We start from the raw sequence: 922,746 nt of genomic DNA, 5'->3' as shown, positions 1-922,746 counted from the left end.
TTCAGATTAAAATTTTTATAAAAATGATCGGCAACTTTAATGATCTGCAGGTCGTTTTCATTGGTTGCCCCCACGATCATCTGTGTAGATTGCCCTGCGGGAGCAAATTTGGGAACTTTCTTTAAAACTTTTTTTTCATCCTGATACTGAACAATTCCTTTCTGAATATAGCGCATCGGGCTGATCATATCTTGCCTGTTCTTTTCAGGGGCCAGCAGTTTTAATCCGCTTTCCGTAGGAATTTCAATGTTTACGGATAAACGGTCTGCATACAAAGCGGCTTCCTGCATCAGATCATCACTCGCTCCAGGAATAGATTTCAGATGAATATATCCATTAAAGTTTTCTTCCAGCCGAAGTTTTTTGGCAACTCTTACAAGCCGTTCCATCGTTGTATCAGCATTTTTGAATATTCCTGAGCTCAGAAACAAACCTTCAATATAGTTCCTGCGATAAAAACTGATGGTAAGGTCCACTACTTCTTCCACTGTAAAGGCTGCTCTTTTAATATCATTTGAACTTCTGGAAACACAATAAGCACAATCATAAATACAGTGATTGGTCAGCAAAATTTTAAGCAGAGAAACACATCTCCCGTCTTCGGTATAAGTATGACAAATACCACTTGCGGAACTGTCTCCTAAAGCTCCTTTTTTATTTTTTCTCGTGCCTCCGCTCGATGAACAGGAAACATCATATTTCGCTGCATCAGCAAGGATTTCGAGCTTTTCTTTAAGGCGTTCAAAATTCATATTTTTGAATGATTGATATGTTTTGTATCTGAATGGTATTTAAATTTTGTTCAAATTTAGTTCCAAAATTGATAAAAGTCAATCTTTTTTCATAGAAGTTATCAACAAAAAAGAGTCTCAAAATCATTATATTTACGGCTCATTAAAGTTTATATCATGAATCATAAACCAATCGAAGGTTTTTCAAAGCTTCCAAAGCAGGGAAAAATCGAATGGCTCGTAAACGAATACCTTGAAGGAAACCAGGAATATCAAAATATATTAAAACAATACTGGAATGATGATGCAGACCTTCAGAAGCTTCACGAAGAATTTTCTGAAAACACCATCTCCAATTTTTATATGCCTTACGGAATTGCTCCGAACTTTTTGATCGACGGAAAACTGCTGGCACTTCCAATGGCTGTTGAAGAAAGTTCAGTAGTTGCAGCCGCTTCCAAAGCTGCGAAATTCTGGATCGATATTTGAATGATTGATATGTTTTGTATCTGAATGGTATTTAAATTTTGTTCAAATTTAGTTCCAAAATTGATAAAAGTCAATCTTTTTTCATAGAAGTTATCAACAAAAAAGAGTCTCAAAATCATTATATTTACGGCTCATTAAAGTTTATATCATGAATCATAAACCAATCGAAGGTTTTTCAAAGCTTCCAAAGCAGGGAAAAATCGAATGGCTCGTAAACGAATACCTTGAAGGAAACCAGGAATATCAAAATATATTAAAACAATACTGGAATGATGATGCAGACCTTCAGAAGCTTCACGAAGAATTTTCTGAAAACACCATCTCCAATTTTTATATGCCTTACGGAATTGCTCCGAACTTTTTGATCGACGGAAAACTGCTGGCACTTCCAATGGCTGTTGAAGAAAGTTCAGTAGTTGCAGCCGCTTCCAAAGCTGCGAAATTCTGGATCGATAAAGGAGGTTTTAAAACAACGATCATCAACACTGAAAAACTGGGGCACACCCATTTTATTTTTAATGTTGAACCTCACAAATTATTGCATTTCTTTAATTTCAGTTTAAAGAAAAAATTATTTGAAGCCACAGAAGATATTACATCCAACATGAGAAAACGTGGTGGAGGTATTTTAAATATCAATCTGATTGATAAGACCGCAGAAATGCCCAATTATTACCAGCTGAAAGCAAGTTTTGATACGGTAGATTCTATGGGGGCCAACTTTATCAACTCATGCCTTGAGCAGTTCGGAAAAACCTTGAGACAGGAAGTGGCTACCAGCGAAGATTTTACTCAGGAAGAAAAGAATTCTTTGCAGATTGTAATGAATATCCTTTCCAATTTTACCCCTGACTGTATTGTAAGAGCTGAGGTTTCCTGTAAAATGGAAGATTTAAAAGATGACAGTGGAATTTCCCCTGAAGAATTCGCCTATAAATTCAAACAGGCAGTTACCATTGCTGAAATTGAACCTTACCGCGCAACCACTCATAATAAGGGAGTGATGAACGGAGTAGATGCCGTAGTGATTGCTACCGGGAATGACTTCAGAGCAACAGAAGCCTGTGCGCATGCTTATGCAGCAAAAGACGGGCAATACAGATCTTTAACGCATTGTACAACTGATAATGGTGTGTTCAGATTCTGGATTGATCTTCCAATTTCTGTAGGAGTTGTAGGAGGTCTTACAAACCTTCACCCGTTGGTAAAATTCTCGTTAGCACTTCTTGGAAAACCTTCGGCACAGGAACTGATGAGTATTCTGGCGGTTTCGGGTCTTGCACAGAACTTTGGTGCATTGCGTTCTCTGGTAACTACAGGAATTCAGAAAGGTCATATGAAAATGCATCTATTGAATATTCTGAACCAGCTGGGAGCTACCGAAGAAGAAAAACAGCATTTTGTGACGTATTTCAAAGATAAAACGGTGAGCCACCATGAGGTGATCAATGAATTTAACAGATTGAGAGAAAACTAATGTTACAGATCATTCTGCCCATTGTATTCCTTCTTTTTGGATTCTTTTTAAAGAAAACAAATCATGAAGGTTTCAGAAGCTCTAAGAGATTTGCCAATATGTTTATCATACTGGGAATTTCTACTTTGGTTGCCAAGTTCATTTTAATGTACTTAAAATCAAAATAGTGAAAAAAAGTATTGTATTTTTCTTACTGATTTCCGGTTTAAGCTTTTCACAACAGCCAAAAGTGAAAATAAGCAATCTGCAGCCAAAGACTGAGGATACCGTTTTTCCGGTTGTTTCTTATCCTGAAAATCCGCGGGTAGAAAATAAAATCAATACATTTCTGCAGGTAGATCAGTTGGAATATGTTCCCGGATCTGGCGGAAACCCTTTTAAACGGGCTTCTACAGCAACAAATTCTTATTCAAACTATCTTAATTTTTATAGTTGGGAAAAGATTGAAACGCCTAAGAATATTCTGAGTATTGCAATAGATGGTGAAGCTTCAGGAGCGTATCCGGAAGAGTTTGCAGACTGGAAAAATTTTGATCTGAGAACCGGAAACTATATCAACCCTGAAGATTTATTTCAAGCGGAGAGCTTTAAAACCATCAATGGTTTAATTCAAAAGAGAATTCAAAAAAGAGTTGGTGATTTTTTAAACCAACTGAAATCCGAAAAAAATATTTCGGAAGGAACTCAGGATCAGATTGCTCTGTATGAAGATTGTTTCATGGAGTATACTTTGAACGGCATCAAATATTTTTTCGGTAAGGATAAACTTACTTTTGTAGCAGGTAGATGTTCTAATCATGCGATGAGGGCATTGGATGATCTGGGAAGCCACGAAATAGCATTTACTTATAAAGAGCTTGACAAATATTGGAGTTCTTATGCGAAAAACTTGATTTCCGGTTCTGAAAAACTTAACAAAACAAGTCCAGGCAATAAATTGTTTAAAGGAAAAATTGATGGTAAATATCCCATTACAGTTCTGATTAACGGAATCAATGAAGATGATTCGTTTTCAGCAATGTACTGGTATGATAAGAATAAAAAACCTATCAATTGGAGAGGCGAATTTATCCATGATCATTTTTCCATTACAGAAGATGATTATCATAGCGAGGAACTGAAGGAATGGATTCCAAGAGCTTTGATAGAAGCCGACTTGAAAGGAAATAAAATCATAGGAACCTGGCAAGATTATAAAACAAAGAAATATTTAACCCTAGAATTAGAAGAGTTATAAAATGAAAACAATTACTTTAGTTTTTGGAGCAGTTTACGGAATGGTGTCTGTAATCCTGGGCGCATTCGGAGCGCACGCTTTAAAGAAAATATTAGCTGTGGAAAGACTGGAAAGTTTTGAAACAGGCGTAAGATATCAGATGTATGCAGCATTTTTCCTGCTGATCATCGGATACATCTTAAAATTTGAAACGTCTGCTGAAAAATGGACTTCCATTTTAATGATTGCAGGAACACTTTTGTTCTCTGTAAGCATCTATTTCCTGAGCATGCAGGATTATCTGGGAATGAATCTTAAATTCTTAGGCCCAATCACTCCGCTTGGAGGTCTGATGATGATTTTAAGTTGGGGAATGCTGATCTTTTATTTTGCTAAAAACAGAATATAAGAATGAAAATTAACAGAAGAAGACGGTTAATACGAACATTCAATCTCTTAGATCAGCCTATCAGATTCAATCCGTTTGTGTTCAGCCGCACTTTTTTTATGTGGGCTGTTACAGGTCTTGTAGGCGGTATTATTGCCGGAGGATACTGGATCGTATTGGAACATTTTACTGAATTCCTGGCCGAATTTCAAGGCTGGCAGGTGATTCCTACGATGGCAATCTGCGGATTGCTGGCTGGGTTAGTGATTCATTTTATTGGTGATCCGGGAGAAATACATTTGATCGTTAATAACATCAGATTCAATAAAGGAAAACTGGAACCGAAGAATAATCCTTCTATGATTCTTTCTTCTCTGTTTTGTGTAGCTTCAGGAGGAAGTTTGGGACCGGAGGCTCCATTGGTACAGGTCACCGGTTCTACGGGAACCTGGCTGGGGAAAATTTTCAGATTAAAAGGTGAGGAACTGCGTTCTTTGAGTATTGCCGGTATGGCCTCTGGTTTCACCGCATTATTTGGAGCACCGCTGGGAGGAAGTCTCTTTTCCCTGGAGATCCTTCATCATAAGCATGCCGTAGAATATTATAAAGCCATTATTCCTGCGTTGGTAGCAAGCTGTTTCAGCTATCTGATGTTTGCTTTGATTATCCATTTGGGAATCGGGGCAACCTGGGATTTAAAAGCGTATCATTATACAGGAGTATATGATTTTCTATATGCTACGCTGTTCGGAATTGTAGGAACATTTTTTGGATGGATCTTCATTTTTGTAGTCAAATTTTTCAAAAAGATTTTTGAGTACAGACAATTTCCGATTTACATTAAAACATTCGTAGGTGGAATTATTTTAGGAATTATCGCTTATAATTTTCCCATTACAAGATACTTCGGACATAACGAGATCAATCAGCTGATCGGCGGCAATTTCGGACTGAATTTTTTAATCCTGATTCTGGTTTTTAAAATACTGGCTATTGCGATTACGGTAACTTCAGGATGGAGAGGAGGATTTATCATTCCGCTGTTCTTTGTAGGAACAACATTGGGACTCATTATCCATAATTTATTCCCAGGTGTAGATACCACCTTAGCGATTGTAAGCTGTATGGCCGCTATCAATGCGTGTGTTACAAGAACGCCGATGAGTACTACCATTATCTTAGGAACACTTACTGGGTTTACCTATTTTGTGCCAATATTATTCGCGAGTCTCACAGGTTATTTTCTGGCTCCAAGAATTCCGTTCATCGGATCACAATCTGAAAAATTAGTGGAAGAATAAAGGAAATTTGAATGATATGTTAAAAATCAAGTCAATCAGACTTTAATTTTTGAGTCAATAAACTTGAACTTCCATGTCTTTTTAGTAAATTTGTCAACCTTTAAATAGTAAAATAAAATAATAAAAATAATATGAATCTTCACGAGTATCAATCAAAAGAGATTTTATCAAAGTATGGAGTAGCTATCCAACGTGGTTTCGTTGCAAACAACGTAGAAGAAGCTGTAGCAGCTGCTGAAAAATTGACTGCTGAAACCGGAGCACAGGCTTGGGTTGTAAAAGCGCAGATTCACGCAGGTGGTCGTGGTAAAGGTGGGGGTGTTAAGTTTTCTCCAAACATGGATAAGCTTAAAGAAAACGCTCAGAATATCATCGGAATGCAGTTGGTAACTCCTCAAACTTCTGCTGAAGGTAAAAAAGTACACTCTGTTTTGGTTGCAGAAGATGTTTATTATCCGGGAGAATCTGAAACTAAAGAATTTTATGTTTCTATTCTTTTAGATAGAGCTGAAGGAAAAAATACAATCGTATATTCTACTGAAGGAGGTATGGATATTGAGCACGTTGCAGAAGTAACTCCTCATTTGATCCACAACGAACTTATTGACCCTGCTATCGGTCTTCAAGGGTTCCAGGCTAGAAAAATTGCTTTCAACCTAGGTCTTGAAGGAAATGCATTCAAAGAATTTGTGAAATTTATTTCATCTCTTTACAATGCGTATACAGGAATTGATGCTTCTCTTTTCGAAATCAACCCGGTATTAAAAACTTCTGATAACAAGATTATCGCTGTAGATGCTAAAGTAACTTTAGATGACAACTCATTGTTCCGTCACAAAGACTTAGCTGAACTTAGAGATACAAGAGAAGAAGAACCAATGGATGTAGAAGCTGGTGAAGCTGGTCTTAACTTCGTAAAACTGGATGGTAACGTTGCTTGTATGGTAAACGGAGCTGGTCTTGCAATGGCAACTATGGATATCATCAAATTATCAGGGGGTAACCCTGCTAACTTCCTTGACGTAGGAGGTACTGCTGATGCTCAGAGAGTACAGACTGCTTTTGGAATCATCTTAAGAGATCCGAACGTAAAAGCTATTTTGATCAACATCTTCGGAGGTATCGTAAGATGTGACAGAGTTGCTCAGGGAGTTGTAGATGCTTACAAAGCAATGGGTAGCCTTCCGGTTCCATTGATCGTAAGATTACAGGGAACTAACGCTGTAGAAGCTAAAAAACTAATTGACGAGTCTGGTCTTCCGGTACACTCTGCAATTACTTTAGAAGAAGCTGCAAATAAAGTAAAAGAAGTTTTAGCTTAATCCGAAACTTTCAAATAAATAGAAAACCGTTCCATTTTTGGAGCGGTTTTTTTGTTATTATTCTAAATGCTGATCATTGAAATAATATGATTTTATTTATTGATTTCCTCCAGATGGTAAAGATCCAGAACATTGGGTGCAATTTTTAAATCCGGTCTGAAAATCAATATTCCCTTTACAAAATTTTTGAGTAACAGATTACCATTTGTAATCACTGTGTCAATATTTAAATTGACAGTTTTCCGGGTGGCTTTCTTTAATTCAGGATCAAAGAAATAGATACATAAACTAGGAGCAGACTCATCAAATTCAGTCAGGAACACATCATATTTGCCCAATTCCGGGTTGGGGTGAAGTTCAGCATAGGTTAAGGAAGATAAAATGTTCTGGTTGCAATAATGGTGAAGTCCTTTTTCATCAACAATAATATGAGTGGTCATACTTTTTTTGTTTTTCTGAAAGAGCATCCAGACACAAAAACACAGGATTGCAATAAAAAGGGCAATTAAAACACTCTTTATTTCTATAGAGATTTCTTTTACATTACATACGAATATAGCCATTACTATAATGGATAAAGGGGTAATAATTAAAAATGATATGCCAATCAACTTTATCAATAAAGTAAGCCCTTTTGATTTTTTTGATTCAATGGGGAAAAATAAACTGGATTGTGATGACATCATTTTGTTGATTAAGATCTTTCCATAAAAGTATGAAATTATGTAATAACAATTTGAATCTAAAAAGGATAGAATACATGCCTAATTCAACCAGTGAATCAATACAAAAATATTTATCCTTGTTTTCAGTAGAAAGGGATGCTTCATTGGTTATTGATACTTTTATATTTCCAAACCTTATAGATTTCTGAAACATGTAAAGTATTCAATTTTATCGCAGATAAAATCCTGGCGCCTTACAACACAAAGAAAAAATATTTTGCGTCTTTGCGATTTCCAACCTCTTATAAAGCATCATTAAAAAAGACTACTTCATTTTTTGAAGCAGTCTTTTTAAGCTTATCGGTTTTCAAAAACTATAAGGTTTCAAATTTTATAAAGAATTAAAAGGAATAACATCATTATATTATAGTTATCCTTATTTATCTTGATTTTCATGCAAATTATTCTCCCCGTTGGTAATACTGATACTCGTAGGCGTTACCAGCTGAACTTTATCCACATCAAAACGCTCTTTAATCCCTAAATAAGCCTTACTTCTTACCTGGGCCAGGTTAGCACCCACTTTTATCCAGAACTTCACCTGAAGATTAAATGCACCTTGTTTCAGATCAGTAAAGATGACCTCAATGGTGTCTAATTTATCCACATTGTCAAGGTTTTTAATCACATCCAGAATTCCTTTCTGTGCTATACTGATATCTTCATCAGCTGGAATTTCAAAATTTAAAATAATCCTGCGCTGTGGGGAAGCAGTAATATTATAAAACGGCGCATTGAAAACAACCTGATTGGGAATATAAGCCTTCTTTCCATCATCAGTAAGAATTTTGGTCGTTAAAAACCCGATTTCCTGTACCGTTCCTGAATGTGCTCCAATGGTAATGTAATCGCCTACTTTATAAGCTTTGTCAATTCCAATCAGCATTCCGGAGAAAATACTCGAAACAAGATCTTTCAGGGCAACCCCGGCAATAACCCCTGCAACTCCCAGACTTCCGATAAACTTCCAGAGAAAGCCACTAAAGCCCATGATCTCAAGGGCAATAAAGGTACCCATCAGCATGATCAGGAATCTGAAAATACTGATTAAAGTAACCAATGAACTCTCTTTTTTGCTCTTCGGAAAAAATTTGTGGAACAGTTTTACGGCTATCTGGCTTAAATATTTACTGGTAATCAGGAAAAATGTAAAGACTAAAATTCCGACAATAAGTTTGGGGGTGAGCTCGGCAAATGTCACATACCAGTTTTCCAATACTTTATAAACAAGATCTACATACCTGAGTCCGGTCTTCTCCATGAAAAAAAAATTTGATTAAAGATATAAATTTTCATCAAAAAATTTGCCAGTTCCAAAAAGTCTACTAAATTTGTAGACTATAAAAGTAGCACATTATGTCAATTAAACTAGGAGATACAGCACCCAACTTTCAGGCAGAATCATCTTTAGGAGATATCAATTTTTATAATTATCTGGGAGATTCCTGGGGGATTCTGTTTTCGCATCCTGCAGATTATACCCCGGTATGCACTACAGAGTTGGGATACACCGCAAAACTGCAGTCTGAATTTGAAGCCAGAGGAACGAAAGTGATTGCGTTAAGTGTAGATGGAGTAGAGGATCATCAAAACTGGGTGAAAGATATTAATGAAACTCAGAACACCAATGTCCGTTTTCCAATTATTGCTGATAAAGACAGAAAAGTCTCGGAGCTGTATGATTTTATTCATCCTAATGCTGCGGTGACGGCTACTGTACGTTCTTTGTTGATTATTGATCCTTCAAAAAAAGTAAGACTGGTTATTACCTATCCGGCCTCTACAGGAAGGAATTTTAACGAAATCCTTAGAGTGCTGGATTCTTTACAGTTGGTAGATAACTATCGTGTGGCTACTCCGGTTAATTGGGAAAATGGAGAAGATGTCATTGTTCCGCCAACAATTTCTACAGAAGAAGCACGGAAAATATTCCCAAAAGGAGTGACGGAAATAAAACCCTATTTACGTTACACGCCACAACCCAATACATGATTTATTTGATTTTTTATAGTTTAGTTTTAATTTGTACGAAAAGCGCCCCGGAATAAAATTCCGGGGCGCTTTCATTTTTTTATAAGTATTTCAGTGATTACTTAACGTCGTTGATAATTTGTTTTGCTTTCGATGTCGGAAGATAAATCTGGAATCCTAAACCAAAAGTAATTTTGTTAGTATATCCACCGCTTCCGAATCCTGCATTTGCATCATATTTCACTAAACCTTCCAATCCGATGTTTGGAGTGATGAAGTAAGAATAACCAGGTCCGAATCCGAAGTTAAGACCGTTAGAAGAAGAACCTCCTTTAGAGATTGACATCCCTCCAACACCTACGTTACCCTCGAAGAACCATCTTCCGTGGTGAAGCAGGTTGTTTACTCCCTGTTCTCCCGGGTTAAGGTAATAACGCCCTAATGCTCCTACATTGTATGTAAAAGTAGTGGGTGCATCTTTAGCTCCTTTGAAGCCTAAATCCACATATCCCCCAACTGCAATATTATCTTCAATGAAATATGCTCCTTTTGGCTGAATGGCAAAATCGTATCCTGCTCCTTCATTTAAACCAAAATTTGCCCCTGCAAGGTTACCCCCTACCATCCAATTACCTTTTTGAATCTGAGCGTTTGCGGTTGCTGTTAAACCTGCTACGGCTAATATCCCTGTTAAAATAAGTTTTTTCATAATTTATTATTTTAATAATTAAATGTTTATTATTCACGAGTTATAGAAAAAACAATAAATGTGCCATTCTCTTAATTTTAGGTAATTTTTCTAAATAAACGTTAACATTGTCAGGAATATATAATTTAGTTTTTTAACATATTCGCTGAGAATTTGATAATGATAAATAAAATAAAAGGTCGGTTTTAAAAAGGAAATGATAAAAAAGGATAATAACTTCAAGTGCTTTTTTCTTTTATTCAGCTCGCTGATTATTAAACAAATAAAAGAATTACAGATATAATCAGTCCTGCAATAGTAAATTTGATTCCGCGTTTGAATGCCTTTGTTTTAGGATTAAACATCCAGAAACTTGAAATCACAAAAAAGAAAAGAGAAACTCCAAAAAACACACTCAGAGGCGATATGGCATCCTTAGACTGCGACTTGTGAAGAGAAACCATTTTATCTAATACAAAAGGTAATTCTTTCTTAGTGTACTTCGCTTTTCCGGTTGCGCTATCATAAGTTCCCTGTTTAAAATAAAGAATACCTCCTTCTGTTTTTTCCACTTCAAGACCTTTCATCTTCAGCTCTTTTTTCAGTTCTTTCTCTGAAAGATTGGCTGCAATGTTCTTTTCATATTTCTTTTCATTTTTCAGGAAATCGGTGTCTCTGTACACAAGAAGGATTCCACTTAACGAATATACAGCCATAATTCCGGCAAGGAAATATCCCAGATAACGGTGTGTAATTCTCATGAAACTTCTTGTGTCTTTAATCTTATCCATATCTTATTGTTTTGTTTTTGTTTTAAAATTTCAAAAGTGGAAACTGCAAAAATGCAATTTCCACTTTTAATGAAAGAATTATTATAAAAAGAATTCTAGAGTCTGTATGTCAGCGTGAAATAGTAGTTTCTCGGGGTGATAGGATTCACTGAGTAATTTTCGTGAACATTGTAGTTTACGACATCAAACAGGTTGCCCACTTTCCCTTGGATAGAGAATTTATTCCATTCATAGCCTACAGATAGAGAAACAGTTGTGTAGTCTTTTAAATCAAACATTCTGCTCACATTGTTTCTGCTTTCATTTGTAGATTTTGAATCATTCCATCCGGCGATTCTGTCTCCGATGTAATAAATTCCGGCTCCGATTTTTAAGCCTTTTACATAGTCTGTAAATTTATAGAAAACGGAAGCATTCGCAGTTGTAGCAGGAGTTCTTACCAGTCTTTGGTTTTCAACATATCCTTTTTCAGGAGTGTCAATGTAAACGGAATTGTTATAAGAGAAACCTCCGATTATAGATAAGTTTTCCGTAGGATTTCCTGTAATATCTAATTCTACACCACGGCTTCTCATATTTCCTGCAAATTCTTTAAGATTGGTATCTGTTGAATTTACCGGTGCTCCGTTTGAATTAGAAGCGAACCAATAAGTTTGATAATAATTGTTATACATAATCTGGTAAGCCGTTAAGTTAACAGCCAAAGCATTGTTCCAGAAATTCTTTTTAATACCAATTTCGTATTGATCAACTGTTGAAGGTTTTATGCTTTGTCTTGATAAAGTCGTCAACTGATTCTGAACATCTGTAACAGGCTGATTGGTATTTACTGTACCAAATTGGTCTGAAGTATATCCTGCATTTGAAGCAAACGAATTCGTATAAGTTGCAAACACCGAAAGGTTTTCATTCGGGGCATAAACCAAACCTACTTTTGGAGAAAATGCATTGTCAGACGTTGAAGAATTGGCTACCTCAATTTTATCATTTAATGTAAAACGAGTTGTCAATGTAGGCATATTTTCTATATAAGACCATCTTAGCCCGGCAATTACTTTTAGTTGCTTTGTTAAGCTGATAAAATCTTGAGCATAGATTCCGATTCTTCTTGTATTGATTCTGTTTCTTGTACTAAGAGTAGAATTGGGCATATCAATACTTCCCCATGTTGAAGGATCATCTAAATAGAGAAGATTTTTGGGAGCTGTAATATTATAGGCATAAGCATCTGCCTGGCTATAATCAGCATCTGAACCAATTAAAACTTTATGGTTGATTCTTCCTGTATTGAATTCTCCATTGATGTTTACTTGTGCGGAAGTGTAATTTTGTTCATTGTAAGTTCTACCGAAAGGTCTTTTCCAGGATAATCTATTAGGATCTACAGTTGCATCTTTAGTATCATATATCCACTGTACTCTTTCAGAAGAAAAATAATCTTTAGTATAGTTTTGGTAAGAAGCAGTAGCGTTCAAAGACCATCTTTCGTTAAACTGATGATTAAAGGTTACATTCGTAGAAGCTTGCTGTACATTTTGATATTGCCAGTCGGTTCCAAAGAAAGTGTTTCTGGAAACTGCATCATTCAATCTGTAGCTTTGGTCTTTTTCAGTAATAGATCCAATCCCGAAATCCGGAGTGAAATTATTTTTAAGATAGTCTGCCTCAACAATTAATTGAGATTTATCACTTAAATTAAATAGAAATGAAGGATTGAAGTAATATTTCTCTGATTCTACAACATCTCTGAAACTTTCAGCATGCTCATAGGCTCCATTGATTCTGAATGCAACATTTTTGGATAAAGGTCCGTAAATATCAACTGTTGGTTTATAAGAATTCCAGCTTCCACCGTTTAGCCCTACGCTTCCACCAAAATTGAATTTAGGTTTTTTTGTAATCATATTGATAACACCACCCGCAGCTGTATTACCAAAAAGCATAGCATTAGCTCCCTTTAAAACTTCTACCCTTTCCAGACCACTTACTTCGGGGAAAACACCGCTGTTTATTCTTGAACCATTCTTAAAAATGTTATCATTTCCTAAAATGAAACCACGTCCACCAAAGCTGTCCTGAGAATTTCCTCTGGATGAAGTGATATATAGTCCGTTTACATTCTGAAGAACATCACTAAGCTGTTTTGCCTGCTGCTGCTCAATGATTTCATGAGTAACAATAGCAATAGGCTGTGGATTTTCCATTACCGTCAGGTTTGATTTTGTCGATAATGGCCTTGCCTGGTTAGGATTTCCTGTTTTATGAAGATTAATATCCTCAATGGTCTGAGTTCTGATGGTATCTGCTTCCGCATTTTTCATCTGTGAACTCGCTGAAACAGCGATCAATAGAAGACCTAAAGAAAGTAGTTGTCTTTTCATTTTATTTTTATGTAGAACAGTTTTAAATAAGGCGCAAATGTAAGTATTTGTTTAGAATAGATAAAAATAAATTTATGATTTAAATCATACTCTTGTAGCTGATGAGATGGATTATTTCTATACTTCCTTTAGATCAGGGTATGGAGTATTTTTTATGAATATATTTGTTGAAAATTTTAATATGCAATTGGTAAAAGCAGGGCTTTGTGCCTTTGGAATGAGCGGAAAAGTATTCCATGCCCCCTTTTTAAAGGAACATCCGGGATTTTTTATATCTGCTGTAGTGGAAAGAAGCAAGGAAGAATCTAAAGAGAAATATCCTGAAGCAGCCATTTATCGTTCTGTAGAGGAAATGCTTCAGCATGCAGATTTAGAACTGGTCATCATCAATACTCCTGTCCAGACTCATTATGAATATGCAAAAAAGGCTTTAGAAGCCGGAAAAAATATTATTGTAGAAAAACCCTTTTCTGTAAATGTTTCTGAAGCGGAAGAGCTGGTACAGTTGGCGGAAGAAAAAGGATTGTTTTTAAGTGTGTATCAAAACAGAAGATTCGACCGTGACTTTTTACAGGTTCAAAAGATTTTACATGATAAAAAAATAGGGAATATTAAAGAAGCTGAAATCCGTTTTGACAGATTCCGTACTACTCCTAGCGGAAAACAGCATAAAGAAAGTCCGGATCAGCTAGGTTCAGGGTCACTTCATGATCTGGGAGCGCATCTTGTGGATCAGGCTGTACAGTATTTTGGATATCCTGAAAAGCTTTTTGCAGATGTATTTTCTATGAAGGGAAAAGAATTTGCGAATGACTATTTCGAGATTCTGTTATTCTATAAAAATGATCTGAGAGTAAGACTAAAAACATCGGTTTTCAGTAAAGAAGGCCACTACGCCTATACTATTCACGGTGACAGAGGATCCTTTTTACAGGAAAGAACAGATAATCAGGAAAATGAATTGGTAGCAGGTGCAATTCCTGTATATGGCAAAGAATGGACTCAGCCATTGAAAGAACCGGATGGAATTTTAAATCTTCTGAATGATCAGTCAGAAACTGAAAGAAGTCTTACGTCCAGTGAAGCAGGAAATTATATGAATTATTACCAGCAGATCTATGAGCATATTGTGTTTGGATATGCTTTACCGTCCCCGGGAAGAGAAGTTATTCAGAATATGAAAATTATTGATGCCTCCCTGGAAAGTGCAAAAGAAGAAAGAGTTATTAAATTGTAAATTATAAATGAATTATGAATGAGTAAGAGCGTTTGAGAGTTTTAGGGTTTGAGCGTAAATGGGTTGGAAATTTCTAATCACGACTGCTATCAACCTTGAACTTTAAACTTTGAACCTTACATTCATTCATAATTCATAACTATTAAAGGATTTCCTGAAGCTCCAGCCATCTCATTTCATGGTTCTCCAGTTTTTCTGAAACCGTTTCCAGTTCGGAAGAGAGTTTGGCGATCTTTTCGTAATCCGCTTCATTGTTGAGCTGATCCAGGATTTTGGAACGCTGGTCTTCCAGTTCTGGCATTTCCTTTTCAATGGTTTCCAGCTCTTTTTGTTCCTTAAAGGTCAATTTTCTTTTTTTAGAAGCAGCAGCTGGAGTGGTTTCTGTTACAGCAGCCACTTCTTTAGCAGGCTCAGGTTTTACAGAACTGTTTTTTTCTAATGCTTCCTCACGGCTTCTCGCCTCTCTGTATTCTGAGAAATTTCCTACAAAGTTTCTGATTTTTCCGTCTCCCTCAAAAGCCAGAACATGATCTACGATTCTGTCCATGAAATATCTGTCGTGGGAAACAATAATCAAAGATCCCTGAAATTGCTGAAGAAAGTTTTCAAGAACTGTCAGGGTAGGAAGATCCAGGTCATTCGTAGGCTCATCAAAAATCAGGAAATTAGGATTCTGATACAAAATATACATCAGGTGAAGTCTTCTCTTTTCTCCACCCGAAAGTTTGGAAATAGGAGAGTACTGGGTCTGATCGTCAAATAGAAATAATCTTAAGAACTGTGATGCAGATAAACTTCTGCCGTTGGCCAAAGGATAGAACTCTGCAATTTCCTTAATGAAATCAATCACACGCTCATCCTCTTTATAGGTAAGCCCTTTTTGAGCAAAATAACCGAAAGATATCGTTTCTCCGGTTTCAATTTCACCCTTATCAGCTTTTTCCAAACCTTGGATAATATTCAGCAGGGTAGATTTTCCAGCACCGTTTTTTCCAATGATTCCTACCTTTTCACCACGTTGAAACTGGTAGCTGAAATCTTTCAGAAGAACTTTTGCTCCAAAACTTTTATCAATATGTTTAAGTTCAAGAATTTTATTTCCCAGACGTTTCATTTCAAAATCCAGTTCCAGCCCGTCTTTTCGGGTGTCGGTTTTGGCAACCTTCTCCGTTTCGTAGAAAGCATCAATTCTGCTTTTTGATTTTGTGGTTCTGGCTTTCGGCTGTCTGCGCATCCATTCCAGTTCTTTTCTGTAAAGGTTATTGGCTTTATCAATAGTAGCATTTAGATTCTCCTCACGAATCATTTTGTTCTCAAGATAAGTAGCATATGAACCATTATGAACGTAAAGGTTTCTATCTTCCATTTCCCAGATAATGTCACAAACACTGTCAAGGAAATATCTGTCGTGGGTGACAAGCAATAAGGTGATTTTTGCCTTATTCAGATAATTTTCAAGCCACTCTACCATATCCACATCCAGGTGGTTGGTAGGTTCATCCATGATAAGAAGTGTATGTCTGTGTTCGGCTCTTGTTTCCGTTAAAAGTTTAGCCAGCGCTACACGCTTGATCTGCCCTCCGGAAAGTGTTCCCATCTTGGCATCCAGATCAGTGATCTTAAGCTGGGAAAGAATCTGTTTCATTTCATTTTCAAGATCCCATGCCTTATGAGCTTCCATATCAGCCAATGCTTTCTCAATAAAATCATTATCCGTAGAATGAAGTGATTTGTGATAATTCTTAAGAGCAAGTATAGGTTTTGAATCCAGCGCCATCATAAATTCCTCAATGCTGAGCTTAGGATCATAATCAATTTCCTGGTCAAATAATACCACCTGAATATCTTTGTTGATGATCGCAGTACCGCTGTCTGCAATTTCTTTACCCATTAATATTTTCAGAAGGGTAGATTTTCCACTTCCGTTTTTGGCAACAATAGCAATTTTATCCCCTTCGTTGATGTGAAAAGTAATGTTTTCAAATAAAACTTTGATGCCGTAAGATTTGGTAAGATTTTCTGCAGAAACGTAATTCATTGGAAATTAATGGTTTGATTTTAATTTTGAATTGAACCGCAAAAATACGAAAATGTAACTTAAAATTTTCCGGAACCTCTTTTATAAAAATGAATATTTATAATTTTTTAATAGAGTTTACAGGCGGGCTGAAAAAACTATTCAGTAAATTTGATAAACACAATGCATACATTTTTAAAGAATAATAAATAATACAAAATCTGATTGAAGTAATGAAAAAAGTAATTGTCGACATGGACGGGGTAATGGCAGATGTATATCATCAGCTGGTACAATTTGAAAAAAGAGATACAGGAAGAGAAGTAGAGATCAGTGATTGTGTTGGAAGAGCCGAAATAGAAGCCTTTCCCAATGGAAAAAAACACGTTAATGAAATTGGATTTTTCAGAACACTGCCTGTAATGAAAGGAAGCCGTGAAGCAATAGAATATCTGAATAATAAATATGATCTCTATATTGTATCTGCAGGGATGGAATTTCCCAACAGCTTAAGAGAAAAATATGATTGGCTGGCAGAACATTTTCCATTCATAACCTGGGAGCAGATTGTTCTTTGCGGAAGCAAAAAAGTAGTTTCCGGAGATGTAATGATTGATGATTATCCAAAAAATTTAGATCACTTTTCCGGACAAAGATTGATATTTACTCAGCCTCATAATGAACTGATAGAAAATGATACTTACGAAAGAGTCCATTCATGGGAAGAAATTATGAATATCCTTTAAAGGCCGGGAATTTAAATGTTTTTTAGAATTCTTTTAAAAATTTCATTATTTTTAGAAGAACTTTAACTCCAGGAAGGATAAATTTAATAAAGAATTATGACTGCAGACTGTTTAAAATAAATAAGTTTGCGTCAAACTTTTAACATGAAAATACATCATACATTATTCTTCCTTTTGGCAGCTTCAGCCTTCCATGCTCAGATAATTTCAGGAACTGTTATTTCTAAAAATGAGAATCAGCCGATTCCTTATGTGAAAATCGGAATCGAGAAAAAATCAACCGGGACAATCTCTGATGAAAAAGGAAAATTTTCAATTGATCTTTCCAATGCTGAGCCACAGCAAAAAATAAAAATAGAAGTACCAGGATATGATTCTTATCAGGAAACAATACAGAACTTTAAGAAACATGATCAACAAAAAATATTTTTAACAGAGAAAACTAAAAATATTCAGGAGATAACTATTAAACCTAAAAAACTTGTTGATAAAAACTGGGGAGTAAATACAAAAACAAAAAGCGTTACGTATTCTGTTAATCCGGAATTTGACAAAAAAAGTTTTTTGGGAGAAACAGCTTTAGAATTCAATGCTAAGAAAAGGTCCAAGCTAAAAAATATCAATCTGAATATAGCCAGTTATGTTTCTGCCCAGCCAGTTTTAATGAGATACAGTGTTTACAGTGAAAAAGATGGTTTTCCGGATAAAAATATTCTTGAAGAAGAAATTACTGTAGAACTTACTGAAAATATGATTAAAGATGGAACCTATACGCTGGATGTCAACGATCGTAATATCTGGGTTCAGGGGAAATTTTTTATCGGAATACAGTTTTTAAAAGATTTTGAGGGTAAAATTAAAATAAGTGCCGCTTTATTCAGAACTGGATTTATAAGAGAATTTTATGGAGACTGGCAGAAAATGACTATTGCTGCACCGGCTATTAATATTGATGTAAAAATGGATAAAAACGGAGACAATAATCCCGAAAACGAAGGCGGGTTTGCAGATGACAGCGCTGAAGCACTGATGCCTGATGTATCAAAATATGTTCAGGAGTCTGAGCAGACCGTATATGGGCAGAATGCAGATGCAGGGAAATATCTCAAACTTCAGGATACAGACCTTTATTATGAGATCTATGGTGAAGGAGAACCATTGATTCTGCTTCATGGAAATTCCGGGAGTATAAAAGATTTCTATCAGCAGATTCCTGTTTTGTCAAAGCAGTACAAAGTAATTGCGATAGATACCAGAGGACAGGGAAAAAGTATTGATTCTTCAAAAAAGGATTTTACCTATAAAATGTTTGCTGATGATGTAAAAGCACTTACTGATCAATTAAAGTTGAATAAAGTAAGCATTGCAGGCTGGAGCGACGGCGGAAATACAGGTCTGGAATTTGCCCTTAAATATCCTGAAAGACTTAATAAATTGATAACCATTGGAGCAAATGCTTTTCCTGATGGAGTAGACGACAGACTTACTGATCATTTTGAAAATAAAATGCTGGTAATGAAAGAACTGAAGGATCCTAAAAAGTTTAATGAACAAAGACTTCTGAAAATCATGCTGACACAGCCTCGTATTGCCAGAAAAGATTTAAATAAAATTGGAAGCAGGGTATTGGTGATTGCAGGTGATAGAGATGTTATTAAACCAGAACATACCGAGCTCATTGCCAAAGAAATTCCCAATGCAGAACTCAGAATTTATAGCAATGCAACCCATATGATTCCTTTTGAAAATGCAGATCAACTTACTACAGATATTCTGAATTTTTTAGGAAAAAGTAATTAATTTAAAAGCCGGAAGCCGGAAGATGGAGGCTGGAAGTTATATCAGTCGGAATATACACTTGCATCTTCCTGCTTCTATCTTCCATTTTTATTCTAATCCAGAGTCAGTCTTTTTAACGACCAGGAATTACCGTTGTAAATGTCGAGATCCACTTTGGTGTTGATGCCATGAACAATCCCGTTTTCTGTGAACTGCCAGAAATCCCACTGATCATCGGGAGAAGGAGAAGGTACATCATTGTAATTGGCCAGCCATAAAGGATAACCTTCAAATTCCCCCTTCAGAAAGTCTTTATGATAATGATAATAAGTATAAATGATAGGTTTTTCGCCATAAGCTTCCTCTACAATTTTGCACCAGACTTTCAGATCTTCAATCAGTTTTTTATTCGTTTTACGCTTTGGAATTTTTTCAATATCCAGGATTGGAGGAAGATCTCCACTTTCAAGTTTTACATTGGCCAAAAAATTATTAGCCTGAATAACTGGGTCTTCATCAGCTCTGTAAAAATGATAAGCGCCACGAATAAGATTGTGTTTTTTAGCCATTTCCCAGAACTCATCAAAATGTTTATCGGCACTTCGGTTCCCCATCGTAGCACGCATAACGACGAACTCCAGCGGAATGGTTTTATTGCCAATGCTGAGACTGTCCCATTTGATATCTTCCCTGTTCTGATAATGGGAAACATCAAAACCATAGGTCTTATCAAGGTTGCTTGTTAAAATTCTCTGAATTCTTGCGGCTTCCCTTTCACTGTTATGGAGTTTTTTGTGAGTGAATTTGTTAAAGTACAGCGCATAATAATAGCTGATGGATTGCTTTAAATAAAAACCGGTTCCGATAAGAGCTACAATTAAAATAGCCAATATTACCTTTCTGCGGAAAAAATAGTTCTTCCGTCTTGTTTTATGGAGCTGTTTGGCAGTTTTTTTGGTGTACTTTTTTGGTGTCATAAAGTTTTGCAAAACTAACTTTTTTCACTGCTAAATGCTAAAATAAAATCAGTAAATTTGTGTATTATGGAAACACGCGAAAAAATCATCATTATAGGAGGAGGATTTGCGGGGCTGCAGCTTGCAAAAACATTGAATAACAAAAACAAAAAAGTAATCGTTCTGGATAAAATGAACCATCATATGTTCCAGCCGCTTTTTTATCAGGTAGCCTCAGGAAGGATAGAGCCTTCCAATATTTCTTTCCCTTTCAGAAAGATTTTTCAGCAGTCCAGAAACACACAGTTCCGTATGACAGAGGTGAAAGAAATAGACCCTGCCGGAAATAAAGTAATTACCGATGAGGCAGAATTTACCTATGATAAACTCATCATTGCAACGGGCTGTAAAACTAATTTTTTCGGGAACAAAGATTTAGAAGGAAAAGCTTTCGGAATGAAAAATACCCAGGAAGCCATCAGCATAAGAAACCATGTGTTGATGACCTTTGAAAAACTGATTATTGAAAAAAGCCGAAGCGATGACGGAAACTGGAATATCGTTATTGTAGGAAGCGGACCTACCGGAGTAGAACTGGCAGGAGCTTTTGCCGAAATGAAAAAAGATATCCTTCCAAGAGACTATCCTTACATGAATTTTGACCATCTGAAGATTATTCTGGTAAGTTCCACAGAAAAACCGCTTGCAGTAATGAGCAGCGAGGCTCAGGAGAAATCTGAAAAATACCTCAAAGATCTTGGAGTGACTTTTATGAGCGGAGAAGTGGTGACAGATTATGATGGAGATAAAGTACACCTTAAAAGCGGAAAAGAAATACCTTCCAATAATGTAATCTGGGCAGCCGGAGTTACCGGAAATGTGGTAGGAGGGTTTCCTGAAGAAAAATTAGTAAGAAACAGATATATTGTAGATCGATATAATAAAATAAAAGGATACGATAATATTTATGCTATCGGGGATATTGCCTATATGGAAACTCCAAAATATGCACAGGGACACCCGCAGGTAGCTAACGTAGCCATTAATCAGGCAAAAAATTTAGGTAAAAATTTATTAAAGAAAAGTCAGAACCAGTGGGTAGAATATGAATATGATGATAAAGGTTCATTGGCGACTATAGGAAAGCACAGAGCCGTTGTTGATCTGCCATTTATAAAATTCCAGGGATTTTTGGCGTGGTATTTCTGGATGTTTCTCCATTTAATGCTAATTTTGAGCGTTCGAAATAAGCTGGCCATATTCTTCAACTGGATGTGGAGCTATATCAACAAAGATTCTTCTTTAAGATTAATTATTATACCTACTAAGAAAAACGGAACATTACAATGAGAATTGACATAATAAGCGTACTTCCGGAATTGATGGAAAGTCCGTTCAAAACTTCTATTTTGAAAAGAGCAGTGGATAAAGGGCTGGTAGAAGTGCATTTTCATCAGCTGAGAGACTGGGCGATCAATAAGCACAGACAGATTGATGATGAACCTTACGGAGGCGGAGCAGGAATGGTTATGATGATTGAGCCGCTGGATAAGTGTATCTCAGAGCTTAAGTCACAGAGAAATTATGATGAGGTAATCTACCTGACGCCGGATGGAGCTACTTTAAATCAGAAAATCGCCAATTCACTTTCCATAAAAGAAAATCTGATCTTTCTTTGCGGCCACTACAAAGGAATAGACCAAAGAGTAAGGGATCTTCATATCACAAAAGAAATTTCAATAGGAGATTATGTTCTTACTGGAGGAGAGCTGGCAGCCTGCGTTCTTGCAGACTCTGTTATAAGATTGCTTCCCGGAGTTTTAAATGATGAGCAGAGTGCCTTAACGGATAGTTTTCAGGATGATCTTCTTTCACCGCCAATTTATACCAGACCTGAAAGTTATAAAGGATTGGATGTACCTAAAATTTTACTGAGCGGAAATTCCGGAAAAATTGAAGAATGGCGCCATGATGAAGCAGTAAGAATCACCAGGGAAAAACGTCCCGATTTATTATAGTCAAATATTGTTGAAACGTATCTAATTTTTATCTACTTTAAATTCCATTTGTTATGAAGATAAATGGAATAATATTTGTTGTGAATTTAATAAGTGCGAAAAATATTAATATTTCTAATTTTAAATTAAAAATTTATTTCTATTATTTTGATTTTTGCGTATTGTGTCTATTTTGATTAATGTGTTAAAACTCCCCGATAATTGAAAAATTAATTTATTATAGCTGATTTCATTGATATTTTTTATTATATTTGAATCGTTTTTTATTGGAAATTGATTCGCTTTTCTTAAGTTGAATCAAGGGAATTTGAAAAATAATAATAAATTTAAATCTTAAGGAAAAAGAACATAATAAATTAAAGTATAGAAATTAGTGTAGATGGAACTGTTCTCTTTTTACAATGTTGAAAATTTATTTTTACCCGATCCGAAACCTGTCCACAAATTAGATCCTACCCGGTCAGGATTAAGGAATTGGGATGAAAAAAGATATAATAATAAACTTTTCAAAATCTCCCATGTATTTCAGTTGATGAAGGAGGATAATGGTGTGATGCCATTTGTAATAGGATTGTCTGAAGTTTCCGGAAGGAAAGTATTGGAAGATCTTGTGGAGATGGAGCCTTTTCATTCGCAGTATGGAATTGTACATTACAATTCTATGGACGAAAGAAAAGTGGATGTAGCCATGTTGTATGACAAAAGTAAAGTAGAGGTAATAGATTCTGAAACCATTACTTTCTTTTTTGAAATAGAAAATAAAAACACAGGAAATTACGACACAACCAGAGACGTACTTTTTTCAAAAATTAAATATAAAGGGGAAATTATTAATGTCTTTATCGCCCATCTTCCCTCTAAGCGAGAAAAAGATATTAATAAACCTAAAAGAGCCTTTATATTGAATGAAGTCCGGCAACGGATCATGGAAATCGTAGATGCTGATAAAGAGCATGTCATATTGTGTGGTGATTTTAACGAAAACCCGGATGATGAAAATTTAGTACAGATTCTCTATAACAATGACCATGAAAAGGTTTTAATGAACCCTTTTCAGCAATTGTTTTCTACAAGAAATTATTCTACTTTTCATTATAAATCTGGATTGCTGTATGATCAGATCATTATGTCAAGATCTTTGCTTGATAATAAGACGCTGACTTTTCAGGATGCCCATATATTCAATTCTGAAAAAATCCGCAGCAGAACCAGAAATTTTGAAGGACGGCCTTTCCGAACTTATGCAGGTACAAGGTATTTGGGAGGATATAGTGATCACTTTCCGGTTTTTGTAAAATTTAAAAGTTTACAGTAAAAAACATAAATAATAAAAAAGTAGAAAATGAAAAATTCGAGCAACACAAGCTATCATTTAGATTCTATTGACAAGGAAATTATCTACATGTTGATGGATAATGCTAAAACTTCTTTAGCCCACATTTCAAAAAATGTCGGAATTTCCACAACTGCGGTGCATCAAAGAATCAAAAAACTCGAACATGCAGGAGTTATTGAAAATTCAATATCATTTCTTAATCCTAAAAAAATAGGATATAAAGTGATTTCCTACATTGGTGTATTTCTGGATCAGCCAAGCCATTATCCGGAAGTGGTAAAATCTTTGCATGATATTAACGAAGTAGTGGAAGCCCATTACACAACAGGAAATTATACCATATTCCTGAAAGTTCTTTGTAAAGATAATGATCACTTAATGCAGATCCTTAACAAGCTTCAGAAGCTGAAAGGAGTAACAAGAACAGAGACTTTTATATCTTTGGAACAAGGTATTTACAGACAATTGAAAGTATAACGATATGAACATAGCCCAATATTTGGATTCAACTTACCTGAAAACACCGGAACAATCAGGTATTTCCCATGAAGAAACACTTCAAAAAGATAAAGAACTTGCACAGGAAGCTATTGAGAATGGCATTTTTGCTGTAATGATTCGCCCGGATTATGTAGCTGAGATCAGGAGATATATTCAGGAAAGAAATTCAAATGTTGCAGTAGGAACTGTAATAGGTTTTCACGAAGGCACCTATTCTGTCGATGAAAAGCTTGCTGAAGCTTCAAAAGCAATAGAAGATGGTGCTGATGAACTGGATTTCGTTATTAATTATACAGCCTATCTACAAGGAAATATAGAACTGGTAAAAGACGAATTTGTACAATGTACAAGATTATCTCTTGAACATCATAAAATAGCAAAATGGATTATTGAAATTGCTGCTTTGACGGATGATCAAATTGCAGATCTTACCAAAAATATTTCTACCTGGGCAGAAGAGAACTTCTCTGAAAACGATTGGTCAAAAATCTTTGTTAAATCTTCAACAGGATTCTACAAAACTCCTGAAGGAAAACCTAACGGGGCAACCTTTGAAGGAATAACAATTATGCTCAACAACGCAGGAAAACTTCCTGTAAAAGCAGCAGGTGGTGTAAGAACCCCTGAAGATGCTGAGAAAATGATCAATATGGGAGTGAAAAGAATAGGAACGTCTTCAGCGTTAGCACTGATTAAAAACGAATCTTCATCAGAAGGATATTAATCTAAGGTTCAAATAATAAAAAACCATCAGTTTTGCTGATGGTTTTTTATTTATATCTGTGTCTGATATTCTTCGTAGAACTGTTGGGTTTCTTTGATCAGACTGTTCATTTCTTCCAATGTGAAAACTTCAAGGAATTTTTTTCTAAAGTCCTTGAAGTGAGGTATTCCTCTGAAATAATTACTGTAATGCTGTCTCATTTCCACCAAACCTAATCTTTCTCCTTTCCATTCAACACTCCATTCCGCATGCTGACGAACTGCCAATAACCGGTCTGATATTGTAGGGGCAGGTAAATGCTCTCCTGTTTTAAAGAAATGTTTGATTTCATTAAATATCCATGGATAGCCAATAGCAGCACGTCCGATCATAATACCGTCACATGCATACTTTTGTTTATATGCTAATGCTTTTTCAGCAGAATCAATATCTCCGTTTCCAAAGATGGGAATCTCAATATTAGGATTTTGTTTGATTCTGGAAATATGTTCCCAGTCTGCTTCCCCTTTGTACATTTGAGCACGGGTTCTGGCATGTATTGTAAGAGCTTTAATTCCTGTTTCCTGCAGACGTTCTGCTACTTCATCAATATTGATGGTATGGCTGTCCCATCCTAAACGGGTTTTTACAGTTACGGGCAGATGAGTGGAACTTACAACAGCCTTTGTAAGGCGAACCATCAGGTCAATGTCTTTTAAAACACCTGCTCCCGCCCCCTTGCAGACAACTTTTTTTACAGGACATCCAAAATTAATATCTACCAGGTCCGGATTTACTGTTTCAACAATTCTTGCGGACATGGCCATAGCTTCTTCATCTCCACCAAAGATCTGTATCCCCACTGGCCTTTCATAATCGAAGATATCAAGCTTTTTACGGCTTTTGATAGCGTCACGAATCAACCCTTCAGAAGAAATAAATTCTGAATACATTAAGTCTGCACCATGCATTTTACACAAACGTCTGAACGGAGGATCACTTACGTCTTCCATCGGAGCCAGCAAAAGTGGAAATTCCGGCAGTTCTATGTTGCCTATTTTTATCATGGTGCAAATTTACGAAATTCTGAAAAAACAATATTTTACTATTTGTAATACATTTGGTGTTTTACATATTGTTGTTTATTTAAGGGATTTTATGATGTTTTGTTTAATTTTTATCGTGTTTATATGTTTGATTTTCAATGTTTTTGATGTTGTATTGAAAAATATTCTTTATATTTAATACTAATAAAAATTAATAATATGAGAAAAATTCTATTTTGCTTGATAGCAGGCTTTGCTGCATCAAATTTTTATTCACAAGTGAATGTGTCTGCTACGGCAGGTACAGCTACAGGAACCTATACTACGTTAAAGGGAGCATTTGACGCTATTAATGCGGGAACACATCAGGGAGCTATTGCAATCAGTATCACAGCTAATACAACCGAAACGGCAACTGCCAGTCTGAATGCCAGTGGTGGTACTACGAGCTACACTTCTGTTGCGATTAAACCGGCAGTAGGAGTTACGGCTGCCATTTCAGGGGATGTGGCCAGTGCACCTTTAGTGAGAATACAGGGCAGTAATATTACTTTTGATGGAAGTAATGCTGCTTCAGGAACTACAAGAGACCTTACCCTTACCAATACTTCTGTGACAGCACCACAGGTACTTACCTTTATTGCGGCTTCTGCAGCAGCAGCGAATACTAATATTATGGTTAAAAATCTTAATATTATCAACGGGATGAATAATTCTTCAGCTCTGGTTATGTATGACGGAGCAACTACACCTACAGGAGGTTTCTTTAATAATGTAACGATTCAAAATAATTCTGTAAAGAAGGCATACATGGGAATTTATTTATTTGCAGCTACTGCAGCCGGTAATGGAAATAATACATTGGTTACGGGTAATGATATAAGTGCTTCAGGAGCAGATGCTAACCGTTTGGGGGGGATTTATGTTCAGGGTGCAGATGGAGTGACGGTAAGTAATAATACCCTTGGAAATTTTGAAACTACCAATGCAGAAATAAAAAGAGGAATCTGGTTTGCAACAGCGACGGTTAATTCTTCAATTATTTCAAATACCATTACCAATCTTGGCTATACAGGAACCGGTGCCGGAGGAGTTTCCGGAATTACTGTTACTTCCGGTAACACAGGTGCCTCTGCAGCAGCTAATATTATTATTAGAGGAAATACCATTTCCAATTTTACGTCCAGCGGAACGGGGTCTCTGTTTGCGGGAATTTATGCAGGAGGTACATTGACAAATGGAATGACTATCACTAATAATAAAATATCCGGGATCAAAAATACCAATACATTCGGATATGGAGCGCAGGGAATATATCTTGCTACAACAAGCCTTACCTCCAATACCTTAGTAGCCAATAATATTGTAAGCGGTGTAGCCGGCTATGGATATGCAACAACCGGAGGCGTAAATGATAACGGAAACGGAGTTGTCATTACTGCAGGAGGAGGTTATAAGCTTTATTATAATACAGTTGTGATGGATGTAAGCCAGACTGTTGCAGGGAGACCATCTGCTTTAAACATTACAAGCGGAGTAACCGGTGCAGGAGGTATTGATGTGAGAAATAACCTTTTTGTAAATACCCAGACCCAGGCAGGAGAAAAATATGCTATTTATGCCGGAGCAGCCAGCAGTGTTTTCTCTACCATTAACTACAATAATTTTTATTCTTCCGGAACTAATCTTGGGTATATCGGAGGAGCTGCAAAAGCTACCCTTGCTGATATCCAGTCAGGATTTGGAGGTAACGTAAATTCTTTAAGTGTTCTGCCGGTATTTGTATCTGCAACAGACTTCCATGTATCTGGTACCGGAAACGCAGCTCTCGATAATAAAGGAACTCCGGTTGTTGAAGTAACATTGGATGCTGATGGCAATACCAGAAACGCTGTAACGCCGGATCTCGGAAGTTTTGAATTTACAGCAACAGTATTGGCTGTAAATGAAGCAGCGAAAAAGAATACAGTCAATTTCTATCCGAATCCTGTTGTTGATTACCTTTACATCAATAATGACAGCAGAATCAAAGATGTTGAAGTATATAATGCTTCAGGGCAAAAAGTTCTTAGTGAAACAATCAACGCAGAAAAAGGCTCTGTAGATATGAGACGTGCTCCTGCAGGAATTTATATCTTAAAAGTGAATACCGAAAAAGGTTCACAGTCACTTAAAATTATTAAAAAATAAAAAGAATTTATAACCAATATAAATCCCCAATATCACTATTGGGGATTTTTTTATGGTAAAAAAGAACCTGTTAAACTTAGAAACTTGCCTTTACCTGCATACTTCCGATATGAATGGTTCTGTCACCGGAGTTTCTTCCTTCATAATTAAGATTCAGCTGGATAAACGAATTGATCGCCTGCTGAATAAATACACTCCATACCTGGTTTTTTCCTGGCTTCAGACCATCAAGCATCTGGTTTCCTACAATACTGAAATTGTTTCCGGTAAAATTATTGCTGATGAATGAGAAGTTTCCGCGGATGGATGTTTTTCTTCGCTCCCATTGGATAGTTCCCGTAACATCAAAAGCTTTAAGAAGTTCTTCACCATCCAGCCTTTGTTTTTGACGGAAAGCAGAGGACAGCTCAGCCTGTATAGCATCTGTGAACTTATAAGTGGCCTTAGGCTTTGTCTCAAAATTATTAAGACGGTAATCCCTTGTTGCGAACAATTGTGAGGAGTTCTGGATGTCATGAACAGAGTTTTCCCAATCGATTCTGAATTCTTTATTGAACCAGTATCCGATATTCAGGAAATGAGAGGTTTGCTCACGCTCTTCATTGCTAAAATTGGCATTAATAAGATTATCATTTGTGATGAATCTGTAGTTACCGTTCCAGCCGGATTTGTCAGTCGGGTTGAATTGTACTGAAGCAAGTATATTTTGATTTTTAAGGATCTGATCGCTGTTTTTTTCAAAAGGATTCAGGACCAGAACTTTATCCTTTTTATAGAATGAGTTTTGGGAATTCAATGAAATATTGAAATTCCAACGCTTTAAAAATCCGTTTTCTGAATTGAAAACGATTGCCGGATTAACAAATAATGCCAACTGTAGTTTATTTTTATTGGAAGGAATATACCTTACGGAATTGGTATACACACGAATATATTGGGCAAGATCGGAATACTCGGCAATTTCAAATTCATCAAGCTGCTGTATGCCGTCTCCATTATAATCTGTCCATTTATATACACCTTGTCCATCCGTTACTTTAATGTACTGGAATTCTCTCTGTGCTTCCTGCCCGTTTCCAAGTTCGTAGAAAGCCTGAAGGCGCATTCCGTTTCTGAAAAGCTGTTGATTGTACAGAATATTCCCAACTACAAAATCATTATTTCGGGTAACATCACCTTCTGCACCAGAGTAGAAAAATTTTCTGTAGTGGATTAGAGCATTTAGTGTAGTTTTTTCCGTTTTGATAATCTGACTTTCGGCCATGAACCCCAAAATATTATTCATATTCTGAAGTCTGTTGTCACGTACAGAGTCATTATCTCTCATATATACTTTTGCCAATAGCTTGGTTCTCGTACTGTCACCGATCTTCTTTTGCAAAAAGATTTCTTTCCAGCTGAAACTCGTGACATCCATAAGCTGAGTGTCATTGTACTTTTTCTCATTGTGTTCCATGCTTCCACCGATGGCCCAGCTTCCTTTTTTACCGGTAAATTCAGTTGAAATTCCTCCACGGATAAATTTAGTATCCTGAAGGGTGGCATTGGTACTCAAATAAGATAAATTTCCTTTGGTAAAGAGTTTCCCTGTGATCCATCCGAAATCCAGATCATTTTTAAGACCTTTGTAAGAGTCCTGTTCATTCAAATAATTGACGCGGTAGTTTAAGGTAGACTTATTATTCCATTTGTTCAGAAAGCTGAAAATAAACCTGTTTTGAGTCTTCTGGTTAAATTCCTGTGTAAGGTTGAAATCTCTGGAGAATTCCACATCATTGATACGGTCAAGAATATGAAACTGTCTGTCTATATACTGATACTCAAAACTTGGAGTTCCCTTCCATGTGTTCTTCGTAAAGCTTTTATTTCCGAAAATACGCCACGCATAGCCCATATTCTGATTAGAATCTTTTGATGAAAACAAATTGACATCATAATTACTCAGGGAAATATCAGCGCCTATTTTTCCTTCATTCAATAAATACTCAGAATTCAGGGAATATACCTGTGATTTCTGAGGAGAAGGAAGTTTTCTTACTGCTCTGTAATCTCCGGCGTTAGGCCCTACATATTCAAAAACACGTCCGTTATTGGTAGTCTGTGCTATTTTATAATCTCCCAGATTAACTCCGAAATAAGTAAAAGAAACCTGATAAAGTGTTAAGCTGGGATCCGTAGAAAACTCGTAGAAATTCCCGGCAGCGTTTAATTTGTATAAAATTTTATTCACATCATATTCGGTAACAACTCCTGACGGTGCATACATCAGGTTGGGGTCATTACCTGCTTCAGCAAGGATCTGTTCATCTTCTTTGGAAAGATTTAAAGAGAGAGGTGCGTTTTTGTTGTCATTTTCCATGAACCAGTTTAGGCCCACTTTGAATTTTTCTCTCTGATGTTCAAGTTTTCCGGTAAATAAATATCTTGAATAATTTCTATTGGCGTAGTTATAAGAAATCGTAATGAAATTCTGCTGGAAAATAGGACGGAAACTGGTAAAAGTAACCTCACCTGTATTGTAATTAATGATATAATCCTGGTTTTCTCCTCGTTTCATTAAGATACCGTCAATGAAAACCTGCTCAGAACCTGAGATCAGAGTGATAAACTGCTCACCGTTTTTACCAGTCAGACGGTAAGGTCCCTGGTTCCCTTCAACCCCTTGAAAACGAATTCTATGGAATTCACTTCGTGCAACACCGGCAGAGATATCTATCAATGTTTTGTTTTCCTTTCCGAATTCCGTCTGGAACTGAAGTCCCATACTTCTTCTCTGGTATTTCGCAAAATAATTTTTAGCCTCTACAAGATCAAGGTGTCCGGCTCTGAGAATAGACTTTTCCTTAATGTTAAGCTGCATATAAATTTTATCAAACTCCTCTAAAGTCTGAGTATATCCATCAGCCTGAATAGGTAGATTGTGATCAGAAATACTGGCTAAAATTGTCACATCTTTTGACAACCGCCCTGATATCTGAAGATCCATAGAACTTTGTACAGATTGTCCCTGGTTGTTACCAAAAGTAATTCCACGGATAATAGAACCCTTTGAATTAAGCTCTCCTAAGAATCTTTTTTTATCATTTTTTGCCAGTACAGCCTCATCAATAATGATCTTATTGTGTGTTCTTATGAAATCCAGAGTGTCTTTTGCAAAGATATCCTGCTCCAGCCGTGCAGCCAGAATACTATCCCTTTTAATGCTGTCTTCAGGAACGTTGGGATTTTTCCATGAAAATACCTGAGCATTTCCTGAAAATATGCCTAAGAAGAACAAAACGAATAGAATGATGAAATTCCGCAACTTTTAAAAATAATTCGTAAAAATAATTAAAAAATGTTAACATTAAGGGGTCAACTATAATTAACAAAAACTTAACCTCTTTATTGTCTCAGAAAAAAAATTAGAATGTAGTTTTGTTATGGAAAGAAATTATTAATAACGAAAAAATTTAAATCATGAAAAAAATTTATTCTCTTTTTGCAACAGTAATAATGAGTGCAGTTGCTTTTGCACAAACAACTTATCTTTGGGACGGGAGTTCTGTAAATCCCATTTCTGGTACAAATGCTAACATTTCAAGTGTAGCATTTGATGCAACTCAGGGAAATAATAACGGTACTACTACTTTAATTACCACTTCATCTGTATCTTCTGGTTATACAGGAGCAAGCGGATCCAGTAATTTTGGTGCTGCTGCTTTTAAAGCGGCTCTTTCAACTGCTGCAAGTACTTATTTTAGTGTAACTGTTACTCCTGTTGCTGGTAATAAGGTAACTTTAAATTCTTTAAATTTAGGATCAAGAGGAACTTCTACAGGACCTGGAAAGATTACAGTATATTCCAGCATTGATAACTATACAACGGCGATAGGTACAGTAAATGTTAACAACAACAGCACATGGACATTGAATAATATCACTTTTTCAGGTACTAATCTGGTAGGGGCAGAATCAGCTCCGGTTACCTTGAGAATCTATGGAAGTGACAGTCCTGGGACAGGAACTCCATCTCTTGGTACTGCCAACTGGAGAATAGATGATATTTCTTTAATTGTTACTTCATCTACAGCTTCTCTAGCTGTTATTGATACTAAAAATGTAAAATCAAGGAATTTTGTAAAGAATTCTTTTGTTAAAAATAATGAGATTGTTTTCGGATCTGATGTAAAAGATGTAAAAGTTTTCAACATGTTCGGACAGCTTGTAAAAGAAAGTTCTGTAAAACAAAACGAAACAGTCAATATTGCTGAACTGGCAAAAGGTAACTATATCGTAACAGGTACAGTAAATAACCAACCTGTTTCTCAAAAAGTTCTTAAAGACTAATCTCTTGAGATAAAAAATACAAACAGCCGCTTCATTGAAGCGGCTGTTTTTTTATACGATTATTTACTGTTTTTTAGATCTTTGTATGGTGTTTATTTCTTAATTTGGTGGTATTGTTTTTGATATTTTTATTACAAATCCATTTCTAAAAATTATTACGATGAAAAAAATCTTTACTCTTGTCGGGCTTGTATCATTAGCTGCCTTTTCAAATGCTCAGATTGTCATTAATGAGATTTATGGCGGAAATGCAAATTCAGGTGCCGTATTGAAGAATAATTATATTGTGCTCAAAAATATCGGAACGAATTTGGTTTCTTTGACTGGAGCAAGTATACAATACGCTCCGGCAATAGGAGCTTTTACTGAATATCATACACTTCCGGATTTTACGCTGGGCCCTGAAGAAACCTATTTGATTCAGGAATCAGCCATTGATGGAGGTGTTGAAAATTTACCCACACCGGATTTTATTGCAACTGCTATTACCAATTTTGATGGAACACCCAACAAATCTTCCGGATTAAGAATTTCCAGTGTCTCCGGAAAAATTGCTTTAGCAGGAAATATCGTACAGGTGACAGGACCTGCTGCATCCAATGTGCTGGACTTTGTAGGGTACGGATCAAATGCAGATCAGTTTAAAGGAGATGGGCCTGCTCCTTCTCCAACCACAACCACAGCTATAAAAAGAACATTAGTAGGCAGCAATGATAATGGCGCTGACTTTTCCCTGGAAGGCAGTGTGAAATCCGGTTTTGTACAGAATCCTTTTATAAAGGACAGTAAAATTGTTTTCGGGACTGAAGTGAAAGATGTAAAAGTCTATGATACATTCAGGCAGATTGTGAAGAAATCACCTACGAAATTGGCCTTAACTCTTGACATTGCTGAGCTTCCCAAAGGAACTTATATTGTTACCGGAACCATTAATAATATTCCGATTTCACAGAAAATTATAAAAGATTAGTTTAATAAAAAAGAACAGCCTATTTATACAAGCTGTTCTTTTATTTTAACATAAGAAATATCATTCATTGAAATGTAGTTCACAAAGATATCCACAATAGTTTTTTTACTTTAATAAACTTAATACCAGCCTCTTCTTGCGGCATTGATAATGGAACCAAGATTAAGAATCAATGTATATCGGATGCGCTTTCCATAATCTTTAAAGGAAGGTTCAAATCCTAAAGAAGACTGTATCGGGAAATAAACTTCCAGGAAATCCGGGATGATTCTTACTTTAACTCCGGTATCCCATATGAATTTGGCAGGAAGATCTTTGTTTTTATAAACTCCTGCATCAGCATACACGTGGAAAATTTTCCATACACTTGAATCTACATTGGCAGAAGTGATCCATTGGTTTGCCGTTCCCGGCAGGAACGATTTAAAGCCACCATCAGCTAATATAAACTGTTGTGAAAGGAGACCGCTGCTGGCACTTTCTCCCAGAAGATTATAAGAGAAAGAGTAGTTAGAAACCCTTGAAATTCCATAGTCGAAAAGGTTGTTTCGGGTATTGTTTCTTAAGAAATATCCGGCAAATAAACGTAAACTTAGCTTCTGTTTAGGAGCGAATTCCCATCTGTAAAAACCTTCAGCTGTTATTTTATTAAAATCCTCCATTCCCTGGGTGCTCAGACTAAAGCTTTTTTCATGGATCATCTGGCTGTCACTATAGCCGTATCCAACACTCCAGACGTTGTATTTACTGTAGTCATTATTGGCAATCATTTTAGGGCTCAGATCTCTTTCAAAATAATTGTAGGAAACTCCGATGCTCCTGCTTACCGTACTTCTGGGGTTTTTTCTGAAATTGATAGAGGAAGCTATTGAACTCTTTCTGTAGGCTAATCCATAATCATAATGGAAATAAGAACCGGAAACACCAAAAGTTAAGCTTCGGATAATACTTTCGGCAGGCAGAATAGAGTAGGAAACAGCACCCGAGCCTGTCAGTTTTCCTGTTCCGGTACTGTAGGTCGGCGTAACTGAATACAGGAATTTCTGATCAAATAAAGATTGGTTTTTTAAGTTAACTCCCAAAAGGAATTTATCATACGTATTGTTGAAACGCACTCTTGGAGTTATATAAATTTCGTTATATTCCGGATTCGGAATGTCTTTTATCAATTTAAGCTTGATCTTTTTTGCATTAGAAAAGATTCCTTTTGCATACAGAAAATTATCCCTGTAATTAGATTCAGGGAAAATGTAGCCACTGTTTAATGTAACTTTATAGATATTATCCGAAGCAGGAAGTGACAGATTGGTAATACGTTCATTTTCTTCAGTATCTATCCAATACGTCTTTTTTTCTCCTTCTCTGGTCTCGGTTTCCAGCTTTACAGGAATGGAAATATCTGTATTTTTTGTAATCTTTATCTCCAGGGAATCGTTGGTTTTTTTAATGTTTTTTAACTTAAAATCAACTCTGTTTTTCTGTTTCAAAAAGTTTGAAAGATAGGCTGATGATTTATTTTTCTCAGAAAGAGAAGTCAGGAAATTTTCAGGATTAATTTTTTTTCCGGTATTCTGAGAAATATAATCTTTTACAATATCATTAAAGTTGTCATATCCCATTTTATCCGCTGAATAATTAAAAAGACTTCCGGTTTCAAAACTGCTGACAGCCATGTCGTTGAAGTTGCTTAAAACAGGAAAATGCTCATCAATCTTCTGATCAAGATTTTGCAGCATGATGTACTGATAAGAAAGTCCGTAACGATCCAGAAGTTTTACTTTGGATGCATGGAAAAATTTTAAAGGTTTAAGTCCAAATATTCTGGTTTCAGGAAGTGTCCCTAAAAGTTTTGTATCAGCATAGAATTTTTTCAGATACTGAATTTCCAGGTAGGATTTTAAACCGTTTTTGAACCAATGGTCTTTTTCTTTATCGGCAATAACGTTTTCATCAAGAACTTTCTTGGCAATGATTCCAAAATAATCCATATCGGTCTTTTCAGCATTGGTAAATAACTGAAATCTGAATTTCCAGAAAGCAATATCATTATTTCCGAAAAAGTCTTCCTTAGCTCTGAATTTATCAGAAATAAAAATACTTTTCGGAAGAATGCCGATTCTTTCTTTCAGGAACTTTAATTGTAGGGGAAGGTAAAATTCAAGATTTTGTTTTTCTTCCGGATTAAGGTTATAACCGAATTTAATTTCGGTTTCCACGCCATCTACATTGGTTTTTATTGAAGGATAACCGGTCGGAGAAATCAGGAACTCAGGATCCGAATCCAGATATCCCTTGAATGAGTTCATCTGAACCTGTGGAAGATTACCTTCCACGAAATTATTTACAGGAATATCAAAGTTGACGGTCCAGAAAGTATTGAAACTTACCGGTTCTTCAATGTCGTGGTAGTTTCTTTTGGAAATATTGTCCGGATCAAAATGATCCGGAACAATAAAGAAATATTTTAATACAGTATTCTGAGCGGATGTTCCGTATCCCGTAAAGGTTTTATCGGGAAGCTGCATCCGATATTGCAACTGTAAAGTGACGCTTTCGCCAGGTTTTAATACATTTTTCAGAGGAATAAAAAGATTTTCATCTGAGAGTGTATTGACAGGAATAACTTCATTTTCAGAATTTTTAATATTCAGTTCAAGAAGTTTTCCTAATTGCTCGCTTTTTGCAAAATGCAAATCAGTATTTCTGTCTTCCAGTTTTCTGTAGACTAAAGAAGTTCCGCGTCTGTTGTAGGCGGAAACCCAATTCAGGAGTTTTATGGTCTGCAGGTCTTTTTCAGAATGATTGTAATAAACAATTTCCTGACTGATCTCAAGGTTCTTTTTGTCAGGAGACAGTTTAGCATCAATATAGATACTGTCTTTCTGTGCAGAAACCTGTGCGACTCCCCAGAACAAAATAAGGCAAATGCTGATCTTTTTCAAATATTCGTGATAAAGCCCAAATATAACTTATTTTGTATATACTTTATAGGATTTTAACCCTGAATTGCTTTTTTTTCCAAAGAATTAATATACGCATTCCAACCCTCTGTCTTATAAGTAATCGCAGATGCTTCAGGATTATCAGATTTGTAGATTCCTCTTCCTACAATGATAAAATCTGTATGCAGCGTTTTGAAAACATGTTCCGGGGTATTGTACTGCTGGCCTTTACCATCTCCTGAATCTGCAAGATTAACTCCCGGAGTGAATAATAAAAGGTCCTCAGGTATTTTGTTCTGAGATACTCCACCAATGACATTAGGGTGAGACAAAGCTACTTTTAAAGCTTCTTCACGATAGCTCGCAGTAGTCAGAGCTCCTTTAGAAGACATTCCTACAATAGCTACTACTCCTACATTGTGGAAGCAGTCTAAAGATTCAAAACCTCCGATAACCTGAGATGTTACGAAATCTGCCCAATCTGTAATTTTGAAAACACCGCTTGTGAACTGAAGTTCCTGTGTATTGCCGATATCAGCAAATTTTCTGTCCTCCATCAGTAAGAACTGGTGTTTTGCAGCGATAGCTTTTAAAGGTGTGATTGTTTTTTCGTAATCAAAATCAGAAATAATATCTATATGTGTTTTTAAAGCAATAATATGTGGACCTACTTTTTCAGCAAGCTCCAATAACTCCTGAGTGGTAGTAACATCTGCGGAAGCAATAAGGTTTGATTTTTTTGCTAAAGCTGTTTCCAGTAATTTTTTTGAAACAGAATGTTGTGTAGTCTGAAGTTTCTGCTCGTAAGAAGATCTTGTTTCTTCCTCAAACTGAATATGGTTCCCCTGAAGGAAATCCTGGATTCTTTTTACCTCTTCATCGGACAATTCACCGGTTTCCTGAAGAATATCACATACTTCCGAAATGTTGAAAAGCGTGTGTACTCTGTATCCTTTGCTTTCCAATAATTGTTTTCCTCCCTGCTCTCTGTCCAATACTACTACAATATCAGAAACTTTAAGGTCTTCCTGTTCTATTTCAGGAATGGTTTCCAGCAAAGATTTTCCTGATGTGATCACATCTTCTACCAAAAGACAGTTTTGTCCTTTCTGATAAATTCCTTCAATCAGTTTTTTTGTACCGTAGCTTTTAGCTTCTTTTCTTTTAATAATTAATGGAATGTAGCTTTCCAGTGACATTGCCGTCGCCATAGGAAGAGCAGCATAAGGAACTCCACAGATTAAATCAAAATTATCCAATGGAAGCATTTCCAATAAATAATTAGCAAGATTTTTTAAAATTTTAGGATCTGAAGCCAAAGGTCTTAAGTCTACATAAAAAGGACTTTCAATACCACTTTTTAGGGTAAACCTACCAAATTTGATGATGCCTAGTTTGTAGCACTCTAAGAAGAATTCTTTTTTACTTTCCATTATTTTTTATTAGATATTGCAAATTTAAGGAATTGAAATAAGGCTTAAAAATTTATCGTTCATTTGTCAATAAAAAACCACCCCGGATTGACCAGGATGGTGTGAAAAATATAATAAACTATTATTTTACGATTTCAGCATCAATAATTTGAGCGCCTCTGTATTTTTGTTCGGCTTCCCATAATAAAAACTTGTCAACCTCTTTGATGAGCTTAGGAATGGTGAGTGACAATACTGCCAAATCATCCATAACTCCAAGTACCGGTATCACAAATTCAGGAAGCAGGTCAATAGGAGAGAGTACATATAAAATTCCCAGTAAAGGAAGAATAATGTCTATGGATTTCATTGGATAAGCTCCTTTTCTCCACATTTTGACCATTCTGAAAATATCAGGGATCTTTTTTATAAAGCCCTTATGATTGATGGCTTCTTTTGCAAGATTTAATTTTGAATATTTCATTTTGTGTTTGGATTTAATAAATTTTTCAATGCTATAAATTTCACAAATCCTGTACCAATAAATTATAAAATTTAGTTAAAATATTATTTGATAATATTGTCAATGAACTGATGCACAGTTTCTGTGTTCCAGTCTTTTGTAGCATCTTCTTTAATGAGAATTCTTCCGTGCTTATCCAGTAGGAAAGTGGTAGGGAATACTTTGGGAAGAATTTTCTCAGAAATTGGGCTTTGCGCAATATATACAGGAACGGTATAGTTATTTTCTTTCAAAAACTTCCTTACATCCTCTTCCTTATCATTCATGGCGATCAAAACAAAATCTACATGGTCTTTTCTGGTATCATACAGTTTCTGAATAGAAGGCCATTCTTTTCTGCACGGCGGACACCAGGTTCCCCAGAAATTCAGGAAAATCCCTTTATCCTTAAAGTTTTTAAGATTCGTACTGGGTGCATTGATTCCTTTAAGTTCTATATCATAATCTTCTTCACTGATATGTACGGCATTTTCAATGGTTGCCACAGGGAAAAATGTATCCTTTAGAAAATTTCTTATTCCCGGAACAAATGCAACAATACCAATGATCGCTATTATTACAATATAAATAATACTCTTTTTCATTTCTCTTTTTTATAGAAGATCTAAAATTTCCTGAACAGCATCTTTTCCTCTGTTCTTAGCATAATATATCTGCAGATCATTGTAGAACATATCTTTCGGGTACGCTTCAGGATCAGCCTTATATTTCATCAACAGCTCATAGCCATATTTCGGACGAGGACCCCATGAATTTTTTACATTCAGGTCTTTATCAAGAATAAGCACCTTAGGAATAGATTCTGTGCCATTGGTCAGAAACTGATTAATTAAGCTCTTATCACTGTCTCTCAGAAATACTTTTACTTCATTATGTCCTTCAAAAAATCTGAAGACAGCAGGAACTGTTGCACTTGCATCTCCACACCAGGCCTCAGAAATAATCAAAATCTTTCCGTCAAAATTTTTGGCAGCAAGTTCTTTCAGCTGCTCTTCATCCGGAATGTATTTTTTTACCGTTCGGTCCATTCTCTGAAGACCCAGCTCATAATATTGTTTATAGTCAGCTTCCTGTTGGTTGGCAGGATTCTCTAATCTTTCTTTTGCAATCTGAAGATACTCCTCAAAAGAAATTCCTTTATCCCAGTAATTTTTCATTACCAAAAATATTTATGTTAAAAATTATTGATATTTCTTGTTTTGTTGATCAGAAACAGATCTGCCAATACAAATGCCGCAAGGCTTTCCACTACCGGAACCGCTCTTGGAACCACACAAGGATCATGACGTCCTTTTCCTTCTACGATTACAGGATTTCCGTCTTTATCAATGCTGTCCTGAGGTCTTAGAATAGTGGCCACAGGTTTGAAGGCTACACGGAAATAAATATCCATTCCGTTGGAAATTCCACCCTGGATACCTCCGGAAAGATTCGATTTTGTAGTGAAATCTGTATTGAAAGCATCATTGTGCTCTTTTCCGGTCATTTTAGCACCGCAAAAACCGCTTCCATATTCAAAGCCTTTGCAGGCATTGATATTCAGCATTGCTTTTGCAAGTTCAGCCTGTAGTTTTGAAAATATAGGTTCACCAATTCCCACAGGAACATTTTTAATTACACAAGTGATTGTCCCTCCAATAGTGTTACCTTCTTTTTTGATTTCTTTGATTCTTGAAATCATCTTTTCAGCTGTTTCAGCATCAGGACAACGAACATCATTGCTTTCCGTTTGGGAAAAATCTAAAGCCTGATAAGGTTTTTCACAGAAAATATCACCAACGGAAGAAACGTAAGCATTGATCTCAATGTTTGGTAAAAGCTGCTTGGCAAGTGCTCCGGCAACCACCCAGTTCATGGTTTCTCTGGCAGAAGATTTTCCACCACCACGATGGTCTCTGAAACCAAATTTCTGGTCATAAGTGAAATCTGCATGGCTTGGGCGATATGCCCCTGCGATATGATCATAATCTTTTGATTTCTGATTTTCGTTTTCAATGACAAAACCAATTGGGGTACCTGTTGTTTTTCCATCAAAGATTCCTGAAAGAAACTTTACTGTGTCACTTTCTTTTCTTTGAGTAACAATTGCTGACTGGCCAGGTTTTCTCCGGTTCAATTCGTATTGAACTTTATCGAGATCTACCGTTAAACCTGCCGGAAAATTAGTGATGATACCGCCATAAGCCACTCCGTGACTTTCTCCAAATGTTGTAAGACTAAGAAGATTACCTAATGTGTTGAACATAGTACAAAATTACCTTTTTTTCTTCAGATAATAAAGTTTCTGGATTTGTTCTATTTATCACTGTTTTTGATATTATTGATAACCTTTTGGGCCTCTTTTTTTTCTTCTGGAGTCATTTTTTTCCAGATAAATCCTTTTTTGAGATCATTTCCTTCCAAAAGCTGGGGAAAAATTCCTGCTTTTACATCATCAAAAATATAGAACGGGGTAACTGCAGGAAGAGGAGTATCAAAACTGTAAGGGTAATTGTGAGACACGTTAAATTTAAAATTCCCGACTTTAAATGTATTAAACTGATGATATTCGTAAGTTGAGGGCTTGTAGAGCTGTTCTTTTTCAAATCCTGTCATAAAGCTTCCCACTCTGAAACTCGGAATATATTTTTGTATCAATGCAGGAAAGGATAACATTGAAATGAAAAATAAGCTTAAAACTGAAAAAATAATAATGGATTTCTTCTTATTAAAATATTCATTAAACATAACAAAGACTACCACGAAGAAAACATCTATAAAAAATCTGTATTGAGCGGAAAACGCAAGGATCAATATACTTTTTATCAATAATGAAATACAGATCATCGTGATGAGTTTTCTTTTTTTGATCCAGGCAAATACAGAAAAAACAACTAAGCTTAAAACAAAAAGAATATTAATCTTTGATTTGATTCCTTCCAGAGAAAACCAGTTTTTAATATAATCTGCTGTTGAAAATTTTTGAATTTCTTCATACGTATACTGCATATCATAGGTTTTCATGATGGCAAACTGTGACGAAATTTTTAAAACCTCCGGATTCGGTTTCCAGGATACACCCAAATCGCCCATTGCTACAGGAAAAACAGGAAAACCAAATGTCCATATATTTTTAATAAAGAATAGCAAAAGAATCAGAATTCCTAAAAGTAATGGTCTGAAATTGTTTTTGAAAATAAAAACGGAGCTCAAGAATACTAATAGGGGCAGCCATATCATGGTAGGTTTTATAGCAAAAACAAAAACTGAAAAAGCAAAAAGAAGCGTAGTATTTCTGTTTCCGGCTATGAGTTCAGTTAAGATAATCAGTGAAAAAATAATGACAGGAAGGTCCGGGCTTGGAGATTGTGAAAACAATAATAAAACCGGTAGGAAACAAAGGTGTATCCAGTTTTTTCTTTCGATGATATAAATGGTGTAAACAATAAGTAATACAGCATTGATTCTTAAAAAAGGGTCAGAAAAATTGGAAAATCCAGCCTGAAAAATATGCCAGACAGACATTTGTCCCAGCGTGAGATCTACATTTGAAATTCCTTTTACCAGTCCATATTCTGTAAGCCATTGGATGGTGGGGATGTAATACCCAAAATGATCTAATATATAAGGATAATAAGAACCCGAGAGTATGATAATAAGAGTTGCGGCACTGAAGAGTGTGAAATCTTTCTTTGAAAACTGGTAGAACTCCTGGTAGAGTTTGTTTTTAGAAAAAAAGAATAATCCCAAAAGTATCGAGACTGTTTCTACATAGATATTTAAAGGATAAAAAAAAGAAATAAGTGTCCATATCAGACTTGTTCCCAGAATTCCGGATAGGATTTTTCCTGAGATTCCCTCAAATAAAATCCCTGATATATTTTCCATGATTTTCCCCCAACCCATTAAGACAGGAATGATGAGAATTGAAGAAAACAGAATCAATAGCATAAAAAAAGATTGCTTAAAAATAAGCAATCTTTATATTTATTGTGAAAATATTTATTAACGGGGTTGTACCCTTCCGTCTTTTCTATCTTGTGATCTACCAATAGTATATCCTGTTGCACCTCCTACAACACCACCAATTACAGCTCCAAGTCCTCTGTTTTTCTTAGCGATAAGGGCTCCGGCAGCAGCCCCACCTACAGTACCAATGACGGTTCCCTTAGCAGCTTTGCTCCACCCTTTTTTCTGAGTAGTTCCCTGTGAGGTTCCACTTCCGTTATTAGCATAACTTCCGTTGCTGCTTCCTGATGAACCGGAATTTGAGTTTCGGTCTCTATATACTGTTCTTGTTTCTCTGATCACTTGTGGTCTTGAATTATTTTCAGCAGCAGCTCTTGCCTTTTTGGTTTCAGATATGCTGTCTGCTTTTTTCTGAGCTTCATAGACCATCTTTTCTTTTTCAATAGCCAGTTTTTGTTTTTCTATTTCAAGTTGTCTGGCCTGAAATTCAAGTTTCTGTACTTCCAGTGACTTCTCTGCAGTTCTGTCATCTTTCTTGCAGGCCGTCATCAAAAGAACGGATAAAAAACCTGCTAATACTATCTTTCTCATAATTCAAATTTTAATAAGATAAAGCCAAACGACTTTGATTTAATTGTATTTTCAATTATGAAGCCAAAATTTAGTTAATGAGTGTTAAAATTGATCAGAGAAAAGTGAATTAATTTTAAATACTGTTCACTTTTCTATTATTGATGGGGATTTTATGCGTTTGGTATTGAAATTTGATTTTATGTTAAAAAAATCTTCAGAAAAGAAAAATTACTACTTAAGTAAATGTATCATTCTATTTTAGACCGTTCCGGAATCTGGATTTGTAAATTTTAGTTCATTGATAGTTTTTACTCAATTCATATAAGTTAACTATTTTTGAGTACCAAATTACTTTTTAATATGAAAAAATCAATTTTTACAGTATCAGCATGTATCGGATTGCTAGCTGTTGTAACATCATTTTCCTCCACGGAAATAGTAGAGAATAGTAAAAACTGTTCGGAGATAGCCGATACTGCACCAAAGGCTCAGACTTATAAGATTCGTTATGGTCTTCTTTCAAAAAGCGGGACGAAAATTCTTTCCGGAAATTATGATGTAGGAAGTTTTCTTGCTGAAAACATGGTTACCGGAGAGGTGTATGATACCTATTACAGTGGTGGATTTCAGTCGGTGCCACAATATTATGAAGGTCTTCCTGCGGGAACTTATACCTTTTCTGCTATGCAGGGACAAGGGGGCTGGGTAGGGTATGGAACTGTAATGGCTACGGTTTCGGACGCACAGGTAGATTCTGATGGATATATTACAGTGTATATTCCGATCATTTGGGAGGAATAGGTCTTGTGAGCGAAAAAATATTTAACTAAATTTACCCTTTCCGAAAATGAGTATTTTTTTAATTATTAAATGATTATTTGCAATTTTTATTTTGTTTTTAAAGATTTTATATTGAATAAAATTTAAATAATTGCTATAATCATATAAATTATTATTAATTCAGCCTTCGGGATGCCGTTTGATTCTTAATAAGTATTCATTCTCTGTTTCTCTATTGTATTATATTCTGAAAAAATGTAATAATTATAGTTGTATTGAATGATTCTACGATATTCTGTTTGGATTTTTCTAAATAGATTTTTTTCATCATTTGTGTTTTTTAGGCCTCCTAATGGAGGCCGTTTGTGTTCATTAAGTTTTATGATTCTGCTCATATAATAATTGGTAGAGAGATGGTAACTTTGAGTATAAGAACATTTTCATTCCATATTTTATCAAAAAGACTCTTCGTTTCGAAGAGTCTTTTGTTTTTATATATTATCTAATTTGACTTTTATTTTACTGATTAACCGGTGCATTTTTTTAGTCTGATACCTGATAAGGCTGTAGATTTCCTGTGAACTGGTGAAAACCTCAGGAACAGTCTGGTTATTGATGGTTTTTATTCCCCGTCTTTTCATTGTATCATGTATTACTCTGGCAAACGATTCTTTTGCGCTTTGTTTTGCATTATCCTGGGATATTCCATCAGAATGCAGCCTGTACAAGTATAGAGGTTCTTTGATGAATTTAGCTTCTCCCTGTTCAAGTATTTTTAAATAGAGATCCTGATCTACCGCATTTTTCAGATTAGGATTAATTCCAGTTGTTCTTAAGTAAGTCTCTTTTTTAAATGCAAAGAAATGAGCAAACTGAATGGGGCAGTTGAAAAAATGGCGGTTATTGTAAATCTGCTTGGTACCGGCATACACTCTTTCAGGGGTGAGGTTTTCATCACATAGCATCATTTGGGAATAAACGGCTGTAAGATCATCTCTGTCAACAAATTCTTGAGCTGTTTTTTCCAATGCTTCCGGATAAAGTGCATCATCAGGGTCCAGGTAGGCACACAAATCTCCCTGGGCATATTTCATACAGGCAGCTTTTGTAAAGCCACAACCTTTATTCGTTGCATTATGATAGAGTCTGAAGCGGGAATCATCCTTGATAAGAGATTGTATAATTTCTACGGAATCATCTGTAGAGGCATCATCAACAATAATCACCTCCCAGTTTCCATGGGTTTGACTGATTAATGAATCATAGCATTCCTTGAAATACTTTCCATTATTATAGTTGGCTATAAGTACAGAAAAAATTATCACGTTGTTTTGAATTAATGCTGCGAAATTATAAAATAAGATATGTGGAAAATATTACTATGATCATAGGATATCTGATATTTTTTATTATATTTTGAAATCTATGAGTGTGAATTATACCTTATAATACTGTTTTTCAGGGAATCAGTTTGGGGATATTTGAGAAGAGCCGAAGAATAGGAATTAAAACGGCATTGTTTATTGTCTTTTTTTGAGAAATATTGTCTGCTGGCGGGATAGCTTACTATTTAAAAGTAATAAAAATTTTATGACTGTACTCATAAAATAAAAAAAAAGAGTGGTATATCTTTGGTTAAGAATTAATAGATAAAATAATTTTTATCTCTGATATAAAATTTTTTTTCATCATTTGTGTTTTTTGAGGCCTCCATTTTTTTGGGGGCTTTTTCATATAAATAATGTCAAAATGTTTTAAAGATCAAAGAGTATTCTGCCATCAAAAGGGGTATCCCAAATGATGAATACTTTATTATTTGATCTTCGCAGGGGAGCCTGAATGACCTCATAGTCTCCTTTTTCGGTTAATCTTTCTACAATAAGATCAGAGCCTTTACCTATTTCATTTACGGTATACTCCAACTGATATTCTTTTTCATTGCTTTTCGTAAAATCTTCTTTACTAAAAATTATTTGTGCCATGATGATTTAAATTTATTGGATTGATTTATATGAAGAATAAATTATGCCAATTTGGTATTGATTTCTTTTTCACTGACTAAATATTTGAAAATTTTTATTTTCTGAATATGACTGGTATATTATCAAATTGTAAATTATTTTATTTTTAATATTTTTACCGGCATGTTGGATTTTTTTTAATTAATTATAATTAATTATGAAGTGCTTTTTAAAGCATCAATAAAATCGGTTTAAAATGCTGAAATTGTAAAATGGAAACCATCAGAGTAAAATTCTTTTTTTTCTCAGAATTGGCATTCTTGGCACGATTTTTCAATATAGAAATGTAACTCATGTTTAATTTGAGTTTTCATGGTTATTAGTTTTTATCCTCGGAATTTCCGAGGATTTTTGTTTTACTATGACGCTGCTTATAAAAGTAAATTGATCAACCCTTTATTTTTGAGTAAGATAATTTTCTATCCATATTTTTTTGCATTTACTATCAAGCTCTTCTCTGATCTGGAAGTGCTTGTTTTGTATTATTAAAAAAGGAAAATTCACATTATAAATAAAAAGCCATAAAGATTGAATAACGCGTGGAAGAGTACTGTTAAGATAAAACTGTAGGTATGGACGTATTTGTTGTAGTATATATAAAGGTTATTTAAAATAATACCTCCAAAAAATGTCATAACAATATATAGCCAATTATAATAATGCATTGACGCGAAAATGATACTCATAATGATTATGCAAAATGCTTTATTGTTGAGCTTTATCCATTTACTTAAGATCAAGTAGGGGAGATACTGAAATAGAAAAGTCTCCAGAAAGGGGGCAATGAATATGGCAATGAAATTTAATTCATCTTTTGAAATATTAGTATGTTTATTCTGATTTACGTCGAAATGAAAATAGACATCATTAATGTAATTAAAAAAATATCCATTCAAAAGGGCAAGGGCAAATGAAATGATGAAGAAGATTACTGTTTTTTTCATAAGTAATTTTGATGATAAAAAAAGAATGGAATATTTGAAAAAATTAAAGATATGAAAACAAAAAAACCTCTAAGTTATTTAGAGGTTTTTTCTGAGGTACCTAGCGGATTCGAACCGCTGTAGATGGTGTTGCAGACCACTGCCTAGCCGCTCGGCCAAAGTACCATTTTTACCATTTTTGAGGTGTGCAAATATAGTAAAATTTCTTTATGAACAAAAGTTTTTAAGCAATTTCTTTCTTTCCAAGAGCCTCGATTTCGCTTTTTGCTTGAATTTCAGCCTGATAATTTTTGATGTTAATTACTCTTGTATAGCTCCAGCTATCGTGCCATCCGTTTACTCCAAGGAATGATAGTCCGTCAAAAGGAACAATTCTGGAAAGGCTTCTGAGAATAATTTGTCGGGTAGTTGGTTTTGTACCATCTGTACTGATAACTTTGGTTCCTGTAATATACTTTGCAACGGTTCTCCCATCTAAATAGTTTTCCATTAAAAAGTAATAAAGACAATAATTGAAATTTCCAATAAAGAATTGCCATAATATATTTCCATTACTATACAGGTAGAAAAACTCAATTGAAGTTACTTCATAAAGAAAATTAGAAATAATAGAGAGGATATAATTAATAACATATAGTATTATAAAATCCAGGAAATTATTGGCAAGCCTCATCCATGATGAGGCCTTATTATATTCAACAATATTTAGAATTCTTTTCATGGTTGATTATTAGTTTTTTTAATGGTTAGTTTTATTTAATGTGTTTAAAATCCGTTGACCAGTAATTTTAATGAGGCATTTGTGTCAATAACGGCTGTAATTCCGGTATTGCTGAGTAGAATTTTACTAGGTTTCAGGTTGAATACTTTCCCGTTCATCTTTAACCCTTTATAGTATTCTTTATTAAAAGCTTCTTCAATACTTTTTCTTGATGTTTCTTCCAGTTCCTGAGTTGGAATACCATATTCCTCTTCAATCATTTTTACAATTTTCCCTTGAAACAGGAGAGAAGCTGTTTTTTGAAGAAAGTTATTCGTTTTCAGTTTAAATTTGGTCTCTGATAAAACAATTTTTCTTTTTGCATCATCATACACCGGAATTCCGGAAATAATGGCTGTACCTTTTATATAACCGTCGGTCTGAGCTTCAATAACCACTCTGTTATCAACGCCATATACTCTTATGTCAGTTACTTTCACTTTAGAGTCACGAATATCAAACTCCTTATTCAGGAAAGTTTTTCTTGCCATATTGCTTGCCTCTGTAAAAGGGATATTGGCCGTAGTTTGTAAAATAAACTTATCTGCAACAGTAGGAGTGGAGTTGAAATTAGCAACACTGGTTACCGGTGAAGAAGCTGCTGGTTTATTTCCTGTAAAGGTTTCGGAATAAATATCAACACCAAGCGTAGCATTGATCTGGTTTCCATAAAATTTCAAAGGAGTAATGTTGACTCCCACGGGGCTTACCTTCAGCCATGTATTATACTCTTCAGAGATATTGAAAGGCTGCAAAAATGTATTCCAGGCCATTAAGGCATATTGCTGGAAATTCAGCTGTGTAGCCATTTGTTGATCTATTGTCTTACAGAATTTTTCCTGCTGTTCTTTTAAGCTTTTTTCAACAATAGAGGTAATGGGAATCTGTATTCTTCCGTAATCAAGAACGGGTTTTGTTACCCACCTGAAGCCATTGGGCTGTGTATTGGTAGTAATGGTCCAGTTATTTTTAAAAGTAACGGTTGTATTGAATGACATTACAGTTTCAAAGGTAGTATTCTGATAAGTATATACTCCCAGAGTTCCGATTCCTTTTTCTGCCCATATTTTTAACGGAACTTCAATCAACAGATTCTGACTGGTTCCGCCTACAAGACGAATAGGCCTGGTTTTCCATACTTTTACTTTAAACTGATCATTATTATTGTCTGTATAGGAGTCATCCTGGTAAACAAGTTCTTTCACAGAAGCATTAATCATATTGCTCAGTTCCGAAAGAGGAATGGTCACAGGCATCGTAATACTGGACTTTATCTTTGGAAAGTTATAAGCTGCCAGCTGATTATCAACGTTGGTCTGGCCAAAAACGCTGATACCTGCTACTAAAAATAATATTTTAACGAATTTCAATTTGTATGTTTTTTAATAAACGAAAATAAGAATTTTAATTTTCCGGTTTAAAGCTCTTTTCCAGCTCAATACTGGCACCTGTCATTTCTCCCTGCATAGGTGGGGCTGTTTTGGTAATTTTTAATTTAATATAATCAATCTGTGGAAAGCTGTTGTGGATTGTTGAGATTATTCTTCCTGCTACATGTTCCAGTAATTTGGATTTTATTTTCATTTCCTTGTGAAGAATATCGTTGATATCTGCATAGCTTATGGTATCATGCAAATCATCGGATGCTGCAGCTTTCCACAGATCAGTATGAAGTTCTACATTCAGAATATAATACGTCCCGATAATGTTTTCTTCAGGAAGTACGCCATGGTACGCATATATTCGTACATCTTCAAGATATATTTTGCTCATTGCCTCATATTTTATGAAGCAAAAATCGTCTTAATTCTTCAAAATCTGAATTTATTTCTACAGTTTTTTTCTCCTTTTTCATAAGCTCATTCAATGAATCCGGAATTTCAATCTGAGTATGGATTGCTTTTTCCACAGCATCGGCGAATTTTACAGGGTGCGCAGTTCCGAGGATAAATCCTTTTTGTCCTGGATTTTTCTGCAGATATTGTTCCATTGCAGCAAATGCGACAGCACTGTGAGGTTCCAGAATATATCCGTATTTCTCATAGACTTCCGAGATGGTGCTCATTGTTTCGTCATCATCAATGGAATATGCAGATATTTTATTTTTTAAAGCATCAAACTCATGTCCGAAAAGTTCCAGGATTCTCACAAAATTGCTCGGATTTCCTACATCCATAGCATTGGATAAAGTAGCAACGGCTTTTTGAGGCTGATAATTCTGAGTTTTAAAATAATCAGGAATTACATGATTGGCATTACAGGCCGCAATAAAATGACTGGCAGGCAGCCCTCTGAAATGAGCCAGCAGCCCGGCACAAATATTTCCGAAATTTCCGCTTGGTACACAGATTACTGGATGTTCCTTATGGTTTTGGATCCATTGCTTTAATGCGATTAAATAATAAATCTGCTGGGGAAGCCATCTTGCAACGTTGATAGAATTAGCAGACGTCAAAAATAACTGGCTGTTGATTTCTTCATCCGAAAAAGCCTGCTTGACAAGATTCTGACAATCATCGAAACTGCCATTGATTTCCAATGCTGAAATATTTTCGCCCAATGTAGTCAACTGTTTCTCCTGAACCGGGCTTACTCTGTTTTTAGGATACAGAATAACCACATTAATTTGTGGGATTTTATAAAACCCATGGGCAACAGCGCCTCCGGTATCTCCGGAAGTTGCCACAAGAACAGTAACTTTTTTTTGTTGATCTTTCAGAAAATAAGACAGACAGCGGCTCATGAATCTCGCACCGATATCTTTAAAAGCCAGAGTAGGACCATGGAACAGCTCGAGTATAGAGATCTGTTCATTGATTTTGATCAGGGGAATTTCAAAACTGACAGTTTCAGCAACAATTTCTTTTAGAATTTCCAAGGGAATTTCATCTCCGACAAAGTCTTTCATACATTGATAAGCAATCTCTTCATTAGAATACTGATGAAGATTTTGAACAAATTCTTTGTCAAGCTGTGGAATGTTTTCAGGGAAAAACAATCCTTTTTCTTTTCCCTGACCTTTTATTGTCGCTTCTCTGAAGTCAATTTTTTCCAGAGAATCTTTTAAGTTATAATATTTCATTTCTGTTTTTTATGTTAAGCTTCTTCAACAAGTTGAATGCCTTTTGGGTTTATTTTTGAAACGTACACAAGACTTTCTATTTCAATCTCATCATAGACTGATTTCATCATCTGAGCCATTTTTTCTGCTGTTTCCTTTTGTTCAGACAGCATAAAAATAGAAGGCCCTGATCCTGATATTCCTCCTCCCAAAGCACCTAATTGTAAACTTTTCTCTTTTATTTTATCAAATTTTGGAATCAGAATACTGCGGATAGGTTCTATAATAACATCGGTAAGACTTCTGCCAATCAACGGTAAATCATTTTTCTGAATTCCTGCTACAAGGCCTGCTATATTTCCCCATTGTTCTACTGCACTTTTTAAAGTGATATTTTTCTTTAATATCTGCCTTGCATCTGAAGTCTTGACTTCTACCTGCGGATGTACTGCTGTAACAAATAAATCAGGACTGTTCAGCGGAATGATATCAATTGGATTGGTGGATTTTACCAGGGTAATCCCGCCATAGATACATGGAGCAATATTATCTGCATGTCGTACGCCCGAAGCCAGTTCTTCTCCGAACATGGCAAAATGAACCATTTCTTCTTTTGATAACTTGTTTCCTAATAATATATTGGCTCCAAAGGCGGCTCCGGCGGCACTTGCCGCACTGGAGCCGAGCCCGCTTCCGGGCTTTATATGTTTACGGATAATCACTTCAAAACCATTCTTCAGATTAAAATATTCCTGAATTTTTAAAAGAACAATACCTGCAACATTACCGGTGGGTTCTTCAGGAAGTCCGAAGGAATCGGTATGTTTTATAATGATTTCGGGAGTTTCCAATAATCTGAATTCCATCTCATCATAGGGATCATGGACAGCCATTCCCAGAATATCAAATCCGCAGACCAGATTGGCAACAGTAGCCGGGACTTTTAATTTTACTTTTTTCATAGTTGTATTTTAAATAGAACGTATAATATCTGCAAAAACTCCGCTTGCCGTTACATCAGCTCCGGCCCCGGCTCCTTTTACGACCAAAGGCTGCTCGGAATATCTTAGGGTTTTAAAAATGACAATATTGTCTTTGCCATAAAGATGAAACAGATCACTATCGGGAGCAATATGCTGTAAACCTACTTTTGCTTTTCCATCTTCAAATTCTGCTACATATTTTAAAATTTTGCCCTCATTTTCAGCATCATTCAATAAGTTTTTAAAATAGTCTTCATTGGCTGTAAGTTTTTCATAAAAATCACCAACGCTTCCGTGCATGCATTCTCCAGGAAGAAAACCTCTGTTTTCAATTTCTTCAAACTGAAGAGGATATCCGGATTCTCTTGCCAGTATCAAAATTTTTCTTGCGACATCTGTTCCCGACAAATCAAGTCTTGGATCCGGTTCTGTATAACCTTCCTGCTGGGCCTGGGCTACGACTTCAGAAAAAGTTCTGCTTCCGTCATAATGATTAAAGACAAAATTTAATGTTCCGCTCAATACTGCCTGAATAGACTGAATTTGGTCACCACTATTGATTAAGTCGTTGATGGTTCCTATCACCGGAAGCCCCGCTCCTACATTCGTTTCAAAATAAAAATTGCAGTTGTGGTTTCTTGCTGTATTTTTTAAAGTTTTATATTTTTTAAAATCTGAAGAGGCTGCAATTTTATTACAGGCCACGATATTCACGCTTCTTTTTAATAAACTTTCATAAATTTCAGGTACATCAGAACTTGCAGTTACGTCTACAAAAACAGAGTTTCTCAAGTTTCGGTGGATAATCTCTTCAGCAAACCCCAGAGCGGAAGCTTTTTCGCCTTGCTCATCCCAGATAAGGTAATCTTCCTGTGATATTCCTTTATCTGAAAATATCATATGACGGCTATTGGAAATTCCTGCAATTCTAAGATTGACTAAAAAGTTTTCTCTTAGATATGCATTCTGGTCATAGATCTGGTGGATCAGTTTTGACCCTACATTTCCTGTTCCGCAGATGTAAAGATGAACCTGTTTTATTTCAGACTCAAAAAATTCTTCATGAAGTACATTCACAGCTTTTTTACTGTCCTTTTCTGAAATAACAATACTGATATTTCTTTCTGAAGATCCCTGAGCAATGGCTCTTACATTAATCCCGTTATTTCCAAGACATCCGAACATTTTCGCATTCACATCACTTCTGCTTTTCATGTTTTCTCCAACCAAGGCCACAATGGAAAGTTCTGTTTCAATTTTTACCGGGTATACTCTTTTCAGATTGATATCATCCGCAAAAGAAGAATTGATTGCATATTCAGCACGTAAAGCTTCTTTTTCTTCAATTGCAATTGTTATAGAATGTTCGGAAGATCCTTGTGTGATCAGGATTATGTTGATTTTTTCCTGACTTAAGCACTGGAATAATTTTGCTGAAATACCAGGAATTCCTATCATACCGCTTCCTTCCAGTGTGAGTAACGCAATACTGTTCATATTTGAAATTCCTACCGCAATCTGCTTTTCATTTCCTGAAGATTTCAGTTGATGAGAAATTAAAGTTCCCTGTGCTTCAGGATCAAAAGTATTCTTGATCATCAGGTCTATATTTTTTACCATAACAGGCTGAATGGAAGGTGGATAAAGCACTTTTGCTCCGAAATGGGATAATTCCATTGCTTCATGATAAGAAATTTCTGAAATAGGTTTCGCATTGGAAGCCAAACGTGGATCAGCTGTCATCATGCCGCTTACATCGGTCCAGATCTGAAGTTCTTCTGCATTAATAGAGGCGGCTATAATGGAAGCTGTGTAATCAGAGCCGCCTCTTCCTAATGTTGTTGCATTATTTTTTTCGTCACGGGCTACAAAACCCGGAGCTACAATAATACGGTTCTTATTTTCATTCAGAAAATTGATAATATTGCTTTCTGTGCATTGAAAATCTACTTTTGCATTGGTGAAATTACTGTCTGTTCTGATGAGGTCTGCTGAATTCATCCATATACAGTCTAGCCCTTCATGCCGGAGTCTTGCCGCTATAATTTTTGAAGAGAGAAACTCTCCATAAGAAGCTATTCTGTCTTTTATTCTGTAGGTCAGTTCACCAAGAACAGCAATTCCGTTGCAAAGATCTTCAATATCATTGAAATGCTTTTTTACAAAACTTAGCAAAGAACTTTGCTCTGTGATGGGAACAAGATCTTTGATCAGACTGATATGTTTTTCTTCAAGATTCTGAATCATCTGAATATAGTTTTCATCTTTTACAGAAGCATATTCTGCTGCTCTGATCAGTTGGTCGGTAACACCATGAAGTGCTGATACAATAACAACTATTCTGCTTTTTAAAGATTCATCTTTTATGATTTTTTCCACCAGGAGGATATTCTGAGAATGAGCGACTGATGTTCCGCCGAATTTTAAAACTTTCATCATTTATTTTTTGAAGTTGGATATAACGAAGTGACTACTCTTTAGAAAAAGAGTACGGGTACCGGAAATAATATGTGAAAATTTACCCCGTTATGGGGTAGTTGTTGTAGTTGTGAATACAGAAACAGAAGACATGCCTGAAATAGGTGATTTCAGGGCAGAAATATCAGATATGTTTCTTAATAGATTCATTGTAACAGAACAAATGTACAACTTATTTTGAAACAGCCAAGTTTTTTAACATAATAAAATATATTTCCTTTTTTAGAGATATATTTGTTGTAATTGATTAAAAATGTTACATTTATAACATTAACTAATAACGAAATAATCATGAAAAATCTAAAGAAATTGAACCGCCAAAACCTAAAATCAATCGGTGGAGGAAATGTAAACAATTGTTTTGAGAACTGTCCTGCCGGACCATACGGGCCGGGTGAACCAAGATCATGTGCTGATTATCATGCCTTACCAGAATGTTGTAAAGGAAGAGTACTGGTAAGTATTGAATGCTTTGATCGTCCTTGATTTCAAATAACGTAAAGACAAAGAATATTCTTTATTTCTAATATTAAAATTAAGCGCTATGAAAACCATTAAGAAATTATCACGTGAAGAGAAGAAAAGTATCACTGGAGGATTTACCGATATTCAGATTGAAGCCTGTGGTGGTGAACAATTTGTATGTTTCCGTGGAGGGGGAAAATGGGGATGCTGGCTGAAACCGGGAGGAACCTGTTATGCACCAATGCTGTAAGTATTGTTGATTAAATGAAAAAAATCAAAAATTTAATTTAAAAATTAAAACTACATGAATAACTCTAAAAAATTAAACAGAGAAAATTTAAGATCTATTATTGGTGGTGTAGGAGACAGCTGTGCTGTTGATCTTGATTGCGGACCAAAAGGTTGTGCAGTATGTACAGATTTGAAAGGGCGTAAGGTCTGTCTTTATTTTTTTCCTTATGATCCGTCTATTCCTGGAAGCTGCATGGTTCTGGAAGGTTAGAAAATATCGTATTTAAAAAACATCAATTTATTGTAAAATATACAATCAAAATTTAATTTAAAACTACTATGAAAAATTTAAAAAAATTAAACAGAAAAGAGCTTGAACAATTAAATGGTGCAGCAGGTCCTTCAAGATGTGCAGGATGCCCGCAACATGCTACATTTGGAGATGGTCCGGAATATCAGTATCCATGTTCTGCTTATCAGGGACTTCCTGACTACTGCAAGATGTGCGTATTAGTAAGTATGGAATGTGTGGATGGGGGAGTTTCTTAAAAGATAATCAGACTTTTATGAAAAATTTAAAGAAACTGCACAGAAGTGATTTGAAACAGATGAAGGGAGCTGGTGTATCAAGATGTGAAGGTTGCCCTACCCATCTGGTGTTTGGACCAGGCTCTTCAAACGACCCATCATGTGAGGCATACTGGACATTGTCCGAGACTTGCAGGATGTGCGTTGTTGTAAGTGCAGATTGTTTTGTCACAATCACTGCAGACTAACAATAAAAAGGGCTGTCTCAAAAGTAAATTCTTTCAGAGACAGCCTCTTTATTTATTTTATGCTTTTTGAAAGATCAAGCATCGCCTCAATAGGTTTTAATGCTTTTAATCTTAATTCTTCATCGATAAGAATTTCCGGAAGTTCATACTTCATACATAAGTATAATTTTTCCATTGTATTGCGTTTCATATAGAAACATTCTGAGCAGTTACAGCTTTCGTCAAAAACCAATGCAGGAATCAGTTCCTTGTGAGGAGCACGTTTTCTCATTTCGTGAAGAATACCTTCTTCTGTTGCAATGATGAATTTCTGACAGTCGTCTTTTTCTACATAATTCAATAGCGCAGAAGTAGAGCCGATAAAGTGAGCCAGTTTCAAAACGGCTTCTTCACTTTCAGGATGTGCAATCAGTTTGGCATCCGGATTGTCAGCAAGCTGCTGGGCAATTCTTTCCATTGAAAATGCTTCGTGTACTATACAGCTTCCATCCCAAAGGATCATGTCACGGCCTGTCTTCTTAGATAAATATCTTCCCAGGTTTTTGTCTGGTGCGAAAATGATTGGTCTGTCTTTCGGAAGTGCTTCTATTACGGTTTCAGCATTTGAACTGGTTACGATGATATCACTTTCTGCTTTAGTTTCAGCATTACAGTTAATGTAAGTTGCAATTAAAGCATTCGGGTGTTGTTCACGCATTTTTCTTAACCCCTCTCCGGAACAACCGTCTGCCAGAGAGCATCCGGCCATGGTATCAGGAAGAACTACTTTTTTAGTTGGGTTCAGAATTTTAGCCGCTTCCGCCATGAAATGAACGCCGCAGAATACAATCATGTCAGCATTCGTATCTTTTGCCTGTCTTGCCAGCTGTAAGGAATCTCCCAGGAAATCTGCGATATCCTGAATCTCTCCCGGCTGGTAGTAATGGGCAAGAATAACAGCATTTTTCTCCTCTTTAAGTTTAAGAATGGCTTTTACCAGTTCTTCTCCCTGAGGAATAGCTATATCTTTTATATCCAGAAATCCTCTGACAGGAATTGCAGATTTAGCTTTTTCTAATGTTTCGGTACTCATATCAACCTCAATTTTTTATTATCAGAAGTTGGAGGTTAGAAATTAGAAGTTAGATTTTGAGAGTATTTGATTACTTCCATCTTCGGGCTTCCATCTTCCAGCCATTAATTACTGATAAAACTTTTTATTAAACTTTCTATTTCTTTTTTAGCTACATCAAGATCGGTATTAATCACGATCTTATCAAACTCGCTGGCGTAGGACATTTCTTCTTCTGCCTTTGCTACACGGGTTTTTATGGTTTCTGCATCATCTGTATTTCTGAAGATCAATCTTCGTTCCAATTCTTCAATGGAAGGCGGTTCTATAAAAATAGACAGGGCTTTTTCACCGAAATATTTTTTTAACGAAATACCTCCTTTTACATCTACATCAAAAATAACAACTTTTCCCTGATTCCAGATTTTTTCTACTTCAGATTTTAAAGTACCGTAATATTTGTCAGTATACACTTCTTCATATTCTACAAAGGCACCTTCGGAAATTTTCTGTCTGAATTCATCAGGTGTCAGAAAATGATAATCTACTGCGTGAACTTCACTTCCTCTCGGCTGTCTCGTGGTACATGAGATTGAAAAATTCAGTTCAGGAAATGTTTCCAGTGAATGTTTTACCAATGTAGTTTTTCCGCTCCCTGATGGTGCTGAAAATATAATTACTTTATCCATTTTTTACAATTTCAGTTACGGGTTTCGAATTACGGAGTCCATTGTTAGGAATTACAACCACGCATCTCGTAACTCGTACCTATCATTACAATACATTTAACGTTTGTTCTTTAATTTTTTCCAGGTCATCCTTCATCATCACTACCAGTTTCTGGATTTCTGCATGATTGGCTTTAGAACCTAATGTATTGATCTCTCTTCCGATTTCCTGAGAAATAAAGCCCAGTTTTTTCCCGTTGAAAGATTCATTATCCATTACTTCTTTGTAATATTTCAAGTGCTGGGTAAGTCTTACCTTTTCTTCAGAGATGTCAAGCTTTTCAGTGAAATAGGCCATTTCCTGGTAAAAACGCGTTTCATCTACATTTTCAAATTCTTTCAAAGATTTCTGATAACGTTCTTTCACGCTGACAATTCTTTCTTCCTCAAAAGGAATCACTTCTCCAAGATATTTGTCAATATTCTGAATATTCCTGTTTAATTCTTCATGCAGAATGCTGCCTTCAGTTCTTCTGAATTCTTCAAATCTGTCTACGGCATTATTAACAATTTTTGCCAATGCTTCCCATTCTCCTTCTGTAAGTTCATCAGGTCTTGAGGAGATGGCATCAGGAAGTCTTACCGCCATTTTAAGGTATTCGAAATCGGGACCGTCAGAAGCTATGGTTTTAAGCTCTTTGATATATGAGTCAATTAAATTCTTATTGATTTTTACATCATTAGACTCTTCAAGGTTCTCAATATTAACATAGCAGTCTACTTTTCCACGGATAATTCTATCATTAAGAATTTTTCTGATTTCAAATTCTTTTTCTTTATAACGTAAAGGAATTTTGATATTCAAATCAAAGCTCTTGCTGTTCAGTGATTTAATATCTATTGTAATTTTTTTTCCTTCAAAAACATCTTCGGCTCTACCGAATCCGGTCATTGATAAAATCATAGTTTTTTATTGTTCTACAAAGATAAACATTTAAGTCTATAGTTTGGCTAATGTTGAATGGCTGGAAGATGGAGCAGGAGGTGGGGAAGATTGTTTTAATATAGATTATATATAATTTTAACTTCCAGCCTCAGGCTTCCATCTTCTGGCAAATTAAATAAACTCATTTTCGTAAATTAGCGCTGTGAAAAAGAAAAACTTGATTTCTGTAGTAGGACCCACCGGAATTGGTAAAACGAGATTGGCAATTGATCTGGCTCAATATTTCAATACAGAGATTATTTCCTGTGATTCCCGTCAGTTTTTTAAAGAAATGAAAATAGGAACCGCTGCACCATCTGAAGAAGAACTGGCTGCCGCACCTCATCATTTTATTGGAAATCTTTCAGTTGAAGACTATTATTCTATCGGTCAGTACGAAGAAGATGCGCTTCAAAAACTCAATGAACTTTTTACTACGCATGACACCGTAATTCTTGTTGGTGGCAGCATGATGTATGAAAAAGCTGTAATAGAAGGTCTGCATGATCTGCCTGAAGCCAATACTGAAAACCAGGAAAAACTTCATACCATCATGGAGCAAGGGGGAATAGAAAAACTTCAGGAAATTTTACAGGAACTCGATCCCGAATACTTCAGTGTGGTGGATATTCATAATCATCGCAGGCTTTTGCGTGCCATAGATGTGATCTGGCAAACGGATACAAAATATTCCGAATTGATTGCCGTATCTCAGGATTCAAGAGATTTTAATGTCATCAGAATCGGAATAGAAGCTCCAAGAGAAGAATTATATGAAAGAATCAATCACAGAGTGGATATTATGATGGAGAATGGTTTGCTGGATGAGGTGAAAGGTCTTGAACCATTCAAAGATCTGACTGCTTTAAATACGGTAGGCTATGCAGAATTATTCAAATATTTTGATGGGGAATGGGATCTTGATTTTGCGGTTTCAGAAATTAAAAAGAATAGCCGTAGGTATGCCAAACGTCAACTGACATGGTACAGAAAGGCTGATGATATTCATTATTTGCAGTTGGGATATTCTCAAAATGATTTTGATGATTTGCTGAAATGGATTGCGGAGGAGTTTGAAAAGTAAATACTTTTACATTATTAAACGACTTTAGAAGCTTTGAAAATATAGATTCCTACGGAATGACATAGTGTATGGATAAGCTAAGCGTACAGTTTGTCATTCTGAAGAGGAAGAATCTCATCAATTATTTTTAAAGATTCTTCATTCCACTGTGTTCCTTTCAGAATGACAGTACAGTCTTATAGAACAAAAAATGCGGTCCAAAAAGAACCGCATCTTAAAACAAATATAATTTAATTTACTACTTCCAACCGCCGCCTAAAGCTCTGTATAAATCTACAATGCTGCTTAATCTCTGTCTTTTAATGGAAGCCAGATTCAACTCTGCCTGTAGGGAGTTTCCCTGTGCTGTAATCACTTCCAGGTAATTGGCTGAACCTCCTTTGTAAAGAAGTTGTGCACTTTTAATTCCGTCCTTCAAAGTGGTTGCCTGTTCGGCAGCTTTTTGTTCCTGAGCTTTTAAGTTTTCATTGGATACCAAAGCATCTGAAACCTCACCTACAGCATTTAATACTGACTGACGGAATGCCAGAACATTTTTCTCTCTTTGAATTTTTGCTACTTCCAGATCTGTTTTCAGCTGTCTTTTCTGGAAAATAGGCTGGGTAAGTCCTCCTAAAACAGATCCGAATAACGAAGCCGGAATCTGAAACCAGTTATCAAATTTGAATGAATTCACGCCTCCGTTGGCTGTAATCTTCAATGCAGGATACATATTGGCCTGAGCAATTCCTACACTAGCATTCGATTCCAGTAAAACAAGCTCCTGCTGACGAACGTCCGGCCTTCTGCTTACCATAGCTGCAGGAAGTCCTGCGGAGATATTCTGAGGTAAGGAAGTATCAGACATTTCAATAGTTCTGTTTACTTTATTAGGCAGTTCTCCCACCAGAATACTCAATGCATTTTCCTGAATAGCAATATTCTGCTCCAGCTGAGTAATCAAAAGCTCTGTTGCCTGTTTCTGTGCTGCGGCCTGCTGTACTCCTAAAGAGGTATTGTCACCGCTTTCCCACATTTTTTGTGTGATCATTAGGGTATTGCTGCTTAGCTCCAGATTCGATTTTGCAATAGCTAATTGTCTGTCAAGCATCAAGAGGTTATAATATCCCTGTGCAATAGCTGCTACTACCTGAGTCTGAACTGCTTTTGAGCCTTCATAAGTCTGAAGATACTGCATTCTTGAAACTTCCTGCTGGTTTTTAATTTTTCCCCAGATGTCCGCTTCCCATGAAAGGTTGAAGGCTGCATTGTAATCTTCAACATGGTTTTGTCCTAAAAATGAATTTAAGCTTTTTCCATTCATACTGTTTTCCGAAGGTTTTGAAATTTGTGCAGAAACAGCGAAACCTACATCCGGATATTGCATATATTTTGCCTGTTTCAGTTTTTCCTGTGAAGCGGCAACCTGCTTTAATGCAATCTGCAGGTCATAATTATTTTTAATTCCTTTTTCAATTAATCCCTGTAAAATAGGATCGCTGAAGAACTGTTTCCACTCCAGATTGGCTATGCTGGCCGTATCTGCAGTTGCGGTGTACTGGAATTTTTCCGGAAGAGGAAGCTCTGGCTCCGTATATGCCAGTTTTGACACACACGAAACAGAGCCTATGGCCACCGCAAATGTTAGAATAATATTTTTTACTCTTTTCATAGTTTTTTAACTTTTAATTGAATACAAAACTTAGAGAGGTTTCGTTTATGCAAAAATTGTCTTTAGTAGGAGAAAATAGTTAGCTTTTTAAACCATTAAGAACATATAGGAGAATAGTTAACCCTTTGTGATCTTAAAATTTCTCTAAGTTTTTGTAATTCATTTTTTATTAGTGACTAGCAGCTAAAAGTTCTTCTTCCATTTGTTTTTTCAGAAGTCTTTTCTGTTTTCTGCTTGGCATTTTTTCATGCAGGTACTGGAAGATCACATACATCACCGGAATAATAAAAATCCCGAATATTACTCCTGTAAGCATTCCTCCTACGGTACTGTATCCGATAGAGTGATTTCCTTTTGAAGAGGCACCTTGTGTCCATACCAGCGGAAGCATCCCTACGATGAAGGCAAAAGAGGTCATTAAGATTGGTCTTAAACGCAGTCTTGATGCCTGAAGTGCAGATTCAATCAAAGTTTTTCCTGCTTTTCTTCTTTGTACGGCAAATTCTACAATCAGGATGGCATTCTTAGCCAATAGCCCGACAAGCATGATCAATCCTACCTGAACGTAGATATTGTTATCAATTCCTGCCAGTCCTGTGAAGGCAAATACTCCAAAAATCCCTGTTGGAATCGTAAGAATAATGGCAAAAGGAAGGATATAACTTTCATACTGAGCCGCGAGCAAGAAGTATACAAACAGAATACTTAAGAAGAAAATAAATGCAGTCTGTCCGCTTGTTTTGATTTCTTCACGGGTAATCCCTGTCCATTCATATCCATATCCTCTTGGAAGGGATTGCTGAGCAACTTCTTCTACCGCTTTGATGGCATCTCCGGTACTGTATCCAGGTTTTGGAGTTCCGTTAATGGTTACTGCATTGAAAAGGTTATTTCTTGTTACCGTTTCAGGTCCGAAAGATCTTTTTAAGGTAACCAGTGTTTTCGCTGGAACCATTTCTCCTGATTTATTTTTTACATAAATTCCTTCCAGAGAGTTGATGTCGGTACGGTAAGGAATATCTGCCTGTGCCATTACTCTGTAATACTTCCCGAATCTGTTGAAATCTGATACAAAGCTACTTCCGAAATAAATCTGCATGGTCTGCATCAGTTCTGTTACAGAAACTCCCAGCTGATTGGCTTTATCAGTATCCACATCAATGGTGTACTGAGGGTTTCCAGCAGCATAAGTCGTAAAGGCAAATGCAATTTCAGGTCTTTTCATCAGCTCTCCAATGAATTGTTGGGTAGTTGTTCCCAATTGTTCAAAAGAACCATTTGTTTTATCCTGAAGCATGAATTCAAATCCGGAAACGTTACCGAAACCTTGTACAGTTGGGAAGTTGAAGAAAAATGCATTGGCATCTTTCACCTGGCTTACCTTTCCTGTTAAAGTTCCTGCAATCTGATCAGGATCCTTCATTTCACCGCGTTTGTCATAATCTTTAAGCTTAATGAAACCTGCAGAATATGGAGACGCATTGGCATTACTGATAAAGTTCATACCATCTGCTACCCAAAGGTGATTAGTGGCTTTTTCACTGTTGATAATTTTATCAATTTGTGCTGTTGCTCTGTGCGTTCTTTCCAGTGAACTTCCCGGAGGAGTATTTACTGCATACAATACGAATCCCTGGTCTTCCGTAGGGATAAATCCTGACGGTGCTTTTTTGATCAGGAAGACACTTGCTGCTGTAATGACTACAAGTCCTCCTACTGCAACCCATTTATTTTTAATTAAAAACTTAAGGCTGTAGATATATTTTCTGGTCATGCTGTTGAAGCTGGCATTAAATGCATTAAAGAATCTTGCTCCAAAACCTTTTTTATGACCGTGCTCACCATGTTCTCCCTGAGGATCATTTAAGAACATTGCACATAACGCCGGACTTAACGTCAATGCGTTTACTGCTGAAATTAAAATTGCAATTGCTAAGGTAAATGCGAACTGTCTGTAGAAGACCCCAGCAGGTCCCTGCATGAATCCAACCGGAATAAATACGGCACACATTACCAAAGTAATGGAAATAATAGCTCCTGAGATTTCACTCATTGAGTTCATTGTAGCATGTTCTACAGGCATTCCTGTCTGTTCCATTTTAGAATGGACAGCTTCTACCACCACAATGGCATCATCCACTACAATACCAATGGCCAGAACCAATGCAAACAGCGTAAGCATGTTGATACTGAAACCAAAGAGCTGAAGGAAGAAGAATGTTCCGATGATCGCCACCGGCACTGCAATAGCTGGAATTAATGTAGATCTGAAATCCTGAAGGAAAATATATACTACAATAAATACCAGAATGAAGGCAATGACTAACGTTTCCACAACCTGATGGATAGATGCATCCAGGAAGTCTTTGGAGTTATACATGATAATGGGTTTTACACCTTTTGGAAGGGTAGTTTCCATTACTTTCACCTGACTTTCAATTTCGGTAAGGATTTCATTCGCATTGGAACCTGCGGTCTGTAAAATGGCAAATCCGGCAACCGGTTTCCCATCTACTCGGTTTGTTGCAGTATAAGTATAAGAACCGAATTCTACTCTCGCTACATCTTTTAATCTTAAGAAAGAACCATCACTGTTTGCTTTGATAGCGATGTTTTCATAGTCTTCATTCTTATTCAGTTTTCCTTTGTATTTAAGGATATACTCGTAAGTTTCCTTACTTCCCTGTCCCAGACGACCAGGGGCTGCTTCAAGGTTATGGTCTTTAATGGCTCCAAGCACTTCCTGAGGAGAAAGGTTGTTGGCGGCCAGGCGATCCGGTTTCAGCCAGATTCTCATAGAGTAATCCCTTGTACCAAATACCTGAGCCTGTGCAACTCCCGGGATACGCTGTATCTGTGGAATAACATTAATTTTCAGGTAGTTTTGAAGGAATAATTCGTCATATTGTTTTTCATTTTCACTGGTCAGACCCATGAACATGATCATACTGTTCTGTACTTTCTGTGTTGAAATCCCGGCCTGTACAACCTCTTGAGGTAATTGGCTCATTGCTTTCGATACACGGTTTTGTACGTTTACAGCTGCATTATCAGCGTCAGCGCCCTGTTTGAAGAAGACACTCAGTGTCATTGTACCGTCATTACTGGAATTTGAGGTCATATACGTCATATTCTCAACTCCGTTCACGGCTTCCTCAATCGGGGTGGCAACCGAACGTGCTACAACCTCCGCGTTGGCTCCCGGATAGAATGCTGTTACCTGTACACTCGGTGGGGCGATGTCCGGAAAGAGGGCAATCGGTAAATTAAAGAGAGACAGGGCTCCCAATAATAAGAGTATTATGGAGATGACCGTTGAAAGGACCGGTCTTTCTATAAATTGTTTTAACATAAGAAGTTTATTTTTTTAAGTCTTCTGTATTCGGAATGGATTATAATGGTTTTGCTTTTAGTAAGCTGTCAGAAGAAATATTTTTCGGTCTGATAGATGCCCCGTCTTTCAAGCTTCCAATTCCTGTGAATACAATTTTTTCTCCAGGTGCAAGCCCTTCAGAAATAAAATAATAGCTATCTGTTTTTCCAGATATTTTGATAGGTCTTCCGGTTACCTTCTGGTCTTTGCCCATTACATATACGTAAGTTTTATCCTGAATTTCGAAGGTAGATTCCTGCGGAATTACTACGGCATTCGAGATCAGCTGCGGCATACGTACTCTTCCTGTGTTTCCGGTTCTTAAAGTTCCGTTGGCATTAGGGAAAACGGCACGTACACTGATGGCTCCGGTAGTTTTATCAAACTGTCCGTCTACAATACTTAATCTCCCTTTTTCAGGATAAGTACTGTTGTCGGCGATCACCAATTCTACCATTGGCATATTTTTCAGTTTTTCTTCGAGAGTAGCGCCAGGGTATTTATTCTGAAAAGCGATAAAGTCCAGTTCACTCAAAGAGAAATAGGCATAAATTTCACTGATATCAGATAATAATGTCAATGGATTTACATCTGTTCTGGAGATCAGACTTCCTTTTTTGAAAGGGATTCTTCCGATATAACCGCTTACAGGAGCTGTAATGGTTGTAAATCCTACATTGATTCTTGCGCTTCCTACGGAAGCTTTTGCTTGTGAGGCAGCAGCTACAGCGGCTTCATAGTTGGCTTTTGCTGTTTTTAGCTGTACATCAGAAACTACTTTTGCAGCAACCAATGGCTGAAGCCTGTCTACTTCTACTCTTGCCTTCTGTATATTGGCATTCGCAGCCTGTAGATTAGCTTGTGCCATATTCATCTGCTCACCATAGCTTCTGGAGTCTATTTTAAATAATGGCTGTCCGGCTCTTACGTAAGCACCTTCCTCTACATAGATTCTATCGAGATAGCCATCTACCTGAGATCTTATTTCAACATTATTTTTCCCTTCTAAGGCAGTAGGGAATTCCTGATATGTAGTAGCGGGTGATGTGAGAACGGTATAAACCGGAAGTTCTGGAGCTGGCGGCGCGGCATTGGATCCTTCTGCAGCCTTGGTACAGCTCTGTAAAAGAATTATACTTGCAATAAGTACAATAAACCTTGTTTTCCCAGGTATTTTCATTGTGGTTTAATTTTTTTAATGAAGTGTTAGATTTAAGTAAAGTTCTTTTTAATAAATGCTGTTTTTTTTCCTAACAGTGTTAATGATTAGTTCAAAAAAAATTACAGAATTTTTAATGTCCGATGAAGTCGATTGTTTCCATAATTGAAAATTGTTTTTAATGTATTTAAGTGTATAATGATGGTGTAAGGTGTGTTAATTTTACTAACAGTGTTAATTTGTAAGCAAAAAAATGATTACTTTTAACAGCTGAATACTATGAATTGCTTCATAAATGGTTTTCATTTTTAATCAGGAATCACGGAATCATCTATTAATTCGGTGTTAAGTTTCCTAACGGTGTTAATTTTAAATTCAAAAAAAATTTACAAAGACTTAATAAAAGCCGAAACAGTTTCGTCCAGTGTTGTCTTGTTCATTGTAGAAGGGATATCAGCAGTACGCATCATCATAATAGAGATCATTCCGTGAACGGCAGAAAACAGAGCATGAGACATATGGCAGGCATTGTCAGGATTGGATCCGTTTTTCTTGATAATCTCATAGGTACATTCATAGATCAGTTCCTGGAATGATGAGAATTCTTTTTTCATCTGCCCTTTTCCACAGCATTGCATTCCAAGACCAAACATAAGCTGGTAATATTCCTTGTTTTTAAAAGCAAAGTTCCAGTATGCATCCACAATCGCAACCATTTGCTCTTCCGGAGTGTCATGCTTCTGCTGAGCTTTTAATAATTCTATGTGTAACTTATGAAAGCCATCTAAAGAAATTTCAAATAGAATAGCTTCTTTATTTTCAAAATAATCATATACTACAGGTGCACTATACTCAATAGCATCGGCTATCTTACGCATAGACAGTGAACCCCAGCCTTCAGTTTTAGCCAAAGTAAAAGCAGCCTGCAAAATATTTGCGCGGATGGATTCTTTTTCTCGTTGACGGCGTTCATGTAGACCCATGATATTTATTTACTAACAGCGTTAGCAAAACTACAAACTTTTTAATATAACTTCCAAAGGATATTATGTGTTTTATAGATTTGCCAACTATTTATAGAAAATTAATCAATAGCTGGAAGCTGGAAGAATGAGGGCTGGAAGTTGATTTGCGATAAAAAAAAATATTAATAGAATTTGACTATAACTATTTTTGAGACCTTAATATCTTCCCGCTTCCTTACTTTATAAAAAATGGAAATGTCTTCTTCATAATTAATAAAAGAAATATCTATCTTTGCCGGTAAAGAAAAAAGGATATGAATACACCATCAAATATGCTGGCATTAGGAACAAAGGCTCCGTTTTTTGAACTTCCTAACCCGTCAAAAACGAATGAACTTCAGTCTTTGGAAGAACTGAAAGGAGAAAATGGTACTTTGGTGATCTTTATGTGCAACCACTGTCCGTTTGTTCTTCATGTGATTGATAAAATCAACGAGTTATATGAAGACTATAACGAACGAGGAATAGAATTCATCGCTATCAATGCTAATGATATTGAAAAATATCCGGCAGATTCTCCTGAGAAAATGATTGAATTTCAGATTGAAAGAAATTTTGATTTTCCTTATTTATTTGATGAAAGCCAGGCAGTAGCGAAAGCTTATGATGCGGCTTGTACTCCGGATTTTTATTTCTTTGATGGTAAGCTTGATCTTGTGTACAGAGGTCAGATGGATGATTCAAGACCGGGAAATAATAAAGATGTTACAGGTGAGGATCTGATTATTGCTTTTGAAAATCTTTTGGCTGGAGAAGCGCAGGAAGAAATTCAAAGACCAAGTATGGGATGCAATATTAAATGGAAATAAGTAATGATTAGTTGCTGGTTATTCAGTTACTGGTTCTTATTCATACTAATATAAAGCTGCTCTTTTTGAGTGGCTTTTTTTGTTTCTTGTTTATTTATAGATCTGGTCTTTCCTTCGTGGATTTGGCAGATGTTTAATTCATAGCATATTTCTTCATCCACTTTGTACTCCGTAGGAGTCTCAGCATAGCTTTTTTATTGTAAACCTCAAAAAGTTTTTATAACTAAGAAATCTAGATTCCTACGGAATGATAAATACGAAAAATGGTCTATTTATACACTTTATCACTCCTTAGAAGTCTCAGAAAAGTTTATTGACAGAGGAATTTCAACATGTCATTATTAAAAACTTACCTTAGCTTTAGTCTCTTTTTCAACTTTCAAATCTACATTGATGTTGTTGTGAGAATAATTCTTAATGAATTCTGAAGGCGTTTTCCCGGTATATTTTTTAAACATCCTGTTGAAATAGGTCACATTATTAAAACCACATTGATAGCTGCATTCTGAAATGGACTTATCCTGTGCCATCAGCAGGCATGCTTTATTGATTCTGTATCTATTGACAAATTCTGTAAAAGTGATCTGGGTTGCTTTTTTAAAGAAATTACAGAAAGCCGGCAATGTCAGGTTAGCCAGTCTGGCGACTTCTTCAATTTCAATTTCTTTGTCATAATGATGTTCTACATACGTGAAGATATTTTCAAGACGGGTTTTATTTTTGGAAATAATGGTGTAGGGCATGATTTCTTTGTTTAGAAGATCATAATCTTCACATTTTGAAAGCTCAAAAAGAATCTCAAGCAATAGCAAATACCTTTTGTAACCTTCCGATTCCAGCATAAGCTTCAGTTTGGGCAGCATTATTTTTTTTACTTTATGATGAAAATGAATCCCGTATTTTGAAAGTTCCAACAGATTTTTGATCGATCTGGCTTCTACTTCCTGCTGCGGAAACTGCAGGATTTCTTCCTTGAACTGAAGTACAATTTCTTCGTGCGGATCAATAGAATTCAGCCCAAATCCGGAATGGGGAATATTGGAACCGATTAATACCAGATCTCCATGGGTGTAATTACTTTTATGGTAGCCTACATGGCGGGTTCCGTTTCCGGAAATAACACATACCAGCTCAATTTCGGGATGATAATGATATTCCCATTTGAATTCTGAAATAGGAGAGTTATTATGAATCGTCCGGAATGAACTCTTTTCATTAGGGATTACCCTTTCAAAAGTAACTTTCATTTAATTAATCATATTTATTTACTAAAAATAGTAATTATATTAATATAGTTCAAATATTGATTTACTGTGTTAAATTATCGTTAACACAAATGCTTCTATCTTAGCCGACAAGAAATAACCTGAATGAAAAATATTAACATCAAGGCCGTTTTATTTTTAAATTATTTTGTCTTTGCCATTCTTCTGAATTCTGTAGGAACAGTCATTCTACAAGTACAGCAGAATTTTGGGATTTCAAAATCTTCGGCCAGTGTTTTGGAAGGTTTCAAAGATCTTCCGATTGCCATTTGTTCATTCATTCTGGCTTCATTTCTTCCCAAAATAGGAATCAAAAAATCCATGTTGATTGCTTTATTGCTGGTAAGCTGTATGTGTTTTGTAATGCCGTTTACCAATACCTTTTGGGTTTTCAAATTATTATTTGCAACCGTAGGAGTTTCCTTTGCTTTAATTAAAATTTCGGTTTTTACTTCTATTGGATTGGTAACGGAAACAGATAAAGAACATTCCAGCTTTATGGGATTTCTGGAAGGGTTTTTCATGATTGGAGTTCTGGCAGGAAATGTATTATTCAGTCTATATATTGATGATCATAATCCGGAATCTACAAGATGGCTGGATGTATATTGGGTCCTGGGCGGGCTTTCCTCTTTATCTTTTTTATTCCTGTTCTTTTCAAAACTGAATGAGCAGGAAGCCAAAAGTGAGAAAACAGATTTATTGGGAGATCTAAGAAATAGTGCCAGCTTATTCAGCTATAAAAAAGTATTGTTCTTTTTATTATGTGCTTTCCTTTTTGTATTGGTAGAACAGAGCTTTCAAACATGGACGCCTACTTTTTATAAAGAAATTTTAAAAGTACCTACATCAATGAGTATTCAGGCGGGAGCCGTTTTGGCGGGAGCTTTTGCGTTGGGCAGATTTTTGTCGGGATTCTTTTCTAAGAAGTTCAACTGGATCTATGTAGTTTCTTTTTGTGTGATAGGCTTTGCTATCAGTTTATTGTTGGTTTTACCACTTACCCACAATATTCATATAGACACGAATACCAGTTGGATGAATGCTCCTTTGGTTGTCTATTTATTTCCCTTAATGGGAGGTTTGCTGGCACCGATTTATCCAAGTATTAATTCTGTGATTCTGGCATCAATCCCGAAATATTTGCATAGTGCCATGTCAGGACTTATTGTTGTTTTCTCAGCAATCGGAGGAACAATAGGTTCTATTATTACCGGTTTTGTATTTCAGGAATTCAGCGGTCAACAGGCATTTTATCTTTCCCTGATTCCGCTTTCATTACTGATCATTTCGGCAGTTTTCATGAATAAATTAAAAATTAATCCTAAAAAATAAAAATGAGTAACCAGCTTTACATAAACGAAATTCAAAGTCTGTTTGATGATGTGCAGAGATCTGAAATTTTTGAAGATCAGAAGATGATGACGGATGCGGTTCCATTATTTCCTATTGCAAAAATTAATGAGGAGTATGAAAAAGCAAAAGACATTCTCGGTTTTGATCTTAAAGATTTTGTGACAACCCATTTTGATTTTTTAGGGGCCAGAGTTTCTGTTCAGAGGGAAGATCATCTTCCTATCAAAGAGCATATTGAAAAATTATGGGATGAATTGACCCGTACAGCCGATGAGGAAAAAGGGACCCTTTTAAAATTACCGAAACCTTATATTGTTCCGGGAGGTCGTTTTAATGAGTTTTTCTATTGGGACAGCTATTTTATTATGTTGGGATTAAAAGCTTCCGGCAGAATAGAAATGATGGAAAACATTATTGAAAACTGTTCTTACCTGATTCAAAATGTAGGATTTGTTCCGAATGCCAGCAGAACTCATTTCCTGAGCAGATCGCAGCCCCCTTATTTTTCATTAATGCTGGACCTGCTTTTTGAAACGACGAATGACGAAAGAATTTATACACAATATCACGACACTCTGGAAAAAGAATATGCTTTCTGGATGAATGGCGAAGAATGGCTGGAAAATAATTCCAGTGTAAAAAGAGTGGTTAAAACAAAAGACGGAGATATTCTGAACCGTTACTACGATGCAGAAAATGCACCCCGTCCCGAAAGTTATCTGATCGACATTGAAGATCATGAGAAAACTTCAGGAGATGAATTTTACAGAAATATAAGAAGTGCCTGTGAATCAGGCTGGGATTTTTCCAGCAGATGGTTCGCAGACGGAGAAAATATACAGACGATAGAAACGCTGAATCTTGCGCAAGTAGACCTGAACTGCCTTTTGTGGCATCTGGAAATGACTTTGGCAAAATCTTCAGCACTTCAGAATCTGAGTGAAAAAGAAAATTATTTTTCAGAAAGAGCAGCAAGCCGAAGACAGATGATCAATATATATTTCTGGGATAGAAATACTAACAATTATAAAGATTATCACACTAAAAAAAACACAAAAACACCGTCTGAACATATTGCTGCTCTTTATCCTTTATTTCTTGGAATTGCAGATCAGGAACAAGCGGAAGCTGTTGCTAAGGTTATAGCTGAAAAATTTCTTTATAAGGGCGGGTTGGTTACCACAACTAAAAACTCAGGCCAGCAGTGGGATCTTCCCAATGCATGGGCACCTTATCAGTGGCTGGGCTTTAAAGCAATGAAAAATTATGGCTTTGATGAACTGGCTGAGAAGATAAAAAACAATTGGTGTTCCAATGTAGAAAGAGTCTACAAGAATACCGGAAAACTAATGGAAAAATACAATGCATTAGACACAGAAACAATAGCGGGCGGTGGGGAATACCCAAATCAGGATGGATTCGGTTGGACCAATGGAGTGTATTTACAATTACAACAAAACTGAAACTAACAATAAAAATAAGGCTATGAAAAAAAAATCAATCTTTTTAATCGCCGCAACAGCTACGTTATATTTTAATAATGCTTATGCCCAGGAAACCCCGCAGGATTCTGCAAAAATTTCCTCTATCGATCAGATTGTCATCACAGGAAATTCAAATCCAAAGAAAAAAATAGAATCCAGTACTGCGATTTCCACATTCAGTTCCAAAGAAATTCAGAAGCAAAACCCCATTAGTGCAGCTGCTTTATTACAAAGAGTTCCCGGATTTGCGGTGGAAACTTCAGGAGGTGAAGTAGGAAACAACCTTTTTGCAAGAGGTATTCCTTCTGCAGGTGCTTATGAATTTGTACAGGTACAGGAAGACGGTCTTCCGGTTTTTGAAGACGGTGCTCTTCAGTTTGCCAATGCGGATAATTTTTTTCGTGTAGATAATACCGTAAACCGTATGGAAGCTTTGAGAGGAGGTTCCGGATCTATTTTTGCAACCAACTCTCCCGGTGGTTTAATCAACTTTATTACCAGAGAAGGAACCAATGACTTCAGAGGTACAGCAAAGCTGGAAACAAGTACCTATGGATTGATGCGTACCGATGTAAATGTAGGTGGAGCTTTGGTTCAGGATAAACTGTTTTTTAATGTAGGAGGTTTCTACAGAACAGATGACGGAATCAGAAAAACAGGTTTCAAAGCTAATAATGGAGGACAAATCAGAATGAACCTGAAATATGTCTTTGATAAAGGTTACGTAAAAGTATATTACAAAAAACTGGACGACAGAAATACTTTCTTCCTTCCTGTTCCTTTGGTACAAAACGGCAATAAGCTGAAAGGATTTCAGAATTTTGATCCTAATTACGGAACATATAGCTACAGAGCCATCAGCCAGCTGAATATTCCACAGGCAGGAGGTGGATTTTTCAACAGAAATCTTGAAGACGGAATTCATCCGAAAGTAGATGCGCTGGGAGCAGAGTTTAAATATGATCTTGGGAATAATTTCAGTGTTTTAAATAAGACCAGATACACCAATATCAATATGAATTATACAGGGATTTTCCCTGCAGGAGGTCCACAGACGATGGCAGAATTTGCAAAAAGTAACGGAATTGCCGGTAACAATTATCAATATTCACTGGTGAGCAACGGAGCTGTGGTTAATCCTGAATATGTACAGAAACTAGGGTTCTGGGCCATTGACAAACAGATGAATAACTTCGTGAATGATCTGCAGTTCAATTATAAGTTTGATCAGGGAAATGTTACCGCAGGTTTTTATAAATCCAACTGGAAATCCCATCAATACTGGAACTGGAGTAATATCCTGACTACGGCTACAGACAGACCACATCTATTGAATCTGGTAGATACTTCTCTTAGTCCATCAGATACCGGATATTCCAAAACCTATAATGGAGTAACCGATATGACGTTTTTACAGAGAGATACTCAGACTCAGGGAAGCTTGAATGATCTTTATGTAAACCTTGATTATAATATTACGGATGCTTTAAGTGTGAATGGAGGTCTTCGTTACAGCCATGATTATTATAAAGGGAATTTTGCCAATACAACCTCTTCCAATTTAAATAATTCAGGGTTAACAACAGATGGAACTCACGGTTTCAACACGACTACGGCAGATGATAATATGAGTGTGTTGGGAAATAAATATACTTACTGGAATTATAATGTAGATAAAGTATCTTTTACATTAGCTGCCAACTATAAGATCAATAGAGAAAATGCGGTATATGCCCGTTTTTCCAATGGTTTCAGATCACCAAATGAAGAAGCATATTATAATTATTTCTCCAATCCGAACCCTGATAAACCTTTAAAATCAGTAACAACCAATCAGCTGGAAGTAGGATATAAATATTACTCGCGCACTTTTGACATAGCCGTAATTCCGTTCTATTCTACCTTGAAGAACCTTTCATTTACAGATGTTTTCTCTGATGGTACATCCGAAAATACCTTCGCCAATACACAAAACTATGGAGTGGAATTAGAAGGTTTCGCACGTTTATTCAATAATATTTTAGAAGTAACATTTAACGGAACAATTCAGAGCCCTAAATATAAAAATCTTGAGGCAGGAAGTGTGCTTGAAGGAAATGTGGTCAGAAGAATGCCTAAGTTTTTCTTCAATATTTCTCCGGCAGTTAACATTACAAAAGCATGGAGAACCTATGTAAGCATGAATTATTATGGAAAACGTTTCCAGGATGAGAAGAATGTACAGACTTTACCTTCTTTCACAGAATTTGGAGCAGGAATGTCTTACCAATTAGGAAGAATACGTTTTGCTGTGGATGGAACGAATATCTTTAATACAATCGGTATCACAGAAGGTGATCCAAGAGCGGGTTCTCCAAACGGAGACGGAATCATTATGGCCAGACCTATCATGGGAGCTGCTGCCAGAGCTTCAATTACTTTGGATTTCTAAACTCTATTTCTTTATAACAACAAAACCGTCGAACATACTGACGGTTTTGTTTTTTTTATTTTTATGTTCTCCCGTAGATTAAGCAGATTTCACCAATTGAATGCGAAATGTAAATCTCTGTTTAATCTGCGGGAGTTTTATTGTTACCTATTTCAGGAACGGATTATACTGCTTCTCAAAACCAATTGAGGTAGGATTTCCATGTCCTGAGAAAACCTGAGTATCATGATCTAAAATAAAAAGTTTAGATTTAATACCATCAATCAGCTGTTCATAATTACCTTTATATAAATCTGTTCTTCCGATACTGCCTTCAAAAAGAACATCACCTGAAATCATGAATTTCTGATTTTCATGATGATAAACTACACTTCCCGGAGAGTGTCCCGGAACATGGTAAATTTTAAATTTTTCACCATCCAGATCCAGTTCATCCCCTTCTTTTATATATTCCACATCTGCTTTTACAGGATCTACCTGCATCCCGAATCTCATTCCGCTAGCCTGAAGCATATCCAGAACTTCCTGATCCTCCTTATGCATCGTTACAGGTACTTTGAATGTATCAAAAGCCCATTGAAGCCCGAATACATGATCAATATGGGCGTGGGTAAGAAGAATCTTCTGAATTTTCAGTCCGTTTTCTGAAATAAAACTGTCAATAGCCTGAGTTTCCTGCCCTTTCATATTTCCCGGATCAATTAACCAAGCATTTTTATTCTCGTTATAAATGATGTAAGTATTTTCGCTCGCAAAGTTGAATACGAAACCTTGAATCTGAAGCATATCTGAATATTTTTTATTCAAAAATACGATATTATTAAGAAAATGGCTATTTTTCGTTATCTTCGTCATAATGAAAACTTTGCGAATACTCTTACTTACTTTGAGCGGACTGGTCTTTGGACAAAATATCCAAAGTGTTCAGCTGTTCAATCCTCAGACCAATGATGAAACCCCGGTAATCAAAATTGGTGAACAGTTGGTTCTGGGATTTGATGATCTTACCAACGGCAGTCAGATCTATAGATATACATTCAAACATTACGACAGAAACTGGAACGATGATAATCTGTTTTTTACAGAATTTGCTTCAGGAAGTATGAATGCACTTCTGGATCAGTTTCAGTATTCTTTCAATACCTTACAGGCTTATACTCACTATAAACTTGTTTTTCCGAATGATAAAATCCAGCTGAAGATTTCAGGGAATTATGAGCTTATTGTTTACAAAGATTCCGCAGATCAGCCTTTATTCAAAAAAAGGTTTTACCTGGTAGAAGATGCAACATCTGTGGGGTTAAATATTTCAAGATTTGCAGATGCAAAAAATCCAAACCTTAATCAGAGGGTAGAAGTGAATGTTTCTCCGAAAGGAGGAGATATTTCTTCCAATGTCAATTCAATCACTATGAATGTGATGCAGAATAACAACCCGAATATGGTGATTTCTAATCTGAAACCAAGCAGTGTTTTAGGAAATCAGGTGCTTTTTCAGCAGATGAATCTTACGTTTCCGGGAGATAATGAGTTTTATTATTTCGATAATAAAAATATGAATATGGCGGCGGATATGGTGCGTACAACCGAAATAAAAGAAGATGTCAACCAGACCTATCTCCATCCGGTATGGGCATTTCCTTTAAATTATCAATATCAACCGGATGTCAACGGAGCGTGGTATTACAGAAGAAATGATTTAGGCAGAGAAAGAGATGCAGAAAGAGAAGCTGACTATTCATGGGTACATTTCTATCTGGAGTCGGATCCGGTAGATAAAGAGATTTATGTTTTGGGTGGATTTAATAATTTTAAGCCTGGCAAAGAAAATCAGATGCAGTATGATGCCGCGACTAAGCAGTATGTGGCTAAAATATTCCTGAAGCAGGGTTTTTATAATTACATTTTAGTGACCAAAGAAGGAAATGGAGCATTGAATTTCGGTGAGGTAAACGGTAATTTCTGGCAGACGGAAAATCTTTATCAGGCATTTCTATATTATGCACCATTCGGAAGAAATTATGACGGGCTGATGGGCTATGGTGAATTCAGAACCCCAATCGCTAGCAAACGTTGATTAATATGATTTGATATCAATATTATTAAAAAATAGATTTATAAAACAGGGCTGCCTCTTGAGGTAGCCCTGTTTTTTTTCAATATTAAAGGGATTAGCTAACCAGGCTTTAAGAGTTGACTAATTTTTTAAATATAATGCATAGCATAGTGAAAAAAAATAATTCACAAAAATTTGATTTTTGTTAAATATATTAATGTAAAATCTTCATTGCAGTAAAATTATCTTTAAATAATTTTCTTTGTTTTAAAATCATTATTGTGTTTTATTTATTGATCTATAAAATCTATTGAACTTTTGATGCTTTAAGTGTTGTTTTATTGCGAAAAATTTATAAATTCGTTTTCACAATCAACCAAATATTATTATGAACACGAAATTTATCTTAGTAGCAAGTGTTGCTGCATGCTCTTTTGTTTTTGGACAAAACACGCCATCAAAATTAAATCCGGGTAAAAGTGGACTACATGCAGATTTTATGAGATTTGATAAAAATGCACCTGCTTTTCAGGGAAGTCCTGTTTTATTTGACGAAGCTACAGAAAGACTTTCTCAGGGGCAAGGGCTCAAACTGGGGCTGGAAAGAGATGCTTTAGGTTTTGAAACTCAAAGATTTCAACAAACTGTAAATGGAATTCCGGTAGAATACGGAATGATGGCTGTACAGACAAAAGGAGGAAAAATTGTAGGACAGTCAGGAAAATGGGTTCTTACTATTCCAAAAGGAGCCGAAAAGAAAGCCAATATTTCTGAAAGTATCGCTCTGCAGAGTGCTTTATCATTCGTAGGGGCAGAGTCCTATAAATGGCAGAGTAAAGAAGAGGAAGATTTTATCAAAAGAGACTCTAATGATGCCAATGCAAGCTTCGCTCCTAAAGGCGAGTTGGTATATTATTCAGATCCTACAGATGAAAAAATGAATGATCTGACACTCGCTTATAAATTCGATATTTATGCAGAAAAACCATTAAGCAGACAATATGTTTTTGTAGATGCTAAAAATGGGAAAGTATTAGGGGTAGATGCAATTATTCATGAAGTAAATACGCCGGGAACGGCTACAACCGTTTACAGTGGAAGTCAAAATATTGTGACTGATTCTTATAACGGAAGTTACAGGCTGAGAGAAACAGGAAGAAATACAGGAACCTCTGTAGAAACCTATAATGCTAAGAAATCAACCAATTTAGCATCTGCTGTTGATTTTACAGATGCAGATAATGCATGGAATAACGTAAATACCAATAAAGATCAATATGCTACAGATGCTCACTGGGGTGCTGAAAAAACTTTAGATTATTACTATACAAAATACGGAAGAAAAAGTATTGACAATAATAATTTTGCCATCAAATCATATGTTCATTATGGAAATAATATTTTCAATGCCTATTGGGATGGCTCGAGAATGCTTTATGGCGATGGAAGCTCTACAACAAACGGTGGTAAACCTTTAACAGCCATAGATGTCTGCGGGCACGAAATTACCCATGGGCTTACTTCCAAAACAGCTAACCTTGTGTATCAGAGAGAACCGGGAGCATTGAACGAAGGATTTTCTGATATTTTCGGAAATTCAATAGAACGTTGGGCAAGACCTACAAAAGCAAGCTGGACATTGGGAGAAGATTTCAATTATGTCATCAGAGATATGGCAAACCCTAATGCCTATAACCAGCCGGATACTTATAAGGGTACATACTGGAAAGACGCAAGCAATTCATGTACTCCTCAGGGAAATCCTAATCTACCTGGATATAACGATTATTGTGGAGTTCATACCAATTCGGGAGTCCTTAATTTCTGGTACTATTTATTGGTAACAGGAGGTTCAGGTACAAATGATAACGGTTTTGCTTATAATGTTTCCGGAATCGGACTGGACAAGGCAGGTGCTATTGCTTACAGAACATTAACTACCTACCTGACTTCATCATCCAACTATGCCAATACAAGAACCTATTCTCTTCAGGCAGCAGCAGACCTATACGGAGCTGGCAGCAATGAAGTGACACAGGTTACCAATGCATGGAACGCAGTAGGTGTAGGTGGGGGAACTTCTTCTGCAGGACTTGTTGCGGCAGCTTCAAATGTTTCAGCTTATACAATCAGCCCGAATCCTGCCACTGACAGGTTCACTGTAAACTTTGAAGGGAAAGCCGGAAAAGGAATTGTAGAAGTGGTAAATCTTACAGGGAAGAAAGAAATCTCTGAAAAAGTTGAAATTGCAGAAGGTGCAAATAAACTGAACATTCAGCTTCCTTCCAATATGCTTCCTGGAGTATATGTTGTAACGGTAAACGGACAGAAAGCAGGAAACCTTATTAAAAAGTAGACCAAAATCAAATTTTAATATATTCAACAAAAAGGCTGCAAGTTAATTCTTGCAGCCTTTTTTATATTTTGAGTAAAGGGATTATATCAGATAGAAATCATTCAGCTTTTCTTCACAAAGCGTTTTTACAACATCAATCCATCGGTCCTCATCATTCAGGCAGGGAATATAATGGAAATTCTCTCCACCTCCGTGCATAAACTGTTCTTTGCCTTCTACAGAAATTTCTTCCAGAGTTTCAAGACAGTCAGAGACAAATGCCGGACAGACTATGGCCAGATTTTTTATCCCCTTTTTACCAATTGTTTCCAGCGTTTCGTCGGTATAAGGTTCAATCCATTTATCTTTTCCTAATCTTGACTGGAAAGAAACGATTGTTTTTTCTTTAGGTAAATTCAGTTTTTCAATAACACGCTGTGTTGTGTTATAGCATTGGTGACGATAACAGAACTGATGACTTGGATTATCTTCCCTGGAACAGCAATCATTAAGATTACAGGTCTTGGTAGGATCTGTTTTATAAATATGTCTTTCCGGAACTCCATGATAAGAAAACTGAAGAGCATCAAAATTCTCAGGAAGTTTTTCCTTAATACTTTCTGCAAGACAGTTGATATAAATTTCTCGGTTGTAAAAAGGTTGAATATAATTGATCTTTACTGATGGAAATTTCTTTTTTCTTACCTCTTCTGCCTTTTCAATTACCGTCTCCGTAGTACTCATAGCATATTGAGGATATAAAGGAAAAAGAACAATTTCTGTGATTCCCTGATCTACCAGTTTCTGAATACCGGTCTCAATACTGGGTTCCGCATATCTCATTCCAATTTCCACAGGAACATCTACCAGTTTCTGAAGTTTTTTCTGAATTTTTTCAGTGATGACAATCAACGGAGAACCTTCATCTGTCCAAACTGTTTTATAAGCTTCGGCAGATTTGGCAGGTCTTGTTTTCAGGATGATTCCCTGTACAAGAAGGGCACGAAAGATCCAACGGTAATCAATCACTCTTTCATCCATCAAAAATTCATCAAGATATTCCTTTACATCGTTTACGGAGGTTGATCTCGGTGATCCGAGGTTGACCAGTAAAATTCCTTTATTATTCAATATTCTAATTTTTAATTATGAAACAGACGTTGTAAAATCTGCTACTAATTTTGATACTTTAGCAAAGGTATTACTTTCCAGTAAGCCATTGCTGTCAAATTTGCCTTTTATCCCTTTTATTAATGCCTGATGTTTATCATCTGTTACCGCTCCAAGAGTCTTTAAAATCATTAATAACTCTTCGTGGCCTTTTTCTCCACTGGCTGATGCGGTAATCACTGCCACCGGCTTTTCAGAAAAGACTGTTGTAGAGACACACCATTCCAGCAGATTTTTTAATCTGCCGGGAATACTGAAAATATATTCCGGAGTGGAAAATATAACACCTGCTGAGTTTTTAATATCTTCTCTGATCTTCAGAACTTCATCAGGAATATTCTCGTCCGTGATCGCAGTATCAAAATGGGGAAGAAAAGAAAGATTATTATACATCTGAAAATCTGTACTTTCCCTCTTTTTCAGAATCTGTTCCATTAGTTTCTGATTGCTGGAATTCTCCGAAGCACTTCCAATAATAACTACAATTTTCTTTTGGGAAGGCATTTTCAAACTGAATTATCCGTTTACAGCTTCTACTTTTTCTACCAGATCTGGAACGAATTGTTTTAAAATATTTTCAATTCCATTCTTCAGAGTAGCCGTAGAACTTGGGCAGCCTGAACAAGCTCCCTGTAAAAGCATTTTTGCAGTTTTGCTCTCCTGGTCATATTCCATCAATGAAATTTTTCCACCATCATTTTCTACTGCAGGAGCTACGTATTCATTTAAAATATCAGAAATTTTCTGCTCATCTTCAGTATAATCTCTGTTGATGATCTTTTCAACAGGATTTTCGTGTTTCTGAGGTTCTATTTTAGAAATCTCACCTCCGTTTTGAAGATATTCGGCAATAAGTGCACGAACAGTCATCATCACCTGGTGCCATTCTACAGAATTGTCTCTGGTAACAGCTACAAAATTATCAGAAATGAAAACTTCTTTTGTAAATTCAAATTCTTTAAAGATAGCCTGTGCCAAAGGAACTTCTTCAGCAGCCTCCATCGATTTTACTTCCACAAAACCATCCATCAGTAATTTGTTTGAAACAAATTTCATTACATTAGGATTCGGAGTCATTTCAGCATAGATCTGATACATTTCTTTTTTCTTCTGAAGATAAATTCTTGGGTTGGCCAATAATTCGTCCTCAATCACATTTTTCAGACTTTCAGCTACATGTTCCCATTCTATGGTATCTTGTTTAGCTACAGCTACAAAATTAGCCGTTATGAAAATTCTTTCCACAAACGGATAATTAAAGAGCTCCTGTGCCAAAGGAATTTCTGAAATATCTGAAGTTCTGTCCAACTCTAAAGACCCTGGAATGAGATTGTAATCTGCAACAAATTTCATTACTTTCGGGTTTTCGGTAGGTTCTATAAGTACGGTACGCATTTTTTCGTTAAATTTGAGATACAAAAATACGCATTAGAAGTTAGAAGCTGAGAATTGAGAGTTAGATTTTTGCTATCGCTGTAATTTAGAAGTTAGATACCAGAGATTATAAGGCAGAAGATCATCATTTTCAATTGGGCATATTTTCAAATTTTCAAATTAATATTATGGCACTTATAAAAGAACTTTTAGGAAAAGCACCACAGATCGGGGAGAATACTTTTTTAGCAGAAACCGCCACTATTATTGGTGATGTTACGATGGGAAGAGACTGCAGCGTTTGGTATAATGCTGTGATCAGAGGCGATGTTCATTATATCAAAATGGGTGACAAGGTAAATGTTCAGGATAATGCAATGCTGCATTGTACCTATAAGAAACATCCGCTGAATATCGGAAATAATGTTTCTATCGGACATAATGCCATTGTTCACGGGTGTACCATTAAAGATAATGTCCTGATCGGGATGGGAGCAATTGTAATGGATGACTGTTTGGTGGAAGAAAATTCTATTGTAGGAGCAGGTTCTGTAGTAACCCAGGGTACTCATATCAAATCAGGAGAGGTCTGGGGTGGAGTTCCTGCGAAAAAGATCAAAGATATCAATGCTCAGCTGTTAGAAGGAGAAGTTAACAGAATTGCTGATAACTATGTAAAATATTCATCGTGGTATAAAGAAAACGTGAAAGATCATCAATTCTAACTGTTAAGTGAATAGTGAATAGTCAATTCGCTACGCTTGTCAATTTTGAAAGCTCACATTTCACTTGCGAAGCAACACTCACAATTGACCTATAAATACAAAAGCTCCGTCCTGAGACAGAGCTTTTTTCGATTTGATATAGAACCTTTGTTTTATTGTTAGTTATTGTCTGGTGTAATCAGTCTGATCTTTCCATGAATGCATTTCAAAGATGTAGGAGGGGAGATCATTACACAATCAGACATGATATTATATTTTTCATTAAAAGTTTTTACTTTATCTGTGTAATCATTTACCCTCTGTAAGAAAGCAGTTTCTATCTTCTTTGGATAAGCAATATATTGCTGAGGTCCGCCGCATGATTTTGCTCCCATAGGCGCGAATGCCCATTCACTGGCATCTGTACATTTTTCTCCGGAAACTTCAGACTCAATAGAGGCTTTTAATTTGTCGAGCTGTGCCTGCTCATATTTCTGACTGTCTTCATCAGCAGGTCTGTCTGCGATATCAACAGGAAGATTGGTATTGGCATTTTTTGATGTATTACAGGAAACCAGAGTTAATGCAGTACATAATACTATCATTGGAAAATGAAAGAATAATTTTTTCACAATAAACTTTTTTCTTTTTAAGAATTTTCAAAACTTATGCCAAGGTAAGAAATTCAAATTCATTTCCGTATTTTTGACAACGATGAACAATCATTTTTTTGACTTAATAGAATATACGAACAGAAGTGTTTTTCTGACCGGGAAAGCCGGAACAGGTAAAACGACGTTTCTCAATGATTTTGTAAGACGTACCAAGAAAAAACATATTGTAATAGCCCCCACGGGAATTGCTGCAATCAATGCGGGAGGCGTTACAATTCACTCCATGTTTGGACTGCCGTTGAGAACTTTTCTTCCTACGACAGAAAGAATAGATACCAGTTTGGCTAATAATATTGCCGATCTGATGCCCCATTTCAAATACCGTAAAGATAAACTTAAACTTCTGAGAGAAGTTGAGATCATTATCATCGATGAGGTTTCCATGTTGAGAGCTGATGTTCTGGATATGATGGATTTTTCTTTAAGATTTATCAGAAGGAATAATCAAAGGTTCGGTGGTGTGCAGATGCTGTTCATCGGAGATTTGTTTCAGCTTCCGCCTGTGGTGAGGGACGAGCATATTCTGAAAATGTATTACAATTCACCTTTCTTTTTTGACAGCCATGCCATTAAGGAAATTCCGATTGTTACGATTGAACTGACAAAAGTTTACAGACAGTCTGACCAGGAATTTCTGGCGATTCTGAATGCTATCCGAGACGGTGATGTGGACAATATAGATTTTAACCACCTCAATGAAAGATACGATCCCGATTTTGATATGGGGAAAGAATCTTACGTCTACCTGTGTTCCCACAATAAAATGGCTGATGAAATCAATCTGGAAAAGCTGGCGGAGATCAAGGTAGATCCTCAAACTTATGAAGCTAAACTTGTAGGTGATTTTAAGGAAAATCAATTTCCAAACGAACAGTTTTTAGAATTGAAAATCGGAGCGCAGATCATGTTTATCCGAAATGATATTTCCGGAGAAAAGAAATATTTCAACGGAAAATTAGGAGAGATCATTGGATTGGATGAAAATGAAATTCGTGTTGTTCTGGATGAAAGCGAAAATGAAATTGTAGTTAAAAGAGAAACCTGGGAACAGAAAAAATATTTCCTTGATACTGATAAAAATATTCAGGAAGAAGTATTAGGAAGTTTTGAACAATTTCCGATAAAACTGGCATGGGCTGTAACGATCCACAAAAGTCAGGGACTGACGTTTGATAAAGTGATTATTGATGCCGGGAAAAGTTTCACGGCCGGTCAGGTATATGTTGCTCTATCCCGTTGCAGAACGTTGGAAGGAATTGTTTTAAAATCAAAAATTACCCCTGAAGTTATTTTCAAGGATAACAGGATTTTGAGTTTCCATACCAATACTATTGCCAACGACAATGTGGAAGCTATTCTGAATCAGGAGAAATATGACTACAGCATCAGAAAAGTACTTCGTACCCTTGATTGTACATGGTTTTTAAAAGAAGTTGAAGAATGGAATAATCTGTCCATTGTGACCAAGAATATAGATCATGCCAAGACTAAACAGCTTTATCTTCAGTTGAAACATGAAGCGGTAAATCTTGGGAAAATCTTTGAAAAACTGGAACGTATCATTTTTCAGAAAGTCAATAATTTTATTGAACAAAAGGAAGACTGGTCCGAGATCGAAAGTAAATCAAAAGGAGCCGTTAATTTTTTCTTTACAGAAACCAGAAATAAAATTTTTGATCCTTTGAAAGAATTTTATGCTGAAATAAAAGGAGCGAAAGGCTTAAAACAATATAACGAAGAATTCAAGAGCTGGCTGGAAGATATTGAAGAATATCTGAATAATTTAAGAGAGATTTATCTTCTGGAAACGAAACTTTTAGATGAAAAGAATGATAAAGAAATCAATCTGAAAATTGCTAAAGTTCCGTCGCAGGTTTTAACCTTTCAGTTATTTGAACAAGGAAAAACTATTGGAGAAATTGCTTTGGAAAGAGGTTTGGTAAAAGAAACGGTTATTGGCCATCTTGCTAAATTTGCAGAACAGGGTTTACTGGATATCTCCAGAGTAATCACCTCAGATAAAATCAAGGCTTTTGAAGACGAATTCTATAAAAATCCACACGAAACATTGACTGAGTGGAAGAATGCATTGCCAAGCCACTTTGAATTTAATGAAATCAGGATTTTGATTAATCATTATAATTATAAAAAAGGGAAGAATTCATAAGAATTCTTCCCTTTTTTGATGGTCACAAAAGTTCTTTAAAATTAAGGGTACATTGCATTAATAGTATTGATATCCCCGGTTGTAAAGCCTGTTCTGTTATAGGTAAAACTTGAATTATCTGCTCTTGTAATAGTCGGTAGTCCGTTTTTAGAATAAGAAGTCGGCCAGTACATCATCACAGAATTGATATTGAATGGTCCTATGTCTGTTCCGGAATTATAGATATTGAAATTATAAGACTGCCCACTTTGGATATTATTCCAAAGGATTTTTACATATTGATCTCTGTCTTTGCGGGTGTGTTCATGATAAAGTCCTACTGTATGGCCCATCTCATGAATTACCGATCCTACAGAAATATATTGATCCAAAGAAACAGTCTGTTTTCCCCCTTGATATCCAATATGAGCCCAGCCGTCTGATCCTGAAGAACTTCCAAAAATAAATTCTACATAATTGGTTTGGTTGGTACGTAGGATCCATTGAGTATTTGTTTTGGTATTGTACTCATTCACGGCAGTAGTAATTTTATTAGCATTGATAGATCCCATATTACTGGCAACAGTATAATAAATTTTACCGCTTGGCCACCTTGAATAACTTGCACCGCCTTTATTGAGTTCACTTCCTTCTGCCAGTTGTTTGTCGGAGAGAACAATGTCTCCCTGGAAAAAATTCATTCCGTTTTTTCTTTCATAAGTAATATCCTGGCCTCCCAATTGTCCTTTTTTAACGTTTTCAACATTGAAGGCATTGGTTTGAGCTTCTGAGGTAATTTCTTCATTATTTTTACTGCAAGATATTAATACTGCACTAATAGCAATGCTCATAAAGATAGTTCTTCCTGTCAGAATCTGCCGATACAACGGACTGTTTGGTTTTTTGTTCATATTAAAGTTTTTTAAGATTTGGTATACGAATATAATAAAATATTTCTCTTTAATTTGAATTATTTTTGTTAAAATATATTTTTTAGAATTGTTATTTGTATTTTGAAAACGACATAAGCAAAATCGAATAAGGAAGAATTAATTTCCAATAGTTTTTCCCTGAACTACTCAATTGTTTTTATTAATTACAAAAAGTAACTAATGCAGTTTTTATGTTTTAAATTTGTATGGTTTTTTTCGAGACCAAAGAAAAATTAACATCTCAATATGAAAAATTTTGAAATTTCTGTTTTAGATCTTGCCCCTGTAAAGCAAGGTAAAAGCATCCACGATACTTTTCAGGACAGCTTATCATTAGCCAATCACGCTGAAAATTTAGACTATAAAAGATTCTGGCTTGCAGAACATCACAATATGGAAAGTATTGCCAGTTCGGCAACTTCTGTTTTAATTGGGTTTATTGCCAATGGAACAAAAAAAATCAGAGTAGGCTCAGGGGGAATTATGCTTCCCAACCACAGTTCTTTGATTATTGCAGAACAGTTTGGTACTTTGGAGTCTCTTTTTCCCGGAAGAATAGATCTTGGGGTTGGGAGAGCACCTGGAACGGACGGATTGACGGCTCAGGCTTTAGGAAGAAATCCTGCTATTATTAATGAACAGTTTCCAAGACAAATACTCGAGCTTCAAAGATATTTCTCAAAAGAAAATTCAGATGCTATGGTTCGTGCTATTCCCGGAGAAGGGCTGGAGATTCCGATTTATATCCTGGGATCCAGTACAGACAGTGCATGGCTGGCTGCGGAACTTGGTTTACCGTATGCATTTGCAGGACATTTTGCTCCGGAGCAGATGGAAATGGCTTTTAAAATATACAGAGAACATTTTGAACCTTCAAAATATCTTGATAAACCTTATATCATTGCGTGTGTAAATGGTGTAGCTGCGGAAACAACAGAAGAAGCTCATAAAATTTCTACGACTTTATTCCAGGCCTTCATTAATATTGTAAGAAATGATAGAAAACCTTTTGCCCCACCTGTTGATGATATGGACGAAATCTGGTCGCCAATGGAAAAATCTATGGTACTACAGAAACTGAGATATACTTTTATTGGAGATCAGGCGGAGGTTCAGGAAAAACTTAAAAATTTCCAGGAAAAATTCCAGGTTGATGAAATGATAATCAACTCTCATATCTACGACCATCAGAAAAGATTGAGATCTTATGAGATTTTCAGAGAGGCAGCGAACTCTATCCAAAGCGTAACAAACCATTCATAATTAGTTGGCAGATGCTTATTTTTATGAGTATCTTTGCAAAAATAAAAAGTAAAAATGTCCGATATTAAATTAAATACTATTCCAGAGGCTATTGAAGACCTTAAAAATGGTAAAATAATCATAGTAGTAGATGACGAAGACAGAGAAAATGAAGGAGATTTTCTTTGTGCAGCAGAGCTGACAACTCCGGAAATTATCAATTTTATGGCGCTTCACGGAAGAGGGCTTATCTGTATGCCGCTTCCTGAAAAAAGATGTGATGAGCTTGGACTTGAAGTGATGGTAAGCAGAAGCAGCGATCCTAAAGAAACAGCTTTCACCGTATCCGTTGACCTTTTAGGAAACGGAACATCTACCGGAATTTCTGCAGGAGACAGAGCCAAAACAATTTTAGCACTGATGGATGAAAAATCCAAACCTACAGACTTTATGAGACCTGGCCACATTTTCCCGCTTCGTGCAAGAAAAGGTGGAGTATTGAAAAGAGCCGGACATACTGAAGCTGCCATTGATCTTACTAACTTATCAGGTTTGAAAGAAGGCGGAGTGATCTGTGAGATCATGAACGAAGATGGTACAATGTCCCGTCTGCCTGAACTTCATGCATTCGCTCAGAAACATGATATGAAAATCGTTTCTATTGAAGACCTGATCCATTACCAACTTAAAAAAGGAAACCTGGTTGAAAGACTTGAAGAGAAAAAAGTAAAAACGCACTATGGTGAGTTTGATTTTTATGCCTTCAGAGAAACGTCAAATGATCAGATCCACTTTGCATTGACAAAAGGAGCATGGACAGTAGATGAACCGGTTTTGGTGAGAGTACAGTCTTCAGATTCTTATTTCGATGTATTGACAAGACTGAACAACGGTGAAAAACCATTATTGGAAAAAGTAACCGGTATGGTAAATGAAGCAGGAAAAGGAGCCATTATTTTCATCAATAATGTTTCTAACTCTGAAAATACATTGAGAAAACTTCAGCAGTTCCTGAACTATCAGGACGGGCAGGAGCAGCATCCTACTTTAGCGTACAATTACAGAGATTATGGAATTGGAACGCAGATCTTAAAGAATTTAGGAATCAACAAGTTCAAAGTAATCACTCAAAATCCTAATATCAAACCTCAGGTTGGAGGATATGATGTAGAGGTTACTGAGATGGTGCAACTATAATAAATGAATAGCCAACAATAGCTGTTGGTTGTTTTACAATATAAAAAAAGGTTTAGGAGATTTCCTAAACCTTTTTTATGGCTTTTTATAGTAAGATAATGATTTGAATGTAATTCTTAGTTTAATGTGATTCCATCAAAATTTCTGAAACCATTTAAGAAATCTTTCATACTCATTCTTTTTTTACCTTCCAACTGAAGTTCCAAAGGATAATAAATTCCGTCCTGGGTATAGATTCTAAATTCATTTTTGGAAATATCTAAAGTTCCTGCCGGTTTTCCATGGTCAGAAAGTTCAAATTTACCATTGAATATTTTTAATCCTTTTTCTTCGTTTTCAATATTTAAAGTAGTGAAAGCTGCGGGATAAGGCGACATTCCCAAAATAAACTGATGAACAGTTTTTGAAGATTGATCCCACTTGATTCTTGTATCTTCCTTGAAAATTTTATAAGCATTTTTGGGATGTTCTACCTGTGGCTGAGGTTTTTCTTCAATAGCATTTTCAGCCAGACCATCTAATGTTTTAACCACGAGTCCGGAACCCATTTCCATAAGCCTGTCGTGAAGGCTTCCTGCATTTTCGTCAGGTAAAATTTCTATTTCCTGCTGAAGAAGAATATTCCCTTCATCAATTTTTTCATTAATAAAGAAAGTCGTTGCTCCTGATTTTTCTTCACCATTGATTACTGCATAATTAATGGGAGCTGCTCCTCTGTAATCCGGCAGTAAAGATGCATGTAGATTGAAGGTGCCCATTTTAGGCATTTCAAAAAGAACTTTAGGCATCATTCTGAAAGCTACTACCACAAAAACATCAGCATCCAGTTTTCTAAGTTCTTCCAAAAACTCAGGATTTCTTAACTTTTCGGGCTGAAAAACAGGAATATTGTTTTCCTCCGCATAGACTTTTACAGGAGATTGATGTATTTTCTGCCCACGTCCACTTGCCTTATCAGCTACAGTTACAACACCTACCACCTGATGGTGAGATTGATGGATTGCCTCCAAAGAAGTTTTTGCAAACTCTGGGGTGCCTAAAAAAACGACTTTCAATGATTTCATAGTGCAAAGATAAGTTTTTGATCTGAGAGTCGGAAGGTATTGGAGGTTGAGAGTAGGAGCTCTTTAGAGATAGGATTAGTGTATTTAGTTGTTAATCTAAAAGCCTATTCTTGCCAGACTATGCTTATTATTACTCATTATTAATGATTCAGTTCATAGGTTCTGAAGTTCTGCATTCTTACTTTTCCGGAATCTAAAAGGAAAATAAGGTTTTCTAAGATATTCTCTTTAGAATGATAACTGAGCTGTATAGAAAGCTCCTCAATTGTTGCCGGTTTTTTAGCTAATAAGTTGATGATCTGCTGAGAAATATTCTTCCCAAACATTGACTGTTTATTTTTTTCACAGACAGAACACTGGCCACAGTTTTTTGAATTTTTTTCACCAAAATAGGCTAGAATGAGTTTCATTTTACAGTATTCATTATTTTCTGCGTAAAACTTCATCTCTTCCCATTTCTGGATTTTGTTTCTCTGAATATGTTCAAATACCTTCCAATAAGCACTATTTACCACTCTTTCATCACGGGGTTTCAGGAATTTAATACTGGACAGTGCACCGTCGATATATTCAAGATAATTCTTTTGCTGCAGTTCCTTAAGACGTTCTTTGATTAAAGGAACACTGACATTAATTTTATTACTTACCTGCTGTTCACTGAACATTACTTTGTGAGTAGTAATTCCAGATACAGTACGGAAAAGAAGCTCTATGAAATGAGCATCTTTTTGTGGCAATTGATCTATCTCATCAGCTTTAATAAACAGCTCAAGCGAAGACAGACTTTTGTTTTCATTGTAGTAAATAATTTCCTGATTATGCAGAAAATTGAGAATGTTATTGATTTTAGCTTTCGAAAGTTTGGTGAAATTCTGTATACCCAGAGTATTCAGCTGAAATGTTTTTTCAGGAAGTTCAAATTCTGCTACCTGAAAAATAGAGTACAGGTAGCTGATGATCTTTAAAAATTCTGCTTTGTTGGGCGTTTGATTTTTTAAGATCTGATCAAAATTCAGAAGTTCCTGTTTGTTCCAAAGCATAAATGCGAAACTGTCTTTTCCATCCCTTCCGGCCCTTCCGATTTCCTGATAATAGTTTTCCAGGGAGGCGGCAGGAGAGTAGTGGATTACAAATCGTACATTGTCTTTGTCAATACCCATTCCAAAGGCATTGGTAGAAATAAGAACATGATTGTCACTGTTGTTCCAAAGATTCTGTCTGGTATTTTTTTCTTTAGTTGTTAAACCTGCATGAAAGTAATCTACATTTTTCAGTTGATTTTTCTTCAGAAATTCTGCCAGCAATTCAGCTTCTTTTCTGGTTCTTACATATACAATTCCGGAGTCGTTGCTGTATTTTAAAATATCAAAAACACGTTGGAACTTGTCAGATACTTCATCTGTAAATATTTTAATATTCTCTCTTTTGAAACTTTTCTGGAAAACAAAGGGTTTCTTTAGTTCCAGTTTATTTTTGATTTCTTCCAAAACTTTTGGCGTCGCAGTCGCAGTCAGGGCAAGACAGGGGATCTCAGGATTATTACTTCTGAATCCTTTAATATTCTGATAGCTTGGTCTAAAATCCTGACCCCATTCTGAAATACAGTGCGCTTCATCAACCGCAATAAAGGATAGCTGGATTTCCTGCATATTCTGAATAAACTGAGTATTGGTAAGTCTTTCAGGAGAAACATAGAGTAATTTTGTAAGGCCTTCCTTACAGCGGCTGTAAATTGTTTCAGCATCATATTCATCCAGTTCGGAAGAAAGATATTCCGCTTCTATACCACGGGATTTAAGCTGATTTACCTGGTCTTTCATCAATGCAAGTAGCGGAGAAACTACCAGACAGGTTCCTTCTTTGAGTAAAGCAGGCAATTGGTAGCATAAAGATTTTCCTGCTCCTGTGGGTAACAGAACCAGAGTGTCTTTTTCATTAATGACAGCATTAATAATTTCTTCCTGAGCATCTCTGAAATCGGTATAACCCCAGAAATACTTAAGAGTATCATATTTGAGCTTTTGAAAATCCTGCGGCGAAATCATGTTGTAAAAATAAGGAAAGTATTAGGACAAAAAAAGTCACGCCAGGCGTGACTTTCATATAATATAAATAAGTTTATTATTTAGCTTCGAAGTATACTCTTCTGTTGGCTCTGTTTTTCCATTCAGGGCACTTTGTTGCTGGTTCGCACTCAGGGTATTTAAGGTCTTTTTCACCTTTTCCTATTGCCTGTAGTTTACCTGTTTGAACACCGTTTTTGATCAGATAGTTCTTAACATTGTTTGCTCTTCTTTCAGATAGTTTTTGGTTGTAAGCGTCAGTACCTCTTGTATCAGTAGCTCCGATTACACTATATGAACCATTTGAAGAATTAATATAGTTTACCGCATTATTTAAGATTGGAGTGTTTGAAGGTAAAATTCTGTCAGAATTTAAATCAAATTCAATTCCTTCCAATTTCGTTTCTGTTTCTACTACAGGTCCTGTTGTTGCTACAGGACATCCGTTGTTTTCAACAGGTCCAGGAACCGTTACACACTTGTCGTAAAGATCGATTACACCATCCAGGTCAGTATCAAGCGCAACTCCGGCACCGTCCACTCTTGCACCTGCAGGAGTATCAAGCTGTCTGTCCCAATCGTCACATACTCCGTCGTTATCAGCATCTCCTTTTTTACATACTTCGATATCCTGGTTTTTATTAGCCAGTACATCCAGTTTGTAATAGATTTCCTGAAGCGGGTCATGCCACATTACGTGAGATTCATGTTTTCCTAATTTTAGAGAAATACCTAAAGTCGCATTGAAGAAGTTGTCAGAAACCTGCTCAGAACGCTTGTTGATAGCGCTGTAAGCATCACCGCCACCATCAAATTCGTCATCACCGGTTACCACATACATTAATCTACCTTCAATATCGATTCTTCTGTTCACTTTGAATTTCAGACCTGTACCAGCCTGCATGAACATAGATCCTAATTGGAAAGGTTTTACTTCTGTCATCAAGGCCTGTTTTCCATTACCTGCTTTCTGATATGCTCTGTACGCAATTGTACCGATACCTGCATATCCATGAAGCGCCCATCTGTAAGGGGAGTGGTTATCAACTCTTCTTAATAAATTGGAAAAGTTAATGTCTCCTAAGATTGAGATCGCATCATACTGAGTTCTTGCTCCTACTGCTGTTGCATCAGGTGCTGAATCTTTAGTATTGAACCATCCCTGTCTGGTTTCACCTTTGTCATACTGTAAATTGATTCCGAAAGCATGTGTAATTGCTTTATCAATACTTAGATAGGCTGAATATCCAAAAAGGTTCTTACCGTTACCATTTTTGATTGAAGTCAAATCTCCTGACTGAATAAGTGGAACACCCACCCCTGCAGAAATTGACCAATCGTTAAATCTTTTAGATTGGCTGGTGAAAGGGGAAACATTAGCAGATCCCGAAGAAAATGTATTAGGATATTCTCCTTTTGAAACTGCCGTTGAGTCTTGTGCATATGTGGCAGAAGGAATTGCCAAAGCAAATGCTACAATTGCTAAACTTAATTTCATAGTGTTATTTTTTTAAGTTAAGTTATTTTAAATGATTTTTTTCGTTAAAAAACGGTTTTATGTTATTTTTTTTCAAATCAAACTAGTTGATTTCTAATGTGTTTCATACCGTTGTCCTGAAAATAATGATAAAGGTATGTAAAATAATTCGTAGTAGAAAAAAAATAAACCGAAAAGAGTAATTCTTTTCGGTTTTGGTGTATTATAAAATTATTTTTTCTTTTTCTTAGCAGGTACTTTTTTTACAGCTTTTTTTACAGGCGCATCTTCATAGTCTTTCTTTTTGATAGAATCCCATTCTGACGTTTCTACAAATCTTACCGTAACTTTTCTGTCTGCCATTCTTTCAGCATCTGAAGCAGATGCAGGGATAGTAGCTTCTGCAGAACCTACACCTCTTGATTTCAGTACATTTTCATTGATACCTCTGGTTTCCAAAGCTCCTACAACAGCAGCAGCTCTTTCTTTAGACAGTCTTAAGTTGTAAGCTGCATTTCCTTTGATATCGGTATGTCCTGTTAGCAAGTAATTACCTCCGTTTTCTTTAATAATTGAAGCAGCTAGATCTAATTTTTCGTTAGATTCAGGTCTGATAGTCGCTTTATTAAAATTGAAGTAAATATCTTTAAGGGTTTTTTCTACTTCTACAGCAGTTTCCTTATTGTCTTTTTTAACGATAGGACATCCATTGTTTTCAACAGGTCCAGGAACCGTTACACACTTGTCGTAAAGATCGATTACACCATCCAGGTCAACATCAAGCGCAACTCCCGCACCATCCACTCTTGCACCTGCAGGAGTATCAAGCTGTCTGTCCCAATCGTCACATACTCCGTCGTTATCAGCATCTCCTTTTTTACATACTTCGATATCCTGGTTTTTATTAGCCAGTACATCCAGTTTGTAATAGATTTCCTGAAGCGGGTCATGCCACATTACGTGAGACTCATGTTTTCCTAATTTGAATGAAAGACCTAAAGTCGCGTTGAAGAAATTATCAGAAACCTGCTCAGAACGTTTGTTGATAGCACTGTAAGCATCGCCACCACCATCAAATTCGTCATCACCGGTTACCACATACATTAATCTACCCTCAATATCGATTCTTCTGTTCACTTTGAACTTCAGACCTGTACCAGCCTGAAAGAACATAGAACCTAATTGGAAAGGTTTAATTTCAGTCATCAATGTCTGTCTGTTACTCCCGTCTTTTTGGTATGCTCTGTATGCAATAGTACCAATACCTGCATATCCATGAAGCGCCCATCTGTAAGGGGAGTGGTTATCAACTCTTCTTAATAAATTGGAAAAGTTAATATCTCCTAAGATTGAGATCGCATCATACTGAGTTCTTGCTCCTACTGCTGTTGCATCTGGTGCTGCATTTTTAGTATTGAACCATCCTTGTCTGGTTTCACCTTTGTCGTATTGTAGATTGATTCCGAAAGCATGTGTAATTGCTTTGTCAATACTTACATAAGCTGAATATCCAAAAAGGTTTTTACCGTTACCATTTTTGATTGAAGTCAAATCTCCTGACTGAATAAGTGGAACACCAGCTCCTACTGAAACAGACCAATCGTTAAATCTCTTAGATTGGTTGGTAAATGGAGAAACATTCGCAGATCCTGAAGAAAATGTATTAGGATATTTTCCACCGGAATCAGCAGTTGAGTCTTGTGCATAAATGGCAGAAGGAATTGCCAAAGCAAATGCAACAATTGCTAAACTTAATTTCATCGTGTATTATTATTTGATTTCTTTTGAAAAAGAATTTTTAAATTTTTTAATTATTTGTTTGGACATCCGTTGTTTTCAACAGGTCCTGGTACAGTTACACACTTATCGTAAAGGTCAATAACTCCGTCAAGATCCATATCTAAAGCAACTCCCGCACCATCCACTCTTGCACCTGCAGGAGTGTCAAGCTGTCTGTCCCAATCGTCACATACTCCGTCGTTATCAGCATCTCCTTTTTCGCAAACAACAAGATCTGTTGATGCATTCTCAAGAACACTGGTTCTGTAGTAAGCTTCCTGAAGTGGGTCATGCCATGCAAGGTGAGATAACTGCTTTCCTAATTTGAAAGATACTCCTAAACTTACTGTCCAGGCATTATCTGATCTTCTAGGATTTAGCATGTTATATTTTGAACCTGGTGTGGAAGGATCATAGTCATTAGGATCAGACCATCCGCCACCATCAAATTCATCATCACCACTGATGATATACATGGTTCTTGCTTCAACGTCAATAAGTTTTGAAACATTATATTTTATCCCTACACCTCCCTGATAGAAGATAGAGTTGATATCAATATCTTGTTTAATGAATAAAGGGGCTCTTCTTGGAGTAGTGCTCCATCTGAATTCATCATTATCATGTAATGACGTTCTGAATCCCTGAACTCCAATTCCCATATATCCATGGAATGCCCATCTGTATGGGGAGTGATTGTCTACTCTTCTGAATAAGTTTGAGAAATTAATATCCCCTAATAAAGAGATGTTATCAAACTGTGTTGTTGCAGTAGCTATTCCTGATTTTACACCTGCAGCACCGGGAAGCTGTGCAGTCTGTTTCGTTTCTCCTCTCATATACATCACGCTTAAAGCGAATGCATGTGTGATTTGCTTGTCTACGCTTACATAGGCATTGTACCCCCAATTGGTCTTATCCTTACGGATAGATTTTAAATCGGAGTGAACCATAAATGCAGGACCTCCTCCGACAGAAATAGACCAGTCTCTAAAGCGTCTGGCTTTATTGTCGAAAGTTTGTACATTAGCGGAGCCTGAGGAGAATGTATTAGGATACTCTGTGGAAGAGTTTACTGTAGTGCTGCTGTTCTGCGCGAAAGCTGCAATTGGCAATGTAGTAGCCAATAATAATAAACCTAATTTCATACAATATGTTTTATGTTTTAAATAAAATCTTTTAATAATACTCTGGAAAAATCCCTTTCAAAAAGATGTTTTTTATGAGGGATTTCTAATCTTTCTGATTGAAAATTTAATTCATTATACTTAATGATATCAATGTCTATTACCCTGTCAGTATAGCCTCCGGATACTTTTGAATCATTAATTCTTCCCATCTCAACTTCTATATTCTTAATACAATCAAGCAGTTGAATTGGAGAAAGAGGTGTGAATATTATTGCTGCAATATTACAAAAAATATTGGAACTGACAAATTCTACAGGTTCAGACATTAAATATTCGCTGGTTTGTGATATGTGATTTCCAGCATCTTTTAGCTTCTTTAATGCAAGCTCTATATTTTTTTTTTGCTCTCCTAAGTTACTTCCTAGTAACAAAACGACCTTATGCTGCGACATATTAGAAAATTGATTGTTTATGAGAAGTTTCTTTAAAAATGTTTTGGCAAATATAGTAGCAATTGTCATACTTTGCGCTTTATTTTTCATCTTTTTCATTATGATGCTTGTGTTCAGTTCTATGGGAAATGATAAGTCGGTAGCGGTGAAAAAGAACTCGGTTCTTACGATTAATTTAAAGACAAATATAATTGATAGTCCTACTGAAGAGGAGATGGGATTGTTTGGTATAGGTACCCAAAATAAAAGTGTCCTTTTATATGATGCATTGGAAGCTATTAATAAAGCTAAGACCGATGATAATATTAAAGGGATCAGTATTGAGGCAGATTATCTGAATGCAGGGCTGACTCAGATTGATGATCTTAGAAATGCTATTGAAGATTTTAAGAAAAGCGGAAAATTTGTGTATGCTTATGGAAACGGAGTATCACAATCGGCTTATTATCTGGGATCGGTGGCAGATAAATATTATCTTCATCCGGCAGGAGGTATTGAATTGAAAGGGCTTTCTACTGAAGTTACTTTCTTTAAAGACTTTGCGGATAAATACGGTATTGGAATTGAAGTGATTCGTCACGGTAAATTCAAATCTGCAGTAGAACCTTTTTTAAGAAATGATATTTCTCCGGAAAATAAAGAGCAGCTAAGTACTCTTTTGAATGACCTTTGGAGAAACACCTCCAATAAAATGGCTGCTTCAAGAAAAATTGATACAGCTCAGTTCAGAACAATTACAGACAGCTTATACGGAATGATTCCTGAACAGGGATTAAAATACAGACTTGCGGATAAACTTATTCAGAAATCGGAATATGAAGATCTTCTTAAGGCAAAACTGAATGTAAAAGAAAAAGAAAAACTGAATAAGATTTCTTTAACAAGCTATATCAGTTCTTATGCTGACGAAGATAAATCAGGTGAAAAGATAGCAGTACTTTATGCTTCAGGATCTATCAATAATGGAGATGAATATAATGACATTCATTCTGAAAAATATGTGAAGTATATTAAAAAACTTCAGGAAGATGATAAAGTGAAGGCCGTTGTTTTCAGAATCAACTCTCCTGGGGGAAGTGCCAATGCTTCAGATGAAATTTTATTTGAATTGCAGCAGCTGAAAAAGAAAAAGCCATTGGTGGTTTCTTTTGGAGACTATGCGGCTTCAGGAGGATATTATGTTGCCATGGCAGCTGATAAAATTTATTCAGAGCCTAACACGCTTACCGGTTCTATCGGGGTATTTGGGGTAATGCCTTATTATAAAGATATTGCGAACAAAAACGGAATTCGTGCGGATATCGTTTCTACGAATGCCAACTCTATGTATTATTCAGGATTGAACGGAGTAACTCCTTATGGGGTAAATATGATGACGAGAAGTGTGGAAGGTACTTATAAAAGATTTGTATATTTTGTAACTCAGAACAGAAAGAAAACTTTTGAGCAGATTGATAATGTAGGTGGAGGTAGAGTATGGAGTGGAGTTCGTGCCAAGGAGATTGGCTTAGTAGACGAGCTGGGTACTTTAAATGATGCAGTGAAGTTTGCCGCTCAGAAAGCAGGATTGAAGTCTTACCAGGTAGATGCTTTTCCTAAGAGAATGTCACCATTTGAACAAATCTTCAAGGATCTGAATGAAGAAGACGTTTCTGCCAGAATTATTAAAAACAAGATTGGTAAATCCAACTATGAGATTCTACAGCAGATTACAGATAAAAAACTGCAGTCTGAGGTGAAAATGGAAATGCCTTATCAGATTAGAATCAACAACTAAACTAAATTTTATATTGTATACAAAAATCCCGGATCTGAAATTTCAGATCCGGGATTTTATTTTTTTTATAAGCACTTATCAGCTCTTCTTGGTAGCCATTCCATAAATCCAGAGGATGATTAAAGCTCCTCCTATTGAGAGAATCCAGCTTCTCGGATTCCAGAATGAGGTAACATCTCCCCAGTGTAGAATGTAAACTCCTATAGCCCCTCCTATAAATGCTCCCAGAATTCCCAGGATAATAGTGATTAGCCATCCTCCTCCCTGAGCTCCAGGCATGATCATTTTTGCGATTGCACCAGCAATAAGACCGAATAAAATCCATGTTAGTATTCCCATAGTTGCAAATTTTTTTAATTGTTAATATTTAAAATTGATCTGTTGCTAATATAAGGGAAAACATGATATAAATCATCTTTTCTTGAAGAATGAGTCTACAAATTCCGTACCATTAAAAAGCTGTAAATCCTGCATTTTTTCACCTACACCAATATATTTAACCGGAATCTGGAACTGGTCGGAGATACCAATTACAACACCTCCTTTTGCTGTTCCGTCTAGTTTTGTAACCGCTAATGCATTTACTTCCGTTGCTGCAGTAAACTGTTTGGCCTGTTCAAAGGCATTCTGTCCGGTAGAACCATCCAGAACCAGCAGGATCTCATGAGGAGCATCAGGAATTACTTTCTGCATTACTCTTTTGATCTTGGAAAGCTCGTTCATCAGGTTGATCTTGTTGTGAAGCCTTCCTGCCGTATCAATGATTACCACGTCTGCATTTTGGGCTACAGCGCTTTGCACCGTGTCAAATGCTACGGAAGCGGGGTCAGATCCCATTTCCTGTTTTACGATAGGAACGCCCACTCTTTCGCTCCAGATCACCAATTGGTCTACTGCAGCGGCTCTGAAGGTATCAGCAGCTCCGAGAACTACTTTTTTACCCTCTGATTTGAACTGGTGGGCCAGTTTTCCTATTGTTGTTGTTTTTCCCACTCCATTTACTCCTACCACCATAATGACATAAGGTTTTTTAGAAGTGTCAATATTTCCTGTACCGGCGTGAGGGTTTTCAAGCAGAAGTCCTGAAATCTCATCGCGAAGAATTTTATCAAGCTCGTTTACACTTACATATTTGTCTCTCGCAACACGTTCTTCAATTCTTCCTATGATTTTGATGGTGGTAGAGGCGCCTACATCGGATGCAATCAGTACTTCTTCCAGATCATCAAGAACTTCATCATCTACTTTGCTTTTACCGACTACGGCTTTTGTCATTTTTTCAAAGAATCCCTGGCTGGATTTTTCCAATCCTTTATCTAAGGTTTCTTTTTCTTCTTTTTTGAAAATATTTTTAAACCAACTCATAGTTTTAGGTTATTCTTATTTATTTTTAATCACTGCTGTAGCTTCTACTTCTATAAGCACATCATCTCTGAAAAGCCTGCTCACTTCCACAAGGCTGCTTACAGGAGGGTTCTGAAGGTTGACATACAAGTCCCTGATTTTTCTGAAATCAGGTGTTTTTTTGATATCTGTGGTAAAGATTCCCAGTTTAACGATGTCTTTCCCTGTTCCCCCATATTCTTTCAGGATATTTTCGATATTTTTGAAAACCTGCTGAGTCTGCTCCTCTAGAGTATTTCCTACAAGGTTACCTTCCGGATCCAGAGGAACCTGTCCAGATAATAAAATCATTTTGGAACTCCCGCAGTCAATACTTACTGATTGGGATAATCCTTTTATATTGAAAACTTTTGGCGAACTTTTATATTCTACAGGGCTCATTGTTTTCTGACTGAATGAAAATAGAAAGGTGGCTGTGCTGGCCAGAACAAGTATCTTTTTCATACTTTACTGATTAATAATCTGGTGCACAAAGATAACAAAAAAACTACCCAAAATATGAGTAGTTTTTTATATTGTAAACAAAGTACTGATTATTTTTTCAAATAACCGTCTACTTCGTCAGCATTCATTACTTTTTCTTCGAAAACGTAAGCTCCTGATTTAGAAGACTTAACCATTTTCACCACTTTCGTCATTTTCTTAGACTGACCGCTTTGTAGGGTTGCTACTACTTTCTTTGCCATGGTAAGTTATTATTTATAAATTACTTAATTTCTTTGTGAAGGGTAGATCTCTTAAGAACAGGATTGTATTTTTTCAATTCCAATCTCTCTGTAGTGTTCTTTTTATTTTTTGTAGAAATGTATCTAGACATTCCTGGCATACCGCTTTCTTTGTGCTCTGTACATTCAAGGATTACTTGAACTCTATTTCCTTTTTTTGCCATGATTTATTAATTCTTTTTAATCAATCCGTTTCTAGTAGCTCTTTCAATAGCTTCCTCGATTCCAATCTTGTTAATCACTCTCAATCCATGAGCTGATACTTTCAGTGTTACGTGCTTATCTTGCTCTGGAAGGTAAAACTTCTTCTCTAATAAGTTAATTTCAAAACGACGCTTCGTTTTGTTATTAGCGTGAGAAACGTTGTTACCAACCATTGCACGCTTTCCTGTTATTTGGCAAATTCTTGACATATCTCGATGTTCTTATTTGTATAATATTTGAGAGTGCAAAATAACGAAGAATTTTTTAGATAGACAAATCTTTTAGAAAATATTTACAAATAAGTGACTGATTAATAATCATGAATTTTTAAAATAGCAGAATCCTTGGGATACAGCAGATAATGGGTGCTGATATATTTCATACAGGCTTTTTTTAAAGCAAATAATTTAATATTCTATCTTTGTTTTTAATTAATCTAAATAAAAACAACTATGAAGAGGATTTATATTTTATGGTCTATGTTGCCTGTCAGTCTGATGGCTCAGAATTTTACTGAGGTACAGACCAGCATGAATAATTTTTATTATTCTGCGGCAGATATTGCTGATATAGACAATAATGGTACAATGGATATCGTACTCAATGGAGCAATAGATTCTGATGGTGATGGAAATGTAGACAGTACTTATAATGAAGTATATCAGAACAATGGAACGACATTATTGCCTTATGCGGGTTTCGGAGCTGATGTGACCCATCTGGGAGATATCAGATTTATTGATTATAATAATGACGGTTTGATGGATATTGTTTCTACAGGGCTTAGCTATATGGATGTTGTGAATTATAAACAATACCGATTCAAAAATACAGGAACAGGGTTTGTAAAAGACGCTGAACTTCCCGGAAAAATTTATGGATCTGTAGAAGTTTTTGATTTTAATCACGACGGAAAATCGGATTATGCCATCAACGGGACTCAGTATGCTCATGGAGGAGGTTTTGGAAACAGTTTAGATTATTATAAAAATACAGGTAATGGTTTTGATATGACAGGGAACTGGGTTGACGGAACTCAAAACGGAAGCTTTAAAGTAGTAGATCTTAATAATGACAAGCTTCTGGATCTTGTCATTATCGGATCAGATATCAATGGGGATCCTGTATCTAAAGTATATATGAACCAGGCGGGAGTTCTTACTCCTACGCAGGATCTTGCTCCTGTAGCAGTAGGAAAAATAGATTTTGCAGACTTTAATGCAGATGGCTTCCAGGATGTTGTAGTGATTGGAAGGGATGGGAATGATGATGCATATTTTGCTGTTCTGATGAATGACGGTACGGGGGTGTTGACGCCTCAGGTAATGCCTGTAAGTGATATTTCTGATGTCTCATTAAGTGTTGGTGACCTTAATAATGATGGGTATTACGACTTTATCATTTCAGGGAATGAAAACTACAATGCTGTTGTGAAAACCTATATCTATGATGTTTCCAATAATAAGTTTAATGCAGGAGCTTTAACGGGTATCACTGCGCTGGGAGGTCCGGGACTGGTACATCTGTTTGATTTTAATAATGATCATCATCTGGATATCTTACTGGGAGGATTTGACTGGGCAGCTTCTGATCTGCCTTCACTGACTAAAGTATTTAAAAATAATTCTGCAGCAGCCAATGCGAAACCTGCAGCGCCCACTCAATTGAATCTGACTAAAAACGGAAACCGGTTTAATTTTTCATGGAGCGGTGCTTCGGATGACAAAACTCCGGTGAATGCATTGCGCTATGAAATTATGGTAGGGTCTACACAGGGGGCTCATGATATTGCAAAATATGTAGTAACGACAGCATCATGGTTCCTGGATCTTGATCCGGCCATTCAGAATGTATACTGGAGTGTGAAATCTATTGATGCTTCAAAAGTATATTCCGATGCTTCTGTACAAAGTGTATTGGGAACGACGGAAATTAAATCTGCTAAACAGCTTGTCATCTATCCGAATCCCGTATCAGATAAAGTCTATATCAAAGGAGAAAAGATTTCAGAAGCTGAAATGTATTCAATGGATGGAAAAAAACTGAATATCAGTGTGAATGGAGATCAGTCTATTGATGTTTCCCATTTACCTAAAGGAGTGTATCTATTAAAACTGAAGATAAAAAACGAAATAACCACAAGGAAGCTTACGATTAAATAATTGAATCAATTCTATCTTCTATCAATGAGAAAAGCCAGACGTCCAGCTGGCTTTTCTCTTTTTTATAGAATAACAATCTGCGTGATCTGCAAAATCAGCGAGAAGACAAAATGCTCGCAAAGTCTGTCGGTCACGCAGATTGTTTTATTAGGGTGAAGATTTGTGTAGTGTGTGTTTAAAAACTACGCTTTCTTTGTTTTCTTTTTGAACCATTCAATCAGGTAGTAAAATAATAAAAATCCTAGCGCAAATATGGAAAATCTTGAAAGGATATCTCCTGCTCTGGTATAGAAAGTTTTGGTGTCATATAGGTTTACTTTCGCAAATAAAGCTGTTTTATCTCCATAGAAAGTATCAGCAGTTATCTCGCCTTTAGCATTGATGTGAGCGGAAATTCCGCTGTTTGCAGCACGGGCAATTTCTCTTCTGGTTTCAATAGCTCTTAATTTTGCATAAGATAAAAGCTGTTTATGTCCTTCTGTAACACCCCACCAGGAATCATTGGTCATAATGGCTAAGAAGTTGGCTCCTTTTTTCACATAGTCTGTTACAAACTCGCCGTAAATACTTTCATAGCAGATAATAGGTGCTAATTTCCCTTTGTTGTAAGGGTTTGAAAAAGCAACTCTTTCTTTGTCTGTTCCTAAAGAGGCTACAGTTCCTCCCAGGTTCAGCATGGCATCTCCTAAAAGTGGTTTTAAAACATTCATATAAGGGAATATTTCAACACCCGGCACCAGCTTTCCTTTGTGGTAGGCCTGTACTTTCTGATTCGGTACCAATTGAATCGCTGTATTATAACTGCTCACCCAAACGCCACTATTGATCTGATAGGCTTCTTTAGGTAAATCGGCAGGGTTATAAAAAAATCGGTGTGAAGAAATTCCGGTTGCAAAAACAGATCCCGGATGATTGGTTAGAAATCCTTTGATATTATTTAAAAGTAAACTTTTTTCAAAAGCTGTTTCAGAAATAGAACCTCTGCCGGGAAGTGCGGTTTCCGGAGCAATATAATAATCAATTTTACCTGTTGAATTTTTTTCAGCAAGTGCTAGTAAATCCTGCTCAATGGTCAGGCTGTCTTTTGAATATTTTTCGGCATAAGGGTCAAGATCCGGCTGGAGCATCAGGATACTCACCTGTCCGGTTGGTTTTTCCTCAAAATTATTGTATTTGATCACTGAAATAATCATCGGAACAACGATCAGAGCTCCAACGATTGCCGAATTTTTAATCAGATCTTTTCTCTTTCTTCCGGCTTCCCAGGTTCTTACTGTGTAAAAAACCAGAACATTGATCAGAAGAATCCAGAAACTTCCTCCTGTAGCTCCTAAAGTGTCATACCATTGGATTAGTTTTGGATAGTCGGCGAATACATTCCCAAGGTTCAGCCACGGCCACGTCAATTCCCATCCCAAGTGAAATTTTTCAAAACTCATCCAGATTGCGATCAGGAATCCCAATCCCCAATACGTTCCCTGAGCATTTTTGTACCAGTGATAGCATTGAAATACCAAAGAATATAAAAGAGAATTGACTAATACCGGAAATACCACAGCCATCAAGGAATGGCTTCCGTCAGGATTCTTTGAACCGTACAGCCACCCTGTAGTGACTACGTTCCAGATCACAAAACACAGATAAGATAATCCGAAAACAACCCAGCTTTTCCTTTTATAATCTGAAAATTTTGAAACTCCATGTTCCATCATCATAAGAGGAACAAGAGCAAAAAATATAAAAAACGGAACTCCATAAGTTGGCCATGAAACCGACAGCAGCATTGCTGAAATAAGTGTAAGTAGAACGTATTTCATTAAATTATTTTAATACACAAATTTAATGTTTTTGAAATGAATATATTAGCAGTTCAATGTTAAAGAAAATATATAAAATTGTTATTGTTCCGTATACACTGTTTCTGCTTTACCTGATGTTTTTGGGAATGGGCAGATTTCAGTATGAAGAAAATCTCCTTACTTTAGAACCTGTTTTTTCTACCATAAAATTTATCCAGGGCCCCAATAAGATGAAGGATATTGTGATGATTGTTTTAGGAAATATTATCATGTTTATCCCCTTTGGATTTTTAGGCTGGATTTTTCCTGACCTGAAAAAACTAAAACCATTGATCTTTAGCTTTATCTCATGTATCGTCATTGTTGAAGCACTGCAGTACTTTACGAGAATGGGAATATTTGAGGTAGACGATATCATCCTGAATACATTTGGCGTGTATCTGGGATGGGAATTTTGCAGGATTATTGAAAAAAGATTTAATTATTGAGTTCCTTGGCGCGTTTTTCGGCATTCAGAATTCCCTGTTTCAGAATTTCTTTGAAACTGCTGTCTTCAAATGTTTTTAAAGCGGCTTCTGTAGTTCCGCCTTTAGAGGCTACATCTTTAATCAGCTCCTCAAGATTTTTTTCTGAGTTATTGATCAGGTGATAGGCCCCCAGCATCGTCTGTTTTACAAAGAGCTTAGAAAGATTTTCTTCAATTCCCATTTCAATGCCGGCCTTAATCATGGCATCAATGATATAATAGAAATAAGCGGGACCACTTCCTGAAAGCGCCGTAACACCGTCCAGAAGTTCTTCTTCTTCCAGATAAACCGATCTTCCGGTGCTGTTCAGTAATCTTTCTATACTGATTAATTGACTGAAAGAAATTCCTTCTGCGGCTGTATATCCCGTAATTCCCATTCCCAAAAGGGTAGGAGAGTTCGGCATTGCTCTTACAACAAGCGGATGATTCAGTAATTTTTGAATTTTTTCAATATTAATTCCTGCCATGATAGAGAGTACCATCTGGTTTTCTTTTAAAGTAAATTGAATATTTTGGGCCACCGATTGAAAATCCTGAGGTTTTACAGCGATGATAATCAAATCAGAATCAATTTCCTTTACTTCTTCAAAGGTGGAAATTTTAGATTTGGGAAATTCTTCAGCTATTTTGGAGATTTTAGATTCATTTCTGATAATCAGATGCAGATGCTCAGGTTTGATCAGTTCGTATTTCAAAAATGATTTTGAAAAAGAAAGTCCCATATTTCCGGCTCCAAGAATAGCTATTTTCATCACGAATTGTAATTTTTAAGCTAAAATAATGATTTTCCGGAGACTGGATATGAATTGATTCTGAATTAATTTTTGTTGGAAAACGCAAAGGCGCAAAGATTTTGAAAAGCAGGCTATTTTTAAGACGCAAGAAAATCGAAGATTTTCAGCAAGCATGTAAATATTATAAAATCCTGTAGCAAAAAGATTATACGGTATTCAATTTTATCGCAGATAAAATCTTTGCGTCTTAAAGTATAATGTACGTTAAAAAAATTGCGACTTTGCGTTTCCTAACTACACATTCACGCCATACTCCATGGAAATCAGTAATAAAAAGGGCTGATTCCAATCGAATCAGCCTTTATATTTTTTAGCTTAAATAATATTCACTTCCCGTTCAAGCTCTATCCCGAATTTTTCTTTCACAGAATTGATAATTTCAGTAGAAAAATCAAAAATTTCTTTTCCGGTAGCATTTCCTGTAGCATTGATGATGACCAGAGATTGTAATTTGTGTGAAGCGACATTTCCAATCTGCTTTCCTTTCCATCCGCATTGTTCAATCAGCCATCCGGCAGGAACTTTTACCCTATCACCATTTGGATAGCCCTGAATATTTTCAAATTGCTGCTTTAAATCTTCAAACTGAGCTAAAGGAATGGTTGGATTTTTGAAAAAGCTTCCGGCATTTCCGATTTCTTTAGGATCTGGCAGCTTGCTCTGTCTGATATTAATAACCGCTTTGGAAATATCCTGAATGGTTGGATTTTCAATGCTGAGATTTTCCAGTTCAGATTTTATCGCACCATATTCTGTTTTGATAGAATGATCTTTTCGGGTAAGTGTAAAAGTGACTTCCAGAATAACATATCTGCCTTTTCCTTCCTGCTTGAAGATAGAATCCCTGTATCCGAATCTGCACTGCTCAAGATTGAATGTTGTAACTTCAAGATTTTCCAAATCCAATACCTTGCAGCTGGCAAAGACGTCTTTGATTTCTGTCCCATAAGCCCCGATGTTCTGCATTGGAGAAGTTCCTACATTTCCGGGAATTAAAGAAAGGTTTTCTAATCCGCCAAAATTCTTTTGCAGGCAGTACATCACAAATTCATGCCAGTTTTCACCTGCTTTTGCAGTTACCAATACCTGATTTTCATTGATATTCTCTTCGGTAATTCCTTTTAAATTAATTCTGATAGCCAGACCGTCAAAATCTTTGGTAAGCAGAATATTGCTTCCTCCTCCCAAAAACAGAAGCTGAAGAGATTGTGTTTTCGAGAAAATAAGAGCCTCCTTTAATTCATCAATTGTACTGACTTCAGTAAAATAGCGGGCTTTGGCTTCAACACCGAATGTGTTATAAGGTTGTAATGAAAAATTTTCCTGCATGTTTTATTTGTATTCTTTGGGGAGAATTTTGTCTAGTTGTTCTTTAAGTTGTTGTAACTGCTTGTAATGTAAAGTGTCTACATAGGCATTCACATAGATGTGTGATTTTTTCGGAGTCCGGATCTGGAAAGTTTCATCCGTTCCGTCTGTCGATTGCCGGCTGGGAGAACTTTTTATATGGTCAAGATCTACAATCCTTATTGATGAGACAAGCTGTTTCCATGTGTTGGAACTGATGGCAGAGCCCCATTTTTTATGGGTTTGATTGGCCGTCATTCCTTTTTCTGCAAAAACGGAATCTTTTGTGACTTTAATAATTCTGTAATTTCCAAGATGTCCTCCGATTTCGGATACACTGATGAAAGTAATCTCGTGCGGATTTTTGTGAGAAACAGTCTGTTCAGTTTTTTTGGAATCACAGGAAAAAAATGCCGACAGCAAAAGAATCGAAAACAGTATTTTCAGATAGAGTTTTTTTGTTGTCGGCATAGAATATATTTTACAGGCTGAATTCTTCTCTGTACTTCTTTAAAGCTTCTTTAAGAATTTCAGCACTTCTTTTTAAATCTTCTTCTTTCAGAACGTAGGCAATTCTTACCTGCTTCTTTCCTAATTCCGGATCACTGTAGAATCCTCCTGCAGGAGCTACCATGATGGTTTCATTATTAAGAGAATATTTTTCAAGCAGCCACTGTGCAAATTTCTCAGTATCATCCACCGGAAGCTCGGCAACACAGTAGAATGCACCTCTTGGTTTAGGGCAGATCACACCTGGGATAGCATTTAAAAGATCTACCAGTACGTTTCTTCTGTGAGTGTATTCTTCTCTTACTGCTCTGATATAAGGACCATCATTTTGGTGTGCAGCGGTTGCCGCAATCTGGCCTAAAAGAACCGGACTCAATCTTGCCTGCGCAAAAAGCATGGCCGCATTACGGATTTTGCTGGAACGGGTAACCATACATCCGATTCTTACTCCACACATAGAATAACGCTTGGATTCTGAATCTATGATGATGCAGTTTTCAGCTAATTCTGGGAAATCAAGCATTGAGATCTGCTGCTTTCCATCGTATACATACTCTCTGTATACTTCATCAGAGATAATTACGATATCATATTTCAAAGCAATGTCTGCAAGTTTCTGAAGTTCCTCACGGGTATACAGATATCCGGTAGGGTTTCCAGGGTTACAGATGACGATTGCTCTTGTTTTTTCTGTAATTTTTTTCTCAAATTCTTCAATAGGAGGCAAAGCAAAACCCGTATCAATAGTAGAAGATACCGCTACTACATTCACATCAAATGTGCTGGTGAATCCATTGTAGTTGGCATAGTAAGGCTCAGGAATAATCACTTCGTCACCTTCATCACATAAAGTAGAAATGGCAAAGTTCAGGGCTTCAGAACCTCCATTGGTAACAATGAAATTATCAGGGGTAAGATCTGAAAAACCTAATGAATGATAATATTCTGTAAGGGCTTTTCTGTATTCTATATTTCCTTCAGAAAGTGCATATTCCAATACTTTTAAATCGATGTTTTTTAAAGCATTTAAAGCTGTTTCCGGAGTTTCAATATCAGGCTGTCCGATATTAAGGTGGTATACTTTTATTCCTTTCTGTTTTGCTTGTAATGCAAAGGGAACCAGTTTTCTTACCGGCGATGGCGGCATATGCAGCGCTCTGTTTGAAATATTCGGCATTGTTCAAAAAATTTGTATGACAAAAATAGGATTTAATTTCTCAATAATAAAATTAAGAATCAATAAGAAGGTGTTTCATCAAGTTTTACGTTGTCATTAAAATAAATAAGTTTCAATGATGTTTAATATTAATTTTTCACGCATTTTGAATAAAGTTTAAGGTTTTGTTAAAAATAATATTTTCGTATTATTATTTTTACTAAATTTCGCCTCAAATGTGATCAAAATGGCAATAAATTTATTTTCTAGAGTGGTACCTGCTATCGCTCTCTTCTCAGCCAGTGTACTAATGGCTCAAAATTATCAAACCATGCCGATTGCTTCAGGCTTAACAGCTGATGTAATTGCAAACGGTATAGGTTCCTCAACAACTACTACAAATAATGACGTAGACGGAGTTTCTTACGCTTTTGTAGCTAAAGATTTTCAGCTGACATCCACAAGTGCTGCTATTACGTATGGTATTCCTGTTGACGGAACCATTAATTCTGTAGTGGCGGCAACTCCCGGATTGAAGTTTCAGTTAGCAGATTTGAATGTCAACAATTCTTTGAGATTGGCTGCTGTAAATGATAACGGGACTTTGGCATTTGTAACCCCCAAACCTGTTACCAAACTGTATATGCTTGCTGTAAGCGGAAGTGGTACTTCTACAGTAAGTGCAGTAGTAAATTTTACAGATGGCAGTTCGCAGACATTTTCAAGTATCAGTCTCGCCGACTGGTATGGCGGATCTAACTTTGCGATCCAGGGGATAGGAAGGGTTAAAAAGCCGGGAGCTACTCCTGGTGCTGGTGATGATGTTCCTTCTCCCGAGGGCGGAACGAACCCAAGATTATATCAGATTGAACTGGCAATAGATGCCGCGAACCAGGCAAAATTAATACAAAGTGTAACGGTTACCAAAGTCAGTGGGTCAGGTTTACCGAATATCTTTGCTTTTTCAGCAGATGTCTATTCAGACTGTGCTCCTCCCGTATTACAGGCGGTTTCCGGAATAACAGCTAATTCTGCTTTAGTTTCATGGACGGGCAATGCTGCCAGTTATGATGTATACCACAGTACTTCAAGCACAACACCTGCGGGTTCAGTAACGCCTACTTATCCGGGGGTAACAGGTACAAGTACAACTATTGGGGGGCTTAATTCAAATACAACGTATTATTATTGGGTAAGATCCAACTGTAACACTGCAACAAGCCAGAGTGTATGGTCTTTTGCAGGAACATTTAAAACAGCCTGTTCTACTTTTACAGTTCCCTATACAGAAAACTTTGATAGTACAGGCACAGGTTCCAGTAGTAATAATAATGCCCCAAGCTGTTGGGCATATCTGGAAAGTGCATCATTTTCAGGATATGGATATGTAACTACAACGAATAATTATTCAGCACCTAATGCTTATTATTTATATAACTCAACTGCTACTACAGGCAGCCAAATGTTAGTTTCGCCTCCAACTATAAACCTTTCAGATGGGACTAAACGAGTGAGATTCTATGCAAGATCTGGATCAAATGGTTATACATTATTAGTAGGTACTTTATCAAACCCTGCAGATCCTGCTTCTTTCACACAAATTGGTTCTCCTATTGCTTTGACGACTACCCATACGCAATATACTGTTAATATTCCAGTGGGTTCTGATTTACAATTAGCATTTAAACATGGTTTAGGAGGTTCAGGTCGTGCTCTTTATATTGATAATATTACTGTTCAGGATATTCCTTCTTGTTTGGAGCCTACTGCAGTTACAACATCTACTGTAACATCGGGCTCTGCAACAGTCACTTGGACAGCTCCTGCTTCAGTTCCTGCAAATGGATACGAAGTGTATTACAGTATTACGAATACTGCACCTGATGCTACTACCGTTTTAAACGCTTCAAACTCTGTAACTTCTACTACAACTTCTGCACAGTTGAATTCGCTGTCTGCTGATACGAATTATTATGCATGGGTAAGATCTGTATGTAGTGCTTCCGATAAGAGTATCTGGAGCGATGTTACTGCATTTAGAACAGGATATTGTCTGCCATCATCTACTACCCAGAATTCATGGCTATCTGACTTCAGTTCTACCGGAGGATTAGTAAATATGGCTTATTCATCAGGTTCAAGTATTGCAGGTGGATATCAAAACTTAATAACAAGCAACAACAAGATAATAAATGCTCCGGGATCGGACACTTCTGTGTCTTTCACGGCAGGAGGTCCTACATGTGGAATTGCAGTTTGGGTAGACTGGAATAATAATTTAACTTTTGAAGCTTCAGAAAGAATGTTTGTTACTTCCACTTATATAACAAATGCTTCCGGAACTATTACTGTACCTGCGGGAACACCTCTGGGTAATTATAGAATGAGAGTAGTAACTGATTATAACAGTACAGCACCTTCAAATCCTTGTGGAGCTATTTCAAGAGGAGAGTTTATTGATTTTACCTTTGAAGTGGCAACATCTTTATCAACTTCAGAAACCAATCTGAAGAAAAAAGAAGTGAATGTATATCCTAATCCTTTCAAAGATGTTCTGCATGTTGCTGATATCAAAAATGTTAAATCTGTAACAGTTACAGATGTAGCGGGAAGAGTAGTGAAAACTATTGACAATCCAACTACAGAACTTCAGTTAGGTGAGTTGAATGCCGGTCTGTACTTAGTGACAATGAACTTTAAAGATGGTTCAAAATCAACAGTAAAGGCCATTAAAAAATAAAATTTTTTGAGTTAATAATTTCTGTAGGCAGTTGCATTCGTGTGGCTGCCTTTTTTATGATTTGTTTAAATAATAATCTGAAATATCACAAAATAAATCCCCATTTGGATCATTTTATAAAATAATCGTATTTTAGAAAAAATTATAACATGCAGATTCAGTCAGTTTCCCTAGAAGATTATATTTCAAAGATTCCTGAAGAAAGACAGGAGGCCTTTAAAAAACTTTTTGATACGGTGAATGATAACCTTCCGAAAGGGTTTGAAGAAGCTACGAATTATGGGATGATAGGTTGGGTAGTTCCTTTGGCAACTTTTCCTGCCGGATATCACTGTGCACCAGGAACACCACTGCCGTTCATCAATCTGGCTTCTCAGAAGAATTTTATAGCGCTGTACCACATGGGGCTGTATTCCACACCGGAACTTCTGGATTGGTTTGTTGCAGAATATCCTAAACACTCGAAAAAAAAGCTGGATATGGGTAAATCCTGTGTCCGTTTCAAAAAAGTAGAAGATATTCCTTTTGAACTGATTGCCGAGCTGAGTCAGAAAATGACTCCCGATGACTGGATCAAAATTTATGAATCACAGTATAAGAAATAAAAAAAGGCTCTGAAATCTATCTGATTTCAGAGCCTTTTTTTATGCTGAAAGAATTGAAGCTGGAAGTACTATTTGTGTTTTTAGAATGACTGATCGTAAATGCTGGAAGCTAGAAGTTATATTTGTGTTTTAAAACGGCTAATTGTCATCTCTTGATGAGCATTTAAAGATTAATGAAATGGTGCGAATTTACTCATCGACTTGCGGAAACTTCCATCCTCCAGCTTCCCTCTTCCAGCTAAAAATGAATATCCCAGATCCCAGCTTTTCTTTCAAGCTCAATTAAAGCTGCTGCATTATCCGCAAGAGCCTGATAGTAATCTTTTCGTACATTATTATAAGTTCTCTGGGCATTCAGAACTTCCAGAATAGAGCTTTCACCTCTTTTATAGCTGTAGGTAATTCCTTCCAGAATACTTTGAGCTTCAGAAAGCATTCCGTTATGGAATTGTCTGAGCTGTTTCTGGGTCGCTGCATATTGTTGATAAGCCTGCATTACTTCGGCCTTTATGCCTTGTTCTATTTGTTTGTATTCAATCTCTGCTTGGGAGTTCGTCATTTCTGCTATTTTCAATCCTGCATTTCTTCTGTTGGAAAACTTTAAGGGAATACTAATTCCCATTTTTACAGCATTTACGGTGGGAGAAGGAGCAATTTCATTGGTCGCTTCAGTGTGACGTTCTGCTCCGGCACTGATGCCTAAATCTATAACACGATTGGCTTTTTCCAGATTGATCTGACTTTTGGCAACTTCTGTATTTTTTTTGGCTGCCAGTAAATCTGCTCTTTCATTCAATGCATGAAAAATCAGATCATCAATACTAAAATCCCTGTCAAAGGCATTAAAATCTCCGGCAACATCTCTGCCTGTAATTTTGCTGTCCCCGAGAAATACCGATAAACTGGTGAGAGCTTGTTGCTCCGCACTTTCTGCCTGATATACTTCATTAAGCAAAGAAGCCGCCTCTAACTTACTTTGTTTGGAAGTGACTAATGATATAGTCCCCAATTGGTAACGGATACTGTCGGATTTTGCCAGCTGTTGCATATTTTTATAAGAATCCTGCTGTATTTTAAGCAAAGCTTTGGATTTTAGAGCATCAATATATCCTAAACTGGCATCAGCACGGAGATTCCTGAAGAAATCCTGCAATTGTATTTTGCTCAGCTCAGATTGGTTTCTGGCCAGATTCACCCGGGCTTTTCTTTTGCCGCCAAGCTCAAGCGTCCAGCCAAGTGAGGTTCCATAAACATATCCCATATCTTTACGCACTCCGTTATTGGTAGTTTCCATTTCCAGTTGAGGATCAGGAAACATATTGGCGGTCTGGATAGCCGCCTCAGCTATACTTACATTGTATTTCTGAGAGGCATATCCAAGATTTTTATTTCCTACAAGACTCAGGTAGTCTTCAAACTGTAAAAGCTCTTTTTCCTGTGCCTTCATACCTGTTATATTTAACAATACTGCAGATAATATGATAACATGAACTTTAATTTTCATCTGATTCTAAATTTTGTTTTTCGTTGCGGCGCTCAGCCATAAAATAAATAGCCGGCAGCACGAATAGTGTTAAAATAGTAGAGAACATCAACCCATAGACAATTACCGTTGCCAGTGGACGCTGTACATCGGAACCGATGCCTGTAGCCAATGAAGCAGGGAATAATCCGATTACTGCAACTGTTGCCGTCATCAATACAGGTCTGAAACGGTCTTTTGCACCTTTGATGGCAGCCTGTTTCAGCTCATATCCTTTTTTACGCAGATCGTTGATATGAGAAATCATAATAACGCCGTTCTGAATGGCAACCCCAAACAATGCAATAAAACCTACTGCGGAGGATACATTCAAGGACATTCCCCGTATGTTGAGTGCCAGCATTCCGCCAAACAGTGCTAACGGAACAATCGACATCAGAACCAAAGCCTGTCTGAAATCCCCAAATGCACCATACAGCAACAAAAACATAATCGCTAATGCTAATGGAACAATAAATGCCAATCTGGAATAAGCCCTGTTTTGATTTTCAAACTGTCCACCCCATCTGATCTGATATTTTTCATGGTCATATTTGATATCTTTTTCAATTTTATCCTGTGCTTTTTTCAGGAAAGAAGAAAGATCTGTACCTCTTAAATTCAGTTTTACGGTAAGGTGGCGTTTGTTCATTTCTCTGGTGATGGTACTTTCACCGGTACTTAGTTTTACTTCTGCTACCTGAGATAAAGGAATTTTTGCTCCGGAAGCAGAGGTCAGCATCAGGTTTCCTATTTTGTCCGGAGTGTCACGGCTGTCTTCGGTATAACGGCAGGAAATATCATATACTTTATTACCGATAAAGATCTGGGAAATTGCTTTTCCTCCCAATGCCACTTCAATAAGGTCGGCAACATCTGCTACATTCAGTCCATACTGAGCGATCTTATCTCTGTCTGCAATAATCTGCAGTTGGGGTAATAGAGGTTCCTGATCAATGGCAAGGTCTGCCGAACCTGGAATTTGGTTTAAAGTAGACAACACGTTTTCGGCAATTCGTCTGGTTTCTTTAAAATCTTCTCCATATACCTTTACTACCAGTTCACTGTGAGCTCCTGAAATTTTGTCCATCACCCCATCAATCATCGGCTGTGAAAAACCTACGGTATATCCCGGCATATTTTTATAATCTGCGGCCAGTTCTTTGATGAGGTCTGCTTTTGTTTTTCCTGCAGGCCATTCGCTGTAGGGTTTTATTCCGATAGATACTTCAAAGTGTGAAGCAGTCCATGGATCTGTACCGTCATCATTACGGCCTGCCTGAATCATCATATAAGTAATTTCGGGATGTTTCAAAGTACGGGCACGCAAAGTATCACTCATTTCTTTTGATTGGGCTAAAGAAATTCCGGGAGGTAACTGTACCTGAAGCCATATAGAGCCTTCATCCAGTTCGGGAAGAAAGTCTTTTCCTACATGATAGGAGAGAATTCCGGCAGAAACTAAGACAATCATAATAGGGATGATAACTCTTTTAGGGGTTTGCATTATTTTTTCAATGCTCTTTCCATAGGCCGTGTTTACTTTCTCCAGCCATTTATTGTGATAAATTTTCTGTGGTTTACGATAGATCACATAAGCCAATCCAGGGATCAAAAGCAATGCTACAGCAAGTGCTCCCAATAGGGCATATCCAACAGTAAAGGCCATGGGGGTAAATAATTTTTTTTCTACTCTTTCAAAAGCGAATAACGGAAGATAGGCGGTAATGATAATAATGGTTGAAAAGAAAATGGGTTTTGCAATCTCAACCACTCTTTGGATCATCGTTTTTTCTTCCAGTGTTTCTTCCGGGTTTTCTTCCCTTTTCTTCAGAACGGTTTCCAGCATAACGATCGCTCCATCTACAATGATTCCGAAATCAATGGCTCCTAATGAAAGAAGATTGGCCGGAATGTCAGTAAAATGCATTAATATAAAAGCAAATAACAGAGAAAGAGGAATGGTAATGGCTACCAATAATGCTCCCCGCCAGCTTCCAAGGAATACAATCAGTACGATGATAACCAATACAATTCCTTCAGTAAGGGTGTTAGAAACTGTAGTGAGTGTTGTCTTTACAAGGTCTGTTCTGTCCAGAAAAGGATGAATCTTTACACCGGGAGGCAGCGTTTCATTATTCAGTTCTTCGACCGCTTCATGCACTCCTTCCAGGACCTGTGAAGGATTTTGTCCTCTTAATAAAAGTACAATTCCTTCTACGCTTTCAGAATAATTACGTTTTCGGTCTGTGTAGCTCAGAATTCCTTTTCTTTCCAGGTTTCCGTATTTTAATATTCCTATATCATTCAAAAAAACTGGAACACCGTTTTGTGTTTTTACCACAATTTTTCCGAGGTCATTTAAATCTTTTACCAATCCTATTCCGCGGATGACATATGCTAAATTTCCACGGGGAAGCATACTTCCTCCGGCACTTACATTGTTTTTGGAAATGGTTTCCGTCACTTCTGACAGGGAAAGTCCATATTGTTCAAGCTTATGTGGATCCAGTTCGATCTGGAACTGAGTGGTAATTCCACCGAAGTTCGTTACATCAGCGATACCTGATACCTGTTTGATACGAGGAATGATGACAAATTTTTGCAAATCCGTCAGTTCCCGGAGGCTGTGGTTGTTACTTTCGATAATATAACGATATACTTCGCCGATAGGAGAGGTGAGGGGATCCAGCCCTGGCTGTGCATTATAAGGAAGATCCACATCCGTCAGTCTTTCCTGAATTCGCTGTCTTGCCCAGTAATCATCTATACCATCATCGAAAACCATTGTAATAATGGAAAGTCCGAAGGTACTTTTGCTTCGCATCACATGCATTCCCGGAAGCCCGTTCAGAGATCTTTCTAAGGGAATGGTAATCTGCTGTTCTACTTCTTCAGCGGCCAGTCCCGGAACCTGTGTTACTACCTGTGAGGTTACATCAGCAATGTCAGGATAGGCTTCTATGGATAGTCTGGTCCAGGAATAATATCCGAAAAACCCCAGTAAAAGGAAGAGGGCAAGCATGAGCCATCTCTTCTGTATAGAGATTGTAAGTAATTTTTTCATAGTTCTTGATTTCGCATCATTTTACATTATTTCGCATCCAGCATATAAATTCCTCCTTCAGTCATAATGGTTTCTCCGGGTTTTAAGCCTGATATGATTCTTACTGTTTTCTGATCGGTTTTTCCTGTTGTTACTGAACGTTTTATATATTGACTTTTGCCTGTTTTTACCCATACATATTGGGTGTTGTCCTGCTGCATCAAAGCGGTTACAGGAATCATCACCGTTTTTTCTGGAGTAGTGGAGAAGTTCACCGTAGCATACATGCCCGGTTTCAATTGTCTGTCCGGATTGTTGCATTCAATAAGGACTTTTATACTTCGGGTATCTTCGTCTACAATTTCATTGATGTGATATACTTTTCCGGTAATACTCTTGTCAGGATAGGCACTTACTTTTACAGAAACCTGATCTCCGGGATGAATAAAACGAATGTCTTTTTCCTTTACATCACCGGAAATCCAGACTTTTGATAATTCTGCGATAATCATTACCGGGTCGGCATCTCCTTTCAGATACTGGCCGTTTACAATTTTGTTGAAAATGATCTCTCCGTTGATGGGGGCTCTTATAATAAGAGGACTTCCTATACCTCCACCTTTGCTGTTGTAGACCTTTAAGGCAGAAGAGGCATTGGAAAGGGATGTTTTTTTATTTTTAAAATCAGTTTCCGCTTCATCCAGCTCCTTCTGAATACCTACTCCATGTTTTACGAGATCCTGCTGGCGTCTGTAATTTTTTTCAGCAAGCTGTACATCATTTAAGGCATCCGTATAATCTTTTTGAACCGAAAAATAATCGGAGGAAAGAATTTCAAAGAGAGGGCTTCCGGCAGAAATATTTTGCCCAAGCTGAATAAACGATTTTGTAATTCTTCCGGAAAAGGGGCTGGCAATTTCCGCATAATGATTCGGAATGGCCTGTATTGTTCCAGCTGAAACTACACCATCACTGTGTTCCTGTTCGGTAACGACCTGTGTTTTAATTTTTTTGAAAACGGGATTGTTTTCCGGGACGGTGACCAGGTCGCCTTTTATTACTATTTCCGGTTCTTTGTTTTGCTGAGGTGTATTGTCTTTACAGGAGACTACAAAGAGACTGATAAGAAATAAGATTACTTTTTTCATGATCTTAATAAAATTGAGTGCTATTGCTGATTGTTGATTTTGTTTCGTTGTTTTTCTTAGTATTGACCAGTTTTTTGCTCCGGGCTTCCTTTTGTGAGGATAAAGAGGGTCTCAGAAATATATTTGTGGAGACAATGAAGATTACGGTGATAAGTGCTTCTATAGGATATCCGAGAGCACATAATGCACCTATGGCTGCTGAGCACCATAATGTGGCGGCAGTATTTAGTCCTCTCACAGTGAGGCCGTCTTTCATGATAACGCCGCCGCCAAGGAAACCAATTCCGCTGACAATGTAAGAGGTGATTCTTCCGGCTGCATCACCACCAATTCTGATGGCAATCAATACGAATGCTGCTGAGCCGATGCAAACCAGAGTGTTGGTCCGGAGACCTGCATTTTTTTTGCGCCACTGTCTTTCAAAACCTATACCGGCTCCAAAACAGAATGCCGTCAGTAAACGAAGTGTAAATTCAAATGTATTCATAACTTTTCCTGTTTTTATTAAGCTTTCAGCTGTACGGGAAAAGTGAGTACAACTAAAGCTTTAAGGTTGATAATTACTGTAAGGATCTGCGTCCATATGCTTTATTTTTTACTGTGCAAAAGTAAAGAGAACTGCATTTTTTTATCGTTAGAAAAGCTTTAGAATGTTATTAGAAAATCATTAGAGAATCTGTTTTCCTGTTTTTTAAATGATAAGATAAGAGCTAATTATTTTTTAGGCCCTATTAATAAGCGTAAACTGTACCCATTGTAAAAGATAAAATTTCAATACATTTGAGGCAGGCAGTTTCAGATGATGAATTTCACGATTTATCATGTAAATAAAAGTTTGTTTAATCCCGGAAACTTCTTTCCAAAATCTTTAGAACTGTATATTATAGAAATGAAAAAATCAAACATAGCGATCCCCGCTACATTGTTAGCGATCATATGTGTACAGGGAGGAGCTTCCATTGCCAAGCAGCTTTTTCCTGCAATCGGAGCAATAGGTACGGTTACTTTAAGAATTGTACTTTCGGCTGTATTGCTTACGTTGATTAACCGTCCGAAATTTTTACAGTTTGACAGACAAAAATGGAAGTACTGTGCGATATACGGAATAGGATTGGCAGCAATGAACCTTATTTTTTATATGGCGATTCAAAGAATTCCGTTGGGACTGGCGGTTACTGTGGAATTTGCAGGTCCATTATTTCTTGCATTGGCTTTATCACGCAAACTACTGGATGTTGTGTGGGCATTATTGGCCTGTGTCGGAATTCTACTGATCGTTCCATGGCAAAATGATCATGTTGATTTGGTAGGACTTGGACTTGCCTTTCTTGCTGGGATGTTCTGGGCTGTTTACATTGTCATGGGTGGTAAGGTTTCCAAAATAATGGATGGAAAAGATGCCGTAACTACAGGGATGATATTTGCCAGTCTTGTGATCATTCCCTTTACAATATGGGATGGTGCGGTTTTTAATCTTACACCCTCTATTTTTGTAAAAGGGCTTGGTGTAGCTATTCTTTCGAGTGCTTTGCCTTTTTCGTTGGAAATCACGGCCCTGAAAAGACTTCCTGCAAAAACTTTCAGTATTCTGATGAGTCTGGAACCTGCATTTGCTGCACTTTCAGGATTGGTTTTTCTGGCTGAAGAATTATCTTTTTTACAGTGGATCTCTATTGGCTGTGTAATTGCGGCCAGTATAGGGACAACCGTTTTCAATAAGAAATCTCTTTCTCACGAGTAGAGGGATGACTTTTTTAAACCATTAAGCTAATTAAGATTTTAAGGGAAGTTAATATTCAAATAAATTTGAAAGAAGTTTTAGATTTATTAACTGATCATAAACTCCACTGTAAAAATAGTTTCATTATGATCTGAAAGTACCTTAATGTTTGCATGGTGAAGGAGAATAATTTTCTCAGTGAGGAAAAGCCCTATTCCGTGTCCTTTCTCCTGTCTGGGTGTTTCGCTTCTGTAAAAAGGTTTGAAAATATGTTCTAAATCTTCTTTATGAATCATGCTTCCCTTATTGGCAAAACTAATTATAAGAATTTTGGAACTGCTTTTGACATCTATCGAACACATGTGTTCCGGCGAATATTTACAGGCGTTGTCAATAAGATTGTTAAAGGCGACCTGCAGGAGATATTCATTTCCTTGGATGATAAGCTGATACTCTTCTACGGTATCAGCTATGTTTAATGAAACTTTATATGCTGAATTTTCTTTTATGATTTTGGTGTAAGATTCCAGAAGAACCTCATCAAGACGAACTTCGGAAAAACTGATTTCATTGGGGTCATAGCTCGCTTTGGCAAGGTCCATTAAACTATTTGAAAGTTTTACCATATTTCGGGCATCTTCCAGTGCATATTGAATGGTTTCCTGATATTCTGCTTGGGTTTTATCCTTTTCAGAAGCCAGTTCCAGTTCGGTAATAATAGCAGCTAAAGGCGTTCTCAGTTCGTGTGAAATATTGGATACAAAATGTTTTTGTGAGTCAAAGGAATTTTCAAGTCTTTCCAGCATTCCGTTGAAGTTTTGGGCAAGCTCATTGAGTTCATCCTTCTCTTTTGTCGTTTTCAGGCGCAGCTGTAATTTTCCTGCTGTAATTTTTTTAATCTGCTTGACCATTTCACTGAGTGGGCTCAATGCTTTTTTGGAAAGAAATATTCCTGCCAGGTAAATTAATATTAAAATACTGAAGAAGGAGATAATACTGATGGTAAGAAGGTGAGTAAGATATTCATATCCATATTGATCATAGGCTGCTGCGGTTACTGCGTAAGTTTTTCCTTCGTAATGATATACCATTCCGATCACCTGTAAATCGTTTAGAAAGAAATTGATTCTCTTTTTCCGGAATATCTCTGAAAGCATTTCCGGGGTTTCCTTTACATAATCTACTTTGGCATCGTCATGATAGACAAGCTGCTTATTAACATCATAAATTGCTACCTGAACTTCATTAAGCGTTCTGGTATTGTTTTTATAAAGTTTGTGCATTTCCTGCTCCGGCAGTGAGCTTCGGAAAAACAGATCTGCTTTGGCAATCGCTTCATTTTGAAGCTCACTGTAAAAAGATTTTTCTCTGGCTTCTTTGGATGAATAATAAATCGAAAAGCTGTATACCCCTAAAAGCATTGCAGTGATTAAGGTAAAAAGCAGCGTAAGTCGGGTTCTTATTTTCATCCTGATATTTTTAATTCATCTTAATGATTATTGTACAGTGCCTGATTCATAGTCTTTTTTCAAAATAAATCCCATGCCGGCTTTGGTGTGGATGAGCTTGACTTCAAAATCTTTATCAATTTTTTTTCGGAGATAATTAATATATACATCAATAAAATTGGTTCCGGTATCAAAGTGAGTTTCCCACACTTTTTCCGCAATTTCACTTCTGGAAAGAACCCTTTCCGAATTTTCCAGCATGAATTTTAAAAGGTTGAACTCTTTTGGAGTCAGTTTTATCGGAGTATGATCTCTGCGAACTGTTTTCTGTTCCAGATTCATTTCAATTCCTTCATAGGTAAGAACGGAAACTTTTTGCTGTCTCTGTTGTGAAAAACGTTTGAGAAGCACCTTGATTCTTGCTACCAGCTCGCGCATTTCAAAAGGCTTAGTCAGATAATCATCTGCTCCGGCATCAAATCCTTCCAGTTTGTCATCGGTGGTTCCCAGTGCAGTCAGCATAATTACTGGAAGATTTGGTTGTAATGCTTTAATTTCATTACAAAATTCAAGACCATTTTTTTTGGGTAATACAATATCGGTCACTACCAGATCAAAATTGTTTTGCAAAGCTAGTTTTAAACCTGTGATTCCGTCATACGCTGCGGTTACTTCAAATTCAGCCTCCTGAAATCCTTTTGCAATCAGTTTTGAAAGCCTGTCATCGTCTTCAACTAATAAAATATGTGGCATAAGAATCTGGAAAATGTTTGGGTTGGTGTGAAGAATAGATCAATGTTCTTACAAATGTAATGATTTCTATTTTGTAATTTTGGTGCCGAAAGTATAGTAAAATGCCGGAATTTAAAATGTTTTTTAGCAAAAAAAATAAAGAATTTATTACTGCAGGGCTTTTGTCCTGTCTCATGATATTGTTGGTACAGTGTAGAAATACTTCTACCGGTAATGTGCAGCTCAGAAATGGAGACCTGCTTTTTGTAACGGCTAAAGAATCGGGGCTTTCCGGCGCAATCAATAATGTTACTCAAAAACAAAAAACAGCTTCATTTGATCACATAGGAATTCTTGAAAAAGATGGTAACCATATGTTTGTTCTGCATGCTGCTCCCAAAGGGGGGGCTCAGAAACAGGATCTGGAAAACTTTATCAAAGATCAGAAAGAAGAAGGACAGGAAGTCATCGTTTATCGTTTGAAGCCGGAATACCGGGAAATAATTCCTGAAGCCATTAAAAAAGCGAATTCCATGCTTGGAAAACCTTACAACTTCAATTATGTTCTGGATGATAATTCGTATTACTGTTCAGATTTTGTGGAAAGGGCTTTTCGGGAAGAACATATTTTTAAACTGGAGCCCATGACATTTATTGACCCCAAAACAGGAAAAACGAATGCATTCTGGGAAGAGTTTTATACTAAAAAAAACATGAAAGTCCCTGAAGGTGAGCCAGGTTGTAATCCTAACGGGCTTGCGGGTTCTGATAAACTGGAAAGAATAGGAAATTATTAAAATATTGAGAGAAGCTGTACAGGCTTCTTTTTTTTATGTTAAATTTTTAAAAATATTAGTCTACTAATTTGGTGGACTAATATTTTTTTATATTTTTGTCACAGATTTAAATGCATAGAGCAATATGATCTTAGAAGTTTAACCAAAAAATGTTTAGCGATGATTACACCTAATCCGGGCCTGCAGGTTTTACAAAATAAAATTAACCTGCCTAAAAAAGAGTTGTTATTGGAAATAGAGTTGAATGGGAAAATGAAATTTGAACATTTAATGAATACCATCTACAATCAATTGGGCATCTGTCATAGAGTGTTATCTGCTAATGTGGAGTATGTGAACGGATATAGTTTTGGTTCAGTACAGTTATATATTAATGTCAGTTCAGAAGATTTTCAGCAGCTTGAGATCTATCTGAATAAAAATAAACTTATGAATACAACGGTGGAGTATATCTGCAGAAAGTATTTTTAAGTGAGATTCATATAGTTTTAATTACTCAAAGTGTCCGGTTCTTTTACCGGACACTTTTTATTTTAGTCTCAGGTTGATTGAAAACCATTTAGTTGAATGATAGTTATTATTCAATGGATGACCATTTCCATCCTTTGGAGGAGGGCAAAAATTCAAAGAATTTTTTACAGGTGGTAAAAAAAGCGCTCAGATTACTCTGAACGCTTCCGTATTAAATAAAATAATTTTAAATTCTTTCGATGTCTGCACCAATAGCTCTTAGCCTTCCATCGATATTTTCGTATCCTCTGTCGATTTGCTCGATATTGTGGATAATAGATTTTCCTTCTGCTGAAAGTGCTGCAATAAGAAGAGCATTTCCGGCTCTGATATCCGGGGAAACCATAGTTGTTCCTCTCAATGGTGCTTCCTGATTCAATCCGATTACCGTCGCTCTGTGCGGGTCACATAAAATAATCTGAGCTCCCATGTCAATTAATTTATCAACAAAGAATAATCTGGATTCAAACATTTTCTGATGAACCAGAATACTTCCTTTTGCCTGAGTAGCTACCACTAAAATAATAGATAATAAATCCGGCGTAAATCCAGGCCAAGGTGCATCCGAAATCGTAAGGATAGACCCGTCAATAAATTTTTGAATTTTATAATGTTCCTGGGCAGGAATATAGATATCATCACCACTTTGCTCAAGCTCGATTCCTAATTTTCTGAATGTATTCGGGATGACACCAAGTTGGTTCCAGTTTACATTTTTAATAGTAATTTCAGATTTTGTCATTGCCGCAAGACCAATCCAAGACCCGATTTCTACCATATCCGGAAGCATTGTGTGCTCCGTTCCTCTAAGATATTCAACCCCTTCAATCGTAAGAAGGTTTGAACCGATTCCTGAGATATTGGCTCCCATTCTGTTCAGCATTTTGCATAATTGCTGAAGATAAGGTTCACAAGCTGCGTTGTAGATTCTTGTTTTTCCTTTTGCCAAAGCTGCTGCCATTACAATATTAGCAGTTCCGGTAACAGAAGCTTCTTCCAAAAGAATGAATTTTCCTCTTAATTCTTTAGCTTTTAAAGAATAGAAATATTCTTCTTCATCATAATTGAATTCAGCACCCAGTTCAACAAGCCCCTGGAAGTGGGTATCCAATCTTCTTCTTCCGATTTTGTCACCTCCCGGAGTTGGCATATAAGCTTCTCCATAACGGGCAAGCATCGGACCCATCAGCATAATCGATCCACGTAATTTTGCGCCGTCTTTTTTGAACTCGTTAGATTTTATATAATCAAAATTTACCTGATCAGCCTTGAAAGTATAATCTCCCTGTCCGTTTTTTGTAATTTTTACCCCAAAATCTCCAAGAATTTCAATCAGTCTGTTGACATCATGAATATCCGGGATATTTTTGATTCTTACCTCTTCGTCTGTAAGGAGAACTGCACATAAAATTTGTAGAGCCTCATTTTTGGCCCCTTGTGGAGTTATTTCACCATGCAATCTTTTCCCTCCTCTTATTTGAAATGTTCCACTCATTACTTTCTGTTTTTATGATTGTTATTATGCCTTCTCTTGTTAGGCTGGTTATTGTTGTTTTTATTATTACTGTTGTTGCTGTTCCTGTTGTTGTTATTGTTATTATTTCGGTTGTTGTTATTGCTGGTGTAATAGATTTTACTTTTTTCAAGAGAATCTATTCCCGTAAGATCCAACCTGTTTTCAGACAGTTCTTTCAGATGGCGGAAAATAACATCGTCCGTCACATGTTCTTTATTATAGACATTATAAGACTTCTTCATATTGTTGGCAATCACTTCAATAAGGGCTTCTTTTTCATCACCCGTTTCCAGTTCGATTGCTTTTTCTATCAATTGAAGAATACTTTTTCCGTAAAACTTAAAGTCACCCTGAAGTTTTGGATATTCCATTCTTTTAGGTTTTTCTGCCAATTGTTCCGGGGTAGGGAACGGATATGGAGAATCTACGTCCAGATCATGATTAGCAAGAATAAAAAGATGGTCCCAAAGTTTATGTTTATAATTTTCCTCGTCGCGAAGTTGTGGGTTTCTCTGACCCATAAAATCGATGATTGCCATAGCCATTTCATTCCTTTCCTCTTTGGTAGGAAGTTCTTTGCAGCGCTCAACCAACTGTTGTATAATTCTGCCGTATTCCGGCATATGAAGCTGAGTTTTTTGGGTATTGTATTCCATAGTATGCAAATATATGGATTAAAAGAAAAATTGTTTCGAGAATCTGAAAAAATTATGATTTTTTAATGAAAATTTCAAATGACTTTCTTCTTGATTTATTATTGAAAATTAAAATATTCTCCATTGATTTGAAATTGTTTTTAATAAAATTGTATCTTGTTTGTTATATTGACAATTAATTATTACGATGAAAAAAACATGTTTTTTCCTTTCCCTATTGGCTTTAGCATTAGTTAGCTCTTGTCAGAACAGAGATGAATTGATTACGGAGACTTCCAAGCAGGAAGAAGTTCATAACAAAACGGTAAATGTCACTCATCATGACGGCAGACCATTCAGTACCGGAAATGATTCTGGATCTATGCAGGGTAAATTTATAGCAGGCGCCGGTGGTGGAGTTCTGATGCAGGGCTTTTATTGGGATGTTCCTGAAGGAGGTAACTGGTGGAATACCGTTAAAGATAAGTTAACAGCATGGTCCGATGCAGGAATTGGTGCTGTATGGCTGCCCCCAGCTTCAAAAGCTCAAAACGGAGCTTATTCTATGGGGTATGATCCTACGGATTATTATGATTTTGGAAATTTTAATCAGAATGGAAGTACAGAAACCCGTTTCGGATCAAGAACCGAACTAGAAGCATTGATTACAAAAGCGCACGCTGAAAGTATGCAGGTGTACGCAGATATTGTAATCAATCATAATAGTGGCGGACAATCCGAAGCCAATCCTTTTACCGGAACGAATACCTGGACTGACTTTTCAGGGGTTGCTTCCGGAAAATTTCAGAGAAACTACAATGATTTTTATAAAAATGCCTACGGGAACAATGACGAAGGAGCTTTTGGTGGATTTCCCGATCTGTCTCATGCCAACCCTCATGTTCAGGACTGGCTTTGGGGAAGAGATGATTCTGTGGCAAAATATTATAAGAACGTGATGAAATTTGATGGCTGGAGGTTCGATTATGTTAAAGGTTTCGGTCCCTGGGTTGTCAATACCTGGAATTCTAAAGTAGGTGGATTTTCTGTTGGTGAACTATGGGATTCTAATGTGAATACACTGGAATGGTGGGCTAATAATGCGAACAGTTCCGTATTTGATTTTGCTGCTTATTATAAAATGGACGAGGCTTTTGACAACGGAAACCTAAACGTTTTGAATGATGATATGATGTGGAAAAGAAATCCATATAAAGCAGTCACTTTTGTAGCCAATCACGATACAGATATCATTTACAATAAAATGCCGGCCTATGCCTATATCTTAACTCATGAAGGATATCCTACCATTTTTTACAGAGATTATGAAGAATGGCTGAACAAAGAAAGACTGAATAACCTGATCTGGATTCATAACAATAAAGCAACAGGTACAACCTCTATTCTGTATACCGATAACGATGAATATATCGCAAGACGGAACGGATATAATGGAAATCCCGGGCTGGTTGTCTATATCAATACATCATCAAGCTGGCAGGAAAGATGGGTAGAAACCAATTGGAGCAGCCAGCAGATCAAAGATTTCACTGGAAACTCAACATGGTATCCGACAACACAAGGGGATAAGTGGGTGAAAATCCAGTGTCCGCCAAATTCTTATTCTGTATGGTCGCTTAATTTATAAATAATGAATAATAAGTAATGAATAATGAAGGTGGTGGAAATTAGTTTTTATTACTAATCTAAGCTTGTTATTATCCATTAAGCTTGTCATTCCGTAGGAATCTATACAATCCATCATTTAATGTTGTGTTGTAAGAAAATCTTACGGAATGATATTTTATAATAATTGGAAAGAAAATTTTCTCTAAGCTTACATTACACCTGAATAAATTTTTTCTTCTGATGCTGATCCGGTAAATAACACTTCTGATTGGCCAGTTTCATCCTGTTTCTGGAAATGGTATCATATACTTTGTCGCTTAAAAAAGCAGGTATAATTTTTCCAATAAAAGAAAGTTTATAAACACCCCCCAATAAGTTGGCAATTTCCAGTACTGCCCTTGATTTGATCTGATAATATCGTCCCGGTTTCCACAGGTACATCGTATTGAAGATATTGGTTTCCAGACCTCTTTCGGATAAAAACTGTTGCCCGAAATCAGATTGAAGAGAAGCAAACATAAACTGGTCTTTCTTGTCTCTCTCCAAAATCCACTGCACCCAGAAATTACAGACTCCGCAATCTCCGTCAAAAAACACAATATGTTTATTTTCCCAGTTTTCCACGACTTTATTTATTAAACATGATTCTTCTTTCGGTATCTTCTTTTACTTTTTTGAAGTATTGGATAAGTTCTGTACGCTGTTCATCCGATAGTTTGGCATTCTGATGTCCCAAATAATAAGATTCCAGCGGCATTTCTTTTTTCTCAACCATTTCTATACATTCCTCCAGTTTATGAAGCTGTCTTTTAGGTTCATATACTGCAAAGGTAGAAAAATTAAGGTGTTTCCTGCCTTCATTAATATGATTTTTTACCCACCATGAAGCCGGGGAAATATTGGTATACCATGGGTATGCTGTTTCATTGGAATGACAGTCGTAACAAGAAGTTCTGATGGTACGTGCAATCTTTTCAGGAGTATTTTTAATCTTCAGAAAATCCATGCCGGGTGTAGGAGGCGGATTTGTTTTGTCGATAGGAAAAAACTGAATGATGACAAAAGCAACAAGAATGACAACAATTATTTTTTTCATAGCAGATGTTTTCATGTAATCATAAAGGTAGTTAATTTATTTTTAGTGAGATAAAGTTGGAAGCTGGGAGAGGGAAGCGGGGGGGATTTTTAGTAGTTTTTGTGAATAGTGCATCTTTTCATACTTTTTTAGGAATTATTAATTTATTTTTTATGATGCTATTCCACTTCCTTCTCTCAGCTTCTTTCTTCCCTTCTTTATAAATTCTTACGTTGAGTAATTCTAAATTAAGTGCTATGCTGCTGTTTTTATTTAAGTTAATCTGGAAAATGATTAACTTAATACCACAATTTTGTCTTAATTCTGATGCAGCTGGAAACATATGTTTATAGTTTTTAACTATCGTTGAAATAAAAATTAATAGATTGTATTTATTACCTAAACGTTGTAGGTTTGTCTTATTCTTACAACATAGAATTTAAACTGTATTAATCAATATAAAATAAACGACAATGGAAAAAGATTTGAATGACATCAGCAAATGCCCGTTTCATAATGGAACAATGAAGAAGAGTGTAGCAGGTGGCGGAACCCAGAATTCTGATTGGTGGCCGGATCAGCTTAGAGTAGATTTACTTCGCCAGCATTCTTCCCTTTCTGATCCTATGGATAAGGATTTTGACTATGCTAAAGCATTTGAAAGCCTGGATCTCGAAGCCGTTAAAAGAGATCTTCATGCATTAATGACGGATTCCCAGGATTGGTGGCCGGCAGACTTTGGTCATTATGGTCCACTGTTTATCCGTATGGCCTGGCACAGTGCTGGAACCTATAGAGTAGGAGATGGCAGAGGCGGAGCAGGAGCAGGACAACAGCGTTTTGCACCGTTAAACAGCTGGCCGGATAATGTAAGCCTTGATAAAGCAAGAAGATTATTATGGCCGATCAAACAAAAATATGGCAGAAATATCTCTTGGGCAGACCTTTTAATTCTTACAGGAAATATTGCTCTTGAATCCATGGGCTTCAAAACATTTGGATTTGCCGGAGGGCGTGCAGATGTTTGGGAACCAGATTCCGATGTCTATTGGGGATCAGAAAAAACATGGCTGGGAGGTGACTTACGTTATGCTCACGGTTCAGAAGGAGTTGTAGAAGGACAGTCAGCGGTTCTTCCTACCGATGATAATGCAGACGGAGATATTCATTCAAGAAATCTTGAAAATCCACTGGCAGCTGTACAGATGGGACTTATTTATGTAAACCCTGAAGGTCCGGACGGAAATCCAGATCCTATTGCTGCCGCTAAAGATATACGTGATACTTTCGGCCGTATGGCAATGAACGATGAAGAAACGGTTGCTCTGATTGCCGGAGGACATACTTTCGGTAAAACCCACGGAGCAGGTCCGGCAGATCATGTAGGCAAAGAACCTGAAGGGGCAGGAATTGAACAGCAGGGACTTGGATGGGCAAGTACTTATAAATCAGGAAGTGGTAGAGACGCCATTTCGAGTGGTCTGGAAGTAACCTGGACAGAAACTCCGACTCAGTGGAGTAATTATTTCTTTAAAAACCTTTTTGAAAATGAATGGGAATTGACAAAAAGCCCTGCCGGAGCTCACCAATGGGTAGCAAAGGATGGAGCAGATATTATTCCTGATGCATTTGATGCTGGCAAAAAGCATAAACCGACAATGCTTACAACAGACCTTTCATTGAGACTGGATCCTGTTTACGCAAAAATTTCAAGACATTTTTACGAAAATCCTGATGCCTTTGCCGATGCCTTTGCAAGAGCATGGTTTAAATTGACACACAGAGATATGGGACCGCGTGCCCGTTATTTAGGGCCAGATGTTCCACAGGAAGAATTAATTTGGCAGGATCCTATTCCTCAAGTGAATCATGAGCTGGTTGACGGAAATGATGTGGAAGCATTAAAATCAAAAGTTTTAAATTCAGGATTAAGTAATTCTGAGCTTATTTCTACAGCCTGGGCATCTGCTTCTACTTTCAGAGGAAGTGATAAGCGTGGTGGTGCCAATGGAGCCAGAATAAGATTAGAGCCTCAGAGAAACTGGGAAGTGAACAATCCTTCACAAGTGAATAAAGTATTAGGAGTATTGGAAGGAATCCAGAAAGAATTCAACGATTCTCAAAACGGAGGTAAAAAAATATCATTAGCCGATCTGATTGTTTTGGCAGGTAATGCAGCGGTAGAAGTTGCTGCAAGAAATGCCGGACAGGATGTGAAAGTTCCTTTTGCTCCGGGAAGAATGGATGCTTCTCAGGAACAAACCGATGTAGAATCTATGGGATATCTTGAACCTGTTGCCGATGGATTCCGTAATTACCTGAAAAGAAGATTTACAGTGTCTACAGAATCTTTATTAATAGATAAAGCCCAACTGTTGAGTCTTACAGCTCCTGAATTAACAGTATTGGTAGGAGGTATGCGTGCTTTGGATACGAACTTTGACGGTTCAAAACATGGGGTATTTACCAGCCGTCCGGGAGTTCTTACCAATGATTTCTTCGTGAATCTTTTAGATATGGGAACTCAGTGGAAAGCCATGTCAGACGATAAGCAGCTTTATATGGGAAGTGACCGGTCAACCGGCCAGCCAAAATGGACGGCAACCAGAGCTGATCTTGTGTTCGGTTCCAATTCCGAATTGAGAGCAATAGCTGAGGTGTACGGAAGTTCCGATGCACAAGGGAAATTTGTAAAAGACTTTGTGGCAGCATGGACGAAAGTTATGAATCTGGACAGGTTTGATCTGGTTTAATAAATAAAAATGAAAAAAGAAAAAGACAGCAGAAATGCTGTCTTTTTTTGTATGTTAAGAGGTTGTAAATTTGATCTTCATTAAAAAAGGCTAAAAAAACAGATGAAAACAAAAGAACTCATCAATAAAATTGTTTCAGTTACCTTAAAGAATAAAAAAGAATTTGAAGGTTTATTAATTGATATCTCGGAGGATTGGTGTTATCTGAAATATATTCCTGTTGATTATGTAGTGGATGGCTTTATGCTGATCAATCGGAGATATATTAAAAATATTGAGGGATTAGATGATCACAATTTTAAAGAAAATATACTGAGATTAAAAGGCGTGATCGCTGAAAAAAATATTGAGCTAAATATTGATGATAATGTAAAATTATTATCAGACATGCAATCTAAAGTTGAGCTTATTCAAATTGAGCTGAAAGATCCTGATAAATGTTATATTGGTAAAATTGATCTTGTTAAAGAACATTCATTCAAAGCAAGACTGTTGAGCCCCAGAGCCAAATGGTTGTTAATAGAATCTTTTCTGTATAAAGAAATACGAGCTATTTATTTTGATAATGATTATGTTAATTCTTTACAACTGGTATCATCTCCTATTTCAGATCTGGATTAAAGCAATTGAATTTATATAAAGATATAAAAAACAAAAACCACCCTTAAAAAGGATGGTTTGTAGACCCACAGGGATTCGAACCCCGACTGACGGTACCAAAAACCGGAGTGCTACCGTTACACTATAGGTCTGTTTCTATGTTGCGAAATTATAGAATTTATTTTAAATATGAAAATCAAAATTAAAGATTAATTAACATAATAGAAGCTTAAATAGCATTACTTATTGATATCCAAATAATTATTTTTTGATAAAAACTTTCAAAAAAATATGCTTTAGCGTGAAATAGGAGAATTACAAATGTTCTCAGTTCAATTTTAATCTTGACGATCATGATGTTTATCCGGTGAATAGCAGCTTCCAGCCTCCCCCTTCCAGCTCCTACCTTCAGAAGCCTCGTTAAATAATAAAATCTTATCTTTGCAAAAAATTGGGCTCCAAAAGTTGGAGTAACCCATTAATAACATATCCTGAGCATAAGCAGAAGGATTATTAAACATTTTTTATGTCAAATATTGTCGCAATCGTTGGACGTCCCAACGTAGGAAAATCCACGCTTTTTAATCGTTTATTAGAAAGAAGAGAAGCTATTGTAGATTCTACAGCCGGTGTTACCAGAGACCGTCACTACGGAAAATCTGACTGGAACGGAGTAGATTTTACTGTAATTGATACCGGAGGTTATGATGTAGGTACGGATGATATCTTTGAAGAAGAAATCCGTAAGCAGGTACAATTGGCCGTGGAAGAAGCTACTTCTATTATCTTTATGATGAATGTGGAAGAAGGCCTTACTGATACAGACTATGAAATTTACAGTTTATTAAGAAGATCCAATAAACCTATTTATATTGTTATCAATAAAGTAGATTCTGCCAAAGAAGAACTTCCGGCAACAGAATTCTACCAGTTAGGAATTGATAAATATTATACTCTTTCTTCTGCTACCGGTTCAGGAACAGGAGAAATCTTAGATGATATCGTTAGAGATTTCCCAACAACAGAATATAAAGATCCATTTGAAGGATTACCTAAAATTACTATTGCAGGCCGTCCAAACGTAGGAAAATCTACAATGACAAACGCTTTATTGGATGTTGAAAGAAATATCGTAACGGATATTGCAGGAACTACAAGAGACAGTATCCAGACTTTATATAACAAATTCGGACATGAGTTTGTATTGGTAGATACTGCAGGAATGAGAAGAAAATCTAAGGTAAACGAAGATCTTGAATTCTATTCTGTAATGAGATCTATCCGTTCTATCGAGTATTCTGACGTAGTAATCATTATGGTGGATGCTACACAAGGATGGGAATCTCAGGATATGAACATCTTCGGACTGGCTCAGAAAAACAGAAAAGGAATTGTAATCCTTGTTAATAAATGGGATTTGATCGAAGACAAGCAGACCAACACAATGCGTGATTTCGAAAAATCAATCAAAGACAAAATCGGTCAGTTCCAGGATATTCCAATCCTATTTGTTTCAGCGTTAACGAAGCAGAGAATCTTAAAAGCTGTAGAAGTGGCAATGCAGGTTTATGAAGACCGCAAGAAAAAGATCAAAACTTCAAAACTGAATGAAGTAATGCTTCCGATCTTTGAAAATACACCACCACCAGCATTGAAAGGAAAATATATCAAAATTAAATACTGTGTGCAGCTTCCTACGCCGTCGCCGCAGTTTGTATTCTTCTGTAACCTTCCGCAGTATGTGAAGGAGCCTTATAAAAGATTTACTGAAAATCAGCTGAGAAAAGAATTCGGGTTTACTGGAGTTCCGATTGAAGTATATTTCAGACAAAAATAATAAGAACATGTGTTCATTGGAAACTCCGGCAAGCGAAGCTTGCCGGAGTTTTTTATAAAATCAGATCAGAATTTCTCATTTAGCTCAATCTTTCAATTCGTTTTTTAGTTGTAATTTTGCAGGAATTAATATCAATTAACTGAAATTAAAATAAAATTTTCATGCTTACTATTTTATCGCAAAACTTTTCTCTTGTCAATGAATGGATTAACGAACTTAGAAACGTTAATATCCAGCATGACCGAATGAGATTCAGAAGAAATATGGAAAGAATCGGGGAGATTGCCGCTTTTGAAATCAGTAAAGGTCTGGAGTACAGAGAAGTTGAAATTCAAACTCCTTTGGATACAATTAAAAGCAGGGAAATTTCTGTACAGCCGGTTATTACCACTATTTTAAGAGCCGGAGTTCCATTGTTTGAAGGAATTCTGAACTATCTCGACAGAGCCGACTGTGGTTTTGTAGCTGCCTACAGAAAACATGATGCCAACGATTATTTCTCAATCAAACAGGACTATCTGACCTGCCCAAGCATCGAAGGCAGACCTTTGATTGTAGCAGACCCAATGCTGGCAACAGGAGCTTCTTTAATTGAAGCGATCAAAGACTTATTAACCAACGGAAATCCGACCCAGCTTCATATTGTTGCATCAATTGCATCAAAACAAGGGGTAGAGACCATTCAGAATGCATATCCTGAAGCGCACATCTGGGTAGGAGCCATTGATGAAGAGCTTACCTCAAAAGGCTATATTACTCCAGGTTTAGGAGATGCCGGAGACCTTAGCTACGGAGAAAAACTTCAAAGATAACTTAAGAAAGATTCCAGAAATCTTTTATTAAGTTCAACAATAAACTTGGTCGTACTTTATCCAGTGGATGTTTTGTGCCTGGAAGTACGGCCAATTTTGCATTCGGAAGACTTCTGTAAACCCTTGAGCTTTCTTCGAGAGTTACCATATTATCTTTATCTCCTACCATGATTTGAATGGGAATATTAATCGTCGCAAGATTATTTTCCAACGGAGGATTTTTACCTAAATCAATCATCAGATCAGCAATAGCAGGAAGAAGCTGCTTCCATTTTGATCCGTGCTGTGATTCTAAAAGCTGAGCATACTGTGGGATTTTTTCAAGAATAACATCAGGATTAAGCATTTTACTTTCTTTTAAAGCCTGCTCCTCAGTCCAGTCAAACTTTGTTCCCAGCGTGATAATAGAATTTACATTTTCAGGATTCTTCATTGCGTAACATAGCGCAGTATAACCTCCCATACTGTGCCCGAAAATAGATACATCTGTCAATTTATTTACTTCACAATATTCTGATAACTCCTGAGTATACTTTTCAATACTAATGCCCTCAGCCGGAAGTTCCAGATTTCCATGTCCTGAAAACAAAGGAGTGTGGATGGTAAAATACTGAGATAACGTGTTCAGATAAGGTATGAAAATGTCGCTGTGACTTAAAGCTCCGTGTAATAAAAGCAGATTTGGCATAGTGGTTTAGTTTCCGGAAAATTAGGAAAAAGATTTGGATAGTGAAAATGGATTAACCAAGAAATGTTGAGTGTTTGAGAGTGTTTTGAGAGCAGCCTCAAATCATGCACTTCGCATCCCGAACCTCGTAACCCGAATCTCCTTTCAAACATCCATTGCCATTACCAATACACTTACTTTATTATTTCCGGCATTTAAAATCTCCCATGCAACTGATGAAACGGTATTTCCTGTGGTAAAAACATCATCAATCAGAAGAATATGCTTTCCTGAAATCGGTTGGGTGGCAGAGAATGTATTGGCAGCTTCCAATCGGTGCTTTTTATCTTTTAAAGCCTGTGCCTTTGAATAGTGATTTCTTTTGATTAATTGATGATCAAAAGGAACGTCATAAAATGCTGCTAAAGTTTCTGTGAATAAATGCAGCTGATTATACCCCCGTTCCTTGAGTTTCTTTGGGTGAAGCGGTACACTTACCAAAAGATCAGGTTTTTCGTTTTTGAAGTCCAGGCGTTCTGTTGTCCAGTCTGCAATGATTTTTCCCGCTTTTTCCCGTCCCTTGTATTTCAGTTCATGAATGATCTGCCGGCTTAAGCTTTCCTTTTCAAACTGCAGTAAAGCAAAGGTATTTTCAACAGGAAAAAACAAACTGCATTTCTCTTTAATCGGATTATTTTCAAAATAGGAATAGTGGGTAAAATAAATCTGGCTAAAACAAAGATCACATACCAAAAGCTCAGAATCAATGATTCTGTTGCAATGGATGCAGCGGTTGGGAAACAATAAATCTAATATCATGACTGTGTTTCGTACTAAGATAGTAAATAAAAGTCAATTAAGTCAAGGGTGAATTTTACTTCGTAAGTGAATTGCAGAGAGAGAAAAAATTCATAGACGAATAATTCATAACAGTATTAAAAATTCACAAGCGAATGTGTTGATGATTCACCATTCATCCTTTAATTCTCAAATCTCTTCCTTATCTTCTCCACAGAACTTTTCATACTCAGGTTAAAATGTTCCTTTTCCAGTCTTACCGGAGGAGCCTGTCTTACTTCACAATCTGCAATACTGCACGATTCACAGGTCACTCCAACATTGATTGTTTTTAAAGAAGGAGATTTTATAAAGCTTATTTTTTTGATCGTTTGAGAATTCAATAAAATACCCAGGCAATAACTTCTGTTGCTTCCGTCTGAAAAAGGGTTTTTTTGCGAAGTGGAAATGACAAGATAACTTATTCCCTGATCTTTATAATGGGAGATCTGAGCATCGGTCAGAGTTTCATTTTCTTTTAAATGATCAAGGTTTTTCACGGCAATCCATCTTCTGCAGTAATGTTCATTGGTTGCATTGGCGTGAGGAGCCTGCTGATGGTTCAGGTGAAGTTCTTTTAAAATCTGGATCTTATCCGAATTTTTCTTTTTTACCAGACACAGATAAAATAAGTCTTTAATTCCCATTTCTGCCGAAAGAATATTCGTCAGTCGATAGTAGAATGTTTCGGGAGAACGGGTAAAACTGTTGATGAGATTTTCAAAATTTTTAGACTCCCATGTATTGTACTGGAAAAATTCTGATGTCTTCTCAATGACAGGTTCTTTTGAAATTAATAAAGCTCCTGCAAAATAAGAAGCGTAAAAGTTATTAAGAATTTCCTCAAAACTTCCGAAGTCAAGCCATGAATACGTATTCGGACGTATTTTTAATTCCAGAACATTGAATCCGATTTCTTTAGCGAGAATAAATGTTTTCTGATCCTTTTCCAGCTTTTGGTTCAGCAGTAATAGTTTTTTCTCCGGAATGAAAAGCGAACGAAGGTTGTCTAAAGTTCCATATTTTTCAAAATCTTCAGATCGAATTGTATAGCTGAACTTTTCCGCAAGAATTTTTTCCAGAATTTCAGACTTTAAATTTTTGCCAGGTTTTACATTATTTTCCTGAGTAAACAAGCTTACTTTTTCTTCAATTTCCGGAAAATAATTGTCATACAATTCCTGGAATGATCTCAATACGGCAAAATAAAACCTTTCCTTACCAAGATTATAATTCTGAGAAATTTCAATCAGTGCATTGATGAAGGCCGTTACCTTTTTGGGAGCATCACTGATGATGCTGATAAGATTGTTTTTATTAATCCCAAACAGCTCCAGCGGAACTTCTTTAAAAAAATCAGATTGTAAAATTTCGTTGAAAGGCGCTAAGCTTTTATCTAGTTTGGTGGAAACGAGATCATCAAAAGTACAGCTCAGTGCTTCAGAAAGCTGGATGATCTTATCATGTTTTGGATATTTTTTTCCGTTTTCAATTTCGTTAAGGTAAGATTTTGATAAACCAGTCTTTACAGCAAGATCCTGCAGAGACCAGTTTTTCTTTTGCCTCTGCTGTTTCAGTTTTAACCCGAAAACCGTTTTGATAAAGTCACTTTCTGAATTCATTACTCAAATATAAATAATTAGATGCGATTATTCGCATAATAATTTTTAAATAAATTTAGCGAACGTTCGCTGTTTGTGAAAATTTTTATTTATGTTTGTAATATCAAATCACAAAATCAATATGTTATGGAAACCAGGACTCAATTACAAATAAAAGCTCATAAGCAGTTTGAAACAGTTTTTACTCCCGATTTGATGGATTTTCTGATTGCGCTTCATCAGAACTTCAATCATACAAGACTGGAACTTTTAAAAGAAAGAAAAAATACACAGCAGAATTTTGATCAGGGAAAACTTCCTGAATTTTTAAAAGAAACAGAAGACATCCGAAATGGAAATTGGGTGTGTGCCTCACTGCCGGAAGATCTGTCAGACAGAAGAGTAGAGATTACAGGACCTGTAGACCGCAAGATGATTATCAATGCTTTGAATTCCGGAGCTTCTACATTTATGGCAGATCTTGAAGACAGCAGTTCGCCGGTTTGGGGAAACTGTATTCAGGGACAGATCAATCTTTCTGATGCTATTAATCGTACTATTGATTTTGTCAACGAAAAAGGAAAAGCCTATACGTTGAATGAAAAAACTGCTGTTTTACAGGTTCGTCCGCGTGGGCTTCATCTTCCGGAAAAACATATTGAAATCAATGGTGAAAAAACTTCCGGCTCGCTGATTGACTTTGGAATGTATTTTTTCAGAAATGCAAAGTCGCTTTTAGAAAAGGGAAGCGGTCCTTACTTCTACCTTCCGAAACTGGAACATTATAAAGAAGCCCGTTGGTGGAATGAGGTTTTTGTCTTTGCTCAAAACTATCTGGGAATTCAGCAGGGAACCATTAAAGCTACCGTTTTGATAGAAACTATTACGGCTTCATTTCAGATTGATGAAATTTTATTTGAATTAAAAGAACATAGCGCAGGACTAAACTGTGGAAGATGGGATTATATTTTTTCCTATATCAAAAAATTCAGAAACCTTCCGGAGTTTATTGTACCGGACAGAGATCAGGTGACCATGACTTCTCCTTTTATGAGTGCCTATTCAAAAAGAGTTATCAAAATATGTCATAAAAGAAATGTACATGCTATTGGAGGAATGGCCGCCCAAATTCCTGTAAAGGACAATGATGAAGCCAATAATATGGCTTTTGAAAAAGTGAGAAATGATAAAGAAAGGGAAGTGAAAAACGGTCACGATGGTACCTGGGTAGCACATCCTGCATTGGTTTCAGTGGCAAAAGAAATTTTTGACAAGTATATGCCTTCCAAAAATCAGATTGATAAAAAATTTGAATATCATATCAAAGAAAGTGACTTGCTGGAAATTCCAAAAGGTGATATTACGGAAAAAGGAGTCAGAAAAAATATCAACGTAGGAATTCTTTACCTCGAAAGCTGGCTGATGGGAACTGGTGCTGCTGCTATTTATAATCTGATGGAAGATGCAGCTACTGCAGAGATTTCAAGAACACAAATCTGGCAATGGCTGAAAAATGAAGCGGTATTAAGTGATGACAGAACGCTGACCCGGAATATGATTTTGAAGTGGGAAAGCGAAGAAATGGACAATATTGAAAAGTATGTAGGCGAAACCCGCTTCAAAAACGGAAAATTCAACCTTGCTAAAGAACTTTTCAATGAACTGATCTTCTCTGAGAATTTTGAAGAATTTCTGACCCTTAAAGCTTATCCTTTTATTTAGTGAAAATATTGGTTGATGGTTTAATAGCTGCTGGCTGAAAACCAGATCATCAATTAACAATTAACAATAGAACCAGCAACTAGCAACAAAACAACTCTCATACCCTAATCAAACAAAATCCAAATATTATGAAAACAAGACAAGAACAAATCCAGGCTATAGAACAAGACTGGCTGACAAATCCACGCTGGAACGGTATAAAAAGGCCCTATACAGCAGCAGAAGTTTTGAAACTTCGTGGTTCTTATACGATAGAATATACCATTGCTACAGAAATGTCTAAAAAATTCTGGAATAAATTAAATAACCAGGATTATGTGGCAGGACTTGGGGCTCTTACAGGTAACCAGGCGGTGCAGGAAGTAGATGCCGGGCTGGAAGCTATTTATCTTTCAGGGTGGCAAGTGGCTGCAGATGCCAATTTATCGGGAGAAATGTATCCGGATCAATCACTGTATCCCGCCAATTCAGTGCCTTCTGTGGTAAAGAAAATTAATAATGCGTTGCTGAGGGCAGATCAGGTACAATCTGTAAGCGGAGCCGGAGATAAAGAATATCTGGTGCCCATCATTGCAGATGCAGAAGCAGGTTTTGGAGGTAATCTGAATGCTTTTGAACTGATGAAGCAGATGATAGAAGCGGGAGCTGCTGCCGTACACTTTGAAGATCAGCTTTCTTCTGCAAAAAAATGCGGACATCTGGGCGGAAAAGTACTGGTGCCAACACAGGAAGCAGTTAATAAGCTGATTGCTGCACGTCTGGCAGCCGATGTACTGGGAGTTCCGAGTCTTATTATTGCAAGAACAGATGCAGATGCTGCAGATTTACTGACTTCTGATATTGATGACAGAGATAAGAAATTCGTAACAGGAGAAAGAACTGCTGAAGGATTTTATGTTGTAAGAAACGGAGTAGAGCAGGGAATTGACAGAGGTTTGTCCTATGCTCCATACGCAGACCTGATATGGATGGAAACCTCAAATCCGGATCTGGAGCAGGCAAGAAGATTTGCAGAAGGAATTCATTCGAAATTCCCCGGGAAAATGCTCGCTTATAACTGTTCCCCTTCATTCAACTGGGCTGCAAGGCTGAGTGTGGAAGAAATGTCTACTTTCCGTGAAGAGCTGGCAAAAATGGGCTATAAGTTCCAGTTTATTACATTGGCAGGATTCCATGCTTTGAATACGGCAATGTTTGAATTAGCTTTAGCTTATAAAGAAAGAGGAATGGCAGGATACTCAGAACTGCAGGAGCGTGAGTTTGCTTTACAGCAGAAAGGATTCAGAGCGGTGAAGCATCAGTCTTTTGTAGGGACGGGGTATTTTGATGAAATACAGAATGTTGTTACAAACGGTTCTTCAGCTACCGTAGCAATGAAAGATTCTACGGAAACCGCACAGTTCCATTAGTCATTTTTTCCATATTTTTTTGATGTTAAACCTTCCTTATTGGGGAGGTTTTTCTTTGTTTGCCTGCTTTTAATTCATTCAGATTTTCAGGAATAAATGTTATAGGATAAGTAATTAAAATTTGAATTATATTTGGGGACGAAAAAATATTATTAAAACAATGAATTTAATTAAAGTACTTTTTATTACATTAGGATTAACGCTTACTGCAAATGCTGTAAATGCTCAACAGAAAATTGGAAGTGTAAACACAGAAGAAATTTTTGCAAGTTTATCTGAAGTAAAAACTATAGGAACTACGATTGATAATCTGACTAAAACAAAACAGACTGAAATTGAAAAACTGATCACCGAGTATCAGACTAAGCTGAAAGCAGGACAGGATAAAGAGAAAACTCTTACTGAAGCTAACAAAGAAGCTGTTACCAAAGAACTGATTGCTGTACAAACTGAGCTGCAGAGCCTTGGTAAAAAAATTGAAGAAGCAAGAGCGCAGGCGGCTAAAGATATTTCTGCCAAGCAAAATGAAATGCTTACTCCACTGCAAAAGAAAGTAAGAGAAGCTATTTTTGCTGTAGCTAAAGAAAAAAATCTGAGCTATGTATTTGATACAGCAGCACAGGAATCTAATAACCTGCTTTATACTGACGGAAGTGAGGATATTACTGCTACTGTTAAAACCAAATTAGGTGCTACGGCAACTGCTGCTAAGCCTGCCGGAAAATCTAAATAATAATAATTTCAAATATATTGAATATTGAACGGAATCAGAGAATATCTGATTCCTTTTTTTTTATCTGGGAAATAGGAATTTTGTTTCCATAGAACTAAGAAAGTTCTGTTTTAAAATGATAAATTTGAGTAAACTTTTCATGAGCATGAATTTAATGTACGAAAAACAGATAAAGGTAAGGGAAGAGCATATTGATCAGAACAACCATGTAAATAATGTACAATATGTGCATTGGGTGGAAGAAGTAGCCGCAGAACACTGGGATCTCCTAAAACATCAAACCGAATATGTAAACGATGCCTGGATGCTTCTGGATCACCATATACAATATAAAAAACAGGTCTATCTGAATGATATTATCACAGTAAGAACCTATCCCATAACTCCTGAAGGAGCCAAACAGCCAAGAAAAGTGGAATTTTACTGCAATAATGAGCTTGTAGTAAATTCAAGTACACTTTGGATTCTCTTCGATCCGGAAACCAAGAAGATCAAACGCCTGGAAAGTGACTGGCTCGAGAAGTTTTTCTAGATGGAAAAATGATTAAAATGAGAGTAGGAAATAGAATTTTTATTTTTAACCTACAACATTCAATAAAAAAACTAAATAACATGAAATTCTTTTGTTCACTGGCTTTACTATTGTTGAGCATAGCAGCTCATAGCCAGGAAAATCCTTACCTCTTTTCCGATGATATTAAAAAGAAAATAGAGGATCCTGCCCAAAGTCAATCCTGGAGAAGTCAGATGGGAGCAACATATTACTCCATAAGCGGACAGTATAAACCGGCACTGGAAAGCTGGGACCAGACTTTTGGAAGAGTGAAAAAGCTGAATACTGCTGATAGTCTGAAATTCACAAAATTAATTCCGGTCAATGCAAAAGAGTATATTCTGAAAAAAGCGGTCAATGAGAAAATCATTATCATCAATGAAGCCCATCACAACGCCAGTCACAGAGCTTTTGCCTCTTCTTTACTTCAGGGCTTATATGACAGAGGGTACAGATACTTAGGAATCGAAACATTGGAAGGAGACTCATTAAATACTGTGAAATTTGCTACCCTCACCAGCGGATATTATTCCAAGGAACCGGAATTCGGAAACTTTATTTATAATGCTCTGAAAATTGGATTCAGGCTTTTTCCTTACGAAGCTGAAGGTAATAATAAGGAAAGAGAAATTGGAGAAGCAAAAAATATTTTCGATTTTATGCAGCAAAATAAAGAGGGAAAATATCTGATTTATTGCGGGTATCAGCATGCTTATGAAGGTATTCATAAATCCTGGGAAAAGACAATGGCTGGACGGCTTTCAGATATGACAGGGATCAATCCGTTGACCATAGACCAGACTCAGTTTTCAGAAAAAAGCTTATTGAAGTATAATGAACCGCTCCTGAGATTGGTAAACAATACCATTCCAGTTGTTTTGAAAGATGAAAACCAAATAATCTATAATGGTGAGGACAAAGAATTGTACACAGATATTAAAATCATTCATCCCGTTACGAAATATATCAAAGGAAGGCCAGGCTGGATGCTGAAGGAAAACAGAAGATTTTATAAAATTCCGGCTGCTCAACTTTCAACATATCCGGTTATGGTTTTTGCGTATCGAAAAGGTGAATCTGAACAAAAAGGAATTCCTGCAGATATCATTGAACTCAATACTTCTAAAGACAGCCGTTTTTTAATCCTTGATAAAGGAAACTATGATATTGTCATTAAAGATAAAGAGTACAAAATCATTAATAGATTTGAAAAAAGAATGAAATAAGGCTCATCTTTCTTCCTCTATGTAATAGAATAAGAGGAATAATTGTTTTCAATAGAGAAATAAGAAACAAACATTACCATGAAACCATCTATTTTAACGATACTCTTTTTAAGCTTTTTCTTTACAGGTTATAGCCAGACCGTAGACCAGTCAAAAGAAATTGACAGCTATATAAAAAAAGTTATTCAAATCAATGAGATACCTGGGATGGCCGTAGGAATCGTTACGAATAATAAAGTAACTTTTCAGAAATACTATGGAACGGAAACTTTAGAGACCAATAAAAAAGTAGATGCCAATTCCATGTTCAGGATATATTCTACTACAAAACTGATGTCAAATGTTGGGATCTTTCAGCTCATAGAGCAAGGGAAAGTATCTTTGGAAGATAAAATCTCAAAATATATAGACCATGTGCCCACAGAATGGCAAAATGTTCAGGTGAAAAATCTTTTATCACATTCTTCAGGATTACCGGACTGGATTAATTTCAGTGATATTCCCGTGGATGCTTCTAATGCAGAAGTAATTGACAGGTTATCAAAAGAAAAATTGGAATTTGAAACAGGAACAGATTACAGATATAACCAGACCAATTATATGCTGATATCTATGATCATTGAAAAAGTAACCGAAGAAAAATTTGAAGAGTATATCCTGAAGCATCAGTTTTCGGACGCTAAAAATCAGGTGGTATTTTCATCCAATTCTATTGAAAAAATTCCTAACAGAATTGTGAAATATATCTACAATAAGGATAAACATCAATATGACAAATCTACATTTGTAGAAGGGAGAAGAGCTCATCCCGCGAATGGTTTGGCCATTACATTACCTGCTTTTTTGCAATGGAGTATTCATTTGGGCAAGAATGATTTTCTAAAACCCGCCACACAACAATTGATGTGGAAACCGTTTGAATATAAAAATAAGGATATCACTTTCACTCATGGCTGGGATATGGGAACTTTTAATAATATAAAGTCCTATCATTTTTCTGGTGGAAACGTAAGTGCATACAGAATTTTCCCGGACAAAAATATGGCTGTTGTGTTGATGTACAACGGATATAAAGAATTTGCAGTAATGTATCAGGTGATCAACCAGATTGCTGGTATTATGGATAAACATTTGCTGAATCCTTACACGTTGGCAGAAGAATATACAAAGTCTGAACCTCTTATTCATCCCAATCTTAAAAAAGAAATCTATGGGTATCGCACAGAAAAGGATAATGTTATTTTTTCCTACCAATTTCCTGAAAAGCAAAGCATAGAATTTATCAGGAATATTTCGGTTACCGGCTCGTTTAATGATTGGAATCCGGATGATAAGACTTACTATATGAATCTGAAAAAGAACAATACTTTTGAGCTGATCTTGCCAAAGTCTCAGTTTGAAAAAGGAAAAACCTATCAGTTTAAATTTGTAATGAATAAAAACGGCTGGCTTTCTGTACCTTACAATACAATCAATATAGATGGAACTCAGGATAATAATTTAACCTTAAAAATAGATTAAAAGAGGGAAGATATTGAACCTGGAAACATAGAAATAAAAGGTTTCAGGAGAGCAGCTAAAATAGGTTGTTATCATAATAAAGAGAGTGTGAGTTAATGAAGAGTTAATGTAATATTCCGAAGAGAAATTTGTTGTGATTTATTTTAAATTTACCGTAACAAATAAGGCTTTTTGCTGTCTTTAGGTAAGAGCAAGCCACTGAAAATTATATAATGCTAAAGAAATATTTTTTACTCAATCTCATATTAATTTCCTCCATAGGATTTTCACAGAATACAAAAGGAGAAGTACAATTTCAAACTCCCTTTACAGACCACGCAAACAATACTAAGGCAATAAAAAAAATTAGTGATCATTTACAAGATTATGTAATCATTGGACTGGGAGAAGGCACACATGGAACCAAAGAGTTTAATGAGATAAGAAGTGAAATCTCAAAACAGCTGATTAACAAAAATAATTTTAGAATTGTAGCCTTTGAAAGTTCTTATGGTGATGCCGCATTCCTTAATGAAGCAGTGAACTCTGATGTTGATTTAAAAGCAGCATTGAAAAAATATATGACTTCTATCTGGCAAACAAAAGAAATTCATACGTTTTTAGAGTGGATCAGAGGCTATAATAAGAATCATAAAGACAAAGTAATCATTTCCGGATTCGATACTGATGCTCTCATGAGGAGTGCTGAAATTTTGAAAAAAACCGATAATTTTGGAAAGGACTATTCTGAAATGACAGCAGAAATTCAAAAAAAAGCTGTCTTACAGGATGAAATGTGGGAAAAACAAAATGACCAATCTTTCAGATTGGATATGAAGGCCGTAATAAAAAATGGAACAGAAGGATATTTACTGACTAAAAAGGCAGATAGCTTATATGGTAAGAAAATGGACTTGAATTCAAAACTGGCATTACAGCATCTCGAACTTGGATTTAAAATACCTTATGAAGCGAGCAAAAAAAATTATGATGTTTCCAGAGATTTTATCATGGCCGAGATGATTAAAAACATTCAGTCCGGGTATAATAAAAAAATGATCCTTTTTGCACATGACGGGCATGTTGCATTGAAACCTATACTGGTAGATGGTATGGGCGGGTATTTAAAAGAAAAATACGGAAACCAATATTACGCACTGGCAACATCTACTGTTTCAGGAACCTATAGTGCTACTGCAGATCCCCGGGCAGTAAAGAATAACAAATACAGCTCTTATCCACTGCCAGAACAATTAAAGAATAGCTGGGAAGAAAAACTGGGGAGCAAAAAAAGTGAAAACTATTTTGTAGACTTCCGCAGCAGCAATGAAGAAATATATGGAAAGGCTTTTAAAATGAGACTTCTGGGATATAACCCTGTAACACCAGCAACAGAAAAATTTACCATCACAGAACCTCTTAAGTTGAACGAATGTTTTGACGGAATAATTTTTATAAAACATACGAATGCCGCTGAGCACTTATCTACAGATTAAATCCTGGAGAATTTCAATAGATTTTGTGAATCAATTTATAGACGGTCTGGCTTTTCAAGTTAGACCGTTTTATTATATCTTTGCAGTATGATACGTATTACAAAAATTTTTACATTTGAAACAGCTCACGTGCTTTACAACTACGATGGGAAGTGTAAAAATATGCATGGACATTCCTATAAGCTGTTTGTAACAGTGAAAGGAAAACCGATCAATGATATTGAAAATCCTAAAAATGGAATGGTGGTAGATTTCGGAGATATCAAAAGTATCGTAAATTCCGAAATTGTAGATGTATGGGACCATGCGGTTCTTGTAAATGCTCTGTCTCCACACAAAGAATTGGGGGATGATCTGGAACAGAAAGGGCACAAAGTAATCTATTGCAGCTTCCAGCCAACCTGTGAAAACATGTTATATGCTATTGCTGCCAAAGTAAAATCAAAACTTCCTGATGGAATTTCTTTAGCTTATCTAAAACTTCATGAGACAGAAAACTCTTATGGAGAATGGTTTGCAGAAGATAATCAATAATTTACCCCAAAACTCAGAAGGTGTTAAAAACAACAATTAATTTAGAACCTGGAAAAAAAGTATATTTCGCTTCGGATCAGCATTTTGGAGCTCCTACTCCAAAGGAGAGCAAAGTGCGTGAAGAAAAATTTATACGCTGGATGAATGAGATCAAAGAAGATGCTCAGGTTTTGTTTTTAATGGGTGATCTCTTTGACTTCTGGCATGAATGGAAACATGTAGTTCCCAAAGGATATATCCGGGTACTCGGAAAAATTGCAGAACTTAAAGACAGAGGAATTCATATCTATTTCTTTGTCGGTAACCATGATCTGTGGATGAAAGATTATCTGGAAGAGGAGATTGGCTGTACTGTTTTTTATCAGAAACAATATTTTGAAATGGGAGGAAAGCAGTTTTTGCTGGCCCACGGAGACGGGTTGGGACCTGGTGACAAAGGATATAAAAGAATGAAAAAATTATTCACCAATCCGGTGGCACAATGGTTCTTCAAATGGCTGCACCCCGATATTGCGATGAAAGTTGCACTGTACCTTTCCCAAAAAAATAAAATGATCTCCGGAGAAGAAGACAAAGCATTTCTGGGAGAAGATAAAGAATTTCTGATCATTTATTCCAAAGAAAAACTGAAGTCAGAGAAGATAGACTATTTCATCTATGGACACAGACACCTGCCAATGGTGCTTGATCTGGAGCAGAATTCAAAATATATTAACCTCGGAGACTGGATTTCCTATTTTACCTACGGGGTTTTTGAAAAGGATTTTGAACTGAAGACTTTTGAAAAATAAAGCAAAAAAAATTACCCCTAAAAGAGGTAACTTTCGAACGGGCCGAAACCCACTCTTGTTTTTAATCCATATTCCGTTTTGATATGTGCAAGAAGCTTACCAAAATATGAATTGTAGATTAAAAAATTATTAAATATCAATATTTTATCTTTATAATTGCTTTATACTGAGGTGATAAGGTGCTTAAAAAGTTATGGAATTAAAAAATATATTCAATATACAGACTGAACAGGATTTCCTGAATGCATCATTGAAAACATTTCGTTATCAATATGAAAATGTTGAAATCTACAGAAAATTCATCGATTTTCTGAATGTTAATCCTGATGAGGTGGACAGCCTGGTGAAGATTCCGTTCTTGCCTATTGAAATGTTCAAGAACCATCAGATTCTGGATAAAAACGTAACAACCGGTCTTTTTTTTCAGAGTTCAGGAACAACGCAGATGAATCTGTCAAAACATTTCATCGCAGATCCGGAACTTTATGAAGAAAGTATTTATAAGAGTTTTGAACAGTTTATTGGTAAGCCGGAAGATTTTATCTTTCTGGGCCTGCTTCCGAGTTATCTGGAAAAGCAGCATTCATCACTGATCTATATGGTAGATTATCTGATGAAAAAATCCTCCAAACCGGAAAACGGATATTTCCTTTATAACCATTCTGATCTTTTTGAGTTATTGAATACACTTCAGGATAAAAAAGTCATTCTTTTCGGAGTTTCATTTGCCCTTCTTGACTTCCTTGACTACTGTCATTCTGAAAGGAATGAAGAATCCCTAAATTTTCTTGAAAATTTAATAGTGATTGAAACCGGAGGAATGAAAGGCCGAAAAGAAGAAATGACGAAAGATGAATTGTTGAAAATCTTAAAGGACGGTCTTAAAACAGATAAAATTTACTCAGAATATTCCATGACGGAGCTGCTTTCTCAAGCGTATTCCCTTGGAAATAATGAATATGAATGTCCGAGCTGGATGAGAATCATGGTTCGGAATGCAGAAGATCCTCTGGCCTATGAAAAAGAAGGAAGAACCGGAGCTATTAATATCATTGATCTTGCCAATACCCATTCCTGTTCTTTTATTGCGACACAGGATTTAGGTAAAATTGTAGGGAATAAATTTCAGGTATTGGGAAGAATAGATCATTCTGATATCAGAGGATGCAGTCTGCTGGTTAGCTAATGCTTTGAATATAACAAGACAATTGTGAATAGTCAATTCGCTTTGCTTGTCAATTTTGTATTCCGGAACTATCATAAATACATTATACATTTTTACATTGTACAATTATATTCATGCTCAAAATAGAAGAACTCATACACGCCTATATTCATTCCCATTGCGATTTTGAAAAAGAAATTGTACTCACCAATTATTTTCAGGCCGATTGGGAAGCCGATATTCTGGTCATAGATTCAGAAGGAGGAAGCCATGAAATTGAGATTAAGTTTTCCAAAAGTGACTTTAAAAATGATTTCAAAAAATCATATCTCAATAAAGATACCGGAGAAAAGTTTCTGAAACACGATAAAATTTCCTGTGGCGATTATATGTGTAATTCTTTTAGCTTTTTACTCCCGATGGGAATGGTAGATGCTGCTCTCATCCCTGAACACTGCGGAATCATTGAATTTTACCATAACGCAGATACCTGGGAAACCGAATTTTACCTGATCCGCCCACCCAAAAGACTTCATGAAGATTCTTACTGGAAGCTGAATGATAAAGATCTTTTTATCAGAAAAATGGCGCTCAATCTTCTTCAGCGTAAAATGGAGATCAAAGGAAAACATGAAGAACTGATCTTCAAAAACCCTTTTGATATCAAAAAATCAAAATAAAACCAGAGGGTTTCTGATTTTAACGCAAAGATTAATTTTCTATATTTAAATTTTAAGGAAGCAAAGAAGGAATCAATTTCATTGATTCTGACTAAGCTGAGGCTGTAATATCGCTCCATCAACGAGACAGTCGTTATCGCTTTGCTTACTTTAAAGAAGAAATTGCTCTCATAAAACTTTGCGCTTTAAAAATTTAAAATAATGTATTTGTGATCAGGAAAATAAAAAAATCCTGCCGCCTGACAGGATTTTATCATTGAATATTATTTAAAAAATTAATCTGCAATTTCTGCGGTGTCTCTCTGAAGCAAGAACTTGTAGATCAATCCTCCTACAACTCCTCCTAAAATAGGAGCTACCCAGAACAGCCAAAGCTGTGACATGGCAATTCCTCCCATGAAGACAGCCTGTGAAAGTGATCTTGCAGGGTTTACTGAAGTATTTGTAATAGGAATAGAAATCAGGTGAATCAAAGTAAGAGCAAGACCAATAGCAAGACCGGCAAATTTACCGTTGGCCCACTTATCTGTGGCTCCCATGATCACAATAAGGAAAAAGGCAGTTAATAAAAACTCAGCCAGGAATGCAGCTCCCATGCTGAAAGCTTTTCCGTTATAAACGGCCTCTCCGTAAAAGTTCGTGGCAAAATCTCCGGGTTTTGAAAATTCTACCGCTCCTGCACCGTTTAGGATTGTATACAGACATCCTGCTGCTACAATAGCTCCCAGACACTGCGCTACGATGTAAGGAATAAGGTCTTTGGCAGGAAATCTTCCCCCGGCTAAAAGTCCGAAAGAAACTGCCGGATTAAAGTGTCCTCCTGAGATATGGCCTACCGCGTAAGCCATTGTAAGAACAGTGAGACCGAAGGCTAAAGCAACTCCTAGAAGTCCGATGCCAATGTCTGGAACACCAGCTGCGAAAACAGCGCTTCCACACCCTCCGAAAACAAGCCAAAATGTGCCGAAAAATTCAGCGAAAAGTTTTTTTATCATGTTGTTTATTATTTATGTATCTCAAATGTAAAATTTAAATCTTAAAATAAAAAGTTAAAACTGAAAAAAAAACTCAAAAAAGAGTGAACAAAAATTGTAAAATCGATAATTTGGTGTAAAGTTTGTTTGGAATTTATTTATACAGTATTATAGTCGGTTTTGAAAGATATAACATAAATGTTTTATCTTTCATTTGTAATTTTAAAGGATGGTGAATGAGAAAGTTTCTTTGTGTGGTCTTTGTACCCTTTATTTATAGTTTACATTATTCGCAGGCAGCAAAAAAGGCTTTTCCCTGCTATGATCTTACTACTGTATTGAAGGTTGAGCCTACTCCGCTTTACAAACCCCATCTTGATGCCTCAAAGAGTTTTGGGATACAGCTGCTGAAAGACTCCAAAACAGTACAAAAATATGTCAGCAAGGGTAAATTTCATAAAATAAAGAAATCCGGTAAAGGATATCAGGTTCAGAGACTTGATTACAGCAGGGCTTATATGGTATCCAAGGCCAAAACTACCCTGGAAAAAATAGGCTCCAAATTCAGCAAAGACACAAAGGGTGGTACATTTACTGTTTCCTCCATTACCAGAACTCTTGAAGACCAGTGCAGGCTGAGAAGAGTGAATTCTAATGCCTCACTAGGGATTAGTTCTCACAATTATGGAAACTCTTTTGACATTTCTTATGTGAGATTCAACAATGTTCTGAAGTACAATCCGAAAATGGAAATAGCTCTGGAGAAAGTTTTAAAGTATTATCAGAATATCGGTAGAATATATTACATTAAAGAAAGACAACAGAGCTGTTATCATATTACAGTGAAAAATTATTAATTAAAATCTTATTTGCATAGCATGTTTAGTTTATATATTTTTATAGAACTAAAAACTATGCTTATGTCAACATTAAACATTGTAGACTATATGCTGCCTGTAGAAGAATGTAGAGCAGCATCAAACGATTGGAAAGCGTATTTCTCTGACTTTTCCAAAATTCAAAAGCTGATTCCTACCAACTATGTTTTTAATATTTCCAATGAACACCTTCAGTGGATGAAGGGATTCAAGGACTATAAAGACTTTTGTGCAGCAGTAGGAGTGTATAGAGATCGTCTGATTCTTATTTTTTATCCTATGAATAATGAAGGGGTAAAAATAGATGTCAAAGAATACCCATACAGTTTCCTTACCGAACTTGACAGAGACCTGAGACTACAGGAAGTTCAGGAATACACTGTTGTTAGAAACGCTGTTCTTTCTAAAAATCTTGAGAGCACAGAGAAGAATGCTAATATGGGATTCCCGGTTTCCAATGCACCGATTCTTGAGCAGGATATAGCGGTATCAGCTATTGAGCGTTGGAGAAATGAAGGCATGGAGTGGTTTTATAAAGAATGCAGAGAAAACGAAGGCATTGGGATTTTCAGAAAATTCTATGTTCCTACCGCAGACCTTTGCCTTGATGATGATGGTTTGGCAGGTATTACTTGTTCTTTTGGGCTTAGATACAATGATATTTATGGAAAAATGCTGGTAACACTTATTTTTATCTCTTTCCGTGAAAATCTTAAGAATGTAGAGCAGGGAGCAAATACCATTTCCAATACCTATGACTGGGCAAAACCATGTCCTCCTATCTGCCGTATTCCGGATGTAGATGTCGGAAGTGGATTTTAAAAACGATAAACTGAGGAATGGCTGGACTTTATAAGGCAATTTTATTCCTGAACTATGCACTGCTTCTATCTGTAATACTGTTGGGAGCAGCAAAATACCGCATATTAAACCAAAAAGAAAAGCAGTATTTTCATTGTATTGCTTTTCTTTTTTTTATTGAACTGCTGAATCTGGCGCTGCCTTATATCTTCAGACTCAATGATACATCATTTCTTTATCCCTTTTATATCGCAGGAGAATTTTTTTTGCTGACAGGTTTATTTATCAGAAAACTGGATGGGCCAAAATATGCTCTGGGACTTACAGGCTTGCTGGCGGGAGGTTTTATGATTTCGAAATATGGGTTTGACTATCCTTCCAATGCAGATATTGCAAAAGTAGTTTCCAATATTGTTATCATCTGCCTTTCCGGGTTTACCCTGATCCGTGAGATTAAAAACACCCCTGCACAGAATCGTTTTATTCTGGTAGATGCCAGTATTTTTTTCTACTATTCCGTTTCGGTATTTATTTTTATCATCCAGCACCAGATTGCAGAACTGTCGGAAAACGATTATTATATTATTCTCAGTGCCAATAATATTCTTTCGAGTATTTTGTACTGTTCATTTTTATATACTTTTATCAGATTAAAGAAGTAACTTTAAATATCAATCTGCTGATCCTTATAATTGTTACCATAACAGTTATAGTATCGTTTATTCTCCTTGCCTACAGAGCTTTTATAACCAGAATTATTAAAGAGAAAAACGTGCAGCATGAGGCTGAAGTTCTTCATCAGAAAAAATTAGTACTGGAAAACATCAAAGCCCAGGAAGAAGAAAGGAAGAGAATTGCAGTAATGATTCATGATGATATCGGAAACCGCCTTAATATTCTTTCTTTATGGTTGAATAATCTTGATACTCAGGGTGATGAGCTGATAAAAAAAAATATTTACGGCCAGATGTCTTCCCTGATTGATGCGGCCAGAAGTATTTCCCATTCATTGTACCCCGTAAATCTGGAGTCGGTGGGATTGGTTTTATACGTTGAAGAATTAATAGCCAACCTTTCCCATAAAATTAATATTTCCCTGCAGGTGATGCCGGGATATGAAAAGAAAGATCTTTTCGCAGAAGTTCAGCTGTACCGGATTATTCAGGAATTTACAACCAATGTAATTAAGCATTCAGAGGCAACAGATCTCTGGATTTATATTAAAGATGATCCTGAAAATACGGCTGTCATTATTTCTGATAACGGCCAGGGCTTTAAATATGAAGAAGTGAAAAAAGGAATGGGAATCAAAAATATAGAATCCCGTATCAAATCAATGAACGCAACACACAAATGGAAAAAAACTATTTCAAACAAAGGAAGTCGTTTAATTATAAAAATTCCAAAATATCATGAGTTCCCAAATCAAACTAGCACTGATTGATGATGAACAGCTGATCCTCGAAGGGGTAAAAATGTTGCTGTCCAATGAAAAAAATATATCGGTATGCCTTACCGCAGATAACGGCCCCGATTTTATAGATGACCTCGGAAAACTTTCAAAAGATGAATTTCCTGATATGGCCCTTGTAGATGTTCAGATGAAACCTATGAACGGGTTTGAACTGGTAGAAATCCTGAAGGAGAAATATCCCGATCTCAAAATCATTATCCTTTCATCCCATTATAAAACCTCTATCTTAGGATACATGGTTAAGCTGGGAGTATCAGCATTTCTGCCCAAAAATTCAAATAAGAAAACATTTATTGATGCCATCACGATGGTTGATAAAAACGGAGTTTTCTTTACTGCAGAAGATCATCAGATGCTGTTTACTTATATGAACGGTTCTGCCAAGAAAAATTCTCTTTTTGAAACGGAAGATGAGCTGTCTGAAAGAGAAAAAGACGTGGTAAAACTGATCTGCCAGGAATTTACCAACAACGAAATTGGAGAAAAGCTCTTTATCAGTCCCAGAACCGTAGAAAGCCACAGGCAGCGTATTTTGGAGAAGATAGGAGCCAAAAATACTGTAGGAATAGTAATTTATGCTATTATTAATAATATTTACTCTCTTGAAAAAATGTAATCTGATTCCGTAGAAATACGGAATTTTTTATTTGGTACTTTTCACTCTACCTGACCTTATTTTTCTTCTGTTATTTTGGAATGTCTCTTTTAGGGATTTTATTCGAAAAAAACACAAACAAGATCTGTAATAAAAAAATTAAAGTAAAACATGAATGACAGTAGAGTGATTTCCGTCGGGATTTTCTTTGACGGTACAGGAAATAATGGGGTCAATATTCTTTCACCGGATAAACCGCTGAACAACAATGAAAGTTATTATGGTACCTTCACCAATATTTATAAATTATACAGCTTATTTATTGGAGATGAGAAAATATACATCGAAGGAATTGGAACGGTAACGGGAAGTGAAGATAATAATTTTGCTATGGCAACATGTGCAAATCCGCCTTATGGCAACGGATATTCTTCTGATGATAAGCTTCAGAAAGCCGAGGATTTTGTACAGCAGATGATCCATGATCAGACAAAAGAATACCATTTTTATATCTATGGATTTGGGAGAGGTGGAATGCTCGCAAGAACTTTTTGCAATCAGCTTTTAACGTATTATTCATTGGGAAATTGCAGAATAAAATTTTTGGGAGTTTTTGATACGGTAGAATCCAAACCTTTTAATACTTATAATCTGAATATCCCTGCTCAGGTAGAGAATGCGTTACATGTCTGTGCAGTCAATGAGAGCCGGTTTTTCTTTCCGCTTACAGGCTTTTTTGAGAATTCAAAAATAATGGAAGATCAGAAATCGGAAAATACGTCTTCCGTTTGGAAAGAAATCTTTGTGCCGGGTGATCATGCTGATATCGGAGGAGGATATCTTGAAGGGCCGCAGTCTGTTTATATTTCTACAGACTTTATTAATGTTGATGATCTCCATCATTATGTTTCGGATATCAGGAATGAAAAAACCAATGCTGAAGGCAATAAAATCTGGAATGCCCTGCTTTCCGGATATGAGGTTGAAACTGCCAATGGTCTTTCGCAGGCATATGTGTGCCGGGATAAGGTATACAATGACCTTTCAAAAGTATACGGGAAGCTGATGCTGGAAGAAACCAATGCTAAAATATCCATTTTTAGTACAGAAAACGATGCGTATTTTGGAACAGATTATAATAAGCATCCTTTTCTCAGCCGTTTTTATATCAAAATAAAAGAATATATAAAAGATCTTTCTGCGGGTAAAAAGCCAATCTACGATTTCGGAAAATTTGCAGATTACACTCATATTTCAGCAAATTTCGGGTTATACATGAACAGCTTTCTGAAAAGATCCCAACGGGAAATTGCTATTGAACTGATTAATAACGGATTAAATGTTTCAAGCAGTACATCCGTTGACCAAACAACTGGGACACGGCTTTCTGCTGAGCTTCATCTGCCGGAAGATAGTTTTGTTGCAGATTTTCTGTACGGAACCAGTGTTCCCAATAATGATGTCTGGGATCGTTCCATTTTAAAAACGCCGGCAGCCATTACATTAAATGAAATTAAGAATTAGTGCCAACGCTTCTCAGTTTTAAATTTAGGTTAGGGGGACATCATATCAGATGTTCCCTTTTTTTATAAGTGAATGATTATCAATGAGTACAATTACTGAATTTTAAATTTGGTATTTTATACTGTACTTTCTGGATTTTAAATCTCGTTACTTTGAATTGTTCATTTCGCGAAGCTTCAAAAATAGAATATGAACAAAGGCGTATTCTGAAAAGCCTACTATCAAAAGAGTAAGAACACCAAAGATTAAAACAATGGAAAAGTCACTCATACAAAGACCAGGTACTAGAATATTCTCAATCAGTTTTGATTTTACATCAGGGGAACAATACAAAATTTTACAATATCTGCAGGCCAATGCTTATAGTCTAATGGGATTCAAAGGGGCAACAGGTCCCAACCAGATTGTTTCAGGAGTACCGGCTTGGTTTGCTGTTGATTACGGCAATGTGTTTGGACTGATGGATATTGATTATGAACCTGAATATAAAGTATATGTGTTCAACAAATCAGTTATTGCTGCCAATACAACAATCCAGATGCAGGTATTATCACAGGAAATTTCCTTAGGTACAGCTGTAAGTTTTCATCCGGGTGGCTCATTTTCTATTAGAGGTACAGCCCCCGAAGGAATAATTACGGTAAGAAATGAAAGCCCCTTAGGTACACCAGATCTTACAATAGGACTTGCAGCCAGAGTGGATGGACAGTTTTTACCTTTCTGTGCATTTACTTCTATTGCCCAGGGACAGGTGAGTATGGAGCCTAATGAAAATATAGTTTTATTTGCTGCTCAAACCCATATGAGAGCAGGTACTGTTATAGGAAATACAATAGCCTCAGGATGTAAATTCATGTTCAGTGATAAAAACACTGATTATGATTTACAGATGATCAGGGGAACCTATGGCATTACAAATGCACCAGGAGGTACTTTAGTGGACATGATACCTTCGGGACAATTATTGACACAGCTTCTCAATAAATAAATTTTACATTACACACCAAAAACAAGATAATTATGAAAGTTTCAGAATGGCTTAAAAAAGCAAACAAATTGTTAGACACTTGTGAATACCAAATCAGTATTAAAAATGGAAGTAAACCCATTACAATGTCTGAAGCTAAGACTTTGAATGAATTACAAGTTGCAATAGGTTCCAACCATGGGATCAGACAGGTGAAATATAAAGAAGCTGAAGCAACCCTTGTAGAAATGATTGCTATGGTAGAAGCAGGGCAGAAAACCCCGCCGCTTACTCCGGGATAAGACCTTATAGAATCAATTCATATCCAAAAGAAAGTTGTCCGTTTTGGACAGCTTTTTTTATTTCTGGGCTATTCAGTTCTTTTTCCGTATTTTTGCACCCGAAAATTTATTATTCATTACTAATTATTAACTACAATGCTTTCGGTTCAAAGTTTAGGATTACATCATTCAGGAAATTATTTATTTCAAAATGTCAATTTTACCATCAAAAAAGATGATAAAGTTGGTCTCGTAGGAAAGAATGGAGCAGGGAAATCCACTTTATTGAAAATGCTGTCCGGAGAAATTAACTTCTACGAAGGAGAGGTTGTGATGGAAGGAAGCGTTACCATTGGTTTCCTGAAGCAGGATCTTGATTTTGTAAAAGGAAGAACGGTCTGGAACGAAACAATGCAGGCTTTCGAGCAGATTAATGCCTGGAAAAATGAGCTTGAAGAAGTGAATCACCAAATGGCTGTAAGAACAGATTACGAAAGTGATTCCTATACGGATTTGATTAATAAAATGACCGAGCTGAATGACCTTTTAATGAACCACGATGCCTACAATCTTGAAGGCGACATGGAAAAAGTGTTGTTTGGTTTAGGATTTAAAGCAGACGACTTCCAAAAGGTTACTGATGAATTTTCAGGAGGGTGGAGAATGAGAATCGAATTGGCAAAATTACTTCTTCAGAAGAATGATATTATGCTTCTCGATGAGCCTACCAATCACCTGGATATGGAATCTATCATCTGGCTTGAAAACTTCCTGAGAGATTATCCGGGAGCTATTGTCCTTGTAAGTCACGATAAGCAGTTTATGACGGCTGTTTGTAACCGTACTTTTGATATTAATAACAGAAAGGTTGACGACTATAAAGCCAACTATACCAAATATCTTGTCATGAGAGAAGATCGCCGTGAAAAGCTGATTCAGGCTAAAAAGAATCAGGATGCGGAGATCAAGCAGATGGAAGATAATATTAATAAGTTCCGTGCAAGTGCTACAAAAGCATCTTTTGCGCAGTCACTTATTAAGAAATTAGATAAAATAGAACGTATCGAAGTTGATAATGAAGACGTTTCAAAATTCAATATCCGTTTCGTACAGTCTATGGTTCCTGGGAAAGTGATTTTTGAAGCGATAAACCTTGGAAAAGCTTACGGACAGAAACAAATCTTTGATGATGTAGATTTCATCGTTCAGAGAGGAGACAGAATTGCTTTGCTGGGACAAAACGGACAGGGAAAAACAACCTTGGCTAAAATTTTAGCAGGAGATATCAAAGATTATTCAGGAGCCTGGAATCTTGGACATAACGTTAATATCGGATACTTCGCACAGAATCAGGAGGAGGTTTTAACTCCTAATAAAACGGTTCTTGAAGAAGCGGAAGATGCCGCAACAGAAGAAACAAGACCTAGAGTAAGAGATTTATTAGGATCTTTCCTTTTCCAGGGAGATGCTGTTTCCAAAAAAACAAAGGTACTTTCCGGAGGAGAGAGAAACCGTCTGGCACTTTGTAAACTGTTACTTCGTCCTTTCAACACGTTGATCATGGATGAGCCTACCAACCACCTTGATATTCAGTCTAAGGAAATTATTAAGCTTGCATTGCAGAATTTTGAAGGTACTTTAATTGTCATCTCGCACGACAGGGAATTCCTTCAGGGACTTTGTGATAAGATCTATGAATTCCGTGACGGGAAAATGAAAGAATTCCTTGGAGACATCAATGAATATCTTGAGTACAGACAAAAAGAAACGATCAGAGAGATTTCGGCAGAAAAAGCCAAACTTCATCAGGAAGTAAAGGTAGAACCTAAGAAAGTAGAAGAAAAACCGGCTGTTAGCACCCAATCTTCAAATATCGTTAGCAAAGAGCAGAAAAATATTCAGAATAAAATCAAGAAAGTAGAAGAAAGAATTTCTGAGCTTGAAATAAAAATAGAGGAAATGGAAGCTTCTTTTGCCAAAGAAAATCCTTCAGATGAAACCTTAGAAAAATATAATAAAACTAAGGAAGAGCTGGATACAGCTCTGCAGGAGTGGGAATATCTTGGTACCCAGCTTGATTAAATAAAATAGAAATGCTTCATCAATTAAAAATTATGAAGCATTTTTTTTGTAACAATATCCTGTTCATTTGTACTTATTATCTATAGTTACAAGTAATTTAATAAAAGTTTAAGGAAACAATTAAATTATTTTCATAATTTTGAACCATGATTTTTAAAGAAAGCAGAAACCTAAAGAGTTTTATCTCCAAGCTATTGTTTGGAGTATATTTCCTCGCGCTGCTTTCTCAGAGCTTTCACCATCACGATGCTGTAGATTATTTTAAGGCTTTCAATCTTAAAAAAACAGAGAACACGGTGACGAAAGCAGTTACTAAAGAGAAAGCTGGCGACTGTCTGGCCTGCCACTTTTTGGTTACCGGACATACATTAGCTCCTGAAGAATTCAGTTTTACTTTTGAGCATTACAGCCATGAGGTAAAACAAATCATCGCCATCCAGGAGAAAATCTGGTCTCAGACCAAATTCACTTTTCAGCTTCGGGGGCCTCCCGCAATTTCATAATTCACAGATTCTATAGGGTTTTAAAGTTTGATGCTTTAAAGTTCAATGTTTAATGCTTAAAATTTAAAGTTTTAGGTTTAAAGTTCAAAGTTGTTGGAACACAACGGATAGTTTGTAATTAATATTTTAAATAATGTTCAATTACTGACCTCTAACTTCTCATCATTAATACATTTTACTTTGCACAACATACGTTTTACCCTTTTCCATAAATTTTAACGAAAAATGTACCCTGTTGAAAAGGGTGCGTAATCAATCTATTTACAATGAAATTGATATATTGCCTGCTGCTGATCTTTTGTGGATCAGTATTTATAAGTGCACAAAAAAACTATACTGTAGAAGGAACCGTTCATGATTTTCATGATAAAACACTGCTGGAAAATGCGGTCATTAAAATCGGGAACTTTACAACTAAAACCAACAAGAAAGGTAAATTTTCTTTTGATAAGATTCCTGCAGGGAAGTATACACTCATTGCACAGCATCCTGATTGTGATGATTATACTGAAAATATAGGAGTTGATCAGGATATTCAGCTGGTAATTACGCTTGAACACCACATCAAGGATATTGAAACCGTTACCATTCATGGAAGCCATAAGAACAACGGAAGTATGGTTGTGAAAACCATTGATAAATCAATGATTTCAAGAAATATTACCGAAAACCTTGGGAATCTGCTCACTAATATTTCCGGTGTTAACGTTCTTAAGACGGGAAATAATATTGCAAAACCTATTATCCATGGGCTTTATGGAAGTAGGGTTTCTATTCTGAATGATGGAGTGAAATTAGCTGAACAGGAATGGGGAGTGGAGCATGCGCCCAATGTAGATGTTAATAATTTTGAACATATTGATGTAATAAAAGGAGCGTCTGCTTTGAAATATGGAGGAGGAGCTGTAGGCGGAGTTGTTGTTTTACAGCCTCAGGTCTTGCCTAAAAAAGATACTATTATGGGAACTGTTTCTCTTTCAGGGATTTCTAACGGAAGAGGAGCTGACCTTAATGTAAAACTTGCAAAAACCTGGGAAAACGGCTGGGCCATAAAAACCAATGGAAGCTATAAAAAACTGGGCGATCTTGAAGCTCCGGATTATGGTTTGATGAATACAGGGCTTGAAAGTTCCGGATTTAATTTTGGTGTACAGAAAATGACATTTGAAAAAGGGTTTTCTTTTGATTATTATCTGACAAAGAGTACAGTGGGAATCCTTAGAAGCTCTCATGTGGGAAATTCAGAAGATCTGCGTAATGCTCTTACTTCATCAGAACCAATCTACCAAAGAGATTTTAGTTATGATATTGATAATCCTAAACAGGAAATTGAGCATCATATTGCTAAAGTTTCAGCTTACAAAAGATTTGAAAATTTCGGAAAAATAACGGCTACTTACAGCTTTCAGTACAATCATAGAAAAGAATATGATATCAGACGTACGGAAGAGCTTAGTAAAAAACCTGCATTGGATCTTGAACTGATCACCAATGATCTGAACGTGAATCATCTGATAGAAAGAGGAAATTGGAATCTTGAAACAGGAATTAATGCAGGGTATCAAAATAACTATTCCAATACTCAGACGGAGGCAAGACGCCTTGTTCCGAATTATGACCGATATTATGCAGGAATTTATTCTGTATTAAAATATAAAATTGCACCTCAATTGGATATTGAATTGGGAGGAAGATACGACTATGATCATTATGATGTAACGAAATGGTATGATCTGAGCGACTGGAATAAGCAGTATGCCGCAGATTATTCGGACTTTGTAGTAAGAATAAACCAAAACAGAATTCTTACAAAACCCTCTTTAAGTTATAATAATATTTCAGTAAACGGAGGTATTGTTTATCATCCATCTGAATATTTTGACCTGAAATTCAATTACGCCAGAGTTTCAAGATCTCCGAATGTTGCAGAACTTTTTGCAGACGGACTTCACCATTCTGCAGCCATTATTGAAAGGGGAGATATGAGAATGAAGAATGAAACGGGAAACCAGTTTAATTTAGTTGCAGATGTAAAAGCAAATGTCTTAAAAGGATTAAACATTTCAGTGAACCCTTACTTCTTTTATACTCAGAATTTCATCAATCAGATTCCTACAGGATATCAGAATACACAGTGGGGTGGAGCTTTTGTAGTATATAACTATCAGCAGATCAATGCTAAAATGTATGGATTAGATATTGATGCCCAGCTTAAAATTACAGATAATCTGACCTACAAAGGAAGCGGATCCTATGTTTATGGCCAGGATACAACTCACGATGTACCACTTATTCTTATGATGCCTCCGAATTTTAATAATTCATTGGAATTCAATAAAAAAGAATGGAAAGGCTTTTATTTTACAGTAAGTAATAATACTTATTTAAAACAAACAAGATTTCCGACTTATAACGTTCCTATCAGATTATTTGATTCAGACGGAAATGCTTACAATGAAGAAGTAGATATTTCTACACCACCAAGCGGATATTCCCTTTGGAACCTTCAGACAGGGGTAAATCTGTCTAAAAATTTCGGAATTGATTTTTCAGTTCGAAATGTATTCGATAAGTCTTACAGAGATTATCTGAACAGGCTTCGTTTCTTTTCCAACGAGATGGGAAGAAACTTTATTTTAACTCTTAAATATCAATTTTAATTACTTAAAATCAAAAACATGAAAAATATTTTTAAAAATACAAAACTTATCTTAGGACTTTTATTCTTAGCTGTTTCTTTAAGCTTAACTTCATGTAACAGAAGCGATGATGAAGCAGATGATCTTCCTCAGGAAGAACTTTCAGATGTTCTCTTAAGAGTAACAGATGCTGCCGGTGGAGCTCCTGTTGTATATGACTACCAAGTGAATAGTACAACCAATCCTAATGTTAAATTAATCAATGGGCATACCTATAATGTAGAAGTTATCTTCAAAAATGGTGACGAAGATGCTACCCAGGAAATTATAGATGCAAAAGATGCGCATTTTCTGGTATACAACTTTCCCAACTCCGATATTACTTTGACGCGTACAGATGATTTCACAAGAGGAGACGGAAACCGTGTTGGGTTGAAAACAAAATGGGTAGTCAATACCGCTGTAAAAAATGCTTCTGCATCTAGTCAGCTGGTTCTTACATTATTCCATGAACCGGTAACTGTTTCTGAAGCTTCTGCTGTAAGCGGAAACGGAGTGATTTATGGAACTCATACAGGAGGTGAAACTGATGCACAGGCCAACTATAATATTATTAATTAATATACCTTTAATCTTGTTTGAACCACCGGAATTCTCCGGTGGTTTTTTATTTAACAATATTTGGCGTTATAAGTTGATTTTAAATGGGTGATTTTCATAAAAAATTCATATTTTTGCAACCTAAAATTTTAATCAATAATGAAGGTTACCGCACAAAACCATGATGACGTAAGTGCATTGCTTACAGTAACATTGGAAAAATCTGACTACAAAGAAAAAGTAGAGAAGCAGTTGATTAATTATGCTAAAAATGCGCAAGTTCCTGGATTCAGAAAAGGGAAAGTGCCTTTGAGTATGGTTAAAAAACAATATGAAGCAGGTATTGCATTTGAAGAAATCAACAGACAAGTTTCTGATGCTTTAAACAACTATGTTAATGAAAACAAATTAAGATTAGTTGGTCAGCCTGTTCCTCAGCCAGTAAACGAATTAGATTACAATGCTGATCAATTAGAAGTTGCTTTCGAAGTTGGATATGAGCCTGAATTCAGTATAGATTTAGCTAAATATGAAGCGCCTCACTACAAAGTAGAAGCTTCTGATAAAGAAATCAGCAAGAGCATTGAAAACATGCAGAAGCGTTTCGCTGAGCAGGTTCCTCAAGATAAAATCACTAAAGATTCTTACATCGCTTTAGAAGTTTCTCAGGTTGTGGAAGAAGATGCTGAAGGAGAGCATCACCACCACCCAAAAAACCTTACCATTACAGCTGAAAACAAAGAAGCTTTCAAATTGGTAAAAGGTTTGAAAATGGAAGGATCTGTAAAAGTAACAAAAGAAACTCTTGCAGGGGACGAAGAATTAGCTAAAGAATTAGGATTCAGCAAAGAAGAAGTAGAGCACCTACACCACAATGAATTAGAAGTAAAAGTAAAAGACTTCTATTCATTAAACTTAGCTGAGCTAAACCAGGACTTATTCGACAAAGTATACGGAGAAGGAAATATCAAGACTGAAGAAGAGCTTAAAGATAAAGTGAAAACTGAATTAGATGAGTACTTCCAGCAAAATGCTGATGTTCACTTTGTGAATAAAGTATTAGAGCAGGTAACAGATAAAGAAGAAGTGAAACTTCCTGAAACGTTCCTTGTGAAGTGGTTATTATTCTCTAACCAGAACATTCAGTCTGAAGCACAAGCTCAGGAAATTCTTGAAGCTGAGAAAAACCAGCTGAAATACCAGATCATCGAAGGTAAATTGATGACTGAAAACGAAATCAACCTTGACTATGCTGATGTATTGGCTCAGGCTGAGCAGTTAGTGAAGAATCAATTGGCAATCTACGGAATCCACCATCTAGGTGATGAAGAAATCCAGAAATATGCTGTTGAAATGTTGAAAGACCAGGAGCAGGTAAGACAAATTTCTTCTGAAGTAGCTATGGCTAAATTGAAAGATGTAATTCTTGAAAAAGCAAGCAAAAAAGAAACTAAAATTTCTCACGACGAATTTTTAGAAGAACTTAAGAAATAATTATACTCAGATATAAATATTTGAAAACCGTCAATTTTTTGGCGGTTTTTTTGTATCCATACATAAAGCTTAACCAATCATTATATTTACCATTCATCATCGATCATCTATCAATTGTTACTCATTACTAACTGCTCATTGCTCATTATTTATCCGTATGTCCGTCAATATTCCTATATTTACCCTTTAAACTTTATTATAAATATGAAAAAGATCATCATACCGTTTTTCTGTGCTGTACTTTTCTCAGTACCGGCAGCCGCTCAGAAAAAAGCAGCCGTAGTAACTAAAACAGAAGCTGTAAAATCTAAACTGACCCCTAAAGAAGTTGTTGATAATTATTTCAAAGCATTAGGAGGAAAAGATAAATTGGAAGCTGTAAAATCCACCATTACTGATAACACAGTTTCTGTGCAGGGAATGGAAATTCAAATGACTACTAAAAAATTAGGAAATAAATTCAAGTCTGTACAATCGCTGATGGGAAAAGAGATGATTCAGCTTTTTGACGGTGAGAAAGGATACTTTGATCAGATGGGAAATAAAACAGATATTCCTGCTGATAAGATTGCTGAGCTGAAAAAAGGAAAGCCAATTGATGCTTTAGCTTTTGATGCTTCTAATTTTCCAAATGTATCCACAGAAAAATTAGACGGAAAAGACTATAATGTATTGTCTTCAGATAAAGGAAAATTTTATTTCGATGCAGGAACAGGACTTTTGTATAAAACCAATGCAGGAGAAGGAAATGCTACCATCAAAAGCTATATGACCGTAGATGGAATACAGTTCCCTGCCGAAGTAGATGCTGAAGGTGGAGGTCAGAAAATGACAATTAAAACGACCAAAATTGTGATCAACTCCGGAGTTACGGATGCTGATTTTAAATAGAAAATTGCTTTTTAAGATATTAAAACCGGGTATTGCCCGGTTTTTTTAGTATATCAATAACTTTAACTCAAATTTAACTATAAAACGGATTTTGTAATTTCTTCACATTGTGAATAAATGGTAGTTTTAAGCTGTAAATAAAAATCAAATACCATGAAAAAAGTCTTATCTTCATTTGCGGCCATCTTTTTGATGTCAGCAAATGCTTTCGGACAGAATATCCCAGTGGATCCTTCTGTACGAATTGGTACCCTTTCCAACGGAATGAAGTACTACATCAAAAAAAACACATTACCTGAGAAAAAAGTAGATTTCCGTCTGGCAATCAATGCCGGATCTATTCTTGAAGATGAAAATCAAAGAGGATTGGCTCACTTTATGGAGCACATGAACTTCAACGGAACCAAAAATTTTCCAGATAATAAATTAGTAGACTTTTTACAGTCTATCGGAGTAAAATTCGGACAACACCTTAACGCTTACACCGGCTTTGACGAGACGGTTTACATGCTTCCTGTTCCATTGGATAAACCAGGCAATCTGGATTCCGGGCTGAAAGTAATGGAAGACTGGGCCTTTAATGCAACCCTTTCTGATGAACAGATCAATAAAGAAAGAGGTGTTGTATTGGAAGAGCTGAGATTAGGTCTTGGAGCTGATAAAAGGATGATGGATAAATACCTTCCGAAATTTTTATACAAATCTCAATACGCAGAAAGACTTCCAATCGGTAAAAAAGAAGTATTGGAAAATTTCAAACCGGATGTTATCCGAAAATTCCATCAGGACTGGTACAGACCGGATCTGATGGCCATCATCGTGGTAGGAGATATCAACGTGGATGAAATTGAGAAAAAGATTAAGGATAACTTCAGTAAATATAAAAACCCTTCAAAACCAAGAGAAAGAAAATCTTTTGATCTTCCGAATCATAAAGAGACGCTGGTAGCGATTGAAACAGATCCTGATGCTACCAATTCTATGGTACAGTTTATCATGAAAGATGCTGATGCCTACAAGCCGGATGTAACAGTAGAACAGTACAACCAGAGTCTTATAGAAAATCTTTCAACAACGATGCTGAACAACAGGCTGAGAGAACTGATCAACTCTACCAATCCACCTTTTACTTTCGGATCAGTATACCACGGAGGAACCTATGCAAGAAGGAAGGAAGCTTTCCAGGGATTTGCCATGGTGAAAGAAGGAAACCAGCTGAATGCATTGAAAGTTTTATTGGAAGAGGTTGAAAGAGCAAAAAGATTCGGATTTACACAGTCTGAACTTGACAGAGCAAAATCTCAGGTGCTTTCCAATCTTGAAAGATCTTATAATAACAAAGATAAAACAGAAAGTGACATGCTTGTAGATGAGTATGTAAGAAACTTCCTGGAGCAGGAACCAATGCCTGGAATTGCATGGGAATATGAAGATACCAAGTCTTTCCTGCCATCTGTTACCCTTGCCCAGACCAACGAAATCATCAAGAAAATGGTGAAAGATGACAGCAGGGTCATTGTAATCACGGGACCTAAGAAAGATAATGTAGCTATGCCTACAGAAGCCATGGTTATGAATACATTTGAAGCTGTAAAAATGGCTGATCTGAAACCTTATGAAGAAAAGGCTACGATCAAAAACTTAGTAAAACCTTTCAAATCTGAAGGAAAAATTGCTAAAACAGAAACTGATGCCAAACTGGGAACAACAACCTGGACATTAAGCAACGGTGCTAAAGTGACTTTCAAGAAAACTGACTTCAAAGACGATGAAATTGTATTTACTGCAAGAAGCTTAGGAGGAAGTTCTCTTATTCCGGATGTTGATTATAATAAGACACAGTTTGCATTCTCTGCATTAGCAGAAGCCGGAGTGGGGGGATTCTCTAAAGCAGATCTTACTAACTATCTTGCAGGTAAACAGGTGAGTGTAAATCCAATGGTAACCTCTCTTTTTGAAGGTGTTTCCGGAAGAACCACACAAAAAGATTTAGGAACAGCCATGGAGCTTATGTATGCTTATTTTACAAACTTAAATTATAATCCCGCTTCCTTCAATGCATATAAAGAAAAACAGTCTGCAATGCTGAATAACCTGTTGTCTAATCCTCAGGCTTATTTCTCTAATGAGCATGCAAAATTCATGAACCAGAAGAATCCTAGATTTATTGGGGTGTTCCCAATGGAAAAAGACTGGGCGAATACAGACTATAAAAAAGCATACGATATCTATAAGGAAAAATTTGCCAATGCCGGAAACTTTCAGTTCTATTTTGTAGGAAATATTGACGAAGCGAAGTTTAAAAATGAAGTCCTTCAGTATATTGCAAGCTTACCATCATCCGGAAAAGCTACCATTTTTAAAGATACCGGATACAGAACAATGACCGGAGATTATACAAAAGTGTATAAAAAAGGAAAAGATCCTAAAAGTATGGTATCTATCTCATATAGTGGAGAAGCTCCTTACAACGAAAAAGACGCTTTGGCATTATCGGCTCTTGGAGAAGTAGCTACCATCAAGGTCATCGAGAAATTGAGAGAAGACGAAAGCGGTATCTACGGCGGAGGGGCAAGAGGAGGAATGAACAAAGTTCCTTACGGTACTTACAGCTTTGGAATTAACTTTCCTTGTGGCCCGGAAAATGCAGATAAACTGACAAAAAGTGCTATTACCGAGCTTCAGAAGCTGATTGATAACGGTCCTGAGCAGAAAGATCTGGATAAATACAAAGAAGGAGAATATAATGACAATAAAACAGAACTTAAAGATAATATGTTCTGGATGAATGCTATCGCTAAAAACCAGTTAGACGGAAGTGATAAATATGACATCCTGAATTACCAGGAAAAAGTAAAAGCACTTACTGTAAAGGATCTTCAGGACGTTGCTAAAAAATACCTTACAAAAGGTAGAATTGTAGCCACTTTGATGCCGGAAGACGGTTGGGAAAATGCTAAAAAGGATGAACCTAAGAAAGCAGAGGTAACTGCTGTAAAAGTAGGAACAGCCAACTAGTCATACTTTTTTACTTACAATAAGAAAACCGCAGATTTATCTGCGGTTTTTGTTATTTCATTCAAATCCTGATCGGTTAAGAACCATATTCCTTTTTCCATTCGTCAGCAGCCCCACTCAGAACATTGTAGAATTCTTCACCATATTTTCTGATTAATGGAGTCTTTAAAAACTTATAGACAGGAACCTGAAGTTCTTTTCCAAGTGTACATGCATCGCTGCATACATTCCATTCATGATAATTCAAAGCAGTGAATGCAGAATATTCTGTAACACGAATAGGGTACAGGTGGCAGGAAATTGGTTTCTGCCAGTCTACAGCACCATCTTCATAGGCTTTTTCAATACCACATTTGGTAATCCCTTTTTCGTCAAACGTTACATAAGCACATTCGCGGTTCTCCACCATAGGAGTAACATACATTCCGTCGTGCGGATCAGTAGTCCATGTTCCCTGTTCTTCAAGGGCTTTGATGCCTTCCTGAGTAAGGTAAGGTTTTATTTTATCAAAAATACTGTCCAATATCTCAAGCTCGTTTTTATCCAACGGAGCTCCTACATCTCCTTCCACACAACATGCACCTTTACATTTCGTAAGGTTGCAAACAAATTCTTCGGAAAAAATTTCCTCTGAAATCAATTTATCGTCTATCTGAATCATAATTTTTTAAAATAAATCAAAAACTGTACCTGCTTTAAAGGTCAGTAAGCTAATAATAATAAGCCATACACTGGCTTCACGCATCCAGTATTTAGGTAAAAATCTCATCATTCTGCTCAGAATAATACTTGAAGGAAATGCCAGAAGCAGCAGATATTCATAGCTCTTATTCATATACAGGATGATGGAAACAAGCTGTGCCATCGAAAAAACCAGCAGGAAAGTATATTTATACCTGCTTATCGGGCTTTTCTTATTATAGTTTTTAAAATGGTCATATACCGCATAAATAAGCATCAAAACCACAGGAATCAGTGGCAGAAGCTCCGTATAATCCGTTACAGGTTTCATCTTTCCAAACGGGAAATAATCTATATTCCAGGAAGTGAACTGAACAAAATACATCACAGAGAAATAACTGAAGGTAATCAGAACAATCCCCAGCAGGAATCTGAATAGGTTCAACGTGATTTTGGCAGAGGTAGCAATCACGTGAATGATCACAAAAACAGCCATCGGCCAGGTGGTAGGAAGGAAAATAAAGTTCAATGCCACAATAGCTCCTACCAATACATACGACTTCTTTCTGATATCTTCATCCGCACTTGTCAGGAGAAGGATAAGAAAAGAGTTCGTAAGCAGCGAAACAGCAATCCCTATATCCAGATTTCCGGGATACAGCCCGAAAATGAAAAAAGTATATAGAAATAATGGAAGATGAGTCTGATAATTAAGGGCAATACTGTGAAAACAAAAATATCCCAAAGCAATTCCCAGAAAAGTTATCCCGGCAACAATGGCTTCATATGTGTTGAAATTCAGTATGTTAAATATTACGACTACTAAAAGAAGAAAACCAATATAAACAGGAATTGAAAAAATATTGCTTTCTTTTGAAAGTAATTTAAACATTTTTTATAAATTTGTACAAAGTTAATTTAAAAAAGGAAAATAATGACGTCTTTCTTTCTATTCTTAAGTAAAGTTTTCAAATGGACTTTCGGTTTCTTTGATACTTTTGGTAATGTTTTAAACTGGATTTTATTTGCAGTTTGCTGTGTATTATTTACTTATTGGTGCTATGTACTTGTAGTAACATTAGGTGGAGACAAAGACAAAGACTATTATTCTCCAACGGAAGGTAAGAATCCTTACTACGATCCGAATATCTACAAAAAAGAAGGTTAATTAATTGGTTATATAGTAAAAAACCGATCAGACAATATGCTCTGATCGGTTTTTTTATTACTAACGATTAAAATTTCTTTTTCTTAGTCGTGAATTGGAAGTACCAGTACAGGAATACTTGAACTTTTCGTGATTCCTTTGGTTAAACTTCCCACGAATACATCATAAATTCCGCTTCTGCCGTGTGATCCCATCACAATATAATCTGCATTTTTTTCCTTTGCATGTTCCAGGATAATATCTTTGGCAAGTCCTTGTTTTAAAAGGTGCTCACAATCAATATCATGAGCGATGATTCTCTGCTCAATTTTATTAAGCTGCACCAGCTCTTCTCTGATTTCATTGGCTTCCACTTCCGGAAAATATTGAAATCCCATATCACCAATGGCAAAGCCGATATCTGATGGCGCTACATGGATAAGGTAAATTCTGCCGTTAAGCTGTTTTGCAAATTTTATGGCACCGTCTACCAATTGGTCTGTCTTGTCCCCAAAATCTACGGGTAATACAATATTTATCATAACCTCTAATTTTGTTACCTAAAGATAGGAAAAATTTACCAAACTTTGATGTTAAATACTTATAATATTCGGATATCAAGGATTTTTTCCTCTTCGAGATAGGCTTCCAGAATGTCATTTTCTTCTACTTTTCCAACTCCTTTTGGAGTTCCTGTGAAGATAAGGTCACCTACTCTTAATGTAAAATACTGAGAGGCGAAGGCAATAATATCATCAAAATTGAACATCATATCTTTTGTATTGCCATCCTGTACCTTTTCTTTGTTTTGTAATAATGAAAACTGAAGATGATCAAGAGTAAAGCTGTCTTTTTTAAAGAAACTGCTTACCACAGCAGAACCATCAAAACCTTTGGCAAGCTCCCAAGGAAGTCCTTTTGATTTTAGCTCACTCTGAAGGTCTCTGGCTGTGAAATCTATTCCCAGACCTATTTCTTCATAATGTTTGTTCGCTGTTTCTTTCTGAATATATTTTCCCCCTTTTGAAATTTTTAATACGACTTCAAGCTCGTAGTGAATATCATTTGAAAACTCAGGGATATAAAAATCGTTTCCTTTCAGAACTGCTGTATCCGGTTTCATAAAAATAACAGGATTCTCAGGAATTTCATTTCCTAATTCTTTTGCGTGTTCACTATAGTTTCTTCCTATGCAGATTATTTTCATAACATTATTGATTGATTAATTTACTATACCTTTAAAATATCCTTTTCCTTCTATTATATATTTTTCAGGGCCGTATCCTTCTTGAATTTTAAGTTCGGTATATCCGAAGATACTGTCTCCTTTTTGATAAGATTCCTTATTCAGAATAAGTTTAGTGTCCAAAACTTTATAATATTTTCCCGTATTCAAAAAATCAAAAGGCTTGATATTGTCTGTATATGAATACGGTGAAATTTTATATCTGTTCTGCAAAATATTAATTTCATAGCCACCGCCACTGTAGCCATCTCCGGCATAAAGCCTTACGGTCAATATTGGATCTTTATGGATAGAACACCAGTACATTTCCGGGCTTAGATCATTGGTTTCCGTTTTTACTTTGAAATCATTGGACTTAATATCTTCTGTGTCCCAAAGTGTTTGCTGTTTTTGTGTGTCAAATGCTTTGAAAAGATGCTTTTGGCTCAGACTGTTATCTATTTCTACACTTTTCCACACTAATAAGAACTTTCCTATTATGAAAACGAGGAAGCCAAGAACAATGATGAGTGAAATTTTTCCAATCTTTTTAATCATTTTAAGCTTTAATGAGTGAATTCATTCCCGCAATAATAGCATTTGAACTTATGACTTGTCAGAATAGAAATTCCAAAGAAGCTGGTTGCACTGTCGTCCCTGTAAATATGATTGGAGCCACATTTCGGGCAAACAAAATCAAATTCAGGATCTTCAATGGTATGCTCTACTTCCAGCGAATACTGTTCATTGTCCTTATAATCCTGTAATACCTGCTTGGCTTTTTCCAGATCTTCTTCAAACACCTGAAGCTGTATACCGCCTACCGCCTGCGACAGAAGCCAATCCGACTGAATGAGCTGCTCATTGGCAATAAAGCTGTTGATGCCGTTTTCAGACAGTATCTGTTTGTCCCTGTTAGCTTCAAGGGCAGTCTCATAAAATTTAAAACGAATCAGTTCAGACATCTTTAAAATCTGCTTGAAAGTTGAATTTTTGTAAAAACCTTCTTCGTATACAACGGAAAGTCAGCATTCTGAAGCCATCCGAAATATCCTAAATCTTTTTGAAATACGGCTTTCACTCCCTGGCCTTTGTATTTTCCAAAGTTGAAAACTTCTTCCATTTTTTCATTATATCCTATAAATCCGGCAAGATCTGCATTCTTATTATGGAATGTAAATTCGCTTAGCGGTGCTATTTCATTCGGAATATCATCATATTTTCCTACTTGTGCATCCAGAACTTCAAAGGTTGCCATTACATCAGCTTCTGCAGAATGGGCATTTTCCAGTGTTTTTCCACAGTAAAACTGGTAAGCAGCTCCTAAGTTTCTGGGTTCTTTCTTGTGGAAAATAGTCTGTGCATCTACCAATCTGAATTTACTCAGATCAAAATCCATTCCTACTCTTAAAAGTTCTTCAGCCAAAAGCGGAACATCAAATCTGTTGGAGTTAAATCCTCCCAGATCACTTCCGGTAATCATTTCCATAATTTTAGAAGCAATATCTCTGAAGGTAGGGGCGTCTTTTACGTCTTCATCATAAATTCCGTGAATCTCGCTGCTTTCTTTAGGAATAAGCATTTCCGGGTTGACGCGCCATGTTTTGCTTTCTCTGGAGGCATCAGGATTTACTTTTAAGATGCAGATTTCAACAATTCTGTCTTTTCCGATGTTGGTTCCTGTTGTTTCAAGGTCAAAAATACAAAGTGGTTTATGGAGTTTTAAATTCATGTTGATCATTAATAATTTGAAAATGTGTTTTACTTAAAATAAGGTGATAAAAACCTTATGTAAATTCTTTAATTTCTATTTTAACTGTCCCTGAAAAACAAGGGAGACTACTATATAATAAATAACGAGCATTGGGATTCCTACAACCTGGAATATCGCAAGAATGGTAATTCCTCCTACCAGTAATACTACTTTAGGATAGTTGTCTTTTAATTGTTTGGATTTGAATTTCATGGCCATCATTTTAATCGGGCTGATCAGAAGCCATGACGTAAGAAGAGTCAGTAAAATCAGCAATAGTTCATTATCGAACAAAAAGCTAAAAGTTCCGGTTTCTTTAAACGCATAGTAGAGACCAAACAGTAAAACAGTATTGGTAGGCGTATTCAATCCTTTGAAATAATAACGCTGCTCTTCATCAAGATTGAAGATAGCAAGTCTCAGGCATGAAAATACGGTAACAATCAATCCGAGATACTTGATTTCAAACGGAAAGTGGATGCCAAGAAGCTCAGCACCAAAAGGCTCAAGAGCTTTATACATCGTAAGTCCGGGAATTACTCCAAAGCTTACCATATCCGCAAGAGAATCCAGCTGAAGCCCCAGATTGGAATTTGATTTTAATGCTCTCGCTACAAAGCCGTCGAAAAAATCGAAAATCGAAGAGAGAATAAGGCAGATTGCAGTCGTCTGATAATCTCCTAAAATTAGATGTATTGCTCCTATACAGCCTGCAAATAAGTTAGCCAGGGTTAAGGCATTGGCCAGATTATTCTTTATAAAATTCATAACCACAAAATTACAGTTTTTAGAAATTCTAACTCAAAATAATCTGCACTAAAAAATGCATTAAAGTGATTTTGATGTAAATTTGCTCCATGAAATTTTTAAAAGGATTGAGAAAACAGGAAGTTCTGGCATTGGTTTACAGGATTTTTTTGGCCTATTTTTTTTATCAGATTGCCAGACTTTTATTCTGGTATTTTAATAAAGATCTGATTAAAGTTGACTCTGTTTCAGAATATATAAAGCTTGCCTTCCATGGTACAGCTTTCGATACCACAGCTATTTTATATGTCAATGCCTTGTTTATACTCCTTAGTCTATTGCCTTTGGTGATCAATACAAAAAAGGTTTTTCAGAAAATTCTCTTTTGGCTGTATTTTATCACCAACGGGATTGCTTATGCCATGAATTTCGGGGATTTTATTTACTATAAATTCTCACAGGCAAGACTTACCTCTGCCGTATTTCAGGTGGCTGAACATGAATCCAATGTTTCCCAAACGCTGATGATTTCCGTAGGAGAGCATCCTTTTGTGTTGATTTGGTTTGTTGTTTTAATGGGATTGTGGGTTTTCCTTTACAAAAGAATAAAAGTAGAAGATGTTAAGCCTGTGAAGCTGCTTCCTTATTTTATTACGTCCATTATTACTTTGTGCATCACTGCAGTTTTGGTTGTGGGAGGAATCAGAGGCGATTTTAAACATAGTACCAGACCTATTAATATGGTAGATGCTACCCGTTTTGTAACAAATCCATTGCAGGGAAATATGGTACTCAACAGTACATTCTCCTTTTTCAGGACTTTGAATACCAATAATTTTAAGGAAGTTCATTTTGTGGATCAAAAATATATTGAAGAAAATGTACAGCCTTATAAAGTATATGACAGAAAAGTTGAAAACCGTCCCAATATTGTTATTTTCATTGTAGAGTCTTTCGGGAGAGAATATTCCGGTGCTTTTAATAAAGATAAAAATATTAAGGATTACGTTTCTTACACTCCGTTTATAGATAGCCTTGCTGGCCAGAGTCTTATTTTTCCCAATACTTTCGCAAATGGAAGACAGTCAATTCATGGGATGAGCAGTGTTTTAGCCGGAATTCCGAGTCTTACGGATGCCTTTACCGGATCGCCTTATTCCAACCAGAAAATTCAGTCTATTGTGTCTGTTTGTAATGATCTGGGGTATGATACTTCTTTTTATCATGGAGCACCGAATGGTTCTATGGGATTCCTTGGATTTGGAAATATTTTAGGATTTAAACATTATTTCGGAAAAACAGAATACAATCATGATGAAGACTTCGATGGAATGTGGGCGATATGGGATGAACCTTTCCTTCAGTATTTTGCTAAAAATGTAGGAAAGAAACAACCTTTTATGACTACTGTATTTACGGCATCATCACATCATCCTTTTAAAATACCTGAAAAATATAACGGTAAATTCAAAAAAGGGAAAATTGAAATACATGAGCCGATGCAGTATACAGATTATGCGATCAAACAATATTTTGAAACGGCTAAAAAACAGCCCTGGTATAACAATACGATCTTTGTTTTTACCGGAGATCATACCAATCAGGTGTATTATCCGGAATACGAGAGAGCGATGAACCGTTATGCGGTCCCATTGATTTTCTATTCTCCGAATCCTGAATATCAGTTAAAAGGAGTCAGTCAGGAAATAGCACAACAGGCAGATATCTATCCTACATTGGCGGATCTTATAGGATACAACAAACCAATCAGAAGCTGGGGCAGAAGTTTGGTAAGCAATAAGAAATATCCTTTCATAGTCGTAAATTCGGATGGAAGTACAGATCAGTTCATGATTGGAAACTATATTTATCGCTTTGACGGAAAAGAAATCATCGGAGTCTATGCTCAATCCGATCTAAGCCTTGAAAAAAACCTTCTAAATGAGGTTAAAAACCCTGAAGTTGAAGCTGGAAAGAAAACCGCAAAAGCCTGGTATCAGGATTATATGGATAGAGTGATTAACAGAAAGCTCAATTAAGACAGAAAGGATAAGCTGTGAATGAGCTTTTTTATTTTTATACACCTCTTTATGCTTTGTATAACAAAAGTTTTTGTTCGTTGAAAATTAATTTATATTTTTATCAATACGTAGATAAGAATATTGTATAAAAATTAAAACTATAAGAAATATGAAAAAAATATTGTTAACGTTCGCGCTTTCTTTTTGCGGTGTGCTTACATTTGCACAGATAGAAGGTAAGTGGAAAACAATAGATGATGAAACAAAACAGGCAAAATCTATTGTTGAAGTGTACAAAAAATCAGACGGCAAATATTATGGGAAAGTTTCCCAATTGCTGATAAAACCTGCTGATCCAAACTGTACAGCTTGTAAGGATGACAGAAAAGGAAAACCCATTTTAGGATTAGAGATCATCAGAGGATTGAAAAAAGACGGTGATGAGTTCACCGGAGGAACAATTACTGATCCTAAAACAGGAAAAACTTATAAATGTACCATTACAAGAAGCGGTGATAAACTGAACGTAAGAGGTTACTTAGGATTATCTTTATTAGGAAGAACCCAGGTTTGGGAGAAAGCTAATTAATTTAAGTTTAAATAGAATTTTAGATGACATTTCAGAAATGAGATGTCATTTTTTGTATTCAAAAGAATGATTGGGAATTTCTTCGTGCTTTAGAAAAACTGCAATAACTGAGCAATCCCGAAGAAAAACCGTTTTCAATAAAATTAATATTATCACTTCATCATTCAAATGAGAAGCCTTTTTATGATGTGTATAATAAAAAAACACTATTTTTGTAGTCTAAATTTTTCGAATAAATATGGCAGAATATACTTTTCGTGAGGTAATTGCACAGGCAATGAGCGAGGAAATGCGTAAAGACGAATCCATCTTTTTAATGGGGGAGGAAGTTGCAGAATACAATGGTGCTTATAAAGCTTCAAAAGGAATGCTGGATGAGTTTGGTCCTAAAAGAGTAATCGATACCCCAATTGCAGAACTAGGTTTTACAGGAATAGCTGTGGGTGCTGCAATGAATGGTAACAGACCAATTGTAGAGTATATGACATTCAATTTCTCATTGGTAGGAATTGATCAGATTATCAATAATGCTGCAAAAATCCGTCAGATGAGTGGTGGGCAATGGAACTGTCCGATTGTTTTCCGTGGCCCTACGGCTTCTGCAGGACAGTTGGGAGCTACCCATTCTCAGGCTTTTGAAAACTGGTTTGCAAACATTCCTGGCCTTAAAGTAGTGGTTCCTTCAAATCCTTACGATGCGAAAGGGTTGTTGAAAACCGCAATTCAGGATAATGACCCGGTTATTTTCATGGAATCTGAGCAGATGTATGGAGATAAAATGGAAATTCCTGAAGAAGAATACTACTTACCATTAGGAAAAGCAGATATCAAGAGAGAAGGTACAGATGTTACTTTGGTTTCTTTTGGAAAGATCATGAAGCTGGCTTTACAGGCTGCTGAAGATATGGCTAAAGAAGGAATCTCTGTAGAGGTTATTGACCTGAGAACAGTTCGTCCTCTTGATTTTGATACCATTCTGGCATCAGTGAAGAAAACAAATAGATTGGTTATTTTAGAAGAAGCTTGGCCATTTGCTTCTATATCTTCTGAAATTACTTATATGGTACAGCAAAAAGCATTTGATTATTTAGATGCTCCTATCAAGAGAATTACTACTCCTGATGCACCTGCACCTTACTCTGCAGCATTGTTTGCAGAATGGTTCCCTAAGCTTGAAAAAGTAAAAGAGGAAATCAAAAAAGCGATGTACGTAAAATAGTTATAGAGAAAAACTTCCGAAAGGAAGTTTTTTCATTTATTATATTCATGAAGAAAAATTCTTGACGTCATAAAATTAGTATAAATTTGCGCCTTTAAAATAAATTAAGCTGATATGGCAGAAGTTACAGAAGATGGCTACCACTTCGACATAAAGAAACTTTCCTTTATTGGAGTTTTAGTGTCTCTAGGAATTGTTTTTGGAGATATTGGTACCTCTCCGCTTTACGTAATGAAAGCAATTGTGAATGCAAGGTCGGGAAGTAGTAATATGCCTTTCAATGAATACATAGAGGGAGCGCTCTCCTGTATTATTTGGACGCTTACCCTGCAGACCACAATAAAATATGTGATCATTGCTTTAAGAGCAGATAACAAAGGTGAAGGAGGTATTCTTGCTTTGTTTTCATTAGTAAGAAACCTTAAGAAAGGATGGCTGTATCTCATCGCCATTGTAGGAGCTGCCGCTCTTATTGCAGACGGGGTAATTACACCATCGCTTACCGTAATGTCAGCTATTGAAGGTCTTGAAATTTATAATCCTCACACCCCTGTTGTCCCTATCACCATTGGAATTCTGATTGTTATTTTTGTGGTACAGCAATTCGGGACCAGCTTTATCGGGAAGTTTTTTGGCCCTGTAATGGTTGTCTGGTTCCTGGTATTAGGCGGTTTGGGAGTAATGCACTTGAGCGAAAATTTTGAGATATTAAGATCCTTCAATCCTTACTATGCCTACAAACTTATTGTCAACTCACCAAGTGCAATCGTTATTTTAGGTGCTGTTTTCCTTTGTACAACAGGAGCAGAAGCACTTTATTCAGACTTAGGACACTGCGGTGCAAAAAATATCAGAGTAAGCTGGGGATTTGTAAAGGTTATGCTTATCCTAAACTATCTTGGACAAGGAGCATGGCTTTTAACTAATTACAACAAACCTGGATTTTCTGTAGTAAACCCGTTCTTTGGAATTATGGAAGAATGGATGATCATCCCGGGAGTAATTTTAGCAACAGCAGCAGCAATTATTGCCAGCCAGGCATTGATTACGGGTTCTTTTACCATATTCTCAGAAGCAATGTCTCTTAACTTATGGCCGAATCAAAAAATTGATTATCCTTCCGGAGTTAAAGGACAGATGTATATTCCAAGAATCAATTGGGGACTTCTTATTCTGTGTATTATTGTCGTTCTGCATTTCAGGGAATCCGGAAAAATGGAAGCCGCTTATGGACTTTCCATTACAGTGACGATGCTGATGACAACAATCCTGCTGGTATTCTGGCTATTGAAACAAAGAGTAAGCAAAATATTGATTTTATTTTTCGCATTTGTTTACATGGCTATTGAACTAGGTTTCTTCAGTGCGAATATTATCAAATTCATGGAAGGTGGTTGGATTACAGTCGTATTGGCTGGTTCTATTGGACTTTCTATGTATGCATGGTATAACGGACGATTGATTAAAACAAGATTTATCCAGTTTGTGAAAATAGAAAAATATGTGTCTATCCTTAAAGACATGAAACTGGATGAAACCATTCCGAAGTATGCTACCAACCTGGCTTATCTGAGCAGAGCAAAAAGAAATGATGAAGTAGAATCAAAAATTATCTATTCCATTATCAAAAAACAGCCGAAAAGAGCAGATCACTATTTTATCCTGAGTATTGTAAACCAGGAAGATCCCTATACTTTTAAATATACAGTGGACGAAATCCTTCCGGGAACAGTATATAAAATCAACTTCCTTTTAGGATTTAAAGTAGACCGAAGAATCAATGATTACTTCAATATGGTCCTTAAAGATTTAATGGCCGATGGAACCATTCCTTCAAGAAGCAGCCATCCTTCTTTAAGATCTCATGAGATACCGCCGGATCTTAAATATGTGATCATAGATAACACCTATATCAACGATATCCTTTTAACTGTTAAACAAAAGATTATTCTTAACATTTATAACTTTGTGAAGTATATCGGAAGTGATGACTTTAAGGCTTGGGGTGTGTCTTCTCACAACGTTGAAGTAGAATCTGCACCAATCACAGAATTAACAGTCTACGATAATAAGATAGAGCAGTCCGGATATTTCCGCCACAACTCTTAACCCATTAGTATTAACCATAATATCTATTTAAATAAAATTCAATAAATTTGTAGATAATTTTTTTAATGGATACAGTACAAAAAGAAAAAAATATAGCTTTGATCAAGGATGTTTTGAGAAACTACTTATTAGAAAAAGGGTTCAGAAACACACCTGAAAGATATACGATATTGGAAGAAATTTATAATATGGATCATCACTTCAACGTTGATGATCTGTATCTTCTGATGATGCAGAAAAAATATCATGTTTCCAAAGCAACAATTTACAACACTATTGAAATTTTCCTTGATGCAGGCTTGATCCGTAAGCATCAGTTCGGAGAAAAGACATTGACCTCTTCATCGTACGAAAAGTCTTATTTTGATAAACAACATGACCACCTGGTGATCTACAAAAAAGACTCTGATAAAGAGATTGAAGAAATTATTGAATTCTGCGACCCAAGAATTCAAGGAATCAAAGAAGCCATCGAAGAAGCGTTTGGCGTAAGAATTGATTCTCATTCGCTATATTTTTATGGCACTAAGAATGACTAATTAATGAGAATAATCCTTTTTCTGCTAATCTTTATTTCTACGCTAAGTTTTGCGCAGGATAAAATACCTGTGAAGAGAGATCCGTATTTGCAGAATCCTTCAACAGGCCAGCCTAAACAGATGAGACCTGAAGATAAGGTAAAGATCATCCACGCAGACGAAATTAAGAAAGACCCTGAAAAATACGACGGGAATCAATATTTTACCGGTCATGTTCAGATTGAACATCAGGGCTCCATTCTTACTGCTGATGAAGTCGTCCTGTATAATGAAGAGAATTTTGTAAAAGCAATAGGCAATACAAGACTTCAAAATACAGATGGCTCTGTAATCACAGCAGGAGAAATGGAATATGATGCCAATACCCAAAAAGGTGTTGCCAGAAAAAATGTGGTCTTAACTGACCCCAAACAAACCATAAAAACAGATATTCTGTATTATGACAGGCTTGCTAATCAGGCCTATTTTAATACTGGGGGAACAATCTCAGACGGTCAGAATGTAACCTACGCCAAAGTAGGAACTTACTTCCTCAATACAAGAGTTGTTGACCTTACAGGAAATGTGAAAATAGAAACACCTCAGTATATCATTGAAGGGCCTAATATCAAGCAGAATCAGAATACAAAAATTGCAGATTTTAATGGACCTACAACCATTACCAGCAAAACCAATCCCCGAAACAGAATCTATACTGAAAGAGGAACCTATAAAATGGATTCTAAGGAAGCTTATCTAACCAAAAATTCCAGAATCTTTTATAATGAGAAAATCCTTACCGGTGATGATATGTATTATAATCAGATTTCAGGATTTGGTAAAGCAACCGGAAATGTAACTCTTGATGATCCAAACGAAAGAAGATATATAAAAGGAGGCTACGGGGAAATTTTTGAGAAAAAAGACTCTGCAATGATGACGAAAAACCCCTATGCAGTAAAAGTAATGGAAAAAGACTCCATTTATTTTGCAGCAGAAAAAATAATCTCTTATCAGAGACCGGATTCACTGGATATCAAAGTTAAGAAAAGCTACTTAAGAGCTTTTAAAAAAGCCCGTATTTATAAATCCAATGCACAGGGAAGAGCAGATTCCATTGCCTTCAACGAAACAGACGGAATCATGCATATGTACACCAGCCCAATTTTGTGGAGTGGTGAAAAACAGGTTACCGGTGATAAAGTAGAAGCTTACTTTAATACCAAAACAGAAGATATAGACTCATTAAAAGTAATCGGTAATGCCTTTGCCATCAGTAAAGTTGATTCACTGAATCTCAAAGATGAATTCAATCAGGTGAAAGGAAAATTTATGACGGTTTATTATGAGAAAAATGATATTAAAGAAGCAAGAGTAGTTGGAAATGCCCAGTCTATCGTTTATGTAGATGATACCGATCAGGAAACCAAAAAACCGGAAAGAATAGGAATTACCCTTTCAACTTGCGGAATTATAGGAGCATTGTTTGAAGAAAGAGCCCTGCAGATTATTTCATGCAGTATTGGAGCAAATTCAGACACCTACCCAATGAGTAAAATAGAGCCTTCACGAAGGAAATTTCCTGATTTTAACTGGAATACCAAAGACCGGATCCGGAAATGGCAGGATATTCTTGTAGATACACCGAATAACGAAGAAATACAATATACAGCCGATAGCGAACTCTTTGATAAAGCCCAAAAAGCTATAGATGACGAAAAAGCAAAAGAAGAAGCTAAAAAGCCTAAACGGGTAAGAAAATAATAACTAATATTTTCAAAAAAAAAATAAATCACCATTCTTTCAATCAAAGATGGTGATTTATTTTTTATATAATCGGCTCTTTTTTTTAAAATAATTGTAAATAGTGGTATTTTTTTCGCAATCGTCCAGTCTCTACCTGATACTTAATTTCCTTTAAAATCAGGATTTTTTTACTCCGATTTGTTATTTAACATTTTTTTTTTATTTCCGTTATCATTTCAATTATAATATTTTATAAATTTAGGATACCAACAATGATAAAAAAAAATAGAAAATGAAAATCAACTATTCCCTGTTGGCTCTTATATTTTGTCTTATAAGGGTTAACGCGCAGGTTGGGATTTCGAAAGTTCCTAATTTTCAACCAGACAGCAGAGCACTTCTGCACGTAAAACAGGACAACAACGCGGCACGAATGCCAAGATCCAACACAGCAGCAGTCCTGCCGGCATCGGCTGCCGGTACCACCGGAAACGGTACCCAAAGTTCCATTATTTTCAACAGAGAAACCGGAAGCATTGTACAGAATGACGGTACCACATGGAAAATTTCAGATCCCATCGTAACCACCATGAAGAACAACAAAATGGCGCGCTTCATACGATCAGGTACGGTTACGACCAGCTGTGGAACGTGCGGACTCGCATGCGCTCTTACGGTGAGGACCTGTACAGCGGCGAACGTAAATTTCACAACAGCTATTCCAAGCTTTAATGAGATTGCTACTGATGTTTCACTGGATGCCGCCACCAGCAATGTAATTAATATTAATACCAGAGGACTGTATAAGGTTTCCTTTAAAAGTGGAGCCCTGGATATCAGTACACCGCTGTGTATTGGGGTGATTATCAACCTAAGATCGAAACTGGACCTTGAGCTAAGTACGGTGTCAGATCCAACCTGGAGACCTATTAATAATACTACCAGCGGTTCCACAGCAGGAGCTCTTTCTGTTACAACCCTTCTTCCGGGTTCTATTGATGTGGGGCAGTCTCTGGCATTTACTTATGTAGGGACCTTCAATGCAGGAGATAAACTAAGACTGACGATGGGCGGAACTCAGGATATTGGTACTGGGGTCTGCACAGGAGCATTAGGCGGAAATAATATGTTTTTTGCCATGTCAAAAACAGGAAATGCGGTTTCTGAAATTATTGTTGAAAAAATAAATATGCAGTAAGATGAAAAAGATAATATTACTTGTTGTGCTTATTTTCCATTACGCTTTAATAGCACAGGTAACCATTGGTAGCGATATTGTTAGCACCCAGAATATATTGAAAGTTCATGACGGTGTGAAAGGGGTCATTCTTCCCTATTCAAATACCCATACAACCTTCCCAAGATATAATGCTTCCGCACCGGATTTATTTGATGATTATGCTAACCTTGTAGGGAGTCTTATTTATAACAAGACTGATGAACAGTATTATAAATATGACGGTTATGCCTGGAATCCTGCCAGACAGATCCAGGGGATTTATCAGCCAAAGGCATCCAGACTGGGAATTTCTTCAGGGATTACCATTCCCTGTATCTCATTTGGAATTGGATTCTGCTTTGCCGGAGGATCACCTGCCTTCCTTGCTGCCGATAACAGAAGCCAGGTTCTTGTTGATAATTTACTGCTTAAGAATGCAAGCAACGTTACCGTTAAAACAGCGGGGATCTATGATGTAGGAGTTGCTCTTGTTTTTACAGGCGGAAGTTTTGGAGCAGTTGCAGGAGTTACCGAATTTAAACTCACATTGCAGGTTAAATACACCCCTGCTTCAGATTGGGAAACCGTAGTGTCAAAGACTAATTATTCCATCGTATTCATTGTGGATACCCAGGGTAATAAGACATCCAGCTTTGCACAGACCATTTCTCTTCCGGTGGGAGCAGAGCTCAGAGTGGTTCCGGCTATCAGTTCCACTGCCATTTCAGGAGGTGCATTGGCCGCTTACGGAACAGATACAAATTCGGCCAGCTCATACCTTGCAGCACGTTTAATTAAAGCTTACTAATCATGAAAAAATATATTTTCAGCTGTTTGATGCTCATGGGCAGTCTATACAGCGCACAGGTGAATTTCACCAATATTCCCAACCCGGATTCCAACGCGAGCGGAAATGACCAGGTGATGATGTACATTACCAATACAAATGAGGCGTCCGGCGTCAAAGGTTTTGGTCTTCCTGCGGTAGATACAGAAGCGTTGCTTCCCTATACAGGAGGCAGTGCACCAGTAACGGCCATCGAAGAATTAAAAGGAATGCTTCTTTTCGTTAAAAGTACGGGACAGGTAATGGTTTTTAACGGGTTGGTATGGAGTAAAGCTTTTGAAGTGGAGTCTGATAATATTTCGAGATTTCAGCTTAATACCGTTTCCACCACCACAGGATCTGTGTTGCTTCCCATCAATTCTCTGATTGATAAGCCTAATTTTCTTGCTGATCCGCTTAAGCTTAAAACCAATGTAGCTACATCAGGAGCCAATCTCAACAGGTTATATATACGCCAGACCGGTTTATACAGAATCAACCTGAACATCACGTTTACAGGACCGGCAGGCTCATTCAGCAGCAGATTAGGAGCAGGACTCTATGTCAATGATGCACAGAGATTCCAGCTGCTTGAAAACACAGTGAATTTTGACGGAACGAACAGAAAGATCAACCTTGATTTCTCGGTTTATGCCATACAGGGACAGTATATCACATTGGAAGCTGTTTCCGAAGTGGGAGGAACCACTTCTTATACCGTAACCAATAACAGCTATGTAACAATAGAAAAAGTGCTGTAACAACCGTCAGAACTTTTTTTAATATTGATAATCCATTACCCTTGACATGATCAGGGGTAATTTTTTTATTAAAGGCGGATAATTTCTGCATGTGACGAATCTTTTATAGCTTTGCTGAAATTTTGGAGACAATGGAAATGCAAAAAGATTTTTTTATATATCAGGCTCAAACCACAAAATTTGCGGCAGGTTTTGAAGTTGAAAAAGCAGAAGGAAGCTATATTTACGGTACAGACGGCAAAAGATACCTTGATTTTGTAGCGGGAGTTTCTGCCAATACACTGGGACATTCTCATCCTAAGATCGTGAATGCAATCAAAGAACAGGCAGATAAATACCTTCACGTAATGGTGTATGGTGAATATGCACAGGAGAAGCCTATTGCCTTATGCAGACTGCTGGCGGAAGCTACTCCGGATCCGTTAGAAGTTACCTATCTTGTAAACAGTGGTGCAGAGGCTATTGACGGAAGTTTGAAACTGGCAAAACGATATACAGGAAGAGAAGAAATTGTGTCCTTTAAAGATTCTTATCACGGAAATACTCATGGGGCGTTGAGTGTTTCAGGAAATGAAACCCATAAAAGAGAGTTCCGTCCCTTATTGCCCATGGTTTCTTTCATTGAATTTAATAATGAAAAAGACTTTGATAAAATCACTGAGAAAACCGCTTGTGTGATCCTTGAAACCATTCAGGGAGCTGCAGGATTTCTGGTTCCTGATAATGACTATCTGATCAAACTCAAGAGAAGATGTGAAGAAGTAGGGGCTCTTTTGATTTTAGATGAAATACAGCCGGGATTTGGGAGAACTGGGAAATTGTTCTCTTTTGAGCACTTTGGAATCGTTCCGGATATCCTGGTGATGGGGAAAGGAATGGGAGGCGGAGTTCCTGTAGGAGCTTTTATGAGCTCCAGAGAAATTATGGAAAGCTTATCACATTCACCAAAGCTTGGTCATATTACTACTTTTGGAGGAAATCCATTGATTGCGGCGGCAAGCTACGCTACTTTAAAAGAGGTGCTAGACAGCGGACTTATGAATGAGGTGGAAGAAAAAGAAAAACTATTCAGAGAACTTTTAGTTCACCCTAAAATTAAAAATATCAATGGAAAAGGCTTAATGCTTGCCGTGAATCTCGGAACACCCGAATATACACTGGAAGTCGCAAAAAAATGTATGGAAAAAGGACTTGTTGTTTTTTGGCAGCTCTACAGAAATGAATACCTGAGAATTTCTCCGCCTCTTACATTATCTAAAGAAGAAATAAGAGAAGGATGTCAGATTATTCTTGATATACTGAACGAAAATTAAAGACGAAAATCTCTCCGGAAAGGAGAGATTTTTTTATGCTTTACATGACAACTTTAGCCATTAAAAATTAACGGAATAAGGATTTAAATCCTGTGATAAATATCATACTGATTCTTTAAAAAAGTAATTGTTTTTTTGCGTAATAAAAAAATTAATTTATATATTGCGGGACGATAAAACAAAGATTATATGGCGAAACATAAAGTCCATTACGAATTTCCAATGCACTGTTTATCAGAGATTTTATACGAATATCTGGCGACTGCAGAGGGATTGTCTGAATGGTTTGCGGATGAGGTAACAGAGAAAGGCGATGATTTCTTTTTTAGCTGGGGTGGAGGACCTGCTGAGAAGGCCACTTTGATCAGATATAAGCCTGAAGGTTTCGTGCGTTTCAGATGGGAAGAAGATGAAGGAACAAAAAATTTCTTTGAAATGACTATCACAATTGATGATATTACAGAAGATCTGGCTTTAAATATTACAGATTTCTGTGAAGAAGGTGATGAAGAGGAAAATGCAATGTATTGGGAAAATCTTATTGAGAACCTGAGAATAAAACTAGGTGCGGCATAATACCGGGCTGTATTAAATGATAAAACTGATGAACGATTTATCGTTCATTATTTTTTTGTAAATAAATCACATCAAAAATTGGAAAATCAATATTTTACATCAGACGAGTTAAATGTAAAGAACAGAGCCTTCCTTTGGGGCGACTCAGTGAAAGTTTCTTTCTTTGTAAGAAATGGTGGGTTGATCATGGACGAAGAATGCTATTTTTTCCTGATGGCTTCCATGAGAAAGATGAGAATGAATATTCCTTTGACTTATACCCTGGAGTTTTTCCAGACACTTTTTCAAAAAGAAATTATTGAAGGTAAAGGAGTAAAGAACGGAATTGTCAATTTCCAGGTGTTCAGGAATAATGACGGCGTAACGTTGGCAAAATCTTCTGTTTCCTATTTTTACGAAGTTTCGGAAATGGCAGATGTACTGGCAGTTCATCAAAGACTTTTAGAATTGGATTTGATTAAAGAAATTAACGTTAATAATAACCTTCTGAGCAATATCAGAGTTCACTGTCCGGAAAATATCTACGGAGCGATCTATGCTCAGGAAAATGACCTTGATGACGTTATTCTTCTGAATCCAAACAAAAGGATAGCACGTACCACTGCCGGAAATCTTCTTTTTTTAGAAGGTGATGTTATTAAAGTACCCAAGCAGACTGAAGGAGCTTACATTTCTCCTTTGATGGAAAATTTTGTTACTTTTTTACATAAAAATAACCTTGCTGATATTCAGGAACACGAGATTATTGCATTCGAGTCTCAGAAAGCTGAAGAGATTTTAATGATTTCTGAAGAGAAAGGTATATTTTCTGTAGGTAAGATAAGAAATAAGACTTTTGAGAACACCCGTTTCTCAGAATTGGTAGAAAGCTGGAAGAAAAGTTTTAATCAATAAAAATTGACAAACCCGGTAAACAACAAAGTTCCAGAAGTCCTTTACCGGGTTTTATTCTGATTAAATCAGAAATTGTTTTTTATTTAGTATTCGTTGATGATTTCAACAAATTTCTGTGCGATTTCTTTCTGCCCCTTTTCACTCGTTATATAATTCCTGTTTTCAGAATTATTGATGAACCCAAGTTCTACTAGTACGGCAGGTGCTTTAGTTTCTCTTAAAATATGAAGATTGCTCTCGGATATTTTACGGGCATTGAATTTCTTGTAAATTTTTCCGGCTAATTCCTTTGAAACATCAGAATTCTGAGTGTAAATTTCAAATCCGTTGTCAGATCTTTCTTTTTCAGGGGATGTATTGACATGGAGTGAAATAACCATTTCAGGATTAAGTTTATTGATCTGAGCTGTTCTTTCGGAAAGAGTAGGATAACTGTCAGAATCCCTTGTCAGAATGATTTCATATTTATCCTGGCTTTCATTGATCTTCTGGATTTCCTTAGCAACACTTAATGATATATTCTTTTCACGAATTTCACCATGCGTAGCCCCAAAATCATTTCCGCCATGACCGGCATCTATGACAATGTATTTTTTGTTAATTGGAGTAAATGATAAAAATGCGGTAGAAAATATTGATAAAGCAAGTAATGTAATACCTTTCATATCAGTGATTTTAGTTTTTCAAAGAACGGAAAAACTTTCTTTAAAATTGGTTAAAGGAATCTTAAAGTTTGTTAATTGTCTGATTGACATGAAAATGGTACTTAATTCAGCGAAATATCCTCGGGTGAATTGGCCCAAAGAAGAAATTCACCACCAAGATTCTGCATTATAGATTTCCAAAGAGTTTGATCATTGGGAAGCGTATAATCAAGATTATAAACATCTACTACTGTCCACATTTTTCTTTGAACTTCAGTATCAAGCTGGCCTGGAGACCATCCGGAATAGCCTGAAAATATTTTGATGTGCTCAATATCCAGTTCGCTGCTCAAAACAGCATTTATAATACGGTCAATATCTTCTGTAAGATAATATTCATCTGTGATGTCTGTATAGATCTCAGTAACTCTTTTACCTTTTACAATAAAAAAGACTTTATCGTTTTCCACAGGACCTCCATCATACACCTCAATTTTAAAGTCAAAAAAATCTTTGAACTTGCTGCTCATTTGGCTGTTCTTTTTATTCAGTATCAAACCAAACGCACCACTTTCATTATGCTCAATAACCAACACTACCGATCTTGAAAAAATATCGCCGGAAATGTCAGGTGTCGAGATTAATATTTTACCTTTGTATGAGTGATTCATACTCAAATTTAATAAAAAATACTTATGGAAAACCTGCACGACAAAAGAAAAGTGTACGAGAAATCCCAACTTATTGAAAGTGAGATAAAACAAAATCCAATTGAGCAGTTTAGAGACTGGTTTTTGGAGGCCAGTGAGAGCCCGATGATCTCAGAATCCAATGCTATGGCTGTTTCCACAGTAGAGGAAGATGGCTGTCCGAGAACAAGAATGGTTCTTCTTAAAGCATATACCCATGAAGGATTTATTTTCTATACCAACTATAACAGCCGAAAGGGAAAAGCAATAGAGAACAATCATAAAGCATGCCTGCATTTCTTCTGGCCTAATCTTGAAAGACAGATCATCATCAAAGCAGATCTTGAGAAGCTTGCAGAAAACCTAAGTGATGGTTATTTCCATTCAAGACCGAAAGGAAGCCAGTTGGGAGCCGTAGTTTCTCCGCAAAGCCAGGTGATTCCCGACAGAGCGTTTTTAGAAGAAAAATTAAAAGACTTGGAAAAGAAATATGAAAATACTGAAGTTCCAAGACCTTCCAATTGGGGCGGATACCTGGCAAGACCTTATGAGATTGAATTCTGGCAGGGCAGACCCAACCGTCTTCATGACAGGATTATTTATCAGCTTGAAGATCTGGATTGGAAGATTTCAAGACTGGCTCCTTAAATAAGAAATTGAGAAGTTAGAAATTAGTAATGGTAGTTTTTATTATAAAACGGATCCTGAAAATATAAACTTAGTAATATCAATGGAAGTGGGCTTTAGCCCGATTCTCTATTTTTCTCAATGATAAGGTCTTACCCGAAATTTCATATTCTACAGCTTATTTATTTTGAAAAGTAATGAAGCCAAGCAGATTATAGCCTTTTTAATTTTTGGCTAAAGCCATCGGAATTGATGATGTTTTTTAACGGGCTAAAGCCCGTTCCTGTGGAATGGTTAGAGAATTATAAATATTGTCTTTTGATGCTGACTGCTGACTCTTGATTACCTTGAGCAAATTATGTAAAATGGATTATCAATAGAAGCGGGCTTTAGCCCGCTTATTTATTTGTAACAATGATAATTGCTTTAGCTGAAACTTAATAATTCTTATCCATTTAAAAACTTCTTAACGGGCTAGTTTCTATCATTATTTCAAATAAAAAAGGCTGTTTCTAAGAAACAGCCCTTGAATTTTTTTTAATCTGAATGATTATTTTTTCTTAGCACCTGAAACTGCATTTGATAAATCAGCTCCAGCCTTAAATTTAGCAACTTTTTTAGCAGCGATCTTGATCGGTTTTTTAGTTGCAGGGTTAATCCCTTGTCTAGCAGCTCTCTCAGCTACTGAGAAAGTACCGAAACCTACTAAAGATACTTTTCCATCTTTTTTCTTTAAAGTAGTAGTTACGTTACCAATGAAAGATTCTAAAGCAGCTTTTGCTGCAACTTTAGTGATACCTGCATCTTTAGCGATTGCGTCGATTAATTCAGACTTGTTCATAATTTTTAATATTAAAGTTAGTTCGTAATTATAGCAAATATAATACTATTTTCTAATTGTGCAATTTTTTTATTAAAACTTGTAAAATTTTTTTGCTTTTTGGTGAAATTGGTTAAAATATGATAATTCCACTTTTCACAGAAAATCTACGTTACGCGTTACTAAAATCATGCCAAATGCTTATGCTTATTGACTTTAGCAAAAAATTAATATTGTTTCTTGTATTTATTAAATCCTAAATTAAGTGTAAACATTTAATTTTTTTAACCATATGATTATTAAATCTATAAGCAATTCTCGGAATCCTTGTGTTTTATAAAATTAAACCCTTGTGTTTGTGGGAGTTTTTAAATGATACTAAAGACCTGTTTTATTAATTTTTATTAATAAATTTGCACCATGCTAATAGAAGTTTTCAAGTCTAAGATTCATAGGGTGAGAGTAACTGCCTCTGACCTTAATTATATAGGAAGTATAACAATAGATGAAGATCTTATTGAAGCTGCCGGTCTGGTAGTAGGAGAAAGGGTCTATATTGTGAATGTGAACAACGGAGAACGTTTTGATACATACGTTATCAAAGGAAAGAGGAAATCCGGAGAAGTATGTCTGAATGGACCTGCAGCAAGAAAAGTACAAAAAGATGACATCATCATCGTTATTGCTTATGCACAGATGACCCCAGAGGAGGCTAAAGACTTTCAGCCGAAGATCGTTTTCCCGGATGAAAAAACAAACCTTCTTACCTAGGACATGGAGAAAACATCAAAAAGTCCGGTAAAATCAATATTAACAATAGTAATATCGCTTGCTTTTGCAGGCTTTTTTTTATGGCTTGCCTTAAGAGGGCTTGATTTTAAAGTCATTCAGAAGTCACTAGCGAAAGCAAATTATCTATGGGTGCTGTTTGCATCTGTATTTGGTCTTCTTGCTTATTGGTTTAGGGCAATTCGCTGGAACCTGATGCTGGAACCCATGGGATACAAAATTTCAAATTCCAATTCCCTTTGGTCAATATCATTTGGATATCTGATGAACCTTACCATTCCCAGAAGCGGGGAGGTGGCTAGAGCTACGGCTCTGTATGGAGTAGAAAAAGTACCTGTGGACAAATCTTTTGGAACTATCATTTTGGAAAGAGTGGTGGATCTGGTTTGTATGCTCGGCTTTTTAGGATTGACCTTATTGTTTAAATATGATGCAATTTTGTCATTCTACAAAAATTCCGGAATAAATATGAATCCTAATAAGATTTTATTAGTCCTTTCAATTCTGATTGTAGGAACAGCTTTATTTTTTGTATTTAAAAAGAAACTTTCAGGAATTCCGTTTTTAGGAAAAATTGTCAACTTTATTGATGGGATTTTTCAGGGATTAACTTCCATCTTCAAACTAAAAGAAAAAGGAAAATTCATCCTTTATACATTAGGAATCTGGATTTGTTATTATTTAGCTGCTTATCTGGTTTGCTTTGCACTTCCTGAAACATCCGCATTTACCTTTGCAGACGGTTTCTTCATTATTGTAGTAGGAACTTTGGGAATGATTATTCCTGCCAGTGGAGGTATAGGAGCTTATAACCTTGCGATGAAGTACGGTTTTATGGCTCTTTTTATATCAGTAGGAAAAAGTGCTGACTTTGGAGGTGAAATGGGATTGACCTATTCCTTTATCTCTTTGCCGCTGCAGATTGTTATTATGCTGGTGATGGGACTGATTTCCATTCCTATGCTGGCTAAAGCAAGAAATGCCGCCGTTTCAGATAAGGAGTTTGAAAATTAATTTACTATTCTTTTTTACAATACAAGGTTCAATTTTTTAATTGGACCTTTTTTTATGGTGATTGGTGACTTAAATTGTTTTAATTGGGCGCTGTAGATCATTTTTTCCTCAATAAATTTGGTCAATTCATAAATCACTTCTATCTTAATGCGAAAAATAATCATAATATAAAACACTATGGCAATTAATCTACAGAAAGGGCAAAAAATCGACATAGGATTGACTAAAATGACGATTGGATTAGGCTGGGATCCTAATGAAGGAACCGGCTACGATTTTGACCTGGATGCTTCTGCAATCATGATTGATTCTGACAGAAAATTAGTAAGCGAAGAATATTTTGTTTTTTACAATAACCTGAATTCTCCGGACGGAGCGCTTACCCATACAGGTGATGATCCCAATGGTAAAAACAGTGATGGTGACGATGATGAAGCAATCGTAATAGATCTTGACAAAGTAGATTCGAGAGTGGCAGAAATTCTTTTCGTAGTAACCATAGAAGATTTTGAAAGAAGAAGACAGAACTTCGGACAGGTAAGAAACTCTTATATCAGAGTTGTTGATAATCATTCAAACCAGGAAATTGCAAAATATGAGCTGGATGAAGATTTCTCTATTGAAACCGGTGTAGAGTTCGGAAGACTGTATAAAAGAAACGGAAGCTGGAAGTTTGAAGCCTCAGGAATAGGATACAGAGCAGATCTGGGCTTTTTCCTGGAGAAATACTACAAAGGACAAATCATCAAATAAAAAACACTCCAATACACAAAAACGATAACTATGGCAATTAATTTACAGAAAGGACAAACGATAGATTTAAGAAAGAATGACCGTGGAGAAAGCGTTTATGATCTTTCAAAAGTAACCATTGGCTTAGGATGGGATGTAAGAAAGCAAGGCAGCGGATTCTTTGGAAAACTGTTCAGTAAAGAAGCTGAATATGACCTTGATGCAGTGGCTTTCCTCTTAGATGGCAATGGAAAAGTAGCTAATCTTGGAAAAACTGTGCAGACCAATGACGGAAGACAGATGGGGCTTTATCAGGGAGATGTGGTTTTCTTCAATTCTATGCAGCATCCAAGCGGAAATGTATGGCTTACAGGAGATAACAGGACCGGAGCAGGAGATGGCGATGATGAGCAGATCATTGTAAGATTGGACCAGTTGGATCAGAGTTATCAGAAAATTGTATTCATTGTTACCATTTATCAGGGAAGAACGAATAACCAGCACTTCGGAATGATCGAAAATGCATTTATCCGCGCGGTAGATGCTAGTGGAAAAGAAATTACAAAATACAGCCTTTCCGGAGATTCAAGTATGAACGGAATGTGTGCAATGGTTTTTGCGGAAGCATACCGTCACAACGGAGACTGGAAATTCCGTGCTGTGGGAGAGCCGCATCATACAGATAACTTTATAGATATTCTGAGACAGCAGTACGCTTATTCCAACTAGATTCTAAATTTTTATCAAACCAAAATAAAGCCGGCTAGGAAGTCTTCGACTTCCTAGCCGGCTTCAGAATAAATATTTGTCATAATGAGCAGGAGATTATTAGCTTATTTTCTATTAGATACTTCAGGTTCTATGAACGGTGAACCTATTCAGGCGCTGAATAACGGCTTCAACGGATTGATCAGTATGCTTCGTGCAGATCCACAGGCGATGGACAGCCTGCATCTAAGCGTCATTACCTTTGATAGAGAAGTTAAAAATATTATTCCTTTAACTGATCTGGCGAGCTTTTATCCCATGGAAATTACCTGTCCGGACAGTGGACCCACTCATACGGGAGCTGCTCTGGAAATGGTTTCTGAATTGGTACAGAAAGAGATTGTAAAAGAATCTGTGGATGCAAAAGGAGACTGGCAGCCGCTACTTTTTATATTTACAGATGGAAAACCTTCAGATATCCAGAAGTACCGACAAATGATTCCTGTGATCAGAGGACTGGAGTTTGGAGCCATCGTAGGTTGTGCAGCCGGTCCTAAAGCTGATGAACAGTTTTTGAAAGAACTGACAGATCATGTGGTAAAACTGGATACCACAGACGCTATCACACTTTCTTCCTTTTTCAGATGGGTGAGTTCTTCCATTACACAGGGAGGGCATTCTCAGAATACGGGAGAGAATATCACATTACCTCCGCCACCATCGGAGCTTAATATTATTATTTAAAAAACTGTCTTTACAATATGAGAAGACTGCCTATTTATTTTTTAGTAGACATCTCCGAATCTATGGTTGGAGAACCTATTGAGCAGGTACAGGAAGGTATCGCCAATATCATCAGGGAATTGAAAAAAGATCCCTATTCACTCGAAACCGTTTATATTTCCGTGATAGGTTTTGCAGGAGAAGCGGAAGTCATTACTCCCATGCAGGATATTATCAGCTTTTATCCCCCTAAAATTCCAATCGGGAGCGGAACATCACTTTCCCAGGGTTTGATCAAAGTAATGGATTGTATCGACAGGGATATTGTGAAAACAACCTATGAAAGAAAAGGAGACTGGAAACCTATTGTTTTTCTGTTTACGGATGGAGTACCTACCGATGATGCTACCAAAGCCATTGAAAGGTGGAACAATAAATACAACGGAAAACCCAACACGATTGCCGTATCTATAGGTGAAAATACAAATTATAAACTGCTCGGTTCATTAGCCGATAATGTATTGCTGTTTAACAACTCTGATGAGAATTCCTATAAAGAATTTTTCAAATGGGTAACAGATTCTATTAAAACAACCAGCCAGAGTGTAACAGAGGCCAAAAAAGAAGGAATCAACCTTTCTAAGATCGATTCTCTTATTCTCGAAAAAGTAGATCCTGAAATGGAACAAAGATTCCCGGATAACAATTTTGTAGTACTGAACGGGAAATGTCAGGAAACTGAAAAGCTTTATCTGATGAAATTTAAAAAAGCATTTGCAGAATCAAGCATACCGGGAATGGCTACCAGATATTACAGACTGGACGGAGCTTATAAAATTGATGAAAAAGCCTACTACAGACTTTCCTCAAATCAGAAAACCCATCTTAAAATCAATATTGAAGAGCTGGACGGAGGAACTTCATGCCCTCACTGTGCCAATCCCATTGCGTTGGCTACGTGTTCGTGTGGGGGAATTCACTGTCTGAGAGGAGAAGGATACAGCAAATGTCCATGGTGCGGAACTTCGGATTATTACGGTTTTTCCGGAGGTGGATTTGATATTAACAGAACCTTAGGCTAATGATGGGTAAATTCTTCAGGAAATCGGCCGGTGAATCTAAACCAAAGTCCATGGAACAAGCTGCTGTTTACAGAGAAAAAGAAGAATTCAAAGATGCTCATTGGGTATTGAAGAACGCCGGTGCCAAGCAGTTTTATGAATTTCAACTTGACATGGACGATTTTCCAAATATAGAAATTCAGAATATCGGCGGACTTGAAGCAACCGGGCTTAGTTTTGAAAACAATAAAATTTCAGGAACTCCGGTTACCAACAATATGTATCATCTGGATGTTCAGTTTTATCATATTCATGATAAGAAGCAGATTGAAACTAAAAAAGTACAGCTCTTTGTAAATGCAGATCCGAAAGACTTGTGGAAAAATATTCCAAGCGATAGAAATGCCGCTTTTTATAAGTCGGAAGAAGATTCATTCAAAGGTTCATTTTCAGACAAAAAAATTGTTGTAGCTTCCAAAAGAGGACGTTCTCATGCCCATGAAGGGAAATTTCGTGAAGATGATTTTGCAGTGAATAACCTTCCCGGAGACTGGAATATTGTTTCTGTTTCAGATGGAGCAGGTTCGGCAGCAGCTGCAAGAGAAGGTTCAAGATTGGCAACGGCAACGGTGAATCAGTTTTTCAATTCTCAGGAGATTTTAAGTGGCATTGAAAGCAATATTGATAGGTTGTATGGTACTGAGGTATCCATTGGAGAACATTCAGAAGCAGAGCAAAATATCAAAAATATTTTATCAGAAAGTGTTGCAGAAGTGTATCAGGCATTAGAAAAGACGGCATCGGAAAATACGCTGTCTGTAAGTGATCTGCATGCTACGCTGATTTTTACGTTACTTAAAAAGTTTAATTTCGGGTATGTGATTCTTAGTTTTGGAGTGGGGGACTGCCCTATTAATCTCATCAATCCTGATTTTTCTGAAGTACAACTTTTAAATCAGATGGATGTGGGTGAATTTAGCGGAGGTACCCGTTTTATCACCATGAAAGAAATTTTCAACGATAAGATGAATTCCCGTTTCAGGATTACCTGTGTAGATGATTTTTCCTATCTCGTACTGATGACGGACGGTATTTATGATCCGAAATTCATCACCGAAAATAAACTGGAAGATACAGAAAGCTGGAAATCTCTTTTTGAAGACCTGGCCGGAAATAACGATGATCGTGCGAAAGTAGATTTTATCTGTGACGAAAAAATTGATGAACAGCTTTTAATATGGAGCGATTTCTGGAGCAGAGGAAATCACGATGACCGTACATTGGCAATAATCTATTAATACCATGAAAAAGATCATTAAGGTTGTTTCTGTACTGGACTCAGCCAAATCCTATGAATATGTAGACGAAAACCCTATTCGGGGCGGCGTGAAAGATGTTTATTTTTCTCCCGATAAAGAGTATGTGGTGGCTTTTTACCGAAGTCCGCTGGATGAAGGGCAAAAAGAAAGAATCAGGAGGATTGTTTCCACCTATCTGCAAAGTATACAAAGTGGAAATGCTTCTGAGTATTTTCTAAACGAAATATTCAGATGGCCTTACGATATTGTTGAAAGAAATAAACTTACAGGAATTGTGGTTCCTGTTTACCATAATAAATTCTATTTTGCAAAAGGATATATTGGTTCAGATAATATTCAGGGACAGGATAAAGTAGGAAAATGGTTTACCGCACCTATGTTCAGGAATCAGCAATATCCATTGAGGCTTGACCAATCTGAGCTGGGAGACTGGCTGAGTTATTTTCAGATTGCAGTCAATATCAGCAGAGGAGTGAAGAAGCTGCATCAGATGGGCTTGGCACACTCCGATTTATCATACAATAATATTCTGGTAGATCCCGCGACGAAATCAGCCTGTATTATTGATATAGACGGTCTTGTTGTTCCTAAGCTGTTTCCGCCTGAAGTGATAGGAACTTCCGATTTTATTGCCCCTGAAGTGATGAAAACAAAACATTTAAGCCTTCAGGATCCCGGAAGACATCTGCCCAATCAAAAAACAGATCTGCATGCCCTTGCTGTTCTGATTTATATGTACCTGCTCAGAAGACATCCTTTACGTGGAGGAAAAATATGGGATCTGGATTCCGAAAAAGATGAAATTCTATCCATGGGAGAAAAAGCTCTATTTATGGAAGATACTGAAAACACTTCCAACCACGTAAAAACAGATCATCTCCGGAAATGGGATGCATTCTGGGGTGATCCTCAAAAGATTCCTTATACCGTAACCGGACCTTATCTTTCAGATCTCTTCAGAAAAACCTTTATAGACGGATTGCATGACCCCATCAGACGTCCTACAGCCAACGAATGGGAAGCTGCCCTGTTGAAAACCGTGGATTTGATACAGCCTTGTCATAATTCCAGCTGTACTGAAAAATGGTACGTATTTGATAATACAAGCAGCCCCAAATGTCCGTTCTGCGGAACACCGCATCAGGGAACCTTGCCCGTTTTAGATTTGTATTTCAAATTTGATGATGAGGTATGGAAACCGGAAAATCACAGACTGATGGTCTATCATAATCAGTATCTGTTCAGATGGCATGTTTCCAGAAAAGTGATACGTAATGAAAACCTGACGATGCAGGATAAAATGCCTGTGGGATATTTTACATTCCATCAGGGAAGATGGATATTGGTGAATCAAGGATTGTCCGGAATGAAAGATGTCACAGAACAGAAAGAAATTCCACCCGGTTCTATGGTTGAACTGACTCATGGTAAAAAAATACTGTTATCTGCTGAAGAGGGCGGAAGGCTGATCTATGTGACCATGGCAAATCAGTAGGCTGTTATTGTGAACGTATCAATAGAAATGGGCTTTAGCCCGTTTTAATCAAATGAAAAAAGTCCAATGGCTTTAGCCAAAATGTAAATAATTTTCAATTTACTGCCTTTCAGTTTCCATAAAATAAGAATACTCATCTTCCCCTACAATCTTAAAACCAAGACTTGTATAAAGATGCTGGGCTTTGTTGGTTTTTAAAACACTTAATGACACTGTTTTTCCAGCGAGTGAAGCTTCCTCCAGGATATCAGACAAAATCATTTTTCCAAGTCCTTTCCCTTGCTGGCTGGGATCAATCTGAAGTTGAAGGACCTCAATGTTGGTAAATGTTCGGTCTACTTTTAACAGTCCGATGGGCTGATTGTCTAAAAAAATAATATCGGCTTTTTCAAACTGATACAGAACTCTTTGAAGGGTTGTTTCTCTGTCAGTAGAAAGTCCTGAAGTTTCATAATGAGGATTCATGGTTTTCATTCTGAGATCGAGAAGAAAATCAATATCGGTGTCGTCAGCTTTTTTGTAGCGCAGGTTAAGATTCATATTCAAAAATAAAAATTAGAGTTCTTACTTTAATGCAATTTTTAGTCCCATTTCTTCTTTCATATACAGTAAAACCTCTGCATTTCCTCTGGCATCATCTACCGGGTTGTGGGTATGTTCGGTTTTACGAAGATGTTTCCATTGCGCAAAAGTATCTTTTTCCAGTCCACAATAAAGATCAGAAAGCCTTCTGGAAGAGAAACCAAAAGGATTTCTTCCGATAAAATGATGAAAATACCAGCAGATAAACATCCAGTCGAAACCATTATTATCACTGATGAAAATAGGTCTTCCTTTGGAGTTCGTTTTAATCCAGTCTTCAAAGGCAAGCATTACGGTCTCAGGATCATCAAAATTCATTGTTTCCTCTCTGGTGAAGCCGGAAATGGCTAAAGCATCAGGATTAAATTTTTCAGAAACAGGCTTCAGTTTTCCATAAAAACTAATGTCCAGTTGCTTTGTGACAAGAACTGCCCCGAAACAGACCATTGAAAAATCACCGGGAATCGGGCCGTCCGATTCTATGTCAACCATGATGTAGCTCATTGGAAATAGTTTTAAAAAACGAAGATATTGAAATAAGTTGAAGGAGGGAAGCCGGGAGAAGGAAGCTGGAAGTAATTTTTGTGCTGTAAAGAACTTCTATTTAAAAAAAAATCAATCAAATAACTTCAGGTGTTACTTGTCATCCAGAAACTTCCTTCTCCCAGCTTCTATCTTCCAGCCCTATATTAATTCAAAAAAGCCTCTTCTCCCGATTTTTATCTTCGTTTGAGGGATCAGTTCCATTTCTTCATTAGCATCTGTTATTTTAATGTTATTGACCTGAATTCCTCCATTTTCAATTAACCTTCGGACCGCCGATTTGCTGAGGTCATTTTTAAGCTGATGACAAAGTTCCACAATCGATACTTTGTTTTCGTTGCTCTTCAAACCATGTATAGAAACAGGCTCATACACTTTCTCTTCAAAATTTTTATTCTGAAACTGATTGATAAAGAACTGTTCCGCATTTTCTGCTGAAGCGGCATCATGGTATTGGCTGATGATATTTTTGGCAATGATTTTTTTAATATTCATAGGATTTTCGCCATCTGTCATTCGCGAAACAAGAATCGTTTTTTCTTTCACTGAAAGATCCGTGGTCAGGTTGATAAATTCTTCAATCAATGCATCAGGAATAGACATTGTTTTTCCAAACATTTCGTTGGGTTCATCTGTCAGTCCGATAATGTTATTCAGTGACTTACTCATTTTTTCCTTGCCGTCAAGGCCTCTCAGTAATGGCATACACATGACGATCTGAGCAGGCATTCCGTGCACCTCCTGAAGCTGTCTTCCCATGGTACAGTTGAAAAGCTGATCTGTGCCACCCATTTCGATGTCACACTCAATTTTTACAGAATCAAACCCCTGAAGAATTGGGTATACCAGTTCATGCATGGCAATAGGAGTATTTTCTGTAAATCTTTTATTAAAATCGTTACGGTGCATCAGCTGAGCCACAGTAACTTTTGATAGCAGCTGGATAACCTCCGAAAAGTCGAGGGCATCCAGCCAGTCCGAGTTGAAAACAATTTTTGTCTTCTGGATATCAATCACTTTGGAAAGTTGATTGATATAAGTCTGGGCATTATGCTGTACATCTTCGGCACTTAAAGGTTTTCGGGCTTTATTTTTCCCTGTAGGATCACCAATTCTTGCTGTAAAGCTTCCTACTACTATAATGATCTGATGTCCCAGGTCCTGAAATTGTTTCAGCTTTTTTAGCACTACTGCATGTCCCAGATGCAGATCCGGAGCGGTAGGATCAAACCCTAGTTTAATAGATAGTTTTCTGTTTTCCTCTTTGGCTTGTGTAAGTTTTTCTTCCAAACCATTTTCAGGCAGGATGATAGCTGCATTTTCTTGTAATAAATGGATCATGTTGAATAGTTTTAAAAATGAAAAAGCCCGGACAGGTACTGTCCGGGCTCTATATATACGTTAGATTATTTTATTGAATTACAGATATAGAAAGTCTTCCCGAACGATAGCCCGGAGCATAATATTCACTGAAGAATGGAAGACGTAGTATGCTGTTTAAATGTTTCATAATGTTGTTATTGTCCAGAAATTTTCTGTGGATCCAATATTTAAACCATTAAGACGTATTGCAGGGTTATAACAAGATTTGTTTTTAAGAAAAAACTTAACCATCCATCTATCTTAATGGCTTAAAATAATGGTTCAAAACAATTTTACTTGCGATTTTTGAAGCTAATTTCATGCCATAAATCCTTTAAAAGCAAAATAGAGGATAAAGATGTAAAGACTGTATTTTATTATTTTTTTTCGTCAGTTTGTTGAGGGCAATTAATAGAGGGTTAACGGTCTGTCTGTGTTTATTTTCATGAATTATTATTTAAATTTAATCATTAAAGACATATTCAGAATATAAGTTTTTAATTTGATCTTTCCAGACCTCAAGATCTTCGGAAGTCGCTTTATCTGCTTTATCAAAAAATAAATGTCTGATGATTTCCAGCCCGGAGTAGATGAAAATTCCGTTATCTGAGGTTAAAGTGAGGGCTTTATCCATTCCTGTTTTCTCATATTCTCCATGAGATTTTCCATGGGTATTGATAATTACGGTTTTTTTACCAGTCAGAAGTCCTTTTTGTATGCCCTGATCATAACGGTACGCAAAACCATAACTGAAAACACGGTCTATGTATCCCTTCATCATAGCAGGAAGCCCCGTCCACCAGATAGGATAAATAAAAGTAATCTGCTCCGCCCATGAAATATGTTCCTGCTCAATTCTTATGTCGTCCGATATTTTTCCCATGCGCTGTCTCTGCATATCATCCAGAGAAAGTACAGGATCAAAACCTATGGTATAAAGATCTCTCACAATAATTTCCTCGTTCCGGGACTGAAGGGTTTCAACAACCGTATTTAAAAGATTGTGATTTAAACTGTTTTCATTAGGATGTGCGTAAATTATTAAATGTCTCATTGTTTTTCTTATTAAGATTAATGAGACAAAAGTAATGTGGTATACTTTTCAAAAATTGTAAGAAAACGAAATAGGCTATTTAGATTTTGGATTACAAATTTCCTCCTGAAATTTTAAATACTGAGCAGGTGAGATGTTCATAAAATGTTTGAAGTCATGAATAAGCTGGCTTTGATCATAATAACCGCAATCATCAATGATGGTAAACCATTTCACTTTATTCTGCTTTCCGGTTTCCTCTTCAATAATTTTTACAGCCTTTAAAAAACGGTTATAGCGGTTAAGTTCTTTTAAAGAATATCCAAATTGCTCTTTCTGTTTGCGCTGAATATTTCTTTCAGTCTGATGAGTTTGTTCTGCAATCACTTTGACAGGATTTAGTAGGTTGTTTTCAAAACTACTTAAAAGCTTGCTGGTAGTATCCTGATGCTGAAGATAAGGCCGGCAGAATTCAAGGATATGATTCACCTGCTCTGTGGTTGAATTTATTTTTTCCAGCTGATGCCAGAGATCGGTAAAACAATTTTCCTCCAGCAGTTCATCAGGATGTCTTAGTGGTTGTTCAATAGATACCTTTCCAAAGAACCTGAAGAATGCATCATCTTTAAAATTGGCTACAAGAATAGAACATCCTGCCGGAAGTGTATATTCAAAAGATTGTCTCACCGGACCAAATACCATGCATTTATCAACATCAATAGTTGTTTTTTCCCGGGTAGACATCGTAGCACTTTCTCCAAAGCAGAATAATAAAATAGTCTGATAAGTCGGGAGAAGTGTTTTTGTAACCGAGATGTCAGAAGTGTTTTCTGCAAAATAAAAATGAGTAAATACATTTTCAAACTCCTGAGGAACTGAAATCCTAAACTCACTGTATTCCGGTGGTAATTCCATAATTCAGAAATTAAGAGATGAGGTTTTTTGTCATCTTATAATTGATAAGAGCAATTCCTTTTACATGAACAGTCTGCTCTTCAATCACATGAAAACCATTTTTTTCAAAAAAAGGTCTTGCGGTTTTGCTTACATCCGCTGTGAGCCGTTTTTCATGTTGCTGCAGAGCTTTTTTTTCAATTTCATGGTAAAGCATTGTTGCTATCCCTTTCTGTTGATAAGCTTTGTGTACAAAAAATAAATCAATATAGTTTCCCTTATCGAGTGTACAGAAGCCCACGATCTGATTTCTGTTTTCAGCAATTAAAACATATTGACTGCTGATCACATTCATCCATCTTTCTTCATTCTCAGCACCGGATTTCCATGCTTCGAGCTGTTGGGAGTTATAGTCTTTTTTGCATACCTCATCTATAGTCGCTGTAAAAAGCTGCAGCATCTCCGGAAGATCATCATGATTTCCTTCTCTAATGGTAATGCTTTGACTATTGGATGTACTGCTGTTCATAAATTTTTTGCTGTTCTTTATTGAGAAGCGGATAAAAAAGATTCATCTGAAGAAGTGTATAATGCTGTATTGCTTCTTTGGGACTGAGTTTTAAAATAAGTCTGTTGTGGGTAAGCCAGTTGTCTGCAATAATGAAAATCTGTTCAGTAAGACAATCTACGATAAAATGAGGAACATCTATTTGAAAAATATTACTCTTTTGAAGATCCGAAAAGATAAGCTGGAATTCCTCTTTTCTGCTGAAATTGATCCCTTCATACCTGGATTCTATTTCAGGAATCTGGTTGAGTATATCTATAAAATTGATGAAGATAAAACGGTAAGAATAAAAGATTTTACAGGTTGAATAAGTAAATTGGTAAAGATCTTCCAGCGTTTTATTCTCTATCCTTTTCATTTGGTTCAGCAGTTCATCCATTTTCAGGGTAAGTTCTGAGAAAAGGATTTTAATGATATCTTCAGAATGTCTGAAATGATAATGAAGGTTTCCCGCACTGATATTGAGCTCAGCCGCAATATGCCTGGTGGTAATATTATTATACCCCTTATCATTAAATAGTTCCAGTGCTTTAGACAGAATTTTATCCTTGGTCTTCATATCTCAAAGATAAGAATATAAGACTGGATATAAATCATATTTTAAAAATTAGAACAAATGTTCTAATTTGGTATATTTGCAATATAAAATCATAGGGTAATGGAAGGTAAACAAAAATTTGATTACGAATCAGCAGACAAAAATGAAAATGGAAGTAAAACAGACCCTCAGGAAGTTATATCCAAAATACTGCAGGTTATTCTTGGGATAATAATGGCAGTACTTCACATGTGATGAAAAAAAGAATTTCATATTGGTTTTTGCTGGGACTGGTCGTCTGGGGAACAATTATTTTACTGAGACGAAACGGAATTTATATTCCTTTTATCAATGATTATTTTACAGATAGTATTACTGTTCCGATGTATTGTTATCTGATAGACTATACGATGAATTCTATCTTAGGCTATCAATGGAAACCAGATTTGAAATTTGTATTGACGTCAGTACTTTATCTGTCTTTTTTGTTTGAAGTGCTCTGCCCGAAACTATCTGCCCGCTTTACAGGAGATATTTTTGATGTAATTGCTTATTTTGGTGGAGGAATGATATATTATTATGTGACCGTAAAGAATTGGGCTGTAAGTAAATAAGAAAACCAGCAGATTTACATCGTAAAGGAGCCTGCTGGCTGTGGTATAGTTTTTATCCTGATTTAATAATTTTTACTGATCGGTTACTGTTTTTCTCAACAGCTTTCTTCCGATTATGTATACAAGACAACTATTGAATCCGGAATATTACATAAGCAGGATAATATTTTTTAAACTAATAAATTTAAATAAGGATAAAAAAGTTCATCCCCATAATAATGAAAGGGCTATCAGAACAGCTAAAACGAAATGAAAGATTTTTATTACTGCTCGAGTTTGATAATAGAACCTTTGTAAAATTTGGTCTGATCATACAGATCAGTAAAATGATGCTGAAGATCCGGGATGATTTTTCCGTCAAATTCTTTTGAACCACATTGGTTTTCTGCCAGAAGGTATAAAGACTGATTGTCCGGTTTCAGGTATTCACAAAGCATATTCTGATGCTGGTCTCTATTGATGATTTCTGTAAGAAATATTCCGTAGATCAGGAATTGATTGAAGTTTTTGGAGTCCACAATATAATTCATGTCCTGCTTCAGCAGTTTTTCATAGTCTGAAAGAATCTGAAGGAAGTTTTCGGCATGAATGGTCGTAGGTATTTCATAAAAAAGATCAATACCATTGATGAAAAGCTGTGTTTTAGCTTCCTCATGATCTGAAGAATATACTTTACTAAACCATTGAAAAATAAGCAAAAGTTCTTCCTGAGTAAGTTCTTCAACAGAATCTTTTACCTTATTTTTAATATTCTCAAGCGTGTCTTTTGCATCAGATGGCAGGAATTTTAAGATATTTTCCTCTTCACGCTCGAGCTTATTGTACAAATTAATTTTGGCAATAGTTGGGTTGGTTTTGATGAAATAAAGTTCTTCCGCCATAGGTATTTACCAAATAATCTTTTAAAAATGGTTAATGAAAGATACAAAATATGCCTCAATCTTATTTAAAAAAATAATATGTATCGAATGGTATACCTATTTTATCGTTTCATGCAGTGCAATTCTGTTTCCTTCTGAGTCTTCAAATTCTGCTACAGCAAAACCATACTTTTCATCTGTTTTCTTAGGATAAAGAACAGAACCTCCATGTTCTACGGCCTTCTCCAGGGTATGATCAATACTCTCTGTTTTAAAATAAATAATGACACCGCTTCTGGAAGGTTTGTAGACATCTCCTTTAGCTAAAGCACCTGTAATGCCACTGTTTTTTTCTTCAAAAGGAAACAAAGCCATCTCATAACTGTCGATAATTTCTTTCTCAAAGGTAAAGTTGAAAACAGAAGAATAAAACTTTTCAGCACGTCCAAGATCATATACAGGAATTTCAAAATATACAACAGGATTGGTCGGTTTCATATTTTTTACAGCGTTATTTTTTTGTGACTGACTGCAAGATACTGCTATTAGCAATAGGAATAGGAAAAACGGAGACCTTGATTTCATGACAGTGGAAATTTCTTTATCTAAAATAAAGTTTTTATCTGTATTTTAAAAATAGATAGACTTATCTATTTTTTGTTTAGATTTGTAAAAAATTTCACGATGAAAAAAGAAAAAGTACGCGAGAGAATTATCAGGGTCGCTTCAGATTTGTTTTATAAGCAGGGGTACAATTCTACAGGAATTAACCAGATTATTGCAGAAGCTGATATTGCTATTGGCTCACTATACAACCACTTTTCATCTAAAAATGATCTTCTTCAGGCATATCTCATCAAAGAAGAATTGGAATGGTTTGAAGGGTTTGAAAACAGTACATCCAAAATTTCTGACCCAAAAGAAAAACTTCTGGCACTCATTGATTACAGGAAGAAGCTGCAGAAGACCTCAAAATTTGCAGGATGTCATTTTATAAAAATAGTTTCCGAAACAGGAGAAGGAAACCCTTCTGTCTCCGGTTTTGCCAAACTGCATAAAGAAAAACAAAAAGATCTGATAAAAACACTTGTAACAGAGTATGGAGCGCAGGGGCAACCTGCCGATACCGATTTAATAGCAGAAAATATTTTCCTGTTAATAGAAGGGGCGGTTGTGACTTCCACTATCAACAAACAAAATGATTCTTTTGATCAGGTGAAAAAAATTGTTCAGGGTTTACTACCCTAAATTTTTTTAAATATTAAAAAATAGATATATCTATATAAATATGAAATATAAGTATTTGAAATTATTGGTTATACTCTTTGGTCAGCTGTTGACGATCATGGATATTTTTATCATTAATGTGTCTATACCTTCAGTACAGCGTGATCTTCATGCTTCCAGCGGAGATATGCAGTTTATGATTGCAGCTTATCTCATTGGGTTTGCTTCTTTTCTGATTACAGGAGGCCGGCTGGGAGATCTGTATGGAAGAAAAAAAATTTATATCATCGGATTAATAGCTTTTATGGTGAGTTCTGTTGCTTGCGGAATTTCTGCAGGAGCAGAACAACTTGTTATTTTTAGATTTATGCAGGGGATAAGTGCTGCAATGATGGCTCCGCAGGTCCTTTCTATGATTCAGATTTTATTTCCTGTTCACCATGAACGGACAAAAGCAATGGGATGGTACGGGATCACTATTGGAATAGGAACCATTCTAGGTCAGTTTCTCGGAGGATACTTTTCATCTCTTACGATTATGGAAGAGTCCTGGAGACTTATTTTTCTGATGAATATTCCTATATGCCTGCCCGCAGTTTTCCTGAGTCTGAAATTATTGAATGAATCTAAAATTTCAGTAAAGCAATCTCTCAATATGGGCGGGGTTGTAACACTTTCTGCAGGATTGTTTTGTGCTGCCTATGCCCTGACAATGTCTGAGCATGAAGGATTTTATTTTAAAAACGCCTCGCTGGTGGTCATTTCAGCCGGAATTATTTTCAGTTTTATAAAAAATCAGAAGAAGAGAATACAAAATGAACGTTCTTATCTGATTGATTTTGAACTGTTCCGTTTTAAAAATTTCAATCTGGGTATTGTGGCAGTTTCCTTCTTTTTCATTATGCTGGATTCCTACTTTTATATTCTGTCACTTTTTTTTCAGGACGGACTAAAGATCAGTCCGTTAGAAGCCGGAGAAATTATTGTTTTTCAGGGACTTGGGTTTGTGCTGGCATCCGCGGTTTCTGTAAAATTGATTTTGAGATATGGAAAAAAGGCCCTGATTGCAGGGCTCAGTTTTATTATTGTGATTCTTATTCTGCAGCTGTTTTTATTCAGAATACAGACCGGTTTTCCCGTTTTATGGCTGCTGTTATTTTTACATGGGCTGGGAGTGGGGTCAATTATTCCTTCGCTGGCCAATATTGCCTTGTCTGGAATGCCTGAAAAACTTATTGGAAATGCATCCGGGGTTTATAACACCTTCCAGCAGATTGCTGCCATTATTGGAATTGTTGCAGTAGGAAGTATTTTCTACTATTTTCTGGGAACAAAACCTGCAGTACAAAATTATCACAATGCGTTCTCAATTGCCGTACTAATCAACATTCTCTGTCTGATTTTTGTGATTGTTTCTGTTGTTAGAGTTCCCAATGATGTTCTCCCTGAAATGAAACGTGAAAAATAATCAGATTACCTTTTAAGGCTTTTTTGATGAGGTTTTTATTTCGCTCAATGTTGCTTTCGCGATATTTCTGGTAACCTCAGTAGGGGAGTGGCAGTCACAGTTGCTGAATCCTATCACATAAATATCTTCACCGGGAATATAGACCCCCATGCTTTTAAATCCAAATACACTTCCACCATGTTCCCGGTCAGGGATTCCATTGATATCTTTCAGATGCCATCCATATCCGTAGGTAAATTCTTCCCCATTATTCAGTTTATATTTTTGAAACGCTTTTTGGGTTTCTGCTGGATTCAGGAGAGTATTCTTAAGTAAAGCCTGCTGCCATTTCAGCATGTCATCTACAGTAGACATCAATGATCCGGAAGAAAAAGGAACACTGAAACTGATAACCGTTTTATTTACAAATCCCTGTTCTTTTTTGTGATAGCCATAAGCTCTTTGAGGAATCACTTTTCTATCCGAAGCATAGTAAGAATGAGACATTCCTGCTTTATCGAAAATATTTTTCGTGATAAAATCTTCATAAGAAGCTCCGGAAACAAGTTCAATGATATAACCTAAAACTACGTATCCGGAATTGTTGTAATCAAACTTTTCTCCCGGAGCGAAATCTACAGGTTCATTTTTGAAAAAATCAACCATTTCTTGAGGCTTCATCTCTTTTTGGGCAATAGAAGAAAGAGATTTCATTTTGGTGAAATCTTTAATTCCCGATGTGTGGGTCAGAAGGTGATGAATGGTAATCTTATCTCCGTTAGGATAATCTTTGATATATTTTGAAATGGGATCGTTGACATTGAGCTTTCCTTCCTGTTCCAGCATCAGAATAGCCACAGCGGTAAACTGTTTTGTCATAGATCCGACCTGGAATACATTCTCCGGAACCATATTGACGTTGAGTTCAAGATTGGCTTTTCCAAATGCTTTCCGATACAGATTTTTTCCATTTTGAGTAATCAGGAAAACACCGCCAGGTTCAGCTCTATTTCCGAATTCTGCCTGGATAATGCTGTCAATTTTCTTTTCGTATCTTTTTGTCTGAGCACCCATTGTAGAAGCTAAAAATGGAAGTAAAACAAGAGAGGTTATCAATTTTTTAATAATCATAGGTATGTAATTTGTTATACAAAGATATGATATATTTTTATTACTATGTTATGCAATATAGTAATTTGTTTTTTTAATTTTTTAAATTGATTTGTGTTTGATTATTGTATTCTTTTGGTATTTAATTTAACACCGGTTGAAATGATGATCAGATGATATTGCTGATCGCTGCCCTTTAAAAACTGATAACCGTCTTCAGATTTAGGATTATCAAAAAAAGAAGTTGCTGATTCAGGATAGATTTTGGTCTTTTCGCCGTCTTTGTCGAGTATATACAAAAAATGACCTTCTAAGATAATGCTGAAAATTTGCGATTGGTCCGCTTCAAGAGCAAACTTTCCAGTGTATTGCTTAAGAATTTCATCAGGAACTTCAATTGCTTTTTTGTTAATCTTCTGAGGAATTGTATAAGATTGGCCATTCAAAAGATGAATAATATCTTCAGTCACTTTTTGAAAAGGAATATCGGTAAAATTGGAAGTGAAAATAAATGTGATTCCTGATTTCAGGTCCTGATAATAATACGCTCTGTAGCCGGGTCTGCCACCAGCCTGTATCAATTGGCTGTTTTTTCCGAACATTTTCAGGACAAGGTCTTTTCTGAGGTTCTTTCCGGAAATAAGCTGCTGGCTGAAGCTGTACAAATCGTCGGTGGTCGAAAAATAATTTCCGGTTTCAAACCGATTGATATTGGTATGGGAAACAGGGGTTATCCTACCATTTTCACCCGAAAATCCATAGGCGAAATCAGATAGTGTTTGAGCAGTATTAAACTCCCCTGTATTCTTTAATTTATATTTTTTGATGATTTCTGTTTGGATGAAATTCCAGTATCCTTTATCAGATAGTTTATCAATGACATAGTGCAGGATAAAGTATCCGACATTTGAATATAATGTCTGGGTTCCTGGCTCGAACTGCAGGGATTCCTCTCGTGCCAGTTCTATAATTTTTTCAAGACTGAGATGGTCATATTTTTCATACTCTTTGATTTCCCTTGGAAGCCCGGACTGATGAGACAGAAGGTGTTCAATAGTAATTTTTTCACCATTGGGAAAATCTTTGATGTATTTATTAAGGGGATCGGATAACTTCAGTTTTCCCTGTTCAGCCAGTTTTAAAATTCCATATTTTACAAAAATCTTTGAAACAGAGGCAATAATGAATTTACTGTTTTTATTGACTTGTAAAGCTTTGTCTGCGTCCTGAATAGTATAGGTTTTATCGAGAAGAAGGATGTTATTTTTAGCAATCTTTACATTCCCATTGAAATTTTTCAGATCTGTAAGTGCCGTGAAATATTGATCCAGTTCCTTCCCATATTGTTGAGCAGGACAATGCATTGAAAAAATAAAAATGAAAAAAAAAGTGAAAGGCTTCATGTTTTTTGATTGACAATGAAGCAAATATACATTTTAATCACTTACGAATCTTTCTAATAATCAGGTAATTCAATGCAGGGGAAATTCTCTGTATGACAGGTCAAAAATTATTTTTCAGCAGAGATTAACAGCATCATCGGCCTGCGGAGTTCTTCTTTCATCTCCGGAATTTCTTTCAGCATTTCTTGACCTGGTTCCGGTTCAATAACCTCTTTGATTTTAAAACCGTGTTTTAATAAAGTATTTAAATAAGAAGTTAAAGTACGATGGTATTTGATCACATTTTCTCCTAGAAAAGTGGTATTCCTTTTTCCTTCTATAAAATAACGGTCTACGGGCCAACAGGTTTTTTCACCGTTTTTATCATATATCCAGTCCTGACCACCTTCAGCAGTGAAAACAGGATGTTCCACTGAAAATACAAAAGTTCCTCCGGGACTCAGCCACTTGTAAATATGCTGAGTAATAGTATCGAATGATGCTACATAATGTAACGTGAGTGAACTCAAAATGATATCAAATTTTTCAGCAGGATAGTCAATATCTTCCAAAGCTTTCCTTTCATATTGAATTCCTTCCATGTTATTGATTTCCTGAGCTTTTGCCAGCATTCTTTCCGAAAGATCAATTCCGATTACAGATTGTGCACCATTTTCCATGGCATAACGGCAATGCCATCCAAAACCACAGCCGAGGTCAAGAATATTTTTTCCCTGAAAATCGGGCAGCATATTTTTCAAGGTGTGCCATTCTCCGGCTCCCTCCAATCCTATCTGAGAACGGAGCATTTTTTCGTACTGGTCAAAAAATGACGGATTGTCGTATTTATTTTCTTTCATAGCATAAAGAAATTGAGGGTTCTTTAATTAATGTCTCTTTCTGATATCACACCAGGGACTTCAGAGTTTGAAATGTAAATTTACAACAATATTGGAGTTCATAGGTTTCCGGTCACTGAAAAGTAAAAGCTGAATGTAAAACATCCAGCTTTATATTAACTTTCGATTGAAACATTTTTTAATTCGATTCCGCATACTTTTTGAAATTATCAAGAATCGCCTGCCAGCCTCCTTTCTGCATTTCTTCAGGGTTTTGATTTTCCGGATCGAAAGCCACGTCTACGTGTGTTTGACCCTCTTTTTCTTTAAAGTCAACTTGTACCTGTCTTCCGTCTGGCATGGTATACTTAAAGTTTTCACCATCTTTTATTTCATCATAAACCGCTTCAAAGTCGAAACCGAAACTTCCGTCTTTAGCTTCCATTCTTGCTGCATATTTTCCGCCTACTTTCATATCGTTGGAAGCAGAAGGACAATGCCATGAAGGATCAGCAAAGTTCCATTGGGTAATGTGTTCAGGATTGGTATAATAATTCCATACTTTTTTTGCATCTGCGTTAATGGTAGCAGAAACTGTGATTTTGTGGCTCATTTTTATTGATTTAGTGTTAGTAATAATTCGTCAAGTTTTTCCAGTGTGGCCTTCATTCCCTGTTCCATACCCATCTCGATGATAGTTTCCAGATCGGTTAAGGATTGGTAGGAGACAATAGTTTCTACAAGGGTGTTTTCATTTTTATCAGTAAAAGTGACCACCCATTCTGCCTGAGGTAAATCTGTGTTGATTTCTCCTTTTTCATTACAGAATGCATCACCTGAAGTATAGGAATCAATTGGATTGATCTTGTGATAACTTACCCAGCCCCAATATTCTGTTCCATTGGGTTCTACCATAGCATAATGCCAGTGTCCGCCTTCATGAAATTCCATTGATTTTGTTTTTGTGGTCAGTGGTTTAGGAGCAAACCATCGGTCAAGAAGCTCACTCTTTGTGTAACAGTCCCAAACCATTTGTCGGTTAGCCATAAACTCACGTCTGATAGTTAATGTGTTCTTCTCCTTGTCTGCAAGAAAATCGAACTGAAGATGATTTTTCATAATAATATTTTTTAGTTTGTTTTGGTTAAAACAATTTTAATCTTTATTTCTGCTGACTTTTCAATGTTGTCAGTAAAGTATCTAGCTGGTCGAAACGGCTTTCCCAAATCTTTCTGAATTGTTCCAGCCAATGATCTATTTCTTTCATTTTATCAATTTCTAAAAAGTAATAAATTTCTCTTCCCTGATAATTTTTGGTTACCAATTCACACTCAGTCAGGATTTTCAGATGTTTTGAAACGGCCTGTCTGGTAATATCAAAATGTTCTGCTATCGCATTGGGGGTCATTGCCTGTGCTACGATTAGTGCAATAATAGCCCGGCGGGTAGGATCTGCTATAGCCTGAAAAATATCTCTTCTCATAAGTGGCAGTTTTTAAATGAAACCATATGGTTGCAAATATATGCGCAACTTTTCGGTTTCACAAGTTTTTTTTGAAAAAAATTACAAATCAGAGTTTATAAAAAATATGGTAAGTGTAATTTCTCCGATTTATTTTTGGTTCTTTCGCATCGCTTTAATCAGCTTGTCATTACGTCTATCTGCTCTTTCATTGTTTAAAGAAAGAACAGCCCAAATTGCTGCGGGCAGCCATCCGATCAGAGTGATCTGTAAAATCAGGCAGACAATTCCGGTGAGAACTTTTCCGCGGACCATGAAGGATAAGAAGGGAAGTAATATGGCTAGTAACATGATTTTAAGTTTTAATTGAACTGATTTTAACGGGATTGAGGATCAAAATAAGCTTTAAAAGTAAGCGGATCTTCAGTTTTATCTTCAGCTTCTTCAAGATATTCTAAATATTCTTCCTGATGTTTTTCCATATAAACAAGCACAATAGCCAGGTTTACAAACAGATTTTTGTCTTTAGAACCTAATTCCAAAGCCGCATTTAAATACTCCAGCGCTTTTTCATTTTCTCCCATATCGGAATAAACAGCACCAATATTAACCAAAGCCGAGGTGTTTTCAGGCTCAATAAGTAAGATTTCATCCAGTTCTTTGATTAGTAGATCATTCAAAGTGTCCCAATGGTCTTCATTTTCCCATCTTTTAGCCTGGAGTTTTTTTACGTTTTCTAGTCTTTGGGGTATAGTGCTCATTATTTAAAATTACAGAATGGATGTTTGTTTTGTATGCTGTACAAATTTAGCTTTCTTAGAACAGATATGTTCGTTTTTTTATACGATTAAAAAAATTATTATTTAAGCCCATCCAGTATGGCAGCCTTCAGGATTTCAATGTTGATATCTTTCAGTGCTTTGAATTTAATGCAATATCCGGTTACACTGGCTTTACCTATTTTATCTCCATAGGTGGTAGACAGATAGGCTTTATCATCAATGTTGAGAACATAAATAGAGATTCCGGTGGTGTTGGCACTCATTCCAATCTGATAGAAATCTCTGGTTTTTCCGTCGGTATATTGTATGGTATAGAATCCATATCCGATATTGGGATTGGAAACCGTTTTATTTTCACTGTTTTTACCATCCAGAAACCACAGCTGGCATGCCGGCATAATCTCCAGGATGATTTGGTGGAGATCCAGCATATCATTGCGCTTCTTTTCAGGTTGACTGTGGATATAATCTTTGATTTGTTCTTGAATATTCATATGAAATTTAGATTATTTTGTATTGTAGAAAATCCTGATTGATATTAACTTTATATTATGTAAGAGCTCTTTTTAGTTGATAAAATGGAAAAAGTTTCTTTCATTTATATTGATACTATTTTCATTCTTAGTATACCATTCTACAAATTTATTATATTCAGTTTCATTTTTTTGAAACCAGCTTGAAAATTCATCTTCAGCCCCCATTTGAAATAAATAATGATTGTAGGCATCAAAAATATTATTTTTAGACATCAGATCCTGGTAGTCGAAAAGTATATTTGGATAATCTTTGTTGTCTTTTTCGAAATATGATTTCAAGAACCCCTGTCTTACTTTGGATAATGTATCCAGATTGAATTCTTCTGCTTTTGAATGTAATAAACCATAAATAAACCACTTACCAAACATTAAACATAAAGGAAGGTTTTTGTCTGTTGGGGTCATACTCATTTGCTTACAAAGATTCAGTTCTTTCATCTCTCTGTTTTCAAATACTATCGAATTTTTATAAGCATCAAATAAATTTTTACTCATTTCTCTAGATCTATCAGTAGTTCTTTCAAGGTTGAGAAAAATTTCTCCATAAATTAAACCAGGAACTTTATCATCAGAATTAAGATAAAGGTTTGCAATTCTGTAATAATTAGATGGATATTTTGGGTCTACAGAAATTCCTTTTTGATAAGATGCAATAGCTTTATTGTACTCTTTTTCTAGTTCATAAACGACTCCTTTTTCCAGATATAATAATCCTTTATTTGGAAATTTTTTAATTCCTGAATCATAGATTTCTATTGCTTTTTTTGGGTTATTAAGATTATCATAAGAATTTCCCCAAAGTGAATAAAGCTGAACACTTACCTCTTTATAGTTTTGTAATTTCTCTGCAATTTCTATTGCCTTTTTATAATCCTTTTTTAAATAATTAGCGTACGCAATTTCGTAAGGATAATTAAAATTTTCAGGATCTAATTTTTGACTTTCCTCAAGCAGCATAATGCTCTCTTCAATCTTTCCGTTGTCCATTAGCTTAATGGCTTCATTACCTTTTTGCAGGGCAATTTCTTTATTGTTTTGAGCTAAAGATAAATTACTTAAGAGAACGGTTAAGACTAAAATTTTGAATGTATTTCTCATGGAAAAAGTATTTAGAGTATGGTTATTTGTCGTGTTTTATTTTTTAATACTGAGTTTTAGTTTTCTGTTCATTCACGTAATATCCTTCTGGCCAGCTATCCATTCTGTCCATCCAGATACTCTCTCCATTTTCTGTGACCAATAGAGCACCAAGCTTCATATTTATTGTTTTGCCAGTAAGAGTTAGGCTTTTACCAATGAATTTTTTCAAATCTTCATTTTGCAGATTTTCTTTTGCCGTTTCTTTTGGGCTTGAACAGTCATAAGTGCCAAATAAACTGAGAATTAAAAATCCTTTTATTATCAGTGATCTTCTCATAATTTTTTATCAATTAATTTGAACTTGTATAGGCTGGCTAATTTATACATTTTCATGGAGGTATTAAGGTCAAAAAAAAAAGAACAGCCAATGCTGTCCTTTTTATATTTATTTTTTTGTCACAATCTGAATGTATATCCTATCCAAATGCTCTTTTCAATAAGCTTTCCACTTTCGGTTCACTGCCTCTGAAGCTTTTATACAATTCCATTGGATCTTTTGTTCCCCCTGAAGAAAGCAGGACTTTATATTTGGCTGCAATCTCAGGATTGAAGATTCCGTTTTCCTTGAAATACTGGAAAGCATCTGCATCCAGAACTTCAGCCCATTTGTAAGAATAATACCCGGCAGAATATCCGCCCTGGAAAATGTGGGAGAAACTTGGGCTCATTGCCGTTTCAGAATTGGAAGGATAAAGCGTTGTTGCTTTGGTATACTTATCTTCAAACTCCTTTACACTTTCATTTTCTAATTCTTCAACTTTTGTATGATAATTCATATCCAGAAGTCCGAAACCTAGCTGTCTTAAGGTTTGATAACCTTCCATGAAGTTTTTAGACTGTTCTATCTTTTCAATTTTCTCGTCGGGAAGTACTTCTCCGGTTTTATAATGTTTAGCAAAAGTTTTTAAGAACTCAGGCTCATAACAGAAGTTTTCCAGAAACTGAGATGGAAGTTCCACAAAATCCCATTTTACAGAAGTTCCTGACAGCGTAGGATATTGGGTATCTGCCATCATCCCGTGAAGAGCATGTCCGAATTCATGGAATAAAGTAGTCACTTCCTGGAATGTCAGTAAGCTAGGCGTATCTTTTGCCGGCTTGCTGAAGTTACAAACGATTGAAATATGCGGACGGGAATTCTCCCCGTTTTGTTTATACTGGTTTTTGTAGCTGGTCATCCATGCACCGGCTCTTTTCCCTTTTCTTGGGAAATAATCAACGTATAATAGAGATTTGTAAATTCCGTTCTCTTTTACTTCATATACTTTTACATCTTCGTGGTATTTCGGAATATCATTTCTTTCCTCAAAAGTCAATCCAAAAAGTTTTCCAGCCAGCCCGAATACAGCATCCTGTACCTGATTGAGCGGGAAGTAAGGTTTTAATTCCTCATCATTCAGATCAAATTTCTCTTTACGAAGTTTTTCAGCATAGAATGCGTGATCATAGCCCTGCATTTCTTCAATTCCATCAGCTTTTGCCAGAGATTTTAATTCTTCAATTTCTTTGTCAGCATAAGGTTTTGCTTTGGCTAAAAGTTCATTTAAAAAATCAAGAACTTTTACAGGAGATTTCGCCATTCTTTCTTCCAGAACGAAATCTGCATAATTTTTATATCCTATAAGCTCAGCTTTCTGCTGTTTTAAATTCAGAAGTTCTTTGATTAGATTCTGATTATCAAATTCTCCTCCGTCAAAAGACTTTTTACCATTTGCTAATGCCAGTTCCTTTCTCAGTTCGCGGTTTTCAGCATACGTCATGAACGGAATATAGCTTGGATACTGTAATGTTATTACCCAGCCTTCAAGATTTCTTTCTTTAGCTTCCTCTGCATATTGTTCAATGATAGCCTCAGGTATTCCCGCAAGATCTTCTTTATTGGTAATGTGTTTGAAATAAGCATTCGTAGAAGCCAGAACATTCTGCCCAAACTGTAAAGATTTTAAAGAAAGGTCCATGCTGATTTTCTTTAATATTTCTTTATCTTCCTCATTCAATAAAGCCCCGCTTCTTACAAAACCTTTGTAGGTCTCATTTAAAAGCATTTCCTGTTCTTCATTAAGATTATACTTGTCCTTTTCATCATATACTTTTTTGATTTTGTTGAAAAGAGCTTCGTTTTGAGATATTTTTGAAGAATATTCCGTTAAGATCGGAGAAACCTCCTGAGCGATTTGCTGAATTTCATCGCTGGTCTCTGCAGAATTTAAGTTGAAAAAAATATTTGAAACCACATCCAGCTGCTCTCCGGAATAGGCCAGTGCTTCGACTACATTTTCGAAGGTAGGTGCTTCAGGATTATTGACAATGGCATCAACTTCTGCTTCTGATTTTTGAATCAGTTCTTTAAATGCAGGTAAATAGTCTTCATTTTTAATATCACTGAATGGTGCCGAATGATAAGGAGTGGTAAATTTTTCTGTTAATATATTCATTTTTTGATCTTTTTTATAAGGTAAGCGTAATGATTCATCAGGAATCACAGCTGAAACGCTCAAAAATAATGCCTTACTCACAAGTTATGACAAAAATACTTATCTTTAAATAATCTTGTCATATGGAAAGTGGGAGTGATGTGGGAATATTTAATTTTGAGAACAGATTTAAAATAAATAACCTTAAATATATAGACTATGAAAACACTCTTAAAAATCATCGGTGCCATCATCGTGCTGATTATTATCTATGCTGTAATTGCGATGCTGGCTTTCAGTAAAGATTACCATTATGAAAAATCTATTGTCATCAATGCACCAAAAGATAAAGTATGGCAGCATACCAATTCTTTAAAAGCATACAATACATGGGATCCTTTTTCTAAAGAAATCAAAAACTTCTCTGTTACTTACTCAGGAGCTGGAGACCAGATAGGTGATTCTTATCACTGGAAAGGTGATGACAGCGAAGGGGAGCAATCCATTACTGAAATTATACCTAATGAAAAACTGGGTACCCAGCTTCATTTCATAAAACCTTTTGAAGGTACAGCCAAAAGTAATATTGTGCTGACTCCTGAAGGAAGCGGAACAAAAGTAACCTGGATGATTGATAATGAACTGAATACCATGATGAAGATCATGAAACCTATGATGGATAGTAATATGGATAAAATGTTTGGCCAGGGTCTGGGAGATCTGAAGAAACTTGCTGAAAAATAAAATGAAAGCCTTGTAAATTTTACAAGGCTTTTTTATTACAATTCTTTTCTACCGATCTCGTTGATCGAGTTATAGTTTCCTTCACCCTTAGGATTAGGTCCATATTCATTAGGTCCGTGGTCACTGTCTGCGAATAGCATCCATAAACCATACAAAGGAATTAGTTGAAACCAACCTGAATTTCCTCTGTCATGGCATCTTTTTGCTCCCTGTGCAATAAGAAACCAAAGAAATGGAATTAATAAAAGGAAGAAAACTATAGTAACACCCCCGGATGGCTGTTCGTTAGTCTGAAAATAAAAATTGAAAGGAACAGAAAATACAAGATATATGAGATATGATAATCCATACTCTGTTCTTCTGATTCTTCCATCAAATGAAAATGGTGCTTTAAACATGGTTTTAGTTTTAAAAAAACAAAGCTAGAAAATATTTTTAAAAATGATGAACTATTTTGCAATCGTTTTTTATGTTAAGTGGCAGAAATATTATTCTAAAAATATTATCTTTATATAAAGAATCGATTCTATGGAGAAGATTGTATTTGAAAAAAGCGAGATCAGAGACTTTGTGAAAACTACTATCGCGGAGAAAATTGAGAAGCTTAAAAACTTTATCGAATTTACCCTTGAGGCCAGCCGTGACATCAAAAAAACTCCAAAATATGACAGTATGAGAGAAGAGATGCAGGAGGAGATTTATCAGATGCAGCGACAGCTGGGGGCTTTGAATGATCTTAAAAGAAATATGGCAAAAGTTCTGAATACAGCTACAGGAAAAGTACAGCTTGGCTCGCTGGTGATTACCAACAAAGCCCGGTTTTATATATCAGTGTCATTAGGGGAATTCTTTTTTGAAGGAGACCGGTTTTATGCCATCTCTCCGGAAAGCCCCATGGCCAAAAAAATGATGGGCATGAAAGCTGGCGATGAGTTTACTTTGAACAAAATTCATCAGAAGGTTATAGAAGTTTTGTAAACGTAAAAAGTAATTTTGACAAACTTCCGGCATTTATCACCCGGCCAAACATTAAACTTCCTTCATTCCGCTTCCTGCTTCCATCTTTTTCGTAATTTTGTTATATGAATAAAGCATCCATTTTAAAAGAAATCATAGAGCAAAGAAGAAGTATTTTCCCAAAAGATTATACTGATACAGAAATATCTCAGGAAGTCATTGATGAAATTTTACATTCAGCAACACTGGCTCCGAATCATAAAAGAACAAAGCCTTGGCGTTTCAAGATCTTCAAAGGGGAAGAAAAAGCAAAACTGGCTTCAGAAATGCAGTCTATCTATAAAGCTACACAACCTGAACAGACTTTTTTGGAGAAGAAATACCATGATATCGGTTTTAAAATTAATAAAGCGGATGCAGTAGTTTCCATTGTGGTCAACTTCAGCGGAATGGTTCCTGAATGGGAAGAAATAGCCGCTGTTTCAATGGCGGTTCAGAATATGTATCTTACCTGTACTGCGAATAATATCGGATGCTATTGGAGCTCTCCTAAAATTGTAGAAGAGCTGAAAGATTCTCTTACTATTGAAGAAAACCAGAAGTGTCTGGGACTTTTCTATATGGGGGATTTGTCTTAAAATAGTCCCGATCAATCGGCCTATCTGAGATCTTTTTCTTTGTAAAAGAAGAAAGCGAGCAACGAGAGCAGGTTTCCGCTTTTGGAAAAAATAATTTGAATTCATAAAACTTTTTACCAGGAGCTTTTTACTTCAAACTTTTTTACTATCTTTGCACTCTTAAATATTTAACTGGGACGAGTTCCCGTAAAATTCAAACATTATGTCAGTAAAAATCAGATTACAAAGACACGGTAAAAAAGGAAAACCTTTTTTCCACATCGTGGTTGCAGATTCTAGAGCTAGAAGAGATGGTAGATTCATCGAAAAACTAGGAACTTACAACCCAATTACTAACCCGGCAACTATCGAATTGAACGTTGATTCTGCTGTACAGTGGTTAAACAACGGTGCTCAGCCTACTGATACTGCTAGAGCTATCCTATCTTACAAAGGTGCTCTTTACAAAAAACACTTACAAGGTGGTGTAGCTAAAGGTGCTTTTGACGAAGCTGAAGCTGAAAAAAGATTCAATGCTTGGGTAGAAGCTAAAGATTCTAAAGTACAAGGTAAAGTAGAAGGTTTAGCAACTGCTAAAGCTGATGCTAAGAAAGCTGCTTTAGAAGCTGAAGTAAAAGTAAACGAAGCTAGAGTTGCTGCTGCTGCACAAGCTGAAGCTGATGCTAAAGCTGCTGAAGAGGCTGCAAACGCACCTGCTGAAGAAGTTGTTGCTGAAGCTACAGAAGGAGAAGCTCCTGCTGCTGAAACTGAAGAAAACACTGAAGCTTAAGACCAAACCCTGTTATGCGTAAAGAAGATTGCTATTTTTTAGGTAAAATCACACGCAGACATGGACTTGCGGGTAACGTAATCCTTAAATTGGATACCGATCAACCCGAGCTTTACAATAAATTGGAATCAATATTCGTTGAAATCAACGGATTATTGGTTCCATTTTTTATTGAAAAATCATCATGGAGCAAACTTGATGCTTTGAATCTTGCCCTCAAAAACTCTTCTGAGGCTATGATAGATCAGGTATTGGGTAAAAATGTTTACCTTCCGCTTGCTTCACTGCCTAAACTTTCGGGAAAACAATTCTATTACCACGAAATCATTGGATTTGAAATTTTTGATCAGAATGATAATAACTGTGGGGTGATCAGATCTGTAAATGATCAGACGGCACAGGTATATTTCATTACCAATCTGGATGGAAAAGAAGTGGTGATTCCTATGATCAAAAACTGGATTCTTGAAGTTGACAGAGAAGAAAGAATCATAAAAATGGAACTTCCTGAAGGTCTTATTGATGTTTTTCTGGTTCCTTCTAAGAAAGACGAATAGATTATTTTGCAGAAGCAATAAGCAATAAGCTTTTCTTTTTCCCTATATTATTACTCATTACTGATTATTCATTACTCATTTTTACCACCCATCATCAAGGCGGGTAAAAGATATTCCTGTACCATTTTTTCGACTTGTGAGTGAGCATAAGGCTTATTGTAAGCTTGTGCGGTAATCACTATTACAATCGGTATATTGGTGAAGATGATGATTTTGTTGCCGCCATTTCCGCTGGATTGGAAAGCTTCATAACTGCTGTTTCCCACAGTATAAACTTTCCTCCAGAATAAATATCCATAACCTTCAAAATTCTGATGATCCGGAAAATAATTGGTAAAAGATTTCTTAACCCAATCTTTATTTAAAATAGTTTTCCCGTTCCAGATTCCGTTATTTTTATACAATTGCCCGAATTTTGCAAAATCAAGAACTTTCATACGCAGTCCTCCCGCCAGAGAAGGTTTTTGCTGTGGAGTAAACTGCCATTTATAATTTGTAATTCCAAGAGGATGAAATAACTTTTTATCTGCATAGTTTTTTAAGCCTTGCGGAACAGTTTTATCCAGAATATCTCCTGTTACCACAACTCCGGCAGTGAAGTAACTCCAGTTTTTTCCTATCGTATTCTCTGTCATTGGCAGATCCAATGTGAAATTCACCCAGTTTTCGGTAGGATACATATTCTCTTCATTTCCGGCAGATTCAGAGTTTTCATCGTTTCCTTCAAATCCGGAACTCATGGTCAATAAGCTTTTTATGGTAACGTTCTCTTTTTGGGTAGAATAATTTTTAAACTGTTTAAGATTGTAAAAATCCTTCAATTTTTGATTTTCACTTTTTAAATATCCTTCCTTGATTGCAATTCCCGTTAATGCTGAGGAAAATGATTTCCCTACGGAACGGGTATCCTGTAAAGAATCTCTTCCTGAACCGTTGAAATATTCTTCAAGAAGCAATTTTCCATCTTTTACAATGACAATTCCGGTTATATTTTTAAACCTGTTTTCTGCAATTTTTTTATTCAGATTTCTGATAGTTTCTGTATTGATCTTTTCCTGAGAAACCTTCCATTCACTGCTGGGCTGGATAGACTGAACAGCGATCTGCTTTTCTGAGATATTTTGGGAAGGAATACTGAGCTTAATCTGGCCTTCTGCGATAACAGGTCCTGTCTTGATTGCAGAAGTATTGAGATACGGACGCATTTCAATTTTTAAAATATGATTTCCTTCCGTGAGAGCATCAATTCCGTTATGGGCCATATAGAACCGCATCCATAGATATCTTCCCCATGAATCTTCGTTTTTACTGCTCAGAAGAGGAATTCGCAATGTAGTTTTGACTTTTTTATTATCTGCCGTACCTGCACCTGTATTGAGATTTTCTTTATAGATCAGTTTTCCGTCTACATAAAATGAGAAATGATAATTTCCGTTTTTGAGCAGTTCATCAATAGTCAAATTGGGTTCAAGCTGATGAAGGTAGTTGACAAGAGAATTGTCAAAAAAAGCGTGAATTCCCAGATCTCCGTTTTCCTGAAATACAAAAGAAGTGAGAAAGTCCGAATCTTTTAAGTTTTCAAGTGCAACGGTTTTGTTAAGGAAAATAATTTTTCCGATATTATTTTTTTGAACCGGATATTCAATTTTTTCAGAATCAGCTATGTTTTTATTTTGTCCAGGATAAAAATAAAATGTGAAAATAAAGATCAATAATAGAACTGGTTTCATTATAAGAAGTATTTAAACAAAAGTAACAAACTTCCTAATGGTAAAATAGAACGAAATTAACATTGCTACTTTATTATTTACATCTATTCTAATTGAATAGTTTTCTAAATTCTCCGGGAGACTGATTCGTCTTTTGTTTAAAGAGTTTACTGAAAGACTGCGGATGTTCAAATCCCAGTTCATAAGCAATCTCACTTACAGATAAATTGGTTGTACTCAAACGTTCTTTGGCTGAATCAATTAATCTATTTTGAATATGCTGTTGTGTATTTTGCTGCGTGTGCAAGCGGAGTAAGGTTCCGAGATAATTAGGAGAAATATTCATCTGTTCGGCAATACATTTCACGGATGGAATACCGTTTTCAAGAAGATTTCCGTTTTCAAAATATTGGGAAAGAATGTCTTCAAACTTATACAGCAATTCATGACTTGATTTTTTTCTGGTGAAAAACTGCCGTTCATAAAAACGGTCAGAGTAAACCAGTAATAATTCAATTTGAGCAATGATCAGTTCCTGTGTGAATCTGTCTGTATTTGACTGATATTCCCGTTCAATATTTTGAAAAATATCAACAAGGATTTTCTCTTCCCTATCGGAAAGAAAAAGTGCTTCTTTTACCTGATAGCTGAAAAAGTCATAAGATTTTATTTTCCTGGTTAATGAAGTATTCCAAAGAAAGTCAGGATGAATAAGTAATAAAAATCCAGTGGGTTCTACTTCAACATCCGGATTGATTTCAAGACTTAAATATTGCTGGGGTGAAACAAAACACAGCACTCCAGAATTGAAATCATACTGTTGCTGCCCATAGTTGAACTTGGGACTGACATTTTTTTTCAGGCCAATTGAATAAAAATTCTGAATCCACTTCAATTCATTATCATCTACTACATACCGGACTTTGCTGTAATCTACCAAACTGATCAATGGATGCTCAGGGTTGGGAAGACTACAAAAAGCATGAAAATCTGAAATAGAATTAAAACGAACAGGCTGTTTCATAATAGCGAAGTTAGGTGTTTTTGTAAAAAGTATAACGTATTGATTCAAAAAGTCTCCGACTCTGTTATGAATAAGCAGAGCCGGAGAATATTATGACAAAATCAGATCGCAGTGGAAACAGTCAGACTTTCCCATTTCTCAGCGTCTTTCTTTAAAATATCAATTTTATTATTCAGAAATTCCATCGTTCCTACACCTAATAATAAATGTACCGGCGGATTTTTCTCTTTACTGATCTGAATCAGTACATCAGCTGCCTTTTCCGGATCATTAGGCTGGTTTCCATTGATGTCATTAAGGTGAGCCTGTTCAGAATTTCTTGCAGCTTCATAAGCCTGAATAGGATTAGCAGGTGTTTTCACAGAATCTTTAGTTAAAAAATCTGTACGGAAATATCCGGGATACACAACGGTAGCATGAATTCCGAAATCTTTTACTTCTTCAGCCAAAGCTTCAGTAAATCCGGCAACCGCAAATTTTGTTGAACAGTAAATTCCCCAACCGGGAAAATTAGCAGAATACCCTCCAACAGAAGAAATATTGAAGATGTTTCCAGATCTTTGCTCACGCAGATAAGGCATCGCATTTCTGATCACATTTAAGGTTCCGAAAACATTCACAGCGTAATTTTCTCTTGCTTCTTCATCCGAAAGCTCCTCCAAGGTCCCGATTTGTCCATAACCTGCATTGTTGACAACCACATCAATTCGTCCGAAATGTTCAACCGTTTTGGCAATGGCAGATTTTATATCGTCGTTGTCTGTGATATTTACGCTAAGCGGAAGGAAGTTTTCAGAAGTTTCTCCAATGGTGGAAATCAGGGATTCAACGGTACGGCTTGTGGCAGCAACCTGAAATCCTTCGGATAATAATTTTTTTACCAACTCGAATCCTAAGCCTTTTGAAGCTCCTGTCACGAACCATACTTTTTTTGTTTCCATTTTTAAATATTTTTTTGTTTAAATGATGGTACAAAGATGAAAAGTTACAGGAGGGAAAATGTATCCAAATCGGGGAATGATGTATCCAAATCGTGAATGATAATTTATCTCCTTTAAATTCAGAAGGATTTTAATGAATTTTCAGAAGATTCCTGTATTTCATGGGTGTAATTCCGATATTTTCTTTGAAACATCTGGTAAAATGACTCTGATCTGAAAAGCCACATTCCAAAGCAATATCCGTTAATGAAAAAGAGGAATGGAGAAGTTCCATTGACTTGTTAATCTTTAATTTTCTGAGGTATTCACCCAGGTTGCAATGGAAATATTTATGAAAATCCCTGCTTAAATGGATAGGATGAATGTTCAATGTTTTGGAAAGTTCTGTAAGATTGAGACTTTCTGTAAAGCTTTCATGTAAAATTTCATTGATCTGACCTACCCAGACAGGTTTTCTATCAGCTATTTCCTTCTGATGGGTCAATTGACTGAAAAGATGCAATAATAACTGATTGACAGCTATTTCAAAAGATAAATCATTGGTTTTCGTTTCTTTGAACATCTGATAAACCAGTAATTTTAGAGCGGGATCTTTTATATTAAAACTGCCATCCACTCTGTTTTTCTGAATGTCAAAATGGTCAAACCAGCTTTGCGAGAGTTCAATGTGAAATCCTCTTGTAAAAATATCCGGTTTAATATTGTAATGTGGATCTTCCCATTGATGGTACAATAATGTTCCTGTAGAACAACCATAGGTTTCTTTTCTGTTTCCTTCTGTCATATTGCCCTGAAGCAAAAAAGTGAAGTAAGAATTTTCATGATAATGCCAGTCTACGAAAGGATGTGTATATTCCGTATCAGTGATTGTTAATCCCTCTAAATTGACCAGTTGATTGGTTTCTCCAAAATATTCGCCTTTACGAAGAGTATTCATGATAAATTCTGTTTTAATCGGTCAATCTGTTCATACATTTTATTAAAAAACATTTTCCTTTCCCGGTTTCCGGATTCATTCAGTGATCTGGAATTTTTGATCTGATGCTCAAAATAGCTTAGAGAATCTTCACAGGTGATTTTATCATTGGTCATCATGTATCCGAACATGCTGAAAGGAACAAAAAAGGAACATTGCTGCTCATTTTTGAATAAAATACTGTTGTTTAAAATTACTAAATCATTGACATATATCTGGAAATTAGTTTTTTCCAGTGTTTTAATTTCGAGATTTTCCAGTAATTTCCTTAAGTCATCAAGAATAAGATCCACATCATTTTTTTTAACCAGTCCCATCTCGTAGTAGAACGAGATTTGTCTCAAAGCGCTCATAATGGTGGTGTCATTCCAGATTTCGGTTACGTTTTGTTTATCATAAAGATCTTTCAGCATGTCATTTTTTACTGAATGATACTCCATCTTAAACTCATGAAAAGGACTTAAAAATTTGTCCTGATTCAGTAAATTCATCCAGACATAAAATTTGAAACGGGATAGTATTGAATCTGAAATGGTATAAAAAAACGGGATGTCTTTTGCGGAATAAAATACTTTAGAATTTGTAAGATCCTGAAAAACGTTTAAAATTTTCAACGAGTTTTCGAAATAGTTTAAAAGATCTTCGGTGGTTCTTACAGGCTGTGTTCTTTTCACTACTAATTGGTTTTCTGTTCCCAGGAACTGATCCAATGAGATCTGATAGTACTTGGCAAGCTCCAGTGCTTCTTCAAAGCTGAATTTGGCTTTCAGAGAAGTTCTTCTGTGGGCCGCATCATAACTGATATTGAGAATGTTGGCAATCTCATCATTTAAAGATTTTTCCCCGATTTTTCTTCGGATTTCCTTCAGTAGAGCTTCCTGGTGCATGGTTTTGTGATTTTCACAAATGTAGTATTTTTTGTGGAAAGAGCTTTGATTTTCTGGGAGTAGAAATATTTGCGGTGATTTGGAATTCTGTTTAAAAAAGGCTGGAAGCCTGAAGCTGGGAGAAGGGAAGTATTGAAGGTGGAAAGCTTCCAGCCCTAATATGAAAGTAAAGTCTCATTCCCTTCATCTACATATTTGTGATTTTCGCAAATAGTGTATTTTTTTTAATTTTTTTTCACATTCGGAACTGAGTCTTCTGCTGATAATTTTGAACTGTAATTTTAAAATAACGAGTTATGAAAACACGAATTTTATTAATAGCAGTTCTTTTATTCAATAGTCTGGCTTATGCATCAGACAGTGTGAAAGTTGATTCTTTGAAACCGAGATTGCTCGCTGCCTCACCCTCAAAGAATGTCAGAAATGTCAACGGAATTTTATTTAAATATTATGATGAAGAAGATCATTTTAAACCTAAAAAAGTAAATGGATTAGGTATGGGATTCAATGTTATAGGGCTTTTTCTGCCGCCGTTGATGCTTTTCAATTTACAGCCGCCGGGCAATTATGATTATGTAGTGGTTCCTCGTGAAAAGATGAACAAAATCAACGGACTTCAATTGTCTCTGATCAATATGGAACCTACCGTCACCAATGGTCTGGAGATCAATGTTTCAAGTAATATTGATACATACGCGGTGACCAACGGAATGTCTGTTTCTCCGTTTTTTAATCTTCATCATGAGATGAAAGGAGTTTCTGTAGCGCCATTGGCTAATGTTGGTCAGAAATGCAGAGGAATACAGATAGGATTATACAATAAATGCAGTGATTTCAGAGGGATACAGATTGGCGGATGGAATGAAAACGGGAAAAGAAAATTTCCTCTGATCAACTGGAATTTTAAATCATTAAAACAATGATGATGAGACCAAAAATCAGATTTAAAAAAGCAACCTCTCCCTTTTATTCAGAATTACGTGAAGAGGTGAAAGTATTACTGACAGACGAAGTGACAAAAAAGGCTGGCAGATTGATGATTACGAAATTTTTGTTCTATTCTTTGGGCTTTCTGCTGTTATATGCTAATCTTTTTAATCCTTATATGGAAGATAAGAATTGGCTGGTAGCCTTGAATTATATTATCTTAGGTCTTACAGGAATATTATTAGCCTTTAATTGTGCCCATGACTGTGTACACAATACATTTTCCAGGTATAAAAAAGTGAATCAGATTATTTATTATATCACATTTAACCTGCAGGGAGTAAATGCAAGACTGTGGAGAAAAAGGCATATTGCATCCCATCATGTGTTTCCTAATGTGGATGGCTGTGATGCGGATATTGATGATAATATTTTTTTACGGCTTTCTGCGCATCATCCCAAAAGGAGAATCCATGTTTATCAGCATTTATATGCTACTGTGCTGTATTGCTTTTACACTTTGCATTGGATTGTGATCAAAGATTTTATTTATGTCAGGAAAAAAGAGTTGGCTAACCTTAGAAATCAGACGCATTCATTCGTGTCTGTAGCGGAAGTTGTTCTTCTAAAATTCGCTTACTTCACCTATATGTTGGTTTTACCCATGTTTTTTACTTCCATTCCGGTGATGACTATTCTCTTCTCTTTCATCATCATGCATGTTACGATTTCATTATTCTTTGTGCTGACTTTGATTATTTCCCATCTGAGTCTTGAAACAGATTTTCCAAAAGCGGATGATGCAGGATTTCTTCCCTATGATTATTACGAACATCAACTCGCTGTATCTTTGGACTATCATCCAACCAGCAGATTGGCCAACTGGATTTTTGGAGGATTTAATTCCCACGCAGCACATCATCTTTTTCCCGGTTTGCCACATACGGTTTATACGGTTATTACTCCTGCTATTCAAAAAGCAGCGGCAAGAAATAATTTTCCATATCATGAAAAGAGTATAGTAGATGCTGTAATCTCACACTATCAGTATCTCAGAAAGTTAAGTAAATGATATTAAACCATTAAATAATTAAACCATGAAAAATTATAAACTGATCCTGTTTTTATTGATCTTTCCGGTACTTATTTTTTCACAAAATATTGCAGCCGACACGTTGAAGATCGACAGTGAAGATTCTTTTGATTATAAAAAATATTATGACTGCGATTTTGGAGAAGGGAATGTTTTGATTGTGATCAAAAAAGGAAAAGAATTTACAGACCTTACAGATTTAAGAAAATCAGGGAAAGGATTTGCCATTAAAATGGAAGCCATCTACAGTATGGAATTTACGGATGGAAAGAGATATGAATCAAGTGTAGTGAAAAAAATTACACAAGACAGTCTTTCAATCACGAATTTTTTTAACGAAAATGCGGCTAAGCTTGCAGGACAACCCTTCACGTTGATTGCTTATCCTCTTTCCTCTTTGAAATATGTCCGTTTTATTGATGACCGGATGCTGTCTCTGTACGGTAAAAAAAATATCCAGAAAAATTTTGATCTGATCGTAAAGAAGATGGACCGTGCGAAAATGTGCCCTGCTATTATTCAGTTTAAAGACAGAAACGGAGAGATGAAAGTCTGTCATTTCTACCTTACCTCTCAGGGTTATGATCTTTTGTATGAAAATAATGGAAGAGTATATTATCTGGAAGGTAGAGTAGAATGGAAATAACTGTTGAAGAGAGTGCAGTCTTCATACTGTACTCTCTTTTGTGAGTTTATCAGGATTGGTTTTTATAAAATTATTCCCCATTCACGGAAAAAAGTGAAAGGATTGGTGCATCTACTGAAGAAAAATAATATTTTTGTAATATAGCTAGGATGAATGATGAAAATAAAACTTTTACTACTGTTTTTGATTTTCGGGAAGGTGTTCTTTCATGCACAACCCAATAATATAGAAAAAAATATCTCAGAACATCGTACTTATGAGGAATTGGAAAAAGAATTCTATGGCAGCCGTATAGGGGAAGGAAACAGTAAAAGTATTGCAGACTCTTATCTTAAAAAGGCAAAATCTGAAAAAAATATCAGTCATATTGCTGAGGGATATGTTATGCTTCATTTCGAAGAGAACTTACCTAATGCTTTAAAATATCTTGACAGCTTACAGCATATTACCCAGAATTCTAAAGAAAATACCTATCCGGCCAGAACTTATCTTTTAAGAGGAAATCTTTATTTTAGAAATGATAATCTCCAGTCTGCATTGAATAATTATATTCTGGGACTGAAATATGCAAAGGAAAAAGGAAATAAAAGGCAGATTGCCATGGCACATATCAGTATTGCCTATCTGAATAATTATATTGGAAAACATGCGGAAACAGCCAAAGTACTAAGACACTATGCCTATGATGCTGATTATATGAATGAGGTTGAGAAGAACTCCCTCAAACTGAATTTGGCTGATGCTTACATAGAAATTAATAAAATGGATTCTGCGTATGTATTGATACAAAATGGCTTGCAGGATTCCAAAAAAAATAAAGATGTTTACCGTTATTATCAGAATCTTGGGTTGCTGGGATATTATCATCTGCACTCAAAAAATTATCAGAAAGCTATTGATGGTTTATTGGAGTGTGAAAAATATTTTTTCACCAATAATAGTGGCAGTAAAAGGAACCAACATTATACTCTTTTATATTTAGGGAAATCCTATGTCGGGCTTCAGGAAAAAGAAAAAGCGGTAGACTTTTTCCGGAAGATTGATTCTATGGTTCTTAAAACAAATTATATCTATCCTGAACTGAGAGATGTATATACTTACCTTATTGATTATTATAAAGAAAACGGTGATAAAGAAAAACAGCTGTATTATGTGGATCGCTTTTTAAAAGTTGACCAGGTTCTGGATACTCAATTCAGATACATTTCCAGAGAATTGCCAAGAAGATATGATACGCCGGAACTTCAGCAGGAGAAAGAAAATATTACCAATGAGCTTACAAAAAGGAAGAGCCTGTTTTATATTGTTTTAAGTCTTTTGCTTATATCACATTTATTATTTATCAACGTTTATTTTAAATATAAAAAATCCGAAAAAAATTATAAAAAGATTGCCCAGGATCTTATTCAGTCTGTTAATGAAAACAGAGTAGGAAAGAACAGTAACTCTGAATTCAACAAAGAAACCCTGTCTGAGTCTCTTCCGATAGAAAATACAGTAAATTCAGAAGACAGAACATCCAGAACAATTTCTGAAGATATTGCCCAAACCATTTTAAGAGAACTTGAAATTTTTGAAAACAAAGATCAGTTTTTAAGTAAAGGAATTACATTGGGAAGTCTCGCCAAAAAAATAAAAACAAACTCTAAATATCTGTCGGAAATTATCAATACTTACAAAGGGAAAAATTTTGCGACGTATCTTAACGATCTCCGTATTGATTATGCGATCAGCAGATTGGCTAATGACAGAAAATTCAGGTCTTATAAAATTCCATTTATTGCCGAAGAATTAGGATATAATAATGAACAGGCTTTTACTTTAGCCTTCAAAAAACGAACCGGAACCCCTCTTTCTATCTATCTGAAAGAGATTGAAAATATGTCTTCGAAATAGATTTAATTTATTGATATTCATTTGTTTGGTATTTATAGATTCATGATTTTAGGTATATAAATTTATGAATCTATAAACCATTCACTTGTTTCATTATTCCACTTCCTGCATCTTTGCTTCAGGTAAAAACACAACCATTTATTTTGTATGTGCACATTACAGGATATCAATTTCAAACTGACGGTTAATGAAAAGATCAGAGTTAGGAATTGGATAACAAAATTATTAACGAAGCGGGTAAAAACCAGAAACAAAAATCCGTTAAAAAGCAAAGATGTAAAGAGAGAAGAAATGTTTATAAATTAAAATTATAAAGTATAGTGATGTAAAAAATCATGAAGCAAGTAAACAAAATCCGGTGATCCTCCACACAGTTTAAAAGTATAGTATAGTCTAAAAATGGATGTATTACCGGGGAGTTTACCACCCCATTATCACTTAAAAACTAATAACCATTTTCAATAAATTAAAACTAATTCCATGAAAACTTAGAATAGAATAAAATGAAACTTTATTCTTTCTAAAAGTGATAGTATAAGGGTGTTCACTCCCGGTAAATACGGATTTTAACTGAAATTCAGGACAATATTGAGTGGAAATGTAACCTGAAAATGAAGAAGAGTCTGCAGAGGAAAAAAGGTAAATTATCTGAACTGAAAGTTTAAATGCTTGTTAAATGATTTTTAAAGACGGCGCAATCATCAAGTTGCGCTGTTTTTTTGTAACTTTGCGGACATTAATTTTTATATAAAAAATTTATCATCAACAAATGAAAAAGCAAACGATCAAAGAAGTCCTAAAGGATTACAAGAAAGTATTACATCATGACATTACAGTTTACGGATGGGTAAGATCATTCCGTGCAAATCGCTTTATTGCACTTAATGATGGTTCTACGATTAATAATTTGCAGATAGTTGTTGATTTCGAAAATTTTGATGAAGCAATCATCAAGAATATCAGTACTGCTTCTTCCCTGAAAATAGTGGGTGAAGTGGTGGAAAGTCAGGGAGCAGGACAATCTGTGGAAATTATCGCTAAAAAAATTATTATTTTAGGAGATAACTTTACAGAAGAACTTCAGAGTACAATTCTTCAGCCTAAGAAACACAGCCTTGAAAAGCTTCGTGAGCAGGCACACTTAAGATTCAGAACAAACCTTTTCGGAGCAGTGTTCAGAGTACGTCATGCGGTAAGCTTTGCGGTTCACTCATTCTTCAACCAGAACCAGTTCTTCTATATCAACACACCGGTTATTACAGGAGCAGATGCAGAAGGAGCAGGTGAAATGTTTGGAGTAACGAATTTTGACCTGAATAACATGCCTAAAACTGAAGAAGGTGAAATTGATTTTGCTCAGGATTTCTTCGGTAAAAAAACAAACCTTACTGTTTCAGGACAGCTTGAAGGAGAAACTGCAGCCATGGGATTAGGAAGAATCTATACTTTCGGGCCTACTTTCCGTGCTGAAAATTCCAATACAACAAGACACCTTGCAGAATTCTGGATGATTGAGCCGGAAGTGGCATTCAACAACCTTGAAGATAATATCGACCTTGCGGAAGATTTCTTAAAATATGTGATCCAGTATGTATTGGATAACTGTAAAGATGATCTGGAATTCTTAGACAACCGTTTTGCAGAAGAACAGAAAACAAAACCGGAAAAAGAAAGAGCCAAAGAAGGTCTTATCGAAAAACTTCAGAATGTAGTGGCTAAGCGTTTCAAACGTGTAAGCTATACAGAAGCAATCGAAATCCTATTGAACTCGAAAGAAAACAAAAAAGGAAAATTTGCTTATCCGGTTGAAAGTTGGGGAACTGACCTTCAGTCTGAGCATGAAAGATATCTTGTTGAAAAACATTTTGAAAGCCCGGTAGTATTATTTGACTATCCGAAAGAAATCAAAGCTTTCTATATGAAACTGAACGATGACAATAAAACTGTTGCCGCTATGGATGTCCTTTTCCCTGGTATCGGTGAGATCATCGGTGGATCAGAAAGAGAAGCAAGACTAGATGTTTTAAAACAGAAAATGGCAGATATGCACGTAGATGAACATGAGCTTTGGTGGTATCTTGATACCAGAAAATTCGGTTCTGTGCCGCATGCAGGCTTTGGTTTAGGACTTGAAAGATTAGTTCTTTTTGTAACAGGAATGACGAATATCAGAGATGTAATTCCTTTCCCAAGAACGCCGAAAAGCGCTGAATTCTAGAACAATAAAAAAAAGCCTTAATCACAAGTTAAGGCTTTTTTTATTTTTCAATAGTTTATTAAGATGGGATGTATCATGCAAAAATCATGCTAAATGCGTTTTTTATCAAATAAATTTATTAAATTCGTAGAATATGTTATGTTAAAACGCAAATAAGAATATGCTTAAACAACACTTACAACTCAAATTAGGACAAAAGCTGGCCCCTCAGCAAATCCAGTTGATGAAGCTTATTCAACTTCATACTCTTGAATTTGAAGAGGAGTTGGAGAGAGAGTTAGAAGAAAACCCGGCTTTGGAAATTGCGAAAGAAGATTCTAAGGAAGATGAATATTCTTCCCTGGAAGATGCTTATAAGGATGAGGGTACAGAGAGCATTGAAACAGATTTCGACGTCAATGAATATATCTATGACGATGAACCAAGCTATAAAACCGCATCCAGCAACTATTCTCCGGATGATGAAGAGTTTGACAACGAAAGCCTTCTCACGGAGGGACAGTCCTTATATGACTATCTTACAGAACAGATTCACTTGGTTAATATCAGTGATGAAGATCTTAAGATTGCAGAATACCTTATCGGGAACTTAGATACAGACGGATATCTTAGAAGAGAAATCAAGTCTATTGTTGATGATCTGGCTTTCTCACAAGGAATTTATACAACTAAAGAAAAAGTTGAGGATATTCTGGAGAACTATGTTCAGAAACTGGACCCGTCCGGAGTAGGAGCAAGAGGCCTGCAGGAATGTTTATTGCTGCAAATTGAAAAGAAAGTAAGCTCAGATAAAGCAGTTTCTTTAGCTGCCAATATTTTGAGACATCAGTTTGAAGCCTTGACGAATAAACACTACAATAAGATCATTCAGAAATATGATATTGAAGAAGAAGATCTGAAAGATGCACTGGAAGAAATCTCAAAATTATCTCCGAAAGTAGGAGGGAACTTCGATACACAAACAATTACAATTAATCAGGAGATTATTCCGGATTTTGTGATTCAGGTAAAAGACGGATTGGTAATTCCTATGCTCAACAGCAAGAATGCACCTACCTTGAGGGTTTCTGAAGAATATAAAGATATTCTGACTACGTACTCCCATGATAAAAATTCATCGGAACATAAGCAGGCTGCATTATTTATCAAACAGAAACTGGATGCAGCAAAATGGTATATAGATGCTATTAATCAACGTCAGAATACCTTATTACAGACGATTACGGCGATTGTGAAATTCCAGAAGGATTATTTCATTACCGGAGACGAAAAATCTCTGAAACCAATGATCTTAAAGGATGTTGCAGATATTACAGGATTTGATATCTCTACCATTTCAAGAGTGGTAAAAAGTAAATATGCGGATACACCTAACGGTATTGTATATCTTAAAGACCTGTTTTCAGACAGCTTAACGAATGATGACGGAGAAGAAGTTTCTACCAAAGAGATCAAAACCCACCTTCAGGAAGTAATCAGCAAAGAGAATAAAAGAAAGCCGCTTACAGATGATGCATTGGTGATAATTCTAAAAGAACAGGGTTATAATATTGCCAGAAGAACGATTGCAAAATATCGTGAACAGCTCAATATTCCTGTAGCAAGATTAAGAAAAGAACTTTAAAAATAAAAAAAGCATTTCAATTTGAAATGCTTTTTTTGTCAGTCGAGAGAAAAAACAATATACAATTGCTTATCGTTTTTACTTGACTTGATTAATCTTTAAAATTGCCTGATTCCAGCTCTTTCATAGAAATCTCCCTCATTTCTACCTTTCTTATTTTTCCGGAAATGGTCATAGGGAATTCATCTACAAATTTCCAGTATTTTGGTACTTTATAGTGGGCAATTCTTCCTTTGCAGTATTCCTGCAGCTCTTCAGCTGTGATGGTAAAACCTTTTCTCACTTTTACCCATGCCATTATTTCTTCCCCGAATTTTTCACTTGGCACACCAATGATTTGAACATCAAGGATATTGGTGTAGGTATATAGAAAATCTTCAATTTCCTTAGGTGAAATATTTTCTCCACCGCGGATGATAAGGTCTTTTATTCTTCCTGAAATGGTAATATATCCGTCTTTATCCATTACTGCCATATCTCCGGTATGCATCCACCGGGCATCATCCAGCACTTTTTTAGTGCTTTCAGGGTCATTCCAGTATTTCAGCATGACAGAATAGCCTCTTGTACAAAGTTCACCATGTTCCCCGCGTTTCAGGGTTCTTCCATTTTCATCAACAATTTTTATTTCAAGATGATCCTGAACAGTTCCCACAGTACTGACCTGCTTTTCCAGCGGTGTTCCTATTAAAGTCTGGGTAGATACGGGTGAAGTTTCCGTCATTCCGTAGCAGATGCTCATTTCTTTAATGTTCATCAGATTCTCTACCTTTTTCATAATTTCCGGAGGACATACTGATCCTGCCATAACACCCGTTCTTAAGCTTGAAAAATCATACGTATTAAAATTTTTTACTGCCAGTTCCGCAATAAACATGGTAGGAACACCGTACAAAGAAGTACATTTTTCGTCAGAAACGGCTTTTAAAGTAATTTCCGGATCAAAACTGTCGTTGGGAATTACCATGCAGGCTCCGTGGGCTGTGCAGCACATATTTCCGATAACCATACCAAAGCAATGATAAAAAGGAACTGGAATACAGACCCGGTCTTTCTCAGTATATTTTAATCTGATTCCGATAAAATAACCGTTGTTGAGAATATTATGGTGAGAAAGCGTAACGCCTTTCGGGAAACCCGTAGTTCCGGATGTATATTGAATGTTAACAGGATCATCAAACTGTACATGTTCTTCAAAACTGTGAAGAACTTCATCTGAAATATCCTGGCCGTTATTAACAAAAGCTTCCCAGGTTTCATCAAAGAATATCTCATGCTCAAGGGCAGGGCATACTTCTTTAGCATACTCAACCATTTCTTTGTAGTTGCTGCTTTTATAACTTAAAGAAGAAAAAATGAAACGAACTTCAGACTGATTAAGAACATAGGTGAGTTCATGAGTCCTGTAGGCTGGATTGATATTGACTAAAACAGTTCCTATCCTCGCAGTGGCATACTGCAAAAGAACCCATTCATAACGGTTGGAAGACCAGATTCCGATTCTGTCACCAGCTTTTGCTCCCAAAAGCAGCAAAGCTTTTGCAACGGCGGTCGTCTGATTGTAAAATTCCTGGTAAGTAGCTCTGTAATTCTGATGAACACAGACTAAGGCTTCCTGATGGGGATGTTTTTCGACAGTACTTTTAAGATTAGCTCCGATGGTCTGTCCTAATAATGAAACCTCAGAAGTTCCATATACATAAGATAAGGGCATAGTTTAAGATTTGGTGGGCTAAAATTAATAATTATATCCCGAAATATGCCTATGTCTATTAACTTTCCTGAGAATCTATTTCTTTAAGCTGCTTTAAATTTTTATCAAGCTTTTTAATAATTGTACCATATACCAGTCTGTAATAAAGCCAGATCATGGATATGCCTAATAAAGTGCTGACAACAATTCCTACGATAATAATGGTAAGGTTTGAGCCGCTAGGCTGTATATTCTGAGAATTTAAAGTGTAAAATATAAACGCCGTCAATACAAAAGTGAATATAAGCAATAATACAATACTGATCAGAATAAAAGCATTTACTGTTGTTTTGAATTTAATGATTCTGGTAATGAGACCCTTAAGATTTTCCTCAATCTTGATTCTTCTGTAATTCTGGTAAAATTTTAATACAAAATATGCAGTGATTAATAAACTTAATACCTTTATAGCTAAATAAGCATGACCGAAGTTGTTTTCTACTTCCGGAGCTTCCTGAGCGCCTAATCTTTCCAGCATTTTACGGAAACTGTCTGATTCTTCTTCCGGGAAAAGATAAAACAGGCCTAATACGGAAAAGAATAAAAATTCTACAACGCTGATCCAGAAAATATATTTGATGTAATTACGCGATTTTCTATTCAACATCTGGAGAATTTCCTTGTCGTCATATTTAGGCTGAACAGGTTGTTCCTGCCATGTTTTTTTAAAACTATCTAGATCAAATTCAGGCATATTTTTCCATCTGTTCTTTAAGGGTTTTCTTTAATCTGTTCATTTTCACACGTGCATTGACTTCAGTGATACCGAGGTTTTCTGCAATATCCTTGTAAGGCAGATCGTCAAGATACATCATGACAATGGCTCTTTCTACATTAGGAAGAGTCTTGATTACAGTATACAAAAGTGATACCTGCTGCTGTTTTTCATCATCATCTTCCACAAAATCCTTGTGGTTGATGTCCAGCTCATTCGTAGGAAGACTTTTGCTTTTTTTTCTAAAGAGGGTAATGGCCGTATTGAGCGCTACACGATACATCCATGTGGAAATCTTGGAGTTTCCTTTAAAGGAATCATAACTTCTCCAGAGCTGTAAAACAATTTCCTGAAAGAGATCCTCCTCATCTTCCAGAGAATTGGTGTACAGGCGCGATACCTTGATAATCAGACCCTGATTATCCTTAATAAGCTTCGCAAATTCTTTTTCTCTGGAATCCATAGATGTATAATGGCACGAAGATAATAATAAAGTGGTAATGGTGAAAATTATAATGTAAAATCATAGAAATGTGAAACAAACAGAATTTACAGCTCAGATTTCTCTGCTTTCTTAGCTTTCTCTGCTTTCTTAGCGAAATTTATGTATCTTTGCATCCGCGAGAAAATCGGCTTGTTGATTTCCCGTTTTACGGGAGGTAGGAAAGTCCGGACACCATAGAGCAGCAAAGCGGATAACATCCGTCACCCGTGAGGGTAGGACAAGTGCAACAGAAAGCAAGTACAGTTCGGCTGTAGTGAAACCAGGTAAACTCTTTGCGGTGCAATGGTAAGTATATCGGTTCTTTTCAGTAATGGAAATAGGGGCGGCTCGTCCTGAAAACCGAGGGGTAATCAGCTCAAGTGTTGCAGCAATGTAACACGTAGATAAATAACAGGCACTTCTTCGGAAGTACAAAATCCGGCTTATAGATTTTCTCGTTTTTTACAATCTAATCTTCCTTAAATTTTATTCTTGATCTAACCTGTTTCCATAATTGTATGTGAAAGAGGATATTGCATATAATTCTAATATAAGACTTGTGTAAAACCAAATAAGACGAATAAGAGATTTTTATATTGTTCTGTTATCACACATTTGTATAAACAAATAAAAATGAGAACAGAAATCACATTATATTCAGTTCCTGAAGAAAAACCCGGGTATATTCTTATTCTACTCTACCTTGCCTTTGTATATGGACTATTTTGGGTAATAGATCAATGTTTGGTTTATTTTTTTAGTAATGTTACCCATGTTATACTGATAAAGATTCTTAATAAGGCGGTATGGATTGGGTTGATGTTTTTAAATTATTTGATCGTAAAACATTTCCTCTATCTGATAAGAAAACAAAGAAAACCTCAGGTTATTTATCCCGCTTTGAACATCTCAAAAGAAGGAGTAACTTATTACCCGGAAAATAAAAAAATTGAATGGGAAAATATTTCAGAAATACAGATTATAGATTCTATACTATCTGTAACCGTAGATTTTAATTCTAAAAAGGATTTTAAACTTAACCTTTTCAATACAGATCTTCAGAAGCAAATAAAGCAGAAAGATTTTGAAAAGCTATTGGAATATCATTATAAAAAAGAAATTTACACCTATACTACTCCGGTATCCTGTGGTTGTGGTTGTTAATTTTAATAGATTAGCATTCAGAATGAAAACAGAAATCACTTTATATAAACTCAAAGAAAAAAAACCGGGATATTTGGGGATTTTTTTCTTTATGTTCATATCACTTGCTCTATTGGCCGCTCTTTGCGCAATAATCTATCTATTGCTGATAAGTAATAATTTCTTTAAGCTTTTAATTTCAGTTATTGTGCTTGTATTGATATCAGCCTTCTTTTATGGTTCAGTAAAAATTTTGATCAGATGTATTAAGGAGCAGAGAACACAGGAAGAAGAAGCTGTTGAAATATTATCCATTACCAAAACAGGAATTTTTAACCATAAGAAAAAACAGCAATTGATGTGGGATGAAATTTCTGAAATTCAGATTATTGATGCCGTTATTTCGGTGACAGTAGATTTGTATCCTGAAAAAGATTTTCAATTGCATTTGGCTGATACAGATGTTTATACTGAGATGAACAGGGAGGATTTTGAGAAATTGCTTCAATATCATTATAAAAAAGATATATATATTCATAACACTCCTCCATCATGTGGATGCGGCGGGTGACAAATTTTTATTAAAGAATAACCGATTAAAATTTTGACATCATGAAACCCGAATTTACTTCTGTTTTACTGGATAACAAACAGCTGGATTATGATCAGAACCCTTTGTGGGAAAGAATTTCAGCGTATCAGATTGATCAGGCTCATGTCATCATTCCATTTTCCAGGAAATTAGCTCAGACTGAAGGGTGGACAAGAAGATTCTGTCTGCTTGCTATTGAAGAATATAAAAAGTTTGTTTACTTATGCTGTATCTCAAAAAACGGAGCCTCACCTTCAGTCGTTGTGGATAAAGTATGGCATATGCATTTACTCTACACCACCGAGTACTGGAAAGAGTTCTGTCCGAAGATCCTGGAAAGAGAGCTGCATCATTTCCCCAATGTAGGTGGAATTAATGATTATCATAAGCATCAGGACTGGTATCTGGAGACATTAAAACTTTATATCAATATTTTCAGACAAAATCCACCCGAAGTTTTCTGGCGCATTCCAAAGGAAATTATACCATTCTTATTACCTGAAAATGGAAGTAAGATAAAAAGTCCCGGACAGTTTACGTGGAAAAAAACCTTTGAAAAATTACATTCAAAGGTCTTTAATTATCTTCATCACAGATCGGTTTTGAAATAAACCAAGAGTGCTTATTCTTCCATTAATTGCTTTTTGGCCCGTTGAAGATCTTCCGTGTCCTTATCAGAAAGTGAAGGATACTTGAGATTCATTTTTTCAAGGGTATCAATAATGATCTGTATAGCAGCTACTCTTGCAAACCATTTGCTGTCGGCAGGAAGTACATACCATGGAGCATGATCTTTGGATGTTTCATTGATTGCTGTTTCGTAAGCTTCCATATATTGATCGAATAATGCTCTTTCCGGAAGATCTCCAGCAGAGAATTTCCAGTTTTTTTCCTGCTCATTGATTCTGTCCAGAAGCCTTTTTTTCTGCTCATCTTTAGAAACATGTAAAAAGATCTTTACTACCGTTGTTCCGTTCTGTGCAAGATGTTTTTCAAAATTCCTGATACTTTCATATCTGTTTTCCCAGAATTTATTGTCGAAATCTTTTACTGAAGACCATGTTTTTTCACTTAAATTATATTCAGGATGTACTTTGCAGACCAGAACACTCTCATAATGGGAACGGTTGAAAATCCCGATCATTCCTTTCTGTGGTAATGCAAGATAATGTCTCCATAAAAAATCATGGGAGTATTCTTTAGAACTTGGCGTCTTAAAACTGGTCACATTGCATCCTTGTGGATTTACCCCTCCGAAAACATGTTCTATCATACTGTCTTTTCCCGCTGCATCCATAGCCTGTAACACAACAAGAAGAGACTGGCTTCCGTCAGCATATAATCTTTCCTGCAGTTCACGAAGCTTTTCTTTCTCCTGAATCAGCATTTGCTCTCCGTCTTCTTTGGTGAGTTTTCCTTTATAAGATGTTGAAGTTTTTTTTATTGAAAATTTTCCATTTACCTTAAAATTATCTGAGAAATTGGTGTCCATATAGATTAAAAGATTAAAAGATTAAAAGATTAAAAGATTAAAAGATTAAAAGATTAAAAGATTAAAAGATTTTTTTAATAAAATTCAATAGGGGTGGGCTTTAGCCCAGCCACTTTAAAGAAAAATAAATCCAAGGGCCTCAGCCAAAACCTAAATAATAAATTTCAATGTCATTTCCTACCATTCATTACGTGTCATCTGCTGTCTTAACAAACATAAATGTAATAAAGAAACCGTCTCTATGGAGACGGTTTCTTTATTTTTTTGAGTAGAGATTACTTTGCAGCAGCCTTTTTAGCTAGTTTAGCAGCTTTTTTCTCTGCTTTAGCAGCTTCTTTCTGCTCTGCAGGAGTCAATACTTTTGCCTCAGCAACAGGAGCAGGAGCATTAGCGTCTACATTACCTTTAATGTAGATTACACTTCTACTGTTTGCAGGGTCATTAGAGAAAACCTCAATCATTTTGTTGAAACCTCCAGGAATAGCAGTGTTGTATCCAACTTTGATCTTAGCGGATTTACCAGGCATAATAGGATCCTGGCTGAACTCAGGAGTTGTACATCCACAAGAAGGCTTTACGTTTGAAAGAATCAAAGGCTTATCACCTGAATTCGTTACCGTAAAGAATCTCGTACCATCAGCATTAGGCTTGATAGTACCGTAGTCGAAAGTTGTTTTATCAAATGTAATCGTTTGTGCAGATGCAATTGCAAATGTCCCGAATAATGCAATTCCTGCAATTAATTTTTTCATATTCTTGAATGTTAATACGTTTGTTAGATAAATTTTGTGAAACAAAGTTAAAAATTATTTTAATTCATGCTTAAAAATTTTTTTCTTTAGACTATTTTTGCAAATTGCAAGCCAAAGAAATAGAATTTATGCAGATTTCAGAAAAGTACAATCCACAGGAAACAGAACAGAAATGGTACAATTACTGGTTGGAAAATAAATATTTCCACTCAGAACCTAATGACAAACCACCATATACCGTGGTCATTCCTCCACCAAACGTGACGGGAATATTACACATGGGACATATGTTGAACAATACCATTCAAGATGTTCTGGTCCGTCGTGCAAGAATGCGCGGGTTTAATGCTTGTTGGATTCCGGGAACAGATCATGCTTCAATTGCTACCGAAGCTAAAGTTGTTGCTAAATTGAAGTCTGAAGGAATCAATAAGTCAGATCTTACCCGTGAAGAATTTCTAAAGCATGCCTGGGACTGGACTCATAAATATGGAGGTACAATCCTTGAGCAGCTGAAAAAACTGGGGTGTTCTTGTGATTGGGACAGAACCCGTTTTACAATGGAAGATAACCTTTCACAGCAGGTTATCATAAGTTTCGTAGATCTGTATAATAAAGGGAAGATTTACAGAGGATACAGAATGGTCAACTGGGATCCTGAAGCCAAGACCAATATTTCTGATGAAGAAGTAATATTCAAAGAGCAGAACGGAAAACTGTATTTCCTTAAATATAAAATTGAGGGCTCAGAAGAGTTCCTTTCGGTTGCTACTACACGCCCTGAAACTATTTTTGGGGACACTGCAGTATGCATCAATCCTAATGATGAAAGATATGCCCACTTAAAAGGTAAAAATGTAATTGTACCCATTGTAAACAGAGTAGTTCCAATTATTGAAGACGAATATGTTGATATTGAATTTGGAACCGGTGCTCTGAAAATTACACCGGCGCATGACGTGAATGACTACGAAATCGGACAGAAACATCAGCTGAAAATGATTGACGCTTTGGATGATGACGGAAACCTTAATGAGCATGGATTACACTATGCAGGAAAGAACAGATTTGATGTAAGAAAGCAGATCGCAAAAGAACTGGAAGAGAAAGACCTTTTACTGAAAGCTGAAGACTATGTCAATAAAGTAGGAACTTCGGAAAGAACAGGTGCGGTAATAGAACCTAAAATTTCTGTACAGTGGTTCCTTAAAATGTCTGAACTGGCTAAGCCTGCTTTAGATGTGGTAATGGATGATGAAGTAAAATTCTATCCGGAGAAATTTAAAAATACCTACAAACACTGGATGGAAAACATCCGTGACTGGAATATTTCCCGTCAGCTATGGTGGGGACAGCAGATTCCAGCTTTTTACTACGGAACAGGAGATGAAGATTTTGTAGTGGCTGAAACAGCTGAAGAAGCTTTAGAATTAGCAAAACAGAAATCCGGAAAGGAACTTACGCTGGAAAATCTAAGACAGGATCAGGATACATTAGATACATGGTTCTCTGCCTGGTTATGGCCAATGTCTGTATTTGAAGGACTTTTAGATCCGGAAAATAAAGATATCAAGTATTATTATCCTACTTCTGATCTGGTAACTGCCCCTGATATTATTTTCTTCTGGGTGGCAAGAATGATCATGTCCGGACTGGAATACAAAAAAGAAGTTCCGTTCAAAAATGTTTACTTTACAGGAATTGTAAGAGATAAGCAAAGAAGAAAAATGTCCAAATCTTTAGGAAACTCTCCGGATCCTATTGAATTAATGGAAAAATATGGTGCCGATGGGGTACGTGTAGGAATTTTATTGAGCTCTGCAGCAGGAAATGACCTTCTTTTTGATGAAGACTTAATGCTTCAGGGAAGAAATTTTATGACGAAAATCTGGAGTGCATTCCGTTTGATCAATATGTGGAATCATGAGGATAAACCGGCAATTGCTACAGATAACCAGGCTATCGAATGGTTTGAAAATAAACTGAACAAAACAATCGTTGAAATTAATGATCAGTTTGAGAAGTTCAGAATCTCTGATGCGCTGCATTTGATCTATAAATTAATTTGGGATGATTTTTGTGGTTGGTATCTTGAAGCAATCAAGCCTAACTATGGAGAGGGAATTTCTAAAGAAGTTTATGATAAAACCATTTATTTCTTTGAAGAATTGATGAAGTTACTTCATCCGTTCATGCCATTCCAGTCTGAAGAGATTTGGCAATTGATTTCAGAAAGAAGTATTGATGAAGCGCTTGTTATTGCTCAGCAGAAGAATGCAGATAGCTTTAGTGAAGAAGTCATTAAAAACTTTGAAATTACAGCTGAATTGATTTCTGGAGTTAGAAACTACCGTCAGACAAAAGGAATTTCACCAAGAGAGGCTGTGGAGGTTTACACCAATGCATCTGAGTTTGCCAATGAAGCTGTAGTAAGAAAACTGGCTAATGTTTCTGAAATCTATTTTGGACAGAAAACAGATAAGCCTAGCTTTACTTTCCTGGTAGGAGCGACTGAGGTTTCTATTCCTTTAAGTGAAAACTTAGACTTAGGAGAAGAAAAAGCTAAAACTGAAGAAGAATTGAAATATTTAAAAGGGTTCTTAATTTCAGTAGATAAAAAACTTTCTAATGAGAAGTTTGTTGCCAATGCTAAGCCGGAAGTTGTAGAAGTAGAGCGTAAGAAGCAGAAAGATGCTCAGGATAAAATTGCGATCCTTGAAGAGAAACTGAAAAGTTTGTAAAATATAGACAATAAATTTGTCAGAAATCTCAGGCTGGATACAGATGAAAATTGTATCCAGCCTGATGGTTTAAAGAATAATAAAATGACACATATAGAAAACATTAAAAAACTATTCTCGAAGGATTTTGTAGAAAATCCATTGTTAGAAAGTTTTGAAGCAGGAAAGATCTATCTTTCCAGTGGAAAGCTGGTTGCCTGCGATCCATTGATCACCAATGATATGCTTCCTTTCACCACAGAATTTCCGAAGGGAGATTTTTCTGTGATAGTGCACAAAGAAAGAGACAGCAACTGTGTGGCTTATGCCGAAATTGTATTCAATAATGCTGAAATTAAAGAATGGAAACTGGCAACCACAGCAGGACAGAATATAAAAGATCTGGCAAAAGAAGAAATCTTTGGGTATCCTGTAGAAAGCGGGATGGGATGTTTTATGGATGTTGATACTCAAAACAGTCTCAATGAGCTTGAACAGAGGTTATTCCAGAATAAAGGAGGAGATTTTATGGGAATTTATGAAGAATTTTTCCATGAGTATTTCTTTGATGAAAACGGAGCTATTGACCAATATGCCTTCCTAAAACCTGCAAAGGAACATCCCGGAACTATATTTGCTTTTGAAACCGGATATGGTGAAGGATTTTATGCCAGTTATATAGCATATGATCAAAATCAATTGCCCGTAAAAATAATTACTGAATTTATAGAAATAAGTTAATTTAAAATTAGTTATTTTTGGAACACGATTTTGTCAGTTATAAATTTTAAAGCTAATACAAAACACAATGAATTTCTTATCAGAACAACCCCGAATTATTGTTGTGGGCAGCTCATCCATAGATTTGGTTCTTGAAACCGAAAAACTTCCTTCACCCAACGAAACGGTTTTAGCCGTTAAGTCAGATAGCTATTTTGGGGGTAAAGGAGCCAATCAGTCGGTAGGTACTGCCAGGCTGGGTGCAAGTGTGTACTTTATAGGATGTGTGGGGATGGATCCCCTTGGACAGCAGATTATGAGAAATCTGGTAAGTGAAAATGTGAATGTAGGGTTTGTACACGAAACAGATAAAGATGCTACAGGAACGGCTTATGTGACGACTTCTCACGGCAATGCAGCTATTGTGGTAGTGCCGGCAGCCAATAAATATCTTAGCAAATCACATATAGACGAAGCAGATAAGTATTTTAATACTGCTGATCTTGTGCTGGTGCAGCTTGAGGTTTCTATGGAGGTGGTAGAACATACTGTTGTAAAAGCTAAGAAATATGGAAAGAAAGTAGGTTTGTATGCTTCTCCGGCAATGAGAGTCAGTGAAGAAATTTTAGAGAAGGTTGATTTTATTGTAGCTAAAAGTAATGAATTATACACCATTTTCGGAGAAGAAAAAAGGGAAGAGGTTCTTAAGAAATATTTCAATAAAGTTTTTGTAAGAGATGATACCAATTCCACTATTTATTTTGACGGGACTGAAATGAAATATTACAGAAACGACAAAGATGAGAAAGTTTATAAAATGGGAATGGGTGATGCATTTACTTCAGGATTTGCTATCGCACTTTGCCATGGAAACTCTATCGAAGAATGTGTGAAGTTTGGAAATGAAGTTTCATCAAGAGTTTCCGGAGGTAAAGGTTCTCAGACAGGGCTGCCAAGAATGTCAGATTTCTTTTCTTAAAGCTATTTGCGACATATCAAAAGTCTGAAACTTAACATAAAAATATAAGTAAAATGTCCACTTTTATAGTGGATTTTTTCTTTTTATATTATGGAAAAACTAATACTTACTACGGAAGATCATATTTCTCTGGCTGCCCATCTCTTTAAACCGGAAAAAAGTAATGGAAAACTATTGCTGATCAATTCGGCAACAGGAGTAAAACAACAGGTTTACTTTTCTTTTGCCAGTTATTTTTCTGAACAGGGATTTACGGTGATTACTTATGATTACAGAGGAATAGGACTTTCCAAGCCGAAAAACATGAGAGGATTTCATGGTTCAATGAGATTGTGGGGCTCAAAGGATTATAAAGCTTTAACCCAATATATTAAAACCAACTTTAAAGACCACAAAAAGTATTGCTTAGGTCATTCTGTAGGTGCTTTAATTCTGGGAATGAATGAAGACTCGGAAATATTTGAGGAATTTTTTTTTGTTGGAACACAAAATGCTTTTGTCGGCAACCTTAAAGGGATAACAAAAGTTGAAGCCTATCTGGGGTTTGGAATTGCACAGCCGTTAACCACTTCATTATTAGGGTATTTTCCGGCACATTGGTTTGGACTCGGAGAAAGTCTTCCAAAAAATTGCGCATATGACTGGAGAACCTTAATTTTAAACAAGAAATCAACCAACAAACTGTTGGACAAAATTGATAACTTTTCTGAAAATTTGACACAAAAAGTATTTGTAATCCGGGCAGAAGATGATATCTGGCTGACAGAAAGAGGGGTATTAAGCTTATTAAATGATACCTATCCTAATCTTAAACCAACGCACAGACTGATCGCTGTTTCAGAATCTGATAAAAAGGAAATCGGACACGTCAATTTTTTTAGAAGTTACAATAGCAAACTCTGGGATATTATTTTAAATGAACTGATAGATAAATGAAAAGTACAATTGACAACACAATAGCCTTTGTAAAAGAAAAATTAGAAGGAGCAGAAGCAGGACATGATTGGTTCCATATTGAAAGAGTCTGGAAACTGGCTGTTCAGATAGCAGAAACCGAAGACTGTGATAAGGAGGTGGTAGAATTGTCTGCACTTCTTCATGATATTGCAGATCCAAAATTTCATAACGGTGATGAAACTATTGCTCCCAAAATATCCAGAGCGTTTCTTGAAGAGCAGAATGTTCCTGAAGAAACAATTCTGAAAGTTTTATTTGTAATCGAAAATATTTCATTTAAAAACAGAGATCAGGCGCCGGTAAACCCATCTATTGAGCTTAAAATTGTACAGGATGCCGACCGTATTGATGCAATAGGAGCCATTGGAATTGCCAGAACGTTCAATTTCGGAGGCTTTAAGAATAATCTGATGTATCACCCGGATAGGAAGCCCAAACTGGGAATGTCAAAAGAAGAATATAAAAAATCAAATGGCACAACCATCAATCATTTCTACGAAAAACTATTACTTCTGAAAGATATGATGAATACCGAAAAAGGAAAAAAAATGGCCGAAGAAAGGCATAATTATATGCTGAATTTCCTCGACCAGTTTTATAAAGAATGGAATGTAGATTAGAAAATATTATATCCCAGAATTAAGGAAGTATACTTTAGGTTTGCCTCAGCCCCTTTTTCTTCAAATAGATTCATGCCGGTATTATATCTTGCTTCTATAATGTATTTGTTATTATAATTATATCCTATTCCAAATACAGCGCTTTTGAAAGCCTGGAATGAAGATAGTTTTAATCTGTCAAAAACATATCCGTCATAATCAAGTGAGAAATCCTTTGCTGAACTGGTTTTTATAGTCAGAGCATTGATACCTGCATTAATAAAGATCTTTGATTTATCATTGATAAACATGTAGTGTCTTACACTTAGAGGAATACTGATAAATGAATAATTGTCTACATTTATACTATACAGGTTATCATTTGTTCTTATCGTTGCTTTATTACTGTAAAGAGAGAATGTAGGTTCAAGGACAACTGACCATTTATTTTTATTGAATGGTAATACAAGTTCTGCTTCAACTCCTATTCTGAATCCGGTTTTTGAAGGAAGACCTTCATTACTAAAAGTTTTTGTTATTTCCACAGGGGAGTAAAAGTTAAAACCGGGTCTTACAGCTAAGTTAAATTTTGAATTTTTTTTAGTTTCGGAGAATGATTCTTTATTAGCTGTGCCAGAAATTTTACTGTTATATTCTTTAAAAATTTTATTCAGGTCATTACTTGTATATCTTGTTTTTGTAACAAGTGTCTGAAGATTATTATCATCTGAGAATATTGTTTTCAGTTGATTTATATATTCTTCATTTGCTGCAATCTGCAGATTGTTTCCGTTGAAAAAATATTTTTTATAAATCAATGGCTGAATAGAAGAACTTGAATCAGAATAAAAATATCTTATTACATTTTGTCCCTGATAAGAGTATAGATTTTTATTACCGGTTACAATTTCCTTAAGGAATACGGAAACCTTTTTAAATTCAGGTTCTTTGTTGGAGGAAAGATCTCCAGTATTATCAGAAGAATAATCAATATCTCCGTTGTAGGTAACATATTTTACATCATTATAAATTCCAAATTCTTTAATTGTAGAGGGTGTTCCGGTATTTTCTCCTGATTTTTCATCCGTTTTGTAAGCGAAACTGTCTGGATTGTTTGCCCATCCCTGGTTTTTGATAAGTACTTCTTTTTTTACATCATTACTATTAATAATATAACCTTTTTCAAATTTTATCTGAGCGCAGATGAGTGCAATACAGAAGGAAAAGAGTACCGAGAATGTTTTTTTCATGGTTAATTAGGATTAAAATTTGGGCGCAAATATAGATAAAATAGAGATAAGAAGTATCTTTGTAAAATATGACACTCATTATTTTTATAATATTTCTGGCTTCTGTTCTTTCTCTGGTCTTGTTTAAGGTAAAATCAGGAAGTATGGCGAAGTGGGCGAAGCTGTTTCGTATTGTAACAGTAGTTTTTTCAATTTCTGTTTTTACGTATTGGTTTATCAAGAAAAGTGCTGTGGCATTTGTGGATAATTCTGTAGGGCTGCAGGTTATCAATAAGCTTCCTCAGGCATTGGATTTTTACCTGATCAATGTAAATAAAAGTGATAAAAATATAACCCTTGAGCCTAAACATATTGGTAAAATACGTCCGGAATATTACAGAATAGAATACCTGAAAATGGATAAATCTGATGAATACTGGATCGTAGGCTATCTCGGAAAGAAAAACCTCGTGTACTTTTCCCAGCATTCCGTACCGAATAAAAATATTGATCAGATTGTAGAGGTACAGAATTACATCAACCAAAGTATGAAACTATCCGAATCGGCAAAAAAACAGGTGGATGCTTATAATTATGAGAATACAAAACTGGGGATCTGGATTGCACTGGACTTTCTGCTTCTGTTTCTCAATCTGGCATTGTTTCTGAAGAAAAATAAATAAAAAATAATGGGTAATGAGTCTTTTTTAGTACACTCATTACCCATCATTATTTTTTGCTAAGGATAATCCAGGATTAGCATAATTTGTTCCTTGAATTCCTCGGGACAGGATCTTATAAGTTTGTCTTTACTTTGTTTACTGATTTCTTTGGGGGTAATCCATTCCGTTTTATTGGAATTAAGACTGTGATGATCATATACTCTTTTTATGGTGTTGTTTTCATAAAAAATATATTCATTACCACGCCAGTTATTGGCAATACTGATTTTGCAAATTTCTTTTTCCATGATTTATGTTTTAAAGCATACTGTATCGTGAAATACACTATACTCTAATTTATAAAATTTTTCGTTATGAAAAATGAGTTTGCATCAATCTTTTATTGCGTAGCTGCTTTATATGATCTAAAATAATGTTCCCGTACTTTCCGTTGCCATTTGCGGAACATGAAGATCAGTTTTCCACTCTTCATTCAGCTTCTTGATAAAATAGGCGGATAAGAGAGGAGAAGCTTTTTCAATATTCTGGTGTACGAAAAAGTAAAGGTTCTGAAGACCTTCTTTTTTCCATTTTGTAAGATGCTTTAACCAGTCATCCAATCTTTCATAGTCACTTTCAGCATTGGCTCCTACGTAACGGATAAATGCATTAGGTGTAGTAAGGCGCATATGGAGCATATCTCTTCTTCCGGCAGTATCTACGATGATATTGGTGATGTTATGAGCTTCAAAGAGTTCACAGGTAGTATTAAGGATCTCCTCATCAGTAAACCATTCCGTATTTCTGAGTTCTATGGCTAAAGGAACTTCTTTGGGCCATTCTTTTACAAATTTTTCCAGCCTGTCATAATCCTTAGGTTTAAAATTATCATGAAGCTGAAGAAAAGCCATTCCCAGTTTTTTATCAAAATTGATCACTGCCGAAGCAAAGTGAGTCACCGGATCAGTTACATCAATCAATCTTCTGAAATGAGAAACTGTATTGGTGATCTTAGGAAAGAATTTAAAATTTTCAGGAGTTTTCTCTTTCCATGTTTTTACCTGATCGGGTGTGGGCATTCCGTAGAAAGTAGCATTCAGTTCAATAGAATTAAACTGAGTACCATAATAGGTCAGTTCATCTTTAGTTCCTTTAGGATAAAATCCCTTAAGATCCGTTTTATTCCATTTTGCACATCCGATAGAAATATTTTCCAGTCCTTTTTTATTAAGAGCCAGCATTTCCTTGGTTTTAGGATGGTCTTTTGGTAATGTGAAATCTATTTTTGACGGGTCTTCTACTTGTCCGAATTTCATATCTGTAGTTTTGGTATTAAACAATAAACACAAATATAAACCAAAAAAATCATAGAACTTTCTATGATTTTTAATGGAAATAATTGTATTGAAATTATTTATTTTTTAATGATTTTTTTGGTAGCCTGAGTTTTGTCAGTAGTAATTTTTATGATATAAACAGCAGTAGGATAGTCTGAAAGATCAATATTTACAATAGCCTGATTGAAGCTTCTGTCCAAAATAATTCTTTCCTGAGAATCAATAAGTTTAATATTTTTTATAGAAGTATCGGAGCTGATCTGCAGGATATCTTTTACCGGATTAGGGAAAACTTTGATCTGTTTTGTTTTGAAGTTTGGACTGTCGCTCTTCAGGAAAGAATTGCTGCAGTTTGTAGTAAATGTGATATCAGGGTACATGGTCTGAAGTTCATTTAATTGAGCATCATCCACGCAAACGGATAGATTAGAATTGTTATTGGTAAAATCAATGAGCTCTTCTATAGAGCCATTTCTCAGATTAGCAGAAGTGAGATTAGACATATTCCATAAAGTAACGGATTCCAGATGTGATGAGGTGGAAAGATCAAGCTGAGTAATCTGAGGACAGGTATTAAAATGTATATTCTTCAGATTAATATTAGCAGCAGTATTGATTTGAGTAAGTAAAGGTAGATTTGCCAATGTTAATGATTCTAAATTTGTATTATTTGAAGTATTGACTGAAGCAAGGAGGTCATTATAGGACAGGCTCAATGATTGCAGGGCAACACAGTCTTTGGTGTCCAGAGCGGATATTTTTGTGTTGCTTACCATAATATCTTTAAACCCGGTGCATTGGCTGAGATTGATTTCTTCTAAGTTAGAGAACATATACCCTATTGACAAATTCTGTAAGCCTGGACAATTTTCCAAATCAAGTTTTCTCAAGTCATTATTATTGTCGAATGCAAAATTCGTGAGCGCAGTACAGTTTTTAGTGAAAATATTCTGAAGATTGTTTGCTCCCTGTGTACCGTTGGTTATAAAACGATCCGTTTTTAAGGTGTGCAGATGGGAAAGGTTATTGGTGTTTACCGTATTCATATACCCGCAGGAATTGGTGAGGTCAATACTTTCCAATTTTTGTGCAGCGCTGAAGTTTACATTATTGGCGATCTTTTGATTGAAAGCCTTCAGTATTTTTAGTTTTGGAAGACCTGCAAGGTTTAATGTCGTTACATCCCCGAAATAAGTTCCGGAAGTGGTAGAATATATATATCTGTTATAGAAAGAACAGTCTAATTCTTCAAGGTTAATTAGTCCTGCTGTACTAAAATCAATAGATGGAGCATTCAGTCCCATTATTTTCTTTAAAGAAGAGCAGCCATTAAGGTTTACACTAGAGAAATATGACCCTGTTGATTCATAATGATCCGTATCTGCGATGATCTCCTGCAGGTTTGTGCAGTTATTGGCAATCAGCTCAATATTCTGCTCTGAATTGCCTGAAGAGGTGAAACCTCCTGTTACTGAAATTTTGGTTAAAGTATTCAGATTAGGAACGACAATCTTTTCTAAAAATTTACAGGAATCAAATGTAAGAGTCTGAATATTGGAATTCTCAATATACAGTTCTCTAAGCTCTGCAGAACTGATCAATGCATTATTATTGATTTGATGGCAGTTTTTTATCCTTAAGCTGTTTTCATCAGGATACCATGGGTTACCGGAACTCTGATAGGCAATGACATCAGCAATATTCTGAATTCCTGAGCAGTTATCGAAAGAAAGATTAATAGGAGAAGCTATATATTGGCCTCCCTGTGATAAATCATAATAAAAAGGACTTCCCTGTACTTTTTTGATTTTAGTATTATTGGTAAAGCTGATGTTGGCAGTTCTGGTGTTCCAGAAATAAAGTTCCTCGAGATTGGGGAACAGTAAAGCATCCGAAATCCCGTCTGGCAGGTGGCTGTTATAATATGTACTATTGATATTAGCCGGATCGAATGTATTACCATTAGGATCAATATACATTTGGTCAGAATCTAACCTGATCGTCAGAACTTTAACCTGTTGTGCTTCCGAAGGCTGGATTTCTCCATCACCGTTATTATCTATGGCAATCGAGTTTCCATTAAAGTCTTGTGCAATCTGGTTAGCTGCATTTGAGCTTAGAAGTAAAGCTTTAAATTTTGCATCAGAAAAATTCAGATTCTGAGAGTAAGCGATAGAAAATCCGCTTACCCATAAGGTAAATAAAAGTTTTTTCATATTTGAGTTTTAGTTATCAGATAATGTTACAAATCCCTTTGTGTACAATCAGATGTTGTAAATATAATTTCTTTTTTTTGAAAAAAAACTCTTTTAGGTGTGTGTAGGTTTATTTCTTAGTTTTAAGTAAAACTTATTAATAAAAGCATATTATGGTTTAATTTTATCTATTTTATATTGGTTTTTACTATTGATTTTCAGTTTAAAAAAGATGCTTTTCTCTTGATTTTTTGGCATAAATGACCTGTAAAAGCTCTGATCAATAAAAAAAGCACACTAAAAAGTGTGCTTTTTTAAATATAGCGTGTTTATTACTTGATCCTATGCCTCACAGCTTGAACATGATACGAAGTTAACCATCATTTCTTTTGAAACAGATGAACTTCTTTGGTAGTAAAGAGTTTTTACTCCTTTTTTCCAAGCTTCAATATAAAGGTAGTTAACATCTTTTACAGGCATTGTAGAAGGAATCTGAAGATTCAGTGACTGCGCCTGGTCAATGTATTGCTGTCTCTGCGCTGCCTGAGAGATAATCTCCATTGGAGAAATTTCTTTGAATGTTTTGAATACTGCCTTTTCTTCAGGAGTAAGCTCATTCAGGTGCTGTACAGATCCGTGATTCAACATGATTGTTCTCCATGTTTCTTCGTTATCCAATCCTTTTTCTTTCAATAATTTTGCAAGGTATTTGTTCTTACGCATGAAGTTTCCTTTAGCAAGACCTGCTTTATAATAGTTGGAAGAGAAAGGTTCAATTCCCGGAGAAGTCTGTCCCAAGATTGCAGAACTTGAAGTGGTAGGAGCAATAGCCATTGTTGTAGTATTTCTTAATCCGTACCCTTTCAATACTTCTGGTTCTCCATAGATGTTGGCAAGCTCTCTTGAAGCCTGCTCAGCCTGATCTTTAATGTGTCTGAATGCTCTTGCATTGAACTGAGTTGCTTCAAAGCTTTCAAACGGAATCATATTTTTCTGTAAATAAGAATGGTATCCTAAAACTCCTAATCCAAGAGCTCTGTGACGCATTGCGAAAGTTCTTGCCCCCTGTAAGTAATAATTTCCGTCAGTTTTATCAATAAACTCTGATAATACAGCGTCAAGGAAATATACTGCTAATTTTACAGCATCCGTATCTTTCCACTCATCGTACAGTTCAAGGTTCATAGAAGACAGGCAACAGATGAAAGACTCTTCCATAGTAGACGGAAGCATGATTTCAGAACAAAGGTTACTTGCATTTACCGTCATTCCTAAATCTTTATAAACCTGAGGTTTATTTCTGTTCACGTTGTCTGTGAAGAAAATATAGGGAAGACCTTTTTGCTGACGGCTTTCCAGTACTCTTGCCCAAACTTTACGTTTTTCCATATCACCGTCTATCATGTCTTGCATCCAGTAATCTGGTACGCATACTCCGGTAAACAGGTTCTGAATCGGGCTACCAATATCTTTAATAGATAAAAATTCTTCAATATCTCCGTGGTCAATATCCAAGTAAGCAGCAAATGCACCTCTTCTTACCCCTCCCTGAGAAACAACATCCATAGCCGTATCAAAAAGCTTCATAAATGAAACTGCCCCTGAAGATTTCCCGTTATCAGTAACAGCTGTTCCTCTGTTTCTCAATTCTCCGAAATATCCTGAAGTACCACCTCCGATTTTAGTCTGCATGATGACTTCACCCATTTTATGAGTAATTCCTTCAATACTGTCCGGAATGTGAGTGTTGAAACATGAGATAGGAAGCCCTCTTTCTGTTCCCATATTCGCCCATACAGGAGAAGAGAAGCTGATCCATCCTTTTGTGATCATTTCTTTGAATGCCGGTTGAAGTTCAGGCTTGTATAGCCTTTTTGCAGCGGCAGTGGTAATTCTGTCGATAGCACCGTCTACCGTTTCACCTTTCAACAGATATCCTCTGTTCAGCATCTGCTCAGACTCTTCATTGAGCCACCATATATTTGAATTTTGCTCTTCCATAGATGTTATATTTTCGAATTCCGGAATGAGAGAATCACTCCGGAATTTTGTTTTTTTATATTATTGATTGTAAAATTTCTACTTTGTGGGAACCGTTCAGCCCGCTTTCGTCTCTTAACCTCTGAAATTCCTTAAAAGACGGAACATTCAAAACTTCATGCTGAACTTCTTCGTTGATGTAGTTTGAATAATGTACAAAAGTAACACCATCTTCCTTTACAAAAACTTTATATTCAAAGGTGGAAGAATCTAAATTCTTGAAATCTTCCAGAAATTTTTGAATATTGGTTTTATTGTTTGGAACAAATTCCGGGTTTACCGTATAGCTTACTATTACATTGATCATTTCTTCTGTATTTGTGCTTTATTAATGAACAGCAATTCCTATTATTAATCAGAAAAGGATAACCCTCATACTGACTGCTTTGACGCTCGCTTCGCTCGCGCCTCTGTATTAAAACAAATCGTTTGCGGTAATACTCTTATCGTGCTTCGTATAGTCTACAGGTCTTTTTGCAAAGAAATCATCTAATGAATTGGCGAAAACTTCTTCCTCGAACCACACCATTGGTTTGTATTGCTCAGGAGTGATGTTGTATCTTGTTTTCATGTTGATTTTTTTCAAGCTGTCATCCACACGGTATTTCATGAAGTTTAACAAGTCTTCCTTGGAAACATTGTCGATTTCTCCTAATTCGAAGATCCAGCTAAGGATATCACCTTCTCTTGCGATAGATTCGTCTACTAAAGTGTAGATGTCTTCAATATCGCTGTCTGTTAATAAGTCAGGTTGTTCCTCACGGATTTTGTTGATCAGGTAGATCCCTGCATTTGCGTGAATTTGCTCATCTACTGAAGTCCATGCGATGATATTGGAAACATTTTTCATGAATCCTTTGAATCTTGTGAAAGAAAGGATGATGGCAAACTGCGAGAAAAGAGAAACGTTTTCCACCAAAATACTGAACAACAATAAAGCAGAAACATATTCTTTCGGAGTCGCAGAATTCGCATGCTTTAAAGCATTTCCTAAAAACTCGATTCTTCCTTTTACCGCAGGAATTTCAATCACGTTAAGGAATTCATCATTATACCCTAATACCTCTAATAAACGGGAATATGCTTCAGAATGACGGAACTCGCATTCTGCAAAAGTAGATCCTAATCCATTGAATTCCGGCTTTGGAAGGTGGTTGTATAAATTTCCCCAGAATGTCTTTACAGACACCTCGATCTGTGCAATGGCTAACAGCGCATTTTTCACAGCGTGCTTTTCATGTGGTTCCAACTGCGAATGAAAATCCTGAACATCTGCAGTAAAGTCCACTTCCGAATGCACCCAGAACGATTTGTTGATTGCTTCTACAAATTGAAGAACCTCCGGGTATTCAAATGGCTTATAGCTTACTCTTTTATCAAAAATTCCCATATTAAATATCTTTATAATTAAATAATTTAGATCTCTGTGGATAACGTTCCGGAAATACTTAACTTTTTGTTTGTCTGCGTGTTGTAAAATAAAGTTATTCACTTTCGCAAAATCATATTTCTTGTAAAGAACTAATAGCAAAGTTCGAAAAAAAGAACTGATTTTGAAAGGGGTAAATACTAATAGGCTGACTTTTAGCTGGAAAAGTTTTCCACATTTACATGAAACTGGCTAGGATAATAGGCTAGACCACTATCTTGAGGATAAATACATGGAAATCTAGAGTTACGGTTAAACAAAAGTGTGTAAAGTATTATTAATAAAGGGTTAAAGTGTTAAACAAAAAAATATTTGAATAAATTTTTATTCTTGTAACAATTTGAAAATATCATCTACTTATTGGGTATAAAACATACATCACTTAATGTTAGTAATTCAGGATTTAAATAAGTCATACGATACAGGGAAAAGCAAACTTCATGTTCTCAAAGGAATTAATCTGAATATTTCTGAGGGCGAGTTTGTTTCTATTATGGGAAGTTCCGGTTCCGGAAAATCTACGCTTCTTAATATTATTGGGATTCTGGATGAAAAAGATTCGGGAACTTATGAATTGGATGGGGTTCCTATTGAACACTTATCAGAAGTAAAAGCTGCAGAATACAGAAGCAGGTTTTTGGGATTTATTTTTCAGTCTTTTAATCTTATCAATTATAAAACAGCTTTGGAAAACGTAGCACTTCCTCTGTACTATCAGAATGTAACGAGAAGAGAACGAAATCAGAAAGCTATGGAATATCTTGAAAAAGTAGGACTGGCACAATGGGCAAACCACCTTCCGAGTGAACTTTCCGGTGGACAGAAACAGAGAGTGGCTATTGCAAGAGCACTGATTACCAATCCAAAAGTAGTGCTGGCAGATGAGCCTACAGGAGCACTGGATTCTAAAACCACTCACGATATTATGAAGCTTCTTCAGGATATCAACAATGAAGGAAAAACAATCATCGTTGTGACCCACGAACCGGATGTAGCTGCACAAACCAAAAGAAACGTAGTACTGAAGGATGGAGTTATTGAAAGTGATGAGTTTATTAAGCAGATAGTATTATAAGTGAATGGTCAATGGTCAATTTTGCTTCGCAAATGAATTTTACAATGAGGAGGACAAATAATTTAAAAATACACACACACAAATGAATATGAAAAAAAATAAAAATGTTTTTAAATCTAAATCATTATAAGCTTGATGTTTATCAGTCAGCCAGAGAATTAAAAATAGAATGTTATAAAATTTTATCAAAAATTCCGGATAATGAAAAGTTTAATATAATCGACCAGATAAGGAGAGCTTCTACTTCTGTAGTATTAAATATTACTGAAGGATGTTCAAGAAAATCTGAACTGGAAAGGAAAAGGTATTTTGAAATTGCCAGAGGATCGGTTATTGAGTTGGATTCTTGTTTTGATATCGTTATAGATTGTAATTATATTGAAAGACAAGGATTGACAAAAATTGAGAATTTAATAAAAACGACATTTATCTTATTGAGTAAAATGTTGAAAAAGGATTAGAAATGTAAAAATGAATTTGCTTCGTAATTAAAGTTTCGTGAAGAATAAATTGACCACAACGTTAATTGACTTCGAAGAAAATTGAGAGCGTAGCTAATTGACTTTTTTACAAAGTAAAAAAATAAAAACTATGTTTGACCTAGACCGTTGGCAGGAAATATTCAGTTCTATCCGGAGTAATGTACTTCGGACGGTGCTTTCAGGGTTTACAGTAGCTTTGGGACTGTTTATTTTCATTGTACTTTTTGGAATTGGAAAAGGACTTCAGAATGCATTCTCTGAAGGATTTGCGGGAGATGCTAAAAATCTTATTATTTTTTCTACAGGAAAAGCCTCTTTAGCTTATAAAGGTCTTCAGTCTGATCGAAATGTAACGATGAATAACTCAGACTATGACTTTTTAATTAATGCAGATAAGAAAAAAGCTGGGCCTTCCAGTCCCCGATATAGTGCCAATTTAATGGTGAAATATGGAAAAGAAAGTGGCCTTTATCAGATTAATGGGGCTGAGCCCGGGGAACAAGTCATTGAAAACAGAAAAGTTATTGATGGCAGATATCTGACCGCTATGGATTTGGAAAGGAAATTAAATGTTGCAGTCATTGGAAGAATGGTTCAGCGGGATTTGATTAAAAACGGGAGCCCTATAGGAAAAGAACTCGATATTAATGGGACAATGTATAAGGTCATTGGAGTTTTTTCAGATGATGGAGGAGATAGAGATGAGAGACATATTACGGTTCCGATTACTACTCTACAACAGATGAAGAAAGGGTCTGATACAGTAAATATCGCCTATATTACATACGATGATAAACTGACTCCGGACCAGGCTATTAAGTACGGTGATGAGCTTAAAGATAAATTAAAAGCGAGAAAAAGTGTTTCTCCTGATGATGAAAACGGTGTACGTGTCTGGAACAATGCAAAAAACATGAATGATACATTTGCGTTTATGGCAGTTCTTACAGCGATTGTCGGGTTTATCGGTATGGGGACGCTGCTTGCGGGAATTATTGGGATCAGTAACATTATGGTGTATATCGTAAAAGAAAGAACCAAAGAGATTGGGGTACGAAAAGCTATTGGGGCAAAACCAAGTGGGATTGTAGGTCTGATTGTTCAGGAAAGTGTGGTGATTACAGTAGTATCCGGACTTATTGGAGTAGGAATTGGGGTTTTGACATTAAGTCTTATTGGTAATAGTCTTGAAGAATATTTCATCAAAAGCCCGAGTGTTGGATGGGGAGCCATTATTATGGCATTCATTGCTTTGATTTTTTCAGGATTGATCGCAGGATTTGTACCGGCATACAGAGCTTCAAGAATTAAACCAATTGAGGCATTGAGAACAGAATAGTATACGTTAAAACACAGATTGACAGAAACTCATAATTTATAACTTATAATTCAGAAAGGTGAATATCATATTTAAAAAAGATACTTGGCAGGAGATCTATTACTCATTGAGGAATAATAAACTCCGGACATTTCTTACCATGATTGGCGTAGGATGGGGGATGTTTTTGTATGTAAGCCTTCTTGGAGCAGCAAAAGGGATGGAAAATGGCTTTGATAAATTATTTTCAGGCTTTGCTACCAATTCAATATTTCTTTGGGCACAGAAAACATCTATTCCTTATGAAGGATTTCCTAAGGGACGAGAAGTTCACCTGAACTTAAACGATATGGAAATGCTGAAAAGAAAAGTAACTGCCATAGATTATATATCGCCGCAAAATGCAAGAGGAAGCTTTACCGGAACACCAGGGGAAGCAATGTCAAGAAACGGGAAGAATGGAACGTATTCGCTTACCGGGGATTACTCTGTGGGAAATAAAATTTCAGAAAAAAAACTGATCTTTGGACGCTATATCAATGATGCCGATGTTTCAGGAAATAAAAATGTAGTGGTTATAGGAGAAGAAATTTACAAAAACTTCTTTGATGCCAAGAAAAAAGAAAATCCTATAGGAAAATCAATCAATATTAAAGGACTCTTCTTTAATGTAATCGGAGTTTTCCGGGTGAAAAAAGGCGGCGGGTTTGAAAATGACCAAACAGCTTTTATCCCGCTTTCTACCTATACAAAAATGTATAATGCAGGAGATCAGATAGACATGTTTGCGATTGTAAGTAAACCTAATGCCAATGTAAATTCCGTAGAAGAAGACGTAAAGCAGGAGTTGAAGACAAAAAATAAAGTTTCGCCTGAAGATACCAATGCTTTCGGAAGCTTCAACCTCGGAAAAGAGTTTAAAAAGCTGACAGGTTTCCTTACGGGAATGCAGTTATTAACAATCATTGTGGGTACACTGACAATCCTTGCCGGAGTAATTGCTATCTCAAATATCCTTTTGATTACAGTAAAAGAAAGAACCAAAGAAATCGGGATCAGAAGAGCATTGGGAGCGAAGCCATCAGAAGTAAGAAATCAGATTTTGCTGGAAAGTGTTGTGATTACGCTCTCCTCGGGATTACTGGGCTTTATGTTTGGAATTTTTGTGCTGATGATTCTCAATGCCGTTACACAAGGACAGGATTCTTTTCCATTCTATAATCCGACAGTCAACTATGGAAACGTCTTTGCGGCGATGGCTGTAATGGTGATTTTAGGATTGGTAATCGGGATGATCCCCGCGCAGAGAGCCGTAAAGATCAGACCTATTGAAGCATTAAGAACAGAGTAATTAATTAATTTGAAAATAAAATAATTTGAAAATTGTGATGATCAGATCAATAGTATTCCCGATTCATCTTTTAGTTTTTAAATCATTCAATCTATTTAATAAAAAATAAACTATACATATGAAAAAGAAATTCACCTGGAAAAAAGCCATTTATATAGTGTTGGGGCTTTTATTTGCAGTGGCATTGTTCTCAGGGCTTGGCTATCTTATAAAATCTAATTCTCAAGAGGGAGAGGCTTTCCTAACCCGTAAGCCAACTATTCAGAATATGGATGATAAAGTAATGGCAACAGGAAAAATTGTTCCCAAAGAAGAAATTGAAATTAAACCCAATATTGCAGGGATTATAGATAAAATCTTAGTAAAAGAAGGAGATAAGGTAGAAGTTGGGCAGCTGATTGCTACAGTGAAAATTGTACCAAGCATCTCTGAAGTAAATGCCGCTCAGCAGGAAGTTCAGAATGCACAGATCCAGATCAGCAATGCTCAGATGAATGTCGGGAATATGCAGAAGCAGTTTGAGATGCAGGATAAACTGTACAAGCAGGGAGTGGCTTCTAAGCAGGAGTTTCTTAATTCTCAGCAACAGTTATTCTCCCAGCAGCAGACCTTGAAAAATGCTCAGCAGCAGTTGAATACCGCTCAAAAAAGATTGCAGATTGCTAAGACAGGAGCAACTCCTGAACTTAAAGGACAGGGCTTAGCTACTACGGAGATCCGTTCCAAAGCTTCAGGTACCGTACTTGAAGTTCCTGTAAAAGCAGGAAGCCAGGTGATTGAAGCTAATAACTTTAACGCAGGTACTACAATTTGCTCAGTTGCAGATCTGAATGTTTTGATCTTCAAAGGTGAAATTGATGAAGCTCAAGCTGGAAAACTAAGCGAAGGTATGGACATGAACATCGTAATCGGTGCTCTTCAAAACAAAACTTTCCCGGGAAAACTAACCATGATCGCGCCTAAGGGAAAAGATAATGCAGGAACTATTAAATTTCCGGTAGAAGGTAATGTAACTAATCCTAATAATGAGTATATTAGAGCAGGTTTTTCTGCAAATGGTGAAATTGTTTTAAGTTCTCAGAAAAATGCATTGCTATTGGATGAGTCTTTGGTTCAGTATGAAAAGAAACAAGGAAAAGATGTTCCTTTTGTAGAAGCGAAACAAAAAGACGGGAAATTCAAGAAAGTATATTTGAAATTGGGAGCAAGTGACGGTATCAACGTTCAGATTCTTCCGGGATCAAACATTACAAAAGACACTGAAGTAAAAGTTTGGAACCCATCTGATAAAGACAAAGAAGAGCTGAAAGAAAAAGCGAATAAAAAATAATAAACTACACTATACACTTTTAAACTGTGAATCCCGGATGAATTTTTTTCTCCGGGATTCTTTTTTATATCAAAACCTTTTAAAGAAGTAAATTCCTATATTTAAATCACATAGATCCCTGAAAAATGTGTCGATACGCTGTAAAAACTTATAAATCACATTATGTCTGTTTTAAATGCCGAAAATCATTTAAACAGCCGGATGCATATGATATTGTACAAAGGATTAAAAAAGAAAAAGTATATCACGAACCTAATGGGCGGTCAATTCGTAAAGTAGGATCTGTTTTTACAAAAACAGAAACAAAAGAGTTACAGAAAATTGTTTCAGAGATTGAAAACAGAACTATAAAATGTCCTGAGTGCGGCAATGTGATGGCTGATCTTGGGAAAGATTTCAAGGCCCCTAAAAAAACAGCAGTCAAAGAATGGAAAGTCGTAGAAAGTCTTTTTAAAACAGGGAAGTGTTTTCATTCATGTGGTTGCGATGGAATAGGATATATTCCTAAAAATCCTAAAGACTACGAAACATACCTGAATAATATATTGAAAACCTATCAGGAATATTTAGCTGCCTGTCAGAAGATTCCTGTTGAAGAATGTCCTAAGAAGATTGAGGAAATTAAGTATTGGTCCGGAAATATTCAGAAGATTAAAACTGAAATTATTGATAATAAGTTTGAAATAGCATAAGTGTAACAAAATAGAGATTTAGATTGTCTTACCTCTAAATTCCAAACTCTACCCCCATGAAAAAAGACTATTGGATTCTGCTTCTTTTTATCATTGCGAAATTTGCTCTTCAATACTCACTGATAAGCCCCGAGTATGAACTTCACAGAGATGAATACCTGCATCTTGATCAGGCCAATCATCTGGCGTGGGGATATCTCTCTGTGCCTCCCGTTAATTCCTGGCTTGCATGGATGATTAAAATGTTGGGGAATTCCATATTCTGGGTTAAATTTTTTCCAGCTCTGTTCGGAGCTTTAACAATTGTACTGACCTGGAAAACCGTTGAAGAACTTAATGGAAGCCTGTTTGCTAAAATACTTGCCTCTTTAGGAATCTTATTTTCTGTACTTCTTCGGGTAAATATGCTGTTTCAGCCTACGTCTTTAGAAATTTTTCTGTGGCTATTCCTTTATTATAGTCTGATTAAATATTTTAATTCTCAAAAAGTAAAGTGGATTTACATAGGAGCAGTCATTTTTGGAATAGGAATATTGAATAAATATAATATTGCATTTTCATTATTGGGGCTTATCCCCGCTTTATTGTTAACGGAGCAAAGGAAAATTTTTATGCAGTCTCACGTATATTGGGCTGCTCTTATAGCTTTAGTCATCATATTTCCGAACCTTCTTTGGCAGTATCAGAACCATTTCCCTGTCGTTCATCATATGAAAGAACTTTCTGAAAAACAACTTGTACATGTAGACCGAATGGGTTTTATGAAATCTCAGATCCTCTTTTTCATAGGTGTCGTTTTTGTTATAGTGGCAGGCTGGGGAGCATTACTGTTGTATAAACCTTTTGAAAAATTCAGGTTTTTCTTCTGGAGCTATATGATCACAATCACTTTGTTTTTGTTTTTTAAAGCCAAAGATTATTATGCGATAGGTCTTTACCCTGTGTATATTGCTTTTGGTGCTGTTTTTCTTGGATGTGTATTTGAAAAAGGCTGGAAGAGGTTTTTGAAACCGGTTAGCATACTTATTCCCATACTTTTATTTCTTCCTTTATATAATGTAGCCTTTCCCAATAAAAGTCCTGAGTATATCGAATCCCATCAGGATCAGTATAAGAAATTCGGACTGCTTCGCTGGGAAGACGGAAAAGACCATCCTTTGCCACAAGACTTTGCCGATATGCAAGGCTGGAAAGAATTGGCTCAGAAAGTAGATAAAGAATATTCCCGTCTGTCAAAGTCAGGAAATACCATGGTGCTGTGTGATAATTATGGCCAGGCAGGAGCAATTAATTATTATTCAAAAGCGGGTATTGTGGCGATGTCATTTCATGCAGATTATATCAATTGGATAGATGTAAGCAAAAAATATAAAAATGTTATCAGGGTCAAGGATGCTCCCGAAGCAGGAAAAGAGCTTAAGGAATCCGGTTCTTTTTTTGAAGTTGCAAAATTAAAGGATTCTATTGCCAATCCATATGCAAGAGAAAGAGGAACGGCAATTTTCAGCTTACAGGGAGCAAAAATAGATATCAATAAAAGAATTCAGGATGAAATTGATGAGACAAAAAATGAATGGAAGTAGTTTTCATAAGATTGTAAATGATGTTTTGTTGACAAAATAAAGTTAATAGATAAATGTTATTGCAACTTTGTTGCGTTGTTTGATTTTATGTTAACTTTGCACTATCAACTATCAACTATCAACTATCAACTATCAACTATCAATTATCAACTGAACTATGGAAAATAAAAAATTTGATGTCATTATAATAGGAGGAAGCTATTCAGGATTATCAGCAGGAATGTCATTAGGAAGATCTTTAAGAAATGTCCTGATTATTGATAACGGAAAACCTTGTAACAGGCAGACTCCTCATTCCCATAACTTTGTTACCCATGATGGGAAAACACCGGGAGAAATTGCAAACCTGGCCAAAAAAGATGTCGAAAAATACAACACGGTCCGCTTTTATAACGGAACAGTCATCAAAACAGTAAAAATAACCGGAGGTTTTAGGATTGAAACGTCATCAGGAGAAAAATTCCATGCTAAAAAGCTTATCCTGGCTTCCGGAGTAAAGGATGTAATGCCGGATATTCCCGGATTTGCTGAATGCTGGGGGATTTCTGTTATACATTGCCCATACTGTCATGGTTATGAAGTGAAAAATGAAATTACCGGAATTCTTTCCAATGGAGATATGGCTTACGAGTTTTCAAAACTGATTTTTAATCTGACTAAAAAACTTACCCTCTTTACCAATGGAAAAGCTGTTCTTACTGATGAACAAACTGAAAAACTAAAGCAGAATAAAATCATCCTTAATGAAGATGAAATTGAAGAGTTCAAACATGAAAGTGGATCTATTCAAAAAATTGTTTTCAAAAACGGGAAAGAAGTTCCTTTACAGGCTTTATATGCTAAAATTCCTTTTGAACAAAATCTTAATGTGTCCGCTGATCTGGGATGTGAGCTTACAGAACAGGGATTTATTAAAGTAGATATGATGCAGAAAACAAATGTTCCCGGAGTTTTTGCCTGTGGAGACAATGTAACGATGATGCGTTCCGTAGCTAATGCTGTTGCACAGGGGAATTTTGCAGGTGCTGTGGTTAATAAAGAAATTGCAGACGAAGAATTTTAAAGAATTTTTGATCAGGTTGAAAGGATCATAATATTAGATTTATTGACAGGTTTTTTCATTTTTTAGTGTCTAAAATCATTTTTTCAATAGAGAAATCTCAATGAAAATTCCGTACATTTGGGGTGGAAATTTCAAAAACTAAAAGTAAAATGGATATTATTTTCGACCTGATTGAAAAGGAAAGACAAAGACAAACTCATGGATTAGAGCTTATCGCATCAGAAAACTTTGTTTCTGAAAACGTGATGAAAGCAATGGGAAGTGTACTGACAAATAAATATGCTGAAGGATATCCCGGAAAAAGATATTACGGAGGATGCGAAGTTGTAGATGAGGTTGAAACATTGGCTATCAACAGAGCAAAAGAACTTTTCGGAGTAGATTATGTGAATGTTCAGCCACATTCCGGTTCTCAGGCGAACGCAGCCATTTATCTTGCAGTTTTGAAACCTGGTGATAAAATAATGGGGATGGACCTTTCGATGGGAGGGCATCTTACTCATGGTTCTGCAGTGAATTTTTCCGGTATCCAATATAATGTGGTTTCTTACGGAGTTCAGCAGGAAACAGGTCTTATTGACTATGACCAGATGAGAGAAATTGCTCTGAGAGAAAAACCAAAAATGCTTATTGCCGGTTTTTCCGCGTATTCAAGAGATTTGGATTATGCCAAATTCAGAGAAGTAGCAGATGAAATAGGAGCTACCCTTTGGGCGGATATCGCTCACCCGGCTGGCTTAGTAGCAAAAGGGTTATTAAACTCACCATTTGAGCACTGTCATGTAGTAACTACTACTACCCACAAAACCCTGAGAGGTCCAAGAGGAGGGATGATCATGATGGGTAAAGATTTTGAAAATACATATGGCCACAAAACTCCAAAAGGAGAAATCAAAATGATGAGCCAGGTATTAGACGGAGCCGTATTCCCAGGTATTCAGGGAGGGCCGCTTGAGCATGTGATTGCTGGTAAAGCAGTAGCTTTCGGTGAAGCTTTGGACGGACAGTTTGAAACGTATGCAAAACAAGTTAAATCCAATGCCCAGGCGCTATCAAAAGCGATGATCGACAAAGGATTTGATATCGTAAGCGGAGGTACAGATAACCACTTAATGCTGGTAGACCTTAGAAACAAAGGCGTGAATGGTAAAGAAACAGAAAAAGCATTAGTACTTGCTGATATTACCTGCAACAAAAACATGGTTCCTTTTGATGATAAATCTCCATTCACAACATCTGGTATCAGATTAGGAACGGCAGCAATTACAACAAGAGGATTGAAAGAAAATGATATGGATACTATTGCAGGACTGATTTCTGAAGTGGTAGACAATATCAAAAATGAAGAAGTTCTTACATCTGTAAGAAAGAAAGTTAACGAATTAATGGAAGGAAAAGCTTTGTTTAATTACTAACAGGCATTTCAATATTATATAAAGAATGGGCAGACAGCTCATTCTTTTTTTATTCAAATGGAAAAGAAATCTTACACTTTCGAAGAAATCAAACAAAAACTGGTCAATTACTGTGTTTACCAGGACCGCTGCCATGCAGAAGTGGAACAGAAGATGAGAGAGTTTCTGCTTATTGATGAAGCTAAAGAAGAAATTATTCTATATCTCCTGAAAGAAAACTATCTGAATGAAGAAAGGTTTACACGAAGCTATATCAGAGGCAAATTTTACATCAAACATTGGGGTAAGACTAAAATAAAAATGAATCTGAAGCAAAAACAGATTTCAGAAAGATTGATCAATTCATGTTTTGATGAGATAGATGATTCTGATTACGAGAATACTATCAGAAAAATTTTTGAAGGGTATTATTCTAAACAAAATGGTTTGAAAGAATATCAAAAAAAAAGCAAAACTATAAAATATTTGATGAGTAAAGGTTTTGAATATGAGAAAATAATTGATATTTTTGAATAATATATTAATGAATTTAAAAAAACTTGAAATATGACTTTTTACAAAAAAACAATCAGTTCTTTGAAAGAGATTGATACATAAAGATTTAATAATTATAACAAACCTAAAACAGCTGGAATAAAGGATTTTTTATAGATAAATATCGCCTTTATAAGACTTTATATGGTATGATTTTTGTCCGTGAATTTAGCTGTGCCGTAATGGAATTATTAGATTTCATAAATATAACATCAAATTTATTTCTGATTTCAACATATTGAAATAAAATTATTTTATTTTTGCATGATTGTATCGGAATTATCTTTGATCAGATGATCAGATATTACAATTTAATTAAATATGAACACCAATATAGACAATGTACGATTCTCTTAGAAAAACAATATTTGGAGGGGATAATGTTGTCAATCTCTCAGACGTAAGATATCTTCCTAGATGGATAATTCTTGTAATAGACATTATTATTCTGGTTATATCTTTATTTCTTTCCACTTACATTATCGAAAAAATTACCAAGCAGGAATTTATATACCATGAAGATAAAAGCTTAATTTTTGTTTTTATTATTCTTGCAAATACTGCTTTTATGTATCTCTTCAAGACGTATGCCGGAATTATTCGCCACTCAACCTTTATAGATTTATTTAAGCTTCTGATATCCTGCTTTTGCACAATGCTGGCAATTGGAACGATCAATATTCTTTATTTCTGGACTACAGGATCTAAGTTTATACTTACTCCTTATCTGATGCTTTATTTTGTAATTTCATTTATGGGATTGTTTCTTTTCAGATTATATGTGAAAGAGTTTTTCCATATTGTAAGAGAGTATAGAAGAAGTGCATTGAAAAAAAGAATTTTGGTGTTAGGAATTGACGAACAATCAATTGCAATTGCACGTGCTATTCTGGATAATCCGAGCCTGCCTTATCAGGTAGTAGGCTTTTTAACTCAAAGAACAGATTCTAAAAGGGCGTCTCTGCTGGGAAAGCCCATCTACGGAAAACAAAAAATAGAAGAAAACACGAAAGAAGATCTTATTATTGATGGAATTCTCATTGTGAAAGAGATGATGGCCAGAGATGAGATGAATACGTGGGTGAATTTATTTTTAGAGAAAGATCTTAATGTCTTTAAAGCACCCTCAGTACAAAAATTGAGAGACAGTGATTTGGGAGGATCTATCAGAAATCTACAGATTGAAGACTTATTAAATAGAAAACCCATCAAAATTCAGAACGAAAAAGTTAAGAGCAGGCATTTTGATAAGACAGTATTAGTAACTGGTGGAGCAGGATCCATAGGAAGTGAAATTGTAAGACAGGTTGCTAACTTTAATCCTTCTTTAATTGTAGTTCTGGATCAGGCAGAGACTCCTCTGTATGAAATAGAACTCGAAATGAGAGATAAGTTTCCTCATATTGCTTTCAAATTTGTTTTAGGAGATGTTTCCAATCATCACAGAATGGAATCTTTGTTCCAGACGTATAACTTCTCAATGGTATATCACGCTGCTGCTTATAAGCATGTGCCTTTGGTAGAAGAAAATCCGCATGAAGCAATTTTTGTTAATATATTAGGCTCAAAGATCGTCGCAAAATTATCCAGCAAATATAAAGTGAACAGGTTCGTAATGGTATCTACAGATAAAGCTGTAAATCCTACCAACGTTATGGGAGCTTCAAAACGAGCTGCGGAACTTTTTGTACAGTCGCTTCAAAATGTAGAGGGTAATGTTACCAAGTTTATTACAACAAGATTTGGAAACGTATTAGGGTCCAACGGTTCTGTGATTCCCCATTTTAAAAAACAGATTGAAGCAGGAGGCCCGGTAACCATCACTCATCCGGAAATTGTAAGATATTTCATGACGATTCCGGAGGCATGTGAACTTGTACTTCAGGCTGGAACAATGGGAGAAGGAGGTGAAATTTTTGTATTTGATATGGGGGAACCTGTTAAAATTCTTGATCTTGCTAAAAGAATGATCAAATTATCAGGATTCGAACCTAATATTGATATTAAGATCATTTATACGGGATTAAGGCCTGGCGAAAAGCTTTATGAAGAACTCTTGAGTGATGATGCTAAAACACTTCCTACTCATAATGATAAAATTATGATCTCTAAAGACCCTTCTACGGGATTTGAAGAAATAGATACGCTTACTAGGCAAATTACTAAAGCTTCTCTTAGAAGAGATAAAGTGGAAGTAGTAAGGATTCTTAAGACAATAGTGCCGGAATTCCGAAGCAATAATTCTATCTACGAGGCCTTAGATAAATAGAAAAAATATAAATGTATATTTGCATAATTTAACAATAGAATGAAAGGAAAAATATTAGCAGTAATTTTGGTGTCTTCTTTAGTGGTTTCCTGTAAAGTCAATCCCAATGCTAAGAATGATTTAAATTATATGCAGAATATAGAACAGGTTGCAATCAATGCCTCTGCTAAAAATTCAGCAAACACAATCCAAGCGGGTGATCAGTTGGTTATTCTAATCACAGCAAAGGATATGGATGTTGTAAAGCCTTTTAATCAGAATTATTCTTCATCAGAACTTATCCAGACAAATGCTATAGCAGGAGGAAATACTCCTAATCAAGGAGCAACCATACTGTCAGGTCCAACATATATTGTAGATACCAATGGAGATATTGATTTTCCAATATTGGGAAAGCTGAATACATCCAATAAAAGCTTAACAACTTTTAAAGATGATTTAAGGGAAAAAATGACGAAATATGTTATTAATCCAACAATTAATGTGAGACTCTCGAATTTTAAAGTTACTGTATTAGGAGAAGTAAATAGACAGGGTGACTATACTATTGCAAATGGGCAGGCAACTATTTTAAATGCATTGGGGCTAGCTGGTGATTTGACTCAGTATGGGAAAAGAGAAGATATATTGGTGGTAAGAACAGAAAATGGAGTTGTTTCTCATGGCCGTATTAATCTTCAGGATGCTAATTTAATTAATTCTCCATATTATAATCTAAAGCAAGGAGATGCTATTATTGTTTCTTCAAACAATACAAAAGATGTTATAGCAAAACAGAATCCCAACACTGGGCTTTATCTGACCGCCATTTCTATTGCGGTTACAGCAGTTGCCGTAGTAGTAAGTTTATTTAATAAGAAATAAAATTGATGGATAACCAGCGAACTTCACAATTTTCAGAAGAAGAAAAAAATTCAAGCAAAATTAATTTTAGTGAAATAATCAAACCATATTTAAGGAGATGGCCGTGGTTTATTTTTTGTGCTATGGTAGCATTAGCTATAGGCTATTTTGCGATAAAATTTATGACTCCGGTCTATTATGTAGAAACTACATTACTAATAAAAGATTCCAAAAATTCTTCTTCAAATAATGATTTAGGGGTCCTTTCTGATTTATCAGGATTGGGAGGAATGAAAACTAATAGTATTTCTAATGAAATTGAAGTCCTGAAATCAAAAAAACTGATGAGGGATGTAGTTATCAATAAAAATCTTCAGACCAATATCATTGTTAAAGGAAAAGTAAGTCGTGCTGAGCTTTATAAAGAATCTTCTCCTATTGAAGTAAAAGTTGTAAATGAAAAAGTATCTAAAAGTGCCAATAATCTTATTAATGTAGAGCTAAAAGGAGAAGAAATTTCAATACATTATGAAGGGCTGAAAAAAAATATTGTTTCTGGTTATGGAAGAATGATAAGTCTTCCTTTTGCTAATATTATTATTACTAAAAATACAGGGTATAACCCTAAAGCATCACCAAACGTTGATAAAAAGAACTTAGAATTAATTATATCATCAGTTGAAGCAAAGGTTAATTCATTGAGAGGAGCTCTTAGTGTAAGTTTAGCCAATAAAGAAGCTACTGTCCTTAAACTTTCAATGAATTATCCGGTAATTTCAAAAGCAGAAGACATTCTTAATTCATTAGTTGTTGCTTATAATAATGATGCTATTCTGGATAAAAATCAAGAGTCTAAAAAAACATTGGATTTTATTGAAGACAGAGTAAGAAAACTTTCAGTAGAACTGGGACAGGTTGAGAATGAAAAAGAAAGTTTTAAATCAAAAAATAATCTTACCGACCTTGAAACAGAAGCTAAAATAGATCTTGAAAGTTCTGCGACGGCCCGTGGTAAGCAGCTGGAGCTTGATGCTCAAATAGAATTGACAAATTCATTGCTTTCTTTCATGTCGAAGCAAGGACAATACCAGGTCTTACCAATAAATATTGGATTAAATAATCCCGAAGCGGTTTCTGGGATTACCTCCTATAACCAATTAATACTGCAAAGAGCGAGATTACTAGAATCTGCAACTACAGAAAACCCTATAGTTGTTGAAACTAGTAAACAAATAAATGCAATGCGAAGTTCTGTTGTTCAAACCCTGCAAAGAAATAAGACGGGATTAGAACTTGCCAGAAATGAATATGTAGGAGAGCAAAACAAAGTAACTGGGAAAATAGCGAGAATTCCTTCTATGGAAAAAATATTTAGGGGAATAGAAAGACAGCAACAAATTAAAGAAAACTTATACTTATTATTATTACAGAAAAGAGAAGAAACGGCTGTTGCACAATCTATCACGGCACCGAAAGCAAGGGTGATTGATGCGGCTTATGCTTTTGCAAACCCTATTGCACCCAAGACCCAAGCTATTTTATTTGCTTCACTATTTCTAGGATTGTTAATTCCTTTTATTATTATTTATATGTTACAATTATTTAATAATAAAGTTATTACTAAACATGACCTGGAAAAGCTTATACATGCTCCTATTATTGCAGAATTGCCAAGTCTTGAAAATGGGGATTCTGAAATAGTAAAAATGAATGATATTACTCCTATGGCGGAAGCATTTAGAATTCTTATTACCAATATGAATTTCATGCTTTCAAAAGAAAAAAAAGGAAAAGTTGTATTTGTTACTTCAACGGTAAAAGGAGAAGGAAAAACCTTTACTTCTGTCAATTTAGCTTTAACATTGGCCAATCCTAAGAAAAAAGCAATTATCATAGGATCCGATATCAGAAATCCTCAACTTCAAAGATATAACCCTGCAAGAAAGGGTCTTACCGGGCTTACAGAATATCTTTATAATGACAATACTAAACTTGAAGATATCGTTCATGTATCATCGTTTAATCCTTACCTAGATGTAATTTATTCAGGAATGATCCCTCCGAACCCAACAGAATTATTATCCAACGGTCGTTATGAAATCCTTCTGAGCGAGTTGAAAGATAAATATGAGTATATTATTTTAGATACTGCACCATTACTTCTTGTTACTGATACATTCCTTATTGCCGAACTTTCTGATGTCACAATTTATGTATCCAGATCTAAATATACAGAAAAGGCACTATTAGAATTTGCAAATAGCAATATCGATCAGAAAAAAATCAAAAATGTAGGATTCGTACTTAATGATGTAAGCAGAGAAAATTTAGGATATAGTAACAAATATGGTTATGGTTATAACCAACATGCAGAACAATCTTGGTTTCAAAAAATAAAAAATAAACTTAGTTAATGACAACAACATATAAAATAGCGGTTATAGGCCAGGGTTATGTAGGTCTTCCTTTATCTCTTGAATTTGCAGATCACTATCCTGTCTTTGGATTTGATATTAATACACAGCGTGTTGATCAGCTAAATGAGGGAAAGGATATAACGCTTGAAGCAGATGTTGATAAATTAAATAACGGACTGAAAAAATATAATGAATCTAATGGCTCTTTAGGCTATAAAGCAACAAGCCTGTTGTCTGATATCTCTGAAGCTAATGTATTCATTGTAACAGTTCCTACCCCTATTGATAAATATAACGCTCCGGATCTGAATCCACTGATTTCTGCCTCAAAAATGTTGGGAGAAATTATCAAAAAAGGAGATATTATTATTTATGAATCTACAGTTTTTCCTGGATGTACAGAAGAAGAATGTGTACCGGTTCTTGAAAAATATTCGGGGCTCCAGTTTAACAAAGACTTTTTTGTAGGATATTCTCCGGAAAGAATTAATCCGGGAGATAAAATAAATACGCTTACCAGTGTTAAAAAAGTAACTTCAGGCTCTACAGAAAAGATTGCGGAAGAAGTAGATAATCTATATAAGAAAATCATTACAGCCGGAACTCATAAGGCACCAAGCATTAAAGTAGCAGAAGCCTCTAAAGCTATTGAAAATGCACAAAGAGATGTTAATATTTCTTTTGTGAACGAATTAGCTTTAATTTTCGATAGAGTAGGAATCGATACCAATGATGTATTGGAAGCTGCTGGTACAAAATATAACTTTCTTAAATATAAACCTGGATTAGTGGGAGGACATTGTATCTCTGTAGATCCTTATTACCTCGCACACAAGGCAGAGCAGTTAGGATACCATCCTGATGTTATTCTATCAGGAAGACGTGTAAACGATTCTATTGCAAAGTTTGTTGCCGCTAAGGTAGTGAAGCTTCTTATTGCAAAAGGTGGAGTGATCAAAAATTCTAATGCCTTGATTTTAGGAGTTACATTCAAAGAAAACTGTCCGGATGTCAGAAATACTAAAGTTGTTGATATTTATAGAGAACTTGCTGATTACGGAGTAATTGTCGATATTTATGATCCGTGGGCGAGCAAAGAGGAAGTGAAGCATGAATATGGAATTGATATTCTGGATGCTCTTCAGGAAGGGAAAAAGTATGATTCTTTAGTTATTGCAGTGTCTCATAATGAGTTCCTGGAAATGGATCTGGATCAGCTTAAAAAGGAAAATGCAGTGGTTTTTGATACCAAAGCATGTTTAGACAGAAATCTGGTGGATGCAAGACTGTAACAGATCATGAACTATGATATTATAATCATTGGTGCAGGTTTGGTAGGATTGGCTACAGCCTATCAGACTAAACTGAAAAATCCCGATTCTAAGATTTTAATTTTAGAAAAAGAAAACGATGTGGCTTTGCACCAATCGGGACACAACAGTGGTGTAATCCATAGTGGGATTTATTATAAACCAGGCAGCCTTAAAGCAAAAAACTGTATCGAAGGGTATAATTCAGTAATTAATTTTGCCGAGAAATACGGAATAAGATATGACCTTTGCGGCAAAATAATCGTAGCGACTTCACAGGAAGAATTACCCCTTTTAGATAATATTTATAAAAGAGGTGTTGAAAACGGCCTGCAGGATTTAAAATACCTTTCAAGAGAAGAGTTTCGTGAAATAGAACCCCATTGTGAGGGCGTAAAAGCAATCAAAGTTCCGCAGACCGGAATTATTGACTATCCGGGAATAGCAAAAAAAATAAAAGAACTTTTTGAGGAATTAGGAGGAGAAGTAAAATTTAATAATGAAGTAAAAAACATCATTGATAAAGGATCTGAAATTATTGTAAACACCAATATTTCCGAATTTAAAACCCAAAAGCTTATTTCCTGCGCAGGACTCTATTCTGATAAGATCACCAAAATGACCAACGAAAAAAACGATGTGGTCATTATTCCGTTCAGAGGAGAATATTATAAAATTAAGGATGAAAAAAAATATCTGGTAAAACATCTTATTTACCCGGTACCAGACCCCAGTTTTCCGTTCCTTGGAGTACACTTTACCAGGATGATTGATGGTAATATTGAAGCAGGTCCCAATGCCGTTCTGGCTTTTAAAAAGGAAGGATACCAATTTTTCGATTTCAATTTCAACGAAACTATGCAGACCTTGTTGTGGCCGGGATTTAGGAAAATTGTTGCGAAATACGGAAAAACAGGAATGGGAGAAATGCATCGTTCACTTTCCAAATCTGCATTTACAAAAGCCTTACAGAAACTGTTACCGGAAATACAGGAAAACGATCTTGTAGCAGGAGGTTCTGGAGTAAGAGCTCAGGCTTGTGACAGAAATGGAGGATTGATTGATGATTTTGATATCGTGAAAAACGGAAACATCATTCACGTTAGAAATGCTCCCTCTCCGGCAGCCACTTCCTGCCTTTCTATAGGAAATAAAATCAGTGAGCTTATCGTGAATTAAAATATGCACCTCTACGTGCACTCAAAAAACTAAAGATATGAAAATTCAAATGGTTGATCTTAAAGGTCAATACCTGAAAATAAAAGAAGACGTAGATGCCGGTATTCAGGAATGTATAGACAACACAGCATTTATTAATGGTCCTGCTGTAAAAGAATTTCAACAGGATTTTGAAAAATATTTGGCTGTAAAACATGTTATTCCATGTGCTAACGGAACAGATGCTCTTCAAATTGCCATGATGGCACTTGATCTGCAGCCTGGTGACGAAATCATCTGCCCGGCATTCACTTATGTAGCTACTGCTGAAGTTATTGGTCTTTTAGGATTAAAACCCGTAATGGTAGATGTAAACGAAGATACTTTTGATATTGACCTGGAAGGGTTAGAAAAATATCTGACACCTAATACCAAAGCGATTGTTCCTGTTCATTTATATGGGCAAAGTGCCAATATGGAGAAGATTCTTGAATTTGCAAAAAAACATAATCTTTTTGTTATAGAAGATAATGCTCAGGCAATTGGATCTGATTATACTTTTTCTGATGGAACTGTTAAAAAAACAGGAACTATCGGCCATATCGGATGCACCTCATTTTTCCCGTCAAAAAACCTAGGATGTTATGGTGATGGAGGGGCACTAATGACGAATGATGATGATCTGGCTTCAAAAATCAGAATGATTGCCAACCATGGCCAGGAAAAGAAATACTATCACAAAGTTTTAGGCTGTAATTCCAGATTGGATACAATTCAGGCAGCAATTTTGAAAGTAAAACTGAAACATCTGGATGAATACTCAGCTGCCAGAAATAGAATGGCTGATTATTATGATGAAAATCTTTCGGGTATTGCCGAAATTCAAACTCCCAAAAGGGCTGAAAACTCAACCCATGTATTCCATCAGTATACCCTTAGAGTAAAAAATGGAAAGAGAGATGAACTACAAAAATACTTGGCAGAAAAGAATATTCCAAGTATGATATATTATCCTTTGCCCCTTTATAAACAAGAAGCGTTTCTTCAATATGTAGAAGAAGATTTTAGTCTTCCTGTTACGGAGCAGCTTTGCACCGAAGTGATTTCCCTTCCCGTACATACAGAATTTGATCAGGAGGTATTGGATGTTATTGTTACAGAAATTAAGAATTATTTTAATTAATATAAAGCAGATATGTCAGATTTTTTTGCACACGAAACAGCTGTTATTGATGAAGGTTGCCAGATAGGGACCGGAACGAAAGTTTGGCATTTTTCACACCTTATGACCGGCTGTGTCTTGGGAGAAAAATGTAATATAGGACAAAACGTTGTTATTTCTCCAAAAGTAGTTTTAGGAAAGAATGTAAAAGTTCAGAATAATGTTTCTATTTATGAAGGAGTAACATGTGACGACGATGTCTTTTTAGGTCCTTCAATGGTTTTTACTAACGTAATAAATCCAAGAAGTGCTGTAAACAGAAAGAACGAATATCTGAAAACCCATGTTGGAAAAGGTGCATCTATAGGAGCTAATGCAACTATTGTCTGTGGACACAATATAGGTCAATATGCTTTTATTGGAGCAGGAGCTGTGGTCACAAAAGAAGTGCCGGATTATGCGTTGGTGGTAGGAAATCCTGCCAGACAAATGGGATGGATGAGCGAATTTGGACAGAGACTTCAATTTGATGCAGAAAATATTGCCGTTTGTGAAGAAAGTGGAGAAAAATACAAATTAGAAAATAATAAAGTTTCTAAAATTTAAAAACAAACAAATGAGTGAAAAAATAAAATTTGCAGTAGTGGGCTGCGGGCATATCGGAAAAAGACATGCCGAAATGATCTCAAGAAATGAGGAATGTGAATTGGTTGGATTGATCGATGTTAAAGATAAATCTGTACTGGGCATTGAAAATTATAAAGTTCCTTTTTTTGCATCACTAGATGACTTTTTAACTTCCGGAATTGAAGTGGATGTCATTAATATTGCTTCTCCTAATGGATTCCATTTTGAACAGTCTTATAAAGTGATCGATGCAGGAAAGCACGTTGTGGTAGAAAAACCCATGGCTCTGAAAAAGCAGCATGCTGAAAAACTTATTTTTCAGGCTTTGCACAAGCATAAGCAAGTTTTTGCTGTGATGCAAAACAGATACTCTCCACCTTCTGCATGGGTAAAAGAAATGGTGGAAAGCGGGAAACTGGGAAAAATATATATGGTTCAGCTTAATTGCTACTGGAACCGCGATGACAGATATTATAAACCGGAATCATGGCATGGAAAGAAAGAACTGGATGGAGGAACTTTATTTACACAGTTTTCTCACTTTATAGATATTATGTACTGGCTATTCGGTGATATTACCAATATTCAGGCAAAATTTGCAGATTTTAATCATGAAACGTTAACTGATTTTGAAGATTCAGGTTTTGTTAGCTTTGATTTTGTAGACGGAGGAATGGGATCCTTAAATTATTCTACTTCAGTTTGGAATCAGAACCTTGAAAGTTCAATGACAATTATTGCAGAACATGGATCTGTGAAAATCGGAGGACAGTACATGGATAAAGTAGAAGTTTGTAATATAAAAGACTATGTAATGCCGGAATTAGCTCCAACAAATCCTGGAAATGATTATGGTGCTTATAAAGGATCTGCTGCCAATCACCATTACATTATTGAAAACGTAGTTGATGTATTAAAAGGAAGAAATACCATCACTACTAATGCTTTAGAAGGACTTAAAGTGGTTGATATTATAGAAAGGATTTATAGCCTGAAATCAACATGATCAAAAAATTTATCAATAGTTTAATCGACAAGACAATAGCTTCTAAATCTGAGTATTTTAAGAATATTCTGACATTATTGTCGGGGACAGCTTTTGCTCAATTAATTCTATTGCTTATAACCCCAATACTTTCAAGAGTTTATGATCCTGAAAGTTTTGGTGATTATACTATACTTTTAAGCATTGTTAATGTACTTACAGTATTTGCAACAGGTAGATATGAACTTGCTATTCTATTGCCGAAAAATTCTATTTGGGCTAAACAAATTTTATATCTGGTTGCTATAATCTCAGCTGTTTTCTGTATTTTTTTATTACCAATAATTGTTATTTTTAATTCCTTTCTCCAAAAGACATTTAATCTTTCGCATGCTTCTTCTGTCTTATTTCTTGTGCCTTTGTTAGTATTCATTAATGCAAATTTAAGCTCACTTCTTTACTGGTTTAATAGAAAAAGACAGTATAAGAAGATATCATTTAATAAAATCTCTGAAAGTATTGTAACATCTGGAGTTAGTATTTTGCTTGGGATTTTTAAATGGCCTCAGGGACTTATATTAGGAAGGATTTTAGGACAATTGACAGCATTGTTTTTATATGGAAAGAGTGCCAATTGGAGGGATATATCTACATTCCGGATTTCTAAGAAAAGACTTTCATATGTTGCAAAAAGATATATTAATTTTCCAAAATTTTTAGTAGCTGCTCATTTTTTTAATACTTCAGCTTATGAAGCTCCTGGCTTGATAATTAATTATTACTTTGGAAATTCTATACTCGGATTTTATGGATTTGCTAATAGAATTGCTACAGCACCTCTCAGCCTAATGGCTGGATCAATCGGAAATGTTTTCAGAGAAGAAGCGGCCAGGCATTATATCAGTAATGGGAATTGCCATACAATATATACTGCAACTCTTAAAACACTTTTAAAACTGAGTATCGTTCCTTTTATTTTGTTTTTTATTTTTGCTCCGGATATTTTCAGAATTATTTTTGGCGAAAAATGGATTACTGCAGGATACTATGCCAGATATATGACCCCAATGTACTTCTTTCAGTTTATATCTAATCCTCTTTCTGTTGTCTTTTTGATTACAGAAAAACAAAGAGTAGATTTCTTATGGCAGATTTTTTTATTTGTTTTAAATATAACTATCGTTGTTTTAGGGTCATTATTTTTTGATATAAAAACAACTTTAATTATCTTTTCACTGGGATATTCCATCATGTATTTAATTAATATCTTATTGTCGTATCATTTTTCTAAAGGTAAATAAATATGCAAAAATTATTAAGTGTATTAGCCGTTATCAGATCTTTTAGAACTGTTAGGAAGCTGGCCTATAAAAAAAATGATAAAGAGGATATCATAAATATTATTAATTTGCATAACAGAAAATTTGGACAAATTGATAATCTTACTAAATTATACTTATACACACACAAAAACAGGTCTTTGTATACCATAATAAAAGATGATGTATGTATTGCATATGCTCTTTACATAGCAAGAGATAACAATGAAATCCATTTAAAAGGAATTGCAGTAGAAGATAATTATTTGGGAAAAGGATTTGCAAAAAAAATATTATCAGACAGTATTTCTGAGCTTGGAATTTTTTTTAAAATTATAAGTTTAAACGTAGTTTCTGATAATACGGGAGCAATTTCACTATATAAGTCATTTGGCTTTGTCATAGAATCTGAGAATGAAGATGAAATATCCATGATTTTAAAAAAATAAATTATTAGTGATGTTAGGAGAAAATAAAAGAAAATATATTGAATTATGTGATAATGAAGAGTCAATTCCCTTGTTTTCAAAATATTGGTGGCTAGATGCTGTATGCGGAGAAAATAATTGGGATGTCATATTATCTGAAAAAGGAGATACTATTATTGGCTCATTACCTTACTACAAAAAGAAAGTTAAAAAGAAATTTAATATCCTTACTCTCCCGCATCAAACTCAGACTTTAGGACCATGGATCAGAAATAGCAAAGATGCTTCAAAGAAAAGTAGTAAAATAAGTAATGAGATAAAGGTAATGGAAGATTTAATTCAAAAATTACCCCAGTTTGATTATTTTATCCAGCATTTTCATTATTCTATTACCAATTGGTTACCTTTTTATTGGGCTGGCTTTCAGTGTACAACTAAATATACTTATGTAATACCGGATATATCCGATTCTGATAAAGTATTGGCATCGTTCTCATATGATAAAAGAAAAAGTATTAAAGATGCAAAAGGGAAAATATCAGTAAAACTGGATGAAGATTATAAAGAATTTTATCAATTCCATAAAAAATGCTTGAAGCAGCTTGGGCAGGAAATATCATATAGCGAAGAATTATTTTATTCAATATATAAAGCCAGTAAGGAAAGAAACATGGGGTGTATTATGAGTGCTTATGATGAGGAAGGCAACAAGCATACTTCACTTTTCTTGATATGGGATAGGAATTCAGCTTATCATTTAATTTCGGCAATTAATCCAGAATTCCGACAGTCAAATTCATTTTCATGCTTAGTTTTTGAATCTATCAAATTTTTGGGTGATAAAACCAAATCCTATGATTTTGAAGGAAGTATGATAAAAAATGTAGAAAGCGCATTTAGATTGTATGGTACAGAACAAAAAGCCTATTTTGAAGTGTCTAAAACAAATTCTTCATTATTAAAATTATTTTTGTTTCTTTCGGGACGTAATGTGTAATTAACCAGCTTATTATAGTTTAGAGTAATGTTAAAAAGTTTGAGAACAGAAAATGCAATATTATATACAATTAAGTTTTTGCTGAAAATTGCATTTGGTTATGTCGTTTCTCCAGCTTTAGAATCTTTATCTGAAGATAATGTAACTATTCGGGTTGAAGGAATAAAAATTAAATTTAAGTTATGTTCGCAGGATAAATTGGTTAATTTGATAGATGGTAAGGCTCATATGAAACATATACCTTCCTATGATAATTATTATAATATTCCGGTTGTTGATGAAGATGTAAATGATCTGTATGAATATAACAATGGATATATTCAAGTCAATTATGATATTATTACTTTATCTTTCATATTATTATCCTGTTATGATGAATGGATTTCTGAAATACGAGATGAATTTGACAGATTTAGATACAAAGACAGTTTAGTCTATAAATATAATCTGATTAATATACCTGTTGTTGACGAATATGCACTTCTGCTCAGGAAGATTCTTAAAAATGAAGTACAAAGTTTTGCCCCGTCAGTAAGGTCAACAATCATTATTCCTACTCATGATATAGATGACCTTTATAGATTTGATGGCTTTTTTACATCAGTTAAGACTTTGGTTGGAGAAGCTATTAGAGAAAAAAGGCCTTTACAAATATGCAGTTCAATACTGAATATGTTAAAAACTATTGTTTCTAAAAAAGAAGATCAGTATCTTAAAGGAGTAGAGCAATTGTATAAAGATTCAAAAAAATATGACTTAAAATCGGTTTTTTTCTTTATGACTGCAAAGCCATCTCAATTTGATAAGGGACAAACTATAGACAATAATGTTTTAAAGTTGATGTCCAAAATTGTAGATGCAGATATGCTCTTAGGTATTCATCCCGGCTTTAATACGTTCAGAGATATTACGATTATGAACGACGAAATAGATAGACTTAGAAATACCTCGGGAAGAGATATTATATTTGCAAGGCAGCATTATCTCAGATTTGACCGGAGAGTAACTTTTGAAAATCTTGAAAAATGTGGTATAAAGGTCGATTATACTATGGGGTTTGCAGAACATGAAGGATTTAAATGTGGTACGGCACACGAATTTTACCCGTACAATTTTGAGAAAGACCAACCTTATAATATTCTAGAGAAGCCTCTGATCGTTATGGATGCTACGTTGAGACACTATCAGAAATATTCTACGAATAAAGCTTTTGAGGTATTGGAAAATCTTCTCAAAATAACAAAAAGAGTTGAAGGTGATTTCATCATACTCTGGCATAATGATAGAATTTTCAGAGACCCAAAATGGTATAAGGAAGTGTATATAAGATTTATTTCAAAATATAATGCGAAACAGTAGGAACTTACAATGATAATAGAACAAAGATTTCATACCATATCATAATTGATTGTAATACATGAAAAACTGCCTTAATTTTGATAAAAACCAATTCTAATTGAGAAATATGTCTTTATTTACCGACAAACTTGTATTTTTTAAAGTATTTATTTATTTTATTTTTGTTTTCTCAGGGTCTCTGAAGTGGTTACCTATTCCAATAGACTTGACATTATTATCTCTTTTGGTTTGTACGGCATTAATACTTATTGAAATACGTGAAATTGTTCCGCTCAAAAAACAAGACCGACTAATTGTCATTTTAATTACTGTATTCAGTCTGATCTTTATTGTTTCAAATCTGTATTCAATATCTACTGAGTATGCTCAGTCCAAAACCCTTGCTATTATTTTAAATATGTTTACGGTCGTTTATCCGATTGTTGTATTTAAAAAATCTATTTTTTCCGAATTGAAATTATTAATGTATCTTATTGGTGGATTAATGATTGTAGGATTGTTTTATCTGTATTTTAATAATATGTTTATTATATTCCATGATTCTGAATTATTAGTAGATAAAGTTCCTACATATTTAGTTATTGGAATCATGCTGTGTGCATGTTTTATTTTTTCTCTGGCAAGTAAGTTAACTTGGTATGTTGCGGTTTACAGATTATCAATATTATTTTTATTATTTCAACTTGGAGGAAGAGGGCCTATCATCAATTTAGTACTATCCTTAATTGTTTTCTTCACTTTGAATCTTAAAAATTATAAAATAAATTATAAAACAGGGTTTGCAATAGGAGCATTATTTTTTACCATACTTATTTTTGGAGATAATATTTATACTTTTGCATTTCAAAATGTAGATTTTGAACGCTTTAATATATTTAAAGTGGGTAATGATGATGCGAGCTTGTCAGTGAGAGGGAACTTTCTTGAAATAGGATTGGAATCAGTGTTGAATCATCCTTTTTTTGGATTAGGAATTGGAAGTTCAGGATTTATACTTGATGGTGCTGATGTGAGTAACTATCCGCACAATTTGTTTGTTGAATCAATGATGGAATTGGGAATACTAGGAGGGTTATTATATCTATCGGCATATATATTATTCTTTCTCAGAAATTATTCTATTTCCAAAAACAATAAGGATATGCTGATTTTATTTATTATTGTTTTATTATTTTATCTGGAAGACAATAAAAGTAACTCTTTTGATTCCTGGAGGTGTAGTATTATATGGATTATGTTTTTTATATCTGAGAAGAGATACAAAATTGGAATAGCTAATTAAAAATTCACGTGAAATACTTTAGATAATGTATAATATTAATTTTATAAAACTTGATTATACTTATATAAGTTCCTATAAATATTATTTAATTTAAAAAAGAAAAAAACAAATGTGTGGAATTTTTGGTGTCGTATCGAACACCAGCATTAATAAACAGAAGTTTCAGACTCTGGTAAAACATTCCGAACAAAGAGGAGTAGATTCCAGTGGTTTGATTTATTATCAAAATAACCAATATAAAGTAAACAGAGCTGATTATAGCATTGAAAAATTACTGAAAAAGGTAAAACCATATAATAATAATATTGTATTAGGACATAGTAGGTTGATCACAAACGGACTGGGAGATAACCAGCCAGTAATCAGAGGAAATATATGCGCCATACACAATGGTATTATTGTAAACGAAGAAGAAGTCTGGAGCAAGTTATCAGTAAGCAGACAATTAAAAATTGATTCTGAAGCTATTGTTGCCATTGCAGAAGAATTTCTTACTAATAATGACAATAAAATAGAAGATCTTCCTAAAAAGATATTTTCTTTATGTCAGGGAGTTATTGCTTGTGCTCTTGCTCTGCCGGAAAAAGGGAAATTGCTTCTTTTTTCTAATAATGGCAGTTTATATGTAGGATATAACGAGGACAAAACTTATTTTGCATCAGAAAGCTATGGACTTAGAATTATTGGATGCGAGAATATTACTCAGATCAAAGAAGAGTCTTTGATTTTGGATATTCCTATTTCCCAGAAAAATCTTATAGTTATAGATGAAAATAGCAGAGTAGAAGACTTGATCCCTGAATTTAAATTTAATACTATTGAAGAAAATCTACTTGAATATAAAAAACTTGACATCAAAAGATGTACCAAATGTATTCTGCCGGAGACAATGCCTTTCATAAAATTTGATGAAGCAGGTGTATGTAATTATTGTAAAAGCTATAAACCAAGAAATAACCCGAAACCAAAGGAAGAATTATTTAAGCTGGTAGAACCTTACAGAAGAAAAGGTAATGAACTGGATTGTATTGTTCCTTTTTCAGGAGGTAGGGATAGCTGTTACGGGTTACACCTTATTGTAAAAGAGCTGGAAATGAAACCAGTTACCTATACTTATGATTGGGGAATGGTAACAGACCTTGGCCGAAGAAATATCAGCCGTATGTGTGCAGATCTCGGAGTAGAAAACATTATTGTGGCTGCAGATATTTCATTGAAAAGAAAGAATATAAGAATGAACCTTGAAGCGTGGCTTAAAGCTCCACATTTAGGAATGATGGCAATGCTCACAGCAGGAGATAAACACTTCTTCAGATATGTAGAAGATATCAAAAAGCAAACAGGGATCAATCTTAACCTGTGGGGAGTAAATCCATTAGAAGTTACTCACTTTAAAACAGGGTTTTTAGATATTGAACCCGATTTTGAAGAAAAAAGGGTGTATAGTCATGGTGCAATGAAACAGATGAGATACCATTCAAAAAGATTCAGAGCGATGATGCAGAGCCCTGGGTACTTCAATAGCTCACTCTGGGATACTCTGTCAGGAGAGTATTATCGTAGTTTCACCGAAAAGCAGGATTACTACCATATTTTTGATTATTGGAGATGGGATGAAGAACAGGTGGATAATACTCTTTTAAATGATTATAATTGGGAAAAGGCAATAGACACTACAACTACCTGGAGAATTGGGGATGGAACAGCGGCTTTTTACAATTATGTATATTATACTGTAGCCGGTTTTACAGAGCATGATACGTTCAGAAGTAATCAGATCAGAGAGGGGCAAATGACCAGAGAAAGAGCTTTAAAACTTGTTGAAATAGAAAATACTCCACGCTATCAGAATATCAGATGGTATCTGGATACTTTGGGACTCGATTTTGAAAGAGTAATTAAGATCGTGAATCAAATTCCAAAATTATATACTGAAAAATAATTTAAATTTTTGTTCGTAAATGAAAAGAACAACAGTAATTTTTAAAGTTACACTACTATTTACCTATCTGTTTTATAGTGGTTCTTTCTGTTTGGCTATGCCCATTTTTAATAATGGAGTGCAAGCAGAAAATAAAATAACATTTACATCAGATAACCCCATATTTACGAACAAAAGCTTAAGTACTAAAGAAATGTCCAAGCTTTTGGATTTTTATACTGATGTTTTCAGCTCAGAGACTCAGCTGTCCAAATGGTACAGCTCTGTCTATGATAGCTCGGCACTTTTGTATATTCCTATACAATATGCTTATGATACCCAAAATCAGGAATTAATAAATAAGCTGCGAAAACTGTTTACTTATAATGCTTTAGTAATTGTAAAAAAGAATAATCAGGCAGATGACTTGGCTAAAAGAACTTTTTACTTTACTGTTTCAGAATATTTAAGAAGAAATGGCATTAAAGACAATGCCGAAAACACCAAAATGTATAATTTCATAAAAAATGAAGTATTATATTATTGGAACAATAATCCTGCAAACATTTGGGAGGCAGAATCAAAAAAATTCTATGGTGCCAAACAAAGAATTGATTATATCTTAAGTGGGAATTTTAATGGTAATTTAAGTTACTACAGAGCGATTACTGATTTTGAACTCTACGTTATGGGGACAGGCGTAAGTCTTTTACTCATTGAGAAAGATGCTAAGCGAACCATAACACCTGATTTAGTCTCTATTAAAGATAGATTCTATCAGGTATTGAAAAAAGAAGTTAGTTTTAAAGATAATACATCGTGGTATCTGCAGTCCAATATATGGCGTGATCACCCGGATTTTAAGGATGTGGCTCTGGAAAAAAGTCAAAATGTCAATTGGGATGCCTCTCATTTTTCAAGAATGTCTGCCTATCTGCATCTGTTGAAACTTAATTTTCAAGATGATAAATCAAAATACAGCTATTTGGAAAAATTAACCGTATTGCTTTCAAATCAACTGATCACCAATATTGCAGTTTATAATTCCAAAAATAATGTTTACACTTTCAATAATTATATAGATGGTAATAACAGTAGTTTCCGAAGTGATATTAAAGATGGGAAAAAAGGAATACAGCCATCACAGAACTTTGAACATATTTTTATTGGATGGTGGAAGATGTTGAATACAAATGAAGTTGATATCATGTATGAAAGAATAGCAAAAAAATTCCCTTATTATTCTGAACAGAGTGCTTATCTCACTCATGATAAAGGTTTCTTTCAGGAAATTGTAAATCTGAAATGATGTGTTGTCGAATTGTTGAATTTCAAGTTATGTATAAAGTCCTGTCGGATTCAGTAGGAGAACCAAAGAAATTAAAAAATAAAAGCATAACCAATGTTTAACAGGAAAATTGAAAACTTTCCAAAAGCCAATTAATGAATAAAAAATACGGATTTCACATCTGCCATCTGACGAGTGTTCATCCAAGAAACGATTCTAGAATATTTCATAAGATGTGTAAAAGTCTGGCATCTAAGGATGTTAAGATAACTTTGGTAGTTGCTGATGGTAAAGGCAATGAGACGCTGGACAATGTAGAAATTATAGATATAGGAGCCCCAGCTGGTAGATTGAAAAGAATTATACAAACTACAGGTGAAATCTTTAATAAAGCTAGAGAACTTAACGCAGATGTTTTTCATCTTCATGATCCTGAACTGCTTTTAATAGCAAAGAAACTGAAAAAATTAAATAAAAAAGTAATCTTTGATTCCCACGAAGATACTGTAAACACGATTTTAGTTTCACCCTATTTAAAATCCCCTGTTTCAAATATTATCTCCACATTATATGAGAATTTTGAACGCTACACCTGTAAAAAGATAGATGGAGTGATTGGCGCTACGCCTCATATTGAAAATTATTTTAAAAAATTTGCCAAGCAAACTGAAAATATTAATAACTATCCTATCTTATCCGATAAGAAACCGGAACAAATTTCCTGGGATCAAAAACAGAATGAAGTATGCTATGTGGGATCTATTGATGATACAAGAGGGATTAAAGATCTGATGAATTCATTGGAACTCACAAAATCACAGGCCAGACTGAATCTTGCAGGTATGTATTCTTCTCTAACTTTAGAAAAAGAGATAAAAGAACATAAAGACTATCACCTTGTCAATGATTTCGGATATGTCAATTCTGAGGAAGTAGAAAATATTTATAACCGTTCCTTAGTAGGAGTAGTTACTTTGCACCCTATCCCAACATTTTTAGTAAGTCTGCCTATAAAAATGTTTGAATACATGGTTGCAGGAATTCCTTTTATTGCCTCAGATTTTCCATACTGGAGAAATTTATTGAAAGGGAGTAAATGTTGTATTTTTGTGGACCCTCAAAAACCTCAGGAAATTGCTGATGCTATTGATTACTTTATTCTTAACAGAGAAACAGCGAAACAAATGGGTGAAGTGGGAAGAAAATTAGTCTTTGAAAATTTTTCATGGGAAAGTCAGGCCGAAAAATTATTAACGTTTTATCAAACAGTTTTATCAAACTAACATGTGCGGAATAACAGGAGCAATAGAATTTAAAAGATCACAAAATCTTGATTTTAAAGAAGGAAGTGATTTACATAATTATATACGAAGAAGAGGACCGGATTACTATGGCGTTGAAAAAGCAGAATATGCTGATTGGTCAGTAACTTTGGCTCACTCAAGGCTGGCGATTATAGACCTGTCAGTAGCATCTAATCAACCTATGATTTCTGAGGATGAAAGATATAGTCTCACTTATAATGGTGAAATATATAACTACCAGGAAATCAGAGAAGAATTAACATCCAATGGTTTTGTCTTCAGAACAACCGGAGATACAGAAGTTCTTCTAAAAGCCTGGGAATGCTGGGGAGAAGCTTGTTTGAATAAGCTGAACGGAATGTTCGTTTTCGGGCTATTTGATAAGATAAAAGGAGAGTTCTATTTGGTAAGAGATAGGTTTGGAGTTAAGCCGTTAATTTATACTTTTTTCGATGGTCAATTATTATTCTCTTCTTCCATAGCCTCTGTAGCTAAACAAACAAATCAGGATATAGATCTGGAATATTGTTCCAGTGGAATAAGATTCGGTTTTTTCGAAGGATATGAAGACAGAACTCCTTTCAAAAATGTAAAATATCTTTTACCAGGATCATTAATGAAATGTAAACTGGAAGGAGAACTGAAAACAGAGACTAAAACCTGGTATTCTCTGGAAGAGCAGGTTGCAAAAAAAAGAAAAGAACTAGAGTCATTAAGCTCGGAAGAATTAATTTCCCAAGGGAAAGCCTTGTTGGAAAATTCAACCAAAATACGTCTAAGAAGTGATGTTCCTTTGGCTATTTCTTTGAGTGGAGGAGTAGATTCTTCCTCTATAGCAGCAATTACTTCAAAAGAAGTAGATCATCTGATGGCTTTCAGCTATGGAGCTCCCGATCACCCGAAATCAGAAGGCCCCGTTATTAATAAGTTTGCAAAAGATAAAAATATTAATGTTGAATATATTCACCATTCTTACACAGCACAAGAGATGGGGAATATCTATGACCAAACTATGGAGGCACAGGAATCTCCATTTTTGGGATTAAGCATTATAGCACAGCATGAAGTATACAAGCAGGTAAAAGAAAGAAACATTAAAGTGTTGTTAGGCGGCCAGGGAGGTGATGAAATTTTTGCCGGATACAGAAAGTTTTTCGTAGTAGCATTGCGAAAGGCAATAGAAAACAAAGAAGTCCTGCCAGGCTTACAATATTTTCACTCATTAGCACTGATGCTGGTATTTGAAGCAAAACAAATAAAAACATACTGGAATGAGAAAAATAGATATCTGAAGACAACAGGGAAAGATACATCGTTTCTGGATTGCTTACCGGAAATTTCTTTAAATCTGTTTGAAAATTCATCTTTATCAAACAGACAGATTTCAGATATCCAAAAATATAGTATCCCTTCTCTTTTAAGATATGAAGATAGAAACTCAATGTATTTTTCTATTGAAAGCAGGCTCCCTTTTATGGATTACAGGTTGGTGGAGTTTGCTTTAGCATTGCCAGACTTGCTCAAAATTAAGCATGGATACGGAAAATGGATATTACGTGAAATGATGAAAAAAGACGTACCGGGATATATCCTTAAAAACCGTCTTAAAAGAGGCTTTGATGTCACACAGAATTGGGTGAATGATGGTGTGGGAGAAAGAATAAAATCAAATATTTTAGAAAATAAATCTAAAGCAAAAGATTTTGTATCAGACTTTAGTCAACTTGAAAATAGTCTCACAATTGAGAATCTTAATAACAGTAATATTCTGAATGAAGCAATCATGCTTGATTTCCTGATTGATCCAATTAAAAAACCAACCCTGCACTCATGAAAATGAAAAAAAATATCTGGTTAATTTCCAAATATGCTTCACCACCTCAATATGCAAAAGCTCCATCACGTTTATTTTATCTGGCGAGAGAGTTTAAAAAAATGGGAAATGAAGCTTTATTAATAACATCAGATGCAAATCATTTTACAAATTGTCCTGAAACTGACAAAATATATAATGATGAAGAACAGGATGGTGTCGCTATAAGATGGATTAAAACAAAAAAATATACTAAAACCGCCTCTATAGATAGAATTTTGTCCTGGCTTGATTTTGAAAGAAAGTTATTTTTGATGAAACTTTCCAATATGGAAAAACCAGATGCAGTTATTATCTCCTCACTTTCTATTTTTACGATCATATATGGCTATTATCTGAAAAAAAGGTTTGGTAGTTTTTTAGTTTTTGAAATTCGTGATATCTGGCCTTTAACGATGACAGAAGAAGCAGGTTTTTCAAAATGGCATCCTCTTGTTTTACTGATAGGGTTTATAGAAAAGTTTGGATACAAAAAAGCTGATTTGGTTGCAGGAACAATGCCAAGGCTGGATTTACACGTAGAAGAATTACTAGGACATAAAAAACCTTTTCATTGTTCACCATTAGGATTTGATCCTGAAAATTATTCTGAAGACTTCCTAACAGAGAAAAATCCGTTTTCAGAGATAGTACCACCGGGGAAAGTAATTGTAGGTTATGCCGGAAGTATGGGAGTTACCAATGCATTGGAACCTTTTATTGAAACAATACAGATGATGAAAGAGAACCCTAATATCCATTTTGTATTAGTGGGAAGCGGGGATCTCAGAGAGTCTTACAAAGAACAGTTAAAAGATTGTTCTAATGTTACATTTTTACAAAGAATCCAGCAAAACGAAGTTAAATATTTTCTCCAGGTTTGTGATATTCTATACTTATCCACCAAAGATTCAAAAGTGTGGGACTACGGGCAGTCTATGAACAAAGTGGTAGAATATATGCTGGCAGCAAAACCAATTATTGCTTCGTATACCGGATATCCTTCTATGATTAATGAAGCTGATTGTGGTAAATTTATCAAGAGCACATCTGCAGAGGATATTAAAAGTGCCATTCTATATTATGCCAATATGAGCCAGGAACAAAGAAGAGAGATAGGAGGTAAAGGTAGAAAATGGATTTTTGAAAACAGAACGTATCCGGTGTTGGGGAAAGAATACATAGATGCTATTTTATCTCATTCTGTAAAGCAAAAGAAGTAGCTTTGCGCTGGTTGAAATAAAAATAGGCTTTATTTTGAAAATTACTATTAATACTAATTTCATTGATAAACTATTCCTGTTATCTGTTATAGTGGGAAATACCATAGCCATTGCTTTTGCAAAACCTTTGGAAATGAGCCCCAGGAATTTTTCTATACCATACCGAATCTTCATCATTATTTTTTCTTTATTGATAATATACAGAGAAAGAAAAAATATCAGCTTTAAAAATATTTCAATAATAAGCCTTGTTGTATTTTGGATTTTTTACATCATCAAGCTTATCTATTCATTTAATAGTTATTCATTTAATCAGGAAGTACTGTTATCAAAAAATGAAGATATTTTCAGGATCTTATTGATCGTACTTTTACCAAGTATTGCATTATTATGTATCAACTATAGGACAGTAGATTTTAAAAGTATAGCCAAATACAGTGTTACTGTTCTCTGTGGTCTTCTTGTTATCAATTACGTATATGGTTATATAAAATTAGACCATATTTTCAGTACCTACTACATAATGTATGGTCATATAGGAGCCTCATTGTTTATCATATCATTATTTTTGCTGTTGTTTTGCAGAAAAGATTATAAATCCTATTTTCTGTTCTTTTGCCTTTTTTTAGGCCTTTTTAATGTAATACAGTCTATGGCAAGAAGCCCGATTGTAGCTATTTCTGTATGTTCTTTGTACATGATTATTTTAAAAGGGAACAAAAAATATATCTTTTATGCTCTTATTTTGATACTAGTGTTTGTAGGACTGATTATTTTGCATGAGCAATATGGCAATGGAGTAATTACTAGTTTTAACAGAATGTATAAATGGATAGCACAGGGAGATACATCAAGCCGAGGTCCCTTGTATAGTAAAGCTATCGAGATATTTAATTCAAATTACTTATTGGGAGGAAGGATATTGTTTGAGGACGGCACTCATCCGCACAACATCTTTTTAGAGCTTTTAATGGCTACGGGTATTTTAGGGTTAATTATTTATTTCCTAAAGTTTTTACCTGTTTTAAAAAATGCTGCCTTATTTTGGAATATTCAAAAGGGAAATATATACTTTAAACTGATTTTTGCGTTATTTTTGCAATACTTTACTTTGGTACAGACTTCCTGTAATCTTTTCAATATACCGGAATTTTTGTACTTTAGCTCAATGATTATAGGTATTGGTTATACAGCAAAAACACACGAAGTTTAAAAAAAATATTGATAAAAGAATGATGATTGATACACCTAATTTCTAAAAATGTATAAAAATTATTTAAAGAGGATTTTCGACTTTGTAGTTGCTCTCATAGGAATTACCTTTCTGCTTCCAATTTTTCTTATTGTGATGGTTGGATTGTTTCTTTCCAATAATGGTAAGCCCTTTTTCTTTCAACAGAGACCTGGCAGAAATGGTAAGGTATTTAAAATTATAAAGTTTAAAACAATGAATGACAAAAAGGATTCTCATGGAAACCTTTTATCAGATGCAGAAAGATTAACAGCTCTGGGAGCATTTGTCCGTAAAACATCTCTGGACGAAATTCCACAATTACTTAATGTACTTAAAGGGGATATGTCCCTTATCGGACCCAGACCTCTTTTAGTTCAGTATCTGCCATTGTATAATGAAAATCAGGCGCGCAGACATGAAGTAAGGCCTGGAATTACCGGATGGGCACAGGTAAACGGTAGAAATGCAATATCATGGAATCAGAAATTTGATTACGATGTATGGTATGTAGAAAATATATCATTTACCTTAGACGTGAAAATTTTCTTTTTAACAGCTAAAAAAGTTTTTATAAGAGAAGGCATTTCACAGGAAGGACAAGCAACAATGGAACCTTTTAAAGGAAATATTTAAAATATGAAAAAAATAGCAATTATTGGAGCAGGAGGATTTGGACGTGAGGTGAAGATGCTGATCGATCATATCAACCAGAAAGATGAACAATTTGAAATTCTGGGTTTTTATGATGATAAACATTATGATCATAATATTAATGGAGTTCCTTATTTGGGAAAGATTGAAAAAATAAATGAAGTAGATCATCCTTTGTGTATTGCAGTAGCAATAGGAGACCCTAAAACAAAGAAGAAAATTATACAAGGAATAAATAATCCTAATATTGAATTTCCAACATTAATACATCCATCAGTGATTATTGGCCTGGATAATACCAAAATCGGAAAGGGAAATATTATATGTGCCGGAGTTATTATTACCATTGATATTCAAATTGAAGATTTTGTGATCCTTAATCTTTCTTGTACTGTAGGGCACGATACTGTAATAAAAAATTATTGTTCATTTATGCCGACAGTCAATATCTCAGGAGAAGTAATTGTCAATGAAGCCGTGTACGTGGGTACAGGTGCAAAAATTATCAATCTTTTAGAAATCGGTGAAAATACTATTGTCGGAGCAGGAGCAGTAGTTTATAAAAGTCTTCCTGCAAACTGTACAGCAGTCGGAATACCAGCCAAACCAATAAAATTCCACGAATAATATGAATACTAAAATCTGGTTATCATCACCCCATATGGGAGGTAACGAACAAAAATATATCAACGAAGCATTTGCAGAAAACTGGGTAGCACCTTTAGGACCTAATGTTGACGGATTTGAGAAAGATCTGGAGCAGTTCTTGGGTGAAAATGCAAAAGTTGCCGTTCTTTCTGCAGGTACTGCAGCATTACACCTTGCGCTTATTGAATGTGGAGTACAGCATGGTGACGAAGTTATCTGCCAGTCAATGACTTTCTCAGCATCAGCCAATCCTATTGCTTACTGTGGCGGAATTCCTGTTTTTGTAGACAGTGAACCGGATACCTGGAATATGTGCCCAAAAGCTTTAAGAGAAGCCATTGAAGACAGAATTCAAAAAGGAACAAAACCCAAAGCAGTTATTGTAGTTCATTTGTATGGTATGCCTGCAAAAATGGACGAAATTACTGCTATAGCGCAGGAATTCCAGATTCCTGTTATAGAAGATGCCGCAGAAGCTCTTGGTTCTACTTACAAAGGAAAAGCTTGCGGTACATTCGGACGTTTTGGAGTATTAAGTTTTAACGGGAACAAAATTATTACCACATCAGGAGGAGGCGCTTTGGTTTGCCATACTCAGGAAGATAAAGATAAAACAGTTTTTCTTTCCACACAGGCAAGAGATAACGCACCTCATTATCAGCATTCACATATTGGTTTCAATTACAGAATGAGCAATATTGTTGCAGGGATAGGAAGAGGACAGATGGAAGTACTTAAAGATAGAGTGGCGGCGCGTAGAGCAATGCATGATTTCTATTTAGATGCCTTCAAAAATATTGAGGGGGTAACTGTATTTTCTGAGCCTGGAAATGATTTTTATTCAAATCACTGGTTATCTGCCATCATTATTGATCCGCAGGTTACTGGAAAAGACAGAGAAGGCTTAAGACTTGCATTTTTAGAAGATAATATTGAATCAAGACCACTTTGGAAGCCAATGCACCTGCAACCGGTTTTTGAATCTTCTCCTTATTACGGAGGAAAAATTTCCGAAAATCTTTTTGATAACGGGCTGTGTCTTCCGTCAGGATCCAATTTGTCAGATGATGACAGAGAAAGAATAGCAAGCGTAATCCGTAACTATTTCGGAGTTTAATATCAGTGAATTTAATGAATCAGTATAAATATTGGAAAGTGGTTTTTGACTTTATCTTGGCGGTAATATTGACCCTCTTTCTTATGCCGGTACTGATCATTTTATTTGTAATTGCAAGTTTCGACACATCTTCTAATGGGATTTTTTTTCAGACCCGGATAGGACAGTATGGAAAGCCATTTACCATATATAAATTTAAAACAATTCATGACAACAAGAGAGTATGTTCCAAAGTAGGACAGGCACTCAGGAAATTTAAATTTGATGAATTTCCCCAATTGTTTAATATTTTAAAAGGCGATATGAGTTTTGTGGGTCCCAGACCTGATATTGAAGGGTATTATGATAAATTGACAGGAGCAGACAGAAAAGTTCTGGAATTAAAGCCAGGGCTAACCTGTGAAGCAAGCATAAAATACAGGGACGAAGAAAACCTTCTGAACAGCCAGAAGAATCCTTTGGTATATAATGACGAAATATTATTTCCGAACAAAGTAAAAATGAATCTTGACTATTTTGAAAATATGTCTTTCAAAAATGATACAAAGATTTTATTTAAAACAATAATAACCATATTGAAATAGAGTTTTTTTACTATTATGAAAATTAAAGAAACCCCGCTTAAAGATTGTTATATCATAGAGCCTACCATATTTGAAGATGAAAGAGGCTACTTCTTTGAAAAATTCAACGAAAAGAAATTTGAAGAATTAACTGGGATGAACGGCCACTTTGTACAGGATAATGTTTCCAGATCATCTTATGGGGTACTTAGAGGACTTCATCTTCAGAAAGGTGAGCATGCACAGGCAAAACTGGTATCATGCCTGGAAGGCAGTGTGTGGGATGTTGCTGTAGATCTTAGAGAAGATTCTCCTACTTTCGGGGAATGGTTCGGAATAGAGCTTACCGCAGAAAATAAACTGCAGCTTTATGTGCCAAGAGGTTTTGGTCACGGATTTGCCGTATTAAGTACCCATGCTGTATTTTCCTATAAGTGCGATAACTTTTATAACAAAGAATCAGAAGGCAGCGTAAAGTTCAATGATCCGGATCTTGATATCGATTGGAAAGTGGAGGAAAAAGACGCCATACTTTCGGAAAAAGATCAGAACGCCCCTGGATTTAAAGACAAAAACTTTTAAAATATATCCCTGAAAACCACTTTTATAAAGTGGTTTTTATTTTTTAATTTTTAACTCTTCAATATTTTGTATCTTTGCAGACTCAAAATCAAAACGATGCGTACAAAATCTGTAGGGAAGAAGAAAATCAATGTAGTCACTCTTGGATGCTCCAAGAATGTATATGATTCTGAAGTATTAATGAGCCAGCTGAAAGCTAATGGCAAAGAAGTGGTTCATGAAGACCGTGGTGACATTGTTGTCATCAATACCTGCGGATTTATTGATAATGCTAAAGAAGAATCTATTAATACCATTCTGGATTATGTTGAGGCTAAGAATAGAGGAGAAGTTGAGAAAGTATTCGTTACAGGATGTTTATCAGAAAGATATAAACCGGATTTGATAAAAGAAATTCCAGATGTAGACCAATATTTCGGAACAAGAGATCTGCCAATGCTCCTAAAACATCTTGGAGCAGATTATAAACACGAACTGGTAGGAGAGAGACTTACAACGACTCCGAAACACTATGCCTACCTGAAAATTTCTGAAGGTTGTGACAGACCGTGTTCTTTCTGTGCGATCCCCTTGATGAGAGGAGGTCACATGTCGACCCCTATTGAAAAACTGGTTTTAGAAGCTCAGAAACTGGCAAAAAAAGGAACAAAAGAATTAATTCTTATTGCTCAGGATCTTACTTACTATGGTCTTGATCTTTATAAGAAAAGAGCATTGGGAGATCTTTTAAAAGAGTTGGTGAAAGTAGAAGGTGTAGAATGGATTCGTCTTCATTATGCTTTTCCAAGCGGTTTCCCGGAAGATGTTCTCGATATTATCCGTGAAGAGCCTAAAGTATGTAACTATATAGATATTCCTCTTCAGCATATCAATTCCGATTTGTTGAAATCAATGAAGAGAGGAACTACCCATGAGAAAACAGATGCTCTTTTAGGAAAGTTCAGAGAAAAAGTTCCGGATATGGCCATCAGAACAACACTTATTGTTGGATATCCTGGTGAAACAGAAGAAAGATTCCAGGAACTTAAAGACTGGGTAAGAGAACAGAAATTTGACAGATTAGGATGCTTTACCTATTCTCATGAAGAGAATACTACCGCTTATGTATTGGAAGATGATATTCCGCAGGAGGTAAAAGAAGCAAGAGTAGAAGAAATCATGGAATTGCAGTCTCAGATTTCGTGGGAAAAGAACCAGGAAAAAGTAGGTAAAATATTCAGATGTATTTTTGACCGTAAAGAAGGGAATTATTTTATCGGAAGAACGGAGTATGACTCACCAGATGTGGACAATACAGTTTTGGTTTCTGCTGAAGATACCTACATCTCTATCGGTGAATTTGCAGATGTTAAAATTACTTCAGCCGAAGAGTTTGACTTATACGGAGAATTAGTCTAGCTAAATGCTTACTAATCAGTTTAAAATAAGATTTATAAAATTAAGCTATTAACGAAAATTAACATAGAATTTTCTCGGTGGCTTATTTTTATTTTACTGATAATCAGTTTGTTAATATTTTGCGTAATTAAGATTTTTTAATTTTCTTTTATAAAGTATATAAATTCGAAAATTATATCTTAAATTTGCGCAATAAGCAATATTTTTAAATAATATGCTTTCAATGAGTTAATCATTAAAATGAGGCTAAAATTCAATTAAAATAGTATTTTAACAGAATTCTTCAATATAATATTCACAAGTTGAGATGCGTTTTCCATTTTAGAAATATTGATGAAAAAAAATGTAATTAAAAATCTTTAAAAACTTATGAAAAAAATTTTATTAACAGCAATTATGCTTGTTGGCCTTTCGGCCCTTTCTAAGGCTCAGCAGGGGCGAGTGGGGATTAACACAACCACACCTGCCGCAACGTTAGATGTAGTAGCAAACACTACCGACAATGCCAGACCTGACGCCTTATTAGTCCCTCGTATGACAAGAGCTCAATTATTAGCTAAAGATGCGGCTTATACTGCAGCTCAAAATGGAGCACTTGCTTTCGTTACGACAATTGACGGTACAGCAACTCCTAAAACTACCAACGTTACTGCTGTAGGTTTCTACTACTATGATGGGCAGACTACGAATACCTGGATTGCTGTAGGTGGTGGATCTGTTGCTCCTGCTGGAATGACAGTAAGAGCACAAACAGCTTCTACGATCTCTGATACAGATTTGAATAACGCAGTTCTAGTTACATCAAATGTTACATTTAACTTAGCTACATTAACGAAAACCAACGGTAAAACTATTACATTTATAGATGCAACCAATGGTGCTTTTTTTAGTGTAACAGGAGTTCATAGTACAGCTTCAACGACACCTCTTCAATCTGGTGGATCACTGTCTTATATTTGTGATGGAACTAATTGGTATAGCTATAATTCATTCTAATAACAAAACACAATTATGAAAGTATATTTAACATCAGCATTGTTTGCCATTGTTGCGGCATCAAGCACGTTTTTCGCTCAATTAAGATCAAACGGTACTGTGAGTGCTACAGTAGCTACACAGTCTGTATTTTTAGATGCTTCTGCAAATGGATTTACAACATCAAATAGTAATGGTAAAGGATTAGCATTTCCTAGAACAAATTTAACTTCGTTTACTTTTGTTACACCAGTGACTAGTGCTTTGAACTTCCCTACTGCATATGATGGGATGATCGTTTATAATTCTACTCCGGGTACTACTCCTGCTACAGGTTCTGGTATTGGTGGTCAAACTGTAGATGTTGGTTTTTACTATTTTAGTAATCCTACTCCAACACCAGCTTTCTCTTCAGCATCAGGTAGATGGTTGCCACTAGGTTCAGCGACAAAAGAAAATATTCTTACCACTGAAACAGTTACAAACAGACAAGTAAACAACGCTCAGATATATGGTATAAAAGGAACTTTTACAGCGAGTGGAACTTCTACTGCAGTAACGATTCCTGCTCCTACTGGAATAACTTCAATGTATGGAATCACTATCTATAAAGCAGGTACAAATACTGTATATTCTAGAGAATTGTATTCTTATGACACATCTACCGGAGCGGCAGTTACAGGATCTCCAAGTATTTCTGTAGTGTATCCTAACGGTACATATGATTATGTATTAGAATATTTAAAATAAGACATTAATTTAATTACATACAAAAACCAATGAGAAATCATTGGTTTTTTTACTTTTAAGAGATTCGTTCATTTATTTTTCGGGTTATAAAATCATCACTTATTCATTTTTTGGATGGCCAAAGCGGATTTTTGTTGAATAAATAATTAATCTATAGATTTTAACAAAATAAAAAGGTGTTAAAAAGTAATTCTGATATCTTGCTTTATAGGAGCAGATGCCCTCTGTCAGAAAGTTTTTCCGGAATCCGGTTCTTAAGATTTTAATTTTTTAAGATTGATTTTTCAGATTTTATTTTAACTTTATTAATTTTATAATTAATTGATTTTCAGTTGTTTTTAAAAGCGTTAAATTTAAATTATGCACAAATTAGTTAATTATGTTAACTTTTAAAGTGTTTTTTTAACACTTTTTAACACTGTAACTTAAAACCCCTGTTCATAGGAGGTTACAACAACGTTTAACATTTGTTTAATGTTTTGTTAACGGTTTTTAACATATTGAATAGGGTTTTCTAAAGATTCCTGATACTTTTGTCCCGTCAAAACCAATAAAAGTTCAAAATGATGAAAAGATTCATTCTCGTAATCATAATGATGATTTCAACCTTAGGTGTTTATTCTTTTACGAGTAATGCCTTAGATGCGAAAAAAACAAGTTATGCATCGTACTACCACGATAAATTTAACGGTAGAAAAACTGCTAGCGGAGAAATCTTTGATAACTCAAAGTTTACTGCAGCAAACAGAACGCTTCCATTTGGAACAAACGTTAAGGTTACTAACCTTAAAAATGGTAAAGAGGTAATAGTGAGAATTAATGACAGAGGGCCTTACCATTCATCAAGATCTTTAGATATGTCTAAAGCTGCGTTCGATGAGATTGGAGATATCAGTCATGGTACAATTCCGGTCGAATATGAAATTGTCGATTAATTTTATGATTTAAATTAAAAAAAAGCCAGCTGATTCAGCTGGCTTTTTGTATACGTCAATATCTCGTTGATTATACATCCAATTCCAATAAAGCAGGACAATGGTCAGAATGTACGGCTTCCTTTAAAATAACAGCCCGGGAGAGCTTATCCTTTAAGCTGTAAGAGGTGAAGTTATAATCCAGCCTCCATCCTTTGTTTCGGGCTCTGGAATTTTGCCTGTAGCTCCACCATGTATAATTGTCGGGATCATTATTAAAAAATCTGAAACTATCTATAAGCTCACATTCATTGATGAAATTGGTCATCCATTCCCTTTCCATAGGAAGAAACCCTGAAACATTCTTTAAACCAATTGGATTGTGAATATCAATTGCTTCATGACAAATATTAAAATCACCCGATATAATCAGGTTGGGAATTTCTTTCTTTAAATTTTTGATATACTCCAGAAAATCATGGCAGAACTGCATTTTAAAATCCAGTCTTTCAATATTGGAAGCAGAAGGAACGTACACAGAAATGGCTGAATATCCGTCAAAATCTGCACGGATGATTCGGCCTTCATTATCATAGCTTTCAATACCGCAGCCAAACTCTACATGATTGGGTTTGATTTTTGAGGCAATTCCAACCCCGCTGTAGCCTTTTCTTACTGCTGAGTGCCAATAACTGTGGTAACCTAATTTCTCAAGGCTTTCGATGTCTATCTGATCGTTTCCCGCTTTGCTTTCCTGAATACAGATGATATCCGGGTCAGCTGTCTTTAGCCAGCCCAGGAAATCTTTTGTAAAAGCAGCTCTGATTCCATTAACGTTGTATGTGATTAATCTCATTAGTCTTCTATAAAAAAATTAAAATTTTCATTGTATTTGGAAGGGATAAATTCCGTGATGTCATAATCTGCCACCTGATGAATATAAAAAGGATCTTCAGAAATAATCTGCTTAATTTCATTTTTAGATTCTGCATTGGCTATGATGATACCCCCTGTTCTGGGTTCTTTTCTTCCCGAAGCAATAAACTTTCCTGATTCATAATGCTTATTAAGGAAAATATTATGCTGGGGAATAAGGCGTTCTACATTGTCGATAGAACTCTTGTAGGTAAGCGAAATAATAAACATGATTTATTTTTTACGAAGATATGAACTATAAAAAAAGAAGCGGAAAAAATCGAATGATTTTTTCCGCTTTAAACCCAAAATTAAATAAACTATGAAAAAAACTACTTGGGTTCTAAAATGCTGAAAGGAATAATACACTCTTCCAGTGAAATTCCTCCATGCTGGTAGGTTTCTTTATAGTAATTAACGAAATGATTGTAATTTTTAGGGTAAGCCAGGAATATATTGTTTTTAGCAAAAATATATTTCGAACTTAAGTTTCCTTTTGGAAGGAAAAGTTTTTCAGGATTGGTAATCGCCCATACATCACTGTCGTCGTACGTTAAACTTTTACCTGTTTTATATCTGATATTCGTAGACGTTTCTCTGTCTCCTACCACTTTACTTGGCTTTTTCACATATACCGTTCCGTGGTCTGTAGTGATGACAAGTTTGTAGCCGTTTTCTGCCGCTGCTTTTATAATCTTCAGCAAAGACGAGTTTTCAAACCAGTTGAAAGTAAGAGAACGGAAGGTTTTATCATCACGGATGAGCTGATCTACGATATGATTGTCTGTTTTCGCGTGGGAAAGAATATCAATAAAGTTGTACACGATCACCAGCAGGTCATTGTTTTTATGCTGGTTGAAATCATCATAGATCTTTCTTTCAAAATCCGCATTTAGCACTTTAAGGTACTTCATAGACTTTGATCCAAGACCAATTCTCTTCATCTGATCTTCCAGAAAGTCACGCTCAAACTCATTTTTATTGCCCTCTTCATTATCATTAAACCATTTATCCGGGAAACGTTTTTCAATTTCAGAAGGCATTAATCCCGCAAAAAAAGAGTTTCTCGCATACTGTGTAGCAGTAGGAAGGATGCTGTAGTAATAATCTTCCGAAATCTTATTGTAATATTTTGTAAACAAAGGTTCAATCACTTTCCATTGGTCGAAGCGAAGGTTGTCTACCATCAGCAAAAGAACTTTTTCTTTTTCCACTTCAGGCTTCACTTTTTCTTTGAAAAGCGTATGGCTCATTAAAGGTTTGTCTGAATCAACAAGCCAGTCTGCGTAATTTTTTTCAATAAACTTGGCAAACTGAATATTGGCTTCTTCTTTCTGAGACTGCAGAAGGTCTGCAAATTCATTATCTGCAACCTTATCAAATTTGATTTCCCAGCTAAGAATTTTTTTATAATATTCTGCCCATTCCTGATACGTTCTCAGGTATGAAAGTTCCATAGAAAGGTTTCTGAATTCCTGTTGGTACTGCAAAATTGTTTTTTGCTCAACAAGATTATCTTCCTGAAGGTTTTTCTTTAGGGAAAGTAATATCTGGTTAGGATTTACAGGCTTCAATATATAATCGGCAATCTGAGATCCGATAGCCTCTTCCATAATGTGTTCTTCTTCGCTTTTGGTAACCATTACAATCTTTAAGGAGTTATCTTTTTCCTTAATCATAGGAATGGCTTCCAGGCCGGAGATACCCGGCATATTTTCATCAATTAATGTTAAAGCAAATTTCTCTGAATCCATAAGTTCCAAAGCCTCATTCACATTATTAACAGGGGTTACCTGGTAACCCTTTTTTTCTAAAAATACAATATGAGGTTTAAGTAAATCTATTTCATCATCAATCCATAATATCTTTTCTGACATAATTTATTTTTTACATGGTTATTCTATCAAAATGTTGACCAAATCCTTTTAAAATCTCACAAAATAGAAAGATTAAAAGTTAAATATAAGTTAAATGAAAATACCGTTTGATATTTCACATTTTTGTTTCATTCAATCGATGGTCTTTATATATTCCAAAGCCCTTTCCATGACCTCATCTCTTCCGTTTTTAAGGCCTTCTACAGTTGGTTTTATAAGAATGTCGGGAGTGATGCCTATTCTCTGTGTTTCTCTTCCGTCAGGATAATAAGCACCAAGTCCTGTAAACCGAGTGTCAAGATCAGCAATTTTAAACATAACGACATCTCCGTTAGCTCCCGAAGTATTACTGCCAATAATTTTAGCATTCGGATGCTGCTTGAACATCATGACGGTTGTCTCTGCCTGACTTTGGGTACTCTCATCTACTAAAACGATTACATTCCCTTTATAGTATTCAGGGTTTTTCCTGCCGGTAACATTTTTTCTGCTGTAAAATTTACCGGGATAATAAGGATCAGGAAAAGTAAACTGATAATAAACGGAAGGCTCAGGAAGTAAAAGATAGCTTAAAGGGATGATCGTTTGCTGTGGATAATTTCTAAGATCAAAGATAATACATGTTGAAGATTTTAAACTGTTGTACATTTCATCCAGATCTTCCTTCCCTATAATTCCCATATTAACATAGCCTATTTTCTTTTCCTTATCTATGAATCTCCATTTCTGTGGAGCTTTATTTTTTTCGTGAATAATATCTTTGGCAAAATACGTTTTGGTTTTGATTTCCAGGTTTTGCCCTTCTCTCTCAATTTTTACGGAAAGAGAATCATTGTTGCTGAAGAGAAGTTTGCTTTTTGCTTTGTAAAATTTACCCCAGGAATTGGAGGCAGGAATATATTTTCCAAAACTGTTGACCATTTGCGGAATCGTTTTACCTTCAATATCGTAAATGACATCACCTACATGAAGCGGACTTTTATCCCGGAATCTTGTAGCATTGATTTTTGTAATCACAAGTTTTCCTTCAGCATAAGAATAGTCTGCAGGTACTTTTCGGTTTCCGTATTGATGAAGCTGAATTTCCTTTGATGAAAGATAGGCATGGGAATCATCCGTTTTGGTAACCAGTTCTGCTAATGTTAAATGATAATTTTGATCATTATCAATCATAAGGAATTTAGGAATCATTTCTGTAAGCACATCATTCCAGTTCTGGTCAGTTTCATATTTATAAGGAAAAAAATATTCTACATAATTCCAGTATCTGAACAGCTCCAGTAAGCTGACGGTTTTTGAAGTGAACTTTGAACCGTAGGACTTTTCGTTTCTGAAATATATTTTTCTTCCGCCTTTTCCGAGATAGTGATGATCTCCAAGGTTCCGGTTGTTTTCAATATAATGCAATTTTTGAGACAGATCTCTGGAGAATATTTGACGATTATCTATCCAGCTCAGATCAAAATTTTTAAGGAAATACACTTTATTTTCCTTTATGGAACATTCTTTACAGGGAGCAACTTCTCCGAGACTTCCGATCCAGTCTGTGTAAAAATTATTCAACGTCTCTTTATCATTAATAGATTCAAGTTCATCAATTTTTTGAAAAAGCTGTTTGTCCCAGTTCAGATTTCCTTTTGCTACATGTGGATGATAATATTTTAAAAATCCCCATATTCTGCAGAGGGATTCCAGTTTTTGTGTTTCAGTTATAATTTGTGCGGAAAAATTTAAACTTAAAAATAATAAAAGGAAAAGAGAATACTTTCTCATTAAGGGTTATCGTGTTTTCTCTCAAAGGTAGTCCTTTGCTGCAACAACTGCAAAAGGTTTTCAAAAAAATATTGAATTAAAAATAAAAATGAACCGGAGAGATTTTCAATCGTAGTAAGAAGGTATTATTTCTGCAAAATATGAATGATTTCAGTTTTTAAACGCTATTTTTTAATAGTAATTTAATAAAAACCTAAACTTTAAAATGCCTAACTTTGTTTACTAATATTGAAGTTTGAATGCAGAATAAGCTAAAAATCATCAACGATCCTGTTCATGGATTTATCAAAATTCCCCACGAAATTTTATTTGATATCATTGAGCACCCTTACTTTCAGAGATTAAGAAGAATCGGGCAGACCGGACTTCTGAACCTGATATTTCCGGGCGCTACTCATACAAGATTTCATCATGCACTGGGAGCAATGCACCTGATGTTTACCGCATTGGAAACTTTAAAGCAGAAAGGGGTGAAAATTTCCGAAGAAGAGGAAAAAGGAGCAATGTTGGCTATTCTGATGCATGATATTGGTCATGGTCCGTTCTCTCATGCACTTGAAAGTATGCTGATGGATGACTGGCATCATGAAAACCTTTCTTTATTGTTGATGAATAAACTGAATGAAGAGTTTGGTGGCCAGTTATCAATGGCTATTGAAATGTTTCAGGGGAAATATCATAGAAAATTTTTCAATCAACTGATCTCTTCCCAGCTGGATGTGGATCGTTTGGATTATCTGAAAAGAGATAGTTTTTTTACTGGAGTATCAGAAGGAAATATTAATACCCAGAGAATTATTTCCATGATGAATGTCTGTGAAGAAGGTGAGCTGGTGATTGATGCGAAAGGAATTTATTCCATTGAAAATTTTCTGACAGCCAGAATGTTTATGTACTGGCAGGTTTATTACCATAAAACTTCAGCTTTAGCAGAATTTCTTTTGGTTAAGATCCTTGAAAGAGCAAAATATCTGATTTCCCAGGGAATAAAGCTGCCTGCAACGGATAATCTGAAATATTTTTTATACCGCGAAAAGAGCGCTGCAACGGATGAAGATATCGAGAGATTTACAAGTCTTGATGATAATGATGTGATCCAGGCAATGAAAGAATGGCAGAATGCAGATGATTTTGTACTGTCATATTGGTGTAAGTGTGTAATTCAGAGAAATTTACCTAAAACAATTATTTCATCACATCCATTTGGGAAGGAAATAATTGATGAAAAAGTAAAAAACACCAATGAATTTTTCAAAATTGATAATGGAAATGAATTGGTTCATGAAATAAAAAGAAAACTTTTACCCTATCATGCGGAGAAGCAGCCCATCTATTTACTGCATAAAAATGGTAAGAGAACAAGGCTTCATGAGTCAGAAGATCAGCTTTTATCAGGGTTAATTGTAAATAAGACGACCCGCTATATCCTTATGTTTCCAAGAGATATCTCAAGGGTAGACTCTTAAATAATATTAAAATTTACGATCTGAAACCAAAAAATGTTTGCAAATTCTAGAATTTCTTATCTTTGCAGAATATGGAATTTACAGCTTCGCAAATTGCAAGTTTTATTGACGGAAAAATAATAGGTGATGAGAATGCACTTATTACAGGGGTTTCACCAATTGAAAATGGGGAATCAGGACATCTTTCTTTTATAGCACAAGATAGATTTTCTCATTTCTTGGATACCTCACGATGCTCTGTTATCATCATCTCGGAAAAACTTCTGGAGAAAAATAGTTATAACCCTACCTTAATCGTTGTAAAAGATGCCTATCTTTCTTTTCAGATCCTGATGAATTTATATCAGGAAATGCAGGGAAGAAAAGAAGGTATTGAAAATGGTTCTTCCATTCACGATACGGCTGTCATAGGAGATAAAGCATATATCGGAGCATTTACTTATGTTTCCGAGAAAGCTAAAATCGGGGAAGGGGCACAGATCTATCCACATGTATATATAGGAAAAGGAGTGAAAATTGGTAAAAACTGCAAGATAGACAGTGGCGCCAGAATTTACGACTATTGTATTATTGGGGATAACTGTGTGATTCATTCCAATACGGTAATCGGAGGTGACGGTTTTGGTTTCCAGCCAACTGCCGAAGGTTTCAAAAAAATACCACAGCTTGGAAATGTAATTATTGAAGATGATGTTGAAATAGGCTCAAACTGCAGTATTGACAGAGCAACAATAGGCTCTACAATTATAGGAAAAGGAACCAAAATTGATAACCTGATTCAGATTGCTCACAATGTTAAAATAGGCCAGAACAATGTCATTGCAGCACAAGCGGGAATTGCAGGTTCTACTACCATTGGTGACTGGAACCAGATTGGAGGACAGGTAGGTGTCGTAGGACATATCAAAATAGGAAATCAGGTGAAAATTCAGGCTCAGAGTGGTGTGAATTCCAGCGTTAATGACAGAGAAACATTGTATGGCTCTCCGGCCATCAGTTATAATGACTATTTGAGGAGTTATGTTCATTTCAGGAATCTTCCTGGAATAGTAAATAGAATAAATAATCTTGAGAATAACTCAAAAGATAATACTAATGAGTGATATGCAAAAAACACTTCAGCAAGAGGTAACTCTTTCTGGAATTGGCCTTCATACGGGTAGAGAAGTAAAACTTACCATTAAACCTGCTAAAGAAAATACAGGTTTTGTATTTGTAAGAACAGACCTGGAGGGACATCCTCAGGTGGAAGCAGATGTAAATTATGTTGTAGCAACAGAAAGAGGAACTACATTAGAAAAACTAGGGGTAAAAATTACCACATGCGAACACCTTCTGGCAGCTCTTGTAGGCTGTGATATTGATAACGCAGTTTTAGAAATGGATGCTTCTGAACCACCTATCCTGGATGGATCTTCAAAATACTTTGTGGAAGCTATTGAAAGCGTTGGTGTTGCAGAACAGGGAGTAGCGAGAGAATATCTGGTTGTAAAAGAAGTTCTTACTTACAGTGATCCGGCTACGGGTTCGGAAATCACAATCATTCCTTCAGATACTTACGAAGTAACGACAATGGTAGATTTTGGGACTAAAGTATTAGGTACTCAGAACGCCACTCTTAAAAATATTTCAGAATTTAAAGACGAAATCTCATCAGCAAGAACATTCAGCTTCCTGCATGAATTGGAAATGCTTTTGGATCACGGTTTGATCAAAGGTGGAGATATTTCCAATGCCATTGTATATGTAGATAAAGATCTTACTCCTGAAACTACAGAAAAATTAAAGAAAGCCTTTGGAAAAGACAATGTATCTATCAGACCAAACGGTATTCTTGACAATCTTAATTTAAACTATCCTAACGAAGCTGCTAGACACAAATTATTAGATGTGATTGGTGACCTGGCTTTGGCAGGAGTAAAAATAAAAGGTAAAGTTATTGCCAACAAACCGGGACACTTTGTGAATACTCAGTTTGCGAAAAAACTAAACCGCCAGTGGAAATTGCAGAAAAAGAAAAACGTTCCGGATTTTGACCTGACAAAAGAACCAGTGTTTGATATCAACGGAATTATGAAGCTTATGCCTCACAGACCCCCGTTCTTATTGATTGATAAGGTTCTTGAACTTTCAGACTCTCACGTCGTAGGTTTGAAAAATGTGACAATGAACGAACCATTCTTCGTTGGACACTTCCCTAAAGAGCCTGTAATGCCTGGAGTACTTCAGGTAGAAGCTCTGGCACAGACAGGAGGTATTCTGGTACTGGCCAGCGTTCCGGATCCTGAGAACTATTCTACTTATTTCATCAAAATTGATAAGGTGAAATTCAAGAGAAAAGTAATTCCCGGAGATACGCTTATATTCAAAATTGAATTGATAGAGCCTATCAGAAGAGGAATTGTTCATATGCAGGGGTATGGATACGTAGGAGATACAGTGGCAGTAGAAGCAGAGCTTATGGCTCAAGTTGCAAAAAATAAAGTTGATTAAATGATTCATCAATTAGCAGCCGTAGATAAACGCGCGAAAATCAGCAAAAATGTAATCGTAGAACCATTTACTACAATTGCAGGGGACGTGGAAATTGGAGAAGGAACATGGATTGGTCCTAATGTTACCATTATGGAAGGTGCAAGAATCGGAAAAGACTGTAAAATCTTTCCCGGAACTGTAATCTCTGCAATCCCTCAGGACTTGAAGTTCGATGGTGAGGATACACAAACAATTATTGGAGATAACACTACTTTAAGAGAATGTGTAACCATCAATAGAGGAACTAAAGCACTAGGATATACCAAAGTAGGAAGCCACTGCCTGATCATGGCAACTTCACACGTTGCTCATGACTGTATTATAGGAGATAATGTGATTATTGCAAATGGTTGCGGTATTGCGGGACATGTGGAAATCGGAGACTTTACCGTAATGGGAGGTTTATCAGCTGTTCAGCAGTTTGGTAAAATCGGGAAACATACCATGATTTCAGGAGGATCTTTAATTAGAAAAGATATTCCACCTTACGTAAAAGTAGCAAGAGATCCAATTTCTTATGCAGGAATCAACTCTGTTGGATTAAGAAGAAGAGGGTTTTCTAATGAGAAAATCTTTGAAATTCAAAAAATCTACAGAGCTATTTTCCAGATGAAGATGAATGTTTCTCAAGCGTTAGCATATATTGAAAAAGAAATGCTGCCAACGGCTGAAAGAGATGAAATTTTACAGTTTATTCAAAACTCTCCTAGAGGTATCGTAAAAGGATATGGTACCGGAAAGGATAGAGAGTAATTTAATTTAAATACTATCAGACAATGAAAAGTTTAGTCGTACTTATTGCGCTCTCTGCAACTTCTTTTTTGTTTGGACAGCAAACGGAAAACTCTGCAACTGGGAAAAAAGAAAAACCTTTTACCATAGAAAGAAAATTTTCCAAAGAGTCTAATGATAGTATTGCCAAGAATAACTTAAACGGTATTCTGAAACAGAAAAATATCGGAAGTTCAATATTAGGAACAGCTGATCAGTATAAAACTGATATTCAGATGAATGTAATCAGATTGAATAACAATGTGAATACATTCAATAATAATACATTTAACAGGATGATGCCTCAAGGACAAGGCATTGAAATTAAAAAAAGAAAATAAATATTTACATAATTAAATGGCAACAAGTAACGATATCAGAAAAGGGCTGTGCATCGAATATAGCAATGATATTTTTAAAGTAATTGAGTTTCTTCACGTAAAACCGGGAAAAGGACCTGCTTTCGTAAGAACAAAATTAAAGTCAGTGACTAACGGAAAGGTAATTGATAATACTTTCTCTGCAGGACACAAAATTGATGAAGTAAAAGTAATCACTAGAAAGTTCCAGTATCTGTATGATGATGAGAACGGATTCCACTTCATGAACAATGATGACTTCTCTCAATTATATATCAATAAAGAAATGATTGAAAACGCTCAGTTTATGAAAGCTGGAGAAGAAGTAACAATCATTTTGAAAGAAGCTGATGAAACTCCGCTTTCTGCTGAACTTCCACAGTCAGTATATCTCGATGTTATTGAAGCTGATCCGGGTGTAAAAGGAAACACAGCAACGAACGCTCTTAAAAACGCAATCGTTGAAACAGGAGCAAGAGTAATGGTTCCTTTGTTCATTGAACCGGGAGACAGAATTAAAGTAAGCACTGAAGACGGTAGCTACTTAGAAAGAGTGAAATAATAAATAAAATTTACATAAATTCGGTTTGCACTAGCACTCCGAATTTTGTTTTATAAGAAAATCTATTGTTATGAGATTCCATTCTCCGCAAAAGCTTAAAACGATTGCAGATTTAATAGGCTCAGCATTTGTTGGTCCGGAAGACTTTGAAATATTGGGAACCAATGAAATTCATATGGTAAAACCAGGTGATATCGTTTTTGTAAACCATCCCAAATACTATGACAAAGCATTAAACTCTGCAGCTACTATTATTTTAATTGATAAAGAAGTAGAATGCCCGGAAGGTAAAGCGCTTTTGGTTTCTGATGATCCTTTCAGAGACTTTAATAAAATCAATACTCATTTTACCAGAATATATAATTTCACAGAAGAACTTCACGATGTTGAAATAGGAGAGGGTACAAAAATTCACCATTCTGCAGTGATTGGAAACAATGTGAAAATTGGAAAAAATACTCTTATCTTCCCTAATGTTGTGATAGGAGACCGTACCGAAATCGGGGATAATGTGATTATCCAGTCCAACACCGTTTTAGGAGGTGATGCATTTTATTACAGAAAATTAAATGGAAACTTTGACCGTTTGATTTCTGTAGGAAATGTTGTCATCGAAAACAATGTAGAGATCGGAAATGGCTGTACCATTGACAGAGGTGTTACGGATTCTACCATTATTGGAGAAGGTTCTGTTCTGGATAACCAGATTCAGATCGGACATGATACCGTTATCGGAAAAAAATGTCTTATTGCCTCTCAGGTAGGAATTGCAGGATGCTGCATCATAGGAGATGAGGTGACATTGTGGGGGCAGGTAGGAATTGCTTCCGGTAATAAAATTGAGGCAGGATCTGTACTTTTAGGAAAAACAGGAGTGAACAGAGATCTGGAAAAAGGTACCTACATTGGGATGTTTGCAGAAGATTTCAAGACTTATCTGAAAAAAGAAGTAAAGCTGAGAAATCTCAAATAAACTATTCCAAAGGTTTTATCCAAAATCAAAGATTTTTAAGTAAATTTGTGAGCATTAATAAAATAATAAATAAATTAAAACAACAATAAAATGTCAATTTTAGTAAACAAAGATTCTAAAGTAATTGTACAAGGATTTACAGGGAACGAAGGAACTTTCCACGCTGGTCAGATGATTGAATACGGAACAAATGTAGTAGGTGGTGTTACTCCAGGAAAAGGAGGTAGCGAGCACTTAGGAAAACCGGTATTTAATACAGTGGCTGATGCTGTTGAAAAAGCAGGAGCAAACGTAAGTATTATTTTCGTACCACCGGCATTTGCAGCTGATGCTATTATGGAAGCTGCTGAAGCAGGTATCAAAGTAATTGTATGTATTACTGAAGGTATTCCTGTAGCTGATATGGTAAAAGTAAAATCTTATATTGCTGACAGAGACTGCAGATTAATCGGACCAAACTGCCCTGGAATCATTACTTCTGAAGAAGCTAAAATTGGTATTATGCCAGGTTTCGTTTTCAAAAAAGGTAAAGTAGGTATCGTTTCAAAATCAGGTACCCTTACTTACGAAGCTGCTGACCAGGTAGTAAGAGCAGGTTACGGTATTTCTACTGCTATCGGTATTGGTGGTGACCCAATCATTGGAACAACGACAAGAGAAGCATTAGAATTATTCATCAATGACCCTGAAACTGAAGCTGTTGTAATGATCGGTGAAATCGGTGGAGGTCTTGAAGCTGAAGCAGCAAGATGGTACAAAGCAAGTGGTTCTAATAAACCGGTTGTAGGATTCATCGCTGGACAAACTGCTCCAAAAGGAAGAACTATGGGTCATGCAGGTGCTATCGTAGGTGGTGCTGAAGATACAGCTCAGGCAAAAATGGAAATCATGAGAGAAAACGGTATCAACGTTGTAGATTCTCCTGCTGACATTGGTGCTACTGTAGCAAAAATTCTAGGATAATATAAAACCACATCATATGAAAAAACTTTTATTAGCCTCAGCTTTGACGCTTTCCGCATTATCTTTTGCACAGGTGCAATGGAATAATACAAGATTCGGTCTTACCGCAGGTTTAAACTACTCAAGAGTAGCAAATGCCCACAATCCCTCTGGCCCAAGATTTGCCTTCCAAGGTGGAGCTTTGGCTTTGATCCCCGTAGGGAAGGCAAACCAATTCTTTATACAACCCGAAGTTCTGTACTATGGTGCAGGAGAAACCGGAAAAGATAAAGATGCTAAAGGACAAGATGGTTACGACGCAGTATATGCAAATAACTATCTGAGTGTGCCACTTTATTTCAAAGGATACTTTTCAGAAGCTGAATCGGAGTTCTTTGGAATGATTGGACCTAGATTTAACTTTTTAGTAAGTCAGGACGTAAAGAATCCTCCTATGGGAAGACCTTATTATGATCCGGACGTTACTGATCCTAACCAACCGGCAGGAGTAAACGGAAAAGCAAAAAGCTTTAACTGGGGACTTGGACTAGGTGTAGGGTATAGCTATAAGAGACAGCTCGAAGTAGCTTTAAAATATGATTTAGGACTTTCTGATACTTACCCTGGTCTTGTAAAAGAAAAAGGAGGTAGTGATAAGAAAAAATCAGAACAGGTAATCGCACTTACCTTAAGCTATATATTCAAATAGAATATCTCAGAATATAAAAAAAATCCCGGAAACTTAGTTTCCGGGATTTTTTTATTATAAACAGGCTGATCTGTAATCTTACTTTTCAGCCTTTTTGGTATTATCCTTTAATCCACTTCCAAAGCTCTTTTAACGTAGCCTTGTTACCGTACATCAAAATACCTACACGATAGATTTTTCCGGCCAGGAAGATCATAAAAACAGTTGTTGCCAGCAATAATGCAATAGACAATGCAATCTGCCATGCAGGAACTCCAAATGGGATTCTTGCAATCATCGCAACCGGTGAGGTAAACGGGATGATTGACAGCCAGAAGCCTAATGGCCCGTCAGGATTGTTCATCAGGGTAAAACTTCCATACATCCCCAATGTTAAAGGTAAAATCGCAAATAAAGTAAATTGCTGTGTCTCTGTTTCGTTGTCTACTGCAGAACCAATTGCTGCATAAATAGAACTGTAAAAAATATATCCTAAAAGGAAGAAGACGATAAATACAAAAATGATCAGTGGAAAATTAAGTTCCAGTAAACTGTGAGAGATCTGGGTAGCAAGCTGCCCCACATCCAGTTTACTTGCAATCTCATCATTTCCGCCCGGAATATTTTTCTGAAGAGGAGAGAAGCCTGTATTCAGAACTAATGCTCCTATGACAGACATCGTGATCCAGATCAGAAACTGGGTCAGTGCAACCATGGTTACCCCCAGAATTTTCCCCATCATCAGTTCAAAAGGTTTTACGGAAGAAATAATGATCTCCACAACGCGGTTGTTCTTTTCTTCAAGTACACTTCGCATTACCCTTACTCCATAAATGATGATAAACATAAAGGTAACATACATCAGGATCATACTGAGCCCGGATTTAACCCCAAAGGCAAGATCAGAATCTTCCTTATTGTTATCCGTAACATTAATGGTCTTTAATGTAAAGCTTTTATCAAGATCAATTAACTGAGTCTCCTGAATACCCAGCTGTTTGATTTTCTCTTTTTTGACAACATTACTGATGTCAGAAATAATCTGCTGCTTGGTATCAAATCCTATTTTGCTGTTGATCACCAGTCTTGTCTCTTTTTCAAGCGCATCGAAGTTCTGATCTTTCAGTTCCGGAAGAATCAGAATACCATCCAGAGATTCATTTCCTTTTAAATTGTTGATCTTTGCTTTTTCATCTGCAGCAGAAACAAAAACGTAATTTAATTTATCATTTGATTTTAGCTGATTCGTAAACAATCCGCTTTTATCAACCACCTCTATAATACTGTGCGACTCATTCGCCTTAAACATTAATCCTACCACAGCTCCAAAAGCAATGATCATAATAGGTGCCAGCAGTGTTAATATAATGAAGGATTTTTTCTTAACCTGGGTAAGAAATTCTCTCTTGGTAATTAAAAAAATATTATTCATAAATTAAGGATGGTTACTTACAGCATTAATAAACACTTCATTCATGCTAGGAATTCTTTCATCAAATGATCTCACTTTACCCACTTGCACAAGATCAAGAAGAACATTATTCTGACTCTCTTCATTTTTCAGGTCAAAAGAAACAAGATTATTTTCATTCGATAAATTGAAGATGTCATACTTACTCTTAAAATGCTCAAACTGATCGCTGCTGACTTCCGAAAGGGTAACTCCAAAAATATTTTTCTTGAATTTTTCCCTTACGTCAAAAACCCTTCCGTCAATGATTTTTTTAGAATTGTTGATCAAAGCAACATAATCACACATTTCCTCCACACTTTCCATTCTGTGGGTAGAAAGAATGATAGTTGTTCCGTTATTTTTAAGATCAATGATCTGATCTTTGATTAAGTTGGCATTTACAGGATCAAAACCTGAAAAAGGTTCATCAAGGATCAAAAGATGAGGTCTGTGAAGAACAGTTACTACAAACTGGATCTTTTGTGCCATTCCTTTAGAAAGTTCAGACAGCTTTTTCTTCCACCATTGGTCGATGTTCAGTTTTTCAAACCATTTTTTTGCTTCATTCAGGGCATCGCTCTTACTCATTCCCTTCAGTTCCCCGAAATATAAGATTTGATCGCCAACACTCATGTTTTTGTACAATCCTCTTTCTTCGGGCATATAGCCAATGTCTTTAATATGATCTGGGTTCAGTTTTTGTCCGTTGATGAAGATATCTCCGGAGTCTGCCTGGGTAATTTGATTAATGATACGGATAAAAGAAGTTTTTCCGGCTCCGTTGGGTCCTAAAAGGCCATAAATACTGCCTTTGGGAACATGGATGCTGAAATCATCCAGGGCGACCTTTTTTCCGGCATTGTAGGTCTTTTTAATATGTTCAGCTTTTAGCATTAAAATTATTCTTTTTACAATTAGTATAAAAAGGTCCCGAAAGTTACGGAAATATTAAAACAGAATTTATGTAAAAGAAAAAATCCTGATGATTATCAGGATTGTAATTTATTGTTTCACGATTTGGGTAACTTTCTGCGTGTTGTCACTTAAAATATAACGGATCATATACTTTCCGGGTTTCAATTTTTCAATATTAATCTCGCCGGAATTCATATTCACTGTATAATTAGCGACCTGCATACCCAAAATAGAATAAAAAGTCACACTTTTGATTCTTAAAGAAGAATCTTTTGCCTTAATGATAAGGAAATCCTTTGCAGGATTTGGATAAGCAAGCAACACCCCATCATCCGCTTTCTGAGTGATGGAACTCGGCTCTCTAAGCTGAGCTTTAAAATTGTTGGAAAATCCAACAAAAGTGCCTACAAATAGAAATAAAAGTAAAAGTTTTTTCATCAAATTTATAATTTCTCGAATATATATAACAAATGTAATACATTCTACAATTTCATACAATAGTTTTTTGTAGAACTTATATTAAATTTGTAGAAACTTATTCAAAAAGTATTCCAAAATGATACATTCAAGAAATAGAAGACTTAGAGTTAATGAATCTATCAGAAGTTTGGTAAGAGAAAATGTTCTTACAACTGATGATTTTGTAATGCCGATCTTCGTAATGGAGGGCGAAAACAAGCAGGAGGCAATCCCGTCTATGCCGGGAATTTTCAGGCGGAGTATAGATTTAACGGTGAAGGAATGTAAGGAATTATTTTCTTTAGGAGTAAAAGCTGTCAATTTGTACATGAAAGTGTCAGAACATCTGAAAGACAATACAGGAAAAGAGGCATGGAACAAAGACGGACTGATGCAGCGCACGATCAAAGCAATCAAAGATGCCGTTCCGGGAATGATCATTATGCCGGATGTAGCCTTAGATCCTTATTCTATCTACGGACACGACGGAATTATTGAAAACGGAAAAGTGATCAATGATGCTACCAACGATGCCTTGGCAAGAATGTCGGTATCCCATGCAGAAGCAGGAGCAGATCTTGTGGCACCAAGTGATATGATGGATGGCAGAGTACAGGTTATCCGTGAAGCATTGGAACAAAGCGGCTTTACAGATGTAGGAATCGTAAGCTATGCTGCCAAATATGCAAGTTCTTTCTATGGGCCTTTCAGAAGTGCTCTGGACAGTGCTCCGAAGGATGATATGGAAATTCCGAAAGATAAAAAAACATATCAGATGGACTTCCACAATACCCGTGAAGCATTGAATGAAGTATTTAAAGATATTGATGAAGGAGCAGATGTTATCATGATCAAACCGGGACTTCCTTATCTTGATATCGTTTCCAAAGTACGTGAAGCCATTGATCTACCGATTGCAGTATACAATGTAAGCGGAGAATATGCCATGGTAAAAGCGGCAGCTCAGAACGGCTGGCTGGATAATGACAAAACAATTATTGAAAGCTTAACGTGCTTCAAAAGAGCGGGAGCAAATATGATCTTTACTTATTTTGCAAAAGAAGCTGCTGTCCTTTTGAACAAATAACAGTTAGAAAATCATTGATCCGGACATCAATGTTAATGTTAGGTTAATGACCCTGATGAAACACTTTCGTATACATAAAAAATATACTTTTGAGTAAAGCTAATTTCGAGAAACGAAAATAATTAAAACATCAAAAGAATTTATTTATGAGAAATCTTAAAAAGATTGAAAGAAATCAATTGAAGGAAATCAAAGGAGGAGAAGTCATTATTGATAATCCAAACTGTGGAACATGGTGCAAAGATATCTGGTATCCATGTGTTATGGAGCATTTAGCTTGCCCGGATTAAACGTATTCAATAAAGAAAAATAGATAGGCTGTTCAGATAAGAACAGCCTGTTTTATTTTCAGAAGGTGAGAGCTTTGTTATTTTATAGCCAGCCTTTTTTACCGTAAACGTAGGTATCATCAAACTGCTTATCACTCATAAAAAGATACAAAATACCTTCAATAAAAGGAATGATAGAAGCCGCTCCTAAAGTAACCTTTGCTGGTTTTGTACATTTTCTGTTTTTGTGTAACCGTAATTTTCCATTTCTTAATAATTGTAATTGATTGAGATGTTTTATGATAAGTAGTTTAAAATGGTAAAAAGTTACAATGATTTGGAAGTGAGTAGGTTTACATTTAAATAAACAAGTTGATATTAACATATAAGTGAAGTTTATATTTTTGATATATTTGCCCTATGATTTTACGAGGAGAAAACTTAATCAAGGAATACGGTCCTAAAAAAGTTGTAAAAGGCGTTTCTGTACAGGTTCAACAGGGAGAAATTGTTGGTTTGCTGGGTCCGAACGGAGCAGGAAAAACCACATCGTTTTATATGATCGTAGGGTTGGTTAAGCCCACTTCAGGAAAAATTTTCCTGGATAAGCAGGAGATTACTACGGATGCCATGTACCGAAGAGCCCAAAAGGGAATCGGGTATCTGGCTCAGGAAGCTTCCGTTTTCAGAAAACTTTCCGTGGAAGAAAACATTATGGGAGTATTGCAGCTGACCAAGCTTTCAAAGCGTGAGCAGCAGATCAAATGTGATGAACTGATCGAAGAATTTTCTTTACAGCATGTCCGTAAAAACAGAGGAGATCTTCTTTCCGGAGGAGAAAGACGTAGAACCGAAATTGCACGCTGTCTTGCCACAAGCCCGAATTTTATTCTTTTGGATGAACCTTTTGCAGGGGTAGACCCGATTGCCGTTGAAGATATCCAGAAGATTGTAAGAAGCCTTGTAGATAAGAATATCGGAATTCTGATTACCGATCATAACGTACAGCAGACGTTGGCTATTACCAACAAAACCTATATTATGTTTGAAGGAAAGATCCTGAAAGAAGGACTTCCGGAAGACCTTGCGAATGATCCGCAGGTAAGAGAAGCATATTTGGGTGAGAACTTCGTGTACCAGAGTATTTTGGATAAACCTAAAAAGAAAAAATACGCTTACAATATCTGGGCAGGAAACTTTGATTCAAAAGCACAGCTGCAGGGATTTGTAGATGAAAACTTCAGACAGTTTGATGATCTGAGACTGATGTATGGTTTTGAAGATATCAGCTTTGCTTCATTAGCGAACTCTGAAATTGAACATATCTTTAATGATGTGGTAGATAAAAATGCCAACAACTCATTTGTTTTCCAGAAAAAAGAAATCAATTCTCAATACTCTTTAGAACAGGCAGAGGCGGAATCTAAAGAAGCCGGCAGAAAAGAACTGCATTACCTTACCACTTATCTATTTGAAGGATAAAATATAAAGCATTTATTTGCTGAACATGATAATAAAACGTACCTTTTTCTTTTGAAAGCGGTACGTTTTTCATTTAAAAATGATTTCTATGGCTAAACCTTTTAACAGAACCGTCACCTTGTTCGGAATTTATAAACAGCTTGTCCCCTTTATCAGACCTTACCGCCCAATGATTTACGGAACCTTGTTTCTTACTTTTCTGGGAGCTCTGGCAGCACAGGTAAACCCGATTGTTTTAAAATATACGGTGGATGAAGTTACCAAGCTAACCCATCTTCCGCATCCGATGTCAGAAGGAATTCATATTCTGATCATCATTTCAATTATTTTGCTGGGAAAAGAACTGCTGAATATTTTTATCAACTTCGGTCAGAAATTTTATGGTGAAAAAATCAGGATTAATGTGAGTTCTGTGCTGGCTCAGTCAGCTATTGATAAGATTCTTACCTATAGAGTTGCCTATTTTAATGATGAAAACCATGAGTCCGGAAAATTACAGATCAGAATAGACCGTGGTATAGAAAGCTTAACCCGACTGGTACAGAATTTTTTTATTGATATTCTGCCGCTTTTTTCCAACGCCATTATTGCATTGATCATTATGTACATGCAGAATGTGTATGTAGGACTTGTTTCAACAATCATTGTCCCGATTTATTTTTACATCAGTTCTCTGCAGGCCAAAAAGCTCGGAGGAGTACGCCGCCAGCTTAGAAATCAGAGAGAGAAAAAGACATCCGGGCTTCTGAATCTGATTAATTCCATTATGGTCATTAAAAGTTTTGTCCGTGAAAAATTTGAAGGAAAAAAACAATATGATCTTCAGATGGAACTGATGGAAAGCCAGATGATCACAAGAAGAACCAACTTTATTTATGATGGTTTAAAAACATTTATTGAGCAGTTCGGAGTGGTTTTGATCATTCTTTTGACTGTTTATCTCGTTCTGGATCAGCAAATGACTATCGGTGCGATCATGCTTCATATTATGCTTTTTAACAATGTCTCTGCACCTATCCGCCAGCTGCACAGGATTTATGATGATATGAATGATGCCATGATCTATGCTGAAGGCTACTTTGATATCCTGAATGCAGATAATGAAACCGAATCAAATGGAACCTTTGTGGAAAAAGAAATCAAAGGAACTTTTGAACTGAAAAATGTTGATTTTACTTATCCCAACGGTACAAAGGCCTTACAGAATGTTTCCATGAAAATTGAAAATGGCAAGACTACAGCTTTAGTGGGTTTGAGCGGAGCAGGAAAATCAACGGTGATTAATCTTTTGTGTAAATTTTATTTTCCGGATTCCGGAGAAATACTTCTGGATGGGGTAAATCTCAATGAATTTGACAATACTTTTCTGAGAAGCGATCTTGGGCTGGTACTTCAGAGAAATCACATCTTTCAGGGAAGTATAGAAGATAATATCCGCTATGGAGATATGAATGCAAGTTTTGAAGAAATTCAGGAAGCTGCAAAAAAAGCTTATCTGCATGAACAGATCATGGATCTTCCGGATCAATACCAACATGATGCTACTCAGCTTTCCGGGGGACAGCAGCAGAGGATTGCCATTGCCAGATTGTTTCTTAAAAATCCGCCGATTATCTTTCTGGATGAACCTACAGCAAGTCTTGATGCCATCGCCACCGAACAGATCAAGAATTCTTTGGATGCCATAAAAGAAGGAAGAACCGTGGTTATCATTTCCCATTCCCTGTCACAGATTCTGGATTCCGATATTATTTACGTGATGAAAAAAGGAAGAGTAGTAGAAAATGGAACTCACGATGAACTTTACAGTAAAGAAGGTACTTACCGTGAGATTTTTGATGCTTCAGCCCGCAGTCTGAATCTCGATAAACTGGTGAATACTTTTAAAGAAAATTAAATAAAAAAACTCAGCGGACAGGCTGAGTTTTCTTATTTTCATAACAATTGTTTAATGCGCTTTTTCAGGAACCTGATAGGTGCCTACCTCTGCTCCGAAAGCAATATTAATTCTGTTGTAGCTGTTGATGGCAATAACGGCCATTGTTAAATCCACTATTTCAGTTTCAGAATAGTAATGACTTACCTTTGCATAAATTTCATCACTCACTTCTTTACCATTTAATGCTGTTAAAGTCTCAGCCCATAGCAGTCCTGCCTTTTCTTTATCCGTATAAAACGAACATTCTCTCCAGGCACTCACCAGAAATATTCTCTGTTCTGTTTCACCCTTTGCTCTTAATTCTTTGGAATGCATATCCAGGCAAAAAGCACATCCGTTCATTTGTGAAACCCGGAAATACATCAGTTCAAGAAATGAATTGTCCAGTGATGAATTCTGTACCTGAAAACCCATGGTGTGAAGTGCATTTACAGCCTTGTTTCCGATCGCAAATGCGTTGATTCTTTGTGACATAATATTTGTTTTTTTGATTAATTATATGACAAATGTAGAACTGTATTTTCCTGATTTTTTTTACAAATGATAAATAATATGAAGAAAGAAATTCTGAAGCAGAAGGCTGGAAGTTACTATTAGGTAGATGATATATATCCGGTCTTCAATAACTTCCCTCTTTCAGCCTCCTGCTTCCATTCTTTTAATCTTTCTGTGCTCTTATTCTGCTTAAAGAAACCTGAGTAATTCCGATATAGTCTGCCAGATCTCCAAGGCTGATGCGCTGGATAAGATCAGGTCTTTGCTTCATAAAATTATGATAACGCTTTTTCCCGTCATCTTCCAGCATTTCACTGATCCTTCCCATCATATTTACAGGAGCTTTTGAATAAAGCTTACTGAAAAGTGTTTCTGCCGTGTGATATTTTTTACATAATCCTTCAATAACATCCCTGTGTACACGGAGAACTTCAGTAGGTTCCAGAGCAACGATCATGTATTTTGACGGCTGTCCGGTAAAAAAACCGCTCAGCTCAGCGAAAAAAGCGTTTTCTGCAAAAAAAGTCATGATAAAATCCTTGTCACCATTGTCAAAAAATAGCTTAACAAGTCCCTTTTCGATAAAATAAAAATATCTGCAGGTTTCATCAGCTTTTAACAGAAAATCCCCTTTTCTGTAAGTTTTGGATTCCAGATGAGAGACAAGCCCGTCTATCACTGCCTGTTCCGGTTTTAAAATTTTTTCAATAGACTGAACAAAATGAGTGTGAAGCATAAAGAAGAAGCTGTTTTGTGAAAAATAAAATTAATAAAAAAAGCAGTCCTATTTATAAGACATACCTCGAAAAAGAATTTTAGCTTTGTTATATAATGAATGATCACTATCTTAAAAAACTCGACCGGGTAACCGCTATCCTTACTCAATTACAGTCTAAACCTGTTGTTCGGGCGCAGGATCTGGCTGAAAAGTTCGATGTAAGTATCAGAACCATTTATCGTGATGTAAAAACCCTGGAAAATGCAGGTATTCCTATTGTGGGTGAAGCTGGGAACGGCTATTCTTTAATGGATGGATACAAACTTCCTCCTATTATGTTTACCAAAGAAGAGGTCTTAAGTTTCATTACCGCTGAAAAACTGATGCAGAAATTTTCCCACCAAAGTTTAGGAAACCATTATCAGGCAGCCATGGAAAAAGTACGCTCGGTATTGAGAAATTCTGATAAAAATCTGATTCAGAATATTGAAAAACAGATTGATGTTTTTAGTTTTCATACTGATTCCGGAGATTCTCTTAAAAATGTGATTCCAATTATTTTAGAAAGCATTGCAGAGAAAACCCAGCTGAATATAAGATATCAGACGGTAGATGGAAGAGTAGACAACAGAACGATTGAAACTGTCGGGATGTTTTTTGAGTTTAATTTTTGGTATATCATGGCATTCTGTACCCTGAGGAAAGATTTCAGACAATTTAGGATAGACCGGATTTTAGAGATTTCAAAAACCCAGAATCCTTTTTTACAAGAATACGGACAAGTGAATGATTACCGTAAAAGGTCAAACGGAAATAAAGTCAGAGCCAAACTTTTGGTAGACAAAAAAATAATGTCTCATCTGGTGAATTCCAAAAAATATTATGGACTGACAGAAGAAGTAGAAACTGAGCAGGGGATGGAACTCACTTTTGAAACAGAATGGATCAATGACGGATTTCCCCGCTGGCTCATCACTTTTGCCGACTATGCCACCGTTCTGGAACCAGAGAGCCTTCGCACCAGACTGAATGAGCTGCTTGTAAAAATGACAGAAAGACATCAATAAAACCCCAACAGAGTAATTGTTGAGGTTTAAAGACTTAATTGAGGCAAATAAATGAAATGGTTAATAAGCCAAGGGCAAAATCGCAAAAAGCTGAATTTGTTTTGTCGCAAAAAATAATATAAGTTATTGAGATGGAATGAAATCACTAATTAAATGACATTGCAGATGTATTTTCAGGATTTCCGCCTTTTTGCAATTTTACCTCTTCACTTTTATAAAATTAAAATCTTTCCCAAAAGAAAGGCGGCTCTATTCCCAAAGCTCTCAGATAAACATATCCCTGTCCACGATGGTGAACCTCGTTGTCTACAAAATAAAGGATATTCTGATATACCGGGAACTCATATTCTCCGAATAAATTGAAAGTTTCCTGAAAACGCTCTTCAGAAATCATATTAAAATAATGGTTGATTACTTCTGTTTCTTCATCCCACTTCTTTAAAAGTTCTTCTTTGGTTTTCGGATTGAATGCTTCTTCACTGTATGCTTCCATATTTCCTTCTACAATGCCTTTTAAAGCAGGTCCGCCAATGCTGATCATTTCTACGGCCAGTTTTGCAAACGGTCTCATCCCGCCTACAGAAAATTCAAATAATTCTTTTTCAGGAAAAGATTCAATAACTCTTCTCGTTAGATTTCTGTGTCCCTGCCAGTCGTTTAATAGCTGTTCAGAAGTCATGAATTGTTTAGTGGCTGTTGCTGTAGTTGTCATAATGTTTTGTTTTTGTTTGTTGTTGATACAAAGGTAATACAGGGTAATGACAACAGTTTGTCAGTAGTATTTTTGATATTGAAAAAATATTTTTTTCTTTGCTAAAATATCCTGCCCTACTTTTCCGTTAGAAGGAAGGATATTAATAACAAAAATCGCTATTATTAGAATTATGAAGAAGTATATTTTGCCTGTTGTCACCGCATTTTTATTAGTATCATGCAATAAGATTGAGGAAAAAATAGACCAGACTGTTCAGAAAACGACAGAAACTGTGCAGCAGAAGACCCAGCAGGTTGTAGAAGAAACAGTGAAGAAAACGGTCAATGAATCTATAAATTCTTTAACCAATTCCGAAGATGTTAAGTTCAATACTGTTTTTCCTGGTACAGGAGCTTCCATAGTTTCTGAAGAAAAAGGGAAAAAAATTAAAATCCCGGGAAGATCTGAAGGCTACATTTTTAAATACAAAGCAGATATTGCAGTAGTGCTCCCGTTCCTGGAAGGTCAGCCTACTTCTGATGAAAGCAAATCTGATAAAACTGCCCGTAAGATTGATGGGCAAAACATCATTGATAAAATAAGTCTTTTATCAAAATTCCTTCCTGACAATACTTTTGATACAAGTATTCTGGAAGATATAAAATCCGATAAAAACATTCAGTATTATAAATTGAAAAGGTTTCCCAACAGTAGTACAATTATCTACAACCCAAAAAATCAGACCATCATACAATACGTAGAGGTAAATAAATAATTTGGATATGGCCGGTTTCCCGGCCATTTTTTATTCCCACTCATTGAGAGCCATAGGCGAAGCAATCTCAAACTACGAAAACTACTTATCGTAAAGAATGAAATCATATCTATTTCCTAGTGTAAGTTAATCGCTTTTTCATACATAATTTGGAAATTATTACTACGTTTCTTTTTGTATTATTAATAAATTACTTGATGTTTGTAAAATTTATTAATATTTTATAATCAATACTATTTTTCGATTTATGAAGTATTATTTATATCATATGATTTATTTTCGTGATTAATATTAATATTTTTACTAGATTTATTGAATAATTGTCAATTAATATGAAAAAAGAATTATTTAATAAGAAAATCTGTGCACTGGTATTAAGCGGAGCTGGTGCTATGGGATATGCTCAGGACAGCATAAAACAAAATAAAATAGATGAAGTGGTGGTTACCACGGGTAGAACCAAGCCTAGAACCATCATTACCTCTGCAATTCCTATTGACAATATTTCGGCAGTACAGTTAAAATCCACAGGGCAGGTTACTTTTGATAAAGCTTTGACGTATGCTGTACCCTCTTTTAATTCATCACAGCAAACTGTTTCTGATGCAACGGCTCACTTTGATCCTGCAGATTTAAGAGGATTAGGACCTTCCAGAACATTGGTTTTGGTGAATGGTAAAAGAAAAAACCAAAGTGCTTTAATTTATGTAAATGATACGCCGGGAAAAGGTGAGGTAGGTACAGATCTGAAAAGTATTCCTTCAGCAGCCTTACAAAATGTAGAAGTATTGAGGGATGGAGCATCTGCACAATATGGCTCTGATGCTATTGCAGGAGTTATTAATATAATTCTTAAGAACAGTGTGGGAAAAAGCACAGTCAATCTTTTTTCAGGTATTACTTCAGAAGGAGACGGTTTTAATATCGGAGCAGATTTTAATACGGGAATCAGAGTTGCAAAAAATGGAAGTTTGAACATTACATTGGGATATTCATCCCAAAATAAAACGAACCGTGCAGGGTCTGTTACAAAAGATGAACTTTTTGGTGTGGATAATGCTTGGACGCAAGCTAATCCTGGTCTGGGAATGATTATAGGGCAGCCGGAAACAAAAGTGGGCAATATGTTTGTCAATTTTGAGTTGCCAACAGGTGAAACAGGCAAATTTTATGCTTTTGGGGGTACAACTTACAGAAGTGGGACCAGTTTTGCTTTGTACAGAACTCCCTATTGGGTAACTTCAGATTTTGGTCTATTAACTCCACAAGGACAACCTTACAATGGATTTCAGCCGCAATTTAAAACAGATGTTTACGATTATAATTTAACCTCCGGGTGGAAAGGCATGTTTGGAAAATGGAATTTTGATGGGAGTGCAACCTTTGGCTCTAATGCCGTAGATTATGCTGTAGCAAATACCATTAATACATCTTTGGGAGCCAATTCACCAACCCGTTTTAAAGCAGGTGGCCATCAGTTTAGTAATATTATAGGAAACATAGATCTCAGCCGGGATTTTGGTGCGGTTGTTTTAGGAGCCGGCGTTGAAGTGCGCAATGAAAACTATCAGGCGAAGGCCGGTGAGGAAGCATCATATATAGGAAGTGGTGCAGAATCATTTCCAGGACTGCAGCCTCAAAATGAAGTCAATAAAAACCGTCAGAATATCGGAGCTTATCTGAATGCTGAATGGGATATTACGAAAAACCTATTGATTGGAGGAACTGTGAGATATGAAAACTTCAGCGATTTTGGAAATAATGTTTCCTGGAAAGGAAATGCAAGATATAAGTTGTTGGATGATAAATTGGTGTTCCGAGGGTCTGTTTCTACAGGATTTCGGGCACCTTCATTACACCAGATTTATTATTCCAATGTTCAAACCAAAATTACCGGGAATACTGTAGCTAACCAGGGTACTTTTAATAATGACTCTCAAATTGTAAGATCTGATCTTGGTGTAGCCAAATTAAATGCTGAAAAAGCTTTTAACATTACTGGGGGATTTGCCGTAAAACCGTTTAAAAACCTTACTATTACAGCAGATTATTACAGAATAAAAATTAAAGACCGGGTACTTTTCTCAGGAGATATTGGTTACAAAACCGGTGCTCCGGGGAGTCCGGATATAACAAACCCAGTGGAGATAATATTAGACAATAATAAGATAACCTCCTTGAAGTTTTTCACCAATGCTGTAAATACAGTTACTGAAGGGGTAGATTTCGTAGCTAATTATTATACTTCTGCTATAGGCAAAGGAAGATTGGGGATTATTGCGGCTTTCAATTATAACGAAACTAAAATAGTGGATAATATTGCCGTTCCCTCTATTTTGGCTGAAAACGGTTACTCAGAAAACTTTTTTGATAGAAAAGAGCAATCCAGAATTATATCTGCAAGACCAAAAACAAAAACAATTCTTAGTCTTTCGTACGATATTTCAAAGTTTAATTTTAACCTTAATAATACTTACTTTGGTGCTGTTACATGGCAGCACGCAACTGATCCTGCCAAAGATCAGACTTTTTCCGGCAAGATAGTTACAGACATAGTTTTGACATATAAAATAACAAAAGACCTTAAAGTTTCCGGAGTCGTAAATAATTTATTTAATATTTATCCGGATGTAATAGACAGTAAAGGAGATATAGTAACAGATCTTGGAGGAAGGTTCAAATATCCTTGGGAGGTGAATCAGTTTGGATTTAACGGAACAATTTTTCAGCTAAATGTTAATTATACTTTTTAATCTATAGATAAGGGAATTGGTACTGTTATGCTTAACAAAGGCGAAGCAATCTAAAAAAATATAAAACCCACATAAACAATTAGCTGACATTATGAATGAATGTCAGCTAATTATTTTTTCACGCAAAATAGGAAGTTATTACTGTATTTTGCTTTTTACATTCTACAAAAAAGGGTATTTTAGTACTATGAAAATTTATACGAAAACAGGAGATAAAGGTCAGACAGCATTATATGGCGGGACAAGAGTTTCTAAAGCCAGTGCCAGAGTAGACAGTTATGGAAATATAGATGAGCTGAATTCATTCATCGGGATTGCAAAAAGTCATATCGAAGATGAAGAAGTTTTGAGACAGCTGAAGAAAATACAGTTTGATTTGTTTACCGTTGGTTCCGAGGCTGCAACACCAGCGGATAAACTGATGCTGGCCAACGGAAAATCACGTCTTCCTATCATTATTTCAGAAACAGAAATTGAAGAACTGGAACAATGGATGGATGCTTTTGAAGATAAACTGGAACCGCTTCAGTATTTTATCCTTCCAGGGGGTGGGAAATCTGCAACTTTTTTACACGCTGCAAGAACCATCTGCAGAAGAGCAGAGCGTTCATTGGTGTTTTTGAATGAATCTGAAGAAGTGCGTCCGGAATTGATTAAATATTTAAACAGACTTTCAGATTATCTTTTTGTGTTGGCAAGGTATATTTCAAAACTGAACAACGAACCGGAAGAATACTGGAATCCGAATGAGAGATAAAGCATTACTTTTCATCAACGGAGATGCACCAAAATTGCTGCCCAATTCTGAAAATTATGGTTTGATAGCTTGTACAGACGGTGCATTCCATTATTTAAAAAGAATGAGGTTTCCTTTGGATAAGCTGGATTTTATATCGGGGGATTTTGATTCACATTCCGGATCAGATGAAGATATGTATCAGGAAAAATTTATCCTTACATTGGATCAGGATAAAACAGATTTTCACAAAGCTTTAGAAATCATTCTGGAAAAAGGCTTTTCGGAGATTGATGTTTTCGGAGGAAGTGGAGGTGAACAGGATCATTTTTTGGGAAATATTACCGTTGCCTATGCATTTAAAGATCGGATGAAGATTAAATTTTATGATGAGTTTTCAGAATATTACTTTATTCCAAATCTTTTTAAATTGGAAGGAGCGAAAAACAGAATGATTTCTCTCTATCCATTTCCATCAGCGAATAATATTACAACGAAAGGACTCAACTGGCCTTTGACCAATGATACTCTCAGTATTACTTCAAGAATTGGAACCCGAAACTTTGCCGTTGAAGATGAGGTTTCTGTAGAATATGAGTCAGGTGATGTTCTGTTATTTGTAGGAATCAGCGAAATAGAATATCCTACAATCTATTAAAGAGTCAATTATCAATAGAAACGGGTTTAAACCCGTTTAGATAAATAAACAAAGTCCATTGGCTTTAGCCAAAACATATTATAAAAAGGCTATTGAATAAATTAATCAAAATATCAGTTTTCACCATTTCATTATGCAGTATTTTCTCATGCGGAACGCAGCATTTTGAAACACCAGAGTATGGAAAAAATGAGACTGAAAAAGTGATTCATATAAAGAAAGTAACGAACTTCCGGACCGTAGGAAATATTAGAAATACCGAAGGAAGAACCCTGAAAGAAGGGAAACTGTACCGGAGCGCCCATCTTCATAAGCTTAAAAAGAAATCTTTTGACGATCTTGAAAAACTGGGAATTAAAGAGATAATTGACCTTAGAAATTCAAAGGAAATTGCCCAGAAACCGGATCAGCTTCCCGCGACACTAACCTACAAAAAATATTCAGCGTTTGAAGATGAAGGAGATCAGCTGGCTCAGGCAAAAAAACTGGTTCTGAAAGGTAAAGTGAATGCTTCTGATGCAGATAAAAGAATGATAGATTTTTATCGCGAATACGTTACGGAAAATCCCGAGATCATAAAGAAAATCATTACTGAAATTCTGGAATCTGAAGATCCGGTTTTGTACCACTGTACTGCAGGGAAAGACAGAACGGGGATTACCACAGCACTCATCTTAACGATTCTGAAGTTCGATAAAGAGACCATTTATAATGAATATCTTCTATCCAACAACTACAGAAAACATATGGTTGAGAAAAGACTTCGTCTTGCCAATCACTTACATTTCATCTATCCGAAGATGGATTTGCAGGTGCTGGAAAAACTGAGCTGGGTAGAAAAAAGATACCTTGATGCCGCTTTTGGAGAGATTGACAAAAAGTATGGCTCCACAGATACCTATATTCAGCAGGTATTAGGGATTTCAGATATCAAGAGAACAGAGTATATTCAAAAGTTTACCTATTGATTATCAGAGATAAATTTTTGCAGGATATGATATTGGGTCTTTATTTAAAATTATAATAATTTTAACACCCGAAAATCAAACTTTTTTAGCAATTTTGCATTTCTTAATTCACTTGTTTAGAAATGAAAATAAAGTACTCGGAACTTATTGATCAGACATTATATTTTCCTACGGAGGAATTTAATGTATCTGAGAACAATTTGTTGTTTCACGACGTTCCATTGATGGATGTAGTTGAACAATTTGGCACTCCGCTAAAGATTAGCTATCTGCCGAGAATTTCTCAAAATATTCAGAAGGCCAAAAGCTGGTTTAAAGAAGCTTTTGAAAAAACCGGATATAAAAAGAATTATACCTACTGCTATTGCACAAAATCCAGTCATTTCAATTTCGTATTGGAAGAAGCGTTGAAGAATGATATTTCGATAGAAACATCTTCTGCTTATGATATGGATATTGTAAAATCTCTTTACGAAAAAGGAAAAGTAGATAAAAACATTGAAGTAATCTGTAATGGTTTCAAAACTGATGATTATCTGACAAATATTTCAGACATGATCAATAATGGTTTTGAAAATATTACTCCGATTCTTGATAATTACAGAGAATTGGATAAACTTACGGAAAGCATCGATTCTACTTTTAATATCGGGATCAGAATTGCATCGGAGGAAGAACCGAAGTTCGAGTTCTATACCTCAAGATTAGGAATCGGATATAAAGATATTATTCCTTATTACAGCCAGAAGATTGCCGAACACCCGAATGCAAGATTGAAAATGCTTCACTTTTTCATCAATACCGGGATCAAAGATACTTCTTACTACTGGAATGAATTGTATAAATGTCTTCGTGTATATGCACGTCTGAAAAAAATCGCTCCGGAAGTCAATTCATTGAATATCGGAGGTGGTTTCCCTATCAAAACTTCTTTGAACTTTGATTATGACTATCAGTATATGGTAGAAGAAATCGTTTCTCAGATCAAAAAATTCTGTGAAGAAGAAGGTGTGGAAGAACCTAATATTTATACCGAATTTGGAAGCTTTACAGTAGGGGAAAGCGGTGCGAATCTCTATAAGATTATTTCTCAGAAACGTCAGAATGACAGGGAAAAATGGAATATGATTGACTCTTCTTTCATGACCACTCTTCCTGATACATGGGCGATTTCAAGACACTTTATCATGCTTCCGCTAAACCGTTGGGAGGATTCTTATGAAAGGGTATTCTTAGGGGGGTTGACGTGTGATTCAGATGATTATTATAACTCTGAGCAGCATACCAATGCTATTTATTTACCGGTTTTCAGTGATACTAAGCCATTGTATATAGGATTCTTCCATACAGGAGCTTACCAGGAAACGATTGGAGGATATGGTGGAGTACACCACTGTCTGATGCCTCAGCCGAGACACGTCCTGATTCAAAAAGATGAAAACGGTGAATTGCAATATGAAATTTTCCGTGAAAAACAGGAGCCGGAAGATATCCTGAAAATTCTTGGTTATAAATAATTTTATGATCAATAGGAATGGGCTTTAGCCCATTCACAATCAATAGAAAAAGCAATTGGCTTTAGCCAAAACTTATAACAAATAAAAGCTCTCAGATCCTGAGAGCTTTTTATTTAGAAATACGTTGAGATTTTATCAAGTTCGAGTTCCTCATAATCAGTAACTACAGTATCTGCCAATGTATAATCCTGATTTTTAGAATGAGGACTTCTGTATGCCGCACAGAAAATTTTAGCCCTGTGAGCAGCAAGAATTCCGTTGGTGGAATCTTCAATCACCATACAGTTTTCAACAGGTTCGCCTGCCATTTCTGCAGCCAGTAAAAAAACTTCAGGATGAGGTTTTGATTCTTTTAAATCGGCACCGCTGATCTTTCCGCTGAAATATTTTTCCAATCCGAATTTTTCAAAAACCATATTAATCGTTACCATGGTAGCTGAAGAAGCCAGTATCAATTTTATTCCATTTTCATGGTAATGTTCAATCAGTTTTCTTACCCCGGGAATTAAATCAAATTCATCATCATTATAAAAATAATCTTTGAAATGAGATCTTTTGATTCCAGCAATGGATTCATAAGTCTGATTTAAATTAAATTCATTGATCAGTGTTTCAGAGACTCTTTTGGTTGATGCTCCGGTAAAAGAGGTATATAACTCTTCGGAAACCGCAATTTCCAATTCATCAAACGTTTTGAAATAAGCTTTTCTATGTAATGGTTCTGTATCTACAATCACTCCATCCATATCGAAAAGAACAGCTTTTAAAGACATATTAAAAGTTTTGTGCAAAAATAACTTTAAAATTTAAACATTGAAAGATTTAAAAATTTAAAAATAGACAGGAAGGTTAAAAATTCATAACAAACCGTTCATTATTTATAACTCAGGTACTATTTTGTATCTTTGTGGAATCATTTAATTTTTCAATCATTTAATTTTTTAATTAATAATTATATATGAAAACATACGCAGGAATTCCCGAGGAAAACGCAACGCTAGAGAATTCGAAAGTAATGTTGGTAACTGTTCCTTATGATGGAACTTCAACATGGGGAAAAGGAGCTGATAAAGGCCCTGAATTATTCTTAGATGCTTCTGAAAACATGGAGCTTTATGATATTGAAACCCAAACAGAACCATATCTTCAGGGAGTGTATCTGGCAGGAGAAGTTTCTGAAAATTCCAGTCCGGAAGCAATGACCGAAGCTGTTTACCAGAAAACAAAAGAACTTTTGAACAATGATGGTAAGTTATTTACTCTTTTTGGCGGGGAGCACTCTGTTTCTATCGGTTCTATCCGTGCAGTAGGAGAGAAATATGAAAACCTTACCGTTCTTCAGTTTGATGCTCATACAGATTTACGTCCTGAGTTCCATGGTTCTACTTCTAACCATGCTTGTGCTGTTTTTGAAGCCAATCAGAAGCATAACTTAGTACAGGTGGGAATCCGTTCTATGGATGTTGAAGAAGTTGAATATTTACCTGAAGGAAGAGTATTCTTTGCTCACGAAATCGCGAACAACGAAAACTGGATCAATGATGTATTGGAACAAGTATCAGGAAACGTTTATATCACTATTGATTTAGATGCTTTTGACCCTTCCATTGCTCCTTCTACAGGAACCCCTGAACCAGGTGGACTGCAATGGTACCCAACATTAGAATTATTGAGAAAAGTATTTGAAAAATGTAACGTAGTGGCATTTGATATTGTAGAATTAATGGATTCTCCAATGGCTAAGCCAACCGCATTCTTATCGGCGAAGTTATATTACAAAATGCTTGCTTATTACGATATTTATAACAACAACTAATATTCCGCAAGAATCGGATTTTTTCTGCCGTATATTCTTTGGAAATTTGTGAGGTAAAATAATAATACAATGTCCACACAAAGTCAGATAGATTATAACAGAATTGCTAAGGCGATAGAATATATCCAGAGCAATTTCAGGCTTCAGCCAAGTTTGGAGGAAGTGGCAGAGAATATTCACTTAAGTCCCGCTCATTTTCAGAAGATCTTTACAGATTGGGCAGGAACAAGTCCGAAAAAGTTTTTGCAGTTCATCAGTCTTGAACATGCCAAGAACTTATTAAAGGAAGAAAGAGCAAGTTTGTTTGATGCTGCATATGAGACAGGTTTTTCAAGCACAAGCAGGCTTCATGATCTGTTTGTAAAGATTGAAGGAATGTCTCCGGCAGAATATAAAAACGGAGGAAAAAGCCTTACTATTCATTACAGTTTTTCCGAAAGTCCTTTCGGGAATCTGTTAGTAGCTTCTACAGAAAAAGGAATCTGCTATATGGCTTTTGAAGACGATAAAGAAACAGCATTAGGGGAGCTGAAACAAAAGTTCCCCAATGCTTCTTTTACAGAACAGCAAGATATTCTTCAAAAGAACGCATTGTCCATATTTGATAAAGACTGGACAAAACTCAATACTATAAAACTACACTTAAAAGGAACCGATTTTCAGCTGAAAGTATGGGAAAGCCTGTTGACAATTCCAATGGGAAAACTGTCGACTTATGGCAGCCTGGCTGAAAAAATAGGAAACCCAAAAGCATCCAGAGCGGTAGGAACGGCTATTGGCAGTAATCCTGTTGCATTTCTTATTCCGTGTCACCGTGTTATTCAGTCTACAGGTCATCTTGGCGGTTACCGCTGGGGAAGTGACAGAAAACAACTGATCGTGGGTTGGGAAGGCTCACAGATTTATTCCTGAAATAGTATCTATTGATAGTTTTTTGGCTAAAGCCATTGGATTTTATATTCCTGATTAAACGGACTAAAGTCCGTTCCTATTGATACAGAATCTATAGTGTCATTTGTGGAAAATATTTGAGCCATTTGTGTTTAGCTATAAAAAATCATAAATACATTTTACATTGCACTTTTTACAGAACAAAAGCATTTAAATTAAAAAAACTATGATGAGCCTCTTTGAAGAAATATCAGATTATCCCTTAAACATAGTTCCACATGACGGAACCGTCCATTATTACGGAAAAGTTTTCTCAAAAGAACAATCGGATTTTTATTATGATTATCTCCTCAATCAGATTCCATGGGAAAACGATGAGGCAGTCATCTTCGGTAAATTGATTCTGACTAAAAGAAAGGTGGCTTGGTTTGGAGAAAAAGCTTTTGAATATACCTATTCTAAACGGACAAAATATGCAAAATTCTGGACTCCGGAATTATTGGAACTGAAGAAAAAATGTGAGGAAGTTTCAGGAGAAATCTACAATTCTTGCCTGCTCAATTTATATCATGACGGAAGCGAGGGAATGGCTTATCACAGCGATGGAGAAACAGACCTGAAGAAACATGGTGCCATTGCTTCTCTGACTTTTGGAGCAGAAAGGAAATTTTTGTTTAAGCATAAAAAGACCAAAGAAAAGGCAGAAATATTCCTGGAAAACGGAAGTCTGCTCATTATGAAAGGAACTACTCAGGATAATTGGCTCCACAGGCTTCCCCCCACAACAAAAGTGAAAACTCCCAGAGTTAACCTGACCTTCAGAACAATTGAAGAATAAATTATTGCATTGACTTGTATCAATAGGAGTGGGCTTCAGCCAACTTGAACAGAAAGAACATCTTCATCCGGCTTTAGCCAAAACCTAAAAATAAATGTCAAGTTCTCAAAAATAAAAAAGCTGTTCGTTTGAACAGCTTTTTCAATTTATTTTAAAACTTCAGCCTCAATAGAGCTGTCATCATATACTTTGATCAACGCCTTTGTATAATCCTCTTTGGTTGCAAAATTCGGATTATCCATAAACTTTTGCGGATTGACTGCGAAAAGTGGGAACCATGTACTGCTGATCTGAATCTGGATTTTATGTCCCTTTTTGAAGGTGTGAACCACATCCTGTAGTTTGAAATTAACAGCTGTTTTCTGATTAGGAACCAAAGCTTCTCCCTTTTCTCGGGTATTTCTGAATCTTGCAGGCATAATTTCACTTCTTACCATCTGGTGATAATTACCATAGATGACGCCTTCCTTTTTTTCTGCAGGTTTAAAATCTTCAGGATATACATCAATAAGCTTTACTGCAAAATCAGCATCTGTAGAAGAAGAGGCAATATTCAGTTTGGCCATAATTTCTCCGGCGAAAGTCATATCTTCAGTCAGAATATCTGTTGTGAACGTTAATACATCAGGTCTTCCTACTGCAAATCTTTGATCTTCAGACATATAGTTTTTAGGAGTGAAGCCATTGAAATCTTTCAGGTGATCTGAGCTTACAACAGGATTATTAGGATCACTGTAATATTCAGAATATCCTTGTCCGGAAGTTTTTTTCAAGGTGTTGTCAGCTAAATAGAAATTAACTTTTTGAGCATTTTTAGGTGGATAAGAAGCAAATTCTTTCCATTCTTTAGCTCCGGTATCATACATCAGCGCTTCAGGAAGTCCGGCATCTTCTTTTGTGTTACCTTTCAGGTAGTGGTTGAAGAATTTTGTTTCAATATTTTTCTGGTAATAAGTAGCAATGCTGTCACCGAAATAGGTTTCGCTGTGGAAGTGTTTTCCCTGCTCCTGAGACCAGCCGCCATGTGAGAAAGGTCCCATTACAATTGTATTTTTAGCTTTAGGACTTGTTTTTTCAATGGTTTTATAAATATTTAAAGGGCCGGAAAGATCTTCTGCATCAAACCATCCGCCAACTGTCATTACAGCATGATTGATATTCTTCAGGTGAGGAAGAAGCCCTCTTTTTTGCCAAAACTCGTCATAGTTGGTATGATTCATAATTTCTGTCATGAAGAAATTATTCTTATAATATTTCTCATAGCCCTCTTTCAGGGTGCCCATGTCTCTGTAGAATTTTAATCCGTCTTCGGAAGTCTGCTTGATGAAAGAATCCATATACCATGCCTGTTTTTCAGGTTGTGTTTTCTGAACTCCAAAAACAGGAAATGTTCTGAAATAGCCAAGCATAAATCTTCCGTTGTGAAGGAAATCGTCATTCCAGAAATCTGAGATAGGAGCCTGCGGCGAAGAAGCTACCAGCGCAGGGTGCTGTGATAATGTTCCTACAGCAGTATAAAATCCAGGATACGATGTTCCAAACTGACCAGCTTTACCATTGTTGTCCTTGATGTTTTTCAAAAGCCATTCGATGGTATCATAAGTATCCGTACTTTCATCTACATCTTTTTTGGTTTTACGCTCTACTTGTGGAGTCATATTGGTAAAAGTACCTTCACTCATATACCTTCCGCGCACATCTTGGTATACAAAGATATACTTGTCTTTCATAAGGTAAGTGTTGGGACCTACCTTTGTTTTATATTCACTCTCTCCGTATGGTGCAATGCTGTAGCAGGTTCTCTGTATCAGAAACGGATATTTGTTCTTGTTTGATATATCTTTCGGGATATATACGGCTGTGAAAAGTTTCACTCCATCACGCATCGGAATATAAAATTCTTTCTTGGTGAAATTGTCTTTAACGAAAGTATCTTTCTGTTCCGTCTTCTGAGCTTTTCCAAGAATGAAAAAAAGAATACATAATACTGAAATATGGATTTTCATAAAAAAAATTTGCTGCTAATTTAAAAATAAAAACACGGTTATTGATCAATCTTGTGTGTATTCATAAAAATAGCCGGAAAGATCCGGCCATTATCAAAAATATATATATAAAAGTATGGTGTTGTGTTATTGCATTTTTTTACCGGCAAACTTATTCAGCTTCATGCTGATAGAGAACATGATATATCGTTTCAAAATCAGATCTTCACGGTCTTCAAAATAAGAATCTGTGATGGTTCTTCTCACACTTTGATTTTGATTTAATACATCATAGATCTTCACTTTTGCCGTGAACTGTTTTTTGTAGAATGAATAGCCCAAACTGGTATTCCAGAAGTAGAAATCCTTTTTAAAGCCAGGAGCAATATTCGAGTTGGTATTATATTCAAAATCATTTCCAAATACGAAATTGCCTTTCAATAGGTAATTGGTGAGTTCAAGTTTTAATGACTGGTTGGCTGTATTGACACTGTTTAAATTATAATTGGTATAATTTGAAAAGCTATATCCAAGTCTGTAAGAAGGTTTGATCGTCATTTTATCTTTGATTTCATAGACAAGATTAAGACCAGGATTAAGATTGTATGAGCTGCTGGTGAAAGATTGTCCGTCAACAAAACCATTATTGTAAGCATAATTCATGTTGAATGTTGGGTTAATGGTCAGTTTGTTATTTTTCCATTTCAGGTTTTTACTGAAGCCTCCGCCGGCGTTAATGCTTTTATTTCCGCTTACGTTGTTATAAGTCACCACTTGTTTTCCTGCATTATCATAGGTGGAAAAATTAATGATGTCGTTATTTCTGTAAGTAAAACCAATATTGAAATAGTAACTGAGGTTTTTTACTTTATTATAATTATTGAAATACAGATAAAGATTGTTGATCCAGGTATTTTTTAAATTGGGGTTTCCTTGGTAGGTAATCAAAGGATTGGATTCATCTTTATAAGGAGTCAGCTGTTCTGCAGTCGGAATGTTGAAGTTAGAGTAATTATAGATACTTAAGATTTTACCTTCTCCAAGCTGATAGTAAAGGTTGAGATTATATTCAGGCAACACGAAATTTTTCTGCAGGTCATATTGCTGTCCGTTGTAGATAGAGTTTACTTTCATATCTGAAATGTCAAGATTCACCGAAGCCCAGAAGTTGAGTTTATTTTTATTGATCTGATAACTCAATTCAGGAGAGATCTGATTGATTCTCTGCTTCATATTATTTGATAAAAGCAGATTGAATTTAGTGTACTCTCCGGTTGCATTATCAAAATCGTTCACATTCCTTAAATCCCTTGCTGATCTCGTTTCATATTTTATTTTAAAATTTACACTGGACGAATCGGAAACGGGTTCTGAATACCCTGCACTGAAATTAAAAGAGCTGTTCTGATTTTTGTTTTTGGCTAATTGATCACGATTATCTTTTGTGATCCCGTTTTCATCATAAAATATATTCTGGGACTGGCTTAGATTATCCCTTTTAGATTCAGAAATAGAACTGTTCATATTGGCTGAAAGTACACGTCCTTTTTTCTTGAATTTTCTGGAAAAATAGATATAAGGATTAAATGAATTGCTTTCCGAATCATTACTTGAATACGAGTTGCTTTCATTCAGAAGGCTGCCATTCTTCAAAGTAGATGATTGTGAATTATTGAAATTAAAACTGCTGTTTTTAGTAAATCTTGGGGAAAGATAAACACTTGTCATAGAATCCAGTTTGATTTTGACAGAAGTATCAAAACTGTACTGCTTAGATTCATTTTCTCCGTTGCTTTCAGAATTGGTCTGAAGTGTATAATTGGGTAGAAGAGTAGATCTTGAAACCTTGGATTTTGTCTCCGTATTAGAATCTGAATGCATCAGACTGAAAGAATCCAGATCAGCATTTTTCCCCATCTTATCACTGTAATTCAATCCTATGGTTGTAGACCGTTGAATTCCTCTTGTACCACCTCCCTGGTTATAATACGTTACATTTCCTACCGTTGAGACGGATCCTCCCTGCATCATCCAGGCATTCCGGCCATTCCCCATACTGTCAAAAACCTCATCCCTGGAAAATCCCTGTGAATTGATATTATTGGAAGAAGCAAGAATACTTACTTTTGTGTCACCTTTGAAATAACTGGCCAGTCCGCTTGCCTCATACCGCTTGTCTGATCCGTATCCGACCGTAAGCCTTGTCAATAATCCTTTATTCTTCTTTTCATCAATATTAAAGTTGATAGTAGTGTTCTGAGATTTGGCGGCTTGCCCACTCAATTCTTCTTCCTTTGTCTTGGTTGTTGTAAACTGAATATTTTTGATGATATCTGCGGGCAAGTTCTGAAGAGCAATTTTGCCATCTTTATCGAAGAAAGGCTTTCCGTTAATCATGATCTGATCTACTTCTTTCCCATTGACCGTAATTTTACCATCATTGCTGATCTCTACGCCGGGAATCTGCTTCAGAAGTTCCTCTATTTTACTGTCAGGCCGTACTTTAATCGCTGCTGCACTGAATTCAATAGTATCTTTTTTAATCTTTACCGGTGATGCCGTGATTTTTACCTCATCAATATTGTTGACAATACTTGGTTTTTCAAGCTGAATATCTCCTAAGGATAAGGACTGATCTATTTTCTCAAATTTTTTCGAATAAGAAGACCATTTATCGGCATCAATTTTAAGGAGGGAAGGTTCTTTTATATCATCAATCTTCAGAGAAAATTTACCTTCCTTATTGGTTGCTGTGTAATTGACAATAGATGAATCTTTTTCTTTCAAAAGATAAACAGTGGCATTTTCTATTGCTTTCTTTTCAGAATCGGATATTTTTCCATCGATGTGTAATTTTTGGGCGTGCAGAATAATGACTGTGAACATCAAAGTCAATAGCAGCAGAGTTTTCTTCATTAGTTTTTTTTTCAGAGCCGTAAAAATATAAAAACATCCCAAAGTTGGGATGTTTCTATGCTTTTTTTGTGAAAATTTATTATTTTTTAATAAAATTTATGCTCTTAAATATCTTGAATAAGCATATCCTTCCTGGCCGTCAGCAGTTTTCACTTTCCACCAGTCATCAGAAGTTTGCTCAATAAGAGTTACGGAAGAACCTTTAGCCGCTTTACCTACAACAGCAGCTTCAGTAGAAGGCTCCTGTCTGATATTCAGGTTTGAATCTTCCGTTGCCACTGTTAAAGAAGCTCCTGAAGTAAGACCTGCAACCTGTACATCAATATTGATATCTGAAGCAGAATAAGTAGAATCAATAGCTCCTAAAGCATTCCATACAGCATCTTTAGCCGCAGTATTGGAAGCATTTCCGGAAACATAAAGAATTCCATCCTGCTCCTGAACCTGAAGATTGGCGATCCCTGCAGACTGTGCCGCTGAAACTACGCTTGAATATTTATCTTGTAATTCGCTCATCTTAAATTATTTTACGATTAGGTTGTTGTTATACTTTCCGATTTTCAAAGCGTCTACAGATTCTTTGATTTTTCTAGCCTGAAGGCCGGAAACATTTCCTGTAAGAGTAAGCTGTCCGTTTACCACTTCTACCTTTACAGAAGGGAAATCCTTCACCGCATCCTGAACTTTTTTCTGAACAGCAGGATCTACAGCAGAAGAAGTTTCAACAGGTGCAGGAGCTGGAGCAGCAGCTACAGTAGACATATCCATTACGTCTTTTACTCCGTTGATTGCTTTTAATTTTGCAATCATCGCGTCTTTAGACTGCTGATCTGCGAAAGTACCGCTTAAGTGAGCTACACCTTCTTTTACTTCAACAGAAGCATTGGGATTAGAAGTTACTACCGTTGTAGCCTGAGTCTGAAGATCGGCATCAGAAACTTTCTTTTTACAAGAAATAGCACCGAAAGATACAGCTACAGCTAATGCAGCCATTGCAATAGTTTTTTTCATATTGTATATTTATTAATGTTGTTATACAATCAAATGTAATAATAAAATTTGTACCAAAGGAATAAAAAATCAATAAATGTTTCTTAATTTTTTTAGAATATTATCTAAATCAGGCTTTTAATTTTTAGGGATAAAAAACTTAATGTAAAATTAATCTCCATTGAAGAAAATCTTCTGCCAATTGAAAAACCATTATATTTGCGCAAATTGAACTATATATATGAAAGGACAGAATAAACTTTTTATAGCAATTATCATTGCCCTTCTTGTTGGAGTAGGAATCGGAGGTATTGTACATGTGAAATATCCTGAGAATGCAGAACCTTTTGCTAAGAACATCAAACTGTTGGGAACGGTTTTTATCAGATTGGTACAGATGATTATTGCTCCTTTGGTTTTTACGACTTTAGTGGTGGGTATTGCCAAAATGAGCGATATTAAAATGATCGGAAGAGTAGGAACAAAAGCAATGCTTTGGTTTATTTCCGCCTCTTTGGTTTCCCTTTTTATCGGGTTGATCCTCGTTAACTGGCTGGAGCCGGGACATGTCACAAAACTACCGATTCAGGATGTATCTTCTGCTGATGAACTTCTTAAAAGCAGTAAAAGTTTCTCCATGGAAGACTTTGTAAAGCATATGATTCCTAAAAGTTTATTTGAAGCCTTTGCTACCAATGAAGTATTGCAGATTGTGATATTTGCTGTGATGTTTGGAGTGGCTCTTGCCAATTTAGGAGAAGAGTATTCCAAGCCTGTAGTGAAGCTTTTTGATATTATCGCTCACGCAATCCTTAAAATGGTAGGGTATATCATGTGGTTTGCTCCGCTGGGAGTCTTGGGAGCTATTGCAGCAGTAGTGGCTACCAATGGGTTTGAAATATTTAAAGTATATGCTATTTATTTAAGAGACTTCTTCTTTGCTATTGCAGTTCTTTGGCTGGTACTATTACTGGTAGGCTATTTTATCTTAGGAAACCGTCTTTTTGACCTGTTAAAAAGAATTAAAGAGCCATTACTGATCGCTTTCTCTACAACGAGTTCAGAAGCTGTGTTCCCAAAATTGGTGGAAGAGCTTGAAAAATTTGGATGCAACAGCAGAGTAGTGTCCTTTATTTTACCTTTAGGATATTCTTTCAACCTTGATGGAAGTATGATGTATATGACATTTGCTTCAATCTTTATTGCTCAGATCTACGGGATCGAAATGAGCCTTGGTCAGCAGATCACCATGCTATTGGTATTAATGCTTACTTCAAAAGGAATTGCCGGTGTTCCGAGAGCTTCTCTGGTAATTATTGTGGCAACGTGTTCTATGTTCGGTATTCCACCGGAAGGAATTGCTTTGATCTTACCGATTGACCATTTCTGTGACATGGGAAGAAGTATGACCAACGTATTAGGAAATACATTAGCAACTTCTGCAGTTTCCAAATGGGAAGGACAATTGACAGAGCCATTAGATAAAATTTAAATATCAATGAGTTTAAACAACTTAAAAATCAATAAAAGCCATATTCAAGAATATGGCTTTACTGTTATCAATACTATGTTTTCACAGACAGAACTTGAAGAAATAAATCATGTTCTGCAACATATAGATACCTCAAAAGAGAATTTCAGAAAATCTGAAGACTTGTTTGCAATTAGACAGTTTTTAAAAGAAGTTCCGGAAATCAAAAACCTTGTTTTCAATGAAAACATTCAGAGAGTGATTAAGGAAATCTTCGGAGAAAAATATTTTGTAGTAAAAAGCATTTATTTTGATAAACCTGAAACTTCCAATTGGTATGTAGCCTATCATCAGGATCTGACTATTTCTGTAGATAAAAAACTGGATTTACCTGATTTCGGTCCATGGACAACTAAAAAGAATCAGTTTGCGGTGCAGCCTCCTCTGGATATTCTGGAAAATATCTATACCATCAGAATCCATCTGGATGATACCGATGAAAATAACGGAGCTTTAAAAGTAGTTCCAAAATCTCATGCAAAAGGCATTTACAGACCGGAAACCATCGACTGGACCATTGAAACAGAAGAAATCTGCAATGTTGAAAAAGGCGGGATTATGATTATGAAACCTTTAACGCTTCACGGTTCAAATCGCACAACCAACGGAAAGAAAAGGAGAGTGATCCACATCGAATTTTCTGATAGGGAACTTCCGGAAGTCCTTCAATGGTCGGAAAGAATGAATTAAAAAAATAAACCCCTCTTCAAAATTCTTAAGAGGGGTTTTATTTTAGCTTAATCACAGGATATGACTTCGTCGTATGGCTTTCCTATATTTTCTTTATTATAAAAAAGAAAAAGTAAAGCTTCTTTTTGATTGGGAATCCAGAAAGATGTTGGTGTAGAGACAATCATATTTGTTTTCAGTATATTTTCGATTGTATCATCCTTACTTCCAAAAGTTGTAACAGGAGTAATTTCCTGAATTTTTGACCTATCATCTATTTTTACTTTATAAATAGCAAAAGGCTGCTTAGGTTTGAATTTACTGATTTTTGATAGATCAGATCCATATTCAGATTGGGTTTCATCATAGCAACTAGTAAACTGCAGGCCTATAAACCTGAATTTATTATTATCTAAATAGGTGAAGGCTTTGCCCAGGTTTTTAAGCCATAAATTTTCAGCCTTTGTTGGTTTAATTCCCAGTTTTGCTTTTGGAGTACAGGATGAAATAACATAGGTGCTATCGGATTTTAGAAAGATCAGATATCTTTCATTAGGCTGTACATTAATTTCGCATGCTCCAGAATACGAATTTCCAATCAGGCCTCTTACATTCATCGTTTTGAATGTTGTTCCTTTATAAACTTTTTCAAATTCAACATCAGCTTTATAGTTTCGCTGTTGAGAATCTTCATCATACACTCTTACAATTTTAATTATGCCTACAATGCTTGCATTTAAATAATTTTGTGGTAATGTTTCAAATACACATTTACAGGCTGAAACTTTTATGATACTTAAGAGTAAAAAGAGCAGTAATGATAATTTTTTCATATATAATTGTGGTTTTTATCTCGCAGAAATCTCATCAATGAAAATATAAGCATCTCCTCCTGCTCCCTGATGCCATTCCGGAAGTTTTCCGAAATAGTAGGCTTTTACTTTGATGTATCGGGCTTCGGTAGGAAGAATTTCAGTAGAAAAATCTTTGATCTGTACCTTTTCATCCTTAGGATCAATGTCATTGTCAATAGTTTTTAGAAGAATAAAATCTTTTCCGTTCATAGAAGCGTAGTATTCCACTTTTTTAGGCATCAGAATCCATGCTCTGCTGTCCTGAAGATAGGTGGAAGATAGTGATTTGATATGCTGAGGAGATTTGAAATCAATGATGGCTTCAAAATTTTGTCCCTGATAGCCTTGCCATTCACCTTTTCTCCAGTTGATATCACCTCTGATTCCGTCAATAAGAGCCAGCTTTCCGGTAGCGCTGTACTGTGGAGTCACCTTAGACGTGATATTAATATCCCAATAATTAGGTCTTCTGTTAAAATTGGCCGTGGTTACAGAACTTTTTTCTCCGCTTCTTTCAGCATACGCCATTACCTGGGTAGTTTTGGTGATGGAGAATGGTCCTTTGTAAGCAGAGAAAGTCTTTCTTTTATTGCTGTCGCTTTCATCCATGGTCATATAATATACCTTGTCATTTGGATGTAAGGGAGTGATCTCAACTTTGGTAGAAAAATCAAAAATTCTGTCAGCCGCGATTACGGGTGAAGCTGTTTGTTCTGCATATTTAAAATCCTTAACAGGTTTTATATTTTCAAAACCAAGTTTTTTAAGCTCTGCTCTGCCGGTATTTTTAGTAATGATTTTTGTGGTACCGTCTTCCAGATGAAGTTTGATTTCATCAAAATAAGGCGTTGTCGTTTCCCATTCCGGTAATCCTGGGGTAACAGAATAAATTCCCATAGAACTGAGAATATACCATGCACTCATCTGGCCGCAGTCTTCATTTCCAATCAATCCGTCAGGTGTATTTTTATAAAAATTATCAAGGATATATTTTATTTTGGCATCTGTTTTTTCTGGCTTATCTACAAAATTGTACAGATAAGCAATGTGGTGGCTTGGCTCATTTCCCTGGGCATATTGTCCCATCAATCCTGTGATATCTACCTGTTCCCTTCCTGTTGTTGTATCTGGTGCGGTAAAGATGGCATCAATGAACTGTTCAAATTTTTCTTTTCCGCCATGAGCCGCTATAAGTCCTGGAATATCCTGCTGTACAGAATAAGAATAATGCCATGAGTTTCCTTCTGTATAATTGTTATTCACTTCTCTCGGATCAAAAGGTTCATACCAGTTTCCGTTCTTTCTTGGCTGCATAAACCCTGTTTTAGGATTATAAAGGTTTTTCCAGTTTTGAGAACGTTTCATGAAATACTGATAATCTTCTTTTTTGCCTAAAATTTTTGCCATTTGAGCAATACACCAGTCGTCATAGGCATATTCTACGGTTTTGGAAACACTTTCATGCTCATCATCGATACTGATATAATTATTCTGTTTGTAAGCATTCAATCCGAAAATATCCTGCATGGCTGAACCTTTAGCTGCCTGAAAAGCCTTTTCGTAATCAAACCCCTGAATTCCTTTAGCCATAGCATCTGCAATTACTGAAACGGAGTGATAGCCGATCATGCATTCTGTTTCATTGGAAGCCAGTTCCCAGACCGGAAGTTTCCCACCCTGTTCATATTGTTTGATGAATGTATTGATAAAATCTGCAGTTCTCTTTCTGTCAATCAAAGTCATTAACGGATGAGCTCCTCTGAAAGTATCCCAGAGTGAAAAGACCGTGTAATAATCAAAACCGGTTGCATTATATAACTTGTTGTCCCTGCCTCTGTATTTCCCGTCAACATCCATATTGATGTTTGGTTGTGTGAAAACATGATAAAGAGCGGTGTAAAAAACAGCTAATTTATTTTTATCATCAGACTTCACTTCAATTTTTGAAAGCTCTTTGTCCCAGTCGGTTTCTGCCTGTTTTCTTACAGCATCAAAATCCTTTGATTGTCCTTCTGCCAGCATATTTTTGCCAGCTCCTTCGTAGCCTGTGGGAGAAATAGAAACTTTTACATTGATCTTTTCTCCTTTTTTAATGTGGGTTGAAAATGCCAAGGCAAGTTTTGTTCCTGTAAACAGATTGTTTTCATCTTTTCCGTTAACCTCTTTTTTTGAAATTTTCATAGGTTTTGAAAACTCAATTCTGGCGTAGATATATTGGTTGGTGGCCCAGGCTTCACTTCTTCTGAAAATTTCAATGGTTTTATCATCAATCACTTTTACTTCTCCTTCCAGAAGTTTATCTCTGTGATTGAGGTCTAAAATAATATTCGCTTCACCAGTATTATTGAAAGTGTATTCATGATAGCCGACTCTTTTTGTCGCTGTCAGGCGAACGCCGATATTATGTTTATCTAATTTAACAGCATAATATCCTGCAGCTGCTTTTTCATTTTTATGCGAAAATTTTGAAGCATAATCTTTACTGCTAAGACTTGGATTTCCCATTGTAGGCATCAGCATAATGTCTCCATAATCTGAAACACCTGTGCCATTCAGGTGGGTATGAGAAAAACCATAGATTACAGAATCCGAATAATGATATCCGCTGCATCCGTCCCAGCTTCCGTCAATTCTTGTATCCGGAGAAAGCTGCACCATCCCGAATGGAACGATTGCCCCCGGGAAAGTATGGCCATGACCTCCGGTTCCGATAAAAGGATTCACATATTGGGAGTAATTCTGTGCGGAAATGATCTGAGTAATAAATAAAGAAATTGCAATAAGCCCTTTTTTCATGTTCTGATTTTATAAAGGCGAAGATATTGAAAAACAGTAAAAAAGATGTAATAAAAGATAATTACGGTCTATCTTCTTAAAAACAGAAAGAATCTCCTTTTCTTATAAGATTCTTCCTTCATCAGAAAGCGAAGATTCGAGGTAGTCAACGACAATACAGAAAGACATTTTCTTCCCGCCCTGAACCCAGATATTTTTTCCAGGATTGGGATTCATGATATACAATACCCATTTCCCAGACACAGTAAGTAGGGAGGTGGGTTTTGTTTCTGTCCCATATTTCAAAGTTGCCGGAACCGTCATAATAAACACTTTCCCATAATTCATTCTCACTGCGCCAAGTACATACCAGAAGGAGATAGTTTTCTCCGCAACGATGCATAATGATAAATCCCAAATCATCAATATTTTGGAAATCTTCTTCAGCATATTCCACACATAACCGGGCATTATGGATGTCCTGTGGAGAGATTTCTGCCGGGTCATCAGCCAGATCGTACCATTTGAATTTTGTTTTTCCAACTGTGAAAATTCCTTTTGGTAATGCATACTTGGAAGGGTAGGTATTGGTTTTCATAACAATTGTTTTACAATGATGATAATATTAATAAATCTAATTATTTTATTTCAAATCTATAGTCATAAATATTTTTTTAAAATAATAAAATACTACAAAAGTGTTATATGATTCGAATTCCAAATTTCATACATTTGATAGTGAACTAATAATTTCCAGTTCGGAATCCTTAAAAACTTTTGGAGCATAAGAATACTGGAAAACGAAGACCAACTCAATGCATAATATGATGGAAACACTATTTTTTTATCTTCTGCTGCTCGCTGCAGTTACATTTCTGATATTTTACTTTAAAGATAGCTTTTATGCTTCTAAAAAAGTGAAAATATTCAAAGATGTTGCTGGAAAATACCCTTATTACTTTATTCCCCAAAAACCTGTCAAATGGTTTGATTTTACCGGGCTGATGAATAGTTTCAGAATGGTTTCTCTGTCTGCAGACATCCTTTCTATCATTGATAAAAGAGAAATGCAGACTGCTTTGGGAAAAGATACGGGAGGAGAACTTACAGAGAATAATTGTGATGAATCGGAAGATGAATTCTGGTTTGATTTCATTGCAGATACCGGCGATGGTTTTGATGCTACAACCTCTGTTTTTTACCATTTGACAAGAGAAAGCTATATCTATTCTTTTAAAAATGAATTCAACAGAGATGTTGAAGATGAGAGTGAAATCAAACTGAAAAGGGGATCTGTTTTGGTAGTGGGAGGTGATCTGGTGTATCCCGTAGGCTCTGAGATTAATTACAGAGACCGCTTCAAGGGACCTTTAAGACTTGTCGCTCCCGATACAAAAGAGGCAGGCCCGATACTCATTGCCACACCGGGAAATCACGACTGGTACGATGGTTTAAGCGCTTTTTTCAGGCTGATGTGCCAGAGAAGTAAAATCAGTGATTACAGAACCGTACAGAACCGAAGCTATTTTGCATATTCACTGAGGAGCAATGTTCACTTAATGGGTATTGACAATCAATTACTCGGTGATATTGATATTCCTCAGATGACTTTTTTTACTGAATATGTCGAGAAAATATCAAAAGGAAATGATACAAACCACATTATCCTGCTCATTGCGGAACCTTACTGGTACAATTATCAGATAAAAGACAGACACAAGAGAAGACAGCGCCTGGATAGCCTGGAATATATCATAAGAACAATGAAAGAAGCGGTCAGAAAATTGGAGGCCAGTAATATAAAGTCAGAAATTATTTTTGATGTGGTGCTTACAGGAGATATTCATCATTATTCACATTATAAATTAGATGAAAATGAGAAAGGTTACGACAAAGAGATCAAACATTATATTACTTCGGGAGGCGGTGGTGCTTTCGGACATGTTACCGATTTTTTAAAAGATACCATCACTCTTCCTATCCTGCAAAATACAACGACTACAGAACTTACCTATAAACTGGATGGCAGATATCCGTCTCAAGAAAAATCCGGTAAAAAAACATTCTGGAACCTTATTTTCTTTATCATCAATTATGAATTTACTGTATTGCTGCTTTTTCTCTCATTAATCGTTACCTACACCCATTGTTACTCAGATTCTATTTTGAAAGGGTTGATTTTATTTTTAATTCCTGCTATTTTTCATTTTACCATCACCAAAGTCACCAATACGGAATGTTCCGGGAAGGAAAAATGGACGAGTCAAATTATGCGGGGAGTATTATTTGTGTTGTCGTTTGCTGTTCAATGGTTTGTATACATGAAGCTTCCAGCGTATGGTTTTACTTTTTTAGAGGACAGCCATTTGTCTTTTATTGCTATCGATGAAATAAAAAGCTTCTTTAAAATTCCGTTGGGCTGTGATTATTTTGTTTCCCAGCTGATCATTTCCGCTCTTTTGCAATCCATACTTTTTGGATGGTATATTCTTTTCGGATATCATTTTTTTAAATTATATGTAACCGAAATTTCATCAGGGAAAATAAATACAGGAAATAAAAACTTTCTGAAGTTTAAAATAACAGATACAGAAATGATCATCTATGTAGTTGCCATCAAAAAAACATACCAATGGATGAATTTATTAAAAAAGAAAGACGCTTCTCATTTGCAAAAAGAGATGCTTACTGAGGATCCGAAGAAATTTATCAAAGACAATTTCAAACTGGATCCGGACAAAAATGTGAAAATTATTGATAAAATAACCATTTCATTATAACCTCAAAACAAACGATAACCTCAAAAAACAAAATCATGGAAACTCATTCTAAAAAAACTGCTCCAGATGATAATAACGGAGTTCTGATCTCCTATTACCAATTACGGATGTTTATCGGATTACTCGGATTTCTCCTTTCCTTTCTTCTTTTTATGACCACTTATTTTCTGAATGATGAACATCCGCTCAAAATAAGCATCAGCCATTATTACTACAGTTTCGGACATGTAATCTTTGTGGGAACATTATGTATTCTGGGTGGATTATTCGCTACCTACAGAGGAAAAGACAACTATGAAAATATGCTTTCAAATTTTGCCGGAGTAATGGCGGTATTGGTCGCTGTATTTCCAACAAAATTTAATGGGTATGGAGGAAATATTTACATTAATATAGATAAGGTAAACTATCAGGACTGGTTCAGTTGGGTACATTATATCAGTGCAGGGTTGCTTTTTGTGTCTTTTGCTGTTTTTTGTCTCTATTTTTTTCAAAAAAGTGATAAAGAACAGGATGGGGAATCTATTTCAGAAGAAGAAGCACTCAAGAAAAGCCGTAGAAACCTGTATTATAAATTCTGCGGTTGGGGAATACTCATCAGTCTCGCCTGCATTGGGCTCATTGCTCTTTTAGGAGATGATTCAGCTTCATCGAATCAATTTCTAACGTATTCTACCCTTATTTTTGAAACCACCTCATTATTTTTCTTCTCTACCTCCTGGCTGTTAAAATCCAGTGAATTTTGGAATAAAAATATTCCGTTAGTAACCTATTTCAGATAATAATTGCCGATATATAAAGGACTGAAGGCCTGGATTTACAAAAGAATTTATCTATGATTGTGTTTACTTATTCTAAATAGGTGAAAAATGCGTAAATTTGTAAACAATTTATATTTATATGTTGACGAAAGAAAAGGTTCAGGATTTCCTTAAAGAAATAGAAGTAGACGATTTGGTGAATAATCTTCAGATTATGGGTAATGATGTTTATATCGACATGACAGCTCATTCGCCTGCAATGCACGAAAAGAAAAAACTGGAGGCTGCAATGAAACAGGCTTTTGCCAGTGAGTTTGGAGAAGAGGTTCATTTAAAACTTAAAATCGTTTCTCCGGAACCTAGCGAAATTCAGCAAAGTCAGATCAAAGGAAAACAAATTCCGGGAATTCAAAATATTATCGCTATTGCTTCCGGTAAAGGAGGAGTAGGAAAATCTACAGTTTCTGCAAATATGGCAGTAACGTTGGCAAAAATGGGCTTCAAAGTAGGATTATTAGATGCTGATATCTATGGACCTTCAGTTCCTACCATGTTTGATACAGAAGGTCAAAAGCCGATTTCTGTAGAAGTGAATGGTAAGAACCTGATGAAACCTATCGAAAATTATCGAGTGAAAATGCTTTCAATAGGATATTTTTCAGGAGCTAATCAGGCAGTAGTATGGAGAGGCCCTATGGCTTCAAAAGCACTAAACCAGATGATCAGAGATGCTGCATGGGGAGAATTGGATTTCTTATTGATAGACCTTCCTCCGGGAACAGGTGACATTCACTTGTCAATCATCCAGGAAGTACCGGTAACAGGAGCTGTGATTGTAAGTACACCTCAGCATGTTGCACTGGCAGACGTAAGAAAAGGTATTGCGATGTTCCAGATGGAGAGTATCAATATTCCGGTTCTTGGATTAATCGAAAATATGGCGTATTTTACACCGGAAGAACTTCCTGACAATAAATATTATATCTTTGGAAACCAGGGAGCACAATATTTAGCGGAAGATCTTGGAATTCCTGTATTGGGAGAAATTCCGTTGATCCAAAGTATCAGAGAGGCTGGAGATGTAGGTAGACCTGCTGCACTTCAGGATGGATCTAAAATTGCAGATATCTATACAGAAACTGCCAGAAAAATGGTAGAAAGCTTAGTGGAAAGAAACAAGAATCTTCCTCCTACTGAAGCCGTGAAGATTTCAACAATGGCAGGATGCTCACCAAAAGCAAAATAATAATACCTTTCAATATACTTGAAAGAACCAAATTGAACTGAAAAATATGGAAACAAACATAACGCACGAAGATACAGTAACAAGAGTAATGGAAGCTCTGGAAAGCATCAGACCGTTTTTGAATAAAGACGGTGGTGATATTGAGCTTATTGATGTGAAAGATAATCAGGTGTTTGTGAAACTTTTGGGTAACTGTTCCGGATGTTCGTTGAATTTCTCAACCCTGAAACTAGGTGTTGAAAATACTATCAAACAACATGCGCCAGAAATCGAAAAGGTAATCAACGTAGAATAATTTATATCTGAGATATTTTTAAAAGACAGACCTCAATGAGGCCTGTCTTTTTTTATTTAAAAATGAAAGAAAACATAATACCTAAACCTCACAGGTTTTTAAAACCTGTGAGGTTTCTGATTACAAAATTAATTCAGTAGAACTTTGACATTATGATCTTCAAAAATCTCAACGATTTGTGTAAATTTTGTTTTCAGTATTGCTTTACTTCTTTTATGGTTGATCCAATTGAGTTCTGAAATAGATTTTACTCCGAAATCTCCACGGAGACAATCATATAATGCATATAGATTACGCCCGAAATATCCTGCAATCCCATGGATTTCCTCTCCTAATGTGCAGAAAAAACCATCTAAGCTATGGAATTCATTTCCATCAATCTGAATGGTGATGTCTTGCCTGTTTATTTCAGAGTTATGAGAATGTAAAGCATGAACAAGCCATCCCTGAAGTTCATCTTTTCTGAAACTTTTCCAGATATTCTTTTCAATAAAATCATTATTGAGTTTCATATCCAGGGCTTTTTGATACCCTTTTGGATGAGTCCATACAAGACCGGTTAGAATAATATTTTTTTTGGATTTGCTTATTTTAATACTGCTAATAAAAGTACTTGATATAATATTATTTTGCTGATCAAGTTTACAAATGAAACCATTGTTTTGGTCAATTTTAGATGAACTTTCAATAGCAAAAATAAGACTGGAAATATTATAGATATTTGTCAGCCTAACTTTTTTATAAGCAATAGGATTGGAACTTTCAATATTGTTTACTACATCTATTAAAGTGATTATTTCAGGTTCATTACCTGTGTCTAACGCAAATCCAAACATGCAATTATGTTTTCTAAATATCTTTACTGTTTTACAACTTTATTTCCCACTCCTGTAATAGAAACATCCGGTTTTCCTGATTTTGTTCCTGCAGTCCGGTAGTAGACAACATTTCCACCACCTTCTATAGCTACTTTATCTACTTTGTCAATGTATACTTTGTTACCTGTTCCGGAAACAGCAATCTTTTTTGCACTACCTTTGATCGTTACCGTGTTATCACCGCCTTCTACCTCAGCAACTCCTCCGTTGAGTGTATAATTGAGTTTATGGCCCACACCTTCTACCTGTACAATCTTATCATTGTCCGTTTTTTCTACACCTTTTGCAGATTCTGTTTTTCTTGATTGTGAAAAAGCTGTACCTGTTCCCAGTAAAAGGATAGCCAGAATTCCTGCCGTTTTAATATTTTTCATTGTGAATTTGGTTTGTTAAAGGTAAATATAGAAATAAAATGATTTTTTCAGGCATTTCAAAAGTTAAATCATCTTAAATAATGGGTTTTATGATACTGTTTTTTCAATAATCGTTTTTATCACTTTCAATACTTCGGTTGATTTTTCCCGGATGATTAAAGCATTTTTTTTATTTCTGATCAGATCTGTAAAGTTATTATCTTCCGTATTGATGTCTATGATAAATGCTCCATATTTGAGAGCTGTTTCGGCGATAGCAATTGGAAGGCTTGTTGCTCCGGAAGTTCCAACAATAAAAAGCACACCACTATTTTTTGCAATTTTGAGAGCACTGAATTTTTTGTTAGTTTTTTCATCATAATATTCATCAAACCATAAAATATTAGGGCGCATCCAATGACCGCACTGAGTACATGTTAGAAGTTCTTTATCATGATCCGTAAGGTCTTCATCCAAATTCTTACCTTTTATTTCTGTAGGTAGCTCTAGGATTTCTTTGCATCCATTTGAACATTTGATTTCTCTGTTGTTTCCATGAATTTCATAAATTCTTTGGTTTCCGGAACGACGATGAAGATTATCAATATTCTGGGTAATGAGATGAAATCTATCCTGAAGTTGAGTTTCAATGTCTGCAAGGTCATAATGACTTTGATTTGGAAATGCATTTTCAAACATTTTTTTTCTGAAAAGAGAGTATTGCAGAACTTCCTCCGGATGTTGTCTGAAATAACGTAAAGTCCCAAACTCTTCAGGTTTGTGAAATTGAGTTCCTTTTACCCATATTCCATCTATTCCGCGATAAGTGGGAATACCACTGTCGGATGAGATCCCTGCACCTGTAAGAAAGGTAAAAAGATTTCGTTTTTCTTTATGCCATACTTGTTGAATAATATTTTCTAATTGATTTTCCATTGTGTTATAAAAAAGTTTAAAACTAATGAATTTCTCAATAACAAAAAAGCTCCGGAAAAATCCGAAGCTCTAACTAAATAGAATGGTATACTGTAATTTATGTTTACTTTACAATGACTCTTTTGATCTGTCCTTCTGAAGTTTTTACAAGATAAACGCCTGTAGAAAGATTGGATGTGCTTATGGTTAAAGCGTTCTTTTCTCTTCCAATCAGCTTTCCGGACATGTCATACAATTCGTAATCCTGTTTTCTGTTGAAGTAAAATGTATTTCCTTTGTTTACAGGATTTGGGAATATGTTGAAGGTTGCCAGTTCAGCTTTTGTTTCACCAGTTCCCAAAGTAGGCGGCATTGCCACTTCATACATGGATAAAGTTCCGCTGATCTCATTGGCAATAATTACATATCCTTTATTGGTTGTTGTATTTTCAGGAGCAATATAGATAATTCCTTCAGGCCCGTTGTCACCTCCGTAAGCAGAAGTAGTACGGGAATGTTTATAATCCGTGAAAGTAGGGTTGCTAGGATCTGTGATGTTATACACCATAACCCCTCCGGTTCTTTCTAATGTGATGAAAGCATAAGTCTGCCCGCTGATATTTCCCAATGCCACCCCTTCCGGTTCAGGGCCTTTTGCACGACTTCTGTTTTTAGCGCCATTGGATTCGTTATCTGCATTGAAAATTAACGGCTGATAGGCTGCAATATATCTTTCAAACTGATCTCCACTGTCGTATACGATCTGTTTCGTATCAGCATTGAAAATAGAGAATGAACGGGCTCCTAGAGCTGCCATTTCTTCAAACTCTGCATCAGCATCTGTATTTCCTGTGGCAGATGAAACCCTGAATCGGCCCAGATTATGGGAAGCTTTTAAAATACTTGAATTCGGGAAAAGCACAGGATCTAAAATATAACCGTTTGCTCCTACAGTTGTTCTCTCGCTGTATCCTGAAAGATCCTTTTCATCACCTTCATTCGCTGTTACAATATAATTTGTGCTTCCTATCTTATAATTCTGTACTGCATCCGGAACGTAATAAGCTTTTACAGGCCAGTTGGCAATTAAAACTTCTCCATTATTATCCGAAGCATCAAAACCATTGCCAGGAAGGCTCATATCTTTTTTACCTAATCCCCAGATTCCTGTGATGGTTTTGGTCGCCAGGTTAATTTCAGCGACAGCATTGTTTTCCTGAAGCGTTACCCATGCTTTCTGACTGTCTGCACTGATGGTAACATATTCAGGTTCCAGATCCTGAGAAAGCGTATTATTGGTTCTTACTTTTCTTAAACCTGTAGCCGCTAATGTAGCAAGTTGAGAATCAAAACTGTTGAAATTGAGAGTCGTTACATTATTTTGGGTAAGGTTTCCGATTCCGCCGGAAATATCAATGATACTGATTGTTCCTTCGGGATCTACCGTGTAAGCATCATTAGGTTCTCCCTCATTAGCGGTCACCACTTTTGTTCCGTCAGGAGAGAAGGTGATCATATCCGGTAAAGCTCCTACACTTACCTGTTTCAGGAAGTTTCCGTTAATATCAAAGAATACGACAGACCCGTTTTGCTGCGGGTCGGTATTTGGAGAAGCAGCTGCGATGATTCCGTTTTTCACGGCAATACTTGTGATTCCGCCATAAGGAACCATATTGACTGTTTTTACGACTGATGGAGTGGCAGGGGTACTGAAATCAATAATATCAAAAACATCCGTAATGGAGCTTATTGTGAATAAACGTTGAGTTGATGCGTCATGAACCACGATTTCCGTGGAACTGTTATTATTTCCTGAAGGATCAAAACTTCCCAGGTAATTCAGTTGGATCTGATGAGAAGGAACCGGTGCCGGTTTATCATTATCTACAATATAAACAGTTGCAGAATTGTCGCCTGAAATAGTTGCTCCGGTAGGATTTTCAAGGCTTACAACAAAATATTCAGCCTGCTGTTCCGCCACAGTGTCATCAGTAATGGGAATGTTAACGGTATAACTTGTTGTAGATGGAGTGATGTTAATTGTTTGGTTGGCTAAAGTAAAATCATTGGCATCAGCTGTACTGAACGGTGCCGGTTTTACCACAAGATTTACTGTAGCTGTTGAAGGGTTGGTGATATTGATTTTGAATGCAAGGTTTCCTGCATTTTCATTGACCTTCATAAAGTTTTTTTCCAAAGAAATTGTCGTCCCAACTGTAGTGAAAGTGCTGGATGTAATAGCAGTAACCCCATTATCACTAAAGTCTTCTACTGTATTGGGTTTAAGTGCAATATAATAAGTTTGCCCCGGTACCAATCCTGAAGTTGGGTTCACCGTAATTGTATTGTTGCTGAAAGTCGTTGTAAATGGAATTAGTGTCCCTGCCGCATTCCCTAGGCGGAGCTCTATCAGATTTTGAGCATTAGAATTATTGATCGCAGTATTATCTGTTAACCTTATATTTTCATTAAAGGATAATGTAGGGCTTACAGTAGTAGAAGCATTATTGGTATTGTTGGCAGGAAGATAAGTTACGGTTGGTGGAGTAGTGTCTGCACCTCCGGCAGGAACTGCATCTACCGTAAAGTTATCAAATCGGTTGTTTCCTCCTGTTCCGCCACCTGTTGCTGAGAATTCAACTTTTAGTTTAAAGTTGGGATTGTTATTGGCTCCCTGAATGGCAGAAAAATCAAGAGTAATGAGCTGAGGGTTGGCATCCTGAGGATTCACAGTCTGAAACTGTACAAAATTAGTTCCGTCTGCGGAATAAGACCATGTCTGAGTACCTGCTCCCTGTCCGGATCTTCTGGTAGTAAATCTAACAATGACGTTGTTGTATCCTGTGGTAGGCAGATTAAACTGTAATCCCCCTCCAATTGGATTATTAAACCTTAAATGAGTTCCGGATGCATCTCCATTTCTGGCATTTAAATTTTCATCACTAAAATTCTGTCCGGTACCACCAGCAAAATCGATTATACTTGTACCTCCTGGTATAGCTGTAAGAGAACCATTTACCATGGTAGAAGATGGTGTAGTGACTGTAGCAGCAGAAGTATTATTATTAAAATTCCAGTAATGAATCAGTGTCTGTCCGAAAAGACCGCTCTGAAAAAAGAATGCGGCAATCACAGATCCTTTCAATAGGTAGTTGTTGATCATTTTTTACTTTAATTAGATAAATGCAAAAATGAACTTTATGTTTCGCAACTATTTTAATGGAATCTTAAGAAATGTTTAAAAAATAGGTTTGTTTCCGATAAAAGATAGAATGATATTCAAATGAGGGCTTGTAGGATGTATTATTTTCCTGATTTTCCTGAAAAATTTAAAATTGTTCCGGATTTATTCCCCTCCAATGGATGTTTCTGCATATAAAAATATCCTGAAACAGCAGTCACAAGCAAGAGTACAAAAATAACCAGAATAATTCTTCTTAACATGTCTCTCATATCGCTAAATTTTTAATATCTCTAATTTCTAAAGTAGATGTAGGGTACCCTTTTTGGGTCACATTGATCATTGCTCTACCCACTTCCTGTAAAGTTAATGATTTTGATTGGAAAAAAACAGGAAAAATCCAAATAAAAGGTTTAAAAAACCATTTTACATTCAACTGACCGTCAACAGGTTTCATAAATCCGGGACGGAAATTATAAGCTCCTTTGAAATTCATCTTTTTCAAATCATTTTCGGTTTTGCCCTTTACCCGTGCCCACATCAGTTTTCCACTCTCTGTACTGTCTGTGCTTGCTCCTGAGACATAGTTAAAAACCATATCCGGATTTTGATTCAAAACAGCTTTTGCAAAGTGAAGGGTTGTATCATAAGTGATTCTGGTATAGTCTTCTTCATTCATACCTATGCTGCTGATTCCGGCACAGAAAAAACAGGCATCATAGCCTTTCAGTTTTTCATCATGAAGATCGATGGATAAAAAGTCTGAAACAAGATACTCTCTCAGTTTGGGGTTTGATTTTCCAGAGGGTTTTCTGCTTATGCTGAGGATTTCAGAAACATTAGGATTCTCAAGGCATTCCATTAAAACACCTTCGCCTACCATACCTGTAGCTCCTGTAAGAATTATTTTGATTGGGTTCATTGCTTTGCTATTGATAATGATATGACGAATGAGGATGAGGTTTTACTTTAAAAAATTCAGAAAAATTTTATTAAAAGATAAAAGATAAAAGATAAAAGATGAAAGATGAAAGATGAAAGATGAAAGATATTGTCGTTAAAAATTCAATAGGGGTGGGTTTTAACTCACCTGAGAAAAAATGATTCATTATTGGCTTTAGCCAAAACTTAATAGTATGGGAAAATGTAGAGATTGCTTCGTCGCGTTGCTCCTCGCAATGACAAGGCTGGAAATTGCTCCTAAAAATAAAGCCAGCACAAAAATGGCTGGCTTACAATACTGTTATTTCTTGTTACTTTTTGTGTTGTAACTGACTGTAAATATTATGGATCAATCCGTCTGCCACAGATATTTTAGGAACAAAAATTCTGCTGATATCAGACCAGGACATCACATTGTTGAAGATGCTCAGGGCATGTACCAATACATCAGCACGGTCTTCTCTAAGGTTGTAATTGGTCATTCTTTCTTCCACAGACAGCTCATTGAATTCTTTATAGACTTTTTTCAGATGAGATAAAGACATTGGTTTCCCGTCTTTGGTTTTGCTCATGGAGAACACTTTGTTGATATTTCCTCCTGATCCAATCGCTACAATTGGTCTTTTGCTGACAATATTTTTCTTGATCTCGTCCTTCATCTCTTTCCAGTTGTCTATCGTAACCAGATTGTTGAGAAGACGGATGGTTCCTATATTGAATGATTTTTCGTAAACCATTTTACCGTTTTCGTAGAAGGTAAGTTCTGTAGAACCTCCGCCAACGTCGATGTATAAGTAAGCGAATTCTTTATCAAGACCTTCTGCCACATGATTTTCATAGATCAGAGTAGCTTCTTCATCACCGGAAATAATTTCGATATTGATTCCGGAGGTTTCCTTTACGAGTCCGATAATTTCATTGCCATTGGAAGCATCACGCATGGCACTGGTAGCACAGGCCCTGTAATGATCCACTTTATATATTTTCATCAGGTCGCTGAAGATTTTCATGGAATCAATAACCATTTTTTCTCTTTCGGGACCTATTTTTCCGATGGTGAAAACATCCATTCCCAGTCTCAGAGGAATTCTGAGAAGATTGAGCTTAATGAATTCAGGTTTTCTGTTATTAATCTTAACTTCATTGATAAGAAGGCGGGCTGCATTACTCCCTATGTCTATCGCTGCTATCTTCATTTTTTGCTTGTTTTAGCTTTTAAATATTTATAGGTTTCTATTTGTGAACGGCATTCTTTTTTATCATTTCTTATGTATTCATTGCTGAGTTTCTTATCCAGAATTCTGGCTTTTACATTATCCCTAAGCTGAATATCAAGAATATCTTTTAATTCTTTCTTAAGGTTTTTATCAGTGATTTTAGCGGCTGCTTCAATCCTGTAATCCAGGTTTCTGGTCATCCAGTCAGCGGAAGAAATGTACATGTCTTCTGTTCCTTTATTGTAGAAATACATTACTCTGGCATGCTCCAGGTATTCATCTACAATACTTATGGCTTTTATTTTTTCTTTAAACTCTTTTTGGTTTACAGCACAATAGATTCCTCTTACGATAAGCCTGATGACCACACCAGCTTTGGCTGCATCATATAGTTTTTCTATCAGTAGCCTGTCACTCATAGAATTTACCTTGATGATGATCTCTGCTTTTCGGCCTGCTTTGGCTTCTTCGATTTCTTTATCAATATGGTGAACAATCTTTTCACGCATAAATTGAGGGCAAACTAATAAATTTTTACAAGTTTTCAAAACCGGAATAAAATCATCTTTCGGTTTTTTCAGGACATTGAATACTTTATTAATATCTGCCATGATACCTCTATCGGCTGTAAGGAGCAGATGATCGCCATATATTCTTGCTGTTTTTTCGTTGAAATTTCCGGTACTTACAAATCCATACTGGATGGTTTTATTATGCGCTCTCTTTTTGATAACACACAGTTTAGCGTGCACTTTTTTGTTGGGAATTCCTACAAGAACTGTAATTCCCTCCGGTTCCAGCATATCTTTCCATTTCAGATTGGATTCTTCATCAAATCTTGCCTGAAGCTCCAGCATTACAGTCACTTCTTTACCATTTCTGGCAGCATAAATAAGCGCATTGATGATTTTTGAGCTGCTCGCCATACGGTAAGCGGTGATCTGTATAGATTTTACATCCGGATCCATTGCTGCTTCACGGAGAAGATCAATTACCGGGTTATATTTGTGATAAGGAAAGGTAAGAAGCACATCTTCTTTTAAAATAACATCTGTTACCCTTTCCCCATGTTCAAATGCCTGATGGGTAAAAGAGCTCCTTTCCACAGGTCTTTCATACGCTTCAAAAACATCCGGAAAATCCATGAAATGCTTGAAATTATGAATTTTACCACCGGGAATAATGCTGTCTTTTTTTGTCAAATTCAGCTTTCTGATAAGGAGTTCCAGCAGCGCTTTATCCATATCTTTATCAAACACGAAACGGGTAGGCTTTCCTTTTCTTCTGTTTTTGAGCCCTTTTTCTATCTTTTCTGCGAAGTTGGTTCTGATATCATTGTCCAGATCCAGTTCGGCATCTTTTGTTACTTTGAAAGCATTGGCAGAAAATTCATCATATCCGAAATAAGAGAAAATATGCGGAAGGTTGAAAGTGATTACATCCTCCAGCAGCATTACGTTTTTCTCTTCAGGATCTTCTGTTGGAAGCAATACAAATCTCCCTACAAAACGGGAAGGAATCTCAATAATAGCATAATTGCTGGAATACTGCCAGTCTTTTTTTCTCATTGCAACCCCCAGATAAAGACTTTTATCTCTCAAATAAGGCATTGGTGTATTTTCATGAAGAAGAATAGGAATTACATTGGATTCTACCACTTCATCAAAATATTGTCTGACAAATTCTTTTTGTCCTGCTGTCAGGTTTTTGGCATTTTTAATGAAAACTTTATGATCAGCCATTTCAGTCTGGATCTTTTTCCAGGTTTTGTCAAAATTCAGCTGCTGTCTCATTACAATTTCATTGATTCTCTGAAGGATTTTGGAAGGAGGTTGGTAGAAAGATTCTGCAATCACTTTTTCCTTAAAATCCATGGCACGCTTTAATCCGGCAACACGTACTCTGAAAAACTCATCTAAATTATTAGAGAAAATTCCGAGAAAACGTATTCTTAAATGTAAAGGGACTTTTTCGTCCATGGCCTCCTGTAAAACTCTTTCATTGAAGGCAAGCCATGTAATATCTCGTGGATTAAAGTGTAATGACATTCTAAATGTGTATATTTTATCAAAAATAATAATTCATAAAGATTCTGTCTCTATTTCTTAGGTTAAACTTTGATTAATTTTTAAAGATTGGTGAATTAAATTGTCTTGCCGATAACAAGTATATTGGTAATCAGCTGGTTTAAGTGAATTCAGGGTTTACAATGATTTTACTATAAATTATTCATTTATTCCATAGTCTTGTTGGAAGAATGGTTATATTTGCCGACTATTTATACTATTTATATGAAAAGAATTTTACTATTGACAGCCGGCTTTCTGATGGTTAATGTATTTGGGCAGAGAGAATGTGCCACTGATTTGAAAATGAAGGAGTTTTATACAAGAAATCCTCAGGCTCTGGCAAAAAAAGAAGATTTACGAAATTATTTAACCAGTAAAAATGCCGCAGCTAATGCAATGGCTAAAAATGGTCAGACTGTTGTTACGATTCCGGTTGTAGTGCATGTTCTTTATGGAAGTGCTGCCCAGAATATTTCTGATGCTCAGATTGCATCACAGATTGCTATTTTGAATAATGATTTCAGAAAATTAAATCCTAATTTCAATTCTGTTGTTCCTGATGCCTTCAAGCCTTATGCTGCCGATATGGAACTGACATTTTGTATGGCAACAAAGACTCCTACAGGTGCTGCAACTACAGGAATAGAAAGAAAATCTGTAGCTGCAAATTTTGATTTTGCAAACCAATATTATTTAGCTTCGGGACTTACAGCCTGGGATCCAACTAAATATTTGAATATATGGGTAGGAAATATGCCAAATCCTTACTTAGGCTGGGCTTATCTTCCTGACGCTGCCGGTTTTCCGGAGGACGGACTTGCTATTGGTTACAAATATTTCGGAACCACAGGGGCTGCTCAGTATCCTTATAATGGAGGACGAACTGCTACGCATGAAATAGGACATTATTTCGGATTGCTTCACCCATGGGGAGAAGATGGCAGTGCATGCGGAACACCAGATAATGATGATGGCTGTGCAGATACTCCTGCCATTAATGATGCTCATTACGGTGGTAATGTTTTTCCAGATAATGGATTTATGTGTAATCCAACTGCAAACGGAGCTATGTTCATGAATTTTATGGATTATGTGACAGATACTGAAATGGCATTCTTTACCAATGATCAGAAAACAATCAAAACGAATACGATGGCTGGCCCAAGAGCAAGTCTTCTGAATTCTAACGCATGTGCATTTTTATCAGTAAATGATGTACAAAAGGTAAATTCTATCAATCTTTTCCCTAATCCTACTACGCAATATATCTCCATTGCTTCTCCTTTAGCACCTATTAATGAAGTAGAGATTTTCAACGCTGAAGGGAGACTTGTGAAAAAAGCATTTATTAAAAATGAGACAGATAAAATTGATGTGAAAGATTTTACCAGTGGAGTTTATTATGTAAGAACTTATAATGGCAAAGACTTCGTAAAATCTATGAAGTTTATCAAAAAATAATGAAAATATTTCCATATTAAATCATACAAAGCCTCGATTTTATCGGGGTTTTTATTTTTATTGTGTCATTTTGTCACAATTCTTTGAATGGTACAGATATTGAGAAATTGAGAGTGTAAATTAATTTAAAAATAGAAAAAAATATAAAATATTATGAGTAAAATAATTGGAATTGACTTAGGAACAACCAACTCTTGTGTTGCTGTAATGGAGGGTAAAGACCCTGTTGTTATTCCTAACGCAGAAGGTAAGAGAACTACTCCTTCTATTGTAGCTTTTACAGAAGACGGAGAAAGAAAAGTAGGTGATCCTGCAAAAAGACAAGCTGTAACGAATCCAACAAAAACTGTTTACTCTATCAAAAGATTTATCGGAACACACTTTAAAGATGATGCTTCTGAAATCTCAAGAGTACCTTATAAAGTGGTTTCCGGACCTAATGATACTGTAAAAGTAAAAATCGACGATAGAGAATATACTCCACAGGAAATTTCTGCAATGACGCTTCAGAAAATGAAGAAAACTGCTGAAGATTATCTTGGACAGGAAGTAACAAGAGCGGTAATTACTGTTCCTGCATACTTCAACGATGCACAGAGACAAGCTACTAAAGAAGCTGGTGAAATTGCTGGCCTTAAAGTAGAAAGAATTATTAACGAACCTACAGCTGCAGCGTTAGCCTACGGTCTTGATAAAAACCATAAAGATCAGAAAATCGCAGTATATGACCTTGGTGGTGGTACTTTCGATATCTCTATCCTTGATTTAGGAGATGGTGTATTTGAAGTATTATCTACAAACGGTGATACTCACTTGGGAGGTGATGACTTTGATGATGTGATCATCAACTGGATGGCTGATGAGTTCAAAGCTGAAGAAGGTGTAGAATTAAAATCTGATGCAATCGCATTACAAAGATTGAAAGAAGCTGCTGAAAAAGCTAAAATTGAATTATCTTCTTCTCCACAGACTGAAATCAACTTACCATATATCACAGCTACGGCTACAGGTCCTAAGCACTTAGTGAAGTCTTTAACAAAAGCTAAATTCGAGCAATTATCTGCTGATCTTGTAAGAAGATCTATGGAGCCTGTTGCTAAAGCATTAAAAGATGCTGGTTTATCAACTTCTGATATTGACGAAGTAATCTTGGTAGGTGGTTCTACAAGAATCCCGATCATCCAGGAAGAAGTAGAAAAATTCTTCGGTAAAAAACCATCTAAAGGAGTGAACCCGGATGAGGTTGTAGCTATTGGCGCAGCAATTCAGGGAGGTGTATTGACAGGTGATGTAAAAGACGTATTACTACTTGACGTTACTCCGCTTTCTTTAGGTATTGAAACAATGGGTTCTGTATTCACTAAATTAATTGAAGCGAATACTACAATCCCAACTAAAAAATCTGAAGTATTCTCTACAGCTTCTGACAACCAGCCGGCTGTAAGCATCAGAGTAGGACAGGGAGAAAGATCAATGTTCAACGATAACAAAGAAATCGGTAGATTCGATCTTCAGGATATTCCACCAGCACCAAGAGGAGTTCCTCAAATCGAAGTAACTTTCGATATTGATGCTAACGGTATCCTAAGTGTATCTGCTAAAGATAAAGGAACTGGTAAAGAGCAGTCTATCAAAATCCAGGCTTCTTCAGGTCTTTCTGACGAAGAAATCGAAAGAATGAAGAAAGAAGCTCAGGAAAACTCTGCAGCTGATGCTAAGAGAAAAGAAGAAGTTGAGATCTTCAACAAAGCTGACGGATTGATCTTCCAGACTGAAAAGCAATTGAAAGAATTCGGTGAAAAACTTTCTGCTGACAAAAAAGCAGCTATCGAAGCGGCTCACACAGAATTAAAAGCAGCTTTCGAAGCTAAAAGTGTTGATGATGTAAAAGCTAAAACTGAAGCATTAGATGCAGCATGGATGGCAGCTTCTGAAGAACTATATGCAGCTGGTCAACAACCTGGTGCTGATGCAGGTGCCGGAGCTCAGAATGCTGGAAACGCGGGAGCGGAAGATGTACAGGATGCAGACTTCGAAGAAGTAAAATAATTAATTGATTCATAACAATTAATAACATATAAAAACCCATAAACAATTGTTTATGGGTTTTTTACTTCCAAAAGGTTGAAATCATCTTACAATAAACAACTACATTTTGACAAAGAGCTCAGAGGCAACGCAGAAATTGTCACAGAAGATCTTAGATTGATTGAACGCTTTTTTTACCAGATTAGAAAACTATTAGGTGATCAGTTGTAGTAAAAGATCTGCGACTTAAAAAACATGCACTGGTTTCGAACATTATTTAAACTTATACTGAGGTTTTTAAGTGATATTTTGTAAAATTGTAATCTAACTATAAGTAGCAAATGAATTTGAAATTATCCTTTATTTTGGTTGTTTTTTTGTAACCATCAGTGCACAATCAAAAAATTGATTTAAACTCTGAAGAGAAAGAATATATTTCAAAGTTTATATATCCCATAAAAACTTTTAATCCAGACGAAGGAGACAATAGTGATCTGCTCATCTTAAACAAACTCATTGGAAATTCTAAAATAGTAGGATTAGGAGAATCTACTCACGGTTCGAGTGAAGTGTATCAAATGAAATATAAAATAAGTGAATCAAAAATTTCAATGTCTTTTCGCTCGAAGCCAATATGCCTGAAAGTTTTTTAATGAATCACTATATTCAGGAAGGAAAAGATAACCCCAAAGATATTCTAAAGGGAATGTATTTTTGGCTTTGGCAAACCGAAGAAACTTTAACTTTTGTTGAATGGTTAAAAAAATACAATGAAAATCATAATTCAAAAGTTTTTTTTGATGGTTTCGATATACAATATGCTAAAGGAGCAATAGATCAAATAAGAAAAACATATCAGGAAAATCAGTTGCCCGAGCAAGAGATTGATGACCTGGAAATAGCTTTAAAGGAAAATAACAGAGGCTTTAGAACTTATACTAAAAAAAGTCAGAAAATTATATCAGAGTATCTGATAACAAACTTGGTAATTGGATATTGGAAGATATTCTATTTCGTAAAACAGGATCAGGCACAAATAAAAATGAATTTACAAAAACCAATGTTGCTAATTCTTTTGATTATTTGATATTTATAAATAAGTCAACAAACTCAAAACTTTTAAATAGCAACACCAAATAAGTACATTGCAGTAAACAATTAATGGGATGGGTAATATTAATTTATATAGTTATCTATAAACACTAACATTTAATTATAAATCAACCGCGCAGTAAATTTATTTACTGCGCGGTTTTATTTTCTGTAGACTGATATATGATTTTAATGCATAAACTTTTAAAGCACCTTTTTACTTTCTAAAATAGTTTTGCCCCAATTATTAATATGATCCAATAAAGGAATAAATGATAATCCTGAATCTGATAGACTGTATACAACTTTTACAGGAGGCTTTGTTCCAAATACTGTTCGTGTTATTAATTGATCTCTTTCTAATTGTCTCAGCTGAATACTTAAGGTTGTTTCTGTAATAAAAGAAAGCTCTTTTTTTAGTTCACCAAACCTTTTATCACCATTCTTTAGGTGGCAGAGAATAACTCCTTTCCATCTTCCTCCAATGAGATCCATGACAAAGCTTACTGCACAGGGATAAGATTTTTGGTCTACATTGATGTATGAGGTCTCACATTCTTTTTTCATTTTTTTTATAGTATCTATATTGATAGTTATTTTATGCTAATAGTACAGGATCTATTTTTACACAATATAACGAGAATTAAAGAAATAAAAAAATGTACCAATTAGCACAAATTAATGTTGCCCGAATGAAAGGAGTTAACATAGAAGATCCAGTAATGAATGAGTTTGTAAGTCATTTTGATTCGGTTAATCAACTAGCAGAAGAAAGTGATGGGTTCATATGGAGGCTAAAAGATGAGGATAACAATGCGGCAAGCTTTAATCCATTTAATGATGAACAAATTATTATCAATCTATCTGTATGGAGAAATATAGAAACATTGGAATATTATACCTATAAAACATTTCATGTTGACTTTCTGAAAAGAAGAAAAGAATGGTTTCAAAAATATGGAAAAGCCTTCTATGCTCTGTGGTGGATTAAAGATAGCAAATATCCAGATGTAACAGAGGCTGTGAAGCGACTAGAGTATTTGCAGGAAAACGGTCCATCATCCTATGCATTTAACTTTCAGTCCGTTTTTCAAAAGCCATAGCCAGATGTAATATCGTGTGTATTTGAGCTGTATTATTGTTTTATTCTTCATTCAGGGAATTGTTTGTATATATTGTTTGGTTTTAAGAAAAAATAACTTTAATTAATTTTAAAACTTACTTTTTATTTAGAATAATTATAATTAATTTTGCGCTCTAAATATTTTAAGGGTGAAATTATCGTTATTAGCAGGTGCTGTTTTTCTAACAGCAGGCGGATTCTTGTCTGCTCAGAAAGTTGAATTTTCTCATAATGGACAAATCAAGAAAGGAACTATTATTAACAATGATGAAACAAGGAAGTGTAAACGAGTATTTACACAGAACTTTAAAATATCATTTACAGGACAATGTGAGCTCAATTTTCGGAATGATAAAAATAAAGAGGAAATTATTATTCTAAAAGAGGGAGAAGAGCTTACTCTAACAATTCTTCCAGATAAAGTAATTCCTCCGGGAACATCTGAAATCAGAATAGAAGGAGTACAGCTTACCGCAAGAAAAAAACAATTTTCTGAAATAGCAATTCAACAGGAAGCACTTCAAAACCTGCAGTCATTTTCTATCGGTGATGTATTACAGCAATTACCTGGTCAATATGTACAGCAGTTTGATAATACCCAATTTAAAAATATTGTTTTCAGAACCGCAAGCGGACCTTCAGTAACAGGTTCCGGAAATGTTCCTGGAGGTGATGATTTCGGGAACAGGGCGTTTGGGGTACAGTTGATGGTCAATGATATTGTCTTATCTAATAACGAAAATATGCAGAGCTATGACTCTGCCAACAGCGGTCCTTTTGGAATAAGCTTTAATACCTCTACCAAAGGAGGAAACTTAATGCCGGGACAGCCTAACTATGGGGTCGATTTAAGAGAAATTCCTACAGAAAATATCGAAAGTATTGAAGTTGTACAAGGAGTACCGGATGCCAAATATGGAGATTTGACTTCCGGATTGATCAAAGTTACTACAACGGCAAAAGCATCACCATTACGATTGGATGCATCGCTGAGAGAAGGAACTTATCAGGTTGGCCTTACCAAAGGGTTTAAAATTAACCAGAATAATGCTCTGAATGCTTCTGTTGATTATATGAATTCTCTTTCAGATCCCAGAACCAGCCTTGTAGGATATGACAGAACAAATGTCAATTTTCTTTGGTCAAGTAATAAAAATGGATTTAGAAATAAGCTGTCTGCATCATTTTCTACCAATAGCAGCAAAGGAAAAAGAGACCCTGATGATGTTGACGGAATGATTATCAATGTCGAAAATAAAAGCTTTTCATTAGGAAATAATATCAGTTATTTTTTCGCACAGAATGGTAAAAAAACATTCTTTAAATCAATCAATGTCGATATGGGATTAAGCTATGCAACTCAGCTTACAGAACGCAGATACTGGCTGAACCAAGGCGCTCGTCCTTATGGAAACTCTACAACAGATGGAGTTTATTATGCACCTTATACACCGCCAAGTTATGAGAACCAGGCATTTTCGGATGGGAAACCTCTTAATATTTACACCAATTTTAGCATTAACGGAATAAAACTAACTTCTTCAAAATGGGCTCATAATTACAGTATAGGAGCTAATTTCCGTTATGGAGATAACTTTGGAAAAGGAAGGTACGGAACAGCAGGACAGTTCACAACGATAAATGCAGCCGGGCAGGGTTCCAATGGAATGAGAGATTTTAATTACAGAGACAATGTATTTTCCAGTAAACAGTATGCATTGTATATTCAGGATAATATTACCAAAGTCTTTGCTAATAAACACATTTTTAAAACAAATCTGGGTCTTCGTTATGATTTGCAGAATTCATATTCTACCTATTCGCCAAGGGTAAACACTTCTTATCAGATGGGGAAACTTTCTGTGAGAGGAGGTTTTGGATTAACATCTAAAGCACCTTCACTTAATCAGATCTACACAGCACCAAGATATTTTGACTTCCTTCTTGGGGATTATCGTCTGCCTGGATATTATTCCGCAGCTATTATGCAAACGGTCGTAACACCCGGAGATAATGCGAGTCTTAAACCTTCAAAGAGCTGGAAAACTGAAATAGGAGTAGATTACAGGTTTCCTTTTGGAATTGTTAACCTTACAGCATATTACAATAAACTGGTAGATGGTTTTACTACCATGAGTGTTCATAAAATAATGGATAAAGCCAAAGTTGATGTCAATATATCAGGAACAAATGTGCCTACTTTTGAAATTGTAGGAACTGAAAAATTTAATTACCTCCAGAACAGAATTGTTAACGGATATCAGTCTTCAGATAAAGGATTGGAACTGATGGCCAGCTTCAAAAAAATAGAAGCCCTTAATCTTGTGATTGGTTTTAATGCCAGTTATGTGGAGACTTCCGGGCAGAAAGATGACGGACTTTACAAAATCAGTGCACCGGAGATCATGGATAAGGATTACCAATATGGGATTTATAATGATATCAAAAATAAAAGATCCATGGCCAGAGCAAGTTTCAGCTTTGATTATCACCTGGCTTCATCAGGGTTAATTATTGGTTTGAGAACAGATCATTTTCTTTCAGACAGATCCTTGACAGGAATGAATGACATTTATCCGATAGGGTATATAAAACATGACGGAGAAATGCAGATGATTCCTGAAAATGAGCGTACCAATCCAAAATACCAGGGATTATTCCTGAAACCTTCTGACGAAAAACTTTCAGGGTTATATAACAAAACACTTCATAATGTTCATTTAAGGGTTACAAAAGACTTCTTAAGTGGTTTCAGATTGTCAATATACGTAAGTAATGTTTTCAATTTAAAAGCATATGATGAAAGAGGGGCTGTTTACGGAAACTTTACGTCTACTTCATTTGGAGGAAATATTTCATACAGATTTTAATAACGCTAAAAATAAAAATAATGAAACGATTAATACTATTGTTAGTAATTCCCGTTCTTGCCCTTGTTGGATGCAACAGAGATGATGACTTTGGAGGAAATAACGAGATTAAGCCTGTTCCGTTTACTGTAAATATTAAATATGATGCTTCCAAATACCCTTCCGTAGCAGACAAAGGAGTAGCGAATGTAACTGTTATCCTGAAAAATACAGCCACAGAAGATCAGATTATCGGAAAAACAGATGCCAACGGAGAACTGAAATTAGATGCCGTTCTGCCGGGAAGTTATAGTATTCAGGCTGAATTACAGCTGAAGCAGAGTGAATATGAACAGCAAATAGGAGAAGAAACAAGCTATGAAATTGTTCACTTCGGAGGTTTTGATGAAAAAGTAACCATCAATGCCAATACTTCTTCAAAACTGATCAGAATCACCAGTGGAAATCTTGGAGATCTTGTAATCAAACAATATTATTATGCAGGTTCGGATAATAAATTAGGAGCCAATTTCAGAGATCAGTTTATTGAGGTTCACAACAATTCGGATCAGACTATTTATGCTGACGGATTATACCTGGTATTTCTGGAAGGAAATGTGAACAGTAATGTGACCACCTATACTTTATCCAATGGGCAGTATGACTGGAGCAAAACTGCCGGGGGAGGTGCCGCAGCCAATACGGATTATGTTTATTCTAATATACTTATCAAAATACCGGGCAACGGTAGCCAGTACCCAATTTTACCTGGGAAAAGTATTATTGTAGCTCAAACGGCCATTAATCATAAGATGCCTTTTGATGATATTAACGGTACAGGAATACCAATACAGGAGCCTGACAAAACTGTTGATCTGAGCCATGCCGACTTTGAAACGTATATGGGAGATTATAATATAAGTATTGGTAAAAAGCCCTTCGCATGGGATATCCAGAATATTATGGTGCCGGATATGCAGGTTGCTTACTGGAGTATTGCCTCTAATGATTTAATTCTGAATGTAAATTCTATGCTGGGATTAGGAATTCTGAGAGCAACGGATGCAGAAGTGGCAAGCTGGCAAAAAGTTGCAGCTCCTAAAGCTCCTACCGGAACCCTGTTTTTACAAATTCCTAAAAACTATATCATAGACGGAATAGATATTACGGATAAAGAGCAGAAAGTACCTAAAGATTTCCCTGCAGATATAGATGCTTCACGAACTTTCATTGTCAACTCTCTGGGGCAGGCTGAAGGTACTTTTACAGGATTTTCTGTAATCCGTAAAACGAAGGAAATTGTCAATGGACGTATGGTATTGCAGGATACGAATAATTCTGCCAATGATTTTGTAACGATTAAAGCAAACCCTAGAGGATATGCACAATAATAAGAATAAGACGATTAAATATTTTCAATACAGTATGTTGGGATTGGTTGCTTTAGGCAGCCAGTTCTTCCATGCTCAGACTACTCATTTAGATAGTATTAACATCAGTTCGGTAGAAAAGGATATCAGAATAAATGATCCGTATATTTCATTTTTCCAGCCTTTGGATTTTTCACGGACAACCTTTCAGTATTCTTCTGTAAAACAAAATTTTAAAAGAGTACAGACAGCAGGAGAAACAGGAAGTTTTACTTTTAAGTCTGAAGGAGTTTATAAACTGAATGATAAAATTGCATTATCAGGAAGACTTAAAGCAGACAAAACAACTGAAGAAGATGTTCCCTATATTCTAAGCGATGAGAGAACTACCAATTCTTCTTTTATTTATAATCCTTCATATTATTGGGTTCCCCGTTCGGCAAGATGGCAGAAACAAAACTATTTTATCAGCGGACAGTTTGCCTATAATCCTGTAAAACCTGTAATCCTGCAGTTGGGAGGAGAAGGGTTATATGCCAAATCTTACCGTCAGAATGCAGATCCAAGACCGAAGGTAGATGATTACAAATACAAAGCCTTTGCAAAATTGGGTTTAAAGTGGAAACAGCATGCCATTTTCGGGAAACTGAGCTACGTACATCATTACAAGGGAAATGATATCATGTTTGTGAATATGAAAGGAAATGTACCTGCCAATGACAGCATTTATATCCGTTATAATGAAGGTTACGGTAATCAGTACATCGGGAATACCGAGTATAAAACTTCTGAATATAAAATGGGAGGCTATATCTGGGGTGGAGAATATGCCTTTAATAATGGAAGTACCCATTTCTCTGCCGGATATGATTATAAAAATCTGATTGAACGCTTTTACAGGGTTTTCGAATATCAGGATGCAGGCTTTAACTGGCATAAAGACTATACAAAATATTCCGGACTAAAAACAGATCTGCATAGTTTCTATCTTAATTTTTTAGGGAACTATAATGGTAAAAAATGGGCTTCCATGGTGACCTATCAGGATCAGCTGGATACCAATTACAATTATCCTCTGGAATACAGATCGTACCGTCTGGAGCAGAAGAATCTTTTCTGGCAGAATAGTGTGATTTGGTTTAACCATAAAAATGAAGCATTTAAGATTCTTTTTGATGCAGCATATGGGAAAAATCATGTGAAAGATGCATCGGTAGTAATGGACAGAAAACTTTCTTTTTTCAATTACCGTCTGGGTGCAGAAAAAGAATTTGCTTTAAAACCTTCACATAAAATAATGGTCGGTCTTTCGCAAAACCTGTATATTCCATTGGAAAAAGAATTCAATTATCAGCCTTATCAGAGCACAAAAGAGAATATCTTTGCAACGAAAATTGCTCAGCCGGATTTTGCTTATGACGCAACTCCAAAAATTGGTCTTAATTTTAACGCAAGTTATATCTTTGATCAGAACAAAATCAGATATGAGCTGTACGGAAGTTTTTCTCAGACCTGGCTGATGAACAGTACGTATAAAAATCAAGTGGACTACAATGGCAGAGCTAATCATGTTGCCTTGGTAGGGTTGAATGTTTATTATTAAAAATAAATGAAAGACAGATATATCGCTTTTCTGGCCATTGCCGGAATAGTATGTTTATTAAGTTATACCTCAAATGATCCTACAGGATATACTGTAGAAGAGCTTCGTACTTTATACAGCAGCGGGGATCAGAGCAAATGGCCGGCTCCTCACTTATTTGATGAAGCAAAAGACGGGTTTCAGGATATCGGACCTTTGTCTAAGATGAAATTTCCTGAAGATAATCCCTATTCTGAAGATAAAATGGAATTGGGAAAAATGTTATTCTTTGATCCGAGACTTTCCAAAAGTGGACAGATTTCCTGCGCCAACTGCCATAATCCTGAAATAGGATGGTCAGACGGGAGCAGAGTTTCCTTTGGTCATGACAGACAGACGGGAACAAGAAATGCACCTACTTTGGTGAATATCGGATATGCCAAAACATTCTTCTGGGATGGCCGTTCAGCAACGTTGGAAGAGCAGGTGAAAGCTCCTATCGAAAATCCGGTGGAAATGAATCTTCACATGTCAATGGCCACAAAAAATATCAAGAAGATTAAAGATTATAAACCTTTCTTTATAAAAGCTTTCGGAAATGGAGAAGTGACAGAAGAGAAAATTGCAAAAGCCGTTGCAACATTTGAGCGTTCTCTGATCAGTCCGCCATCAAAGTTTGATAAATTCGTTTCCGGGAAAAAAGATGCGTTAACGGACTCTGAAATCAATGGGCTTCATTTATTCCGAACCAAAGCGAATTGTATCAACTGCCACAACACTCCTTATTTTTCTGACCAGAAGTTTCATAACCTCGGACTCACCTATTACGGAAGGAAATATGAAGATTTGGGAAGATATATTGTTACTAAAAAAAATGAAGATGTAGGAAAATTTAAAACCCCTACACTGAGAGAGGTTTCTGAAAACAAACCTTACATGCACAACGGACTTTTCCCTGAACTTGCCAACATTGTTATGATGTACAACGCAGGAATGGGCAGGGAAACTCCAAAAGAAGACCAGATCAATGATCCGAAATTTCCACACAAATCAGGAATGGTAGAAAAACTGAATCTGACGGACGACGAAGTTTTTGATATCGTAGCATTTTTAAAAACGTTAAACAGTTACAAATACAAAATGCGTCCCCCGGAATTACCTAAATCATAATCGTTATAGTAGAACTCTTCCAATCGGGAGAGTTTTTTATATAAAAGATATTTATCATTTCATTTTTGTAAGGATTTAATGGAAAATTATAGGAATGAATATAAACAGATATTTGTTCAAAATGGGTTTTGTCGTGAAAGTAAATATTTAACTATGAATATTTTATGAAAATTTATTAATGAATTATAAGAAGTGGTTTTAATTTGTATATTTGATTTTTATTTAGAATAAATAAAAATATTATATAAAAAAAATAATGAATATAATTTTATCCATCTAATCCACAATTTTCACTAAAAAAACTATGGAACAACAAAACAAAAGAATCCTTACTCTGGATTTAATAAAAGGTATAAGTGTTATCGGAATGATCATTATACATACCTTATTGGTGTATGCCAATGTAAAATCACAATATGAAACAGCAATCGGCAGTTTTATTGTTTTTCTTGGAAGGGGAACTTCCATTTTCCTGATCTGCATGGGAATTACTTTTATGACTTCCAGCCATCAAAGCCTTAAAAGTGCATTAAAGCGAGGTGTTTTATTGGTATTTGCAGGCCTGTTCATGAATTTTATGAAATTTATGATTCCTGTGATTTTTAATTTTGCTCCTGATAATTTTATACAAAAATATGGATGGCATGCGCCTATAGAACAGCAGTATGTATATCTGGTACAGCTGGGTGATATTTTACAGCTGGCTGGGATGTCTTTGCTTTTTGTCGGGTTTATCAGAGAATATGTTAAAAATAAATATATCATTCTGGCAATAGGCCTGTTCGTTGCATTGATATCCAGAGAAGTTAGCGGAATTAATCTTGATTATCCTGTGATCAATTATGTTCTGGATCTTCTTTTCAATACGGATTATCCGGCATATGTCTATTTTCCTGTTTTCCCATGGATGGCTTTTATTATCATCGGAATGTTTTTCGGGAAATGGTTTCAGGAACTGAACTACAATATCAAACTGGTATTTAGAAATATGCTGTATGTAGGACTGTTGTTTATTGCCATAGGTGCACCGTTGGTTTTTCTGTATGGTGATTATAATTACAACGGATTTTATCATATGGGGCCTGGCGGGGTTATTTATTTTGCAGGCTGGACCTTACTGTTTTTATGGCTGATCAATACAATAACTGCAAACGTTAAAGAAAATGGCTTTATGCGTGTTCTGAAGTACTGCAGCAGAAATTTAACCTCAATGTACATGATTCAATGGATACTGATCTCCTGGGGAAAAGGAATTTTTGGGTATAGACAACATGAAATTGGGTACGTGTCGGTGCTGATTGTACTGTATATCATTCTCACTTTTTCAGTACAGACTCTGGTGGATATTGTGAGAAAGAAAAAAACTTTAATTAATTTCAGACCTGTATCATCAAACAAAGCCGCCTTGAAATAAAAATGTCAGTGTAATGCTGAAATATTTTATAAGAAAAAACCACAGTGAAATATTTTACTGTGGTTTTGTTTTTAATGGGTTAAAGAATCTCTACTTCTTCAGGGATCACAAAAAGAATAGTACACCCATGCTCAGACTTTACGGAATGCTTAAAATTCGGTGGAGTATATAAGTAATCTCCTTTTTCAAGCTGGGCACCTGCAATAGCAGCATCACCTTCCATGATAAACAGTTCTTCTCCGGCAGGATGATTGTGATAAGGATAGCTGGCTCCCGGTTCAAATTTTAAAAGAATGCTGGTAGAACGGTTTTTCTCCGGATCGAATTTTAAAGATTTTACAAAAATATCTTCATAGTGAATTCCTTTTTCAATTAAAGGCTGCCATTCTTTTTGTTCTGTTTTTACGATGTAATCGTGAATGTTGGTGTTCATGATATATAAATTTTAATTGTTATTGTTGTAGAAACTGGTCTAAACTCCATTGATAGCGGGAGAAAGTACTCAGGAGAAATGCTCCGGCACAGAATACAAAGACAGAATAATCCAAAGGCTCTTTAATGCCAAAAGAAATACTCATCGCAACCGCAAAAAATAAAGTAAGAATAGAGGCGCAACGTGCCATTCCTTTTATCTGATACCCTATAAGAAGCAGAATGCCAATTGATAATTCAGCAGCAGTAGACAATACGGCAACTAGGGAAACCCATGACTGCGGTAAAAATGAATTCGTTTCAGCAGTATAATCGACAAATTTTTTCCATCCTGAAGATTGAGCTCCCCAAAGATTAAGCCTGCTTGCTACAGCAGATAAAAATCCGGATGCCAAAGCTATCCTTAATAAAAAAACGGCGGTGTCCTGTTGAGTCTTCATACTTATAATTTTAGGTCTTAATTACAGGTACAAAGTTTAGCGAAAACCATTGTCTAAAGAATAGACAATTCCGGGAAAAGCATAGAATATTTGTTGGAAGAGGGGAGCTGGAAGTTATTGTGAGGCTGTTAATTTTTTCTGACTTCTTTAAATTTCCTTTACTGCTTTCTGATAATCTTTTGGAGAACGGGAAGTGTGTTTTTTAAAAAAATTGGAAAAGTAAAAAGGATCATTGAAACCAAGAAGGTAAGCAATTTCTTTTACGGTTAGTTTTTCATACAGTAAAAGTCTCTTTGCTTCAGAAATAATAAGGCTGTAAATAACATTTTGAGCAGTTTTGCTCGTGTGGAGTTTTGAAACTTCATTCAGCTTGGCTTCAGTGGTTCCGAGGATATCAGCAAAATGGGAGACCTGATAATTATTTTTAAAATGGGTTCTGACACTTTCCAGGAACTTTAAGAATAAAGCATCCGGTTTCCATATTTCATCACCGTTGGCAATTTTACTGCGGTTGATTTCTACCAACAGCAATTCAACCAGAGAATGCGTGGAGATCAGATACTGATAAGGCTGTTCCAGAATTTCTTTTTCAATAGTGTTGAGTATTTCGGAGAAAAATTTGGGATGAAGTACAGTAATCATTTCATTCATTCCGAAATGACAAAAAAGCCCGTTGTGAAAAATAAGTTCAATATCGCTGTCACTTTTAGAGAAGAAGTCGAGGGTGAATTCCAATGCTGTAAGTTCTCCATCAACCGATTTTAATTGATGAAACTGTCCTGAAGTAATGGTTATAGTCTGACCTGTTTTCAGGATGAAAATATTTTCATCAACCAGAATTTCAGCGCTCCCATGATCACACCAGAATAATGTGTATCTGATGACCCGTCTTGGCTCAGGATGTCCTGACTGATTAGAATATTTTTTTATTTCAATCATTTTTTTAATCTATTTAAGAATAGAAGATTCTGTTTTGTATAAAATATCAGGAAGCAAATTTATCATGGACTAAATTACAAAATGTTTAACTAAATTGATGAGCTCCAAAGTTATATTGTCAAAGAAAAATACCTAAATTCGTGTAGATTTAAACAAAAATTCAGAATGAAATACTCTAAAATTATTATCATTGTTATGCTGTTTTTATTTCAGTTAGGAGCAGCACAGGAAAAAGCAGATGTAGTATTAAATACAGCTTTCAAAGAAGCTAAAGCAGACAATAAAAATGTTTTACTGGTATTCCATGCTTCATGGTGCAAATGGTGTAAGATGATGGAGAAAAATATGGATCTTCCTGAAACCAAACCGATTTTTGATAAAAGATTCGTCACGGCTTATGTGGATGTTCAGGAAAGAGGCGAAAAGAAAAGCCTTGAAAATCCTGGCGGACAGGAATTGATGAATAAATATAAAGGTGAAAATGCAGGACTTCCTTTCTGGCTGGTTCTGAACTCCAAAGGAGAAGTGCTGGCAGATTCTTTTGATGATAAAGGACAAAACCTGGGATCACCGGCAACCCCGGAAGAAGTAAATGCTTTCATTGCTAAGCTTGGGAAATCCTCAAAACTAAGTAAAGAAGAATCGCAGACCATTGAGAAAGTGTTTGTGAAGAAATAAGACTTAAAAAACATAAAAATCCCTCCAATAAGTTCATTGGAGGGATTTTTATTATATCATCGGATGATTAAAACTTCTTATAATAATATTCAATATTTGTCCATAAAACCTGGTCTCCTGATTTTACCATTTCAGAAGGATTGGTAAATATATTCCCAAAAATATTTTCGTATTGGGTTGTCCCAAAATGTGCACTTTTAGTAATCAGCAGCCCTTCTCCATCGGTTCGGGGTACTCTTTTAACGTATCTGTAAGTTCTTTTTAAAGTGAACGAGGACGTGTTTTTATTGAAATCACCAATATAAGTTGGTTTATTAGTATTATTCTCTTTGATTAACACAGAGTCATTTACAATTGTGAAACTATAAGTGAAGTCTGTAGATGAGGTTTCGGAAATCAATTTAATGGTCTTGTTGGTAAGATCAAGGCTTATCTTTTTCCAGGCAGGTTCCTGATACGTGCTCCAGTATTTGTTCAGATAAGACTCATCAGGATTAGATTTACTTCCGAATGATCCGGTATAAAGAGTGGTTCCTTTTACAGCATAGCTTTTGAATTCAAATTGATACATTTCTTTATCAATTGGCTTCGGATCGTCAATGGTGCTGTCATTATTTCCACACGAAATCAGAGAGAGGCCTATCATTGCTGCGTAAAAAGGGTACTTCATCGTTATTTTTTTGCAAAAGTAAGGGTTTTACACGTACTAGTGAAATAGAAGAGGGTGTGATTTGTCAGTAACAGAACAAAAAAGCAAAAAGGCGAATTCACTGATTTACCTTTTTGCTCTTTATTTTACATGTTATTTTCCAAAATATATCATATCCTGCTTCTGCTGTTCATTATAAATGATCTGGAAGCTTACAGGCATATATTGATAAAGGAGTTTCCAATGTTGAATCTTTGCGTGTTTCTTGAAACTTTCAAAAGATCTTACAAACAGATTTTCAATCATGGTTCTTACATAAGAATCCCCGTTTTTGTAGATTGAGTCCATCAGTTTAAGGTGATGGGCAATAATGCTGATTTTAGATTCCTGTAAAAGATTCTTCAGATAATTCACGGTAGCCTGCATGATCCCAGCGAAATTGTTCTGTACAGACAATTGTGTGATTTCATTGCGAAGTGGCGGATAGAAAAATTTTAAGTATTCAACAGCTATTTTTTGATTAATAGTTTGCATTTGTACTTTCATCATAATTAAGAATTTTTCAAACACTTTATATTGCAGCGAAATGTATACCAAAATTTAAAGGCAGGCCGCAAAAATAAATACACATACTATTACAGCGATGTGAGTGAGTAATATCTCTGTATTGTGTCTGTTAGTCGTAGTTTTCCAGGTTTTCCAATCTGAAATTCTTCTTATTTTGTTTTTCATAATCTATTGATTGTGAGTTATTTTTAATTTTGTTTAATTTAAACACTTTGTAATGAAACAGATAAAAAATGTAATAAAACCTTTATATGCCGTGACTGTAAATTTGTCTTGAATATACCTTCTGAAGGTTGGCAGAAATGTGACTAAAAATCATTTTTCTGTATTCTTCACTGCAGAAAGCGGTACAATTGTCCAGAGAATAGATGAAAGTAGTCTCAATAGCATTTTTTAATACGGTATCTCCGTCAGTATAAATTTTGTCCATTTTCTGTAAACTTCTGAACAGCAGATTTCTGTCATTCTGACGGATCATGTTTTTAATGCGCTCCGTGAAAGTGCGGATGATGCTGTATGAGTTTTGGATTTTAATTTCTTTTACTTCTTTTTCAAAGTCGGGAACCACGTCTGTGATCTCCTTTACGGCTTGTAGATAATTCATAATATTATATTTTAATTTGGATTGTGTTCTAACAGTTTAATGATCGCACCAAAGATGAAAATGGTTAAAAAAGCAAAAAATAGCAGATGATACGGTTTCAGCCATTTTGGAGTTTCTGGTCCTCTGCTTTTTAATCTTCTGAGCTTGTCTATTCTGTTTAATGTTTTTAAGTCCATATTTCTATGTTTTCAAATCATGATGCCAATGATATTCCGTTAGAAATGAAATTGATTTAATGTATTGATATTTAATATATTGTGTTTTTTGTTGTTGAGTTTTTTAAGTAAAAAAGCATGTCAAAATGATAAGGGTTTTATCAATTTGGAAATTTAATTTATGGATTACGGGAAAGCATAAATCTACTGTGAGTAGTTTTATTATATTAGTAGGAAAAAAATAACCATGAGAAATAAAGATACTAAAGTGCAATACTTATGTTTGTTGAAGAGGCTTTATAGAGAATCTAGGAATGATAGTTTTACTGATTTGCCATTTGTAGATGTTATAAGTCATTTTTCTAAAATAATTAGATGGTCTAAAAGAAAACGATCATATGACTTAAAAGATAATAAGTTTTGTTTTTTGGCTTCTTTTGAAATTACAGATAATATTGGACAAGGATATTTTAAAAGTGCAAGAGATGAATTTCGACCTAACCTCTTAGATAGACGAACACTTGCAGAAAGAAGAAATCCTAAAGAAAAAACTGAAGGAGATATAGAAAAAACTCACTTTGTTATTAAAATCGATGAACATACACGTGAAGTTATTGTATTACTAGAATTTAATCATTTTGGAATAAGTATAAACAATTTTATAAATTATATTCAGAAATTTTCAAAAAAAATAGACAGTGAGAATGAAGTTTCTACTAGGTATAAAATCACGTTTGGGATGATTCCTAAAAATAACTTTTTAACTGAACTTGAAAACTTTGAAAGAGCTAAAGTTGCAGAAATTTATATAGATAAACAACTATTAGGAAATGAAGCACTAGAGTTCTCACAAAGAATTTTTGAAATAAAGCAAGATATAAAACTTGTCGTATCAGCTGATACAAAAGCAAGTATTACAAATTTTGGAATAGATTTATTTAATACTTTTAAAGGAAAAAGAAATAAAGGTATAAATAGAATAAGAATTAAAGGTATTGATAGAAATGGCAATGAAACATTCGTAGACACGAGTTTCATGGGTAAGCATGATTTTGTGGATACAATAAGAAATGTGGAAACGGGAGAATCTGAATCTTCAGATTTATTAGATAAAATGAAGATAATAATAGAAAACTTTTAATATGTTTTTTAATAATCTTATTCTAATATTTGAGTTTATATATATAAAATGGAAAGCTTTATTAGGTAATACTATTGCAGCTATATTATTGTGTTCATTAGTCTTATTTTCTGAAATAAAATTTGATGTTAGTTTATTCGAAAAATTAACATCTAATTCAATAAATTTGCTTGGTATTTTACTCGGATTTACAGCATCTATATTTACAGTTATTTTAACAATTGATAATGATGTTATTAAAGAGTCTAAAAGAAAAATGTTAGAAGGTAGATTTTATAATAGGGAATTTACATTATATGATTCATTAGTTATTAATTTTGCTTTTTTAATAATTTTACAAGGCTTTTTATTAATAGTAAATTTTATATCTCCCGTATTTAATTTAAACAATTCTGGTTTAAAATTTTTCTTATTGGTAGATTTAATATCGATTACTTTAATGATCTTACTTCTGGTAAATGCCATCTTAGAATTTTATTTTATAATTACAAAAAAAGAGCAATAGGAATGAACAAAATAATAGTACACAGAGTAGGAAATAAGATCAACGGGGATTCCCTGACACTTTCCCAAGAGGAATTGAAACTGGAAGAAGGAATGGCGGAATTGCTTGAGAATTACTTTTTAGGTTCCTTTAAATCAGAAGAAACTTTTCATTTTTATAGTGACACTTACCTGGTGAATAATCCGGTTTACAGTGCCGTATCAGAAATTTTTGAAGATAAATCCAAGTTCATCTGGGAATCTGAGAATATTGCAAAACACCTTTTTGATGCTGCAGAAAACCCTAGAGTTCAGAGTGGAGAGCTTTTTATCGTACTTTTTGAAGATGAAAGTGACCGCCCTGATAGAGTGGATAAAATCGGGATCTTTAAAACAGAGAAGAGAGAATCTTTCCTGAAAATCAATCCTTCAGAAGAAACTTTTGATATTGAAAAAGATCAGGGAATCGGTTTATCTAAAATTGATAAAGCCGCTTTGATCTATAATAATGATAAAGAAACCGGATACGTACTTTCCGTGGTAGATAACAACAAGAACGGTGATATGTACTATTGGTTTGAAGATTTCCTGAAAGTAAAACAGCGTGATGATGAATATTTCCACACGCAGGAGGCTTTGATGGTCTATAAAGATTATATCACAAAACAGCTGCCTCAGGAATTTGAAGTTTCCAAGGCAGACCAGGCAGACTTCCTTAATAAGTCTATCAATTTCTTCAAAGAAAAAGAAGAATTTAAGTTAGATGATTTTGCCAGTGAAGTATTGGGAGACGAACACGTGATTGAAAGTTTTGTCAACTTTAAAACAGATTACGAACAGGAAATGCAGGTGAATATCGCTGAAGAATTCCCGATTAGTGAAGCTGCGGTAAAAAAGACTCAGAGACATTTTAAAAGTATTATTAAACTGGATAAAAATTTCCACATCTACATCCACGGAGACAGACAGAAAATTGAAACCGGAGAAGATGATAAAGGAAAATACTACAGACTTTATTTCGAAAAAGAGGTATAAAAAAGAATTCTCCCATTCAATAATAATATCATAACTTTATCTCACCACACAAAATAAAAGTTATGAAATTTTTGATCATTTTCTGGGGGGCTTTTTTCTTTTTTTTCAGTGCTCCTTTTCCTATTTTCATCTATATGATGGGTGAGGAACTGGCGACAGAACCGAGAAATTCATTAGCTGTGAGCTATGGGTATCTCGGTTTTTCTTTGCTCATATGGCTGTATGTGATTCTTTTCTTTATCAATATCCTTTTTATAAAAACCTTTAAAGAGAAGAATACGATTCAATCCATACTGCGGAACGGAATTCCAAGAGAAGCCAAAATCATCAACTATAAACTTCTGAAGTATATTCCGAAAACCAATATGAATATCATTCAGATTATACTTTCGTTTCCGAATCTCAGAAATACAGGAATTGAACATGAAATGATGTTTCACGACTCCAAACCACAGGAAAAAAGGTTTGATGTCGGAAATAAGGTGAAAGTACTGTTAAATCCCAATGTTTCAAAGGAGCCTTACTTTATTTTAAGCGATCAGAAAGTCGGTTTCAATACCTCAGGAATCGTTTTAAGAATTGTGTTTGCTGTATTGATGATTGCTTACATAACCGGACTTTACTATTACTTTTATATGCGGGAATCCTTTGATTTTGGCTGGAGATTTCTGACTTTCATGCATCCGATTATTTTCAGTGGAGTAATGACTCTTATTTATATTTTGGTTTTTCAGTTGCTGATCAGCAGGTTGTTTAAAAATAAAAAAGAAGAACGAATCCTCTTTTCAGGAAGAAATGCAGAAGCCAATATTATCAGTGTAAGCCAGACAGGTCTTCTTGTTAATGATCAGCCGCAGATTATGTTTCAGGTGAGCTTTAAAGATTTCAGAGGAACAGAACATATTACTGTTTGCAAGAAAATTGTCAGTCTTTTGAACCTCTCTTCTGTTCCTAAATCCGGAACTATTGAAATCATGTATGATGAGAATGATCCGAAGAAGATTATAATTCCTAAAGGGTTTTAAGTTTCCTCTTTGCCTTCTTCTCTTCATTAGCTATCTTTGCCTTCTTAGCCTAAATCATATGAAAACAACAATTGTTGATCTGACAAAACCCATTCAATATAATGCAGGTGACCCATGGTTTATGAGGGTGAAAATCAGACATAAAGCACACAGAAAATCACATTGGCTGATTCGTTTGGCGTTGAGACTGCCCTCAAGACTTTTTCCTAAAAACTGGACAGGCTGGGCAGATGACACGATTAAAAATATGGGTCTTCATGCCACAACTCATATTGATGCTCCATGGCATTATGGTCCTGTAGTAGAAGGTAAACCGGCTAAAACTATAGACCAGATTCCTCTGGAATGGTGTTATGGGGATGGAATTGTAATCGACTGTACTCATAAAGAAGATTTTGTGGCCATTACAATAGACGATATTAAAAAAGACCTTAATAAAAACGGAATTACCATACAGGAAGGAAATATTGTTTTGATCAGAACTGACCGGGACAAAATGATGGGAACCTCAGATTTTGTAGAAAAAGGAACGGGAATGAGCAAAGAAGCTACAGAATGGCTGATTGACCAGGGTGTGAAAGTAATGGGAATTGATCAGTGGGGCTGGGATCTTCCTTTAAGATATATGGCTAAAAAAGCAAAAGAACTCAATGATCCAGAATTCTTTTGGGAAGGACACCGCGTAGGCATTGAAAAAGAATATTTACACATCGAGCAGCTTACAAATCTCAGTGCATTACCTCCATCCGGATTTAAAATCTGTGTATTTCCGTTAAAGATTGTAGGCGGTTCTGCAGCTCCGGCAAGGGTTGTGGCCATAATGAATGAGCAGAAGTAAATCATAAAAAGAAAGAGCAAACCTGCATTGCAGATTTACCCTTTCAAACATTATCATTTTTAGCGTTCTTCTTTTATTGATCTAAGCTTTTTTCCTGAAAAATAAAGCTCTGCTATACTCAAAATTCATTCTGGCGATATTGAGTACGGAAATTCCTTGTGGACATTCTACTTCGCAGGCTTCTGTATTGGAACAGTGCCCGAATAATTCGGTGTCCATCTGAGCCACCATATCCAGAACCCTTTTACTGCGTTCTTCCTTCCCTTGAGGAAGAAGGGCCATATGGGTGATTTTTGCAGAGGTAAATAATGCTGCACTTCCGTTTTTACACGTAGCCACACAAGCCCCACATCCGATACAGGCTGCGGAATCAAAAGCTTTTTCAGCAGTCTGGTGAGTCACGGGAATAGCTGTAGCGTCAGGAGCCTGGCCTGTGTTTACAGACACAAAGCCTCCTGAAGATATAATTCTGTCAAAAGCAGAGCGGTCTACTTTTAAATCTTTCTTCACCGGAAAAGCTTCAGCACGGAAGGGTTCTATAAGAATCGTTTCCCCATCTTTAAAAGACCGTAAATGAAGCTGGCAGGTGGTTGTATTTTTCAGAGGACCATGGGCAATACCGTTAATCATCATTCCACATTGTCCGCAGATCCCTTCACGGCAGTCGTGATCAAACTCTACAGGTTCATCACCCTCAATGATCAGTTTTTCATTCAGAGTATCCAGCATTTCTAAGAAAGACATGTGGGAATTCAATCCCTTCAGGTCGTAGCTTACAAGTTTTCCTTCACTTTTTCTGTCTTTCTGTCTCCATATCTTAAGATGTAAATCCATAATTTTCTGTTTTTATTTGTAACTTCTTACCGTTGGCTGAATTTCTTCAAAGGTTAAAGGCTCTTTAATCAGTTCAGGTTCTCCATTTTCACCTGTCCACGCCCATGCGGAGATAAACTGGTATTCCGCATCATTTCTCATCGCTTCCCCGTCCGGAGTCTGGAATTCTTCCCGGAAATGCGCTCCGCAGGATTCATTGCGGGTTAAAGCATCATAGCACATCAGTTCTCCGATTTCAAAATAATCAGCAACGCGGCCCGCTTTTTCCAGTTCGGTATTCATTTTATCTCCCTGTCCGGAAACCCTTACATCCTTATAAAATTCCTCTTTCAGTTTTCTGATTTCCTGAATGGCATATTTCAGTCCTTCTTCATTTCTGGCCAGCCCGCAATAATCATACAGGAGTTTTCCTAATGTTTTGTGGAAATAATCAACGGTTTTAGTTCCTTTAATACTGATAAAATCACAAATCTGCTCTTTAACGGCATTTTCTGCCTGTTCAAATTCAGGAGTGTTCGGTGAAATTTTTCCGGTATGAATTTCATCTGCCAAATAGTTCGCAATGGTGTAAGGAGCAATGAAATAACCGTCTACAGAAGCTTGTAAAAGAGAGTTGGCTCCCAATCTGTTGGCTCCGTGATCCGCAAAATTAGCTTCACCTAATGCAAACAATCCAGGAACGCTAGTCATGAGTTCATAATCTACCCAAAGCCCACCCATTGAGAAGTGTGCAGACGGAGAGATCATCATAGGTTCTTTATAAGCATCATACCCTGTTATTTTAAGATACATATCGAATAAGTTTCCATATTTTTCTCTGATCTTATCTTTTCCCTGTTCCTGTATCGCTTTTGAAAAATCGAGATACACCGCATTTTTCAAAGGCCCGATTCCAAAACCGGCATCAATTCTTTCCTTGGCTGCACGGGAAGAAATATCCCTCGGAGCAAGATTCCCGAAAGCCGGATATCTTCTTTCAAGGTAATAATCCCTTTCATTTTCCGGAATATCATTAGGCTGTCTGTTTTCACCTTCTTTCAACGGAACCCAGATTCGTCCGTCATTCCGTAATGATTCAGACATTAATGTGAGTTTAGACTGATAATCTCCGGATTGAGGAAGAGAAGTGGGGTGTACCTGAATCCAGCTTGGGGAAGCCATTAAAGCTCCTTTTTTATGAGCTCTCCAGATTGCAGAACCGTTACATCCCATAGCAAGAGTGGAGAGATAATAAATTTTCCCATAACCTCCGGTTGCCAATACCACAGCATGGGCTGCATGTCTTTCAATGTCTCCGGTGTCTAAATTCCTTACGATAATTCCTCTGGCTTTGCCGCCAACAGTAACAAGGTCAAGCATTTCGTGCCTTGAAAACAATTGTACAGAACCTTTTCCAACCTGTCTCATCAATGCCTGATAAGCTCCCAGAAGCAGCTGCTGTCCCGTTTGCCCTCTTGCATAAAAAGTTCGGCTTACCTGAACTCCACCGAAAGAACGGTTGTTCAGATATCCTCCATATTCACGACCGAAAGGAACTCCTTGAGCCACGGCCTGGTCGATGAGGTTCAGAGAACATTCTGCCATACGGTATACATTGGCTTCACGGGCTCTGAAATCGCCTCCTTTCAATGTGTCTACAAACATTCTGTACACACTGTCACCGTCGTTTTTATAATTTTTTGCGGCATTCACACCTCCCTGTGCTGCCACAGAGTGCGCTCTTCTTGGACTGTCCTGAAAGCAGAATGATTTAACGTTATAGCCCATTTCTCCCAAAGATGCAGCAATGGAACTTCCTGCCAGTCCTGTTCCTACTACAATCACATCCAGTTTTTTGCGGTTGGCAGGGTTAACAAGTTTTGCTTTCTTTTTATAATTTTCCCATTTATGTTCCAATGGGCCTTGTGGTATTTTTGAATCTAAAATCATGACCGTTCTGTTTAATGATAAGTAAAGAATACATACACCGGCATCAATGCAAAACCTACACAGATAATGATTGAATAGGCAATTCCGATAGTTTTGAACCACTGTACAAACTTAGGATGATATAATCCCAGAGTTCTTACAGCACTGTGTATTCCATGGATCAGGTGATAACACAAAGCGATCATTGATAAAACATAAATGATAACGTACCACCATTCTTTAAAGACGTTTACTACCAGAATGTAGAGATCTTTATTTCCGTTTTCATCCAAAGGAGGATTTCCGAATTTGTAGATATACCAGAAATTCTGGAAATGGATCACAAGGAAAATAAGAATTAATGTTCCGAGGATTCCCATATTTCTGGAAGCCCATTTACTGGCTCTTCCACGTCTGTTCAGCTGATAACTGCCACCTGATTTTTTATTTTTTAACGTAATGATCAGTCCGTCTACAGCATGTAGAATGATACTGGCATACAAAACGTAAGAAACTATTTTGATAATAATATTTCCGGATAGAAAATGCGAATAAGCATTAAATTGTAGATGCGCCTGTTCTTGCGGCAGAAAAAGCTGAAGATTTCCGAGAAAATGAATCAACAGGAAGAATCCCAAAAAGAGTCCTGTAAGGCACATCAGCATTTTTCTTGACAGTGTTGATAACATATTTTTGTTTTTATGATTAATAATATCCTAAGACTTTCATCCACAATCCTCCTACAACCATATAAATGATCAACAGAACGATTCCTATTTCAAGACCTCTGAGCCACCATGCTTTCAGGTCTACATATCCGCTTCCGAAGAATACCGGAGCCGGGCCATGGCCGTAATGGGTAAGTACACCATAAATAGAACCCATGAAACCTAGCATCATCGCCAATAGCATAGGAGGAATTCCCAAAGAAACTCCAACACCCAGCAGTGCTGCATACATAGCTGCTACGTGAGCGGTAGCACTGGCAAAAATATAGTGGCTGAAGAAATAGACTACAATAATAACCGGGAAGGCTACCTGCCAGCTCAGACCTCCGATCTGTACCTTGATGAGGTTACTGAACCAGCCAATGAAACCTAATTCATTTAAAGAACTTGCCATCATCACCAGTACAGCAAACCAAACAATAGTATCCCATGCTCCTTTTTCACTTTTTACATCCTCCCAGGTCAATACTGAGGTTAACAGCAATAATGTTAATCCGATAAATGCAGTAGTGGTTGCATCAATAGAAAGGGCTCCGCCAAATATCCAAAGGGCTAGCAGAATGAAAAATGCCAGTAACATCAGCCATTCATTTTTAGAGATAGGCCCCATTTCTTTTAATTTCTGAGCGGCCATTTTGGGAGCATCACCTGTTTTTTTTAATTCAGGCGGATATAGTTTGTACAATACCAAAGGAACGACAAAGAAGGCTACCGCACCGGGAATAAAACCTGCTGCCGCCCATGACATCCAGGTAATATCAATACCCAGGTTGGCTGCAAATTTCTGACACATCGGATTACTTGCTGTCCCGGTAAGGAACATAGAAGAAGCGATGAGGTTCATATAATAACTGTTCAATGTCAGGAATGATCCTAATTTTCTGTGGGTTTCAGGTTTTTCAGGAACGGAATCAAAGCTGATCGCCATAGATTTCATGATAGGGTAAATAATTCCCCCACCTCTTGCTGTATTACTCGGAATGGCAGGAGCCAGACAAACATCGGCAAGTCCTAATCCGTAAGCCAGCCCTAATGAGCTTTTACCAAAAATCCTGATGAATAGAAAAGCAATACGGTTTCCAAGTCCTGTTTTGATAAATCCTCTGGCAATAAAGAATGAGATCCCAATCAGCCAGATTACTTTATCTCCAAAACCGGAAAGTGCTTTGGTAATAGATTTTCCTGCATCTCCCGGAGCTACAACCTGTGTAAGGGCTGTAAAACCAATGGCCATCATACACATTGTACCCATTGGTGCTGCTTTAAGAATAATCCCCAAAATAGTTGCTGCAAAGATGGCGAACAGATGCCAGGCATTCTCGGCAACACCTTCCGGAGCAGGAATGAACCATATGATCAACGCAACAACAAATGTAATCGCTACGTTTTTGATATTAATTTCTTTCATGATATTAACTATTTAATCGTTTAGAATCTACTTTGTACTTGGACAATGAATAGATTGTTATTGTATTGTGATGTGTTTTCCACCTGATATTTGTAACGGTCAAACTGAACCCCCAGCTGAATTCTTGCTCCGTAGTTTTTCAGAAATTCCAATCCGAACATAGGAGTGATCGTTTGTCTTGGGTTGGAAGCCATTCTGAAATTGGTATCAAGGTATTCGTACCGGCATGATAATTCAAAAGCACTGAGGTTTTTATGGTTGATCTCATATCTTAAATTCGGAAGAAAATAAGCTCCCCGGATCAGATACTGGTCAGGATTATCAGGGCGTAATTCAGGGGCAATGGAGTTGTACAGAACGTGGTTGGTAGCTTGTTTGGCTTCCAGCTGCATATCAAGGCTCCATTTTGGATCAAACTGAATCAAAGAACTCAGATCGACTCCCAAGGCATATACTTTTTTGCTGAACACTTCTCCGATACCTCCGTTCAGACCTACATTGAAATTGTATTTTTTTGATAATCCGAAAACAAGGCGGGTAGAATACTGCTTTCCATTGTCGTTATCGTTGATCTGGTTTTTCCCATTTCCGTTGACTACGGAAACAGCATATTGGAAAGGAATTTCTCCTAATTGAAGCTGTCCTGTAGCAGACATTCCGATCTGGAAACTCGTCCAGCCCAGTTTCCCGAATTCTGTATACTGATTAGACCAGTCTAAAGATTTAATAATATCAATAGGGTAAGTTTCTTCAATACCGAACCAGGGTCTGAACTGTCCTACCGTAATGGCTAATTTGGGGTTGAAGGTGTACTTCAGATAAGCATTTTCAAGAACTCTGCTTTTAGGATCATTCTTAAAATCGGCAAGGTTGGCCAATACAACAACTTCTGTACGTTTACTGATCTGTGCCCGTACCTGAACTCTCATGTATTTGAGCATGAAATTATTGTCGGTTCCGGAACCATCCGTATGGTGAAGTCCATTAACATCAACATCCTTGGACATTCCTACCAGATAACGTGCCTGAAAAAGGCCTTTGATCTGCAGTTGCGGATATTTTACATTATCTTCTTCCTGTGAAGGAGGGGTGGTCTTCAGAGAATCCTGATTTTGTGCATAAGCTGATAGCCCACAGGCCAGCATGCAGAGGATCAGGCTTTTCTTTTTAATCGAAAAAAAGGCCATATCTATTTTTGTTTTTTATTGTAAATTTTATTTTATCACAACTGCTAAACTACCCGTCAAATAACTTTCTGAATGAGAGTAATTATACATTCAGTCAGAATGTGGCATATTTAGGTCTTTTCATCTGTGGAGCAGATTGTTTTACATAATTGTAAACGGGTTGTGGTAAAATATTTATTTTAATCCTAAGAATGTGAACGGTGCAGATTCCTTAAAATTGGCATTGGATTTACCGTTGTAAGTATTATTATTACTCAAGTCCAGTTTCATCACTTTTCCCTTCGGGCTCAGGTCGAAATCTTTAAGATCAACCCAGAAAGTATTCGGTGTGAAAACGGTTTCAAAATAATATACCAGATTTTTCTGATCTGAGACAGAGCGCCATCTTGTTGACGAAATATTAGGTTCCGCTGCTGAAGTGATTCCATAAGGCACGGAACAGTTTCTGATGACACTGAAAACACTGGCTATTGCCGTACGGGTATCGGCTGTCTGCGGAATTGCATTCACATAGTAAGAAGCTCTTACAAAGCGGTCTGCAGCTCGGTTTGTTCCCGGAAGCATAACGGTTCCCGGAATTCCTTTCCAGTAATTGTTAAGAGCCAGCTGTTCTTCAAAAACGGGAGAATTGGTCATTACAGTATAGGAAGGATCATGATGGATCACCAGTTTTCCATCGATATATTCAAACACGGCATTGTCTCCTGAAGCATCGGACATGGAAAGATGGATGGTTGTAAATCTTTCTGTTCCCGGAATATAATCACTTACGATAACAAACGGCTCTTTTCGTGAAAATTCTACCGCTTCTTTTACTGTGGTGAAATTATCAAGATAATATTGTGCCCATAATGATATGGCAAGTCCCTTTTTACTTCCTTTTCCATCGAACTTCGGGTACTGGGATTCTCCTAACCAAAGCAGGTTGGCAACCAGTCCTTTTTCGTTCATTCCGTCTGCTGATGCAATATCCCAGGAGGAGCTGATAAGGCTTCCGTATTTGGAATTCCATTTTACAGATTTGGAGCCTACTTGCCCCGTGCGGTCTATTCCTTTTGGGAAAACCCACAGGTTCGCAGGGATTTCGTCACGCCAGTCCATAGAACGGGCTGTAATAACGGTATTCTGAGGACCCTTATAAACCACTCTTGTACATGCTTCCGATGGATTCCATAATCCTATAGAGAGGACCAGAGAAAATAAAATTAATGGGAACTTTTTCATAATAGTATTATTTGAATTTAAATTTTATATTGAATTTATTGTGAATAATTCAATTAATTTTAGTCATATTCATTATTTGGTGATATAAATTTAGATAAATTTGTTTAAATAAAATAATTATTAAGGTTAATAATGTGTAATTCATGTTATGAATCATAGTTAAAGCATGATAATTGGATTATTGGATGTTTTTTCGTATATTTTAGATATATGACATTAAAAGTGGGTAAAAATGAAGAATGTTTCAATATGTTTTTCTCCATTTTCTTTAACTGATTTTTCCCATGAATGTTTGATAGACTGAAGTTTAAAATCTAGGTACCACAAAATAGGAAGCTGTTCCAAAAAATGGTATATTTGATTGATAGACTGAAGAGATATATGAATTTTATAGAATGCCATGAAGAACCTATCCATATTCCGGGTTCTATACAAAGTTTTGGTTATTTGATTGGCATTGATGCGGAGTCCCGTACCATTACTTTTTTTAGCAGGAATATTGCGGATATATTTAAAATCGGGAGTTCAGAGGAGCTATTCGGAAGACAGCTTACGGACTTTCCGAAAAGTTTTCAAAGCATCATTGATTCAGAAATCTATACTTCGCTGGATAAGTTTACCAGAAGGAAGAACGAAACTTATTTTGATAAGATTTTTATTGGTGATACGGAGTATCATTTTTCTGTTTTCAGAAGTGAACTTTATATCTTTATGGAGTTTGAAGAAGTTCTGATTAACCCCAATAAACGGATCTCAAATAAGTACGATAACTTTTATATCATCGATAATCAAAAGGAACTCTGGAATCATCTTCTGGAAACCCTGTCGAAGGTCGTGAATTATGACCGGATGATGGTCTACAAATTCATGATGGATGGTTCGGGAAAAGTAATCGCCGAAAAGAAAAATGAGAATATGGAAAGTTTTCTGGGGCTTCATTATCCGGAATCCGACATTCCCAAACAGGCACGCGATCTTTATCTGAAAAAAAGAAAAAGAATCTTCAGCAATGTATATGCGGATACAGTTCCTATTTTAAGCAAAAGTCAGGAAAAGATTGACCTTACCTTTTCTGCTTCCAGAGCAATGTCGCCTGTTCACGGGCAGTATCTTAAAAATTCAGGAGCCGCTTCAAGTTTCAGTGTTTCAATTATTATTGATGATCATCTTTGGGGATTGGTAACCTGTCAGAATGTAGAACCTAAGCATATTGACCTTGAAGACAGGGTACAGGCAGGAATTTTTACTGCTTTGGCTGCTAATGCTTATTCATCTTTTAAATCCAAGAGCGAACTGAACTACCGTTTGGAACTGAATGAGAAAGTATCTCTGCTTAAAACGGAATTTTTAAAACATAATAACCTGTTCGACTCTCTTATTGAGTGTAAGAAAGAGATCAGAAACCTGCCTGAGGCAGACGGACTTGCCATTGTTTCGGATGAGAGTATCATTACAGACGGCAAAACTCCCAACCTGGAAAGCATCAATAGAATTGTACAATGGGCATTGGAGAATACCAGTGAAAGGATCTATGTGAGCCGGAACTTCCTTAAAGAATATGGTGAGGAGCTGGATCTGTCCGAAAATGCAGCAGGAATTGTTATTTACTTTATTGAAAGAGATAAAAATGAAATGCTGATCTGGTTCCGGAAAGAGTTTGATGAACACATCAATTGGGCTGGGAATCCGGAGAAAAATATAGGTGTCTTTTCTCAGAACGGAGAGGAAAAGCAAATGATATCACCAAGAACTTCTTTCCGCATTTTTACAGAAAATATCAAAGGGAATTCTAAAAGATGGAATTCAAGAAATATAAGTGCCGTACAGGCTGTAAGAGATTTGATTTTAGAAACTTCCCACAAAAATTATAATGCGATCAAAAGGCTTAATGATGAGCTGAAAAAGGTAAATGATGAACTTGACAGTTTTTCTTATACCATTTCGCATGACCTGGGAACTCCTCTTACGGTAATGAAACTGAATGCACAAATGCTTTTGGGGAATCTTGCTGATGATTCTATAAAAAGCAAAACCAAGATCAATACGATTATCGAGGAAATAGATAATATGGCGGAAATGATGCATGATGTACTCCAGCTCAGCCGTGCCAAGCATAGTGAAATACAACTGGAAAGCCTGAAAACAGCTCATACCATTGAAAAAATCTCTGAAAACGCCAAGATGACCTACGGCAGTCCGAATAGTGAAATTATCATTAAGGAATGTCCGGATGTACTGGCTGATAAAACAATGCTTCATCAGGTGTTCCTGAATATTATCAATAATGCTGTGAAATATTCTTCTCACAAAGATCTTCCGAAAGTGGAAATTGAAGGAACAGAAGATGGCCAGACTATTATTTACAGAGTTTCCGACAATGGAATTGGTATTCCTGAAAAGGAGAAGCATAAGATGTTTAAAATCTTCAATAGGATGGATAATGCCAAGAAATTTAAAGGAAACGGAGTAGGCCTGTCTATTGTGCACCGTATCATGAAAAGGATAGGAGGAAATGTGGATTATGAAAGCAGCAGTGAGGGAACTTCCTTTATTTTAACGTTCAAAAAGCCTTATATTTGAGAAACTTTTAAAACGTTATTTATGGTATCAGAATATCTTAAACAGAATACGGCAGACTATCACGATGCAGCAGAGAAACTTTTTAATTCTGAAAAGATTTTTAATAAAACTTTCACCTTAGAGGATTATAAAAAAATCATTCATACCAATTACCTGATGCTTCTTCACAGTGAAGACAAAATATTCAGCAGTCTTTCTGATAAGTATGCAGAGAAACTTCAGCTTGATGCAAGAAAGAAGCTTTCTCTTATTGAAAAAGACCTGAAAAGCCTTTCTCTGGAAAATCAGGAAGTATCTCATAATCTGGAGTTCAATAACGAGCATGAAGCGCTTGGAGCGATGTATGTGATTGAAGGTTCTACCCTTGGTGGGAACGTAATTGCCAAGCAGCTTTCTAAAACGGAAGGTTTTGATGAGGTTACTTTCAACTTTTTCGGGTGTTATCAGGAAAATACAGGGCCTATGTGGAAAAATTTCAAGGAAGTTCTGGATACGGAAGTAGCAGAAGAAAACTACAAAGAAGTGCTTTCTGGCGCGAAAAAACTGTACACGTTTTTACTGAACGTCAACTAATTTATTTTAATTCTAATTAAATTCCTGAAAAATTGCGCATTTTTTCAGGAATTGTTAAATTTGGGGAGTTTCAAATTTAAACATAACTAACAAAAAATAATTTTAAAAAGTAACAATATGAAAGTAACTGTAGTAGGTGCAGGCGCTGTAGGAGCAAGCTGTGCAGAATACATCGCAATGAAGAACTTCTGTTCAGAAGTAGTTTTGGTAGACATTAAAGAAGGGTTTGCTGAAGGGAAAGCAATGGATTTGATGCAGACGGCATCTCTTAACGGATTTGATACAAAAATTACGGGTACAACAGGAGATTACAGCAAAACTGCAGGTTCTCATGTAGCAGTAATCACTTCAGGGATCCCAAGAAAACCTGGAATGACAAGAGAAGAATTGATCGGTATCAACGCTGGTATCGTGAAAGAAGTTACTGAAAACTTAGTAAAACATTCTCCGGAAGTAATCATCATCGTGGTTTCTAACCCAATGGATACTATGGCTTACCTTGTACACAAAACTTCAGGTCTTCCTAAGCACAAAATCATCGGAATGGGTGGTGCATTAGACTCTGCAAGATTCAAATACAGATTGGCTGAAGCGTTAGAAGCTCCAATTTCTGATGTTGACGGAATGGTAATCGCTGCTCACAGTGATACAGGTATGCTTCCATTATTGAGCAAAGCTACAAGAAATGGGGTTCCTGTAACTGAATTCTTAAGTGAAGATCAACAAAAATATGTAATTGAAGAAACTAAAGTAGGAGGAGCTACTCTTACAAAATTATTGGGAACTTCAGCTTGGTATGCTCCAGGTGCGGCAGTTTCTGTAATGGTTCAGGCGATTGCATGTGACCAAAAGAAAATGATCCCTTGTTCTTTAATGCTTGAAGGTGAGTACGGTCAAAATGATATCTGCTTAGGAGTTCCTGCTATCATCGGAGCAAACGGAGTAGAGTCAATTGTAAACGTAACATTGACTGCTGAAGAGCAATTGAAATTCGCTGAAGCTGCTAATGCGGTAAGAGAGGTGAATGGAGATTTGAAATTCTAATTTACTGAATTTATATAAGTAAAAACGGCATCCTTAGGATGCCGTTTTTTTGTGTATCGGCGCGGCCAAAGGCCGCGCCGATACATTTTTTGTAATAAAATTGTTACACTTACATGCTTTTACTCTTTTACAATTTTTTTATTATAATGAGCGCTATCCAATGTAATATCAATAAAATACATTCCTTTCACTAAAGATGAAACATCTATGGAAATCGTATTATTCGAAGAAGTAACATTCGTCTGAAGAATCTGTCTTTGATTCAGGTCTAAAATTTTAATAATACCTTTCTTAAATTCTTTATCTGTTTTAATGAATAAGACATCCTTGGCAGGTATCGGATAAACACTTATATCATTATTTGCAGATGGAGATGTTTTTGAAATTTCATTATTTTTCTTTGAAACTTTATCATTGTCGGACTTGGATACAGAAGGGGCGAATGCAGAGCATATATTCGTATTTTCAACATATAGAAAATGACTTTTTCCTGGTCCTGGCTCTAAAAAAGTATCTGTATCTAAAGTAATTCCTTTTTTTGCCTTAAAATTGACATTAGCATTCTGTGTGAAACTTTCATTTCTGATCCTGATAAATTCAGGAGCGTTGAGAAGTTCAAAATCCCAGCGATTAAATTTTTTGTCCTCAATGATAATTTCGCCGCCATTTTGGGAATTCATTTGCCATGCCATCTTATTGGCCTTTCCAGCATCTAGTCTGCCTGCTCCTAATAGACCAGCAAAAATCTGATTAGGAGGAAGATGATCAATATTCGCAGAAGTCAGTTTTAAGATTGTTTCAGCCTCTACGGGAGATAAGCAGTTGTTGGATGAGAATAATAAAGACAGAGTCCCTGAAACTAGTGGAGCTGCAAGGGAAGTTCCAATCCATGCCATTCCTAAACAATCATCACAATCGGGATAAGGTAGTCCGAGCATATCATAAGCAGGGGCTACAATATCAACATCTTCATTATTTTGAAGACGATTTAGCTGAATTGCATAGTTAGTATAATGAACATCCTTCACATTGGTTGTGGTGGCTGAATTGAGATCATTAAGGTGACCTACGCCACTCACAGCGATGACATTTTTGTACGACGCAGGAAATACCTGGGCATATGTACTTCCACAGCTTGCATTTCCTGCTGCTGCTACGAGAACTGTTCCGTTACTGTATATTTCATTTATTGCATCCTGCTCTGATTGTAAGAAGCTGCATGATGACAGCCAGCTCATATTGATAATTCTGGCTCCGTTTTGAGACATTTGTTTCAACCAATTCCAGCTACCATATCCCATACGGTCGGTTACTAATAATTTATTATTGAAGCCTATAGAAGAACCTCCAAAATTATTATCCGTATTGGAACCAGCCAGACCTGTAACAGCAGTACCATGTAAATTATTACCAACAATTTGTCCGGGGAGTGTTGAGATTTTGTTTTGAAATTCTCTGTGTGTTAATCTAAAGCCGTCATCTGAAACTCCCACTATAACTCCATCACCTTTGGAATAATCCCATGCTTCCCGGGCATTGATCAGATCCAGATGGGTATGCCCGATAGGATCCGGTACTAAATAATAGTCATTTGGAGTATACGCATACACCAAAGGTGGTGTCTTTTTAAACTGTGGGAAAATTTTATTTTCTATGTCAGGTTTAAGTAATGAAATATTTTCATTACGGATATCTATTTTTTCAGATTTTACAATGCCTGTTTGATGAGTGGCTATAAAGTCATTATAATCTCTTTCGGTTTTAAATTCTATTAATGATGTATTCTTTAACTTTTGAGAAGAAAAATCAGAAAAAGCTTCTTCATATTGTACGACTTCTAATTTTTGGTTGTTAAAAGATAAAGTTTTTAATTGTCTGTTTTCTCCAATTGCCGCTTGGGGCTTATTGGAAGGATCTTTAAATTCTACATAATATAAAAACCTGGTTTGTTGTGAAAAACAAAATGTATTCAAAAATAAAAATCCCAAAAAGTAACTTTTTGTTTTCATTATTTTGAATTTTGTAAGGTTTCTATTTTCTTGTTAAGATCAATAACGTGAAGGGTAAGTTCTTCTATTTTTTTTAGTAAAAGAATATTCATTTCTTTCAGTTCAATGCCTTCTTTGATAGCTTCTGCTGTTGTTGGAACTTCTGGAAGGTGTTTATTTTCTTTAATATAATTTTCCAGTGTTTTCAGGTCCATAAGTTTATAATTGTCCTCAAAAACATAATCTGCCCAACCGTTTTCAGCTGCAACTTCAACTTTTACTTTTTCTGTTTTTATCCCTTGGCGGACAAATAGTTTATAATTGTTGCAGTCTGCACATCCTGTTTGTGCAAGATTGTTCCAGTTCACCCCAATTAAAACTTTGCCATTAGCTCTCACAGAAAAAACGGGTTGTGACCAATTCCCCGGAGTGGGTGGTGCCGATAAGGTTAAAATACCAACATCATTAGTCTGATGATTATTATAACTTAACCACATTAAGTCACTGTCTTTAATATTATTTTGACCGGCACTGAAAAAATGATACCCATCTAATGTAGGGTCAGTTGCTACAAATGTAGCATTTCCTAAAAGATTAAGGGTCCGTTTCGGATCAGGGGCTGTTCCTATTCCGATGTTTCCCACAGAATTGATCTGTATTCTTTCTTTATTGCCTGTCTTTATTACCAGATCTTTTGCGTCTGAGGTACCTAAAAAATTGACGGCGGGGTCTGTTCCGGTATTTCCTGTCAGGTTCCATGTTTGTGCGTTGGAAAATGCCGCTATGACAATAGCTGCCAGAGTGATTGTTTTTTTCATGTTTAATTAGTTTTTGTTTCGTGATAAATATACTAAATATATCAACGGGATGTGATTATTTTTTTATTTGTGAATTATGTTACTGTACTTACAATAAACTAAATCAATTTATTAATCTTTTAAAAGGTTATGATTTATATATTTACGTTGTACTTATTGGAATACAGCTGTCTTATTTAACTTATATAAAAATCTCAGGATGTAATTTTTTGGTGATTTCTATTTTATTTTGCTCACAAGCTTATTATTGTTCTCCTTTCCGCTGGCGCCAGAGTTAGTGGGGCGCATTTGTAAAATGATTATGCTACTTAGATGACTTGAAAACATTTCGGCGCGGCCAAAGGCCGCGCCGAAACTTTTAATTATAAAATTGCCAATACAATATCATTTCGTTGCTTTCACAAAATTGCTGACAGCATTCACAAATTCTTTATTTTTTTCATAATACAAAAGATGCCCGCCATCAATAGTAACTACTTTTTGATTGGGAAATTGAAAGGTTTTATAGTGCTGAGTTCCCACTGCTTTATCCTTCTTTCCAGTGATAATGAGTACAGGAACATGAATATCTTTTGTAACAGGAGCGTAATCGGCATAATATTCCGGGAAATCTTTGGGTTTTGAGATGACCGCCATTCCGAAGTCGATAATTCGGGGATGGAGAGAATCAATTTTATCTGACTCTTTGATGGTTTCAATATCTTCGGTCAGGAATTTATATCCGATTCTTTTTTTCCTTAAAGCACTGCTGATTTTTGAAAGTTCTGATGAAAGACTGTCTTTAGGAACAGCCCTGGTTTTTGTCTGTAAAAGACTGTTCCCATATTCAATCTGTTCTTTAACTGATTCATCATTCAGGAAATGTAAGGTAACATTCGCCAGAATGAGTCCTTTCGTATGCTGAGGATATTTTTTTGCATAACTGACGGCAATGATTCCCCCAAAAGAGTGAGCCAGCAGAAAGATTTTTTTCAATTGGAGATGCTGCCTCAGTTCTTCAATATCCTGAACCATTTTATCGAGATGATAGTTTTCCGAAGTGCCGGATTCCCCGGAACCCCGCTGATCCATATAAACCATCTGCATATTTTTTTCCAGGTTATTTCCACCCATCAGTTCAAAGGAAGAATATCCTTGTCCAGGACCTCCTGGAACATAAATACAGGCTTCTCCTTTTCCGGAGACTTTATATTTGATCTTGACATGATCTGAAGTTTCATAAAAACCTTCAGAGTGATGATTCTGAGCTGAAACGGCAGTCAGTGAAGTGAAAAAAAGGAGTAGGAGAGCAATTGTTTTCATATCATTATAACAATTGTAAAGGGCTGTTTATTACTAAAATTAAAAATTATCTTCCTTTTACCGTGTCATTTCTTAAGGCTATTTCATTGATCCAGGAAGGATCCTTATTTCATAGGGAATATTTTGTTTTCCCCAACTGCAGAGCTGGTGCATCACTTTTGTCAATTCTGATCCGCTGGGTGTAATATGGTATTCAACTTTTAAAGGAACTTCATTGAATATTTTCTTAGTAATCAGGTTTGATTTTACCAATTCATTGAGCACAGAAGATAATACATTGTCTGAAATTCCTGTCAGTGTTTCCTTCAATTGTGAAAATCGGGAAACGTCATGGGTAATCAATAATAAAACTTCTGCTACCCATCGTTTACCAATAATCTTTAGTACTTTATTCAGGGTACATCTGTCGTCCAGATAATGTTCATTTATTGTATTGGTAGAATTCAGCTTCTTTTTACTCATACTCACTTATTTATTAGTAGCTCACAATCGGCTGCAGGTTAATCTCTGTGATTTTTTCAGCATACATTTGTTTCATAAAATTACGGTTTTTAGTCAATAGTTTAACAATTTTAAAATAAGGAAAATGAAAGCATATCAGGTAAGTAAAGAGTACAGTATCTCTTCTCTTGAGCAGGTAGAGAAATCCTATCCAAAGCTTTTACCAAATGAAGTATTAGTGAAAATGAAAGCCAATTCTCTTAACTACAGAGATCTGATGGTGGTAACAGGTTATTCTTCATGGAAACCTCCGGTAGGAAGGGTGCCGGTTTCTGATGGAGTGGGCATCATTGTAGAAAGAGGAAGTGATGTGACTGCTTTGGCTGTAAATGACCGCGTTGCCGGATTATTTTTGCCTAAATGGATAGATGGAAAGCTGACTGATGAAAAGATAGACGGTTCTCTTGGTGGTGCCAAAACAGACGGTCTGCTGCAGGAGTATGCTGTATTTGACCACAATGAAGTCATTAAAGTTCCTGATTTTTTAAGTGATGAAGAGGCTGCAGCATTGCCTTGTGCAGGACTTACAGCCTGGCATGCTGTGATTGAAAAAGGAGATATTAAACCGGGGAGTAAGGTTCTCATCCAGGGTACAGGTGGAGTTTCTCTGTTTTCTGCTCAATTTGCGCTAATGGCAGGTGCTGAAGTAATTTTATTATCAAGCAGCGATGAAAAATTGGCTTTGGGTAAGAAAATGGGAATCAATCACCTTATCAATTACCGCCAGATCCCCGACTGGGAAAAAAATATAATGGATATTACTACTGGAAGAGGGGTAGACCATATTGTGGAAGTGGTAGGAGGCAGTCATATTAACAGATCCATAAATGTCATTGCCCTCGATGGAACCATTTCCGTTATTGGTTTGATAGGTGGATTAAGTGCTGAACTGGATACGGTAAAAATTATGTCCAGACAAATCAGACTGCAGGGAATAGAAGTAGGATCTAAAGAAATGTTTACCCATATGAATGAAGCTTTGATGAAGCATCAGATACATCCGGTCATCGATCATGTATATTCATTTGAAGATGTAAAATCTGCTTTTTCTCATTTGGAAAAGGGTGCAACGGGAAAAATTGTGATAAAATATTAGTTTTTATTTTAAAAGAGACTTGTTGGTACCAACAAAAAATCACTGCTTTTGAAGTGATTTTTTTATTTAGGACCATGAACTTGTTAATCCAAAAAAATGATGTCAATACATATTATCGTGCATTGTCATATAGTTGATTGCCACAAGACGTTTTCAAAGTTCTGCAATCTTTTCAAACAATTCAGGATAGCTGATAACTAAGCCTGTTTCATCTACTGAAATTTCTGCTTTAAAATCGTTTTCAATATTTTCATAAAGGTATTTATTAATAGCTGTTCGGGTGTATTGTTGCTGAACAGGTCTGATTTGCTGATTTAATACATCAATATAAAGAACATCAATTTTTTGAGAAATACTTTCCTGCAGTTTTAAATTGTTGATCGGTAAAGTATTGGTAAATGGAGTGAGGGAAATGTCTATAAACTCACAACCATTGAATTCAGGACTTATGGTATTGTTGATCTCCCATTGATCCTGGATTCTTTTTCCTGCAAATGTACTTTTAATAGTATTGATCTCGGATTCGATCAAAAAACTCTGAACAATCCAGTTTTCATCAATGAGAATACTGTAGTTTACAGCAAAGATTTTATCTTCATAGCAGCCAATGATTTTTGATTCTACGGTATAGCTTTTATCATCAGACTGCAAATTAAAATATTCAAGAGATGGGTAAAGAATTCCCCGCCAGACTAGTGTTTTCATATATATAGTTTTGGATGTAATGGATTAACGGGTAATTCTTCGTTTCCGGATTCTACTCAATGTTTCTCTTGCTACTCCAAGAAATGAAGCCAGCTGAGTGAGTGAGACACGTTGAAGCATTGAGGGATGTTGGGATTCAATATATTCCAGTCTTTGTTTTGCATTATAAAGTTTGAACAGATTTGAAAATTCTTCTTGTCTGGAAGCAAACTGGCGAATGCAATGGCGTCCTAAAGTTTCAATTTCGGGTGCATTTCTGGCTGCCTCGAATAGTTTTGTTTTATCAAAAATAACAACATGCAGATCTTCACAAGCGATGATATTAAATTCAGACTTTTGACCACTTCCAAAACTGCTGATATCGGTAGCGATTTCATTTTCAAAGAAAAATCCGGTGTTTTTGATGATTCCTTCAATTTCGTAATAACTCTTACAAAACCCTTTATCAATATAAAACAAAGCGTTGCAGATTTCACCTTCCCGTAACATCATCTCATTTTTCCTGTAATTCCTCTCTGATAAGGCATGTTGAAGTATTTCCCAGCTTTTGTCAGAAAATGGAGTGAGAGATCTGATATATTTCAGAAGATTTTCCATGATATTGAGAAATTCTGTTTCTTGCGAAATTAATGAAATTGTTGGAGATTATAAGTATTTTTACCTTAGCAACAGGTCATAAAAAGAGCGGTAAAAACCGCCCTCCACAAGATTTTATCTAACAAGAATATTTTACATATAAACGCAGCCGCATCCGGTTTCCCATTCCTGGCAAAGACGCATCGGTTCATTACATCCAGGATTGCTGCCACCACCACCGGAAACTCTGTAACAGGTACCATCGCTGCAATAGTATGAACCTATTGTAGGAGGGCAGTTACCATCCATATCACATAGTGCATAAGGAGTGTCGCCACCGCTTATTAACACAAGCTGATTTCTCTTTAGTTTTTTTAAATTTTTCATAGTAATCATGTTTTAATTTGTTGATAACTAATGTATAAATTTTTTAAGACACCAGCAAGTGTTTTAATGGGTAAAGGCGAAAATTTTAAAATAGTATTTATATTATCATAGATTTAATCAAGGTCTAAGGTCATAAAAAGGGCAATTTCTTCTGCATTTTCATACAGTCTTGTGTTCAGTCCGGTAATATTGAATCCCATTCTTCTGTAAAACTGTATAGCTGGATAATTGGTGTTTTGTGTTTCCAGTTCAATCACTCTGCAGTTTAGTTTCCTTGCTTGTTTGATGGCGCTTTTAATCAGCATAATACCAATTCCCTGTCGTCTGTGTTTTTCATCGATCAGGATGTTTTCAATATAAAAGCTGTTGTTCCATGTTCTGTGTTCACAGATGATCCAGCCTGCAAGCTGTTCATCTGCAAAGGCACCAAAAGAATTTCCTTGTTCGATAAGGGCGTTGAGTTCCCCCAGATCTTCTGAAGTTGTCTCCCATATTTTGTTATAAGGAAAGGATTTTTCTTTTAAGTTAAACTCAAACGAGCCCCCAAATTCAATCGAAGAGACAGAATATATAATTTCCGTTGTATAGCCGTTATGACCCCAGTGTAAGCTTGGGTTGGATTCTAATTTCTGTAATTTTCTAATTTCCACATTATATATTTTAAAAACTTATTGAATTTCCGTACAGATTTCTATCAGATAATTATCAGGATCTTTGATATAAGCTGTTTTTTGTCCCCATGGCTTTACTGCAATATCTTCATAAAGAACAGCTCCATTTTTTATGGCTTTTTCCACTAAGGATTCTACATTATCTGTTGTAAATCCCAGCTCTATTCCGAAAGGTTTATCTTCCGTTTTTGAAGTTAAAAATCCTTTTTTTATATTAGAACCTGCAAGATGAATAGACGCAAATGAAAGGCTGGTTTCCCCGGTTAATAATTCTCCGTAATCTTTTTCAGGAGTGATGAATTTTATTTCAGAATCAAAAGTATTTTTATAAAAATTCATGGATTGCTCTACATCTTCCACGTAAAGAATGACATATTTGAATTTGATCATAGCATTAAATTTAAATGGTTTATTTTTTGTTAACAATATATTCTTTATCCAACATCAAGCTTACATGAGGTCCCTGTAAAGGATATTCTTTGAAACTTCCGAAATGACCAAAATGGAGAGAATATTTCTGGGTAAGTAGCCGCACCTTACTTCCAAAAGAATTGATGTCAACCTGTTGAATATTCTCTTTTTTCTGTCTGCCATTACTGAAAAATAACATCAGGTTACAATGTTCATTAAAATCGGAATCATGATAGTAGAAAACATTGAGATTTTCTTCCTGGCAAATCTGCACTAAGTCATGAATAAGATTTTGTTTATGCTGTAAAGGAAGGTTACAGTCAATTCTGACCATATAATTCTCGGCATTATTTTTCTTAAAATCTGAACCGACCATCTGAATGAACCGATGCTCTATACTTTTGAACTCATCTCTTTCCGGAGGATAGCTTTTATTAAATTGAATGATAAAGGGAATACTGGAGTCTAATAACAGAGCATTTTCACGAATCAATAATTCTTCAATCTCTGTTGCCAGCTGAAAATGATAATCAAAAAGTAAATAATCTCCAATATTGATGATCAGTTGATTGCCATTGATGTTCACCTGTACATGTGTTTGTCTGAAGTTTGTTTTCAGTTTTTCCAACTTTATAAGAAAATCAGTTATATTTTCAACCTGAACTCTTGCTGCCAGCTCAGCAGGATTATCGGCATGTCCACCATATCCCGGATAAAATTTGAAAAACGTAAAGTCATATAAATGATCCGGAAATTTGAAGCACCAGTATACGCCTAAAATCATTGGTTCTTAAATTAATTTAGAAATTAAAAAACTGAATAAACCTCGATAATTTGGATTTGAATTTAATTTTTTCATAATCTTCATCTGGATTATATATTTTAATTTCGATTTTATCTCTTTCTTTGATTACAAGTCCAGAATGAGTTTCAAGATTTGAATTAATTTGTTCCAATAATCCCAACTGAAGCATCACATCTAATATTCTTTTTCCATCCGCAAAATCTTCATAAATAGTAACAGGAAGAGGTTGGTATTTAGGTGTAGATTTAATATAAAGAGAAAAAAAATATGGATCAAGGTCTCCGAACTCCATCCCAAACATAAATGGAACTTCAATTTCCTGTTTTGTGATTATATTTTGAAAATAACAATGATAACCATGAAGGAAATATTTCCATTTTCCTACTTTACCCCCCTGAGTTCTTCTACCTTTTAAATAATTAAAAGCCAGAAACGGAAAATTTTTGTTTAGTTTTATTTTCTTCTTCTCAAAAAATAAATTAACCAGTTCTTCTCCAAGTTTTCTATAGTCTTTTGCACATTGTACAAAAAATAATTGGTTGGCAATTATCTCTTCTTTTGTAATAAGTTTATTTATTTCAATTTTAGGTTCCATTGAATGAATACCAATTTGAAAATGAGGAAGGTTTTTCTTTAATTCTTCACCATAATCCTCTCTCAGGTGGCCGATGGAATGACCAAAAATTATTTTAATTCTTTTTTGACGGGGAATATTTCTGAGGTAATCAATGCAAGGAAGTTCTTGTATTGATTTTGCAGTTATTAAATGAGTAGTCCTTTCCAAAGCATTAAATAGATAATTAGTTCAAAATTAAATAAAATTTCACACTCCAAAACTTTCAAAACCCTTAAATTTGTAGGCAATAAAAATTTACTTGGATGCTTAGGAACATTTCAATTGCGGCAGCTACTTTATTGTCCGTAGTTACAATCAATGCGCAGAAGAACAGAAATACTCAACTGGAAAGACCCAAATTAGTCGTTGGTCTGGTTGTAGACCAGATGCGTTGGGATTATTTATACCGTTTTTATGGTAAGTATGGAAATGACGGTTTCAAAAGACTTTTGAATACAGGATATTCTTTAAATAATGTACATATTCCTTATGTACCCACCATTACAGCTTTGGGACACACTTGTATTTATACAGGATCTGTGCCGGCAATTCACGGGATTGCGGGAAATGACTGGACGGATAAAGAAACAGGGAAAGGGGTTTACTGTACTGCGGATGAGAGCGTTCAGCCGGTAGGAACAACCAATACAAAAACAGGAAGCCACTCGCCCAAAAATCTTTGGTCTACTACGGTAACTGATGAATTGAGATTGGCAACCAATTTTCAGGGGAAAGTGGTCGGAGTTTCTTTAAAAGACCGTGCTTCTATTCTTCCTGCAGGACACACGCCAAACGGAGCTTTCTGGTTTGATGACAGCACAGGAAATTTCATTACCAGCACATGGTACATGAATGACCTTCCTCAATGGGTAAAATCATTCAATTCTCAGAACCTTCCTGAAAAATTAGTGGCAAACGGTTGGAATACCTTACTTCCGATCAACCAGTATACAGAAAGTGCACCGGACAACTCTTCATGGGAAGGCCTGCTGGGAAGTGCAAAAACACCTACATTCCCTTACAGCAACTTAGCAAAGGATTATCAGACTAAAAAAGATAATATCCGTTATACTCCTTTCGGAAATACATTGACATTGAAGCTGGCAGAAGCTTCTGTAGAAGGTGAAAAACTGGGTGGAGATAATATTACAGACTTTTTAGCCATCAATCTTGCTTCTACAGATTATGCGGGACATAAATTCGGACCGAACTCTATAGAAGTAGAAGATGTTTATATCAGATTAGACCAGGATTTAGCTGAGTTTTTCAATTATTTAGATTCAAAAGTAGGAAAAGGAGAGTACACCGTTTTCCTTTCTGCAGACCATGGTGGAGCGCATTCTGTAGGCTTCCTTAAAGAGCATAAAATTCCGACAGGTTTCTTCGGAGAAGATGCTGAAAAAAATCTGAACCAAAAGCTAAAAGATAAATTCGGAGCAGATAAACTGATCAACGCGATTGATAACTATCAGATTTATTTCGACAGAAAAGTATTGGCAGACAGCAAACTTGAATTGGATGATGTAAGAAATTTTGCCGTAAAAGAAATTGAGAAAGATCCTACTGTTTTATATGCAGTTTCTGTAGATAAAGTTCAGGAGGCTAGCATTCCGGAGCCTATCAAACAAAGAATTATCAACGGAATCAACAGACAGAGAAGTGGAGATATTCAGTTGATTTCTCACGATTCTATGCTTCCTCCATATTCTAAAACAGGAACTACACACAGTGTATGGAACTCTTACGATTCACATATTCCATTGATCTTCATGGGATGGGGAGTGAAACAGGGAGAAAGCAATAAAGAATATCACATGACTGATATTGCTCCTACAGTATCTTCTTTACTGAAAATTCAGTTCCCAAGTGGAAATGTAGGAAATCCAATTACAGAAGTTATCGGTAAATAAGCTGAACATTATACATTATAAAAGCATTCCAATTTGGAATGCTTTTTTTGTTTTCATAGCTTATGATGCTCTTATCATTTGCTGTATCTCTTTATGAAAATTTTTATTCTGTTTTCTGATTTTTATAATAGCATATAAAAGGATAACTATAAAAATACCTCCCAACAGTAAAGTGCCAATTTTAATGTAACGATAATAAGATTTCAGCTTTTTACTTTTTAAAGCGGTTTCTTCATTATGGTTGTCAATTACCTGATTAATAGATTTTAGCTCATTTTGTTTTCTTTTAAAGCGCATTTCCAGGTATTTTTTATTATACTGCTGATAAAGATTCTGCTGGCCCATGGCAAGATGATTTTCTGCCAATTCTTTGTAGATTCCTTCATTCAGGATAAGATCTCTTGTATTTCTGCAAAGATTTTCTGCTTTTAACAAAAGAGTTATAGCAAGTTGATTTTCATGTTTTTTCTTGTGTATTTCAGCAATTCCTTTTAAAGCAAAAGCTTCCAGACTTTTAGAGAAATTCTTCCGTGCATAGTTTAAAGATTGCACAAAAGCTTCCTGTGCTTTATCAATTTGATTGAGATTAAGATAGCAGTACCCGATATTGTAGAATACTACACTCATATTAGAATTGGTAGTTTTCTTTACAGGTACTTTTTCAAAATTCAGGATTGAAATTAAAAACTTTTCCAATGCAATTTCTGAATTAGACTGGCCCTTGTAAATCATTCCTTTTATGGCATAGCTAGTAGCGGTTTCAACATATTTCAAGGGATTTTTGTTCGGGATTTTAGCGATATATTGATCTGCTTCGTTCAGGGTTTCAAGGCTCTTGCTGAAAAGTTCCATCTGCTGATATTGTATTGCAACCGAGATAAGAACTTCTGCATGACTTCTGGGATCATTGGTTTTCTTGGAAAGTTCCTTTGCCTTCATAATATATTTTAAGGATTCCTCAAAGTTTCTTTTGGCAATATTAGCTGTGGAAAGAACTTTATAAAGGCTGAGAGATGTTTTGACATCATGAGATCTTTTTAATAACTGTTTTCCCATTTTAATTGCATTATCAGGATTATCATAAATCTCAAGCATGGCCTTTTTTATTAAGACGCTGTCCGGTGTCTTTTGGGCTTTCATGAAAATACAAAATGACAACAGAAGAAGTGGCCATATTTTTAAAAATAGTTTCATATGGCTTTGGTTTTACTGATTTCCTGAATATAGGCATTGGGAGACATTCCGGTAACAGATTTGAAAACGGTTGTAAAGGCACTGTGCGATGAGAACCCTGAATATTCTGCAAGGTAGCTTACTTTATAATTAAGAAAGGTAGAATCATTCCTTAATAGCTGTACAATATGATTGATCCTTAGCTTGTTTATGTATCCGTTGAAATTTTTCTCTTTGTTATTGATTACTTCAGAAAGGTATTTTGTGTTAATTTCCATTTGAGAGGATAGCATAGATAAGGACATATTTTTATTCAGATATCGGGTGGATTTTTCAAACTCTTCAAGTTTCTGAAGGATTTCATCTTCTTTTTCTCTGGATATTTTAATGGAACCGGCATCTTTCGCTGTTACAGAAGCTTTATTTAATAAGACAGGTTGAGGTTTCTCTTTGCTCTGTTTTTCAAAGAAATCAAATTGCTTTTTTAAATCTTTATTTTTGCTTTTAATAATTAAAAAATAGGTTGACAGACCAATGATAATCAGGAATAGAATGAGAGCCAGAGGTAAAAAGGATTGAAGAAACATCAGTTTTTGAAATTCAATATTTTTATTCTGGTTGGTTTCTACAAATTTTATGATATATCGTATTCCTTCTTTCGAGCTTACATCTGTTTTTGCTTTTAAATCATTATAGAGTTTATTGTACTGATGATATTTTACATCATCATGAAGCGCATAATAGTTGCGGGATAGTGATTCGTAAATTTTAATTTTTAAATTATTATAAGGCAGGTTTTCAATTAAAGAAAGTCCAGCTTCCAGTTTCTCAACAGATGTTCTGTAATCCTGTTTCAGAAAATAATATTGGGACAGATTCTCATATGCTAAGCCTAAAAGAAAGGGCTGATCTGTCTGGTGTTCAAGATTAGAAATAATACTTTCTATAAGCGTTTTATATTCAACAAGTCTATTTTGTTTCAGGAGATAGGAAGAACGGAAAATTTTGTTTTCTATTTTTAATATTCTGTTTTCTTCATTATGATCGCTGAGGTACAGATTACTTTTATCAAGGTTTTTGAATGCTGTAGGATAATCTTTATTGATTCCTGAGTTCAGAGCCTGCAGTTGGTACAGCTTTGCTGTGGTCATTCGTAATGCGGCATCATTACTTTTAAGAAGCTTTTGATCAGATAAAAGATGGGTAATAATTCTTTTTGACTGATTGTACAGGCCAAGGTTTTGATACTGGTCAGCAAGATTATAATCACTGAAAATCTGCATAAAATACGAGAGCTCATTTTTGGGATCGGCCTCTTCTTTCTGCGCAAAAATATTCACAGATTGAACGTAATCGCCTTTCATGGCATAAGCTTGTGAAATAATGTTTTGCAGTACAATTTTATGCTCTGTATTCTGATCGCTTACGAGGATTCCCTGAGTATAACTGATGCATTCGTCAGAATTCTGATACAATTTCAGAAATGCCTTATCTGCCAGAATATTAAAGTCCGGACCTGACTGTCCACTGGTAATAAAAGAACAGCAAATGAAAACAAACAGTGATATTTTTCTGCTATTTTGAAATAATTTTTGTCTTGATAATTTGTTTTTTGTGTTTTTTTGAATAATTCGGGTAAAATCCATATTCAAAATAATGTTTTATATCTGTCTGATTATTAATTTTTTGTAAAATAAATTCTTTTAAAATTCACGAATTATGAAAGCCTGTTTCTTTGGATAGGGTAAATATAGTATTAATATTGTTTTCACTAATTCGGAACGCTAAATATAATAAAATATGAAAAATTTTTACAGAATGTCAACGAAAATATTGACGGTTTGTCTTTTTCTGAAATTTAGTTTTACAGAAGCACAGCTTACGGTAATAGGTTTGGGAAATTATAATGTAGGTGCAGTTTCAGATAATGGAGTGGTAAGTATGCATACAAGTGCAGGAGGAGTATATAAATGGAATGCAGCAGGAGGACTTGTACAGATAGGTTCAATATCAAACGGATATCCGGCAGCAGGCAGAACAGTTGTTTCAAACGACGGAACCAAAATATCATCTTCTGTTACAAATGCTGCAACGGGATTTAATGAAATATCTACTTATGATGTTGCTGCTTCCACATGGGTAAACAGGGGCGGGCTGGTTCCTACCGGTTGGGACGGCAGTGTAAGTTCTACATGGGGAATGTCACCTAACGGAAATACAATTGTAGGGTTAGGATTCCTTACTGCTGCGAATGCACACGCTGTGAAATGGGATGAAGTAAACGGAATGGTTGATCTGGGAAGTATAGTTCCCGGACGCAGCTCCAGAGCAAATGCAATCAATGCTTCAGGAACAGTGATTGTAGGGTGGCAGGATGAGCCAACCGGAACAAGAAGCGGTGCAAAATGGCAGGATGGAGTAGAAAGTTTTATTACAGATAATAACGGGAATAATGTAGGAGAAGCAGGCGGAATTTCTGCAGATGGAAATACCATTATAGGATCTGCAACTCCTAATCCTTATGTCTGGAATGCTACAAGCGGGCTGACCTATATAACGCATCCTAATGCTTCGTTCAATTTTAAAGGAGGAGCTACAGGAATTTCGGCTGACGGAACAAAAGTTATAGGATATTACAGAGCATTTGGAGCGCCTCCAATGTCGGGAGAAGGCTTTATCTGGACTGCATCTGGAGGAAGAATTAACCTGAATGATTATGCAGTGTCCTTAGGAATTGCAACCAATGGAGTAACGATGGGGCTTCCTCTGGCGATTTCACAAGACGGAAAGAAAATTGCCGGATCAGGGACAAATGCTTCAGGTCAAATAGTTGCTTTTTATCTGGATACTTCTGAATTTTTATCAGTAAGTGATACCGTGAAAGAGAACAACAGTGTTGGCATTTATCCTAATCCTGTAACTGATGTGCTCAATTTTAAAGGAACAGGAAAAATAGAAAAGGCAGAAATCTATAATATGGTTGGCCAAAAGGTAAAATCATTCGGTGTTGTAGACGGTCAGATTGATGTTTCATCTTTATCGAAAGGAGATTATATTCTGCAATACTCTGTGAAAGGAGAAAAGCAAGCTTATAAATTCATTAAAAAATAACATATATAAATAGTAAAGTAGTGGGATGATGGCCGTTTTCAATTTTGAAAGCGGCTGTTTTTTTATTTTCAAAAGCCTGGGATTTTTGATGTATAAACCGGTTTTTTGGCAAATACATATAAAAAACTATCTTTGCAAAAATTTTGGTTTCCAGTATTTTGGAATGAAAAGGGAATCGGGTGTAACTCCCGGACTGTCCCCGCAACTGTAAATCGCAACAAAAGTTTCTGCAAACAGCCACTGTATAAAAACGGGAAGGAGCGGAATGCGAAAGTCAGGAGACCTGCCAATATGATAATAAAAAACAGATTGCTTTCGGAGGAAAAGTAAAAAAGTATGGATATAAAAAGATCTTTAGTACTGCTTTTTTCATCTTATGGCTGTTTTCTTTTTGGACAAGAGAAAACCATCGACACTATTTTTGTTTTCGACAACCAGATGAATAGGGTGAAACTTTTTCATCCCGTGAAAATAATTTCGGCAGAAGAGGCCGAGAAAAACTCCAGTAATCTTTCGGAGCTCCTGAGATTTCAGTCACAGGTTTTTATCAAAGAAAATGGCCGTGGAGCTGTTTCTTCACCGTCTTTCCGGGGAACTACCGCTCAGCAGACTGCCTTTGTATGGAATGGTATTAATATCAATTCCAGTTTTTTAGGACAGGGAGACATCAATAATATTGCTTTGTTTGGCTATGATCAGATCGGCATAAAAGCCGGTGGTGGAAGTGTAGTGTATGGAAGTGGGGCTATCGGAGGAAGTATTCACCTGAATAATACCCTTGATTTTAATAAAGGTTTCCATGGTTCCGTATTTTCGGAAGTAGCTTCCTTTAATACCTATAATAATTTTGTAAAAGGGTCTTACAGCAATGATAGGTTCAGTTTTAAAGCTTCCGGAAATTATTCTGTAAGTGAAAACAATTATGAGGTAAGTGATCTGAACTACATCAACAGAAACGGTAATTACTATAATACCACATTCAATGCAGGTGCATCCTATAAAATAACCAACGATCATAAAATTTCGTGGCAAAGCCAGTTTTTCGATTCTTCACAGCATTATCCTGTATATGAAGAAACGGGAACAAAAACAAAGTATAAAACTCAAAGTATAAGAAGTCTTCTTTCCTGGGACTGGAACAAAACAAAGTTTAGCAACTCTTTTAAAGCTGCCTATACAGAAGAAAACTTTCAATATTTTGGTTCGCTAAATCTGCCAAAATCCAGTGGCGGAACAGGGAAAAATTATATCTTTAAAAATGATTTCAATTATTTCCTGAATTCTAAGTGGAATTTTAATCTTATCGGAGAATTTCAGATCAATAAAGGGGAAGGATATCAGAGCGGAATATCCAGTGTCAGTAGAAATATTGGTTCTGTTTCCGGGTTGCTGAGGTATTTTGCTACTAAAGACCTGCGTTTTGAGGGTGGATTCAAGAAAGATTTTGTAGAAGATGTGAAGTCTCCGTTGATGTATTCATTCTCCGGAAAATGGAGTGCTGCAAAATGGTATGATGTTAGCGTTAACGTGTCAAAAAACTTCAGATATCCGTCATTTAATGATATTTATTATGAGCCGGGAGGAAATAAAGATCTAAAACCGGAAACATCTACCCAGTTTGATATGGTGAATGAATTCAAAGTGGGAGATTTCAGACTTACTTTGTCTCCTTATTATATGAACGTTACAGATCTTATTGTATGGCTTCCGACTGCTTTGGGCTACTGGCAGGCTTATAATGTGAATAAATCTGAATCTTACGGACTGGAATCTCAGTTGTCTTTCAGCAAACAATTGGGAAATCATAAAATCCGGGCTAATGCCGGATATTATTACGCAAAATCTATTGATAAGGAAACAAAAATGCAAAGACCTTATGTTCCCATGCACAGAGGAATGGCCAATATAGATTATGAATATGGTTTCTTTAAATTTTTCGCACAGGGGCTGCTGAATGGTGTTACTTATACTACAAGTGATGAAAAAAGGTCAGAAGCAATAGATCCTTATTTCCTTTTAAATATGGGAGTTTCAGCAACACTGGCAAACAAGTATACTTTAGGATTTAAAGTGAATAATCTAACGGATACTTATTATAAAACGGTTTCTTTTTATCCTTTACCGAAAAGAAACTATAGCGTGTATGCCGCAATAAATTTTTAAAAAATTAAATTGAATAAATTATGAAAATAACTAAACTTTTAACTGTATTATTTGCAGTGGTTTTATTGTTTAACATGTCTTCATGTACAAGCGACTCTGCAGAGTTTGAAATGTCTCCGATCACTTACCAGAACGGATACTTTATCTCTAATGAAGGGAATTTCAACAGCCAGGGGGCTAAAGTAACATTCCTGACAAGAGATTTAAGCATGAAGCAGGATGATGTATATGGTTATAACAACAATAAAGAAATTTTGGGTGACGTTCTTCAGACCATCGGTCTTAACGGAAATAAGGCTTATCTTGTAATCAACAACTCAAACAAAATTGTTGTTGTAGACCGTTATACATTCAAGAAATTAGCAGTTATTACAGATCAGATTGATAATCCAAGAGGAATTGCTTTTACGAATGACTTTATCTATGTTGCCAACCTGAATTTCTCTACGAATGCAACAAGTGTAACGAAATATAAAGTTTCTGACTATTCATTTGTAAGCAAAATCACTATGACAGGCGGGGCTGATAAAACAGTAGAAGCAGGTGGAAATGTCTTTGTACAGAATGCTACATCAGGATTCGGAAATATGATTACTTATATCAATACTTCTAATGACAGCAAGACTGAAATTACTATTCCGAATGGTAAGATTAACAGCACTATTTCATACAAATCTAATGTTTACACAGTTTCTTCAACAGCTACAGATTCTTATATCTACAAGATTACAAGTACAGGAGCAATGACACCGGTAATTACACTGACAGGAATTCCAAGTGCTACAAATCTTCAGATTGATAATGATAAAATCTACTTCAGCTCTGCCAATAAAGTATATACAACAGGTTTAGCTGCTCCAACAGTTCCTGCAAGTCCATTATTAACAGCTGCAGATGGCGGTCCTTATTTTACGCTTTATGGATTTAACGTTATTGATGGAAGAATTTTTGCATCAGATGTTAAGCAATTTACAGCAGAAAGCGAAATGGTAATATATTCAGCTGCTACCGGTAGCAAAATGGGATCCGTTAAAACAGGAGGTCTTGGTGCTAACGGAACTTTCCTGAACCCACAATAATTATTACTTCTAAAAATATAATTTTTTATTTTTTCATCATTTGTGTTTTTTCCGGCCTGTTTCAAAGAAACCGGCCGGCTTTGTTTTTATATCTGTGATTGAAAAATCCCGGCGGGATGGAACATCCCGCCGGGATTTTTAATGTTATCTATAGATTGAATTATATTGTTAATCCCAGTTTTTCCGCTTCAGCAATCACAAACTTTGTAGCTTCCTCTTTTTCATTGGGTATTTCACCTTCCAGAATGGCTTCTTTTACTTTCTCTTTCAAAATACCAATTTCACGGCCTGGCTTAAGATTAAACATTTCCATAATCTCTTCACCCGTAATAGGTGGCTGGAAGTTTCTTACCTGATCTTTTTCTTCCACTTCTTTGATCTTCACTGCTACATATTCAAAGTTTCTTTTGAACTTCTCCTGTTTCTTGGAATTTTTAGTTGTAATATCAGCTTTACAAAGAGTAAAAAGATCTTCAAGGTTTTCACCGGCATCAAATAAAAGTCGTCTCAATGCAGCATCTGAAGCATCATCAGTGATCAGAGCAATAGGTCGTGATGAAAGTTTGACCATTTTCTGAACATATTTCATATCACTTCCCAAAGGCAGTTTCAATCGCTGGAAAAGGTTTTTAACCATTTTTGAACCTAAAAATTCATGTCCGTGAAACGTCCATCCTGTTCCTTCTACAAACTTCTTAGTTGGCGCTTTACCAATATCATGAAGCAAAGCAGACCAACGAAGCCAAAGATTATCGGTATTCGCAGAAATATTATCCACTACTTCAAGCGTATGGTAAAAATTATCTTTGTGTGTTTGTCCTTCTACTTCTTCCACTCCCTTCAGTTCGATCAGTTCCGGAATAACCAGCTTCATAAGACCGGTTTGCTCCATGAGCCTCAATCCGACAGACGGTTTTTCAGAAAGCATGATTTTGTTGAATTCCACCATGATTCTTTCCATAGAAACAATCTTGATTCTTTCCGCTTCCTGCTGAATTGCCTGCAGAGAGTTTTCCTCAATTTTAAAATTTAAAGTTGAAGCAAAACGTACTGCTCTCATCATTCTCAGCGGATCATCAGAGTAGGTCTGAGCCGGTTCCAAAGGAGTTCTTAAAATTCCATTCTCAAGATCTTCAACTCCATTGAACGGATCCACCAGTTCTCCGAAATTATTTTTATTTAAAGAAATAGCCATCGCATTGATGGTGAAATCTCTTCGTTTCTGGTCATCTTCCAGGCTTCCGCCTTCAACTTCCGGTTTTCGGCTGTTTTCAGTATAACTTTCCTTTCTTGCTCCCACAAATTCAAGATCAAGTTCTTTATACTTGATCATTGCTGTTCCATACGTTTTGAATACGGAAACCTTTAATTTGGGATCTATATCCTGAGCTACGTTCTGGGCAAGCTCAATACCGCTTTGTTCCGTTACAAAGTCTATATCTGTAGAAGCTTTTCTGTTCATCAGAAGGTCTCGTACGTAACCGCCCACAATATAAACGGACTGGTTATTCCTTTCTGCTGCTTCAGAAATGATTTTAAAAAGTTTTAAATTCTTATTTTGATTAAGATTAATTTTCATCGTTAATAATAGTGACAATTTCTAAGTATGTTATCCATTAATCATAATGAGCATACATTTTACTAATTTTTCCATCTTCATTAAAAAACATAACTTCAACAGCATGTTTATCCATAATCGACTTATAAAATAATGCTACCGAACCTACTCCCGCTGTAGAATGAATAAGATCAAAATGAAGATCTGGAAACTTATCCAAAGCCCTTCTCCAATATTCACGGACAGCTTCTTTTCCCTTTAAAGAACTTTCTTTACCGCCTGTAGCTATCGCAATCATGGGAGTTGTAATCTCAATATCATCCGAATAATGAGTGAGAATAGCCTCTAAATTATGAGAATTCCACACATTAATCCACGTTTGAGCAAATTCCTGATGATTCATAGCAAATAATTTATGAGTTGAGTTTGCAAAGATAGAATTAAAAAAAAGAAATCCTGCCGATATGTACTGACAAGACTCTAAAAAATAAACAAAAAAGTTCAGAATTTCTATTCCCGAAGAACCTTTATTCTGTTGTCATTCCATATTTTGATTACCGAAGAACCAGCGTATTTTGAAACTTTTTCTCTGTCTTCTTCCACTGCATAATCTACAAGACTGATCATCTCCTCAGAAATATCAGAGAATTTCAATGGACTTTTCTCACCACTGAAATTGGCTGAGGTAGATACCAAAGGTTTGTTCAGTTTTGTAATCAGTTTTTTACAGAAATCATTTTTTACAAGTCGGATTCCGATACTTCCATCTTCGGCCAGAAGTTCTTTGGGTAAACCTCTTGGATTTTCATAAACAATAGTTACCGGTTTTTCGCTAAGATCAATAATGTCCCATGCCATTTCAGGAACATCCACCAGATCCTGAAGTCTTTTTTCAGATTCTACAAGAATGATCATGGATTTGTTTTTTTCGCGCTTCTTAATGTCAAAAATCTTATTGACAGCTTCTATATTGGTGGCATCACAGCCAATTCCCCAAATGGTATCTGTAGGGTAAAGGATTGTTCCGCCGGATTTTAATATTTCGATAATATGTTCCATAATTGTATGTGAATTCAAAGAGTGGATAAAGGTAGAAAATCTGTGGATTTCAGGCAAAAAATTAGAATGTAAATGTGACGATGTTGATAGGTTTCGGCTAAAGCCACTGAAATGGTGTAAAATGTGAAAACGGGCTGAAGCCCGTTCCTATTGATGTCTTTCTGGTACATTTAAAATGATTCAACAGATTATTAGAGATTTTATTTATTCAATAGGAATGGGCTTTAGCCCATTTAAATAAAAAGAAACAAATCTACCGGCTTTAGCCAAAATTTAATCACATTTTAAAATTATACTTTTGAATAAATTCCTCATACTCTTCATTGAAACTCTTTTTCTGATGATGCCTTTCCTGATTTCTAATATAATTTCTTACAGGATCTATCATTGATTCAGAAACAGACACTGCAAAATATTCATCCTGCCATGAGAATTTCCCTATAGTAAGTTGATTCTTGTTGATCCAATGAGAAGATTCACCTTTTAATAATTGTACGATTTTCTCTATGTTTTGGTTTGATCCCAGAGAAATAAGGCAATGACAATGATCTGAATATCCATTAATCATATCTAAAAATATTCCTTTTTCAGTAGCATATTCTTTAATATGCTTCCAGACCTTGAGACGTATGTCGAATGTATTGAGAAAAGGATCTCTGTTTCTTGTAGAGAAGACAAGATGGATATAAATTTTGATAAAAGGCATTTGTGTTGTTTTATCAAAAATAATATTATTTTCAATAAGTTTCGGCTAAAGCCACTGAAATGGTATAAAATGTGAAAACGGGCTGAAGCCCGTTCCTATTGATGTCTTTCTGGTACATTTAAAATGATTCAACAGATTATTAGAGATTTTATTTTATTCAATAGAAATGGGCTTTAGCCCATTTAAATAAAAAAAGAATAAATCCTTTGGCTTTAGCCAAAACTTAACTTTAATCTCTTACATCCATCCCAACTTCGATAAATACCTTTCCTCAATAATATTCAGGTGATGATAATTGTGTCCTACAATCAGTTTTCCGATGGTTTCTACAGTAATTTCATGGCCATTGGCTGTACCTGTATTTTGTAAAGCAGAAGGTTGAAGAGTTTCTAATAAAATCTCAGAAGATTTTCTTACCAGTTTGTATTCATCCAAAAGAGATTCAAGGGTTCTTTCACTGGCGAAAGACTGATCGGCATATTCATTTTCATCAAATCCCGGAAGATTATTTTTCTCTCCTCTAGCGAAAGCTAATATTCTATATTGGAAGACTCTTTCCGTATCCGATAAATGGAGTAGAAGTCCTTTTAATGTCCATTTTCCTTCTGCATAAGCAAAAGTAGACTGCTCTTCGGTAAGGTTAGAATAAATTCCTATGGTTTTATCAGCTGATATCTGCAGTTCATTTAACCAGTCTCCTGGTGGGATTTGGTCTAAATATCTTTGAATATATTTTTGAAAATCGGTCATATTATTTTTTTGTTTTTATAAGTTGATCTTGAGGTGCGGGGTGCGAATTCCGAGATTTGTGATTCGAGTTATTGATATAAAGAACAGAGGTATTTTGAATATTTTATACATTTTACAAAAATTCCCTATTACTCATGAATTGCTCCACTCGTAGAAGTTCACAGAGTCATACAATTCAAATCCGCAGGCTGGATACAGCTGATTCCCTATATCATTGCTTTTTCCTGTTTCTAAAAGGATACCGCACGCTTTTGATGAACGGCAGTGTTCTTTGGATTCTTCAATTAATTCTTTAGAAAAGCCTTTTCCTCTATGGTTTTCATTCACGTAGAGATCATTCAGCAGCCAGTAGCGCTGCATTCTTGTAGATGAAAATATCGGGTATAATTGTACGAAACCTGTAAGCTTACCATTTTCTTCTGCAACAAAGATTTCTGAATCTTTATTTTCAAGTCTTTCCTGAAGAAAACTTGTTGCGGCGGGAATATCTGAAGTCTTATGATAGAATATTCTGTACTGGTCAAATAGTTTAGCCAGTTGAGGCAAGTCGGAAATGACTGCTTTTCTTGTGTTTTTCATATGATTGGTTGGTGCTTATAATAAAATGAGAAGGATTTGATTAACCCCTCTCATTTTAGTTTATAGTATGTTAAGAAAAAGCTTTCTCAAGATCTGCAATAAGATCTTCGGCATCTTCAATACCTACGCTTAGACGAACCAGATCATCAGTGATTCCCAGTTCAGCACGTTTTTCTGCAGGGATTGAAGCGTGAGTCATCAGAGCAGGGTGGTTAGCCAGAGATTCTACTCCTCCTAAAGATTCTGCTAAGGTGAATACTCTTACTTTCTCTAAGAATTTAATCGCATCTTCTTTCTTTCCAGATTTAAAAGTGAATGAAACCATTCCTCCTGCTTCTTTCATCTGAGATTTTGCCAATTCATGCTGAGGGTGAGATTCTAATCCCGGATAAATTACTTTATCAACAGCAGGATGATTTTCAAGATATTGTGCTACTGCAAGTCCATTGTCAGAATGTCTCTGCATTCTCAACGCCAGTGTTTTGATCCCTCTCAATACAAGGTAAGAATCGTGAGGTCCTAAAATACCGCCGCTTGCAAACTGAATAAAGTGAAGTTTTTCTCCCAGTTCAGCATCTTTAGCAATAAGAGCTCCCGCAATCACATCAGAATGTCCGCCCAGATATTTGGTGGCAGAGTGCATTACGATGTCGGCACCCAGATCAATAGGTCTCTGGATATAAGGCGTTGCAAAGGTATTGTCTACTGCTACCAAAATGTCTTTTCCTTTAGCAATATCTACAACCGCTTTGATATCTACCAATTTCATTAATGGATTGGTAGGCGTTTCTACCCAGATCAGTTTCGTTTTATCAGTGATAACATCGGCTATTTTAGAAACATCATCGAAATTCACGAAAGTAAACTTCAGCTGATATTTTTCAAAAAGTCTTGTAAACATTCTGTAAGTACCTCCATAAAGGTCATCTACAGCAATGACTTCATCACCTGGGTTTAATAATTTCAAAACACAGTCGATGGCAGCAAGACCAGAACCGAAAGCTAAACCTCTCGCTCCATTTTCAATACTTGCCAAAGAATCTTCCAGTGCCTGTCTTGTAGGGTTGGCAGCTCTTGAATATTCATATCCGGAATGTACTCCAGGGCTTTTCTGTGCAAACGTAGAGGTTAAAAATACAGGAACATTTACAGAACCTGTTGCAGACTCGTGGTGCTGCCCTCCGTGAATTACTTTGGTATTAAAATTCATAATTTTTTGCTTTAGGCTTGGGCATTTAGCAATAGAATATATTACTTGAGCCCATTGTTTTTTATTAAATTTGCTCTAGCTGAATACAAAAAGCTTACCGCTTACGGTCCCAGCTTATCACAATTATTTTTTTTACTTGATGGCAGATTTTACAGCAAACTCCTCTGCAATTTCTTCCATCCACTGTGCTACATCCTCTTCACCTGTCGCTCTCTGATAAGTGCTTCCTAAAGATATTAAAATCTGATGGATAAACATCTTCATCTGGTCTACAGGCATTTCCTTGGTCCAAAGATCAATTCTTAATGCCTCTCTTGTCTTATCATCCCATACAGAAATCATGGTTGCTTTAGTATCTTGTTTATCAATACCTCCATCCTGTGCGTTCCATGTAATATTTTCAGGTACATGATTTTCATCAAGCTCTACATCTATCGTAATCTGAGTCTTTCTCATTTTTCTATTTTTTCTAAATTCTAAATTTTCTATTGTTTAAGTTTCGGTTTATAGCCGGATTCATTAAAAATGGTTGTTGCATCCATTTTCAGGAAAGCTGTAAGTTTTGTTTCAGGCTTTTCCTTAAGGTAGGCCTTACAGATCTGCCATCCTGTAAAAATTCCGATTTGTGGTGAAGATTCATTGTCAATCTCCGTATAAAATTTTGAGAATGGTCCGGGCGATATGAAACGTTCTCCCAATCTTGGATCATCACCGAAAATCAGGTTGCTTTCTACAAAATAATTCCAGATGTTGGCTTCATTAGCGGTTGCCCATTCATACTGCTTTTTAGTATAATTCATTTTCAGATAATCAGGAGTATCAGGAAGAAATGCGTCCTGAAGAATCATTACTTTTCCGTTCAGAACGATCTGATCAATGAACTTCTGATGATCCGGAGATTCCGTTACAATATTTTCAGCAAAAAGCTGTGATACTTTAGGAACAATATTCTGCGGATTCATTGATTTTTGAAAATATAATTCAAGTCCTTTATAATTTGGATTTCCATCTCCCATAAAGCCGGTAATATCTATAAACAGAAGATTTCCTTTCTGATCATAAAATATCGGATCCTGGATCATCTGTAACGCAGATGAAAATAGATATACCTTAGGGCTTTTAAATTGAGGAAAGTAATATTTAATATGTGAAAATAAACTCTTCAGCTCCGTTTGTAATGTAGTCTGATTGATCTTTCCTATCGCTTCCTTGTAGATTTTGATTTCTTCGGCATCCATTCTTCTCTTTTCAAAATCTGCATCCGAAACACTTCCCTGAAACCATGGAAACTGAGTTTTAAACTGTTCCAGCGGAACATTCGGATTGTAAAATTCTTTGGAAATATCTGTTACATCAATTTTTTCGGCAGTTTCTTTAACTTCTACCTTCCATTGATTTTCAGCTTCTTTTTTGCAGGAAACAAGTCCGGCAGCTAAAATAGAAGAAAGCGCAATATATCTAAAAATCTTCATTATTTTTACATGGAATTTAAGTTTACAAAAATAAGGATTAAATACACAATTTATGATGAAAATTAAAATAATTACGACCCTTTGCCTTATTTTGGGACTTTCTTTTTTCTATGGGCAAAAGCTTGAATTTAAAGATAAAAACTTTGAAAAAGCAGTACTTGAAAATTTCGATCTGAATAAAAACGGAATACTTGAACCTCCGGAAGCCGGGATGATTACAAATTTATTTCTTGTTCAGAAAGGAATTACTTCCACAGATGATCTGCACTTTTTTAAAAATGTAAAAATGATTATTCTGGATGATAATGCGATTCCGAATATTGTACTCAACAACTTGGATCAACTGGAATTGTTTTCCTGTACAGGATGTAAAATATCTTCATTCAAAGCGGAAAACCTGAAAAATGTAAGTTCTTTATATCTGGATAATAACCTGTTGGGAAGTATTTCGCTGACAGGAATTCCCAAAATTGACCAATTAACATTATCTTTAAATCAATTAAAAACAATTGACCTGACACAGTTTAAAGCATTAAGGAAACTGAATGTGGAACATAATAAGCTACAGAAAATTGATATTTCCGGAAACCTGGCTTTGCAAACCCTGAACGTAATGGGAAATAAAATACATGAAACGGATATCAAAAAAGGGACGAAAACAGATGTCACCATTTTTGGAGCAGGAGAATAAAAACTAATGATTATGAAAATAGAAACAAAAAGACTGGTTTTAAGAAAGCTTGAAGACACGGATGCTGAACGTATGTTTCTTTTGGATTCTAATCCGGAAGTGATGAAATATATCGGAGTGCCGGTATTGACAGATATCAATGAATCCCGTAATGTTATCAGTATGATTCAGAAACAGTATGAGGAAAATGGAGTGGGAAGACTTGGAGTGGTGGAAAAAGAAAGCGGTCAGCTGATAGGATGGAGCGGGTTGAAATTACTGACCCATAAAACGAATGGTTACCAAAATGTTTTGGAGCTGGGATATCGTTTTCTGCCGGAATCATGGGGTAAAGGGTATGCTGTAGAAGCCGGAATAGCTTCTCTGGATTATGGTTTTAATGACCTGAATGCAGAGGTTATCTATGCCTACGCTCATTCTGAACATGAGGTTTCAAATCATATTTTAAGAAAATTAGGATTCGAAAAAACCAGTGAATTTGAAGAACCGGACGGAATCTGTTTCTGGTACGAACTGAAACGTGAAAAATATAAAAGTAATGACCATTAGAAGAGAAGAAGAAAAAGACCATGAAAAAGTTTTCTATCTTGTAGAGGAAGCTTTCAGGGATATGGAACACAGCGATCATCAGGAACAGTTTCTTGTTGAAAAGCTGAGGTTATCTGATGCTTTTATTCCGGAATTGTCATTAGTGGCAGAAGATGAAAATGGTGAAATTGCAGGACATATTCTGTTTACAAAAATTACTATTGAAGGTGACGGAGAATCTTTCCGATCTCTTGCATTGGCTCCTGTCTCTGTAAAACCTGAATTTCAAAATCAGGGAATAGGAGGGAAATTGATTTCGCAGGGACATCATATTGCCAAGGAATTGGGATATGAATCTGTAATACTTGTCGGACATGAAAATTATTATCCGCGCTTTGGTTACAAAAAAACAAGTAATTTTGGGATTTCTTTTCCATTCGATATTCCGGAAGAAAACGGGATGGCTGTAGAATTGGTAAAAGACGGATTAAAAAATAAAAAAGGAGTGGTGAAATACCCTCAGGAATTTGGAATAGACTAAAAAAAATAAACGATGCAGACACAAAAAGTAATAGATCATATTGTAAGCTGGTTAAAAGATTATGCCACAAAAGCCAGAGTGAACGGATATGTAATTGGAGTTTCAGGAGGCGTAGATTCAGGAGTGGTTTCTACATTGGCAGCAATGACAGGCTTGAAAACATTACTGATCGAAATGCCAATCCGTCAGAAAGCCGATCAGGTAGGCCGTGCGCAGGATCATATGAATGACCTTAAATCCAGATTCCCCAATGTGGAAACAATGTCTGTAGATCTTACACCTGCCTTTGAGGAACTGTACAAAACTTTCGATGTAAAAGATGATCTGTTTCCTAACGAGAAACTTGCTTTTGCCAATACAAGAGCCCGCCTGAGAATGCTTACCCTTTACTATTACGGACAGCTGAACGGTCTTTTGGTATGTGGAACCGGGAATAAAGTAGAAGATTTCGGAATAGGGTTTTATACAAAATATGGAGATGGCGGAGTAGATGTCTCTCCAATTGCTGATCTTTATAAAACTGAAGTATATAAGCTTGCCAAAGGATTGAATTTAATCAAAAGCATTCAGGAGGCTATTCCTACAGACGGACTCTGGGATGTAGACAGAACGGACGAACAGCAGATTGGGGCTACTTATCCGGAACTGGAAAAAATCCAGAAAGAATACGGAACAAAAACGGCTGATGACTACGAAGGAAGAGATAAGGAAGTATTCCAGATTTTTGACAGAATGCATAAAGCTGCCAAACATAAAATGGATCCTATTCCGGTTTGTGATATTCCTGAAGAATGGAGAGCATAATAAAATGTACCAGTTCAGCAGTGTCATCATTTAGCAATAAACGATGCGCTGCCTGATGGGTAAATTGTCACATTTAAACAACTATTGTTATGAACGGTAAAATAAGATCCCTATTTTTTATATGCCTCGGGCTTCTTTTCGGAATGTCTGTAATGTATATCTACAACAATTTTATTGCAGATAAAAAAAGTCAGCCGGATCCGGTAAAAAAGGAAACCGTGAATTATGGCAGTGCTTCTTCGGAAAATCAATACAATACCGGAACTTCATCCACTCAGGTTTCCATTGATCAGCTGACAGAAGAAAAGACGGTGATCAGCTACGTGAAACAGAATCATAAGCTGCCGGATTATTATATCACTAAAAATGAAGCCAGAAAACAAGGATGGAATCCTTCCCAGGGAAACCTTTGTGACGTACTTCCCGGAAAAGCTATTGGCGGAGATAAATTCGGAAACAGAGAAGGACGTTTGCCAGATGGAGAAAAATACTTTGAAGCCGATGTAAACTATCATTGTGGCGGAAGAAATGCTGATCGTATCATTTATACTCAAAATGAAGACGTATACCTTACCAAAAACCATTATAAGAGCTTTGAGAAACAATAATGTGTAAATAACAAATTGTCATTGTGAGGAACGCAGTGACGAAGCAATCTCTAAAAGATAAACACAGGTGAAAGCAGGTTTTGTCTACATCATGACGAACAAAAATCACACAACTCTTTATACAGGAGTTACTTCAAATTTGCCAAAACGTGTTCAACAACATAAAGAATCATATTATTCACAAAGCTTTACCTCGAGATATAATTTATATATTTTGGTATATTGGGAAGCTTTTCAGGAAATAGGTGACGCTATAACTAGAGAAAAACAAATAAAGGCCGGTTCAAGACAAAAGAAGTTAGACTTAATTGAAAGTATAAATCCTGATTGGAAAGATCTTACGGATGATATCAAACATATTTTAGATGTTTTTTGAGATTGCTTCGTCACTTCGTTCCTCGCAATGACCAGTGTATAATTTGCATTTAAATTATTATAAATATTAATTTTGAAAAATATTTGCACAGAGATAGATGTTCTAATAAAGAAACGGATTTCTGCAAAAAATGCAAAACTTTTTTAATCAATAAAAATTGGAAATTTAGTTCAATATGAAGACAGTATATATAGATTTTACAGACATAGGTGACTATGAAGATTTTTACGCTCAGTTAAAGGAAAAAATTCAGCTTCCTGAACATTTTGGTGATAATCTTGATGCACTTTTTGATACCATTACCGGAGATCTGGAAATGCCGCTCCACCTGGAATTCGTAAACATGACTGTAGATCAGCTTGAGATTTTTGAAGACCTGCTGACTACTCTGGAAGATGCCGAAGATGAAGTGGAAGACTTTAGCTTTAGCTACTATCTTGAGCAGTATGAAGACGATGAGGATGAAGATGTAGAATCTGAAGAATAAAAGATAAAAAAAGGCTGTTTCAAATTTTGAGACAGCCTTTTTTATACTGAAAGGTGAAGTTTGTTGTTATCACATTATATCAAGGCTTAAACCTTGACATGGTGTGAAAATCTTGCATTTTGCAAACTTACCTTTTCAATTTGTCTTACAAAAACGAAGAATCAAAATAAAAAGGCAGCAGATCCTTCACTGCCTGCACTTTTACAACCTCCTCATTCATACTGGAGAAATAAAGGTCGATATCTTCGTTTTGTTTGGTTTCATACTCTATCAAACTCTGGCGGCACGCTCCACAAGGAGGAATCGGAGGATTTTTTTTATGAAATTCTTTAGGACCTCCTACCACAAAGATCTTTTTTATTTTCACATTCGGAAAGTTGGCGGCTACCCAAAAAACAGTAGTTCTTTCTGCGCAGAGTCCGGACGGGTAGGCTGCATTTTCCTGATTGTTCCCGGAGTAGATTTCTCCGTTTTCCAATAACACAGAACATCCTACTAAAAACTGGGAGTAAGGTGCATAAGCATTCTCACGGGCCTCCTTGGCTCTTTCAAATAATGTATTTTCTATATCGCTCAGTTCACTGCTGTTTTTAAAATATTCGTAACTGATCTGTAGGTCTTTTTTCATATATTGTCAACTAAAAAAGGGGGGTAAAAGTAGTTCTTTTTAATGAGGTGGGCAATATTTTATTCTTCCGTTAAAAAGTTCAATTTTTTTAAAAAGATACCATGTTATATACACCAATAAAATTCAGGAATGTAGAGTTAAAAAACAGATGGGTAATGTCTCCCATGTGCATGTATTCATGTGAAAACGGAATGGCCAATGATTTCCATTTCGTACACTACGGAAGCAGATCACAAGGCGGTACAGGTCTGTTGATTGTAGAGGCTACCGGAGTAGAACCTAAAGGAAGAATTACCAATCACTGCATGGGAATCTGGAATGATGAACAAGCTGAAAAATTACAAAAGATTGTGGATTTTGTCCATAAAAACTCCGAAAGCAAGATAGGAATTCAGCTGGCTCATGCCGGAAGGAAAGGCTCAACATGGAATAACCTGCAGATCTCTATTGAAGAAGGCTGGGAAACCGTTGCACCAAGCCCTATTCCGTATCATCCGACGGAAAGAATTCCACATACGCTTACTACAGATGAGGTAAAGGAGCAGGTTCAGAATTTTAAAAAAGCGGCAAGAAGAGCTGTAGAAGCAGGTTTTGATGTTGTTGAAATTCATGGGGCACACGGATATCTGATCCATCAGTTTCTGTCACCTCTTTCCAATATCAGAACAGACGAATATGGAGGAAGTTTTGAAAACAGAATCAGGTTTTTGATTGAGATTGTAGATGCTGTTAATGAAGAACTGAATGAAAATACAGCCCTTTTTGTAAGAATTTCCGGAACGGAATATGCTGAGAACGGCTGGGACATCCAGAGCAGTGTAGAGCTGGCAAAAATTTTAAAAGAACATGCTGTAGACCTTGTTGATGTATCCAGCGGAGGCAATATCCATGGCGCAAAAATTTCGGTTTTCGATGGCTATCAGGTTCCTTTTTCATCACAGGTGAGAAATGAAGCAGGTGTAAAGACAGGAGCAGTAGGATTGATAACCAAAGTGGAGCAGGCTGAGGAAATTCTTCAGAAAGGCGATGCAGACCTTGTTTTTGTGGCAAGAGAGATTCTTAGAAATCCATATATTGCTGTTCAAGGGTCTTTTGAAATGAAAGAAGATTGCTTTTTCCCCCATCAGTATAACAGAGCCAAAATCTCTTCTTAGATCATGAGAAACTCATAAAAAACTAAGAAATGGATATCGAAGACTTCATGCTTACCTGCCCCAGCAAAAGATTCCTTGGAGTGGAATGTCTGGGATGCGGAGCCCAGAGAGCAATTGTATTGGTATTTGAAGGGAAATTTTCTGAAGCTTTTCAAATGTATCCTGCCGTATATACCTTATTGCTTTTCTTTTTTACTCTGGGCCTGAGCTTTATCGACAAAAAAAGAAAATACAGCAATATTTTAATGGGCCTGGTAATCATTAACCTTATTATTATGGTAATTGGGTATGGATATAAGCATTATTGATTTTACCAGAAAAATACTAAATGATTGATATTGAATAAAGTGGTTGTTTTTGGTTTCCTTTGCATGTGGTGTTATAAAGGGTTTTGTAGAAAAATTTCAATAAAAAATAAAGTAATTTAGTTTAAAATTCTAAAATTTATTTTTAATTCAAAATATGATAAATGTCGTAGAACTACTACAATTTATGAAACAGTGCTGCAAAAACTTTTTAAATTAGAACATGAAGTCTATCTTTGTTATATAAATCCTATATCTGGGAACAGTTGTTAATGATTAAAATTTAAGAATATGGCAGGAAATTCAAGAGGAATCTTAAAATTCAATGGAGGAGAAGGTCAAAAGTTATTAAAGCTTAACTACAGTGTATCAAGATCTACAGACATTTCAGGACGTGTAGCATCTGATCCGTCAAACGCATTGATTAAAGTAACCATTGAAGCAACAGAAAAATCTGATGTTTTAGAAAGTTTACTGAACAGTAAATATAAACCTACAAACGGAGAAATAAACTTCAATAAATCTCACGAAGAAGGAACACTGATCTCTTTGAAGTGGGAAAACGGATATGTTATCCAGCATGAAGTAGACTTTGATGCAGTGGACAGCAACAATATGCTGATCAGTTTTGTAGTAAGTGCAGAAAGCATTACATATGGAAACTCATCTTATGACGGACTTTGGCCAATGAGCTAGGTCTTTCATGAGTAAAAAATAAAAGACTGTCCTTAAACAAGACGGTCTTTTTTTACCTTAGACTATATTCAGTGGGCGCATTTGTTTTTATTTTTAAATTCCCGCCCTGTTGAATAATCGTTTAGAAAATTAATCAAATCACTAAAAAATATGTCAAATACACCTGGAAAATCACAAGCGACGTCTTTTCGTCCGACGCAGAATGCAGATGGTATTTCCGAAAACCATCATACAGGTATCAACCGTTTGGTAAAACTTTCTCTTGTTATAGAAGGGAAAATTATCAAGTATTATAAGCATTTTAAGCTTAAACAAAGCACCAGACGACACCACGAATTTACACTGACGCTGGCACATGATACCCTGGGAGACAGACAAACCCATTCATTGGAAGAAGCCAATAAGTTTCTTGGAAAAAGACTTACCGCTGTTATTTCCTATAAAGATATAGACAACAGCCCGGAAAGAACCTTTGTAGGGGTGATTACCGGAGTAGGATTCAGCCAGGAGCAAATGAGCTTAGGGAATATTGTCCTTACCGGATACAGTCCTACCATTCTCCTTGACGGGGCACCACATATCCAGAGTTTTGGAGGTGCACAGTCTGTAAATGTAGGAATCATTGCAGAAGAAGTGATCAAACAGGGAATTGATAAAAGCCGTTTTGATATCAGAGTAGATGCGAATAACTTTTCACAGATCATCTACAGCAGCCAGTACGATGAAACCCATTATAACTATCTGGCAAGAATGGCTGAAGCTTATGGTGAACAGTTCTACTATGACGGTGAAGTCTTACACTTCGGGAAACTTCCTGCTCAGAACAAACCAATAACCCTTACTTACGGAAGCAGTGCCAATGATATAAAGGTGGAATTGAAGGCCGTACATACAAAGCCGCAATTCTACGGCTACAACAGTAATAAAAATGAAAGACTGACTTCCGGTTCAACACCGATCAAGCATGTGGGTGATCTGGCAAAAACAGCATACAGTCACAACGAATCTATTTATAAAACTCCGGCTTTACAGATGGCTCCCATCAAAGCTACCACACACCTTGACGTTGAGTACTCTCAAAAAAGTGCCTCAGGAAGCGAAGCTGTCAACGTTTTTTCCGTTTCAGGAAATACAACAGTTCCTTTCCTGCATCCGGGCTGTGTGGCAGATGTACAGATGCGTAAACAAGATTCTAATGAAACTTCTTATTTCACCAGAATCATGATTACAGAAGCAGAACATGAAATTGACACAATAGGTCACTATAATGGAAGCTTCGTAGGAATAGCCGCAGATACAGGATTTCTTCCAAAACCCGAATTCACCGTTCCAAAGGCCGAACCACAAACTGCAACAGTAATTTCTAATACAGATCCTGAAGGGCAGGGAAGAATACAGGTAAGATTTGACTGGCAGACCAATGATACCACTCACTTTATCCGTATGATGAGCCCTGATGCAGGAGGGACAGATCAGATTACCCAAAACCGTGGTTATGTAGCCATTCCGGAAGTGGGAGATCAGGTGATGGTTAATTTTGTTCACAGCCATCCGGACAGACCTTTTGTAATGGGAGGAATGTTCCATGGAGGAATAGCCTTAGGAGGAGGCGTAAACAATCACCTTAAGTCAATTCAAACCAGAAGCGGAATCAGAATTTTAATGAATGATGAAGAAGGAAGTGTAACCATCCTTGATCCGAGTGGCAATACTTATTTCATGGACGGACAGGGCAATATCAGCATGAAAGCACCTAAAAACTTTACTTTAAATGCTGGTGACAATATCAATATCACAGCAGGAAAAGAAATTTCGATAGGAGCAGGAGCAAGTATTACCAGCACTGCGAACGACAATATTGTTTCCATAGCAGGAAAAGATATGAAACTTACTGCATCAGGAGACATTACAGAAACTTCTGATACCAGAACAGAAATGATTGAAAAAGAATTCAAGAGACAATCTGAAACATCCAACGAAATAGCTGGTGAAATTTCTATGTTCAGCGAACTGGAAAATATGACCATGCAGAGTGGAAAGATCGTAGAGTTCAACAGTGCTGAAAAATCAAAACTTTTCTGATATGGCCATTATAAAAACAGCAACCAATCTGCGCATAACAGTAAAAGATTCCTATCACCTTAGCGTAGGAAAAAAGGTTGAAAAAATAGCAAAGAAAATCAATGTGGAAGCACATAGAGATAACCTGGTTTTAGCGAGTAACAAGAAGATTATGTCCCATGGTCATAAGTAAATATAACATACTGATTCTTTTTATAATATGCTGTTTCTCATTAACGAATTGTCAGAATAAAAAAATGGAAGAAAAATACAATTGGCTGGGAACTGTTTCGGCCCCACAGGAATATCCGATGGAAGTATATGAAGGTGCTATTGTGGCTGATGGTTTTACTTACAGTTTTGATGCCATTTGGGGAACACAGAATACAGGATGGGGAAAAGAAGGAGGAACGATGAACGTGACCACCGAAAGAATGAATGCTCCCCATGAGCTGGAATTCACATGGTATTCTCTGGTAGAAAAAAAATTCTATACCGGAAAATGGAATCTGGATAAAGAAAAGATAAAAAGCCTTTTTGATGAAGGGTTTGTAGATCAGGATACGAAAAAGAAATCTACCTATAACTCATTTGTTGTAGGATTGGCTCCCCAGGGCAGAGTCGTTCTTTGGATGAAAGGAGCAGGTAACCAGAAAGAAATAGGTGCTTTCCAGGCTCATGATACCATTATTACCAAAGAAAAAGCATACGAAAATGCTCAGTATATGCTGAAAGAAGGCTTTGCAGACAGAATGCTGAAAGACCCGTCTTACAAGACATTCAAGCCGGAAGTGCGTGAGAAAATTGAAAAAGAAGGCTATCCTGCAGCTGACGTCTATAACGTATACAGAGAGAAATACAACTGGAAACCTTCAGTAGTTCTTCCTGAAGGAGCAACATGGATAGATTTTGGTTTTACCAATTATAACGGAGAACAGGAAAATCTTTTTGACCAGAGCTTAAAAGATAATACCTATAAAAGCAGAGCAGTACCAAGATTCTGTGGTTTTTACTGGAAAGATAAAAACAACAACAGGTATGCAGTATGGATAGATGCTTTTGATGATAAAGAAATATTTGATTTGTTTCAAAAATTAGGTAAGGATAAAAACATTAATCTTACCATTAAAGTCAACGAAGACAATACAAATGTTTTGGTATTCTTAGAATCTGAAAAAGAAAAACTGGCTGTTACCAAAGCAAAAATCAGAGTATCCCGAAAGATAGAATGATAGCATTCAATCAGTCAATTTAAAAACAAGAACTATGCACAACAATCAATTTGGAAGTTATACACCATCTGTATCCAAAGAGGAAGTACTGGATATTACCATTGGGATTTTTTTTGACGGAACCCTGAATAATAAAACCAATACAGACGAAAGAAAAAAAGGGACGGATGCCCATAAAAAACATGGCGGTAAATCTTCAGACAATACCAGTTACAACAATGACTGGAGCAATGTGGCCCGCATGTGGGATAACTATGATAAAAACTTTGGAATCTATATAGAAGGGATCGGTACTCAGGATAAAGAAGGAGATGCTACGTTGGGATATGCTTTTGGAACAGGAGAAACCGGAATCAGATCGAAAGTGAGAAAAGGCTGCGAAGAAATCGTAAAAAAGGTGAAAACCATTAAAGCAGAAAAGAAAGCCGATAAAATTGCCGTGCTTACTTTTGATGTATTTGGGTTCAGCCGTGGAGCTGCCGCTGCCCGTAATTTTGTATACGAAATTGGAAAAGCAAAATATAAAGCCACCTCACGTACGGTTGCCAACGAAGCGGTTTCCGTTACTACCTATTCAGACGACGATGGAAAAGGGGTAGCTTCAGAAGAACTTCCGAAATGGGGACATCTTGGTCTTAAACTCGAAGAAGCAGGATTAAAAGTAGACGTTTTAAAAGTAAGATTCCTGGGAATTTACGATACCGTTTCTTCCTATTCAAAATATTTATCACCAGTACCTAACTTCAGCAATGACGTTGAAGAACTGAGCCTGAATGATATCGGAAAAGCCCAGACGGTAGTTCACTTTACTGCAGAAGATGAACACAGGGAAAATTTTGACCTTACGAGAGTGCATATCGGAACTGAAAAAACATTCCCCGGGGTACACTGTGATGTAGGCGGAGCTTACGAAAACGGACAGGAAACGTGGGAAGAAGTTGAAACTTCATGGACTACCAGTACCAAATTAAAAGCATTAAAGACAGAGCTTGAAACAGAAGGTTGGTATCATAAAGATGAGCTCACCATTACCCCCGGATTCTATTTATCACTAAGAGGAACACGCAAGCTACTGAAGACATTCAGCTACATTCCTTTGCATTTTATGGCGGAATATGGCGTAGATAAAGATCTTCCTATAACCATAAAGAAACTGACAGACGATAAATATTCCATTTTGGATGATCAGTTTTTAATAGGAATAAAAGACCGTCTCAGAACTTACGTGATGGGAGATGGCAAGCCTTACTCTTTCAAACATTATAAAGCCCTGCGGGATGCCTACGGAGGAAACGAAATCCCGGAAAACCGTCAGACAGCTTATCAGAAAGAAGTAAAGGAACAGGATGATTTAAGAAAGCTTCGCCATGAATATCTTCACTGGTCGGCAAGAAGAGAAGGTATTGGTATGGATCCGAGACCGAACAGAACAAGGGTTATTCATTTTTAATAAAATAGCATATAAAGAAAGAAATTGAAGCAGGAACATTTTTATGCAGAAATATAATATACATACCGTTCAGAAAGATGAAACTTTAAAAAGTATAGCCTCGCTGTACGGATTAGATAAAGATGCATTAAAACTCTTCCATAATAATCATTGCGCTGTTAAGGATATGATCCTTATCAACCTTAACGGGCAGAAGGAACTTTTTATTCCGAGAACAGCAGTTGCTGATAAAAACAATTTGGTGCAATTCGGAAGAGGAAACAGCCTTGTTTTTCGGCCGGAAACTTCGGTGAGGAAATACAGTGTTGTCATTACCATTGAAAAAGGAGAAGATAAAAGTGAATTAAAATATGAAACCTCCGTTCGCTGGCTGAAAACAGAAAAAGGGCATCACTTTTTTGAGATAGACAGAACATCTAATCTTTATCTCAATGAAGAAGAAGTCAATGAAATTGCAGATCTGCTGGCGTACAAAACCTCTAAGATTTTATACCCTTTACAGATCCGTACAAATGAACAGGGAAAATTTGAAACAGTGGAAAATGCTGAGGTATTTATCAAAAGATGGCCGGCTGTAAAAGAAGAATTGTATAAAGAATTTGAAGGCGAAACTGTAGATGAATACTGCGGAAAGATTGAAAAAGTAATCAGCCAGCCGGAAGCAATAGATCTTTACCTTAAAAATGATTATTTCATCCGTGCCTTGTTCTTTGGGATATACCAGAGTTTCGGAAAGGAATACAGAACAGAAATAACAACAGCTTTTCCGGTAGTAGATAATGCAATTGAACCCAGATACAAGATCATACTGCAAACAGATCCGCTGAAAGGAGAAACAGGTCTGATCACTGTAGAAGGATCAGGAAAATTATATGAAGAAAGAGACATTGATGATTTTATAAGAAGATCACCTTTTTCATTGATTATAGAAGATGACCCAGTGATGAATGAAGAAGGAACTTTCAGACTCATAAGTTATCTGAAAGGAGAAACTTCACTTCCGGAATCTCTTTACCTGGAATGCAGTATCATGCTGCAGGAAGAAAAAAAGATTTCAGTATCAGTTTCAGGAATTGATAAAAACTAAATTACCATTTCACTAAAGATAAAATTAATATGGCAGAAAAACATATTGTAGTACAGGGCGCCATGTGCAAATGCCAGTTCGGGCAGGCTCCGGACAAGCTGAAAGTACTTACACACCAAAAAGAATATGCCAATGATAAAAGCGCTTCCAAAAAACTCATCGTCACCACGAAAGAAATAGGAGCAGCCACATTTGAAAAAAATACATTCGGAAACTGTACCAAAATGGGAGTTCCGCCGCCACCTTGCAAGATCATGGTTACAGAATGGCAGAAGTTTTATGATAAAGTACAGCTCAGCAATGGCGGATATATCATTGTAGAAGACAGCAAAGCCGTATGTGCTATTGCTGGAACTCCGTGCATTGAAATTATAGATCACGGGCAGAGAGCAGAAGCCAGCCAGCAGAACTTTAAAAATGCCGATAAAGACGTCCAGCAGCAGATTAACCCGTTGGTAGATTCCGAAGAAATGTATAATGAGCAGCCTTCGGGAGGAGGGCAGGATAGCGCAATCTAAATGATAAGAAAATGGCAAAAGGCGTAAAAAAAATAAAAGTTGTAAGCGGACTGTATTACCCCAAAATGTCTGTAATAGGGCAAAGGGTAACAATAAAGCCGGACCAGTGGGTGCAGTTTGGTATTGACGAATGGCTGCCGGGCACCACAGATGCAGACAAAAAGAAACCTCTTACCTGGATGAGGCAGAACAGCAGCAGAAAAATTATTATCAATCAGATGACTTCTGCAGGAGGATATAAATTTTTAATAGATAAGCAATATTGCGGAAGCTATCAGTTTTATATAGAAGCCAGTCTTTCAGGAGTAAGAGATACCAAAAGTAATACAGGATTATTTGTGAAGGGCTGGTGTGAACCCAAAATTGTAAGCAGCAAATGGTCTACGCAAAAGAACAGCAAAAGCATAAAAAACAATAAAAAGACCGAATACATTTCCTATGGACATATTGTTCATCTGAACCTGATGACAGAAGGACTGAACGGAAATACACTCAGTATTGAGCTATGGAACCAGCAGTCTGCCAAAAAAGATAAACTGGTACACACCTACAACAATGTACAGGTAATAGATGGTGAGGTAAATGTGAAAATGGAGAATACCTTTGCATGGATGGCTTATGTAGACAACATCCAGAATGTGGAAGAATTCTACGTTAAAGTAAAAGATACCGCATCAAAACAATACATCAAAGACAAGCTTGGTGATGATCTTCATGCCATTTATCTTAATGTAAAAAATAAGATAGTCACTACCAATACCAACGGAGCCCAGAATCAGACTCCAACCAAAGTCTATAAACCGGATGTAAACTCTGTCAGACTCGAGCCCTGTAAATTTGAAGTGATAAAGATTACTGAAAATGAAACAAAGGACGGAAAAGCTAACAATACAATTGCTACAGTCTTTAAAAACGGAGACGGTATAAAGCAGATAAAATCCGCGGCATTACAAGAGCATATTCAGAGAACAATCTTTTATAAATTTGATTCTACAGTTATTGACAAAGACGGGGTTGCAATTCTGAATAACGTACTTAAATTCCTTCTGGAGCACAAAGATTCCACAATGAATCTTAGTGGTTATGCCTGCGTTATAGGAAAAGAAAATTATAACAAAGGACTTTCCCAAAGAAGGGCGGATGTCGTCAAAAAATTCTTTGCAGACGGAGGATTAGATCCCAGAAGAATCATTTCAGTAGGAAAAGGAGAAGTAGATCCTACGGATGATAAAATGGGAAGAGATAATATTAAATATAAAAATGAAAAAGACTACGAAAACAACCGCAGAGTGGATATTTCATTTGTATTTAATGCCCATGATGCGCAGACTATAAACTATGCGGTGGTAGCCCCTACTTCAGCTACAAAAAAAGAACTTATCATAGATGTCACAGGCTTTGATACGAACAGTTGTTTCAGAGATACAAAAAACAAACATAAAAAAGAAATTTATATTGTAGACGTAGGACAGGCAATAGATAAAGGAGATACAAAGAAAAGTTTTCAAACGCCATCATTTCCTTATGAAGTGTATGCTCCACTGAGCAGGTATAATTTTGGGGGAGGAGTCGGATTTGACGCTCAATCCATGGCTCTTATGCAGTATATTTGGCCTGCATCTTCCAGTCCGAATCAGTTTCATATGCACGTGCATACCTGCAGATATTATAGCAATGAAAAACGAACCACCGTATTAATAAAAGCTTATCCGGATATCAAATGGAGATTTGCCTTTTTTATCAACCTAAGCAACAGCTTAAGTATAAAATGGCAAAAAATGACTCCTGAAAAACATAAAGAACTTCGAAGCAAAGCATTGAGTCTTGCCAATGAAGAAAAAGGAAAATATACAGACGTAGAATTCGGAGTAGAACTTAAAGCCTCTTATGATAAACAAAAAGATGGAAGCTACTACTGTAAACCGGAACTTACCGTAAAATATAAAGATAAGATCAGTAAGCTTTTTTCTATCATTTCTTCCGTCAAAAAAATGTCACAGGGGATCACATCGCAGACAAAAGGTGTTGTATCCAAAGGAGTAGGAAGAAAGCTGCCATTTGATATAAGATTAAATGCACCCGCATTATATTTTGGAGCAGAATGGGAAGCAGATGTCAATGAGGCACATTCTGATATAGGAACCAAGCTGATGCTCTTCATTGAAGCAAAACCTTTGGTGGAACTGGCCATTGTTTTTGACCTTTTAGCTTTGGTTGTTCAGGCAGGAGTGGCTGTAGCTACAGCCGGAACAGGAAATGTGCTGGCTCTTGAAATCTTCAATATGATCAGAGAATGGGCAAGCAAAGGATATGAAACAGAACATGTGGTCATCAACTTTAAAATGTACATTGATCTTGAAGTAAAAGGAAAAGTAGACGGTGTAATAGACGGCTCATTCAGTACCGTTAAAGGAGATAAGGAAGTTAATTTTGATCTGAGCTCAAACATCACCGTTGAATTAAAATCAGGACTTGAGCTAAAAGGAATGTTTGTTGTTATCGGAACTACAAAAAAACCGGAACTGGAAGGACATGTGGAAGGAAAATTAACTGCAGGAGCTACGATGGGAATTACTTCAGGACATAAATTAAAATATGATTCTACAGCCGGAATTTATTATATTCCGAGCTTAAGTATAGACCCATGCGTAGGAACCGTAGTAGTCATGGTAAAAGCCGGATTTACCTATAAAAAAGTAAGTTCAGACTGGACTCCGGTGAACTATAACAGAACCCGTACATTTTTTGACGGATTTGATATTATGAAATATTTAGCAGAATTAGTAGGCTATGACAACAAAATATTGCTTTGGGAAAAAAAGAAAAATTAAAAATATGTTTCTACTTTTAATCATGTCGCTGTTTATATCGTGCAGTACTGCAAAAGAAGACTTAGCTAATACTCTTTTTCCTTTGAAAAAAGAAAAGGTTTTAAGTGGACTTGACTATACAGAAAAGAAATCTGCATTAGATGAAAATCTTATCGCCTATCAGGTAAAAGATATGAATACTTTTAGCTTATATGGACAGTATTTTGCCAATGAAATTAAAAATAATTCTGCAACGTATGCCGGGAAAAATTATCTTGAACTTTTAGGAGATGCAAAAGATATCAACGGATATAAAATTCATCTGTATACCCAGAAAGAAAGTGAAAAACTGGAAAAACTCCTTCTTGGAAAACTCGGAAAACCAGCCTTTGATAAAGGAAACGAAACGGAAAGAAATATCATCTGGGAAACTTCAGGAAAGATATATATTCTGAATAACGGAAATGCCGAAATACAAGGCGAAAAAACAAAAGAATCGGATCTGTTGTGTTTAAATACTAACTTTACCACGCTGATCATTAATGCAACTCAGGCCACAAAATATTCTGAGTACTTGAAATTCAGGATAAAAAATAATAAGAAGGTAGAAAATTACCCTTATAGTGTTTACAATAAAGAAGAAAATTAAATAAAAGTTGAATGAAAAAAATCGTTATATGCCAAATCGCTTTGAGCTTTGTTCTCATGAACTGTCAGAAAAAAGGAACAGACAAAGTTGTTTCCCAGACAGCGAATACTAATGTAACCAGTAAACCAGTAAATAACACTCAGGGGAAAATGGATTTTAAAGATCTGAAATTCGGAACCAATGGAGAAGACCTGCTTAAAGGAATTGGATTAACTGTTAATGACATTGCTTCAGGCGATTTTAATACCTCAGTGGATTATGTAGAATTTCAATTTCCCAAGGATAGAAATCTGAACCTTACGTTATTTAATAATACCCTACAATCTGCTACAGATGACGTTTCCGTTTTTTATTCAAAGAATGATAAAAAAATATGGTGCTACGAAATGGTACTGCAGAACAATCCGAATACAGATGCCATTCTGAATGCTATTGAAAAAAAAGCAGGACATAAAGCAGACTTCTCAGATAAAAAAGTAAATACAAAAGAAAGACCCATTTTCCTGGATGAAAACGGAGAATTCAAAACAGACCATATAGAAGAAACAATAGAGGTTTGGGAAGATAAAGAAGCAAAAACAACGTTCTTCACCATCCACACCGTTAATCTTTCCAAGAAACCCAATGAAAATACATTGAAGATCTTTGCTTTAGATAAAACCAGCCCGAAATATAAAGAATGGATTTCTTACCGCAGTCTTGATATGTTTTACAATAAATAATAACCATAATGGCTAAAGAACCTTATTATACTATTGATTTTACCGCTGTTTACTGCAAATTTGAAGTGTTGGTGAATGATATTCCTGTCATAGCTATGGAAACTGAAGGGCAGATGTCTCCCAATGTTCCTGTAAACTTCGGAATAAGCAGTTCCGGTGAACAAAAAATTGAAATTAAGCTCCTGCCGGTTGCAGGGCAGCAGTCTATAGATTCGAGAACAGCATTTCAATATACCATCAAGTTATTTGATGTGTTTAATGATAAGTTTGTCCATGAAAAAGATTGTGGCAATTTTCAGTTTTCAGAAAAGGAAACAGCAAAAAAACTGCCTTCATTAGATCATAAATCCTCATTTCAGGCTGAAATTCCTTATGAAATGATGAAATGGGAACATAGCCGTGACCTGTTGTCAATTTCAAAAGATAATTCCTACCTTGGTACCAAACTGGATTCAGCATACAAAAAAATAAGTAGTCTTATCAGTTCAAAACAATATGAAGCTTACTTTGAAATGATCAGGAATCGTGAAAAAAATATGGCATCATCCATGTATTTAAGCGATGCGGATACAAAAGCAAGACTGAACAGCTTATTGGAAGATTTTAATAACGGCTTTAAAATGATGCCGTTGCCGGAAGACAGGATTTTAAAAATCTATGGTAATGGAAAACTGGCGACCTATAAAAAAATAAATGGAGAACCTGCATTTTTCCTTTATAAAGATCAAACAGGTGAAGAATTGATGCTAGAATTGATGTTTCATATTCCACAGGGAAAAGAAGAATTTGAAGTCATTTAGAAGCGGTAAAGTATTCTGGAATCATATTCAGTTATTTTACTATGGCTTTACAAAAAAGGATAATGGGAGTTAAAAAAGAAAGACCATATATTGTTTACAGTATTTTAGGAATAATAGCATTATGCTTTATTTATTTTATTCTATGGGTTATTTTCAAAGACAAAATGCCATTACATGAATATGCTTATGAAATTGCAAATAATTATGACAGCTATGCGGAAAAAGCTATCATTCTTATTCCTTTATTATTTTTTGTCTTTCTGTTTATCATTGTAATGAAGCCTAATGCTTCAAAACGTTTTCTACGTCTGCAGTCATCTCTTCCCACTTCAAAGATTCATTCTGTAGCCAAAGGAGTGGTAGAGATTGAAGGTAACCTGATCATGAAAAATCCATTATCTTCACCGGTGAAGAATGAAGAATGCATCGGATATTATTATACCATTGAAAATATTAGCAGAGACTCAGACGGTAAAGAAACATACAGCACCATTCACAGGGAAACCCAATGTAATGTTTTTCAGATGAAAGATGATACAGGAGTTATAGAAGTAGAACCTGAAGGGATAGAACTGGTTTTGCTGGGAGAAACCAATATAAGCAGTCACGGTGGCAAAAGATACAAAGAAACCCTTATAAAAGACGGTCAGAAAATGCTTCTGGTGGGATATGCTGATTCTAAAAACGGTACACCTTTCATTAGAAAAGACGACTATTATAGAGTTCTCGGAATTACTTCATCATCAGGAATCACGGTTTGGAACAAATATCAGCCATTGCTGAGGTCATTTATGTTTACCTGTTCCATCATCGTTTTAATAATTATTTATATACTTGTACAATAATGAATCAGACGGTCGCAATCATATTACTTATTCTGCTGGGAGTGGTTATCATCAGCTTCCTGATCAATCTTTATAACAAGTTGGTCATGCTCAGATTTAATGTCGAAAAAGCCTATGGCAATATTGATGTTGTACTGAAACAGCGTGCAGATGAAATTCCCAACCTGGTAACTGTTGCCAAACACTTTATGAATTATGAAGAAAAGCTTCTTGCACGCCTTACAGAGCTGAGAACTTTTTATAATAACAGTACAGACGCAGATAAAAGAACCGAGCTGGCCAATGAAACTTCGAAAGCTCTTTCATCATTCTTTGCTGTATCGGAAAACTATCCTGAACTGAAATCTAATAATAATTTTCTTGAACTGCAGAAAAGGATTTCCGAGTTGGAGAACAAAATAGCAGACAGAAGAGAGTTTTTTAATGATAGCGTTAACCTTTATAACATCGGAATTCATGAATTTCCCAATGTTATACTGGCGAATATGTTAGGATATAAAGACAAAACTTTGCTGGAGGTAACCAATGCCGAGAAACAGTATGATGGGGTTCAGTTTTAATACTTTCTTTGGGCTGGAGGACAGAATTACAGATTATCCCGAAGTTGTTATCTTCGGGGCGATGTTCGTACCTTTGTTATTATTTATTCCCGTTGCCCTGATAGGCTGGATATTCCGGAAACTAAAACTCAATATGTACATCATTCATGTATTGCTGTATACACTGCTTTTTACATTTGTAATAGGAGCACTAACGATATTTATACTCTTTTTTATTACAGACAAAAATGGAGTGAAGCTGGCATACTGCTGGCTTGCAGTATTTGCCGGAATGTTCATGTTTAGTTTAATCAATGCCAATACCATTACTAAAATGTTTACTGATTGGTCTCAAATAATTAAAGACAAACAGAATCAGTAATGTTGGAAAAAGCATTTAATATGATGAGAAAATCTAAAGCTCTGATATTGATTTTTATAGTATTGATCAATATCTGTTGTGGAAATAAATCATTTGACCTTTCATCAGTTGCATTAGGTGAGGATGCAAAAAAATATGACTTTGAAAATAAAGATTTATTTATGAAAGATGCAGCAAAAGCAGATATCATTCAATACTATGCTGATGAAAACAAAGGAATAACGTATGGAAATATACCCCTAGACAATACGATGGGTACAAGAATTACGGTATACAAAGGAAAAGTAGGAGCAGTAGACACCAATGCTGCCGAAAAATACTCTTTGGAATTTGTAGAAAAAATAATTAAAAAGCATGGAAATCCTACAGCTTCTATCACTGATAAAGCAACTGTAGATGCCCAACTCGTACAACCTATTTTTGAAAAACTGAAAAAACTTTCTCCCGAAAAAGTTTCATGGGATCAAAATCAAAAAAATGCCTTTACTTACCCAACTTCTTTCTTCTGGGATGATGGAAAAAATTATTCCATACTAAGTATTTCCATTGAAGATGATGGGAAAATAAGAAATAAATACATTTCCGTGACCAAAGAGGCTTACCGTAATAATGCTGTGTTCGGGTTAAAATATCCCACACCTCCGGCTTCTCCGTGGTATAAGTATATGAATTAAAAATAAGCCTTTAAAAGGATGAAGAAATAAAAAAAACAGATTCCGGATACTTGAATCCATTTTTTTCTGTTTTATTATTGAGAACTGCATACTAACATTAACATTATGAAAGGATTGAAATATATAGTACTGCCAATGATCTGTTGGGGAATTGCTTCATGCGGCCATCAGAAAAATAAAGAAACTGAGGCTTTGGTTGAAACACAGGGGAGTACCCAGACAGAACCCTTTAATCTTGCTAAAATTGCTGTTGGACAAAATATCAATGAAATTTTAAAATCTGCGGGAGCAACTGCGAAAGAAGCTGTCCGTAGCAATGAAGTTACCCTGATCGGAAATGAAAAACTGGCTTTTTCATCAAAAGAACTGTTGCACTTCAACGGAATAGATCTGGAAGGAAAAACTCATAAAAACACCAATAAAGTAATTTTACACTTCGGAAAGGTTGATCAGGAAATAGGTCCTCTTGCCAATGAAAAAGAAGACGAACTGGGAATGTATCAGCTTGATATTTATACAGAACAGGAAAAAACTGCACTTCTGGATAATCTGAACAAAACACTTCAGAAACCCAGCTTTGATACCGTACATGAAGGTTTTGAATCTGAAGTTAAAGATAATGAGATCATCCAGACTCAAAATAAACTCAGACAGGAAGTAGCGATCTGGAGAAACAAAGATATGCTCTATTACTATTGCGAAACCAAAATAGACAACAGACCCGACGAATACCGCTGCAATCTCTTCGTATTCAAAAATAAAGAATGGAAAGACCTTCTGAAAGGATCTGGATATCCTGATCTGGATAAAATCTCTCTATAATATTCACTTAGTCAAATCAGCTTGCTGATCCTTCTTTGCTCTCTAAAAATAAAACATTAAAAAATAAAATCTCTGCGTTAAATAATTAAAAAACATAAAATGCCGATCTAAAAGACCGGCATTTTTTATATTAAATAAGTATTTGAATTACTTTACTAGGAACTGCATCGTAGCCTGATCCAGTTTCAGAATATAAACTCCCTGACCAAGATTTATGGTTCTGATAGAATTTCCATTTCTGAAAGGCTGGTCAATTGTCTGAAGAACTTTCCCCTGAAGAGTATAAATCTCAGCTTTTCTTACCTTCTGAAGATCTCCTTTTACAAAAATCTCCTGATTGGTAATAGGATTAGGAGAGATTTTAAAACTGTTAGAGGTTTCAGCAGCTGTATTTTGAGCCATTCTTGCACTTGATCCGGAATAGCATGTCCATGCAAGATCATCAATAGCCACTCTGTTACTTGTTGAATTATTAACCAGGCTTACCACTACATTTCCGGAAATGTTGATATTGCTGATGGTAGTCGTTGTAGATGTAGTACTGTAAGGAATAGTTCCTACGCTTGTTCCGTTTACTTTTACATCAAAAGTACCATTTGTTCCGGAGAATTTAAGCTGTGTAGTTACTGTTAAAGAACCAATACCGTTCGCTGAACTGCCGGACGTTAAAGACCCGTTTCTTACAGTAATAGCTTTATTGTTAATAGTCTGATCAGTTCTTGCATCCGTTGCAGTCCATGAGATTCCTCCATTGCTCCATGTTCTGGTTGTATAGGTAGAATTCGCTGCAGGAATGGTTTCAAAAGTTTCATTGGTACAGTTCGTTCCTGGAGAAGTACCTCCTGAATTGGTAGTACCGGAAACCGTTGAACTGTTTGATGACGAATTTCCTGCTGCATCCTTCGCTACAACATAGAAGCTGTAAGTAGTAGAAGGAGTAAGTCCTGAAATAGTCGTAGAGGTTGAGCTTACCGTAGTTTTCAGATTTCCGTCCATATAAACAGTATAAGCTGTTACGCCTACGTTATCTGTAGAGGCATTCCAGGCAAGAGAAATACTGTTGGAAGTTTTTCCTGAAATAGTAAGCCCTGTTGCTGTAGTTGGAGCCTGAGTATCACCTGAAGGCTGTTGAGAACCCCAGATAAGGTTTACATAATTTGGGTTGTCAATAAATGGATTTCTATTACCCTGGAAAGTATAAGATGCATTATTTCTTTTGATCTCAGCTTGAGAAACGGGATCCTGATTATGCCAAGCCAGAAGAACATTCAGTTCCCATGTCTGCAGTCCCGGGAATGTAGAACTTCCCAACATATTTCCTGATGAAAAAGAAGAAAGTTTACTCTGATAACGGGTTACAAAATAGAAAATCATACGTGCTACATCTCCTTTAAATTCATCAATCGGTTCAAAAACGGTCCCCGAATATCCTGAAGAAGCTGACGTTCCAAGTTTTGAACCATTCTGTGAAGTAAAAGTAGCACTTCCTACCTTTCCGAAAGGATAATTACTTCTCATTCCGTTTACTTTTCCATCTGTAGCCCTGATGAAATTGACGTCAGAAACCATTGGTGAAGCTTCATTAAAGAGACTTTGAGGAACAATGTGTTCTCTGTTATAGCAATTCCCTTCCGTAGAATACGTTCCACATTGGTTGGTACCTGGAGTATACTTATAAGGATCTGTGCCCGTAGGTTTTTCAGAATAGATATCAAGAATAGAACCGTCATTTTCGTAATCCTTATCAATATCAGTGGTTTTATAAGCAGTCCATAATCCACCGTAACCTTTATCCATATGTCCGTTGGTGATAATACTGCTTAATTCAGTTTTCAGTGCTGCGCCACTCAGTCCGTTGGCAGAATTGTAGTATCCTGCAGGAGCCTGAGCGTGGGCAAGTCCTGCAAATAGAGAAAATAAAATAACTTTTTTCATATAATATTAAGTTTAAGCAAGAATAACACATTTTTGTGAATAAAAAATTAAGTAAGCGTTAATTTTAAATGTACAGCATGTTAGTAATGATGAATTATAAGTTATAAATTATTTTTCTATTAATAAGTAATTGTCTTTTAGTTCAATAGGAGCGGGCTTTAGCCCGCTTATCAAAATCAATATTCATTTGGCTTCAGCCAAAACTTAAAACTTAATAATCCGACTCATAAAATATACAAAAATTGATCTGTAAAAATCTATGTTATCTATGGAAATGGAATAATTACCCGTAAAAAAAAGCCAGTACAAAAGTACCGGCTTATATAATGGATGATTTAAATTTTATTTTCTTTGTGGCGGATAATTTTTCATAATCTCAGCCATAATTTCCGGAATCTGTCTCTGTTTCGCTTTTGGAGAATCTACAGAAATTCCGCTTCCGATACCCTGCCAAACCAATTTGTTGGTCTTTGCATCAATAAGGTCTACAATCAGGGCACCTTCATTATAATTCGAGGTCCAAGTTCTGCTCATTCCAACGCCCCAACCGAATGGTCCGCCCCATCCCCACATTCCGTAAGGTGAAGAGGAATTGATATCCGTAACCTTTTTATGATTCGCTTTTACGTTGATAATCAGATCAGGATTTTCTCCAGACTGAAGTCCTTTGCTTTGAAGCTGTCTCGACAGTTCATTCAGGACTCTGTCTTTATCAATATCATTCAATTTTAGATCATCAATTCTTATTTTATACGTTTTAAAAGAATTGAAATTGGCGGTTTCAGCATAATCTGAACGTACCTGAAAAGGGCTACAAGAAGTTAAACCTAAAGTAGCAGATGCCAACAAAATAAAAATATATTTTTTCATTTTATTTATTTTTTTTATCATTTTTAATGAATGTATCAGTCTTTTTATCGTACCCGTAAGGACAGTGTCTGCAGCCGCTTTTACAGCAATATCCTCTTTTCAGATGAAATTTTTCTGTAAAAACCTTGTACCCCTGTTCATTATAGTAGAAGTCTTCACCTTCTTTGATGTCATAATGGGCCATAAGTTAAATGCTAGTCAAAAAACTTTTTATATTTGTTACTATGATAATTGTATGCCAAAAGCCTTTAAAAAAATTAAAAATTAATGGCATTGCTCTCTTTCCCTTTATCTTCATTAGGAAACCCGAAGATAAGGAAAATAATGTATTGATCAATCACGAAAAAATCCATTTACGCCAACAGCTGGAAATGCTCATTATTTTCTTTTATATTTTCTATGTTATTGAATACTATTACTGGTTTTTCAAGCTGAAAGACGGCTACCTGGCATACAGAAGAATCTCATTTGAAAGAGAAGCTTATACTCATGAAAATAATTTTAATTACCTCAAAAAAAGAAAATTCTGGAACTTCCGGAAATACCTTTAGGATGATGAGTTCCGGGATTTGTGTTTCGAGGTTGGGGTGTTTGATTTTGGGATTTCATATTTTAAACTGTGCTTTTCAATATTCAATAGGGGTGGGCTTTAGCCCACTTATCCAATAAATCAACAATTCATCCGGCTTTAGCCAAAACTTAGAAAAAAGATATTATCAATACAATCATCAGTGAGAATCTGTGTAATCTGTTGTGAAAAATAAGTAAACAATACTTTATACAAAGAGAAAATCTCTACAGCACTAAATCTTTTCCTACTTTTGCAAACAGTAAACCCTGAGCAGTAAAACTGAAATGCTATTACAACTTCCCACAGAACCTGTTTCCATTCAGGAAATTCCCATTCATAAAAACGTAAAACTTTTCATTAAAAGGGAAGACCAGATTCATCCGCTGATTTCAGGCAATAAATACTGGAAACTTTTCTATAATGTAAACCACTACCTGGAAAAAAATCCGGATAAACCTTATATTATTACTTTTGGAGGTGCTTTTTCCAACCATATCGCTGCGGTCTCAGCTGTAGGGAATCTTGCAGGTATTCCGACACTGGGAATCATCAGAGGAGAAGAGCTGCAGCATAAGTGGCGTGATAACCCTACTTTACTTTTTGCGAAAAGAAACGGAATGAACCTGAAATTTGTCACCCGCGAAGAATACCGTCATAAAGAAAAACTGACAGAATTCCTTCATCAGGAGTTTCCCGATGCACTGATAGTCCCTGAAGGAGGTACCAACGAAGAGGCTGTGGAAGGGGTGAAAATGATGCTCAACGAACAAACAAAAGATTTTGACTATCTTTGCACCGCAGTTGGAACCGGAGGAACCATTGCGGGAATTTCAAAATTTAGTGAAGACAATCAGAAAGTTATAGGATTTAATGTAGTTAATGATGCTTCACTGGAAAATAAAATTTTTGAATTAACTTTGAAACAGAATTTTAATCTAATAGATTCATGTTTTGGAGGTTATGGTAAAATAAATGATGCAAACATCCGTTTTATCAATGATTTCAAAGAGAAGTTTGATATTCCTTTAGAACCGATATATACAGGAAAAATGATGGAGAAAGTTTTTGAACTGATTGAAGATGACTATTTTCCTGAAAACAGCAGAATTTTGTGCTTTCACACTGGTGGTTTACAGGGGATTGAAGGAGCTAATCTGCTTTTAGAAAAACAGAACAGAAATTTAATTATATAAGTAAAATTGAAAAACATGAAAAGACTTTTCCTATCCATAAGCCTTTTAGTTTTATCAAAATTTTCTGCCCAGACTTGGGCAACCGAAGATCAGTATATTCAGAAGTTTGCTAAATATGCCGTAGAAGAAATGGAAAAATATAAAATTCCGGCTTCTATTACCCTTGCCCAGGGATTATTGGAAACCGGGGGCGGGCAAAGCAGATTGGCACAGGAAGGTAAAAACCACTTCGGTATAAAATGTAAAGAAGACTGGACCGGTAGAACGATGAAACATACCGATGATGCACCCAATGAATGCTTCCGTGTATATGACGATCCAAGACAGTCTTATGAAGACCATTCTATATTTTTATCCACAAGAAAATATTACGCAAACCTTTTCAAACTCGATATGAAAGATTACAGAGCGTGGGCCACCGGTTTAAAAAAAGCAGGTTATGCTACCAATCCACGTTATGCTTCAATTCTTATCACCAAAATTGAAAAGTACAAACTATATGAATTTGACAATACCAGTTCTAATGAGGTATTGTATGCCGTACTTAAAATGTATCCGGATCTGAAAGACGACAGAACCTTCATGGCACAGCTGGAACCTTCAAAAGCCGTTAAAAAAGCTAAAGACCCGGTTACAGTAGAAGTTCCTTACAAACAGACTTCTTACGCACAGCAGCAAAAAAGAGTGGAAAGAATCAAAACGAAAGCTGAAATTCTTAATTCCATCCTTATCAAAAGCCATCCGAATGACGGTCTGAAATATATCGTAATTCCTGAAGATACCGATGTGAAATTCATCGCCAATAAATTCAAAGTCAGCGAAAGCAGATTGATTAAGTGGAATGAACTGGAAGGTGAAACTTTAAAGAAGAATGACATTGTTTTCCTTGAATCTAAAAATTCTACAGGAAATACAGCCACCTATAAAGCCGAATCAGGAGAAGATATGCATGATATCGCTCAGAAATTCGGAATCAAATTGAATAAACTTTATGCTAAAAACAGAATGGATGAAGGACAGCAGCCATCTGCAGGACAGCTTATTTATTTAATAGACAAAAAACCACGAAACTAATTTAATTTTTTGTTGAGCGTTTACCGTTGACAGTTACATGCCAACCAGCAACTGCCAACAGCAACTAAGCATATATGAAGTATCAAAGAAGTTCGGCTTTGTTTGATGAAGCCTACAAATACATTCCGGGAGGAGTAAACTCTCCGGTGAGAGCATTCAAATCCGTAGGAGGTGTTCCTGTTTTTATGAAATCGGCAAAAGGAGCTTACCTTACCGATGCAGATGATAATACTTATATCGATTATATCAATTCATGGGGACCGGCTATTTTGGGACATACACATCCTGAAGTACTGGAAGAACTTAAAATCCAGGCAGAGAAAGGATTCTCTTTCGGAGCCCCTACAGAACTGGAAACAGAAATCGCAAAATTCATTGTTGACAACGTTCCGAATATTGACCAGATCAGAATGGTTTCTTCAGGAACAGAAGCATGTATGAGTGCTGTAAGACTGGCAAGAGGATATACAGGAAGAGATAAGATTGTAAAATTTGAAGGCTGTTATCACGGACATTCAGATTCATTTCTGATCAAAGCAGGAAGTGGTGCGGCAACTTTCGGAAATCCAAATTCTCCCGGAGTAACAGCAGGTACTGCTAAAGATACATTATTGGCTCGTTATAACGATTTTGAACAGGTTGAAGATTTATTCCGTCACAATCAGGGAGAAATTGCAGCGGTAATTATAGAACCTGTTGCAGGAAATATGGGGTGTGTACTGCCAGAAAACAACTTCTTGCAAAACCTGAGAAAGATCTGTGATGAAAACGGAGCTTTATTGATTTTTGACGAAGTAATGACCGGTTTCCGATTGGCTTTCGGGGGGGCTCAGGAACTTTTCAATGTAAAAGCAGACTTAGTAACTTACGGAAAAGTAATTGGTGGAGGACTTCCGGTAGGAGCTTTCGCAGGAAGAAACGAAATTATGGATCACCTGGCTCCGAAAGGGGGTGTTTACCAGGCAGGAACATTAAGTGGAAATCCTTTGGCAATGAGAGCCGGATTAAAAACGCTTCAGCTTATTAAAAACGATCCTGAATTTTTCAACAGATTACATAAGACAACAGAAACATTGGATTTTGAAATCGGAAAAATTTTAAACGAAAAAGGAATTGCTCATAAAATCAACAGAAAAGGTTCTATGATGTCGGTTTTCTTCCATATCAACAGAGTTTCCAACTTTGATGAGGCTCAGGAAGCTAACCATTCATTGTTTAATAACTTCTTCCACCAGATGCTTCAGAATGGAGTGTATCTGCCACCAAGTGGTTATGAAACGTATTTCATCAGTGATGCCATCAAGGATAAAGAAATTGATATGACGCTGGAAGCTGTAAGAAAATTTGAATATTCAAATAAATAAATAATAATGAAACCGGATTTTAGATCCGGTTTTTTTGTGCAGAAAAAATGATTTCATTAGTTGGGAATTACAAAATGTTCAACGCAACGTTTGTCACTCCGTAGGAGTCTCGGCAACGTAAACAGCATCATTTAGATTCTTACGGAATGACAAAAAATGCTGTCAATACTTTTTGGATAAATAAAAAGTACTCATTACATCTTATAAAAATATCCGCAATCTTTGTCACTCCAGAGGAGTCTCAATAATGCTGGTATTATGATATAGATTCCTACGGAATGACAAGCGTTACGGATATAGTTGTTTATTGCTGTATTGAATAACAGGGTATTTAAAAAACAATCAACACAAAGCATAAATCATACAGATTTTGTAATAATTCATACACTTTGTTCACCAGACTTCTTTTTAATTTTGTCATAAATAGATTGGAAATGAAGACTTCTGACAATACCATCTCCCGCAAAGATTTTATCCGACATTCAGCTTTGGCTGTAGCGGGATTAACTTTAATACCTAATATCATGACTGCCTCACCTTTCCTGAATGAAAATAATAACTCGGCAAAAGGAAAAATGAGCCTTAAAAATGTTCGTCTGGAAACAGGTTTTGAATATAAGGATGGAGAAGTGGCTTCTACCAAAACAGATCTGTTCTATGTAGAAGTTGAAAATGGAAAAATCACAAAGATTGGTCCGAACCAGCCTAATGCTAAAGCGGCAGATGCAAAAGGGCTATTAATGCTTCCTGCATTCAAGGACATGCATATTCACCTTGATAAAACCTTTTATGGAGATCAATGGCAGGCTGTTAGAAAAAGAACCGGAGGGATCAAAGGAATGATAGAGCTGGAGCAGAAAATGCTTCCGGAGATGCTGAAGAATTCAACTTTCAAGGCAGAGAAGCTGATCGAATTATTACAGTCAAAAGGAACTTCCTATGCGAGAAGCCATGTGAATATTGAACCCACTTCCAAACTGCAGTCATTAAAAAATCTCCAGAAAGCTTTAGATAATAAGAAGAAAGGTTTTGGAGCTGAGCTGGTAGCATTCCCGCAGCATGGTGTGTTTTATACGGATTCTGTTCCTTATCTGAAGGAAGCAGCAAAGATGGATATTGATTTTATCGGTGGTGTAGACCCTTTCAACATCGATGGAAATATCGAAAAAGTGGTAGACTTTACCGTTCAGCTTGCTTTGGACAATAAAAAAGGAATCGATATTCACCTGCACGAAACCGGAGATTCCGGATTGAAAACTGTAGAATATCTTATTAAAAAAGTAAATGAAAACCCTTCTCTGAAAGGAAAAACCTATTTAAGCCACTGTTTTATTCTGGCTAAACTGGAAGCTGCAAAACAGGAAGAAATTGCTGAAAAATTAGGAGAAGCACAGATCGGAATTGTATCCACAATCCCTTTCGGAAGGATGATCATGCCAATACCAACGCTTTACAAACATAATGTAACCGTTCTGACAGGAAATGACAGTATTGTAGACCACTGGAATACTTTCGGAACAGGAAGTGTACTTCAGAAAGCGAACTTAATGGCTCAGCTTTATGGATATTCAACAGAGTTTTTATTGTCAAGAAGCTTAAAACTGGCCACAGGAAATATTCTCCCGCTGGATGATAAAGGAACTCAGCAATGGCCGAAATCAGGAGATAAAGCAGACTTTGTTCTGATGAATGCAAGCTGTTCTGCAGAAGCTGTATCAAGAATTTCAGAAGTGGAGTCATTGGTGCATGATGGAAACGTTGTCTTTTAAACTTAAAAGTCTTGCAGGATAAGATTTGAACAATATAATTGCTTATAAATTTATATATATAATTTAGTTGTGTTTTTTTTAAACCACAAGGGGTAAAAGCTTTACGAGGGAAAGCCTGGGAATGTATTGTTGATTTTCAGAAGCAGCCACTGAATGCAGATAGAAGCCGAAGTAGGAGTGGTGTATGTAAGCTTTTGTCCCTTTTGTGGTTGTTTTAAGTTTTTTCTCACAAATTTTAGTAATTTTAGGAGAAAATCAGGCAGAGTGGCTTACCATACGGATCATTTTCCTATTTTAGGAATTCAGGAATTTAGTGAAAATCAGTTGAAAGGCTGTAATCTGCTGTTCAATGAACTTTCGGGAGCACGCTCCATTGATGATCCCCACAAACATGACTTTTTTATCATCAATCTTTTTGAGCACGGAGTTGGCTCACATACCATAGATTTTACAGAATATCAGGTGAAAGACTATCAGATTCATCTGGTTTTTCCGGATCAGGTACATCAGTGGGTCATTGAAAAAGAAACCATTGGGTATCAGCTGATGATCAGCAGAGACTGGTTTGAAAGTTTTCTGCCCTCGTTAAGATTTTCTGCATCCTATTACCAGAATCATCCGGTAATTAATCTTTCCAAAGACGTTTTTGAAAATTTTCTGTATGAATTTCAGGCTATACAGAAAGAGCTGAGCACAGAAAAAGTATTCTGGGAGCTTATTCAGAAAAGAAGTGAGCTTATCGGCTTGCTGGTGAGTAAATCTGTGGAAGGGGCTTTCAAAGACTTTGAAGTTTATAACTCAAACCCTATTATTTCAAAATTTCTCCACCTTATTGATGAACATTTTAAAACAGAAAGATCTGTTTCTTTTTATGCGGATAAACTGAATATTTCTGCCAACTATCTGAATATTGTCTGCAAGAAAAACCTTAATGCTTCGGCTTCATCTCTTATTCAGGACCGTATTTTACTGGAAGCTAAAAGACTTTTAAAAGTTTCTGAAATGTCAGTGAAAGACATTGTGTATGATCTTGGTTTCTATGATCACGCTAGCTTTTCCAAATTTTTTAAAGCACAGACGGGAATGACTCCTTCGCAATTCAAGGAATAATCTGTACAAAACAAGAAATAATTGATACACCGTTTTTACCTTAAAGTCGGGCTAATTTTGTATTGTTAAAATTTAAAATCATGCAATTTCCCTATCAATTAACTGCAAAAGGAAAATATTCCCTTAAAAATGTCCGCCTGGAAACAGGTTTTGAATACGAAAATGAAGAGGTAACCGGAACAAAAACTGATCTTTTCAGTATTGAAATTGAAGATGGAAAAATAAAAGCAATAAAAGCAAATGATCCTGCTTCAGAAGCCATAGATGCTAAAGGATATCTGATGCTTCCGGCGTTCAGAGATATGCACATTCATCTGGATAAAACATTGTACGGCCTTCCGTGGCAGGCGCTGTCCCCGAAAAGAAGAACAGTGAAAGATATGATTGCTTATGAGCAGGAAATTATCCCTGAGCTGTTGAAAACTTCCGTAAGCAGAGCAGAACAGCTGATCAGTCTGCAGCAGCATTATGGAACTTATTTCGTAAGAACTCATTTCAATATTGATCCTACATCAGGGTTGAAATCCCTGGAACATCTTGAGCAGGCTCTTGAAAATAAAAAAGATTCTTTCAGAGCAGAATTGGTTGCTTTTCCGCAACATGGGATTTACTATACAGATACGGTTCCTTTGATGAAAGAAACAGCACAGCTTAAAAGTGTTGGATTTATCGGTGGCTTGGATCCTTTAAGTATTGACGGAAGTATTGAAAAAGTAATGGATTTTACCGTTCAGCTGGCTCTAGATCACCACAAAGGAATTGATATTCACCTGCATGAAGTAGGAGAGTCCGGAATGAAAACAATCAATTACCTGATTGATAAAGCAATTGAAAATCCTGCACTGCACGGGAAAACATTTGTAAGCCATGCATTTGCTTTAGCTCATCTTTCACCAAAAGAAACAGAGCAGATTGCGGAAAGACTGGCTGAAGGAAAAGTGGGAATCGCTTCTTCGGTACCTTTTAAAGGAACGGTAATGCCGATTCCAACCCTGAAAAAATTTGGGGTCAATGTATTGATTGGAAATGATAATGTACAGGACTACTGGAGTACTTTTGGTTCAGGAAGTATGCTCCAGAAAGCTAATCTGATTGCAGAATTGTATGGCTATGCAACAGAATATGCATTATCAAGAGCTTTGCAGTTTGCCACTCAGAGTATTCTCCCATTGGATGAAAAAGGAAAACAGCAGTGGCCTAAAGCCGGTGATGAAGCCGCAGTTGTTCTTACAGATGCTTCATGTTCCGCAGAAGCCGTTTCCAGAATGTCTGAAATAAAAGCCCTGATGAATGACGGGAATTTATTTTGGAGAAATTAAATTGAAGTATATATATATTTATACACTTGTTTTTTGTGAATGCCATCGGGAGTTTTCCTGGTGGCTTTTTTTGAATTATAAATTATGAGTTATGAGTTATGAGTTTCGGGATCCGGGGTCCGGGTCTCTTCTCTATCAATAGAAACGGGCTTTAGCCCGTTATTAAATATGAATAAATTCATCGGCTCTAGCCAAACCTATCCATAAAATAAGTAAAAATCGGTGCCATCTGCGATAAAAATAACTGTTCAAATTGCCATCTTTAATTTTTACAATATGAACACCTCTTAATATTGATTTCAGCAGACCGTCATAATATCTGATGATCACAATAAAAAAAGCCCTCGGAAAATACTTCCGAAGGCCTTCTATTTGAAATTAAATCTAAGTACTTATGTAATATTATAAGTTGAAGTTTGTCCATCCTGCATACCAGGTATCGTTGGCATCCTTTACAGCGCCTTTGTAAGTTACCTGTGTAAACCAAGTCGCTAATTTAGGGTTAGTAAACGCTCCTCCTGTTAATAATGGAGAACCTGCGCTAGGCGTAAAGTTGGGTGTAGTTCCTGCAGGAGCCCATGCACCGGCAAGTTTTACATCAGCAGTAGAAGCAAGGATGGTATTTCCTTTAGCATTAAACCAAGTTGTAAGATCGTTCAATGTATACGTTGTCGGAGTAGAAGTAGATGGTCCGAACTTTAAAGGAGTTTGCATTCCCGCTAAAACGTTGTTTTCAAAGAATAATTTGTTACCTACAATATTGTTATCCGTTGGAGCTCCTTTTGTAGCATCGATGAATAAACCAACAGGGAATCCTGTAAATACAGAGTTGAATACAGAGATAGAAGAGTTTCTTCTGATCTGTAATGCATTCTGGAATAACGCGTTGATTGATCCTGGCGCTGCAGAGTTGATTGGCCCGATAATCGTCATGTTAGAGAATGTTGCTGATGTCTGAGGTGTCAAAGTAGAACCGTTAGCATCATTATCAGATTCAAATGCGTTAGAACCGGAAACGTCCGCTACCTGAGAATCTCTTACTGCGATACCAAACTGTACCTTTCCTGAAAAACCGTTATCCGTATCGAAATCATCATCAAGACCTTTGTAAGAAATAAGGTGAGAACAGTTTACCGTTCCTCCGAACCATTCAAAACTGTCATCATTAGCATAAGCAACTTCTACATAATCTACTGTAGTTCCGCTACCTACACCACCAAATGTAAGTCCGTTGACCTCTTTGTCCGGTAAGAATGCATATCCTGCATATTCTATTCTTACATATTTTAATATACCACTGTTGTCAGCAGCATTGTTTCCACCGTAAAGTCCAAGACCTTCAGAATTGTTGATTCCTCCTTCAATCTCTCCAACTCCGTTTGCTCCACCGAAAGAAGCATTAGTAGGAGCATTTCCTAAAATTACTACACCTGCCCAGTCTCCTCTTTTAGGACTTGGTTTTTCAGAAGTGAAGATAATTGGGTTGGCAGCAGTTCCTTCTGCCATGATTTTACTTCCTTTTGTAATGATCAAAGCCCCGTTTTTATCAGCTTCACCTACAATCTTTGTACCTGGCTCGATAGTTAAAGTAGCTCCGTTAGTTACATATACTAGTCCTCTTAGCTTATAGATTTTATTTGCTTTAAGCGTAAGGCTGGAAGTGATCTTTCCTGAAAGAATAAGGTTTTCAGTTTCTCCGTTTCCGTTACCTCCATTTTGAATAATGGTAGGTCCATCTTCTTCTATATTTCTACATGCGGTAGTTGATACTAGAGCGCCAAGCATTAAAGAATATAAAACGAACTTTTTCATGTTATAAAGAATTAAATTATTTATTAGATTATTTGTTGAATGAATTAAAAATTGTATCCCAGTGTTAAGCTGATATTGGTTCCTGAAAGTCTTTCAATAGCAAGAGCATCTTTGCTGTCATACTTCCCGTTGTCGTTCAGATCATGGTAGAATTTAGCACGACGGTTCAGGATATCTGAAACATTCAGCTTGATCTCTCCTTTGTTGCTCCATATTTTTTTAGCAACCTGGAAATCCAGAAGAGGTCTTGGTGCTTCCCAGATTGGTGGTACCTGATCATTTCCTACATAAAGGATTCTTCTTCCGATCATATTGAATAGTACTGTAGAAGACCAACCTGATTTTTCAGTGTCATACTGAAGACTTACGTTGACAGTATAAGGAGATTGCCCCTGCATTGGTCTGTCAATCTTAGTAGCCTCGTCTGTTACTTTGTTTTTAATTAAAGCTACGTTTCCACCTAAGGTGAAGTTTTTAAGAGCACTTACAAAATCAAGTTTTTTTCTAACTTCTAGTTCCACCCCATAAGCGTCAGCTTTATCTACATTAAGGTAGTTGAAGGTATTACTAGTTCCTACCCCAGATTGGTTGAAGTATAACTCGATCGGCTTTTTGAAGTTTTTATAGAAACCTGCCACGGAAATAATTTCTCCGTTTCTTGGGTAATATTCCCAACGAACATCGGCGCTCGTAATTTTAGTTCTTTCAATAGATTTGTTACCAATTACGGTAGCTCCCAGATCAAAATCATAATATGCTAAAGGAGAAACCTCTCTGAACTCTGGTCTTACCACAGTTTGTGAACCTGCAAGACGGATATTCATTTTAGGATTAACCTTGAATGTTAAGTTTACAGCTGGTAAGAAATCTGTAACACGTGTGTTCACAAAACGGTCATCACTTTTTTTCGTGCTTCCTACCAATTGATCAAAGTTCTCAACTCTTAATCCCCAAACTGCTCTTAACCATGGTGTAAAGTTGTTGTCAAACTGTAAATACCCCGCGTTAAGGATCGTGTTGGCAATATATCTGTACTGGTTTCCTGCAATTTCATCAAATGTAAACCCACCATTACCTCCGAAATTCCCAGGATTGAAGATTGTTTCGAAAGGCTGAGAAAGTAATCCCTGATTGAATTTCTCAAGTCTTACAGAAAACGGTCTTGAGTTGTAGATTCTGTCTTTTACCTGAAATAAATAACCTCCTTTGATCGTTTGTTTTTGTCCAAACATGGTAAATGATTTGGAAATATCACCTCCTGCATTATACAGATAATCATTTAGGGTAGAATAGAATACACTTCCTGATTTTTGAGAAAGACCATTAGAAATCAATGCTAAATATGGGCTTCCTTCTATATTTGTATATTGGTTATACTGCAAACGCTGTAACAAAGGAATGTACTGATCCAGGATTCCGAAGCTTCCGTACCAGTTTACGGTAAGTCCGCCAAGAATATCAATTTTATGGTTACCGGTAAGGGTAGAATTGTAGAAAGTAGTTTCTTTAAATCCTATTTCCCTTGCCATAATGTTGGTTCCGTTGATAGGGTCAAACTCAAAGTCCTTTCCTGTTCTGAAGGACATGTGGTTCACTGTATTGTTAGTGATGATATTCTTTAAGGATATTTTATTGTTGCTGTTGAGCTTTAAAGAAAGGTTCAACATTCCTCCTAAGATAATATCATTGCTGTATTTTTCTGTAAAATAATCGAAGTTGGTATCAGCAAGTTGGTCGTTGATCGTAAAGAAACGGTTGGTAGACTCAGTCCTTCTTTTGTTGTTACTATAGTTTAAAACGGCAATTACCCCTAAATCTTTTCCGAATAATTTGGTATTGAAACCTCCGTCAAGCTGTAAACTTAAGTTTTCAGGATAGCCGATACTGTTGTATCCTAAATTCTTTGTAAATCCTTTACCAATATCTGTCTTCTGATCTTCAGTCAGAATGCTGAAAGCATTTTTTGCAGGCATATTGGTTGGCAGTTTTCTGTACCCGTCATCAATTCCTAAAAAGTCCCATTTTCCACCTTTCTGCATGTGGAATTCCTGTCCCATAGTGGCAGTATTTCCTCCTACACCTACCTGTACGTTGAAGAAATTTTTATTAGGAATATCCTTTGTATTCACCTGAATCAATGCTCCTCCCCATTCACCAGTATATTCAGGAATGAAAGTTTTGTTGATAACAAGAGTTTCGATAACGTTAGCTGGGAAAAGGTCAAAAGAGAAAGTCTTTCTGTCAGGCTCCGTACTGGATAACTGAATACCGTTCAGCATCGCCTGGTTATAACGGTCTGATAAACCTCTTACTACAATATATTTTCCTTCAGATAAACTCACTCCGGAAACTCTCTTCAGAACTTCCCCTGTGTTTCTGTCCGGACTTCTTTTAATAGCTTCAACACCAATAACCTGAGAAACTACACCGGCATTCTTCTGTAGTCCGATCGTAGAGGCTATGGTTTCTTTTCTGGCATTTGATTTGATGACAACTCCCTCAATTTCTTTTTCCTTGGTAGAGGGCTTATCCATTACGATATCAAGATGAGTATTACCTTCGTTTTTTATAATTACCTCACTGATCTCTTTTCTGTTATACCCATTGGAGCTTACCGTTACAACGTAATTGGTGCCGGGGGACAGGTTGATAGAGTAGTATCCGGAAATGTCAGTCGTTACCTCCTGTCCATTTACTTTTACCTTTACCCCTTCTATAGGAGTGTTATCTTTCTCGTCCAATACCCTACCTTCCAAAATCTGACTTTGTGCAAAAGCATAGCCAGCAGAAAACAAGGCAAGTAGCATGATGCTCTTGTGGAGTTGTTTTTTCATTTTACTTCTTTTACTTCTTTTTCAAGGGCAAAATAAAGGCTAAGTTTTTAAGAAAACTTTAGGAGAATCTTAATTAATTGTGAAATTTGTATGAACGGATGAATGAATTTTATAGTTATTGATGTTTAATTTATATAATTATAATTTTTGTTTTAAATTCAAATATTGTTTTATATATTTGATTTATGTGTATTTATTATTTAATTTTTTTATTGATTTTGTAATTTTGTACTGAAGTGTGTTTTTTTAATAATTAGTTAACATTAGGCAGATAGATGAAATCAATGGAAATAATTAATTTTGTGGGAATTCTTAAACTAGAAGATGAGCAAAAAAATTCTTTTAATAGACGATGAACTGGACATTTTAGAGATTCTGTCTTACAATTTGGAAAAGGAGGGGTATGATATCTATACAGCTACCAATGGTAACGAAGGTATAGAAAAAGCAAAGGAGATTATTCCGGACCTTATCTTATTAGATGTCATGATGCCTGAGAAAGATGGTATAGAAACCTGTCAGGAACTTCGTAAAGTGAAAGAACTTCAAAAAACACTTATCGTGTTCCTTTCTGCAAGAAGTGAAGAGTTTTCTCAGTTAGCAGGTTTTCAGGCAGGTGCCAATGACTACATCGTAAAACTGATCAAACCGAAAATCCTTATCTCTAAGGTGAATGCATTGTTACAGTTGACCTCCCAGGTTTCTGACAATGCAAAACTAATCGAAATCGGAGACCTTGTTATCGACAAAGATAATTTCAGAGTTTCCAAAAGCGGACAGCAGTTTCTTCTTCCCAAAAAAGAATTCGACTTGCTTTACCTTTTGGCTTCCAATACTGAAAAGGTTTTCAAAAGAGAAGAAATTCTTGAAAAGGTTTGGGGTAATGATGTGATTGTTGGTGAAAGAACGATCGATGTACATATCAGAAGGTTGAGAGAAAAACTAGGAATCAATACGATTCAGACATTAAAAGGGATTGGCTATAAACTGATCGTTTAATTATTTTAAAATCTTAACTTTACGTTCAATCATTAAAACGTTGTAAAATTGAAATTTTACAGACTTACCCTCGTTGCCTCCTGTCTGCTGACACTGGTAATGCTTCTTTTAGTGGTCGTCTTCGATTCACTGAAAGATATCTATTATGAGACCCCTTTATTTAAAACGGGTCTTTTCATCTGTATTGTCCTGATCTTTATGATCAACTGTGTGGTGTTGGAGCTTCTTTTCAATTACTACAGCAGAAAGCAGGTAAAAGGCCTTTCCGGGTTTCTTCCGCAGGAAATAGTTCAGAATCATGACGAAAATATCACCATCAAAGAATTAGGAGAAAGATTTTCAGATCTCAATCAGCAGCAGGTATCAGAAATTGATATGATGAAAGAGATGGAAAGCTATCGTAAAGAATATATAGGTAATGTATCTCACGAGCTGAAAACGCCTTTGTTTTCTATTCAGGGATATGTAGAAACCTTAAGAGACGGTGGTGTAGACAATCTTACGATCCGGGACAAATACCTGGAAAGAATTGATAAATCTGTCGAGAGACTTATCGCCATTGTAACAGATCTTGATATGATCAACAGGCTGGAAGCAGGTGAAATTAATCTTACCGTTTCAAAATTTGATGTCAATCTCCTCATTAAAGAGATTTTCGATCTGCTTGATCTTGAAGCCGAAAAACGAAATACAACATTACAGATCCAGACTCTTCATCCGCAGATTTTTGTGGAAGCTGATAAACAGAAAATTTCCCAGGTTTTCATTAATCTTATTTCCAACGCCATTCATTATGCCAACAGGCAGGAAGCAAAAGTGATTGTAAAAACCAGTATTCTCAAAAATAAGGTGCTGATAGAAGTGATAGATAACGGGATGGGGATCAAGTCTGAGATTCTTCCAAGGATTTTCGAAAGATTTTACCGTGTAGAAACCAGCAGAAGCAGGAGAGAAGGAGGTTCCGGGCTTGGATTAGCCATCGTAAAACACATTCTTGAAGCACATAACGAAAATATCACCGTAGAAAGTGTATACCTTGAAGGGACAAAGTTTAGTTTTATGCTCGAAAAAAGTAAATAATTCCGGTAAAATGTAAGGAAAAAAAATATTTTAAAAAATCCTGAAATATTTTTTTGTCACATGTCATTTATTATATATTTGCACCAGAGATTTATCATAATTATAAAGGCAAAAAAAGTAATTTAAGAAACTGATATGGTTTACAAAATCCGCGTAATATTAGATGCGAAAGAAGATATTTTCCGTGATGTCGAAGTTAAGGGAAAACAAACGTTATGGAACTTACATTTAGGAATTAAAAGTGCATTCAGTCTGCAGGGAGATGAGCTTTCTACTTTTAATCTGTTAGAAGATGACGGAACAATTGTAAAAAGTGTCCCATTGGAAGATATGAGTGACGATGGTGATGGTGAGATTATGTCAGATGTTTACATTGATGAAGCTTTTGAAAGTGTAGGAGACAAAGCACAGTTCCAATATGGGCTTCTTGACCTTTGGGAATTCTTCTGTGAACTTGTAGAAGTAATTGAAGAAACAAAAGGGGTTAATTATCCTATCACAGTATACAGATTCGGAAATGTTCCCTTGAAGGCACCTAGCAAAAACGGAAGTGCCGGAGGATCTAAAAAGAAATCGGCAATGCCTTTGGCAGATGATGAGTTTGGTTTCGATGAAGATTTCGGATCAGGAGGAAACTTTGCAGATGAAGACGATAGCTTCGATGATGAGGAAGAAGAAGACTACAATGACGATGTCTTTGATGATGAAGATGATAATGATGACGAAAGATAGTCAATACAATATACTGGCCCTGGATTTTAATCCGGGGCTTTTTTTGCAAAAGTGCGAAGGTATTTGCTGTTTTGCCTATATGCTGTAAGTTTTACACAAGATTTAAAATTTACAGATAAGCTGATTAGATGTTCATCTGTTTAATTGGCTATAGAAAAGAAGTCTACCTGATAACGTCGGAAAGTCTGTTCATCTATCCGTAAATTTTGCCTTTCTCAAAAAAACAATCGTTACTTTTGTTAAAAATAGTTTAATGAAAAAATTAATTTTGTTAGCTGTAATTGGTCTGGGAATTGTTTCCTGTACCACTCAAAAAAATACCCGGAAGATGACAGAACTGCCAAAAGATTGGAAACATAATACGAATATCTACGAAGTAAACATAAGACAATATACTCAGGAAGGAACTTTCAAAGCATTTGCAAAAGAAATGCCCCGCCTGAAATCTATGGGAATAAAAACCCTTTGGTTTATGCCCATTACACCCATTGCACAGCAGAATAAAAAAGGAAGCTTGGGAAGCCCGTATGCAGCCGCAGATTATACTTCCATCAATCCCGAATTCGGAACGCTGCAGGATTTCAAAGATATGGTGAATGAAGCACACAGATTAGGATTCAAAGTAATTATAGACTGGGTAGCCAATCATACCGGATGGGACCATGTCTGGACAAAAACGCATCCTGAATTTTATCTGAAAGACCCCGACGGAAAATTCCATATCGCTTCCGGAATGGATGATATTATTGAACTTGACTATAAAAACCAGGAGATGCGTCAAGCCATGATTGATGCCATGAAATTCTGGGTACAGGAAACCGGTATTGACGGTTTCAGATGTGATCTTGCTTCATGGGTAGAAGTAGATTTCTGGGTACAGGCCCGTCCCGAAGTAGAAAAAGTAAAACCTCTTTTCTGGCTGGGAGAATTTGATGAGTTAGAAAGTCCTGATTACGGAAAAGTTTTTGATGCCAGCTATTCCTGGAAATGGATGCACAAATCAGCCGATTATTATAAAAAAAATGAACCTCTTCAGGAATTAAAAGATCTTCTGAGACAATATTCAAATATCGGAGATGCGTCAATGAGAGCCTGGTTTACAGCAAACCACGACGAAAATTCATGGAACGGAACAGAATATGAAAAATATGGTGTCATCACAAAACCTATGGCAGTATTCTCTGCAACATGGAATGGGGTTCCATTATTATATTCAGGCCAGGAGCTTCCGAATATGAAAAGACTTGAGTTTTTCGAAAAGGATGCCATCAAATGGACCAATACTTATCAGGTAGCAGATTTCTATAAAACATTATTGGATTTAAAAGCTTCCAATCCCGCCTTAAGAGGAGGTGATTCTAATGTTACTACATACCTTCTTAATACTACAGCCAATGACAAAATTCTGGCTTATGTAAGGAAAAACGGGAAAGATGAAGTTTTGGTAATTCTGAATATGTCCAAAGAACCTGTTAACTTTTCAGTTGAGGACGAGCATGTATCAGGAATATTCAGAAATGTTTTTGATAAAACCAAAAGAGATTTCAGTAATGGAAAAGACTTTAGCTTTAAGGTTTCTGATTATGCTGTATTTGAAAGATAAATGTCAGAACCGTTGGTACTTCCGTATCAAGAATAAATGCCAGTAACTAATCTTTAAGGGCACTCAATTCCCCTCCAGCGGAGGGGTGTCAAAATTTATAATTTTGACGGGATGGATTGGCCATCCACAATAAATCCCAGCATAACAATGAACAAACAGGAAATAATCAATATCATTAAAGCGAAGGCTGCAGGCAAAATCCAGTATTTTGAAAACCTTATCGCAGAAACACGGGCTTCCAATAACGATACAAAAAGTTCAATGGGCGACAAATATGAAACAGGAAGAGAAATGCTTCAGCAGGAAATTAATAATCTGCAGAGACAGCTCAATGAAGTTTTAAATCAGCAGGCTGTGCTGCAGAAAATAACTTCCGATCCTTCAGAAAAAGTTCAGAACGGAGCATTGGTGAAAACCAATAAAGGACTGTTCTATATTTCTGCTTCCATGGGCGAAATTGTCTTTGAAAATCAGAAAATCATGACGGTATCTGCAGAATCACCCTTAGTAAAAGTGATGTATGGTAAAAAAACAGGAGAATCATTCACTGTAAATAGCATTCATCAGACAATTGAAAATATATGGTAAATTTAATACAGGTTAGATCACAGATATACAGTTGTTTAATAGAAAATAGACATCAGGCCTATAAAAAGCATTCATAAAAATGAGTGCTTTTTTTGATGGTTTTTACTAAATTTGGAACTTAAAATCTCATTCAAAATGCAAAACTACCTGGACCTTTTACAGCATATTTTAGATAACGGAACTGATAAAACCGACAGAACAGGCACTGGAACAAGAAGTGTTTTCGGGTATCAGCTGAGATATGATCTGTCTAAAGGATTTCCTTTGGTAACGACAAAAAAAGTGCATTTGAAATCTATTATTTATGAGCTGCTTTGGTTTTTGAAAGGAGATACCAATATCAAGTACCTTAAAGATAACGGAGTAAGCATCTGGGATGAATGGGCTAATGAAAATGGAGATTTGGGACCGGTTTACGGAGCACAGTGGAGAAGCTGGAGTGGTGCAGACGGAAAAGTTGTAGATCAGATCACAGAAGTAATTGACCAGATTAAAAAGAACCCGGATTCCAGAAGGCTGATTGTTTCTGCCTGGAATGTTGCGGAAATACCGAATATGGCTTTGGCTCCTTGCCATGCTTTGTTCCAGTTTTATGTAGCAGATGGTAAACTTTCTTTACAGCTGTATCAGAGAAGTGCTGATGTTTTCCTTGGAGTACCTTTCAATATTGCAAGCTACGCTTTACTGTTGATGATGGTAGCACAGGTTTGTGATCTTGAAGTCGGAGATTATGTTCACAGTTTTGGAGATGTTCATATCTACAATAATCACTTCGAGCAGGTAAACAGACAGCTGGGACGGGAGCCGAGAGCACTTCCGACGATGAAGCTGAATCCGGAAGTTAAAGATATTTTTGATTTTGATTTTGAAGACTTCAGCCTGGAAAATTATGATCCGCATCCGGGAATCAAAGCTCCTGTGGCTATTTAATATTCTTATATCACTTTAATTTTTTTATTTACATCTATTACTTTAGCATGAATAGATGGGTTTATCTGTGCCCATTCGTCGGGAAATCAGAATATAAATCCTTTAGTACACTTTCTTTAGCAATTGTTTCTTAAATTTGAAAGAACAACTCAGACTCATTTAATCCTTATGAAAAAAGAGTGGATGACTGGGTTACAGATCATAAATTTCAAATGCTTAAAAATAAATCATGAAGTATTTAAAAATAAATATTGAAGAAAATGCAGACATTGAAGTGTTGAAAAATGCTATACTTCAATTGAAAGGAGTTGCTTCAGCAGAAATAGTGGATGACGAAAATCCGGAAAGCGAGCTCAAAAAAGCCTTTGCAAAAACCAAAGAACAGCTTAAAAAAGGGGACTACGAAACCTTAGTCAATGATATCTTCGATATAATCATTAAAAAATAATTCTAAAAATAATAATGTAGACAGATGAGAAAGGCCATTTTATCAATTGCTATACTCGGGATTTTATTTTCCGCCAATGTATCAGCACAAACCGAAACTTCAGGAAGAGAAAAAGTATACAGAGCGACTCCTGCCAAGGTGACGGAACTTAAACATACAAAGCTGAAAGTAAATTTCGATTATCAGAAAGAACAGATGAACGGGGAAGAATGGCTTACTGCCTCACCTTATTTTTATGCTGCAAATGAACTTACGCTTGATGCAAAAGGAATGCTGATTCATGAAGTAGCTCTTGATAATAACGGGAAGAAATCTCCTTTGAAATATGATTACAAAAATGATGTTCTGAAAATCAGCCTTGATAAAACATACCAGAAAAACCAGGAGTATACGGTATACATCAAATACACATCCCGTCCGAATGAGGTAAAACAGGAAGGAAGTATGGCCATCAACGATGCAAAAGGACTTTACTTCATCAATCCGCAGGGAACAGATCCCGATATGCCTACACAGATCTGGACACAGGGAGAAACAGAATCTTCTTCTGCATGGTTTCCGACTATTGACAAACCCAACCAAAAGACAACACAGGAAATCTATATGACGGTTCCTGATAAATATGTAACCCTTTCCAACGGGCTGTTGAAAGAATCTAAAAAAGAATCCAACGGGCTTAGGACAGATCACTGGGTGATGGATAAAAGACACTCTACCTATCTTTTCTTTATGGGAGTAGGAGAATATGCCATCGTAAAAGACAAATGGAAAAATATCCCGGTTGATTACTATATCGAAAAAGAATACGAGCCATATGCTAAGCAGATCTACGGAAATACTCCTGAAATGATCGACTTTTTCTCCAAAAAACTGAACTATGATTATCCATGGGCAAAATATGCTCAGATTTCCGGAAGAGATTATGTAAGCGGAGCCATGGAAAATACCACTGCCACACTTCATGGGAGTGATATCCTTCAGAAGCCCGGTCAGCTTATTGATGAAAATACATGGGAAGATACCATTGCACACGAATTGTTCCATCACTGGTTTGGAGATCTTGTTACAGCAGAAAGCTGGAGCAATCTTACTGTTAACGAATCCTTCGCCAACTATTCCGAATACCTTTGGAATGAATATAAATACGGAAAAGATCAGGCAGATTATCACCTGATGACCGATGTGAATAACTACCTTCACAACCCATCCGACTTTAATAAGAATCTGGTAAGGTTCAATTATGAATCCCGTGAAGATGTTTTTGATCTGGTAACCTACCAGAAAGGAGGTGGGATTTTAAATATGCTGAGAAATTATCTTGGAGACGATGCTTTCTTTGCAGGAATGAACGACTATCTTAAAACCAACGAATATCAGAATGCTGAAGCACATCAGCTAAGGCTGTCTTTTGAAAAAGTTTCCGGTAAAGATTTAAACTGGTTCTTCAATCAGTGGTATTTTGGAAGCGGAAACCCGAAACTTAATTACTCATTTACATTTGAGCCTGTGAAAAAACAGGTTGCAGTAACCATTAATCAAACTCAGGAAAAGCCATTTGAATTTCCTCTGGCTATAGATGTATATGACAACGGCAAACCTAAAAGATACAATGTCTGGGTAAATGCAGAGACAAAAAATACATTTAGTTTTGATGTTTCCAAGACTCCTGATCTTGTTAATATCAATGCTGACGGAGTTTTACTGGCAGATATTACAGAAACCAAAACCCCTGAACAGAATCTGATGCAGTTTACAAACTCTAAGGAGTTTAAGAGCAGGTATCTGGCATTGACCGGGATCAAAGATCAGGCTGGAAAAAGCTCTGCCGCAGTAAAATTATTGGCAGCAGCATTGAAAGATCCTTTCTTCAGAGTAAGAATAAAGGCTTTGAACTTAATAGATCTTACTAATCCTGAGCAGATGAAGGCGCTAGGCACTGAAGTTGAAAAACTGGCTTCTAATGATCCTAAAACATTAACGCAGGCTGCGGCTATTACTGCTTTAGGAAAAACAAAAGATAAAAAATACCTTCCATTATTTGAAAAAGGAATCAGCGCTGTTTCAAATGCTGTTAAAGGAAGTTCGATGAGTGCACTTCTTTCTATTGATCCGTCAAGAGCAAATAATCTGGCGGATAAAATTGATATGAAAGGAGCATCAGATGCACTGCAGGCTCAGTTGCTTCCGATTATTGTAAAGAACAGAATTACTTCTCAGATAGAGAATATAGCTCCTCTTGCTGCTTTCTATCCATTTATTAAATTCCAGAATCCGGAATTGGGAAAAGCAGCAGAAGACGGTTTCAACTGGATTATGACTTCAGATAACCTTAGGGCAACAGAAAGTATTACCAAAGTAGCGGGATATGCCAAAAACCAGATGGCTGATAATCCACAGGCTAAAATGATGATGGTTCAGATGCTGAAAGATGGCTTGAGTAAAAAAATGGAACTGCTGAAACAGAATCCACAAAATGCGGCAAGCATTAACAGGCAGATTGATGTGATGAATAAAGCAATTGAAAACTATAAATAATAGATAAAGCCGGCAGATCTGCCGGCTTTCTTTTATCATGCCTGAATGCTCATTGATAGAAATATAGGATAAGGCGGGTTAGATTTTAATAATATTACAAAAATCAGTATTTTTTACCACTGTTTTTTGCAGTATCTTTCATAAATTCGTTTAAAATTTAGACAATTATGAGTTTTGGAATTGAGGCAGCGGGCTATTATGTGCCTGGTTTATATTTGGAAATTAAGGATCTGGCAGAAAAAAGAGGAATAGAACCAGCGAAATTGGAAAAAGGCTTAGGTCTTCATAAAATGGGACTTTCTGATGTTCACGAAGATGCAGCAACTTTTGCCGCAGAAGCATTACTGAAGCTTATACAAGATTATCATATTAATCCTAAGGAAATAGTAAGAGTATATCTGGGAACAGAAAGTGCAGTGGATGCGGCAAAGCCTACAGCATCTTATGCAGTTCAGATGGTAGAACAGGTGTTGGAAAAAGAATTTGGAGCAAGATGTTTCAGAAATTGTGATGTGCTTGATATGACTTTTGCCTGTGTAGGAGGAGTAGATGCACTGCATAATGCGTTGGATTTTGTAAGGGTGAATCCTGATCAAAAAGCAGTCGTGATTGCCAGTGATTATGCTAAATATGAATTGGCTTCTTCAGGAGAATATACACAGGGAGGAGGAGCAGTAGCTCTTTTGATTTCTTCACAGCCGGACCTTCTTGAAATTGAAAATAACTGGGGAGTAGCTTCAGAAAGTGTCTTTGATTTTTTCAAGCCGAGAAGGACATATAATAAAGAAGACCTGAAGGGTGCTCCGGAAACATATCCTGAAAAAATTGAAATTTTTACGGATGAGCCTGTTTTTGACGGGCAATATTCTAACCAATGCTATCAGGACAGAATAAAAGAAGCTTACCAGCATTACAAAGAAATAACCGGACAGGAAAAACCTTATGAAAACTGGAAATATATTATTTTTCATCTTCCGTATGCCTTTCATGGAAAAAGAGTTTTTACAGAAATCTACAGCCTTGAGAATGGTCTGTCCTACGAAACAGCAGAGGAACAGAAAGCTGTTGCAAAATCTGAAGACTATTTAAAATTAATCGGTAATAAAATAGAAAAGACCCAAAGAGCTTCTTCCGAAATAGGAAATATGTACACAGCTTCTGTCTTTATGGCATTTCTTTCTGCATTACAAACCTCTTTTAATGAAAATGAAGACTTATCTGGGAAAGAAATTGGTTTTATAGGCTATGGAAGCGGTTCAAAATCAAAAGTTTTTGCCGGAAAAATATCCGGAAACTGGAAGAATGTAGTGGAGAAATGGAACTTATTTGAAAATTTGAATCAAAGAACCGCTGTGGACTTTAATACTTATGAGAAACTTCACAGAAAGCAACTTAAAGAATCTGTAAACATTGAATATAAAGGTTTTGGGCTTGTTTCTATTGAAACGGAAAATCCGGTTTTAGTCGGAGCGAGATATTACAGTTATCATCAATAAGATTATCATGATTTATCATATAAAGCACCTCTATTTTGGGGTGCTTTATTTTTTTTATAAATGTAAAACTGGGAATGTTTTCAAAATTTATGAGGTTGAATTATTTTTAATTTTAAGAGAGAAATGGTTAATAAATTACATGTATTATCACGGAAAATTTTACTGGTTTTAACCGAATTATCTATATAATATATTAACGGTTTTTTATTTTAATCCGAATAACCCCGTCTTGAAATAGGGGTTGACTGCCTTTTAAAGTACCTTTTTTATGTAAAATTTAAGAAAATAAGGTGTTTTTTTCTCCATTTTCAATACAATTAAAAATTCATTTGTTTTATTATTTTCGTCGATAGTGATATTTTGTATTTATTTTTTTAACTATTTATTTTAAATAAGTTTAAATTGATTTTAATTTTAAAATTTATTAAAATTCCGTTAATGTTTGAATTGACTTATTTTTTGTTAATTTTTTAAATACAATTAAAATGATTCTCTATCATTTTTTTATTTTGAATGTGAATATCTCCTTTCTGGAAGCCTGTTTTCAACGTTTGACGAATTGATGTTATAGATATTTATCGACATATTTGTCCCTTGAATATATTAAAATCTGTTAATATGAATGTGAAGTTACATGTATTAAGTGCTGGAGCTTTGTTTTTTTTAGGACAAACTGCTTTTGCACAAAAATCTAAGAATGATTCTGTTCTGAAGGAGAATAAGATCGATGAAGTAATCGTTACTGGATACCAGAAGAAAAAAGCAGATGAAATTACCCAGGCTCAGGCTGTTGTTGGTGGTGATGAAATCAGAAGAAACTCTCCTACAACATCTATCGGTAACTCTTTACAGGGTAGAGCTTCAGGGGTATTTGTACAAAGTACTACCGGGCAGCCAGGTGCTGCTGCTACCATTCAGGTAAGAGGTATTGCCGGTGTTGGTGGTTCTTCAGAGCCTACTTATGTAGTAAATGGTATGTATATGACTGCAAGACAGTTTAGTGCAATCAACCCTGCAGACGTAGAGTCTATTTCAATTCTTAAAGATGCTGCTGCTACAGCACAGTATGGTGCGAGAGGAGCAAATGGAGTAGTAGTGGTAACTACTAAAGCCGGAAAAGCTGGGAAAACTCACTACTCATTTGAAACTAAGTTTGGTTTCAGTGAAAAGTTGAGAGACAAAAATTACACGATGATGAATTCTAGGGAATTGATGGATTTCCAGAATCAATTAGGTTACCTTGGATTTAAACCAAGAACTCAACAGGAAATTGATGCACTTGCTGTTTATGATCACAATTGGCAAAAGGACCTGTTAAAACCTTCAAGCATTCAGTCTTACCTATTTAGTGCACAAGGAGGTTCCAGAGAAAGTACTTTCTATTACTCTTTAGGATATGATTCTGATAATGGGATTATCAGAGATATCGACGGACTTAAGAGATATACAGGTAACTTTGGATTTACAAATAAACTGAGTGAAAAACTGAATGTTGGTATTAACCTTGGTGTTCAGTATCAGGAAACTCAGAATTTCAGAGATAGAAACAATACTCAGAACCCATTTGGAGCAATGTATAAATATGCTCCATATGAGCCGGTTTATAACCCGGATGGAAGTTATAATCAAACAATGAGAGCGGGTTCCAACGTTGTTGAACAAATCCGTAATTACAGATTAGATGATCAGAGACTGAGAATTCCGGTAACTTTATTCGCTGAATACAAAATTATCGATGGTCTGAAGTTTAAAACAAACTTCAACGGACTTTTCGATTGGTACATGGGAACTCAGTGGTTGAAAAAAGGTTCAAACCTGGATATTACAGTGAACAAAGTTCCTACAGGTTCATTGAACAAAAATTCATTCTACACGTTTAATTATACTTGGAACAACTCCATTAACTATAAAAAATCATACGGAAGCCACAACTTTGATTTCTTAGGATTTATCGAATATAACGATAACTACAACGAAACAATGAACGGTGGAGCTTACGGATTGAAATCTCCGGTAATCAATGTTCCTTCTATCACAACTCCTTCTGACAGAAATACATTTACTGGGGTTAAGGTAAGAAATACTTTATTCAGTTTAGCAGGTTTACTAAACTATGATTATGAAGGTAGATATTTGGTAACAGGATCATTGAGAAGAGATGCTTCATCAAGATTTGGTGCCAATAACCAAAGTGGTGTTTTCTGGTCTGCAAGTGCTGCCTGGAATATTGCGAAGGAAGATTTCATGAAAGGTAGATTTATTAATGATTTAAAGCTTAGAGGATCTTACGGTACAACAGGTAACGACGGTACTTTACCAGACTACTATAACGTTAATAATATCAGTTATGGTTTATATGGAGCTAACGGTACTTCATATCCTGGTACATCTTCGCAAGGTTATTATATCATTGGTAACAGCAATCTTAAATGGGAGTCTAATGCGATCACCAATTTAGGGGTAGATTTCACGATGTGGAACAGAAGAGTTCGTGGATCCGTAGAAGTATATAAGAATAAGAGAAAAGATTTCGTACAGCTTGTACCTTTGGACAAGCAGGAAGGAGGATACTATCAGTATATCAATGCGGGAGATATGTCTCAGAAAGGTCTTGAAGTTGAGCTTAGCGTAGATGTAATCAAAAAGAAAGATTTCCAATGGAATTTACATGCTAATATATCTTTCCAGAAATCAATTCTTGATAAGTTAGCAGACGGGCAGACTGAAAGAAACTTAGGAGATACTTATATGAAAGTAGGAGAAACTCCATATGTATTTTATAATGTTAGATTTGCTGGAGTAGATCCAAGTAATGGAAAAGCATTGTATTATGATAAGGCAGGAAACGTTACAGATGTTTACAGCGCATCAAATGCAGTTCCTATTACTGATAAATCTCCATTCCCAAAAAGTTTTGGTGGATTCGGAACTACAGTTCAGTACAAAGGACTTGATTTCAGTGCAGATTTCACATTCAAGTTAGGTGGATATACTTATAACAACATGTACATGGCTGCTGTTGACCCGACTTTGGCTGTTGCAGGTAGAAATATGGCTCAGGCTGCTGCTCAGGTTTGGCAAAATCCTGGAGACACAGGAGTATTCCAGAAAGTTGACTCAAACGGTATGCGTGATTCTGATCAGTGGATTGAAAAATCAGATTACCTAAGATTAAGATCACTTACATTAGGATATACATTTGATAAAGCATTCTTAGGAGACAAATCACCTATCAATAAGCTTAGAGCATACGTACAGGGACAGAATTTATTTACAGTGACTAAATTCCACGGAGAACCTGAAGTTTCAGTAGGATCTGGTGAATCTACAGCATTGTTTGTTCCGGGAGCATATAACCTTTATACTTACCCTGCTGTAAGAACAATCTTGGTAGGACTGCAATTAGAATTTTAATATTGAATAGCTTTATGAAAAAGAATATAATAAAAATAAGTTTAGCTGCGTTAACCATCTTTGTTTCGTTAACGTCTTGCGACAGAAATCTAGATCAAATCTCGTCAATCAATGAAGATCAGGAGCAGGCAATGACCAGACCTGAGACCTTCAGACAAGCTATGGATGGTGCCTATACAGCTCTTAAAGGAGCCGGGTATTATACTAGTGATACGGGAAATCAGCTTATCATGGGTGATCTTACCACTGATAACCTTGTTCGTACAACTACAGGAAGAAATACCAATTTTGCTGCTTCGAACTTTGAATTTTCATCAGATAATTCACAAACAACAGGATTGTATACTGCTGCTTACCTTGTAATCAGCAGAGCTAACTTTGTTTTGAAATATATCAATAACGGAGTATTGTCCGGAACACAGAAAACAAATTTGGAAGCTGAAGCAAGAGCATTAAGAGCAATAGCTCACTTTGATATTGTAAGAGCATATTCCCAAATCCCAACTCAATCTGCAGAAGCTAAAAATACAATCGGAATTTATTATTCAGAGACATATTCTCCTCTAAATAATACATCATCCAGAAATCTTACCGTTGATCAGGTATATGATAAAGTTATAGCAGATTTATTATTTGCTGCTGATAATATTACTCAAAATGATTTGGATAAAGGAAGATTGAGCAAGGCTGCAATATATGGATTATTGTCAAGAGTAAATCTTTACAGAGGAGACTATGCTAACACAATCAAATATGGTGAACTGGCATTGGGAATTTCTTCCAGCGTTACTCTAAAATCTAATTTTTATAAGATTTGGAAAGAAAAAGAAGGAGATATTAATGATGGCGTTTTATTCCAGGTATCAAATTCCGCAGCTGAGCAAAACACAGTAGGAGTTGCTTACAATCAGGCTGTTCCAGCGTTAAGATCAGAATTTGTTGTAGATTATGACCTATATACTGCCTATACAGATAATGATGTAAGAAAATCTGCTTATTTTACTACAGATATCTATAGCAAACAAAAGTATAATCATGTTACAAAATATGCTGGTATTACTGGTTTGCCATCTAATATCGTTCCGGTAAGATATTTAAGAGGAGCTGAAGTGTTGCTAAACGTTGCTGAAGCCTATTACAGAACAGGTAATGGTGCGCAGGCATTAGTTTTGTTAAATAAACTGAGAGCTGAAAGATATACTACATTTACTCCTGGTACAGAAACAGGACAGGCACTTTTAGATGCTATCCTGAAAGAAAGAAGACTGGAGCTTGCATTTGAAAATGACAGATGGTATACATTAAAGAGACTAGGTCTTCCTGTTCAGAGATCAGGTAAAGGAGATCTTTTTGATGGTACAGGTACACCTCCTGTAGCACAGAATCTTCCGGTTGGAAGCTTCAAATGGCAATGGCCAATTCCTATTTCTGCTATTCAGGCAAACCCGAATATTAAGCAGAATGACAAGTATTAAGATCTAATTTTAATATATTTTTTAAGAAGAGTCCCAGAAATGGGGCTCTTTTTTATATAAATTTGTAAATAGATTATCTCAGAACCATTTTGTCCTGATAACTTTTCGGAGTTACTCCCTCCAATTGTTTAAATACTCTTGTAAAATAATTTGTATCTGAAAACCCAGTTTGAAAAGCTGTTTCTTTAATGCTTGTCTGGCTGGCTAATAATTCTTTCGCACGGGTGATCCTTTCCTGCAAAATAAAATCATTAGGGGAAGTTCCCAGTTCGTCTTTGAACATTTTGAAGAAATTTGACTTGCTTACATAGGCCAGCTTCGCGATACTGTCAATAGACAATTTCTGGTGTAGGTTTCTTTTAATATAATCTACTACAAAACCTATTCTGGATTTATTTTTAACAATATTTTTTTCTACCATACCTCTTGCCTGGGTCTGCATTAGTCTTATCAGAAGCTCTTTCAGTGCAAAATCAGCCATGATATCCTTTTGTGAATTATCATCCATGGCAATTCTCATAATATTATTGGTCGCGGAAGCCAAAGCTTTATTATTAAACAGAAAATATTCCTCCAGCTGAATGTTCCATTGCGAAGTTTCATCCACTTTTGGAAGGTGATAATTGAGATAATTCAGAGAATCTTCTATAAAATCAGGATTAAGACTTAAAGAAATACATTGGGTAGGGGTTTCATCCGCCTCAGGAAAATCAATCACCATGGTTTCCCCCGGGGCTACCAGAATACTTTCCCCCGGATAATAATCAAAATAACTGGTCTTATTATCCAGTTTCATATGTTTCTTACCTCTCAGCATCGCTGTAAATGCAATATTTTCAAAATGAAGTTTTACATCGAAAGCAGTCTTATGAGTTTCATAAATACTGAATTCACAATTGTTTAGATTGAATTTCGTCTGGTGTTCAACAAGACTCAATAGTTGGCTTTCCTTACGTAATTCAGGAGTATTTAATAAAATCTTACTATTGTTATTCATTTCTAAATTTTTTTGAAAAGGAGGTAACTCAAATATAGAGAATTTGGAAGTACGTTGCTGTTAATAAAATACTAAAATTGAACCCTTTGCACTATTTTACACTTTTTTTATAGGATTGTGCTATACTCTTTTGGGCATGTCACTGTAATTTGGCTTTATCGAAAAATAAAAACAAGACTAATATGAGCACTATTACAGAACCAAGATCAACAACGCTTTTACAGCGTCCGGAATTTAAAAGCAGATATGATAACTATATTGACGGGAAATTCACGCCACCTGTTAAAGGGCAGTATTTTGATGTAGTCTCGCCCGTGGATGGCAAGAACTTCACTCAGGTTGCCCATTCTTCCAAAGAAGATTTGGAACTGGCTGTAGACGCCGCAGAAAAAGCATTCCGCACCTGGAAAAACACTTCCTCTACGGAAAGAAGTATTATCCTGAATAAAATTGCCGACAGAATAGAGCAGAATCTGGAATATCTTGCTACCGTAGAAACCATAGATAACGGAAAAGCAGTGAGAGAAACATTGGCTGCGGATTTACCTTTGGCGATTGACCATTTCAGATATTTCGCCTCTGTTATCCGTGCCGATGAAGGATCTCATAACGAACTGGATAAAGATAGCGTATCGCTGATCGTTCACGAGCCCCTTGGAGTAATCGCACAAATCATCCCATGGAATTTCCCGATACTCATGGCGGTTTGGAAACTGGCTCCGGCATTGGCTGCAGGAAACTGTGTGGTTTTGAAACCCGCAGAAAGTACCCCCGTTTCCATCATGGTTTTGATGGAACTTATTGGAGATCTTTTACCAGCTGGGGTTATCAATATTGTCAACGGATTTGGAGCAGAACTTGGAAGAGCTCTGGTGACCAATCCGAAAGTGGCAAAAGCCGCATTTACAGGGTCTACCGCTACAGGACGTCTCGTGATGCAGTACGCAACAGAAAATATCATTCCTGTGACCTTGGAATTGGGTGGGAAATCACCGAATGTTTTCTTCAATTCTGTAATGGATGCCGATGACGAGTTTTTAGATAAAGCGATAGAAGGAGCCGTTCTTTTTGCCCTTAACCAGGGAGAAATTTGTACATGCCCTTCAAGATTACTCGTTCAGGAAGATATTGCAGATGCTTTTATTGAAAAGGTAATCGAAAGAGTAAAAGCCATCAAAGTAGGAAATCCTCTGGATAAAACCGTGATGATGGGAGCACAGGCTTCAAAAATTCAGAAAGATAAAATCCTTTCCTATATCCAGCTGGGAATAGAAGAAGGAGCTGAAGTTCTGGTAGGAGGAGAAGTAAACCACCTTGGTGAAGATCTGGAAGACGGATACTACATTCAGCCGACGATTTTCAAAGGAAACAACAGAATGAGAATCTTCCAGGAAGAAATTTTCGGTCCGGTGCTGGCGTTTACCACCTTCAAAGATGAAGAAGATGCGGTGAAAATTGCCAATGATACCATCTACGGTCTTGGTGCAGGCGTTTGGACAAGAGATGCTCACCAGCTGTATAATATTCCCCGTCAGATAGAAGCCGGAAGAGTATGGGTAAACCAATATCACTCTTACCCTGCAGGAGCGCCTTTCGGAGGATACAAACAGTCAGGAATCGGAAGAGAAAATCATAAAATGATGCTCGATCATTACCGCCAAACCAAAAACATGCTGATTTCTTATAACAAGAATAAGCTAGGTTTCTTTTAATATTATTTAGGACGTGCCCGATTGCCTTGGCTTTTTCCAGGGCAAAACGGTCGGGCTATGCAGGGCTGCACTTCGTTTCGGTGCTGCATTGTATTCCGCACCGGCTCGTTCCTCGCCGCCCTTACTATCCCTCACGCAGAGGAATTACATGTTCAGATTTGGAGATAAAAACTAATAGCCCAATAACTCAAACCAAAAAATAAAATATGATTCCAAAAACAATGAAAGCGGCAGTAGTTCAGGGCTACGGCCAGCCTCTGAAAATTGAAGAAGTACCCGTAAGAGAACCCGGAAGATATGAAGTCCTCGTTAAAGTAATTGCCTGCGGGGTTTGTCATACAGACTTGCATGCTGTAGATGGTGATTGGCCTGCAAAACCTAAGATGCCTCTTATTCCAGGACATGAAGGGGTAGGTATTGTTGTAGCTTGCGGACCTGAGGCTTTTGTAAAAGAAGGTGATGCGGTAGGAGTTCCGTGGCTGTACAGTGCTTGTGGCTGTTGTGACTACTGTATCACAGGATGGGAAACCCTTTGTGAAGCACAGAAAAACGGTGGCTACAGTGTAGATGGCGGTTTTGCAGAATACGTTATTGCAGATTCAAGATACGTAGGTCATTTGAAGTCTGATGTTAACTTTTTGGAAATTGCTCCTATTTTATGTGCCGGAGTAACTGTTTATAAAGGATTGAAGGAAACAGAAACGAAACCTGGAGAATGGGTAGCCATTTCAGGCATCGGTGGGTTGGGACATGTAGCAGTTCAGTATGCCAAAGCAATGGGAATGCATGTCGCAGCCATTGATGTTGCAGATGACAAGCTTGAACTGGCAAAAAAATTAGGTGCAGATCTGGTTGTCAATGCAAAAAATACTGATCCCGGAGAATATTTGGATAAAGAAGTCGGCGGGATGCATGGTGCGCTGATTACGGCTGTTTCACCTATTGCTTTCAAACAGGGAATAGATGTTTTGAGAAGAAAAGGTACTATTGCTCTGAACGGCCTCCCTCCCGGCTCTTTTGAACTGCCGATTTTTGAAACGGTTTTGAAAAGAATTACGGTGAGAGGGTCTATTGTAGGAACGCGAAAAGATTTGCAGGAAGCATTGGATTTTGCCAATGAAGGATTGGTAAAAGCTACAGTGACTTCTGCAAAACTTGAAGATATCAATGAGGTATTCGATAAAATGAAAAAAGGACAGATAGACGGCAGAATCGTTTTGGATATTGCCGGTTCAAATTAATTGATGATGTGTTGCTGATCCCGGTTAGAATTACTTGCCGGGATCTTTTTTAATAATAAGGTTTGCCATAAGCTAGAATAAAAATAATGGAAGCAAAAATATCAAGACTTTCTGCAACGGAAGAGGCTCTTGAAGTGATTCGTAAACTTGAAGATCAATATGGACCACTCATGTTTTATCAGGCAGGAGGATGTTGCGAAGGCACACAGCCGCAATGTTTTGAAAAAGGAGGCTTTTTTCCCAGGATGAATGATGCCATGATCGGAACCATCAATGGATATGAGTTCTGGATAGACCGTGATCTTTTTGAATACTGGAAATATTCACATTTTACATTAGATGTTACAGACGGTTTCGGGCCAGGTGGCTTTTCACTGGAAACACCTTTAGGGAAAACTTTTAAAGTTCATTACAGACTTTTCACGCCCGATGAATATGAAAAGCTGGAACCGGTAAAACGGAGTGAGTAAATATAGATTTAAGGTTTTTGTGCAATATAAATAAGCTCTCTTTCAAATTCATATTTGCCTCTTGAAATTCCTCTTTTTAGAATAAAATATTGAGCAACAGCAATTACCAAAGCTACTCCAGCGAACATAAGATCTCTTTGATCACCTTGTATATTGACAGAAATCATAATTAAACAAAAGCACAGAATCATCACCCAATTAAAAATCTGAAATCCTGAGGGGAAAAATTCTACGGAGACAGAAGATTGCCCATTTTTATCAGAAATAGTTCCATGAAATACAGGGTTGTTTCTGTTCATATCAAATAGTCTTGCTCTTCTTTTAATGGTGAAAGTGTTTGCATCAATCATCCCCCGATATTCAAACCGGGTAGGAATTGAAGAATCTTTTTCCAGGGATATGAAAGTAGTATTGGTTTTGTAAGTTACTTTCCATAACCTTTGTATAAGTTCTGCACTGTTGATATTGAGATCAATAGTAATGGTGTTGTATAAGCCAATGCTTTTGTAAAATGAGTTCATCTTTTAAAGAAAATAGTTAAATGACCATCAGACCTTTACAAACCTGTTGACAAACATGGCGGCGACTATGTCTCCTACAGCATTCAACACTGTGGCTAAAGGATCTACCAAAGTTCCGATAATCATTACAGCAGGGATCGCTTCCTGAGGTAATTTATACACAGAGATCATCAGCATCTCACCGATATATCCACCATTAGGAATACCACCGGCCACAATACTGACAAATACAGTAATTCCCAATGCCAAAAGCAGGTTGGCCGGATCAAAGAAATCTTTTCCAATGATTAAGAATGCTACATAGATCTTGATGATTGAAGACATAGAAGATCCGTTTTTATGCAGGGTCGTCCCAATAGGAATCACCAGATTGGCAATAGAGTTGGTTATTCCGATTTTTGATGCAGCCTGTAAATTGGCAGGCATGGTGGCAAAACTGCTGCAGGTGCTTATTGCAGTTAGAGTTGGGTAGATCGCGTTGGTCCAGAAACTTTTGACTCCTTTCTGTCCATTCGCCATAAAAGCATAAATTGAAAAGAAGACCAGAAAGTAAATGATTCCTGCAACATAATACAATCCTAATGGTTTAGCATAAAACCCAAAAAGCTGAGGACCTAAAGTGGCTACCTGATAAGCAAAGTAAGCACCCAAACCAATGGGAGCAAGTTTCATGACCAGTAAAAGCAATTCTTTCATCACCTCATATCCGGAAGCAATAAAAACCCTGAAAGGCTGTCCTTTTTCTTCGGTTTTCCTAGCCGCAAATCCTGTCAGAAACGCAAATACCAGAAGAGCCAGCATATTCCTTCTTGAAAAAAGTTCAGTGAATTCACCTACCGTAAAGAAACTTACAATCCTGTTGCCCCATGTATCATCATTTGCCGCTTCAGAAATGATCTCAGAACTTCCTGAGACTCCTGAAACCGGGAAAAGATATACTGCACAGATGGTAAAAACAGCTGCTGTGAGAATAAAGAATAAAAAGGTAAGAGACATCACAAGGATGATTTTTCCAAATTTTGATTGCTGCTCCAAAGAAGAAATAGAATTGGATACCGCAAAAAATACCAAAGGAACTACACTCACAAAAAGAAGATTAAGAAAAATATCTCCCAAAGGTTTTATATATTCTACAAAACCGGGAGCAACAATTCCAATGATGCTTCCAATAGTGATTCCCAAAAGTAAAAATAGGATTCCGGAGTAGTTTTTCAGTACCTCTTTCATGTGGTGCTTTTTATCAAAGATAGGTTTATTTTTAACATTTTGTTATACAATTTTCAGACCTAAATTTCATAAATTTGGGTAAACCTCATTTCTATGGCTTATATAGATTACTATAAAATTTTAGGCGTAGATAAAAGCGCAACACAGGATGATATTAAAAAGGCATACCGGAAACAGGCCAGGAAACTTCATCCTGATCTGAACCCCGATGATAAGGAAGCAGAAAGACAGTTCAAAGAATTGAATGAAGCCAATGAAGTGCTCAGCAATCCGGAAAACAGATCTAAATACGATAAGTACGGAGAACATTGGAAACACGGCGAAGAATACGAAAAAGCCCAACAACAGCAACAAAGACAATATCAACAACAAAATTATGGCGGAGGATTCTCCGGCGCTGATTTTGGTGAAGGGGAAGACTTTTCAGATTTCTTCCAGAATATGTTCGGTGGAGCAGGAAGTGGATTTGGTAAAAGCTCACGGGGAAGAGCTTCCGGAAAATTCAAAGGACAGGATATCAAAGCAGAATTGAATCTGAATCTGAGAGATGCTGCGAAAACTCATCCTCAAACTTTTGATATTAATGGAAAGAAAGTCAGAATCAGCATTCCGGCAGGAGTATATGACGGGCAGCAAATCAAACTGAAAGGACATGGGAATCCGGGGGTAAACGGAGGCCCTCACGGAGATTTGTATATCACCTTCAATATTCCGGCTGATCCGAATTTTGAAAGAATCGGGGATGATCTGAAAACTAAAGTTGTGATCGACCTGTACACTGCTGTTTTGGGAGGAGAAGTGACTGTTAATACCCTGGAAGGAAGTGTAAAGCTTAAAGTAAAACCGGAAACCCAAACGGGAATCACCGTAAGGCTGAAAGGAAAAGGTTTTCCTGTCTATAAAAAAGAAGGAGAACATGGAGATCTTTTTGTAACCTATGAAGTGAAACTGCCAACGAACCTTACCGAAAAGCAGAAAGAACTTTTTGAACAATTAAAAAATTCCTAAGCTATGAGTGAAAGAATATCACGGGAAGAACTCGTAAGAATCTATAATATAGAAATCACTTTTTTTGATGAGCTTGTAGACTATGGGCTGCTGAATATACAGATTGAAGACAATATCCATTATCTGATGTATGATGATCTGCCCGATCTGGAAAAATTTGCCAATTGGTATTATGATCTCGAAGTCAATCTTCCAGGTCTTGAAGTGATTCATAATATGCTGAAAAAACTGGATGCGCTGAACCGCAGAAACAGAGAGCTGATGAATAAACTTTCTGCAATACGTGATCAATATGAAGATATTTAGTTTAGTTTTGTAGCTTTTTAAAGCAAACTCTATAATTATGAATGAAGAAAAGGTGATTACACTAAAACCGGACAGAAAGATTTTTGAAGATATTTATTTTAGCGGTAATCAGGGAAGTCTGCTTTTTTCACCTACAACGAAAAGTAAAACGATTGCTACCATTGCAGCAGCAGTGATTGTTTTTATTGTTTTTCTTTTGAAAGATAATCTGAGCAAAGAAAGTAAAGGGATTTTATACTTTTTGAGTTTTATATTTTTGCTTTGCGCTGTTTTTCTGTCAGTAAGTGTTAATAAGGTTTCAAGATGGAAAAAACAGGTGAATCATTATTTAAATGTTCTGGAAAAGTGTAAACTGTACGAAATCAGATTTGATCAGAATTTTTTCACTGTGAATATTGATGGAGAAAAAGAGACCAGCGAATGGAAAGATTTTGAATATTTTGACAGTAACAATGAATTTATTTCCCTTGAAGGAAAATACAGCTATATGTTTCCAAGGAAAGCAATGAGTGAGAAAGAATACAGTTTTCTTAAAAGTAGATTAAAAGAAAATATCAAACAATAAAATAAAAAAAACGGAACAAAATGTTGCTCCGTTTTTTTGTTATCTGTAAAGTGGTTTATTAATCCTCTTTGTTTTCTTCCAGCCATCCCATTTCTTTCATCCACTCGTCATTGTAGATCTTTCCTACATATCTTGAACCATGGTCATGAAGTAAAACTACAATTACATCATCCTTAGTAAACTGATCTTTCATTTGGATCAAAGATGCAATAGCACTTCCTGCAGAATATCCGCAGAAAATTCCTTCTTCCTTAGCCAGTTTTCTGGCGTAGATAGCACCGTCTTTATCCGTTACCTTTTCGAAATGATCAATTACAGACATGTCATAATTCTCAGGAATGATATCTTCTCCGATACCTTCTGTAATATAGGTATAAGCATGATCGTAGTGCAGCTCTCCGGTTTCGTGGAATTCTTTTAGGATAGAACCATATGTATCAACACCAATTACTTTAATATTTGGATTTTTTTCTTTGAAGAAAGTTCCGCATCCTGTGATGGTGCCTCCTGTTCCGGCCCCTACTACAAAGTGAGTCAGGTTTCCTTCAGTCTGTTCCCAGATTTCCGGAGCTGTAGATTCATAATGAGCCGCTCTGTTGGATAAGTTGTCATATTGGTTCACATACCATCCGTTTTCCGTCTCTTTTGCCAGTCTTTTGGATACTGAATAATAAGAACGGGGGTCAGTAGGCTTTACGTCTGTAGGACAAACGATGACCTCAGCTCCTACAGCACGGAGAATATCACACTTTTCCTTTGACTGTTTAGAGTTGGTTACAAAAATACATTTGTAGCCTTTGATGATCGCTGCCAATGCAAGTCCCATTCCTGTATTTCCGGAAGTACCTTCGATAATAGTTCCTCCAGGTTTTAATCTGCCGTCTTTTTCAGCATCTTCTATCATTTTAAGAGCCATTCTGTCCTTTACTGAATTTCCGGGATTGAAGGTCTCTACTTTTGCTAATACTAATGCCGGGAAATCTTCACCTAATACTTTGTTAAGCTTTACCAGCGGTGTGTTACCTATAGTTTCAAGGATATTTTTTGCGTATTTCATAAATGTTTTATATGCGGCGCAAAGATAAGGCTTTTAAAATTATCTGCGCTGTGGATAACGTGTGGATAAGTTGTGGATAAAATCAAAACCCTTTGACAGGCAACGTATAACTAATCAATTATCAGATTAGTTGTACTTAATAACTTTCACAGGAGATATCTTACTGATCAGGTAGCTCGGAATAATTAAAGCCAATCCTGAAATAAGAAGAATACCCAATGAGATAGAAATAATGGCGATAGGATTAAGGTCTACCGGAACTGTGCTTACATAATAGTTTTCCGGGTTAAGCTTTATAACTCCAAAGAATTTCTGGATCAAAATAAGTCCCAATCCGATAGCATTTCCATATAAAAGTCCTGGAATCATAATAATCAGGGTATAATTGATGAAAGTAGCTCTTATCTGTGAATTGCTTGCTCCTAATGTTTTAAGAAGACCGATAGAATTTGTTCTTTCAATAATAAGAATCAAAAGAACCATGATGATATTAATAACTACTACAATCAGCATGATAATAATGATCAAAGCTATATTGGTGTCAAAAATACTGATCCAGTCTGTAATCTGCGGAAATTTTTCAGTAGCTTTTTCAGCATAGTTTTTATACCCGATCAGTTTTTCAATTTCCGGAAAATCCTTGTCGATATCGTTTACATTTTTCAAAAAGATATCTATTCCGCCAATTTCATCAGGTTTCATATCCTGAATTTTTCTGGCATGGTTGATTCCACCAATAACAAACTGCTCATCGATCAACTTAATATCAGTTCTGTAGATCCCTATAATCTTGAATTTACGATAAAGTGGTTTTTGATCAGCCTTTAAAAATACAGTAACAATACTGTCATTCACCTTAAGATGGAGATCATTGGCTACTTTTTGCGAAATAGCAACATCATTGTTGAAGCCTTTCTCTGTAACTTTTGGAGTAGTACCGGCAATAAGGAATTTTTTAAATCTTAAACTGTCAAAATCTTTTCCGACTCCTTTAAATATGATCCCCGCAAAATTGTGTTCATTACGCATAATTCCGGTAACCATCACATATTTTTGAGTACTTTCCACATCAGGAAGTCCTTTTATTTTGGCAATATTGAGTCCCTGATTATCAAGTACGGAAGTGTTATAAGAGGAATTTGAACGTGTTGATCTTACCGTAATATGTCCGCTGAAATCTGCCAGTCTCTCTTTGATCGCTTTTTTTGAACCAAAACCGGTGGCTACAGTAATTAAGGAAACAATAATTCCCAATGCTACGGAAAGCCTGCCAATGAAGATAATAACCCTTGAAAGGTTATTTTTGTTATCTTTGGAAAATGCTATTTTTCTAGAGAAATATAAAGGAAATTTCAAGCTTATGAATTTAGATTTCAAAATTAAAAATTTACTTCTGATTTGCCTAATTTTTTTAGGAGTATTCAATCAATATTATTCTCAGATTCAAGTTCAGCAGGATTTTAAAACCGGGGCAGACCAGCCTGAAATGTATTTACCACTTTTAAAAAACAAGACAATAGGAGTGGTAACCAATCAGACGGGTTTGATGAGTGACAAAACTCATCTGGTAGATTTTCTGGTAAAAAACGGAATAAAGATCAAGTCGATTTTTGCTCCTGAACATGGTTTCAGAGGAGATGCTGATGCGGGGGCAAAAGTGAAAAACGGAGTAGATGTGAAAACAGGAATTCCAATTGTTTCTTTGTATGGCAATAATAAAAAGCCAAAGCCGGAGCAGCTGGCAGGAATTGATATTGTTATTTTTGATATCCAGGATGTTGGGGTGAGATTTTATACCTATATTTCCACTCTGTCTTATCTCATGGAAGCAGGGGCTGAAAATAATGTTGAGATCATGGTATTGGACCGACCTAATCCGCATGACGGATATACAGATGGACCTGTATTGAGAAAAAAATGGGCCAGTTTTGTAGGAATGCATGAAGTTCCTGTAGTGTATGGGCTTACCATAGGAGAATATGGAAAGATGGTGAATGGCGAAAAATGGCTGAAAAATGGTGTCCAGGCTAAATACACACTTATTCAGATGAAGAATTATCATAAAAAGCAGCGTTATCCGATACTTGATAAACCTTCTCCGAATTTACCCAATGATAAAGCAATCAATTTATATCCAAGTCTCTGCTTTTTTGAAGGAACTCAGGTTTCTGTAGGAAGAGGAACAGATCTTCCTTTCCAGATTTATGGTTCTCCATGGACGGAAAATCTGCCTTATCAGTTTACACCAAAACCAAGCTATGGTGCAAAGGATCCATTTCTGAACGGAAAACTATGTTATGGTGAAAATCTTTCAGAATATCCTAAAGACTTAAGAGAACTCAACCTGGAATGGGTAATCAAAGCTTATCAGAATTATAAAAATCCTCAAGAGGATTTCTTTCTGAAGAATCTTTGGTTTGATACCCTGTCCGGAACTGATACTTTCAGAAAACAGATCATTGATGGAAAATCAATTCAGGAAATTAAAAATTCCTGGAAAAAAGATCTGGAAAGTTTCGAAAAGATCAGAACCCGGTATGTGGTATATGAAGATTAATTAATCAAAATTTTGGGGCGGATTTTTATCATTTCTGCCCTTATTTAATATAAAGAGCCCGATCGTTAATCCAACAACTCCTGCAAAAGCAGTTAATAAAGCTCTCTGCAACTTATCGGGAAGATCATTTCCGATATAGTTCATCAAAAAAAGAATCACAAAAGTGATTACTAAAATGATAATATGATTTTTTCCGAATAGCTTCATTGCCTTATTTTAATTTATAGGAAATCATTACACCTCCTCTGTATGGCATGATTTCACCACTTTTGTTGAAATTTTTTGCAGAATCATAACGTCTTCCTGTGGATTTGTCATAGCCTTTATAAAAACCTTGTGATGTCCCTACCGTTGCATACAGGTCGAGATTCCATCGTTCAGATAACTGGAACTGATATCCTGCAGTAACACCCAGCATAACAGAGAATCCTTTCTGGTAAAGATTGGAATTAACAAGAATTTCCTTATTCCAGTTTTCAACGGTATTGTCATTCCAATAATTCCATTTTGAAGCATTATAAGCGGCAACAGACACGTTGGCCCCCACATACCAATGTTTGAAAGCTTCGTCAAAATAGTATCTTCCTTCAGCGGAGACGGAATAAAACTGTAATTTGTGTCCTGCAAAAGATTTCCATGGTGAAATGAAAACATCGCCCTGAAGGGTATATCTTGGACTGATCTGTTTTTCTATTCCAAAGTTTAAAATTCCTATCGGAGCAAATAAAGCATTTCCTTTTATGTATAAACTTTTATCCTGTCCTCCTTGTTCCTGTTCCTGGGCGTACAATGTATTTGCCGACAGGAAAGCTAAAATGCCTGCTGCTAATAATTTATATTTCATTCGGTATGTGGTGTTATTTTATTTGCTTTAATAATTCATCTGCAAGTTGAGAATCCTTATTGCCCTGAACTGCTATATTTTTAGACATTTCAGCATAGTTTTTTGCCATCTCTTTATTTCCTGTAAGATTATAGAGTTTGGCAAGAATATAAGTGTTTTCTGAAGTTTCACTTCTCATGACAGATTTTTCTGCCCATTCTGTAGCTTTCTTTAATGAAGACGGCGTTTTCACATGATCTGCAAATATCCAGGCAGCTCTCAAAAGTTCATTAGGGTCAAACGAGTCAGAATTTTTGTAATAGTCTAAAGCAGCTTTTTCATATTCAGGAAAATTACTGTTCTGCTCATAATAGCTGAGTTTAGTCTGATTCAGTTTTTTTAGCGCAGCTTCTTTTCCTACCAATGGTTCAGCCGTCTTTAAAAAATAATCATCATTGATCTTTTTATTTTTATCATCAATAGACTGTTCTACTATTTTTCCTAATTTCAGCTGAGCATCAAATTCATTGTAGGTTTCTTCAGGAAGAAATTTAATGATCTCTGCTTTTCTGGATGAGAAAACAGTATAATTGGTGTCTTCTGACGACTTTACGAAATAAAGAAGAAGGCCGATTTCATCTTTTGTAAGTTCTTCGGTTTTCTTTTTATTCTGAAAATATCTTTCGGAAGCCTTTTTGGCAAAATCATAGTCTGTGTTGGCGTTCAGCTTCATAATGTTGATCAGGAATTCCGGATCTTTATCACCACTGGCAAAACGATCTTTCAGAGATCCTTTTTTGTTTCCCGGCGAATTGATATCCTGAGCCATAGCCACAAACATGCTCTCTTCCATATAACCGGTATTTCTGGAAACAAGCTCACCCTCACCGTTCAGGAAAAGATAAGTAGGATAGGAACGAACTCCGAATTTGGAAGCGATGTCTCTGCCTTCTCCTTTTTCCATATCAAATCTTGCATTAATGAAGTTGGTATTGTAATAATCACTCACGGATTTCTGGGTGAAAACATTTCTCTCCATCATTTTACATGGGCCACACCAGGAAGCATATGCATCAATAAAAACCAATTTCTTTTCCTTCTTGGCTTTGGCAATAATGTCTTTGAAAGGTAGCTCCTGAAACTGGATTGCTTCCTGAGCTGAGATAGCGATGGCACAAAAAATAGATATCCCGGAGATGATCTTCTTCATTTTCAAATAAGATTTGTAGGCGAAGATAATTAATTTTAAAAATATAGCGTGCTGAATCTGTTGTCTGAATGATGATATTAACTAACTTTAAGACTTACACTTCCTGATTCTACCTATCCTGATTCTTTAGATAGAGCTATTATTAATCTTGTTTTCCGAGGAGATTTTTACTTTTACTCGGATTTTGTTAATAGAATCTCACAAGACTTTAAAACAGAACCTCAGCTTCCCTTTCTTGTTCAGATAGGATACAATTATAAACTCTGTAAAATAAATAGACCATCTTTACTTGTGGTCCGTTATTTTTTTTATTTTTTTATGTTCTTTGCCCCATATTTCCAGCTGATCTAAAACCGGGATCAGTTTTTTACCAATTTCTGTAAGTTCGTATTCTACTCTTATGGGTACTTCTGCATATACTTTCTTAGCGACGAGTTCCTCCTGTTCCATTTTTTTTAGCTGCAGGGTAAGCATTCTTTCAGAAATATTGTGGATCCTATCCTTCAGTTCAAAAAATCTCAGTTTTCCATGTTTAAGATGATAACAGATAGAAAGAATCCAGCGGCCACTGATCAGATTTACAGCATATATTTCAGAACAGCTGGACTCCAGTGTTTTCTTATTTTCATTATTGGTGGATGATTCTTTAATACTCATACTTACATTTTTGTTCGTTCCATACAATCATTTGTATACTTGGAAAGGATGATGTTGATAGGCTAAATTTACAAATAAAAACAGGAAATATCCTGTCGGAAAGTGGTTTTATCGCTTATGTAGAATAAAATATTTAAGATAATATGGATTTTAATAGAATAAACAGTGATTTAAAAAATAGTATTGAAAATGTTCCTTATTCATTGGAAATTGATGGAAATTTATTTTTGAATGCTCCGGAGGTTATTCAGCAGGAAAGAAAAGAATTTACGAAAGCTCATCCTTTTAAAAAACCGGATCATATTGTAGTACAGGATATTTTTATACCAAGTTCAGAAGATGGATACGAGATCAGACTTCACATATATCAGCCTGAAGGCTTCAACCGGGACAGGGTTCTCCTTTACTTTCATGGAGGAGGATATGTTTTCGGGCTGCCGGAGCAGGTGGATGACCATATGTTTGAGATAGCAGATACACTTAAGGCAACCATTATTTCTGTTGATTACAGGCTGTCTCCTCAATATCGGTTTCCTATTCCTGTTTTAGATGGTTTTGATGCTTTACAATGGATCATAAAATACAGTGATTCAAAGCTGGGGATTAATTCTGACCGTATTACCGTTTTCGGGGCAAGTGCAGGTGGACATCTTGCAGCGGCTGTAACGCAGATGGCAGCAGATCATAATATTAAAAATATAGAACATCAGTTTCTGCTATATCCTGTGATTCACAACAGACTGAATACTCCTTCAATGGAAGAGTTTACTGATATACCATTATGGAATAAAAATTATGCAAAGACAGCGTGGCTGCATTTTCTGGGTAAAGAAAATAAGGATAAAAGCATTCCATATTCGGATCTTACCTATTTTAATAATTTCTCAAAGTTACCACAAACCACTATTGTTGCCTGTGAGTTGGATCCTTTAAGGGATGAGGGTATAGAATATGCTCAGCTTTTATATAAAGCAGGAGTGAAAACGGAATTATGGGTGATTCCCGGTGCGCTGCATGTATTTGATCTCTTTGATTCTCCTATGAAAGATGAATATAATATGTTCCTTATGAACAGACTTTTCAACTCATGATGTAAAATAAAAACAGATGAAATTGAGAGACAAAAAACCGGCATTGCTTCTTATTGATATTCAAAAAGGATTTCTTGATGAAAGCTATTGGGGAGGAAACAGAAATAATAAAGAAGCAGAAAAATTGAGCGGAAAGATACTGGGAGTATGGCGGAATCTGGATTTACCAATATTTCACATCCGGCACAGCTCAACAAATCTTAAATCTAAATTGCATGAATCTGATCCGGGGTTTGAATTTAATGAAAATGTCTTACCTCAAAATAATGAACCTGTTATTACAAAAAACGTAAACAGTGCCTTTATAGGAACGGATCTGAAAGAAAAATTAGATCTTCAGAAAATAAATACCCTGGTGATTCTGGGAATTACAACCAATCATTATGTTTCCACTACGGCAAGAATGGCAGGAAATTTCGGATATGAAACCTACGTGATTTCTGATGCTACAGCAGCTTTTGACAGAGTAGGGATACATGGAGAAAAATATGAGGCAGAATTGGTTCATCTCATGGCATTAGCTAATCTGAATGAAGAATTTGCCACGATCCTGAATGCCGAAGAATTATTAAAAAAACTGTAGAAAAATAATAATCTGAATACATTGAAACTGCCATCTTTATGGTGGTTTTTTATTTTTTTTGAAATAAATATAGTTGTAAATACATGTTTTTAGTCAAAGAATAGGCTTGCTTACCGGCGGTTTTAAACATAAAAATAATTCACTTTATGGTACTGAAATCTTTGTTATATCTTTGCAAACGAATAATTTAGGTAGGAGAACAACAATTCAGAGAAACTTGAGTATTAATTTTAAACACACCTTATCCCAAAAATACATTTACATCACCGCTTTATCTGCCTGCTTGATTGCAGTGGCAGCATTTGCTGTGCTAAGTCTTTTAATTACCGAAGACAGCCGTAAAAACACTGATGATTTTGCAAAGAAAACTTTCTTCCGTAAATATGAATCTGTAGAACATGAATTCAGAAATATTGAGGACTATCAGTATCTGCTTCGCGCATTGATTCAGAAAGACGGCCTGAAGAATTATAAAGATTATTCTTTGGTTTTAAATGATTTAAACAAAAAAAGAAATCTTCTGCCTTACAGCTGGTATTATTATGAAAATACTGCTTCCGGAAAAACAGAAAGTAATAATCCGTTATCTGATATTTTCAAAAGGACAGCTCATAAAGGGAAAGCGATTGTCTTAAAGAACAGCGGATCCGGTCATTTTAGAGATCTTCTGATCACCAAAAAAGACAGTATGTATTGGGTGAGTTATGATTCCTTGATGCTGCCTGATAAAAATAAACTGTATTATGGTTCTACCGTAAGCCTGGATGATCTCCATCAGTACTTTATCAATGTAGACAAAAGCTCCAATACCTATGCATATGTCTTTACCAAAGAAGGAATTTGTATTACCCATCCGGAGAAAAAATACATCGGAAAGAATATTTTTGACTTTACGGATATTAAGGAGAAAGATACACTATCAGGCAGAACTGAAGCAGGATATACTAAAGGAACAGCGATCTCAGAATACCTTGGCGTTGAAGTAACACGTTTTATAAAACCATTAAAAACAGACAATTTTGACGGATATGCGGTTGTGAACCACGTTAATTTCATCATTGATGAAAATATAAGCAAGATAAAAACCTATACAGTATATATTTTTCTGGCCGCTCTGTTTCTTATTGTAACAGTTTTTATCTTATTCCAGCGAGCGACCAATCTGGCTTATCAGGAAAAAGAAAAAATACAGTCTGAAAAGAATTTACTGTTAGTAGAGAACGAAAAGATGCATAAAGCAGAAGTGATCAACCAGCTGCAGCAGCTTAAGAATAACATCAATCCGCATTTCCTTTTCAATTCTCTCAACTCTCTTTATATGCTGATCGGGATCAATAAAGAAAATGCGCAGAAATTTACCATGAATCTTTCCAGGATCTACAGATATCTCATCATACCTCCGAAGGAAAATATTGTAACGGTTTCGCAGGAAATCAAATTTATACAGCAGTATATGGAGCTTCTGAAAAGCAGGTTTGACGAAGAACTGAGGTTTGAAATTATTATTAATGCTCCTGAAAGTCTCGAAAAAAGAATTCCGTATTTATCCCTTCAGATTGTCACGGAAAATGCTACCAAACACAATATTGCAACAATAGATCAGCCTTTGGAAATTATCATTATTGTTGACGAAAACGGGGTCACTGTGAAGAACACCTGGCAGCCAAAAACTGAACCCGTGCAGGGGGAGAAATTCGGAATTGATTATTTGAATCAAGTTTATGAGTATTTTAAGAATAATCTTCTTCATATTTCTGTAGATGGTGAATATTTTGTATGTTTTTTGCCATTAATGAAGTAAAAATAAAAAATCCATTCACTCCCAAAAAATCACCATTCACTCCCCAATATTATATATATGATTCACGATACCTATAGCTTTGCTTACTGAAACTAAGATATTTACTATTTGGAATGAATCGGACTATTTTAATGAAGAATTACAGGCTTGCACTGTATCTCGGTCTTGCTATGGCTTCACCAATGGCAGTAGCACAAAAGAAAGATAAAGATACAGTAAAGGTCAACAAAGAAAAGACGGATAAAACAGAGACATCCTCATCAAAGAAAACAAAAAAAATTGAAGAACTGATAAAAAAAGGGACTTATAAAAAGGGACTTTTTAATACAATTCAGGTAAAAACGGATATTTATTTTGAAATTCCTGACAGTCTGATGGGACGACAGTTTTTGGTGGTGAACAAGCTATCACAGGTGCCAATGCAGGTAAACGAAGCGGGTTTAAACAAAGGTATGAATTATGAAAATAAGGTCATCTCTTTTCACCGCGACCCTGTAGCTAAAAAAGTATGGGTGAAAACGCTGGTTCCTAAAGTGTCATCCCCAAAAAATGATGCGATTACAAAATCGGTGAAAGACAACTTTTCGGAATCTGTGATTGAAGTCTTTGATATTGAAGCCCAAAACAGTGATTCTACAGCAGTAGCCATTAAAGTCAATAAAGTTTTTGATGGAAATCAAAAGAGCTTCAATGATGTTCTGGGTAATGTAGGATTAGGAGGGTCTGTGAAATCAAGCCTTTCTTATATAGAAGGAGTGAAGACGTTCCCCAAGAACCTTGTGGTGAAGTCTCAATTGTCTACTTCTGTAAATGAAGGAGGAGTAGATCTTCCGGTAACCCTTGGTGTTACTACGAATCTTGTGCTTCTTTCTAAAATACCGATGAAACCAAGAATCGCTGATTCAAGAGTAGGGTTTTTCTCCGAAAAACACTGGTCATTTAATGACAATCAGCAAAAAATGGATGAAAAATTCTTCATTACCAAATGGAATCTTGAACCGAAGGACGAAGATAAAGAAAAATATTTAAGAGGTGAGCTGGTAGAGCCTAAGAAGCCTATTGTTTATTATATAGACCCGGCTACTCCAAAACAATGGCGTGAGAAAATCATTGCCGGAGTACATGACTGGCAGGCGGCGTTTGAGCAAGCAGGATTTAAAAATGCAGTGATTGCGAAAATGCCGGACGAAAAAGATGAAGATTTTGATATTGATGATGTAAGATATTCTGTGATTACTTACGCCGCTTCGCCAAAGTCAAATGCAATGGGACCCTCTGTAGTAGACCCGAGAAGTGGTGAAATTATCGAAGCAGATATCATCTGGTGGCATAATGTAATGACTTCTCTTCATGACTGGATGAGAATTCAGACAGGGCCTATCGACCCGAAAGCAAGAGGAAATAAATTCAGTGATGAGCACATGGGAGAAGCGATCCGTTTTGTTTCATCCCACGAAGTAGGACACACTTTCGGACTGAAGCATAATATGGGAGCATCCTTTGCATTCCCTGTAGAGTCGCTTCGTTCCAAAGAATTTACGGACAAAATGGGGGGGACGGCACCGTCCATTATGGATTATGCACGTTACAATTACGTAGCTCAGCCGGAAGATGGGGTTACAGCCATTACTCCGAAAATCGGTCTTTATGACAAATATGCCATAGACTGGGGCTACCGTTGGTATCCTGATGAATTTGTAGAGAAAAAAGCGCTGAGAAATTTAATTGAAAAGCACGAAGATGATCCAATGTATTTCTATGGTGAGCAGCAGAGCTACCTGGAAACTATTGATCCGCGTTCGCAGTCTGAAGATTTGGGAGATGATGCCATGAAAGCCAGTGAATATGGGATGAAAAACCTGAAAGTGGTGATCAACAACCTTTTGAAATGGACCTATGAAGATGGTAAAGAATATACGGATGCCGGAAAACTGTATATGGGAGCTATCGGACAATGGGATCTGTATACAGGTCATGTGATGGCGAATGTGGGAGGAATTTATCTGAATAATACGGTTTTTGGAAACAAGAAGAAAGCCTATGAAGCCGTTCCTGTTGAAATACAGACAAGAGCTGTTGATTATCTTGTTAAAAATGCAATCAACCTTCCGGAGTGGTTATTCTTTAATCCGATTACAGAAAAAACGTATCCGGTTAAAGATTCACCAATGGGACCATTCGAGCAGACTCCATATACCATGGCAAGAGGAATGCAGTATGCAAATATCTATTCCCTGTTTATGGATGACCGATTATTGAGGTTGCTTGAAAATGAGCTGAAGCATCAGATGTCAGGTTCAAAAGAAGAGATCTATACCGTTGAGAAATTATTTGATCAGGTAAGAACAGCCATTTTTAATAAAAAAGGAAGCCTTACGATGCTTGAAAAAATGACTCAGAAAAACTATGTGGATGCCCTGATTGTTTCGGTGAATAAATTATTTGAAAAAACAGCAGTGAAAGGATTGAAAACAGATGAAACTCTGAATATCCCAACCATCTGTAGTTTCCATGAAGATGATCACAGTTTGAGGAATATCAATTATTCATCCATGAAGAGAGTATCTGAAGTCACCACTTACAAGAGAGCGGAACTTCAGAAAGTTCTGGACTTACTGAACGGAACAAGATACAGAGGTGATGATGCTTCCAGAGCACATTACACAGATTTAATCATTCGTATACAAGAGGCTTTAAATAAATAAACGGCAATGAAAAAAACTCTAATACTTTTACCTCTTTTGGCTGCTAATATAGCAATGGCCCAGCAAAAGAAAACCATCACCGGGAAAATAGAAGACGGAAATACTTCTCATATAATTGCCGGTGCATCTATAAAAATCGAGACTCAATCTGTTTCAACAAAAACAGAATTGGAAGGAATTATCGAAAGTGTATCTGTAGGTACAGTGACTGATAAGGATGGAAAGTTCATCTTGGAAATTCCTGCTGATACCAAATCTGTATCGGTAAGCTATCCTGGTTATGAATCAAGAGTGATTCAGCTTAATGAAGGGCAGACCAATTATACTATAAGACTAACTTCTGAAGTTACAGATAAAAATAAAATTCAGGAAGTAATCATCACCGGTTACCAGAAAATTGAAAAACGTAAGCAGACCTCAGCCGTTTCTACAGTAAAAATGGACAACATCAGCCAGGCTGGTGTTGCCAGTGTAGATCAGATGCTGGCAGGGCAGATTGCCGGTGTGGCAGTAACTCCTGAAACGGGAGCTCCGGGAAGCCCTGCGAAGATCAGAATCAGAGGTACAGCTTCCCTTTCCGGCCCTCAGGATCCGCTATGGGTAATTGACGGTCTTCCGTTAGAAGGAAATGATGTTCCGAATTTCACCGATAAAGACAACATAGACCAGCTTCAGAACTTCTCTATCGCAGGATTGAACCCCAATGATATTGAAGATATTACCATCCTTAAAGATGCGGCTGCAACAGCTATTTATGGAGCAAGAGCAGCAAACGGAGTAATTTCCATCACCACGAAAAAAGGAAAGAAGGGTAGTCTTAAACTGAACTTCTCAGCAGATACCTTCGTGACCTCGCGTCCTGATTTTGGGAAACTGAATCTTTTGAATGCCTCTGAAAAAGTAGACCTGGAACTGATGCTTGCCAAGCGTACTGATCTTACTTACCGTGCAGATAAAGGAGAAGTAATGAGAATTTTAACCCAAAACAACCAGCTTGATGCTTTCAGAAACGGAGGTTTTGATGCGTTGAATTCATTCACACGCGGACAAATCAACAGTTTAAGAAACAACAACACAGACTGGGGTAAACTGTTGTACAGAAATGCCATTAACAAGCAATATGGATTAAGTGTTTCCGGAGGAAGTGATCGTGCAGATTATTATTTCTCCCTGGGATACTATGATGAAGAAGGAACAACTATCGGTACAGGTTTTAAACGTTATAACCTGACTTTAAAAAACAACTATAAATTAAGCGATAAGTTAAATGCAGGAATCTCTATTTTCGGAACGCAGAGTGAACGTACATCTTTTGTAACGGATGCTGATGCTTCAATAAACCCTGTTAATTATTCAAGAAACGCCAATCCTTACATGAAGCCTTTCAACGCAGACGGAAGCTACAATTATGATAAAGATATGGATGGTTTTGAGGACCGTTATATTCCTTTCAATTTCCTTGAAGAAAGAGAAAATACAAACTATTCGCTGAAAAATAACTCTTTGAAAGCGATTTTAGACTTAGAATATAAAGCTTCAAAAAGTTTAAGATTTACCTCTCAGCTAGGACTTCAGTATGATGCTAATAAAACAGAGAAGTTTGCCGCAGAGAATACGTACTTCACCCGAAAAATGAAAGAAAATACCCGTTATTACAAAGACGGCAAATACAATTACTTTCTGCCGGCGGGTGCTGTAAAACAAAACTGGGATAATGATTTCTTTCAGTACAACTGGAAATTACAGGCTGCATACAGCACAAAGATCAATTCAAAGCATGAAATTGATTTGATGGCAGGTACGGAGATCCGTAAGACAGAAGATAATACAACCATTACAAGGGCTTTCGGATATGATCCAAAGACCAGAAGAGCTACGGCAATTGTTTTCCCGAATTCAAGTTTTGCAGCAGATAAAAGATATGAAACATACCGTGAAGCAGCTCCCGTAGAGAATGCGTATGCTTCTATGTTTGCTACGGCATCTTATACTTTTGACCAGAAATATACATTCTTCGGAAGTGTAAGATATGACGGAACCAATCTGTTCGGGGTGAATAAAAAATATAAATACCTTCCGATATGGGCGGTTTCAGGATCATGGCTGGTAACGAAGGAAGACTTTATGAAAAATGTTTCTGCAGTTTCCAACCTTAGGCTGAGAGCTTCTTATGGTCTTCAGGGAAATATAGACAGGAACACATCGCCGTTCTTTATTGGTGAATATAATGATGCAACAATTCTTCCGGGAGGAAAAGAATCAATCATCAATGTGATCAGCCCTCCAAACGATAAACTGAGATGGGAGAAAACAACCAATACCAACTTCGGACTTGATTTAGGCTTGTTCAATAACCGTGTGAGTCTTACCGCTGATGTCTACAGCAGAAAAGGTACGGATATGATCAGTATGAAAGAAACTCCTCTTGAAACAGGATTTGAATATACGATGATGAACTGGGGAAGTTTGACGAACAAAGGTTTTGAATTGGCAATATCTACCAGAAACATCAATCATGATAATTTCAAGTGGACGACTACAATCAACTTTGCTCACAACAAAAGTAGAGTATTGAGTGAACAACCCCGTGATAATTCATTGCTTCCTTCAAGAGAAGGGCTTCCTGTAAATGCTGTTTTTGCTTTGAAAACAGCAGGAATGGATGAGCACGGAAACCCATTATTCTGGAAAGGAGATCAAAAGATTTCAGCTGCAGAATTCTTTAAATTATATGATGTATATGCAGATTTTCTTCCGGGACAGCTTGTAGATACAAAACTTTCAAACGCAGAGCTGAGAAGCCTGTTTACGTATGTTGGAGACAGAGATCCGAAATTTACCGGAGGTATTATCAACACGTTTAAGGTAAGTAATTTTGACCTTACGATCTCTGCAACTTTCAATCTGAAGCAAACCGTAATGAGAACGCCTTCTTACCGCGGTATGGAACTGGATAGAGGAAGAAACTACACTAGAGATATCTATGAAGCAGGAGGTTCACTTCCGGGAATTACAAGTCCTGATATGGAAGCTAATCCGGACGGATGGATGGCGAATAAATGGTTTGCCGGAAACCGTTCCAATGCATACAGCTTACTGGATGTATGGGCAAAAGAGATCAGCTATATCAGAATCAGCAGCATCCGTTTAGGTTATACGCTTCCTAAAGAATTTACAAATCCTATGGGAATCAGTAGTTTGAGGCTGAGTGTTGAAGGGCGTAACCTGTTTGTATTCAGTAACGGATATAACGGATATTTCGATCCTGAAACGTATGGTAATATTTATGCACAGCCTATCACCAAGTCGGTAACCGTAGGATTTAATGTTTCTTTTTAAAACTTGAGAAAAATGAGAAAAATTACAACAATCATAGCACTTGCTGCAATTAGCTTTATGACGATCGGATGTGACAGGTTTTTAGATATTCAGCCTGAAGGGAAGGTTATTCCTACTACTGCTGAAGATTACCGAAAAGTACTTACATCTGCCTATTCAAAATACCCTGTTCATAAATCTCTGGTGGCACTTCGTACCGATGAGGTGAATATTGATGATAACTCCACGGATTTTATTTCCTACCGTGAAATTGCGATGTGGAAAGATGCTAACAATGATCCGGCATCTACGGAATTTCCATGGGTAAGCTTTTACTCTGTGAACTTTTATCTTAACCAGATTATTAACGAAGGAAGCAAAACAATGCAGGACTCACCTGAGAAGAGTCAGATTTTAGCAGAAGCATATGCACTTCGTGCTTACCTGTATTTTGATATGGTGAATTTGTACGGGAAACCCTACAACAATGCTACGGCTTCTACAGACAGAGGAGTTCCAATCAATCTTGAAATTGATCTAGAGCAGGTTTTGAAACCATCTTCAGTACGGGAAGTATACAATCAGGTTCACTCAGATCTTAAAAAAGCAGAAGATCTTATGGTAGAGCAGAAGCAGGCAGCCGGAGTAAACTACAGGTTCTCAAAAATAGCATTGCTGGCTTTTGAGGCAAGAGCAGCTCTATATGAAGGAGACTGGAATAAAGCGTTGAACTATGCAGATCAGGTATTGGCGGTAAAAGGAGATTTGAGCAATTTAAATACCGTAAATACACCTCCCAACCATTATGCTTCCCCGGAATCTATCATGGCTTTGGACAATACATGGGATAATTCTATAAAGAACCTGTCTTTTGCAGCGCCGGAACTGATTTCTTCATACAATAGCACTACGGATAAAAGGTTTGGCATGTATTTTGAAAAAAATAGTAGTAAGTATAAAGTGATTAAAGGAGGAAGCTTAGAGTTCAAAGTTTCTTTCAGAACAGCAGAACAGTACTTTATCAAATCTGAAGCATTATTAAAGTTGAATAAGCTTAGTGAAGCTAAGGAAACCCTTCTTAAAGTAATGAAGAACAGATATACTCCGGAAGGATATACTTCAGTACAAAATGCAGTGAATTCAATGGATTCTGCAGCATTTATGAACTTTATCCTGGATGAAAGATTCAGGGAATTTGCTTTGGAAGGACAAAGATGGTTCGACTTAAGAAGAGCAAATCAGAAAAAAATAAGCCATACAATCAATGGCCAAGAGTATATTCTTCAGCAGAATGATCCGCGATATACCATTGAATATCCAATGAGCGCGAAGAAGAATAATCCTAATCTATAGAACTTCATATCAAATTCAATACAGATGAAACCGCTTGAACTTAATCGTTCTAGCGGTTTTTTTGTACTTTTGCATCGTTATGAAAATTGCCATTATAGAAGATGAGCTGCTGGCTGTGAATTATCTGAAAAATCTTTTGGATGCACAGAACATAGTCCCTGTTACAGAGACTGTTATTCTTCGTTCCAAAAAACAGGCAATTGATTTTTTTGAGAAAGATTCAGCGGATCTTATCTTTATGGATATTCACCTTGGTGATGGGATGAGCCTTGAAATTTTCGAGCAGGTAGAGCTTTTTACCCCCATTATTTTCATTACCGCATTTGATGAATATGCCATGAGAGTCTTCAGGCATTTTACTATTGATTATCTTCTGAAACCTTTTGAAGAAGAAGATTTGCATAAAGCTTTACAGAAGTTTATCTCCATAAGAAATAATTTTGATCCCGAACCGGTGCTCAAATCCATTTCCTCATTAAGGCAGGTACAGGATGAGGTAATGAAACGTTTTATGGTAAGAGAAGGAAATAAACTGAAATCAATAGACGAGCATAACACTGCATATTTTTTTGCTTCCGGGAAATACCTTTTCCTTACCACAAAAGATTATCAGACTTATATCTATGATGATACCATTAAAGATATAATTCAGAAACTCAACCCGGATATTTTCTTTAAAATAAACCGCAAGTTTATCATTAATAAGGAAGCTGTTTCCGAAATCATCAAACATTCCAGCCAGAAAGTAGAGCTAAGACTCTCTCCTGAACCGGAGGTGAATGCTGAAGTTTTTATCAGTAAGACACAGATTGCGGAGTGCCTGAACTGGCTGAATAAATGATCTCGTTTTTTTTAATATATAATTTTTGTCAATTCCCAATTTTGAACTGACCGCTAATTCCCTTACTCTGATTTTGCATATAAAGCAAAAAAACCTCTAAAATGAATTAGAGGTTTTGAGTTATTTTGAATGTAATTGGTGATTTTTAAATCATCTTCATATACCTTAGATAGGCTTCCATAACTGGTTTATTAAAAATGGCGGGCCTGATATCTGTATCTTCTAAGAAACGCTCCGTATTATGGCTTTTAAAATAGTAGGTGTTTTCATAAGCTTCAACCAGGGATTTTCCTTCATGAATATCATCAGAAAATAGATAAAGTAGGGCATACACAGGTGTGTCATGATTTCGTTTCCATTGTTCAAACCAGGTTTCAAAATCTAAGCTTTTCATTTCCAGCCCGCAGTAATCAGTGATGCGTACACAAAAATCAGTAAGAGACAGATCATGTTCCGGTAAAGGATTCAAATTAAAGTTGAGTCCTACTGCATCCGGATTCTGACTGATGTGAGCAATAGATTTGCAGACATAATCTACAGTAATCACTTCATCTTTCAATCCCATTACCAGCGGAAATGCTTTTAATTCAATACAGGAACGCATCAAAGAGCTCCACCATTGGTTTAACGGAGTTGCTCCGGTTTCTCCATGGCAAACTACAAACCCTAGACGGAAATTAATCAAAGGGAGACCTTTGTCACGGGCTTTGGAAGCCATGCTTTCCATTACCCATTTACTACGGATGTATCCCATATCACGGCATACGGCGGGTAAATTTTGTTCAATAGGATCATCTTCAGTCATCCATGTTTTTCCTGTAAAGCTTCTGCCCCAGCTGTAAACGCCCATTGATGATGATATGATAAGGAATTTTGTTTTTTCATGCACTGCCAGGTGTAATATATGTGCCATTCCGTCAACATTTGGTTTTTTGATATGTTCATAGGGTTTTACATAGCTTACATCGCTTCCCATATGGTAAATTACCTCAATGTTTATCAGGAGATTTCCATACAGTTTATCATCAATACCCAGCTTCGGCTGCGTCAGGTCACCTAAAACAATTCTTATTCTATCTTCATACTCTGTTTTCCATACAAGTTTGAATTTTGAAAAAGTACTTTTGATGCGTTCTAATCCAAAATCTTCATTCTCGGCTCTTACAAGACAGTAAATAATGGCGTTTGGGTTTCGGGGAATGAGTTCTTCCAGTAAATGTGAGCCTACAAAACCAGTAACTCCTGTGAGGAAAATTGCAGATGGATCGGCTAAAATTTTGGGATCCGGCTGTACAGTAATCTCAAAATCAAATGGAAGTTCTGCATCTTTTATAAGCTGTTCTTCCACAAGAAGGGCTTTCTGCTGCTGACTAAGCTGATTTTGTATCAAGCGGGCTTCAGCTTCTTTTACAAAAAGAGATATGGTTGAAAACTGATACAGCTCAGGAAGTGATATCCTTTTCTGGATATTCAGCGGCAAACGGGAATGCATTTGCCCAAGCATTAAAGAATGTCCCCCTAATTCAAAGAAATTGTCATTTTCATTTATTTCATCCATGTTCAGTAAATCCATCCATATTTCAGTGATTTCCTGTTTGAGATCTGATGTATCCACCTTTTCTTTCGTCTTTTTCATGGTTTGCTGCAATGGAATGTGAAGTTTGCTCTTGTCAATCTTTCCAGTAATGGTCAAAGGAAGTTTGTCATACAATATGATCTTTTCAGGAAGCATATAAGTGGGGAGGCTTTGTTTCAGTCTTGCACGGATGTCTTCCAGTGTAATATGTTCTTTATCTGTTTCATAAAGTTCCAGAAATGCAGCAAGAATGGGTTGTCCTTGTTCCGGACGATGAACTTTAACTGCGACATTTGCAACCTGTGCAAGTTGTCCTATATGATGCTCAATTTCTTTTAATTCAATTCTGTAACCTCTTAATTTCACCTGTTCATCCAGCCGTCCTACAAACTCAATATTGCCGTCTTTTCTCCAGAATCCACGATCCCCTGATTTATACAATCTGTAGTTGATCCCGTGATCAGACTGCATCCATTCAGGGGCATCAATAAATACTTCTGATGTTTCCGCGGGCTTATTGATATATCCTTTTGCTACTTGCTTACCACCGATATAAATTTCACCGGTAATACCTTCACTCACATATTCGAGATCCTGATTCAGGATGTGAATATGAGCACCTTCCAATGGTTTTCCGATGATATGGGGATTGGTATCATCCTGGAAATGGTGAGTCACAACACTTACGGTTGTTTCAGTAGGGCCATATACATTAATAAGGCGTACTCTGTTGCACCAGTTTTTTATGGTTTGCTCCGATGGAACTTCACCTGCAATTGAAAGGGTATGCAGATCTCCGATGGGAAGATTTGTTGGCAACGTACTCAGTACAGCGGGCGGAAGAAAAGGAACCACCTCAATTTTATGATCAACGATAAAATCCAGTAGAGGTTTTCCTATGATTTTGTTATCAGGATACAGAACAATGGTTGCACCTGTAAACAGCGGTACCCATATGTCAATAATAGAAACATCAAATCCGGCTGAGCTGAACTGAAGAGTTTTATCTTTGGCGGAATACCCCCAAAGCTCTGTGAAGGATACTATAAAAGTATAAAAAGCTTCATGATGTATTTCTACTCCTTTAGGAATTCCTGTACTTCCTGAAGTATAAATGATATAGGCTGTCTGCATCATATCAATGTTGTCAGGATTGATATCAATTTGATTTTCTGCAGTTTCATTGGCCTGTTGGTTTATATTAATCAATTGAGTTTTAATCTCTGCAAATTTATCGGCATACAGGTTTTCAGTGATGATAAGTTCAGCTTCTGAGTCTTCCATGATCATTTTGATTCTGTTTGCAGGCAGTTGTCCGTCAATAGGGATGTATGCTGAACCTACCTTCAGAACAGCCAGAAAAGAGACAATGCGCTCTATAGATTGGGACATGCAGACTGCAATAGAAGCTCCCTTTTTTAAGGATGAGTTCAGAAGATAAGCTGCGAGTTGATCAGATTGATAATCCAATTCTGCATAGGAAATACTCTGGCTTTTAGAAATAATAGCTGTTTTTTCGGGAAAAGAACGGCTTACTGCTTTGAAAATAGAAATTACATTTTTAAACTGGCTTTGTTTAATGCTAAATTCATTATTAACATTTTCTTGAATACTTTGGTGTTTCATGATTTTTATTTTGATGTTATTTTGTGTTTTGTTTCAATAATAATTATTTATGTTTAAATATAATTTAATTTTATAAATAAATCCTTATTGTGTGATTAAATTTGAGTAATCGTAGAAAATACATCAGTTTTGATGCATGAAAGAGATACTGAAAAGAATTATTGAGACTGTAAACAACAAAAAAACCTCTAAAATGAATTAGAGGTTTTAAGTGGTTTCTCCAGGAATCGAACCAGGGACACATGGATTTTCAATCCATTGCTCTACCAACTGAGCTAAGAAACCATTTATGTTTTCGTTTATTACTTCGTTGTTTTAAAGTGATGCAAAAGTATAACATTTTATAATACCGAGCAAGCTTTTTGTTTTGTTTTTTTTAATAAACGTTCAAATGTTGCTTATTTTTCGCTTCAATTCTTTGTTCATCAGTGATTTGGTAGATTTTATTTTTTTTCATTTTTTCAGACATATTATTTTTAACACCTTTCTATATTTGTATTTTCAGTACTAAAATTGTTGTCCTTCTTGATTCTTTATCAGAAGATGCTTTTTATTGATCAATTCTGAAAAATCAGATTTTGGTTTTAAAATAACTTAAACAAGCAAAAAAATACTGCTATTTTAAAGAGTAATAAATGTCAAACACCTGATTTGTAGGATATAACTTACCTAACAAGTGTTAGTCGTAATATTACGACACTTTTTAAAATTTAATAATAAATTCCATTTGTGTTTTCTAAATACATCTATATTTGGTGATATAGAAAAATAAAATCATAAAAATATTAACCATTAAAATTTACAAATCATGGCAGAAAAGAATTCAAGAGGAATTTTAAAATTCAATAACGGTGAAGGACAAAAGTTATTAAAGCTTAACTACAGCGTATCAAGATCTACAGATGTCTCAGGACGTGTAGCATCAGATCCTTCCAACGCTCTTATCAAAATCACGGTAGAAGCTACTGAAAAATCAGACATTCTGGAAAGCTTATTGAACGGGAAGTACAAGCCTACTGTAGGAGAGATTACTTTCAATAAATCTCATGAAGAAGGAACTTTAACAACACTGAAGTGGAACAACGGTTATGTCATCCAGCATGAGGTAGATTTCGATGCAGTAGATGAGAACAGTATGTACATCAGTTTTATAGTAAGTGCAGAACAGATAGATCTGGGGAATTCTTCTTACTTCGGTGCATGGCCTTCTTAAGCCTATTTAGAATTTAAATATCAGGCAGAATAGTACACTCGTTTCAGGGGATGCTGTTCTGCCTTTTTTAACCTTATAGAACGACTGTTTATTTAAAATAAAGTTCTGAAAAAACACCTAATCACTATGAATAAAAATATCTCGAATTCCGATAAGATTTCTGAGAATCATATTCCCGGAATCAACCGTGTGGTAAAGCTGGATATTGTGATTGAAGGCAAAATTATCAAACATTTCAAGCATTTCCGTTTACAGCAAAGTGCAAGAAGACATCACAATTTTGAACTTATTCTTGCCCATGATTCTCTTGGAGAGACCCAAAACCATACCCTGGAGCAGGCACGCCAGTTTTTGGGAAAGAGAATTACGATTGTCTTCAAATACAAAGATTATGAAAGTGAAAGCCCTGAAAGAACTTTTGTGGGAGTCATCACCAAAGCCGCATTCAGCCAGGAAAAAATGAGCCTTGGAAATATTGTACTGAGAGGACAGAGCCCTACCATTCTTATGGATGCTGCTCCCCATACTCAGAGTTTTGGAGGAGATCAGGCTGTCAATACCGGAATTATTGCCAATAAAATATGTAAAGAAGCACTGGGTTCAGAGAAATTTGATTTCAGAGTAGATACTCAAAATAAAAGCTATATCAATTATAGTGCACAATATAACGAAACCCATTACAATTATCTTGCAAGAACGGCAGAAGCGTATGGTGAACAGTTTTATTATGATGGTGAAGTCCTTCATTTCGGAAAGCTTCCGCCTTCAGAAAAACCAATCAGGCTTGTATATGGAAGTAATGCCACAGATGTTCAGGTGGAGCTGAATGCTGTTCATACCAACCCTCAGTTTTTTGGATATAACAGCAGCAGCCATACTAAAATGGAAGGCTCTGAAAATAATATCAGACATCTGGGGGAAATTTCTTCCAAAGCGTATGAACTGAATAATAATATTTTTAAAACCCGTTCACTTTCTCCGGCTCCTATCAATGCCAATATGTTTGTGGATGTGAGCGATTCTCAGAAAAGTGCTGCCGGAAGTGCCGCTGTAGAAGTATTTACCGTTTCAGGAAATACTACTGTTCCGTTTTTATATCCAGGTTGTCTTGCAGATATCGAAATGCGGAAGCCGGATACCAGCCAGACTTCATATTTTACAAAACTTACGATTACAGAAGTTTCTCATGAAGTAAATGCCCGTGGGTATTACACGGGAAGCTTTGAAGCAATTGCTGAAGGGACAGGCTTTATGCCAAAACCTGAATTTATACAGCCTAAGGCAGAACCGCAGGTTGCCACTGTTATTTCCAATACAGATCCTCTTAATCAGGGAAGAATACAGGTGAGGTTTGACTGGCAGAAAAATCCAGATACTACCCATTTTATCAGAATGATGAGTCCTGATGCAGGTGGTACAGATGTTATTACTCAAAACAGAGGTTTTGTAGCTGTACCGGAAGTAGGGGACCAGGTAATGGTAGGATTTGAATACCATCACCCGGATTTTCCGTTTGCGATGGGAGGGATGTTCCATGGGCAGGTGGCACTGGGAGGAAGCATCAACAATCACCTTAAATCTATTCAGACAAGAAGTGGTAATAAGGTGATCTTTAATGACCAGGAAGGAAGTATTTTCATAGAAGATCCAAGTGGAAATACTTATTTAATGGATGGAAAAGGAAATATTATCGTTAATGCTCCCAAAAATATAACTTTCACTGCCGGAGAAAATGTACAGATCAATGCAGGTAAAAATATCATTGCTTCAGCGCAGAGAAATGTCAATATTATGGCCGGTGAAGATATTACGGAAACCGCCAATGATGACTACAATCTGACAGCAAGCAATATTATTGAAACGGCTGAAGCCGGCAGAAAATCTACAGCTAAAAATATTACAGAAAATATGGAAGCTGGTTCTTACATCAGTACAAAAGATGCCATCAACGTAGAAAGTGCCAAGGAAGTGCTTATCAATAGTGGTAAACAGGTAAAAATGCAGTAATATGGCGGGCGAAGGCGGAAATATCGTAAGAAATGTCTTTGGGAAATCCTACAAGGAAGCTGAACAGATCATGAAAGATGCTTCCAAAGGTACGTTGGATTTTAAATCTCCTCAGGAAAACACCTTTTATGGGAGAAAAGGAGGGAAGAAATTTGATGAATACCAGGCAAAAAGTGAAACTCAGTCATTACTTGTAAAGGCTGTGAAATGTTATGAAGATATAGAATGCACAAAAGAAGTTAAGATTATACAAAAAGGGGTTAAATATTACTTTAAAGCAATACAGTATAGCAGAACTCCTACGAAATCAGAATTGAAAGGTCTTAAGTGGGCTATCCAGTATGATGATACCCCTTTAGTTAATGCTTCTCAGGTAACAGGTGAGGAGAAGATATCCTATATTGTTCCTAAAGATAGGAAAATATCCAAATTAAGAGTGTATGCTTTCTTTAAAGCACCAGATGAAAAGGTAAGAGCAGAAGTTTCATTCAAAATTTTGGATCCAATCATTATTTATATTTGTGGATATTGGAATAAAAAAATGCCTTATGCTGGAAGTGAATGGGGAGAACAATATTGGGGTATTGGGCTTAAAAGCAGTGCTAAGAAGTATTTTAGATCCACAAAAGAATATTTTATTAACGGAGCCGGTACAAAATTTTCATCGGGGGGAGACCGGTATAAACAAGGCAAAGCGTTTGCAGAAGCCAGGCTTAAAAATCAGGCATCAAAATTTTATCAGGAATTATTCAAAGAAGAACGTCGTATAATGGTGGTGTCACATAGTATGGGAGGAGCTTTTGCAGAAGGGGTTCTAAGTGTATTTAAAAACCAAAAGCTCAATATTGAAAAAGTTGTTCATCTGTCCCCGGCAGATACCTCAGGTTTTAGTGTTACATTTCCACAAATAACTTACCAGATAGATATTGACTGGGATCCTGTGCTTATGTATAAAAATGCCAATGATTCCTCTATAATAAGAGGTGTGAAATTCAGCAGTATTTCAAAGAATCCAAAAGGAGATGAATTCGGGCACATGTATACAAAAGATGAAGCTTTTGTATGGGGATGGTTTGAAGATCTTGAGCTGATAGAGTTTCAATTTGTAAATCAGGAAAATAAAACATACACAACACCTGGTAGCGGAATGGGATATGGAGGAACATCTACAACAGTATTACAAAAGAATTTTAATGCCTTAAAAGTAAAAAGTCCAACACCTTTTTCAAGAGTATATAAAAATTCTAAATTTTACTTTTATGATGAAAAAACAAAAAAATATTATACAGAAAATTAATGAAGAAATATTTAATAATAGGAATTATCGCAGTACTGTGTTTGATCATTTACAGATATGGTTTTCTCATTGTATTTTGGCTTACCACACCTAAAGAAGGAACTTTAAGTTCATCTGAAAAAGTACTTTTAGAAAAAATAAAAATAGAAAACCATGCAAAAGAGGTATTAAGAGAACCTAAATATAATGTTGATCAGCCTAAGGATACAACCGTTTATAAAATTATTGTAAATAAGGTCCCTTGTACCTCTGATACCTTATTTTATAGAAGTAATGCTTTTTCTGTAAAGAGAAGATTAGATAGTATTCGCCTGCATCAAAATTATTATAAATATCAGATATTTTATGAGTGTATAGATGGTAAAGAATATGTTTACTCTTTTATGAGAAAGTAATAGGTTGAATGGTCAAATAATACCCAAATAGATTTGATAAAATATTTTATTCCAAAATGAAGAAAAGAATAATAGCTGCAGGAGGATTTATAGGAATATTATTCTCAACATGGGATTCAATGGTTGATCATCCTGATTCAGCATCATTAAGTGACCATATGAAGATTGGATTTATTTTCCATTCGGTTTTTAATTTGAAAACATTGATATATCTGTTAATTGGTGTGGCCTTCGGATGGATAATAAGTGTAATAATTAATAAAATCAGTGAACTGCACCGGGAGTGGAACGACTTTTAAATAATAAGCAATAACCAACCAGTATGGTAGAAACAAGAGTAAAACCTTTTCAGAAATATGCTTTAGGAACCCATGATTATCATGTGGAGAATGCTTTTGAAATACAGTTTGGAGAAGCAAAAGGGTTTTATTCATCTTTTAGAATTACACTGCAGGAGAAAGAGAATGAAGATCATACAAAAAACTGGCTGATAGAGAAGGTAGATGATTCCTCTTTTCCCTCTGAAAATAAATTTATGGAAATCCTGTATATCCTGGAACAGAGTTCTTATCCGCTCGAAATAAAAGTGGATGAGAAAGGAAGTTTTCTGGGCGCTGCAAACCACCAGGGAAATATTGAAAGCTGGAAACTTAAAACGGCAGGCCTTCAGGAAAAATACCAGAATGCTGAGGTCTTCAAAAACCAATATCTCGCTGCGTTTGAGGATGAAGCTGTCTTTTATAAAAATAAACTGAAAGAACCCTTCTGGAATTTGCTGCTATTCGCCCCTTACTATGTAGATAACGGAGGTGAAAATCCTGAATCTATTGTTTGGAATATCAAAGGAATTGGCGATGTAGAATGTTCCGGAGTCATCAGAGCAGAACAGAGGGACTATGGCTTTAATGCCTTTTTTATTTCCGAAATCAAAGTTCCGAAGACCATACAAGAAGAATTAGATAAGAAATACCTGTATCAGGCGGGACAGTATCAGGTGAAATTAAGCATAGAAATGGAATACAACTCCCGTAAAAAACAGTATTCCAAAAAGAAAGCTGACTTTATATTGTCAGATGGAGAAAAAACAGTATACCGGGAAACGATCACAATGACTTAATCTTTATGAACAAATGACATGGCGGATAAAGGATACATCATTATAGAAGGAGCCACTGCGTACTGCAGCAGCTCGGTAACCAATAATTCCAATGGAACCGCCGTTCCGATGGAAGTGAAAAGCCAGAAAAAAAAACTAGGCAAAAACAAATATTTTGCACAGAATAAACCTGTAGCAACGTATCTTGATGATAAAGCGGACAGCTTTGGAGGTGGCAACGGATTTGGAAACTGTAAAGGCTCAGATGGAAAAACCTATCCTTGTAAAGGCAAATGCAGTATTAAATATAAAGACTATTATGAAAACGTAGAATTCAACAAGAGTATGAAAATACTGTTGGATGCATCTACCGGAAATTGTCCGGGATATGGTGTTCCCGGAACCATTGCTTTTGCAACTACGGGGCAGGCCAATAACGTTTCCCAGATCGAAGTCAAAGAAGCAGACGAATTCTCCGTAGCTAATACTTCACCACAATGGCCTTCATCTGCTGCGTCTGAAGAGAGCATAGCAGTGTCATCAATCTCGATGATAAGGCCGATACCGGAAGATAAGCTTACCGGAAATTATTACTATGTCAAGGGTATGAACGGACCGTTATTTCCCATTGCAAACCCTTTTGGTGGTGATAATCTGGACTTAAAAGCCCAATTTAAAGGTGATGAGAAAAAAATCATTTGGGCTCTTTTCAAAGGGGAAGGAATCAAAGATAAAGTAAAAACATTTATCGGATTGGGAAGCAATTTCAGCCAATCTATGGGTAAAATATTTGACAGTCTTGCAGAAGGCACGTACAGGCTCGAAGCATATGGCAAAAAGGCTGGAGATGCTAAATGTTCTATCAATGTTGAAGTAGTTCAGGATTTTGTTAAAAAAATTGTCAGTCCGGGATCTTCAACCTTAATTAAAATTCCTCTGCCTGTATCTATTGAACGTAAACTCAGCAGTGCAGCTGATCAGGCAAAAATACTGAACAGAGGATTCTTTATGCCTGTGAATAGTGTTCAATGGACCGTAAAACAAGGAACGACAGTACTCTACAGCAGTTATTCAGAAGTCTCTTCTTCGCATCTTGTGGATGTAACAGGGATTGGTGATCGTATATTTCTAACTTTTAAAAATGAAGGAAAATATACTGTAGAAGCATTTACAGATCCCACAGATCCAAAACCGCAGTCTATAGAAGTTAAAATAGAAAACAGCCTCGGGGTAATGGGAGTGAAAGGAGAACCGGGTTTAGTAAGATTCAGTGATACTATCAAAGTTCAGGCTTCCAAGTTCAACGTTAATTATATACCTTCCGGGACCTCTGTCTATTGGTATCTTAAAAAAGAAGGAATTGGAAGAGTAGCTTTATTTGAAAACTCACCTTCCTTCAGAACCAGTATCATCAGTAAAAAAGTAGCTGAATTGCTTTATAATGATGCAAAACTGGGCAGTGATCAGTATTTCGGAAAATATGTACTGGAAGCTTACGCCAGCCCGGTTGGAGAAGGAAAACAACCCGGATTTTCAGGATCAGACTGTTTTAATTTTGAGGTAATTCAAAATGTAATCGATAAATTCACTCTTCCTGCCACCAATATTCCAAAAGGAACCAAAATAAAATATACAACAACAGCAAGAATTGCTACGTTGGCTGGAAATGAAGCCATAAAAATAGAAGTTCCGGATAAAGTAACCAATAACGGAGACGGAACCATTACATTTAATGATCTCGGAGAATATACGATTTCGGCTTATTTAATCGGAGATTATACCGATGGAAAGAAAATTGAAGCGAAAGTAAAAGTCTCAGAACCTGCCATAAAAAGAGCTCTTTGGGCCTATGGAACAGGAGTGAAACGTACTGAAACCGGTTTTGGAGAAGAAACCTATGGATTTATTGAAATTGATGGTCTTCAGAATCAGGCTTTAAAAGTAAAAGTCTGGGTAAAAGGAGAAGGTGATGATTTTTATAAAGAGAAAGACAAATATATGCTGGAAGAAAAAACCGTCACCCTAAACAGTGAGGGTAAAGCGTCTTTTCTTATTACCACCAATGATGATTACAAGAAAAAATTGCTGGCAGCAATACCCAAAACAACAGAAAATCCCAACCCGTCTTATCGCCTGATATTTACCATAGAGCTTCAGGCGAGCTCATCTTCAGATATTGTGCTTCCGGGGAATATTACCATTCAGGGGACACGTCCTGTAGTGGTAGATGCCACTACAACTTATCTGGAAGTTCTGGATTCCAATGAAGAACTGGTGATGACTTCCGAACAGAAAATTGTATCTATCATGTTCTCCACAGAAAATGGTAAAGATATCCAGCGGGAGCAGACTTTCTATGGTAAAACCCATAAACTTTGGGTGCATACCGTCAATATGACTGAAGAAGTTCTGAAAATTGATGTTTTGAAAGAAATTCCTAAAGAAGGGTTAAACGAAAAAGACCATATAACCTATACCCACGAAAGCAAACAAAGCTACAACGAAGAAAAAACAGGAAAAGACGGCTTGCTCGAAGTTTCTTTCACGGCAAAAGAAGAATGGAAAAATCCACCAAAGAATTTTGATTACTACATCGCTCAGGCTTCCCGCCAGGTTCAGGATCCCGCCGATCCCAAAAAGAAAATCTGGAAAATAGAGAAAAGCCAGTTTACGATTAATAATACACTTCCTGCTGACCTGGTTCGGACAGAGGATATGGAAAAACTGGGGATCAAAGCTTATAAAAAAGATGGAACTCCTTTTACAAAAGAAGAAATGTTGGAGTTAAGGAAACAGTATATTTTTTATGAAAGCGGGTGTCTGAAAGTTTCTCAGAAAGAAACGCCAGAGGCTATTGATAATGATGTGATGCCTGTGGTGGTGGAAATGGCGGAAGTGAAAAGAGAGGGCGAAAATGGTTGTCCTCGATGTAAAGCTGAGATTACAGTTGATATTCTCAAAAGAGTATATAAGAATGCAGAGAATGAAGATTTACAAGAGCTGGCACTAACTTTAAACAACTACAGAAATATTTTCGAATTAAATACTTGTGCAAGAAAAGCTCATTTTTTTGCACAGTCATTACAAGAAGCAGGAACGGGTTTAAAAGGAGGTCTCCATGGTGAAAGTTTGGATTATGCAGCTGAAGATCTGCCAAAACATTTTAAAAATTTTAGAGCAAATCCTGAACTGGGTAAGCAAAGCCCGCCTAATGATCTGGCGTATGAATATGGTAGAAGTTCAAAAAACGGATATAAATCTAATGAAAAGAAAATTGCAGAAATAGCATATGGAGAAAGACTTGGAAATGAATCTGTTGATGATACCTGGAATTTTAGAGGTAGAGGATTGTTACAAATAACAGGAAAAGGTAATTACAAAGAAATTCAGAAAAAAATAGACGAAAAAGCTAAAGACTCTGGAGTTATGATTTCTGATGGGGTAGATAGGGACTATACGCCTAAGGAAGCTGCAATAACTGGGATGGCAGATTGGTATAAGGACTCTATGTATTTGAAAGCTGATGATACAGGTAAATTAACAGATGACGTTGTCGTTGACTCTATTGTTGATATTTTAAATAAACTTACACCTTCAAGGCTACATCGTAAAATTTGGTATCGTGGAGGTAAGCTGGATAACTGGGAGGTTAAGGTAAATGATTCTATGAAGTCTGTATTTAGAGTAGGAGAATGTGGCAAAGGTGCAGGATTGAATTTGGTAGGAGATGCTCCATGGCTTCAGGCTGCATGGAAAGAATATGAAAAATATAAAGGATTAAGAGAAATGGATAGCCCTTTAAAGGAAAAAATTACTGAGTATTTTGATGTATCTTCTGCTGCTGGATTAGGTTACGACTATACAAATCCTTGGTGTGGTGCATTTTTAGCTTGGTGTTTTGATCAGACTCAGGATTATAAAAGGATTAATACTCCTAAAAGTGCAGCTGCCTTTGGCTGGAAGGGAAGTACATGGGACAATGGAGAAGATTGTAATGCTTTTGTTGGAGCTTTAATAGTTTTTGATTATTCACATGTGGCATTAATTGCTGGTGAAAATTTAGATGGTACAAGATATGTATATTTGGGAGGAAATCAAGGGAATGGAGAAAAAACAGCAGGACATCAAAAAATAATACTAGGTTCTGTTGATAAAGAGAGTAAATCGATCGTTGCTATTACTAAACCTAAAAAATATACAATATCTGAAAAAGATAAAGAATTTCCAAAGTATGATGTTAATGCTGAAAATTCTAAAGAAAGTTCCAGATAATAAAATATAATTTCTATGAATATAAAAAGTAAAATTAGATTAACAATATATTCCTTATTAATAATGAGCAGTTTTGGCTGCCAAGAAAAAAGGCAAAGTTTAGGCAATAGTCAAAAACCAATAAGTATGAATGATGATACTATGATACAAAAGGTCCTAAAAAAACAATTGCAGGAAGGTGCAGGTAAATCAATTGATGAAGCAGGTGCTGAGCTAACTAAAATACCATTTGAGATAGAAGAGCTCGAAGTATCAGCTGAAACTGCCAAAAAAATATTACTATCTAATGGTTTTAAAGAATTATCTGATAACGAATTTGGTAATAAAATCAAAAATATTTTTGGAAGAATAGTAGATCCTAATTCAGGTAATCCATTTTTATATGTAAATTATTTTGATAAATGTGATAGAAGCTTTGTTGCTTATAGTAATAATAGTGTTGATTATGAAGGAGGATATATTGATAAACAAAGAAGACTTTTCACTGACTTTTATTATCTCCCCGAAATTCTTGATTATCAAAAAGAATATCCCACATTGAATAATCTTGAGTCTAGCAAAATTATTAGGAAATCAAGTTCACAAGTAGACGTTGAAATTCCACACTGGAAAGATGTTGCAAATCTAAAAGAGCAAAGAAAAGCAAATATCCAAAGAATTATTGCCAGAAATATGTATTTATTTAATGATAATAAAACATATATTATTTGGCTAGTAACTCATGATAAAAATTTTATAAAGTTGTTGGTTAAGAATTTTGGTTATGACATTGAACCTAAGTTTAATGAAATGCTTATCAATGAATATATTCAATCTAAGGATATGTTTAAAATAGGAGAGCTTATTTTTGCTAAAAATTGTGATAAAGAATTAGATATACGAGATGGAATGTTACAAAGTTTGGTTACTTTTTATCAAAAAAGTTCAAATCCTCACGATCTGTTTGGTTTAATGGAATTTTCTTCAAAACTATTAGAAACTGATGAGTATAATAATTATTCGGAAAAAGAAAAAATTAAAATGATAGCTTATCTGGCTGACACGTATGATTTTTTGTTCAAAAAAAATCATAGGCATCAGGATGGTTGGGATCCTAGATGGAATATTTTAGGAGCTTATTTTGAAGATGACTCCAGAAGTAAAATTAAATGGCCTCAGTTAAAAGAAGAAATGCAGAAAAATAATTACTATAACCTACCAAATTTAAAAGAAGTAATAAGTTATGCAGAGGGATTTGATAGTGTAGGTGCTCCAGACTAAGTTTAATTTGTTATTGACAACAGTCATTTTTGGCTGTGTTTTTTTAGATAGGAGTTTACTAATTCTTATAAATCGAAAATAAATAAAAGCCAGTTCTCATAAAGTAACTGGCTTTTATTTTTAAGTTATAAATTTTAAGGAAGCGTTGAAACATTGATATTGGGAGCTTGCGTAGGTGTAGTAATAGAAAACTGTGAGCCGGGCGCAACAGTTGTAGTAAAGAATCCTCCATTTTGTAAAAAGAAAGTATTACCACTTGTTCCTCCTATTGCATCTATTCTTTGTTTGGCGTTATATGTATTATCCACACTAAACTTTGCTCCGGAAACAGCGATCCAACTGCCATTTGAAGTTCTTACCCACTGATTTTTGAATTCTGCTTTTCTGCCCTGATATCCATTTTCAGGATTGAAATTTTCAACGAAGCTATAGAAGCTTTTAAGATAAGTACTGGTTTGAGGTCTCTTCCAGCTGGCGATCAGTTTCCATGTTGTGGTATCAGGTGATAAGAACCAGGCTGTAAAATCTGTTTTTCCGGTTCCGTCCGGTTCGCCTTTTAGTAAGAATTTATAAGTTTGTCCTGCACTCCAATTATACTTATAATAACTTTGTCCACCGGAACCTTCATTGCCAAATTCTCCAATTGTTACTCCGGTACCTGCTCTGTTGAGAATAATTTTGTGGTCAGGAGGGATATTATTGGGATCATCTGTATCAAATGGACTCCATACAGAGAATAAAATCCTTCTTTCCGTTGCAGAATTAACCTGCATTCCAAAATAGCCAGCGCTAAATCCATTGGCCATAAAATAAGAACCAATCTTATCTTCTCCGGCAGGCACTGTTACTTCATTGTAATAATAACTGACATTATTGGTAGTTGGAACTACATAGTTCAGATGACAGGAAGGTCCTCTGCGAGCCCAATAATAGTATGAAGGATCATTGCTGTAAATATTGGTTCCTGTAGAGGCAGCTCCGCTGAAGGTAACATCTGTAACATCTGCAAAGTATCCTCCGGTTTTAGAGACTCCCTGAAGATCAACTTTTACATAACCTGGGTCAGAAACGGTAAAATCACCAACAGTATAATCTGTATAAGCCGATCCTGTTAAAGTTATATTTTTGGATGTATTGCCTACCGTTACTTTTACAACACTTGTGCCCGAAGGAACAGAGGCTTTTAAGCCAATGTTTAATGTTCCCGTATTGCTTACTCTGAAATAAGTGCTGATAACAGTAGCAGAGTTTGTCCAGTTGCCTAAATTAGTGGAGGTGATTACCTCGTTGGCTCCTGAAGGTTTTACTGTGAAAAAAGAATTCCCGGCAACCGGAACACTAAAGGATGGTGCGTTCTTTAAAGCAGAAACATTTTTCTGTGCAGCAGTAGTGTCCTCTGTTGCAATAGGGGTTTCAGCACATGACTGAAAAACAAGCAGAGCAGCAATACCCAGAATAGTATTGGCTAATAATTTTATTCTCATAATAATATTTGTAATTGGGTTACAATTACTAAATTAAGTTTTACCAATCAAATAAAAAATTAATTCCCAATATTTTGATTAATTTTTATGTAAAAATATATTAAGATTAATATTCATTTTTAATGTTCTGGAAGAGACTGATGATGAGAAAAAGGAGTTGTTTATAAAAAACAAAAAAACCTCTAAACTGAATTAGAGGTTTTCAAGTGGTTTCTCCAGGAATCGAACCAGGGACACATGGATTTTCAATCCATTGCTCTACCAACTGAGCTAAGAAACCATTTATGCTTTTGTTTATTACTTCGTTGTTTTAAAGTGATGCAAAAGTAGTAAGTTTTAGTATACAAAGCAAGTGTTTATCGTACTTTTTTTGAATAAACTTAAAAACTTACTGATTATCAGCCGGATTATTTTCCTGCTCCTTTCTGATCTGTTCGCTCATCTCTTCCAATACCGGTTTGATCGTGTTTTCCGGAAGATCACTGATTCTGATATACATCAATCCGTCTATCGCATCATTGAAGTTAGGATCCACGTTGAAAGCGATTACTTTGGCGTTTTGCTTGATGTATTTCTTAATCAGAACAGGAAGTCTCAATTCAGGTTCAAGATCATCAATGATTTTGTCCAGTTTATTAAGATCAGATTCCATTTCCTCAAAGAAAATGTTTTTATCTCTGTCACGAAGCTTTACCTTATATTCGTTCCTTGGAGTGATATATTGTGCTACTGCAGAATCAAAATAATTGGAACGCATAAACTCAATCATAAGAGATTTTGAGAATTCCGAGAACTTGTTGGAAATACTCACACCACCCATAAGGAATTTATGATCCGGGTTTCTCAGGCATACATGTACAATTCCTCTCCATAAAAGGAAGAGTGGAAGTGGTTTCTGCTGATACTCCTGGCAGATATATGCACGGCCCATTTCGATCACTTTTTTAAAGAAAGGGTGAATGTCCTGCTCAAACTCAAATAAAGAGCTTGTATAGAAGCCTTTGATGCCATATTTTTTCATGACCTCTCTTCCTAATGCCATTCGGTAAGCACCAGCCAGTTTTTTCTCCCCGTTGTCCCAAAGAAACAGGTGATGGTAATGCTTATCATATTCATCAAGGTCAAACGGAAGATTACTGCCTTCACCTACCGCACGGAAAGTAAGCTCTCTCTGACGTCCGATTTCCCTCATAATAGAAGGGATTTCTTCATAAGTGGTAAAGTATATCTCGTAATTTCCGTTACTAAACAGCATCTTATCTGTTCCTCTCAGTTTATCAACATCTTTAATGATGTCTTCCAAAGGCGTTTCATCAATGATATTCTGAACAATGTTTTCTTCCTTCAGTAAAGGAAACTTCACTGATAAATTCTGAAGATTGATGCTTTGGGCAAGAGATTTTCTTTTTTCGTAGTAAGATTTCATCATATAAACCTTACGTTTCAGAAACTCACCCAACTCCTCAATCGTTTCCATGTCATCCATTGCTTTTACAGTAATAGGACGCCCGATTCTGATTCTGATAGGTTTTTCTCTGTCATTCATCATCTCAGCAGGAAGCATCAGAGTCTGCAAATTCGGATGAAGCTTAGCCACCTGATAAAAAAGACGGCTGTTCTTGGCGTGGAAGTACATAGGAACTACCGGCACTTTAGCCATTCTGATGAGCTTAAGTGCCGTTTTTTCCCATTCCTTATCTAAAATTTCTCCGTAAGGATTGTTCTTGTTAGAAACTTCTCCTGCCGGGAAAATACCTACACAGCCTCCGTTCTGTATATGCTTGAGGGTCTCACGCATTCCTGAAGAGCTGCTGTAAGCTTCTTTTCTGTTTTCAAAAGGGTTTACTGCGATTACAAACGGCTCCATAGGTTTGATTTTTTCCAAAAGGAAATTTCCCATCACCTTGAAGTCCGGACGAACCTCCGATAAGACCTTGCACATCAGAATCCCGTCAATAGCACCCAGCGGGTGATTGGAAACCAGAATAAACGGTCCCGTTTTCGGAATCTTTGCCAGATCTTCTTCAAAAGCTACATAGCTTAAGTTTCTTTCTCTTACAAATGAGTCGAAAAAGTCTTTACCTTCCTTATCTTTTAGTTTGTCGTATAATTTATTTACTTCGTTTATTTTAGCAATGCTCATCACAGCAGATGCTACCGGATTCTTGAGGAACCCAAGTTTACTTAAGCCGGAAGCTTTGATCAGATCGTTTTTCGAAATTAAACTCATGTGTGTTTAGTCGCAATTAATATTATTGTGTTACCATTTGAAGAGTATTCTTGGAAATTTGTTCCAATAATACATTTTTTTCATGGTAAAATTTATCAATGTGATCCATCTTCGCATTTCTTACTGTGAATAAAGATACATTTTTAATTGCTTCGGTTTTAAAAATTTTTTGAAGCTCCTCGTTGAGTTCATCTATATGGTTAAATTTATCTTCAAGACACAATGCCAGGGAGATAGCAGAATTCTGCATCAGGGAAACCTTGATCTTATATTTAGATAAGTATCCGAAAATTAAGCTCATATGGTCTTCTGCAATAAAAGAGAAATCTCTTGTAGAAATCTTCAGAAGATCCTGGTTTTCTTTTAAAATATAAGATTCTTCCTGTTGGTTTTTGTCGGAAGCCCCTACCTTTGTTCCTGCTTTGGTAGGATCTACGAAAGATTTTACATAAAAAGGAATGCTTTTTTGCTGTAACGGCTGTAATGTTTTCGGGTGAATAACGCTTGCTCCGTAATAAGCCATTTCAATAGCCTCCTCATAAGAGATATTGGAAAGAAGAGAAACATTATTGAACTTTCTTGGATCTCCGGTCATTACTCCCGGTACATCTTTCCAGATCGTCATTGCCTCAGCATTTAAGCAATAAGCAAAAATAGCAGCAGAGTAGTCTGAGCCCTCTCTTCCTAACGTCACCGTAAAATTGTTTTCGTCAGAACCAATGAATCCCTGGGTTACATAGCAGATCTCTGGATTCAGGTTGGAAATAAATTCTTCAGTTCTCACCCAGTCTACCGTACCTTCTCTGTATGAATTATCTGTTTTTACATAATCTCTGGCATCCAGCCATTGATTGGTAAATTGAATTTCATTCAGATATTCACTTAAGATTTTCGTAGAAATCATTTCTCCGCAGCTTACCACCTGATCGTAAACAAAGTTGTAATTGGGAGACTTATTTCTTCTTAAAAAAGAATCAATATCATCAAAAAAGAGATTGATTTCTGCAAAAACCGCATGATTTTCAGGAAAAAGACCTTCCGCAATCTCAATGTGTTTTCGTTTTATCTTTTCAATCTCAGTTTGATAGTTATCCTTTTTGAAATAAAGTTCTACAACTTTTTCCAACTCGTTTGTCGTCTTGCCCATTGCTGATATCACCAGCAAACATTTGGCAAATCCCTGGCTTTGTAGAACCATAGACACGTTTTTCACACTTTCGGCATCTTTTACAGATGCTCCACCAAACTTGAAAATTTTCATTAAATTGTTAAAAATAAAATTGTTAGATAAAAAATTACATGAGTTTTTTACGGACGTCAAAATTATAAATTTACAACGAGATATGAAATAGCCTGGCGGGGAGATAGAATTAAGATTTCCTTAAAATCAACAATTAATGAAATAATTTGAATTTTTCATGAGTCTGATGCAACAAATTCGGAGGGATAATTTTTAATAGCCCCTAAGTATTATGTTACGTTGTGTCTGTATTGTGTTGAAATACAGTGAGTAATCTCTTTTGTAATTAAATTTTCTTAATGCGATAAATTTTCCGAAATTTGGGCAAAACGTAAAAAGAAAAATATGTCAAATCAACCATTACAGACTTTAGGAGAATTTCTTATAGATAAACAGGACGATTTTCAATATTCTACAGGTGAATTTTCTCGTCTTCTGAGCGCAATAAGATTGGCTTCGAAAGTGGTAAACAGAGAAGTAAATAAAGCCGGAATTGTAGATATTACAGGGGCTGCCGGAAACCAGAATATTCAGGGTGAAGAACAGCAGAAACTGGATGTGATTGCTAATGAGATTTTTATTACGGCTTTGTCTCAAAGAGAGGTTGTTTGTGGTATTGCGTCTGAGGAAAATGATGATTTTATTGATATTAAATGTGGTGAAAACGGACATTTAAGTAAATATGTGGTACTTATTGATCCTTTAGACGGATCTTCCAATATTGATGTAAATGTTTCCGTAGGAACTATTTTCTCTATCTACAGAAGAGTTACGGAACCTGGAACTCCTGTACAGCTGGAAGACTTTTTACAGAAAGGAATCAATCAGATTGCAGCAGGATATGTTATTTATGGTTCTTCTACAATGATCGTTTATACAACAGGAAATGGAGTAAACGGATTTACATTGGATCCTTCATTAGGAACGTATTATCTTTCTCATCCTAACATGACTTTCCCAAAAACAGGTAAAATCTATTCTATCAACGAAGGAAATTATATTAAATTCCCTCAGGGAGTAAAAAATTACCTTAAATACTGCCAGATGGAAGAAGGAGACCGTCCTTATACGTCAAGATATATCGGGTCTCTGGTAGCAGATTTCCACAGAAATATGCTGAAAGGAGGAATTTATATCTATCCTTCTTATTCACAAGCTCCGAATGGTAAATTAAGACTTTTATACGAATGTAATCCTATGGCATTCCTTGCAGAACAGGCAGGAGCAAAAGCAACAGACGGATTCAGAAGAATTCTTGAAATAGAGCCTACGGAACTCCACCAGAGAATTCCTTTCTTCTGTGGAAGTATAGAAATGGTAGAAAAAGCTGAAGAATTTATGCGTATTGACAGCGTAAAATAAATGGAAGCAGCTTACTTAAAATATATATTGCAATTCAAGCGCCCGAGTGGAACATCTCGCGGCGTTTTGCTTGATAAGGAAACCTTTATACTTACTATTTCAGAAGACGGAAGAAAAGGAGTTGGTGAATGTGCTGTTTTCAGAGGTCTGAGTTTTGATGACAGGCCCGATTATGAAGAAAAACTGAAATGGCTTTGTGAAAATATCAATCAGGACAGAGCATTTTTAAAAGAAGAACTGAAAGAGTTTCCTTCCATTTGGTTTGGATATGAGCAGGCCGTTCAGAATCTGAAATATGGAGACAGCCTGTATTTTCCAAGTGAGTTTACCGAAGGAAAATCTGCCATTACCATCAACGGTCTGATATGGATGGGAGAAGTAGGGTATATGGAAGAGCAGATTCAGGATAAACTTGAGAAGGGATTTCATTGTATTAAATTAAAAATTGGGGTCGACTGGAAATCTGAACATATTATTCTTCAGAAGCTAAGAGAAAAATTTTCCAAAGATCAGCTGGAACTTCGTGTGGATGCAAACGGAGGATTCAGTAAAGAAGAAGCAGTGACTGTTTTGCAGCAACTCGCAGATCTTCACATTCACTCTATTGAACAGCCTATCAAAGCCGGAAATTGGGATGATATGGCCGGGTTATGTGCTAAAACACCTACTCCGATTGCATTAGATGAAGAACTGATTGGAATTACTGATCCTGAAGAAAAGAAAAAACTTTTAGAAAAAATACAGCCACAATATATTATTCTGAAACCTGCATTGGTAGGAGGTTTTTCCGGTTCGGATGAATGGATTTCTTTTGCAGAAGATCAAAATATTGGCTGGTGGATTACTTCAGCTTTGGAAAGCAATATCGGCTTGAATGCCATTGCTCAGTATACATTTACCAAAAAAAATCCAATGCCTCAAGGTTTAGGCACTGGAGCTTTATTCGTAAATAATTTTGAATCCGATTTAGAACTCAGAAATGAGCTGTTATGGTTCAAAAGTATAACTTAGAAAAGGTAATTAGCATAATGGCGGTGGTGAATCCGGACATGTAGTTTGGCCACAGTAATCAGGAGCCCATGATCTGCAGCACATCGCAACCGGATTCCAGCTGTTGCATCCAAGTGGTGGTCTTCCTCCTTTGATCGTTTTTAATTCTCCTCTTTTGATTTTTTTTAGATTTTTCATGATATTAATTTTTGTTTGATTGATAAGTAAATGTCGAAAACTTTTTTCAATTATACAACAAGTGGGGAATTATTTAGCAATATTTAACAATATCAAAGAAATATTTCAATAAATTTTAAACATGAAAATACATTCCTGCATCGGAATATGAGGAATAATTATTGTTTTTTCGGTCTGTTTTACAAGGATGAGTAATTTTTGGATCGAATATTTTGTTGATTTAGAGGTTGTTATTCAGTTAAATGACATCTTTTACGAAGATGGCCTTCTTAATATAATTTAATATATAAGAAAACTGTTTTTTAATATTTTCCATAATAAAAAAATTATAATTCCCTAAGGTATGAATTAGCAATATTTATGCCATACTATAAACTTGGTCTAATTTTAACGTAGCGTTCATTTTTTTAGAATTATTTAAACTATTTGTTAAGAAATAATTGTGAAAATGTTTTCGTTATCCTTAGTTCGGTTGGTGATAAGATTCCTGTCAATTCCGATTAAATTCTGAAAGATATCTGACTGTACCTGGGAACTGGAGAGGTATCCCCAGTGGTTTCCCACTTCATATTTAAAGCTGTTCAGAAGATCATCTTTTACAAATGTACAGTCGATAATAGAAACAATATCTTTGTAATGGCTAAGATCACTAGGTCCGTTTTTACCAAGTCGTGGTGTCAGAATATTTTTTGTAAACTGAGAAATTCCCAAAACTGTATCCTGTCTGTTCAGGTAAATAGAAATCCGGTTCGCCAGTAATGGCAGCTTATTATAGGAGTCTTCGGAATCTTCAAATACTTTGTAGCTGACATCTGCATTCAACAGTAAAACCTGATCGATAACACGAAGTATATTCTCCCTTTTAAGGCTGTACAACATGCTCTGAAGGACTCTGTTTCCCAAAGAATGAGCCATAATATGAATTCTTTGATTGCAGGGCGCAAGATCCCGGTTGGAAAAGATATCTTTTAAAAATTGGGTGTAGAAATAAAATAATCTCATCAGAGATGTTCCGGAATTGATACTGGATGCCTTATCATCAAAATAACTTAACGGAATAATGCTTCCTGAGGCAGGCCAGCTTACAAATAAAATATGTTCTACTGGAGATGCCGGATTATCAACGAATATTTTCTTAAGATCAAGAATAGCCTTTAATTCATCATCAAAATCATACAGATAACCATGGATGAATATCAGTACATCACTTCGGTCTTTAGTGGAAGACATATTTTTGTACAGTTCATAGAACATTCTTTGAGTTCCGCCAAGATTATTGGCTGTAAGAGCGGATTTTTTAATCCCTTTTTCATTGAGCAGAACATCCAAAACTTCTTCATAACCCTGTTTTTCGGGCTCAGAAAAGAACTTGTAGTCTAAGATATTCCTGTTGGTGTAGTCTTTTTTCTTTTTGGCTTGAGCAGTGGGTTCTTTGTAGTTGTCAAAATCACATTTAGCGATCCTGAAATTGGGAATTGAGTATTCATCATTGGAAAAAGAGTCCACTCTTTCGCCTTTATGCCGGATAATTTTCCGGTTGCTTAAGATATAAACAGCCATGATGGTTAATTGGTTAAAATGGTTTTAGTTATCCCGAAGTTAGTCAAAAATATTGAATTACAATCAATAAGGCTTTTAAATTATCACTTTTACAAAAGCTTATTTTTCCGTAACTTTGTAAAACTTTTTTAGCTAAAAAATAAAAGCTACTTTAATGGAAGAAGAAAAAAAATCACTCAATTTTATTGAGCAAATTATTGAAGATGATATGGCAAACGGTCTGAAAAGAGATCAGATCCGTTTCCGTTTTCCACCTGAACCGAATGGTTATCTGCATGTAGGGCACACAAAAGCAATCTGCATCAACTTCGGCCTGGGTGAAAAATACAATGCTCCCGTAAACCTTCGTTTCGACGATACGAACCCTGAAAAAGAAGAGCAGGAATTCGTAGATTCTATTATGAAAGATGTTGAATGGCTAGGTTTCAAATGGGATAAAGTTTTGTACGCATCCGATTACTTCCAGCAGCTTTACGATTGGGCAGTTCAGTTAATCAAAGAAGGAAAAGCTTACGTAGATGAGCAGGCATCTGAAGTGATTACTGAGCAAAGAAAAAATCCTTCAGAACCGGGAATTGAATCTCCGTACAGAAACCGTCCTGTTGAAGAATCGTTAGATTTATTTGAAAGGATGAAAAACGGAGAATTTGAAAGTGGTTCAATGTCTCTTCGTGCAAAAATCGACATGGTTTCACCAAACATGAATATGCGTGACCCTGTGATGTACAGAATTTTGAATAAGCCTCACCACAGAACAGGTACAGCCTGGAAAATTTATCCAATGTATGACTGGGCTCATGGTGAATCTGATTATATTGAACAAATTTCACATTCACTTTGTTCTTTAGAGTTTGAAAATCACAGACCATTGTACAACTGGTACCTGGATCAGGTTTACGAAGAAGGAAGGGTAAAAAATAAGCAGAGAGAATTTGCAAGGATGAACGTTTCCTATATGATTACTTCTAAAAGAAAGCTGCAGAGATTGGTAGCGGAAGGAGTGGTAACCGGATGGGATGATCCTAGAATGCCTACCATTTCAGGAATGAGAAGAAAAGGATTTACTCCAACTTCCATCAGAAACTTTATTGATAAAGTAGGGGTTGCGAAAAGAGAAAACCTTATCGAAATTCAATTATTAGACTTCTGTGTACGTGAAGACCTGAATAAGGTTGCAAAACGTGTGATGGCCGTTGTAGATCCGGTAAAATTAGTGATCGAAAACTACCCTGAAGACAAAGAAGAATGGTTAGAGACTGAAAATAATCCCGAGCAGGAAAATGCTGGAACAAGAGAAGTTCCTTTCTCAAGAGAGTTATACATTGAGCGTGAAGACTTCAAAGAAGAAGCTAACAATAAATTCTTCAGACTGAAATTAGGCGGAGAAGTTCGTTTGAAATCAGCTTACATCATCAAAGCTGAAAGAGTAGAGAAAGATGAAAATGGAGAAATCACTACCATCTATGCTACTTACGATGAGAAGAGTAAATCCGGAAGCGGAACAGAAGAAAGTTTAAGAAAAGTAAAAGGAACGCTACACTGGGTATCTGCAAAACATGCCATTCCTGTAGAAGTAAGAATTTACAATCATTTGTTTACGGTGGAACAGCCTGATGCTGAGAAAGATGTTGACTTCCTGAACTTCATCAACCCTGAATCTATGGCTATCGTGAAAGGTTTTGCTGAGCCAAGCCTGAAAGATGTCGCTGTGGGTGAACCTCTTCAGTTCCAAAGAATAGGATACTTTACAAAAGATCAGGATTCTACGGATGAAACTATGGTATTTAACCGTACAGTAACATTGAAAGATTCTTTTAAACCTGAATAATTTTTGGGAATAGATAATAAAAAAGAGCAGGACTTACATTAAGTCCTGCTCTTTTCTATTGTGTTAAGTAGTGCAAGTGTGCTAAGATATTAGCCCTTCACACCTTTGATCCAATCCTGAAATCTGCCTACCTGTTCCATGATGAAAGATTCATGTTCTTCTTTCTCTTCAGGACGGTTGACCAGAATATGTTCAAAATAAGTTCCTTTCAATACCTTTCTTATGATACCTTCTCCTAAGAAAGGTTTGTAGTCATTCAAAGCCTGGGTAGCTTTCAGTAAATGTCGGATATCATACTGTAGCGGATTGATGTCCGGAACCTGTTTATTGAGATTAAGGAGGTTGTAAACGGCTATTCTTGCTGTTCTTACAGAACTTTCCATAGTGAATACCACATCATTATTGGTTTCTACAAACTGTCCTACAAGACCTAAGTTGGTACATCCTTCCGGAACTACTCTCGGGCGGTCTCCCTGTGCTCTTGGCATAAACATAGAAGTAATATAGGGCATGAATGCAGTACGAACAATTGTGTTTTCTATGACATTATCCAGCTGATCCGTCATTCCTAAGTGATAACATAGTTCCGCAAGAATTTCATTTCCGGTACACTGAGGCATTGTTTTTTTGATATAATTACCCTCTTTATCCATCAGTAAGGCATACACCCATACCACCAATATGTCATCCGGCTGGGTAGGGAAGTGGGGTTGTCTGTTGCAGGTAAAGCTCATTACCCAATTGGAGTCTGTAATCGTAATGATACCTCCTGTGGCTGTTCTTCCGGAATATGGGTCATTCACACACAGTTCTTTCAGTTTTTCCGTAAATGCGGAAGGACGGCACGTTAATGTTGCAGATTCCCATGAAGACTTTTCAATATGGCTGCAGAATTTTTCAGGTTTCCCGAATACTTCAGATTTTGCGGCAAGATTTTTCCACAGTTTCCATCCTGCGCTTTGTCCGGCACTGCTGTTATCTATGGTAACTTCAGGAACGGTATTGTTATCTCCGTAAAAAGTGCTTTCTGTCATAGATCCGGTTGTCACAATAACATAATCATCTTTACCGATCGGTATTCTTACTTCTTCTCCGTTTTGTTCGGTAATAATTCCTTCTACTGTTTTTCCTTCTGTATTGATATGGATGTCAAGATCTTTTACCAGGGTATTGAATTGGATTTGTACTCCTTTTTCAACCAGGAAGTTTTTCAATGGAGTTACATAGGTATCGTATTGATTGTATTTAGGGAATATGAGACACGAAAAGTCTTTCATTCCGTCAATAGCATGGAGGAATCTGTGCATATACAGTTTCAGTTCCAGTAAGCTGTGCCAGTTTTCAAAGGCAAACATGGAACGCCAGAAGAACCAGAAATTACTGTTCAGGAAGGATTCTGCAAAATAATCTTCAATCGTAAGATCATCAAGTTCTTCTTTTTTCTTCAACAGCAGTTTTACAATGGCCAGTTGATCTTTTTTCTCAAGTCCGAATTTGCTGAAATCCTTGATTTGTCCTTGGTTGTGAATCAATCTTGCTTTAGAATAATTCGGGTCGTTGTCATTGATAAGACGGTATTCATCCAGTACGCTGTAAGGGGCTGGTAGTTCCAAAGCAGGAATGTCCTGGAACATATCCCATAGATTTTCATAGGTCATATCCATTTCTCGCCCTCCACGGATGATATAGCCGTCTTTTGCATTACCGGCTCCATCCAGAGATCCACCTTCAACATTTAGCTGGTCGAGGAAAATAATGTTTTTACCAGGTACACGTCCGTCGCGGATGAAATAGTAAGCTGCCGACATACCGGCAATTCCGCTTCCTACAATATAAATTTTACTGTTTTCGTAAGACTGTAAAGGGATACCCTTATTACGTTGATAGTTTCCGATCTGATCGGAGAAAGGCATCGTTTTTTCAGGGGTGTTAATCTGAACTTCTTTACTTGAATCCGGTTCGTGGTTTACTTTTCCAAACTGTTCAGAAGCATTTAAAACGTTGTCGAATTTTGAATTGATCGTACTCATTTTGTATTGTTTTTAATTAACAGTATAAAGGTACCTCTATTCACAAAGCAACATATATCCCCAAGTTCAGAACTATTATCCCCAAATTCTCATGACTGAATATTTTCTTTATTTCTGTACTCTGAAGGAGAGAGGGTAGTATGTTTTTTAAAAAAACGTCCGAACGCAGAAGCTGAATTAAACAGAAGGTCAAATGCTATCTCTGAAATAGTAATATCAGGATTCCCAAGCATAACGTAAGCTTCTTTCAACAGGGTTTCGTCAATAACTTCGTGTGGTGTTTTTCCACTTGCTTTTTTAATGATTTCTATAAGATATTTGTTGGACACATGCAGCTGATCAGCATAAAACTGAACCGTTCGCTGCTGTCTGATATTTTCCCTGATAAGTTTGTTGAATTTCAGATAAAGGTCTTTTTTTCCATCCTCTTTTCCCGGAGTTGAAGAATTTTCCTGATCTATAATTTCAGCGGTTTCCAGCAGCAGATGAAAAATAATGGTCCGGATAATCTCCTCTGTAAATTTACCCTGCTTTTTCGATTTTTTTTCAAGGTCATTCAGAAGATTTTGGAGTAACAAAGAATTTTTTGAAGTGGTTTTCACAATACTGTAAGACCCTTTGGAGAAGAGATTCATTTTTTCAATGATAAAGGGATTGGAAATATTTTTAATCAGAAAATTCTTGTCAAAGAACAGTAGCTTCATGATAAAATCATTACTGGTTTTTCCAAATTTTACAATCGTAGAAGGAGCAGCCATAAGAAAACTGTGTGCATCTACTTTATATTTCTGACGATCTATATCAATATTGATTTCTCCGGCAGTACAGATGCACAGTGCATAATAATCCATTCTGAAAGGAGCTTTAGGAAATTCAAAAATGGGTTTTCCGGAAGAAATATAGTAAGATTGCCGGCAGTCAATACTGTAAAAAGATAGCGTATCATGTAAATTTTCGTAGGTTACCATTTTTATGTATTGATTAAATTTTTATCGTGTTTTTAAGTGATTTTTAATCTGAAAACCCTGTTGTTACTGCAATTTACGATTTTTATAAAAGTTTTTTAATTTTATATAGTAAAAAATACTTTTTTAGATTACAGCTGATAGTCTGTTTTTATGGATGTTATTTATAAAAAAAGGTTTTAAATAAAAGCTTTTGGGTTATTTTTATATAATTTTGCTCTTTCAAATTTCCCCCCAAAATAGTATTGTGAGATTAATTAACGTATATACGAGTTCTTTCAAAGGACTCTCGCAGGAGAGTTGGATGCTGGCGTTGGTAATGCTCATCAACAGGGCCGGTTCTATGGTACTTCCGTTTCTGGGAGTGTATATGACCAATCATTTACATTTCAGTATTGAAAATTCAGGAATTGTTCTGAGCTTTTTTGGAATAGGCTCTGTCATTGGTTCGTGGCTGGGAGGAATGATCACGGATAAAATTGGCGAATACAGGGTACAGAGTCTGAGTTTACTCCTCAGTGTCCCTTTATTTTGTTTAATTCCGCTTTTTACAACAGAAGCTGGATTGGCAGGAATTATTCTGGCTCAAAGTATTGTAAGTGAAACTTTTCGTCCGGCGAATTCAGTGGCGATTACTAAATATGCGAAACCTGAAAATATCACCCGTGCCTTTTCACTGAATCGTATGGCTGTAAATCTTGGATTTTCTATTGGACCTGCATTAGGAGGTATTTTATCTGCTATTTCTTATGAATTTCTGTTTTTCAGTAATGCACTGGCTGCTTTGCTGGCCGGGCTGATGTATATCTGGTTCTTTAAAAGCCGAGCAAGATTGGCCAAACAACAGGCGAAAAAGGTAAAAGAAGCCATTGTCATTAAAAAAGAGAATTCTCCATACCGGGATGGTAAATTTTTGGTGTACTGTGTATTCTGTATGTTGTTTTCAATATGTTTCTTCCAGCTGTTCAGTACGCTGACCATATTTTATAAAGATACGGCCCATATGAGTCAGCAAAATATAGGCTATATTCTTGGATACAGCGGTTTTCTGATTGTATTGCTTGAAATGGGTCTGGTACAGATTGCTGAAAAATATTTTACTTTAGCTTTTACTATGCTTATCGGGACATTCCTTTGCGGAATTTCCTATGCCATGCTGGCTTTCGATTACAGTATGATTACCCTTGTGCTGTCTATGACATTACTTTGTGTGGGAGAAATATGGACACTTCCTTTTATGTCAACCATTACAGCATTGCGTTCAGGAGAGAATAATAAAGGTGCTTACATGGGATTGAACGGGATGTCATTTTCTATAGCATTCATCATTACCCCTTATATAGGAACACTCATTGCTGAAAAATTAGGATTCAATGTACTTTGGATTGGAACAGGGGTGCTGACTGCAGCTATTGCCATCGGATTTTACTTTATCATTCCATGGATGCTTAAGGATAAGAATAAAGCAGAAGGAAAAATGATGTAAGGAGTCAATCAGTTTAAAAAATAAAGCTTCGGGCAATTTCTACGAAATTGCCCGAAGCTTTTACTATATACTTGTTGTTTACTATTAAGATCTGGAAAGAATGGTATTGATAATCATTTGGGCATGAATTCTCGAGTTTTCAATGAACCAGAGATGAGTGTCTTTTCCGCCGCATACAACTCCTGCAAGATAGAGGTTGGAAATATTGGTTTCCATCGTTTCAAGATTATAAAATGGATTCAGGCAGTCTCCGTTGAGTTCAATACCTGAATTTCTCAGAAAATCAAAATCAGGAAGATAACCTGTCATGGCCAGCACAAAATCATTGTCGATTTCATGAATTTCTCCGCTTTCATCTTTAAAAACAACGGTATTCTCTTTAATTTCGATTATTTCGGCATTAAAATGGGCTTTAATACTGCCTTCAGCAATTCTGTTTTCTATATCCGGTTTTACCCAATATTTTACACTTTTGGAAATCTCAGAATGACGGATAATCATGGTTACTTCAGCTCCTTTTCTATAAGTTTCCAGGGCTGCATCTACCGCAGAATTACTTGATCCTACCACTACGATTTTCTGTTTTGCATAAGGGTAAGGTTCGGTATAATAATGCCTGACCTTCGGAAGATTTTCGCCGGGAATATTCATAAGGTTGGGGATATCGTAGAATCCGGTAGCAATCACCAGATTTTTAGCACGATAGGTTGCTTTGGTTGTTTTTACTTCAAACACCTCATTGCTCTTGAAAACACTCAGCACTTTTTCATACAGATTGATGTTGAGTTTTTTTTGTCGGGCAATTCCCTGATAGTACTCCAGGGCTTCCTGTCTTCCTGGTTTGGGAGCAGTCGAAATAAATGGAATTTCGTCAATTTCCAGTTTTTCTGCAGTGGAGAAAAAACGCATATATAAAGGATAATTGTACAAAGAGTTGACAATGGTTCCTTTTTCTATGATTAAATGGCTAAGATTATTTTTTTGAGCTTCAAGGGCACAGTTCAAACCGATGGGTCCGGCCCCGATAATGAGAATATCCAATATTTCCATATAACAAATGTACGACGTAATTTTTAAAATGAGAAGCCACAGCCTGCCAACTCTCATAGTCTTTATCTCTTTACATCATTTACCGCTTGGCATCAGTTTTGGTGTTTTTTACCAACTGCAAAATTTAAAATATGAAAAAATTACTTATTCCATTGGTTGTTTTGGTGCTGGTTGTAGCCTGTAAAAAAGAGGCTGGAAAACCTGTTCCCAATGTAATTGATTCCATTGCACAAAATAAAACAGACAGTGCAGGCACCATTAAGAATATTGCTAATAAGGAGGCTGTTTTGAAGCAGACCAATGATGAGGTTTTAAAGGCCCTGAAAAATAAAGACTATACCAGTTTTGCTGCCTTGATCCACCCTGAGAAAGGAATCCGTTTTTCAATGTATGCATTTGTGGATGTAAAAGGAGACAAACATTTCTCTAAAGCAGATTTTGAAAAATATCAGCCTACTAAAACATTATTTACCTGGGGAGCACATGACGGCTCAGGAGATCCTTATAAAGCAACGGTCGATGATTATCTTGCTAAATGGGTTTTTTCTAAAGATTTTACAGCATCCCAATACTCACTGAATAAATTCATCGGAGGAGGTAATTCCCTGAATAATTTAAAGGAAATTTATCCCAAAGATGACTTCACCGAAAACTATATCAAAGGAACCGAAAAAAATGGCGAAATGGATTGGAAAACACTCCGTTTTGTATTTGAAGAATTCCAGGGAAAATATTATCTGATTGCCGTGGTAAATGACCAATGGACGATTTAAAAATTAGAAGTTAGAAGCCGGTATTTTAACTTCCAGCATCCAGCTTCTAATTTCCTTTTTTTTATTATAAAATTTCAGTCAGTTGACGGGTTAGATTTTTTCTTGAGAACTGCTCAATATGCTGAGTGTTTTCGAGAAGATTTCCGTTTTTCCAAAGGATGAATTTTTCAAGAATAAACTTCTTGACAGTTTCTGTATCCTGATAACTGAAATGTTTTCCTGCCTGGGTTTCTTCCAGAATTTTGGCAACATCAGCTTTATCCGGACCGAATGAAAGAATCTGTTTTCCTGAAGCAAGGTATTCAAATATTTTTCCGGGAATGATCCCTTTTGAAGATTCATTTGGGAAATTGGTGATAAGAAGCAGATCTGAATTCTGCATTTCCTCCACCGCTTTTCCATGGGCAAGATATCCAAGGTTCTGAATATGATTTTTCAGGCTTGAATTTTCGATAGACTGCAGGATTTTATCATCTATTCTTCCTACAAATTTCAATGTAAAATCAACTGCAAACTCAGCATTTTCCTTCACCAGTTCATCAAGTGCTTTCCATAGATTTTCAGGGTTTCTGAGTTGTTCTAAAACCCCGATATAACTTAGAGTAAATTGATCTTCGCTATTCTGTCCTTTTACTTTGCCATCCGAGTCACTTTCATCAAATCCGTTCGTAATACAAACGGCATTAGCACCTGCTTTCCTGAAGTTTTCTGCATCGGTATAACTTGTAGCCAAAGTGATGTCCGCATTTTTAAATACTGCACTTTCAAGCTGGCGGTGTTTCTGATCCGAACCTTTGGTTAGTTTCAGATGTTTGTAATAGGAAATTTCTGTCCATGGGTCACGGAAATCGGCAATCCATTTCAAATCCGGTATATTATTTTTAAGTCCTAAACCAATCAGGTGAAGCGAGTGGGGAGGACCGGAAGTTACAATCGTATCTATTTTATTTTCTTTCAGGTATTTTTCCAGAAATGTAATAGAAGGTTTTACCCAAAAAACTCTGGCATCAGGAATGAAAAAATTCCCCCTAACCCAGATTGAAAGTCTGGACTTCCAGCTTTGATTTTTTCCTACATCAAACTGTCCTGCTTTAAATTTTTTATTGCTTTTATTCAGCTTTTCAGCCAGCTGATAAGGTTCCCAGATTTTGGTTCTTACCATCTCAATATTTTCAGGAACATCTTTCATCAGGGTTTCGTCCAGTAAAGGGTAGCTAGGATTTTCCGGAGTATAAATGATCGGTTTCCATCCGAAATCCGGCAGATATTTTGCAAACTTCAGCCATCTTTGAACACCAGGACCTCCCGCAGGAGGCCAGTAATAGGTGATAATCAATATTTTCTTCTGTTCCATTTTGAATAATTTGCCATTCAGAATGACATTGCGCAATATTATATTGTTTTAAGCTTTTTGTTCAGCTAAAATTTCTTTTTTCCTGTTCTTGTTCATCCAGAAAATTCCAAATGCAGACAACAGGATGAATAATCCGAATGACATCAGAGAAAGCCATTTCCCTTTTTCAATGACTTCAGGTTCAAATACCATTCTAATGTGGTGGCTTCCTGCCGGAACATATACTGCACGAAGCAAGTAATCTGCTTTAATGTACGGAGCTTCTTTTTCATCCACTAACACTTTCCATCCATGAGGATAATACACTTCAGAGAAAACTGCTAATTGCGGAGTCTTCGACTGAGATTTAAATTCAAGTTCGTTAGGCTGGTATTTCGTAAGATTGATAAATGCTGCAGAATCTGCCTGAACTGGTTTGTTGTCAAAATACGATTTATCAGATGATGCAATAACTGCTGTCTTTTTGTTATCAATCGTTCCGATAGATTTAATTTCCTGATTAGGAGTATCTACAAACTTTAAATCGCTTACAAACCATGCATTACCATTGGCTTTTGGATTAGGAACAACCTGTGGCTGCTCTGGTCCTCCGAAAACCAGGTATTTAGCATTTAATAAGTTTAATACATTAGGAGTTTTTACACTGTCAACATTATTGATATATTCATTCAGAACATCATCATATCTTCTAAGTTTTACAGCGTGATAACCACCAATTGAAGCTTTAAAATAAGAGGTATTGGTCTCACTTGTCACACCCAGTGTCTGGTTGTAAATTCTGTAGTGCGTTTTGTCTTTTTCAGCGATTGTTTCCAATGTTTTGTTGATATTCACATTGGATAAAATGGATTCAAGATTAGGATTTCCCTGAACTTTTTCAGCCAGCAGATCTGAACTTTCTGTCTGGAAAGGATTTTCAGCAAAGATTTTATCTACGTAGTTTTCGTCATTTAAATAACGTTTGTTTACGGTCCATAGATCAAATAAACTTACAACTCCAATTACCACCAAAGCAATATTCTGATTAAGCTTTTTCTTTAAAGTTAAGAATAGGGCAGCAACTGTAATGGCTACATAAATAAATGCTTTTATGGCATCTATTCTGAATAGTTTATATCTTTCATCTACAAGATAATCCAGTAGGAAAGGAGGAAAATAAGTTTTTTCGCCTTCTGTAGAAAACCCTAATAATGATTTTCCGAAGATCAAAAGAATTAATAAAAATCCTAAAGTTCCACCTCCAACATACATAAGAATTTTCTGCTTATATTCTTCAGTCAATTCTTCATCTGTGAAGAATCTGTATAATCCCAGAATAGCAATTAAAGGGAATAATAATTCTACAACTACCAGGATTGAAGAAGGGGCTCTGAATTTATTATAGAACGGAACATAATCAATAAAGAAGTCGGATAATGGCATAAAGTTACTTCCCCAAGCCAGTAAAATAGTCAGGATAGAAGCACCCAAGATCCAGTAACGGTATTTTTTCCTGGCAAAGAAAAATCCTAATAAAGCAAGGAAGCATACAATAGCTCCCTGATAAGCAGGTCCTGAAGTTCCCGGCTGATCTCCCCAGTAGGTCATTCCGCTGAAGCCTTTTGAAATTCTGTCCATTTCAGCCTGTGACCCTACATTTTCCTGAACCAGTTCCTGAACTTTGCTCATCATTTCTTTTGCTTCCGGCTCCTGGCTTCCGCCACCCATCAATCGTGGAATGAAAAGGTTTAAAGTTTCAAGCTGTCCATAGCTCCACATCAGCATACTTTCTTTATCCATTCCGGATTTTCCTGAAGTATGACTGTCGTTATCTAAGATCTGTTTTCCACGAACCGTTTCTTTTACATACTCAGAATTGGCCATGATTCTTTGTGAATTCATTCCAACTCCGATAATGCAGGATGCCGCAATAATTCCTGATGAAATAAGGAAATGCTTCATCGGTGTCTTTTTTAGTATTGCTCTGATCAGTTCAGACAGGAATAAAAATCCTAGTGCAAGGAACAGATAATACGTCATCTGCGGGTGATTGGCTGCAATCTGAAGCCCCATAAAAAGAGTCGTGACAATGAATCCCCAGATGTATTGTTTTCTAATATAAACCAGTAAAATTCCGGCTAACAGCGGTGCAAAATACTCAATGGTGTTTACTTTACCATTGTGCCCGGCTGCAATAATGATATAAAAATAGGTTGAAAGTCCAAAGAAAGTGGCGCCTAAAAGCGCATACTTCCAGTTTCTCACCACCACCATTCCCAAAAGGAAAAAACCTGCAAACAGCAGGAAGAGATAATTAACCGGCCTTGGCAGGAAATTCAGATTGCTGTCGATTTTCTTGATGATATCACCTTTGAACTGGCTTCCCATCTGATAAGTCGGCATTCCTCCAAACATGGAGTCACTCCAATAGGTTTCATTTCCGGTATTCGCTCTATAGTCGAGCAGTTCTTTTGCTCCTCCTCTGTATTGCACAATATCGTGCTGGAAAAGCTGTTTTCCTGTAAATACAGGGGTGGAATATAAAAATGCTAAAACTATAAATACTACTAATGAAGCTGCAATATAAATGAAGTTTTTATTTTTTGCCATGCTGGTTATTATCTTTTATTTCTTGGAATGTTTACCTTTTGTCCTTACTCTCTTTCACCTCTTCAAAGTCTACAGTTTCTGCATCCCAGTTAAGGTTCTGTTTGTTATTCTTATTCGAGTCCTGTATATCCTGCTGTCCGTTGTTTTGATTATTGTTATTAAAACGGTAACTATAGAATGTCTTAAAGAAAATCCTTTTCAGAATATTCCAGACAAAGAAAATAATAATGGCAGTGAGTACTAACTCAAGAATGTACTTCATAATTTAAAAAATTTAAAGTTCAGGGTTTAAGCTTTAAGCTTTAAACCCTGAATGCATTTAATTCAGTTATTTTATTTAGCAGATGGGTTTACCATTACCGAAGAATTGGAAACGCTCTTCATAGACTGAGACTGTTTTCCATCTGAAATGGTTTCTATCTGTGTCGTTTTTACGTTGATATTCTGGTTGGTGATCCATCCTGTATTTTCGTCAAACTTAATGGTTCCGCTCTGAGCCAGTTCACTGCTAAGGCTGTGTGTGATAGGTCCCTGAGCTTTCTTTTCAGTTTTCTTAGGAATACCTCCGGTAACGGCAATTTCTGCTGTTCCGTTTCCTAAGCTTTTCATTACATAATTGGAGGTTACTTTTACAGCTCCGCTTGCATCTGCATTTTCGGAAGTAGACCATTTTTCACCTATTTTCACTCCTTTTTTAGGAATAATCATCAGGTTTTTATGGAACTGATCTTTTAATACCTTTTCGTTGAATGATTCTTTAAGACTTGCCACAACACTCGCTTTTTGATTGGCATCTTTGATAAGAGTCCCTACTGCATTGGAAACTTTTGTATAAACAGCATCAAATCCTGTGATAGAAATTACGTTACCTTTTGTATCCATTTTCATGGCAAGTTTGTTTCCGGTAAGTGCTTTGTTTACGTTCCAGATCATTTTAAGATCATCTTCTTTAGGAATAGCCATTTTGGTATCTACTACTACTGTTTTTCCCTGTGCAGACTGAGAATTTCTTTTTGCTACAAGATTAAGGGTCATTTCGTATACATTCCCTTTAATATCATTCACTACAAAGTTCATTTCATCTGTAGATTCGCTGGTTGCGGTGATGGATTTTCCCTGAGGATCCGTCATTGTTTTTACATCCCTCTGATAAGTGGTAAGAGGATATGTTTTCCCTTTTTCAAGCTTAAAAGTCTGTGTAATAACTCCCGCAGAATCTTTGATTGCCGGGTTTTCTGCTACTTTTGCAACAGAATCAGCAGGTACTTCTACGGTTACCGTTTTTCCGGTTTTAGGATCTACCTTCGTTATTTTTGCCGTTTCTTTTTTACAAGATACAAGGGCTATTGATGATATAAGCGCAAGCGCTGCAATGTTCTTCATTTGATTTTTAACTTTATTTTTTACTACTATTTCTTATTATATTTTCTGCAATATTATACAGTTTTCCCTGAGATTCTCCATCGGACTCATTAGACAGTATAACGACTCCCATATTTTTTGACGGGTAGATCTGAAGTACGCTTGAAAAACCAAATGTACCTCCTGTATGATAAACCGTTTGGGTTCCGTCTTCATAAGTGTGTACTCTCCAGTACAGACCGATGGCGTCTCCATCACTTTTTACAAGAGGAGTATGGGATATTTTCACATATTTATTGCTTTCATCCAAATGGTACTGCATGTATTTCACCAGATCTTCTGTCGTGGAGATAATTCCGCCTGCCGGAGCAAAGATCGTTGTGAAATTTCTGGACATTACCTTACCTTTTTCATTATAACAAGTCAATAGCTGTGCAGAATTCGTACCAACAATAGTCTGGGTCATTTTCAGAGGCCTGGTAATATACTCCGAAAGTAAGTCTCCATAGCTTTTATGATATACTTTTTCCAGAATATCTCCGGCAATCTGTGTTCCTACATTGGAATATTTATAGTCTGTTCCGGGCACAAAATCTACTTTAGCCTGATGAAGATCTTCATAAAACTTCTTTTTTGAATAGTTTTTATAAAAATCGGCTAATGCTATGGCAACAGAGTCCATTGGTTTTTTGAATGTTTCAGACTGATCCGGTAAGAACTGAGGCAATCCTGATGAATGATTAGTAAGATTACTGATCGTAATCGGATGCTTTTCAAATTCAAGATTAGGATAATTCCCATCCAGATATTTCCGGATATCATCATCCATTTTAATTTTACCGTCTGCTAAAGCATGAGCCAGGAGTGTTCCGGTAAATGTCTTGCTGATGGATGCAATTTCGTAGACACTTCTGGAGGTCGGAAGTTCTGATTTTCCGATTTCCGTGGTTCCATAATTATAAAAATAACTTTTACCATCTTTAAAAACACCTATTGAAAGCCCTACACGTGCAGGATTCTGCATATAAGTGAGCGCTTCCTTCTGAACCGTTTTATCAAGTTCAGTGGTAAGGTGGTTGTCATTTGCTGTATTTTTTGTCTGTGCATTCAGTGCAAATGGTACAAAAAATAATGGTAAAAGCAATTTTATTTTCATATTTAAGGATTGGATACAGCAGTCATTTTCTGTCTTACTGCTTCATACAAAATCGCTCCACATGCTACAGAAACATTCAGAGATTGAGTTTTTCCTTCAATAGGAAGTTTTATTTTTTCGTCAGAATGATGCAGAACTTCTTTAGAAATTCCTGTTTCTTCATTCCCCATAACAATAGCACATGGCTCTGTAAGGTTGACATCATAAATTAATTTCTGAGCTTTTTCACTCGCAGCATACACAGAAATTCCACTCTGCTGGAGGAAATCTACAGCATGAGCCAGATTGTTTTCTTTACATATTTTAATATTGTAAATAGCACCAGCAGAGGTTTTTATAGCGTCAGAATTAATAGGAGCTGCACCCTTTTCAGGAATGATTATAGCATCAACACCTACACATTCTGCCGTTCTGCAGATGGCACCAAAGTTTCTTACATCGGTAAGCCTGTCCAGGATCAAAAGAAAAGGAGTTTTTCCCTGTTCAAATAACTGTGGAACAATATCCTCCACTTTATGAAACGGTACATCCGAAATAAAGGCCACCACACCCTGGTGGTTTTTTCTTGTAAAACGGTTCAGTTTTTCAACCGGAACATAATTGGGACGGATTTTATTTTTCGCTAAAATTGCTTTTAGTTCAGCATAAATAGGACCTTGAAGTGCATTCTGCACAAAGACCTTGTCAATCGTTTTTCCCGCTTCAATTGCTTCAATCACGGGACGCAGCCCGAAAATAAAATCGTCTTTCATTGAAATTTATTATATAGTTATAGAGTGAATTGTCAATTGTGAATTTTACCTTGTAAGTCAATTTTTGATGTCTATGTATTCCCATTTGACCATTGACTTGCGCAGCAAAATTCATTATCTTCCTTTCTCTCCTAAAATTGCTCTTTTCTGCGCCATCACATATCCGTAGTGAAGGCTTTCGTGCATATTGTTGAAGATAATGGCATCCTGAATGCTTTTCAGATCCATCCCGAAACTTGTCGTGTAAGGAGTATAGTCTGAGAAGAAATCACTGTCATAATCCTTCATTAAAATCTTCGAAGTTTCCGTAAGTAAAAACTCTAGATCTTCTACTTCCGACTTCTGAACATTTAAATTCGGTAATGTCCCTTTTTTGTAAGTTTCGATCCAATATTTGTCTATACGGAAAGGGTTTCCGCTTAGGTAATAATGCAAAAGCTGCTGTGTAGCAACAGTATGGGCAATATTCCAGTACATATTATTGTTGAAGCCATCCGGAATCAGAATCAGATCTTCATGGGATGTATTCTGAAGGACGTCTAAAAGGTTCTTTCTTACCTGTCTGTGCGCTTGAAAATGATAATTCATTTTGCAAAATTTTTAATCACCAAAAATAGTTTAATAAACTGGAAATGACAATTTTTGAGCGAGTGATTAAAGCGAAATTTATATATTTTTATGAAAAAAATAGAATAATCTTATTGAGTTTTAAGCTTTCAGCGGTTCTTAACCTTGCATCAATACTGGAATATTTAACAAACTTTAACTCAAAAATGGCATTTATTGTGTTGATTAATGCAAGTATTTATCAGAAATTTACCACTTATTTTAAATCAAGCTATGTCAGAGATATATCAAGCTGAAGATATCCGCCAATTGACGGAAAAAGTAAAAGAAAAAAACTACTTATTTTCTCTTCTGAGACAGGAAATCAACAAAGTTATTATTGGGCAGGATTACATGGTAGACCGTCTTTTGGTAGGGCTTTTGGGGAATGGTCACGTTCTTCTTGAAGGGGTGCCGGGACTGGCTAAAACCCTTGCTATAAAAACGTTGGCAGATGCTGTTCATGGTGAATTTTCAAGAATTCAGTTTACGCCGGATTTGCTTCCTGCAGATGTAGTGGGAACCATGATTTACAATATCAAAGACAATGATTTTTCTATAAAAAAAGGTCCTGTATTTGCGAACTTTGTATTGGCGGATGAGATCAACCGTGCGCCGGCAAAAGTACAGTCGGCCCTTCTGGAGGTAATGCAGGAAAAACAGGTGACAATAGGCGATGAAACAATGAAGCTTCCGAAGCCGTTTCTGGTATTGGCCACCCAAAACCCGATTGATCAGGAAGGAACTTATTTATTACCTGAAGCACAGAGTGACCGTTTTATGCTGAAATGTACCATAGATTATCCTTCTTTTGAAGATGAAAGACAGGTCATGAGGATGGTTTCAACTTCACATCAGCCGGCTGTGAAACCTGTGATTTCCCTTCAGGATATTGTAGATGCAAAAGAATTGATCAACCAGATTTACCTGGATGAGAAAATTGAAAAATATATTCTGGATATGGTATTTGCAACGCGTTATCCGGAGAATTACGGGCTTTCTGATCTTAAAAATTATATCAGCTTTGGAGCTTCTCCAAGGGCATCCATTAACCTTGCTATCGCTTCAAGAGCATATGCGTTCCTGAAGGGGAGAGCTTTTGTGATTCCTGAAGATGTAAAAGCACTGGCAAAAGATGTACTGAGACACAGGATAGGCTTGACTTTTGAGGCTGAAGCAGAAGAAGTTACATCAGAAGAAATTGTTAATAGAATTTTAGCAAAAATCCAGGCACCATAATGAGTGATGTACTAATCAGAAAAGCAGTTCTGGAGGACTGTGCTTCCATGCTGGATTTAATCAAAGAACTGGCGGAATATGAAAAAGCATTGCATGAAGTAACGGTAACGCTGGATGAATTTATTCAGGATGGATTTGGAATATCTCCGGTCTGGGGAGCTTTTGTAGCAGAATTTGAAGGTGAGATCGTGGGAATATCGTTGTATTATGACAGATATTCAACATGGAAAGGAAGAAGATTGTATCTTGAAGATCTCGTTGTGACAGAAAGACTGAGAGGAAAGCAGATCGGAAAAAAGCTTTTTGATGCTACACTGGAATATGGAAAGTCAAAAAAATACAGTGGAATGGTATTTCAGGTATTACACTGGAATGAGCCTGCTATTAATTTTTATAAAAAATACAGTCCGAAGTTTGATAATGAGTGGTTGAATGTGTCTATTGAGTTAAAAGATTAAATTAAAACTATCCCGGTATTCACCATTAAACTTTGAATTTTAAACCTTAACTTGTTTATGCAGATAAAAGATATTGTAAAAAAAGTAAAGCAGATTGAAATCCGTACCAGAAAAAAGACGGAGGCTGCTTTGATGGGGCAATATCACAGTGCTTTTAAAGGACAGGGGATGACTTTCTCTGAAGTTCGTCCTTATCAGTTTGGAGATGAAATCAGAAGAATCGACTGGAATAAAACCGCACGGTTTCGTGAACCTTTCGTAAAAGTAATGGAAGAAGAAAGGGAATTGACGATGATGATTCTTGTTGATATCTCTGCTTCTATGGATTATGGTACGAAAGTTCAGCTGAAACGAGAATATGTAGCCGAAATAGCTGCAAGTTTAGGATTTTCAGCAGCTGGAAATAATGATAAAGTAGGATTGATCCTGTTTGCTGATAAAGTTTATAAAGTAATTCCCCCTCAAAAAGGAAGAAAACACATTCTTTCTATTATCAGTAATATTCTGACTGCAGATTATGTTCCGGCAGAATCCAGAATAGACAAAGCGATGGAATATATGATGGGGATTTTTAAAAGAAAATCTCTGGTTTTCCTGTTTTCAGATTTTGGAGATGAATATGATTCCAAAATGCTGAGAGTAGCTTCAAAAAAACACCAGCTGTTGGGAATGAGGATTTATGATGAAAAAGATAATGAGATTCCTGACGTAGGATATGCCCGTTTACTTGATGTGGAAACCGGAAAAGAAATATGGGCTAATACTTCCAGTGCAAGATGGCGGTATACCTTTGCGGAAGCTCAAAAACAAAAACTGAGAGCGCTGGAAGAAGATTTTGCCAACAGTTCTGCCAGCTTTCTGAACATCAATACCGGCTCAGATTATTCAAAATTATTGTATAATTATTTTCAGAAAAAATAACCCGGGCCCAGCTCGTAACTAAAACATCAGGCATTTGCCTTTATTATTTTAACATTGAGAAAAATACTTTTAATATTATCTTTTCTGATCTGTGCGAATGCTTTTTCACAGATATTATCCTCTAACGTAGAAAAGAAAACCCTGGCCCTTGGAGAAACCAATCATATTACCATAAAGATTGACAACCTTAATGAGCAGCAGGTCATTTCTGCTCCGAAAAACGAGCTGCTCCCTTTTCACTTTGAAGAAACCAAAGACAGTATCGGGCAGACGGCCAATTCCTATGAAAGGAAGATTGAATTTGCTGTTTTTGATGAAGGAAAATTTACTATTCCGGAACTGGAATTCAAAGTAGGAGATAAAGTACTTAAAACCATTCCTTATGAAATAGATGTCATCAATACAGCTCAAAAAGCAGATCAGATCAATGATATCATGAGTAATAAGCAGGTGAAGCTTGAACCTCAGGATTATTGGGAGCTTTATAAGTTTTATATTCTGGCAGCACTTGCAGCTATTGCTATAATCATTGCAATTATTATGATTGTAAAATGGGGAAGAAAATCCAAAAGTTCTCCGGTAATGGCTACCAATCAGACTTTGAAAGAACTTGATTCTCTTAAAAAGAAAAAATATATTGAAGGAGGAAACTTCCGTTCGTTCTATGTTGAACTCATTGATATTTCCAGAACATTCATTACAAAACAATATCACCTTCCCGCAGATGTTCTTCTTACGGATGACCTTATTGAGGTCATGAAAAAGAATAATACAATTTCGCAGGACAACGAAAAAATAATAGAGGATGTATTCCTGAGGGGAGATCTGGTGAAATTTGCCAAAACCTTCCCTGATCAGAATACAATGGAGACCGATTTTGCCAATATCAGAGATTTTGTGAAAAGATCTTCCAAAGATTTAGAATTTGAAAACCTAAGAAAGGATGTTTAATTTTGAGTTTTACAGTCCGTGGTTCTTATTGCTTTTTTTGCTGTTTATCCCACTTTTTATTAAAGATGCCGGAAAACGGAAAAGAAAAGGGATAAAAGTGCCTACCATAAAAAATATGGACCATAGCGATGGAATTCAGGGCGTACTTTTTTTACTGAAAATTTCAAAGTATATTATTCTTTCTGCTTTGATTGTTGCCATGGCAAGACCGAGAACGTTTACGATTTCGCAGGATAGGGATGATACGAAAGGAGTCGATATTATGCTGTCCATTGACGTTTCTTTAAGTATGCTTGCAAAAGACTTGAATCCAGACAGAATCACAGCATTGAAAGATATTGCGGTAAAATTTGTTCAGAAACGTCCCAATGACAGGATTGGAGTGGTAGCATATGCTGCAGAAGCCTTTACCAAGGTTCCGGTTACTTCAGATCATCAGGTGGTGGTTGATGAAATTAAAAACCTGAATTCTGCAGGTCTTGAACCCGGTACGGCTATCGGAGAAGGTCTTTCTGTTGCAGTGAATCATTTGGTTAAAAGCAAAGCCAAAAGTAAAGTGGTCATCCTGATGACAGATGGGGTAAGCAATATTCAGAATGCTATTCCTCCACAGGTTGCTGCTGAGCTGGCAAAAAATAATAATATAAAGGTATATGCAATCGGAATCGGTACCAATGGGTATGCTCTGATGCCTACATCTCAGGACATCTTTGGAGATCTTATCTTTACGGAAACCGAAGTGACCATTGATGAAAATACCTTGAAAGAAATTGCACAGACTACGGGAGGAAAATATTTCAGAGCAACCTCAAACAGCAGTCTGGAAGAAATATACGATGAGATCAACCAACTGGAAAAATCCGATGTGAAAGTTTCCAAACTATACAATTATGAAGAATATTTTAAAATATTCCTTTGGATTGCTTTAGGAATGCTGGTGTTTGATGCATTGTTGAGATGGGTTTTTTATAAAATTTTAAGCTGATGAGTTGGTCTTTAGGAAATTATTGGTACTTATTTTTACTGTTGCTTCTGCCGCTGTTAGCTTCCTTTTTGATCCGTTTCTTGAAATGGAGAAATAAGAAAAGGGAAATTTTTGCAGCCAGCCAGTTTCATGATAATTTATTTGAAAAGAAATCAGGATTTACAAAATTTTTTCCTGCATTATATTTACTGGGAACAGTGTTTCTGATATTTTCCATCATTGACCTTTTGAATGGCTCTGAGGAGGTAAAAAGTACACAGAAACTGAACAATGTGATTTTTATGCTGGATGTATCCAATTCTATGAATGCTGAGGATATAGACCCAAGCCGCCTTACAGAAGCTAAAAACCTGATGACGGCTACGATGAAGAAAATGAATAATGATAAGGTAGGTATTGTCATTTTTGCCGGACATGCAATGTCTATCATGCCTCTTACAACAGATTATAATTCTGCAGAGACTTATATAAGTGGGATTGAAACCAATTCTATGCAGATTCAGGGAACAGATTTCCTGAAGGGCATGCAGGCTGCAGCCGAGAAATTTAAAAACGTAAGCAAAGGATCCAGAAAGGTGGTCTTGCTGAGTGATGGTGAAGATAACGAAGGAAATGATAATGCGGCAATAAGACTTGCAAATAAAGAAGGGATAAGTATTACTTCTGTAGGAATCGGTACAGATGAAGGAGCGCCGGTTCCGGAATATGTATTTGGACAGCTGATGGGGTACAAAACAGATGTGAACGGCGGAACTGTTATTTCAAAGAGACAGACTGAAGCTTTAAAGAAAATGGCAGAGTCTACAGACGGTACTTATATCGATGGCAATAATATCAATGAAGCTCCGGACAGAATCGTTGATGCTGTCAATAAAAAGTCTGCAGGTGCTGAAACCATGGTGAAATCTCAGAATGCCAATCATTATTATCAGTATTTTCTGGGAGTATCTATTCTGCTTTTCTTTTTAATTTATATTTTTAATCCGAAAAAGGATTTTAATGTGTAGATTTCCCCTATTTATAGAAGAAATTCTACAAGTACTTTAACCGAATTTTAACAAATAAAACTCTGTTTCTTAACATATAAAGGAATAATTTTGCAAGTGATGAATACTAAAATCATATTTTTATCGTTTATTGTTGCCATCTCGTTCTCAGGCTTCTTGTTTGGGCAGGAAAACTACAGAAATTTAGTTCATGAAGGCAATCAGAAATTTGACGGTAAAGATTATGACGGAGCCTCCTCAAAATATATGGAAGCAATAAAATCTAATGATAAAGATTTTACTGCTCATTATAATATGGGGAATGCACTTTATAAAAGTAAAAAATATGAAGAGGCAAAGGCGGAGTTTGAAAAAGCAGAAAAACTTTCACAAACACTTCCTGATAAGACTGCCGCTCTTCATAATTTGGGTAATGCTTATATGCAGATGAACCAGCCGGAAAAAGCTGCTGATTTTTATAAAAAAGCTCTGAAGCAGGATCCCTACAGTGAGGTAACCAGAAAAAATTATGAGATTGCCAAACTGAAAGAGAAAGAAAAAGAACAACAAAAGAACCAGCAGAATAACTCAGGAAAAGGCGGCGGCGGAAATGATCAGAACAAAGGTGAAGATCAGAAAGGCGACAAAGACAAAAAACAGGATCAGGGAAATGGCCCGCAAAACGAAGGTAAAAGCGACCAGGGGGATAATCCTAAGCAGAATCAGAATAATGAAGGCAGAATGCCTAAGAATCTTGAAAATGCGATCTTAGATAAAATAAATGAAAAAGAAAAAGAAACCGCCAGAAGAATTTTAAACAAAAATTCTTATTCGATGCCTGAAAGCAACGAGAAAGATTGGTGATGCAGCACAAATTGATTTACATATTGCTTACCCTCGCATCCGTAATTACTTACGGACAGGTAAATCTTACTCTGGATGCTGATAAAGCCGAGTATGGAGGGAAAGATATTGTAAACCTTACCATAGTTCTTGAACTTAACGGAAGTGACCTTGTACAACAGACAGGTTTTCAGCTTCCGGATCTTTCAAAATTTAATATTATAGGAAGCGGATCTGTTACCAATACCGTTATTGATCCTGCTACCAATACTTTAATTACTCAAAAAGTATCAAGAATCGCCCTTGAACCTAAGAAAAAAGGGAAAATAAAAATCGGTTCGGTTCTGGTTACGGTAAACAACAGAATCTACAAAACAGAACCTTTCGATGTTAATATCCGTGATATTGTTGATAGAAGATCATTAGCAGCCAACACATCCAATGACGTCTATCTGAATATGGAGATTGATGACCGGGAAGTCTATCAGGATCAGCCTACAGTAGCTGTTCTTAGGGTATACTCAAGAAATATGGATAACCTGAGAAAGGTGAAAAATATCCATCTGCCGCAGCAGGATAATATCAATGTACATCCTATTAATTTTGAAAAATCTGAAATAGATCCGTCCGGATATGGAAATATGCCTTCACAGGTATTAGCCATGTTTATGGTATTTCCAAATGAAGCAGGATATGTTGAAGTTCCGGGAGTATCCGCTTCTGTGAGCAGCTATTCTAATAAAACCAAGATTGTTTCCAATAAGGTAAAAATAAATGTAAGAAAGCTTCCGGAAGGAGCACCTGAGTGTTTCAAAAATGCAGTCGGAAACTTTAATGTCAGCGTATATAATGCTTCCAAAGAAAAGCCGGAAGCTAAAAAACCGCTGAATGTTGTTTTGAAGGTTTCAGGAGAAGGTAACTTACCGGATATGGAACTTCCTAAAATTGCGGCATCTCCTGATTATGAGGTTTTTGCTCCGAAAATTACCTCTAAAGTAACCCCGGGAACTGCAGGAATGAAGGGAGAGGTTTTGGCTAATTATGTTATTATTCCAAAAAAATCCGGGATAATTTCTATTAAAACCGAACAATTTGCTTTCTTTGATCCTGAAAACAAAGAGTATGTGGATCTGGGACAAAAAACATTAGATCTGAATGCCTTTTCTCATGATCAGATTCTGGAAGCCCGTTCTACAGTGGAAAAAGTAAATGAATATACCAATAACCTTCTGGAAACGGTGAATACTCCGGTTTTAAAAACTACTTCATTTAAAGTAAAAGAAAAAAGTAAATTCCATTGGGATATACTTTTAACTAATATTGCGATTCTGGTAAGCTTATTTATTGCTTATCTGTTATTTAAAAATTGGCAAAAAAAACGTACATTAGTTAGGGAAACTATACCGTCAAAACCTTTAGGTTCAGTGGCTGAAACAGAAAAAGAGATCAGAGAACTGCTGAAAACAGATATCAATGATTATTTCGGTTATCTGGAAAATCTTAAAGATAATGGTGAGTATGAAAAGTTCTTTACAACACTGGAGGAATTGGATCAGGAAGTGAGAAGTCAGTATTTTCAGGCCTCTGCAGCAGAGTTTAAGACTTTTCTTGAAAAACACAAAGGTGCTTCAGTGGCAGAAGAATACAACAAACTGCAGCAGAGAGTTCAGATGGAGAAATACAATCCTGTGAAATCTGCTGATGCACTTGAAGAACTTTTGAAAACAATTGTTAATTTGTATTCACAAATTAGCAAATAGTCAGTTTATTTTCATATTTTTGCGAAATTTTTAATTACAAAGAGATGGAAATTTTTGATGGTTTCTCTTTTAAAGAGGTCGTTACCAGCTTTATGGTTCTTTTTGCCGTTATCGATATTATCGGCTCAGTTCCCATTATAGTAAGTCTTCAGCAGAAGTTTGGACAGATTGAGGCCGGAAAAGCTGCAATCACTGCCGGTGCTATTATGATTGTTTTCCTTTTCGTAGGAAATAAGATTCTTAAGCTTATTGGAGTAGACGTAAATTCTTTTGCCATTGCCGGTGCTTTTGTGATTTTTGTCATAGCCCTGGAAATGATTTTAGGAATTGAAATCAATAAAACAACTGAAGCAAAGGCCGCATCTATTGTACCCATCGCATTTCCGCTGGTTGCAGGAGCTGGAACTTTAACTACAGCACTGTCTCTGAGAGCTGAATTTCATGATATTAATATTATCCTCGGAATTGTTCTTAATACAATTTTCGTATATTTGGTGCTGAAATCAGCCAAATGGTTGGAGAGAAAAATTGGGGATGCTACTTTAATGATCCTTCAGAAAGTTTTCGGAATTATCCTTTTGGCAATTTCAATTAAATTATTCACCGCAAATTTTGCCCAGTTGGTGCAGAATTATATTAATTTTTAAGAGTCATGAAGAAGTTTTATAAAGTATTTTTAGTACTGTTTATTGTATTCATCGCCATCAATCTTTATGCGATCAACTGGCAAGCGACAGATATCTTAGGAGATGAAGATAATGTAAGGTTTGTATTCTCAGCTGGAGCTGCTGCATTAGGCCTTATCCTGCTTTTTGTAATGGATACATGGAGTAGAATCGGTTTAAAGAAATAATTGAATATTTCATATAGATATAAAGCCTCTTTCGTTTGAAGGAGGTTTTTGTTTTATTAGGTAATGGGTAGCAGGGAGTGGCTGCCATTAGGTTTCAATACTGTTTTTTTGTATCAATAGGAGGCTAGTTCAAATAAAATAGAAATTCAACGGGCTCTAGCCAAAACTTATAATATAAAGCTTGCAGGACGCATGTGAATAGCTTTAAAGTAGTTGCCAAGAGTATTCTTTCAGCAAAGGAAAATAGGCGCAAATATCTGTGAAAATCTGTGGTTAAATATAATAAAGGTATTACGCTGCCTTTTATCCTCTAAGAAATAACCAGGTTTTTCAATATTGCTTCAGACTTCAGTTCCGTTTCTGTCCATTCTTTCTCCGGATTGCTTTGAGCTGTAATTCCGCCCCCCACAAAAATATGTACAGAATCTTTATAAAGCCTTGCACAACGTAAATTTACAAAATACAGAATACTTTCTTCGGTTTCAACTTTGATATACCCGGCATAAAACTCACGTGGGAATTTTTCGTATTTGCGGATATTCTCATTACAAAAATCTTTTGGAATGCCACAGACAGCAGGAGTAGGGTGCAGGTCCTGAATAATACGGTCAAGATCTTCAGGTTTTATTTTGGTCTTAAAATCTGTTCTTAAATGCTTAATATTGCCTGAAATATGATCATATGTTTCGGACTGTTTTACATGGTCAGAATAGTTTGTAAGAATATCCTGAATATAAGAAGTGACAGGTTTCTGTTCTTCAATTTCTTTTTCAGACCATTCCTCAGATACCGGAAGAGTTCCGGCAAGGGCCATAGTTTCAAACTCGTGGGTGGTTTTATTGAATTTTCCTAAAACTTCTGAGAAAGCTCCCATCCACGCATTTTGTCCGTCATTAAACAGATATCTGAACGCATTTGGGTAAGATTTGCAGAGGTTTTTAAAACTTTCTCTGTAATTGATTGTTTTAAAGTCTGTAAAGATCTTTCTTCTTGAATAAACAAGTTTTGGAAGATTATTTTCTTTGATCACTTCAATTACTTCGTGTAATGTTTTACAGTATTCTTCTTTTGTTTCAGCTAAAATGTCTGTTGGGTCATCATTCAGCGCATTACTGGTGATCAAGGTATGGTCAAATTCAGCGGGATCTATTTCAAAAATGTCTCCGTTGAAGCTGATCCGGTCTAAACTATTGTAGGAGTGAAAATTGACTGCATTTTTTGTGTTTTTTTCATCTGCAGACAGAAGTCTTTCGTCAAAAGGAAGTTTGAAATAAATCATGAGTTATGAAGGATTTTGAAAATCATTAATGAGAAATAATCCAGGAAGTTCCCATGGTGATTTTCCTTTCTGCAAAGGTATTATTAGTCTTAAAGATGTCAAAATAAAAAGAGCTTAAATTTATTTTAAGCTCTTTATTTTTTATGTTGTGGCAACTTATCTGTTAATGATATTATTCGTCATGGTCGTATGATTGATCAAAACTCCTTTTTCATCACGGATTTCAATTTCAGAAACATGCATGGATTTTCCTTTTCTGATAAAACGTGCGGTAGCCGTTACAATTCCATCCTTTTTGCTTCTTAAATGATTGGAATTGATATTGGTTCCTACTCCGTAATATTTTTCACCATCAATAAAAATATTAGACAGGCTTGACCCTAACGTTTCAGCCAGAACACAGCTTGCTCCTCCGTGCATGATTCCAAATGGCTGGTGTGTTCTTGGAAGAACAGGCATAGTGGCGGTAAGGGTTTCATTTTCAAGATCAATATCGATGAATTTTATTTCAAGGGTTTTGGCAAGTGTTACATCTCCCCAGTTATTGATGAATGCTAATATTTCTTCTTTTGTCTGACCTTTCATTTTTTTATAATTGATAAATGATGATTAATTTTGCTTCTTGCTTCTATTCAGTTCCGGTTCCCATAATATTAGGGTTCCAGTTTTCAGGGACTTTAGGAACAATGTCGTTCTTGACGTAATAGTCCTGAATTTCCTGCATGATTTCTGAAAAAGGAACAGATGCTATTCTTTCATATGGAATTGTATAACCCAGGTAAACAATATTTCTTTTGAAATCACCTGCAGCCAGTACGATAGGCACTTTTGCTGCCAACGCCATGTGATAGAATCCTTTTCTCCATTTCGGAACCCAGCTTCTTGTTCCTTCCGGGGTAATAACAAGACTGAAATCTTCTTTAGAAAACTGGTTGGCAACAAAATTCACCAGATCATTTTTCTGGGTTCTGTCTATACCAATACCTCCAAGACCTTTTACGATACTTCCGTACCAGGCTTTGGTGTGGGCATCTTTAATGATGATTTTTAAAGGTTTTTCCAGGGACCAATAGGCGAAATTTCCTAAAATGTATTCCATATTATGGGTGTGAGGTGCTACCACTAGGATACACCTGTTCAGGCTGTTGACATCGCCCTGCAGAACGACCTTCCAGCCTAATATTTTTAACATTGCTTTGCCTATCAGCTTTTTCATAGATTCTTGAATTAAAAACAAAAAAGTATAACCAAACTTTGGTTATACTTTACAAATATATTGAAATATTATCGCTCTTAAAACAAACCGCTAATTAAATCTACGATTTTCATTACGAATTCCATTGCAAATTGTATCATGATAAGGCTGTGTTTTTGGTTGGTTGGTTATTAAATTTTAGCTCTACGAAATTAAAACTTTTTTTTCACATAAAGAACTAAATAGAGTTTTATTTTTACTTTTCTGAGAGAAGAAGAGTGTGAATTTCAAACGGTTGCCATCCACTCACACCTTCTACCACTCTCTGAAGTTAATTATTTAGTTTGTATGGAAATTTCGTTTTTTCCGTCTTTGATTTTGATGTCCATATCTTTATTTGACTTTTTGATATTGGACACTGCGGAATCAATTACTTTCTTTGCCTGGTTATTCGGAACTTTTTTACCGTTTACGATGATACTGTCCTGATCATCAGAGTTGTATTCGATGCTGGAACCGTTTACCGTGATTTTATTTTTTTCAATTCTAACCCCGTTGTTATCTTCGTCGTTGTCCTGTTCGTTGTCATTGATTCCATCTCCATCTAAGTCACCATCCATATGGATATGGTTTTGGTTCATTGAAATAACCACTGCTTTTTGCGGAACTACAAGTTCATACTCCAGACTATAGTCTCTGAATCTGTGCTCATATGGATATTTGATATAGTTTGGAAGTAGTATTTTATTGTTTACAACTTCTACAGGAACGGTCAGCTGGATTGGGAAATTATAACCTTTTCCTTCTTTCTTGATGATCAGATACGGTGTTTTAATATCTGGTTTTCTTGTAACATCTACTGAGATATAATCTTCTTCATACACAGATCTTTTATCTGAATAAATATCATTATTATATGCTTTGAAGTTCTGAGGAATGTTGATTTGTTTTACATCCACATACACAGTATCTGAAGTAGTATTGATTGCAACATTCTCTACATCTTCCTTGCTTCCTCTGTAAATCATATCTTTCTTAGCCATACTTATTCCGAAGTAAGTTGCCAGTCCGATCAGAATAAGGAATAAACCTCCTACTACCCATCCGATGTTTCTCAGTTTTGTTTTTGGAGAGAAAATCTTGATACTTAATAAGCTGAAAAGAATTGCCGGAATTAAGCTTCCTATTACCATCATGGCTGCCAGTACTTTATCAAGCCCCTGATCATCCATATAGAATCGGATCTCATTCGCTCCGGGGAAGTCTGTATCCATTCCGAAAAGACCGAATAATACAAATACCCCGATAATGCTGCTTACTGCCATCAATACGAAGAATCCTCCTACGATATACTTGAATACATTCCAGATTCCGCTGCTTGCATTGTTGATATAAGGTTTGTTTTCGTTGTATATTTCTCCGACCCTCTGAGTAGATTCATTGGCAAACTGCACCAATTTATTAGACTCATTCTTAAGATTGTCGAAGTTCATAGGCTTTCCCTGCATTTTCAGGAAATCTGCTGCTGTTTCAGCTTTTGGAAGTACGATCCAAAGGATTACATATAAAAGACCAATCAGTGAAGATGAAATGGCAGCTGTAAAAATTCCTAATACAAAGATTCCCAGCCAGATTGCTCTCATTCCGGTAATATCCATTCCTACATATTGAGCTAAACCTGCGCAAACCCCTGCTATTTTTTGTTTTTCAGGGTCACGGAACAGTTGTTTTTTATCGGAATAATAAGTTCCTGAATTATTTTTTCTGGTAGATGTTTTTTCAGAAAAATAAGCTTCTTCCTGTTCTTCAATTTTTTCCGGGCTTCCGATCTGTGCGATTACCTTTTCTACATCGGTATCATTAATTACTTCACGTTTTCCCAGAGAGTCTTTGAAAATCTCCACCATTCTTATTTCTATGTCATGCATTACCTCATCAGCCTCAGAAGCATCCAGTGAGCTTCTTAGAGCGTTCAGGTAATCGCTGAGCTTTATATATGCGTGTTCTTCTATGGTAAAAGAAAAACCTGCGAGTCCTATTGAGAGTGTCTTGTTCATAGCTTTGTTTTTTAATTTTGTTGGGTGATGTGGTTTACTGAGGCTGTCAGTTCATTCCATGTGTTTTGAAGTTCATCCAGAAAAAGTTTTCCTTTTTCTGTGATCTGATAATATTTTCTGGGTGGTCCTCCTGTAGATTCTTCCCATCTGTAAGAGAGAAACTCTCCGTTTTTAAGTCTTGTAAGAAGAGGGTAGAGGGTTCCTTCCACTACATCCAGTTTTCCTTTTTTCAGTTCGTCAATAAGATCAGAAACATACATTTCGCGATTATTGATGAGACTTAGAATACAGAATTCCAGAATTCCTTTTCGCATTTGCGCTTTGGTATTTTCGGTATTCATCTTTGATAAGTTTTGTTAATTAGTTATATAATTTTCGAAGTTCGGAACCTAGCTAGTTGTACCTATTTCGATTTTACATTACAAAGATATGTAAATAAAATGGTATTATGCAATACAAAGTAGTGGAATTTTTAAAATAAATATTATAAATAGTTGATAATCAGTTTTATAATTTTCAATGTGGATTTTGATCAAAATAAATTCGGGTAGGAAATATTAAAAAAGTTATTCAATTTCAATGAAACTGAACGAAATGAAGAGCAAAAATGATCATTCTGCTTATTACCTATTATTTATTATTATAGCCCCGATAGCAGCGGGTACCCCACAGCGGTTTGGGGCAGGGAGCGAGCGAGGAGTATGAGCGTATAGCGGGAAACAGCTTCTTATCAATGAATATTCTTTTATGTAAAGGCTGTTAAAATGTTTCAGATCCTTACAGATAATAAGGCCGGAATTTTGAGATCGGTATTATGATTCGTATTTTTGTTAGGAAAAAACACCAACTAAATCATTTACTATTGCCATGAATCTATTCAATAAGTATAAGCATTTGCCGGCTTTTGTTTTACTGGGGCCTGCATGTTTCGGACAATATCAGTTTGAGGTTAAAAATGCATCAAAGAATTATGATGCAATCATCCAGGTAGAGAATTGCTATGATGACCGATGCAGTGGTAAAGGAACTGTAGAACTGTTTGATCGTAAAAACACAAAGGTACAGACTCTTGCATCGGATAATCTGGTATTGGAAATAGATCAGGCTGAAAAACCTAAACTGGGAAAAATGATTCAGCTGACGAATACGCAGAATTCTGTAATCATTGATGATTTTAATTTTGACGGGACTGAAGATATAGCGGTAAGGAACGGGAACATGGGAAACTACAGCGCTGCTTCCTATGATGTTTATGTATTCAACAGTACAAGAATGGCATTTGTGAAGAGTAAAGAGCTTACAGATCTTGCGTCCAGCTCCCTTGATATTTTTGATGTGGATGTGAAACGTAAACGCCTGATCTCCTATGGAAAATCTGGTTGCTGCGATTTTTTTACCACTGAATATGCCGTTATTCCAAATAAAGGACTTGATAAAGTCTTTGAAAAAGAAGAAGACATGACGGTAGAAGGCCGCGTAAAAGTGATCACCAGAGAAAAGATCAATAATAAATGGGTAACCAAAACAAAGGTGTACCCTTCAGAACAATATAATAGAGAAAAGTAAGATGAAAATTCAGAAAGAAATTGATTTTATTCTGGCAGTGGATGCCTTGAAAAATGTACAGCGAAGAAATTATAATGCTGACGATTCCCGAAGAGAGAATACTGCAGAGCATTCCTGGCAGATCATTATTCTGGCTCAGATTCTTTATCCATATGCTAAAAACCGTGCAGATATTGATCTGTTGAGAGTGATAAGAATGCTTTCTATTCATGATCTGGTAGAGATAGAAGCCGGAGACACCTTTATTTTTGATGAAAAAGCAATGGTAGGAAAGTTTGATAGAGAGAAAGCATCTGCCCAAAAGATTTTCGGAATTCTGGATGAACCTTTGCGTACAGAGTTTTTCAATCTATGGCTTGAGTTTGAAGAGGAGAAAACTCCTGATGCTATTTTTGCCTGTGGGATCGACAGAATTATGCCATTTATCTTAAATTCTCATACTTCTGGAAAAAGCTGGACGGAAGCCGGAGTAACAGAAAAACAAATCCGGAATATGCTTGAAAATGCCATCAGCAGAGCATCAGATGAAATGGGAGAGGCTTTTGAACTGCTGTTGAACAGAAGCCTGAAAACGGAAAAGGTTGTGAAATAAACTTATTGAAAATATCATAAGCTTCGGGCGGCCTTTGGCCGCCCGAAGCTTATGATTTATAGTATCTGGATGGGTTTCTTGAACTCGTCAATCGCTACAAAAGTAAAATCACCTACAATAGCCTTTTCTCTTTCATAGGAATACATCTGCTCGGTATAGATCTCAACATTTACTTTCATACTGGTTTTTCCCACATATGAAACTTTGCCAATAAGTTCCACAATCGTTCCGGCAGGAATAGGTTTCTTGAAATCGATCTTGTCACTGCTCACTGTTACCACTCTTTTTCTGGCAAATCGTGTGGCTGTAATAAAAGCTACTTCGTCCATCAGCTGCATGGCCGTACCACCAAAAAGGGTATCGTAATGATTGGTTGTGTTAGGGAAAACCGCTTTAAAGATTCTGGTTTCGGATGCTTCAATTCTTTCTTCTGTAGTCATATATCATTATTAATTAAAGCGAAATGAAAACGATATTAAAACAACAGAATAATGACAGGAACTTAGAGAACCCCTGAAACAATCCATCAGATCAATACAACTTCAAATCGCGAAAGTTATTTGTTTAAAGAAATAGGCAGGTCTCCTGACTTGTAACATCTTTTATCTCCTTCCCATGCCTCGCACAGTGGATCTTTGATAAAGATTTCAGTTACTTACAGTTGCGCGACAGTCCGTGATTTTCACACGATTCCCTTTTAATCTGCGGTAATGCAGAACCAATTTCTGTGATGAATAAGCGTTAAAACTTTTCGGGGGCAAAAATAATGAATTTATTCCGGATTATGGTAAATAATCTGGCTGATTACTCTTCCTTTCTTAATCGTCCACAGAGTGGTGTATCTGTTTTCTCCTGAACCATTTATCATATATAAGAAAATATTGTCGGTGTCCAGGGACGTTACGCCAATATTCTCAAAATCCATGGTGGGTTGAAACATGTTTTTGATAGCTTCTCTTACAAAGACAGAACCTCTTCCGGGTTGTTGTACTCTGATTGATTTGATTTCGGTCATTCCTTCGGGAAGATCATTTCCGATTCCCCAGGGCTTTACTTTATCAATGGTCAGAAGTTTTCCTTCCGCATCTTTTTCCTTTTTACGGTAACCGGCGTTGGAAGGGTAGATATCAATCACTACTTTGCTTCTTTGGGCAGTGGGAACTTTCGGATCAGAATTATCTGTGAAAATAAGTGATTTCCCGTTTTTGGACCTGGAAGGAGTATAGGCCGGAAGTTGGTCTATATAAGCAATACGTTCTTTATTGACCATTCCTTCTTTATCAAGTGTTTCATAACGTACAAATGGTTTGTCTTCATCCTGTTTTTCAGGATATTTTATCCAGATCCACTCTGTTTCTCCTGGAGCAGGCTTTACATAAACAAATACATCTCCTTTACGCATACGGATCTTGTCTACAATTTTTCTGTAATTGTCTTTATGAACCCGTACATTGGCATATCCTTCTTCAGCTTTTACCACTCCGAAAGGAACTTTATTCTGCCCTTTTACAAAGGCTAAAGAAAAAATACTCAAGGCCGATACATAGAATGCTTTGTTTATGAAAGTCATTATGAAATTTTTTTGATCCCCCAAATATATAAATTAAATGCTTTTCGGAAGATAATTATGCGGGTGCAGTTCTTTAAAATCTTGTATTTGTTTCAAATAATGATAAGAAAGGAGAGGTTGTAACAGTAATATTCTGCAGAATAGTTATGTTTCTTACATATATAACTTAAATCTGATAAAAAATAGAATAATATATGGTTTCAATGTCAAGTATATTCTATAAAATTCCTATTTTTCAAGAGAATTTTAAAACTAATAAGCATGACAAAAAGACTACTTTATGTATTCTCTTTTATTTTGGGTATTTCCACCTTTCAGGCAGAAAACAAAATAGAAGCAGGATCAAAATCTTTATTTTATTGTAATACGGATATTCCCACTGGTGTGCAGGTATCTGCTACAACTCTTACCTCGGGAACCGTTACCTGGACCGCTGACCCTGATACCCCGAATAATTTCATCAGATATAGAATACCCGGAACCACTACCTGGATGGTCGCCACTCCTGTATCGGGGCAAAATTCATTTACCATTACAAATCTGCAGCCTTGTACTACTTACGAAGTGCAGGTAGCCAAAATATGTACAACCCAGGGAATGTGGTCTAATCCGGTATTTTTTACAACAACACTTAATTACTGTGCAAGTGCATCTACAGATACTACTATGATGCATATTTCCAATGTGACAGTAAATTCTACAGGAATTACGACTCCCATGGTAAGCAATTCCGGACCTTCCAATTATACAGATTATAGAAGTGATCTGAGCCGTAGAGTAAAGTTTTATATAGGAAGTACAGGAAATAAACTTTCAGTAACCAATAGCTGGGCCGGTACTCCGGGTACGACAACTGTAACAGCATGGATAGATCTTAATGCCAACGGAGTTTTTGAATCCAACGAAAGAGTTATGGTGGCGAATAATGTTACTCAGGCTGTTCCGGCAGTATCTGTGTTTACGATTCCAAGCTTGGCGGCATTGACAACTTGTGGTGTAACCATGAGGGTTGTTTCAAATCAAACGATGCCTACAGACGCTTGTGGAACATTTATTTATGGAGAAGTTGAAGATTATGGAGTGGATTTAATAAATCTCACACTTGGATTGGAAGAATCAGGGAAGTCTGCAAAACCGGAAATTTATCCCAATCCAGCATCTGATGTATTAAATATCTCCGGAATTTCAGAAGCCGTAGATTATGAAATTTATAATATTGTAGGGCAGAAAACTGATGAAGGAGAAGTTTCAGATCATACAGTGAGCCTTCAGCATCTTTCAAAAGGTGTTTATTTTATTCAGCTGAAAGATAGGGAAAAAGTAACCCGACTGAAATTCATTAAGAAGTAAAAAAGAGAGTACCGTTCTGGTGCTCTCTCTTACTATTTGCATTAAATTAATCTCAGGGTAATTAAATTCTCTCAGGTTCATCCGCATCAAGGGCAGTCCTGAAATTTCAATAACTGACAATCATCAAACGGGTAATATCTTTATCACTGTTTAATTTCCGAGATTTTTTTTAATGCTTACTTTTTTACTATTTTTTTTGTTTCTGTTGTCCCATCTTCATAAGTTACTTTTACAACGTACACGCCCTTACTTCCTATAGAGGAAGAAACAGTTTTATTAGATTTTATATGTTCTGCATTCCAGATCAGTCTGTTGTTCATATCATAAATTTCTGCTTTCTCAAGGAGTTTGTCTGCCTTTATTATAATACCGGTTTCCGTATCTGCAATTAACAGTTGTGATGTATTTGTTAATATATCAGATGTCTTTTTATATTGGGTTATCAATGAGCTGACAGGAGATTGTACAAATTCAAAAATGTAAGTCTGGGGTGTCAGTTTTTGAGTGTCAATTACTAATTCACCGTTTTTGATCTGTCTGCTTTCAAAACTGTTGATCAGGTGTTTTTCTTCGTTATAGAGATTTACTCTTTTCAGATCAGGTATAGCATGAAGGTCAATAGAAATTTCATTCAATCCGGATGTCTTAATAACAGATGAGACCGGTATTTCTTCAGGGGTTAGATTAATATATGGAATGGTCCATGTTTTATTTTCTTCCGTAGTGATTTCAATAAAATGGGGTCCTGTACCCAATGTTTTCAAATCTATTGTTTCATTATTTTCACGTTCGGAACTTTTTCTTTTTAATGCTTCAGTTCCTCCGTCAACTTTTATTCGTGAATTTTTGCTTTCAAAAATAATTAGTTTAGGATCCATAGGAGAACCCTCCCAGGCATAGTTTACTATTGGCATTGTGTCTGCCATTTTTCCGGTAGCCGCCACAGTCTCGTTTTTAGCGGTATTATTAATCAAACCGCCTTTTCTGCTGGATGCAAATATAAGAGAGCTGGTAAGTGCATAAGGTACAGCACCTGCAACATGGTTGGCCATTGTAGGCAATCCGAAATCCATATTGAAAACTGTTCCCTGTATTGTTAAGAAGGCGGTAAACATATTTGAGAATTTTGATCTCATGACTGCTTTTGTTTTCTCTGTATTTTGATAAGGAATAAGATTGTCAACCTTATTATTGCTCATATAAATAGGTGTTTTATTGTACCAGTCATAAACATCACTTTCCTGGGCACACTTTCGTAATGGATGGTTCAGGTCATTTTCTATTTTATTTACATAGACCGGATTAAAAAGATCCCGCCATATTGATGGTCCCCAAGTTAATGAAGCTGAATCCGGATTGTTAATAATATTTGCTTGATAGAGATCCTGATAGGCCGGAGCGATAATTTCTTTATAAGACGTATCATATTGTTTATATCCTATCGTGTGGCACCCATTGATAATTTTGGATATAATACTGATACTATAGCTGGGTTGTTCCAGTACCCCTTTGTTTAGAGTAGTATCAGACATATCATAAGGTCCGCCTCCCAGTGAAGCATGCTTAAATTTAAAATCCTTATAAATCAGGTTGTTGGCTTTAAGAGTAGCCATGGCAGCATGGGCGCCCTGCGAATAGCCGGTCAGAAAATATTCATCATAACGTGCAGTCCCTAGCTGTTCTAAAAGCTGATTAGCAGCTTTTGTCATATCAAGTGTGGCTGTTGCTTCCGTTCTTGCATTCATATAAGGGTGGTAGCCTTCAGAATCTCCCTGCCCAATATAATCAGGAGCCACCACAATATATTCGCTTACTGCAAAAAGAGTGGGAAGGATGAAACCAACTTTTCCAGAATCACTAAGATTAGACGGAACCTCTGCATTATTGGTGGTACCGTGGCAGTATACAAGGGTTGAAAGCTTATGATTTGTTTTTGGAAACATAACAAGACCTGATGCCTTAACTAGTTTTCCGTTATAATCAGGTGTCCAGTACAAAACCTTATAGGCTTCCAGTTTATAATTAGATTGATCAATGAGTTTAATCAGCCCGCCTAAAACTTCTCCCAACTTTGGTTGTCCAATAAGTTCTCCTACAAAATGCTTTGCCAGAAAGCTGGGGGTCAGATTCTCTTTTTTTTCAAAACTTATCATTTCTCCTGCACTCTGTGCGTTGATAGTGTAACAGGCAATAATACAAGCCGTTAGTAATGTTTTTTTCATATGTATTTTAATTTATTTCAGATAAATTTATGATATATGTCATGTTTTTTGGCCGGTTTGCTAAGGAAAAGATATGCACTAAATAAATTAATGGAAAACAGATGAAAATTAAATTTAAAGCACTTGTTTACATTGTGTTGCGGTTTTCAACTGATACTTTTAAAACGTTGAAAAAATATGATCATTTTTCTTTTTTTAATGGATTTTCTATTGCGAAAAAAATATTAAAATATTACAAGGATAACTAAAAAAAACGCTGAAAATATCAGCGCTTTGTTTATAAGTTTAAAATTGTAAAATTCACAATAGGCAAATTTTCAATTAATAATTTAAAAATTATTAAATTCTCTCCAGCTCATCTGCATTAATGGTTGTCTTGAAGGTTCCGTAATTGACAATCACCTTGTTTCTGGAAATCTTTTCGATGGTTCCCACACTGGTACTCCCTGTAATACGAACACGCTGCCCGATTTTCATCCAAATAGCACGGTCACTTTTACGTTGTTCTTCCAGTTTTTCATTGGTTTCTGCAATTTTTTCAATGACTTCCTCCTTTTTCAGCTGTTGAGTTATTTTTCGCTTCACGACCTGAAGACGTTTGGTTTCATCCTTATCATGGCCTAATTTTCTGAATTTCTCCTGCTCAAGAAGTTTTACAAAATCTTTTACAACATCTTTTCTGGATTTTCCCTTTGTATAACTGTCGATGAACGTTTCAATCTTATTCCCGAACTGAAGCTTGCGGTGTTCCTCCTCATACAGTTTCTGAAAATTGAACAGTTTCTGCTGAAGCTGATCATTCAGCTTCTGAAGGTTATCACGCTTATCTTCTACAGATTCTTTTCTTTCCGCAAGATCGGATTTCAGCTTTTCAACTTCAAATTTCTCCTGCTGCAGCTTTACAATGGTCTTGTCGAGGTTAACGATATCATGCTCTACTTTTTTCTTGGCAGAATGGATAATAAATCTTGGAATTTTATTCTTTTCTGCCACTTCAAAAGTAAATGAACTTCCTGCCTGGCCTACTTCCAGTTTATACATCGGTTCCAGCGTTTCTTCATTAAAGAGCATTGCAGCGTTCTGAGCATTGGGAAGCTGTTCTATAACCAGTTTAATATTGGTGTAGTGCGTTGTAATAATGGCGAAGCTCTTTTTGTCATAGAAAAACTCCATGAAACTTTCTGCCAGGGCACCTCCCAGTTCAGGATCAGAACCGGTACCGAATTCATCAATCAATAAAAGCGTATTGGCATCAGCCTCACGGATGATTCCGGACATTTTTTTCAATCTTGATGAATAGGTCGATAAATGGTTTTCAATGGATTGATTATCACCAATATCGGTCATGATCTTCTCAAAGAAGAACATTTCAGATTTGGGATGAACCGGAACCAGAATACCACTCTGAATCATCAGCTGTAATAATCCTACTGTTTTCAGCGTAATTGATTTTCCACCGGCATTAGGCCCGGAAATACAGATGATTCTGTTGTGTTCCGTTAAAGCAAGGGTCTGGGGATGAATCGTTTTATTCTCTACTTTATTTCTCAGCCATAGCAATGGATGGTAAGCGTCTTTAAGTTTCAATGTCTTATGACGGTTGATCTTAGGAAGAATTCCGTTCACTAAATCAGCAAACTTAGCTTTCGCTCTTGTAAGGTCCAGATCAAAAATATAAACCTGATATCTCCATAGCTGAGGTTGAAATTCTGCCAGTTCTGCGGTAAGCTGTCGGAGAACTTTGTCGATTTCTTTTTTCTCTTCCTCTTCACTTTCTCTAAGCTTGAAGTAATGCTTTACAACACTGTCCGGCTGAATGTAAGTAATGGAACCTGTTTTGGAAATTCCCAGTGTTCTTCCGGACACTCTTTTTTTGAATCCTGATTTTACAGCCAGAACCCTTTGGTCATCAATAATGGTTTCCCGGATATCATCCAAAAAGTCACTCTGTCCATAAGTGGTCAGTGCGCGGTTGAAATTTTCCTGAATTGCTTTTTTAGCAAGCTGAATTTCAGTTCTTATACCTTTTAAAGCCGGAGAAGCTTCATTTTTTACTTCACCAAAACGGTTAAAAACCTTATCTACTTTATCAATGATCTCTTTTCTGAATTCCAGTACAGAAACTTCATCTAATAAAGTAGGAAATGTTTCCGGCATGGTGGGGAAGAACTTCTGCAGTTTTCCGATCTGTTCCGTGATGGTTTTTATTTTGATGAAAGCAGCATTTTCCAGTCGGTAGTTCTCAATCAGCATCAGTTTCAGCTCACTTTCAATATCTTCATATTCATCAAACGGAATTGCATTTGAACTTTCAAAACTCGACAGATATTCTGACGTTTTTTTTAACGAAAGTTCCGCTTCGTCTATTTCCATTGGGCGAAGTTGAAGAATTTTTTCTCTTGTTTTCGGAGAATACGCAAATGGGGAGATTTCCGCGAGCAATTGCGGAAACTCTAATTCGTCTAAATCTTCTTTGTCTATATACACACTGCAAATTTAGTGAGAATTTTGATTATTACGTATATCTGAGAGATTTACAGAATAAATTAACTTTGAATCTGATGAGTGCTTTGAGCCATTACAATAAAAATAAAGAAGAATAAATAAGGAAATGAAAAGAAGTTTTTATTTTGAGAATCAGTTTTAAAAGCTGAATAGATATTGCTAAAAGTGGAAAAATTTTGAATGGATAGTGCTTATAGCGTATATTTATTGCACAATTAAATTTTAACCATGAAAAATGTACTGCTTGCTCTTTTTTTTTCTTTCAGCAGGAACTGAGGCTCAGGCTCAAATTCAAAATAAAGAGATTGAAAAAGTTGAGATAAAACTTAATAGAAGGAAAGCTAAAAAAATCGGCAGTAAAAAGCTTTCAGGGAAACACTTAAAAAATAAAATAGGCTATCATCAAAAAAAAGCTGATCCTTATAAAATAGAACAGAAAAAAAGCAATGATAAAAATGAGTCTATCGTCATTTATGAAAGAAGCTATTCTGTAAAATACGGGGTGTATTTATTTATGAATACAGACAAGAATGATTTTTCAGAAACTTTGGCATTAAGAGGCTTATGAAATAAATTAAAGTAACAGTATACAATTACTTATTCTACCTGATCAATGAAACTAGAAACTCCAAGATTGATTTTAAACGGCATCAATGAAAATCAAACAGAAGATATTTTAAAAATCCGAAGCAATCCGGAGGTGAATAAATTTGTGAAAAGGGTTTCACCAAAGACAAATTATGATGCCCTTCAGTTTATTTTAACGATTAAGGAAAGAATTCAAAATAAGCAAACTGTGTATTGGGGAATTTCTTTAAAAGATCAGCCGAATCTGATCGGAACAATCTGTCTCTGGAATTTTTCCGAAGACCGGAAAACAGCAGAAGTTGGTTATGAATTGTTACCGGAATATCACAGACAGGGAATCATGTCTGAAGCATTGAAAGCAGTTTTAGATGTTGGATTTAACGATTTGCATTTACAGGAAATTGTAGCGATTACCAATAAAATCAATGAAAACTCAAAAGGACTTCTTGTAAAACATAAATTTATTTTGCTGGAAGGAAAGAAAGATGAAGGTTTTCCGGATAACATTATTTTTAGTTTAAAAAGACCAGCCGGTAATGGGTAGTATACAATTTAACAGGTTTTTTCTATCTTTATCACCGATTGAAATTATATATGAAAAATGAAATAAAATCTTTAACGGGGCTTAGAGGGGTTGTTGCATTATGGGTAGCTTTTTTTCATTTTAGTTTTTTCAGGAATGAATTTATTCAGGATATAGTAGGGAAGGGGTATGTGGCAGTAGATATCTTTTTTGTATTGAGTGCTTTTTTATTGACTGTTTCTTATTCTGGAAAATTTAAAGAACTTAATTATAAAACAGTAGAAGTTTTTTATAAAAAAAGAATCAATAGAATTTACCCTGTATACATTATATCAGTCATTTTTATTGCATTGTTTTTAATGAAGACTTCTATAACAGGATTTCTGATCAATGCCACCTTATTACAGTGCTTTTTTAATCCTGATTATCTTCTGAATGTGGTCTATTGGTCGCTCAGTACAGAATGGGTTTGCTATTTGATTTTTCCATTTATACTATGGTTTGTTTTACATTATAAAATTCGCAGCGAAGTTTTAATTATTGCGAGTTTGGTCTTGAGGTTTGTACTTCCTTATTTCCCCGGCCATTTGTATATAGGTTCCGACCATCCTATGGAAGTAGGGGAATCACCAAGATATCTTGATCTTCCTTATGGTCTTGTTTCCCTTCTGAGAACGGTATCTTCCTATTTTCTTGGAATTGGGGTTGCCCTTTTGCCATCATTTAAAATGAAAAAAGAAGACCTCATTATTTATTTCATTCTTATATTGTTCGTATCCATGTTGTTTGTGGAAAAAGGACTGTTATTTATTCCTTTATTGTCGGCATTTATGATAAAATATCTGTATGAAGGAAAACAAAATTATTTAAAAACATTTTTAGAAACCAAGGCAGTATATTTCCTGGGAAATATTTCCTATTCGCTATATATTATCCATTATATTGTGAAGAAGCAGGATTTCGTTCTTGTACATTCTTATCATCTTAATAATCTCTTATTGATATCTTTTTCATTATTGCTGTCCTATATTTCTTATATGCTGATCGAAAGAAAAGTGAAGATATTTAAAGTATAATGCAGGCTCTTATTTTAATATTATTATTTTTGCAGTATGACGTGGACCGAAGTTTTAGCCCCAATAAAGAGTACAGAATACTTTACAACCCTTTGGGAAAAAGTAAAGAATGAATATGCAACAACTAAAGTTTTTCCGCCGAAAAATCAGATTTTCAGAGCGCTGGAGCTGACGGCTTTTGATGATGTCGAGGTGGTTATTATTGGTCAGGATCCTTACCATAATGATTTTCAGGCAAACGGTTTATGTTTTTCTGTTTCTGAGCAGGTGGCAGCACCGCCATCCCTTAAAAATATTTTTATTGAGTTAAAAGATGATCTGGGAATTGTAAGAACTTCCAAAGAATTGGATGACTGGGGAAGACAGGGTGTTTTGCTGCTGAATGCAACGTTAACGGTTCGCGCTCATTCACCCAATTCCCATAAAGATCTGGGTTGGGAAAAGTTCACCAATTTTATTATTAAAGAAATTTCAGATAAAAAGGAAAATGTAGTGTTTGTTTTGTGGGGCGCTTTTGCACAAAAAAAAGCCGAACTCATAGATCCGGCTAAGCATTTTATTCTGAAATCGGCACACCCTTCTCCCTTTTCTGTATACAGAGGTTTTTTCGGAAGCAAGCCTTTCTCAAAAATTAATGAATATCTTATTTCTAAAGGCAAGAAGCCTATTTCTTGGTAGAATCTGTTGATTGATCTGCCTTTTTTATCGTAATTCCGATTTTATATTTTCCGGATAATGCTTTTGTTCCGTCCTGTTGCTTAGGATAAGGAGCCACATCCTGTAAGGTAATGGTATAGCCATTGAATTCTGCCGACTGGCGGTAATTTCTTCCCGGATAATCTATACTCGCGAGGTTCAGAATCATGGGACGTGTAGAGGTTCCCATTACTTCCACCTGAGCAAGAGCGGCTCCGGCCCAGATACAATTGACTCCCTCCGGGCAACGGCTGTCTTCGGAAACCCCTTTGAACGTCACATTCATCTGATAGTCTCTTAAAAACTTATTTTCTCCTTCATTCAGATATATAATACCATTCTGATTATTTGCGCTTGTCGTTTTTGTACCTGCAGGCATTTCGGTAGTTTTTGTGCTGATCTTAGATTTCTTTTGGGCATCGCATCCTGTTAATGCGAAAATTCCCAGACTGAGTATGATAACTTTATGGAACATAGTTTCTTATATTTTAATTAAATAACGTTAAACATATTAAGAAGTACTACCAAAAACATTGCCACTCCTACCACAAAACTGAAACCTGTTCCGTAAATAAATCCAATTAGTGCTCCTTTGGTAGATTGTAAGGCTTTATTCATATCCTTACTGTCATGAAGTAATTCACCAATAAATACTCCTGCAAACATTCCGATCAGGAAACCCAGGGGAATCGGAATAAATATACCAACAATTGTTCCTACTACAGACCCAATGCTTCCCCAGCGCGTACCACCATATTTTCTGTTGGTTTTTGCAGGAATGACATAGCTTAATACTACAGATGCCGCTGTAAGAATTCCAAATGCCCAGATATAGATCATGGGAAGGTCTGCATCCGTCCCGAATTTATAGATCAGAAGCCCACAAATGCTCAGCAAAAGCCCGGGCAAAACAGGAAGAAAAGTTCCCAATATCCCTACAAACAGAAGAATAAGGCAGAAAATATTAATAATTGTTGTATCCATTCTTTAAAATATACATGCAATATAAAAAAAGTGGCCTTATAAAAGACCACTTGAGAACTGAGTTATAAAATTTTATTACAAATTTAAGATTACATATTCCAGAATCGGTCCTGTTTTACCGATATTTCCGCTTGCATGATTATGGAATGTGGTATAGTAAATATTTCCACTGCTGGAATTTCCTGTACATGGTCCCATCGTATCTCCATGTGCCTGATGAGCATTCCATGCATTCTGATTGATGGTAATGGTAATATTGTTTCCGCTTGCAGTGTGATGGCAGATCGTGATGTGATTATTGTTTAAAGAAGTTCCTACAGGAGTTTGCGGAGCAGAAGGGTTTGTATAATGTCCTGTTCTTATCATCAGTGGCTCGTTATCTTTCTGTACCAGAACATCCCAGAATGCAGGATCGTAATTCTGAATTTTTTCCCACGCACCCATATCATATTGAATATCCAATGTATTAAATCCTAAGGCAGTGGCCAAAGCAGCGTTTGAAACACTACAGCCCAAATAATTGGTGGCTGTACCAATATCTTTCAGGCAAAGAAGGTTATCATTGATGAAACCGCCGGGTGCATTACAGTTTTCAGTATTTGTGTTTCCTCCTACCAGATAAGCCGAAGCCCAATCTGAGCTGTAAAGACTTCCGCCATTGCTTACAAAAGTAGACAGGTTGGAGTATACATTGGCATCGTTGCTGGGAGTGGACGTTCCTGTTTGGGCATACGTACGGGATCCGCAGTTCAGGAAGATAATATCATACTGGGAAATAGTATTGATGTTTTTTAAATCCTGATAAGTGATTTCAGTAGCTGTATACCCAAGAGAACTTATGATCGCTTCAATTTCATCATAACTTCCTTTTATATAAGCCATTTTTGCAATTTGGTCCAATTTTGAATCCGTTGCCGCTACAGTAACTGTCTCATTCTTTTTAATAGTAACCGGAATCTCGGATCTGAAATTTTTACCGTCACCAGTTTGAATGTGAAGTGTTGTATTTCCCTCAGGAGCTGTTAAACTGAAGCTTCCATCAGCACCGGAATAAGTGTGGTAAATATTGCTCTGGCCATCGGTAGTGAATACAAGTGCGCCTCCAATGGGTTTGGTGCCGTTTTTCGCAAATACTTTTCCTTCCACTTTTCCTGTGGAAACTACTTTGGTAGGATTTTCTTCGGGAGTAACAGAGTCGTCTCCTTTACAGTTAGCTAGGAGCAGAAGGCTGCATAGCATGATCAACAAGTAATTTTGTTTCATATTTAATTGATTTTGATTAGTTTAGTTTTAATCAAATTTAATAATTTTTTAATATTAAAACGTTAAAACTGTAATTATTTTTAATATTATTTACTTTATATTGATATTTGTAGTTGAATTTTCATTTATAATCAAGCGTTGTAAGGGATTTGATATTTTTTATTTTTACTCAGAAAATATTTTTATCAAATATCTTCTGGTGAATAACTTTTGGGATGAAAATTGATTATGAATAGTAAAATGATGATTCTTAATTTCATAAATTTGCTGTAATGAATGACCAGTTACAAGAAACTAAAAACTTTATACAGGAGCTGAGCGAACAGCTTTACATTTATATTACCCAGATATCACCTTCCGGGCTGGACTGGGTTTTCCATATTATTGTAAAACTGGGCTTACTTCTTGTCCTGTTTTTAATAACTGATTTTATTTTTAAGTTCATCATCAATTCTGTCTTCAGGTTATTTCATAATGAACAGAAATTTCCCATTTTAAAATCTATTTATCAGGCCAAAATCACCAACTCTGTAGCTCATTTTGCTGCTTTGATTGCTGTTGCTGGGATCCAGGGATCCATATTTCCGGAAAATGCACTGCCCAAAACAACCATTTTTATTATACGATGTATTAACCTGGGATTGGTGTTAATGTTAGCAGGAATGCTCTACAGGTCACTGACGGCCTTCAGGAACTACTTCAGTATCAAACAGGATTTCTACAAGATTATGGCACTTAATGCCATTTCAGAAACGGTAAAGATCTTAGGACTTTTTATATTTACTGTAGTAGGTTTTTGTGTGATCTTTGGGATCAAAGGAACTACTATCGTAGGAAGTCTTGGAGCGATTACAGCGGTGCTGGTGCTGGTTTTCAGAGATACAATATTAGGATTTGTAACAGGGCTTCATGTTGCGACTTCCAAAAACCTGAAAGTAGGAGACTGGGTAAGCATTCCGAAGTATACTATTGAAGGGAATATTACGGAAATAAACCTTTTAACAACTAAGATCACCAATTTTGATAAAACAGTTTCCACTATCCCTACTTATGATCTGATGACCACTGAGATCAAGAATATGCAGGTGATGTCTGAATCCAATACAAGAAGAATAAAAAAATCAATCTATTTTAACATCAATTCTTTTAAGTTTCTGACTGATGAGGATGTTGAGCGGTTAAAGGAGATTAACCTGATTTCGGATTACCTGGAAGAAAGAACCTCAGAGATCAAAAAAGAAAAGGAGAGCCTGGAGCATAAAGATAAAATTGTGAATGGAAGACAGCTTACCAATATCGGTGTTTTCAGATATTATGCACAGAAATATATTGAAAATGATCCGGATGTAGACAAAAACGGAACCCGTATGGTGCGTCAGCTAGAGATTACGCCACAAGGGTTGCCTCTTGAAATATATTGTTTTGCCAGTGATTCTCAATGGGAACGTTTTGAACAGATTCAGGCAGATATTTTCGATCACTTATTAGTCGCTTCAAAAGAATTTGAGCTTCAGGTGATGCAGGTAAGTGTAAAAGTGTAGAAGCGCTGGAAGTTCCGGCCTCATTTTAAACAAATTTTAATTAAACTTTTAAATGATAATGAATTTAGAAAAACAAATAGGAGTACAATGTATGGGTTTCTTCCCGCTTCAGGCTTCTAACTTCTAACTTCTCATATCTAACATCTAAAATAAAAAATGACAAAACTAAGCGTAAACATTAATAAAATTGCGACGTTAAGAAATGCAAGAGGAGGTGAAACCCCAAGTGTTACAGAAGCTGCTGTAAAAATTCAGGAATTCGGAGGACAGGGAATTACCATCCACCCAAGACCTGATGAAAGGCACATCACAAGAAAAGATGTCTATGATCTGAAGCCGTTGGTTACGACTGAGTTTAATATTGAAGGAAATCCTCATCAGAGCTTTATCGATATGGTATTGGAAGTGAAGCCGGAGCAGGTTACTTTAGTGCCGGATGCTGATGATGCTATTACCTCCAATGCAGGTTGGGATACCAAAAAGCATTTCGACTTCCTTACAGAGATTATCGCAGAATTTAAAAAAGCAGGTATCCGTACTTCTGTTTTCCTTGATCCTTTGCCGGAGCTTGTAGAATATGCAGCAAAAACAGGCGCAGACAGAATAGAACTGTATACCGAAGCTTACGCAAAAAATTATCTTACGAATAAAGAACAGGCTATAAAGCCTTATTATGATACAGCAGTTGAGGCTACCAATTTCGGATTGGGAATCAATGCAGGTCATGATCTAAGCTTGGAAAACCTGAAATACTTTGCCGACACCATTCCGAACCTGCTGGAAGTATCTATCGGGCATGCTTTGGTTTCAGAAGCACTTTATATGGGATTGGAAAATACAGTTCAGGCTTATTTAAAGAGACTGGCAAAATGGTAATAAATAAGATGTTAGAAGCTAGATACTAGAAGTTGGTAAAACTTTGTTTCTGATCTTTTTTGTTATCTAACTTCTAATTTCTCACATTTAACTTCTATAAAAATGGAAATTTTAAATTCAAAAATATTCGGCGAAAATTCAACAAATACGCCGCTTCTTGTATTTCACGGATTATTTGGAATGCTTGACAACTGGGGAAGTTTCGGAAAAGATCTGGGAGAATATCTTCCCGTACACCTGATTGACCTTAGAAATCACGGAAGAAGCTTTCATTCAGAAAGTATGTCTCATGATGATCTGGCGGATGATATTGCACGCTATATGGATCATTATGGAATTCAGAAAGCTCATGTTTTAGGGCATTCTTTAGGAGGAAAAGCAGTAATGCAGTTTGCTGTAAAATATCCTGAACGTGTTGAAAAACTGATTGTTGTAGATATTTCACCTAAAGCATATCCGCCTCATCATCAGGGAATTATCAAAGCTCTGGAAACTGTGGATTTCGATACCGTAGGTTCAAGAAATGATGTAGAAGCAGTTCTGAACCAGTATATTCCTGAAAAATCTACCATACAATTCTTAACGAAAAACCTGTATTGGGACGAAAATAAAAAACTAGGCTGGAGATTCAATCTTAAAACATTATCTGAAAAATATACTGAATTTGTATCCAATGCTGTAAAATTCGGTGTTTTTGGAGGTGATACATTATTTATAGCAGGAGCAAAATCCAACTACATCCTGCCGCAGGATGAATTCGGAATCAAACAGCAATTTCCTAAAGCTACAATAGTTACGGTTAAAAATGCCGGACACTGGGTGCAGGCTGAAAACCCGGTTGATTTTGCAAATGTCGTTAAGGAATTTCTTGGATTAAATTAATTTTATACTTTGATTTTCAGTATTATGTTAAAATTTTATTAAAAACTAATATTATTTCTCCATGATTTGAATTTTTTGTACTTTGGATTTCCAAAACAATAAAAATATTAACTTATGGAAAACAAAAATTCAAAAAAGAAGCCATTTTTCGCGTCATTCTTAGAAAAACAGGTTAAAGACCCTGAAACAGTAAAAGGAGGAGGGATTACTTCTGTACTGGTAGACCAGATTACTACATCTCTCCAGGATCAGATCACTACTCCTCTTAAGGATAATGTTACTAAGCCTGATAATGATAATGTAACCATGAAATATCCTTCTGACGGAGATGAGGATGTTTTAGATGTGTAAGAATATACATACAGCTTAAGCTTAATTATATATCAAACCAAAACTAAACATTATGAAAAACCAAAATTCAAAGAAGAAGCCCTTTTTCGCCTCATTCTTGGAAAAACAAGTTAAGGATCCTGAAACGGTAAAAGGAGGAACTGATATGTCAATTCCTGAAAGAGATGTTATTACAAAGCCGGCAATTGACGTTGTAACGTCTCCGAAAGATGATATGATGCACACGCTGAAATATCCGTCTGACGGTGATGATGATGTAATCACTATTCCACTATAAAATCAGTAGAATAGGAATAAAAATAGTAGGGGAAACTTAAACATTAAGTTTCCCTTTTTAATAAAAACCGGCAAATGATTCTCTGCATTACCCATTCACAGGATTTTTATAATATCGATATCTTTTTCGAATACCTGACCTCCAAAAATATCCGTTATTTCAGACTGAATTCTGACCGCCTGAATCATCTTCAGAAAATCAGCATTCATGAAAACTCATTTGAATTGACCGATGAGTTTGGAAATACCATTCATTCTGATGCTATTAAAGGAGTATGGCACAGAAAAGCCTGGAGAATCAGTGCTCCTGAAGAATTGGATCAGGACTATGAAAGAATTTTCCTGAACGAATACGGTAGCCTGCGTTACAATCTGATAACAACCCTGGAGAATATTCCCTGGATTAACCCTTATGAAAATGAAAAAAAGGTTGATGGAAATAAGATTTTTCAGTTAAAAGTAGCAGAAAGAAATCACTTAACTATTCCCAAAACCATTTTTTCCAATGATGAAGAAAAAATAACAATATTTTTCCATCAATACTGCCAGGGAAAAGCAATTGCTAAGCTTCATGGCGTAACGGCAAAAACCATGTCAGGAGAAAATATGATTTCCACTACGGTTATTGAAGAAGAATCTCTGGAACACCTTTCAGATATCGCCTACTGTCCGATGATTTTTCAGCCTTATATTGAAAAAGAATACGAATTGAGAATCGTCTATGTTGATGGTGATTTCTTTACAGGAAAGATCAACAACAGTGAAAATGCAGACTGGAGAATAGCACATGAAGGCTATTTCTGGTCAGCGTATGAACTTCCGGAGTCTGTAAAAGCCAATCTTACTTCCATGATGCATGAAATGGGACTTTATATAGGAGCTATTGATATGATCAAAGGAAGAGACGGCCAATACTATTTCCTTGAAGTCAATCCACAGGGAGAGTGGGGAATGCTGCAAAAAGAACTGGGATTTCCCATTGCAGAAAGAATTGCCGATAATCTTATCAACAGAATCAATTTCCATGAATAAAATTTTAATTATAACCCATACCGCAGATAATTTTTCTATTGAAAAAGTAACAGAATACATTGAGAAAAATAACTGTGAAGTCATTCGTTTTGATGTTGACGTTTACCCTTTACAAAACAAACTGTCTACCATTTTTCAGGATGGAGAATGGATAAGTTTTCTTGAAACTCCGGATGCAAAACATCGTTTGGATGATATTTCTGCCATCTGGTACAGAAGGGCTTACAATATAGGAACAGGCCTGAAAGAAGAAATGGACTCTAAGTTTTACGGAGCGGCAATGGGTGAAATCAGAAACACACTTTTCGGTTTCTTTGAATCTGTGGATGCTTATTCTTTAGGTAAGCCAAGTGTTTACAGAAGACTTGACAGTAAAGAAGAACAATTGAAAATTGCAGATAAATTAGGGCTGACCATTCCGGCCACATGTCTTACCAACAATCCTGATGAAGCCAGAAAATTTATTCTGAAACATCATAATGTTGTAGCCAAAATGCAAACCGGTTTTGCTATTTATGAGGATGGTATCGAAAATGTAGTATTTACCAACGTTGTCAGCGAAGATAAATTGGAAGAGCTTGATACCTTGTTATACTGCCCTATGCAGTTCCAGCAGATGATTCAAAAGAAAAAAGAACTTCGTATTACCATTGTGGGAAGAGAGGTGTATGCATTTGAAATAGACTCCCAGCAATCTGAAGATGCTAAAGTAGACTGGAGAAAAGACGGGATCAATCTTATTGATAAATGGAACAGAACTGAACTTCCGGCAGATGTAGAAGCAAAACTGCTTGAACTTCTCGATATCTATAATGTAGACTATGGAGCAATCGATATGATTGTTTCCCCTGAAGATGAATACTACTTCATCGAGATCAATGCAGCAGGAGAATTCTTCTGGCTGGATAATCTTACAGAAGGAAACCTTATTTCCAAGAGCATTGCAGACGTTCTTTGCGATAAAGCTCCAAGAAGAAATAATGAGGTAATGGCTTAAGAACAAAGCATTTTTAATCATAAAAGTCCTGAAAGTTGTACATTCTTTCAGGACTTTTAAATATAGTGACGTTTTGTGATTAAAATTTTTCCGGTTTGTTGATTTGTGTGTGATAATATTGGTTAAATAAAGTTGAATTATGCTTTAAAAATCGCAAATTTGCAAAAAGCAGTTTTTCTGAGGAATTTTTGCCGGATCCGGAAGAATTGCCGGATAGAAAATATTGTTATATTTTAGTCAGCAATCAAGAAAATAATTAATGATTTTTGTAACGGGTGCCACCGGGATTCTGGGAAGGATAATTGTACTTGAACTTCTTAAAAGAGGTAAAAATGTACGTGCTTCCAAAAGACCGGGCAGCAATTTAAACGAAGTAAAGCATTCATACAGCTTTTATACGGAAAATCCAGACGATTTTTTCAACAGGGTCGAATGGGTAAACGTAGATTTTGATGATCTCAATTCCCTGACAACAGCATTGCAAGGTGTGGATGAGGTGTATCATTGTGCTGCAAAAGTGAGCTTTCATCCGAAAGATGAAAAAGAAATGTACCGTACAAACATCAAAGGTACAGAAAACCTATTGTTTGCCTGTGAAGGATCAGACGTTAAAAAATTTCTTCATGTGAGTTCCGTTGCCGTTCTTGATAATTTCAATGAAAAAGGAGAACTGGACGAAGATTCTGACTTCAATCCTAAACTGGAACACTCTGCTTATGCTATTTCAAAACATTTATCTGAAATGGAAGCATGGCGAGCTTCTGCAGAAGGTTTGAATGTAGTGATTATCAATCCGGGAATGATCGTAGGAAGCGGAAACTGGAATCAAAGCAGTGGGGAACTTTTCTCAACCTTTGAAGACAATAGCTTTACTTTTTCAGGAGGTTCTGCTTACGTTGATGTAAGAGATGTAGCCAATACTGCAATCGGGCTGATGGAAAATAATTTTTTCGGAGAACGTTTCATCATTGTTGCTGAAAATAACAGATATGCCGACCTGGCAAAACAGGTAAGAACCCGCCTGGGACTTAAAGATGCGAGAATTCTTTCACAATCGGTATTAAATATCGGAAGAATAGCCAATATCCTTTTCGGATGGTTGATTCCCAAACTGAAAATGGTCACCAAATCAAATATTGAAGCCATTTCTTCGTTCAATACCATTTCCAATCACAAAGTCAAAGAAAAACTGAACTATCAGTTTATTCCTGTAAAAGAAAGTATAGACTTTCACCTGAATAATTATATTAACGACAAAAAGCTGAAGAAATGAATCTTGCAGAGGCAATTATCCTTAAAAATGTAGAAAAACATCCTATAAAAGCGGCCATCGGATTTAAAAAGAAAGATACAGCCTGGAAGGAGCTGAGCTGGAAAAAATTCAGTGAGGTTATTTTTAAAACGGCCAATGCCTTAAAGGAAGCTGGAGTTCAGGAAAATGACAGAGTCGCTATTTATTCGGATAACTCATCAGAATGGATGATCGTTGACCTTGCTTCAATGGCCATCGGTGCTGTTACGGTACCTATTTATTCAACCAATAATGCCGAGCAGGCAGAACATATTATAAACGATTCCGGAGCTAAAGCTGTTTTAGTAGGAAACCAGATGCAGTATGATGCCTGTCTTGAGTTTTTACATAAAGAAGAAAATAATCTTGAAACCATTATTGTTTCTAAAAAAGCAGTGTGGATCAAGAAAGAATTCAATAGTTTTTATCTTGAAGATTTTATCGCAAAAGCCTCACCAAAGCTGGAGATCTGTAAGAAAGAAAACGATGATACTGCTACATTAATCTATACTTCCGGAACTACCGGAATCCCGAAAGGTGTAATGCTTACTCATGGGAATTTTATTAAAGCATTTGATTCCCACTTTGAATTTTTTAAATTTAAAAACTTTGAAGAAGAGCTTTCATTGGCATTCTTACCACTGAGCCATGTTTTTGAAAGAAGCTGGAGTTTATTGTGTCTGTATGGCGGTGCCCGTGTTTATTTCCTGGAAGATCCTAAAAATGTAGCCAAAGCACTGGAAGAAGTAAAACCTACTGCCATGTGTGCGGTACCAAGATTTTTCCAGAAAGTATATGCCGGAGTTTTGGAAAAGGCAGAAGAAGGTTCGTCACTGAAGAAAAAAATCTTTGACTGGGCGCTTAAAACCGGATGGGAAACCGCTGAATTGAGAAGAAATGAAAAACCGGTTCCTTTTGGGTTAAAATTCAAAGAATCTGTTGCTGATATGCTGGTTTTCAGTAAAATTAAAAACAAAATGGGGGGAAGACTATGGTTCTTGCCTTGCGGAGGCGCTTCATTGTCACCGGAAGTTACCCGTTTCTTTGAATCAGTAGGAATTCACGTGACAGTTGGTTATGGATTGACAGAAACTACTGCAACTCTGACACTTTTCCCTTTAACACATTTTGAACATGGTACCAGTGGAAAGCCTTTACCGGGAGTAGAAATGCGTATCGGGGAAAACGATGAAATCCACGCGAGAGGAAACGGAATCATGAAAGGCTATTACAATAAACCAGAAGAAACCCGGAAAGTATTCACTGAAGATGGATGGTTCAAAACCGGTGATGCAGGAAAGTTCGATGATAAAGGAAACCTTATTATCACAGACAGAATCAAAGATCTGATGAAAACGTCCAATGGAAAATACATTGCTCCGCAGCAGATCGAAAATCTTCTCACCAACAATAATTTTATCCAACAGATTATGCTGATTGCGGAAGGAAGACAGTTTGTTTCAGCGTTGATTGTTCCTAATTTTGAATTTTTACAGGATTATATAAAGAAGAATAATATTCCTTTTACCAATTGGGAAGACGCTGTAAAAAATGAAAAGATCATCAACCTTTATAAAGAGAAAATAAAAGAATTGCAGAATCATCTGGCAGACTATGAAAAAGTGAAGAAATTTACTTTGATGCCGGCAGAATTTGATATCAATACAGGAGAAATTACTCCTACATTGAAAGTCAAAAGAAATGTAGTGATCAAAAAATACGCGGATATTATAGAGAAAATGTACTAAGCTGTACACTTAAATTAGACTATGACGACACAAGATTTTATAGGAAAAGAAAATTTTACCATTCATACACAAACGGTTTCAGAAAGCTGTCCGTCTAATATTGCCCTGATTAAATACTGGGGAAAATATGCGGATCAGATTCCTGCCAATCCGAGTATCAGTTATACTTTAAACCATTGTAAAACCAATACCTCAATGGAATTCATCGTGGACGAAGCTTTTTCGGTACAGACCTTTCTGGCTGGAAATGAAGAAGTGAAGTTTGCCGAAAAAATAGAGAAATATTTCAAAAATATAGAACAGTATCTTCCCTGGATCTTAAAAGGAAAATATGTTATCAGAACAGAAAATACATTTCCCCACAGTTCAGGAATTGCAAGCTCTGCTTCAGGATTTGGAGCCATTGCAAAATGTCTGATGGCATTGGATGCTTCATTTACAGGAAGAAATTCTGAAGAAGAATCTTTAAGAAAAGCGTCATTTTTGGCAAGATTAGGAAGTGGCAGTGCGTGCCGAAGCTTATACAACGGACTTGTGGTGTGGGGGAAAACTGATGAGGTGGAAGAAAGTTCAGATTTGTTTGGGGTACAGTATCCGGATGATGAAATTCATGAAGTATTCAAAAACTTTAATGATTGGGTACTGTTAATTCATGAGGGCCAGAAAAGTGTTTCCTCAACGGTAGGACACGGGCTGATGAATACCAATCCTTACGCAGAAAGAAGATTCCAGGAGGCAAGAGAGAATTTTGTTCCGATGAAAGAGATTCTGAAAAACGGAGATATGGAACGTTTCATCAAGTTGGTAGAACATGAAGCACTTACATTACATGCGATGATGATGATGAGTGATCCAGCTTTTATCCTGATGAAAACAGGAACACTGGAAGTTATCAATAAGATCTGGGATTTCAGAAGAGAAACACGGCTTCCTTTATTCTTTACCTTGGATGCTGGAGCGAATGTTCATCTTTTGTTTCCAAATAATGGTTCCGAAGAGCAGATTAAAGCCTTCATTGAAGCTGAATTATTACAGCACACCCAGAAGAATGGAGTAGTGAAGGATGTAATGAAATTTTAAATAAATAATATTCAATAGGAGTGGGCTTTAGCCCACTTTTTTTTATAAATCTTCAGTAACGACAGTTTCCCGGTCGCCATCTTCTTTTTTTCCTTCCTCTATCATAATTTCAGCCTCTGCTTTCTCTTCGGAAGTCGCTGTTTCAATCAATTCTTCCTGTTCATCATTGTGATGGTCTATAAAAAACTCACAGTATACCGGAAGGTGGTCTGAACCAAAATTTTCCAATGTCTTCAGCTGTTTAATAAAAATATCCTCACTGTGAAACATCAGATCGATAGGAAACCTTAAAAGACGGTATTTTGCATGGAAGGTAGAAACGAAGGAATGGCCTATTCTCGGATCTATAAGATGACTTGTTTTTCTGAAAAGTACGGATGATCTTGACCATGCAACATTATTGAAGTCTCCCACTACAATCACAGGCTTTTTGATGTCTTTTACACATTTGGCTGTGCTCAGAAGGTCTCCATCTCTTTCCTTTGATGTTTCCTCTTCTGTAGGACTTGGCGGCGGAGGATGAACCCCGAAGAAAACAAAAGAAAAACCATCAGCTGTTTTCATATGTACCTCAATACTGGGGATATCATCAGCAACGAAATAATGGGTCTTTGCTTCTTTGATTTCAATCCTGGAATAGAAATGCATGCCGTAAGTGTTTTCAAGAGTCACTTTATGCTGGTAGCAATATTCTTTTTCCACAGATCTCATTGCCTTTTCCCAGTCACCATTGCTTTCCATAGTCATGAAAAAATCGGGGTTATATTTTTTAATAAGCCCGGTGAATTTTTCATATTCTTTATTGAACTGATAAACATTAGCAGAAATAAAATGCAGTTTATCAGAAGACTTGTGACGTTGTCTGTGTTTTTTTACAGGATAAAAACGGGTGTATTTGATGAGGGTATGGCTGTGATGAACAAACAAAACCAGCAGAAGACCCTGATAATACCATAAATATTCTTTAGAATCAGTAAAAAGCCCTAATAGAAAGGTGAAAAAGATAAGGTAAGTGATCTGTATTTTAGCAAATTCCGGAACTCTGAATATCCAGTGAGAGTGCTGAATTTTTGGCAGTATGGTCATGACCAGAAGAAGAATGGCTAAAGTCAGATAGATAATCCACATATAAAAGCTCTGAAATAATTTTGACCACAATTTAAGGAAAATGAATTTTAAAAACTGCTAATCAATTTAAATTTTATTTTATCTATTTTTAATGATCTAAACCTATATCATGAATAAAACAATTATATTTCTTGTTCTGATCAGCATTTCATGCTTCGGCCAACAAAATAAAGATGTTGAAAAACCTATCCGTAACCTGTTCCTTGGCATGAAAAATGCAGATCCAGAATTGGTAAAATCAGCCTTTGCAGAGAATGCAGTTCTTCAAACGATCACAAAGGATGGTGTTGTAAAAAGTGACAGCATAGCGGATTTTGTTGCTTCGGTGTCAAAATTTACAAAAGGAGATCTGGATGAAAGGATTGTAGTAGAAGCCATTCATACGGATGGAAACCTGGCCAGTGTATTTACGCCTTATTCTTTTTACTTAAAAGGAAAATTATCTCATTGCGGGGCAAATAGCTTTCAGCTGGTGAAGCAGAACAATGAATGGAAAATCCAGTATATTATTGACACGAGAAGAAAAGATAACTGTAAAGAAATACAATAATAAAGTTCAATTGAAAATTAGTTTAAAATAAAAAATGAAGATCCATCATATTGCAATCATCTGTTCAGATTATGAAGTTTCAAAGAAATTTTATACAGAAATTTTAAATCTGAATATCATCCGGGAAGTGTACCGTGAAGAAAGACAGTCTTATAAACTTGATCTGGCAATAGGAGATCATTATGTGATTGAGCTGTTTTCTTTTCCCAATCCTCCGCAACGCCCGTCACGTCCTGAAGCATGTGGTTTAAGACATCTTGCCTTTTCTGTTGAAAATGTTTCAGAAAAACGGAATGAACTGATAGCAAAGGGACTGAACTGTGAAGAAATCCGCATAGATGAATTCACCGGAAAAGAATTTTTCTTTACCCAGGATCCCGATCAATTGCCGTTAGAATTTTATGAACTATAAAAATTAGTGGGCGTAGCCTGCAAAGAAGCTCACCGCCATAATCGCTAAAACAATAGAAGAAATGACTACATATACGTAGTCTTTTTCTTTTAAATACCCTATTAAAGCGAAAACAATTCTCATTAAAGGGGTGAAGATCAGCAGAAGAATTCCCAGTTGAATAATAGCCATTCCTTCTCCTTTACACAGGGAATTCCAGAAATGTCCCCATACTTTCTCTGAAGAAGTACCTACCACAAGGCTTGTATATTTTTCAGGCATTTTAAAACCTTCAAAAAATAATTTGATAAAACCAATCAGGGATGTTGCTACAGAAAGAATAACACCCAGTCTCAGAAGATTTCCTACGGAGCGGTTCAGATCTACATCTGTAAAATTCTTTTTCATTATCTGAAGCTTTTATTGATACCGTTATACATCATGTAAATTGACAGAATAGTAATCACAATGGCAAAAAATACCTTTAATTTTTTTGTCTTTGATACCATCAGCGTTTTTGAACCGATAAAACTTCCGATGACAACTCCTATCAGTACCGGAGCTACAATGACAGGAATGATTTCTCCTCTCTGGAAATAGATCAGTGCGCTGGCTACGGCCGTTACTCCGATCATGAAATTACTGGTCGTTGTAGATACCTTGAAAGGCAGTTTCATCATATTGTCCATTGCCAGTACCTTCAATGCACCAGAACCTATTCCTAATAGACCAGACATTGCACCGGCAAACATCATCATCAAAAATCCGGGAACTGTATTTCTTGCGGAATAGTTTTTCAATACTCCTTTATCAGGGAATGTTCCATACAATTTCAGTTTTTCTTCAAGGCTTCCTTTCACCAAAGGCTGCTGGTGATCAGGCTTCCCCTTAAGGTTTAAAATAACTGTTAAAAGAAGAATACTGGCGAAAATAATTCCGATTGTATTGGGATTAAGCATTCCCGAAACAAGGGCACCTGCAATAGCTCCTGCTGTGGTGGCAATTTCAAGAAACATTCCGATTCTCATATTGGTAAATCCTTCTTTGACGAAAGCTACAGCCGCGCCGGAAGAGGTACCAATCACAGAAATGAGTGAAGCACCGATAGCATAATGCATTGGAACGCCAAAACCCAGCGTTAATAAAGGAATGATAATAACTCCTCCTCCTAAACCCGTAAGTGAACCTAAAAGACCAGCGGAAATTGCGCCAAGGAAGAGTATGATGATTTCTGACATACTACAAATAATGTTACAAATATAAAATTATTGTAGTAGTCTGCCAAACATTTGAAAAAGATAAATTTAACGTATTTTTGCATGCATGAAAAATGTAATGAAATTATTTTATGTCATCCTTGGGGCAACTCCTAAAGGGAGAAATATTGAGCAGCACGATGTTTTCTTCGGAATAGCAGAGAGTCTTAAAGATTTGATTCCGGATATGAAAGAGTTTTGGAAGGAAGCAGAAGGTAAAATTCATCTGGATTGTTACCAGGAAGTTAGATTTGCTGATGGCTATGAAGTGGAAATAGTAGAAAAAGGAGAGAGGTCATCAGAAAATCAATTGTTTTTTCTCAATCTGGGAGGCTACAAGCCTGGTTTTTTTGAAGAATTTCATGAGCAGCACTTAATGGTGGGGCAGTCTATGGGGGAAATTGTAAAAAGGGCAAAAGCTACTGAGTTTTATCAGACAATGGGCTTTGAAGGAGCTGTAAGTCATATTGATGATAAGCATGGAGTAGATATTGACGATATCTTCAATGTAAATGATATTCTTCCTGCTTACATGAAAGAGAAATATGCTATCGTTCTTAAAAAATCTGATGCAGAAAATCAGGAGAACCCTATGGGGCTTGGATATTTAAAGATCGATAAAATTCAATAAAAAGTAAATCTAATAAAAATAAAAAATGAAAATAGGAATTCTGGGAGGCGGACAGCTGGGAAGAATGCTGATACAAAGTGCACTGAAGTATGATGATGAGTTTTATACACTGGATCCGGCTTCTGATGCGCCATGTCATAAGATATCATATTTTACACAGGGAAATTTTAATGACTATGATACGGTTCTTAACTTCGGAAAAGATAAAGACGTCGTAACCATTGAGATAGAACACGTAAATGCTGATGCATTGGCAGAACTTGAAAAGCAGGGAATAAGAGTTGTTCCTAATGCCAGTATCATCAAAACGATCCAGCAAAAGATCCTTCAGAAAGAATTTTATAAAACCCATGATATTCCAAGTCCTGAATTTCAGGTAGTATGGAACAATGATGAAAAGATCATCATGCCATTGCCATTTGTTCAGAAAATGAATACAGGTGGATATGACGGAAAAGGAGTACAGGTGATCAAAACGGAAGAAGATTATCAGCATTTATGGGCGGAAGCTTCCGTTATTGAAAGTCTGGTAGATATTGAAAAAGAGCTTTCCGTAATTGTGGCAAGAAATGAAAAAGGAGAAACCAATATTTTCCCGGTAACGGAAATGGTTGCTGATCCAAAGCTGAATCTTTTAGATTTCAATGTATGTCCGGTTCTTTTAACAGAAGATGTTCAGAATCAAATTGATTCCATAACAGAGAAATTTTTAAATGCAGTGAACTCTCCGGGATTATTTGCAATTGAACTATTCCTTGACAAAGAAGGAAAAATATGGGTGAATGAAACTGCACCAAGACTGCACAATTCAGGACATCAGAGCCAGGAAGGGAATACCAATTCTCAGTTTGAGCAGATGTACCGTGTCGTTAAAAACTTACCTTTAGCAGATACCGATGCAATTACTTACAGCGGAATGCTGAATCTGGTAGGAGCGGAAGGATATGCAGGAAAAGTAGTATACGAAGGAATGGAAGATGTTTTAAAGCTTCCTGAAACGTACATCCATTTATACGGAAAAACAGAAACCAAGCCGGGAAGAAAAATGGGGCATATCAACGTTCTTGCAGATTCCAGAGAAGAGCTGATGGAAAAGCTTGTACAGGTAAAAGGAATGGTAAGGGTAATTTCTGAATAAACCCATTTAATAAATATAAAAAGGGAGCTGTTTTAAAAAATAAAACAAGCTCCCTTTTGTTATGCGATTATTCAATAGGAACGGGCTTTAGCCCGTTTAAAAATAATTGTTAATTCAAATGGCTTTAGCCAAAACTTGATTTTAGGCTTCGGCTAAAGCCAAATGTATTCATGTCATTTATATTAGGCTAAAGCCCGATCCTATTGATAATTCAATTGTTTAATGATTTTAGGAAAAATGATTATTCGTACTCAGATAACTTCCACCATCTCTCTTCCTGCTTCCAGCTTTCTTTATTTAAAAATCTTCTGAATCACATTTCCGATCTCCACAAAATCTCCGTGATTTCCTACAGAACGTATTTCCGGACTGTTTTTATCATATTCTGAGAAAGGGAAGATCAAAAGATAGTTATTATCGCTCAGGTTTCTGTTGAGAAGTTCCGGGATAAGTCTCATTCGTGGAATATAGGATTTCATACCTCGTTTTGCCATCAGGATAATCAGTGCTTCATCATCTTTCAGCTGGGCAGCGGTTCTTTCACCATCCTGCCATGTGCTCATAATAATAAATTCTGCTTCTATACTGGCTTTTTTCATGATTTTCTGCAGAATATCAATGATGTTTTCAGGGGCATAAAAAACAACTGTAGCCCCGGAATTTCTGGCAATATTCCATACTCTAAGCAATGCATGGAAGAATCCTGCATCCTTATCGGCATTCTCAGGAATCATGACGGCATATTTTTTAATGGTAGAAAGCGGTTGTGCAGCATGATATACGAGCACATTCACATCATCATTCTGCAGGTAACCGTTGTAAAGATTATAAACAAAAGAAGGGGAGAACCCTTTTTCATCCTCCAGTCCGATGATGAGGTCTGTGATTTTCTGTTCCTTAATCACATTATTTACTCCATTGATAACATCATTGTCATATCTTTTTAAAGCCTGCAGTTTCACATCTGCGGCTGCGGCTGCATCTGCTGCCTGGTGAAGAAGCTTTTCAGCATTCTTTACTGAAGATTCATTTTTATCTTCATTGATGACATTCAGGGCAAACAGGTCTTCCGTATTGGAATGCGCTTTGATCAGAATTCCCAGATTCACCATTCTTTCAACTGTTTCCTCATGGTTGATTGCCAAGAGAATATTTTCTTCTTCATGCGTAGTTCCGGAAACCGTATCTTCATTATCACTTTCAGCAATTTTCTGCGCACTTGCCATTGAAATAAAAGATGATATGGTACATGAAATCAGGATCAATAAAATACTGCCATTCAGTACATGTTCATTCAGTAATCTTACCGGTTCTCCGGTTTCGGTTTCAGAAAGGATGATGTTGTATCCTACCATTACAGAGGCCAGTGTTGCTGCTGCAGAGGCAGAGCTTAATCCAAAGATAAGTTTTCCTTCCTCTTTGGTCAGCCTGAATGTTTTTTGAGTAGCTATGGCAGAAAGATATTTTCCTCCGATAGATGCAACCAGCATAATTCCGGCTACCTCCAATGTTTCCCAGCTTTTAAAGAACACTTTAAAATCAATCAGCATTCCCACACTGATCAGGAAAAAAGGAATAAAGATGGCATTACCCACAAATTCAACCCTGTTCATCAGAGAAGAAGTGTGAGGAATAAGTCTGTTTAAGGCCAATCCGGCAAAGAATGCTCCAATAATGGCCTCCACACCGGCCAGTTCAGCAAGCATGGCAGCCAGATAAATCATGACCAATACAAAAATATACTGTGAGATTTTATCCTCCACCCTTTTGAAAAACCAACGTCCTATAATAGGGAAGACAATCAGTACAATCAATGCAAAAACAATGAAAGAAACCGATAATTTAACCCAAAACTCTGTTCCTACATCTCCCTGGGACATTCCTACAATTACGGCAAGTACCAATAAGGCCAGAATATCTGTGATCATTGTACCTCCAACGGTGATATTGACAGCCTTATTTTTTGCAATTCCCAATTTGCTCACTAGCGGGTAAGCGATAAGGGTATGCGACGAAAAAAGACTGGCAAACAGGATAGAGGTCAACATTGAAAAGTGTAAAATATAATATCCTCCAAGATATCCCAGTACAAAGGGAACGGTGAAGGTATAGATACCAAAGGTGAGACTTTTCCATTTGTTCTTTTTAAAATCTCCCATATCAATCTCTAGACCTGCCAGGAACATGATATAAAGCAGTCCGGTAGTTCCCGTTACCACAATACTGCTGTCTCTGGACAATACATTGAATCCGTTCGGACCAATGATGGCTCCGGCGATGATAAGCCCCAAAAGGTGGGGAACTTTAATTTTATTCAGAAGCAATGGCGCTGCCAGAATGATGACCAGTACCAACAGGAACTTCAGTACCGGATCTTCTATAGGAAGACTCAGGTTGTGTATACTCAGTAAAATCATAAGTGTTTATTTTGTGGAACGTACTAATTCAACAGAGAACTTGGCGGTACAGCCATCGGATGTGATGGTTCTTGTTCCTTTGATCTTGTTGTCCGAAATATCATTAAGAAGAACGCTCATTTCTACATTCTTTTTCGCTGTAGAATCTGTTTTGAAAGACAATCTGATCTCATTATTTTCAAATTTGCCCGTATACAGCCTTACCAGATTATTGTTATTGATAATTTTGGTAATAGGCTGGGTAGAATCGTTATCAAATTCCCAGATATCAGTACGTTGATCACCCACAGCATATTCACTGCAGTTGGATTCTGTACAGATTACTTTTCCATTCCATGGGCCGGAAATTTCCGCGGGCCAGGTTGCAATCACTACAGAATCTTTTTTGGCGAAAATGCTGTCTCTCATTTTCAGGAGCGACTGATATTCGGATTCTTTCTTCGCGAATACTTTTTCTTTTTCTAATAATTGTTTTTCTCTGTCTGTCAGGGTTTTCTCCTTTTCTTTGTAATCACAGCTTACAAGAAAAAAAGAAGAGACCAGAAATAAAAAAAATGTGTTTTTCAGCATATTGTATGGGTTGGAGTATACAATATAAGAAAAATGAGGGGAATATCAAACCTGTTTGAAATGCATCTGGATTTTAAAATATTTAATAAGTTAAAAAACAGTTGGATAGATTGGGTAAGATTGTTGGTATTATTTTCTGCTTTAAGACTCTATTTTTTGTCTTTTAAACATCTCCGGTTTGTAATTAATAATAAAAACTCCACAGATGATCATGACAGCCGCAAGAATAAACTTAAAAGTCACTTTCTCATCCATAATCAGCCATCCTAAAAATATAGCAATAATGGTGTTGATATAAGCCAGAATAGAAACCTGTACCGGTGAAATTTTCGTCAGTGCATAATGGAAGGCAAAAAAAGCGGCTACTGAACCAAAAACAGAAAGGTATAACATGGCTGAAATACTCTTTATGGTCCAATTTCCGAAGTTGTAATTTTCAGAAAACAGAAATGCAAAAATAATCTGAACAACACCTGCAAACAGGAACTGATAAAACAGATTTAACGTTATATTTCCGCTCTGGATATTTAATTTCTTGGTGAAAATGGTTCCGGAAGCCCAACCTGCAATAGCGCAGAACAGAAAGATCATCCCCATTCTGTAATCCGGGTTAGCGAGATCTTTCAGTCCGTCCCAGAAAATAAAAAGAATTCCGCTGAAACATAGCAGAACGCCAGTGAGAGCCCGTAAACTGAATTTCTGCAATCCCACAGCTACACTTCCCAGAAAAACAAGGATAGGTGAACAGGCACTGATAAGAGAGGCTAGACTGCTCGAAACAGTTTCCTCGGCTACTGTAGTCATACCATTAGCAACAACAAGCATCAGGGAAGAAAAAATAATCTGATATCCCAAACTCTTCCAGCCGATCCACTTGAATTCCTTTCTGGAAAGTAAAACAACAAGCATAATGAGAGAAGCCAAAAACTGACGGATTCCTGCTACAAACCAGGCAGGAATGGTTTCCACTGCCACACGTATGGCCAAAAATGTAGTTCCCCAGACCATAGCAACGGTAAGAACAGCAAAAATAAGTTTATAATCTTTCAATGTAAATAAGTAGTGTAACAAACAAATGTAAAGGTTTTGCAGAAAAAATAATGGATACAGTTTTTTCAATTTTTGATGATACAGATAAGAGAGACAATGGAGTAGACTTTGGCTTTAATATTTGATTGTGATCAAAGAACTTCCAGCTTCTTCTCTCCAACTTCCAGCTTTACATTTTTATTCTTTATCTTTGAACATCTAATAAAATTGAAGATGGTAGGAATTATTATGGGCAGTCAGAGTGATCTGCCGATCATGGAACAGGCTGCAAATTTTCTTAAAAGCCTTGATATCCCTTATGAATTAACTGTAGTTTCAGCACACAGAACGCCGGAAAGAATGTTCGATTATGCAAAAACCGCTCAGGAAAGAGGACTGAAAGTAATCGTAGCAGGGGCTGGAGGAGCGGCGCACCTTCCGGGAATGGTGGCAAGCTGTACTACACTTCCGGTAATTGGGGTTCCGATCCTGTCCAGTAATTCAATAGACGGATGGGATTCTGTTTTATCTATTCTTCAGATGCCTGGTGGAATTCCGGTAGCTACCGTAGCTTTGAACGGAGCGTTGAATGCAGGGATTTTAGCAGCAAAAATTTTAGGCAGCGGAAATGAAGAAGTAGCAGCAAAACTTCAGAAATACCAGGATTCCCTGAAAGATAAAGTATTAGGAACGGTGGATGATATCAAAGCTCAGCATCCTAATCATTTTGACAAGTAGTTACATTTAAACTCAAAATAAAAGCCTCACTTTTCTGCGAGGCTTTTTTATTTTATTTCTTAATGAATTTTGAAGAGATGGTCTGATCTTTCAAAATAAGCTGTAAAATATAATTTCCGGACGTTAATGCCTGGATGTTGATTTGCTCATTCACCAAATTTCCGCTTAAAACAATTCTTCCGCTCATATCAATAATTTTAAAATCTTTTGCATCGGAATTTTTCACATAAATAATATCAGTGGCGGGATTGGGGTAGATATTGATTTCACCTTTTATCTTTATATCAGAAGTTCCAAGGAAGGATTGACATTCTCCGTTATAGGTATCTCCAATGATTGTCCAGCCCTTGTTGTTAATCAGATAGTTTCTTGCAGTAATTGCTGCATTATGGGAATAGGTAAGAGGAGAAACTGAGGATAGGTTGATATTATCTGGCGTTGAAGGATTCAGGCTCCAGCCATACAGGGTACTGTCATAATTCTGGCAGTTCAGCGCAGAGTTTTTGAACATATTGGAAGCGTACAGTAATGAATTGAGATTCCAGCTTCCCAGGTTTTGGTTAAAAATAATGGCATTGCTGAACATGTTGTTCATGTTTTTTACTAAGCTTACATTCCATTTTCCTATATTTTGGTTGAATTTTTTAGCACCATTGAACATATCCTGCATCCATTCTACTTTTCTGGTATCCCAGTTGGAAATATTACTGTTAAAGTTCTCAGCATTCTGAAACATACCATGCATGAATTTTACGTTTTGGGTATCCCAGCCGCTGATATCCTGATTAAAAGCCTTTGCGCTCACAAACATATTATTCATTTCAATAATCTGTGTTGTATTCCAGTTTCCGAGTGGCTGATTAAAATTGATGGCATTCGAGAACATAAATTCTGCATCAAGATTACTGGACATATCCCAGTTTCCAATAGGTTGATTAAACTGAGTTGCTCCACTAAACATGGCCGTAGTAGCAGTTACTTTTGAGGTATCCCAGTTTGCCAGTGGCTGGTTGAAAAGCTTTGCCGCACTGAATGTTATGCCCATCATGGTAACATTGGATGTATTCCAGTCTCCAACCGGCTGATTGAATACAAAACATCCTGAAAATGTTCCCAACAGCGTTGTTACATTGGCAATGTTCCAGGTATTGATACTGGAATTTCCCACTAAGCTGTAACAGCCTAAAAACATGTTGGACAAATCAGTTACCTCCTTCAGATCAGGAATATCTGTTGCCGTAAAATCTAAAATTTTGCATGCCTGAAATGCCTGTTCCATAGAGGACCACTGAATATTTCCCCATTGTTCTATCAATTGTATTTTATGAACATCTCCTACAATTCCGTTATCATTTAGCATGTCCCAGTCGGCAAATCTTATCTGGTGAAAATTTCCGTTTCCATTGCTTACTTTCAACCGGTAGGTAGCATCTGATGGATTGGGGTTGTGTGGTACTCCGAAATCGATCAGGGTCTGGTAAGCAGAAGTTACATTCGTTAAGGTTGCATTGTGTGAAGGGTAGCCTATTTCTTCCCAATAAATTTGATAATTTGTTCCTCTTCCGGGAAACCAGATCTGATTATTATTTGAGTTAACAGGAATGCCTGCATAAGGATAGGAAGGCGGGGTAAGACTGGGTTTCCATACCGTGATAAATTCATTTTGTGCCTTTACCAGAAATATCAGCAAAAGAAAAATGAGTGTTGGGATTTTTTTAAAAAACATATTTATCGTTTTATGGTTATTAGTTTTTATCGTTATTTCTTAATGAATGGAAATGAATAAATCTTATTTTTAGTCAAGATCTGCAGAATATAATTTCCCGGAGACAAAAGTCTGACAGTAATTTCCTCGTGTTTCAGATTGTCTTTAGCAACAGTTCTTCCGCTCATATCGGTTATGATATAACTTTCCGGATTTGGAATGTTTTTCAGATAAATATGATCTTTTACCGGATTCGGATAGATAGCGGACTGAATGCTGACCTCCGTTTCAGAAGTTGAAAGTGTCTGATTGCATAATCCATTGTAAACATCACCGGATATCGTCCAGCCTTTATTATTAATTAAATAATTTCTTGCGGCTACTGCATCAGCATGAGAATAGACTAATGGTGAGGCGCTTGATAGATTTATATTGGCCGGTGTTGATGAGCTTTGGCTCCATCCGTAAAGGGTTTTGTCATAATTCAGACAACTCATAGCAGAATTGAGAAACATGCCGGTAGCTGTTGTTAATGAACCCAGATTCCATCTTCCGATATTCTGGTTAAAAGCGGTATTATGAAACATTTCGTTCATATTCGTGACATTTCCTGTATTCCAGTTTTGAAGATCCTGATTGAAATTTTCCGAATCATGAAACATGTGTTCCATGGTGGTAACCTTTGCGGTATTCCATTTACTCAAAGATTGATTGAATCCTGTATAATCAAACATATATGACATATCTGTAACATTGGAAGTATCCCAGTTCCCCAGTGGCTGGTTAAAGAGATAATTATCACCAAACATATAATACATATCTGTAATGGTAGAGGTGTTCCAGGTATTGAAAGAGGGATTGCCGATTAGTGAAATACATAAATAAAACATCTGGCGCATACTGGTAACCATGCTGAGATCTGGCACATCAGTGGCTGTTACATCCATATTATCACAATATACAAAAGCATTGTCAAAGCTTTTCCATTTTATTTTTCCCCATTGTACAATTTGGGTGATTTTTGAGCGGTCTGAAGCATTATAAGTGGGAATTAATGTATTATCAAAAAATCTCACCTGATCAAAGCTTCCGTTTCCGTTACTGATTTTAATTTTGTAGCTGGCTTGAGATGGTACAGGATGTAAAGGTGTACCTACGTTGATAATGAATTCGGTAGCAGAAGTTACATTGTTTATTGTTCCGTTATGCTGAGGATATCCTACTTCTTCCCAGGATACCTTGAAGTTGGTTCCCCGGCCGGGAAATTTAATGAATGAGGCATTTTGAGTTTTCCAGATGGTGATGAACTCATTTTGTGCTTTTACAATAAATGTGAGCAAAAGGAAAATGAGTACCGGGATTTTTTTTAAAATCATGTTTATAGTTTATGGTATTAGTTTTTGAGGTAAGAAATAAAGATATGTAAATGTTTTTGTTTATATCTCTATTTTATGATATAAATATAATGAAATTTTAAAATATTAATGATATTATTCGCTGTTGTTTTGAATATTGTTTATTGTTGCCAAATAAAAAACTCTCCGTTTTGGAGAGTTGTACTTTATTCCTGAAGTATATTGTCACGTGTATTTTTCTGGACTGCTATAGCTCCGAAGAGCGCGAGCAAAAAGGCAAAGGCATAAAAACCTTTTTCACTTGGAAGGATAGTGGCATTCCAAAGCCCAATGGCTAGTAATACGATGGATGATAATGTGGCAAACCAACAGATCCCGTAATAAATATCGGTTACCTGAATATTTTCTAATCTGTCCCGTACTGCTTTCTGTAGCGAAACAACAGCAAATAAGCCATAAAGAAGAATAGTGAAATAATATCCTTTTTCATTCAGCAGCATTTCAGCTCTTGCAAGACCAACAATAAAACCAATCATTCCTGCTCCCAATGCTACCCATGATGCTGCGACGAATGCATTCGATACTCTTTGTTTTTTCATAGTTTAATGTTTTATTTAAGAGAGCTAAGATATTCATTTTTTATAAATAGAGCCTTAAGAGGGGGAAAATATGGGCAAAATACGGATTGCTGTAGTAATGGATTTTAAGTTTTGGCTAAAGCCAGTTGATCTTATTTTATTATGAAAACGGACTAAATTCTGTTCTTATTGAAGGTTCATTGTTCTGCTGTAATCCGGATTAGTATTCGGACTGACTTATATCCCCGCATAAAAAATCCCACTATCTTAGAAATAGTGGGATCATATCATGTTTTATATAGATCTTAATATCTGTAGTATTCAGGCTTGAATGGCCCTTTTACGTCTACTCCGATGTATTCAGCCTGCTCAGGAGAAAGAGTTTCAAGCTCCACGCTTAATTTCTTAAGGTGTAAAGCAGCTACTTTCTCATCTAAGTGCTTAGGAAGCATGTATACTTCGTTTTTGTAAGCAGCAGCGTTGTTCCATAATTCGATCTGAGCCAGAGTCTGGTTAGAGAAAGAGTTAGACATTACGAAACTTGGGTGTCCTGTAGCACATCCTAAGTTTACCAATCTACCTTCTGCAAGGATGATTACTTCTTTTCCTTCAATAGTATAGATATCAACCTGAGGCTTCACTTCAGATTTAGTCTGACCATAGTTTTTGTTTAACCAAGCCATATCGATTTCATTATCGAAGTGACCGATGTTACAAACGATTGCTTTATCTTTCATTTTAAGGAAATGCTCTCCTCTTACGATATTGAAGTTACCTGTTGTAGTAATGATGATATCAGCATTATCTACTACAGTGTCTAGTCTTTTTACTTCATATCCGTCCATAGCAGCCTGAAGCGCACAGATCGGGTCAATTTCCGTAACAGTAACGATAGAACCTGCTCCTCTGAATGAAGCCGCAGTACCTTTACCAACATCTCCGTATCCGCAAACTACCACTCTTTTTCCGGCCAACATTACGTCTGTAGCTCTTCTTACTGCATCTACAGCAGACTCTTTACATCCGTATTTGTTGTCGAATTTAGATTTAGTTACTGAATCGTTTACGTTGATTGCAGGCATTACCAAAGTTCCGTTCTTCATTCTTTCGTACAGTCTGTGTACTCCGGTAGTGGTTTCTTCAGAAAGCCCTTTGATATCTTTTGTGAATTCAGGGTATTTATCAAAAACCATGTTTGTTAAATCTCCACCATCATCCAAAATCATATTTAATGGCTTTCTGTCTTCACCAAAGAATAAAGTCTGCTCAATACACCAGTCAAATTCTTCTTCATTTAAACCTTTCCATGCATACACCGGAATTCCAGCAGCAGCAATAGCCGCAGCAGCGTGATCCTGTGTAGAGAAAATATTACAAGATGACCAGGTAACTTCAGCTCCTAAAGCTACCAATGTCTCGATAAGCACAGCCGTTTGGATTGTCATGTGAAGACATCCTGCGATTCTTGCTCCTTTAAGGGGTTGAGATGGTCCGTATTCTTCACGGATAGACATCAAACCAGGCATTTCTGCTTCTGCAAGGGTAATTTCTTTTCTACCCCATTCTGCAAGGGAGATATCCTTAACTTTATAAGGAACGTATTGTGTTGTAGTACTCATATGTAATGAATAATTTTAAATTCAATTGATAACGAAAGGCAAAATTACAATTAATAATTAAGATATAAAAACGGTAGATTAAGTTCGGTTTTATGAGATTAAACATGAGTTAATGTTATTTAGTCTTAATATAAATAATTAATTTAGCTCATAAATAATATATTATGAATCAAAACCATACAGAAAAGAAAATCAAACCTGTTACTCCAAAAGTCCAAGAACTGATCAATGCTTCTAAAAGCATTATTCTGGCTACAGTAGATGCTGAAGGAAATCCCAATTCAAGCTATGCTCCTTTTGTTCAAGTGGACCAGACATTTTATATTCTGGTATCTTTCATGGCAAAACATACTAAAAACCTCGCTGACGGAAGAAAAACATCAATCATGTTTATTGAAGATGAATCTGCTACCAAACAGATTTATGCCCGCGAAAGGCTGACTATTGAAGCAGCAGTATCTCAGATTGAAAGAGATTCTGAAGTATGGAATACTGTAGTTGCCCAACTTAAAGAGACTCACGGAAAAGTAGTGGATGTCATTTCTGAAATGGGTGATTTTATTTTAATTGCATTACAACCTGTGAAAGGATCTTACGTAAATGGATTCGGAAGCGCCTATTTTGTGGATGCGAATCTTGAAATTGTAGAGCACAGAAACGATGTGAATCATCAGTCTAAATAATAAACTGGGAGCTGGAAGCGGGAAGCTGGAGATTTGTAAAGGTTAAGGAAACAAAGAAGTTTTAATTTAATCTTTAATTGATTCTTGTAACGGATAATAACTTCCATCTCCTGTCTCCCAGCTCTTTTCCTCATTCCTTTTTTCATAAACGATTTCTTCTGGCTTTATTTATTTCTTGTTTTTATAACGAATTGTAACTTCCATCCTCCAGCTCCCAGCTTCAAGCTTTTTTTAGTATTTTTGTCTCATATAAAAAAGAATGCCACTCTACAGAGATTTTTCAGATGATAATGCCACCATCCTTGTTTGGAAGTATGATGAAAGTGAAGAACTTGATATTCATCAGCTTCTGGAGCCGGAAAATGCTGAAAAGGTAAAAGATTATCATCCTAAAAAATTATTGGAAGTCCTGATGGTACGTAAGCTACTGAAAGCATTAAAGCCCAATTCTAAGATTTTATATAAAGAAAGAGAGCCTTTTCTTTCTCCCAACGATGCGGAGATTTCCATTACGCATTCTTTTCCCTTTGCCGCCATTGCCATTTCTAAAAATAAAATAGGAATTGACGTAGAAAAGTTCAATCCTAAGATTTTAAGGGTGATTGATAAATTTACCTATGAAAATGAGCGCGGATTCATCCCTGAAGATAAAGCCGATACTTTTTATACGATTATATGGAGTGTGAAAGAAAGTATGTACAAAATTCACCACTCAAAATACTGGTCTTTAAAGAAAAACTATGAAGTGAAGCCTTTCGAGCTGAAGCATCTTCATAAAATAAGCTGCCGTGTCTATGACGATCAGTTTTCTGATGAATTCAAGGCCAGGGTAGAGTTTTTTGATGACTACTGCTTTACGATTGTGGAGGAGTAGGATCTGTCTCGTTTTTGTACTTCTCGATAACTTTTCTCTGTTCTTTTGCTACATCATAGATCAGTTCCAGGATATCGTGGATGTTTTTAAGCTCCGTTAGATGGGATATTTTATCAGGATCTCTTCTGTCTACAATGTCATTTTCCTCAATCTCGGTTTTTCTTTTCAGAAGCATATCTTCAATGGAAGAATCTTCCGGCTCAAGACGGCTTTCCATTTTCAGTGTTTCGTTGATATCATTTCCGTTGAGAAGGGTAGAGGTTTGCTGCATTTCTGCTTCAATCTTCCGGCTCCAGCTTTCAGCATCTATTTCAGGATATTGTTCATTACTCTTGGAATACTGAGAAAGAGAAGCAGTATACGCTGTGATCAGGTGTGATGTTGCCACAAACTGGTGAACAACTTCCAGTTTTTTCTGCTGATTTTTAGGATCTGAAATCATTCTCTGAAAGTTGTCAGAAAGATTGGCCAAAGAAATGATGGCATTTTTTCGCTTTACCTTATACTCTTCAATATCAAAATTTCCCTGTAAGAATTTGGAAATCACACTCTGAAAATAGATAAGATTGTCTGCTGCAGACTTCTTCATCAGATCCAGATTTTGTGTATGTTCCCAAACCGGAAGTACTATATAAGAAACCAGAAAAGCAATGATTCCGGCAATTGCTGTATCAAATATTCTGTCTTTAAAAATGATATTAACTTTCCCTGGATTTAAAAAATTAAAACTCAGGAAAACATAGATTGTCATGAATAATACCGCCCAGAAATACCGTCCTTTCAGGAAACTGAAACACATGATCATGCTGATAAGCAGAATACCAAATAAAACACCGTTAATATGTACAAAATGCAGAATAGCGTAAGCAATGCTGGCCCCTGCAATTGTGCCATAGAGACGGAGCAGGTTTCTCTGTTTCGTGATGGAGTAGGCGGGTTTTAAAATGGCTGTAATGGTAATTAATATCCAATACGTATGCCCCAGTCCCAGAACATCAAACATGGAGAAAATATACCCCAGGAGCAAAGCGGTTGTAATTCTTATTGCATGGCGGAAATGGGAAGAGGATAACGAAATATTATTTCTTAAAACCTTAGCATTGAGCTTGGGCTCATTAGGCATGAATTTTTTCAAATCTAATCCAGTGGATAAACTTTTTGCCAGTTTTATATTCTGAGAAAATACTTTATAGATCTCATTGATTTCTTTTGTGATTTCATAGATACGCATCAGGATCTGGCGCAGGATCATAAAATTTTCCAGGTTATCGGGAGAAAGCTGTTTGTTTCTGAGTTCGAAATAATTATAATTAAGATTTTTTAATTCCAGTTCCAGATTCACCATCGGTTTTGCTCTGGTACCACTTTGAAGGGCAATTCCGATATTGGTGATCTCTTCTGCCAAAATATTGAGATAATCATGGATATTAACCAGAATCATGCTGTCCTCAAAGCTCTGTTGAAGCTTCTGATAATCACTTTCAGAGGTCATCAGCTTCTCATGAAGGTCCATAGAATTCAGGAACATCAGCATCAATAAACGACTTGTAGTTGTAGATTCATTAACGATAGTTCTTGTTTTAAAAACAGTTTCTCTGGTGTCTTCCTGTAAGTTTTTTATTGCAATCTGTTTAGCAATAACCTGTGTTGTAAGTCTATTAAAATCGGGATTCTTCTGATAATAATTAGCTTTAATCTTTAAAAATTCGGCCAGCTGAAGATAATTTTCCCCAATCATCTGGCTTGCCAGTTTATAGGGACGGATTGTAGTTACAATAAGGAATATAAGTAGGAACCATATACAGCCTGAAGCAAAGATCAGAAGACTTTTAAAAATATTACTTCCTGTAAGATGACCATCAATAAAGATGGCGAGTACAACGAGTGACAGCGAACCTACTGCCGCCAATCTCTGACCGTAAACCCCGATCAGGGAGAAAAACATCCCGAATGTGATGACTTCCAGAAGCACCAATATTTTGATATTCATCACAAGACTTGCAATGAGTGCGACAAAAACAAAACAAAAGATTGCAAAAGTAAGGGCATTCCTTCTTCTGATGAAAGGGCCGGGCTGATCTGTAAGGGCTACAAAGCTGGTTCCGAGAGGAAAAAGAAAATATTCCTTCAAAATTCCGAAGTGGGCGAGGACTAGACAGGGCAGAACAGTCGCTAATGTAATTCTGATAGCAGAATATACATACTGACTGGTTACAAATTTTTTTAGTTCTGCCGAATAGTTCATACTGCAAAAATAGCTATTGAATTTAAGAAAATCGCCATAAAAAAAAGACTTTTATAAACTTAAATATTATATTTCTTTAATAATGTGCTATGCTACTTACAATAAATTGACAAGCAAAGCGGATTGGCTATTCACAATTTATTTTTAACACAACAGTTAACAAATCTTGTTCCACGAATTCTTACCTTAGCTTATCTCAACTCCTATACAACAGCTTTATGAAAAATACAATTAAAAATATCTTCATCATATTCTTTTCTTTTTTCATTCTAGGTTGTGGCCCGCAGAACAAGAAACGTTTCAAGGCAAAAGAAATTTATAAATCCAACAGTCTGATCATCACCCAGATTTCAGAAAACGCTTTTATTCACACTTCTTTTAAGCAGACCAATGATTTCGGGAATGTTCCTTGTAACGGATTGATTGTAAAAGACCATAATGAAACTATTGTTTTTGATACGCCAACTAACGATAAAAGTTCTGATGAGCTGATACAATGGATCAGTGAAAAACTTCATGCGAAAATTAATGCTGTGATTCCGACTCATTTTCATGACGATAGTTTAGGGGGATTGCTGGCGTTTCATAAAAAGAATATTCCGTCTTATTCATATGTTAGAACAATTGAATTAGCTAAAGAAAACAATTTTGTCATTCCTGAAAATGGCTTTAATGATTCTGTTATTTTGAAAGTAGGCAATAAGGATGTTATCACTAAGTATTTTGGAGAGGGTCATACAAGAGATAATGCTGTTGGGTATTTCCCAAGTGAAAATATCCTGTTTGGAGGCTGCCTGCTGAAAGAGCTTGAGGCAGGTAAGGGATATTTAGGAGATGCAAATGTCTCTGCATGGTCAGATACCGTTGAAAAAGTAAAAAAAGAATATCCGGACGTGAAAATTGTAGTACCGGGACATGGAGATTATGGAGACGGGAGACTTCTTGATTATACCATTACATTATTTAAAGGTCAATAGTGAATTTTTGCTTTGCAAAGTGAATAGTGAATGGTTGTAGTATATAAAAGAAATTGACAAGCGCAGCGAATTGACGATTGACAGTTGACCATTTATCTTTTCAATAGTGAATTTTTGCTTCGCAAAGTGAATAGTGAATGGTTGTAGTATATAAAAGAAATTGACAAGCGCAGCGAATTGACGATTGACAGTTGCCCACTCATATTTTCAATAGTGAATTTTTGCTTCGCAAAGTGAATAGTTGTAGTGTATAAAAGAAATTGACAAGCGCAGCGGATTGACGATTGCCCACTCATATTTTCAATAGTGAATTTTTGCTTCGCAAAGTGAATAGTGAATGACTGTAGTATGTAAAAGAAATTGACAAGCGCAGCGAATTGACGATTGACAGTTGACCACTCATATTTTCAATAGTGAATTTTTGCTTCGCAAGGTGAATGGTGAATGGCTGTAGTATGTAAAAGAAATTGACAAGCGCAGCGGATTGACCTTTCACAATTGATATAAAAAAAGCCTCATTACAATGTATGAGGCTTTTTTTATATAGCTGTAGCTTTTTTTAACGATCGTTGTTGGATGTTTCTTCTCCGATGTTCCAGGTAAGACCGAAACGAAGCGTATTATCCAATGCACTGTTGATTTTAGACATGTTGATCAGGTAAGAAAGATCCAGTCCGAAAGAACGGTATCTTAACCCAACACCCGCTGTAGCAAACTGTCTAGCTCCCTGCTCTTCACTTTCATGGAAGTAACCTCCTCTTACAGAAAATGCATTGTCATAAGAATATTCTAAAGCACCACTGTACATGATACTGTTTTTATTTTTGAAAGATTTTCCAATACCAGCCATTGGCCCTACATTCGGGATTTGATAGATAGGCTGTCTTGTATTGGGATCAATTCCTGCATATTCAGATCCGGGAACCAAAAGTTTTGAACCTTCTACAGAAATTCCAACTCTGTTCATATCATCCAGGTACATGTCATATCCAACCCCTAATCTTGCCATGGTAGGAAGATAAGATCTTGACTCTTCGTTTCCTGTATAATCCAGTTTAGGACCTACGTTCTGAATTGCTAAACCTGCATTCACTTTACCATCATATCCTCCGATACTGGAGAATCTTGGTGAGGTATAGTATGCTGAAACGTCTACTGCAAAACTGTTGGCCGCTTTAAGTGTAGTGTCTGTGTTGAATCCTCCGGCTAAGTCTGAACGGATAAATCTACCGGTAACAGCACCAGAGAATGAATCGGAAAGCTTCAAAGCATAAGCAACGTCAATTGAGAATTCGTTTGGTTTTGATGTACCCATTGATGCAATTTCTGTACCTACCAGCTGAGTCAGGTCTACCTGTCCCATGTTAAAATAATAGATACTTGCAGAGATTGTAGATCTCTCTTCCTGTCCCAAAAACTTATGGAACGAAGCATATAATAAGAATACATCATTGGTAAGTTTTCCCATATAAGGCGTATAGTTAAGACCTACGGAAGAACTTGTTCTGCTGAAAGGATATTTAGCCGCATTCCAGAATTGTGAAAATGCATCCGGAGAGGTTACCACCCCTTGGTCTCCCATACCTCCTGATCTCGCATCAGGCGCAATTCTAAGGAAAGGAGCTCCGGTAAGAACTGGGTTTACTTTACCTAAATCTTGCGAATAGCCTAAAAAACCAGCACTCAAACCAAATCCTAAAAGCAGTTTAGTAGTTAAATTCATATGTTGTCTTTTATATATTATCAGTTTTTTATTAATATTATTGTCTATGTATTATTTAATTATTTCAAAAGTACCATTTTTTCTACAGCTGTAGCACTTCCTTTGCATTTTTCTTGATTTTGACTTTTTGCAAATATCTTAAAAATATACGTACCTTTTGCTACTGTTGACCCAAAATCATCTCTTCCGTCCCATTCTATTGCCTGACGAGGGGTTCTAAAGCCCTGTAGGAACGGTTCTGCGACTACCGGTTGTGATAAAGTTCTTACCAATCTTCCGGTTATGGTATAAATTTGTACGTTCACATCCAGAATATCATCACAATTGTGTTCAAACTGAATATAGGTTTTATTTGTAAATGGATTTGGCCAGTTCAGCGGACGGTTGATCGTCAGGTGTTGGTCAGATTCATCTTTAACTTCAAAATTTAACGTAGCAGATGTAGAATTATTGTTTATATCCCAAACTTTAAATGTCAATTGGTGTTGTCCAATCGCTAAATTTCTGAAAGGATAGGTTACATTTCCTTTTTGGTAATCGGCAAGACTTGGGTTTAAACACCCGTTTCCTTCTCCGGCAGAATAAAAATCATTTAAAACAACAGTATTGATAATCTGACCATCCAGATACGTTGTAATATCGTGACCTACCCCTGAACCTGTGGAATTGATTCCTGTGTCATCTGTAAGGCAGGCAAGAAGCATAGGATTCTGATTGGTAATTCCACCATCCGCAAAGTTGGTGTTATTCATATACAGCTTTACTTTTGGAGGCTGGCTGTCATTGATTCCATTAGGATTGATATCACCTACTTGTACTGCCTGGTTGTTGAAAACATCCGTTGACTTGTTGTCTGCATAGGCCAAAATTCTTCCCTGTCCTACCGCATAGTTGATGTCTTTAGGAACATAGAATTCGGCAGTGAATACTCCGTTTACAGCAGTTCCGGCAGCTTTTACAATAGCACTTCCTTCCTCAGTATAATCTAAAACCGGGGTTAAAACTCCAGTGTTATTTAATGTCTTTTTATTTAATCTCTTATCAAAAATATTGATGCTGACTTTCCCGTTGAAGGTATTGTTCAATGTTCCGTTCGGATTATTGATATGTCCTTTTATTTTTACAAAATCCAAACCTCTGATAAGCCCCGGAACCGGAGTTTCAATATTATCAATGGTAAGAAGTCTTTGAGGTCTGCTTAGTTTCATAGCAGGATCACCCAGGAAGTTTACCTTTAAATGGTTATTGTTTGGTCCTTTCTGTTTTTTAGCCAGTAAATGTGCATTTCCTAACGAATTGAAATCATCATTGGTTAGTTTAAATATATTCTGAGTGAATGTATTTGTAAAATCGCGCCCGTAATCTACACCAATAGCACGGCTGGAAGTAATCATTGTTGACGCACCTCCCTGTTTCATTTTGATAAACTGTTCTCCTACAGAATTGGTTGCAGGCTCATCCCATAATGTAAATTCACATGTGATGGTAGAAACAAACGGGAATCTGCTGTATACATTGGAGAAGTTATTGGCATTTTGAACCTCAGTAGTTGTTAATACTCTTTCCTGTGCCCAGCCGTTAATTCCCCCGTGCCCGAAATAAAACAGATATAAACTGTTTCCGATAGCATTGGAAATAGCCTGGTTTACCTGTGGATATCTTCGTCCTCCAGATGTACTCTGAGCGGTAAAGGCATCCATATATAATTTTTTAACATTATATTCTTTAAGTTCCGTCTGTCCCGGTTGTTCAAATATGCCGGCCAGAGAACTGTTCATTACATTATGAAACGGACCTCCTCCCTCGTCATTATCATCCACTACAAAGTCAAGTCGCATACGCCAGTCTCCGAAAGGAGTTGACTGCCCCTGAAGCTTGTTGTAATAAGCCAACGTTTTATTAATCATATCTCCGGCTTCACTTGCATTTGCAGCAGGAATTCTTCCTACAGGCAGATCCGGTAAATTGTTTTCAATTAACAATGTGGTCTGCGGCTTGGTCATTACAATATAATCATCCGTTACAAATGAGGATACGTAATCTGAAGACTGTTCACTCTGGTAGCTGGCAACAACGTTTGTATTATTAGGAACTCTGTTTTTATAATCAAATGAAGCATCACCCAGAATAAATACATACTGAAGTCTGCCAAGAGGAGTATTGAGCTTGCTGACAAAATCTCTTATAGCCGTAAGATCTTTACTTCCGCTGCCATATTCTTCGTAGATCTTGTTAATGTCAACAATTTCTACGTTATAATTATCATGGGTCTGATGATAGCTGGCAATTCTCTGTGCCTGGCCCATCATTTCTGGAACCGTCAGGATAAGGTAGTCTATATTTTGTAAAGCAGAAAGATTCTGATTGGAAATTCTTCCCACAAACTGCGGGCTGAAAGCCGCATCAGAACGGAATGCCACAAATTCATTATTGAAATTCTGATCAGCAGCCGTATAAGCAAAGCTGAATGAGCCTGCCCCTGCTTTATTCACTCTTCGGCTGGCATTGGTAATATCCGTCACATCCCATACCTGTTCTATATTAGCAGCATTGGTAATGCTGAATCCATAATCTGTATTGCTTCCGCTTACTATTGAATAATCTCTGAAGTTCATCTGTGAACCGTTGAACGCAAGATTTTCTTTGTACTGAACTTCTACATAATCAAAATAGAACGTTCCGTTGGGGTTTTTAGAAATATCAGGATTCAACACCATTGTAATCTGGTTTCCGGTAAGATTGGTAAGCGTTCCGGAATACGTTACAGGGTAGAAGGTATACTGATAAGATGAAGTATCCGTAGGGATCGTTTGCAGTGGATGCGGATTTAAATTATTGATCTTAAAATCAATCGTATTCTGTTGCGAATTATATGCTACCACCTGAGTTCTGTATCGTATAACATCACCAGCCTGTATGGGTGAGTTGGTAGAAAGTGTTATTGTTTTTTCATTGCTGAAAGGAGTGTCCTCCACCCAGGTTCTTCCTACTTTTAACAGGTTTTTCTGATCTTTGTTGATCACCTGGTAATTGTCATATCTTGTAATCAGCTGGGCAGGAAGGGTTCCATCAACAGTCGGAACTCTTTTTCCGGAACCTTTGTCAAAATTGATATAGTAATAAGAAAAATCTTCATATATATTTTTGACATTATTACTTCTTTCGCTGAATCGGGTATCTTTTCTTTTAAAACCATTTCCGTTGGAAGTGTCATAAAGATTATATCCATCGGGACCCTGAGCATAGAAAAGAGCATAATCATTATCGTTCCATACCCCGTCATCTTCACCTACTACCTGAATGGCATTCTCCTGTAAAGCTCCATATCGTGCATCCTGGTTGTATTCAGGAAGCAGTATTCCTCCGTTTCCATAAATTCTGAAATTTTTAGGATTTACAGAGCTGGGATTGATTCCGTTATCTTTTAAAAACTGTGATGTGATTTTGAATATACCAGACTTGTCAACTTTTATTTTGTAAAAGTTACCACTTGATAATGGGTTGCCGGTTGTTCCTATCTTATTAACAGTTCCTGTAGTATTTACAAATGAAGAGGCTTCCGAAACATTAAACGAAGATAATCTCTGAACACGGCCTTTTACATTTTTAAATAAAGCAACACTGATGCTGGCATAGCTGTCTCCATCTAAATTGTAATAAGAAACATCTGCTACATCATAATCAGGAAGTCTTCCTTTATCCAACTCAAATAAATCCTGTGCAGGAACGTTTTCCCAGACAAGATCTGAAATTTTCAGCTGCTTTTCTCCGATTTTTTGCTTGGTTACTATAAAAACATTATTTTGGCTGAAAGAAAAACCCTCATTTTTAAAATTAGGAAGATTTAATTTTGTGTCGCCAAAATCCTGAATTTTTGAACCATTCCATTCTATGGTGTTTCTTTGGGCGTAAAGTGTTGATGCAAAAGCGATTAAAGATAAAAGCGTAATTTTTCGTTTCATGTTTACTATTGAAATTGCTAAATTACAAAATAAATGAAAATTTTAGAATTAAATTGCGATACAATAAAATTAAATTGTTAACGTTTTTCAAAAAAATCAAATGTTTACTTGATTTATTGAATAATTTATTTTTTCTTTGTACTTTGAAAATATTTATATCGACTATGAAAAAACTAAAGTTGTTTTCATTAATAGCATTAAGTTCTACACTTGCATTAACCAGTTGTGGCGGATCAGGAACCAGCAAAGGTGGCGGTACCAAAAAATTTGTCAGTAAAACAGGTTGGAAACCAAACGAAAAACAAGGTTGGTTTTTTGCAGGAAAGCAACAAAAGCAGAAGGGGTGGCCTGGAATGGTATATGTAGAAGGTGGAACTTTTACAATGGGATTAGTGAAAGATGATGTTATGCACGACTGGAATAACACACCTCGCAGAATGCAGGTAAGTTCATTCTTTATCGGAGAAACAGAAATTACTAACTACGAATACCGCGAATACCTGACATGGTTGAAGTATGTATTCCCACCAAGTGATCCTAGTTTTAAGGAAATCTATAACGGTGCTTTGCCGGATACCTTATTATGGGACAACAAATTAGCAAGAAACGATTATAATGAAACGTATCTGCGTTCTCCGGAATTTGATTACTATCCGGTAGTAGGAGTTTCATGGACTCAGGCAAACAGATACTGTGAATGGCTGACAGACAGAGCGAATGAAAAAGCTTTGATGCAGTCTGGTATTATTGCCAAAGATTTGTATATCAACGAATCCAACAACCAGGGAGGGACTGCATTCAACATGGATAAATTCAAATCGAATGATCCTGAAATGCAAGGATATATCAATGAAAAAAGAATGCAGCAAAAAACGGGTATGAAAACTACAAACCAGAGATTGCTTGCAGCTAACAGAGCTCCAAATTCTGCTATGGTACAGAAGTTCAGACTTCCTACCGAGGTTGAATGGGAATATGCAGCTCTTGGTATGGCAAAAACCAGAGAATACAACCAATACTTAGGTAAAAAACCTGAAATCGAAAGATTAAGAGGTACTAAAGGAAGAGACAGAGGAATGTTCCTTGAAAACTTCAAAATGGGTAAAGGTGACTATTCAGGTATTTCAGGATGGAAGAATGACGGTTCAGCACAGACTTCTGATGTAAGAAAGTATCCATCTAACGATCTTGGTGTATATGGTATGTTCGGGAACGTTTCAGAATGGACTGCGGATGTATACAGACCAATCATTGATGAAGATTACAGTGATTTCAACTACTATAGAGGAAACATGCCTCAGGCTATCGTAAGAAACGGTGACGGAACTTATAAAATGATCGACGAAGGTACTATCAAATATGATACTTTGGCTGACGGTAGATTAGTTTACAAAGGACTTCCTGGACAATTCGAAAGACAAACTATTGCTGATTACAGAAATTACAGAGATGGTGACAGACAGTCTTCTTTAGAATATTACAGAGCTTCTGATTCTGCTGCCGGGTTCGATATGTACAATTCTCCTAAACAGAGCTTTGTTGTAGATGGAGCGGGTAGAGTGAAACTACAAAAAGATACCAAAGACAGAACTTCAGGAATTTCTAATGAGGTTAGAGTTGTAAAAGGTGGTTCTTGGCAGGATACAGCATATTGGCTGGATCCGGGACAGAGAAGATATAAAAATCAAAACAGAGCTTATGGTTGGGTTGGATTCCGTGTTGCACAGGATGCCAGAACTAACGATAAGGGTAGAACTAGAAGATAATATTTATCAAAAAATACTTATAAAAAACCTTCCGAACTTTCGGAAGGTTTTTTTATTTTTGAACCATGAAATCGCTTTGGTTAAAAAGTCTAAAATACCCATATAGATTTGGCGATTGCATATGACCTCTTTTTAAAAAATATATATTTCCACATGAATATAGAACAGTTTTATCCTTTATTTCTGCAGGCTGCAAAAGTGACCATCGATAGCAGAAAAATAGCAGAGAATGATATTTTCTTTGCCTTTTCCGGTGAGAATTTCAATGCAGCTACATTAGCAGAAAAAGCCATAGATGATGGAGCTTTGGCCGTAATTGTTGAACTTCCGGAGTTTGAAAACAGAGATAAAAACATTTTCTATGTTCCGTCTACCCTTGAATTTTTACAGCAATTGTCCCTTTATCATAGAAGCAAGCTTACCATTCCTTTTATTGGGCTTACGGGAAGTAATGGAAAGACGACGACTAAAGAGTTGATTCATGCTGTTCTTTCAGAAAAATATAATGTACAGTATACATTTGGAAATTTGAATAACCACATCGGAGTTCCTTTGACAATTCTTTCCATTAAGCCGGAACATGAAATGGCCGTGATTGAAATGGGAGCTAATCATCAGAAAGAAATTGAATTCCTGTGTACCATTGCTCAACCTGATTTCGGGTATATTACCAATTTTGGGAAAGCCCATTTAGAAGGATTCGGAGGTTTTGAAGGGGTGATTAAAGGAAAGTCTGAGCTTTATGACTATCTTAAAAATAATAACAGAACTATCCTTGTTAATGAAAATGATCCTATTCAGGTAGAAAAAACTGAAAATTATTTACCTAAAATTACTTTTGGAAAAGACACATCAGATTACAATTTTGAATCTTTTTCTGCAGAACATTTTGTAGGATTGACCTATCAGGGAGAGAAAGCAGTTTCAAAACTGACGGGAGAATATAATTTCACCAATCTTTGTGCAGCGGCAAGTCTTGGGCTTCATTTCGGAATCAGTTTTGAAAAAATAAAATATGCGCTGGAATTGTATACGCCTACCAATATGAGATCTCAGGTGGTGAAAAAAGAGGGCAGGACTTTGGTTCTGGATACCTATAATGCCAACCCGAGTTCTATGGCTGCTTCCCTGAATAACTTTATCAGTTTTGAAGGCAGTAAAACCATTATTATCGGTGATATGCTGGAATTGGGTGATGAAAGTGAGAAAGAGCATCAGAATATTTTAAAACTGGCTCAGGAACTTAACTTCAATGAAATTATCACGGTAGGAAAACATTTTAAAGAGGTTAATTCTTCAGATCTTGCTTTTGAAAATACAACAGTCCTGATAGAATATTTAAAGCAGAACAAAATTCACTCTGAAAATATATTGCTGAAAGGCTCCAGGGGAATTGCTCTTGAGAAGCTGATCGACTTTATTTAGCAGAATAAGGAAATTGGAGGCTGGGAGAGGGAAGATCCTGAAGGTAAGTGAAGAGTGTTCTCTTTTTTATTCAACTTTATAAATTTCATTGTTAAATAATCTCTGAAAAAAGTGGATTGCCGGATAGTAACTTCCGGCTTCACTCTTCCCGCTTCCAGGCTGCTATTTATTTCTTCAGGTCCCAGAACTCTTGTACAATCAGTATAATATTTTTGAAGGTACTTGGGAAAACTTCATGTTCAATTTCTGATGTTGTTTTCCAGGCTACCTCAGTAATGCCTTCTTCTGTTTGCGGCTTGGAAGTATCCTCTCCGTCAAAGTTCATTTCAAACCAATGGGTACATTTCAAAATTTTCTCACCATTTCTTTCTACATAGATATGGTAAGTCGTATTGATGAATTTTAAGAGTTCAACATCACTAAGACCGGTTTCTTCCTCTATTTCCCTTACTGCGGATTCTTCTCTGGATTCTCCTTTTTCCATCTTACCCTTAGGAAGATCCCATTTGCCGAGCCTTTTAATAAAAAGAATTTTCCCTTCAGGATTGTTAACAAGTCCCCCAGCTGCTTCTATAATTCTGAAAAGCTTTTGAAATTCCTGCCATATTTCATCCAAATTCTCTCCATATACATTAAGTTCCTGCACAGAAGTATTCTCCAAAAGATCCAGAGCGATCTCTAAAGTTGTATAATTTTCATACCCAAGCTTTTTTTCAAGTTCTTCAGGATGCTTAGATATCAATAATTTTTTTTCGTTGACAAAAACTTTATACATTTGTAATAGTTAAGAATTTAAATACAAAAATAAAAAATGAATTTAGAAGGACGAAAGATTATTGTCAATAAATCATCTAAAGAACTTACCGAGTTGCTGAAATCACCTGAAAATTACAAAGATTTTATGCCGGATGGTCTTCAGAAATTTGAAACCAGAGATAACGGATTTAAATTCGGATTACAGGGAATGCCGGAAATTGCGTTAAAAATAGATGAAGTAGATGATCAGAAAGCTGTTTTAAGATCTGCAAGTTCAAGTCTGGACTTCACCTTAACAGCCACTTTAAACCCGATTAATGATAACCAGACTGAAGTTCAGATGTTATTTGAAGGGAAATTCAATCCGTTCATTAAAATGATGGTAGAAAAACCACTACAGAACTTTATCAATACGCTTACCGATAAAATCGAAGCCTATAAATAATAAAAAAAACCTTCAAAAAATGAAGGTTTTTTTATTTTGATGTGAGACTTTTATGCTATGACTCCTGAACAGTGGTCATAGGAACTTCCTGTAGCAGAAGAAAGTACATTCACCTCATTATTTACTTTTAAAACCCCCATAAAAGCGAAGATAAGAGCTTCCTTATAATCGATGATTTCTTTTTTAGGGATAATCACTTCAGCTTGTGTTTTTGATCTTATTTTTTCAATTAAAAATGAGTTGTAAGCACCTCCGCCGGTGATAAGTATGTCTTTTATTTTATTTTTATTGATAACAATGGCGATCTGCTGGGCGGTGTGTTCCGTAAAAGTAGCCAGGGCATCCAGGGTTTCAATGTTTTTAAGAGCTGGAAATATATGGTTATTGCACCATTCGATTCCCAAAGATTTTGGGTGTGAATGCTGGTAGAAATCTAAAGCATTAAGATCATTCAGTAAAGCTTCATTTATTTCTCCTTTTTGAGCAAGCGCTCCATTTTCATCAAAACTTTTGTTGATGTGTTGTGCTAAATGATTCAATACAATATTAACAGGAGCTATATCAAAAGCGATTCTTTTTCCGTCTGAATGTAAAGAAATATTGGAAAACCCTCCAAGATTTAAACAGGCATTATATTCTGAAAAAAGTAATTCATCACCTATAGGAACCAATGGAGCACCGTTTCCATTCATCAAAACATCCTGACTTCTGAAATCATAGATAACAGGTAATCCGGTTTCCAGCTTAATCGCTCTGCCGTCTCCTATCTGAAGGGTAAATTTTCGCTTGGGCTGATGGAAAATGGTATGACCGTGAGAGGCAATCAGGCTGATATTTTCGAGCTGATGTTTGTTGATGAATTCTTTCACCTGCCGGCCAAGGTAAAAACCATATTCTGAATTCAGTTCCAGTAAATCTTCTGCAGAAAGATGAATAGAGTTTCTAAGTTTGTTTTCCCAATCCTCAGCATAGGGGATGGTCTCGGCTTTCAGGATCTGAAAAGACCATTTGTCTTGTTTTTCAAATTCAGCAAGACAGATATCCAGACCGTCCAGACTTGTCCCGGACATCAGTCCAATAGCCAGAGCTTTCATTATTTTTCGGATTATTTTTTATTCTCAGAAATTCTCTTTGAACTGAAATCTCCTGAGTTGTTATAGAAAGTATATTCAGAAAAGTCATCCTTTGCAGTCATTCCATTGGCACCTACCAGTGTAGAACCGTCTTCCATGGTGACATATACAGTATCTTTAGTATAGATTCTGTTTTTTCTTTGATCCCAATAGATACTCTGCATGGCAAATCTCTGCCCTTCATTGGTTTTTATTCTTACGTCACCTTTAGCTTCGTAGAATTTTTTATAATCATAGAACTTGGCATATTTTGCTTTAATGGTACCAGGAACTTTTGGCTTCTTCTTGTCAAAAAACTCAATATCAATTCCTTTTCTAGCCACCGTATAAGGGCTGTCAATAAGCTCATATTTTTCTATAATAGGCGCTTTAGCCTTCATCATTATGAATCCGGAGTCACGCTGTATAATATTGGCGTTGTTGATGATCTGTGAAGGGAAATTTTTGCTTTGGTTGCCATTTCTTTTGGTAAGATCCTCTTCACAGGATGTCAATATAAAAAATATAGCACAACTAAAAAGGCATGCTATATTTTTATATGATATTTTTTCTGAAAAATTCATTCTAGTTATAAAGAGTCTTTCTGAACCATTTATCAGCAAAATTAAAGCCGATTTTCAGGTTGATGAAGTTCTGGTTGATCAGGTTGTTTTTAAGAGTTCCTCTTTTACCTACTTCCAGTCCTATTTCAAGACCACTCATTCTTGTGATACTACTTGTTTTGAATGGAAGCATTACCCCGGCAGAAATACCGTATTTGTTGATGCTTGTCCCTTCCAGTTTAAGGTTTCCTCTTTCATAGAAAGCTCCATATCTGTAAATTACTCTTGAGAAGTAGCTTCTGAAGTTGTTATAGTTAGGGAGATACCATCCACCTGCAGAAATTCTGTAGGTATCCTGGAAGTCGAAAGTTTTACCGAAATAAGAGATATCTTCTCCTTTTTTATAATCCACCTGTCCTGATAGGAACCAATGGTTTTCACTTCCATATCCAACCCCTACGGATGCCTGTAATGGAAGAAGGTTTTTAGATTTTGTGTCTTTTTGCTCTATGATTGTTTCATATACCTTAGTGGTTTCCTGAGCATCAGAGTATCTGTAAGTACTGTTGATGTACTCAGTAGTCATATTACTGGTATTTCCGAAAGTAGCAGTTGCTCCTACTGTGAATTTCTTATCAGTACGGGTATTTAAAGTCTGGTAGCTTGTACCAAGCGTAAAATTAAAGTTTCTGACTCTGTTTTTAGTCTGATAACCATTAACATATTCACCGGCATAACTGCCTGTAGCAGGGTTGTACGCACGGAATTCGTTAAGGTCATTAAGGTCTCCAAAATAAAGGTTCGCTCTCGCTCCCACAGAAAGTTCCTGATTAATTTTATAAGAAACAGCAACTTGTGCAGCATTTAATGTTCCGCTACCTTTAAAGTTATTTTTATACATCGGAGTTCCGTCTGCAGCCAGTTGTTCATTTACGATATCGTAACTTTTAGAACTGTATGGCTGATAAGAGATCCCCATTTTCACTTTTGGAGATAGTGGAAATGCAAGAGATATATTGGAAAGATACGTAGAATGCTTTGTAGATTTCATATCGTTATAGTTCGATTTGAAATAATTGTTTTCATTGGTAGCTTCCAGTCTGATACTCGTAAGTTCGAAATTGGCGTTGTTTGCCGGATTGGCAAAATTGAAACTACTCGTGAAATCACTTATATAAGCAGTTGATATACCTCCCATAGAAGTAGTCTCGATCGTATTATCATATTTCACATCTCCAATTCCATACGTTGCATAAGGTGAGTTGCTTAGACTCTGTGCATTCAGAAAATATCCAACTGATATGAATGATACTACAAAGATTTTTTTCATTCTTTATTTTTAAAACAATGCGCAAATATCTTAAATATTAATGAATTGTAAAAATTATATGTGGTTAAAGTTTGTTAAGGGCCTTTCTTTCAAAGAAAAATGCAAATTTTAATCAGTTAAAATATCAATTCTGTTATATAAAAAAGACTGTTCTATATTGAACAGCCTTAGTCTATAGGAATTATTATCTCTATTTATTATTTTACCTGAAGCACGGATCGGCTGTGGCTAAAACTTTCAAAGCTGAATTTTCCATGATATTTTCCCATTCCGGAGGTTCCTACACCTCCAAATGGTAAATAATGCGAGCCCACATGAATGATCGTGCTGTTGATCTCCGCATCTCCGCTTGTGGTATGATGCAAAACGTGATCTGCAAGTTCCTGGTTTTCTGTGAAAACATATAATGCCAGTGGTTTCGGACGGTTGTTTATTTCTTCCAGTGCCTCATTAATATCACTATAGGTCATGATAGGAAGGACAGGACCGAAGATCTCCTGCTGCATTACCTGATCATTCCAGGTGATATTATCCATTAAAGTAGCTTCAAAATGACGGGTTTCCAAATCATAACTGCCCCCATAGATCACTTTTTCAGGAGACGCCTCCAAATAACCGGCCAGATGTTTAATTTGATTCTGGCTCACAATTTTTCCGATTTTTCCTAATGACTGACCTTCATAAGTGGTATTTAAATGAGCTTTAAACTTCTCAATAAATGCATCTTTTATAGATTCGTGGATATAAATATAGTCCGGAGCAACACACGTTTGTCCACAGTTAATCCACTTCCCGTAAGATATTCTTGCTACCGCCTTATCAAGATCCGCATCTTTGTGAACGATCGTTGGCGATTTTCCCCCAAGTTCCAATGCCAGAGGTATTAATTGCTCTGCGGCTGCTTTCATTACAATTTTTCCAACATTCGGACTTCCGGTAAAGAAAATATAATCAAAAGGAAGGCTTAATAAAAGTGTATTCTCCTCAATCGCTCCCTGAATGACTGCTACATAAGATTCATCGAAAGACTCTTTTACAATATTTTCTAGAACCTGAGCAACATGTGGTGTATTTTCAGAAGGTTTTAGAATAGCTGTATTTCCGGCTACCAAAGCTCCGATAAGCGGACTGAATGTAAGTTGAACAGGGTAGTTGAAAGGGCCGATAATATACGTAACACCATAAGGTTCATATATTACTTTGCTCACCACTTCAGCTCCTGATGGGTGCGGCTTTGAAGGGACATGAGTAGGTTTTGCCCATTCATCAATATTCTCCAGAAAATAATCCAGCTCACTGATGACGATTTGAATTTCCACATACTCTGCTTCCTTTCTGCTTTTCCCCAGATCAATAGATAAGGCTTCACAAAGATCATCCGTATGCTGTAAAAAAACTTCACGGAATTTTCTTAATTGTGCTTTTCTGAATTCAATATCTTTAGTCTGATTGGTTTTGAAAAAGGCTTTTTGCTGTTGAAATATACCTTTGATTTTTTGTTCCAGGTTTGTATCCATTGGTGTATGATTTTTTACTATTTGAAAATGATGTGAAATCGTAATGAATTTACGAAAATTTCATTCTGCAAATTTATTGCTTAAAATTAAATTGTGTAAAATTTAATTTTAAGTTTTATTCTAATCTTATTATTGATATTTCCTATAATAGAATAGGAGTGATGATCTTTTGAAATTTGTAATCTATAGTTTTGTACATTTTAAGCAGACTTAATTTTATAAATTGAAATAAGATTTTTTATCTTTGAAACATGAATTGGGAGAATATCGCCGGACAGACGAATCTGAAAAAACTTCTTAGAGAAAGCATTGCCGAAAACAGAGTGAGCCATGCCCAGCTTTTTGTAGGAAAAGAGGGATACGGAACATTACCTATGGTCTTGGCCTATGCAAAAGAAATTCTGAACCGTGAAAATGAACATGCTGCAGCGAAAGTAGAACATCTCAATCACCTGGATCTGCATTTCAGCTTTCCTGTTTTTACAGACAATAGAAACTCTTTAAGCAAGAATAAATTTGATGAGTTCAGAGAAATGATCATGGCTTCTCCTTATGCAAGCTATGATGACTGGACTGCTTTTTTAGAGTCGGAAAATAAGCAGCTTTTTATTTCCGCAGATGAAATTGATGACCAGAACCAGAAGTTTTCTTTGAAAAGTTTTGAAGGAGGAACCAAAATCCTTATCGTCTGGAGAGCTGATAAAATGAATATCGCGGCTTCAAACAAATTTCTGAAATTTTTAGAAGAGCCGCCCGCTAAAACAATCATTCTTCTTACTGCAGAAAGCACCAATGACATTCTTCCTACCATTCTTTCCAGAACACAGATTGTAGAAATCCCGAGAATACATGATGAAGATATTGAAAACCATCTCAAAAAGAACTTTTCTGTTTCAGAAGAAAAAGTGAAAGAGATTGTGCATGAAGCGCAGGGAAATCTTAATGATGCTGTAAAACTGCTGAATTCCGGAGAGAAAACCAATGAATTTGAAAAGCTCTTTGTACAGTGGGTGAGAGATGCCTTTATGGTAAAAAAGAAACCTGAATATCTGAGAAGTATCATTCTTTGGGCCAGAGAAATTGCAGGATGGAACAGGGAGAAGCAGAAAAACTTCCTGAACTACTGTTCTGAAATCTTTAGGCTTGCGTTACTTCAGAATTATCAGTCTGAAAATCTGGTATATAAAAAAATAGATGCGAACGGATTCAACTGGACAGGATTTTCAAAATTTATCAGCGGAGCCAATATTGAAAGTATCTTAGACGAAATCAGTACTGCTGATCTGCATCTTACCCGAAACGGAAACCCTAAAATCGTGTGGACTGATCTGGGGATAAAACTATCGAGATATATTCACAAAAGCACATAAATAAAATTCCGGTAACAGCCGGATTTTTTGTTTCTATCTTTCCTTTTTTTAACTGTGTTTTACATCAACATTATGTTAAAGATTCATATTTTACAATGAATTTTTATTTAATACGTCTTTATTATTAAATTTTCTAAAGCTGTTTTTATCCAAAAACAGCCTTTCCAGCAGTTTCAGTGCCTATTATAGAAAACGTCTTTTCTTTACAATAAATTAAATCAATATTAAAAAATCAATCAATCGTTTGATTTGTGTTAAAACTTGTGTACATTTGCGCCCTGAAAAATGAACACTAACATGATTTCAAAAGAAGAAAATATATTATTTGCAGCCGAGAAGCTTTTTGCAGAAAAGGGATTTGAAGGAACTTCCACCCGCGAAATTGCAAAGGATGCTCATGTAAATATTTCTATGATCTCGTATTATTTTGGCTCTAAGGAAAAACTTTATGAGAAATTAGTAGAATACAGAATGAATGAAGGTCAGTTTTTTTCAAAAGATCTTTTGGGTAGAACCGATATCAACGAGTGGCAGAAGATTGAAAAAGTAATTGATCAGTTTTCTAACAAAATCCGTACTCAGAAATGCTTTTACAGGATTATGCAGAGAGAGCAGCTGCATACTAAGAATCCTCAGATTGTAGAATTTTTGAAGCAAACTAAAATGGGATTCCTTTCTATGTATTCACAAATATTGGAAAGCGGTCTTAAAAATGGAATTTTCACCAAAAACCCGCCTATTTATCTTCTTCATTCCACCGTAAGCGGAACTTTATTTTATGCTTTCAATGCTAAAGAAATGTATAAAGAGTTCCTGAATGAAACAGAGGATGAGGAAACTTTTGATGAAAAATACTACACAGAACTTAATAAACATATTAAATATTTACTAAAAGACCTTTTAGGTTATGAAGAGAATAAATAACTCAGTGATTGCATTATCACTATTCGTAGGAATAGCAAATGCAAATGCTCAGGAGAAAAAAACACTTTCTCTTGACGAAGCCGTACAGCTGGGAATCCAGAACAGCAAAAATCTCAAAATCGATGCTGCTAAGATCGAGGAGGCCACAGCTGATCTTTTGGAAGCTAAAAACAGACAATTACCGGAATTGAAAGTATCAGGCAGCTATATGTACCTTCCGATAAAGCCTAACGTGGATATCAAACTTCCGGGTGTTTCAGGAGCAGGAGGTCCCGAAGTACATCAGGTGCTTTACGGTTCAGCTAATCTTAGCGTTCCAATCTACAGCGGAGGAAGAATCAAGTATGGTATTCAGTCGGCGAAATATCTGGTGGAAGCTTCAAAATTAAGCACGGAAAACGATAAAATTGCCATTGCTTATAACGTGGCTCAGGCTTATAATAATTTATTTAAGGCTAACCAGTCAATCAAAGTTTTTGAAGAAAATCTTGCCGCTTCTCAAAAAAGAGATGAAACTTTCCTTAAAATGGAAAACAATGGTTTGATCGCGAGAAATGACAGATTGAAAGCAAACCTTCAGACTTCAAATATTGAACTTCAGTTATTGGAAGCCAAGAACAACTACAATATTGCCAACATCAATATGGATCTTTTATTAGGTCTTCCAGAAACTACAGAACTGGCAGTAGATGAAAATTATATTGAGGAAGGTTCAGATGTGAAACCGGTTGATTTTTATGTAACTGAAGCCAGAGAAAACCGTAAAGACTTACAGGCTTTAGCACAACAGAGAAAAGCAGCAGAGTTGGGATCAAAAGCGGCAAAAGCTGAAAATCTTCCTTCTATCGCATTTACCGGAGGTTATGTAGCGGCCGATATTCCTAAGTTTCTTACCGTATACAATGCTATCAATGTAGGAATTGGGGTTTCTTATAACTTATCCAACTTATGGAAAGAAAACTCTTCATTAAGACAGTCAAAAGCTAGAGAAAAACAGCTTGCAGCTACAGATGAATTACTGAATGACAACATTAAGCTTGATGTCAACAGAGAGTATCAGAATACAGACTATTCAAAAAAGAGAATCGTTGTTTTCGAAAAATCTGCAGAGCAGGCTAATGAAAATTACAGAATTACAAAAAATAAATACGATAACGGTCTTGCGACCATGACAGAATTACTGGATGCAGACGCAGCTCAGATCGCAGCAAACGTAGGTGTGATCAATGCTAAGGCAGATGCAGCACTGGCATACAGAAAACTATTACAGACAACAGGAACTTTAACAATTAAATAATCAGATCGAAACCAAAATGGAAAATAATAATACACAGGCAGCTGAACCTAAAAAGAAAAAAAGTTTAGTTTTTCCTATCATTTTAGCGGCAGTAGTAATCGGAGGAGGAATCTATGGTTACAGAGCCTTTACTTACGGACAATACCATGAAGAGACTGACGATGCTCAGATCGCTTCCAATATGTCGCCTGTAATTTCTAAAATCTCAGGATATGTAGCTCAGGTAAAAGTAAAAGACAACCAGTTTGTAAAGAAAGGAGATACGTTGGTGATTTTGGATAACAGAGATCAGAAAATGGCTCTTGAACAGGCTCAGGCAGCATTATCTACAGCCAGAAGTAATATTTCCAATGCAGAAGCCACTACAACAGCTACTTCTAAAAATATCGGTTCTTCAGAAGCGGCAGTAGTAACTGCTAATGCTCAGATAGAAGCGGCAAAAGTAAATGTTTGGAAAACATCTCAGGATTTGAAGAGATATGCTAATCTTGTAAAAGACCATTCTATTACGGAACAACAATATGAGCAGGCTTTAGCTGCAAAACAATCTGCAGACAGACAGCTGCAGGTTTTAGTTGATCAGAGAAATCAAATTGCTCAGCAAACCCATATAGCTTCTTCTCAAACGGCTGCAAGTTCACAACAAATCAGTGTTGCCGGATCTGTTGCTAAACAAAGAGAAGTAGATGTAGAAAACGCAAAATTGAATTTATCATATACCGTAATCCTTGCACCTGAAGACGGACATGTAGGGAAAGTATCTACACAGGCAGGTCAGTATCTGCAGGCAGGATCACAGTTGTTTGCTTTGGTTAAAAACGATCAGAAATGGGTGGTGGCCAACTTTAAAGAAACACAGGTAGATAAAATGGTAGAAGGACAGAAGGTGAAAATTGAGATTGATGCTTTTCCTGATCAGGAATTTGAAGGAGTGGTAAGCTCATTCTCTCCGGCTACAGGTGCTACTTTCTCTATTCTTCCTCCGGATAATGCGAGTGGTAACTTCGTAAAAGTAGTTCAGAGGCTTCCTATAAAAATCGATTTTGTAAATCTTGATAAGAATATTGCCAAAAGATTGAGAACAGGAATGAACGTGAAAGCAGAAGTTGCTTTGAAATAACATTTAAAATTGTTGAAAGTCAATGAACTTCGTTGTCAATAGTGAATCAGCTTTGCAGTCAGTTTAAAATAGACTGTTTAAAATTCACTATTCACTTGCGAAGCAAAATTCACAATTGATTTTTTACATCGTAAAAAACTTATGCAAGATTCATTAGTAGAATATGGAGCGCGGAGAGTAATCATTACGATTACGGCTATCCTTTGTGCCCTTCTTGAAATTGTAGACTCCACGATTGTCAATGTTGCCTTGAATGAAATGAAGGGGAATCTTGGATCTACACTTTCAGAAGTGGGTTGGGTAATCACGGCTTATGCCATTGGTAACGTAATTATAGTACCAATGACGAGCTGGCTTTCCCAGCAGTTTGGACGTAGAAATTACTTTGCGGCATCCATCATTATATTTACCATATTTTCATTTTTATGTGGAAATGCGACCAATATCTGGGAACTTGTGTTCTTCAGATTGATGCAGGGAATCGGTGGGGGAGCCTTATTGGTAACTTCACAGACGATCATTACGGAATCTTATCCGATTGAAAAAAGAAGTATGGCACAGGCTATTTATGGTCTGGGAGTAATCATTGGCCCTACCTTAGGCCCGCCTCTTGGAGGATATATCGTTGATAACTTCAGCTGGCCCTATATTTTCTATATTAATATTCCGATTGGAATTGCAGCAACACTGATGACGCTGCAGTTTGTAAGAAGTCCGAAATATGCAGAAAAACGTAAAGTCTCGGATGTTGACTGGATTGGGATTGGATTACTGGCAGTGACTGTGGGTTCATTACAGTTCATTCTGGAAAGAGGACATGAAGAAGACTGGTTTGAAAGCGGAATGATTGTAGCCTTCACAGTTGCCGCAATTTTAGGATTTATATTATTCCTTTGGAGGGAGCTTACCTTTAAATATCCAATTGTTGAACTCAGGGTGCTTAAAAACAGTAATTTAAGAATCGGAACCATGATGTCATTCGTGCTTGGATTTGGACTTTATGGTTCCACATTCATCGTTCCACTGTATACTCAGAGTATTTTAGGGTGGACGGCCCTTCAGTCAGGAGCACTGATGATTCCGGCAGCTTTAACGACGGCCTTTATGATGCCAATTATTGGTAGATTACTGGCAAAAGGAGCAAAACAGCAGATCCTGGTATCTCTGGGACTCTTTATCTTCTTTGTCTATAGCTTCTGGGGATATAAAATTCTGACACCGGATACCAGTAAGGATGCATTTTTCTGGATGCTGATTGTAAGAGGAGCAGGATTAGGACTTCTATTTATTCCAATCACTTCTTTGTCCTTAAGTACATTGAAAGGGCAGGAGATTGGCCAGGGAGCAGCCTTTACCGGGATGATGAGACAGCTTGGAGGATCTTTCGGAATTGCTGCAATCACAACTTTTATTGCCAATGCAGGTCAGAAGTACAGAAATAACCTGATTTCCCACCTTGACGAAAACAGTTTTGAAGTCCAGCAAAGACTGGCAGCTCTTAAAGCAAATTTTATAGCGAAAGGAATGACACCAGATTCAGCAATGAATGCCGCCTATAAAATGCTCGATATGTCAGTAACCAAGCAGGCAACAGTTTTGTCTTACATGGATGTATTTCTTTACCTCGGAATCGTATTCCTGATATGTATTCCGTTTATCTTACTCGTAAAAGAAAGAAAGAGCAAAGAAAAAATAGATTTGAGTGAAGCCATGCACTAAATTTTAATAAAAAACCTTCGATATTCTCGAAGGTTTTTTTTATTGCTGTAAAATAATATCAGACAGTAACTTTCAGTTTCAATTCCGTTAAACAAAAAATAATATCACTTATTGGAGAGTTTAATTATTTTTTCTAGCTTTACAAGAACAAATGAAAAAATATGAATAGATTCCCTAATCCCTCAAAACCCTTTTTCAAAAAGGTGTTTTCCCCAATAGAGTACCGGATTTTTATCTGAATATCAATTTAATATTATTGATCGAGCGCTATTGTTTTTATATCCAATAGAGACAATTTTTTTTATTTCCGATAGCTTTATAAAATATTGCCTTTCGTTTCATTATTTAACTAAACCATGATCTCAACATACTTACAAAATATTAAATATGAATCAAATACAATTGCCGGAAACCTATCTGGCATTATCAGACTTCAGAAAACATGATGCCTATCTTCCTGAAATGAATCAGGCTCAGATTATTTCAGATTTTTTTCCTGGAACCTTTACAGAACTTACCCAGCGCCTGTCAGATATTACAGGAGCTTTTTATGGCGGAATGCTTAAGCAGATTGGCAGACTTTATGGAGCCGAAGCTATTGAACAGCTTTCCAGTACCTTCATGTATGATCTCGGGTCCAGAATGACACTGAGAAATCTTGAAACAAAACCTAATCTGCAGTCCGGTATTCCGGCTGTAGCCAAAATACTGATAGGAGCAATTTTTACATCCAGTCCCGAATATAATTTTGAATTTAAAGAATTAAATGACCACAAATGTGAACTGCTGATCAAAGGAGTAGACCGTTACCATAAAATCACGCAGAGTCTGCAGATCGCGGGCCTGTTGAAATGGCCGGTCATAAAACCTTTTTTACAGGGAGTTTGCGATACTATGGGGCTGGATGTTTTACTGGAAATAAAAGTGCTGAAACTTGATCCGGACAGTTCTTGCAGCTACCATGTAGTTGTATCAGAAAAATAGAATTCTTAGAAATATCTCACTGATTTCACAGAATTTTTATTTCAAAATAGTAATAAAAGCGGACTTTAGTCCGCTTTTTTGTAAATGAATATCTAATGGCTTTAGCTAAAACATAAAATCTCATATACTTTAACTATAATCTTATCAAAAATATCAGCAGTATTCAATTTTATCGGAGATAAAATCTTTGCGCCTTATAACATATTCACACAAAACTTTTCGCGCCTTTGCGAACACCAACAAAATATTTTATTCAATCTTCTCTATCCACTCAATTCCGCTTACATCAATCAGTTTCAGTGCATAAATTTCACTTTTCTGAAGAATATCATCAATATTCAATGTTACATCAGCCTTTGCTCCAAGGGGAATTATCAGGCTGTGTTTGCCGGGTTTTATTTTGGTGACATAATGATTATGTATATTTTCTTTAGAAAGTCCGGAAAGCTTCTGTTGATCCAGTGCCTTTAAAATCTTTCCGTTTTTGTCCAGAATATGGATGCCTATCAGAAAAGAACCGTACACATCGGCCCCTTCCGTTCTATACACTTCAAATTTTAAATCCGAATTATTATGGGAAATATTTGAAATTTCCAGTTTCGGTTTTACCGATTTATTATGCAGGGTTCCCCATACACCTCCATGGAAATACTGATTGGTAAAAAGAGTTAAACCGAATATGATAAGCGAACCTGTCAGTACAAAAACTTTTGGTTGTGAGACAGGAAAATTTCCTGAGCCAAGCCACTGAAACCATCTTTTTTGAGTGAAGCTTTTGTTATTCCTTATGAAATAATAATCCAGTGAATAAGGCCCGCTTCCGGTAAGAAATAGAACAAATCCGCCGGCAACTCCTAAAACTCCTATCTGCCATTCATCAAGACAGGTTGTTCCCAGCCAGCCGGAACCCAATAGAATCCCAAGGGCAAGGCTAAAGATCCCGATACTCATCAGCCGTGTAAATAAGCCGAGAATAATGAATAATCCCACAATAGCTTCAATAATTGTGAAAATCATCATAGATCGCTGTAAAGCATCAGGATGGGTAACCAGGTATTCAATAATAGGTTTTATGCCGAGAGCATTCGGTAAAAAATGATTGAATTTTTCCCCGATATATCCCTGTTCATCAGGAATGAGTTTGTTTTCGAGGATAAGTCTGCGCCAGAACGCTGAAAAGTAAGTCCATCCGATCACCATGCGGAGGGATAAAGTATATAATCCGGCCAGGTCCGAAGACTGGCTGTTTACGGTATGTTTCATTGAAATTAATATTGTATTGTAAAAAACTGATTTTTAATTGGGCTTAAAAAATTTTACACCAGATTAAGCTTCAGTCTTTTAAATAAAATATATTTCGGAGGGCTGTTTCCCGTAGAATGCCCTGAGTAGTCATTAAAAAAAATCTTCTCTTTAACAGTGTTTCCTAAAGTAGAATAAAAGTTGGAAAAAGAATCTTTGTATTGTTTCTGAATGTTAGCTTTTGATATTGAAACCCTTGTTGAAGCAGATGCTGCATCACAGCTGGAAGAAAGGGAAGAAGTTATCTTAACCTTATTCAGCCCACTGATATACTGAATGTCAAAAATATCAAGAACATTTCTTTTTACAGAACAAGGCGATAATGAAAATACCAATACAAGCATCATAACGACAGCTTTATAGGTTTTCATATGGAGTCCTGAATGGGGCATGGTTACAAAACTACACTTTATTTCAATGTAAGCTCAATAAATTGTAAAAAAACGTCCTGCTGGTCTACAAATAAATAATGGGAACAGTTGTCGATAAGTCTTAAATTTTTCTTTCCAACAATATTTTTGAGATCATTCAGTTGTTTTTCTGAAAATATTCCATCATTCTTACCATACACAGCAAAAATGGGAACGCCTTTTTTTCGGATGCCTTTTAGAACGGAAGTATTATCCAGATTGTTAAGAGGTTCATTTTTATAGAATGTAAGGGGTGATTCAGAATTTCTGATGTTGTTTTTATAAAACTCACCCGCTTTATATTCGTTTCTCAGCATTTCACTTTTGAGAGTAGGATTGGGCATATCGAAGAAGCTGAGTTTACTGGCCATTTCATAACATCTTTTTCTATAAGCTGCAGAATTTTTATCCAGATTTTGTATTTCCGAAATTTCTTTGAGCTGTGCAGCATCATTTTTAAAATGTTCTTTTGCCTGTTTTAAAATATGATCATAAGTTTCCTGCTGGGTAAACAGAGCGCCTGCAAGAGTCAGAGAATTTACTTTTTCAGGAAATTGTGAAGTGAATAGAGTCCCGATAATTCCACCGAAACTGTGGGCAAGAATATTTGCTTTTTTAATATGATAAATTGTGTAAATATCTTTTAAATCCTCAAAACTTTCTTGAAAAGTCATGGTGGCATTGTCATCTTTTGAACGGCCTTCACCGCGTCTGTCATAAACAATGACATAAAATCCTTTATCAGCCAGCTTTTGAGCTGTAGTTCCTTCAAATAAAGTGGCATTTCCGCTGGGTCCTCCATGAATAAAAATAACAGGAATATTTTTTGGATTTCCATAGGCTTTAGAATATAGATTCTGTGCATTTAAAGCAATAGAACATACAATAAAGATAATAGAAAACAGTGATTTCATGATGGCGTTTTTGAGTCCTCTAAACTACTGAATATAGAAGACAAAAAATAGAATTATGATTAAATTTAAAAATTAAAAAACACTACTGACGGACAGTTGTCACAATCATGATTTATCTTTACACTTTGAAATCTTTACATAAAAACAACGCGATATGGAGACCAATAATTTTGATAAAATCATAAAACGTTCCTTAGACATAAGAGAAAAATATCATCAGCTGGAAGTAAAAGGAAACGGAAAGGAATGGTCACTGGAAGAAGATGCTCTGGCTTATCTTACCGATGCTGGATTAGTAGGACGAAATGTGATGTCACATCAGAAAACATGGCTGAAAAAAGATTCACCGGAAGAATTGGAACATAAATTAGCAGAAAATATCTGGTGGCTTATTGTCCTTGCAGACCGTACAGGAATTGATATTAAAGAAGCTATGGAAAAATTCTTAACTAAAACAGAAAATATATTGTAATGAGTTATTGTTTAGCAATAGAAGGCATGCAGCCCGAAAGCAGAAAAGAACTGCACAAAAATTACCATGACAACTATTATGGATTTCCAATTCATGACGATAATGAATTGTTTGGAAGGCTGATTCTGGAAATCAACCAGGCAGGCTTAAGCTGGGAAACCGTTCTGAAAAAAGAAGGCAGCTTCAGAAAAGCTTATGACAATTTTAATATTCAGAAAATAGCAGCATATACAGAAGAAGACCGCGAAAGATTATTGAATGACAGTGGAATTATCAGAAATAAGCTAAAAGTAAATGCTGCGATTGAAAACGCGAGAACGATTTTAGAGCTTCAGAAAGAATTCGGATCATTTGAAAAGTGGCTGGAACATCATCACCCTAAAACATTGCAGGAATGGATGAAGTTATTCAAAAAAACATTCAAATTTACAGGCGGGGAAATTGTCAATGAATTTCTAATGAGCACGGGATATCTGAAAGGAGCCCATCATGAAACCTGCCCGATACACTCAAAAGTTTTGGCTCAAAAGCCTTTGTGGAAGGGAAGTTTGGATCAATAATAAACATAGATTCCTACGGAATGACAACGTGCGTGTTTAAAATCGAACACTTCTATTTGTCATTCCGTAAAAATCCTAATTAATCATTCTTTGAAGCTTCATTCACCACTTCTTTATGCTCATTTCCCCATTTTTCAAACTCCAGAATAATGGGTTTCAGTTTGTATCCGATTTCTGTAAGCTCATATTCTACTCTTGGAGGAACTTCGGCAAATACTGTTCTGGTAATGATTTTGTCCTCTTCCAGCCTGCGAAGCTGAAGGGTAAGCATACGCTCCGTAATGTTCTGAAGCTTTTTTCTCAGTTCTCCAAAACGCATTTTTCCATTAATCAGATAACAGCAGATCGCCAATGCCCATTGTCCCCCGATAATATTGGAAGCATAGATTTCCGGACATTCATCAGCAAGGGCTTTCTTATTGGCAAAACTGGTTGAAGTTTCCTTTATTTTAGTCATTACTTACATTTTTTATAGTACCATACAATAGGTTGCTAATGTACGAAATGTAAGTTACGTGTTGTAATTTTGTGATAGAAATTTAAACATAATGAAGACTTTAGTAATTGTTACCCATCCAGATATTGAAAAATCTGTGATCAATAAAAAATGGATTGACGAATTAAAAAAACACCCTGAAAAATATACGGTTCATCAATTATACGAAGCTTATCCTGATGGAAAAATCAATGTAGCTCAGGAGCAAAAATTGATGGAATCTTATGACAAAATTGTATTTCAGTTTCCGTTTTACTGGTTCAGCAGTCCGCCGCTTTTAAAACAATGGCTGGATGAGGTGGTTTTGTACGGCTGGGCATATGGAAGCAACAGCGGTTTCAAGCTTGCCGGAAAGAAAATGTCATTGGCTGTTACAGCAGGAATTGATGAAGAAGGGTACAGCGCATCCGGAGAGTACAAATATACCATGAAAGAGCTTTTCAGACCTTATGAACTGACTTTTGATTATATAAAGGCAGATTACAAAGAACCTTTTGTTTATTACGGAATTGAAAGAGATTCTTCCCATGAATGGATCAACAGAAGTGTTCCTATGTATCTGGAGTTTTTGGATAATTTATAGAAATCAGTTGGAATCTATTTTGACGTTTTTGCAAAATAGATTCCTATTCCTAAGATGGCTAAAAATATTCCTATGATTAAAAAAGGAAGCCAAAGGATAAAAGAAATTTCACCTAATTTGATGATGATTATAGGATAGTCACCTCTTGCTGTAAATAATCCAACAGATGTAAAAAACATTATAATGGAGAGGACAATCATTGATAATCCAGAGAAAGTAATGTATTTGTAAATTGATTTCATCTATCCTATATTTAGAATCCTATTGATTCTCTTTTCTGCTTCCTCTTTGGTAATTCCATTATAAAAATCATCTACAAAAGGATGGTCATAGCTTTGGTGAGGATAAACAAACGGCCTGCCGATAGAATTATTTACTACCACAGTGGTAGGAACACTTTCCTCAAACTCATAATCCGGAAGATAGGTAGAAAGCCATCCGAAATATTCAGCTTCAAATTCCTTATTATGGTAATTTTCAACATATTCATTATAGCTCTTCTCACTCAATGAAACCCATATTCCGTAATCCAGATCTCTGCAGTCATCATTAACTTCCTGTACAAGAACTGTGCGGATAAACCGGTGTATATTTTCAGGATCTTTGACGACACACAGGTCTGAACTGAGTTCAGCATTCTTTAATTCTTCTTCGGATAAACAGGAATAAAAATAAGGGTATGAATAGGCTATTGCCGGCCAGTCTTCTTTTTCTTCACCACAGCATTGGCAGATGTATTTCATGATTAAATTGTTTTTCGGCTAAAATACCTAAAAATCTTTATCCCACCGTAGGCGTATCCTCTTCTTTCAGTATTTTCTTTTCTTTCATGGTAAGCATCATTCTTTCATATTTGTACTTTTCCCAGTCGAATCCATTGAGAAAATCAAGGGCAGCCTGGAAACCTCTGTTGAAAAGCTCTTCCTTTTCGTCTCTTTTCATGAAGAAATTCAGCCAGCTGCTGGTACCACAGTTGACGCTCTGTATGCTGTATAAACGGTAAAAAGTATGTTTGGTAAGGAAAGTTTTGTCATTAAAACCTTTTAAAGTACTGATGATATTTCCGGCATAGCTGAAGGGTGTTTTCATGATTTCTGCACTGGTTTTCCCTCTTTCCGAAAGAATAGCAGAATCGCTCGTCAGCTGCACTCCGAAAAGAGGCATTCTCGGATAAAAAACTTCATCGGCATGAAACAGGTCAATAGGAAAGTTGGAAATACTGCCTCCATCAATGAAAACCCCGGCAGGATTGATATCTTCAGGTTTGGTATTCATCCAATACCTCCAGGCATATTTTACAGAACTATTGTCCTTATTGATTTGTTTCTGAAAAGGCTCAAAGAAAAAAGGAACAGCCATTGATGCTCTTACAAATTCCGCCGGGCTGATGTGTTTCAGCTCTTCTTCGGACCAGTAGAGATTGGCCATTGTAGGAAGTTCTACTTTAATTTTAGCATTGATATCGGTGGTAATGACCACATATTCGGATTTGAGAAGGTAAAACGGATTATTTTTATAGTAATCATTATTGAGGGCACTTTCATAGAAAATCCGATATCGGGTCTGATCAATATGTTCTTTATTTTTTACTTTAATCTTTTCGATACTCTGCAAGGTCATTGTATAATATTCCTGCCCGTTTCCATACCGGTAGTTGAGGTTAAGATCCCGTTCTTTCTGAATGAATTTTTCATTGAGATGAGCCACCGTTTTGATTCCAAACTGATCCAGTGCATTTTGCATGGTATTCTGAAAAACATTTCCGGGATTGAGGCCGCTGTTTTCTTTCCTGAAATTGTTGTACAGCTTTTTAACACAGAAAAAGAGAATGACAGCCGGAATCAGAGGAATCAGAAACATCAGTTTGGCATTCAGTATAGTAGCTGAAGAAACCACAAAAGGAATACTGATCAGGATAATGAACAGGATCGCAGCAATAATGGCATTGATCTTAAAAAAATCCTTATTGTTAAGCATCGCATGGAGGGTAGTTTTTACATAGGTTTTTCCATCCATAAAATCTGCAAAATCCCAGCTGAAAAGGATATCTTTGATAAGCTCACTTTTCGATTCTTCTTTGGTTTTACAGGCTGCAATGAGCATCGTATTAATGGCTCCGGCACTCGTTCCGGCTACTTTCAGAAAACGGATGCCGAATACTTCCAGACCATAAAGATAGCCTACCAGTGCACTTCCCCAGACACCACCACCTTCCTGTACAAACTCTATATACTGGTTCCCCGACTGATCAAGCAGATCAGAGAATTCTTTGGCAGATATATTCTCATGCAAAGCGGTCAGTTTATCTTTGGAGGCCTGCGAAAGAGAAGAATCTTCCAGAATTTTGTTGAGGTTTTCAGCGGTCATGGTATTTTGTTTTGATGGTGTGTAGGTTAAAGACAAAAAGATAATCGGCCTATTTATATTTATCAGAGATAGAATCTTTGCGCCTTAAAGTATTATATTATTGCATATTCTTTTGCGTCTTTGTGTTGATATAAAAATTAATCACCACTGTCTTCGTCTTACATAAATAAAAGTACTGATCACCACCGTTGCCATAGCTCCCAGTGTTATAAAATATCCGTATTTATGATGAAGCTCAGGCATATTATCGAAGTTCATTCCGTAAACGCCGGCTATAAAAGTAATCGGTAAGAAATAAACCGAATAGATAGCCAGAACTTTCATAACCTGGTTGGCCTTTTGATCTGAAAGAGCCAGGAACATGGAAATAAGGTTGGTAATCTGAATATTCAAGTGATCAAAATCTGCCACTACATCTTTATGTTTATCTTTCAAATCGACAAATTCAGAGTCCTGTAAATTCAATAATTTAAATTTATCAATGGCATCCGTAGAAATCACCAGTACCCGTGAATTTAATCCTGATTTTCGTTTCAGTTTATAAAGACGGCGGATCTGGCTTGTATGATTGGTGTTTTTAAGGAAAATCTCATTCTCTATATTATCCATAGTCTCGAACAGACTTAAAGATTCATCATCAAAACTTTTCATAATCAATATAGCAATCATCAGTGTGATCTGCTGAGGATTAAGGTCTTCCTGAATCAAAGAAACTTTCTTCTTGACTTCGGTGATACTTCTGGTTTTCATCCTGTGAATGGTGATAATGGTATTCTCCACCAGAAAAATCCCGATCTTGGTACTGATATCACTGATAGTATTCAGATTCTTTCTTTCCAGCTCTGTACTTTCACGCAGGAGAAAGAATTTGATATTTCCGTCCTCTTCATATTTGGGAAGGTGGTTGGGATCCATGGTATCTTCAAGAAGAAGATTATTGATTTCATATCTTTCATGAAGAAATTTCAGGTCTTCTGCAGTAGGAGCCTCTACATCTACCCATTCGCACTGGGAGGTTCTGTATATCGTATCAATTGGCATAAAGTAAAAATACTAATATTTTGAAAAACTATGTGTTAAATAAGTTTTATCTTTGTCAAAATTAAAAAACTATATGATTAAAAGTACAATAAAAGGTGTGGGATTTTATGTTCCAGATAACGTTGTTACAAATGATGATTTAGCAAAACTGATGACGACCAATGATGAATGGATTACGGAAAGAACAGGCATCAAGGAACGAAGACATAGAAAAAACAGAAATGATGCTCAGGAAACTACTGCTTATTTAGCGTTTAAAGCTTCAGAAAAAGCTATTCACAATGCAGGCCTTACCTCAAAAGATATTGATTTTATTGTTTTTGCAACCCTTTCTCCGGATTACTATTTTCCTGGGAGTGGAGTGTTGCTTCAGGATATGTTGGGATGTGATACAATCGGAGCATTGGACGTGAGAAATCAATGTTCAGGATTTGTATATTCCATGAGTGTTGCCAATGCATTTATTAAATCAGGTACCTATAAAAATATTCTTGTTGTAGGAGCAGAGGTTCACTCTTTTGGATTAGATTTTTCTGATGAAGGCAGAGGGGTCTCTGTTATTTTCGGAGATGGGGCGGGAGCAGTTGTACTTTCAGCATCAGAAGATGAGAATTCAGGAGATATTTTAGCAGTAAATATGCATTCTGAAGGAAAATACGCAGACGAACTCTGTACTCAGTTCCCGGGTTCAAAATTCGGATGGAGTGACAGAATGAGAAAAGAACCTGAAAATGTAACCAACAAAGAAGTATACCCAATCATGAACGGTAACTTCGTGTTCAAACATGCGGTAACAAGATTTCCTGAAACGATGATGGAAGCATTGAACAAAGCAGGGAAAACAGTTGAAGATCTTGATATGTTCATTCCTCATCAGGCGAATCTTAGAATTGCTCAGTTTGTACAGGATAAATTCGGATTACCGAACGAAAAAGTCTTTAACAATATTCAGAAATACGGGAACACAACCGCTGCTTCTATTCCTATTGCTTTAAGTGAAGCAATTGAACAAGGGAAGATTAAAAGAGGTGATTTGGTGCTTCTTTCAGCTTTCGGAAGTGGATTTACCTGGGGAAGTGTGCTTTTTGAATACTAAGAGAAGACAAAAGCAATATCGAAAATCTCTATTTTTCACTTTACTATAACTTAGAGGTGAAAGTTCCCTTTCAATGGGTTGGGGGTAAAAATTCAAAAAATTTTTGACGGGTGGTTGGTAACATCACTCATCAAACAATATAAAAAAGCCGCAGAACTTCAGTTCTGCGGCTTTTTTATATATTCCTAATTAAAGGCTTTTCAATAATTTTTCTGTGTCAGAAGAATCCTGCCCTGTGCTTTTTGCAAGCTCAATAGACTTTTCAGCCCAGGTTTTTGCATTTTTCTTATCTCCAATCTTATTGTAAAGGTTTGCCAGAGTATCTGTATTGGCAAAGTTCTGATCTTTCTTTACAGATTCCTGTGCCCATGCAATTGCTTTTTCCAGGGAAGTTTTATTGCTTACATTTTCAAAGAAGTTCCATGCAAGAGAATTCAGTTCTTCAGAACCTGCTGCAGAATAATCCTTGTACAAATCAAGAATTAATTTTTCATACTCGGGAATATCTTTATTCTTTAAAGCTCTGTTAGCTTTCATTCTTTTTAAGATCTTGTCTGCTTCCTCTTTGCTTAGGAATTTCTGAGTTTCAGACATGAAGTAGTTGTCGTCCCATTTTTTGGTATCTGCGTTATATGCTTTTTTGGAAACGGTATTCAGCTTGATGTTTTTGTCAAACTTTTCATACTTATCTTCCGGAAAGAATTTAACGATATCTGCTTTTTTATCCTGAAAAATCTTGTACAAAGGGCTGTCTATAGTTTGAACCCCTGAAAGAAGCATTTGAACATCTTCCTGATCTAAATTGGGTTTCTGCTGGAAATAACGGTTCATGACTTTACCGGAAAATTCAGCATCATTATACATTGTAAGTCCTGCAAGATTCTTTAGAAACTCAGGATCTTTTTCTCCTTTTTCAAACTGCTGCTTCAAAGAAGTCAGTCTTTTGTTCGGATCTTCAGCATCTTTGGCAAACTGGATAAAGTCTTTTTCTTCAACATATCCTAACGTTCTGTGTACTGCTTCACCATTTCCATCAATAAACAGATACGTAGGGAATGCTTTTACATTGTATTTTTTGGCCAGTTCAATTCCTTCACCCTTTTCCATGTCAATTTTAGCATTGATGAAGTGAGAGTTATAGTAGTCACCCACAGACTGAAGCGGGAAGATATTTTTTACCATCAGTTTACAAGGTCCACACCATGAAGCATATGCATCTATAAAGACCAGTTTTTTTTCTTTTTTTGCTTTGGCAAGGATAGACGCAAAATTGCTGTCTTCAAATTTAATTCCCTGTGCCCATGCAAGAACTCCTATAAAGATTGAGGAAAGTATTGCTATTTTTTTCATAAAAACTTTTTATTCCCTGCAAATGTAATAAATATGATGACACATGAGCCGTTCATATTGAAAATAATTATAGAGGAATCTTAGTTTTAAAACAGGCATCGGTTCATATGAAGGATAATCATTTATTATTTTGGTCTAATTATTAAAATTAATGTAAATCACTGTTTTAAGTTAAATGATTAAATTTCAATATAATGTTTTAATAAAAAATAAAATATCACTAGTTTTGTAAAAAACAAAAGACACCCAGTGAAAATAATGATGAATTATTATAAAATAAAAATAATAATTTGTTTCTGTATGTCTAAAAATCTCCTGAAATTTTTGTTTTTGCTGGCAACAGCAGTCCCCATATTCTCCCAGAAAAAAAACAGCTTTGACCTTATCTGTGAAAGAACATCTTCTGTTACGGCGTACAAGGATTTACCCAAAGCGATCAAGACAGCAGATTCTCTTTATATGCGGGCACAGCAGCCTTCTGAGAAAATACAATGTCTTATTCTCTCTTCAGAGCTTTATCAGCATGCCGGTGAACTTAAAAAAGCAATTTGTTATAGTGAAAATGCCCACTCGGTGATCAATCAGAGTAGCAACCCGGAACAGATGGCTGCTGTCACCAGGTTACTTGCCAGGCAATATAGACAGGTAGGGTTATACGAAAGATCTAAAAAATATATTATAAAAGGGTTGGAAGCTTCCGGCAGTATTACCGATTTTCAAAAAAGCAACGAAGCGTCAGGACTCCTGAATCAGGAGATGGCTTTTTATGAGATGGAAATGGGTAATTACTCAAATGCAATACGATTTATAGAATCTTCCCTGAAATATTTTGAAAGAATCAATAGCCGTAACGAAAACAGAACGGCTGCTGCTTCCTATCAGTTGCTGGGTGATGTTTATTTCAAACTTAATGACTATCCTGTTTCTGAAAACTATTACAGAAAAGCAGAAGGCTTGCTTAAAGTCGGAAGCTGTACGCTCGGATTGGTTTATAATGGTCTGGGAGGAATCCGTCTGAAGCAGAAAAACTGGAAAGATGCTGAAGTATACCTGAAAAAAGCAGAAAAAATAGCAGATACTTCCCGAAGTCTTACATTGAAAAAAGCAGTATACTCCAATATAAATGATTACTATGAAGGAACAGGGGATAATTTCAAAGCTTCTTTATATGCTGTGAAATATGTAAGGACGTATGACAGTATTGCAGCGCGTAATCAAAGTTTCACAATGAAAGGGACAGAGATAGCAAAAGGGAAGATCAGTAAAAAGAGCGGGCAGATGAATGGTGTGAAAAATGCCACTATCGTCATCCTTTTTATTTCGCTGGTTGGTCTGCTTCTTTTTATCAGAACCAAACAGAAAAGACAGCGTTCAAAGCTTAGGAATATCATCAGAGCTCAGTTGAATATGATCAGTAATAGGTCACATTATCCTTTAAAACAGTCTGATGGTTCTGAGTTTTCCAATATATCTGTGGAAGAAGTTGATGAAAAAGATTCTGAAACAGACCGAAGACGAAATGATTCTCTGATGACTTCCGAAACAGAATCAAAGCTGCTTGAACTTCTTGAAGATTTTGAGAAGGGCGATCTCTATAACAATAAAGGAATGTCTCTGTCTTTCCTTGCTGGTGAATTGAATACCAATACAAAATATCTGTCTTATGTAATCAATCAGCATAAAAGTGCTGACTTTAAATCGTATGTCAACCGTCTGAGAATTAAGTATATTGTAGATAAACTGATCAATAATGAGAAGTACCGACAGTATAAAATAAGCATCCTTGCTGATGAATGCGGCTTCTCTTCACACAGTAAATTTGCTGCAGTTTTCAAAGCGGTCACAGACTATTCTCCATCGGCCTTTATTAAATATCTTGATGCTGGAAATCAATCAGGTAAAAGTGTTCATTTTCCCGAAAATGATTAAAAAGAGATAGGTTTTTTAATTCTACCTTACCATTTTCACGAAAATGAACAACCTATTGTTTTAAAGGAATCCTTTGCTGTCCTATCTTTGCGCCAGTTCCAGGGACATGAATACAATCGTACTACAGCTTATCTCTTTTATTTTTTAGAAGAAATATTTTTCTGAAATAAAATATATCGTAAGAATAATCATCCCCAGCTGAAAACTAAGCCATGAAATTAATATATAGAACAAGTGTATAGCTCATCATCGAGACAGCCACAGTTCCCATTTTTATATTTAAAAGAAATATTCCGTTCAAAGAATATAAACCATATCTCATAATCGGGGTTGATTGCCCGGTTTTTTTTCAGTCAAGTTTTTTTAAGTGCAAATCCACAGAAGTCTGTGGATTTGTGATTTTATTTAACTTTTGAACTGTCGGGTTTGGTTTTTGAAGTATCGGCTGCTGCCGGAGCGGGTATAGAATTAGCTACAGCAGAATCACCCATTTTGTTTCTTAAAGAATCCTTGTTGTGGGCTTCTTTATATTCTTCTCTTTTTTCTTTATTTTGAGCACAGCTTCCAAGGAAAAGAAGTCCAAGAACTGCTCCTATCCAGAATTTTTTCATAGTAGTATATATTAATGTTTGGTATTAATCAAATATAAGGATTAATTAAAAGATAAAAGATAAAAGATAAAAGATAAAAGATAAAAGATAAAAGATAAAAGATAAAAGATGTTATTATTAAAATTCAATAGGGGTGGGCTTTAGCCCGGCCATGTAAAAAATAGTATCTACCATTGGCTTTAGCCAAAACCTAAAAAAGAAGTAATCTTTCAAAAAAACAACTTCATCATATCTGCATCATTTCTAATTTACCAATAAAAAAAATCTGCAGCGCTTTCATCTGCAGATTTTCCATTTTTAGATTGAACGTATAACAATACTATTTGACAGGAGACATCACCGCGGAATCCTTTTTTATCTTGATACTGTCAGGATTAGTCATTTTTGTAGTCATGGTATCAGTGGTTGCAGGCGTCACACTTTTTTGTGCACTGTCTACAGTTGCTGAATCACGGCTGCTCGATGACATTGTCGATTCTTTGGTTCCACAGCTCACTGCAAATATTCCTATTCCAATGAATGCTAGCAATAACTTTTTCATATAATTTTATTTTGGGGTGTATACATATTCAAAATCAACAATTATTCCTAAGAGGGTAGGAAAAGTTGTAAAATATAGGTAAAGTTTGTTAAAAGATGTTAGGTAGCAGGTAGCAGGTAGCAGGTAGCAGGAGTCAGAGGGGTAGGGAGTGAAAGTACAGAAATGAAAGTGCTTTTTAACTGCCAGTAACCTTAAACTCTAAATTTTAAACCTTGAATTTATCAAAAAAAAGCCCCGAAACCGAAATTCCGAGGCTGTATTTCAAATAACAGACAATCATTACTCACTGCCTGTTATTTATTACTCATTACTTACCCAAGGTATGGATATTTATAGTTTTTTGGAGAAACAAACGTTTCTTTTACGCTTCTTACAGAAACCCATCTTAGAAGATTCATTTTAGAACCTGCTTTATCATTGGTTCCTGAAGCTCTACCACCACCGAAAGGCTGTTGTCCTACTACGGCACCTGTTGGTTTATCATTGATATAGAAGTTACCAGATGCATTTTCTAAAGCTTTGTAAGCTTCATTGATAGCATAACGGTCTTGTGAGAACACAGAACCAGTCAATGAATAAGGAGAAGTAGAATCTACAAGCTTTAGGGTTTCTTTCCAGTCTTTATCTTCATATACATAGATTGATAAGATCGGGCCGAAGATCTCTTCTACCATACTTTCGTAGTGAGGGTTTGTAGTTTCAATTACTGTTGGGTGTACAAACCATCCTTTAGAATCATCATACTTTCCACCGATGGCTACAGAAGCTTCACCAGAAGCATTTGCTCTGTCGATGTATCCTTTACATTTTTCAAAAGAATTTTTATCAATTACCGCGTTTACGAAGTTGGAAGTGTCTTCAGGAGAACCTACTTTAATAGAATTCATCTGAGTTTCCATTACTTTTTTCACATCAGCCCAAAGAGATTTAGGTACATAAGCTCTTGAAGCTGCAGAACATTTTTGTCCCTGATATTCAAAAGCTCCTCTTACCAATGCAGTAGCTACAGCTTCTACGTTAGCAGATGGGTGAGCAATTACAAAATCTTTCCCTCCTGTTTCTCCAACGATTCTTGGATATGTTCTGTAGTTGTGGATATTGTCTCCGATCATTTTCCACATTCCCTGGAATACTTTTGTAGAACCTGTAAAGTGAAGACCCGCAAAATCACGGTGTGCCAATACTTTTTCAGCAGTTTCTTTTCCGTCTGTAAAAATCATGTTGATAACCCCTGCAGGAAGACCCGCTTCAATTAATACATCCATGATTACTTTTGCAGAATATACCTGCTTATCAGATGGTTTCCAAACAACAACGTTTCCTAACATTGCCATACAAGTTGGAAGGTTACCGGAAATAGCAGTAAAGTTGAACGGAGTTACTGCAAAGCAGAATCCTTCTAACGGTCTGTACTCAACACGGTTCCAGATTCCATTGTCAGAAACCGGCTGCTCAGCATACATTTCTGTCATGAACTCTACATTGAATCTTAAGAAGTCGATGAACTCACAGGCCGCATCAATTTCAGCCTGATGTACATTTTTAGACTGTCCGATCATTGTAGCAGCATTGATTACGTCTCTGTAAGGACCTGCCAAAAGATCAGCTGCCTTTAAGAAAATTGCTGCACGCTGTTCCCAGCCTAGTTCATTCCATTCTTGTTTAGCCGCCAATGCCGCATTGATAGCGTCATCCACATGCTGCATACCACCCTGATAATAGAAACCGAAGTCATGAGCATGATCCTGTGGAGACTGAAGCTGTACTTTTGTATCAGTTTTCACTTCTTTTCCATTGATGATCATTGGAACTTCTACCTTTTCAGCCCACATTTTCTTATACGTGTCGATAAGGCTTTTAACTTCCGGAGATCCCGGTTCATAAGAATTTACCGGCTCATTTACCGCTAATGGTACTTGCGAAATTGCTTTTGACATATTACGTTTTATTATTTTATTAAATTAAATAAGATGTGTATACAAATTTACGATAATTATAAGGAAAGAAAAAAATACCACCTGTTTTTATGAAATAAAGCTTATTATTAAGTAATCGTTAATGAACAAAGGATTTTTAACATGTTGTACCGGTAATATTAGATGTATTTATTCGATCTTTTAAATAGAAGGAAAAGATAAAGCGGATAATCAGAATTATACGAATAAGGACAAAAAAATATTTGTCATAGTTCATAAGCGATGCTTAAGCATTATCAATAAGGGATTTATCATAAAATGTTAAAATTACATAAAATTGTGTTTGTTGCGATTTTGAACATTTTAAATAATTTTTTTGATAGCTTAAGTTTTAAGATTGTTCTAATTTTACACCATTATTTACAGGGTATGAAAAAAAGAGTCTTATTTTTCTCTTTTGTCTTATTTTTCTCAGCATTGTGTGCAGGTTTTTTTGTACATAAAGGGAAAACTCAATCATACTCTGATATTATCTCCAAAGTTAATCTCCTTCAGCAGAAATTTGATCAGCAGACCCAGCCTGAGATCTACAGTTTTTCAGATCTGCAGGATATACAGGATTCCAATGACTGGGAAAAAGTAAAATTTGATTACTCAGTACTTGCACAGCAGTGGCTTAATTATTTCTTTGCGGGTTATTCTCATAACACACGGGTTGCGGCCATTCAAAACCGTATTTATATTACAGCACCAAGATACATCCTGTATCACTGTCTGCAGATAGCGGGCTGCTAATCCCTTTTTAAAATTTTAATGATCTGTTATGGTTTGTATTCATATAAATACAGACCCGTAAGAATCATTCCCGTTTTACACTTTTGAACATGTCTATTTGCCTTTACAGAAAGGTGAACAGGATACTGTTTGTCCAATTTTAAATAAAAAATATTATGCACTTAACACCGAGAGAAACGGAGAAGCTTATGCTATTTCTGGCAGGCGAGCTCGCTCTAAAAAGAAAGGCAAGAGGCCTTAAATTAAACTATCCTGAATCAATAGCACTCATTAGCCATTTTTTGCTTGAAGGAGCAAGAGACGGAAAAAAAGTAGCCGAACTGATGCAGGAAGGTGCTCATCTTCTTACCAAAGAGGATGTAATGCCCGGCGTATCAGAAATGATCCACGATGTTCAGATTGAAGCCACTTTCCCGGATGGAACTAAGCTGGTAACTGTACACAATCCAATTCGCTAATACACTAATACACTGATTATGATACCAGGAGAAATTTTTGTAAAAGAAGGTACAATTATCTGTAATGAAGGCAGAGAAACTGTAAAAATAAAAGTAACAAACACAGGAGACCGTCCTATTCAGGTAGGTTCACACTTCCACTTTTTTGAAGTCAATAAAGCCATGAGCTTTGACCGTGAAAAAGCTTTCGGAAAGAGACTGAATATTGTAGCAAGCACTGCAGTAAGATTTGAGCCGGGAGAAGAAAAAGAAGTGGAATTGGTAGAAATAGGAGGAACCAAAAAAGCAATGGGCTTCAATAATCTTGTGGACGGACAGGTAGATTCCGAAGAACAGAAAAGAGCGAGCCTTGCAAAAGTTGAAGAATTAAACTTTAAAAATCACTAAGATGAGTTTACACGTAGACAGAAAACAATACGCCAATATATTAGGTCCTACAGCCGGAGACAAAATCAGGCTGGGAGACACTGAAATCATTATTGAAATCGAAAAAGATTTCACCCATTACGGAGATGAAGCCGTTTTCGGAGGAGGGAAAACCGTACGTGACGGAATGGGGCAGAATGTTATTGCTAAAAGAGACGAAGGTGTTTTGGACCTTTGTATCACAGGAGCAGTAATTATTGATCACTGGGGAATTGTAAAAGGTGATATCGGAATCAAAGACGGGAAAATTGTAGGAATCGGAAAAGCAGGAAACCCTGATACGATGGATGGTGTATCTCCTAATATGATTATCGGAGCATCAACTGAAGTTCACGGTGGAAAAGGATATATCGTAACAGCCGGAGGTATTGATACACACATTCACTACATCTGCCCTCAGCAGATCGAAACATCCCTGTACAGCGGAATCACAACAATGATCGGCGGTGGTACAGGCCCGAATGACGGGACCAATGCTACAACAGTAACTCCGGGAAAATTCAATATGCAGAAAATGCTTGAAGCAGCAGAAGAATATCCTATGAACCTTGGTTTCTTCGGAAAAGGAAACTGTTCGGCAGAAGAACCTATTGAAGAGCAGGTAGAAGCAGGAGCTTTAGGTGTAAAAATTCATGAAGACTGGGGAGCAACTCCTGCAACGATTGATGCCGCATTGAAAGTAGCAGATAAATACGACGTTCAGGTTGCCATCCACACCGATACATTGAATGAAGGAGGATTTCTTGAAGATACCATGAGAGCAATCAACGGAAGAGTAATCCATACATTCCACACGGAAGGAGCAGGCGGAGGTCACGCACCGGACATCATTAAAGCCGCTATGTACCCAAATGTACTGCCTGCTTCTACAAATCCCACACGTCCTTACACAGTTAATACGATTGATGAGCACTTAGATATGTTGATGGTTTGTCATCACCTGAGCAAGAATATCCCTGAAGATGTGGCTTTTGCAGATTCCCGTATTCGTCCGGAAACTATTGCAGCAGAAGATATTCTTCATGATATGGGTGTTTTCAGCATCATGAGCTCAGATTCTCAGGCGATGGGAAGACCGGGGGAAGTGATTACAAGGACCTGGCAGACGGCAAGCAAAATGAAGGAGCAGAGAGGTGCTTTGGAAGAAGATCAGCATACAGATAACGATAACTACCGTGCAAAAAGATATGTAGCTAAATATACCATTAACCCGGCTATTGCCCATGGTATTTCAGAATATGTAGGATCTCTTGAAGAAGGTAAATTGGCAGATCTGGTGATCTGGAAACCTGCATTATTCGGAGTAAAACCGGAAATGATTGTAAAAGGTGGATTTGTAATCGCCGCCAAAATGGGAGACCCGAATGCATCTATTCCGACACCTCAGCCAATTATTTACAGAAATATGTTTGGAGCTCATGGAAAAGCTAAGTTTGGCATTTGTGCGAACTTCGTTTCTCAGGTTTCTATCGACAATGGAACAATTGCTTCTTACAAACTGGAGAAAATGATTCTTCCTGTAAAAAACTGCAGAAATATTTCCAAAAAAGATCTTATTCATAATGATAAGACTCCTTTAATTGAGGTGAATCCTGAAAACTATAAAGTAACGGTAGATGGTGAGTACATCACTTGTGAACCAGCGGAAACACTTCCTTTAACACAGCTTTATTACTTGTTCTAAGATATTTAAACAATAATGAATATAACCTTATAGGTTTTAAAAACCTATAAGGTTCAATAAAAGTTTATTCAAACACTATTTAAAATAATTATAGAACTAAGCTTAAAATGAAATATTTAAATAAAACAGTTGTTTCTCTTGCTGTAGCCGGACTGTCTATGTTTTCAGGGAATCTGATCGCTCAGTTTCTGGGCGGACACAGGCTTAAAAGTGATGAAGACGGACCAAAAGGGCAGTTTATGGTGTATGGATCATTAGACTATTCTAAAATTACTACCCCATCCAGCAGCAGCAGTACGGTTTCAAGCGCACCGCTGGGAGTAGGGTACTTCATCAACAATAATGATCTTGTTGGGGTCAATTATGCTTACTCACAAAACTCCGTTGATCATAATGTTGTCTATAAACAAAATGAAGCCGGTATCTGGTATAGCCCATCATTAATGCTTGGAAAGTATTTTGTACTGATCGGGCAGGTAGATGCTCACTATGTTTGGGGGCAACAGCTGTCAACGGCTGCTGACGCGATGCAGAATTTTAACGGATTCCGTCTTCGTGCCTATCCTTTGATCGGAATCTTATTAGGAGGAGGCTGGGCGCTGAAATTCAAATTTGCAGAGCTTTCAATGTTACAGACCAAAACGAAAGAAGAAGGCTGGACAAAAAGCTATGTAGCAGGAATCAGTGGTTCAACATTCGGGGTAGGAATCTCCAAGAACTTAGACTTTAGAAAAAAATCCAAAAATGATAATTAATCAAATCATAGGCAATCTCTCTGAAAATCTTACAGCAAAAACCATAGATTATCTTGATCTGGAATGGTTTGAAACTACCAAAAGAATTCAGCGTAAAAAAACCAGACAGGGAACTGATGTGGCGATCAAGTTTCTCAGAGAAGGGCAGCGTCTGCGTGAAGGAGATATTCTTTTTGAGGATGCAGAAAAAATAATCGCGATAAATGTTCTGGAAACGGAAGCTATTGTGATGTCACCAAGCTCTCTGCTGGAAATGGGTACCGTATGTTATGAGATAGGAAACAAACATATTCCGCTTTTCATTCAGAATGATAAAGTATTGCTTCCTTTTGAAATGCCGATGTTCAGATGGCTGGAAGCAAGTGGTTTCAGACCGGAAAAACAATCTGTAAAACTGCTGAATCTTCTCAAATCTAATGTGGAACCCCACGGACATGGAAGCCTGGGATCCACAATTTTCACAAAAATTTTAAAAATGGCCGCCCCGAAAGATGAATAACATGAATATAAACTTCCTGTCTGGGCTGCTTCATCTCGCAGATCCTACCCTTCCCATCGGAGGCTATACCCATTCCAACGGACTTGAAACCTATGTACAGGAAAGAATTGTACATAATCTGACAACCGCAAAAGAATTCGTACAGAATATGCTTCAGTACAATCTTAAATTCAATGACGGAGCTTTTGTAAAACTGGCTTATAAAGCAGCTGAAAAAGGAGACTTGGATGCTTTGATACTTCTTGATAATGAATGTAACGCGATAAAATGTCCAAAGGAAATCCGCCAGGCAAGCCAGAAACTGGGACTCAGGCTGATAAAAATCTTTAAAAGGAGAGAAAGTTTCCCTTTAATGGAAGCTTTTGAAAAAACAGTTCAGAATAAAGAAGCCAATTCTCATTACTGCATCGTATTCGGAGTGTATGCTTATTTAATGAAAATACCTTTGTACGAAGCTCTTTTAGGGTTCTATTATACCTCTGTAGCAGGAATGATCACCAATGCCGTAAAGCTTGTTCCTCTCGGACAGATGGACGGGCAGGATATTTTATTCTCACTATATCCCGTAATGGAAAAAACAGTTTGGGAAACATTGGAACTGGACAGGGATATGGTGGGACTTTGTAATACCGCTTTCGATATCAGGTGTATGCAGCATGAGAGATTGTATTCAAGACTTTATATGTCGTAAAAGGTAAAATAGCAAATAGGTGAATTAGCAAATAAAGCAATGAATGAATTGTCTCTTGCTGAGTTAAACGCCTTGTGATCAAAAAATAAGATACAGGATTAAAAACTTAGCGCCTATAGCGTTACATAAAATCAATCAAAAATTAAAAAAATGGAAAACAGAAAATATATCAAAGTAGGAGTGGCAGGACCTGTAGGATCGGGAAAAACCGCATTACTGGAACGTTTAAGCAGAAAATTATTCGGGAAGTATGACCTTGGAGTCATCACAAATGATATTTATACCAAAGAAGATGCTGAATTTATGGCGAAAAACAGCCTTCTTCCTCATGACAGAATTATTGGAGTAGAAACAGGAGGCTGCCCACACACTGCCATCCGTGAAGATGCAAGTATGAATCTTGAAGCTGTGGATGAGCTTGCAGCACGTTTCCCTGAGATTGAACTGGTTCTTATCGAAAGTGGAGGTGATAACCTTTCAGCGACTTTCAGCCCGGACCTTGCAGACGTTACCATCTTCATTATTGACGTAGCAGAAGGAGAAAAAATTCCTAGAAAAGGAGGTCCTGGTATTACAAGATCAGACTTATTAATCATCAATAAAATTGACCTTGCCCCTTATGTAGGAGCCAGCCTTGAAGTAATGGAAAATGATGCCAGAAGAATGAGAAAAGGGAATCCCTTTGTATTCACAAATCTGAAAACAGATGAGGGACTGGACAAAGTAATTGGTTGGATTAAAAAATATGCTCTTTTAGAGGAAATTGAAGAACCGAACTTAGTAAGATAAATGGATAGTCATTTAAAAATTATTGCAGGATTTAAGGGAGGAGAATCCTATGTGAAAGACCTTTATGTCTCACTTCCTTTCAGAGTAGTTTCTGTAGGACAGCGAAAAAGCGACAAAAAGCTCTATCAGATGGTGATGAGCTCCTCTCCGGGAATTCTGGACGGAGACCACTATCATCTGGATGTTGCTCTTGAAAAAGGGGCTGCCCTTCAGCTGCAGTCACAATCCTATCAGAGACTTTTCAATATGAAGGATAAGGCACATCAGGAGCTCAATGTTTTAATGGAAGATGAAACGTCTTTTGCTTATGTTCCTCATCCAATAGTTCCCCATGAAGATTCCAACTTTAAGAGTAAAGCGAATATTCATATCGGGAACAGCAGCCAGATCATCATCAGTGAGATCATTACCTGCGGGAGAAAACATTATGGAGAAGTTTTTAAACTGAAGCGTTTCCAGAATATTATGGAAATCTATCACAACAATAAACTGGTTGTGAAAGACAATGTTCTGATCCAGCCAGACATGATCCCGATCAGCAGTATCGGAAACCTGGAACAGTATACCCACCAGGGAACCCTGATCTTCTACAGTACAAAGGAAAATGTAGATAAAAACGGGCTGATTGAAGAGATCGTTGAAGCAGCAGCACAACATCATGAAGAAATGGAAGTCGGAGTTTCTGCAATGGAAGACAGCGGTTTTGTAGTAAGAGCTTTAGGACACGGAGGTGAGATGATGTATAACTTCTTCCTGTATATTCAGGAAATTCTCTGGTCGTTGGAGTAAAAGGATCTTCATAATGATTCATTTACAAAATTTGCAGGAAGCATATTCAATAGAAGCGGGCTAAAGCCCACTTAATAAAAGAAATCTTCCATTGGCTTTAGTCAGAACTTAATGAAGAATCTGAAATAACAGAATTAATAAAAAATGGATAGTACAGTATGGGCACTTCTTTTGAGTGCCGTTTCAATAAGTTTTATACACACCGCTTCAGGGCCGGATCACTACCTGCCGTTCATTGTGATCTCAAAATCCAAGAAATGGAGCGGAATGAAAACAGCAATATTAACGGTTGTCTGCGGTTTCGGACATGTATTCAGTTCTCTGATTTTAGGCTTTATCGGGGTTTTCCTTGGATGGCAACTCAATAAAATCTCCTGGTTTCAGGATATCAGAGGGAATTTCTCGGGATGGGCGCTGCTTGTTTTTGGAGGCGTTTATCTGATATATGGTCTCATTCAGGCCATCAGAAACAAACCTCATAAACATTTTGATGTAATGGGTGATGATGTGTATGTATATGAACATAATCATAGTGAAGTGGTAATGCCTCAAAAAAGAATAAAAGTAACTCCGCTTGTATTGTTCATGATTTTCGTAATGGGTCCTAGTGAACCCTTGATTCCTCTATTGTTCTATTCAGGAGTAAAACATTCAATGTCTGAAATTGCTGTTCTGGTAACGTCTTTCACTGCAACGACCGTCCTGACAATGCTCGGAATGGTTCTTCTGGGACGTTATGGGTATTCAACATTATTCAATACCGAAAAACTGGAAAGATATATGGGAGTGGTAAGCGGAGCTGTGGTAACCGTTTGCGGAGTTGGAATGGTCTTCCTGGGATGGTAAACGAGTTTCGTGTAAGTGGTAGAGTTTGAGGGTAAGAGAGTTTGAGAGTGGAATTGTTTAAAGTTTAAGGGTTCTATCCTTTCACTGACAATTGACTATTCACCATTCCCTTGCGAAGCAAAATTGATTCTGCCTCCAATGTCTATCATCTATCCGTCTCTTATCTTAATATCCACAATCATTAATACAATTAAAAAAACTATGAACGAATTTTTCAAAAAACTACCTTTTATAGACCACGTTTTGAAAGGAATCGGACAGATTATGCTTCAGGAAAACAGATGGACAGGACTTCTGTTTCTTATAGGAATCTTTATGGGAAGCTGGCAGTGCGGTGTTGCAGTACTGCTTTCAACGGCTGCCGGAACTTTTACAGCAATGAAGCTTAACTATGCCAAATCTGAAATCAATGCCGGACTTTACGGCTTCAGTGCGGCACTTGTAGGAGTAGCATTGTCCTTTCTATTTGAAACTACATTGCTGATCTGGATTTTAATAGTGTTGGGTGGAGCATTGGCAGCTGTTATTCAACATTTTTTTATCCAGAAGAAAATTCCGGTGTTTACCTTTCCTTTCATCATCATTACATGGATATTGGTATTTGCTCTCCATCATTTTACCCACATTCCGCCCTCTGTGATGCTGAGCAGTGAAGTGGTACCTACAGAATATGATGACTTTCTTGCCTGTACCAATGGTTTTGGCGAAGTGATATTTCAGGGAGGAGTACTTTCAGGAATGATTTTCTTTCTTGCCGTTTTTATCAGTTCTCCCATAGCCGCTTTATATGGGCTGGCAGCATCTATTCTTGGCGCAGGATTATCACAGTTGAACGGAGAACCTATTAAAGAAATCCACATGGGATTATTTGGTTTTAATGCCGTGCTTTCAGCAATTGCTTTTTCCGGGGTTAAAAAAACAGATGGCTTATGGGTACTTATTGCCGTTCTTATCACCATTGCTATTGATGATCTTTTAATAGACAATCACTGTCTGGATATGGTGGGCGGAGTGTTTACATTCCCATTTGTAGCTGGAACCTGGATTACACTTTTAATTCGGAAAGTATTTCTTAAAACGAAAGCGTAACGCTGGGTTTGAGAGTTGAAGGGTTGTGGAGCTTCAAGAGTAGGAATGTTGAAGATTAAAAGTGGTTATCCTTTCAATAGACATTTACTATTCACTTATGTAAAGGTTAAAATATTCCCCATCTCTTATCTAATTTATAATTTAACTAAACAAAAAATGAAAATAACAAAAATAGCAGCCGTATTTCTGGTAATGGCATTCAGTGGAAAAATGATGGCGCAGGAAACAGAAAAACAGTTGCTGATCAAAGATGCAGATGACAAATTTCCCATTGCAGATGCTTTGGTAAAGTTTGACCACGGAAACAGTCACACCCATACCGCTGCAGACGGTACATTTGCCGTTCCTTTAAAATCACTTCCTGATACCCTTGTGATCAGCCGTCAGGGATACGATGAGGTAAAATGGGTGGTAACCAACGATGAAGATAAAAATAAAGTTATTTTTTTACAGCATAAGCCTTTTCAGATTTCTGAAGTGGCCATCAATCACAGTTCGTTTTTATCAGCCATTACTAAGGTTGATCTGAACAAATTTCCGGTAAACTCAGCACAGGATTTATTGAGAAAAGTTCCGGGATTGTTTATTGCACAGCATGCCGGAGGAGGAAAGGCAGAACAGCTTTTTTTAAGAGGATTTGATGCCGATCACGGTACTGATATAAGTGTGAACGTAGACGGAATGCCGGTGAACATCGTTTCTCATGCCCATGGGCAGGGATACTCAGATTTACACTTTGTAATTCCGGAAACGGTCAATAACATTGATTTCGGAAAAGGAGCCTACTATATGGATCGTGGAGATTTTAATACAGCAGGATATGTTGATTTTCAGACCTATAATGGGTTAAAAAGCAGTATGATTAAGCTGGAAGGAGGTTCTTTCAATTCAAAAAGAGTGTTGGGAATGTTCAATATTCTGCATGATGATTTGGGGAGAAAAAATGCCTATATCGCAGCAGAATACAACTATACGGATGGGCCTTTCGATGTAAAACAGAATTTTAACAGAGTCAATATTTTCGGGAAATACAATCAGTGGCTTACAGATAAAGATTATTTCAACATTCAGTTCTCAACATTCAATTCCTCGTGGAATGCTTCCGGACAGATTCCGGAGCGTGCTGTAGATGAAGGAATCATTGGCAGATGGGGAAGTATAGATCCTACAGAAGGCGGAAAAACTTCCAGAACAAATCTTCAGATGAACTTTAAGCACATCATTTCTCCTTCCGAGCAGATTGATGCCATGGCGTTCTATTCAAAGTATAACTTTAATCTGTACTCTGATTTTACCTTTAATTTAAAAGATAAAGATCATGGAGATGAAATTCAGCAGACGGACGGACGAAATATCTACGGTGCAGAAGTAAAATATACCAAAACTTTTGCCCTCGCCAATAGTTCTTTAAACTGGACTTCAGGAATGGGATTAAGAAATGATGATATCAATACTCTGCAGCTTAATCATGTTTATCACAGAGATATGCTGCTGGACAGATTATCAGATGTGACAGGAACAGAAACCAATCTTCATGCCTACTCAGGACTGGTATGGAAAACAGGAAAATGGACCATCAATCCGGCTTTGAGAGTAGATCATTTTATCTTTAATATGCACAATCTGCTGGATGCAGAACAGTTGCCGTCCGGACAGTCAAAAGAAGCAACAAGATTAAGCCCGAAATTGAATTTCTCCTACGCTCAGAACGACAACGTGATGTGGTTCCTGAAAACAGGAATGGGCTTCCACTCCAATGATCTGAGAGTAGTCGTTCCCAACAAAAACGAAAATACCCTTCCATATTCTATTGGAGCAGATTTTGGGGTGAGATTACATCCGTTCAAATCATTGATTATTACTCCGGCATTATGGTATATGGACCTGCAGCAGGAATTTGTCTATGTAGGAGATGATGCTGTAGTAGAACCTTCCGGAAAATCAAGACGTTTTGGAGCTGATCTGGGAGTACGTTTCCAGCCATTGGAAAACTTTTATCTGAATGCGGATATCAATTATTCCCACGCCAGATTTACAGAGGAAGAAAAAGGACAGGACTATGTTCCGCTGGCTCCTGTAGTTACCAGTACAGGATCGGTAAACTGGGATTTCCTGAATGGCTTTTCTTTAGGGCTTCAGTACCGGTATCTGGGAGCAAGACCAGCGGTAGAGGATAACAGTATCAGAACCAAAGCTTACTTTGTAAATGATCTCATGCTTTCCTATAACCGTCAGAAATGGGGTGCAAATTTACAGCTTAACAATCTTTTCAATGTAAAATGGAATGAAGCCCAGTTTGCTACAGAGACCCAGTTGAAAGGAGAAGCAGAGCCTATTACAGATCTTACCTATACACCGGGAAGCCCTTTTGGAGTAAGGGTAGGAGTGTATTATAAATTCTAAATGAATGAGTGGGAGAGTAGAAGGGTCTGAGAGATGAGGCTGGGGAGATGCAGGAGCTGTTTTTACCCTTTTACCTTCCATTGATTCAATATTGAGTCTTAAAAATATTTTGTATAACTTTAAATAATCATAACCAGGATATGGAAGTACTATCCAATTTTCAATATAAAAAGCTTTTTCTTCCGAATATTACGGACAAGATATTAGCCAATAATGCTGATATACAGCTCTATCGGATAGAAAATTATCTTAAAGGCATTCTGATGCCGGTGATTCCGTATCGTACAACGTTTAATTTTATTATTTTCGTTACTAACGGCTGTATCAAGCAATATCTCGAAAATAAAGAATATCATGCTGAGAAAGGAGGAGTGATTTTTATCAAACAAGGAACCATTACGGCAACCGTTGAATTATCCGATGATATTGAAGGTTTCTTCCTGGCTTATGAAAATAATATCCTGTCCGAACAGGAACTCCCAAAGCATAAAAGCAGTATCTTTTTCATGACTCCTTTTCTGAATCTGGACAGCCTGACCTACGGAACCATTATCCAGCTTCTTCCCATCATGGAACAGGAATTGTGGTTAAATAACTTCAATGTCAATGATATAGTAGTGACGATGCTTCATCTTATCTTAATCAAAATGCTGAGCACAGATTCTGATACCCATCACAAATCAGCGACACGTCCCATGGAATTGTCCCTACAGTTTCGGGATCTTTTATTTAAATATCATGTGGTAGAAAAAAGAGTGGCATTCTATGCTGATAAACTGTCTGTAACAGAAAGCTATCTGAATAAATGTATAAAAGGAGTTACCCAGAAATCCCCAAAACAGTGGATCAATGAGATTGATATCAATTACAGCAAGGCATTGCTTCACTCCAGTAAAGATATAGCAGAGATTGCTTACGAACTGAATTTTCATACTGCTTCCCATTTTACGCAGCTTTTTAAAAAAATTGCAGGAATTACTCCCAAGGAATACAGAATACAGTTTTTGAATAACAATAGGATTTCGGTTTGATTAAAGAATATAATTGAATGTCAATGGTCAATTTTTGCTGCGCAAGTGAATAGTCAATTGGTTAATCAAATTCAGAATAGAAAAATTCACTGCGAAGCAGATTCACCATTCACTATTGACCAAAAATTCCCTACATTCTCTCATTTTCCAGAATTTTCAGAACCAGCCTTTCCTCTTTTGTCAAATCAGCTTTTCCGTCGTTTTCTTCTATAATTTCCAGTTCGTCAAGGTATTTTTTGATCGTATTATTTTCGTAAAGGTTGATGACTAGAGGATGAACATAATATTTTTTGCAGACAGTCGATGTATTTCCTAAGTTTTCTGCAACCATATCCAGGGCTTCTTTTACTTTCTTTTTATATTGAGTATCATTTTCAGCATACCCGATTTCCTTAAATGCAATCAAAGCACTTACTGTTCCGGACCAGGTCCTGAAATCCTTAGCGGTAAAGTCTTCGCCGCTTATCTCCTTTATATATTCATTCACCATACCTGAGTCCACAGAATGGCGGTTTCCTTCATCATCAAAATACTGGAAAAGTTCTTTCCCCGGAATATCCTTACATTTCTGAATAAGTCTTGCCAGCCTTTTACTTCTAAGGTCAACGTTATGCATAATGCCTTTTTTCCCTTTAAAAGAGAAAGTAATCTTCTGCCCGTTTACCTTGACATGCTTATCCTTTAAAGTAGTCAGTCCAAAAGAGCCGTATAGTTTTTCATACATAGTATTACCAATACGGATATTGGTCCTTTGCATTAGACTTACAATTAAAGCCAGAATTTTCCGCTTCTCGAAATTTCTCAAAGCAAGATCCTGCTCTACCTGCAGCCGTATGGCCGGTAATGCATATCCGAACTGAAGCATCCTGTAAAATTTCGTATGATTTCTTAAAGCGCTCCAAAGAGGATGGTAGCGGTATTGTTTTCTTTTTTTGACGTCAAAGCCGGTTGCCTGAAGATGCCCGTTGTCAAGAGCACAGATCCATACATTTTCCCAGGCAGGCGGAAGTACCAGGCTGTTGATTCTTGCAATTTCTTCTTTATCCTTTATCTTTTCGCCGTCTTTATAATAGGAATATTTCTTTCCTGTTTTTCTACGGGTAATTCCGGCGGTTTCTGCATCGGTGGTATATACAAGATGTACCGCCTTTGCAGAAGCTTCCGGGTCCTTCATTATTTTAACAATTTTTGAAGGCTTAAGGTGAGAAATCATCTCCAGATCTGCATTCTTCTCCATAAGCATGGTTAAGAGTTTTTACCCCTCGAAAAAATCAGTAAAAGAATCCCTACTATTACACAGACTAAGAGAATTCCCCACCACATTCCTGCCTTAAAAATTGTTTCTACTGCTTCACAACTTGTTAGTGTCAACAAACTTAATATCATAATACTGTAAAAGCTCCACTTTTTCATAACTATATATTTTGTTGAGGTGTTAGATTCTGAGTCGGTCAGCCCTCCATTTTTTTATAGACCGTTTAATTTCATCTCCTGAGATGTTTTCGTGTAGAGCTCTGTATAAAAGCTCTTTGAACTCATCGTCATAGGTAAATCTCAATGCAGCAATCTGATCAAATCTTAGTTTTTCAACAATTTCATCTGATCTTTTATTGAAGATTTCAAAATACCGCTGTTGAAATTCCAGAATTACCATTCGGTTTTGAAGCCCCAATGCATAATGCTGCCGCGTCATAAACGCCAGATAAAAAAGCAGAAAAATCACGATAGAAAATAAAATCCAGGTCAGCTGATTTCCCGGGTCATCCCAGATTTTATAAATTCCAAAAATCTCTAATAAGATGAGTAAAGGAAGATAGATAAAATGATGAGGTGGATAAAATTTCCTGTGGTTATTGTAGTTCTGCTGTTTCATGGAGTTGAATACAGCAATAATCTTTCCAAAAATTTATTATTTTGATAATGTGGTAGTTTTTTTTAGAGAAAAATGATTTATTTTATCAAATATGTTTAAGATTTTCATGTTTTTAAATTATAAATATATTCCCAATCCATATACATTTATTAAGTTTCAGAAAACTTAAATATACTTTTTAACCACAGATCTCCTCAAAAAGATTTCCTGCTAAAATAACAGATTATTAAGTAAAATAGCCGTTGGATTTCAGCGCCCGACTTCAAATTTTTCGTAACTTTCGGTGTTTAAAAAAGAAAAGAATGACTTCAAAGGAAAAAGTTGCTGCACTTCGTGAAGAAATGCAGAAAAATAATGTTGATGCATTTATAGTATATTCTGCAGACCCGCATATGAGCGAATACCTTCCCGAAGAATGGCAGGAGAGAGCTTGGTTGTCTGGTTTCTTAGGTTCTGCTGGTTTTGTGGTAGTTACCAAAGATAAAGCCGGACTTTGGACAGACGGAAGATACTTTACACAAGCTGCTATCGAATTGGAGGGTTCAGGAATCGATCTTTTCAAAGACGGTATGGAAGGAACTCCTAACTATATCGACTGGATCATTTCAGAAATTCCTTCAGGCGGTAAAGTGGCGGTAAATGCTTTAGCAGCTTCTAATGCCAACTGGGAACTGCTTTCTCAGAAATTTAATTCAAAAAATATTACGCTGGTAGATTTTCCGCTTTTAAAAGAAGTTTGGAAAGAAAGAGGAACGCCGTCTGCCAATCCTATTTTTGTACACCCGGTAGAAAGAGCAGGTAAATCCGTTTCCGATAAAATTGCTGCCATTCGCCAGAAAATGGAAGATCAGGAAGCTACCGTACATATCATATCAAGTCTGGATGATGTAGCATGGACAGCCAACCTGAGAGGAAGTGATGTAGAAAGTAATCCTGTATTTTTAGGATATATCGTGATTACCAAAAACGATGCTGTTCTGTTCACAGGATTAGAAAAAATGGAAGTAGGAGCAAGAAAACAAATGGATGATTCCTTTGTGAAAATGATGCCTTACGAAGAATTTTACAATTACCTGAAGACCTTCAAAAATGAAAAAGTACTGGTTTCTCCAAACAGCAACCAGCAGATTTTTGAAACTTTAAAAACAGACAACCAATTTATCAAAGCTCCGGTTCCGGGTAACCTGATGAAAGCCCAGAAAAATGAAGCTGAGCTGGAAGGTTTCAGAAAAGTAATGGTAAGAGATGGTGTGGCTATGGTAAAATTCCTTTATTGGTTAACTCACAATGCAGGAAAAGAAGCGATGAATGAATATTCCATCGGACAGAAACTAAGAGGATTCCGTGCAGAAGGTGAAAATTTTGTGGGAGAAAGCTTCGGTTCTATCGTGGGATATAAAGATAACGGTGCTATCATGCATTATTCTGCCAAAAAAGAAGGAAGCAAGGAAGTAACCAATGAGGAAACAATCCTGGTAGATTCAGGAGGTCAGTACCTTGAAGGAACTACAGATATTACAAGAACATTTGCCTTAGGAACCCCTTCGGAAGAGTTTAAAAGAAATTCAACATTGGTATTACAGGGATTGATCCGTTTATCAATGGTAAAATTCCCGAAAGGGACAAAAGGAGTACACCTTGATGCTATTGCAAGACTTCCTTTATGGATGGAAGGTAAAGACTTCAACCACGGAACAGGACATGGCGTAGGTAGCTTCATGAATGTACATGAAGGACCGCAAAACATCAGAAAAGACTTGAATCCTCAGGAACTTCTTCCGGGAATGGTATGTTCAAACGAACCTGGATATTACCTTGAAGGACATTATGGTATCCGTCATGAAAACCTGATCGCTGTAAAAGAAGCAGAAAAAACAATTCACGGAACTTTCTATGAATTTGAAACATTGACATTCTGCCCGTTCTTCAAAGATACTGTAGTGAAAGAAATCCTTTCAGAAAGTGAAATTGCATGGTTGAACGGTTACCACAAAACATGTGAAGAAAAACTGGCTCCTTATCTGGAAGGAGAAGTTAAAGAATGGTTCCTGCAATTGGTAAGCCCTCTTTAATAAAGATGAAATCAAGATGAAAAGTAGATGGTAATCATTGCTTTAAATCCTGAATTTTAAACAATAAACAGAAAAGTTGTTAGATAAACCAAAGTCCTGTAAGGTATTTCCTGCAGGGCTTTTCTTTTTATACAACCGTATTTTTACGGATATAATTCTAGGGATTCTACTGATTGATAAAAACCGGGGCTAATTTATCTTTGTACCAACAAAACATCATTCATATCTTCATAAATAACTCAAGTAAATTCAAAACGGTAAATCATCTCGTCCTGAGATGATTTTTTTTGCAGTTAATTGAAATTTGTATGGCTATACATTTCGCTTAAAAAGAGGCTGTCTCAAGTCTCAAAAGTGTCATTCTGAAGGACATGAAATGTAGTGAAGAATCTCACGATTCTGATTATTAATGAGATTCTTCCTTCGTCAGAATGACAAAAGCCAAATTATTTGACTTTTGAGACAGTCAACTTTGTTCACTTAAAATAAAATCTTAGAAAAAATGAAAACTTTGCGTTTGTAAAGTGTGTTGCATTTATCTTTTATCTATTTTCGTGATTCATTAGAATACCCTTATTTTTAAGAATAATGATACATGATTACTTTAGAAGCTTTAATCTGTTTTCAGAAGATGAAATTGAAGAATTCCTGAAATTTTCCGAATTAAGACTCATTAATAAAAATGATTATTTCATACAGGAAGGTGAACTTTGCAAAGAAGTAGGATTGGTGAAATCTGGTATTTTCCGTTCCTTTTATACTTCTGATGAAGGAAAAGATATGACCTATTGCTTCCGGTTTCCCAATCATATGATCGCTGCCTATTCATCATTTGTTTCAGGATGTCCCAGTAAAGAAAGTATGCAGGCCATTACCAATGCAGAACTGATCATTCTTAAAAAAGAAGCGGTAGATGAGTTGGTAAAGAACAGCATTAACTGGACGAAATTTTTAAAGATTATTGCAGAGCAGGAATATCTTGAACTGGAAACACGTTTTTTTCAGCTTCAAAGAGATAGTGCAGCCCAGCGGTATGAAACATTAATAAAGAATCATCCTGATTATATTCAAAACATTCCATTGCAGTATCTGGCTTCTTATCTTGGAATTACACAACGTCACTTGAGCCGCATCAGAAAAGACGTTTCTTTTTAGACATTTGTCCTGCTCATTGAAGTCAGAGCGCTCTACTTTTGTCAAAAAAAGTTATGGAGCAAAATATTTTAATCATTGGAGGAAATGGATTGGTGGGAAAAACTATTTCCCGCATTCTGAAATCAAGAAATCCTCATCTTACTGTTTTTATCGGAGGACGAAAAGGAGGTCCAACGGATAAAAACCTGAGAATCGACGTTACAGATCCTGCTTCTTTTAAGGTTATTTTAGAAAAAAAAATAAATCTCATTATTCTTTCTGTGAATGATAGAGAAGATCATATACTTCGTTTTGCGATTGCTCATCATATAGATTATCTGGATATTACCAAACCTACTCCGGCTTTGGTAAAAGCGTATGCTGTTGCCGGAGAAGCAGATGTGAACAGCAGAATTGTTTTCAGTTCAGGATGGATGGGCGGAATTGTACCCGGATTGGTCAATACTCTTTCCCATTCAGATGATATTAAGGAAGTAAAAGTTTTTGTATATTATTCTGTAAAAGACCTGGCAGGGGAGAGTTCAGCTCATTTTATGGCAGAAAATGTAGCCGTTCCTTTTGTGCATTATAAGAATGACAAACCTGTTTCTATCAGACACTTTCTGGATACGGAATCTTTTAAATTCTCTTTTGGGATAGGAGAGAGAAAAGCTTATAATTTTGATGTACCGGACCTCTATATTCTCAATAAAGTGGAACGAATTCCCGGAGTAAGTGTAAAAATGACCTATAATTCTAAATTCATTACCTGGCTGCTGGGATCCTTTCAATACCTTAGGATCTTTAATATTTTATCATTAAAAGAAAGAAAAATGATTTTTGGATCCAGTGGAAGCGGAGATCAGTCTGTGTTTGAAATTGTAGTAAAAGATAAAGAAGGTGAGAAGAAGCTGAGCTTACGAAGCATGAAAGGGCAGGCAGAACTTACTGCTTTATCTGCTGTTCTGCATACCGAAGAACTGCTGAGAAATTCCCATGAAAATAAGGTGTATTTCAGTCATCAGCTGCATGAGCCTTTATCACTAATGGCACAGCTTCATACTTATGAAACCATCAATATCAATGTTACCCAATGAAAAAAATAGCCATTATTAACGGACATCCCCATAAAGATTCTTTCAACTTCGGGATTGCAGAAGCTTATAAAACAGGAGCTTTAGAAACAGGAGCTGAAATAAAGGAAATTGTCATCAGGGATTTACATTTCAATCCTAATCTGCAGTTTGGATATCAGAAAAGAATGGAACTTGAACCGGATCTGATGAATGCAGGGGAAATTATTCAGTGGGCAGATCATTTGGTTTGGATACATCCTGTCTGGTGGGGAGGATTTCCGGCTTTAATGAAAGGATTTATAGACCGCCTTTTTTTGCCGGGAATGGCCTATAAATTCAGAGAGAACTCGGTCTGGTGGGATAAATTGTTAAAAGGTAAAACGGCGCATATAATTACAACATTGGATCAGCCGGGTTGGTATTACCGATTGTTTTTTGGAAGACCAAGCGTGAATCAGCTTAAAAAATCCATACTGGAATATTGCGGTGTAAAACCTGTTAAACTAACTTATATCGGTATCATCCGGAATTCTAAGGATGAGCAGCGGATTCAATGGCTGAAAAAAGTGAAGGAATTGGGAAAGAGACAAAAGTAATTCAACCATCTCATAATAACTTTATCTGGCAATAATTGATTCCTATTGCCAGCTAAAGTTTCAGTTTCCCTGTTTTTACAGCCCTTTTTTTCCTTCAATCCAATATGCCTGTGATTTTATGCATTTCGGAGATACTCCTCTGGCTTTAAGGAATTTTCTGATCAGCGACATTCGTCCCCCGTTTCCAGTGAGATAAAAAACAACGTTATCATCACTTATGGCTTCTTTTTCCTCTCTCAGAAAATCATTCAAGGCTTCAATCATTCTCATGGTATTGTTTTTAGGACTGTGATAACCATATAAATTCAGCTTTTCAAGAGCAGAATATTCTTCCAGTTCATGAAGACAGACGAATAAAGACCCGTTTTCCTCCACGGCCTCTTTTATTGAAAGAGAGCTTCCCAGTGAAGTTTCGTCTCCCACAGAAAAATGAATTTTGGCGTTGGGAGCAAAGAATTGTTTTCCTCTGGGCATTAAAAGTTTTATAGAATCTCCGGCAGAAAGCTGGGTTACAAAATGGCTTCCGGCTGCTGATGCGTTATGCAGATGAAATAAAACATCAAAAGTCCCTGCCTCCTGGTTGAAGTTGAAGGGGGAATAATTTCTGAAATCACGGCCATTGATTCTTATGGCTATTGCATATGCAGGTTCGTAAGAAACATCCTGTAAGTCTGTCTGAAAACGTATAAGACGAAGATCATTTGTGATTTTTTCTATATGGATAACCGTACAGTCTTTAAATTTTGAGGACCAGACATTTTCTACAGTGTCGTTGATCCATTTTGGTAAGCTCGGCATAAATCATTTTTTATTGCAAAGGACGTTGCAAAATCAGAAAATACCGATAGCTGTTTCGTGGGAATAATTGGACTATTCGTGGTTAATGTTTGTTTTGATGCAGATTCCGGAATTCTGATGGAGATTGATCTTCAAGTTTAGAAAATAAACGGCTGAAATAGGTATGGTCACTATATCCCAATTCATAAGCGATCTCTTTTACACTTAGGTTTGTAAAGACCAGCAATCTTTTGGCTTCAATTAAAATTTCCTGATGAATCCAGTGTTGTGCGGGTTTCCCGGTTGCCTCCCGGACAGCCTCTGTTAAATATCCTCTTGTGATATTTAAAATTTCTGCATATTCAGATGGACTTTTCGAGGTTTTAAAATCTTTCCGAACCAGACTTCTGAATGTTCTCGACAGTTGTAAAGCCCGGTTTTCACCGGAAGCAGGAGGTAGATTCTTCCGGGAGTAGATCAAGGCAAACATTCCCAGAAACGCATTAAGCAATGACTGTACAACCAGAAACCCTTCTTTGGAGGAAAGCATTTCGTCTGTATAAGAAGCGTGCAGTATACCGGCTGTTGTGTTTATTTTTTTGATCAGGCTTTTGTCTATTGGCATTGGCTGTATTTCCCCCAGAGATTCATCAAAAAAAGAACGTACCGTATCGGGAACAAGCTCTGCTTTTACAGCGACAAACCATCCGCAAACGTCTTTCATCAAAAGCCCCTGATGTACTTGCCCCGGCAACACACAGAAAATACCGGCTTCTTTTGACTCAACCGTTTTAAAATCTACCATCATTCTTACATGGCCGCTTTCCATACAGGTAAAAATATAATGACTGTCCCGGTGTATTCCTTTGTCTAAAAGAATAATATCCTCAGCATCCTGAGTCCGTTTATCCATTCTTTTGACATGGAATCTGTGGCGGGAAATGCCGTTTAAATCATAAGTAGGAATAGTCTGTTTCATCTGTAAACCTGTAGTGATGAGGATAAATACGCAACCGTAAAATTACGTATTTTCACGGTTTTACAGCCGGAATATTAATCTCAAATTCGCGGTGTATAATGATAATGTTTTCTTTAGATCAGATTTTATATGAATATACAACAGGAATTCGGAACAGCAAGAAACCTGTTCCGGATTTTATTTTGCTTTTGAAAATGCCATTTTTATTGCTAAATAGGTTAACACGCTGGCCATAAACCATTTCTGAACCTTTATCCAGACCGGATTATTGGAAAAGAATAAAGCAACTCTTGCAGCAGTCAATACAATGATAAAGTTAATGCTGAAGCTGATCAGAACCTGAATCACTCCAAGTTCAAGACTCTGCGTGAATACGGAACCATACTCTGGCTTGATAAACTGAGGGAAGAAAGACAGATAAAATACGGCCACTTTTGGATTTAATACATTCGTTAAAAAACCAATGGTAAAAAGTTTTTTGGGACTGTCATGAGCAACATTTTTATCAACATCAAAAATATTCCTGCTCTTTGGTTTTACAGCCTGATAGGCCAGATACAAAAGATAGATGGTTCCCAGAGCCTTCAGGACGGTATAAGCCAATGGAACGGCCAGCAAAACCGCAGTCAGACCAAAAGATACCATGATAATGTGGAACAAAAACCCACACACCACTCCAGCCAAGGAAATAAACCCGGACTTTTTCCCTTGTGTTATAGATTTTGAAATCAGGTAAATCATATTGGGACCGGGACTGATTACCAGGATGAGTGCAGCCAGAATGAAAAATACAAGTTCGTGAAATGGAATCATTGGTTGTCGTTATTTAAATGGGAGTATTTCCGGCACAAAGATACAGACTGTACCCAATTCAGTATGACAAAAAATTGAAGAAATATTAATTTTCAATCAATTAAATTTTATTTTCCACTTGAATGTGATTTAAAATAAATATCAGTCTGTTTTTTTTGTAAATTTCAACACATAAAATAATTATCATTCACAAATAAATAGTATCATGACTACTGAAAACATCTTTGAAGCCATCAGAAAATGGAAAAATCTTATTGATTCTTATAAAAACGGAATTGATACAAATGGGGCAGAAATTTTGAATTTTTTAAATCAGGGAACTCATTTCAGCGTTTCAGGGGAAGAAATAGAACAATGGAAAAGAAACCTTGAAACAGAAGAGCTAAAAAGTATTCATGCCTATGTAGGTATTCATGAGGAGCAGCTGAAATTTTTTCTGATCGATTCTAAAAGTGACAAGGATGCTGATTTTAGTACCATTATTATTAAAGAATTTTCCCGAAATTTTACTGAAGAAAAGATGGAAAGCAGTAATGATAGAGAAGTGACCTCGCCTCCAATTACAGCTGAATCGGCTATTAACCGTAATTTCAGATGGAACATGTTTGGTACATCATGGATACAGACTCAGAAAACCGAAGATATTTTTCAGCTGATTTCAATTCCCTTTTCAGATTATGATAAAATGGGAATTACAGGAGGACAAACCTGTACCAGCTTCTTTGGGCTTACTGATGATCTGGAGAAAAAAGATCCGGCTTTTCCTTATCATATCGAAATTATTACAGTGAAAAGCCTTGCCATTAATCATATGAGTGAGACTGCAGAAAACTATTCTACTCCAAGACCTCCTTTTACCGTTGATACTCTTAATGATTATCAACTTTTGAAGCAAAGCACCAGTGTTTTCGTATAACAGTTTATCCCTGTATTTACAAATTATTATTAACCTGGTCTTATGTACAGGACTGATTGTATTGGTAAGAGGAGGGATAAAAACAAAACTTCCTGTGATTGTGCTTCTTTCAGGAGATTTTATGCTGGAGCTGACGGACTTGACAGACCGGCTGATGAAATTAAATACACTCAATACCTACAATTATATACTGAGCCAGTTTTTTGGTTTGATGATCCTTACTGTCATCTACAGCCGGTATTATATCCATCTTTCCCGTGAGTTAAGGCGGATGATCTATGGCTTTGCAGTATTGGTATTGATGATTAATGTGTTCTATGTGCAGGATAATACACAGGTTACTTTTTATTCCAATGTTATCACCAGTATTATTATTTGTAGTTATGCCGCCTCTTATTTTATGAAGATCATCAGGGAAGGCAGGACTGATAGGGATATGTTTATCGTGAACGTCATTGTTTTCCTGTTTTTTTCTATTGAATGCATCATATCCACTACCTTTAATTTTTTAATCAGCAATCATCTGAGTTGGGTAGCCCCTGTCTGGCTTTTTAGAGGCATCTTGCTATTGTCTTTGTATATTGCTTTTATTAATCTGGGATGTGGCGTTGGGAAAATCAGGATCAGATAGTTCTATGGATATGGATCGGTATTGGACTATTTTTTTTAACAACGTTATTCATTACGTTATTGGTTATTAATTATTTGAAAAGTATAAAGAAAAACAAACAGAAAGTCTCTCAGCTGGTCCGGAATACACAAAAGGAATATTGGGAGAATACCCTGCTTTTGCAGGAACAGGACAGGGAACGGCTGGCAGAAGAACTTCATGATAATATTATCTCACAGTTGAATCTCATCCGCCTGAATCTTACGGATAAAAACCCCGAAGAGCTTAATCGCGATCTGAAAAAATCCATGCAGCTGATAAGGGAATTCTCTCATAATCTTACACCGCCGGACCTTGATGAGGTTGAGCTGGCAGATTTAATTGCAGACTATCTTGAACAGGTTAATAAAAATATTGAGGTCATTTTCCGCTATATTGCCATAAGAACTCCTATCAGCAGCCCGGTAAAACTGAACCTTTTCAGAATTGTCCAGGAATTGATCTCCAATATCCTGAAACATGCTGAAGCCACCAGAGTAGACGTATCCCTGAGAATATCTCTAAACTATCTGATGATGACCATAGAAGATAACGGGCGGGGTTTTATCATGGAAGCCCAGTCGGGAGGTATCGGGTTGAGGAATATTCAGTCAAGAGCACAAAAAATCCAGGCCATTTATAAACTTAAAACACAGCCCGAAAAAGGCACAAAATTCATAGCCTGTATGGCCTTACAATAAAAATAAATATGGAACACACAAAAATTAAAATCGGAATTGTAGATGACGATCTGCTGTTTGTACAGCTTTTGAAAAACTATATCGATCATAATGGAGAGTATCAGGTTACACTGACCTCAACAGGCGGTTATCAGTTTCTCACCCAGGATTCCGGATCTTTAGATATTCTGATTCTGGACCTGAGAATGACGAATGGTGACGGCCTTGAAGTAATGTCCGAACTGGCCAAAAGAGAAACTGAAACAAAAATCATTGTACTTTCCAGTTTTTACCGCCGTTCATTCATGGGACAAATGCTGAAAATGGGAGCCCATGCTTTTTTGCCTAAAGAAATTGAACTAGAAGAATTATTGGCTGTTATCAAAACTGTTTACCACACAGGACATTACTTTTCCAATGATCAGATTGATGTCATGAGAACCCAGCTTTCCAATAAACTTCCGGAGTTTCATGCTTTTTCTAAGAATGAGCTTACCGATAGAGAGGTGGATGTTCTGCGACTGGTTTGCCAACAGCTCAGTACCAAGGAAATTGCAGATTCTCTTTTTATTTCTCCCAAAACTGTGGAAACCCATAAAACCAACCTGATGATCAAAACAGGAGTAAAAAATATGGCCGGGCTTGTTATTTACGCAGTACAGAATCAGGTTATAGATCCGAACGAAATTGTATTATTTGATAAATAATTTTATCCAAAAAAGAATCAGGGAGCACATAAAAGTACTCCCTGATAACAAGAACTCTAAAAATACACTATAATTTAGGATTCAATACTTTAGCAATAGAAACCGCATCTGCTACAGTGTCCAGGCTGTAGATCTGCAGAATACCCTGAGTGGTAGCTGCCTGACCTAAAATGTTCTGTTGGTTTTGTGCATTCACTGCATTTTCAAACATGATTCCTGTAGAATGTGCTGCAGATTGATACACGTTACTTAAAGCCATTGCAGGAGATTCTGCAACTACTTTTACGTTCGATTGTGTTACTGCGTCTGTGATTTGTTCGTTTACTGGCATAATGATTATTGTTTATTTGGGTTAAAAATATCCGGTTTTTCCGGTTGTTTGAATTAATTATTTAAGCTTTCCTCAAAAATGAATTACGGATTAAGGATCTTAGCCATAGAAACAGCATCAGCAATGGTATCCAGACTGTAGATCTGTGCGATACCCTGTGTAGTAGCTGCCTGAGTTACAATGTTCTGTTGGTTTTGTGCGCTTACTGCATTTTCAAACATAATTCCTGTAGAATGGGCTGCTGTCTGATATACGTTGCTTAAAGCTACTGCAGGAGATTCTGCAACTACCTTTACGTTCGACTGTGTTACTGCGTCTGTGATTTGTTCGTTTACTGGCATAATGATTATTGTTTATTTGGGTTAAAAACAACCGGCTTTTCCGGTTGTTTGGGCAATGGTATTTAAGCTTTTCGCAAAAATGGATTACGGATTAAGGATTTTAGCCATAGAAACAGCATCAGCAATGGTATCCAGACTGTAGATCTGAGTGATTCCTTGTGTAGTAGCTGCTTGAGTGACAATGTTTTGCTGGTTTTGTGCATTTATTGCATTTTCAAACATGATTCCTGTAGAATGGGCTGCTGATTGATATACGTTGGCAAGCGCCATTGCAGGAGATTCTGCTACTACTTTTACGTTGGATTGCGTTACTGCGTCTGTGATTTTTTCGTTTACTGGCATAATGATTATTGTTTATTTGGGTTAAAATAACCGGGTTTTCCGGTGGTATAAAATTGTTTATTTGCGGTCTGTAAAAAATGGATTAAGGTTTAAGGATTTTAGCAATGGAGATGGCATCAGCGATGGTATCTTTACTGTAGATTTGAGTGATCCCTTGTGTAGTAGCTGCTTGTGTTACGATGTTGTGCTGATTTTGAGCGGTCATCGCATTTTCAAACATAATTCCTGTAGAATGGGCAGCCGTTTGATACACGTTACTCAAAGCCATTGCAGGAGATTCTGCTACTACTTTTACATTCGACTGTGTTACTGCATCTGTGATTTGTTCGTTAACTGGCATAATGATTATTGTTTATTTAGGTTAAAAAACGACCGGATTTTCCGGCTGAAAATTACTTTTTATCAAAAAGCTAAAAATTAAGGCTTAAGAATCTTAGCAATGGAAACCGCATCTGCTACAGTATCCAGGCTGTAAATCTGCAGAATACCCTGAGTGGTAGCTGCCTGACCTAAAATATTCTGTTGGTTTTGTGCATTCACTGCATTTTCAAACATAATTCCTGTAGAATGCGCTGCAGATTGGTACACGTTGGCTAAAGCCATGGCAGGAGATTCTCCTACTACTTTCACGTTCGATTGCGTTACGGCGTCTGTGATTTGTTCATTAACTGGCATAATTGTTTTTGTTTTTTGTTGAGATCTGATCTCGGTTAATAATTATTGAGGTAAACTAGTTTTGTATTTTATGTTAAACTCACTACAGACCCTGCAGATGATACATTCCAAAAGCATTGGTATTGACAGGTTATGAATAAATTAGACTTGAAGGGTGGCTCTGAATACAATGGTTGAAACCCTATCTGTAAAATCTGTATGAGTTTAAAGCATATTTCCTGATAAAAAGGATGTGGCTTTTATTTTTTAATATCTGTCTTAAAAATAAATTTCTGCTGCAGGTATACTGGCAATGCTGGATTCCTTTGGGCTAAAGATGGATTCTGAGTGATTGCTTCTGCACATAGACAGCATCTGAAAGACGGTGCAAAATAAATGTTGACCTGATTGTATATATTGAGGGCACCGGCTTTCATCTTTGCAGGGAAATAAGCCACATCCGTAGTTGGTGAACTGAAATTAGAAACGTCCTTTTCTTATGGTCTCCAGTTCTTTTATTTTCATATTCTTTGGACTCATTTTTTTTAGGCCCATCACATAGCTGCCGATGGCGGTCATGTTGTTTCGTTGCTGGTTCAGGGCAGAATTGATCTGCATAGCCCCTGTAGAATGCGCGCTTACCTGTGTTGAAATAGCATTAGGTACAGCGGTGGACATTCCCATAATTATAGTATCAATTTCGTTCATAATATCTGTTGGTTTTGATGTTTTTAAGGGCGGATATTACCAAATCTGGCATTCAGCTTATTCATTCGGTCCATTATTTTGAGCTCTTTCTCCTTTACCTTTGCCGTAGATGCCTCCTGAAGTCTTTTCAACTGTTCTTCATAGTTCATCATAGGAGGATCGGCCTGAGGTGGTGGTATAGTCTCTTGCACCTGAGGAGATTCTTGCTGTTTTACGGCTTCTTCCAGCTTTTCCAGCAAAGGGGCAAGCGATTTCATTGTCTCTTTGACGGCTTTATCTCTGATGTAATTAATGATTTCCTCTTCATGTCTTAAAACAAAAGGCATGATTTCTTTTTCAACGATTTCAGGTTCCGTTACAGGTACCGGAGGTTTGTGAGCGGGTGCCCTCTTGCGGGTTCTTCTGCGCATAAGTACTGTTTTATAATGTTGGAAACTTTACAGCAGATAATTAATAAATGCAGCTGCCGCCTTCCAGTCGTGGTTGATATCTTTTACTACATTATAACCTGTTATCTCCAGAGCGATACACGCTGAAATAGCAGTAGCAGACAGCATCTCTTTTAACTGATTCGGAGGAAGGGTAAGGATATAATCATCCGGAATTATAGGAAGTCTGCTGGTATTTGAAGGGTTTTCATTCACTACAATACTCAGGATTTCCTGGAAATAATGAGCGGTCAGCTTGGAAGCCTGGAACTCCAGCTCTCTTTTTAATTCAATTATTTCTTCCTGGCTTACCAATTCGGAAATAGCAGCTACATCTACATCATGTACAGAATACTGAGCTTCTCCCGTATCAGATGGCGTGATTGTGATATCTGTTTTGAGAATCCATTTTGCCTTTTCAAGATTAATGGTAAGAAGTTTTGAATCAAGATCTGAAACTGCAATTTCATTTAAGGTGGTAAAAGGTAAAATTCTCACATTGCAATAAAAAACTTTCGGATCATCCAGCTTCACCATGATGACGGCAATTCCCGTTGATTTATCTATAGGTTCCACTACAAAAGACTGGAAATGGTTGTATCTTTTATTTCCTCTGTTGATGCAGTTCACCAGTCTTATGGCAGGCTGAATATTAATGTTTGAGGTCTGAAGATTAAATACAACTCGCTCTGCATTATGTTCCGTCTTTTTTACATCAGCACTTCTCGTGTCAAAATAAGAAATATCACTGCTTCGGGTCAGGTAAAGTCGTTCATTTAAATCATTTAAATTTTCTAGATTTAAAATTTTGGCGGGTTTGGTTGTTGAAGAATAATTCATCTTTTATTTATTTTAATTTTTTCAAGGAGTTGACTTATTATTGTTTTTTTCTTTCGGTTAACTTCAGGTTCTACTGAAGGAATTACTGCTTCCTTAATCTCTGGTTTTACGAGTGGCTGTGTCAGTTTTACTGACTTTAATACTAATTTTCCCCCATGATCAGCCGTGATAAAGCTTTTTCTCATACCTTCCTTTTCTGATGAGACTTCTTCCGGAACCGGATCTACTCGTTTTTTTTTTCAGGATCTTCAGCCTCAGGAGAAACTTCCGTAAACGAGGGAGGAGAAGGAAGAGCCATTGGAGCCGGAGGCGCGTTGACATTGTAAATAGTATTGGAAATTTTAGCCTTCACCTCAGCATATTCACTTACCATTTTGAACAAATCCTTCATCATTTCATTTCCTTTTCCTGCATCCTGGCCCTGCAGCTGCTCTGCCATCTGAGGGGAAGTTTCCTTACTGCCGGGAGCCGGGCCGAAAGTCGTTCCATACGTCAGTAGATTATTGGCCAGCCTGCTTAATGCAATCAAACCTACCTGTTCAAATCCTTTCAAAAAAGACTGTAAATCCTGAACCATCATTCCTGTAGACTGTTCTATCATTACTTTTGTTACTCCGGTCATTGGGGAAGCCTTAGGCGGGGCCAGTACCTCACTGTTCACAAATACTACAGCTTTCTCCGCCGGAGTGGTAGCATTGGCTGCCTGGGATTGTTGGGTTTCACTGTTGTGTTCACTCATGATTGTAAGGTTTTATATTATCCTTTTAAAATTTTAATGGCATCTGCAACAATCGCAGGGTTGAGCTGGTTCAAGTTCTGCTGGTTTGTTACAGAATTCTGAATGGAAATTCCACTGGCATGCGTGGCCATCTGGTAAAGCATACTCATAGCCTGTGCGGGAGACTCACCAAGTACGGTAACATTGGTCTGCGTTACTGCATCTGTAGTCTGGGTGTTTACTGTTTCTGCCATATTCTGGTTTTAATGGGTTACTATTATTTTTTACTTTCAAACATCTTTTTTCAAAGTCTTTGTTTCAACTCAACCTTACTGTTATGTCTTGGTCAGGTCTTCACTGTGAGACTGTTGATCTCTTTTGTCTGATACAAATTTCATCAAACGGAATAAATCTTCATTAAGGGAAAAAACTGAATTTTAAAAAATAGGGGAATTCTCTTATGAGTGAATTTTTAGATCATCATCGTATCAGTAAATAACATAATCCGGAAAATAGAGCAGCCATATCACAGTATTTCTATCATCATTACTACATAATACACAAATACCCTGTCTGCTCATAAGGGGAAACCCTGAATTTCTAAAAATGGGTAGATCCCCTCTATTTTGTCGGGAGCTTTACCTTGAAATTTGTTCCCTAACGTATTATAATAAACGATATGATAAGAAATAGAAAAAAAGACAAAGAAGCTGTTTCCAATACAGATGCTGCTGCTCGCAGACCAGCACCAAGACCTGAACGTCAACGTGGCCCCAAACCTGAATTTAAACCTAAAGTGCTTATCCAGCCCGGATATGCCACCGGTGATATGTTTGGAATTGCCGCGGCTTTAATTGATGATGAGGAGCTTCATGTTGTCATTTCAAAAGGCGACGGCACGGTCAAAGACCATACGGATAAAGCAGATTCTATAAAAAAATTCTATAGAGATTCCGGGATAGGTGAGGACAGAATACATGTTGTAGAAGTAAAACAGTTAAGGGGAGATAAGACCGGTAAGAAAAAATTAGAAGATGAAGCACGTAAGTATCAGCGAAAGGGATATATTAAAGGAGTGAATTATGGAACAGACTATATTGCCAGAAAATACTCGCCGGCCTTACGGGCTAAGCTAAAAGAAAGATGGGAGGTCAATATCAACACCTATGAAGATGACGCTATAAAAAAATGGCTGGAACAACAAGGAATACCCACCAGTGGAAACAACTTACTTATTTTATGGTCCCGTTTCAGTGGAAAAGGAGGAGATATCCATATAGAACACGATACCAGCTATACAGGAATCAGGCAGATTATTTATAGAGTAGCAGAGATGTATGATGCAATTATTATTACCGGAGATAAAGGCTATGTGAAAGAGAGAGGATCTAAGTTTGATGATATTGTCAGTGATGTCAAAAGGTATATTCATCCTTCCAAAGTATTCAACATCACCGAGTTTTGGGATGATAAAACACCATCTTTATTAGCATGGGGAGGTAATACCCGTTTTGGGCAGTTTAAGCTGTATGAGTATTTTGAGAAAAATTTCACCCATGTAAAGCATCTGGGCTTCAGAAGCGGTAACCTTGAAGTGATGGCGATGTTAGGATACACGGTAAGGTACATGGAAGAAGAAGGCAGTGAGAGCGGAGGCAGAATGCTTGCCTGGAAGAAGGAGAATGAAGGGAAGACTAAAAAAGGAGGAGAAGCCACCGGATATGAACGTTTGTTGCTGAGTGAACCTCCAACACGATCAGGTAAATTTCTTCAGGAAAAAATAAAAGACATCAATCAAAGAATTGAGTACGAATTAGGTGAAGAGATCAACAAAATAATAATGACCACACCTAAAACGGAAAATGAGATAAAAGAACTAAAGCAGCAGCTTAAACCTACTATAGAAGCAAAATTCAGAGACGAAAAAAGAGATTATACAGGGGCGCATTTCGCTCCGCGTAGAAAAGATGAAAAAGCCTTAACTCCCATACCAAAAGAAGAAAAAAGCAGATTTTATGAAGGGTTTAATGACAAAGATATGGAGCTTATTCTCTCATTTTTAAAGCCTGAACGCTGGATTGACAAAGAAATTATGTACAACCCAATCATCCCACAGAAAAGAAAAGATTACAAAAAACTGTTGGAAATTGCCAATTAGACAGTAAGCCCGGACTCTGCTGATTAATTAAAATACTGACTTCACTGATATTTCAAAAAACAGCCTTCTGCACGGAAGGCTGTTTTTTGATGAATAATACTATGCGGAAAGAAGAGTATCTTCAGTTTCCTTTTCAGGTAATTCTTTTCTCTTTCTCCAGAAAAAGTAGGCAACGATAGCGGTTGCAATAGGTAGGGCAATCCCAAACTCATCAATATAATAATTGGTATTTCCCGTATCCACAGTAAGCGGTGTGAAAATAGACTGTATAAAAAGGTTGTGGCTGGCATGTAAAATAGCTCCGGTCCATAAACTCCCGGATTTTAACCGTAACCAGGTGAAAATGAAACAAGATGCAAATATCATGACCGTAAAACATAAAAGAGCCAGCCATTTGGGACCGCCTGTATTATAATTGGAAAAAAGCAGAAGAGGATAATGATAGATAGCCCATATGAGACCCATCCAAAGGGAGGTGGCAGTATAAGAATTGATCTTTGCTAACTGCGGAGTAAGAAGACCCCGCCAGCCTATTTCCTCACCCAATGCCGATCCTACAGAACGTACCATGCCAAAGCTGCTCATCAGAATGACATACAGGATGATGGTCTGGCCATCAGAAAGATTCCAGCCCATCCCTTTGCCGGCATCTGCTACAAATTCATGATTATAAAAGCCGCCAGCACCACTGATCCAGATGATAAGATAAGGAACAAAAGCGTAAAGAATAGGAATACAGTAAGCCATGATCTGGTATTTCGTAAGGCCCCATTTCCAGCCCAGGGAAGAAACAGGAATTTTCCGGATACGGCAGGTAAGAAGTGCTGCAATGGCCGGGCACCACATCACAATGGTAGCATAGGATATAATTCCGCCACCGAGTTTTCCGGTACGAATACACATATAATAGACCGGGAGACAGAAAAGCAGGGTAAGAAACAGGTAAGTGGCAATATTCTTCCTGATTTCGGATTTGGATATTGTATTTTCCATAAACTGATTTGGTGTTGTAGTTTATAAATAGTTGAAAAATAGAAGGTTATTTTTTAATAAAAGTACACTTATTTCTTATATGAATATTAATTTTAGCCCTGTTCAATTTAAAAAAGAGGTCTTCCGTTTTTTAATAATGGAAAACTGTAAATTAGCCAAAATATTTTTTTCAGAATTACCTTAGAACATGTCCAGACTAAAAGCCATAAGAGAACAAAAAAATCTGACTCAGGAGGAGCTGTCAGAAAAATCAAAAATTTCTGTAAGAACCATTCAGCGGATAGAATCCGGAACAGAACCTAAGGGACATACTTTAAGAGCACTGGCGCAGACTTTGGAAATAGAGGAATCTTTATTATTACAGGAAGAAAACATTATTTCTCAGGAAAATAATGAGGTAAAAACAGAAGCACCAGAAGAATCTGTAACAATCAATTATTCTTTGGTTAAAATGATCAATCTCTCTTCCTTATTATTTGTGGTCGTACCACCATTAAATATTCTGGCTCCCTTTCTGCTGATGTTTGTCATGAAGCAGAGAAACAGTCTTATCAAACAGATTATTTCACTGCAGATGTTTTGGACTGCTATAGCACCTATTGTGTTTATGCTCGGTATATTTTTAAAGCTCGGAAAAGAGTTTACGCTTATTCTGATGATCCTTATTGCATTGTCCAACGTATTCATGATTCTCCGAAATGCTGCTGAGATTGATCGTAAAAAGAAGTTATATTTCAATCTGAAATTCAGTATGTTATAATTTGTGTCGTGGCTTTGTCGGGTTTTTGTCGGGTTCATTTTTATTAAAAAAACAAAATGAAATTGAACCTTTGTCAAAAAAATAACAATGATAAAATCTGCACGGCTTATCCTTCCTTTTTTTATTCTGTTGATAAATATCGTTTATGCTCAGACGGAAAAAACAGATCCTCTTTACAAAACAATTATCTCAAAAGACAGCCTGTTTTTTTCAGCAGGCTACAATACCTGTAACATCGGAAAGATGGAAAGCATGTTAAGTGACGGGTTTGAATTTTATCATGATAAAGGCGGCTTTGAGGACAAAAAGAAATTCATCATTGATTTTAAAAACGGATTGTGCAAGTCTCCGGAAACCTACCAATTAAAAAGAGTCTTAGTGGATAAAAGTACTGAGATTTATCCCATGTATAAAGAGGGAAAAATATATGCTGCCATTCAGAACGGAGATCATCTGTTTTATGAGAAGGTAGGAGATCAGGCTGAAAAATTGGTTGGGGAAGCAAAATTTACCCATCTGTGGATCCTGGAAAATGCTGAGTGGAAACTTAAGAATTCATTGAGCTTTGATCACCATCCGAAGCAGACTACTGATAATGAAACAATGTTTGATAACGATCAGTCAATGCAAAGCTGGCTGAAAGAAAATAATATTCCCACGATGGGATTAGGAATTATAGAAGGAGGAAAACTACAGAAGGTAAAAGTTTTTGGAAATACTAAAACAGGAATTTCAGCTCCCCTTAATGCCTGCTTTAATGTAGCCTCTCTTACCAAACCTGTCACGGCAATAGTCGCATTAAGGCTAATAAGTTTGGGAAAATGGAAACTGGATGAACCTTTAGATGCCTACTGGACAGATCCGGATATCATCAACGATCCGAGACATCAGAAACTGACAACCAGAATGCTCCTGAGCCACCAGACCGGTTTTCCCAACTGGAGATGGATGAACGCGGACAAAAAACTGAGCTTTCAGTTTGATCCCGGTACAAAATACCAATACTCAGGAGAAGGTTTTGAATACCTTCGGAAAGCATTGGAAAAAAAGTTTGGAAAATCACTGGATCAGCTTGCGAAAGAACTTATATTTCAGCCCCTCAAAATGCGTAATACAAACTATATCTGGGATCAGAATACAGATGAGTCGAGATTTGTAACAGGATACAATGAAAAGGGAAATGCTTATCCGATAGAAAAAAATAAAACAGCCAATGCTGCCGATGATCTGCATACCACAATAGAAGATTACGGAAATTTTATGGTCAGCGTTATGAAAGGAAAAAATCTGAAGCCGGAAGTCTTTCAGGAAATGATCAGAAAACAGGTAAAAGTAAAAGAGGGTAAATATTTCGGGTTAGGTTTTGAAATCTATGATCTTGGGAATGGTGAATATGCTTTATCTCATGGAGGTGCCGATCAGGGAACAAGATGTATTGCCATTGTACTGCCCAATTCAGGAAAGGGGATTGTGATATTTACCAATGTAGACGATGGCTATAAAGTCTATGAAAAACTGGTGGTTCACTATCTGGGAGAGCAGGGGAAGAGGATTGTGGAGATAGAAAGTAAATAATTATCTGTTGTGATAAATCTTTGTATATTTAGGATATCAATCTGGAAATAAGTAAGGTAGCTGATATTTATTTTCAGGATACACTATTATGAACGGACATAAAAAGAAAGCTATGTGGCAATATTATATTATCCTTGGAGCAGGAGTGATTCTGTTTGTTGCAGCATTGTTGAGCTTCAAAAACACACTCTCATTCTTAAAAAAAGCAGAAAAAGCAACCGCAACTGTTACCTCACTGCGGGAATTTGAATCGGATGGAGTAGTATTCAGTCCTCTCTTTACCTTCCGTACACAAAATAATGTTGACTATACGTATGAACTGCCGGAAGGTACCAATCCTTCAGCCTGGTCAGTAGGTGATACCGAAACTGTTATCTACGATCCCGAGGATCCCTCTTCCGTAGAATTATATACGTATTTCAGAATTTTTGCCTGGCCTTTAATATTGATTTCTATTGCATTGCCATTACTGGTGATAGGAGGAGGCTATTTTATTGCAAATCAGTTTTTAAAATAACCTGCTCCTACTGTATTTCTACTTTACTTTTTCCAGCAGATACAGCTTAGCTCCGGAAAATCCCAGTTTAGGCATCAGGTTTCCTTCCAGAATCATCGTCTTATTATTAGCATCGATGACAGAAATATAGTTGTTGGAATTGTATTCTATATAATTTTCCTTTTCTTTTGTTGAAGGATTTTTCCCGAACTCCATAGAATATTTTACCCAGTCTTCATCTTGTGTACTGCAGTGTACAGGCTTGAATTTAGACTTTTTAGCCTTGAAAATGATCTGGTCAAAACCTTCTGTACATTCTGAAGTAAATGAGCCGTCAGGATTCTGATCTTTTGAAAAATCATCGAAAGAACCACGGTAAACGCCTACCACTTTCCAGGTTCCGTCTATGCGGTCTTCATCAATTTTCCCTTTTGCTTTGCTTACGGCCCAGCTGATTCCGTTTACAGTTCCTTTTACAGCTTTATAACTTAAGCTTACAGCGCCTGAAACTACTTTTGTAGCCGTTCTTACCACACATGAATTGAGAACAAGCACAGCCGAAGCCAGAAATAGTATTTTCTTCATTTTGTCAAATTTTTTCAAGTACGAAGATACTGTTTTTGGAAAAACTGACGGATGATGAATTCTGTTTTGCACATTTTGATAATGATTTTAAGCATCTGTATATATTCTGCTGTCTGGTTTACCGTGTGAAAATCATTATTCACCGTTCAATATGACCAGTTCAAAGTATTTACACTTATTCCTGTCTCAGTTTTGCAATAATTTTACCCTAACAAAACATCACTATTATGAATACTACATTGAACTTCAGTAAAAAAGTACAGGCTATTTTATCCTTATTTATTTTTATAGGAATGGGATTATGGTCTCTGAAAGCACAGACTTATAGCGCTGGCGAAAAAGGCATAGAAAATACAGATATCAGATCAGCTTTTCAGAATACAAAAAAAATCAGGGCAGGACTACTAGATGTAGGATATGCAGAAGTAGGGCCTGAAAATGGAAAACCCGTTATCCTTCTTCACGGATGGCCTTATGATATCCACAGTTTTGAACAGTCTTCTGCTATACTTGCCGAAAAAGGCTACCGTGTTTTGGTTCCTTATTTAAGAGGTTACGGTACTACTACCTTTGTATCTCCCAATACAAAACGCAATGGTCAGCAGAGCGCAGTTGCATTGGATATCATTGCTTTTATGGATGCCCTGAAAATTGATAAAGCGATAATCGGTGGTTTTGACTGGGGAGCCAGAACTGCTGATATTATGGCCGCATTATGGCCTGAGCGCTGCACTGGACTGGTGGCTGTAAGCGGATATTTAATAGGAAGCCCAAAGGCCAACGAAAAACCTCTTCCTCCGAATGCTGAATTTTTATGGTGGTATCAGTATTACTTTTCAACCGAAAGAGGTTATAAAGGGTATAAAGCGAATACTGCCGCATTCAATAAACTGATCTGGAAAACAGCTTCACCAAAATGGGCTTTTGATGATCAGACCTACGAACGCTCTGCCGGAGCATTTGATAACCCTGACCATGTTGATATCGTAATCCATAATTACCGCTGGCGTCTGGGATTGGCGAAAGGAGAAAAACAATATGATACACTTGAAGCTAAACTGGCAAAATCTCCATCTATTACAGTCCCAACAGTTACCCTGGAAGGTGATGCCAACGGAGCCGCATTTCCTGCACCGGAAAGTTATGCCTCCAGATATACAGGAAAATATGCTCATCACACTCTGACAGGCGGAATTGGACACAATTTACCACAGGAAGCTCCCAAAGCATTTGCAGATGCCATTACAGAGGTAGATTCCATGTCACAACCCAAATAAAGACCTGTTGAATTTATAACATAACAATATTAGAGGCTTTCTCAAAAGTGTCATTCTGACGAAGGAAGAATCCCATTAATAAGATTCTTCCTTCGTCAGAAATCAAAGATTCGGCGTTGCCAATGACATAGTCAAATGATTTAATTTATAAGAGAGTCTCTTTTTATTTTATCCTGAATTAGCCTTCAAAACCTTCTTCAAGCTTCAGTTTATTCACTAAAGGATTGGCATACATCGCTAAGAAATACTCCTTGGACACCGGATCAGATGGGTCTATACGCATCTCAAGTCTTCGGATAAACAGCTGTTTCTCCTGTTCGGTATAGTGTGAAGCATAGGTATCTGTATGATGAATCAGATCGTAGGCTATATATTTTGTCGGCCAAAGCTTATAATTCTTAATGATGGAATGGTCAATCACCTGTGCAACAGCCTGCAATTGTTTGTTTTTATTCTCGATCGTAGCGGCAATTTCATCCAGTTCGGTATCAATAACATCACCGGCATGCAGATGAATTCGTTTCTTTTGTCCTAATATACCGCTGAGCATGGTGGTAAAATCTTCATTTTTACCTTTGATATATTCTTCATCCCTGTGCTGTGCGAGAAGCTGAGGCATTTTCAAAGAATCTGTAGGATCATATTCATAAGAAATGGATATGGGAACAATCTTTAAAGTTTTAAAATACTCTATGAGTGATTGATCTCCTGAGGCCATTGCAAGCATTTTTAAAACACCCTGTTGAGTGGCATCATTACCGTTTTTGGTACGGCCTTCACGCTGAGCAATCCATACAGAACGATTTTCATCATGTAATTGATGATCAATATACTCAGACATCGTTTGTGAACTTTTAAGCTGATCACGAAGCGATAAACCTCTTTGAACTAAAAAATTACGGTTCAGTTTAGCCAGTACATTCAAAAAGTTTCTTTTCACAAGGTTATCCCCAATGGCTGAAGCAGTCATAATATGGCCGCTTTCCAGAAGAGCCAGATTAAGCAGTGAAGTATCCAATACAATATCTCTGTGATTTGAAATGTAAAGGTATGGTGTATTTTTATCCAGCTTATCGAAGCCTGAGGTCGTTAAACCTTCAGAACTTTTTGCAAGGATCTGACGAACGGTATGCGCTACAAAATGATGCTGAAAATCACTTATAGAGTTGATCTCTTTAAACTGTTCCAGCCAGACCTGCTCATCCACACCGGGAAAAGTAAAGTTCATCAGTGCTTTCATCATGGGATCACGGGCTACACTCTGCAATCTTTCATTCACTTCATGATCATGAAAATACCGTATTTCATCAAACTTCGACATGCGATTATTTAAAAATTAAAACTTTTTGCAAAAGAACGAAAATTTATCTGGGGAATGGGTATAATGCTTGTTAAAGTATTATGAAGGGCGTAGGAGTTAGGACAAGATGGAGCTATTTTCTTTTAATATGCTGAAGGAATTCAATAGGAACGGGCTATAATCCTGAGCTTAGTCGAAGGGAGCCCGTTTTAATAATAAAAAAATATTCATCTGGCTTTAGCCTAAACTTAAACGTGTTATATTTAGATTCCCGCGGTATTTTATAATAGGCTGATTATAAGTAAATTATTGTCTGAGAAATAAAATGTATCAATATTTGTGTTAAAAACAATGAAAACTGTAATTTCTCGCGTCAAAAGATGATTAACAAAATAAAACAGGCAATCTAAATTAGATTGCCTGTTTTTCGAATTAATTTATTGAAACATTTATACATTTGAAGAATAATCTAGAATTATTCCTTGTCATCCTGACGTATTTCAATATTTCCATCTTTCATTAGGAATCTGTATCCGATAGGTATTGCTAAGTACTTTAAAATATCAGGACGAGCAAATGCAACATGGTAAAAATGTACCATTTTTAATGATTTAATATCGTCATTGTAATCATCCGTTATAAGGTACCATCCACTCTTATCTTGAGGGGAATCATATCTAATTCCTTCAATATCCTTTCCTTCATAAACACCATCTGATATTACAACTGACTGATTGAAGTTTGGAAAAAGAGGAATAAGATTTTGTTGCCAACATATTTCACTTTGCTGCCTAACAACCGAAATTGCTGTGTCACAACCTTTATTAAAGTCGCTACCGTCTACATTTGCCTCATATAGATCATAGCAGTTATCTTGATCCAGTCTAAATTGCAAAAGCCATGAATAATATCCAATATTTTGATTTTCAGAAATAATAGCTTTACTGTCTACAATATAATCTATAACGTACTTAATAATCTCTATATAATCCTCTTGATGTTGGTTACCTATAGAAATTCTAATTTCCTTATCTAAATAAAAATTTAGCCCTTTAGTTTCTACATAAATGTTATTATTCACATTAATTTCAATTCCTTTATATAGTACCATATTTTTAGTTAATTATTTAGTCTCTACTTCAGGAAAAATGCCACACAAAAGGATTCGTGTGGCATCTTGGATCTTATTAAATAGCCGATTTTCTGTTAATATCAAATATATCAATATCTTTTTCCTGAAATATGTCTTCTAATGCTGATGTACCATTTTCCATTTTATATTCGAGTTCTTCATCAGAAATAGGAATGCACAAAAGCCAGTGTACAGTTTTCGTGTCAAGTTTTAGTGGTTGTAATTTATCCTCCCACAAAAATGGTGATATAAACATAATATGTTTCATTTCAGAAGTTTCAAAGTACATTTCAACGATTCTCATAAATACTGAGCCTGGTTGACATTCCCACCCATTATTAATAATATAAAACCCTGATGTGGAAAGAATATTATCCAACATTTTGAATTCTCTGTAACCAGCAATTAAAAGTTCTATTGGAATGTTTTTAAACCTATTATCATCCATTTCAATTTTATTGGGGTAATCAGACAATCCTATTGTACCATAAATTTTTATTCTAGGATAGAGAGGATCATCACAGGTGAAAATATCGAAAAAATTCTTTTCGTCTTTGTCATAATGACGATCAATCATTTTATTAATACCAACAATATTTGTTATATAGTTAGAAAGTTTTTTGTTTTCTTCAGAAGCTTGTTGAGGCATATTTTTTACTATAATTATATTTTTTTATTAATCCATGCTGAAAATCATTAGAATCGAAAAGCAACCAATTATATTAATACTACTTTTGTTCATATTTATGACTTCTATTTGCTGATTTTGATTGATAATTTTTGGGATTTTTATATTCTCTTAAAAACTCTTCTTTTGTTATTTTTCCACTCATATATTTTTCATGTAGTGTTCTGTATTCATGTCCCGGTAAGTGCCCCATATCCCATGGTCTAGGTTTTATTGCTTTATCCCATGTAAGCTCTTCTCCCGTATTTGGATCATATACTTTACCATTTTTCTGTTTTGCTGCCTCCCAAACTTCATCTACTTGACCTTTAGCATATGAAGGTCGGCTTTTACTATATGGTTTTTTAACTGTTACTTTTGCCTCCGCTTTTAATACTGTGGCAGCTGCTTTAACTTCTACTTTGCCTGCGGAACAAGATTTAATGCTAATAATTTCGCAGCTTGCTTTCTATCAGCAGGCTCACCATCCAAATCACGGCCGGTAGCTATTGTGTAAAGCTCTTCAATGGGAGTTACTGTTTTAATAACAGCCATGAAAGCTGCACTATTAGCTTCCTGGGTCGCTTTCTCTGCACTTCACTGGACTCCACCATTTCGCTTCATGAGCTCCCTAAATCGGAAGTCTTCACCTTCTAAACCTTCCAGCTCAATATTATCAACAACCCTGTTTTCTGAGAAATTATAATGTGACTGGTAATCATATTTTTCACTTAACGGATCCACATTAAAGAACCTCGCCATGCCAGCATCATAATTTCTCCACCTAATAAGAACTCCATCCTGTTTCTAACTGTTTTTCCTGCCCCTGAGAAGAGTATCGATAGCTTGGGGTTAGTGTACCACTAATATTCAAATCTCCTCCAAACTCCAATCCAAACGGATAAAAGTTAGTTGTTCTGTCTATTTTAAGGTTTCCGGAAGCATCTTTATAATACGCCAGTCTGATGTTTCCTACCTGATCGGTATAGTTGTTAACTTTTGATTTTTCCTAGGAAATAAAACAGGTAATCATGTAGATTACCCGTTTTAGGGATTATTTATCTCATTAATAAAAGAAGCTAATGTTTGGAAAGAATGTGTTTTTATTACCTTAGTTTTAGATTATCAATTTTGTTTTTATTATTCAAATAACTAAATAGTTTTAAAGCCAACCAATAATATCTTCTTTACCTTTACCTATTGAAAGTAAATATTGTACTTTATTATTTTCAATCTTAATAAAAAATGGATCTTTTAAATTTTTGTTTTCTAGAATATAAACACCTTCAGTTATGCCATCTAAATTAGGCTTTTCATTTTTATAAGAGTTGTAATCTGTAATAGTAAATTCACAATTATATTTCTTAAACTGCTTTAATACTTGAATATATCCCTCCTTATAGTTTTTTGGTTTATCTTTATAGTAAGAGTCATAAAATTTTTCTGCACTCTCGTTACTTAATTCATTAAAAAAAGTTGCAAAAACCGGGTTACTATACTGTTGCTTTGTTTTCGAGCAGCAAAAGCAGAAAAAAACAACTACTAAACTACAAACCAATACCTTTAACTCTATCGTTATCGCTCTCATTATTTTTATTTTTTGGTGTTTTTGAATTACCTTCAAGGGTTTTTCCCTTGCGAATATTATTATTTTGTTCTCTTATATCTTCCCCTAAATCACCCGGATTATGTCCTTTGAATCCACCATATGAACTCGTAGTTTTTGGTAATTTGACACCTCCTGCTGCTGCAGTATTTATAACAAAGTCAGCACAATTATTGGTATTTAGATCATATTTTGTATTTTGATCTGATTCTACAAAATCTAAAATATCATTAAAGTTTTTCTCGTTAATAGACCTTGTTTGTACTACTTCTTGTTCATGACCAAAATTATCTTTTATTTTTCCTGATGCCTCTGATGCTATAGGATTTACACTAGGTGGATAAGGATAAAACCCAAAAGTTTTAGAATCTGTTGTACCATCCGTATTTTTCCTATTTAATGTTATAAATGCATGTCCTGAATCTCTATTTGGACTAATTTGATATACAGTTCTATCTCCTCCCTTCCCTGGTTGGTCTACATGAATAACTAATTGATAGCTTTTCCCTTTTTTTCCATTATCAAAAGCTTCTCTAACTTTATTAGCATCTATTGCTTCTAAACCCTCTAATTCTCTATAAGATATAACTTTATTTTCCGAGAAATTATAATGTGACTGATAAGTATATTTTTCGCTCAACGGATCCACATTAAAAAACCTTCCCATTGCAGCGTCATAATTTCTCCACCTATAAGAACTCCATCCTGTTTCTAACTGTTTTTCCTGTCCCTGAGAAGAGTATCGATAGCTTGGGGTTAGTGTACCACTAATATTCAAATCTCCTCCAAACTCCAATCCAAACGGATAAAAGCTAGTTGTTCTGTCTATTTTCAGGTTTCCGGAAGCATCTTTGTAATACGCTAATCTGATGTTTCCTACCTGATCTGTATAGTTGTAAATATACTTATTTTGGACGAAATCATAGTAGCCTTCTGAAGTAGGAACGAAATCTAATACATCATTGGTGTATTGAAATCCATCAAGATAATCAGTTTTGTCAATCGTTTCTAAATTAGTTCTTCCTGCCCCGTAAGTGTGAATCTTCCTCAGCTTAATCCCATCAGCATTATACAGGTATTTTGTATTGACGTAATAAGTATTCAACCAATCATGCGATACATACTCTTTATCAAATTTAATATAGTTGGGAAGATTGAGGTAATTATAATCAATCTGTAACATGCCCTTATCCAAATGGCTTGTCATATTCCCGTTACTGTCGTATGTAATAGGATTCCCTGAAGTACTCGGATAACCTCCATAGTTTCCGGAATTATCTGTCACCGTATTGAGTCTGTTACCTGCATAAGTATACCCCAGGTTATCCATCACTACAGCTCCTACATTTGATAACAGCCTGTTTCTTTTTAAAGTCTGGATATTTCCGTTTACATCATAGGTAAGGGTTTCATTGTAATAATTATTCTGTGGAACAGTAGCATTGGGTTCAGAATAGATTCCACTTTTTAAACGGTCCAATCCATCATATTGATAATTATATCTTCTGAAACCTCCACCGTCAGCAGCCTGCCAATCTATTTCCGCAATATTCCCATTGTATTTGCCCGTAGAAACTGTGGAATAAACTGGATTATGATATTTGAGTTCATAGGCAAAGAGTTTCCCATTCAGGTTGGTAGGATCATTCACTTTCGTAATCCATCCGCGGATATTGTAGGTTTGGTCTATAGACTGCAAAGGAGTACCGGTGGTATTTCCCGTCTTTTTATTAGTAAGTTGTCCCAGGTCATTGTAGGTATTTTCTACAAGAAGTTCTTCTGTTAAACTGTTCACCTTATGATAGTGCTTCAACAGTCTTTTCTGGTCATCATATACAAATCTTTCTTTGATAACCACTTCAGTATCCGCGTTTCCTTTTTTATGATAGGTGTAGCTTTCATCCACAGCACCGGAGAAATCAAGCTTAAATTCCTTTTTAGTATATCCACCTAAATGATTCCAGCTTTTTTCACTTACTTTTTCCCCTTTGGTATTGTAGTAGAAATACGTTTTCGTCCAGTTATCATCTTCTATGTTTTTTACATAAGATGCTGTTGACAAACCTTGGGTATTGGCACCTCCGTTAAGAGCTTTGTCTTCATTCACTACATATTGATCGAGGATTTTCGCTGGCGGAAACTCTTTAGTATCCCTTGGATAAGAGTCATAATAATTAACAGAAAGAAGTGTCTGAAAATTAGTAAAAAGAGTATTGGTGTAATACACAACAATTCCATTTTTAGTAAAACCTGTAGCAGTAGGGGTTTCGCTGATAACAAGATTGTTAATCTGCCCTTGTAGATCCGCCCGGCTTCCTCCATCAATAAGCCCGGTATACGCAACACGGCCAAAGGCATCATACTTGGTCAATAGCCACTGTCCTTTATTTTTCAGGTTCACATCCTGAGAAAGTGCCGGACGGTCTGCTGCATCATACACCACAGATTCCCAATCATCTCTTCCGGGTAGTCTTTTCTCCACCAGTCTATCCAAACCATCATATCGATATTGGTAACAAAGGCTGTTTAGAATATCGGTGGTTACAACATTGTTATTCTGTTCAATTTTCTTTACCGCCAGAGCAGGAATCACAAATGCCTTTTGACCATATTCATTGTACACATAGTAGGTATCTATGTTTTGTGTTCCATCTGTTCTACGTACCAGTACAGTTTCCCCACGTCCGTTCTGAAACTGGATAACCGGAGTTCCGTCTTCATCGGTTACCGTATTTTTGTATAATATCCCCGCGGTATAAAATTCACTTCCCGGCAATATGGATACAGAAGAAACAGTTTTGTTATCTGTAGCTGTGGTTGTATTGGTGATAAATTTCTTTACCTCTGTTCCCAGATTTACTTCATATTTAAGCTTTTGGGTATGTCCACCCGCCATTTTCCAGGGATCACCCGGCTGGGCCACTTGCTTCACCCTGTCTAAGGGAGAATTTTCAATCTCTTTTTCTGTATACGCATTGGCTGTTCCGTAATAGGAATTTGCCGTACTTTCGTTGACAATCCCGGTATGGATTGCAGAATTAAGGGTATTAGCCGGAACTGGAAGAATATTCTTAACCTGTCTTCCAAACCCATCATAAATAATGGGGGTAACTAAATCTTTCCCTGTAATGGTCGCTTTTACATTGACAATCTGTTTTGGTCGTCCTAATCCGTCAAAATAGGTAATGGTCTCAGTTTTCTTACTGCAATCACCGCTCAGACAGGTTTTGGATTGTATATAGTTTTCTGTGGTACTTTGTGCATAGGTCATCATCGCTGTAAACAGCAGACCTATTAGCTGTATTTTTTTCATTTGTGTTTACTGCTTATAGTTATACTTGATTTCTTTAATGACCTTATAACTGTAGGTTCCAGCGTTGTCTCTTTCTCTTACCTGAACCTGTTTCAATCGGTTGGCTGTATCATAGACATAGAGTTCCCTTTTTCCTGATGGGGGTGTTATCGTAGTGACCCCCACCAACGGATCATAGGTATATTTGGTCGTCATTCCAACGGGTTGAAAAGCATCAAGAGCCAGTAAGAGCTCAGCTTCTTTGGTGGGATCAGCGGCATCTTCATTGGATTTCGCCACGATAGTAGTGATCATCCCTTCTATCTGGCTATAGAGTGCACCTACAATTTTTGCAATTGGTCTGGTTTTGTTATAGCCCCAGACAATACTTACGGGGGTGTCGTCTTTCTCTCTGTACTGGAGAATATTCCCATTTTCATCATACTTTTCGTAAGTAACATCCTTAGAAGAAATAGCCGGGTTAAGGGTATCATAAGAATATTCAGACAGTGGAAGTACTAAATTTCCGGTAACCGCATGAGGCAACGCTGTTGGATAAATAGTTTCTTCCCTTGATGTTACTTTGGTAATATTATCCACTGTTTGCTGTGCTTTCGTTTCCAACGAAATACCCACCATATTTTTATCAATCATCAACTGATTGTTTTTCTCATGAGCGTACTGATATGTTTTTTCCGTTGTGGACAGATCTGGGAATATGGTTTTTTCCGAAGTTATCTGGGTATGTTTAGGATTATTATAGAAATACTGGGTTTCTGTTTTCATCGCATTTCCGTTCAGGTAATCTATTGTTTTCTGGGACTTCAGATATTCAAAATGGGAAATGTTTTTGTACTGCATAATGTCCAGGTTATCCAATTTATCTTCATAAGTAATAGGCCCTACCGGTTTACCAAAACAAACATCATTATAGGATTGAGTAGTATTTTGCGCTCCTGATGCCTGGCAATTCTTATAACCATCTAAAGCATTATACCGGTGAGAATGATTGGCTGCACAATAGGTATACGAAATGGTTTTTACCACATCTTCTGCCGTACAGAGCTTTGTCTCATTCTTGGTAACAGGATTATCATAATTTTTTCTGATCGAAAAGCCATCCACCTGATATTTTCTGTTGTTATCTTCTTCATAATTCATCTCTACACTTCGCATCAGATTACCTCCGGCATCCAGATATTTAGTCAAAAGCTCGCGTCCATTTTTCCACCCAAAATTTGTCCAAACTGAGTTTCGGATATTATCTCCATGAAGTACTTTACCAAAATCATCTGAACTAATAGAATAATTATGGATAATATTGGATTTCCCCTCTACAATTTCCTGTACCGTTTTATAGAATACATTGGGATGGGTAGCAAAGAGTTGGTTAATATTGGAAGAAGTCACCATTGTATAAGGAAATCTTTCTACACCTGTAGGAACAGATCCGCTTGGTAAGTTAGGGTTATTTGTGCTACAGGTTCTGGTATAAAGAAGTTGCTCCTCAAATGCAGGAGTTCTTAACACCACGGCTTCTGTATATTGATCATTCAAATCACGGTAAATAAACTTTCTTGTATTGGCTACACCATTTTCAGATGTATCTACAATCTTGGCGATTCTTAACCCGCCAATAGGAGCTTCTCTGTCTCCATACACCGCCTCTTTAGTGGTATAGCTTGCTGATGCAGTAGAACGGGTACAAACAAACAGCGTCCAAAGCTTAAGGGTTAAAGGCTCATCTTTCTGAACATGGGCAAAAAGGCCTGCTCCATTATTGGTAGGAAAAGTAACCGAATTACCAGCACTGGTAACAATTCCGGTAGGGGTTTTAAAATATAATGGGACAGCCTGACCATTAGACTTTAACAATGAAACAATTGCTCTGTGTTTCCCCGTAACCTGCTCAGCAGGATCACATGAACTGTTAAATTGTGCACTTCCTCCCAAAGTGATGTCTTCTGTCCGAAGCGGAGTAAAAGCTACTGTATTTTCAACATGACCGTTAGTATCATCAGCGGTGGCTTTGATTTGAGTTCCAGTTCTTTCAGAGGGACTGAGCATTACATTTTTTTCTATTGCAGTATGGTTTTCGTAGAAAAACTCTGTTGATCCTTTAGTAGGATAAATAATCTTTTGGAGTATCCCAATAGCTGTATTTTGCGGAACAACAGACTGTGATGCCCCATTATATGAACTCCACATAGATACCTTTTCTATATTAGGAACCAGATTGGTATTGGAGGTATTACCATTATAATATCCCCAGCTATCCCTGCTAAAGGCAAGTCTTTGAGGAAATACATCTGGTAAGTTGTACTGAAATCCATAGGTCGTGTTTAAAACACTGTCTACTACAGAAGTAAGAAACAGGCGGTTATTTGCTGTAAGGTTGTAATTGAGAGTAACGTCATTAATAATACTACCATTAACCTTTTTGGTAACTTTCTGTAATCGTTTATAATCACCGCTACCTCCCGATTGTAGATAATCAAAAATAATTTCTCCATAAGATGGATTGTTACTGTATATTCTTTTAATCTGTTTTCCAGCCACAGTCTGGTTATGGTTGATCAGTTCACTTACCTGAGGGTACCTTATAAATGCGGGATTCCCACAGCTTGATGTCATTGGACCCTCGTTAGGTGATGTATAGGATAATGTTTGTGATTGACTCATAGTCGCAGTATATCCGCCATCCACATTCTCAAAAAATACAACTTCTCCGCTGGATATGTCTTCAATTTTTGTCAGATACCACGCTGTGGTAGATATTGATATCAGAGAATGTCCGGCTCCAGCAGTACGGTTGGAAGTCGTCTCTTTGTCTGTAAAGTAATATTTGATTCCATTATCTACCGTTATGATAAAAGAATTCCCTCCACTTGTCCCCTCAATAACAACATCCTTTTGGGAATAAATCACAGGAATTCCTTTTTTGTCAAAAACAAATTTAATCTGCATTCCCCCAAAGCTGGCCATATACAAATCCTGCTCTGTATCTATATCATCAAAGGAGGCATCCTGAAAAAATTGCATAGCAGCGGTTGTATTAGCACCCAAATCTCCAATATTGGTTGGAATGTTAATATTGGATTGATTGTCCTCATCAGGAAGATCTCTTATTACCCTTGTAATAACACCACCTGAAACAATATTCCAGCCCAATCCGGTGGAGCCGTTCATATCGTCTACCTTGATTCCATTGGAAAAATAATTGAGCCTGATGGGAATATTAATATTTCCAGCCGCAAAAGAGGTTACAGGAATATCTACATTGGCATTACCTGTAAAAAGGCTTACCGGAAGATTTCCAAAGGCTCCCAGTTTATAGGACTCTGCAGATGGTGGAATGATATTAGGCAATGTTGATTGTTTACTTCCAGTAGTTTGTGCTAATGCTGTCCCAAGTGATAAGCAAAAAAACAAACTGGTTATATTTTTTTTCATTTGTGTTTATTTCTTAATTAATTTAGCATTCGCCGTTCTATTGTTATCCGTTTTTACCGTCACCAGGTAAGCTCCCTGAACCAAAGCCTGGGTATTGATTTTAGTCACTTTGTTTTTGGTTTTAATACTCTGAAGCTGTCTTCCGCTCATATCATACAACAGAATATCAGCCTGTTTGAAATCATTGAATCCTATTTCTACGTAAGCATAATCCGATACAGGATTCGGGTAGATTTTGATATCGAATTTTTCAATTAGCTGATCAACCTGTTTGTCACCCAGCTTTACGATCTTCCAGTTTTCTTTACCCAATTCTTCAGCACTGGTTCCTGCCAGAACAATAGAACCATCTCTGTTCAGCTTTAAATCTGAAAGTCTCTCTTCTTTTTGTCTGGATTCTCCTTTCACATGCTTTCTCCACTGTTCATTACCATTCTGGTCCAAATACAGCATCCAGAACGTTTCATCATCCGTTTGCATTCTTCCTTCTGCCTGAGTGTAGCCACCCAACAGAATGCCTTTAGACTTCGAGCTTCCATCTTCCTGCTTCCCGCTTACTACACTCATCCCCATCAGAATATCTCTGTTTTTGAAATTATAGGATTTCTGCCACTGTTCATCACCTCTTTCATTCAAAGAAATCAGCCAAAGATCTGTTCCTTCTTCCAGACCTACCGTTTTATTGCCTGATCTTTCGGATCTTGATTCTCCTCCAATGATGAAACCATTTGAAGTTAATGCGAGAGTTCTGATATGATCATCACCTTTCCCTCCAAAATTCTTTTCCCATTCTACTTTCCCGTTTTTGTCTAACTTGACAATCCAGTAGTCACCCTCACCAAAGTTTTCAGTTTGTTTCGGGGTTCGGGATACGGGGTTCGGGTTTTTAACGTCTGACACAGAACCCGCATCTCGCATCCCGGAACCCTTTTCAGATCCCGAAACACGAACCTCGGAACTCCTGGAATAAATTCCCAATAATGCTCCGCCATCTTTCGTTGGAATCATCTTTTCCACTTCGTCTAAGCCTTTTCCGCCTAAGATTAATTGCGAGAGTTCTTTTCCGTTTTTATCGATTCTGGTAATTAAGACGTCTTTAGAGCCGTAACCTTTCATTTGGGAATTCTGGGCGGAGACGAAGGATCCGGCAACAAAGAATCCCAGATCTGTAGTCTGGATCACAGCTCTTGCTTCTTCATCAGAAGAACTTCCTAAAGTCTTTTGCCATAATTCGTCACCAAATTCATTGATCCTGATCAGCCAGATATCTGAACCTCCTTTAGAATCTTCTTTTTTATCCAGTCCTTTTCCTGAATAGGATGTTCCGGCTAATAAAAATCCACCATCCTGTGTGGTAACAGTTGCTGACAGATAATCATGATTTTGCCCTGAAAAATATTTTTCCCAGACTTCTTCACCCTGCTGGTTCAGTTTGATAAGATGAAAATCATAACCGTTGTTCTGCTTGCTTCCAGCCTCCAGCTTCCCGCTTCCTGACTGTATAGAACTTCCGGTGATCAGATATTGCTGATCGATGGTTGTGATAACCTGGCTCAAAAAATCCTGAGTTGAGGACTTGATGTCTTTCTGCCATACCACTTCCTGGGCATGGATACCCAGGGCTGTACATAAGATAAATGCACTGAGAGAGATTTTTTTCATTCCCGTGTTTTTTTAGTTAACATTGTTTGTAATGATAAATCATGGTTAAATCTGATTATTTAGTGATATATCTCTGATAATCAAATTGGTTTATATTGTGACATATTTCAAAACTATTCAAAATAATATTCTTTGATAATAAAAAATATTGTATTTCATATGCATGAAAATTTGTACACATTAAATTGATTTTGACTGTTTTAAAAGGAGCTGAAGAATATCCGCTGAATGAATGTAATGGAATAAAAATTTCATAGTTATTGTTTTTTTAGCCATCATTTGGCTGATTTATAAAATCCGACAAATTTAACACTTTTTAACATGTATTTCCGAATATGACTTTGATTTAATACAAAAATATTTCTTTGAAGCGACAGAACCTGTCGTGTTATTTAAAGCATACCCATTTCATAATAATCCTTGCCCATATACTCATCAGATGCTGCAATAATAATAAAGACTTCGATTGTCTGCTTACGGAAAAGCGTAAATTCCTTTAAATCACTCTCAATACTGCTCAGAAATACCCGTAGGCCCTTCAGAAGTCCCTCTAACCCCTTTAACAAGCCCCTGGAGGGACTTCATGAACGGTCTCCACCCCCTTAATGAAGGGGCTTTACCCCCTTAGGTAAGGGGGTAGAGGGGGTTGCATAAGGGGGTGTAGGGACTTATATAAGGGGGTAGAGACTGTTACCTAAGAGGGTAGAGCCCGTTGCTGTACTACCTGGAGGGTGTTAGTAAAGGGGGGAATAGGATTAAAATACTATTGTAAGAATTATGAGCACTATCCACCTGGCTTTATCAGTGGCGTAGCCACTATTCCTTTGCTCCCTCTAATCATAAATTCTAACCAATGAAACCTTTGCGTTTTAAAAACATTCTACTTCTACAGATACAATAGCTTATTATTTTTGTTTTAAACGCAACGACGCAAAGTTTTAAATTTTGATCTATTTTTTAAGGCGCAAGAAAATCAAAGATTTTCAGCAGGTGAATAGATCGGGGTATAGAAATTTTATCGGAGATAAAATCCTTGCGCCTTAAAAAGCGTCATTATAATAAGAACTTGCGCCTTTGCGATTTCCAACCAAAATATGATAAACAGATAACCACAAAAATAACGGTGTAGAGACAGTTACTATATTATGGAAGGTGTTGGATATAATTACTATTGTAGAATCATGCGCACTATCTATCTGGCTTCATCAGTGGTGCAGCCATCATTCCTTTGCTCCCTCTAATCATAGACTTATTAATAAAGCCTTTGCGTTTAAAAAAATCCTACTTCTGCAGATACAATGACTTATTCTTTTGCTTTAAACGCAAAGTCGCAAAGTTTTAAATATTGATATGTTGTTTAAGGCGCAAGAAAATCAAAGATTTTCAGCAAGTGAGTATACCGGGATATAGAAATTTTATCGTAGATAAAATCCTTGCGCCTTAAAAAGAGACATTATAATAAGAATTTGCGCCTTTGCGATTTCCAACCCAAAGCAAGCAGACGGGTAACCACAAAAAAAGTAATATAAACCTGTGGATAAAATAACTTATTCTTTTGTTTTAAACGCAAAGACGCAAAGTTTTAAATATTTATATGTTTTTAAGGCGCAAGAAAATCAAAGATTTTCAGCAAGTGAGTATACGAGGATATAGAAATTTTATCGGAGATAAAATCCTTACGCCTTAAAAAGCGTCCCTATGATAAGACCTTGCGCCTTTGCGATTTCCAACCCAACCAAGCAGACGGATAAGCACAAAAAAAGCACGCTTTCACGTGCTCTAAAAAAAGTGTTTATTCTTACTGATTGTTGTTTGAAGTAGGTGGAGGTGTTTCAGTGGGTACCGAAGTTTGTCCAGCTACAAAAAACTGCTTCATTCCTTCGTAGATCACATTGGTGCCGGGTACATTTTCTTCAGAAAGGTATCTGATGCTTCGGTAGAAACTGATGGCGTTATGATAATTATCGTGGTCCAACAGTACTTTGGTGTCTGAAAGTTGCTCAGCCAGGGAATCTAATAGTTGCAGCCTTTGTTCTATCTGCTCTCTGGCTACATAATCTCTATCAAATTCTGCCTTATCAAGGAAGTTAGGAACATGTTGAACATTTTGTTCCATATAGGTTTTGGCTTTATTCACAAAGAGTTTGTTCTGTTCTGCAATTCTTCCGTATTGCTGTCTCTGGTCCGGGGTAAGGTTGATAGTTTTCCCTGTAAGGACAGTCTGGATGTCCTGAATTGCTTTGTCAATGGTTTTTAAATCGCTTTCTGAAAAGCTTACACTGATTAAATTGTCTAGTGCCATATGCTTGTGTTTTTGGTTGTTGTTGTGATCAAATATAGGAAGCCTAAAGCATAGAAAGATAGGGTGTTGTAAGATTTTTAGAGAGCGTTCGTTAGAAAATGAAAACGGGATAATGTGGTTTGTTTTTTCTGACCTTTTGAAGAAAAAAAGAACGTGTAAAGAAGGAAATAACGAAATAGGAGAGGAACCCATTTTAAGGATTCAGAAAAATGCTGGGCATCAAGCAGGAAGCATTGGCTCTTGACCTTGGGGACGACTGGAACCAGAAGAAAGTTTCTCTGCAGGAACATAAAGAAATTATTGAAGCCCCTTTTACTGAAAAGAATTTCTGAAGTATTGAAAATTCCGGTGGAAGCGTTTCAGAATTTTGATGAGGAACAGGCGGTGAATATTATTTCTAATACGTTTACAGCCAGTGATAATGCTACAGGTTTTATGTATAATCATTATTCTACATTTAATCCAATAGATAAAATTGTAGAGTTGTATGATCAAAAGATTGCTCTTTATGAGCGTATGCTGAAAGAGAAGGATGAGATGATGGGGAGACTGGAGAGGTTGATTGAGAAGGGATAACTTAAGATATAGAAAAAGGTTCAGCGTGTGCTGAACCTTTTTTGGTTTTTATATTGGTGGTAAACCTAATTCTTTTAAAAATGCATTATGCTTTTCTGTAGCTTCTTTAATCTTTTTGTTGATATCAATTAGATTATCATTTACTTTTTTCAAGTCAATTTTTTCTTCAGCTATTGCAGTACTTACATATCTTGATATATTCAGATTATAGTCATTCTTTTCTATTTCATCCATGGAGACTTTTCTTGAATAACGTTCAATATCTACACGGTTTTTATAGGTATCTACAATTCTTTCTATATCTTCCTCACGTAAATGATTCTGCTTTTTTCCTTTCTCAAAATTCCCATCAGCACTTGCATTGATAAAAAGTACGTCATCATATTTCTTACATTTTTTCAGTATTAAAATACAAACTGGAATTCCTGTAGAAAAGAATAAATTAGAAGGTAATCCAATTACGGTATCTACATTATTATCTTTTAATAGTTTGGTACGAATTCTTTGTTCTGCACCTCCTCTAAATAAAACCCCATGTGGTAAAATGATTGCCATTGTTCCATCTTGACTCAAAAAATGAAGACCATGCAATAAGAAAGAAAAATCAGCCGCAGATTTCGGTGCAAGACCATAATTCTTAAAACGGAAATCGTCTGCTGTTGTTTCATTGGGCTCCCAACTTAAACTAAATGGAGGATTAGCAACAATCGCATCAAACTCCATTTTTTTTGCTGGATTCATTTCATTAAGAATATCCCAGTCATTAAGCAAGGTATCACCATGATGAATATCAAATTCAGTATCTTTTACACCATGTAAAAGCATATTCATTCTTGCAAGGTTGTAGGTCGTTATATTCTTCTCCTGTCCGTAAATTTTACCTATTTGTCCATCATTTTCATCTTTTAATTGCTTTTTAACGTTAAGCAACAATGAGCCTGAACCACAAGCAAAGTCTAAAACCTTATCTAATTTGTTTTTAGGTCCTGTTTTGGGATCCTGGCTATCTAAGATTACAATTTTTGAAAGGATATCAGAAATTCTTTGTGGAGTATAAAACTCACCTGCTTTTTTACCTGATCCAGCAGCAAATTGACCAATTAAATATTCATATGCATCACCTAGAATATCAGTTTTGGTGGAGAACTTGGCAATACCTTCTGATATTTTTGAGATAATGGTGCATAGCTTTTTATTTCTATCAGTAGGTGTTTTTCCTAACTTTTCAGAATTCAGATTTATTTCAGAAAACAAACCTTGAAAAGTACTTTCAAAAGATTGATTTTCAATATAACGAAAACCTTTATCTAATGTTTGTAGAAGATCAGGATTATGGGTTCTTGCCATTTCAGCAATGTTACTCCACAAATACTCAGGTTCTATCACGTAATGCACTTTACGGCGCATTTGTTTTTCAAAATCTTGTAGATCTTCTTGATTATTTTGATACCAAACTGATAAAGCAGTTCGGTTATCATCTTCTGCCAATTTTGGATAATCTGAACCTAATTCTTTTTTTGCAGCAGTTTCATAATTATCTGATAAATAACGCAAAAAGAGGAATGAAAGCATATAATCTCTAAAATCATCAGCATTCATTGCACCTCTTAATTGATCTGCTATTTCCCAAAGGGTTTTCCCTAATTGTTGTTGTTCTTTTAGTGTCATTCTTGACTTGCGTTTGTAGTTTGTTCAATAAGCAATTCTGGTAATTCAAACTTGTATTTTCCCAGAAAAGCATCTAAAATTTTTATAAACAGTTCTTTACTGTCTTGTCCCATTTCTACTGGTTCATATATGGAATATTTGCCATGACTTAATAAGTTTAACGCCCGACTATAGAGGACATCGTCTTCAATTCCATGGATACATTTTGAAAAGTCATCAAGTCCAAAAAAAGTAGCTGTTTTTTCTAAAGTGCTACGAAGCATATTGAAATGATAGGTACTGATATTACCCGAATCTCTTACTTTTTTAAGCTCACTTAATATAGCTACATGATGGAAAAATGGGGTATCTTCGGTTGGTCTTAATGTATGACCATTTAAACCATCTTTATGTAAAAAATAACGTTTGCATTTAAGTTGTTTCAACTCATTATACATTACATTGAAAAATAAAGCATGGTGAGATGATATTATTGTTTTTATACGGTCTTTTCCTTTCTTTAATAATTGAGCCAGATCACTTGCCACAGCAATAGAATTATTATCATCTAAAGAGGAAATGGGATCATCAATATAAACAAATTGCACCCATTCATAAGCTTCTGAATTCTCAATAACCAATTCACAGATAGATAAGAAAACACACCAAATAAATATATTTTCTTCTCCTCTGGAAACCTTTATATGATCTTGTAAAATTGTTTCGGGTTCTTCTGAACCAGGTGTATAATTTGGATTTTTTATTGTTTTACTGAAAATGACTTTAAATTCATCGTAATCAATTCTAAAATCAAACTCAGCATATCGTTCTAAATAAGCAAATATTTTTTCCTCCAAAGCTAACTCCTTGAATCCATTAAAGAAATTAGATGAAGCATTTATTTTTAAAACTCTTTCTGTATCATTAGCTAAATCATTATCCCAAGAAAATAGATCTTCTGTAAAAGCATTAAAATATAAAGTATCTGAACCTGGATTTTTTTTTCTTGTTTTAGCATATTCTTTAAAAGCCATTGATATTCTTGTTTTACCTGTTCCATTATAAGCATATAGTAAAACAAAAAAATGATTATTTAGGTCATCTCTTAAACGAGTAACCAATCTTTGCATATCCGGAAAATGGACTGTATTGGGCTGATTACTCATATTATACTATTTTAGGAAATAACCTTTGCATTAATCCTTTTTTATGGTCTTTTAGTTGTTCTATTTTGTTGGTTTGCGAAGTAATTAAATTATCTACAGCTGATAGGCATTCAGCTATTTTTTCTTGTTCTTTTAGTTCAGGTAGGAAAAATTTATATTCAAATAAATCTACTAACGCAATGGAACCCTGATTAGCGTTTCCTCGAATAATAGATTCAATAAATGCAATGTAAATATTTCTCTTAAATAAAGAATTTAAAAACTTTTGTTCAATTAATTCATTTGCTCTTAAACAAACGGAGTTTTGATTTAATAGTGAATTTTCATCTTTTGATTTTACAACTATTGTCCTACCAACTAATGAATCATAAACTGGAGGTTTAGATCCTACCGTAGTTATTATAAGATCATTTTTTTTTAACTCCCATCTCTTATAGAGTTCTACTTTATTCTCATCTATATAAATAGCATTAGTTTCATCTTTAATATAATCAAATCCCATATCTGAAACTCTCACTATTCTTCTACCATTGGAGGTATATTCTTTCGATTGAAAAGCAAAACCTTTAAAGTATGTACAAACTTGTCCTAATTTTATCTCTTGCCAATCATTTTTAAATTCTTTAAACCTTAATTCTGGGATTTTTCTTCCTTCTTTTGGAAAGAGATTTTGTAATAATCCTTTTTTATGATTTTTAAGGGCATCTAATTTATCTTTATGTAGAGTAAGTATTTCGTCTAAAGAAGATAAAAAATCTGCTATTTTTTTTTGTTCTTGTTTTTTTTGGGGAATTTGAATAGGGAACTCTTGGAGTATCGGAAGTCTAAGAGAAAGTACTGTTGATTGTACTGCTTTTTGAGATAAAAGATTACTATTATTCAGCATTAGGTAATAAATAAACAAACCATTAGATGAAAAGTCCTTCAAAGCATATGCCCGTTGATGTAAATCAAATTTCCCTTTATAATATTTAGGGATAAACCTCATACCTTCTCCAGGAATGATTACTGCTTCACAATCAAAAATAAAATTATTGGATTCTTTTATTACTTCAGAGCGGTCAAATAATGGATACTTTCCATTATCTATATGGTCTTGGGCATTTGATTTTCCATTTGTTATTTTACAAATCATCCCAATAGATTTCTCTTCCCATTCAGCATCATCTTTAAATTCAGGAAATCGCAATTCCGGCACCAATTTATTTTTTGTCTTATTCATATGCTGTTAATCCTGATATTTCTCGTTCTTGGGCTAATTTTTTTAATTGTGGGATAAGGTCTTCCATTAATGCTAATTCTTTTACACGACGTTGTTTCCAGCTTAATTCTAATGGCTCTAAAAGATCCGTTAGTTTTTCACCATCAAAAATCATTCGGTTTATAATATCATCTGTAAATATTTTTAAAGATGTTGTTTCTAAACCATGTTTATGAGCAATGGTGGCAAGTTCTTTAGCATTCTTTTCTACCTTAAAAGTTTCGTAGCCTTGCTTTAATTGCTTTTCATCTTGTCCTTGCCCCCAGTCTAATCCGTTAATATAGTCAGTCAAATCTTCTTTTTCATCCATTAAGTTTGAGCTGGAGCTTAGCAATTTTATCAATTGCTCTTTGGTCATTTTCTGCTTTTTAGATTTCGGATCCGTATTATCAGCGATTAATCCCATGATATAATCGTAATCTATCAATGCAGAAGCAAATAGAACAAATTCAAAATCTAACTGCTGAATTCCTAAAGGAGCATTTTCACCTTCTTTTTGCTGTATTTCTCTTAGCTGTCTAGCCGTTTCCAGATAAGAAGCGCGATAAGAACGTAAAGTATCTTCAGGTAAGATTGTTTTAATTATTTCTTTCTGCTCCGTATCTAAGTCTGTATACTGATCGAGTTGTGTTCTCAATCGCTGTACTTCTTTGAAATTTTTTATGAAATTAATACGTGCAGTATCACCTTTTAAATTATATACTTCTTGCGGTTCATTCACAAGGTTTTGGCTTTCCATAAAAATCCCCATTGCTTCTACAGCTTTTTGATATTTTTCTATGATAACAGGGGCAGGATCTACCAACCAGATCTCTCTTGATTTACTTTCATTGCCTTCTCCTGAGAAAAGTTCGATTGCTTGATTAACTTGCTGTTGTTGTGAACGGAAATCTAAAATGTTACCATATGGTTTGGTATCATTCAAGACTCTGTTTGTTCTCGAAAAAGCTTGTATTAGGCTATGATATCTCAGATTTTTATCAACATATAATGTATTAAGATACTTGGAATCAAATCCTGTAAGGAGCATATCTACCACAATAATAATATCAATTTTGTTTTTATGTGGATAGTCTTTATTACTATATTTATGATCTTTTATACGTGTCTGTACATTTTGATAATAGCTGTCAAATTCATTAATGGTGTGATTAGTACCATATTGCCTATTATAATCGGAAATAATGCTCATCAAAGCTTTTTTCTTTTCTTCAGGATTTATCTGATTATCGGCTTTTTCCTGTTCCAGATCTTCCTGTAGTTGTTTTACATCTGCAGCATTTTTTTGGCTTTGTTGATCTCCACTTTTTGCAATTAATTGAGCTGGTGGTGAAAAAACACAGACAATATTCAACGGAATATAATCAGGGTTTTCGGTTTTTTTCTTTTCCTGTAATGTTTTAAATATATTATAATATTCAATTGCATTATTAATAGAAGATGTCGCAAGAATAGCATTAAATCTTTTGTAATGTGTTGCAGCATCATGTTTTTCCAAAATAGCTTCTGCAACAGCCTGTTGAGCAATAGCTTCTCCAGGTTTGGCATTTACAGTTCCTTGTCCTTTGTAAAAATCAATATGAAAACGTAATACATTTCTGTCTTCTATTGCATTGGTAATGGTGTAAGGATGCAAAAGTTTCTGAAAAATATCTTCAGTTGTTTTATAGGAAGCTAATTCACCATCTACTTTTTTATAAGTGGAGTTGTCATCGAAAATTGGTGTTCCTGTAAATCCAAATAACTGTGCATTTGGGAAAAACTCCTTAATGGCTTTATGATTGTCGCCAAATTGAGAGCGGTGACACTCATCAAAAATAAAAACAATTCTTTTATTTTTTAAGGGTTCTAATCGCTCTTTATAAGTTTGCCCGTTTTCTTTTCTGAAATTTCCATCAAGTGCCAGACCTAATTTTTGAATTGTGGTTACAATTACTTTGTCAGAATAATCATTCGATAGTAATCTTCTTACTAAAGTTTCTGTATTGGTATTTTCTTCAACACTACCTTCTTGAAATTTATTAAACTCTTCACGAGTCTGGCGGTCAAGATCCTTTCTGTCGACTACAAATAAACATTTTTCTACATCTGGATTATCCTTAAGAAGAGTAGAGGCTTTAAATGATGTAAGCGTTTTTCCACTTCCTGTTGTATGCCAAATGTAGCCATTACCTCGGTTTTGCTCAATGCAGTTTACAATAGCTTTTACAGCATAAATCTGATAAGGACGCATTACTAAAAGCTTTTGTTCGCTTTCTACCAACACCATATATTTACTAATCATTTCACCCAGTGTACATTTAGATAAAAACTTATCAGAAAAATCATCTAAGTGGGTGATCTTTTTATTATTTTCATCAGCAAATTGATAAACAGGAAGAAACTGTTCATCCGCATTAAATGCAAAATGCTGATTTCTATTATTCGAAAAATAATAAGTATTGGTTTTATTACTGACAATGAATAGTTGCATAAAACAAAGCAGAGAATTGGTATAGCCGTTTCCTGGATCATTTTTATAATCCACAATTTGCTGCATTGCTTTTCTTGGAGTAATATCCAGAGTTTTCAATTCAATCTGAACTACAGGAATACCATTAATCAGAATAATGACATCATATCGATGATTACTATTATCGGTATCCATTCTCAGCTGATTGATTACTTCAAATTCATTTTTGCACCAATCCTTAATATTCACTAATGTGTAATGGAGTGGGGTTCCATCTTCACGTTGGAAATATTGCTGTTCCCGTAACAGTTTGGAGGCAGCAAAGACATCAGGATTTACAATCTCATCTCTTAATCTTGCAAATTCTGCGTCACTAAGCCTAACACGGTTTAAAGCTTCAAATTTCTCACGAAAGTTTTTCTCTAAGTTAATCTTATCACGAATATCAGCTCTATAGGTATATTTTAAATCAGAAAGTTTATTAATTAAACTTTCTTCTATGTGGTTTTCTCGTGTCATTATTATTGAATGATAATAATAGTTTAAACCTCAAATATACATTAATTTTATAGAAGAATTTACTGTCGGTGAGATCGTTTTTTATCTCTTTTTAACTATAATAGGCTTATTATTTGAAGCTTATAAGTCGTTTTTTATAGAATTTTAATTTGTAAATAATTAGAAGCCACTGAAAATAAAATGGTGTCTGTAATGGTATAGGGATGTTTCATATCCTTGATAGTATCATATGATACTATCAAGGATATGAAACATCATTAATTAAAGGGTATATCAAACTAAATTATGAATTTAAATCCACAGCCACAGCCTGCGTTCTCCTACACATCCATCTCCTTAATCTCCAAACCGGCAGATACACAAAAATCACAGACAAAATCCCGGCTAAAACACCCACAACAATAGCCATCGCCGTAGCATCCAGCTTATAATCCTTTGAGAAATTATACTGTCCTATAAAGAGCAGGGAGAGTACTAATGAACCTGTAATCAGGCCATGTAAGATGCTGAGCTTGGTCATGAGCTTTTTAATATTCAGCTGTTCGTCTACGGTAAACTCTATGGCTTCCTGGTTGGCGGCATCCGTTACTCTTTTGATGATATCAATGGTAAGGACTACCGGAAGGAAAATAGCCATCGGGAGGGTAAGACGGGCCAGGTTTTGAGTTCCTGAGAAAAAATGGGTGTAGCCTAACTCTTTGAAGCTGGCATACGCAATAATGAAATTAAAAAATACATTCGGGAGGACATAGTAAATTGTGCGCTTGATGAGAAAGCGTTTCAGGGTGGTTTTTTTGATGGGTTTTGGCTTTGGAGGCTTTATTTTCAATTTCATAGGGAGGTGGTCAATAGCTCAATGGCTTTATCTTTTATCAGATGGGCTTCCTCTTTCGGAAGAAAGTTTTCATTGGACATGAAGGCGAAGTTCATCTGCTGGTTGTACGTACTGGCGACTAAGGTATTGGAGTTCAGCCATGGGAAAGCCACGGTAGGACTGAATACGGTTTCCAGGTTGAAGTTTTTATAATCATTCGGGATATTCACCTTTCCCATATTGGATAAGGTCACATCATGCCCGCCTTCACTGGATTTCAGCATATTGATCATGCGTCCTACAATAGGGTGCATACGTTCTCCCATCCACAGGAGTTCACGGGCTTCCAGCTTGCTGATTTTCTCAATAAGGTCTCTTTTGATCTGTTTGGCATTCCCCAGAACATCCTTGCTGTCTTTTTTGATGGAAAGCTCTACGGTTGGGGCGAAGGCGAACAAATGATCTTCCTTGATCTCCGGAATAAAATGGCGTACATCCACTGGACTGATCACCTTACCTTTGGCACGGTCTCCCTGAATATCACGGAAGGCCTGCATTACGGAAGAACACAGCAAAGCATGGACGGAGATTCCGTTGGCTTTACATTTCTCAGTAATCAATTTTGTATCCTCCGGGGTCATTTGCCAGTGAATCGCATAGCTTTTTCCAAGGTTTCTCTTTTTACTTTTTCGCTGGATAGAAAAGAATATTCTGGCGAACAGCAGATAAAGACCGGCTTTGTATTTTTTGATTCCCGTATTAAAATCCGAAGGCAGAAAATCATCTACAGATTCAAAAGCAACATAAGGAATTAATGGAGAATAAGGATTGTCCAGCAAACTCAAAAGCTCACGCATTAAGGTCACTCCGGTAGTTCCGTCTGAAATGCAGTGAGGCATGATCCAGAGGATTTCGGAATGATCCTGTCCCTTCACCCATACTACTTCTGCCAGAGGCTTTTTGGGTTGATCAAAAAGTTGGAACCATGCTTTTTCGGATTCTTTGAACCAGTCATCGTCTGTCTTTCGTTCTACAATGCGTAGAGGAATAGGTTCAATATCTCTCTGTCCCATAAAAAAAGGATACCGTCCGACGGTATGATCAACGATAGCTCTCAGCATCGGATGTTTCTGCTGGATTTTGATTAAAGCTGTTTTAAAAGTCTCTTCAGAAATCTGTCCGTTGATTTTTGCGGTATACACACAGTTTAAAGGCGTTTCCGGATCTACATACATGATCCTTTCCACCATCATTAAAGGTCTTTTGATCATGATATTGCGGTCTGTTTAATTTGTGAATAAATGGTCTGCATAACCTCATCACGGATAGACAATGCTTCTGTATAGGGTAAATAGCCTTCGCTTCCCATGAATGAAAAATCCATTTTTCCACGGTAGGTAGAAACCACGAGGGTAGTGGTATTCCCTAACGGACCAATCACTGATGGGCTGAAGATCGTCTCAACGGTAAATTCTTTATACTCATGAGGAATCTGAATACGTCCCAGATTGGAAAACATACAGTCGTTGGATGATTTTCCGTTCTTCAACAATTTTGTGAAACTATTCAGCGCATCATGTCCGGATTCCATGACCATCATCGTAATGTAAGGGTTCAGTTTTGAGGTCTTTTGTTCTACAGATTTCTGCATGGCGCGGAGGTTGTCCTCAAAGCTTAGCTTTTCATAAGAGGAAACCACAATCATCAGTCCGAAAGCGAAAATATGATCTTCTTTGATCTGATTGGCAAAACGTCTGATATCTACGGGACAGGAAACCTTATTGAAAGATTTTTCAGCCCTTACTTTTTTAAATGCCTGCAATACCGCGGCACTTAAAAAGGTATTCACGGTCACTTTCTGAGATTTGCAGTAAGCGATTAATTCTTTGCTTACGGTTTCATCCAGTTTCCAGTTGATCAGGTAGTCATTCTGTCTTTCTACAGTCTTTTTGCCTACAGGAATCCATTTGATGGCAGTAGCCGCCAGTCTTCCTATAAACTTAGCTTTCAGTTTCTGTCTGCGGCTGTTCAGAATATGGGCAGGAACTACATCCTGTATTCCCAGAATCGGATTTTCTGTCCCGATTTCAGCAGCCGGATTATCTAGTACTTTCAGAAATTCATTCAGGAAAGACATGGCTGAACCTCCATCACATAAACAGTGGTGGAAGACAAACAGCATATCAGAAACATTTTCCCCTTTGATCCAGATAAACCGGATCAGAGGCAATTTTTCATAATTAAATGGAGTGTTCCATTCTCTTCTGGATTCTTCCTGCCATTGATCTTCACTCTGTCGGGTGATGATTCTTACAGGAATAGAAATGGCTTTTTCCGGAACGTTGAACCACGGGATATTTTTTTCATCATGGCTGATCAGTGCTCTCAGCCATGGATGTTTATTTTGAATTTGAGCCAGAGCCTGCTGGATATCTTTTAAAATAAAAGTACCTCTCAGTCTGAACGGGATGACTGCATTAAAAGGTTCTGTTCCGTCCCCCAATAACATACGTTCACCAAATAACAATCTTCTTTTCATGTGTTTATTCATAGGTTATACGGGAGCTAATGTTGAATGTTCCTGTACAAAGTTTTCTAACAGTTCTACTGCTTTATCGTTACCTCCTGCAAGGGTAAATGTATTTCTTACTTCCTGGGCAGCAATTCTGTATTTCGGATTTTCCAACAATTCAAAAACGGTTTCGCGAAGGGCATCTACACGCAATCTTTTGTATCGGATACTGATTCCGCAGCCTGCCTGTTCAATCAGTTTTGCAATATGGAAATGATCATAAGCGATAGGCGTGATCAGCATCGGTAATCCGTTTCGGAAGGTATCATTTACGGTATTGAATCCACCGTGGCAGATCACCATATCCATTTGCTGCATCACTGCGGACTGAGGTACAAAGCTGTTCACAATAAAGTTGTCCGGCCATTCTTCAAAGATTTCCGGTGGAGTAGCGGCAATCACGGTAACCGGCTGATCTTTAAATGCAGCGATAATTTTTTCAAAGAAAGCTTTTCTGATGTCTACCAACAATGTTCCCAATGATACAAAGATCTTTGGAGTGGTAGAAGCATTCAGTTTATCCCAGTCAAATGGAGCATCGTTCGGACGGCCTTTTACCGGACCTACGAATTTCATATGAGACGGAACCGTTTCAAAACCTGCGAAAGCCTGTGAGGTAAACACCATATTCAGTTTGTGAGAATGGATATAAATTCCTTCCTCATGAATGCCTACTTCTTTTTGTAGATCTTTGATCAGGTTCTGCTGCCATTCCCAGATTTTCGGAGCACTTTTTTCAGTATCTCCCATCACATCCGGCGGAACCGGAGTAGTCGTTACACAGGGAATATTATGTTTGTGGGCGAAAAGAGCTCCTCCGAAAGTGATACAGTCATTCACGATCACATCCGGCATCCAGCTTTCCGTAAGTCTGGTGAGCCCCGGCATCATCATTTTGGCGAAAGGAACATAGGTTTCTTCCAATGCCAGTTTCATCACTTCAGGTCCGGAACAGGCTGGTCCGTCATCCTGTCTCTTTAAAATACGGGCAATTTCCTCCTGATACGGAATAAGATCTTCTTCAGGATAGAAATAAGAACCTCCTTCCGGAATATGTTTGTTGTCCAAAGGGGTAATTCCGAACCATTTTACTTCATGGCCACGGGCAATTAAGCTTGCTCCCACACTTAAAGTAGGGCTCACATGTCCGAAAAACGGAGGAACTACGAATAAAAATTTAGACGGTTTTTCAGGTTTTGAAGCCTTTAATATTGCCTGTTCCAGTAAGTTGGCTGCTGTAGCAGAACCGCCTGCTTCTACAAAAGATTGTCCTACTTTCTGAGCTGCTTCTCTGTAACCTGGATTATTCAGAATCTGCTGTACAGCTTCTCTAAGGTGATTTCCTTTAAATCGGTTAAAATTAAGACGTTCACCTGCTTCTGTACGCACAACTCGTCCTGCAACGTGTGACTGATCATAGGCAATAGGGATCACTACTAAAGGAATACCGTTGGATAAGGTTTCAGATACGGTATTGTGACCGCCATGACACACCACACCGTCAAGATGAGGCAACAGATCCAGCTGAGGAACTTGCTGATAGACCATAAAGTTTTCCGGCCATTCCTCGAAAAGTTGAGGATCGGAAACGACTACTACGGTTAAATCTTCATCTTTAAAGGCATCGATTACCTTTTGGAAGAAAGCTTTTTTATGATCATGGTCGAAGGTAGTCCCAATGCTTACCAGGATCTTTTTGTTGTTTTTGCTTTTTAATTTCTCCCAGTCAAACTCACAAGAAACACGTCTTTCTGTAAGAACCGGACCTGTGAATTGATATTGAGAAGGCAGATCATCCATTTCACCAAAGAAATAACTGGAAGTCAGAACAAGGGCCAAAAGGTCAGAAGTTGCCAGGGAACGCTCTTCCTGAAAGCCTAATTCTTTCTGCAAACCTATGATTTGATTCACTTCCCATTCGTGTACTTTTGGCAGTTCATTCATAATTTTAATGGCGGCCGGAGCAGTAACGGAAGTGGCATAAGGAATTCCCAGCGTTTTCGCAGCAACAGGGGCTGCAAACAACTGATGGTCCCCGATAACCAAATCAGGCTGATATGTTTTCAGTAAAGCAATAATTCCCTTATAGCAATGTCTGTTCAGTGGGATAAGAACTTCTTCGTAAAGGAACTTCACGCTGTCTATGCCGTACACTACTTTTTTTGAAATGATATCGAGATATTGTTCACTTTCTTTCTTTTCTTCGTCGGTCTGATCGTATTGGATCAGTAATAATTTTCCTCCCTCCGGAAGTTTGGCCTCTAAAGTCGGGTCAAGGCTGATCCAGGCTACTTCATGCCCTCTTTCCAAAAGAGTAGCACCGATGCTTAAGGTAGGATTGACATGTCCTGTCAATGGTGGAACTATAAATGCAAATTTAGCCATGGTTTTGTGTTAAAATTTTAGATAAAAATTGAGCGATCGTTTCTGCAATAAGCTGAGGTTCCTGGATAGGAATATTGTGATCGCCCGGAATTAATTCAAGTTCAGATCCGCTGATTTGAGACTGAAGCCACTCTCCGGTAGGTCTGCAGTTGGAGTCAGCGCCATAAAGCAATAAAGTAGGAGCCGCCAATTCATTGAAACGGGCTTCACCAAGGAAATGTTTTTCCCTGATCATATCTGCTTTAATGGTAGTCTGATTAAACAGAAATTCATACATACGGTGGTTCTTTTCCATCTGTCTTTTACCCATCTGTACTTTGGTAGTATCCGTAAAATTGGCTACATAATGCTCAAGAAATTCTTTGCTGTATTCATCAATGATGTTACGGGCTTTTTCGTCCTGAGGATCCGGAGCTTCCATCACCACGAGCTGATTCACGCGGTCAGGATATTCTAATGCTGTTTTTAATGCAATAAGACCTCCAAAGCTGTAGCCGACAAAGTGTACTTTTTCCAGTTGAAGGTGATCTATTAAACCTATCAGATCGGATGATATGGTATCAAGGTCGTACCCATCCAAAAAGCGTTCACTCATACCGTGGCTTTTCAGATCGTACATCACTACATGGAAATGCTTTGCCAGTACTGGGGCAATATTAAAATAATAAATGGACAGGTTACTGAACATACCGTGGATAAGTACCACGGTTTGTTCGGCTCCTTTGTTGAGTTCCTGTATATGAACTTGTCTGTTATTGACAGTGATTATTGGCATTCGTAGATATAATTGATGATCATACTAAGGTCAAGATTAATAAGTTGGTCAAGATCCATAGAAGATAACCAACCTGTAAAGTCGATCTGATCGCCAAAATGTGCTTTGATCTTTTCAGAGAAAGAGACAATCTCGATGCTGTCCATTTCAAGATCTTTAGTGAATGAACTTTCAGGAGTAATGTCCATTTCTTCTACGAATTCAGCACCTATCACTTCAGTAATAAAACCTTTTAATAAAGTAAAAAGTTCTTCGTGGTTCATTTTTAATGTTGCGTTTACAGTGTCCATCCGATAATATAATTTTTATGTTTAATAGTTTTGATTTCAATGTTATTGATCCACAGGTGATCGTCTTTTATAAGTTCGACTTCGAAAGCTTTAGGATTTCCCTTCAGTCCTGTTCCCATGAATTTTCCGTAAGCTTCCTTGGCTACCCAGAAACGGGTGGTCCATTCTGCCTGATCTCTGCCTTTTAATAAGGCTAATTCATTGTCTGTAAATACCAGATCATAGAATCCTTCGCTGCGTTCTTCTATGAGTTCCATATCGATTCCTACAGATTTGCCATATCTCGCAATTCCCACGGCATCTTTTCCTTTGTGAGCCAATGAAATATGAATGTCTTCTGTAAAATCACTGATGAGGTAAGGTTTCCCCACTTCATCGGAACGGATTTCAAACGTGATCGGGAAGCAGGCATGATTTTTTTCCTGACGGAGAAGATTTCTTACGGCGTCTTTTACCGCTACACGGCTTACCATCCAGTTTTTCTTTTTGTTCGGTAATAACTGCTGATGATGCTGTTTTTCTGTCTGGTTGAAATATCTTTTCAGGATAAAATCCCATGAAGCCACTCTCGTATACGCCTGGTGGAAAAAGAAAACTTCAGGAGCAATCTCTTCCGAAAGCCTGTTGTGCAACGGTGACATGGAAACATTCCATAAGGCGGCATCAATTTCCAGTCTTCTGTTCTGCCAGCCGGTAATGGCGCACCATACTTTTCCGTCTCTTTTCAGGATGATATCTGCGATGGCAAATTCATCATTAAGCTCGGTCAGCATGCAGGTGCATTCAAAAATACCTTCCTGATCATGCATATCGCCGAAGAATTCAATATCTCTGATTTTTACAGGAAATGCAATACGGTCTTTCACCAATGTAAGCTGCAGCCAAAGTCCGAATAACTGTCCTGCGTTATCCAGTAAAGAACCTTTACCGCCATTTCCTTTTATTTTTCCGATAATTCCTTTGTCTCCAACGGCTGAAACTTCAGTGATTCCCTGGTATTTGTCTCCATGGAACATGTGCATGTCATAGATTTCTTCAGGGGTTCTTTCGATAGGTAAAAGATTACCAATGGAAATATTGAAAGTTGGTGTTGGAACAGAAGCAGATTTTAAAACGACTTCTGCATTGGCAAAATTCTCAATATCCAGATAAGCGTGGTTGGGTGATCGCCATTCTCCTTTTACTGTTTTTTCAAAAGGTTTGGCAACGTTCATCCATTGGAATACACTTACGTTCATGATTTTATGAACCAATGTTCCCGGAACTTCAGCTTCTGCAATTTCAGCAAGCTGTTCAAAGATCATGGTCATCGGAATTACCGGTTCCATATCCGCTACATGAGCCCATCCTTTAGGCTGTCTCAATAAGCTGTGGTCAATCAGGTAAGGATGACTTTCCAGGGTTACATACAGGTCTTTTGAGAAGGTTGTACTTCTTGGGGCTTTCGGAGCAACATGTGCTGCCGGAGCTGCAGGGCGCTGGATTGTGATCTCAGGACGGTTTTGGAATAAAGTCAATACTTCTTCCTGCATACGGATCATATCAGCAACGTTATCCTGGAATGCCTGTACCAGCGGATGGCCGCTTTTGGTGGCAATAGATGAAGCAGTTGCGGTATATTGTTTTGGGGCATCAAATGATTGAGCCAACGCTTTAACTTCTTTAAAATTACGGATAATAGGCGAACCTAATTCCAGTTTAATCCCTTTTCCTGATGCTTTTTTCGTGTGATTCTGAATCTCTAAAAAGTCAAGCGCAATGGTTTTTCCCTCTACAAATAATGAAGCGACCACGCGTTGTAACTGCGCCAATGCAGAACGGGTAGGAACACTTGAAGCAATCGTACTGAATGCTTTTCCTTTTAAAGTATCATCAATAAACCCGATCAATCCTCCTGTACCCACCTGAATGAATACTCTTGCGCCTTCTTCGTATAATGTATCGGCCAGTTCACGGAAACGGACAGGCTGAACCAAATGTTCTGCACTCAGTTTTCTGATTGCTGCCTGATCCGAAGGATAAGGTTCTAATGTTGTGGCTGACCACAATGGAATTTTTGTCTGCTGGAACTGTGCTTTTTCCATTCCTGCAAGGATCACATCCAGTTTATCAGCGATAAAAGGAGAGTGGAATCCTGACTGGAACGGCAACACCTGATGGAAGATCTGTTTGGCTTTTAATAAAGGAACCAATTTATCTAAAGCAGCATTACTTCCACAAAGAATCACCTGATTAGGGCAGTTGTCATTGGAAATATAAAGGTTTGGAATTTCGTTAATAAAAGGTTTTATAATGTCAATTCCTGCTCCTATAGCGATGAACTTGGAATCTTTTAATTCAAAAGTTTCAGGATTCAGCACATCAATTAAAGCTTTTACAGAATTGGCTTCGGCTAATTCGGACGAATATCCTGCCAGCCATTCTCCTAAACTGTGTCCGGCATTCATATCGGGAATAATTCCCAGTTTTTTCAGTGAATTATCAAGAATACTGCAATTGTTGAAAATGTTTAAAGCATCGGTTAAAAGACCTTCGCCTTCCGTTTCGATAGGAGCTGTTAATCCAAAATAACGGCTAACGGTATCTACTTCACCTTTTGCAAGACCGTCTAAGCCCGGAAATACAAAGGCTACTTTACCACCATCTTTTAATAATGGGGTAGAAGTGTACCAGATATCCTGTTTGTTTTTCCAGATGATATTTTTGGAAACAATTTTAATGGCTTTTTCTACTCTTGCAGGGGTTGGGTCGAATATTGCTATTCTAAAGTCCCCTTCTCCAATGGCAGTCTCATTATTTTGTAATGCAGAAAGCAGTTCTTCGTGCGTAGATCTGGCCAATATCAGTACATGGTCTTTTTTGGGCATATTATAACCTTCCAGAACAACGTGTGCATTGATTCCTCCAAATCCAAAGGCATTTACAGCAGCTACTTTTGGGAGTCCTGTTTTTGACCAGTTTTTAGCTTCCTGTACAGGTTCAAATCTTGTGTTCTGCATCTCTGCAGTTGGATTTTCACAATACAAAGTTGGTGGTAAAGTGTCATGGTGTAAAGCCAGACAGGTTTTGATCAGTCCTGCGATTCCAGCAGCAGGCATAGCATGTCCGATATTGGACTTTACAGACCCGATACCCGCTGCTGGAGTGGTTTCTTCTTTTCCAAAGAACTGAGTTAAGGTCTGAAGTTCTGTTTTATCTCCAAGGGGTGTTCCTGTGCCGTGGGCTTCAAGATATCCCACTTTGTTTTTATCAAAATCAGCATTGATCCATGCCTGTTCCAACGCTTTCAACTGACCTTTTACAGAAGGGCTCATCACGCTGGTTCCGGTACCGTCACTGCTTACACCAACCCCTTTGATCACTGCATAGATTTTATCCTGATCACGAACGGCATCTTCCAATCGTTTTAACACGACAAAGCCACAGCCTTCACCGATCAGTAATCCGTCAGCATCCCTACTGAACGGTTTGATCTGCTGTTGGCGGGACATGGCTCCCAGCTGGGCAAAAATACTCCAGAAAGCAGCATTCTGTCCTGTGTGTACTCCTCCTGCGATCATGATATCGGAACGACCTCTCTGAAGTTCCTGTACAGCATGGTCTACAGCAATCAAAGCAGAAGCACATGCTGCATCTACGGTAAATGCTGCACCGCCTAAATTGAATCGGTTGGCGACAAGAGAGGCTACAAGATTAGGAATTAATCCCATCGCAGTATCTGCTGCAAAACGTCCTTTGCGTTCCTGAAAAGCATGTTTTACCTTTTCAATGTCAGAAGAAGACACATGAGGCAGTAATTCCTGCAGTAACGAAGAAATCTGTTCTCCGGTTCTTACAATTTCAATAGCGCGGGTAGCTCCAGGACCAGTGTAGTTTCCTTTACCGATGATGATTCCCGTTTTTTCAAGGGAAATATTCTTTTGAAATATTCCTGCATCTTCCAGTGCTTTCTGTACCAGATCAAGGGTAAGCAAATGGTCAGGTTCCGTTCCTTCAACAGCCAATGGCAGAATACCAAAGGCGGTAGGATCGAAAGTATAATCAGGGATAAATCCTCCGCGCTGACAATAGAAACGGTCAACGGGACTTGTCGCATCACTGAAATGAACAGGATCTATCCGATCAGCCGGAGCCAATTCGGTAGAATCGACTTTATTGACAATATTCTGCCAAAAAGTGTTGGCATCCTGTGCCCCGGGAAAGACACAGGATAGACCAATTACAGCAACATCTGTTTTTTTCATATTGAGTTTATGCAGCGTTTTACCAATTATTTCCTGACATGATCAGCACCTGGCTTTCAGTTCCATATTTGATCTCGTTAAGAAAGATTTCTTTTCCTTCATCCAAAGGAATCATGGATATTCCTCTGCGTTCATATTCTGATTCCAGGGTGGAAGAGACCATTCCGGCACCTTTCCATGGTCCCCAGTTGATAGAGATTACTTTTCCTTTTAATCTTTTATTTAAAGCATTCGCATAATCATCCAGTACACTGTTGGCAGCAGCATAATCTGTCTGACCTTTGTTACCATATACGGAGGCAATACTTGAGAACAATACTACAAACTGGCAGTCTGTACGAAGCTGTTCAGCCAATACACGAAGTGGTTTTACTTTGGTATCAAATACACGTCCGAAAGAGCTTGTCGTCTTTTGTTTGAATAGTTTATCTTCTAAAAGACCTGCTCCATGGATGACTCCATCCAGACGGTTGTATTTTTCATAAATACTGCTGATCAGATTACTCAAGCCTTCTTCGTCACAAAGATCTAATGATTGGTAAATTATGGTATTTCCAAGCGCTTCCATATCACGGATCGTGCGCAGGATCTGATTGTTTTTGAAAATCTTTATAGTTTCTTTTTCTATTTCTGCAGGAGAAGTGAATTTTCCTGATTTGATAAGGAAACTTCTGATTTCCTCTTTGGTCTTCATTCCTTCAAGTTCTTTAGCGGAAGCTTCATCTCTTGGGTCAGCTGATCTTCCTACCAGAATATAAGTACAAGGGTAAGCCTGAGACATGTGTTTTACCAATTCGGCAGTGATTCCCTGTGCGCCTCCCAATACCAATACTACAGATTTTTGATCTAACTGAATATGAGCTTCATTTAAGCTTGTTGACAATGGGGAAGGGATGATGTCTACTCTGTGTCGCTGGTCATTTTTGTAAATGATCTCAGCGGGTTTATCATTGGTTAAAATCTCCTTTAAAGTAATTTCAGCAATCTGATCTACTTCCTGGGGAGTGCTTAGACTGATCAGTCTGCAGGTTGTATCGTCAAATTCTCTTGCTAAACTTTTGAAAAGCCCCGGATATCCTTGGTGGTGACGTAATATACTGACATCAGAGATTTCCTGAAGATGTGCAGGAATATCAGAGATAAGATATACCCATTTCGCTTTATCAAAATCCAGTTTTTTGATCAGATCTACATGATCGATAATGCTTGGTTTATCAGCTGTCGAGAATAGGTCTAACATAATTAATCCGTCAATATTTGAAAGATCTTTTTCTATATCTACTATTTCTACGATTGCTCCATGTTTTTCTAAAGCTTCCTTGATCGCTGAGGTTTGTTTGCTGTCATCTTGGGTAATGGCAAAACGTTTTCCCTGTAATACTTCTGTGTTTTGTACTAAAGAAGCATCGGTTGGAGTAATGTCAAAACGAAGACGTGAAAGTACATTTTGAGCTGGTTCTGCAATGTTTGTTTCCTTGGTTTCGCTGTTTGTTTCGTTCGCTTCACCATTCATTTCGTTGATCCAGCCTGCCAGACCGCGAAGTGTTTTAATAGCAGCCAGTTTTTCCATGACATCATCAGCCTGCTCAAGGTTTTGCCCAAAACCTACTTTGGTTTTAAGGTCGCCGATGATTTCCATACGTTTGATAGAATCTATACTCAAATCCGCTTCCAGATCAAGATCAAGACCTAACATTTCTTTTGGATATCCTGTTTTCTCACTTACAATATTCAGAATAGCATTTTGAAGGTCTTCAAGAGAGAATGCCGGTTGAGCTTGTGGTTTTGAAGCTGTTGATTCAGCTGCAGATCCGTTTTTTTCAGGGGCAGCAGTTGTTTCAGCTCCTGAGAATTCAGTAAGCCATGAAACAAGACCACTTAAGGTTTTTATTCCTGCTAATTGCTCCATAACAGTATCCTCACTTGTATTTCCGTTGCCCAGAGTTCCCAATTCGTTACGAAGAGTTCCGATAATTTCTACTCTTTTAATAGAATCAATACTTAAGTCAGCTTCCAGGTCCATTTCCATGCCCAGCATTTCCTGAGGATATCCTGTTTTATCACTTACCACCTGTAGTAATAAGGATTTGATATCTCTTGAAGGAGCTTGCTTCACAGCTGCAACGGCTACCGGTCTTTCCTGTTGAACAGGCTGAACCGGAATGGTAGACATTGGCTGATGTGCAGGAGCTGGTATTGGTGAGTTGTATACAGGAGCAGGGAACGCCTGAGGATTCTGTCCCATAAAGGAAAGCATCACATCACGCTGTGCCTGTATCATTAATTTCATGCTGTTTAAATATTCCTGCAGCATACGTTCAGCAGTAGACTGAGATTCAGTTGCAGGGGCCTGTGAATTATTCGTAAAATTGTTCATGGGAATAGGGTTTATTAGTGGTAAAGCACCATTAGATGGCAGATTACCATGAGTTGGGTGGGCAGTTTGCCCGTTTACACGCCAGATGGCAGGGCTTTTCTTGTAAAGCTCAGGTTGGTTAAGATCAATTACCTTAACGCTTCGGCCATCAAAAAGTTTCTCGATATTGAAGCTTCGACCTGTTCCTAAATATTGTGCCAGCATACAAAGCAGATGGCTGAATTTATTACGGCTGTTGTCTTCAACATATAAGGTCAGCTGATCTTTTTCAAGGCAGGATTTGGTCAGTCCGGTAAGAACTTTTCCTGGTCCTACTTCGATGAATATTCTTGCACCGTCGTTGTACATCGCCTGAAGCTGTTCTACAAATCTTACAGGCTGTACCAGATGGTCAGTAAGTCTTTCTTTTATTTCTGATGGATTCGACGGATATACCTCAGCTGTAGTATTAGACCAAACAGGAATCTGCATTTCCTGGAAAGGAACATCTTTTAATACCTCAGCGTATAAATTCTTGGATTTTGCCAATAATGGGCTGTGGAATGCACATGCAACCTCAAGCTTTTTAGCAGAAATACCTTCCTGTCTAAGAACTTCCAGTAATGTATTGATCGCTTTGGTACTTCCTGCAATAACACATTGTGTTGGAGCGTTGAAGTTTACAGGATAACATCCTTCTACTTTAGCAATGATCGGCTGTAGACGTTCCGCTGTAGCACTTGCAGCCAGCATGGAACCTGGATCTCCACCTTCCACTGAGTCTAAAATAGACTGAGCTCTCTGAACACTTAAGTCAACCAGTTTGTCTTCTCCAAATACCCCGGCAAAACATAGAGCCGGAATTTCACCATAGCTGTGACCTGCCAGCATATCAGGAATAATACCTAATGATTCTAAGAATCTAGCTAGTGCAAGGTCTACAATACCTAAAAGCGGTTGTGCTAAACGGGTATCTTTAATGGTTTCTTTTTGTTGTTTTAAATTAGCTTCATTAAATGTCTTAGATGGGAAAACCACTTTTTCAAGTTCAGGATACTCATCAATGATTTTACGCATTGCCGGGAAAACGACGAATAAGTCACGAGCCATATTAATTCTCTGGCTCCCCTGTCCTGGGAATGTGAAAGCTACTTTACCTTCTTTTTTATTCACGGTAAACGTGTCTTTTGTCTCAATCCCCAGCAATACCAGTTCAAGCTTCATCATCAGGTCTTCAACGGTGTCTGCAACAATACTGAACTGAATTGGTTTTTCTGAACTGATGCTTAAACTGTAAGCAATATCTTTTAATGGAATACCATCATTAATTTCTAATAAAGCTTTAATCTGGCTTGACTGCCCTTTTGCTTCTTCGTAAGTATCTCCCCGGAAAACAAACAGTTCTGAAGGCCATGACTGCATTACGATTGAATTATCCTGTTTAGGATGATTGGCAATTACCGTATGGAAGTTAGTTCCTCCAAATCCAAAAGCACTGATTCCTGCATAACGGTTTTTCTCGGCCCATAATCCACTTTCCGCATGGAAAGCAAACGGACTGGTTTCTGCATTATAATAAGCATTCGGCTGCTGAAGGTGAAGGGTAGGTGGTTTTACCCCGTGATATACCGCAAGGGAGGCTTTGATTAAGCCTGCTAATCCTGCCGCACATTTTGTATGCCCGATCTGGGTTTTCACAGAACCTAGATGAGTCTGTCCAGGTAATGCCCCCGAACGGCTGAATAAATTAGTTAAGGCACTTAGTTCAGTTTTGTCACCTACTACAGTTCCTGTACCGTGGGCTTCTACAAGACCTACAGAAGCAGCACTGATGCCAGCCTGGGAATAAGCACGTTCTAATGCTCTTACCTGGCCTATTTGTCTTGGAGCAGTTAGTCCCAGTGCTTTACCGTCACTGGATCCACCCACTCCTTTAATTACTGAATAAATACGGTCACCATCGCGTACTGCGTCTTCGTATCTTTTTAATACGAGAATGGCGATGCCTTCTCCAAGGGCGATACCATCTGCATCACCATCGAATGTAGCACATCTTCCTTTTCTGGAAAGAGCATGCGTGCTGGAGAACATCAGGTAATCATTGATTCCGTTGTGTAAATCTGCTCCTCCGGCAAGAACCATATCAGATTTTCCTAATACAAGTTCCTGGCAAGCCAGATCAATAGCAGCTAATGAAGAAGCACAAGCTGCGTCTACTGTAAAGTTTCTGCCACCAAGATCCAGTCTGTTTGTAATCCTACCTGCGATAACATTGGCAAGAATACCCGGGAATGAGTCTTCTGTGGTATGTGGGAAGGCTTCTTTTACTTCTTCGTGAAGTTCTCCGAAAACCTGCTTATAATATCCTCTGAAACTATAGCTGTTGGCAAGATCATTTCCTCCCTCAGCACCTATAATAACAGAAATGTTTTCTCTGTTGATGTGTTTTTCACCATATCCAGCGTCCTCCATTGCACGCTTTGCAACCAATAAAGTTAACAGCTGTGTAGGTTCAATGGCCGCAAGAGATTGCGGTGGAATTCCGAATGCCAATGGATCGAAATCAATTTTAGGAATAAATCCTCCCCATTTGGAGTGTGATACATCCGGTCCGTCAGAATCAGGATGATAATATAATTCTTTATTCCATCTTTCATCCGGTACTTCAGTAACACTGTCTTTTCCTAAAATAATATTTCTCCAGTATTCATCCAGGTTTTTAGCACCCGGGAAAATACATTCCATTCCTACGATAGCAATGTCCAGAGGTTTTTCTGTAGAAACAGGTTCTTCCGGTAATGCTGCATCCTGAATATGCTCGTAATTGTCTACAACACTTTGATGCAGGGCTGCTAATGAGATTACACGATTGTGCATGGTAGCTACCTGCCCAATCATATACATTCCTAAGTCTAGTTGGTCATCTTTAGGAATGCTGACAAGTTGATTCCCCTGGCGCTCTATACCTTTAGCTGCAATTCTTAAACGGCCTACATTTAATTTTTCAAGCTGTTCCCACACCTGTTTTTTATCCATTCCCGCAGCAAGAAGCTTTGCTTTTTCTGTATTGAAATGGTGGGCGAATGCTGTATTTAAACAGCGGGTTTCGTGTCCCGGAGCGGTTTCCAATAGAACGGTATCTTTTGCCTGCATAGCCTGCGACTGGAATTCTTCCTGAATGGCTCCGGTTTGTACAGCTTCATTGGTGTAGAGATAAGCAGTTCCCATCAATACACCAATTTTCACTCCTCTTGCCGCTAATGGTGCGGCCATGATAGAAACAAACGCGGTTGAAAATGCGTTGTGAATTCCTCCTGCAAAAAATACACTGATGTTTTCAGGATGTTCTTCTTTTAAGATGCGTTCAATTTGTTTTTCCCAAAGAACCATACTTGAAAGGGGACCTACGTGGCCTCCGCACTCACGTCCTTCAAAAATGAAATTTCTGGCACCTTCTTTCAGGAAAATATCCAGAAGGGCAGGGGAGGGAACGTGTAAGAATGATTTTATTCCGGCTTTTTCAAATACTTTGGCCTGAGCTGGTCTTCCGCCTGCAATCAAAACGACAGGAGGTTTGGCTTCTAATATATATGAAGTTTGTTCTTCTCTTAATTCCTGTGGTGCAAATCCCAGAATTCCCACACCCCATGTTTTTTCACCAGCAAGTTTTTTGGTATCCATTACCAGAGACTTTGCAGCCTCTCCTTTAAGTAAAGATAAGGCAACAAAAGGTAAAGCTCCGGCGTCTGCTACTGCATTGGCAAATGACGGTACATCGCTTACACGGGTCATCGGCCCTTGAGCGATAGGATAACGCAGTCCCAATTCCTGAGCTAAAGAGTTACCTTTATCAATTACTTTAAGTGCTTTTGCCTGCTTCAGGTGTCCATACATGGCTTCTTTAAATCCGAAAACCATTTTTTTCAGGGTTTTGAAATCCTCATACAGATCTGTTGCCAGCGAAATGTCTTGTCCCATAGGGATATAGCATGTACTGAGGTCCAGACCGGTAAAGTACTGTTTCAGATCTTCAGCAGTTGTATTTTCAGGTAATACAGGTGAATTGGGTCTTACCAATACACGATGGTTAGCAATCACCTTAGTTTCTGTACCATTCAGTTTTGAGCATACTTCTTTCAGATCCTTAGGAACTGAACTTTCAGGAAACAGAGCCAGCTGGCTGTCCAGTACAACTCCCGTTGCTCCCAGTGCTTTTGATGCCGCTGCAGTATGGAGACCTATTCCTCCCTGTACCCACACCGGAATGTTCTGAATTTCTTTGATCACACGCTGAAATAATACAAACGTGGATTCATAGCCTACCCATCCACCTGCTTCATTTCCTTTGATAATGATTCCTTCTGCTCCCGATTGTTCGGCTTGTCTGGCTTCTTCCAGGCTGCTTACCTGATAAACAGCAGGCAGATCGGAAGGCTTCGACATTCCGAACGGAAGGATTGCAAACCTTACTTTTTCAGGAATTTGAAGAGCGGTGAAATTGTCATTTGAAAAATAAATACCATACGATGGTACGTCTATCTGATCAAGTTGATGTAACGCTTCCTGGGCAGTTGCTAACTCGTTTCCTAAACTCAGAACGGGAAATGCACCCGCCTGATGCAGTCTAGGAATAAGGTTAACGTCCGGCTTTTCAAAAGGCGTTAGTCCAATAATGGTTAAGTTTTTCATGGCGTGATAATTATTGAATGATAGCAAGAGTTTCATAACAAAATGCCGGGCCTTTCGGTAATAAGGCGATCGCTTTTTGCTACGATATAATAAAATTGGTTTTTGTTAAATCGTTAACGATAGGTGTTGTTTTATGATAATTATTCAAGAATCTGTTATGGGTTGACAGATTGCATGATATAAGGTTGATATCCGGCTTTTCAAAAGGCATCAGTCTGATTTTGGTCAAGTTTTTCATAGCATTTACGGTATAGGAATAGTTAATGATATCTCATAGCAAAACACAAATACCATCGACATAAATCGAGATTTGCTGTTATGAGGAAATAAAAATAATAAAACTATAGTATATCTTCAATCATAAATGCAATTTGATAATGATTTTTTAATAGTAAAATATCAATTGTTCAAATGCTATTAAAGTATATTTATTGTTTTCTTATTCTTATAAACATGGCCGGTACAATCTTATTAACTATAATTATAAATATTTATAGTTAAAAAAATGTTAAGCAAATATAGGAATAAAAAATAAAATATTTCAAAAATGAGAGATTTGTTTTCGGGTATATTACAAAAAGATAATATACTATGAATGGGGTCCGGAATTGTTAGAATAGCCTTTATCAATCTGATAAAACGGATATGCGAATTTATGTAAAATTAATCAATATATTGTGATTTAATTTAAATTATTTGTGAACTTTATCTATCTTTTTGATAAATAAACAGATAGGTATTTTTATGAATAATTAAAATATCTTTCCGAAATTCATAAAAAAACAGCAAGTACTTGATATACTTACTGTTTTTAAATAGGTTGGTCGTTAAGATTTTTCTGATAAATAAGCCTTTTAAAGGTGGTCAGCTAACGGAATTTTATGATCCGATGAACAGATTATGCATTAAGAGGCTGTCAAAATTTAAAATATACTTAATCCGTATTGTTTTGCAAGGTCTAAAATCATGTGATATCCTGCTAGTGAATTGCCGTGCTGATCCAAAGAAGGACTGAATACACCAATTCCTATTTTTCCGGGAACACTTACGGTAATTCCGCCTCCGACACCGGATTTACTTGGAAGACCTACGGTTCTGGAATATTCACCACTGAATTCATACATTCCGGCAGTCAGCATTTGTGACTCTACCAATTTTGCCATATCTGTATTCTTATAAGCAGCATCCCCGTCAAACCTTACACATTGGTTGGCAAAGAAATAACCGATTTTTGCAAGATCTTCAGCGGTAAGTTCAATAGAACATTGTTTGAAATAATTATCCAGCTGGTCTTCATTTCCTGAAATCAGTCCGCTGTTTTTCATGATATAAAACATACCGCGGTTACGGTGTCCGGTTGCTTTTTCAGATTCGTAAACCGATTTGTTATACTCAATTGTCTGATTTTTGGTAATATACCTTACCATGTCCAGGATCTTAAGGAAGGGTTTCTCGCCGTCTCCTGAAATTAATGAAGTGGTAAGAATAGCTCCCGCATTCATCATAGGATTAAGGGGTTTTCCTGTGGTTTCAAGGTTTGAAAAATGGTTGAAGGGTTTATCGGAACCAAAATATCCCATCTTATCAAAAATATGAGCTTCACCTTTTTCGTTTACAGCGACCATTAATGATATGATTTTGGAGATACTTTGCATGGTGAATTTTTTACTTACATCACCGGTGTTGAATATTTTTCCGTTTTTATCTACTACTGAAAAGGCAATTGCTTTAGCGTCCATTTTTCCCAGTTCAGGAATATAATCTGCCACTTTACCTTGTGTATAATAAGCTCTGTTTTTTTCCAGAATGGTGTTGAGCGTTTTTTCTGAAATTGTTGAAATGTCTGCGGTTTTCTGAGCGTAAACTATTGTGTTTAAGGAAAGAAAAGCTGCAGTACAAATTCCTTTTGCAGAAAATAAAAAGCTGTTGTTTTTCATAGGGAAGATCTTCAAATAATATGTTTATGATAAGCCTCGAAAAACAAAGATAAAGTATTTTGATCTTGTCGGCAATGTTCATTTATTATACTCATGCATGTTTGTATTGAAGAATAGGCTGGCTGCTATGAGGGCTGTTTATAGGAAGATGGTGTTGGCTGATGAGAAATTTAATTTAAAAATTAGATTTCTTTTTTGTGATTTTTAAAGTGATTAATTTAAATGTAAACTTAACTTTTTTAGTAAAAAATAAATAAATTGTTATTTTGATGATGTATTTTGGGTTTTAATAAGTTGAAATTTAGAATTTTATTTGGTTTATAACGGTCTTTAGCTGTAAAAATTAAGATAGAGTGGATTTTTTTTACATAACTAATAGAGTGGTGAAATAACATATAAGTATGAATTTATCTATATCGTTGGGATTCAATTATAAAATTATGTTATTTTTTCACTATTAAATGATTTTTGTATTAAATTTTTTATTAATTTGACAAAAAAATTAATAACTTTTTTAATAACTATGAAAAACAACACCTATTTTGGTAGGGAGCACATCTTTAGATGGCTGCTACTATGTTGGCTTTTGGTACCTTGGGTACTACAAGCGCAAGCTCGAATTACATGGACTGAACAGGTCGGATGCCAGGAATTCCGTGGCGAAAAAGAAGACCAGATTCCTGACAACGGAGTCGCTGTTTCCTACATCAATTCTTCCCAATGTCTGCGGGTCTGTGAGAATTCACTGGATGCTGTCAAATATCTGGTTCAGGGCCCGAATGTTTCAAATGTACAATGGTCTATTTCAGGAGGAACTTTAAGTCCTTCAGGGCCCGGGAATACCTTAGCGTATGTTAACTGGGGAGCTGCAGGTAATGGTTCTTTACAGGCTGTTATTACATATAATGACGGAACTGTTGAAACTCAGACCATCTGTATTGAAAAAATCAACAGACCGATTGCTAAATTTGAATTGTTAAATCTGGACAATACCGTATGTAAAAATACAACGGTGTATTTTGATAACCTTTCTGAACAAAACGGAGGATCGGATATTATTAATTATTTCTGGGAATTTGGAGATGGAGCTACATCCACTTCCACAGCTTTTGAACCTTCTCATGTGTATACTAATCCCGGTAACTTTACTGTTCGGTTGACGGTAACCAATAAGTGCGGCTGCAAGAGCACATTTAAAAAGGAAATCAAGGTACTGAAATCAGATCCTGTTCAAATTAACTGCGCATCTGTAGTGTGTGAAGGCAGTGTTGAAAAATACAGCGCACAGGACGGATGTAATAAAGGACAATGGAAAGTCATTGGAGGATCTATTGTGAATAATTACGGAAGCGAAATCGAAGTGAAGTGGGATCAGGTAGATCCGCTTGATGGTTTTGGCTATGTAATGTACTTATCTGAATGTGCTTGTCCTGAATGGACTACCATCAAAATTCCTGTAGTTTTAGCTAATGCAAAAGTGAAAGGACAAGCGGTAGTATGTGCAGGTAAGCAATATACGTATTCAATTCCTCAATGGCCTACAACCAGCGTTCAATGGAATGTAACAGGTCCTGCAGGAGGTCAGTTATATTATACTCAACAGAGAAATGAAGCTATTTTCTCTGCTACTCAACCTGGTACTTATCACCTTGTAGCAAACTATCACAATACTTTGTTACCATGTGAAGGTCAGGCTTCTATTGATATTGTAGTGGAAGCACCGGTAGCAGTAAGTGGTGGTACAGACGAAATCTGTGCAGGAACAAGCCAGGTATTTACGGCTAATCCTAACGTACCTGTTACCTGGAAAGTAACCACGGGAGGATCTTCTTTCACGTCCGGAGTAATGACAGGACCATTTAACTATACATTTACAGCAGCAGGTACTTATACTATTACTGCTACTAAACAAGGTGGTGGTTGTGAAAGTAATGCAAGAATCATTAAGGTATTACCAATTCCGCAGGCTCCTACAGGTACTATTTCCGGGGAGACAAAAGTATGTTCGGGAAGACCTTATGTGTATACTATCAGCCCTGTTGATGCCGGAATGGTTCCGGTTTGGAGTGTTACCAACGGAACGATTCAGGGAAGTAATGCGGGATCTTCTGTAACGGTTATATTTAACGCTGGTGCTTCATCATATACGGTGTCTGCACAGAATAAATCAATCAGCAGTGCAGGATGTCTTTCGGCTCCAACTTCTTTCAATGTAGCACCTTTAGATCTTAATTCTATTACGATTAATCCTAATCCAGGACCTTTCTGTCCGAGTAGTACTCAGACTTTCAGTGCTAATCTGAACGGAATTGTTCCGGAATTTATGGAATGGACATTTGGAAGTTCCAACTTCGGAAGTGTTATAGGAGGGCAGGGTACTGCTAATATTACTGTAAATTTCAATGAGATCTCTTCTACAAGCAGTACAACTCTGAATTTAAGAATTGTAAAATGCGGGGTAACGAAAATTATCAGCATACCGGTATCTTTAATAACGCTTCCGGTAGTAAACTTTACAAATGTAGGCGGAGTTTGTCTAGGTTCAAACCTTTCGTTCACGGTAAATCAGGGAACGATTACTACGGCTACCAGTGTTACTTTTACATTTGCTAACGGAACAACGTATACTACAGCATTCAATCCGTCCGGAAATTATAGTTTCCCAAATAATGGGTATATCTCAAATAATTCAGGAAGTAATGTTTCTCAGGTAGTTACTGTAACATATACAGGAACTAACGGATGTAATTATAAGCCAACAGCAAGTGCCAACTTTACAATTTATCCAGAGACTATTATTACCATTTCTCCGGTATATAATATTACGGTTTGTGACCCTACAACAATGACACCGTATACTCTTACGGCTAACAGTTCTACGGGGCTTACCAATATTATTTCATGGCAATGGTATAAAAATAATGGAATCATACCGGGTGCTACTACGAACTCATATACAATATCAGGTGCAGGTGCTTTTGGAACCTATAAAGTGCAGGCGGTAGATATTAATAACTGTGTGGTGTATTCTCAGAATGTTAACGTAACTCAGTTATGTCCGAGTAGTGGAGGCTGTACAACAGATCCTCAGATCAATTTTGTTCCACAATGGTCAGGGTGTAATACAATTTCTGTTACCGGTTTATCTTACATTGGAACTCCTGATGAAATTCAGTGGTTGTCAGACAGTGTACTTACTCTGTCTTCCGGACAGGGAACCGCTACACCGGTATATCAGACGACTCTTGCTGGTGCACATATTGTTTTTGTACGTTTAAGATACGGTACATGCTGGTACAGTAAAGGGGTAGAAGTAAGAAAGAACTACGAGCCTAAATTCAATGTAAGTACAGTGTGTAACGGAAGCGGCTACAATGTAACTCTTTTCAATACATCTACCATATTTGAAATCAATCCGGCATCTATTACTTATACATTTACCAGCCCAGGGCAGCCAACACAAACAGGACAGTCGGCTACTTATAACAATCTGGCGCCAGGTACTTATACCTTTACAATGACTATGTCTGCACCTGGGAAACCAACGTGTACTACTACACAGACTGTTACATTGGCTCCGGTTCCAAGTACCAGCTTCCTGGTTCCGGCATGGATATGTGTACGTGAGGCGATTACGTTCTCTCCTATATCCTATGTTCCCGGAAATATATATACCTGGATCTTTGATGGTACATCTTATGTAACCGGGGGGCCAAATGCTACGATAACATACAATACGAGCGGAACAAAAACAATACAGCTGAAAATTAAAACGCCTAACGGATGTGAATATTCTTCTTCTGTTATTAATATCAGCGTGAAAGAGGCAACTCTTGACGGTAATATGGCACCTCCTGCTCTTGTTGCTTGTATTGGAAGTGCTCCTAATATAGTATTCACAAGTACTCTCGGATCTCCAAGCCAGTATATCTGGATGAATGGTTCTCAGCCTGTGGCTGGGGCACCAAACTCTCCGGTGTTTACTCCAACTCAGTCAGGAAGCTACTGGCCTGTGCTGGTATCTTCAGATGGATGCAGAACAAGTATCATGAGTACGAAAGCAATCCCTGTGACGCTTAAAAATCCTCCATATGTTAATATATCCGGAAAAGCTAATATCTGTGAAGGATCTTCTACAATCCTGAGTGGACTTGTAACGGATACAACACTGGAATACCAATGGAAGAAAAACGGAGGATTGGTATCAGCTCCATGGAGTGCTGGCCCTTATCCGATTGTTTTTGATACAGGTACATTATCTGCGGGTACATATGTTTATACGCTGGAAGTAAGAACTCCGGGTACATCAGGATGTACAAGTTCTAAAAACTTTACCATTACGGTAAGTCCTCCACCATCACCGGTTACGGTAACCTATAGCTTGGTGAGCTGTCAGCCTTATAAAATTAAGTTAACAGCTTCAGGACCTTCTGCAGGAGATTACAACTGGAGTAATGGAATGACAGGTCAGTCTATTACAGTAAATGAAGGTGGTGCTTATCAGGTTATTTATACTGCACCAAGTGGCTGTAAAGTAAGTAATTATACAGAAGTTCCATTAAGCATTGAAAGTCTGATGTGGGTATTTCCTACAGGATGTTATGATGAATGTCTTAGAAAGAATTACATTCTAGGACCAAAAGGAATCTTTGATCATCATGACTGGCAGCTGTTCGGAAACAGTATCCAGAGCGGAAATAATAATTTTATCTATCCGTTGTATATCAGTGCTCCGGGAACATATCAGCTTCAAATTGATCATTTAGGATGTGTATTTACTTCCGGAACTATGAATTACTATCCGGGTAAAGAATGTGGATTTGAAACGGAATGTAAGCTTGAATCAAGTATTAAAGGGATGAAGTGGGTTGGAGATCATTACGAAGTTACTGGTATTATTCAAAATACTGGAAGTCAGCCGATAAGTCTTACGGTTTCGAGTCTTAATGGATATGGAAGTTATATTCCGTCTATCATCACTATTCCGGCAGGAGGAGTGTATGATATGAATGCTAATCCATTGGCATTCTATCCAAACTCAAGCTTCCAGGGTACAGATGAGATTTTATTCTCAAATGAAACTTGTAAGTTTACTACCAAAGCGGTAGATCCGGACTGGATGGGTATGAGAAATGCTGGAAGAAGCGTAATTGCAGCTTCAGTTTCTTCTCTGAAAATGATACCAAATCCTGCGAAGGAAAAAGTGAAAATCTCGTATAATACGGGCAGTGAAAAATTACTGGCAAAACAGATTACAGTTTTTGACGCCATGGGCAATGTCAAATTCCGTAAAGAACTGAAAGCGGCTTCCGGAGAGGTAGACGTAGAAGTTAACAGCTGGCTGCAAGGTGTTTACATTGTCATTGTACAAACGGGAGACACCTCATTACAAGGAAAACTAATTAAAAATTAGTAGCTTATAAAGCAGTGTTCTCTTCGGGGAGCACTGTTTTTTTATAGTATGTGAAAACTAAAAGAATTTTTATGATACAATTAAAAAACAAACTGTGGGGACTGCTTCTGATACTGCCGGCATTATCTTTTAGCCAGACCTACCAATGGCAATGGGGAAAGCAGGCCGGAGGAATAACAGGCTCGGCAGATCCGGGATTTCATTATGTATTTGATGAATCCATAAGGGATATTGTAGTGGATAACAACAACAATACTTATTATCTTGCAACGATGCGTGAGCAGGGGCAAAACCTGAACGGTACAGCTGTAAACAACTACGGGCTTAGTGACCTTTTTCTGTTCTCCGCCGATTGTGAAGGGAATATAAGATGGTCCAGACCAATAGGAGGATCAGGAGACGGAGAAAATGCCTGGCATATTAAAGTAGATAATAACGGTGGATTATATGTGATGGCCACCATTTATAATAATTCATATGTAGGAGATCCAAGTGCTGTTCCTGTACATTTTGATGATACTCATACACTACCGTTGTATACCCATTATGACCAAACGATAGATCCTGCCCATAAAGCAGCTTTTTTGTTGAAATATAATACTTCTGACGGTACGTTGGCATGGAGTAAACCTTTGCAGGGAGATGTTAATTATTCCACCCGTATGTGCGATGTTCAGATGATGTACATGGACTCTTCCAAAAATATCCATGCTGTGATGGGATTCCGGGCGGGAACTCATTTGAATGGGTTAATTACAGTGCCTTCAACGTTTACTTCAACCTATCAGTATTATGCCGTTAAATTTAATTATGATAATGGTAATATGACACCTGCTGCTCCTGTACTTCTTCCTATCACCGGAGATGCAATAAATGCAGTAGGAAGAGAAGGTAAAGTAAATCTGGTATACGATGAAAGCTTGAATCGCTATTATCTTGCAGGAAAGAGAATGGATGCCGGGTTTAGTAACCTTATCGATCTTTCCTATAATAATGTACCATTTACGAAAGCCGCTTATGTATTAGCTTTTGATGGAACTACCGGAGCGGAGGTATGGAGAAAAGAACTTGATAATGGATCGGTAAGTACGGATGATGAAATTCATTCTATTATAAAAGATCCGGCTACATCGGATATTTACATTTCAGGACGTTATTTCAATGGGATAACCGTACCTGCAACTTTTGGGAGTTATACTTTTCCTTTAAGAAGTTATGTTGAAGCCGTTCCGTTTGTTATGAAGCTTAATGCTGCTGGTTTGGTACAGTGGGCAAGAACCCCTGAAGGAATGTCCGGTCTTCAGTTTGGATATCGTTTTACGAAAGGAACTATTGCTATTAATGGAAACGAAATAGCATTTGCCAAAGGGAGCTGGTCTGACATCTGGGGCAGCTATACAATGACTAGACCTGATGGAGACAGATCAGATCCTTTATTGGTTAGGTTTAATAAAGATACAGGAGCTGTTTTGGGAGCTGGGGAAATCCGCAGTAATTTTAATGTGGTAGACGAGTTTACGGCAGTAGCTGCAGATAAAGATGGTAATTATATTGTGGGAGGTTTTTTTCATGACCAATTGTTTACAGATGCTAATGATAATGTCAATACAATGGCTGTCAATGTAGCAGGAGGAAAATCTCAGTCATTTTTTACAAAATATGCTAAATCGGCATGCAGTCAGATGTCAGTAGAAGAAACAGCCGTTCAGGCAGGAATACAACTATATCCGAATCCTGTTCAGGATGTACTTACAATCAGAAGTAAAGAACCTTTAATCTCTTACGAAATCTTTGGTGCTGCAGGACAGCTGGTAAAACAGGGAACTTTGAATTTGATGCAGGAACAGATAGTATTATCTTCTCTTCAGACAGGAGTATATTACATTAAACTTAAAACAAAATCTTCTGCAGTAACAGAAAAAATATTAAAGAAGTAAAAAACAAAACTGAAAATTAATAACCTTATATATAAAACAGTGTTCTCCAAAAGAGTGCGCTGTTTTTTTTAATACAATACTTTTGATTTGAAAAAATAAGCTTGTTCGTTATTTTACAATTTTTTACCCGCAGGAATGACTTGCTTTGTAGAAAAAATTACAATGAAAAAGTTACTTATTCTAAGCACGCTGTTAGTGCTTGCCCCTTGGTGTAATGCCCAGACTAAAAATCTTATGAAAACGGTAAGAAACTCTATTGAAGCCAGTAATACAATCTATGCCGACCTGGCAAACAAAAATGACGGATCAATTCTCACAAGGTATACGAATGATGCCTGTCTGTTTCCTCCCAGTGCAGCACCGGTTTGTGGAAGAGAACAAATACTCAATTTTTTTAAAAACGGACCTAAGGTGCATGTTAAATTTACGATTCAAAACCTGTACGGAGATGGTAAAACATCGGTTACTGAAGAAAGTTATTACGAAATGACAGACTTAGAAGGTAAAAAGCTGGATGACGGAAAAGTAATCGTAATCTGGAAGAATACAGCCGAGGGTTGGAAGATGCACAGAGATATGTTCAGTAGCAATCATCCTGCAAAATAAAATTAAAAACCAATATTGACAGCCTGTTGAAGATCTATATCATTTTTAATTAGCGAATGTCTGGATGCAGAAGGAGTGATGCCTGTAAATTTTTTAAACTCTTTGATAAAATGGGCCTGATCATAATAACCGCAGTCATAAGCTATAGCAGTAAGTGATTCCGGGGTGTTGAGAACCATTTGAAGACTTTTATTAAATCTGATGACAGCCGCAAAAGCAGAAGGGCTTATGCCCATATTCATAAGATAAAGCTTTTGAATATATCTTTCTGATAACCCTGAGTCCTGGGCCAAAGCAGGCAAATCTAATGTGTGATGATTCATGAAAAACTGCTTGCTGAGTTCATGAAGGATTGTGGCTTTCTTTACACGGCCTTCATTTTTTTTCAGCTGTTGAATAAAGTACGTTTCTAAAATATTAATTTTTGCATGAAGACCATCGGCCTCCATGATGCGGTCATACAAATCCCTGCTTTCACTTTTTGCTACATCATACATATCAGTAGCGTAGTTCGTGAATTCTGACAGAGGATCAGAAAAGAATAAAGTACCGGCATACGGATAGATCCGTGCTATCAGTACCGAAGTTCCCTGTGCAACGGTAAGCCGGGTGGGAAGAGTGAGATGTCCCAAAAGCTCTATATCCGGAGTATTCTTTCTTTTTCCATTGATAATAGTAGCCGCAGCACCACCGGAAATATTGACGATCAGGTCTATATATCCGCTGGGATAAAAGACTTCATCCCTGAGATCCTTGTCAATGCTAACAACGGTATAACTTTTTATATAAGGTGCTAAGCTGGCGGAAGGTGAAATTTGCATAGCTGGTACTGGATGTTAATTCGTTGAGAGATAGTTTCTTCGAAGTTAGGAATAAATATAATAGGAAGAGAAAAGAAGAGTGTCAAATAAAAATTTTCCGGTTAAAAGTATGTCCGGTTTTTTTTGCAGTGGCAATTTTGAAAACCTATTCCGTATTTTTGCAGACAAATAAGCAATTAAGCTGTTTATTTCAAAACATGAGCAATATATTTTCTGACAACCGGCAAATAGATGTGGTATCTTCTTTCTCAGAACTTGTAAGTCGTAATTTTCAAGGAACTATGAATGCCATTTGCTGGCATCGGAATTTAGTTGGAAATTTTGCAGAAATCGTTTCTCAACTGCAGTTAAAAGAAGATGTAACGGTGGTTTCCGCCCAGGATCTTTTGGCACTGCAATTATCAGAAGAAGGAGATGCGGCAAGAAAAATGATCTTAAATGATTTACAGTTATTGACTGACTTTGGAGCATCTCCGGTTCTTAATTTGCTGAAATGCTATGAACGGGATGAAGAACTCGGTTTCATTTCAACAGATGTATATTCATATCATGTAGACCGTTCACCCATCGGGACAGATACCTTTTTATGTACTTATCATGGAACAGCAAGCGATATCATTTCCAATGATCAGGTCGAACAGAAAATTTTGATTCCTGAAATCCGGGAACAGCTCAAAAAACTACACGATGGCCCAGAAGAAGAATTTGAAGACTTTCTCAAAGAATATTTCTTTGATCTTCATTATCAGCCTAAACCCAACGCAGAACCAGTAAATTTAGGAAAAGGCCATCTTTGGAGAATTGCTGTAGATCATCCGGAACAGCAGGCGCTGCCATGTATTCATAGGGCTCCTGTAGAAAACGACGGTGAATATCGGTTGCTGTTGATTTGCTGATATATTATATGTTGAAATAATAAGTAAGATGTTCTTTTACTCTTGCCTATGGCTTTTAGTTACACTAAATAATCCTTACCTTCAATATTCCCAATTGCAAATTCATGTTCCAGCAGCTTGAGTTTTCCGGTCTTGGTATAAGGACGGTTGTAGATGTCCTTCAATATATCATTTTCGTTAACATTGGGAGCCTGAAGATCTCTTAACTTCTGTACTTTACAGGAGTTTTTTTGATGCTTGTTTTTTTACACAATTTAATGATCATTTCCTCTTAGGCTTAATAGCTAATCCAATATTTTAAATTGCTAAAAGAGTTTTCGACATTTAAATATTGGCAAAATATAGAAATCTAGATTTACAGTATTAAAGTTTTTCTTAAAATTTGCATTGATTTAATAGCTTACATTCGGTATTGATTTTCTGTAATTTACAATAATGTTATATCTATGTGATACCTCAAAATTACCACTTATAATAAATTGAAGTGTATAATTGTAAAGCTCATAATCAATATAAAGTGATTTGTGAATAAAACAACAATGAAGTCTAACAAACCAAGGATTTATTATGAAGAATAAATTAATTTTCGCATTTTTTATTTCACTTTTATTAAGTGGAATTTCTTTCGGGCTCAAAGATAGGTTGAACAAAGAATCAACATTGATGATGGAAAATCACTATTTATTAAGTTTAATTATCTTATAAATTTGATATTTTTCAACTAAACTTTTTAAGATTATGTAAATATAAAATCAAGGGTAGTAAAACGCTACCTATCAGATTAATAAGTAATATTGCTTGTATATTGTTCTAAAATACTTTTGTTATTTATAATCATATTCAGCTATTGGTAGAGATAATGTCTTTTAGGATAATCACTATAATTTACTATAAGATTCTTAGTTAAAATACCTAAACCTACATTTGTTTTTTTAAAATGATCATAAATTATTATTTTTTTGTTTAATTTTGGTGTTACTTTTTTACCTAGCTAAAATAATTCCAAAATAAAATTATTTTATTACATCAGCTGCTATGTAAAATAATAAATATTAATCCCCCATTTGCTACTTATTACCTGTTAATAACCGGTTACCAATTGGTAATCTGTATAAAAACATTTTTAATTTAAATTGTAATATGAAAAAAAAGGAGGAATTAAGCCCTGAATGTATAAAACATATTCGTGTTGTAAAAGATAGAGTAGACCTATTAAATAGGAAATGGAAAACATTCATTCTTGATAAACCTTATTATACTGGAAAAATAAGGTTCAGGGTCTTAAAAAGACAGACGGGAATTACCCCAAATGCACTTCCAAAAGAGTTGAAAAATTTAAAAATGAATAGTTTGGTCAAACAAACAGAGAACAATAGCCTGTTTGTTTTCTATAAAGCATGAGTTGGCTGATTTTGGAAAAAGGTTGCATAATAATATGATTGACATTCTGGAAAGAGCAGTATCGAAAACATAGAATAATTAATGAAAGAAGGAGAGATTAAAATGTAAATTCTAAACTCCTTAAAAAGTAATATTTAATAATGGATTCTAATGAAGTTTCTTCCACTTCGAAACATTATCAATTTTTTTTTAACCTGTCATTAAAATTATTTTAGTCTTACTTATTTTATTAAATGTGTTAACCATTAACCAATTCTGAATACTACAATTTGAACTCTATTGCTCTTTATTACTTTTAAATTTGTTATGAAAATTATGTTAAAAAATATTCTATATATTATTATAAGTTTATTGGCTTCCAAATCTTTAAAATCTCAGGAATGGTCTTCTTTTTTTGAATCTTCAAAATCAAGAGTTGAAAAGCAAAAAATTAATATTCTTTTGGATTCAGCAGAAAAGAAATATCAGATAATGGATATTGAAGCCAGCTATCAGTATGCAGATAAAGCACTCAGTTATAGTAAAAAAGCTGATTATTCATTAGGAAGAGCATATAGCCATTTTTATATTGGGCATGCAATGATTAGATTTTTAAGATTCAATACCGGGTTAAAACATTTGATGCTTGCTGAAAAAGAAGAGTATTCTAAAAATGATCCTCTTTTAATGGCAGAAATTTCAATAACATCTAGTATACCATCTGATTACATACCGTCTTTTTCTATTAATGACGCAAAAAAAGAGTTAAGGAAAGGATTTGTATTTATTGATAAAATAGAAGATAAGAAAACTAGAAATCTCATTAAAATTAAAGCATACAATAATTTCAGCCGTATGTATTTTAATGAAGGAAAATGGGATTCATTATATTATTCTTTAAAAAAAACAAACGGAATTATATCTGAACAACATGGGATAGATATTCCTGCTCAGCAATTAACTGAATTTTATATGTATAAAGGTTTGTTACTATCTAAAAAATTAAAACATGATTCAGCTAAATATTATATAAATAGGTCTATGAGCATTGCCAATAAGTTCAATTATAAAGACAAATCTCGTATCTATCTTGCCTTAGGACTGATGGCGGAAAAACAAAAAAAAAATGACTCAGCACTCATTTATTATCTTAAATCTCTGGAAAACATGGAGGAACTTGGTAATCGATACAATATACCCACCATTCATTACCAGATCTCAAGAGTATATCGTGAGCTAAAGAATTTTAAAAAGGCAAATGAATATGATGCAAAAACGGTAGTTTTACAAAACAATCTTCAGTCACAAAAAGAATATGATGATTTTTCCAAAACTGTACTTAATAAATTTTTATTGTCTCAAAAAGAAGATGAGGCAAAAAAAGACATATATATGTGTGCTTTTGCAGCAATTTTATCCTTGTCAATTATTTTGTCAATTTATTATCTTATAAAAAAACATAAGTCAGCAAAAAAAACAATTAATGATCAAGAAGAAGTCATAGCAAAAGGGAATGAAAAGAATCAATTACTTGAACAAAAAGTAAATGAATCCTTTAATATTATAATTCAACTTGCGAAAGATAGCGATCCAGGGTTTCTTACAAGATTCGGGGAGGTTTACCCAGACTTTATTAATGCTCTTCTTAAAATTGATCCTAAATTGATGACTAGTGAACTGACTTTTTGTGCATACTTATATCTCAACTTTTCTTCTAAAGAAATCGCTCAATACACTTTTGTAACCCCCCGGGCTGTCCAGATTAGGAAAAATCGTCTAAGAAAAAAATTAAACATATTATCTGATGAGGATATTTATTTATGGCTTAAAAATCTCACTTAATTTTATTCTCTATTTCAATTACTGATATAATGGCTCAAGGAAAATTTATTGGATATATCTTATTCATTTACATTTCACTTATATACAATAAAGTTATTTATTATATATATCCGCGATCTGTTACCGACTTATTATATTCGTGTTACTAAATTTATCGATATTTCTTTGTTGGAATAAAAGTAAATAATTGATTATGTTGTCGTTGTTTCTTGGGAAAAGGAGATGTGATACCAATGTGATATTTGTATTTTTTGTTCTATTCTCTCTTATTTATAAGTTTGACATACATTAAAGTTTAATAAATTATTTAAAAACATAATACTCTGTATTAATTATTTATAGATTTTATAAATGGAAAACTTAAAAGATATTCATATCGGTTTTTTTATCAGGCAATCAACTATAGAATATAAAATAGATTCATCACGTATATGTAATTTTTTCAAATGTACAGATGCAGATGTTGAACAAATGTTCCGTTCCGCAAGTTTAGACACCAGAATACTTTTAAAATGGAGCAAGCTTTTGGATTATGACTTTTTCAGATTGTATTCCCATCACCTCATATTATATTCCCCTACGAAAACCGGTAATTCACGATCTACAAGAGATAAACCATGTACAAAACTGCCACAGTTTAGGAAAAATATTTATACGAGAGAAATCATAGAACATATTATTGAGGTAATTTCAAGTAACCAAATGACTAAAGAACAAGTTATTAATGAATATAGAATACCCAGGACTACTTTACATAAATGGCTTCAAAAATATAGAATATAATCTTGATTAATCCAATAAAGAAATAAAGTAAACATCCATATTTTTCTTCAAAATGCGGGGTATTTTTCTATCCCGTGTTTTGACTTTCTACACAAAAAGATAGCCTTTTTATTATAAAAAACTTATTTACCAAAACAAATGAAAAAAAATATTGTGCATGCTATTTTCCCAAGCTTTTTGTTATCAGGTTGAAATAGATACAATCTCTAAAAGTGTATCTTAATACCTATTGTTGCTGTAAAAGGTCCACAGAGATAGCTGCAGACAGAGCTTGTTTATATCTGCAGGTTTACGGTAAAGATGAAGATGCTTGCTTTATATAAAAAATACTGGTTCTGCATTGGTGGATAAACCAATTAACTGCTAATCTATGAAATTCTTTTTAGTCATTTTTAACGTGTTACAAAACCAAATTCTATTCTGGGTTAGTAGTTTTTAAAGGACAGGCTTAGGTTTAAAATCTAAGCCTTACTTAAAATTACCGTTTTGCGATAATATTTTTTCTATTAATTATTCAATATAAAACTGATTAATTATTAATTACATATAGGAATAATATTAATTATGGGTTCTAAAAAAATCGGCAGCTGCGATTTCTACTTTAAACAATCAAAATATTACTTTACTAGGGCTACAGATCGGGCGATACTTTTGATAATGTATGGTTCATTGTAGTTGTTCTGTCAAGGGGATAAAACTCTTGCTAAAATATCTATGCTTGAATACTAATGAAACAGGGAACAGTATTGAAATTAATAATGTAAATCAATATTAATTATCCCACAACTTACCAATAAACATACAAATGATGAAAAAAAATATATTCCTTTATTTCTTCTTTATATTACTTGCTCTTCCTGTAAAACTGATCTCACAGACGTATCAGTTAACAGGAAATCCTATAAACACTACGGGATGGACAATGCTGGATCCCACAGTAGTTAACGGTGATTTTGTACAACTCACTCCCGATATCAATGATAAATCCGGGTCTATAAAACTGAATGAACCGATTAACTTAAAATATTGTGATAAGTGGCGGGTAGAATTTGATTTTAGAATGGATTCAAATCAAACATATACCGGGGATGGTATAGCATTTTGGTATCTGGCTAATCCGCCAATTGCAAGTATCATTGGCTCTGGAATGGGTGTTCCTAAAAATGCTATAGGTTTTATTACTGCCTTTGACGCTTATAATAATATTACCGGAAAAACAGGAATGAGTAAAGTACATGTTGCATACGGACAAGTTCAAAATACAACAGACACCAATAATATTGAATTTTACAATGTCTTAGGAAGCTCCTTTCACTCCGCAGACCTCAATGCAACACAGCCATTTCAAGGAACAACTTATAAACATGTTGAAGTAAGTGGAGAATTAGATCCTGCAGCTCCTGCCAACTGGATTGTGAAAATAATCCTTGACGGAAACCTTATTGTCAACCAATCTTTTGCTCCTGCAGGTGCTGCGGCAGCAATGAATGTAGGATATTTTGGATTTTCTGCGTCTACAGGAGGAGCAAGAGCAAGACACTCTATTAAAAACGTAAAAATTTATGTAGACAAAATTCCTCTTTTACAAACAGCAATCACCAAGTTCGAGTGTCCTGATTTGAGCGGAATGGCTCATATTGACTTAACAACATTCAATCCGCAGTTTGCAACAAACCCCAACAATTATACTTTCATATATTATATTACTGGAAGTGGAACACCTATTGTCAATCCTACAGACTTTCAATATGATACGGATACAAATATTTCCGTCGTTATCAAAGATCCAACATCTGTATTGTGTGATAATAATGATGCTACAATAGCTTTAAAAGTGGCCCCAACCGTCACTGTAAAAGACACCACACTGAGATCTTGCTTTATAGAAGCAACTCCGGCACTGGGTTCTTTTAATCTGACAACAGCTCCCGTAAGCTCACAAGCTGGAGTTACTAAAAGATACTATCCATCTTTAACCGACGCAACTAACGGAACAAACGAAATTAGTACACCAGCCATATACACTGCTCCAAATGGGATCGTTTATATTAAAGTGACCAATTCAAATGGATGTTATGCTATAGCGAAAGTAACTTTAGTCGTAATAGCTCCTGTACTTTCTACTGTCTTAAAAGACAAAATAATCTGTATTGAGGACAAAACAACCCTAGATGCGGGGCCTGGTTTTGTATCTTATCTGTGGAGTACCGGTGCTACAACTCAAACCATAACAAATGTTGGAGTTGGTATTTATTGGGTGAAATTAAAAACCGGAGAGTGTACCGCGACTCAAAATGTGACTGTATATCCTGCCGAACATCCAGTAATCAACAATGTAGATATTTCATCCAGCACAATCACAGTGAATGTAATAGGTGGAGTTCCTCCTTATCAATATTCAATAGATAATATCAACTGGCAGAGCTCCAATGTATTTAATAATTTACCAAGAGGAGAAGCCAAGATATATGTAAAAGATACCTACGACTGCTTGCCAATTGATATTACTATAACAATTCCTAATCTGGTTAATGTAATTACACCAAATGGAGATGGAATGAATGATATATTAGACTATTCTTCATTGGCTGTTAAACAAAATTTGGGTTTTAGTATTTTCGATCGATATGGTGCACGAATTTACCAGGGTAATCAATCCAATAAATATAAATGGGATGGAAACATCGCAGGAAGAAATATCCCTACAGGAAGTTATTGGTTCTCTGTGACATGGAATGAAAATAATAAAAAGAACACCGCTGTTAAGTATTCAGACTGGATACTGGTGAAAAATAGAGAATAAAAATGTAGGAAGAAAAGATGTGCTTTCTGAATTATTTTTACAGGTTCTTAGAAATTCTTTAGTACTGAATTGATGTAATTGTATTATATATTCTCACTGAAACAAGGTTTATAATTGATGTTTGTATAATAAAAATTGCTTGCTTTTGTAACTGCAAATAATTTCACATAATTACTATTATGGGGTAAAAAATATAAATAAAAAAATTGAAATAATAAAATATCAGAAAATATGCATTTTAGGTATTAAAAATTTAATTAAAACAGTGTGTGATACTAATGTGATAGCCTTGTTTGGTTGATAATTATGTCAAATTAATATTTTTGTAAGTGATTAGTAAAAGGAGATATTATTCATTAGTAAAACTATTTTCTTTATAGGTTTAATGCCTTCATTTCTTCTCATGCATAAGTAAAGTGGTTGAAGGTAAGCTTTGAATTTTCAACAGCTAAGGTTGTATAATTTAGTACATGATTGGATTTAGTTCATGTGAAACTAGATATATATTAATTTAAAAAACATTTAAAATGAAAAATTTAATTACTTTATTAGGGACTTTCGGCTGCAGTATTTTTGTCAGTTCCCAAGTCGGCGTAAATACAACTGCTCCCTCAGCTACTCTGGATATTGTAGCTAGAAACATATCTGCTACAAGTGTTGATGGCGTTATTGCGCCAAGAATTGATAGATTGAAAGCATTAAATATGTCTGGAGTTCCCAATGGAACTTTTGTCTATATTAATGATATTTCAACTGGGACTGCGACAGGGCAAGCTGCAAATATTGATGCAACAGGCTATTACTATTTTGAAGGTACAGCTTGGAAGAAGTTTGCAGGAAGCGGAGGAAGTGGCAGTAATATTTATAATACAGATGGAACACTCACAGGAAATAGAAACTTAAATTTGGGAGGTAACAGTTTAGGTTTTACCGGAACTGGAAATGTAGGTATTGGAACTGCTGCTCCAAATAGTGATGCTATACTGGAGGCATCAGCCACCAATAAGGGGCTTTTAATCCCAAGGGTTGCTCTTACAAGCACAATTACCACTGCTCCTTTAGCTTCGCATACAGCTGGAATGTTTGTATATAATACGGCAACTGCCGGAATATCTCCTAATAATGTAGTTCCGGGAATATATTACAATGATGGCACAAGATGGTATTTAGCCAGTCAGACCTCTAGCAATCAAAGTGGTGCAAGTGTGAATTATCAAGGATTTATTAATGCATCTACTCCTGCTAATTCTGTTATTCAGTTGGGAAATCTTCAAGTCAGATATAATGGTACAAATACGGCAGGTGAAATTTCGGTTAGAAATATGAATAACCATCCAATGTATGCATATTTTTTTGCTGTTTGGGGACACACAAGCGGCGATGGTACACAACACGGTGGTTCTTATACTTTGCAACCTAATACCTGGGTTAAAATTTATGATTATGGTTTTCAAAATTCAGAGGGTAATATAATACAGTTTGATACCTATGATCCAAGCCCGGAAGATGGTGTTACTGTTAAATCTTATAATCTTTCTACAAGAATGTTTTATGCTTCTGAAGTAGGAGCTGCAGGAGATTATATGTTTATGAGATTCTTTAGAAATTAAACACAGATTCTACTAACACAAGTGTAAACAATAAAGTTTTTATTGTTCCAAAACCTCCTGTCAAAATGGGGGTTTTATCAGTATAAGTCTCCGGCTTTTCATCTACTATTGACATCCGGTGTTATATAAACAATAAAAAACAAAGATCAAAGAATTTAGAACACTGCCCTGTTAATGATCGAAGAAATTACTAATAATATTGATTGTCAATTTTTATAATAGCTTTGAATAGCTCTTATTATGGCATGAAAATTACATAATTTATTTTTTATCGGAGTCTGCCGGAACAGCTAAAATTAATTATAAAAGAACTTATCAATGAAAATTACCATCCTTGACGACTATCAACATATCATTAAAGACCTCAATTGTTTTGATATCATTAAAGATGAAGAGGTAAATATTCTGCATCACACAGAGAAAGATCCAGAAAAATTAGCATCCTTAATTGGAGATAGTGAGATTATCGTATTAACCAGAGAAAGAACGGAAATAACTGATGAATTGCTGAAAAATCTGCCGAATTTGAAACTAATCAGCCAAACCGGAAAAATCTCTAATCATTTGAATTTAACGGTCTGTACGGAACATAAAGTCGCAGTAGCAGAAGGTGTTGGTTCACCTGTTGCTCCCGCTGAATTAACATGGGCGCTGTTGATGAATGTGGTCAGAAAAATTCCCCAGGCAATAGAAGGGATGAAAAACGGAGATTGGCAAGTTAATATTGGGGAAACAATTCATGGAAAAACCATTGGAATCTGGGGATATGGCAAAATTGGGCAGAAAATAGCGGAATTTGCGAAAGTTTTTGGTGCTAAAGTATTGGTGTGGGGAAGTGAGAATTCCAGAAATAAAGCTATTGAAGACGGTTTTGAGGCAGCTGGGACAAAGGATGATTTTTTCAGGAATACAGATATTATCACCCTGCATTTGCGCCTGAATAAAGATACAGAAGGTATAGTAAAAGAAACTGATCTTTTGAAGATGAAAGACAATGCGGTTTTGATCAATACTGCGAGAGCAGAGCTTATAGAAAAGAATGCTTTATTAAATGTATTAAAAAGTGGAAAAAAAATATCGGCAGGTATTGATGTATATGATAGCGAGCCTATTTATGACAATAACTACGAGTTGTTGAAGATGAGTAATGTAGTTTGTACTCCGCATTTGGGTTATGTTGAAAAAGAAGGATATGAGCTTTATTTTGGAATAGCTTTTGAAAATGTTATCAACTATATCAAAGGAGCCCCTACCCATATTGCCAATCCAGAAGTTTTAGGCTAAGGTTATCTCATTATAACATCTGAATATGAATATTTTTCTCTTTATCCAAAAAGTAACTCATCTGGTTGAGAACTTCTAGTTACATAAATGAATTCATTGATATTTACAACCTCGTTATTTTTTGGTAACGAGGTTTTTAAAGTTTTGTTGATTTTAGCTTTTTATATGTGTTATTTCCCGATACAAAATGTGAATTATCTTGACTGTCAGTAGTTTAATTCACCATGAGGGGTAAATAAGGTATGCTTTTATTCCAACTATTAATAACTAAAACGAAGTTACAAAAAATTTAAAAACAAACCAATTATAACTGAATAGTAAATAATTCACTTTTTCAATTGTACCTAAAATTTGACAAAGGTTATTTAGGAGTAAAAAATCAAAAATGGTGATATATTTGTTGGAATGTATTGAATATATTCTCCAAAACATGTTTCTTATCCAGAAAGATGTTAATAAGCACTTAAGAGAATTTTCTGCTACAAAAGAATTTAATTCATTTAAAACGTATGATATTTTAGCGGATGCAGTAGAGAATGTTAGAAACACTGCTATATATTTCAGTGAACAGAAAAACGGATCTTGAAAAGATTATAGAAACAGGCAGAGGTCTAAAAAATACTTAAGAATTTTGAGTTCCACCTTCATCCATATGGCGACGCACCATCTTAAGCTAAACGCTTACCCTGACCAAATAGCGAATGCTTTGGATAATTATGAAGTAAGAATAGCTTGTTATCTGAGTTTGCCATTTTTTGTGTTTCTCGGAGACAGACTGTTATTGTAGAAATGATTTAGGAGTAGAAACCATAGTAAAATCCATAACACCTCTCGGAGGAATGTTAAAGGTAGTGAGGCAAGCAAAAATAGTTAGACCACGAAAAACCGCCTATGTAGGAGATTTTATTTTTCTTTATTATTTCAAATTGCATCTAATTTTATCACAAAATAATGTTCGATTGTTTTTTGAGCTTTTCTGCACATTGTTAAAAGATCATTTCTGGATGTCTTCTCGAAATTAAAATCATCCTCAGTTTTAACAATATATTCAGTTACGATTTCAATATTCATTATATTGATTTCTGTTATATCGCTTTTCAGCCTTTGTTCTTCTTTGAAGAAAGGTATTTTGTGAAAAATAGAATTGTTAAACTTAAAAAGATGTATTGTTTTCACTACAAGAATATTTAATATGATGAAAATTTTTGAAATCTATTTAATAAGTTTATCTTTCATTTTTCTATTGATCCATTTATTGGATAAAGTATGTTCTGACGGTCGTGGGAACATGCCTGCTGAAAGTATATATAGTAGGCTGTTCCAAAAATTATTTTTTCTATAGAATTCATGACTGTAGTTAGTTAATACTTTTAAGTATTCGTGTTCATATTTCTTTGCTTCCTGTAATGTGTAATTTTTCGGAATATCTTTAATAATATCCATAGTGGTTTGGTTAAAGATTTTAGGCGAATATTTTTCTATAAAGTCAGATTCAAGCCTGCACATACCAATAAGTGGAATGAATAAAGAAAAAATTTCATCATAAAAGTTACAAATACCTGTTTTCCATGATAAGCTTTCTTCTTCCGGTAAAATTTGGATAGCCAAATGGATGAGTTTTTTATGGCTTGCTTCCAGCTCATCTGTATTGGTTTTGTTTTGCTTCCAGAATATGAATGAATTGATTTTATTTCTTTTAATAATATTCTCTAATAAATATTCAAACTGTATTCTAATGTATTTTATACTGTCGCTTAGATCTTCTAAAACAGACTGCCACAGATTATGCTGGCTTAAACTGCAATGAGTACTAAATACCAATCTTGATTTGTTATTGAGAATCTGTAATTCCTTTAACATGCGAAGAACTTCCTTCGTGTCTCTTTCTAAGGTGATGTTGGTATTTCTGATGTAAAATAAAGAAACAAATTGTGAGTAATAGGCCCTTCTTGAAATATTTTTTTTATTTCTGAGTCCCAATTTGTTCTTTGGATGATTAGTCAGCTTTTTCATTGGGAGTTATTGTATATTATTTTTTTTGATGTCCCTTTTTCAAAGGATTTTTGCTGCCTTATAAGGGAAATAAGATATTGTCTTAAATCTCTGATCGTAATATTTTTCTCTGTAAAAGAAAAAAATAATGGAGTTTCGTCTAAAAGGTCATACAGCTCAGGGAATTCTTTTTGAATCTCAACTGTTTTTTTTAATATCTTTTTTGTTAAAACTGATATGGTATCTATATTATTCATAGCCGCTTTTTATTATTGTTACGATCATCTTAAAGCGTTTATTTCCTTTTATCGAATGAGATATATGGCCAGGAATAATTATGCATTCACCTTCTTCCATAAAATAAGTAGCTCCGTCTATAATAATTTCTGCTTTACCTTCAATAATTTGTGCAACAATGTCAAAAGGAGAAATCTTTTCAGATAACCCTTCTTTGTCATCAAAAGATAAAACACTTATATTGCCGGTCAGTTTTTCCATTATTTTTTTTGCTGACTACAGAATTTGGAATGTAATCTACAATCTGGCTGGTAATATATACTTTCGATTTTTCAAGTTCTCTATGATTCATCACATTGGGTTTAAACATAAAAAGAGTAGATGGTATTGTAAATAAAAGGGACAGAACTGTCTAATATTCCATCCCTTTTTACAATTAAATCTTTGATAAATATATCTTTATCATCGGTTTTAAGTGTTCTTGAAAATAATTTATGAAAGGTTGATTTCTTTGATAATATTGAGAACCTCTTCACGGTTTTTTCTTAATCTGTTTCCGATTTTTTCCAGCATTTCCCTTTCTTTGCCTTCTTCAAACTTCAGATCGTGATCCGTTAATGTTGAAAATTTTTCTTTCAATTGTTTTGACTGTTCAATCCAGTCTCCAGGAGTTTTGAAAAATTTGTCGCCTTTATTGTGGTTTGTGTCCATAAGGTGGATTTTAGTGTAACTTCATTGCTACAGTACAAAGTTGGGTATTTAATAATCTATTGTATTACAGATTGTTTCTTTTATGTTGCAGATATCACACTTTTACAAAATTTCGGATTGTTTTGAGCATCTGAAATCCGGGCGTTTATAAGCTGTAAAAAGTTGGTGACTTTGATGAAGTGACGAACATTATTGAGCCTTAGGAAATGATTGCAAACTTAAAATATTACTATGTAATTTCAAATAAGTGATTGATTATTCGTACCTTGCTGAATAACTACATTGAACTGATGATCTAGACTCTTAGTTCCGGCATATTCTCTTCTTTTCATCATTTAATATTTCCGGTATATCGTCATCTCTAGTCTGCTTCAAATCATTAATAAAACTGTTTTGAAAAGGAAAATATAATCTACTGAATTTTTCCAAAAGACCATTCAACTGTAAAAAATATTAGTGTTTTTATGAATATTAAAAAATATTTATGGATGTGGACTTTTTTAGTTCCTATCTTGGCGTGGCTTTCGTATGTTGGAAATTCTGTTTTTTCTTCAGGGTATTATTCTGTGATTCTTACTTTATTTCTGATAGGAAGTGTTTTGGCTGCAGTGTATCATTCCGAAGTTATTGCCCATCGTTTGGGGGAGCCATTCGGAACTTTACTTCTGGCATTTGCCATCACGGTCATAGAGGTAGGACTTATTATTTCTATCATGATGGGAGCAAAAGGTTTAGAAACCATTACCCTTGCCAGAGATACGGTTTTTGCAGCAGTGATGATAATCCTTACCGGAATTATTGGGAGCTGTATTGTCATAGGTTCATTAAGATACAGAGAACAGAGCTTTACATTGCAGGGGGTAAGTACGGCACTCATTACGCTTACCTCCGTGATTATTTTTGTGCTTATTCTGCCTAATTATACGATAAGTCATCTCGGAGGTGAATATACATCCTTTCAATTGCTTTTTATTGCCTTGATTTCTTTAGGGCTTTATCTCGGATTTACTATGATCCAGACGTTTAGACACCGAAGCTTTTTTATTTCTCCGCAAAATAAACTATCCAAAAATGAGCCTGTACAAAGTAGTCATGAGATGATTTCCCGAAAACAATTGTATATCAGTTGTATATTATTGATCTTATCCCTGGGAATAGTCGTTTTTCTGGCAAAGCTTCTTTCAAAGGATGTTGAGCATATAGTTGTTTCGGTGGGTGCTCCAAGGTCTTTGGTAGGTATTATAATTGCGGGTATTGTTCTCCTTCCGGAAGGATTGGCTGCATTCAGGGCTGCAAAAAGTGATGAAATTCAAACCTCATTAAATCTGGCTTTTGGTTCAGCTTTAGCAAGTATAGGACTAAGTATTCCTGCCATTGCCATTATATCTGTAATGACTGGTATACGAATGACATTGGGAATAGATATCAAATCAACAATACTTTTAGGGCTGTCGCTTTTTATTATTACTGTTTCACTGGCAACGGGCAGAACCAATATTATGCAAGGAATTGTACTGATCGCTATATTTTTAATTTATCTTTTTATCACAATCGTACCATAAACCTATTTAGCTATGTATTATATAGTTTGATATATACTGAAACAGCCATCTTTAGTTTATATGATGTTGATGGTTGATATAGAATATATTTCATCAACTAAATCCATAAAAAAAACTTTTGACGCCTCAGGGAAATAATTTTTCCTTACCAAACAGACCGTTCTTATAATTAACCAATATTGGAAATCAAGTTTGAAAAGAAGTATTCTGAAAATAAGAAAAAGATTTTGCAATAAAAATTATTTATTGATATGACTAAAAAATATTACTTCCAAGATAAAAGTCAGAACATTATATCAGAAGATCAGTTAATTGGAAAAAAAATGGATGATATAGAACCTTTTCTTTTTGATTATCAGTTACAAAAATTGCATACAATAGAGCGTATTTATATCTTGAAAAAAACATTTTTCGGAATATTTAAAACAAGATTATATTTATATCTTAGTGAAGATATAGTATATAATTATGCTATTCAAAAAACATAAAATATTGTTATACTTTTACTATTATTCGCATTATAGTTTAATGTTAAAATTCAATTTCTTGTTTTATTTCGCATTGATAATCTCTGCAAGCTATGATATTATATTTATTGCCGCTGCACTGCAGAGATTCCTTACGTAATTGTTTAATCATATCCTTCATTATGAAAATTTTATTTCTCGCACTAAGCTTGTTATTTAGAATTCAGCAGGGTCAGAGATCTTTCAAAAATATTCAAAACAATCTATACTTTCTTATTCGATACTTTTATTATTATAATTGGATTGCTTGATAATAATAAATAAATTGGCTGCTTTATTTTGGCTACCTGCGGGTTTGCATAATTATTGCTAATTGTCCACTTCAGTTAGTAATTACGATTTCCTATACAAAAGTCATTAAACCATTATAAATAGAATCGCAAATTTTGTATAATAAAAAAATCCGCCATTATGTGTGTTGTAGAGATATGATCGCAATCATATCCGCGAAAACACTATATAATAAATTTGTGAAAGTTTTATTAGCCTCCCTAATGCCCTATAGTGGATTATATAACAAAAACCCTCCTTTTTAGGGGAGAGTCAATTGTACTAATGAGAATGTACAACTATTATGAACAATAAATGTATGTGTTAATCAATTGCATTTATATGCTGCAAGTCATACGATTCTATTTATGTGTGTTGTATATGCAGTAGAATTAATACAGTTATTTTTACTCTTCTTAGGAAGGGATGCGGATAAATGACTGACATCTGTGTTTGATCAGCAGTTTAACTGTTGGTTGGAATTACGAGTAAACAAATACTTTGCAGACTATTGTCAATAATCTTATACTTACTTTCATTACAATGTATTACAACATTAATTATGTTATTACTTTTTAAAACAGAGCCTTGCCATGAGGTAACTGACTGTTGATTCTGCTCCCTGATTGAGATTAATATTTTTCTCTTCAAGCCCGTCATAACATCCGCCTGTTGCAGGGTTATAAATAATCTGATGTAAATGATTCTTTCCTAAAAACCAACTAAAAGCATTTATCATCATCTGCAGGTATTTTTCATCCTTAAAAACCTTATAGAATGTGGATAAGGCCAATATGGTATAAGCAACATCAATAGGCTGTTCACCACCAATTGATTCAGGACTTTTAACAGTTTCTTTCTGCAGCCATCCTTTGTTGGATATTACTTTGATACCTCCCTTACTAAATGTTTTAGAAAGCAAAAACTTGAATGTTTCACTGGCAACCTGTTTATACATTTCGTCTTGGGTTGTAATCCACGCACACAATAAAGCTTCAGGAAGTACGCTGTTTCCATAGGTCAGGTAGCTTTCAAACCAATGCCAGTCTTTATGTTTCTCATGCTGATACATTTTTACCAGTCTGTTAGCCATTTTTTTCAATAATGGAATATTGTTTTCAGAGTTTTGATAATGCAATCCCTTTATAATGAAAGCCATTGCACGTGTAGAATGAATTTTATCAATAGACGTAAGACTTTTTTCAATGATGGACTGTGCTTCATCAGAAAACAGTTGTGGTAAGATTGCTTTTATAGAAAGAAGGTACCCCAGTGCCCAGATTGCCCTACCATTGGAATCTTCAAGGTTGGTTTCGTAGTTCTGTTGTGCAAATTCTTTGTCTTGATTTACATAGTTGAGAAAATTACCATCTGGTTGTTGACAAAACTTTATTACATTCAGGTAGATTGAGATTAAGTCAAGATCAGATTCATCTTTGCTTACTTCATAATGTCTGCAGGCTACAATCAAAGCACGGGCATTATCGTCCAAAGTATACCCGGAATTGATATCAGGTTTGTTGATTTTAGAAAATTGGATCATTCCAAAATCCGTTGTCATATTTTTGATATGGCTAAGATTGATGATCGGGAATGTATAATGTAATGTCATTTTATCTTTGTTGTATTGTTGAAATAATAAGGCGTGGGAAATAGATGAATTCTCCCAAGCTGTGGGAGCCATTTTTTCCAGACTATTTGATCGTAATTTTTCCTGTGCGGTTTCATTTTTCAATAATGTATTCACGGCAGCAGCAAGTTGTTTCGGAGCTTCAAAATCAATAATAATTCCCATATCTTCATTTAAGACTTCCACAGCATGAGGAATAGGGGTAGAAACAATAGGACATCCACAACTAATAGCATAGGAAAAGGTGCCACTCACCGCCTGGTGTCTGTCTTTTGAAGTGAAAAGATAGATATTGGTAAGCTGAAGATATTCTAACAACTCATCTAAAGGCAGATATTGATTGATAAAGTAAGTATGCTTTTCCAAATGGAGCCTTTTAATTGTGTCCTGCAAAAAATCACGGTACTTTTCTCCTTCATATTTAATGATGCCGGGATGTGTCTTTCCGATAATCAGAAACATTACATCCGGATTTTGGGAAATGATTTCAGGCAGAGCTTCTAAAGTGGTTTCAATATTTTTCCCAGAACCCAGTAAACCAAATGTTGAAAGTACCTTTTTATCTTTAAGTCCGTATTTTGTTTTCAGTGAAATTTTATCTATAAATGGCAGTAAATGGGTACCGTGGGGTATCACTTTAATTTTATCAGATAAAATATCATAATCATTGATAAGGATATCCGCAGAAATACCGGTCATGACAATAATGGATTTTACGAAACTGCTGATTTCTTTTACCTTTTCTTTTAATTTAGGATCCGGTTTCGGCAGAACAGTGTGAAAAGTAATGATGAGGTCTTTCTGTAAATTTTGAAGGAAAAGGAGTAATCCGTCTGGGGTTTCGTTGAAAAATCCAAATTCATGCTGAAGCATAACCAGTTGAATCCTGTTATTTTTGTTGATTTTATCAGCCAGCTCCAAATAAGAAATAGCATCGGATGTATTTAAGCGATATTCAGGATTTTCTTCGTATCGATGATGTTCCTCTTCAGTTTCCATTGGACAGATGATTATGGTGAATGATTCATTGAACTTGATCTGAAGAGATTTTATTAAATCCTGACAATATGTTGCAATACCACACACCTTTGGAGGAAAAGTACTTATAAAGATAATTTCAGGTTTATGATTAATTGTGCTTTTTCTATTCTGGACAGATCGTCTTTTTCTCTTTTCCTCCACGTCTGGTTTTATATTTTTATTCATGTTGATATCTATTTTAAGCTATGATATTCTCTAAAGAATACTCAGTTATGATGTATACTTTAGTAATTCCTCCAGTAATTCCGGGATATTTAAAGAAGCAATAGCAATTCTTTTATCTGCAGCTCCGTAGTAAATATGGAGTGTATCTCCTTCTGCAATGGCTCCGGTAGGGAAGCAGACATTGTTCACTTCTCCCTTCTGTTCCCATTCTTCTTCGGGTTTGAAAAGAGGGTAAGGAAGCCTTGAAATTTCTTTTTCGGGAGTATTAAGATCCAGTAAAGCAGCACATGCACTGTAAACATATCCTTCAATAGTATCATGTACGCCATGGTATATCAAAAGCCACCCATGCTCGGTTTCTATAGGGGGACATCCTCCGCCAATGTAGCTTACTTCATGCTCATATAGGGGAGATAATATAATATGATCTTTAAAGTGAAGGAAATAATCTTTCCAGAAATCAGGATTCAGATCTTCAATGTTTTTTATACCTACAATTTGAATATCGGGTCTTATGCGATGAAGAAAATAAAGCTTACCGTTAATCCTTCTTGGGAAAAATATCACATTTTTATCCCACAGGAAGACATCTTTATCCTTTGTAAGAGTAGGGGGGAGTTTGTTGAAACGTCTGTATTTTTCTGCTATTTCACCTTGGGATTCTGATAAAAATCTAAACTTGTTATATGGAATTTTGGGAACAATTATCCCCTGTTTTTGCCATGAAGTAAGGTCCTCCGATACAGCAAGTGTTCCCAATGCGTTAACCCCATCATAACTTGTATAGGTAATATAAAATAAATGATCGATTTTTACGATTCTTGGATCTTCAACCCCATGTTTTTCATATTCAAACTCGGGAATGATTACCGGGTTGCTGAACCGGGTTTCTATGGTCTTATAATCTGATAATATACAGTATCCGATACTGGAGAAATTATTCTTTGCAAGAGCCCTGTAAAATAAATGTATTTTTCCGTTATCCTTAATAACTGCGGGGTTTAAAACACCTTCACTCTCAAAGTCTAATGTCGTTTTTCTAAGTATAATTCCGTCTTTTTTCAGGGATACCATTTAGCTGCTGGTATTTTGGGCTTCGTTTTCCCTGGCTCTTCGTTTATTCATTTTTTCTTCCCGTTTCTCTTTTGCAGATTTCGCGGGTGGAGTTTTATCTGATTTCTTTTTTCCGTCTTTTTCTTTTGACATTGTGAAATATTTTTTTGTTAACTGTAAATTTCAGTCATTAAAAAAGGAAAGCCTTGCAATTGTCTTTCAATTTGTTGTATAAATCATAGATATTTCCAATTTAATAGATTAGCTTTGAGTAAATATCTGTTAAGGAAATAATTGGCAGTATATATAGTAGGAAGGATGAAGTTGTATATAAAATATATGGTAAGTTTGCGCTGCAAAATGGTTGTTCATCAGGAATTGGAAAGGCTGGGCATTAAAAATGCTATTGTAGATTTGGGAACTGTAGAATTATTGGACGATATCAGTGTTGAACTAAGACAAATTCTAAAAGAAAACTTACTTAAAACAGGGCTTGAGATATTAGATGACAAAAAAAGCATCCTGATAGAGAAAATAAAAAATGTAGTCATAGAAATGATTCATTATTCAGATGCACTTCCAAAAGAAAACTTCTCAGATTATATAAGTGAAAAATTAGGATATGATTATACCTACCTTGCGAACACCTTTTCTGAAGTGAAAGGAATGACCCTGCAACATTTTATCATTATTAATAAAGTAGAAAAGGTGAAAGAATTATTGTTGTATGATGAGCTCAATCTTACAGAAATCTCCTATAAACTCAATTACAGTAGTGTGGCCCATCTCTCTAACCAGTTTAAAAAGATTACAGGTCTTTCCCCTTCATTTTATAAACAGTTGAAACAAAGACGTCTTGGAAACCTGGAGGACTTATAAAAGGTGTGATATATGTAAGATTATCCCGGATATATACAGTATAATATATTCTTAAACAGTCATCTTTGTATCATAATAATCAGGAATTTATCAGATCCATTAAAGTTTATATCATCATAAATAGTACAATTTTTGACAGGAAAATATAGTGTGCAGTTGGAAATATTCATATGCAAAATGTTGTTCTCCGATATTTGATAGCATCGCAGTAGTAAATAAAGACTAGGAAAAGCGAATTATATACCATGATAAAATTAATAGGCTTAAGGATTCTCAATTTTAATAATGAGCATATTAAATCCCGATAAAACAGTAGATCTGTTTTCAGAAGGTTTTAATTAATTAAGGATAGGAACCTATGGTTTCTGTCCTTTTTAACCATATTGATGTACAATAAATTTCATCAACTGAATCCACAAAAAGAAATCTGTTTGAACGTTAATGAGTAAACAGCGTTTTTATATATAAACAGACTTTTCTTATTATTACCCTAATGCCAGAAGTAATGAAAACAATACATCTTTTTCAGTTTAAGAATTCCATTTCCCGAAAGCTTCCTTTTTTTAAGGAAGAATGTAGATTAGATAATTTAAATGATTTAATGGTCTATGACCTAATGAACACCGAAAAAGTGACCGAGTTCATTATTGAGGTTCATGATGATTTTATTTTTGAAGATATGACCAGAGAAAATCTTTTGTCAATGTGCGGAAATGCAAAGGAAATGATTGAGCATTATTTTGTAACAACAATGAATGATTATGACGTTATCTGAACATTAGCTTCAGTAGTGTAAAAAGCTTTTTAGATTAACATTAAATATCAGATGCAATGAAATTTCAGCAAAGTTTAATTGATTATATCAGTACTTCACTCATTACAATGAATGAAACGGTTTCCATAGCAGAAAGTGTAACCTCGGGATTAATACAGCTGGCTTTTTCCCAGATGCCTAATGCAAAACTATTTTACAAAGGAGGGATAACGACTTTTACAGTACCTGAAAAAATTGACTTTTTAAATATCAATAGGATTGAAGTGGAAGGAAATGGCTTTGAGACCCAAAAAATGGCAAATATAATGGCTATAAAGGTCGCCGAGTCATTTGGAACAGATTGGGGAATTGCTTCTACTGGGTATGCGTCATCTGTAAGAAATTCAGGATTTAAAGTGTATTCATTCTGCTCATTCAGTTACAAGGGGGAGATTGTGCTTTCCAAACGCATAGAACTTCATGATAAGGCTCAGGCATTAGATGCACAGTTATATTATACGGAATTTATTTTAGGATGTTATAAAAGTGCACTTAATCAGATATTGATTTAAGATATGCCACTATTCATACCCTGCAAAATATCTTTCAGATCCCTCAACAAAATTGCTCTTACAATTTAGCAGGTATATCTAATTATATCATTAACTTTATCAAATCAGAGATCAGATATAGTTGACTGAAAAGATTATATTATGATAAAGCTTATTTTCAGAAAACTATAACTTATCACACCATGAACCTATTTCAATACGGCAATTTTCCAAATGTAAAAGGCAGCAGAGTATCATTAAGACAAATTCTGGATACGGATCTGGATGATCTTGTCGAGATTTCATTTTATGATGCTATTCAGGCGAAAACCATTCAGCAGGCAGCTGAAATTCAGGCAAAAATCAATCAGGATTATAGGGATGGAAATTCTATTCATTGGGGAATTGTAGATAATGCAACCCATAAAATTGTTGGAACTTGTGGCTATTACCGTGGGTTAGATAAAGGGGAAGGCGAATTAGGCTGTGTTTTATTATCAAAATATTATGGACAGGGATATATGAGAGAGGGAATGTTACTGGCCATTGATTTTGGACTAAATCAAATGAAATTAGAGCGAATCTGGGCCGCAACAAGCCAACAAAATGCCCCTGCGATTAAACTTCTCGAACGGCTTAATTTTGTGAAAGTGAAAGAGACGGATGACGACGAAATTGAATATGAACTAAGGTAATTTTATTCAAACTATTTGGCTTGTAGTTTATATCAGACGTTTGAAGGAGGCAAATATTTACAGTATGGAAGAACTAATTACTGAGAAGGTGTTTGCCGCAACACAATGGCAGAAAATAACCTATCGGATAGTAAGTCTTTTAGTATTTGCATTAGGAATTAACGTTCTAAACAGATTAAAATAGTAGTAAAAGCCTAAAAAAAATATATTTGGGAGTGTAACTCAAACTGTGTCATTGGATAATTAACCTAAATCTAAAAGCCTCTATCAAGTTTGAGCCTATCCCCAAATTTAATGTAAAGTTGAGATATGGTCAAGCCCCAGTTGTGCACCGGCATCGTCCATTTTTTAGAAATATCCTTTATTATCAGGAACATCAGTTTCATAAGAGCTTGCTCAGAACTAAATGCACCTTTGGACTTCGTGATTTTACGGATCTGACGGTGCATTCCTTCAATTGGATTAGTCGTATAAATGGTTTTACGCACTTGTTCATCGTACTCGAAAAAAGTAGAGAGATTGATCCAGTTGTCCAGCCATGATTTGGCCGCTATTGGATATTTCTTTCCCCACTTCTCTTCAAAGGCCAGTAAATTTTCATATCCCATTTCTTCATTGACAGCTTTGTAAACCGGCTTTAGGTCGTCCATAACTGCTTTTTTATCCTTTTCTGTAACATAGCGCATACTCGATCTGATCTGATGAACAATGCATAACTGAACTTTAGTTTTTGGAAAAATAGCCTCTATAGCTTCAGGAAACCCTTAAGCCCATCGATACAGGCTATCAGGATATCCTCGACACCGCGCTGCTTCAGGTCTGTAAGAACCGACAACCAGAACTTTGCGCCTTCGTTTTCTGAGCTATAAAGTCCTATTAGGTCTTTTTTACCATCCATTCCAATACCCAGGATGTTATAAATGGCCCTTGACTCAACAGTTCCATTCTGTCGGACTTTATAATGCATGCAATCCAGGAATACAAAGGGATAAACAGCTTCAAGATGCCTGGTACGCCACTCATTTACCGCTGGAAGCACACTTTCGGTAATACGCGATATTTCTGTGGCAGAGATCTCCATTGCATACATTTCGCGTATAAACTCGCTTATTGCCCGTGTGCTCATTCCTTTGGCATACATGCTCAACACGTGTCCCTCAAGCTGTTCAGTGATGATTAATTGTCTCTTAGGTACTACTTTAGGCTCGAACGTTCCGGATCTGTCCCGGCCTGTCTCCAGCTCAAAAGTTCCGGTATTGAGACCTCGGACTGTCTTTTTGGTCTTACCATTTCGACGGTTGCTATTGCCCGAAGCTTTTTCTTCGTTGAGATGGTTCTCCAGTTCACCATCCATCATTGATTCCAATAGATGCTTCATTAACGGCGCTAGAACGCCATCGTTGGGAGACAAACTTTTACCTTCGTAAAGACCTTGCATGGCTTCTGCCTTGAAGCGTTCAAAGTCGAATGGGTCTTTTTCTTTCATGACCGTGTCGTTTGAATAATTGAATATAAGTAATCTTATTGAATTATTCCTCTGACACAGTTCACGTTACAGTCTCTTTTTTTCTGATAATTTTTCCAAACCAGCACTACTACAGCATCCCAATTTAGAGTTTCATCAATATCTTTTAACATTGTTTTATCGGACAACAATGGATAATAATATATAATATGCTTTAATACACCAAACTATAATAAGCAGTAGAACAATTATTCAGATTTTTAATCAAAATTTAACTTAATTTTTAATGACGCTTCCCTGGCTACGGAATCTATTATTTTAGTATAAATCTCAGTTGTCTTAAGGTTTCTATGCCCCAAAAGTTTAGAAATTGTATAAATGGATGTGCCTGATGCAAGCTGTAATGTAGCAAATGTATGTCGAAAGCCATGAAATGTAAAGTATTTGTTGATGCCGGCATTCTTTAGCCATAGTTTGAGAAACTTAATGACATCATCATACTTAATTCCTTCGAAAACTTTTTTATTATTCTCTTTTGGAGGTCCTAATATTTCTAATGTCTTATCTGATATAGGGTAGTATTCTGCATTTCCAGTTTTACTTTGTTTGTATAAAATGTAAAAATTGCCGTGAGAACCTTGTATGTCACCCCATACAAGGTTTTTAATATCAGAAAAACGAAAACCGGTTAATGCGGAAAATAAGCCGGCTTTTTTAACTAATTGTGATTCACATTTTGCATCGGCCATACTTTGTAGCTCATTTAAGAACAGGAAACATCGATGAGTTTCCTCTAATTTTATTCCTTTTACTCCAGTACTGAAATCTGTGAGAATATATTTATTAATAAAAGCGTTCTTAATGGTATTTTTAAATTTATCAAAATAAGATGAAGCAGTATTAAGACTGATTCTTCTTTCGTCTCTACCAACTGATGGATTAGACATCATAAAATTTTTAAACTGCTCACATATTGAACAGTCTAGCTCTTTAAAAGGTAAATTTTTTCCACAAAATTTCTGAAAATACTTTACAGCCATTTGCCAATTGTATGAATTTGGTCGTTTGTTTGCTTCAGCTTGAAAAAATTCTGTAAAATCAGCTATCCTTTTTTTTATTAAAAAATCATAATTTCTATTTTGAATATCTATTAAACGTTCGGCTTTTCTATATTCCACCAATTTCATAGTTTCAATATTATGTTGTTTTTCTACATTATTTTTAGGATTTAAATAGGTATGTAAATGTAGAAAATACTTTCTCTTAAGGTCTCCTGTTATTGGATGTGCTATGGGAGGATATATATCCAAATAATGAGATTGTTGTCCATTACTTATGGGCTTTTGTCTTAGTGTTACCCTTGTCATCACTGGTTATTTTTGTCATTAACAAATGGGTGAAACAGTCAAAAGATATTTTACAATTACAGTTTACTCGACTGCTAATTCTCTTTGACTTTTAGAGTACTAATCTTAAAAAGATTGTCAATTTCTATTCTACTAATTCTGGTGTTTCTTACTGATAGATTTATTGATTTTAAACGACCCGAATTAACTAGATTATAGATCATTTGCTTACTGCATTTCAATAAGCAGGCTGATTCTTTAACAGTTAGAAAAGCAGAACTATTTATAATATCTATAGAAGCTTCTTTAAAAAACTGGGTATTGATATTACTTTTTTCTATCTTTTTTGTTTTTAGCGCTGCTTTATATGCCTTCTTATTACAGGTATGGCTACAGTATCTCGTTACAGTTGTTTTTGCGATAAATTCCTTGCCACAGTACTGGCATATTCTTATGGTTTTAATGTTAGAACTCATATCATTTTTTTTATCATGAAAAGCTGTTAACCAAATAATTGAGTATGGGGTTAACCCATAACATTTTGTAGTATGTATTCGTAATAATAGATACTTATTGCTTGAAAAGTCTCAGATGATTAGTAATTTCCTGATAATATACTCATTCGTAGCTTTTTACTAATTCTGTTATTATATACTTCAAGCATCATTTTTACTCTTAAATTCTCTGCTAGGAACAATGTTTGGTCATTATGTTTTTTTTCAACTTGTGATTGAGGCACGCGATACAAAAAAAGTTTTAAATAAAACTTCCGCTGTGATTTTCCAGTTATTGGATCATAGATAGGGGGATAAGCATCTAAATAAAGTCTAACAGTATTTTTAGCAGCTGGCTTTTTACGTAATTTAATAAGAGTCATAATGTTATATTTTAATATTGTCTTCAAAAATATTATGAACTCTCTCTAGTTGTAAATTATGTCTTTGAAAGGCCTAATTTGTCTTTTGTTGACCTTTTAATAAATGAAATCAACTATTTTAATTATTATTTTAGATAACCGGTTTAAATAACCTTCGTATTATTTCTTTAGATACATATACAGATTTTCCCTTCCTTATTTTAATTATATTATATGCTTTCAACTTATTATACAGAGCACTGGCAGAGATCTTATACAGATTAATAATCTCATTGATTGTCCAACAGTTTTTTACCTTTGTATTTTCATCTCTAAATATAAAAGGTTGTAGTCCTGTTTTGCTTCTATATAATATCTGTTCAATTTCTTCTCTAAAAACTCTAGTTTTCCTTTGACTGAAATTAATGTAAGCTAGTCTTCCTTTTTTTATCATGTCATAGATCGTACCAGGAGCACAGCCTATAAGATTGGAAGCTTCTTTTATTGTAAGGTGTTCAAAAGGAGAATAGGTTGGTGTATAATAACATAATGTTTTATTTTCTTTTGTTGGAAATAAATTCTTATTATGTTTCTTATACATTTTTGTTCTACACCTTTGGCAGCAAAATTTTGTTACAGTAGTTTTAGCTTCAAATTCTAATCCGCAATATTCGCATGTTTTTAATATATGGATATTGGTACTCATTGTCTTAATTTTAATTAGTTTTAGCTTATTGAAGATATAGCCAATTTTTTAACGATCAATATATTTAAGTAACTTACTGTATATAAATGCAATAATTTGTCCAAAGTCTCTCAATTTATTAAAAAAATGATTGAAGGAATCTTAAAGATTTGCTTTTAAATCATTGTTAATCAGTTTGTATATTAATTAGACGGGTTAAGTGCAGTGAATTAACCTTTAGATGAGCGTAATAAATTGTTCAAAATAAAGAATAGCTAGATAGCCAAAATTTAAACTAATGATATGCTTTTAATGAGGTATTTAAAAAAGTTGATAAAAGTCCTAAAGAATTACCTTTAAATAAATTGCAATTGGTTTATTTATAGTGTGATAGTATCTGTTAAGTGAAGTGAATTAACCTATTAAATCTTGAAGTTTTTACTTTGGAATTGAGGGACAAAACTGGGGACAAATTCAAGTAATTTATAACGTTAATTTCTTTATTTAAAATACGTAAAGCGCTGTAAAATAGCGCTTTATCGGATATTTTCTAGATTTTATTCTTTTAGTGTAAGTTGTTGATTTTCAGTGTTTTAGTTGGGTTATTTCCCGATACAAAACTTAGAAAAAATATTCCCCAGGACCTCATCATTTGTAACCTCTCCGGAAATTTCGCCCAGATGTTCCAATGCATTTCTGAGTTCATAAGCCAATAATTCTGTAGAAATCTGGAAAGAAATAGCTTCTTTTACCTTATAGACGGCATCCAGAGATTTTCTAAGGGCTTCAAAATGACGTTGGTTGGTAATAACAACATTATTTTCTTCGGATTTTAAATGCTCAACATAAGAGGAAAGTTCATTTTTTAGATCCTGGATATTTTGATTTTCAACTGCTGAGATTTTTATAAAATCAAATTCGTGAGAAATGGCATTTCTAAAGATATTTTCTACTGTTTCGTATTTGGTAGGAGTCACTTCATCAATTTTTGTTGCACAGATGATCAGTTTCAGGTCTTCTCTCAACAGAGATTGAATCATTTCGATATCCTCTGAAAAATCTTCAGTGGCGGCATCGGCCAGATAAACAAGGATATTGGCGTTTTCTACCTTTTCCTTTGCTTTTTTTACCCCAATAGCTTCAATTTCATCTACCGTTTCGCGGAGTCCTGCCGTATCAATCAGTCGGAAGGCGTGGCCTTTAATATGTAGGATTTCCTCAATAGTATCTCTGGTGGTTCCGGCAATATTACTTACAATCGCTCTCTCTTCCTTCAAAAGAGAGTTCAGCAGTGTAGACTTGCCGGCATTAGGTTTTCCGATGATGGCAACAGCTGTTCCGTTCTTGATGGCATTTCCGTATTGGAAACTTTCAATAAGAGAATTTAATTTTAATTCAATTTTATCCAATAATCCGTTCAGAGCGGTTCGGTCTGCAAATTCTACATCTTCTTCAGCAAAATCAAGCTCCAGCTCAATCAGGGAAACGAAATTCAGAAGATCTGTTCTTAACAGAGAGATTTCATTGGTAATGCCTCCCTTCAGTTGATTGATGGCTACCTTTCTCGAAGCTTCATTATCAGAGGCAATCACATCAGCAATCGCTTCTGCCTGGGAAAGATCGATTCTCCCGTTGATAAAGGCACGAAGGGTAAATTCACCCGCCTTTGCCATTCTCGCTCCGTTTTTGATCAGCGTTTCAAGAATACGTTTTCCGATATGCGGGGAGCCGTGAAAAGCAATCTCCACAGAGTTTTCAGTGGTGAAACTTTTTGGTGCCAGAAAGATGGAAAGCATTACTTCATCAATTGCTTCCTCCTCATCCATAAAATAACCGTAATGAATGGTATGGGATTTCTGTTTTTCCAGGTTTTTTGCCGGAAAACTTTTCTGAACTACAGATAAAGCTTCATTTCCTGAAACCCGGATGATGCCTAAAGCACCTATTCCATTGGCAGTAGCCAGTGCACATATCGTATCGTTATTCATGCTGCAAATTTACGGTTTTTAATGTGAATTTTCGCTGAGGTCTGTTATTCAGATTTTCTATTGTTGTATTCAGGTGAAAAACAGGGAGGAGATCATCAGGATATAAATCGTCCTGTTTTAGTTATGTACTGTGAACATGGATGCATATATATAAAACATGAATATTTAAACTTTTAAATCACTTACTTGATGGTTGTTTTTAAGAGGGTTTGTGTGTTGTAATATAGTACGTTATAGATGCCTTTGGCTGGTTATGGGATACAGATTATTACGGAGACTTTTAGGATTGTTAAAAATTAAACACCTGTTTGGTATGTTAATTGTTTGTTAGTCCGTCGATGATGTTGAAAATTTAAATATTTTCCAATTAAATAGCAATAATCTGTTAAAATGTTATAAATGTACATGGATAAATTATTTTTTTTAAAAATTAATAAAAAAGTTATTTTTTTATTAACGCTTGTTTTCAGCGCTGTAGCCTATGCTCAGTGTATTCCTTACACGGGGCAGGCGATGACAAGTGGAAATACCTATTGTCTTAATGGCAGCCTTAGTGTAAGTACAAATATCAGTATTCCGAATGGGGCGGTGCTTATCATTCAAACCGGACAGCTGCAGTCTAATAGTATTCAGGTGGATGGGGTTCTGGAAATTGGTGATGGAGCCAGTGTTCAGTCTACAGGAACCGTTAAAGTAGGAACTTTCGGATCTCAGAAAAACTCAAAAATTAAATTAGGAACTAAATCCTTCTTATCCCTTGTAGGATCGGTAGTTCAGGAAGATCCAACTTTTGGAGGTTTTTATCCTGGTACAACTTCAGTTATTGAAATGGGAACCAATAGTGTTGTAGAGATTTGTGGAACATTTACCCAGCAGTCTACAACTTATCCTTCCGTTGAGTATATTGGGATTCCTGCCGGAAAAGCGTACTGTATTGCAAAAGCAGATGTAAGTGGAGGTGGGGGAGCTTCTATTATTAGTGATGATAGTCAGATTGTAACAATTGCCATGGGATCTGTCACAGGATTAGGGATGGGGAATTCAAGCTTCTGCGGTCCAAATGCAACAAAAGCGATGTGCCCGGGTCTTTGGCCTGAAGGACTATCCGAAGATAAAACAAGTTGTGGTAATGCTCCGGTTATCATCGATGACCTGGATGGGTTCTGTACGAAACCAGCAATTTCAGGAACACCGGATGGGTTTACGAAATTTGGAATTACAGTACAGCAGAAAAACAATTCGTGGCCTGAAAACATACCTAATGGATTTTTAGCAATGGAATCAAAAAATAAAGGTTTTGTCATAACAAGAGTTCAGCATGTAAGCCAGACACCGCAACCTGATGATGCTATTGCAGATCCGAAAGAGGGAATGCTTTTATATGATATCCAGGACAGATGTGTAAAGCTTTATAATGGTTCTGAATGGAAATGTGTACAAAGAAGCTGTAATGATTAATCTAAACAATAAGAATATGAAAAATATAAGAAATATAAGTATAGCCGCTGCCCTGATCGTTTCTAATTCATTTTTTGCGCAGATAGCTATTGGAAAACAGACAGTGGATGGAAGCAGTACCATATTGGACTTTGATAATGTTCCCGGAAATACAAAAGGTTTAATTCTTCCTTCAACATCCGGGCTTCCAAACGGAACTTTGGTGAATGGAACATTTATCTTTGATATCACAGATAACAAAGTAAAAGTCTACGAAAACGATACATGGAAATCTTTATCAGATGCCGGTAATTCAAGCGCGGTTATGGTCAATAATTTTGCAGAATCAGGTAAAGGGGTTATAATGGGAGAGGCGGTAACCACTGCTGATGGAGTATTGGTTCTTGAATCTCAGGATAAAGCAATGATTCTTCCAAAAATAGCAGTACCACATCTTAACGTAAAAAATCCCTATCCGGGTATGATTTGTTATGATACAACCAGCAAAACGCTGGCAATTTTTGACGGGTCAGTCTGGAATTACTGGAAATAAACAAAAGGCAGCATAACCTGTCTCAATAATATTGTCTTAAAAGTCAACTCATTTGATCTCTGTCATTCTGACGAAGGAAGAATTTTATTGATATTCGATGCATGAGATTCTTCACTACTTTTCATTTCGTTCAGAATGACACATTTGAGACAAAATTTACTAAACAATCTGGACACTTTCCTTGATGCTGTTCATCACAAAAATACTCTTGGTCTGGCCAATTCCTTCAATTTCTGATAATTTGCTCACAAAAAACTCATGGAACTCATCCATGTTGGGAGCAAGGATCTTCAGCATAAAATCAAAATCCCCGCTGATATTATAAAACTCCACGACTTCCTTTAGTTTGCTGACTTCCTCAATGAATTTTCCTGCCGTTTTTTTATTGTGAACACTCAGGGCGATCATACAGATAACCATCATTCCCTTATTGACTTTTTTACGGTCTACAACAGCTGTATATTCTTTAATAATTCCTTGTTTTTCCATGCGCTTGATGCGTTCATGCGTTGGGGTAGGACTTAAATTGATTCTTGCTGAAATGTCACGCACACTCATCTTGGCATCTTTCTGAAGAAGACGCAGGATTGATAAATCTTTTTCGTCGGGGATATAATTTTCAGTTGCCATTTTGTTCTGTTTTTATAAGGTACTATTTAGTATATCAGTAGATTTGTTCTTTTAAATATTTTATATATTTAATATTGTTCCAAATTTAAGGTTAAATTTTTAAATACGTTCTGTAAATTTTAATTTTGCAGTAAATTTGAAATATGGGTACAAGGAAGAATGTAATATTAATTTTAGCATCGGTAGGAACATTTGTGGAGGCTTTGGATATTGCCATTATTAATTTAACAATTCCTTCTATTCAGCAGCAGTTTCAGATTGGAGCAGAGACCGTTCAATGGCTTCAGACGCTTTATGTACTGTTTTTTGGCGGATTTCTGATCATTGGTGGAAAGCTTTCAGATCAGATTGGAAGAAAGAAAATGTTCTTGCTCGGAGCGCTGATTTTTATGCTGACTTCATTAGGGGCAGGATTATCACAAAGTTTTGAGGTGTTGGCTGTTTTCCGTGCTTTACAGGGATTAGGAGCTGCGCTGGTGATGCCGTCTGCGTTATCCATTGTGACCAATACGTTCAGGGGAGAACAGGAGAGAAACCATGCGATCGGAATTTTCAGTTCATTTGCCGCTATCGGTTCAGGAAGCGGCCTTTCGGTAGGAGGAATTATCAGTACTTACCTGAGCTGGCACTGGGTTTTCCTGATTAATGTACCTATTCTTCTGGTAACACTTGTGCTGTCCTACTACTATCTGCCTGCAGATGAGAAAAATGAAACGGCACAGAAAACAGATATGGTTTCCGGAGTATTAATGGTGCTTGGCCTTTTAAGTCTTACTTACGGTACTCATGAATTAGTCCATATTAAAGAACAGCCGTTCATGGTCGTAGGCTCTTTGATTCTGGCAATATTGCTGCTTGTTATGGTCTATTACCGACTGAAATCTGTTGCAGAACCTTTGGTTGATTTAAAATTATTCAAATACAAATCTTTAGTGGTTTCCAATGCGGTATTCTTTACGTTGGGAGCATTTTTTATCGGGTTTTTATTCCTGATTTCACTGATGCTTCAGAAAGATATGGGTTATAGCGCTGCTTCTGCAGGGTTAATGCTTGTTCCGTTCAGCATCATTTCTGCTTTGACGGCTAAATTTATTCTGCCGCATGTCTCAAAACGTCTGAGTTCATCTCAAATGGGTGTTTTAGGATGGCTATTTATGCTGATGGGTGGGTTGTCATTGTTGATCTCAGTTTTTACCGGGCATCCGTTAGCTGTAGTTTTATTGGGGGCGGCATGTATTTCGGGAGTAGGAATGACATTTTGTTTTACCGCACTTTCGGTGATGGGAATCCAGGATGTTGAACCCTCAAATTACGGATTGGCATCAAGTTTGAGTTCTACAAGTTACTTTTTGGGAGCCGGGATTGGATTGTCATTCATGACTTTAATGAGCCAGATCTTTCCTTCAGAATTTTCAGTAGGAAGTCTGAATCTGATTGTTTTAATCAGTTATGCTCTTTTGGCGCTCGGAATGTTGTTTTATTTTATATTGAAAAGCCTAAAAGTGAAGCAGGCAAAAGTGGCTGTTTCATAGCAGGCGGCATAAGATATACAAACTATATGATGGAAGAATCGGTGCTTAGGTATCGGTTCTTTTTTTGTCTTTCCGGCTCACTTCATTACCTTTGTTTTTTAGGATACATCATGAAAATACAGATCATCAGCGATCTTCACCGGGAATTTGGAAGTACGGAATTATGTTTTGATCATTCTGATATTGTTGTTTTGGCAGGGGATATCAATTTGGGAACCAAAGGAATTGAATGGATTAAAGAAGCAATTCCCAATAAACCTGTAATTTATGTTTTGGGGAATCATGAATATTACAAAGGCTCCTATCCAAAAACCCTTAACAGGATTAAAGAAGCAGCGCTGAATTCCAATGTAGTTGTACTTGAAAATTCATTTGTTGATATTGACGGTATTCGTTTTCATGGGGCTACTTTATGGACGGATTTTTCCATCTTTGGGAATCCGGTTCAGTACGGAATGCTTTGTCAGGCCAAAATGAATGACTATAAAATGATCAGAAGAGATCCTTCCTATTCGAAAATGAGAACATTGGATACCTTCAAAATCCATCAGTTTTCAAAAGAATGGTTAAAAGAAAGTCTTGAAACTTCAAAAGGTTTAAAAAATATAGTCATTACCCATCATGCACCCAGTATACAATCTGTTCCTGAGCATTATATGGAAGATCCGGTAACATCTGCTTATGTTTCCGATCTGGAACACTTAATCACAGAATATAAACCGCTGTATTGGATTCATGGGCATATTCACACTCCATGCAGATATAAAATTGAAGAAACAGAGGTCATCTGTAATCCTCACGGTTATATCGATGAAAAATACAACGGATATGATAAGGAATTGCTGATTGATGTTTAGGCAGCAATAAAAAGTATAATTCGATTATTGCCTTCTTGGCTCTCTTTACTTCTTGGCTCTTTTTCCTTTTTCAACTATCTTCGTGCTTAATTTTCTTTCCAATGTCTAAAAAATCCCGGCCAACATCAGATTTTGTTTCGCAGTTAGCTTTTGATGAGGTATTACAGCAGGTGGAATTTGATCTTAGAATCAAGGAGTTTGTGGTGATGGAAATTGATAAGGCCAATTATATCATACAGCCGAATATTCCTTACCGCTCAGATTATTTCTGCATTTTTATGATAAAGAAAGGCGGGGTCACATTCAGGTTGGATGATAAGAGTTATGAAGTCTCCAAAGGGGATATTGTTTTTTGTCCGATGTTAGAAACCTTTTGGCTGGATGAGATTACTGAAGACTATGATGCCAAGTATATTTTCTTCTCACTGAATTTTATTTCTGATGCGGGGTTTAATTATAAATCAAACAATGTTCTGAAGAGCCTTTCATCAGATCCTACTCATATCATCAGAAATGAATCGGAGGTATATAGAAAACTGGATTTCCATCTTGATGAACTTAAGGTGTTGAATGATAAGGAAAAAGATAATTATTATTTTAATGAAATGATCTGGCACCACTTCTCTCTGGTGATCTATGAAATTGATAATCACTTCAAAAAAACAGAAAAACCTCATCAGGTAACCAATAGAGAGGATGAGCTGACAACCAGTTTCTTTAAGCTGGTTCAGGGGCATTTCAAAGAGGAACATAATGTACAGTTCTATGCCGATAAGCTTTTTATCAGCCGCAAATACCTTACAAAGGTCATCAATAAAACAGTCTTTAAATCTCCAAGAGATATTATTCATCAGGTTTTAGCGGTAGAAGCCAGATTACTGTTAAGAAACCCTAACCTGAATATTGCAGAAGTGGCATCTCAATTAAAGTTTTCCGATCAGGCGTCTTTCAGTAAGTTTTTCAAAAAACATGTGGGAAGATCTCCTTTGGAATACAGAAAAGATGATTTGTATTGATAATCAATTATTTATGTTTTTAAGACGTCTTTTTACCAAATTTCAACTATAATTTCAATTAAAAATAACAAATAGTATCATTCATATTGTCTATGAATGATATTTCTCATGTTTTTTAAAATAAGGAGTCTTTTTGACAAAACAAGGGGTTTTTTGAATAATCCTATTGAATTTTTTTCGTTCGATTTTTGTCCGGAAAATTTTAAAGGACTATTGTTATGCAAAGATTTTTTATTCAAAAATCAACCCTTCTTTTCCTTTCGCTGATCGTTTTGGCAGGGTGTGGGAAAGGTAATCAAAACCAAGGTTATCAGCAGCAGGCGCCGGAATTGCCTGTTGCAAAAGTGACCCAGGGAGACGCTTCTGTTTCCAGAGAATATGCAGCATCTATCGAAGGAGTTTCCAATGTGGAAATCAGACCTCAGGTAACAGGATATTTAAGCAAAATTTATGTAGATGAAGGAGACTTTGTGAGAGCAGGGCAGCCCCTGTTCAAAATTGAAGATCAGGTTTTCCGCGAGCAGCTGAAAAGTGCTCAGGCAGCTTTGATCACCGCTCAGGCTACACTTTCAACTTCTAAAATAGATCTGGACAGGAAAAAAGAACTGTTCAGAAACAAAATGGTTTCAGAAATTCAGGTGAAAGAAGCTGAAGCAGCTTACAATGGAGCAAGAGGAGCTGTAAGCCAATCTACGTCCACTATTGAATCGGCTAAAATCAATCTTAATTTCTCTACCATCAAAGCTCCGGTAAGCGGATTTATCGGGAGATTTAATTACCGTTTGGGAAGCTTGATGACCCCGGGGAATCAGGAACCAATTACCTTATTGTCAGACATTCATCAGATATATACCTATTTCAGTTTGAGTGAAAATGATTTTAATAATTTCCAGAAACAATATACAGGAAGCAGTATTGATGAAGTGATCAGAAACACTCCGGCAGTATCATTACTTCTTTCCGGCGGTGAGCAATATGCTGAAAAAGGAAAAATTGATGCCGTAGAAGGACAGTTTAATAAAACTACCGGATCTATTACATTAAGAGCAAAATTCAACAATCCGAACAATCTTTTAAGAAGCGGAAATACCGGTAAAGTTGTACTGGATCAGTTCTACAGCAATGTTATTTTACTTCCTATTGCTTCTACCAGAACCATTCAGGATAAAGTGTTTGTGTTTACAATTCAGGGCGGGAAAGCAGCAATGCTTCCGATTGAAGTGAATGGAAAAGCCGGCGATAACTTCATTGTAGCCAAAGGACTTAAGGCAGGAGATGAATATATCACCAGTGGTTTTGACAGATTGCAGCCGGGAACTCCTGTAGTGGCACAAAAGAAAAATGCTCAACAGAAAAAATCGTAAGAAGAAATCATGTTAAAGAAAATTATAAAAAGACCCGTACTGGCAACGGTTATTTCCGTATTGCTTGTTATACTGGGGATTGTCGGGATGGTAAGCCTTCCGATTACCAAATTTCCGGACATTGCACCGCCTACCGTTATGGTAACGGCCGCTTATCCGGGAGCCAATGCTGAAACAATCGCCAGATCGGTAGCTCCACCCTTGGAAAATGCAATCAACGGGGTAGAAAATATGGATTACATTACTTCTACAGCAAGTAATGACGGAACATTAAGCATTACTGTTATTTTTAAACTTGGAACAGATCCTGATCAGGCGGCGATTAACGTGCAGAACAGGGTAGCGCAGGTAACCAATCAGCTTCCTGCAGAAGTTATTCAGGCAGGAATCACCACGGTGAAAAGACAGAACAGTATGATTGCGATGGTTTCCCTGACCAGTAAGGATGGAAAGATGAACGATCTTTTCCTTGAAAACTATGCGAAAATCAACATCGTTCCAGAGCTGAAAAGAGTAAAAGGGGTAGGAGATGCAATGGTATATGGAAATAAAGATTACTCCATGCGTATCTGGCTGGATCCGAATAAACTGACCTCATACAACCTTACCCCATCCGATGTTTCCCGTGCTATTCAGACTCAAAACCTTGAAGCAGCACCCGGAAGATTAGGAGAGAGAAGTAAAGAAGTGATGGAATATGTTCTTCGGTACAAAGGCAAATTTACAGAGCCTGAGCAATATGAAAATATCACCATCAAAGCATTGAATGACGGTTCTGTTTTAAAATTAAAAGACATTGCCAAAGTAGAATTCGGAGCGTACAGTTATACGGTTTCTTCCAATTATAATAAAAAGGCTTCCGTAACGATGGCGATCTTCCAGATGGCGGGATCTAATGCGAATGAAGTGCAGATCGCTCTTCAGGAAAGAATGAAAGAACTGGAAAAATCCTTCCCTGCCGGAATGGATTATGAAATTCCATACGCGACAAAAGAAGCATTGGATCAGTCTATAGAACAGGTGATTCATACTTTGATAGAAGCATTTATCCTGGTATTTATTGTGGTGTATATCTTCCTTCAGGATTTCCGTTCTACCTTAATTCCGGCGATTGCAGTTCCGGTATCTATTGTAGGAACGTTCTTCTTTATGAAGGTTTTTGGATTCTCGATTAATATCCTGACCTTGTTTGCTTTGGTATTGGCGATTGGTATTGTTGTGGATGATGCCATTGTAGTGGTGGAAGCCGTTCATGCCAAGATGGAACATAAAAAACTGAATCCGAGAGCTGCTACGATGTCGGCGATGAGTGAGATTACGGGAGCAATTGTTTCTATTACATTGATTATGTCCGCGGTATTCGTTCCGGTGGCCTTTATGAGTGGTTCCACAGGATTGTTTTACCAGCAGTTTGCCTTAACATTGGCGATTGCGATTGTGATTTCAGCGATCAATGCATTAACATTGAGCCCGGCATTATGTGCTTTATTCTTGAAACAACACCATCCGGGAACACATGAAAAAATGAACTTCAAAGACCGCTTCTTTGCAGGATTCAATGCCAGCTTTAATAAACTGACATTCCGATATGGGAAAGCGGTACTCTTCCTTTTGAAAAGAAAATGGGTGGCCCTGATCATCATTGTGGCCTTCGGAGGATTGTTCGGCTGGATGTCTATGACAACACCTAAAGGATTTATTCCGGATGAAGACCAGAGTTTTATTATTGTAACAGCAAATCTTGCTCCGGGAGCATCTAAGGACAGAACTTCAAAAGTAGTCTCCGATACGGAAGACTTATTGATGAAAAATCCTGCTGTGGACAAGGTCATTTCAGTGGATGGACTGAACCTTTTCAGTGGCTCCATGTCATCTTCTGCAGCTTCTATTTTTGTTAAATTAAAAAAAGGAGGCGAGAGAGGCGCTGTGAATAATATCAATGACATTATCGGACAAACCCAGGGGATGCTTTCCCAGGATAAAAGAGCTAATTTCCTTGTGATCAACACACCAACGGTAGACGGTTTCGGAAATACGAGTGGTATGGAGCTTGTGCTTCAGGACCGTACCAACGGAGAGCTTCAGAATTTAGGAAATATCTCTTATGGGATGATGGGAGCTTTGATGCAGAGACCGGAAGTAGCGGTTGCATTTACCACTTTTGATGTTACGTATCCTCAGTTTGAAGTCCTTGTAGATGAAGTGAAATCGGCTCAGCTGGGAGTAAATGTTTCTGAGGTACTGGGAGTAATGCAGGGATATTACGGAAGTATTCAGGCTTCGGATTTCAACAGATTCGGAAAGTATTACAGAGTTTTGGTACAGTCGACTCCGGAAACAAGACAGGATAAAGAATCCCTGAACGGAATCTTCGTTAAAAATAATTTAGGCCAGATGGTTCCTATCAATACATTGGTAAGCCTGAAGCAGGTAACGGGAGCTGAGGTGGTAGACCGTTTCAATCTATTCAATTCATCCAACTTAACGGTAATGGCTGCTCCGGGATACAGTACAGGGCAGGCGATGGCTGCGATTGAAGAGGTGAGCAAGCAGGTACTTCCTCCGGGATATACTTATGACTATAAAGGGATGAGCCGTGAAGAAGCAGGTTCAAGCTCGCAGTCTGTCATGATTTTCGGGTTATGTATTGTATTTGTATTCTTCCTTTTATCAGCGCAATATGAAAGTTATATCCTTCCATTAGCCGTATTGATCGCTATTCCGGTGGGGCTTTCAGGAGTATTTGTAGGAATTACATTCGCGGAGCTGTCTAACAATATTTATGTACAGATTGCTCTCGTCATGTTGATTGGGCTTTTAGCGAAGAATGGTATCCTGATTGTGGAATTTGCTATTCAGAGACGCAGAGCAGGGAAAAGTCTTATTGCTTCTGCAGTGGAAGGAGCAAAAGCACGTTTACGTCCTATTCTGATGACCTCTCTGGCATTTATTACCGGATTGCTTCCATTGATCTTTGTAGTAGGACCTTCAGCAATGGGTAATCATTCCATTGGATATGCCGCCATTTCAGGGATGCTTTTCGGAACGATCTTAGGAATTTTTGTGGTTCCGGTTCTTTTCGTGGTATTCCAGGCATTGCATGAGAGAATCAACGGAAGAGTAGTAACCGATGCAGATTGGGAATATTAATTCAAATGATTTTAAAAATGAAAATTAAAAATATAGCATATATCGCATTCATTTCGGGGACGGCAATTTCCTGTAAGGTTCAGAAATATGAACAGCCTGAAGTAAAGATGCCTGAAGCTTTCAGAAGCGACAGTATTGTTGCAGGGCAGGAGGGAAATATTGCTAAGATCAGCTACAAAGATTTTTTCAAAGATCCGGTCCTGGTAAGCTTGATTGATAAAGCGATGGTACAGAATAATGATCTTCAGGTGGCTTTAAAGCAGATAGAATTTGCGTCACTGGCTTATACTCAGAGTAAATGGGGAAATATTCCGACGATCAGTGCTTCAGCTAATGCGAATATCAACCGTCCTTCAGACAACAGTATGAACGGGATGATGGCCGGGCAGTTTATGGGAAAAAGGTATATGGAAGATTATACAACTTCCTTGAGTTTTTCATGGGAAGCAGATATCTGGGGGAAGATCAAAGGGAGAAAAGAGCAGGCTTTGGCGGAATATCTCAAAACACAGGAAGCAGCAAAGGCGGTAAAAACACAAGTGGTGTCTGCTGTAGTGCAGGGATATTATAATCTGCTGATGCTGGATACTCAGCTGGAAATTACAAAATCAAATCTGGCTTACGCTGATAATACGTTGAAGTTTCTGACTAAACAGCAGGAACTGGGATTAACAACAGCTTTGGCAGTACAGCAGCAGGAAATTGTAAAAGATCAGATTCTGAAATCAATTCCCGCGATTGAAAGTTCTGTGACAACTCAGGAAAATGCTTTGAGCCTGTTAACCGGTTCTATGCCGGGAAAAATCGAAAGAAGTGCAAGCCTGAATAATGTGCAGTCTCCGGATCATATGGCAGCGGGAGTTCCTTCAGAATTATTAAGCTACAGACCGGATATTAAAACGGCTGAGCTTGAAGTAAGAAAGAGCGCTGCAGCGATTCACGTTGCCAAAATGAGTATGTATCCGTCACTGAATATCACAGCACAGGGCGGTGTAAATGCTTTCCAGATCAGCAAATGGTTCAGTGTTCCGGGATCACTTTTCGGAATGGTGGCAGGAGCTGTAGCACAGCCTATTTTGAATGGAAAGCAGTTGAAAACGCAGTATGAGCAGTCTAAAGTAGTTGCTGATCAGGCGGAAATCAACTTTAAACAGTCTGTTTTAAAAGCGGTAGCCGAAGTTTCTGATGCACTGGTGCAAATTCAAAAACTGGAAGAACAGCAGAAAATTGCAGAAGGGCTGGCCGTAAAATCCGGTGAAGCAGTGAAAAAGGCTGATTTATTATTTAAATATAATTCAGCAACTTATGTAGAAGTGATCATTGCCCAATCAAATAAACTTCAGGCAGAATTGGAACTGGCCTCTCTGAAAGCCCAGAGACTGAATGCCATAACAGCTCTCTACCGCTCTGTAGGCGGAGGATGGCAATAAAGTAAAATTGAATCTGCTTCGTCTGTAATGATGAAGCAGGTTTTTAATCCATTATCATTATGAAGACAAATATACAGGAGGGAATCATTTTAATTCCGGATTTCAGCGGATTTACCGAATTTGTGTTCAATACAAAATTGTATACAGGCGAGTATATTGTAAGACAGTTACTGTCTACACTGATTGATGTGAACGATCAGTATTTTGAAATTTCCGAGATTGAGGGAGATGCCATTTTATTTTACCGTTATGATGAAAACCCGTCTTACCAGAGTATTTCAAAAATGCTGTGGAAGATGAGGAGTGCTTTCAACAGAAAGATAGAGGAGCTGAGTAAAAGTTTAAGCACTACCATTGATCTGGCTCTCAAGTTTATTGTTCATTATGGATCTTTTTCACAATACAATATTGGAAACTTCAGGAAGTTATATGGAAAAACAATTGTGGAAGCCCATCAGCTTTTGAAAAACGGACTGGCAGAACAGCCTTCTTATGCACTTTTCAGCAATTCTTTCCTGGAAAACAGTAAAAATAAGGAGTCTGATTTTAATAAGGACCCGCGTCGTTTGCCTGAAGTAGGCGTTATCCATTATTTTGAAAATTTAAACTAGCATATATTTTTTAATATTAATCCTTGTAAATTTGCTATTGCTAGCGGCCCGGGTGAGATCCGGGCTTTTTTTGTGATAAGACTTTTTGGAAATTAAATGGATGAACAATTTTTTATGTTGAAGATTCACGCAATAATGTTAAATGGTAAAGTTTTTAAATAAAATTTAAATTACAGATTAAATATGTTTTTAAGAATATTTATTATGGAACTGATTTATATTATGTTGCTTTATTGAAAAATTTTCACTGTTTTCCAGTTTGTGCTTCTGTTTTTAGTTGATATCTTGCTGGGAATTAAGGATTTATTTTATTTTTTTTACTTTTTGATGTAACAAAGTTGTGAGGATAATGGTCTTATAGAAAAAACTATAATCTCACATGAAAGTAATATTATTTCCAATAGCAATACTAGCAAGTTCATTTGCAATGGCTCAGCAGGCTGTGGCCCCGGCAGCAAAGGATACTGTAAAAGGAAATACAAAAGAAATAGAAGCGGTTACCCTGGTTGCCAGAAAACCAACCGTAGAATCTAAAGTAGACAGAACTGTATTTAATGTAGCCAACAGTGCAATTCTGGCAGGAAATACAACATGGGACGTTCTTAGAATGACGCCTTTGGTAAGCATAGATAATAATGATGATGTAAAAGCGGAAGGACAGATGGTCACCGTATACATCAATGATAGGAAATCAGTTTTTACAGGGAAAGAATTAAAGGAATATCTTAAGACAATTCCTGCCGACAACCTGATGAAAATTGAAGTGATTACCAGCCCTTCTTCAAGATATGAAACTTCAGGCTCTGTGATCAATATTGTCCTGAAAAAGAGAGATGACGAAGGATTAAAAGGAAGTATATCTTTCGACAACAGACAAAGTACCAAGAACTCACAGTACACAAATTTTAATCTGAACTATCATAAGAAAAAATTTACCCAAACCTTTATCGGAAGTTATAATAACGGAACTTATGTGCAGAAAACACAGACTTGGGATAACCGTTATGCTGAAAATAAATTTACTCAGTTCAATCTGGAAAATGTAATGAGAAATGAAAGTCCATCTCTTTCTTCTACTTCAGAATTTGAAATCAATGATAAAAATAATTTTGGGCTTGTTCTGGAATATTCACAAAACAGGAGTTTACTTTCAGCAGAATCTGATGGGATGACTACAAAAGATGGAGATCCCGGTGAATCTTTTCACCAAACCCAAAATAACTGGGGATTCAGCCGTAATTTGGGTACTAATGCTTTCTATAAATACTATGATAAAGAAAAGAATAGAATTTTAGATATTAATTTAGGAACCAATTATTCCAGTAATGACAATGATAATTTGATTGACAAGCAAATCAATAAGCAGGGTACGATAACAGATCAGCAGCTGGGGTCGGTCAGTTCCAACCAGATGCGTAATTATTATTTAAAAGTAGATTATACCCATCCTTTTGGTAAGACAGGAGGCACGATGGAAGTAGGAGGAAAAACAGAATTGAACAATCACGTTATTCCTAACAGCCTTTATGGATTCAGTATTGATAATGGTACGCCGGAATATGCTAATCTTTCCAAAAATGACAGATTTCATTATGAAGATCATCTGAGCTCTTTATATGCCAATTATAGCAAAACATTTTTCGAAAAACTGGAAACAAGAGTCGGAATACGATATGAATATATTGATTATAAAGTGAGACAGGATGTGGCAGGTACGGAGAGAAGAGATTCTTACGGAACTTTTCTTCCCAATCTATTGCTGAAATACAATTTTTCAGAGAAATTTGATTTGAGCCTTACCTATAACCGAAGCATCTGGAGACCTTGGTATTCGGAATTTAACCCTTTCGTGACGCCTGAAATTAATGGAACGTATTCCCGAGGAAATCTTTATCTGAATCCAAACCCCAACGACAGGCTTTATCTGAAATTCGGAATTTTGAAAAAGTATTTTCTTTCTGCAAGATATATGCACACCAATCAGGATTACTGGACTACTTATGTGACGGAAAATGGCAGAACAGTTTCTCTGCCTGGAAACTTTGATGGAAAAGTTGAAAAATATTACATTTTTGCCAACACTAATCAGAACTTCCTGAAAAACAAGCTGAATGTAAATGCCGGATTTGGATGGTATTATATTAATAATAAAGATTTTAATGAGAAAAATAAGCTTGGCGCCAAAGATTATATCAGCTATTGGGGAGCCTCTGCGAATGTTTCTTATACGAATCTGTTCAATAAAAACATTAACCTGAGCGCCTGGGTGGAACTTGCGAACCAGAACAACGGAAACTCATACGCGAATAATACCAATGTATTCCACAATATTTCAGTCACGAAAATATTCCCGAAAACTCAGATGGAACTGAGCATGCAGCTGATGAACATCTTTAAAAGACCATATGGTGATAATACCACTTACAGCCCTGACGGAACTTTCAGAGAGTATTCAAAATGGGACTGGTACGGAGTTTCGCTTACGTTTGTGAAGCGTTTCGGAAACCAGAAGGTAAAAGAAAATACAAAAACCGATGTAGAGAAAAACGGCGGCGGCGGAAAATAATTTAAGATTTGTTAGATCGTATAAAAGCAGGTTCCAATTCGGAATCTGCTTTTTATTTTCCTAAAATATTTATGTTTAATGGTAGTAGTATCACAAAAAATCTATACTTAATTTTTTGAACCATTAAAAGCATATTAAGCTGTTAAGATTATTAAGAGAATGTCTAAAGACCTTCATCAGAAGCAACGCCTCTTTCAAATTTATTTGAATCTTAACTTTTCTTCATCACTTAAAAACTCCTTAATGGTTTAAAAAAAGTTTTGAAGATTGAATATTTGAGCAGATTTAAAATTTAGAGTTTTATTTTTAACGCAAAGTTTTGATCTGAAATACTTTTGAATTTAAGGGAGCAAAGAGATGGAATCAATAGTAATTGATTCTTTCTAAGCGTTCAAACTATTAGCTTCATCCACGACGTTGTCACTTCGCTTTGCTTCCTTGTATCAGACGACAGAATCTAAGAACCTTTGCGTTTAAATAAATTATAAAAAAACAGATCCCAATTTGGAATCTGTTCGCATTCTATCAAATAATTATTAAATAGAGTTTATACTCTTAACGCTCAATTTTTATTTCAGTGTAAATTTCACTTTCGTTTTAATCGCATCGGAAGAATTTCCAATCAGTGCTTCAAAATCTCCGGGTTCAGCTACCCAGTCATGTTTTTGAACATCAAAGAAGCTTAAAGCTGTTTTATCAATAGTGAAAGTAACCTCTTTCTGCTCACCAGGATTCAGGTATACTTTTTCAAAACCTTTCAGTTCTTTTGCAGGCCGTGGAACAGATGATTTTAAATCACTGATATAAAGCTGGGCAACTTCAGCCCCTGCCTTTTTACCTGTATTTTTAACCGTTATTGTAAACGTAATTTTACCATCCTGTGAAAGGGTTGTCTGATCTGCTTTTGCCTTTCCGAATTCAAAAGTCGTATAGCTCAATCCATGTCCGAAACTGAACAGAGGTTTTATATTTTTAGTATCATGCCAGCGGTAGCCTACAAAAACACCTTCGTTGTAGGTAATATTGATGGGGTTTTTCTGATCTTTACCTTTTCCTGCAGCCAACTCATCTTTCTGTCCGGGATATTCTCCAAGTTGATGTGCTGAATTGTCCTCCAGTTTTACAGGGAATGTGAACGGAAGTTTTCCTGAAGGGTTTGCATCACCTGCCAATATAGAGGCGATAGAATTTCCAGCTTCAGAACCCAGATACCAGGATTGTAAAATAGTTGGAACTTCTTTAATCCATGGCATAGCTACAGCATTTCCGGAAACCAAAACAACAGCAAAATTTTTATTCGCTTTTGCAAGAGCAGAGATCAAATGATCCTGATTGTAAGGTAACCCATAGCTTTTTCTGTCATTTCCTTCACTGTCCTGGAAATCAGCTTTGTTCAATCCCCCTACAAAAATTACGTAATCTGATTTTTTGGCCAATTCTACAGCTTCATTCAGTAATTCAGCTTCAGAACGGGTATCTTTTAAATCCTGTCCGGACTTTACCCCATTATATTCACCTCCGATATCGCCTACATAACCTCTTGCATACTGTACATCTGTCTGCTTTCCAAACCTGGATTTGATTCCGTCTAAAGGAAGAGCTTCATATTTAACTTTTAAAGATGAAGAACCTCCACCAACAGTCATTATTTTAATGGCATTTTCTCCGATAACGGCTATTTTTTTAGCCTTATTGATATCAATTGGAAGAACATTACCCTGGTTCTTTAATAAAACGATTCCTTCTTCACCGATTTCTTTGGCAACAGCTTTATGTTCTTCAGAAGCAATATTTCCGAAAGGTTTATTGCGGTTCATCGTTGTTTTATAGGCAAGACGAAGTAATCTTGTTACTTTATCATCAAGTTCTGCAGTACCTACTTTTCCTGCTTTAATCAGATCAAGATAAGGTTTTGCCAGATAGTAATTGTCATAGGCATTTTTAGTTCCGGCGGAAAGTCCGTTGGTCCACGATCCGAATTCAAGGTCAAGACCGTTGTGAATAGCCTGTTCTGTATTGTTTACAGCACCCCAGTCGGAGACTACAACTCCTTTATAGTTCCATTCCTTTTTTAGAATGTCATTTAGTAGATATTGATTCTGGCTGGCATACTGGCCTTTATACATATCGTAAGCACCCATAATAGTCCACGAATCACCCTCTGTTACCGCTGCTTTGAATGGCGGAAGATAAATTTCATAAAGAGCTCTGTCATCTACATTCACATTGCTCGTATGACGGAACATTTCCTGGTTGTTCAGGGCGAAATGTTTCACAGAAGTTGCTACCCCATTAGATTGCACCCCTTTGATATAGGGAACTACCATTTTTGAAGTCAGATAAGGATCTTCACCCATATATTCAAAATTTCTTCCATTTAGCGGAGTTCTGTAAATATTGACTCCAGGTCCCAGAAGAATATCTTTTTTTCTGTAACGGGCTTCTTCACCCAAAGCTTTACCATAATTCCATGACATTTTTTTATTCCAGGTAGCGGATAAAGCAGTCAGGGCAGGGTAGGCGATAATGGAGTCGTTAGTCCATCCGGCCTGATCCCATTCGTCCCACATCACTTCCGGACGTACTCCATGAGGACCATCAGTGGTCCAGAATTCCGGAATTCCCAGTCTTGGAACACCTGGTGAGCTGAATTTCGACTGTGCATGAAGCATTGCCACTTTCTCCTCCAGTGTCATTCTTGATAATGCATCCTGAATACGCTGTTCTACAGGTTTGGATTCATCTAAATAAACGGGAAGGGTAGTATTAGTCTGAGCCATATAAGAAGCAGAAATAAAGGTGAATAAACTTATAATGACGGTTTTCTTTAACATAATGCCTTTCTATTTGATTAAAAGCAAAAATAGAGAAAATTTTTATTATCTCAAATTGAGAAAATAAATTTTAATGAATAAAAAACTGCCCACGTATTTGCAGACAGCTCATTATTAAATATTTTTAATTATTAAGAAAAAAATCGAAATTGCAAAGTGGTAAAAGACAAATGAAGCTACTCCTATACTTTCACTCAATACCTTTAATCCTACAACCCTCCTAAGACAGCGCCTGGATTCCTACGGAATGACACGGTGGACGTATAGGTAGAGCGCGTAGTTTGTCCATTCCGTAGGAATCTACACCAAACCTCCTATTCTTAAATTCTCACCCGAAAACCCGTACCCCCGCATCTCGAATTCACTCTCAAACCCTCTCACTCATTAGTCCCATCCTTTCACAGCTCCGCCTTTGAAGATTTCTTTGGCTTTCTTTTCCACTTCCGGAGATTGGTAAGCTTTTACAAAGTTTTTTACTTTCTGACTGTTTTTATTATCCTGTCGGGCGACCACCAGATTCACATACGGAGAGTCTTTATCTTCAATCAGGATACCTTGTTTTTCCGAATCCAAACCTGCCTGAGCTGCAAAATTGTTATTGATAATTCCTACCACAACGTCTCTGTCATCTAAAACCCTCGGAATCTGTGCTCCTTCAATTTCCATGATTTTCAGCTGCTTTGGGTTTTCTGTAATATCTGTTACTTTTGGCAGAAGTCCTACGCCTTCTCTTAATTTCAACAGACCGTTTTTCTGCAGAAGCAGGAGAGAACGCCCTCCATTGGTTGGGTCATTGGGAATAACAACTGTATTGCCTTCCTGCAACTGACTGATATTTTTAATCTTTTTTGAATAGGCTATAATAGGGTAGACAAATGTATTTCCCACAGGGACGAGGTTGTATCCTCTCTGTTTGGACTGTTCTGCCAGATAAGGGAGATGCTGAAAGGCGTTGGCATCAATATCTCCGTTTGTCAGGGCTTCATTGGGAACTACATAATCATTAAAAGGAATAAGCTCCACATCCAGATTATATTTATCCTTCGCTACTTTTTTAGCAACCTCAGCAATTTCCTGTTCCGGACCATAGGTGATGCCTACACGGATAAAGTTCGGATCGTCTTTTCTTCCCGAACAGGCACTGAACAACAATATTCCTGCAGCTAATAAACCAAAAATCTTTATTTTTTTCATGCTAATTAAATTTTATAGTATACTGATCTCGCATCACGCATCCCATATCTCGTATCTCGAAACCCGAATCTCCACTCTCAAATCCTCAAACTCTCCGACACTCTCACCCAACTACCTGTGGTCAAACCTTTTCGACAGTCGGTCTCCTGCAAATTGTATGATGAAGACCAGCAGAACCAGCAGAATCAATACTGTATTCATAATGACAATATCATAACCGATATACCCGTACTGGTAACCCACCTGTCCAAGTCCGCCTGCCCCTACAGCACCACCCATTGCAGAATATCCTACAAGAGTAATCAAAGTGATTGTGGCATTGTTGATTAAAGAAGGAAGTGCTTCAGGAAGCAATACTTTTCTAATGATCTGTAATGGTGAAGCCCCCAAAGCTCTTGCTGTCTCTATAAGGCCATGAGGAACTTCAATAAGGCTGTTCTCCACAAGTCTCGCAATAAACGGAGCTGCACCCACGCTTAGCGGCACCAAAGCGGCGTTTACACCAATAGAAGTTCCCGCCAGAATTCTGGTAAAAGGAATCATCCATACGATCAGAATAATAAAAGGAATGGCACGGAAAATATTGACCAGAATAGAAAGTCCTCTATGGTAGACTGTATTTTCCAGCAGTTGTCCTTTTCTGGTTAAAAATAACATGATTCCTACCGGAAGTCCAAGTACAAATCCAAAAAATCCGGATAAAAATGTCATATAAACCGTTTCCCAGGTTCCTTTTGCCAGAAGGGCAATTACCGTATCACTAAGCATATCCTTTTACTGTATTTTGAATTTTATTTTGGTTGAAATAATAGATGGCCTGTTGGTTTTCTTCTGCTTTGCCCTGAAGGTGCAACAGAAGTTTTCCAAAATTTGAATTTCCGAAATATTCTACGTCAGCCTTTAAAAGTTTATAAGGGATTTTATATTGGTTATAAAGTGCTGAAAGAATTTGTTCAACACTGATGTTTTCGTTAAGTTCTATTTCGACAAGCGGAAATAAACCGTCTTGGGGTTCTTTCTGCAGTCTGCTGATGAATTCCTGTGGCAGGGTCATGATATCTGAATTTATAAATTGTCGGATTATCGGGTTTTCTCTATCCGAAATAATCTCGCTTAAAGTTCCTTTCGTTAATAATTTTCCTTTGTCGATTACAGCAACGTGGTTGCAGACCGCTTTGATAACTTCCATTTCGTGGGTAATTAAAAGGATGGTAATTCCCAGTCTCTGATTGATATCTCTTAAAAGCTGTAAGATAGATTGCGTTGTCGCAGGATCCAGTGCGCTGGTTGCTTCATCACAAAGAAGAAGGTGAGGATCATTGGCCAGTGCCCTTGCAATGGCTACCCTTTGTTTCTGTCCTCCCGAAAGACTTTTGGGATACTCATTGGCTTTATCTTCAAGTCCTACAATCTTCAGTAATTCGTTGACTTTTCTGTTAATTTCATCCTTACTGCTATGATCCAGTTCTAAAGGAAGAGCTACATTATCAAAAACAGTTCTTGAAGAAAGAAGATTGAAATGCTGGAAGATCATTCCGATTTTTTTACGTTCTTCAGCCAATTGCTTAGAATTGAGTTGGGTAAAATCTTTTCCATTAATAATAATCTGTCCTTCATCCGGTCTTTCCAGTAAATTTACCGTACGGATCAGGGTACTTTTTCCTGCACCCGAAAAACCGATAATTCCTACAATATCTCCTTTCTCTATATTTAAACTCACCTTATCCAATGCCTTAAAAGACTGGTTTTTCTGGTGAAATGTTTTTGATATGTTTCTGATTTCTATCATTCTGATTTTGTATACTGTTTAAATAGGCTGATATGGCCTGCCTGCTCTGTTAAAAAATCTTCTTACTCTTCTGATTTTTACCTTTGACCGTTTTGAAAGTCTGAAATACTTGGTGACATTCGTTAGAAGTACTCCCAGCAATATGATGAATAAACCATACAGCTGACCTCCATTGATGCTTTGGCCGGCAACAATCCAACCTGCAATCACTGTTACAATAGGATTGATATAGGTGTGAGTGCTTACCAAGGCAGCGGGTTTTACGGACAGAAGCCAAATGTACGACAAATAAGCGACTATCGATCCAAAGAAGATCAAAAATAGGACTCCAAACCATGCCGATAACGGAACTGCAGAAACTGAAAAACCAGTCCATTCTTTTCTTATAAAAGCAATTAGAAAAGAAGCTAATCCCGCTACTATAAGCTGTTGGGCAATATTCATAAAAGTAGATTGAGAAGCCGGATTTTTCTTTGAATATAAAGATCCCAGTACCCATGCGATGGAACTTAGACCTAACACGACAAACGCTGTAATACGAAGGTTTACATCAGCAATTGCATGAGCTGCATTTGAATGTACGCTACCTTTTAAAAACATAATTAATCCCGCAAATCCAATGGCCAATCCTATCGGAATAAATTTATCTGAGAAATAATATTTCCAGTTTTTTCTGTCGATTGCAATAAACCAGAATGGGCCGGTTGCAATAGAAATGGCCGCTTCAGAAGCCGTTACATATTGTTCTCCCCAGGCTACAAGCCCTGTTCCTCCGGTAAGAATAAGAATACCGGTAATTGCGTTTTTCTTCCAGTTGATCAGAGAATTTGCTTTTTCTCCTTTAGAAAAAAGATAGCCTATCATCAGAATTCCGGCAACCAGAAATCTTAATCCTGAAAGAATAAATGGCGGAAAACCCTTTAAGCCAAATGAAATAGCTAAAAACGTAATTCCCCATATCACATAGATGTTTGTAAAAGCCAATGGAATCAACCATTTGTTTTTAGAATTGTTCATTTTTATTTTTTTTAATGTTGTTGTGTTCAATGAAAAAAGGCTCTACAACGTGGTAGAGCCTTTAAAATATGTCTAAATAAAAGTAAGGTCAACCACAGTATTCTTGATGCATAGGCATACAGATATCCTTCATCATATTTTTGATGGTATGTTTCTTAATTGAATTATTTTTGAATTCTGCCTTCATTTTATTTTGTTTCCTGAATACGTTTGCAAATATATAATATAATTTTTATTAGTCTACTAAAAAAGTGGACATTTTGAATATTAATTTATTGTTAATGATTTAATATTCTGTATTTCAATATTTTATTATTTGAATGTTTAGACATTTTCTTTGTTTTTAGAAGCAGTCTTAGTTCCTTTTATTTCAGAAAACAGAGGAAATATTGCTTATTTTTAATTATCAAAAATGTAAAATAAATTGAAATTTATGAGAATTAAATAATTTTAATATTGTTAAAAAGAAAATGGTCAGAAATTTATTCTGATGCATTTTTATTTTGTAGATTATTTATAAACTTTAATTTATTTATTGCCTGAATTTCCATTAAATCTGTGAATTTTTAAATTAATATTATCAGATCAACGGATAAGATCATTGGATCTTATTTATTAAACTAGTTAAATGTGCAGCATTTCTGTTCACTGTAATTTAGCATAAAAATTAAAGACAATGGACAATAGAATATTAGGTCTGCATCATATTACTGCAATAGCAGACAATGCTAAGAGAAATTTAGATTTTTACACTCAGGTTTTAGGCGTAAGACTGGTGAAAAAAACAGTAAATTTTGACGATCCTGGAACTTACCATTTCTATTTTGGGAATGAAAACGGAACACCGGGAACGATTCTTACTTTCTTTCCATGGGAAGGAATAGGTAAAGGTACCAATGGAAGCGGAATGGCTACCCATATCGGATATTCAGTACCCAAAGGAAGCCTTGAATTCTGGAAAAACCGTCTGCAAAGCTTTAATGTAAACGTAGAAGAAGGTGAAGTATTTGGAGAAAAGATGATCTCTTTTACAGATCCGGACGGTCTTCAGTTACAGTTTATAGAACCATCAGGTGATGATAACAGAAAAGTATGGACAACCGGTGATATTAATGATGAATATGCATTGAAAGGATTCCACAATGTAACGTTATCCTTAAAAAAAGCAGATCCTACCATCAAAGTTCTGACTGATGTTTTAGGTTACAATCTGCAGAAACACGAAGGAGAAAGATACAGATTCGCTACTGATGCCATTGATACGGCTAACCTTATAGATATCATTGAAAATGATACTCTTCCTACCGGAAGAAATGCTGCCGGAACCAATCACCATATTGCGTTCAGAGTAAAAGACGACAATGTTCTGATGGAATATCGTGAGAAAGCATTATCTGCAGGATTGAGCATTACTCCGAAGATCAACAGAGATTATTTCTATTCATTGTATTTCCGTGAGCCGGGAGGTGTTTTGTTTGAAATTGCAACCGACAATCCGGGATTCACTGTAGATGAGCCTTTGAATGAATTGGGAACAAACCTGAAGCTTCCTGCACAGTACGAAGGAATGCGTGAGAAAATAGAAGGAGTACTTCCGAACTTATCATAGATCATCGGTCATCATTGATAAAGATGCTAATTTTGAATTAAGAATTAAAAACAAAAAAATGGAAAGAACAGAAATAGTTTTAGAAGGTAGAAAAGGAGAAATCCAGCTTTTCTCAGATGATCATAAAGCAGGTAAAATGGATATTTCAGTCATTGGAAAAAAGCTGACAGTTTATCATACTGAAGTACATCCGGAATACGAAGGAAAAGGCTTTGCTAAAATCTTACTGGAACGACTGGTTTCCTACGCAAGAGAAAATGATTTAAAAATTCTGCCGCTGTGTCCGTATGTTCACGCACAGTTTAAGCGTCATCCGGAAGAATACAATGATGTGTGGATGAAGGAAGAACTTTAGTGAGTTTGAGAGGCGAGTTTCGGGATGCGGGTTTTTGAGTTTCGGGGTTTTGAATTCGGGTTTTAGGGTTTGAGAGTAAGAGAATTTGAGATGGTAAGAGCATAGGTTCCTTCGGGATGTACAAACTATGCGCTTTACCTATCCGTTCACTTTGTCATTCCGAAGGAATCTAAACATTGTATGTTGCCTCCGGAAACAATCCTGGAGATTTTTCTTCCTTTTACCATTCCGTCTTCTTCGTTTATTTGCTATTTTACCCTTTCGCAATTTTGCCTTTTTATCCATCACAATAATTAATTAACAATTTCAACACAATGAAACTTATCACAGGACTGCATCATGTAACGGCAATTACCGGCAATGCACAGGAAAATATAGATTTTTATACCGGAGTTTTAGGACTTCGTTTAGTCAAAAAAACGGTCAATTTTGATTACTCAGAGGTTTATCATTTTTATTTCGGGGACGAATACGGTACGCCGGGAACGATCATGACTACTTTTCCTTATGGTAAGGATCTGATCAACGGCAGACATGGTAAAGGAATGCTCAACACCACTGCATTTTCAGTTTCTATAGAAGCTCTGGATTATTGGATAAACCGTCTGGAACAGTTTAATATTCCTTTCAAACAGCCACAGCAAAGATTCTCAGATGAAGTTTTTATTTATCTTGAAGATTTTGACGGACTGGGTTTGGAGTTGGTTTTTAATGATAAGGATGAAAGAAAAGGATATTACAATGGTTATATTCCTAAAGACTATGCTGTCAAAGGAATCCATCACGTAGAAATCTGGCAGGATGCTTATGAAAGAACGGCTGCTCTTCTGACCACTCAGATGGATCATAAAGTAATTAAGGAAACTCCTGACAGACTGAGATTGGGAACAGACAATTTGCCGGGGAAATATGTGGATCTGCTGTCTACACCGGGTGCATTGAAAGGATTGGCAGGAAGAGGTACCGTTCATCATGTGGCTTTTGCCACTCCGGATGCAGAGTCTCAGCTTGAAATGGTAAAACGGTTGAATGCATACGGACTGGAACATACCGAAGTGAAGGACAGAAAATATTTTACCTCAGTTTATTTTAAAGAACCAGGTGGAGTTTTGTTTGAAATTGCCACTTCCGGTCCCGGGTTCGATGCAGATGAAGAAGCTGCATTTTTAGGAGAAGATCTGCAGCTGCCGCAGCAGTTTGAAAAAAGAAGAGAACGTCTGATAGAAGTTCTTCCCGTAATTAATTATCCAACAGAAAAATTCAGATAGAAATGATGAGTCATATTTTAAATATAAAAACAGCAGGAATTCCATTAAATCAGGCAGAAAAAGCTTTGATCATGATTCATGGACGTGGGGGAAGCGCTCAGGATATTCTGAGTTTATCCCAGCATTTGAACGTAAAAGACTATGCTTTATTAGCTCCGCAGGCTTTGAATCATACCTGGTATCCATTTTCATTTATAGCACCGGTAGAACAAAACGAACCGTGGTTGTCGTCAGCCCTTGAAATGGTTGAAGAAACAGTAAAAGCTGCCGTAAAAGCAGGAATTAAACCGGAAAATATATACTTTTTCGGATTTTCTCAGGGAGCCTGTCTTACGCTGGAATTTCTCGCCCGTAATGCTCAGAGGTTTGGCGGGGCCGCTGCTATCATTGGAGGGATGATAGGAAATAAGATCAATCGTGATAACTATAAAGGTGACTTTGCCGGAACTCCTGTTTTTCTGGGAACCAGCAATCCTGATTTTCATGTTCCCATAGAAAGAGTATATGCTACAGCCAATATTTTAAGAGAAATGAATGCAGATGTAACAGAAAAAGTATATGCTAATTTCGGACATTCCATTAATGAGGAGGAAATTGAATTGGCCAACTCGATACTATTTAAATAAGTATTTTTATTTTGAATTATTTGTAATGATGCTTAAAGTGTTTAAGTAATGGTGGGGATTCCTACAGAATGACAAATATTACGCTTTATCTATCCGTACACTTTGTCATCCCGTAGGAATCTAAATAAATTAATCAACATTCAATAGCGGTGGGCTTTAGCCCACCTTGCAATAAATAATCAATCCTTGGCTTTAGCCAAAACCTGAATAACCAGAATCTGAAATCTAACTTCTAAAAAACTATGCACGAACAACTACTTTTAATATTAGGCCTTTTATTACTCGTTATGATGCTGGTCATGCTGGCCCAACGGATCAAGATTGCTTATCCAATCTTTCTGGTGCTTGCCGGATTAGGAATTAGCTTTATTCCGGGAGTTCCTGTTTTAAAGCTGGATCCCGAAATTATATTTTTAATCTTTTTACCCCCGCTTTTATATGAAGCAGCCTGGTATACTTCATGGAATGATTTCTGGAAATGGAAACGCCCCATCAGTCTGCTGGCTTTTGGTCTGGTATTTCTCACCTCTCTGGTGGTTGCCTATACTTCACAGATGCTCATTCCCGGATTTACACTGGCATTAGGTTTTTTATTGGGAGGAATTGTTTCTCCACCAGATGCCGTTGCTGCCACCACAGTCTTAAAAGGATTAAAAGTACCGAAACGCACTCTTGCTATACTGGAAGGAGAAAGTCTGATTAATGATGCTTCTTCATTGATTGTTTTCAGATTTGCGCTGGCCGCAGTAATGACAGGAGCTTTTTCAATGCATGAAGCAACAGGACAGTTTTTTCTGGTAGCAGGAATGGGAATTGTAATAGGAATTGCAGGAGCTCATATTTTTTATGCCATTCACCGGTTTTTACCTACTACACCTGCCATTGATGCGGCCATTACGGTAATTACACCTTATATTCTGTTTCTTTCGGCAGAACATTTCCATTTTTCGGGAGTAATGGCTGTGGTGAGCGGAGGTTTATTTATGTCTTTCCGTGCTCATGAAATTTTTAAAACAGGAACTACAAGAATCAATATGACAGGAGTCTGGAATACCCTGATTTTCGTAATGAACGCTTTGGTATTTGTACTAATAGGGCTGGAACTTCCGGATATCATTAATGGCCTGGGAGAAATTTCATTAATGGAAGGAATCAAATATGGGTTGATTATAAGTCTGATCGTTATTGTAGTACGTCTGTTATGGATTTATCCCGTGGCTCATATTCCAAGATGGCTGAGTGAAAATGCCCGTCGTGATCCAAGCCCGGGATGGAAAAACCCTTTAATTATAGGATGGGCAGGAATGAGAGGCGTAGTTTCGTTGGCTACAGCACTTTCCATTCCGGTAATGATGAACAGTCAGGCAGAGTTTCCCATGAGAAACCTGATCATTTTTATCACATTTGTAGTCATTTTTGTAACATTGGTATTTCAGGGATTGACACTTCCCTTGGTAATTAAATTGACAAAAATTCAGGAAATTGATCCTATTCTCCCTTCTCACGAACAGCAGGCCGGAATTCAGATGAGACTGGATAAACTTGCTGTTCAAAAACTTGATAAAGAATACAATGAATTGGTGAGCAGCAATAGTCTGCTTGAAAATTTTAAAAAAGCTTTGGAAACCGATATCAAACTTCACCAGAATCATTTAAACTCTTTGGAAATGTGTACCAACAGAAGAAATGATATGGCAGAATATCACAAGGTGATACTGGATATATTTGCCCTGCAGAGAAAAGAACTGTTTCAGATGAAACGTGAAAAACGATTCAGTGAAGACGAGATAAGAAAAGCGGAATCCCAGCTGGATTTGAACGAATTAAAAATTACCGGGAATAAGCACTTGTAAACGTTAAACTCCGGACCTTGAATTTTAAACCTTAAAACATGAAAACATTACATTTTTTAGTCATTGGAAAAAATCAGGAAATTCTCGAGACATTAAAAAGAATTATAGAAAATAATGAAGGCTGGACTGCTGAAATACAAAGTGATGAAAATTTCTGCTACGAATATATACGGGACAATACAGTAGATATTGTTCTTCTAAGTTCGGGGCTTGAGGAAGATTTTGAAAAAGATATTAAAATATTTTGCACTGATTTACATAAAGATGTTAAAGTGATCGAGCATTACGGAGGAGGAAGTGGACTTTTAAAGAATGAAGTTTACAGTCTTTTTCCTAATTTGCAGGGGTAAACCTGACATTATGTTTGAAAATATCATCAAAAATATTACCCGATTTATCTCAATCACCCCCGAAGAAGAAAAAACATTTGCAGATCTGCTTGCCTGCCAGTCGTTTCCCAAAAAAACAGTTTTACTGAGAGAAGGAGAGATCTGCCAGTTTGAAGGCTACATTCAAAAAGGATGTCTGAGAATGTATTGTCTGGATGATGATGGTACCGAAGTGACGCTGCTGTTTGCCATTGAAGACTGGTGGATCAGTGATATTGCCTCATTTCAGGAACAGAAACCTTCTAAAGTGTATATTGAAACGCTGGAGGATTCGGAAATCTATATGCTGAATCCTGCAACGAAAGAAAAATTACTGCAGGAAGTCCCTAAATTTGAAAGAGTTTTCAGAATGCTGGTTCAGCGGAATCTGGCAACACTGCAGAGCCGTTTGGTCAATACCATTTCCAAAACGGCATCAGACAGATACCTTGAATTTATCAAAGTATACCCTTCAATTCCGCAAAGAGTAGCACAATATTATATAGCTTCCTATCTTGGAGTTTCAAAAGAGTTTGTAAGCACCATCAGAAAACGTCTTGCTTCAAAGGAGAAATAACCTTTAGGTTTTAAGAGCTCTTTTCTTTATTCTATCAATTCAAGAATAAATACTGATGAATACAACGGTGGGATTCCTATGGAATGACAAACTGTATGCAGAAAAAAAGCGCATTATTTGTCATTCCATAGGAATCTAAATATAGCTATTCTTAAATACTCTTACCTGCCTCAAAAGTTTAAATATCATCATACTGCCGAATACAAAAGTATCCGGCATTTTTTTTTTGCTGAAAGTCATTTATTAAACTAGTTAAATGTGCAGGGTTTTTCAGTGCTCTACATTTGTCATATCAAAAAACGAACAAATAACAACAGAGATATGGACAGAAAAGATTTTTTAAAGAAAGGATTATTGGGAACAGGAATGTTTGTAGCATCAGCTTCTCTGGCAAGTGCTATGAAAAACGAGATTGATGAGATCGAGCCATTAGAACCCATCGGATACAATCATCTTCCCAATACAGAATCAAAAATAAAAGAAAACTCTGTCATCCACAGAGCAGCCTCAAGAGGAAAAGCAGACCACGGATGGTTGTTGAGCCAGCACACTTTCAGTTTTGCCAATTATTATAATCCAGAAAGAATGCACTTCGGAGTGCTGAGAGTCCTGAATGATGATAAAGTGGAGGCGGGAAGAGGCTTCGGAACACATCCTCACGATAATATGGAGATCATCAGTATTCCTTTGGAAGGTGATCTTGAACACAAAGACAGCATGGGAAATACAGCAGTAATCAGAAGCGGAGACATCCAGGTGATGAGTGCAGGAACCGGAATCATGCACAGCGAGTTCAACAAAAACAGTGATAAGCTTGTAAAATTCCTTCAAATCTGGGTTTATCCGAAAAAAAGAAATGTGACGCCGAGATATGATCAGATTACTTTAGACAAAACAAAAGGACACAATACGTTTCAACAAATCCTTTCCCCAAATGCGGAAGACGATGGAGTATGGATTCATCAGGACGCCTGGTTCCATCTTGGAACTTTTGATCAGAATAAAGAAATCCTTTATCAGACTAGAAAAAAAGGAAATGGTATGTATATTTTTATTCTTAAAGGAAGCGCAGAAATAGGCGGAGAGACTTTGGAAGACCGTGATGGATTCGGGGTATGGGATATCCGGGAAATTAATATAAAAGCATTAAAAGAAGGTACAGAAATCCTTCTAATGGATGTGCCAATGACACTTTAATAGATTATCATCAACCAAAAACAATATTAAAATCATGAAAAATAACGGAATAAGATTATACGTCATTTTAGGGCTGTTCTTTTCAACACTCTGCTTAGCACAGACTACCACAGCCATAGGAACGTCCAAAACCTGGGGAACCGTAGACGGAATCTCCATGGTAGGATGGGTACAGGGGCCATCTTCCGCTGATGCCCAGCTTCAGGTAGCCTGTGTATTTGAATATACAGAAGGAGACATTTTCAATGCTCAGGCTTTACCAGCAAAATTGAACGGATTGGTTCATCTGGATGAAGCTTTAAAAGGTGAACTGACCAATATCAGAAAAGCAGGACAATTCCAGGGACATTCTTTAGAAACCCTTTTAATCACACCGCCATCCGGATCAATGTCTGCAAAGAAATTACTGTTGATCGGTTTAGGTGACCGTAATAAATTCACTCCGGATTTAATGACTTCCGTAGGAGAAGTGGCAGCTCGTGAAGCGATGAGGCTAGGCGTTACCAATTTTGCTTTCGCCAGTGACCTGAAAGATGCAGGAATAGACTCTCCAACTGCTTTGGTAGCCGGAAATGTAGTAAGAGGAATTGTACATGCCAACCGTTCTGAAAATTACCTGAAAGAACACAAACTGTCCACCACAAAAAAAATAGAAAAAGTATACCTTCTGGCTGGTCCTGCCTTCTTTGAAACCGCAGGCAGTGGAATTGCTGATGCCATTTCAGAAGTAAAAAAGAAATAATGAACCTGGTTTCATTACATTGTTGATTTAGCCTCCTTTTTTAAGGGGGCTTTTTGTATTATGGGAAACCGTAATTTTTGTGAATTCAACTTTATTATATTGGTCATTTAAAATTAAATATAACGAATTGAATTTATGATTTATGAGTGATACAGCAACTTTAGAAATTAATTTAAATGATGAATACAAAATAAAAATTGAAGAAGGAAATAATTTTAATAAATCAATTTTTAAAGATGTATATAAAGAAGCTTTAAATAATGTTATTGAAATTGTAAAGCAACCTGATAAAAGTAGTCCTTATGATGATTTTAACAATATTATAGCTTTTGTTGGAGAAAGAGGTAAAGGGAAATCTTCTTCAATGATCTCCTTTAGGGATGCTTTAGTAGATCACAAAAATGAAATAAAGCATTCTATTTTTTTTAAAGATAAAAGAGAGATTGAAAGTAAGCGTTTTGCTTCGGTTGATATTATTGATCCTTCGTTATTTAGAGGTGAGGAAAGTCTTTTTGAAATTATACTTGCTAAAATGTTTTATCATTTTCAAACAGAAATTAAAAAGAATGATTCACAAATTACAGATGATGAGAGAAGAGTAATTATAGGGCAATTTCAAAAAGTATTTGAGAATTTACAGATGATTAATTCCGATAGAAAAGATTTATATAAAAAAGAATCTATAGAAGCATTGAGTAAATTAGCTACAAGTAGTAATTTAAGAGAATCTTTTAAAGAATTAGTATTTGTTTATTTAGAAAAGTTTGAAAAAGGAAAGCATTTTTTAATAATAGCTATTGATGATTTTGATTTAAATGTTTCGAGCGCATATGATATGCTTGAAGATATTCGTCAGTTTTTAATTCAACCTAATATTATATTATTAGTTGCTTGTAAAATTGAACAATTACGACAATTAATATTATTAAATTATTTTAATGAATATGAGATACTATTAAAATATGAATCTACTGAAATATCTGAGACAGACTTAATTAATAAAACAGAGAAGTATTTAGAGAAATTAATTCCTTTGTCACGAAGATTAGAGTTGCCAAATCTAAAAATATTTTAAATTATGAAAATTGTATATAATAATCAAGCAATTATTTCGGATGAAAATATTCAAAACGCTACACTTGGGTTAATCTATAAAAATTCTGATTTTTTTGTAAGTAAACCAGATTTTAAATATAATTTAATAATTCCTGATACATTAAGAGAATATGTCGGATTAGTTGGTTGTTTTAAAGAAGAAACAAATAGTCTTGAGCAATTTCACCGTTTTCTTTGTTATAAAATCTCATCAGAAATTGATAACTCGAAGTTGAAAATTTTTAAGAAAATTGTAAATTCAAATGATGAACAATTTTTTAAATTACTATTCAATTATTTGCTTGAAGTTGCAGAACAGTATTACTTGGATAGCTCAGATGAGATTTATCAATTGTTTATAATCAAAAATCCTTTAAATATTTCTTATGCAGATTTAATTGCCGCTTTTGATTATTTAGATGAGACTATTCATGTTAATAATCATGTTGAACACACTTTTTTAGAATATCTTAAAATTTATGCAAGCCTCAGAATAAAAAAATTTAAATGTGATTTGCGAAAAAATTTGAAATTAGGAGGTTTTGTTAATGACTTTAATATCATTTTTCGCAAAGAACAATCAACAGATGACCGAAGAGACTTTAAGCTATTTGATTTGGCAAAGGTACATGCTGATTTATCTGCTGAACAAAAAATTTGGCTTAGCTTTTTTATACCGATAATTGGATTATATAAACATGACTATAGATCTGAGGTGGAAAATATTTATGAAAGAAATAGATTTTCAAAAAGTTATACGAATGCTTACTTTAGCCCAATTTATCAAATAATATCCGTTTTTTGTTATAATGAGATTTTAAATAATGTTAAAGATGATAATAATAATTTATTTTATCAAGAAATAGAACTTTGGTTGAATGAAAATTTACATCTTGTTGAACTCTTTGATAATTTCCTGTTTATTGAAAATTTTCTTAAGAAATTAGATTATTTCTCGAAATATAAAATTAAGGAATCACAAGGAAGTTATTCTTCGATAGTTTATGATTACATATATAAAGGAATTCCATATGTTATTTCTGAAATAGCATTGGAATATCCATTTTTAAAAAATCTTGATTCTGAAAACTTTTTAAAAAATCCAATAATTAAGTTTTGGAATGATAATTTAGAACAATGCAACTCTATAATTGATAAAATTCACCAGTATGATTACACAATAACTTATCCAAGAGAAATAATTATTATTGCTCAAAAAGCCTTAGAAAAATATGAAAAATACTTTGACAAAAGTATAAAAAACACCTCTCAACAAGGGACTAAACAGGCCATGAATTTTTTAATAAAATCATTTAAAAATGATCAAGAGATATTTAAAGAGTTCCAAAAATATAGAAGACAAATGGATCGTCAGTATAATGTTGGACTAAATAATATTCATAATTTATTGAATAAAATTTCAAATGGATAATCTTCGTAAATCTATCCGGTTATTATTTACAGATTACTGTTCAGATTTTATTTTATCAAAAAAGGATTCAGAAAAATATATTAATGTAAATAATTTTATTGAAAAAGGTTTTAGAACTTTTTCAAGCTATTCCATAGACGAGATTAAAAACATATATCAAAAACTTGATTCAGATTGGTTTTATGATGTTCATCAAGAAAAGAATAAAAACTATTTCCATATTCTTAATCATTTTACTTCTAAGGTTTTAGTAGAGCAAGATTTAGAACCATTCGTGGTATATGAGCATCTGTTAAAATGGAGAGATCTATCTTATTATATTGGAGAAGATATTTTTACCACTTCTTTTTACGCTTGTTTAGATAATCGATCTCAACGCAAAAGGGGCTTCTTTGCATGGAGACCGACTGCATTTTCTGATAATAAAAGGCTTCATCAACTTCTAAAAAAAGGATTGGCAGAAAATCACTTTCATCTAAAAGGTTCAGGACCTGTTTTTGATTTAAGTTGGATTAATATCATGAATCAACCAACCTCTTTTGAAAAGGCATTTGAAGATCTGAAGAAAGAAATAAGTCTATTAACAAAAACTTCCAATGCATCTGAAAGTTCAAAAAAAGAATTAAAAATACTTATTTATAAAGCAGCTTATATAAGATATGAGTTGTTTAGGCTGGTAAATAAAATAGATGAAAGTAAAGAATTTATTATTGATATCTCTAAAGAAAGTAATTCTTCAGCATCTTTTGATTTGTTGATGAATATGCATGAGCTTTCAAAAAATATTGAAGTATTAAGATATGATTTGGGGCATCAATTTGAATATAAGGGTAGTGTAGAAATAATAGATTACACCATTCCTAAAAATATTCATATTCAAAATCTTGAGAAATCTTATGTATTTTATGGAGAACGAAAATTACTATATGATTGCTTTAAGTTAATTTATTCAGGGGATAAAAAGTTTCAATCATCTATTTATTTATTCCATGCCTATTTGTTGATTAAAGCTCAGTTTAGGGCAGAGCTTATTCAGGTTAATGATAAAGTTGGTTTTGGAAATTTCTCAATGTATCAGGATAGAAAAGAATTTTTTCTGCCTGATGATTCTATTTATCATACTGCATTTATGAATTTGGCTGTCCATGATACAAAATCACATAGCCAAATTAAATCTTTTGAATTAAGAGTCGCTCCAAAGGATAGTGTGTTAAAATTAAAATCAAGTTTAGAAGGATATAACAAAGCCTTAGATAAGCAAGCAATATTATCAAAACAATTAAACCGTTCATTATTTGATGATAATAGATTTGATTTAAAAAAGAACAATATATTTTATACAATACATTATATTAAAACAAGAGATAATAGAAAATATTCTGATTCATCACAAGAAGTATTGTGCAGACATCATGATTTAAGGATAGAAATAAAGAAACAATCTATAGCCATCAGTCAGCTAAGAGAAGGATATTCTGAAATTTCAGATTTGATCAGAGGGATAGATGCTGCATCTAGTGAATTCAATGCAAGTCCGGAAGTTTTTGCACAAGGGTTTCGCTATTTGAAGAATCACAAGATAAAAGGATATTTCAACCATTTAAAAGATAAACTGGAAGAGCCTAAAATATATGCAACTTATCACGCAGGAGAAGATTTTTATGATTTGGTAGATGGTTTGCGTGCCATAGATGAAAGTATCAGATTTTTAAATCTTACACAAGGTGATAGAATTGGGCATGCATTAGCATTAGGAATTGATGTTAAAGAATATTATGATTTCAAGCAGTTTAAGTTGATGTTGCCAAAACAAATGGTTCTTGATAATATTGTTTGGTTATTAGCTAAAATTAGAAAATTTGGAATTGGAATTCATCGAAATGAAGTGAATCGGCTTGAGAAACTGTATGAGAATTTATTTTATGAATTATATACAGCTAATTTTGATAAAGGAAGCTTGCTAGAACAAAAATACATTCATCATACTACTTATTTCGATGCTTGGAAACTTCGAGGTGATGATCCTTATTTATATTTATCAGATTTAAATGAGGATATTTATATAAAACCTAATTTGACTTATTGGGAAAGATGTCGAATCAATGAAGAATATCCTAAAAATAAAAATATTCGAAACAATATAGATATAAAATGTCTTTATCAACAGTATCATTTTAATATAAAAATTAAGAAAGCTGGTGCCCAGATAAAACAATTTGAAATATCTCATGCTTATATGGAATTAGTTGAAGAGGTTCAGTTTAAAATGATGCATGAATTGAAGAATAAAAATATTGCCATTGAAACTAATCCTACATCAAACTATCTTATTGGAACGTTTAGAAGATATGCAAAACACCCAATTACTAAATTTTTTAATTTAGGACTAGAACTAGATCACAAAAAAATAAGGAATTGTCCACAAATTTCAGTATCTATAAATACTGATGACCAAGGAATTTTTTCTACCTCTTTGGAAAATGAGTTTGCATTGATGGCAATTGCTTTAGAAAAAGAAAAAGATGAGAATGGAGATTTGAAATATAACTCTTCTATGATATATGAATGGCTGGAACGAGTGAGATTAATGGGTATAGGCCAGAGTTTCAATACTTAGAGCTAAATTAGTAAAATCCAAAAAAAATCCCGATTTTTGCACTCCTTCAATAAACCCGAGTTCATGAAATTATGTATTGCCGAGAAACCCAGTGTTGCCAGAGATATCGCCAAAGTATTGGGCGCTACCACGCCTAAACAAGGCTATATGGAAGGAAACGGCTATTGCGTGACATGGACGTTCGGACACCTTTGTACCCTGAAAGAACCTCACGATTATGGTCCACAGTTCAAATCGTGGAATCTCTTTTCACTACCCATTATTCCTAACAGTTTTGGAATCAAGCTGATCCCGAATAAAGGCGTTGAAAATCAGTTTAAAGTGATTGAAAGATTAGTCGAAGAATGTGATGAAGTCATCAACTGTGGGGATGCCGGGCAGGAGGGAGAACTCATCCAGCGTTGGGTATTGCAGAAAGCAAAATGCAACAAACCCATTCAGCGTTTATGGATTTCTTCATTGACGGAAGATTCGATTAAAGAAGGATTTGCAAGTTTAAAACCTGCAGAAGATTATAAAAACCTCTATCTGGCCGGAAATGCCAGAGCTATAGGAGACTGGCTGTTGGGAATCAATGCTACCAGACTTTTCACGAAGAAATTTGGTGGAAATAAAGCTGTTCTTTCCATTGGAAGGGTACAAACTCCTACATTGGCCATGCTGGTTCAGCGTCAGAAAGAAATTGATGCCTTTACTACAGAAGAATATTGGGAACTGAAAACCAAATACCGTGACGTTATTTTCAATGCGGCGATTGATCGTTTAAAAACATTGGAACGTGCAGAAAAAGGACTGGAATATCTTAAAGTAAATCCATTTGAGATCGTTTCTTTTGAAATTAAAGAAGGAAAAGAAAAAAATCCACGACTTTTCGATTTGACCGGACTTCAGGTGGAAGCCAATAAAAAATACGGTTATTCAGCTGAAAATACGCTGAATTATATCCAAAGTCTTTATGAAAAGAAGCACGTAACCTATCCTCGTGTTGATACAACTTATCTATCCGAGAGTTTATATCCGAAAATAGCAGGAATTCTTCAGAAAATGTATCCTTACCAGGACCTGATTGCTCCCTTATTGGAAGCTCCGATTCCAAAATCGAAAGCTGTTTTCGACGATACCAAAGTAACCGATCACCATGCAATCATTCCTACGGAAATTCCACCTTCCCAGAATCTGAGCAGGGAGGAAAAGCTGATTTATGATTTGATTGCAAAGCGCTTTATTGCTGTATTCTATCCAGAATGTAAAATTTCCAATACGCTGGTAGAAGGAAAAGTAGGAACCATTCCTTTCAAAACCAGCGGTAGACAGGTTCTTGAAGCAGGATGGAGAGCTGTTTACGCCAAAGAACCCAAAGAAGAAACCACAGATAAGGAAAAAGAAAAAGAGGAAGAGCAGACGATTCCTGAATTTATTGTAGGAGAAACCGGACCCCACGATCCAATGATTCACCAGGGAAAAACCACACCTCCCAAACCCTACACCGAAGCAACACTGCTGAGAGCGATGGAAACGGCTGGAAAACAGGTTGAAGATGAAGAGCTGCGCGAAATGTTGAAGAACAACGGAATCGGAAGACCATCCACCCGTGCCAACATTATTGAAACCCTTTTCAAAAGAAAATACATCGAGAAAAAAAGGAAAAACCTCATCGCTACCCAAACCGGAATTCAGTTGATTGACACCATCGAAGACGAACTTTTAAAAAGTCCGGAACTGACGGGTGAATGGGAATCAAAACTTCGTAAAATTGAAAAAGGGGAGTATGAAGCCAATCTTTTCAAAGAAGAACTGATTCAGATGGTTACCGAACTTACTGAAAAAGTAGTGTACGGAAAGGGAAAAGTAATTACCCTTCAGGAAGAGGAAAAAGAAGAAGTAAAGGAGAAGAAAAAAAGAGAACCTGCACAGAAAAAAGAACTTCAGTCCTGGGAAGAAACGAAATGTCCGAAATGTAAAGAACACAATCTCATCAAAGGAAAAACAGCAGTAGGATGTTCCGACTTCAAAAACTGTGGATTCAAAATTACCTTTGAGATTTTCGGTAAAAAATTATCTGATAAACAGCTTTTAGACCTTGTTTTAAAAGGAAAAACTTCAAAATTAAAAGGATTTTCCGCACATCCTGAAGATATCGCAGAAGGTGTTTTGACTTTGAGTAATGACTTTCAGACACAACTTAGCTAATATTGAATTTGATTTAATCCAAAAACCTACCCAATCCGCTCGATCTGCGAGAGGATAAAAATCCTTGACAAATAAATTAAATGTTATCGTTTAGTGGAGAATACGGGATTCGAACCCGTGACCTTTTGACGAATAGACGATACAATTTTGTACATTATTATATTTTATCGAAGATAAAATCTTTTTGCCTTAAAAATATACAATTTGGGAACAGCTTGCGCCTTGGCGTTTTCCAACAGTCTACCGGTTTTTCATTAATACAGAGATTCCTACGGAATGACAAACTGTATGGATAAACCAAGCGTTGTACTTGTCATTCCGTAGGAATCCAGTCTTATTTTCTATACTTTCACAATCTTTATTATAGTATACCCCTACTAAAGGCGTGAAATTTCAACATTCTCTTTTTTCTGCCTCATAAACTGAAAGATGGATCCGATCACGAAAAGCAGGAAAATAACAAGAAGAGTCTGACCGATTATCGGATCTTTGATATCCTTAGCCAAAGGATGCCCAATGGGAACTCTTGTAAAAGTTTCATTAATCGTTGGAACAAGAGACAGGAAAAAGCTGAATGACAGTAAAAAATTCTCAAAATATCTGGCTTTGCTGCTTTCCTTTTTACCTGAGAACAGGAAATACGCAGCAGAGATCAGAACAATGATAAATAACGAGAATACATGACCTGCATTAAAACCTCCGGCTTTTGAGATTCCCAATGCTGAAAGTGAGGTGATGAGCGTAGCGTAAAAATAGACCTTTCCGGATAGATGAGCCAGATTAATCTTACCATATTTGATATACCCGATAATTGCTCCGGCAAGAGCGCTTATACCAATGACGGTATGAAAAATTCCTAAAATTGATAGATTCATATTGATAGTATTTTAAATGTATACTCATTCAGTTTTTAGCAGCAGAGCTGTTTCTATTCCCTGAAACTGATGGTACAAATTTGCGATAGAATCAAAGAAATGATTTTGTGATTTCGTTCAAGAATTTGAGATTTTCGTCCAGAAAAAAGCATTCCTTATGGGAACAAGAAATGTCTTTATCATTATATAAAATGTTTTTCGGTTATTTTTTCTTCTGTTGCTGACGGTAGCTGGAGGGGCTGACAAGATATTTGTCACTGAAGTTTTTTGTAAAAGTTGCCAGATCATTAAATCCACAGTCAAATGCGATATCCGTAATGCGTTCATCAGATATTAAAAGTAATTCGGCGGCCTTTTCCAGCTTTTTATTTCTTATATAGTTGGCGGGAGTATCATTATAGAGTTTTGCGAATTCTCTTTTGAAGGATGATAAGCTCAGATTACTTTGTTCTGCAAGCTGTTCAATGGTGAGCTGCGAAAATAAATTTGCTTCAATGATTTGCTTAAAAGAGTAAGCTGTTGGAGAGAAAAGTTGTGACAAAATCAGTTGAATGGTATTTGCATTCTGTGATTGAGCCAGCAATAACATGATCTCTTTTAGCTTAAGAATTAATATATCTTCATTAATAAGCAATGGGTTTTCAAAGTAGAAAAGTAATCCTTCTACATATTTTTGAATCAGAAAATCATTATTTATTTTCTCACTGGATTGATTTGAAACTATGTTTGCAGGCCTCTGCAGTAAAGAAGGTAATTCTCTGTCGTAAACTCTTTTCAAAATATCAGGATAGAAAGTAACGATCACGATCTGACAATTATCCTCTGAATTTGAATTTTGAATATGCTTTCCCGAGCTGATACAGTTCAGAAACAGGGAATAGTTGGTGGAAACATCAAATTCCTGCTCATCTGTTTTGTATTGAAACGCTCCTTTCATCACATACAGAAAACAGGCTTGCTCCGAAACCGGAAAATCATATCTGAATGGCCCTGTCATATCAATTTTCTGTATCAGAGTCTTTCCGAATAATTCGTATTTTTTGTAATCATTCAGCATAATGGATGTGTTTCGTTTTAAAGTGAATCAAGTGAAAGTTAATTAATTTTTTCTGTAAAATACAAAGTAATATTCCCATTTTATCGAAGATGAAATCAAAATACACAGTTTGTAAAAATACTTGCGCCTTTGCATTTTTTGTCTATTTACTGCTTTGTTATTCGTATAGAAGTTTCAAAATATACCACTTAGCTTATCCATACAATTTGTCATTCCGTAGAAATCCAGCCTTATATTTTCACAATCTTATTTATACGAATATTCCAAGAGAAGAGGTAAGAATTCATAAGTTACCGAAACAATTTATCATACCAGCCATCAACATCATTTTTAATCTCGTCATGATGCTTGCATAAGATCACAGCCAGTTCCAGTTCCGATCTTTCAGACTTATAAGGATTCACAGTAAGAAACCCAAAGAAACTTCCATCCTGATCAACAATTGCCGGAGGATAAGCTCCATAACTATTCCACGGTGAATAGGTGCTGTAAGTACTTCCATAATTTCCATATGTATTCCATATAGATTTTGAACTGAATACATTTCCATAATCACTGAACTTATTCCATATCGAATTCTTATCGAAATTATCACAAGTTAAACATCCCAAATATTGGTCCTGATCTGCACCGCCATACAAATGCAGGGTCTGTGCCTGTAAACTGAAGCCTGCAAGTAAACCTAAAAATTGAAAAAAACTTTTTAAACCCATCATAAAGCTTTCCTACAAAGCTAGCCTTTTGAACTGAAAAATTTTGATTATTGCAGAACAAAACCACACACCATGAAACCTTACGGGTTTCCAATACCTATAAGGTTTAAATATTCATATAGAGATCAAACAGCAGTATAAGTTTATATCAGTTTCCTCAAAGCTTGCTGCCACTGGAAATTTTTAATCTTTAAATTCTTTAATCTTTAAATCAATTTCTACCTTTACATGCAAATTCAAAAAGTAATGACACCAGAGAAAAGAAAACTCATCACAGACAGCTTCAACCGTTCGGAAACGTTACAGTTCTATAAAGCAGAACTGCTGGAAGCAGAAACCGATTTTATATCCATAAAGATTCCTAAAATGGAAATGATGACCAGAAAAGCGGGAATGTTCAACGGCGCTATGATTGCTTCTCTCGTAGATGTTTCTTCAGGATACGCCGCAGTGAGTCATTACGCAGAAGACTGCTATGTGGTAACCGTTGAATTGAAAGTGAATTACCTTCGTCCTGCGATGGGTGATGCATTGGTTTCAAAATCCTATGTCATTAAAGGCGGAGGGAAAATCATTGTGGTGAGAACGGAAATCTATGTTCAGACTGAGGGATCAGATTCAGAAAGCCATGTGGCCACTTCATTAGTCACTATGATGAAAATAAAATAGAAGATTAGGGGAAATAACAGACAAAATATTCCTTAAATAAAGGGTTTCACGGAATTCTTTATGTTGAAATGGAATGGCTTTTGCTCCATATCCCCCATAAACATTAAAAAATATCACAATGAACTTAATTATCCGATTATTTGTAACAGCGATTGTTGCTTATCTTTTGACCAAAATCTTGCCGGGAGTACATTTTGAAGGATTTTCCTCAGCCATTATCTTTGCGATTGTGCTTGGGGTTCTCAACATATTTGTAAAGCCTGTTTTAAGCCTGTTTGGTCTGCCGTTAACGATTCTTACCTTAGGATTCTTTGCTTTGGTCATTAATGCCGGAATTATCCTGATTGCGGACTATTTTATAGACAGTATGGTGGTAGATGGTTTCTGGTGGGCATTTATCTTCAGTATATTATTATCAATCGTGACTTCTCTGGCGAATTCAATGTTCTCGGATGGAGATTAATTATAAATAAAAATGATCATAAACAGGCTGTCCGTAAAGACAGCCTGTTTTCATTTAAAATAGCAGCTGTTAAGTCATTTTTTTCGTTTTCAGAGGCCCGAAGGAATTTTAATGTTAATTCTTTCGTCCGTTTTTATTTTAAATATTAACTTTGGCAATCTTTGAATTTAATAAAAGGATGTATAAAATCAGCAGGATTATGTACATCCGTTAAAAAATGAATATCAACATATGAAACTTAAGTACAGTCTGCTTGCCTTGGCAGCTCCGCTTTTAATGAATGCACAACAAGTAATGACGCCTGAGATTCTTTGGACTTTGAAAAAAGTTGGAGTACAGGCTGTGTCACCGGATCAGGGTTCCCTTATCTATAAAGTAGGACAGGTTGATCTGAAAACAGAGAAAACAAAAAACGAGAACTATTTTCTGAATGTTCTTAATAATCAGTCTTCCAAAATTGATTTCGGTAAGAAAGCCCTTATTCAGTGGGACAAAAACGGGATCTATGCTCAGGAAGGTGATAAAATCTATCTTTCTAAAGATGCAGGAAAAACCTGGACAGAATTTTATACCATTGGTGAAGCTGACAATGTTGTCATTTCTCCGGACGGAAAGAAAATTGCTTTCAGCAAGCAGGTGCTGGTAGAGAAAGTAATGGGTAAAGATAAATTCAGCGATACTCCTAAAACTACGGCTCAGGTGTATACAGACCTAAACCACAGACACTGGGATTATTTCAATGAAGGAAAATACAACCATGTATTTGTAGTGAATACTTCTGATAAAGCAGAATCAGCTAAAGACCTGCTGGAAGGAAAAATGTGGGATTCCCCTCAAAGACCTTTTGGGGGTGCCGAAGATTTTATCTGGAGCGCAGATTCTGCACAGCTTTTATATGTTACAAAACCTAAAAGTGGAAAAGAGTATTCTACAAGTACCAATACAGATATCTTTGCTTACGATTTAGCATCTGGTACAACCAAAAATCTTACAGAATCCAATAAAGGATATGATGTAAACCCTAAATTCAGTCCGGACGGAAAATCTCTGATCTGGCAGAGCATGGCCAGAGATGGATATGAAGCAGATAAAAATGATGTGAAAATCATGGATTGGAAGTCTGGAAAAACAACTAATCTGACTGCAGGTTGGGACGAAAGTGTTTCAGGAGATGTGCTTTGGGGAGCAGATTCAAAAACAATCTATTTTACTGCAGCATTCAGAGGAACAAAGCAGCTTTTTGCCCTGGATTCAAAATCAGCAAAAGTACAGCAGATTACGAAAGGAGATTTTGACGTCAACGAAATCTTTACAGACAATAAAACTTCACTTTTAGTAGGGAGAACAGATGTAAACCATGCAACAGAAATATTCTCTGTAAACGTTAAAAACGGAGAAATGAAGCAGGTGACTGAACCCAACAAAGAAACATATGCTAAGCTGGCTCAGGGGAAATCTGAACTTAAGATGGTGAAAACTTCAGACGGCAAGGAAATGGGCGTATGGTTTCACTATCCACCGAACTTTGATCCAAATAAAAAATATCCGACATTGGTGTACTGCCAGGGAGGACCACAATCTGCACTGACACAATATTTCAGCGTAAGATGGAACTTTGCTCTGATGACAGCCAACGATTATATCGTAGTAGCACCCAACAGAAGAGGTATGCCGGGCTGGGGAACAAAATGGAATGAAGATATTTCAAAAGACTGGGGCGGGCAGCCTATGAGAGACTATCTGGCAGCAACAGATTTTGCGAAAACTTTACCATACGTAGACGGTGAAAGAGTAGCAGCAGTAGGAGCAAGCTACGGAGGATATAGTGTATTTATGCTGGCAGGAATTCATGAGAACAGATTTAAAACGTTCATCGCTCATGATGGATTATTTGATATGAAATCATGGTATCTGACTACGGAAGAGCTTTGGTTTGCAAACTGGGATCTTGGTTCTCCATGGGAGAAACCACTTCCAAAAGCATATACAGAATTTAACCCAAGCAATTTTGTGGAAAAATGGAATAAGCCTATCATGATCGTTCAGGGAGGAATTGATTTCCGTGTTCCTTACGAGCAGGGGCAGGAAGCTTTCCAGGCTGCAAAATTAAGAGGATTAAAATCTAAATTGGTTTACTTCCCTAACGAAAACCACTGGGTACTTCATCCGCAAAACGGATTGGTATGGCAGAGAGAATTCTTTGATTGGTTAAAAGAAACTTTATAAGAGAAACAAAATAAATATCAATAGGAGCGGGCTTTAGCCCGCTTTTTTTATGATAAACAATCCAATAGCTTTAGGCAAAATCTAAATAACCGGAGTTTAAGATAAGGGGAGAGCTTGAAGCTTGAAGCGAAAAGTTATTGAGGTTGTAAACGACAATTATTCCCTATTTTCATTTTGTAAATTTATGGCTAATAGTAACTTACAGCCTTCCTCTTCCAGCTTCCAATATCCTGAATTTTAATTTCCTTAACCGAAAGAGGGTAGATAGGAAATAGTTTAATCAGCATCATCTACGCGGAATAAATCTCTATATTTGAATATGCAAAACCGTATTTCCTCATTTCAACCCCTTATTGATGCTCAGTCTCAAATTATCATTTTAGGCTCAATTCCCGGTGTGAAGTCACTGGAAAAACAGCAATATTATGCCCATCCGCAAAATAAATTCTGGAAAATTATCTTTGAGCTGCTAAACGAAGAGTTTACTGAAGATTATATACAAAGAATCCAAACTCTTAAGAAACATCATATTGCTCTTTGGGACGTCATTGATTCCTGCGAAAGAAAAGGAAGCCTGGATTCCGAAATCAGAAATGAAGAGGCTAACCAGATTGCAGAACTGCTGGAAGAACATCCAAACGTGAAAGCTATTTTCTGCAATGGAGGGAAATCCTATAAAAATTTACAAAAACTGTTGGGGAAAAATTATAAACTGCCCGTTTTTCTACTGCCCTCTACAAGCCCTCTTCATACTGTTTCCTTTGAGAAGAAGCTGGAAGAATGGAAGAGTATACTGGAGTTTTTAGATTGAGAGAAGGTTGCGGGATTCGGGTAATAAGTTTGAGAGTTTGAATTGTAAAAGCATAGATTCCTGCGGAATGAGAAATAGAGTACTTTATCTATCCGCACACTTTGTCATTCCATAGGAATCTAAATTTTGTATTTAATCTTGATAGAAATTAAAGAGTTTTTTAACATCATTCACTTCTCAAATATTCTCTCAGTCCTTTCAGCAGTTCCAGTTGGTTTTTGGTCCGGTCTAAATTATGCTCAGGATATTTCGTAGAATAATAAACACTTCCATTGAGATAATCTGTTAAAAAACGAAGCTCCTGGATATAAATAGCGACTTGTGCAGCATAATCAAGATTCTCAGATTCTTCATAAGTCAGTTTTTCCTTTAGATAAAATAAAAATCCTTCTTTTACAACCTTATACATTTCAGGATTGAAATTGTTTCTGGCATTTCCATCATCTTCATGGGTTGTGTTGGTATAGGACTGGATCATCGTTCCAAAATCATATAAAATAGTAGAAATCATCATCGTATCCAGATCAATGACAGCTAAGGGATGATGATTTTGGTCAAAGAGGATATTGCTGATTTTCACATCGGCATGGATGATTCTTTTGGGAATCTGATTGTTTTTCTCCATTTCGATCCAGTGCTCCGGCAATGACAGCAGCTGATTGGTGATTTCTATTTCAGCTTTTGCATTTTCTTTTAATTGAGGGGCCGCCTCTTTGAGTGCATTCTTATAATCTGCAACCCTTTTCTCAAAATTAAGAAAATTAGGAAGAGAATCTTCTATGGCAGGCAGTTTTTCGGTATTAATAGTGGTAAGGAAATAACTGAAGGTTTTGGCTGCTTCAAAAGCCACCTGTAAAGATGGAGCGGTAAGAAAGGTCATACTGTTTTCTACGAAACTCAGCATGCGCCACGGATCATTATTTGAATCTTCTACCAAAAGTTTATTGGTAAGGGAAGGGATTGGCTCTATGATTTGAAACTGATAGTCATTTGACTTTAGAATTTCATTAATCATTAAATGATTGTTGACTATCACTTCCGGCTGTCTGAAAACATGATTGTTAATTTTCTGCAGAATAAACTTCTTCCTCTGATCCTTATTTTCCAAAAGATAGGTTGTATTGATCAGTCCGTCAGTTATAGGAGTGAGATCATAATTATCCGTACCAATAAATTGAATGACAATATCGTTTAACTCCATAAATTTTCCGGGTATCTGTTGTTTTTAATTTCTGAAATCAGGAAACTTTTAATCTCTTCTTTATCGTCGGCATAAGTGACACCCATCCATTGGGACGGAGAAGCTTTTACCTTTACCTGTACTCTGTTTTCATCTATCATTCTCTGTACAGCAGAAGGAATATAAAACTCCTGGGCGGGCTGTGGATCAGATTCGATGAAGTCATAAAAATAGGCTTCCAGATAACAGAAAATGTGAGGGTGGAAAATAAAAAAGTTCATAGATACCAATGTGTCAGGATCTAATTTTATATTTTCTCCGTTTTTAATATAAACGATTGAGTTATTTATTTTTTGAATGGAAGTCTGCTCTTCAACCCTGATCAGATAATTTTCCGGGTCCAGCGTACATATTCCTCTGGCTACAGCTCCATTACCGCTTAATGTTGTCCCTACCGGATAAGCAATCATTCCCAATTGTAAATCTGAAATATGATGATGGTTGATTTCATGTGCAGCCAGTTGATAGGCTTCTTTTCCGTAAAAATCATCTGCATTGATCATCACAAAAGGCTCCTGCATTGAATATTTGGCACAAAGAACAGCATGGGCGGTTCCCCATGGTTTTTCACGATCAGGATAATCAAAACCCTGCAGTGAAGTAGGAATACTGTCCATTTCCTGATACACCCAATGCAGCTCAAAATTTTTAGTTTCTGAGATCCTGTTGAGTCTTTCAATATAACTTTGTGGAATCAATCTGTTGACAACAATGACCACTTTCTGGAAACCGGCTTCCAGCGCATCAAAGATAGAGTACTCCAGAATCGGTGAACCGTTATCGAGTATTCCGTCTATCTGTTTCAGCCCTTTATATCTGCTGCCTAATCCGCCTGCTAATATGAGGAGTGTTTTTTTAGAACTCATCGGTCATTCCAAATACAGGTTTACGCGTTTTCCATTTTCCATTGGTAAAATCAGGAATATCTACCACCTGACCGCCTTTGGCTATAGATTCTTCACTCAATGGCGTAATCGAATACCACAACGCAAGATCATAAACATCCATAGGGAATTCTATATTTCGTTTAATACATTCTATAAAAGTATTCATTACAAAGAAATCCATTCCGCCGTGTCCGGCTCCTGCAGCAGTACTTTCAAACTTCTTCCACATCGGATGATCATGCTCTTTCATCCATTTTTCAGTATTGTCCCAACGGTGGGTATGGTTCATGGTTTTTTCAAAATAAATATGCCCCTGGTTGAAATCTCCCCATCCGAAATCCTGCCACAGCCCTTCAGTTCCCTGTACACGGAAGCCCAGGTCATAAGGCCTCTGCAAACTTGTATCATGGGTAAGTAGAATGGTTTCTCCATTGGCACAGGCAATCTGAGTGGTTACAATATCTCCCTGATTGAATTTCACTTTGGCACTTGGATGGTTTTCTCCTCCTTTAGGGTGTTCTACAATATATTTATGGAGTCCTGCAGATTTTGATGAAAATGAAGATAATCTCGTTAAACGGTTTCCTCTGTTGATATCCATCATCATGGCAACCGGGCCTAATCCATGCGTAGGATAAAGCTCTCCGTTGCGTTTTACATAATGTTCAGTCCTCCATTTTGCCTCACTGAATCCTTTTTCGCCGAACTCTGCACCGGAATTGTACGGATTAACCCCGTCATTGAAAAGTACACCTCTCAGGTCATGCTGATAACCGCCTCTTCCGTGCACCAGTTCTCCAAACATACCTTTGCGGACCATATTGAGAATGGCCATAATATCTCTTCGGTAGCATACATTCTCCATCATGAAGATGGGCACTTTTGTTTCCTCATATACTTTTACAAATTCCCAGCAGTCCTGAAGCTTTATGGCTCCCGAAACTTCCATGCCCACAATCTTTTTAGCGCGCATAGCTTCTACGCCCTGTGTAAGGTGCCATTCCCATGGAGTAGCAATCACAACAGCGTCTATTGATTTTAGTTTTAAAAGATTTCGATAGTCATATTCCCCGTTGGAAAACTCCTGGGCAGCCGGTTTATTGTTGTCTTTTAAGATTTTTTGAGAAGCAGCAAGCATTCTTTTCTCAGGATCTGCAAACGCTACAATCTCTACATCATTACGTTTTGCCAGTAATTTTACATGTTCCTGACCACGAAGACCAACACCGATAAAACCGACACGGACTTTTTTATCTGTTTTAAAATCACTGGAATAGGCAAATAAAGAATTGGGTAAAACCAGTGCGCCAAAGCTTGCTAAAGCTGCTGTCTTAAGAAAGTTCCTGCGGGAATTGCTATTGTCCATCTATTTTTTTCCTAAATATATTAAAACTTTTGTAAATCCCGATGGCGTGAGAGATATTAAGTTGGAGGGTAGGAGAGTTTGTGAGTGTTGGGTTTGGATGCGAGGGTTTGAGGGAATTAGAGTGTGGAAATACAGCTGATTAACCTTTTACTCTTTAGCCATTTTTACTTTCTTGTTATTTCGCTTAAAAAATTATTGATTAATCCATGCTTTTCTTAGAGCCAGTTGTTTTGCATCAGGGTTCGGAAGGGTCGTTACTTTTCCGGTTGCTTCATCATAGTTGAAACCTGCTTTTTCCAGATACTCTTTCAAAGGAATAGGCTGGGTGTCTTCTATATAATCTCTGAAAAATGTACGGATTTCAGGATAGGTCATTTTTGTAATTTCATCAAAAAGTTCATTATCATTAAAATATTTACCTGCTCCATATTTTTTCATAAGCATCTGCATCAGATCCTGAGTTCCTATTTTTCCATTAGAAAGTTCTCTTAGTCTTATGTCTAAGCATACTCCGAGCAATGCCCCCTTCATATAAAAGTTCATATACTGATCCTGCCTTTCCATGGATTTTTTACTCATTTCCGTAAAAGATAGGGTGTTATCAAACTCTTTCATTCCTTTGATCTTTTCTTCCAGACTTTTTTCAAAATCTTCCAGACTGATCATTTTTTGTTTGATAGGCATGTGTATGGTAGCATATTCTGTCATTCCTTCATATAGCCATAAATGCTCGGACATGACGGGATTCAGGAAATCATAATGCTGAATTTCCCCTGAATGAATGTTAAGCGGTGTAACCACATGGAAAAACTCATGAGAAGCCACCCTGTTTAAAGCATGCGGAATAAATTTCATATTTCCGGAACGGTACAGGCAGACTGTAGAGTGAGAATGTTCCAAGCCGTCACCCAGATATCCGTTTTCATTGGAAGACTCATAGTAGATCAGAAAAGCATATTTGTTGACCGGTAATGTTCCGCCAAGATAAGCCTGCTGATTTTTCAGAATGTTTTCTATTTCGTGGGCAATCGTTTTGGAGTAATGTCTTTCCTTTTTATTATAGAATGAGACAAGCACTTTGGTATGGCCTATTTTGAGCCACGTGGTATCAGGAACGGAGTACAGAACTGGAGAATCTACCAACTCCCGGTAATCCTTTGCCCAGACTATATCTGTGTTTTTATTTTTCTGTTGATAGTTTAAAGCAGAGGAAGCATAAAAATTCTTGTTTTTTGTAATGGTGATCTGGTAAGGAATATCTTTCATTTCTTCAAAATATCCCACTAAAGAATTATAATTGATGACAGAAACACTGTCTTTTATAAACATACTTCCGGCAGATCTCGCCTCATTGGATTCTTTCTCCAAAGAGTCCCATCCATCAGCTACCTGATAGGATATTTTCTTTACACGATTCAAATCATGTATCAGCCAGCTGTTTTTATCCAGACGTTCGGTCAGAATTTTTTTTCCGTTTTTATCGGTGGCTGTGAAATGAGAAACATATTGTCCGAAATTCATGGCCTGATAAAATCCGGGTACCAGTTTGGGAATAATAAACCTGCCTTGTTTAAGATTATTCTTTGGTGGCGAAAAAGATACCCGGACTTCATCATTGGACATATGAAGAAGGTCTATATTGTATTTGTAATTATTCTTTGTTTTTTGGGCTATAATTATTTCAGGAATTATAACGATCAGAAAAAATAGCTTTATAATAGTATTCATTGCTATTGCTTTAAGTACTACGAAAATACAAAATTACCTCTAAGGTTTGTCTGCTTTATTTTTCCATATAATAAACTTCTTCGTAAGGTTGGATCAATACCCATCCGTGGCCTGAGAACTTCATCTGAAATTCTTCACCGCTACCTCTTCCGATAAGGCTTTTGAAAGAAACATTGGTTTTCAGTTCCGGGCTCAGGTTTCCGGACCATGCAACGGTAGCATTAGGATCTGTGAATACAGGTGTATCAGGAGTTACCAGTAAGGTTAACGGATCTCCGTGAGTTGTAATGGCAATATGCCCCGTTCCTGAAAGTTTCACCTGGAAAAGTCCGCCGGACATCATTCCTGCAATACTCTTAAGCATGGTAATATCACTGTTTACGCTTTGTTCATGAGCAAGAACATCATTTCCGTTCACACATACTGATTCATTATTCAGATAAAGAATACGTACTTTTTTTCCGGAATCTGCTACATACAATTTTCCCGTACCTTCTGCTTTCATAAGCTTGCTGCCTTCACCGCTGATTGCTTTTTTAAGAAGATTCCCAATTCCTCCGGCCAACATTCCCTGTCTTTCAAAATTGATATTGCCCACATAGCTTACCATGCTTCCTTTTTTAGTCCATACCGCCTGATTATTAAGATTGATTTCCAGAAGATGCTTGGTTTCCAGCTCAAAATAATCTCTTTGCTGCGGATTCTCTTTTGTTTCGTTGATAAATGCTTCAATTGAATATTTACTCATAATGATAATTTTTTTGATTGGTTGTTTTTATGTGGTTATCGATTTGATTTTGTTTAATTTGTATTCTCTCTTATTGCTTTTAGGATTCAGATCTACAAATTCATAGTATTCAAAATTGGCAAGTTTGGCCTTGAATACCTCAGCCGCTTTTTCTACCGACCAGGTTTTAGGATAGTGGAATCCTTCAAATTCAGCATTGAAAATCTCTGCTTTGAACTCATGGGAAAACTCATCATCACCTGCGTAGGTTAATGCAATTTTGCCGGTCCATGTAATATCATATTGATTGTTGCCTGTCTTTAAAAACCGAATTTCATGACCTGCACAGCTGTCATGGCCAAGCAGATAAATATTGAAGGCCAGATCATCACCATCAGAATGTTGTTCAGATGGAAGATCGTTGCTGGAAAGATTATTTTTAACAACAGCATCAAAGTCCAGTTTTTCATCAGGATTATTAATTCTGATTCCTCTTTTTTCACCCCAATACGTTGACGATAGAGTACAGGTATGGTAGTTTTCCCATACGCCTTTAGAGTCCCAGTCCGATAAATCTTCGTCTTCCTCATCATTGTCATGATCATCATTGGCGTAATAATCTTCAGTTTTTAAATGAAAATCAAACCAGATAAACCCATATTCATCAATTCGCCCGCTCCAGTTGAAGGTGACGATCTTATGTCCGCCAGGATACGGATTATTAAGGAAGTAGATTTTGCTTACTGGCTCCATGCTGAATTTAATTTTCCCAAAAGTAGAACTTTTTAAGCTTAAAAATCCCCGTAAAATCACGGTTTTATATTTCGTTGTAAATAATACTTGACAAAGGGGTGTTCAATGTCGTATATTTGCACTCCGAAAATTACACCTTGTAATTTCAATAATTTTTAAACCGTAATTTAAAAAATGAAAACATCAGATTTTAATTTTGATCTTCCTGCGGAATTATTAGCAGAACACCCATCAGAGCACAGAGACGAAGCTAGATTAATGGTACTTGATAGAAAAACACAAACTATTGAGCATAAATTATTCAAGGATGTAGTGGATTATTTTGATGAGGATGATTTGTTTATCTTCAACAATACTAAAGTTTTCCCTGCTCGTCTTTACGGAAATAAAGAAAAAACAGGTGCTAAAATTGAAGTTTTCTTATTAAGAGAGCTTGATAAAGAAACCAGAGTTTGGGATGTTCTGGTAGATCCGGCAAGAAAAATCAGAATTGGTAACAAATTATTCTTCACTGAAGATGAATCTTTGGTAGCGGAAGTTATTGATAACACCACTTCAAGAGGAAGAACATTAAGATTCTTATTCGACGGTTCTTACGACGAATTCAGAACGAAATTAAAAGAATTGGGAGAAACTCCACTTCCAAAGTATATCAAAAGAGCAGTAGAGCCGGAAGATGCAGAAAGATACCAGACTATCTATGCTAAAATAGAAGGAGCTGTTGCTGCACCTACAGCAGGTCTTCACTTCTCTAAGCATTTGATGAAGAGATTGGAGATCAAAGGAATCAATTTTGCTGAAGTAACACTTCACGTAGGATTGGGAACATTCAACCCGATTGAGGTAGAAGATCTTTCTAAGCACAAAATGGAATCTGAAGAGATCATCATCGATGAAAAAAATGCTGACCTTATCAATAGAGCAGTAGAATCTCACAGAAGAGTTTGTGCGGTAGGTACTACAACGATGAGAGCATTGGAAACTTCTGTTTCTTCAAACAAAAAGATCTCTGCTTTCAACGGATGGACAAATAAATTCATTTATCCGCCTCACGATTTCGGAGTCGCTACTTCAATGATCACAAACTTCCATACACCGAAGTCTACACTGCTTATGATGATTGCTGCCTTTGCAGGAAAAGATTTCGTAATGCAGGCTTATGAAGAAGCTGTAAGAGAAAAGTATAAATTCTATTCTTACGGTGACGCAATGCTTATTTTGTAATTAATTTTAAATTATAGATTATAAATTTTAGATTGATCCTAATCTTAGGAAAGGGTTTTAATCTAAAATTTATAATTTAAAATCTATAATCAACCCTATTTTGAAAGATATCCGTATATTATCACTGGACCAGCTTAAAGATTACTTTGAGTCTTTAGGAGAAAAACCGTTTCGTGCGAAACAGGTCTATGACTGGCTATGGAGTAAAAATCTCCATTCGATAGATGAAATGACGAATCTTTCGAAATCACTTCGTGAAAAAATTTCCGAAGAATATACCATTAATCCTGTTTCCGTAGATCTTCTTCAAAAAAGTACTGACGGAACCATCAAAAACGGAGTGAAACTTCATGACGGGCTGATGGTGGAATCTGTTCTTATTCCTACAGAAACAAGAACTACAGCCTGTGTATCTTCACAGGTAGGATGCTCATTAAACTGCGAATTCTGTGCTACAGCAAAACTGAAAAGGATGAGAAACCTTGAAGTAGCTGAAATTGTAGATCAGGTAGCCCTGATTGACAGCCAGAGCAGAATGTACTTCGAGAGACCGCTTTCCAATATTGTATTTATGGGAATGGGAGAGCCGATGATGAATTACAAGAACGTAGTGGAAGCCATCAGAAAAATTACCCAGCCGGAAGGATTGGGAATGTCTCCAAGAAGAATTACTGTTTCTACATCCGGTATTCCAAAGATGATCAAAATGCTTGCTGATGACGAGCTGCGTGTGAAACTGGCTTTATCCCTTCACTCAGCTATTGAATCAAAACGTAACGAGATCATGCCTTTCTCGGATAAATTTCCGTTGACGGATATTATGGAATCTCTTCAGTACTGGTATCAAAAAACAGGTTCTGTCATTACTTTTGAATACTGTGTATGGAAAGGAATCAATGACGGAGATGAAGATATTAAAGCTTTGATCAGATACTGCAAACAGGTTCCTTCAAAAGTAAATCTTATTCAATACAACCCGATTGGTGACGGAAAATATGATCAATGTAACAAACAGGCGGAAGAAAACTATATCCGTCAGCTTGAAAATGCAGGGATTACCGTAATGGTAAGAAGAAGCCGTGGAGGTGATATTGATGCAGCCTGCGGGCAATTGGCCAATAAAGCAACAGATTAAAATTTCCTTAAAAAAAATCAAAACTTCCTTAAAAAAAGGTTAAAATCCTAACTTTGCACAAATTATTTTGTGATGATGGATTTTCTTATGAGCGAGGATGGGCTGGAAAATGTGTATGCATGGGCTATCCCGCTGCATGCAACTGTTATTTTAGCTGAAATGATTTACAGCCACGTTTCAGAAGCTAAGCTATATAGCGGGAAAGATCTTGCTACCAATGTTTATCTGGCATTGATGAACTTTGGTCTGGACCTTATCATGAAAGCATTTGCCATGGGCGTTATGTTTTTCTTCTACAATCACAGACTTTTTTCATGGGATCTTAGTGTATGGTATCTGCTGGCCTGTTTTATCATCACAGATTTTGCCTATTATGTACTGCATTATGTGGACCATCGTTCCAGAGCATTCTGGGCTGTTCATATCACACACCACAGTTCAGAATACTTCAACCTTACAACAGGATTCAGAAGCCCTGTATTGCAGCCGCTTTACAGATATTTATATTTTTCACCGCTTGCATTTCTGGGATTTAATCCTTGGCATATTATGGTGGCTTACGCCATTGGTCAGGTATATGGAACGTGGGTTCATACACAGACTGTAAAGAGTATGGGGTTTTTGGAATATATTCTTGTCACTCCTTCCCATCACCGCGTTCATCATGCATGTAATGTAAAATATCTGGATAAGAACATGGGAATGTGTCTGATTATCTGGGATAAAATATTTGGTACTTTTCAAAAAGAAGACCCTAATATTCCTGTAAAATATGGAATCTATCCTAAAATGCCGGATAACAGACCAGATACAGTCCTTTTTTATGAATGGAGAAAAATCTGGAAAGATCTCAAACAGCCCGGATTAAAATTCACAGACAGAATCAATTATATTTTCAATTCACCGGGATGGAGACATGACGGAACCGGAAAAACGGTAAGGCAATACCAGAAAGAATATTTTGCAAAACAGGCAAAAAAGAAAGAACAACAGCAAACTCAGGACAAGCAGAAAACTGCTTAAGCTTGTTTTTAAAATCAATAGAAATCTAAGGGAGAAGCGGGCTATTTTAGCTCGTTTTTCTATTTTAAGATGAGAGAAAGGTGAATAATCAAAATAATAAATCTCTTAAACTTTCCAACTCAAAATCAAAAATTATTTTCAAAGGGCTCATAAAATATTTAGATTCCTACGGAATGAGAAGGTGTGTGGAGAAAAAAGCGCTTAGTTTGTCCATTCCGTAGGAATCTATGTTCTTATAACTTCAACGCTCTAAAATTCCAATCCCTCAACTTGCAATAAAATCTTACTTTTGTCTTATGAAAAAATTTCTTCTCATTGTTGCTCTTTTTACCATTCAATCTGCATTTTCCCAGCAGACCGACTTTCTGAAAATAAAAAAATACAGAGTTAATTATCTGAATGAGAAGATTGAAGAAACTTCAGGATTTGATATTTTAAACGGAAAATTATACACTTTCAACGATAGTGGAAATCCGGCTGAGCTTTTTGAAATTGATAAAAATAATGGCGAAATTATCCGAACACTGAAAACCAATTTGATTAATACAGATTGGGAGGCTTTGGCGAATGACGGTGAAAATTTTTATATCGGAGATTTTGGTAACAATACCGGGACAAGAAAAGATCTGATGATTTATAAAGTTCCTTACGGACGCCTTGATTCGTCTAATATCATTAAAATTCCGGGCTCAGAAAGAGCTTTAGACGGAACACGAATTCTCTTTTATTATCCTGAACAAACCGAATTTACCTCTAAAAATGCCAGCAATGATTTTGATGCGGAAGCCATGATCTATTTGAATGGAAAGCTTCATATTTTCACCAAAGAATGGGCCTCAAAGGCAACTTCGCATTATGTGGTAGATCCTGAAATTTCAGAACAGCAAAAAGCAGAAAAAATAGAAACTTATAAAACAGGTTTTGTCGTTACAGATGCTTCTTATTTTAATAAAAAGCTTTATTTGGTGGGGTATACCAAGAAAACGGAAGTCTTTTTAGATGTCTTTACTGAAACGGAGCCCGGAATATTTTTCAAAGAAAAACCAAAGCACTATTATCTGGGAACAGCTCTTTCATTAGCTCAGATTGAAGGAATAAGCGTAGATGAAAATGGAATTTATATTTCCGGAGAAAAATTTAAATCTCCATTGGGAACGGCAAAACCCTCTTTTTATTTTATCCCGAAAGATCAACTCAAAGATTAATTTGTCTTAAAATTGAGCGAAAAAAATTATCTTTGTGAGAATTAATAATTATTCACCCAGCATCGCAGATTTTGGCAAATATTGTAGAAGAGATTAAACGACCGATCAATGATGAAATGAAACTTTTTGAACAGAAGTTTTATGAATCAATGCAGAGTAAAGTGGCTTTATTAGATAAAGTAACCCGTTTTATTGTTACCACCAAAGGAAAACAGATGCGTCCAATGTTTGTATTTCTCTGTGCCAAGCTGGTGGGTGAAGTAACTGAAAAAACGTACCGCGGTGCGTCTATGATTGAGCTGATTCACACAGCAACTCTTGTACATGATGATGTAGTGGATGAAAGTTTTAAACGTCGTAATTTCTTTTCAATCAATGCTTTGTGGAAAAATAAAATTGCGGTTTTGGTAGGCGATTATCTCTTGTCAAAATCTGTATTATTATCTACAGATCATAAAGATTATGATTTACTTGGAGTAATTTCCAGAACAATCCGTGAAATGTCTGAAGGAGAGCTTTTACAGTTGGAAAAAGCCAGAAAGCTGGACATCACTGAAGATGTTTATTATGAAATTATCCGCCAGAAAACAGCAACTTTAATTGCTGCCTGCTGTGAAATAGGAGTTCTTTCCAATAATGCAGACGAAGCTTTGGCTAAGAAGATGATGGACTTTGGAACTTTTACAGGAATGGCATTTCAGATCAAAGATGACCTTTTCGATTATTTAAGTTCAAACGTAATCGGAAAACCCGTAGGAATTGATATTAAAGAACAAAAAATGACCCTGCCTTTAATTCATACCCTGAAAATAGCTGATGAGAAGGATAGAAAGTATTACTTTGATACTATAAAACGTTATAACAATAATCCCAAACGCGTAAAAGAGCTTATTGAATTCGTTAAAAGCTCCGGTGGTTTGGAATATGCTATTAAAGTGATGAAAGACTTCCAGCAGAAAGCAAAAGATCTCCTGAATGAGTTTCCGGATTCTGAAGCAAGAAAATCCTTGCATAGTATGCTGGATTATGTAATTGAAAGAAAATTTTAAAAAGTATTTATAAAATGATTCGGCGCACCTGTGGTGCGCCGAATCATTTTTATGTATGGTTTCCTCTTTATATTTTCTGTACCGTTACATTCGTCACATTTCCATTTCCTGTAGGTCCCATCTCTGTTGATAAAATAGTACATGCCTGATTGGGAGCTGCAGTAAAACGAATCTGATAATTTGCTGTAGGTACAACAATTACAGTTGTGTAGTTCATGAGTTCTCCGATCCTTGTTGAAGCAGTCAGGGTAGGAGTTGTAGCTCCTGCATAATGGCTTCCCCTTCCCAGGTAGTTACTGTCCGGAACAGGTCTGATCCCTAAAAGTAATTGCGCTCCTGCAGAAATATTTGTAAAACTTGCCTGCAAAGTCACCAGATAATTACCTGGCTGATTAAACGTCAGAACCCCCGAAGAAGTGTTGTAAGAATAAAATGGTGAAGTAGCAACCGGGCTGGCAAACATTAATGTCACAATTGAAGCAGCACTGCTAATGTTCTGATCTGCAGCCAAACGTGCATGAAATAATGAGTAGGCTGTAAAGTCAATAGTTTTCAAGACACCAGTGGCATCAGCAACAACTACTCTATCTGTTCCGCCAACTCCAATATTGGAATTAATATTTCGGACACGTACATTTCCTGAACCTACATCCAGCTTTTCTGTTGGCGTAATGGTACCTATACCTACTTGTGCTGTATTGGTCACTGCAAAATCATTAACTTGTTGTACGGCTGAAGGAGCTCCTGATGTTGAATTGTCTTTGGCACCATCAATATGAAACGTTGTTTGAGGGTTTGATGTATTTATTCCTACTTGTGCAAAATAAAGTGTAGAAAAGGCAAAGACCTTAACTATGGTCAGTAATTTTTTTGTCATCTTATAGTGTTTTTAAAATAATTACTGACGTCAATTTCAAATAATATACCAGAAAAGCAAAAACTCATGTTTTTCGATAAATATCTATAGCTTATGGTTCGAGAATAGCAATTGATTTCATATTTTTTGAACTAGATTATTTTTAGGCTTACAATAATAACTGCTAGAACTATACAAAATAAAGCGATTAAAAATAAATAATCCGCAATACTCTCAAAGGTATATTCCCGTTTTTTAGCTGTCGTTCTGATAGCCAGAAATGAGAAAAAGCAGCTGCATGCAAAAAAGATGCTGGCAAGTCCCGCAAATTCGTCCAAATGTGTATTCTGACTGATTTTAGCGATTTTTAGAGATGTCATGATAATCAATGAAAATCCTAAAAGATTGCTTGATGCATTCAAAATGTGAGGTGATTTTTTTTCCATTTTTTACAATTTTTTTCAAAATAAAGCACAATTTTTTTTATTATCAAATTTTTAAAAAAGATTATTGAAAATTAAAATTAATTTAAAAAGTGTATATTAGCAAAATACTTGAAGACTAAAAAACTTTTTTACTTAGCTATGCAAACAACCTATATTGAAACACAGCAAATATCCTTTCAAGATTTTAAAAATCAGATACTTGAAGATTACAGGTTAGGAAGGATCTCTCGTGAAATGTCTTATCTCGGAAGGAGAGAAGTACTCACTGGAAAAGCTAAATTCGGAATTTTTGGGGATGGAAAAGAACTTCCTCAGCTTGCAATGGCGAAAGTTTTCAGAAATGGAGACTTCCGTTCAGGATATTACAGGGATCAGACTTTTGCATTGGCAATAGATGCCTTAACAGTGGAAAGTTTCTTTGCACAGATGTATGCAGATACAAGCGTGGAAAGAGAGCCTGCTTCAGCTGGAAGACAGATGAACGGGCATTTTGCAACAAGAAGTTTAAATGAAGACGGAAGCTGGAAAGATTTGACAGCTCAGAAAAATATTTCTTCAGATATTTCTCCTACAGCAGGACAAATGCCAAGATTATTGGGATTAGCTCAGGCTTCTACAATTTATAAAAGTGTAAAATTTGAAGGTTCAGAAAAATTCTCAAGAGAAGGAAACGAAATAGCTTTCGGGACAATTGGAGATGCTTCTACTGCAGAAGGTCATTTCTGGGAAACCCTGAATGCGGCATGTGCACTTCAGGTTCCTATGATTGTTTCTATCTGGGATGACGGGTACGGAATTTCAGTTCCTACTAAAAATCAAAGAGCAAAAGCTGACATCAGTGAAATGCTAAGCGGTTTCCAGAGAAAAGACGGAGAGAATCAGGGATGTGAAATCATTCAGGTGAAAGCTTGGGATTATCCTGCATTATTGGATGCATATGCTAAGGCAGAACATTTTGCAAGAACAGAAAGTGTACCGGTAGTAGTTCATGTAATTGATGTTACTCAGCCTCAGGGCCACTCTACATCCGGATCTCACGAAAGATATAAAAATGAAGAACGTCTGGCTTGGGAAGCTGAGTTTGACGGATTGGCAAAATTCAAAGAATGGATTCTGAACTATTCTATTGAAATTGATGGAAATGAAGAGGTGATTGCTACTACCGAAGAGCTGGAAGCCATTGATGAAGAAGCAAAAAAAATAGCAAAAGCTGGACAGAAAACGGCTTGGGAAAACTATCAGAAAGCAGTTTCAGAACTTATTCAGTCTATCTTACCTTTAGTAGAAAGCCTTAAAGGGCAGAATACTGAAGTTGAGACATATATTTCTCAATTCAACAAACTTGTTTCAAAAGCTAAAAAGGATATTTTCCATTTGGTAAGAAAAGCTTTACTGGCAACAAGAGGTACGAACTCTGCAGAAAGAAATCAATTGATGCAGAAGTACAATGAAGTGGCTGCTGTTGAAAAAGACAACTATTCATCTCACTTATACTCTCAGTCGGAGTGGAAGTCTGAAAACATTCAGGAGATTAAGCCGGTATATTCCGACAGTTCTGAAGATGTAGACGGAAGAGTAGTGATCAGAAATAATTTTGACAAAATTTTTGAAAAATATCCTGAAACCTTAATCTTTGGTGAAGATACCGGAAACATCGGTGACGTAAACCAGGGATTGGAAGGAATGCAGGAAAAATACGGTGCTTTGCGTATCGCTGATACAGGAATCCGTGAAGCAACCATTCTTGGGCAGGGAATTGGTATGGCTATGAGAGGTTTGAGACCTATTGCTGAAATCCAGTACCTGGACTATGTTCTTTACTGTTTACAGGGAATGAGTGATGATCTTGCTACCGTACACTACAGAACAAAAGGAGGGCAGAAAGCTCCATTGATCATCAGAACAAGAGGTCACAGATTGGAAGGGATCTGGCATTCAGGTTCTCCAATGGCAGGTATTCTGAACCTTTCAAAAGGAATTCTGGTATTGGTACCTAGAAATCTTACTAAAGCTGCCGGATTCTATAACACTATGCTTCAGGCTGACGAACCTGCGATTATTGTAGAATGTCTGAACGGATACAGATTAAAAGAGAAACAACCGGATAACTTAGGAGAATTCACTGTTCCTGTGGGTAAGATTGAAGTAACTAAAGAAGGAAAAGATGTTACTTTGGTCACTTACGGTTCTACATGGAGAATTGTAACGGAGGCAGCTAACGAATTGGAAAAACTTGGAATTTCAGCAGAAGTGATTGATATTCAGTCGTTAATTCCTTTCGATTTATCTCACGAAATTGCTGAAAGTGTTAAGAAAACCAACAGATTAGTAGTGATTGACGAAGATGTGGAAGGAGGAACTACAGGGTTCATCTTACAGCAGATTCTTGAAAAGCAGAAGGCATTCAGATATCTGGATTCAGATCCGTTAACGATCTCTGCAAATGATCACAGACCTGCCTATGCAAGTGATGGTGACTACTTCAGCAAGCCGTCTACAGATGATATGGTAGAAAAGATCTACGCAATGTTTAATGAAACAAATCCTCAGAAATATCCTGCGATATTCTAATTGGATTTTAGATACATTTTAAAACCGCTTCTTTTGGGAGCGGTTTTATTTTTATGATGTAAGCAGTAGAATTTGTAGATTTGATAAAGAATTTCTTTTAAACTTTTGATGAAAATAACACAACTCGTTATCCTGTTCAATTATAAGAAAATATTGCTCGGTATTTTGATATCGGTTTCTTTTTTTGTACTCTCATTTCTATTAAATTCAGACATGCTGATTATATTATTAAGAGTCCTTGGAAGTCTTATTATTTTAAATATAATAGCCTCATTTATTGCTTCATACATTTTATATGATAATTCTGATTTATATGAACTGAAGGGATTAAATGAGTTTCTGGATTGGGAGAAAATAGAAAATGCTGTTGTGATTCATGCAAGCTTTGATCCTTTATCAGGAAAGCTGGAAAAAAAATATCCAAATATCAATTTTACAGTTTGTGATATTTACGGCAACAGACATGAGCATGAAAGCGGAATTGAAGTTTCAAAGAAAATGTTTCCTCCCAATCCTAAGGAAATAAGAATATCGCCTGATAGTTTACCTTTTGAAAGCGAATCACAAGATATGATTCTGGCAGTCACAGCACTTCATGAGATACTTGATCATCATAAGAGAGTTTTGTTTTTCAAAGAAGCAAAAAGAATACTGAAAAAAGGGGGGGGATTATCATATCTGAGCAGTTTAGGGATGCTACCAATTTTATTTTTTTTAATATTGGAGCTTTTCATTTTTTAAGTCAGAAACAATGGGAGAAAGCAATTTCACCAGCAGAGATGAAAATATTGAAAAACAAGAAAATCACCTCTTTTGCCAATATGTTGATTATAAAGAAAGATTAGAATAAACATTTTAAATTGCTGCTGGCATTATTAATTTAATCTTTCTCAGCCAGAGTAATTCTCAGTTTATTCAAAGTGTTCATCAAAGTTATACTTGCTGTCAGTTCTACAATTTCCCGTTCTGTAAATTGCTCTATCAGTTTTGATTTGATCGCTTGCCAATCATCTTTGCTGTAAGTGAGGGCTTCAGCCCATTCTAAAACAAGCTTTTGTTGATCATTGAAGGCATTGGTATGTTTCCAACCTGGAAGTCTGTTAATGATATCCTGTTCAAAGCCAAAATCAGACAATTCTTTAGTATGATAACTACAGCAATAAGCACATCCATTGATTTGAGAGACACGTAGCTCTACCAGAGCGATCAGTTTTTCATTAATACCGGATTTTCGGATGCTGTTGTGGGCTTTGTATAGATTTCCAATGGTTTCTTTTGCAGTTTCTTTGTAATTCATAATGAAAATTTTTCTGCAAATTTGCATCAGAAAAGGTTTTGAACCTATATACTTACACTTTGGTTATATACTTACCTTTTTGAAAGTAGCCTCAATAAATTTTGGCCAGTAAAAGAAAAAGACTATCAAACATTGACAGCCTTATTATTTTTTACATCCTCATTCAAAAAAGCACAGTCTTTATCTTCATGCTGTCCTTTCACCTGATATTTCGCTTCCCATTCTTCCAGTAAATAGAGAATAGGTAACAAAGCCAATCCTTTTTCTGTAAGAGAATATTCTACTCGTGGAGGCAGTTCCTTAAACTCTTCACGGATCACCAGTCCATCCGCTTCCATCTCTCTTAATTGATCAGTTAATACCTTTCTGGAAATGACATTAATGCGTACTGCCAGTTCTCCAAAACGTAGCTTCCTGTCTTTTATAACAAGAACTATAATAGGTTTCCATTTGCTTCCCAAGGCGGCCATTGCTTTACCTAAAGGGCAGCTGTATTGCATTAATTCATTCTTTTTCATAAGAAAATCTTTATTTTAAATACCCTATGGAACCGGAGTTTCATACGTTACTTTGATGTTACTAATGTAAGTTACTGCGAAGTTACCACTATTTTTTTAATAAAGGATACAAAAGTGAACTATTATTAGTTACTTTGTGTAACAATTATAAAATATAAATTTAAATATGAGCACATCATCATTATTTAAACCGTTTCAATACAAAAATTTACAGCTTAAAAATAGAATCGTAATGGCTCCTATGACCAGGGCACAGTCTGACAATGGAGTTCCCACTCAGAATATCGCAGACTATTATGGGAGAAGGGCTGCTTCGGAGGTAGGGTTAATCCTTTCTGAGGGAACAGTGATCAACAGACCTGGATCAAAAAATATGCAGAACATTCCTGATTTCTATGGTACAGAAGCTTTAAATGGCTGGAAAAATGTAATAGATACCGTACATCATAATGGAGGTAAAATGGGTCCTCAGATCTGGCATGTAGGAGATACAAGAATGTCCGAGGACTATCCTTTAGTTCAAATGGAAAAGGCTTCAACAATGACTATTGAAGATATTCAGGATACCATTGCACAGTTTGCATCTTCTGCAAAATCTGCGAAAGACCTTGGTTTCGACTGTATTGAAATTCATGGTGCTCACGGGTATCTTATCGACCAGTTTTTCTGGGAAGTAACCAATACTAGAACAGATGAATATGGTGGTAAAACATTAAAAGAAAGAAGCCGATTTGCTGTTGATGTCGTGAAGGCGATCAGAGCAGCAGTAGGAGAGGACCTTACTATTATCATCCGTCTTTCACAATGGAAACAGCAGGATTATAAAACCAGACTGGCATTCACTCCAAACGAAATGGAAGACTGGTTAGTACCATTAAAAGAAGCTGGTGTAGATATCTTCCACTGTTCACAGCGCCGTTTCTGGGAACCGGAATTTGAAGGTTCTGATCTGAATTTTGCAGGATGGGCTAAAAAAATCACTGGACAACCAACCATTACAGTAGGTTCTGTGGGCTTAAACGGAGATTTTCTTAATGCTTTTGCAGGACAGGGAACAGAAAAAACAGATCTTACAGAACTGATCAGAAGACTTGATAATGAAGAATTTGATTTGGTTGCAGTGGGAAGAGCTATTTTACAGGATCACCAATGGGTACAGAAGATCAAAGATGGAAACACTGAAGCTCTTCTGGACTTTTCAGCAGAAAGTATGGGCGTTTTATTTTAATATCAGCAAGAAAATGGTGAATTTGCTTCGCGGTCAATTTTTTAACAGCATAATTTATTTACTTGCGAAGCTTAATTGACCATTCAATCTGGTATTAAATCAGCATAATTCACTTTATTTTATATTTAATTTTCACCTATTTATTAAAGAACCCGATTTCAGAATTTCTGAAATCGGGTTTTATTGCTTTTTTTATAAACAATTTTTAAAAGCTTTGAATTTCACTTTATAAGAATCTGCATCCGGTTGCAGCGGGTTCGCATGACCAGTAGGCAGGAACTCCATTTTCAGCTTTGTGGCGGCAAGCAACAGTATCTCCTTCACATTGTGGTGCATTTCCTCCGATGATTTTTTTTAATGTCGATTTTGTTAATTTCTTTAGATTTTTCATGTTAATTAATTTGTTGATTCATACAAATATAATATTTTTTGTAAATCAAACAATATTTTGCACTAAAATGGGAAATATATTCTTTCAAAGAAAAGTATTAAAAAAATAAACCCGCTTCCGGAAATGCCGGAAGCGGGTTTTAACAGATTTAAATATCTAAAACTGCCTTTAAACCGGCAGAAATGATTTCCTTATCTTATAAACCAATATTTTTAGTTGGCTTCAATTGCTTTAAGATGTTCTTTGGAATTGCATTTTTGTGAACAAGAATTGCTGTTGATTTGTATTCAACATAAGGTCTTGTTACGTAAATATATCCGGCAAAATCATTGGTTACACCCCATGAGTTTTTTACCATGTAATATTCTTTACCGGTTTGATCTTTTGCCAGACCTACGATGTGCATACCGTGATCATCCGTTGTAGAAAGATTGTTAAGGGCTTTCTGACGCATGTCTTCAGTGATGGTCTTATCTTTTTTAGGTTCTGTAAACAAAGTCTGCTTGTTTTCTGCAGTGATCTGATCAAGTTCCATATCAGGAACATAAGCCACACCATTTTTGTAAGAGAAATAAGGCTCAGAAACGTCAGTTGCCCAACCTACAGAATATCCTTTGGTTACTGCATTGTCAATGATTGCTGTAAGGTCTTTCATCGGTACATTCCAGTCAGAATCGTGGCTCCAGTTATCAGGAATCGGAACTACAAATTTCTCATAGTATGCATAGTCTTTATAAGAAGATAATTCTACATAATCTTCAGCATTAATTCCTACGACTTCCTTTGCAAATGTTTTCGGAGTATAGTTTTTCCCTTCATACGTAAAATTAGAAGGTACTTTTCCTAAATATTCATCCAGTATAGCATCTACAGAATCCATCCAGTTATCCGTAAGCTTTCCTTTTGAAGAAGCCTGAACAAGGCTGTCAAGAACCGGTTTCAGTTTCCCTTGCATTTCCTTGAAGTTATTCGTAGTTTGTCCGGCTTTTAATCCTGTGTACACATCCTGAGGAACTGCTCCATACTTCTTGTACATATTGATTACGTCGTGAAGTTCTCCTCCGTCGCCCCAGCTGATCGCGCCATTGTTCAAAACGTATAATTTCGCTTTATCATGATAAGAGTTTCTTGCTGTAAAAATTTCAGCGAGATCTACAGGCTTTTTGCCCATTCTCTGCATTTCAGATTCAAGGAAAGAATTTCCTGAGTAGCTCCAGCAAGTTCCTGAGGAACCCTGGTTCTTTACAGAAGTTGCACCCACGTCTTTTAACGTTGTGAACTTAAAGTTAGCATTTTGTGATTGGTTGTTTTTTAACTTGTTGATTAAGTCATCTTGGGCAAACATCATACTTCCTGCAGACAAAACAAAAAGTAATGATGCAATTTTGGCATTTTTCATTACTATAAAAAGATTATTTATATTAAGAGTCGTTGATAATAGAGATTTGTTACAGATGGAAAGGTTAAATTTGAAATGAAAAAAAATATCAAATGACTGATTTGAAAATTTGTTTTCGCTATTTTTCTAAAAAAGTTAATCATGTTTCCAACCCCTGCAAAAGTTTCTGCATCTATAATAGTATAACTCCTGACTATGGAACAAGAATTATTACTGGAATGCCAGCGTAGCGACCGTAATGCACAGCGGAAGGTCTACGAGAAAATGGCGGGCAGGCTTTACGCAGTCTGCAGACGCTATTTAAAAAATGACGAAGATATAGAAGAAGTATTGGCCGATACGTTCTACAAAATTTTCACAAAGATTACCCAGCTTCAGAACCCCGAAACTTTTGAGGCGTGGGCCAGAAAAATTGCAGTGAACGAATGTCTTCAGAAATTAAGATCCAATAAGGGATTGCTGATTTCCCTTGAAGAAAATTTCATAGATCATTCTGAAGGAACTACAGAAAATATTTCCCTGGAAAAAGATATCCTGAGTTTACTAAACTTCCTTCCTGAAGGCTGCAGAGCTATTTTTAATCTTTTCGCTATTGAAGGATATCCTCATAAAGAAATAGCCGCTATGCTTTCCATCAGCGAGGGTACATCAAAATCCCAGCTCAATTTTGCAAGAAAAAAGCTGCAGGAACTTTTAGTGAATCAAAACATTTAAACTTTTACAACAATGGAAAATAATCATATAGATCAACAATTCAATGAAGCTTCCAAGCTTTCAGAAGAACCAACTGTTTTTCCTGGTTTTGAAAAAGTATGGGGAAAAATTGAAAAGAAATTAGATAAAAAAGAAGAGAAAAAGAGAGCCATTCCTATTTGGCTGCCCTATGGTATTGCCGCAAGTTTGATAATTGGTTTGGGAGCTTTTTACTTTATAAATAATAAAAAGATTGCAGGACCTTTAAAGCCTGTAATCGCACAGAATACAACTTTAAGAGGTCCGGTTACCAAAACAGATATTGCGAAAATAGACAGTACGATAAAGAATAATATCCAGAAAGAAAAATTGCCTGTACATGTACCTCTCCCCATAGCATATCAGTCATCAGAGGTTATAATAATGGAACCCTATAAGTCTCATCCTATTTGTAATTTACCACCACAAGTAGACGCTCAGGATAGGATAACAGCAACTTTACCCCAAATATATAATGATACTTTGAAGACAAAAGAGATTGAAGAAGTTGTTGTAATGGGATATTCAAGGGCAGTTAAAAGTAAGATTGTGTCATCTTCTTCAACTGTGATGATTGCTTCCAGAGATAAAGTTCCTGTACACTCTCCGGTTACAGTATCTTCATTGGCAGGAAGTGCTGCAGGTATAGAAGTATCAACCGGAATTAAAAAGCCCGGTGAAATATTAATCAGAGGAGCAAGAAGCATAGATGGCCGTTCTAGAAATCCATTGTACATTGTTGATGGAGTTATAATAGGCAGTGAGTCTGAAATTTTGAATACACTGGATCCTAAAAAAATAAAAGAATTAAAAGTACTGAAAGGGCTTGAAGCTACTGCCCTGTATGGAAGCAAAGCTAATAACGGAGTTGTTGTGATCACTACGAAAGGATTATCTAAAGCAGAAATAGAGAAACTTAAAAAAGTTTCTTCAGACAGTGCGGAGAAAAAAATAAAAGAACCTGAAGAACCCGAAAAAATACTTCCAAAAGCAGGCCAGCTGACAGCAGGAGAAGTGAATGATTTCTCTAAGTGGGATTATTGGAAAGATATTACAGTTCCTACTTTAAACCAGTATAAAAATACATGGAAATTTTTTCCCAATAAGAGAGTTTCAGTTCAGCTGGTCAATAGGGACAGAAAACCGGTCATAGGCGAAAAAGTAAAACTATCAGATGATAAGAAAAGCATTATTTGGGAAGCTGTTTCAGATAATCTTGGTAATGTAGAATTATGGATATCACCATTGACGGATGAAAACCCAGACTCAGAGAAATATTATCTGTCTGATAGTTCAGGGCAGATCATAAGCAACAATATCAGAACATTTAAAAATGGACAAAATCTGATTATGATGGATAAACCCTGTCTGCAAAAACGAGTGTTGGACCTTGCTTTTGTAGTGGATGCTACAGGTTCCATGGGAGATGAGATTTCTTATCTTCAGTCTGAACTTCTGGATGTATTGAAAAAGATCGAAGGAAATCTTAAAAATACAACGGTAAGGTACGGCTCCGTTTTCTACAGAGATCATGGGGATGAATATGTGACCCGGAAATTTGATTTTTCGGATAAAGCAGAAGATCTTGTAGGATTTATTAAAAAACAAAAGGCCGGAGGTGGTGGAGATACACCGGAAGCAGTTGTAGAAGCACTGAAAGTTTCTGTTGATGAACTGAAATGGAGTCATGAAAATTCAACCAAAATAATGTTTTTAATTCTGGATGCACCACCACACCATTCAGATGAGAATATAAAGGAACTTTATAGTACAATAAAGGCTGCTGCAAAGAAAGGAATTACAATTATTCCATTGGCTGCCAGTGATACAGATAAGCAGACGGAATATCTGATGCGGACCTTTGCTTTACTTACCAACGGTACATATACATTCCTTACGGATGACAGTGGGATAGGAAACAGCCATATCAAACCTACTATAGATTCCTATGAAGTTGAAAAACTGAATGATTTATTATTAAGATTGATTCTCCAAAGAGCAATTTTACCGGAATGCAGCACAGGAATTTCAAATGATCATATCAATAAAAAAATGGAGAAAGAAATTGACAATCAGATAGATAATAAGACTGTAATATTCCCGAACCCAACAAAAGGTTTGATGCAGATAAAAACAAGGAAATCAATCGAAGAACTGTTTGTTTATGATCTCGCTGGAAAAATTATTATGAGAAAAGAAAAATTACCTGAAGGTAAAAACACAATTGATTTAACATCTTATCCACAAGGGATTTATCTTGTGCGTATTTACACTAATGATCTGTGGGAAACGTTTAAGGTCATTAAAAATTAACTGTCTTTAAAGAAAGAGATTTCCCCGGAGATTTCTTTCTTTAATTTAGAAAAACTGGTTTTATCAAATATTTAGTAACAGGTTTGAATTTATTTTAATAATTTCCTGCCGAAATTTGAACAAGATGAGAAAAATTGTAATAACCATGCTAGGGCTTGTTGTGTTAACAGGCTGTAAAACTCAAAAAAATACTGAAACAACCAATGAACCAAAGGCTTACGGTATCAGAAAAGATAAAGATCAGGATGGAATTCCTAATAAACTGGATAAATGTCCTGATATTGCCGGTCCTGCAGAAAATGAAGGATGTCCTTGGGTAGAATCGGACGGAGATGGGGTAATTGATAAAGATGATGCATGTCCTACCGTAGCAGGGCCACCGGAAAATAATGGATGCCCATGGCCGGATACCGATGGAGATGGTATTCTGGATAAAGATGATGCCTGTCCTACAGTTCCGGGAATGCCGGAATATAATGGCTGTCCAAAACCAAAATCAGTTACTGCAATGGAGGTGTCAAGCACAAGATCAGCAGTATTTTATGAACTAGGAAGAATTTACAACAATCAGGTAGGAGATAAAAAAGAGGTTCACAAACCTGCAAAGACAGATAATAACATTGATTATGATAATGAAGAATATGCTGCATTAGCTGAGAATGCATTTGAACTGACCCGAAATCAGCCCGTTTCTACCTTCTCTATTGATGTAGATAATGCTTCCTATTCCAATGTCAGAAGAATGATTAATTATGGAGCAAAAGTTGATAAAAATTCAGTGAGGGTAGAGGAAATGATCAATTATTTTAAATATGATTATCCACAACCGGAAAATGGTGATCCCTTTTCTATTAATACAGAATACAATCAATCTCCATGGAATCCAAAACATAAACTGCTTAAAATAGGACTTCAGGGGAAAAATATTCCCATGGATCGTCTGCCTGCATCCAATATTGTTTTTCTTATTGATGTTTCAGGTTCAATGAGTCAGGAAAATAAGCTGCCATTGCTGAAGTCTTCTCTTAAAATTTTGCTGAATCAGCTCAGACCTAAGGATAAAGTTGGTATTGTAGTATATGCAGGTAGTGCAGGAATGGTTCTGCCACCTACATCAGCAGGAGAAAAAGAAAAAATTATTAAAGCGTTGGATAACCTTCAGGCTGGTGGAAATACAGCAGGAGGAGAAGGAATTGAACTTGCTTATAAACTGGCTAAAGAAAACTTTATAAAAGGAGGAAACAACAGAGTTGTTCTGGCAACAGATGGTGATTTTAATGTAGGAGCTTCTTCAAGTGCAGATATTGAAACCTTAATTACGGAAAAAAGGAAAACCGGAATTTTTCTTACCTGTCTTGGCTACGGAATGGGAAATTATAAAGACAATACGATGGAAACCCTTGCAGATAAAGGAAATGGAAATTATGCCTACATTGATAATATACAAGAAGCCAATAAGTTTCTGGGTAGAGAATTTGCGGGAAATATTTATACGATTGCCAAAGATGTAAAAATCCAGATTGAATTTAATCCAAAATTTGTAAAATCTTACCGCTTAATTGGATATGAAAACAGAAAACTGAGAAATGAAGATTTTGTAAATGATAAGATTGATGCTGGAGAATTAGGAAGCGGGCATACAGTGACTGCTTTATATGAAATAATACCATCAAATGTAGAGTCCGAATTTATTCCAAAAGAAACAAAATTAAAATATTCTAAAACTTCCAATACAAAAGATTCTGGAAATGAATTAGCAACGGTAAAATTCCGTTATAAAAAACCTGACGAAAGCAAAAGTAAAGAGATCAGTAATGTAATTAAGAAAGAAGCCGCTGCGGTAAGTCAGGATTTCAAATTTGCTTCTTCTGTAGCATGGTTTGGACTGGTACTAAGGAATTCTGAACTGATTACAAAAAAAGACCTTTCCGATATTGAAAACTTGGCCAAACAGGGAAAAAATAAAGATGAAGAAGGCTATCGTTCAGAGTTTATAAGGTTGATAGAGAGTTATAAAACAATTCAAAAGTAAGTCATTAAAAAGAAATTTCTCCGGAAATTTCTTTTTTTATATTTTTAAGCATACTAATTACCGATGAAAAAGAATTATCTGCTGTTGCTGCCGTTTACCATTACCCTATTACAGGCACAAAATTCACAACTGTATTATTCTGGAAAATTTTTAACATCTAAAGATAAAACACAGAATTTTTTAAAGATTCACAATAAGAACAGCGGCATTTATGAACTGACTGATGAGGAGGGTTTTGCAATTATTGCTGCCAAACCCTATGATACACTTGTTTGGAATCAGGGTAAGAATACTCATGTTATTTCTTCTTATGAGCTTAAGGAATTAAAAACTATTCTGGAAAATCAGACAGGCAGCAAAAGTGTAGAAAATATCTACAATAAAACATATGACAGTCTGGTTTCAAAGGAAATTAAAGATGATTTCAGCATTGAAAAAACTAAGACCCGCTTAAGTAAAAGGTCTCACTCTTATTTTGATCAGATAAGAAGATTAAAACAAAAGAACGACAGTATTTATATTCTAAAAAGACTCAACGAGAAAACATTATTTTTTAACGGAAGCTTTACCACATCCTTAGAGATTAAAAACAGGAATGCTATTCCGGGAACTCAAAACAGATATGTGCAAGGAAGGTCAGAAAATGGAAACCTTGTCTGGAAAGGACCTGAAACCAATGAGATGTTCAGTTTCGGACCCGATATTTCTACTTTAGGATTTAGTGGATTGCCCTATGAATATGACCAGAACGGAAGACTGATTCCGTGGATTGATGGGCTCCAGCGTGCCCGAAAATATGATAACAGCCTTTTTAAAACAACGGTAGGTTATAATAACCAATTGAATGTAAATACTTTTATAAAAGAAGGGTACAATGAGAAAATCCGTTTGTCATTCAATCTGGGCCAGCAGAAGAACCAGATGTATTTTATAGATCAGTTTGATATCGCCAATACCTTTAAAGCAAAGCTGAATACAGAATTAGGCGGATATTCCATTAATCTTGCTTTTAATTACGAAGAAGACAAAGCTACCAATACCAATAGAATAGGGTTGTTCAACAGAGTTTATCAGAATTCATTGTTAACACCCGTTTCTTTTTCGAATGAACAAAATATCATGTTGAGTAACGGTTCACAGAGAAGCTACAGTAAAGATGCAGACAATCCTTCATTCCTTTTTGAACAGGATAGCAAATACCGCTATCAGAACCGCGAAAGGCTGTTTAGTTTTAATGTTCTTAAAAATTGGGATGAATTTAAACTGAATATCAGCCAGTCTTATGAAAGCAGCAATATTTGGAACAAAGATCAATACAAGCCCTCTACCTATGGTTTTACCAGTGGTTTACTCAATGAAAGAATTCAAAATAACAGCTTATATCATTCCAGTATATTGGGTTCCTATGCATTGGGAAAGTATGATTTTAAAAATACGCTCAGCCTGAATTTTATCTTAAACGATAGAAAATCGGATGTTTATAACAGTCTGACCCATCAGCAATACCTTTATCAGAGAACTTCGCAGGATCATATTTTTAATTATAATATGGATATTCGCGATTATGATTTTGAAGCAGGTCTTAATCTGGGAAATTCATTTTACATCTCTAATACATCACTTAAAAATAGCTATTGGCTTCCCAAAGCTAATTTCTATGTGAAATTCAATGATATTTTCAACTGGTACAATTACAGTTTTAAACTATTGGGAAGTTACACGCAGGTAAGCTCTGAGCCGGAAATTACAAGATCATACGCTTCTTACGCAACAACCTTACTGAATGCACAAGACTATAACCAATATTTCCCCATACAGGAAGCGGAAAGCTTCAGAGGTTTATCCAATATCAACACAAGAGAATGGAAAGTCGGAACTATGTTTAACGTTGGTTATCATGTAAGTTTAGAAGGAGAATATTTCAACAGAAAAAATACAGATGATATATTTCCTGTTTTCGAAAACAATCAGCTGAAATTAAAGAATATAGCGGATCATACCTACAGTGGATATGAATTCAACTTTACTTATAACCGCTTACGTTTTGGATATAATCTTTACAGCACCCACAAAGTTTCATTCTTCAAATATAAAGATATTGTAGATCGCATTGCTCCCGGCTACCAGAACCTGGCTGTTTCGGGGTTTAAGGACATTTATAAGACATTGTCAGAAGGACAGGTCTTGGGAGCTGTCATGGGAAGCTATTTTGAAAGAAACGCTGGCGGACAATTAATCATTGATGATTTTGGATTCCCTAAAAAAGCAGACGGAATGAAAGTTATTGCAGATCCCACTCCGGATTTTGTGATGAAATTCAGCCATAATTTTTCCTATAAAAACTTTTCCTTAGATATCAATTGGGAATGGAAAAAAGGCGGCCAGCTCTGGAACGGAACAAAGGCGGTTCTTGATTATTACGGCCGTTCTTCTGAATCAGGAGAAGACCGAAACATCAAAAACTATGTTTTCCAGGGTGTGCATACCAATGGAATGATCAACCAGATTCCTGTAGATTTCTATGATCCCAATCTGAATGTTCAGGAAAACCGATGGACGAGATATGGCTATCTGGGCGTGGGGGAAAACTATATTCAAAAGGCAGACTATATAAGAATCAGCAATATTTCACTGTCTTCCAGTTTTCCGATCAACTATGGAAAGCAGAATCTTAAACTTACTTTTTATGTAAATAATCTAATGCTTTGGCAGGCCAGTAAAGGTGCAGATCCCAATCAGAATTTTTATGATATGGATAACGGAAGAGGACTGGATTTTTTCAACCTTCCGTCTTTTAAAACATTTGGATGCATTGTTTCACTCAAATTTTAACCCATGAATTGCAAGTTTATATCACCCTATATCATTTTGCTGAGCTTATTATTCTCAACTTTTTCTTTACAAGCTCAGCAGCAATCTTTTCAGGATTTCGAAAAAGAAAAAACCTACATTCAGACCAACCATGTTTTTTATAAACCTGGTGAAGGAATGTATTTTAAAATATATATTGTAAAAGGAAAAAATAACCTTCCGGTAGAAGACAGCAGAATTGTTAATTTTGAAATTATTGATCCTGCAGGAGGCGTTTTAAAAAAATTGAAATATGAAATTACCAATGGATATGCCCAGGGTTATTTCTATTTTGCTGAAGACATGAAAGGTGGGATCTATAAAATAAGAGCCTTTACCAACTGGATGCAGAATGAAGAAGGGAAAAACACCTTTGAAAAAGAAATTACCCTCCAGAAAATAGTATCTCCAAGAATTCTCATGAAACTGGATTTTCCTAAAAAAGGATATGGCCCGGGAGATGAGGTGACAGCCGACTTTTCAATGAGAAGTCTGAGCAACCTTCCTATTCCTTTTTATGAAGCGGATTATACGGTAATGACCAACGGGGAAATTGTCTCAGAAGGAAAACTCATCACCAATAAAGAAGGTAAAAATCAGTTGACTTTCAAGCTCCCTGAAGTATTGAAATCCTCTGATGCATTGTTGAATATTAAAGTGAATTTTGACGGGTTTACAGAATCCATTTCCAGAAATATTCCTGTTGTTCTGAATAATCTTGATGTAAAATTTTTACCTGAAGGAGGAACTTTTATCAACGGGATAGAACAAAATATTGCCTTTAAAATTCTGGATGAATTTGAAAAACCTGTAGACGCTGTTCTGGCTATTTTCAATCAGAATCATGAAAAAATAAAAGAAATTTCAGCTTACAATTTCGGGATGGGAAGCTTTCTTTTTACCGCTAAAAAAGGAGAAACCTATTATGCAAAAGTGATAAGGCCGGAAAACAGTACCCAGACTTTTAATTTCCCTGTTGCAAAAGATGAGGGATTGGTTCTGAACATCCGGAATGAAAACAAAAAACTGATGTTTACCATCGTTTCAACCTATGAAAAAACGATTACCCTTAATGCAGGTTTCCGCGGAAAAGAATTGTTTACCAAAGACCTGCTGTTAAAAAAAGGGAACAACTCAATGGAGATCGATGAAAAAGACTTCCCGACAGGTATCTGCAGATTTACCGTTCAGGAAAATAATATTCCTCTTGCAGAACGTGTTCTTTTTACCAATAAAGAGAACCGGTTGAATATAAAGGTTAAGCCTGTAAAACAACATTATCTGCCACGGGAAAAAGTAATGCTGGATATTGAAACTACTGATGAAAATAACAGACCTGTTCCTGCCAACCTCGGATTGAGTGTAGTGGATGATAAACTATGGACATATGCTGATGACAAGCAGAATCATATCATTTCCTGGCTTTTGATGGACTCTGAGTTGAAAGGAAAAATTGAAAAGCCACAGTTTTATTTCGATAAGAAAGAAGAAAAAGCGGATAAAAGCTTAGATCTTGTTATGCTGACAAACGGTTACAGGTATTTTGAATTGATTCCGGAAGTTCTGAAAACCAATCAATACAAATACCTGCCAGAAAAGAAAAATACAATTTATGGAGTGGTGGAAGATGAAAACAAAAAACCTGTAAAAGCAGATGTCTTCCTTTTGAATACAGATAATAAAAAAATCCTTAAACAAGCTGCTACGGAAAATGGACGTTTTTATTTTTCAGACCTGAGTGCAGACAATTCATATAAAATGATAGCCAGATCTTCGCAGCCTAAACATCAATTGAAAATCAGGATTTTGTCTTATAATCTGGATATTAATCCTATAGTGAAGCAAAATCTTTCCCATATAGATGTAGAAGAAATCGTAAAAGAAGCTGAAAGAAAAGAAGTGATAAAGACAGAAAACAGGAATAATACCCAGACATTGAGTAAACCCGGTCGGTCAAAAGATACTATTCAGAACAAAAGGATTGAAGAAGTTGTTGTGTTAGGGTACAATTTGAAAAAAGATAAAGCCGCAGTTACTTCTACAACAATAGCGTCTTCGCTGGAAATTCAGAATCCTAATGTAACTTCATTACTAAGCGGAAAAGTTGCCGGATTAATCATTACACCGGCGGGACAGTCCGGAGCTGGTGCACAGATAAGAATAAGAGGAGAAGCATCCATTACCAATAAGCACCCATTGTTCATTGTAGATGGTACTCCTGTAGAAAACTTCAACACCATTATAAATCCGAATGACATCAATAGTATCACCGTTCTCAAAGATGCAGCAGCTACCGCTATTTATGGAAGCAGGGCAGCGAATGGAGTCGTGATTGTAAACTCTTATAAAAACAGCAGTTCAAAAATCAGTTTTGATATTACCCCGAAATCTTATATTGCTGTTGAAGCACTACCGCAAGGAAGACTTATATCATATGCTTCATCAAGAGAATTTGTCTATCCGGTATATAAAACTACCAATACATCCTACCGCTTCGATTACAGAGAAGCACTTTACTGGAATCCTGTAGTAGAAACCGATAAAAACGGAAAAGCAAAAGTGGAATTTTATAATTCTGATGCCAACTCCACTTTTAGAATTATGACAGAAGGTATTGCGGCATCAGGACTTGTAGGAAATGATGAAACTACCTATGCCGCGCAGAGCCTTATCTCAATAGATGCTAAAATTCCCCAATATCTCACAAGAACAGATCAGATGACAATTCCTGTTGTGATTAAAAATAATTCCTCAGAAATCAGGAAAATGACCATGGATGTGATTGTTCCCAATCATGTAAAATTGATTGGCTCTGACAGTTTAATTACCCTGAAACCATTGGAATCGGGAAGATTATTTGTCAAAATACAGACCGATGAGATTGTGGATTCCAATATTCAGTTTACTATAAGATCCGGAGATTTCAGGGAAACGATGATTCTTCCGTTTAAAGTAGAAGAAAAGGGATTCCCGCATCAGTTTTCGATTATCAATAATAAAACAGAAGATATCAAGATCAATATTCCGGAGTATATCAACGGAAGTCTGACTTCCTCGTATTATGTATTTGAAAACACCGCTTTGCAGATGTTTGCAGATATTGAACAGTTGAAGAGAGAACCTCATGGCTGTTTTGAACAGCTTTCCTCAACAGTGTACCCAAATATTTTTATTCTGGATTATTTAAAATCAGGTAAAAAAATAGATACAGCAACGGAAAATCTGGTGGTTAAAAACATGAAAAAAGGCTTTCAGAAAATGCTGAGCTATAAAAACAGAGACGGAGGTTTCGGATATTTCAGCAGCGGAGAATCAGATGTGGCACTTTCCGCATTTGCATTACTGGAATTTACAGATTTAAAAAAATATGTAAACCCCGATTCCAAGCTTATTCAGGGACTTTCTTCATTCATTTTATCCAAAAAGAATGCAAACGGATTATTTGAAGTAAGAAAACCATTTGAATTAAAAAATGATTTCTCAGAATATTCCTGGTCGAGAAATATGTACGTGGTGTATGCTTTATCCAAACTGGGTTTTAAAAATGAAATTGAAGATTCCTTTACAATAATGATGAAAAGAGCTTTGGCTACAAAAGACTCTTATCAGCTTGCGTTACTTGCCAATGCTGCCGCTCATCTGGGAAAACAACTGGAATATGATAATCTGATGAAAATTCTGGACCAACAATATGAAATGAAGAATGTAAAATCTAAAATCACTTTTACAGGTTCATGGGGGCTGTCTGCCGATGCAGAAACTCTTTCATTATACATCATCGCACTTCAGAAAGATGAAAAGCTGAATCAGTTGAAGATTGCAGAAGCTGCGGATCAGCTTATTAATTTCAATGGATATTATGGGTTCGGTTCTACTCAGGCTACAACGCTGGCAATACAGGCGTTGTCTGAGTTCTTCTCTAAAAATGAAACATTATACGGGGCTGAAAGACCGGTTATCAGCATTAATAAAGCAAATACTTATCCTAATATCAGTCTTTCATCAGCATATAAAGCCGGAGAAAATAAGATCAGTATTCATTATCCAACGAAAAATGGGCTGCCTTATAAATTAGAATATCAGTATTATACCCTTCAGGCCCCGGAAAGCAAAGATATTCCTGTTACAATGGAAACAAAGCTAAAATCTGCGGTGTCCAGAGTGGGAGAGACCAACAGAATGACAGTTACTGTTAAAAACAAAATCAATGGCCAGCTGCCAATGACCATAGCGAAGATCGGTATTCCTGCAGGCCTGACCTTACAAAATGCCTTGCTGAAAGATCTGATTGATAAAAAACAAATTTCCTATTATGAAATCTTCGACAATTACCTTGTACTGTACTGGGAACATTTCAATGCAGAGGAAACAAAAACGATCAATCTTGATCTCAAAGTGGAATTTGCAGGAACTTATACAGGTAAATCAAGCAATGTGTATCTCTATTATATGCCGGAAGCAAAGTACTGGAATCAGGGAATAACAGCTAGTATTGAGCCTTAACCTTAATTTTTTATAAATTAAAACAGACCTTCTTATGGAGGTCTGTTTTATTTTTAAAATTAATTTTCAAAAATTATTGAAAATTCAAAAAATATAATTACATTTGTAACAGAAACTTAAAAGGAAAATAAAATGCAACTTTCAGAAGCAAAAGAAAAATACATTCAGACCTGGGGAACCTTTGCCACCAATTGGGGAATCAACCGTACGATGGCACAGGTACATGCATTGCTTTTGGCTAGCGGCAGACCGCTTTCTACTGATGAAGTAATGGAACAGCTGGAGATTTCAAGAGGAAATGCCAACATGAATCTTCGCGCGCTGATCGACTGGGGAATTGTGAAAAAAGAATTTGTGAAAGGAGACCGTAAGGAATATTTCGTGGCAGAAAAAGATGTGTGGTACCTTTTTAAACAGATTACTAAAGAGCGCAGAAAAAGAGAAATAGAACCTGTAATTGCCTTTCTTGAAGAATTAAAGAATATTGAGGATAAAGATTCAGAAGAAGCTCAGGAATTTATCAAACTCATGAATGATTTCAGTTCTGTCACCGGAAAAATAAATAATATTATGGATCTGGCGATAAAAAGTGATGATCACTGGCTGGTAGGGAAAATTACCAATCTGTTGAAATAGAAAAATTGAAAGAGGATGAATATCCTTTTTTATTTCAATTTAATTTTCAAAAATTACTGAAAATATAAAATTTATAAAATGTTCAATATTGTTTCTTATATAATTTTTCTAGGTATCAGTTCGTATATCACAATTGATGTAGGAAGAAGATGTTATCATGAAGGGAAAGCCTATTTGAAATATTTACTTCATGATGAAGGTCTTTGCCTGACAATTAACAGGATACTTCTTGGTTGCTATTATCTCCTGAATCTCGGTTTTATTGCAATTAACCTTACCATATGGAACAAAATAAGCAGTCTCGAAGAAATGATAACGATCACTGCAACGAGAGTTGGAAGTATCATTTTAATCCTTTGTATCCTGCATTATATGAACATTTTCATCCTTTACTTTTTGAGAAATAAATTAACATTAAAATAATACTATTATGGCAACTACAGTTTTAACCGCAACGTATAACTTTTCAGCGTACATGATTTATCTGCCTATTGTAATTACTCTTACAATTCTGGTTTCACAATTTCTGTTCAAGAATTCAAAAACTTTTATGATTGATATTTTTCATCAGAAAAAGGACATTGCTATGGCAACAAATTCACTTTTTAAAATAGGTTTTTACCTTTTAAATATTGGTTTTGCCTTATGTATTATAGAGTTTTTTCAAATTGAAACAGTGGAAAGATTGGTTGTTGCTTTAAGCAAAAAGATTGGAGGTTTCTCTATTTATCTTGGGGTCATGATGCTTCTGAATCTTTTGTTATTCCTGAAAGGGCGTAAACATGTATTGAACAAAGAAAATAAGATTAAACATGAAAACATTAATCTTTAAAATCTGGATGTATTTTGCATTTAAAATACAGAAGAAAAGGACAAGAGGAGACTTTTTAAACTTTTAAAATCACAATTATGAAAACGCTCAAAAACCACACATTAATCTACGACAATGAATGTCCGATGTGTAATCTCTACTCCAAAGGTTTTACAAAATGCGGAATGCTGGATGAAGATGGAAGAGAAGCATTTACAGAACTCTCAGGTAGAAATAAAAACCTAATCGATTTCAAACGTGCGAAAAATGAAATTGCTTTGGTGGACCACAACAAAAATGAAGTTGTTTACGGATTAGACAGTCTGCTTCTCATCATTGGAAATTCTTTTCCATGGTTGGCAAAAACCGCTCGAATAAAACCTCTGTACTGGTTTTTTCAAAAGCTGTATTCCGTCATTTCTTACAATCGGAAACAGATTATTCCTTCCCCAAAAGATGATACAGAACAATCTTGTGTTCCGGATTTTAACCTGAAATACAGAATGGCATACATCAGTTTTGTTGTTATTTTTTCAGCCTATATCTTAAGTGAATTTTCCGTAAAGCTGGATCTAAATTTAGAACGAAATTTCCTGAGAGAATTTGCAGTTTGTCTTGGTCAGATCGTTTGGCAGACCCTCTTTTTAAAAACTTATCTCAAAGATAAAATCTGGGATTATCTTGGAAATATGATGACTGTTTCCTTAATCGGGACTTTACTTTTAATTCCTGCTCTGATGACCAATTTTACCCCTGTTTTTTACATGTTGTACTTTGGAATTGTAGTATTGATCATGTTTCTGGAACATATAAGAAGATGCAGAATACTTAAACTGAATTTTCTTCCTACCATTTCCTGGATATTGTTTAGAATGACAGCACTGGCAATCATCATTCTGACAACCATTGAATTTAAAATTTAAAAAACTTAATACCTCTGAAAATGTCAACAATCTATTTAAACACCGTAATCAACGCAGATATTCATTATGTTTTTGATCTGGCAAGAAACATTGATCTGCATCAGCAGTCAACCTCAACATCTCATGAAAAAGCAATTGCAGGACGTACTTCAGGGTTGATTGAAGAAAACGAAACTGTAACCTGGCGGGCAAAACATCTGGGAATGTATCAAAATCTCACCACAAAAATTGTCAGTATGGAAAAACCGGTTCAGTTCATTGATGTGATGCAGAAAGGCGCCTTCAAATCTATGCGACACAGACATACCTTTAAATCTGTCAACGGAAAAACATTGATGACTGATATTTTTGAATTTGAATCTCCGCTCGGAATTGTAGGAAAATTGTTTAATGCCATTTTTCTTACAGGATATCTCAAAGATTTTCTGCTCAAAAGAAATGAGATGATCAAAACCATTGCAGAATCTTCCACCCATGACGGGATAGCCATTTTTTAACCTAAAAACACAGCATTATGAACTTTTTAAAAGCAGAATGGCGAAAACTGGCCATCATCAATTACGAAATCAGTCCTGAGATCTTATTGCCTTATTTGCCCAAAGGTACAGAACTCGACTTTTATAAAGGCAGATGCTATGTAAGCTTAGTAGGATTCATGTTCTTAAATACAAAACTGTTGGGACTACCCATTCCTTTCCACCGCAATTTTGAAGAAGTAAACTTAAGGTTTTATGTAAAGAAAAAAGAAAACGGAGTTTGGAAAAGAGGTGTGGTATTCATCAAGGAAATAGTTCCCAAACCAGCATTAAGCCTTATCGCCAATGCTGTGTACAAAGAAAATTATCATACCATGCCGATGAAAAACGAGATTCATGAAAGTGGAGATGAACTGCTGATCCGGTATTCATGGAAAGACAAAAGCTGGCATTCTATTGAGATTATGGCTGATAGCACAGCAAAACCTATGGAAGAAAACTCAGAATTTGAATTTATCACAGAACATTATTTTGGTTTTACCCAAAAAGAAAATACTACCTCCGAATACGAAGTATGTCATCCAAAATGGGAATGCTACACGATAAAAGACCATCAGCTGGATATTGATTTTCAAAAAATCTATGGAAATGACTTTAAATGTCTGAATCATCAGGAACCTGTTTCGGTAATGCTTGCTGAAGGTTCAGAAATTCAGGTGAAAATAAAGAAATACATTAGTTAAAAAATAAGGGGAGACCAAATCCCTTATCCACAAGCATCTGTGCAAATCTGTGAAATCTGTGGTTAAAGCCTTAAGCATTGAACCCAAAACCTAAAACTTAAAAAAATGAAAATAATAATAGCCGGAGGCACCGGATTTCTGGGTGAAAATTTGGAGAAATACTTTACAGAAAAAGGAAACCAGATCTATATCCTGACCCGTAATCCTCAACGTAAAAACGAAATTTACTGGGATGCCAGAACATTGGGTGAATGGAAAAACACTTTGGAAAAAGCAGATGTTCTGATCAATCTTACAGGAAAATCTGTAGACTGCCGGTATCACGAGAAAAATAAGCAGGAAATTTATTCTTCAAGGATTAGCAGTACAAAAATATTGCAGAAAGCTGTAGATCAGTGTTCTGAAAAACCAAAAATCTGGCTGAATGCGAGTTCTGCAACCATTTATGTTCATTCTGAACAGCATCTGAATACAGAAGAAAACGGAATTATCGGAGATGATTTTTCAATGAATATCTGCAAAAGCTGGGAGAAAGAATTCTTTACAGTTAAAAATGAAGAAACACGAAAAGTAGCCCTTCGCACATCAATTGTTCTTGGTAATGATGGCGGTGCATTTCCAAAGCTGAAAATGATTACCAAAATGGGATTAGGAGGAAAACAGGGAAGAGGAAATCAAATGGTAAGCTGGATTCATATTGATGATTTTTGTAAAGCAGTAGACTGGATCATTCAGCATGAGGATATGTCAGGAACGATCAATATAACCGCTCCGGCACCAGTTTCCAATGAAAATATGATGAAAAAATTGAGAAAACAACTGAATATTCCTTTTGGGCTTAATGCTCCGGTCTGGCAGTTGGAAATTGCATCCATATTCCTGAATACAGAAACCGAATTACTCTTAAAAAGCCGTAATGTTTATCCTGAAAGACTGATAAAAAGTGGATTCCGGTTTTCATATCCCGGATTTGATGAGGCTATTCTTAATCTCCTGGAATCCTAATGTTTGCGGGTTTCCCAAAGGATAATTAAATTAGCGGAAAACTATTCCATATGTTGGTTATACCCAAAATAAAACCTTTTCTCCTTTCATCTTTTTTAATAAGTTCAGTAGTATTTTCACAGGCTCATAATGTGTCTGACGGATATCAGAAGCCCACAGACCCACTTGTTGTTCAGAATCTGGACCAGTGGCAGGATATGAAATTCGGACTGTTTATGCATTGGGGAACTTACAGCCAGTGGGGAATCGTTGAAAGCTGGAGCTTATGCCCCGAAGACGAATCATGGACGCAGAGAAAACCTGAGCACGGGAAAACTTATGACGAATATGTAAAGAATTATGAAAACCTTCAGACAACTTTTAATCCCACTCAGTTTAACCCTCAAAAATGGGCTGATGCAGTAAAAAAAGCAGGGATGAAATATGTGGTTTTTACCACGAAACATCATGATGGTTTTGCAATGTTTGATACCCAGCAGTCAGATTATAAAATCACTTCTCCTAAAACTCCCTTTTCAAAAAATCCAAAATCTGATGTGACAAAAGAAGTTTTCAACACTTTCAGAAAAGAAGGATTTAAAATCGGAGCTTACTTTTCAAAGCCTGACTGGTATTCCGATGATTACTGGTGGCCCTACTTTCCGCCGAAAGACAGAAATGTAAATTATGATCCTAAAAAATATCCGGAAAGATGGGAGAATTTTAAAAAATTCACCTTTAATCAGCTGAACGAGATCACTTCCAATTATGGTAAAATTGATATACTCTGGCTGGATGGAGGCTGGGTACGTCCTTTTCATACCATTGATCCGAAAGTTGAATGGCAGCGCACCATCAAAGTAGAGCAGGATATTGATATGGATAAAATAGGAACAATGGCCAGGAAAAATCAGCCGGGAATTATTATTGTAGACCGTACCGTTCCCGGAAAATGGGAAAATTATGTTACACCAGAGCAGGCGGTTCCGGAACATGCTCTTCCCATCCCTTGGGAAAGCTGTATCACCATGGGAGATTCCTTTTCCTACATTCCGAATGACAACTATAAAACCTCCCAGAAGATCATTGAAACCCTGGTGAAAATCATTTCAAGAGGAGGAAATTACCTGATGAATATTGCTCCCGGACCTAATGGTGATTATGATCCGATAGTCTATGAAAGATTACAGCAAATCTCCGGATGGATGAACAAAAATCAGTCTGCTGTTTTTGCTACAAGAGCCATTGCTCCCTATCATGAAGGAAATTATTATTACACCCAAAGCAAAGACCATCATACGGTAAATGTTTTCCATCTTGATGAGCAGTCAGAATATAAGGCACCGGAAGTACTTACTTTTTCTATTCCGGTAAACTTTAAGCCAAAATCCTTAAAAATATTAGGTCTTTCATCAAAAATTCAATGGAAAAAAACAGCAGGTGATGCGCTTGAAATCAAATTGCCTGAAGAAAGGAAAAATCTGAAATATGCAACCGTAATTCAAATAATACAATAATGGGATTATTTCGTTTTAAATTTACGGGAGCTGCATTATTGCTTAATATTGTTATCATCTCTGCTCAAAAACCCTTATATAAAGATCCGGAGCAGCCTATTGAAACCAGAGTTCAGGATCTGTTGAAGAGAATGACCCCTGAAGAAAAATTCTGGCAGTGTTTTATGATTCCCGGAGATTTAGATAACGTCTCAAAGGAACAATATTTCCATGGAATTTTTGGATTGCAGGTAAGTGCTGGAAACCAGGGAGGCGGTGCTGCAGGGCAGTTATTGAAATATAACGCCAATGAAGATGCAGAAAGGTTGGTGAAAAAAATAAATGCCATTCAGAAATATTTCGTAGAAGAGTCAAGATTGGGAATTCCTATTATCCCCTTTGACGAAGCCTTACACGGATTGGTAAGAGAAGGGGCTACGGCTTTTCCGCAGGCTATTGGTTTGGCAGCTACTTTCAACCCGGAATTGATGAACAAGGTCTCCACAGCAATTGCAAAAGAATCCAAATTGAGAGGAATCCGTCAGATTCTGACCCCTGTAGTCAACCTGGCGAGTGATGTGAGATGGGGAAGAACAGAAGAAACCTATGGTGAAGATCCTTTTTTGACCTCCATAATGGGAACAAGCTTCGTCAGTTCATTTGAAAATATGGGAATCATCACTACTCCAAAACATTTTCTTGCCAATGTAGGAGAAGGTGGAAGAGATTCATACCCGATTCATTGGAGTAAAAGATACCTTGAGGAAACACATTTAATCCCTTTCTATAATGCTTTTACAAAGGGGAAAAGCCGTTCGGTGATGACTTCCTATAACCTGCTCGATGGAAGGCCTTCAACTGCAAATCATTGGTTACTGACTGAAAAGTTAAAAAATGACTGGAATTTCAAAGGCTTTGTCATCAGTGATGCAAGTGCGGTAGGTGGAGCGAATGTGCTGCATTTTACAGCAAAAGATTATGATGATGCTTCTGCACAGGCCATCAATGCAGGGCTGGATGTGATTTTTCAGACAGAATATAAACATTATAAACTCTTTATCCCTCCTTTTTTGGATGGAAGAATTTCAAAAGAAAGAATTGATGATGCTGTTGCAAGAGTACTGAGAGCTAAATTTGAGCTTGGATTATTCGAAAATCCTTATGTTTCACTCAAAGAAATTGGCGAATTAAAAAAGCTGAACCATAAACCTCTGGCAGAAAAAACAGCTGCAGAATCTTTCGTTTTGCTTCAGAATAATAACCAGACCCTTCCTGTTCCCGGAAATGTAAAAAGAATTCTGGTGGTAGGAAGAGATGCTGTGGATGCAAGATTGGGTGGTTATTCTGGGCCTGGAAACAAAAAAGTAAATATTGTTGACGGGATTAAAAATTATATCAGAGATAAAAATATTGAAGTCATTTATGCAAAAGGAACTGATTGGAATGTAAAGGATTTTACCACAATTTCCAATGAATATTTATCCTCTGAAAACAAAAAAGGATTAAAAGGAACCTATTTCTCTAATACCGATTTAAAAGGAAATCCGGCTTTTGAAAAACAAGACGAGCAGCTCAATTTTAAATGGACTCTATACTCACCTGATCCTGAAAAACTTCAGCCAGATCATTACAGTGTCCGTTGGACAGGAAAACTGGAAGCTCCGGATTCAGGAAAATATCAATTAGGATTGCGCGGAAATGACGGCTTCAGATTATACCTTGATGGAAAATTAGCTATCGACCAATGGGAAAAACTAAGCTATTCCACCAAAATGGTTGAGGTAGATTTTGTAAAAGGTAAAAAATATGACATTACCATTGAGTTTCATGAAAATCGAGGAGAAGCCAGCCTTGAACTGATCTGGAATTATGGACTTTCTAATTACCGGAAAGAGTATAAAGAGGCTTTAGATCTCGCTCAGAATGCAGACTATATCATTGTTGCTGCCGGTATTCATGAAGGTGAATTTCAGGACCGCTCCTCACTGAGTTTACCCGGAAATCAGGAATCATTTATTCAGGAAGTTTCGATATTGAAAAAACCGGTAACCGTAGTTTTAGTAGGAGGATCTGCCATAAAAACAACTGCCTGGAAAGATAAAGTAGGAGCTATCTTGGATATTTGGTATCCGGGAGAAGAAGGTGGAAATGCTGTTGCAAAAACTCTTTTTGGTGCAGAAAATCCATCCGGAAAATTACCTATAACCTTTCCGGTTGAAGAAGGCCAGCTGCCTTTGACCTATAATCACCATCCAACGGGAAGAGGAAATGATTATTATGACCTGAGTGGTGAGCCATTGTATCCATTTGGTTTTGGTTTAAGTTATACCACCTTTGAAATCTCCGGTTTACAGCTGAACAAAACCCAATATTCAGAAAATGAAACTATTATTGCTAAAGTCAATGTAAAAAATACAGGATCAAAAGCGGGAAGTGAAGTCGTTCAGTTATATGTAAAAGACTTATTGGCAACCGTTTCAAGACCCGTTATTGAACTCAAAGGATTTCAGAAAGTAGAATTGCAGCCCGGAGAAACAAAATCTGTCACCATTGAAGTTCCCATAAAGCAATTACAGTTTCTGAATGAAAAAATGGAATGGATTGTAGAAAAAGGAACGTATAGAATTATGGTTGGCAATTCATCTAAAAATCTTACTTTAAAACAAAATATTGAAGTTTCACAGCATGAATAAAGAAATAAAAAAAGAGCAGAAACTTCTGCTCTTTTTAAGTATATTTTTTGAAGATATCTAGTATTTTCTGGCTAATAAAACGTTCAGTAAGAATGTTCCGGTCCAGTTACTGTTATTGGATCCGTTATTTCCAATGAAATCTATACGGGCCACAGATACCGTAAGTCTGGTTCTTCCTGCAGTACCATTATTGGCAAGACTTACAAAAGATGCTGTAAATACATCCGGGAAACTTGAATTGTTTCCTGCAGTAAGAATTGGATACATATTTGTAACGTTGAACGGAGTGCCCTGATACTCATAAACCAAGGTCATTCTGCTGGCATTGGCATAGGTAGAAGTATGAGCATTATCTACTGATGTTTTGCTAATGATCCACCATCTGTCATTTGTTGTTCCTGTATCATAACCAGGATTACCATGGTTAGTCCAGTCGGCAACAGGTGCTGTTCCAAGCCTATGAGGAGGAATGAGAACCTGTGTTCCATAGATTTCCACGTTGCTCGGTTTAGGAAGAACGGTAAAAGACAAATCCCATGTTCCGCCTGTTGTATTGCTGTTGTTCACAACTTCAGCATAGGCACCGATAGGAATCACAAAAGAAGGAACAGGAGTATTGTCAATTCTTAGAGTATTACCGCTGGATGCCTGAAGTGTAATATTATTCGGCGAAATGTTTTTAATCTTATAAATTCTTCCGGTAAAACTTGTTGTTCCGGTTCCGATGACCGGAAGGGTAAACGTGGCATCGGCTGTTCCATTATAAGTAATGTAATGGTCGGTAGTCAGAATATTATAAGAAGTGGCTGTGACTTCACTATAGCCCGCTCTTAAGGAACCATTTACGGCAAGTGTGCTGTTAGGAGTTGTTGTATTAATACCTACTTGTGCAGTCAGGGGAAGGGTTCCAAATAAAAGGATCAAAATGTATTTTTTCATGTGTTGGAAATTTGGTTTCGATCAAATATAGAAAAAAAATAACTAAAAATTAAATAAAACTTAATAAATTATATATTATTAATTAAAAGCATTAGCTGATATTGTAAAAGCTTTTAAAAATTATCAAACCAATCTGCACGGGACTTCCAGATCTTCGGTAAGATAATAGCTGCAGCAAAGGCGGTGGTAGCCATCTGCAATAATCAGTTCATTTTCACCTCTTACCAGAAGTATGGGTGAAAGTTTTTTATTTTTTTCTACTTTTTTCAGGTTTTCTTTTACATGAATATTGGTCTTAGGAAGCAGAGGAAGCTTACTAGCTCTTAAAATATCTTTTGATTTTTTTGTAATTGTATCAGCTGCCTTTAATTTTTCAACCATTTTTCTGGCTTTATCGGGCTCATAAAGCAGTTCCAGATAATCCTGTGCCGCAGGAAAATCGTGAGTTTCGGGTTCTTTCATCCAGATACTGTCTTTAGTCAGATTACCTTTTTTTACAGAAGTTTTCATAGGTGCTTGTTAAAAGATAAATGTATGAAAAATAGATCGTTATTAATGTCCATAATTTCAAATGAGTTAATGATTTTACATGATGAATTTTACTTTCTACAAAAAATATTGGTATGATATATGCAAGATTTATCACGAACCGGAATGAATTTAATTAAGACTATAAAATTTATTGAAATCATTCAAAAAATATGAACATTATGAAAAAGTTATTAATTTCAACACTATTAGTATTAGGTTTATCAATGAATGTTTCCGCCCAGAAACGTCCGCCAGCTCCTCCACATCCATCTAAAACGGAATTGGTTAATATTAAAATGCAGGAACTTACCAAAAAATACAATACTGAGAAAAAGCTCATTCTTAATCATCCGCTTGCTACCAAACAGATGAAGAGAGATCAGATGAAAGCATTAAATCAAAGATATGCGGCTGAAAAACGATTACTTAGACAGGCAAAATAATAAAGAATTTTTGCAGTTATTAAAATTGAAAAAGCCGGTTTTTATATTGTGATTTTTGATAAATTTTCAATGTAGAATGAAATTTATTGAAAGAGAATGCGTTTTGTATTCTCTTTCTTTATTTAAAATTGAATAAAAACGCCTTGTTGATGCATTTTAAGATCAGTTTGCAGAAACATAAAACATCCAATATTTTTCCTTAAATTCGCATAAAAATTTTTAAAGTAATGAATTACGATATTATTGTCATTGGAAGTGGTCCTGGTGGATATGTTACTGCGATCAGAGCAGCGCAATTAGGTTTCAAAACCGCAATTATCGAGAAAGAAAATTTAGGAGGAATCTGCCTTAACTGGGGATGTATTCCAACTAAAGCTTTATTGAAATCTGCTCAGGTTTTTCATTATATCAACCATGCTGAAGATTATGGTTTGAATAAAGTGGAGGCTAGCTTTGAATTCCCGAATGTAATTCAGAGAAGCCGTGGTGTTGCCAGCAAAATGAGCAAAGGAATCGAATTCTTGATGAAAAAGAATAAGATTGACGTAATTCTTGGTACTGCAAAAGTACAGAAAGGTAAAAAAGTTTCTGTGACAGATAAAGAAGGTAAAGTAACTGAATATTCAGCTACTCACATTATCATCGCTACAGGAGCTCGTTCAAGAGAATTACCAAACTTACCACAGGATGGTAAAAAAGTAATCGGATACAGACAGGCATTATCTCTTCCTGAGCAGCCGAAATCTATGATTGTTGTAGGTTCTGGAGCTATCGGGGTAGAATTTGCTGACTTCTATAACACAATGGGAACTAAAGTAACTGTTGTTGAATTTATGCCAAACATCGTTCCTGTAGAAGACGAAGAAATCTCTAAACACCTGGAGAAATCTCTGAAAAAGACAGGAATTGAAATTATGACAAACGCTTCTGTAGAAAGTGTTGATACAAGCGGTGAAGGAGTAAAAGCTACTGTAAAAACAGCTAACGGAAACATCACTCTTGAGGCTGATATCTTATTATCTGCTGTAGGTATTGCTGCTAATATCGAGAATATCGGATTAGAAGAAGTAGGAATCCAGACAGATAAAGGAAGAGTATTGGTGAACGAGTGGTACGAAACTTCAGTACCAGGTTACTATGCAATCGGAGATATCATCCCAACTCAGGCTTTGGCTCACGTTGCTTCTGCAGAAGGAATCACTTGTGTTGAGAAAATCAAAGGGATGCACGTTGAAAAAATCGACTATGGCAATATCCCTGGATGTACTTACTGTCACCCTGAAGTAGCTTCTGTAGGTCTTACTGAAAAGCAGGCTAAAGAAAAAGGATATGAGATCAAAGTGGGTAAATTCCCTCTTTCTGCTAGTGGTAAAGCTACTGCAAACGGAAACACAGACGGATTTATCAAAGTGATCTTCGATGCTAAATATGGTGAGTGGTTAGGATGCCACATGATTGGTGAAGGAGTAACGGATATGGTTGCTGAAGCTGTAGTAGCAAGAAAACTTGAAACTACAGGTCACGAGATCATCAAATCTATCCACCCGCACCCAACAGTTTCTGAAGCAATTATGGAAGCTGCTGCTGCTGCTTACGGTGAAGTGATTCACATTTAATCTTAATATACAGATAATCAATACAATAAAAGCCCGGATTTTTCCGGGCTTTTTCTTTGATACCAATCAGGAATATGAGTAGACGAAACCTCACAGGTTTGATCGTAAAAGGCACCCATTTAATCATAAAAAGGATCAACAAAATTTTTATATGTTTGAAGTTATATCTCTTTTTAGATTGAATTTTTGACAGGATTGTAATGGATTTTATTAAAATAATTTTAAAATCAGCATATTTATAAAAATTAACTCGATTATTTCAGGCTGTTTCCTTACATTTATTCTATGAATTTTGACAGAGTAGGACTTGTTTTATCAGGCGGCGGTACCAAAGGAATCGCTCATGCAGGAGTATTAAAATTCTTACAGGAAAAAGGGATTGAAGTAGATATCCTTTCCTGCTGTAGTGCAGGATCTATTGTAGGATGTCTTCATGCTATCGGAAAAACTCCGGAAGAAATTCTGGAATTTTTCAATTCTGTGTATTTTTTCAACTGGAAACATTTTACTTTCAATCAGCCGGGACTTGTTTCTTCAGTGATTTTCAGGAATTATCTTAAGCCTATCTTCCATGAAATGAAATTGGGTGATCTCGATATTGAAGTAAAAATTGTGGCCACAGAACTGGTTTCCGGAACCCAGAAGATTTTTGATAAAGATTTTGAGATTGTAGATGCCATCATTGCCTCGTGCTCCATTCCCGGAATAACAACTCCTTACATTATTGGAGAGGAAATGTACTGTGATGGAGGTGTATTGAATAACTTTCCGGCAGATATCATCAGAGATGACTGTGATAAGCTGATCGGCGTATTTGTCTCTCCACCCAACGAAGCTAAGATTAAAGACCTGAACTCCATTAAGGCAATCGTTTCCCGTTCTTATGATTTACTCTCCTATAGAATTGAAAAAATAAAATTTGATTACTGTGACTGGTTTATTTCTTCTCAAAAACTATCTTCTTACGGAACTTTTGAACGAAGAAAGGACAGATTGGAAGAGATCTTTAATATCGGGTACCAAGCTGCTAAAGAAAGTTATGAAGCCAGTGGCTTTTTTGAAGAATTAAAGCAGTCCGGAACATAAAAAAAATCCTGCACAAATGCAGGATTTTAGTGTATATAAAAGGAAGATGAACGTTGAGTTCATAAAGTAGAGTGTTAGACAGACTGTAATAACTTCCAGCTTCTCTCCTCCAGCTTCCAGCTTTTATTTCATTCTAATTCTTGACTACATATCCGTCCTGACGTACAATTTCATTATCGTTGGCATCGTTCACAACCAGTGTGTAAGGCGCTTTTTTCGGAGAATCTGTTAAATAATTTCTCCAGACCTGATAGCTATGACCTTCATTGTTGAATACAATATAATAATTCCCTCCGCTACCGTCAGGAACAAGCTCACCGTCGCTGATGATCATGCTTGGCTTTGCTGTGATCTTGGCATTAGCATTCCAGGCCTGGTAAAGATACCTGCCATTAGGCTGCTTATCGATTCTGATTTTGAACTTTTTGGTTTTAATAATGACTGTTTTCGGTACCTGTTGAAAGGCAGAAAAAGTCACGGAAATATCTGTTTTCGGATTCGGAACTTCTTTGGCATAAGGGAAAGAAAACTGGGCTAAGCAGAAAGTCCCCAGTAAAATGTGCTTTATCATATTGAGTGGTTATTGGTTAACATTTCAGAGTCTATCAAATATAGCGCCATATTTCAGTTAAAAAGAAGAATAGAGGGCGTCAAAAAGAGATTCTGGAGACGGCTAATGATCTATTTTCAGAAATAATTATGTTGATTATCAGTTTGTTGTATTTTTGTTTGTGAAATATTCTCAGTTTTTGAAACAAGTGAATACTTTTCTTCTGTACATTTGTACCATCAAAGGATCTCGTTCCTTTATTATCAAAATGAAACTAATTAACTTTAAGTTTTTTCTATTAAAAGTATCAGAAATCATCTTCACGATTTTTAATACATCTCCTCCTGCAGTTTCTTAATTTTTCGAAAGAATTATTACATAATTCGTACTCTGTTTTTTCATATCCCGAAGAACCAGAGCACAATCCCTGTTTTCAAAAATAATCAAAAACAAAAAACAAAACTATGGAATTAGCTTTTCATGGCTGGATGGTTCCGGCCGTAATGGCACTTTTGTGCGTACTTTTTTATAAATTCATTTTAAGAATTTTCTTTGGATTAATCATTGTCCCTCAGGACAAGATAGGGTTGGTAACCAAAAAATTTGTGCTGGTAGGTAAGCAGGAACTTCCGGAAGGAAGAATTATTGCAACCAACGGAGAGGCAGGTTTTCAGGCTCAGACACTAGCGCCGGGGGTATATTTCAGAAAATGGATATGGCAATATTCTATCGATTTTCAACCTTTCACAGTGATTCCAACCGGAAAAATAGGTTTATTACTGGCAAAAGACGGGGTAGAATTAGAAACCGGAAGGATCTTAGGGAGAAAAGTTGAGTGTGATTCTTTTCAGGATGCCGAAGCTTTTTTGAAAAACGGAGGAAGAAAAGGCCGTCAGACTGCGATTATTGCACCAGGATCCTATAGAATTAACACGTTATTATTTGAGATAGAGTTAACGGATATGACTCAGATTCCTGATAATGCAGTGGGGGTTATCACAACCATGGAAGGAGACCCTTTAGCAGAAGGTCAGATTGCAGGTAAAATTATCAATGAGCATAACAAATTTCAGGATGTAGATACTTTTTTGAATAGCGGTGGGTTTAAAGGGCTTCAGGAGCAGGTGATCCTGGCGGGTTCTTATTTCCTGAATCCCTGGTTTACAAAAGTTGAAATGGTGAAAATGACGGAAATTCCCATAGGACATGTGGGAGTCATTATCAGCTATGTAGGAGAAGAAGGACAGGATTTAAGCGGGATTGATTTTAAACATGGAAATATTGTTGAGAAAAGTCATAAAGGAGTTTGGGCAGAACCCATTGGCCCTGGAAAATATCCCATCAATCCTTATATTATGAAGGTTGAGCTTGTTCCTACTACCAATTTAGTGCTGAACTGGGCTTATGAAAGAAGTGAATCTCACCAGCTGGATAAAAATCTTTCAACAATTACGGTACGAAGTAAAGACGGTTTCCCTTTCAATCTTGATGTTTCGCAGATCATCCATATTCCTACGTATGAAGCTCCAAAAGTGATCGCCCGTTTTGGAAATATGATCAATCTTGTAAGTCAGGTTTTAGAACCAACCATTGGGAATTATTTCAGAAATTCAGCGCAGGATAGTGATGTGATTGCATTTTTAGGAACCCGAAAGGAAAGACAGCAGTCTGCAAAAGACCACATCAGCAGCGTTTTGGAACAATATAATGTAAATGCTGTAGATACTTTGATAGGGGCGATTGTTCCTCCGGAAAGTCTAATGAAAACCTTAACGGACAGAAAATTGGCGGAAGAACAGAAAATTACGTACGAAACTGAGATGCTGGCCCAGGAAACGCGTCAGGCTCTGGAAAAAGAAACAGCTGTTGCTGACATGCAGAAAGAAATTGTAAAGGCAGATCAGGGAGTTTTGATTGCGGAAAGAATAGCTGATGCATCGGTGAAAAAAGCAACCGGAGACGCCAATTCCGTAAGATTGCAGGCGAATGCGGAAGGAGACAGATTGAAGCTGTTGGCAACAGGTGAAGCCGAAAAAACAAGACTTCTCGCAAAAGCTGAAGCCGAAAAAATAGAATTGCTGGCAAAAGCAAATGCGGAACAAATTTTATTAACCGGTAATGCAGAAGCAGAAAAAATTCTGGCCATTGGTAAATCCAATGCAGAATCCTATAAATTATCTGTGGAGGCAATGGGTGGAAATAATTTTACCCAATTGAAAATCATGGAAAATATTGCCAGTCAGAATGTAAGAATAATGCCTGAGGTATTAATCGGAGGAAACGGAGATTCAGCGAATGGCGGAATCAGCGGACTTTTGGGACTTCAGCTCTTGGAACAGGTGCAAAAGAAAAATGCTGAAGCGGCTGTTATAATTGAAGAGAAACCGGATAACAATTCTTAACTTTAGCTTATAATTAAGTTACTCCAAATTTTTAAATGATTTATATTGTACGGCTAATTATATTACTTCTGATTATTAGTTTTGTTATTTTCTCTTTTATTGAAATCTATTGAAAAAGTATGAGATTTTAAAAATTACAGCACCAGTAGGATATATAATTAAAAACTAAAAATCGCCCGGAAATTGTTCCGGGCGATTTTGTATTTCTTTATACAGTATAACTTGCAAACGCTTCTTCCAGGCTTTCAAATTTACCTTTGAACTCATCAATAGGACAATCCTGAAGGATATTTCCTTTATGAATAAGAATAACTCTTGAGCAAAGCGCTTCCACTTCCTGCATGATGTGCGTAGAAAGTAAAACGGTTTTCTGCTGGCCGATTTGTTTTACTACATTACGGATTTCAATGATTTGGTTTGGATCCAGACCATTGGTGGGTTCATCAAGGATCAGTAAATCCGGCTGATGAATAATGGCCTGTGCAAGTCCTACACGCTGTTTATATCCTTTGGAAAGCTGTCCTATTTTTTTAGATTTTTCAGGCGTGATTCCTACCAGTTCAATCACCTCATCTACTCTGGATTCAGCAATTTTATGGATATTGGCTACAAACTGAAGATATTCTTTTACATACATTTCCAGATAAAGCGGATTGTTTTCAGGAAGAAAGCCTATTTTCTTTTTGCTTTCAATCTCATGGTTTGAAATATTCATACCATTGAAAATAATTTCACCCTGATCAATTTTCAGCGCTCCGACAATAGATTTCATCAGGGTAGATTTTCCGGCACCGTTCGGGCCAAGAAGACCGATGATCTCATTTTTATCAATAGAAATGTTGATATTGTCAAGGGCAGTCTGCTCACCAAATTTTTTGGTTAAATTGATTATCTGAAGCGGCATAAGTTTGAATGTCTTTTTGCAAAAATAAAATAAAAAAACTCATCCGATAGAATGAGTTTCACAATATTTATAAAATATAATTATTTTCTTGCTTTTTTCTTGGTTCCCCCTGTTGCCGGAGCAGCAGTAGAGGCAGTATTGCCGGCTCCTTTGGTTACAGCTGGTTTTACAGAACCTGAGTTGTCATACATGGCATACTTTCCATTGGTTCTTCCGAAAATTTTCTCCACCTGTTTTTGGGTCAAAAACTGTGATTTTCCTATATATTTCCGGTTCTTATTGATCACCTGGATAAACTGTACGGTTGGCTGGCCATAGTTCTTTTCATAATGAAGCTCAATGATATCATTAGGCAGTTCCAGGATAATATTTTCACCAGGAGCAGAGATAAACCCATCCATAATAAGTTTAAATAATCCGGTAACATCACCATTAATGTTCTGAAATGAAAAAGATCGGATTGTATTCAGGTTAGCGGTGTTCAAATCCTGGTAGTTGACTGTAAATTTATCTTCCTTTTTATAGAGACCAACGGAATTATCTTTACCAATTTCCACCAAACTTTCATTCTTCAACACTTTAATCTGTGAGAAAACTGAAATACCGAACATACATGTAATAAGTAGAATTATTTTTCTCATGAAATGAATTTTAACGTTTTACAACTTGGTGTACATAAATTTACTAATAAAAAAGCTAAAAAGCAATTTTATTTGTTCAAGCAAAAGTAATATTTTTTTTTAATATCATGATGAGATTATCCGAGGATGCTATGGATTTCATTGTTTACGTAAATGTTTGTTAATTAGCTGTTTGTTTGTTTTTGAGAAAGAAGAGTCAATTTGGTTTAAGGCAGATTGGTAATTATTCATGTGATGTAATGCATTGATAAACAGGTTGGAAATCATCCAAGTAAGGCTAGAGTAAAAACCAATTTAAAATTAATGTTAAAAAAATGTCATTATAGATTAATTTCTAAAAGAGAAGCCGAAAACGGAACAGTGGAATTTTCCGAAACAATTTTATAACAATTTATTTCTGGAAACAGAGGATATGAAGGTTTCAAACTCCTGTTTATAACTTCTTCCTACAGCAATCTTATGATTGTTGACAACAATTTCATTATTACTGAATGCCGTCACGAAAGAAGAATTAATGATAAAAGATCTGTGAATTCTTACAAAACCTTTACCCGATAACGTTTGTTCCAGATCTGTAATCTTGCTTTTTGAAATAAAACTTTCATTGGTAACGAGTACTACCTTGATGCCATTTCCCTGACTTTCGAAATAAACGATCTCTGAAAGCGTAAGTTTCCGGTGCATTCCTTCAGTTTTGATGAGGATAAAATCTTCTGTATGGTCGGCTGTAGTTCTCAGGATACGTTCCACAGATTTGAAAAAACGTTCAAAAGTAATCGGTTTCAGGAGATAATCTACAGCTTCCAGTTCAAAACCTTCAATGGCAAAATCCCGGTAAGCCGTTGTGAAAATTGTACGGGGCTTCTGAGGCAGTGACTTCAGGAAATCAATTCCATTGAGGTGGGGCATCTGAATATCCAGAAACATAAGGTCTACAGTCTGATTTTGCAGTGTTTTATAAGCCTGCATTGCATTTTGAGCTTTTCCCACCAGCTTTAAATCGTCGATCTTAGAAATATGGTTTTCCAGTAATGACATAGCCAGAGGTTCGTCATCTACAATAATACAGTTAATCATAATGTGAAGGAGTGGTTATTTCAACTTTAAAAATATTGTTTTCCTGTGAGATCCGGAAGGTAAAATGTTCCTGATAGTGATACTGCAGCTGTCTTTGTATGTTCTGCAGCCCGATTCCTTTTTCATTGGCTGTCTGGTGGCCTGAAAAAGTATTTTCAATTGTAAAAACAGAATGAAGATCATTCGTTTCCAGATCAATCTTTATTTCCGTGATTCCCGAACTTTTTCCAGCTCCATGTTTAAAAGCATTTTCCACCAGAGTAAGGTAGAGCAGGGGCGGAATGGTATTCGGGGTGTTTAACCTGATGTGTTTCTGGATTTTTAATCTTTCATCATGATACCGTAGGCTTTCCAGCGCAATATAATGTTCAATAATAGCCAGTTCATCAGAAACCGGAACCCATTTTTTCTGCCCTTTGTATAAAATATAATCCAGAATATCGGATAGCTGGCTGATTGATTGGGAAGTTTTATCAGAATGGCTGATTGAAAGAGAATAAATGTTATTCAGGGTATTGAAAAGAAAATGAGGATTGAGCTGAGATTTGAGCGATTGCAGTTCCAGCTCGGTTTTTTCCTTCTGCAGTTTGATCGTATGCTCTCTTTCATCCCTGTAGCGGATGATAAACATGATAGAAATAAAGATAAATGCACCACTGATAACAGGAAATGTATAATGGAGCAAAAGGTAAGGAATATCTGTAAAAATGCTGAAAACACTGTCTTTTACTTCATTGGTGAAAAGTGGTTCGGCAATATAAACAAGGAAAAACCTGTTGATGACAGAAATAGCGTAAAGGCTTATCATGAGATACAGCGAAAATGCAACATACTTTTTCCGGTCAAAAAAATGACGGATCAGCACAAAATAAATAAAATTGGCCCCTGCAATCTGGAAAATCAAGTGGCAAAAGTTATAAATTATGACTTCCTTAAAAGCTCCACTTTCATATTCTCCATACATTCTTGCCGTTCCGAATAAAAATAAAGCAATCCAGAAGAACAGCTGGAAGTATAGGATTTGTCTGATCTGGGTTCCTGATGGAGTTTTCATCATCTTCAAAAATATAAAAACTTAGGCTATGCAGGAGAAATGTCATGCCGAATACTTTAAAATAATGTCAGATAACATCATTTATGGTACAAACTGCCTATTTTGTTGTCGACACGGAATAGGCTGTTGTTCGGATTCTATGCAGGAAAGCAGTTAGAAATTGGTCAATATTTGCATAAAAAAATAATGACAGAACGTTCTGAAAGGCTTTACGGATTGGATCATCTGAGAGCAGCTGCTATTTTACTCGTTTTACTGTATCATTACCGGGCATTTAAGCATCCCGACTGGATCGACAGCATTGGAAGATTTGGCTGGACAGGAGTGGATCTTTTCTTTGTTTTAAGTGGTTTTCTGATTTCAGGCCAGCTGTTCAAAGAAATAGAAAACAAGGGAAATATCAGTCTGAAAACATTTTATATAAAACGGTTTTTCAGGATTATTCCGGCTTACTTTTTTACCCTTTTTCTCTATTTTATATTTCCTTTTTTCAGGGAAAGGGAAGCTTTGTCTCCTTTATGGAAGTTTGTTACTTTCACTCAAAATTATGGTCTGGATGTCATCAATCTTGGAACATTTTCTCATGCATGGTCACTCTGTATTGAAGAACAATTTTATCTTATTCTTCCTTTGTTCCTTTTGATCATAATGCCAACACAATTGTTCAGATATATAGCCGTTCTCATGATTGCTGTCATTGGATTTTCTATTACAGTAAGACTGATAGCGTGGAATGAATTTATTGCGGCGGCAGATACTTCCTCCACAGATTTCTGGAAATTATGGTATATGAAAATATATTATCCTACCCATACAAGATTAGATGGCCTGGGAATGGGTGTCTTGATCGGGTATCTCATGCAGTATTCTTCAAGGTTTAAAAGAATAGTTGCCGGTAATGGAAATAAGCTTTTCTTCCTTGGAACAGCACTGCTGGGAATTTCATTTTGGATATGCAATGAACAGGCTTCCAAAACGGCTTCTGTATTTGGTTTTACACTGGTAGCCGCAAGCTATGGAATTATTCTGATGGCTGCCATTTCCCAATCGTCTTTCCTGTATCGTTCAAAGTCGTATATTACTGCTCAGCTGGCAGCTTTATCATATGCTGTTTACCTTTCACATAAAGGAATTATCCATATAGTACAGGGACTTTTTGATTATTTTAAACTTGTAACCACAGATAATATCACTCTTTTGATTTGTCTGTTTGCTTGTATTTTGGGTGGCTTGTTTTACCGTTTTGTTATTGAAAAACCTTTCTCTGTCCTTAAATCCAAAGTTTTAAAAAAAATCTGTATAGCCTTCTAAATATGTAAAAATTACCTGATATTACTCCTTTATTAACGCAAAGTTTTTTTAATTAATATAATAAGGGAGTAAAGCTGAAATCAATTTTATTGATTCTTACTGAGCTGATGATAATCACGCAGCTTCAATGTGACCTTGCCGCTATTTCTTTGCCCTCTTGAAACCTTGCGTTTAAGAATTTATATCCCGCAGATTATACAGATTGAGCAGATTTTTACAAATAATGGATCTGTATGATCCCGTCCGGAATTTTTTTTAAATCTGCTTAATCTCCTCAATCTGCGGGGGCATAAAAAATAAAAGAGTCAGTTTCGGAATAGAAACTGACTCGTAAATATTTAGCATAAAAATTATTGATTGGAAGTCATTGCTTTTAGAACCACATTTTTTATGGAAGCCTCTTTAAAACTCCAGTATTCACTTTTTTCAGGCATCTGATTTTCTAAAATGACTAAAGTAGTATCTGTAGAAGGAAAATAGACATTAAGGCAGGTGAATCCATCGCCGAGACCCGTTACGGCAAAATAATCAAGGCCTGCTTCTTTGATAAATCTTACATTGTATCCAAACCCCATACTTTCTTTTCCAAAAACATTGTGCTGTGAGCTTGTGGAAGGAGTCAGCATCTGCTTTTGAAACTCAGGAGAGAGAAGCTTTCCTTTAAATAATGCCGCATCCCATTTGGCAAGATCCTGCACTGTAGAAATAATACCAGCTGCAGGTGCAATATTATCATTCAGGAATGATTGTTTCACTTTTTCAAACTGATTGCCTTCGTTCATGTAGCCGGGAACAAGAGACTGATTGTTCTTGGTATTGAATACCAGTGTTTTATCCATTCTCAGCTTTTTGAAAAGAGAAGTGGCAAGTTCTGTGAAGCTTTTTCCAGTTGTGTTTTTAAGGATTTCTCCCAACATCATATAGGAAAGGTTACCGTATTTGAATTGGGAACCGGCTTTGAACGATGTCGGTTTATTGATATCTGTAATGCCATGGGTGTGATTCAGAAGATGGTGTATGGTAACTGTATCTGCCCAGCTTTGGGTAAGAGAGGGAAGATACTTTTTGATAGGGGTGTGGAGGTTTAGTTTTCCTTGTTCTGCAGCCTGTAAAATCAAAACAGCGGTAACCTGCTTTGAATTGGACATGATTTCAAACTGGTCATCGGTTTTCACCGGGATTTTCTTTTCAAAATCTTTGTAACCATTGGATTTCAGGTATTGGATTTCTCCTTTCTGAGCAACCAACACAACGCCGTTGAATGCAATAGGACTGGAAGCCGTTATGATGCTGTCTATTTTGTGCTTATAAATGTCTTTTTTCTGAGCTGTTGCGGTAACAGACAGTACTGCTGAAAACAGGGCTGTGAAGAATAATTGTGTTGGGGTCATTATGTTTTTTGTATTGAAAAAGTAAGAAATGTATATGACATTAAAATGTTTCCAAATATATGTATTTCCGCTCCTACTTTTACTGTCAATATTTTAATTAATTTAGTTTCATGAAAATAAAAACCATTAGCCTTCTCATCATCCTTTTCTCTATTATTTCCTGCAAAAAAGATAAAGAATATCCGAAATATGTTGAGCTGCAATCCGGAGGCGGAACATATTCACTGTATATAAAAAACGGAACCTTTGAATTTTTAAAAACAGAATTTATAAGCCATGATCAGATTTCAACAACTCCATTTTCAGAGGGGAAATATGAGATATCTGGAGATGAGCTTATTTTAAAAAGTGATAAAGGAAAAAAGTATACTTTCAAAATAGGGAATGAAGCGGAGCTGATCTCAGAAGAAATGGATTCTTTAAAAGATCTGAAAGGATTGTACCCGGTTCAGATTCTTCATAATAATAAAATGCCGAAAGAAATGGGACGCCTGGATTCTTTAGGGAGGAAAAATGCTTTGTGGCTTTATTTCAATGAAAAAGGGAAGGTAATAAACCAGCGGTTGTATAAAAATGGGGCGCTATTGAAAGATAATTATAAGTCTGATATTATTATAAAATAAACAACATAATTTATCATTTTTATCTCTCGCAGATCTTGTAAATTAAGCAGATTTAAAAAAATAGAGGAGAAAATTATTTTAATGCAAAGTTGAATTACTACTTTCATAATTATTTAAATAATAAAACTTTGCGTTTAAGAAACTTACAGCTCAGTAATTATCAATAAAAAGGCACCATTTACAAGTAAATGGCACCTCGTCACTGAATATATTTGAATGTAAAATTGTTTTAGTTTATCTATTCATTCTGTTTGATTTGTGGGTTATTATTAATCTCTTTATTAGGAATCTGGAATCTGAATTTATCCGGAGTAAGATTGAACCTTCCAAAAGTATGGTTCGTCCCTGTGTATACTCTTTCTAAAGGAGTATTTAATCTTTTCATATCAAACCATGCATAGCCTTCGCCCCAAAGTTCTATCCTTTTTTGAAGAACAATCTCATTGATGAGTTCATTGCCTGACTTTGTAGATAGGATATAACCCTTATCCCTTTTCGACGTAATTTCGAATAATACCTGTCTTGCTTCCGTTTCTCTTCCCTGTCTGGCAAGGGCTTCAGCCTGTACATAATATAATGAGGAAGCCCGGATGTAAATATAATCTCCTTCAAAAAGAGTAGGATCCTTAAACTTCCAGCTTACATAAGGCGGATAATTTTTTGTTTTTCCGTTAAAAGTATAAGCTGCAGCCTGACTGCCATTGAATACTTTCTTACGGTAGTCCGTGTCCGGAATTGCTTCATAAAGACGTTTGTCTATCAGTTTACGGATCTGTGCAGCTCCGGCATACCCTTCGTTGGTATTATCAAACATCGAGAAGAATGAGGCATAATAATTTCCGATGCTCATAGTAGAAATCGTATTATGAAACCCCCATATTACTTCAGGATTATTGATATTGGAAAATCCGGTGGTGGTATAATCATCTTCTGTCATAAGACCAACGCCCTGTCTGCTTTCTTCAGCATATTGGGCTGCTTTGATGTAATCTCCCGTTTCCAGAAATACTTCAGCAGCAATTGCTTTGGCTGTTCTTCTGTCGATCTGGGCTCTGGACGGACGGGCATACGTATCTAAAAGCGTAATAGATTCCTCAATATCATTTTTGATTTGTCCATACACCTCGGCTACAGTTGATCTTGGAAGTCCCTGGCTGGGATTACTTGTGGTAAGTACTAATGGAAGTCCCGGTTCAGACTGATGACCGTTATAATCATTGGCATAAAAACGAACTAAATAAAAATAAGAGTAGGCTCTCAAAGCCAATAACTGTCCTGCAATTGCTCTGTTCTTTGCGTTTGCATTTTTATCCAAATCATCGAGAAGCTTATTGATCACAAATATTCTTGCATAAAAAGTAGTCCATACAATCTCAGAGGCGATGTTGCTCGCATTGGTTGCTTCATAATTATAAAACATTCCCAAATGCTGGTTCGTAGACTGGATGACATCATTGGACATCAGGTCGGCACCTGCTTTGATTCCCATGATTCCGAAATCTGAGTGAACGGTAGTACCGCCGGCGCCATTACTGCGAAGATCAAGATAAATTCCGCCCAGGATTTTTTCCGGACTGGAAGAGTCATTATTCAGCTGTTCACCTGAAATATCACCTTCCGGTAAAGTATTGAGATCATTGGCACAGCTGTTGATCATAAAACCTATGGTTACAGCTGCTATAAAGTATTTTATTTTTTTCATTCCTATTCTTTTAAAAATTAAGCTTAAAACCTAAAGAGACACTTGACAACAGAGAATATCTATATGCATCAGAAACTCCCGTCAGTGAAGCTCTTGGGTCATATCCTTTTCTCTTAGACCACAGATACAGGTTGTTACCTGTTACATAGATTTTCAGCCCTGATAAACCTGCCTGCTGTGCAAAACCATCAGGAAGCTGATAGGAGAGTGTTACATCCTGAAGACTGATATAATCCGATTTAATCAGATAAAGCGTTGAATTTCCGTTTTGGTTCGTTGCAGTGAGATCTACTCTCGGCAGCGCTGCGGTCGGGTTTTCAGGAGTCCATGTTTTATCCAGATCCGTTGAATAGTTAGATCCATAGCTGTCCGAATGGAATAAGCTTCTGTAAATATCATCATATCCATACCCTCCGAACTGATACGCGAAATTCACTGCCAGATTGAATCTTTTATAACTGAAATCTGTTCCAAATCCACCATATACCTTAGGAATCGCTGATTTGCCAGTATTATAATCTGTAGCTTCCTTATAATTATTGGTGACTGTTCTTTCCTCTTTCTGAGTGGCAGGATTTATGGATGTACGATACCATAAAGCATCTCCGTTTTCAGGATTTACCCCGGCAAATTCTTTAAGGAAATAAGTATAGCGGTCTCCACCTTCTGTAAGGATAAACAATCCGGAAACCAGACCTGTATTTCTTTGTTCAGCCGGTAATCGGGTAATCTTATTTTTATAATGAGTGGCATTGGCATAAAAGCTCCACTGGAATTCATCTCCTCGAAGAATATCCACACTTAAATTCGCCTGAACCCCTCTGTTTATCATATCCCCGATATTTCCGTATTTTACATAAGAACCGGCATTGGACGGGGGAAGAGGAAGGGTGTAGATCATATCAGATACTTTCCTTTCAAAATAATCAGTATTCAGGGTTATTCTGTTTTTTAAAAGTGAGAGCTCAAAACCGGCATTCAGATTTTTGGAAGTTTCCCATTTTAAATCCTTATTTCCTTGTTTTTTAAGTGAGAGAACGGGCTTGTCATCCCCGAAATTATTAATTCCGTAGATATCCTGATAAGCATAATAATCTCTGCTGGAACCTCCTAAAAGAATGTTGTCATTTCCCTGCTGCCCATAAGAAGCTTTTAATTTTAAAGAATTAATCACACTGTTGTCTTTAAGAAAATCTTCTTTTGCAATATTCCAGGCCAGTCCCAATCCATAGAAGTTTCCCCATCTGCTTTCCGGAGAAAAAACGGAAGAACCATCTCTACGGATATTAGCATTAAAGAAATATTTTCCGTCATAATTATACAATAACCTTGTGAAGTATCCTTCTACAGCATATTCATAACCGCTTCCTGATAAATCTGTAATTTTCACAGCATTGTCAAAAGACTGAGAGTCAGGTAATAAAAGCTGCTGTTTTGTTCCTGAAAAGCCATCATCTTTTATTTTGTTCAGCTCATGGCCTACAAGAAGATTAAAACTGTGATTTCCAAGTTTTTTCTGATAAGTAAGCAATTGCTGGTGGTTCAGAGTATATTTAAAATTAGAACCTTGCGAAATCGTTCCCCCTACAGAAGATGAAGTTCCTCCTTGCGTATTTCCGAACTGGAGATTTCTTGTATTTTCTAGATAAGCACCAAAGTTGTAAGTGAAATCAAGTCCTTTGATGATTTCATAATTTAATCCAAGATTTAGATTGGTGATATTACTTACGATCTGAGATTTATCTTTCTGAAGGTTGCCCACAGGGTTTTCAAAAACGGCATAAGATCTTGTTGCTCCGTTGGGGCCCTGACCGTCTCCATAATCGTATAAAGCATTTCCATTGCTGTCATACAATCTCTGATAATTGTTATCCCTAAGAAAAACAGGATAAAATGGAGCGATATTTCTTGCAAACTGGAAAGGGTTGGAAAAGCCCCCTGTCTCCCCAAAATCCTGCTTACTGTAGGTATAAGACAAAGCACTGGTCAATTTCAGTTTTGGTGTGATAGAGTAGTCTACATTTGATCTGATACCGAATCTTTCAAAACCGGAAGAAATTAAATATCCTTTGTCATCCAGATAATTAAGGGAAGTATAAGATTTTACCTGATCTCCATTGGCATTGATTCCTACTGTTGCCTCTCTTCTCAGGGCAGGTCTGAAAAGCAGTTTTTTCCAGTTGTCCTGATACAATAACTGTGCATCCGGATTGAAAGATCCATCCTTTGAAATCAGTTGATTGAACGGGACATTATAAACATTATATCCTAATTTATTCAGTGCTGAAAGTCCCACATCATGCGGGCTTGGTCCGGAAGGAACAGCTCCGGGTTGCTTCAGTCTTGCGATTTCGCCAATTCTGGCTCTGTTATAATAAGCAGTATAATAATCCTGTGGAGAAGTGTAAACAGAGTAGTCCTCAATAGATCTGAAATTGACACCGGTTCTTACATCGGCTTCAATACTTATTCCTTTACTCTTTCCTCTTTTTGTATTCACGATAATCACTCCGTTGGCTCCTCTGGAACCATATAAAGCATTGGAAGAAGCATCTTCAAGAAAAGAAATACTTTCAATATCCGATGCGGCTATGCTGTTCAGGTTTCCGCTGTAAGGAATACCATCCAGTACAATTAAAGGATCACTGGAAGCATTGATAGAACCTATTCCTCTCATTCTGATGGTTGGCTGAGAACCTGGCTGCCCTGAGGAAATTACCTGTACTCCTGCGACTTTTCCTCCAATCCCCTGAAGAATATTTCCGTTTTGAAGATTAGACAAATCTTTTGCCTTCAATGACTGTACAGATCCTGTGATCTCTTCTTTCTTCTGCTTCCCGAAGGCTACCACAACCACTTCCTTTATCGAAGTTTCTTTGGAAAGGCTGTCTTTAGTTTGGGCATAGCCATATTCTGCGAATAGGAGTAAGGCCAATACACCAAGTTTACATTGTTTCTTTTTCATTATATTAATCTAGGTTTAAAGTTGAACTGTGTATTACTGCTGATCTGTCTGTACTCAATAATATTTTCCCTTCTCCTTTTTCAGGGAGATATAAGAAATAGTATCGTAAAATGTACAGGAGACGTACCCGGATTAAAGAAGCCTTGAACTTATGGCTTTAATTCCTACAGTAATGAATGTATCTCTTAAAAAGGTGTCACATCATCATTTCGCACATCATATCAAAGCACATGTCTTGAGAAATACAGTTGTGCTGTGAAAGGCCAGGCTCTGCAGAACACTTATGCTGTGCAGCAGCTATTGCCAGAATAGTGCATAGGTAAGAATCAAAGGAGTTCTTATTCATGAGAATAGAATTTTATGTTTTTTTTAACTGTGTCAAAATTATTTAATAATTGAGAAACTCCGGTAAAAGGAGGGTATGAGATAAATCATATTAATCTACTAAATTGGTAGACTAATAATGTTTTGTAAAATGTATTTTATTTAACTGTTTGCAAATCAATAAATTGTTTTATTTGGTGATATGTTAAAAATTTATAAAAAAATAAAATTTGTGGATGTGAATTAAAGTTAATATAATAAGTCTATTGTTTTTGTAGACTTATTGTTTATTTTATAACACAAGGTCAGTTTTGGCTAAGAAGAAGATTGATCCGGTGAAATCTTCTTTAAATGCATTTCAGAATTTTACATCAACAAAAAATTAAAGAAATGAATATTGTTTTAACAGGTTCTCTCGGGAACATCGGAAAACCACTTACAAAAGAACTTATACAAAAAGGACATTCAGTAACGGTGATCAGCAGTAAGGAAGAAAGAATAGCAGCAATAGAAGCTCTGGGAGCAAAAGCTGCTATAGGCAGTATGTTTGATACAGAATTTCTTACAGAAGCGTTTACAGGAGCAGACATTGTTTATTTAATGGAAACAATGGAAGCTGCGGGAGATCTATTTGATAAAAATATTGATTTTATCGGAAAAATCAGTGAAATCGGTCGCTATTACAAAACTGCTGTAGAACGTTCGGGAGTGAAGAAGATTGTTCACCTCAGCAGTATTGGAGCTCATACGGATCAGGGGACAGGGATTATTGTCTTTCATCATCATGTAGAACAGATTCTGAAACAATTACCTGATGATATTGCAATTAAATTCATTCGCCCTGTCGGTATTTACTTCAATATGTTGTCGTTCATCCATACAATAAAAAACAAAGGTGCTATTGTTTCCAACTGGGGAGGAGATCAGAAAGAACCGTGGGTTTCTCCGTTGGATATTGCAGAGGCTGTAGCTGAGGAAATTGAAAAACCATTTGACGGGAGGACAATACGCTATGTGGCCAGCGATGAGGTCTCTCCTAATGAAATTGCAAAAGCTTTGGGAGAATCAATCGGTAAACCGGATCTGCAGTGGAAAGTAATTTCAGATGAAGAATTATTGCAAAACTGGCTTCATGTTGGTTTCAATGAGCAGGTGGCTCAAGGTTTTGTAGAAACGCAGGCAAGTCAGGGAAGCAGAATTCTGTACGAAGATTATTATCGGCATCAGCCTACCCTGGGGAAAGTAAAACTGGCAGATTTTGCAAAAGAATTTGCCGCTGCTTACCAAAATGAAGAAGTGTAGTATTGAACCACAAAAGTCACAAAAGATTTAGCAATTAAGTTAGAGGAAGAGGATATCTTTGGGTAGAGTAGTTCACATAAATTTTTAAAATCTTCGATTTACTCTTAAGTGTACAGTATTAACCGTAAACATCGGTAAAATCTGGGCTATCTGTAGTGTAATAACTTGTAAACAATTTGTAATTTTATAGATATGGAACAACGGACTATAAAAAGAATAAAACCCATTACAGAATTTCACCGTTCAAGAGGGTTACCATCTCCTGAGCATCCGTTGATCAGTGTGATAGACTACAAAAATGTCAAACGGCCTGATGATATCGGAGAAGTCAATTGGATGCTGGATTTTTATCAGATTTCTTTAAAAATAGGATTGAATGGTAAGCTGAAATATGGCCAGAATGAATATGATTTTGATGAAGGAACATTATTTTTCATTTCTCCGAAACAGGTTTTCAGAATTGAATCATATTCCGGTCCGAAAGAGAAACAATCCGGCTGGATGCTGTTGATTCACCCTGATTTTCTGTGGAATACCTCACTGGCAAAAACCATAAAGCAATATGATTTTTTTGACTATTCGGTGAATGAAGCTTTGTTTCTTTCAAAAAAAGAAGAGCTTACCATCAATGGAATTATAGAAAATATTGAACAGGAATATCATGGGGTGATTGATAAATTCAGTCAGAATATTATCATCTCCCATATTGAAACATTGCTCAATTATTCTGAACGGTTTTATGAAAGGCAGTTTATCACCAGAAAAATAACTCATCATACCATTCTTAACCGTTTGGAAACTTTATTGGAGGATTATTTTAATGATAATGATCTGGTGTCAAAAGGATTACCCACAGTGCAGTTTACGGCCAAAGAACTTGGGATATCACCCAATTACCTTAGCCGGTTATTAACGACCCTTACCGGACAAAGTACCCAGCAGTTTATTCATGATAAGTTGATTGAAAAGGCAAAAGAAAAGCTTTCTACTACAGATCTCTCAGTAAGTGAAATTGCTTATGAACTGGGCTTTGAGCATCCACAGTCCTTTACAAAACTGTTTAAAAATAAAACCCGGCTTTCTCCGCTGGAATTCCGAACTTCTTTTCAGTAAGGAATGGATAAATAAATTTTCCTAATGCACACAAATCCATAGTATTATTAACTTTTAATGATGCTATGGGTTTTTGTGATACTGAAAGTAGAATCGAATGCTCAGTTTTAATTAATTTGATTTAAATAGGAAAAGCATACTGAAGTTTTTAAAAGAAAAATAAATCTTATTTTTGAAATAGCTTTATTCTGCACAATTTTTGCTGTAACAAGCTACTTTTGACGGTTAAGACATAACCGATAGTACAAAAAACTCTTCCAATATTTATTTATGATGAAAAAATACCTTATTTATATATCACTTTTGGGAGCACCTTTGTTTTGGGGACAAAATAAAGTAACCGAAACATCTGCTTACCAGCAGAACTGGAAATTGTCTGAGAAGGAAAATGCAGCAATGGCATTTGATGCTGATATTAAGCTATCTGAGGCAGAAATGGTTTTGGATAAGAAAATATTCCAGGTGCGTAAACAGTTCTTGAGTGAAACAGAAGCAAAAAAAATATCTTTATACAACAGCTCTTTTTATGAAATAAGACCATTAATAGAAGGCAGTAAACTGTACGAAGTATTACAGAATATGCCTAAAGGAGGCTTGCTGCACACCCACAGCGGTGGGATAACGGAGGTGCAATGGATTATTTCGGCTGCCAGAAAATACAATGAATGCTACGTTTACGATCAGAAAGATAATGATCAGTTTATTTTCGGACAGCTGGCTTTTTTTGAAAAAGGAAAAGTTCCGAACGGATTTGTCAGTCTTGATAAAAAACTGAACACAAACCCTGATTTTGAAAAACAATTACAGGACCTTCTTACTCTGAAACGTGATCATTTATGTTCCTATACAGATTATTGGATTGAATTTGAAAAACGTTTTAAACGTATTAATCTGTTGCTTCCTTACCGTCCTTTCTTTAAAGAATATTATTTAAAAGGATTTCAGGATTTGATCAAAGATAAAGTACAGCACGTAGAAATCAGATATATTTTTGAAGAGCTTTACGATTTCCAGCATGGAAAATACCCTTTAAAAACTTCCATCACAGATCTGCAGGACATTCTTAAAGAAATACATCAATCTGATCCGCAGTTTACCCTGAAACTGATCTATTCAAGTTTTAAATTCCTGGATAATGAAAGTATCGGAAAACAGCTGGAAACAGCATTTGAGATGAAGAAAGAATTTCCGGATATGATCTCAGGTTTTGATCTTGTGGCAGACGAAGCAGCAGGACACAACATCAATTTCTTTGAGAAAAACTGGACAAAACTGAATGAGCTTAACAAAAAGTATGGCGTAGAAATGCCTCTTTTCCTTCATGCCGGAGAAAGTAATTCTGCCCTGAATAAAAATGTGCTGGATGTCGCTTTATTAAACAACAAAAGAATCGGCCATGGCTTGAATCTGATCTACTTTCCAAAAACCATGGAGCAGATCAGAAAACAGAATAAACTGGTTGAGGTAAGCCCAATCAGTAACCAGGTTCTGGGATATGTAAGTGATATGAGGAATCACCCTGCCAGAGTATTACTAAGCAATGGAGTGCAGTGCTCCATCAGCAGTGATGATCCTTCAGTGTACGGATATACCGGGCTTAGCTATGATTTCTGGGTAGCACTAGTGTATTGGGAGCTGGATGTAAAAGCGTTAAAAAAACTGGTTTTCAATTCCATTAATTATTCTTCTCTGAATGAAAATGAGAAAAAGAAAGCGGTAACTTATCTGAACCTGCAATGGAATGATTTTGTTCAGAAAACGAATCAAAAATTAAATTAGTCAGGGTTTTCCTGAAAAAATAAAATCGCATTATTGACTTAATAATGCGATTTTTCTTTTAATATCAATGAAGACTATTTTTTCAGCTTTGATTTGGAGGATAATACCCTTTTTACGATAGAACCCAATTTTGAAGGGCTTACTTTTGTGAGTACTAACGATTCACAGCCGTTGAAGATTGCAAAAAGTTTTAAGGTTTCTGCAAAAGGGGTAAGCCAGACTTCAGGATCTATTGTATCATTTTCAATATGTAAATGAATAAGCTCAAACTTTTTTTCCTTTCTGTGCGCTTTACAGTCAACTCTTCCTATAAACTGATTGCCAAACAGGATGGGCAGACAAAAATATCCATACTGTCTTTTTTCCTTTGGAGTATAGCATTCCAGCCTGAAATCAAAATCAAATATCTGCTTGATCCGGTCGCGGTGAATAATGGAATTATCGAACGGAGAAAGCAGCCATACATTGGAATCTGTCAGATCAAAGGTTTTTTCCAGCAAATCATTTTGAACAAAAACGGAATTTCCTCCATCAACCTTGACTTTCGAGATTCTATCTTCTTCCAGCATAGTTTGTAACACTTCATTGACATTTTTCTTCAGGTCATTTCCCTTGCGGAGATGCGTAATTTGTTTTATGGTGGTAAATCCATAAGCACGGAGATTGGTTTTCACCAGATATTCTGCCAACTCAAATGGAGTAGGTTCTGTACTATCAATGGAAGAAGGTAGAACCCTTTCAGCCAGATCATAGGTCTTCTGCATTCCGGAACGCCCGCTGATCATCAGATCTCCCTGCATGAAAAGTCTTTCAAGAGCTAGTTTGGCAGGCTTCCAGTTCCACCAGGTTCCTGCTTTATGACTTTCGTTTTCAAAATCCCTTGCCCGTTTAGGCCCTTCATTGCGGATGGCGTCTGTGACATATTTCATTACTTTTGAATCTGCATTGTAGTAGCGGGATTCCCCTCGCTTGATGGTCTGCATTTGAGGTAAAACATACCGGAAATCCTGCATCGGAAGATAAGAAGCGGCGTGAAACCAATATTCAAATATTTTACGTTCCTCTACCAGTTCTTCCAGATAATCTGCCCTGAAGTCCGGGATTCTTGTCCAAAGTGTATGATGATGGGCACGCTCTACCATAGATAAAGTATCAATCTGTACATATCCGAGATGTTCCAAAGCATGAAGAACCGCATCTTTTCCGGTTCCGAACGGTGTATTTTGTGTTAATCCCTGACTATCTAATGTTGCAAGCTTTAAATGCTCCAATGTTAACTTCTTTTCCATTTCCGGAGAAAACAGGTTTGTTTGTGATGATTTTTCAAATATAATGATTTGACTGAAAAGCATTGAGTAGCATATCATTTAAATACCCCGCCAGGGATGACTGATAACTGAATATAGAGGAAGTGTCAGTTGTTATTGCTGTTATCCCTTTTTAATTCTCTTTCAATCTCATTCACATAAGGTAAGGGGAGATGAAAACTTTCTTCAATATATTTTCTTATATATTCATCAGTTTTGCTGTTTATTTTTCTGATAAAAAGTTGATTTCCAGACTGTAAGTGTTCGATGTAAGTGGATGTATCCCGTGTGTTTGGAAAAATTGATTTCTCAAGTACCGCTCTTTTATCATCATTGATGATGATATCATTAAATGAAGTATTCATAAGAACAGTCTGAAAAAAAGATTCTGCCGGCAGAAAAGTATGAAGATAATAATCTTCAAAATCCATTACCATTTTGTTATTGGTTAAAAATGTACAGGTTTCTCGGGTGAAAATAAACCATTTTCCACCAATATAGGGAATCACTCCCTTCATAAATGTTCTTTTATAGATGAAGGATGAGATCATATAAGCTAATTCCGTAAAATGGTTCTGTATTCTCTGCAGAGTATCCGGTCTGTAAAATTTCTGGTCATAATAAAAAAGATAATTTCGGTCTTTATGGGTGGAAAGAAACTGGCGGATGATGTTTTGTGATTTCAGAGGATGATCTTCACCGCTTAGGTTGATAAAATAATCCCATTCTTTACTTACATTGAGCAGAAATTCCATAGCATTCAGCTCTGCCTGAACCATATTGAAGCCTCCTGACACAATATTCAGGCTGTCCAGAATATAGACATTGGGAAATTGAACGATGTACAGCTGTATTTTTTCAATGAAATCAGGTTTAGCTTTTCTGTCAATATGGATAAGATAAAACTGGTCCCTTGTATAAATCTTCTGAAACATCTCTTTAAACACCTTAGGTTTATGATGCAGCATAATAAAATAAGCAATCCTTACATGCGAGCCTGTAGGTGATTCCAGAGTTTTGGGATAAGGTTTGGCTATGGGATCGGAAGTTTGCATGATTCGGCGTTTAAAATCATCCGCGAGAGCAAACAATTTGATTGATTGGTAGAAGGTAAGAATAATTTTTTGATAATCAATCATTTAAATAAAGTTTTGTTTGCCTTTTTTATTGTAAGTTTGCAGAACATTTATAAAACAGGTCACTGCCTTTGCTATTCTGTCATAGTTTAAAATCACATTTTTTTCTTTCAGTTTTGCTTTTTCAGCTACCAATTTATAGTCTTTATTTTTCAGAAGAAATCGAGATTATAAAGTTCTATTGTAGAGAAGCGATACGTCATGGCTGCATAATCCATACTATAACTAAGGATATTATTGTAGCTAAAACAAGAAAAAGATGAGCAGAAAAAAGTATTCTTTATTTGTTTATCCTTAATAATATACCAACTCAATTCTGATAAACAGACTTGCTTACGAAATACCGGAAAGCCGGAATTTATAATGAATTTTAAAAATTTAAACCTGATTAATCCCATTATCCGCGCAGTGACAGAAGCAGGATATTCCAGACCTACTGAAATACAGTGTAACGCAGTTCCACCTATTTTAACGGGCAGGGATGTTCTGGGATGTGCTCAGTCAGGTACAGGAAAAACAGCAGCATTTATTATGCCTATTCTGCAGCTGTTGAAAAGGCATACTACCGATCATAAAGAAATACGGATTTTAATACTTACACCCACACCGGAATTGGCCAGACAGCTGGAAGAAAATCTTGGAATTTACAGTAAATATTTGCCATTGTCTCAGCTTTCTGTGTATGAAGGGATTCCTGTCGGAAGCCAGCTTGCAGCGCTGAGAAAAAGAGTGGACATTCTTGTGGCAACACCCGGAAGACTGCTCGATCTGGAAAATCAAAGACATATTGATCTTTCAAAAATTGAAGTATTTGTTTTAGATAAAGCAGATAAAATGCTTGAAATGGGTTTTATTAATGAGATAAAAAAAGTGGTAAAACTGCTTCCCCAGAAAAGACAAAATCTGTTTTTTTCTACAACAATGCCGGGAAGTGTAAAACATTTTGCCGGAACAATTCTGAACAATCCTGTAGAGGTTACTGTTAGTCCGGATTCTTCTGCAATACAGACTACTAAGAAGCCGGTTGGTTTTGCAGAAAAAGAAAAGAAAAAAGATATGCAGACGGATACTCTGCAAAAAAAAAACATAAGATCACTGCTTTTTACACGTACCCAACATGTAACCGGCAAACTGGTCCAGCAGTCGTAGAACCTCAGTATATCACTGAAAACTATGTGTACAGGATCAGAACAAGAAAAGGAATAGAATCTGTAACGTTTACAGACTATAATATATAATTTTTAATAATAATTACAATGCAAGAAGGCACCGTAAAATTTTTCAATGAAGCAAAAGGCTTCGGTTTTATTACTCCAGCAGATGGAAGTAAAGATATATTTGTACATTCTTCAGGATTAAACACAAGATCAATCCAGGAAAATGATAAAGTCGTTTTTGATGTACAAAAAAGTGATAAAGGTTTAAATGCTGTTAACGTTAAGTTGGCATAATTAAAATCTTAATTGCATAGATGTTAACTTAACATCCTTTGACATGTCAAGTCTCATATTTTTATATTATTTTCAATTCAACATCCATACACTTTAGTATCTGGATATTGTTTGAAAAGACATTGATGCAAGTAGATTATTTTTTATTTTCATGATGTTCATAAGCCTCTTACTTTATGTGAGAGGTTTTTCAGGGATTCAGGGAGATTGAGGTCTGAAAATAAAATATGCAGACTTGATATACAATTGTTACCGTGGTAAGTATAACTGCTGTAAATATTTTAATTCCCTAAAAGGTTCAGGAATAATATGATTGTTATCAATAATTTTGATGAGTACAAGGCTCTTGAAGGACAGATGATTGGAGATTCTGCCTGGCATATGATAGATCAGGATCAAATCAACAGATTTGCAGATGCTACTTTAGACGATCAGTGGATCCATACAGATAAAGAAAGGGCGGAAAAAGAAGGCCCTTTTAAATCAACCATTGCTCATGGTTATCTGACATTATCATTGATTCCCTATCTCTGGAAGCAGATTGCTGATGTCCGCAATGTAAAAATGGAGATCAATTATGGAATCGAAAACCTTAAATTCGGAGATGCTGTGCCGGTAAACAGTGAGGTAAAATTGCAGGCAACGGTAAAATCAGTAATCAACCTCAAAGGAACTGTAAAAGCAGTTGTTGAAGCCAAACTGCTCATTAAAGATCATATAAAACCTGCTTATACGGGTGATGTGGTTTTTCTTTATCATTTTTCCTGATGCAAAAATTACTCTGCTGATTTTTAACGGATAATGCTCCAAAGCATGAAGAGTCATATCTTTTCCGGTTCCGAACGGCGTATTTTGGATTAATCCTGGCTATCTAATGTTCAAGATTTAAATGTTTTTTAGCACCAACTTCTTTTCCATATCCGAAAAACAGGTTTGAGAGGTCTTTTCAAATATAATGATTGGCTGCAGAATAGATCGGGTTAGTAGAATGGAATATTTTTACCCAGAATAATATTTCTTTTTATGGTTAAAATCCCGTGTTCCATTACCGGTTTTACGATTCCGGAACCTCCTCTGTTGGGTAACTGAATTCTCCTGTTTTGGTTTAAAAGCGGATCATCATCAAAGAGATATTCATCCAGATAATATTCCTTTCTTGAAGGTTCCTTTACCGTAACGTGAATATGTTCAGGCTCACTGCGGTCAGGATACGATGCAGGTCTGAATGTATAGAAGGTATATCTGCCATCTTTTCCTGTCTTCACCCATCCTCTGAAAATTCCGTGACGTTTGCCCCAGCCGGTTTCATTACCTTTGGTCTCGTAGATTCCTTGCCGGTTGGTATGATAAATGTAAATGATAACATTTTCGGCGGGTGTTTTTCCATCCTTTTTTAGAACAGTTCCCGTGACTTTCAACTGAGGTTTGTTGAGATGAAATCCGGGAAGAGTATCAACGGTAGTTAACCGCTTATTTTTGTATTCAAAGATGGCTTCACATCCTTCACAAGGCCCTCCGGTCTGTTGTTTGTTTTGTCCCTGACATGATGTTAAACCTGACATAATCATGCCTACCCATAATGTCATAATTCTGTTGTTAAAATCCATAGTTTGCCGTTTTAAGTTGATTGTATAGACAAAATTATGGGCATGAAAAAGAATAGAAAAATAAAGTGTTTTATCCTGATGAATTGATATTGTGACCCGATGACTTCATATGAAACTGCTTTTTAAATTCAGCCGAATAAGTTCTGCTTAGCCTCACCATACTTCCGTCTGTAAGTTGTAAATCATAGTCTCCGTTCAGACGGGATTTGAAAGAAATTACCTTTGAAAGATTCACCAAGGTAGATTTATGAACTCTTACGAAAGCTTTTGAATTCAGCTTTTCATGCATAGATTTCAGCGTTTCAGAATGCAGGTACTTTTTATCTTTAACATGAATAGAAACATAAGGTGTGGCAGAAGTAATCTGTATAATATCTTCTACCTGAATGATCACATTATCTTTACCATTATTAATGACAATTGCGGGCTGTGTAGGTTTTATTTCTGAGGAAACATTTACTTGCTGAGGAATTGAAATCAGTCTGAAGCTCCATACAAATCCTGTATAGATAATAACCAGTGTATAGGAATCATGAGTTACTGTATAGGAAAGAAACTTAAACAGATCATATTGCCAGTGAAAAAAGAAAAATGAAATGCCCGCAGCAATACCGGATAACATGAAAATATGCAAGATAATAGCTGATACAATAAGAAATATAGTTTTGCTAAGTCTGGTTAATGTATTGCTTTTTAATTTTTTATACACGATCATTAACATCGGGATATAGAGAAACCAAACCGTTTTAAACAGGAGTGATTCACTGAAATAAAAGCCGTAGCCATTTCTTTTTGATTCCAGGAAATCCTGAAAAATGGTCAATCCCACTACAAACAGAACCGCTCCCGAAAGCAGTATCAGCAGCTTTCTTATGCCTGGAGCAAAATTCCATTCAGTTTTAATATTCAAAATTGGATGTGTCATTTGGGAATCAATTCATTATGTTTTTATTCTCTATCAAATTTAACAAAAACATTATTAATAAGTTATCGGAATCAGATCTTGATTTTACAAGATTTTCAAAATAGATCTCCGGCAAATATCGGAGATATTTGCCGGAGATTCACTTACAATGAAAGCACTATTTTACCCAATAAAGGTCGGTCGCGTTTTGAATCCTCTATTCTCTGATGGGCTTTTTGAACCTCCTCAAGAGGATATACACTGTCTATAACGGGTTTTACCTGTCCGGTTTCTATCAGTTGGGTAATATGATGAAGCTCATCTCTGCTTTGTCTGGTAAAAACAAAATGATACGTTGCATTTTTTTCCCAGGCATGGATGAGGTTTTGTGGCTGTGCAATGTCAACCAGAGTTACTACTTTACCATAATCAGCTAAAGCCAGAGGGCTGTCTGAGAGCGTATTTCCTCCAACCGTATCGATAATGACATCAACACCTTTTCCTTTAGTATGAGTTTGTATTTCTTCAACCCAATTTTCTTTATGATGGTCAATAACTACATCCGCTCCAAGATGCTGAAGCTTTTCGTGTAAAATGCTCTGTCCTGTTGTGTACACATAAGCACCTAATGATTTAGCCACCTGTATGGCGAGTGAACCAACCCCTCCTGCACCTCCAAGAATGAGAATGCGGTTTCCTTTTTTTACCTGAGCCCTTACTACAAGCATTTCCCATACCGTTCCTCCAATAAGCGGAATCGCAGCGGCTTCCTCATAGCTGAGATTATCAGGCATTCCTGATAATGTGGACTCGTCCGTAAGATGATATTCTGCATAACTGCCCGGCCCGCCAAAACGTGGGGAATAATAAACCTTATCACCGGGTTTCCATTTTTTTACAGCTTCACCCACGGCAACAACATCACCCGCAATATCATGGCCGGTCGTGATAGGTAATTCAAATTGAGATGCGTAGTCTCCGCGTCTTACCTGATAATCCAGAGGGTTTACCGAAGTTGCTCTCACTTTCACCAATACCTGAGAAGGTTCCGCTATAAAAGGAACGGGACTTTCCGCTGCCTCCAGAACTTCCGGTCCGCCGTAGTTTTTTATGACAATTGTTTTCATAATTACATATTTTGCTTACTTTTTAATAATTTAAAACCCGCATTCACTATTGAGGCAGTGTTCCCATAAATTCAAATATTTCGGCACCTATTTCTTCAGCGTTGGTTTCCAGAGCAAAATGTCCGGTATCATAAAATTTTAATTTTGCAGCGGGAAGATCTTTTTTATAAGCTTCAGCTCCTGCAGGTAAAAAGTAGGGATCTTTGCTTCCCCATACCAATAACATCTTTGGCTGGTATTTTCTGAAATATTCATGAAATTTGGGATATAAAGCTACATTGGTTCTGTAATCTTTTACTAAGTCCAGCTGGATCTCTATATTCCCCGGTCTGTCAAGGAATTTCTGATCGAGTGTATAGGCTTCCGGTGCAATGATTGAAGGGTCAGAGACACCATGATAATATTGAAATTGGGTAGCTTCTTTAGAAACAAAGTCTTTCAATGCAAGACGATTTTCCTGTGAGGGGTCTTTCCAGTATTTCTGTATAGGATTCCATTCCTTGCTTAATCCTTCTTCATAGGCATTCCCGTTTTGTGAGACAATACCGGTGATCTTTTCTGGATTGTTCATCGCAAGGCGTAAGCCTACCGGAGCACCGTAATCAAAGATATAAACCGCAAAACGCTTCATTCCCAGTTGGTCAATAAATGTCTGTACCGTTTCTGAAAGATGATCAAAAGTATATGAAAACTGTTGATGGTCCGGAGCATCAGAATAGCCGAAACCTGGTAAATCAGGAGCTATGACGTGGTATTTTTTACTCAGAATAGGAATCAGGTTTCTGAACATATGTGATGAAGTAGGGTATCCGTGCAGTAAAAGTATTGAAGGAGCATCTGCTGGGCCTGATTCTCTGTAAAACAGGTTTAGATCATTGACCTTGATGTTTCTGTAGTGGATAGGGTGGTTTTCCATGATGTGATTGTTTAAAGTTAATTTTTTTTGGGCCATGGTCATATTGCTTATCAGTAAGCAAACCGACAGGGCTGCAATGAATTGTCCTGAAATTGTTTTCATCTATTTTTTTTGACAGTTCAAAATTAATACAGATATTTGATTACTGGAAACGATTAATTATAATCAATACAATCACTTTTAATGATTAATTGAAATGAATATAAACGATTTGAAAATATTTGAAGCCGTGGCAGAAAGTGGAAGTTTTACAAAAGCCGCTTCCACAATGTTTACCGTTCAGTCCAATGTTACGGCAAGAATAAAAAGCCTTGAAGATGAGTTTAAGACTCAGCTTTTTTCACGTACATCTAGGAAGGTAGAGCTTACTTCTGAAGGGATGATCCTGATGCAGTATTCTAAACAGATTCAGCATTTGGTGGAAGAAGCAAAGAACAATATTCTGAGCGGTGAGAATATCAGAGGATGTCTGAAAATAGGTTGTATAGAGACAACAATGGCTTTGAAAGTACCCGGGATCCTCAATACTTTTGATGAGAAATATCCCGGTATTGAGCTGGAGTTTAAATCTGATACAAGAGATGCTGTACTTTCCGGAGTTCTAGATTACAGGCTTGATGCTGCTTTTGTTTCTGCTCCTGTAAATGCCAAAGGACTGGAGAAAATCTGTATCAAAGAAGAACAGCTTGTCATTCTTACCTCATCAAAAGGCCCGAACCTGCCAACCCTGATTGCGAATGAACCCCTGAAGATCGTCGTATTTGACGAGGGTTGTATTTTCAGGGAAAGATTAGAATCGTGGCTAAGCCATAAAGGAATTCTGAATTATAAAAGTACCACCCTGAATTCTATTGAGGGTGTGATCAACTTCGTGGAAGCAGGTTTGGGAATCAGTATTCTGCCGGAAGAAATTGTTTCCAAATATTACGCAGGAAGAGATATTAGGACCTATGGGCTGAATAAACAGTTGGGAACCATGAATACTATTCTTGTTTTCAGAAAAGACGGACCGCAGTCCAAAGCTTTGCAGTGCTTTATTGATATGCATGCGCAATTATTATGATCTATTACAATTTGTTTTTGATTTCAGGATGCGTAATTTCTTTGTTATAGAGCAGATTAACTACATTTTTTATGAAATCCTCCTTTTTAATCCGTTCTCCATTGGTATTATAAGCGATGGAGAGATCTGCCTCTTTATTATAGATGAGAATAGTGTGTGATCCTAAGGTATCGCCGCCATGGCCGTAAAATGTAATGCCATTAAAGTCCCAGATTGCCATTCCTCTTCCCCAATTTTCCTTTCCCAATACAGGTTCCATCAGTTTCAGTGTTTCTTTTTTCAGAATGACATTATGGAATAAACTGTTGATGAAAATATTCAGATCATAAGGGGTTGAAGAGATATCACCCACGCCGATTACATTGAGAAAGTCTATTTCCTCTTTCAACATACTCCAGGAATTGTTTTCATAACGATAAGGCAGGAATATGTTTTTTTGATTGGCTTTGAAAGGTATTAAATTCTTTAACCGGAGAGGATTTATAATTTCTGATTGAACGATCTTGTAAAACGATTTCTCATATTTTCTTTCGAGAATTTTCGTTAAAAGATAATACGCAGAGTTAGAGTAGGCCACTTTTTCACCGGGCTCAAAACTCTTTCCCTGTTTGATGATCAGATCCATTATTTCTTTGTCATTCACTTTTCCGGTAACCCATACTTCTCCATCTTTCACCACATAGCTTCCCAGCCCGCTGGTATGTTCCAATAGATTTTTAATGGTCATTTTATCAGAATTGGGAATCTCCGGATAAAACTCTGAAAGTTGAGTATTGAGATTCAGTTTGTTTTTTTCAATTAACCTGAAAATTAAAACGGCTGTAATCATTTTGGTAACAGAGCCTACCTGATATTTAGTATTCTTATTATAAGTTAATTCCGGGATATTTTTTTGTCCGAAATTTTTAGAATAAACCTCTTTACCATTTTTAAAAATAGATAAACTGCCCACTCCCAGATTATTCTTTTCAATATAACTGAAATAATGATCTAATTTTTCCGGGTTGATGGTTTGTGAAAAAAAATAATTGGAAATAAGAAGAAGCAGTAATGTAATTTTAATATTCATGATGAGTCTTTGTGGGTTAGTCATTCATAAAACAACCTTATGGGTAAGAATATTACATAGTATGATATTTCTGTCCTCCAAAACTCACTTAAGTATTTAAAGCTCTTATGGTTTTGTTTAAAAATTAAAGATCCTCAATTCGCCTACAAAGCTCTGCGATTAGACTACAATTTCAGGAAACAGGCTTTATAATTTTGCTTTGTCAATAAAACATTTAAAATTATGATACAGCAAAATAGAATCTGGTTTATAACCGGAGCATCAAGAGGGTTCGGACGTATCTGGGCTGAAGCAGCGTTGGAACGTGGTGATAAAGTAGTGGCCACTGCAAGGAAAGTGGAAAGCATCGCTGATCTTAAGGAGAAATACGGTGATAATGTACTTACTTTAGCACTGGATGTTACCCATCCTGAACAGGTAAAAGAAGCCGTACATAAAGCCCATCAGCATTTCGGAAAACTGGATATCGTACTGAATAATGCAGGATATTCGCTGGTAGGAACCATAGAAGAGGCGGGTGCAGACGAAATCAGTGCTTTATATGAAACCAATATTCTGGGGCCTGTAAGTGTCATTCAGGCAGCGTTACCGATTATGAGAGAACAGGGATACGGGCATATTCTGGGGACATCAAGCAATCTCGGACATGTTACATTGCCTGTCATTGGGTATTACAGTTCTTCCAAATGGGCTTTTGAGGCCATCCATGAGAGTCTTGCAGAAGAGATTAAGCAGTTCGGAATTAAAGTAACCATTATAGAACCTGGGGCCTATGCTACAGAATTCGGAAGTCAGGATTCCTTGAAATTTTCACAGAATATGGAGGTGTACAATGACTTTAAGACAGAATTTATAAAGACCATTCAGTCTTATGAGCAGGGAGATCCTAAGGCAACACCGGAAGCACTCTTCAAAATGGTAGATGCTGAAAATCCGCCGTTGCGTTTCCACCTGGGAAGCCATAACCTTCCTTTGGTGAAGTCTGTATATGCAGAAAGAATCAATCTTTGGGAAGCATGGGATGAAGTTTCCAGCGCAGCGCAAGGGTAATAACAAACTGTTACAACCGGTTATAAAACTATAGCCGGTTTTTCGTACCTTTAAAATACCATTTATGAAAAAGACAGATCAAACTCCGTTCAAATTTGAATCGTTATCAGAGGCCAGCCAGTTTTTCGGACTGCCAAAACCGAAGCATCCTCTCATTAGCTTAATGAATGGGGCGCATAATCTGGTCGCTACTGATAAATTGTCTCAAAAACATGTTCTGAGTTTCTATAAGATATCCTATAAACCAAAACTGGATGGCAGAATAGAATATGGACAGGGCTACTACGATTTTAATGAAGGCGGACTGCTGTTTGCAGCACCCGGCCAGGTGATAGGAGGGAACGGGAACAGTGATACGGTCTGCTCTCAATATTCTTTGCTCATTCATCCTGATTTCTTTTTAGGATATCCCATCGCCAGGAAGATCAGGCAATATGGCTTTTTCTCCTATTCCACAAAAGAAACCCTGCACCTTTCTGAAGAAGAGAAAAATACAGTACTTTCAATTTTCAATTTTATTGAATCTGAACTCAACAGCCGTATTGATGATTTCAGCCATGATGTGATGATTTCTCAGATAGAACTGCTTCTGAACTATGCCAACCGTTTTTATAAGCGCCAGTTTATCACCCGTAAAGCAACCAGCAGTACTCTTCTGCAAAAATTTGAAGATTTGCTGGACGGGTATTTTAAAGATGAAATGTCTCTTAATAAAGGAATTCCTACGGTAAGTTATTTTGCAGAAAACCTCCATCTTTCACCCAGTTATTTAAGTGATATGCTGCGTTCCTTAACGGGGCAGAGTACCCAACAGCATATTCATGATAAACTGATCAGCCAGGCCAAAGAAATGCTTTCCACCACCAGCCTGTCTGTGAGTGAAGTGGCATATGCACTGGGGTTTGAGCATTCCCAGTCATTCAGTAATTTATTTAAAACCAAAACCAAGCTTTCTCCTTTAGAGTTCAGGAAGTCTTTCAATTAATCTTTGCGGTATATGAGCTGCATTAATGGTCAAGTCTGTAAATAAATTCCTCGATCTCGGTTTGTCTCTCATTGGCAAAGCCTTTATCTGTACCGGTTTTTACAAAACCACAGTTTTCCAGTACTTTCTGTGAACCCAGATTGTCAAAGGCTACCCGTCCGAAAATAGGTCTTGTGGTTTCAAGGGTAAGAAAATCTTTCAGCGCTGTGGTGGCAACCCCTTTTCCCCAGAAAGGCTTATCAATCCAATAAGTGATTTCTGCATCACCTTCCATGATAAACTTCGCAATACTTCCGGCGATTTCATTATCGGCGATAATCGTTTGGTTGTTGATGGCAGGATCAGCCAGCAATCTGGTGTATTTGGCCAGATAAGCTTTTTTATCGGTGGAATCTTTTGAAGTAAAGGCTGCGAGATGTCTGGCTTCATGATCAAGCTGAAATTCAAAAAGAACATCCAGATCAGCCACTACAGTTGGTCTGAGCTGTATCTCATAGGTACTGTTTTTCATTTGGAATGGTGTGTTGGTTGATCTTCAAATATAGAATTTATTTGAGCTTTCTATATAGTAATCTAATCTTTAAATCTGAGAAAAGCCAGAGACTTTTAAAATCTTAGGTGTACTTATTCTACGCAAGAATATTCTCTGAAGCTTACTTAAGTGTTTAAAGCTTTTGTGACTTTTGTGGTTTTATTTTACCACAGATCTCACAGATTTTCACAGATGTTTGTGGTTTTATAATCCTTACCCCCTTCAGAAGTCCCTCGAACCACTAGGAAAAGGGTCTGGACCCTCTTTGATAAGGGTCTCGAGCCCCTTATGTAACCCCCTTCACTCCCTTATAGAACCCCCTATACCCCCTTACCCAAGGGGGTAGATACCCTTACTTAACAGGGTAGAGCCACTTGATCAAGTGGGTAGAGGCTGTTCGGAAGTCCCTCGAGGGGGTATGATAAGTGGCTATAGCCACTTTGATAACTGTCGGAAGGTGGTTTATATGTTCTAAGACACATTTTTATGAGTGTTGATACATATTTATCTAAGTGTCTGCAGACAGTTTCTCAAGGGCATAGAGGCTGTTTGGAAGAACCTGTAATGGCTAGAGAACCAGCTGAAGCTATTTCTGTAAGTGGTTCCGGACACTTGAGTAAGTGTTGCCAATTAATTTTTAAGGGGGGGTAGGAGTTTTATGAAAGCGCTGAACCAGTCTGGTTAATAATATTCAAATACTCTTTCTGTTTTTTGTTGTATTGCTCCCTGATCATTTACTAATTCTTCATAAATGGAGTTGGCTTGCGGATCGAGTTTTACATTTTTATAAATGAGCTTAGATTTTTTTTGCTTAATGGCATCTTCGAGAAGTGTTTCACTTCTCATTTCATTGATGTACGTGTAGAAAATAGTGCTGTTAACTGGGGTTTCAAAGAAATTTCCGGTTTCTTCTGTTTTTATAAGACGGTTATTTTTGTCAAAATAAAACAACTTGCTGAGGGATAGATTGTGAGCAGAATCATTTGAAACTCTTTTGTACAGAGAATCCGAAACTTTTTCAAAATAGCCTGTAGTTTCTATCTTCTTATTGCCAGGATTAAAGGCTTCAAAATAGCGTTTGGCTTTGTCCTTAGAATGGTAGGTAATGATTTTATTGATAGACCTTTCCTGAGAAGGTCCGCTTCCGATAGCATTGTAATATTCTATTTTTGTCAGAAAACCCTCTTTGTCATAATAGGAAATGTTTTTATAGGTGTTCTCCGGTGAATAAGTGATGATCTCTGTGATGGTTTTGGGATGCCCGAAATAGTTAGAAAACTTCAGATCATTAATGATAGATTTTTCCTGACCACTTACAAGAGCATACAACAGAATAAACAGATAGCTAAATTTTGTTTTCATATGGTAAGTGTTTGAGAGTTCTACAATTTCAGATAAGTCTCAAATATAGGTAACTCTCTTCAATATTGGAAAATGGAACAGGTTTTTGTGAAGAAAAATATATTAAAGAATAGAATTATAATGTATAAACGTAATGTCCTTAAAACCAAAATGGTGAATAGAGAAAAGTCAATAAACTCATATCATGATTTTTATATTTTTTTTCAAAAATTATATGGATATAAATTCATATTTTTACAGTAAGTGAAAATATAGTAAAAAAATATGATTAATAATTTAGATGATAATGTGAATGAAAAAGAATTGTTAGAGATTATTAACGGTGTCGAAAATGATGAGATAGAGGAAATTCAGCCTTTTGATCCTGAAAAGATTTCAATTGATACTAAAACAATTACTATGGAAGCTTGCTTAAGAAGATTGGAACAAAAAACTATAATTCTTAATCCTGACTTTCAACGAAATGAGGTTTGGACTGATGATAAAAAATCAAGACTCATAGAATCTTTGATATTAAAAATTCCATTGCCAATGTTTTATGTATCTGCTGATGAGAATAATATTTTTTATGTCGTAGATGGCTTACAAAGATTAAGTACTATTCGAGATTTTATACTAGGTAAGAATTATCTAGAAAACAACAAAGCAAATTTAAAAGGACAAGGATTTAAGTTATCAAACCTGGAATTTTGGGGGAAAAATTTTAATGATAAGATTTTTAATGATTTACCTATTCATATATATAATAGGATATTAGAAACTGAGTTTACGTTTACTGTTATTAATCCGGGAACACCTGAGGATGTTAAAAGGAATATTTTTAAAAGAATTAATACTGGTGGTGAGCCACTGACTCAACAAGAAATTAGGCATGCTTTATATACTGGCCCATCTACAATATTTTTACAAACCCTTTCCCATTCTAAAGAATTTTTGAGTGCTACAGATAATTCTGTTAAATCTTCAAGAATGATGGACAGGGAGTTGATTTTAAGAGCTCTGGCTTTTACAATACGAGATTTAAACTCTTATCCTAAAAATAATGATATGGATACGTTTCTAAGTGATTCAATGAGAATTATTAATGTTTTCAATAAAAATGAATTAACTAATCAAGATGTAAAATTTAAGCTCTCTATAAATAATGAAGAGTTAATTGAAACTAATTTAGATTTGATTGAACAAAAATTTAAGATTTCTATGAGAAGAGCTAAAGATCTTTTTGGAGAGCATGCTTTTAGGAAAAGCTATCCTGGTAAAAGAAGAACACCAATAAATAAAGGATTATTTGAAGTATGGTGTACTTTATTATCAAATATTAATCAAAAGCAATTTGATCTTTTGAAGAAGAATAAAAAACAATTTATGAATGAATATAGTGAATTGCTAAATGATTATAATTTTATATTTGTTATATCTCGTGATAGCCAAAAGTACATTAGTGTTAAGAGCAGATATGATAGATTAAATAACTTACTCTTAAAATTTATAAATGATTAAAAGTATTGTTTTATCGGGATTCAAATCCTTTTTAGAAAATTATATTGAATTTGGAAATCTAACACTATTAACAGGTTTAAATAGTTCAGGGAAAAGTTCAATAATTCAATCATTATTAATGTTAGAGAAAGCATATTATGAGAAAAACAATATTTTACTTGAAAATCATGGTAATGTAAAGGAATTAAAAAATCCTAATCAACAAGGCTCAATCTCTTTTACAATAGAAGATAGTAACACGCGAAATATAATTGAAATCGATGATAATGATAACTACAAGTTGATTGGTGAAAAAATAATTGATTTTCCACAAATACTGTACATTTCAGCAAATAGATTCGGGCCAACAAGCATAATTCCAATTTACAATAATTCATCGATAAAAAATAAAGTTGGTAAGAATGGAGAAAATCTAATTCAATTTATAGACTTTTATGCAGACTATATTCTTAATGAATCTTTAAGACATTCAAATGCCGAAGGAAATACATTGCTATTTAACATTAAAGCTTGGCTAAGTATTATATCTCCAAATGTGAAATTTGATTATAAATTAGATAATAGAAGTGATAGTTCTTATACACTATTTAATAATCATAGGTCTACAAATGTTGGATTTGGATTAAGTTATTCTTTAAGTGTTATAGCTACTTTATTAATAGGCTCTTTGCTTAAAAATTGTTTGATAATAATTGAAAATCCTGAAGCTCATTTGCATCCTAGAGGACAGGCTGAATTAGCTAGACTAATTTCATTGTGTGCAAACCTTGATAATCAAATTATAATTGAAACACATAGTGATCATATTTTTGATAATATTAGAATATGTAGTAAGGAATTTCCAGATTTTTATGATAAGGTTAGACTTCACTGGTTGGAACTAAATGAATTTAACAATACAAAAATATCCTCACCAAATTTAGATAAAGATGGTAAATTAGACAATTGGCCTACAGGATTGTTTGATCAATTTGAAATTAACGCATCAAAATTATTTTAATATGTTTTATTCATTTAATTACTGTTTTGAGCAAATATTTTCTGAAGATCAATTAAGACAATCTTTTACAGAATCTATCAAAGAATATCAACAATTGGAGGCCAAGTTTCCTGACTATATTAAAGGTATTGTTACAGACATAGAGCCGATAAAAATTAAAACTAGTAAATGTGGAAATTTATTTGATCTCATTTTAAGTCTTGAAAGAGAGCATAAAAATTATGCTCTTAGAAATTTTACAAAATTTCCAATTGAAAATTTTTATCCTGATCTTGATCTAGGTTTAGTATTAAGTAATAATTATGAAATTAAAGTAAATAGTAATTTTTATGATGGAACATCAGCAAAAATTAATCACATTTACGATGGTTCATTGTTTTCACTTGCCTTACATGAAGATTTGAAAAAAGATCAAATATGTATTCATGAAAATAAAGTGGAAAAAGATTATATTGATAATCTGTATGGTTTCGTTGGTAACACAGAATACAATATTACTAGCATTAATAAAAAAATCAGCAATAGTAAAAAAGGTTTTGATAAATTATTAACTTTATTTGAGGAACCTATTTTTTTTCAAGCTTTTCAAGATGATTATGAATTATTAAGTGGTGATTGTCAGAAGGTAGTATTTGATAAATTAAATATTGCTAAGAGTAGAGGGTTACCAACGGCTTTTTCTGCGGATAAAGATTTAATTAAAGACGTTACACCAGATAGTGAGGACAAAATTAAGATCTTTGAGCTTAGAGTTTTTGATCCTGTTGCTTTAAGATTATATTTTTACGAAGCAGGAAAGAAAGTTTATTTAGCTTCTATAAGAAAAAAACCACCAAAAAAATCACAAGCAAGAGATATAAATACTGCTAGATCATCTATTAAAGAGTTAATAAAGTTGGGCAAATAAATTATACAAATATTTTTATTCTTTGTATAAGAAATTTTACTGGTAATAGTTTCATAGAAATTTTAAACTTCAACATAAAAAAATCCCAACTCTCGTCAGGATTTATTATATTGTTTTCGTAATCTATATTCCAACCGTCTTAAAGAAGCTGGCAAGCGTTAAGTTCTTAGCATGGCAAATTCGCATGATTGTAAGAAGAGCAATTTGATAATTTTCATCGTCTTTTATTCTTCGGACAGTCTTTTCATCAATATTATGATCTACTGCAAATTTGCTGTTATTGTTCAAAGGGATAACCCATTCATCCCTTATAAATTCAACAATTTTTCTATTTGCTTCTGTCATAGAAACAAATAAATTACTTATTCTTATAAAAATCTCGGACTCAAGTCCGAATGTTTGTGATTTTTTACTACATTTATAAAAAAATACAAACATGAAAAAGGCAAGTACATATTTTGAACCTCAGCTATGGAAAGGAGGTAAGAAGCGTTCCGGGTTACAGCTGATGGAGAACTTTTTCCGGTTCAATGATCTGGCAGTTTCCAAAGAGAAGTTAAACAGCATTATGAGTTACGCCGTAAAGCGAAACAGCTGGATCTATGAAGATCCGTCGGTAGTCTTTCAGTTTCATCAGGCGGTACGGTCGTTTGTCCGTGCGGGCTACCTCACCCATTTGGAAGGAAAGAAATGGGTGGCTGATCCTGCGGTAGAAAATCCTTCTCCATTATTTCTCGGCCTGCTTTCGGAGAAAGAATACCATAATCCTCTGCTGGTCTTTAAAAAAGCTTTCAAAGAATACAGCGTCAATTATCGAAAGTTAACTTTAATCATAAGTTACTCTTAAAGAATAATTTAAAAGCTTGATAGCCAGTCTTAATTTTGATAATCAGATTACGATTACAATAAATAAGTTTAATGTTATAATTCATAATATCCGTATTTATACGGATGTTTTTATATATAATTTTTCACGAAATTTCTTGCGATAATTTGCATTTTACGGAAAACCGTATTTAATTTTTTTAAGACTTAAGTATTTTTGATAGTTAAGCACAATTATCAAAGATCTAGATTATGTGAAAGTTATAATACTTAATTTTGAAGGCTTAAATGTTTTAATTATTGATAGTTTTTTAAGGAAGTAATATGCCTTAGAGAATTAAAAATTTAAGAATATATATTGTAAATAGGTTTTTATGTCAGATGAAATAGAACAAAATAAAAAATATAAATCAAAGCTTGGTAAACTTTTAGTAGGGAATTCGCTTGAATTATTGAAAAATGATAAAAAATTAGCCAAATTGAAAGGCAAAGTAAATCTTATAATTACTTCTCCCCCATTTCCTCTGAATAATAAAAAGCAATATGGAAATGAAAAAGGTGAAGAATATAAGGATTGGTTTATAAAATTAGCGCCAATATTTTCTGATCTTTTGGCTGATGATGGTTCATTAGTTATAGAAATTGGCAATGCGTGGGAACCAGAAAGGCCTGTTCAATCCTTACTCCATTTAGAATGTCTTTTGGGAATGGTAAAACACCCTGAGGCTAACCTAAGATTAATCCAGGAATTCATTTGCTATAACCCTTCTAAACTACCTTCTCCTGCTCAATGGGTAACGGTTAATAGATTTCGAACTGTAGATAGCTATACACACGTTTGGTGGATAGCTAAAAACGATTTTCCTAAAGCAGATAATAGCAAAGTATTACGTCCTTATAGTAAGAGTATGGAGCAGCTGCTAAAACGACAATCATATAATTCAGGTAAACGACCATCCGAACATCAAATCAGCGAAGCCGGATTCTTAAAAGATAATGGTGGTAGTATTTCCCATAACTTTTTTGAAATGGAGGCTTTAGATGAAAAAAGAGATGTGAGATTACCTCATAGTGTATTAAGTTTCTCTAATACCAATTCCAATGATTATTTTCTGAAAACTTGTAGAGAGAGAGGAATTACACCACACCCGGCTCGTATGTCTGGTGGATTAGTAAATTTCTTTATTCAGTTTCTAACAGATGAAGGAGATTTGGTACTAGATCCATTTTCAGGAAGCAATACAACTGGATATTGTGCTGAAAAACTAAACCGTAAATGGGTATCCTTTGAAGTTAAGGAAGATTATATAGAGCAGGCTCGTGTTCGCTTCAGTGATCCATCATTAAAATCACCTCTCAAAAAAATGAAAGTATGAAAACAACAGATAGAATAAAACAACTTGCATCTGTAGATACTTTAAAACAAGGAAAACAGCCAGAACTTTTTGTAGGACATCCTTTTTCACTTGATTATAATAAAGCTAATATTCTTGTATGTGATGATGATAAGGAAAGAGTAAAAGGAATAGCACAAGGAACTTTTTTACTTGCATTTTATGATAATGAAGAAACTGTTGAAGAAGCAATTCTTCTAAGAGCTTTGGCTCCAGCTAGATTACCGACAGATAGTGCTATGATAAGTTCTATGATAGAATACTACAAAGACAATTTACCTACTTCCGGAAAAAGTTCTAAACTAGATGATTTTACGCGTTATGAGTTTAGTTTTTCAGGGTTGGAATGTCGTGTGCTAGGAACATTTTATAGGAATGGGAAAAATGTAGAATTTGGTGCAGATTTAGAAAATTTTTATTCTGCTCATCATTATAGTGTTTATAAAGTCAATAAAGATGTTTTAGGATATATTGTTAACCAGAGAGATTCTCCAGACATCATTCCTGGTAATGATAATGAATTTTCTATTGGGCATGTTCGATATAGTTCCAGCCTCAGATTTCAAAGCAAAAACGAGGAAGACAAAGCAGAGGTTTATATTCACCCAACTGATCTCCTTGGAAAAAGAACTGCTCTTTTTGGAATGACCAGAACGGGTAAATCAAATACGGTTAAGAAGGTAATAGAGGCTACTACTGAAATATCAAGTAAAGCAACATTTACATTACTTTCCAAATCTACTGACACAATTGAAGAAAACCTAAAATCATTTGACAATAATGGGGCTCCTAAGCACCCTGTTGGTCAATTAATTTTTGATGTAAACGGGGAATATGCAAATGCAAACATGCAAGATGAAGGTACTGCTATTTTTGAAATGTATAAGGATAAAGTAACGAGGTACAGTGTACTAGAAAAAGAAGGGTTTGAAGTAATGAAAGTAAATTTTTATAAACAAGTAATTGCTGGTTTCGAATTAATTAAAAGTTATTTATCTGATGATTCTACTGATTTTGTAAAAAGCTTTCTTGCTATTAGTTTGGAAAAACCACAAGACATTAGTGATAAAAGTGCCATGACTAGATGGGAAAGAAAGATAGCAGGGTATTTGTGTTGCTTGAAAGCTGCAAATTTTACTTTACCAACAGACATGAAGACCATTAAGTTTTCAGGAAATGCAGAATTAAATAAAATAGTAAAAGAGGATGGCAGTTTAGATCCTAGTAAAGGAATATCTTTTGACCAAGCTACAAATTGGTTTTTAAAGATATGGGAAGAGTATAGCACTAATCCATTTTTTGATAATTATAGAAGCAAAAATGATAAAGAATGGGCAGATGAAGACCTTAAAGCTATTCTAGTTTTTTTATCAAGAAAGCGTAAATCTGGAGGGAGCATAGATTGTAATGGTTATTTAAGATTAAGAGGGATAGTAGATCAACATACACCAACGGGTAACGAAGCCTTTACAACAGATATTATTAAACTTCTTAGAAAAGGAGAGATAATCATTGTTGATATATCTCAAGGTAACCCTCATATTCAGGGAATGTATTCTGAAATGTTATGTAGAAGTATTTTTAATGATTCTATGAATCGGTTCATTAAAAATGAGACCAATAATTTTATTCAATTTTACTTCGAAGAAGCCCATAATCTATTTCCTAAAAAAGATGATAAAGATTTAAGTCAGGTTTATAATAGAATTGCCAAAGAAGGAGCAAAACTAAATTTGGGCATGATTTACGCTACGCAGGAGGTAAGTTCAATAAGTTCTAATATTTTGAAAAATACCCAAAACTGGTTCATTGCTCATTTAAACAATGAAGATGAAATAAAGGAACTAAGAAAATATTATGACTTTGATGATTTTGCCGATGCGTTAATTCGTTTCAGTGCAAAGAACGATAAAGGTTTTGTGAGGATGAAGACCTATTCTAATCCTTTCATTGTACCCGTACAGATTGACAAATTTTCAGTACAAACTTCTTCAAAATAAGTGTTATGGCATATAGTAGCAGAACAGGTAAACGTCCTGATGAATTAGCCAGTAAATCATCTCATTCATTTATAATAAATGATGAAGAGGTTCGATCATTTTTGGAAAATTGCGAATATCCTAAATCTGCTGAAGAAGTAGAATTGGATAAATCTCTTGTCATCAAAGTTCAATATCCCGATGAGAATCCGATTGAACATATTATAGCAATGGACGGTGGTTACGCTACTATTCCGGTAAAGAAAACATTTCCTTCTTCATTGATAACATTTTTTCAATTTGGAGAGATCTTTCTAAATACCGAAGATTTAAATAACATTTCCGAAATGCCATTTATTTCTAGGGAATCAATGTCAGCACTTAAAGACTTAGAAAGAAGCAAATTAGTACTTCCAACAAAAAATGTTTCATATAATAGCAATATCACTTTAACTCATTCCATTCGCCGAACAATTTATGAATACTTTAGAAAGAAAGGAGATGAAAAAAATAATTTACTTTCTACAACACATTGGCTAATTTTTAATTTGTTTGACCAGCCTGTGGATAGTTTTAACCTAACCACTTGTCCGCATTGTGAAGAAAAAAATCAAAATATTTTACGTGCAAATTTCAACAGTGAATACACGACTAACTGTCCGGAATGTAATGGAATATTATATCTGACAGACTGTTTCAGATTACATGAAGTGATTGATGATGAACTCGGAGCAGGTGGAATTCTTGGGTACCTTGTTAATCTAATCGAACAGATAAACATTATACACACAATAAAATATATCAAAGAAACACAGCCTAAATTACTGGATAAATTTTTCTTTATTAAAGATGGACCTCTGGCATTTTTTGGACAAACAGCCAATATGCATAAACACGTTCGGAAATTATGTAATTACTTATTTAGTAATCATAACTTATTTTTAGCCGGTTTAGAAAAATCAGGTGCATTTGTAGAACATGCAGATGAAATCAAAAACCTGTTAGAACCAGGAGAAGCTTTACTGCTTAACAATAAACACATTTACACTTATATTTTACCAGGACCTTCTGATAACCCAGAGCCATATGCACATACTTCATATTATAGTTCGAAGATTATTTTTAAGTCAAGGGATGAAAGAGTGTATGTTATTACACTTCCTGTCGAAAATGAAAACATTGTACTGAATCCACAAAAGACTGATTTTAAAAACCTGGATACAATACTTTGGAATATAGAAAAGCTAAGATGTGATATGTATGATAATTCAATTGTACCGGTAGCTTTAGCCAATAAGCTCATTTCACTATCTAGCCACCCGAGTTCAAGTATTCTAGAAAAATTTGCTAAAAAACATACAAAATGATTTACGTAGAAAGAAATATCATTCCTGTGCCAGAAGTCTTTTATTCAAAGGAAGTCGAAATAGCAAAAAAAAGACTGGAAGAGTTCTATTTAAAATCAAAAGAAAGCAGATCTCAGCAAAAATACTCACAACCCTTTGAAAAAGAACTAAGAGATAAATTCCTTGAAGCACTACGAGAAGTATTTAAAGAGAAATGTGCTTATTGTGAATCACCTATATCATTCAATAGAGCTCAATCTGAATATGATCATTTCCGTCCTAAAGGAGGAGCCAGAGGATTGGACAAGGAATTCTCAACAGATCATTATTGGTGGTTAACCTATGATTGGAATAACATTTATTTAAGTTGTTCTCACTGTAATCAATATAAATCAACATGGTTTCCCGTTGAAGGAAAAAGAATACCCTTAAACACACCTTACAAAGAAGTCATATATCACGAAAAGGCTCTGTTAATAGATCCATGCATAGACAAGCCTGAAGAACATTTAATTTTTAATGAGCAAGGAGGAATTGAAGCGATTTCTTCTAAGGGCGCTACCACCATAGAAATACTAAAGCTTGATCGTTCTGAGTTGGTGAATGCAAGACTAGAAGTTTTAAAAGAACTATATGGAGAATGGGAATTACTTTTGAAATTATTGAGAAAAGAAGAATCAAATCGAACCGATATTAAAAAGTTATATAATGCTTGGCAATACAAATATACCATTCATTCTGGAGAATCTTATTTAGGGATACAACGATTTATGCTCTCTAAATGGTTGGGAAATAGACCTGAGATACAGGAATATTTTTCAACTATTGCTGGACAAGAAACAAAAAATCAAGAAATCACACTAACCCAAAATTTTTCATCTCCTAAATCAGAAACTTTTACCGAAACTGAAAAACATAATATTGAACAATCTATAAGTTCAATAAAGCATATATATGTTGAAAAAATAGAGTTGAAAAACTTTAAGTGCTTCTCCTCTTTAGAATTAGAATTTAATCATAATTCTGATTCTCCTATTGAAAACGAACCCTGGTTATTATTTCTTGGCGAAAATGGCGTTGGAAAAAGTTCATTATTGAAAGCTTTTGTAATTGGCTTGACAGGAGATGAATATATAAAAAGTTTAGAGCTAAAAGGTAAAGACCTTTTAAAGCATGGTGCAAGAAGTGGATTTATTCGAGTACATCTTGTAGGTGCAATACGACCTATAGAAGTAACTTTTAATAAAACAGAAATTAAGACTACTCTATATCAACCCATAGTTAATATTGTAGCTTATAATTCTATACGCTTAAAACCAAAAGAAGGAAAAATTCAACCTGAAAAAGGAGATTTTTACGGAGCTAAAGCCAAAAATTTATTTGACTATACATTTTCCCTCATAGATGCTGATAGTTGGTTAGTTAAATTATTCAAGAAAGATAAAGATGCTTTTGACCGAGTAGCAATATCTCTAAAAGATTTAATGCTTCTGGAAAATGATGACACTATAAGTATTGTAAAAAATCAACTAGTAATAAAAAGGAACGGTGATGTTTTTTCAATTGATGAACTGAGTGATGGCTATAGATCAATCTTCTATTTAGCGGTTGATATCATGGCTACTTTAGCAGGAGAAAATGTAACATTTGATTTAGCAGAAGGAATGGTACTTATTGATGAAATAGGGACTCATTTACATCCACGTTGGAGAATGGAAGTAGTAACGCGATTAAGAAAAGCTTTTCCAAAAATTCGTTTCGTAGTAACAACTCATGAACCACTTTGTCTGAGAGGATTAAGAGCCGGAGAAACGGTTGTGCTTACTAAAAATCAGGAAAATGAAGTAATAGCATTAACAGAGTTACCTGACCCCAGTGAATTACGAGTAGATCAGATATTGACTTCCGATTTTTTTGGATTAAAGAGTACAATAGATCCTGAAACAGAAAGGCTTTTTGACGAATATTATGCAATTCTCGCTTTGGAAGAAGAGGACAGAAGTGAAGAACAAAAAAATCGTCTTTTAGATCTAAGCCATATTATTCCTCGGATTAAACATTTGGGAAATACCGAACGTGAAGAGCTTACCTATTATGTGATTGATGAATTACTAGCTCGCAAAACAAGAGAAGATGGACCAAAAATCAAAGAGGAATTAAAAGCAGAGGCTCTGAAGCGGGTTGAGAGTATATGGAAAACATTGGACAATAAAAAATAGATCATTATGATAAAAATTGATAGATCTCAAGTGCCAAAACCATCTGCATTAGATAAAAAAAATAGAGCGGGTAAAACGGAAACAGAAAGAGCGATTGAACATTACACTTCCCCCACTTTTGACGGAACGACTAATTTTGAATTTAAAATATATTCCGATTCTGAGGTAAAAGAAGCTTTAATAAATTTATTCGAAGAGAAGTGTGCCTATTGCGAAAGTACATTTCTGCATGTTTACTCTGGAGATGTTGAGCATTTTCGCCCTAAAGGAGAAATTGAAGAAGCGAATCCACATAAGAAACCCGGTTATTATTGGTTAGCTGCAGATTGGGATAATTTATTGTTGTCTTGTAGAAACTGTAATCAAAAGCTATCCCATTCCTTGTACGGAATAGGAACCAAAAAGACAATGGGGAAAATGAACCAATTTCCTCTGTCAGATGCTACGAAATATGTACGTAAGCATGATAATATTAATGGAATTGCAGATGAAGAACCTTATAGACTTCTACTAAATCCATGTATCGATAATCCCGAAGATCATTTAGAATACGGTGATGAAGGCGTTATTCGTCCTAAAAAAGATGCGGATGGAAACGAAAGTATCAAGGCTAAAAAATCAATAGACGTCTATGTTTTACAAAGAATGTATCTTGTCCAATCTCGGGAAAAGAAACTTATTGAGATACAGGCACAAATACAAAGAGTGAAAGAGGCTACAGAAAATTATAATGATATTATTGGATCTCCAGACACAACAAAGAAATTTTACTTTGAACGAATCTTAAAAAGAGAGATGGAGGGATTAAAAAAGTTTTTAAATCCAAAAGAAGAGTATGTTGGTATGGCAAGACAAGTAGTCGGAGAGTTTCTAAGAGTAAATTTTGGTATTACTATATAATTATGAACTGGGTAAAAGAAAATAGAAATCAACTTGCCATAAATAACTATGTAAGAAAAGCAGATGCAAAAACGAATTATTGGCTTGATTTATCAGAGGGAAGAATTAACCATTATAAAGAGCTGACAAGTGATAATTTCAATATTATTATCTATGGAGATGAAGATATTGAAACTGATTTTTATATAATTCCTTTTGAAGAATTAAAACACCTTTTACTTGAAAATACCTTTGCTAAAAGTGAAGGTAGAAGGCGATGGATTGGGAATATTATCAATCATCATATTTCATTAAGTAATACAGGGGTAAAACTAAATATTGCTCACAGATATAGTGTGCCTATTTCGCTAGTCATTGAACCTTTAATTTTAAGTACAGAAGGCACTAATGACTATGCGATAGAAAATGCAAAAAGAGAAATACAAATCAGAATCAAGCAATCCGCTTTCCGAAAAAAAGTGCTAGAGAATTTTGACCATAAATGTTGCTTAACAGGAGTAACGGAAAATGAGTTATTAGTAGCAAGTCATATTATTCCGTGGGCAACTAAAATTGATACAAGGGTATCACCTCATAACGGTCTTTGCCTTTCTACTTTATACGATAGTTTATTTGACAAGGGATATTTTACACTTAATGAAAAGTATGAGGTAATAATTACTTCAAAATTAGATGAATTGAGTTTACAAACTCAAAATTGGTTGAATGAGATTTTCGGAAAGGTAATTTCAAATCCTGTAAAATATGAAATTAGTCAAATTGCTTTGGAGTATCATCGAAATACAATTTTTGACAAATTTTAAATGAATAAGAGCCAAATAATATCAAAATTGGTTGGAAATCTGTTGGACATTCAAACAGATGGAGACCATATTACCGTTGCTGAACTAAAAACAATTGATAAGAATGGATTGAAGGAAACCATTGATATCAATACCGCTTTAGTTTCGTCAAGTATAATTAGTAAAATAAAATCATCACATGTTAATCCTTATATAAATCTGTCTGGAGCATACTATAGAGAAGATTATGAATATAAACCTTCATTCTCATTATATCTTTCAAAATCTTCAGGATTAAGTAAAGCAGAACCTTTGGTTGTTTCGTGGTGTTCTGATAATCACACAACATTAATGGTTGATCAGGGTTTTTTAAGTGCTTTTAAATTATCACCACGTTTGTTAGACAATGAAATTTTATGGGATGATTTGAAAGAACCTGAATATGATGTAGTAAAAATCAAACCTCTTTCTGAATATAAATTTCCAACTCATTCAGAAGCTTATGTGAAAATTAAAAAGGATTATCTCGATATTTATTTAGCGTATAGAAAGAAAGAAGCTGTACAGGTATTTACAATAAAAAGAGATATCACAATAGACGAAGAAATCTCCACACTGCTTAAAAATAAGAAACACTTTATTGAAGAATTTAAACAGTTCGAAATAAAGATAAGCAGAGTTGACCATAAAGAAAATACAGCTCGTTTAGAAATAAATGGTTTTAAAGTTCTTTTAGAAAATAGGGACGACAATGAGGAAAAAGAAACAGTAACAGGGCATCATTGGAAAGGAATTGACGGGTTGGTAACTGAATGGCGGGCAAGACATGAAATGCCTTTTGAGTATGTATATGTTTCTGATAAAGTATTGGCAGTATATGAAGCAGACGAAGATTATGAAGTTCATCCCTTGTCCGGAAGTGTCAGCTATAGAAATCAATGGGCAGTAACCCATTGTGATCGTGTTGGAAAAAATGCTATTAAAATTGACATCAAAAAGCTATACGAGGGTAATAGATATACAGTTATTGATTACTGGAATAAATTTTCGATTCACCCATCCGAGATTATTGAAGGAGAGAATATTGCTGAAAAAGCAGAACGTTTGACCAGGAAGTTCTTTTTGTTTGGGCAAATATTTACAGGTTTATTTAATCACTTATTCGAACTTAATTATTCGGCAAAAGACTTAATTGGTTTAGATGAAGAGCATATTGAATATACAGGATGGTCAGAATTCACTGAATTCAATGCTATTGCTCAACACGTAAATTTACAATCTTTTTCCAAAGAACAATTTATATCCCGATGTAAAAAGCTATATATCTTGCTAGGAGAAAATTTGAAAGAAAAGCCGCTACGAAGAATTGTAGATATGTTAGGCTTCCCAGCTTCAGATACTGAAAAGTTCAGAAGTATAAAGTTGCTTGAACTTATTATAGCCTATATTAAAGTTACGGAGGAAAGTGGATTACATCCTTTGGTTAATAAAGAAATTATTGTAGAGAGGGTTTTAGAAAATAAAAGTTTCAATGCATTATTAGAATTGTCAGCTGTAAATAGCATTAGACAGCTAGATGCTCATAAAACAAATGATTCGAAAGCAAGGCTTCATAAAGCACTGACAGATTTAGGAGTAGAGCCTAATTCCATTTCTAATAACTATCCTGATGCTTGTTGGCAAATTTATGATAGTCTTGATGAAATGTTTTTGAGACTAAATGTTCTTTTTTCTAATTTTTTATTAAAATAGATTTCATGCCAAATCTACTTTTTTTAACTTACAGAGAAAAGGTTAAGGAATTTCAAATCTTAGTTTTTCGTTTGAAAATACAATGAAATCTATAAAGTCAAAAAGTGTTTCTCCATAAGAATCATCCTCATTTTTAAAACGTATTCACCAGTAATCCATTATGAAATAATAAAAGAATATCTTTTACTGGTGAAACTTAGAAATACTGGTAAATGAAACATTTTTCTGTATTATAAATATCCTATGCTTGTATTCAAATTTATCTAATTCAAGATACTTCTCTTAAATCATAGGCGGTTTGTAAGCGAACCCAAAATGTTGCATTACCTCCAAAAACTTCGGAGATTCTTATTGCCATACAGGGAGTGATTACGCTTTTACCATTAATAATATTGAGTAAGGCAGGTTGTGTAATACCCTGAGTTTATCACAAGCTTTTGATAACATCAAAGAGTTTGATTATTTTATGTCCGGGATTGTTTATTTCTCAATGGGAGCCTACGATAAACTTCCGGAAACAAATCTCGTTAACCCATATATCCACCTGCTGAAAATGCTGGATGCTGCGCATCTTATGCTGGAAAGGAGAGGGAGGTAGAAGCGGGGAGCGGGATGTTGGAAGATGGAAGTTTATTTTAAGGTGTAATGATAGATGGTTGGTGCGAAACTTCTGATTTCAATGCTGTCATTCTGAATGAAACGAAGTGCAGTGAAGAATCTTATAGAACTTAAAGAGATTCTTCCTTCGTCAGAATGACAGTGCGTGTGCTTATTACTTCAAGCTTCTATCAAAATTTAACGCAAAGGTTTACTACTATCATGATCTATTACAAGGGAGCTGAGGTGGAATCAATTTCATTGATTTTTCTAAGCGGACGTATAGCCATACAGCTTCATCCGTGACTTTGTCGCACTCTTAGCTCCCTTATCAATAAATGGATTGAATATTTTCTTTGCGTTTAAAGAAATAAAAGGCTGGAAGACAGAAGCTGTTTTAGTCAGCATACAATGATGTTTTTTACTGAAAAACAGAAAACTTCTGAAGCAGAGCATAATACTGATGATATTCTTTGTATTTTTAGTACCGCAACAAAGGTGAAGGAAACATCAAAACTGGCTTTGTAAAAATAAATGTAATTATTCCTGAAGTTGTCAATATGGTAAACAAACAGAAAATGAACGGCAAAAAAATACAATTCCTCTTTGGTTTTTCTTTTACTTTATTTCTTCTTTCCTGTTCCGGAACAAAGAATGTTGTTGAGGTTGAAAAGGTAAAAAGAGATTCGCTCTATACAGAAATTCAACGGATCGGTTTGGAAGCAGCCAGAAATAACAATGTTCCCGGGGTAGCCATAGCTGTGATTCAGAATGGAAAAATAGTGTGGACACAATGTATAGGATTTGCTGATAAAGAAAACCGGAAGCCGGTAACCCCAGAAACTATTTTTAATGTGGGTTCTGTTTCCAAAATGGTATCTGCATGGGGATTCATGCAACTCACAGAAAAAGGGCTTGTAAACCTGGATGATCCTGTAAATGACTATCTGACCCGCTGGAAACTGCCTGCTTCCCAATATGATATATCAAAAGTGACCTTAAGGCGTATTCTCAGCCATACGGCAGGACTTTCAGTACATGGTTACGGAGGTTCTGAACAAGGAACAAAATTATTAAGTCTGGAAGAATCCCTTTCCGGAAAGACCAAAAGGAATGGGGAAAGCGTGCGTTTGATCAGTGAGCCGGGAGCACAATGGGAGTATTCAGGTGGCGGCTATACATTGGCACAGCTGATGCTCGAAGAAAGAACGAAGGAGAAATTTGCAGATTATATGAAAAAGAATGTTTTCAACCCTTTAGGATTGAATCACACTACCTATGAATGGACGGAAGAAATGATGAAAAACTCTGCAACAGCTTATGATGCTTCGGGTAAGCCTATAAAGAACAGAATATTTACAGAACAGGCAGCAGCAGGATTGCAGACAACAGTGTTGGACCTGGCACATTTTGCAGAATTGTCATTAAACTATCAGCCCAACCCACTGCACAAAGTGTTGAAACCGTCAACCGTACAATTGATGGAAAAATCTGTTTTGCCATTTTCCGATGAAGGAAAGAGTGGCCTTGGATATCGTTTTATGTATTATGAGGGGTTTGAAACAGTAGGACATACCGGAGAGAATGAAGGCTGGAGCGCTGGCCTGTTTATGCATTTGCCCACAAAGAGCAGTATTGTGATTCTCTGTAATGGGTCCAACGGAGATCGGGTTTGGTATCCTGTCTATCAGAGCTGGGCAAAAAGAATAAAAGCAAACTGAAGCAGAATATTACCATGAAAAAATCCAGAAAACACTTTTCTGGATTTTTGTATAATGACTTAAGAGATTTATTTCAGGACCTTCTCGTAGATCTCATTCAGCAGGTTTTGTCTCATTTTAGAATTTCTTTGATTTAAAAGGATAATTATACCCCATTTTTTTGCTCTGTTGTAGCAGATGATGGAAGATTGGCCCATAGAATCACCGGACTTCAGGTAAATGGTATTCTGATCATCAGTACTAATCGTAAGGCCGAGTCCCATTTCTCTTTTTTCATCTTTATAGTAGAGCTTTTCAGTGAGCAGTGCGGCCTCAGATACTGGATTTCCGTTGGTAAGAACCGCTTTCAGATACTTGAGCATATCCGAAGCATTTGATTTTACCAATCCTGCCGATGCGGTAATGTTCCACTTGAAAAATTCCTGAACACCGCCATTGGGATTATAACCTGCTGTGATATTTCTTACATTGAAATCCTTTGTCAAGGTGTTGGTCATCTGCAGAGGAGTGATTATTTTTTCACGAATTACTTTATCATAGCTTTTACCGTACACCTTTTCCAGTATTTGTCCCAACAGCGTATAACCAATCGTAGAATAGCGGTATTTGCCATAATCAATAAGTTCACTGCAGTTGTTGACAATGGAAGTCAGGGTTTTTTCTGTAACATTGCTTACAGGCTGCTGCGGATTTAATTCTATCAGTTTGGCAAAATCTATATCCGGCAGGCCGGACTGATGAGAAGCCAGATCTGAAATTTTTATTTTGTTTTTGAGGTTTTTCTGTAAAATATAACTTTTAGGCAGATAATTGTCAATATAATCCTCTGGTTTTAGCCTGTTCTCAATAACGGCCTGGGCAATTAAATTAGACGTCAGAATTTTAGTAATAGAAGCAATTTCAAATATGGAATTCTTATTAACGTCAACAGGACTTTCTTTGCTAAGTTTTCCATAGGACGTATAATATTCTTCATCATTGCTGATAAATCCAACACTGATGGCCACGTCCGGATTCTTTTGATAATTGTCTTTGATGATTGAATCTATTTTTTTGGAAATGTTCTGTCCAAAAGTAAAAGTACTCATCAATAATAGTACTGCTAAAAAGGTGAATGAAGTTTTCATTGTATCGTTATTTTAATGGTTAAAAATGATTTCGATACAAAGATGTGGAAGTGCTTACTTCTACGCGACCGAATAAAAGTATTCGGCCTCATTGGCCTGGAAAAATGCGTTCGGGTAATGTAAGATGCAAGTACGAGTAATTACAAGGTGTTGTTTTGTAGTAGGTTACGATATTGTATAAGTGTGTTTCCTGTATGCTTTTTAAAAGCAGTATTGAAAGAAGATTTTGAATTGAAAACTACTTTATAGAGGATTTCCAGCAACAGACAGCACATACAGATAAAAAAAGGAATCTGTAAAATATAAGAAAGAATGAAATAATGTAACGCAATATTTTATAATTTCAATATCATATTTTAAGGGAGCAAAAACGGAATCCACTTCACGTAGTAATGACAAAGACGAAAGTTATCATTCTTTAAAAAATACAGACAGCTACTTCTATAACTATCATAACTTCCTTCCTCCAGCTTCCCGCTTCAAAACTAAAAAGAGGCTGAAAAAGCCTCTTTTTATCATTTCAAAATCTGTTGATCATAAAGAAGATGGTCATCTTCATCAAAACTTATGATCAGTACTTTATATTGTTTTGCACTATCATTATTAAAGAATTTAATTCTCGGTGGAACATAATCGCTGTCAAATAAATTAGGATTCCAGTAAAGGGTTTCTCTGGTATCATTTTCAATTTTTTCCAGAGCGTCATCATCTATCATTTCAATAGGAAACTCTGAAGGTTTGTCATATCCTTTGATGATGGCTGAGTTGTTTTTTGGTGCTTCCTTTTCATTACTTTTGGACTTCATATTTCCTTTCATCGTGTAGATGGCTACGGCATCACCTATTAACCCTGAGCCTTTAATAATTTTTACCATCGCAATATTACTTACTGGAAGAGCTGAGATCATCGAGCCGTCAGTAAGTACCTCATCTAAATACAGCTTAGCCTGCTGGCCCCGGATGTACGGTACGTTTACCCCTGAATTATTTCTTTGAAAAGTTAAGCCGGCAGCTTTTCCCTGCAGCCAGTCTAGTATATTGGTATATCCTGAAGCATGCTGGTCTTCATTTACAAAGTCGAATACAGTAGAATTTACAGAACTGAACATTCCGGTGGAGAGCTGCTTGTCTAATTCTTCCTTTGGGTCTTTCTTTTTTCCTACCAATGCTACTTCCTGAATCTGGATATCGTTACCCTCTGTTTTTTTATAATTTTTTTGAGTATTAATAGCTCTGGAAATTGCCGGAGGAAGGGTTTTGTTTTTAGCAGCTTTTACCAAGGTATATTTTGTGCCCGGGAAATTACCTTTAAATTCTGAAGGATTTACCAACGGTTCTACGGTGACGAATAAGTTATCAGTACTTGATTCTTTATTTTCAGAATTGACGAATAATGAAACATTCACAGGTTCATCATTGTTAAGATTATTTAAATAAACATACCCGTTTTGATCTGTTTTAAATTGATTAAAGGCCGGTTGATTTTTCCCTAATTGCAATACTAAATTTACATCAGAGTTGATGAGCAGAGCATTGTTTTTAATAGGTTTTACTCTGTAAGAAAGATATTGCTGAGATTGGGTTTTAATGACAGGAGCTGTTCCGCTGAGTACGGAATTCCAGTCGAATCTCTTCCAGTTTTCAGAAATAAGCAGTGCGTCCAAAGCTTCACTATTGGCATTTTTAGAAAAATATTGTGCCGGGCTGTCTATTTTTGAAGTAAAATCTCCTGTCAGCCAAAGTCCGCTAAGGATATTTTCTTCTTCCGGAGTGGAGGTGCCGTCATCTTCACTCACCACAACAGTGTAATTTTTAAAATAAGACTCCGGAGAAAGATCAATGCTGTTGAAAGATCTTGGGGTCTGTTTTAAGCTCTGAGCTATAATTTCTGCTTTTTCAATCTTTAAATCACCAGGTTTTATAAAGCAAAGCCTTTGGGCCACAAGATTGTCCTGCTCATCAAAAATTGCCAATTGCAAAACACCGTTGGCTCCGTTGCTGATTTTTGTGGGAATAAGACTTGATGCCTCATTGGTTAAATGGTTGATATTTGCTCTGTAAGCAAGGTGGTTATTGATAAGTCCTACAATTTTATAACCCTGCAGCTGTTGTTTCAGATTAACGCCTTTTAAAGTATATTTAATCCCTTCCTTAGAGCTGTGAACTTCTACATTCAGACCGCTGTCTGCAGCTTGTGGGAGATCTATGGTCTGGCTTTTTCCATTATTATCCTGGATGACGGCCTGGTATTTTTTTCCGGATGCAGGAGTTACTGTAAAAGAAGCCACATTTTTATCAAAAGATTTAAATGTTGTGACAGGAGTTTTTGGATTTTGTACATCGATTATTTTTCCGGTCCAGTTTTCCGGTAAAGAAGAACTGGCAGATAATCTTACAGCAAATTTAGTAGGCATCCCGTTAATGAATGTTCCTCCTTCCGGAAATACTTTTGCAGACCAATCAGAATTTTTAGCAATCACTAATGATTCTGTGGAATTGGGGTTGTAAACCGGAAGTGTTTTTACAATCTGAAAATCTTCATTAAAATTAGTCATGTAAGGCGTATAAGCCCTTACAAAATAAACCTGTTCAGGAAGGTCTTCTTTCAGCTGAAAATCTCCGCTGCCTTCACCATTGGTAAGAAGTACTGTTTTCCAGTCTATTAATTTTTTATCAGAATTATACAATTCTACAAATAGAGTAGTGGATAATGCAGAACGGTTGTATCCGTCAAATACAAAGCTTTTGAACCAGATTTTGTCACCGGCGGCATATTGGGATTTGTCGGTAAGTAAGTAGACTTTCTCCTGTTCGTAATTATTCTCAAGATTGGTAATTGCTTTTTCCAATTTAGTTTGAGCCAGTACAGGCGTTACCATTGAGATAAGCAATACACAGAATATATTTTTCATAGAAATCTCAGCGCATTTTAATTCTATGCTAAAGTAATCATTTAAAAGCTTCGGAAATTGATATTGATCCAATTTCAGGTGTATTTCTTTCAGATTTTAATAGACAGGTTTTTAACGCTAAAATTTGTTGAAGAATTTTTTGGGAAAAACGGCGCTGATAAAGCGGTTTGATGAGAGCAGGCCTTCTATAATCGTTCAGTATTTTATCAATAAACTAAAATGTGGTAGGATAAAAACCGCAAATAAAACCTATCTTTAATTAGATGAATTGGAGAAGCTTATAGATGACAGGATGTAATTCCGGTGTCGGCAAGATAGTTGTATTCAATGAACAGCCAAAACAAAATATAAACTATGAATGTACAGTTAAAACAGGATTGTCATTTTAAAAATGACGGTACCGATAATTTCGGTGCAGACATTTTAAAAGGTCTGTCCGCTCATCCGAAAAAATTATCTTCCAAATATTTTTACGACAAAACGGGCGACCGTCTTTTCCAGCAGATTATGGCCATGCCTGAATACTATCTTACCAATTGTGAGCTGGACATATTTCAAAATAAAACAGAAGAACTAGCAAAGGCTATTTCCAATATCAATGAATCCTTTGATCTCATAGAATTAGGAGCTGGCGATGCGATGAAATCATCTTACCTTCTCAAAAATTTAGTAGAGAAAGGTACCAATTTTACGTATATGCCTATTGATATTTCGGGAAATATTCTTTCTGTTCTGCAGGAAAACCTGAAGAAAAAACTACCTGAACTGGAAATTTTACCGCTGGAAGGAGAGTATTTTGATATGCTGGATAAAGCCACCGGTATTTCGAAAAGAAAAAAAGTAGTCCTTTTCTTGGGCGGGAATATCGGAAACATGGAAAGCGAGGAAGCCAGACATTTCTGCAATGAAGTGAAAAGAAAGCTGAATGCCGGAGATTTGTTTCTCGTAGGTTTTGACCTCAAGAAAAATCCGAATACCATTCTAGCCGCTTACAACGATCCTGCAGGAATTACCGCTTCGTTCAATCTTAACCTTCTTACCAGAATAAACCGGGAACTGAAAGCAGATTTTAAGGTGGAAAATTTCCAGCACTATCAAAACTATGACCCCATTTCAGGAGCCTGCAGAAGTTTTCTGGTAAGTCTTTGCGATCAGGAAGTTCATGTAGGAAATCATTTGGTTTACTTTAAAAGAGATGAGCTGATTGATATGGAGATTTCCCAGAAATTTTCGGAACAGGATATCAAAAAACTGGCTGGAGATTCAGGGTTTCATATCCTTGTTGAAATTAAAGATACTAAAAACTGGTTTGTAGATTCTATCTGGATGGTGTAATTTAAAATGATTTTTTATGAAAAAAGATACATTACTTGTACAGGCAAATCTTCATAAAAACTGGATAAAAAAATATGCTGAGATCAGGAATCATTCCGTTGAGATCTGCAGTCCTCTGGAAATTGAAGATTACGTAGTTCAGCCTATCGTGGATGTAAGTCCTCCGAAATGGCATTTGGGTCACACCACCTGGTTTTTTGAAACCTTTATTTTACAGCCCAATTTTCCGGGATATGAAGTTTTTGATCCTCAGTATAATTTTGTGTTCAACAGTTATTACGAAACTATCGGTGCCCGTGTCATCCGTACCGACAGGGGAAATCTGAGCCGTCCTTCTGTTTCAGATGTTTTTAAATACCGTGAATATGTAGATCAGAAGATGGATGAATTTCTTCAGAACGGATATCTTACAGAATCGCTGGAATCTCTGTTGGAATTAGGTTTAAACCACGAACAGCAGCACCAGGAACTGTTAGCGACAGACATCAAATATATTTTAGGTCATAATCCTTTGTTTCCTGCTTACAAAAAGGAAGCTTTTTCCAAGAAAGAAACTTCCGGAAACTCAGAAATGATAGGGGTTTCAGAAGGAATTTATGAAATTGGGTTTAAAGGTGAAGGTTTCTGTTTTGATAATGAGCTCGGAAGACACAAAGTATATCTGAATGATTTTAAAATTTGCAGTCACTTAGTGACCAATAAAGAATATTTGGAATTTATTGAGGCTGGCGGCTATGAAGATTTCAGGCACTGGCACGCTGAAGGGTGGGATTGGGTGAAACAGAATCATGCAAAATCCCCTTTATACTGGCATTATATTGATGGAAAATGGATGAATTATACGTTAAACGGCCTACAGGAAATTGACTTAGAGGAAGCCGTCTGCCATATCAGTTTTTTTGAAGCTTCTGCTTTTGCTTCGTGGAAAGGAAAACGGCTGCCGACCGAAGCTGAATGGGAAGTGGCATCAGCTCATTTTGACTGGGGAAAACGCTGGGAGTGGACCAATTCCGCTTATCTTCCGTATCCGGGATATAAAAAAGAGGCTGGAGCTGTAGGAGAATATAACGGGAAATTCATGGTGAATCAAATGGTGCTTCGTGGGGCTTCAATAGCAACTCCGCCCGGACACAGCAGAAATACATACCGTAATTTTTTCCAGACTCATTTGCAGTGGCAGTTTACCGGAATCAGACTTGCACAATAATTTTGCCTATGATTACAGTTGAATCGGTTTCAAAAAGTTTTAACGGAAAAAAAGCTGTCGATGCTATTTCTTTTCAGGCCAATGACAAGGAGATTTTGGTGCTTTTAGGAACAAGCGGCTGCGGAAAAACAACCATGCTGAAAATGATAAACCGTCTTATCGAGGTAGATTCCGGGACTATTTTGATTGATGGTAAAAATATTCAGTCGCAAAAAGTGGAAGAGGTACGGATGGGAATTGGTTTTGTCATGCAGCATTCCGGATTATTTCCCCATTACACCATACAACAGAACATAGCGGTCATTCCCGAATTGCTGAAATGGGACAAAAAAAAGACGTTAGAAAGAACTCTTGAATTATTGCATAAACTTCATCTTTCAGAAGAGGTACTTACACGATTTCCAAACGAATTAAGCGGCGGACAGCAGCAAAGAGTGGGAATTGCCAGGGCTTTGATTGCGGATTCGCCTGTTTTATTGATGGATGAACCTTTCGGAGCGTTGGATAATATTACCAAAGCTGATATTCATGCAGAATTTAAATCACTGGAAGAGCTTAAAAATAAAACCATTATTCTGGTTACTCATGATGTTCAGGAAGCCTTCGATTTGGGTCATAAAATCTGTCTGATGGATCAAGGAAAAATTATTCAGACAGGAACTCCGAAAGAGATGCTGTACCAGCCCAAAAATGATTTCGTTAAAAATTTCTTTGCCAAGAACCGGCTTTTACTGGAATACAAAGTGGCCAGGCTGAAAGATATGGCTTCTCTGATTGATGGTAGTCGTTTCTATGAAGAGCTTCAGTTTTCAGACAATGTAGGTTTATGGGATGCATTGCAGCAATTGAGTGCAGATACTACGCTTTCCGGAGATTACGAAAATCTGGTTAAAGCTTTTAATGAATACCGAAAATTCCAGGCTGTATGAGTAGGCAAAGTTTTTGGCAGTTTATCACAGAGCAGCATGAAAAGCTGCTTACTCAGGTTGTACAGCATCTGGGACTTACTTTTTTGTCTCTGTTTCTGGCCATCATCATAGGTGTACCTTTAGGGATCTTAATTGCCCGAAAAAGAAAATTCTCAGGTTCTGTTTTAGGAATAGCTGGAATTTTACAGACCATTCCGAGTATCGCTTTGCTCGGCTTTATGATTCCTGCTTTTGGAATTGGGGCAACTCCGGCCATTGTCGCTTTGCTGATCTACGCGCTTTTACCCATCATCAGAAATACCTACACAGGAATTACGGAAGTAGATCCGGCGGTAACTGAAGCTGCAAAAGCAATGGGGATGAATAGAAGACAACTGCTTTTCAAAGTTCAGCTTCCTTTGGCAATGCCTGTCATTATTGCGGGCATCAGAACAGCAGCGGTTATCAATGTGGGAGTGGCCACTTTAGCTTCATTTGTGGCAGCAGGAGGTTTGGGTGAATTTATTTTTGGCGGAATTTCCCTTAATAATACCAATATGATTCTGGCGGGTGCAATTCCGGCAGCGTTACTGGCTGTCCTTTTAGATCAGACCATTGCAGTTTTACAGAGATTAAGTTATCAGTCTGTAAAGAAATTAAAATATATTGTTCCAGCTGTATTGGCGATAATTGGAGTCATGTATCTTTTAACTTCCGTGTCGGATCATAAGCTCAAGGCAGGTTTTACGCCCGAATTTATGGGACGGCAGGACGGTGATCTGGGACTTCGTTCGGTATACGGGCTTGATGCACATCCGCTGGTGGTAAGTGATGCCATTATGTACAAAGCAGCCTACGAAAAAGAACTGGACCTCATCAGCGGATATTCCACAGATGGCAGAATCAAGGCTTTTGATTTGTATGTTCTGGAGGATGATAAGAAGATTTTCCCTCCTTATTTTGCTGCTCCTGTGATCAAAACAAAAACCCTGAAAAAGTTTCCTGAACTGGAAAAAACACTGAATCTTTTAGCCGGGAAATTCAATGATTCAATCATGACAGATCTGAATTATAGAGCGGATTATCTCAAACAGACTCCTGAGAAAATCGCCAAAGATTTTTTATTAAAAACACATTTGTATAAAGATCCACGCAAAGGAAATTCCCAAACCATAAAAATCGGGTCAAAAATTTTTGGTGAACAATATATTCTTACCGAAATTTACAAGATGCTCATTGAAGGCTATACCGATTATAAAGTGGAAACGAAAACAGGGCTTGGCGGAACGAAAATCTGCTTTGATGCTCTGATGAATGATGCGATTGATTTTTATCCTGAATATACGGGAACCGGACTATTGGTGTTGCTGAAACCTTCTGCAAAAACAATAGAAGAAGTTTCTAAAAGTCCGGAAAAAACGTTCGACTACGTCAATCTGGAATTTCATAAACAGTACGGAATTGAATGGCTGAAACCACTCGGTTTTAATAATGCATATGCTTTGATGATGCGAAGAAAACAGGCAAATGAACTTAAAATTAAAAATATTTCAGATCTGAAAAAATATCTGGATTCAAAATAATGGTCCTAAACATGAATTACAATTTCGACGAAATCATAGAAAGAAGAGGAACCCATTCTGTAAAATGGGATTGGGCAAGAGAAGATATTTTACCAATGTGGGTTGCTGATATGGACTTTAAAACCGCTCCGGAAGTGATTGAAGCCATCACTGAGAAAGTTTCTCACGGTATTTTCGGATATGGTACGATTCCTAAAGACTTTTACCAGTCGGTGATTCACTGGTGGGAAACCAATCATCATTTTACGATAGAAAAAGACTGGCTTTTGCCTGCAACGGGAATTCTTCCATCACTTTCGGCCATCATTCGTACTTTTGTGAAGCCCGATGAAAATATTATTTTGCAGACTCCTGTTTACAATCATTTTTTTACCATTTTAGAAAATTATGGGTGTCATGTGGTCTGCAATGATCTGAAATATGAAGGAGGAAATTACACCATAGATTTTGATGATCTGGAAAAGAAAGCTTCTGATCCGAAAACTAAACTTTTGTTGTTTTGTAATCCGCATAATCCGGTGGGGAAAGTCTGGACAAGAGAAGATCTGGAAAAAATAGCGGAGATCTGTTCACGGAACAATGTAATGGTGGTTTCTGATGAGATTCATTCTGATCTGATTTTTAATAATCGTCAGCATATTCCGTTTGTTTCTGCAGCTCAAAATTATGAGCTTCTATCGGTGACTTGCGGTTCGCCGTGTAAGACTTTTAATTTTTCAGGTCTGCCGATATCTTATCTTATTTCGCGGGACAAAAATATACTGGAGCAGATCCGTAAGACTTTAGAACTTCAGGAAAACAGTTATCCAAACCCAATTGCCATGACAGCCCTGATTTCAGCCTATACAAAAGGATATGAATGGATGGGTGAACTTAAAGATTATCTGTATCAGAATTTTATATTTCTTAGAAATTTTTGCGGAGAACATCTGCCTGCCATCAAAGTAATTCCTTTGGAAGCAACCTATCTGGTTTGGCTGGATTGCCGCACATTTGGTAAAACTTCTGATGAATTATCAAAAATTCTTCTGATGGAGGGTAAGGTTTGGCTTAATTCGGGAACAATGTACGGGAACAATGGAGAAGGTTTCCTGAGAATCAATATCGGCTGTCCAAGGCAGCTCCTGACTGAAGGTCTGGAACGGTTGAAAAAAGCTTTGAAAGAATAAAACGGAAAACCAGAACATGGTCACCGGAATTATTGATATAAAAAGTAAGCGCCAATTTGTAAAAATTGGCGCTTACTTTATTTAGTCAGCCTTTACTATTGGCTTAATTGTGTTTACAAGTTGCGAGAACATGAAGGTTTTGAGCAGCAGTGCATCATGAAATGCTGAAAATTATACGCTGTAAGTGTGAATTAAATGAGAATGTACTGTAGCTTAAAATTTTAGGCTGAAAAAATAATCAATATTGAGTGAAAAAAGTGTGCTGAAAGAATATTTTTATTATTTTTATAAAATAAACTAATACATGTAAATAAATGAAAATTATTCATACATAAATATTTATTTAAATATAATATTTTAAAAATAATCATTTTTAATTTTAATAATACAATAAATCTTGTTCGGTTACAAGGTTGTCTTTCTGTGTGCTAAAGACAACGTTTATTAAAACATACACGAAGAGAATTAAACTTTAACCATACACTTAAAACCAAATTATTCTTATGGAAAAACAACACAATCACACGCATGGCTGCACTCACTGCTCTTGCCACAATCCTGTTTTAGATGTTCTTAAAGAAGAACTTTTCAGTGCAGAAAATCTGAAGAAAATAAATCCCGGTTCCGGAAAAGCGACCCACGAAAAGCCACAGACCCTGATGGTAAGCGGAGGTAATATTCTGCCAATGATCGGTGGATCAACGGGTACCATTGAAGCCATTGGATTTGCTGATGGAAAAGTTGTTGTAACCGGTACCGCAGATCAGGTAGAAACCTATATGAATGACAAGCATTCAGGATTTCAAAGAAAAGAATTGACAGGTACTCAAACTTTACTTCCTGGACTGATAGAACCTCACGTTCATATGATTCCTACGGCAATGATGACCGGCTGGCTGGATCTGAGCCCTTTTGACGGACAGAATTTAAAAGCTGTATACGATTTAACTTCTGTTGGGGCAATCATCAACGGGCACATCCCAAAAATTCCCGGAGCTGTTATTTTAGGAAGAGGATTGGATCCGTCATTAATGCCTTTTAAGGAAAAAAATGGTAAAAAAGAGCTTATAACGATTGATAATGTAGTTCTTGATACTATTAATCATGATACTCCAATGATGCTGTTAAGTGCCTCTATGCACACCCTTTATCTGAATACTAAGGCATTAGAGTATGTATTTGATCACAATCCGGATATAAAGAACGAGTATAAAACTGTTGACAAATATATCAGTGAAACGAAAGGCCAGCTGCAGGAAGGTCTGCAGATGACTCCGGCATTGAAGACCATAAAACTGCAGATCATTGCAATGAGCATAGAGATCAATCGCTATCTTACGGAGCTTTTTCACACGGCCAATTCAAGAGGAGTTACTTTTATGTATGATGCCGGACTGAATAAGGGTTCAGAAACACTTTTAACCAAATATTTCGAGACTCATCCTGAAGTGGTAAGAACGGGAGGGGCACTTCTTTGTTCCAATCAGGAAGAGGTTGATAAGCTGGAACCTTATAAAGAACCGGAACATTACAAACCTGTATATTATGGACATATTAAAGTGGTTTCGGATGGTTCAAACCAGGGATTAACCGGATATCAGAGTGCTCCATACCTGTGTGATCCTGCTAATAATACGGGGGTATTTAATTTCCCGCAGACAGGTATTCCTGCCAATACAATTCCGCCAAGTTATAATACATTGATCAATACTGTGGTGGCTGGAAAAGGGTGGCCGCTAATGGTTCATGCCAATGGTGATCAGGCAGTAACTTTTGCCATCAATGCGTATCAGCGTACTCTGGCTCAATATAAAGGCTCTGAACTTCGTAACCGTATAGAACATTGCTCTCTTCTGACAACAGATCAGATTACCAATATGCTCCAGATGGGAGTTTCGCCAAGTTTCCTTATCGGGCACGTAGGTTATTGGGGATATGCTTTTAAGGAAGTGATATTCGGTGAGAAAGCACAAATGCTTGACCTGTGCGGTTCAACACTTGCTGCCGGAATGAGAATTACTCTTCATAGTGATAATGAGGTGAGCCCGTTAGGTCCTTTGAGAATGATGGAACAATCAATTACCAGAATCATGGAAAAGAATCCAAAGGATATTGAAGTTTTAAATGCTGCGGAACGTATTACTCCTGAACAGGCTTTAATTGCGGTTACTTATGATGCTGCATGGCAATGCTATGCAGACAAATGGGTAGGATCGTTAGACAATGGATACTTTGCTGATTTTGTGATATTGGAACAAAACCCTCTTTCATTAGATACTCCTTCATTACAATATATGAAAATGCGGGACATTCCGGTATTGGAAACCTGGGTAGGTGGTGTTTGTGTATATACCTATGATCAGAATAGAAAGACAGTGACCGAAAAAGATATGATTTTTTCAGGCAAACAGTAACAAATTCTGAAAAAAATAAATAGTTTCTAACCCAATATCAATCAGAGCAGAAATCATCTGCTCTGATTTTATTTTTATTGATAAATATTTATGGGAGAGAAGATGCCTATTGGTGTAAAATAAAACCACAACTTCTTGTGTTGTGGTTCTATTATTATTTGCGTTAAGGAATGTAATGATAAATGCCTTCTAAAAATAACATATACCTTCCGGGCTGAAATTCTCCATATGAAAACAGATAGATTATATCATTTTTTTTCAGATAATGAATTTCCAATCCCTCTTCAGATACGTATTTTTCGATGAAACTGTTTCTTACATTAAATTCACTTTCTCTGACGATGGTCTCAAAACTTTCATTATCTATTTCTTTTTTTAAATCTCTTAACGGACTGTTGTAAAAATCAATCAATTTGATTTTCTGATTCTCAATTTCAAAAATTTCTTTTAGACATTCTTGTTCATCGCCATCAAATAATTTTTGTCTGGTTATTTCGGTTTTTTTGATCATATTTAATGAGTTATAAGTTTAATATATCCTTAATGATAACCTCTTTTTTAGAGATTTATCTGGTGCAATTTTAATTTATTACACTAATTTTATTCTTCAATCATAGTTGGATATAATGATATTCCCCAGACTATGTCTTTTAGCATATTAGCATAATCTGTATTTGCTTCTTCTGCAACAAAATTTCTTGCTATCATTACTGCCATTGGATATTTTTGATAAGCTTCATCTTTTGTATAAACTTCATTATTGTCAATTACAGTTTTTTTTATATCCTGTAATTGATTATAAAAAGAAACGTTCATTAGAGTATCTGGAAACTGTTCATATTCTTCTTTTGCCTGTAATAAAGCTTTTTCAACTATTTCACGATAATACTTTTTCGTTAACTTGTCTTCTAAATCTGTATACATTTGTCTATTTTGTTTAATTAAATTGAGTTTTTGGTATATATATTTGACTTCCGCCACCTTCTGTATGAACTGAGATAGGGTTACCTTCTGAGTCAATTCTTGACCATGTGTCATCAATTTTAGCTGAAGTACTTTTTAAGCCTTCTGCATTTTTTGGTAATTTAGTTATTTCTTTATTAACATTTCTTAGCTCTTGCGTTTGTTTCCAACCATTGTTAGGATCTCTGACATTATATTTATCTGAAACTCCAAGTTCATTAGGTGTATTGAGTGGATTATCAGTATAATAGTCTCCTCTTAACACAGTTCCTTCAGTATTTACCTTTGTATATTGTATTAATTCTGTTCCTTTTGACAGGTTAACGATTTCGATTGGACTACTAAAATCAATTCCTGCAATATGAGATTCAATATCTCTCATTTTCATATCAGGATTATGTTTTAGATAAAACTCAATAGCTTGTTTTTTTCTTAGATCAATAATGACATCTATTTCATCTACTGCAGCTTTGCTTACGATGGTAGTTTTATCTTCTTTTACTAGATTTTCTTCCTCATTTTTACTACTTCTTATTTTTTTTCCTTTAATAGATCTCGCCTTAGCTAAATTACTGTTTTTTGATGGTTTACTGATAGGTTTTATATATCCTTCTTTTATTAAATCATTGATAGATGATGGCAGTTCATACTGAATACCTCCTCCTTTTTCTCCAAACCAAGGGATGATTTCTCCTTCACTGACTTGAGGTATATCTTTCAATACTTTATATCTGGTATAGGGTTTACTATCTGTCCCTTTAGATAGAGCTCTGTCTGTGTAAGGAGTGCCATCTTTTCCTGCAAAGGTTCCTCTATCCTGGAAAACTCCATTTTCATCAAACCATCCGCCATATCTGTCAAAAATACTTCCTTCTTTTAAGGTAATCTCTATAGTGCTTGTTGCTCCACGGTTTGGAGGCCAGTTTCCATTGAGATTCTTATCCGTAAACAATTGTTCTAATTGTTTCCAGTTTTTATTTTTAAATAAATCATAGGCTTGTTTTGCTATTTCATCAGATGGAAAACCGGTTTCAACGGATTTTAGGAATTGATTAAAATCGGGCTGTTTATAAGTATTCTCTAGAGCGTGTACTGCTGGTTTATTGCTGACCGGAATTTTTGGTGATTTTCCACCTGTTAAATTTTCAGGCGTATCAATAAATTCACTATGCTGCTCCGGGTTGTAAGGTTTTTTGGAGGTTTGTTTTGATGTTTGCCTTTTTACTTTCGGCAGTTTCTCTAATTCTCCTCCTTTTAAGTTTTTACTGCTTAGCACCAGCAATCCTGCAGTTAATGTCAACTGTCCTAAAATTTTAACGATAGCATCTATTTTTTCTGCTGTTGTTAAGTTTTTATTATCATGGATATCTTGTATACTTTCTAAACCATTAGCTGTAATCATCACTGCAGCAGTGCCATTAAGGGCAAAATCAGTTAAAATAATATACTGCATCCCTGTTGATGATATTTTTATAATAGAGGACGCCTTAGCGATGCTGGATAATGAGCCTGCCATCCCTAAAAAGCTGGAAGCTATCATAATGACATCCAAAGTCAGGGTTTCGTTGGTCAATGTTCCCTTTTGTACTTTATCAATAATGCTGGCGGTTCCGGAAGTGGCCCCCGTAGCACCTGCAGCTATAAATAAGTAAGGCGCAATAGGTGCTGCCGGAGTAAATGTAGCCACCAACCCGGCTACTGCCAGTCCTAATGAAGCCCAGCCTGCTCCGGCAGAAAGTGATTCCCAGAACGATGCTCCGTCAGTAGTGAAATTCCCTTTTAGGGTAGGGTAGCCTAATATATTTGCTGGAATTTCGTAAGCCAGAATACCATCCGGATACGTGTTTTTGCTGTCAAATTCTTCAAATAAATCTTTTATATTATTTCCTTCATAAGTACGTTGATGCTGTACACCTGGAGTAAGATCTGTTAACACATAATTGCCGGGATTTTTTTTGCTTTTTCCAATAAATAAATTGAGTGACAGGGTTTCTGTAGTCTTTTCATTAATCGTTACGGCATTAATTGCCAATGCTGTTTTGGGAGCAATGGTATTAAAGCTTTTATCAATCTCTTTCTTATATTCTCTTATATTTTTTAGCGCCTGATAGTCATCACTTGGTAAGACAACTTGTCGGTAAGATGCTTCCTGCCCTGTTGGATTGTTGTTTTTGTCTAATACCATACAATGAATGGTATACACCCCTGTAAGTGAACCTAAAAATGCAGCTTTTGCCTGCGAAGAATTCATATTCCATCCGTCTCTGCCAAAATATTCTCCTCTTTTATAACCATGTACAGTGGCATTTTTAGCATATTCTACCCCTAGTAATGCGCTGGCACCATCAAACATTTCTTTAGGGGTGTTAATTTCTGCAAACCAAAAATAATGATGGTCTTTAGAGATAGGTTTTCCTTTAATTGAATAGTAAGACTGCGGAATATGGTTAATATCTGCAGTACTCACTCTTGCAGGATTTTCACTAAATGATGCAGATTCAATATAGAAATCCGGGTTGCTTTTCTGCTCCTTGAATGCTCCTTTTGAAAGATTGAATTCAATAAAGGCTACCTGCTGTCTGAAATCTGAATAATTTTGAACTTTATTCTTTTTTAAATCACCAGCTGCTGCCTCTTCAAGGGTCTTAACCTGATATTCTTTGGTATAAGCTCTGAATTCTTTTGTTTGGGTGTTTTCTATGATAAATACAAATGTATAGTTCCCTGATTTATGGGTATTAATAGAAAATTGATTGATTACTGTTCCATCCTGTCTGAAAGTTTTTATCTCCTTTCTGTAAGGGTATTGGAATAGATTATATACCTGATCATCTTTTTTTATGAGTACCCTTCGGACAACTTCCGGAACTTTAGGCTTGTTTCCTTCAGCATACATAACAGGTGTTTCATATTGGTATGAACATTCAAATTCTATGGGCTCTCCTTCTATTGCGTACTTTGTTTTAGGCTTAATCCATGATCCCTTACCGGTTATAACAACTTCTTGTAATAACTCGCCTTCGGGGTTTGCCGGCTCTGGTTCCAGCTCTGGTTGTGGCTGTTCATAGTTTGCATATAATAACCGTATCGCTTTATACAAATCTTTATCCCCTAATTCTTTATATAAATCCTCTACTAATCCTACTTTTCTTTTTGGTTTATATTTTTCATCATAGTATTGAACAAGCTCGTATCTTTCTTCATAGGAAAGTTTTTCTAAAGCTTTAAAAACTTTATCCTCGTCAGTTCCGGCAAAGATCCCTAAGGTTCTGTGTTCAAAGGCTTCGTAGAGCATTCTCGCACGTTCAGAAACAGGAAGTCCAACGTCTTTCTTACTGTTTAAGAATTGCAGTGCTTCATTCATTTTCAGCAAGGTCTCCCTATTAAAAGTGCCGGAAGTATTAATATTGTTCTTACGCTGAAAGCTGATGATCCCAGCCTGTGTTTCATTCCAGAAAAGATTTTTGTTTTCAGGGGTTTTATGTCCTAATTTATTAAGTGCATTATGAAGCGTTGAAACATGCTGGCCTTTATCAAATAATTGGATAACAGATCCGTTTTTTTCTACTTTACTGAATGCCCTGGTTTTAAAAGGATCATATGTTATTTTGGTAACTTCTGTTTTTGCGAGAGATATTTTGCTGTCCTGATCGGTGATCTGCTCAGACTTTTCTTTATCCTCTTTATTATTGGTTTTTTGCTTATCGGACCTGCCAGCCCTGGGCGCAAATGTTTTTTTGTGTCTGCTCATGGTATTGGTTATTAGATGAGTGTTTATTGTGCTGTGCTAAAGGTTTTGTACGAATGGGCTGAGACGGGATTGATTTTTTCCGAAAGCTTTTTCGTTTTCTATCATTAAATAAGTACTGATTAAAGAATAGGTAATAATGGTTTCATTACGGTCATGCAATGCCATAGCAACATTTTTCATAATGTTTCGGATATTAGCACCGGTATAAGTATATTCTTTGGTTACATGTTTTAAAAGGTCATCACTTTCAAAAGTTATATTTTGAGGCAAATAATGCTCCCAAAGGGCTTTTCTGGTAGTTTCTGTCGGCCGTATTACATTGACAGAAACATCGATACGGCGCTTGAAAGCATCATCCATATTGTTTTCAAAATTGGAAGCCAGAATTGTTAATCCGTCAAATTTTTCTATCCGCTGCAACAAATACGAAACTTCCTGGTTGGCGTAGCGGTCATGAGCATCTTTTACATCAGAACGTTTCCCGAACAAAGCATCAGCTTCATCAAAAAACAGCATGCAGTTTTTACCCTGCAGCCTGTTGAATAGCACTTCAAGATTTTTCTCGGTTTCACCAATGTATTTGCTCACTACCTGTGAGAGATCTACATGGTACATATCAATACCATAGGCATTGGCAAGAATTCCGGCCAGCATTGTTTTCCCTGTTCCCGGTGCGCCGTAGAATAAAGCAATGAATCCTGGTTTGAAGCTATGCACATTGGTTTTGAAAAAGCCGTTTTCCAGTGCTTTTATATAATGACCAATGGGTTTTATCTGATCTCTTACGTTGTCTTCCAAAATAATATCTTCCATGGTGAGATCAGATTTGTAAAGTCTGCCTGGAAAGTAGGAGCCATGGTCCAGCTGTGGTTTTTGGTCTGATAAAAAATAGTTGAGATAAGCGGTATCCAGTTCAATTTTTCCATGAATAAATTCTGTTGAAGAACGATTGTAGATAATATCATTTTTCAACAGCACACTGCCATTGATGAGTTGTGCGCCATATTGTGACCACAGTGATAAATCCTTACCTGCCAGCAAAAAAAGTGCTGTTTGAAAAGTGGGCTTAAAGCTGCGGCTGGTTTTGTCATATTCACCACCTGCTTCAATAGCAAATGCATTGCTGCTTTCTTCTATCTGCACAAAGGTTTTCAGGATAGACGGATAATGAGCCGAAGCAATGCCCAGCGCTAAGATTATTCTGTCTAGAACAGTAAGCTGATGGATATTTATCGTAGTGGAATAAGGAGATGTGTCATCTGACTGTGGAGGTTCAGGTATTTCATAATCCCTATTCAATTCTATCTCATCTTCCAGAAACAATTCTTTGCACCGCTTTTCAATAAGGGATTGCAGCCATTTCATTTCCTCATTTAAAGAGTTATGATTTACAGTATTGACTTGGAATAAAGGATCAATTATTTCTTTTTTGTCATTACTATTTGTTTTTATTAATGACGTATGTTCATGGTTAATAGGAGATTTCATAATCTTATTTTGAATTAATAGGGTTGCAGTGAGGTACTGCTGATGTAAAATCAGCAATTTTAGAGTATTGGGAAAGCTTCAGAGTAGTTAGAAAATGTAACCTGTTATTACCAGTTTACAAATATGAATTTTTTCTGCCAGGGGAGTTTTATGAGACCAATTCCCCAGGAAAGCTTTTCAAGAAGAATATCCTGTGCTTTTCGTTCTACAATAAGAGTGTAATCCGAGTCGGTGATGGTTAATTTCCCTGGTCGCTGGAAAAACTCGTTTTGTAACAATGCCGCAGATGATTTTTTCATGGGAGCCCAGTTGTGCTGTACACTTTCTATGACATTTTTAGCCTGTGTTTTATGCTTGCGTGAAAGTTTAATATGCCTGTTAATTGTTTGGTGCATCGGAATATTACACAGAAATTTTTCAAAAATCATGTCGTATTCTGGAGCGTTCGTTCTTCCGGTAGCAATATAATGCAAGAGATGGGCACCCAATTCCGGATCAGTGATCTGCTGGGTTTTGGGATCAAGGAGCTCACAATGTTCAAACAGAGTTTTGATGAATGGGTGGATCAAAATAAGCCCTGCATTTTGAATATATTGTCCTTCGTTCTGGTTTACATCTTCCCGAATTGCCGCATCTTTTTCCTGAATGGTTTCTGTTGAAGTTTTTACACTTTCAGATTGATCTGCTGCATTCGTTTTGATGCTTTCAGAAATTTCCTTTTCCGTAATAAAAGGGAATATCTTAACTACTGTTTTCCTGTTCTGATGATTGCTTTTTGTTTGTAACAAGCCAATCTTTTCTATTGTTGAAATTTCCCGTAAAAGATACTCCCGGAGATGTTTATTGGATGTATTCAAATACTCCGATATTACATTGAAGATCAAGCGCCATATTGCAATTCTATCCGTATGATTCAGTTTTGATAGATGATGTATTGTATCCGTTTCCAGGTTGATTGTCAATTCCTTATTTTTCAAAACCGACAGGCATAATTGTGCAATTTGTTCATTGGAAAGCTGATTGATAAGCCGGTTTCTGACATTTTCTTTTGACAAAGCAGATACAATGCTCTTTTGAAAGTTATCGGCCGAAATAACACGGTCAAAAACAGTTGATTCTAAAATAGCCATAGTATTGCTCTCCGAATTCCACCAGGGCATAGCCCCATGTTCTAAAAAATAGATAAAAGCCCTGAACATTTTTTCCTGATGGTCTACCAGATATGCTTTAGTCTCACCTTCTGCTTCCTGATAAGACGTTTCAATGGGGTGGGTAATTTCTGACAGTTCTTCTTTAAAAAGTTCAGCTATCTGATCTTTTAACTCTGTATTTAATGTGCTGCTTTTTACATCCACATGTAATTCTAAACGAGGAATCTGCAGGGTGCGGCCGGCTAACTTATATTCTAAAGCTTTGATATGCTTTTCTATTTCAGGAAAAACATCAATAGACAAAAAGCTGTTGATATCATCTTTTATACGCAATGCTTTTTCTTTGTTGTTGACGGTAATTTCAAGAAAAACTTTCTGAATGATATGATTTTGCTTCACATTAAATAGGTTTACATTATAAAATATCGGGAGTCGTCAAATGGTTTTACTTTTGGTCGAACTCTCCACCCCAGAAACCTGCAGGACAAAGACTGAATCTGGATCTCTGTTTAGCACTCAATCTGCATCCGCAGCCTCTGATAAATCCATCTTTTGGACCGTCTGCTACTTCCAGTGTTTCTGGATTGAGCCATTTCATTGCGTTGCAGTTGTTGCCGTTTTTTAAAGGACACGCATTACAAATTTCTTCCCTTAAAGAGAATATAGCTTCTTCATTCTGATTGGCTGCACCCAGTTTTGAGCGTAGTTCGTTAAAATGGCCTTCAATGATTTCATTTCGTTTGCTGAAAAGATTTTTAATATTCATATGATTAAAGTTTTTAAAATTATTGGGTCAAAATTAGAAAGAAGAAAAGCCATTTTGCGAATTATCAGGCCGCTCTATTCTGTCTTTGCAGTAAAAGACAAAAATCATTTCCTGATGATGCGTGTTTACAATTTTTTAGAAATTGTTGAGCAAAAAAGGGATACTTCTAATCAGGAAGGCATATGTTTTTTTGGAGAATTAATACTTCGTGTAATCAATCATCGTATTTGAGTATTTACGATTCAGAAGTGCAGGACTGCTATACATAGGCATTGAATGAATGAGGCAATCATATGTTGAAACAGAGTGATTTTTTAAGGCAGAATGACATTCGGTTACGGACTGAAATTTAGTCATTATGGAGATGAGAAAATCTTCGGTCTGAAAATTTAATTTTTTAATATCGTTTTTAAGGTGTTTGTTTCCAGTTTGTTAATGGTGCTGTTTTTAATTTTCTTTTATAGGAATTAAAATCCTATTTACTGCAAAGACTGTATTGAGCACCCAAAATATTTGTCTTTTGAGGGGGGCTGATTGTATGTTTGCACCATAATAATTAAGAACAGAAATTATGATTAATAAAGTATTAACAGTTTTAAAAAATCAGCTAAATGCTCCGGATGGTTTATGGGATCCTAATGTTCCTGGCGAAATTGAAATCGCTGTTGTTGATGACATCGCAAAACATGATGACAATACTGAGGGACTTAACAATAAAGTAGTAATCAGTCTGCTCAACATTGAGGAGGAATCAACATTGAAAAACAGATCAAGGTACCAGCAGGTTGTAGTAGACAACAATCCGGTCCGATATGATAAAGAAAGTACTCCGGCTTACTTAAATCTATATGTGATGATTGCTGCCAACAGAAGCACCTATAGCAAATCTTTACTAAGCATTTCAAAAGTTATTGAGCTGTTTCAGGCAAAAAATGTTCTGGAGTATGTGGATCTTGAGCCAGAAAATAACTTCAGCTTTAGAATTGAACTGCATTCTATTCCCTTTGAACAGCTAAGTTACGTCTGGGGATTGCTGGGCGGAAAAGTAATGCCTTCTGCTTTATATAAAATCAGTGTAATAAAAATTGCTGCGAAGGAGGTAGTCCCTGTTAAATTAATTAATGACATCAATATACAAAGTATTAAAGTTGATTAATCATAAAAGCAAAAACTAAAAACTAAAACTAATAACCCTTTAAATTTTTAAACATGTTAAATCCAGCAACACCAGGTGTTTCTGTTGAAGAAATTACAAAACTTCCATACTCAGTTGCCTACATAGAAACAGCTATGCCAGCGTTTATTGGGTATACCGAACTACTCCCTGCCGGGTATAATGAACCTTTCATCATCAGCTCTCTTTTAGAATATGAACAATATTTTGGAAAAGCAAAAAAAGAAAATATCAGGTTACAGGATGTAGAAGGCAAAGGAGCAACTATTGTAGCCCCTCAGGTACAATTTTTAATGTATTATTCGCTGCAAATGTATTTTGCCAATGGCGGCGGACCGTGTTATATCATTTCTGTAGGGGATTATACCTCAGCAGAAGTGCAATTATCCTCACTGGAAGCAGGGCTGGGTAAGATCGATCATAAAAATATTAAAGAACCGATTCTTATTATTTTCCCTGATGCTGTTTCGTTAACCAATGAATCTGAGTTTTATAGTATCTATAATCAGTCAATTGATAAAGCTAAAGAGGAGAATAAAAACAGATTTGTTATCCTGGATACCTACTACGGAAATTCTATCATCAAATCAGACAATCTTACCACGATTGAATCTTTTAGAAGTAATATCAACCCAACTAATCATGCGGCGGCTTACTTCCCTCACTTAAAAACCATTTTGAATTATACTTTTGATGAAACTCAAACCCCTATCACCCATGCCGGTTTACAAAAAGCAGGACAAGGAAGTGCTCTTTTTTATGCGGGTGAGATCGCTGCTTTAGATGAATTGAAAAGGTTGGCAAGTGCCGAAATTTCAACCGGGTCTGCCGATGCTTACGTGCTTGCTGATTTATTAGATCAGGCTATTGCCATAGCAGAAGAAGTGAATGAAGCAGCGGATGCCGGTGATAAAAAAAATGCTTTAACAGAAGTAATTGATGAAGCAAAAGTTGTGTTAAAAGCCATATATGACGGAATAATAGATGATTTTGTGATCCCTGATGGATTCGACGAAGATGCCCCTGTTTTCAGTGGGGAGTTTGATGCATTGAAAACTGCAATTCTTGAAGTAAAAGACGAAAAAGGAGATGCAGACGGGATAACACTTAAAAATTTAGAATCATCCAATTCAGCATTATACAATCAGGTGAAAAAAGAAATACTGTCATTAAAAGTTGTTTTGCCGCCATCATCAGCAATAGCAGGAGCATATGGTAGAATAGACAGTACAAGAGGAGTGTGGAAAGCTCCGGCAAATATCAATATCAGCCATGTTATTACTCCGACAGAAAAAATTTCAGATCAGGAACAGGCTGCTTTAAACATCGATGCTTTCGGAAAATCAATCAATGCGATCAGAGCTTTTACAGGGAAAGGTACTTTAATATGGGGAGCCAGAACTCTTGAAGGGAAAGATAAAAATAATGAAGGGAAAGATAACGAATGGAAGTATGTACACGTACGCCGTTATTATAATATGATCAGACAAGCGATCAGCGAAGCACTCAACAAGTTTATTAATGAGCCTAACATTCCTCACACATGGTTACGGGCAAAAACAATGTTGGAAAATTTTCTTAACCAGCAATGGATGGAGGGTGCATTAGCAGGAAGCACCCCGAAAGAAGCTTACGAAGTAACAGTGAAAGGAGTAGAAGGAACGACCACGATGAATGTTGAACTTAAAATAGCGCTAGTACGCCCGGCAGAGTTTATTGTACTCAACTTTTCGCACAAATTACAACAGTTCTAAAAAACAAAATCAATAAATCAATCACGAATAAATATCCGAAGTTTTACTTCGAGGAATAATTAATATTAACGTAAAATTTTTAAAAATGAATTACAAAACCCCTGGAGTTTACGTGGAGGAACAAGGAAAATTTCCCCCTTCCGTAGCGCAAGTTGAAACGGCTATCCCTGCTTTTATTGGGTATACAGAGGATGGACCGAAAAATAAACCAACGAGAATTGCTTCGATGTTGGAGTATGAAGAACTTTTTGGAAAAGCAAACCAGGAAATCTTCGCTGTAGCTTTCAAAGATGGTGTGGCAACAGCAATGCCAACTAAGGTAAGCGACTTTAAAATGTATTATGCCATGCAGATGTATTTTGCCAATGGTGGTGGCCCTTGTTATATCGTTTCTGTAGGAGATTATAAAAGTCCGGAGGCTGTAGATGCCCCTACACCTGCAGAAGCTTTTTTATCAGGTCTTGAATTATTAAAAAAGGAAGACGAACCTACACTGATTGTTTTTCCGGATCTTCAGAGTTTAGTTCCTTCTGCTGCTGACATTGCTGCTGCTCAGGATGTTGTTACTACAGCATTAAATGCTAAAAATGTTGCTTCCGCAGCTAAAGGTATTGCAGGTCTTGTTGCAGGCGCTGTTGCGGGTGCTAATGTAGAAGCGGCTGTTGCTGCTGCAGTTGCTAAGGCAGCGGAGTTTAATGTTCCTAATCCTAACGATTTACAGATTGTGGGAGCTAAGGCCGGTCAGACTGTTGTAGCTGCTGTTAAAACGGCTGCTGCCGTAAATAATGCTACTGTTGCTACTGTTAAGGCGGCAGCTGATGAGGTTGCGGATGCTTTTGAGACAGATTTTACTACGGCTTCGACAATGGAGACTGATGCTCTTGCTGCCAGCAGTATTGTTACTGCCAGAGCAGGTGATTCTGTTGCTGTCGGCAAAATCTATGCTTTGTACAGTAAAGCTTTAGATCAGGCAGAATTATTGAAAGACAGGTTCGTTATTATGGATGTTCTTGAAGATGCTGCTGATTTTAGAGATAAGGTATCTTCTACCGGTCTGAAATACGGTGCCGCTTATTATCCAAAACTGAAGACTGTTTTAAGCTATGATTTCAAAGATGCTGATATCTTGGTTACCGGTGCATCTGGTATTACAACTTTAGCAGATTTGAAGACTGTTAATTCTGAAATGTATAATCAGGCTAAAAAAGCAATCGAGTCTACGTCAGTAGTATTGGCACCGTCATCAGCAATTGCAGGAGTTTACGCCAAAGTAGACAGTACTTCCGGAGTATGGAAATCACCAGCTAATATAGGGCTTAGCCTGGTAGAAGCGCCGGCAGTAAAAATCTCCAATAAAGAACAGGATCTGCTGAATGTAGATGCTACATCAGGAAAATCAATTAATGCCATCAGAACTTTTACAGGAAAAGGAAACTTGGTTTGGGGTGCAAGAACGCTGGATGGAAACAGCAACGAATGGAGATACATTTCTGTACGTCGTTTCTTCAACATGGTAGAAGAATCTGTGAAGAAAGCTACAGAACGTTTCGTTTTTGAACCGAATACCGCCAATACATGGGCTCGTGTACAGACCATGATCGAAAATTATCTTGACCAGCAATGGAGAGACGGTGCATTGGCAGGAAGCAAGCCGGAAGAAGCTTATTATGTAAGTGTTGGTTTATACAAAACAATGTCAGCTCAGGACATCTTAGAAGGAAGAATGAACATCGAGATTGGTATGGCCGCAGTACGCCCGGCTGAATTTATTGTGTTGAATTTTTCACACAAATTACAGGAAGCATAAAATCAATTAAATAACAATTAAAATTAAAAATAAATTATGAGTACATATCCATTAGTAAAGTTTGCCTTTGAAGTAGATTGGGGCGGAACAAAAGTAGGTTTTCAGGAAGTAAGCGGATTAAATGTTGAAGCAGCTTTAATTGAGTACAGACATGGTGCAAGCCCTGATTTCAGTAAGATTAAAATGCCTGGAATGAAAAGCTTCAGTAACATCACTTTAAAGAGAGGAACTTTCAAAACAGATAACGAATATTTCGACTGGTTCCAGAGTATTCAGCTAAGCACCGTAGAACGCAGATCTATTACGATTTCTCTTTTAGATGAGACAGGAGCGCCTGCAGTTACATGGAAAGTGAAAAATGCATTCCCGCTTAAGTTACAATCCACAGATCTGAAAGCTGAAGGTAACGAGGTCGCTATTGAAACCTTAGAAATTGCACACGAAGGATTAACTATTGAAAACAACTAATATTAACTTTAAATTTTTAACAAATGAATTACAAAACACCTGGAGTTTACGTAGAAGAAATTGCGAAATTCCCACCATCTGTAGCACAAGTAGAAACAGCTATCCCAGCTTTTATCGGACATACGGATAAAGGACCAAGAAATGAACCGACAAGAATCTCTTCTATGTTGGAATATGAAACAATTTTCGGAGGAGCAAAAGATGAAAAAACAGCCATCTCTATTAAGATTGAAGATACAGTTGTTACTGCAAATGTAGACAACACTAAGGTAAGCCCATACAAAATGTATTATGCTATGCAAATGTATTTTGCTAATGGTGGCGGGCCATGTTATATTGTTTCAGTAGCTGATTATGACAAAGCTCCTGTATTAGGAACAGAAACGGTTGCCGGCGGTTTATGGTTCGGATTAAAATCATTGGAAAAAGAAGATGAGCCAACACTTATTGTTTTCCCGGATGCGGAAGTTTTAGGAGCAGATGCTTACAAATTATACAATAAAGCTTTGGATCAGGCAGAAGATTTGAAAGACAGATTCGTTATTATGGATGTTTTTGCAGATGCAGATGCTTTCAGAACCGGAGTAAATGCTACAGGTTTAAAATATGGAGCAGCCTATTATCCAAAATTAGAAACAGTGTTAAGCTACAGCTTTGATGATAAAGATGTTAAAATTGATAGCTATAAAGAATTAAATGCTGCAGGAGCTCTTGTAGATGTTACAATGCCTCAGGATGAAAACAACTTGGCATGGTTGAAATCAAGAAGTTCAGCACTGTATAACCAGGCTAAAAAAGAAATTGAATCTAAAAGAGTAGTATTGGCTCCATCTTCATCAATTGCCGGAATTTATGCTAAAGTAGACAGTACTTCCGGAGTATGGAAAGCACCAGCCAACCTGGCAATCAGTAATGTACTGGCACCTGTTGTAAAAATTTCTAATGAAACGCAGGACGGTCTCAACGTAGATGCAGTAGCAGGAAAATCAATCAACGCCATCAGAACTTTTACAGGAAAAGGTACATTAGTTTGGGGGGCAAGAACATTGGATGGAAACAGTAACGAATGGAGATATGTACCCGTACGTCGTTTCTTCAATATGGTAGAAGAATCTGTGAAGAAAGCTACAGAACGTTTCGTTTTTGAACCGAATACAGCTAATACATGGGTTCGTGTACAGGCAATGATCGAAAATTTCCTTGATCAGCAGTGGAGAGACGGTGCATTAGCAGGAAGCAAGCCGGAAGAAGCTTATTATGTAAGTGTTGGTTTACACAAAACAATGTCGGCTCAGGACATCTTAGAAGGAAGAATGATTATTGAAGTCGGTATGGCTGCAGTACGCCCGGCTGAGTTTATCGTACTACGTTTTTCACACAAATTACAGGAAGCATAAGCTAAATTAAATAACAACTAAAAATAAATACATTATGAGTACATATCCATTAGTAAAATTTGCCTTTGAAGTAGATTGGGGCGGAACAAAAGTAGGTTTTCAGGAAGTCAGCGGTTTAAATGTTGAAGCAGCTTTAATTGAATACAGACATGGCGCAAGTCCTGATTTCAGCAAGATTAAAATGCCTGGAATGAAAAGTTTCAGTAACATCACTTTAAAGAGAGGAACTTTCAAAACTGATAACGAGTATTTCGACTGGTTCCAGAGTATTCAGCTAAGCACCGTAGAACGCAGATCTATCACGATTTCTCTTTTAGATGAGACAGGAGCGCCTGCAGTTACATGGAAAGTGAAAAATGCATTCCCGCTTAAGTTACAATCCACAGATCTGAAAGCTGAAGGTAATGAGGTGGCTATTGAAACGCTGGAAATTGCGCACGAAGGATTAACTATTGAAAATAACTAATCATGGCAGTTTTATATCCTCCAACCAGTTTCTCTTTTATTGTTAACGGGATTTCAACAACAGAGGGTATTGACTCCAGATTTCAATCTATATCTGGTTTATCAACAGAAATTGGAACTGAAGAATATGCTGAAGGAGGCGAAAACAGGTTTACGCATCAGCTTCCTTTGAGACCCAAATATCCTAA

821 protein-coding genes, 4 tRNA genes, 1 other RNA gene, 6 pseudogenes and 2 riboswitches (2 of these 834 running past the window's edge) are annotated in these 922,746 nt (G+C 36.2%); of the genes and pseudogenes, 463 read left to right on the top strand and 369 right to left on the bottom strand.

Features of this window, described 5'->3' with window-relative positions:
- Nucleotides 1-752, bottom strand: partial view of a putative DNA modification/repair radical SAM protein gene (locus FW781_RS08810; RefSeq protein ID WP_149387059.1) — the 5' portion only. 508 nt of this gene lie to the left of the window's left edge; the window shows 752 of its 1,260 coding nt (coding positions 1-752); it begins with the start codon at nt 750-752; its stop codon lies off the left edge, out of view.
- A 156-nt stretch (nt 753-908) separates the two neighbouring features.
- Between FW781_RS08810 and FW781_RS08805 the strand changes: the two are divergent.
- From FW781_RS08805 to sucC, 7 genes and pseudogenes are all read left to right on the top strand, one after another.
- Nucleotides 909-1,214: pseudogene (locus FW781_RS08805) on the top strand (hydroxymethylglutaryl-CoA reductase); the annotation flags it as partial.
- Nucleotides 1,215-1,368: 154 nt separating this feature from the next.
- Entirely contained in the window at nt 1,369-2,697 is a 1,329-nt protein-coding gene (locus FW781_RS08800; protein WP_149387058.1) for a hydroxymethylglutaryl-CoA reductase, degradative, read from the top strand.
- Nucleotides 2,697-2,864, top strand: coding sequence for a hypothetical protein (locus FW781_RS22400; protein WP_172625686.1), 168 nt, complete (start codon nt 2,697-2,699; stop codon nt 2,862-2,864). The genes FW781_RS08800 and FW781_RS22400 overlap by 1 nt, the downstream gene beginning before the upstream one ends.
- Nucleotides 2,864-3,934 carry a hypothetical protein gene (locus FW781_RS08795; RefSeq protein WP_149387057.1) on the top strand — a complete coding sequence of 357 codons (1,071 nt, stop codon included), beginning with the start codon at nt 2,864-2,866 and terminating at the stop codon, nt 3,932-3,934. The genes FW781_RS22400 and FW781_RS08795 overlap by 1 nt, the downstream gene beginning before the upstream one ends.
- 1 nt (nt 3,935) lies before the next feature.
- Nucleotides 3,936-4,322, top strand: coding sequence for a DUF423 domain-containing protein (locus FW781_RS08790; RefSeq protein WP_047096689.1), 387 nt, complete (start codon nt 3,936-3,938; stop codon nt 4,320-4,322).
- A gap of 2 nt (nt 4,323-4,324) precedes the next feature.
- Complete coding sequence (locus FW781_RS08785; protein ID WP_149387056.1) at nt 4,325-5,602, top strand: chloride channel protein; 1,278 nt, start codon at nt 4,325-4,327, stop codon at nt 5,600-5,602.
- 131 nt (nt 5,603-5,733) lie between these two features.
- On the top strand, nt 5,734-6,924 hold the full coding sequence (sucC, locus tag FW781_RS08780) for an ADP-forming succinate--CoA ligase subunit beta (protein WP_149387055.1): 1,191 nt from the start codon (nt 5,734-5,736) through the stop codon (nt 6,922-6,924).
- A 92-nt stretch (nt 6,925-7,016) separates the two neighbouring features.
- Here the strand turns inward: sucC and FW781_RS08775 are convergent, their stop codons facing one another.
- Nucleotides 7,017-7,364, bottom strand: a complete 348-nt coding sequence (locus tag FW781_RS08775) for a hypothetical protein (protein WP_149387054.1) — start codon at nt 7,362-7,364, stop codon at nt 7,017-7,019.
- Nucleotides 7,365-8,025: 661 nt separating this feature from the next.
- Complete coding sequence (locus tag FW781_RS08770) at nt 8,026-8,910, bottom strand: mechanosensitive ion channel family protein (RefSeq protein WP_077419007.1); 885 nt, start codon at nt 8,908-8,910, stop codon at nt 8,026-8,028.
- A 95-nt stretch (nt 8,911-9,005) separates the two neighbouring features.
- Here FW781_RS08770 and FW781_RS08765 point away from each other — a divergent pair, with 95 nt between their 5' ends.
- Nucleotides 9,006-9,641, top strand: a complete 636-nt coding sequence (locus FW781_RS08765) for a peroxiredoxin (RefSeq protein ID WP_149387053.1) — start codon at nt 9,006-9,008, stop codon at nt 9,639-9,641.
- Nucleotides 9,642-9,738: 97 nt separating this feature from the next.
- Here FW781_RS08765 and FW781_RS08760 read toward each other — a convergent pair whose 3' ends face one another.
- The 3 genes from FW781_RS08760 to FW781_RS08750 form a co-directional block, all read right to left on the bottom strand.
- A complete protein-coding gene (locus FW781_RS08760; RefSeq protein ID WP_047379061.1) occupies nt 9,739-10,329 on the bottom strand; it encodes an outer membrane beta-barrel protein in 591 nt (196 codons plus the stop codon).
- 254 nt (nt 10,330-10,583) lie between these two features.
- Nucleotides 10,584-11,099: a hypothetical protein gene (locus tag FW781_RS08755; RefSeq protein WP_149387052.1), complete on the bottom strand. Its 516-nt coding sequence runs from the start codon at nt 11,097-11,099 to the stop codon at nt 10,584-10,586.
- 95 nt (nt 11,100-11,194) lie between these two features.
- A complete protein-coding gene (locus tag FW781_RS08750; RefSeq protein WP_149387051.1) occupies nt 11,195-13,480 on the bottom strand; it encodes a TonB-dependent siderophore receptor in 2,286 nt (761 codons plus the stop codon).
- A gap of 181 nt (nt 13,481-13,661) precedes the next feature.
- Here FW781_RS08750 and FW781_RS08745 point away from each other — a divergent pair, with 181 nt between their 5' ends.
- A complete protein-coding gene (locus FW781_RS08745; protein WP_149387050.1) occupies nt 13,662-14,717 on the top strand; it encodes a Gfo/Idh/MocA family oxidoreductase in 1,056 nt (351 codons plus the stop codon).
- Between the two features lie 142 nt (nt 14,718-14,859).
- Here the strand turns inward: FW781_RS08745 and FW781_RS08740 are convergent, their stop codons facing one another.
- Complete coding sequence (locus FW781_RS08740; RefSeq protein ID WP_149387049.1) at nt 14,860-16,755, bottom strand: ABC-F family ATP-binding cassette domain-containing protein; 1,896 nt, start codon at nt 16,753-16,755, stop codon at nt 14,860-14,862.
- Nucleotides 16,756-16,967: 212 nt separating this feature from the next.
- On the opposite strand from FW781_RS08740, the gene FW781_RS08735 reads away from it, so the two are divergent.
- Together FW781_RS08735 and FW781_RS08730 are read left to right on the top strand one after the other, a co-directional pair.
- Nucleotides 16,968-17,480, top strand: a complete 513-nt coding sequence (locus tag FW781_RS08735; RefSeq protein ID WP_149387048.1) for a 5' nucleotidase, NT5C type — start codon at nt 16,968-16,970, stop codon at nt 17,478-17,480.
- 144 nt (nt 17,481-17,624) lie between these two features.
- A complete protein-coding gene (locus tag FW781_RS08730) occupies nt 17,625-19,280 on the top strand; it encodes an alpha/beta fold hydrolase (RefSeq protein WP_149387047.1) in 1,656 nt (551 codons plus the stop codon).
- Nucleotides 19,281-19,372: 92 nt separating this feature from the next.
- Here FW781_RS08730 and FW781_RS08725 read toward each other — a convergent pair whose 3' ends face one another.
- Entirely contained in the window at nt 19,373-20,236 is an 864-nt protein-coding gene (locus tag FW781_RS08725; protein ID WP_149387046.1) for a glycoside hydrolase family 25 protein, read from the bottom strand.
- Nucleotides 20,237-20,302: 66 nt separating this feature from the next.
- Here FW781_RS08725 and FW781_RS08720 point away from each other — a divergent pair, with 66 nt between their 5' ends.
- The 5 genes from FW781_RS08720 (at nt 20,303) to deoC (ending at nt 24,794) form a co-directional block, all read left to right on the top strand.
- Nucleotides 20,303-21,565 (top strand): NAD(P)/FAD-dependent oxidoreductase, encoded by a 1,263-nt coding sequence (locus tag FW781_RS08720; protein ID WP_149387045.1) that lies wholly within the window; start codon nt 20,303-20,305, stop codon nt 21,563-21,565.
- On the top strand, nt 21,562-22,233 hold the full coding sequence (gene trmD / locus FW781_RS08715; RefSeq protein ID WP_149387044.1) for a tRNA (guanosine(37)-N1)-methyltransferase TrmD: 672 nt from the start codon (nt 21,562-21,564) through the stop codon (nt 22,231-22,233). The genes FW781_RS08720 and trmD overlap by 4 nt, the downstream gene beginning before the upstream one ends.
- Nucleotides 22,234-22,612: 379 nt before the next feature.
- Complete coding sequence (locus FW781_RS08710) at nt 22,613-23,548, top strand: endonuclease/exonuclease/phosphatase family protein (RefSeq protein ID WP_149387043.1); 936 nt, start codon at nt 22,613-22,615, stop codon at nt 23,546-23,548.
- 27 nt (nt 23,549-23,575) lie between these two features.
- A complete protein-coding gene (locus tag FW781_RS08705) occupies nt 23,576-24,046 on the top strand; it encodes an Lrp/AsnC ligand binding domain-containing protein (RefSeq protein WP_047379047.1) in 471 nt (156 codons plus the stop codon).
- 4 nt (nt 24,047-24,050) lie between these two features.
- Nucleotides 24,051-24,794 carry a deoxyribose-phosphate aldolase gene (deoC, locus tag FW781_RS08700; protein WP_149387042.1) on the top strand — a complete coding sequence of 248 codons (744 nt, stop codon included), beginning with the start codon at nt 24,051-24,053 and terminating at the stop codon, nt 24,792-24,794.
- Between the two features lie 50 nt (nt 24,795-24,844).
- Here deoC and dusB read toward each other — a convergent pair whose 3' ends face one another.
- Nucleotides 24,845-25,840, bottom strand: a complete 996-nt coding sequence (gene dusB / locus FW781_RS08695; protein WP_149387041.1) for a tRNA dihydrouridine synthase DusB — start codon at nt 25,838-25,840, stop codon at nt 24,845-24,847.
- A 198-nt stretch (nt 25,841-26,038) separates the two neighbouring features.
- Here dusB and FW781_RS08690 point away from each other — a divergent pair, with 198 nt between their 5' ends.
- On the top strand, nt 26,039-28,009 hold the full coding sequence (locus FW781_RS08690) for a T9SS type A sorting domain-containing protein (protein WP_149387040.1): 1,971 nt from the start codon (nt 26,039-26,041) through the stop codon (nt 28,007-28,009).
- Between the two features lie 76 nt (nt 28,010-28,085).
- Here the strand turns inward: FW781_RS08690 and FW781_RS08685 are convergent, their stop codons facing one another.
- Nucleotides 28,086-31,313 carry a hypothetical protein gene (locus FW781_RS08685; protein ID WP_149387039.1) on the bottom strand — a complete coding sequence of 1,076 codons (3,228 nt, stop codon included), beginning with the start codon at nt 31,311-31,313 and terminating at the stop codon, nt 28,086-28,088.
- Nucleotides 31,314-31,468: 155 nt separating this feature from the next.
- Here FW781_RS08685 and FW781_RS08680 point away from each other — a divergent pair, with 155 nt between their 5' ends.
- On the top strand, nt 31,469-32,338 hold the full coding sequence (locus tag FW781_RS08680) for a T9SS type A sorting domain-containing protein (protein WP_149387038.1): 870 nt from the start codon (nt 31,469-31,471) through the stop codon (nt 32,336-32,338).
- 160 nt (nt 32,339-32,498) lie between these two features.
- Nucleotides 32,499-33,308 (top strand): T9SS type A sorting domain-containing protein, encoded by an 810-nt coding sequence (locus FW781_RS08675; RefSeq protein ID WP_149387037.1) that lies wholly within the window; start codon nt 32,499-32,501, stop codon nt 33,306-33,308.
- A 119-nt stretch (nt 33,309-33,427) separates the two neighbouring features.
- Here the strand turns inward: FW781_RS08675 and FW781_RS08670 are convergent, their stop codons facing one another.
- From FW781_RS08670 to FW781_RS08635, 8 genes are all read right to left on the bottom strand, one after another.
- Nucleotides 33,428-36,250: a gluzincin family metallopeptidase gene (locus FW781_RS08670; protein WP_228720161.1), complete on the bottom strand. Its 2,823-nt coding sequence runs from the start codon at nt 36,248-36,250 to the stop codon at nt 33,428-33,430.
- A gap of 53 nt (nt 36,251-36,303) precedes the next feature.
- Nucleotides 36,304-37,683, bottom strand: coding sequence for an orotidine-5'-phosphate decarboxylase (gene pyrF / locus FW781_RS08665; protein WP_149387036.1), 1,380 nt, complete (start codon nt 37,681-37,683; stop codon nt 36,304-36,306).
- 121 nt (nt 37,684-37,804) lie between these two features.
- Nucleotides 37,805-38,146 (bottom strand): YkvA family protein, encoded by a 342-nt coding sequence (locus FW781_RS08660; RefSeq protein ID WP_149387035.1) that lies wholly within the window; start codon nt 38,144-38,146, stop codon nt 37,805-37,807.
- 83 nt (nt 38,147-38,229) lie between these two features.
- A complete protein-coding gene (locus tag FW781_RS08655) occupies nt 38,230-38,769 on the bottom strand; it encodes a TlpA family protein disulfide reductase (RefSeq protein WP_149387034.1) in 540 nt (179 codons plus the stop codon).
- Between the two features lie 9 nt (nt 38,770-38,778).
- On the bottom strand, nt 38,779-39,342 hold the full coding sequence (locus tag FW781_RS08650) for a thioredoxin family protein (protein WP_149387033.1): 564 nt from the start codon (nt 39,340-39,342) through the stop codon (nt 38,779-38,781).
- A 17-nt stretch (nt 39,343-39,359) separates the two neighbouring features.
- Entirely contained in the window at nt 39,360-40,430 is a 1,071-nt protein-coding gene (gene aroC / locus FW781_RS08645) for a chorismate synthase (protein WP_149387032.1), read from the bottom strand.
- 50 nt (nt 40,431-40,480) lie between these two features.
- Nucleotides 40,481-42,052 (bottom strand): LIC_10190 family membrane protein, encoded by a 1,572-nt coding sequence (locus tag FW781_RS08640; protein ID WP_228720160.1) that lies wholly within the window; start codon nt 42,050-42,052, stop codon nt 40,481-40,483.
- Between the two features lie 117 nt (nt 42,053-42,169).
- Nucleotides 42,170-42,724, bottom strand: coding sequence for a YMGG-like glycine zipper-containing protein (locus FW781_RS08635; protein ID WP_149387030.1), 555 nt, complete (start codon nt 42,722-42,724; stop codon nt 42,170-42,172).
- Between the two features lie 342 nt (nt 42,725-43,066).
- Here FW781_RS08635 and FW781_RS08630 point away from each other — a divergent pair, with 342 nt between their 5' ends.
- Complete coding sequence (locus tag FW781_RS08630) at nt 43,067-43,507, top strand: hypothetical protein (RefSeq protein ID WP_149387029.1); 441 nt, start codon at nt 43,067-43,069, stop codon at nt 43,505-43,507.
- Between the two features lie 470 nt (nt 43,508-43,977).
- Here the strand turns inward: FW781_RS08630 and FW781_RS08625 are convergent, their stop codons facing one another.
- The 10 genes from FW781_RS08625 to thrA all read right to left on the bottom strand — a co-directional run bounded on the left by FW781_RS08625 (nt 43,978) and on the right by thrA (nt 53,691).
- Nucleotides 43,978-44,811 (bottom strand): glycosyltransferase family 2 protein, encoded by an 834-nt coding sequence (locus FW781_RS08625; RefSeq protein ID WP_149387028.1) that lies wholly within the window; start codon nt 44,809-44,811, stop codon nt 43,978-43,980.
- Nucleotides 44,812-45,240: 429 nt separating this feature from the next.
- Nucleotides 45,241-45,468 (bottom strand): glutathione synthase, encoded by a 228-nt coding sequence (locus FW781_RS08620; RefSeq protein WP_149387027.1) that lies wholly within the window; start codon nt 45,466-45,468, stop codon nt 45,241-45,243.
- Nucleotides 45,469-46,007: 539 nt separating this feature from the next.
- Complete coding sequence (locus FW781_RS22810) at nt 46,008-46,451, bottom strand: CPBP family intramembrane glutamic endopeptidase (protein ID WP_149387026.1); 444 nt, start codon at nt 46,449-46,451, stop codon at nt 46,008-46,010.
- Between the two features lie 94 nt (nt 46,452-46,545).
- A tRNA-Cys gene (locus FW781_RS08610) sits at nt 46,546-46,616 on the bottom strand.
- A 58-nt stretch (nt 46,617-46,674) separates the two neighbouring features.
- Nucleotides 46,675-47,172, bottom strand: a complete 498-nt coding sequence (locus FW781_RS08605; protein ID WP_149387025.1) for an RDD family protein — start codon at nt 47,170-47,172, stop codon at nt 46,675-46,677.
- Nucleotides 47,173-47,216: 44 nt separating this feature from the next.
- Nucleotides 47,217-48,581, bottom strand: a complete 1,365-nt coding sequence (locus FW781_RS08600; RefSeq protein ID WP_149387024.1) for a DUF4403 family protein — start codon at nt 48,579-48,581, stop codon at nt 47,217-47,219.
- 34 nt (nt 48,582-48,615) lie between these two features.
- Nucleotides 48,616-48,984 (bottom strand): dihydroneopterin aldolase, encoded by a 369-nt coding sequence (gene folB, locus FW781_RS08595; protein ID WP_149387023.1) that lies wholly within the window; start codon nt 48,982-48,984, stop codon nt 48,616-48,618.
- 4 nt (nt 48,985-48,988) lie between these two features.
- Entirely contained in the window at nt 48,989-50,293 is a 1,305-nt protein-coding gene (gene thrC, locus FW781_RS08590) for a threonine synthase (RefSeq protein WP_149387022.1), read from the bottom strand.
- A gap of 14 nt (nt 50,294-50,307) precedes the next feature.
- Nucleotides 50,308-51,234 (bottom strand): homoserine kinase, encoded by a 927-nt coding sequence (locus tag FW781_RS08585; RefSeq protein WP_149387021.1) that lies wholly within the window; start codon nt 51,232-51,234, stop codon nt 50,308-50,310.
- Between the two features lie 9 nt (nt 51,235-51,243).
- A complete protein-coding gene (gene thrA / locus FW781_RS08580; protein ID WP_149387020.1) occupies nt 51,244-53,691 on the bottom strand; it encodes a bifunctional aspartate kinase/homoserine dehydrogenase I in 2,448 nt (815 codons plus the stop codon).
- Between the two features lie 333 nt (nt 53,692-54,024).
- Here thrA and FW781_RS08575 point away from each other — a divergent pair, with 333 nt between their 5' ends.
- The 4 genes from FW781_RS08575 to FW781_RS08565 all read left to right on the top strand — a co-directional run bounded on the left by FW781_RS08575 (nt 54,025) and on the right by FW781_RS08565 (nt 54,978).
- The gene (locus FW781_RS08575) at nt 54,025-54,219 is read left to right on the top strand and encodes a bacteriocin-like protein (RefSeq protein WP_149387019.1); all 195 of its coding nucleotides are present in this window, start codon (nt 54,025-54,027) and stop codon (nt 54,217-54,219) included.
- A gap of 58 nt (nt 54,220-54,277) precedes the next feature.
- Entirely contained in the window at nt 54,278-54,448 is a 171-nt protein-coding gene (locus tag FW781_RS22395) for a bacteriocin-like protein (RefSeq protein WP_156118488.1), read from the top strand.
- 54 nt (nt 54,449-54,502) lie between these two features.
- The gene (locus FW781_RS08570; protein WP_149387018.1) at nt 54,503-54,700 is read left to right on the top strand and encodes a hypothetical protein; all 198 of its coding nucleotides are present in this window, start codon (nt 54,503-54,505) and stop codon (nt 54,698-54,700) included.
- 68 nt (nt 54,701-54,768) lie between these two features.
- The gene (locus tag FW781_RS08565) at nt 54,769-54,978 is read left to right on the top strand and encodes a bacteriocin-like protein (protein ID WP_047379010.1); all 210 of its coding nucleotides are present in this window, start codon (nt 54,769-54,771) and stop codon (nt 54,976-54,978) included.
- A gap of 279 nt (nt 54,979-55,257) precedes the next feature.
- Here FW781_RS08565 and nadA read toward each other — a convergent pair whose 3' ends face one another.
- From nadA to FW781_RS08550, 3 genes are all read right to left on the bottom strand, one after another.
- Complete coding sequence (gene nadA, locus FW781_RS08560) at nt 55,258-56,277, bottom strand: quinolinate synthase NadA (RefSeq protein ID WP_077419045.1); 1,020 nt, start codon at nt 56,275-56,277, stop codon at nt 55,258-55,260.
- Nucleotides 56,278-56,381: 104 nt separating this feature from the next.
- Nucleotides 56,382-56,945 carry a guanylate kinase gene (gene gmk, locus FW781_RS08555; RefSeq protein WP_149387017.1) on the bottom strand — a complete coding sequence of 188 codons (564 nt, stop codon included), beginning with the start codon at nt 56,943-56,945 and terminating at the stop codon, nt 56,382-56,384.
- An 85-nt stretch (nt 56,946-57,030) separates the two neighbouring features.
- Nucleotides 57,031-57,888, bottom strand: coding sequence for a YicC family protein (locus tag FW781_RS08550; protein ID WP_149387016.1), 858 nt, complete (start codon nt 57,886-57,888; stop codon nt 57,031-57,033).
- Nucleotides 57,889-58,072: 184 nt separating this feature from the next.
- Between FW781_RS08550 and miaA the strand changes: the two genes are divergently transcribed.
- Nucleotides 58,073-58,993, top strand: a complete 921-nt coding sequence (gene miaA, locus FW781_RS08545) for a tRNA (adenosine(37)-N6)-dimethylallyltransferase MiaA (RefSeq protein ID WP_149387015.1) — start codon at nt 58,073-58,075, stop codon at nt 58,991-58,993.
- A 238-nt stretch (nt 58,994-59,231) separates the two neighbouring features.
- Here miaA and FW781_RS08540 read toward each other — a convergent pair whose 3' ends face one another.
- The 4 genes from FW781_RS08540 to FW781_RS08525 form a co-directional block, all read right to left on the bottom strand.
- Nucleotides 59,232-60,644, bottom strand: coding sequence for an efflux transporter outer membrane subunit (locus FW781_RS08540; RefSeq protein ID WP_149387014.1), 1,413 nt, complete (start codon nt 60,642-60,644; stop codon nt 59,232-59,234).
- A gap of 169 nt (nt 60,645-60,813) precedes the next feature.
- The gene (locus FW781_RS08535) at nt 60,814-63,996 is read right to left on the bottom strand and encodes an efflux RND transporter permease subunit (RefSeq protein WP_149387013.1); all 3,183 of its coding nucleotides are present in this window, start codon (nt 63,994-63,996) and stop codon (nt 60,814-60,816) included.
- 40 nt (nt 63,997-64,036) lie between these two features.
- Complete coding sequence (locus FW781_RS08530) at nt 64,037-65,197, bottom strand: efflux RND transporter periplasmic adaptor subunit (protein ID WP_149387012.1); 1,161 nt, start codon at nt 65,195-65,197, stop codon at nt 64,037-64,039.
- 365 nt (nt 65,198-65,562) lie between these two features.
- Entirely contained in the window at nt 65,563-66,159 is a 597-nt protein-coding gene (locus tag FW781_RS08525) for a TetR/AcrR family transcriptional regulator (protein WP_047386447.1), read from the bottom strand.
- A 296-nt stretch (nt 66,160-66,455) separates the two neighbouring features.
- On the opposite strand from FW781_RS08525, the gene FW781_RS08520 reads away from it, so the two are divergent.
- Complete coding sequence (locus tag FW781_RS08520; RefSeq protein WP_149387011.1) at nt 66,456-67,010, top strand: thioredoxin family protein; 555 nt, start codon at nt 66,456-66,458, stop codon at nt 67,008-67,010.
- 341 nt (nt 67,011-67,351) lie between these two features.
- Here the strand turns inward: FW781_RS08520 and FW781_RS08515 are convergent, their stop codons facing one another.
- Nucleotides 67,352-68,257: an AraC family transcriptional regulator gene (locus FW781_RS08515; RefSeq protein ID WP_149387010.1), complete on the bottom strand. Its 906-nt coding sequence runs from the start codon at nt 68,255-68,257 to the stop codon at nt 67,352-67,354.
- Between the two features lie 123 nt (nt 68,258-68,380).
- Here FW781_RS08515 and FW781_RS08510 point away from each other — a divergent pair, with 123 nt between their 5' ends.
- Genes FW781_RS08510 through FW781_RS08500 form a run of 3 tightly spaced genes read left to right on the top strand, consistent with a single transcriptional unit; the run spans nt 68,381 to nt 73,546 of the window.
- Nucleotides 68,381-69,610 carry an MFS transporter gene (locus FW781_RS08510; protein WP_149387009.1) on the top strand — a complete coding sequence of 410 codons (1,230 nt, stop codon included), beginning with the start codon at nt 68,381-68,383 and terminating at the stop codon, nt 69,608-69,610.
- Nucleotides 69,611-69,612: 2 nt separating this feature from the next.
- Nucleotides 69,613-71,094: a trehalase family glycosidase gene (locus FW781_RS08505; protein ID WP_149387008.1), complete on the top strand. Its 1,482-nt coding sequence runs from the start codon at nt 69,613-69,615 to the stop codon at nt 71,092-71,094.
- A gap of 22 nt (nt 71,095-71,116) precedes the next feature.
- Nucleotides 71,117-73,546: a TonB-dependent receptor gene (locus tag FW781_RS08500; protein WP_149387007.1), complete on the top strand. Its 2,430-nt coding sequence runs from the start codon at nt 71,117-71,119 to the stop codon at nt 73,544-73,546.
- A gap of 147 nt (nt 73,547-73,693) precedes the next feature.
- On the opposite strand, the gene FW781_RS08495 is transcribed toward FW781_RS08500, so the two are convergent.
- Entirely contained in the window at nt 73,694-74,332 is a 639-nt protein-coding gene (locus FW781_RS08495; RefSeq protein ID WP_149387385.1) for an MBL fold metallo-hydrolase, read from the bottom strand.
- 70 nt (nt 74,333-74,402) lie between these two features.
- On the opposite strand from FW781_RS08495, the gene FW781_RS08490 reads away from it, so the two are divergent.
- Together FW781_RS08490 and FW781_RS08485 are read left to right on the top strand one after the other, a co-directional pair.
- Nucleotides 74,403-75,623: a type IX secretion system plug protein gene (locus FW781_RS08490; RefSeq protein WP_149387006.1), complete on the top strand. Its 1,221-nt coding sequence runs from the start codon at nt 74,403-74,405 to the stop codon at nt 75,621-75,623.
- A gap of 367 nt (nt 75,624-75,990) precedes the next feature.
- A complete protein-coding gene (locus FW781_RS08485) occupies nt 75,991-77,958 on the top strand; it encodes a M4 family metallopeptidase (protein ID WP_149387005.1) in 1,968 nt (655 codons plus the stop codon).
- A gap of 81 nt (nt 77,959-78,039) precedes the next feature.
- On the opposite strand, the gene hemH is transcribed toward FW781_RS08485, so the two are convergent.
- From hemH to FW781_RS08470, 3 genes are read right to left on the bottom strand one after another with little or no spacing between them, the layout of a single operon-like run.
- Nucleotides 78,040-79,068: a ferrochelatase gene (hemH, locus tag FW781_RS08480; protein ID WP_149387004.1), complete on the bottom strand. Its 1,029-nt coding sequence runs from the start codon at nt 79,066-79,068 to the stop codon at nt 78,040-78,042.
- Nucleotides 79,069-79,083: 15 nt separating this feature from the next.
- Entirely contained in the window at nt 79,084-79,611 is a 528-nt protein-coding gene (locus FW781_RS08475) for an NADPH-dependent FMN reductase (protein WP_149387003.1), read from the bottom strand.
- Nucleotides 79,612-79,623: 12 nt separating this feature from the next.
- Nucleotides 79,624-80,502, bottom strand: a complete 879-nt coding sequence (locus FW781_RS08470) for a NifU family protein (RefSeq protein WP_149387002.1) — start codon at nt 80,500-80,502, stop codon at nt 79,624-79,626.
- Nucleotides 80,503-80,669: 167 nt separating this feature from the next.
- On the opposite strand from FW781_RS08470, the gene FW781_RS08465 reads away from it, so the two are divergent.
- Nucleotides 80,670-81,206, top strand: coding sequence for a gamma carbonic anhydrase family protein (locus FW781_RS08465; protein WP_149387001.1), 537 nt, complete (start codon nt 80,670-80,672; stop codon nt 81,204-81,206).
- Between the two features lie 158 nt (nt 81,207-81,364).
- Here the strand turns inward: FW781_RS08465 and FW781_RS08460 are convergent, their stop codons facing one another.
- Nucleotides 81,365-81,817 (bottom strand): hypothetical protein, encoded by a 453-nt coding sequence (locus FW781_RS08460; protein ID WP_149387000.1) that lies wholly within the window; start codon nt 81,815-81,817, stop codon nt 81,365-81,367.
- Between the two features lie 82 nt (nt 81,818-81,899).
- Between FW781_RS08460 and FW781_RS08455 the strand changes: the two genes are divergently transcribed.
- A complete protein-coding gene (locus tag FW781_RS08455; protein ID WP_149386999.1) occupies nt 81,900-84,026 on the top strand; it encodes a helix-turn-helix domain-containing protein in 2,127 nt (708 codons plus the stop codon).
- Between the two features lie 41 nt (nt 84,027-84,067).
- Here FW781_RS08455 and FW781_RS08450 read toward each other — a convergent pair whose 3' ends face one another.
- Nucleotides 84,068-84,916 carry a M12 family metallopeptidase gene (locus tag FW781_RS08450; RefSeq protein WP_149386998.1) on the bottom strand — a complete coding sequence of 283 codons (849 nt, stop codon included), beginning with the start codon at nt 84,914-84,916 and terminating at the stop codon, nt 84,068-84,070.
- Between the two features lie 267 nt (nt 84,917-85,183).
- Between FW781_RS08450 and FW781_RS08445 the strand changes: the two genes are divergently transcribed.
- A complete protein-coding gene (locus tag FW781_RS08445) occupies nt 85,184-86,200 on the top strand; it encodes an LLM class flavin-dependent oxidoreductase (RefSeq protein ID WP_149386997.1) in 1,017 nt (338 codons plus the stop codon).
- A gap of 54 nt (nt 86,201-86,254) precedes the next feature.
- On the top strand, nt 86,255-87,376 hold the full coding sequence (gene ribB, locus FW781_RS08440) for a 3,4-dihydroxy-2-butanone-4-phosphate synthase (RefSeq protein WP_149386996.1): 1,122 nt from the start codon (nt 86,255-86,257) through the stop codon (nt 87,374-87,376).
- Between the two features lie 116 nt (nt 87,377-87,492).
- On the opposite strand, the gene fmt is transcribed toward ribB, so the two are convergent.
- From fmt to folK, 6 genes are all read right to left on the bottom strand, one after another.
- Nucleotides 87,493-88,440 carry a methionyl-tRNA formyltransferase gene (gene fmt / locus FW781_RS08435; RefSeq protein ID WP_149386995.1) on the bottom strand — a complete coding sequence of 316 codons (948 nt, stop codon included), beginning with the start codon at nt 88,438-88,440 and terminating at the stop codon, nt 87,493-87,495.
- A 140-nt stretch (nt 88,441-88,580) separates the two neighbouring features.
- Nucleotides 88,581-90,485, bottom strand: a complete 1,905-nt coding sequence (locus FW781_RS08430; RefSeq protein WP_149386994.1) for a RecQ family ATP-dependent DNA helicase — start codon at nt 90,483-90,485, stop codon at nt 88,581-88,583.
- Nucleotides 90,486-90,561: 76 nt separating this feature from the next.
- Entirely contained in the window at nt 90,562-92,001 is a 1,440-nt protein-coding gene (locus FW781_RS08425) for an OmpA family protein (protein WP_149386993.1), read from the bottom strand.
- Nucleotides 92,002-92,211: 210 nt separating this feature from the next.
- On the bottom strand, nt 92,212-93,741 hold the full coding sequence (locus tag FW781_RS08420; protein ID WP_149386992.1) for an OmpA family protein: 1,530 nt from the start codon (nt 93,739-93,741) through the stop codon (nt 92,212-92,214).
- A 50-nt stretch (nt 93,742-93,791) separates the two neighbouring features.
- Entirely contained in the window at nt 93,792-94,907 is a 1,116-nt protein-coding gene (locus FW781_RS08415; RefSeq protein WP_149386991.1) for an OmpA family protein, read from the bottom strand.
- A 17-nt stretch (nt 94,908-94,924) separates the two neighbouring features.
- Nucleotides 94,925-95,341 carry a 2-amino-4-hydroxy-6-hydroxymethyldihydropteridine diphosphokinase gene (gene folK, locus FW781_RS08410; RefSeq protein ID WP_149386990.1) on the bottom strand — a complete coding sequence of 139 codons (417 nt, stop codon included), beginning with the start codon at nt 95,339-95,341 and terminating at the stop codon, nt 94,925-94,927.
- A 19-nt stretch (nt 95,342-95,360) separates the two neighbouring features.
- Between folK and sppA the strand changes: the two genes are divergently transcribed.
- Complete coding sequence (sppA, locus tag FW781_RS08405; protein WP_149386989.1) at nt 95,361-97,118, top strand: signal peptide peptidase SppA; 1,758 nt, start codon at nt 95,361-95,363, stop codon at nt 97,116-97,118.
- A gap of 78 nt (nt 97,119-97,196) precedes the next feature.
- Here the strand turns inward: sppA and FW781_RS08400 are convergent, their stop codons facing one another.
- From FW781_RS08400 to rpmB, 6 genes are all read right to left on the bottom strand, one after another.
- On the bottom strand, nt 97,197-97,457 hold the full coding sequence (locus FW781_RS08400) for a GlsB/YeaQ/YmgE family stress response membrane protein (RefSeq protein ID WP_149386988.1): 261 nt from the start codon (nt 97,455-97,457) through the stop codon (nt 97,197-97,199).
- Nucleotides 97,458-97,529: 72 nt separating this feature from the next.
- Nucleotides 97,530-98,483, bottom strand: a complete 954-nt coding sequence (gene ftsY, locus FW781_RS08395) for a signal recognition particle-docking protein FtsY (protein WP_047425904.1) — start codon at nt 98,481-98,483, stop codon at nt 97,530-97,532.
- Between the two features lie 15 nt (nt 98,484-98,498).
- Entirely contained in the window at nt 98,499-98,966 is a 468-nt protein-coding gene (locus FW781_RS08390) for a RidA family protein (RefSeq protein WP_149386987.1), read from the bottom strand.
- A gap of 89 nt (nt 98,967-99,055) precedes the next feature.
- On the bottom strand, nt 99,056-99,208 hold the full coding sequence (locus FW781_RS08385) for a DUF4295 domain-containing protein (protein ID WP_002976755.1): 153 nt from the start codon (nt 99,206-99,208) through the stop codon (nt 99,056-99,058).
- A 20-nt stretch (nt 99,209-99,228) separates the two neighbouring features.
- Nucleotides 99,229-99,411, bottom strand: a complete 183-nt coding sequence (gene rpmG / locus FW781_RS08380) for a 50S ribosomal protein L33 (protein ID WP_027373683.1) — start codon at nt 99,409-99,411, stop codon at nt 99,229-99,231.
- A gap of 6 nt (nt 99,412-99,417) precedes the next feature.
- A complete protein-coding gene (gene rpmB / locus FW781_RS08375; RefSeq protein WP_002976757.1) occupies nt 99,418-99,660 on the bottom strand; it encodes a 50S ribosomal protein L28 in 243 nt (80 codons plus the stop codon).
- 243 nt (nt 99,661-99,903) lie between these two features.
- Here rpmB and FW781_RS08370 point away from each other — a divergent pair, with 243 nt between their 5' ends.
- Nucleotides 99,904-101,613: a T9SS type A sorting domain-containing protein gene (locus FW781_RS08370; RefSeq protein ID WP_228720159.1), complete on the top strand. Its 1,710-nt coding sequence runs from the start codon at nt 99,904-99,906 to the stop codon at nt 101,611-101,613.
- A gap of 182 nt (nt 101,614-101,795) precedes the next feature.
- Here FW781_RS08370 and lnt read toward each other — a convergent pair whose 3' ends face one another.
- Complete coding sequence (gene lnt / locus FW781_RS08365; RefSeq protein ID WP_149386986.1) at nt 101,796-103,430, bottom strand: apolipoprotein N-acyltransferase; 1,635 nt, start codon at nt 103,428-103,430, stop codon at nt 101,796-101,798.
- A gap of 56 nt (nt 103,431-103,486) precedes the next feature.
- On the opposite strand from lnt, the gene FW781_RS08360 reads away from it, so the two are divergent.
- Nucleotides 103,487-103,900: a VanZ family protein gene (locus FW781_RS08360; protein WP_149386985.1), complete on the top strand. Its 414-nt coding sequence runs from the start codon at nt 103,487-103,489 to the stop codon at nt 103,898-103,900.
- On the opposite strand, the gene proC is transcribed toward FW781_RS08360, so the two are convergent.
- From proC to FW781_RS08340, 4 genes are all read right to left on the bottom strand, one after another.
- Nucleotides 103,890-104,693, bottom strand: coding sequence for a pyrroline-5-carboxylate reductase (gene proC / locus FW781_RS08355; RefSeq protein ID WP_149386984.1), 804 nt, complete (start codon nt 104,691-104,693; stop codon nt 103,890-103,892). The genes FW781_RS08360 and proC overlap by 11 nt on opposite strands.
- A 357-nt stretch (nt 104,694-105,050) precedes the next feature.
- The gene (murB, locus tag FW781_RS08350; RefSeq protein ID WP_149386983.1) at nt 105,051-106,064 is read right to left on the bottom strand and encodes a UDP-N-acetylmuramate dehydrogenase; all 1,014 of its coding nucleotides are present in this window, start codon (nt 106,062-106,064) and stop codon (nt 105,051-105,053) included.
- 3 nt (nt 106,065-106,067) lie between these two features.
- Nucleotides 106,068-106,553 carry a hypothetical protein gene (locus tag FW781_RS08345; protein WP_149386982.1) on the bottom strand — a complete coding sequence of 162 codons (486 nt, stop codon included), beginning with the start codon at nt 106,551-106,553 and terminating at the stop codon, nt 106,068-106,070.
- Nucleotides 106,554-106,563: 10 nt separating this feature from the next.
- Nucleotides 106,564-107,769, bottom strand: coding sequence for a pyridoxal phosphate-dependent aminotransferase (locus tag FW781_RS08340; RefSeq protein ID WP_149386981.1), 1,206 nt, complete (start codon nt 107,767-107,769; stop codon nt 106,564-106,566).
- Nucleotides 107,770-107,995: 226 nt separating this feature from the next.
- Between FW781_RS08340 and FW781_RS08335 the strand changes: the two genes are divergently transcribed.
- Together FW781_RS08335 and FW781_RS08330 are read left to right on the top strand one after the other, a co-directional pair.
- On the top strand, nt 107,996-110,488 hold the full coding sequence (locus FW781_RS08335; RefSeq protein ID WP_149386980.1) for a GEVED domain-containing protein: 2,493 nt from the start codon (nt 107,996-107,998) through the stop codon (nt 110,486-110,488).
- Nucleotides 110,489-110,637: 149 nt separating this feature from the next.
- Nucleotides 110,638-111,093 (top strand): DUF1801 domain-containing protein, encoded by a 456-nt coding sequence (locus FW781_RS08330; protein WP_149386979.1) that lies wholly within the window; start codon nt 110,638-110,640, stop codon nt 111,091-111,093.
- A gap of 238 nt (nt 111,094-111,331) precedes the next feature.
- On the opposite strand, the gene FW781_RS08325 is transcribed toward FW781_RS08330, so the two are convergent.
- The 4 genes and pseudogenes from FW781_RS08325 to FW781_RS08310 all read right to left on the bottom strand — a co-directional run.
- Nucleotides 111,332-112,597 (bottom strand): TolC family protein, encoded by a 1,266-nt coding sequence (locus tag FW781_RS08325; protein WP_149386978.1) that lies wholly within the window; start codon nt 112,595-112,597, stop codon nt 111,332-111,334.
- A complete protein-coding gene (locus FW781_RS08320; protein ID WP_149386977.1) occupies nt 112,587-115,682 on the bottom strand; it encodes an efflux RND transporter permease subunit in 3,096 nt (1,031 codons plus the stop codon). The genes FW781_RS08325 and FW781_RS08320 overlap by 11 nt, the downstream gene beginning before the upstream one ends.
- A gap of 26 nt (nt 115,683-115,708) precedes the next feature.
- Complete coding sequence (locus tag FW781_RS08315; RefSeq protein ID WP_149386976.1) at nt 115,709-116,809, bottom strand: efflux RND transporter periplasmic adaptor subunit; 1,101 nt, start codon at nt 116,807-116,809, stop codon at nt 115,709-115,711.
- Nucleotides 116,810-116,915: 106 nt separating this feature from the next.
- Nucleotides 116,916-117,296, bottom strand: a pseudogene (locus tag FW781_RS08310) (MgtC/SapB family protein); the annotation flags it as partial.
- Nucleotides 117,297-117,698: 402 nt separating this feature from the next.
- Between FW781_RS08310 and FW781_RS08305 the strand changes: the two are divergent.
- A complete protein-coding gene (locus FW781_RS08305) occupies nt 117,699-118,550 on the top strand; it encodes an EamA family transporter (protein WP_149386974.1) in 852 nt (283 codons plus the stop codon).
- Nucleotides 118,551-118,636: 86 nt separating this feature from the next.
- On the opposite strand, the gene FW781_RS08300 is transcribed toward FW781_RS08305, so the two are convergent.
- The gene (locus FW781_RS08300; RefSeq protein ID WP_149386973.1) at nt 118,637-119,998 is read right to left on the bottom strand and encodes an ATP-binding protein; all 1,362 of its coding nucleotides are present in this window, start codon (nt 119,996-119,998) and stop codon (nt 118,637-118,639) included.
- 27 nt (nt 119,999-120,025) lie between these two features.
- Nucleotides 120,026-120,730, bottom strand: a complete 705-nt coding sequence (locus tag FW781_RS08295; protein WP_149386972.1) for a response regulator transcription factor — start codon at nt 120,728-120,730, stop codon at nt 120,026-120,028.
- 116 nt (nt 120,731-120,846) lie between these two features.
- Here FW781_RS08295 and FW781_RS08290 point away from each other — a divergent pair, with 116 nt between their 5' ends.
- Nucleotides 120,847-121,506, top strand: a complete 660-nt coding sequence (locus FW781_RS08290) for a YiiX/YebB-like N1pC/P60 family cysteine hydrolase (RefSeq protein ID WP_172625685.1) — start codon at nt 120,847-120,849, stop codon at nt 121,504-121,506.
- Between the two features lie 159 nt (nt 121,507-121,665).
- Entirely contained in the window at nt 121,666-121,977 is a 312-nt protein-coding gene (locus FW781_RS08285) for an NIL domain-containing protein (protein WP_047378941.1), read from the top strand.
- Between the two features lie 226 nt (nt 121,978-122,203).
- Here the strand turns inward: FW781_RS08285 and murA are convergent, their stop codons facing one another.
- Nucleotides 122,204-123,511 (bottom strand): UDP-N-acetylglucosamine 1-carboxyvinyltransferase, encoded by a 1,308-nt coding sequence (gene murA / locus FW781_RS08280; RefSeq protein WP_149386971.1) that lies wholly within the window; start codon nt 123,509-123,511, stop codon nt 122,204-122,206.
- Complete coding sequence (locus tag FW781_RS08275; protein ID WP_149386970.1) at nt 123,511-124,188, bottom strand: DUF4290 domain-containing protein; 678 nt, start codon at nt 124,186-124,188, stop codon at nt 123,511-123,513. The genes murA and FW781_RS08275 overlap by 1 nt, the downstream gene beginning before the upstream one ends.
- 187 nt (nt 124,189-124,375) lie before the next feature.
- Here FW781_RS08275 and FW781_RS08270 point away from each other — a divergent pair, with 187 nt between their 5' ends.
- On the top strand, nt 124,376-125,815 hold the full coding sequence (locus FW781_RS08270) for an alpha-amylase (RefSeq protein ID WP_149386969.1): 1,440 nt from the start codon (nt 124,376-124,378) through the stop codon (nt 125,813-125,815).
- 194 nt (nt 125,816-126,009) lie between these two features.
- Here the strand turns inward: FW781_RS08270 and FW781_RS08265 are convergent, their stop codons facing one another.
- From FW781_RS08265 to FW781_RS08255, 3 genes are all read right to left on the bottom strand, one after another.
- Complete coding sequence (locus FW781_RS08265) at nt 126,010-126,420, bottom strand: thiol-disulfide oxidoreductase DCC family protein (protein ID WP_077419095.1); 411 nt, start codon at nt 126,418-126,420, stop codon at nt 126,010-126,012.
- Between the two features lie 4 nt (nt 126,421-126,424).
- A complete protein-coding gene (locus FW781_RS08260) occupies nt 126,425-126,892 on the bottom strand; it encodes a heme-binding domain-containing protein (protein WP_149386968.1) in 468 nt (155 codons plus the stop codon).
- Between the two features lie 118 nt (nt 126,893-127,010).
- Nucleotides 127,011-127,214: a hypothetical protein gene (locus FW781_RS08255; RefSeq protein ID WP_149386967.1), complete on the bottom strand. Its 204-nt coding sequence runs from the start codon at nt 127,212-127,214 to the stop codon at nt 127,011-127,013.
- Between the two features lie 130 nt (nt 127,215-127,344).
- Between FW781_RS08255 and katG the strand changes: the two genes are divergently transcribed.
- Together katG and FW781_RS08245 are read left to right on the top strand one after the other, a co-directional pair.
- Nucleotides 127,345-129,624, top strand: coding sequence for a catalase/peroxidase HPI (gene katG / locus FW781_RS08250; protein ID WP_149386966.1), 2,280 nt, complete (start codon nt 127,345-127,347; stop codon nt 129,622-129,624).
- Nucleotides 129,625-129,726: 102 nt separating this feature from the next.
- Nucleotides 129,727-130,245, top strand: coding sequence for a hypothetical protein (locus tag FW781_RS08245; RefSeq protein ID WP_149386965.1), 519 nt, complete (start codon nt 129,727-129,729; stop codon nt 130,243-130,245).
- A 60-nt stretch (nt 130,246-130,305) separates the two neighbouring features.
- On the opposite strand, the gene FW781_RS08240 is transcribed toward FW781_RS08245, so the two are convergent.
- Nucleotides 130,306-130,376, bottom strand: a tRNA-Gln gene (locus FW781_RS08240).
- 374 nt (nt 130,377-130,750) lie between these two features.
- On the opposite strand from FW781_RS08240, the gene der reads away from it, so the two are divergent.
- Entirely contained in the window at nt 130,751-132,061 is a 1,311-nt protein-coding gene (gene der / locus FW781_RS08235; RefSeq protein WP_149386964.1) for a ribosome biogenesis GTPase Der, read from the top strand.
- Nucleotides 132,062-132,222: 161 nt separating this feature from the next.
- The gene (gene upp / locus FW781_RS08230; RefSeq protein WP_149386963.1) at nt 132,223-132,873 is read left to right on the top strand and encodes a uracil phosphoribosyltransferase; all 651 of its coding nucleotides are present in this window, start codon (nt 132,223-132,225) and stop codon (nt 132,871-132,873) included.
- 1 nt (nt 132,874) lies between these two features.
- Here upp and FW781_RS08225 read toward each other — a convergent pair whose 3' ends face one another.
- The 3 genes from FW781_RS08225 to FW781_RS08215 all read right to left on the bottom strand — a co-directional run bounded on the left by FW781_RS08225 (nt 132,875) and on the right by FW781_RS08215 (nt 135,999).
- Entirely contained in the window at nt 132,875-133,561 is a 687-nt protein-coding gene (locus FW781_RS08225) for an alpha/beta fold hydrolase (RefSeq protein ID WP_149386962.1), read from the bottom strand.
- A 144-nt stretch (nt 133,562-133,705) separates the two neighbouring features.
- Entirely contained in the window at nt 133,706-134,359 is a 654-nt protein-coding gene (locus FW781_RS08220) for a ComF family protein (RefSeq protein ID WP_149386961.1), read from the bottom strand.
- 161 nt (nt 134,360-134,520) lie between these two features.
- Nucleotides 134,521-135,999, bottom strand: a complete 1,479-nt coding sequence (locus tag FW781_RS08215; protein WP_149386960.1) for a helix-turn-helix domain-containing protein — start codon at nt 135,997-135,999, stop codon at nt 134,521-134,523.
- Between the two features lie 126 nt (nt 136,000-136,125).
- On the opposite strand from FW781_RS08215, the gene aceB reads away from it, so the two are divergent.
- The 11 genes from aceB to FW781_RS08160 all read left to right on the top strand — a co-directional run bounded on the left by aceB (nt 136,126) and on the right by FW781_RS08160 (nt 147,787).
- A complete protein-coding gene (gene aceB / locus FW781_RS08210) occupies nt 136,126-137,700 on the top strand; it encodes a malate synthase A (RefSeq protein WP_149386959.1) in 1,575 nt (524 codons plus the stop codon).
- A gap of 128 nt (nt 137,701-137,828) precedes the next feature.
- A complete protein-coding gene (gene aceA / locus FW781_RS08205) occupies nt 137,829-139,109 on the top strand; it encodes an isocitrate lyase (protein ID WP_149386958.1) in 1,281 nt (426 codons plus the stop codon).
- A gap of 160 nt (nt 139,110-139,269) precedes the next feature.
- Nucleotides 139,270-139,842, top strand: coding sequence for an OmpH family outer membrane protein (locus tag FW781_RS08200; RefSeq protein ID WP_149386957.1), 573 nt, complete (start codon nt 139,270-139,272; stop codon nt 139,840-139,842).
- 124 nt (nt 139,843-139,966) lie between these two features.
- Complete coding sequence (locus FW781_RS08195) at nt 139,967-140,374, top strand: acyl-CoA thioesterase (protein WP_228720158.1); 408 nt, start codon at nt 139,967-139,969, stop codon at nt 140,372-140,374.
- An 80-nt stretch (nt 140,375-140,454) separates the two neighbouring features.
- Nucleotides 140,455-141,621, top strand: a complete 1,167-nt coding sequence (locus tag FW781_RS08190) for a hypothetical protein (protein WP_149386956.1) — start codon at nt 140,455-140,457, stop codon at nt 141,619-141,621.
- Nucleotides 141,622-141,699: 78 nt separating this feature from the next.
- Complete coding sequence (locus tag FW781_RS08185) at nt 141,700-143,142, top strand: serine hydrolase (protein WP_149386955.1); 1,443 nt, start codon at nt 141,700-141,702, stop codon at nt 143,140-143,142.
- A 212-nt stretch (nt 143,143-143,354) separates the two neighbouring features.
- Nucleotides 143,355-144,617, top strand: a complete 1,263-nt coding sequence (locus FW781_RS08180; RefSeq protein ID WP_149386954.1) for an erythromycin esterase family protein — start codon at nt 143,355-143,357, stop codon at nt 144,615-144,617.
- 87 nt (nt 144,618-144,704) lie between these two features.
- A complete protein-coding gene (locus FW781_RS08175) occupies nt 144,705-145,151 on the top strand; it encodes a 6-pyruvoyl trahydropterin synthase family protein (RefSeq protein WP_047386591.1) in 447 nt (148 codons plus the stop codon).
- Between the two features lie 20 nt (nt 145,152-145,171).
- Nucleotides 145,172-145,942 carry a UDP-2,3-diacylglucosamine diphosphatase gene (locus FW781_RS08170; protein WP_047386597.1) on the top strand — a complete coding sequence of 257 codons (771 nt, stop codon included), beginning with the start codon at nt 145,172-145,174 and terminating at the stop codon, nt 145,940-145,942.
- 193 nt (nt 145,943-146,135) lie between these two features.
- Entirely contained in the window at nt 146,136-147,128 is a 993-nt protein-coding gene (locus FW781_RS08165) for a LuxE/PaaK family acyltransferase (RefSeq protein WP_149386953.1), read from the top strand.
- 113 nt (nt 147,129-147,241) lie between these two features.
- Nucleotides 147,242-147,787 (top strand): hypothetical protein, encoded by a 546-nt coding sequence (locus FW781_RS08160; protein ID WP_149386952.1) that lies wholly within the window; start codon nt 147,242-147,244, stop codon nt 147,785-147,787.
- Between the two features lie 275 nt (nt 147,788-148,062).
- Here the strand turns inward: FW781_RS08160 and aqpZ are convergent, their stop codons facing one another.
- Entirely contained in the window at nt 148,063-148,779 is a 717-nt protein-coding gene (gene aqpZ, locus FW781_RS08155) for an aquaporin Z (protein WP_034696881.1), read from the bottom strand.
- Between the two features lie 218 nt (nt 148,780-148,997).
- Between aqpZ and FW781_RS08150 the strand changes: the two genes are divergently transcribed.
- The 15 genes from FW781_RS08150 to FW781_RS08080 all read left to right on the top strand — a co-directional run bounded on the left by FW781_RS08150 (nt 148,998) and on the right by FW781_RS08080 (nt 166,508).
- Complete coding sequence (locus FW781_RS08150) at nt 148,998-149,618, top strand: DUF5715 family protein (RefSeq protein WP_149386951.1); 621 nt, start codon at nt 148,998-149,000, stop codon at nt 149,616-149,618.
- A gap of 63 nt (nt 149,619-149,681) precedes the next feature.
- A complete protein-coding gene (locus FW781_RS08145; protein ID WP_228720157.1) occupies nt 149,682-150,461 on the top strand; it encodes a hypothetical protein in 780 nt (259 codons plus the stop codon).
- A gap of 17 nt (nt 150,462-150,478) precedes the next feature.
- A complete protein-coding gene (locus FW781_RS08140; protein ID WP_149386949.1) occupies nt 150,479-151,102 on the top strand; it encodes a hypothetical protein in 624 nt (207 codons plus the stop codon).
- A gap of 110 nt (nt 151,103-151,212) precedes the next feature.
- Nucleotides 151,213-151,884: a sensor histidine kinase gene (locus tag FW781_RS08135; protein ID WP_228720156.1), complete on the top strand. Its 672-nt coding sequence runs from the start codon at nt 151,213-151,215 to the stop codon at nt 151,882-151,884.
- Nucleotides 151,853-152,530 carry a response regulator transcription factor gene (locus tag FW781_RS08130; RefSeq protein ID WP_149386947.1) on the top strand — a complete coding sequence of 226 codons (678 nt, stop codon included), beginning with the start codon at nt 151,853-151,855 and terminating at the stop codon, nt 152,528-152,530. Before FW781_RS08135 ends, FW781_RS08130 begins: the two co-directional genes overlap by 32 nt.
- A gap of 150 nt (nt 152,531-152,680) precedes the next feature.
- Nucleotides 152,681-154,033, top strand: coding sequence for a T6SS phospholipase effector Tle1-like catalytic domain-containing protein (locus FW781_RS08125; protein WP_149386946.1), 1,353 nt, complete (start codon nt 152,681-152,683; stop codon nt 154,031-154,033).
- A gap of 253 nt (nt 154,034-154,286) precedes the next feature.
- Complete coding sequence (locus tag FW781_RS08120; RefSeq protein ID WP_149386945.1) at nt 154,287-155,021, top strand: hypothetical protein; 735 nt, start codon at nt 154,287-154,289, stop codon at nt 155,019-155,021.
- Nucleotides 155,022-155,053: 32 nt separating this feature from the next.
- Nucleotides 155,054-155,302 carry a hypothetical protein gene (locus FW781_RS08115; RefSeq protein ID WP_149386944.1) on the top strand — a complete coding sequence of 83 codons (249 nt, stop codon included), beginning with the start codon at nt 155,054-155,056 and terminating at the stop codon, nt 155,300-155,302.
- Between the two features lie 135 nt (nt 155,303-155,437).
- A complete protein-coding gene (locus FW781_RS08110; protein WP_149386943.1) occupies nt 155,438-157,363 on the top strand; it encodes an ABC-F family ATP-binding cassette domain-containing protein in 1,926 nt (641 codons plus the stop codon).
- 146 nt (nt 157,364-157,509) lie between these two features.
- On the top strand, nt 157,510-157,866 hold the full coding sequence (locus FW781_RS08105) for a hypothetical protein (RefSeq protein WP_172625684.1): 357 nt from the start codon (nt 157,510-157,512) through the stop codon (nt 157,864-157,866).
- Nucleotides 157,867-158,132: 266 nt separating this feature from the next.
- Nucleotides 158,133-160,526, top strand: a complete 2,394-nt coding sequence (locus FW781_RS08100) for a TonB-dependent receptor (protein ID WP_149386942.1) — start codon at nt 158,133-158,135, stop codon at nt 160,524-160,526.
- Nucleotides 160,527-160,544: 18 nt separating this feature from the next.
- Nucleotides 160,545-161,126, top strand: a complete 582-nt coding sequence (locus tag FW781_RS08095) for a hypothetical protein (protein ID WP_149386941.1) — start codon at nt 160,545-160,547, stop codon at nt 161,124-161,126.
- Between the two features lie 138 nt (nt 161,127-161,264).
- The gene (locus tag FW781_RS08090) at nt 161,265-162,599 is read left to right on the top strand and encodes a trigger factor (RefSeq protein WP_149386940.1); all 1,335 of its coding nucleotides are present in this window, start codon (nt 161,265-161,267) and stop codon (nt 162,597-162,599) included.
- Nucleotides 162,600-162,803: 204 nt separating this feature from the next.
- Nucleotides 162,804-163,490 carry a hypothetical protein gene (locus tag FW781_RS08085; protein ID WP_149386939.1) on the top strand — a complete coding sequence of 229 codons (687 nt, stop codon included), beginning with the start codon at nt 162,804-162,806 and terminating at the stop codon, nt 163,488-163,490.
- Between the two features lie 153 nt (nt 163,491-163,643).
- Nucleotides 163,644-166,508 (top strand): M16 family metallopeptidase, encoded by a 2,865-nt coding sequence (locus FW781_RS08080; protein WP_149386938.1) that lies wholly within the window; start codon nt 163,644-163,646, stop codon nt 166,506-166,508.
- Nucleotides 166,509-166,584: 76 nt separating this feature from the next.
- On the opposite strand, the gene FW781_RS08075 is transcribed toward FW781_RS08080, so the two are convergent.
- Nucleotides 166,585-167,169: a DUF3109 family protein gene (locus FW781_RS08075; protein WP_047378893.1), complete on the bottom strand. Its 585-nt coding sequence runs from the start codon at nt 167,167-167,169 to the stop codon at nt 166,585-166,587.
- A 6-nt stretch (nt 167,170-167,175) separates the two neighbouring features.
- Nucleotides 167,176-168,081, bottom strand: coding sequence for a DUF6427 family protein (locus tag FW781_RS08070; protein ID WP_149386937.1), 906 nt, complete (start codon nt 168,079-168,081; stop codon nt 167,176-167,178).
- A 42-nt stretch (nt 168,082-168,123) separates the two neighbouring features.
- Here FW781_RS08070 and FW781_RS08065 point away from each other — a divergent pair, with 42 nt between their 5' ends.
- Nucleotides 168,124-168,357, top strand: coding sequence for a DUF6341 family protein (locus FW781_RS08065; RefSeq protein ID WP_047386641.1), 234 nt, complete (start codon nt 168,124-168,126; stop codon nt 168,355-168,357).
- Nucleotides 168,358-168,440: 83 nt separating this feature from the next.
- Here FW781_RS08065 and FW781_RS08060 read toward each other — a convergent pair whose 3' ends face one another.
- From FW781_RS08060 to FW781_RS08035, 6 genes are all read right to left on the bottom strand, one after another.
- Nucleotides 168,441-168,878, bottom strand: a complete 438-nt coding sequence (locus FW781_RS08060; RefSeq protein ID WP_149386936.1) for a universal stress protein — start codon at nt 168,876-168,878, stop codon at nt 168,441-168,443.
- Between the two features lie 59 nt (nt 168,879-168,937).
- Nucleotides 168,938-169,543, bottom strand: coding sequence for a fumarylacetoacetate hydrolase family protein (locus tag FW781_RS08055; RefSeq protein ID WP_149386935.1), 606 nt, complete (start codon nt 169,541-169,543; stop codon nt 168,938-168,940).
- 15 nt (nt 169,544-169,558) lie between these two features.
- Entirely contained in the window at nt 169,559-170,119 is a 561-nt protein-coding gene (locus FW781_RS08050; RefSeq protein WP_149386934.1) for a hypothetical protein, read from the bottom strand.
- A gap of 8 nt (nt 170,120-170,127) precedes the next feature.
- Nucleotides 170,128-170,526, bottom strand: coding sequence for a putative signal transducing protein (locus FW781_RS08045; protein WP_149386933.1), 399 nt, complete (start codon nt 170,524-170,526; stop codon nt 170,128-170,130).
- A 2-nt stretch (nt 170,527-170,528) separates the two neighbouring features.
- Nucleotides 170,529-171,293, bottom strand: a complete 765-nt coding sequence (locus tag FW781_RS08040) for a 3'-5' exonuclease (protein WP_047378883.1) — start codon at nt 171,291-171,293, stop codon at nt 170,529-170,531.
- Nucleotides 171,294-171,368: 75 nt separating this feature from the next.
- Nucleotides 171,369-172,082, bottom strand: a complete 714-nt coding sequence (locus FW781_RS08035) for a CDP-alcohol phosphatidyltransferase family protein (RefSeq protein WP_149386932.1) — start codon at nt 172,080-172,082, stop codon at nt 171,369-171,371.
- An 89-nt stretch (nt 172,083-172,171) separates the two neighbouring features.
- Here FW781_RS08035 and FW781_RS08030 point away from each other — a divergent pair, with 89 nt between their 5' ends.
- From FW781_RS08030 to FW781_RS07975, 12 genes are all read left to right on the top strand, one after another.
- Nucleotides 172,172-174,100, top strand: coding sequence for an LTA synthase family protein (locus FW781_RS08030; protein ID WP_149386931.1), 1,929 nt, complete (start codon nt 172,172-172,174; stop codon nt 174,098-174,100).
- Nucleotides 174,101-174,251: 151 nt separating this feature from the next.
- Nucleotides 174,252-174,671 (top strand): DUF2147 domain-containing protein, encoded by a 420-nt coding sequence (locus tag FW781_RS08025; RefSeq protein WP_149386930.1) that lies wholly within the window; start codon nt 174,252-174,254, stop codon nt 174,669-174,671.
- A gap of 238 nt (nt 174,672-174,909) precedes the next feature.
- Entirely contained in the window at nt 174,910-175,890 is a 981-nt protein-coding gene (locus tag FW781_RS08020) for a pyruvate dehydrogenase complex E1 component subunit beta (protein WP_047378880.1), read from the top strand.
- Nucleotides 175,891-176,004: 114 nt separating this feature from the next.
- Nucleotides 176,005-177,999 (top strand): KUP/HAK/KT family potassium transporter, encoded by a 1,995-nt coding sequence (locus FW781_RS08015; protein WP_149386929.1) that lies wholly within the window; start codon nt 176,005-176,007, stop codon nt 177,997-177,999.
- A 65-nt stretch (nt 178,000-178,064) separates the two neighbouring features.
- On the top strand, nt 178,065-178,538 hold the full coding sequence (locus tag FW781_RS08010; protein ID WP_047386665.1) for a Fur family transcriptional regulator: 474 nt from the start codon (nt 178,065-178,067) through the stop codon (nt 178,536-178,538).
- A gap of 3 nt (nt 178,539-178,541) precedes the next feature.
- Complete coding sequence (locus tag FW781_RS08005; RefSeq protein WP_149386928.1) at nt 178,542-180,281, top strand: OstA-like protein; 1,740 nt, start codon at nt 178,542-178,544, stop codon at nt 180,279-180,281.
- Nucleotides 180,282-180,555: 274 nt separating this feature from the next.
- A complete protein-coding gene (locus tag FW781_RS08000) occupies nt 180,556-181,461 on the top strand; it encodes a hypothetical protein (protein ID WP_149386927.1) in 906 nt (301 codons plus the stop codon).
- Nucleotide 181,462: 1 nt separating this feature from the next.
- Complete coding sequence (locus FW781_RS07995) at nt 181,463-182,290, top strand: hypothetical protein (protein WP_149386926.1); 828 nt, start codon at nt 181,463-181,465, stop codon at nt 182,288-182,290.
- 2 nt (nt 182,291-182,292) lie between these two features.
- Nucleotides 182,293-183,069, top strand: coding sequence for a hypothetical protein (locus tag FW781_RS07990; protein WP_149386925.1), 777 nt, complete (start codon nt 182,293-182,295; stop codon nt 183,067-183,069).
- A gap of 137 nt (nt 183,070-183,206) precedes the next feature.
- Nucleotides 183,207-184,382 (top strand): aspartate aminotransferase family protein, encoded by a 1,176-nt coding sequence (locus tag FW781_RS07985; RefSeq protein WP_149387380.1) that lies wholly within the window; start codon nt 183,207-183,209, stop codon nt 184,380-184,382.
- Nucleotides 184,383-184,571: 189 nt separating this feature from the next.
- On the top strand, nt 184,572-184,958 hold the full coding sequence (locus FW781_RS07980; RefSeq protein WP_034696870.1) for an START-like domain-containing protein: 387 nt from the start codon (nt 184,572-184,574) through the stop codon (nt 184,956-184,958).
- Between the two features lie 78 nt (nt 184,959-185,036).
- On the top strand, nt 185,037-185,852 hold the full coding sequence (locus FW781_RS07975; RefSeq protein WP_149386924.1) for an aminotransferase class IV: 816 nt from the start codon (nt 185,037-185,039) through the stop codon (nt 185,850-185,852).
- Between the two features lie 83 nt (nt 185,853-185,935).
- Here the strand turns inward: FW781_RS07975 and FW781_RS07970 are convergent, their stop codons facing one another.
- Nucleotides 185,936-186,517, bottom strand: coding sequence for an N-acetylmuramoyl-L-alanine amidase family protein (locus FW781_RS07970; protein WP_149386923.1), 582 nt, complete (start codon nt 186,515-186,517; stop codon nt 185,936-185,938).
- A 101-nt stretch (nt 186,518-186,618) separates the two neighbouring features.
- Nucleotides 186,619-187,167 (bottom strand): YqgE/AlgH family protein, encoded by a 549-nt coding sequence (locus FW781_RS07965; RefSeq protein ID WP_149386922.1) that lies wholly within the window; start codon nt 187,165-187,167, stop codon nt 186,619-186,621.
- 24 nt (nt 187,168-187,191) lie between these two features.
- Here FW781_RS07965 and pdxH point away from each other — a divergent pair, with 24 nt between their 5' ends.
- The gene (pdxH, locus tag FW781_RS07960) at nt 187,192-187,833 is read left to right on the top strand and encodes a pyridoxamine 5'-phosphate oxidase (protein ID WP_149386921.1); all 642 of its coding nucleotides are present in this window, start codon (nt 187,192-187,194) and stop codon (nt 187,831-187,833) included.
- A 529-nt stretch (nt 187,834-188,362) separates the two neighbouring features.
- Here the strand turns inward: pdxH and FW781_RS07955 are convergent.
- Nucleotides 188,363-188,653 carry an HU family DNA-binding protein gene (locus tag FW781_RS07955; RefSeq protein ID WP_002976900.1) on the bottom strand — a complete coding sequence of 97 codons (291 nt, stop codon included), beginning with the start codon at nt 188,651-188,653 and terminating at the stop codon, nt 188,363-188,365.
- Nucleotides 188,654-189,052: 399 nt separating this feature from the next.
- Here FW781_RS07955 and panD point away from each other — a divergent pair, with 399 nt between their 5' ends.
- The 8 genes from panD to FW781_RS07915 all read left to right on the top strand — a co-directional run bounded on the left by panD (nt 189,053) and on the right by FW781_RS07915 (nt 196,473).
- On the top strand, nt 189,053-189,403 hold the full coding sequence (panD, locus tag FW781_RS07950) for an aspartate 1-decarboxylase (RefSeq protein WP_047386679.1): 351 nt from the start codon (nt 189,053-189,055) through the stop codon (nt 189,401-189,403).
- 3 nt (nt 189,404-189,406) lie between these two features.
- Nucleotides 189,407-190,435, top strand: a complete 1,029-nt coding sequence (locus FW781_RS07945) for a lysylphosphatidylglycerol synthase transmembrane domain-containing protein (protein ID WP_149386920.1) — start codon at nt 189,407-189,409, stop codon at nt 190,433-190,435.
- 177 nt (nt 190,436-190,612) lie between these two features.
- Complete coding sequence (locus FW781_RS07940) at nt 190,613-191,188, top strand: TerD family protein (RefSeq protein WP_149386919.1); 576 nt, start codon at nt 190,613-190,615, stop codon at nt 191,186-191,188.
- A gap of 30 nt (nt 191,189-191,218) precedes the next feature.
- Nucleotides 191,219-191,896, top strand: coding sequence for a TerD family protein (locus tag FW781_RS07935; protein WP_149386918.1), 678 nt, complete (start codon nt 191,219-191,221; stop codon nt 191,894-191,896).
- Nucleotides 191,897-191,980: 84 nt separating this feature from the next.
- Nucleotides 191,981-192,619 (top strand): vWA domain-containing protein, encoded by a 639-nt coding sequence (locus FW781_RS07930; protein ID WP_077419161.1) that lies wholly within the window; start codon nt 191,981-191,983, stop codon nt 192,617-192,619.
- 17 nt (nt 192,620-192,636) lie between these two features.
- The gene (locus FW781_RS07925; protein WP_149386917.1) at nt 192,637-193,680 is read left to right on the top strand and encodes a TerY-C metal binding domain-containing protein; all 1,044 of its coding nucleotides are present in this window, start codon (nt 192,637-192,639) and stop codon (nt 193,678-193,680) included.
- Between the two features lie 50 nt (nt 193,681-193,730).
- Nucleotides 193,731-194,957, top strand: coding sequence for a protein phosphatase 2C domain-containing protein (locus tag FW781_RS07920; protein ID WP_172625683.1), 1,227 nt, complete (start codon nt 193,731-193,733; stop codon nt 194,955-194,957).
- A gap of 4 nt (nt 194,958-194,961) precedes the next feature.
- Entirely contained in the window at nt 194,962-196,473 is a 1,512-nt protein-coding gene (locus FW781_RS07915; RefSeq protein ID WP_149386915.1) for a helix-hairpin-helix domain-containing protein, read from the top strand.
- A 99-nt stretch (nt 196,474-196,572) separates the two neighbouring features.
- On the opposite strand, the gene FW781_RS07910 is transcribed toward FW781_RS07915, so the two are convergent.
- The 7 genes from FW781_RS07910 to FW781_RS07880 all read right to left on the bottom strand — a co-directional run bounded on the left by FW781_RS07910 (nt 196,573) and on the right by FW781_RS07880 (nt 202,014).
- The gene (locus FW781_RS07910; RefSeq protein ID WP_149386914.1) at nt 196,573-197,013 is read right to left on the bottom strand and encodes a GNAT family N-acetyltransferase; all 441 of its coding nucleotides are present in this window, start codon (nt 197,011-197,013) and stop codon (nt 196,573-196,575) included.
- A gap of 24 nt (nt 197,014-197,037) precedes the next feature.
- Entirely contained in the window at nt 197,038-197,559 is a 522-nt protein-coding gene (locus tag FW781_RS07905) for a 3'-5' exoribonuclease domain-containing protein (protein WP_149386913.1), read from the bottom strand.
- 180 nt (nt 197,560-197,739) lie between these two features.
- Complete coding sequence (gene tyrS, locus FW781_RS07900; RefSeq protein WP_149386912.1) at nt 197,740-198,939, bottom strand: tyrosine--tRNA ligase; 1,200 nt, start codon at nt 198,937-198,939, stop codon at nt 197,740-197,742.
- Between the two features lie 484 nt (nt 198,940-199,423).
- A complete protein-coding gene (locus FW781_RS07895) occupies nt 199,424-200,014 on the bottom strand; it encodes an NAD(P)H-dependent oxidoreductase (protein WP_149386911.1) in 591 nt (196 codons plus the stop codon).
- Between the two features lie 75 nt (nt 200,015-200,089).
- On the bottom strand, nt 200,090-200,908 hold the full coding sequence (locus tag FW781_RS07890; protein ID WP_149386910.1) for a helix-turn-helix domain-containing protein: 819 nt from the start codon (nt 200,906-200,908) through the stop codon (nt 200,090-200,092).
- Nucleotides 200,909-200,918: 10 nt separating this feature from the next.
- On the bottom strand, nt 200,919-201,416 hold the full coding sequence (locus FW781_RS07885; protein WP_149386909.1) for a GNAT family N-acetyltransferase: 498 nt from the start codon (nt 201,414-201,416) through the stop codon (nt 200,919-200,921).
- Complete coding sequence (locus tag FW781_RS07880; RefSeq protein WP_149386908.1) at nt 201,394-202,014, bottom strand: TetR/AcrR family transcriptional regulator; 621 nt, start codon at nt 202,012-202,014, stop codon at nt 201,394-201,396. The genes FW781_RS07885 and FW781_RS07880 overlap by 23 nt, the downstream gene beginning before the upstream one ends.
- Before the next feature lie 99 nt (nt 202,015-202,113).
- Between FW781_RS07880 and FW781_RS22740 the strand changes: the two genes are divergently transcribed.
- Both FW781_RS22740 and FW781_RS07875 read left to right on the top strand, forming a co-directional pair.
- The gene (locus FW781_RS22740) at nt 202,114-202,248 is read left to right on the top strand and encodes a hypothetical protein (RefSeq protein ID WP_262884121.1); all 135 of its coding nucleotides are present in this window, start codon (nt 202,114-202,116) and stop codon (nt 202,246-202,248) included.
- Entirely contained in the window at nt 202,248-202,607 is a 360-nt protein-coding gene (locus tag FW781_RS07875; protein WP_149386907.1) for a hypothetical protein, read from the top strand. Before FW781_RS22740 ends, FW781_RS07875 begins: the two co-directional genes overlap by 1 nt.
- 263 nt (nt 202,608-202,870) lie before the next feature.
- Here FW781_RS07875 and FW781_RS07870 read toward each other — a convergent pair whose 3' ends face one another.
- Both FW781_RS07870 and FW781_RS07865 read right to left on the bottom strand, forming a co-directional pair.
- Nucleotides 202,871-203,488, bottom strand: coding sequence for a hypothetical protein (locus FW781_RS07870; protein ID WP_149386906.1), 618 nt, complete (start codon nt 203,486-203,488; stop codon nt 202,871-202,873).
- Nucleotides 203,489-203,584: 96 nt separating this feature from the next.
- A complete protein-coding gene (locus FW781_RS07865; RefSeq protein ID WP_149386905.1) occupies nt 203,585-203,965 on the bottom strand; it encodes a VOC family protein in 381 nt (126 codons plus the stop codon).
- A gap of 186 nt (nt 203,966-204,151) precedes the next feature.
- Here FW781_RS07865 and FW781_RS07860 point away from each other — a divergent pair, with 186 nt between their 5' ends.
- Both FW781_RS07860 and FW781_RS07855 read left to right on the top strand, forming a co-directional pair.
- Nucleotides 204,152-204,715, top strand: a complete 564-nt coding sequence (locus FW781_RS07860) for a TetR/AcrR family transcriptional regulator (RefSeq protein ID WP_149386904.1) — start codon at nt 204,152-204,154, stop codon at nt 204,713-204,715.
- A 40-nt stretch (nt 204,716-204,755) separates the two neighbouring features.
- Nucleotides 204,756-206,162 carry an MFS transporter gene (locus FW781_RS07855; RefSeq protein ID WP_149386903.1) on the top strand — a complete coding sequence of 469 codons (1,407 nt, stop codon included), beginning with the start codon at nt 204,756-204,758 and terminating at the stop codon, nt 206,160-206,162.
- 12 nt (nt 206,163-206,174) lie between these two features.
- Here the strand turns inward: FW781_RS07855 and FW781_RS07850 are convergent, their stop codons facing one another.
- The 12 genes from FW781_RS07850 to FW781_RS07795 form a co-directional block, all read right to left on the bottom strand.
- Nucleotides 206,175-207,272: a serine hydrolase domain-containing protein gene (locus FW781_RS07850; RefSeq protein ID WP_149386902.1), complete on the bottom strand. Its 1,098-nt coding sequence runs from the start codon at nt 207,270-207,272 to the stop codon at nt 206,175-206,177.
- Between the two features lie 101 nt (nt 207,273-207,373).
- Entirely contained in the window at nt 207,374-208,615 is a 1,242-nt protein-coding gene (locus FW781_RS07845) for a serine hydrolase domain-containing protein (protein WP_172625682.1), read from the bottom strand.
- A gap of 146 nt (nt 208,616-208,761) precedes the next feature.
- Nucleotides 208,762-209,493 (bottom strand): class I SAM-dependent methyltransferase, encoded by a 732-nt coding sequence (locus FW781_RS07840; RefSeq protein WP_149386900.1) that lies wholly within the window; start codon nt 209,491-209,493, stop codon nt 208,762-208,764.
- A 178-nt stretch (nt 209,494-209,671) separates the two neighbouring features.
- Nucleotides 209,672-210,085 (bottom strand): SRPBCC family protein, encoded by a 414-nt coding sequence (locus FW781_RS07835; protein WP_149386899.1) that lies wholly within the window; start codon nt 210,083-210,085, stop codon nt 209,672-209,674.
- A gap of 2 nt (nt 210,086-210,087) precedes the next feature.
- On the bottom strand, nt 210,088-210,591 hold the full coding sequence (locus tag FW781_RS07830) for an SRPBCC family protein (protein WP_149386898.1): 504 nt from the start codon (nt 210,589-210,591) through the stop codon (nt 210,088-210,090).
- 43 nt (nt 210,592-210,634) lie between these two features.
- Nucleotides 210,635-210,955 (bottom strand): ArsR/SmtB family transcription factor, encoded by a 321-nt coding sequence (locus FW781_RS07825; protein ID WP_149386897.1) that lies wholly within the window; start codon nt 210,953-210,955, stop codon nt 210,635-210,637.
- Nucleotides 210,956-211,084: 129 nt separating this feature from the next.
- Nucleotides 211,085-211,288 (bottom strand): YqaE/Pmp3 family membrane protein, encoded by a 204-nt coding sequence (locus tag FW781_RS07820; protein ID WP_149386896.1) that lies wholly within the window; start codon nt 211,286-211,288, stop codon nt 211,085-211,087.
- Nucleotides 211,289-211,311: 23 nt separating this feature from the next.
- A complete protein-coding gene (locus tag FW781_RS07815; protein WP_149386895.1) occupies nt 211,312-211,695 on the bottom strand; it encodes a tetratricopeptide repeat protein in 384 nt (127 codons plus the stop codon).
- A gap of 98 nt (nt 211,696-211,793) precedes the next feature.
- The gene (locus FW781_RS07810) at nt 211,794-212,210 is read right to left on the bottom strand and encodes a DUF1801 domain-containing protein (protein ID WP_149386894.1); all 417 of its coding nucleotides are present in this window, start codon (nt 212,208-212,210) and stop codon (nt 211,794-211,796) included.
- A gap of 72 nt (nt 212,211-212,282) precedes the next feature.
- Nucleotides 212,283-213,350: a tetratricopeptide repeat protein gene (locus FW781_RS07805; protein WP_149386893.1), complete on the bottom strand. Its 1,068-nt coding sequence runs from the start codon at nt 213,348-213,350 to the stop codon at nt 212,283-212,285.
- 43 nt (nt 213,351-213,393) lie between these two features.
- Nucleotides 213,394-213,669: a hypothetical protein gene (locus FW781_RS07800; RefSeq protein ID WP_149386892.1), complete on the bottom strand. Its 276-nt coding sequence runs from the start codon at nt 213,667-213,669 to the stop codon at nt 213,394-213,396.
- Nucleotides 213,670-213,808: 139 nt separating this feature from the next.
- Entirely contained in the window at nt 213,809-215,827 is a 2,019-nt protein-coding gene (locus FW781_RS07795; protein ID WP_149386891.1) for a M3 family metallopeptidase, read from the bottom strand.
- Between the two features lie 198 nt (nt 215,828-216,025).
- Between FW781_RS07795 and FW781_RS07790 the strand changes: the two genes are divergently transcribed.
- A complete protein-coding gene (locus tag FW781_RS07790; protein ID WP_149386890.1) occupies nt 216,026-216,550 on the top strand; it encodes an SRPBCC family protein in 525 nt (174 codons plus the stop codon).
- Between the two features lie 35 nt (nt 216,551-216,585).
- On the opposite strand, the gene FW781_RS07785 is transcribed toward FW781_RS07790, so the two are convergent.
- Nucleotides 216,586-216,948, bottom strand: a complete 363-nt coding sequence (locus tag FW781_RS07785; RefSeq protein ID WP_149386889.1) for a DUF805 domain-containing protein — start codon at nt 216,946-216,948, stop codon at nt 216,586-216,588.
- A gap of 130 nt (nt 216,949-217,078) precedes the next feature.
- Between FW781_RS07785 and FW781_RS07780 the strand changes: the two genes are divergently transcribed.
- The 4 genes from FW781_RS07780 (at nt 217,079) to rimM (ending at nt 219,471) form a co-directional block, all read left to right on the top strand.
- The gene (locus FW781_RS07780; protein ID WP_149386888.1) at nt 217,079-217,528 is read left to right on the top strand and encodes a hypothetical protein; all 450 of its coding nucleotides are present in this window, start codon (nt 217,079-217,081) and stop codon (nt 217,526-217,528) included.
- Nucleotides 217,529-217,632: 104 nt separating this feature from the next.
- The gene (locus tag FW781_RS07775; RefSeq protein WP_149386887.1) at nt 217,633-218,145 is read left to right on the top strand and encodes a nitroreductase family protein; all 513 of its coding nucleotides are present in this window, start codon (nt 217,633-217,635) and stop codon (nt 218,143-218,145) included.
- A gap of 202 nt (nt 218,146-218,347) precedes the next feature.
- On the top strand, nt 218,348-218,914 hold the full coding sequence (locus tag FW781_RS07770) for a 30S ribosomal protein S16 (protein WP_034698991.1): 567 nt from the start codon (nt 218,348-218,350) through the stop codon (nt 218,912-218,914).
- A gap of 14 nt (nt 218,915-218,928) precedes the next feature.
- On the top strand, nt 218,929-219,471 hold the full coding sequence (rimM, locus tag FW781_RS07765) for a ribosome maturation factor RimM (RefSeq protein WP_149386886.1): 543 nt from the start codon (nt 218,929-218,931) through the stop codon (nt 219,469-219,471).
- 71 nt (nt 219,472-219,542) lie between these two features.
- On the opposite strand, the gene FW781_RS07760 is transcribed toward rimM, so the two are convergent.
- From FW781_RS07760 to FW781_RS07740, 5 genes are all read right to left on the bottom strand, one after another.
- The gene (locus tag FW781_RS07760) at nt 219,543-221,201 is read right to left on the bottom strand and encodes a serine hydrolase domain-containing protein (protein ID WP_149386885.1); all 1,659 of its coding nucleotides are present in this window, start codon (nt 221,199-221,201) and stop codon (nt 219,543-219,545) included.
- Nucleotides 221,202-221,289: 88 nt separating this feature from the next.
- A complete protein-coding gene (locus FW781_RS07755) occupies nt 221,290-222,204 on the bottom strand; it encodes a helix-turn-helix domain-containing protein (protein ID WP_149386884.1) in 915 nt (304 codons plus the stop codon).
- Nucleotides 222,205-222,305: 101 nt separating this feature from the next.
- Nucleotides 222,306-223,145 (bottom strand): SDR family NAD(P)-dependent oxidoreductase, encoded by an 840-nt coding sequence (locus tag FW781_RS07750; RefSeq protein ID WP_149386883.1) that lies wholly within the window; start codon nt 223,143-223,145, stop codon nt 222,306-222,308.
- A 130-nt stretch (nt 223,146-223,275) separates the two neighbouring features.
- Nucleotides 223,276-224,082, bottom strand: a complete 807-nt coding sequence (locus tag FW781_RS07745) for a helix-turn-helix transcriptional regulator (protein ID WP_149386882.1) — start codon at nt 224,080-224,082, stop codon at nt 223,276-223,278.
- A complete protein-coding gene (locus FW781_RS07740; protein ID WP_149386881.1) occupies nt 224,079-225,008 on the bottom strand; it encodes a helix-turn-helix domain-containing protein in 930 nt (309 codons plus the stop codon). The genes FW781_RS07745 and FW781_RS07740 overlap by 4 nt, the downstream gene beginning before the upstream one ends.
- Nucleotides 225,009-225,304: 296 nt before the next feature.
- On the opposite strand from FW781_RS07740, the gene FW781_RS07735 reads away from it, so the two are divergent.
- The 6 genes from FW781_RS07735 (at nt 225,305) to rpoN (ending at nt 233,412) form a co-directional block, all read left to right on the top strand.
- Nucleotides 225,305-225,931, top strand: a complete 627-nt coding sequence (locus tag FW781_RS07735) for an LA_2272 family surface repeat-containing protein (RefSeq protein ID WP_149386880.1) — start codon at nt 225,305-225,307, stop codon at nt 225,929-225,931.
- 2 nt (nt 225,932-225,933) lie between these two features.
- Nucleotides 225,934-227,007, top strand: a complete 1,074-nt coding sequence (locus FW781_RS07730) for a fatty acid desaturase family protein (protein WP_172625681.1) — start codon at nt 225,934-225,936, stop codon at nt 227,005-227,007.
- Between the two features lie 25 nt (nt 227,008-227,032).
- Nucleotides 227,033-227,674, top strand: coding sequence for a hypothetical protein (locus tag FW781_RS07725; RefSeq protein ID WP_149386878.1), 642 nt, complete (start codon nt 227,033-227,035; stop codon nt 227,672-227,674).
- A 153-nt stretch (nt 227,675-227,827) separates the two neighbouring features.
- The gene (locus tag FW781_RS07720; protein ID WP_149386877.1) at nt 227,828-229,570 is read left to right on the top strand and encodes an AraC family transcriptional regulator; all 1,743 of its coding nucleotides are present in this window, start codon (nt 227,828-227,830) and stop codon (nt 229,568-229,570) included.
- A 769-nt stretch (nt 229,571-230,339) separates the two neighbouring features.
- Nucleotides 230,340-231,788: an asparagine--tRNA ligase gene (gene asnS / locus FW781_RS07715; RefSeq protein WP_149386876.1), complete on the top strand. Its 1,449-nt coding sequence runs from the start codon at nt 230,340-230,342 to the stop codon at nt 231,786-231,788.
- 160 nt (nt 231,789-231,948) lie between these two features.
- Nucleotides 231,949-233,412: an RNA polymerase factor sigma-54 gene (rpoN, locus tag FW781_RS07710; protein WP_047386771.1), complete on the top strand. Its 1,464-nt coding sequence runs from the start codon at nt 231,949-231,951 to the stop codon at nt 233,410-233,412.
- 91 nt (nt 233,413-233,503) lie between these two features.
- Here rpoN and FW781_RS07705 read toward each other — a convergent pair whose 3' ends face one another.
- Genes FW781_RS07705 through FW781_RS07695 form a run of 3 tightly spaced genes read right to left on the bottom strand, consistent with a single transcriptional unit; the run spans nt 233,504 to nt 236,343 of the window.
- On the bottom strand, nt 233,504-235,126 hold the full coding sequence (locus FW781_RS07705; RefSeq protein WP_149386875.1) for an AMP-binding protein: 1,623 nt from the start codon (nt 235,124-235,126) through the stop codon (nt 233,504-233,506).
- A gap of 58 nt (nt 235,127-235,184) precedes the next feature.
- Complete coding sequence (locus tag FW781_RS07700; RefSeq protein ID WP_149386874.1) at nt 235,185-235,859, bottom strand: beta-carotene 15,15'-monooxygenase; 675 nt, start codon at nt 235,857-235,859, stop codon at nt 235,185-235,187.
- Nucleotides 235,852-236,343, bottom strand: coding sequence for an RNA polymerase sigma factor (locus FW781_RS07695; RefSeq protein WP_047386784.1), 492 nt, complete (start codon nt 236,341-236,343; stop codon nt 235,852-235,854). Before FW781_RS07695 ends, FW781_RS07700 begins: the two co-directional genes overlap by 8 nt.
- Before the next feature lie 158 nt (nt 236,344-236,501).
- Here FW781_RS07695 and rnpB point away from each other — a divergent pair.
- The 4 genes from rnpB to FW781_RS07675 all read left to right on the top strand — a co-directional run bounded on the left by rnpB (nt 236,502) and on the right by FW781_RS07675 (nt 238,710).
- An RNA gene (rnpB, locus tag FW781_RS07690) (RNase P RNA component class A) lies at nt 236,502-236,826 on the top strand.
- Between the two features lie 171 nt (nt 236,827-236,997).
- Nucleotides 236,998-237,528, top strand: a complete 531-nt coding sequence (locus tag FW781_RS07685) for a hypothetical protein (protein ID WP_149386873.1) — start codon at nt 236,998-237,000, stop codon at nt 237,526-237,528.
- A 232-nt stretch (nt 237,529-237,760) separates the two neighbouring features.
- Nucleotides 237,761-238,078, top strand: a complete 318-nt coding sequence (locus FW781_RS07680; RefSeq protein WP_149386872.1) for a hypothetical protein — start codon at nt 237,761-237,763, stop codon at nt 238,076-238,078.
- A 41-nt stretch (nt 238,079-238,119) separates the two neighbouring features.
- A complete protein-coding gene (locus tag FW781_RS07675) occupies nt 238,120-238,710 on the top strand; it encodes a glycine-rich domain-containing protein (protein ID WP_149386871.1) in 591 nt (196 codons plus the stop codon).
- Nucleotides 238,711-238,721: 11 nt separating this feature from the next.
- On the opposite strand, the gene FW781_RS07670 is transcribed toward FW781_RS07675, so the two are convergent.
- Both FW781_RS07670 and FW781_RS07665 read right to left on the bottom strand, forming a co-directional pair.
- Entirely contained in the window at nt 238,722-239,591 is an 870-nt protein-coding gene (locus tag FW781_RS07670) for a polyphosphate kinase 2 family protein (protein WP_149386870.1), read from the bottom strand.
- 275 nt (nt 239,592-239,866) lie between these two features.
- A complete protein-coding gene (locus FW781_RS07665; protein ID WP_149386869.1) occupies nt 239,867-240,343 on the bottom strand; it encodes a DUF1573 domain-containing protein in 477 nt (158 codons plus the stop codon).
- 128 nt (nt 240,344-240,471) lie between these two features.
- Between FW781_RS07665 and FW781_RS07660 the strand changes: the two genes are divergently transcribed.
- The 5 genes from FW781_RS07660 (at nt 240,472) to FW781_RS07640 (ending at nt 246,339) form a co-directional block, all read left to right on the top strand.
- Nucleotides 240,472-243,084 (top strand): valine--tRNA ligase, encoded by a 2,613-nt coding sequence (locus tag FW781_RS07660; RefSeq protein ID WP_149386868.1) that lies wholly within the window; start codon nt 240,472-240,474, stop codon nt 243,082-243,084.
- 84 nt (nt 243,085-243,168) lie between these two features.
- Nucleotides 243,169-243,804 carry a DUF4241 domain-containing protein gene (locus tag FW781_RS07655; protein WP_149386867.1) on the top strand — a complete coding sequence of 212 codons (636 nt, stop codon included), beginning with the start codon at nt 243,169-243,171 and terminating at the stop codon, nt 243,802-243,804.
- A 67-nt stretch (nt 243,805-243,871) separates the two neighbouring features.
- Nucleotides 243,872-244,762, top strand: coding sequence for a ribokinase (locus FW781_RS07650; RefSeq protein WP_149386866.1), 891 nt, complete (start codon nt 243,872-243,874; stop codon nt 244,760-244,762).
- 90 nt (nt 244,763-244,852) lie between these two features.
- Entirely contained in the window at nt 244,853-245,698 is an 846-nt protein-coding gene (locus tag FW781_RS07645) for an alpha/beta hydrolase family protein (protein WP_149386865.1), read from the top strand.
- Nucleotides 245,695-246,339, top strand: a complete 645-nt coding sequence (locus FW781_RS07640) for an HD domain-containing protein (RefSeq protein ID WP_149386864.1) — start codon at nt 245,695-245,697, stop codon at nt 246,337-246,339. Before FW781_RS07645 ends, FW781_RS07640 begins: the two co-directional genes overlap by 4 nt.
- Here the strand turns inward: FW781_RS07640 and FW781_RS07635 are convergent.
- Nucleotides 246,336-247,568 (bottom strand): porin family protein, encoded by a 1,233-nt coding sequence (locus FW781_RS07635; RefSeq protein WP_149386863.1) that lies wholly within the window; start codon nt 247,566-247,568, stop codon nt 246,336-246,338. The two genes, FW781_RS07640 and FW781_RS07635, sit on opposite strands and share 4 nt — an antisense overlap.
- 68 nt (nt 247,569-247,636) lie before the next feature.
- Between FW781_RS07635 and FW781_RS07630 the strand changes: the two genes are divergently transcribed.
- Entirely contained in the window at nt 247,637-248,230 is a 594-nt protein-coding gene (locus tag FW781_RS07630) for a hypothetical protein (RefSeq protein WP_149386862.1), read from the top strand.
- A gap of 56 nt (nt 248,231-248,286) precedes the next feature.
- Here FW781_RS07630 and FW781_RS07625 read toward each other — a convergent pair whose 3' ends face one another.
- The 6 genes from FW781_RS07625 to FW781_RS07600 form a co-directional block, all read right to left on the bottom strand.
- Nucleotides 248,287-248,517, bottom strand: coding sequence for a hypothetical protein (locus tag FW781_RS07625; RefSeq protein WP_149386861.1), 231 nt, complete (start codon nt 248,515-248,517; stop codon nt 248,287-248,289).
- Between the two features lie 117 nt (nt 248,518-248,634).
- Nucleotides 248,635-249,525, bottom strand: a complete 891-nt coding sequence (locus FW781_RS07620; RefSeq protein ID WP_149386860.1) for a DUF72 domain-containing protein — start codon at nt 249,523-249,525, stop codon at nt 248,635-248,637.
- A gap of 98 nt (nt 249,526-249,623) precedes the next feature.
- The gene (locus tag FW781_RS07615; protein WP_149386859.1) at nt 249,624-251,762 is read right to left on the bottom strand and encodes a T9SS type A sorting domain-containing protein; all 2,139 of its coding nucleotides are present in this window, start codon (nt 251,760-251,762) and stop codon (nt 249,624-249,626) included.
- Nucleotides 251,763-252,083: 321 nt separating this feature from the next.
- Nucleotides 252,084-253,742, bottom strand: a complete 1,659-nt coding sequence (locus tag FW781_RS07610) for a ribonucleoside-diphosphate reductase subunit alpha (protein ID WP_149386858.1) — start codon at nt 253,740-253,742, stop codon at nt 252,084-252,086.
- Between the two features lie 55 nt (nt 253,743-253,797).
- Nucleotides 253,798-254,088 carry a hypothetical protein gene (locus FW781_RS07605; RefSeq protein WP_149386857.1) on the bottom strand — a complete coding sequence of 97 codons (291 nt, stop codon included), beginning with the start codon at nt 254,086-254,088 and terminating at the stop codon, nt 253,798-253,800.
- 108 nt (nt 254,089-254,196) lie between these two features.
- Complete coding sequence (locus FW781_RS07600; protein ID WP_047378790.1) at nt 254,197-255,171, bottom strand: ribonucleotide-diphosphate reductase subunit beta; 975 nt, start codon at nt 255,169-255,171, stop codon at nt 254,197-254,199.
- 424 nt (nt 255,172-255,595) lie between these two features.
- On the opposite strand from FW781_RS07600, the gene FW781_RS07595 reads away from it, so the two are divergent.
- The 38 genes from FW781_RS07595 (at nt 255,596) to FW781_RS07410 (ending at nt 298,650) form a co-directional block, all read left to right on the top strand.
- Nucleotides 255,596-256,285 (top strand): ABC transporter ATP-binding protein, encoded by a 690-nt coding sequence (locus tag FW781_RS07595; RefSeq protein ID WP_149386856.1) that lies wholly within the window; start codon nt 255,596-255,598, stop codon nt 256,283-256,285.
- 104 nt (nt 256,286-256,389) lie between these two features.
- Nucleotides 256,390-256,746 carry a four helix bundle protein gene (locus FW781_RS07590; protein WP_149386855.1) on the top strand — a complete coding sequence of 119 codons (357 nt, stop codon included), beginning with the start codon at nt 256,390-256,392 and terminating at the stop codon, nt 256,744-256,746.
- A 130-nt stretch (nt 256,747-256,876) separates the two neighbouring features.
- Nucleotides 256,877-258,106, top strand: a complete 1,230-nt coding sequence (locus tag FW781_RS07585; protein WP_149386854.1) for an ABC transporter permease — start codon at nt 256,877-256,879, stop codon at nt 258,104-258,106.
- A gap of 58 nt (nt 258,107-258,164) precedes the next feature.
- A complete protein-coding gene (locus FW781_RS07580) occupies nt 258,165-259,436 on the top strand; it encodes an ABC transporter permease (protein WP_149386853.1) in 1,272 nt (423 codons plus the stop codon).
- 118 nt (nt 259,437-259,554) lie between these two features.
- On the top strand, nt 259,555-260,766 hold the full coding sequence (locus tag FW781_RS07575; protein WP_172625680.1) for an efflux RND transporter periplasmic adaptor subunit: 1,212 nt from the start codon (nt 259,555-259,557) through the stop codon (nt 260,764-260,766).
- Nucleotides 260,767-260,891: 125 nt separating this feature from the next.
- Nucleotides 260,892-261,458: a hypothetical protein gene (locus tag FW781_RS07570; RefSeq protein ID WP_149386851.1), complete on the top strand. Its 567-nt coding sequence runs from the start codon at nt 260,892-260,894 to the stop codon at nt 261,456-261,458.
- Nucleotides 261,459-261,514: 56 nt separating this feature from the next.
- Nucleotides 261,515-263,041 carry a glycosyltransferase family 39 protein gene (locus FW781_RS07565; RefSeq protein ID WP_149386850.1) on the top strand — a complete coding sequence of 509 codons (1,527 nt, stop codon included), beginning with the start codon at nt 261,515-261,517 and terminating at the stop codon, nt 263,039-263,041.
- 157 nt (nt 263,042-263,198) lie between these two features.
- Nucleotides 263,199-264,104, top strand: coding sequence for an NAD(P)/FAD-dependent oxidoreductase (locus FW781_RS07560; protein ID WP_149386849.1), 906 nt, complete (start codon nt 263,199-263,201; stop codon nt 264,102-264,104).
- Nucleotides 264,105-264,253: 149 nt separating this feature from the next.
- Nucleotides 264,254-265,519 (top strand): serine hydroxymethyltransferase, encoded by a 1,266-nt coding sequence (gene glyA, locus FW781_RS07555; protein ID WP_149386848.1) that lies wholly within the window; start codon nt 264,254-264,256, stop codon nt 265,517-265,519.
- 57 nt (nt 265,520-265,576) lie between these two features.
- Nucleotides 265,577-266,035: a regulatory protein RecX gene (locus FW781_RS07550; protein ID WP_149386847.1), complete on the top strand. Its 459-nt coding sequence runs from the start codon at nt 265,577-265,579 to the stop codon at nt 266,033-266,035.
- Between the two features lie 358 nt (nt 266,036-266,393).
- Entirely contained in the window at nt 266,394-268,322 is a 1,929-nt protein-coding gene (locus tag FW781_RS07545) for a polysaccharide biosynthesis protein (protein WP_149386846.1), read from the top strand.
- A 39-nt stretch (nt 268,323-268,361) separates the two neighbouring features.
- Nucleotides 268,362-269,186, top strand: coding sequence for a polysaccharide biosynthesis/export family protein (locus tag FW781_RS07540; RefSeq protein WP_149386845.1), 825 nt, complete (start codon nt 268,362-268,364; stop codon nt 269,184-269,186).
- Between the two features lie 5 nt (nt 269,187-269,191).
- A complete protein-coding gene (locus tag FW781_RS07535) occupies nt 269,192-271,579 on the top strand; it encodes a GumC family protein (protein ID WP_149387379.1) in 2,388 nt (795 codons plus the stop codon).
- The gene (locus FW781_RS07530) at nt 271,579-272,874 is read left to right on the top strand and encodes a nucleotide sugar dehydrogenase (RefSeq protein WP_149386844.1); all 1,296 of its coding nucleotides are present in this window, start codon (nt 271,579-271,581) and stop codon (nt 272,872-272,874) included. The genes FW781_RS07535 and FW781_RS07530 overlap by 1 nt, the downstream gene beginning before the upstream one ends.
- Before the next feature lie 6 nt (nt 272,875-272,880).
- Complete coding sequence (lhgO, locus tag FW781_RS07525) at nt 272,881-274,071, top strand: L-2-hydroxyglutarate oxidase (protein ID WP_149386843.1); 1,191 nt, start codon at nt 272,881-272,883, stop codon at nt 274,069-274,071.
- A 37-nt stretch (nt 274,072-274,108) separates the two neighbouring features.
- Nucleotides 274,109-275,233, top strand: coding sequence for a DegT/DnrJ/EryC1/StrS family aminotransferase (locus tag FW781_RS07520; protein WP_149386842.1), 1,125 nt, complete (start codon nt 274,109-274,111; stop codon nt 275,231-275,233).
- 12 nt (nt 275,234-275,245) lie between these two features.
- Nucleotides 275,246-275,818: an acyltransferase gene (locus tag FW781_RS07515; RefSeq protein ID WP_149386841.1), complete on the top strand. Its 573-nt coding sequence runs from the start codon at nt 275,246-275,248 to the stop codon at nt 275,816-275,818.
- 10 nt (nt 275,819-275,828) lie between these two features.
- Nucleotides 275,829-276,845, top strand: a complete 1,017-nt coding sequence (locus FW781_RS07510) for a Gfo/Idh/MocA family protein (protein WP_149386840.1) — start codon at nt 275,829-275,831, stop codon at nt 276,843-276,845.
- Nucleotides 276,842-278,125: a lipopolysaccharide biosynthesis protein gene (locus FW781_RS07505; protein ID WP_149386839.1), complete on the top strand. Its 1,284-nt coding sequence runs from the start codon at nt 276,842-276,844 to the stop codon at nt 278,123-278,125. The genes FW781_RS07510 and FW781_RS07505 overlap by 4 nt, the downstream gene beginning before the upstream one ends.
- Before the next feature lie 2 nt (nt 278,126-278,127).
- Entirely contained in the window at nt 278,128-278,592 is a 465-nt protein-coding gene (locus FW781_RS07500; protein WP_149386838.1) for a GNAT family N-acetyltransferase, read from the top strand.
- A gap of 10 nt (nt 278,593-278,602) precedes the next feature.
- Nucleotides 278,603-279,568, top strand: a complete 966-nt coding sequence (locus FW781_RS07495) for a methicillin resistance protein (protein WP_149386837.1) — start codon at nt 278,603-278,605, stop codon at nt 279,566-279,568.
- 39 nt (nt 279,569-279,607) lie between these two features.
- Nucleotides 279,608-280,927, top strand: coding sequence for a polysaccharide deacetylase family protein (locus FW781_RS07490; RefSeq protein ID WP_149386836.1), 1,320 nt, complete (start codon nt 279,608-279,610; stop codon nt 280,925-280,927).
- 106 nt (nt 280,928-281,033) lie between these two features.
- Nucleotides 281,034-282,209, top strand: a complete 1,176-nt coding sequence (locus tag FW781_RS07485) for an O-antigen ligase family protein (protein ID WP_149386835.1) — start codon at nt 281,034-281,036, stop codon at nt 282,207-282,209.
- Between the two features lie 109 nt (nt 282,210-282,318).
- Nucleotides 282,319-284,151: a glucosamine 6-phosphate synthetase gene (locus FW781_RS07480; protein WP_149386834.1), complete on the top strand. Its 1,833-nt coding sequence runs from the start codon at nt 282,319-282,321 to the stop codon at nt 284,149-284,151.
- Nucleotides 284,152-284,170: 19 nt separating this feature from the next.
- Complete coding sequence (locus FW781_RS07475; RefSeq protein ID WP_149386833.1) at nt 284,171-285,439, top strand: hypothetical protein; 1,269 nt, start codon at nt 284,171-284,173, stop codon at nt 285,437-285,439.
- Nucleotides 285,440-285,573: 134 nt separating this feature from the next.
- On the top strand, nt 285,574-286,701 hold the full coding sequence (locus FW781_RS07470; RefSeq protein WP_149386832.1) for a glycosyltransferase: 1,128 nt from the start codon (nt 285,574-285,576) through the stop codon (nt 286,699-286,701).
- A gap of 1 nt (nt 286,702) precedes the next feature.
- Nucleotides 286,703-288,556 (top strand): asparagine synthase (glutamine-hydrolyzing), encoded by a 1,854-nt coding sequence (asnB, locus tag FW781_RS07465; protein ID WP_149386831.1) that lies wholly within the window; start codon nt 286,703-286,705, stop codon nt 288,554-288,556.
- A 2-nt stretch (nt 288,557-288,558) separates the two neighbouring features.
- Nucleotides 288,559-289,797, top strand: coding sequence for a glycosyltransferase family 4 protein (locus FW781_RS07460; protein WP_172625679.1), 1,239 nt, complete (start codon nt 288,559-288,561; stop codon nt 289,795-289,797).
- Nucleotides 289,798-289,930: 133 nt separating this feature from the next.
- Nucleotides 289,931-291,010, top strand: coding sequence for an O-antigen ligase family protein (locus FW781_RS22775; protein WP_317133403.1), 1,080 nt, complete (start codon nt 289,931-289,933; stop codon nt 291,008-291,010).
- Between the two features lie 48 nt (nt 291,011-291,058).
- Nucleotides 291,059-291,664 carry a sugar transferase gene (locus FW781_RS07450; protein ID WP_149386828.1) on the top strand — a complete coding sequence of 202 codons (606 nt, stop codon included), beginning with the start codon at nt 291,059-291,061 and terminating at the stop codon, nt 291,662-291,664.
- A gap of 3 nt (nt 291,665-291,667) precedes the next feature.
- On the top strand, nt 291,668-292,309 hold the full coding sequence (locus FW781_RS07445) for an acetyltransferase (protein ID WP_149386827.1): 642 nt from the start codon (nt 291,668-291,670) through the stop codon (nt 292,307-292,309).
- A gap of 1 nt (nt 292,310) precedes the next feature.
- Nucleotides 292,311-293,447, top strand: coding sequence for an aminotransferase class I/II-fold pyridoxal phosphate-dependent enzyme (locus FW781_RS07440; RefSeq protein WP_149386826.1), 1,137 nt, complete (start codon nt 292,311-292,313; stop codon nt 293,445-293,447).
- A gap of 14 nt (nt 293,448-293,461) precedes the next feature.
- Nucleotides 293,462-294,031: a sugar transferase gene (locus tag FW781_RS07435; protein WP_149386825.1), complete on the top strand. Its 570-nt coding sequence runs from the start codon at nt 293,462-293,464 to the stop codon at nt 294,029-294,031.
- 15 nt (nt 294,032-294,046) lie between these two features.
- Nucleotides 294,047-294,592, top strand: a complete 546-nt coding sequence (gene rfbC, locus FW781_RS07430; protein ID WP_149386824.1) for a dTDP-4-dehydrorhamnose 3,5-epimerase — start codon at nt 294,047-294,049, stop codon at nt 294,590-294,592.
- A 96-nt stretch (nt 294,593-294,688) separates the two neighbouring features.
- Nucleotides 294,689-295,990 carry a 30S ribosomal protein S12 methylthiotransferase RimO gene (gene rimO / locus FW781_RS07425; protein WP_077419242.1) on the top strand — a complete coding sequence of 434 codons (1,302 nt, stop codon included), beginning with the start codon at nt 294,689-294,691 and terminating at the stop codon, nt 295,988-295,990.
- 441 nt (nt 295,991-296,431) lie between these two features.
- Nucleotides 296,432-296,986 (top strand): hypothetical protein, encoded by a 555-nt coding sequence (locus tag FW781_RS07420; protein ID WP_149386823.1) that lies wholly within the window; start codon nt 296,432-296,434, stop codon nt 296,984-296,986.
- A 99-nt stretch (nt 296,987-297,085) separates the two neighbouring features.
- On the top strand, nt 297,086-297,715 hold the full coding sequence (locus tag FW781_RS07415; protein ID WP_149386822.1) for a hypothetical protein: 630 nt from the start codon (nt 297,086-297,088) through the stop codon (nt 297,713-297,715).
- A 563-nt stretch (nt 297,716-298,278) separates the two neighbouring features.
- Nucleotides 298,279-298,650: a septal ring lytic transglycosylase RlpA family protein gene (locus FW781_RS07410; RefSeq protein ID WP_034699143.1), complete on the top strand. Its 372-nt coding sequence runs from the start codon at nt 298,279-298,281 to the stop codon at nt 298,648-298,650.
- Nucleotides 298,651-298,720: 70 nt separating this feature from the next.
- Here FW781_RS07410 and FW781_RS07405 read toward each other — a convergent pair whose 3' ends face one another.
- From FW781_RS07405 to FW781_RS07390, 4 genes are all read right to left on the bottom strand, one after another.
- Complete coding sequence (locus tag FW781_RS07405; RefSeq protein WP_149386821.1) at nt 298,721-299,485, bottom strand: exodeoxyribonuclease III; 765 nt, start codon at nt 299,483-299,485, stop codon at nt 298,721-298,723.
- Nucleotides 299,485-299,775, bottom strand: coding sequence for a YciI family protein (locus FW781_RS07400; protein ID WP_149386820.1), 291 nt, complete (start codon nt 299,773-299,775; stop codon nt 299,485-299,487). Before FW781_RS07400 ends, FW781_RS07405 begins: the two co-directional genes overlap by 1 nt.
- Before the next feature lie 101 nt (nt 299,776-299,876).
- The gene (gene porX / locus FW781_RS07395) at nt 299,877-301,421 is read right to left on the bottom strand and encodes a T9SS response regulator signal transducer PorX (protein ID WP_149386819.1); all 1,545 of its coding nucleotides are present in this window, start codon (nt 301,419-301,421) and stop codon (nt 299,877-299,879) included.
- Nucleotides 301,422-301,553: 132 nt separating this feature from the next.
- Nucleotides 301,554-303,194 carry a S41 family peptidase gene (locus FW781_RS07390; protein WP_149386818.1) on the bottom strand — a complete coding sequence of 547 codons (1,641 nt, stop codon included), beginning with the start codon at nt 303,192-303,194 and terminating at the stop codon, nt 301,554-301,556.
- A gap of 239 nt (nt 303,195-303,433) precedes the next feature.
- Between FW781_RS07390 and FW781_RS07385 the strand changes: the two genes are divergently transcribed.
- From FW781_RS07385 to FW781_RS07345, 9 genes are all read left to right on the top strand, one after another.
- A complete protein-coding gene (locus tag FW781_RS07385; protein WP_149386817.1) occupies nt 303,434-304,660 on the top strand; it encodes an HD domain-containing protein in 1,227 nt (408 codons plus the stop codon).
- A 71-nt stretch (nt 304,661-304,731) separates the two neighbouring features.
- Nucleotides 304,732-305,763 carry a UDP-3-O-(3-hydroxymyristoyl)glucosamine N-acyltransferase gene (gene lpxD, locus FW781_RS07380; protein ID WP_047420847.1) on the top strand — a complete coding sequence of 344 codons (1,032 nt, stop codon included), beginning with the start codon at nt 304,732-304,734 and terminating at the stop codon, nt 305,761-305,763.
- On the top strand, nt 305,756-307,153 hold the full coding sequence (locus FW781_RS07375) for a bifunctional UDP-3-O-[3-hydroxymyristoyl] N-acetylglucosamine deacetylase/3-hydroxyacyl-ACP dehydratase (RefSeq protein ID WP_047386958.1): 1,398 nt from the start codon (nt 305,756-305,758) through the stop codon (nt 307,151-307,153). The genes lpxD and FW781_RS07375 overlap by 8 nt, the downstream gene beginning before the upstream one ends.
- Entirely contained in the window at nt 307,154-307,948 is a 795-nt protein-coding gene (gene lpxA / locus FW781_RS07370) for an acyl-ACP--UDP-N-acetylglucosamine O-acyltransferase (protein ID WP_149386816.1), read from the top strand.
- A 23-nt stretch (nt 307,949-307,971) separates the two neighbouring features.
- On the top strand, nt 307,972-308,307 hold the full coding sequence (locus FW781_RS07365; protein ID WP_228720154.1) for a hypothetical protein: 336 nt from the start codon (nt 307,972-307,974) through the stop codon (nt 308,305-308,307).
- A 16-nt stretch (nt 308,308-308,323) separates the two neighbouring features.
- Entirely contained in the window at nt 308,324-308,887 is a 564-nt protein-coding gene (gene efp, locus FW781_RS07360) for an elongation factor P (RefSeq protein ID WP_047378738.1), read from the top strand.
- Between the two features lie 70 nt (nt 308,888-308,957).
- Nucleotides 308,958-309,860, top strand: a complete 903-nt coding sequence (locus tag FW781_RS07355; protein ID WP_149386815.1) for a UDP-3-O-(3-hydroxymyristoyl)glucosamine N-acyltransferase — start codon at nt 308,958-308,960, stop codon at nt 309,858-309,860.
- Between the two features lie 90 nt (nt 309,861-309,950).
- Entirely contained in the window at nt 309,951-310,823 is an 873-nt protein-coding gene (gene sucD / locus FW781_RS07350; protein ID WP_047378735.1) for a succinate--CoA ligase subunit alpha, read from the top strand.
- A 16-nt stretch (nt 310,824-310,839) separates the two neighbouring features.
- Nucleotides 310,840-311,511: a porin family protein gene (locus tag FW781_RS07345; protein ID WP_149386814.1), complete on the top strand. Its 672-nt coding sequence runs from the start codon at nt 310,840-310,842 to the stop codon at nt 311,509-311,511.
- A 100-nt stretch (nt 311,512-311,611) separates the two neighbouring features.
- Here the strand turns inward: FW781_RS07345 and FW781_RS07340 are convergent, their stop codons facing one another.
- The 3 genes from FW781_RS07340 to FW781_RS07330 form a co-directional block, all read right to left on the bottom strand.
- Nucleotides 311,612-312,922: an ABC transporter permease gene (locus FW781_RS07340; protein WP_149386813.1), complete on the bottom strand. Its 1,311-nt coding sequence runs from the start codon at nt 312,920-312,922 to the stop codon at nt 311,612-311,614.
- Between the two features lie 3 nt (nt 312,923-312,925).
- Entirely contained in the window at nt 312,926-313,837 is a 912-nt protein-coding gene (locus FW781_RS07335) for an ABC transporter ATP-binding protein (protein ID WP_149386812.1), read from the bottom strand.
- A 108-nt stretch (nt 313,838-313,945) separates the two neighbouring features.
- Entirely contained in the window at nt 313,946-314,296 is a 351-nt protein-coding gene (locus FW781_RS07330; RefSeq protein WP_149386811.1) for a T9SS type A sorting domain-containing protein, read from the bottom strand.
- Between the two features lie 118 nt (nt 314,297-314,414).
- Here FW781_RS07330 and hemB point away from each other — a divergent pair, with 118 nt between their 5' ends.
- The 4 genes and pseudogenes from hemB to FW781_RS07315 all read left to right on the top strand — a co-directional run bounded on the left by hemB (nt 314,415) and on the right by FW781_RS07315 (nt 319,052).
- The gene (gene hemB / locus FW781_RS07325; RefSeq protein ID WP_149386810.1) at nt 314,415-315,404 is read left to right on the top strand and encodes a porphobilinogen synthase; all 990 of its coding nucleotides are present in this window, start codon (nt 314,415-314,417) and stop codon (nt 315,402-315,404) included.
- A gap of 146 nt (nt 315,405-315,550) precedes the next feature.
- Nucleotides 315,551-315,694: a bacteriocin-like protein gene (locus tag FW781_RS22385; RefSeq protein ID WP_165790457.1), complete on the top strand. Its 144-nt coding sequence runs from the start codon at nt 315,551-315,553 to the stop codon at nt 315,692-315,694.
- Between the two features lie 399 nt (nt 315,695-316,093).
- A pseudogene (gene lptB, locus FW781_RS07320) lies at nt 316,094-316,819 on the top strand (LPS export ABC transporter ATP-binding protein); the annotation flags it as partial.
- 424 nt (nt 316,820-317,243) lie between these two features.
- Nucleotides 317,244-319,052 carry an ABC transporter ATP-binding protein gene (locus FW781_RS07315; RefSeq protein ID WP_228720153.1) on the top strand — a complete coding sequence of 603 codons (1,809 nt, stop codon included), beginning with the start codon at nt 317,244-317,246 and terminating at the stop codon, nt 319,050-319,052.
- Between the two features lie 51 nt (nt 319,053-319,103).
- Here FW781_RS07315 and FW781_RS07310 read toward each other — a convergent pair whose 3' ends face one another.
- Both FW781_RS07310 and FW781_RS07305 read right to left on the bottom strand, forming a co-directional pair.
- On the bottom strand, nt 319,104-319,568 hold the full coding sequence (locus FW781_RS07310) for a carboxymuconolactone decarboxylase family protein (protein ID WP_149386808.1): 465 nt from the start codon (nt 319,566-319,568) through the stop codon (nt 319,104-319,106).
- Nucleotides 319,569-319,752: 184 nt separating this feature from the next.
- The gene (locus FW781_RS07305) at nt 319,753-320,325 is read right to left on the bottom strand and encodes a Crp/Fnr family transcriptional regulator (protein ID WP_149386807.1); all 573 of its coding nucleotides are present in this window, start codon (nt 320,323-320,325) and stop codon (nt 319,753-319,755) included.
- Between the two features lie 95 nt (nt 320,326-320,420).
- Here FW781_RS07305 and FW781_RS07300 point away from each other — a divergent pair, with 95 nt between their 5' ends.
- A complete protein-coding gene (locus FW781_RS07300; RefSeq protein ID WP_149386806.1) occupies nt 320,421-321,374 on the top strand; it encodes a helix-turn-helix transcriptional regulator in 954 nt (317 codons plus the stop codon).
- 220 nt (nt 321,375-321,594) lie between these two features.
- Here the strand turns inward: FW781_RS07300 and FW781_RS07295 are convergent, their stop codons facing one another.
- On the bottom strand, nt 321,595-322,086 hold the full coding sequence (locus FW781_RS07295) for a DinB family protein (protein ID WP_149386805.1): 492 nt from the start codon (nt 322,084-322,086) through the stop codon (nt 321,595-321,597).
- Nucleotides 322,087-322,258: 172 nt separating this feature from the next.
- On the opposite strand from FW781_RS07295, the gene FW781_RS07290 reads away from it, so the two are divergent.
- The 6 genes from FW781_RS07290 to FW781_RS07265 all read left to right on the top strand — a co-directional run bounded on the left by FW781_RS07290 (nt 322,259) and on the right by FW781_RS07265 (nt 329,475).
- The gene (locus FW781_RS07290; protein WP_149386804.1) at nt 322,259-322,843 is read left to right on the top strand and encodes a hypothetical protein; all 585 of its coding nucleotides are present in this window, start codon (nt 322,259-322,261) and stop codon (nt 322,841-322,843) included.
- Between the two features lie 332 nt (nt 322,844-323,175).
- Entirely contained in the window at nt 323,176-325,596 is a 2,421-nt protein-coding gene (locus tag FW781_RS07285; RefSeq protein WP_149386803.1) for a TonB-dependent receptor plug domain-containing protein, read from the top strand.
- A gap of 187 nt (nt 325,597-325,783) precedes the next feature.
- Nucleotides 325,784-326,353: a cob(I)yrinic acid a,c-diamide adenosyltransferase gene (locus FW781_RS07280; protein WP_149386802.1), complete on the top strand. Its 570-nt coding sequence runs from the start codon at nt 325,784-325,786 to the stop codon at nt 326,351-326,353.
- Nucleotides 326,343-326,990 carry a thiamine diphosphokinase gene (locus tag FW781_RS07275; protein WP_149386801.1) on the top strand — a complete coding sequence of 216 codons (648 nt, stop codon included), beginning with the start codon at nt 326,343-326,345 and terminating at the stop codon, nt 326,988-326,990. The genes FW781_RS07280 and FW781_RS07275 overlap by 11 nt, the downstream gene beginning before the upstream one ends.
- A 92-nt stretch (nt 326,991-327,082) precedes the next feature.
- On the top strand, nt 327,083-327,958 hold the full coding sequence (locus tag FW781_RS07270; protein WP_149386800.1) for a tyrosine-protein phosphatase: 876 nt from the start codon (nt 327,083-327,085) through the stop codon (nt 327,956-327,958).
- 122 nt (nt 327,959-328,080) lie between these two features.
- Nucleotides 328,081-329,475 (top strand): type III PLP-dependent enzyme domain-containing protein, encoded by a 1,395-nt coding sequence (locus tag FW781_RS07265; RefSeq protein ID WP_047378719.1) that lies wholly within the window; start codon nt 328,081-328,083, stop codon nt 329,473-329,475.
- A 113-nt stretch (nt 329,476-329,588) separates the two neighbouring features.
- Here the strand turns inward: FW781_RS07265 and FW781_RS07260 are convergent, their stop codons facing one another.
- A complete protein-coding gene (locus FW781_RS07260; protein WP_047387015.1) occupies nt 329,589-330,248 on the bottom strand; it encodes an HAD family hydrolase in 660 nt (219 codons plus the stop codon).
- 185 nt (nt 330,249-330,433) lie between these two features.
- Here FW781_RS07260 and speB point away from each other — a divergent pair, with 185 nt between their 5' ends.
- The 3 genes from speB to FW781_RS07245 all read left to right on the top strand — a co-directional run bounded on the left by speB (nt 330,434) and on the right by FW781_RS07245 (nt 333,020).
- Nucleotides 330,434-331,291, top strand: coding sequence for an agmatinase (speB, locus tag FW781_RS07255; RefSeq protein ID WP_149386799.1), 858 nt, complete (start codon nt 330,434-330,436; stop codon nt 331,289-331,291).
- 69 nt (nt 331,292-331,360) lie between these two features.
- Complete coding sequence (locus tag FW781_RS07250) at nt 331,361-332,203, top strand: bifunctional helix-turn-helix domain-containing protein/methylated-DNA--[protein]-cysteine S-methyltransferase (protein ID WP_149386798.1); 843 nt, start codon at nt 331,361-331,363, stop codon at nt 332,201-332,203.
- Between the two features lie 208 nt (nt 332,204-332,411).
- Nucleotides 332,412-333,020 (top strand): alpha-ketoglutarate-dependent dioxygenase AlkB family protein, encoded by a 609-nt coding sequence (locus FW781_RS07245; RefSeq protein ID WP_149387376.1) that lies wholly within the window; start codon nt 332,412-332,414, stop codon nt 333,018-333,020.
- Between the two features lie 146 nt (nt 333,021-333,166).
- Here FW781_RS07245 and FW781_RS07240 read toward each other — a convergent pair whose 3' ends face one another.
- The 4 genes from FW781_RS07240 to FW781_RS07225 form a co-directional block, all read right to left on the bottom strand.
- Nucleotides 333,167-335,026 (bottom strand): CocE/NonD family hydrolase, encoded by a 1,860-nt coding sequence (locus FW781_RS07240; RefSeq protein WP_149386797.1) that lies wholly within the window; start codon nt 335,024-335,026, stop codon nt 333,167-333,169.
- Nucleotides 335,027-335,152: 126 nt separating this feature from the next.
- Entirely contained in the window at nt 335,153-337,921 is a 2,769-nt protein-coding gene (locus FW781_RS07235; protein ID WP_149386796.1) for a TonB-dependent receptor, read from the bottom strand.
- Between the two features lie 96 nt (nt 337,922-338,017).
- Nucleotides 338,018-338,437 carry an SH3 domain-containing protein gene (locus FW781_RS07230; protein ID WP_149386795.1) on the bottom strand — a complete coding sequence of 140 codons (420 nt, stop codon included), beginning with the start codon at nt 338,435-338,437 and terminating at the stop codon, nt 338,018-338,020.
- A 6-nt stretch (nt 338,438-338,443) separates the two neighbouring features.
- Nucleotides 338,444-338,932 carry a BON domain-containing protein gene (locus FW781_RS07225; RefSeq protein WP_149386794.1) on the bottom strand — a complete coding sequence of 163 codons (489 nt, stop codon included), beginning with the start codon at nt 338,930-338,932 and terminating at the stop codon, nt 338,444-338,446.
- A 220-nt stretch (nt 338,933-339,152) separates the two neighbouring features.
- Here FW781_RS07225 and FW781_RS07220 point away from each other — a divergent pair, with 220 nt between their 5' ends.
- Complete coding sequence (locus tag FW781_RS07220; protein WP_149386793.1) at nt 339,153-340,403, top strand: dicarboxylate/amino acid:cation symporter; 1,251 nt, start codon at nt 339,153-339,155, stop codon at nt 340,401-340,403.
- Nucleotides 340,404-340,409: 6 nt separating this feature from the next.
- Nucleotides 340,410-341,132, top strand: a complete 723-nt coding sequence (locus tag FW781_RS07215; RefSeq protein ID WP_149386792.1) for a phytanoyl-CoA dioxygenase family protein — start codon at nt 340,410-340,412, stop codon at nt 341,130-341,132.
- Nucleotides 341,133-341,179: 47 nt separating this feature from the next.
- Here FW781_RS07215 and FW781_RS07210 read toward each other — a convergent pair whose 3' ends face one another.
- The 3 genes from FW781_RS07210 to FW781_RS07200 form a co-directional block, all read right to left on the bottom strand.
- Nucleotides 341,180-341,944 (bottom strand): hypothetical protein, encoded by a 765-nt coding sequence (locus FW781_RS07210; protein WP_149386791.1) that lies wholly within the window; start codon nt 341,942-341,944, stop codon nt 341,180-341,182.
- A gap of 15 nt (nt 341,945-341,959) precedes the next feature.
- On the bottom strand, nt 341,960-344,761 hold the full coding sequence (locus tag FW781_RS07205) for a GH92 family glycosyl hydrolase (protein WP_149386790.1): 2,802 nt from the start codon (nt 344,759-344,761) through the stop codon (nt 341,960-341,962).
- A 145-nt stretch (nt 344,762-344,906) separates the two neighbouring features.
- Nucleotides 344,907-345,338, bottom strand: a complete 432-nt coding sequence (locus FW781_RS07200) for a hypothetical protein (protein ID WP_149386789.1) — start codon at nt 345,336-345,338, stop codon at nt 344,907-344,909.
- 226 nt (nt 345,339-345,564) lie between these two features.
- Between FW781_RS07200 and FW781_RS07195 the strand changes: the two genes are divergently transcribed.
- From FW781_RS07195 to FW781_RS07180, 4 genes are all read left to right on the top strand, one after another.
- Complete coding sequence (locus FW781_RS07195) at nt 345,565-347,520, top strand: hypothetical protein (protein WP_149386788.1); 1,956 nt, start codon at nt 345,565-345,567, stop codon at nt 347,518-347,520.
- A 35-nt stretch (nt 347,521-347,555) separates the two neighbouring features.
- On the top strand, nt 347,556-348,302 hold the full coding sequence (locus FW781_RS07190) for a hypothetical protein (protein WP_149386787.1): 747 nt from the start codon (nt 347,556-347,558) through the stop codon (nt 348,300-348,302).
- Nucleotides 348,303-348,420: 118 nt separating this feature from the next.
- Nucleotides 348,421-349,527, top strand: coding sequence for an Mrp/NBP35 family ATP-binding protein (locus tag FW781_RS07185; protein ID WP_149386786.1), 1,107 nt, complete (start codon nt 348,421-348,423; stop codon nt 349,525-349,527).
- 46 nt (nt 349,528-349,573) lie between these two features.
- On the top strand, nt 349,574-349,822 hold the full coding sequence (locus FW781_RS07180) for a NifU family protein (RefSeq protein WP_002977212.1): 249 nt from the start codon (nt 349,574-349,576) through the stop codon (nt 349,820-349,822).
- 128 nt (nt 349,823-349,950) lie between these two features.
- Here the strand turns inward: FW781_RS07180 and FW781_RS07175 are convergent, their stop codons facing one another.
- The 8 genes from FW781_RS07175 to ppk1 all read right to left on the bottom strand — a co-directional run bounded on the left by FW781_RS07175 (nt 349,951) and on the right by ppk1 (nt 359,356).
- Complete coding sequence (locus tag FW781_RS07175) at nt 349,951-350,658, bottom strand: barstar family protein (RefSeq protein WP_149386785.1); 708 nt, start codon at nt 350,656-350,658, stop codon at nt 349,951-349,953.
- Nucleotides 350,659-350,681: 23 nt separating this feature from the next.
- Nucleotides 350,682-351,074, bottom strand: coding sequence for a DUF3060 domain-containing protein (locus tag FW781_RS07170; RefSeq protein ID WP_149386784.1), 393 nt, complete (start codon nt 351,072-351,074; stop codon nt 350,682-350,684).
- Nucleotides 351,075-351,161: 87 nt separating this feature from the next.
- Entirely contained in the window at nt 351,162-351,989 is an 828-nt protein-coding gene (locus FW781_RS07165; protein WP_149386783.1) for an SIR2 family NAD-dependent protein deacylase, read from the bottom strand.
- 103 nt (nt 351,990-352,092) lie between these two features.
- On the bottom strand, nt 352,093-355,131 hold the full coding sequence (locus tag FW781_RS07160; RefSeq protein ID WP_149386782.1) for a choice-of-anchor I family protein: 3,039 nt from the start codon (nt 355,129-355,131) through the stop codon (nt 352,093-352,095).
- A gap of 140 nt (nt 355,132-355,271) precedes the next feature.
- A complete protein-coding gene (locus FW781_RS22380) occupies nt 355,272-355,421 on the bottom strand; it encodes a hypothetical protein (RefSeq protein ID WP_156118480.1) in 150 nt (49 codons plus the stop codon).
- Nucleotides 355,418-356,071 carry an NAD-dependent epimerase/dehydratase family protein gene (locus FW781_RS07155; protein ID WP_149386781.1) on the bottom strand — a complete coding sequence of 218 codons (654 nt, stop codon included), beginning with the start codon at nt 356,069-356,071 and terminating at the stop codon, nt 355,418-355,420. The genes FW781_RS22380 and FW781_RS07155 overlap by 4 nt, the downstream gene beginning before the upstream one ends.
- 331 nt (nt 356,072-356,402) lie before the next feature.
- Nucleotides 356,403-357,287 carry a Ppx/GppA phosphatase family protein gene (locus FW781_RS07150; RefSeq protein WP_149386780.1) on the bottom strand — a complete coding sequence of 295 codons (885 nt, stop codon included), beginning with the start codon at nt 357,285-357,287 and terminating at the stop codon, nt 356,403-356,405.
- On the bottom strand, nt 357,284-359,356 hold the full coding sequence (ppk1, locus tag FW781_RS07145) for a polyphosphate kinase 1 (RefSeq protein WP_149386779.1): 2,073 nt from the start codon (nt 359,354-359,356) through the stop codon (nt 357,284-357,286). The genes FW781_RS07150 and ppk1 overlap by 4 nt, the downstream gene beginning before the upstream one ends.
- A 243-nt stretch (nt 359,357-359,599) precedes the next feature.
- On the opposite strand from ppk1, the gene FW781_RS07140 reads away from it, so the two are divergent.
- The 4 genes and pseudogenes from FW781_RS07140 (at nt 359,600) to FW781_RS07125 (ending at nt 363,953) form a co-directional block, all read left to right on the top strand.
- Nucleotides 359,600-360,838, top strand: coding sequence for a zinc-dependent metalloprotease (locus FW781_RS07140; protein ID WP_149386778.1), 1,239 nt, complete (start codon nt 359,600-359,602; stop codon nt 360,836-360,838).
- 153 nt (nt 360,839-360,991) lie between these two features.
- Nucleotides 360,992-362,887 carry a molecular chaperone DnaK gene (gene dnaK / locus FW781_RS07135; protein WP_149386777.1) on the top strand — a complete coding sequence of 632 codons (1,896 nt, stop codon included), beginning with the start codon at nt 360,992-360,994 and terminating at the stop codon, nt 362,885-362,887.
- Nucleotides 362,888-362,956: 69 nt separating this feature from the next.
- Nucleotides 362,957-363,097: pseudogene (locus FW781_RS22635) on the top strand (HlyD family secretion protein); the annotation flags it as partial.
- Between the two features lie 367 nt (nt 363,098-363,464).
- Nucleotides 363,465-363,953: an erythromycin esterase family protein gene (locus FW781_RS07125; RefSeq protein ID WP_228720180.1), complete on the top strand. Its 489-nt coding sequence runs from the start codon at nt 363,465-363,467 to the stop codon at nt 363,951-363,953.
- 209 nt (nt 363,954-364,162) lie between these two features.
- Here FW781_RS07125 and FW781_RS07120 read toward each other — a convergent pair whose 3' ends face one another.
- Nucleotides 364,163-364,525, bottom strand: a complete 363-nt coding sequence (locus FW781_RS07120; protein ID WP_149386775.1) for a winged helix-turn-helix transcriptional regulator — start codon at nt 364,523-364,525, stop codon at nt 364,163-364,165.
- 92 nt (nt 364,526-364,617) lie between these two features.
- Here FW781_RS07120 and FW781_RS07115 point away from each other — a divergent pair, with 92 nt between their 5' ends.
- The 6 genes from FW781_RS07115 to FW781_RS07090 all read left to right on the top strand — a co-directional run bounded on the left by FW781_RS07115 (nt 364,618) and on the right by FW781_RS07090 (nt 373,466).
- Nucleotides 364,618-365,061, top strand: a complete 444-nt coding sequence (locus FW781_RS07115) for a DUF3291 domain-containing protein (protein WP_149386774.1) — start codon at nt 364,618-364,620, stop codon at nt 365,059-365,061.
- 169 nt (nt 365,062-365,230) lie between these two features.
- Nucleotides 365,231-367,951, top strand: coding sequence for a TonB-dependent receptor plug domain-containing protein (locus tag FW781_RS07110; protein ID WP_228720152.1), 2,721 nt, complete (start codon nt 365,231-365,233; stop codon nt 367,949-367,951).
- Between the two features lie 20 nt (nt 367,952-367,971).
- On the top strand, nt 367,972-369,321 hold the full coding sequence (locus FW781_RS07105; RefSeq protein ID WP_149386773.1) for a DUF4876 domain-containing protein: 1,350 nt from the start codon (nt 367,972-367,974) through the stop codon (nt 369,319-369,321).
- Nucleotides 369,311-370,903: a DUF6850 family outer membrane beta-barrel protein gene (locus FW781_RS07100; RefSeq protein WP_149386772.1), complete on the top strand. Its 1,593-nt coding sequence runs from the start codon at nt 369,311-369,313 to the stop codon at nt 370,901-370,903. The genes FW781_RS07105 and FW781_RS07100 overlap by 11 nt, the downstream gene beginning before the upstream one ends.
- 6 nt (nt 370,904-370,909) lie before the next feature.
- Nucleotides 370,910-372,052 (top strand): cytochrome-c peroxidase, encoded by a 1,143-nt coding sequence (locus FW781_RS07095; RefSeq protein WP_149386771.1) that lies wholly within the window; start codon nt 370,910-370,912, stop codon nt 372,050-372,052.
- A 304-nt stretch (nt 372,053-372,356) separates the two neighbouring features.
- Nucleotides 372,357-373,466, top strand: a complete 1,110-nt coding sequence (locus FW781_RS07090) for a heparan-alpha-glucosaminide N-acetyltransferase domain-containing protein (RefSeq protein WP_149386770.1) — start codon at nt 372,357-372,359, stop codon at nt 373,464-373,466.
- A gap of 79 nt (nt 373,467-373,545) precedes the next feature.
- On the opposite strand, the gene FW781_RS07085 is transcribed toward FW781_RS07090, so the two are convergent.
- From FW781_RS07085 to FW781_RS07075, 3 genes are all read right to left on the bottom strand, one after another.
- Entirely contained in the window at nt 373,546-373,899 is a 354-nt protein-coding gene (locus tag FW781_RS07085) for a cupin domain-containing protein (RefSeq protein WP_149386769.1), read from the bottom strand.
- Between the two features lie 19 nt (nt 373,900-373,918).
- Nucleotides 373,919-374,338, bottom strand: a complete 420-nt coding sequence (locus FW781_RS07080; RefSeq protein ID WP_149386768.1) for a DoxX family membrane protein — start codon at nt 374,336-374,338, stop codon at nt 373,919-373,921.
- 147 nt (nt 374,339-374,485) lie between these two features.
- Nucleotides 374,486-375,277: an AraC family transcriptional regulator gene (locus FW781_RS07075; protein WP_149386767.1), complete on the bottom strand. Its 792-nt coding sequence runs from the start codon at nt 375,275-375,277 to the stop codon at nt 374,486-374,488.
- 165 nt (nt 375,278-375,442) lie between these two features.
- Between FW781_RS07075 and FW781_RS07070 the strand changes: the two genes are divergently transcribed.
- A complete protein-coding gene (locus FW781_RS07070) occupies nt 375,443-375,955 on the top strand; it encodes a thioredoxin family protein (protein WP_077419302.1) in 513 nt (170 codons plus the stop codon).
- A gap of 67 nt (nt 375,956-376,022) precedes the next feature.
- On the opposite strand, the gene FW781_RS07065 is transcribed toward FW781_RS07070, so the two are convergent.
- From FW781_RS07065 to FW781_RS07055, 4 genes are all read right to left on the bottom strand, one after another.
- Nucleotides 376,023-376,625, bottom strand: a complete 603-nt coding sequence (locus tag FW781_RS07065; RefSeq protein ID WP_149386766.1) for a hypothetical protein — start codon at nt 376,623-376,625, stop codon at nt 376,023-376,025.
- A 132-nt stretch (nt 376,626-376,757) separates the two neighbouring features.
- A complete protein-coding gene (locus FW781_RS07060) occupies nt 376,758-377,153 on the bottom strand; it encodes a DUF7674 family protein (protein WP_077419304.1) in 396 nt (131 codons plus the stop codon).
- Nucleotides 377,154-377,204: 51 nt separating this feature from the next.
- Entirely contained in the window at nt 377,205-377,336 is a 132-nt protein-coding gene (locus FW781_RS22735; RefSeq protein ID WP_262484624.1) for a hypothetical protein, read from the bottom strand.
- Nucleotides 377,337-377,418: 82 nt separating this feature from the next.
- Nucleotides 377,419-377,775 carry a DUF7674 family protein gene (locus FW781_RS07055; RefSeq protein ID WP_149386765.1) on the bottom strand — a complete coding sequence of 119 codons (357 nt, stop codon included), beginning with the start codon at nt 377,773-377,775 and terminating at the stop codon, nt 377,419-377,421.
- Nucleotides 377,776-378,177: 402 nt separating this feature from the next.
- Here FW781_RS07055 and FW781_RS07045 point away from each other — a divergent pair, with 402 nt between their 5' ends.
- The 5 genes from FW781_RS07045 to FW781_RS07025 all read left to right on the top strand — a co-directional run bounded on the left by FW781_RS07045 (nt 378,178) and on the right by FW781_RS07025 (nt 382,452).
- On the top strand, nt 378,178-379,071 hold the full coding sequence (locus FW781_RS07045; protein WP_149386764.1) for a hypothetical protein: 894 nt from the start codon (nt 378,178-378,180) through the stop codon (nt 379,069-379,071).
- A 1-nt stretch (nt 379,072) separates the two neighbouring features.
- Nucleotides 379,073-379,576: a hypothetical protein gene (locus tag FW781_RS07040; protein ID WP_149386763.1), complete on the top strand. Its 504-nt coding sequence runs from the start codon at nt 379,073-379,075 to the stop codon at nt 379,574-379,576.
- A 2-nt stretch (nt 379,577-379,578) separates the two neighbouring features.
- Nucleotides 379,579-380,589: a nucleoid-associated protein gene (locus FW781_RS07035; protein WP_149386762.1), complete on the top strand. Its 1,011-nt coding sequence runs from the start codon at nt 379,579-379,581 to the stop codon at nt 380,587-380,589.
- A gap of 62 nt (nt 380,590-380,651) precedes the next feature.
- Nucleotides 380,652-381,614: a hypothetical protein gene (locus tag FW781_RS07030; RefSeq protein ID WP_149386761.1), complete on the top strand. Its 963-nt coding sequence runs from the start codon at nt 380,652-380,654 to the stop codon at nt 381,612-381,614.
- Between the two features lie 58 nt (nt 381,615-381,672).
- Complete coding sequence (locus tag FW781_RS07025) at nt 381,673-382,452, top strand: cyclase family protein (protein ID WP_149386760.1); 780 nt, start codon at nt 381,673-381,675, stop codon at nt 382,450-382,452.
- Nucleotides 382,453-382,533: 81 nt separating this feature from the next.
- On the opposite strand, the gene FW781_RS07020 is transcribed toward FW781_RS07025, so the two are convergent.
- The 6 genes from FW781_RS07020 to FW781_RS06995 all read right to left on the bottom strand — a co-directional run bounded on the left by FW781_RS07020 (nt 382,534) and on the right by FW781_RS06995 (nt 389,741).
- A complete protein-coding gene (locus tag FW781_RS07020) occupies nt 382,534-383,286 on the bottom strand; it encodes a succinate dehydrogenase/fumarate reductase iron-sulfur subunit (RefSeq protein ID WP_149386759.1) in 753 nt (250 codons plus the stop codon).
- Nucleotides 383,287-383,298: 12 nt separating this feature from the next.
- The gene (locus tag FW781_RS07015; protein WP_149386758.1) at nt 383,299-385,215 is read right to left on the bottom strand and encodes a fumarate reductase/succinate dehydrogenase flavoprotein subunit; all 1,917 of its coding nucleotides are present in this window, start codon (nt 385,213-385,215) and stop codon (nt 383,299-383,301) included.
- Nucleotides 385,216-385,226: 11 nt separating this feature from the next.
- Nucleotides 385,227-385,883, bottom strand: coding sequence for a succinate dehydrogenase cytochrome b subunit (locus FW781_RS07010; protein WP_149386757.1), 657 nt, complete (start codon nt 385,881-385,883; stop codon nt 385,227-385,229).
- 16 nt (nt 385,884-385,899) lie between these two features.
- Nucleotides 385,900-387,330: an anion permease gene (locus FW781_RS07005; RefSeq protein WP_149386756.1), complete on the bottom strand. Its 1,431-nt coding sequence runs from the start codon at nt 387,328-387,330 to the stop codon at nt 385,900-385,902.
- A gap of 20 nt (nt 387,331-387,350) precedes the next feature.
- Nucleotides 387,351-388,517 carry a porin gene (locus tag FW781_RS07000; protein WP_149386755.1) on the bottom strand — a complete coding sequence of 389 codons (1,167 nt, stop codon included), beginning with the start codon at nt 388,515-388,517 and terminating at the stop codon, nt 387,351-387,353.
- 174 nt (nt 388,518-388,691) lie between these two features.
- Entirely contained in the window at nt 388,692-389,741 is a 1,050-nt protein-coding gene (locus FW781_RS06995; RefSeq protein WP_149386754.1) for a linear amide C-N hydrolase, read from the bottom strand.
- Nucleotides 389,742-390,122: 381 nt separating this feature from the next.
- Between FW781_RS06995 and FW781_RS06990 the strand changes: the two genes are divergently transcribed.
- The 3 genes from FW781_RS06990 to FW781_RS06980 all read left to right on the top strand — a co-directional run bounded on the left by FW781_RS06990 (nt 390,123) and on the right by FW781_RS06980 (nt 393,938).
- Entirely contained in the window at nt 390,123-392,321 is a 2,199-nt protein-coding gene (locus FW781_RS06990; protein WP_149386753.1) for an ATP-binding protein, read from the top strand.
- Between the two features lie 21 nt (nt 392,322-392,342).
- Nucleotides 392,343-392,894, top strand: coding sequence for a biliverdin-producing heme oxygenase (locus FW781_RS06985; RefSeq protein WP_149386752.1), 552 nt, complete (start codon nt 392,343-392,345; stop codon nt 392,892-392,894).
- Between the two features lie 117 nt (nt 392,895-393,011).
- Nucleotides 393,012-393,938 (top strand): malate dehydrogenase, encoded by a 927-nt coding sequence (locus FW781_RS06980; RefSeq protein WP_045500033.1) that lies wholly within the window; start codon nt 393,012-393,014, stop codon nt 393,936-393,938.
- A gap of 119 nt (nt 393,939-394,057) precedes the next feature.
- On the opposite strand, the gene FW781_RS06975 is transcribed toward FW781_RS06980, so the two are convergent.
- The 4 genes from FW781_RS06975 to FW781_RS06960 form a co-directional block, all read right to left on the bottom strand.
- Complete coding sequence (locus FW781_RS06975; RefSeq protein ID WP_149386751.1) at nt 394,058-395,947, bottom strand: S8/S53 family peptidase; 1,890 nt, start codon at nt 395,945-395,947, stop codon at nt 394,058-394,060.
- Nucleotides 395,947-396,744: a hypothetical protein gene (locus tag FW781_RS06970; RefSeq protein ID WP_149386750.1), complete on the bottom strand. Its 798-nt coding sequence runs from the start codon at nt 396,742-396,744 to the stop codon at nt 395,947-395,949. Before FW781_RS06970 ends, FW781_RS06975 begins: the two co-directional genes overlap by 1 nt.
- A gap of 384 nt (nt 396,745-397,128) precedes the next feature.
- Nucleotides 397,129-398,046 (bottom strand): alpha/beta fold hydrolase, encoded by a 918-nt coding sequence (locus tag FW781_RS06965; protein ID WP_149386749.1) that lies wholly within the window; start codon nt 398,044-398,046, stop codon nt 397,129-397,131.
- A 78-nt stretch (nt 398,047-398,124) separates the two neighbouring features.
- A complete protein-coding gene (locus FW781_RS06960; RefSeq protein WP_149386748.1) occupies nt 398,125-398,508 on the bottom strand; it encodes a winged helix-turn-helix transcriptional regulator in 384 nt (127 codons plus the stop codon).
- Between the two features lie 124 nt (nt 398,509-398,632).
- On the opposite strand from FW781_RS06960, the gene FW781_RS06955 reads away from it, so the two are divergent.
- On the top strand, nt 398,633-399,643 hold the full coding sequence (locus FW781_RS06955; RefSeq protein ID WP_149386747.1) for a zinc-dependent alcohol dehydrogenase family protein: 1,011 nt from the start codon (nt 398,633-398,635) through the stop codon (nt 399,641-399,643).
- A 153-nt stretch (nt 399,644-399,796) separates the two neighbouring features.
- Here the strand turns inward: FW781_RS06955 and FW781_RS06950 are convergent, their stop codons facing one another.
- From FW781_RS06950 to FW781_RS06920, 7 genes are all read right to left on the bottom strand, one after another.
- Nucleotides 399,797-400,348, bottom strand: coding sequence for a putative glycolipid-binding domain-containing protein (locus FW781_RS06950; protein ID WP_149386746.1), 552 nt, complete (start codon nt 400,346-400,348; stop codon nt 399,797-399,799).
- Between the two features lie 24 nt (nt 400,349-400,372).
- Nucleotides 400,373-400,945 (bottom strand): Crp/Fnr family transcriptional regulator, encoded by a 573-nt coding sequence (locus FW781_RS06945; protein ID WP_149386745.1) that lies wholly within the window; start codon nt 400,943-400,945, stop codon nt 400,373-400,375.
- 132 nt (nt 400,946-401,077) lie between these two features.
- Complete coding sequence (locus FW781_RS06940; RefSeq protein ID WP_149386744.1) at nt 401,078-401,311, bottom strand: hypothetical protein; 234 nt, start codon at nt 401,309-401,311, stop codon at nt 401,078-401,080.
- Between the two features lie 113 nt (nt 401,312-401,424).
- Nucleotides 401,425-401,961 (bottom strand): GNAT family N-acetyltransferase, encoded by a 537-nt coding sequence (locus FW781_RS06935; RefSeq protein WP_149386743.1) that lies wholly within the window; start codon nt 401,959-401,961, stop codon nt 401,425-401,427.
- 18 nt (nt 401,962-401,979) lie between these two features.
- A complete protein-coding gene (locus FW781_RS06930) occupies nt 401,980-402,372 on the bottom strand; it encodes a VOC family protein (RefSeq protein ID WP_149386742.1) in 393 nt (130 codons plus the stop codon).
- A gap of 19 nt (nt 402,373-402,391) precedes the next feature.
- Nucleotides 402,392-403,177, bottom strand: a complete 786-nt coding sequence (locus FW781_RS06925; RefSeq protein WP_149386741.1) for a hypothetical protein — start codon at nt 403,175-403,177, stop codon at nt 402,392-402,394.
- A 16-nt stretch (nt 403,178-403,193) separates the two neighbouring features.
- A complete protein-coding gene (locus tag FW781_RS06920; RefSeq protein WP_149386740.1) occupies nt 403,194-403,982 on the bottom strand; it encodes a DUF6896 domain-containing protein in 789 nt (262 codons plus the stop codon).
- A gap of 95 nt (nt 403,983-404,077) precedes the next feature.
- Here FW781_RS06920 and pafA point away from each other — a divergent pair, with 95 nt between their 5' ends.
- The gene (gene pafA, locus FW781_RS06915; RefSeq protein ID WP_149386739.1) at nt 404,078-405,724 is read left to right on the top strand and encodes an alkaline phosphatase PafA; all 1,647 of its coding nucleotides are present in this window, start codon (nt 404,078-404,080) and stop codon (nt 405,722-405,724) included.
- A 60-nt stretch (nt 405,725-405,784) separates the two neighbouring features.
- Here the strand turns inward: pafA and FW781_RS06910 are convergent, their stop codons facing one another.
- Both FW781_RS06910 and FW781_RS06905 read right to left on the bottom strand, forming a co-directional pair.
- A complete protein-coding gene (locus tag FW781_RS06910) occupies nt 405,785-406,918 on the bottom strand; it encodes a hypothetical protein (RefSeq protein ID WP_149386738.1) in 1,134 nt (377 codons plus the stop codon).
- Nucleotides 406,915-408,543, bottom strand: a complete 1,629-nt coding sequence (locus FW781_RS06905; protein ID WP_149386737.1) for a helix-turn-helix domain-containing protein — start codon at nt 408,541-408,543, stop codon at nt 406,915-406,917. Before FW781_RS06905 ends, FW781_RS06910 begins: the two co-directional genes overlap by 4 nt.
- Nucleotides 408,544-408,697: 154 nt before the next feature.
- Here FW781_RS06905 and FW781_RS06900 point away from each other — a divergent pair, with 154 nt between their 5' ends.
- The 3 genes from FW781_RS06900 (at nt 408,698) to FW781_RS06890 (ending at nt 413,250) form a co-directional block, all read left to right on the top strand.
- Complete coding sequence (locus FW781_RS06900; protein WP_149386736.1) at nt 408,698-410,008, top strand: T9SS type A sorting domain-containing protein; 1,311 nt, start codon at nt 408,698-408,700, stop codon at nt 410,006-410,008.
- Nucleotides 410,009-410,135: 127 nt separating this feature from the next.
- Nucleotides 410,136-410,313, top strand: a riboswitch (cobalamin riboswitch).
- A 31-nt stretch (nt 410,314-410,344) separates the two neighbouring features.
- Complete coding sequence (locus tag FW781_RS06895; RefSeq protein WP_149386735.1) at nt 410,345-412,171, top strand: TonB-dependent receptor plug domain-containing protein; 1,827 nt, start codon at nt 410,345-410,347, stop codon at nt 412,169-412,171.
- A 20-nt stretch (nt 412,172-412,191) separates the two neighbouring features.
- The gene (locus tag FW781_RS06890; protein WP_149386734.1) at nt 412,192-413,250 is read left to right on the top strand and encodes a YncE family protein; all 1,059 of its coding nucleotides are present in this window, start codon (nt 412,192-412,194) and stop codon (nt 413,248-413,250) included.
- 160 nt (nt 413,251-413,410) lie between these two features.
- Here the strand turns inward: FW781_RS06890 and FW781_RS06885 are convergent, their stop codons facing one another.
- The 9 genes from FW781_RS06885 to gldB all read right to left on the bottom strand — a co-directional run bounded on the left by FW781_RS06885 (nt 413,411) and on the right by gldB (nt 420,584).
- Complete coding sequence (locus tag FW781_RS06885) at nt 413,411-414,829, bottom strand: CCA tRNA nucleotidyltransferase (RefSeq protein WP_149386733.1); 1,419 nt, start codon at nt 414,827-414,829, stop codon at nt 413,411-413,413.
- Between the two features lie 37 nt (nt 414,830-414,866).
- Nucleotides 414,867-415,211 carry a nuclear transport factor 2 family protein gene (locus FW781_RS06880; protein ID WP_149386732.1) on the bottom strand — a complete coding sequence of 115 codons (345 nt, stop codon included), beginning with the start codon at nt 415,209-415,211 and terminating at the stop codon, nt 414,867-414,869.
- A 107-nt stretch (nt 415,212-415,318) separates the two neighbouring features.
- On the bottom strand, nt 415,319-415,867 hold the full coding sequence (locus tag FW781_RS06875; RefSeq protein ID WP_149386731.1) for an L-threonylcarbamoyladenylate synthase: 549 nt from the start codon (nt 415,865-415,867) through the stop codon (nt 415,319-415,321).
- 277 nt (nt 415,868-416,144) lie between these two features.
- Nucleotides 416,145-416,573, bottom strand: coding sequence for an IS200/IS605 family transposase (gene tnpA, locus FW781_RS06870; protein WP_149386730.1), 429 nt, complete (start codon nt 416,571-416,573; stop codon nt 416,145-416,147).
- 237 nt (nt 416,574-416,810) lie between these two features.
- Nucleotides 416,811-417,323: a DinB family protein gene (locus FW781_RS06865; protein ID WP_149386729.1), complete on the bottom strand. Its 513-nt coding sequence runs from the start codon at nt 417,321-417,323 to the stop codon at nt 416,811-416,813.
- Between the two features lie 132 nt (nt 417,324-417,455).
- Complete coding sequence (locus FW781_RS06860; protein WP_149386728.1) at nt 417,456-417,902, bottom strand: GNAT family N-acetyltransferase; 447 nt, start codon at nt 417,900-417,902, stop codon at nt 417,456-417,458.
- Between the two features lie 70 nt (nt 417,903-417,972).
- Nucleotides 417,973-419,112, bottom strand: a complete 1,140-nt coding sequence (locus tag FW781_RS06855; RefSeq protein ID WP_149386727.1) for a cystathionine gamma-synthase — start codon at nt 419,110-419,112, stop codon at nt 417,973-417,975.
- A 132-nt stretch (nt 419,113-419,244) separates the two neighbouring features.
- Nucleotides 419,245-419,568, bottom strand: coding sequence for a gliding motility protein GldC (gene gldC, locus FW781_RS06850; protein WP_034695059.1), 324 nt, complete (start codon nt 419,566-419,568; stop codon nt 419,245-419,247).
- Nucleotides 419,569-419,597: 29 nt separating this feature from the next.
- Complete coding sequence (gene gldB, locus FW781_RS06845; RefSeq protein ID WP_149386726.1) at nt 419,598-420,584, bottom strand: gliding motility lipoprotein GldB; 987 nt, start codon at nt 420,582-420,584, stop codon at nt 419,598-419,600.
- Nucleotides 420,585-420,636: 52 nt separating this feature from the next.
- On the opposite strand from gldB, the gene FW781_RS06840 reads away from it, so the two are divergent.
- The 7 genes from FW781_RS06840 to FW781_RS06810 all read left to right on the top strand — a co-directional run bounded on the left by FW781_RS06840 (nt 420,637) and on the right by FW781_RS06810 (nt 424,619).
- Nucleotides 420,637-421,275 carry a leucine-rich repeat domain-containing protein gene (locus tag FW781_RS06840; RefSeq protein ID WP_149386725.1) on the top strand — a complete coding sequence of 213 codons (639 nt, stop codon included), beginning with the start codon at nt 420,637-420,639 and terminating at the stop codon, nt 421,273-421,275.
- Between the two features lie 12 nt (nt 421,276-421,287).
- A complete protein-coding gene (locus FW781_RS06835; RefSeq protein ID WP_228720151.1) occupies nt 421,288-421,824 on the top strand; it encodes a GNAT family N-acetyltransferase in 537 nt (178 codons plus the stop codon).
- Nucleotides 421,814-422,344 (top strand): GNAT family N-acetyltransferase, encoded by a 531-nt coding sequence (locus FW781_RS06830; RefSeq protein WP_172625677.1) that lies wholly within the window; start codon nt 421,814-421,816, stop codon nt 422,342-422,344. The genes FW781_RS06835 and FW781_RS06830 overlap by 11 nt, the downstream gene beginning before the upstream one ends.
- A 12-nt stretch (nt 422,345-422,356) precedes the next feature.
- Complete coding sequence (gene nadE, locus FW781_RS06825) at nt 422,357-423,148, top strand: NAD(+) synthase (protein WP_149386723.1); 792 nt, start codon at nt 422,357-422,359, stop codon at nt 423,146-423,148.
- 89 nt (nt 423,149-423,237) lie between these two features.
- The gene (locus FW781_RS06820) at nt 423,238-423,756 is read left to right on the top strand and encodes a ribonuclease domain-containing protein (RefSeq protein WP_228720150.1); all 519 of its coding nucleotides are present in this window, start codon (nt 423,238-423,240) and stop codon (nt 423,754-423,756) included.
- 67 nt (nt 423,757-423,823) lie between these two features.
- Nucleotides 423,824-424,132 (top strand): GIY-YIG nuclease family protein, encoded by a 309-nt coding sequence (locus tag FW781_RS06815; RefSeq protein ID WP_149386722.1) that lies wholly within the window; start codon nt 423,824-423,826, stop codon nt 424,130-424,132.
- 175 nt (nt 424,133-424,307) lie between these two features.
- Nucleotides 424,308-424,619, top strand: coding sequence for a barstar family protein (locus FW781_RS06810; protein ID WP_149386721.1), 312 nt, complete (start codon nt 424,308-424,310; stop codon nt 424,617-424,619).
- Between the two features lie 145 nt (nt 424,620-424,764).
- Here FW781_RS06810 and cdd read toward each other — a convergent pair whose 3' ends face one another.
- On the bottom strand, nt 424,765-425,247 hold the full coding sequence (gene cdd, locus FW781_RS06805; RefSeq protein WP_149386720.1) for a cytidine deaminase: 483 nt from the start codon (nt 425,245-425,247) through the stop codon (nt 424,765-424,767).
- Nucleotides 425,248-425,348: 101 nt separating this feature from the next.
- Between cdd and namA the strand changes: the two genes are divergently transcribed.
- The 18 genes from namA (at nt 425,349) to FW781_RS06720 (ending at nt 441,993) form a co-directional block, all read left to right on the top strand.
- Nucleotides 425,349-426,401 (top strand): NADPH dehydrogenase NamA, encoded by a 1,053-nt coding sequence (namA, locus tag FW781_RS06800; RefSeq protein ID WP_149386719.1) that lies wholly within the window; start codon nt 425,349-425,351, stop codon nt 426,399-426,401.
- A 29-nt stretch (nt 426,402-426,430) separates the two neighbouring features.
- Nucleotides 426,431-426,709 carry a DUF2752 domain-containing protein gene (locus tag FW781_RS06795; RefSeq protein ID WP_149386718.1) on the top strand — a complete coding sequence of 93 codons (279 nt, stop codon included), beginning with the start codon at nt 426,431-426,433 and terminating at the stop codon, nt 426,707-426,709.
- A 288-nt stretch (nt 426,710-426,997) separates the two neighbouring features.
- Nucleotides 426,998-427,402, top strand: a complete 405-nt coding sequence (gene tssD / locus FW781_RS06790) for a type VI secretion system tube protein TssD (RefSeq protein ID WP_047378640.1) — start codon at nt 426,998-427,000, stop codon at nt 427,400-427,402.
- Between the two features lie 150 nt (nt 427,403-427,552).
- On the top strand, nt 427,553-429,484 hold the full coding sequence (locus FW781_RS06785; RefSeq protein ID WP_149386717.1) for a type VI secretion system Vgr family protein: 1,932 nt from the start codon (nt 427,553-427,555) through the stop codon (nt 429,482-429,484).
- A 1-nt stretch (nt 429,485) separates the two neighbouring features.
- Entirely contained in the window at nt 429,486-429,656 is a 171-nt protein-coding gene (locus FW781_RS22375; protein ID WP_156106421.1) for a hypothetical protein, read from the top strand.
- Between the two features lie 64 nt (nt 429,657-429,720).
- Nucleotides 429,721-430,695, top strand: coding sequence for a DUF2931 family protein (locus tag FW781_RS06780; RefSeq protein WP_262884120.1), 975 nt, complete (start codon nt 429,721-429,723; stop codon nt 430,693-430,695).
- 34 nt (nt 430,696-430,729) lie between these two features.
- Nucleotides 430,730-432,145 (top strand): T6SS phospholipase effector Tle1-like catalytic domain-containing protein, encoded by a 1,416-nt coding sequence (locus FW781_RS06775; RefSeq protein ID WP_149386715.1) that lies wholly within the window; start codon nt 430,730-430,732, stop codon nt 432,143-432,145.
- A gap of 43 nt (nt 432,146-432,188) precedes the next feature.
- Nucleotides 432,189-433,232, top strand: coding sequence for a hypothetical protein (locus FW781_RS06770; protein ID WP_149386714.1), 1,044 nt, complete (start codon nt 432,189-432,191; stop codon nt 433,230-433,232).
- A gap of 29 nt (nt 433,233-433,261) precedes the next feature.
- Nucleotides 433,262-433,750, top strand: coding sequence for a DUF4280 domain-containing protein (locus FW781_RS06765; RefSeq protein WP_149386713.1), 489 nt, complete (start codon nt 433,262-433,264; stop codon nt 433,748-433,750).
- Nucleotides 433,751-433,761: 11 nt separating this feature from the next.
- On the top strand, nt 433,762-436,581 hold the full coding sequence (locus FW781_RS06760) for an OmpA family protein (protein ID WP_149386712.1): 2,820 nt from the start codon (nt 433,762-433,764) through the stop codon (nt 436,579-436,581).
- A gap of 4 nt (nt 436,582-436,585) precedes the next feature.
- Nucleotides 436,586-437,209: a hypothetical protein gene (locus tag FW781_RS06755; protein WP_149386711.1), complete on the top strand. Its 624-nt coding sequence runs from the start codon at nt 436,586-436,588 to the stop codon at nt 437,207-437,209.
- An 11-nt stretch (nt 437,210-437,220) separates the two neighbouring features.
- A complete protein-coding gene (locus tag FW781_RS06750; RefSeq protein WP_149386710.1) occupies nt 437,221-437,931 on the top strand; it encodes a hypothetical protein in 711 nt (236 codons plus the stop codon).
- Nucleotides 437,932-437,939: 8 nt separating this feature from the next.
- A complete protein-coding gene (locus FW781_RS06745) occupies nt 437,940-438,731 on the top strand; it encodes a hypothetical protein (protein ID WP_149386709.1) in 792 nt (263 codons plus the stop codon).
- Nucleotides 438,732-438,793: 62 nt separating this feature from the next.
- Complete coding sequence (locus tag FW781_RS06740; RefSeq protein WP_149386708.1) at nt 438,794-439,576, top strand: Asp23/Gls24 family envelope stress response protein; 783 nt, start codon at nt 438,794-438,796, stop codon at nt 439,574-439,576.
- On the top strand, nt 439,576-440,136 hold the full coding sequence (locus FW781_RS06735) for a LemA family protein (protein WP_149386707.1): 561 nt from the start codon (nt 439,576-439,578) through the stop codon (nt 440,134-440,136). Before FW781_RS06740 ends, FW781_RS06735 begins: the two co-directional genes overlap by 1 nt.
- The gene (locus FW781_RS06730) at nt 440,102-440,497 is read left to right on the top strand and encodes a hypothetical protein (protein ID WP_149386706.1); all 396 of its coding nucleotides are present in this window, start codon (nt 440,102-440,104) and stop codon (nt 440,495-440,497) included. Before FW781_RS06735 ends, FW781_RS06730 begins: the two co-directional genes overlap by 35 nt.
- Before the next feature lie 20 nt (nt 440,498-440,517).
- Nucleotides 440,518-441,171, top strand: a complete 654-nt coding sequence (locus FW781_RS06725; RefSeq protein ID WP_172625676.1) for a hypothetical protein — start codon at nt 440,518-440,520, stop codon at nt 441,169-441,171.
- A 105-nt stretch (nt 441,172-441,276) separates the two neighbouring features.
- On the top strand, nt 441,277-441,993 hold the full coding sequence (locus FW781_RS06720; protein WP_149386704.1) for a hypothetical protein: 717 nt from the start codon (nt 441,277-441,279) through the stop codon (nt 441,991-441,993).
- A 147-nt stretch (nt 441,994-442,140) separates the two neighbouring features.
- Here the strand turns inward: FW781_RS06720 and FW781_RS06715 are convergent, their stop codons facing one another.
- From FW781_RS06715 to FW781_RS06705, 3 genes are all read right to left on the bottom strand, one after another.
- Complete coding sequence (locus tag FW781_RS06715; RefSeq protein WP_149386703.1) at nt 442,141-443,928, bottom strand: endonuclease; 1,788 nt, start codon at nt 443,926-443,928, stop codon at nt 442,141-442,143.
- 342 nt (nt 443,929-444,270) lie between these two features.
- Nucleotides 444,271-444,798 carry a DUF4136 domain-containing protein gene (locus FW781_RS06710; RefSeq protein WP_047420971.1) on the bottom strand — a complete coding sequence of 176 codons (528 nt, stop codon included), beginning with the start codon at nt 444,796-444,798 and terminating at the stop codon, nt 444,271-444,273.
- A gap of 1 nt (nt 444,799) precedes the next feature.
- Nucleotides 444,800-444,982: a DUF5522 domain-containing protein gene (locus tag FW781_RS06705; RefSeq protein WP_007842321.1), complete on the bottom strand. Its 183-nt coding sequence runs from the start codon at nt 444,980-444,982 to the stop codon at nt 444,800-444,802.
- A gap of 40 nt (nt 444,983-445,022) precedes the next feature.
- Between FW781_RS06705 and FW781_RS06700 the strand changes: the two genes are divergently transcribed.
- From FW781_RS06700 to FW781_RS06670, 7 genes are all read left to right on the top strand, one after another.
- Nucleotides 445,023-445,349, top strand: a complete 327-nt coding sequence (locus FW781_RS06700) for a hypothetical protein (protein ID WP_149386702.1) — start codon at nt 445,023-445,025, stop codon at nt 445,347-445,349.
- Nucleotides 445,350-445,653: 304 nt separating this feature from the next.
- Entirely contained in the window at nt 445,654-446,562 is a 909-nt protein-coding gene (locus FW781_RS06695) for a 1-aminocyclopropane-1-carboxylate deaminase/D-cysteine desulfhydrase (protein ID WP_149386701.1), read from the top strand.
- Nucleotides 446,563-446,577: 15 nt separating this feature from the next.
- Entirely contained in the window at nt 446,578-447,636 is a 1,059-nt protein-coding gene (locus FW781_RS06690; RefSeq protein WP_149386700.1) for a glucosaminidase domain-containing protein, read from the top strand.
- Between the two features lie 74 nt (nt 447,637-447,710).
- The gene (gene hemL / locus FW781_RS06685; RefSeq protein WP_149386699.1) at nt 447,711-449,000 is read left to right on the top strand and encodes a glutamate-1-semialdehyde 2,1-aminomutase; all 1,290 of its coding nucleotides are present in this window, start codon (nt 447,711-447,713) and stop codon (nt 448,998-449,000) included.
- A gap of 434 nt (nt 449,001-449,434) precedes the next feature.
- On the top strand, nt 449,435-450,769 hold the full coding sequence (locus FW781_RS06680) for an amidohydrolase (protein ID WP_149386698.1): 1,335 nt from the start codon (nt 449,435-449,437) through the stop codon (nt 450,767-450,769).
- 264 nt (nt 450,770-451,033) lie between these two features.
- A complete protein-coding gene (locus tag FW781_RS06675) occupies nt 451,034-451,879 on the top strand; it encodes an AraC family transcriptional regulator (protein ID WP_149386697.1) in 846 nt (281 codons plus the stop codon).
- A gap of 80 nt (nt 451,880-451,959) precedes the next feature.
- Nucleotides 451,960-453,198 (top strand): amidohydrolase, encoded by a 1,239-nt coding sequence (locus tag FW781_RS06670; protein WP_149386696.1) that lies wholly within the window; start codon nt 451,960-451,962, stop codon nt 453,196-453,198.
- Nucleotides 453,199-453,600: 402 nt separating this feature from the next.
- On the opposite strand, the gene FW781_RS06665 is transcribed toward FW781_RS06670, so the two are convergent.
- The gene (locus tag FW781_RS06665; protein WP_149386695.1) at nt 453,601-455,010 is read right to left on the bottom strand and encodes a hypothetical protein; all 1,410 of its coding nucleotides are present in this window, start codon (nt 455,008-455,010) and stop codon (nt 453,601-453,603) included.
- Nucleotides 455,011-455,054: 44 nt separating this feature from the next.
- Nucleotides 455,055-457,844 carry a TonB-dependent receptor domain-containing protein gene (locus tag FW781_RS06660; protein ID WP_149386694.1) on the bottom strand — a complete coding sequence of 930 codons (2,790 nt, stop codon included), beginning with the start codon at nt 457,842-457,844 and terminating at the stop codon, nt 455,055-455,057.
- A gap of 324 nt (nt 457,845-458,168) precedes the next feature.
- On the opposite strand from FW781_RS06660, the gene FW781_RS06655 reads away from it, so the two are divergent.
- From FW781_RS06655 to FW781_RS06605, 11 genes are all read left to right on the top strand, one after another.
- Nucleotides 458,169-458,843 carry a response regulator gene (locus tag FW781_RS06655; RefSeq protein ID WP_149386693.1) on the top strand — a complete coding sequence of 225 codons (675 nt, stop codon included), beginning with the start codon at nt 458,169-458,171 and terminating at the stop codon, nt 458,841-458,843.
- Between the two features lie 48 nt (nt 458,844-458,891).
- On the top strand, nt 458,892-459,923 hold the full coding sequence (locus FW781_RS06650; protein ID WP_105681098.1) for a sensor histidine kinase: 1,032 nt from the start codon (nt 458,892-458,894) through the stop codon (nt 459,921-459,923).
- Between the two features lie 135 nt (nt 459,924-460,058).
- Entirely contained in the window at nt 460,059-460,655 is a 597-nt protein-coding gene (locus FW781_RS06645; protein WP_149386692.1) for an IS1096 element passenger TnpR family protein, read from the top strand.
- A 253-nt stretch (nt 460,656-460,908) separates the two neighbouring features.
- On the top strand, nt 460,909-462,258 hold the full coding sequence (locus FW781_RS06640; RefSeq protein WP_149386691.1) for an alpha-amylase family glycosyl hydrolase: 1,350 nt from the start codon (nt 460,909-460,911) through the stop codon (nt 462,256-462,258).
- A 147-nt stretch (nt 462,259-462,405) separates the two neighbouring features.
- The gene (locus FW781_RS06635; RefSeq protein WP_149386690.1) at nt 462,406-462,846 is read left to right on the top strand and encodes a hypothetical protein; all 441 of its coding nucleotides are present in this window, start codon (nt 462,406-462,408) and stop codon (nt 462,844-462,846) included.
- 135 nt (nt 462,847-462,981) lie between these two features.
- Entirely contained in the window at nt 462,982-463,776 is a 795-nt protein-coding gene (locus FW781_RS06630; protein ID WP_149386689.1) for a thymidylate synthase, read from the top strand.
- Nucleotides 463,777-464,005: 229 nt separating this feature from the next.
- Entirely contained in the window at nt 464,006-464,224 is a 219-nt protein-coding gene (locus FW781_RS06625) for a hypothetical protein (protein WP_149386688.1), read from the top strand.
- A gap of 24 nt (nt 464,225-464,248) precedes the next feature.
- Complete coding sequence (locus FW781_RS06620; protein WP_149386687.1) at nt 464,249-466,759, top strand: M1 family metallopeptidase; 2,511 nt, start codon at nt 464,249-464,251, stop codon at nt 466,757-466,759.
- A 167-nt stretch (nt 466,760-466,926) separates the two neighbouring features.
- Nucleotides 466,927-468,255, top strand: a complete 1,329-nt coding sequence (locus FW781_RS06615) for a hydroxymethylglutaryl-CoA synthase family protein (protein ID WP_149386686.1) — start codon at nt 466,927-466,929, stop codon at nt 468,253-468,255.
- A gap of 618 nt (nt 468,256-468,873) precedes the next feature.
- Complete coding sequence (locus FW781_RS06610; RefSeq protein WP_149386685.1) at nt 468,874-471,669, top strand: SusC/RagA family TonB-linked outer membrane protein; 2,796 nt, start codon at nt 468,874-468,876, stop codon at nt 471,667-471,669.
- A gap of 14 nt (nt 471,670-471,683) precedes the next feature.
- Nucleotides 471,684-473,144: a RagB/SusD family nutrient uptake outer membrane protein gene (locus tag FW781_RS06605; RefSeq protein ID WP_149386684.1), complete on the top strand. Its 1,461-nt coding sequence runs from the start codon at nt 471,684-471,686 to the stop codon at nt 473,142-473,144.
- A 73-nt stretch (nt 473,145-473,217) separates the two neighbouring features.
- Here the strand turns inward: FW781_RS06605 and FW781_RS06600 are convergent, their stop codons facing one another.
- Nucleotides 473,218-474,141: an AraC family transcriptional regulator gene (locus FW781_RS06600; RefSeq protein WP_149386683.1), complete on the bottom strand. Its 924-nt coding sequence runs from the start codon at nt 474,139-474,141 to the stop codon at nt 473,218-473,220.
- Between the two features lie 182 nt (nt 474,142-474,323).
- On the opposite strand from FW781_RS06600, the gene FW781_RS06595 reads away from it, so the two are divergent.
- The 3 genes from FW781_RS06595 (at nt 474,324) to FW781_RS06585 (ending at nt 477,564) form a co-directional block, all read left to right on the top strand.
- Entirely contained in the window at nt 474,324-475,853 is a 1,530-nt protein-coding gene (locus FW781_RS06595) for an aldehyde dehydrogenase family protein (protein WP_149386682.1), read from the top strand.
- A gap of 206 nt (nt 475,854-476,059) precedes the next feature.
- Nucleotides 476,060-477,094, top strand: coding sequence for an alcohol dehydrogenase AdhP (gene adhP, locus FW781_RS06590; RefSeq protein ID WP_149386681.1), 1,035 nt, complete (start codon nt 476,060-476,062; stop codon nt 477,092-477,094).
- Nucleotides 477,095-477,180: 86 nt separating this feature from the next.
- Nucleotides 477,181-477,564: a DUF779 domain-containing protein gene (locus FW781_RS06585; protein ID WP_149386680.1), complete on the top strand. Its 384-nt coding sequence runs from the start codon at nt 477,181-477,183 to the stop codon at nt 477,562-477,564.
- An 8-nt stretch (nt 477,565-477,572) separates the two neighbouring features.
- On the opposite strand, the gene FW781_RS06580 is transcribed toward FW781_RS06585, so the two are convergent.
- Together FW781_RS06580 and FW781_RS06575 are read right to left on the bottom strand one after the other, a co-directional pair.
- Entirely contained in the window at nt 477,573-478,085 is a 513-nt protein-coding gene (locus FW781_RS06580; protein WP_149386679.1) for a hypothetical protein, read from the bottom strand.
- Nucleotides 478,086-478,112: 27 nt separating this feature from the next.
- Nucleotides 478,113-479,312 carry a dicarboxylate/amino acid:cation symporter gene (locus FW781_RS06575; RefSeq protein ID WP_149386678.1) on the bottom strand — a complete coding sequence of 400 codons (1,200 nt, stop codon included), beginning with the start codon at nt 479,310-479,312 and terminating at the stop codon, nt 478,113-478,115.
- Between the two features lie 93 nt (nt 479,313-479,405).
- Between FW781_RS06575 and FW781_RS06570 the strand changes: the two genes are divergently transcribed.
- Genes FW781_RS06570 through FW781_RS06560 form a run of 3 tightly spaced genes read left to right on the top strand, consistent with a single transcriptional unit; the run spans nt 479,406 to nt 481,191 of the window.
- Entirely contained in the window at nt 479,406-480,320 is a 915-nt protein-coding gene (locus tag FW781_RS06570; RefSeq protein WP_149386677.1) for a DnaJ C-terminal domain-containing protein, read from the top strand.
- A 3-nt stretch (nt 480,321-480,323) separates the two neighbouring features.
- Complete coding sequence (locus tag FW781_RS06565; RefSeq protein WP_149386676.1) at nt 480,324-480,626, top strand: chaperone modulator CbpM; 303 nt, start codon at nt 480,324-480,326, stop codon at nt 480,624-480,626.
- Nucleotides 480,627-480,663: 37 nt separating this feature from the next.
- Nucleotides 480,664-481,191 carry a hypothetical protein gene (locus FW781_RS06560; protein ID WP_149386675.1) on the top strand — a complete coding sequence of 176 codons (528 nt, stop codon included), beginning with the start codon at nt 480,664-480,666 and terminating at the stop codon, nt 481,189-481,191.
- A 58-nt stretch (nt 481,192-481,249) separates the two neighbouring features.
- Here FW781_RS06560 and FW781_RS06555 read toward each other — a convergent pair whose 3' ends face one another.
- Nucleotides 481,250-482,248, bottom strand: coding sequence for a PLP-dependent cysteine synthase family protein (locus tag FW781_RS06555; protein WP_149386674.1), 999 nt, complete (start codon nt 482,246-482,248; stop codon nt 481,250-481,252).
- Between the two features lie 126 nt (nt 482,249-482,374).
- The gene (locus tag FW781_RS06550) at nt 482,375-483,604 is read right to left on the bottom strand and encodes an ABC transporter permease (protein ID WP_149386673.1); all 1,230 of its coding nucleotides are present in this window, start codon (nt 483,602-483,604) and stop codon (nt 482,375-482,377) included.
- Nucleotides 483,605-483,608: 4 nt separating this feature from the next.
- Here FW781_RS06550 and FW781_RS06545 point away from each other — a divergent pair, with 4 nt between their 5' ends.
- A complete protein-coding gene (locus FW781_RS06545; protein ID WP_149386672.1) occupies nt 483,609-484,805 on the top strand; it encodes an exo-beta-N-acetylmuramidase NamZ family protein in 1,197 nt (398 codons plus the stop codon).
- Here the strand turns inward: FW781_RS06545 and FW781_RS06540 are convergent, their stop codons facing one another.
- The 4 genes from FW781_RS06540 to FW781_RS06525 form a co-directional block, all read right to left on the bottom strand.
- Nucleotides 484,806-485,012 (bottom strand): hypothetical protein, encoded by a 207-nt coding sequence (locus FW781_RS06540; protein ID WP_077418263.1) that lies wholly within the window; start codon nt 485,010-485,012, stop codon nt 484,806-484,808.
- Nucleotides 485,013-485,016: 4 nt separating this feature from the next.
- The gene (locus FW781_RS06535) at nt 485,017-485,649 is read right to left on the bottom strand and encodes a DUF3575 domain-containing protein (RefSeq protein ID WP_149386671.1); all 633 of its coding nucleotides are present in this window, start codon (nt 485,647-485,649) and stop codon (nt 485,017-485,019) included.
- 13 nt (nt 485,650-485,662) lie between these two features.
- Nucleotides 485,663-486,838 carry a thioredoxin family protein gene (locus FW781_RS06530; protein WP_149386670.1) on the bottom strand — a complete coding sequence of 392 codons (1,176 nt, stop codon included), beginning with the start codon at nt 486,836-486,838 and terminating at the stop codon, nt 485,663-485,665.
- A gap of 285 nt (nt 486,839-487,123) precedes the next feature.
- The gene (locus FW781_RS06525) at nt 487,124-487,495 is read right to left on the bottom strand and encodes a winged helix-turn-helix transcriptional regulator (RefSeq protein WP_149386669.1); all 372 of its coding nucleotides are present in this window, start codon (nt 487,493-487,495) and stop codon (nt 487,124-487,126) included.
- Between the two features lie 143 nt (nt 487,496-487,638).
- Here FW781_RS06525 and FW781_RS06520 point away from each other — a divergent pair, with 143 nt between their 5' ends.
- From FW781_RS06520 to FW781_RS06490, 7 genes are all read left to right on the top strand, one after another.
- Nucleotides 487,639-488,586 (top strand): alpha/beta hydrolase, encoded by a 948-nt coding sequence (locus FW781_RS06520; protein ID WP_149386668.1) that lies wholly within the window; start codon nt 487,639-487,641, stop codon nt 488,584-488,586.
- Between the two features lie 16 nt (nt 488,587-488,602).
- A complete protein-coding gene (locus tag FW781_RS06515) occupies nt 488,603-489,169 on the top strand; it encodes a cysteine hydrolase family protein (RefSeq protein WP_149386667.1) in 567 nt (188 codons plus the stop codon).
- A 217-nt stretch (nt 489,170-489,386) separates the two neighbouring features.
- A complete protein-coding gene (locus tag FW781_RS06510; RefSeq protein WP_149386666.1) occupies nt 489,387-490,970 on the top strand; it encodes a histidine kinase in 1,584 nt (527 codons plus the stop codon).
- A 131-nt stretch (nt 490,971-491,101) separates the two neighbouring features.
- Complete coding sequence (locus tag FW781_RS06505) at nt 491,102-493,675, top strand: zinc-dependent metalloprotease (RefSeq protein ID WP_228720179.1); 2,574 nt, start codon at nt 491,102-491,104, stop codon at nt 493,673-493,675.
- Nucleotides 493,676-493,681: 6 nt separating this feature from the next.
- Nucleotides 493,682-497,014, top strand: coding sequence for a SusC/RagA family TonB-linked outer membrane protein (locus FW781_RS06500; protein WP_149386664.1), 3,333 nt, complete (start codon nt 493,682-493,684; stop codon nt 497,012-497,014).
- A gap of 12 nt (nt 497,015-497,026) precedes the next feature.
- Complete coding sequence (locus FW781_RS06495) at nt 497,027-498,346, top strand: RagB/SusD family nutrient uptake outer membrane protein (RefSeq protein ID WP_149386663.1); 1,320 nt, start codon at nt 497,027-497,029, stop codon at nt 498,344-498,346.
- A gap of 79 nt (nt 498,347-498,425) precedes the next feature.
- Complete coding sequence (locus tag FW781_RS06490) at nt 498,426-499,187, top strand: LytR/AlgR family response regulator transcription factor (protein ID WP_149386662.1); 762 nt, start codon at nt 498,426-498,428, stop codon at nt 499,185-499,187.
- Between the two features lie 145 nt (nt 499,188-499,332).
- Here FW781_RS06490 and FW781_RS06485 read toward each other — a convergent pair whose 3' ends face one another.
- Both FW781_RS06485 and FW781_RS06480 read right to left on the bottom strand, forming a co-directional pair.
- Nucleotides 499,333-502,389 carry an amino acid adenylation domain-containing protein gene (locus FW781_RS06485; RefSeq protein WP_149386661.1) on the bottom strand — a complete coding sequence of 1,019 codons (3,057 nt, stop codon included), beginning with the start codon at nt 502,387-502,389 and terminating at the stop codon, nt 499,333-499,335.
- 212 nt (nt 502,390-502,601) lie between these two features.
- Nucleotides 502,602-502,674, bottom strand: a tRNA-Phe gene (locus FW781_RS06480).
- Nucleotides 502,675-503,197: 523 nt separating this feature from the next.
- On the opposite strand from FW781_RS06480, the gene tssD (FW781_RS06475) reads away from it, so the two are divergent.
- The 8 genes from tssD (FW781_RS06475) (at nt 503,198) to FW781_RS06440 (ending at nt 513,929) form a co-directional block, all read left to right on the top strand.
- Nucleotides 503,198-503,602 (top strand): type VI secretion system tube protein TssD, encoded by a 405-nt coding sequence (gene tssD, locus FW781_RS06475; RefSeq protein ID WP_047387405.1) that lies wholly within the window; start codon nt 503,198-503,200, stop codon nt 503,600-503,602.
- Nucleotides 503,603-503,728: 126 nt separating this feature from the next.
- A complete protein-coding gene (locus FW781_RS06470) occupies nt 503,729-505,609 on the top strand; it encodes a type VI secretion system Vgr family protein (protein ID WP_149386660.1) in 1,881 nt (626 codons plus the stop codon).
- 1 nt (nt 505,610) lies between these two features.
- Nucleotides 505,611-506,906 (top strand): hypothetical protein, encoded by a 1,296-nt coding sequence (locus FW781_RS06465; protein WP_149386659.1) that lies wholly within the window; start codon nt 505,611-505,613, stop codon nt 506,904-506,906.
- Nucleotides 506,906-507,301 carry a hypothetical protein gene (locus FW781_RS06460; RefSeq protein WP_149386658.1) on the top strand — a complete coding sequence of 132 codons (396 nt, stop codon included), beginning with the start codon at nt 506,906-506,908 and terminating at the stop codon, nt 507,299-507,301. The genes FW781_RS06465 and FW781_RS06460 overlap by 1 nt, the downstream gene beginning before the upstream one ends.
- Before the next feature lie 56 nt (nt 507,302-507,357).
- The gene (locus FW781_RS06455; RefSeq protein ID WP_149386657.1) at nt 507,358-507,600 is read left to right on the top strand and encodes a hypothetical protein; all 243 of its coding nucleotides are present in this window, start codon (nt 507,358-507,360) and stop codon (nt 507,598-507,600) included.
- Between the two features lie 23 nt (nt 507,601-507,623).
- Nucleotides 507,624-508,418: a hypothetical protein gene (locus FW781_RS06450; protein ID WP_149386656.1), complete on the top strand. Its 795-nt coding sequence runs from the start codon at nt 507,624-507,626 to the stop codon at nt 508,416-508,418.
- Nucleotides 508,419-508,436: 18 nt separating this feature from the next.
- Nucleotides 508,437-512,669: a hypothetical protein gene (locus FW781_RS06445; protein WP_149386655.1), complete on the top strand. Its 4,233-nt coding sequence runs from the start codon at nt 508,437-508,439 to the stop codon at nt 512,667-512,669.
- A gap of 15 nt (nt 512,670-512,684) precedes the next feature.
- Nucleotides 512,685-513,929, top strand: coding sequence for a hypothetical protein (locus tag FW781_RS06440; RefSeq protein ID WP_149386654.1), 1,245 nt, complete (start codon nt 512,685-512,687; stop codon nt 513,927-513,929).
- Nucleotides 513,930-514,063: 134 nt separating this feature from the next.
- Here FW781_RS06440 and FW781_RS06435 read toward each other — a convergent pair whose 3' ends face one another.
- From FW781_RS06435 to FW781_RS06420, 4 genes are all read right to left on the bottom strand, one after another.
- Complete coding sequence (locus tag FW781_RS06435; RefSeq protein WP_149386653.1) at nt 514,064-515,413, bottom strand: DUF3472 domain-containing protein; 1,350 nt, start codon at nt 515,411-515,413, stop codon at nt 514,064-514,066.
- A 207-nt stretch (nt 515,414-515,620) separates the two neighbouring features.
- Nucleotides 515,621-515,693: transfer RNA gene (locus FW781_RS06430), tRNA-Phe, on the bottom strand.
- A gap of 108 nt (nt 515,694-515,801) precedes the next feature.
- Nucleotides 515,802-517,643: a lysophospholipid acyltransferase family protein gene (locus FW781_RS06425; RefSeq protein ID WP_149386652.1), complete on the bottom strand. Its 1,842-nt coding sequence runs from the start codon at nt 517,641-517,643 to the stop codon at nt 515,802-515,804.
- Nucleotides 517,644-517,665: 22 nt separating this feature from the next.
- Nucleotides 517,666-518,904 carry an aspartate kinase gene (locus tag FW781_RS06420; protein WP_149386651.1) on the bottom strand — a complete coding sequence of 413 codons (1,239 nt, stop codon included), beginning with the start codon at nt 518,902-518,904 and terminating at the stop codon, nt 517,666-517,668.
- 324 nt (nt 518,905-519,228) lie between these two features.
- Here FW781_RS06420 and fbp point away from each other — a divergent pair, with 324 nt between their 5' ends.
- Both fbp and FW781_RS06410 read left to right on the top strand, forming a co-directional pair.
- Complete coding sequence (fbp, locus tag FW781_RS06415; RefSeq protein WP_047434129.1) at nt 519,229-520,245, top strand: class 1 fructose-bisphosphatase; 1,017 nt, start codon at nt 519,229-519,231, stop codon at nt 520,243-520,245.
- Nucleotides 520,246-521,256 carry an o-succinylbenzoate synthase gene (locus FW781_RS06410; RefSeq protein WP_149386650.1) on the top strand — a complete coding sequence of 337 codons (1,011 nt, stop codon included), beginning with the start codon at nt 520,246-520,248 and terminating at the stop codon, nt 521,254-521,256.
- A 9-nt stretch (nt 521,257-521,265) separates the two neighbouring features.
- Here the strand turns inward: FW781_RS06410 and FW781_RS22370 are convergent, their stop codons facing one another.
- On the bottom strand, nt 521,266-521,433 hold the full coding sequence (locus FW781_RS22370) for a bacteriocin-like protein (protein ID WP_156121559.1): 168 nt from the start codon (nt 521,431-521,433) through the stop codon (nt 521,266-521,268).
- A 429-nt stretch (nt 521,434-521,862) separates the two neighbouring features.
- Entirely contained in the window at nt 521,863-522,993 is a 1,131-nt protein-coding gene (locus FW781_RS06405) for an alpha/beta hydrolase (RefSeq protein WP_149386649.1), read from the bottom strand.
- A 154-nt stretch (nt 522,994-523,147) separates the two neighbouring features.
- Between FW781_RS06405 and FW781_RS06400 the strand changes: the two genes are divergently transcribed.
- Nucleotides 523,148-524,821: a glutamine--tRNA ligase/YqeY domain fusion protein gene (locus tag FW781_RS06400; protein WP_149386648.1), complete on the top strand. Its 1,674-nt coding sequence runs from the start codon at nt 523,148-523,150 to the stop codon at nt 524,819-524,821.
- Nucleotides 524,822-524,910: 89 nt separating this feature from the next.
- Here the strand turns inward: FW781_RS06400 and FW781_RS06395 are convergent, their stop codons facing one another.
- A complete protein-coding gene (locus FW781_RS06395; RefSeq protein WP_149386647.1) occupies nt 524,911-526,851 on the bottom strand; it encodes an oleate hydratase in 1,941 nt (646 codons plus the stop codon).
- Nucleotides 526,852-526,940: 89 nt separating this feature from the next.
- Entirely contained in the window at nt 526,941-527,819 is an 879-nt protein-coding gene (locus FW781_RS06390) for a helix-turn-helix domain-containing protein (protein ID WP_149386646.1), read from the bottom strand.
- A gap of 301 nt (nt 527,820-528,120) precedes the next feature.
- Between FW781_RS06390 and FW781_RS06385 the strand changes: the two genes are divergently transcribed.
- Entirely contained in the window at nt 528,121-529,302 is a 1,182-nt protein-coding gene (locus FW781_RS06385; RefSeq protein ID WP_149387372.1) for an MFS transporter, read from the top strand.
- Nucleotides 529,303-529,386: 84 nt separating this feature from the next.
- Here the strand turns inward: FW781_RS06385 and FW781_RS06380 are convergent, their stop codons facing one another.
- Complete coding sequence (locus FW781_RS06380; RefSeq protein WP_149386645.1) at nt 529,387-530,352, bottom strand: YpdA family putative bacillithiol disulfide reductase; 966 nt, start codon at nt 530,350-530,352, stop codon at nt 529,387-529,389.
- Between the two features lie 131 nt (nt 530,353-530,483).
- On the opposite strand from FW781_RS06380, the gene FW781_RS06375 reads away from it, so the two are divergent.
- A complete protein-coding gene (locus FW781_RS06375) occupies nt 530,484-531,125 on the top strand; it encodes a hypothetical protein (RefSeq protein WP_149386644.1) in 642 nt (213 codons plus the stop codon).
- 64 nt (nt 531,126-531,189) lie between these two features.
- Here FW781_RS06375 and FW781_RS06370 read toward each other — a convergent pair whose 3' ends face one another.
- From FW781_RS06370 to FW781_RS06340, 7 genes are all read right to left on the bottom strand, one after another.
- Nucleotides 531,190-532,479: a glycosyltransferase family protein gene (locus FW781_RS06370; RefSeq protein ID WP_149386643.1), complete on the bottom strand. Its 1,290-nt coding sequence runs from the start codon at nt 532,477-532,479 to the stop codon at nt 531,190-531,192.
- Nucleotides 532,480-532,527: 48 nt separating this feature from the next.
- Entirely contained in the window at nt 532,528-535,068 is a 2,541-nt protein-coding gene (locus FW781_RS06365; protein ID WP_149386642.1) for a hypothetical protein, read from the bottom strand.
- Between the two features lie 31 nt (nt 535,069-535,099).
- On the bottom strand, nt 535,100-535,330 hold the full coding sequence (locus FW781_RS06360) for a hypothetical protein (RefSeq protein ID WP_047387482.1): 231 nt from the start codon (nt 535,328-535,330) through the stop codon (nt 535,100-535,102).
- A 71-nt stretch (nt 535,331-535,401) separates the two neighbouring features.
- Nucleotides 535,402-536,451 (bottom strand): DUF6263 family protein, encoded by a 1,050-nt coding sequence (locus FW781_RS06355; RefSeq protein ID WP_149386641.1) that lies wholly within the window; start codon nt 536,449-536,451, stop codon nt 535,402-535,404.
- A 13-nt stretch (nt 536,452-536,464) separates the two neighbouring features.
- The gene (locus FW781_RS06350; RefSeq protein WP_149386640.1) at nt 536,465-537,586 is read right to left on the bottom strand and encodes a serine hydrolase domain-containing protein; all 1,122 of its coding nucleotides are present in this window, start codon (nt 537,584-537,586) and stop codon (nt 536,465-536,467) included.
- A gap of 2 nt (nt 537,587-537,588) precedes the next feature.
- Nucleotides 537,589-538,338 (bottom strand): 23S rRNA (guanosine(2251)-2'-O)-methyltransferase RlmB, encoded by a 750-nt coding sequence (rlmB, locus tag FW781_RS06345; RefSeq protein WP_149386639.1) that lies wholly within the window; start codon nt 538,336-538,338, stop codon nt 537,589-537,591.
- Between the two features lie 114 nt (nt 538,339-538,452).
- Nucleotides 538,453-538,926, bottom strand: coding sequence for a DinB family protein (locus FW781_RS06340; protein ID WP_149386638.1), 474 nt, complete (start codon nt 538,924-538,926; stop codon nt 538,453-538,455).
- Nucleotides 538,927-539,178: 252 nt separating this feature from the next.
- On the opposite strand from FW781_RS06340, the gene FW781_RS06335 reads away from it, so the two are divergent.
- From FW781_RS06335 to FW781_RS06290, 10 genes are all read left to right on the top strand, one after another.
- A complete protein-coding gene (locus FW781_RS06335; RefSeq protein WP_149386637.1) occupies nt 539,179-540,183 on the top strand; it encodes an AAA family ATPase in 1,005 nt (334 codons plus the stop codon).
- On the top strand, nt 540,183-540,641 hold the full coding sequence (locus tag FW781_RS06330) for a GNAT family N-acetyltransferase (protein ID WP_149386636.1): 459 nt from the start codon (nt 540,183-540,185) through the stop codon (nt 540,639-540,641). The genes FW781_RS06335 and FW781_RS06330 overlap by 1 nt, the downstream gene beginning before the upstream one ends.
- Before the next feature lie 57 nt (nt 540,642-540,698).
- Nucleotides 540,699-541,562, top strand: coding sequence for a DUF58 domain-containing protein (locus FW781_RS06325; RefSeq protein ID WP_149386635.1), 864 nt, complete (start codon nt 540,699-540,701; stop codon nt 541,560-541,562).
- A gap of 54 nt (nt 541,563-541,616) precedes the next feature.
- A complete protein-coding gene (locus FW781_RS06320; RefSeq protein WP_149386634.1) occupies nt 541,617-542,513 on the top strand; it encodes a BatD family protein in 897 nt (298 codons plus the stop codon).
- On the top strand, nt 542,506-543,498 hold the full coding sequence (locus FW781_RS06315) for a VWA domain-containing protein (protein WP_149386633.1): 993 nt from the start codon (nt 542,506-542,508) through the stop codon (nt 543,496-543,498). The genes FW781_RS06320 and FW781_RS06315 overlap by 8 nt, the downstream gene beginning before the upstream one ends.
- On the top strand, nt 543,498-544,505 hold the full coding sequence (locus FW781_RS06310; protein WP_149386632.1) for a vWA domain-containing protein: 1,008 nt from the start codon (nt 543,498-543,500) through the stop codon (nt 544,503-544,505). The genes FW781_RS06315 and FW781_RS06310 overlap by 1 nt, the downstream gene beginning before the upstream one ends.
- Nucleotides 544,506-544,604: 99 nt before the next feature.
- The gene (locus tag FW781_RS06305; protein ID WP_149386631.1) at nt 544,605-545,348 is read left to right on the top strand and encodes a tetratricopeptide repeat protein; all 744 of its coding nucleotides are present in this window, start codon (nt 544,605-544,607) and stop codon (nt 545,346-545,348) included.
- Nucleotides 545,348-547,087, top strand: a complete 1,740-nt coding sequence (locus FW781_RS06300; protein ID WP_149386630.1) for a BatD family protein — start codon at nt 545,348-545,350, stop codon at nt 547,085-547,087. Before FW781_RS06305 ends, FW781_RS06300 begins: the two co-directional genes overlap by 1 nt.
- 44 nt (nt 547,088-547,131) lie before the next feature.
- The gene (locus tag FW781_RS06295; protein ID WP_047387516.1) at nt 547,132-547,734 is read left to right on the top strand and encodes a MarC family protein; all 603 of its coding nucleotides are present in this window, start codon (nt 547,132-547,134) and stop codon (nt 547,732-547,734) included.
- A gap of 5 nt (nt 547,735-547,739) precedes the next feature.
- Entirely contained in the window at nt 547,740-547,940 is a 201-nt protein-coding gene (locus FW781_RS06290; protein ID WP_149386629.1) for a hypothetical protein, read from the top strand.
- A 310-nt stretch (nt 547,941-548,250) separates the two neighbouring features.
- On the opposite strand, the gene FW781_RS06285 is transcribed toward FW781_RS06290, so the two are convergent.
- From FW781_RS06285 to FW781_RS06265, 5 genes are all read right to left on the bottom strand, one after another.
- Nucleotides 548,251-549,219 carry a chorismate-binding protein gene (locus FW781_RS06285; protein ID WP_149386628.1) on the bottom strand — a complete coding sequence of 323 codons (969 nt, stop codon included), beginning with the start codon at nt 549,217-549,219 and terminating at the stop codon, nt 548,251-548,253.
- Between the two features lie 156 nt (nt 549,220-549,375).
- Complete coding sequence (locus FW781_RS06280) at nt 549,376-549,804, bottom strand: PaaI family thioesterase (protein WP_149386627.1); 429 nt, start codon at nt 549,802-549,804, stop codon at nt 549,376-549,378.
- Nucleotides 549,805-549,847: 43 nt separating this feature from the next.
- The gene (locus tag FW781_RS06275) at nt 549,848-550,435 is read right to left on the bottom strand and encodes a 1-acyl-sn-glycerol-3-phosphate acyltransferase (RefSeq protein WP_149386626.1); all 588 of its coding nucleotides are present in this window, start codon (nt 550,433-550,435) and stop codon (nt 549,848-549,850) included.
- A gap of 314 nt (nt 550,436-550,749) precedes the next feature.
- The gene (locus FW781_RS06270) at nt 550,750-552,471 is read right to left on the bottom strand and encodes a PspC domain-containing protein (RefSeq protein ID WP_149386625.1); all 1,722 of its coding nucleotides are present in this window, start codon (nt 552,469-552,471) and stop codon (nt 550,750-550,752) included.
- 11 nt (nt 552,472-552,482) lie between these two features.
- A complete protein-coding gene (locus FW781_RS06265) occupies nt 552,483-552,812 on the bottom strand; it encodes a PadR family transcriptional regulator (RefSeq protein ID WP_047421133.1) in 330 nt (109 codons plus the stop codon).
- A 526-nt stretch (nt 552,813-553,338) separates the two neighbouring features.
- Between FW781_RS06265 and FW781_RS06260 the strand changes: the two genes are divergently transcribed.
- Nucleotides 553,339-554,037, top strand: a complete 699-nt coding sequence (locus FW781_RS06260) for an XAC2610-related protein (protein ID WP_149386624.1) — start codon at nt 553,339-553,341, stop codon at nt 554,035-554,037.
- A gap of 1 nt (nt 554,038) precedes the next feature.
- The gene (locus FW781_RS06255; protein WP_149386623.1) at nt 554,039-554,629 is read left to right on the top strand and encodes an HD domain-containing protein; all 591 of its coding nucleotides are present in this window, start codon (nt 554,039-554,041) and stop codon (nt 554,627-554,629) included.
- Nucleotides 554,630-554,685: 56 nt separating this feature from the next.
- Here FW781_RS06255 and FW781_RS06250 read toward each other — a convergent pair whose 3' ends face one another.
- Together FW781_RS06250 and FW781_RS06245 are read right to left on the bottom strand one after the other, a co-directional pair.
- Complete coding sequence (locus FW781_RS06250) at nt 554,686-555,069, bottom strand: acyl-CoA thioesterase (RefSeq protein ID WP_002977578.1); 384 nt, start codon at nt 555,067-555,069, stop codon at nt 554,686-554,688.
- A 118-nt stretch (nt 555,070-555,187) separates the two neighbouring features.
- A riboswitch (cobalamin riboswitch) is annotated at nt 555,188-555,367 on the bottom strand.
- Between the two features lie 34 nt (nt 555,368-555,401).
- Complete coding sequence (locus tag FW781_RS06245) at nt 555,402-556,199, bottom strand: hypothetical protein (RefSeq protein WP_228720149.1); 798 nt, start codon at nt 556,197-556,199, stop codon at nt 555,402-555,404.
- A gap of 261 nt (nt 556,200-556,460) precedes the next feature.
- Between FW781_RS06245 and FW781_RS06240 the strand changes: the two genes are divergently transcribed.
- On the top strand, nt 556,461-557,549 hold the full coding sequence (locus tag FW781_RS06240; protein WP_149386622.1) for a T9SS type A sorting domain-containing protein: 1,089 nt from the start codon (nt 556,461-556,463) through the stop codon (nt 557,547-557,549).
- Between the two features lie 176 nt (nt 557,550-557,725).
- Here the strand turns inward: FW781_RS06240 and FW781_RS06235 are convergent, their stop codons facing one another.
- Complete coding sequence (locus FW781_RS06235) at nt 557,726-559,771, bottom strand: T9SS type A sorting domain-containing protein (RefSeq protein WP_149386621.1); 2,046 nt, start codon at nt 559,769-559,771, stop codon at nt 557,726-557,728.
- Between the two features lie 339 nt (nt 559,772-560,110).
- Entirely contained in the window at nt 560,111-562,258 is a 2,148-nt protein-coding gene (locus FW781_RS06230; protein ID WP_149386620.1) for an endonuclease MutS2, read from the bottom strand.
- A 262-nt stretch (nt 562,259-562,520) separates the two neighbouring features.
- Here FW781_RS06230 and FW781_RS06225 point away from each other — a divergent pair, with 262 nt between their 5' ends.
- The 4 genes from FW781_RS06225 to FW781_RS06210 are packed head-to-tail and all read left to right on the top strand — an operon-like array spanning nt 562,521 to nt 565,141.
- Nucleotides 562,521-562,844 (top strand): hypothetical protein, encoded by a 324-nt coding sequence (locus tag FW781_RS06225; RefSeq protein WP_149386619.1) that lies wholly within the window; start codon nt 562,521-562,523, stop codon nt 562,842-562,844.
- A 45-nt stretch (nt 562,845-562,889) separates the two neighbouring features.
- Nucleotides 562,890-563,408, top strand: a complete 519-nt coding sequence (locus FW781_RS06220) for a GNAT family N-acetyltransferase (RefSeq protein ID WP_149386618.1) — start codon at nt 562,890-562,892, stop codon at nt 563,406-563,408.
- A gap of 50 nt (nt 563,409-563,458) precedes the next feature.
- A complete protein-coding gene (locus FW781_RS06215) occupies nt 563,459-564,463 on the top strand; it encodes an acyltransferase family protein (protein WP_149386617.1) in 1,005 nt (334 codons plus the stop codon).
- A gap of 36 nt (nt 564,464-564,499) precedes the next feature.
- Nucleotides 564,500-565,141 carry a uracil-DNA glycosylase gene (locus FW781_RS06210; RefSeq protein WP_149386616.1) on the top strand — a complete coding sequence of 214 codons (642 nt, stop codon included), beginning with the start codon at nt 564,500-564,502 and terminating at the stop codon, nt 565,139-565,141.
- Here FW781_RS06210 and FW781_RS06205 read toward each other — a convergent pair.
- The 3 genes from FW781_RS06205 to FW781_RS06195 form a co-directional block, all read right to left on the bottom strand.
- Nucleotides 565,128-565,634, bottom strand: a complete 507-nt coding sequence (locus FW781_RS06205; protein ID WP_149386615.1) for a hypothetical protein — start codon at nt 565,632-565,634, stop codon at nt 565,128-565,130. The genes FW781_RS06210 and FW781_RS06205 overlap by 14 nt on opposite strands.
- A gap of 17 nt (nt 565,635-565,651) precedes the next feature.
- Nucleotides 565,652-566,143 (bottom strand): DUF456 domain-containing protein, encoded by a 492-nt coding sequence (locus tag FW781_RS06200; RefSeq protein ID WP_047387570.1) that lies wholly within the window; start codon nt 566,141-566,143, stop codon nt 565,652-565,654.
- Nucleotides 566,144-566,218: 75 nt separating this feature from the next.
- Complete coding sequence (locus FW781_RS06195; protein ID WP_228720148.1) at nt 566,219-567,406, bottom strand: carboxypeptidase-like regulatory domain-containing protein; 1,188 nt, start codon at nt 567,404-567,406, stop codon at nt 566,219-566,221.
- 272 nt (nt 567,407-567,678) lie between these two features.
- On the opposite strand from FW781_RS06195, the gene FW781_RS06190 reads away from it, so the two are divergent.
- The 10 genes from FW781_RS06190 to FW781_RS06145 all read left to right on the top strand — a co-directional run bounded on the left by FW781_RS06190 (nt 567,679) and on the right by FW781_RS06145 (nt 577,480).
- Entirely contained in the window at nt 567,679-568,947 is a 1,269-nt protein-coding gene (locus tag FW781_RS06190) for a mechanosensitive ion channel family protein (protein WP_149386614.1), read from the top strand.
- Between the two features lie 156 nt (nt 568,948-569,103).
- Nucleotides 569,104-569,823 carry a pyridoxine 5'-phosphate synthase gene (locus tag FW781_RS06185; RefSeq protein ID WP_149386613.1) on the top strand — a complete coding sequence of 240 codons (720 nt, stop codon included), beginning with the start codon at nt 569,104-569,106 and terminating at the stop codon, nt 569,821-569,823.
- A gap of 102 nt (nt 569,824-569,925) precedes the next feature.
- On the top strand, nt 569,926-570,705 hold the full coding sequence (locus FW781_RS06180; protein ID WP_149386612.1) for an alpha/beta fold hydrolase: 780 nt from the start codon (nt 569,926-569,928) through the stop codon (nt 570,703-570,705).
- A gap of 114 nt (nt 570,706-570,819) precedes the next feature.
- A complete protein-coding gene (locus tag FW781_RS06175) occupies nt 570,820-571,056 on the top strand; it encodes a microviridin/marinostatin family tricyclic proteinase inhibitor (RefSeq protein ID WP_149386611.1) in 237 nt (78 codons plus the stop codon).
- Nucleotides 571,057-571,108: 52 nt separating this feature from the next.
- Nucleotides 571,109-571,333 (top strand): microviridin/marinostatin family tricyclic proteinase inhibitor, encoded by a 225-nt coding sequence (locus FW781_RS06170; protein WP_047387582.1) that lies wholly within the window; start codon nt 571,109-571,111, stop codon nt 571,331-571,333.
- A gap of 74 nt (nt 571,334-571,407) precedes the next feature.
- Nucleotides 571,408-572,364 carry an MvdC family ATP-grasp ribosomal peptide maturase gene (locus FW781_RS06165; protein WP_149386610.1) on the top strand — a complete coding sequence of 319 codons (957 nt, stop codon included), beginning with the start codon at nt 571,408-571,410 and terminating at the stop codon, nt 572,362-572,364.
- Nucleotides 572,357-573,361 carry an MvdD family ATP-grasp ribosomal peptide maturase gene (locus FW781_RS06160; protein WP_149386609.1) on the top strand — a complete coding sequence of 335 codons (1,005 nt, stop codon included), beginning with the start codon at nt 572,357-572,359 and terminating at the stop codon, nt 573,359-573,361. Before FW781_RS06165 ends, FW781_RS06160 begins: the two co-directional genes overlap by 8 nt.
- A 259-nt stretch (nt 573,362-573,620) precedes the next feature.
- Complete coding sequence (locus tag FW781_RS06155) at nt 573,621-574,634, top strand: NAD-dependent epimerase/dehydratase family protein (protein ID WP_149386608.1); 1,014 nt, start codon at nt 573,621-573,623, stop codon at nt 574,632-574,634.
- Nucleotides 574,631-576,400, top strand: coding sequence for an AMP-dependent synthetase/ligase (locus tag FW781_RS06150; RefSeq protein WP_149386607.1), 1,770 nt, complete (start codon nt 574,631-574,633; stop codon nt 576,398-576,400). Before FW781_RS06155 ends, FW781_RS06150 begins: the two co-directional genes overlap by 4 nt.
- Nucleotides 576,401-576,421: 21 nt before the next feature.
- A complete protein-coding gene (locus FW781_RS06145; RefSeq protein ID WP_149386606.1) occupies nt 576,422-577,480 on the top strand; it encodes a diphosphomevalonate/mevalonate 3,5-bisphosphate decarboxylase family protein in 1,059 nt (352 codons plus the stop codon).
- Nucleotides 577,481-577,522: 42 nt separating this feature from the next.
- Here the strand turns inward: FW781_RS06145 and FW781_RS06140 are convergent, their stop codons facing one another.
- Nucleotides 577,523-578,638, bottom strand: coding sequence for an endonuclease/exonuclease/phosphatase family protein (locus FW781_RS06140; protein ID WP_228720147.1), 1,116 nt, complete (start codon nt 578,636-578,638; stop codon nt 577,523-577,525).
- 79 nt (nt 578,639-578,717) lie between these two features.
- Here FW781_RS06140 and FW781_RS06135 point away from each other — a divergent pair, with 79 nt between their 5' ends.
- The gene (locus FW781_RS06135; RefSeq protein WP_149386604.1) at nt 578,718-579,158 is read left to right on the top strand and encodes a nuclear transport factor 2 family protein; all 441 of its coding nucleotides are present in this window, start codon (nt 578,718-578,720) and stop codon (nt 579,156-579,158) included.
- Nucleotides 579,159-579,192: 34 nt separating this feature from the next.
- Nucleotides 579,193-579,570, top strand: coding sequence for an SMU1112c/YaeR family gloxylase I-like metalloprotein (gene gloA2 / locus FW781_RS06130; protein ID WP_149386603.1), 378 nt, complete (start codon nt 579,193-579,195; stop codon nt 579,568-579,570).
- A 3-nt stretch (nt 579,571-579,573) separates the two neighbouring features.
- On the opposite strand, the gene FW781_RS06125 is transcribed toward gloA2, so the two are convergent.
- Nucleotides 579,574-579,957, bottom strand: a complete 384-nt coding sequence (locus tag FW781_RS06125; RefSeq protein WP_047378474.1) for a DUF1634 domain-containing protein — start codon at nt 579,955-579,957, stop codon at nt 579,574-579,576.
- Entirely contained in the window at nt 579,957-580,787 is an 831-nt protein-coding gene (locus tag FW781_RS06120; protein WP_149386602.1) for a sulfite exporter TauE/SafE family protein, read from the bottom strand. The genes FW781_RS06125 and FW781_RS06120 overlap by 1 nt, the downstream gene beginning before the upstream one ends.
- A 97-nt stretch (nt 580,788-580,884) precedes the next feature.
- Between FW781_RS06120 and FW781_RS06115 the strand changes: the two genes are divergently transcribed.
- Nucleotides 580,885-581,436, top strand: a complete 552-nt coding sequence (locus tag FW781_RS06115) for a DUF1543 domain-containing protein (protein ID WP_149386601.1) — start codon at nt 580,885-580,887, stop codon at nt 581,434-581,436.
- A gap of 25 nt (nt 581,437-581,461) precedes the next feature.
- Nucleotides 581,462-582,574, top strand: a complete 1,113-nt coding sequence (locus FW781_RS06110; protein WP_149386600.1) for a 5-(carboxyamino)imidazole ribonucleotide synthase — start codon at nt 581,462-581,464, stop codon at nt 582,572-582,574.
- Nucleotides 582,575-582,867: 293 nt separating this feature from the next.
- On the opposite strand, the gene FW781_RS06105 is transcribed toward FW781_RS06110, so the two are convergent.
- The 3 genes from FW781_RS06105 to FW781_RS06095 all read right to left on the bottom strand — a co-directional run bounded on the left by FW781_RS06105 (nt 582,868) and on the right by FW781_RS06095 (nt 586,611).
- The gene (locus FW781_RS06105) at nt 582,868-584,991 is read right to left on the bottom strand and encodes a cation:proton antiporter (RefSeq protein WP_149386599.1); all 2,124 of its coding nucleotides are present in this window, start codon (nt 584,989-584,991) and stop codon (nt 582,868-582,870) included.
- Nucleotides 584,992-584,997: 6 nt separating this feature from the next.
- Complete coding sequence (locus tag FW781_RS06100; protein WP_149386598.1) at nt 584,998-585,561, bottom strand: hypothetical protein; 564 nt, start codon at nt 585,559-585,561, stop codon at nt 584,998-585,000.
- Between the two features lie 141 nt (nt 585,562-585,702).
- Nucleotides 585,703-586,611, bottom strand: a complete 909-nt coding sequence (locus tag FW781_RS06095; RefSeq protein ID WP_149387369.1) for a DMT family transporter — start codon at nt 586,609-586,611, stop codon at nt 585,703-585,705.
- Nucleotides 586,612-586,824: 213 nt separating this feature from the next.
- On the opposite strand from FW781_RS06095, the gene purE reads away from it, so the two are divergent.
- Entirely contained in the window at nt 586,825-587,328 is a 504-nt protein-coding gene (purE, locus tag FW781_RS06090; RefSeq protein WP_034699885.1) for a 5-(carboxyamino)imidazole ribonucleotide mutase, read from the top strand.
- A gap of 52 nt (nt 587,329-587,380) precedes the next feature.
- Here purE and FW781_RS06085 read toward each other — a convergent pair whose 3' ends face one another.
- The 4 genes from FW781_RS06085 to ahcY form a co-directional block, all read right to left on the bottom strand.
- On the bottom strand, nt 587,381-589,054 hold the full coding sequence (locus FW781_RS06085; RefSeq protein WP_149386597.1) for a BspA family leucine-rich repeat surface protein: 1,674 nt from the start codon (nt 589,052-589,054) through the stop codon (nt 587,381-587,383).
- A gap of 32 nt (nt 589,055-589,086) precedes the next feature.
- Nucleotides 589,087-590,409, bottom strand: a complete 1,323-nt coding sequence (locus FW781_RS06080) for a BspA family leucine-rich repeat surface protein (RefSeq protein ID WP_149386596.1) — start codon at nt 590,407-590,409, stop codon at nt 589,087-589,089.
- A 185-nt stretch (nt 590,410-590,594) separates the two neighbouring features.
- Nucleotides 590,595-590,987: an inner membrane protein YiaA gene (yiaA, locus tag FW781_RS06075; protein ID WP_149386595.1), complete on the bottom strand. Its 393-nt coding sequence runs from the start codon at nt 590,985-590,987 to the stop codon at nt 590,595-590,597.
- Between the two features lie 284 nt (nt 590,988-591,271).
- Complete coding sequence (ahcY, locus tag FW781_RS06070) at nt 591,272-592,585, bottom strand: adenosylhomocysteinase (RefSeq protein WP_149386594.1); 1,314 nt, start codon at nt 592,583-592,585, stop codon at nt 591,272-591,274.
- A 164-nt stretch (nt 592,586-592,749) separates the two neighbouring features.
- Between ahcY and FW781_RS06065 the strand changes: the two genes are divergently transcribed.
- Both FW781_RS06065 and FW781_RS06060 read left to right on the top strand, forming a co-directional pair.
- Nucleotides 592,750-593,268, top strand: a complete 519-nt coding sequence (locus tag FW781_RS06065) for a pyridoxamine 5'-phosphate oxidase family protein (protein ID WP_149386593.1) — start codon at nt 592,750-592,752, stop codon at nt 593,266-593,268.
- 259 nt (nt 593,269-593,527) lie between these two features.
- Nucleotides 593,528-594,142: a 4'-phosphopantetheinyl transferase family protein gene (locus FW781_RS06060; RefSeq protein WP_149386592.1), complete on the top strand. Its 615-nt coding sequence runs from the start codon at nt 593,528-593,530 to the stop codon at nt 594,140-594,142.
- Here FW781_RS06060 and FW781_RS06055 read toward each other — a convergent pair.
- On the bottom strand, nt 594,123-596,387 hold the full coding sequence (locus FW781_RS06055) for an FUSC family protein (RefSeq protein ID WP_149386591.1): 2,265 nt from the start codon (nt 596,385-596,387) through the stop codon (nt 594,123-594,125). The genes FW781_RS06060 and FW781_RS06055 overlap by 20 nt on opposite strands.
- A gap of 218 nt (nt 596,388-596,605) precedes the next feature.
- On the opposite strand from FW781_RS06055, the gene blaCHM reads away from it, so the two are divergent.
- On the top strand, nt 596,606-597,364 hold the full coding sequence (gene blaCHM, locus FW781_RS06050; protein ID WP_149386590.1) for a CHM family subclass B1 metallo-beta-lactamase: 759 nt from the start codon (nt 596,606-596,608) through the stop codon (nt 597,362-597,364).
- Nucleotides 597,365-597,923: 559 nt separating this feature from the next.
- On the opposite strand, the gene porV is transcribed toward blaCHM, so the two are convergent.
- Complete coding sequence (gene porV, locus FW781_RS06045; protein ID WP_047378455.1) at nt 597,924-599,087, bottom strand: type IX secretion system outer membrane channel protein PorV; 1,164 nt, start codon at nt 599,085-599,087, stop codon at nt 597,924-597,926.
- A gap of 59 nt (nt 599,088-599,146) precedes the next feature.
- Nucleotides 599,147-603,049: a type IX secretion system sortase PorU gene (gene porU, locus FW781_RS06040; protein WP_149386589.1), complete on the bottom strand. Its 3,903-nt coding sequence runs from the start codon at nt 603,047-603,049 to the stop codon at nt 599,147-599,149.
- A 164-nt stretch (nt 603,050-603,213) separates the two neighbouring features.
- Between porU and gldJ the strand changes: the two genes are divergently transcribed.
- Both gldJ and FW781_RS06030 read left to right on the top strand, forming a co-directional pair.
- Nucleotides 603,214-604,815, top strand: a complete 1,602-nt coding sequence (gldJ, locus tag FW781_RS06035; protein WP_149386588.1) for a gliding motility lipoprotein GldJ — start codon at nt 603,214-603,216, stop codon at nt 604,813-604,815.
- Nucleotides 604,816-604,968: 153 nt separating this feature from the next.
- Complete coding sequence (locus FW781_RS06030) at nt 604,969-606,240, top strand: UDP-N-acetylmuramoyl-tripeptide--D-alanyl-D-alanine ligase (RefSeq protein WP_149386587.1); 1,272 nt, start codon at nt 604,969-604,971, stop codon at nt 606,238-606,240.
- A gap of 166 nt (nt 606,241-606,406) precedes the next feature.
- Here FW781_RS06030 and FW781_RS06025 read toward each other — a convergent pair whose 3' ends face one another.
- Complete coding sequence (locus FW781_RS06025) at nt 606,407-607,015, bottom strand: NUDIX hydrolase (RefSeq protein WP_149386586.1); 609 nt, start codon at nt 607,013-607,015, stop codon at nt 606,407-606,409.
- A 36-nt stretch (nt 607,016-607,051) separates the two neighbouring features.
- On the opposite strand from FW781_RS06025, the gene FW781_RS06020 reads away from it, so the two are divergent.
- Nucleotides 607,052-607,441, top strand: a complete 390-nt coding sequence (locus FW781_RS06020) for a hypothetical protein (RefSeq protein ID WP_047378450.1) — start codon at nt 607,052-607,054, stop codon at nt 607,439-607,441.
- Nucleotides 607,442-607,491: 50 nt separating this feature from the next.
- On the opposite strand, the gene FW781_RS06015 is transcribed toward FW781_RS06020, so the two are convergent.
- The 4 genes from FW781_RS06015 to mdlD all read right to left on the bottom strand — a co-directional run bounded on the left by FW781_RS06015 (nt 607,492) and on the right by mdlD (nt 611,963).
- Complete coding sequence (locus tag FW781_RS06015; RefSeq protein ID WP_149386585.1) at nt 607,492-608,535, bottom strand: anhydro-N-acetylmuramic acid kinase; 1,044 nt, start codon at nt 608,533-608,535, stop codon at nt 607,492-607,494.
- An 11-nt stretch (nt 608,536-608,546) separates the two neighbouring features.
- On the bottom strand, nt 608,547-609,137 hold the full coding sequence (gene lptC, locus FW781_RS06010; protein WP_149386584.1) for an LPS export ABC transporter periplasmic protein LptC: 591 nt from the start codon (nt 609,135-609,137) through the stop codon (nt 608,547-608,549).
- A gap of 1 nt (nt 609,138) precedes the next feature.
- Nucleotides 609,139-610,446, bottom strand: a complete 1,308-nt coding sequence (locus FW781_RS06005) for a hypothetical protein (protein WP_149386583.1) — start codon at nt 610,444-610,446, stop codon at nt 609,139-609,141.
- Nucleotides 610,447-610,643: 197 nt separating this feature from the next.
- The gene (gene mdlD, locus FW781_RS06000; protein WP_149386582.1) at nt 610,644-611,963 is read right to left on the bottom strand and encodes an NAD(P)-dependent benzaldehyde dehydrogenase MdlD; all 1,320 of its coding nucleotides are present in this window, start codon (nt 611,961-611,963) and stop codon (nt 610,644-610,646) included.
- A gap of 251 nt (nt 611,964-612,214) precedes the next feature.
- Between mdlD and FW781_RS05995 the strand changes: the two genes are divergently transcribed.
- From FW781_RS05995 to FW781_RS05970, 6 genes are all read left to right on the top strand, one after another.
- Complete coding sequence (locus FW781_RS05995) at nt 612,215-613,333, top strand: DNA polymerase III subunit (protein ID WP_149386581.1); 1,119 nt, start codon at nt 612,215-612,217, stop codon at nt 613,331-613,333.
- Nucleotides 613,334-613,618: 285 nt separating this feature from the next.
- Nucleotides 613,619-614,257, top strand: a complete 639-nt coding sequence (locus tag FW781_RS05990; protein WP_149386580.1) for a TetR/AcrR family transcriptional regulator — start codon at nt 613,619-613,621, stop codon at nt 614,255-614,257.
- Nucleotides 614,241-615,554, top strand: coding sequence for a TolC family protein (locus FW781_RS05985; RefSeq protein WP_149386579.1), 1,314 nt, complete (start codon nt 614,241-614,243; stop codon nt 615,552-615,554). Before FW781_RS05990 ends, FW781_RS05985 begins: the two co-directional genes overlap by 17 nt.
- A 16-nt stretch (nt 615,555-615,570) precedes the next feature.
- Nucleotides 615,571-616,674, top strand: a complete 1,104-nt coding sequence (locus FW781_RS05980) for an HlyD family secretion protein (RefSeq protein ID WP_149386578.1) — start codon at nt 615,571-615,573, stop codon at nt 616,672-616,674.
- Nucleotides 616,675-616,815: 141 nt separating this feature from the next.
- Nucleotides 616,816-618,393, top strand: coding sequence for a DHA2 family efflux MFS transporter permease subunit (locus FW781_RS05975; RefSeq protein WP_149386577.1), 1,578 nt, complete (start codon nt 616,816-616,818; stop codon nt 618,391-618,393).
- A gap of 387 nt (nt 618,394-618,780) precedes the next feature.
- The gene (locus FW781_RS05970; protein ID WP_149386576.1) at nt 618,781-619,377 is read left to right on the top strand and encodes a hypothetical protein; all 597 of its coding nucleotides are present in this window, start codon (nt 618,781-618,783) and stop codon (nt 619,375-619,377) included.
- 249 nt (nt 619,378-619,626) lie between these two features.
- On the opposite strand, the gene FW781_RS05965 is transcribed toward FW781_RS05970, so the two are convergent.
- The 3 genes from FW781_RS05965 to FW781_RS05955 are packed head-to-tail and all read right to left on the bottom strand — an operon-like array spanning nt 619,627 to nt 622,003.
- The gene (locus FW781_RS05965) at nt 619,627-620,640 is read right to left on the bottom strand and encodes a TQO small subunit DoxD (protein ID WP_149386575.1); all 1,014 of its coding nucleotides are present in this window, start codon (nt 620,638-620,640) and stop codon (nt 619,627-619,629) included.
- 53 nt (nt 620,641-620,693) lie between these two features.
- The gene (locus tag FW781_RS05960; protein WP_149386574.1) at nt 620,694-621,050 is read right to left on the bottom strand and encodes a hypothetical protein; all 357 of its coding nucleotides are present in this window, start codon (nt 621,048-621,050) and stop codon (nt 620,694-620,696) included.
- 38 nt (nt 621,051-621,088) lie between these two features.
- Nucleotides 621,089-622,003 carry an alpha/beta hydrolase gene (locus FW781_RS05955; RefSeq protein WP_149386573.1) on the bottom strand — a complete coding sequence of 305 codons (915 nt, stop codon included), beginning with the start codon at nt 622,001-622,003 and terminating at the stop codon, nt 621,089-621,091.
- A 154-nt stretch (nt 622,004-622,157) separates the two neighbouring features.
- Here FW781_RS05955 and FW781_RS05950 point away from each other — a divergent pair, with 154 nt between their 5' ends.
- Both FW781_RS05950 and FW781_RS05945 read left to right on the top strand, forming a co-directional pair.
- Nucleotides 622,158-622,475: a nucleoside triphosphate pyrophosphohydrolase family protein gene (locus FW781_RS05950; RefSeq protein ID WP_149386572.1), complete on the top strand. Its 318-nt coding sequence runs from the start codon at nt 622,158-622,160 to the stop codon at nt 622,473-622,475.
- Complete coding sequence (locus FW781_RS05945; protein ID WP_149386571.1) at nt 622,475-623,035, top strand: DNA-3-methyladenine glycosylase I; 561 nt, start codon at nt 622,475-622,477, stop codon at nt 623,033-623,035. The genes FW781_RS05950 and FW781_RS05945 overlap by 1 nt, the downstream gene beginning before the upstream one ends.
- A 79-nt stretch (nt 623,036-623,114) precedes the next feature.
- Here FW781_RS05945 and FW781_RS05940 read toward each other — a convergent pair whose 3' ends face one another.
- Nucleotides 623,115-623,492 carry a winged helix-turn-helix transcriptional regulator gene (locus tag FW781_RS05940; RefSeq protein ID WP_149386570.1) on the bottom strand — a complete coding sequence of 126 codons (378 nt, stop codon included), beginning with the start codon at nt 623,490-623,492 and terminating at the stop codon, nt 623,115-623,117.
- Nucleotides 623,493-623,583: 91 nt separating this feature from the next.
- Here FW781_RS05940 and FW781_RS05935 point away from each other — a divergent pair, with 91 nt between their 5' ends.
- Nucleotides 623,584-624,114, top strand: a complete 531-nt coding sequence (locus FW781_RS05935; protein ID WP_149386569.1) for an NAD(P)H-dependent oxidoreductase — start codon at nt 623,584-623,586, stop codon at nt 624,112-624,114.
- Nucleotides 624,115-624,128: 14 nt separating this feature from the next.
- On the opposite strand, the gene FW781_RS05930 is transcribed toward FW781_RS05935, so the two are convergent.
- The 4 genes from FW781_RS05930 to FW781_RS05915 all read right to left on the bottom strand — a co-directional run bounded on the left by FW781_RS05930 (nt 624,129) and on the right by FW781_RS05915 (nt 627,522).
- A complete protein-coding gene (locus FW781_RS05930) occupies nt 624,129-624,356 on the bottom strand; it encodes a hypothetical protein (RefSeq protein ID WP_149386568.1) in 228 nt (75 codons plus the stop codon).
- Nucleotides 624,357-624,857 carry a DUF2199 domain-containing protein gene (locus FW781_RS05925; protein WP_149386567.1) on the bottom strand — a complete coding sequence of 167 codons (501 nt, stop codon included), beginning with the start codon at nt 624,855-624,857 and terminating at the stop codon, nt 624,357-624,359.
- A gap of 37 nt (nt 624,858-624,894) precedes the next feature.
- Nucleotides 624,895-626,481: a patatin-like phospholipase family protein gene (locus tag FW781_RS05920; RefSeq protein ID WP_149386566.1), complete on the bottom strand. Its 1,587-nt coding sequence runs from the start codon at nt 626,479-626,481 to the stop codon at nt 624,895-624,897.
- A gap of 141 nt (nt 626,482-626,622) precedes the next feature.
- Nucleotides 626,623-627,522: a magnesium transporter CorA family protein gene (locus FW781_RS05915; protein ID WP_149386565.1), complete on the bottom strand. Its 900-nt coding sequence runs from the start codon at nt 627,520-627,522 to the stop codon at nt 626,623-626,625.
- 73 nt (nt 627,523-627,595) lie between these two features.
- Between FW781_RS05915 and FW781_RS05910 the strand changes: the two genes are divergently transcribed.
- Nucleotides 627,596-628,618, top strand: a complete 1,023-nt coding sequence (locus FW781_RS05910; protein ID WP_149386564.1) for a 3-oxoacyl-ACP synthase III family protein — start codon at nt 627,596-627,598, stop codon at nt 628,616-628,618.
- Nucleotides 628,619-628,807: 189 nt separating this feature from the next.
- Here the strand turns inward: FW781_RS05910 and FW781_RS05905 are convergent, their stop codons facing one another.
- Nucleotides 628,808-629,968: a thioredoxin family protein gene (locus FW781_RS05905; RefSeq protein WP_149386563.1), complete on the bottom strand. Its 1,161-nt coding sequence runs from the start codon at nt 629,966-629,968 to the stop codon at nt 628,808-628,810.
- Between the two features lie 300 nt (nt 629,969-630,268).
- Here FW781_RS05905 and FW781_RS05900 point away from each other — a divergent pair, with 300 nt between their 5' ends.
- Complete coding sequence (locus FW781_RS05900) at nt 630,269-631,897, top strand: tetratricopeptide repeat protein (protein ID WP_172625675.1); 1,629 nt, start codon at nt 630,269-630,271, stop codon at nt 631,895-631,897.
- Nucleotides 631,898-632,298: 401 nt separating this feature from the next.
- On the opposite strand, the gene FW781_RS05895 is transcribed toward FW781_RS05900, so the two are convergent.
- The 3 genes from FW781_RS05895 to pruA form a co-directional block, all read right to left on the bottom strand.
- The gene (locus FW781_RS05895; protein ID WP_149386561.1) at nt 632,299-632,508 is read right to left on the bottom strand and encodes a hypothetical protein; all 210 of its coding nucleotides are present in this window, start codon (nt 632,506-632,508) and stop codon (nt 632,299-632,301) included.
- Nucleotides 632,509-632,827: 319 nt separating this feature from the next.
- A complete protein-coding gene (locus FW781_RS05890; protein WP_228720146.1) occupies nt 632,828-633,037 on the bottom strand; it encodes a cytochrome C551 in 210 nt (69 codons plus the stop codon).
- Between the two features lie 323 nt (nt 633,038-633,360).
- Complete coding sequence (gene pruA / locus FW781_RS05885) at nt 633,361-634,986, bottom strand: L-glutamate gamma-semialdehyde dehydrogenase (RefSeq protein ID WP_149386559.1); 1,626 nt, start codon at nt 634,984-634,986, stop codon at nt 633,361-633,363.
- A 408-nt stretch (nt 634,987-635,394) separates the two neighbouring features.
- On the opposite strand from pruA, the gene FW781_RS05880 reads away from it, so the two are divergent.
- The 13 genes from FW781_RS05880 to FW781_RS05820 all read left to right on the top strand — a co-directional run bounded on the left by FW781_RS05880 (nt 635,395) and on the right by FW781_RS05820 (nt 647,220).
- Nucleotides 635,395-635,760 (top strand): hypothetical protein, encoded by a 366-nt coding sequence (locus tag FW781_RS05880; RefSeq protein WP_149386558.1) that lies wholly within the window; start codon nt 635,395-635,397, stop codon nt 635,758-635,760.
- Between the two features lie 155 nt (nt 635,761-635,915).
- On the top strand, nt 635,916-636,218 hold the full coding sequence (gene ureA / locus FW781_RS05875; RefSeq protein WP_149386557.1) for an urease subunit gamma: 303 nt from the start codon (nt 635,916-635,918) through the stop codon (nt 636,216-636,218).
- Between the two features lie 18 nt (nt 636,219-636,236).
- Nucleotides 636,237-636,605 (top strand): urease subunit beta, encoded by a 369-nt coding sequence (ureB, locus tag FW781_RS05870; RefSeq protein ID WP_149386556.1) that lies wholly within the window; start codon nt 636,237-636,239, stop codon nt 636,603-636,605.
- Between the two features lies 1 nt (nt 636,606).
- Nucleotides 636,607-638,328: an urease subunit alpha gene (ureC, locus tag FW781_RS05865; protein ID WP_149386555.1), complete on the top strand. Its 1,722-nt coding sequence runs from the start codon at nt 636,607-636,609 to the stop codon at nt 638,326-638,328.
- Nucleotides 638,329-638,435: 107 nt separating this feature from the next.
- Complete coding sequence (locus FW781_RS05860; RefSeq protein WP_149386554.1) at nt 638,436-639,083, top strand: hypothetical protein; 648 nt, start codon at nt 638,436-638,438, stop codon at nt 639,081-639,083.
- Nucleotides 639,073-639,582: an urease accessory protein UreE gene (gene ureE / locus FW781_RS05855; RefSeq protein ID WP_149386553.1), complete on the top strand. Its 510-nt coding sequence runs from the start codon at nt 639,073-639,075 to the stop codon at nt 639,580-639,582. The genes FW781_RS05860 and ureE overlap by 11 nt, the downstream gene beginning before the upstream one ends.
- 1 nt (nt 639,583) lies before the next feature.
- A complete protein-coding gene (locus tag FW781_RS05850; RefSeq protein ID WP_149386552.1) occupies nt 639,584-640,273 on the top strand; it encodes an urease accessory protein UreF in 690 nt (229 codons plus the stop codon).
- A 150-nt stretch (nt 640,274-640,423) separates the two neighbouring features.
- The gene (ureG, locus tag FW781_RS05845) at nt 640,424-641,062 is read left to right on the top strand and encodes an urease accessory protein UreG (protein ID WP_045499433.1); all 639 of its coding nucleotides are present in this window, start codon (nt 640,424-640,426) and stop codon (nt 641,060-641,062) included.
- On the top strand, nt 641,063-641,851 hold the full coding sequence (locus tag FW781_RS05840; protein WP_149386551.1) for an urease accessory protein UreD: 789 nt from the start codon (nt 641,063-641,065) through the stop codon (nt 641,849-641,851).
- Nucleotides 641,852-641,995: 144 nt separating this feature from the next.
- A complete protein-coding gene (locus tag FW781_RS05835) occupies nt 641,996-642,697 on the top strand; it encodes a hypothetical protein (RefSeq protein WP_149386550.1) in 702 nt (233 codons plus the stop codon).
- 201 nt (nt 642,698-642,898) lie between these two features.
- Complete coding sequence (locus FW781_RS05830; protein WP_149386549.1) at nt 642,899-643,786, top strand: urea transporter; 888 nt, start codon at nt 642,899-642,901, stop codon at nt 643,784-643,786.
- A gap of 156 nt (nt 643,787-643,942) precedes the next feature.
- Nucleotides 643,943-646,189 carry a TonB-dependent receptor gene (locus tag FW781_RS05825; RefSeq protein WP_149386548.1) on the top strand — a complete coding sequence of 749 codons (2,247 nt, stop codon included), beginning with the start codon at nt 643,943-643,945 and terminating at the stop codon, nt 646,187-646,189.
- Between the two features lie 140 nt (nt 646,190-646,329).
- Nucleotides 646,330-647,220, top strand: coding sequence for a helix-turn-helix domain-containing protein (locus tag FW781_RS05820; RefSeq protein ID WP_149386547.1), 891 nt, complete (start codon nt 646,330-646,332; stop codon nt 647,218-647,220).
- 130 nt (nt 647,221-647,350) lie between these two features.
- On the opposite strand, the gene FW781_RS05815 is transcribed toward FW781_RS05820, so the two are convergent.
- Together FW781_RS05815 and FW781_RS05805 are read right to left on the bottom strand one after the other, a co-directional pair.
- A complete protein-coding gene (locus tag FW781_RS05815; RefSeq protein WP_149386546.1) occupies nt 647,351-648,457 on the bottom strand; it encodes a DNA topoisomerase IB in 1,107 nt (368 codons plus the stop codon).
- Between the two features lie 198 nt (nt 648,458-648,655).
- Entirely contained in the window at nt 648,656-649,093 is a 438-nt protein-coding gene (locus FW781_RS05805) for a DUF6526 family protein (RefSeq protein WP_149386544.1), read from the bottom strand.
- Nucleotides 649,094-649,395: 302 nt separating this feature from the next.
- On the opposite strand from FW781_RS05805, the gene FW781_RS05800 reads away from it, so the two are divergent.
- The 4 genes from FW781_RS05800 to FW781_RS05785 all read left to right on the top strand — a co-directional run bounded on the left by FW781_RS05800 (nt 649,396) and on the right by FW781_RS05785 (nt 653,971).
- Entirely contained in the window at nt 649,396-651,165 is a 1,770-nt protein-coding gene (locus FW781_RS05800) for an aminopeptidase P family protein (protein WP_149386543.1), read from the top strand.
- A gap of 588 nt (nt 651,166-651,753) precedes the next feature.
- On the top strand, nt 651,754-652,320 hold the full coding sequence (locus FW781_RS05795) for a Crp/Fnr family transcriptional regulator (protein WP_149386542.1): 567 nt from the start codon (nt 651,754-651,756) through the stop codon (nt 652,318-652,320).
- A gap of 53 nt (nt 652,321-652,373) precedes the next feature.
- Nucleotides 652,374-653,396, top strand: coding sequence for a saccharopine dehydrogenase family protein (locus FW781_RS05790; RefSeq protein WP_149386541.1), 1,023 nt, complete (start codon nt 652,374-652,376; stop codon nt 653,394-653,396).
- A complete protein-coding gene (locus tag FW781_RS05785; RefSeq protein ID WP_149386540.1) occupies nt 653,393-653,971 on the top strand; it encodes an NAD(P)H-dependent oxidoreductase in 579 nt (192 codons plus the stop codon). Before FW781_RS05790 ends, FW781_RS05785 begins: the two co-directional genes overlap by 4 nt.
- 75 nt (nt 653,972-654,046) lie before the next feature.
- On the opposite strand, the gene FW781_RS05780 is transcribed toward FW781_RS05785, so the two are convergent.
- The 3 genes from FW781_RS05780 to FW781_RS05770 form a co-directional block, all read right to left on the bottom strand.
- On the bottom strand, nt 654,047-654,769 hold the full coding sequence (locus FW781_RS05780) for a siderophore-interacting protein (RefSeq protein ID WP_149386539.1): 723 nt from the start codon (nt 654,767-654,769) through the stop codon (nt 654,047-654,049).
- An 82-nt stretch (nt 654,770-654,851) separates the two neighbouring features.
- Nucleotides 654,852-655,727 carry a helix-turn-helix domain-containing protein gene (locus FW781_RS05775; RefSeq protein WP_149386538.1) on the bottom strand — a complete coding sequence of 292 codons (876 nt, stop codon included), beginning with the start codon at nt 655,725-655,727 and terminating at the stop codon, nt 654,852-654,854.
- A gap of 177 nt (nt 655,728-655,904) precedes the next feature.
- Nucleotides 655,905-656,540: a LysE family translocator gene (locus tag FW781_RS05770; RefSeq protein ID WP_149386537.1), complete on the bottom strand. Its 636-nt coding sequence runs from the start codon at nt 656,538-656,540 to the stop codon at nt 655,905-655,907.
- 205 nt (nt 656,541-656,745) lie between these two features.
- On the opposite strand from FW781_RS05770, the gene FW781_RS05765 reads away from it, so the two are divergent.
- From FW781_RS05765 to FW781_RS05750, 4 genes are all read left to right on the top strand, one after another.
- A complete protein-coding gene (locus tag FW781_RS05765) occupies nt 656,746-657,456 on the top strand; it encodes a hypothetical protein (RefSeq protein ID WP_149386536.1) in 711 nt (236 codons plus the stop codon).
- Nucleotides 657,443-658,087: a hypothetical protein gene (locus FW781_RS05760; RefSeq protein WP_077418516.1), complete on the top strand. Its 645-nt coding sequence runs from the start codon at nt 657,443-657,445 to the stop codon at nt 658,085-658,087. Before FW781_RS05765 ends, FW781_RS05760 begins: the two co-directional genes overlap by 14 nt.
- A 74-nt stretch (nt 658,088-658,161) precedes the next feature.
- Nucleotides 658,162-658,806, top strand: coding sequence for a sensor histidine kinase (locus tag FW781_RS05755; RefSeq protein ID WP_172625674.1), 645 nt, complete (start codon nt 658,162-658,164; stop codon nt 658,804-658,806).
- A gap of 8 nt (nt 658,807-658,814) precedes the next feature.
- Nucleotides 658,815-659,492 carry a response regulator transcription factor gene (locus FW781_RS05750; RefSeq protein WP_149386534.1) on the top strand — a complete coding sequence of 226 codons (678 nt, stop codon included), beginning with the start codon at nt 658,815-658,817 and terminating at the stop codon, nt 659,490-659,492.
- Between the two features lie 67 nt (nt 659,493-659,559).
- Here FW781_RS05750 and FW781_RS05745 read toward each other — a convergent pair whose 3' ends face one another.
- The 11 genes from FW781_RS05745 to FW781_RS05695 all read right to left on the bottom strand — a co-directional run bounded on the left by FW781_RS05745 (nt 659,560) and on the right by FW781_RS05695 (nt 664,108).
- On the bottom strand, nt 659,560-659,823 hold the full coding sequence (locus tag FW781_RS05745) for a RebB family R body protein (RefSeq protein WP_047378387.1): 264 nt from the start codon (nt 659,821-659,823) through the stop codon (nt 659,560-659,562).
- An 83-nt stretch (nt 659,824-659,906) separates the two neighbouring features.
- Entirely contained in the window at nt 659,907-660,164 is a 258-nt protein-coding gene (locus FW781_RS05740; protein ID WP_047421299.1) for a RebB family R body protein, read from the bottom strand.
- Between the two features lie 84 nt (nt 660,165-660,248).
- The gene (locus FW781_RS05735) at nt 660,249-660,506 is read right to left on the bottom strand and encodes a RebB family R body protein (RefSeq protein WP_077418519.1); all 258 of its coding nucleotides are present in this window, start codon (nt 660,504-660,506) and stop codon (nt 660,249-660,251) included.
- A gap of 82 nt (nt 660,507-660,588) precedes the next feature.
- A complete protein-coding gene (locus FW781_RS05730) occupies nt 660,589-660,846 on the bottom strand; it encodes a RebB family R body protein (protein WP_047387828.1) in 258 nt (85 codons plus the stop codon).
- A gap of 77 nt (nt 660,847-660,923) precedes the next feature.
- The gene (locus FW781_RS05725) at nt 660,924-661,181 is read right to left on the bottom strand and encodes a RebB family R body protein (RefSeq protein WP_047378383.1); all 258 of its coding nucleotides are present in this window, start codon (nt 661,179-661,181) and stop codon (nt 660,924-660,926) included.
- Nucleotides 661,182-661,640: 459 nt separating this feature from the next.
- Entirely contained in the window at nt 661,641-661,868 is a 228-nt protein-coding gene (locus FW781_RS05720; protein ID WP_077418521.1) for a RebB family R body protein, read from the bottom strand.
- A gap of 23 nt (nt 661,869-661,891) precedes the next feature.
- A complete protein-coding gene (locus tag FW781_RS05715) occupies nt 661,892-662,278 on the bottom strand; it encodes a hypothetical protein (protein ID WP_149386533.1) in 387 nt (128 codons plus the stop codon).
- 27 nt (nt 662,279-662,305) lie between these two features.
- Nucleotides 662,306-663,136 carry a hypothetical protein gene (locus FW781_RS05710; RefSeq protein ID WP_149386532.1) on the bottom strand — a complete coding sequence of 277 codons (831 nt, stop codon included), beginning with the start codon at nt 663,134-663,136 and terminating at the stop codon, nt 662,306-662,308.
- A complete protein-coding gene (locus FW781_RS05705) occupies nt 663,133-663,321 on the bottom strand; it encodes a hypothetical protein (protein WP_047387839.1) in 189 nt (62 codons plus the stop codon). Before FW781_RS05705 ends, FW781_RS05710 begins: the two co-directional genes overlap by 4 nt.
- A gap of 38 nt (nt 663,322-663,359) precedes the next feature.
- Nucleotides 663,360-663,875 (bottom strand): hypothetical protein, encoded by a 516-nt coding sequence (locus tag FW781_RS05700; protein ID WP_149386531.1) that lies wholly within the window; start codon nt 663,873-663,875, stop codon nt 663,360-663,362.
- 17 nt (nt 663,876-663,892) lie between these two features.
- On the bottom strand, nt 663,893-664,108 hold the full coding sequence (locus FW781_RS05695; protein WP_034697211.1) for a RebB family R body protein: 216 nt from the start codon (nt 664,106-664,108) through the stop codon (nt 663,893-663,895).
- Between the two features lie 425 nt (nt 664,109-664,533).
- Between FW781_RS05695 and FW781_RS05690 the strand changes: the two genes are divergently transcribed.
- Nucleotides 664,534-666,012 carry a hypothetical protein gene (locus tag FW781_RS05690; protein ID WP_149386530.1) on the top strand — a complete coding sequence of 493 codons (1,479 nt, stop codon included), beginning with the start codon at nt 664,534-664,536 and terminating at the stop codon, nt 666,010-666,012.
- A 99-nt stretch (nt 666,013-666,111) separates the two neighbouring features.
- Here the strand turns inward: FW781_RS05690 and FW781_RS05685 are convergent, their stop codons facing one another.
- Nucleotides 666,112-667,005, bottom strand: coding sequence for a CPBP family intramembrane glutamic endopeptidase (locus tag FW781_RS05685; RefSeq protein WP_149386529.1), 894 nt, complete (start codon nt 667,003-667,005; stop codon nt 666,112-666,114).
- A 187-nt stretch (nt 667,006-667,192) separates the two neighbouring features.
- On the opposite strand from FW781_RS05685, the gene FW781_RS05680 reads away from it, so the two are divergent.
- The 3 genes from FW781_RS05680 to FW781_RS05670 all read left to right on the top strand — a co-directional run bounded on the left by FW781_RS05680 (nt 667,193) and on the right by FW781_RS05670 (nt 669,857).
- Nucleotides 667,193-667,765 carry a helix-turn-helix domain-containing protein gene (locus tag FW781_RS05680; RefSeq protein WP_149386528.1) on the top strand — a complete coding sequence of 191 codons (573 nt, stop codon included), beginning with the start codon at nt 667,193-667,195 and terminating at the stop codon, nt 667,763-667,765.
- An 87-nt stretch (nt 667,766-667,852) separates the two neighbouring features.
- The gene (locus tag FW781_RS05675; protein ID WP_149386527.1) at nt 667,853-669,340 is read left to right on the top strand and encodes a serine hydrolase; all 1,488 of its coding nucleotides are present in this window, start codon (nt 667,853-667,855) and stop codon (nt 669,338-669,340) included.
- A gap of 88 nt (nt 669,341-669,428) precedes the next feature.
- Nucleotides 669,429-669,857: a DUF3592 domain-containing protein gene (locus FW781_RS05670; protein ID WP_149386526.1), complete on the top strand. Its 429-nt coding sequence runs from the start codon at nt 669,429-669,431 to the stop codon at nt 669,855-669,857.
- A gap of 18 nt (nt 669,858-669,875) precedes the next feature.
- On the opposite strand, the gene FW781_RS05665 is transcribed toward FW781_RS05670, so the two are convergent.
- Nucleotides 669,876-670,421 (bottom strand): hypothetical protein, encoded by a 546-nt coding sequence (locus tag FW781_RS05665; protein WP_149386525.1) that lies wholly within the window; start codon nt 670,419-670,421, stop codon nt 669,876-669,878.
- A 227-nt stretch (nt 670,422-670,648) separates the two neighbouring features.
- Between FW781_RS05665 and FW781_RS05660 the strand changes: the two genes are divergently transcribed.
- The gene (locus FW781_RS05660) at nt 670,649-671,698 is read left to right on the top strand and encodes an alpha/beta fold hydrolase (RefSeq protein ID WP_149386524.1); all 1,050 of its coding nucleotides are present in this window, start codon (nt 670,649-670,651) and stop codon (nt 671,696-671,698) included.
- A gap of 178 nt (nt 671,699-671,876) precedes the next feature.
- On the opposite strand, the gene FW781_RS05655 is transcribed toward FW781_RS05660, so the two are convergent.
- From FW781_RS05655 to FW781_RS05615, 10 genes are all read right to left on the bottom strand, one after another.
- Nucleotides 671,877-673,019: a 1-acyl-sn-glycerol-3-phosphate acyltransferase gene (locus FW781_RS05655; RefSeq protein ID WP_149386523.1), complete on the bottom strand. Its 1,143-nt coding sequence runs from the start codon at nt 673,017-673,019 to the stop codon at nt 671,877-671,879.
- 454 nt (nt 673,020-673,473) lie between these two features.
- Complete coding sequence (locus FW781_RS05650; RefSeq protein ID WP_149386522.1) at nt 673,474-674,109, bottom strand: immunity protein Imm33 domain-containing protein; 636 nt, start codon at nt 674,107-674,109, stop codon at nt 673,474-673,476.
- 76 nt (nt 674,110-674,185) lie between these two features.
- Nucleotides 674,186-674,779, bottom strand: a complete 594-nt coding sequence (locus tag FW781_RS05645) for a suppressor of fused domain protein (protein ID WP_149386521.1) — start codon at nt 674,777-674,779, stop codon at nt 674,186-674,188.
- Nucleotides 674,780-674,858: 79 nt separating this feature from the next.
- Nucleotides 674,859-675,242 carry an HNH/ENDO VII family nuclease gene (locus tag FW781_RS05640; protein ID WP_228720178.1) on the bottom strand — a complete coding sequence of 128 codons (384 nt, stop codon included), beginning with the start codon at nt 675,240-675,242 and terminating at the stop codon, nt 674,859-674,861.
- The gene (locus FW781_RS22365) at nt 675,215-675,352 is read right to left on the bottom strand and encodes a hypothetical protein (RefSeq protein WP_172625673.1); all 138 of its coding nucleotides are present in this window, start codon (nt 675,350-675,352) and stop codon (nt 675,215-675,217) included. The genes FW781_RS05640 and FW781_RS22365 overlap by 28 nt, the downstream gene beginning before the upstream one ends.
- A 607-nt stretch (nt 675,353-675,959) precedes the next feature.
- Nucleotides 675,960-676,385: a hypothetical protein gene (locus FW781_RS05635; RefSeq protein WP_149386520.1), complete on the bottom strand. Its 426-nt coding sequence runs from the start codon at nt 676,383-676,385 to the stop codon at nt 675,960-675,962.
- The gene (locus tag FW781_RS05630) at nt 676,345-679,716 is read right to left on the bottom strand and encodes a DUF6443 domain-containing protein (RefSeq protein ID WP_149386519.1); all 3,372 of its coding nucleotides are present in this window, start codon (nt 679,714-679,716) and stop codon (nt 676,345-676,347) included. Before FW781_RS05630 ends, FW781_RS05635 begins: the two co-directional genes overlap by 41 nt.
- Nucleotides 679,717-679,722: 6 nt before the next feature.
- Nucleotides 679,723-683,148: a hypothetical protein gene (locus FW781_RS05625; protein WP_149386518.1), complete on the bottom strand. Its 3,426-nt coding sequence runs from the start codon at nt 683,146-683,148 to the stop codon at nt 679,723-679,725.
- 6 nt (nt 683,149-683,154) lie between these two features.
- The gene (locus FW781_RS05620) at nt 683,155-684,810 is read right to left on the bottom strand and encodes a T9SS type A sorting domain-containing protein (protein WP_149386517.1); all 1,656 of its coding nucleotides are present in this window, start codon (nt 684,808-684,810) and stop codon (nt 683,155-683,157) included.
- Between the two features lie 1,798 nt (nt 684,811-686,608).
- The gene (locus FW781_RS05615) at nt 686,609-687,112 is read right to left on the bottom strand and encodes a hypothetical protein (RefSeq protein WP_149386516.1); all 504 of its coding nucleotides are present in this window, start codon (nt 687,110-687,112) and stop codon (nt 686,609-686,611) included.
- A 209-nt stretch (nt 687,113-687,321) separates the two neighbouring features.
- Here FW781_RS05615 and FW781_RS05610 point away from each other — a divergent pair.
- Nucleotides 687,322-687,688, top strand: a pseudogene (locus FW781_RS05610) (XRE family transcriptional regulator).
- A 48-nt stretch (nt 687,689-687,736) separates the two neighbouring features.
- On the opposite strand, the gene FW781_RS05605 reads toward FW781_RS05610, so the two are convergent.
- The 13 genes from FW781_RS05605 to glsA form a co-directional block, all read right to left on the bottom strand.
- Nucleotides 687,737-689,356 (bottom strand): type I restriction-modification system subunit M, encoded by a 1,620-nt coding sequence (locus tag FW781_RS05605; RefSeq protein WP_149386515.1) that lies wholly within the window; start codon nt 689,354-689,356, stop codon nt 687,737-687,739.
- The gene (locus FW781_RS05600) at nt 689,353-690,501 is read right to left on the bottom strand and encodes an AAA family ATPase (RefSeq protein ID WP_149386514.1); all 1,149 of its coding nucleotides are present in this window, start codon (nt 690,499-690,501) and stop codon (nt 689,353-689,355) included. The genes FW781_RS05605 and FW781_RS05600 overlap by 4 nt, the downstream gene beginning before the upstream one ends.
- A gap of 1 nt (nt 690,502) precedes the next feature.
- Nucleotides 690,503-691,723 carry a restriction endonuclease subunit S gene (locus tag FW781_RS05595; protein WP_149386513.1) on the bottom strand — a complete coding sequence of 407 codons (1,221 nt, stop codon included), beginning with the start codon at nt 691,721-691,723 and terminating at the stop codon, nt 690,503-690,505.
- Nucleotides 691,716-694,733: a type I restriction endonuclease subunit R gene (locus tag FW781_RS05590; RefSeq protein WP_149386512.1), complete on the bottom strand. Its 3,018-nt coding sequence runs from the start codon at nt 694,731-694,733 to the stop codon at nt 691,716-691,718. Before FW781_RS05590 ends, FW781_RS05595 begins: the two co-directional genes overlap by 8 nt.
- Before the next feature lie 283 nt (nt 694,734-695,016).
- Nucleotides 695,017-695,568 (bottom strand): hypothetical protein, encoded by a 552-nt coding sequence (locus FW781_RS05585; RefSeq protein ID WP_149386511.1) that lies wholly within the window; start codon nt 695,566-695,568, stop codon nt 695,017-695,019.
- Nucleotides 695,565-696,818, bottom strand: a complete 1,254-nt coding sequence (locus tag FW781_RS05580; RefSeq protein ID WP_149386510.1) for a phthiocerol/phthiodiolone dimycocerosyl transferase family protein — start codon at nt 696,816-696,818, stop codon at nt 695,565-695,567. The genes FW781_RS05585 and FW781_RS05580 overlap by 4 nt, the downstream gene beginning before the upstream one ends.
- Entirely contained in the window at nt 696,815-698,086 is a 1,272-nt protein-coding gene (locus tag FW781_RS05575) for a condensation domain-containing protein (protein ID WP_228720145.1), read from the bottom strand. Before FW781_RS05575 ends, FW781_RS05580 begins: the two co-directional genes overlap by 4 nt.
- Nucleotides 698,087-698,101: 15 nt before the next feature.
- Complete coding sequence (locus FW781_RS05570) at nt 698,102-700,504, bottom strand: glycosyltransferase (protein ID WP_149386508.1); 2,403 nt, start codon at nt 700,502-700,504, stop codon at nt 698,102-698,104.
- Nucleotides 700,497-701,279, bottom strand: coding sequence for an alpha/beta fold hydrolase (locus tag FW781_RS05565; RefSeq protein WP_149386507.1), 783 nt, complete (start codon nt 701,277-701,279; stop codon nt 700,497-700,499). Before FW781_RS05565 ends, FW781_RS05570 begins: the two co-directional genes overlap by 8 nt.
- The gene (locus tag FW781_RS05560; protein ID WP_002977699.1) at nt 701,270-701,569 is read right to left on the bottom strand and encodes an acyl carrier protein; all 300 of its coding nucleotides are present in this window, start codon (nt 701,567-701,569) and stop codon (nt 701,270-701,272) included. The genes FW781_RS05565 and FW781_RS05560 overlap by 10 nt, the downstream gene beginning before the upstream one ends.
- A complete protein-coding gene (locus tag FW781_RS05555; protein WP_149386506.1) occupies nt 701,557-705,813 on the bottom strand; it encodes a type I polyketide synthase in 4,257 nt (1,418 codons plus the stop codon). Before FW781_RS05555 ends, FW781_RS05560 begins: the two co-directional genes overlap by 13 nt.
- A 19-nt stretch (nt 705,814-705,832) precedes the next feature.
- Complete coding sequence (locus tag FW781_RS05550; protein WP_149386505.1) at nt 705,833-712,858, bottom strand: type I polyketide synthase; 7,026 nt, start codon at nt 712,856-712,858, stop codon at nt 705,833-705,835.
- Nucleotides 712,859-713,781: 923 nt separating this feature from the next.
- Nucleotides 713,782-714,795, bottom strand: coding sequence for a glutaminase A (glsA, locus tag FW781_RS05545; RefSeq protein WP_149386504.1), 1,014 nt, complete (start codon nt 714,793-714,795; stop codon nt 713,782-713,784).
- A 523-nt stretch (nt 714,796-715,318) separates the two neighbouring features.
- On the opposite strand from glsA, the gene FW781_RS05540 reads away from it, so the two are divergent.
- From FW781_RS05540 to FW781_RS05530, 3 genes are all read left to right on the top strand, one after another.
- A complete protein-coding gene (locus FW781_RS05540) occupies nt 715,319-720,208 on the top strand; it encodes a PKD domain-containing protein (protein ID WP_149386503.1) in 4,890 nt (1,629 codons plus the stop codon).
- Between the two features lie 71 nt (nt 720,209-720,279).
- On the top strand, nt 720,280-722,145 hold the full coding sequence (locus tag FW781_RS05535) for a T9SS type A sorting domain-containing protein (RefSeq protein WP_149386502.1): 1,866 nt from the start codon (nt 720,280-720,282) through the stop codon (nt 722,143-722,145).
- Nucleotides 722,146-722,307: 162 nt separating this feature from the next.
- Complete coding sequence (locus FW781_RS05530) at nt 722,308-722,751, top strand: YybH family protein (RefSeq protein ID WP_149386501.1); 444 nt, start codon at nt 722,308-722,310, stop codon at nt 722,749-722,751.
- A gap of 2 nt (nt 722,752-722,753) precedes the next feature.
- Here FW781_RS05530 and FW781_RS05525 read toward each other — a convergent pair whose 3' ends face one another.
- A complete protein-coding gene (locus tag FW781_RS05525; RefSeq protein WP_149386500.1) occupies nt 722,754-723,572 on the bottom strand; it encodes a helix-turn-helix transcriptional regulator in 819 nt (272 codons plus the stop codon).
- 197 nt (nt 723,573-723,769) lie between these two features.
- Between FW781_RS05525 and FW781_RS05520 the strand changes: the two genes are divergently transcribed.
- The 7 genes from FW781_RS05520 to FW781_RS22360 all read left to right on the top strand — a co-directional run bounded on the left by FW781_RS05520 (nt 723,770) and on the right by FW781_RS22360 (nt 734,756).
- Nucleotides 723,770-724,468: a DUF1826 domain-containing protein gene (locus FW781_RS05520; protein WP_149386499.1), complete on the top strand. Its 699-nt coding sequence runs from the start codon at nt 723,770-723,772 to the stop codon at nt 724,466-724,468.
- A gap of 1,140 nt (nt 724,469-725,608) precedes the next feature.
- The gene (locus FW781_RS05515; protein WP_149386498.1) at nt 725,609-725,869 is read left to right on the top strand and encodes a winged helix-turn-helix transcriptional regulator; all 261 of its coding nucleotides are present in this window, start codon (nt 725,609-725,611) and stop codon (nt 725,867-725,869) included.
- A gap of 315 nt (nt 725,870-726,184) precedes the next feature.
- Nucleotides 726,185-727,690, top strand: coding sequence for a helix-turn-helix transcriptional regulator (locus FW781_RS05510; RefSeq protein ID WP_172625672.1), 1,506 nt, complete (start codon nt 726,185-726,187; stop codon nt 727,688-727,690).
- Nucleotides 727,691-729,281: 1,591 nt separating this feature from the next.
- Nucleotides 729,282-731,276: a T9SS type B sorting domain-containing protein gene (locus FW781_RS05500; protein WP_149386495.1), complete on the top strand. Its 1,995-nt coding sequence runs from the start codon at nt 729,282-729,284 to the stop codon at nt 731,274-731,276.
- Nucleotides 731,277-731,803: 527 nt separating this feature from the next.
- Nucleotides 731,804-732,886 (top strand): hypothetical protein, encoded by a 1,083-nt coding sequence (locus tag FW781_RS05495; protein ID WP_149386494.1) that lies wholly within the window; start codon nt 731,804-731,806, stop codon nt 732,884-732,886.
- 318 nt (nt 732,887-733,204) lie between these two features.
- Nucleotides 733,205-734,170: a D-2-hydroxyacid dehydrogenase family protein gene (locus tag FW781_RS05490; protein WP_149386493.1), complete on the top strand. Its 966-nt coding sequence runs from the start codon at nt 733,205-733,207 to the stop codon at nt 734,168-734,170.
- 430 nt (nt 734,171-734,600) lie between these two features.
- The gene (locus FW781_RS22360) at nt 734,601-734,756 is read left to right on the top strand and encodes a hypothetical protein (protein WP_172625671.1); all 156 of its coding nucleotides are present in this window, start codon (nt 734,601-734,603) and stop codon (nt 734,754-734,756) included.
- 335 nt (nt 734,757-735,091) lie between these two features.
- On the opposite strand, the gene FW781_RS05485 is transcribed toward FW781_RS22360, so the two are convergent.
- The 5 genes from FW781_RS05485 to FW781_RS05465 form a co-directional block, all read right to left on the bottom strand.
- Nucleotides 735,092-735,346: a heme oxygenase gene (locus FW781_RS05485; protein ID WP_149386492.1), complete on the bottom strand. Its 255-nt coding sequence runs from the start codon at nt 735,344-735,346 to the stop codon at nt 735,092-735,094.
- A 36-nt stretch (nt 735,347-735,382) separates the two neighbouring features.
- On the bottom strand, nt 735,383-736,183 hold the full coding sequence (locus FW781_RS05480; protein ID WP_149386491.1) for a hypothetical protein: 801 nt from the start codon (nt 736,181-736,183) through the stop codon (nt 735,383-735,385).
- Entirely contained in the window at nt 736,180-736,419 is a 240-nt protein-coding gene (locus tag FW781_RS05475; protein WP_149386490.1) for a hypothetical protein, read from the bottom strand. The genes FW781_RS05480 and FW781_RS05475 overlap by 4 nt, the downstream gene beginning before the upstream one ends.
- Nucleotides 736,412-736,660 carry a cupin domain-containing protein gene (locus FW781_RS05470; RefSeq protein ID WP_317133398.1) on the bottom strand — a complete coding sequence of 83 codons (249 nt, stop codon included), beginning with the start codon at nt 736,658-736,660 and terminating at the stop codon, nt 736,412-736,414. Before FW781_RS05470 ends, FW781_RS05475 begins: the two co-directional genes overlap by 8 nt.
- Before the next feature lie 231 nt (nt 736,661-736,891).
- Complete coding sequence (locus FW781_RS05465) at nt 736,892-737,110, bottom strand: hypothetical protein (RefSeq protein ID WP_149386489.1); 219 nt, start codon at nt 737,108-737,110, stop codon at nt 736,892-736,894.
- A gap of 464 nt (nt 737,111-737,574) precedes the next feature.
- Between FW781_RS05465 and FW781_RS05460 the strand changes: the two genes are divergently transcribed.
- Complete coding sequence (locus FW781_RS05460) at nt 737,575-738,672, top strand: calcium:proton antiporter (protein ID WP_077415529.1); 1,098 nt, start codon at nt 737,575-737,577, stop codon at nt 738,670-738,672.
- A gap of 251 nt (nt 738,673-738,923) precedes the next feature.
- On the top strand, nt 738,924-739,160 hold the full coding sequence (locus tag FW781_RS22355) for a hypothetical protein (RefSeq protein WP_172625670.1): 237 nt from the start codon (nt 738,924-738,926) through the stop codon (nt 739,158-739,160).
- A gap of 877 nt (nt 739,161-740,037) precedes the next feature.
- Here the strand turns inward: FW781_RS22355 and FW781_RS05455 are convergent.
- From FW781_RS05455 to FW781_RS22730, 3 genes are read right to left on the bottom strand one after another with little or no spacing between them, the layout of a single operon-like run.
- On the bottom strand, nt 740,038-742,305 hold the full coding sequence (locus FW781_RS05455) for a glycosyltransferase (RefSeq protein WP_149386488.1): 2,268 nt from the start codon (nt 742,303-742,305) through the stop codon (nt 740,038-740,040).
- 45 nt (nt 742,306-742,350) lie between these two features.
- Nucleotides 742,351-743,379 carry a glycoside hydrolase family 130 protein gene (locus tag FW781_RS05450; RefSeq protein WP_149386487.1) on the bottom strand — a complete coding sequence of 343 codons (1,029 nt, stop codon included), beginning with the start codon at nt 743,377-743,379 and terminating at the stop codon, nt 742,351-742,353.
- Nucleotides 743,380-743,511 carry a hypothetical protein gene (locus FW781_RS22730; RefSeq protein ID WP_262884119.1) on the bottom strand — a complete coding sequence of 44 codons (132 nt, stop codon included), beginning with the start codon at nt 743,509-743,511 and terminating at the stop codon, nt 743,380-743,382.
- Between the two features lie 165 nt (nt 743,512-743,676).
- Here FW781_RS22730 and FW781_RS05445 point away from each other — a divergent pair, with 165 nt between their 5' ends.
- The 4 genes from FW781_RS05445 to FW781_RS05430 all read left to right on the top strand — a co-directional run bounded on the left by FW781_RS05445 (nt 743,677) and on the right by FW781_RS05430 (nt 746,237).
- Nucleotides 743,677-744,237, top strand: a complete 561-nt coding sequence (locus FW781_RS05445) for a helix-turn-helix domain-containing protein (protein WP_198424141.1) — start codon at nt 743,677-743,679, stop codon at nt 744,235-744,237.
- A gap of 505 nt (nt 744,238-744,742) precedes the next feature.
- On the top strand, nt 744,743-745,012 hold the full coding sequence (locus FW781_RS05440; RefSeq protein WP_077415898.1) for a heme oxygenase: 270 nt from the start codon (nt 744,743-744,745) through the stop codon (nt 745,010-745,012).
- A gap of 56 nt (nt 745,013-745,068) precedes the next feature.
- Nucleotides 745,069-745,563: a CinA family protein gene (locus FW781_RS05435; protein WP_149386486.1), complete on the top strand. Its 495-nt coding sequence runs from the start codon at nt 745,069-745,071 to the stop codon at nt 745,561-745,563.
- Between the two features lie 182 nt (nt 745,564-745,745).
- On the top strand, nt 745,746-746,237 hold the full coding sequence (locus tag FW781_RS05430) for a GNAT family N-acetyltransferase (protein WP_149386485.1): 492 nt from the start codon (nt 745,746-745,748) through the stop codon (nt 746,235-746,237).
- Between the two features lie 254 nt (nt 746,238-746,491).
- On the opposite strand, the pseudogene FW781_RS05425 reads toward FW781_RS05430, so the two are convergent.
- The 6 genes and pseudogenes from FW781_RS05425 to mnmE all read right to left on the bottom strand — a co-directional run bounded on the left by FW781_RS05425 (nt 746,492) and on the right by mnmE (nt 752,577).
- A pseudogene (locus tag FW781_RS05425) lies at nt 746,492-747,723 on the bottom strand (IS256 family transposase).
- Between the two features lie 239 nt (nt 747,724-747,962).
- On the bottom strand, nt 747,963-749,069 hold the full coding sequence (locus tag FW781_RS05420; protein WP_149386484.1) for a site-specific integrase: 1,107 nt from the start codon (nt 749,067-749,069) through the stop codon (nt 747,963-747,965).
- A 74-nt stretch (nt 749,070-749,143) separates the two neighbouring features.
- The gene (locus FW781_RS05415) at nt 749,144-749,524 is read right to left on the bottom strand and encodes a helix-turn-helix domain-containing protein (protein ID WP_149386483.1); all 381 of its coding nucleotides are present in this window, start codon (nt 749,522-749,524) and stop codon (nt 749,144-749,146) included.
- A gap of 119 nt (nt 749,525-749,643) precedes the next feature.
- Nucleotides 749,644-749,925, bottom strand: coding sequence for a hypothetical protein (locus tag FW781_RS05410; RefSeq protein WP_149386482.1), 282 nt, complete (start codon nt 749,923-749,925; stop codon nt 749,644-749,646).
- Nucleotides 749,926-750,055: 130 nt separating this feature from the next.
- Nucleotides 750,056-750,610: a helix-turn-helix transcriptional regulator gene (locus tag FW781_RS05405; protein ID WP_149386481.1), complete on the bottom strand. Its 555-nt coding sequence runs from the start codon at nt 750,608-750,610 to the stop codon at nt 750,056-750,058.
- Between the two features lie 581 nt (nt 750,611-751,191).
- Entirely contained in the window at nt 751,192-752,577 is a 1,386-nt protein-coding gene (gene mnmE / locus FW781_RS05400; protein WP_149386480.1) for a tRNA uridine-5-carboxymethylaminomethyl(34) synthesis GTPase MnmE, read from the bottom strand.
- A gap of 405 nt (nt 752,578-752,982) precedes the next feature.
- Between mnmE and FW781_RS05395 the strand changes: the two genes are divergently transcribed.
- Nucleotides 752,983-754,035 carry a hypothetical protein gene (locus tag FW781_RS05395; protein WP_149386479.1) on the top strand — a complete coding sequence of 351 codons (1,053 nt, stop codon included), beginning with the start codon at nt 752,983-752,985 and terminating at the stop codon, nt 754,033-754,035.
- 16 nt (nt 754,036-754,051) lie between these two features.
- A complete protein-coding gene (locus FW781_RS05390; protein ID WP_228720144.1) occupies nt 754,052-754,567 on the top strand; it encodes a hypothetical protein in 516 nt (171 codons plus the stop codon).
- A gap of 159 nt (nt 754,568-754,726) precedes the next feature.
- Here the strand turns inward: FW781_RS05390 and FW781_RS05385 are convergent, their stop codons facing one another.
- The gene (locus FW781_RS05385; protein WP_149386477.1) at nt 754,727-755,197 is read right to left on the bottom strand and encodes an Lrp/AsnC family transcriptional regulator; all 471 of its coding nucleotides are present in this window, start codon (nt 755,195-755,197) and stop codon (nt 754,727-754,729) included.
- 143 nt (nt 755,198-755,340) lie between these two features.
- Here FW781_RS05385 and FW781_RS05380 point away from each other — a divergent pair, with 143 nt between their 5' ends.
- The 8 genes from FW781_RS05380 to FW781_RS05345 all read left to right on the top strand — a co-directional run bounded on the left by FW781_RS05380 (nt 755,341) and on the right by FW781_RS05345 (nt 767,723).
- The gene (locus FW781_RS05380; protein WP_149386476.1) at nt 755,341-756,729 is read left to right on the top strand and encodes an MFS transporter; all 1,389 of its coding nucleotides are present in this window, start codon (nt 755,341-755,343) and stop codon (nt 756,727-756,729) included.
- A 110-nt stretch (nt 756,730-756,839) separates the two neighbouring features.
- Nucleotides 756,840-757,586, top strand: a complete 747-nt coding sequence (locus FW781_RS05375) for a metallophosphoesterase (protein ID WP_149386475.1) — start codon at nt 756,840-756,842, stop codon at nt 757,584-757,586.
- Between the two features lie 101 nt (nt 757,587-757,687).
- On the top strand, nt 757,688-758,602 hold the full coding sequence (locus FW781_RS05370; protein ID WP_149386474.1) for a helix-turn-helix domain-containing protein: 915 nt from the start codon (nt 757,688-757,690) through the stop codon (nt 758,600-758,602).
- A gap of 218 nt (nt 758,603-758,820) precedes the next feature.
- On the top strand, nt 758,821-759,966 hold the full coding sequence (locus FW781_RS05365) for an efflux RND transporter periplasmic adaptor subunit (RefSeq protein ID WP_149386473.1): 1,146 nt from the start codon (nt 758,821-758,823) through the stop codon (nt 759,964-759,966).
- Between the two features lie 9 nt (nt 759,967-759,975).
- Nucleotides 759,976-763,116 (top strand): efflux RND transporter permease subunit, encoded by a 3,141-nt coding sequence (locus FW781_RS05360; protein WP_149386472.1) that lies wholly within the window; start codon nt 759,976-759,978, stop codon nt 763,114-763,116.
- A gap of 17 nt (nt 763,117-763,133) precedes the next feature.
- A complete protein-coding gene (locus FW781_RS05355; RefSeq protein WP_228720143.1) occupies nt 763,134-764,546 on the top strand; it encodes an efflux transporter outer membrane subunit in 1,413 nt (470 codons plus the stop codon).
- Between the two features lie 59 nt (nt 764,547-764,605).
- Nucleotides 764,606-765,157, top strand: coding sequence for a DUF2652 domain-containing protein (locus FW781_RS05350; protein WP_047388034.1), 552 nt, complete (start codon nt 764,606-764,608; stop codon nt 765,155-765,157).
- Between the two features lie 379 nt (nt 765,158-765,536).
- Nucleotides 765,537-767,723 (top strand): TonB-dependent receptor domain-containing protein, encoded by a 2,187-nt coding sequence (locus tag FW781_RS05345; RefSeq protein WP_149386470.1) that lies wholly within the window; start codon nt 765,537-765,539, stop codon nt 767,721-767,723.
- Between the two features lie 569 nt (nt 767,724-768,292).
- Here FW781_RS05345 and FW781_RS05340 read toward each other — a convergent pair.
- From FW781_RS05340 to FW781_RS05320, 5 genes are all read right to left on the bottom strand, one after another.
- Nucleotides 768,293-770,503 carry a glycoside hydrolase family 3 C-terminal domain-containing protein gene (locus FW781_RS05340; RefSeq protein ID WP_394349723.1) on the bottom strand — a complete coding sequence of 737 codons (2,211 nt, stop codon included), beginning with the start codon at nt 770,501-770,503 and terminating at the stop codon, nt 768,293-768,295.
- 438 nt (nt 770,504-770,941) lie between these two features.
- Entirely contained in the window at nt 770,942-771,751 is an 810-nt protein-coding gene (metQ, locus tag FW781_RS05335) for a methionine ABC transporter substrate-binding lipoprotein MetQ (RefSeq protein WP_149386468.1), read from the bottom strand.
- A 111-nt stretch (nt 771,752-771,862) separates the two neighbouring features.
- The gene (gene metI / locus FW781_RS05330; protein WP_149386467.1) at nt 771,863-772,519 is read right to left on the bottom strand and encodes a methionine ABC transporter permease MetI; all 657 of its coding nucleotides are present in this window, start codon (nt 772,517-772,519) and stop codon (nt 771,863-771,865) included.
- Complete coding sequence (locus tag FW781_RS05325; protein WP_149386466.1) at nt 772,512-773,540, bottom strand: methionine ABC transporter ATP-binding protein; 1,029 nt, start codon at nt 773,538-773,540, stop codon at nt 772,512-772,514. The genes metI and FW781_RS05325 overlap by 8 nt, the downstream gene beginning before the upstream one ends.
- A gap of 18 nt (nt 773,541-773,558) precedes the next feature.
- Nucleotides 773,559-774,557: an EamA family transporter gene (locus FW781_RS05320; protein WP_149386465.1), complete on the bottom strand. Its 999-nt coding sequence runs from the start codon at nt 774,555-774,557 to the stop codon at nt 773,559-773,561.
- A 676-nt stretch (nt 774,558-775,233) separates the two neighbouring features.
- Here FW781_RS05320 and FW781_RS05315 point away from each other — a divergent pair.
- From FW781_RS05315 to FW781_RS05255, 13 genes are all read left to right on the top strand, one after another.
- Nucleotides 775,234-776,166, top strand: coding sequence for a ring-cleaving dioxygenase (locus FW781_RS05315; RefSeq protein WP_149386464.1), 933 nt, complete (start codon nt 775,234-775,236; stop codon nt 776,164-776,166).
- 58 nt (nt 776,167-776,224) lie between these two features.
- Nucleotides 776,225-776,521, top strand: coding sequence for a GNAT family N-acetyltransferase (locus FW781_RS05310; RefSeq protein WP_149386463.1), 297 nt, complete (start codon nt 776,225-776,227; stop codon nt 776,519-776,521).
- Nucleotides 776,522-776,835: 314 nt separating this feature from the next.
- Complete coding sequence (locus FW781_RS05305) at nt 776,836-777,789, top strand: VOC family protein (protein WP_149386462.1); 954 nt, start codon at nt 776,836-776,838, stop codon at nt 777,787-777,789.
- A 5-nt stretch (nt 777,790-777,794) separates the two neighbouring features.
- Nucleotides 777,795-778,415: an alpha/beta hydrolase gene (locus tag FW781_RS05300; RefSeq protein WP_149387367.1), complete on the top strand. Its 621-nt coding sequence runs from the start codon at nt 777,795-777,797 to the stop codon at nt 778,413-778,415.
- A 242-nt stretch (nt 778,416-778,657) separates the two neighbouring features.
- Nucleotides 778,658-780,268 carry a Na+/H+ antiporter gene (locus FW781_RS05295; protein WP_149386461.1) on the top strand — a complete coding sequence of 537 codons (1,611 nt, stop codon included), beginning with the start codon at nt 778,658-778,660 and terminating at the stop codon, nt 780,266-780,268.
- Between the two features lie 38 nt (nt 780,269-780,306).
- Entirely contained in the window at nt 780,307-780,618 is a 312-nt protein-coding gene (locus FW781_RS05290) for a hypothetical protein (protein ID WP_149386460.1), read from the top strand.
- 10 nt (nt 780,619-780,628) lie between these two features.
- The gene (locus FW781_RS05285) at nt 780,629-781,213 is read left to right on the top strand and encodes a Crp/Fnr family transcriptional regulator (protein ID WP_149386459.1); all 585 of its coding nucleotides are present in this window, start codon (nt 780,629-780,631) and stop codon (nt 781,211-781,213) included.
- 321 nt (nt 781,214-781,534) lie between these two features.
- Nucleotides 781,535-782,410, top strand: a complete 876-nt coding sequence (locus tag FW781_RS05280) for a pirin family protein (protein ID WP_149386458.1) — start codon at nt 781,535-781,537, stop codon at nt 782,408-782,410.
- Nucleotides 782,411-782,444: 34 nt separating this feature from the next.
- Entirely contained in the window at nt 782,445-783,152 is a 708-nt protein-coding gene (locus tag FW781_RS05275; protein WP_149386457.1) for a M17 family peptidase N-terminal domain-containing protein, read from the top strand.
- A 142-nt stretch (nt 783,153-783,294) separates the two neighbouring features.
- A complete protein-coding gene (locus FW781_RS05270; RefSeq protein ID WP_149386456.1) occupies nt 783,295-784,227 on the top strand; it encodes a hypothetical protein in 933 nt (310 codons plus the stop codon).
- 3 nt (nt 784,228-784,230) lie between these two features.
- The gene (locus FW781_RS05265; RefSeq protein WP_149386455.1) at nt 784,231-785,679 is read left to right on the top strand and encodes a hypothetical protein; all 1,449 of its coding nucleotides are present in this window, start codon (nt 784,231-784,233) and stop codon (nt 785,677-785,679) included.
- Nucleotides 785,672-788,296, top strand: coding sequence for a hypothetical protein (locus FW781_RS05260; RefSeq protein WP_149386454.1), 2,625 nt, complete (start codon nt 785,672-785,674; stop codon nt 788,294-788,296). The genes FW781_RS05265 and FW781_RS05260 overlap by 8 nt, the downstream gene beginning before the upstream one ends.
- Before the next feature lie 63 nt (nt 788,297-788,359).
- A complete protein-coding gene (locus tag FW781_RS05255) occupies nt 788,360-790,486 on the top strand; it encodes a type IA DNA topoisomerase (protein ID WP_149386453.1) in 2,127 nt (708 codons plus the stop codon).
- Nucleotides 790,487-790,863: 377 nt separating this feature from the next.
- Here FW781_RS05255 and FW781_RS05250 read toward each other — a convergent pair whose 3' ends face one another.
- The 3 genes from FW781_RS05250 to FW781_RS05240 all read right to left on the bottom strand — a co-directional run bounded on the left by FW781_RS05250 (nt 790,864) and on the right by FW781_RS05240 (nt 793,134).
- Nucleotides 790,864-791,361, bottom strand: a complete 498-nt coding sequence (locus FW781_RS05250; protein WP_149386452.1) for a hypothetical protein — start codon at nt 791,359-791,361, stop codon at nt 790,864-790,866.
- A 202-nt stretch (nt 791,362-791,563) separates the two neighbouring features.
- Complete coding sequence (locus tag FW781_RS05245) at nt 791,564-792,418, bottom strand: helix-turn-helix domain-containing protein (RefSeq protein WP_149386451.1); 855 nt, start codon at nt 792,416-792,418, stop codon at nt 791,564-791,566.
- A 290-nt stretch (nt 792,419-792,708) separates the two neighbouring features.
- The gene (locus FW781_RS05240; RefSeq protein WP_228720142.1) at nt 792,709-793,134 is read right to left on the bottom strand and encodes a hypothetical protein; all 426 of its coding nucleotides are present in this window, start codon (nt 793,132-793,134) and stop codon (nt 792,709-792,711) included.
- 243 nt (nt 793,135-793,377) lie between these two features.
- Here FW781_RS05240 and FW781_RS05235 point away from each other — a divergent pair, with 243 nt between their 5' ends.
- From FW781_RS05235 to FW781_RS05220, 4 genes are all read left to right on the top strand, one after another.
- The gene (locus FW781_RS05235) at nt 793,378-793,800 is read left to right on the top strand and encodes a PaaI family thioesterase (protein ID WP_149386450.1); all 423 of its coding nucleotides are present in this window, start codon (nt 793,378-793,380) and stop codon (nt 793,798-793,800) included.
- A 118-nt stretch (nt 793,801-793,918) separates the two neighbouring features.
- A complete protein-coding gene (locus tag FW781_RS05230) occupies nt 793,919-794,263 on the top strand; it encodes a phage holin family protein (RefSeq protein WP_149386449.1) in 345 nt (114 codons plus the stop codon).
- Between the two features lie 231 nt (nt 794,264-794,494).
- Entirely contained in the window at nt 794,495-796,489 is a 1,995-nt protein-coding gene (locus tag FW781_RS05225; RefSeq protein ID WP_149386448.1) for a S9 family peptidase, read from the top strand.
- Nucleotides 796,490-796,808: 319 nt separating this feature from the next.
- On the top strand, nt 796,809-797,300 hold the full coding sequence (locus tag FW781_RS05220) for a DNA-deoxyinosine glycosylase (protein WP_149386447.1): 492 nt from the start codon (nt 796,809-796,811) through the stop codon (nt 797,298-797,300).
- A 166-nt stretch (nt 797,301-797,466) separates the two neighbouring features.
- Here the strand turns inward: FW781_RS05220 and FW781_RS05215 are convergent, their stop codons facing one another.
- The 6 genes from FW781_RS05215 to FW781_RS05190 form a co-directional block, all read right to left on the bottom strand.
- Nucleotides 797,467-798,501, bottom strand: a complete 1,035-nt coding sequence (locus FW781_RS05215; RefSeq protein ID WP_149386446.1) for a phosphotransferase enzyme family protein — start codon at nt 798,499-798,501, stop codon at nt 797,467-797,469.
- Complete coding sequence (locus FW781_RS05210) at nt 798,492-799,406, bottom strand: nucleotidyltransferase family protein (protein WP_149386445.1); 915 nt, start codon at nt 799,404-799,406, stop codon at nt 798,492-798,494. Before FW781_RS05210 ends, FW781_RS05215 begins: the two co-directional genes overlap by 10 nt.
- Nucleotides 799,396-800,793: a Gfo/Idh/MocA family protein gene (locus tag FW781_RS05205; protein ID WP_149386444.1), complete on the bottom strand. Its 1,398-nt coding sequence runs from the start codon at nt 800,791-800,793 to the stop codon at nt 799,396-799,398. The genes FW781_RS05210 and FW781_RS05205 overlap by 11 nt, the downstream gene beginning before the upstream one ends.
- Nucleotides 800,794-800,985: 192 nt before the next feature.
- Nucleotides 800,986-802,521 (bottom strand): M61 family metallopeptidase, encoded by a 1,536-nt coding sequence (locus tag FW781_RS05200; RefSeq protein WP_149386443.1) that lies wholly within the window; start codon nt 802,519-802,521, stop codon nt 800,986-800,988.
- A 55-nt stretch (nt 802,522-802,576) separates the two neighbouring features.
- Complete coding sequence (locus FW781_RS05195) at nt 802,577-803,269, bottom strand: AIM24 family protein (protein ID WP_045499102.1); 693 nt, start codon at nt 803,267-803,269, stop codon at nt 802,577-802,579.
- Between the two features lie 27 nt (nt 803,270-803,296).
- Entirely contained in the window at nt 803,297-804,001 is a 705-nt protein-coding gene (locus FW781_RS05190) for a hypothetical protein (protein WP_149386442.1), read from the bottom strand.
- Between the two features lie 174 nt (nt 804,002-804,175).
- Between FW781_RS05190 and queA the strand changes: the two genes are divergently transcribed.
- From queA to FW781_RS05165, 5 genes are all read left to right on the top strand, one after another.
- Entirely contained in the window at nt 804,176-805,225 is a 1,050-nt protein-coding gene (queA, locus tag FW781_RS05185) for a tRNA preQ1(34) S-adenosylmethionine ribosyltransferase-isomerase QueA (protein ID WP_047388096.1), read from the top strand.
- A gap of 100 nt (nt 805,226-805,325) precedes the next feature.
- Complete coding sequence (gene rlmN / locus FW781_RS05180; RefSeq protein ID WP_149386441.1) at nt 805,326-806,360, top strand: 23S rRNA (adenine(2503)-C(2))-methyltransferase RlmN; 1,035 nt, start codon at nt 805,326-805,328, stop codon at nt 806,358-806,360.
- Between the two features lie 72 nt (nt 806,361-806,432).
- Nucleotides 806,433-807,383, top strand: a complete 951-nt coding sequence (locus FW781_RS05175) for a sterol desaturase family protein (protein ID WP_149386440.1) — start codon at nt 806,433-806,435, stop codon at nt 807,381-807,383.
- A 296-nt stretch (nt 807,384-807,679) separates the two neighbouring features.
- Nucleotides 807,680-808,588 carry a hypothetical protein gene (locus FW781_RS05170; RefSeq protein WP_149386439.1) on the top strand — a complete coding sequence of 303 codons (909 nt, stop codon included), beginning with the start codon at nt 807,680-807,682 and terminating at the stop codon, nt 808,586-808,588.
- A gap of 71 nt (nt 808,589-808,659) precedes the next feature.
- A complete protein-coding gene (locus FW781_RS05165) occupies nt 808,660-809,637 on the top strand; it encodes a polyprenyl synthetase family protein (RefSeq protein WP_149386438.1) in 978 nt (325 codons plus the stop codon).
- 67 nt (nt 809,638-809,704) lie between these two features.
- Here FW781_RS05165 and FW781_RS05160 read toward each other — a convergent pair whose 3' ends face one another.
- Together FW781_RS05160 and FW781_RS05155 are read right to left on the bottom strand one after the other, a co-directional pair.
- The gene (locus FW781_RS05160; RefSeq protein WP_149386437.1) at nt 809,705-810,514 is read right to left on the bottom strand and encodes a hypothetical protein; all 810 of its coding nucleotides are present in this window, start codon (nt 810,512-810,514) and stop codon (nt 809,705-809,707) included.
- A gap of 131 nt (nt 810,515-810,645) precedes the next feature.
- Nucleotides 810,646-810,939: a hypothetical protein gene (locus tag FW781_RS05155; RefSeq protein ID WP_149386436.1), complete on the bottom strand. Its 294-nt coding sequence runs from the start codon at nt 810,937-810,939 to the stop codon at nt 810,646-810,648.
- 138 nt (nt 810,940-811,077) lie between these two features.
- On the opposite strand from FW781_RS05155, the gene FW781_RS05150 reads away from it, so the two are divergent.
- Together FW781_RS05150 and FW781_RS05145 are read left to right on the top strand one after the other, a co-directional pair.
- A complete protein-coding gene (locus FW781_RS05150; RefSeq protein WP_149386435.1) occupies nt 811,078-813,510 on the top strand; it encodes an alpha-ketoacid dehydrogenase subunit alpha/beta in 2,433 nt (810 codons plus the stop codon).
- 213 nt (nt 813,511-813,723) lie between these two features.
- The gene (locus tag FW781_RS05145; RefSeq protein WP_172625669.1) at nt 813,724-814,251 is read left to right on the top strand and encodes a class I SAM-dependent methyltransferase; all 528 of its coding nucleotides are present in this window, start codon (nt 813,724-813,726) and stop codon (nt 814,249-814,251) included.
- 139 nt (nt 814,252-814,390) lie between these two features.
- On the opposite strand, the gene FW781_RS05140 is transcribed toward FW781_RS05145, so the two are convergent.
- Together FW781_RS05140 and FW781_RS05135 are read right to left on the bottom strand one after the other, a co-directional pair.
- Nucleotides 814,391-814,807, bottom strand: a complete 417-nt coding sequence (locus FW781_RS05140; RefSeq protein ID WP_149386433.1) for a carboxymuconolactone decarboxylase family protein — start codon at nt 814,805-814,807, stop codon at nt 814,391-814,393.
- A gap of 125 nt (nt 814,808-814,932) precedes the next feature.
- Nucleotides 814,933-815,325, bottom strand: coding sequence for a winged helix-turn-helix transcriptional regulator (locus FW781_RS05135; RefSeq protein ID WP_149386432.1), 393 nt, complete (start codon nt 815,323-815,325; stop codon nt 814,933-814,935).
- A 166-nt stretch (nt 815,326-815,491) separates the two neighbouring features.
- Between FW781_RS05135 and FW781_RS05130 the strand changes: the two genes are divergently transcribed.
- Nucleotides 815,492-816,553: an NADH:flavin oxidoreductase gene (locus FW781_RS05130; protein ID WP_149386431.1), complete on the top strand. Its 1,062-nt coding sequence runs from the start codon at nt 815,492-815,494 to the stop codon at nt 816,551-816,553.
- A gap of 226 nt (nt 816,554-816,779) precedes the next feature.
- Here the strand turns inward: FW781_RS05130 and FW781_RS22350 are convergent, their stop codons facing one another.
- Complete coding sequence (locus tag FW781_RS22350; protein ID WP_172625668.1) at nt 816,780-816,944, bottom strand: bacteriocin-like protein; 165 nt, start codon at nt 816,942-816,944, stop codon at nt 816,780-816,782.
- A gap of 196 nt (nt 816,945-817,140) precedes the next feature.
- The gene (locus tag FW781_RS05125; protein WP_149386430.1) at nt 817,141-818,343 is read right to left on the bottom strand and encodes a C1 family peptidase; all 1,203 of its coding nucleotides are present in this window, start codon (nt 818,341-818,343) and stop codon (nt 817,141-817,143) included.
- 195 nt (nt 818,344-818,538) lie between these two features.
- On the opposite strand from FW781_RS05125, the gene FW781_RS05120 reads away from it, so the two are divergent.
- The 13 genes from FW781_RS05120 to FW781_RS05060 all read left to right on the top strand — a co-directional run bounded on the left by FW781_RS05120 (nt 818,539) and on the right by FW781_RS05060 (nt 839,535).
- On the top strand, nt 818,539-819,057 hold the full coding sequence (locus FW781_RS05120; RefSeq protein ID WP_149386429.1) for an RNA polymerase sigma factor: 519 nt from the start codon (nt 818,539-818,541) through the stop codon (nt 819,055-819,057).
- Between the two features lie 12 nt (nt 819,058-819,069).
- On the top strand, nt 819,070-821,388 hold the full coding sequence (locus tag FW781_RS05115) for a T9SS type A sorting domain-containing protein (protein WP_149386428.1): 2,319 nt from the start codon (nt 819,070-819,072) through the stop codon (nt 821,386-821,388).
- Between the two features lie 124 nt (nt 821,389-821,512).
- Nucleotides 821,513-823,420, top strand: coding sequence for a vWA domain-containing protein (locus FW781_RS05110; protein ID WP_149386427.1), 1,908 nt, complete (start codon nt 821,513-821,515; stop codon nt 823,418-823,420).
- 63 nt (nt 823,421-823,483) lie between these two features.
- Nucleotides 823,484-826,252, top strand: coding sequence for a SusC/RagA family TonB-linked outer membrane protein (locus FW781_RS05105; RefSeq protein ID WP_149386426.1), 2,769 nt, complete (start codon nt 823,484-823,486; stop codon nt 826,250-826,252).
- Nucleotides 826,253-826,255: 3 nt separating this feature from the next.
- Entirely contained in the window at nt 826,256-830,773 is a 4,518-nt protein-coding gene (locus FW781_RS05100) for a TonB-dependent receptor plug domain-containing protein (RefSeq protein ID WP_149386425.1), read from the top strand.
- A gap of 132 nt (nt 830,774-830,905) precedes the next feature.
- Nucleotides 830,906-831,409, top strand: coding sequence for a GbsR/MarR family transcriptional regulator (locus FW781_RS05095; protein ID WP_149386424.1), 504 nt, complete (start codon nt 830,906-830,908; stop codon nt 831,407-831,409).
- A gap of 430 nt (nt 831,410-831,839) precedes the next feature.
- On the top strand, nt 831,840-832,241 hold the full coding sequence (locus FW781_RS05090) for a hypothetical protein (protein WP_149386423.1): 402 nt from the start codon (nt 831,840-831,842) through the stop codon (nt 832,239-832,241).
- A gap of 77 nt (nt 832,242-832,318) precedes the next feature.
- The gene (locus tag FW781_RS05085) at nt 832,319-833,143 is read left to right on the top strand and encodes a DCC1-like thiol-disulfide oxidoreductase family protein (RefSeq protein WP_149386422.1); all 825 of its coding nucleotides are present in this window, start codon (nt 832,319-832,321) and stop codon (nt 833,141-833,143) included.
- 20 nt (nt 833,144-833,163) lie between these two features.
- Nucleotides 833,164-833,640 carry an SRPBCC family protein gene (locus tag FW781_RS05080; protein ID WP_149386421.1) on the top strand — a complete coding sequence of 159 codons (477 nt, stop codon included), beginning with the start codon at nt 833,164-833,166 and terminating at the stop codon, nt 833,638-833,640.
- Nucleotides 833,641-833,657: 17 nt separating this feature from the next.
- Nucleotides 833,658-834,362 carry a YqjF family protein gene (locus FW781_RS05075; RefSeq protein ID WP_149386420.1) on the top strand — a complete coding sequence of 235 codons (705 nt, stop codon included), beginning with the start codon at nt 833,658-833,660 and terminating at the stop codon, nt 834,360-834,362.
- 105 nt (nt 834,363-834,467) lie between these two features.
- Complete coding sequence (locus FW781_RS05070) at nt 834,468-835,367, top strand: TIGR01777 family oxidoreductase (RefSeq protein ID WP_149386419.1); 900 nt, start codon at nt 834,468-834,470, stop codon at nt 835,365-835,367.
- Nucleotides 835,368-835,417: 50 nt separating this feature from the next.
- Complete coding sequence (locus tag FW781_RS05065; protein ID WP_149386418.1) at nt 835,418-836,863, top strand: alpha-L-fucosidase; 1,446 nt, start codon at nt 835,418-835,420, stop codon at nt 836,861-836,863.
- Nucleotides 836,863-839,535 (top strand): beta-glucosidase, encoded by a 2,673-nt coding sequence (locus FW781_RS05060; protein ID WP_149386417.1) that lies wholly within the window; start codon nt 836,863-836,865, stop codon nt 839,533-839,535. Before FW781_RS05065 ends, FW781_RS05060 begins: the two co-directional genes overlap by 1 nt.
- Before the next feature lie 57 nt (nt 839,536-839,592).
- Here FW781_RS05060 and FW781_RS05055 read toward each other — a convergent pair whose 3' ends face one another.
- Both FW781_RS05055 and FW781_RS05050 read right to left on the bottom strand, forming a co-directional pair.
- Entirely contained in the window at nt 839,593-840,474 is an 882-nt protein-coding gene (locus FW781_RS05055; RefSeq protein ID WP_149386416.1) for a hypothetical protein, read from the bottom strand.
- Between the two features lie 123 nt (nt 840,475-840,597).
- Nucleotides 840,598-840,984: a hypothetical protein gene (locus tag FW781_RS05050; RefSeq protein ID WP_149386415.1), complete on the bottom strand. Its 387-nt coding sequence runs from the start codon at nt 840,982-840,984 to the stop codon at nt 840,598-840,600.
- A gap of 200 nt (nt 840,985-841,184) precedes the next feature.
- Between FW781_RS05050 and FW781_RS05045 the strand changes: the two genes are divergently transcribed.
- The 3 genes from FW781_RS05045 (at nt 841,185) to FW781_RS05035 (ending at nt 844,150) form a co-directional block, all read left to right on the top strand.
- Nucleotides 841,185-841,448 carry a hypothetical protein gene (locus FW781_RS05045; RefSeq protein WP_228720141.1) on the top strand — a complete coding sequence of 88 codons (264 nt, stop codon included), beginning with the start codon at nt 841,185-841,187 and terminating at the stop codon, nt 841,446-841,448.
- A 227-nt stretch (nt 841,449-841,675) separates the two neighbouring features.
- On the top strand, nt 841,676-843,064 hold the full coding sequence (gene lpdA, locus FW781_RS05040; protein ID WP_047388165.1) for a dihydrolipoyl dehydrogenase: 1,389 nt from the start codon (nt 841,676-841,678) through the stop codon (nt 843,062-843,064).
- A 285-nt stretch (nt 843,065-843,349) separates the two neighbouring features.
- The gene (locus FW781_RS05035) at nt 843,350-844,150 is read left to right on the top strand and encodes a patatin-like phospholipase family protein (protein ID WP_149386413.1); all 801 of its coding nucleotides are present in this window, start codon (nt 843,350-843,352) and stop codon (nt 844,148-844,150) included.
- A 133-nt stretch (nt 844,151-844,283) separates the two neighbouring features.
- On the opposite strand, the gene FW781_RS05030 is transcribed toward FW781_RS05035, so the two are convergent.
- A complete protein-coding gene (locus FW781_RS05030) occupies nt 844,284-844,721 on the bottom strand; it encodes a hypothetical protein (RefSeq protein WP_149386412.1) in 438 nt (145 codons plus the stop codon).
- 443 nt (nt 844,722-845,164) lie between these two features.
- On the opposite strand from FW781_RS05030, the gene FW781_RS05025 reads away from it, so the two are divergent.
- Entirely contained in the window at nt 845,165-847,102 is a 1,938-nt protein-coding gene (locus tag FW781_RS05025) for an SPFH domain-containing protein (protein WP_149386411.1), read from the top strand.
- Between the two features lie 208 nt (nt 847,103-847,310).
- Here the strand turns inward: FW781_RS05025 and FW781_RS05020 are convergent, their stop codons facing one another.
- The 4 genes from FW781_RS05020 to FW781_RS05005 form a co-directional block, all read right to left on the bottom strand.
- Nucleotides 847,311-848,006 carry an ABC transporter ATP-binding protein gene (locus FW781_RS05020; RefSeq protein WP_149386410.1) on the bottom strand — a complete coding sequence of 232 codons (696 nt, stop codon included), beginning with the start codon at nt 848,004-848,006 and terminating at the stop codon, nt 847,311-847,313.
- A gap of 80 nt (nt 848,007-848,086) precedes the next feature.
- A complete protein-coding gene (locus FW781_RS05015; RefSeq protein ID WP_149386409.1) occupies nt 848,087-848,647 on the bottom strand; it encodes a hypothetical protein in 561 nt (186 codons plus the stop codon).
- Nucleotides 848,648-849,028: 381 nt separating this feature from the next.
- Nucleotides 849,029-849,724, bottom strand: a complete 696-nt coding sequence (locus FW781_RS05010) for a LytR/AlgR family response regulator transcription factor (RefSeq protein ID WP_149386408.1) — start codon at nt 849,722-849,724, stop codon at nt 849,029-849,031.
- Complete coding sequence (locus tag FW781_RS05005) at nt 849,717-850,781, bottom strand: sensor histidine kinase (protein WP_149386407.1); 1,065 nt, start codon at nt 850,779-850,781, stop codon at nt 849,717-849,719. Before FW781_RS05005 ends, FW781_RS05010 begins: the two co-directional genes overlap by 8 nt.
- A gap of 183 nt (nt 850,782-850,964) precedes the next feature.
- Between FW781_RS05005 and FW781_RS05000 the strand changes: the two genes are divergently transcribed.
- A complete protein-coding gene (locus tag FW781_RS05000) occupies nt 850,965-852,089 on the top strand; it encodes an acyltransferase family protein (RefSeq protein WP_149386406.1) in 1,125 nt (374 codons plus the stop codon).
- Nucleotides 852,090-852,439: 350 nt separating this feature from the next.
- On the opposite strand, the gene FW781_RS04995 is transcribed toward FW781_RS05000, so the two are convergent.
- The gene (locus FW781_RS04995; protein WP_149386405.1) at nt 852,440-853,480 is read right to left on the bottom strand and encodes a serine hydrolase domain-containing protein; all 1,041 of its coding nucleotides are present in this window, start codon (nt 853,478-853,480) and stop codon (nt 852,440-852,442) included.
- Nucleotides 853,481-853,590: 110 nt separating this feature from the next.
- Between FW781_RS04995 and FW781_RS04990 the strand changes: the two genes are divergently transcribed.
- Complete coding sequence (locus FW781_RS04990; protein WP_149386404.1) at nt 853,591-854,103, top strand: hypothetical protein; 513 nt, start codon at nt 853,591-853,593, stop codon at nt 854,101-854,103.
- A 238-nt stretch (nt 854,104-854,341) separates the two neighbouring features.
- Here the strand turns inward: FW781_RS04990 and FW781_RS04985 are convergent, their stop codons facing one another.
- The 3 genes from FW781_RS04985 to FW781_RS22345 all read right to left on the bottom strand — a co-directional run bounded on the left by FW781_RS04985 (nt 854,342) and on the right by FW781_RS22345 (nt 859,116).
- The gene (locus FW781_RS04985; protein WP_149386403.1) at nt 854,342-855,805 is read right to left on the bottom strand and encodes a RagB/SusD family nutrient uptake outer membrane protein; all 1,464 of its coding nucleotides are present in this window, start codon (nt 855,803-855,805) and stop codon (nt 854,342-854,344) included.
- A 10-nt stretch (nt 855,806-855,815) separates the two neighbouring features.
- Nucleotides 855,816-858,770: a SusC/RagA family TonB-linked outer membrane protein gene (locus tag FW781_RS04980; RefSeq protein ID WP_149386402.1), complete on the bottom strand. Its 2,955-nt coding sequence runs from the start codon at nt 858,768-858,770 to the stop codon at nt 855,816-855,818.
- Between the two features lie 196 nt (nt 858,771-858,966).
- Nucleotides 858,967-859,116, bottom strand: coding sequence for a hypothetical protein (locus tag FW781_RS22345; protein ID WP_172625667.1), 150 nt, complete (start codon nt 859,114-859,116; stop codon nt 858,967-858,969).
- 368 nt (nt 859,117-859,484) lie between these two features.
- On the opposite strand from FW781_RS22345, the gene FW781_RS04975 reads away from it, so the two are divergent.
- From FW781_RS04975 to FW781_RS04965, 3 genes are all read left to right on the top strand, one after another.
- Nucleotides 859,485-860,396, top strand: a complete 912-nt coding sequence (locus tag FW781_RS04975; RefSeq protein WP_149386401.1) for an SDR family oxidoreductase — start codon at nt 859,485-859,487, stop codon at nt 860,394-860,396.
- Between the two features lie 192 nt (nt 860,397-860,588).
- Complete coding sequence (locus FW781_RS04970) at nt 860,589-861,509, top strand: AraC family transcriptional regulator (protein WP_149386400.1); 921 nt, start codon at nt 860,589-860,591, stop codon at nt 861,507-861,509.
- A 270-nt stretch (nt 861,510-861,779) separates the two neighbouring features.
- The gene (locus tag FW781_RS04965) at nt 861,780-863,288 is read left to right on the top strand and encodes an amidohydrolase family protein (RefSeq protein WP_149386399.1); all 1,509 of its coding nucleotides are present in this window, start codon (nt 861,780-861,782) and stop codon (nt 863,286-863,288) included.
- A 74-nt stretch (nt 863,289-863,362) separates the two neighbouring features.
- On the opposite strand, the gene FW781_RS04960 is transcribed toward FW781_RS04965, so the two are convergent.
- The gene (locus FW781_RS04960; RefSeq protein ID WP_149386398.1) at nt 863,363-864,577 is read right to left on the bottom strand and encodes a winged helix-turn-helix domain-containing protein; all 1,215 of its coding nucleotides are present in this window, start codon (nt 864,575-864,577) and stop codon (nt 863,363-863,365) included.
- A gap of 125 nt (nt 864,578-864,702) precedes the next feature.
- Nucleotides 864,703-865,650: a beta-1,6-N-acetylglucosaminyltransferase gene (locus FW781_RS04955; RefSeq protein WP_149386397.1), complete on the bottom strand. Its 948-nt coding sequence runs from the start codon at nt 865,648-865,650 to the stop codon at nt 864,703-864,705.
- Between the two features lie 444 nt (nt 865,651-866,094).
- On the opposite strand from FW781_RS04955, the gene FW781_RS04950 reads away from it, so the two are divergent.
- The 3 genes from FW781_RS04950 (at nt 866,095) to FW781_RS04940 (ending at nt 867,950) form a co-directional block, all read left to right on the top strand.
- Nucleotides 866,095-866,880, top strand: coding sequence for a DEAD/DEAH box helicase (locus tag FW781_RS04950; RefSeq protein WP_149386396.1), 786 nt, complete (start codon nt 866,095-866,097; stop codon nt 866,878-866,880).
- 107 nt (nt 866,881-866,987) lie between these two features.
- Nucleotides 866,988-867,182 (top strand): cold-shock protein, encoded by a 195-nt coding sequence (locus tag FW781_RS04945; RefSeq protein ID WP_077418640.1) that lies wholly within the window; start codon nt 866,988-866,990, stop codon nt 867,180-867,182.
- 309 nt (nt 867,183-867,491) lie between these two features.
- Nucleotides 867,492-867,950: a MaoC family dehydratase gene (locus FW781_RS04940; RefSeq protein ID WP_149386395.1), complete on the top strand. Its 459-nt coding sequence runs from the start codon at nt 867,492-867,494 to the stop codon at nt 867,948-867,950.
- 212 nt (nt 867,951-868,162) lie between these two features.
- On the opposite strand, the gene FW781_RS04935 is transcribed toward FW781_RS04940, so the two are convergent.
- From FW781_RS04935 to FW781_RS04920, 4 genes are all read right to left on the bottom strand, one after another.
- Nucleotides 868,163-868,789, bottom strand: a complete 627-nt coding sequence (locus FW781_RS04935; protein WP_228720140.1) for a dioxygenase family protein — start codon at nt 868,787-868,789, stop codon at nt 868,163-868,165.
- Between the two features lie 70 nt (nt 868,790-868,859).
- Nucleotides 868,860-869,714, bottom strand: coding sequence for a LytR/AlgR family response regulator transcription factor (locus FW781_RS04930; RefSeq protein WP_149386394.1), 855 nt, complete (start codon nt 869,712-869,714; stop codon nt 868,860-868,862).
- A gap of 143 nt (nt 869,715-869,857) precedes the next feature.
- Nucleotides 869,858-870,820 (bottom strand): zinc-binding dehydrogenase, encoded by a 963-nt coding sequence (locus tag FW781_RS04925; protein WP_149386393.1) that lies wholly within the window; start codon nt 870,818-870,820, stop codon nt 869,858-869,860.
- A 46-nt stretch (nt 870,821-870,866) separates the two neighbouring features.
- On the bottom strand, nt 870,867-871,736 hold the full coding sequence (locus FW781_RS04920) for an alpha/beta fold hydrolase (RefSeq protein WP_228720177.1): 870 nt from the start codon (nt 871,734-871,736) through the stop codon (nt 870,867-870,869).
- Between the two features lie 196 nt (nt 871,737-871,932).
- Here FW781_RS04920 and FW781_RS04915 point away from each other — a divergent pair, with 196 nt between their 5' ends.
- Entirely contained in the window at nt 871,933-872,799 is an 867-nt protein-coding gene (locus FW781_RS04915; RefSeq protein ID WP_149386391.1) for a LysR family transcriptional regulator, read from the top strand.
- A 4-nt stretch (nt 872,800-872,803) separates the two neighbouring features.
- Here FW781_RS04915 and FW781_RS04910 read toward each other — a convergent pair whose 3' ends face one another.
- Complete coding sequence (locus FW781_RS04910; protein ID WP_149386390.1) at nt 872,804-873,868, bottom strand: serine hydrolase domain-containing protein; 1,065 nt, start codon at nt 873,866-873,868, stop codon at nt 872,804-872,806.
- A 222-nt stretch (nt 873,869-874,090) separates the two neighbouring features.
- Between FW781_RS04910 and FW781_RS04905 the strand changes: the two genes are divergently transcribed.
- Both FW781_RS04905 and FW781_RS04900 read left to right on the top strand, forming a co-directional pair.
- Nucleotides 874,091-874,918, top strand: coding sequence for an SDR family NAD(P)-dependent oxidoreductase (locus FW781_RS04905; protein ID WP_149386389.1), 828 nt, complete (start codon nt 874,091-874,093; stop codon nt 874,916-874,918).
- 64 nt (nt 874,919-874,982) lie between these two features.
- Complete coding sequence (locus FW781_RS04900) at nt 874,983-875,903, top strand: helix-turn-helix domain-containing protein (protein WP_149386388.1); 921 nt, start codon at nt 874,983-874,985, stop codon at nt 875,901-875,903.
- Nucleotides 875,904-875,925: 22 nt separating this feature from the next.
- Here FW781_RS04900 and FW781_RS04895 read toward each other — a convergent pair whose 3' ends face one another.
- Nucleotides 875,926-876,414 (bottom strand): GNAT family N-acetyltransferase, encoded by a 489-nt coding sequence (locus tag FW781_RS04895; protein ID WP_149386387.1) that lies wholly within the window; start codon nt 876,412-876,414, stop codon nt 875,926-875,928.
- A gap of 702 nt (nt 876,415-877,116) precedes the next feature.
- Entirely contained in the window at nt 877,117-877,797 is a 681-nt protein-coding gene (locus FW781_RS04890; protein ID WP_149386386.1) for a hypothetical protein, read from the bottom strand.
- Nucleotides 877,798-878,061: 264 nt separating this feature from the next.
- Between FW781_RS04890 and FW781_RS04885 the strand changes: the two genes are divergently transcribed.
- From FW781_RS04885 to FW781_RS04875, 3 genes are read left to right on the top strand one after another with little or no spacing between them, the layout of a single operon-like run.
- Nucleotides 878,062-879,297, top strand: a complete 1,236-nt coding sequence (locus FW781_RS04885; RefSeq protein ID WP_149386385.1) for a DUF262 domain-containing protein — start codon at nt 878,062-878,064, stop codon at nt 879,295-879,297.
- Complete coding sequence (locus tag FW781_RS04880; protein WP_149386384.1) at nt 879,290-880,297, top strand: DUF3696 domain-containing protein; 1,008 nt, start codon at nt 879,290-879,292, stop codon at nt 880,295-880,297. The genes FW781_RS04885 and FW781_RS04880 overlap by 8 nt, the downstream gene beginning before the upstream one ends.
- Nucleotide 880,298: 1 nt before the next feature.
- The gene (locus FW781_RS04875) at nt 880,299-881,204 is read left to right on the top strand and encodes a hypothetical protein (protein WP_149386383.1); all 906 of its coding nucleotides are present in this window, start codon (nt 880,299-880,301) and stop codon (nt 881,202-881,204) included.
- Between the two features lie 123 nt (nt 881,205-881,327).
- On the opposite strand, the gene FW781_RS04870 is transcribed toward FW781_RS04875, so the two are convergent.
- Entirely contained in the window at nt 881,328-881,549 is a 222-nt protein-coding gene (locus FW781_RS04870; protein ID WP_149386382.1) for a hypothetical protein, read from the bottom strand.
- A 91-nt stretch (nt 881,550-881,640) separates the two neighbouring features.
- On the opposite strand from FW781_RS04870, the gene FW781_RS04865 reads away from it, so the two are divergent.
- The 8 genes from FW781_RS04865 (at nt 881,641) to FW781_RS04830 (ending at nt 892,401) form a co-directional block, all read left to right on the top strand.
- A complete protein-coding gene (locus FW781_RS04865) occupies nt 881,641-882,051 on the top strand; it encodes a hypothetical protein (RefSeq protein ID WP_149386381.1) in 411 nt (136 codons plus the stop codon).
- A gap of 352 nt (nt 882,052-882,403) precedes the next feature.
- A complete protein-coding gene (locus tag FW781_RS04860) occupies nt 882,404-883,405 on the top strand; it encodes a DNA-methyltransferase (RefSeq protein WP_172625666.1) in 1,002 nt (333 codons plus the stop codon).
- Entirely contained in the window at nt 883,402-885,423 is a 2,022-nt protein-coding gene (locus FW781_RS04855; RefSeq protein WP_149386380.1) for an ATP-binding protein, read from the top strand. The genes FW781_RS04860 and FW781_RS04855 overlap by 4 nt, the downstream gene beginning before the upstream one ends.
- A gap of 5 nt (nt 885,424-885,428) precedes the next feature.
- A complete protein-coding gene (locus tag FW781_RS04850) occupies nt 885,429-886,769 on the top strand; it encodes a DNA double-strand break repair nuclease NurA (protein WP_149386379.1) in 1,341 nt (446 codons plus the stop codon).
- Nucleotides 886,766-888,967, top strand: coding sequence for an AAA family ATPase (locus FW781_RS04845; RefSeq protein WP_149386378.1), 2,202 nt, complete (start codon nt 886,766-886,768; stop codon nt 888,965-888,967). The genes FW781_RS04850 and FW781_RS04845 overlap by 4 nt, the downstream gene beginning before the upstream one ends.
- Nucleotides 888,968-888,973: 6 nt before the next feature.
- Nucleotides 888,974-889,867 carry an HNH endonuclease family protein gene (locus FW781_RS04840; RefSeq protein ID WP_149386377.1) on the top strand — a complete coding sequence of 298 codons (894 nt, stop codon included), beginning with the start codon at nt 888,974-888,976 and terminating at the stop codon, nt 889,865-889,867.
- A 2-nt stretch (nt 889,868-889,869) separates the two neighbouring features.
- Nucleotides 889,870-890,670: an HNH endonuclease gene (locus FW781_RS04835; RefSeq protein ID WP_149386376.1), complete on the top strand. Its 801-nt coding sequence runs from the start codon at nt 889,870-889,872 to the stop codon at nt 890,668-890,670.
- Nucleotides 890,671-892,401 (top strand): hypothetical protein, encoded by a 1,731-nt coding sequence (locus tag FW781_RS04830; RefSeq protein WP_149386375.1) that lies wholly within the window; start codon nt 890,671-890,673, stop codon nt 892,399-892,401. It abuts the gene before it with no gap.
- A gap of 268 nt (nt 892,402-892,669) precedes the next feature.
- On the opposite strand, the gene FW781_RS22805 is transcribed toward FW781_RS04830, so the two are convergent.
- Entirely contained in the window at nt 892,670-892,816 is a 147-nt protein-coding gene (locus FW781_RS22805) for a HigA family addiction module antitoxin (protein WP_149387363.1), read from the bottom strand.
- A 51-nt stretch (nt 892,817-892,867) separates the two neighbouring features.
- On the opposite strand from FW781_RS22805, the gene FW781_RS22725 reads away from it, so the two are divergent.
- Nucleotides 892,868-892,999: a hypothetical protein gene (locus FW781_RS22725; protein ID WP_262884118.1), complete on the top strand. Its 132-nt coding sequence runs from the start codon at nt 892,868-892,870 to the stop codon at nt 892,997-892,999.
- Between the two features lie 577 nt (nt 893,000-893,576).
- Nucleotides 893,577-894,719: a serine hydrolase domain-containing protein gene (locus tag FW781_RS04820; protein ID WP_172625665.1), complete on the top strand. Its 1,143-nt coding sequence runs from the start codon at nt 893,577-893,579 to the stop codon at nt 894,717-894,719.
- Between the two features lie 68 nt (nt 894,720-894,787).
- On the opposite strand, the gene FW781_RS04815 is transcribed toward FW781_RS04820, so the two are convergent.
- Complete coding sequence (locus tag FW781_RS04815) at nt 894,788-895,846, bottom strand: serine hydrolase domain-containing protein (RefSeq protein ID WP_149386373.1); 1,059 nt, start codon at nt 895,844-895,846, stop codon at nt 894,788-894,790.
- A 515-nt stretch (nt 895,847-896,361) separates the two neighbouring features.
- The gene (locus FW781_RS04805) at nt 896,362-898,758 is read right to left on the bottom strand and encodes a hypothetical protein (RefSeq protein WP_149386372.1); all 2,397 of its coding nucleotides are present in this window, start codon (nt 898,756-898,758) and stop codon (nt 896,362-896,364) included.
- A gap of 354 nt (nt 898,759-899,112) precedes the next feature.
- Here FW781_RS04805 and egtD point away from each other — a divergent pair, with 354 nt between their 5' ends.
- From egtD to FW781_RS04775, 6 genes are all read left to right on the top strand, one after another.
- Nucleotides 899,113-900,093: an L-histidine N(alpha)-methyltransferase gene (gene egtD, locus FW781_RS04800; RefSeq protein ID WP_149386371.1), complete on the top strand. Its 981-nt coding sequence runs from the start codon at nt 899,113-899,115 to the stop codon at nt 900,091-900,093.
- 16 nt (nt 900,094-900,109) lie between these two features.
- The gene (egtB, locus tag FW781_RS04795) at nt 900,110-901,300 is read left to right on the top strand and encodes an ergothioneine biosynthesis protein EgtB (RefSeq protein ID WP_149386370.1); all 1,191 of its coding nucleotides are present in this window, start codon (nt 900,110-900,112) and stop codon (nt 901,298-901,300) included.
- Between the two features lie 8 nt (nt 901,301-901,308).
- On the top strand, nt 901,309-902,229 hold the full coding sequence (locus tag FW781_RS04790; protein ID WP_149386369.1) for an ABC transporter ATP-binding protein: 921 nt from the start codon (nt 901,309-901,311) through the stop codon (nt 902,227-902,229).
- Nucleotides 902,226-903,791, top strand: a complete 1,566-nt coding sequence (locus FW781_RS04785) for an ABC transporter permease/substrate-binding protein (RefSeq protein ID WP_149386368.1) — start codon at nt 902,226-902,228, stop codon at nt 903,789-903,791. The genes FW781_RS04790 and FW781_RS04785 overlap by 4 nt, the downstream gene beginning before the upstream one ends.
- 11 nt (nt 903,792-903,802) lie before the next feature.
- Nucleotides 903,803-904,960 carry a MalY/PatB family protein gene (locus FW781_RS04780; RefSeq protein WP_149386367.1) on the top strand — a complete coding sequence of 386 codons (1,158 nt, stop codon included), beginning with the start codon at nt 903,803-903,805 and terminating at the stop codon, nt 904,958-904,960.
- 503 nt (nt 904,961-905,463) lie between these two features.
- A complete protein-coding gene (locus tag FW781_RS04775) occupies nt 905,464-907,374 on the top strand; it encodes an amidohydrolase (RefSeq protein WP_149386366.1) in 1,911 nt (636 codons plus the stop codon).
- A 163-nt stretch (nt 907,375-907,537) separates the two neighbouring features.
- Here the strand turns inward: FW781_RS04775 and FW781_RS04770 are convergent, their stop codons facing one another.
- From FW781_RS04770 to FW781_RS04745, 6 genes are all read right to left on the bottom strand, one after another.
- The gene (locus tag FW781_RS04770) at nt 907,538-907,885 is read right to left on the bottom strand and encodes a hypothetical protein (protein ID WP_149386365.1); all 348 of its coding nucleotides are present in this window, start codon (nt 907,883-907,885) and stop codon (nt 907,538-907,540) included.
- Nucleotides 907,886-907,974: 89 nt separating this feature from the next.
- Complete coding sequence (locus FW781_RS04765) at nt 907,975-908,298, bottom strand: hypothetical protein (protein ID WP_149386364.1); 324 nt, start codon at nt 908,296-908,298, stop codon at nt 907,975-907,977.
- A 13-nt stretch (nt 908,299-908,311) separates the two neighbouring features.
- Nucleotides 908,312-912,088 carry a glycohydrolase toxin TNT-related protein gene (locus FW781_RS22625; protein WP_149386363.1) on the bottom strand — a complete coding sequence of 1,259 codons (3,777 nt, stop codon included), beginning with the start codon at nt 912,086-912,088 and terminating at the stop codon, nt 908,312-908,314.
- Nucleotides 912,089-912,124: 36 nt separating this feature from the next.
- A complete protein-coding gene (locus FW781_RS04755) occupies nt 912,125-913,576 on the bottom strand; it encodes an ATP-binding protein (RefSeq protein ID WP_149386362.1) in 1,452 nt (483 codons plus the stop codon).
- A gap of 107 nt (nt 913,577-913,683) precedes the next feature.
- The gene (locus FW781_RS04750) at nt 913,684-915,126 is read right to left on the bottom strand and encodes a contractile injection system tape measure protein (protein WP_149386361.1); all 1,443 of its coding nucleotides are present in this window, start codon (nt 915,124-915,126) and stop codon (nt 913,684-913,686) included.
- A gap of 46 nt (nt 915,127-915,172) precedes the next feature.
- Nucleotides 915,173-915,493 (bottom strand): hypothetical protein, encoded by a 321-nt coding sequence (locus tag FW781_RS04745; RefSeq protein WP_149386360.1) that lies wholly within the window; start codon nt 915,491-915,493, stop codon nt 915,173-915,175.
- A 571-nt stretch (nt 915,494-916,064) separates the two neighbouring features.
- Between FW781_RS04745 and FW781_RS04740 the strand changes: the two genes are divergently transcribed.
- The 7 genes from FW781_RS04740 to FW781_RS04710 form a co-directional block, all read left to right on the top strand.
- Nucleotides 916,065-916,649 (top strand): DUF4255 domain-containing protein, encoded by a 585-nt coding sequence (locus FW781_RS04740; protein ID WP_149386359.1) that lies wholly within the window; start codon nt 916,065-916,067, stop codon nt 916,647-916,649.
- A gap of 53 nt (nt 916,650-916,702) precedes the next feature.
- The gene (locus FW781_RS04735; RefSeq protein ID WP_149386358.1) at nt 916,703-918,421 is read left to right on the top strand and encodes a phage tail sheath family protein; all 1,719 of its coding nucleotides are present in this window, start codon (nt 916,703-916,705) and stop codon (nt 918,419-918,421) included.
- Nucleotides 918,422-918,506: 85 nt separating this feature from the next.
- A complete protein-coding gene (locus tag FW781_RS22620; RefSeq protein WP_149386357.1) occupies nt 918,507-920,228 on the top strand; it encodes a phage tail sheath family protein in 1,722 nt (573 codons plus the stop codon).
- A gap of 36 nt (nt 920,229-920,264) precedes the next feature.
- Complete coding sequence (locus tag FW781_RS04725; RefSeq protein WP_047378138.1) at nt 920,265-920,696, top strand: phage tail protein; 432 nt, start codon at nt 920,265-920,267, stop codon at nt 920,694-920,696.
- Between the two features lie 23 nt (nt 920,697-920,719).
- Nucleotides 920,720-922,093: a phage tail sheath family protein gene (locus FW781_RS04720; protein ID WP_149386356.1), complete on the top strand. Its 1,374-nt coding sequence runs from the start codon at nt 920,720-920,722 to the stop codon at nt 922,091-922,093.
- Between the two features lie 34 nt (nt 922,094-922,127).
- Nucleotides 922,128-922,559, top strand: coding sequence for a phage tail protein (locus FW781_RS04715; RefSeq protein WP_047378138.1), 432 nt, complete (start codon nt 922,128-922,130; stop codon nt 922,557-922,559).
- Between the two features lie 2 nt (nt 922,560-922,561).
- On the top strand, nt 922,562-922,746 hold the 5' portion of the coding sequence (locus FW781_RS04710; protein WP_047388278.1) for a phage tail protein. The gene runs 283 nt beyond the window's last position; 185 of the gene's 468 nt are visible here — the first part of the coding sequence; its start codon is at nt 922,562-922,564; its stop codon lies off the right edge, out of view.

This window comes from Chryseobacterium panacisoli, assembly GCF_008274625.1.
Classification (GTDB): Bacteria; Bacteroidota; Bacteroidia; order Flavobacteriales; family Weeksellaceae; genus Chryseobacterium; species Chryseobacterium panacisoli.
Note: the sequence above shows the minus strand (reverse complement) of the source record. Positions and strands in the feature narration are given on the sequence as shown.

What these genes read in the sequence shown, in the direction of transcription:
- FW781_RS08800 (WP_149387058.1), top strand. Translation starts at nt 1,369, where the DNA reads ATGAATCATAAACCAATCGAAGGTTTTTCAAAGCTTCCAAAGCAGGGA.
- FW781_RS22400 (WP_172625686.1), top strand. Translation starts at nt 2,697, where the DNA reads ATGTTACAGATCATTCTGCCCATTGTATTCCTTCTTTTTGGATTCTTT.
- FW781_RS08790 (WP_047096689.1), top strand. Translation starts at nt 3,936, where the DNA reads ATGAAAACAATTACTTTAGTTTTTGGAGCAGTTTACGGAATGGTGTCT.
- FW781_RS08785 (WP_149387056.1), top strand. Translation starts at nt 4,325, where the DNA reads ATGAAAATTAACAGAAGAAGACGGTTAATACGAACATTCAATCTCTTA.
- sucC (WP_149387055.1), top strand. Translation starts at nt 5,734, where the DNA reads ATGAATCTTCACGAGTATCAATCAAAAGAGATTTTATCAAAGTATGGA.
- FW781_RS08775 (WP_149387054.1), bottom strand. Translation starts at nt 7,364, where the DNA reads ATGACCACTCATATTATTGTTGATGAAAAAGGACTTCACCATTATTGC.
- FW781_RS08770 (WP_077419007.1), bottom strand. Translation starts at nt 8,910, where the DNA reads ATGGAGAAGACCGGACTCAGGTATGTAGATCTTGTTTATAAAGTATTG.
- FW781_RS08765 (WP_149387053.1), top strand. Translation starts at nt 9,006, where the DNA reads ATGTCAATTAAACTAGGAGATACAGCACCCAACTTTCAGGCAGAATCA.
- FW781_RS08760 (WP_047379061.1), bottom strand. Translation starts at nt 10,329, where the DNA reads ATGAAAAAACTTATTTTAACAGGGATATTAGCCGTAGCAGGTTTAACA.
- FW781_RS08755 (WP_149387052.1), bottom strand. Translation starts at nt 11,099, where the DNA reads ATGGATAAGATTAAAGACACAAGAAGTTTCATGAGAATTACACACCGT.
- FW781_RS08750 (WP_149387051.1), bottom strand. Translation starts at nt 13,480, where the DNA reads ATGAAAAGACAACTACTTTCTTTAGGTCTTCTATTGATCGCTGTTTCA.
- FW781_RS08745 (WP_149387050.1), top strand. Translation starts at nt 13,662, where the DNA reads ATGCAATTGGTAAAAGCAGGGCTTTGTGCCTTTGGAATGAGCGGAAAA.
- FW781_RS08740 (WP_149387049.1), bottom strand. Translation starts at nt 16,755, where the DNA reads ATGAATTACGTTTCTGCAGAAAATCTTACCAAATCTTACGGCATCAAA.
- FW781_RS08735 (WP_149387048.1), top strand. Translation starts at nt 16,968, where the DNA reads ATGAAAAAAGTAATTGTCGACATGGACGGGGTAATGGCAGATGTATAT.
- FW781_RS08730 (WP_149387047.1), top strand. Translation starts at nt 17,625, where the DNA reads ATGAAAATACATCATACATTATTCTTCCTTTTGGCAGCTTCAGCCTTC.
- FW781_RS08725 (WP_149387046.1), bottom strand. Translation starts at nt 20,236, where the DNA reads ATGACACCAAAAAAGTACACCAAAAAAACTGCCAAACAGCTCCATAAA.
- FW781_RS08720 (WP_149387045.1), top strand. Translation starts at nt 20,303, where the DNA reads ATGGAAACACGCGAAAAAATCATCATTATAGGAGGAGGATTTGCGGGG.
- trmD (WP_149387044.1), top strand. Translation starts at nt 21,562, where the DNA reads ATGAGAATTGACATAATAAGCGTACTTCCGGAATTGATGGAAAGTCCG.
- FW781_RS08710 (WP_149387043.1), top strand. Translation starts at nt 22,613, where the DNA reads ATGGAACTGTTCTCTTTTTACAATGTTGAAAATTTATTTTTACCCGAT.
- FW781_RS08705 (WP_047379047.1), top strand. Translation starts at nt 23,576, where the DNA reads ATGAAAAATTCGAGCAACACAAGCTATCATTTAGATTCTATTGACAAG.
- deoC (WP_149387042.1), top strand. Translation starts at nt 24,051, where the DNA reads ATGAACATAGCCCAATATTTGGATTCAACTTACCTGAAAACACCGGAA.
- dusB (WP_149387041.1), bottom strand. Translation starts at nt 25,840, where the DNA reads ATGATAAAAATAGGCAACATAGAACTGCCGGAATTTCCACTTTTGCTG.
- FW781_RS08690 (WP_149387040.1), top strand. Translation starts at nt 26,039, where the DNA reads ATGAGAAAAATTCTATTTTGCTTGATAGCAGGCTTTGCTGCATCAAAT.
- FW781_RS08680 (WP_149387038.1), top strand. Translation starts at nt 31,469, where the DNA reads ATGAAAAAAATTTATTCTCTTTTTGCAACAGTAATAATGAGTGCAGTT.
- FW781_RS08675 (WP_149387037.1), top strand. Translation starts at nt 32,499, where the DNA reads ATGAAAAAAATCTTTACTCTTGTCGGGCTTGTATCATTAGCTGCCTTT.
- pyrF (WP_149387036.1), bottom strand. Translation starts at nt 37,683, where the DNA reads ATGGAAAGTAAAAAAGAATTCTTCTTAGAGTGCTACAAACTAGGCATC.
- FW781_RS08660 (WP_149387035.1), bottom strand. Translation starts at nt 38,146, where the DNA reads ATGAAATATTCAAAATTAAATCTTGCAAAAGAAGCCATCAATCATAAG.
- FW781_RS08655 (WP_149387034.1), bottom strand. Translation starts at nt 38,769, where the DNA reads ATGAAAAAGAGTATTATTTATATTGTAATAATAGCGATCATTGGTATT.
- FW781_RS08650 (WP_149387033.1), bottom strand. Translation starts at nt 39,342, where the DNA reads ATGAAAAATTACTGGGATAAAGGAATTTCTTTTGAGGAGTATCTTCAG.
- aroC (WP_149387032.1), bottom strand. Translation starts at nt 40,430, where the DNA reads ATGTTCAACACATTAGGTAATCTTCTTAGTCTTACAACATTTGGAGAA.
- FW781_RS08640 (WP_228720160.1), bottom strand. Translation starts at nt 42,052, where the DNA reads ATGGAAAATATATCAGGGATTTTATTTGAGGGAATCTCAGGAAAAATC.
- FW781_RS08635 (WP_149387030.1), bottom strand. Translation starts at nt 42,724, where the DNA reads ATGAGAAAGATAGTATTAGCAGGTTTTTTATCCGTTCTTTTGATGACG.
- FW781_RS08630 (WP_149387029.1), top strand. Translation starts at nt 43,067, where the DNA reads ATGAAAAAATCAATTTTTACAGTATCAGCATGTATCGGATTGCTAGCT.
- FW781_RS08620 (WP_149387027.1), bottom strand. Translation starts at nt 45,468, where the DNA reads ATGGCACAAATAATTTTTAGTAAAGAAGATTTTACGAAAAGCAATGAA.
- FW781_RS22810 (WP_149387026.1), bottom strand. Translation starts at nt 46,451, where the DNA reads ATGAAAAAAACAGTAATCTTCTTCATCATTTCATTTGCCCTTGCCCTT.
- FW781_RS08605 (WP_149387025.1), bottom strand. Translation starts at nt 47,172, where the DNA reads ATGAAAAGAATTCTAAATATTGTTGAATATAATAAGGCCTCATCATGG.
- folB (WP_149387023.1), bottom strand. Translation starts at nt 48,984, where the DNA reads ATGAGCAAAATATATCTTGAAGATGTACGAATATATGCGTACCATGGC.
- thrC (WP_149387022.1), bottom strand. Translation starts at nt 50,293, where the DNA reads ATGAAATATTATAACTTAAAAGATTCTCTGGAAAAAATTGACTTCAGA.
- FW781_RS08585 (WP_149387021.1), bottom strand. Translation starts at nt 51,234, where the DNA reads ATGAAAAAAGTAAAATTAAAAGTCCCGGCTACTGTTGCCAATCTGGTC.
- thrA (WP_149387020.1), bottom strand. Translation starts at nt 53,691, where the DNA reads ATGAAAGTTTTAAAATTCGGCGGAACATCAGTCGCTCATTCTCAGAAT.
- FW781_RS08575 (WP_149387019.1), top strand. Translation starts at nt 54,025, where the DNA reads ATGAAAAATCTAAAGAAATTGAACCGCCAAAACCTAAAATCAATCGGT.
- FW781_RS22395 (WP_156118488.1), top strand. Translation starts at nt 54,278, where the DNA reads ATGAAAACCATTAAGAAATTATCACGTGAAGAGAAGAAAAGTATCACT.
- FW781_RS08570 (WP_149387018.1), top strand. Translation starts at nt 54,503, where the DNA reads ATGAATAACTCTAAAAAATTAAACAGAGAAAATTTAAGATCTATTATT.
- FW781_RS08565 (WP_047379010.1), top strand. Translation starts at nt 54,769, where the DNA reads ATGAAAAATTTAAAAAAATTAAACAGAAAAGAGCTTGAACAATTAAAT.
- nadA (WP_077419045.1), bottom strand. Translation starts at nt 56,277, where the DNA reads ATGAGTACCGAAACATTAGAAAAAGCTAAATCTGCAATTCCTGTCAGA.
- gmk (WP_149387017.1), bottom strand. Translation starts at nt 56,945, where the DNA reads ATGGATAAAGTAATTATATTTTCAGCACCATCAGGGAGCGGAAAAACT.
- FW781_RS08550 (WP_149387016.1), bottom strand. Translation starts at nt 57,888, where the DNA reads ATGATTTTATCAATGACCGGATTCGGTAGAGCCGAAGATGTTTTTGAA.
- FW781_RS08540 (WP_149387014.1), bottom strand. Translation starts at nt 60,644, where the DNA reads ATGAAAAGAGTAAAAAATATTATTCTAACATTTGCGGTGGCCATAGGC.
- FW781_RS08535 (WP_149387013.1), bottom strand. Translation starts at nt 63,996, where the DNA reads ATGTTAAAACAATTTATAGAAAGACCGGTCCTTTCAACGGTCATCTCC.
- FW781_RS08530 (WP_149387012.1), bottom strand. Translation starts at nt 65,197, where the DNA reads ATGAAAATACCTGGGAAAACAAGGTTTATTGTACTTATTGCAAGTATA.
- FW781_RS08525 (WP_047386447.1), bottom strand. Translation starts at nt 66,159, where the DNA reads ATGGGTCTACATGAACGCCGTCAACGAGAAAAAGAATCCATCCGCGCA.
- FW781_RS08520 (WP_149387011.1), top strand. Translation starts at nt 66,456, where the DNA reads ATGAATACACCATCAAATATGCTGGCATTAGGAACAAAGGCTCCGTTT.
- FW781_RS08515 (WP_149387010.1), bottom strand. Translation starts at nt 68,257, where the DNA reads ATGAAAGTTACTTTTGAAAGGGTAATCCCTAATGAAAAGAGTTCATTC.
- FW781_RS08510 (WP_149387009.1), top strand. Translation starts at nt 68,381, where the DNA reads ATGAAAAATATTAACATCAAGGCCGTTTTATTTTTAAATTATTTTGTC.
- FW781_RS08505 (WP_149387008.1), top strand. Translation starts at nt 69,613, where the DNA reads ATGAGTAACCAGCTTTACATAAACGAAATTCAAAGTCTGTTTGATGAT.
- FW781_RS08500 (WP_149387007.1), top strand. Translation starts at nt 71,117, where the DNA reads ATGAAAAAAAAATCAATCTTTTTAATCGCCGCAACAGCTACGTTATAT.
- FW781_RS08495 (WP_149387385.1), bottom strand. Translation starts at nt 74,332, where the DNA reads ATGCTTCAGATTCAAGGTTTCGTATTCAACTTTGCGAGCGAAAATACT.
- FW781_RS08490 (WP_149387006.1), top strand. Translation starts at nt 74,403, where the DNA reads ATGAAAACTTTGCGAATACTCTTACTTACTTTGAGCGGACTGGTCTTT.
- FW781_RS08485 (WP_149387005.1), top strand. Translation starts at nt 75,991, where the DNA reads ATGAACACGAAATTTATCTTAGTAGCAAGTGTTGCTGCATGCTCTTTT.
- FW781_RS08475 (WP_149387003.1), bottom strand. Translation starts at nt 79,611, where the DNA reads ATGCCTTCCCAAAAGAAAATTGTAGTTATTATTGGAAGTGCTTCGGAG.
- FW781_RS08470 (WP_149387002.1), bottom strand. Translation starts at nt 80,502, where the DNA reads ATGCGTACCGTACTTATAGAACCTACCGAAAACCCGAAAGTAATGAAA.
- FW781_RS08465 (WP_149387001.1), top strand. Translation starts at nt 80,670, where the DNA reads ATGGCACTTATAAAAGAACTTTTAGGAAAAGCACCACAGATCGGGGAG.
- FW781_RS08455 (WP_149386999.1), top strand. Translation starts at nt 81,900, where the DNA reads ATGAACAATCATTTTTTTGACTTAATAGAATATACGAACAGAAGTGTT.
- FW781_RS08450 (WP_149386998.1), bottom strand. Translation starts at nt 84,916, where the DNA reads ATGAACAAAAAACCAAACAGTCCGTTGTATCGGCAGATTCTGACAGGA.
- FW781_RS08445 (WP_149386997.1), top strand. Translation starts at nt 85,184, where the DNA reads ATGAAAAATTTTGAAATTTCTGTTTTAGATCTTGCCCCTGTAAAGCAA.
- ribB (WP_149386996.1), top strand. Translation starts at nt 86,255, where the DNA reads ATGTCCGATATTAAATTAAATACTATTCCAGAGGCTATTGAAGACCTT.
- fmt (WP_149386995.1), bottom strand. Translation starts at nt 88,440, where the DNA reads ATGAAATCATTGAAAGTCGTTTTTTTAGGCACCCCAGAGTTTGCAAAA.
- FW781_RS08430 (WP_149386994.1), bottom strand. Translation starts at nt 90,485, where the DNA reads ATGATTTCGCCGCAGGATTTTCAAAAGCTCAAATATGATACTCTTAAG.
- FW781_RS08425 (WP_149386993.1), bottom strand. Translation starts at nt 92,001, where the DNA reads ATGAAATTAAGTTTAGCAATTGTAGCATTTGCTTTGGCAATTCCTTCT.
- FW781_RS08420 (WP_149386992.1), bottom strand. Translation starts at nt 93,741, where the DNA reads ATGAAATTAAGTTTAGCAATTGTTGCATTTGCTTTGGCAATTCCTTCT.
- FW781_RS08415 (WP_149386991.1), bottom strand. Translation starts at nt 94,907, where the DNA reads ATGAAATTAGGTTTATTATTATTGGCTACTACATTGCCAATTGCAGCT.
- folK (WP_149386990.1), bottom strand. Translation starts at nt 95,341, where the DNA reads ATGTCGCAGCATAAGGTCGTTTTGTTACTAGGAAGTAACTTAGGAGAG.
- sppA (WP_149386989.1), top strand. Translation starts at nt 95,361, where the DNA reads ATGAGAAGTTTCTTTAAAAATGTTTTGGCAAATATAGTAGCAATTGTC.
- FW781_RS08400 (WP_149386988.1), bottom strand. Translation starts at nt 97,457, where the DNA reads ATGGGAATACTAACATGGATTTTATTCGGTCTTATTGCTGGTGCAATC.
- ftsY (WP_047425904.1), bottom strand. Translation starts at nt 98,483, where the DNA reads ATGAGTTGGTTTAAAAATATTTTCAAAAAAGAAGAAAAAGAAACCTTA.
- FW781_RS08390 (WP_149386987.1), bottom strand. Translation starts at nt 98,966, where the DNA reads ATGAAAAAGATACTTGTTCTGGCCAGCACAGCCACCTTTCTATTTTCA.
- FW781_RS08385 (WP_002976755.1), bottom strand. Translation starts at nt 99,208, where the DNA reads ATGGCAAAGAAAGTAGTAGCAACCCTACAAAGCGGTCAGTCTAAGAAA.
- rpmG (WP_027373683.1), bottom strand. Translation starts at nt 99,411, where the DNA reads ATGGCAAAAAAAGGAAATAGAGTTCAAGTAATCCTTGAATGTACAGAG.
- rpmB (WP_002976757.1), bottom strand. Translation starts at nt 99,660, where the DNA reads ATGTCAAGAATTTGCCAAATAACAGGAAAGCGTGCAATGGTTGGTAAC.
- FW781_RS08370 (WP_228720159.1), top strand. Translation starts at nt 99,904, where the DNA reads ATGAAGAGGATTTATATTTTATGGTCTATGTTGCCTGTCAGTCTGATG.
- lnt (WP_149386986.1), bottom strand. Translation starts at nt 103,430, where the DNA reads ATGAAATACGTTCTACTTACACTTATTTCAGCAATGCTGCTGTCGGTT.
- FW781_RS08360 (WP_149386985.1), top strand. Translation starts at nt 103,487, where the DNA reads ATGTTAAAGAAAATATATAAAATTGTTATTGTTCCGTATACACTGTTT.
- proC (WP_149386984.1), bottom strand. Translation starts at nt 104,693, where the DNA reads ATGAAAATAGCTATTCTTGGAGCCGGAAATATGGGACTTTCTTTTTCA.
- murB (WP_149386983.1), bottom strand. Translation starts at nt 106,064, where the DNA reads ATGCAGGAAAATTTTTCATTACAACCTTATAACACATTCGGTGTTGAA.
- FW781_RS08345 (WP_149386982.1), bottom strand. Translation starts at nt 106,553, where the DNA reads ATGCCGACAACAAAAAAACTCTATCTGAAAATACTGTTTTCGATTCTT.
- FW781_RS08340 (WP_149386981.1), bottom strand. Translation starts at nt 107,769, where the DNA reads ATGCCGAATATTTCAAACAGAGCGCTGCATATGCCGCCATCGCCGGTA.
- FW781_RS08335 (WP_149386980.1), top strand. Translation starts at nt 107,996, where the DNA reads ATGGCAATAAATTTATTTTCTAGAGTGGTACCTGCTATCGCTCTCTTC.
- FW781_RS08330 (WP_149386979.1), top strand. Translation starts at nt 110,638, where the DNA reads ATGCAGATTCAGTCAGTTTCCCTAGAAGATTATATTTCAAAGATTCCT.
- FW781_RS08325 (WP_149386978.1), bottom strand. Translation starts at nt 112,597, where the DNA reads ATGAAAATTAAAGTTCATGTTATCATATTATCTGCAGTATTGTTAAAT.
- FW781_RS08320 (WP_149386977.1), bottom strand. Translation starts at nt 115,682, where the DNA reads ATGAAAAAATTACTTACAATCTCTATACAGAAGAGATGGCTCATGCTT.
- FW781_RS08315 (WP_149386976.1), bottom strand. Translation starts at nt 116,809, where the DNA reads ATGAAAAAAGTAATCTTATTTCTTATCAGTCTCTTTGTAGTCTCCTGT.
- FW781_RS08305 (WP_149386974.1), top strand. Translation starts at nt 117,699, where the DNA reads ATGAAAAAATCAAACATAGCGATCCCCGCTACATTGTTAGCGATCATA.
- FW781_RS08300 (WP_149386973.1), bottom strand. Translation starts at nt 119,998, where the DNA reads ATGAAAATAAGAACCCGACTTACGCTGCTTTTTACCTTAATCACTGCA.
- FW781_RS08295 (WP_149386972.1), bottom strand. Translation starts at nt 120,730, where the DNA reads ATGCCACATATTTTATTAGTTGAAGACGATGACAGGCTTTCAAAACTG.
- FW781_RS08290 (WP_172625685.1), top strand. Translation starts at nt 120,847, where the DNA reads ATGTTTTTTAGCAAAAAAAATAAAGAATTTATTACTGCAGGGCTTTTG.
- FW781_RS08285 (WP_047378941.1), top strand. Translation starts at nt 121,666, where the DNA reads ATGATTACACCTAATCCGGGCCTGCAGGTTTTACAAAATAAAATTAAC.
- murA (WP_149386971.1), bottom strand. Translation starts at nt 123,511, where the DNA reads ATGAGTGGAACATTTCAAATAAGAGGAGGGAAAAGATTGCATGGTGAA.
- FW781_RS08275 (WP_149386970.1), bottom strand. Translation starts at nt 124,188, where the DNA reads ATGGAATACAATACCCAAAAAACTCAGCTTCATATGCCGGAATACGGC.
- FW781_RS08270 (WP_149386969.1), top strand. Translation starts at nt 124,376, where the DNA reads ATGAAAAAAACATGTTTTTTCCTTTCCCTATTGGCTTTAGCATTAGTT.
- FW781_RS08260 (WP_149386968.1), bottom strand. Translation starts at nt 126,892, where the DNA reads ATGAAAAAAATAATTGTTGTCATTCTTGTTGCTTTTGTCATCATTCAG.
- FW781_RS08255 (WP_149386967.1), bottom strand. Translation starts at nt 127,214, where the DNA reads ATGTTTCCAGCTGCATCAGAATTAAGACAAAATTGTGGTATTAAGTTA.
- katG (WP_149386966.1), top strand. Translation starts at nt 127,345, where the DNA reads ATGGAAAAAGATTTGAATGACATCAGCAAATGCCCGTTTCATAATGGA.
- FW781_RS08245 (WP_149386965.1), top strand. Translation starts at nt 129,727, where the DNA reads ATGAAAACAAAAGAACTCATCAATAAAATTGTTTCAGTTACCTTAAAG.
- der (WP_149386964.1), top strand. Translation starts at nt 130,751, where the DNA reads ATGTCAAATATTGTCGCAATCGTTGGACGTCCCAACGTAGGAAAATCC.
- upp (WP_149386963.1), top strand. Translation starts at nt 132,223, where the DNA reads ATGCTTACTATTTTATCGCAAAACTTTTCTCTTGTCAATGAATGGATT.
- FW781_RS08225 (WP_149386962.1), bottom strand. Translation starts at nt 133,561, where the DNA reads ATGCCAAATCTGCTTTTATTACACGGAGCTTTAAGTCACAGCGACATT.
- FW781_RS08220 (WP_149386961.1), bottom strand. Translation starts at nt 134,359, where the DNA reads ATGATATTAGATTTATTGTTTCCCAACCGCTGCATCCATTGCAACAGA.
- FW781_RS08215 (WP_149386960.1), bottom strand. Translation starts at nt 135,999, where the DNA reads ATGAATTCAGAAAGTGACTTTATCAAAACGGTTTTCGGGTTAAAACTG.
- aceB (WP_149386959.1), top strand. Translation starts at nt 136,126, where the DNA reads ATGGAAACCAGGACTCAATTACAAATAAAAGCTCATAAGCAGTTTGAA.
- aceA (WP_149386958.1), top strand. Translation starts at nt 137,829, where the DNA reads ATGAAAACAAGACAAGAACAAATCCAGGCTATAGAACAAGACTGGCTG.
- FW781_RS08200 (WP_149386957.1), top strand. Translation starts at nt 139,270, where the DNA reads ATGAATTTAATTAAAGTACTTTTTATTACATTAGGATTAACGCTTACT.
- FW781_RS08190 (WP_149386956.1), top strand. Translation starts at nt 140,455, where the DNA reads ATGAAATTCTTTTGTTCACTGGCTTTACTATTGTTGAGCATAGCAGCT.
- FW781_RS08185 (WP_149386955.1), top strand. Translation starts at nt 141,700, where the DNA reads ATGAAACCATCTATTTTAACGATACTCTTTTTAAGCTTTTTCTTTACA.
- FW781_RS08180 (WP_149386954.1), top strand. Translation starts at nt 143,355, where the DNA reads ATGCTAAAGAAATATTTTTTACTCAATCTCATATTAATTTCCTCCATA.
- FW781_RS08175 (WP_047386591.1), top strand. Translation starts at nt 144,705, where the DNA reads ATGATACGTATTACAAAAATTTTTACATTTGAAACAGCTCACGTGCTT.
- FW781_RS08165 (WP_149386953.1), top strand. Translation starts at nt 146,136, where the DNA reads ATGGAATTAAAAAATATATTCAATATACAGACTGAACAGGATTTCCTG.
- FW781_RS08160 (WP_149386952.1), top strand. Translation starts at nt 147,242, where the DNA reads ATGCTCAAAATAGAAGAACTCATACACGCCTATATTCATTCCCATTGC.
- FW781_RS08150 (WP_149386951.1), top strand. Translation starts at nt 148,998, where the DNA reads ATGAGAAAGTTTCTTTGTGTGGTCTTTGTACCCTTTATTTATAGTTTA.
- FW781_RS08145 (WP_228720157.1), top strand. Translation starts at nt 149,682, where the DNA reads ATGTCAACATTAAACATTGTAGACTATATGCTGCCTGTAGAAGAATGT.
- FW781_RS08140 (WP_149386949.1), top strand. Translation starts at nt 150,479, where the DNA reads ATGGCTGGACTTTATAAGGCAATTTTATTCCTGAACTATGCACTGCTT.
- FW781_RS08130 (WP_149386947.1), top strand. Translation starts at nt 151,853, where the DNA reads ATGAGTTCCCAAATCAAACTAGCACTGATTGATGATGAACAGCTGATC.
- FW781_RS08125 (WP_149386946.1), top strand. Translation starts at nt 152,681, where the DNA reads ATGAATGACAGTAGAGTGATTTCCGTCGGGATTTTCTTTGACGGTACA.
- FW781_RS08120 (WP_149386945.1), top strand. Translation starts at nt 154,287, where the DNA reads ATGGAAAAGTCACTCATACAAAGACCAGGTACTAGAATATTCTCAATC.
- FW781_RS08115 (WP_149386944.1), top strand. Translation starts at nt 155,054, where the DNA reads ATGAAAGTTTCAGAATGGCTTAAAAAAGCAAACAAATTGTTAGACACT.
- FW781_RS08110 (WP_149386943.1), top strand. Translation starts at nt 155,438, where the DNA reads ATGCTTTCGGTTCAAAGTTTAGGATTACATCATTCAGGAAATTATTTA.
- FW781_RS08105 (WP_172625684.1), top strand. Translation starts at nt 157,510, where the DNA reads ATGATTTTTAAAGAAAGCAGAAACCTAAAGAGTTTTATCTCCAAGCTA.
- FW781_RS08100 (WP_149386942.1), top strand. Translation starts at nt 158,133, where the DNA reads ATGAAATTGATATATTGCCTGCTGCTGATCTTTTGTGGATCAGTATTT.
- FW781_RS08095 (WP_149386941.1), top strand. Translation starts at nt 160,545, where the DNA reads ATGAAAAATATTTTTAAAAATACAAAACTTATCTTAGGACTTTTATTC.
- FW781_RS08090 (WP_149386940.1), top strand. Translation starts at nt 161,265, where the DNA reads ATGAAGGTTACCGCACAAAACCATGATGACGTAAGTGCATTGCTTACA.
- FW781_RS08085 (WP_149386939.1), top strand. Translation starts at nt 162,804, where the DNA reads ATGAAAAAGATCATCATACCGTTTTTCTGTGCTGTACTTTTCTCAGTA.
- FW781_RS08080 (WP_149386938.1), top strand. Translation starts at nt 163,644, where the DNA reads ATGAAAAAAGTCTTATCTTCATTTGCGGCCATCTTTTTGATGTCAGCA.
- FW781_RS08075 (WP_047378893.1), bottom strand. Translation starts at nt 167,169, where the DNA reads ATGATTCAGATAGACGATAAATTGATTTCAGAGGAAATTTTTTCCGAA.
- FW781_RS08070 (WP_149386937.1), bottom strand. Translation starts at nt 168,081, where the DNA reads ATGTTTAAATTACTTTCAAAAGAAAGCAATATTTTTTCAATTCCTGTT.
- FW781_RS08065 (WP_047386641.1), top strand. Translation starts at nt 168,124, where the DNA reads ATGACGTCTTTCTTTCTATTCTTAAGTAAAGTTTTCAAATGGACTTTC.
- FW781_RS08060 (WP_149386936.1), bottom strand. Translation starts at nt 168,878, where the DNA reads ATGATAAATATTGTATTACCCGTAGATTTTGGGGACAAGACAGACCAA.
- FW781_RS08055 (WP_149386935.1), bottom strand. Translation starts at nt 169,543, where the DNA reads ATGAAAATAATCTGCATAGGAAGAAACTATAGTGAACACGCAAAAGAA.
- FW781_RS08050 (WP_149386934.1), bottom strand. Translation starts at nt 170,119, where the DNA reads ATGATTAAAAAGATTGGAAAAATTTCACTCATCATTGTTCTTGGCTTC.
- FW781_RS08045 (WP_149386933.1), bottom strand. Translation starts at nt 170,526, where the DNA reads ATGTCTGAACTGATTCGTTTTAAATTTTATGAGACTGCCCTTGAAGCT.
- FW781_RS08040 (WP_047378883.1), bottom strand. Translation starts at nt 171,293, where the DNA reads ATGAATTTAAAACTCCATAAACCACTTTGTATTTTTGACCTTGAAACA.
- FW781_RS08035 (WP_149386932.1), bottom strand. Translation starts at nt 172,082, where the DNA reads ATGAATTTTATAAAGAATAATCTGGCCAATGCCTTAACCCTGGCTAAC.
- FW781_RS08030 (WP_149386931.1), top strand. Translation starts at nt 172,172, where the DNA reads ATGAAATTTTTAAAAGGATTGAGAAAACAGGAAGTTCTGGCATTGGTT.
- FW781_RS08025 (WP_149386930.1), top strand. Translation starts at nt 174,252, where the DNA reads ATGAAAAAAATATTGTTAACGTTCGCGCTTTCTTTTTGCGGTGTGCTT.
- FW781_RS08020 (WP_047378880.1), top strand. Translation starts at nt 174,910, where the DNA reads ATGGCAGAATATACTTTTCGTGAGGTAATTGCACAGGCAATGAGCGAG.
- FW781_RS08015 (WP_149386929.1), top strand. Translation starts at nt 176,005, where the DNA reads ATGGCAGAAGTTACAGAAGATGGCTACCACTTCGACATAAAGAAACTT.
- FW781_RS08010 (WP_047386665.1), top strand. Translation starts at nt 178,065, where the DNA reads ATGGATACAGTACAAAAAGAAAAAAATATAGCTTTGATCAAGGATGTT.
- FW781_RS08005 (WP_149386928.1), top strand. Translation starts at nt 178,542, where the DNA reads ATGAGAATAATCCTTTTTCTGCTAATCTTTATTTCTACGCTAAGTTTT.
- FW781_RS08000 (WP_149386927.1), top strand. Translation starts at nt 180,556, where the DNA reads ATGAAAATCAACTATTCCCTGTTGGCTCTTATATTTTGTCTTATAAGG.
- FW781_RS07995 (WP_149386926.1), top strand. Translation starts at nt 181,463, where the DNA reads ATGAAAAAGATAATATTACTTGTTGTGCTTATTTTCCATTACGCTTTA.
- FW781_RS07990 (WP_149386925.1), top strand. Translation starts at nt 182,293, where the DNA reads ATGAAAAAATATATTTTCAGCTGTTTGATGCTCATGGGCAGTCTATAC.
- FW781_RS07985 (WP_149387380.1), top strand. Translation starts at nt 183,207, where the DNA reads ATGCAAAAAGATTTTTTTATATATCAGGCTCAAACCACAAAATTTGCG.
- FW781_RS07980 (WP_034696870.1), top strand. Translation starts at nt 184,572, where the DNA reads ATGGCGAAACATAAAGTCCATTACGAATTTCCAATGCACTGTTTATCA.
- FW781_RS07970 (WP_149386923.1), bottom strand. Translation starts at nt 186,517, where the DNA reads ATGAAAGGTATTACATTACTTGCTTTATCAATATTTTCTACCGCATTT.
- FW781_RS07965 (WP_149386922.1), bottom strand. Translation starts at nt 187,167, where the DNA reads ATGAATCACTCATACAAAGGTAAAATATTAATCTCGACACCTGACATT.
- pdxH (WP_149386921.1), top strand. Translation starts at nt 187,192, where the DNA reads ATGGAAAACCTGCACGACAAAAGAAAAGTGTACGAGAAATCCCAACTT.
- FW781_RS07955 (WP_002976900.1), bottom strand. Translation starts at nt 188,653, where the DNA reads ATGAACAAGTCTGAATTAATCGACGCAATCGCTAAAGATGCAGGTATC.
- panD (WP_047386679.1), top strand. Translation starts at nt 189,053, where the DNA reads ATGCTAATAGAAGTTTTCAAGTCTAAGATTCATAGGGTGAGAGTAACT.
- FW781_RS07945 (WP_149386920.1), top strand. Translation starts at nt 189,407, where the DNA reads ATGGAGAAAACATCAAAAAGTCCGGTAAAATCAATATTAACAATAGTA.
- FW781_RS07940 (WP_149386919.1), top strand. Translation starts at nt 190,613, where the DNA reads ATGGCAATTAATCTACAGAAAGGGCAAAAAATCGACATAGGATTGACT.
- FW781_RS07935 (WP_149386918.1), top strand. Translation starts at nt 191,219, where the DNA reads ATGGCAATTAATTTACAGAAAGGACAAACGATAGATTTAAGAAAGAAT.
- FW781_RS07930 (WP_077419161.1), top strand. Translation starts at nt 191,981, where the DNA reads ATGAGCAGGAGATTATTAGCTTATTTTCTATTAGATACTTCAGGTTCT.
- FW781_RS07925 (WP_149386917.1), top strand. Translation starts at nt 192,637, where the DNA reads ATGAGAAGACTGCCTATTTATTTTTTAGTAGACATCTCCGAATCTATG.
- FW781_RS07920 (WP_172625683.1), top strand. Translation starts at nt 193,731, where the DNA reads ATGGAACAAGCTGCTGTTTACAGAGAAAAAGAAGAATTCAAAGATGCT.
- FW781_RS07915 (WP_149386915.1), top strand. Translation starts at nt 194,962, where the DNA reads ATGAAAAAGATCATTAAGGTTGTTTCTGTACTGGACTCAGCCAAATCC.
- FW781_RS07910 (WP_149386914.1), bottom strand. Translation starts at nt 197,013, where the DNA reads ATGAATCTTAACCTGCGCTACAAAAAAGCTGACGACACCGATATTGAT.
- FW781_RS07905 (WP_149386913.1), bottom strand. Translation starts at nt 197,559, where the DNA reads ATGAGCTACATCATGGTTGACATAGAATCGGACGGCCCGATTCCCGGT.
- tyrS (WP_149386912.1), bottom strand. Translation starts at nt 198,939, where the DNA reads ATGATCCATTTATTACAAGAAAATGCAGCTATCATCCTGCCTGAAAAT.
- FW781_RS07895 (WP_149386911.1), bottom strand. Translation starts at nt 200,014, where the DNA reads ATGAGACATTTAATAATTTACGCACATCCTAATGAAAACAGTTTAAAT.
- FW781_RS07890 (WP_149386910.1), bottom strand. Translation starts at nt 200,908, where the DNA reads ATGGAATTACCACCGGAATACAGTGAGTTTAGGATTTCAGTTCCTCAG.
- FW781_RS07885 (WP_149386909.1), bottom strand. Translation starts at nt 201,416, where the DNA reads ATGAACAGCAGTACATCCAATAGTCAAAGCATTACCATTAGAGAAGGA.
- FW781_RS07880 (WP_149386908.1), bottom strand. Translation starts at nt 202,014, where the DNA reads ATGAAGACCAAGGATAAAATTCTGTCTAAAGCACTGGAACTATTTAAT.
- FW781_RS22740 (WP_262884121.1), top strand. Translation starts at nt 202,114, where the DNA reads ATGGAAGGTAAACAAAAATTTGATTACGAATCAGCAGACAAAAATGAA.
- FW781_RS07875 (WP_149386907.1), top strand. Translation starts at nt 202,248, where the DNA reads ATGAAAAAAAGAATTTCATATTGGTTTTTGCTGGGACTGGTCGTCTGG.
- FW781_RS07870 (WP_149386906.1), bottom strand. Translation starts at nt 203,488, where the DNA reads ATGGCGGAAGAACTTTATTTCATCAAAACCAACCCAACTATTGCCAAA.
- FW781_RS07865 (WP_149386905.1), bottom strand. Translation starts at nt 203,965, where the DNA reads ATGAAACCGACCAATCCTGTTGTATATTTTGAAATTCCTGTATATGAT.
- FW781_RS07860 (WP_149386904.1), top strand. Translation starts at nt 204,152, where the DNA reads ATGAAAAAAGAAAAAGTACGCGAGAGAATTATCAGGGTCGCTTCAGAT.
- FW781_RS07855 (WP_149386903.1), top strand. Translation starts at nt 204,756, where the DNA reads ATGAAATATAAGTATTTGAAATTATTGGTTATACTCTTTGGTCAGCTG.
- FW781_RS07850 (WP_149386902.1), bottom strand. Translation starts at nt 207,272, where the DNA reads ATGATTATTAAAAAATTGATAACCTCTCTTGTTTTACTTCCATTTTTA.
- FW781_RS07845 (WP_172625682.1), bottom strand. Translation starts at nt 208,615, where the DNA reads ATGCATTGTCCTGCTCAACAATATGGGAAGGAACTGGATCAATATTTC.
- FW781_RS07840 (WP_149386900.1), bottom strand. Translation starts at nt 209,493, where the DNA reads ATGAAAGAAAATAAATACGACAATCCGTCATTTTTTGACCAGTACGAA.
- FW781_RS07835 (WP_149386899.1), bottom strand. Translation starts at nt 210,085, where the DNA reads ATGAGCCACAAAATCACAGTTTCTGCTACCATTAACGCAGATGCAAAA.
- FW781_RS07830 (WP_149386898.1), bottom strand. Translation starts at nt 210,591, where the DNA reads ATGAAAAATCATCTTCAGTTCGATTTTCTTGCAGACAAGGAGAAGAAC.
- FW781_RS07825 (WP_149386897.1), bottom strand. Translation starts at nt 210,955, where the DNA reads ATGAGAAGAGATATTTTTCAGGCTATAGCAGATCCTACCCGCCGGGCT.
- FW781_RS07815 (WP_149386895.1), bottom strand. Translation starts at nt 211,695, where the DNA reads ATGAGCACTATACCCCAAAGACTAGAAAACGTAAAAAAACTCCAGGCT.
- FW781_RS07810 (WP_149386894.1), bottom strand. Translation starts at nt 212,210, where the DNA reads ATGAATATTCAAGAACAAATCAAAGATTATATCCACAGTCAACCTGAA.
- FW781_RS07805 (WP_149386893.1), bottom strand. Translation starts at nt 213,350, where the DNA reads ATGAGAAATACATTCAAAATTTTAGTCTTAACCGTTCTCTTAAGTAAT.
- FW781_RS07800 (WP_149386892.1), bottom strand. Translation starts at nt 213,669, where the DNA reads ATGAGAAGATCACTGATAATAAAAGGATTTTTAATTCTCAGTTTATTT.
- FW781_RS07795 (WP_149386891.1), bottom strand. Translation starts at nt 215,827, where the DNA reads ATGAATATATTAACAGAAAAATTTACCACTCCTTATCATTCGGCACCA.
- FW781_RS07790 (WP_149386890.1), top strand. Translation starts at nt 216,026, where the DNA reads ATGAAAACACTCTTAAAAATCATCGGTGCCATCATCGTGCTGATTATT.
- FW781_RS07785 (WP_149386889.1), bottom strand. Translation starts at nt 216,948, where the DNA reads ATGTTTAAAGCACCATTTTCATTTGATGGAAGAATCAGAAGAACAGAG.
- FW781_RS07780 (WP_149386888.1), top strand. Translation starts at nt 217,079, where the DNA reads ATGGAGAAGATTGTATTTGAAAAAAGCGAGATCAGAGACTTTGTGAAA.
- FW781_RS07775 (WP_149386887.1), top strand. Translation starts at nt 217,633, where the DNA reads ATGAATAAAGCATCCATTTTAAAAGAAATCATAGAGCAAAGAAGAAGT.
- FW781_RS07770 (WP_034698991.1), top strand. Translation starts at nt 218,348, where the DNA reads ATGTCAGTAAAAATCAGATTACAAAGACACGGTAAAAAAGGAAAACCT.
- rimM (WP_149386886.1), top strand. Translation starts at nt 218,929, where the DNA reads ATGCGTAAAGAAGATTGCTATTTTTTAGGTAAAATCACACGCAGACAT.
- FW781_RS07760 (WP_149386885.1), bottom strand. Translation starts at nt 221,201, where the DNA reads ATGAAACCAGTTCTATTATTGATCTTTATTTTCACATTTTATTTTTAT.
- FW781_RS07755 (WP_149386884.1), bottom strand. Translation starts at nt 222,204, where the DNA reads ATGAAACAGCCTGTTCGTTTTAATTCTATTTCAGATTTTCATGCTTTT.
- FW781_RS07750 (WP_149386883.1), bottom strand. Translation starts at nt 223,145, where the DNA reads ATGGAAACAAAAAAAGTATGGTTCGTGACAGGAGCTTCAAAAGGCTTA.
- FW781_RS07745 (WP_149386882.1), bottom strand. Translation starts at nt 224,082, where the DNA reads ATGAATACTCTTCGTAAAGGCGAATATTTTGGAGAAACCAATCAACTG.
- FW781_RS07740 (WP_149386881.1), bottom strand. Translation starts at nt 225,008, where the DNA reads ATGCACCAGGAAGCTCTACTGAAGGAAATCCGAAGAAAAATCGGGGAA.
- FW781_RS07735 (WP_149386880.1), top strand. Translation starts at nt 225,305, where the DNA reads ATGAAAACACGAATTTTATTAATAGCAGTTCTTTTATTCAATAGTCTG.
- FW781_RS07730 (WP_172625681.1), top strand. Translation starts at nt 225,934, where the DNA reads ATGAGACCAAAAATCAGATTTAAAAAAGCAACCTCTCCCTTTTATTCA.
- FW781_RS07725 (WP_149386878.1), top strand. Translation starts at nt 227,033, where the DNA reads ATGAAAAATTATAAACTGATCCTGTTTTTATTGATCTTTCCGGTACTT.
- FW781_RS07720 (WP_149386877.1), top strand. Translation starts at nt 227,828, where the DNA reads ATGATGAAAATAAAACTTTTACTACTGTTTTTGATTTTCGGGAAGGTG.
- asnS (WP_149386876.1), top strand. Translation starts at nt 230,340, where the DNA reads ATGAAAAAGCAAACGATCAAAGAAGTCCTAAAGGATTACAAGAAAGTA.
- rpoN (WP_047386771.1), top strand. Translation starts at nt 231,949, where the DNA reads ATGCTTAAACAACACTTACAACTCAAATTAGGACAAAAGCTGGCCCCT.
- FW781_RS07705 (WP_149386875.1), bottom strand. Translation starts at nt 235,126, where the DNA reads ATGCCCTTATCTTATGTATATGGAACTTCTGAGGTTTCATTATTAGGA.
- FW781_RS07700 (WP_149386874.1), bottom strand. Translation starts at nt 235,859, where the DNA reads ATGCCTGAATTTGATCTAGATAGTTTTAAAAAAACATGGCAGGAACAA.
- FW781_RS07695 (WP_047386784.1), bottom strand. Translation starts at nt 236,343, where the DNA reads ATGGATTCCAGAGAAAAAGAATTTGCGAAGCTTATTAAGGATAATCAG.
- FW781_RS07685 (WP_149386873.1), top strand. Translation starts at nt 236,998, where the DNA reads ATGAGAACAGAAATCACATTATATTCAGTTCCTGAAGAAAAACCCGGG.
- FW781_RS07675 (WP_149386871.1), top strand. Translation starts at nt 238,120, where the DNA reads ATGAAACCCGAATTTACTTCTGTTTTACTGGATAACAAACAGCTGGAT.
- FW781_RS07670 (WP_149386870.1), bottom strand. Translation starts at nt 239,591, where the DNA reads ATGGACACCAATTTCTCAGATAATTTTAAGGTAAATGGAAAATTTTCA.
- FW781_RS07665 (WP_149386869.1), bottom strand. Translation starts at nt 240,343, where the DNA reads ATGAAAAAATTAATTGCAGGAATTGCATTATTCGGGACATTTGCAATT.
- FW781_RS07660 (WP_149386868.1), top strand. Translation starts at nt 240,472, where the DNA reads ATGCAGATTTCAGAAAAGTACAATCCACAGGAAACAGAACAGAAATGG.
- FW781_RS07655 (WP_149386867.1), top strand. Translation starts at nt 243,169, where the DNA reads ATGACACATATAGAAAACATTAAAAAACTATTCTCGAAGGATTTTGTA.
- FW781_RS07650 (WP_149386866.1), top strand. Translation starts at nt 243,872, where the DNA reads ATGAATTTCTTATCAGAACAACCCCGAATTATTGTTGTGGGCAGCTCA.
- FW781_RS07645 (WP_149386865.1), top strand. Translation starts at nt 244,853, where the DNA reads ATGGAAAAACTAATACTTACTACGGAAGATCATATTTCTCTGGCTGCC.
- FW781_RS07640 (WP_149386864.1), top strand. Translation starts at nt 245,695, where the DNA reads ATGAAAAGTACAATTGACAACACAATAGCCTTTGTAAAAGAAAAATTA.
- FW781_RS07635 (WP_149386863.1), bottom strand. Translation starts at nt 247,568, where the DNA reads ATGAAAAAAACATTCTCGGTACTCTTTTCCTTCTGTATTGCACTCATC.
- FW781_RS07630 (WP_149386862.1), top strand. Translation starts at nt 247,637, where the DNA reads ATGACACTCATTATTTTTATAATATTTCTGGCTTCTGTTCTTTCTCTG.
- FW781_RS07625 (WP_149386861.1), bottom strand. Translation starts at nt 248,517, where the DNA reads ATGGAAAAAGAAATTTGCAAAATCAGTATTGCCAATAACTGGCGTGGT.
- FW781_RS07620 (WP_149386860.1), bottom strand. Translation starts at nt 249,525, where the DNA reads ATGAAATTCGGACAAGTAGAAGACCCGTCAAAAATAGATTTCACATTA.
- FW781_RS07615 (WP_149386859.1), bottom strand. Translation starts at nt 251,762, where the DNA reads ATGAAAAAACTTTTATTTACCTTATGGGTAAGCGGATTTTCTATCGCT.
- FW781_RS07610 (WP_149386858.1), bottom strand. Translation starts at nt 253,742, where the DNA reads ATGGAAGAGCAAAATTCAAATATATGGTGGCTCAATGAAGAGTCTGAG.
- FW781_RS07605 (WP_149386857.1), bottom strand. Translation starts at nt 254,088, where the DNA reads ATGATCAATGTAATAGTAAGCTATACGGTAAACCCGGAATTTGTTCCA.
- FW781_RS07600 (WP_047378790.1), bottom strand. Translation starts at nt 255,171, where the DNA reads ATGGGAATTTTTGATAAAAGAGTAAGCTATAAGCCATTTGAATACCCG.
- FW781_RS07595 (WP_149386856.1), top strand. Translation starts at nt 255,596, where the DNA reads ATGTTAGTAATTCAGGATTTAAATAAGTCATACGATACAGGGAAAAGC.
- FW781_RS07590 (WP_149386855.1), top strand. Translation starts at nt 256,390, where the DNA reads ATGTTTTTAAATCTAAATCATTATAAGCTTGATGTTTATCAGTCAGCC.
- FW781_RS07585 (WP_149386854.1), top strand. Translation starts at nt 256,877, where the DNA reads ATGTTTGACCTAGACCGTTGGCAGGAAATATTCAGTTCTATCCGGAGT.
- FW781_RS07575 (WP_172625680.1), top strand. Translation starts at nt 259,555, where the DNA reads ATGAAAAAGAAATTCACCTGGAAAAAAGCCATTTATATAGTGTTGGGG.
- FW781_RS07570 (WP_149386851.1), top strand. Translation starts at nt 260,892, where the DNA reads ATGTGTCGATACGCTGTAAAAACTTATAAATCACATTATGTCTGTTTT.
- FW781_RS07565 (WP_149386850.1), top strand. Translation starts at nt 261,515, where the DNA reads ATGAAAAAAGACTATTGGATTCTGCTTCTTTTTATCATTGCGAAATTT.
- FW781_RS07560 (WP_149386849.1), top strand. Translation starts at nt 263,199, where the DNA reads ATGGAAAATAAAAAATTTGATGTCATTATAATAGGAGGAAGCTATTCA.
- glyA (WP_149386848.1), top strand. Translation starts at nt 264,254, where the DNA reads ATGGATATTATTTTCGACCTGATTGAAAAGGAAAGACAAAGACAAACT.
- FW781_RS07550 (WP_149386847.1), top strand. Translation starts at nt 265,577, where the DNA reads ATGGAAAAGAAATCTTACACTTTCGAAGAAATCAAACAAAAACTGGTC.
- FW781_RS07545 (WP_149386846.1), top strand. Translation starts at nt 266,394, where the DNA reads ATGTACGATTCTCTTAGAAAAACAATATTTGGAGGGGATAATGTTGTC.
- FW781_RS07540 (WP_149386845.1), top strand. Translation starts at nt 268,362, where the DNA reads ATGAAAGGAAAAATATTAGCAGTAATTTTGGTGTCTTCTTTAGTGGTT.
- FW781_RS07535 (WP_149387379.1), top strand. Translation starts at nt 269,192, where the DNA reads ATGGATAACCAGCGAACTTCACAATTTTCAGAAGAAGAAAAAAATTCA.
- FW781_RS07530 (WP_149386844.1), top strand. Translation starts at nt 271,579, where the DNA reads ATGACAACAACATATAAAATAGCGGTTATAGGCCAGGGTTATGTAGGT.
- lhgO (WP_149386843.1), top strand. Translation starts at nt 272,881, where the DNA reads ATGAACTATGATATTATAATCATTGGTGCAGGTTTGGTAGGATTGGCT.
- FW781_RS07520 (WP_149386842.1), top strand. Translation starts at nt 274,109, where the DNA reads ATGAAAATTCAAATGGTTGATCTTAAAGGTCAATACCTGAAAATAAAA.
- FW781_RS07515 (WP_149386841.1), top strand. Translation starts at nt 275,246, where the DNA reads ATGTCAGATTTTTTTGCACACGAAACAGCTGTTATTGATGAAGGTTGC.
- FW781_RS07510 (WP_149386840.1), top strand. Translation starts at nt 275,829, where the DNA reads ATGAGTGAAAAAATAAAATTTGCAGTAGTGGGCTGCGGGCATATCGGA.
- FW781_RS07505 (WP_149386839.1), top strand. Translation starts at nt 276,842, where the DNA reads ATGATCAAAAAATTTATCAATAGTTTAATCGACAAGACAATAGCTTCT.
- FW781_RS07500 (WP_149386838.1), top strand. Translation starts at nt 278,128, where the DNA reads ATGCAAAAATTATTAAGTGTATTAGCCGTTATCAGATCTTTTAGAACT.
- FW781_RS07495 (WP_149386837.1), top strand. Translation starts at nt 278,603, where the DNA reads ATGTTAGGAGAAAATAAAAGAAAATATATTGAATTATGTGATAATGAA.
- FW781_RS07485 (WP_149386835.1), top strand. Translation starts at nt 281,034, where the DNA reads ATGTCTTTATTTACCGACAAACTTGTATTTTTTAAAGTATTTATTTAT.
- FW781_RS07480 (WP_149386834.1), top strand. Translation starts at nt 282,319, where the DNA reads ATGTGTGGAATTTTTGGTGTCGTATCGAACACCAGCATTAATAAACAG.
- FW781_RS07475 (WP_149386833.1), top strand. Translation starts at nt 284,171, where the DNA reads ATGAAAAGAACAACAGTAATTTTTAAAGTTACACTACTATTTACCTAT.
- FW781_RS07470 (WP_149386832.1), top strand. Translation starts at nt 285,574, where the DNA reads ATGAATAAAAAATACGGATTTCACATCTGCCATCTGACGAGTGTTCAT.
- asnB (WP_149386831.1), top strand. Translation starts at nt 286,703, where the DNA reads ATGTGCGGAATAACAGGAGCAATAGAATTTAAAAGATCACAAAATCTT.
- FW781_RS07460 (WP_172625679.1), top strand. Translation starts at nt 288,559, where the DNA reads ATGAAAAAAAATATCTGGTTAATTTCCAAATATGCTTCACCACCTCAA.
- FW781_RS22775 (WP_317133403.1), top strand. Translation starts at nt 289,931, where the DNA reads ATGAGCCCCAGGAATTTTTCTATACCATACCGAATCTTCATCATTATT.
- FW781_RS07450 (WP_149386828.1), top strand. Translation starts at nt 291,059, where the DNA reads ATGTATAAAAATTATTTAAAGAGGATTTTCGACTTTGTAGTTGCTCTC.
- FW781_RS07445 (WP_149386827.1), top strand. Translation starts at nt 291,668, where the DNA reads ATGAAAAAAATAGCAATTATTGGAGCAGGAGGATTTGGACGTGAGGTG.
- FW781_RS07440 (WP_149386826.1), top strand. Translation starts at nt 292,311, where the DNA reads ATGAATACTAAAATCTGGTTATCATCACCCCATATGGGAGGTAACGAA.
- FW781_RS07435 (WP_149386825.1), top strand. Translation starts at nt 293,462, where the DNA reads ATGAATCAGTATAAATATTGGAAAGTGGTTTTTGACTTTATCTTGGCG.
- rfbC (WP_149386824.1), top strand. Translation starts at nt 294,047, where the DNA reads ATGAAAATTAAAGAAACCCCGCTTAAAGATTGTTATATCATAGAGCCT.
- rimO (WP_077419242.1), top strand. Translation starts at nt 294,689, where the DNA reads ATGCGTACAAAATCTGTAGGGAAGAAGAAAATCAATGTAGTCACTCTT.
- FW781_RS07410 (WP_034699143.1), top strand. Translation starts at nt 298,279, where the DNA reads ATGATGAAAAGATTCATTCTCGTAATCATAATGATGATTTCAACCTTA.
- FW781_RS07405 (WP_149386821.1), bottom strand. Translation starts at nt 299,485, where the DNA reads ATGAGATTAATCACATACAACGTTAATGGAATCAGAGCTGCTTTTACA.
- FW781_RS07400 (WP_149386820.1), bottom strand. Translation starts at nt 299,775, where the DNA reads ATGTTTATTATTTCGCTTACCTACAAGAGTTCTATCGACAATGTAGAA.
- porX (WP_149386819.1), bottom strand. Translation starts at nt 301,421, where the DNA reads ATGTCAGAAAAGATATTATGGATTGATGATGAAATAGATTTACTTAAA.
- FW781_RS07390 (WP_149386818.1), bottom strand. Translation starts at nt 303,194, where the DNA reads ATGAGAAAGTATTCTCTTTTCCTTTTATTATTTTTAAGTTTAAATTTT.
- FW781_RS07385 (WP_149386817.1), top strand. Translation starts at nt 303,434, where the DNA reads ATGCAGAATAAGCTAAAAATCATCAACGATCCTGTTCATGGATTTATC.
- lpxD (WP_047420847.1), top strand. Translation starts at nt 304,732, where the DNA reads ATGGAATTTACAGCTTCGCAAATTGCAAGTTTTATTGACGGAAAAATA.
- FW781_RS07375 (WP_047386958.1), top strand. Translation starts at nt 305,756, where the DNA reads ATGAGTGATATGCAAAAAACACTTCAGCAAGAGGTAACTCTTTCTGGA.
- lpxA (WP_149386816.1), top strand. Translation starts at nt 307,154, where the DNA reads ATGATTCATCAATTAGCAGCCGTAGATAAACGCGCGAAAATCAGCAAA.
- FW781_RS07365 (WP_228720154.1), top strand. Translation starts at nt 307,972, where the DNA reads ATGAAAAGTTTAGTCGTACTTATTGCGCTCTCTGCAACTTCTTTTTTG.
- efp (WP_047378738.1), top strand. Translation starts at nt 308,324, where the DNA reads ATGGCAACAAGTAACGATATCAGAAAAGGGCTGTGCATCGAATATAGC.
- FW781_RS07355 (WP_149386815.1), top strand. Translation starts at nt 308,958, where the DNA reads ATGAGATTCCATTCTCCGCAAAAGCTTAAAACGATTGCAGATTTAATA.
- sucD (WP_047378735.1), top strand. Translation starts at nt 309,951, where the DNA reads ATGTCAATTTTAGTAAACAAAGATTCTAAAGTAATTGTACAAGGATTT.
- FW781_RS07345 (WP_149386814.1), top strand. Translation starts at nt 310,840, where the DNA reads ATGAAAAAACTTTTATTAGCCTCAGCTTTGACGCTTTCCGCATTATCT.
- FW781_RS07340 (WP_149386813.1), bottom strand. Translation starts at nt 312,922, where the DNA reads ATGAATAATATTTTTTTAATTACCAAGAGAGAATTTCTTACCCAGGTT.
- FW781_RS07335 (WP_149386812.1), bottom strand. Translation starts at nt 313,837, where the DNA reads ATGCTAAAAGCTGAACATATTAAAAAGACCTACAATGCCGGAAAAAAG.
- FW781_RS07330 (WP_149386811.1), bottom strand. Translation starts at nt 314,296, where the DNA reads ATGAAAAAACTTTTACTTTTATTTCTATTTGTAGGCACTTTTGTTGGA.
- hemB (WP_149386810.1), top strand. Translation starts at nt 314,415, where the DNA reads ATGATACATTCAAGAAATAGAAGACTTAGAGTTAATGAATCTATCAGA.
- FW781_RS22385 (WP_165790457.1), top strand. Translation starts at nt 315,551, where the DNA reads ATGAGAAATCTTAAAAAGATTGAAAGAAATCAATTGAAGGAAATCAAA.
- FW781_RS07315 (WP_228720153.1), top strand. Translation starts at nt 317,244, where the DNA reads ATGGCTAAACCTTTTAACAGAACCGTCACCTTGTTCGGAATTTATAAA.
- FW781_RS07310 (WP_149386808.1), bottom strand. Translation starts at nt 319,568, where the DNA reads ATGTCACAAAGAATCAACGCATTTGCGATCGGAAACAAGGCTGTAAAT.
- FW781_RS07305 (WP_149386807.1), bottom strand. Translation starts at nt 320,325, where the DNA reads ATGCTTCACACTCATTTTGTTCAGTCTATTGAAAAAATTTTAAAACCG.
- FW781_RS07300 (WP_149386806.1), top strand. Translation starts at nt 320,421, where the DNA reads ATGAATGATCACTATCTTAAAAAACTCGACCGGGTAACCGCTATCCTT.
- FW781_RS07295 (WP_149386805.1), bottom strand. Translation starts at nt 322,086, where the DNA reads ATGACAACTACAGCAACAGCCACTAAACAATTCATGACTTCTGAACAG.
- FW781_RS07290 (WP_149386804.1), top strand. Translation starts at nt 322,259, where the DNA reads ATGAAGAAGTATATTTTGCCTGTTGTCACCGCATTTTTATTAGTATCA.
- FW781_RS07285 (WP_149386803.1), top strand. Translation starts at nt 323,176, where the DNA reads ATGAAAAAAGAATTATTTAATAAGAAAATCTGTGCACTGGTATTAAGC.
- FW781_RS07280 (WP_149386802.1), top strand. Translation starts at nt 325,784, where the DNA reads ATGAAAATTTATACGAAAACAGGAGATAAAGGTCAGACAGCATTATAT.
- FW781_RS07275 (WP_149386801.1), top strand. Translation starts at nt 326,343, where the DNA reads ATGAGAGATAAAGCATTACTTTTCATCAACGGAGATGCACCAAAATTG.
- FW781_RS07265 (WP_047378719.1), top strand. Translation starts at nt 328,081, where the DNA reads ATGAAAATAAAGTACTCGGAACTTATTGATCAGACATTATATTTTCCT.
- FW781_RS07260 (WP_047387015.1), bottom strand. Translation starts at nt 330,248, where the DNA reads ATGTCTTTAAAAGCTGTTCTTTTCGATATGGATGGAGTGATTGTAGAT.
- speB (WP_149386799.1), top strand. Translation starts at nt 330,434, where the DNA reads ATGAAAACATACGCAGGAATTCCCGAGGAAAACGCAACGCTAGAGAAT.
- FW781_RS07250 (WP_149386798.1), top strand. Translation starts at nt 331,361, where the DNA reads ATGTCCACACAAAGTCAGATAGATTATAACAGAATTGCTAAGGCGATA.
- FW781_RS07245 (WP_149387376.1), top strand. Translation starts at nt 332,412, where the DNA reads ATGAGCCTCTTTGAAGAAATATCAGATTATCCCTTAAACATAGTTCCA.
- FW781_RS07240 (WP_149386797.1), bottom strand. Translation starts at nt 335,026, where the DNA reads ATGAAAATCCATATTTCAGTATTATGTATTCTTTTTTTCATTCTTGGA.
- FW781_RS07235 (WP_149386796.1), bottom strand. Translation starts at nt 337,921, where the DNA reads ATGAAGAAAACTCTGCTGCTATTGACTTTGATGTTCACAGTCATTATT.
- FW781_RS07230 (WP_149386795.1), bottom strand. Translation starts at nt 338,437, where the DNA reads ATGAGCGAATTACAAGATAAATATTCAAGCGTAGTTTCAGCGGCACAG.
- FW781_RS07225 (WP_149386794.1), bottom strand. Translation starts at nt 338,932, where the DNA reads ATGAAAAAAACTATTGCAATGGCTGCATTAGCTGTAGCTGTATCTTTC.
- FW781_RS07220 (WP_149386793.1), top strand. Translation starts at nt 339,153, where the DNA reads ATGAAAGGACAGAATAAACTTTTTATAGCAATTATCATTGCCCTTCTT.
- FW781_RS07215 (WP_149386792.1), top strand. Translation starts at nt 340,410, where the DNA reads ATGAGTTTAAACAACTTAAAAATCAATAAAAGCCATATTCAAGAATAT.
- FW781_RS07210 (WP_149386791.1), bottom strand. Translation starts at nt 341,944, where the DNA reads ATGAAAAAATTATCATTACTGCTCTTTTTACTCTTAAGTATCATAAAA.
- FW781_RS07205 (WP_149386790.1), bottom strand. Translation starts at nt 344,761, where the DNA reads ATGAAAAAAGGGCTTATTGCAATTTCTTTATTTATTACTCAGATCATT.
- FW781_RS07200 (WP_149386789.1), bottom strand. Translation starts at nt 345,338, where the DNA reads ATGAAAACCAATACCTACCCTTCCAAGTATGCATTACCAAAAGGAATT.
- FW781_RS07195 (WP_149386788.1), top strand. Translation starts at nt 345,565, where the DNA reads ATGATGGAAACACTATTTTTTTATCTTCTGCTGCTCGCTGCAGTTACA.
- FW781_RS07190 (WP_149386787.1), top strand. Translation starts at nt 347,556, where the DNA reads ATGGAAACTCATTCTAAAAAAACTGCTCCAGATGATAATAACGGAGTT.
- FW781_RS07185 (WP_149386786.1), top strand. Translation starts at nt 348,421, where the DNA reads ATGTTGACGAAAGAAAAGGTTCAGGATTTCCTTAAAGAAATAGAAGTA.
- FW781_RS07180 (WP_002977212.1), top strand. Translation starts at nt 349,574, where the DNA reads ATGGAAACAAACATAACGCACGAAGATACAGTAACAAGAGTAATGGAA.
- FW781_RS07175 (WP_149386785.1), bottom strand. Translation starts at nt 350,658, where the DNA reads ATGTTTGGATTTGCGTTAGACACAGGTAATGAACCTGAAATAATCACT.
- FW781_RS07170 (WP_149386784.1), bottom strand. Translation starts at nt 351,074, where the DNA reads ATGAAAAATATTAAAACGGCAGGAATTCTGGCTATCCTTTTACTGGGA.
- FW781_RS07165 (WP_149386783.1), bottom strand. Translation starts at nt 351,989, where the DNA reads ATGGAAAATCAATTAGAAAATATTATTCAACAAGTATGGCATAAAGAA.
- FW781_RS07160 (WP_149386782.1), bottom strand. Translation starts at nt 355,131, where the DNA reads ATGATCAACAACTACCTATTGAAAGGATCTGTGATTGCCGCATTCTTT.
- FW781_RS22380 (WP_156118480.1), bottom strand. Translation starts at nt 355,421, where the DNA reads ATGAGAGACATGTTAAGAAGAATTATTCTGGTTATTTTTGTACTCTTG.
- FW781_RS07155 (WP_149386781.1), bottom strand. Translation starts at nt 356,071, where the DNA reads ATGAACCCAATCAAAATAATTCTTACAGGAGCTACAGGTATGGTAGGC.
- FW781_RS07150 (WP_149386780.1), bottom strand. Translation starts at nt 357,287, where the DNA reads ATGAAGATAGCAGCGATAGACATAGGGAGTAATGCAGCCCGCCTTCTT.
- ppk1 (WP_149386779.1), bottom strand. Translation starts at nt 359,356, where the DNA reads ATGTCATTACACTTTAATCCACGAGATATTACATGGCTTGCCTTCAAT.
- FW781_RS07140 (WP_149386778.1), top strand. Translation starts at nt 359,600, where the DNA reads ATGAAAAGAATTTTACTATTGACAGCCGGCTTTCTGATGGTTAATGTA.
- dnaK (WP_149386777.1), top strand. Translation starts at nt 360,992, where the DNA reads ATGAGTAAAATAATTGGAATTGACTTAGGAACAACCAACTCTTGTGTT.
- FW781_RS07120 (WP_149386775.1), bottom strand. Translation starts at nt 364,525, where the DNA reads ATGAAAAAAGAATGTGAGACCTCATACATCAATGTAGACCAAAAATCT.
- FW781_RS07115 (WP_149386774.1), top strand. Translation starts at nt 364,618, where the DNA reads ATGTACCAATTAGCACAAATTAATGTTGCCCGAATGAAAGGAGTTAAC.
- FW781_RS07105 (WP_149386773.1), top strand. Translation starts at nt 367,972, where the DNA reads ATGAAACGATTAATACTATTGTTAGTAATTCCCGTTCTTGCCCTTGTT.
- FW781_RS07100 (WP_149386772.1), top strand. Translation starts at nt 369,311, where the DNA reads ATGCACAATAATAAGAATAAGACGATTAAATATTTTCAATACAGTATG.
- FW781_RS07095 (WP_149386771.1), top strand. Translation starts at nt 370,910, where the DNA reads ATGAAAGACAGATATATCGCTTTTCTGGCCATTGCCGGAATAGTATGT.
- FW781_RS07090 (WP_149386770.1), top strand. Translation starts at nt 372,357, where the DNA reads ATGGAACAACAAAACAAAAGAATCCTTACTCTGGATTTAATAAAAGGT.
- FW781_RS07085 (WP_149386769.1), bottom strand. Translation starts at nt 373,899, where the DNA reads ATGAACACCAACATTCACGATTACATCGTAAAAACAGAACAAAAAGAA.
- FW781_RS07080 (WP_149386768.1), bottom strand. Translation starts at nt 374,338, where the DNA reads ATGAAGACTCAACAGGACACCGCCGTTTTTTTATTAAGGATAGCTTTG.
- FW781_RS07075 (WP_149386767.1), bottom strand. Translation starts at nt 375,277, where the DNA reads ATGATTGAAATAAAAAAATATTCTAATCAGTCAGGACATCCTGAGCCA.
- FW781_RS07070 (WP_077419302.1), top strand. Translation starts at nt 375,443, where the DNA reads ATGAAATACTCTAAAATTATTATCATTGTTATGCTGTTTTTATTTCAG.
- FW781_RS07065 (WP_149386766.1), bottom strand. Translation starts at nt 376,625, where the DNA reads ATGAAGTACCCTTTTTACGCAGCAATGATAGGCCTCTCTCTGATTTCG.
- FW781_RS07060 (WP_077419304.1), bottom strand. Translation starts at nt 377,153, where the DNA reads ATGATGAAAGTACAAATGCAAACTATTAATCAAAAAATAGCTGTTGAA.
- FW781_RS22735 (WP_262484624.1), bottom strand. Translation starts at nt 377,336, where the DNA reads ATGAAAAACAAAATAAGAAGAATTTCAGATTGGAAAACCTGGAAAACT.
- FW781_RS07055 (WP_149386765.1), bottom strand. Translation starts at nt 377,775, where the DNA reads ATGAATTATCTACAAGCCGTAAAGGAGATCACAGACGTGGTTCCCGAC.
- FW781_RS07045 (WP_149386764.1), top strand. Translation starts at nt 378,178, where the DNA reads ATGAGAAATAAAGATACTAAAGTGCAATACTTATGTTTGTTGAAGAGG.
- FW781_RS07040 (WP_149386763.1), top strand. Translation starts at nt 379,073, where the DNA reads ATGTTTTTTAATAATCTTATTCTAATATTTGAGTTTATATATATAAAA.
- FW781_RS07035 (WP_149386762.1), top strand. Translation starts at nt 379,579, where the DNA reads ATGAACAAAATAATAGTACACAGAGTAGGAAATAAGATCAACGGGGAT.
- FW781_RS07030 (WP_149386761.1), top strand. Translation starts at nt 380,652, where the DNA reads ATGAAATTTTTGATCATTTTCTGGGGGGCTTTTTTCTTTTTTTTCAGT.
- FW781_RS07025 (WP_149386760.1), top strand. Translation starts at nt 381,673, where the DNA reads ATGAAAACAACAATTGTTGATCTGACAAAACCCATTCAATATAATGCA.
- FW781_RS07020 (WP_149386759.1), bottom strand. Translation starts at nt 383,286, where the DNA reads ATGGATTTACATCTTAAGATATGGAGACAGAAAGACAGAAAAAGTGAA.
- FW781_RS07015 (WP_149386758.1), bottom strand. Translation starts at nt 385,215, where the DNA reads ATGATTTTAGATTCAAAAATACCACAAGGCCCATTGGAACATAAATGG.
- FW781_RS07010 (WP_149386757.1), bottom strand. Translation starts at nt 385,883, where the DNA reads ATGTTATCAACACTGTCAAGAAAAATGCTGATGTGCCTTACAGGACTC.
- FW781_RS07005 (WP_149386756.1), bottom strand. Translation starts at nt 387,330, where the DNA reads ATGAAAGAAATTAATATCAAAAACGTAGCGATTACATTTGTTGTTGCG.
- FW781_RS07000 (WP_149386755.1), bottom strand. Translation starts at nt 388,517, where the DNA reads ATGGCCTTTTTTTCGATTAAAAAGAAAAGCCTGATCCTCTGCATGCTG.
- FW781_RS06995 (WP_149386754.1), bottom strand. Translation starts at nt 389,741, where the DNA reads ATGAAAAAGTTCCCATTAATTTTATTTTCTCTGGTCCTCTCTATAGGA.
- FW781_RS06990 (WP_149386753.1), top strand. Translation starts at nt 390,123, where the DNA reads ATGAATTTTATAGAATGCCATGAAGAACCTATCCATATTCCGGGTTCT.
- FW781_RS06985 (WP_149386752.1), top strand. Translation starts at nt 392,343, where the DNA reads ATGGTATCAGAATATCTTAAACAGAATACGGCAGACTATCACGATGCA.
- FW781_RS06980 (WP_045500033.1), top strand. Translation starts at nt 393,012, where the DNA reads ATGAAAGTAACTGTAGTAGGTGCAGGCGCTGTAGGAGCAAGCTGTGCA.
- FW781_RS06975 (WP_149386751.1), bottom strand. Translation starts at nt 395,947, where the DNA reads ATGAAAACAAAAAGTTACTTTTTGGGATTTTTATTTTTGAATACATTT.
- FW781_RS06970 (WP_149386750.1), bottom strand. Translation starts at nt 396,744, where the DNA reads ATGAAAAAAACAATCACTCTGGCAGCTATTGTCATAGCGGCATTTTCC.
- FW781_RS06965 (WP_149386749.1), bottom strand. Translation starts at nt 398,046, where the DNA reads ATGAAAACAATTGCTCTCCTACTCCTTTTTTTCACTTCACTGACTGCC.
- FW781_RS06960 (WP_149386748.1), bottom strand. Translation starts at nt 398,508, where the DNA reads ATGAGTAAAAAGAAGCTGAATTCTACCAATACAATAAATGAACATTAT.
- FW781_RS06955 (WP_149386747.1), top strand. Translation starts at nt 398,633, where the DNA reads ATGAAAGCATATCAGGTAAGTAAAGAGTACAGTATCTCTTCTCTTGAG.
- FW781_RS06950 (WP_149386746.1), bottom strand. Translation starts at nt 400,348, where the DNA reads ATGAAAACACTAGTCTGGCGGGGAATTCTTTACCCATCTCTTGAATAT.
- FW781_RS06945 (WP_149386745.1), bottom strand. Translation starts at nt 400,945, where the DNA reads ATGGAAAATCTTCTGAAATATATCAGATCTCTCACTCCATTTTCTGAC.
- FW781_RS06940 (WP_149386744.1), bottom strand. Translation starts at nt 401,311, where the DNA reads ATGAAAAATTTAAAAAAACTAAAGAGAAATCAGCTTGTGTTAATAAGC.
- FW781_RS06930 (WP_149386742.1), bottom strand. Translation starts at nt 402,372, where the DNA reads ATGATCAAATTCAAATATGTCATTCTTTACGTGGAAGATGTAGAGCAA.
- FW781_RS06925 (WP_149386741.1), bottom strand. Translation starts at nt 403,177, where the DNA reads ATGATTTTAGGCGTATACTGGTGCTTCAAATTTCCGGATCATTTATAT.
- pafA (WP_149386739.1), top strand. Translation starts at nt 404,078, where the DNA reads ATGCTTAGGAACATTTCAATTGCGGCAGCTACTTTATTGTCCGTAGTT.
- FW781_RS06910 (WP_149386738.1), bottom strand. Translation starts at nt 406,918, where the DNA reads ATGAAACTATTTTTAAAAATATGGCCACTTCTTCTGTTGTCATTTTGT.
- FW781_RS06905 (WP_149386737.1), bottom strand. Translation starts at nt 408,543, where the DNA reads ATGGATTTTACCCGAATTATTCAAAAAAACACAAAAAACAAATTATCA.
- FW781_RS06900 (WP_149386736.1), top strand. Translation starts at nt 408,698, where the DNA reads ATGAAAAATTTTTACAGAATGTCAACGAAAATATTGACGGTTTGTCTT.
- FW781_RS06895 (WP_149386735.1), top strand. Translation starts at nt 410,345, where the DNA reads ATGGATATAAAAAGATCTTTAGTACTGCTTTTTTCATCTTATGGCTGT.
- FW781_RS06890 (WP_149386734.1), top strand. Translation starts at nt 412,192, where the DNA reads ATGAAAATAACTAAACTTTTAACTGTATTATTTGCAGTGGTTTTATTG.
- FW781_RS06885 (WP_149386733.1), bottom strand. Translation starts at nt 414,829, where the DNA reads ATGAAAATTAATCTTAATCAAAATAAGAATTTAAAACTTTTTAAAATC.
- FW781_RS06880 (WP_149386732.1), bottom strand. Translation starts at nt 415,211, where the DNA reads ATGAATCATCAGGAATTTGCTCAAACGTGGATTAATGTGTGGAATTCT.
- FW781_RS06875 (WP_149386731.1), bottom strand. Translation starts at nt 415,867, where the DNA reads ATGGAACATATTATCGAAATATTAAAATCCGGCGGAACAATCCTTTAC.
- tnpA (WP_149386730.1), bottom strand. Translation starts at nt 416,573, where the DNA reads ATGCCTTTTATCAAAATTTATATCCATCTTGTCTTCTCTACAAGAAAC.
- FW781_RS06865 (WP_149386729.1), bottom strand. Translation starts at nt 417,323, where the DNA reads ATGACCGATTTTCAAAAATATATTCAAAGATATTTAGACCAAATCCCA.
- FW781_RS06860 (WP_149386728.1), bottom strand. Translation starts at nt 417,902, where the DNA reads ATGAAAAACACAAGAAAAGCAGTCATTTCCGACTTGCCTCAACTGGCT.
- FW781_RS06855 (WP_149386727.1), bottom strand. Translation starts at nt 419,112, where the DNA reads ATGAATTTTAATACCAAAGTAATTCACGGAGGGCAGCACCACGAGTCT.
- gldC (WP_034695059.1), bottom strand. Translation starts at nt 419,568, where the DNA reads ATGAGAAAGACTCAGATTACGATAGATGTAGAGCTTGATGAAAATCAT.
- gldB (WP_149386726.1), bottom strand. Translation starts at nt 420,584, where the DNA reads ATGAAGATTTTTAGATATATTGCGCTTTCTTCTATTTTAGCTGCCGGA.
- FW781_RS06840 (WP_149386725.1), top strand. Translation starts at nt 420,637, where the DNA reads ATGATGAAAATTAAAATAATTACGACCCTTTGCCTTATTTTGGGACTT.
- FW781_RS06835 (WP_228720151.1), top strand. Translation starts at nt 421,288, where the DNA reads ATGAAAATAGAAACAAAAAGACTGGTTTTAAGAAAGCTTGAAGACACG.
- FW781_RS06830 (WP_172625677.1), top strand. Translation starts at nt 421,814, where the DNA reads ATGACCATTAGAAGAGAAGAAGAAAAAGACCATGAAAAAGTTTTCTAT.
- nadE (WP_149386723.1), top strand. Translation starts at nt 422,357, where the DNA reads ATGCAGACACAAAAAGTAATAGATCATATTGTAAGCTGGTTAAAAGAT.
- FW781_RS06820 (WP_228720150.1), top strand. Translation starts at nt 423,238, where the DNA reads ATGAACGGTAAAATAAGATCCCTATTTTTTATATGCCTCGGGCTTCTT.
- FW781_RS06810 (WP_149386721.1), top strand. Translation starts at nt 424,308, where the DNA reads ATGAAGACAGTATATATAGATTTTACAGACATAGGTGACTATGAAGAT.
- cdd (WP_149386720.1), bottom strand. Translation starts at nt 425,247, where the DNA reads ATGAAAAAAGACCTACAGATCAGTTACGAATATTTTAAAAACAGCAGT.
- namA (WP_149386719.1), top strand. Translation starts at nt 425,349, where the DNA reads ATGTTATATACACCAATAAAATTCAGGAATGTAGAGTTAAAAAACAGA.
- FW781_RS06795 (WP_149386718.1), top strand. Translation starts at nt 426,431, where the DNA reads ATGGATATCGAAGACTTCATGCTTACCTGCCCCAGCAAAAGATTCCTT.
- tssD (WP_047378640.1), top strand. Translation starts at nt 426,998, where the DNA reads ATGGCAGGAAATTCAAGAGGAATCTTAAAATTCAATGGAGGAGAAGGT.
- FW781_RS06785 (WP_149386717.1), top strand. Translation starts at nt 427,553, where the DNA reads ATGTCAAATACACCTGGAAAATCACAAGCGACGTCTTTTCGTCCGACG.
- FW781_RS22375 (WP_156106421.1), top strand. Translation starts at nt 429,486, where the DNA reads ATGGCCATTATAAAAACAGCAACCAATCTGCGCATAACAGTAAAAGAT.
- FW781_RS06780 (WP_262884120.1), top strand. Translation starts at nt 429,721, where the DNA reads ATGGAAGAAAAATACAATTGGCTGGGAACTGTTTCGGCCCCACAGGAA.
- FW781_RS06775 (WP_149386715.1), top strand. Translation starts at nt 430,730, where the DNA reads ATGCACAACAATCAATTTGGAAGTTATACACCATCTGTATCCAAAGAG.
- FW781_RS06770 (WP_149386714.1), top strand. Translation starts at nt 432,189, where the DNA reads ATGCAGAAATATAATATACATACCGTTCAGAAAGATGAAACTTTAAAA.
- FW781_RS06765 (WP_149386713.1), top strand. Translation starts at nt 433,262, where the DNA reads ATGGCAGAAAAACATATTGTAGTACAGGGCGCCATGTGCAAATGCCAG.
- FW781_RS06760 (WP_149386712.1), top strand. Translation starts at nt 433,762, where the DNA reads ATGGCAAAAGGCGTAAAAAAAATAAAAGTTGTAAGCGGACTGTATTAC.
- FW781_RS06755 (WP_149386711.1), top strand. Translation starts at nt 436,586, where the DNA reads ATGTTTCTACTTTTAATCATGTCGCTGTTTATATCGTGCAGTACTGCA.
- FW781_RS06750 (WP_149386710.1), top strand. Translation starts at nt 437,221, where the DNA reads ATGAAAAAAATCGTTATATGCCAAATCGCTTTGAGCTTTGTTCTCATG.
- FW781_RS06745 (WP_149386709.1), top strand. Translation starts at nt 437,940, where the DNA reads ATGGCTAAAGAACCTTATTATACTATTGATTTTACCGCTGTTTACTGC.
- FW781_RS06740 (WP_149386708.1), top strand. Translation starts at nt 438,794, where the DNA reads ATGGGAGTTAAAAAAGAAAGACCATATATTGTTTACAGTATTTTAGGA.
- FW781_RS06735 (WP_149386707.1), top strand. Translation starts at nt 439,576, where the DNA reads ATGAATCAGACGGTCGCAATCATATTACTTATTCTGCTGGGAGTGGTT.
- FW781_RS06730 (WP_149386706.1), top strand. Translation starts at nt 440,102, where the DNA reads ATGCCGAGAAACAGTATGATGGGGTTCAGTTTTAATACTTTCTTTGGG.
- FW781_RS06725 (WP_172625676.1), top strand. Translation starts at nt 440,518, where the DNA reads ATGATGAGAAAATCTAAAGCTCTGATATTGATTTTTATAGTATTGATC.
- FW781_RS06720 (WP_149386704.1), top strand. Translation starts at nt 441,277, where the DNA reads ATGAAAGGATTGAAATATATAGTACTGCCAATGATCTGTTGGGGAATT.
- FW781_RS06715 (WP_149386703.1), bottom strand. Translation starts at nt 443,928, where the DNA reads ATGAAAAAAGTTATTTTATTTTCTCTATTTGCAGGACTTGCCCACGCT.
- FW781_RS06710 (WP_047420971.1), bottom strand. Translation starts at nt 444,798, where the DNA reads ATGAAAAAATATATTTTTATTTTGTTGGCATCTGCTACTTTAGGTTTA.
- FW781_RS06705 (WP_007842321.1), bottom strand. Translation starts at nt 444,982, where the DNA reads ATGGCCCATTATGACATCAAAGAAGGTGAAGACTTCTACTATAATGAA.
- FW781_RS06700 (WP_149386702.1), top strand. Translation starts at nt 445,023, where the DNA reads ATGATAATTGTATGCCAAAAGCCTTTAAAAAAATTAAAAATTAATGGC.
- FW781_RS06695 (WP_149386701.1), top strand. Translation starts at nt 445,654, where the DNA reads ATGCTATTACAACTTCCCACAGAACCTGTTTCCATTCAGGAAATTCCC.
- FW781_RS06690 (WP_149386700.1), top strand. Translation starts at nt 446,578, where the DNA reads ATGAAAAGACTTTTCCTATCCATAAGCCTTTTAGTTTTATCAAAATTT.
- hemL (WP_149386699.1), top strand. Translation starts at nt 447,711, where the DNA reads ATGAAGTATCAAAGAAGTTCGGCTTTGTTTGATGAAGCCTACAAATAC.
- FW781_RS06680 (WP_149386698.1), top strand. Translation starts at nt 449,435, where the DNA reads ATGAAGACTTCTGACAATACCATCTCCCGCAAAGATTTTATCCGACAT.
- FW781_RS06670 (WP_149386696.1), top strand. Translation starts at nt 451,960, where the DNA reads ATGCAATTTCCCTATCAATTAACTGCAAAAGGAAAATATTCCCTTAAA.
- FW781_RS06665 (WP_149386695.1), bottom strand. Translation starts at nt 455,010, where the DNA reads ATGAAAAAGTTCGTTTTATATTCTTTAATGCTTGGCGCTCTAGTATCA.
- FW781_RS06660 (WP_149386694.1), bottom strand. Translation starts at nt 457,844, where the DNA reads ATGAAAAAACAACTCCACAAGAGCATCATGCTACTTGCCTTGTTTTCT.
- FW781_RS06655 (WP_149386693.1), top strand. Translation starts at nt 458,169, where the DNA reads ATGAGCAAAAAAATTCTTTTAATAGACGATGAACTGGACATTTTAGAG.
- FW781_RS06645 (WP_149386692.1), top strand. Translation starts at nt 460,059, where the DNA reads ATGGTTTACAAAATCCGCGTAATATTAGATGCGAAAGAAGATATTTTC.
- FW781_RS06640 (WP_149386691.1), top strand. Translation starts at nt 460,909, where the DNA reads ATGAAAAAATTAATTTTGTTAGCTGTAATTGGTCTGGGAATTGTTTCC.
- FW781_RS06635 (WP_149386690.1), top strand. Translation starts at nt 462,406, where the DNA reads ATGAACAAACAGGAAATAATCAATATCATTAAAGCGAAGGCTGCAGGC.
- FW781_RS06630 (WP_149386689.1), top strand. Translation starts at nt 462,982, where the DNA reads ATGCAAAACTACCTGGACCTTTTACAGCATATTTTAGATAACGGAACT.
- FW781_RS06625 (WP_149386688.1), top strand. Translation starts at nt 464,006, where the DNA reads ATGAAGTATTTAAAAATAAATATTGAAGAAAATGCAGACATTGAAGTG.
- FW781_RS06620 (WP_149386687.1), top strand. Translation starts at nt 464,249, where the DNA reads ATGAGAAAGGCCATTTTATCAATTGCTATACTCGGGATTTTATTTTCC.
- FW781_RS06615 (WP_149386686.1), top strand. Translation starts at nt 466,927, where the DNA reads ATGAGTTTTGGAATTGAGGCAGCGGGCTATTATGTGCCTGGTTTATAT.
- FW781_RS06610 (WP_149386685.1), top strand. Translation starts at nt 468,874, where the DNA reads ATGAATGTGAAGTTACATGTATTAAGTGCTGGAGCTTTGTTTTTTTTA.
- FW781_RS06605 (WP_149386684.1), top strand. Translation starts at nt 471,684, where the DNA reads ATGAAAAAGAATATAATAAAAATAAGTTTAGCTGCGTTAACCATCTTT.
- FW781_RS06600 (WP_149386683.1), bottom strand. Translation starts at nt 474,141, where the DNA reads ATGAATAACAATAGTAAGATTTTATTAAATACTCCTGAATTACGTAAG.
- FW781_RS06595 (WP_149386682.1), top strand. Translation starts at nt 474,324, where the DNA reads ATGAGCACTATTACAGAACCAAGATCAACAACGCTTTTACAGCGTCCG.
- adhP (WP_149386681.1), top strand. Translation starts at nt 476,060, where the DNA reads ATGATTCCAAAAACAATGAAAGCGGCAGTAGTTCAGGGCTACGGCCAG.
- FW781_RS06585 (WP_149386680.1), top strand. Translation starts at nt 477,181, where the DNA reads ATGGAAGCAAAAATATCAAGACTTTCTGCAACGGAAGAGGCTCTTGAA.
- FW781_RS06580 (WP_149386679.1), bottom strand. Translation starts at nt 478,085, where the DNA reads ATGAACTCATTTTACAAAAGCATTGGCTTATACAACACCATTACTATT.
- FW781_RS06575 (WP_149386678.1), bottom strand. Translation starts at nt 479,312, where the DNA reads ATGAAAGAGGTACTGAAAAACTACTCCGGAATCCTATTTTTACTTTTG.
- FW781_RS06570 (WP_149386677.1), top strand. Translation starts at nt 479,406, where the DNA reads ATGGCTTATATAGATTACTATAAAATTTTAGGCGTAGATAAAAGCGCA.
- FW781_RS06565 (WP_149386676.1), top strand. Translation starts at nt 480,324, where the DNA reads ATGAGTGAAAGAATATCACGGGAAGAACTCGTAAGAATCTATAATATA.
- FW781_RS06560 (WP_149386675.1), top strand. Translation starts at nt 480,664, where the DNA reads ATGAATGAAGAAAAGGTGATTACACTAAAACCGGACAGAAAGATTTTT.
- FW781_RS06555 (WP_149386674.1), bottom strand. Translation starts at nt 482,248, where the DNA reads ATGAAATACGCAAAAAATATCCTTGAAACTATAGGTAACACACCGCTG.
- FW781_RS06545 (WP_149386672.1), top strand. Translation starts at nt 483,609, where the DNA reads ATGAATTTAGATTTCAAAATTAAAAATTTACTTCTGATTTGCCTAATT.
- FW781_RS06540 (WP_077418263.1), bottom strand. Translation starts at nt 485,012, where the DNA reads ATGAAGCTATTCGGAAAAAATCATATTATCATTTTAGTAATCACTTTT.
- FW781_RS06535 (WP_149386671.1), bottom strand. Translation starts at nt 485,649, where the DNA reads ATGAAATATAAATTATTAGCAGCAGGCATTTTAGCTTTCCTGTCGGCA.
- FW781_RS06530 (WP_149386670.1), bottom strand. Translation starts at nt 486,838, where the DNA reads ATGAAGAAGATCATCTCCGGGATATCTATTTTTTGTGCCATCGCTATC.
- FW781_RS06525 (WP_149386669.1), bottom strand. Translation starts at nt 487,495, where the DNA reads ATGAGTATTAAAGAATCATCCACCAATAATGAAAATAAGAAAACACTG.
- FW781_RS06520 (WP_149386668.1), top strand. Translation starts at nt 487,639, where the DNA reads ATGGATTTTAATAGAATAAACAGTGATTTAAAAAATAGTATTGAAAAT.
- FW781_RS06515 (WP_149386667.1), top strand. Translation starts at nt 488,603, where the DNA reads ATGAAATTGAGAGACAAAAAACCGGCATTGCTTCTTATTGATATTCAA.
- FW781_RS06505 (WP_228720179.1), top strand. Translation starts at nt 491,102, where the DNA reads ATGAAGAATTACAGGCTTGCACTGTATCTCGGTCTTGCTATGGCTTCA.
- FW781_RS06500 (WP_149386664.1), top strand. Translation starts at nt 493,682, where the DNA reads ATGAAAAAAACTCTAATACTTTTACCTCTTTTGGCTGCTAATATAGCA.
- FW781_RS06495 (WP_149386663.1), top strand. Translation starts at nt 497,027, where the DNA reads ATGAGAAAAATTACAACAATCATAGCACTTGCTGCAATTAGCTTTATG.
- FW781_RS06490 (WP_149386662.1), top strand. Translation starts at nt 498,426, where the DNA reads ATGAAAATTGCCATTATAGAAGATGAGCTGCTGGCTGTGAATTATCTG.
- FW781_RS06485 (WP_149386661.1), bottom strand. Translation starts at nt 502,389, where the DNA reads ATGAAACACCAAAGTATTCAAGAAAATGTTAATAATGAATTTAGCATT.
- tssD (WP_047387405.1), top strand. Translation starts at nt 503,198, where the DNA reads ATGGCAGAAAAGAATTCAAGAGGAATTTTAAAATTCAATAACGGTGAA.
- FW781_RS06470 (WP_149386660.1), top strand. Translation starts at nt 503,729, where the DNA reads ATGAATAAAAATATCTCGAATTCCGATAAGATTTCTGAGAATCATATT.
- FW781_RS06465 (WP_149386659.1), top strand. Translation starts at nt 505,611, where the DNA reads ATGGCGGGCGAAGGCGGAAATATCGTAAGAAATGTCTTTGGGAAATCC.
- FW781_RS06460 (WP_149386658.1), top strand. Translation starts at nt 506,906, where the DNA reads ATGAAGAAATATTTAATAATAGGAATTATCGCAGTACTGTGTTTGATC.
- FW781_RS06455 (WP_149386657.1), top strand. Translation starts at nt 507,358, where the DNA reads ATGAAGAAAAGAATAATAGCTGCAGGAGGATTTATAGGAATATTATTC.
- FW781_RS06450 (WP_149386656.1), top strand. Translation starts at nt 507,624, where the DNA reads ATGGTAGAAACAAGAGTAAAACCTTTTCAGAAATATGCTTTAGGAACC.
- FW781_RS06445 (WP_149386655.1), top strand. Translation starts at nt 508,437, where the DNA reads ATGGCGGATAAAGGATACATCATTATAGAAGGAGCCACTGCGTACTGC.
- FW781_RS06440 (WP_149386654.1), top strand. Translation starts at nt 512,685, where the DNA reads ATGAATATAAAAAGTAAAATTAGATTAACAATATATTCCTTATTAATA.
- FW781_RS06435 (WP_149386653.1), bottom strand. Translation starts at nt 515,413, where the DNA reads ATGAGAATAAAATTATTAGCCAATACTATTCTGGGTATTGCTGCTCTG.
- FW781_RS06425 (WP_149386652.1), bottom strand. Translation starts at nt 517,643, where the DNA reads ATGAGTTTAATTTCGAAAAACGATCTGATCAAAGCTTCCGGCTTAAGT.
- FW781_RS06420 (WP_149386651.1), bottom strand. Translation starts at nt 518,904, where the DNA reads ATGAAAATTTTCAAGTTTGGTGGAGCATCTGTAAAAGATGCCGAAAGT.
- fbp (WP_047434129.1), top strand. Translation starts at nt 519,229, where the DNA reads ATGTCAAATCAACCATTACAGACTTTAGGAGAATTTCTTATAGATAAA.
- FW781_RS06410 (WP_149386650.1), top strand. Translation starts at nt 520,246, where the DNA reads ATGGAAGCAGCTTACTTAAAATATATATTGCAATTCAAGCGCCCGAGT.
- FW781_RS22370 (WP_156121559.1), bottom strand. Translation starts at nt 521,433, where the DNA reads ATGAAAAATCTAAAAAAAATCAAAAGAGGAGAATTAAAAACGATCAAA.
- FW781_RS06405 (WP_149386649.1), bottom strand. Translation starts at nt 522,993, where the DNA reads ATGGCTGTTTATATCTTAAGCAACCGGAAAATTATCCGGCATAAAGGC.
- FW781_RS06400 (WP_149386648.1), top strand. Translation starts at nt 523,148, where the DNA reads ATGGAAGAAGAAAAAAAATCACTCAATTTTATTGAGCAAATTATTGAA.
- FW781_RS06395 (WP_149386647.1), bottom strand. Translation starts at nt 526,851, where the DNA reads ATGAGTACGATCAATTCAAAATTCGACAACGTTTTAAATGCTTCTGAA.
- FW781_RS06390 (WP_149386646.1), bottom strand. Translation starts at nt 527,819, where the DNA reads ATGGTAACCTACGAAAATTTACATGATACGCTATCTTTTTACAGTATT.
- FW781_RS06385 (WP_149387372.1), top strand. Translation starts at nt 528,121, where the DNA reads ATGCTGGCGTTGGTAATGCTCATCAACAGGGCCGGTTCTATGGTACTT.
- FW781_RS06380 (WP_149386645.1), bottom strand. Translation starts at nt 530,352, where the DNA reads ATGGAAATATTGGATATTCTCATTATCGGGGCCGGACCCATCGGTTTG.
- FW781_RS06375 (WP_149386644.1), top strand. Translation starts at nt 530,484, where the DNA reads ATGAAAAAATTACTTATTCCATTGGTTGTTTTGGTGCTGGTTGTAGCC.
- FW781_RS06370 (WP_149386643.1), bottom strand. Translation starts at nt 532,479, where the DNA reads ATGGAACAGAAGAAAATATTGATTATCACCTATTACTGGCCTCCTGCG.
- FW781_RS06365 (WP_149386642.1), bottom strand. Translation starts at nt 535,068, where the DNA reads ATGGCAAAAAATAAAAACTTCATTTATATTGCAGCTTCATTAGTAGTA.
- FW781_RS06360 (WP_047387482.1), bottom strand. Translation starts at nt 535,330, where the DNA reads ATGAAGTACATTCTTGAGTTAGTACTCACTGCCATTATTATTTTCTTT.
- FW781_RS06355 (WP_149386641.1), bottom strand. Translation starts at nt 536,451, where the DNA reads ATGAAGAACATTGCAGCGCTTGCGCTTATATCATCAATAGCCCTTGTA.
- FW781_RS06350 (WP_149386640.1), bottom strand. Translation starts at nt 537,586, where the DNA reads ATGAAAATAAAATTGCTTTTACCATTATTTTTTGTACCATTTGCACTG.
- rlmB (WP_149386639.1), bottom strand. Translation starts at nt 538,338, where the DNA reads ATGAAAGACGATTTTATTTTCGGGCTGCGTCCCGTGATTGAAGCAATT.
- FW781_RS06340 (WP_149386638.1), bottom strand. Translation starts at nt 538,926, where the DNA reads ATGAATTATCATTTTCAAGCGCACAGACAGGTAAGAAAGAACCTTTTA.
- FW781_RS06335 (WP_149386637.1), top strand. Translation starts at nt 539,179, where the DNA reads ATGTCAGAGATATATCAAGCTGAAGATATCCGCCAATTGACGGAAAAA.
- FW781_RS06330 (WP_149386636.1), top strand. Translation starts at nt 540,183, where the DNA reads ATGAGTGATGTACTAATCAGAAAAGCAGTTCTGGAGGACTGTGCTTCC.
- FW781_RS06325 (WP_149386635.1), top strand. Translation starts at nt 540,699, where the DNA reads ATGCAGATAAAAGATATTGTAAAAAAAGTAAAGCAGATTGAAATCCGT.
- FW781_RS06315 (WP_149386633.1), top strand. Translation starts at nt 542,506, where the DNA reads ATGTTTAATTTTGAGTTTTACAGTCCGTGGTTCTTATTGCTTTTTTTG.
- FW781_RS06310 (WP_149386632.1), top strand. Translation starts at nt 543,498, where the DNA reads ATGAGTTGGTCTTTAGGAAATTATTGGTACTTATTTTTACTGTTGCTT.
- FW781_RS06305 (WP_149386631.1), top strand. Translation starts at nt 544,605, where the DNA reads ATGAATACTAAAATCATATTTTTATCGTTTATTGTTGCCATCTCGTTC.
- FW781_RS06300 (WP_149386630.1), top strand. Translation starts at nt 545,348, where the DNA reads ATGCAGCACAAATTGATTTACATATTGCTTACCCTCGCATCCGTAATT.
- FW781_RS06295 (WP_047387516.1), top strand. Translation starts at nt 547,132, where the DNA reads ATGGAAATTTTTGATGGTTTCTCTTTTAAAGAGGTCGTTACCAGCTTT.
- FW781_RS06290 (WP_149386629.1), top strand. Translation starts at nt 547,740, where the DNA reads ATGAAGAAGTTTTATAAAGTATTTTTAGTACTGTTTATTGTATTCATC.
- FW781_RS06285 (WP_149386628.1), bottom strand. Translation starts at nt 549,219, where the DNA reads ATGATTTATTTCAAACTTCCTTTTGACGAAAGACTTCTGTCTGCAGAT.
- FW781_RS06280 (WP_149386627.1), bottom strand. Translation starts at nt 549,804, where the DNA reads ATGAAAGGTCAGACAAAAGAAGAAATATTAGCATTCATCAATAACTGG.
- FW781_RS06275 (WP_149386626.1), bottom strand. Translation starts at nt 550,435, where the DNA reads ATGAAAAAGCTGATAGGCAAAGCAATGTTAAAAATATTAGGCTGGAAG.
- FW781_RS06270 (WP_149386625.1), bottom strand. Translation starts at nt 552,471, where the DNA reads ATGAACAAGACACTCTCAATAGGACTCGCAGGTTTTTCTTTTACCATA.
- FW781_RS06265 (WP_047421133.1), bottom strand. Translation starts at nt 552,812, where the DNA reads ATGAATACCGAAAATACCAAAGCGCAAATGCGAAAAGGAATTCTGGAA.
- FW781_RS06260 (WP_149386624.1), top strand. Translation starts at nt 553,339, where the DNA reads ATGAATCTATTCAATAAGTATAAGCATTTGCCGGCTTTTGTTTTACTG.
- FW781_RS06255 (WP_149386623.1), top strand. Translation starts at nt 554,039, where the DNA reads ATGAAAATTCAGAAAGAAATTGATTTTATTCTGGCAGTGGATGCCTTG.
- FW781_RS06250 (WP_002977578.1), bottom strand. Translation starts at nt 555,069, where the DNA reads ATGACTACAGAAGAAAGAATTGAAGCATCCGAAACCAGAATCTTTAAA.
- FW781_RS06245 (WP_228720149.1), bottom strand. Translation starts at nt 556,199, where the DNA reads ATGACTTTCATAAACAAAGCATTCTATGTATCGGCCTTGAGTATTTTT.
- FW781_RS06240 (WP_149386622.1), top strand. Translation starts at nt 556,461, where the DNA reads ATGACAAAAAGACTACTTTATGTATTCTCTTTTATTTTGGGTATTTCC.
- FW781_RS06235 (WP_149386621.1), bottom strand. Translation starts at nt 559,771, where the DNA reads ATGAAAAAAACATTACTAACGGCTTGTATTATTGCCTGTTACACTATC.
- FW781_RS06220 (WP_149386618.1), top strand. Translation starts at nt 562,890, where the DNA reads ATGAAACTAGAAACTCCAAGATTGATTTTAAACGGCATCAATGAAAAT.
- FW781_RS06215 (WP_149386617.1), top strand. Translation starts at nt 563,459, where the DNA reads ATGAAAAATGAAATAAAATCTTTAACGGGGCTTAGAGGGGTTGTTGCA.
- FW781_RS06210 (WP_149386616.1), top strand. Translation starts at nt 564,500, where the DNA reads ATGACGTGGACCGAAGTTTTAGCCCCAATAAAGAGTACAGAATACTTT.
- FW781_RS06205 (WP_149386615.1), bottom strand. Translation starts at nt 565,634, where the DNA reads ATGTTCCATAAAGTTATCATACTCAGTCTGGGAATTTTCGCATTAACA.
- FW781_RS06200 (WP_047387570.1), bottom strand. Translation starts at nt 566,143, where the DNA reads ATGGATACAACAATTATTAATATTTTCTGCCTTATTCTTCTGTTTGTA.
- FW781_RS06195 (WP_228720148.1), bottom strand. Translation starts at nt 567,406, where the DNA reads ATGAAACAAAATTACTTGTTGATCATGCTATGCAGCCTTCTGCTCCTA.
- FW781_RS06190 (WP_149386614.1), top strand. Translation starts at nt 567,679, where the DNA reads ATGAATGACCAGTTACAAGAAACTAAAAACTTTATACAGGAGCTGAGC.
- FW781_RS06185 (WP_149386613.1), top strand. Translation starts at nt 569,104, where the DNA reads ATGACAAAACTAAGCGTAAACATTAATAAAATTGCGACGTTAAGAAAT.
- FW781_RS06180 (WP_149386612.1), top strand. Translation starts at nt 569,926, where the DNA reads ATGGAAATTTTAAATTCAAAAATATTCGGCGAAAATTCAACAAATACG.
- FW781_RS06175 (WP_149386611.1), top strand. Translation starts at nt 570,820, where the DNA reads ATGGAAAACAAAAATTCAAAAAAGAAGCCATTTTTCGCGTCATTCTTA.
- FW781_RS06170 (WP_047387582.1), top strand. Translation starts at nt 571,109, where the DNA reads ATGAAAAACCAAAATTCAAAGAAGAAGCCCTTTTTCGCCTCATTCTTG.
- FW781_RS06165 (WP_149386610.1), top strand. Translation starts at nt 571,408, where the DNA reads ATGATTCTCTGCATTACCCATTCACAGGATTTTTATAATATCGATATC.
- FW781_RS06160 (WP_149386609.1), top strand. Translation starts at nt 572,357, where the DNA reads ATGAATAAAATTTTAATTATAACCCATACCGCAGATAATTTTTCTATT.
- FW781_RS06155 (WP_149386608.1), top strand. Translation starts at nt 573,621, where the DNA reads ATGATTTTTGTAACGGGTGCCACCGGGATTCTGGGAAGGATAATTGTA.
- FW781_RS06150 (WP_149386607.1), top strand. Translation starts at nt 574,631, where the DNA reads ATGAATCTTGCAGAGGCAATTATCCTTAAAAATGTAGAAAAACATCCT.
- FW781_RS06145 (WP_149386606.1), top strand. Translation starts at nt 576,422, where the DNA reads ATGACGACACAAGATTTTATAGGAAAAGAAAATTTTACCATTCATACA.
- FW781_RS06135 (WP_149386604.1), top strand. Translation starts at nt 578,718, where the DNA reads ATGAATAAAACAATTATATTTCTTGTTCTGATCAGCATTTCATGCTTC.
- gloA2 (WP_149386603.1), top strand. Translation starts at nt 579,193, where the DNA reads ATGAAGATCCATCATATTGCAATCATCTGTTCAGATTATGAAGTTTCA.
- FW781_RS06125 (WP_047378474.1), bottom strand. Translation starts at nt 579,957, where the DNA reads ATGAAAAAGAATTTTACAGATGTAGATCTGAACCGCTCCGTAGGAAAT.
- FW781_RS06120 (WP_149386602.1), bottom strand. Translation starts at nt 580,787, where the DNA reads ATGTCAGAAATCATCATACTCTTCCTTGGCGCAATTTCCGCTGGTCTT.
- FW781_RS06115 (WP_149386601.1), top strand. Translation starts at nt 580,885, where the DNA reads ATGAAATTATTTTATGTCATCCTTGGGGCAACTCCTAAAGGGAGAAAT.
- FW781_RS06110 (WP_149386600.1), top strand. Translation starts at nt 581,462, where the DNA reads ATGAAAATAGGAATTCTGGGAGGCGGACAGCTGGGAAGAATGCTGATA.
- FW781_RS06105 (WP_149386599.1), bottom strand. Translation starts at nt 584,991, where the DNA reads ATGATTTTACTGAGTATACACAACCTGAGTCTTCCTATAGAAGATCCG.
- FW781_RS06100 (WP_149386598.1), bottom strand. Translation starts at nt 585,561, where the DNA reads ATGCTGAAAAACACATTTTTTTTATTTCTGGTCTCTTCTTTTTTTCTT.
- purE (WP_034699885.1), top strand. Translation starts at nt 586,825, where the DNA reads ATGGTAGGAATTATTATGGGCAGTCAGAGTGATCTGCCGATCATGGAA.
- FW781_RS06085 (WP_149386597.1), bottom strand. Translation starts at nt 589,054, where the DNA reads ATGTTTTTTAAAAAAATCCCAACACTCATTTTTCTTTTGCTGATATTT.
- FW781_RS06080 (WP_149386596.1), bottom strand. Translation starts at nt 590,409, where the DNA reads ATGATTTTAAAAAAAATCCCGGTACTCATTTTCCTTTTGCTCACATTT.
- yiaA (WP_149386595.1), bottom strand. Translation starts at nt 590,987, where the DNA reads ATGAAAAAACAAAGAGTATCGAATGCATTCGTCGCAGCATCATGGGTA.
- ahcY (WP_149386594.1), bottom strand. Translation starts at nt 592,585, where the DNA reads ATGAGTACTACAACACAATACGTTCCTTATAAAGTTAAGGATATCTCC.
- FW781_RS06065 (WP_149386593.1), top strand. Translation starts at nt 592,750, where the DNA reads ATGAATCAAAACCATACAGAAAAGAAAATCAAACCTGTTACTCCAAAA.
- FW781_RS06060 (WP_149386592.1), top strand. Translation starts at nt 593,528, where the DNA reads ATGCCACTCTACAGAGATTTTTCAGATGATAATGCCACCATCCTTGTT.
- FW781_RS06055 (WP_149386591.1), bottom strand. Translation starts at nt 596,387, where the DNA reads ATGAACTATTCGGCAGAACTAAAAAAATTTGTAACCAGTCAGTATGTA.
- blaCHM (WP_149386590.1), top strand. Translation starts at nt 596,606, where the DNA reads ATGAAAAATACAATTAAAAATATCTTCATCATATTCTTTTCTTTTTTC.
- porV (WP_047378455.1), bottom strand. Translation starts at nt 599,087, where the DNA reads ATGAATTTAACTACTAAACTGCTTTTAGGATTTGGTTTGAGTGCTGGT.
- porU (WP_149386589.1), bottom strand. Translation starts at nt 603,049, where the DNA reads ATGAAACGAAAAATTACGCTTTTATCTTTAATCGCTTTTGCATCAACA.
- gldJ (WP_149386588.1), top strand. Translation starts at nt 603,214, where the DNA reads ATGAAAAAACTAAAGTTGTTTTCATTAATAGCATTAAGTTCTACACTT.
- FW781_RS06030 (WP_149386587.1), top strand. Translation starts at nt 604,969, where the DNA reads ATGAATATAGAACAGTTTTATCCTTTATTTCTGCAGGCTGCAAAAGTG.
- FW781_RS06025 (WP_149386586.1), bottom strand. Translation starts at nt 607,015, where the DNA reads ATGTATAAAGTTTTTGTCAACGAAAAAAAATTATTGATATCTAAGCAT.
- FW781_RS06020 (WP_047378450.1), top strand. Translation starts at nt 607,052, where the DNA reads ATGAATTTAGAAGGACGAAAGATTATTGTCAATAAATCATCTAAAGAA.
- FW781_RS06015 (WP_149386585.1), bottom strand. Translation starts at nt 608,535, where the DNA reads ATGAAAGCTCTGGCTATTGGACTGATGTCCGGGACAAGTCTGGACGGT.
- lptC (WP_149386584.1), bottom strand. Translation starts at nt 609,137, where the DNA reads ATGAATTTTTCAGAAAAAATATCATATAAAAATATAGCATGCCTTTTT.
- FW781_RS06005 (WP_149386583.1), bottom strand. Translation starts at nt 610,446, where the DNA reads ATGAAAAAAATCTTTGTAGTATCATTCATATCAGTTGGATATTTTCTG.
- mdlD (WP_149386582.1), bottom strand. Translation starts at nt 611,963, where the DNA reads ATGGATACAAACCTGGAACAAAAAATCAAAGGTATATTTCAACAGCAA.
- FW781_RS05995 (WP_149386581.1), top strand. Translation starts at nt 612,215, where the DNA reads ATGAATTGGGAGAATATCGCCGGACAGACGAATCTGAAAAAACTTCTT.
- FW781_RS05990 (WP_149386580.1), top strand. Translation starts at nt 613,619, where the DNA reads ATGAACACTAACATGATTTCAAAAGAAGAAAATATATTATTTGCAGCC.
- FW781_RS05985 (WP_149386579.1), top strand. Translation starts at nt 614,241, where the DNA reads ATGAAGAGAATAAATAACTCAGTGATTGCATTATCACTATTCGTAGGA.
- FW781_RS05980 (WP_149386578.1), top strand. Translation starts at nt 615,571, where the DNA reads ATGGAAAATAATAATACACAGGCAGCTGAACCTAAAAAGAAAAAAAGT.
- FW781_RS05975 (WP_149386577.1), top strand. Translation starts at nt 616,816, where the DNA reads ATGCAAGATTCATTAGTAGAATATGGAGCGCGGAGAGTAATCATTACG.
- FW781_RS05970 (WP_149386576.1), top strand. Translation starts at nt 618,781, where the DNA reads ATGAATCAAATACAATTGCCGGAAACCTATCTGGCATTATCAGACTTC.
- FW781_RS05965 (WP_149386575.1), bottom strand. Translation starts at nt 620,640, where the DNA reads ATGAAACATACCGTAAACAGCCAGTCTTCGGACCTGGCCGGATTATAT.
- FW781_RS05960 (WP_149386574.1), bottom strand. Translation starts at nt 621,050, where the DNA reads ATGAAAACCTATAAAGCTGTCGTTATGATGCTTGTATTGGTATTTTCA.
- FW781_RS05955 (WP_149386573.1), bottom strand. Translation starts at nt 622,003, where the DNA reads ATGAAATCACTGTTTTCTATTATCTTTATTGTATGTTCTATTGCTTTA.
- FW781_RS05950 (WP_149386572.1), top strand. Translation starts at nt 622,158, where the DNA reads ATGGAGACCAATAATTTTGATAAAATCATAAAACGTTCCTTAGACATA.
- FW781_RS05945 (WP_149386571.1), top strand. Translation starts at nt 622,475, where the DNA reads ATGAGTTATTGTTTAGCAATAGAAGGCATGCAGCCCGAAAGCAGAAAA.
- FW781_RS05940 (WP_149386570.1), bottom strand. Translation starts at nt 623,492, where the DNA reads ATGACTAAAATAAAGGAAACTTCAACCAGTTTTGCCAATAAGAAAGCC.
- FW781_RS05935 (WP_149386569.1), top strand. Translation starts at nt 623,584, where the DNA reads ATGAAGACTTTAGTAATTGTTACCCATCCAGATATTGAAAAATCTGTG.
- FW781_RS05930 (WP_149386568.1), bottom strand. Translation starts at nt 624,356, where the DNA reads ATGAAATCAATTTACAAATACATTACTTTCTCTGGATTATCAATGATT.
- FW781_RS05925 (WP_149386567.1), bottom strand. Translation starts at nt 624,857, where the DNA reads ATGAAATACATCTGCCAATGCTGTGGTGAAGAAAAAGAAGACTGGCCG.
- FW781_RS05920 (WP_149386566.1), bottom strand. Translation starts at nt 626,481, where the DNA reads ATGACCGCTGAAAACCTCAACAAAATTCTGGAAGATTCTTCTCTTTCG.
- FW781_RS05915 (WP_149386565.1), bottom strand. Translation starts at nt 627,522, where the DNA reads ATGCCAATTGATACGATATACAGAACCTCCCAGTGCGAATGGGTAGAT.
- FW781_RS05910 (WP_149386564.1), top strand. Translation starts at nt 627,596, where the DNA reads ATGATTAAAAGTACAATAAAAGGTGTGGGATTTTATGTTCCAGATAAC.
- FW781_RS05905 (WP_149386563.1), bottom strand. Translation starts at nt 629,968, where the DNA reads ATGAAAAAAATAGCAATACTTTCCTCAATCTTTATAGGAGTTCTTGCA.
- FW781_RS05900 (WP_172625675.1), top strand. Translation starts at nt 630,269, where the DNA reads ATGTCTAAAAATCTCCTGAAATTTTTGTTTTTGCTGGCAACAGCAGTC.
- FW781_RS05895 (WP_149386561.1), bottom strand. Translation starts at nt 632,508, where the DNA reads ATGAAAAAATTCTGGATAGGAGCAGTTCTTGGACTTCTTTTCCTTGGA.
- pruA (WP_149386559.1), bottom strand. Translation starts at nt 634,986, where the DNA reads ATGTCAAAAGCAATTTCGCAAGTACCATTAGCGGTAAATGAGCCGGTA.
- FW781_RS05880 (WP_149386558.1), top strand. Translation starts at nt 635,395, where the DNA reads ATGAAAAAAAGAGTCTTATTTTTCTCTTTTGTCTTATTTTTCTCAGCA.
- ureA (WP_149386557.1), top strand. Translation starts at nt 635,916, where the DNA reads ATGCACTTAACACCGAGAGAAACGGAGAAGCTTATGCTATTTCTGGCA.
- ureB (WP_149386556.1), top strand. Translation starts at nt 636,237, where the DNA reads ATGATACCAGGAGAAATTTTTGTAAAAGAAGGTACAATTATCTGTAAT.
- ureC (WP_149386555.1), top strand. Translation starts at nt 636,607, where the DNA reads ATGAGTTTACACGTAGACAGAAAACAATACGCCAATATATTAGGTCCT.
- FW781_RS05860 (WP_149386554.1), top strand. Translation starts at nt 638,436, where the DNA reads ATGAAATATTTAAATAAAACAGTTGTTTCTCTTGCTGTAGCCGGACTG.
- ureE (WP_149386553.1), top strand. Translation starts at nt 639,073, where the DNA reads ATGATAATTAATCAAATCATAGGCAATCTCTCTGAAAATCTTACAGCA.
- FW781_RS05850 (WP_149386552.1), top strand. Translation starts at nt 639,584, where the DNA reads ATGAATATAAACTTCCTGTCTGGGCTGCTTCATCTCGCAGATCCTACC.
- ureG (WP_045499433.1), top strand. Translation starts at nt 640,424, where the DNA reads ATGGAAAACAGAAAATATATCAAAGTAGGAGTGGCAGGACCTGTAGGA.
- FW781_RS05840 (WP_149386551.1), top strand. Translation starts at nt 641,063, where the DNA reads ATGGATAGTCATTTAAAAATTATTGCAGGATTTAAGGGAGGAGAATCC.
- FW781_RS05835 (WP_149386550.1), top strand. Translation starts at nt 641,996, where the DNA reads ATGGATAGTACAGTATGGGCACTTCTTTTGAGTGCCGTTTCAATAAGT.
- FW781_RS05830 (WP_149386549.1), top strand. Translation starts at nt 642,899, where the DNA reads ATGAACGAATTTTTCAAAAAACTACCTTTTATAGACCACGTTTTGAAA.
- FW781_RS05825 (WP_149386548.1), top strand. Translation starts at nt 643,943, where the DNA reads ATGAAAATAACAAAAATAGCAGCCGTATTTCTGGTAATGGCATTCAGT.
- FW781_RS05820 (WP_149386547.1), top strand. Translation starts at nt 646,330, where the DNA reads ATGGAAGTACTATCCAATTTTCAATATAAAAAGCTTTTTCTTCCGAAT.
- FW781_RS05815 (WP_149386546.1), bottom strand. Translation starts at nt 648,457, where the DNA reads ATGGAGAAGAATGCAGATCTGGAGATGATTTCTCACCTTAAGCCTTCA.
- FW781_RS05805 (WP_149386544.1), bottom strand. Translation starts at nt 649,093, where the DNA reads ATGAAACAGCAGAACTACAATAACCACAGGAAATTTTATCCACCTCAT.
- FW781_RS05800 (WP_149386543.1), top strand. Translation starts at nt 649,396, where the DNA reads ATGACTTCAAAGGAAAAAGTTGCTGCACTTCGTGAAGAAATGCAGAAA.
- FW781_RS05795 (WP_149386542.1), top strand. Translation starts at nt 651,754, where the DNA reads ATGATACATGATTACTTTAGAAGCTTTAATCTGTTTTCAGAAGATGAA.
- FW781_RS05790 (WP_149386541.1), top strand. Translation starts at nt 652,374, where the DNA reads ATGGAGCAAAATATTTTAATCATTGGAGGAAATGGATTGGTGGGAAAA.
- FW781_RS05785 (WP_149386540.1), top strand. Translation starts at nt 653,393, where the DNA reads ATGAAAAAAATAGCCATTATTAACGGACATCCCCATAAAGATTCTTTC.
- FW781_RS05780 (WP_149386539.1), bottom strand. Translation starts at nt 654,769, where the DNA reads ATGCCGAGCTTACCAAAATGGATCAACGACACTGTAGAAAATGTCTGG.
- FW781_RS05775 (WP_149386538.1), bottom strand. Translation starts at nt 655,727, where the DNA reads ATGAAACAGACTATTCCTACTTATGATTTAAACGGCATTTCCCGCCAC.
- FW781_RS05770 (WP_149386537.1), bottom strand. Translation starts at nt 656,540, where the DNA reads ATGATTCCATTTCACGAACTTGTATTTTTCATTCTGGCTGCACTCATC.
- FW781_RS05765 (WP_149386536.1), top strand. Translation starts at nt 656,746, where the DNA reads ATGACTACTGAAAACATCTTTGAAGCCATCAGAAAATGGAAAAATCTT.
- FW781_RS05750 (WP_149386534.1), top strand. Translation starts at nt 658,815, where the DNA reads ATGGAACACACAAAAATTAAAATCGGAATTGTAGATGACGATCTGCTG.
- FW781_RS05745 (WP_047378387.1), bottom strand. Translation starts at nt 659,823, where the DNA reads ATGCCAGTAAACGAACAAATCACAGACGCAGTAACACAATCGAACGTA.
- FW781_RS05740 (WP_047421299.1), bottom strand. Translation starts at nt 660,164, where the DNA reads ATGCCAGTAAACGAACAAATCACAGACGCAGTAACACAGTCGAACGTA.
- FW781_RS05735 (WP_077418519.1), bottom strand. Translation starts at nt 660,506, where the DNA reads ATGCCAGTAAACGAAAAAATCACAGACGCAGTAACGCAATCCAACGTA.
- FW781_RS05730 (WP_047387828.1), bottom strand. Translation starts at nt 660,846, where the DNA reads ATGCCAGTTAACGAACAAATCACAGATGCAGTAACACAGTCGAATGTA.
- FW781_RS05725 (WP_047378383.1), bottom strand. Translation starts at nt 661,181, where the DNA reads ATGCCAGTTAATGAACAAATCACAGACGCCGTAACGCAATCGAACGTG.
- FW781_RS05720 (WP_077418521.1), bottom strand. Translation starts at nt 661,868, where the DNA reads ATGAACGAAATTGATACTATAATTATGGGAATGTCCACCGCTGTACCT.
- FW781_RS05715 (WP_149386533.1), bottom strand. Translation starts at nt 662,278, where the DNA reads ATGCGCAGAAGAACCCGCAAGAGGGCACCCGCTCACAAACCTCCGGTA.
- FW781_RS05710 (WP_149386532.1), bottom strand. Translation starts at nt 663,136, where the DNA reads ATGAATTATTCTTCAACAACCAAACCCGCCAAAATTTTAAATCTAGAA.
- FW781_RS05705 (WP_047387839.1), bottom strand. Translation starts at nt 663,321, where the DNA reads ATGAGAAAAAGCTTTATCACGGCTGATCATGGGGGAAAATTAGTATTA.
- FW781_RS05700 (WP_149386531.1), bottom strand. Translation starts at nt 663,875, where the DNA reads ATGAGTGAACACAACAGTGAAACCCAACAATCCCAGGCAGCCAATGCT.
- FW781_RS05695 (WP_034697211.1), bottom strand. Translation starts at nt 664,108, where the DNA reads ATGGCAGAAACAGTAAACACCCAGACTACAGATGCAGTAACGCAGACC.
- FW781_RS05690 (WP_149386530.1), top strand. Translation starts at nt 664,534, where the DNA reads ATGATAAGAAATAGAAAAAAAGACAAAGAAGCTGTTTCCAATACAGAT.
- FW781_RS05685 (WP_149386529.1), bottom strand. Translation starts at nt 667,005, where the DNA reads ATGGAAAATACAATATCCAAATCCGAAATCAGGAAGAATATTGCCACT.
- FW781_RS05680 (WP_149386528.1), top strand. Translation starts at nt 667,193, where the DNA reads ATGTCCAGACTAAAAGCCATAAGAGAACAAAAAAATCTGACTCAGGAG.
- FW781_RS05675 (WP_149386527.1), top strand. Translation starts at nt 667,853, where the DNA reads ATGATAAAATCTGCACGGCTTATCCTTCCTTTTTTTATTCTGTTGATA.
- FW781_RS05670 (WP_149386526.1), top strand. Translation starts at nt 669,429, where the DNA reads ATGAACGGACATAAAAAGAAAGCTATGTGGCAATATTATATTATCCTT.
- FW781_RS05665 (WP_149386525.1), bottom strand. Translation starts at nt 670,421, where the DNA reads ATGAAGAAAATACTATTTCTGGCTTCGGCTGTGCTTGTTCTCAATTCA.
- FW781_RS05660 (WP_149386524.1), top strand. Translation starts at nt 670,649, where the DNA reads ATGAATACTACATTGAACTTCAGTAAAAAAGTACAGGCTATTTTATCC.
- FW781_RS05655 (WP_149386523.1), bottom strand. Translation starts at nt 673,019, where the DNA reads ATGTCGAAGTTTGATGAAATACGGTATTTTCATGATCATGAAGTGAAT.
- FW781_RS05650 (WP_149386522.1), bottom strand. Translation starts at nt 674,109, where the DNA reads ATGGTACTATATAAAGGAATTGAAATTAATGTGAATAATAACATTTAT.
- FW781_RS05645 (WP_149386521.1), bottom strand. Translation starts at nt 674,779, where the DNA reads ATGCCTCAACAAGCTTCTGAAGAAAACAAAAAACTTTCTAACTATATA.
- FW781_RS22365 (WP_172625673.1), bottom strand. Translation starts at nt 675,352, where the DNA reads ATGGCTGTTATTAAAACAGTAACTCCCATTGAAGAGCTTTACACAATA.
- FW781_RS05635 (WP_149386520.1), bottom strand. Translation starts at nt 676,385, where the DNA reads ATGAGAGCGATAACGATAGAGTTAAAGGTATTGGTTTGTAGTTTAGTA.
- FW781_RS05630 (WP_149386519.1), bottom strand. Translation starts at nt 679,716, where the DNA reads ATGAAAAAAATACAGCTAATAGGTCTGCTGTTTACAGCGATGATGACC.
- FW781_RS05625 (WP_149386518.1), bottom strand. Translation starts at nt 683,148, where the DNA reads ATGAAAAAAAATATAACCAGTTTGTTTTTTTGCTTATCACTTGGGACA.
- FW781_RS05620 (WP_149386517.1), bottom strand. Translation starts at nt 684,810, where the DNA reads ATGAAAAAAATCTCTCTCAGTGCATTTATCTTATGTACAGCCCTGGGT.
- FW781_RS05615 (WP_149386516.1), bottom strand. Translation starts at nt 687,112, where the DNA reads ATGGCACTAGACAATTTAATCAGTGTAAGCTTTTCAGAAAGCGATTTA.
- FW781_RS05605 (WP_149386515.1), bottom strand. Translation starts at nt 689,356, where the DNA reads ATGACACTAAAAGAACAACAACAATTAGGGAAAACCCTTTGGGAAATA.
- FW781_RS05600 (WP_149386514.1), bottom strand. Translation starts at nt 690,501, where the DNA reads ATGAGTAATCAGCCCAATACAGTCCATTTTCCGGATATGCAAAGATTG.
- FW781_RS05595 (WP_149386513.1), bottom strand. Translation starts at nt 691,723, where the DNA reads ATGAATAAGACAAAAAATAAATTGGTGCCGGAATTGCGATTTCCTGAA.
- FW781_RS05590 (WP_149386512.1), bottom strand. Translation starts at nt 694,733, where the DNA reads ATGACACGAGAAAACCACATAGAAGAAAGTTTAATTAATAAACTTTCT.
- FW781_RS05585 (WP_149386511.1), bottom strand. Translation starts at nt 695,568, where the DNA reads ATGAAATTGAAAATAAAGCCTCCAAAGCCAAAACCCATCAAAAAAACC.
- FW781_RS05580 (WP_149386510.1), bottom strand. Translation starts at nt 696,818, where the DNA reads ATGATCAAAAGACCTTTAATGATGGTGGAAAGGATCATGTATGTAGAT.
- FW781_RS05575 (WP_228720145.1), bottom strand. Translation starts at nt 698,086, where the DNA reads ATGAAAAGAAGATTGTTATTTGGTGAACGTATGTTATTGGGGGACGGA.
- FW781_RS05570 (WP_149386508.1), bottom strand. Translation starts at nt 700,504, where the DNA reads ATGGCTAAATTTGCATTTATAGTTCCACCATTGACAGGACATGTCAAT.
- FW781_RS05565 (WP_149386507.1), bottom strand. Translation starts at nt 701,279, where the DNA reads ATGCCAATAATCACTGTCAATAACAGACAAGTTCATATACAGGAACTC.
- FW781_RS05560 (WP_002977699.1), bottom strand. Translation starts at nt 701,569, where the DNA reads ATGGACACTGTAAACGCAACATTAAAAATGAACCACGAAGAACTTTTT.
- FW781_RS05555 (WP_149386506.1), bottom strand. Translation starts at nt 705,813, where the DNA reads ATGAAAAAAACAGATGTTGCTGTAATTGGTCTATCCTGTGTCTTTCCC.
- FW781_RS05550 (WP_149386505.1), bottom strand. Translation starts at nt 712,858, where the DNA reads ATGAAAAACTTAACCATTATTGGACTAACGCCTTTTGAAAAGCCGGAC.
- glsA (WP_149386504.1), bottom strand. Translation starts at nt 714,795, where the DNA reads ATGAAAAACAACAGCTTTTTATTTTCTGCAAAAGGAATTTGTACTGCA.
- FW781_RS05540 (WP_149386503.1), top strand. Translation starts at nt 715,319, where the DNA reads ATGAAAAACAACACCTATTTTGGTAGGGAGCACATCTTTAGATGGCTG.
- FW781_RS05535 (WP_149386502.1), top strand. Translation starts at nt 720,280, where the DNA reads ATGATACAATTAAAAAACAAACTGTGGGGACTGCTTCTGATACTGCCG.
- FW781_RS05530 (WP_149386501.1), top strand. Translation starts at nt 722,308, where the DNA reads ATGAAAAAGTTACTTATTCTAAGCACGCTGTTAGTGCTTGCCCCTTGG.
- FW781_RS05525 (WP_149386500.1), bottom strand. Translation starts at nt 723,572, where the DNA reads ATGCAAATTTCACCTTCCGCCAGCTTAGCACCTTATATAAAAAGTTAT.
- FW781_RS05520 (WP_149386499.1), top strand. Translation starts at nt 723,770, where the DNA reads ATGAGCAATATATTTTCTGACAACCGGCAAATAGATGTGGTATCTTCT.
- FW781_RS05515 (WP_149386498.1), top strand. Translation starts at nt 725,609, where the DNA reads ATGAAAAAAAAGGAGGAATTAAGCCCTGAATGTATAAAACATATTCGT.
- FW781_RS05510 (WP_172625672.1), top strand. Translation starts at nt 726,185, where the DNA reads ATGTTAAAAAATATTCTATATATTATTATAAGTTTATTGGCTTCCAAA.
- FW781_RS05500 (WP_149386495.1), top strand. Translation starts at nt 729,282, where the DNA reads ATGAAAAAAAATATATTCCTTTATTTCTTCTTTATATTACTTGCTCTT.
- FW781_RS05495 (WP_149386494.1), top strand. Translation starts at nt 731,804, where the DNA reads ATGAAAAATTTAATTACTTTATTAGGGACTTTCGGCTGCAGTATTTTT.
- FW781_RS05490 (WP_149386493.1), top strand. Translation starts at nt 733,205, where the DNA reads ATGAAAATTACCATCCTTGACGACTATCAACATATCATTAAAGACCTC.
- FW781_RS22360 (WP_172625671.1), top strand. Translation starts at nt 734,601, where the DNA reads ATGTTTCTTATCCAGAAAGATGTTAATAAGCACTTAAGAGAATTTTCT.
- FW781_RS05480 (WP_149386491.1), bottom strand. Translation starts at nt 736,183, where the DNA reads ATGAAAAAGCTGACTAATCATCCAAAGAACAAATTGGGACTCAGAAAT.
- FW781_RS05475 (WP_149386490.1), bottom strand. Translation starts at nt 736,419, where the DNA reads ATGAATAATATAGATACCATATCAGTTTTAACAAAAAAGATATTAAAA.
- FW781_RS05470 (WP_317133398.1), bottom strand. Translation starts at nt 736,660, where the DNA reads ATGGAAAAACTGACCGGCAATATAAGTGTTTTATCTTTTGATGACAAA.
- FW781_RS05465 (WP_149386489.1), bottom strand. Translation starts at nt 737,110, where the DNA reads ATGGACACAAACCACAATAAAGGCGACAAATTTTTCAAAACTCCTGGA.
- FW781_RS05460 (WP_077415529.1), top strand. Translation starts at nt 737,575, where the DNA reads ATGAATATTAAAAAATATTTATGGATGTGGACTTTTTTAGTTCCTATC.
- FW781_RS22355 (WP_172625670.1), top strand. Translation starts at nt 738,924, where the DNA reads ATGACTAAAAAATATTACTTCCAAGATAAAAGTCAGAACATTATATCA.
- FW781_RS05455 (WP_149386488.1), bottom strand. Translation starts at nt 742,305, where the DNA reads ATGAATAAAAATATAAAACCAGACGTGGAGGAAAAGAGAAAAAGACGA.
- FW781_RS05450 (WP_149386487.1), bottom strand. Translation starts at nt 743,379, where the DNA reads ATGGTATCCCTGAAAAAAGACGGAATTATACTTAGAAAAACGACATTA.
- FW781_RS22730 (WP_262884119.1), bottom strand. Translation starts at nt 743,511, where the DNA reads ATGTCAAAAGAAAAAGACGGAAAAAAGAAATCAGATAAAACTCCACCC.
- FW781_RS05445 (WP_198424141.1), top strand. Translation starts at nt 743,677, where the DNA reads ATGAAGTTGTATATAAAATATATGGTAAGTTTGCGCTGCAAAATGGTT.
- FW781_RS05440 (WP_077415898.1), top strand. Translation starts at nt 744,743, where the DNA reads ATGAAAACAATACATCTTTTTCAGTTTAAGAATTCCATTTCCCGAAAG.
- FW781_RS05435 (WP_149386486.1), top strand. Translation starts at nt 745,069, where the DNA reads ATGAAATTTCAGCAAAGTTTAATTGATTATATCAGTACTTCACTCATT.
- FW781_RS05430 (WP_149386485.1), top strand. Translation starts at nt 745,746, where the DNA reads ATGAACCTATTTCAATACGGCAATTTTCCAAATGTAAAAGGCAGCAGA.
- FW781_RS05420 (WP_149386484.1), bottom strand. Translation starts at nt 749,069, where the DNA reads ATGACAAGGGTAACACTAAGACAAAAGCCCATAAGTAATGGACAACAA.
- FW781_RS05415 (WP_149386483.1), bottom strand. Translation starts at nt 749,524, where the DNA reads ATGAGTTCTAACATTAAAACCATAAGAATATGCCAGTACTGTGGCAAG.
- FW781_RS05410 (WP_149386482.1), bottom strand. Translation starts at nt 749,925, where the DNA reads ATGACTCTTATTAAATTACGTAAAAAGCCAGCTGCTAAAAATACTGTT.
- FW781_RS05405 (WP_149386481.1), bottom strand. Translation starts at nt 750,610, where the DNA reads ATGAGTACCAATATCCATATATTAAAAACATGCGAATATTGCGGATTA.
- mnmE (WP_149386480.1), bottom strand. Translation starts at nt 752,577, where the DNA reads ATGAATAACGATACGATATGTGCACTGGCTACTGCCAATGGAATAGGT.
- FW781_RS05395 (WP_149386479.1), top strand. Translation starts at nt 752,983, where the DNA reads ATGGATAAATTATTTTTTTTAAAAATTAATAAAAAAGTTATTTTTTTA.
- FW781_RS05390 (WP_228720144.1), top strand. Translation starts at nt 754,052, where the DNA reads ATGAAAAATATAAGAAATATAAGTATAGCCGCTGCCCTGATCGTTTCT.
- FW781_RS05385 (WP_149386477.1), bottom strand. Translation starts at nt 755,197, where the DNA reads ATGGCAACTGAAAATTATATCCCCGACGAAAAAGATTTATCAATCCTG.
- FW781_RS05380 (WP_149386476.1), top strand. Translation starts at nt 755,341, where the DNA reads ATGGGTACAAGGAAGAATGTAATATTAATTTTAGCATCGGTAGGAACA.
- FW781_RS05375 (WP_149386475.1), top strand. Translation starts at nt 756,840, where the DNA reads ATGAAAATACAGATCATCAGCGATCTTCACCGGGAATTTGGAAGTACG.
- FW781_RS05370 (WP_149386474.1), top strand. Translation starts at nt 757,688, where the DNA reads ATGTCTAAAAAATCCCGGCCAACATCAGATTTTGTTTCGCAGTTAGCT.
- FW781_RS05365 (WP_149386473.1), top strand. Translation starts at nt 758,821, where the DNA reads ATGCAAAGATTTTTTATTCAAAAATCAACCCTTCTTTTCCTTTCGCTG.
- FW781_RS05360 (WP_149386472.1), top strand. Translation starts at nt 759,976, where the DNA reads ATGTTAAAGAAAATTATAAAAAGACCCGTACTGGCAACGGTTATTTCC.
- FW781_RS05355 (WP_228720143.1), top strand. Translation starts at nt 763,134, where the DNA reads ATGAAAATTAAAAATATAGCATATATCGCATTCATTTCGGGGACGGCA.
- FW781_RS05350 (WP_047388034.1), top strand. Translation starts at nt 764,606, where the DNA reads ATGAAGACAAATATACAGGAGGGAATCATTTTAATTCCGGATTTCAGC.
- FW781_RS05345 (WP_149386470.1), top strand. Translation starts at nt 765,537, where the DNA reads ATGAAAGTAATATTATTTCCAATAGCAATACTAGCAAGTTCATTTGCA.
- FW781_RS05340 (WP_394349723.1), bottom strand. Translation starts at nt 770,503, where the DNA reads ATGGCTCAGACTAATACTACCCTTCCCGTTTATTTAGATGAATCCAAA.
- metQ (WP_149386468.1), bottom strand. Translation starts at nt 771,751, where the DNA reads ATGAAAAAAATAAAGATTTTTGGTTTATTAGCTGCAGGAATATTGTTG.
- metI (WP_149386467.1), bottom strand. Translation starts at nt 772,519, where the DNA reads ATGCTTAGTGATACGGTAATTGCCCTTCTGGCAAAAGGAACCTGGGAA.
- FW781_RS05325 (WP_149386466.1), bottom strand. Translation starts at nt 773,540, where the DNA reads ATGATAGAAATCAGAAACATATCAAAAACATTTCACCAGAAAAACCAG.
- FW781_RS05320 (WP_149386465.1), bottom strand. Translation starts at nt 774,557, where the DNA reads ATGAACAATTCTAAAAACAAATGGTTGATTCCATTGGCTTTTACAAAC.
- FW781_RS05315 (WP_149386464.1), top strand. Translation starts at nt 775,234, where the DNA reads ATGGACAATAGAATATTAGGTCTGCATCATATTACTGCAATAGCAGAC.
- FW781_RS05310 (WP_149386463.1), top strand. Translation starts at nt 776,225, where the DNA reads ATGGAAAGAACAGAAATAGTTTTAGAAGGTAGAAAAGGAGAAATCCAG.
- FW781_RS05305 (WP_149386462.1), top strand. Translation starts at nt 776,836, where the DNA reads ATGAAACTTATCACAGGACTGCATCATGTAACGGCAATTACCGGCAAT.
- FW781_RS05300 (WP_149387367.1), top strand. Translation starts at nt 777,795, where the DNA reads ATGAGTCATATTTTAAATATAAAAACAGCAGGAATTCCATTAAATCAG.
- FW781_RS05295 (WP_149386461.1), top strand. Translation starts at nt 778,658, where the DNA reads ATGCACGAACAACTACTTTTAATATTAGGCCTTTTATTACTCGTTATG.
- FW781_RS05290 (WP_149386460.1), top strand. Translation starts at nt 780,307, where the DNA reads ATGAAAACATTACATTTTTTAGTCATTGGAAAAAATCAGGAAATTCTC.
- FW781_RS05285 (WP_149386459.1), top strand. Translation starts at nt 780,629, where the DNA reads ATGTTTGAAAATATCATCAAAAATATTACCCGATTTATCTCAATCACC.
- FW781_RS05280 (WP_149386458.1), top strand. Translation starts at nt 781,535, where the DNA reads ATGGACAGAAAAGATTTTTTAAAGAAAGGATTATTGGGAACAGGAATG.
- FW781_RS05275 (WP_149386457.1), top strand. Translation starts at nt 782,445, where the DNA reads ATGAAAAATAACGGAATAAGATTATACGTCATTTTAGGGCTGTTCTTT.
- FW781_RS05270 (WP_149386456.1), top strand. Translation starts at nt 783,295, where the DNA reads ATGAGTGATACAGCAACTTTAGAAATTAATTTAAATGATGAATACAAA.
- FW781_RS05265 (WP_149386455.1), top strand. Translation starts at nt 784,231, where the DNA reads ATGAAAATTGTATATAATAATCAAGCAATTATTTCGGATGAAAATATT.
- FW781_RS05260 (WP_149386454.1), top strand. Translation starts at nt 785,672, where the DNA reads ATGGATAATCTTCGTAAATCTATCCGGTTATTATTTACAGATTACTGT.
- FW781_RS05255 (WP_149386453.1), top strand. Translation starts at nt 788,360, where the DNA reads ATGAAATTATGTATTGCCGAGAAACCCAGTGTTGCCAGAGATATCGCC.
- FW781_RS05250 (WP_149386452.1), bottom strand. Translation starts at nt 791,361, where the DNA reads ATGAATCTATCAATTTTAGGAATTTTTCATACCGTCATTGGTATAAGC.
- FW781_RS05245 (WP_149386451.1), bottom strand. Translation starts at nt 792,418, where the DNA reads ATGCTGAATGATTACAAAAAATACGAATTATTCGGAAAGACTCTGATA.
- FW781_RS05240 (WP_228720142.1), bottom strand. Translation starts at nt 793,134, where the DNA reads ATGATGGGTTTAAAAAGTTTTTTTCAATTTTTAGGTTTACTTGCAGGC.
- FW781_RS05235 (WP_149386450.1), top strand. Translation starts at nt 793,378, where the DNA reads ATGACACCAGAGAAAAGAAAACTCATCACAGACAGCTTCAACCGTTCG.
- FW781_RS05230 (WP_149386449.1), top strand. Translation starts at nt 793,919, where the DNA reads ATGAACTTAATTATCCGATTATTTGTAACAGCGATTGTTGCTTATCTT.
- FW781_RS05225 (WP_149386448.1), top strand. Translation starts at nt 794,495, where the DNA reads ATGAAACTTAAGTACAGTCTGCTTGCCTTGGCAGCTCCGCTTTTAATG.
- FW781_RS05220 (WP_149386447.1), top strand. Translation starts at nt 796,809, where the DNA reads ATGCAAAACCGTATTTCCTCATTTCAACCCCTTATTGATGCTCAGTCT.
- FW781_RS05215 (WP_149386446.1), bottom strand. Translation starts at nt 798,501, where the DNA reads ATGGAGTTAAACGATATTGTCATTCAATTTATTGGTACGGATAATTAT.
- FW781_RS05210 (WP_149386445.1), bottom strand. Translation starts at nt 799,406, where the DNA reads ATGAGTTCTAAAAAAACACTCCTCATATTAGCAGGCGGATTAGGCAGC.
- FW781_RS05205 (WP_149386444.1), bottom strand. Translation starts at nt 800,793, where the DNA reads ATGGACAATAGCAATTCCCGCAGGAACTTTCTTAAGACAGCAGCTTTA.
- FW781_RS05200 (WP_149386443.1), bottom strand. Translation starts at nt 802,521, where the DNA reads ATGAATACTATTATAAAGCTATTTTTTCTGATCGTTATAATTCCTGAA.
- FW781_RS05195 (WP_045499102.1), bottom strand. Translation starts at nt 803,269, where the DNA reads ATGAGTAAATATTCAATTGAAGCATTTATCAACGAAACAAAAGAGAAT.
- FW781_RS05190 (WP_149386442.1), bottom strand. Translation starts at nt 804,001, where the DNA reads ATGGAGCCAGTAAGCAAAATCTACTTCCTTAATAATCCGTATCCTGGC.
- queA (WP_047388096.1), top strand. Translation starts at nt 804,176, where the DNA reads ATGAAAACATCAGATTTTAATTTTGATCTTCCTGCGGAATTATTAGCA.
- FW781_RS05175 (WP_149386440.1), top strand. Translation starts at nt 806,433, where the DNA reads ATGATGGATTTTCTTATGAGCGAGGATGGGCTGGAAAATGTGTATGCA.
- FW781_RS05170 (WP_149386439.1), top strand. Translation starts at nt 807,680, where the DNA reads ATGAAAAAATTTCTTCTCATTGTTGCTCTTTTTACCATTCAATCTGCA.
- FW781_RS05160 (WP_149386437.1), bottom strand. Translation starts at nt 810,514, where the DNA reads ATGACAAAAAAATTACTGACCATAGTTAAGGTCTTTGCCTTTTCTACA.
- FW781_RS05155 (WP_149386436.1), bottom strand. Translation starts at nt 810,939, where the DNA reads ATGGAAAAAAAATCACCTCACATTTTGAATGCATCAAGCAATCTTTTA.
- FW781_RS05150 (WP_149386435.1), top strand. Translation starts at nt 811,078, where the DNA reads ATGCAAACAACCTATATTGAAACACAGCAAATATCCTTTCAAGATTTT.
- FW781_RS05145 (WP_172625669.1), top strand. Translation starts at nt 813,724, where the DNA reads ATGCTGATTATATTATTAAGAGTCCTTGGAAGTCTTATTATTTTAAAT.
- FW781_RS05140 (WP_149386433.1), bottom strand. Translation starts at nt 814,807, where the DNA reads ATGAATTACAAAGAAACTGCAAAAGAAACCATTGGAAATCTATACAAA.
- FW781_RS05135 (WP_149386432.1), bottom strand. Translation starts at nt 815,325, where the DNA reads ATGAAAAAGAATGAATTAATGCAATACAGCTGCCCTTTAGGTAAAGCA.
- FW781_RS05130 (WP_149386431.1), top strand. Translation starts at nt 815,492, where the DNA reads ATGAGCACATCATCATTATTTAAACCGTTTCAATACAAAAATTTACAG.
- FW781_RS22350 (WP_172625668.1), bottom strand. Translation starts at nt 816,944, where the DNA reads ATGAAAAATCTAAAGAAATTAACAAAATCGACATTAAAAAAAATCATC.
- FW781_RS05125 (WP_149386430.1), bottom strand. Translation starts at nt 818,343, where the DNA reads ATGAAAAATGCCAAAATTGCATCATTACTTTTTGTTTTGTCTGCAGGA.
- FW781_RS05120 (WP_149386429.1), top strand. Translation starts at nt 818,539, where the DNA reads ATGGAACAAGAATTATTACTGGAATGCCAGCGTAGCGACCGTAATGCA.
- FW781_RS05115 (WP_149386428.1), top strand. Translation starts at nt 819,070, where the DNA reads ATGGAAAATAATCATATAGATCAACAATTCAATGAAGCTTCCAAGCTT.
- FW781_RS05110 (WP_149386427.1), top strand. Translation starts at nt 821,513, where the DNA reads ATGAGAAAAATTGTAATAACCATGCTAGGGCTTGTTGTGTTAACAGGC.
- FW781_RS05105 (WP_149386426.1), top strand. Translation starts at nt 823,484, where the DNA reads ATGAAAAAGAATTATCTGCTGTTGCTGCCGTTTACCATTACCCTATTA.
- FW781_RS05100 (WP_149386425.1), top strand. Translation starts at nt 826,256, where the DNA reads ATGAATTGCAAGTTTATATCACCCTATATCATTTTGCTGAGCTTATTA.
- FW781_RS05095 (WP_149386424.1), top strand. Translation starts at nt 830,906, where the DNA reads ATGCAACTTTCAGAAGCAAAAGAAAAATACATTCAGACCTGGGGAACC.
- FW781_RS05090 (WP_149386423.1), top strand. Translation starts at nt 831,840, where the DNA reads ATGGCAACTACAGTTTTAACCGCAACGTATAACTTTTCAGCGTACATG.
- FW781_RS05085 (WP_149386422.1), top strand. Translation starts at nt 832,319, where the DNA reads ATGAAAACGCTCAAAAACCACACATTAATCTACGACAATGAATGTCCG.
- FW781_RS05080 (WP_149386421.1), top strand. Translation starts at nt 833,164, where the DNA reads ATGTCAACAATCTATTTAAACACCGTAATCAACGCAGATATTCATTAT.
- FW781_RS05075 (WP_149386420.1), top strand. Translation starts at nt 833,658, where the DNA reads ATGAACTTTTTAAAAGCAGAATGGCGAAAACTGGCCATCATCAATTAC.
- FW781_RS05070 (WP_149386419.1), top strand. Translation starts at nt 834,468, where the DNA reads ATGAAAATAATAATAGCCGGAGGCACCGGATTTCTGGGTGAAAATTTG.
- FW781_RS05065 (WP_149386418.1), top strand. Translation starts at nt 835,418, where the DNA reads ATGTTGGTTATACCCAAAATAAAACCTTTTCTCCTTTCATCTTTTTTA.
- FW781_RS05060 (WP_149386417.1), top strand. Translation starts at nt 836,863, where the DNA reads ATGGGATTATTTCGTTTTAAATTTACGGGAGCTGCATTATTGCTTAAT.
- FW781_RS05055 (WP_149386416.1), bottom strand. Translation starts at nt 840,474, where the DNA reads ATGAAAAAATACATTTTGATCCTTTTATTTGGAACCCTTCCCCTGACT.
- FW781_RS05050 (WP_149386415.1), bottom strand. Translation starts at nt 840,984, where the DNA reads ATGAAAACTTCTGTAAAAAAAGGTAATCTGACTAAAGACAGTATCTGG.
- FW781_RS05045 (WP_228720141.1), top strand. Translation starts at nt 841,185, where the DNA reads ATGAAAAAGTTATTAATTTCAACACTATTAGTATTAGGTTTATCAATG.
- lpdA (WP_047388165.1), top strand. Translation starts at nt 841,676, where the DNA reads ATGAATTACGATATTATTGTCATTGGAAGTGGTCCTGGTGGATATGTT.
- FW781_RS05035 (WP_149386413.1), top strand. Translation starts at nt 843,350, where the DNA reads ATGAATTTTGACAGAGTAGGACTTGTTTTATCAGGCGGCGGTACCAAA.
- FW781_RS05030 (WP_149386412.1), bottom strand. Translation starts at nt 844,721, where the DNA reads ATGATAAAGCACATTTTACTGGGGACTTTCTGCTTAGCCCAGTTTTCT.
- FW781_RS05025 (WP_149386411.1), top strand. Translation starts at nt 845,165, where the DNA reads ATGGAATTAGCTTTTCATGGCTGGATGGTTCCGGCCGTAATGGCACTT.
- FW781_RS05020 (WP_149386410.1), bottom strand. Translation starts at nt 848,006, where the DNA reads ATGCCGCTTCAGATAATCAATTTAACCAAAAAATTTGGTGAGCAGACT.
- FW781_RS05015 (WP_149386409.1), bottom strand. Translation starts at nt 848,647, where the DNA reads ATGAGAAAAATAATTCTACTTATTACATGTATGTTCGGTATTTCAGTT.
- FW781_RS05010 (WP_149386408.1), bottom strand. Translation starts at nt 849,724, where the DNA reads ATGATTAACTGTATTATTGTAGATGACGAACCTCTGGCTATGTCATTA.
- FW781_RS05005 (WP_149386407.1), bottom strand. Translation starts at nt 850,781, where the DNA reads ATGATGAAAACTCCATCAGGAACCCAGATCAGACAAATCCTATACTTC.
- FW781_RS05000 (WP_149386406.1), top strand. Translation starts at nt 850,965, where the DNA reads ATGACAGAACGTTCTGAAAGGCTTTACGGATTGGATCATCTGAGAGCA.
- FW781_RS04995 (WP_149386405.1), bottom strand. Translation starts at nt 853,480, where the DNA reads ATGACCCCAACACAATTATTCTTCACAGCCCTGTTTTCAGCAGTACTG.
- FW781_RS04990 (WP_149386404.1), top strand. Translation starts at nt 853,591, where the DNA reads ATGAAAATAAAAACCATTAGCCTTCTCATCATCCTTTTCTCTATTATT.
- FW781_RS04985 (WP_149386403.1), bottom strand. Translation starts at nt 855,805, where the DNA reads ATGAAAAAAATAAAATACTTTATAGCAGCTGTAACCATAGGTTTTATG.
- FW781_RS04980 (WP_149386402.1), bottom strand. Translation starts at nt 858,770, where the DNA reads ATGAAAAAGAAACAATGTAAACTTGGTGTATTGGCCTTACTCCTATTC.
- FW781_RS22345 (WP_172625667.1), bottom strand. Translation starts at nt 859,116, where the DNA reads ATGAATAAGAACTCCTTTGATTCTTACCTATGCACTATTCTGGCAATA.
- FW781_RS04975 (WP_149386401.1), top strand. Translation starts at nt 859,485, where the DNA reads ATGAATATTGTTTTAACAGGTTCTCTCGGGAACATCGGAAAACCACTT.
- FW781_RS04970 (WP_149386400.1), top strand. Translation starts at nt 860,589, where the DNA reads ATGGAACAACGGACTATAAAAAGAATAAAACCCATTACAGAATTTCAC.
- FW781_RS04965 (WP_149386399.1), top strand. Translation starts at nt 861,780, where the DNA reads ATGATGAAAAAATACCTTATTTATATATCACTTTTGGGAGCACCTTTG.
- FW781_RS04960 (WP_149386398.1), bottom strand. Translation starts at nt 864,577, where the DNA reads ATGGAAAAGAAGTTAACATTGGAGCATTTAAAGCTTGCAACATTAGAT.
- FW781_RS04955 (WP_149386397.1), bottom strand. Translation starts at nt 865,650, where the DNA reads ATGCAAACTTCCGATCCCATAGCCAAACCTTATCCCAAAACTCTGGAA.
- FW781_RS04950 (WP_149386396.1), top strand. Translation starts at nt 866,095, where the DNA reads ATGAATTTTAAAAATTTAAACCTGATTAATCCCATTATCCGCGCAGTG.
- FW781_RS04945 (WP_077418640.1), top strand. Translation starts at nt 866,988, where the DNA reads ATGCAAGAAGGCACCGTAAAATTTTTCAATGAAGCAAAAGGCTTCGGT.
- FW781_RS04940 (WP_149386395.1), top strand. Translation starts at nt 867,492, where the DNA reads ATGATTGTTATCAATAATTTTGATGAGTACAAGGCTCTTGAAGGACAG.
- FW781_RS04935 (WP_228720140.1), bottom strand. Translation starts at nt 868,789, where the DNA reads ATGGATTTTAACAACAGAATTATGACATTATGGGTAGGCATGATTATG.
- FW781_RS04930 (WP_149386394.1), bottom strand. Translation starts at nt 869,714, where the DNA reads ATGACACATCCAATTTTGAATATTAAAACTGAATGGAATTTTGCTCCA.
- FW781_RS04925 (WP_149386393.1), bottom strand. Translation starts at nt 870,820, where the DNA reads ATGAAAACAATTGTCATAAAAAACTACGGCGGACCGGAAGTTCTGGAG.
- FW781_RS04920 (WP_228720177.1), bottom strand. Translation starts at nt 871,736, where the DNA reads ATGGAAAACCACCCTATCCACTACAGAAACATCAAGGTCAATGATCTA.
- FW781_RS04915 (WP_149386391.1), top strand. Translation starts at nt 871,933, where the DNA reads ATGAATATAAACGATTTGAAAATATTTGAAGCCGTGGCAGAAAGTGGA.
- FW781_RS04910 (WP_149386390.1), bottom strand. Translation starts at nt 873,868, where the DNA reads ATGAATATTAAAATTACATTACTGCTTCTTCTTATTTCCAATTATTTT.
- FW781_RS04905 (WP_149386389.1), top strand. Translation starts at nt 874,091, where the DNA reads ATGATACAGCAAAATAGAATCTGGTTTATAACCGGAGCATCAAGAGGG.
- FW781_RS04900 (WP_149386388.1), top strand. Translation starts at nt 874,983, where the DNA reads ATGAAAAAGACAGATCAAACTCCGTTCAAATTTGAATCGTTATCAGAG.
- FW781_RS04895 (WP_149386387.1), bottom strand. Translation starts at nt 876,414, where the DNA reads ATGAAAAACAGTACCTATGAGATACAGCTCAGACCAACTGTAGTGGCT.
- FW781_RS04890 (WP_149386386.1), bottom strand. Translation starts at nt 877,797, where the DNA reads ATGAAAACAAAATTTAGCTATCTGTTTATTCTGTTGTATGCTCTTGTA.
- FW781_RS04885 (WP_149386385.1), top strand. Translation starts at nt 878,062, where the DNA reads ATGATTAATAATTTAGATGATAATGTGAATGAAAAAGAATTGTTAGAG.
- FW781_RS04880 (WP_149386384.1), top strand. Translation starts at nt 879,290, where the DNA reads ATGATTAAAAGTATTGTTTTATCGGGATTCAAATCCTTTTTAGAAAAT.
- FW781_RS04875 (WP_149386383.1), top strand. Translation starts at nt 880,299, where the DNA reads ATGTTTTATTCATTTAATTACTGTTTTGAGCAAATATTTTCTGAAGAT.
- FW781_RS04870 (WP_149386382.1), bottom strand. Translation starts at nt 881,549, where the DNA reads ATGACAGAAGCAAATAGAAAAATTGTTGAATTTATAAGGGATGAATGG.
- FW781_RS04865 (WP_149386381.1), top strand. Translation starts at nt 881,641, where the DNA reads ATGAAAAAGGCAAGTACATATTTTGAACCTCAGCTATGGAAAGGAGGT.
- FW781_RS04860 (WP_172625666.1), top strand. Translation starts at nt 882,404, where the DNA reads ATGTCAGATGAAATAGAACAAAATAAAAAATATAAATCAAAGCTTGGT.
- FW781_RS04855 (WP_149386380.1), top strand. Translation starts at nt 883,402, where the DNA reads ATGAAAACAACAGATAGAATAAAACAACTTGCATCTGTAGATACTTTA.
- FW781_RS04850 (WP_149386379.1), top strand. Translation starts at nt 885,429, where the DNA reads ATGGCATATAGTAGCAGAACAGGTAAACGTCCTGATGAATTAGCCAGT.
- FW781_RS04845 (WP_149386378.1), top strand. Translation starts at nt 886,766, where the DNA reads ATGATTTACGTAGAAAGAAATATCATTCCTGTGCCAGAAGTCTTTTAT.
- FW781_RS04840 (WP_149386377.1), top strand. Translation starts at nt 888,974, where the DNA reads ATGATAAAAATTGATAGATCTCAAGTGCCAAAACCATCTGCATTAGAT.
- FW781_RS04835 (WP_149386376.1), top strand. Translation starts at nt 889,870, where the DNA reads ATGAACTGGGTAAAAGAAAATAGAAATCAACTTGCCATAAATAACTAT.
- FW781_RS04830 (WP_149386375.1), top strand. Translation starts at nt 890,671, where the DNA reads ATGAATAAGAGCCAAATAATATCAAAATTGGTTGGAAATCTGTTGGAC.
- FW781_RS22725 (WP_262884118.1), top strand. Translation starts at nt 892,868, where the DNA reads ATGTCCGGGATTGTTTATTTCTCAATGGGAGCCTACGATAAACTTCCG.
- FW781_RS04820 (WP_172625665.1), top strand. Translation starts at nt 893,577, where the DNA reads ATGAACGGCAAAAAAATACAATTCCTCTTTGGTTTTTCTTTTACTTTA.
- FW781_RS04815 (WP_149386373.1), bottom strand. Translation starts at nt 895,846, where the DNA reads ATGAAAACTTCATTCACCTTTTTAGCAGTACTATTATTGATGAGTACT.
- FW781_RS04805 (WP_149386372.1), bottom strand. Translation starts at nt 898,758, where the DNA reads ATGAAAAATATATTCTGTGTATTGCTTATCTCAATGGTAACGCCTGTA.
- egtD (WP_149386371.1), top strand. Translation starts at nt 899,113, where the DNA reads ATGAATGTACAGTTAAAACAGGATTGTCATTTTAAAAATGACGGTACC.
- egtB (WP_149386370.1), top strand. Translation starts at nt 900,110, where the DNA reads ATGAAAAAAGATACATTACTTGTACAGGCAAATCTTCATAAAAACTGG.
- FW781_RS04790 (WP_149386369.1), top strand. Translation starts at nt 901,309, where the DNA reads ATGATTACAGTTGAATCGGTTTCAAAAAGTTTTAACGGAAAAAAAGCT.
- FW781_RS04785 (WP_149386368.1), top strand. Translation starts at nt 902,226, where the DNA reads ATGAGTAGGCAAAGTTTTTGGCAGTTTATCACAGAGCAGCATGAAAAG.
- FW781_RS04780 (WP_149386367.1), top strand. Translation starts at nt 903,803, where the DNA reads ATGAATTACAATTTCGACGAAATCATAGAAAGAAGAGGAACCCATTCT.
- FW781_RS04775 (WP_149386366.1), top strand. Translation starts at nt 905,464, where the DNA reads ATGGAAAAACAACACAATCACACGCATGGCTGCACTCACTGCTCTTGC.
- FW781_RS04770 (WP_149386365.1), bottom strand. Translation starts at nt 907,885, where the DNA reads ATGATCAAAAAAACCGAAATAACCAGACAAAAATTATTTGATGGCGAT.
- FW781_RS04765 (WP_149386364.1), bottom strand. Translation starts at nt 908,298, where the DNA reads ATGTATACAGATTTAGAAGACAAGTTAACGAAAAAGTATTATCGTGAA.
- FW781_RS22625 (WP_149386363.1), bottom strand. Translation starts at nt 912,088, where the DNA reads ATGAGCAGACACAAAAAAACATTTGCGCCCAGGGCTGGCAGGTCCGAT.
- FW781_RS04755 (WP_149386362.1), bottom strand. Translation starts at nt 913,576, where the DNA reads ATGAAATCTCCTATTAACCATGAACATACGTCATTAATAAAAACAAAT.
- FW781_RS04745 (WP_149386360.1), bottom strand. Translation starts at nt 915,493, where the DNA reads ATGAATATTAAAAATCTTTTCAGCAAACGAAATGAAATCATTGAAGGC.
- FW781_RS04740 (WP_149386359.1), top strand. Translation starts at nt 916,065, where the DNA reads ATGATTAATAAAGTATTAACAGTTTTAAAAAATCAGCTAAATGCTCCG.
- FW781_RS04735 (WP_149386358.1), top strand. Translation starts at nt 916,703, where the DNA reads ATGTTAAATCCAGCAACACCAGGTGTTTCTGTTGAAGAAATTACAAAA.
- FW781_RS22620 (WP_149386357.1), top strand. Translation starts at nt 918,507, where the DNA reads ATGAATTACAAAACCCCTGGAGTTTACGTGGAGGAACAAGGAAAATTT.
- FW781_RS04725 (WP_047378138.1), top strand. Translation starts at nt 920,265, where the DNA reads ATGAGTACATATCCATTAGTAAAGTTTGCCTTTGAAGTAGATTGGGGC.
- FW781_RS04720 (WP_149386356.1), top strand. Translation starts at nt 920,720, where the DNA reads ATGAATTACAAAACACCTGGAGTTTACGTAGAAGAAATTGCGAAATTC.
- FW781_RS04715 (WP_047378138.1), top strand. Translation starts at nt 922,128, where the DNA reads ATGAGTACATATCCATTAGTAAAATTTGCCTTTGAAGTAGATTGGGGC.